This window comes from Achromobacter sp. HNDS-1 (assembly GCF_040084795.1).
Taxonomy (GTDB): domain Bacteria; phylum Pseudomonadota; class Gammaproteobacteria; order Burkholderiales; family Burkholderiaceae_B; genus Achromobacter; species Achromobacter ruhlandii.
Map to the genome: position 1 here is coordinate 115,121 of NZ_CP157584.1, position 906,627 is coordinate 1,021,747.

The 906,627-nt window shown below is 68.4% G+C and carries 810 protein-coding genes, 1 tRNA gene, 6 pseudogenes and 4 riboswitches (2 of these 821 only partly in view); of the genes and pseudogenes, 383 read left to right on the forward strand and 434 right to left on the reverse strand.

Annotated features, from left to right (window positions below; genetic code table 11):
- Positions 1-243, reverse strand: partial view of a glutathione peroxidase gene (locus ABFG95_RS00435; protein ID WP_049073470.1) — the start only. Its footprint begins 486 nt before the window's first position; only the first 243 of its 729 coding nucleotides appear in the window; the start codon lies at positions 241-243; the stop codon falls past the left edge of the window.
- 170 nt (positions 244-413) lie between these two features.
- The gene (locus ABFG95_RS00440; RefSeq protein WP_049073469.1) at positions 414-614 is read right to left on the reverse strand and encodes a heavy-metal-associated domain-containing protein; all 201 of its coding nucleotides are present in this window, start codon (positions 612-614) and stop codon (positions 414-416) included.
- Between the two features lie 164 nt (positions 615-778).
- On the opposite strand from ABFG95_RS00440, the gene ABFG95_RS00445 reads away from it, so the two are divergent.
- Together ABFG95_RS00445 and cueR are read left to right on the forward strand one after the other, a co-directional pair.
- Complete coding sequence (locus tag ABFG95_RS00445; protein WP_278991076.1) at positions 779-3,055, forward strand: heavy metal translocating P-type ATPase; 2,277 nt, start codon at positions 779-781, stop codon at positions 3,053-3,055.
- Between the two features lie 26 nt (positions 3,056-3,081).
- A complete protein-coding gene (gene cueR, locus ABFG95_RS00450; protein WP_020927477.1) occupies positions 3,082-3,474 on the forward strand; it encodes a Cu(I)-responsive transcriptional regulator in 393 nt (130 codons plus the stop codon).
- A gap of 62 nt (positions 3,475-3,536) precedes the next feature.
- On the opposite strand, the gene rlmD is transcribed toward cueR, so the two are convergent.
- The 7 genes from rlmD to surE all read right to left on the reverse strand — a co-directional run bounded on the left by rlmD (position 3,537) and on the right by surE (position 10,322).
- On the reverse strand, positions 3,537-5,042 hold the full coding sequence (gene rlmD, locus ABFG95_RS00455; RefSeq protein ID WP_063583809.1) for a 23S rRNA (uracil(1939)-C(5))-methyltransferase RlmD: 1,506 nt from the start codon (positions 5,040-5,042) through the stop codon (positions 3,537-3,539).
- 164 nt (positions 5,043-5,206) lie between these two features.
- Positions 5,207-5,959, reverse strand: a complete 753-nt coding sequence (locus ABFG95_RS00460; RefSeq protein ID WP_049073466.1) for a TorF family putative porin — start codon at positions 5,957-5,959, stop codon at positions 5,207-5,209.
- A 363-nt stretch (positions 5,960-6,322) separates the two neighbouring features.
- The gene (locus ABFG95_RS00465; RefSeq protein ID WP_049073465.1) at positions 6,323-6,931 is read right to left on the reverse strand and encodes a hypothetical protein; all 609 of its coding nucleotides are present in this window, start codon (positions 6,929-6,931) and stop codon (positions 6,323-6,325) included.
- 169 nt (positions 6,932-7,100) lie between these two features.
- On the reverse strand, positions 7,101-7,880 hold the full coding sequence (locus ABFG95_RS00470) for a 3'-5' exonuclease (protein WP_049073464.1): 780 nt from the start codon (positions 7,878-7,880) through the stop codon (positions 7,101-7,103).
- On the reverse strand, positions 7,877-8,737 hold the full coding sequence (locus tag ABFG95_RS00475; RefSeq protein ID WP_049073463.1) for a peptidoglycan DD-metalloendopeptidase family protein: 861 nt from the start codon (positions 8,735-8,737) through the stop codon (positions 7,877-7,879). Before ABFG95_RS00475 ends, ABFG95_RS00470 begins: the two co-directional genes overlap by 4 nt.
- Before the next feature lie 17 nt (positions 8,738-8,754).
- Complete coding sequence (locus tag ABFG95_RS00480) at positions 8,755-9,579, reverse strand: protein-L-isoaspartate(D-aspartate) O-methyltransferase (RefSeq protein WP_049073462.1); 825 nt, start codon at positions 9,577-9,579, stop codon at positions 8,755-8,757.
- Positions 9,564-10,322: a 5'/3'-nucleotidase SurE gene (gene surE / locus ABFG95_RS00485; RefSeq protein ID WP_049073461.1), complete on the reverse strand. Its 759-nt coding sequence runs from the start codon at positions 10,320-10,322 to the stop codon at positions 9,564-9,566. Before surE ends, ABFG95_RS00480 begins: the two co-directional genes overlap by 16 nt.
- A 178-nt stretch (positions 10,323-10,500) precedes the next feature.
- Here surE and plsY point away from each other — a divergent pair, with 178 nt between their 5' ends.
- Entirely contained in the window at positions 10,501-11,142 is a 642-nt protein-coding gene (gene plsY, locus ABFG95_RS00490; RefSeq protein ID WP_049073460.1) for a glycerol-3-phosphate 1-O-acyltransferase PlsY, read from the forward strand.
- 72 nt (positions 11,143-11,214) lie between these two features.
- Here the strand turns inward: plsY and tsaD are convergent, their stop codons facing one another.
- A complete protein-coding gene (gene tsaD / locus ABFG95_RS00495) occupies positions 11,215-12,246 on the reverse strand; it encodes a tRNA (adenosine(37)-N6)-threonylcarbamoyltransferase complex transferase subunit TsaD (RefSeq protein ID WP_054417515.1) in 1,032 nt (343 codons plus the stop codon).
- A 108-nt stretch (positions 12,247-12,354) separates the two neighbouring features.
- Here tsaD and ABFG95_RS00500 point away from each other — a divergent pair, with 108 nt between their 5' ends.
- On the forward strand, positions 12,355-13,647 hold the full coding sequence (locus tag ABFG95_RS00500; RefSeq protein ID WP_049073458.1) for an NCS2 family permease: 1,293 nt from the start codon (positions 12,355-12,357) through the stop codon (positions 13,645-13,647).
- Between the two features lie 84 nt (positions 13,648-13,731).
- Here the strand turns inward: ABFG95_RS00500 and ABFG95_RS00505 are convergent, their stop codons facing one another.
- On the reverse strand, positions 13,732-14,088 hold the full coding sequence (locus tag ABFG95_RS00505) for a VOC family protein (RefSeq protein ID WP_049073457.1): 357 nt from the start codon (positions 14,086-14,088) through the stop codon (positions 13,732-13,734).
- A gap of 325 nt (positions 14,089-14,413) precedes the next feature.
- Between ABFG95_RS00505 and ABFG95_RS00510 the strand changes: the two genes are divergently transcribed.
- Together ABFG95_RS00510 and ABFG95_RS00515 are read left to right on the forward strand one after the other, a co-directional pair.
- Positions 14,414-15,436, forward strand: a complete 1,023-nt coding sequence (locus ABFG95_RS00510) for an LLM class flavin-dependent oxidoreductase (protein ID WP_049073456.1) — start codon at positions 14,414-14,416, stop codon at positions 15,434-15,436.
- Between the two features lie 191 nt (positions 15,437-15,627).
- Positions 15,628-16,002 carry a thioredoxin family protein gene (locus ABFG95_RS00515; protein ID WP_059270767.1) on the forward strand — a complete coding sequence of 125 codons (375 nt, stop codon included), beginning with the start codon at positions 15,628-15,630 and terminating at the stop codon, positions 16,000-16,002.
- Positions 16,003-16,034: 32 nt separating this feature from the next.
- Here the strand turns inward: ABFG95_RS00515 and ABFG95_RS00520 are convergent, their stop codons facing one another.
- The 17 genes from ABFG95_RS00520 to ABFG95_RS00600 form a co-directional block, all read right to left on the reverse strand.
- Positions 16,035-16,622 carry a YigZ family protein gene (locus tag ABFG95_RS00520; protein WP_049073454.1) on the reverse strand — a complete coding sequence of 196 codons (588 nt, stop codon included), beginning with the start codon at positions 16,620-16,622 and terminating at the stop codon, positions 16,035-16,037.
- Positions 16,623-16,695: 73 nt separating this feature from the next.
- The gene (locus ABFG95_RS00525; RefSeq protein ID WP_278991081.1) at positions 16,696-17,511 is read right to left on the reverse strand and encodes a transporter substrate-binding domain-containing protein; all 816 of its coding nucleotides are present in this window, start codon (positions 17,509-17,511) and stop codon (positions 16,696-16,698) included.
- Between the two features lie 8 nt (positions 17,512-17,519).
- Positions 17,520-18,293, reverse strand: coding sequence for an ABC transporter permease (locus ABFG95_RS00530; RefSeq protein ID WP_049073452.1), 774 nt, complete (start codon positions 18,291-18,293; stop codon positions 17,520-17,522).
- The gene (locus ABFG95_RS00535) at positions 18,290-19,288 is read right to left on the reverse strand and encodes an ABC transporter substrate-binding protein (RefSeq protein WP_049073451.1); all 999 of its coding nucleotides are present in this window, start codon (positions 19,286-19,288) and stop codon (positions 18,290-18,292) included. Before ABFG95_RS00535 ends, ABFG95_RS00530 begins: the two co-directional genes overlap by 4 nt.
- 73 nt (positions 19,289-19,361) lie before the next feature.
- Entirely contained in the window at positions 19,362-20,132 is a 771-nt protein-coding gene (locus ABFG95_RS00540; protein WP_068980968.1) for an ABC transporter ATP-binding protein, read from the reverse strand.
- Between the two features lie 112 nt (positions 20,133-20,244).
- Complete coding sequence (locus tag ABFG95_RS00545; protein WP_238909851.1) at positions 20,245-21,462, reverse strand: MFS transporter; 1,218 nt, start codon at positions 21,460-21,462, stop codon at positions 20,245-20,247.
- A gap of 123 nt (positions 21,463-21,585) precedes the next feature.
- On the reverse strand, positions 21,586-23,190 hold the full coding sequence (locus tag ABFG95_RS00550; protein ID WP_054417508.1) for an ABC-F family ATPase: 1,605 nt from the start codon (positions 23,188-23,190) through the stop codon (positions 21,586-21,588).
- Between the two features lie 144 nt (positions 23,191-23,334).
- Complete coding sequence (locus ABFG95_RS00555; protein ID WP_063568983.1) at positions 23,335-24,384, reverse strand: LD-carboxypeptidase; 1,050 nt, start codon at positions 24,382-24,384, stop codon at positions 23,335-23,337.
- Positions 24,381-24,872 (reverse strand): tRNA adenosine(34) deaminase TadA, encoded by a 492-nt coding sequence (tadA, locus tag ABFG95_RS00560; protein WP_063581078.1) that lies wholly within the window; start codon positions 24,870-24,872, stop codon positions 24,381-24,383. Before tadA ends, ABFG95_RS00555 begins: the two co-directional genes overlap by 4 nt.
- 10 nt (positions 24,873-24,882) lie before the next feature.
- Positions 24,883-25,731, reverse strand: coding sequence for an HAD family hydrolase (locus ABFG95_RS00565; protein ID WP_054417505.1), 849 nt, complete (start codon positions 25,729-25,731; stop codon positions 24,883-24,885).
- A gap of 114 nt (positions 25,732-25,845) precedes the next feature.
- Positions 25,846-26,346, reverse strand: a complete 501-nt coding sequence (locus ABFG95_RS00570) for a hypothetical protein (RefSeq protein ID WP_081330530.1) — start codon at positions 26,344-26,346, stop codon at positions 25,846-25,848.
- A 215-nt stretch (positions 26,347-26,561) separates the two neighbouring features.
- A complete protein-coding gene (gene mnhG / locus ABFG95_RS00575; RefSeq protein ID WP_049073442.1) occupies positions 26,562-26,900 on the reverse strand; it encodes a monovalent cation/H(+) antiporter subunit G in 339 nt (112 codons plus the stop codon).
- Positions 26,897-27,178, reverse strand: a complete 282-nt coding sequence (locus ABFG95_RS00580) for a K+/H+ antiporter subunit F (protein ID WP_049073441.1) — start codon at positions 27,176-27,178, stop codon at positions 26,897-26,899. Before ABFG95_RS00580 ends, mnhG begins: the two co-directional genes overlap by 4 nt.
- Complete coding sequence (locus tag ABFG95_RS00585; RefSeq protein WP_054417504.1) at positions 27,175-27,657, reverse strand: Na+/H+ antiporter subunit E; 483 nt, start codon at positions 27,655-27,657, stop codon at positions 27,175-27,177. The genes ABFG95_RS00580 and ABFG95_RS00585 overlap by 4 nt, the downstream gene beginning before the upstream one ends.
- Complete coding sequence (locus ABFG95_RS00590) at positions 27,657-29,288, reverse strand: monovalent cation/H+ antiporter subunit D (RefSeq protein ID WP_049073439.1); 1,632 nt, start codon at positions 29,286-29,288, stop codon at positions 27,657-27,659. The genes ABFG95_RS00585 and ABFG95_RS00590 overlap by 1 nt, the downstream gene beginning before the upstream one ends.
- The gene (locus ABFG95_RS00595) at positions 29,285-29,629 is read right to left on the reverse strand and encodes a Na+/H+ antiporter subunit C (protein ID WP_006227452.1); all 345 of its coding nucleotides are present in this window, start codon (positions 29,627-29,629) and stop codon (positions 29,285-29,287) included. Before ABFG95_RS00595 ends, ABFG95_RS00590 begins: the two co-directional genes overlap by 4 nt.
- Positions 29,629-32,544 carry a monovalent cation/H+ antiporter subunit A gene (locus ABFG95_RS00600; RefSeq protein WP_054417502.1) on the reverse strand — a complete coding sequence of 972 codons (2,916 nt, stop codon included), beginning with the start codon at positions 32,542-32,544 and terminating at the stop codon, positions 29,629-29,631. Before ABFG95_RS00600 ends, ABFG95_RS00595 begins: the two co-directional genes overlap by 1 nt.
- 552 nt (positions 32,545-33,096) lie before the next feature.
- Between ABFG95_RS00600 and ABFG95_RS00605 the strand changes: the two genes are divergently transcribed.
- Positions 33,097-34,083: a tripartite tricarboxylate transporter substrate binding protein BugE gene (locus ABFG95_RS00605; RefSeq protein ID WP_263898943.1), complete on the forward strand. Its 987-nt coding sequence runs from the start codon at positions 33,097-33,099 to the stop codon at positions 34,081-34,083.
- A gap of 516 nt (positions 34,084-34,599) precedes the next feature.
- Complete coding sequence (locus ABFG95_RS00610) at positions 34,600-35,481, forward strand: hypothetical protein (protein WP_278992861.1); 882 nt, start codon at positions 34,600-34,602, stop codon at positions 35,479-35,481.
- A gap of 121 nt (positions 35,482-35,602) precedes the next feature.
- Here ABFG95_RS00610 and ABFG95_RS00615 read toward each other — a convergent pair whose 3' ends face one another.
- The 5 genes from ABFG95_RS00615 to ABFG95_RS00635 all read right to left on the reverse strand — a co-directional run bounded on the left by ABFG95_RS00615 (position 35,603) and on the right by ABFG95_RS00635 (position 42,259).
- Entirely contained in the window at positions 35,603-36,475 is an 873-nt protein-coding gene (locus ABFG95_RS00615; RefSeq protein ID WP_348995274.1) for a DMT family transporter, read from the reverse strand.
- A gap of 170 nt (positions 36,476-36,645) precedes the next feature.
- Positions 36,646-36,855, reverse strand: a complete 210-nt coding sequence (locus ABFG95_RS00620; protein WP_278992863.1) for a hypothetical protein — start codon at positions 36,853-36,855, stop codon at positions 36,646-36,648.
- Between the two features lie 168 nt (positions 36,856-37,023).
- Entirely contained in the window at positions 37,024-39,651 is a 2,628-nt protein-coding gene (locus ABFG95_RS00625; RefSeq protein ID WP_348995275.1) for an AAA family ATPase, read from the reverse strand.
- Positions 39,648-40,775 (reverse strand): DNA repair exonuclease, encoded by a 1,128-nt coding sequence (locus ABFG95_RS00630; protein ID WP_278992865.1) that lies wholly within the window; start codon positions 40,773-40,775, stop codon positions 39,648-39,650. The genes ABFG95_RS00625 and ABFG95_RS00630 overlap by 4 nt, the downstream gene beginning before the upstream one ends.
- A 182-nt stretch (positions 40,776-40,957) precedes the next feature.
- Positions 40,958-42,259: a D-amino acid dehydrogenase gene (locus ABFG95_RS00635; protein ID WP_278992866.1), complete on the reverse strand. Its 1,302-nt coding sequence runs from the start codon at positions 42,257-42,259 to the stop codon at positions 40,958-40,960.
- Positions 42,260-42,394: 135 nt separating this feature from the next.
- Between ABFG95_RS00635 and ABFG95_RS00640 the strand changes: the two genes are divergently transcribed.
- The 6 genes from ABFG95_RS00640 to ABFG95_RS00665 all read left to right on the forward strand — a co-directional run bounded on the left by ABFG95_RS00640 (position 42,395) and on the right by ABFG95_RS00665 (position 46,911).
- Positions 42,395-42,862 (forward strand): winged helix-turn-helix transcriptional regulator, encoded by a 468-nt coding sequence (locus tag ABFG95_RS00640; protein WP_049073431.1) that lies wholly within the window; start codon positions 42,395-42,397, stop codon positions 42,860-42,862.
- A 108-nt stretch (positions 42,863-42,970) separates the two neighbouring features.
- Positions 42,971-43,654, forward strand: coding sequence for a DUF502 domain-containing protein (locus ABFG95_RS00645; RefSeq protein WP_054417496.1), 684 nt, complete (start codon positions 42,971-42,973; stop codon positions 43,652-43,654).
- 34 nt (positions 43,655-43,688) lie between these two features.
- Positions 43,689-43,913, forward strand: a complete 225-nt coding sequence (locus ABFG95_RS00650; RefSeq protein ID WP_049073430.1) for an RNA-binding S4 domain-containing protein — start codon at positions 43,689-43,691, stop codon at positions 43,911-43,913.
- On the forward strand, positions 43,910-44,485 hold the full coding sequence (locus ABFG95_RS00655) for a restriction endonuclease (RefSeq protein ID WP_278992867.1): 576 nt from the start codon (positions 43,910-43,912) through the stop codon (positions 44,483-44,485). Before ABFG95_RS00650 ends, ABFG95_RS00655 begins: the two co-directional genes overlap by 4 nt.
- 108 nt (positions 44,486-44,593) lie before the next feature.
- Positions 44,594-44,986 (forward strand): DUF2784 domain-containing protein, encoded by a 393-nt coding sequence (locus ABFG95_RS00660; protein ID WP_169536308.1) that lies wholly within the window; start codon positions 44,594-44,596, stop codon positions 44,984-44,986.
- Between the two features lie 11 nt (positions 44,987-44,997).
- Entirely contained in the window at positions 44,998-46,911 is a 1,914-nt protein-coding gene (locus ABFG95_RS00665) for a hypothetical protein (protein ID WP_278992868.1), read from the forward strand.
- Positions 46,912-47,007: 96 nt separating this feature from the next.
- Here the strand turns inward: ABFG95_RS00665 and ABFG95_RS00670 are convergent, their stop codons facing one another.
- A complete protein-coding gene (locus ABFG95_RS00670) occupies positions 47,008-48,135 on the reverse strand; it encodes an acyl-CoA dehydrogenase family protein (protein ID WP_006385295.1) in 1,128 nt (375 codons plus the stop codon).
- A gap of 127 nt (positions 48,136-48,262) precedes the next feature.
- Positions 48,263-48,709, reverse strand: coding sequence for an Rrf2 family transcriptional regulator (locus ABFG95_RS00675; RefSeq protein WP_263898954.1), 447 nt, complete (start codon positions 48,707-48,709; stop codon positions 48,263-48,265).
- Positions 48,710-48,802: 93 nt separating this feature from the next.
- On the opposite strand from ABFG95_RS00675, the gene ABFG95_RS00680 reads away from it, so the two are divergent.
- Entirely contained in the window at positions 48,803-49,762 is a 960-nt protein-coding gene (locus ABFG95_RS00680; protein ID WP_278992869.1) for an NAD(P)/FAD-dependent oxidoreductase, read from the forward strand.
- 75 nt (positions 49,763-49,837) lie between these two features.
- Here ABFG95_RS00680 and ABFG95_RS00685 read toward each other — a convergent pair whose 3' ends face one another.
- Both ABFG95_RS00685 and ABFG95_RS00690 read right to left on the reverse strand, forming a co-directional pair.
- The gene (locus ABFG95_RS00685) at positions 49,838-51,193 is read right to left on the reverse strand and encodes a hypothetical protein (RefSeq protein WP_278992870.1); all 1,356 of its coding nucleotides are present in this window, start codon (positions 51,191-51,193) and stop codon (positions 49,838-49,840) included.
- Entirely contained in the window at positions 51,190-51,825 is a 636-nt protein-coding gene (locus tag ABFG95_RS00690; protein WP_211485586.1) for a DUF2971 domain-containing protein, read from the reverse strand. The genes ABFG95_RS00685 and ABFG95_RS00690 overlap by 4 nt, the downstream gene beginning before the upstream one ends.
- A 177-nt stretch (positions 51,826-52,002) precedes the next feature.
- On the opposite strand from ABFG95_RS00690, the gene ABFG95_RS00695 reads away from it, so the two are divergent.
- On the forward strand, positions 52,003-52,368 hold the full coding sequence (locus ABFG95_RS00695) for a hypothetical protein (RefSeq protein ID WP_278992871.1): 366 nt from the start codon (positions 52,003-52,005) through the stop codon (positions 52,366-52,368).
- Positions 52,369-52,435: 67 nt separating this feature from the next.
- Here ABFG95_RS00695 and ABFG95_RS00700 read toward each other — a convergent pair whose 3' ends face one another.
- Positions 52,436-53,302 carry an alpha/beta hydrolase gene (locus tag ABFG95_RS00700; RefSeq protein WP_232733012.1) on the reverse strand — a complete coding sequence of 289 codons (867 nt, stop codon included), beginning with the start codon at positions 53,300-53,302 and terminating at the stop codon, positions 52,436-52,438.
- Positions 53,303-53,690: 388 nt separating this feature from the next.
- Between ABFG95_RS00700 and ABFG95_RS00705 the strand changes: the two genes are divergently transcribed.
- The gene (locus tag ABFG95_RS00705) at positions 53,691-54,845 is read left to right on the forward strand and encodes a porin (protein WP_348995276.1); all 1,155 of its coding nucleotides are present in this window, start codon (positions 53,691-53,693) and stop codon (positions 54,843-54,845) included.
- 164 nt (positions 54,846-55,009) lie between these two features.
- Here ABFG95_RS00705 and ABFG95_RS00710 read toward each other — a convergent pair whose 3' ends face one another.
- A complete protein-coding gene (locus tag ABFG95_RS00710; protein ID WP_348995277.1) occupies positions 55,010-56,254 on the reverse strand; it encodes a hypothetical protein in 1,245 nt (414 codons plus the stop codon).
- Between the two features lie 284 nt (positions 56,255-56,538).
- On the opposite strand from ABFG95_RS00710, the gene catB reads away from it, so the two are divergent.
- A complete protein-coding gene (gene catB, locus ABFG95_RS00715; RefSeq protein WP_348995279.1) occupies positions 56,539-57,189 on the forward strand; it encodes a type B chloramphenicol O-acetyltransferase in 651 nt (216 codons plus the stop codon).
- Here catB and ABFG95_RS00720 read toward each other — a convergent pair.
- The 8 genes from ABFG95_RS00720 to ABFG95_RS00755 all read right to left on the reverse strand — a co-directional run bounded on the left by ABFG95_RS00720 (position 57,164) and on the right by ABFG95_RS00755 (position 64,038).
- Positions 57,164-57,526 carry a winged helix-turn-helix domain-containing protein gene (locus ABFG95_RS00720; RefSeq protein WP_348995280.1) on the reverse strand — a complete coding sequence of 121 codons (363 nt, stop codon included), beginning with the start codon at positions 57,524-57,526 and terminating at the stop codon, positions 57,164-57,166. The two genes, catB and ABFG95_RS00720, sit on opposite strands and share 26 nt — an antisense overlap.
- Before the next feature lie 21 nt (positions 57,527-57,547).
- Entirely contained in the window at positions 57,548-57,853 is a 306-nt protein-coding gene (locus ABFG95_RS00725) for a DUF4148 domain-containing protein (RefSeq protein WP_054417486.1), read from the reverse strand.
- Between the two features lie 152 nt (positions 57,854-58,005).
- The gene (locus tag ABFG95_RS00730) at positions 58,006-59,736 is read right to left on the reverse strand and encodes an ABC transporter substrate-binding protein (RefSeq protein WP_054502716.1); all 1,731 of its coding nucleotides are present in this window, start codon (positions 59,734-59,736) and stop codon (positions 58,006-58,008) included.
- A gap of 111 nt (positions 59,737-59,847) precedes the next feature.
- Positions 59,848-60,156: a DUF2160 domain-containing protein gene (locus tag ABFG95_RS00735; RefSeq protein ID WP_047992707.1), complete on the reverse strand. Its 309-nt coding sequence runs from the start codon at positions 60,154-60,156 to the stop codon at positions 59,848-59,850.
- A gap of 16 nt (positions 60,157-60,172) precedes the next feature.
- The gene (locus ABFG95_RS00740) at positions 60,173-60,985 is read right to left on the reverse strand and encodes a carbohydrate ABC transporter permease (protein ID WP_006385279.1); all 813 of its coding nucleotides are present in this window, start codon (positions 60,983-60,985) and stop codon (positions 60,173-60,175) included.
- Positions 60,978-61,868 carry a sugar ABC transporter permease gene (locus ABFG95_RS00745; RefSeq protein ID WP_006385278.1) on the reverse strand — a complete coding sequence of 297 codons (891 nt, stop codon included), beginning with the start codon at positions 61,866-61,868 and terminating at the stop codon, positions 60,978-60,980. Before ABFG95_RS00745 ends, ABFG95_RS00740 begins: the two co-directional genes overlap by 8 nt.
- Positions 61,865-62,953: an ABC transporter ATP-binding protein gene (locus tag ABFG95_RS00750; RefSeq protein ID WP_348995281.1), complete on the reverse strand. Its 1,089-nt coding sequence runs from the start codon at positions 62,951-62,953 to the stop codon at positions 61,865-61,867. Before ABFG95_RS00750 ends, ABFG95_RS00745 begins: the two co-directional genes overlap by 4 nt.
- Entirely contained in the window at positions 62,953-64,038 is a 1,086-nt protein-coding gene (locus ABFG95_RS00755; RefSeq protein ID WP_348995282.1) for an ABC transporter ATP-binding protein, read from the reverse strand. Before ABFG95_RS00755 ends, ABFG95_RS00750 begins: the two co-directional genes overlap by 1 nt.
- Positions 64,039-64,268: 230 nt before the next feature.
- Here ABFG95_RS00755 and ABFG95_RS00760 point away from each other — a divergent pair, with 230 nt between their 5' ends.
- Positions 64,269-65,060 (forward strand): DeoR/GlpR family DNA-binding transcription regulator, encoded by a 792-nt coding sequence (locus ABFG95_RS00760; protein ID WP_035360337.1) that lies wholly within the window; start codon positions 64,269-64,271, stop codon positions 65,058-65,060.
- Between the two features lie 103 nt (positions 65,061-65,163).
- A complete protein-coding gene (locus ABFG95_RS00765; protein WP_336727522.1) occupies positions 65,164-66,762 on the forward strand; it encodes an FAD-dependent oxidoreductase in 1,599 nt (532 codons plus the stop codon).
- Between the two features lie 150 nt (positions 66,763-66,912).
- Here ABFG95_RS00765 and ABFG95_RS00770 read toward each other — a convergent pair whose 3' ends face one another.
- From ABFG95_RS00770 to ABFG95_RS00780, 3 genes are all read right to left on the reverse strand, one after another.
- Positions 66,913-67,527 carry an HD domain-containing phosphohydrolase gene (locus tag ABFG95_RS00770; RefSeq protein ID WP_175146611.1) on the reverse strand — a complete coding sequence of 205 codons (615 nt, stop codon included), beginning with the start codon at positions 67,525-67,527 and terminating at the stop codon, positions 66,913-66,915.
- A 129-nt stretch (positions 67,528-67,656) separates the two neighbouring features.
- Positions 67,657-68,337, reverse strand: coding sequence for a type 1 glutamine amidotransferase domain-containing protein (locus tag ABFG95_RS00775; RefSeq protein WP_348995283.1), 681 nt, complete (start codon positions 68,335-68,337; stop codon positions 67,657-67,659).
- Positions 68,338-68,360: 23 nt separating this feature from the next.
- Complete coding sequence (locus tag ABFG95_RS00780) at positions 68,361-69,398, reverse strand: NADP-dependent oxidoreductase (RefSeq protein WP_348995284.1); 1,038 nt, start codon at positions 69,396-69,398, stop codon at positions 68,361-68,363.
- 120 nt (positions 69,399-69,518) lie between these two features.
- Here ABFG95_RS00780 and ABFG95_RS00785 point away from each other — a divergent pair, with 120 nt between their 5' ends.
- The 10 genes from ABFG95_RS00785 (at position 69,519) to ABFG95_RS00830 (ending at position 79,627) form a co-directional block, all read left to right on the forward strand.
- Positions 69,519-70,304 carry a TetR/AcrR family transcriptional regulator gene (locus ABFG95_RS00785; protein ID WP_068980799.1) on the forward strand — a complete coding sequence of 262 codons (786 nt, stop codon included), beginning with the start codon at positions 69,519-69,521 and terminating at the stop codon, positions 70,302-70,304.
- A 2-nt stretch (positions 70,305-70,306) separates the two neighbouring features.
- A complete protein-coding gene (locus ABFG95_RS00790) occupies positions 70,307-71,278 on the forward strand; it encodes an HlyD family efflux transporter periplasmic adaptor subunit (RefSeq protein WP_175204334.1) in 972 nt (323 codons plus the stop codon).
- On the forward strand, positions 71,275-72,237 hold the full coding sequence (locus tag ABFG95_RS00795) for an ABC transporter ATP-binding protein (RefSeq protein ID WP_054417478.1): 963 nt from the start codon (positions 71,275-71,277) through the stop codon (positions 72,235-72,237). The genes ABFG95_RS00790 and ABFG95_RS00795 overlap by 4 nt, the downstream gene beginning before the upstream one ends.
- A complete protein-coding gene (locus ABFG95_RS00800; RefSeq protein ID WP_054417477.1) occupies positions 72,234-73,379 on the forward strand; it encodes an ABC transporter permease in 1,146 nt (381 codons plus the stop codon). Before ABFG95_RS00795 ends, ABFG95_RS00800 begins: the two co-directional genes overlap by 4 nt.
- An 8-nt stretch (positions 73,380-73,387) precedes the next feature.
- The gene (locus tag ABFG95_RS00805; protein ID WP_348995285.1) at positions 73,388-74,869 is read left to right on the forward strand and encodes an efflux transporter outer membrane subunit; all 1,482 of its coding nucleotides are present in this window, start codon (positions 73,388-73,390) and stop codon (positions 74,867-74,869) included.
- 143 nt (positions 74,870-75,012) lie between these two features.
- The gene (locus tag ABFG95_RS00810; protein WP_348995286.1) at positions 75,013-75,732 is read left to right on the forward strand and encodes a DNA-binding response regulator; all 720 of its coding nucleotides are present in this window, start codon (positions 75,013-75,015) and stop codon (positions 75,730-75,732) included.
- Positions 75,733-75,805: 73 nt separating this feature from the next.
- Entirely contained in the window at positions 75,806-76,294 is a 489-nt protein-coding gene (locus ABFG95_RS00815; protein ID WP_049073405.1) for a YbaK/prolyl-tRNA synthetase associated domain-containing protein, read from the forward strand.
- A 79-nt stretch (positions 76,295-76,373) separates the two neighbouring features.
- Positions 76,374-78,302 carry an FUSC family protein gene (locus ABFG95_RS00820; RefSeq protein ID WP_348995287.1) on the forward strand — a complete coding sequence of 643 codons (1,929 nt, stop codon included), beginning with the start codon at positions 76,374-76,376 and terminating at the stop codon, positions 78,300-78,302.
- A gap of 3 nt (positions 78,303-78,305) precedes the next feature.
- Entirely contained in the window at positions 78,306-79,115 is an 810-nt protein-coding gene (locus tag ABFG95_RS00825) for an NRDE family protein (protein WP_348995288.1), read from the forward strand.
- A 77-nt stretch (positions 79,116-79,192) separates the two neighbouring features.
- Positions 79,193-79,627, forward strand: a complete 435-nt coding sequence (locus ABFG95_RS00830; protein ID WP_049073402.1) for a carboxypeptidase-like regulatory domain-containing protein — start codon at positions 79,193-79,195, stop codon at positions 79,625-79,627.
- Positions 79,628-79,698: 71 nt separating this feature from the next.
- Here the strand turns inward: ABFG95_RS00830 and ABFG95_RS00835 are convergent, their stop codons facing one another.
- A complete protein-coding gene (locus ABFG95_RS00835) occupies positions 79,699-80,073 on the reverse strand; it encodes an MAPEG family protein (RefSeq protein WP_049073401.1) in 375 nt (124 codons plus the stop codon).
- A 227-nt stretch (positions 80,074-80,300) separates the two neighbouring features.
- Here ABFG95_RS00835 and ABFG95_RS00840 point away from each other — a divergent pair, with 227 nt between their 5' ends.
- On the forward strand, positions 80,301-81,152 hold the full coding sequence (locus tag ABFG95_RS00840) for a CPBP family intramembrane glutamic endopeptidase (protein ID WP_348995289.1): 852 nt from the start codon (positions 80,301-80,303) through the stop codon (positions 81,150-81,152).
- A 49-nt stretch (positions 81,153-81,201) separates the two neighbouring features.
- Here ABFG95_RS00840 and ABFG95_RS00845 read toward each other — a convergent pair whose 3' ends face one another.
- The 3 genes from ABFG95_RS00845 to arfB all read right to left on the reverse strand — a co-directional run bounded on the left by ABFG95_RS00845 (position 81,202) and on the right by arfB (position 83,163).
- Positions 81,202-82,260 (reverse strand): alkene reductase, encoded by a 1,059-nt coding sequence (locus tag ABFG95_RS00845; RefSeq protein WP_049073399.1) that lies wholly within the window; start codon positions 82,258-82,260, stop codon positions 81,202-81,204.
- A 45-nt stretch (positions 82,261-82,305) separates the two neighbouring features.
- Positions 82,306-82,647 carry a helix-turn-helix transcriptional regulator gene (locus ABFG95_RS00850; protein WP_049073398.1) on the reverse strand — a complete coding sequence of 114 codons (342 nt, stop codon included), beginning with the start codon at positions 82,645-82,647 and terminating at the stop codon, positions 82,306-82,308.
- A 99-nt stretch (positions 82,648-82,746) separates the two neighbouring features.
- A complete protein-coding gene (gene arfB, locus ABFG95_RS00855) occupies positions 82,747-83,163 on the reverse strand; it encodes an alternative ribosome rescue aminoacyl-tRNA hydrolase ArfB (protein ID WP_049073397.1) in 417 nt (138 codons plus the stop codon).
- A 624-nt stretch (positions 83,164-83,787) separates the two neighbouring features.
- Between arfB and queE the strand changes: the two genes are divergently transcribed.
- The 11 genes from queE to ABFG95_RS00910 all read left to right on the forward strand — a co-directional run bounded on the left by queE (position 83,788) and on the right by ABFG95_RS00910 (position 95,085).
- Entirely contained in the window at positions 83,788-84,420 is a 633-nt protein-coding gene (queE, locus tag ABFG95_RS00860) for a 7-carboxy-7-deazaguanine synthase (RefSeq protein ID WP_049073396.1), read from the forward strand.
- A complete protein-coding gene (gene queD / locus ABFG95_RS00865) occupies positions 84,417-84,860 on the forward strand; it encodes a 6-carboxytetrahydropterin synthase QueD (protein ID WP_049073395.1) in 444 nt (147 codons plus the stop codon). The genes queE and queD overlap by 4 nt, the downstream gene beginning before the upstream one ends.
- A 312-nt stretch (positions 84,861-85,172) precedes the next feature.
- The gene (locus tag ABFG95_RS00870; protein ID WP_059270827.1) at positions 85,173-85,646 is read left to right on the forward strand and encodes a MarR family transcriptional regulator; all 474 of its coding nucleotides are present in this window, start codon (positions 85,173-85,175) and stop codon (positions 85,644-85,646) included.
- Entirely contained in the window at positions 85,643-87,694 is a 2,052-nt protein-coding gene (locus ABFG95_RS00875) for an FUSC family protein (protein ID WP_068953647.1), read from the forward strand. Before ABFG95_RS00870 ends, ABFG95_RS00875 begins: the two co-directional genes overlap by 4 nt.
- Positions 87,691-87,903: a DUF1656 domain-containing protein gene (locus tag ABFG95_RS00880; RefSeq protein ID WP_020927916.1), complete on the forward strand. Its 213-nt coding sequence runs from the start codon at positions 87,691-87,693 to the stop codon at positions 87,901-87,903. The genes ABFG95_RS00875 and ABFG95_RS00880 overlap by 4 nt, the downstream gene beginning before the upstream one ends.
- A gap of 2 nt (positions 87,904-87,905) precedes the next feature.
- Positions 87,906-88,826, forward strand: a complete 921-nt coding sequence (locus ABFG95_RS00885; RefSeq protein ID WP_049073393.1) for an HlyD family secretion protein — start codon at positions 87,906-87,908, stop codon at positions 88,824-88,826.
- 55 nt (positions 88,827-88,881) lie between these two features.
- A complete protein-coding gene (locus ABFG95_RS00890) occupies positions 88,882-90,303 on the forward strand; it encodes an efflux transporter outer membrane subunit (protein ID WP_348995290.1) in 1,422 nt (473 codons plus the stop codon).
- A gap of 385 nt (positions 90,304-90,688) precedes the next feature.
- Positions 90,689-91,552 (forward strand): hypothetical protein, encoded by an 864-nt coding sequence (locus ABFG95_RS00895; RefSeq protein ID WP_348995291.1) that lies wholly within the window; start codon positions 90,689-90,691, stop codon positions 91,550-91,552.
- Positions 91,536-93,269 carry a thiamine pyrophosphate-binding protein gene (locus tag ABFG95_RS00900; protein WP_348995292.1) on the forward strand — a complete coding sequence of 578 codons (1,734 nt, stop codon included), beginning with the start codon at positions 91,536-91,538 and terminating at the stop codon, positions 93,267-93,269. Before ABFG95_RS00895 ends, ABFG95_RS00900 begins: the two co-directional genes overlap by 17 nt.
- A gap of 42 nt (positions 93,270-93,311) precedes the next feature.
- The gene (locus ABFG95_RS00905; RefSeq protein ID WP_047990922.1) at positions 93,312-94,289 is read left to right on the forward strand and encodes a tripartite tricarboxylate transporter substrate binding protein; all 978 of its coding nucleotides are present in this window, start codon (positions 93,312-93,314) and stop codon (positions 94,287-94,289) included.
- A gap of 1 nt (position 94,290) precedes the next feature.
- A complete protein-coding gene (locus tag ABFG95_RS00910; RefSeq protein WP_054417466.1) occupies positions 94,291-95,085 on the forward strand; it encodes an SDR family NAD(P)-dependent oxidoreductase in 795 nt (264 codons plus the stop codon).
- A gap of 123 nt (positions 95,086-95,208) precedes the next feature.
- Here ABFG95_RS00910 and ABFG95_RS00915 read toward each other — a convergent pair whose 3' ends face one another.
- Positions 95,209-96,015 carry an IclR family transcriptional regulator gene (locus ABFG95_RS00915; RefSeq protein WP_063587757.1) on the reverse strand — a complete coding sequence of 269 codons (807 nt, stop codon included), beginning with the start codon at positions 96,013-96,015 and terminating at the stop codon, positions 95,209-95,211.
- Positions 96,016-96,097: 82 nt separating this feature from the next.
- Positions 96,098-96,817, reverse strand: a complete 720-nt coding sequence (gene ypfH / locus ABFG95_RS00920) for an esterase (protein ID WP_049073388.1) — start codon at positions 96,815-96,817, stop codon at positions 96,098-96,100.
- Between the two features lie 162 nt (positions 96,818-96,979).
- Here ypfH and ABFG95_RS00925 point away from each other — a divergent pair, with 162 nt between their 5' ends.
- Positions 96,980-98,521, forward strand: a complete 1,542-nt coding sequence (locus tag ABFG95_RS00925; RefSeq protein WP_348995293.1) for an amino acid permease — start codon at positions 96,980-96,982, stop codon at positions 98,519-98,521.
- 147 nt (positions 98,522-98,668) lie between these two features.
- Here the strand turns inward: ABFG95_RS00925 and ABFG95_RS00930 are convergent, their stop codons facing one another.
- Positions 98,669-99,730 carry a methyl-accepting chemotaxis protein gene (locus ABFG95_RS00930; protein WP_332849336.1) on the reverse strand — a complete coding sequence of 354 codons (1,062 nt, stop codon included), beginning with the start codon at positions 99,728-99,730 and terminating at the stop codon, positions 98,669-98,671.
- Between the two features lie 319 nt (positions 99,731-100,049).
- On the opposite strand from ABFG95_RS00930, the gene imuA reads away from it, so the two are divergent.
- From imuA to ABFG95_RS00955, 5 genes are all read left to right on the forward strand, one after another.
- Positions 100,050-100,748: a translesion DNA synthesis-associated protein ImuA gene (gene imuA, locus ABFG95_RS00935; protein WP_278990505.1), complete on the forward strand. Its 699-nt coding sequence runs from the start codon at positions 100,050-100,052 to the stop codon at positions 100,746-100,748.
- Positions 100,678-102,147 (forward strand): DNA polymerase Y family protein, encoded by a 1,470-nt coding sequence (locus ABFG95_RS00940; protein WP_278990504.1) that lies wholly within the window; start codon positions 100,678-100,680, stop codon positions 102,145-102,147. The genes imuA and ABFG95_RS00940 overlap by 71 nt, the downstream gene beginning before the upstream one ends.
- 7 nt (positions 102,148-102,154) lie before the next feature.
- Complete coding sequence (locus ABFG95_RS00945; RefSeq protein ID WP_348995294.1) at positions 102,155-105,382, forward strand: error-prone DNA polymerase; 3,228 nt, start codon at positions 102,155-102,157, stop codon at positions 105,380-105,382.
- A gap of 291 nt (positions 105,383-105,673) precedes the next feature.
- Positions 105,674-106,054, forward strand: coding sequence for an I78 family peptidase inhibitor (locus ABFG95_RS00950; protein ID WP_049073382.1), 381 nt, complete (start codon positions 105,674-105,676; stop codon positions 106,052-106,054).
- Between the two features lie 314 nt (positions 106,055-106,368).
- On the forward strand, positions 106,369-107,397 hold the full coding sequence (locus tag ABFG95_RS00955; RefSeq protein WP_348995295.1) for a MerR family transcriptional regulator: 1,029 nt from the start codon (positions 106,369-106,371) through the stop codon (positions 107,395-107,397).
- Positions 107,398-107,571: 174 nt separating this feature from the next.
- On the opposite strand, the gene ABFG95_RS00960 is transcribed toward ABFG95_RS00955, so the two are convergent.
- Positions 107,572-108,471, reverse strand: a complete 900-nt coding sequence (locus ABFG95_RS00960) for a LysR family transcriptional regulator (RefSeq protein WP_336236115.1) — start codon at positions 108,469-108,471, stop codon at positions 107,572-107,574.
- Positions 108,472-108,578: 107 nt separating this feature from the next.
- On the opposite strand from ABFG95_RS00960, the gene ABFG95_RS00965 reads away from it, so the two are divergent.
- The 5 genes from ABFG95_RS00965 (at position 108,579) to ABFG95_RS00985 (ending at position 114,156) form a co-directional block, all read left to right on the forward strand.
- Positions 108,579-109,451, forward strand: coding sequence for an aldo/keto reductase family oxidoreductase (locus ABFG95_RS00965; protein WP_348995296.1), 873 nt, complete (start codon positions 108,579-108,581; stop codon positions 109,449-109,451).
- A 72-nt stretch (positions 109,452-109,523) separates the two neighbouring features.
- Positions 109,524-110,174, forward strand: a complete 651-nt coding sequence (locus tag ABFG95_RS00970; RefSeq protein WP_063583150.1) for an NUDIX domain-containing protein — start codon at positions 109,524-109,526, stop codon at positions 110,172-110,174.
- Positions 110,175-110,268: 94 nt separating this feature from the next.
- Positions 110,269-111,219, forward strand: coding sequence for a ribose-phosphate diphosphokinase (gene prs, locus ABFG95_RS00975; protein ID WP_348995297.1), 951 nt, complete (start codon positions 110,269-110,271; stop codon positions 111,217-111,219).
- A gap of 22 nt (positions 111,220-111,241) precedes the next feature.
- Positions 111,242-112,930: a nicotinate phosphoribosyltransferase gene (locus ABFG95_RS00980; protein ID WP_348995298.1), complete on the forward strand. Its 1,689-nt coding sequence runs from the start codon at positions 111,242-111,244 to the stop codon at positions 112,928-112,930.
- 116 nt (positions 112,931-113,046) lie between these two features.
- Positions 113,047-114,156, forward strand: a complete 1,110-nt coding sequence (locus ABFG95_RS00985; RefSeq protein ID WP_348995299.1) for a hypothetical protein — start codon at positions 113,047-113,049, stop codon at positions 114,154-114,156.
- 23 nt (positions 114,157-114,179) lie between these two features.
- On the opposite strand, the gene ABFG95_RS00990 is transcribed toward ABFG95_RS00985, so the two are convergent.
- From ABFG95_RS00990 to ABFG95_RS01045, 12 genes are all read right to left on the reverse strand, one after another.
- The gene (locus ABFG95_RS00990) at positions 114,180-115,121 is read right to left on the reverse strand and encodes a LysR family transcriptional regulator (protein WP_278990511.1); all 942 of its coding nucleotides are present in this window, start codon (positions 115,119-115,121) and stop codon (positions 114,180-114,182) included.
- A 224-nt stretch (positions 115,122-115,345) separates the two neighbouring features.
- Positions 115,346-116,080, reverse strand: coding sequence for an amino acid ABC transporter ATP-binding protein (locus ABFG95_RS00995; protein ID WP_006386295.1), 735 nt, complete (start codon positions 116,078-116,080; stop codon positions 115,346-115,348).
- Positions 116,081-116,142: 62 nt separating this feature from the next.
- The gene (locus ABFG95_RS01000; protein ID WP_006386294.1) at positions 116,143-116,832 is read right to left on the reverse strand and encodes an amino acid ABC transporter permease; all 690 of its coding nucleotides are present in this window, start codon (positions 116,830-116,832) and stop codon (positions 116,143-116,145) included.
- Entirely contained in the window at positions 116,825-117,514 is a 690-nt protein-coding gene (locus ABFG95_RS01005) for an amino acid ABC transporter permease (RefSeq protein ID WP_006386293.1), read from the reverse strand. The genes ABFG95_RS01000 and ABFG95_RS01005 overlap by 8 nt, the downstream gene beginning before the upstream one ends.
- Positions 117,515-117,530: 16 nt before the next feature.
- Positions 117,531-118,352 (reverse strand): ABC transporter substrate-binding protein, encoded by an 822-nt coding sequence (locus ABFG95_RS01010; RefSeq protein ID WP_054496940.1) that lies wholly within the window; start codon positions 118,350-118,352, stop codon positions 117,531-117,533.
- A gap of 72 nt (positions 118,353-118,424) precedes the next feature.
- Positions 118,425-119,678: an aminotransferase class I/II-fold pyridoxal phosphate-dependent enzyme gene (locus tag ABFG95_RS01015; RefSeq protein WP_348995300.1), complete on the reverse strand. Its 1,254-nt coding sequence runs from the start codon at positions 119,676-119,678 to the stop codon at positions 118,425-118,427.
- Entirely contained in the window at positions 119,675-120,355 is a 681-nt protein-coding gene (locus tag ABFG95_RS01020; RefSeq protein WP_054498853.1) for an RraA family protein, read from the reverse strand. Before ABFG95_RS01020 ends, ABFG95_RS01015 begins: the two co-directional genes overlap by 4 nt.
- Positions 120,356-120,474: 119 nt before the next feature.
- The gene (locus ABFG95_RS01025; protein WP_348995301.1) at positions 120,475-120,804 is read right to left on the reverse strand and encodes a hypothetical protein; all 330 of its coding nucleotides are present in this window, start codon (positions 120,802-120,804) and stop codon (positions 120,475-120,477) included.
- Positions 120,805-121,204: 400 nt separating this feature from the next.
- Entirely contained in the window at positions 121,205-121,798 is a 594-nt protein-coding gene (locus ABFG95_RS01030) for a hypothetical protein (protein WP_348995302.1), read from the reverse strand.
- Positions 121,773-122,930: an ATP-binding protein gene (locus ABFG95_RS01035; RefSeq protein ID WP_348995303.1), complete on the reverse strand. Its 1,158-nt coding sequence runs from the start codon at positions 122,928-122,930 to the stop codon at positions 121,773-121,775. Before ABFG95_RS01035 ends, ABFG95_RS01030 begins: the two co-directional genes overlap by 26 nt.
- A gap of 539 nt (positions 122,931-123,469) precedes the next feature.
- A complete protein-coding gene (locus ABFG95_RS01040; RefSeq protein WP_348995304.1) occupies positions 123,470-124,207 on the reverse strand; it encodes an abortive infection system antitoxin AbiGi family protein in 738 nt (245 codons plus the stop codon).
- Between the two features lie 337 nt (positions 124,208-124,544).
- Complete coding sequence (locus tag ABFG95_RS01045) at positions 124,545-125,126, reverse strand: TetR/AcrR family transcriptional regulator (RefSeq protein ID WP_348995305.1); 582 nt, start codon at positions 125,124-125,126, stop codon at positions 124,545-124,547.
- Between the two features lie 107 nt (positions 125,127-125,233).
- Between ABFG95_RS01045 and fabF the strand changes: the two genes are divergently transcribed.
- Positions 125,234-126,505, forward strand: coding sequence for a beta-ketoacyl-ACP synthase II (gene fabF / locus ABFG95_RS01050; protein WP_348995306.1), 1,272 nt, complete (start codon positions 125,234-125,236; stop codon positions 126,503-126,505).
- Positions 126,506-126,574: 69 nt separating this feature from the next.
- Here the strand turns inward: fabF and ABFG95_RS01055 are convergent, their stop codons facing one another.
- The 3 genes from ABFG95_RS01055 to ABFG95_RS01065 form a co-directional block, all read right to left on the reverse strand.
- Positions 126,575-127,126 carry a cytochrome b gene (locus ABFG95_RS01055; RefSeq protein ID WP_100505398.1) on the reverse strand — a complete coding sequence of 184 codons (552 nt, stop codon included), beginning with the start codon at positions 127,124-127,126 and terminating at the stop codon, positions 126,575-126,577.
- A gap of 25 nt (positions 127,127-127,151) precedes the next feature.
- Entirely contained in the window at positions 127,152-128,129 is a 978-nt protein-coding gene (locus ABFG95_RS01060) for a cation diffusion facilitator family transporter (RefSeq protein ID WP_348995307.1), read from the reverse strand.
- 140 nt (positions 128,130-128,269) lie between these two features.
- Positions 128,270-129,892 carry a methyl-accepting chemotaxis protein gene (locus tag ABFG95_RS01065; RefSeq protein WP_348995308.1) on the reverse strand — a complete coding sequence of 541 codons (1,623 nt, stop codon included), beginning with the start codon at positions 129,890-129,892 and terminating at the stop codon, positions 128,270-128,272.
- 293 nt (positions 129,893-130,185) lie between these two features.
- On the opposite strand from ABFG95_RS01065, the gene ABFG95_RS01070 reads away from it, so the two are divergent.
- Entirely contained in the window at positions 130,186-130,476 is a 291-nt protein-coding gene (locus ABFG95_RS01070; RefSeq protein ID WP_348995309.1) for a hypothetical protein, read from the forward strand.
- A gap of 300 nt (positions 130,477-130,776) precedes the next feature.
- Here ABFG95_RS01070 and ABFG95_RS01075 read toward each other — a convergent pair whose 3' ends face one another.
- The 12 genes from ABFG95_RS01075 to ABFG95_RS01130 form a co-directional block, all read right to left on the reverse strand.
- On the reverse strand, positions 130,777-131,397 hold the full coding sequence (locus ABFG95_RS01075; protein WP_348995310.1) for a hypothetical protein: 621 nt from the start codon (positions 131,395-131,397) through the stop codon (positions 130,777-130,779).
- A gap of 103 nt (positions 131,398-131,500) precedes the next feature.
- Positions 131,501-132,325 carry a hypothetical protein gene (locus ABFG95_RS01080; protein ID WP_348995311.1) on the reverse strand — a complete coding sequence of 275 codons (825 nt, stop codon included), beginning with the start codon at positions 132,323-132,325 and terminating at the stop codon, positions 131,501-131,503.
- Positions 132,326-132,436: 111 nt separating this feature from the next.
- Positions 132,437-133,045 carry an LON peptidase substrate-binding domain-containing protein gene (locus ABFG95_RS01085; RefSeq protein ID WP_348995312.1) on the reverse strand — a complete coding sequence of 203 codons (609 nt, stop codon included), beginning with the start codon at positions 133,043-133,045 and terminating at the stop codon, positions 132,437-132,439.
- 9 nt (positions 133,046-133,054) lie between these two features.
- The gene (locus ABFG95_RS01090; RefSeq protein ID WP_026384362.1) at positions 133,055-133,462 is read right to left on the reverse strand and encodes a carboxymuconolactone decarboxylase family protein; all 408 of its coding nucleotides are present in this window, start codon (positions 133,460-133,462) and stop codon (positions 133,055-133,057) included.
- 110 nt (positions 133,463-133,572) lie between these two features.
- A complete protein-coding gene (locus ABFG95_RS01095) occupies positions 133,573-135,066 on the reverse strand; it encodes a M81 family metallopeptidase (RefSeq protein WP_348995313.1) in 1,494 nt (497 codons plus the stop codon).
- The gene (locus tag ABFG95_RS01100; protein ID WP_082380490.1) at positions 135,063-135,716 is read right to left on the reverse strand and encodes an ANTAR domain-containing protein; all 654 of its coding nucleotides are present in this window, start codon (positions 135,714-135,716) and stop codon (positions 135,063-135,065) included. Before ABFG95_RS01100 ends, ABFG95_RS01095 begins: the two co-directional genes overlap by 4 nt.
- Before the next feature lie 2 nt (positions 135,717-135,718).
- The gene (locus tag ABFG95_RS01105; RefSeq protein ID WP_238910066.1) at positions 135,719-136,879 is read right to left on the reverse strand and encodes a transporter substrate-binding domain-containing protein; all 1,161 of its coding nucleotides are present in this window, start codon (positions 136,877-136,879) and stop codon (positions 135,719-135,721) included.
- Positions 136,880-136,932: 53 nt separating this feature from the next.
- Entirely contained in the window at positions 136,933-137,643 is a 711-nt protein-coding gene (locus tag ABFG95_RS01110; protein WP_175147191.1) for an ABC transporter ATP-binding protein, read from the reverse strand.
- Positions 137,640-139,607 (reverse strand): ATP-binding cassette domain-containing protein, encoded by a 1,968-nt coding sequence (locus ABFG95_RS01115; RefSeq protein ID WP_348995314.1) that lies wholly within the window; start codon positions 139,605-139,607, stop codon positions 137,640-137,642. Before ABFG95_RS01115 ends, ABFG95_RS01110 begins: the two co-directional genes overlap by 4 nt.
- Entirely contained in the window at positions 139,600-140,433 is an 834-nt protein-coding gene (locus ABFG95_RS01120; protein WP_054416553.1) for a branched-chain amino acid ABC transporter permease, read from the reverse strand. The genes ABFG95_RS01115 and ABFG95_RS01120 overlap by 8 nt, the downstream gene beginning before the upstream one ends.
- A gap of 54 nt (positions 140,434-140,487) precedes the next feature.
- Positions 140,488-141,654 carry a substrate-binding protein gene (locus tag ABFG95_RS01125; protein ID WP_348995315.1) on the reverse strand — a complete coding sequence of 389 codons (1,167 nt, stop codon included), beginning with the start codon at positions 141,652-141,654 and terminating at the stop codon, positions 140,488-140,490.
- 39 nt (positions 141,655-141,693) lie between these two features.
- A complete protein-coding gene (locus ABFG95_RS01130; protein ID WP_348995316.1) occupies positions 141,694-142,584 on the reverse strand; it encodes a nitrilase family protein in 891 nt (296 codons plus the stop codon).
- A 264-nt stretch (positions 142,585-142,848) separates the two neighbouring features.
- Between ABFG95_RS01130 and ABFG95_RS01135 the strand changes: the two genes are divergently transcribed.
- From ABFG95_RS01135 to ABFG95_RS01145, 3 genes are all read left to right on the forward strand, one after another.
- On the forward strand, positions 142,849-143,277 hold the full coding sequence (locus ABFG95_RS01135; RefSeq protein WP_059270903.1) for a VOC family protein: 429 nt from the start codon (positions 142,849-142,851) through the stop codon (positions 143,275-143,277).
- Between the two features lie 62 nt (positions 143,278-143,339).
- Positions 143,340-144,785, forward strand: coding sequence for an MFS transporter (locus tag ABFG95_RS01140; RefSeq protein WP_348995317.1), 1,446 nt, complete (start codon positions 143,340-143,342; stop codon positions 144,783-144,785).
- A gap of 100 nt (positions 144,786-144,885) precedes the next feature.
- On the forward strand, positions 144,886-146,061 hold the full coding sequence (locus ABFG95_RS01145) for a low temperature requirement protein A (protein ID WP_336727309.1): 1,176 nt from the start codon (positions 144,886-144,888) through the stop codon (positions 146,059-146,061).
- A gap of 36 nt (positions 146,062-146,097) precedes the next feature.
- On the opposite strand, the gene ABFG95_RS01150 is transcribed toward ABFG95_RS01145, so the two are convergent.
- Positions 146,098-146,937, reverse strand: coding sequence for an IclR family transcriptional regulator (locus ABFG95_RS01150; protein WP_063568788.1), 840 nt, complete (start codon positions 146,935-146,937; stop codon positions 146,098-146,100).
- A gap of 205 nt (positions 146,938-147,142) precedes the next feature.
- On the opposite strand from ABFG95_RS01150, the gene ABFG95_RS01155 reads away from it, so the two are divergent.
- Together ABFG95_RS01155 and ABFG95_RS01160 are read left to right on the forward strand one after the other, a co-directional pair.
- Positions 147,143-148,795 carry a choline dehydrogenase gene (locus ABFG95_RS01155; RefSeq protein WP_348995318.1) on the forward strand — a complete coding sequence of 551 codons (1,653 nt, stop codon included), beginning with the start codon at positions 147,143-147,145 and terminating at the stop codon, positions 148,793-148,795.
- A 68-nt stretch (positions 148,796-148,863) separates the two neighbouring features.
- On the forward strand, positions 148,864-150,198 hold the full coding sequence (locus ABFG95_RS01160) for an MFS transporter (RefSeq protein WP_348995319.1): 1,335 nt from the start codon (positions 148,864-148,866) through the stop codon (positions 150,196-150,198).
- A gap of 49 nt (positions 150,199-150,247) precedes the next feature.
- Here ABFG95_RS01160 and ABFG95_RS01165 read toward each other — a convergent pair whose 3' ends face one another.
- Entirely contained in the window at positions 150,248-151,258 is a 1,011-nt protein-coding gene (locus tag ABFG95_RS01165) for an aldo/keto reductase (protein ID WP_063583600.1), read from the reverse strand.
- Between the two features lie 175 nt (positions 151,259-151,433).
- Entirely contained in the window at positions 151,434-152,492 is a 1,059-nt protein-coding gene (locus tag ABFG95_RS01170; RefSeq protein WP_348995320.1) for a serine hydrolase, read from the reverse strand.
- A gap of 166 nt (positions 152,493-152,658) precedes the next feature.
- On the opposite strand from ABFG95_RS01170, the gene ABFG95_RS01175 reads away from it, so the two are divergent.
- Positions 152,659-153,645, forward strand: coding sequence for a tripartite tricarboxylate transporter substrate-binding protein (locus ABFG95_RS01175; RefSeq protein WP_238910058.1), 987 nt, complete (start codon positions 152,659-152,661; stop codon positions 153,643-153,645).
- A 60-nt stretch (positions 153,646-153,705) separates the two neighbouring features.
- On the opposite strand, the gene ABFG95_RS01180 is transcribed toward ABFG95_RS01175, so the two are convergent.
- Positions 153,706-154,269, reverse strand: a complete 564-nt coding sequence (locus ABFG95_RS01180) for a TetR/AcrR family transcriptional regulator (RefSeq protein ID WP_231891541.1) — start codon at positions 154,267-154,269, stop codon at positions 153,706-153,708.
- A gap of 104 nt (positions 154,270-154,373) precedes the next feature.
- On the opposite strand from ABFG95_RS01180, the gene ABFG95_RS01185 reads away from it, so the two are divergent.
- Positions 154,374-154,898 (forward strand): carboxypeptidase-like regulatory domain-containing protein, encoded by a 525-nt coding sequence (locus tag ABFG95_RS01185; RefSeq protein WP_254601320.1) that lies wholly within the window; start codon positions 154,374-154,376, stop codon positions 154,896-154,898.
- A 114-nt stretch (positions 154,899-155,012) separates the two neighbouring features.
- Positions 155,013-155,546: a hypothetical protein gene (locus ABFG95_RS01190; protein ID WP_348995321.1), complete on the forward strand. Its 534-nt coding sequence runs from the start codon at positions 155,013-155,015 to the stop codon at positions 155,544-155,546.
- A 128-nt stretch (positions 155,547-155,674) separates the two neighbouring features.
- On the opposite strand, the gene ABFG95_RS01195 is transcribed toward ABFG95_RS01190, so the two are convergent.
- The 3 genes from ABFG95_RS01195 to ABFG95_RS01205 all read right to left on the reverse strand — a co-directional run bounded on the left by ABFG95_RS01195 (position 155,675) and on the right by ABFG95_RS01205 (position 156,904).
- Positions 155,675-156,001 (reverse strand): hypothetical protein, encoded by a 327-nt coding sequence (locus ABFG95_RS01195; RefSeq protein ID WP_348995322.1) that lies wholly within the window; start codon positions 155,999-156,001, stop codon positions 155,675-155,677.
- The gene (locus tag ABFG95_RS01200; RefSeq protein ID WP_059270929.1) at positions 155,991-156,497 is read right to left on the reverse strand and encodes a DUF523 domain-containing protein; all 507 of its coding nucleotides are present in this window, start codon (positions 156,495-156,497) and stop codon (positions 155,991-155,993) included. Before ABFG95_RS01200 ends, ABFG95_RS01195 begins: the two co-directional genes overlap by 11 nt.
- A gap of 152 nt (positions 156,498-156,649) precedes the next feature.
- The gene (locus tag ABFG95_RS01205) at positions 156,650-156,904 is read right to left on the reverse strand and encodes a hypothetical protein (protein WP_238910057.1); all 255 of its coding nucleotides are present in this window, start codon (positions 156,902-156,904) and stop codon (positions 156,650-156,652) included.
- 119 nt (positions 156,905-157,023) lie between these two features.
- On the opposite strand from ABFG95_RS01205, the gene ABFG95_RS01210 reads away from it, so the two are divergent.
- Positions 157,024-157,830: a helix-turn-helix transcriptional regulator gene (locus tag ABFG95_RS01210; protein WP_348995323.1), complete on the forward strand. Its 807-nt coding sequence runs from the start codon at positions 157,024-157,026 to the stop codon at positions 157,828-157,830.
- 28 nt (positions 157,831-157,858) lie between these two features.
- On the opposite strand, the gene ABFG95_RS01215 is transcribed toward ABFG95_RS01210, so the two are convergent.
- Complete coding sequence (locus tag ABFG95_RS01215; protein ID WP_348995324.1) at positions 157,859-159,448, reverse strand: NYN domain-containing protein; 1,590 nt, start codon at positions 159,446-159,448, stop codon at positions 157,859-157,861.
- A 107-nt stretch (positions 159,449-159,555) separates the two neighbouring features.
- Between ABFG95_RS01215 and ABFG95_RS01220 the strand changes: the two genes are divergently transcribed.
- The 10 genes from ABFG95_RS01220 to ABFG95_RS01265 all read left to right on the forward strand — a co-directional run bounded on the left by ABFG95_RS01220 (position 159,556) and on the right by ABFG95_RS01265 (position 167,786).
- The gene (locus tag ABFG95_RS01220; protein ID WP_059270935.1) at positions 159,556-160,152 is read left to right on the forward strand and encodes a GNAT family N-acetyltransferase; all 597 of its coding nucleotides are present in this window, start codon (positions 159,556-159,558) and stop codon (positions 160,150-160,152) included.
- A 275-nt stretch (positions 160,153-160,427) separates the two neighbouring features.
- The gene (locus ABFG95_RS01225; protein WP_054416575.1) at positions 160,428-161,291 is read left to right on the forward strand and encodes a MotA/TolQ/ExbB proton channel family protein; all 864 of its coding nucleotides are present in this window, start codon (positions 160,428-160,430) and stop codon (positions 161,289-161,291) included.
- Positions 161,288-162,301, forward strand: coding sequence for an OmpA family protein (locus ABFG95_RS01230; protein ID WP_063568855.1), 1,014 nt, complete (start codon positions 161,288-161,290; stop codon positions 162,299-162,301). Before ABFG95_RS01225 ends, ABFG95_RS01230 begins: the two co-directional genes overlap by 4 nt.
- A gap of 197 nt (positions 162,302-162,498) precedes the next feature.
- On the forward strand, positions 162,499-162,852 hold the full coding sequence (locus ABFG95_RS01235; protein ID WP_059270940.1) for a YciI family protein: 354 nt from the start codon (positions 162,499-162,501) through the stop codon (positions 162,850-162,852).
- Positions 162,853-162,998: 146 nt separating this feature from the next.
- On the forward strand, positions 162,999-163,412 hold the full coding sequence (locus ABFG95_RS01240) for a YciI family protein (protein ID WP_054416578.1): 414 nt from the start codon (positions 162,999-163,001) through the stop codon (positions 163,410-163,412).
- A gap of 42 nt (positions 163,413-163,454) precedes the next feature.
- Positions 163,455-163,862 carry a VOC family protein gene (locus tag ABFG95_RS01245; protein ID WP_054416579.1) on the forward strand — a complete coding sequence of 136 codons (408 nt, stop codon included), beginning with the start codon at positions 163,455-163,457 and terminating at the stop codon, positions 163,860-163,862.
- On the forward strand, positions 163,859-165,151 hold the full coding sequence (locus ABFG95_RS01250) for an RNA polymerase sigma factor (protein WP_348995325.1): 1,293 nt from the start codon (positions 163,859-163,861) through the stop codon (positions 165,149-165,151). Before ABFG95_RS01245 ends, ABFG95_RS01250 begins: the two co-directional genes overlap by 4 nt.
- Before the next feature lie 180 nt (positions 165,152-165,331).
- On the forward strand, positions 165,332-166,147 hold the full coding sequence (locus ABFG95_RS01255) for an AraC family transcriptional regulator (RefSeq protein ID WP_054504457.1): 816 nt from the start codon (positions 165,332-165,334) through the stop codon (positions 166,145-166,147).
- Positions 166,148-166,275: 128 nt separating this feature from the next.
- Positions 166,276-167,229: a DMT family transporter gene (locus tag ABFG95_RS01260; protein ID WP_059270943.1), complete on the forward strand. Its 954-nt coding sequence runs from the start codon at positions 166,276-166,278 to the stop codon at positions 167,227-167,229.
- A 173-nt stretch (positions 167,230-167,402) separates the two neighbouring features.
- Positions 167,403-167,786 carry a cytochrome c gene (locus ABFG95_RS01265; protein WP_059270944.1) on the forward strand — a complete coding sequence of 128 codons (384 nt, stop codon included), beginning with the start codon at positions 167,403-167,405 and terminating at the stop codon, positions 167,784-167,786.
- 68 nt (positions 167,787-167,854) lie between these two features.
- Here the strand turns inward: ABFG95_RS01265 and ABFG95_RS01270 are convergent, their stop codons facing one another.
- Together ABFG95_RS01270 and ABFG95_RS01275 are read right to left on the reverse strand one after the other, a co-directional pair.
- Entirely contained in the window at positions 167,855-168,523 is a 669-nt protein-coding gene (locus ABFG95_RS01270; RefSeq protein WP_054416583.1) for an HAD family phosphatase, read from the reverse strand.
- 84 nt (positions 168,524-168,607) lie between these two features.
- Entirely contained in the window at positions 168,608-169,816 is a 1,209-nt protein-coding gene (locus ABFG95_RS01275; protein WP_238910050.1) for an MFS transporter, read from the reverse strand.
- 107 nt (positions 169,817-169,923) lie between these two features.
- Here ABFG95_RS01275 and ABFG95_RS01280 point away from each other — a divergent pair, with 107 nt between their 5' ends.
- A complete protein-coding gene (locus ABFG95_RS01280) occupies positions 169,924-170,826 on the forward strand; it encodes a LysR family transcriptional regulator (RefSeq protein ID WP_063568860.1) in 903 nt (300 codons plus the stop codon).
- A gap of 129 nt (positions 170,827-170,955) precedes the next feature.
- Here ABFG95_RS01280 and ABFG95_RS01285 read toward each other — a convergent pair whose 3' ends face one another.
- From ABFG95_RS01285 to ABFG95_RS01295, 3 genes are all read right to left on the reverse strand, one after another.
- A complete protein-coding gene (locus ABFG95_RS01285) occupies positions 170,956-171,762 on the reverse strand; it encodes a DUF169 domain-containing protein (RefSeq protein ID WP_348995326.1) in 807 nt (268 codons plus the stop codon).
- Between the two features lie 94 nt (positions 171,763-171,856).
- Positions 171,857-172,285: a GNAT family N-acetyltransferase gene (locus ABFG95_RS01290; RefSeq protein ID WP_100505578.1), complete on the reverse strand. Its 429-nt coding sequence runs from the start codon at positions 172,283-172,285 to the stop codon at positions 171,857-171,859.
- Positions 172,286-172,365: 80 nt separating this feature from the next.
- Entirely contained in the window at positions 172,366-173,241 is an 876-nt protein-coding gene (locus ABFG95_RS01295) for a LysR family transcriptional regulator (protein ID WP_348995327.1), read from the reverse strand.
- Between the two features lie 98 nt (positions 173,242-173,339).
- On the opposite strand from ABFG95_RS01295, the gene gstA reads away from it, so the two are divergent.
- On the forward strand, positions 173,340-173,945 hold the full coding sequence (gene gstA / locus ABFG95_RS01300; protein ID WP_175146823.1) for a glutathione transferase GstA: 606 nt from the start codon (positions 173,340-173,342) through the stop codon (positions 173,943-173,945).
- A gap of 54 nt (positions 173,946-173,999) precedes the next feature.
- Here the strand turns inward: gstA and ABFG95_RS01305 are convergent, their stop codons facing one another.
- Positions 174,000-174,761 (reverse strand): DNA alkylation repair protein, encoded by a 762-nt coding sequence (locus ABFG95_RS01305; RefSeq protein ID WP_348995328.1) that lies wholly within the window; start codon positions 174,759-174,761, stop codon positions 174,000-174,002.
- Entirely contained in the window at positions 174,758-175,300 is a 543-nt protein-coding gene (locus tag ABFG95_RS01310; protein ID WP_348995329.1) for a MarR family transcriptional regulator, read from the reverse strand. The genes ABFG95_RS01305 and ABFG95_RS01310 overlap by 4 nt, the downstream gene beginning before the upstream one ends.
- 135 nt (positions 175,301-175,435) lie before the next feature.
- On the opposite strand from ABFG95_RS01310, the gene ABFG95_RS01315 reads away from it, so the two are divergent.
- From ABFG95_RS01315 to ABFG95_RS01325, 3 genes are all read left to right on the forward strand, one after another.
- Positions 175,436-176,245, forward strand: coding sequence for a nucleotidyltransferase domain-containing protein (locus ABFG95_RS01315; RefSeq protein WP_006395367.1), 810 nt, complete (start codon positions 175,436-175,438; stop codon positions 176,243-176,245).
- Between the two features lie 11 nt (positions 176,246-176,256).
- Entirely contained in the window at positions 176,257-176,751 is a 495-nt protein-coding gene (locus ABFG95_RS01320; RefSeq protein ID WP_068953533.1) for a GNAT family N-acetyltransferase, read from the forward strand.
- 137 nt (positions 176,752-176,888) lie between these two features.
- Entirely contained in the window at positions 176,889-177,368 is a 480-nt protein-coding gene (locus ABFG95_RS01325; protein WP_348995330.1) for a DUF6882 domain-containing protein, read from the forward strand.
- Between the two features lie 31 nt (positions 177,369-177,399).
- Here the strand turns inward: ABFG95_RS01325 and ABFG95_RS01330 are convergent, their stop codons facing one another.
- Complete coding sequence (locus ABFG95_RS01330; protein ID WP_348995331.1) at positions 177,400-178,611, reverse strand: citrate synthase family protein; 1,212 nt, start codon at positions 178,609-178,611, stop codon at positions 177,400-177,402.
- 110 nt (positions 178,612-178,721) lie between these two features.
- Between ABFG95_RS01330 and ABFG95_RS01335 the strand changes: the two genes are divergently transcribed.
- Positions 178,722-180,152, forward strand: coding sequence for a CoA transferase (locus ABFG95_RS01335; protein ID WP_348995332.1), 1,431 nt, complete (start codon positions 178,722-178,724; stop codon positions 180,150-180,152).
- A 12-nt stretch (positions 180,153-180,164) separates the two neighbouring features.
- Here ABFG95_RS01335 and ABFG95_RS01340 read toward each other — a convergent pair whose 3' ends face one another.
- Positions 180,165-181,394: an SMI1/KNR4 family protein gene (locus ABFG95_RS01340; RefSeq protein WP_238910043.1), complete on the reverse strand. Its 1,230-nt coding sequence runs from the start codon at positions 181,392-181,394 to the stop codon at positions 180,165-180,167.
- A gap of 183 nt (positions 181,395-181,577) precedes the next feature.
- On the opposite strand from ABFG95_RS01340, the gene ABFG95_RS01345 reads away from it, so the two are divergent.
- The 6 genes from ABFG95_RS01345 to ABFG95_RS01370 all read left to right on the forward strand — a co-directional run bounded on the left by ABFG95_RS01345 (position 181,578) and on the right by ABFG95_RS01370 (position 189,303).
- Positions 181,578-182,795 carry a helix-turn-helix domain-containing protein gene (locus ABFG95_RS01345; protein WP_175146817.1) on the forward strand — a complete coding sequence of 406 codons (1,218 nt, stop codon included), beginning with the start codon at positions 181,578-181,580 and terminating at the stop codon, positions 182,793-182,795.
- Between the two features lie 35 nt (positions 182,796-182,830).
- Positions 182,831-183,472, forward strand: a complete 642-nt coding sequence (locus ABFG95_RS01350; protein ID WP_348995333.1) for a glutamine cyclotransferase — start codon at positions 182,831-182,833, stop codon at positions 183,470-183,472.
- A gap of 262 nt (positions 183,473-183,734) precedes the next feature.
- A complete protein-coding gene (locus ABFG95_RS01355; RefSeq protein ID WP_348995334.1) occupies positions 183,735-184,622 on the forward strand; it encodes a DUF3348 domain-containing protein in 888 nt (295 codons plus the stop codon).
- Positions 184,623-184,632: 10 nt separating this feature from the next.
- The gene (locus tag ABFG95_RS01360; RefSeq protein ID WP_336727231.1) at positions 184,633-187,932 is read left to right on the forward strand and encodes a DUF802 domain-containing protein; all 3,300 of its coding nucleotides are present in this window, start codon (positions 184,633-184,635) and stop codon (positions 187,930-187,932) included.
- On the forward strand, positions 187,929-188,585 hold the full coding sequence (locus ABFG95_RS01365) for an OmpA family protein (protein WP_054416608.1): 657 nt from the start codon (positions 187,929-187,931) through the stop codon (positions 188,583-188,585). Before ABFG95_RS01360 ends, ABFG95_RS01365 begins: the two co-directional genes overlap by 4 nt.
- 19 nt (positions 188,586-188,604) lie before the next feature.
- Complete coding sequence (locus ABFG95_RS01370; RefSeq protein WP_348996074.1) at positions 188,605-189,303, forward strand: DUF2894 domain-containing protein; 699 nt, start codon at positions 188,605-188,607, stop codon at positions 189,301-189,303.
- A gap of 117 nt (positions 189,304-189,420) precedes the next feature.
- Here ABFG95_RS01370 and ABFG95_RS01375 read toward each other — a convergent pair whose 3' ends face one another.
- The 13 genes from ABFG95_RS01375 to ABFG95_RS01435 form a co-directional block, all read right to left on the reverse strand.
- Positions 189,421-190,752 carry a carotenoid oxygenase family protein gene (locus tag ABFG95_RS01375; protein ID WP_348995335.1) on the reverse strand — a complete coding sequence of 444 codons (1,332 nt, stop codon included), beginning with the start codon at positions 190,750-190,752 and terminating at the stop codon, positions 189,421-189,423.
- 78 nt (positions 190,753-190,830) lie between these two features.
- Positions 190,831-191,760 carry a DUF6708 domain-containing protein gene (locus ABFG95_RS01380; RefSeq protein WP_175146812.1) on the reverse strand — a complete coding sequence of 310 codons (930 nt, stop codon included), beginning with the start codon at positions 191,758-191,760 and terminating at the stop codon, positions 190,831-190,833.
- A complete protein-coding gene (locus ABFG95_RS01385; RefSeq protein WP_175146811.1) occupies positions 191,760-194,396 on the reverse strand; it encodes a DUF4064 domain-containing protein in 2,637 nt (878 codons plus the stop codon). The genes ABFG95_RS01380 and ABFG95_RS01385 overlap by 1 nt, the downstream gene beginning before the upstream one ends.
- Entirely contained in the window at positions 194,386-195,231 is an 846-nt protein-coding gene (locus ABFG95_RS01390; protein WP_348995336.1) for a DUF4123 domain-containing protein, read from the reverse strand. The genes ABFG95_RS01385 and ABFG95_RS01390 overlap by 11 nt, the downstream gene beginning before the upstream one ends.
- Before the next feature lie 14 nt (positions 195,232-195,245).
- Positions 195,246-197,936, reverse strand: coding sequence for a type VI secretion system Vgr family protein (locus ABFG95_RS01395; RefSeq protein WP_348995337.1), 2,691 nt, complete (start codon positions 197,934-197,936; stop codon positions 195,246-195,248).
- Between the two features lie 16 nt (positions 197,937-197,952).
- Complete coding sequence (gene tssH, locus ABFG95_RS01400; protein ID WP_348995338.1) at positions 197,953-200,637, reverse strand: type VI secretion system ATPase TssH; 2,685 nt, start codon at positions 200,635-200,637, stop codon at positions 197,953-197,955.
- Between the two features lie 19 nt (positions 200,638-200,656).
- Positions 200,657-201,757, reverse strand: coding sequence for a type VI secretion system baseplate subunit TssG (gene tssG, locus ABFG95_RS01405; RefSeq protein WP_175146808.1), 1,101 nt, complete (start codon positions 201,755-201,757; stop codon positions 200,657-200,659).
- Positions 201,721-203,559: a type VI secretion system baseplate subunit TssF gene (gene tssF, locus ABFG95_RS01410; RefSeq protein ID WP_059270982.1), complete on the reverse strand. Its 1,839-nt coding sequence runs from the start codon at positions 203,557-203,559 to the stop codon at positions 201,721-201,723. The genes tssG and tssF overlap by 37 nt, the downstream gene beginning before the upstream one ends.
- Positions 203,560-203,612: 53 nt before the next feature.
- Positions 203,613-204,098, reverse strand: coding sequence for a type VI secretion system baseplate subunit TssE (gene tssE / locus ABFG95_RS01415; RefSeq protein WP_054416617.1), 486 nt, complete (start codon positions 204,096-204,098; stop codon positions 203,613-203,615).
- A 69-nt stretch (positions 204,099-204,167) separates the two neighbouring features.
- Positions 204,168-204,671: a type VI secretion system tube protein Hcp gene (locus tag ABFG95_RS01420; protein ID WP_006384074.1), complete on the reverse strand. Its 504-nt coding sequence runs from the start codon at positions 204,669-204,671 to the stop codon at positions 204,168-204,170.
- Between the two features lie 40 nt (positions 204,672-204,711).
- Positions 204,712-206,205: a type VI secretion system contractile sheath large subunit gene (gene tssC / locus ABFG95_RS01425; protein WP_059270983.1), complete on the reverse strand. Its 1,494-nt coding sequence runs from the start codon at positions 206,203-206,205 to the stop codon at positions 204,712-204,714.
- On the reverse strand, positions 206,198-206,722 hold the full coding sequence (tssB, locus tag ABFG95_RS01430) for a type VI secretion system contractile sheath small subunit (protein ID WP_006384072.1): 525 nt from the start codon (positions 206,720-206,722) through the stop codon (positions 206,198-206,200). Before tssB ends, tssC begins: the two co-directional genes overlap by 8 nt.
- Positions 206,723-206,788: 66 nt before the next feature.
- Positions 206,789-207,526 carry a hypothetical protein gene (locus tag ABFG95_RS01435; RefSeq protein WP_348995339.1) on the reverse strand — a complete coding sequence of 246 codons (738 nt, stop codon included), beginning with the start codon at positions 207,524-207,526 and terminating at the stop codon, positions 206,789-206,791.
- A gap of 156 nt (positions 207,527-207,682) precedes the next feature.
- Between ABFG95_RS01435 and tssJ the strand changes: the two genes are divergently transcribed.
- The 6 genes from tssJ (at position 207,683) to ABFG95_RS01465 (ending at position 216,729) form a co-directional block, all read left to right on the forward strand.
- Positions 207,683-208,300: a type VI secretion system lipoprotein TssJ gene (gene tssJ, locus ABFG95_RS01440; protein WP_081330449.1), complete on the forward strand. Its 618-nt coding sequence runs from the start codon at positions 207,683-207,685 to the stop codon at positions 208,298-208,300.
- Positions 208,301-208,375: 75 nt separating this feature from the next.
- Positions 208,376-209,722 carry a type VI secretion system baseplate subunit TssK gene (gene tssK, locus ABFG95_RS01445; protein WP_054416621.1) on the forward strand — a complete coding sequence of 449 codons (1,347 nt, stop codon included), beginning with the start codon at positions 208,376-208,378 and terminating at the stop codon, positions 209,720-209,722.
- A 76-nt stretch (positions 209,723-209,798) separates the two neighbouring features.
- Positions 209,799-210,554: a type IVB secretion system protein IcmH/DotU gene (gene icmH, locus ABFG95_RS01450; protein ID WP_231891495.1), complete on the forward strand. Its 756-nt coding sequence runs from the start codon at positions 209,799-209,801 to the stop codon at positions 210,552-210,554.
- A gap of 25 nt (positions 210,555-210,579) precedes the next feature.
- The gene (tssI, locus tag ABFG95_RS01455) at positions 210,580-215,688 is read left to right on the forward strand and encodes a type VI secretion system tip protein TssI/VgrG (protein WP_348995340.1); all 5,109 of its coding nucleotides are present in this window, start codon (positions 210,580-210,582) and stop codon (positions 215,686-215,688) included.
- Positions 215,689-215,815: 127 nt separating this feature from the next.
- Positions 215,816-216,310, forward strand: coding sequence for a hypothetical protein (locus ABFG95_RS01460; protein WP_211485659.1), 495 nt, complete (start codon positions 215,816-215,818; stop codon positions 216,308-216,310).
- A gap of 29 nt (positions 216,311-216,339) precedes the next feature.
- Positions 216,340-216,729, forward strand: a complete 390-nt coding sequence (locus ABFG95_RS01465; protein ID WP_063587868.1) for a hypothetical protein — start codon at positions 216,340-216,342, stop codon at positions 216,727-216,729.
- Between the two features lie 36 nt (positions 216,730-216,765).
- Here ABFG95_RS01465 and ABFG95_RS01470 read toward each other — a convergent pair whose 3' ends face one another.
- From ABFG95_RS01470 to ABFG95_RS01495, 6 genes are read right to left on the reverse strand one after another with little or no spacing between them, the layout of a single operon-like run.
- On the reverse strand, positions 216,766-217,554 hold the full coding sequence (locus ABFG95_RS01470) for a hypothetical protein (protein WP_348995341.1): 789 nt from the start codon (positions 217,552-217,554) through the stop codon (positions 216,766-216,768).
- Positions 217,551-219,851, reverse strand: a complete 2,301-nt coding sequence (locus ABFG95_RS01475) for a hypothetical protein (protein ID WP_348995342.1) — start codon at positions 219,849-219,851, stop codon at positions 217,551-217,553. The genes ABFG95_RS01470 and ABFG95_RS01475 overlap by 4 nt, the downstream gene beginning before the upstream one ends.
- The gene (locus ABFG95_RS01480) at positions 219,844-220,623 is read right to left on the reverse strand and encodes a DUF3304 domain-containing protein (RefSeq protein WP_063580023.1); all 780 of its coding nucleotides are present in this window, start codon (positions 220,621-220,623) and stop codon (positions 219,844-219,846) included. Before ABFG95_RS01480 ends, ABFG95_RS01475 begins: the two co-directional genes overlap by 8 nt.
- Positions 220,616-221,584: a DUF4123 domain-containing protein gene (locus ABFG95_RS01485; protein WP_059270993.1), complete on the reverse strand. Its 969-nt coding sequence runs from the start codon at positions 221,582-221,584 to the stop codon at positions 220,616-220,618. The genes ABFG95_RS01480 and ABFG95_RS01485 overlap by 8 nt, the downstream gene beginning before the upstream one ends.
- Positions 221,585-221,592: 8 nt before the next feature.
- The gene (locus tag ABFG95_RS01490) at positions 221,593-224,466 is read right to left on the reverse strand and encodes a type VI secretion system Vgr family protein (protein WP_348995343.1); all 2,874 of its coding nucleotides are present in this window, start codon (positions 224,464-224,466) and stop codon (positions 221,593-221,595) included.
- Positions 224,467-224,492: 26 nt separating this feature from the next.
- Entirely contained in the window at positions 224,493-225,389 is an 897-nt protein-coding gene (locus ABFG95_RS01495) for a hypothetical protein (RefSeq protein ID WP_348995345.1), read from the reverse strand.
- Between the two features lie 191 nt (positions 225,390-225,580).
- On the opposite strand from ABFG95_RS01495, the gene ABFG95_RS01500 reads away from it, so the two are divergent.
- From ABFG95_RS01500 to ABFG95_RS01520, 5 genes are all read left to right on the forward strand, one after another.
- Positions 225,581-226,432, forward strand: a complete 852-nt coding sequence (locus ABFG95_RS01500; RefSeq protein ID WP_054420030.1) for a M15 family metallopeptidase — start codon at positions 225,581-225,583, stop codon at positions 226,430-226,432.
- Between the two features lie 70 nt (positions 226,433-226,502).
- Positions 226,503-227,885, forward strand: coding sequence for a hypothetical protein (locus ABFG95_RS01505; RefSeq protein ID WP_348995346.1), 1,383 nt, complete (start codon positions 226,503-226,505; stop codon positions 227,883-227,885).
- 117 nt (positions 227,886-228,002) lie between these two features.
- Positions 228,003-231,716 (forward strand): type VI secretion system membrane subunit TssM, encoded by a 3,714-nt coding sequence (tssM, locus tag ABFG95_RS01510; RefSeq protein ID WP_054415501.1) that lies wholly within the window; start codon positions 228,003-228,005, stop codon positions 231,714-231,716.
- Positions 231,713-232,696 carry a type VI secretion system-associated protein TagF gene (gene tagF / locus ABFG95_RS01515; RefSeq protein WP_054415506.1) on the forward strand — a complete coding sequence of 328 codons (984 nt, stop codon included), beginning with the start codon at positions 231,713-231,715 and terminating at the stop codon, positions 232,694-232,696. Before tssM ends, tagF begins: the two co-directional genes overlap by 4 nt.
- 2 nt (positions 232,697-232,698) lie before the next feature.
- Positions 232,699-233,493 carry an OmpA family protein gene (locus ABFG95_RS01520; protein WP_054415508.1) on the forward strand — a complete coding sequence of 265 codons (795 nt, stop codon included), beginning with the start codon at positions 232,699-232,701 and terminating at the stop codon, positions 233,491-233,493.
- A gap of 123 nt (positions 233,494-233,616) precedes the next feature.
- Here ABFG95_RS01520 and tssA read toward each other — a convergent pair whose 3' ends face one another.
- The gene (gene tssA / locus ABFG95_RS01525) at positions 233,617-234,726 is read right to left on the reverse strand and encodes a type VI secretion system protein TssA (protein ID WP_054415510.1); all 1,110 of its coding nucleotides are present in this window, start codon (positions 234,724-234,726) and stop codon (positions 233,617-233,619) included.
- A 175-nt stretch (positions 234,727-234,901) separates the two neighbouring features.
- Between tssA and ABFG95_RS01530 the strand changes: the two genes are divergently transcribed.
- The 6 genes from ABFG95_RS01530 to ABFG95_RS01555 all read left to right on the forward strand — a co-directional run bounded on the left by ABFG95_RS01530 (position 234,902) and on the right by ABFG95_RS01555 (position 239,721).
- A complete protein-coding gene (locus tag ABFG95_RS01530; protein WP_054415512.1) occupies positions 234,902-235,153 on the forward strand; it encodes a hypothetical protein in 252 nt (83 codons plus the stop codon).
- A 36-nt stretch (positions 235,154-235,189) separates the two neighbouring features.
- Entirely contained in the window at positions 235,190-236,350 is a 1,161-nt protein-coding gene (locus tag ABFG95_RS01535) for a PAAR domain-containing protein (protein WP_348995347.1), read from the forward strand.
- Between the two features lie 213 nt (positions 236,351-236,563).
- Entirely contained in the window at positions 236,564-236,809 is a 246-nt protein-coding gene (locus ABFG95_RS01540) for a ParD-like family protein (protein ID WP_054415514.1), read from the forward strand.
- Complete coding sequence (gene map / locus ABFG95_RS01545) at positions 236,810-237,601, forward strand: type I methionyl aminopeptidase (RefSeq protein WP_063583805.1); 792 nt, start codon at positions 236,810-236,812, stop codon at positions 237,599-237,601. It abuts the gene before it with no gap.
- Between the two features lie 101 nt (positions 237,602-237,702).
- Positions 237,703-238,923, forward strand: a complete 1,221-nt coding sequence (locus ABFG95_RS01550) for an MFS transporter (protein ID WP_348995348.1) — start codon at positions 237,703-237,705, stop codon at positions 238,921-238,923.
- Between the two features lie 156 nt (positions 238,924-239,079).
- A complete protein-coding gene (locus ABFG95_RS01555; protein WP_348995349.1) occupies positions 239,080-239,721 on the forward strand; it encodes a glutathione S-transferase in 642 nt (213 codons plus the stop codon).
- Between the two features lie 16 nt (positions 239,722-239,737).
- On the opposite strand, the gene sodC is transcribed toward ABFG95_RS01555, so the two are convergent.
- The 3 genes from sodC to ABFG95_RS01570 all read right to left on the reverse strand — a co-directional run bounded on the left by sodC (position 239,738) and on the right by ABFG95_RS01570 (position 242,716).
- Positions 239,738-240,265, reverse strand: a complete 528-nt coding sequence (gene sodC / locus ABFG95_RS01560) for a superoxide dismutase family protein (protein ID WP_059271010.1) — start codon at positions 240,263-240,265, stop codon at positions 239,738-239,740.
- A gap of 186 nt (positions 240,266-240,451) precedes the next feature.
- Positions 240,452-241,696 carry a DUF445 domain-containing protein gene (locus ABFG95_RS01565; RefSeq protein WP_348996075.1) on the reverse strand — a complete coding sequence of 415 codons (1,245 nt, stop codon included), beginning with the start codon at positions 241,694-241,696 and terminating at the stop codon, positions 240,452-240,454.
- A 150-nt stretch (positions 241,697-241,846) separates the two neighbouring features.
- A complete protein-coding gene (locus ABFG95_RS01570) occupies positions 241,847-242,716 on the reverse strand; it encodes a LysR substrate-binding domain-containing protein (RefSeq protein WP_238909990.1) in 870 nt (289 codons plus the stop codon).
- 222 nt (positions 242,717-242,938) lie between these two features.
- Between ABFG95_RS01570 and eno the strand changes: the two genes are divergently transcribed.
- A complete protein-coding gene (eno, locus tag ABFG95_RS01575) occupies positions 242,939-244,219 on the forward strand; it encodes a phosphopyruvate hydratase (RefSeq protein ID WP_068980272.1) in 1,281 nt (426 codons plus the stop codon).
- An 81-nt stretch (positions 244,220-244,300) separates the two neighbouring features.
- Positions 244,301-244,756: a DUF2000 domain-containing protein gene (locus ABFG95_RS01580; RefSeq protein WP_238909989.1), complete on the forward strand. Its 456-nt coding sequence runs from the start codon at positions 244,301-244,303 to the stop codon at positions 244,754-244,756.
- Between the two features lie 24 nt (positions 244,757-244,780).
- Here the strand turns inward: ABFG95_RS01580 and ABFG95_RS01585 are convergent, their stop codons facing one another.
- The 5 genes from ABFG95_RS01585 to ABFG95_RS01605 all read right to left on the reverse strand — a co-directional run bounded on the left by ABFG95_RS01585 (position 244,781) and on the right by ABFG95_RS01605 (position 248,847).
- Positions 244,781-245,512, reverse strand: coding sequence for a hypothetical protein (locus ABFG95_RS01585; RefSeq protein WP_278992679.1), 732 nt, complete (start codon positions 245,510-245,512; stop codon positions 244,781-244,783).
- 94 nt (positions 245,513-245,606) lie between these two features.
- Positions 245,607-246,206 (reverse strand): hypothetical protein, encoded by a 600-nt coding sequence (locus ABFG95_RS01590; RefSeq protein ID WP_278992680.1) that lies wholly within the window; start codon positions 246,204-246,206, stop codon positions 245,607-245,609.
- Positions 246,188-247,486 (reverse strand): hypothetical protein, encoded by a 1,299-nt coding sequence (locus ABFG95_RS01595; RefSeq protein ID WP_278992681.1) that lies wholly within the window; start codon positions 247,484-247,486, stop codon positions 246,188-246,190. Before ABFG95_RS01595 ends, ABFG95_RS01590 begins: the two co-directional genes overlap by 19 nt.
- A gap of 232 nt (positions 247,487-247,718) precedes the next feature.
- The gene (locus ABFG95_RS01600) at positions 247,719-247,862 is read right to left on the reverse strand and encodes a hypothetical protein (RefSeq protein WP_348995350.1); all 144 of its coding nucleotides are present in this window, start codon (positions 247,860-247,862) and stop codon (positions 247,719-247,721) included.
- Positions 247,863-247,920: 58 nt separating this feature from the next.
- Positions 247,921-248,847, reverse strand: a complete 927-nt coding sequence (locus ABFG95_RS01605; RefSeq protein ID WP_175204763.1) for a LysR family transcriptional regulator — start codon at positions 248,845-248,847, stop codon at positions 247,921-247,923.
- 281 nt (positions 248,848-249,128) lie between these two features.
- Here ABFG95_RS01605 and ABFG95_RS01610 point away from each other — a divergent pair, with 281 nt between their 5' ends.
- The 6 genes from ABFG95_RS01610 to ABFG95_RS01635 are packed head-to-tail and all read left to right on the forward strand — an operon-like array spanning position 249,129 to position 257,839.
- Positions 249,129-251,249 carry a 3-hydroxyacyl-CoA dehydrogenase NAD-binding domain-containing protein gene (locus tag ABFG95_RS01610; protein ID WP_278992682.1) on the forward strand — a complete coding sequence of 707 codons (2,121 nt, stop codon included), beginning with the start codon at positions 249,129-249,131 and terminating at the stop codon, positions 251,247-251,249.
- Between the two features lie 25 nt (positions 251,250-251,274).
- Complete coding sequence (locus ABFG95_RS01615) at positions 251,275-252,456, forward strand: acetyl-CoA C-acyltransferase (protein ID WP_278992683.1); 1,182 nt, start codon at positions 251,275-251,277, stop codon at positions 252,454-252,456.
- An 11-nt stretch (positions 252,457-252,467) separates the two neighbouring features.
- Positions 252,468-253,664 carry an acyl-CoA dehydrogenase family protein gene (locus ABFG95_RS01620; RefSeq protein WP_348995351.1) on the forward strand — a complete coding sequence of 399 codons (1,197 nt, stop codon included), beginning with the start codon at positions 252,468-252,470 and terminating at the stop codon, positions 253,662-253,664.
- A gap of 9 nt (positions 253,665-253,673) precedes the next feature.
- A complete protein-coding gene (locus ABFG95_RS01625) occupies positions 253,674-254,807 on the forward strand; it encodes an acyl-CoA dehydrogenase (protein ID WP_278992685.1) in 1,134 nt (377 codons plus the stop codon).
- Between the two features lie 17 nt (positions 254,808-254,824).
- On the forward strand, positions 254,825-256,792 hold the full coding sequence (locus ABFG95_RS01630; protein ID WP_348995352.1) for an acyl-CoA synthetase: 1,968 nt from the start codon (positions 254,825-254,827) through the stop codon (positions 256,790-256,792).
- A 60-nt stretch (positions 256,793-256,852) separates the two neighbouring features.
- The gene (locus ABFG95_RS01635) at positions 256,853-257,839 is read left to right on the forward strand and encodes a tripartite tricarboxylate transporter substrate binding protein (RefSeq protein WP_278992687.1); all 987 of its coding nucleotides are present in this window, start codon (positions 256,853-256,855) and stop codon (positions 257,837-257,839) included.
- 60 nt (positions 257,840-257,899) lie between these two features.
- On the opposite strand, the gene ABFG95_RS01640 is transcribed toward ABFG95_RS01635, so the two are convergent.
- On the reverse strand, positions 257,900-258,943 hold the full coding sequence (locus tag ABFG95_RS01640) for a D-cysteine desulfhydrase family protein (RefSeq protein ID WP_278992688.1): 1,044 nt from the start codon (positions 258,941-258,943) through the stop codon (positions 257,900-257,902).
- A gap of 257 nt (positions 258,944-259,200) precedes the next feature.
- On the opposite strand from ABFG95_RS01640, the gene ABFG95_RS01645 reads away from it, so the two are divergent.
- Both ABFG95_RS01645 and ABFG95_RS01650 read left to right on the forward strand, forming a co-directional pair.
- Positions 259,201-259,887, forward strand: coding sequence for a GntR family transcriptional regulator (locus tag ABFG95_RS01645; protein WP_054415549.1), 687 nt, complete (start codon positions 259,201-259,203; stop codon positions 259,885-259,887).
- 133 nt (positions 259,888-260,020) lie between these two features.
- Entirely contained in the window at positions 260,021-260,467 is a 447-nt protein-coding gene (locus ABFG95_RS01650; RefSeq protein ID WP_054502385.1) for a universal stress protein, read from the forward strand.
- 77 nt (positions 260,468-260,544) lie between these two features.
- Here the strand turns inward: ABFG95_RS01650 and ABFG95_RS01655 are convergent, their stop codons facing one another.
- A complete protein-coding gene (locus ABFG95_RS01655) occupies positions 260,545-261,420 on the reverse strand; it encodes a LysR family transcriptional regulator (protein ID WP_006385087.1) in 876 nt (291 codons plus the stop codon).
- A 155-nt stretch (positions 261,421-261,575) separates the two neighbouring features.
- Here ABFG95_RS01655 and ABFG95_RS01660 point away from each other — a divergent pair, with 155 nt between their 5' ends.
- Positions 261,576-263,108 (forward strand): MFS transporter, encoded by a 1,533-nt coding sequence (locus ABFG95_RS01660; protein WP_348995353.1) that lies wholly within the window; start codon positions 261,576-261,578, stop codon positions 263,106-263,108.
- Between the two features lie 129 nt (positions 263,109-263,237).
- Positions 263,238-263,705, forward strand: a complete 468-nt coding sequence (locus tag ABFG95_RS01665) for a MarR family transcriptional regulator (RefSeq protein ID WP_054415559.1) — start codon at positions 263,238-263,240, stop codon at positions 263,703-263,705.
- Between the two features lie 192 nt (positions 263,706-263,897).
- On the opposite strand, the gene ABFG95_RS01670 is transcribed toward ABFG95_RS01665, so the two are convergent.
- From ABFG95_RS01670 to ABFG95_RS01685, 4 genes are all read right to left on the reverse strand, one after another.
- Positions 263,898-265,214 carry an MFS transporter gene (locus tag ABFG95_RS01670; protein ID WP_054434751.1) on the reverse strand — a complete coding sequence of 439 codons (1,317 nt, stop codon included), beginning with the start codon at positions 265,212-265,214 and terminating at the stop codon, positions 263,898-263,900.
- 211 nt (positions 265,215-265,425) lie between these two features.
- A complete protein-coding gene (locus ABFG95_RS01675) occupies positions 265,426-268,419 on the reverse strand; it encodes a c-type cytochrome (RefSeq protein WP_348995354.1) in 2,994 nt (997 codons plus the stop codon).
- A complete protein-coding gene (locus ABFG95_RS01680) occupies positions 268,416-268,946 on the reverse strand; it encodes a (2Fe-2S)-binding protein (RefSeq protein WP_348995355.1) in 531 nt (176 codons plus the stop codon). The genes ABFG95_RS01675 and ABFG95_RS01680 overlap by 4 nt, the downstream gene beginning before the upstream one ends.
- Before the next feature lie 44 nt (positions 268,947-268,990).
- On the reverse strand, positions 268,991-270,148 hold the full coding sequence (locus ABFG95_RS01685) for an FAD-dependent monooxygenase (protein ID WP_054415567.1): 1,158 nt from the start codon (positions 270,146-270,148) through the stop codon (positions 268,991-268,993).
- A 314-nt stretch (positions 270,149-270,462) separates the two neighbouring features.
- Here ABFG95_RS01685 and ABFG95_RS01690 point away from each other — a divergent pair, with 314 nt between their 5' ends.
- The 6 genes from ABFG95_RS01690 to ABFG95_RS01715 are packed head-to-tail and all read left to right on the forward strand — an operon-like array spanning position 270,463 to position 277,121.
- Positions 270,463-271,296 (forward strand): alpha/beta hydrolase, encoded by an 834-nt coding sequence (locus ABFG95_RS01690; protein WP_038503770.1) that lies wholly within the window; start codon positions 270,463-270,465, stop codon positions 271,294-271,296.
- A 35-nt stretch (positions 271,297-271,331) separates the two neighbouring features.
- Positions 271,332-272,405, forward strand: a complete 1,074-nt coding sequence (locus ABFG95_RS01695; RefSeq protein WP_054434743.1) for a 2,5-dihydroxypyridine 5,6-dioxygenase — start codon at positions 271,332-271,334, stop codon at positions 272,403-272,405.
- A complete protein-coding gene (locus ABFG95_RS01700; RefSeq protein ID WP_063581045.1) occupies positions 272,402-273,055 on the forward strand; it encodes an isochorismatase family protein in 654 nt (217 codons plus the stop codon). Before ABFG95_RS01695 ends, ABFG95_RS01700 begins: the two co-directional genes overlap by 4 nt.
- 38 nt (positions 273,056-273,093) lie before the next feature.
- On the forward strand, positions 273,094-275,397 hold the full coding sequence (locus tag ABFG95_RS01705) for a molybdopterin cofactor-binding domain-containing protein (RefSeq protein WP_238909968.1): 2,304 nt from the start codon (positions 273,094-273,096) through the stop codon (positions 275,395-275,397).
- Positions 275,390-276,469, forward strand: coding sequence for an XdhC family protein (locus ABFG95_RS01710; protein ID WP_238909966.1), 1,080 nt, complete (start codon positions 275,390-275,392; stop codon positions 276,467-276,469). Before ABFG95_RS01705 ends, ABFG95_RS01710 begins: the two co-directional genes overlap by 8 nt.
- A 7-nt stretch (positions 276,470-276,476) precedes the next feature.
- Positions 276,477-277,121, forward strand: a complete 645-nt coding sequence (locus ABFG95_RS01715; RefSeq protein ID WP_054415579.1) for an NTP transferase domain-containing protein — start codon at positions 276,477-276,479, stop codon at positions 277,119-277,121.
- 20 nt (positions 277,122-277,141) lie between these two features.
- Here ABFG95_RS01715 and ABFG95_RS01720 read toward each other — a convergent pair whose 3' ends face one another.
- Positions 277,142-278,428, reverse strand: coding sequence for a cystathionine gamma-synthase family protein (locus ABFG95_RS01720; RefSeq protein WP_063570123.1), 1,287 nt, complete (start codon positions 278,426-278,428; stop codon positions 277,142-277,144).
- Between the two features lie 178 nt (positions 278,429-278,606).
- Between ABFG95_RS01720 and ABFG95_RS01725 the strand changes: the two genes are divergently transcribed.
- From ABFG95_RS01725 to ABFG95_RS01745, 5 genes are all read left to right on the forward strand, one after another.
- Entirely contained in the window at positions 278,607-279,086 is a 480-nt protein-coding gene (locus tag ABFG95_RS01725) for an Lrp/AsnC family transcriptional regulator (protein ID WP_082380495.1), read from the forward strand.
- A 155-nt stretch (positions 279,087-279,241) separates the two neighbouring features.
- On the forward strand, positions 279,242-280,360 hold the full coding sequence (locus tag ABFG95_RS01730; RefSeq protein ID WP_175144547.1) for a porin: 1,119 nt from the start codon (positions 279,242-279,244) through the stop codon (positions 280,358-280,360).
- Complete coding sequence (locus tag ABFG95_RS01735; RefSeq protein ID WP_278991598.1) at positions 280,357-281,070, forward strand: ABC transporter ATP-binding protein; 714 nt, start codon at positions 280,357-280,359, stop codon at positions 281,068-281,070. The genes ABFG95_RS01730 and ABFG95_RS01735 overlap by 4 nt, the downstream gene beginning before the upstream one ends.
- Positions 281,071-281,113: 43 nt before the next feature.
- A complete protein-coding gene (locus ABFG95_RS01740; RefSeq protein ID WP_238909963.1) occupies positions 281,114-282,043 on the forward strand; it encodes an ABC transporter substrate-binding protein in 930 nt (309 codons plus the stop codon).
- A 41-nt stretch (positions 282,044-282,084) separates the two neighbouring features.
- On the forward strand, positions 282,085-283,740 hold the full coding sequence (locus ABFG95_RS01745; protein ID WP_238909962.1) for an ABC transporter permease subunit: 1,656 nt from the start codon (positions 282,085-282,087) through the stop codon (positions 283,738-283,740).
- Between the two features lie 43 nt (positions 283,741-283,783).
- On the opposite strand, the gene ABFG95_RS01750 is transcribed toward ABFG95_RS01745, so the two are convergent.
- The 10 genes from ABFG95_RS01750 to ABFG95_RS01795 form a co-directional block, all read right to left on the reverse strand.
- Positions 283,784-284,827 (reverse strand): PleD family two-component system response regulator, encoded by a 1,044-nt coding sequence (locus ABFG95_RS01750; RefSeq protein ID WP_054415589.1) that lies wholly within the window; start codon positions 284,825-284,827, stop codon positions 283,784-283,786.
- Positions 284,828-284,863: 36 nt separating this feature from the next.
- Complete coding sequence (locus tag ABFG95_RS01755; RefSeq protein WP_238909961.1) at positions 284,864-285,880, reverse strand: chemotaxis response regulator protein-glutamate methylesterase; 1,017 nt, start codon at positions 285,878-285,880, stop codon at positions 284,864-284,866.
- Entirely contained in the window at positions 285,877-288,138 is a 2,262-nt protein-coding gene (locus ABFG95_RS01760) for a hybrid sensor histidine kinase/response regulator (RefSeq protein WP_238909960.1), read from the reverse strand. Before ABFG95_RS01760 ends, ABFG95_RS01755 begins: the two co-directional genes overlap by 4 nt.
- Positions 288,135-288,815, reverse strand: coding sequence for a chemotaxis protein CheW (locus ABFG95_RS01765; RefSeq protein WP_059271074.1), 681 nt, complete (start codon positions 288,813-288,815; stop codon positions 288,135-288,137). The genes ABFG95_RS01760 and ABFG95_RS01765 overlap by 4 nt, the downstream gene beginning before the upstream one ends.
- Entirely contained in the window at positions 288,808-290,091 is a 1,284-nt protein-coding gene (locus ABFG95_RS01770) for a CheR family methyltransferase (protein ID WP_278991604.1), read from the reverse strand. Before ABFG95_RS01770 ends, ABFG95_RS01765 begins: the two co-directional genes overlap by 8 nt.
- Positions 290,088-290,624, reverse strand: coding sequence for a chemotaxis protein CheW (locus tag ABFG95_RS01775; protein WP_063570119.1), 537 nt, complete (start codon positions 290,622-290,624; stop codon positions 290,088-290,090). Before ABFG95_RS01775 ends, ABFG95_RS01770 begins: the two co-directional genes overlap by 4 nt.
- 6 nt (positions 290,625-290,630) lie before the next feature.
- Complete coding sequence (locus ABFG95_RS01780; RefSeq protein WP_054415599.1) at positions 290,631-292,250, reverse strand: methyl-accepting chemotaxis protein; 1,620 nt, start codon at positions 292,248-292,250, stop codon at positions 290,631-290,633.
- A gap of 308 nt (positions 292,251-292,558) precedes the next feature.
- Positions 292,559-294,031: an amidase gene (locus ABFG95_RS01785; protein WP_175144543.1), complete on the reverse strand. Its 1,473-nt coding sequence runs from the start codon at positions 294,029-294,031 to the stop codon at positions 292,559-292,561.
- A 133-nt stretch (positions 294,032-294,164) separates the two neighbouring features.
- Positions 294,165-294,674 carry a PaaI family thioesterase gene (locus ABFG95_RS01790; protein ID WP_175144542.1) on the reverse strand — a complete coding sequence of 170 codons (510 nt, stop codon included), beginning with the start codon at positions 294,672-294,674 and terminating at the stop codon, positions 294,165-294,167.
- A 516-nt stretch (positions 294,675-295,190) separates the two neighbouring features.
- Complete coding sequence (locus ABFG95_RS01795) at positions 295,191-296,075, reverse strand: LysR family transcriptional regulator (protein ID WP_278991608.1); 885 nt, start codon at positions 296,073-296,075, stop codon at positions 295,191-295,193.
- Between the two features lie 351 nt (positions 296,076-296,426).
- Between ABFG95_RS01795 and ABFG95_RS01800 the strand changes: the two genes are divergently transcribed.
- The gene (locus ABFG95_RS01800; RefSeq protein WP_063583772.1) at positions 296,427-297,956 is read left to right on the forward strand and encodes an MFS transporter; all 1,530 of its coding nucleotides are present in this window, start codon (positions 296,427-296,429) and stop codon (positions 297,954-297,956) included.
- A 109-nt stretch (positions 297,957-298,065) separates the two neighbouring features.
- Positions 298,066-298,479 carry a group III truncated hemoglobin gene (locus ABFG95_RS01805; protein ID WP_348995356.1) on the forward strand — a complete coding sequence of 138 codons (414 nt, stop codon included), beginning with the start codon at positions 298,066-298,068 and terminating at the stop codon, positions 298,477-298,479.
- Positions 298,480-298,524: 45 nt separating this feature from the next.
- Here the strand turns inward: ABFG95_RS01805 and ABFG95_RS01810 are convergent, their stop codons facing one another.
- The 3 genes from ABFG95_RS01810 to ABFG95_RS01820 all read right to left on the reverse strand — a co-directional run bounded on the left by ABFG95_RS01810 (position 298,525) and on the right by ABFG95_RS01820 (position 303,132).
- Complete coding sequence (locus ABFG95_RS01810; RefSeq protein WP_348995357.1) at positions 298,525-300,795, reverse strand: ATP-dependent DNA helicase; 2,271 nt, start codon at positions 300,793-300,795, stop codon at positions 298,525-298,527.
- Entirely contained in the window at positions 300,792-302,543 is a 1,752-nt protein-coding gene (locus tag ABFG95_RS01815) for a VRR-NUC domain-containing protein (protein ID WP_348995358.1), read from the reverse strand. The genes ABFG95_RS01810 and ABFG95_RS01815 overlap by 4 nt, the downstream gene beginning before the upstream one ends.
- Positions 302,544-302,619: 76 nt before the next feature.
- A complete protein-coding gene (locus ABFG95_RS01820; protein ID WP_054415614.1) occupies positions 302,620-303,132 on the reverse strand; it encodes an ATP-binding protein in 513 nt (170 codons plus the stop codon).
- 244 nt (positions 303,133-303,376) lie between these two features.
- On the opposite strand from ABFG95_RS01820, the gene ABFG95_RS01825 reads away from it, so the two are divergent.
- Both ABFG95_RS01825 and ABFG95_RS01830 read left to right on the forward strand, forming a co-directional pair.
- Positions 303,377-303,892 (forward strand): GNAT family N-acetyltransferase, encoded by a 516-nt coding sequence (locus tag ABFG95_RS01825; protein WP_348995359.1) that lies wholly within the window; start codon positions 303,377-303,379, stop codon positions 303,890-303,892.
- A gap of 91 nt (positions 303,893-303,983) precedes the next feature.
- Complete coding sequence (locus ABFG95_RS01830) at positions 303,984-304,226, forward strand: hypothetical protein (RefSeq protein ID WP_054415619.1); 243 nt, start codon at positions 303,984-303,986, stop codon at positions 304,224-304,226.
- A 14-nt stretch (positions 304,227-304,240) separates the two neighbouring features.
- Here ABFG95_RS01830 and ABFG95_RS01835 read toward each other — a convergent pair whose 3' ends face one another.
- The 4 genes from ABFG95_RS01835 to ABFG95_RS01850 all read right to left on the reverse strand — a co-directional run bounded on the left by ABFG95_RS01835 (position 304,241) and on the right by ABFG95_RS01850 (position 308,971).
- A complete protein-coding gene (locus ABFG95_RS01835) occupies positions 304,241-304,912 on the reverse strand; it encodes a lysozyme inhibitor LprI family protein (protein ID WP_175144539.1) in 672 nt (223 codons plus the stop codon).
- Between the two features lie 239 nt (positions 304,913-305,151).
- Positions 305,152-306,468: a cytochrome c gene (locus ABFG95_RS01840; protein WP_348995360.1), complete on the reverse strand. Its 1,317-nt coding sequence runs from the start codon at positions 306,466-306,468 to the stop codon at positions 305,152-305,154.
- A 10-nt stretch (positions 306,469-306,478) separates the two neighbouring features.
- A complete protein-coding gene (locus tag ABFG95_RS01845; protein ID WP_175144537.1) occupies positions 306,479-308,254 on the reverse strand; it encodes a GMC family oxidoreductase in 1,776 nt (591 codons plus the stop codon).
- 3 nt (positions 308,255-308,257) lie between these two features.
- Positions 308,258-308,971, reverse strand: coding sequence for a gluconate 2-dehydrogenase subunit 3 family protein (locus ABFG95_RS01850; RefSeq protein WP_049073369.1), 714 nt, complete (start codon positions 308,969-308,971; stop codon positions 308,258-308,260).
- A gap of 359 nt (positions 308,972-309,330) precedes the next feature.
- Between ABFG95_RS01850 and ABFG95_RS01855 the strand changes: the two genes are divergently transcribed.
- Positions 309,331-309,924 carry a hypothetical protein gene (locus ABFG95_RS01855; RefSeq protein ID WP_348995361.1) on the forward strand — a complete coding sequence of 198 codons (594 nt, stop codon included), beginning with the start codon at positions 309,331-309,333 and terminating at the stop codon, positions 309,922-309,924.
- A 17-nt stretch (positions 309,925-309,941) separates the two neighbouring features.
- On the opposite strand, the gene ABFG95_RS01860 is transcribed toward ABFG95_RS01855, so the two are convergent.
- Positions 309,942-311,390 carry an MFS transporter gene (locus ABFG95_RS01860; protein WP_336726997.1) on the reverse strand — a complete coding sequence of 483 codons (1,449 nt, stop codon included), beginning with the start codon at positions 311,388-311,390 and terminating at the stop codon, positions 309,942-309,944.
- Positions 311,391-311,558: 168 nt separating this feature from the next.
- Between ABFG95_RS01860 and ABFG95_RS01865 the strand changes: the two genes are divergently transcribed.
- Positions 311,559-312,449, forward strand: coding sequence for a LysR family transcriptional regulator (locus tag ABFG95_RS01865; RefSeq protein WP_049073366.1), 891 nt, complete (start codon positions 311,559-311,561; stop codon positions 312,447-312,449).
- Positions 312,450-312,468: 19 nt separating this feature from the next.
- Here the strand turns inward: ABFG95_RS01865 and ABFG95_RS01870 are convergent, their stop codons facing one another.
- Positions 312,469-313,503 (reverse strand): helix-turn-helix transcriptional regulator, encoded by a 1,035-nt coding sequence (locus ABFG95_RS01870; RefSeq protein ID WP_348995362.1) that lies wholly within the window; start codon positions 313,501-313,503, stop codon positions 312,469-312,471.
- 367 nt (positions 313,504-313,870) lie between these two features.
- Here ABFG95_RS01870 and ABFG95_RS01875 point away from each other — a divergent pair, with 367 nt between their 5' ends.
- Positions 313,871-314,362 carry a GNAT family N-acetyltransferase gene (locus ABFG95_RS01875; RefSeq protein ID WP_049073364.1) on the forward strand — a complete coding sequence of 164 codons (492 nt, stop codon included), beginning with the start codon at positions 313,871-313,873 and terminating at the stop codon, positions 314,360-314,362.
- Positions 314,363-314,421: 59 nt separating this feature from the next.
- Here ABFG95_RS01875 and ABFG95_RS01880 read toward each other — a convergent pair whose 3' ends face one another.
- A complete protein-coding gene (locus ABFG95_RS01880) occupies positions 314,422-315,576 on the reverse strand; it encodes an MFS transporter (RefSeq protein ID WP_139122138.1) in 1,155 nt (384 codons plus the stop codon).
- A 181-nt stretch (positions 315,577-315,757) separates the two neighbouring features.
- On the opposite strand from ABFG95_RS01880, the gene ABFG95_RS01885 reads away from it, so the two are divergent.
- Complete coding sequence (locus ABFG95_RS01885) at positions 315,758-316,729, forward strand: LysR family transcriptional regulator (RefSeq protein ID WP_348995363.1); 972 nt, start codon at positions 315,758-315,760, stop codon at positions 316,727-316,729.
- On the opposite strand, the gene ABFG95_RS01890 is transcribed toward ABFG95_RS01885, so the two are convergent.
- From ABFG95_RS01890 to ABFG95_RS01905, 4 genes are all read right to left on the reverse strand, one after another.
- Positions 316,726-317,136 carry a MerR family transcriptional regulator gene (locus ABFG95_RS01890; protein ID WP_263899895.1) on the reverse strand — a complete coding sequence of 137 codons (411 nt, stop codon included), beginning with the start codon at positions 317,134-317,136 and terminating at the stop codon, positions 316,726-316,728. The two genes, ABFG95_RS01885 and ABFG95_RS01890, sit on opposite strands and share 4 nt — an antisense overlap.
- A 153-nt stretch (positions 317,137-317,289) precedes the next feature.
- On the reverse strand, positions 317,290-318,081 hold the full coding sequence (locus ABFG95_RS01895; RefSeq protein WP_049073360.1) for a cobalt ABC transporter substrate-binding protein: 792 nt from the start codon (positions 318,079-318,081) through the stop codon (positions 317,290-317,292).
- Positions 318,082-318,640: 559 nt separating this feature from the next.
- Complete coding sequence (locus tag ABFG95_RS01900; protein WP_348995364.1) at positions 318,641-319,387, reverse strand: BPL-N domain-containing protein; 747 nt, start codon at positions 319,385-319,387, stop codon at positions 318,641-318,643.
- A 49-nt stretch (positions 319,388-319,436) separates the two neighbouring features.
- Positions 319,437-319,685: a hypothetical protein gene (locus ABFG95_RS01905; protein ID WP_278991624.1), complete on the reverse strand. Its 249-nt coding sequence runs from the start codon at positions 319,683-319,685 to the stop codon at positions 319,437-319,439.
- Between the two features lie 60 nt (positions 319,686-319,745).
- Between ABFG95_RS01905 and ABFG95_RS01910 the strand changes: the two genes are divergently transcribed.
- The gene (locus tag ABFG95_RS01910; protein ID WP_236747430.1) at positions 319,746-320,060 is read left to right on the forward strand and encodes an AraC family transcriptional regulator; all 315 of its coding nucleotides are present in this window, start codon (positions 319,746-319,748) and stop codon (positions 320,058-320,060) included.
- Between the two features lie 18 nt (positions 320,061-320,078).
- On the opposite strand, the gene ABFG95_RS01915 is transcribed toward ABFG95_RS01910, so the two are convergent.
- Positions 320,079-320,987 (reverse strand): hypothetical protein, encoded by a 909-nt coding sequence (locus tag ABFG95_RS01915; protein ID WP_054415645.1) that lies wholly within the window; start codon positions 320,985-320,987, stop codon positions 320,079-320,081.
- Positions 320,988-321,102: 115 nt separating this feature from the next.
- Entirely contained in the window at positions 321,103-322,089 is a 987-nt protein-coding gene (locus ABFG95_RS01920; protein ID WP_054415646.1) for an alpha/beta hydrolase, read from the reverse strand.
- 82 nt (positions 322,090-322,171) lie between these two features.
- Here ABFG95_RS01920 and ABFG95_RS01925 point away from each other — a divergent pair, with 82 nt between their 5' ends.
- Complete coding sequence (locus ABFG95_RS01925; RefSeq protein WP_054415648.1) at positions 322,172-322,615, forward strand: Rrf2 family transcriptional regulator; 444 nt, start codon at positions 322,172-322,174, stop codon at positions 322,613-322,615.
- A gap of 307 nt (positions 322,616-322,922) precedes the next feature.
- Here the strand turns inward: ABFG95_RS01925 and ABFG95_RS01930 are convergent, their stop codons facing one another.
- Complete coding sequence (locus tag ABFG95_RS01930) at positions 322,923-323,513, reverse strand: hypothetical protein (RefSeq protein WP_253184333.1); 591 nt, start codon at positions 323,511-323,513, stop codon at positions 322,923-322,925.
- A gap of 166 nt (positions 323,514-323,679) precedes the next feature.
- On the opposite strand from ABFG95_RS01930, the gene ABFG95_RS01935 reads away from it, so the two are divergent.
- Positions 323,680-323,844, forward strand: a complete 165-nt coding sequence (locus ABFG95_RS01935; protein WP_156430329.1) for a hypothetical protein — start codon at positions 323,680-323,682, stop codon at positions 323,842-323,844.
- Between the two features lie 122 nt (positions 323,845-323,966).
- Here the strand turns inward: ABFG95_RS01935 and ABFG95_RS01940 are convergent, their stop codons facing one another.
- Entirely contained in the window at positions 323,967-324,818 is an 852-nt protein-coding gene (locus ABFG95_RS01940) for an SDR family oxidoreductase (RefSeq protein ID WP_278991625.1), read from the reverse strand.
- A 169-nt stretch (positions 324,819-324,987) separates the two neighbouring features.
- On the opposite strand from ABFG95_RS01940, the gene ABFG95_RS01945 reads away from it, so the two are divergent.
- Positions 324,988-325,926: an AraC family transcriptional regulator gene (locus ABFG95_RS01945; RefSeq protein WP_175144531.1), complete on the forward strand. Its 939-nt coding sequence runs from the start codon at positions 324,988-324,990 to the stop codon at positions 325,924-325,926.
- 78 nt (positions 325,927-326,004) lie between these two features.
- On the opposite strand, the gene ABFG95_RS01950 is transcribed toward ABFG95_RS01945, so the two are convergent.
- From ABFG95_RS01950 to ABFG95_RS01960, 3 genes are read right to left on the reverse strand one after another with little or no spacing between them, the layout of a single operon-like run.
- Complete coding sequence (locus tag ABFG95_RS01950; protein ID WP_348995365.1) at positions 326,005-327,213, reverse strand: hypothetical protein; 1,209 nt, start codon at positions 327,211-327,213, stop codon at positions 326,005-326,007.
- A gap of 54 nt (positions 327,214-327,267) precedes the next feature.
- Entirely contained in the window at positions 327,268-327,474 is a 207-nt protein-coding gene (locus ABFG95_RS01955; protein WP_254600946.1) for a hypothetical protein, read from the reverse strand.
- 22 nt (positions 327,475-327,496) lie between these two features.
- Positions 327,497-328,054: a hypothetical protein gene (locus ABFG95_RS01960; protein WP_278991630.1), complete on the reverse strand. Its 558-nt coding sequence runs from the start codon at positions 328,052-328,054 to the stop codon at positions 327,497-327,499.
- Between the two features lie 197 nt (positions 328,055-328,251).
- Between ABFG95_RS01960 and ABFG95_RS01965 the strand changes: the two genes are divergently transcribed.
- From ABFG95_RS01965 to ABFG95_RS01990, 6 genes are all read left to right on the forward strand, one after another.
- Complete coding sequence (locus tag ABFG95_RS01965) at positions 328,252-328,698, forward strand: MarR family transcriptional regulator (protein ID WP_054415657.1); 447 nt, start codon at positions 328,252-328,254, stop codon at positions 328,696-328,698.
- Between the two features lie 85 nt (positions 328,699-328,783).
- A complete protein-coding gene (locus ABFG95_RS01970) occupies positions 328,784-329,317 on the forward strand; it encodes a DUF4440 domain-containing protein (protein WP_238922367.1) in 534 nt (177 codons plus the stop codon).
- A 22-nt stretch (positions 329,318-329,339) separates the two neighbouring features.
- Positions 329,340-330,308 carry a zinc-binding alcohol dehydrogenase family protein gene (locus ABFG95_RS01975; RefSeq protein WP_068950786.1) on the forward strand — a complete coding sequence of 323 codons (969 nt, stop codon included), beginning with the start codon at positions 329,340-329,342 and terminating at the stop codon, positions 330,306-330,308.
- Between the two features lie 13 nt (positions 330,309-330,321).
- A complete protein-coding gene (locus ABFG95_RS01980; protein WP_348995366.1) occupies positions 330,322-331,209 on the forward strand; it encodes an SMP-30/gluconolactonase/LRE family protein in 888 nt (295 codons plus the stop codon).
- Positions 331,210-331,240: 31 nt separating this feature from the next.
- The gene (locus ABFG95_RS01985; RefSeq protein WP_054434467.1) at positions 331,241-331,543 is read left to right on the forward strand and encodes a winged helix-turn-helix domain-containing protein; all 303 of its coding nucleotides are present in this window, start codon (positions 331,241-331,243) and stop codon (positions 331,541-331,543) included.
- Positions 331,544-331,771: 228 nt separating this feature from the next.
- Positions 331,772-332,746 carry a zinc-dependent alcohol dehydrogenase family protein gene (locus tag ABFG95_RS01990; RefSeq protein ID WP_348995367.1) on the forward strand — a complete coding sequence of 325 codons (975 nt, stop codon included), beginning with the start codon at positions 331,772-331,774 and terminating at the stop codon, positions 332,744-332,746.
- A gap of 29 nt (positions 332,747-332,775) precedes the next feature.
- Here the strand turns inward: ABFG95_RS01990 and ABFG95_RS01995 are convergent, their stop codons facing one another.
- On the reverse strand, positions 332,776-333,912 hold the full coding sequence (locus ABFG95_RS01995; RefSeq protein ID WP_348995368.1) for a hypothetical protein: 1,137 nt from the start codon (positions 333,910-333,912) through the stop codon (positions 332,776-332,778).
- Between the two features lie 234 nt (positions 333,913-334,146).
- Here ABFG95_RS01995 and ABFG95_RS02000 point away from each other — a divergent pair, with 234 nt between their 5' ends.
- From ABFG95_RS02000 to ABFG95_RS02010, 3 genes are all read left to right on the forward strand, one after another.
- Entirely contained in the window at positions 334,147-334,920 is a 774-nt protein-coding gene (locus ABFG95_RS02000; protein WP_348995369.1) for a hypothetical protein, read from the forward strand.
- A gap of 388 nt (positions 334,921-335,308) precedes the next feature.
- Positions 335,309-335,698 carry a hypothetical protein gene (locus ABFG95_RS02005; protein ID WP_348995370.1) on the forward strand — a complete coding sequence of 130 codons (390 nt, stop codon included), beginning with the start codon at positions 335,309-335,311 and terminating at the stop codon, positions 335,696-335,698.
- A gap of 72 nt (positions 335,699-335,770) precedes the next feature.
- The gene (locus ABFG95_RS02010) at positions 335,771-336,451 is read left to right on the forward strand and encodes a hypothetical protein (RefSeq protein ID WP_141702531.1); all 681 of its coding nucleotides are present in this window, start codon (positions 335,771-335,773) and stop codon (positions 336,449-336,451) included.
- Between the two features lie 64 nt (positions 336,452-336,515).
- Here ABFG95_RS02010 and ABFG95_RS02015 read toward each other — a convergent pair whose 3' ends face one another.
- Positions 336,516-337,322 carry a pentapeptide repeat-containing protein gene (locus tag ABFG95_RS02015; protein WP_348995371.1) on the reverse strand — a complete coding sequence of 269 codons (807 nt, stop codon included), beginning with the start codon at positions 337,320-337,322 and terminating at the stop codon, positions 336,516-336,518.
- Positions 337,323-337,366: 44 nt separating this feature from the next.
- On the opposite strand from ABFG95_RS02015, the gene ABFG95_RS02020 reads away from it, so the two are divergent.
- The 4 genes from ABFG95_RS02020 (at position 337,367) to ABFG95_RS02035 (ending at position 341,520) form a co-directional block, all read left to right on the forward strand.
- Positions 337,367-338,206 carry a helix-turn-helix transcriptional regulator gene (locus ABFG95_RS02020; protein WP_348995372.1) on the forward strand — a complete coding sequence of 280 codons (840 nt, stop codon included), beginning with the start codon at positions 337,367-337,369 and terminating at the stop codon, positions 338,204-338,206.
- Positions 338,207-338,317: 111 nt separating this feature from the next.
- On the forward strand, positions 338,318-340,621 hold the full coding sequence (locus ABFG95_RS02025) for a TonB-dependent siderophore receptor (protein ID WP_348995373.1): 2,304 nt from the start codon (positions 338,318-338,320) through the stop codon (positions 340,619-340,621).
- Between the two features lie 52 nt (positions 340,622-340,673).
- Entirely contained in the window at positions 340,674-341,129 is a 456-nt protein-coding gene (locus ABFG95_RS02030) for a hypothetical protein (protein ID WP_054415672.1), read from the forward strand.
- The gene (locus ABFG95_RS02035) at positions 341,116-341,520 is read left to right on the forward strand and encodes a hypothetical protein (protein ID WP_348995374.1); all 405 of its coding nucleotides are present in this window, start codon (positions 341,116-341,118) and stop codon (positions 341,518-341,520) included. Before ABFG95_RS02030 ends, ABFG95_RS02035 begins: the two co-directional genes overlap by 14 nt.
- 336 nt (positions 341,521-341,856) lie before the next feature.
- Here ABFG95_RS02035 and guaA read toward each other — a convergent pair whose 3' ends face one another.
- Positions 341,857-343,449: a glutamine-hydrolyzing GMP synthase gene (guaA, locus tag ABFG95_RS02040; RefSeq protein ID WP_063570092.1), complete on the reverse strand. Its 1,593-nt coding sequence runs from the start codon at positions 343,447-343,449 to the stop codon at positions 341,857-341,859.
- A 120-nt stretch (positions 343,450-343,569) separates the two neighbouring features.
- On the reverse strand, positions 343,570-345,030 hold the full coding sequence (guaB, locus tag ABFG95_RS02045) for an IMP dehydrogenase (RefSeq protein WP_049073345.1): 1,461 nt from the start codon (positions 345,028-345,030) through the stop codon (positions 343,570-343,572).
- Positions 345,031-345,239: 209 nt separating this feature from the next.
- Here guaB and ABFG95_RS02050 point away from each other — a divergent pair, with 209 nt between their 5' ends.
- The 4 genes from ABFG95_RS02050 (at position 345,240) to ABFG95_RS02065 (ending at position 348,758) form a co-directional block, all read left to right on the forward strand.
- Positions 345,240-345,860: a DUF2239 family protein gene (locus ABFG95_RS02050; RefSeq protein WP_175144517.1), complete on the forward strand. Its 621-nt coding sequence runs from the start codon at positions 345,240-345,242 to the stop codon at positions 345,858-345,860.
- A gap of 249 nt (positions 345,861-346,109) precedes the next feature.
- Complete coding sequence (locus ABFG95_RS02055) at positions 346,110-346,499, forward strand: DCC1-like thiol-disulfide oxidoreductase family protein (RefSeq protein WP_006387081.1); 390 nt, start codon at positions 346,110-346,112, stop codon at positions 346,497-346,499.
- Between the two features lie 373 nt (positions 346,500-346,872).
- Positions 346,873-348,177: a YcxB family protein gene (locus ABFG95_RS02060; RefSeq protein ID WP_348995375.1), complete on the forward strand. Its 1,305-nt coding sequence runs from the start codon at positions 346,873-346,875 to the stop codon at positions 348,175-348,177.
- A complete protein-coding gene (locus ABFG95_RS02065) occupies positions 348,174-348,758 on the forward strand; it encodes a hypothetical protein (protein ID WP_348995376.1) in 585 nt (194 codons plus the stop codon). Before ABFG95_RS02060 ends, ABFG95_RS02065 begins: the two co-directional genes overlap by 4 nt.
- 165 nt (positions 348,759-348,923) lie before the next feature.
- Here ABFG95_RS02065 and ABFG95_RS02070 read toward each other — a convergent pair whose 3' ends face one another.
- Positions 348,924-349,814: a LysR family transcriptional regulator gene (locus ABFG95_RS02070; protein ID WP_049073341.1), complete on the reverse strand. Its 891-nt coding sequence runs from the start codon at positions 349,812-349,814 to the stop codon at positions 348,924-348,926.
- Between the two features lie 174 nt (positions 349,815-349,988).
- Between ABFG95_RS02070 and ABFG95_RS02075 the strand changes: the two genes are divergently transcribed.
- Complete coding sequence (locus ABFG95_RS02075; RefSeq protein WP_068950817.1) at positions 349,989-350,984, forward strand: tripartite tricarboxylate transporter substrate binding protein; 996 nt, start codon at positions 349,989-349,991, stop codon at positions 350,982-350,984.
- A gap of 184 nt (positions 350,985-351,168) precedes the next feature.
- On the forward strand, positions 351,169-352,134 hold the full coding sequence (locus tag ABFG95_RS02080) for a 2-hydroxyacid dehydrogenase (protein WP_312474518.1): 966 nt from the start codon (positions 351,169-351,171) through the stop codon (positions 352,132-352,134).
- A 113-nt stretch (positions 352,135-352,247) separates the two neighbouring features.
- On the opposite strand, the gene ABFG95_RS02085 is transcribed toward ABFG95_RS02080, so the two are convergent.
- Together ABFG95_RS02085 and ABFG95_RS02090 are read right to left on the reverse strand one after the other, a co-directional pair.
- A complete protein-coding gene (locus tag ABFG95_RS02085) occupies positions 352,248-352,454 on the reverse strand; it encodes a hypothetical protein (protein ID WP_348995377.1) in 207 nt (68 codons plus the stop codon).
- Between the two features lie 28 nt (positions 352,455-352,482).
- Complete coding sequence (locus ABFG95_RS02090; RefSeq protein WP_063570087.1) at positions 352,483-352,725, reverse strand: hypothetical protein; 243 nt, start codon at positions 352,723-352,725, stop codon at positions 352,483-352,485.
- Between the two features lie 62 nt (positions 352,726-352,787).
- On the opposite strand from ABFG95_RS02090, the gene ABFG95_RS02095 reads away from it, so the two are divergent.
- The 3 genes from ABFG95_RS02095 (at position 352,788) to ABFG95_RS02105 (ending at position 353,960) form a co-directional block, all read left to right on the forward strand.
- On the forward strand, positions 352,788-353,216 hold the full coding sequence (locus tag ABFG95_RS02095; RefSeq protein WP_348995378.1) for a GNAT family N-acetyltransferase: 429 nt from the start codon (positions 352,788-352,790) through the stop codon (positions 353,214-353,216).
- A 57-nt stretch (positions 353,217-353,273) separates the two neighbouring features.
- Positions 353,274-353,483, forward strand: a complete 210-nt coding sequence (locus ABFG95_RS02100) for a hypothetical protein (protein WP_312474530.1) — start codon at positions 353,274-353,276, stop codon at positions 353,481-353,483.
- Between the two features lie 150 nt (positions 353,484-353,633).
- The gene (locus ABFG95_RS02105) at positions 353,634-353,960 is read left to right on the forward strand and encodes a hypothetical protein (protein ID WP_348995379.1); all 327 of its coding nucleotides are present in this window, start codon (positions 353,634-353,636) and stop codon (positions 353,958-353,960) included.
- 58 nt (positions 353,961-354,018) lie between these two features.
- Here ABFG95_RS02105 and ABFG95_RS02110 read toward each other — a convergent pair whose 3' ends face one another.
- Complete coding sequence (locus ABFG95_RS02110) at positions 354,019-354,978, reverse strand: LysR family transcriptional regulator (protein ID WP_054415698.1); 960 nt, start codon at positions 354,976-354,978, stop codon at positions 354,019-354,021.
- A gap of 123 nt (positions 354,979-355,101) precedes the next feature.
- Here ABFG95_RS02110 and ABFG95_RS02115 point away from each other — a divergent pair, with 123 nt between their 5' ends.
- The 4 genes from ABFG95_RS02115 (at position 355,102) to ABFG95_RS02130 (ending at position 359,433) form a co-directional block, all read left to right on the forward strand.
- The gene (locus ABFG95_RS02115) at positions 355,102-356,490 is read left to right on the forward strand and encodes a D-serine ammonia-lyase (protein ID WP_348995380.1); all 1,389 of its coding nucleotides are present in this window, start codon (positions 355,102-355,104) and stop codon (positions 356,488-356,490) included.
- Positions 356,487-357,473: a tripartite tricarboxylate transporter substrate binding protein gene (locus ABFG95_RS02120; RefSeq protein ID WP_054415700.1), complete on the forward strand. Its 987-nt coding sequence runs from the start codon at positions 356,487-356,489 to the stop codon at positions 357,471-357,473. The genes ABFG95_RS02115 and ABFG95_RS02120 overlap by 4 nt, the downstream gene beginning before the upstream one ends.
- 11 nt (positions 357,474-357,484) lie before the next feature.
- Entirely contained in the window at positions 357,485-359,008 is a 1,524-nt protein-coding gene (locus ABFG95_RS02125; protein WP_348995381.1) for an amidase family protein, read from the forward strand.
- A gap of 98 nt (positions 359,009-359,106) precedes the next feature.
- Entirely contained in the window at positions 359,107-359,433 is a 327-nt protein-coding gene (locus ABFG95_RS02130; protein WP_049073331.1) for a hypothetical protein, read from the forward strand.
- A gap of 15 nt (positions 359,434-359,448) precedes the next feature.
- On the opposite strand, the gene ABFG95_RS02135 is transcribed toward ABFG95_RS02130, so the two are convergent.
- Positions 359,449-360,150: a hypothetical protein gene (locus ABFG95_RS02135; RefSeq protein ID WP_348995382.1), complete on the reverse strand. Its 702-nt coding sequence runs from the start codon at positions 360,148-360,150 to the stop codon at positions 359,449-359,451.
- Positions 360,151-360,328: 178 nt separating this feature from the next.
- On the opposite strand from ABFG95_RS02135, the gene ABFG95_RS02140 reads away from it, so the two are divergent.
- The 12 genes from ABFG95_RS02140 (at position 360,329) to ABFG95_RS02195 (ending at position 373,855) form a co-directional block, all read left to right on the forward strand.
- On the forward strand, positions 360,329-361,354 hold the full coding sequence (locus tag ABFG95_RS02140) for a MerR family transcriptional regulator (protein WP_278992362.1): 1,026 nt from the start codon (positions 360,329-360,331) through the stop codon (positions 361,352-361,354).
- 212 nt (positions 361,355-361,566) lie between these two features.
- Complete coding sequence (locus tag ABFG95_RS02145; RefSeq protein ID WP_053499971.1) at positions 361,567-362,535, forward strand: LysR family transcriptional regulator; 969 nt, start codon at positions 361,567-361,569, stop codon at positions 362,533-362,535.
- Positions 362,532-364,007 (forward strand): NAD(P)/FAD-dependent oxidoreductase, encoded by a 1,476-nt coding sequence (locus tag ABFG95_RS02150; RefSeq protein WP_110059532.1) that lies wholly within the window; start codon positions 362,532-362,534, stop codon positions 364,005-364,007. The genes ABFG95_RS02145 and ABFG95_RS02150 overlap by 4 nt, the downstream gene beginning before the upstream one ends.
- Positions 364,004-364,978, forward strand: a complete 975-nt coding sequence (locus ABFG95_RS02155) for an ABC transporter permease (protein WP_054415963.1) — start codon at positions 364,004-364,006, stop codon at positions 364,976-364,978. The genes ABFG95_RS02150 and ABFG95_RS02155 overlap by 4 nt, the downstream gene beginning before the upstream one ends.
- A complete protein-coding gene (locus tag ABFG95_RS02160) occupies positions 364,975-365,910 on the forward strand; it encodes an ABC transporter permease (RefSeq protein WP_100503487.1) in 936 nt (311 codons plus the stop codon). The genes ABFG95_RS02155 and ABFG95_RS02160 overlap by 4 nt, the downstream gene beginning before the upstream one ends.
- Positions 365,907-366,929, forward strand: coding sequence for an ABC transporter ATP-binding protein (locus ABFG95_RS02165; RefSeq protein WP_348995383.1), 1,023 nt, complete (start codon positions 365,907-365,909; stop codon positions 366,927-366,929). Before ABFG95_RS02160 ends, ABFG95_RS02165 begins: the two co-directional genes overlap by 4 nt.
- Positions 366,926-368,056 carry an oligopeptide/dipeptide ABC transporter ATP-binding protein gene (locus tag ABFG95_RS02170; RefSeq protein ID WP_348995384.1) on the forward strand — a complete coding sequence of 377 codons (1,131 nt, stop codon included), beginning with the start codon at positions 366,926-366,928 and terminating at the stop codon, positions 368,054-368,056. The genes ABFG95_RS02165 and ABFG95_RS02170 overlap by 4 nt, the downstream gene beginning before the upstream one ends.
- 78 nt (positions 368,057-368,134) lie before the next feature.
- Positions 368,135-369,706: an ABC transporter substrate-binding protein gene (locus ABFG95_RS02175; protein WP_006387057.1), complete on the forward strand. Its 1,572-nt coding sequence runs from the start codon at positions 368,135-368,137 to the stop codon at positions 369,704-369,706.
- 10 nt (positions 369,707-369,716) lie between these two features.
- Complete coding sequence (locus ABFG95_RS02180; RefSeq protein ID WP_238873971.1) at positions 369,717-371,075, forward strand: acyl-CoA thioester hydrolase/BAAT C-terminal domain-containing protein; 1,359 nt, start codon at positions 369,717-369,719, stop codon at positions 371,073-371,075.
- 24 nt (positions 371,076-371,099) lie between these two features.
- The gene (locus tag ABFG95_RS02185) at positions 371,100-372,269 is read left to right on the forward strand and encodes a CMD domain protein (protein WP_348995385.1); all 1,170 of its coding nucleotides are present in this window, start codon (positions 371,100-371,102) and stop codon (positions 372,267-372,269) included.
- A 78-nt stretch (positions 372,270-372,347) separates the two neighbouring features.
- Positions 372,348-373,196: an SAM-dependent methyltransferase gene (locus ABFG95_RS02190; protein WP_053499961.1), complete on the forward strand. Its 849-nt coding sequence runs from the start codon at positions 372,348-372,350 to the stop codon at positions 373,194-373,196.
- A 347-nt stretch (positions 373,197-373,543) separates the two neighbouring features.
- A complete protein-coding gene (locus ABFG95_RS02195; RefSeq protein ID WP_336726816.1) occupies positions 373,544-373,855 on the forward strand; it encodes a hypothetical protein in 312 nt (103 codons plus the stop codon).
- A 113-nt stretch (positions 373,856-373,968) separates the two neighbouring features.
- Here the strand turns inward: ABFG95_RS02195 and ABFG95_RS02200 are convergent, their stop codons facing one another.
- Positions 373,969-374,181: a hypothetical protein gene (locus ABFG95_RS02200; RefSeq protein WP_054415713.1), complete on the reverse strand. Its 213-nt coding sequence runs from the start codon at positions 374,179-374,181 to the stop codon at positions 373,969-373,971.
- 372 nt (positions 374,182-374,553) lie between these two features.
- Positions 374,554-376,398, reverse strand: coding sequence for an ATP-binding protein (locus ABFG95_RS02205; RefSeq protein WP_348995386.1), 1,845 nt, complete (start codon positions 376,396-376,398; stop codon positions 374,554-374,556).
- Positions 376,399-376,756: 358 nt separating this feature from the next.
- Here ABFG95_RS02205 and ABFG95_RS02210 point away from each other — a divergent pair, with 358 nt between their 5' ends.
- Together ABFG95_RS02210 and ABFG95_RS02215 are read left to right on the forward strand one after the other, a co-directional pair.
- Positions 376,757-378,730, forward strand: coding sequence for a DUF4034 domain-containing protein (locus ABFG95_RS02210; protein WP_348995387.1), 1,974 nt, complete (start codon positions 376,757-376,759; stop codon positions 378,728-378,730).
- A gap of 167 nt (positions 378,731-378,897) precedes the next feature.
- A complete protein-coding gene (locus ABFG95_RS02215) occupies positions 378,898-379,770 on the forward strand; it encodes a leucine-rich repeat domain-containing protein (RefSeq protein WP_348995388.1) in 873 nt (290 codons plus the stop codon).
- Positions 379,771-379,868: 98 nt separating this feature from the next.
- On the opposite strand, the gene ABFG95_RS02220 is transcribed toward ABFG95_RS02215, so the two are convergent.
- Positions 379,869-381,986, reverse strand: coding sequence for a TonB-dependent siderophore receptor (locus tag ABFG95_RS02220; protein WP_348995389.1), 2,118 nt, complete (start codon positions 381,984-381,986; stop codon positions 379,869-379,871).
- Between the two features lie 125 nt (positions 381,987-382,111).
- Here ABFG95_RS02220 and ABFG95_RS02225 point away from each other — a divergent pair, with 125 nt between their 5' ends.
- Complete coding sequence (locus ABFG95_RS02225) at positions 382,112-383,257, forward strand: AraC family transcriptional regulator (protein WP_348995390.1); 1,146 nt, start codon at positions 382,112-382,114, stop codon at positions 383,255-383,257.
- Here the strand turns inward: ABFG95_RS02225 and ABFG95_RS02230 are convergent.
- The gene (locus ABFG95_RS02230; RefSeq protein ID WP_348995391.1) at positions 383,193-385,106 is read right to left on the reverse strand and encodes a radical SAM protein; all 1,914 of its coding nucleotides are present in this window, start codon (positions 385,104-385,106) and stop codon (positions 383,193-383,195) included. The two genes, ABFG95_RS02225 and ABFG95_RS02230, sit on opposite strands and share 65 nt — an antisense overlap.
- Before the next feature lie 195 nt (positions 385,107-385,301).
- Between ABFG95_RS02230 and ABFG95_RS02235 the strand changes: the two genes are divergently transcribed.
- Positions 385,302-385,892 carry a hypothetical protein gene (locus ABFG95_RS02235; RefSeq protein ID WP_348995392.1) on the forward strand — a complete coding sequence of 197 codons (591 nt, stop codon included), beginning with the start codon at positions 385,302-385,304 and terminating at the stop codon, positions 385,890-385,892.
- 130 nt (positions 385,893-386,022) lie between these two features.
- Positions 386,023-386,503 (forward strand): annotated as a pseudogene (locus ABFG95_RS02240) (integrase core domain-containing protein); the annotation flags it as partial.
- A gap of 1,017 nt (positions 386,504-387,520) precedes the next feature.
- Here the strand turns inward: ABFG95_RS02240 and ABFG95_RS02245 are convergent.
- Both ABFG95_RS02245 and ABFG95_RS02250 read right to left on the reverse strand, forming a co-directional pair.
- Complete coding sequence (locus ABFG95_RS02245) at positions 387,521-387,775, reverse strand: hypothetical protein (protein ID WP_348995393.1); 255 nt, start codon at positions 387,773-387,775, stop codon at positions 387,521-387,523.
- Between the two features lie 255 nt (positions 387,776-388,030).
- Complete coding sequence (locus ABFG95_RS02250) at positions 388,031-388,519, reverse strand: hypothetical protein (protein WP_348995394.1); 489 nt, start codon at positions 388,517-388,519, stop codon at positions 388,031-388,033.
- Between the two features lie 753 nt (positions 388,520-389,272).
- Here ABFG95_RS02250 and ABFG95_RS02255 point away from each other — a divergent pair.
- Positions 389,273-389,878 (forward strand): annotated as a pseudogene (locus ABFG95_RS02255) (IS3 family transposase); the annotation flags it as partial.
- A gap of 165 nt (positions 389,879-390,043) precedes the next feature.
- On the opposite strand, the gene ABFG95_RS02260 reads toward ABFG95_RS02255, so the two are convergent.
- From ABFG95_RS02260 to ABFG95_RS02285, 6 genes are all read right to left on the reverse strand, one after another.
- Complete coding sequence (locus tag ABFG95_RS02260) at positions 390,044-390,319, reverse strand: hypothetical protein (RefSeq protein ID WP_223821429.1); 276 nt, start codon at positions 390,317-390,319, stop codon at positions 390,044-390,046.
- Between the two features lie 378 nt (positions 390,320-390,697).
- A complete protein-coding gene (locus ABFG95_RS02265; RefSeq protein ID WP_049073313.1) occupies positions 390,698-391,153 on the reverse strand; it encodes a carboxymuconolactone decarboxylase family protein in 456 nt (151 codons plus the stop codon).
- Between the two features lie 65 nt (positions 391,154-391,218).
- Positions 391,219-392,205, reverse strand: coding sequence for a tripartite tricarboxylate transporter substrate binding protein (locus tag ABFG95_RS02270; protein WP_348995395.1), 987 nt, complete (start codon positions 392,203-392,205; stop codon positions 391,219-391,221).
- Between the two features lie 69 nt (positions 392,206-392,274).
- Entirely contained in the window at positions 392,275-393,273 is a 999-nt protein-coding gene (locus ABFG95_RS02275; protein ID WP_348995396.1) for a cyclase family protein, read from the reverse strand.
- Between the two features lie 51 nt (positions 393,274-393,324).
- Positions 393,325-394,638, reverse strand: a complete 1,314-nt coding sequence (locus tag ABFG95_RS02280) for a CoA transferase (RefSeq protein ID WP_278991844.1) — start codon at positions 394,636-394,638, stop codon at positions 393,325-393,327.
- A 34-nt stretch (positions 394,639-394,672) separates the two neighbouring features.
- Positions 394,673-395,518 (reverse strand): CoA ester lyase, encoded by an 846-nt coding sequence (locus tag ABFG95_RS02285; RefSeq protein ID WP_348995397.1) that lies wholly within the window; start codon positions 395,516-395,518, stop codon positions 394,673-394,675.
- Between the two features lie 85 nt (positions 395,519-395,603).
- On the opposite strand from ABFG95_RS02285, the gene ABFG95_RS02290 reads away from it, so the two are divergent.
- Both ABFG95_RS02290 and ABFG95_RS02295 read left to right on the forward strand, forming a co-directional pair.
- Positions 395,604-396,485 carry a LysR family transcriptional regulator gene (locus tag ABFG95_RS02290; RefSeq protein WP_020928192.1) on the forward strand — a complete coding sequence of 294 codons (882 nt, stop codon included), beginning with the start codon at positions 395,604-395,606 and terminating at the stop codon, positions 396,483-396,485.
- Positions 396,486-396,547: 62 nt separating this feature from the next.
- Positions 396,548-397,384, forward strand: a complete 837-nt coding sequence (locus ABFG95_RS02295) for a prephenate dehydratase domain-containing protein (protein WP_278991866.1) — start codon at positions 396,548-396,550, stop codon at positions 397,382-397,384.
- Positions 397,385-397,485: 101 nt separating this feature from the next.
- Here the strand turns inward: ABFG95_RS02295 and ABFG95_RS02300 are convergent, their stop codons facing one another.
- Positions 397,486-398,328 carry a TonB-dependent receptor gene (locus ABFG95_RS02300; protein ID WP_278991864.1) on the reverse strand — a complete coding sequence of 281 codons (843 nt, stop codon included), beginning with the start codon at positions 398,326-398,328 and terminating at the stop codon, positions 397,486-397,488.
- A gap of 962 nt (positions 398,329-399,290) precedes the next feature.
- Between ABFG95_RS02300 and ABFG95_RS02305 the strand changes: the two are divergent.
- Positions 399,291-399,588: pseudogene (locus tag ABFG95_RS02305) on the forward strand (integrase core domain-containing protein); the annotation flags it as partial.
- 298 nt (positions 399,589-399,886) lie between these two features.
- Here the strand turns inward: ABFG95_RS02305 and ABFG95_RS02310 are convergent.
- The 3 genes from ABFG95_RS02310 to ABFG95_RS02320 form a co-directional block, all read right to left on the reverse strand.
- Positions 399,887-400,111, reverse strand: a complete 225-nt coding sequence (locus ABFG95_RS02310; protein WP_348995398.1) for a hypothetical protein — start codon at positions 400,109-400,111, stop codon at positions 399,887-399,889.
- 81 nt (positions 400,112-400,192) lie between these two features.
- Positions 400,193-400,441, reverse strand: a complete 249-nt coding sequence (locus tag ABFG95_RS02315; protein ID WP_348995399.1) for a hypothetical protein — start codon at positions 400,439-400,441, stop codon at positions 400,193-400,195.
- A gap of 660 nt (positions 400,442-401,101) precedes the next feature.
- Complete coding sequence (locus ABFG95_RS02320) at positions 401,102-401,581, reverse strand: hypothetical protein (protein WP_278991833.1); 480 nt, start codon at positions 401,579-401,581, stop codon at positions 401,102-401,104.
- A gap of 215 nt (positions 401,582-401,796) precedes the next feature.
- On the opposite strand from ABFG95_RS02320, the pseudogene ABFG95_RS02325 reads away from it, so the two are divergent.
- Positions 401,797-402,423 (forward strand): annotated as a pseudogene (locus tag ABFG95_RS02325) (IS3 family transposase); the annotation flags it as partial.
- Between the two features lie 199 nt (positions 402,424-402,622).
- Here the strand turns inward: ABFG95_RS02325 and ABFG95_RS02330 are convergent.
- From ABFG95_RS02330 to ABFG95_RS02360, 7 genes and pseudogenes are all read right to left on the reverse strand, one after another.
- Positions 402,623-402,898, reverse strand: a complete 276-nt coding sequence (locus ABFG95_RS02330) for a hypothetical protein (protein WP_278991831.1) — start codon at positions 402,896-402,898, stop codon at positions 402,623-402,625.
- 501 nt (positions 402,899-403,399) lie between these two features.
- Positions 403,400-403,994, reverse strand: a pseudogene (locus ABFG95_RS02335) (IS3 family transposase); the annotation flags it as partial.
- A gap of 871 nt (positions 403,995-404,865) precedes the next feature.
- Positions 404,866-405,207, reverse strand: a complete 342-nt coding sequence (locus ABFG95_RS02340) for a hypothetical protein (RefSeq protein WP_278991830.1) — start codon at positions 405,205-405,207, stop codon at positions 404,866-404,868.
- A 206-nt stretch (positions 405,208-405,413) separates the two neighbouring features.
- The gene (locus ABFG95_RS02345) at positions 405,414-406,127 is read right to left on the reverse strand and encodes a hypothetical protein (protein ID WP_278991829.1); all 714 of its coding nucleotides are present in this window, start codon (positions 406,125-406,127) and stop codon (positions 405,414-405,416) included.
- Between the two features lie 293 nt (positions 406,128-406,420).
- On the reverse strand, positions 406,421-406,981 hold the full coding sequence (locus ABFG95_RS02350) for a hypothetical protein (protein ID WP_348995400.1): 561 nt from the start codon (positions 406,979-406,981) through the stop codon (positions 406,421-406,423).
- Positions 406,982-407,081: 100 nt separating this feature from the next.
- A complete protein-coding gene (locus tag ABFG95_RS02355; RefSeq protein ID WP_348995401.1) occupies positions 407,082-407,756 on the reverse strand; it encodes a hypothetical protein in 675 nt (224 codons plus the stop codon).
- Positions 407,757-407,911: 155 nt separating this feature from the next.
- Complete coding sequence (locus ABFG95_RS02360; RefSeq protein WP_348995402.1) at positions 407,912-409,057, reverse strand: alpha-hydroxy acid oxidase; 1,146 nt, start codon at positions 409,055-409,057, stop codon at positions 407,912-407,914.
- A 182-nt stretch (positions 409,058-409,239) separates the two neighbouring features.
- Between ABFG95_RS02360 and ABFG95_RS02365 the strand changes: the two genes are divergently transcribed.
- The 6 genes from ABFG95_RS02365 (at position 409,240) to ABFG95_RS02390 (ending at position 416,981) form a co-directional block, all read left to right on the forward strand.
- Positions 409,240-410,460 (forward strand): CaiB/BaiF CoA-transferase family protein, encoded by a 1,221-nt coding sequence (locus ABFG95_RS02365; RefSeq protein WP_049073302.1) that lies wholly within the window; start codon positions 409,240-409,242, stop codon positions 410,458-410,460.
- Positions 410,461-410,501: 41 nt separating this feature from the next.
- Complete coding sequence (locus ABFG95_RS02370) at positions 410,502-411,293, forward strand: enoyl-CoA hydratase/isomerase family protein (protein ID WP_336728047.1); 792 nt, start codon at positions 410,502-410,504, stop codon at positions 411,291-411,293.
- A gap of 94 nt (positions 411,294-411,387) precedes the next feature.
- Complete coding sequence (locus ABFG95_RS02375) at positions 411,388-412,611, forward strand: CaiB/BaiF CoA-transferase family protein (protein ID WP_348995403.1); 1,224 nt, start codon at positions 411,388-411,390, stop codon at positions 412,609-412,611.
- Entirely contained in the window at positions 412,608-414,938 is a 2,331-nt protein-coding gene (locus ABFG95_RS02380) for an acyl-CoA dehydrogenase (RefSeq protein ID WP_348995404.1), read from the forward strand. The genes ABFG95_RS02375 and ABFG95_RS02380 overlap by 4 nt, the downstream gene beginning before the upstream one ends.
- Before the next feature lie 45 nt (positions 414,939-414,983).
- The gene (locus ABFG95_RS02385; RefSeq protein WP_175144476.1) at positions 414,984-415,955 is read left to right on the forward strand and encodes a tripartite tricarboxylate transporter substrate binding protein; all 972 of its coding nucleotides are present in this window, start codon (positions 414,984-414,986) and stop codon (positions 415,953-415,955) included.
- A 63-nt stretch (positions 415,956-416,018) separates the two neighbouring features.
- Positions 416,019-416,981: a LysR family transcriptional regulator gene (locus tag ABFG95_RS02390; RefSeq protein ID WP_049073298.1), complete on the forward strand. Its 963-nt coding sequence runs from the start codon at positions 416,019-416,021 to the stop codon at positions 416,979-416,981.
- A gap of 13 nt (positions 416,982-416,994) precedes the next feature.
- Here ABFG95_RS02390 and ABFG95_RS02395 read toward each other — a convergent pair whose 3' ends face one another.
- The 6 genes from ABFG95_RS02395 to ABFG95_RS02420 all read right to left on the reverse strand — a co-directional run bounded on the left by ABFG95_RS02395 (position 416,995) and on the right by ABFG95_RS02420 (position 421,906).
- The gene (locus ABFG95_RS02395; protein WP_348995405.1) at positions 416,995-417,903 is read right to left on the reverse strand and encodes an amidohydrolase family protein; all 909 of its coding nucleotides are present in this window, start codon (positions 417,901-417,903) and stop codon (positions 416,995-416,997) included.
- Positions 417,900-418,514, reverse strand: coding sequence for a carboxymuconolactone decarboxylase family protein (locus ABFG95_RS02400; protein WP_059273023.1), 615 nt, complete (start codon positions 418,512-418,514; stop codon positions 417,900-417,902). Before ABFG95_RS02400 ends, ABFG95_RS02395 begins: the two co-directional genes overlap by 4 nt.
- 13 nt (positions 418,515-418,527) lie before the next feature.
- Positions 418,528-419,142, reverse strand: coding sequence for a glutathione S-transferase family protein (locus tag ABFG95_RS02405; RefSeq protein WP_020928206.1), 615 nt, complete (start codon positions 419,140-419,142; stop codon positions 418,528-418,530).
- 37 nt (positions 419,143-419,179) lie between these two features.
- The gene (locus ABFG95_RS02410) at positions 419,180-419,824 is read right to left on the reverse strand and encodes a flavin reductase family protein (RefSeq protein WP_049073295.1); all 645 of its coding nucleotides are present in this window, start codon (positions 419,822-419,824) and stop codon (positions 419,180-419,182) included.
- Positions 419,825-419,909: 85 nt separating this feature from the next.
- Positions 419,910-420,866 carry a tripartite tricarboxylate transporter substrate binding protein gene (locus tag ABFG95_RS02415; RefSeq protein ID WP_254600960.1) on the reverse strand — a complete coding sequence of 319 codons (957 nt, stop codon included), beginning with the start codon at positions 420,864-420,866 and terminating at the stop codon, positions 419,910-419,912.
- Positions 420,867-420,925: 59 nt separating this feature from the next.
- Complete coding sequence (locus ABFG95_RS02420) at positions 420,926-421,906, reverse strand: tripartite tricarboxylate transporter substrate binding protein (protein ID WP_026382972.1); 981 nt, start codon at positions 421,904-421,906, stop codon at positions 420,926-420,928.
- Between the two features lie 203 nt (positions 421,907-422,109).
- On the opposite strand from ABFG95_RS02420, the gene ABFG95_RS02425 reads away from it, so the two are divergent.
- Positions 422,110-422,532 (forward strand): hypothetical protein, encoded by a 423-nt coding sequence (locus ABFG95_RS02425; RefSeq protein WP_068951235.1) that lies wholly within the window; start codon positions 422,110-422,112, stop codon positions 422,530-422,532.
- Between the two features lie 112 nt (positions 422,533-422,644).
- Here ABFG95_RS02425 and ABFG95_RS02430 read toward each other — a convergent pair whose 3' ends face one another.
- The 3 genes from ABFG95_RS02430 to ABFG95_RS02440 form a co-directional block, all read right to left on the reverse strand.
- A complete protein-coding gene (locus tag ABFG95_RS02430; protein WP_348995406.1) occupies positions 422,645-423,442 on the reverse strand; it encodes a hypothetical protein in 798 nt (265 codons plus the stop codon).
- A 107-nt stretch (positions 423,443-423,549) separates the two neighbouring features.
- Complete coding sequence (locus tag ABFG95_RS02435; RefSeq protein ID WP_348995407.1) at positions 423,550-424,725, reverse strand: GGDEF domain-containing protein; 1,176 nt, start codon at positions 424,723-424,725, stop codon at positions 423,550-423,552.
- A 142-nt stretch (positions 424,726-424,867) separates the two neighbouring features.
- On the reverse strand, positions 424,868-427,033 hold the full coding sequence (locus ABFG95_RS02440; protein ID WP_312474731.1) for a TonB-dependent siderophore receptor: 2,166 nt from the start codon (positions 427,031-427,033) through the stop codon (positions 424,868-424,870).
- A 259-nt stretch (positions 427,034-427,292) separates the two neighbouring features.
- Between ABFG95_RS02440 and ABFG95_RS02445 the strand changes: the two genes are divergently transcribed.
- Together ABFG95_RS02445 and ABFG95_RS02450 are read left to right on the forward strand one after the other, a co-directional pair.
- Entirely contained in the window at positions 427,293-428,120 is an 828-nt protein-coding gene (locus ABFG95_RS02445) for a hypothetical protein (RefSeq protein WP_348995408.1), read from the forward strand.
- Between the two features lie 163 nt (positions 428,121-428,283).
- On the forward strand, positions 428,284-429,192 hold the full coding sequence (locus ABFG95_RS02450) for a DNA/RNA non-specific endonuclease (RefSeq protein ID WP_348995409.1): 909 nt from the start codon (positions 428,284-428,286) through the stop codon (positions 429,190-429,192).
- A 33-nt stretch (positions 429,193-429,225) separates the two neighbouring features.
- On the opposite strand, the gene ABFG95_RS02455 is transcribed toward ABFG95_RS02450, so the two are convergent.
- Entirely contained in the window at positions 429,226-429,951 is a 726-nt protein-coding gene (locus ABFG95_RS02455) for an NAD(P)-binding oxidoreductase (RefSeq protein ID WP_336726735.1), read from the reverse strand.
- A 108-nt stretch (positions 429,952-430,059) separates the two neighbouring features.
- Between ABFG95_RS02455 and ABFG95_RS02460 the strand changes: the two genes are divergently transcribed.
- Both ABFG95_RS02460 and ABFG95_RS02465 read left to right on the forward strand, forming a co-directional pair.
- On the forward strand, positions 430,060-430,491 hold the full coding sequence (locus tag ABFG95_RS02460; protein WP_348995410.1) for an EF-hand domain-containing protein: 432 nt from the start codon (positions 430,060-430,062) through the stop codon (positions 430,489-430,491).
- A 158-nt stretch (positions 430,492-430,649) separates the two neighbouring features.
- The gene (locus ABFG95_RS02465) at positions 430,650-431,327 is read left to right on the forward strand and encodes a hypothetical protein (protein ID WP_348995411.1); all 678 of its coding nucleotides are present in this window, start codon (positions 430,650-430,652) and stop codon (positions 431,325-431,327) included.
- A 62-nt stretch (positions 431,328-431,389) separates the two neighbouring features.
- On the opposite strand, the gene ABFG95_RS02470 is transcribed toward ABFG95_RS02465, so the two are convergent.
- The gene (locus ABFG95_RS02470) at positions 431,390-432,187 is read right to left on the reverse strand and encodes a hypothetical protein (protein ID WP_348995412.1); all 798 of its coding nucleotides are present in this window, start codon (positions 432,185-432,187) and stop codon (positions 431,390-431,392) included.
- Between the two features lie 61 nt (positions 432,188-432,248).
- Here ABFG95_RS02470 and ABFG95_RS02475 point away from each other — a divergent pair, with 61 nt between their 5' ends.
- Entirely contained in the window at positions 432,249-432,731 is a 483-nt protein-coding gene (locus ABFG95_RS02475; RefSeq protein WP_100507837.1) for a hypothetical protein, read from the forward strand.
- 16 nt (positions 432,732-432,747) lie between these two features.
- Here the strand turns inward: ABFG95_RS02475 and ABFG95_RS02480 are convergent, their stop codons facing one another.
- Positions 432,748-433,179, reverse strand: a complete 432-nt coding sequence (locus ABFG95_RS02480) for a DUF1801 domain-containing protein (RefSeq protein WP_348995413.1) — start codon at positions 433,177-433,179, stop codon at positions 432,748-432,750.
- A gap of 233 nt (positions 433,180-433,412) precedes the next feature.
- On the opposite strand from ABFG95_RS02480, the gene ABFG95_RS02485 reads away from it, so the two are divergent.
- The 5 genes from ABFG95_RS02485 to ABFG95_RS02505 all read left to right on the forward strand — a co-directional run bounded on the left by ABFG95_RS02485 (position 433,413) and on the right by ABFG95_RS02505 (position 439,795).
- Positions 433,413-434,714: a UDP-N-acetylglucosamine 1-carboxyvinyltransferase gene (locus ABFG95_RS02485; RefSeq protein WP_049073282.1), complete on the forward strand. Its 1,302-nt coding sequence runs from the start codon at positions 433,413-433,415 to the stop codon at positions 434,712-434,714.
- 75 nt (positions 434,715-434,789) lie between these two features.
- Positions 434,790-435,584, forward strand: coding sequence for an alpha/beta hydrolase (locus ABFG95_RS02490; protein ID WP_348995414.1), 795 nt, complete (start codon positions 434,790-434,792; stop codon positions 435,582-435,584).
- Positions 435,585-435,833: 249 nt separating this feature from the next.
- A complete protein-coding gene (locus ABFG95_RS02495) occupies positions 435,834-437,285 on the forward strand; it encodes an NCS1 family nucleobase:cation symporter-1 (protein WP_054502434.1) in 1,452 nt (483 codons plus the stop codon).
- 135 nt (positions 437,286-437,420) lie between these two features.
- Positions 437,421-438,800, forward strand: coding sequence for a DUF308 domain-containing protein (locus ABFG95_RS02500; protein WP_059271275.1), 1,380 nt, complete (start codon positions 437,421-437,423; stop codon positions 438,798-438,800).
- Complete coding sequence (locus ABFG95_RS02505; protein ID WP_348995415.1) at positions 438,797-439,795, forward strand: DUF4105 domain-containing protein; 999 nt, start codon at positions 438,797-438,799, stop codon at positions 439,793-439,795. The genes ABFG95_RS02500 and ABFG95_RS02505 overlap by 4 nt, the downstream gene beginning before the upstream one ends.
- Positions 439,796-439,856: 61 nt before the next feature.
- On the opposite strand, the gene ABFG95_RS02510 is transcribed toward ABFG95_RS02505, so the two are convergent.
- Positions 439,857-440,519, reverse strand: coding sequence for a TetR family transcriptional regulator (locus ABFG95_RS02510; protein WP_348995416.1), 663 nt, complete (start codon positions 440,517-440,519; stop codon positions 439,857-439,859).
- Positions 440,520-440,685: 166 nt separating this feature from the next.
- Between ABFG95_RS02510 and ABFG95_RS02515 the strand changes: the two genes are divergently transcribed.
- Positions 440,686-441,354 (forward strand): O-methyltransferase, encoded by a 669-nt coding sequence (locus tag ABFG95_RS02515; RefSeq protein WP_348995417.1) that lies wholly within the window; start codon positions 440,686-440,688, stop codon positions 441,352-441,354.
- Positions 441,355-441,368: 14 nt separating this feature from the next.
- Here the strand turns inward: ABFG95_RS02515 and ABFG95_RS02520 are convergent, their stop codons facing one another.
- Both ABFG95_RS02520 and ABFG95_RS02525 read right to left on the reverse strand, forming a co-directional pair.
- Positions 441,369-444,053: a hybrid sensor histidine kinase/response regulator gene (locus ABFG95_RS02520; protein ID WP_348995418.1), complete on the reverse strand. Its 2,685-nt coding sequence runs from the start codon at positions 444,051-444,053 to the stop codon at positions 441,369-441,371.
- Complete coding sequence (locus ABFG95_RS02525; RefSeq protein ID WP_049073274.1) at positions 444,046-444,867, reverse strand: response regulator; 822 nt, start codon at positions 444,865-444,867, stop codon at positions 444,046-444,048. Before ABFG95_RS02525 ends, ABFG95_RS02520 begins: the two co-directional genes overlap by 8 nt.
- A 371-nt stretch (positions 444,868-445,238) precedes the next feature.
- Between ABFG95_RS02525 and ABFG95_RS02530 the strand changes: the two genes are divergently transcribed.
- The 3 genes from ABFG95_RS02530 to ABFG95_RS02540 are packed head-to-tail and all read left to right on the forward strand — an operon-like array spanning position 445,239 to position 462,429.
- The gene (locus ABFG95_RS02530; RefSeq protein WP_232732868.1) at positions 445,239-446,972 is read left to right on the forward strand and encodes a ShlB/FhaC/HecB family hemolysin secretion/activation protein; all 1,734 of its coding nucleotides are present in this window, start codon (positions 445,239-445,241) and stop codon (positions 446,970-446,972) included.
- Between the two features lie 24 nt (positions 446,973-446,996).
- Positions 446,997-461,660 (forward strand): filamentous hemagglutinin N-terminal domain-containing protein, encoded by a 14,664-nt coding sequence (locus tag ABFG95_RS02535; protein WP_348995419.1) that lies wholly within the window; start codon positions 446,997-446,999, stop codon positions 461,658-461,660.
- Positions 461,661-461,670: 10 nt separating this feature from the next.
- Entirely contained in the window at positions 461,671-462,429 is a 759-nt protein-coding gene (locus tag ABFG95_RS02540) for a SapC family protein (RefSeq protein WP_054415748.1), read from the forward strand.
- Between the two features lie 83 nt (positions 462,430-462,512).
- Here the strand turns inward: ABFG95_RS02540 and ABFG95_RS02545 are convergent, their stop codons facing one another.
- The 3 genes from ABFG95_RS02545 to ABFG95_RS02555 form a co-directional block, all read right to left on the reverse strand.
- Complete coding sequence (locus ABFG95_RS02545) at positions 462,513-463,811, reverse strand: alpha/beta fold hydrolase (RefSeq protein WP_348995420.1); 1,299 nt, start codon at positions 463,809-463,811, stop codon at positions 462,513-462,515.
- 9 nt (positions 463,812-463,820) lie between these two features.
- Positions 463,821-464,813 (reverse strand): tripartite tricarboxylate transporter substrate binding protein, encoded by a 993-nt coding sequence (locus tag ABFG95_RS02550; protein ID WP_068951340.1) that lies wholly within the window; start codon positions 464,811-464,813, stop codon positions 463,821-463,823.
- 247 nt (positions 464,814-465,060) lie between these two features.
- The gene (locus ABFG95_RS02555) at positions 465,061-465,618 is read right to left on the reverse strand and encodes a DUF1415 domain-containing protein (RefSeq protein WP_059271290.1); all 558 of its coding nucleotides are present in this window, start codon (positions 465,616-465,618) and stop codon (positions 465,061-465,063) included.
- 104 nt (positions 465,619-465,722) lie between these two features.
- Positions 465,723-465,786, forward strand: a riboswitch (Fluoride riboswitch).
- Between the two features lie 163 nt (positions 465,787-465,949).
- Here ABFG95_RS02555 and crcB point away from each other — a divergent pair.
- Positions 465,950-466,321 carry a fluoride efflux transporter CrcB gene (crcB, locus tag ABFG95_RS02560; RefSeq protein ID WP_175144457.1) on the forward strand — a complete coding sequence of 124 codons (372 nt, stop codon included), beginning with the start codon at positions 465,950-465,952 and terminating at the stop codon, positions 466,319-466,321.
- 129 nt (positions 466,322-466,450) lie between these two features.
- Complete coding sequence (locus ABFG95_RS02565; protein ID WP_175144456.1) at positions 466,451-466,831, forward strand: hypothetical protein; 381 nt, start codon at positions 466,451-466,453, stop codon at positions 466,829-466,831.
- A 45-nt stretch (positions 466,832-466,876) separates the two neighbouring features.
- Here ABFG95_RS02565 and ABFG95_RS02570 read toward each other — a convergent pair whose 3' ends face one another.
- A complete protein-coding gene (locus ABFG95_RS02570; protein ID WP_020928243.1) occupies positions 466,877-468,349 on the reverse strand; it encodes a M20 family metallopeptidase in 1,473 nt (490 codons plus the stop codon).
- Positions 468,350-468,480: 131 nt separating this feature from the next.
- A complete protein-coding gene (locus ABFG95_RS02575) occupies positions 468,481-469,398 on the reverse strand; it encodes a LysR substrate-binding domain-containing protein (RefSeq protein WP_175144455.1) in 918 nt (305 codons plus the stop codon).
- A gap of 110 nt (positions 469,399-469,508) precedes the next feature.
- On the opposite strand from ABFG95_RS02575, the gene ABFG95_RS02580 reads away from it, so the two are divergent.
- Positions 469,509-470,462 carry an alpha/beta fold hydrolase gene (locus tag ABFG95_RS02580; RefSeq protein WP_278992649.1) on the forward strand — a complete coding sequence of 318 codons (954 nt, stop codon included), beginning with the start codon at positions 469,509-469,511 and terminating at the stop codon, positions 470,460-470,462.
- A gap of 18 nt (positions 470,463-470,480) precedes the next feature.
- On the forward strand, positions 470,481-471,467 hold the full coding sequence (locus ABFG95_RS02585; RefSeq protein WP_175144453.1) for a tripartite tricarboxylate transporter substrate binding protein: 987 nt from the start codon (positions 470,481-470,483) through the stop codon (positions 471,465-471,467).
- A gap of 73 nt (positions 471,468-471,540) precedes the next feature.
- Here ABFG95_RS02585 and ABFG95_RS02590 read toward each other — a convergent pair whose 3' ends face one another.
- From ABFG95_RS02590 to ABFG95_RS02600, 3 genes are all read right to left on the reverse strand, one after another.
- The gene (locus ABFG95_RS02590; protein WP_100503535.1) at positions 471,541-472,800 is read right to left on the reverse strand and encodes a hypothetical protein; all 1,260 of its coding nucleotides are present in this window, start codon (positions 472,798-472,800) and stop codon (positions 471,541-471,543) included.
- Between the two features lie 106 nt (positions 472,801-472,906).
- Positions 472,907-474,268 (reverse strand): ATP-binding protein, encoded by a 1,362-nt coding sequence (locus ABFG95_RS02595; RefSeq protein ID WP_175144451.1) that lies wholly within the window; start codon positions 474,266-474,268, stop codon positions 472,907-472,909.
- Complete coding sequence (locus ABFG95_RS02600; protein ID WP_059271302.1) at positions 474,265-474,933, reverse strand: response regulator transcription factor; 669 nt, start codon at positions 474,931-474,933, stop codon at positions 474,265-474,267. Before ABFG95_RS02600 ends, ABFG95_RS02595 begins: the two co-directional genes overlap by 4 nt.
- A gap of 140 nt (positions 474,934-475,073) precedes the next feature.
- On the opposite strand from ABFG95_RS02600, the gene ABFG95_RS02605 reads away from it, so the two are divergent.
- Together ABFG95_RS02605 and ABFG95_RS02610 are read left to right on the forward strand one after the other, a co-directional pair.
- A complete protein-coding gene (locus ABFG95_RS02605; RefSeq protein ID WP_278992648.1) occupies positions 475,074-475,847 on the forward strand; it encodes a MipA/OmpV family protein in 774 nt (257 codons plus the stop codon).
- A 36-nt stretch (positions 475,848-475,883) separates the two neighbouring features.
- A complete protein-coding gene (locus tag ABFG95_RS02610) occupies positions 475,884-476,606 on the forward strand; it encodes a substrate binding domain-containing protein (protein ID WP_278992647.1) in 723 nt (240 codons plus the stop codon).
- A gap of 89 nt (positions 476,607-476,695) precedes the next feature.
- Here ABFG95_RS02610 and ABFG95_RS02615 read toward each other — a convergent pair whose 3' ends face one another.
- Both ABFG95_RS02615 and purL read right to left on the reverse strand, forming a co-directional pair.
- The gene (locus tag ABFG95_RS02615) at positions 476,696-478,321 is read right to left on the reverse strand and encodes a methyl-accepting chemotaxis protein (RefSeq protein ID WP_278992646.1); all 1,626 of its coding nucleotides are present in this window, start codon (positions 478,319-478,321) and stop codon (positions 476,696-476,698) included.
- Between the two features lie 211 nt (positions 478,322-478,532).
- Complete coding sequence (gene purL, locus ABFG95_RS02620) at positions 478,533-482,582, reverse strand: phosphoribosylformylglycinamidine synthase (protein WP_238909085.1); 4,050 nt, start codon at positions 482,580-482,582, stop codon at positions 478,533-478,535.
- 367 nt (positions 482,583-482,949) lie between these two features.
- On the opposite strand from purL, the gene ABFG95_RS02625 reads away from it, so the two are divergent.
- From ABFG95_RS02625 to ABFG95_RS02635, 3 genes are all read left to right on the forward strand, one after another.
- Positions 482,950-483,501 (forward strand): TRAP transporter small permease, encoded by a 552-nt coding sequence (locus ABFG95_RS02625; RefSeq protein ID WP_049073256.1) that lies wholly within the window; start codon positions 482,950-482,952, stop codon positions 483,499-483,501.
- Positions 483,498-484,796 (forward strand): TRAP transporter large permease, encoded by a 1,299-nt coding sequence (locus tag ABFG95_RS02630; protein ID WP_054502214.1) that lies wholly within the window; start codon positions 483,498-483,500, stop codon positions 484,794-484,796. The genes ABFG95_RS02625 and ABFG95_RS02630 overlap by 4 nt, the downstream gene beginning before the upstream one ends.
- A gap of 73 nt (positions 484,797-484,869) precedes the next feature.
- Entirely contained in the window at positions 484,870-485,901 is a 1,032-nt protein-coding gene (locus tag ABFG95_RS02635; protein WP_049073254.1) for a DctP family TRAP transporter solute-binding subunit, read from the forward strand.
- 228 nt (positions 485,902-486,129) lie between these two features.
- On the opposite strand, the gene greB is transcribed toward ABFG95_RS02635, so the two are convergent.
- The 4 genes from greB to ABFG95_RS02655 form a co-directional block, all read right to left on the reverse strand.
- Complete coding sequence (gene greB / locus ABFG95_RS02640; protein ID WP_049073253.1) at positions 486,130-486,681, reverse strand: transcription elongation factor GreB; 552 nt, start codon at positions 486,679-486,681, stop codon at positions 486,130-486,132.
- 89 nt (positions 486,682-486,770) lie between these two features.
- Complete coding sequence (locus ABFG95_RS02645) at positions 486,771-487,616, reverse strand: 3',5'-nucleoside bisphosphate phosphatase (RefSeq protein WP_049073252.1); 846 nt, start codon at positions 487,614-487,616, stop codon at positions 486,771-486,773.
- A gap of 110 nt (positions 487,617-487,726) precedes the next feature.
- On the reverse strand, positions 487,727-488,662 hold the full coding sequence (locus ABFG95_RS02650; protein ID WP_348995421.1) for an alpha/beta hydrolase: 936 nt from the start codon (positions 488,660-488,662) through the stop codon (positions 487,727-487,729).
- A 57-nt stretch (positions 488,663-488,719) separates the two neighbouring features.
- Positions 488,720-489,268, reverse strand: a complete 549-nt coding sequence (locus ABFG95_RS02655; RefSeq protein WP_049073250.1) for an AAA family ATPase — start codon at positions 489,266-489,268, stop codon at positions 488,720-488,722.
- 232 nt (positions 489,269-489,500) lie between these two features.
- Between ABFG95_RS02655 and ABFG95_RS02660 the strand changes: the two genes are divergently transcribed.
- Positions 489,501-490,055, forward strand: coding sequence for a hypothetical protein (locus tag ABFG95_RS02660; protein WP_336726646.1), 555 nt, complete (start codon positions 489,501-489,503; stop codon positions 490,053-490,055).
- A 132-nt stretch (positions 490,056-490,187) separates the two neighbouring features.
- Positions 490,188-491,366: a cyclopropane fatty acyl phospholipid synthase gene (gene cfa, locus ABFG95_RS02665; protein ID WP_049073248.1), complete on the forward strand. Its 1,179-nt coding sequence runs from the start codon at positions 490,188-490,190 to the stop codon at positions 491,364-491,366.
- A gap of 141 nt (positions 491,367-491,507) precedes the next feature.
- Here cfa and ABFG95_RS02670 read toward each other — a convergent pair whose 3' ends face one another.
- On the reverse strand, positions 491,508-493,151 hold the full coding sequence (locus ABFG95_RS02670) for a GMC family oxidoreductase N-terminal domain-containing protein (protein WP_348995422.1): 1,644 nt from the start codon (positions 493,149-493,151) through the stop codon (positions 491,508-491,510).
- Between the two features lie 130 nt (positions 493,152-493,281).
- On the opposite strand from ABFG95_RS02670, the gene ABFG95_RS02675 reads away from it, so the two are divergent.
- Both ABFG95_RS02675 and ABFG95_RS02680 read left to right on the forward strand, forming a co-directional pair.
- The gene (locus tag ABFG95_RS02675; protein ID WP_348995423.1) at positions 493,282-494,169 is read left to right on the forward strand and encodes a LysR family transcriptional regulator; all 888 of its coding nucleotides are present in this window, start codon (positions 493,282-493,284) and stop codon (positions 494,167-494,169) included.
- A 109-nt stretch (positions 494,170-494,278) separates the two neighbouring features.
- On the forward strand, positions 494,279-495,202 hold the full coding sequence (locus ABFG95_RS02680) for a TonB family protein (RefSeq protein ID WP_348995424.1): 924 nt from the start codon (positions 494,279-494,281) through the stop codon (positions 495,200-495,202).
- A 24-nt stretch (positions 495,203-495,226) separates the two neighbouring features.
- On the opposite strand, the gene ABFG95_RS02685 is transcribed toward ABFG95_RS02680, so the two are convergent.
- A complete protein-coding gene (locus ABFG95_RS02685) occupies positions 495,227-496,204 on the reverse strand; it encodes a LysR family transcriptional regulator (RefSeq protein ID WP_049073244.1) in 978 nt (325 codons plus the stop codon).
- Positions 496,205-496,337: 133 nt separating this feature from the next.
- On the opposite strand from ABFG95_RS02685, the gene ABFG95_RS02690 reads away from it, so the two are divergent.
- Together ABFG95_RS02690 and ABFG95_RS02695 are read left to right on the forward strand one after the other, a co-directional pair.
- Positions 496,338-497,663, forward strand: a complete 1,326-nt coding sequence (locus ABFG95_RS02690) for an MFS transporter (RefSeq protein ID WP_068951314.1) — start codon at positions 496,338-496,340, stop codon at positions 497,661-497,663.
- Between the two features lie 29 nt (positions 497,664-497,692).
- Positions 497,693-499,003, forward strand: a complete 1,311-nt coding sequence (locus ABFG95_RS02695) for an ArgE/DapE family deacylase (RefSeq protein WP_348995425.1) — start codon at positions 497,693-497,695, stop codon at positions 499,001-499,003.
- A gap of 144 nt (positions 499,004-499,147) precedes the next feature.
- Here the strand turns inward: ABFG95_RS02695 and ABFG95_RS02700 are convergent, their stop codons facing one another.
- The 3 genes from ABFG95_RS02700 to trpB all read right to left on the reverse strand — a co-directional run bounded on the left by ABFG95_RS02700 (position 499,148) and on the right by trpB (position 503,747).
- Positions 499,148-501,628, reverse strand: coding sequence for a DNA internalization-related competence protein ComEC/Rec2 (locus ABFG95_RS02700; protein WP_348995426.1), 2,481 nt, complete (start codon positions 501,626-501,628; stop codon positions 499,148-499,150).
- 122 nt (positions 501,629-501,750) lie between these two features.
- The gene (gene trpA, locus ABFG95_RS02705) at positions 501,751-502,542 is read right to left on the reverse strand and encodes a tryptophan synthase subunit alpha (protein ID WP_263901080.1); all 792 of its coding nucleotides are present in this window, start codon (positions 502,540-502,542) and stop codon (positions 501,751-501,753) included.
- Positions 502,539-503,747 carry a tryptophan synthase subunit beta gene (gene trpB / locus ABFG95_RS02710; protein WP_049073240.1) on the reverse strand — a complete coding sequence of 403 codons (1,209 nt, stop codon included), beginning with the start codon at positions 503,745-503,747 and terminating at the stop codon, positions 502,539-502,541. Before trpB ends, trpA begins: the two co-directional genes overlap by 4 nt.
- 105 nt (positions 503,748-503,852) lie before the next feature.
- Here trpB and ABFG95_RS02715 point away from each other — a divergent pair, with 105 nt between their 5' ends.
- Both ABFG95_RS02715 and ABFG95_RS02720 read left to right on the forward strand, forming a co-directional pair.
- A complete protein-coding gene (locus ABFG95_RS02715; protein ID WP_336726620.1) occupies positions 503,853-504,728 on the forward strand; it encodes a LysR substrate-binding domain-containing protein in 876 nt (291 codons plus the stop codon).
- 105 nt (positions 504,729-504,833) lie between these two features.
- Positions 504,834-506,630, forward strand: a complete 1,797-nt coding sequence (locus ABFG95_RS02720) for a flagellin (RefSeq protein ID WP_348995427.1) — start codon at positions 504,834-504,836, stop codon at positions 506,628-506,630.
- 466 nt (positions 506,631-507,096) lie between these two features.
- Here ABFG95_RS02720 and ABFG95_RS02725 read toward each other — a convergent pair whose 3' ends face one another.
- The 4 genes from ABFG95_RS02725 to ABFG95_RS02740 form a co-directional block, all read right to left on the reverse strand.
- A complete protein-coding gene (locus ABFG95_RS02725; RefSeq protein WP_348995428.1) occupies positions 507,097-508,302 on the reverse strand; it encodes a hypothetical protein in 1,206 nt (401 codons plus the stop codon).
- 189 nt (positions 508,303-508,491) lie between these two features.
- A complete protein-coding gene (locus ABFG95_RS02730) occupies positions 508,492-508,884 on the reverse strand; it encodes a hypothetical protein (protein WP_348995429.1) in 393 nt (130 codons plus the stop codon).
- Positions 508,885-508,962: 78 nt separating this feature from the next.
- Positions 508,963-509,562 (reverse strand): TetR/AcrR family transcriptional regulator, encoded by a 600-nt coding sequence (locus ABFG95_RS02735; protein ID WP_049073234.1) that lies wholly within the window; start codon positions 509,560-509,562, stop codon positions 508,963-508,965.
- Positions 509,563-509,581: 19 nt separating this feature from the next.
- A complete protein-coding gene (locus ABFG95_RS02740) occupies positions 509,582-510,178 on the reverse strand; it encodes an NAD(P)H-dependent oxidoreductase (protein ID WP_049073233.1) in 597 nt (198 codons plus the stop codon).
- Between the two features lie 240 nt (positions 510,179-510,418).
- Here ABFG95_RS02740 and ABFG95_RS02745 point away from each other — a divergent pair, with 240 nt between their 5' ends.
- From ABFG95_RS02745 to ABFG95_RS02765, 5 genes are all read left to right on the forward strand, one after another.
- Positions 510,419-511,039, forward strand: coding sequence for a diguanylate cyclase (locus ABFG95_RS02745; RefSeq protein WP_175144443.1), 621 nt, complete (start codon positions 510,419-510,421; stop codon positions 511,037-511,039).
- Positions 511,040-511,197: 158 nt separating this feature from the next.
- Positions 511,198-511,515 (forward strand): co-chaperone GroES, encoded by a 318-nt coding sequence (locus ABFG95_RS02750; RefSeq protein WP_049073231.1) that lies wholly within the window; start codon positions 511,198-511,200, stop codon positions 511,513-511,515.
- Positions 511,516-511,546: 31 nt separating this feature from the next.
- On the forward strand, positions 511,547-513,169 hold the full coding sequence (gene groL / locus ABFG95_RS02755; RefSeq protein ID WP_348995430.1) for a chaperonin GroEL: 1,623 nt from the start codon (positions 511,547-511,549) through the stop codon (positions 513,167-513,169).
- Positions 513,170-513,444: 275 nt separating this feature from the next.
- Entirely contained in the window at positions 513,445-513,888 is a 444-nt protein-coding gene (locus ABFG95_RS02760; protein ID WP_054415783.1) for an Hsp20/alpha crystallin family protein, read from the forward strand.
- 34 nt (positions 513,889-513,922) lie between these two features.
- Complete coding sequence (locus ABFG95_RS02765) at positions 513,923-514,309, forward strand: Hsp20/alpha crystallin family protein (RefSeq protein ID WP_054415784.1); 387 nt, start codon at positions 513,923-513,925, stop codon at positions 514,307-514,309.
- Between the two features lie 82 nt (positions 514,310-514,391).
- Here the strand turns inward: ABFG95_RS02765 and ABFG95_RS02770 are convergent, their stop codons facing one another.
- Entirely contained in the window at positions 514,392-517,826 is a 3,435-nt protein-coding gene (locus ABFG95_RS02770) for an autotransporter domain-containing protein (RefSeq protein ID WP_348995431.1), read from the reverse strand.
- Between the two features lie 261 nt (positions 517,827-518,087).
- Here ABFG95_RS02770 and ABFG95_RS02775 point away from each other — a divergent pair, with 261 nt between their 5' ends.
- A complete protein-coding gene (locus ABFG95_RS02775; RefSeq protein WP_348995432.1) occupies positions 518,088-519,998 on the forward strand; it encodes a tetratricopeptide repeat protein in 1,911 nt (636 codons plus the stop codon).
- 188 nt (positions 519,999-520,186) lie between these two features.
- Here ABFG95_RS02775 and ABFG95_RS02780 read toward each other — a convergent pair whose 3' ends face one another.
- Positions 520,187-520,918: an SDR family NAD(P)-dependent oxidoreductase gene (locus ABFG95_RS02780; protein WP_054415786.1), complete on the reverse strand. Its 732-nt coding sequence runs from the start codon at positions 520,916-520,918 to the stop codon at positions 520,187-520,189.
- A gap of 260 nt (positions 520,919-521,178) precedes the next feature.
- Between ABFG95_RS02780 and ABFG95_RS02785 the strand changes: the two genes are divergently transcribed.
- Positions 521,179-521,940 (forward strand): SDR family oxidoreductase, encoded by a 762-nt coding sequence (locus tag ABFG95_RS02785; protein ID WP_278992591.1) that lies wholly within the window; start codon positions 521,179-521,181, stop codon positions 521,938-521,940.
- A 14-nt stretch (positions 521,941-521,954) separates the two neighbouring features.
- Here ABFG95_RS02785 and ABFG95_RS02790 read toward each other — a convergent pair whose 3' ends face one another.
- The 3 genes from ABFG95_RS02790 to ABFG95_RS02800 form a co-directional block, all read right to left on the reverse strand.
- Positions 521,955-522,569 (reverse strand): ATP-binding cassette domain-containing protein, encoded by a 615-nt coding sequence (locus tag ABFG95_RS02790; RefSeq protein WP_278992590.1) that lies wholly within the window; start codon positions 522,567-522,569, stop codon positions 521,955-521,957.
- Positions 522,570-522,773: 204 nt separating this feature from the next.
- Positions 522,774-523,097, reverse strand: coding sequence for a hypothetical protein (locus ABFG95_RS02795; RefSeq protein ID WP_100503563.1), 324 nt, complete (start codon positions 523,095-523,097; stop codon positions 522,774-522,776).
- A gap of 2 nt (positions 523,098-523,099) precedes the next feature.
- Positions 523,100-523,507, reverse strand: coding sequence for a VOC family protein (locus tag ABFG95_RS02800; RefSeq protein ID WP_348995433.1), 408 nt, complete (start codon positions 523,505-523,507; stop codon positions 523,100-523,102).
- A 575-nt stretch (positions 523,508-524,082) separates the two neighbouring features.
- A riboswitch (TPP riboswitch) is annotated at positions 524,083-524,216 on the forward strand.
- A 62-nt stretch (positions 524,217-524,278) separates the two neighbouring features.
- Between ABFG95_RS02800 and thiM the strand changes: the two genes are divergently transcribed.
- Entirely contained in the window at positions 524,279-525,100 is an 822-nt protein-coding gene (gene thiM / locus ABFG95_RS02805) for a hydroxyethylthiazole kinase (protein WP_068953434.1), read from the forward strand.
- Between the two features lie 43 nt (positions 525,101-525,143).
- Here thiM and ABFG95_RS02810 read toward each other — a convergent pair whose 3' ends face one another.
- The 6 genes from ABFG95_RS02810 to ABFG95_RS02835 form a co-directional block, all read right to left on the reverse strand.
- On the reverse strand, positions 525,144-527,240 hold the full coding sequence (locus ABFG95_RS02810; protein ID WP_263899020.1) for a TonB-dependent siderophore receptor: 2,097 nt from the start codon (positions 527,238-527,240) through the stop codon (positions 525,144-525,146).
- Between the two features lie 270 nt (positions 527,241-527,510).
- Entirely contained in the window at positions 527,511-528,269 is a 759-nt protein-coding gene (locus tag ABFG95_RS02815) for an ABC transporter ATP-binding protein (RefSeq protein WP_175144436.1), read from the reverse strand.
- The gene (locus ABFG95_RS02820) at positions 528,266-529,243 is read right to left on the reverse strand and encodes an iron chelate uptake ABC transporter family permease subunit (protein WP_258957297.1); all 978 of its coding nucleotides are present in this window, start codon (positions 529,241-529,243) and stop codon (positions 528,266-528,268) included. The genes ABFG95_RS02815 and ABFG95_RS02820 overlap by 4 nt, the downstream gene beginning before the upstream one ends.
- Positions 529,236-530,207 carry an iron chelate uptake ABC transporter family permease subunit gene (locus ABFG95_RS02825; protein ID WP_348996030.1) on the reverse strand — a complete coding sequence of 324 codons (972 nt, stop codon included), beginning with the start codon at positions 530,205-530,207 and terminating at the stop codon, positions 529,236-529,238. Before ABFG95_RS02825 ends, ABFG95_RS02820 begins: the two co-directional genes overlap by 8 nt.
- A gap of 54 nt (positions 530,208-530,261) precedes the next feature.
- Positions 530,262-531,236: a siderophore ABC transporter substrate-binding protein gene (locus ABFG95_RS02830; RefSeq protein ID WP_278992588.1), complete on the reverse strand. Its 975-nt coding sequence runs from the start codon at positions 531,234-531,236 to the stop codon at positions 530,262-530,264.
- A 65-nt stretch (positions 531,237-531,301) separates the two neighbouring features.
- Entirely contained in the window at positions 531,302-533,323 is a 2,022-nt protein-coding gene (locus ABFG95_RS02835) for a ligand-gated channel protein (protein ID WP_063588312.1), read from the reverse strand.
- A 223-nt stretch (positions 533,324-533,546) separates the two neighbouring features.
- Between ABFG95_RS02835 and ABFG95_RS02840 the strand changes: the two genes are divergently transcribed.
- Complete coding sequence (locus ABFG95_RS02840) at positions 533,547-534,242, forward strand: response regulator transcription factor (protein WP_081330514.1); 696 nt, start codon at positions 533,547-533,549, stop codon at positions 534,240-534,242.
- Positions 534,242-535,639: a HAMP domain-containing sensor histidine kinase gene (locus tag ABFG95_RS02845; RefSeq protein ID WP_278993100.1), complete on the forward strand. Its 1,398-nt coding sequence runs from the start codon at positions 534,242-534,244 to the stop codon at positions 535,637-535,639. The genes ABFG95_RS02840 and ABFG95_RS02845 overlap by 1 nt, the downstream gene beginning before the upstream one ends.
- Positions 535,640-535,879: 240 nt before the next feature.
- On the opposite strand, the gene ABFG95_RS02850 is transcribed toward ABFG95_RS02845, so the two are convergent.
- The 3 genes from ABFG95_RS02850 to ABFG95_RS02860 all read right to left on the reverse strand — a co-directional run bounded on the left by ABFG95_RS02850 (position 535,880) and on the right by ABFG95_RS02860 (position 538,681).
- Positions 535,880-536,695, reverse strand: a complete 816-nt coding sequence (locus ABFG95_RS02850) for a TatD family hydrolase (RefSeq protein WP_049073212.1) — start codon at positions 536,693-536,695, stop codon at positions 535,880-535,882.
- A 71-nt stretch (positions 536,696-536,766) separates the two neighbouring features.
- The gene (locus ABFG95_RS02855; RefSeq protein ID WP_049073211.1) at positions 536,767-537,456 is read right to left on the reverse strand and encodes an ATP-binding cassette domain-containing protein; all 690 of its coding nucleotides are present in this window, start codon (positions 537,454-537,456) and stop codon (positions 536,767-536,769) included.
- Positions 537,449-538,681 (reverse strand): lipoprotein-releasing ABC transporter permease subunit, encoded by a 1,233-nt coding sequence (locus tag ABFG95_RS02860; RefSeq protein ID WP_231891605.1) that lies wholly within the window; start codon positions 538,679-538,681, stop codon positions 537,449-537,451. The genes ABFG95_RS02855 and ABFG95_RS02860 overlap by 8 nt, the downstream gene beginning before the upstream one ends.
- 190 nt (positions 538,682-538,871) lie before the next feature.
- Between ABFG95_RS02860 and ABFG95_RS02865 the strand changes: the two genes are divergently transcribed.
- Both ABFG95_RS02865 and recJ read left to right on the forward strand, forming a co-directional pair.
- Entirely contained in the window at positions 538,872-539,810 is a 939-nt protein-coding gene (locus ABFG95_RS02865; protein ID WP_278993102.1) for a hypothetical protein, read from the forward strand.
- Entirely contained in the window at positions 539,792-541,492 is a 1,701-nt protein-coding gene (gene recJ / locus ABFG95_RS02870) for a single-stranded-DNA-specific exonuclease RecJ (protein WP_054502166.1), read from the forward strand. The genes ABFG95_RS02865 and recJ overlap by 19 nt, the downstream gene beginning before the upstream one ends.
- An 89-nt stretch (positions 541,493-541,581) precedes the next feature.
- Here the strand turns inward: recJ and ABFG95_RS02875 are convergent, their stop codons facing one another.
- Positions 541,582-547,257 carry an autotransporter outer membrane beta-barrel domain-containing protein gene (locus ABFG95_RS02875; protein ID WP_348995434.1) on the reverse strand — a complete coding sequence of 1,892 codons (5,676 nt, stop codon included), beginning with the start codon at positions 547,255-547,257 and terminating at the stop codon, positions 541,582-541,584.
- A gap of 262 nt (positions 547,258-547,519) precedes the next feature.
- On the reverse strand, positions 547,520-548,830 hold the full coding sequence (locus tag ABFG95_RS02880; RefSeq protein ID WP_278993106.1) for an MFS transporter: 1,311 nt from the start codon (positions 548,828-548,830) through the stop codon (positions 547,520-547,522).
- 298 nt (positions 548,831-549,128) lie between these two features.
- Here ABFG95_RS02880 and prfB point away from each other — a divergent pair.
- From prfB to ABFG95_RS02900, 4 genes are all read left to right on the forward strand, one after another.
- Positions 549,129-550,233 (forward strand): peptide chain release factor 2 gene (gene prfB, locus ABFG95_RS02885; protein ID WP_100503574.1). Its coding sequence is split into 2 segments (ribosomal slippage): positions 549,129-549,209 and positions 549,211-550,233, totalling 1,104 coding nucleotides; the frame shifts between segments, so codons are not numbered across the junction.
- A gap of 42 nt (positions 550,234-550,275) precedes the next feature.
- On the forward strand, positions 550,276-551,031 hold the full coding sequence (locus tag ABFG95_RS02890) for an SDR family oxidoreductase (protein ID WP_336726546.1): 756 nt from the start codon (positions 550,276-550,278) through the stop codon (positions 551,029-551,031).
- A gap of 10 nt (positions 551,032-551,041) precedes the next feature.
- Positions 551,042-552,565: a lysine--tRNA ligase gene (gene lysS, locus ABFG95_RS02895; protein WP_054445149.1), complete on the forward strand. Its 1,524-nt coding sequence runs from the start codon at positions 551,042-551,044 to the stop codon at positions 552,563-552,565.
- 15 nt (positions 552,566-552,580) lie between these two features.
- Entirely contained in the window at positions 552,581-552,904 is a 324-nt protein-coding gene (locus ABFG95_RS02900; RefSeq protein ID WP_049073202.1) for a hypothetical protein, read from the forward strand.
- 52 nt (positions 552,905-552,956) lie between these two features.
- On the opposite strand, the gene ABFG95_RS02905 is transcribed toward ABFG95_RS02900, so the two are convergent.
- The gene (locus ABFG95_RS02905; RefSeq protein ID WP_348995435.1) at positions 552,957-554,465 is read right to left on the reverse strand and encodes a PLP-dependent aminotransferase family protein; all 1,509 of its coding nucleotides are present in this window, start codon (positions 554,463-554,465) and stop codon (positions 552,957-552,959) included.
- 177 nt (positions 554,466-554,642) lie between these two features.
- Here ABFG95_RS02905 and ABFG95_RS02910 point away from each other — a divergent pair, with 177 nt between their 5' ends.
- Together ABFG95_RS02910 and ABFG95_RS02915 are read left to right on the forward strand one after the other, a co-directional pair.
- A complete protein-coding gene (locus ABFG95_RS02910) occupies positions 554,643-555,896 on the forward strand; it encodes a benzoate/H(+) symporter BenE family transporter (RefSeq protein WP_348995436.1) in 1,254 nt (417 codons plus the stop codon).
- Positions 555,893-556,720, forward strand: a complete 828-nt coding sequence (locus ABFG95_RS02915) for a YggS family pyridoxal phosphate-dependent enzyme (RefSeq protein ID WP_278993509.1) — start codon at positions 555,893-555,895, stop codon at positions 556,718-556,720. The genes ABFG95_RS02910 and ABFG95_RS02915 overlap by 4 nt, the downstream gene beginning before the upstream one ends.
- A gap of 19 nt (positions 556,721-556,739) precedes the next feature.
- Here the strand turns inward: ABFG95_RS02915 and ABFG95_RS02920 are convergent, their stop codons facing one another.
- The 8 genes from ABFG95_RS02920 to ABFG95_RS02955 all read right to left on the reverse strand — a co-directional run bounded on the left by ABFG95_RS02920 (position 556,740) and on the right by ABFG95_RS02955 (position 565,191).
- Complete coding sequence (locus ABFG95_RS02920; RefSeq protein WP_063581408.1) at positions 556,740-557,393, reverse strand: TetR/AcrR family transcriptional regulator; 654 nt, start codon at positions 557,391-557,393, stop codon at positions 556,740-556,742.
- On the reverse strand, positions 557,390-558,544 hold the full coding sequence (locus tag ABFG95_RS02925; protein ID WP_348995437.1) for a thiolase family protein: 1,155 nt from the start codon (positions 558,542-558,544) through the stop codon (positions 557,390-557,392). The genes ABFG95_RS02920 and ABFG95_RS02925 overlap by 4 nt, the downstream gene beginning before the upstream one ends.
- Entirely contained in the window at positions 558,541-560,331 is a 1,791-nt protein-coding gene (locus ABFG95_RS02930; RefSeq protein ID WP_348996031.1) for an AMP-binding protein, read from the reverse strand. The genes ABFG95_RS02925 and ABFG95_RS02930 overlap by 4 nt, the downstream gene beginning before the upstream one ends.
- 62 nt (positions 560,332-560,393) lie before the next feature.
- The gene (locus ABFG95_RS02935) at positions 560,394-561,188 is read right to left on the reverse strand and encodes an ABC transporter ATP-binding protein (RefSeq protein WP_054415813.1); all 795 of its coding nucleotides are present in this window, start codon (positions 561,186-561,188) and stop codon (positions 560,394-560,396) included.
- 40 nt (positions 561,189-561,228) lie between these two features.
- Entirely contained in the window at positions 561,229-562,410 is a 1,182-nt protein-coding gene (locus ABFG95_RS02940) for an ABC transporter substrate-binding protein (protein ID WP_278993503.1), read from the reverse strand.
- 41 nt (positions 562,411-562,451) lie between these two features.
- Positions 562,452-563,489: a branched-chain amino acid ABC transporter permease gene (locus ABFG95_RS02945; protein ID WP_026384306.1), complete on the reverse strand. Its 1,038-nt coding sequence runs from the start codon at positions 563,487-563,489 to the stop codon at positions 562,452-562,454.
- A 2-nt stretch (positions 563,490-563,491) separates the two neighbouring features.
- The gene (locus tag ABFG95_RS02950) at positions 563,492-564,370 is read right to left on the reverse strand and encodes a branched-chain amino acid ABC transporter permease (RefSeq protein ID WP_059271393.1); all 879 of its coding nucleotides are present in this window, start codon (positions 564,368-564,370) and stop codon (positions 563,492-563,494) included.
- A complete protein-coding gene (locus tag ABFG95_RS02955) occupies positions 564,370-565,191 on the reverse strand; it encodes an ABC transporter ATP-binding protein (RefSeq protein WP_336726519.1) in 822 nt (273 codons plus the stop codon). The genes ABFG95_RS02950 and ABFG95_RS02955 overlap by 1 nt, the downstream gene beginning before the upstream one ends.
- A gap of 234 nt (positions 565,192-565,425) precedes the next feature.
- Between ABFG95_RS02955 and ABFG95_RS02960 the strand changes: the two genes are divergently transcribed.
- Positions 565,426-566,229, forward strand: a complete 804-nt coding sequence (locus ABFG95_RS02960; RefSeq protein WP_068953411.1) for an enoyl-CoA hydratase-related protein — start codon at positions 565,426-565,428, stop codon at positions 566,227-566,229.
- 9 nt (positions 566,230-566,238) lie between these two features.
- Here ABFG95_RS02960 and ABFG95_RS02965 read toward each other — a convergent pair whose 3' ends face one another.
- The 12 genes from ABFG95_RS02965 to uvrB form a co-directional block, all read right to left on the reverse strand.
- Positions 566,239-568,341, reverse strand: a complete 2,103-nt coding sequence (locus ABFG95_RS02965; protein WP_348995438.1) for a TonB-dependent siderophore receptor — start codon at positions 568,339-568,341, stop codon at positions 566,239-566,241.
- Between the two features lie 221 nt (positions 568,342-568,562).
- The gene (locus ABFG95_RS02970; protein ID WP_348995439.1) at positions 568,563-569,453 is read right to left on the reverse strand and encodes a methylglyoxal synthase; all 891 of its coding nucleotides are present in this window, start codon (positions 569,451-569,453) and stop codon (positions 568,563-568,565) included.
- 102 nt (positions 569,454-569,555) lie between these two features.
- Positions 569,556-569,750, reverse strand: a complete 195-nt coding sequence (gene iscX / locus ABFG95_RS02975; protein ID WP_020928322.1) for a Fe-S cluster assembly protein IscX — start codon at positions 569,748-569,750, stop codon at positions 569,556-569,558.
- Entirely contained in the window at positions 569,750-570,091 is a 342-nt protein-coding gene (gene fdx / locus ABFG95_RS02980; RefSeq protein ID WP_026384519.1) for an ISC system 2Fe-2S type ferredoxin, read from the reverse strand. Before fdx ends, iscX begins: the two co-directional genes overlap by 1 nt.
- A gap of 9 nt (positions 570,092-570,100) precedes the next feature.
- Positions 570,101-571,963, reverse strand: a complete 1,863-nt coding sequence (gene hscA, locus ABFG95_RS02985; RefSeq protein ID WP_348995440.1) for a Fe-S protein assembly chaperone HscA — start codon at positions 571,961-571,963, stop codon at positions 570,101-570,103.
- Between the two features lie 65 nt (positions 571,964-572,028).
- Entirely contained in the window at positions 572,029-572,541 is a 513-nt protein-coding gene (gene hscB / locus ABFG95_RS02990; RefSeq protein ID WP_059271397.1) for a Fe-S protein assembly co-chaperone HscB, read from the reverse strand.
- Positions 572,542-572,544: 3 nt separating this feature from the next.
- Entirely contained in the window at positions 572,545-572,868 is a 324-nt protein-coding gene (gene iscA / locus ABFG95_RS02995) for an iron-sulfur cluster assembly protein IscA (RefSeq protein ID WP_006386172.1), read from the reverse strand.
- A 2-nt stretch (positions 572,869-572,870) separates the two neighbouring features.
- Positions 572,871-573,275 carry a Fe-S cluster assembly scaffold IscU gene (gene iscU, locus ABFG95_RS03000; protein ID WP_006386173.1) on the reverse strand — a complete coding sequence of 135 codons (405 nt, stop codon included), beginning with the start codon at positions 573,273-573,275 and terminating at the stop codon, positions 572,871-572,873.
- A gap of 33 nt (positions 573,276-573,308) precedes the next feature.
- Positions 573,309-574,520, reverse strand: a complete 1,212-nt coding sequence (locus ABFG95_RS03005; protein ID WP_049073188.1) for an IscS subfamily cysteine desulfurase — start codon at positions 574,518-574,520, stop codon at positions 573,309-573,311.
- 18 nt (positions 574,521-574,538) lie between these two features.
- Entirely contained in the window at positions 574,539-575,084 is a 546-nt protein-coding gene (gene iscR, locus ABFG95_RS03010; RefSeq protein ID WP_049073187.1) for a Fe-S cluster assembly transcriptional regulator IscR, read from the reverse strand.
- A gap of 194 nt (positions 575,085-575,278) precedes the next feature.
- Positions 575,279-575,770, reverse strand: coding sequence for a low molecular weight protein-tyrosine-phosphatase (locus tag ABFG95_RS03015; RefSeq protein WP_006386176.1), 492 nt, complete (start codon positions 575,768-575,770; stop codon positions 575,279-575,281).
- Between the two features lie 249 nt (positions 575,771-576,019).
- Positions 576,020-578,146, reverse strand: a complete 2,127-nt coding sequence (uvrB, locus tag ABFG95_RS03020) for an excinuclease ABC subunit UvrB (protein WP_231891602.1) — start codon at positions 578,144-578,146, stop codon at positions 576,020-576,022.
- A gap of 77 nt (positions 578,147-578,223) precedes the next feature.
- Here uvrB and ABFG95_RS03025 point away from each other — a divergent pair, with 77 nt between their 5' ends.
- Positions 578,224-579,423 carry an amino acid aminotransferase gene (locus ABFG95_RS03025; RefSeq protein ID WP_049073186.1) on the forward strand — a complete coding sequence of 400 codons (1,200 nt, stop codon included), beginning with the start codon at positions 578,224-578,226 and terminating at the stop codon, positions 579,421-579,423.
- 154 nt (positions 579,424-579,577) lie between these two features.
- A complete protein-coding gene (lexA, locus tag ABFG95_RS03030; RefSeq protein ID WP_049073185.1) occupies positions 579,578-580,228 on the forward strand; it encodes a transcriptional repressor LexA in 651 nt (216 codons plus the stop codon).
- A 114-nt stretch (positions 580,229-580,342) separates the two neighbouring features.
- Here lexA and lon read toward each other — a convergent pair whose 3' ends face one another.
- The 5 genes from lon to ABFG95_RS03055 all read right to left on the reverse strand — a co-directional run bounded on the left by lon (position 580,343) and on the right by ABFG95_RS03055 (position 587,330).
- Entirely contained in the window at positions 580,343-582,793 is a 2,451-nt protein-coding gene (lon, locus tag ABFG95_RS03035) for an endopeptidase La (RefSeq protein WP_348995442.1), read from the reverse strand.
- A gap of 251 nt (positions 582,794-583,044) precedes the next feature.
- Entirely contained in the window at positions 583,045-584,343 is a 1,299-nt protein-coding gene (gene clpX / locus ABFG95_RS03040; protein ID WP_049073183.1) for an ATP-dependent Clp protease ATP-binding subunit ClpX, read from the reverse strand.
- A 95-nt stretch (positions 584,344-584,438) separates the two neighbouring features.
- Entirely contained in the window at positions 584,439-585,092 is a 654-nt protein-coding gene (clpP, locus tag ABFG95_RS03045; protein ID WP_049073182.1) for an ATP-dependent Clp endopeptidase proteolytic subunit ClpP, read from the reverse strand.
- A gap of 4 nt (positions 585,093-585,096) precedes the next feature.
- On the reverse strand, positions 585,097-586,407 hold the full coding sequence (gene tig, locus ABFG95_RS03050) for a trigger factor (protein WP_049073181.1): 1,311 nt from the start codon (positions 586,405-586,407) through the stop codon (positions 585,097-585,099).
- 167 nt (positions 586,408-586,574) lie between these two features.
- Positions 586,575-587,330 (reverse strand): M48 family metallopeptidase, encoded by a 756-nt coding sequence (locus ABFG95_RS03055; RefSeq protein WP_006386184.1) that lies wholly within the window; start codon positions 587,328-587,330, stop codon positions 586,575-586,577.
- A 260-nt stretch (positions 587,331-587,590) separates the two neighbouring features.
- Between ABFG95_RS03055 and ABFG95_RS03060 the strand changes: the two genes are divergently transcribed.
- Positions 587,591-588,136 (forward strand): TIGR00645 family protein, encoded by a 546-nt coding sequence (locus ABFG95_RS03060; RefSeq protein ID WP_049073180.1) that lies wholly within the window; start codon positions 587,591-587,593, stop codon positions 588,134-588,136.
- Positions 588,137-588,226: 90 nt separating this feature from the next.
- Here the strand turns inward: ABFG95_RS03060 and ABFG95_RS03065 are convergent, their stop codons facing one another.
- The 5 genes from ABFG95_RS03065 to ABFG95_RS03085 all read right to left on the reverse strand — a co-directional run bounded on the left by ABFG95_RS03065 (position 588,227) and on the right by ABFG95_RS03085 (position 590,876).
- Positions 588,227-588,433 (reverse strand): cold-shock protein, encoded by a 207-nt coding sequence (locus ABFG95_RS03065; protein WP_006225311.1) that lies wholly within the window; start codon positions 588,431-588,433, stop codon positions 588,227-588,229.
- Positions 588,434-588,710: 277 nt separating this feature from the next.
- On the reverse strand, positions 588,711-589,274 hold the full coding sequence (locus tag ABFG95_RS03070; protein WP_063581398.1) for a DUF924 family protein: 564 nt from the start codon (positions 589,272-589,274) through the stop codon (positions 588,711-588,713).
- 212 nt (positions 589,275-589,486) lie between these two features.
- A complete protein-coding gene (locus ABFG95_RS03075) occupies positions 589,487-589,690 on the reverse strand; it encodes a cold-shock protein (protein ID WP_006220190.1) in 204 nt (67 codons plus the stop codon).
- A 376-nt stretch (positions 589,691-590,066) separates the two neighbouring features.
- Positions 590,067-590,387, reverse strand: a complete 321-nt coding sequence (locus ABFG95_RS03080; protein ID WP_049073178.1) for a hypothetical protein — start codon at positions 590,385-590,387, stop codon at positions 590,067-590,069.
- 90 nt (positions 590,388-590,477) lie between these two features.
- Positions 590,478-590,876 carry a hypothetical protein gene (locus ABFG95_RS03085; protein ID WP_049073177.1) on the reverse strand — a complete coding sequence of 133 codons (399 nt, stop codon included), beginning with the start codon at positions 590,874-590,876 and terminating at the stop codon, positions 590,478-590,480.
- A 125-nt stretch (positions 590,877-591,001) separates the two neighbouring features.
- On the opposite strand from ABFG95_RS03085, the gene ABFG95_RS03090 reads away from it, so the two are divergent.
- Positions 591,002-591,292, forward strand: a complete 291-nt coding sequence (locus tag ABFG95_RS03090) for a DUF2513 domain-containing protein (protein WP_049073176.1) — start codon at positions 591,002-591,004, stop codon at positions 591,290-591,292.
- Positions 591,293-591,367: 75 nt separating this feature from the next.
- Here ABFG95_RS03090 and ABFG95_RS03095 read toward each other — a convergent pair whose 3' ends face one another.
- The 3 genes from ABFG95_RS03095 to ABFG95_RS03105 all read right to left on the reverse strand — a co-directional run bounded on the left by ABFG95_RS03095 (position 591,368) and on the right by ABFG95_RS03105 (position 593,338).
- Positions 591,368-591,640, reverse strand: coding sequence for a hypothetical protein (locus ABFG95_RS03095; protein WP_054415822.1), 273 nt, complete (start codon positions 591,638-591,640; stop codon positions 591,368-591,370).
- A 124-nt stretch (positions 591,641-591,764) separates the two neighbouring features.
- Positions 591,765-592,160, reverse strand: coding sequence for a Rid family hydrolase (locus ABFG95_RS03100; RefSeq protein ID WP_049073174.1), 396 nt, complete (start codon positions 592,158-592,160; stop codon positions 591,765-591,767).
- A 26-nt stretch (positions 592,161-592,186) separates the two neighbouring features.
- Entirely contained in the window at positions 592,187-593,338 is a 1,152-nt protein-coding gene (locus tag ABFG95_RS03105) for a DSD1 family PLP-dependent enzyme (RefSeq protein WP_348995444.1), read from the reverse strand.
- A gap of 143 nt (positions 593,339-593,481) precedes the next feature.
- Here ABFG95_RS03105 and ABFG95_RS03110 point away from each other — a divergent pair, with 143 nt between their 5' ends.
- Complete coding sequence (locus ABFG95_RS03110; RefSeq protein ID WP_049073172.1) at positions 593,482-594,399, forward strand: LysR family transcriptional regulator; 918 nt, start codon at positions 593,482-593,484, stop codon at positions 594,397-594,399.
- 24 nt (positions 594,400-594,423) lie between these two features.
- Here the strand turns inward: ABFG95_RS03110 and ABFG95_RS03115 are convergent, their stop codons facing one another.
- Both ABFG95_RS03115 and ABFG95_RS03120 read right to left on the reverse strand, forming a co-directional pair.
- The gene (locus ABFG95_RS03115) at positions 594,424-594,822 is read right to left on the reverse strand and encodes a RidA family protein (protein WP_054415825.1); all 399 of its coding nucleotides are present in this window, start codon (positions 594,820-594,822) and stop codon (positions 594,424-594,426) included.
- A gap of 45 nt (positions 594,823-594,867) precedes the next feature.
- On the reverse strand, positions 594,868-596,058 hold the full coding sequence (locus ABFG95_RS03120; RefSeq protein WP_049073170.1) for an MFS transporter: 1,191 nt from the start codon (positions 596,056-596,058) through the stop codon (positions 594,868-594,870).
- A 136-nt stretch (positions 596,059-596,194) separates the two neighbouring features.
- Here ABFG95_RS03120 and ABFG95_RS03125 point away from each other — a divergent pair, with 136 nt between their 5' ends.
- From ABFG95_RS03125 to ABFG95_RS03135, 3 genes are all read left to right on the forward strand, one after another.
- The gene (locus tag ABFG95_RS03125; RefSeq protein WP_054415827.1) at positions 596,195-596,773 is read left to right on the forward strand and encodes a TetR family transcriptional regulator; all 579 of its coding nucleotides are present in this window, start codon (positions 596,195-596,197) and stop codon (positions 596,771-596,773) included.
- A gap of 132 nt (positions 596,774-596,905) precedes the next feature.
- Positions 596,906-597,391 (forward strand): hypothetical protein, encoded by a 486-nt coding sequence (locus tag ABFG95_RS03130; RefSeq protein ID WP_059271406.1) that lies wholly within the window; start codon positions 596,906-596,908, stop codon positions 597,389-597,391.
- A 101-nt stretch (positions 597,392-597,492) separates the two neighbouring features.
- The gene (locus ABFG95_RS03135; RefSeq protein ID WP_049073167.1) at positions 597,493-597,798 is read left to right on the forward strand and encodes a hypothetical protein; all 306 of its coding nucleotides are present in this window, start codon (positions 597,493-597,495) and stop codon (positions 597,796-597,798) included.
- 21 nt (positions 597,799-597,819) lie between these two features.
- Here the strand turns inward: ABFG95_RS03135 and ABFG95_RS03140 are convergent, their stop codons facing one another.
- The 3 genes from ABFG95_RS03140 to kdsA all read right to left on the reverse strand — a co-directional run bounded on the left by ABFG95_RS03140 (position 597,820) and on the right by kdsA (position 599,450).
- Positions 597,820-598,080: a hypothetical protein gene (locus tag ABFG95_RS03140; protein WP_231891601.1), complete on the reverse strand. Its 261-nt coding sequence runs from the start codon at positions 598,078-598,080 to the stop codon at positions 597,820-597,822.
- Between the two features lie 137 nt (positions 598,081-598,217).
- Positions 598,218-598,526: a carbohydrate isomerase gene (locus tag ABFG95_RS03145; RefSeq protein WP_049073166.1), complete on the reverse strand. Its 309-nt coding sequence runs from the start codon at positions 598,524-598,526 to the stop codon at positions 598,218-598,220.
- Positions 598,527-598,592: 66 nt separating this feature from the next.
- A complete protein-coding gene (gene kdsA, locus ABFG95_RS03150; RefSeq protein ID WP_049073165.1) occupies positions 598,593-599,450 on the reverse strand; it encodes a 3-deoxy-8-phosphooctulonate synthase in 858 nt (285 codons plus the stop codon).
- A 237-nt stretch (positions 599,451-599,687) separates the two neighbouring features.
- Here kdsA and ABFG95_RS03155 point away from each other — a divergent pair.
- The 3 genes and pseudogenes from ABFG95_RS03155 to ABFG95_RS03165 form a co-directional block, all read left to right on the forward strand.
- Positions 599,688-600,239, forward strand: a pseudogene (locus tag ABFG95_RS03155) (HD domain-containing protein); the annotation flags it as partial.
- A 57-nt stretch (positions 600,240-600,296) separates the two neighbouring features.
- Positions 600,297-600,647, forward strand: coding sequence for a nuclear transport factor 2 family protein (locus ABFG95_RS03160; protein ID WP_263899208.1), 351 nt, complete (start codon positions 600,297-600,299; stop codon positions 600,645-600,647).
- Positions 600,648-600,691: 44 nt separating this feature from the next.
- On the forward strand, positions 600,692-601,909 hold the full coding sequence (locus ABFG95_RS03165; protein ID WP_348995445.1) for a hypothetical protein: 1,218 nt from the start codon (positions 600,692-600,694) through the stop codon (positions 601,907-601,909).
- A 33-nt stretch (positions 601,910-601,942) separates the two neighbouring features.
- Here the strand turns inward: ABFG95_RS03165 and aqpZ are convergent, their stop codons facing one another.
- From aqpZ to ABFG95_RS03195, 6 genes are all read right to left on the reverse strand, one after another.
- Complete coding sequence (gene aqpZ, locus ABFG95_RS03170; RefSeq protein WP_348995446.1) at positions 601,943-602,653, reverse strand: aquaporin Z; 711 nt, start codon at positions 602,651-602,653, stop codon at positions 601,943-601,945.
- Positions 602,654-602,795: 142 nt separating this feature from the next.
- On the reverse strand, positions 602,796-603,377 hold the full coding sequence (locus ABFG95_RS03175) for a glycerol-3-phosphate responsive antiterminator (protein ID WP_049073161.1): 582 nt from the start codon (positions 603,375-603,377) through the stop codon (positions 602,796-602,798).
- A 1-nt stretch (position 603,378) separates the two neighbouring features.
- On the reverse strand, positions 603,379-604,935 hold the full coding sequence (locus tag ABFG95_RS03180) for an FAD-binding oxidoreductase (RefSeq protein WP_348995447.1): 1,557 nt from the start codon (positions 604,933-604,935) through the stop codon (positions 603,379-603,381).
- Positions 604,932-606,611: a glycerol-3-phosphate dehydrogenase/oxidase gene (locus ABFG95_RS03185; protein WP_348995448.1), complete on the reverse strand. Its 1,680-nt coding sequence runs from the start codon at positions 606,609-606,611 to the stop codon at positions 604,932-604,934. The genes ABFG95_RS03180 and ABFG95_RS03185 overlap by 4 nt, the downstream gene beginning before the upstream one ends.
- Complete coding sequence (locus tag ABFG95_RS03190; protein WP_348995449.1) at positions 606,608-608,146, reverse strand: FGGY family carbohydrate kinase; 1,539 nt, start codon at positions 608,144-608,146, stop codon at positions 606,608-606,610. Before ABFG95_RS03190 ends, ABFG95_RS03185 begins: the two co-directional genes overlap by 4 nt.
- A 14-nt stretch (positions 608,147-608,160) precedes the next feature.
- The gene (locus ABFG95_RS03195) at positions 608,161-609,621 is read right to left on the reverse strand and encodes an MFS transporter (RefSeq protein WP_348995450.1); all 1,461 of its coding nucleotides are present in this window, start codon (positions 609,619-609,621) and stop codon (positions 608,161-608,163) included.
- 253 nt (positions 609,622-609,874) lie between these two features.
- Here ABFG95_RS03195 and ABFG95_RS03200 point away from each other — a divergent pair, with 253 nt between their 5' ends.
- From ABFG95_RS03200 to ABFG95_RS03215, 4 genes are all read left to right on the forward strand, one after another.
- The gene (locus tag ABFG95_RS03200) at positions 609,875-610,234 is read left to right on the forward strand and encodes a lysozyme inhibitor LprI family protein (RefSeq protein ID WP_049077692.1); all 360 of its coding nucleotides are present in this window, start codon (positions 609,875-609,877) and stop codon (positions 610,232-610,234) included.
- Between the two features lie 96 nt (positions 610,235-610,330).
- Positions 610,331-610,690: a hypothetical protein gene (locus tag ABFG95_RS03205; RefSeq protein WP_238923289.1), complete on the forward strand. Its 360-nt coding sequence runs from the start codon at positions 610,331-610,333 to the stop codon at positions 610,688-610,690.
- A 14-nt stretch (positions 610,691-610,704) separates the two neighbouring features.
- Entirely contained in the window at positions 610,705-611,217 is a 513-nt protein-coding gene (locus ABFG95_RS03210) for a hypothetical protein (RefSeq protein ID WP_100503599.1), read from the forward strand.
- Positions 611,218-611,305: 88 nt separating this feature from the next.
- Entirely contained in the window at positions 611,306-611,848 is a 543-nt protein-coding gene (locus ABFG95_RS03215) for a hypothetical protein (protein ID WP_054415834.1), read from the forward strand.
- Between the two features lie 83 nt (positions 611,849-611,931).
- Here ABFG95_RS03215 and ABFG95_RS03220 read toward each other — a convergent pair whose 3' ends face one another.
- A complete protein-coding gene (locus ABFG95_RS03220; RefSeq protein WP_082381316.1) occupies positions 611,932-612,213 on the reverse strand; it encodes a hypothetical protein in 282 nt (93 codons plus the stop codon).
- Positions 612,214-612,468: 255 nt separating this feature from the next.
- A tRNA-Leu gene (locus tag ABFG95_RS03225) sits at positions 612,469-612,555 on the reverse strand.
- A 47-nt stretch (positions 612,556-612,602) separates the two neighbouring features.
- On the opposite strand from ABFG95_RS03225, the gene dapC reads away from it, so the two are divergent.
- From dapC to ABFG95_RS03285, 12 genes are all read left to right on the forward strand, one after another.
- Entirely contained in the window at positions 612,603-613,799 is a 1,197-nt protein-coding gene (gene dapC / locus ABFG95_RS03230) for a succinyldiaminopimelate transaminase (protein WP_348995452.1), read from the forward strand.
- Between the two features lie 28 nt (positions 613,800-613,827).
- A complete protein-coding gene (gene dapD, locus ABFG95_RS03235; RefSeq protein WP_006386215.1) occupies positions 613,828-614,649 on the forward strand; it encodes a 2,3,4,5-tetrahydropyridine-2,6-dicarboxylate N-succinyltransferase in 822 nt (273 codons plus the stop codon).
- A gap of 87 nt (positions 614,650-614,736) precedes the next feature.
- Positions 614,737-615,864, forward strand: a complete 1,128-nt coding sequence (gene dapE, locus ABFG95_RS03240; protein WP_175144409.1) for a succinyl-diaminopimelate desuccinylase — start codon at positions 614,737-614,739, stop codon at positions 615,862-615,864.
- A 10-nt stretch (positions 615,865-615,874) separates the two neighbouring features.
- The gene (prmB, locus tag ABFG95_RS03245; RefSeq protein ID WP_348995453.1) at positions 615,875-616,771 is read left to right on the forward strand and encodes a 50S ribosomal protein L3 N(5)-glutamine methyltransferase; all 897 of its coding nucleotides are present in this window, start codon (positions 615,875-615,877) and stop codon (positions 616,769-616,771) included.
- Positions 616,768-618,702, forward strand: a complete 1,935-nt coding sequence (locus tag ABFG95_RS03250; RefSeq protein ID WP_100509190.1) for an ATP-binding cassette domain-containing protein — start codon at positions 616,768-616,770, stop codon at positions 618,700-618,702. Before prmB ends, ABFG95_RS03250 begins: the two co-directional genes overlap by 4 nt.
- Before the next feature lie 123 nt (positions 618,703-618,825).
- Positions 618,826-619,314 carry an RNA polymerase sigma factor gene (locus ABFG95_RS03255; protein ID WP_278991501.1) on the forward strand — a complete coding sequence of 163 codons (489 nt, stop codon included), beginning with the start codon at positions 618,826-618,828 and terminating at the stop codon, positions 619,312-619,314.
- Positions 619,311-620,243, forward strand: coding sequence for a FecR domain-containing protein (locus ABFG95_RS03260; protein WP_348995454.1), 933 nt, complete (start codon positions 619,311-619,313; stop codon positions 620,241-620,243). Before ABFG95_RS03255 ends, ABFG95_RS03260 begins: the two co-directional genes overlap by 4 nt.
- A 242-nt stretch (positions 620,244-620,485) precedes the next feature.
- A complete protein-coding gene (locus tag ABFG95_RS03265; RefSeq protein ID WP_348995455.1) occupies positions 620,486-623,116 on the forward strand; it encodes a TonB-dependent receptor in 2,631 nt (876 codons plus the stop codon).
- A gap of 140 nt (positions 623,117-623,256) precedes the next feature.
- Positions 623,257-625,893, forward strand: coding sequence for a TonB-dependent receptor plug domain-containing protein (locus ABFG95_RS03270; protein WP_348995456.1), 2,637 nt, complete (start codon positions 623,257-623,259; stop codon positions 625,891-625,893).
- Positions 625,894-626,066: 173 nt separating this feature from the next.
- Entirely contained in the window at positions 626,067-628,616 is a 2,550-nt protein-coding gene (locus ABFG95_RS03275; RefSeq protein WP_341461513.1) for a TonB-dependent receptor, read from the forward strand.
- A gap of 126 nt (positions 628,617-628,742) precedes the next feature.
- Positions 628,743-629,405 (forward strand): hypothetical protein, encoded by a 663-nt coding sequence (locus ABFG95_RS03280; RefSeq protein WP_278991494.1) that lies wholly within the window; start codon positions 628,743-628,745, stop codon positions 629,403-629,405.
- A gap of 185 nt (positions 629,406-629,590) precedes the next feature.
- Positions 629,591-631,000, forward strand: coding sequence for a cytochrome c peroxidase (locus tag ABFG95_RS03285; RefSeq protein ID WP_348995457.1), 1,410 nt, complete (start codon positions 629,591-629,593; stop codon positions 630,998-631,000).
- 202 nt (positions 631,001-631,202) lie between these two features.
- On the opposite strand, the gene ABFG95_RS03290 is transcribed toward ABFG95_RS03285, so the two are convergent.
- Genes ABFG95_RS03290 through ABFG95_RS03300 form a run of 3 tightly spaced genes read right to left on the reverse strand, consistent with a single transcriptional unit; the run spans position 631,203 to position 635,010 of the window.
- Positions 631,203-631,508: a chorismate mutase gene (locus ABFG95_RS03290; protein ID WP_049073145.1), complete on the reverse strand. Its 306-nt coding sequence runs from the start codon at positions 631,506-631,508 to the stop codon at positions 631,203-631,205.
- A 5-nt stretch (positions 631,509-631,513) separates the two neighbouring features.
- On the reverse strand, positions 631,514-633,805 hold the full coding sequence (locus ABFG95_RS03295; protein WP_054415841.1) for a UvrD-helicase domain-containing protein: 2,292 nt from the start codon (positions 633,803-633,805) through the stop codon (positions 631,514-631,516).
- Positions 633,802-635,010, reverse strand: a complete 1,209-nt coding sequence (locus ABFG95_RS03300; RefSeq protein ID WP_049073143.1) for a fatty acid desaturase — start codon at positions 635,008-635,010, stop codon at positions 633,802-633,804. The genes ABFG95_RS03295 and ABFG95_RS03300 overlap by 4 nt, the downstream gene beginning before the upstream one ends.
- A 335-nt stretch (positions 635,011-635,345) precedes the next feature.
- Between ABFG95_RS03300 and ABFG95_RS03305 the strand changes: the two genes are divergently transcribed.
- The gene (locus ABFG95_RS03305) at positions 635,346-635,741 is read left to right on the forward strand and encodes a hypothetical protein (RefSeq protein ID WP_278991509.1); all 396 of its coding nucleotides are present in this window, start codon (positions 635,346-635,348) and stop codon (positions 635,739-635,741) included.
- A 252-nt stretch (positions 635,742-635,993) separates the two neighbouring features.
- Here the strand turns inward: ABFG95_RS03305 and ABFG95_RS03310 are convergent, their stop codons facing one another.
- Positions 635,994-637,358: an RsmB/NOP family class I SAM-dependent RNA methyltransferase gene (locus ABFG95_RS03310; protein WP_341461514.1), complete on the reverse strand. Its 1,365-nt coding sequence runs from the start codon at positions 637,356-637,358 to the stop codon at positions 635,994-635,996.
- A gap of 1,078 nt (positions 637,359-638,436) precedes the next feature.
- Positions 638,437-639,102, reverse strand: coding sequence for a phosphoribosylglycinamide formyltransferase (gene purN / locus ABFG95_RS03315; RefSeq protein WP_049073141.1), 666 nt, complete (start codon positions 639,100-639,102; stop codon positions 638,437-638,439).
- A gap of 63 nt (positions 639,103-639,165) precedes the next feature.
- Here purN and ABFG95_RS03320 point away from each other — a divergent pair, with 63 nt between their 5' ends.
- From ABFG95_RS03320 to coaBC, 4 genes are all read left to right on the forward strand, one after another.
- Positions 639,166-640,131, forward strand: coding sequence for a bifunctional riboflavin kinase/FAD synthetase (locus ABFG95_RS03320; RefSeq protein ID WP_063568717.1), 966 nt, complete (start codon positions 639,166-639,168; stop codon positions 640,129-640,131).
- Positions 640,121-642,982 (forward strand): isoleucine--tRNA ligase, encoded by a 2,862-nt coding sequence (gene ileS / locus ABFG95_RS03325; protein ID WP_278991486.1) that lies wholly within the window; start codon positions 640,121-640,123, stop codon positions 642,980-642,982. Before ABFG95_RS03320 ends, ileS begins: the two co-directional genes overlap by 11 nt.
- Before the next feature lie 2 nt (positions 642,983-642,984).
- On the forward strand, positions 642,985-643,509 hold the full coding sequence (gene lspA / locus ABFG95_RS03330) for a signal peptidase II (protein ID WP_348995458.1): 525 nt from the start codon (positions 642,985-642,987) through the stop codon (positions 643,507-643,509).
- Positions 643,510-643,663: 154 nt separating this feature from the next.
- Entirely contained in the window at positions 643,664-644,860 is a 1,197-nt protein-coding gene (coaBC, locus tag ABFG95_RS03335; RefSeq protein ID WP_059271442.1) for a bifunctional phosphopantothenoylcysteine decarboxylase/phosphopantothenate--cysteine ligase CoaBC, read from the forward strand.
- A 91-nt stretch (positions 644,861-644,951) separates the two neighbouring features.
- On the opposite strand, the gene ABFG95_RS03340 is transcribed toward coaBC, so the two are convergent.
- From ABFG95_RS03340 to ABFG95_RS03365, 6 genes are all read right to left on the reverse strand, one after another.
- The gene (locus ABFG95_RS03340) at positions 644,952-645,941 is read right to left on the reverse strand and encodes a tripartite tricarboxylate transporter substrate binding protein (RefSeq protein ID WP_049073136.1); all 990 of its coding nucleotides are present in this window, start codon (positions 645,939-645,941) and stop codon (positions 644,952-644,954) included.
- A gap of 13 nt (positions 645,942-645,954) precedes the next feature.
- Complete coding sequence (locus ABFG95_RS03345) at positions 645,955-646,644, reverse strand: AroM family protein (protein WP_278991482.1); 690 nt, start codon at positions 646,642-646,644, stop codon at positions 645,955-645,957.
- Positions 646,641-647,570: a DUF1177 domain-containing protein gene (locus ABFG95_RS03350; RefSeq protein ID WP_169537779.1), complete on the reverse strand. Its 930-nt coding sequence runs from the start codon at positions 647,568-647,570 to the stop codon at positions 646,641-646,643. The genes ABFG95_RS03345 and ABFG95_RS03350 overlap by 4 nt, the downstream gene beginning before the upstream one ends.
- On the reverse strand, positions 647,567-648,271 hold the full coding sequence (gene pepE, locus ABFG95_RS03355) for a dipeptidase PepE (protein WP_278991478.1): 705 nt from the start codon (positions 648,269-648,271) through the stop codon (positions 647,567-647,569). The genes ABFG95_RS03350 and pepE overlap by 4 nt, the downstream gene beginning before the upstream one ends.
- 90 nt (positions 648,272-648,361) lie before the next feature.
- Positions 648,362-649,129, reverse strand: coding sequence for an IclR family transcriptional regulator (locus ABFG95_RS03360; RefSeq protein WP_049073132.1), 768 nt, complete (start codon positions 649,127-649,129; stop codon positions 648,362-648,364).
- A 194-nt stretch (positions 649,130-649,323) separates the two neighbouring features.
- Positions 649,324-650,364, reverse strand: a complete 1,041-nt coding sequence (locus ABFG95_RS03365; RefSeq protein WP_348995459.1) for a metal-dependent hydrolase — start codon at positions 650,362-650,364, stop codon at positions 649,324-649,326.
- A 104-nt stretch (positions 650,365-650,468) separates the two neighbouring features.
- Between ABFG95_RS03365 and ABFG95_RS03370 the strand changes: the two genes are divergently transcribed.
- The 3 genes from ABFG95_RS03370 to ABFG95_RS03380 all read left to right on the forward strand — a co-directional run bounded on the left by ABFG95_RS03370 (position 650,469) and on the right by ABFG95_RS03380 (position 652,412).
- Complete coding sequence (locus tag ABFG95_RS03370) at positions 650,469-651,107, forward strand: DedA family protein (protein WP_049073130.1); 639 nt, start codon at positions 650,469-650,471, stop codon at positions 651,105-651,107.
- An 11-nt stretch (positions 651,108-651,118) separates the two neighbouring features.
- Positions 651,119-651,667, forward strand: a complete 549-nt coding sequence (locus tag ABFG95_RS03375; RefSeq protein ID WP_100509202.1) for a hypothetical protein — start codon at positions 651,119-651,121, stop codon at positions 651,665-651,667.
- Between the two features lie 118 nt (positions 651,668-651,785).
- A complete protein-coding gene (locus ABFG95_RS03380; protein ID WP_174655167.1) occupies positions 651,786-652,412 on the forward strand; it encodes a dUTPase in 627 nt (208 codons plus the stop codon).
- Positions 652,413-652,479: 67 nt separating this feature from the next.
- On the opposite strand, the gene ABFG95_RS03385 is transcribed toward ABFG95_RS03380, so the two are convergent.
- From ABFG95_RS03385 to ABFG95_RS03415, 7 genes are all read right to left on the reverse strand, one after another.
- A complete protein-coding gene (locus ABFG95_RS03385) occupies positions 652,480-653,592 on the reverse strand; it encodes an NADH:flavin oxidoreductase/NADH oxidase (RefSeq protein ID WP_049073127.1) in 1,113 nt (370 codons plus the stop codon).
- A gap of 149 nt (positions 653,593-653,741) precedes the next feature.
- Positions 653,742-654,512, reverse strand: a complete 771-nt coding sequence (gene ehuA, locus ABFG95_RS03390; protein WP_049073126.1) for an ectoine/hydroxyectoine ABC transporter ATP-binding protein EhuA — start codon at positions 654,510-654,512, stop codon at positions 653,742-653,744.
- Entirely contained in the window at positions 654,509-655,180 is a 672-nt protein-coding gene (gene ehuD / locus ABFG95_RS03395) for an ectoine/hydroxyectoine ABC transporter permease subunit EhuD (protein ID WP_348995460.1), read from the reverse strand. Before ehuD ends, ehuA begins: the two co-directional genes overlap by 4 nt.
- On the reverse strand, positions 655,177-655,830 hold the full coding sequence (ehuC, locus tag ABFG95_RS03400) for an ectoine/hydroxyectoine ABC transporter permease subunit EhuC (RefSeq protein ID WP_059271454.1): 654 nt from the start codon (positions 655,828-655,830) through the stop codon (positions 655,177-655,179). Before ehuC ends, ehuD begins: the two co-directional genes overlap by 4 nt.
- 9 nt (positions 655,831-655,839) lie before the next feature.
- Entirely contained in the window at positions 655,840-656,751 is a 912-nt protein-coding gene (ehuB, locus tag ABFG95_RS03405; RefSeq protein ID WP_175144395.1) for an ectoine/hydroxyectoine ABC transporter substrate-binding protein EhuB, read from the reverse strand.
- A gap of 177 nt (positions 656,752-656,928) precedes the next feature.
- A complete protein-coding gene (locus tag ABFG95_RS03410; RefSeq protein WP_063581231.1) occupies positions 656,929-658,098 on the reverse strand; it encodes an ABC transporter substrate-binding protein in 1,170 nt (389 codons plus the stop codon).
- A 37-nt stretch (positions 658,099-658,135) separates the two neighbouring features.
- Positions 658,136-659,080: an ornithine cyclodeaminase family protein gene (locus tag ABFG95_RS03415; RefSeq protein ID WP_278991470.1), complete on the reverse strand. Its 945-nt coding sequence runs from the start codon at positions 659,078-659,080 to the stop codon at positions 658,136-658,138.
- 249 nt (positions 659,081-659,329) lie between these two features.
- Here ABFG95_RS03415 and ABFG95_RS03420 point away from each other — a divergent pair, with 249 nt between their 5' ends.
- Both ABFG95_RS03420 and ABFG95_RS03425 read left to right on the forward strand, forming a co-directional pair.
- On the forward strand, positions 659,330-659,755 hold the full coding sequence (locus ABFG95_RS03420; protein WP_049073122.1) for an OsmC family protein: 426 nt from the start codon (positions 659,330-659,332) through the stop codon (positions 659,753-659,755).
- Between the two features lie 127 nt (positions 659,756-659,882).
- The gene (locus tag ABFG95_RS03425) at positions 659,883-661,172 is read left to right on the forward strand and encodes an Nramp family divalent metal transporter (protein ID WP_278991468.1); all 1,290 of its coding nucleotides are present in this window, start codon (positions 659,883-659,885) and stop codon (positions 661,170-661,172) included.
- Here the strand turns inward: ABFG95_RS03425 and ABFG95_RS03430 are convergent.
- The 7 genes from ABFG95_RS03430 to ABFG95_RS03460 all read right to left on the reverse strand — a co-directional run bounded on the left by ABFG95_RS03430 (position 661,145) and on the right by ABFG95_RS03460 (position 668,086).
- Positions 661,145-662,623, reverse strand: a complete 1,479-nt coding sequence (locus ABFG95_RS03430; protein WP_348995461.1) for an efflux transporter outer membrane subunit — start codon at positions 662,621-662,623, stop codon at positions 661,145-661,147. The two genes, ABFG95_RS03425 and ABFG95_RS03430, sit on opposite strands and share 28 nt — an antisense overlap.
- 9 nt (positions 662,624-662,632) lie before the next feature.
- Positions 662,633-663,577, reverse strand: a complete 945-nt coding sequence (locus ABFG95_RS03435) for an HlyD family secretion protein (RefSeq protein ID WP_278991465.1) — start codon at positions 663,575-663,577, stop codon at positions 662,633-662,635.
- A complete protein-coding gene (locus tag ABFG95_RS03440) occupies positions 663,570-663,764 on the reverse strand; it encodes a DUF1656 domain-containing protein (RefSeq protein WP_049073118.1) in 195 nt (64 codons plus the stop codon). Before ABFG95_RS03440 ends, ABFG95_RS03435 begins: the two co-directional genes overlap by 8 nt.
- Complete coding sequence (locus tag ABFG95_RS03445) at positions 663,754-665,910, reverse strand: FUSC family protein (RefSeq protein WP_336726126.1); 2,157 nt, start codon at positions 665,908-665,910, stop codon at positions 663,754-663,756. Before ABFG95_RS03445 ends, ABFG95_RS03440 begins: the two co-directional genes overlap by 11 nt.
- A gap of 121 nt (positions 665,911-666,031) precedes the next feature.
- Positions 666,032-666,949, reverse strand: coding sequence for a LysR family transcriptional regulator (locus tag ABFG95_RS03450; protein WP_278991463.1), 918 nt, complete (start codon positions 666,947-666,949; stop codon positions 666,032-666,034).
- A gap of 113 nt (positions 666,950-667,062) precedes the next feature.
- A complete protein-coding gene (locus ABFG95_RS03455) occupies positions 667,063-667,284 on the reverse strand; it encodes a hypothetical protein (RefSeq protein ID WP_054415856.1) in 222 nt (73 codons plus the stop codon).
- 178 nt (positions 667,285-667,462) lie between these two features.
- A complete protein-coding gene (locus ABFG95_RS03460; protein WP_100509206.1) occupies positions 667,463-668,086 on the reverse strand; it encodes a TetR/AcrR family transcriptional regulator in 624 nt (207 codons plus the stop codon).
- Positions 668,087-668,218: 132 nt separating this feature from the next.
- Here ABFG95_RS03460 and ABFG95_RS03465 point away from each other — a divergent pair, with 132 nt between their 5' ends.
- Together ABFG95_RS03465 and ABFG95_RS03470 are read left to right on the forward strand one after the other, a co-directional pair.
- Positions 668,219-669,502, forward strand: coding sequence for an MFS transporter (locus ABFG95_RS03465; RefSeq protein WP_059271470.1), 1,284 nt, complete (start codon positions 668,219-668,221; stop codon positions 669,500-669,502).
- A 149-nt stretch (positions 669,503-669,651) separates the two neighbouring features.
- Complete coding sequence (locus ABFG95_RS03470; protein ID WP_336726114.1) at positions 669,652-670,449, forward strand: alpha/beta hydrolase; 798 nt, start codon at positions 669,652-669,654, stop codon at positions 670,447-670,449.
- Between the two features lie 64 nt (positions 670,450-670,513).
- Here ABFG95_RS03470 and ABFG95_RS03475 read toward each other — a convergent pair whose 3' ends face one another.
- The 13 genes from ABFG95_RS03475 to clpS all read right to left on the reverse strand — a co-directional run bounded on the left by ABFG95_RS03475 (position 670,514) and on the right by clpS (position 693,558).
- Positions 670,514-671,251, reverse strand: a complete 738-nt coding sequence (locus tag ABFG95_RS03475) for an ABC transporter ATP-binding protein (RefSeq protein ID WP_054430083.1) — start codon at positions 671,249-671,251, stop codon at positions 670,514-670,516.
- Positions 671,248-672,048 carry an ABC transporter ATP-binding protein gene (locus ABFG95_RS03480; RefSeq protein WP_006383977.1) on the reverse strand — a complete coding sequence of 267 codons (801 nt, stop codon included), beginning with the start codon at positions 672,046-672,048 and terminating at the stop codon, positions 671,248-671,250. Before ABFG95_RS03480 ends, ABFG95_RS03475 begins: the two co-directional genes overlap by 4 nt.
- On the reverse strand, positions 672,045-673,133 hold the full coding sequence (locus tag ABFG95_RS03485; protein WP_054415860.1) for an ABC transporter ATP-binding protein: 1,089 nt from the start codon (positions 673,131-673,133) through the stop codon (positions 672,045-672,047). The genes ABFG95_RS03480 and ABFG95_RS03485 overlap by 4 nt, the downstream gene beginning before the upstream one ends.
- Positions 673,130-674,059, reverse strand: a complete 930-nt coding sequence (locus ABFG95_RS03490) for a branched-chain amino acid ABC transporter permease (protein WP_049073110.1) — start codon at positions 674,057-674,059, stop codon at positions 673,130-673,132. The genes ABFG95_RS03485 and ABFG95_RS03490 overlap by 4 nt, the downstream gene beginning before the upstream one ends.
- Before the next feature lie 161 nt (positions 674,060-674,220).
- Positions 674,221-675,366 carry a branched-chain amino acid ABC transporter substrate-binding protein gene (locus ABFG95_RS03495; protein ID WP_049073109.1) on the reverse strand — a complete coding sequence of 382 codons (1,146 nt, stop codon included), beginning with the start codon at positions 675,364-675,366 and terminating at the stop codon, positions 674,221-674,223.
- Between the two features lie 187 nt (positions 675,367-675,553).
- On the reverse strand, positions 675,554-679,375 hold the full coding sequence (gene putA, locus ABFG95_RS03500; RefSeq protein ID WP_175204049.1) for a trifunctional transcriptional regulator/proline dehydrogenase/L-glutamate gamma-semialdehyde dehydrogenase: 3,822 nt from the start codon (positions 679,373-679,375) through the stop codon (positions 675,554-675,556).
- Positions 679,376-679,542: 167 nt separating this feature from the next.
- A complete protein-coding gene (locus tag ABFG95_RS03505; protein WP_348995462.1) occupies positions 679,543-680,235 on the reverse strand; it encodes a PqiC family protein in 693 nt (230 codons plus the stop codon).
- A gap of 4 nt (positions 680,236-680,239) precedes the next feature.
- Entirely contained in the window at positions 680,240-681,904 is a 1,665-nt protein-coding gene (locus ABFG95_RS03510) for an MlaD family protein (protein WP_054415863.1), read from the reverse strand.
- A 56-nt stretch (positions 681,905-681,960) separates the two neighbouring features.
- Positions 681,961-683,277, reverse strand: coding sequence for a PqiA/YebS family transporter subunit (locus ABFG95_RS03515; RefSeq protein WP_049073106.1), 1,317 nt, complete (start codon positions 683,275-683,277; stop codon positions 681,961-681,963).
- A gap of 4 nt (positions 683,278-683,281) precedes the next feature.
- On the reverse strand, positions 683,282-685,591 hold the full coding sequence (gene clpA, locus ABFG95_RS03520; RefSeq protein WP_054415980.1) for an ATP-dependent Clp protease ATP-binding subunit ClpA: 2,310 nt from the start codon (positions 685,589-685,591) through the stop codon (positions 683,282-683,284).
- Positions 685,592-685,646: 55 nt separating this feature from the next.
- Positions 685,647-687,869 carry a penicillin-binding protein 1C gene (gene pbpC, locus ABFG95_RS03525; protein ID WP_139122069.1) on the reverse strand — a complete coding sequence of 741 codons (2,223 nt, stop codon included), beginning with the start codon at positions 687,867-687,869 and terminating at the stop codon, positions 685,647-685,649.
- Positions 687,866-693,013 (reverse strand): alpha-2-macroglobulin, encoded by a 5,148-nt coding sequence (locus ABFG95_RS03530; RefSeq protein ID WP_278990537.1) that lies wholly within the window; start codon positions 693,011-693,013, stop codon positions 687,866-687,868. The genes pbpC and ABFG95_RS03530 overlap by 4 nt, the downstream gene beginning before the upstream one ends.
- A gap of 230 nt (positions 693,014-693,243) precedes the next feature.
- Positions 693,244-693,558: an ATP-dependent Clp protease adapter ClpS gene (clpS, locus tag ABFG95_RS03535; RefSeq protein WP_049073105.1), complete on the reverse strand. Its 315-nt coding sequence runs from the start codon at positions 693,556-693,558 to the stop codon at positions 693,244-693,246.
- A 226-nt stretch (positions 693,559-693,784) separates the two neighbouring features.
- Between clpS and ABFG95_RS03540 the strand changes: the two genes are divergently transcribed.
- A complete protein-coding gene (locus ABFG95_RS03540) occupies positions 693,785-694,030 on the forward strand; it encodes a cold-shock protein (protein WP_006220277.1) in 246 nt (81 codons plus the stop codon).
- Positions 694,031-694,131: 101 nt separating this feature from the next.
- The gene (locus ABFG95_RS03545) at positions 694,132-694,644 is read left to right on the forward strand and encodes a DUF192 domain-containing protein (RefSeq protein WP_100504365.1); all 513 of its coding nucleotides are present in this window, start codon (positions 694,132-694,134) and stop codon (positions 694,642-694,644) included.
- Positions 694,645-694,747: 103 nt separating this feature from the next.
- Here ABFG95_RS03545 and pcaF read toward each other — a convergent pair whose 3' ends face one another.
- The 6 genes from pcaF to xseA all read right to left on the reverse strand — a co-directional run bounded on the left by pcaF (position 694,748) and on the right by xseA (position 705,023).
- Positions 694,748-695,953, reverse strand: a complete 1,206-nt coding sequence (gene pcaF / locus ABFG95_RS03550; protein ID WP_049073104.1) for a 3-oxoadipyl-CoA thiolase — start codon at positions 695,951-695,953, stop codon at positions 694,748-694,750.
- A 120-nt stretch (positions 695,954-696,073) separates the two neighbouring features.
- A complete protein-coding gene (locus ABFG95_RS03555) occupies positions 696,074-697,495 on the reverse strand; it encodes a chloride channel protein (RefSeq protein ID WP_278990514.1) in 1,422 nt (473 codons plus the stop codon).
- Positions 697,496-697,588: 93 nt separating this feature from the next.
- A complete protein-coding gene (locus tag ABFG95_RS03560; protein ID WP_278990515.1) occupies positions 697,589-699,316 on the reverse strand; it encodes a methyl-accepting chemotaxis protein in 1,728 nt (575 codons plus the stop codon).
- A 284-nt stretch (positions 699,317-699,600) separates the two neighbouring features.
- Entirely contained in the window at positions 699,601-700,179 is a 579-nt protein-coding gene (gene sodB, locus ABFG95_RS03565) for a superoxide dismutase [Fe] (RefSeq protein ID WP_049073101.1), read from the reverse strand.
- 130 nt (positions 700,180-700,309) lie between these two features.
- Positions 700,310-703,591 carry a permease gene (locus ABFG95_RS03570; RefSeq protein ID WP_348995463.1) on the reverse strand — a complete coding sequence of 1,094 codons (3,282 nt, stop codon included), beginning with the start codon at positions 703,589-703,591 and terminating at the stop codon, positions 700,310-700,312.
- A gap of 67 nt (positions 703,592-703,658) precedes the next feature.
- Positions 703,659-705,023: an exodeoxyribonuclease VII large subunit gene (gene xseA, locus ABFG95_RS03575; protein WP_059271491.1), complete on the reverse strand. Its 1,365-nt coding sequence runs from the start codon at positions 705,021-705,023 to the stop codon at positions 703,659-703,661.
- 355 nt (positions 705,024-705,378) lie between these two features.
- Here xseA and ABFG95_RS03580 point away from each other — a divergent pair, with 355 nt between their 5' ends.
- Genes ABFG95_RS03580 through lpxK form a run of 3 tightly spaced genes read left to right on the forward strand, consistent with a single transcriptional unit; the run spans position 705,379 to position 707,455 of the window.
- On the forward strand, positions 705,379-705,996 hold the full coding sequence (locus ABFG95_RS03580) for a MotA/TolQ/ExbB proton channel family protein (RefSeq protein WP_049073098.1): 618 nt from the start codon (positions 705,379-705,381) through the stop codon (positions 705,994-705,996).
- The gene (locus tag ABFG95_RS03585) at positions 705,993-706,406 is read left to right on the forward strand and encodes a biopolymer transporter ExbD (protein WP_049073097.1); all 414 of its coding nucleotides are present in this window, start codon (positions 705,993-705,995) and stop codon (positions 706,404-706,406) included. Before ABFG95_RS03580 ends, ABFG95_RS03585 begins: the two co-directional genes overlap by 4 nt.
- Positions 706,403-707,455, forward strand: a complete 1,053-nt coding sequence (gene lpxK, locus ABFG95_RS03590; RefSeq protein ID WP_175146363.1) for a tetraacyldisaccharide 4'-kinase — start codon at positions 706,403-706,405, stop codon at positions 707,453-707,455. The genes ABFG95_RS03585 and lpxK overlap by 4 nt, the downstream gene beginning before the upstream one ends.
- Here the strand turns inward: lpxK and ABFG95_RS03595 are convergent.
- Positions 707,452-709,689: an IgaA/UmoB family intracellular growth attenuator gene (locus ABFG95_RS03595; protein ID WP_278990517.1), complete on the reverse strand. Its 2,238-nt coding sequence runs from the start codon at positions 709,687-709,689 to the stop codon at positions 707,452-707,454. The genes lpxK and ABFG95_RS03595 overlap by 4 nt on opposite strands.
- A gap of 193 nt (positions 709,690-709,882) precedes the next feature.
- Between ABFG95_RS03595 and ABFG95_RS03600 the strand changes: the two genes are divergently transcribed.
- From ABFG95_RS03600 to ABFG95_RS03635, 8 genes are all read left to right on the forward strand, one after another.
- Positions 709,883-710,068: a Trm112 family protein gene (locus ABFG95_RS03600; protein ID WP_049073094.1), complete on the forward strand. Its 186-nt coding sequence runs from the start codon at positions 709,883-709,885 to the stop codon at positions 710,066-710,068.
- Positions 710,069-710,079: 11 nt separating this feature from the next.
- Entirely contained in the window at positions 710,080-710,844 is a 765-nt protein-coding gene (gene kdsB / locus ABFG95_RS03605; RefSeq protein WP_049073093.1) for a 3-deoxy-manno-octulosonate cytidylyltransferase, read from the forward strand.
- A 92-nt stretch (positions 710,845-710,936) separates the two neighbouring features.
- A complete protein-coding gene (gene adk / locus ABFG95_RS03610) occupies positions 710,937-711,593 on the forward strand; it encodes an adenylate kinase (protein WP_049073092.1) in 657 nt (218 codons plus the stop codon).
- Positions 711,594-711,724: 131 nt separating this feature from the next.
- The gene (locus ABFG95_RS03615) at positions 711,725-712,483 is read left to right on the forward strand and encodes a 3-hydroxyacyl-CoA dehydrogenase (RefSeq protein WP_059271497.1); all 759 of its coding nucleotides are present in this window, start codon (positions 711,725-711,727) and stop codon (positions 712,481-712,483) included.
- A 340-nt stretch (positions 712,484-712,823) separates the two neighbouring features.
- A complete protein-coding gene (gene murJ, locus ABFG95_RS03620) occupies positions 712,824-714,383 on the forward strand; it encodes a murein biosynthesis integral membrane protein MurJ (RefSeq protein WP_238909195.1) in 1,560 nt (519 codons plus the stop codon).
- Positions 714,384-714,581: 198 nt separating this feature from the next.
- A complete protein-coding gene (locus tag ABFG95_RS03625) occupies positions 714,582-715,553 on the forward strand; it encodes a FecR domain-containing protein (protein ID WP_059271500.1) in 972 nt (323 codons plus the stop codon).
- 311 nt (positions 715,554-715,864) lie between these two features.
- Positions 715,865-716,128, forward strand: a complete 264-nt coding sequence (gene rpsT / locus ABFG95_RS03630) for a 30S ribosomal protein S20 (protein ID WP_006396042.1) — start codon at positions 715,865-715,867, stop codon at positions 716,126-716,128.
- Positions 716,129-716,172: 44 nt separating this feature from the next.
- Entirely contained in the window at positions 716,173-716,316 is a 144-nt protein-coding gene (locus ABFG95_RS03635) for a hypothetical protein (protein WP_348995464.1), read from the forward strand.
- 60 nt (positions 716,317-716,376) lie between these two features.
- On the opposite strand, the gene ABFG95_RS03640 is transcribed toward ABFG95_RS03635, so the two are convergent.
- Positions 716,377-717,291, reverse strand: coding sequence for a LysR family transcriptional regulator (locus ABFG95_RS03640; RefSeq protein WP_054415873.1), 915 nt, complete (start codon positions 717,289-717,291; stop codon positions 716,377-716,379).
- 115 nt (positions 717,292-717,406) lie between these two features.
- On the opposite strand from ABFG95_RS03640, the gene lysA reads away from it, so the two are divergent.
- Positions 717,407-718,636, forward strand: coding sequence for a diaminopimelate decarboxylase (lysA, locus tag ABFG95_RS03645; protein WP_238909197.1), 1,230 nt, complete (start codon positions 717,407-717,409; stop codon positions 718,634-718,636).
- Between the two features lie 48 nt (positions 718,637-718,684).
- On the opposite strand, the gene garL is transcribed toward lysA, so the two are convergent.
- The 5 genes from garL to ABFG95_RS03670 all read right to left on the reverse strand — a co-directional run bounded on the left by garL (position 718,685) and on the right by ABFG95_RS03670 (position 723,556).
- A complete protein-coding gene (garL, locus tag ABFG95_RS03650; protein ID WP_054415874.1) occupies positions 718,685-719,452 on the reverse strand; it encodes a 2-dehydro-3-deoxyglucarate aldolase in 768 nt (255 codons plus the stop codon).
- Positions 719,453-719,521: 69 nt separating this feature from the next.
- The gene (locus ABFG95_RS03655; protein WP_054502062.1) at positions 719,522-720,517 is read right to left on the reverse strand and encodes a tripartite tricarboxylate transporter substrate binding protein; all 996 of its coding nucleotides are present in this window, start codon (positions 720,515-720,517) and stop codon (positions 719,522-719,524) included.
- Between the two features lie 114 nt (positions 720,518-720,631).
- Complete coding sequence (locus ABFG95_RS03660; RefSeq protein WP_278990519.1) at positions 720,632-721,693, reverse strand: Ldh family oxidoreductase; 1,062 nt, start codon at positions 721,691-721,693, stop codon at positions 720,632-720,634.
- Between the two features lie 99 nt (positions 721,694-721,792).
- Positions 721,793-722,506 carry a FadR/GntR family transcriptional regulator gene (locus tag ABFG95_RS03665; protein WP_049073084.1) on the reverse strand — a complete coding sequence of 238 codons (714 nt, stop codon included), beginning with the start codon at positions 722,504-722,506 and terminating at the stop codon, positions 721,793-721,795.
- Between the two features lie 120 nt (positions 722,507-722,626).
- Positions 722,627-723,556 (reverse strand): dihydrodipicolinate synthase family protein, encoded by a 930-nt coding sequence (locus ABFG95_RS03670; protein ID WP_049073083.1) that lies wholly within the window; start codon positions 723,554-723,556, stop codon positions 722,627-722,629.
- A gap of 232 nt (positions 723,557-723,788) precedes the next feature.
- Here ABFG95_RS03670 and ABFG95_RS03675 point away from each other — a divergent pair, with 232 nt between their 5' ends.
- The 3 genes from ABFG95_RS03675 to ABFG95_RS03685 all read left to right on the forward strand — a co-directional run bounded on the left by ABFG95_RS03675 (position 723,789) and on the right by ABFG95_RS03685 (position 726,952).
- A complete protein-coding gene (locus ABFG95_RS03675; RefSeq protein ID WP_175146355.1) occupies positions 723,789-724,787 on the forward strand; it encodes a tripartite tricarboxylate transporter substrate binding protein in 999 nt (332 codons plus the stop codon).
- 73 nt (positions 724,788-724,860) lie between these two features.
- On the forward strand, positions 724,861-725,829 hold the full coding sequence (locus ABFG95_RS03680) for a tripartite tricarboxylate transporter substrate binding protein (RefSeq protein WP_054415879.1): 969 nt from the start codon (positions 724,861-724,863) through the stop codon (positions 725,827-725,829).
- Positions 725,830-725,995: 166 nt separating this feature from the next.
- Entirely contained in the window at positions 725,996-726,952 is a 957-nt protein-coding gene (locus ABFG95_RS03685; protein ID WP_049073080.1) for a 2-hydroxyacid dehydrogenase, read from the forward strand.
- Between the two features lie 200 nt (positions 726,953-727,152).
- Here ABFG95_RS03685 and ABFG95_RS03690 read toward each other — a convergent pair whose 3' ends face one another.
- From ABFG95_RS03690 to radA, 3 genes are all read right to left on the reverse strand, one after another.
- Positions 727,153-727,392, reverse strand: a complete 240-nt coding sequence (locus ABFG95_RS03690; RefSeq protein WP_049073079.1) for a hypothetical protein — start codon at positions 727,390-727,392, stop codon at positions 727,153-727,155.
- Positions 727,393-727,594: 202 nt separating this feature from the next.
- Entirely contained in the window at positions 727,595-728,368 is a 774-nt protein-coding gene (locus ABFG95_RS03695; RefSeq protein WP_278990520.1) for a sulfite exporter TauE/SafE family protein, read from the reverse strand.
- 12 nt (positions 728,369-728,380) lie between these two features.
- Complete coding sequence (gene radA / locus ABFG95_RS03700; protein WP_049073077.1) at positions 728,381-729,745, reverse strand: DNA repair protein RadA; 1,365 nt, start codon at positions 729,743-729,745, stop codon at positions 728,381-728,383.
- A gap of 432 nt (positions 729,746-730,177) precedes the next feature.
- Here radA and ABFG95_RS03705 point away from each other — a divergent pair, with 432 nt between their 5' ends.
- Both ABFG95_RS03705 and hpaR read left to right on the forward strand, forming a co-directional pair.
- Positions 730,178-730,828 (forward strand): hypothetical protein, encoded by a 651-nt coding sequence (locus tag ABFG95_RS03705; RefSeq protein ID WP_278990521.1) that lies wholly within the window; start codon positions 730,178-730,180, stop codon positions 730,826-730,828.
- A gap of 111 nt (positions 730,829-730,939) precedes the next feature.
- Positions 730,940-731,386 (forward strand): homoprotocatechuate degradation operon regulator HpaR, encoded by a 447-nt coding sequence (hpaR, locus tag ABFG95_RS03710; protein ID WP_348995465.1) that lies wholly within the window; start codon positions 730,940-730,942, stop codon positions 731,384-731,386.
- Position 731,387: 1 nt separating this feature from the next.
- On the opposite strand, the gene hpaD is transcribed toward hpaR, so the two are convergent.
- Both hpaD and hpaE read right to left on the reverse strand, forming a co-directional pair.
- The gene (gene hpaD / locus ABFG95_RS03715; RefSeq protein ID WP_054415882.1) at positions 731,388-732,239 is read right to left on the reverse strand and encodes a 3,4-dihydroxyphenylacetate 2,3-dioxygenase; all 852 of its coding nucleotides are present in this window, start codon (positions 732,237-732,239) and stop codon (positions 731,388-731,390) included.
- 39 nt (positions 732,240-732,278) lie between these two features.
- Complete coding sequence (gene hpaE / locus ABFG95_RS03720) at positions 732,279-733,745, reverse strand: 5-carboxymethyl-2-hydroxymuconate semialdehyde dehydrogenase (RefSeq protein ID WP_348995466.1); 1,467 nt, start codon at positions 733,743-733,745, stop codon at positions 732,279-732,281.
- A gap of 215 nt (positions 733,746-733,960) precedes the next feature.
- On the opposite strand from hpaE, the gene ABFG95_RS03725 reads away from it, so the two are divergent.
- From ABFG95_RS03725 to hpaI, 4 genes are read left to right on the forward strand one after another with little or no spacing between them, the layout of a single operon-like run.
- On the forward strand, positions 733,961-734,989 hold the full coding sequence (locus ABFG95_RS03725; RefSeq protein WP_063570332.1) for a fumarylacetoacetate hydrolase family protein: 1,029 nt from the start codon (positions 733,961-733,963) through the stop codon (positions 734,987-734,989).
- A gap of 22 nt (positions 734,990-735,011) precedes the next feature.
- A complete protein-coding gene (locus ABFG95_RS03730; protein ID WP_049073071.1) occupies positions 735,012-735,761 on the forward strand; it encodes a fumarylacetoacetate hydrolase family protein in 750 nt (249 codons plus the stop codon).
- A 23-nt stretch (positions 735,762-735,784) separates the two neighbouring features.
- Positions 735,785-736,588 carry a 2-oxo-hept-4-ene-1,7-dioate hydratase gene (hpaH, locus tag ABFG95_RS03735; protein ID WP_049073070.1) on the forward strand — a complete coding sequence of 268 codons (804 nt, stop codon included), beginning with the start codon at positions 735,785-735,787 and terminating at the stop codon, positions 736,586-736,588.
- 14 nt (positions 736,589-736,602) lie between these two features.
- Entirely contained in the window at positions 736,603-737,403 is an 801-nt protein-coding gene (gene hpaI / locus ABFG95_RS03740; RefSeq protein ID WP_049073069.1) for a 4-hydroxy-2-oxoheptanedioate aldolase, read from the forward strand.
- Positions 737,404-737,599: 196 nt separating this feature from the next.
- Here the strand turns inward: hpaI and ABFG95_RS03745 are convergent, their stop codons facing one another.
- Positions 737,600-738,319, reverse strand: a complete 720-nt coding sequence (locus ABFG95_RS03745) for an SDR family oxidoreductase (protein WP_020928472.1) — start codon at positions 738,317-738,319, stop codon at positions 737,600-737,602.
- 226 nt (positions 738,320-738,545) lie between these two features.
- Positions 738,546-739,676, reverse strand: a complete 1,131-nt coding sequence (alr, locus tag ABFG95_RS03750; RefSeq protein ID WP_049073068.1) for an alanine racemase — start codon at positions 739,674-739,676, stop codon at positions 738,546-738,548.
- A 139-nt stretch (positions 739,677-739,815) separates the two neighbouring features.
- Here alr and hpnC point away from each other — a divergent pair, with 139 nt between their 5' ends.
- The 3 genes from hpnC to hpnE are packed head-to-tail and all read left to right on the forward strand — an operon-like array spanning position 739,816 to position 742,851.
- Complete coding sequence (gene hpnC / locus ABFG95_RS03755; protein WP_049073067.1) at positions 739,816-740,646, forward strand: squalene synthase HpnC; 831 nt, start codon at positions 739,816-739,818, stop codon at positions 740,644-740,646.
- Between the two features lie 19 nt (positions 740,647-740,665).
- The gene (gene hpnD, locus ABFG95_RS03760; protein WP_175146353.1) at positions 740,666-741,529 is read left to right on the forward strand and encodes a presqualene diphosphate synthase HpnD; all 864 of its coding nucleotides are present in this window, start codon (positions 740,666-740,668) and stop codon (positions 741,527-741,529) included.
- Positions 741,526-742,851 (forward strand): hydroxysqualene dehydroxylase HpnE, encoded by a 1,326-nt coding sequence (gene hpnE / locus ABFG95_RS03765; protein WP_068952248.1) that lies wholly within the window; start codon positions 741,526-741,528, stop codon positions 742,849-742,851. Before hpnD ends, hpnE begins: the two co-directional genes overlap by 4 nt.
- Before the next feature lie 60 nt (positions 742,852-742,911).
- On the opposite strand, the gene ABFG95_RS03770 is transcribed toward hpnE, so the two are convergent.
- The 4 genes from ABFG95_RS03770 to ABFG95_RS03785 all read right to left on the reverse strand — a co-directional run bounded on the left by ABFG95_RS03770 (position 742,912) and on the right by ABFG95_RS03785 (position 746,451).
- Positions 742,912-743,304 (reverse strand): CrcB family protein, encoded by a 393-nt coding sequence (locus tag ABFG95_RS03770; protein WP_049073065.1) that lies wholly within the window; start codon positions 743,302-743,304, stop codon positions 742,912-742,914.
- Positions 743,305-743,308: 4 nt separating this feature from the next.
- On the reverse strand, positions 743,309-743,863 hold the full coding sequence (locus ABFG95_RS03775) for an HdeD family acid-resistance protein (RefSeq protein ID WP_049073064.1): 555 nt from the start codon (positions 743,861-743,863) through the stop codon (positions 743,309-743,311).
- 127 nt (positions 743,864-743,990) lie between these two features.
- Entirely contained in the window at positions 743,991-744,950 is a 960-nt protein-coding gene (locus ABFG95_RS03780) for a tripartite tricarboxylate transporter substrate binding protein BugE (RefSeq protein ID WP_059271517.1), read from the reverse strand.
- Between the two features lie 34 nt (positions 744,951-744,984).
- Positions 744,985-746,451: an N-acyl-D-glutamate deacylase gene (locus ABFG95_RS03785; RefSeq protein WP_054415891.1), complete on the reverse strand. Its 1,467-nt coding sequence runs from the start codon at positions 746,449-746,451 to the stop codon at positions 744,985-744,987.
- A 148-nt stretch (positions 746,452-746,599) separates the two neighbouring features.
- On the opposite strand from ABFG95_RS03785, the gene ABFG95_RS03790 reads away from it, so the two are divergent.
- Positions 746,600-747,568, forward strand: a complete 969-nt coding sequence (locus tag ABFG95_RS03790) for a LysR substrate-binding domain-containing protein (RefSeq protein WP_063584656.1) — start codon at positions 746,600-746,602, stop codon at positions 747,566-747,568.
- Between the two features lie 68 nt (positions 747,569-747,636).
- Here ABFG95_RS03790 and ABFG95_RS03795 read toward each other — a convergent pair whose 3' ends face one another.
- The 3 genes from ABFG95_RS03795 to ABFG95_RS03805 are packed head-to-tail and all read right to left on the reverse strand — an operon-like array spanning position 747,637 to position 750,188.
- On the reverse strand, positions 747,637-748,080 hold the full coding sequence (locus ABFG95_RS03795) for an SRPBCC family protein (protein WP_054415892.1): 444 nt from the start codon (positions 748,078-748,080) through the stop codon (positions 747,637-747,639).
- Positions 748,081-748,134: 54 nt separating this feature from the next.
- On the reverse strand, positions 748,135-748,965 hold the full coding sequence (locus ABFG95_RS03800) for a phosphoenolpyruvate hydrolase family protein (protein ID WP_054415893.1): 831 nt from the start codon (positions 748,963-748,965) through the stop codon (positions 748,135-748,137).
- An 11-nt stretch (positions 748,966-748,976) separates the two neighbouring features.
- On the reverse strand, positions 748,977-750,188 hold the full coding sequence (locus tag ABFG95_RS03805) for a Tm-1-like ATP-binding domain-containing protein (RefSeq protein ID WP_049073059.1): 1,212 nt from the start codon (positions 750,186-750,188) through the stop codon (positions 748,977-748,979).
- Positions 750,189-750,347: 159 nt separating this feature from the next.
- On the opposite strand from ABFG95_RS03805, the gene ABFG95_RS03810 reads away from it, so the two are divergent.
- The 4 genes from ABFG95_RS03810 (at position 750,348) to ABFG95_RS03825 (ending at position 754,588) form a co-directional block, all read left to right on the forward strand.
- Positions 750,348-751,013, forward strand: coding sequence for a TetR/AcrR family transcriptional regulator (locus tag ABFG95_RS03810; protein ID WP_348996033.1), 666 nt, complete (start codon positions 750,348-750,350; stop codon positions 751,011-751,013).
- 125 nt (positions 751,014-751,138) lie between these two features.
- Complete coding sequence (locus tag ABFG95_RS03815) at positions 751,139-752,788, forward strand: S-layer protein (protein WP_348995467.1); 1,650 nt, start codon at positions 751,139-751,141, stop codon at positions 752,786-752,788.
- Positions 752,789-752,960: 172 nt separating this feature from the next.
- Entirely contained in the window at positions 752,961-754,151 is a 1,191-nt protein-coding gene (locus ABFG95_RS03820; RefSeq protein ID WP_054415895.1) for an FAD/NAD(P)-binding oxidoreductase, read from the forward strand.
- Entirely contained in the window at positions 754,148-754,588 is a 441-nt protein-coding gene (locus ABFG95_RS03825; protein ID WP_081273662.1) for a DUF1641 domain-containing protein, read from the forward strand. Before ABFG95_RS03820 ends, ABFG95_RS03825 begins: the two co-directional genes overlap by 4 nt.
- Positions 754,589-754,699: 111 nt before the next feature.
- On the opposite strand, the gene clpB is transcribed toward ABFG95_RS03825, so the two are convergent.
- Positions 754,700-757,306 (reverse strand): ATP-dependent chaperone ClpB, encoded by a 2,607-nt coding sequence (gene clpB, locus ABFG95_RS03830; protein WP_049073056.1) that lies wholly within the window; start codon positions 757,304-757,306, stop codon positions 754,700-754,702.
- Positions 757,307-757,459: 153 nt separating this feature from the next.
- On the opposite strand from clpB, the gene ABFG95_RS03835 reads away from it, so the two are divergent.
- The 4 genes from ABFG95_RS03835 (at position 757,460) to ABFG95_RS03850 (ending at position 761,518) form a co-directional block, all read left to right on the forward strand.
- The gene (locus ABFG95_RS03835) at positions 757,460-757,891 is read left to right on the forward strand and encodes a gamma-glutamylcyclotransferase family protein (RefSeq protein WP_054415898.1); all 432 of its coding nucleotides are present in this window, start codon (positions 757,460-757,462) and stop codon (positions 757,889-757,891) included.
- A 123-nt stretch (positions 757,892-758,014) separates the two neighbouring features.
- The gene (locus tag ABFG95_RS03840; RefSeq protein WP_049073054.1) at positions 758,015-758,743 is read left to right on the forward strand and encodes a helix-turn-helix domain-containing protein; all 729 of its coding nucleotides are present in this window, start codon (positions 758,015-758,017) and stop codon (positions 758,741-758,743) included.
- A gap of 116 nt (positions 758,744-758,859) precedes the next feature.
- Complete coding sequence (locus ABFG95_RS03845) at positions 758,860-759,960, forward strand: hypothetical protein (protein ID WP_348996034.1); 1,101 nt, start codon at positions 758,860-758,862, stop codon at positions 759,958-759,960.
- 256 nt (positions 759,961-760,216) lie between these two features.
- Positions 760,217-761,518, forward strand: a complete 1,302-nt coding sequence (locus tag ABFG95_RS03850; protein WP_049073052.1) for an MFS transporter — start codon at positions 760,217-760,219, stop codon at positions 761,516-761,518.
- Between the two features lie 100 nt (positions 761,519-761,618).
- On the opposite strand, the gene ABFG95_RS03855 is transcribed toward ABFG95_RS03850, so the two are convergent.
- The 6 genes from ABFG95_RS03855 to ABFG95_RS03880 all read right to left on the reverse strand — a co-directional run bounded on the left by ABFG95_RS03855 (position 761,619) and on the right by ABFG95_RS03880 (position 768,558).
- Positions 761,619-761,960 (reverse strand): carboxymuconolactone decarboxylase family protein, encoded by a 342-nt coding sequence (locus ABFG95_RS03855; RefSeq protein WP_348995468.1) that lies wholly within the window; start codon positions 761,958-761,960, stop codon positions 761,619-761,621.
- A 315-nt stretch (positions 761,961-762,275) separates the two neighbouring features.
- Positions 762,276-762,611 (reverse strand): 2Fe-2S iron-sulfur cluster-binding protein, encoded by a 336-nt coding sequence (locus ABFG95_RS03860; RefSeq protein ID WP_059271531.1) that lies wholly within the window; start codon positions 762,609-762,611, stop codon positions 762,276-762,278.
- A gap of 79 nt (positions 762,612-762,690) precedes the next feature.
- Positions 762,691-763,278, reverse strand: coding sequence for an NUDIX hydrolase (locus ABFG95_RS03865; protein WP_063579925.1), 588 nt, complete (start codon positions 763,276-763,278; stop codon positions 762,691-762,693).
- A gap of 327 nt (positions 763,279-763,605) precedes the next feature.
- Positions 763,606-764,859 carry an Hsp70 family protein gene (locus ABFG95_RS03870; RefSeq protein WP_348995469.1) on the reverse strand — a complete coding sequence of 418 codons (1,254 nt, stop codon included), beginning with the start codon at positions 764,857-764,859 and terminating at the stop codon, positions 763,606-763,608.
- A 361-nt stretch (positions 764,860-765,220) separates the two neighbouring features.
- Complete coding sequence (locus ABFG95_RS03875; RefSeq protein ID WP_175146345.1) at positions 765,221-767,368, reverse strand: TonB-dependent siderophore receptor; 2,148 nt, start codon at positions 767,366-767,368, stop codon at positions 765,221-765,223.
- A 224-nt stretch (positions 767,369-767,592) separates the two neighbouring features.
- Positions 767,593-768,558 carry a GlxA family transcriptional regulator gene (locus ABFG95_RS03880; RefSeq protein WP_348995470.1) on the reverse strand — a complete coding sequence of 322 codons (966 nt, stop codon included), beginning with the start codon at positions 768,556-768,558 and terminating at the stop codon, positions 767,593-767,595.
- A gap of 292 nt (positions 768,559-768,850) precedes the next feature.
- On the opposite strand from ABFG95_RS03880, the gene ABFG95_RS03885 reads away from it, so the two are divergent.
- Positions 768,851-770,077 carry an MFS transporter gene (locus ABFG95_RS03885; protein ID WP_059271543.1) on the forward strand — a complete coding sequence of 409 codons (1,227 nt, stop codon included), beginning with the start codon at positions 768,851-768,853 and terminating at the stop codon, positions 770,075-770,077.
- An 82-nt stretch (positions 770,078-770,159) separates the two neighbouring features.
- On the opposite strand, the gene ABFG95_RS03890 is transcribed toward ABFG95_RS03885, so the two are convergent.
- The 8 genes from ABFG95_RS03890 to ABFG95_RS03925 all read right to left on the reverse strand — a co-directional run bounded on the left by ABFG95_RS03890 (position 770,160) and on the right by ABFG95_RS03925 (position 774,665).
- Positions 770,160-770,495, reverse strand: coding sequence for a hypothetical protein (locus ABFG95_RS03890; RefSeq protein WP_059271545.1), 336 nt, complete (start codon positions 770,493-770,495; stop codon positions 770,160-770,162).
- A gap of 145 nt (positions 770,496-770,640) precedes the next feature.
- The gene (locus ABFG95_RS03895; protein ID WP_006385039.1) at positions 770,641-770,865 is read right to left on the reverse strand and encodes a DUF3820 family protein; all 225 of its coding nucleotides are present in this window, start codon (positions 770,863-770,865) and stop codon (positions 770,641-770,643) included.
- A 6-nt stretch (positions 770,866-770,871) separates the two neighbouring features.
- The gene (locus ABFG95_RS03900) at positions 770,872-771,417 is read right to left on the reverse strand and encodes a cysteine hydrolase family protein (RefSeq protein WP_175146342.1); all 546 of its coding nucleotides are present in this window, start codon (positions 771,415-771,417) and stop codon (positions 770,872-770,874) included.
- 61 nt (positions 771,418-771,478) lie between these two features.
- Positions 771,479-772,054 carry a GNAT family N-acetyltransferase gene (locus ABFG95_RS03905; RefSeq protein ID WP_278990529.1) on the reverse strand — a complete coding sequence of 192 codons (576 nt, stop codon included), beginning with the start codon at positions 772,052-772,054 and terminating at the stop codon, positions 771,479-771,481.
- A gap of 74 nt (positions 772,055-772,128) precedes the next feature.
- The gene (locus ABFG95_RS03910) at positions 772,129-772,782 is read right to left on the reverse strand and encodes a glutathione S-transferase N-terminal domain-containing protein (RefSeq protein WP_348995471.1); all 654 of its coding nucleotides are present in this window, start codon (positions 772,780-772,782) and stop codon (positions 772,129-772,131) included.
- A gap of 16 nt (positions 772,783-772,798) precedes the next feature.
- On the reverse strand, positions 772,799-773,272 hold the full coding sequence (locus ABFG95_RS03915) for an OsmC family protein (RefSeq protein WP_175146340.1): 474 nt from the start codon (positions 773,270-773,272) through the stop codon (positions 772,799-772,801).
- Positions 773,273-773,362: 90 nt separating this feature from the next.
- A complete protein-coding gene (locus ABFG95_RS03920; protein ID WP_348995472.1) occupies positions 773,363-773,758 on the reverse strand; it encodes a GFA family protein in 396 nt (131 codons plus the stop codon).
- Between the two features lie 157 nt (positions 773,759-773,915).
- On the reverse strand, positions 773,916-774,665 hold the full coding sequence (locus tag ABFG95_RS03925) for an IclR family transcriptional regulator (RefSeq protein WP_175146339.1): 750 nt from the start codon (positions 774,663-774,665) through the stop codon (positions 773,916-773,918).
- Positions 774,666-774,749: 84 nt separating this feature from the next.
- Between ABFG95_RS03925 and ABFG95_RS03930 the strand changes: the two genes are divergently transcribed.
- The 11 genes from ABFG95_RS03930 to ABFG95_RS03980 all read left to right on the forward strand — a co-directional run bounded on the left by ABFG95_RS03930 (position 774,750) and on the right by ABFG95_RS03980 (position 784,829).
- Positions 774,750-775,718, forward strand: a complete 969-nt coding sequence (locus ABFG95_RS03930; RefSeq protein WP_020928509.1) for a tripartite tricarboxylate transporter substrate binding protein — start codon at positions 774,750-774,752, stop codon at positions 775,716-775,718.
- A gap of 7 nt (positions 775,719-775,725) precedes the next feature.
- Positions 775,726-776,592, forward strand: a complete 867-nt coding sequence (locus tag ABFG95_RS03935) for an amidohydrolase family protein (protein WP_313656698.1) — start codon at positions 775,726-775,728, stop codon at positions 776,590-776,592.
- A 26-nt stretch (positions 776,593-776,618) separates the two neighbouring features.
- Positions 776,619-777,614 (forward strand): tripartite tricarboxylate transporter substrate binding protein, encoded by a 996-nt coding sequence (locus ABFG95_RS03940; RefSeq protein ID WP_049073039.1) that lies wholly within the window; start codon positions 776,619-776,621, stop codon positions 777,612-777,614.
- 39 nt (positions 777,615-777,653) lie between these two features.
- Positions 777,654-778,337, forward strand: coding sequence for an RraA family protein (locus ABFG95_RS03945; protein WP_175146336.1), 684 nt, complete (start codon positions 777,654-777,656; stop codon positions 778,335-778,337).
- Entirely contained in the window at positions 778,334-779,281 is a 948-nt protein-coding gene (locus tag ABFG95_RS03950; protein ID WP_059271563.1) for an NAD(P)-dependent oxidoreductase, read from the forward strand. Before ABFG95_RS03945 ends, ABFG95_RS03950 begins: the two co-directional genes overlap by 4 nt.
- Positions 779,282-779,292: 11 nt before the next feature.
- Positions 779,293-780,363 carry a cyclase family protein gene (locus tag ABFG95_RS03955; protein ID WP_020928514.1) on the forward strand — a complete coding sequence of 357 codons (1,071 nt, stop codon included), beginning with the start codon at positions 779,293-779,295 and terminating at the stop codon, positions 780,361-780,363.
- Positions 780,364-780,433: 70 nt separating this feature from the next.
- Positions 780,434-781,384, forward strand: coding sequence for a tripartite tricarboxylate transporter substrate binding protein (locus ABFG95_RS03960; protein ID WP_175166709.1), 951 nt, complete (start codon positions 780,434-780,436; stop codon positions 781,382-781,384).
- Between the two features lie 59 nt (positions 781,385-781,443).
- Positions 781,444-782,442, forward strand: coding sequence for a tripartite tricarboxylate transporter substrate binding protein (locus tag ABFG95_RS03965; protein ID WP_348995473.1), 999 nt, complete (start codon positions 781,444-781,446; stop codon positions 782,440-782,442).
- Positions 782,443-782,458: 16 nt separating this feature from the next.
- Positions 782,459-783,376: an SMP-30/gluconolactonase/LRE family protein gene (locus tag ABFG95_RS03970; protein ID WP_068981133.1), complete on the forward strand. Its 918-nt coding sequence runs from the start codon at positions 782,459-782,461 to the stop codon at positions 783,374-783,376.
- Positions 783,377-783,509: 133 nt separating this feature from the next.
- Positions 783,510-783,929: a copper resistance protein NlpE gene (locus ABFG95_RS03975; protein ID WP_054415938.1), complete on the forward strand. Its 420-nt coding sequence runs from the start codon at positions 783,510-783,512 to the stop codon at positions 783,927-783,929.
- Between the two features lie 153 nt (positions 783,930-784,082).
- The gene (locus ABFG95_RS03980) at positions 784,083-784,829 is read left to right on the forward strand and encodes an ABC transporter substrate-binding protein (protein WP_278990535.1); all 747 of its coding nucleotides are present in this window, start codon (positions 784,083-784,085) and stop codon (positions 784,827-784,829) included.
- Between the two features lie 142 nt (positions 784,830-784,971).
- Here ABFG95_RS03980 and ABFG95_RS03985 read toward each other — a convergent pair whose 3' ends face one another.
- Together ABFG95_RS03985 and fmdA are read right to left on the reverse strand one after the other, a co-directional pair.
- A complete protein-coding gene (locus ABFG95_RS03985; RefSeq protein ID WP_100507985.1) occupies positions 784,972-785,304 on the reverse strand; it encodes a zinc ribbon domain-containing protein in 333 nt (110 codons plus the stop codon).
- 24 nt (positions 785,305-785,328) lie between these two features.
- A complete protein-coding gene (gene fmdA / locus ABFG95_RS03990) occupies positions 785,329-786,558 on the reverse strand; it encodes a formamidase (RefSeq protein ID WP_348995474.1) in 1,230 nt (409 codons plus the stop codon).
- Between fmdA and ABFG95_RS03995 the strand changes: the two genes are divergently transcribed.
- From ABFG95_RS03995 to ABFG95_RS04015, 5 genes are all read left to right on the forward strand, one after another.
- Positions 786,548-787,255 carry a type III secretion system chaperone gene (locus ABFG95_RS03995; RefSeq protein WP_278989709.1) on the forward strand — a complete coding sequence of 236 codons (708 nt, stop codon included), beginning with the start codon at positions 786,548-786,550 and terminating at the stop codon, positions 787,253-787,255. The two genes, fmdA and ABFG95_RS03995, sit on opposite strands and share 11 nt — an antisense overlap.
- Positions 787,256-787,287: 32 nt before the next feature.
- A complete protein-coding gene (locus ABFG95_RS04000) occupies positions 787,288-787,830 on the forward strand; it encodes a hypothetical protein (RefSeq protein ID WP_157810431.1) in 543 nt (180 codons plus the stop codon).
- Between the two features lie 228 nt (positions 787,831-788,058).
- Complete coding sequence (locus ABFG95_RS04005) at positions 788,059-788,205, forward strand: hypothetical protein (protein WP_278989706.1); 147 nt, start codon at positions 788,059-788,061, stop codon at positions 788,203-788,205.
- Positions 788,206-788,244: 39 nt separating this feature from the next.
- Positions 788,245-788,490, forward strand: coding sequence for a GGDEF domain-containing protein (locus tag ABFG95_RS04010; protein WP_254601210.1), 246 nt, complete (start codon positions 788,245-788,247; stop codon positions 788,488-788,490).
- An 87-nt stretch (positions 788,491-788,577) separates the two neighbouring features.
- On the forward strand, positions 788,578-788,814 hold the full coding sequence (locus tag ABFG95_RS04015; protein WP_278989720.1) for a hypothetical protein: 237 nt from the start codon (positions 788,578-788,580) through the stop codon (positions 788,812-788,814).
- 85 nt (positions 788,815-788,899) lie between these two features.
- On the opposite strand, the gene ABFG95_RS04020 is transcribed toward ABFG95_RS04015, so the two are convergent.
- A complete protein-coding gene (locus ABFG95_RS04020) occupies positions 788,900-789,514 on the reverse strand; it encodes a class I SAM-dependent methyltransferase (protein ID WP_175146330.1) in 615 nt (204 codons plus the stop codon).
- Between the two features lie 157 nt (positions 789,515-789,671).
- On the opposite strand from ABFG95_RS04020, the gene ABFG95_RS04025 reads away from it, so the two are divergent.
- Positions 789,672-790,037 carry a hypothetical protein gene (locus ABFG95_RS04025; protein WP_063580081.1) on the forward strand — a complete coding sequence of 122 codons (366 nt, stop codon included), beginning with the start codon at positions 789,672-789,674 and terminating at the stop codon, positions 790,035-790,037.
- Between the two features lie 55 nt (positions 790,038-790,092).
- On the opposite strand, the gene ABFG95_RS04030 is transcribed toward ABFG95_RS04025, so the two are convergent.
- The gene (locus ABFG95_RS04030) at positions 790,093-791,568 is read right to left on the reverse strand and encodes an aminotransferase class V-fold PLP-dependent enzyme (protein WP_059271580.1); all 1,476 of its coding nucleotides are present in this window, start codon (positions 791,566-791,568) and stop codon (positions 790,093-790,095) included.
- A gap of 122 nt (positions 791,569-791,690) precedes the next feature.
- On the opposite strand from ABFG95_RS04030, the gene ABFG95_RS04035 reads away from it, so the two are divergent.
- The 10 genes from ABFG95_RS04035 to ABFG95_RS04080 all read left to right on the forward strand — a co-directional run bounded on the left by ABFG95_RS04035 (position 791,691) and on the right by ABFG95_RS04080 (position 801,498).
- Positions 791,691-792,179: an Lrp/AsnC family transcriptional regulator gene (locus ABFG95_RS04035; RefSeq protein ID WP_336725818.1), complete on the forward strand. Its 489-nt coding sequence runs from the start codon at positions 791,691-791,693 to the stop codon at positions 792,177-792,179.
- 274 nt (positions 792,180-792,453) lie between these two features.
- Positions 792,454-792,966: a winged helix DNA-binding protein gene (locus ABFG95_RS04040; protein ID WP_054415947.1), complete on the forward strand. Its 513-nt coding sequence runs from the start codon at positions 792,454-792,456 to the stop codon at positions 792,964-792,966.
- 9 nt (positions 792,967-792,975) lie between these two features.
- The gene (locus ABFG95_RS04045; RefSeq protein ID WP_348995475.1) at positions 792,976-794,829 is read left to right on the forward strand and encodes a dipeptide ABC transporter ATP-binding protein; all 1,854 of its coding nucleotides are present in this window, start codon (positions 792,976-792,978) and stop codon (positions 794,827-794,829) included.
- A 54-nt stretch (positions 794,830-794,883) separates the two neighbouring features.
- Positions 794,884-796,416: an ABC transporter substrate-binding protein gene (locus ABFG95_RS04050; RefSeq protein ID WP_348995476.1), complete on the forward strand. Its 1,533-nt coding sequence runs from the start codon at positions 794,884-794,886 to the stop codon at positions 796,414-796,416.
- Positions 796,417-796,603: 187 nt separating this feature from the next.
- Positions 796,604-797,527 carry an ABC transporter permease gene (locus ABFG95_RS04055; protein WP_348995477.1) on the forward strand — a complete coding sequence of 308 codons (924 nt, stop codon included), beginning with the start codon at positions 796,604-796,606 and terminating at the stop codon, positions 797,525-797,527.
- Positions 797,528-797,532: 5 nt separating this feature from the next.
- Positions 797,533-798,399, forward strand: a complete 867-nt coding sequence (locus ABFG95_RS04060; RefSeq protein ID WP_054415949.1) for an ABC transporter permease — start codon at positions 797,533-797,535, stop codon at positions 798,397-798,399.
- A gap of 57 nt (positions 798,400-798,456) precedes the next feature.
- Complete coding sequence (locus ABFG95_RS04065; RefSeq protein ID WP_348995478.1) at positions 798,457-800,196, forward strand: peptidase M14; 1,740 nt, start codon at positions 798,457-798,459, stop codon at positions 800,194-800,196.
- 12 nt (positions 800,197-800,208) lie between these two features.
- Positions 800,209-800,646, forward strand: coding sequence for an acetyltransferase (locus ABFG95_RS04070; RefSeq protein WP_054415951.1), 438 nt, complete (start codon positions 800,209-800,211; stop codon positions 800,644-800,646).
- Between the two features lie 265 nt (positions 800,647-800,911).
- A complete protein-coding gene (locus ABFG95_RS04075; protein ID WP_068952646.1) occupies positions 800,912-801,199 on the forward strand; it encodes a hypothetical protein in 288 nt (95 codons plus the stop codon).
- A complete protein-coding gene (locus tag ABFG95_RS04080; RefSeq protein WP_063570310.1) occupies positions 801,196-801,498 on the forward strand; it encodes a type II toxin-antitoxin system mRNA interferase toxin, RelE/StbE family in 303 nt (100 codons plus the stop codon). Before ABFG95_RS04075 ends, ABFG95_RS04080 begins: the two co-directional genes overlap by 4 nt.
- Before the next feature lie 46 nt (positions 801,499-801,544).
- On the opposite strand, the gene ABFG95_RS04085 is transcribed toward ABFG95_RS04080, so the two are convergent.
- The 5 genes from ABFG95_RS04085 to ABFG95_RS04105 form a co-directional block, all read right to left on the reverse strand.
- Positions 801,545-801,751, reverse strand: coding sequence for an oxidoreductase-like domain-containing protein (locus ABFG95_RS04085; protein ID WP_053514712.1), 207 nt, complete (start codon positions 801,749-801,751; stop codon positions 801,545-801,547).
- Complete coding sequence (locus ABFG95_RS04090) at positions 801,748-802,323, reverse strand: GNAT family N-acetyltransferase (RefSeq protein ID WP_348995479.1); 576 nt, start codon at positions 802,321-802,323, stop codon at positions 801,748-801,750. Before ABFG95_RS04090 ends, ABFG95_RS04085 begins: the two co-directional genes overlap by 4 nt.
- A 175-nt stretch (positions 802,324-802,498) precedes the next feature.
- A complete protein-coding gene (locus ABFG95_RS04095; RefSeq protein WP_059271593.1) occupies positions 802,499-803,134 on the reverse strand; it encodes a class I SAM-dependent methyltransferase in 636 nt (211 codons plus the stop codon).
- Positions 803,131-804,735, reverse strand: coding sequence for a lytic murein transglycosylase (locus ABFG95_RS04100; RefSeq protein ID WP_059271594.1), 1,605 nt, complete (start codon positions 804,733-804,735; stop codon positions 803,131-803,133). The genes ABFG95_RS04095 and ABFG95_RS04100 overlap by 4 nt, the downstream gene beginning before the upstream one ends.
- A 98-nt stretch (positions 804,736-804,833) precedes the next feature.
- A complete protein-coding gene (locus ABFG95_RS04105) occupies positions 804,834-805,559 on the reverse strand; it encodes a hypothetical protein (RefSeq protein WP_348995480.1) in 726 nt (241 codons plus the stop codon).
- 112 nt (positions 805,560-805,671) lie between these two features.
- On the opposite strand from ABFG95_RS04105, the gene ABFG95_RS04110 reads away from it, so the two are divergent.
- The 4 genes from ABFG95_RS04110 to ABFG95_RS04125 all read left to right on the forward strand — a co-directional run bounded on the left by ABFG95_RS04110 (position 805,672) and on the right by ABFG95_RS04125 (position 809,990).
- Complete coding sequence (locus ABFG95_RS04110; RefSeq protein WP_059271596.1) at positions 805,672-806,592, forward strand: LysR family transcriptional regulator; 921 nt, start codon at positions 805,672-805,674, stop codon at positions 806,590-806,592.
- Positions 806,593-806,600: 8 nt separating this feature from the next.
- Positions 806,601-807,551, forward strand: a complete 951-nt coding sequence (locus ABFG95_RS04115; RefSeq protein ID WP_054419714.1) for an adenosine deaminase — start codon at positions 806,601-806,603, stop codon at positions 807,549-807,551.
- 167 nt (positions 807,552-807,718) lie between these two features.
- Complete coding sequence (locus ABFG95_RS04120; protein WP_348995481.1) at positions 807,719-808,984, forward strand: carboxylesterase family protein; 1,266 nt, start codon at positions 807,719-807,721, stop codon at positions 808,982-808,984.
- A gap of 55 nt (positions 808,985-809,039) precedes the next feature.
- Positions 809,040-809,990 (forward strand): tripartite tricarboxylate transporter substrate binding protein, encoded by a 951-nt coding sequence (locus ABFG95_RS04125; protein WP_054502005.1) that lies wholly within the window; start codon positions 809,040-809,042, stop codon positions 809,988-809,990.
- Here ABFG95_RS04125 and ABFG95_RS04130 read toward each other — a convergent pair.
- The gene (locus ABFG95_RS04130) at positions 809,977-810,690 is read right to left on the reverse strand and encodes a TetR/AcrR family transcriptional regulator (protein ID WP_348995482.1); all 714 of its coding nucleotides are present in this window, start codon (positions 810,688-810,690) and stop codon (positions 809,977-809,979) included. The two genes, ABFG95_RS04125 and ABFG95_RS04130, sit on opposite strands and share 14 nt — an antisense overlap.
- Positions 810,691-810,848: 158 nt before the next feature.
- Here ABFG95_RS04130 and ABFG95_RS04135 point away from each other — a divergent pair, with 158 nt between their 5' ends.
- From ABFG95_RS04135 to ABFG95_RS04150, 4 genes are all read left to right on the forward strand, one after another.
- Positions 810,849-812,342, forward strand: coding sequence for an MFS transporter (locus tag ABFG95_RS04135; protein WP_059271600.1), 1,494 nt, complete (start codon positions 810,849-810,851; stop codon positions 812,340-812,342).
- Positions 812,343-812,601: 259 nt separating this feature from the next.
- Positions 812,602-813,990, forward strand: a complete 1,389-nt coding sequence (locus ABFG95_RS04140) for an amidohydrolase (RefSeq protein ID WP_059271603.1) — start codon at positions 812,602-812,604, stop codon at positions 813,988-813,990.
- 176 nt (positions 813,991-814,166) lie between these two features.
- The gene (locus ABFG95_RS04145) at positions 814,167-815,144 is read left to right on the forward strand and encodes a tripartite tricarboxylate transporter substrate binding protein (protein WP_175147202.1); all 978 of its coding nucleotides are present in this window, start codon (positions 814,167-814,169) and stop codon (positions 815,142-815,144) included.
- Complete coding sequence (locus ABFG95_RS04150) at positions 815,141-816,052, forward strand: BMP family ABC transporter substrate-binding protein (RefSeq protein ID WP_348995483.1); 912 nt, start codon at positions 815,141-815,143, stop codon at positions 816,050-816,052. Before ABFG95_RS04145 ends, ABFG95_RS04150 begins: the two co-directional genes overlap by 4 nt.
- Here the strand turns inward: ABFG95_RS04150 and ABFG95_RS04155 are convergent.
- Entirely contained in the window at positions 816,033-816,539 is a 507-nt protein-coding gene (locus tag ABFG95_RS04155) for an N-acetyltransferase (RefSeq protein WP_238908618.1), read from the reverse strand. The genes ABFG95_RS04150 and ABFG95_RS04155 overlap by 20 nt on opposite strands.
- A gap of 173 nt (positions 816,540-816,712) precedes the next feature.
- Between ABFG95_RS04155 and ABFG95_RS04160 the strand changes: the two genes are divergently transcribed.
- Positions 816,713-817,516, forward strand: coding sequence for an aspartate dehydrogenase (locus tag ABFG95_RS04160; protein ID WP_059271608.1), 804 nt, complete (start codon positions 816,713-816,715; stop codon positions 817,514-817,516).
- Between the two features lie 2 nt (positions 817,517-817,518).
- Here ABFG95_RS04160 and ABFG95_RS04165 read toward each other — a convergent pair whose 3' ends face one another.
- The 3 genes from ABFG95_RS04165 to ABFG95_RS04175 form a co-directional block, all read right to left on the reverse strand.
- Positions 817,519-817,830 (reverse strand): hypothetical protein, encoded by a 312-nt coding sequence (locus ABFG95_RS04165; RefSeq protein WP_175147204.1) that lies wholly within the window; start codon positions 817,828-817,830, stop codon positions 817,519-817,521.
- Between the two features lie 182 nt (positions 817,831-818,012).
- On the reverse strand, positions 818,013-819,890 hold the full coding sequence (locus tag ABFG95_RS04170; RefSeq protein ID WP_348995484.1) for an ABC transporter ATP-binding protein/permease: 1,878 nt from the start codon (positions 819,888-819,890) through the stop codon (positions 818,013-818,015).
- Positions 819,891-819,998: 108 nt separating this feature from the next.
- The gene (locus ABFG95_RS04175; protein WP_054419694.1) at positions 819,999-820,886 is read right to left on the reverse strand and encodes a LysR family transcriptional regulator; all 888 of its coding nucleotides are present in this window, start codon (positions 820,884-820,886) and stop codon (positions 819,999-820,001) included.
- A 130-nt stretch (positions 820,887-821,016) separates the two neighbouring features.
- Between ABFG95_RS04175 and ABFG95_RS04180 the strand changes: the two genes are divergently transcribed.
- From ABFG95_RS04180 to ABFG95_RS04195, 4 genes are all read left to right on the forward strand, one after another.
- Complete coding sequence (locus tag ABFG95_RS04180) at positions 821,017-821,853, forward strand: amidohydrolase family protein (protein WP_348995485.1); 837 nt, start codon at positions 821,017-821,019, stop codon at positions 821,851-821,853.
- Positions 821,850-822,839, forward strand: coding sequence for a tripartite tricarboxylate transporter substrate binding protein (locus ABFG95_RS04185; protein WP_063570298.1), 990 nt, complete (start codon positions 821,850-821,852; stop codon positions 822,837-822,839). The genes ABFG95_RS04180 and ABFG95_RS04185 overlap by 4 nt, the downstream gene beginning before the upstream one ends.
- Positions 822,840-822,979: 140 nt before the next feature.
- Positions 822,980-824,668: an EAL domain-containing protein gene (locus tag ABFG95_RS04190; protein ID WP_348995486.1), complete on the forward strand. Its 1,689-nt coding sequence runs from the start codon at positions 822,980-822,982 to the stop codon at positions 824,666-824,668.
- 50 nt (positions 824,669-824,718) lie between these two features.
- Positions 824,719-825,099: an RNA-binding S4 domain-containing protein gene (locus tag ABFG95_RS04195; RefSeq protein ID WP_054419688.1), complete on the forward strand. Its 381-nt coding sequence runs from the start codon at positions 824,719-824,721 to the stop codon at positions 825,097-825,099.
- Positions 825,100-825,121: 22 nt separating this feature from the next.
- On the opposite strand, the gene ppk2 is transcribed toward ABFG95_RS04195, so the two are convergent.
- Positions 825,122-826,408, reverse strand: coding sequence for a polyphosphate kinase 2 (gene ppk2 / locus ABFG95_RS04200; protein ID WP_348995487.1), 1,287 nt, complete (start codon positions 826,406-826,408; stop codon positions 825,122-825,124).
- 219 nt (positions 826,409-826,627) lie between these two features.
- On the opposite strand from ppk2, the gene ABFG95_RS04205 reads away from it, so the two are divergent.
- Positions 826,628-827,071 (forward strand): hypothetical protein, encoded by a 444-nt coding sequence (locus ABFG95_RS04205; RefSeq protein ID WP_054419686.1) that lies wholly within the window; start codon positions 826,628-826,630, stop codon positions 827,069-827,071.
- Between the two features lie 36 nt (positions 827,072-827,107).
- Positions 827,108-828,193 carry a hypothetical protein gene (locus ABFG95_RS04210; protein WP_156430343.1) on the forward strand — a complete coding sequence of 362 codons (1,086 nt, stop codon included), beginning with the start codon at positions 827,108-827,110 and terminating at the stop codon, positions 828,191-828,193.
- A gap of 130 nt (positions 828,194-828,323) precedes the next feature.
- On the opposite strand, the gene ABFG95_RS04215 is transcribed toward ABFG95_RS04210, so the two are convergent.
- From ABFG95_RS04215 to ampC, 6 genes are all read right to left on the reverse strand, one after another.
- Positions 828,324-829,520: a PLP-dependent transferase gene (locus ABFG95_RS04215; RefSeq protein WP_068952409.1), complete on the reverse strand. Its 1,197-nt coding sequence runs from the start codon at positions 829,518-829,520 to the stop codon at positions 828,324-828,326.
- Between the two features lie 46 nt (positions 829,521-829,566).
- Positions 829,567-830,223 (reverse strand): methionine ABC transporter permease, encoded by a 657-nt coding sequence (locus ABFG95_RS04220; protein ID WP_026383015.1) that lies wholly within the window; start codon positions 830,221-830,223, stop codon positions 829,567-829,569.
- Positions 830,201-831,319, reverse strand: coding sequence for an ATP-binding cassette domain-containing protein (locus tag ABFG95_RS04225; RefSeq protein WP_068980314.1), 1,119 nt, complete (start codon positions 831,317-831,319; stop codon positions 830,201-830,203). The genes ABFG95_RS04220 and ABFG95_RS04225 overlap by 23 nt, the downstream gene beginning before the upstream one ends.
- Positions 831,320-831,410: 91 nt before the next feature.
- Positions 831,411-832,250, reverse strand: a complete 840-nt coding sequence (locus tag ABFG95_RS04230; protein WP_054501990.1) for a MetQ/NlpA family lipoprotein — start codon at positions 832,248-832,250, stop codon at positions 831,411-831,413.
- Positions 832,251-832,451: 201 nt separating this feature from the next.
- Positions 832,452-832,877, reverse strand: a complete 426-nt coding sequence (locus ABFG95_RS04235; RefSeq protein ID WP_068952413.1) for a CopD family protein — start codon at positions 832,875-832,877, stop codon at positions 832,452-832,454.
- An 85-nt stretch (positions 832,878-832,962) separates the two neighbouring features.
- The gene (ampC, locus tag ABFG95_RS04240) at positions 832,963-834,252 is read right to left on the reverse strand and encodes a class C beta-lactamase (RefSeq protein WP_348995488.1); all 1,290 of its coding nucleotides are present in this window, start codon (positions 834,250-834,252) and stop codon (positions 832,963-832,965) included.
- 137 nt (positions 834,253-834,389) lie between these two features.
- Positions 834,390-834,481: riboswitch (glycine riboswitch) on the forward strand.
- Position 834,482: 1 nt separating this feature from the next.
- Positions 834,483-834,569, forward strand: a riboswitch (glycine riboswitch).
- A gap of 44 nt (positions 834,570-834,613) precedes the next feature.
- Between ampC and ABFG95_RS04245 the strand changes: the two genes are divergently transcribed.
- Positions 834,614-835,843: a D-amino acid dehydrogenase gene (locus ABFG95_RS04245; RefSeq protein ID WP_169537097.1), complete on the forward strand. Its 1,230-nt coding sequence runs from the start codon at positions 834,614-834,616 to the stop codon at positions 835,841-835,843.
- Between the two features lie 51 nt (positions 835,844-835,894).
- Here the strand turns inward: ABFG95_RS04245 and ABFG95_RS04250 are convergent, their stop codons facing one another.
- From ABFG95_RS04250 to ABFG95_RS04260, 3 genes are all read right to left on the reverse strand, one after another.
- Positions 835,895-836,638 (reverse strand): sulfite exporter TauE/SafE family protein, encoded by a 744-nt coding sequence (locus ABFG95_RS04250; protein ID WP_059271622.1) that lies wholly within the window; start codon positions 836,636-836,638, stop codon positions 835,895-835,897.
- 144 nt (positions 836,639-836,782) lie between these two features.
- A complete protein-coding gene (locus ABFG95_RS04255) occupies positions 836,783-837,571 on the reverse strand; it encodes a PhzF family phenazine biosynthesis protein (RefSeq protein WP_348995489.1) in 789 nt (262 codons plus the stop codon).
- A 56-nt stretch (positions 837,572-837,627) separates the two neighbouring features.
- Positions 837,628-839,148 carry a PLP-dependent aminotransferase family protein gene (locus ABFG95_RS04260; RefSeq protein ID WP_238908605.1) on the reverse strand — a complete coding sequence of 507 codons (1,521 nt, stop codon included), beginning with the start codon at positions 839,146-839,148 and terminating at the stop codon, positions 837,628-837,630.
- 82 nt (positions 839,149-839,230) lie between these two features.
- Between ABFG95_RS04260 and ABFG95_RS04265 the strand changes: the two genes are divergently transcribed.
- Together ABFG95_RS04265 and ABFG95_RS04270 are read left to right on the forward strand one after the other, a co-directional pair.
- Complete coding sequence (locus ABFG95_RS04265; protein WP_348995490.1) at positions 839,231-840,934, forward strand: NAD(P)H dependent flavin oxidoreductase family protein; 1,704 nt, start codon at positions 839,231-839,233, stop codon at positions 840,932-840,934.
- A 113-nt stretch (positions 840,935-841,047) separates the two neighbouring features.
- Positions 841,048-841,494, forward strand: coding sequence for an SRPBCC family protein (locus tag ABFG95_RS04270; RefSeq protein ID WP_054419660.1), 447 nt, complete (start codon positions 841,048-841,050; stop codon positions 841,492-841,494).
- Positions 841,495-841,510: 16 nt separating this feature from the next.
- Here the strand turns inward: ABFG95_RS04270 and ABFG95_RS04275 are convergent, their stop codons facing one another.
- The 3 genes from ABFG95_RS04275 to ABFG95_RS04285 all read right to left on the reverse strand — a co-directional run bounded on the left by ABFG95_RS04275 (position 841,511) and on the right by ABFG95_RS04285 (position 844,070).
- Positions 841,511-842,458, reverse strand: a complete 948-nt coding sequence (locus ABFG95_RS04275) for a Dyp-type peroxidase (protein ID WP_054419658.1) — start codon at positions 842,456-842,458, stop codon at positions 841,511-841,513.
- A gap of 71 nt (positions 842,459-842,529) precedes the next feature.
- Positions 842,530-843,267, reverse strand: a complete 738-nt coding sequence (locus tag ABFG95_RS04280) for an alpha/beta hydrolase (protein ID WP_348995491.1) — start codon at positions 843,265-843,267, stop codon at positions 842,530-842,532.
- A complete protein-coding gene (locus ABFG95_RS04285) occupies positions 843,264-844,070 on the reverse strand; it encodes a DinB family protein (protein WP_059271635.1) in 807 nt (268 codons plus the stop codon). The genes ABFG95_RS04280 and ABFG95_RS04285 overlap by 4 nt, the downstream gene beginning before the upstream one ends.
- Before the next feature lie 112 nt (positions 844,071-844,182).
- On the opposite strand from ABFG95_RS04285, the gene ABFG95_RS04290 reads away from it, so the two are divergent.
- Positions 844,183-845,241: a transporter gene (locus ABFG95_RS04290; RefSeq protein ID WP_348995492.1), complete on the forward strand. Its 1,059-nt coding sequence runs from the start codon at positions 844,183-844,185 to the stop codon at positions 845,239-845,241.
- Positions 845,242-845,296: 55 nt separating this feature from the next.
- On the opposite strand, the gene ABFG95_RS04295 is transcribed toward ABFG95_RS04290, so the two are convergent.
- On the reverse strand, positions 845,297-846,271 hold the full coding sequence (locus ABFG95_RS04295) for a helix-turn-helix domain-containing protein (RefSeq protein WP_054419652.1): 975 nt from the start codon (positions 846,269-846,271) through the stop codon (positions 845,297-845,299).
- Positions 846,272-846,441: 170 nt separating this feature from the next.
- Here ABFG95_RS04295 and ABFG95_RS04300 point away from each other — a divergent pair, with 170 nt between their 5' ends.
- A complete protein-coding gene (locus ABFG95_RS04300; RefSeq protein WP_054419649.1) occupies positions 846,442-846,813 on the forward strand; it encodes a DUF1428 domain-containing protein in 372 nt (123 codons plus the stop codon).
- A 127-nt stretch (positions 846,814-846,940) separates the two neighbouring features.
- Positions 846,941-847,444, forward strand: coding sequence for a VOC family protein (locus tag ABFG95_RS04305; protein ID WP_348995493.1), 504 nt, complete (start codon positions 846,941-846,943; stop codon positions 847,442-847,444).
- A 74-nt stretch (positions 847,445-847,518) separates the two neighbouring features.
- Here the strand turns inward: ABFG95_RS04305 and ABFG95_RS04310 are convergent, their stop codons facing one another.
- The 3 genes from ABFG95_RS04310 to ABFG95_RS04320 form a co-directional block, all read right to left on the reverse strand.
- A complete protein-coding gene (locus ABFG95_RS04310) occupies positions 847,519-848,031 on the reverse strand; it encodes a DUF1993 domain-containing protein (protein WP_054419645.1) in 513 nt (170 codons plus the stop codon).
- A gap of 190 nt (positions 848,032-848,221) precedes the next feature.
- Positions 848,222-849,289, reverse strand: coding sequence for a PHB depolymerase family esterase (locus ABFG95_RS04315; protein ID WP_063585494.1), 1,068 nt, complete (start codon positions 849,287-849,289; stop codon positions 848,222-848,224).
- A 49-nt stretch (positions 849,290-849,338) separates the two neighbouring features.
- Entirely contained in the window at positions 849,339-849,521 is a 183-nt protein-coding gene (locus ABFG95_RS04320; RefSeq protein ID WP_054417433.1) for a hypothetical protein, read from the reverse strand.
- A 266-nt stretch (positions 849,522-849,787) separates the two neighbouring features.
- Between ABFG95_RS04320 and ABFG95_RS04325 the strand changes: the two genes are divergently transcribed.
- Complete coding sequence (locus tag ABFG95_RS04325) at positions 849,788-850,441, forward strand: hemolysin III family protein (protein WP_054417432.1); 654 nt, start codon at positions 849,788-849,790, stop codon at positions 850,439-850,441.
- A 54-nt stretch (positions 850,442-850,495) separates the two neighbouring features.
- Here the strand turns inward: ABFG95_RS04325 and ABFG95_RS04330 are convergent, their stop codons facing one another.
- Positions 850,496-851,266: a helix-turn-helix transcriptional regulator gene (locus ABFG95_RS04330; protein ID WP_348995495.1), complete on the reverse strand. Its 771-nt coding sequence runs from the start codon at positions 851,264-851,266 to the stop codon at positions 850,496-850,498.
- 104 nt (positions 851,267-851,370) lie between these two features.
- Here ABFG95_RS04330 and ABFG95_RS04335 point away from each other — a divergent pair, with 104 nt between their 5' ends.
- Positions 851,371-852,186 (forward strand): sulfite exporter TauE/SafE family protein, encoded by an 816-nt coding sequence (locus tag ABFG95_RS04335; RefSeq protein ID WP_348995496.1) that lies wholly within the window; start codon positions 851,371-851,373, stop codon positions 852,184-852,186.
- 61 nt (positions 852,187-852,247) lie between these two features.
- Here the strand turns inward: ABFG95_RS04335 and ABFG95_RS04340 are convergent, their stop codons facing one another.
- The 6 genes from ABFG95_RS04340 to ABFG95_RS04365 form a co-directional block, all read right to left on the reverse strand.
- Complete coding sequence (locus ABFG95_RS04340; protein ID WP_348995497.1) at positions 852,248-853,144, reverse strand: alpha/beta hydrolase; 897 nt, start codon at positions 853,142-853,144, stop codon at positions 852,248-852,250.
- Between the two features lie 8 nt (positions 853,145-853,152).
- A complete protein-coding gene (locus tag ABFG95_RS04345) occupies positions 853,153-853,764 on the reverse strand; it encodes a LysE family transporter (RefSeq protein ID WP_054417429.1) in 612 nt (203 codons plus the stop codon).
- Positions 853,765-853,777: 13 nt separating this feature from the next.
- A complete protein-coding gene (locus ABFG95_RS04350) occupies positions 853,778-854,923 on the reverse strand; it encodes an aromatic ring-hydroxylating dioxygenase subunit alpha (protein WP_054417428.1) in 1,146 nt (381 codons plus the stop codon).
- Between the two features lie 75 nt (positions 854,924-854,998).
- A complete protein-coding gene (locus ABFG95_RS04355) occupies positions 854,999-855,808 on the reverse strand; it encodes an alpha/beta fold hydrolase (protein ID WP_348995498.1) in 810 nt (269 codons plus the stop codon).
- The gene (locus tag ABFG95_RS04360) at positions 855,808-857,139 is read right to left on the reverse strand and encodes a hypothetical protein (protein ID WP_348995499.1); all 1,332 of its coding nucleotides are present in this window, start codon (positions 857,137-857,139) and stop codon (positions 855,808-855,810) included. Before ABFG95_RS04360 ends, ABFG95_RS04355 begins: the two co-directional genes overlap by 1 nt.
- Before the next feature lie 93 nt (positions 857,140-857,232).
- The gene (locus ABFG95_RS04365) at positions 857,233-869,271 is read right to left on the reverse strand and encodes an amino acid adenylation domain-containing protein (RefSeq protein ID WP_348995500.1); all 12,039 of its coding nucleotides are present in this window, start codon (positions 869,269-869,271) and stop codon (positions 857,233-857,235) included.
- 572 nt (positions 869,272-869,843) lie between these two features.
- Between ABFG95_RS04365 and ABFG95_RS04370 the strand changes: the two genes are divergently transcribed.
- The 5 genes from ABFG95_RS04370 to ABFG95_RS04390 all read left to right on the forward strand — a co-directional run bounded on the left by ABFG95_RS04370 (position 869,844) and on the right by ABFG95_RS04390 (position 875,654).
- Positions 869,844-871,025: an acetyl-CoA acetyltransferase gene (locus tag ABFG95_RS04370; RefSeq protein WP_054417426.1), complete on the forward strand. Its 1,182-nt coding sequence runs from the start codon at positions 869,844-869,846 to the stop codon at positions 871,023-871,025.
- 4 nt (positions 871,026-871,029) lie between these two features.
- Positions 871,030-872,565 (forward strand): AMP-binding protein, encoded by a 1,536-nt coding sequence (locus ABFG95_RS04375; RefSeq protein ID WP_336725657.1) that lies wholly within the window; start codon positions 871,030-871,032, stop codon positions 872,563-872,565.
- Between the two features lie 65 nt (positions 872,566-872,630).
- A complete protein-coding gene (gene dctP / locus ABFG95_RS04380; RefSeq protein WP_348995501.1) occupies positions 872,631-873,725 on the forward strand; it encodes a TRAP transporter substrate-binding protein DctP in 1,095 nt (364 codons plus the stop codon).
- Between the two features lie 61 nt (positions 873,726-873,786).
- Entirely contained in the window at positions 873,787-874,317 is a 531-nt protein-coding gene (locus ABFG95_RS04385; RefSeq protein ID WP_054417423.1) for a TRAP transporter small permease, read from the forward strand.
- 20 nt (positions 874,318-874,337) lie between these two features.
- Entirely contained in the window at positions 874,338-875,654 is a 1,317-nt protein-coding gene (locus ABFG95_RS04390) for a TRAP transporter large permease (protein WP_054417422.1), read from the forward strand.
- A gap of 20 nt (positions 875,655-875,674) precedes the next feature.
- Here the strand turns inward: ABFG95_RS04390 and ABFG95_RS04395 are convergent, their stop codons facing one another.
- Positions 875,675-876,235 carry a LuxR C-terminal-related transcriptional regulator gene (locus ABFG95_RS04395; protein WP_006386116.1) on the reverse strand — a complete coding sequence of 187 codons (561 nt, stop codon included), beginning with the start codon at positions 876,233-876,235 and terminating at the stop codon, positions 875,675-875,677.
- Positions 876,236-876,494: 259 nt separating this feature from the next.
- Between ABFG95_RS04395 and ABFG95_RS04400 the strand changes: the two genes are divergently transcribed.
- The 4 genes from ABFG95_RS04400 to ABFG95_RS04415 all read left to right on the forward strand — a co-directional run bounded on the left by ABFG95_RS04400 (position 876,495) and on the right by ABFG95_RS04415 (position 879,834).
- A complete protein-coding gene (locus tag ABFG95_RS04400) occupies positions 876,495-877,196 on the forward strand; it encodes a 4'-phosphopantetheinyl transferase superfamily protein (RefSeq protein WP_348995502.1) in 702 nt (233 codons plus the stop codon).
- A gap of 45 nt (positions 877,197-877,241) precedes the next feature.
- Positions 877,242-878,423 (forward strand): acetyl-CoA C-acyltransferase, encoded by a 1,182-nt coding sequence (locus tag ABFG95_RS04405; protein ID WP_054417420.1) that lies wholly within the window; start codon positions 877,242-877,244, stop codon positions 878,421-878,423.
- Positions 878,424-878,619: 196 nt separating this feature from the next.
- Positions 878,620-879,015: a DUF4168 domain-containing protein gene (locus tag ABFG95_RS04410; protein WP_054417419.1), complete on the forward strand. Its 396-nt coding sequence runs from the start codon at positions 878,620-878,622 to the stop codon at positions 879,013-879,015.
- A 120-nt stretch (positions 879,016-879,135) separates the two neighbouring features.
- A complete protein-coding gene (locus tag ABFG95_RS04415) occupies positions 879,136-879,834 on the forward strand; it encodes a glutathione S-transferase family protein (RefSeq protein WP_348995503.1) in 699 nt (232 codons plus the stop codon).
- 84 nt (positions 879,835-879,918) lie between these two features.
- On the opposite strand, the gene ABFG95_RS04420 is transcribed toward ABFG95_RS04415, so the two are convergent.
- Together ABFG95_RS04420 and ABFG95_RS04425 are read right to left on the reverse strand one after the other, a co-directional pair.
- Positions 879,919-880,680: an ABC transporter permease gene (locus ABFG95_RS04420; RefSeq protein WP_006386110.1), complete on the reverse strand. Its 762-nt coding sequence runs from the start codon at positions 880,678-880,680 to the stop codon at positions 879,919-879,921.
- The gene (locus tag ABFG95_RS04425; protein WP_059271658.1) at positions 880,677-881,600 is read right to left on the reverse strand and encodes an ABC transporter ATP-binding protein; all 924 of its coding nucleotides are present in this window, start codon (positions 881,598-881,600) and stop codon (positions 880,677-880,679) included. The genes ABFG95_RS04420 and ABFG95_RS04425 overlap by 4 nt, the downstream gene beginning before the upstream one ends.
- A gap of 193 nt (positions 881,601-881,793) precedes the next feature.
- On the opposite strand from ABFG95_RS04425, the gene ABFG95_RS04430 reads away from it, so the two are divergent.
- The 6 genes from ABFG95_RS04430 (at position 881,794) to cynS (ending at position 887,200) form a co-directional block, all read left to right on the forward strand.
- On the forward strand, positions 881,794-882,936 hold the full coding sequence (locus ABFG95_RS04430) for a PAS domain-containing sensor histidine kinase (protein WP_348995504.1): 1,143 nt from the start codon (positions 881,794-881,796) through the stop codon (positions 882,934-882,936).
- A 12-nt stretch (positions 882,937-882,948) separates the two neighbouring features.
- Positions 882,949-883,587 (forward strand): response regulator transcription factor, encoded by a 639-nt coding sequence (locus ABFG95_RS04435; protein WP_054513818.1) that lies wholly within the window; start codon positions 882,949-882,951, stop codon positions 883,585-883,587.
- A gap of 132 nt (positions 883,588-883,719) precedes the next feature.
- Entirely contained in the window at positions 883,720-885,105 is a 1,386-nt protein-coding gene (locus ABFG95_RS04440) for a CmpA/NrtA family ABC transporter substrate-binding protein (protein WP_348995505.1), read from the forward strand.
- Entirely contained in the window at positions 885,105-885,947 is an 843-nt protein-coding gene (gene ntrB / locus ABFG95_RS04445) for a nitrate ABC transporter permease (protein WP_348995506.1), read from the forward strand. Before ABFG95_RS04440 ends, ntrB begins: the two co-directional genes overlap by 1 nt.
- Before the next feature lie 5 nt (positions 885,948-885,952).
- On the forward strand, positions 885,953-886,747 hold the full coding sequence (locus tag ABFG95_RS04450; RefSeq protein WP_063582677.1) for an ABC transporter ATP-binding protein: 795 nt from the start codon (positions 885,953-885,955) through the stop codon (positions 886,745-886,747).
- A gap of 9 nt (positions 886,748-886,756) precedes the next feature.
- Positions 886,757-887,200, forward strand: coding sequence for a cyanase (cynS, locus tag ABFG95_RS04455; protein ID WP_045953619.1), 444 nt, complete (start codon positions 886,757-886,759; stop codon positions 887,198-887,200).
- Between the two features lie 33 nt (positions 887,201-887,233).
- On the opposite strand, the gene pdxK is transcribed toward cynS, so the two are convergent.
- The 12 genes from pdxK to ABFG95_RS04515 form a co-directional block, all read right to left on the reverse strand.
- The gene (pdxK, locus tag ABFG95_RS04460; RefSeq protein WP_054417410.1) at positions 887,234-888,097 is read right to left on the reverse strand and encodes a pyridoxine/pyridoxal/pyridoxamine kinase; all 864 of its coding nucleotides are present in this window, start codon (positions 888,095-888,097) and stop codon (positions 887,234-887,236) included.
- 101 nt (positions 888,098-888,198) lie between these two features.
- Positions 888,199-888,681, reverse strand: coding sequence for an RES family NAD+ phosphorylase (locus ABFG95_RS04465; protein ID WP_348995507.1), 483 nt, complete (start codon positions 888,679-888,681; stop codon positions 888,199-888,201).
- Positions 888,678-889,160 carry an MbcA/ParS/Xre antitoxin family protein gene (locus tag ABFG95_RS04470; RefSeq protein WP_348995508.1) on the reverse strand — a complete coding sequence of 161 codons (483 nt, stop codon included), beginning with the start codon at positions 889,158-889,160 and terminating at the stop codon, positions 888,678-888,680. Before ABFG95_RS04470 ends, ABFG95_RS04465 begins: the two co-directional genes overlap by 4 nt.
- Positions 889,093-890,163: a peptidylprolyl isomerase gene (locus ABFG95_RS04475; protein WP_312475892.1), complete on the reverse strand. Its 1,071-nt coding sequence runs from the start codon at positions 890,161-890,163 to the stop codon at positions 889,093-889,095. The genes ABFG95_RS04470 and ABFG95_RS04475 overlap by 68 nt, the downstream gene beginning before the upstream one ends.
- A 104-nt stretch (positions 890,164-890,267) precedes the next feature.
- Positions 890,268-890,753, reverse strand: a complete 486-nt coding sequence (locus ABFG95_RS04480; protein ID WP_054417406.1) for a YbjN domain-containing protein — start codon at positions 890,751-890,753, stop codon at positions 890,268-890,270.
- Between the two features lie 107 nt (positions 890,754-890,860).
- A complete protein-coding gene (locus tag ABFG95_RS04485; RefSeq protein ID WP_331712093.1) occupies positions 890,861-891,556 on the reverse strand; it encodes a DNA repair protein in 696 nt (231 codons plus the stop codon).
- Between the two features lie 10 nt (positions 891,557-891,566).
- On the reverse strand, positions 891,567-893,270 hold the full coding sequence (locus ABFG95_RS04490; RefSeq protein WP_068979961.1) for a putative porin: 1,704 nt from the start codon (positions 893,268-893,270) through the stop codon (positions 891,567-891,569).
- A gap of 36 nt (positions 893,271-893,306) precedes the next feature.
- Positions 893,307-894,020, reverse strand: coding sequence for a TonB C-terminal domain-containing protein (locus ABFG95_RS04495; protein ID WP_063585482.1), 714 nt, complete (start codon positions 894,018-894,020; stop codon positions 893,307-893,309).
- Between the two features lie 18 nt (positions 894,021-894,038).
- Positions 894,039-894,458, reverse strand: coding sequence for a biopolymer transporter ExbD (locus ABFG95_RS04500; RefSeq protein ID WP_054417402.1), 420 nt, complete (start codon positions 894,456-894,458; stop codon positions 894,039-894,041).
- 12 nt (positions 894,459-894,470) lie between these two features.
- Positions 894,471-896,378: a MotA/TolQ/ExbB proton channel family protein gene (locus ABFG95_RS04505; RefSeq protein WP_175224202.1), complete on the reverse strand. Its 1,908-nt coding sequence runs from the start codon at positions 896,376-896,378 to the stop codon at positions 894,471-894,473.
- A 37-nt stretch (positions 896,379-896,415) separates the two neighbouring features.
- Positions 896,416-898,032, reverse strand: coding sequence for a ShlB/FhaC/HecB family hemolysin secretion/activation protein (locus tag ABFG95_RS04510; protein WP_063570260.1), 1,617 nt, complete (start codon positions 898,030-898,032; stop codon positions 896,416-896,418).
- Between the two features lie 319 nt (positions 898,033-898,351).
- Positions 898,352-906,627, reverse strand: the 3' portion of a protein-coding gene (locus ABFG95_RS04515; RefSeq protein WP_348995509.1) for a filamentous haemagglutinin family protein. 4,417 nt of this gene lie beyond the right edge of the window; 8,276 of the gene's 12,693 nt are visible here — the last part of the coding sequence; the start codon falls outside the window, past its right edge — the gene reads right to left on this strand; it ends in the stop codon at positions 898,352-898,354.

Consider the following 906,627-nt stretch of genomic DNA (forward strand, 5'->3'; position numbering starts at 1 on the left):
GGTGTCGTTGACCGACACGCAGACGATGCTGTCGACGCCGGCGGCGGCGAAGGCCGGAGCCAGTTCGTTGTAGCGCGGCAGGTGGGTCGACGAGCAGGTCGGCGTGAAAGCGCCGGGAAGCGAAAAGACCACGACCGTCTTATTCTTGAACAGGTCGTCGGTCGTGACCTTTTTCCAGGTGTTGCCCTCGCGGACGGGGAACGTTACGTTGGGAACACGTTGGCCTTCACGGTTTTGCAGCATGCAATCTCTCCTTGGGGTAGCGGGGTCTTGTTCAACCACCATGGAAAGAATGATAAACGGCAGCTATCAATTATTCAAATTTAATTAACTTAATTGATTGATAGCTTAAATCAATAACCTAATAACCACCGCCAGGCTTTTTCTATCATACGCCTGGCGGCGGCGCGCCCTCACACGCGCTGCGGCTCGTAGCCGGCGTCACGGATCGCGGCCTCGACCTTGTCGGCCTGGTCGGTGCCGCTGATGGTGACGCGATGCGTGGGCAGGTCCACCGCCACGCTGGCGCCCGGCGCCGCCGCCGTCACCGCGCCGGTGATGGTCTTGACGCAGTGGCCGCAGGTCATGTCGGGGACTTGGAATTCGATGCTCATGGTGTTCTCCGTGGGGATCAGGGGGATTGCCGCACCGCTTCCGGTGCCAGCTCAACCCCAGCTTAGACCTTCCCATTATAGGAAGGTCAAGCGTAGAATAGTCCTTGACCTTCCCATCATGGGAAGGATGAAACTGAGGCCTTCCCACCTCAACCGAGACTGCCATGAGCGTTGCCAACCCTTCCGTCGAGCTCGAACTTGCCATCGAAGGCATGACCTGCGCGTCCTGCGTGAAGCGCGTGGAAAAGGCCCTGACCCGCGTGCCGGGCGTGGCCCAGGCCCAGGTCAACCTGGCCACCGAACGCGCCCTGGTGGCCTATGACCCGGCCGCGGCCCAGCCCGATGCCCTGGTCGAGGCCGTGGTCAAGATGGGCTACGAGGCCCGTCCGATCGCCGCCCAGGACGACCACGCCGAACGCCAGTCCGAAGCGCGCGACGCCGAAGCGCGGCGCCTGCAGCGCGCCTTCATCGCCGCCCTGGTGCTGACGCTGCCGGTGTTCGCGCTGGAAATGGGCTCGCACCTGATACCCGCCATGCACCACTGGGTCATGGCGACCATCGGCCAGCAGAACAGCTGGCTGTTGCAGTTCGTGCTGACCACGGCGGTGCTGGCCTGGCCTGGCCGCCATTTCTTCAGCAAGGGGCTGGCGGCCTTGTGGCGGCGCGCGCCCGAGATGAACTCGCTCGTCGCGTTGGGCGCCGGCGCGGCCTGGGGCTACTCGGTGGTGGCGACCTTCGCGCCCGAGTGGCTGCCGGAGGCGGCCCGCAACGTCTATTATGAAGCGGCGGCGGTGATCGTCACGCTGATCCTGCTGGGGCGCACGCTGGAAGCGCGCGCCAAGGGCAAGACCGGCGCCGCCATCAAGCGCCTCATCGGCCTGCAGCCGCGCACCGCGCGCGTCATGCGCGACGGCCAGCCACAGGACATCGCCATCGAGCAAGTGCGCAAGGGGGATATCGTGATGGTGCGCCCCGGCGAAAAGATCCCGCTGGACGGCGAGATCATCGAGGGCAGCTCGTACGTCGATGAATCGATGCTGACCGGCGAACCGGTGCCCGTGGAAAAGCAGCCGGGCATGCAGGCGACCGGCGGCACGCTCAATACATCCGGCAGCTTCACGCTGCGCGTCACCCACACCGGCGCCGACACCATGCTGGCCCGCATCATCCGCATGGTCGAGGCCGCCCAGGGCGCGCGCCTGCCGATCCAGGCGCTGGTGGACCAGGTCACCGCCTGGTTCGTGCCGGCCGTCATGGGCATGGCATTGCTGACCTTCCTGGCCTGGTTTTTCCTCGGCCCCACGCCGGCGCTGTCGCACGCGCTGGTCAACGCAGTGGCGGTGCTGATCATCGCCTGCCCCTGCGCCATGGGCCTGGCCACGCCGACCTCGATCATGGTCGGCACCGGCCGCGCCGCCGAGATGGGCGTGCTGTTCCGCCAGGGTGACGCGCTGCAGACGCTGCGCGACGTGCAGGTGGTGGCCTTCGACAAGACCGGCACCCTGACGCTGGGCAAGCCGACCCTGACCGAACTGGAGCCTGCCGCCGGCGTCGATGAACGCGAGGTGCTGCAATGGGTCGCCTCGGTGCAGGCGCGCTCCGAGCACCCGATCGCGCTGGCGATCGTGGCGGCCGCCGCCGAACGCAAGATCGACCTGTTGCCGGCGGAAGGCTTCGCCGCCATCACCGGCGCCGGGGTCGAAGCCAGCGTGGCCGGCAAGCGCGTGCAGGCCGGCGCCGACCGCCTGATGGCCGAACGCGGCATCGACGTCAGCGCCTTCGGCCAGCGCGCCCAACAATGGGGCAACGAGGGCAAGACGCCGATCTACGTCGCCATCGACGGCCAGGCAGCCGCCATGATGGCCGTGACCGACCCGGTCAAGCCGTCGGCCGTGGATGCCATTGCCGCGCTGCACGCACAGGGCCTGAAGACCGCCATGATCACCGGCGACAACCGCCACACGGCGCAGGCCGTGGCGCGCCAATTGGGCATCGACGAAGTGCGCGCCGAGGTGCTGCCCGACGGCAAGGTCGAGGCCATCGCCGCGCTGCGCGCTGGCGGCCGCAAGCTGGCCTTCGTCGGCGACGGCATCAACGACGCGCCGGCGCTGGCCGCGGCCGACACCGGCATTGCCATCGGCACCGGCACCGACGTCGCCATCGAGGCCGCGTCCGTGGTGCTGATGGCCGACGATCTGCACGGCGTGCCCAACGCCATCGCGCTGAGCCGCGCCACGCTGGCCAACATCCGCCAGAACCTGTTCTGGGCCTTCGCCTACAACGCCGCGCTGATCCCGCTGGCGGCGGGCGCCCTGTATCCAGCCTATGGCCTGTCGCTGTCGCCGATCTTCGCGGCCGGCGCCATGGCGCTGTCCAGCGTGTTCGTGCTGGGCAACGCGCTGCGCCTGAAGACCTTCCGCCCCCCGCGCGCCGCGCACTGACGCGCCGTTCTTCCAGGAGACCGCATATGAATATCGGACAAGCCGCCCAGGAATCCGGCATTTCGGCCAAGATGATCCGTTACTACGAGAGCATCGGCCTGATCGGCCCGGCGCTGCGCAAGGACTCGGGCTACCGGGTCTACAGCGAGCACGACCTGCACACGCTGCGCTTCGTGCGGCGCGCGCGCGACCTGGGTTTCTCGGTCGAACAGATGAACGAGCTGCTGGCGCTGTGGCGCGACCGCAGCCGCGCCAGCGCCGACGTCAAGCGCATCGCGCTCGAACATGTGGCCGAACTGGAACGCAAGGCCTGCGCGCTGCGCGACATGGCCGCCACGCTCAAGCACCTGGCGCACAACTGCCACGGGGATGATCGACCCGACTGCCCCATCCTGGAAAACCTGGGGCGCTCCCAGTAAGAAAAAGGGCAAGCCAACCGGCTTGCCCTTCTTGCAGGCGGCCCGGCCGACGCCGGGGCGGGTCACGCCTGGCTTTGCGCCGGCGTCTCGCCCTCGGCCGCGACGCGGGCGTGGTAGGCCTCGGTGGCCGCCTGCTTGGACGCGGCCTTCTCGGCGGCCGCGGCGGCCTTTTCCGCTTCCGCGGCCGCCGCATCGGCCGCCTGCTGCAAGGCGCGCTGGCGGGCGCGCTCCTGCACTTCGCGCACGCCCTCGGCATCCAGCGATTCGAACACCGCGATCGACTCCACGTGCCCGGTGTGCGGGAACATGTTGATGACCCCGGCGCTCTTGAGCAGGTAGCCGCCCTCGTGCACCATGATGGCGGCATCGCGCGCCAGCGTGGCGGGATTACAGGACACGTAGACGATACGGCGCGGGCGCTCCTCGGCCTTCAGTTGCGACAGCGCCTGCGCCACGGCCTGGGCGCCTTCGCGCGGCGGATCGATCAGCATGCGGTCGAAGAAGCCCAGGCCGCGCAGCCATTCGACGTCCACCTCGAACAGATTGAGGGTGGCGAAACTGGTGCGTTCGCCCAGCCCGTGGCGCGCGGCGGCCTCGTGAGCGCGGTCGGTCAGCGCCTTGCTGCCCTCCACGCCCACGGCCTCGCGGCCCTGGGTGGCCAGCGGCAGCGTGAAGTTGCCCAGGCCACAGAACAGGTCGGCGACGCGGTCGGTCGGCTGCACTTCGAGCAGTGTGAGCGCGCGCGACACCATGGAACGGTTGATGGCGTGATTGACCTGGGTGAAGTCGGTCGGCCGGTACGGCATGCGCAGGCCGAATTCGGGCATGGTGTAGGTCAGCGCGTCGCGGTGCTCGGGCACCAGCGGATGCACCGTGTCCGGGCCCTTGGGCTGCAGCCACCATTGCACGTTGTGCTTGTCGGCGAAGGCGCGCAGCACGGCGATGTCGTTGTCGGTCAGCGGCAGCAGGTGGCGCAGCACCAGCGCGGTCACGCCGTCGCCCAGCGACACTTCCACCTGCGGCAGGCGGTCGGGCGCGGACATCGACGCGATCATGGCGCGCAGCGGCATCAGCAGGTCGCTGACGTGGCGCGGCAGCACATGGCATTCGCGCATGTCGGCCACGTAGCTGCTCTTGCGCTCGTGAAAGCCCACCAGCACCCCGCCCTTCTTGGGCACCACGCGCACCGACAGGCGGGCGCGGTAGCGGTAGCCCCAGGTCGGGCCATGCAGCGGCGCCAGGATGCGGGCCGGACGCAGCTTGCCGACATGCCAGAAGGTGTCTTCGAGCGACCGCTGCTTGATCGCCACCTGCGTGGACGGTTCGAGATGTTGCATGGCACAGCCGCCACAGACGCCGAAATGCGGGCAGCGCGGCGTCACGCGCTGCGACGAGGGGCGCATCACCTGATCGACCCGCGCGATTTCGTAGGACGGCTTGCGGCGCACGGTGGTCGCCGTGACCCGCTCGCCGGGCAAGGCGCCTTCCACGAACACGACCTTGCCATCGCGGCGGGCGATGCCCCGGGCTTCCAGGTCCAGGGATTCGATACTCAAAACGTCAGACATCTCACGCAGTCCAGAAAATTCACGCAACCCGGCATTGTAAGAGGATTCGGCAGCGCCCCGCCCGCGCCCGAAAAAAAGGGGGACTTGCCGGAGACGGCCCGCCGGGCAGTCTCCATCAAGCCCCCCAAAGCCGGCGCCGGTGAGGGCGCCGCCACGGATGGGAATCAGAACGAACGCGACACCGAGAACACCGCGCCCAGGCGGCCCGACGGATGGCCGTACTTGGTCGGCAGCCAGTTGTCCTTGGTGGCGCCGACGGCGGCCAGGCCCAGCACCCAGCCCTTCAGGTCCTTGGTGACGCCGAGCTTGTAGTCGACGTAATGGCCGATGGAGTCGCCGTCCATGTTGACCTGGTTCTTGAGCTTCTGGTAACCCAGATGGCCCACCAGTCCCCAGCCGTCGCCCAGGTCGAAGTTGGCGGTGCCGTCCAGGTACCAGGTGCCCTTGCTATCGGGCGTGCTGAAGAAGTCGCTGGGCGTGTACGAATACTTGAGGGTGTAGTTGGCGTAGGTCGCGGCCAGGTACAGGTCGGTGTTGTTGTAGTTGCCGCCCTTGGGCGAGCTGGAGCCGGGATAGTAGTAGTGCAGCACGCCGGCATCGAGCGTGAAGCCGCCGCCGACGTCGCCCTTCCAGCCGCCGTAGAAGTCCATTTCCAGATTGCCGTCGGTGAAGACGAAGCTGGACACGTTGGAGTTCCAGTTGCCCAGGTAGAAGCCGGAGCTGTGGTTCAGATCGAAGCCCAGCTGGGCGGCCGGCCGGAAGTCGGTCTGCGAATAGCCGCGGAAACGGTAGTCGCTGGCGATCGTGGCATTGCCGCTGAGCGAAAAACCGCCGCCCAGGTCGGTGGGTTCGGCCTGTGCCGTTGCAACGAAACAAGCGGCGAGCGCAACGGGCAAGGCTAGCAACGTCTTCTTCATGGTGCGGTGTCCTGATCGGATTTAACGAGGAGGAGGAAGGGCCTTAGGCACATCCGTCGGACCGGTCTTGCAACGGCAGGTAACCGGCTCACCTTCCCTCAAGCAATGTCCGTGCCAGGTTTCATTTGCGTGTCAGCCCACTGGCGATGCGCTGAACAGGCGCGCCGTGGCGCACCAGTACGGTGCGCGTCGCCACGCGGGCAGGCGGCGACGCCTCAAAATGGGGCTTGCGCGCCGTCAGGGCATGCGGCGCGCAACAAAAAACCCCGCCCTCGCGAGGCGGGGCGGGGTTGGACTGACACCGCCGCCCTTGCCGGGGCGGCGTGGTCCGGCCGCGGACAGCGCGGCCGTCCGATCGGGCGGTCAGTTGGCGGCGGGCGCGGGCGGCGGCGGGGGCACGGCGCCCGGCGCGTTGCCCGGGCCCTTGCCGTGGCGCCCTTCCATGCGGGCGTGGCGTTCCTGCATCTTGGCCTGACGCTCCTTGAGCATCTGGGTCACCTGGGCGCGCTGGGCGTCGTTCAGGCTGTCCCACACGGCCAGCCATTGATCGCGGACCTGCTTGGCCTGCGTGCCGAACTGGTCACGCGACTTGTCGGATTGCTCCAGCAGTGCGCGCGGATCGAGCTTGCCGCTATCCAGTTGCGCCTTGAGCAGATCGTGGCGCTGGCCGCCGGAAGCGCGCATGGCTTCGTGCAGGCTGCGCTGGCCGTCCTGCGCGGTCTTGACCAGGGCCTGCTGCTTGTCATCCAGCTTGAGCTGGTCGAGCTGCGCCTTGGACACGGGGCCCAGGCCCGGGATCCACAGGCCGTCGCGCATGCCCTTGTGGAAACCGCCACCACGGTGGCCTTCGTGCATTGCGGCGGGACCACCGTCGGCGGGCGCCGCCGCCATGACGGGACCGGCCAGCAAGCCGCCGGTGGCGGCGACCATGGCCAGGGCAGCCAGGTTGGAGCGGAGTGCGAATCGGGACATGTAGGTCTCCTGAAAGTGAAGAAAGCGAGGCCATTGTGCGATCCGCCCGGTTTCATCCAGGTTTCGTCCCCGCAAGCTATGTTTCAGTCGATTGCGCCTGCGCCAGGCGTGAAAACGGGGCCCGGCGGGCCCCGTCTGTCGAGCATGCCGCGCCATCCGCGCGCGCCGCTCAGTTGGCGTCCCAGGCCGCCATGTACTCCTTCCAGTGCGGCGCGTCGCTGGCCGTCAGCGTGTCGCGCACCAGCGCGATCTCAGCCTCGTAGGCCGTGCGGTCGATTTCGCCGCGCAGGAAGCGGAAGCGGCAATACACCAGCCAGGTGTTGACCACGTCCGTTTCGCAATAAGCGCGGACCTCGTCGGCGCGGCCCTGGCTCCAGGCCTCCCATACCTTGCTGCCGTCCATGCCGAGCTTGCCGGGAAAGCCGCACAGCTTGGCCAGTTCGTCCAGCGGCGCGTTGGCGCGGCCGTTGTACTTGGCCAGCAGGTCCATCAGGTCGGTGTGGCGCGAGTGATAACGCGAAATGTAGTTGTTGAACTTGAAATCGCGGTCTTCCTCGCCCATGTCCCAGTAGCGCGGCGCGGGCACGCCCTGGATCAGGCTGCGGTAGTGCAGCACCGGCAGGTCAAAGCCCGAACCGTTCCAGCTGACCAGCTTGGGCGTGTAGCGCTCGATGGTCTTGAAGAAGCCGGCCAGCAGCGCGGCTTCGGGATCGTCGGGCTGGCCCAGCGTCTTGACGCGAAAGCCCTGGTCGTCGCGGAACACGCAGCCCACCACCGCCACCTTGTGCAGGTGCAGCGGCAGGAAATCGTGGCCCACGGCCTCGCGGCGCGCGGTGAGCGCGCGCTCGACCACTTCGGCATCGGGGACGTCGGCGCTCCAGCCGTTGAGCTTGCGCAGGCCTTCCGCGTCGGGAATGGTCTCGAGGTCGAATACCAGCGTGGGCGTCATTTGGCGGGCAGGTACTGCATCGGATCCACGGGAGTGCCCTGGCGGCGGATCTCGAAGTGCAGGCGCGGCGAGGTGGTGTCGCTCTGGCCGATCTCGGCGATCTTGGCGCCGCGCTTGACGTCCTGGCCGGTCTTGACCAGCAGCGTGCGGTTGTGCGCATACGCCGTGATGAAGCCGTTCTGGTGATTGACGATGATCAGGTTGCCCAGGCCGCGCACGCCGTTGCCGCTGTACATGACCTTGCCATCCGCGGCGGCGGTGACCGGGTCGCCCAGCGCGCCGGCGATATCGATGCCCTTGCTGTTGTTGTTGAAGCCCTGCATGATCTGGCCACCGGCCGGCCAGGCCCAGTTGATCACGCCGGCATCGGCCGCGCGCGTGGCGGGCTTGGTTTCAGCCGGCGTGGGCGCGGGGGCCGGCGGCGGCAGCGAAGCCGTGGCGGTGCCCGAGGTATCGGCCGGCTGGTCCAGCGGGCGCGGCTGCGCCTTGTTGCTGGCGATGGGCGCCGGTTGCGCGACGCCGCCCGACGAACCGGACATCTTCAGCACCTGCCCCACCGAAATCTGGTTGGGATCGCTGAGGTTGTTCCAGCGCTTGATGTTCTCGACATCGACGTTGTTGGCGCGCGCGATCTTGTAGAGCGTGTCGCCCGGCTTGACGACATAACTGCCGCCCGGCTGGGCGGCGGCGGACGGCTGGCCGCCGGCCAGGTCGACGACCGGCGCGCGCGTGCCCTTGGATGCGCAGCCGGCCAGGATGGCCAGGCTGAGGACGCCGGCCACAAAAATCGGGCGGCGCAGGCGCGTCATGGACACGCCGAGGTTCATATCGGTCAGTTGCAACTGCCCGTTGAGCATACGTTTCTCCTGTTTGCTCAAGATTGTATTCCGGCACGCAGCGGCACAAAGCGCACGGCCTCTAATTCAGTTCGTTTCCAGCTGGCCGCGCCGGTGCGTTCGATGAGCACCAGGCGCTGGTTGGCGCCCCCTTCGGGAGCGATCAGGCGGCCGCCCGGCGCAAGCTGCTGCAGCAGCGCCTGCGGGATGGTCAGGCCGGCGGCAGCCACAACGATAGCATCGAACGGCGCCACGCCGGGCAGGCCCAGCATGCCATCGCCATAGATCAAGCGGATGCGGGTGGTGAGCCGCAAGGCGCGCAGATGTTCGCGCGCCAGCTCGTACAGGCCGCGGATGCGTTCGATGGAATGCACCTCGCGCACGAACTGGGCCAGCACGGCGGCCTGGTAGCCGCAGCCGGCCCCCACTTCGAGCACGCGGGTGGGCGTGCGGTCTTCGCAGATGGTGGCGATCATGCGCGCCACCACCCACGGCTGCGAAATGGTCTGCGAATGGCCGATGGGCAGGGCCGCATCTTCGTAGGCGCGGCTGGCCAGCGCCTCGTCGACGAACAGATGGCGCGGCACCGCGGCCATGGCGTTGAGCACGCGCTCGTCGGTCACGCCCTGGACACGCAGGCGCTGCACCATCGCCTGGCGCAGCCGATCGGAGTTGAGCCCGAGGTTGCCGCCCGCCGACGGCGTGGGCGCCTTGGCCTGGCTTTGCAGCGTGGCGGCCGAGACGCGGGTGTTGCTGTTGGCCGGGGTGACGCCGGGGCTGAGCCGGCCGGAGTCGTACCGCACCGGGCTGGGCCGCCCGGGCACCGCCTGGGAGACGTCCGGCTGGCTTATGCGTCGGCGCATAGCGGCTCCGCCCAGGTCCGGATTTCGTCGAGCTGGCTGTGCTGGGTCAGGTCCAGCCGCAGCGGCGTGACCGACACCATGCCTTGCGCCACCGCGTGGAAGTCGGTGCCGGGCGCGGCGTCGGCCGCCTGCCCCACCGGGCCGATCCAGTAGACCGGATCGCCATAGGGGGTGGTGGTGCGCACCACCGGCTGCGACGGATGGCGCTTGCCCAGGCGCGTGACCTGGAAGCCGTGCATGTCGTCGAAGCGGCGGCTGGGGATGTTGACGTTCAGCAGCACCGGCGCGGCCAGCGGCTGCGCCAGGTGGCGCTCGACCACCAGGCGCGCGGCGCGGGCGGCGGACTCGATGTGTTCCCAGCCCTTCTCGGCCAGCGAGAAGGCGATGGCCGGAATGCCGAACAGGTAGCCTTCGCTGGCGGCCGCCACGGTGCCTGAATAGAGCGTGTCGTCGCCCATGTTGGCGCCGTTGTTGATGCCCGACACCACCAGGTCCGGGCGCGTGTCCATCAGCCCGGTCAGGGCGACGTGGACGCAGTCGGACGGCGTGCCGTTGACGGCGATGAAGCCGTTGGAGGCGGTGCGCACCGACAGCGGACGGTTCAGCGTCAGGGAATTGGAGGCGCCGCTGTGGTTGGTCTCGGGCGCGACGACGGTCAGGTCGCCCAGGCCTTGCAGCGCCTTGACCAGCGCTTCGAGCCCGGGGGCCGAGTAACCATCATCGTTCGAAACCAGAATTCGCATTGTGCATCCGAAAGAAAATAAAACACGGGTGGACCGGCTGGATTGTACCGTCCGCGGAAGGCGCCGGCATGTCCGGCCGTCCCGCCGCCGCGCCAGGGGCCGCCCCCGGCCCGGGCGACCGGGGTAGAATCCGCAGCCACCGAGACAATTGCACTCATAACAACGGATATCCTTACCCATGGCGATCACCGAACCCTCCCTGGCGTTCTCCGCGGCGCTCATCCTGCTGGCCTACCTGATCGGCTCCGTGCCTTTCGCCGTGGTGGTCAGCAAGCTCATGGGGCTGCAGGACCCCCGCAGCTACGGCTCCAAGAACCCCGGCGCCACCAATGTGCTGCGCACCGGCAACAAGACCGCCGCCGCGCTGACCCTGCTGGGCGACGCCGCCAAGGGCTGGTTCGCGGTCTGGCTGGCGCAGCGCCTGGCGCCCGGCATCGCCCCTGGCCCGCTGGCCGCGGTGGCCGTGGCGGCCTTCCTGGGCCATCTGTACCCGATTTTCCTGGGGTTCAAGGGCGGCAAGGGCGTGGCCACCGCGCTGGGCGTGCTGGTCGCCATCCAGCCGTGGCTGGCGGTCGCCACCGCGGCTACCTGGCTGATCATCGCGGTGTTCTTCCGCTATTCCTCGCTGGCCTCGCTGGTGGCCGCGTTCTTCGCGCCGGTCTACTACGTATTCGGCTCCGGCCTGGCGTGGTACGCCCAGCCGGCCATGGGCATCGCCCTGGCCATCATTGGCGTGCTGCTGTTCTACCGCCACCGCGCCAACATCACGCGCCTGGTGCAAGGCACCGAAAGCCGCATCGGCGGCGGCAAGAAGAAGTGATCCGCGCGCCGGCGCGGGCGGCGCGCCCGGAATAACAAAAGGGGGCCGAGGCCCCCTTTTTCATTGTCCGTCTCAGGCGATATCGGCCAGGTCCCAGCGCGGCCGCACCGTGAAGCCGTGGGCGTCCGGGTCCAGCGTCACCAGCCCCGCCTTGACCCGCTCGGCCGCCGCGAAGGCGATCATGGCGCCGTTGTCCGTGCACAACGACAGCGGCGGGAAATACGCCTGCGCCTTCAAGGGCTTGAGCGCGGCGGCCAGCCTGGCGCGCAGCAGCTGGTTGGCCCCCACCCCGCCCGCCACCACCAGGCGGCGCAGGCCGGTCTGTTTCAAGGCGCGGATCGACTTGGCGGCCAGCACCTCGACGATCGCGGCCTGGGTCGCCGCGGCCAGGTCGGCACGGGTCTGTTCGTCCAGCCCGCCGTCCTGCTCGGCGGCCTTGACCCGGGTCAGCACGGCGGTCTTCAGGCCGCTGAAGCTGAAATCCAGGTCGCCGCTGTGCAGCATGGGACGCGGCAGGTCGAAACGCGCGGCATCGCCCTGCTCCGCCAGCCGCGCCAGCGCGGGGCCGCCCGGGTAGCCCAGCCCCATCAGCTTGGCGGACTTGTCGAAGGCTTCGCCGGCGGCGTCGTCCAGGGTTTCGCCCAGCAATTCGTAGCGCCCCACCCCGTCCACCCGCATCAATTGCGTATGGCCGCCGGACACCAGCAGCGCCACGAAGGGGAAATCGGGCCGCGGGTCGGCCAGCATCGGCGACAGCAGGTGGCCTTCCAGGTGATGAATGGCGATGGCGGGCAGGCGGCGCGACCAGGCGAACGATTGCGCCACGCTGGCGCCCACCAGCAGCGCGCCCGCCAGCCCGGGCCCGGCCGTATACGCCACCGCGCCAATGTCCGACATTTCCAGGCCCGCCTCCTGCAGCACCTGGCGGGTCAGCGGCACCACGCGCCGGATATGGTCGCGCGAGGCGAGTTCGGGCACCACGCCCCCGTATTCCTGGTGCATGGCGATCTGGGTGTGCAGCGCGTGCGCGAGCAGGCCGCGTTCCGTACAGACGGCTGCGACGCCCGTTTCGTCGCAGGAGCTTTCAAAGCCGAGAATAATCATGGCGGCAGAGTTTACAACTGATGCGAAAATACGCCCGTTTACAAAATGACCGGGGGCGGCCAAGCCCCCTTCTCACCAACCAAGCCTGCAAGCACCCTGGGGACAAGAATGCTGGAGAAGCTATTCAACCTGCGTGAACACGGCACGACCGCGAGAACCGAGATCGTGGCCGGCCTGACGACATTCCTGACGATGTCGTACATCATCTTCGTGAACCCGGACATCCTGTCGTCCACCGGCATGGACCGCAGCGCCGTGTTCGTCGCCACCTGCCTGGCGGCCGCGCTGGGCTCGCTGGTGATGGCGCTGATCGCCAACTGGCCGATCGGCATGGCGCCGGGCATGGGGCTGAACGCCTTCTTCGCCTTCACCGTGGTCAAGACCATGGGCTACACCTGGGAGCAGGCGCTGGGCGCCGTGTTCATCTCGGGCGTGATCTTCCTGATCCTGACCATCTCGGGCATCCGTGTCTGGCTGGTCAAGGGCATCCCGCACTCGCTGCGCAGCGCCATCGCCGCCGGTATCGGCCTGTTCCTGGCCATTATCGCGCTGTCGAGCGCCGGCATCGTGGTGGCGCATCCGGCCACCAAGGTGACGCTGGGCGACCTGACCACGCCGGGGCCGCTGTTCGCCATCCTGGGCTTTTTCATCATCGCCTCGCTGGACGCGCTGCGCGTGCGCGGCGCCATCCTGATCGGCATCCTGGTGGTCACGGTGCTGTCGATGGCGCTGGGCTACAACGAATTCAAGGGCGTGTTCGCGGCGCCGCCGAGCCTGGCGCCGACGCTGTTCAAGATGGACATCCTGGGCGCGCTGCACACCGGCTTCGTGCACGTCATCCTGGTGTTCGTGCTGGTCGAAGTGTTCGACGCCACCGGCACGCTGGTGGGCGTGGCCAAGCGCGCCGGCCTGATGCCGGAGGGCCGTCCCAACCGCCTGGGCCGCGCGCTGTTCGCCGACAGCACCGCCATCGTCGCCGGCTCGATGCTGGGCACCAGCAGCACCACCGCTTATGTCGAAAGCGCCTCGGGCGTGCAGGCCGGCGGCCGCACCGGCCTGACCGCGCTGGTGGTGGCCCTGCTGTTCCTGGCCGCGCTGTTCATCTCGCCGCTGGCCGGCGCCGTGCCCGCCTACGCCACCGCGCCCGCCCTGCTCTACGTGGCCGGCCTGATGATGCGCGAGCTGATCGACATCGACTGGAACGACGTCTGCGAAGCCACCCCGGCCGCGCTGACCGCGCTGGTGATGCCGTTCACCTACTCCATCGCCAACGGCATCGCCTTCGGCTTCATCAGCTACGTGGTGCTCAAGACCGCGACCGGCCGCGTGCGCGACGTGCATCCGGCCACCTGGCTGGTGGCGATCCTGTTCGTGATCCGCTACGCGTTCTTCCCCGAATAACGCCGGCAAGGCATGCATGCAAAACCGCCGCGCTTCCGGTCCGGAAGGCGGCGGTTTTTTCATTGCCGGCGCTCGTGCCTGCCGTCAGGCCGTGGCCGTCCAGACCGCCAGCTCATAACCGTCCAGGTCGGTGAAGTGGAAGCGGCGGCCGCCGGGGAAATCGAAGGCCTCGCGGCTGATGCGGCCGCCCGCCGCCGTCACCCGGCGCTGCGCGTCGCCCAGGTCGTCGGCGTACAGGATCACCAGCGGCCCGCCCGGGCGCACCGGCTCGCCGGTGGTGAGGCCGCCCTTCAGCCGGCCATCGGTGAATTCCGTGTAGGTTGGCCCGTAGTCGGTGAACGACCAGCCGAAGGCCTCCCCGTAGAAGCGCTTGCTGCGCGCGATGTCCGCGACGTTGAATTCGATGTTGTCGATCTGGTGGTTGTTACCGGTGGCGCCCATGCGTGTCTCCCGAGGATATTGAACAAAACCGCATCATCCCCGATTCGCGGGGCCATGTCTTGGGGCGGGCCTGGGGACATGGGAACAATGCTTGCGGAGTCGAAATGACCACCATACCGGCACCACCGCGGCACCACCACCAGGGTGCCGGGCCGCCCGGCGAATCGTCGTCATTGAGCCCGGCTATCAACCCGCCGGCCCGCATGGTTGCTGGCGGGAGCGGTTGAATTCGCCGATACACTCCCCATGTATATAAGACCATGGAGCCGACCTTGTCCCACCACCACCCGCATTCCTGCCCCCGCGGCCACCGCGAGTCCCGCGTATGAGCACCCTCGCCCGCATCCCCTTCTCGGTGCTGGACCTGGCGCCGATCGTGCAAGGCCGCGACGCCGCCGACGCCTTCCGCAACAGCGTGGCGGTGGCGCAGCATGTCGAACGCCTGGGCTACAAGCGCTTCTGGCTGGCCGAGCACCACAACATCAACGGCGTGGCCAGCAGCGCCACGGCGGTGCTGATCGGCCACATCGCCGGGCACACCTCGACCCTGCGCGTCGGCTCGGGCGGCGTGATGCTGCCGAACCATGCGCCGCTGATCATCGCCGAGCAGTTCGGCACTCTCGAAACGCTTTACCCCGGCCGCATCGACCTGGGCCTGGGCCGCGCGCCCGGCAGCGATGGCGCCACCCAGCACGCGCTGCGCCGCGGCCCGCGCAGCGGCCTGGAATTCCCGGCGCTGGTCGAGGAGCTGCGCGGCTTTCTCGCGCCCTCGCGTCCCGGCCAGCCGGTGCGCGCGATTCCCGGCGAAGGCCTGGATATCCCCATCTGGCTGCTGGGTTCGAGCGATTTCAGCGCGCGGCTGGCGGCCGAACTGGGCCTGCCGTTCTCCTTCGCCGGCCACTTCTCGCCGGAAGGCATGGCGGCCATGCGCCTGTACCGTCACCTGTTCAAGCCGTCCGAGACCCTGACCCGTCCCTACGCCATGATCGGCGTGCCGGTCGTGGCCGCCCCCACCGACGAAGAGGCGCAGCGCCTGTCCACCACGCAGCAGCTCAAGTTCCTGTCGCTGGTGCGCGGCAACCGCCTGCAACTGCAGCCGCCGGTCGACAGCATGGACGGGCTGTGGAACGAATGGGAGCGCGAGGCGGTCAATCAAAGACTGGGCGCCGCGATCGTTGGCGGCCCCGAAACCGTCAAGCGCCGCCTGGAGGCCCTGGTGGCCGAGACGGAAGCCGACGAAGTCATGATCGTGTCGGATTTTTACGATATTGCCGACCGCCTGCGTTCCTTCGAGATCGTTGCGGCCCTCAAACAGGGCGAAGGCGTACCCACGACAACCGCGGCCTGAGGCCGGCGGCCGCGCGCCGCCAGCCTTGCCCAGCCGCAGACTGCGCTCACCATGGCGCCAACCATTGCGACCCGGCCGGTCCCCGCTCTACTATGGACTGGCAATACCGCGTCGCCACCTCCGGTGCGAGCCTGACTGCCCCGCGCCGCCGATACCGACACTTTGCGCCGCGCCCGCGGCAAGGATCCAAAATGAGTATTGTTGAACTCACCAAAGACAGCTTCCAGGAAGCCATTACGCCGGACGGCACCCTGATCGTGGACTTCTGGGCGCCCTGGTGTGGCCCCTGCCGCGGCTTCGCGCCGGTTTTCGAGCAGGCCGCCAACGAGCATCCCGACGTCACCTTTGCCAAGGTCAACACCGACGTCGAACAGGAACTGGCCGGCGCGCTGGGCATCCGCTCGATCCCCACGCTGATGGTGTTCCGCGAAAAAGTGCTGCTGTTCTCGCAGCCGGGCGCCCTGTCGGGCGGCCAGCTCAACGAACTGCTCACCAAGATCAAGGAAGTGGACATGGAAAAGGTCCACCAGGAAATCGCGGCCGCCCAGGACAGCCAGGACGCGTGATGGACAAGGGCCCTGCGGGGCCCTTGTGCGTTTTACGCCAGTTGTTCCCAGGCCGAGCGGCCGCGCGTGATGTTGGCCGCCGTCCTCTCCAGATCGGCGACCGCATCGCGCGGCGCCGTGAAGCGCAACGCGACGCCATCGGCGCCGAAATCCTCCTGCACGATCACCGCGCCGGCCTGCGCCAGCCGCGACTTCAAGAGCGGCAGCTCGGCAAAACCACAGGCGCACGCCACCGTGGCCAGGTCCACGATCTCGGCGCGCGGCCCGTTGCGCAGGCAGTTGGCGGCGCAACCGCCATAGGCCCGCACCAGTCCGCCGGCGCCCAGCTTGACGCCGCCGAACCAGCGCACCACCAGCACCGCCACGCGGTCCATGCCCTGCCCTTCGATCGCCTGCAGGATCGGGCGTCCGGCCGTGCCGCCGGGCTCGCCATCGTCATTGAAGCGGTACTCCTGGCCGATGCGGTAGGCCCAGCAGTTATGGGTGGCCTCGGGGTCGCTGTGCGCGGCGAAGAACGCCATGGCCTCGTCGATGCTGGAGACGGGCGCGGCGTGCGCGACAAAGCGGCTTTTCTTGATGTCTTCCTCGTGCGAGCAGACGGCGGTCAAGGTGGTGGTCATAGCGCGCCATTGTAAAGGCCGCGCCTCCCGAACCCGCGCGGCCCGTGCGAACGAAGCCGGCGCCGCGCGCGCCTCAACCGTGGCAGTCGGCGACTTCCTGGTCCAGATAGACGTCGAAAGCCACGTCGCGCGCCCACTTGGCCGGCAGCGCTTTCCAGGCGCCGGCCCGCGCCCATTCGCGCATGCGCTCGGCCAGCCAGGCCTGGCCGGCCGTGTCGGCCGCCGGCAGCAGCCAGACGCGTTCATGGCGCGCGCCATCGGCGGCAAGTGTGGCCGAGAACTTTTTCCATTCGGGAAAGCGCATCAGCGGTTCCCAGGCCGCGTCATCGATCAGGCCGATGTCGCAGCTGCCTTCGCGCACCGCCACCAGCGCATCCGACGGCACCCGGTAGGTGCGCACCACCGCGCCCCAGCTTTGCGCCAGCGCCTGCGCGCCGACCGCGGCCTCGGCCATGCAGACGCTGCGGCCGCGCGCATCCCCGCCCTGTCGCATGCGCGTGTCACTGCGGATTACCGCCTTGGGCCGCGCGGCATAGCCGGTTGCCACCGTCGCCAGTTCGCTCGGCAGCCCCGGCGGCGGCTGCGCGCGGTCTGCCAGCACCACGTCCACGTCGCCCGCGGCCAGCAGGCGGGCCGCATCGGCGGCCGCCACTTGCCGCAGGCGGAATGGCACGCCCAGTTCCTGCGCCAGCTTCTCGGCCATGGCGTGATCCAGCCCTTCGGGCGTGCGGATCTTGGCGCCGGCCTCGGGCGCGGGCGCCAGATACGGCACGCCCACCACCAATTCACCGCGCTGGCGCGCGGCCCCCAGGCCATCGGCCGGCTCTGCGCCGCTCGCCGCGCAGAGCAAGGCCGATGCGCCGATCAGGAGACGAAGCGCGCGCCGCATCCCGAACCTCACACGTATTGGTAGCGCAGCAGCCGGTGCTTGAGGTTCTCAAGCACGAACTGGTCGATCAGCGCGGCCAGCACCGCGATGACCAGGATGTTGGTCATGACGCCGGTCATGTCGGCAATTTCGCCCGAATAGGCCAGCGAGCGGCCCAGGCCCTTGCCGAAGCCGATCAGCATCTCGGCCGAGATCAGCGCGCGCCACGCATTGCCGAACGCCAGCTGGGCGCCGGTGATCAGCTCGGGCATGACGGCCGGCAGGTACACGCGCTTGACCAGGCCCCAGGGCGTGGCGCCCATGACGCGGGCGGCCGAGACGTGCACCCGCTGCACCGACTCGGTGGCGTTCATCACGCTCAGTGCCGCCGGGAAGAACGCCGACAGCGCCACCACCACGATGATGGGCGTGCTGCCGAAACCCATCACGATCAGGAACAGCGGCACCCAGGCGATCGACGGGATCGACTGCAGGATGACGATGGCGCTGCGCAGCACTTCGCGAAAGAAGAACAGCACCGCCGCCACCAGGCCGAAACCGATGCCCGCCGCCAGCGCCAGGCCGTAGCCCGCGCCCAGCCGGCCGAGCGTGCCCATCAGACTCTGGTGGAACGATTGCTTGCCCAGGTCTTCGAACAGGCGTTCGAGCACCGCCGGCACGCCCGGCATCAGGAAATCGGGCAAGGCGAACGCCGCCGCCTGCCACAGCGCCAGGATGAACAGGACGCCCAGCACGCCCGCCAGATGCTTGCGGGCGCCGGTCACACGGGTCGATGCGCTCAAAGCTTGCGAGCCTCTTGCCAGGACAGGTCGACGATGCTGGAGACGTCATACGGCTTGCCGTCGCGCGTCTTGAGCGAGCCCTGGGCCTGCAGGATGTCGGCGATCTCCTGCATGCGCTTGGTGTCCTTCTCGGTCAGCTTGGGCGTGAACACCTGCGTGCTGATGGCCTCGGCGATCACGGTCTCGCGCGGCAGCTCGCCACGGTTCAGGGTCTTGAGCGTGGGCTCGGCGATAAAGTACGAGGCGATCAGCTTGGAGGCCTGGGCCGGCTCCTTCTGCAGCAGCGCGATGGCCTGGTTCTGCGCGTCCAGCGCCTTCCAGACGTCGTCCTTGCGCTTGGCCAGCGTCTCGCCCGAGGTGATCACCACCATGCACGGGAACGGCCAGGCCTGGCCCACTTCGTAGATCTGCTTGACCGGCGCCACCAGTTGGGCGATACGGTCGTAGGGTTCGAACAGGAAGGCCGCGTCGACGCGCTTGCCCACCAGCGACTGCACCGCCACCGCCGGGCTCACGCCCATCACGTTGACGTCGTCCGCGCCCAGGTTGCCCTGCTTGAGCACCACCCCCTTGAGCACCACGTCGGCGGTGCTGCCCTCGGCCTGCGAGGCCAGCGTCTTGCCCTTCAGGCCGGCGATGTCCTTGATGCCCGAGTCGTCGCGCACGATCAGCGAGTGGTAGCCCTGCTGCGCGCCGCCCACCACCTTCAGGTCCGCGCCCTTGGAGGCCCAGGCCACGGCATTGGTGAAGCCCAGCACGCCGATGTCCAGCTGTCCGCCGACGATGGCCTTGATCAGGTCGGTGCCCGACTTGAACTCGATCAGCTCGGCATCCAGGCCGGCCTTCTTGTAGTAGCCGCCCTCCTGCGCCACGATGGCCTGCGCGTCGTCCATCACGCGCAGGTAACCGACGCGGAATTTCTCGGCGGCCATGGCGGGCGCCGCGGCCAGGAGCGCCGCGGCCAGCGGCAGGGACAGCCATTGCTTGAATTTCATGAGAAAGGCTCCAGGGAATCGAGGATGGCCGACGCCCAGCGGCGCCGCCCGTGAACCGGAAAATCGAAGGGGATCAGGCGGCCAGCGCCAGATCGGAATGCGCCGCCGCGCCGTCGACCGCGATGCCGAGCAGGCGCAGGATCTCGCGCTTCTCGGCGGCCAGATCGGACAGGTCGTGGCTCTTGGCGCGGTGCGCCAGGTTGAATTCGCGCAGCACGCGCGCCGGACGCGGGCTGAACACCACGATGCGGTCGGCCAGGAACAGCGCCTCGTCGACGTCGTGGGTCACCAGCAGCACGGTGGGTTTTTCCTGCGCAATCAGCTGGCGCAGCACGTCCTGCAGCGCCAGACGCGTCAGCGCGTCGAGCGCGCCGAAGGGTTCGTCCATCAACATGGTCTGCGGCTGCGCGATGAAGGCGCGGGCCAGCGCCGCGCGCTGGCGCATGCCGCCGGACACCTGGTGCGGGTAATAGTGTTCGAAGCCGGCCAGGCTGACGCGCGCCAGCCACTCGCGCGCCGCCACGCGGGCGCGCTTCTTCGGGGTTTTCTGGAATTCCAGCGCCAGCGCCACGTTGTCTTCCAGCGTCAGCCAGGGATAGAGCGCATGTTCCTGGAACACCAGCGTGCGGCTGGGATGCGGGCCGGTCACGGCCTTGCCGTCGGCCAGCACCTGCCCTTGCGTGGGCTTTTCCAGACCGGCGGCCAGGTGCAGCAGGGTCGACTTGCCGCAGCCGGACGGGCCGACCAGCGCGACCAGCTCGCCGGTCTTGAATTCGCTGGTGAAGCCGTCGACGACCGGCAGGTCGCCGAAGTGCTTGTGGACGTGGTCGAAAGTCAGGTTCATGGAACGAATCGTGGGCGCGCGTGGGGAACGGGCCTAATCTAACAATTCGTTATATGAATCCAAACGATCAATATCGAATGTTCTTAAGACTTGCGGTTATAAACAAAGCACCTCAGGCCGCCGCCTGCGCGCGGCTGGCGTGGCGCTGCAGTCCGAATGCGATCAGGAAGCCGAGCAGCACCGCCACCGCGGCGGACAGGAAGATCGCCGGATAGCCGAAACCGCCGGAGATATAACCCGCCACCGGACCGGTCGCGCCCAGCGCCAGGTCCAGGAAGGCCGAATACGCCCCCAACGCCGCGCCGCGGCTGCCGGCCGGCACGCGCGCCACGGCCTCGACGCCGATGGCCGGGAACACCAGCGCGAAGCCGCAGCCGGTCAGGGCCGCGCCCACCAGCGCGGCGCCGGGATTGGGCGCCAGCCACAGCAGCGCCAGGCCCGCCGCTTCCACCAGGAACGACACCTGCGCCACCTTGAAGCCGCCAAAGCGCGTGATAGTGCCGGCGAACAGCAGGCGCACCCCGATAAAGGCGCAGCCGAACGCGCTGAGCGCGTGCGCCGCCCCCTCCCACGAGAAGCTGGCGTAGTACAGCGCCACGAAGGCCGCCAGCGTGCCGAAGCCGACCGAGCCCAGCCCCAGCGCCATGCCATGCGGGAACACCCGCAGCACCACGCTCTTGAAGGCCATGCGATGCCCGCCGACGATGGCCACCGCGGCCCGCGCCAGCGCCAGCCCCAGGCCGGCCAGGCCCAGCAGCAGCACCGCGCCGCCCAACGCGCCCATGCTCCATTCGGTTTCCAGGTAGACGCCCAGCGGCGCGCCCAGCGCCAGCCCGCCGTAGGTGCAGATGCCGTTCCAGGAGATCACCCGCGCCGTGTGCAGCGGACCGACCCGGGCAATCGCCCAGGTGGCCGAGCCGGTGCCGACCCAGCTTTCGCCAAAGCCCAGCGCCAGCCGGCTGACGATGATGGCGCCCAGGCTGAGCCAGGCGCTGCGTTCAAAGGCATAGGCCAGCAGCAGGAACACGCCGCTGGCGGCGCAGGCCGCCATGCCGATGACCACGGTCTGCTTGGGGCCGACCGTGTCGGCCATGCGGCCGGCGTGCGAACGGCTCAGCAGCGTGGCCACGTACTGCACGCTGATGGCCAGCCCCGCCAGCACCGAGCCGTAGCCGAGCTGGCCGTGCACGTAGCCAGGCAACACCGCCAGCGGCAGGCCGATGGCGAGATAACAGATGAAGGTGAAAAAGGCGATCGCGACGATGCGCGCGGTCAAGGCGAACGTCCCGATGGGCTGGCCATCGGGCGTGGTATGCGGTGTGGGAGACATGTCGGACGGGGTGGAACCTGGCGCAACGGGCCAGGGTTTACCCGGATGATAGCCCAGCAGGATTGCGGCAGGCTGAACGCGCGCCAGCCCGCGGCATGGGCGCGGGGCTCAAGGCCCCGGTTGTCAGGCTTCGATTCCGCGCGAGGACAGGTAGTCTTCGTAGCCGCCGCGGTAGTCGACGATCTCGCCCGTGGGCAGGATCTCGATCACGCGGGTGGCCAGGCCCGACACGAATTCGCGGTCGTGCGAGACGAACACCAGCGTGCCTTCGTACTTTTCCAGCGCGAACTGCAGCGATTCGATCGATTCCATGTCCAGGTGGTTGGTCGGCTCGTCGAGCAGCATGACGTTGTGGCGGCCCAGCATCAGGCGGCCGAAGGTCATGCGGTTCTTTTCGCCGCCGGACAGCACCTTGGGCGCCTTGGGCAGGTCGTCCGCCGAGAACAGCAGGCGGCCCAGCACCGAACGGATCGACTGGTCGTCGTCGCCCGGCTGGCGATGGTCGCCCATCCAGTCGAGCAGGTTAATGTCGGTCTGCAGGAATTGATCCGACACGTCCTGGGCCATGTAGCCCAGGTCCGCGTTTTCCGACCACTTGACGCTGCCGGCGTCCGGCGCGAGGTCCGTGGCCAGCAAGCGCAGCAAGGTGGTCTTGCCGACGCCGTTGGCGCCGATGATGGCGATCTTCTCGCCGGCATCGACCATGGCCGAGAAGTTGCGGATCACGGGCGCGTCGTAGGACTTGGACAGGTTCTCGACCGTGACCGCCAGGCGGTGCATGACCTTGTTCTGCTCGAAGCGGATGTACGGGTTCTGGCGCGACGACGGCTTGACCACGACCTGCTCGGCCTTGATGCGGTCGATCTGCTTCAGACGCGAGGTGGCCTGGCGCGACTTGGACTTGTTGGCGGCGAAGCGGCGCACGAAGTCCTGCAGTTCGGCCACGCGTTCCTTGGCCTTGGCGTTGTTGGCCACCAGTCGCTCGCGCGCCTGGGTCGAGGCCAGCATGTAGTCGTCGTAGTTGCCCGGGTAGATGCGGATCTCGCCATAGTCCAGGTCGGCCATGTGGGTGCAGACCTGGTTCAGGAAGTGGCGGTCGTGGCTGATGATGATCATCGTGCTCTGGTAGCTGTTGAGCACGTTTTCCAGCCAGCGGATGGTGTTGATGTCCAGGTTGTTGGTCGGTTCGTCCAGCAGCAGCACGTCCGGGTTCGAGAACAGCGCCTGCGCCAGCAGCACCCGCAGCTTCCAGCCCGGCGCCACTTCGCGCATCGGCAGGTTGTGCTGGTCCACGGCGATTTCCAGGCCCAGCAGCAGCTCGCCGGCGCGGGCTTCGGCGGTGTAGCCGTCATATTCGGCGAACTTGGCTTCCAGGTCGGCCGCGCGCATGTAGTCGTCTTCCGACGCTTCCGGGTTGGCGTAGATCGCGTCGCGCTCGGACATCGCGGCCCACATCTCGGTGTGACCCATCATCACCACATCCAGCACGCGCAGGTCCTCGAAAGCGAACTGGTCCTGGCGCAGCTTGCCCAGGCGCACGCCCGGCTCCAGCGAGACGTTGCCGGCCGACGACTCCAGGTCGCCGCCGATGATCTTCATGAACGTCGACTTGCCGGACCCGTTGGCCCCGATCAGCCCGTAGCGGTTGCCTTCCCCGAACTTGACGCTGACGTTCTCGAAAAGGGGCTTGGGACCGAACTGGATGGTGAGATTGGCGGTGGATATCACGGTGTTTTAGCAGCGGGAGAATGGATGTGGCGCCAGGATGGCGCGACAACGCCGGCATGCGGCGAAACCCGATAGTGTACCAAGGCCGGATGGCAAACCGCCCGGCGCGAGCCGGGCGGTCGGAAAAACCGGGCGGGCCGGGGCCTAGTGATGGTGTTCGTCCAGCACCAGGTGGGCCAGGCCCTTTTCGGTGGCGATGCCGACCTTCTGGCCGATCGGCAGCGTCGCCTTGGTGGCCACGTGGCCGTACGGCAGGCCGGTCACCACCGGCACCTTGACCGTCTTGCGCAGCCAGGCCACCACTTCGTGCAGGTCGTAGCCCTTGTCGTGCGGCGCCAGCTTGTAGTCCGAGAAGCGGCCCAGCACGATGGCCTTCTGCTTGCCCAGGATGCCCGCCTGCCACAGCTGGATCAGCATGCGCTCGATGCGGTACGGATGCTCGGCCACGTCTTCCAGGAACAGGATGCCGCCGCGCACCTTGGGCATGTAGGGGGTACCCACCAGCGAGGTCAACATCGCCAGGTTGCCGCCCCACAGGATGCCGCGGCAATCGACCGGGTCGGCGTCCTGGGTCTCGAAACTGAGGATTTCCAGTTCGCCGCGCATCACTTCACCGAACAGCGCTTCGGTCAGGTCGTCGACCTTCTTGCCGCCGAAGTCGTAGATGGCGGTGGCGCCGGTGTAGCTGACCGCGCCGGTCTGCGCCAGCAGCGCCAGGTTGAAAGCGGTGAAATCGCTCATGCCGACGAAGCGCTTGCCGCTGTCGGCCATGGCCTTCCAGTCGATCGCGTGCAGCAGCCGGCCCATGCCGTAGCCGCCGCGCGTCACCATGACGATCGGCAGTTTCTGCTTGGCGGCGCGCGTCAGGCTGGCCAGGCGCTGGGCGTCGGTGCCGGCAAAGCGCTGGTGCTCGGCCAGCGCGGTGCGGTCCAGCGCGGTCTTGAAGCCCTGCGCGGCCAGGCGCTCGCGCGCCAGTTCGACGGTCTGCGGGTCGCGCACCGCCGACGACGGCGAGATCAGGTAGATGCCGCGGGCGTCCGGGAAGCCGTGGACGTGGCCCGGCTCGTGGTCGTGGCTGTGATCGTGGCCGCAGGCCTCGTCGCATTCGTGGTCGTGATCGTGGCTGGCGTGGTCATGCGCCGGGGCGGCGGCCGCCTTGGCGGCGCGCGCCTTGGCGCCTCGGGTGTTGCTCATGCGATGGATTCCTTGGCGCGGCGTTCGCGGAAGAACCGGCGCAGCAGCTCGCCGCAGGGTTCCGCCAGCACGCCGCCGGTGACTGAAGTGTGATGATTGAGTTTGGGCACCGAGCCCACGTCCAGCACGCTGCCGCAGGCGCCGGTCTTGGGGTCGTAGGCGCCGAACACCACCCGCGCCAGGCGCGCGTGCAGCATGGCGCCGATGCACATGACGCAGGGCTCCAGCGTGACGTACACGGTGATGCCCGGCAGGCGGTAGTTTTCCAGCGCGCGCGCGGCGCCGCGCAAGGCGACGATCTCGGCGTGCGCGGTGGGGTCGTGGTCGATGATGGTGCGGTTGTAGCCGCGCCCCAGGATGTCGCCCTGGGCCGAGACCACCAGCGCGCCCACCGGCACCTCGCCGATGTCATAGGCCGCCCGCGCCTGTTCCAGCGCCAGCGTCATGAACTCGGCATCCTGCGCGGTCCAGGGCGGCACGGCCGCCATGGCAAGCGGCTCAACCACGGTACACCCGCGATTTGAGCGCGATGCGGCCGGCCAGGCTGGTCACGGCCTCTTCCAGCCACTGGTAGAGTTCGGCGTTCTCGTCGTAGCGCGCCTGGTTCAGGTTCGACACCCGGCCTTCCTCGATGAAGCCCCAGGCGCGGCTGCGCTTGTCGCGGTGCTTCGGATCCCAGACGCCGAAGGCGTAGCCGCCGGCGCGCCGGATCAGCGAGAAGCACGGGATGTCGGTGTAGCCGTCGCCGACGAACACCATCTGGTCGAACGGCACCCGCAGGCGGTCCTCGGGCACCTTGCGGTTGACCTCGAACGGCTTGTTGCGGAAATCGCGGCCGATGATGCCCTTCTGGATGTGGAACAGGTAGCGCGTCTTGTCGGTAAAGCTGACGATGCGGCGCGGAAACTCGATGCCGCCGTCGGCGCCGTAGGTGAATTCGGAGGCCCAGATCTCGGTGAACTCGTGCGCGATGGGCGTGGAGCGCACCACGTCGCCGATGCCGCTGGAAATCAGGTAGAACTCCAGCTGCACCTGCGGCTGCGCCGCCCGCACCGCGGCGCGCAGCCGCTGGAACAGCGTGACCACGCCATCGTGCAGTTCGAGTCGCGCGCCCCAGTCGCGCAGCCGCTGCTGCGTGATGAGGCCATGCGTGCCAGCGCGCGAGAGCTGGATCATCTGGTAGAGATAGGCCGGGACCGGGTCCCAGTCCTGGTTGGACAGCAGCGGGTCGACCTGGTCTTTCCAGAAGGACGCCGTGTCCACCCCGATGCTGTCCAGGAAACCGGACGTGCTGTCCGAGGCCAGCGTGTCGTCGAAGTCGAAAATCAGGGCGATGACGTCGGACATGGATATACGTAAGTAAGGGCGACAGCCGCCATTTTGCCTGATTGTGGCGGCGGCCGGGCCCCGTGGCCGCGGGGAAAGGACGCGCCGCGCCCTCCCTTGGCCCGCCCAGCGCGGTTACTGGCGCATCGGCGCGGGCGGCGGCGCCATGCCCGGGGCCGGCGCCATGCCGGGCGCGGTGGCCGGCGGCGGAGGCGGCGGCACCGTGCCGGCGGTGCCGGCCGGCACCTGGATCACGGTTTCACGCAGCACGCCGCCGCCTTGCACGCTGCCGCGCACCTGGGTCGGCGAGGTCATCTGCGTGATGCAATCCTGGCGCGAATCGGCCGGCAGGCGGTTGCAGCGATCCAGCATGTTCTGCTGGTGCTGGTCGGTGGTGCCATCGCTCAGTTGCTTGCGCATGGCTTCCTGGCGAGCGGCGCCGGCCTCGCGCATGCAGGCGGCGCGGTCCTGACCGGTGCTGCCGTTCTTGCAAGCCGCCACATCCTGTTCGTATTGCGCCTGGATGCCGGCGCGACCGATCGGGTCGGCCGCCTGCGCCGCTCCCGCGGCCAGCATCAGGCCTGCCGCGCAAAGGGATGCCGCAAGGCGTTTGGTGTGCATGGGACGTACATTCATGGCCAGCTCCTTGGAGAAAAGAAGATTGAACCCGGACGGCGCGGCCTCGTGGACCGGCGCCATCTGCTTGATACAACTATCCCACGATGACGCGACGGGGACATGTCCAGCAACGTGCAATCGTAAGCCGAAGTTTCCGATGCTGCGACGCAATATTCATTGCGCCCGCGCAACTTGTCCCCAGATGGCCAGTGTTCTGTCCCTTTCTTGCCCGCCTAGCGCGCGTCCAGGTCGGCGTCGGCCTTGGTCAAACGGTTACGGTATACCGCGGCGCGCATCAGCAGCATCGCCGTCACCGGCGACGAGACGACCAGCAGCAGCGTGATGATCACTTCGTGGAACACCGGCCGCGCGGACAGCACCGAGAACACCAGGATCGAGGCGGCCAGCACGCAGCCGCAGCCCATCGTGTTGCCCAGCGTCGGAGCATGGATGCGGGCATAGAAGGTGCGAAAGCGCAGCAGGCCGGCCGAGCCGGTCAGGGCCAGCAGGCCCCCCAGCACCAGGAGGATGCTGGCCGGGATGCTCGCCCACAGCGGAAGGGTCTCGATCATGGCTCGATCACCTCGCCGCGCAGCAGGAAGCGGGCCATGGCCGTGGAGCCCACGAACCCGAACAGCGCGATCAGCAGCGCAATGTCGAAATACACCGACGTGCCCGAGCGGATGCCGAACACCAGCATGGTCAGCATGCCGTTGATGTAGAGCGTGTCCAGCGCCAGCACGCGGTCCTGCGCGGTCGGGCCGCGCAACAGGCGGATGGTGGCGAACACCATGCCCAGCGCGAAGCACACCAGGGCAAAGGACGCCGCCCAATACAGTATGGCGTTCATTCGAATATCTCCATCAAGGGGCGCTCGTAGCGGTCTTGCACCAGGCGCACCCAGTCTTCCTCGTTCTGCAGGTCGAGCACGTGCAGCTTGAGGCGGTGGTCATCGCCCAGTTCGACCCAGACGGTGCCGGGCGTGTAGGTGACGATGCAGGCCAGCATGGCCAGGCCGTGCGGGTCGCGCATGGTCAGCGGGATCTTGATGAACCCGGGCGAAAAATCATTGGGCCGCGGGTTCAGGATCAGCTTGCCGACCGCGATGTTGGATTTGATGATGTCGGCCGTCACGTGCAGGAACAGCGGTATCACTTTCCACAGGCGCCGCGGCCGCGCCTTCAATGGCCGCAGGCGCGAGGCGGCCCAGGTGAACCACAGGGCCAGCGCCACGCCCAGCGCGATCTGGCCGGCCGACAGGCTTTCGTTCAGCACCAGCCACAGGACGAACAGGAACACCGGCAGGAAGAGGAAATACAGTCGGCGCATCAGCTTCCTCCTTGCGCGGCGCGCACCGTCTGCGCGGACATGACGGCGTCGATATAGCTCTTGGGCTGGTCCAGCGAACGCGCGGCATCGTCCAGGTAGGCCGACACCGGGCCCGCGCCGGCCGCCAGGCCCACGCACAGCAGCAGCAGGACCGCGACCGGCCCCGCCTCGATCAGCCGCAGGCGCGGCGTGCTGCGGTCGTCGCTGGCCCAGAAAACGCGGATGCCGGTGCGGCCCAGGCCGATCAGGCCCGCCAGGCCGGACACCAGCACCGCGGCCACCAGGATCCAGGCATCCATCGGCGGCGCCGATTCGTTGGCCGCCGAGACCGCCGCCGACAACAGCGAGAACTTGGCCACGAAGCCCGACAGCGGCGGCAAGCCGGTCACCAGCAAGGCGCAGCAGATGAACGCCAGCCCAAGAAAGGCCATGGCCGCCGGAATGGCGACGCCAACCACGTCATCGGAACGATTCACCGAGGTCGGGTCGTCCAGGTCGAAGGCGTCCAGCGTCACCGCCAGCACGTTGGCGCCGAAGCTGCGGGTGCGTTCGATCAGTTCGGCCAGCATGAAGAAAGCGCCTGTGGTCAGCACCGAACTGATCAGGTAGAAGAGCGCCGGGCCGGTCAGCGTCACGCCGGGCATGCCCAGCGCCGTCAGCAGCGTGCCGGCCGAGACGATGACGCAATAGCCCACCATCTTCTCGAGCTGCTGCGTGGCCAGCAGGCCCAGGCCGCCGAACAGCAGCGTGGCCAAGCCGGCCGCGAACATCCAGTCCAGGCTGAACGCCGCCGGCGCGCCGCTCGGCAGCAGCAGCGAACCAATGCGCAGCAGCGCGTAGATGCCGACCTTGGTCATGATCGAGAACATGGCCGCGATTGGCGCGCCGGCCGAGCCGTAGCCCTTGACCAGCCAGAAGTTCAGCGGCCAGGCGCCCGCCTTCACCAGGAAGGCCACGCCGAGAATGGCGGCGCCGGCCTCGAACAGCATGCGGTCGGAACCGGTCAGATTGCCGGCGCGCAGGGCCAGGTCGGCCATGTTGAGCGTGCCGCTAACGCCATAGATCAGCGCAATGCTGATCAACAGCAGGAACGAGGCCACCAGGTTGACCGCGATGTACTGCAGGCCGGCGCTGACACGCGCCACGCCCGAGCCGTGCAGCAGCAGGCCGTAGGACGCGGCCAGCAGCACTTCGAAGAACACGAACAGGTTGAACAGGTCGCCGGTCAGGAAGGCGCCATTCAGGCCCATCAGCAGGAACTGGAACAGCGAATGGAAATGCACCCCCGCACGGTCCCAGCGCGCCAGCGCATAGGTCAGCGTGGCCAGGCCCAGCACCGCGGTCAGGGTCAGCATGACCGCGGCCAGGCGGTCCACCACCAGCACGATGCCGAACGGCGCGGGCCAGTCGCCCACCAGGTACACGCCGACGCCGTCCGGCCAGACGCCCGGCACCCCGCCCCCGGCGACCGCCAGCAAGGCGATGGCCGCGGCCAGTTGCGCCAACGTGGACAGCACGGCGATGGTGCCGCGCGCATAGCGGCTGGTGTCGGCCAGCAGCAGCATCACCGCGCCGGCCAGCAGCGGCGTGATGATGGGCAGGATAGGAAGATGTTGCAGCCAGAAACTCAAGATTGGGACTCCCGTCCATCGACGTGGTCGGTGCCCGTCAAGCCGCGCGAAGCCAACAGCACCACCAAAAACAGCGCGGTGGTGGCAAAGCCGATCACGATGGCCGTCAGCACCAGGGCCTGCGGCAGCGGATCGGCATACCAGGAAGGATCATGGGCCATGGCCGGATCCACCACCGGCGGCCGGCCCGAGGTCAGGCGGCCCATGCCGAAGATGAACAGGTTGACCGCGTAGGAAACCAGCGACAGGCCCATGATGAACTGGAAGGTGCGCGGCCGCAGCAGCAGCCAGACCCCCGAGCCCGCCAGGACGCCGATCGCGACGGCGTAAATCAATTCCATCAGGCTTCCCCCGTTTGTGCGGCGGCCGCCTGGCTTTCGGCGACTGCCTTGCGTTGCGCGCGCAGCGATTGGTGAGCCAGCGCCACCAGCACCAGCACGGTGGATCCGACCACCAGCATATAGACGCCCAGGTCGAACAGCAGCACGCTGGACAGGTGCACGTGGCCGACCAGCGGCAAGGCGACGTCCCAGGCCAGCGCGGCCAGGAATGGCTTGTAGGCCAGCCAGGCGGCCACCGCCGCCGTGCCGGCGAACAGCAGGCCGATGCCGATCCAGTTCTGCGGGTTCAGGCGGCTGCGCGACTCGACCCAGTAGACCCCGCCCACCATGTACTGCAGGATCACGGCGGTGGCGAAGACCAGGCCGCCGACGAATCCGCCGCCCGGCTGGTTGTGGCCGCGCAGCAGGAAATAGACCGAGATCAGCGCCGCGGTCGGCAGCAGCAGGCGCACCAGCACCGTGGGCACCATCATCGGACCGGTCGGCACCACCGACTTGATATCGGGCGCGGCCGGCACCGGGCCGTCCTGGTCGATCTGCTGGCGCGGCAGGTCGGCGCTCTCGGGCGCCGGACGGAAGCGGCGCAGCAGCGCGTATACCGTCAGCGCCACGATGCCCAGCACGGTGATTTCGCCGAAGGTATCGAAGCCGCGGAAGTCCACCAGGATCACGTTGACCACGTTGGTGCCGCCGCCGTCGGGCAGCGCGCGGTCGACGAAATACGAGGAGATGGTGTCGGTCTGCGGCCGCACCAGCACCGCATAGGCCAGCGCCGCCATGCCGGTGCCGGCGGCGGTGGCCAGCAGCAGGTCGCGCAGGCGGCGGCCACGGGCCCGCAGCGTGGCGCCCAGGCCCTCATCCTCGTCCTGCGCGATACGGCGCGGCAGCCAGCGCAGGCCCAGCAGCAACAGCACCACGGTCACCACTTCGACCGACAACTGCGTCAGGGCCAGGTCGGGCGCGGAGAACCAGACGAACGTGAGACAGGTCACCAGCCCCGCGCCGCCGGCCAGCGCCAGCGACGCCAGGCGGTGGTACTTGGCCTGGTAGGCGGCCGCCACGGCGCAGACGCAGCCCACCAGCCACAGCAAGGCGAACGCCGGGTCCACCGCGGCGGCGCGGCCGGTGCCGTCCAGCCAGCCGCCGGCGCGCAGCGGCAGCCAGGCCACGAACAGCGTGCCCAGCACGATCAGCACCATCTGCACCTGCAGGCGCGACGACGCCAGCCAGCGCAACAGCCAGGCGGCGGCCACGCTGGAGCCGTCCAGCAGCGCTTCGAAAGAACGACGGCCGTCCAGGCGGTAGATGAACGGCACCCGGCCCGGATTGGCGCGCTGGTGCGCGCGCAACGCCAGGTACAGGATCACGCCAGCGGTCATGGCCACGAAGCTCATCACCAGCGGCAGGTTGACGCCATGCCACACCGCCAGGCTGTATTCGGGCATGTCGGCGCCCAGGATGCTTTGCGCGGCGGTGGCCAGGAACGGGCCGAGCGTCAGGCCCGGCAGGATGCCCACCACCAGGCACATCAGCACCAGCAGGCCGCTGGGCAGCAGCATCCAGCCGGGCGGCTCGTGCGGCGCGCGCGGCAGGTCGGTCGCCGGCGGGCCGAAGAACACCTGCAGGATGAAGCGCAGCGAATAGGCCACGCTGAAGGCGCCCGCCACCGTGGCCGCCAGGGGCAGGCCCACTTTCGTGATCATGTCGCCGCTGACGAAGGTGGTCTCGGCGAAGAACATTTCCTTGGAGATGAAGCCGTTGAGCAGCGGCACCCCGGCCATCGAGGCCGCCGCCACCATGGCCAGCGTGGCCGTGATCGGCATGGCCTTGTACAGACCGGACAGCCGGCTCAGGTCGCGCGTGCCGGTCTCGTGGTCGACAATGCCCGCCGCCATGAACAGCGAGGCCTTGAAGGTGGCGTGGTTGACCATGTGGAACACCGCCGCCACCAGCGCCAGCGAGCTGTTCAGCCCCAGCAGCAAGGTGATCAGGCCGAGGTGGCTGATGGTCGAATACGCCAGCACCCCTTTCATATCCTGCTGGAAGATGGCGGCATAGCCGCCCAGCACCAGCGTGATCAGCCCGGCGCCGCCGATGATCCAGAACCACTCATCGGTGCCCGCCAGCACCGGCCAGAAGCGCGCCAGCAGGAACACCCCGGCCTTCACCATGGTGGCCGAATGCAGGTAGGCCGACACCGGCGTAGGCGCGGCCATGGCGTTGGGGAGCCAGAAATGGAACGGGAACTGCGCGCTCTTGGTCAGCGCGCCCAGCGCCACCAGCACCAGCACGGCGGGATACCAGGGGTCGGCGCGCACCAGGTCGCCGGCGGCCAGCACGCGGTCCATGTCGTAGCTGCCGACGATGTGGCCCAGGATCAGCACCCCGGCCAGCAGGCACAGGCCGCCCGCGCCGGTCACTGTCAGCGCCATGCGGGCGCCGCGGCGGGCATCCAGGCGGTGGTGCCAGTAGGCGATCAGCATGAACGAGGCCAGGCTGGTCATTTCCCAGAACATGACCAACTGGATCAGGTTGCCCGACAGCACCACGCCCAGCATGGCGGCCATGAAGGCCTGGAAGAAGGAGAAGAAGCGCGGCACCGGGTCTTCCGGCGACATGTAGTAGCGCGCGTACAGCACCACCAGCGCCCCCATGCCGGAGACGATCAGCGCGAACAGCCAGGCGTAGCCGTCCATGCGCAAGGTGAACTGCAGCCCCAGGGCGGGCGCCCAGGGCATGTCGACGCGGATCACGCCGCCGCCGGCCACCTGCGGATAGAGACTGGCGACCAGAACCGCGCAAGCCAGGGCGATGATGCCCGCCAACCAGGCCTCGGCATTGCGGGCGTTGGAAGGCAGCAGCGCGGCGCACAGGCTGCCGGCAAACGGCAGAGCGAGGATCAGTATCAGCGACATGGCGTTCCGAGAATGTCCGGGCCCCCTCCCGCCAGCGCGACAGCGAGAGACGAAACGAACCGGGGATTGAATAACGGACGGAACCCTGGCCCGGTGCGTCGCTGCACTACACGTTGCCCCGCGGGGACATCAACCAACGCCCCATTGAACGGCGCAGACAGAAACAAACGCAATAGCTTTCTTGCAAGACCGGCCAAGAATCTCATCCGAAAAATATCAGATTCTTGTAAGTTATGCAGAGATTTATGCGCGTACCGAGGGGATGACGACATGATCGCTGCGCAATCATTACGCAGCGATGACGACCCCATTTTCATTCAAGTTATTGTCAGCATACGTTTTTTTGCCACAACGCCGTTTATCGCCCCCGCATCCTGGCGGCGAAAAATACCCCCACGCGATGCAGGGGGAATCCCGATTGACCGGGCCACCGTAACTGTGTGGAATGGCGCCCACGAAGCGTCGGCCAGGCCAGCATCCGAGCCCGGCGCGCTTCACCGACGCCGGCCATCGTAGCCGGCCGGCTCGGATTCAATAATATGGAGAAGACTCTTGACCGTGCTGTCCCAAGCCAAGGCCGTCCTGGCCACCGCCCTCGCCGGCCTCTGTCTCAGCGGCGCCGCGCAAGCCGCTGACGCCTACCCGAACAAACCCATCCGCCTGATCGTGCCGTTCGCGGCCGGCGGCACCACCGATATCGTCGCCCGCGTGGTGGCCGAAGGCCTGGGCCGCGAACTCGGCCAGGCCGTGGTGGTGGAGAACCGCGGCGGCGGCGGCGGCTCGATCGGCGCCGACGCGCTGGTCCGCTCCGCCCCGGACGGCTATACCCTGGGCGTGGCCACTGTCAGCACCATGGCCACCAATCCGGCCACCAACCCCAAGAACCCGTACAACCCGCTCAAGGACTTCGCACCCATCACCAATATGGTGAACGTGCCCAATGTGCTGACGGTGAACCCGTCGGTGCCGGCCAAGAACATGGCCGAGTTCATCGCCCTGCTCAAGGCCAACCCCGGCAAGTACAGCTACGCCTCGTCCGGCGCTGGCGGCATCGGCCACCTGGATGGCGAACTGTTCAAGTCGCTCACCAAGACCGACATGGTGCACGTGCCCTATCGCGGCTCGGGTCCGGCACTCAATGACGTGATCGCCGGCCAGGTCAACGCCCAGTTCGACAACCTGCCCTCGTCCATGCCGCACATCCAGGCCGGCAAGCTGCGCGCCCTGGCCGTGGCGGCGCCCAAGCGCCTGCCCACCCTGCCGGACGTGCCGACCTTCTCGGAAGGCGGCCTGCCGGAAATGGACAACATGGCCTGGTACGGCCTGGTCGCGCCCGCCGGCACGCCCCAGGCGGTCATCGATCGCATCCACGACGCCACCGTCAAGGCGCTGAAGGATCCGAAGATCATCCAGCGCCTGGCCGACGGCGGCTCGCTGGTCGACGGCAACTCGCCGGCGGAATACGCCGCGCAGATCAAGCGTGAACTGGAGCTGCGCCAGCGCATCGCCAAGGAACGCAACATCCAGTCGACCAACTGAGGCTTGTCACGCGGCTTCGCCGCGTGACCCGGGCGCCAGCCCGTCTGCCCGCCGCCACGCCGTGCCGGCGGGCCTTTCCGAGGCCGCCGGCACAATGCGCGCCTTGCGCCGCGCCAGATTCGGACCGTCCCACGCCCCATCGGCGATCGCCGGGCAGATGACGCGCCCGCGCTCTGCTACCATTTCGCCCGTGCGAATCGATTTCTCCCATCCTTCCGACACCGCTTGCGTGCTTTGCGCCCTGCGCTCGACCCTGTTGAGCTCGCAGGAAGTCGCCGCGCGTTCCGCCTACGCGCGTTCCAAGCCCGGCTAATCGCCGGCATCCTCCCTTCCCGCTTTCCGTCACCGGCCCGCCGCCGGCCGCCCGCACGCCCGTACCCTTGTTGCGCGCGGCGCGGTTCGAGGCCGGCCGGCGCGACCGCCCTGCCGCATGGCCGGGCGGTCTTGCCACGTTTTCCGTCCGCGCGCCGACTATGACCGGCGGGCGGCGCCACGCCTTGATTGCCACCGAACTCCATGCAACTCACCAAGAAATTCGTCAAAGCCAAGAACCCCTGCGCGGGCGGCTACAAATGGTTCCTGCGCGACCACAACGGACAGGGGGACTATCAGGCCGTCCTCGATGCCCTGGTGGCCGACGGGCGGGTCGGTGACGCCTGCTGGCTGCTGGACCAGTTCGGGCCGACCGACGCGGTGTTGAAGCTGGACACGCTGGACGCCCACGCCATCGTCTTCGCCGGCACGCTGGAAGTGCGCATGGGCATCAACGTCGACAGCGTGGTGCGGGCCGGACGCAGCATCGTCACCGGCGGCGGCATCCGCGCCGGGGAATCCATCGTGGCCGGCGAGAACATCACGGCCGGCGCCAACATCGCCAGTGTCGGCGACCTGCGCGCGGGCGGCGACGTGTCCGCCGAATGGGGCATCGAGGTCGCCGCCGCCTTCGACTGCCGCGGCAACCTGCGCGCCAAGTGGGACATCTGCGCCGGTCAGGACCTGGCCGTGACCGGTCACTTGCGGGCCGGCCAGGACGTGCAGGTGCAAGGCGCCCTCAAGTGCGGCCAGGGCATCAAGGCCGGCGGCGGCGTGCAGGCCGCCAAGGACATCGATGCCGCCTGCGGCATCCAGGCCGGCGCCAGCATCGTCTGCGGCGGCCACTTGGCCGCGGGCTGGGGATTGATCGCGGGTGAAGACATCCGCGCCGACGGCTCGATCCGCGCCGGCGAAGGCGTGCAGGCCGACGGCTGCATCGAAGCGGGCGACGGCCATGGCGTCTATGCCGGCCTGAACGTGCGCCTGGACGCCTGGGCGGTCTGCGCCCGGGTCCAGGCGCGCGAACGCCCGGCGCAGCTGGTCAGCGGTCACTGGGCCGGCCAGGAAGAAGCCGCGCACGCGTAGCCGGACGAAAACGGCAGGACGGCCACGTCCCAAAGCGCGCCGCCGCCCCGCCCGCGCGCGCGATGCGCCCCGGGGTATGCGCCGCGCGGCGAACATCCCGCCACGCGGCGGCAAACCGCGATCAGCCGCCCGAGCGCGCCGCCGGCGTGCGCAACACCAGCATCAGCCCGAGCAGGATCCCCGCCATGCCGCCCAGGCTGAGCAGCGACAGGCGGTTGCCCAGCACCAGGTAATCCAGCGTCGCGGTGCCGGCCGGCACCAGGTAGAACAGGCTGGTGACGTTGACCAGGTTGCCGGACTGGATCATGCGGTAGAACAGCAGCGTCGCGCCGACCGAGATCACCAGCCCCATCCACAGCAGCGGCAGCACGAATCCCAGGCTCCAATCCACGTGCAGCGGCTGGAACGGCGCGAACAGCAGGCACAGCGCCAGGCTGGCCACGTACTGCAGCGGCATCACGTCCGTCGGCGCCTGGCGCACGCGCTTTTGCAGGATGGCGCCGGCGGTCATGCTGACCAACGCCGCGAACGCGAAGACCATGCCGGCGAGCGAGAAACGCGCCATGCCGATGCTCTGGAACATCACCATGCCCAATCCGCACAGGGCCAGCAGCAGCCCCGCCAGCCGCAGCGGCGGAAAGCGGCGCTCGAGCAGCGCCAGGGTCAGGATGGGTTGCGCCCCCAGCAGCGTGGCCAGCACACCCGGCGTGATGCCGTGGTCCAGCGCCAGCAGATAGCAGATGGAATAGCTGCCGATCAGCAGCAGCCCGGTCAGCGCGACGATGCCGCGCGTGCCGGGCGCCGGCAGCCAGCGCCGGCGCCCAACGCAGAGCGCCAGCAGGACGACCAGCGCCAGCACGAAGCGCCACAGCAGGAAACCGAAGGCCGAGGCGTGCGCCAGGCCCCATTTGGCGAAGATCGCGCCGCCGCTCCACAGCAGCACGAACAAGGAAGTGGAGCCGTAGGCGGCCCACGCATTGCGATTGAAAGACATGAAGATTTCTACCTGTCGGGTATGGAACAGGCTCCCGCGGCGCGCACGCGTCTTGCGGCGCGCGAACGGATCAGGCGTGGACGCGCGGCGGGCGGGCGCGAACGCAAACGCGTCGGCGCATCAGCGCGGCGGATCCAGGCGATAAGGCGGGAGCGGGAAGTGTGCGGCGGTCAGCCGACAACGGCGAGCACGGGCGGATAAGCGCCCGCGACACCGGCGACGACATCGCACGGCGGCGACGCCACCGGCGGCGATACGACCGTCGAGACGACAGGAGAAACAACGGGAGGCGACACGCCATGCCGCCGGTTTGCGCGCAGGCCGGCGCCGGCTGCGCGGGCAGCGAAGGCGGATTCGGCGGAAGGCGTGAAGTCGGGCATGTGAAGCGCGTCGGGTTCGGTGATGAACCCGTGTAGGCTACCGGCGCCGCGCGCCAGCGTCAAGTTGCGGGGCGCCCGCACGCGGCCGGCGACGCGCGTGACGACACCGGTCCGCCCGTGCGGGGGCGGTTTGCACGTGCGGACGCGGCTCGCACCGCCGCCAAGGCGTCAAGCGCCGATGCGGCGCTGCTCGACGCCCAGGTCGCGCCAGGCCTCGCCGTGGCAGGTGAACATCAGGATCTGGTGGCGCGTGGCGGCATCGAACAGCGCGCGCTTCATCAGGTCGCGACGGTCGTCGTCGGTGTGCACCAGCGCATCGTCCAGCAACAACAGCGTCGGCCGTCCGGCCTCGCGCAGCAGGTCGGCGTAGGCAAAGCGCGCCAGGATGCCCAATTGCTCGCGCGTGCCGAAGCTGAGCGCGTCCAGCGGGTCCTCGCCGCCCGCGCGCTGCAGGGCCGCGGGCAGCAGCGCCTCGTCCAGGCGCAGCGCGGACTCGGGGAACAGCAGCGCCAGATAGTGGCTCAGGCGGCGCGCCAGCGGCGCCTGCAGGCGCTGGGTGGCGGCGTCGCGCTTGCCGGCCAGCAGGGTGGACAGCAGTTCGAGCGCCTGCGCGCGGCGCTGGAATTCGTCGCGGCGGCGCTGCAGGCGCTCGCAGGCGGCCTCGGCCTCGGACAAGCGTTCGCCCAGGCCCTGCGCGCCGGCCTGCTCCAGCTTGCCCAGCAACTGCTGGATCTCGCTGTGGCGTTTGTGCTGGGCGTCGCGTTCGATGGCGGCGGACTTTTCGTAGCGCTGCGCGTCCTGTTCCAGCAGTTCCGGCCGCAGCGCTTCCAGCGCGGCCTGCGCCTGGCGCAGGCGTTGTTCGAGCAGGTCGTGGCCGCTGCGGGCCTCGGCCAGCCGGCCGGCGCGGGCCTGACGCTGCGCCGCGCGTTCGGGCGATTGCAGGTCGGCGCCGCGCGCGGCGGCCTGGGTTTCGAGTAGCTGGGCGCGGGCGCTGTCGGCATCCAGGGCGCGCTGCGCGGCCGCCAGGGCCTGCTCGGCCTGCGCCGCGCTGGCTTCGGCATCGCGCAGCGCCTGGCGCGCGGCGGGCGCATCGGCATCGCCCGCCTCAGCCGCCGGCGGCAGCAACGCCAACCGCTCGGCCAGTTGCGCGCGCCGCGCCTGGGCTTCGTTGCGTTGCCCGCGCAGTGCGTCCACGCCCTTGGGCGCATGGATCGCCAGCGTCTTGCGCATGGCCTCCAGTTCGCGTTGCAAGTCGACGCCGCGCGCATGGCGTTCCTCGGCCTCGGCCACGTGCGCCACACCCAGGCGCGACAACAAAGCCGCGCTGGCCGCCTGTACGTCGGCCAGTTCGCGCTTGAGCGCCGGCAGGTCCTGGCCGCCCGGCTCGATGCGCAGCCGGCCCAGGCCGGGCAATTCAAGTTCAGCCGCCGCGGTCAGCAGCAACTCGCCGCTGCCGGCCAGCGCGGCGCCGTCCAGCCGGGCCTCGCGGCCCGCGTCCAACACGTACGACAGGCGCGTGGCGATGGCCTGCTGGCGCAGTTGCAGGTCGCCCAGCGCGCGTTCGCGCTTGCGCAAGGCCTGGATGTCGGCGTCGGCGATTTCGATGCGTACGGCCTCGGCCTTCAGGATCGAGCCCTGCTCGATCAGGCGGGTGGCTTCTTCGAGCGCGCCGTCCAGGCGCTCGATGTCGCGCGCCAGTTGGCCGAGCTGGTGTTCGAGGTCGCGGCGGTCGGCCACCGCCTGCACCGCGGCGACCCGCTGGCGCGCCTGTTCGGCGGCGGCGGCGTGCGTGTCGCGCAGCGCGCGGGCGCGGGTCAGCGGCTCCTGGGCCTGCTGGACCGCGGCGCGGGCGGCCCGCGCCTGCGCCACCAGGGCCTGCAATTCGGTTTCGTCCTGCTGGTCGCGGCGCACCTGTTCCTGCAGCACGGCCAAGGTTTCGGCCGCCTGGCGCTGTTCGCGTTGCAGCCCTTCGAGCGCCTCGCGTTCCTTGGCCACGGCCGCGAGCCGGGCGCGCGCCTCGGCGGCGCGGGCCTCGAAGTCCTTCCAGGGCTGGCCGGCCTCGGCGCGCGCGTGTTCGGCGCGCAGCGCGGCCAGCCGGTCGACGTCGGCGTCAAGCTGGGCCTTGGCCTGGGCGCATTGGCCGCGCTCGGCCAGGGCGGCGGCGAGCGCGTCCTCGGCGTCCTTGTAGATGCCCTTGGGGCGGCCGTTGCGCGCATCCAGCAAGGCGGCGCGCTCGGCGGCGACGCGCTCGTAGAGCCGGTCGCCGTCGCCGGAGGCCAGCTCGCCCGACAACTGCGTCAGGGCCTCGCGCAGATGCCCGCCGGCGTGGGCGGCGGCGGTTTGCAGATTCTGGCCGTCGCCCTGCTGGATCCACAGCAGGCCCGGCACGCCGGCCAGATCGGGCTTGCTCTGGCCGCGCGCGGCCAGTTCGAAGCCCAGCAACGCGGCCAGCGCGTTCTCGGCTTCCTCGCCATCGAGCCGTTGCGCGCCGTCGTCGATCAGCAGTTCGCAGCGGGCCCGCGACAGGAAGTGTTTTTTCAGCAGGTAATCGTGGCCCGCATGGCTGAATGCCAGTTCGACGCCGGGCCGCGCGCCGCTCTCGCCGCGCGGCGCCAGGTCGGACACGGTGCGGGTGCTGTAGCGTTCCAGGAACGCGGCGCGGATGGCCGCGGCCACGGTGCTCTTGCCGGCCTCATTCGGACCGACGAACAGGTTCAGGCCGTCCTGCAAGCCATCCAGCACCAGGGGCTGGCGGAACTTGCGGAATTCTTCCAGGGCGATGCGCGTGAGCTTCATTGCGCGCCTCCCGCCGCCGCGCCTTCGCGCTGGAACCGCAGCAGCAGCCGCAGGGCCTCGCCGGCCACCGCCGCCTGCTCGGGATCGGCCTGCATGGCCTGCAGTTGCGCGGCCACTTCGCCGACATAGCCGCTCGCGCCCAGTTGCGCCAGGTCGGCCTCGTCGGGTTCGAGCAGCAGGCCGGAGAAATCCGGCAGCACCGCCCTCGCCTGCGCCGCCGCCTGGTCCACGGCGCGTTGCAGCGCCTCCCAGGTCGGCACGTTGACGTGGCCCTGCAGTTCCAGCCGCAGCACGTCTTCGGCGCGCAGCGCCGCCAGGCGTTCGGCCAGCGCCTGGGCGTCGGTCGGCAGGCTCAGGGTTTCGGTCCAGGCGGACCAGCGGTATTTGCCGGTGGGCACGCGTTCGACGCGTGGCGGGGCGCCGTGCGCATCGATGCGCACGTCCAGCGCGTAGCCGGGTTCGTTGCCGCGAAAGCGGTCTTGCTCGGGCGTGCCGGCGTACCAGGTGCGTTCGTCGATGGCCAGGCAGCCGTGCCAATCGCCGAGCGCCAGGTAGTCGAGCCGCGCGCGGGCGGCGCGGTCGGGCGCGATGGGATTGGTGGCGTCGATGGTGTCGGGCAGGCGTCCGGCCACGCTGCCATGGGCCAGGCCCACGCGGACGCGGCCGGGTTCGGATTCCAGCGCGTCGAAGGCCTGGGTGACGTCGTCGTAGGTATGGCGCTGGGTCAGCGGCGCGGCCAGCACCGCGAGGTTCTGCGCTGGCAGGTCGACCACGCCAGTACGCAACGGCACCCGCACATTGGGCGGGATGCAGCCCAGTTGCGCGGCGCGGCTCCAGACGCTGTCGGCCAGCGCCGCGTCATGGTTGCCGGCGATCATGACCCACGGCCCGGCGTAGGCGGCCAGCGCGGCGAACAGGCGGCGGATGGTGCGGTCGGACACGGCCTGGGTGTCGAACACGTCGCCGGCCACCAGCACCGCGTCGACCTGGCGCTCGGCGGCAAGCGCGGCGATGCGCGCGACGACATCGAAGCGGGCCTCGGCCAGCAAGGCGGCGTCGTCGGTTTCGAACTGGCCGTACTGACGGCCGATCTGCCAATCGGCGGTATGCAGGAAATGGGTCATGCCGCCGATTGTAGAGGCCGGCGCCGTTTCCCTGTGGCGTCAACGGGCCTGAAAGTGTCGCGGCAATGTCGCGCCGCGCCCGATGGAACAACGGCCCGGCCGGCATCGTGCGCCGGGCGGGCCGTCGGGACGCCGGCTGGTGGCCGGCGCCGGAGGAAACGGGTTCGGAAAACAGGCCGGAATCAGGCGCCCTTGCCGCCCAGCACCAGCGGCCGCTCGGCCGAGGCCTGGCGGTCGTAGCGCGACAGCGCCAGGCCGTCGGTGCGGATCTGCGGACGCTGGCCCAGCACCTGGTCGGCCACCAGCTTGCCGGAGCCGCAGGCCATGGTCCAACCCAGCGTGCCGTGGCCGGTGTTCAGGAACAGGTTGCCGTAGCGGGTCGGGCCGACCACGGGCGTGCTGTCCGGCGTCATGGGGCGCAGGCCGGTCCAGAACTCGGCGCGGGCCACGTCGCCGCTGCCGGGGAACAGATCGTTGACCACCAGTTCCAGCGTCTTGCGGCGCGCGTCCTTCAGGCGCAGGTCGAAGCCCGACAGCTCGGCCATGCCGCCGACGCGGATGCGGTCCTCAAAGCGGGTGACGGCGATCTTGTAGGTCTCGTCCAGGATGGTGGAGACCGGCGCGGCGGCCTCGTCCTTCATGGGGATGGTCAGCGAGTAGCCCTTGACCGGGTACACCGGCAGGTCCAGGCCGAGCGGCTCCAGGAAGCCGCGGGTGTAGCTGCCGAAGGCGGCGACGTAGCGGTCGGCCGTCAGCACCTCGTTGCCGACACGCACGCCGGTCACCTGCCCGCCGGCGGTGTTCAGGCCCGTGACGGACTGGTTGTAGCGGAACTCCACGCCCAGCGCCGCGGCCATCGCGGCCAGGCGGGTGGTGAACAGGCGGCAGTCGCCGGTCTCGTCGTTGGGCAGGCGCAGGCCGCCGGCCAGCTTGTGCAGCGAGCGCGCCAGCGCCGGCTCGGCGGTCACCAGGCGGTTGCGGTCCAGCAGCTCGTAGGGCACGCCGACCTCTTCCAGCACCGCGATGTCGCGGCGCGCGGCTTCCATCTGGGCCTCGGTGCGGAACAGTTGCAGCGTGCCGCGGGTGCGCTCTTCATAATGGATGCCGGTGTCGGCGCGCAGTTCGCGCAGGCAGTCGCGGCTGTATTCGGCCAGGCGCAGCATGCGTTCCTTGTTGACCGCGTAGCGCTCGGCCGAACAGTTGGCCAGCATCGCCGCCATCCACTTGAGCTGGTACAGGCTGCCGTCCAGGCGGATCGCCAGCGGCGCGTGCTTCTTGAACAGCCACTTGATGGCCTTCAGCGGAATGCCGGGCGCGGCCCAGGGCGTGGAATAGCCCGGCGACACCTGGCCGGCGTTGGCGTAGCTGGTCTCCTGGGCGGCGCCGGGCTGGCGGTCCAGCACCGTCACTTTGGCCCCCTGGCGGGCCAGGTAATAGGCCGTAGTGGTGCCGATGACGCCGCTGCCGAGGACGATGACGTGCATGATTCGTTCCGAAGTTTGGATTTGGTCAGGAATTTCGGTAGTCTATGAGCCTCATCACAGTGAAAATCACTGAAGATTTTCATTCGGCAGTGGTTTTTCCCGGCCAAGCTCCTTTTTTCGACCGCCAGAAGTGAAATGCGCGATCTCGATCGTATCGACCTGAAAATCCTGGATATCCTGCAGCGGGAAGGCCGTATTTCCGTCACGGAACTGGCCGAGCGCGTCAACCTGTCGGCCACGCCCTGCTCCGACCGCATCAAGCGCATGGAGCGCGAAGGCGTGATCTCCGGTTACCATGCGCGCGTCAACCCGGCGGCGCTCGGCAAGAACCTGCTGGTGTTCCTGGAGATCAAGCTTTCGGCCAAGTCCGGCGACGTGTTCGACAAGGTCAAGAAAGAGCTGCTGTATGTGCCCGAGGTCATGGAGTGCCACCTGGTGTCGGGCGACTTCGACTACCTGGTCAAGGCCCGCCTGACCGAGATGAATGAATACCGCCGTCTTCTTGGCGAGATCCTCAAGCGCCTGCCCGCGTCGGCCGAATCGCGCAGTTATGTGGTGATGGAGGAGATCAAGGAGACGCTATACCTGCCCGTCGACCGGTAGCAATTCCCGCGTCTTGTTACCGGACTTTGCGCCGCCTGCTGCTATGCTTTCGGCCCTTCCGGTCCGCCGGCGCGCAGGACCCGACCCCGATTTCCTGGCTTCATGACTATGACCCGTCTCTACAAGTACTTCTTCCGCGGCCTGATCACCGTGCTGCCGCTGGCGCTGACGATCTACCTGCTCTACATCTTCCTGGCCTGGACCGAGGCGGTGGCGCTGACCTTCCTGCGCCCGTTCATCGGCGGCTTCTATTTTCCCGGCCTGGGGCTGCTGCTGGGCATCCTGGGCATCCTGGCGATCGGCTACCTGGTGTCCAAGGAGCGCGTCAAGCGCGTGATGGCGCTGTTGGAAATGCCCTTCACCAACCTGCCGGTGGTCAAGAGCATCTACTCGTCGCTCAAGAGCTTCGCCGACTACTTCTCGCCCAGCTCCAAGGCCACCGCCCAGCAGGTCGTGATCCTGCGCATCCCGGGCCAGCAGCTGGAGCTGGTCGGGCTGGTGACGCGCCGCAACCTGGAAGGTCTGCCGGAGGGCTTCACGCAGGGCGACCGCGTGGCCGTGTACCTGCCGATGGGCTATATGATCGGGGGCTATACCGTGTTCGTGCCGCAGGAATGGGTGCAGCCGATCCAGATGTCGGTCGAGGAAGCCATGCGCTCGTCGCTGATTGCCTGGATGGCGCGCGCCGAAACCCCCAGCGACCGCCCCGTGGCGCCGGCCGACGTGCCGCCCATGCCCCCCGCGCCGCCAGCACCACCCGCTGGCGGCAACGCCCCCGGCGGCCAGGCCTGAACCACCCGATCCCCATTCAACGCCCGTCTGTTCCATGCCCATCATCGAATTCACGCTTGCCGAAGGCAGCCCTTTTATTGAAGTCAATCAGCTGCTCAAGGCCACCGGCGTCTGCGACAGCGGCGGCGCCGGCAAGATGCTGGTGGCCGAAGGCCACGTGAGCGTGGGCGGCGTGGTCGAAACGCGCAAGACGGCCAAGATCCGTCCCGGCCAGATCGTCACCTGTGGCGACGTGCGTATCGTGGTGCGCGCGTCATGAAGTTCAAGATGTCGCAGAACTCCATCTTCGCGGTGCTGCTGCGCTCGCCGTGGTGGATGAGCGCCGGCGTGGCGCTGCTGCTGTCGGTGGGCGGGTTCGCCGCGCTGCCGCTGGAGTATGCGGCCATGGGCGTGTTCGCCGCCGTGCCGTTCGCGGTGATCGCCATCATGGCGGCCTACAAGCAGTTGCGCGCGCCGTCGGGCGCCCGCGTCGAGGCCGTGGCGCAGGCCGCCGTGGCCATGTCGTGGCAGCAGTTCGCCGCCACGGTCGAGGCCGGTTTTCGCCGCGATGGCTGCGAGGTCGAACGGCTGCACGGCCCCGGCGCCGATTTCGCCTTGACCAAGGACGGCCACGTCGCCATGGTCAGCGCCAAGCGCTGGAAGGCCGCGCGGGTCGGCGTCGAGCCGCTGCGCGAACTGCAGGCGGCGCGCGAGAAGCGCGGCGCGCGCGAAGCCATCTACATCGCGTTGGGCGAAGTATCCGACAACGCCCTGCAATACGCCCGCGCCGAGGGCGTGTCGCTGATGACCGCGCCGGAACTGGCCAAGCTGCTGCGCGACCTGAAACCCTGACGACCGGCGCCGGCGCCATCCGCGCCCGGCGCCCCTTCCGCCCGCCGCCACGGACGCGTCGGCCCCGTCGCCCCGGCAAGAGCGGATGCCCACCGGAGGAATGCCCGCATGATCCCTCGCCTGCTGGCCGACGCCGTCCTGATCATTCACGGCCTGTTCGTCGCCTTCGTGGTGTTCGGCGGCCTGCTGGCGCTGTGGCGCTGGCGCCTGGCCTACCTGCACCTGCCGGCGCTGGCCTGGGGCGCGATGGTCATCGGCATGGGCTGGATCTGCCCGCTGACGCCGCTGGAAGTCTCGCTGCGCCAGCAGGCGGGCCAGCAAGGCTATGCCGGCGGCTTCATCGAGCATTACATCCTGGCGCTGATCTACCCGGACGGCCTGACGCGCGGCGTCCAGGTCGCGCTGGCGCTGCTGCTGGTCGCCGGCAATCTCGTCATCTACACCCTCTGGGCGCGTCGCCGCCTTGCCCGCCGCGTCCGCGCGGCGGGCGCCCGAACCTAGGAACCGACCCGATGAGCTTTCTGAAGAAACTGCTCGGCAAGCAAGCCGCTCCCGCCGACGCCGCCACGCACGCCGATCAGCCCGCGCCGCAGCCCGCCGATACGGCGGCCTCGGACACACAGGCGCCGCAGGACGCCGACATGATCCGCGCCTACGACGCCTACGGCCGCGAGATTTTCGTGCCGCGCGACCAGTGGCGCGACAACGTGCTGGCCGGCGCCATCGAGCGCCACTGGGACGACGCCGACGCGCTCGCCAGCCTGATCATCCAGTCGCTCGGCGACGGCTTCATCGATGAAATGGTCAAGCCCGCCGACCGCCTGGTCGAACTGCAACCTGGCGCCGAGCGCGGCGTGGTGCTGCAGGCCATCGTCTATATGAAGACCGGCCGGCTCGACGACGCCGAACGCGTGCTGCGCGATTTCATGGCCGCGCACGGCGAGACCGGCATTGTCCTGACCAACCTGGCCAAGATCCAGGACGAGCGCGGCGACGAGGCCGGCGCCCTGGCCACGCTGTGGCATGCGCTGGAGCTGGATCCCAACCAGGACAACGGCCTGGGCTGGTACGAGGCGATCCACCGCGAACACGGCGGCGACGCCGCCGGCGTGGCCGCCATGCGCAAGGTCGCCGCCCTGCCCGGCAGCTGGCGCGCGCAGCTGTGGCTGGCGCACGGTGAGCTGGGCGCGCACAACCTGTCCGGCGCGCTCGCCATGTATGAAGAATCGCTCGCCCGCGCCGGCACGCCCGCGCCCGCCGACCTGCTGGCGCAGATGAGCGGCGACCTGGGCAACGCCGGCGCGATCGAGCCGATCGTGCAACTGGCCGGGCCGCGCTTCGAGGCCGCCCACCACGGCATCCAGGTCGGCAACAACCTGATCCGCGCCTACGTCGAACTGGGCCGCCACGACGAGGCCCGCGCCATCCTCGACCAGCTCTACGCGCAGCAGCGCCCCGACTGGAAGGACAACCTGGCCTATTGGGACACCGAACTGGCGCGGGCCGCGCTGGGTGACGGCGCCACCGAACCGGCGCAGATGCGGCTGGCGATGCTGCTGGGCCGCGGCCCGGTCTGGCTGACGCCCGATTCGCCCGCGGCGGCGCTGTTCACGCCGGTGACGCCCGACCGTCCGCTGGTGTCGTTCCTGGGCGGCTCGGCCGAGATCGGCGCCGCGCCCGAAGGCGCCGAGCGGCAGCTGGCCGACGCCACCGGCCGCCTGAGCCGCGCGCTGCCGCTGTACTTCAACGAACAACTGGCGCTGCGCTGCGGCCTGCGCACGCAGACGCTGGTGCCGTGGCTGACCGAACCGCATCCCGGCTTCCTGCTGAGCGGCGCGGCCTGGGACGACACCGACGCCATCGGCTACGCGCAGCAATGCGAGGCGCAAAGCGATTACGTGGTGATCTCGCACCTGGTCACCGTGGCCGAGCCGTGGCGCGCCGAGGTGCGCCTGGTGCGCACCGAGGACGCCGAATGCATCGGCGCGCTGTCGGCCGAATTCCCGATGGCCGATCCGACCGCCGCGATCCAGCGCCTGACCGAGGACCTGGTGGCGCTGGTCGGCCGCGCCACCGCGCAGGCACCGCTGGCGGCACCCGCCAACTACACGGTGCCGGACGGCGCCGCCTTCCCGTACTACCTGCTGCGCCTGGAACAGTTGCTGGCCGTGCGCTGCAACGGCGCCGACCCGGACCACCCGGGCCAGCTCAATGGCGAACGCGAGATCATTGACGGCAACCTGCGCCAGTGCCTGGACTTCCCGCGCAGCGTCAACGCGCGCCTGCTGCTGGCGCAGACGGTGCGCGCCATGAAGAAGGTGCGGCCGGATGTGGCGGGCGAGTTCGAGGAAAAGATCGCGCGGTTGCAACGCGAACAGCCGCTGGAAGCGCCGGCGCAGGCCGTGGTGCAGGCCCTGTTGGACTGATACCCCGGCAGGCCCTGCCGGTGCACGGCGTCAACCATGCCACCGGCGCCCGCGGACCGCCCGCCCGGGCCGACACCGCCCGCGCGTCGCGCCGTTCTACAAAGCGCGCGCGATCACCAGCCGCTGGATGTCGCTGGTGCCTTCGTAGATCTGGCACACGCGCACGTCGCGGTAGATGCGCTCCACCGGGAAGTCGGCCAGGTAGCCATAGCCGCCCAGCGTCTGGATCGCGGCCGAGCAGACCTTCTCGGCCATCTCGGAGGCGAACAGCTTGGCCATCGAGGCCTCGGTCAGCGCCGGCCTGCCGGCCTCGCGCAGCGCCGCCGCGTGCAGCACCATCTGCCGCGCCGCGTGGATCTGCGTGGCCATGTCGGCCAGCCGGAACGACACCGCCTGGTGCTCCATGATGGGTTTGCCGAAGGCCTGGCGGTCACGGGCGTAGTCGCGCGCGCATTCGAACGCCGCGCGCGCCATGCCGACCGACTGCGAGGCGATGCCGATGCGGCCGCCCTCCAGGTTCGACAGCGCGATCTTGTAGCCCTCACCCTCCTCGCCCAGCCGCCACGCGGCGGGAATGCGCATGTCCTCGAAGGCGATCTGGCAGGTGTCGGACAGATGCTGGCCGAGCTTGTCCTCCACCCGCACCACCTGGTAGCCCGGGGTGTCGGTCGGCACGATGAAGGCCGAGATGCCGCGCTTGCCGGCCTGCGGATCGGTCACCGCGAACACGATCACCAGCTGCCCGGTGCGGCCCGAGGTGATGAACTGCTTGGCGCCGTTGAGCACGTAGTGGTCGCCGTCGCGCACCGCGCGGGTGCGCAGGCTGCTGGCGTCGGAGCCGGCCTGCGGCTCGGTCAGGGCGAAGCCGCCGATGGCCGCGCCCGTGGCCAGCGGCCGCAGGAACTGGTCCTTCTGCGCGTCGCTGCCGTACTTCAGGATCGGCATGCAGGCGACCGAGTTGTGCACGCTCATGATGGTCGAGCAGGCGCCATTGCCCGCCGCGATCTCTTCGAGCGCCACCGCGTACGACAGGTAGCCGCTGGCGTTGCCGTCCCATTCCTCCGGCACCAGCATGCCGAAGAAACCCAGGTCGGCCATCTCGCGGATGGCGTCGGCCGGATAGTGGTGTTCGCGGTCCCAGCGTTCGGAATTCGGCGCCAGGCGTTCCTGGGCGAAACGGCGCGCCATGTCCTGCACGCTGAGCTGTTCTTCGGTCAATAGCATGTTCGATGTCTCCTGGTCGGGCAGTGCCGGACTGGCGCGGGTGGCCGCCGTCCGTGTTCTCTGGCGCGGGCCGGCGTCCGGGATGCGGACACGGCACGATTGCGAGGATACACCGCCGCTCTACCCGCTAGCGCTCCGTGCGGTGCGGATGCAGCTTGAGCCGTTCCTGGAAGTCCCGCGCCAGCTGGTCCATGCGGATCGTCGCGAAGCGTTCCAGCAGCAGCCGGCGCGACTCGGCCATCGCGCCTTCCAGCCCGGCGTTGACGGCCTGCTCCACCAGGCATTTTGGTTCGCTCTGGTCCAGCCCGAGCGCGAAGATCGGCGGCTCGCCCAGCGCCTGGTAGACGTCCAGCAAGCTCAGCTCGGACAGCGGCCGCGTCAGCACCCAGCCGCCGCCATGGCCCTTTTCCGATTGCACGTAGCCGCGCTCCCGCAGGCCGGACATCATGCGCCGCACCACCACGGGATTGGTGCTCAGCATCTTGCCGATGGTCTCGGAGGTCAGCGGCGCGTCCTGCTCCGCCATGTGCAGCAGCACGTGCAGCATGCGGGACAGGCGGTTATCGCTGCGCATGGAAAGACTCCTGGTTCATGGTTTGAAACATTATAAGTTGCGTGACTGAGCAGGATCGCCGTATCATGCAACTTTTAAAGTATCGAGATAGCGATGAAGCCCGAAAAACTGCCCCCCTGCTACGACGCCATCATCATCGGCGGCAGCTTCGCCGGCCTGTCGGCCGCCATGCAACTGGCCCGCGCCCGCCGCCGCATCGCGCTGGTGGATGCCGGCCTGCCGCGCAACCGCTTTGCCGCGCATTCGCACGGGTTCCTGGGCCAGGACGGCAAGACGCCGGCCGAGATCGCCGCCGTCGGGCGCGCCCAACTGGGCGCCTACCGCACGGTGGACTTCATCGACGGCGCCGCCGCCAGCGCCGCCGGCGAATCGGGCCGCTTCCTCGTCACCATGGAAGATGGCCGCGAACTGCGCGGCGCCCGCCTGATCCTGGCCATCGGGGTGCGCGACGAACTGCCCGCGCTGCCGGGCCTGCGGGAACGCTGGGGCCAGACGGTGCTGCACTGCCCCTACTGCCATGGCTATGAAGTGGCCGACCAGCCGCTGGGCGTGCTGGCCGCCCACCCCATGTCCTCGCACCAGGCCGCGCTGCTGCCCGACTGGGGCCCGACCACCTATTTCACCCAGGGCGAGTTCGAGCCCGATGCCGAGCAGGCCGCGCTGCTGACCGCCCGTGGCGTGCGCATCGAGCGCACCCCGGTGACGCAGTTGCTCGGTTCGGCGCCACGCATCGACGCGGTGCAGTTGGCCGATGGCCGCCGCCTGCTAGTCAATGCGCTGTTCGTCGCCAGCCGCGTGCACATGGCCAGCCCGCTGGCAATGCAGCTGGGCTGCGCCTTCGACGAGGGCTTGCTGGGGCCTTACCTGCGGGTCGACGATTTCAAGCAGACCACGGTGCCGGGCGTGTACGCCGCGGGCGATGCCAGCCTGCAGATGGGCAATGCCACGCTGGCCAGCGCCTCGGGCGTGATGGCTGGGATCGGCGTACACCAGTCGCTGGTGCGCGATGACCCCGTCAAGTGCTGGCGCGCGCAGGCCAGCCGGCCGGTGTAGGCATGCGCGCGGTCCGCGTCGCGTACGCAGTGAAAGGCGCGGCGGGGATCCCGGCTGATGCCGGCGGCGCGACGGTCAGGTGCATTGCCACAGATGCGCGCTGACGCGGCAGTGGCCGCACCAGAAGCTGTAGTTGCAGCCGCCGCTGCCCCACATCCAGTCGCCGCCGTCCGCCTGCGGCAGGTCGGAATCGAGCTGCATCGCGAACGACATGCGCTGGTCGCAATCCGGACAGGCGGGGTATTCGGCGGACTGCACCCAGCTGGGCGGGCCGCCGACACGGCTCAGGTTCTGGCGGCCGTTGGAATCGCCCCAGTCCTGCCAGGCCCAGCGCGCCGGGGCCTGGAACAGGGCCACGTCGGCCTCGCGCAGCGGTTCGGCGGGAAACTCCGGCGTCACCGGCTCGGCCCGGCGCTGCGACGGATGCGCTTGCGGCGCGCCGTCGCCGTCGTGGTGGAAGAAGAGGATCGGGCCGTCCTGTTCCCACCCCTGGCACGACAGGCAGGTGGCCAGCGTCAGCGGTGTGGCGCAATCGATACCGGCCACCTCGGGCCGCGGCAAGGTCAACAGGCGATGCAAGGGTCCATGGCACAGGCCGCAGGCGGCCGCGAGCGTGCCGCCCATGCGGCCCGCCGTCACGGTGGCCATCGGCGACTCGGCGTCCGGCGCCGGCGAGCCCCAGGTGGGATGCAGGCGCTGGATCTCGCGCCGCCACCCGGGTTGCGAGGCCGTCATCTGCTTGCGTTGCGCCGCGTCGAAACGGATGTGCAGGGGCTGCTCGCCATGCAGCGCGCGCGCCTGGCCGTCGTCGTCGGCATAGCCCACTTCCATCAGCCAATAGATGGCGTCGGGATCCACGCCGCCCCCGAAGCCCTGGCGCCAGGCGCGCGACACCGTCCGCGGCTGGCGCGAGTACAACAGGGCGCGGGCGCGCAGTTGGTCCGGGGAATCCGCTTCGATCGTCGGCGGCAGTTGCGCCAGCCACGCCCGCGCCGTCTCGGCGTCCAGCGCGCGCCACGCCCGGTCGGTATTGAAACGCGGGCCGCCCACGCCGGCTTCCGCCATGGCCAGCAGCGCCGGCCAGTGGCCCGCGAACAGCTGCGGCCATTGCAGCGCGGCTGAATCCAGCACTTCCGCCACGCCTTCCGAGGCCGGCCCGCGCAGCGCCCGCTGCCACGCCTGCCGCAACGTGGCGGCATAGGTGGCGTCGTCCATCAGGTCGAGCGCGGCGTCGATGAAGGTGGCGTGCTTGAGGCCGCGATCCAGGAACCGCGTGACCAGTTCCCCCAGCGCCGCCGGGTCATCGCGGCGCAGCCGCAACACCTGGCCCATGGGGTCGTTGTTCGTCCAGCCCAGCCGCTCAAAGGCGTCGACGATCTGCGCTGGCGACAGCGCGGCCTGCGCGGCCATCTTGTCGTTGCCGTCCGTCATGCCGGCTCCTTGCGGCCGGCGCTGGCGAATTTCTTCCAATCCTCGTTCTCGACCAGCGTCGAGCGGAACACGCGCAGTTTCTCGCAGCCCTTGATCGACTTCAGCACCTTCTTGACCTGATCGCACACGGTGGCCGGCAGCCACGGGCTGAGCGTGACGCGCTTGATGGTCGCGGGTGCCACCGGAATGCGCAGCACCGGCGTATCGCGCGTCCTGCGGCAGACGAACAGGCGGAACTCTTTTTCATCGCGGAAGGCGTGGCGCTTGAGGAACGGCAGGTCGGCCTCGACGGGCGGCTGCTCGCGCAGCGACTTGATGGTGCGATACTGCACCGCCTCGGCCCGCAGGTCGGGCACGGCTTTGACCTGCTCGATCAGCTTTTCCTTGTCGAACTCGATGCAGACCCCGCCGCTGCCGTGCGAGAACACGCGCCAGTGGTGATAGGTCTCGGAGGCCTCGGCCAGGCACAGCGCGTAGATGCCCTGCAGGCGCTTGGCGCGGGCGTATTCCTCGATGTAGAACGAGTCGTTGCGGTCGTCCCACGCCTTCGGATTGAGCAGCGCCAGTTCGCCTGTCTGCAGGTAATCGATCAGGTAGGGAAGCTCGGTGTATCTGCGCAACGAGGTGGCCAAGGCGGTGCTCCGGTGTGTACCCAGCCGCCAGTCTACCCGCATCGCCGCCGGCACGACGTTACACTGGCCGCTTGCCAAAAAGGAGACCCCATGCGGCAGAACAATGGTGAAGGAAGGCAAGCTCCGCGGCGCCACGCGCCTACCAGTCAGCGGTTCTGGTACATCGTCCTGGCGGGCATGCTGATCACCCTCAGCTATGACCTCATGCCGCTGCTGCGCGGCCAGCTCTCGCCCCTGCTCAAGCTGATCGTGCCCGGACTGCTGCTGGCCGGGCTGTACCGTGGCAGCGAATGGGCGCGATGGCTGCTGATGGTATTGCTGCTGGGATTCGGCGTGCTGGTCATGTACCTGACGACCTCGCTGATGCCCTACTCGATCGACATCTGGCTGCACCGCTTTGTGTGCAGTGCCGCCATGATCGCGACGGGGCTGTACCTGGCGCTGGCCAGGAAGGACTTCCAGCGCTATTGCAGCTACGTGGCGTTTCGCGACGGCCCCAAGGCCGCGGCCAGGAAGCGGGCCGCCGCCGACGCCCGCCGCTAGCGCCCGGCACGCCGGGACGCACGGCCGTCAACCGCTCACGCCGGCAGGCCGGCGCGTCCCCGGGCGGTCAACGCAACGCGGTCTTGAAGAACGCGACCACCGCCGCGTTGAAATCACGGTGCCACGCCGCGCGGTCGAAACCCGGCGCATCGCGGCAGATCGCCGGCATGGCCTCGGCCTGCGCGGCCGAGCACGGCGCCAGGAAGGCGAAATGCCCGGCGCCAGCCACCGGGTGGAACTCGGATGCCGGCAACCCCTGGCGCACCGCCTCGACACTGGCCGGCGTGACGCCGTCGCCGCCCAGCGCCGATGCCCACAACTGCACCGGCGCCGACACCGCCTTGAGCGCATCCGCGCCGAAAGCGTTGAGCGGGTCGGCGATGACCAGCGCCTTGATGCGCGCATCCTTCACGTAGGGTTGCGCCGGCACCTTGCCGTCGCGGATGTCGCGGCACATTGGCAGTGACGGTTCGTCGCCGCAGAGCGCCAGGCCGCGCGTGAAATCGGGCGTCGCGCCGGCCAGCACCAGCCCCGTGTAGCCGCCGCGCGAAAAACCGAAGAAACCCACCGCGCCGTCCAGTTGCGCCCGCTGCGGCCAGGCGCCGGCCAGATAGTCGATCAGCCGCTTGATCTCGCGCGGCCGGGTCGAGAAGATCGACAGATAGCCCTGGCGCGAGCGGTCCACCGCGTTGTCGCCGACATGGTTGATGGCCGCCACCACGAAGCCGGCGTCCGCCAGCGCCGCGGCGGTGTCGTGATGGCCCAGGTAAGAGCCGGCCGATCCGTGCGACATGACGATGAGCGGCTTGCGCCCGTCGGTCATCGGGCAGTCCGGCGTTGCCGCGAGGGTGACGCGGCCGATGGCGACTTCCCTTGGCGGCGCGGCGCACGGATACCAGATGCCGCCCTGCAGGGCCGGGCCGTTCATGTCCATCGGCAGGTTCAGGCGCTGGAAACCGGCGGCGTGCGCGTTGGCGCCGAGCGCCAGCGACAGGCCGACGCAGGCGCGCGCCAGGCGCGGGCCGGCGGCGGCGGCGGAAAAACAACGGGAAAACGCGGAGCGAATGGAAGCAAGGCGCATGCGGGCAGGCGGAATCGGAGGGAATCGGATGGCGCACCGCAGGGGCGCGGCGGGTGACGCGCCGCGCGGGCGCGGTTAGCAGGAAATGATGACGGCAGCCAGGCCGCGGCGTGATCGGAATTGTCATTTTAATGTCCGCGAACTGTCGAAGCGGCGCGCCCAGACTGTCTTTCGCCGCGCGCCCGCTGGCCGAGCCCGCGCCGCGTGGCGCAATCGAGTCATCCCGTCTACGGAGTCATCCATGAAAAGAATATTCGTCGCCGCGGCCGCTACGGCCCTGTCCGGCGCGGCGGCCGCGCAAACGTCCGTCACGCTCTATGGCGTCATCGACACCGGCATCGGCTATGCCAATGTCGATGGCAGCTACACCGACCCGGCCACCGGCCGCCGCAGCAGCATCGACAGCAGCCGCATCGGCACCACCACCGGCACCACGGCCGGCTCGCGCTGGGGCCTGCGCGGCAAGGAAGACCTGGGCGATGGCCTGTACGCGGTCTTCCAGCTGGAGTCGGGCTTCGACAGCCGCAACGGCAATTCGCTGCAGAGCGGCCGCCTGTTCGGGCGCGAAGCCACCGTCGGCCTGGGCAGCGCCGAGTGGGGCGAAGTGCGGCTGGGCCGGCAGTACAACGTTGCCACGCGCTATTTCGGCGGCATGCTCGGACCCGCCTTCGGCGGCGGCTTCAACCAGCTGAACACCGGCGGCGGCCTCGGCTTCAGCTCGGCCTACTTCCCGCGCTACGACAACCTGGTGGTGTACGAGACGCCGTCGATGGGCGGCTTCAAGGCGGCCGTCGGCTACGCTTTCAACGTCGACGACCAGAAGACCGCGCAGACCGGCTTCGCCACCGCCGACAACACCCGCGCCATCACCGCCGGCCTGCGCTACGACAACGGCCCGCTGATGGGCTTTGCCACCTATGACCAGTTGACCGCCTCCAACAAGCTGAGCCAGGGCCAGGTCGACGCCACGCCGCGCTCGTACATCGTCGGCGGCTCGTACGACTTCGAGGTCTTCAAGGTAGCGCTGGCGTACAACCGTCTCACCGACGGCTGGTTCGCCGGCAAGAGCCTGCCCGGCGGCGCCGGCATCGGCGGCTTCACCGGCACGCCGTCCTATGCGTTCTCCAAGGGCTTCCGGTCGAATTCGTACATGCTCGCGGTGGCGGCCCCGGTCGGCAAGTCGGGCGGCGCCTTCGCCTCGTGGCAGCGCGCCGACGCCAACAGCGCGCAACTCACCGGCGGCGACTCGGCCAGCAACACCTACAGCCTGGGCTACAACTACAACCTGTCCAAGCGCACCGACCTGTATGCGGTCGCCTCGTACACGACCAACTGGGCGTTCCTGGACAACGCCAAGGCGACCGAAGTGAACATGGGGATACGCCACCGCTTCTGATCGCGGACGCATCGATTCCCCTTGCGCAAGTTCCCGTTGATGACGCCCGCCTCCGCGAAGGGATGGGTGGTTTGTCGCCGCGCGTTTCCGGGTCCGTCCGGGGACGCGCGTTTTTTTGCGCGGCGCGGCGCGGCGCGAGACCTCGCAGACGCGCTTGCCGCGCCCTAGACCTCCTCGATCACCGCCGTGGGCGCGAACGGCGTGCCCAGCCCCAGCGCGCGATAGATGCGCTCCAGGATGCGCTGGCGCCGCGTCGGCCGGCCCATGCGCCAGCGCGTATCCAGAATCAGCAGCGGCAAGGCGACGCACAGCCACGCCGCCAGCAGAAACACGAACGTCACCGCGGCCAGTTCGGGCGCCGCCTCGCGGCCCGAGGGCGAGTCAGAGGAAGACAGCACCGCCACCACCACCAGCCAGCACACCAGGAGCAGGATCGCCAGCAAAGACAGCATCGGCACGCGCTGCCTCAGGCCCACGCCCACGGGCGCGATGTCGGTGAAAGCGGCGCGGAAATAGTGGTGACAGACATAGACGCGGCCGTCTTCCCGGTTGCGCAGGCCGTACACCAGTTGCTCGGGCCCGGCGCCGGCGATGTGGCCGGCATAGGCGGCCACCTCCACCTGGTCGCCCTCGGCCAGGAACGGCAGCACGTCGCCGAAATTCTCGGCGACGTACATGATGAAGCGGCGCGCGCCGACCTGGAAGCGATAGACGCCATAGCTGGGCGTCGTGCGCATTGACGGCCTGGCCTCATGCGTCAGCGATGCCAGGGCGCCACATATCAGCAGGATCTCGGGCGCCGCGTCGGTGATCAGCGTCTCGCCCTCGCCTTGCGGGCGCGAGACGGACGCTTGCGCCGGCGGCGCGACATGGCGCACCGGGGTCCGCAGCAAGTCGCGGTACAGCGCTTCGCTGCGCAGGATCGCTGCCCGGTGCCGGCGGTTGTCCCACAGGCCGTACAGCGAGAAGCCCGCCAACAGCACGGCAACCAGCGCCACCGTCAGCGCCAGCACGAGCAACAGGACCTGCGCGAACGATGACAGGTCCAGCAGGCTGGCGCCGGCGCCGGCCAGCGCGGCCACGGCCAGGCTGATGCCGATGCCGCGCCATCCGCGGCGGCGCTGGTCGACGTAGTAGCGCGGCGGGATGCCCCGGCCCTGCCCCGCGTTCAACCAGGAAAAGTGGCGCAATCCCCGAGGTACGCCTTCGAGCACGCCGACGCGCACCGGCGTGGCCTGTTGCCGCAACCCTTGCAGCGTGCGGATATCGGCCGGGTCATCGAAGGTGCCGTTGACCGCCACGCCGTTCACCCGCAACCACACCTGGCCGCGGACAAGAGGCACCGCGACCCGCATCGCGTCGATGCGGCCTTCGACCGTTGCGGCCACCGTGTTCGTGCGTCTGGACATGCGCGCTGACGGGCCGCAACGCGGGCGGCCGATGTTGAAAGCGCCCAGCATACCGCAAGCCTGCGCGGGCACGGGCGAGGACGATGTTTTCAATGGCGGTTTGCACATCCATCGGCTTCGACCGCCATCGACGGCCGCGCCCTCGTGTCCGCCGCCTGCGTCGCAGTCGGCGCGCGGGCAAGGCGATGCGCGCCGGCCCGCGATTGTGCGATCATCGACGATTGCAAGCCGCTGCGCCAGCCGCCACGACACCGCGCGAGCCGGAGCCGGCCACCGAGGCCCTCATGACCAATCACTTCGAAAGCCCCTTCAAAGGCAAGCTGCTCTCCGACGACGTCACCAACAGGAACATCAAGGTCGGCCGCTACAGCTACTATTCCGGCTATTACCACGGCCACTCGTTCGACGACTGCGCGCGCTATCTCATGCCGGACCGCGACGACGTGGATCAGTTGATCATCGGCAGCTTCTGCTCCATCGGCTCGGGAGCCGCCTTCATCATGGCGGGCAACCAGGGCCACCGGTACGACTGGGCGTCGTCGTTCCCGTTCTTCTACATGCGCGAAGTGCCGGCGTTCGCGCAAGCACGCGACGCATTCCAGAAAGCCGGCGACACCGTCATCGGCAACGACGTCTGGATCGGTTCCGAAGCCATGATCATGCCCGGCATCACGATCGGCCACGGCGCCGTGATCGGCAGCCGCGCCCTCGTCACCCGGGACGTTGACCCCTACACGATCGTCGGAGGCAATCCCGCCAAGCCCATCAGGAAGCGCTTTGCCGACGACGACATCGCCCTGCTGCTGGAAATGCAGTGGTGGGACTGGACGGAGGACAGGCTGGGCGGCGCCATGCCCCTGCTGTGCTCGGGCGACATCAAGGGCCTGCACCGGTATTGGCGCGACGGCGTCACAGCGGCCCCGCGGCCAGCATGAAGCTGCCGCCACGGATCACGTGCAGCAAGCGCGGCCGGCTGCCGCCATCGACCTTCCTGCGCAGGCGGCGCATGGCGATCGCGACGGCCTGGCACTTGACGTGTCCCGCGCCCAGGCCGGGCGCCCGGGCCTTCCAGACCGACTCGGCCAATTGCCAACTGGTGAACACCGAGCCCGGCCTGCCCATGAGCATGGCGAGCAGCCCGAACTCCTTCGGCGTCAACAGCAGCGGCTCGCCATCCCGGTACGCGCGACAGCGCAGCAGGTCCAGCTCCAGGTCCGCGAATTGCAGCCTGTCGCCGGACGCGGGCATGCACGTCAACGAAACGTGGCCCATTTCGGCCTGACTCCGGCGCCGTTATCGGCGCAGTTCGTTCTGGCGCTGCACTTCGGCCTGGTAGTCAGGACCCGAGCGCAGCCGCACATACTCCGAGAACGCCGCCTTGTACTCGGGGCTGTAGATGTCCGGCGTGGCCTCGCCGCGCCAGAACCGGTCCACGCCGGCGCGCTTCCACAGCGCCAGGTCGGCCAGCACCTCGGCGCGCGAGAGCGACGCGCCGTAGGGGCTGGTCAGGGCCGTGGACGGCGCCGGCTGGGCCAGCGCCGTGCCGGAAACGCCCGCCGCCAGGGCCAGGATCAGTGCGGTTTTACGAAGAATCTGCATGCTTCACTCCTATGAATCGTGGGGGGTACTGCACGGAATTCATTCTAGGAAGGCGATGCGGACAGAAAGCGGATAAGGGGATTACGTTTTTGCAATGAAAAAGCGCCACGGAAACCGTGGCGCTTCGAGATCGCGAAGATCGCGCGCGGTACCTACCGCACCTTCCCTTCCTTCCAGGCCTCCAGCAGCTTCTCGTACGCCACCGTTTCGCCCTTGGGCTTTTCATTGGCCAGCTTCTTCCACGGCGCGTGCTGATCCGACAGCCACTTGTTCGGATCGCCCTTGGCGTTCAGCTTGGGCGCGCATTGCGCCATGCCGGCCCGCTCCAGCCGTGCCATCACCTGGTCCATTTCGTTGGCCAGGTTGTCCATCGCGGCCTGCGGCGTCTTTTCGCCGGTGACGGCGGTGGCGACGTTCTTCCACCACAGCTGCGCCAGCTTGGGATAGTCGGGCACGTTGTTGCCGGTCGGCGTCCAGGCCACGCGCGCGGGGCTGCGGTAGAACTCGATCAGGCCGCCGTAGTTGGCCGCGTTCTTGCTGAAGTAGTCGCTGTGGATGTCGCTGTCGCGGATGAAGGTCAGGCCGGTGATCGACTTCTTCAGCGACACCGTCTTGGCCGTGACGAACTGGGCGTAGAGCCAGGCGGCGGCCATCTTGTCGGGGTTGGTGGACTTGAAGAAGGTCCACGAGCCCACGTCCTGGTAGCCGTTCTGCATGCCGTCCTTCCAGTACGGGCCGTACGGCGACGGCGCCATGCGCCACTTGGGCGTGCCGTCCTCGTTGACCACCGGCAGGCCCTTCTTGGTCATGTCGGCGGTGAAGGCCGTGTACCAGAAGATCTGCTGCGCGATCTGGCCCTGGGCCGGCACCGGACCGGATTCCGAGAAGGTCATGCCCATGGCCTGCTGCGGCGCGTACTTCTTCATCCAGTCGACGTACTTGGTCAACGCATAGACCGCGGCCGGGCTGTTGGTGGCGCCGCCGCGCGCCACCGACGCGCCCACCGGCGTGCACTTGTCGTCGGCCACGCGGATGCCCCACTCGTCCACCGGCATGCCGTTGGGCAGGCCCTTGTCGGCGGCTCCGGCCATCGACAGCCACGCGTCGGTGAAGCGCCAGCCCAGCGACGGGTCCTTCTTGCCGTAGTCCATGTGGCCATAGACCTTCTTGCCGTCGATCTCCTTGACGTCGTTGGAGAAGAAGTCGGCGATGTCTTCGTAGGCGGACCAGTTGGTCGGCACGCCCAGCTCGTAGCCGTACTTGGCCTTGAACTTGTCCTTCAGGTCCTGGCGCGCGAACCAGTCGGCGCGGAACCAGTAGACGTTGGCGAACTGCTGGTCGGGCAGCTGGTACAGCTTGCCGTCCGGCGCGGTGGTGAACTTGGTGCCGATGAAGTCCTTCAGGTCCAGGCCCGGGTTGGTCCATTCCTTGCCGGCGCCGGCCATGTAGTCGGACAGCGGCAGGATGGCGCCGTAGCGGTAGTGGGTGCCGATCAGGTCGGAGTCGGAGATCCAGCCGTCGTAGATGGACTTGCCCGACTGCATCGAGGTCTGCAGCTTCTCGACCACGTCGCCTTCCTGGATCAGGTCGTGGTTGACCTTGATGCCAGTGATCTCGGTGAAGGCCTTGGCCAGCACCTTGGACTCGTACTCGTGGGTGGTGATGGTTTCCGACACCACGTTGATTTCATTGACGCCCTTGGCCTTGAGCTTGGCGGCGGTCTCGATGAACCACTTCATCTCGGCCATCTGCTGGTCCTTGGACAGGGTCGACGGCTGGAATTCCGAATCGACCCACTTCTTCGCCTCCGGCTCGCCGGCCCAGGCCCCTGACGTACCGATCAGGGCGATGGCGGCCGCCATGGCGTGCATGCGCAATTTCATGACCTGTCTCCTCGATAAGTCCTCCCCTGTGGTGCTGCGGACTTCTGGCCGGGGAAGACACTGGCCGATCGTCCTTCCAAACCGCTGATATCGCGCGGGGTCTGCGCCCCGTCAGCCTTTCCTCATGATGAAGGCCAGCAGCAGCATGGACAGCACGAAGCTGATCCACACCGATGGCGGCTCATCCAGCGAAAACCATTCCACCGCCTTCTGCCCGAATCCCAGGAACGCCAGGTTGAGCCAGGCCGCGGCCATCAGGCCGATGAAGAGGCGGTCGCCCCGGGTCGTGCGCAGCGGCAGGAAGCCCTTGCGCTCGACCGTGGGCGATTTCAGTTCCCAGACCGTCATGCCCACCAGCATCAGCACGATGCAGGAGAAGAACACGGCGACGGGGGTGGTCCATACCATCCAGCTGAACATGTGGCGCCCTCCCCCCTCAGACCCGGCCCATCGCGAAACCCTTCGCGATGTAGTGCCGCACGAACCAGATGACGATGCCGCCGGGCACGATGGTCAGCACCCCGGCCGCCGCCAGCACGCCCCAGTCCATGCCCGAGGCCGAGACCGTGCGCGTCATGGTGGCGACGATGGGCTTGGCGTTGACCGAGGTCAGCGTGCGCGCCAGCAGCAGCTCGACCCAGCTGAACATGAAGCAGAAGAACGCCGCCACGCCTACGCCCGACTTGATCAGCGGCAGGAAGATCGTCAGGAAGAAGCGCGGGAACGAATAGCCGTCCACGTAGGCCGTCTCGTCGATCTCGCGCGGCACGCCCGACATGAAGCCCTCCAGGATCCACACCGCCAGCGGCACGTTGAACACCAGGTGCGCCAGCGCCACCGCCAGGTGCGTGTCCATCAGCCCGAACGAGCTGTACAGCTGGAAGAACGGCAGCAGGAACACCGCCGGCGGCGTCATGCGGTTGGTCAGCAGCCAGAAGAACACGTGCTTGTCGCCGATGAAGCGGTAGCGCGAGAACGCATAGGCCGCCGGCAGCGCCACGGCCAGCGAGATGACCGTGTTGATGACCACGTAGATCAGCGAGTTGATGTAGCCCGAATACCAGGCCGGATCGGTGAAGATGGTGCGGTAGTGCTCCAGCGTGAAATCGCGCGGCCACAGCGTCAGGGTGCTGACGATCTCGGTATTGGTCTTGAACGACATGTTCAGCATCCAGTACAGCGGCAGGATGGCGAACACCAGGTACAGCGCCAGGAAGGCGCCGCGCCACCAGGTCGATTGCTCACGCATTGGCGCGCTCCTCGTCGAAACCGCCGGTGGTGCCGGCGCGCTGCATCCAGTTGTACAGAATGAAGCAGAGCAGCAGGATGATCAGGAAGTAGATGATCGAGAACGCCGCCGCCGGGCCCAGGTCGAACTGGCCCACGGCCTTCTGCGTCAGGTACTGCGACAGGAAGGTGGTGGCGTTTCCCGGCCCGCCGCCGGTCAGCACGAACGGCTCGGTGTAGATCATGAAGCTGTCCATGAAGCGCAGCAGCACCGCGATCATCAGCACGCCGCGCATCTTGGGCAGCTGGATGTAGCGGAACACCGCCAGGCGCGAGGCGCCATCGATGCGCGCGGCCTGGTAGTAGGCGTCGGGAATGGCGCGCAGGCCGGCATAGCACAGCAGCGCCACCAGCGGCGTCCAGTGCCAGACGTCCATCACCAGCACCGTGACCCAGGCGTCGAGGTCGTTGCCGGTGTAGTTGTAGTCCACCCCCAGCCACGACAGCGTCGCCCCCAGCAGGCCGATGTCGGTGCGCCCGAACACCTGCCAGATGGTGCCCACCACGTTCCACGGGATCAGCAGCGACAGCGCGATGATGACCAGCACCGCCGAGGCGCGCCAGCCGCTGGCCGGCATCGACAGCGCCAGCAGGATGCCCAGCGGGATCTCGATGGCCAGCACCGCCAGCGAGAAGCCGATCTGGCGCAGCAGCGCGCCGTGCAGTTCTTCGTCCTGCAGCACGGCGGCGAACCATTCGGTGCCGACGAACACGCGGCGCTCGGGCGAAATGATGTCCTGCACCGAGTAGTTGACGATGGTCATCAGCGGCAGGATGGCCGAGAACGCCACGCACAGCACCACGGGCAGCACCAGGAACCAGGCCCGGTGATCGATCGGTTTCATCGGATCAGCTCCTCGTCGCGGTAGAAGCAGGTATGCGGATTGAGCGCCGACAGCCAGACCGTGGCGCCGGGCGCGATGGATGCCGCCTCGGCGCCCAGGCGGGCGCGCAGCGGCGCGCCCTCGAAGTCGGCCAGCAGCAAGGTGTAGGTGCCCACGTCCTGCACCCGCTGGACCGTGGCCGGGATGGCGCCAGGCGCGTTGGCGTCGGCCAGACGCAGGTATTCCGGACGCACGCCCAGCTTGACCGGGCCGGCGTCGGCCAGTCGGGTCGCCATCGCATCCGGCACGCCGTCGACACGGCGCTGGCCCACCATCAGGCCGCCGTCGCGCCATTGCGCCGGCAGGAAGTTCATGCCGGGCGAGCCGATGAAATGGCCGACGAAGGTGTGCGCCGGCCGCTCGAACAGGTCGTCGGCGCTGCCCACCTGCACCGCGCGGCCGCGCGCCATCACCATCACCTGGTCGGCGAAGGTCAGCGCCTCGGTCTGGTCGTGCGTGACGTAGATCAGCGTCAGCTTGAACTCGTGGTGGATTTCCTTGAGCTTGCGGCGCAGCTCCCACTTCAGTTGCGGGTCGATCACGGTCAGCGGTTCGTCGAACAGCACCGCCGACACGTCGTTGCGCACCAGGCCGCGGCCCAGCGAGATCTTCTGCTTGGCGTCGGCCGTCAGGCCGCTGGCGCGGCGCTCCAGCACGTGCGACATCTCCAGCATCTCGGCGATGCGGCCGACGCGTTCACGGATCTGCTTGGCCGGCACGCCGCGGTTGCGCAGCGGGAACGCCAGGTTCTCGGCCACGGTCATGGTGTCGTACACCACCGGAAACTGGAACACCTGGGCGATGTTGCGCGCCTGCGGCGTCTTGTGGGTGACGTCCTTGCCGTCGAACAGGATGCGGCCGTGCGAGGGCCGCAGCAGGCCCGAGACGCAATTGAGCAAGGTGGTCTTGCCGCAGCCCGAGGGGCCCAGCAAGGCGTAGGCGCCGCCGTCGCGGAAGGTGAACTTGAGCGGCAGCAGCGCGTAGTCCTCGTCGGCCTGGGGGTTGGCGACGTAGGAATGGGAGAGGTCCAGCTCGATCTGCGCCATCAGGCGATCCCTCCGCTGGCGTGGAGTCGGGCGGGGGCCGCCAGCAAGGCGCCGTCGGCGCCGAAGGCGTAGGTCTGGGCCGGGTCGAAGTACAGCGTCAGGCGCTGCTCCAGCGTGTAGCGATGCACGCCCGGCAGCTGCGCGACCACGTCGCCGGCGGCCGTCTCGGCGTGCACGAAGGTGTCTGACCCGGAGATCTCGGCCAGCTTGACCACGCCGTCCAGGCCGATGTGGCCAGGGCGCGGCGCAATGTCCAATGCGCCCGCCCGCAAGCCGGCGGTGAGCGCCCCGCCCGCGCCCGGCGGCAGTGGCCGCGCGACCGCGATGCCGCCCTGCAGCGTGAAGCCGTCGGCGCCGCGCTGGGCGGCAAACAGGTTCATGGGCGGATCGCTGAAGGCGCGCGCCACCCGGATCGAATTGGGCCGGTGGAAGACTTCGGCGGTCGGGCCGTACTGCAGCAGTTCGCCCGCGTCCAGCACGGCGGTGTGGCCGCCCAGCAGCAGCGCCTCGCCCGGCTCGGTGGTGGCATAGACCACGGTCGAGCGGCCTTCGGCGAACAGGGCCGACAGCTCGTCGCGCAGTTCCTCGCGCAGCTTGTAGTCGAGGTTGACCAGCGGTTCGTCCAGCAGGATCAGCGGCGCGTCCTTGACCAGGGCCCGCGCCAGCGCCACCCGCTGCTGCTGCCCGCCGGACAGTTCAGACGGATGACGGGCCAGCAGGTGGTCGATGTGCAGGCGCGCGGCCATGGCCCCGACCTTGTCGGCGATACCCGACGCGCCGCGCAGCTTGAGCGGCGAGGCGATGTTGTCGAACACCGTCATGGACGGATAGTTGATGAATTGCTGGTACACCATGGCGACGTTGCGCTGGCGCACCGGCACGCCGGTCACATCGGCGCCGTCGGCCAGCACCCGGCCCTCGGTGGGCCGGTCGAGCCCGGCCATGATGCGCATCAGCGATGTCTTGCCTGCCAGGGTCACCCCCAGCAACACGGTCATGGCGCCTGGCACCGGGGCCAGGCTCATGGGATACAGGTGCGTCTGCGAGCCGGCTCGCAACGCAATCCTGTCCAGGGTCAGCTGCATCTGGTCTCCTCTGCCTTTAATACGTCCCCGGTTTATCAACCGGACTTCGGTACATCGGGTACAGCGGCCCTGCGAGCGCGCGAGAACGCGCCGGTTCGGGTTTTTCTTTCAGATCGCTTTCGTTTTTTGTGCGTTTTACTCAAGAAGCGAAAAAAATACAATCTTGCAGCGCGTCATTATTTTTCGCTTTTGTTGTTTTATGATGCGACTGTGACACTCCATACGCCAACATGACACTCAATCCCAGACAAAGCGCCTTGATCGAAATGGTGCGGGCCCAGGGCTCGGCCACGATCGAAGAGCTGGCCAAACGCTTCGACGTCACGCTGCAGACCGTGCGGCGCGACGTCAACATCCTGTCCGAAGCCGGCCTGCTGTCGCGCTTCCACGGCGGCGTGCGCATCGAAGCGTCGACCATCGAGAACATTGCCTACCGCAAGCGCCAGGGGCTGCACGCGGCCGGCAAGCAACGCATCGCCGAGGCCGTGGCCCGCGCCGTGCCCGATGGCTGCTCGCTGATCCTGAACATCGGCACCACCACCGAGGCTATCGCCCGCGCCCTGCTGCGCCATCGCGGCCTGCGCGTCATCACCAACAACCTGCACGTGGCCGACATCCTTTCCGACAACCCGGATTGCGAAGTCATCGTCGCCGGCGGCGTGGTGCGTTCGCGCGACCGCGGCATCGTCGGCGAGGCCACCATGGACTTCATCCGCCAGTTCCGGGTCGACATCGGCCTGATCGGCATTTCCGGCATCGAGGCCGACGGCACGCTGCGCGACTACGACTTCCGCGAAGTGCGTGTGTCCCGCACCATCATCGAACAGTCGCGCGAAGTATGGCTGGCGGCCGACAGCAGCAAATTCAAGCGCCAGGCCATGGTGGAACTGGCGCACATCTCGCAGATCGACCGCTTCTTCACCGACGCGCATCCGCAGGAACCGCTGGCGCAAGTGCTGCTGGACGCCGGCGTGCGCTGCGAGGTGGCCGCCGCGCCGAACGCGGCCAAGGTACCCGCCTGACCGGCTTGACCCGGCCCGCGGCACGGCGCTTGCGCCGCGCCCGGCCGGCACGAACAGAAACGAACACCGCACCGAACCCTAGCGGCCCCGCCGCCCCACGCATATGAACCAACCGCTCGCCACCGTCACCCCGCCCGACCGCAATCGCCTGCTGGCGCAACTGGACAACACGCCCGCCTGGGACGTGATCGTCATCGGCGGCGGCGCCACCGGCCTGGGCACCGCCGTCGACGCTGCCAGCCGCGGCTACCGCACCCTGCTGATCGAGGCGGCCGACTTCGCCAAGGGCACCTCCAGCAAGGCCACCAAGCTGGTGCACGGCGGCGTGCGCTACCTGGCGCAGGGCAACATCAGCCTGGTGCGCGAAGCGCTGCACGAACGCGGCCTGCTCAACCGCAACGCGCCGCATCTGGTGTGGCCGCTGGGCTTCGTGGTGCCGGCCTACAACCTGCTGGACCAGCCCTTCTACGGCATCGGCCTGAAGATGTACGACATGCTGGCCGGCAAGCTGAACCTGTCGCCCAGCCGATGGCTGTCGCGCCGCGACACGCTGGCCAACGCGCCGACGCTGGCCGAGAACGTCAACGGCCGCGGCCTGAAGGGCGGCGTGCTGTACTACGACGGCCAGTTCGACGACGCGCGCCTGGCGCTGAGCCTGATGCGCACCCTGTTCGACCTGGGCGGCACCGCGGTCAACTACGTGCGCGCCACCGGCCTGACCACCACCGGCGGCAAGGTCGACGGCGTCACGGCGCAGGACGCGCTCGGCGGCTCCAGCTTCACGCTGCGGGCGCGCTGCGTCATCAACGCCACCGGCGTCTGGGTCGACAGCGTGCGCCGCATGGAAGACAAGAACGCGCCCACCATGGTGGCGCCCAGCCAGGGCGTGCACCTGACGCTGCCGCACGATTTCCTGCCCGGCAAGCGCGCCATCCTGATCCCCAAGACCGACGACGGCCGCGTGCTGTTCGTGGTGCCATGGAACGGCCACACCATCGTCGGCACCACCGACTCGCCGCGCAACGACCTGCCGCTGGATCCGGAAGCCGGCGCCCAGGACGTCGATTTCATCCTGAGCACCGCCGCGCGCTATCTCAGCCGCAAACCGACCCGCGACGACGTCACCAGCGTCTGGGCGGGCCTGCGGCCGCTGGTCAAGGCCACCGGCGACGCCGCCACCAAGTCGCTGTCGCGCGAGCACACCATCCTGGTGTCGCAGGCGGGGTTGGTGACCGTGACCGGCGGCAAGTGGACCACCTACCGCCGCATGGCGCAGGACGTGGTCGACACCGCGATCCAGCACCAGTTGCTGACGCAGGCCAGCTGCCGTACCGAGTCGCTGGCGCTGCATGGCGCCAACGGCCTGGCGCCGTCTCAGGAACACGCCGGCACGCCGGACAGCTACTACGGCAGCGACCTGCCCGTGCTCAAGGCCCTGCCCGGCGCCGAGCGCATGCTGGTCAAGAGCAGCGGCCTGTCCGAAGCCCACGTGCGCTTCGCCGCGCGCTTCGAGCTGGCGCGCAGCGCCGAGGACGTGCTGGCGCGCCGCAACCGCGCGCTGTTCCTGGACGCCGAGGCCGCCATGCTGGCGGCGCCCGAAGTAGCGCGCATCCTGGCCGAGGAACTGGGCCACGACGCCGCCTGGCAGCAACGCACGCTGCAAGAGCTGGCCGGCGTGGCGGCGCACTACCGCCTGAAGTGAGGCGCTGAATTCACACGCTGAAGTGCCGCGCTGAAGCGGCGCGCCCGGTCGCGCCGTGATCGTCCCCACCCGCAACGCCGCGCCGGCATGGCGCGGCGTTGTCGCATGGGGCCGCGGCCGCTTCACACGACAATCAGCCCCGCACGGGCCCTAGGGCACGCGCAGCGGGCTGGACTGGATCATGGTCTCGAACACGCGCAGCAGGTCGGGATCGCACTTGGATCCCGCTTCCACATTGAGGATGCGCATGATCTCGGCGTGCGTGCGCGCCGGATGATAGGGCCGCGCGTCCCCGAGCGCGTCGTAGGAATCGGCCAGTGAAATGATGCGCGCGTGCAGCGGGATGTCGTGGCCCGCCAGCCCCTCGGGATAGCCCGAGCCATCGAAATGCTCGTGGTGGTGGCGCACGGCCAGCGCGATGCGCTCGCGCTGCGGCATGTCGCTCTGCAGGATGATGTCCGCGCCGACGGCGGCATGCGACTTCATGATTTCCCAATCTTCTTTTTCGAGGCGGCTGGGCGAGAACAGCACACGATCGGGCGTGCCGATCTTGCCCACGTCGTGCAGGCGGGCGGCAACGGCGACAGCCTGCTGTTCATCGTCGTCCAGGCCGCAGGCCCGGGCCAGCGCCACGCTCAGGGCGACGACGCGGTGGCAATGGCGGCCGGTGGCGGCGTCGCGGGCCCGCATGGCGGCGAACAGCGCCGCTTCGCAAGATCCGGCGGGAAACGCGGCGTCCGCGCTTGGGGGTACATCTGGAGGCATCGGTGTGAGCGCGCGCGGTTGCAACGGAACCCCGCGCTTGTGTCAGAAAGTATCAATTCTGACACAAGCGCGTGCGATTTCGGCGCGGTCGGCGCCTGCGCGCCGCCAGATCGGCGCGCGGCCACGCGGTCAACCCTTCAAGCGGTCCAGCAGCGCCTGCGCCACGCCGACCGATGAGGCCGGGTTCTGCCCCGTGATCAGCAGGCCATCGGAAACCACGTGCGGCTGCCAGTCGGCGCCCTTGCTGTAGAGGCCGCCCAACAGCGCCAGTTCATCTTCCACCAGGAAGGGCACGACGGCGGTCAACTGCACCGCCGCTTCTTCCGTGTTGGAAAAGCCGGTCACCTGGCGGCCCTGCACCAGCGGCTTGCCGTCGGCGGTCTTGGCGTGGCGCAGCACGCCCGGCGCGTGGCAGACCGCCGCCACGGGCTTGCCCGCCGCCAGCATGGTCTCGATCAGCGCCACCGACTTGGGGTCTTCGGCCAGGTCCCATAGCGGGCCGTGGCCGCCGGGATAGAACACCGCATCGTAATCGGCGGCCTGCACCTCGGCCAGCCGGCGCGTGTTGGCCAGCCGCCGCTGCGCCTCGGCGTCCTGGCGGAAGCGGCGCGTGTCATCGGTCTGGGCGTCGGGATCGTCACTCTTGGGATCGAGCGGCGGCTGCCCGCCCTGCGGCGAGGCCAGCGTCAGCGTGGCGCCCGCGTCCAGGAAGGCGTAGTACGGGGCGGCAAATTCCTCCAGCCAGAAGCCGGTCTTGCGGCCGGTGTTGCCCAGCGTGTCGTGGGAAGTCAGCACGATCAGGATATTCATGTTGCGCTCCTCATGTTGCGTTCCTATTCATCCGGCCCGACGCGCACGATGCGCTTGCCGGCGTTCTCGCCCTTGAGCAGGCCCATCAGCCCGCGCGGCGCGTTCTCCAGGCCATCGACCACGTCTTCGCGGTACTTGATGCGGCCGTCGCGCAGCAGCTCCTGCATGGCCGCGCGGAACTCGCCGAAACGCGGCGCGTATTCGTTGAAGATGATGAAGCCCTGCATCTTGATGCGCTTGGTCAGGATGGTGCGCATCAGCAGCGGCAGACGGTCGGGGCCGTCGGGCAGGCTGGTGGCGTTGTAGGCCGAGATCAGGCCGCACACCGGCACCCGCGCGCGCGGATTGAGCAGCGGCAGCACGGCATCGAACACCGCGCCGCCGACGTTCTCGAAATACACGTCGATGCCCTGCGGCACGGCCTTGGCCAGCAGGTTGGCCATGGCCGGATCGCGGTGGTCGATGCAGGCGTCAAAGCCCAGTTCCTCGACCACGTAGCGGCATTTGTCGGGACCGCCGGCGATGCCGACCGCCTTGCAGCCATGGATCTTGGCCAGTTGGCCCACCACCGCGCCGACCGCGCCGCTGGCGGCGGCCACCACCACGGTTTCGCCGGCCTTCGGCTGGCCGATGTCCAGCAGGCCCATGTAGCCGGTGAAGCCGGGCATGCCCAGCACGCCCAGCGAATACGACGGATGCTCGGGCGCCGAGCCCAGCTTGAGCAGGCCGCTGCCGTCGGAGACGGCGTAGTCCTGCCAGCCCGACTGGGACAGCACCCACTCGCCCACCGGATAGTCGGCGTGGCGCGAGGCCACCACCCGGGCCACGGTGCCGCCCACCATGGGCTGGCCGACCTGCACCGGCTCGGCGTACGAGGGCGCGTCGCTCATGCGGCCGCGCATATAGGGATCGAGGGAAAGATAGACCGTGCGCAGCAGCAGCTGGCCCGGCCCGGGTTCGGGGACCGCGCCGGTTTCCAGGCGGAAATCGCTGTCGGCGGGTTCGCCGCGTGGCCGCGAGGCCAGGACGATGCGGCGGTTGAGGGAGGACGATTGCGGCATGGCGTGCTGACTCCTTCTGTTCCGGTTCGGCCATTACACCACCCCAGCCGCGCCGGCCGCCGGCCGACCCTGCCGGCTGCTCCCCTTTTAATTAATTAAATACTTAATTAGAATCTGCCCATGCCTGCCAAGCCTTCCCCCGCGCGCCGTCCCGGCCGCCCCGCCCGTCCCGACAGCGCCGCCGTGCGCGACCAGCTGCTGGACATCGCCACCGACCTGTTCGCCACCCAGGGCGTGGCCGCCACCCGCCTGGCCCACATCGCCGAACGCGCCGGGTTCACCTCGGCCATGCTGCACTACTACTTCAAGAGCCGCGACCAGTTGCTGGACGCCGTGGTGCTGGAACGGGTGGTGCCGGTCATCGGCTACGTCTGGAGCCCGGTGCCGCAGACGGCGCGGCGCCTGGACGGTTCCGCCGACACGGCGCGCATCGTCATCACCGAGATCGTCTCGCGCATCGTGCGTTGCGGCACCGACCGGCCCTGGCTCCCGGCCCTGTGGATGCACGAGGTCGTCAACGAAGGCGGCCAGTTGCGCGAGCGCGTGCTGCGCCACCTGCCGGCCCAGCGCCTGCAGGTGTTCGCCGGCCTGATCGCCGACAGCCAGCGCGCCGGCGCCATCACCCCGGGCGTCGAGCCGCGGCTGGTGTTCCTGTCGATCCTGGGCCTGACGCTGCTGCCGCTGGCCACGTCCAGCCTGTGGCGCCGCATCTGGCAGAACGATCCGCGGGTCCAGGCCATCGACCACGACGCCATTGCCGCGCACGCCATCGCCATGCTCACGGGCGGGCTGTTTTCCCCGCCAGCCCCGGCGCCCGACGCCCCCGGCACGCCCGCCGCGCCGGCACAGCGGACCCGGCGCGCCAAGCCGGCCGCCACCACCGAACCGCCCGCCACAGGACGCTGACCATGCGCACCCCTTCCCTCCCGCGTTACGCGCTGCCCGTCGCCGCCGTGCTCGGCCTGTCGCTGCTGGCCGCCTGCGGCAAGCGCGACGATGCCGTCTACCAGGGCTACGTCGAGGGCGAATATCTGTACATCGCCTCGTCCGAGGCCGGCCGGCTCGATACGCTGTCCGTGCAGCGCGGCCAGCAGGTCGCCGCCGCCGCGCCGCTGTTCGCGCTGGAGGCGACGCGCGAAACCGCGGCGCGCGACCAGGCCGGCGCGCAGTTGGCGGCGGCCAGCGCCCAGCTGGAAGACATCGCCACCGGCAAGCGGCCGCCCGAGGTCGATGTCGCCCGCGCCCAGCTGGCCCAGGCCGAGGCCGCCAGCCGGCGCTCGGCGGCGCAACTGGCGCGTGACACCGCGCAGTTCCGCGCCGGCGGCGTGGCGCGTGCGCAGCTGGACGACAGCCGCGAGCAGGCCCAATCGGATGCCGCACGCGTGCGCGAGCTGCGCGCCCAGCTGGAAGTGGCCAACCTGCCCGGCCGCCAGGACCAGCGCCGCGCCCAGGCCGCCCAGGTCGAGGCGGCGCGCGCGACGCTGGCGCAGGCCGACTGGACCCTGGCGCAGAAACGCCTGGCGGCGCCCGCCGCCGCCCTGGTGTTCGACACGCTGTACCGCGTGGGCGAATGGGTGCCGGCCGGCAGTCCGGTGGTCAGCCTGCTGCCGCCGGGCAACATCAAGGTGCGCTTCTTCGTGCCGGAGAGCGTGATCGGCACGCTCAAGCCCGGGCAGCAGGCCATGGTGCGTTGCGACGGTTGCGGCGACCCGGTGCCGGTGCGCATCGACTACATCTCGCCGCAGGCCGAGTACACGCCGCCGGTGATCTACAGCCGCGAAACGCGCGGCAAGCTGGTCTACATGGTCGAGGCCCGCCCCGCGCCGGACGCGGCCACGCGGCTGCATCCGGGCCAGCCGGTCGAGGCGGCGCTGCAATGAACGGCGCCCCCGCCCGCCCCGCGGCCGAGCGCGGCTACGTCATCGACGTGCACGGCCTGAACAAGCACTTCGGCAACAAGCACGTGGTCAACGACGTTTCGCTGCAAGTGCGCGAAGGCGAGATCTTCGGCTTTCTCGGCCCCAACGGCAGCGGCAAGACCACCAGCATCCGTCTGATGTGCGGCCTGCTCACGCCCGACTCCGGCAGCGGCACCTGCCTGGGCTACGACATCCTCAAGGACAGCGCCGAGATCAAGCGCCACGTCGGTTACATGACGCAGAAGTTCTCGTACTGGGACGACCTGACCATCCGCGAGAACCTGGACTTCGTGGCCCGCATGTACGGCATGCCGAACCGCCGCGAGACCGTTGACCGCGCGCTCGAGGACCTGGGCCTGCAGACCCGCGCCAACCAGCTCACCGGCGCGCTGTCCGGCGGCTGGAAGCAGCGCCTGGCGCTGGCCGCCTGCCTGCTGCACGAGCCGCGCCTGCTGCTGCTGGACGAACCCACCGCCGGCGTCGACCCGACCGCGCGGCGCGACTTCTGGGAACAGCTGCACGAGCTGGCCGCGCGCGGCATTTCGGTGCTGGTCAGCACCCACTACATGGACGAGGCCGAGCGCTGCCACAAGCTGGCCTACATCTCGTACGGCAAGCTGCTGATCCAGGGCACCGCCGATGAAGTCATCGCCCAGCAGCGCCTGACCACCTGGGCGATCCACGGCCATGACCTGGTGCCGCTGGCGCAGCGGCTGCGCGGCGCGCCGGGGGTGGACCAGACCGTGGCCTTCGGCACCGCGCTGCACATCAGCGGCCGCGACGCCGCCGTGCTCGAACGCACCTTGCGAGACGTCGTGGCCGGCCAGGACCTGCGCCTGGAACGCATCGACACCAGCCTGGAGGATGTCTTCATCTACCTGATGAACCGTTCCGACGACAACTACGCGAGCGCTGCATGAGACGCCACCTGGAGGGCTTCTCGTGGTCGCGCTGGTGGAGCATGGTGCTCAAGGAATTCCTGCAGCTGCGGCGCGACCGCATCACCTTCGGCATGATCGTCGGCATTCCGATCATGCAGCTGGCGCTGTTCGGCTACGCCATCAACACCAACCCCAAGCAGCTGCCGACCGCCGTCATCGTGGCCGACCACAGCCCGTTCACGCGCAGCTTCGTGGCGGCGATGACCGCGTCCGACTACTTCGACATCGTCGAGACCCTGCCCGACGAAGAGGCCGGCCGCGCCGCGCTGGCGCAGGGCCGGGTGTTGTTCGTGCTGACCATTCCACCGGACTTCTCGCGCCAGCTGCTGCGCGGCGAACGGCCGGCGCTGCTGATCGAGGCCGACGCCACCGACCCGATGGCGACCGGGCTGGCGATCGGCTCGGCCACCCAACTGGCGCAGGCGGTGGCGCGCAAGGACCTGACCGGCCCGCTGGCGCACCTGGCCGGCGGCCAACCGCCGTTCGACGTGCGCGTGCACCAGCTCTACAACGAAGAACAGATCTCGCAATACAACACCGTGCCAGGCCTGATGGGCGTGATCCTGACCATGACGCTGGTGATGATGACCGGCCTGGCCATGACGCGCGAACGCGAGCGCGGCACCATGGAAAACCTGCTGGCCATGCCGGTGCGGCCGCTGGAGGTGATGACGGGCAAGATCGTGCCCTACATCGCCATCGGCCTGATCCAGGCCACCATCATCCTGCTGGCGGCGTATTTCGTGTTCCACGTGCCGTTCCTGGGCAACCTGGTGACGGTGTACGTGGGAGCGCTGATCTTCGTGGCGGCCAACCTGACCGTCGGCATCACGCTGTCGTCGCTGGCGCAGAACCAGCTGCAGGCAATGCAGCTGACGATGTTCTATTTCCTGCCCAACATGCTGCTGTCCGGTTTCATGTTCCCGTTCCTGGGCATGCCCAAGTGGGCGCAGTACCTGGGCAACCTGCTGCCGCTGACGCACTTCAACCGGCTGATCCGCGGCATCCTGCTCAAGGGCAACGGCTGGTGGGACCTGTGGCCCACCATCTGGCCCATGCTGCTGTTCACCGTGGTCGTCATGACCGCCGCCGTGAAGTTCTACCGCCGCACCCTGGATTGAAGGCCGCCATGCCCCGCCCCCACCTGCCCTTCGCCCGCCGCGCCGCGCTCGTGGCCGCCTGCGCTCTGTTGCCCGGCTGCGCCGTCGGACCGGACTTCGAGCGCCCCGCCACGCCGCCGGTCGCCGCCTACACCTCGCCGACCGACAGCGCCGCCCCCGCCAGCGGCGCCCAACCGCGCCTCACCGGCGCCGACATCCCGGCCCAATGGTGGCGCCTGTTCCGCTCCGATGCGCTGGACACGCTGGTGCGGCAGGCGCTGGAGGCCAGCCCGACCCTGGAACAGGCCCGCGCCCGGCTGCGCCAGGCCGGCGAGGATCTGAACGCTGAGACCGGCGGCCGCCTGCTGCCGGCCGTTGACGCCAACCTGTCGGCCACCCGGCAGAAGGTCGATCCTTCCGCCTACGGCGTGCCGGTGACCGAGCAGCCCGCGCCGTTCACGCTCTACAACGCCTCGATCGACGTGTCCTACACGCTCGATGTGTTCGGCGGCAACCGCCGCGCGCTGGAGGGGCTGGCGGCGCAGGTCGACTACCAGTCCCACGAACTGCAGGCCGCGCGCATGACGCTGGCCGCCAACGTCGTGACCACCGCCATCCGCCAGGCCGACCTGGCCGCGCGCCTGGCCGACACCCGCGAGCTGCTGGCGGCCCAGCAGCGCCAGCGCGACATCATGGCGCAGCGCCTGCGGGCCGGCGGCATCGCCGAGGCCGACCTGCGCAACCAGGAACTGCTGCTGGCGCAGACCGCCGCGACCGTGCCCCCGCTGGAATACCAACTGGCCCAGGCCACGCACCAGTTGGCCACCTACCTGGGCCAGCCGCCCGCCGCCTGGCAGGCGCCGCCGCTGCGCCTGGCCGACCTGGCGCTGCCGGCCGAGATTCCCACCGGGGTGCCGTCGGCGCTGACCCGCCAGCGGCCCGACATCCTGGCCGCCGAGGCCCTGCTGCACCAGGCCTCGGCCAACGTCGGCGTGGCCACCGCCAACCAATACCCGCGCTTCACCCTGACCGCCAGCTTCGGTTCGCAACGCACCCGGGCCGGCGATATCACCGATGGCGTCAATGTCTGGAACCTGGGCCTGGGGCTGGCGCAACCGCTGTTCCATGGCGGCGAACTGCGCGCCCGCAAGCGTTCGGCCGAGGCCGCCTACGAGGCGGCGGCGGCCGGTTACCGGCAGACCGTGCTGGACGGTTTCCGCCAGGTGGCCGACGCGCTGCGCGCGGTGCAGGCCGACGCCCGCGCCTATGAGGCCTACGACACCGCCTGGCGGCGCGCCGACGACGCCGCGCGCATCGCCGGCGAACGCTACCAGGCCGGCGGCATCAGCCACCTGGCCCTGCTGGACAGCCAGCGCCAGTTGCTGCAGACGCGCATCGCCCGCGGCGCGGCCGACGCGGCGCGCTACGCCGACGCCGCCGCCTTGCTGCAGGCGCTGGGCGGCGGCTGGTGGAACGAGCCGCCGGACAGTCCGGCCACTCCCGCCCGATAGCCGGCAAACCCGCGCCAATACATACATTCCACGGCCATGTCCGAGAATTCGGGTCAGAAAGTGGCGTTGTGCGGCGTTTAGGAATCCGTTGTATCCGATGCATCATGCATGCGCTGAAGCTGCACTGATCCCGACAACGATTCATGAATGACTTACTAGACCTGATCGTCTTCTCACCCGATGCCCACCAACGCGCACGCCGCTGCGACGCACTGGCGGGCATGGGCTTCTCGCCGCGCGGATGCGAGGACTCCAACGGCCTGTTCCGCCTGTTCCAGGCGCGCCGCACGCCGCTGCTCGTGATGGAAGCCGAGCTGACCGATCTGTGCATGGCCGTCGCCGGCCTGCGCGCCATGGACACCACCGCCGGCATCGTCGCCGTCTCGACCTTCGATTCGCCTGAAAACCGCATCCTCGGCCTGCACTGCGGCGCCGATGCCTGCTTCCCGACCGACGTGGCCACCGCCGAGATCGCCGCCGCGCTGCAGGCGCTGGTGCGCCGCGTGCCGATCAGCGGGCGGCGGCCGGCCGATGCCGATGCGCGCGCCGGCGCCACCACGCCAGCCGAGGCCACCGGTAAGTGGCAGTTCCAGGATGCCGCCTGGACCCTGGTCAGTCCGCGCGGCACCCGCCTGGCGCTGACCCAGGCCGAACGCGACTTCCTGCTGAAGCTGACCACCAGCCCCGACAAGCGGATGCCGCGTGGCGACCTGCCGGCCAGCGATCCGCAGGCCGGCCGCGATTCGGTGCGACGCACCGACGTGGTCGTCAGCCGGCTGCGCCGCAAGGCCCACGAAACCAATATGGAACTGCCGATCCGCACCGTCTGGGGCTGGGGCTACGCCTTCACCGGCGACATTTGAGGCGGGCGGCGTATCATGCGGCATGGCCCGCCGGATTCCCGGCGCTGGCCTTGCCAACCCACCGCATCCCGCCATGGAAGTCTACGACCGCCTGCAGGCCCTGCTAACCGAGCATCAGGCCCGCTACCGCCTCATCTCCCACCCCGCCGCCGGGCGCTCGGTGGAAGTCGCCGCCGTGCGCGGCACCGCCGTCAGCCAGGGCGCCAAGGCGCTGGTCTGCCGCGTCAAGATCTCATCCAACCAGCGCCGGAACGTGCTGGCCGTGTTCCCCGCCGACCAGCAGGCCGACCTGGAAGCCATCGCCCGCGCGGCGGGCGGCAAGAAGGCCTCGCTGGCCTCCCAGGACCTGGCGCGCGAGCTGACCGGCTGCGAGATCGGCGCGATCCCGCCCTTCAGCTTCAACCCCGACCTGCACCTGCTGGTGGATCCCACCCTGCGCCAGCGGCACGATGAAATCGTGTTCAACGCCGGCCGGCTCGACGCTTCCATCCTGATGGCCACCGCCGATTATTTCCGCCTGGCCGCGCCGCAGGAAGCGCCGCTGATCAAGGGCCAGGGTTAACCGGCCCGGGACCGCCGTGCCGCACTCAGCCGCCTCCCGCGAAAACCGCCGCGCGCGCGCCTCCAACATGCGCTGGCTCATGAGCCTCGCGCACATGGAACCGTCGCCGGTCAGTCGCTGGGTCGCGCTGCGCGCCGCGCTGGCCATCGGCCTGCCGACCGCCGCCGGGCTGGCGCTGGACCAGAGCGCGGCCGCCGCGCTGGTGGCGCTCGGCGCCCTGCCCGCGATCACCGGCGATAACGGCGGCCCCTACCGCAACCGCGCGCTATCCATCGGCAGCACGGTGTTCGGCGGCGCGCTGGGTTACTTCCTGGGCACGCTGCTGTCCGGCCACGGCCTGCTCACCGCCGCCGGCATGACGCTGCTGGTGCTGGCAGCCAGCCTGGTCGGCACCTTCAACAACATCGCCGCCGTCGCCACGCTGCAATTCGCCACCTACGTGATCGTCGGCGCCAGCCTGACGTCGCCGCTGCCCCCCTGGCTGCCGCCGGCGCTGGTGGGCGCGGGCGGCCTGTTCGGCCTGGCGCTGACCCTGCTGGGCTGGGTAGTGAACCCGATCGCGCCCGAACGGGCGGCGGTGGCGCTGGCCTATCGCAAGCTGGCGGCCATGTTCGCCGCCATCGGCACCTCGCGCATCATGACGGCGCGGCGCGACATGGAAGCCGCCATGGCCGGCGCCTACGACACGGTGCTGGCGGCCCGGCGCCGCGCCGCCGGTCCCTCGCCGCGGCTGGCCCGGCTGGCCGCGCAATTGCAGGCCTGCACGCCGCTGTCGGACGCGGCGCTGGCGCTGGCGCGGGCCGGCCGGGTGCTGCCGCCCGAGTGCGCGCGGGCCATGAACCGGCTGGCCGACCACGTCGAGAACGCCACGCCGCTGACGCCCGGCGACGACATCGCGGCCGTGCGCCAGGCCGGCGCCACGGCGCTGGCCGACGCGCTGGAGCAGGCGCGGCCGTTGCTGGAAGGCAGCGGCCCGGCGCGGCCCGACGCTTTCCCGGCCCTGCCGCCGGCGCGTCCGCGCACGCCCTGGCGGGTGCTGGCGCGCACTTACCGGCCCGGCCCGACCACGCTGCGCTACCTGACGCGGCTGGGCCTGTGCCTGATCGTTGCCGAGGCGGTGGCGCGCACCCTGGCCCTGCCGCGCTCCTACTGGGTGCCGCTGATCGTGGTGGTGGTGTTCAAGCCCAATTTCGGCTCGGTCTTCGCCCGCGCGCTGCAAAGCTGCGCCGGCAGCGTGGTGGGCGTGGCGATCAGCGCCACGGTGCTGGCGCTGGACCGCAGCGGCGTGGTCAGCCTGCTCACCGTGACCGCCCTGGCGGCCTTGCTGCCGTGGTCGATCCGCCGCAACTACGGCCTGTTCTCGGCGATCCTGCTGCCCATCCTGATGCTGCTGATCGGCGCGCTGCAGCCGGGCAGCTGGCCGATCGCGCTGGCGCGGCTGGAGGACGTCGCGGTGGCCGCCGCCATCGTGTTGGCGGTGGGCTACCTGCCCTGGATGCGGATCGAGCGCCACAACCTGGACCAGGCCGTGGCCACCGCCATGGACACCCTGGCCGCCTACCTGAACACCGTGTTCCAGGCCGATTCGGCGGCCCGCCACGACCTGCGCACCCAGGCCTATGCGCGCCTGTCCGACCTGCGCATCGCCTTGCAGCGCGGCCTGTCGGAACCCCGGCTGGTCAGCCGCCGCGCGCTGGCCTGGTGGCCGGTCGAAGTGGCTCTGGAACGCGTGGCCAACGCGGTCTCCGACAGCGCCTGGTCGCTGCCCGCGGGCCAGCCGCCGCCCGACCCGGCGGCGGTGGCGCGGCTGGCCGAGACACTGCAGGCCATGGCGCGGGCCGTGATTCAAGGCATGGCGGTCCCCGCCGCGCCCGTGACGACCGACACGCCCGCGCTGCGCGAAGCCGCCAGCGCCATCGAAGCCCTGCGCGCGACCCTGGCCGGCCCCGGCTTCGCGGCCGAACCGGGCCGTGTTCGCCCGCCTTCCCCGACCACCCAACCGGACTGAACCATGTGCCTTGCCGTCCTCGCCCTGCATACCGTGCCGGGCATTCCCGTCCTGATCGCCGCCAATCGCGATGAATTCCACGCGCGGCCGACGCTGCCGGCGGCGCAGTGGGCCGACGCCGCCCACGTGTACGGCGGCCGCGACGCGCTGGCCGGCGGCACCTGGATGGGCGCCACCACTGGCGGGCGCTATGCGCTGGTCACCAATTTCCGCGAGCCCGGCCGCGTGGTCGCCGACGCCCCCTCGCGCGGCGCCCTGGTCGAGAACTTCCTGCGCGGCCGCGCGCCGGCCGCCGACTACATCGCCGCCGCCCATGCCGCCGGCCAGGCCTACAACGGCTTCAACCTGATCGTCGGGGACGCGCAGGGCGCCTGGTATGCCAGCAACCGCGACGGCGCGCCGCGGCCGCTGGCGGCCGGCGTCTATGCCCTGTCGAACCACCTGCTGGATACCCCCTGGCCCAAGCTGGCGCGCACCAAGGCCGCCTTCGAGCGGGTGCTGGCGCAGGCTCCCCAGCCCGACCTGCCGGCGTTGTTCGAGGCGCTGGCCGACCGCAGTCCGGCCGACGACGCTGACCTGCCCGCCACGGGCCTGCCGCCGGATCGCGAAAAACTATTGAGCAGCCCCTTCATCGTCAGTCCGAACTATGGCACCCGCAGTTCCACCGTGCTGACACTGCGCGACGACGGCACCGGCCTGCTAGTCGAAAAACGCTTTGCGCCCGACGGCGCCGCCAACGGCGAGAGCGTGCTGGCGTTCGCCTGGCGCGATCCCGGCGCGAGCGATACGCTTGGATCGTCCACGCCCCGGTAAAACGGACAGCGCCGGCGAACTCGGCGCGCATATGCCGGTCGAATTTCCTGCGTGATCATCCCTTCAAGGAGAATTGCATGAACAAGCGCATCGAACGTTGCACCCTGGCCGCCGCGATGGCCGTGGGCACCATGGCCCTGGCCGGCTTCCTGACCGCCGCGCAGGCGGCGCTGCCCGCGGTGCAGCACCAGGGCAGCGTGGAATACGTCAGCGGCGGCATCGGCCTGGACGAATCCGAAGCCATGAAGGCCGCCGCCAAGGACTACCCGCTCTCGCTGACCTTCGCCGCGCAGCGCGACGGCAAGGCCGACTACGTGGCCAACGTCGCCGTCGTCATCAAGGACGGCCATGGCAAGCAGGTGCTGCAGGCCGAGTCCCAGGGCCCCTACATGCTGGTCAAGCTGCCCGCCGGCAGCTACAAGGTCTCGGCCACCTTCAACGGCAAGGCGCAGGAACGCGAAGTCAACGTGCAGAACAGCGGCACGGCGCGCGCCGTGTTCGAATGGAAGTGAATCCCTGATGGCCATGCCGCCTGGCCAGGCGCGCGGGGCGCCCGGTGCCAGGCCGGGACCGCGTGGGCGCGCTAGACGCCCGAAAACAGGATGGCGATGACAAAGCCCACGCTGATCGTCCAGACCAGCGAGCGCAGCGCGCCCCAGCCCGCCAGGTACATCGCCAGGTAGCCCAGGCGCACGCCCAGCCAGCAGGCCATCAACGTGGCCACGTGCGCGGGCGCCGCCTGGTTGTACAGCGCGAACAACACCGCCGCGTAGAAGAACGGCAGCGCTTCGAACGTGTTGGCCTGCGCCGCGTTGGCGCGCGCGCGCCAGCCTTCCTGCCGCGCCAGCCAGGCGCGCGGATCATTGTTGTCGAACTTCCTGCCGCCCGCCTTGGCGACGATCGTGCAAACGAACGGCAGGATCGCCGCCGCCAACATCAACCATGCGATCAATTTCATTGCTGCTCCTTGCGCGGAACGAGCCTCTTCCCGCCACCGGACGGGACGCGCCGCTGCGGCATGGTCGCCCGAAAGCGCGGAAATGAAAAGCGGTCGGCGCAAACGGCAAATGCCTATCGGCCAACCGCAAACGCGGCCTCACCCTCCGGCGCTTACACTTGCGGCTTTGGCGCCTCCCGCGAACGCGATGCCGGTGACGCGCCGCGCGTTGTCTCGCAGGAAGAACCATGCCTCTCGCCTCTCCCGGCTCCCTGATGTTCCTGGCCGCCGTCCTGCTGTGGCTACCCGCCACCCGCCGCTGGGCCCTGCTGCCACTGGCGCTCGCCTATGCCTGGGCCTGGACGCAGGGCGGCATCGAGCCCGTGGCGCTGGCCTGGCCCGCGTTGCTGGCGCTGGCCGCCGTGCTGGCGCGGCCGACCATGGCGGCGCCCGCTCGCGCCGCTGGCCATGCGCTGTTCCTGATCCTGGCGGTGCTGCTGTTCCTGCACTGGCTGCCCGGCTACCACAACCCGCTGGTCATCCCGCGCGCCGCGCTGACGCCCGATGCCGTGCCCTTCGCCATGTACCTGAACCTGGACAAGCCGCTGGTGGCGTTCTGGGTGGTGCTGGTCGCCGCGCCCGCCATGGCCGGCGCCAGCGCGCGCGCCACGCTCACGGCGGCGCTGGCCGCGTGCGCCGGCGCGATCGCGGCCTGCCTGGGGCTGGCCCTGGCGCTGGAGGTGGTGGGATGGGCGCCGAAGTGGCCCGACTCGGGCTGGCTATGGCTGATCAACAATGCGCTGCTGGTGACGCTGGCCGAGGAAGCCCTGTTCCGCGGCTACGTGCAGGAACGGCTGACGCGCGCCTGCCGCGGCCGCCCCTGGGGCGCCGCGGCCGCGCTGCTGGTGGCCGCGCTGCTGTTCGGGCTGGCGCATTATGCCGGCGGCTGGCAATGGATGCTGCTGGCCGGCATCGCCGGCGTTGGGTACGGCCTGGCCTACCGCCACGGCGGCCTGGCGGCCGCGGTGCTGGCCCACCTGGGCCTGAACGCGGCGCACTACGGTCTGTTCACCTACCCGATGCGCGCCGCGCTGCATTGAAACGCCCAAGCCGCTGCCGACCCGTCGTGGCCGGCAACGGCGCGGCGCTTCAGGCCGTCGCCAGGGCCGGATAGTCGGTGTAGCCCGCCGCGCCCGAGGCGTAGAAGGTCGACGAATCCGGCGCGTTCAACGGCGCGTTCAGCGCAAAGCGGCGCACCAAGTCGGGATTGGCGATGAATTGCACGCCGAACGCCACCGCGTCGGCGCGGCCCGCGGCAATCGCCGCCTCGGCCGATTCGCGCGTGAAGCCTTCGTTGGCGATGTACACGCCGCCGAACGATTCCTTGAGCTGCGGCCCCAGGCTGTCGGCGCCCTCATGTTCGCGCGCGCACAGGAACGCCAGGCCACGGCGGCGCGCCGCCCGCGCCACGTAGTTGAAGGTCGTGGCCGGATCCGAATCCCCCATCGAGTGGGCATCGCCACGCGGCGACAGGTGCAGGCCGACGCGGCCGCCCCCCCACACGCTGACGCAAGCATCCACTACTTCCAGCATCAGGCGCGCGCGCGCTTCGAGCGAACCGCCATAGCCGTCGGTGCGATGGTTGGTGCTGTCCTGCAGGAACTGGTCCAGCAGATAGCCATTGGCGCCGTGGACTTCGACGCCGTCGAAACCGGCCTCCTGCGCCAGCTGCGCGCCGCGGCGATAGGCCTCGACGATGCCTGGGATCTCATCGGTCTCGAGGGCGCGCGGCACCACATAACCGCGCTTGGGACGCACATGGCTGACATGGCCGCCGGCCGCGATCGCGCTCGGCGCCACCGGCAGTTCGCCATTGAGGAACACCGGGTCCGAAATGCGGCCCACGTGCCACAGCTGCGCGAAGATGCGGCCGCCGGCCTCGTGCACCGCCGACGTCACCTTGCGCCAGCCCTTGACCTGTTCCTGCGACCACAGCCCCGGCGTATCGGCATATCCCACGCCCTGCGGCGTCACCGAGGTGGCCTCGGTCAGGATCAGGCCAGCGGACGCGCGCTGGACGTAGTACTCGACCATCAGGTCGTTCGGCACCCGGCCCTCGCTGGCGCGCTGGCGCGTCAACGGGGCCATGATGATGCGGTTGGGCAGGGTGAGTTCCCCCACTTGCAAGGGTTCGAACAGCAGGCTCATAACAATCCTCGTGCCCGGCGGGCGGGCGTGGGTAGCGGCGGCAGGCTACATGTCTTGATTCAATTGCCGCAGGAACGCGGCAATCACGGGTTCATTGCGACGGAAGAACACCCACTGCCCCACCTTGGTGGCCGAAATCAGCCCCGCGCGCTGCAGCACCGCAAGGTGCGAAGACACGGTGGACTGCGACAGCCCGCAGCGCCCATCGATATGGCCCGCGCACACCCCGTGTTCGAAGGTATGCCCCGGACGCTCCTCGAAGTGCGCCTGCGGCGTCTTCAACCACCCCAAAATCTCGCGGCGCACGGGATTGGCCAACGCCTTGAGAATGGCGTCGACATCGATCTCCGTGGTGGCCTCGGTGGCGGGGGCAGCAGTGGTCGTCATATTGAAATATCGCAATTTATCGAATCATATATCGAGACATCCCGATATATCGTTATACCCCTGCCGGCCGAGGGGCCTTCTTCGGAATCCGAGGGCCCCTCACTCCCCCTGCACCCGCCCGCGCAACCGCTTCACCTCGCCATGCAGCACCTTGCGCTGCACCCGCCGCCGCTGCGACGCCCGCGTCGGTTTCGTCGCCCGCCGCGGCTTCTCCACCTTCGCCGCCGCCCGCACCATGTTCACCAGCCGCTCGATCGCCTCCGCCCGGTTCTTGTCCTGGCTGCGGAACGACTGCGACTTGATGACGATCACCCCCTCCTTGGAAATGCGATGGTCGCTCATCGCGCACAACGCATCCTTGATATCCGCCGGCAACGACGACGCCCGCACATCGAACCGCAGATGCACCGCGCTCGACACCTTGTTGACGTTCTGCCCGCCCGCGCCCTGCGCCCGGATCATCGAGAACTCAATCTCGCGCTCGTCGATATAGAGAGAATCTTGAACATGAAACATAGCGCGAGAGTATATAAGCCTTCGCCAGGCGATAAACCCTCCGCTCCCCCCACCCCATGGCGTGAAAATCCCTCACACCCCCCCCTCGTGGCGCAAGCACATCCGGCAACAGCCCCCCAACCACCGTCCCACCCAGATCCGCTCCCCCCCGTCGCGCATCCGCCACGCCTGCGCGCCAGCGAACCCCGCCCAACACCCCACACCGCGTATGCCTGGAGCGGCCGCCCGCGCGGCCACTCCAGGCGGGCCCGGCAAGACTCTCCAGAACCCTGAAGCCCCGCAGCGCCACGCCCCCAGACATTCGCAGCCCTGGGCGCGGGCGGGTCGGGAGGCGGGCAACCTCGATGCGCCCGAGGGAATCCGCAGGCAGCCGCCGTCAGGCGGCAACGAGGATGACGCAGGGGCAGTCCGGAGCGAACGCTCCGGACCGCAATCGTGGGCGCCCGCCTCCCGACCCGCCCGCGCCCAGGGCGACCTACGAAGCCCCCGGCAACGTCACGCAACCGCCCCAACAAACGAGAAAAAGCCCACGACATCAAGGACATCCCAGCCCCCCGCAACCAAGACCGACTAAAATAACGCCCTTTTGCCCCTCCCTGGCGCGCCGCCCAGCGCCACTCCCCCATGACCTACACCGCCAAAGAAATCTTCAAAACCCTGCAAGGCGAAGGCGCCCACGCAGGCCGCGCGGCGGTCTTCTGCCGGTTCGCGGGCTGTAATCTCTGGAGCGGCCGCGAAAGCGACCGCGCCAGCGCCGCCTGCACCTTCTGCGACACCGACTTCATCGGCACCGACGGCGACGGCGGCGGCAAATTCGCCACCCCCGAGCTGCTCGCCGACGCCATCGAAGCCGCCTGGGGCCCCGACACCGCCAACCGCTACATCGTCTTCACCGGCGGCGAACCCCTGCTGCAACTGGACGAAGCCCTGCTGGCCGTCGTCCACGCCCGCGGCTTCACCGTCGCCATCGAAACCAACGGCACCGTCCAGCCGCCCCCCGGCATCGACTGGATCTGCGTCAGCCCCAAAGGCACCGCCCCCGTCGTCATCGAACGCGGCAACGAACTCAAGCTGGTCTACCCCCAGGCCAACGCCCTGCCCCCGCGCTTCGAACACCTGGACTTCGACCACTTCTTCCTGCAACCCATGGACGGCCCCGCCCGCCTGGCCAACACCGAACAGGCCGTCCAATACTGCATGCAGCACCCGCAATGGCGCCTGAGCCTGCAGACCCATAAATACATAGGCATTCCATGATTTCCGTGACCCGCAGGCTTGAATTCGACGCCGGCCACCGCATTCCCGACCACCGCAGCCAGTGCCGCAACCTGCACGGCCATCGCTACGTGCTCGAAATCACCCTGACCGGCGACGTCGTCCAGGCCCCGGGCGAATCCGACAACGGCATGCTGATGGACTTCGCCGACATCAAGCGCATCGCCAAGACGCATATCGTCGACGTCTGGGACCACGCCTTCCTGGTGTATGAAGGCGACACCGCCGTGCGCGGCTTCCTCGACTCGATGCCCGACCACAAGACCGTGGTGCTGGACCGCATCCCCACCGCTGAAAACCTGGCCGCCATCATCTTCGAGATCCTCGCGCCGCACTACCACGGCCACTACGGCGCCGACCTGCGCCTGACCCGCGTGCGCCTGTACGAAACGCCCAATTGCTGGGCCGACTGCAACGGTTGATCGCCCAGGGCGGCCAGCCTGGCCGCCCCGCGAGCCGGCGCGACAGCAGGCGCTTGCCGCCTGGCGCGACCACGCATGCCGCTCGCCGGTTTTCCCGGCAGACATGGGCGATGCCGACGCCAGATGACGCCCGGCTCCCGGCGGGCCCGGCACCCGGCACGACGCGCCCCGCCGCATCAACGCCGCCCCTCGCCGCCCCGCCTTTCCATCCACGGAAAACCCGCCCCTGATTTTCCCGATTGAAAAAATCAATGGAGATCTTCGCCATTTTCAATTAATAGTAAGCTAATAGATAGGATACAATCGATTTCCATGGACACCCCCACCGACTCCCAACTCATGGCCACCACTGCCAACCTGATGGTGCTGTCGCGCGCCTACCGCGGCGCCGCCGACAAGGCCCTGGCCGACTACGGCCTGTCGCAAGCCACCGCCTGGCCCGTGATCCTGGCCGGCCGGCTGGGCGACGGGGTGCGCCAGGGCGCGCTGGCCGAGGCGCTGGGGGTCGAGGGCCCGTCGCTGGTGCGCGTGCTTGACCAACTGGTCGCCGCCGGCCTGATGGAACGCCGCGAAGACCCGCATGACCGCCGCGCCAAGACCCTGCACCTGACCGACGCCGGCCACGCCCTGCGCAAGCAGGTCGAGGACGTGCTGGTGGAACTGCGCCGGCGCCTGTTCGGCGGCGTCAGCGAAGCCGACCTGCAAGCCTGCCTGCGGGTGTTCGACGCACTCAAGGCCGCGCTGGGCCGCAGCGCCGCCGGGGCCCAGGAGGACCCGCGGCCATGAAACTGCCCAACGTCCGCGAGACGATCTTCTCCCTCAAGAGCTACCTGAGCGCCATCATGGCGCTCTATCTTTCGTACAGCATCGGCCTGCCGCGCCCGTTCTGGGCCATGACCACCGCCTACATCGTGGCCCAGCCCTGGTCGGGCGCGGTGCGCTCGAAGGCGCTGTACCGTCTGGTCGGCACCTTCTGCGGCTCGGCCATGACCGTCTACATGGTGCCGCGCCTGTCCAATTCGCCCGTCGTCATGACCGCCGCCATGGTGGCCTGGGTCGGCTTCTGCCTGTACCTGTCGGTGCTGGACCGCACGCCGCGCTCGTATCTCTTCATGCTGGCCGGCTACACCGCCGCCATGATCGGCTTTCCCAGCGTCACCGATCCGTCGCAGGTGTTCGACACCGCGCTGGCGCGGGTCGAGGAAATCAGCCTGGGCATCGTCTGCGCCACGCTGGTCCACAGCATCGTGCTGCCGCGCGGCCTGGCGCCCGCCCTGACCTTGCAGCTGGACAAGGCGGTGCGCGACGCCAAGCTCTGGATCCACGACACCCTGAGCGGCAAGACCACTGAACAAAAGGACCGCGACCGCCGCGAACTGGCCAACGACATCACCCAGTTGCGCCTGCTCTCGACCCACGTGCCGTTCGACACCGGCAACCTGCGCTGGACCGCCGGCGCGGTGCGCGCCATGCAGGACCAGATCGCCGCGCTCACGCCCGCCGTGTCCGCCGTCGAAGACCGCATGCGCGCCCTGCAGGCCAATGGCCAGACGCTGCCGGAGCCGGTCTCGCAAGTGCTGGCCGACATCTCCGAATGGATCAACGCCGGCGCCAAGGCCACCCACGAAACCGCCGTGCAGTTGCGCGCCGCCGTCTCGCGCCTGACGCCCGCCATCGACAGCCATTCCGGCTGGCGCGACGCGCTGCTGGCCAGCCTGATGACGCGGCTGCGCGAGCTGATCGACACCTACGACGAATGCCTGGCGCTGCGCCGCGAGATCCGCGCCGGCCTGGCCGGGGCGCCGCTGCGCGGCACGCGCGCCCCCGTCCGCACCGCGCCCAGCCGCGCCCTGCACCGCGACCGCGGCATGGCGCTGCTGTCGGCGGCCGCCGCCGGCGTCGCCATCTCGGTCGTCTGCCTGTTCTGGATCGGCACGGCCTGGAGCAACGGCGCCACCGCCGCCCTGATGGCCGCCATCTTCAGCTGCTTCTTCGCCTCGCAGGACAACCCGGTGCCGGGCATCATGCAGTTCCTGACCTACACGGTGTATTCGATCCCGCTGTCGGCGCTGTACCTGCTGGGCATCATGCCGGCCATCCATTCGTTCGAGATGCTGGCGCTGGCGATGCTGCCCACCGCCTTCGTGCTCGGCATCTTCATCGCGCGGCCGGCCTCCACCGGCAAGGCCATGGCGGTGCTGTTCGGCTTCCTGGGCACCATGGCGCTGCAGGACACCCACACCGCCGACCTGGTGTCGTTCATCGACACGCAGGTGGCGCAGTGCATGGGCGTGGCCACCGCCGCCATCATCGCCGCCATCTTCCGCACCGTCAGCGCCGACTGGAGCGCGCGCCGCATCCAGGCCGCCAACTGGAACGAACTGGCCACGCTGGCCAGCTCGCCGCGCGCCCCGGCCCGCCACACCTATGCCGCCCGCATGCTCGACCGCATCGGCCTGCTGCAGCCGCGCCTGGCCATGGCCAAGCGGCCCGACGACCTGGTCGCGGCCGACGCGCTCAAGGACCTGCGCGTGGGCCGCGACATCACCGAACTGCAACGCGCCCGCCGCCACCTGCCCATGGCCGACGCCACCATCGCGCCGGTGCTCGACAGCCTGGCGCGCTTCTTCCGCCAACGCTCGGCCTGGCGCGGCGGCGACAAGGCGCCGGAAATGCTGGCGCAGATCGACCGAGCCCTGGCCAGCGTCAGCGCCACGCCCGGCACCGTCGCCGCGCGCGACCGCGCCGTGGTGGCCCTGGTGGGCCTGCGCCGCGCCTTCTTCCCCGACGCGGCCGATTACCAACCCGCCCATCCCACGCTGGAAACACCATGATCGGCGAATTCAATCTCTACGGTATCTACTTCCCCTGGCTGCTGGTGCTGGGCGTGGTCACCCTGGGCGTGGCCTGGGCCGTGCGCCGCGTGCTGGCGCGCGCCGGGCTGTATCGCCTGGTGTGGCACCCGGCGCTGTTCGACCTGGCGCTGTTCATCGTGCTGCTGTATGGCGTCTCCCTGATTTCCCCTTATTTTCTGCAGAGATAGGTATGAAACTCCCCAATGCCCTGCGCCCCGCCGCCATCGGCAAATTCGCGGTGACCGCCGCCGTGGTCGCGGCCGCCGTCTACGCCGGCTGGCAGCTGTGGGTGCACTATGAAGTCGAGCCCTGGACCCGCGATGGCCGCGTCAAGGCCTACGTGGTGCAGGTGGCGCCGGACGTGTCCGGCCTGGTGACCGCCGTGCCGGTGCACGACAACCAGGACGTCAAGGCCGGCGACGTGCTGTTCGAGATCGACCGCGCGCGCTTCCAGCTGGCCTACGACCAGGCCGAAGCGTCCGTGCGTTCGCAACAGGTGGCGCGCGAACAGGCGCTGCGCGACGCCAAGCGCAACCGCTCGCTGGGCCAGTTGGTGGCCGCCGAGGCGCTGGAACAGAGCCAGACCAAGCTGCAGCAGACCGAGGCCGCGCTGGCCCAGGCCGAGGTGCAGTTGAACACCGCGCGCCTGAACCTGGAGCGCAGCCGCGTGCTGGCCGTGACCGACGGCCGCGTCACCAACCTCGACCTGCGCGCCGGCTCGTACGCCAGCGCCGGGCGCGGCGTGATGGCGCTGGTCGACGCCAGCTCGTTCTACGTCGAAGGCTATTTCGAGGAAACCAAGCTGCCCGGCATCCACGAGGGCGACCCCGTCACCGTCACGCTGATGGGCGACAACCGCCAGATCCGCGGCCACGTCGAGAGCATCGCGCTGGGCATTGCCGACCGCGACCGCAGCACCGGCGCCAACCTGCTGCCCAACGTCAACCCGACCTTCAACTGGGTGCGCCTGGCGCAACGCATCCCGGTGCGCGTGAAGATCGACGAAGTCCCCGCCGGCGTGCGCCTGGTGGCCGGCCAGACCGCCACCGTCGCGGTCGGCGCCGCCGCCGCGCCCGCGCAGACCCGGACCGACGCGCGCCAACCCTCTTGAGCGTGCGTTTTCACCCACCCGTCAACCACTTAGACAACGCCAAGCCGTAACCGCCATGAACACCAGATTCCTCCTGCCGCTGATGCTGTCCGCCGCGCTGGCCGGCTGCGCCGCCGTGGGCCCTGACTACCAGGTGCCCGCCGACGCGGCCGCCGCCCGGCCAGGCGCGCAGGCGCCATTCGCCGAGGCGCGGGAAGGCGTGTTCCAGCGCGACCAGGTGCCCGGCCACTGGTGGCGGCTGTACAACGATCCGGTGCTGGACGGCCTGGTGGAAAAGGCCCTGGCCGCCAACACCGACCTGCGCGTGGCCAGCGCCAACCTCGAACGCGCCCAGGCCGCCGTGCGCGAGACCGAGGCGCAGCAGCAGCCCAGCCTGGGCGTGAACGCCTCGCCCACCTTCGGCCACGTCTCCGGCATCCAGGAACTGGCGCCCGGCATCGATCCGCCCAACCGCTGGTCGTACTCGGCCGGCGCCAGCATGTCGTACCAGGTGGACCTGTTCGGCCAGATCCGGCGCGCCGTGGAAGCGGCCGGCGCCGATGCGCAGGCGGCCCAGGCCGCCTATGACGCCACCCGCGTCACCGTGGCGGCCGAAACCGCCCGCGCCTACGCCAACCTGTGTTCGGCCGGCATGCAACTGGCCTCGGCCGAGCATTCGGTGAAAGTGCAGCAGGAATCGCTGGACGCCGTCAGCCGCCTGCAACGCGCCGGCCGCGGCACGGCGCTGGACGTGACCCGCGCGCGCAGCCAGTTGGAACAATTGCGCGCCGGCCTGCCGCCATTCCAGGCGCAGCAACGCACCGCGCTGTACCGGCTGGCGGCGCTGACCGGCCAGACCCCGGCCGAGATTCCGACCACGCTGCTGCAATGCGCCGCCGCGCCGCAACTGAGCCAGACGATTCCGGTGGGCGATGGCGCCGCGCTGCTGCGCCGCCGTCCCGACATCCGCCAGGCCGAACGCGCGCTGGCCGCCGCCACCGCGCGCATCGGCGTGGCCACGGCCGACCTGTATCCCAAGATCACGCTGGGCCTGTCCGGCGCCTCGGGCGGGCCGGCCGCCATGTTCGGCGATCGCGGCACCTTCAGCTGGAGCGTCGGCCCGCTGATCTCGTGGACGCTGCCCAACACCGGCGCGGTGCAGGCGCGCATCGTAGAGGCCGAGGCCAACACCAAGGCCGCCGTGGCGCGCTTTGACGCCTCGGTGCTGAATGCGCTGCGCGAAACCGAGAGCGCGCTGGTGGTGTACGCGCGCCAGCTCGATCGCCAGGCGGCGCTGCAAGCGGCGCGCGACCAGGCGGCGCAGGCCGCGTCGCAGGCGCGCCAGTTGTTCCAGTACGGCAAGACCGACTACCTGACGGTGCTCGACGCCGAACGCACGCTGGCCAGCAATGAAAGCGCGCTGGCCGCCGGCCAGGCCGAACTCAGCAACGACCAGATCGCCGTGTTCCTGGCGCTGGGCGGCGGCTGGGAAAAGTAGACGCGGCAGGCGATACCCGGGCGGCCAGGCTGCCGCCCGGCTGTTGTTTCCCTCCGGCGCTTGGCGCCGTCCTCCCCGAACGGGCCAACGCGCCCGCCTCCCTGGACTGCGCGCCCTTCCCCCTCCCTCCTTCGCATGGATCGCGCCGCGCCCGCGAGCCGCGGCCATGCCACGCACCGTTGCCCCGCGTCGGCCCGCCTGCCTCCCCGATGGATGCCACCCCCTCATTTTCAAATAGCTTCCACAATATGGAGACAGGATTGTTGGCGCCGCCCATGGCCTCTTAGAATCAGCCTCACACCATTATTCCAATTCAAGCAGAGACAGATCGATTTCCCGGCGGCCTCCCGTCTCGCCCCCAGGAATCAAGACAAACATCCATAATATGGAAGAACAGAACAACACCGAACCCGCCCGCGTCATGGACAGCATCACCAAGCTGCGCGCCGAAGACGCCGGCCGCGTGGTGATCGCCGGCTCCCATGGCGGCAGCTACGCCGCCTATTGCGCCGCCCGCGGCCGGGTGCGCGCGGTGGTGCTGAACGATGCCGGCGTCGGCTGGCAACAGGCCGGCATCGCCGGGCTGGACGAACTGCAGCAATGGGGCGTGGCCGCCGCCACCGCCGACTACCGCAGCTGCCGCATCGGCGACGGCGCCGACATGGCGCGCCACGGCATCATCAGCCACGTCAACGGCCTGGCCCATGCGCTCGGCTGCCGGCCCGGCATGGCCGTGGCGCAGGCCGCGCGGCGGCTGGCCGATGCCGACATGGCGCCGACCTGGCCGGCGCCGCGCCACGAGGCCCGCACCGTCCTGGCCACGGCCGAGGACGGCACGCCGCGCGTGATCGGCGCCGACTCGGTCTCGCTGCTGGAGCCGGCCGACGACGGCCTGATCGCCGTCACCGCCTCGCACGGCGAACGGCTGGCGGGCCTGGCCACCGACGGCGTGCGTCCCCGCCCCTGGCTGGTGACCTTCAACGACGCCGGCATCGGCAAGGACAGCGCCGGCATCGGCCGCCTGCCCCTGTTGCAGCAGCGCGGCATCGCGGCGCTGACCGTGTCGGCCCACAGCGCCCGCATCGGCGACGCGCGCTCCTGCTACGAGGACGGCGTGGTGTCGTGCGCCAACGCCCGCGCCCGCGAACTCGGCTGCCGCATCGGCGCCCCCCTGAAATCCTTTATCGACGCCCTGCTGGCCGGGCGCGCAACCCACCTGGAGCATTCCCCGCATGTCGGAAACCCTTGAAATCACCGGCGGCGAAGCCATCGCCCGCATGTTCGCGGCGCATGACGTCGGCCTGATGTTCGGCATGGGCGGCTTCCAGCTGCTGCCGTTCTACGACGCGGTGCGGCGCCTGAAGCTGAACCACAACCTGATCAACGACGAACGCTGCGCGGTGTTCGCCGCCGACGCCTACACCAAGGTCAGCGGCCGCCCCGCCGTGTGCGACGCCACCCTCGGCCCCGGCGCCACCAACCTGGTCACCGGCCTGGCCGAGGCCTACAACGCCGGCACCGCCATGGTGGCGCTGGTGGGCGACTCGCACCGCATGCATTCGTGGAAGAACATGACGCAGGAAGCGCGCCAGCTGGAAGTGCTGCGCCCCGTGGTCAAGGACGTGCTGCGGGTCGAGAAGATCGAGCGCATTCCCGAACTGGTGCGGCGCGCCTTCGCGGTCGCCACCAGCGGCCGGCCCGGCCCGGTGGTGCTGGACGTGCCCGAGGACATCGCGCATGAACTCCACGCGTTCGACGCCGCCGCCTTCCACGCCAGCGAGACCTACCGCCGCGCGCCCGCGCTGCGCTGCCGCCCGGATGCCGACGCCCTGGCGCAGGCCGCCGCCATGCTGGCCGGCGCCGACCGCCCGCTGATGCTGTGCGGCGGCGGCGTGCACATCAGCGACGCCGCCGAGGCGGTGCAGGATTTCGCGCGGCGCTACAACATTCCGGTCGCCCACACCATGAGCGGCAAGGGCGCCATCGCCTGCGACGATCCGCTGAACGCGGGCCTGTTCGGCCGCTACAGCCGCATCGCCAACGACCTGATCGCCAAGTCCGACTGTCTGTTCGTGGTGGGCTGCAAGCTGGGCGAAGTGGCCACGCGCCGCTATGACCTGCTGGCCACCGGCGCGCCCATCATCCACCTGGACATCGTGGCCGAGGAATTCGACCGCACCACCACGCCGGCGCTGCGGCTGTGGGGCGACGCCCGCGCCACGCTGGCCGAGCTGGACCAGGCCCTGGCCGCCCAGCCCGATAACGGCAGCGCCCGCCGGGAAGGCTACGCCGCCGAAGTCGGCCAGGCGATGCACACCTGGCGCGAATCGGTGCGCGCCAAGCTGACCTCGGCCGACCGGCCCATCGGCATGGCGCGCCTGATGCACGAGATCAACGCCAGCCTGCCCGCCGACGGCGTGCTGGTGGCCGACGGCGGTTTCGCCGCGCACTGGGGCGGCCTGCTGTTCGACACCAAGCGCGCCGGGCGCGGCTTCGTGCCGGACCGGGGCTTCGCGTCGATCGGCTACGGCATCCCCGGCGCCATCGGCGCGGCCGCCGCCGCGCCCGGACGGCAGGTGGTGAGCCTGACCGGCGACGGCGGCTGCAACATGTCGCTGGGCGAACTGGAAACCGCCGTGCGCATGGGCCTGGCCTTCACCCTGGTGGTGGTCAACAATGCCGCCTCGGGCTATATCAAGGCCTTGCAGCACCTGATGTACGGCAGCGGCAGCTACCAGTCGTCCGACCTGGCCGAGACCAACTACGCCAACGTGGCGCGGGCGCTGGGCTGCAACGGCATCCGGGTGGAGGACCCGGCCGAGATTCCCGCCGCGCTGGCCGCCGCCTACGCCTGCAAGGACCGCCCCACCGTGCTGGACGTGGTGGTGACGCGCGACCCCGCGCACATGCTGCCCGGCGTGGACAGCCGCGCCGCCAAGATCAAGCCGGGCGATCGCATCGCCTGAGCCTGGATAACAACACAGACATCCCAAGCGAGGAGACAACCCATGAAGATCCGTACCTGGCTGACCGTGGCGGCCGCCGCCCTGGCCACCGTGCTGGCGCCGTCCGCCGGCGCCCAGAGCAACTATCCCGACCGCCCGATCCGCCTGATCGTGCCCTTCCCGCCCGGCGGCACCTCGGACGTGGTCGGCCGCATCTTCGCCGAGGCGCTGGGCAAGCAGATCGGCCAGCCCGTGGTGGTCGAGAACCGGGGCGGCGCCGGCGGCACGGTCGGCTCGCGCGCCGTGGCCAGCGCGCCGGCCGACGGCTACACGCTGCTGCTGGGCACCTCCAGCACCAACGGCACCAACTCGGCGGTCTACAAGAACCTGCCGTACGACGCGGTCAAGGACTTCACCCCGGTCACGCAGATCATCCGCGTGCCGGGCGTGATCGTGGTCAACAAGGACTTCCCGGCCAAGGACTACGCGTCCTTCGTGGCGCTGATCAAGGGCGCGCCGGGCAAGTATTCGTATGCCTCGTCGGGCAACGGCGGCGCCACCCACATGGCGATGGAGTACTACAAGTCGCTGTCGGGGCTGGACATGATGCACGTGCCGTATCGCGGCACCGGCCCGGCGCTCAATGACGTCATCGCCGGTCAGGTGCCGATCCTGTGGGACACGGCGGCCTCGTCCATGGCGCACATCCAGTCCGGCAGCCTGCGCGCCATCGTGGTGGCCGCGCGCAAGCGCCTGCCGCAACTGCCCGACGTGCCCACCTTCGCCGAGGTCGGCCTGCCAACGTATGACGCCGAGATGTGGAACGGCCTGCTGGCCCCGGCCGGGCTGCCCGCGCCGATCCTGGCCAAGCTGGGCGAGGCCTCGCGCCGCGCGCTGGCCGACCCCGAGGTGCAGGCCAAGTACGCTGGCGTGGGCGCCTACGTGGTGGCCGACAAGCCGGAAGCCTTCGCCGCGATGATCAAGGAAGACGTGGCCAAGTGGAAGAAGGTGGCCGAGTTCGCGCACATCTCGGTGGACTGACATGGGCCAGCGCATGCAAGGCAAGACCGCGCTGGTGTTCGGCGCGGGTTCGTCCGGCCCGGGCTGGAGCAACGGCCGCGCCGCCGCCGCGCTCTATGCCCGCGAAGGCGCCCACGTGTTCGCGGTCGACCTGCGCGCCGATTCGGCCGAGGAAACCCGCCGCATCATCGCCGAGGAAGGCGGCCGCTGCACCGCGCTGGCGGCCGACGTGACCGACAGCGCGCAGATCCTGGCGGCGGTGCGGGCCATGCAGGCCGAGGCCGGCCGCATTGACGTGCTGCACAACAACGTCGGCATCACCGAGATGGGCGACCCGATCGAGGCCAGCGAGGACAGCTGGCACCGCGTCATGGACACCAACCTGACCGGCGTGTTCCTGACCTGCAAGCACGTGCTGCCGGTGATGCTGGCCCAGGGTGGCGGCAGCATCGTCAACATCTCGTCGCTGGCCTCGATCCAGGTCAACACCTACCCGTACACCTCGTACTACGCCGCCAAGGCCGGCTTGAACCACCTGACCCGGGCGCTGGCGGTGCGCTACGCGCCCGACAACATCCGCGTCAACGCGGTGCTGCCGGGCGTGATGGACACGCCGCTGATCTACACCCAGATCGCGGGCCAGTTCGAGGACGTGGAGGAAATGCGCCGGCGCCGCCACGCCGCCAGCCCGATGGGCCGCATGGGCGACGCCTGGGACGTGGCGCACGCGGCGCTGTTCCTGGCCAGCGATGAAGCGAAGTACATCACCGGCGTGTGCCTGCCGGTGGACGGCGGCAAGTCCTGCGCGGGGCGATAGCCGGCGTAGCAGGCCGGCCGGCGCCGGCGCGGACCCAGGACGCGCCGCCCGCCGGCCAGCTCCCGATCGGTCCGATGCCTGTCGGATAGCCCGGATCCAGGACGCGCGCGATCGCGCCGCGCGTCAGGCCGGACGCGGCGCCAGCTCCGCGCCCAGTTCCGTGGCGGCGCGTTGCAGCGCCGCGACCACTTCCTGCAACCGCGCCCCAGACAGCCGCGAGCGGATCGCGGCCACGCTGAGCGCGGCCACCACGTGCTGCTCGCGGTCATACACCGGCACGCCCACTCCCAGCATGTCCGGGATGATGCGCCCCGGGTTAAGCGCATAGCCATTCTTGCGGGCCGCGGCGATGTCCTCGCGCAGCATGGCGGTGGACGGCAGGTCGGGCGCGGCCGAGGCGTCGTAGCGCGCCAGCACCCGCTCGATGTCGTCGTTCGGCAGGAACGCCAGCAGCGCCAGGCTGCCCGCCCCCACGCCCAGCGGCCGGCGGTGGCCGACCTCCAGCGTCAGGATCTTGATGGGGAAATCGCCCGTCTTGCGGTCGACGCAGACCGCCTCGTGGCCCGAACGCACCGACAGGAAGCTGGTGTCGCCGGTCGATTGCGCCAGCCGCAGCACCGCCGATTCGGCGATCGCCTTGATGCCGTGGCGGCTTTCGGCCGCCAGCCCCAGGATGTACGACTCGCGGCCCAGGCTGTAGGTCTTGAGCTTGGGATTGAGCGCCAGAAAGCCCTCTTGCAGCAGGGCCGACAGCATGCGGTGCGCGGTGGGCGGCGTCAGGCCCAGGTCGCGCGCCACGTCGGTCAGGCCGACCCCGCGCGCGGGCGCGGCGCCCACGTACTTGAGGATGCGCAGCACGCGGAAGATGCTCTGCGCGCCGCCGACCGGATCGGCGTCGCGCGCGGCGGCGGGGGATTTGGCGGGGCTCATCCGGGCAGGCTCAGCCGATGGGATTCAGCGGCGGAATTGATCAGGCCGACATGGTATCCGCAAATACCGGCGTCGCGCGCCTTCAATGCAGCGTGGTGCCGTCGGGCGGCGACTGGTTCAGGCCCAGCGCCGCTTCCCAGCTGCGCAGCGGCACGCAGGTCTGCAGCCGCACGATGGCGCGCTGGATCAGCGCCGGATGCAGTTCGTGGCCGACGTGCGTGGCCACGTCGATGGTGGAATCGCCATGCAGCTCGTCCAGCCGCGCCTGCGCGGCCTGGATCAAGGCCACCGGCATGACCGGGTCGTCGGCGCCATGCAGCAGGTGCAGCGTGGTGTACTGCGGCGCGGCCTTGGGCAGTTGCGCGTAGCGGCCCGAAAAGGCGATCACGCGGCCGGCCATGCCGTCGTGCGCCTGCACCAGTTCCAGCGCCATGATGGCGCCCTGCGAGAAGCCGGCCAGCGCGGTGTCGGACTGCAACAGGCCGAAGCGGGCCTGGGCCGCCTTCACGTAGGCCTCCAGCGGCGGCAGGGCGTGGGCCACGCGCTCGGGCCGGTTGTCCTCGGACACGCCGCGCACCGAGAACCATTGACGGCCCGCGCCGCCGCCGTCGAAGGGCTCGAAGCCCTCGGGAATCAGCACCGCCGACGCGGGAAAGGCGGCGCGCACCGCCTCGGCCAGCGGCACCAGGTTGGCGGGCGTGCCGCCGACGCCATGCAGCAGGATGAACAGCTGCCGCACCTCGGTGCCGGGCTCGGGCAGGAATTCGATTTCGTGGGGGGACGCGGGGGAAGAAGTGGCCATGCTACGGCTCCGGACAGGCACTGGATGGCCCCATTGTAAAATGCCCGTCATACGCAATCCTAGGCAAAGCGCCCCCCCGGGCCGGCTCCTGCCCCCGGTGTCCACAAGGCGCTCAGGGGCGTTCGCGGTCGGCGCGGGGCTTTGCATCAACCTGTGCATTCCATGAAAACACCGACGACAGACTCGGGAACCCCGCCGGCCGGCAAGAACCAGTTGCATCGCGTGCTCAAGGCGCGCCACCTGACCATGATCGCCCTGGGCGGCGCCATCGGCACCGGCCTGTTCATCGCCTCGGGCGCGGCCATCGCCCAGGCCGGCCCGGGCGGCGCGCTCACGGTCTACCTGCTGATCGGCCTGATGGTCTATTTCATCATGACCAGCCTGGGCGAACTGGCCACCTTCATGCCCGTGTCGGGCTCCTTCTGCACCTACGCCTCGCGCTACGTGGACGGCGGCTTCGGCTTCGCGCTGGGCTGGAACTTCTGGCTGAGCTGGGCCACGGTAGTGGCGGTGGACGTGGTGGCCGCCCAACTGGTGATGGCGTACTGGTTCCCCGATACCCCCGGCTGGATCTGGAGCGTCGCCTTCCTGGCGCTGACCTTCGGCCTGAACGCCTTCTCGGCGCGCAGCTTTGGCGAGGCCGAGTACTGGTTCGCCATCATCAAGGTGGTGGCGGTGCTGTGCTTCATCGTGCTGGGCCTGGCGATGCTGGTGGGCATCATCCACAGCGACGCGCCGGTCGGCGTGCGCAACTGGACCGTGGGCGACGCGCCCTTCGTCGGCAACGCCGCCACCTGGGTCGGGGTGGCCATGGTGGTGGCCTATTCGTTCCAGGGCACCGAACTGGTCGGCGTGGCCGCCGGCGAATCCGAGAACCCGCGCCGCAACGTGCCGCGCGCCATCAACCACGTGTTCTGGCGCATCCTGCTGTTCTACGTGCTGGCGATCCTGATCATCGGCCTGCTGATCCCCTATACCGACCCGCAGCTGCTGCGCAACGAGGTCGAGGACATCGCCGTCAGCCCGTTCACGCTGGTGTTCCAGCACGCCGGGCTGCTGTCGGCGGCCACCGTGATGAACGCGGTGATCCTGACCTCGGTGCTGTCGGCCGGCAATTCGGGCATGTACGCCGCCACGCGGATGCTGTTCAACATGGCGGTCGAGGGCCAGGCCCCGGCCGTGTTCAAGCGCCTGACCGGCAACGGCGTGCCGCTGTACGCGCTGCTGGCCACCACCGCGCTGGCCTGCCTGTGCATGTTCAGCGTGGTCTACAGCCCCAAGGCGGTCTACATCTGGCTGCTGAATTTCGCCGGCATGACCGAGTTCATCGTCTGGCTCAGCATCGCCGTCAGCCACTACCGCTTCCGCCAGGGCTATATCAAGCACGGCTACGACACCGCCAACCTGCCCTACAAGGCCGGGCTGTTCCCGTTCGGACCGCTGTTTGCCTTCGTGCTGTGCCTGCTCGTCACGCTGGGCCAGAACTACCAGGCCTTCCTGGACGAGCGCATCGACTGGATCGGGGTGGTCTCGACCTACCTGGCGATCCCGCTGTTCCTGGCGTTCTGGATCGGCCACCGGCTGGTGAAAAAGTCGCGCTGGATCCGCTACCAGGACATGCAGTTCTACGGCTTCGAGGCCGACCGCGCGGCGGGCGTGCCGCAGGACGAACCGGTAGCCGCCGGCCAGGCCGCGCGGACCTGAGCGGCGGGCCTGAGCACGCGGCCCCGAGCGCGCGGCCCCGAGCGCGCGGGCCGGAGCGTGCGGGCCTGACAGCAGGGGCCTCGCGGACCGGGGCGCATCCTGAGCCGCGCCCCCGCCCCCCCTCCTGCCGTCCCGTCGGCGCCGCCCCTATTCGAAGCTGTCGCGCGGACGCTGCGCGATGACGCCGTACCAGCCCAGGCCGGCGTAGGTTTCATAACCCGGCGTCAGCGAGAACCCCACCAGGCCGCGATCGGCGTTTTCGTAGTAGCCGCGCGGCCGCTCGTCGTGGCGCAGCACGTAGCGCTCCTTCAGCGACACGGGGCCGTCCGAGGCGGCGATGACGCGCTGGCGGCTGTCGACCAGCAGGCAGCGGGTGCGCGCCCACTCCTCTTCCGACAATCCCACCGACCTGACGATGCTGTCGGCCTGCTGGCTCCAGTCGAAGAACACCCCCAGCACGCCCAGCGGTTCGCCCTGCTTGTCGGCATCGCGCCGGATCGCGGTGGCGTAGGTGGCGACGTGGGCGCCGTCCAGCAGGCGCTCGCTGTCGATGTCCATGGCCACGTACTCGCCGCCGTCGGCCGTGGCCATCCCGCGCCGGAACCATTCGGCCTGGCTGACGTTGGCGCCGCGTGCCTGCGGATAGCGGTCGGGACGGCCGTTGGCCACCACCCGCCCCTGCGCATCGGCCACCCACAGGTCCAGGTAGACCGTATAGCTGTCCAGGATCACGCCCAGCCGGCCGCTGGCGTGGCGGGCGCTGTCGGCGCCGGGTTCCTGCAAGGCCCGCACCACCGACGAATCCGTCGCCCACCAGCGCACGTCGCAGGAACGCTCGTACAGGTTGCGGTCCATGGTCTCGATCATGTTCAGCGCCAGGTCGCCCAGGCGGCGGCCCTCGTAGCCGCGGATCTCGTGCAAGGTGTTTTCCCCGATGCGGATCAGGTCGGCGATGGACCCGGCCAACTCTTCCTTGAGCGCGTCGGCGATGCCGGTGATCTGCTCGGACACGTACTGCACCTGGTTGGCCACCACCGCGAAACCGCGCCCCGCCTCGCCCGAGCGCGCGGCCTCGATGCGCGCGTTCAGCGACAGGTATTTGGCCTGCTGGTTGATATCGACGATGCTCTCGATCTTCTCGTTCGAAATGCGCTCGACGCGGCGCGACAGTTCGACGATTCTTTCCGGTTGATGGGCCATGTTCAGCACTCCTTTTGTTGGACGTTGTTGCGTGAGGAGACGGTGACATGGGGACAGAAGCAGGAAGCGTGCCAAGCCCTGCACGGGTTAATGACCGGCCCCTTCCAGGGGCGTGGCGGGGGTGGCGACGGCGCATCGTGCCTCGAGGCGGGCCTTGCGGCGCGCACCAATACGGTGCAATTGGCGGATACATCCGGTGCCTTCCGGGTCGGGTAAAATACTGTATATTCATACAGCAATAAGCGATTCCGGCCAGGCGCCCTCTCCGCCCGGCCGTGCCGCCGCCCACCGAATCTTCACCCAGGAAAAACCGGGTCGTCCGCCCGCCATGCCGTCGCCAGAACAGATCCATCCCGCGTTGTGGCGCGCCACCCAGTTGGCGCGCGGCGCCGCCCGCAGCCTGCCCACCGGCCACGCCGCCCTGTCGGCCGAGCTGCCGGACGGCGGCTGGCCGCTGGGCTCGCTGATCGAGCTGCTGGCGCCGCAACCCGGCATCGGTGAAATCCGCCTGCTGCGCCCGGCCCTGGCGCAACTGGAAACGCGCCGCCCCATCGCCCTGGTGCAGCCGCCGCACGCGCCGCACATCACCAGCTGGATGAGCTGGCGGCTCGACCCGCGCCAACTGCTCTGGGTCGCCCCCGAAAAACCGCTGGACGCCCTCTGGGCCGCCGAGCAGATCCTGAAAAACGGCAGCTGCGGCGCCCTGCTCTGCTGGCTGCCGCACGTGCGCCCCGAATCGCTGCGCCGGCTGCACCTGGCGGCCCAGGCCAGCGACCTGCTGTTCGTCGCCCTGCGCCCGGCCAGCGCGGCGCAGCACGCCACCCCCGCCCCCTTGCGCCTGGCGCTCGCGCCCGCGCCGGGCGGGCTGTCCGTCCATATCCTCAAGCGCCGCGGACCGGTCTGCGAGGCCCCGCTGTACGTGGGCCTGGAGCCCGGCATCCTGGCGCCCACCCGCCATGCGCCTCTGGATCGCCGCCTGCCTGCGCTGCCTGCCGCTGGACGCACTGCGCCCGCACTGGCCGCTTGAGGCGCAGGCCTACGCGGTCCTCGACCAGGAACGCGTCGCCGCCCTCACGCCCGCCGCGCGCCAGGCCGGCGTGCGCGCGGGCATGCGCCGCGGCGGCGCGGCCGCCATCGCGCCCGAGGTCGAACTGCTGGCGCGCGACCCGGTGGCCGAGGCCGACACCCTGCAGGGCGCGGCGCTGGCGCTGCTGCAATACACCCCCGAGGTCGCGCTGGCGGACGCAAACACCGTGCTGCTCAACGTCGGCGCCAGCCTGCTGTTCTTCCGCGGACCGCGCGCGCTACACCGGCGCGTGGCCGCCACGCTGGCCGCGCTGGACCTGCGCGTGTCGCTGGGCATGGCGCCCACCGCCGCCGGCGCCTGGCTGCTGGCGCACCGCGGCGGACGCCGGCCGCCGCGCCGGGTGCTCACCCCGCGCACGCTGGCGCGCCGGCTCGACGCCCTGCCCGTGGCCCTGCTGCCCCAGGCCCGGCCGCGCCTGGACTGGCTCAACGACATCGGCTGCCACACCCTGGCCGACCTGCGCGCCCTGCCGCGCGCCGGCCTGCAACGGCGCAGCGCGCCCGACCTGCTGCAGGCGCTGGACGCGGCCTATGGCCAGTCGCCCGAACTGCATCGCTGGATCGAGCCGCCGCCGCGCTTCGAGCGCCGCATCGAGCTGATGGAATACCTCGAACACACCGACGCGGTGCTGGCCGTGGCGCGGCGCCTGGCCGAGCAGCTGGGCGGCTGGCTGACGGCGCGGCAACTGGCGGTGCGGCGCGTGCTGCTGCGCCTGGACCACGAGCGCGGCCGCCACGCGCGCCCGCCCACCGAGCTGGAACTGGCGCTGGCCCAGCCCGTCTGGCAGGCGCCGCAGATCCTCAACCTGCTGCGCGAAAAACTTGGCCGCCTGACGCTCGAAGCCCCGGTGATCGCGGTGACGCTGCTGGCGCCCGACACCACCGACCAGCCCGCCGCCAGCACCACCCTGTTCCCCGAACCCGGCGGCACCGCCGCCGACCACGCCCGCCTGCTGGACCTGCTGACCGCGCGGCTGGGCCGCGAGCAGGTGCGCCACGCCTGTCCCCTCCCCGACCACCGGCCCGAGGCCGCCAACGCCTGGGGCGACGCGCTGGAACCGCCGCAACGCCCCGAACCGCTGCCCGAGCCCCTGGACCGCCCCTTCTGGCTGCTCGATCCGCCGCTGCCGCTCAAGCTTGCCGGCCACCGCCCGCAATACGCCGGCCAGGCGCTGCGGCTGATGCGCGGCCCCGAGCGCATCGAAAGCGGCTGGTGGGATCCGGTCCTGACCGTGCGCGACTACTTCGTGGCCGAGGACGCCGCCAGCGCGCGCTACTGGATCTACCGCGAGCGCGACGACGCGCACGCGCGCTGGTACCTGCACGGGCTGTACGCCTGACCCCGCCATGCACGCGCCCGACGATCCCCATGACGACGCCCCCGGTCCGCCTGCCGGACTGCCCGGCTACGCCGAACTGCAATGCCAGTCGAACTTCTCGTTCCTGCAGGGCGCCTCGCACCCCGAGGAACTGGCCGCCCGCGCCGCCGAACTGGGCTACGCCGCCCTGGCCATCACCGATGAATGCAGCCTGGCCGGCGTGGTGCGCGCCCACGTCGAGGCCAAGACCCAGAAGCTGCCGCTCATCATCGGCGCCACCTTCCGGCTGCGCGCCGGGCCCGAGGCCGCGCCGCTGGACCTGACCCTGCTGGCCCAGACCCGCGAGGGCTACGGCAACCTGTCCGAACTCATCACCCTGGCCCGCACCCGCGCCCCCAAGGGCGAATACCGGCTGGCGCCCGAGGATTTCACCGCCCCGCCGCCGGGCTACGAACACCTGCGCCACCTGCCCGAATGCCTGGCGATCCTGTCGCCCGTCTACGGCGACGACCCCGATCGCATGGCGCAGCAGGCGCGCTGGCTGGCCACCACCTTCCCGCGCCGCGCCTGGGTCGGCCTGACCCTGTTGTACCGCTCGCGCGACGACCTGCACCGCGCCGCCGTCGACCACGCCGCGCGCGCCGCCGAACTGCCGGTGGTGGCGCTGGGCCAGGTGCAGATGCACGTGCGGTCGCGCAAGCCGCTGCACGACACCCTCACCGGCATCCGCACCCACCAGTGCGTGTCGCAATGCGGCTACGCGCTGTCCGGCAACGCCGAGCAGCACCTGCGCACCCGCATGCGGCTGGCCAACCTGTATCCGCCCGAAGCGCTGGCGCAGACGCTGGTGGTGGCGCGGCGCTGCGCCTTCTCGCTGGACGAACTGCGCTACGAATACCCCGACGAAATCATCCCGCGCGGCCACACCCCCGCCACCTACCTGCGCCAGGAAACCCTGGCCGGCGCCGCGCGGCGCTTTCCCGGCGGAACGCCGGCCCACGTCAGCGAACAGATCGAAAAGGAACTGGCGCTGATCGCCGACCTGCAATACGAGGCCTACTTCCTCACGGTCTACGACATCGTGCTGTACGCCCGCAACAACGGCATCCTTTGCCAGGGGCGCGGTTCGGCCGCCAACTCGGCGGTGTGCTACTGCCTGGGCATCACCGAGGTCGACCCGCGCCGCGGCAACAACCTGTTCGAACGCTTCATCAGCAAGGAACGCAACGAGCCGCCCGACATCGACGTCGACTTCGAACACCAGCGGCGCGAGGAAGTGATCCAGTACATCTACCGCAAGTACGGCCGCCAGCGCGCCGCCCTGACCGCCGTGGTGATCTCGTACCGCCCGCGCAGCGTGCTGCGCGACACCGGCCGCGCGCTGGGCGTGGACCCGGGCGTGATCGACGCGGTGGCGCGCGCCCACCAGTGGTGGGACGGCAAAAAGGAAATGCTGCGCACCCTGGGCGCCTGCGGCCTCGATCCGGAATCGCAGGTGGCGCGGCAGTGGGCCGCGCTGGCCCAGACGCTGATGGGCTTTCCGCGCCACCTGTCGCAGCACCCCGGCGGCTTCGTCATCTCGCGCGGCAAGCTGTCGCGGCTGGTCCCGATCGAAAACGCCGCCATGGCCGACCGCAGCGTGGTGCAGTGGGACAAGGACGACCTGGACGCGCTCAAGCTGCTCAAGGTCGACGTGCTGGCGCTGGGCATGCTCTCGGCGCTGCGCCGCACCCTGGAACTGGCCGGCCAGCGCCGCGGCCAGCCGCTGCGGCTGCAGGACATTCCCGAAGGCGACGAACCCACCTACGACATGATCTGCGAGGCCGACACCATCGGCGTGTTCCAGATCGAATCGCGCGCCCAGATGACCATGCTGCCGCGCCTGCGGCCGCGCGAATACTACGACCTGGTGGTGCAGGTGGCCATCGTGCGGCCCGGCCCGATCCAGGGCGGCATGGTGCATCCCTACCTGCGCCGCCGCCAGGGCAAGGAAAAGGAAAGCTACCCCAGCGACAAGGTGAAAGGCGTGCTCAGCCGCACCATGGGCGTGCCCATCTTCCAGGAACAGGTGATGCAGATCGCGGTGGTCGCGGCCGGCTTCTCGCCCGGCGATGCCGACCAGTTGCGGCGCTCCATGGCCGCCTGGAAGCGCAAGGGCGGCGTCGACAAATACCGCGTCAAACTGGTGGGCGGCCTGCTGGCCCACGGCTACACCCTGGAATTCGCCGAGGCGCTGTTCCGCCAGGTCGAGGGCTTTGGCGAATACGGCTTCCCCGAAAGCCACGCCGCCAGCTTCGCGCTGCTGGCCTACGCCAGTTCCTGGCTCAAGCGCCACGAACCCGAGGCCTTCCTGGCCGCGCTGCTCAACTCCCAGCCCATGGGCTTTTACGCGCCGGCGCAACTGGTGCAGGACGCGCGCCGCCACGGCGTGCGGGTGCTGCCGGTGGACGTGACCGTCAGCGGCTGGGACGCGGCGCTGGAGCCCGCGCCCGCCGACGCGCCGCCGCGCCGGCCCCATCCTCACGCGCCCTCGCCCGACGAAATCCGCCCCGCCGTGCGTCTCGGCCTGAGCCTGATCCAGGGCCTGCACGAAGACAGCGCCCGCCGCATCGAGGCCGCCCGCGCCGAGGCCCCCTTCACCAGCACCGGCGACCTGGCCCGCCGCGCCGCCCTGACGCGCCACGACCTGAACGCCCTGGCCGCCGGCGACGCCCTGCGCACCCTGGCCGGCCACCGCCGCCAGGCCAGTTGGGAAGCCGCCGCCAGCGTCCACAGCCGCGACCTGCTGCGCGACGCCGCCATCCACGAAACCGAGATGCCGCAACTGACCGCGCCGACTGAGAACCAGACCGTGGCGGCCGACTATCGCAGCGTCGGCCTGACCCTGCGGCGCCACCCCGTCGAGCTGCTGCGGCCGCAACTGGCGGCGCGCAACTTCCAGCCGGCCAGCGTGCTCAACGGCTACCCCGACAAGCGCGTGGCCCGCGCCTGCGGCATCGTCACCGTGCGCCAGCGGCCGCAGACCTCCAAGGGCGTGATCTTCGTCACGCTGGAAGACGAAACCGGCCCGGTCAACGTGGTGGTGCGCCCCGAACTGATCGAACGCCAGCGCCGCGAGCTGCTCGGCGCCACCCTGCTGGGCGTGTATGGCTCGTGGCAGAACGTGGACGGCGTGCGCCACCTGATCGCGCAGCGGCTGGTGGACCTGTCCGAACTGCTGGGCGGTTTGAGCACGCCCAGCCGCAATTTCCACTGACGGCGATGCGCGGTCCGGCGCTGGCCCCGATGCCAGGGGCGCGCCGCCAGGCGAGACGACGGGGCGAAACAAAGGGGGAGAAAAAAAGGGAGTGAAACAATCGGGCAAGACGAGGGGATGAGACAGCCCGGCGCGGCGGCAAGGCTCGGCGGTCACGGCAACGCCCCGGGGTTCGACCGGACGCCACCACGGCCAAGCGCCGCGCGGGCGGCTGGTCTATGATGGATTTTCCGCGACGCCCGCCCCCGCGCCGGCCGCGCCGTGGAAACGTTTTCTTTTTCAGGAGTGATCATGATCCGCAAGCTGATTCCCGTTCTGCTGGTTGCCACGCTGAGCGCCTGCGCCAACACCGGAGCCCCGCGTTCCTCATCCTCATCCGCCGCCTCCAGTTCCGCCAGCTCGCCCGCCGCGTCCGACAGCTCCTCCGGCGCGTCGTACGGATCACCCTCCGCCCAGGCCGGCGCCCGCAAGACCTGCGACGCCGCCGCGCTGCAATCGCAGATCGGCCAGAAAGCCACCCAGTCCGTCCTGGAAGACCTGCGCACCCGCAGCGGCGCCGCCACCGCCCGCATCCTGCGCCCGGGCCAATTGGTCACCATGGAATACAACGACACCCGCCTGAACCTGATCGTCGACGACAAGGACGTGATGACGGCGATCCGCTGCGGCTGACGTCCCGGCATTCACGGCAAGACGGGCGCAGCGGGCACACTCGCCCGCGCCCGCTTCTTCCAGACGGCGCGGCGGCCCGCGTTGTCCATGGACATCTCCCCCGGGGCCGCCCCGCCCGCGGACAACCATCCCCCAGCGAACGACCGGCCAGCCCCACAGGCAGGGCCGGGCCGGCGCGCCAGCAAGCTTGCCGGCGCGACCGCCTCCCTGCACGCCAGGCCCGCGAATCGATCCAAAAATCGATCCGCCAACGCTTGACCCTTACGTAACGTCATGCCCAAAAGTTCGGCCTGCGCCATTCACGAAGGAACCCCATGCGACTGAAAGTAGGAGAACTGGCCAAGCGCAGCGGACTGACCGTCCGCACGCTGCACCACTATCACGCGATCGGCCTGCTGACGCCTTCGGCGCGCGCCGACAACGGCTACCGGCTCTACGGCCGCGACGACATCGCCCGATTGCACCAGATCCAGGCATTGCGTCGCTTCGGATTGCCGCTGGCCGAGATCGGCGCCTACCTGGACCAGCCCGGCACGCCGCTGGACGAGATCATCGCCAGACAGATCGCGATGCTCGACAGCCAGATCCAACACGCCACCCGGCTGCGCGAACGCCTCGCGCAGTTGCAAGGCCAGTTGGCGATGGGAACGGAGCCGGAACTGGCCGATTGGCTGACCACTCTGGAACTGATGAACATGTACGACAAATATTTCTCCCAGGAAGAACTGGCGCGTCTGCCCATGTACCGCCGAGGCCCGAACGACGATGCCGGCTGGCTTGCGCTGATCGCCGACGTGCGCCGGCAGATGGACGACGGCGCCCCGCCCGAGGACCCGCGTTCGCAGGCGCTGGCCCTGCGCTGGATGACGCTGCTGCTGCGCGACACCAACGGCGATCCGCGCCTGCTCGTCAAGCTCAATCAGATGCACGAACGGGAACCGGCCATGCAGGAACACATCGGTATCTCGCCGGCCATGCGCGACTACGTGGTGCGCGCCTTCTCCGAAAGCAAACTGCGGCTCTACGAAAAACACCTGACGCCGGACGAGGCCCGGTTCATGCGGGCGCATTATCACGACCGCGCCGGCGAATGGCCGGCCCTGATGGCGCGGGTACGCGACGCGATCGATGCCGGGCAGGCGCCCGACTCGGCCACCGGCCGCGACCTTGCGCGGCAATGGCTGGAACTGTTTTGCAGCTACGCCGGCAACGATCCCGCGACCCACGCGAAATTCCGCCTCGCCCTGATGACCGAGCCCGAACTGACCGCCGGCACCTGGGCCGATGACGCCACGCTGGCTTTCATGCGCCAGGCCATGGGCGCATTGACGGCGGCGCGCTAAGCGGCGTCGGCGTCCGCGAACACGGACGCCGACGCGGTTACGGTCGAGGTCGTCGTCACGGTCGAGGTCAAGGTCGCGGTCGCGGTCGCGGTCACGGTCGCGGTCACGGTCGCGGTCACGGTCGCGGTCAAGGTCAAGGTCGCCGTCGCGGCGACAGTCGCAGCCGCGACCGCGCTACCAGCGCGCCGCCTGGACGAAATCCACGAAGGCACGCAACGGCGCCGGCAGATAATGCCGGCCCGGAAAATACAGCAAGGGGCCGGTGAAGCTGGGCCACCAATCCGCCAGCACCGGCTCCAGTTCGCCCCGATCCAGGTACGGCTGCAGCCAGTCCTCGAACAGATAGACCACTCCGGCGCCCGCCACCGCCGCATCGACCGCCAGGTCCACCGCCGCCCCCAGGCTGACGATCAGCGGACCATCCACCTCCACCGTGACGGACTGGCCGTCGCGTTCAAACGCCCACGCCGGCATCGCGCCGCTGGTGAAACGGCCGCGCAGGCACAGGTGCTGGCGCAGGTCTTGCGGATGTTGCGGCCGTCCATGCCGGGCCAGATACCCCGGCGCGGCGGCCACCGCCATCCGCTGGCGCCGCGGCCCGATCGGGACGGCCACCATGTCCTGGTCCATGCTTTCCTCGTAGCGGATGCCCGCGTCGCAGCCCGACTGCAGCAGCTCGACAAAGCGATCGTCGACGATGACCTCCAGCCGGATCTCCGGATACTGCGCCAGGAACGGCGGCACGATGCGCGGCAGCACCAGCCTGGATGCCGCCAGCGGCACATTCAGCCGCAGCCGGCCGGCCGGCCGGTCACGGAAATTGTTGGCCACGTCCAGCGCCGACTCGACCGCGTCCAGCGCGGGCGTCAGTTGCTCCAGCAGGCGCTGCCCGGCCGCCGTGGTCGCCACGCTGCGCGTGGTGCGGTTCAGCAGCCGCAGGCCCAGCCGGGCTTCCAGCCGGCGCACCGCTTCGCTCAACTGCGACGCGCTGGTCCCCGTCTGGCGCGCCGCGCCGCGAAAGCCCCCATGCGTGGCCACCGCCACAAAGGCGCTGATGTCTTGAAGGTTGGACATGGCCGGCCCCAATTGTTCGATATTCCGCACAAGCTGTGCGATTACCAGGGATTGTCGCACGCACCGCGCCGCCCTAGACTCGCTTCATTCCCTCCCTGGAGCACGTCATGACCTCGATTCAACAAGCCGGCGCCTATGCGCTGGGCGACCTGACCGTCAACCGCCTGGGCTACGGCGCCATGCAACTGGCCGGCCCGCACGTATTCGGACCGCCCAAGGACAAGGCGCAAGCCCTGGCGGTCCTGCGGGAAGCGCTCGAACTCGGCATCAACCACATCGACACCAGCGACTTCTACGGCCCGCACATCACCAACCAGCTGATCCGAGAAGCGCTGCACCCCTACCGCGACGACCTGGTCATCGTCACCAAGGTCGGCGCGCGTCGCGGCGACGATGCCTCGTGGCTGCTGGCCAACTCCCCGGCCGAATTGGAATCGGCCGTGCACGACAACCTGCGCAACCTGGGCCTGGACGTGCTGGACGTGGTCAACCTGCGCCTCATGTTCGACGTGGCCGGCCCCGCCGAAGGCGACATCGAACCGTCCTTCACCACCCTGGCCGAATTGCAGCGCAAGGGCCTGATACGCCACCTGGGCCTGAGCAACGCCACCGCGCGCCAGGTGGCGCAGGCGCGCGGCATCGCCGACATCGTCTGCGTGCAGAACCAGTACAACATCGCGCACCGCGCCGACGACGCGCTGATCGGGCAGCTGGCGCAAGATGGCATCGCCTACGTGCCGTTCTTCCCGCTGGGCGGCTTCTCGCCGCTGCAATCGGCCACGCTGGAGCGCGTGGCCGCCGACTGCCAGGCCACGCCGATGCAGACCGCGCTGGCCTGGCTGCTGCAACGCTCGCCCAACATCCTGCTGATCCCGGGCACCTCGTCGCTGGAACACCTGCGGCAGAACGCCGCCGCGGCCAGCCTGGCGCTGCCGCCGCAGGCCGTGGCCGAGCTGGACGGGATCGGCGCCGCGGGCTAGTTCGACGGGCGCGGTTGACCAATCCGCCGCATAGTGGCACCTTACCCCGAAGTGCCACGCCCGGAACCCCACTTGGACCACCCACAGCCCCTCGTCACCGTCGACGCCGTCCTGCTCACCCTGCGCGAGACCGGCCTGGAAATCGCCCTGCACCCGCGCGACCGCGCGCCGTTCAAGGGCGCCATGGCCTTGCCCGGCGGCGTGGTGCACGTGGACGAAGACGCCAGCACCGAGGCCAGCATCCGCCGCGTGCTGCGCGAGAAGACCGGCTTCGAGCCGCGCTACCTGGAGCAGTTGCAGGTGTTCTCCGGCCCCGGCCGCGACCCGCGCAAGTGGTCGCTGTCGGTGTCCTACGTGGCGCTGGTGCCGGCCGCCGAACTGGAGGCCGCCCCGGCGGGCTTCCGCTTCGTCAGCGTGGACGCGCTGCCGCCGCTGGCCTTCGACCACGCCGACATCGTCGCCGCCGCCGTGGCCCGCCTGCGCGGCAAATCCAGCTACTCCACCCTGCCGTTCTTCCTGCTGCCCGAACGCTTCACCCTGACCGAGCTGCAGCGCACCTACGAAGCCATCCTCCAGACCACCCTCGAGAAATCGAACTTCCGCCGCAAGATGGAAGCCTGGGACGTGCTCGAAGCCACCGACGACTACGCGCTCGGCGCGCAGCGTCCCGCCCGCCTGTACCGCCTGAAAGACTTCGCCCTGTTCGACCGCAGCGTCGGATAAACGCGCCAAATCAAATCCCGGCTTAGTTGCAAACAAACAATAAGTAGGCTTATACTTGCCTCACTTAGTTTTAATTTGCCACTAAGGCCAAATCATGTTCACCCTCACCGCGGTAGTAGAAGGACAACGCCACACCGATACGCCCAGCGCGTTCGTGTTCCCCGGCGGCGAAAGCCAGGTCACCGTGCCCGCTGCCTTGCAGGCCCGCGCCGAAGCGGCCAACGAATTCCGCATCCACGCCCTGCTGAAGTCGGCCGACGACGTCATGCAGTTGCTGCTGCTGACCGACGCGCTGCGCCGCCTGAACCCGGCCGCGCCCGTGCACCTGGACATGCCCTACGTGCCCTACGCCCGCCAGGACCGCGTCTGCAATCCGGGCGAGGCGCTTGGCGCGGCGGTGTTCTGCAAGCTCATCAACGACCAGCAATACGCCACCGTCACCGTGGTCGAACCGCACAGCGACGTCACCCCCGCCCTGCTGCAACGCGTCCGCGTGATCGACGCCGCCGCCTTCCTGAAGGCCGCGCTGGCCAACCCCGCCTTTGCCAACGGCGTGACCCTGATGGCGCCCGACGCCGGCGCCCGCAAGCGCGTGCAGACCCTGGCCAAAAAGCTGGGCGTGGCCGACGTGCGCTACGCCGAAAAAGTCCGCGACCCGCAAACCGGCCGCATCACCGAAACCCGCGTGCCCGACGACATCCCCGCGCAACCGGTGCTGGTGGTCGATGACATCTGCGACGGCGGCCGCACCTTCCTGGAACTGGCCGCCGCCTTGCGCGACAAGACCGACCAGCCGCTCTATCTGTACGTGACCCACGGCCTTTTCAGCAAAGGCCTGGCCGAGCTGAACGCCCGCTACGCCGGGATCTACACCGCCTATGACTGGACCGCCAGCGAAGGCGCCGGCGCGCCAGTCGTGGTCAACACGATCCAGGGCGCCAACGCCACCGCGCCGGTCAACACAATCGGCGCCGCCAGCGCCCCCGCCCCAACCCACACGATCGAAACCGCCAGCGCCCGCGCGCTCGCCACCCCGGCCAACTGAACCTCAAGCAGGAGTCCACACCATGAACGCCTCCATCCCTGCCAAGAACGGCATCAACCCCTTGCTGCAAGCCGACTTCTACAAGACCGGCCACCCCTTCCAGTACCCCAGGGGCACCAACAAGATCCTGGCCAACTTCACCCCGCGCTCGGCCCGGCTGGCGCCGGTGCTGCCCGAACTGTTCGACAACAAGATCGTCTGGTTCGGCCTGCAAGGCTTCATCAAGGAAATCCTGATCGACCTGTTCAACCGCGAATTCTTCGGCAAGCCCGCCGGCGCCGCCGTGCGCCAGTACCAGCGCCGCGTCGACAACGCGCTGGGCAAGGGCGCGGTCACCGTCGATCACCTGCAGGCGCTGTATGACCTGGGCTATCTGCCGCTGGAAATCCGCTCCCTGCCCGAAGGCGCCCGCGTCGACATCCGCGTGCCGCCCGTCACCTTCGTCAACACCAGGCCCGAATTCGCCTGGCTGGTCACCTACATCGAAACGCTGTTCAGCTGCGAATCGTGGAAGCCGTCCACCGTAGCCACCATCGCCTTCGAATACCGCAAGCTCCTGACCTACTTCGCCCGCCTGACCGGCAGCCCGATGGACTTCGTCAACTGGCAGGGCCACGACTTCTCGATGCGCGGCATGGCCGGCCTGTACGACGCCCGCAAGAGCGGCGCCGGCCACCTGCTGTCGTTCACCGGCACCGACACCATTCCCGCCATCGACTACCTGGAAGACCTGTACGGCGCCGACTCGGACCGCGAACTGGTCGGCGGCTCGGTGCCCGCGACCGAACACTCGGTCATGTGCCTGGGCAGCAAGGAAGGCGAAATCGAGACCATCCGCCGCCTGGTCACGCAGGTCTATCCGGCCGGCATCGTGTCGGTGGTGTCGGACACCTGGGACTTCTGGCAAGTGGTCACCGACTTCGCCGCCGCATTGAAGTCGGAAATCCTGGCGCGCCAGCCTGATCCCTTCGGCAACGCCAAGGTCGTGTTCCGCCCGGACTCGGGCGATCCCGTGAAGATCCTGACCGGCTACTTCTGCACCGACGTGTCCAGTGTGGAAGACGCCGCAGCCCTGGCCGCCGCCCGCCGCGACGGATTCGAAGCCGTGCGGGATATCGAGACCGGCCGCTACTGGCGCCTGGACGACGACGCCCGCGCCAGCCAGGCGCTGCGCGAGGCCGAAGTCAACGGCGCGGTGCAATGCCTGTGGAATATCTTCGGCGGCGTGGTGACCGAGCGCGGCTACAAGCTGCTCGACCCGCACGTCGGCCTGATCTACGGAGATTCGATCACGCTGGCGCGTGGGCGCGACATCCTGGCGCGGCTGGAAAGAAAGGGATTCGCGTCGGGCAACGTGGTCCTGGGCATCGGCTCGTACACCTATCAATACCTGACGCGCGACAGCTTCGGCTGGGCGCTGAAGGCGACGTATGCCGAGGTCAATGGCGAACCGCAGGAACTGGTCAAGGACCCGGTCACCGACTCCGGCGTGAAGCGGTCGGCCAAGGGCTTGCTGCGGGTCGATGAAACGGCGACCGGGTATGTGTTGCGCGACCAGCAGACGCCGGAGCAGGCGGCTGGCGGCGCGCTGGTGCCGGTGTTCCGGGATGGGGTTCTGCTGGTGGAGCAGGATCTGGCGCAGATCCGGGAACGGTTGCAGGGGTCCTGGGTTTGTCCGGAGCCGGGGAGCATTGATTGGGGACGGCGTTGAGGCGGCCTGCGGTTAACGTCCGGATAATCCCCGCCATGCAAACTCCCATGACAAATGCGCCCTGCCTGCCCTCGCGCGGCAACCGGCCGGGTCACCTCGTCTCCAGGAGAAATTGCATGATCAAGCGAAAGACCGGGGCCTTCCGGCGCTGGCGCGCGGCGCTGACGGCGGCATGGGCCGTCGCGGGCCTGCTGGGCGCGGCCAGCCATGCCCTGGGAGCCGCACTCACGTCGGGATGCCAGCCCGGCCCTGTCTTCGACACCAGCCGGCCGAGCGGGTCTGTCCCGCTTTTAGCCGCGTTCGCGCCCCTCGAAATCCATCTGGACAAGAACACCCCGGTGGGCCAGGTCGTGTACGAAAACAAACTGCCGATCATCCCCTGGACCTGCATTACAAGCATCCCGCGAAATCAGCCCTACTTGGGTGGCGGGGGAAAAATGGCGTCGATGGTAGCCTTGCTCCGCCAGGCCGGGCTGAAGCTCGTCCTGCAGATAAACAGCTACCCCGAATGGACGCCGACCGGCTCCACCGATGACCACCTGACGTTCTCTGACGTCACCTATGCCCCGCAGTCGCCGACCAATCCCACCTTGACGGCATCGGGCAAAATGAGTGGCACGCTGAAACTCGTCATGGTCACGCCCCCCACGAAACCGACCAGAGTCTTCATTCCCGCCTCGCCAGACCTGGTGGTTGTAGGTTCGGGGGTTTCCATCCTTAACGTCATCTCGATCGGATCGGATAACAGCACCAGCGTTGCTCTCGTACCCAAGTGCATCGCGAAGATCTTGACGCCGGGCTCGATCGATCTGGGAAGAGCCTACTCCGTGGACAGAATGCCGCTGCCGCCCACGGTGCCTTTCACCATCCATGCGGAGTTCGATGAAACCTGCGATGGAGGCTTTCGGCTCGTCGATCTGGGCAGCTTAACCGTACCGTTACAGTTAAGGTTCCAGCCGGAAGGCAACGCCGCGTTGACAACCGACGCCCAGCATATTCTCCTGAATAACACCGACGGAACCCCCAACGGACTCGCGCTGACGATCAAGGAATCCGGCGTCTTTCCCATCAAGTTCAACGCCTGGCAGGACTCCCGGCACCCCTCATTGACCACCAGCAACCATCCCTTGCCGCTGAACTACTCGGCGCAATTGACCCGATCGGGAGCGCCGATGGTGCCGGGCGAATTCAGCCAGAAAATCACCATCCAGGTGACCTTCCGGTAAGAAGGCGGATCGCCCGCGGCGCCCTACTCCGGGCGCCGCCGCGCCGCTGGCGGCACATGCGGCAGGAACGCCCCCGCCACCTCGAACGCGCATTCCTCCCGCGCAATATCGATCACCCGCGACACCACCGGATTGACGATGCTCTTCTTGTGCACCGCGTAGTAATTGATCGTCGGCAGATCCGGCTGCACATCCAGCTGGCACAGCGCCCCGCGTTCGACCAGCGGCGCGAAATACGCTCCCGGCAGATAGCTGATGCCCAACCCCAGCATGGTCAGCTGCGCCATCATGCCCAGGCTGTTGCAGGTCAGCACCCGCTTGACCGACAGCCCCTGCTCGGCGAACCAGGCATCGTACAGATGCGACAGCGCCGAATTGGTCGGCTGTGAAATCACCGGATATGGCGCCAGATCCTGCGGCGCCAGCCGCGCCGAAAAGTCGATGTCCAGCGCCGGGCTGGCCATCCAGACGTTGGTCACCGCGCCCAGATGGACACAGTCGTACTGATAGCTCCAGAACGGCCCCGGCATGATGGCCAGATCCAGTTGATCCTGTTCCAGCCGCTCGTACAGCGTGATGCCGCCATCGATCTCGGGCATCAGCTGCACCTTGGGATAGCGCAGGCTGATCTGGCTGACCAGCCGCGCCAGCCAGGTCATGCCGACCAGTTCGGTCACGCCCAGCCGCACCACGCCCTCGAAACTGGCCGGATCGGCCATGTTCTGCACGATGCGGCTGTTCAGGTCCAGCATCTCGCGCGCCAGTTCGAACAGCTTGCGGCCCTGGGCCGTCAGCACCAGCTTCTTGGCGCGGCGCTCGAACAGCGGCGCGCCGGCGAAGGCTTCCAGTTCCCCCACCCGCTTGGCGACCGCCGACTGGGTGGTGTGCAGCTTGCGCGAGGACGCGCTGAAGCTGCCCAGTTGCGAGCTCCAGTAGAACGCCTCCAGCTGTTTGAGGGTGTACATCGCGGCGGTGGATGTGAAATGCATGAAGAACCCTCACATTATCGTCGACAGGCGCGCGGCTGCGCGCCGCCCGGTCCGCGGCCGAAACGTCGGACGGCCAAACCGGGCCGGTCGGCCCCGATCCGCCCCCGCCGGCACCGACGCATCCAAGTCAATGCCACCGCGTGCCGACTCAGTTGTTCCCTGCCGAGCGCAGCGGGTATCCCGCCACGCCCGGCACGGGCCTACCCCCGCGGATGCAAGATATCCGCCAGAAACCGCTGCGCCCGCGGATGCTGGGGCGCGCTGAAGAAGCGTTCCGGCGTATCCATTTCCAGGATCTCACCCGCATCCATGAACACCACCCGGTCGCACACGTCGCGCGCGAAGCCCATTTCATGCGTCACGCAGACCATGGTCATGCCGTCCTTGGCCAGGCCCTTCATCACCTGCAGCACCTCGCCCACCATCTCGGGGTCGAGCGCGCTGGTGGGCTCGTCGAACAGCATCACCGGCGGTTGCAGCGCCAGCGCGCGGGCGATCGCCACGCGCTGCTGCTGGCCGCCCGACAGCGAGCCGGGATAGGCGTCGATCTTGTGCTCCAGCCCCACCCGCGCCAGCAGCTGGCGCGCCAGTTCGGTGGCCTGCTTGCGCGGCTGCTTGCGGATGTTGACCGGCGCGAACACCACGTTGTCCAGCACGCTCATGTGCGGAAACAGGTTGAACTGCTGGAACACGAAACCGATCTTCTGGCGCAGCGCGTTCAGGTTGACGCCCTTGCCGTAGATGTCGGCGTCGTCGATCAGGATGCGGCCCTTCTCGATGGGTTCCAGGCGGTTGATGGTGCGGATCATGGTGGACTTGCCCGAGCCCGACGGCCCGCACACCACCAGCACCTCGCCGCGCGCGACCGACAGGTCCACGTCCTTCAGGACGTGATGCGCGCCATACCATTTGTTGACTTTCTCAAGCTTGATCATGATGAATTCCGATAAGCGCCGGCTCAGGGCCTGTTCTCGCTAAAAGGGGCCTCGCACGGGCCCTAGGCCATGGCGCGCTGGCGGCGGATGCGCAGGTCCAGCCAGGACAGGCCGCGGCTCAGGCTGAAGCACACCAGGAAATAGATGATGGCCAGGATGCCGAACACCTGCAGCGGCTTGGTCAGCACCAGGTTGTTGACCTGGTTGGCGGCAAACGTCAGTTCGTTCACGCTGATCACATACCCCAGCGAGGTCTCCTTGATGGTGGAGACGAACTGGCTGGTCATGCTGGGCAGCACGTTGAACAGCGCCTGCGGCAGCACCACCCGGCGCATCGTGGTCCAGTAGCCCACGCCCAGCGAGCGCGAGGCCTCGATCTGGCCGCGCGGCACCGCCTCGATGCCCGAGCGGATCACCTCCGACAGATAGGCGCTCTCGTACACCACCAGCGCCGCGATCAGCGTCCAGAAACCGCTGATCACCTGCCCCGTCAGCTTCGGAATGACGAAGTACGCCCAGAAGATCAGCATCAGCAGCGGCATGCCGCGCACTACGTTCACCAACGTCTTGCTGGCCACGCGCAGCCAGCCAAACGGACTGACCCGCGCCAGCGCGATGGCCAACGCCAGCGGCAGCGACAGCGCCAGGCCGCACAACGCCAGGATCAGCGTCAGCGCCAGGCCGCCCAGCGGCCCATTGGGGTATTGGCCGACCAGCAGCGTCGGCCAGTATTGCGACAGGAGATCAAGCACCGTGGCCTCCCCGGTTCAGGCGGTAGCGCGCATAGATGCGCGAGCCGATCAGCATGATGAGGAAGGATCCCAACAGATACATGAGGGTCGCCGCGCCAAACGTGGCGAAGGTGCGGTAGGTCTCGTTCTCGATCTCGCGCGCCTGGTAGGTCAGCTCCATCACGCCGATGGCCATGGCCACGCTGGTGTTCTTGAACAGCAGCAAGGCGCGGCCCACCAGCGGCGGAATGGAAATCCGCACCGCCTGCGGCACGATCACGAAGCGCATGCATTGCAGATAGCTGGCGCCCAGCGCCCGGGCGGCCTCGAACTGCGTGCCGGGAATGGCGCGCAGCCCGCTGCGGATGTCCTCGGCGATATAGGCGGCCGACCCCAGCGCCAGCGCGATCGCCGCCAGCGACATCTCGGCGTTGTGCTGGTACAGCCACATCCGGAACCCCTCCGGCAGTAGCTCGGGCATGCCGAAGTACCAGAACAGCACCTGCACCAGCAGCGGCACGTTGCGGTGGTATTCCACATAGGCGTCGACCAGCCAGCGGCACGGCGCCAGGTTGGTGGCGCGCACCACGACCAGCGTCACCGCGATCGTGAACGCCATCACCCAGGACACCAGGAACAACTGCAGCGTTACCACCATGCCGCTGGCCAGCAACTGGTATTGCGAAGCGTCAAGTAGGCTCATTGCGCGGTACCGGCGTTCAGCCCGCGATGGGGCCGATCTTGAAACCGCGCTCGAGCTTGTACGGCGTCTGCGCGCCGAACCACTTGTCGAACAACTGCGCGGCCACGCCCGAGCTTTCCGCCTCGTCCAGCGCCTGGTTCACCACATTCAGCATGCCCGGCTCCGACTTGCGCACGCCCAGGCCCCACGGCTCGTCGAACACCGACTTGGCGATCACGCTGACCGGCGCCGTCGGCGGGCTTTGCAGCACCAGGCGCACCAGCACCAGTTCGGATGCGAACTGCGCGTCCACCTTCTTCTGCTGCAGGGCCAGGTACGTGGCCGAGCTGTCGCCGTAGCCGATCACCTGCGACTTATCGAGAATGCGCTTGATCTCGCGCTCCGAACTGGAACCCTTGGTCGCGCCGACGCGGCGGCCGTTCAGCGACTCGATCGTGTCCAGCCCCGAATCCTTGCGCACCAGCAGCTTCTGCGGGCTGACGTAGTACGCGTGGCTGAAAGCGATCTGCTGGGCGCGGTCCGGCGAATAGCCCAGGTTCGCCGCCAGGATATCGACGCGCCCCTCGTTCAGCTCCGGCACGCGCGCCGCCACCGACAGCAGCTTGTAGCTGATCTTCACGCCCAGCTTGTCGGCCACCAGCTTGCACACGTCCACGTCATAGCCCACCAGCTGGCGCGTCGCCGCGTCCTGGAAGCTGAACGGCTGCGACGTGCCCAGCGTGCCGCAGATCAATTCGCCGCGGGCCTTGATGTCCGCGACCTGGTCGGCGCGGGCGCCAGCGCCCAGCGACAACGCGGCCAGGCCCAGGCAGGCGGCGATAAGTGAATGGCGTTTCATGGTGATTCCCCTTGTGTTGTGGTTTGAACAGAAAAACGGAACCGGCCCGCTCGTCGGCGGGCCCGGGAACAACTAGGCGAGCTTGGCGCAGGCCTCGCGGATGCCCGCGCAGCCCTGCCGGATATCGTCCAGCGACGCCGCGAACGACAGCCGGAACGTGCCCGGCGCGCCATAGGCATGGCCGTCGATCACCGCCACGCCAGCCTCGCGCAGCAGATAATGCGTCAGGTCGGTATCGGTGCGGATCACATCACCTGCCGGCGTGCGCTTGCCCAGCAGCCCCGAGCAATCCGGAAACACGTAGAACGCGCCCTGCGGCACCACGATCGCCAGCCCCGGGGTGCCAGACAGCTCCGCCACCGCCAGGTCGCGGCGCTCGCGGAAAACGCGGGCGAACTCCGTCACGCAGTCTTGCGGCCCCGACAGCGCCTCCAGCGCCGCCGCCTGGCTCACCGACGACGCGCCCGACGTGCTCTGCGACTGCAGAATCGCCATGGCCTTGATCAGCTCGTCCGGCCCGGCGCCGTAACCAATGCGCCAGCCCGTCATCGCATAGGCCTTGGACACGCCATTGACCACCAGCGTGCGCGCCGCCAGCGCCGGCGCCACCTGCAACGGATGCACCGTCGGCGCGTCAGTGAAGTTCAGCCGCGCATAAATATCGTCCGTCATCAGCCAGACATGCGGATGGCGCTCGAGCACCGCGGTCAGCCCGCGCAGCTCGTCGGCAGTGTAGACCGAGCCCGTCGGATTGCTGGGCGCGTTCATCATCAGCCACTTGGTGCGCGGCGTGATGGCGCGCTCCAGCGCCTCGGGCGTCAGCTTGTAATCCGTGGCCGGCGTCGTCGGCACCGTCACCGGCACCCCGCCGTTGACCAGCACCATGTCCGGATACGACACCCAGAACGGCGCCGGGATCAGCACCTCGTCGCCGTCGTTCAGCGTCGCCGCCAGCCCGTTGAAGATCACCTGCTTGGCGCCCGTGCTGACAATGATGCGCGCCGCCGGGTAATCGACGCCGGTCGCTTCCAGCAGATGCGTCCGCGCCGCCTTGCGCAGCGCCACCGTGCCCTGGGCCGGCGGATACTTGGTCTCGCCCCGGTTCATCGCGGCCGTGGCCGCCTGGCGGATATGCTCCGGCGTCGAGAAATCCGGCTCGCCGATCGTCAGGTCGATAATGCGCCGGCCCTGCTCGCGCAGCTCGGCAATGATCGCGCGCGCCGCCACGCTGGGCGACAGCTTGATGCGCTTGATGCGGTCGGCGACGATGCTGGCGGGTTGCGGGGGCTGAGTCTGAGCCTGGGTTTGCGTCGGGGCTTGGTTCACTTCGCGGCTCCCGTCTTCTCGGCCAGCGTCTTCTCCAGCCAGGGCTTGGTGTAGGTGCCGGCGCGCAGCTTCTCCTTGGCCACCGCCTCGTCGGCTTCCTTCTTGACCGCCAGCGCCAGCACCGCCGCCGCATGCTCGGCGGGAATCACCACCACGCCGTCGGCATCGCCGACCACCACGTCACCCGGGTTGACCACCTGGCCGCCCACCGACACCGGCACATTGATCTCGCCCGGGCCGTCCTTGTACGGCCCCTTGTGCGACACCGCGCGCGCAAAGCAGCCGAACTGCCCCTGCGCGAACACATCCAGGTCACGCACCGCGCCGTCGATCACGAACCCGGCGATGCCGCGCCCCTGCGCGTCCATCATCATCAACTCGCCGACCAGCGCATTGCTGGTATCGCCAGCGCCATCGACCACGATCACATCGCCCGCGCCACCCAGCGAAATCGCCTTGTGGATCATCAGGTTATCGCCCGGCCGCGTCTTCACGGTCAGCGCCAGACCAACCGTGCGCTGGTTGCCGGCGTGCAGCGGACGCAGCCCGCTGACGCCGTACAGGCGGTTCATGCAATCGCTGATCTGGGCCGAGCCGATAGCGGCAAAACCGGCCAGCACGTCAGCGGCGACGGCCGGCGCGGGCCGGGGAAGAATGCGGTATCCGATGGGATTCATAGCGAGGAATTTTCTTGAAGGCGTGAACGGCAATAAGCGAATACGCATTACAAGGCCTCGCGGGGCGATCCTCAAAACGATATAAATTCCCGGTTATGTAGGAATTATTTTCGTGGATGTTATTGGATCGAGGGGGGAGCTTTGTGAGTGGGGTTGGGGGCTTCCCTTTCGTCGTGGGGTTGCAGGGCCTGGTCGAGCATGGCTTCGGTCAGGGTGCCGAGGTGTTCGCAGAGGCTTTCTACGCCGCCCATCAGGGCGGTGACTGCCCAGGGGTCCAGCGGTGGGGAGCCGGTGGCGTCGGGTTCGGACGCGCTGTTGCCGACCATGCGGGCGATGGTCTGGATGGCGTAGCGGGTGCGGTCTAGTTGGTGGAGGTGGGAAAGGGAGACGGGGCCGGATTCGCGGTCGGTGTCGATTTGCCAGGGGTTTTGGGTTAGGGGGTGCAGCATGGGGGACTGCCTCCTATAGGGTGAGTCAGGCCGCGATGCGTTGCGGCTGTCTACGCCTATAGCTTTCCGGTTTCCAAACCGGCACCGGAGGGGTGATAGTCATGAGTGTATGGCGACATGGCGGCATGTTGGATGCAGGAGAGACAAATTCGCCATAGGTACTAGCGTCAATGGCTACTTTCGACCCGTTGCGGTCGTTCGCCCTCGCGTGGCTTCCACGTCAGCTTCCTAGGTGTAACGGTCGTCCAGTTCTCAAGCCGCTCGGCAAGTCGCTACGCATAACCCTTTATATTGGCTGCCCCTCTCTCGAGCGTGCGAAGACTTTTCTGTATTCGGCATGCGCCGTCTATAGCAGCGTGGCGGAAGGTGCGCACTGCGCTGACTCACACTTAGGGCGCAACTAAAAAAGTCGCGCGTAAGTGATTAGGCCGTCACACACGTAGGCAAAATAGCTGTCGTCGATAGATAAAACCTGTCCAAGCGTTGCCGAACGGATGTGGCTAGGTAGCGATGTAACACTGGCAACAGACACGTAGCGCTGCTGTGCTACTCCCTGATGGTGCACCAGCATATTCCGACGCTCCCGAACTTCGTCAGCCATTTCTGTTTCCGGCGAAGTTGGGAGGGAATATCCCTGCTTCGCCCGCGCCATGAGCTGGCCGAGTGTCCCATCGGTGGATAGAGTTTTTGCGGCCAACGCTGCGGAAAGGAAAGACTCGAAGTACGAGATCATCGCGAAAAAGAAGTCCGTGACTGCCCTCCCGTTCTTGATATAGCTCTCAATCTCACGTAATGCTGCGCTAACTGGCACTTTTTGCGGTGGTTGAACTTGCGCCGTGTGAGGCAAGTTACCGAACTCCAGTGGGAGGGTCGTCCACGGTCCAGATTGAGTGAAATGCATCATTGCGGCGTTCGCGGCTCGAATCTGCCAATATGAATGCAAGCAGAGCTGCGTATTTTTTTGAAAGTCATTCAGTGCGGTTGTTAGCGGCATGAATTCGCAACCTTACATACCCGCGCATCAACGGGTGTGAAAAAGAGTAGAAGGTTTTCCTCGGCCCCATTGTGCGAGCCGAAATGATGCTTTGTCGACTGTCGGAGATCAGCTCTTTCAAAGCGGTACCCGCCACCTGTGCGCTTATGCTTTTGCCATTCGCAAAATTTGATGCTACTTCCGCGATCTGTCCGACGGCGCCCTCCATGCGCCCATCCAACGACGCCAATCCCCACAGGATGTACTTGTAGACGTCACTCCGCGAGGAGAGGATTGCCGATTCGTACGCGTCACGCAGCGTTTCATCCGCGTCTTGAGCCGCATCCTCAGCACCTCTTGTAACGTGCTCCTTTGTGACTATCTTCGAGCCTTCGATCATCGCCACACGAGCGGACGTGATCCCGAGTAACTGGACATAAAACGGCAGGCGGTCGGACGCGAGGATGATATCGGAGACGGCTGACGTGGAAAATTTGAGCCCTAGAATGCCACCTCCTTTTTCCAAAATCGCTTTTATGTCTGAGTCTCGCTCAAACCTGCCTAGCCCCACGGATTTGATGTTTCGGAAGACGGACTCGTGACCGCGTAGCAGATCGTTTACTGTAGTGCCAACGCCGACGAACACAAGAGTCGAGTTACCGAGGTCGGTGGCTGCATTCTTTGCAAATTCGCCAAGGCTCGCGAGCGTATTTGCCGGAAGTCGATCAACCTCATCGAAGATGATCACAAGCGGCTCGTTTGGCAGCAGCGATTTCAGGCTGTTTCCATCCAAATTGTCGATTGAACGCATGACCCCTTCGATGGATACTCGATCGGTCGCGGCGTCATAAACCAACTTGGAGGGAAATGCCTTCTGATACTTAAGGATGACGTCACGTGCAAGCTTTGAGAACGACGAATCGCTTTCGCAGAAAACGTCAATTCGAGGGCTGCCGATCGTGCTCACCCGCGCTAACGAGGTTTTTCCAGCGCCTCTCTCACCATAAATGACGACGTGCTGCCCAGGGCTGTGCAGTGCCTGAATCACGCGTTGCTGTTCCTGCTCGCGACCGAAGAAGCTTTCGCGATCTTCGATCGGATAATGCGGGCGAAATGCAAGGTTTAATAGTTTTTCGCGTTCGTTATTGTCCATACGAGGCTTTCTTCCCTTTTGCCATTTCAGTGTGAGTTTTAACCGCGGGGCTTTTTGTCTCACACGCACGCCCAAGGCTTCTCTGTGAGCGATGCGACAAGCACAACCCGATCTTCCTTTCGACAGTCATCGGTCCTGCGACGCAAATTTTACACAGCCTGGGCTGTTCGCAGCATCCTTTCCGACCAGCCACTATCGAACACTCGGCTTAATCGAAGCGCGACGGGTGCCTACGGGGCCGTCTGGGCAGCCACTTGTTGCGCACAAAACACGACGGGCTGCGAACGACCATAAAGGCTCACGCCTTGGCAGATTGCGCATGTGTTTGAACGTCCGGTGTCTGGTGCGCATCGGATGTTCAAATGTCCGCGCGAAAACGCTGGCCAACGGCCGTTGGTGGCCGAGAGCCGCCTCAAGGAGCCCCAGGCCACGCCCGACTTAATCGGGCGTTAGAGTTCGGGAAAGTGGACGTTCAGGATTGTCAAAATCATGGCAGTGGACCACGGTCCGTGCAGCTCTGCAGGCTGCAATGCTAGATCTCATACATCACCCTGAAGGCTCTCCAAGGATGTGACGCGTGACATCAGTACTTTCGTATCAACGTGCGGATAGCGATCCAACTTCGTTTGGATGAAGTTGATGATTTCCGGGATGTCAGCATCGGCGCGGACAAATATGTACTTAACGTCTCTCGGGGTGAACCTGAGTCGGCAATGTCGGCTGGTTTTTTCGTTCTCTTGGTTGAGGCGGTCGGTATTGGAGAAAATGGTATGCCGAAGATATGCTTCGATGTCGTTGTGTTTGGGGACGTGGCGCCACTCCGACTCTAAATAGAAGTCTTTTTCCACTGGTGCCCCATCGACAATCATTACCCCGCTGACGGGTTTGGTATTCGCGTAAAGATAGCGAAAAGTCTCTTTTGCAGCTGCTTGCTTGTCCTTGGCTAACAGGTTGGCGTGCTGGTTTAGCTTTCGAAGCTCAGCCATTAGGTTGTTTTCACCTGCCAAATAGAGGATCGGATTGAGGCCATTAGCAGTGGCCCACTCTCTTGTCATTCCCAAGCCATACTGGCCGTAAAAATTGACATGATCGGAAATTCTGGAAAGTGGGATATCGCAAAAGCAGACCATCGGAAACGCTACGGTCTGTGCATCGATTTGGCCATGCCATCTTGTGTCTTCCGCGCAGTACCGCGGCCAGAAGCCATCAGCCAAGATAAGTTTCAGCGTGTCTAAGCTTTTGGTGAAATGAAAGAGTGTGCGAGAGCGTGGAGTCATAGCGATTCGCGGTGGATATGCATGCAGGCATGATAACGTCGGAATAGCACACGTGGTAACGGAGTGCTCCGTATGCGGTCGCAAAAAAATCTAATAATACGGGCGATGAAATGGCTGCTGCACTGTCCGTAACTTGATAGATCCTCAGTGGCCGCTCTTGGCCGACTGCGGACTTCCGTGGCCGGCTTTTGCAGCCAACAGCTTTGAATTAGAGGGTGCGGCACTCTCCCCTCCCGCCCTGGTAATAACTCAGCCCCAGCAGTTGGAAATTTTGAACCAGTCCGAATAGCGCTAGGCTAGCTCAGGCGAGTTGGGCCAGGCAGCCGCCAGAGCAAAACTATCCAGCCAACCGCTCCCGCACGGTTGCCAGGATTTCTTCGGAAAGCGCCGGGTTGCCCGCCGCCGTGGCGCGGGCGAGGGTCAATGCACCAACCATGCTGCTCAGTGCCACGATGGCCTGCGCGCGCCTGGCCGGGTCATCCCCCTGGAGCTCACTCATGAAGCGTTGGAAGTTGCGTTCCACACCCTGCGCAAAGACCTCTGACATTTCCGGCCCTGCCCTGGCAACGTCTGCCGCCAATGCGGCAACAGGGCAACCCTCTCCGGGGTGATCGCGGTGGAACGTGGAAAGATAGCCATACACCAGTGCGCGAAGTCCACCGGCAGATGCGCCATCCGCCTCCGGGGACTCCGATCCCTCTTGCGGCGTAATCGTCCACTCAAACGCGCGCGTGCATGCCTCGCGAGCGAGGGCATCCCGCGACTCGAAATGCCGGTACAGCCCGCCATGGGTCAACCCCGCCTCGCGGGTGATCTCGGCCAAGCCCACGCCATCCAGGCCCTTTTCTCGATAGAGGCGCGCGGCGGCGTCCACGATTCCTTCGCGGTTCTTGGCGGCCTGTGCTTTGCTGACTTTCATAGGTTAGATGATAGCCCTCATCAAAATTGATTTATGATTACGATCATCATCAATAACATTACACTCAGCCCGTCGCAAGGGCTGGGTTCAATTGCGGAAGGTGCGGTATGGAACGTCGGGTAGTCATCACCGGTTTGGGCTTGGTGTCCCCTCTCGGATGCAATGTGGAGCTGGCCTGGCAACGCTTGCTGGCGGGCCAGTCCGGAATACGCTCCTTGGATGCGGCGGTTGGCGAAGGCACCGGAGTTTCCATCGCTGGCCGGGTGCCAAGCCAGGAGGAGGATCCGCAAGCCGGGTGGTGCGCCGAAGCCGTCATCCCGGCGAAAGAGCTACGCCGCATGGACCGCTTCATCGCATTTGCATTGGGCGCGGCGGATCAGGCCCTGGCACACGCACAGTGGCGCCATCCAACCGTCGAGCAGCAGGAGCGCGCGGCAACCATCATCGGCTCTGGCGTGGGCGGTTTCAGCACCATTGTCGAAGCTGTGCGAACCACGGATGGCAAGGGGCCGCAGCGCTTGTCGCCTTTCACCGTGCCGGCTTTCCTGGCCAATCTGGCGGCGGGACAAGTGTCGATCAGGCACCAGCTAAAGGGTCCGTTGGGAGCGCCGGTGACAGCCTGTGCCGCCAGCATCCAGGCCATTGGCGATGCGGCGCGCCTGATTCGGAATGACGAAGCCGACATGGCGCTCTGCGGCGGTAGCGAAGCCACCATCGACAAAGTGGCGCTAGGCAGCTTCGCGGCGGCTAAGGCAGTGAAGACCCATTGCGACAACGAGCCCGCGAAGGCTTCCCGCCCGTTTGACCTGGCCCGGGACGGCTTTGTCATGGCCGAAGGCGCGGGGCTATTGGTGCTGGAGGCGCTGGATCATGCGTTGGCTCGCGGTGCCAAGCCGCTGGCGGAAGTCGTAGGCTACGGCACTTCCGCCGATGCCTATCATGTCACTTCCGGGCCGGAAGATGGTTCCGGCGCCGCCCGATCGATGCGCGCGGCGTTGCGGCAGGCGCGGTTGCAACCCCATGACATTCAACATCTGAATGCTCATGCGACATCCACGCTGGTCGGTGACCGAGGAGAGCTGGCGGCCATTCGCCAAGTGTTTGGAGCAGGCTCCGGCCCCTCCATTACGGCCACGAAATCCGCCATGGGCCACATGCTGGGAGCCGCTGGAGCGGCCGCCGCGATTTTCACTATATTGGCCTTGCGTGACCAGATTGCGCCACACGTGCTCAACCTGGAACATCCAGATCCGTTGGCAGACGGCCTGGACCTGATCGCTGGAAGTGCGCGCGCTCATGCCATGGAGCATGCCATGCTCAACGGATTTGGCTTCGGTGGCGTCAATGCGTCATTGGTTCTCAAGCGATTTTCAGCCTGAGCCCTGCCTCGCGGGTGAGGCGCTTCTGCCGTGGATCACGGCCGCCCCGCGCTCCCGCCCCAAGAGAGCTCAGCGCCTCCCCGGCAGCATCCGCACCAACGTGTTGTCCCGAAACACATAGTGATGCAACAGCGCCGCGGCGGCATGCAGCCCCACCAGGAAGTAGCCCACCGTGGCCAAGGTTTCATGCAATTCCTTGACCTGATCGGCCAGGGCTTTGTCCGGGCTGACCAGCGCCGGAACCTCCAGGCCGAACAACGGAATCGGCTTGCCCCCGGCGCTGAGCGTCAGCCACCCCAGAATCGGCGTAGCAATCATGAACGCATACAACGCGTAATGCATCACCCGTGAAAGCACATCCTGCCACCTCGGCATCGGCGGCCGCACGCCAGGCGCCGCACCCGAAGCCACCCGGATAACCACCCGCAAAACCACCAACCCGATCACACACAACCCCAGCGAGAAATGCAGCGCCTTGATGTTGTTGTACAGATCGGTGCCTTTGGTGGCCAGCCCGCGCAATTCCATACAGGCGTAAACCAAAGCCAGGACCACGAGCATGAGCCAGTGCATGGTGATCACCAGACCTGCATACTGAGTATCGGAGTTCTTGATTTTCATGTTTCTTCCTTGTCGTCAAAACGCGCTACGGACAGCCTGGTTCGATAATCGCCCTGCCCTCGGCGCCCTGCGTGGGCGCGTCGGGAGGTCTCCAGGGATCAACATGGGTCATCACGTTCAATACACGATGCCGCTGCATGACGCGTTGGCGCGCTTGCACGGCGATCTTGTGGCCTTCGTCGACAGTCAGCCCGGCGTCGATTTCCAGGTGAGCGTCAACGACGATCATATCCCCCATTTTTCGGGTGCGTAGATCGTGCACGCCTTGAATACCCGGGGTGTCCATCAGGGTGCGCTGGATCGCGGCGGCCTCGCCTTCGTCGATGGCGCGGTCCAGCAGGTCGTGCAGGGCGTCCCAGCCGAAGCTCCAACCCATTCGGGCCACCATGAAGCCCACGATGGCCGCGGCGATGGGGTCCAGTATCGGGTAGCCCAGCAGGTTGCCGATGATGCCCAGGCCCACCACCAGCGACGAAGCCGCGTCGGAGCGCGCATGCCAGGCGTTGGCCACCAGCATGCTGGACTTCACGCGCTTGGCCACGGCAAGCATGTAGCGGAACAGGGCCTCTTTGATGACCAGGGCGCCACAGGCCACCCAGAGCGCGACGAGGTGGACCTGCGGGATCGCGTCGGGCTGCTCCAGCTTGGTCACGGCGGACCACAGCATGCCGCCGCCGACCAGCAGCAGCAAGACGCCCAGCGCCAGGGACGCCGCGGTCTCGTAGCGATAATGGCCGTAGTGGTGGTCCGCGTCGGCTGCTTTCTGGCCATGGCGGTTGGCCAGCAGCACGATGAAGTCGGCGATCAGATCGGAAGAAGAATGAATCCCGTCCGCGATCAGGCCTTGGGACTTGGAGAAAATGCCGATGACAATCTGGGCGGTGGCGAGCACCACGTTGACGCCCACGCTTACCCAGGTGCTGCGAGCGGCGGCGGCGGCGCGTTCGGCCGGGCTGTGTTCATCGTCCTCCGGATCTTCCAGCGGAGGCGGAAAGGCTGTCATGGTGCGTGCTCCCGTTCTTGCAATCTAGCCTTGCGGCATTCGGGCAGGAGCATAAGCACCGAAACCTGAACGGATGATGAACGTGGATGAGCGGGGCATTGCGCCCCGCTCATCGCCCAGCCCGTAATGAGACGTACTGATCAGGTCAGCATCAGCACGCCGCGTTCGCCTGGCTGGGCGACCATGGCCTCGCGCCGCGCGGCATCCTCGCGCAGGCGGAACACACCGACCGCCTTCACCAAGGCATGCGCCTGGTCCTGCATCGAGCCCGCCGCAGCCGCGGCTTCTTCGACCAGCGCGGCGTTCTGCTGGGTCACTTCGTCCATCTGCGACACGGCGCGGTTGACCTGCTCGATGCCGGTGGCCTGTTCCTGCGATGCCGCGGCGATCTCGCCCATGATGTCCGTGACACGCTTGACCGAGGCGACCACCTCCTGCATGGTGGCGCCCGCGTTTTCCGCCTGGCCCGCGCCCTCGGCCACCTTGCCGACGGACGCTTCGATCAGCGTCTTGACCTCGCGCGCGGCCTGCGCGCTGCGTTGCGCCAGCGACCGCACCTCGCCCGCCACCACCGCGAAACCCTTGCCCTGCTCGCCCGCCCGGGCCGCTTCCACGGCGGCGTTCAGCGCCAGGATGTTGGTCTGGAACGCGATCCCGTCGATGACCGAGACAATCTCGGAAATCTTGCGCGAGCTGGCGGAAATTTCCCCCATCGTGCTGACCACCGCCGACACCACGGCGCCGCCGCGCTGGGCGACTTCGGAGGCGCTTGCCGCCAGTTGATTGGCCTGGCGCGCGTTGTCGGCGTTCTGCTTGACGGTGGACGCCAGTTCTTCCATCGATGCGGCGGTTTCTTCCAGCGAGGCGGCCTGCTCTTCGGTCCGGCTGGACAAGTCGGTGTTGCCGGCCGCGATCTGCCCCGCTGCGCTGGAGATGGTTTCGGACCCGGCGCGAATGGTGCGAACGGCGCCGGCCAGCTTGTCCTGCATATCGTGCAGCGCGCGCAGCAGTCGGCCGGTTTCATCGCGGGTGACGGCGTGGATGGGTTGCCCCAGGTCGCCACGCGCCACGGTCTCCGCCACCGACACAGCCTGGGCAAGCGGCGCCGTGATCGACTTGGACACCCGCCACGCGAACAGGCCGCCCAGCACGACGGCCAGGCCCGACAGGATCAGGTTCAACATGCCCGCGTTGTCGATGACCTCCCGGCTGTCGGCGCTGGCGTCCGCCATCTCGGCCGCCTGAATCCGCGAAATCTCGATGACGTGGTCCTGCAGGCTGTCCAGGAGCGGAAGGGTCTCTTCCAGCAAACGTTGGCGGGCGGCGTCGCGCTCGCCACGCTTGAGAAGCGCGCCCACGCCCTGGAATGACTTCACGTAGCGGCCGCGCACGTCTTCCAATAACCGCAGTCGCTGACGTTCGTCTTCGGTGCTGAACAATGGCCGCAGGGTTTCCAGCGCCTGGTCGATCACCTTCCGATTGGTGTCGATGCGGGCAAACAGCGTTTCAGCGGCGCGGGGATCGGTATTGACGATCAACTCGAGGTTCGCGCGCGCATTGGCGCGCGTCGTCACGTCAATCCTGTTGATGGCGCTTGCCTCGGTCCAAGTCTGTTCCGTGATCGTCCGGTTGATGCCGCCGATTTGGGACAGTTCGTATTGCGACAGGCCTGTGAGCGCCAGTAGCAGGACAAGTACGGTGCCGAAGCCCAGCGTCAGCCGGGTGCCAATGGAGAGGTTGCCAAGAGTGAGACGCGAGCGCATGAATTTGTATTACGACAAAGGGAAAACCCTAGTATAAAAATCATGACACATATAGCAACCATTTTGTAATTAGAGTTTGCGATTTCGCAGAGCGGGACGGAATTGTTTGTGGCTGCCAGCCGCTTCGACATTCAGGGAAGCCAAACGTCTTTCCGTTCTCCCACGCCCCGCCCGTCACCGCCCGCACCCGCCCCTGGCGCGGCGGCCTTCTGAAGCTGATCGTGGCGACTGGCACGGAGCAACGTAAAATGCCAGGCCTTCTGCCTCAACTTGCTTCCCCACTTGCTTTCCTTATGAACCTCGAACGACTGCGCCGCGAATTTCCCGACTACGACATCACCACCCTGCCGACGCTGCCCGAAGGGTTTGTCGATTCGTCGAGCTACATCGATGCCGCTCCTTCATTCGAGAACCAGGAGCGCGGCCTGAAGGTGTATGTCGACTACGCCAACTATGCCGACCGCGAATCCGGCAGAAGCCAGCGCTTCTGCGTTTCGCGCTGCGACGAGGAAAGTGACGACGACGAGGACGTCGTCCTGTCGACCAACGATTGGGCCGAAGTCATCCGCTTCCTGACAGCCTGAACGCCCTCGCCGGGGGGATAGGTTTCCGCTTCGATCATCGGATGATCGCCCCCGCGACCTCCTGCGTTTCCGTGGCGCCGCTTGATTTCGACGGTTGCTGTCGACCCTGAACCTGCGCGATGGAGTTTGCATGTGATCGGCAGCTTGGACAAGTAGCGGTACACCCTGCCCTTCAATTCGTGAGGAAGAACGCCGGTGGGGGTGCGCCACACCTTGCCTTGTGCCTGGTCGGCGATGCCTGCGACGCCGGCCTGCGCATGGGAGCAAGCCATGTTGTCCCTGCTGGACGCAGGTCTGCTCTCAAAGATGGTCGAGTTGATTGCGCGGCTGGAACTCCGGATCGTCTTTGCCTTCCAGCATCGCGTCCACCATGACCTCGAATGCGCCAGCGGCTTGGCCGAGCGCTTCGGACGCCAGGAATACGGAGCCGCCGTTTCCGGCGAGTTCCAGCGCCGCCACCGTTTCTCGTTCGTCTTCCTCGCCCCAGAGATAGTCGTGTACCACTGCAAAGCCACGATCGTCCGCCTCGAAAAAATCGGCCGCTCCACGCGCTATCGAAAAAAAGACGATGAGGTCATAGAGGTTTTCGGAATAGGTCAGCGAGCCGGCAACGAAGCGCGTTCCTGTACGATCGTAGGCCGCAACCTTGATGTTCTCGGCCTCCGCGGATGCCAGGATGGCCGCCAGCGCCGCGCGGTTGTCCGGATGGCGGGCCAGCATGGCGTCGCATTCCGCAATGAGCCTGCCCAGCTCCTGATTGCTGGAGGCAACCAGATCCTTGCCTTCGGAGAGATACCACTGGCCGCCGATGGCACGCCAGTCCGACCATCTTGATGCCGCCGGCGCCGGGGCAGCGAGCCATCTGGCAAGATTCTCGCGGGACATCTGGAGGTTGAGAAAGGCAGAATAGGGTTCGGACATGGCAGCCATCGACTCTCAGGTTCTGATCAACCTTGCTTTTACCAAATAAGGGCTGTCAGGCCAATTCTCGACAAGATTCGTTCAGTTGAGAGGAGGACCGCCATCAATCATCCCCTCCCCCCGCCGACGCATTCCGCGCCTCAGCCAACGCCACCGTCAGATGCATCACTTTCTTCTTCAACTGATCCCGCTCATCCGTCAGCCGCGCCAGCAACTCCCGTAACCGCGCCACCTCGGCCGGCAAATCCGCGATATTCTCGATCGGAATATCCGGCACCGCCTCTTTCGGCGGCGGCGCCTTGGCCTGGCGCACTTCGCGCGCCGCCTGCTGCAATTCCTTCCTGCCGCCCGCCACCGCCGCGGCCTGCCGCTCGGGCGGCAAGGTCGCGACCGCCGCCGCGGCGTTGATGGAGATCGCGCCATCCTTCACCGCCCGCACCAGTTCCGGCGCGGCGGCCTTCTGGATCTTCTCGATCTGCCCCAGCGTGTTGCTGCTGATGCGCGCCTCGCGCGCCAGCGCCTGCCGGCTCAACGCAGCCGCGGGCGGGATGGGCGGCGGTTCGGGCGGCGGCGTGCTGCCGTCGTCTTCCCATGGCGGTACGCTGCGCGATTGCAGGATCTCTTTCTTGCGCAGCGCCAGCACCCCGCGCTGGAAATCCGACACGCTGCGCCGGCCCAGGTGGTTTTCGATCATCCACAGGTGCACGTCGTCCATCGATTTGAACGAGGTGTTCTGGCGCGTCTCGAACGCAATGCCGTGCTTCATGCACAGCGCGTAGCGATTGTGGCCGTCGATCAGCAGGTCACCCCACAGCACCAGCGCGTCGCGGCAGCCTTCGGCCAGCAGGCTGCGTTCAAGCGCCTCGCGTTCATCGTCGGTCAAGGGGTCAATATAGGCGCGCAGGCCTTCGTCAATCCTGATATCCATGGTGTCCAAAAAACAATTCTTGCCCTGCCCGCGTGCCTCGCCCGGTTGGCCTGGCGCGGGTCCACGCCAGACGGCCGCCAAGCGCCACCCAAAAGCGCCGCCTGCCGCTGGCTAGGCCTGCGGCCCTTCCAGCGCGATGCGCACGGCTTCCAGACGAGCGCGCGGGTCCGTCAGCGCCAGCAGCCGGACTTTGTCCGCCGCCGGCAGCGGCAACAGTTCGCACCAGCGGTCAGCCACCCAGGCGCATTCATCCAGCCGGTATGGCGGCGCCACCGGCATGCGGTCGGCGGGCACGCCTTCCTGCTGCCATTGGGCCACCAGGCGGCCGAGGGCGTCGGCGCAGGGTTGCAGCGGCGCCGGCACGGGCAGCGGCGGGTCGTCGGGGATGGGTTCGATTTCGCCCATCCAAAGACCGTATTTTGCCAGTTGGCTGGAAACCAGGCGGAAGCGGCTCGTCCCCACGCAGCGCAGCTGCAGCAAGGCGGGCATGGGCGCGTCCCAGGCGTCGATGCGGGTCAGGGTGCCGGTGTCGGCCAGGACCTCCTGGCCTTCGGGCGAGCGGACCTCGTTGCCGGACAGCAGCGCGACCACGCCGAACTCGGTGCCATCGGCGATGCAGCGGCGGATCATGTCCAGGTAGCGCACTTCGAAGATGCGCAGGTGCAGCACGCCGGCGGGGAACAGCGCGTTGGACAGCGGGAACAGCGGAATGGTCGCCATGGCGGCGCCCTACTTCACCGTGAAGGCGTCGTCGACCGGCACCTGCATGGCGGTGACCAGCGCGTTGGTCTGGGCGGCCATGCCGATGACGGCGAGCAGTTCGGCGTGCTGGCCGTCGGTCATGCCCTTGGCGCGGGCGGCGGCGGTGTGGGAATGGATGCAGTAGCTGCAACCGTTGGCCGTCGATACCGCGATGTAGATCATCTCGCGCACCAGGGGCGGGATTTCGCCGTCGGCCATCATGACCTGCTTGAGCTGTTCCCAGACCCGCTTGAGCTGGGGCGGGTCGTTGGCCAGGGCGCGCCAGAAGTTGTTGACGAAATCGGATTTGCGGGTGGCGCGGATGTCTTCGAACACCGCCCACGCCTCGGGGATCCTGCGCGCTTCTTCATCCGACAGCAGATGCACCGTAGCCATATGCCACTCCAACGGGTAAGGGGCCGGGCGGCGGCGTGCCGCCCGCGCAATGTCCCATTGAACTGGAAAGCCCGGCGCGGTTCAAGGCGCGGGGCGACATCCGCCCCACCCTACGCCGACATCTGCGCCGGCTTGAACGGATCGAGCGGATAGCGCGGCCGGTTGCGCCGCTGGTACGGGAACAGCGAGAAGTCCGAGCTGGTGACGCCCGGGCTGTCGCATTCGATCAGGGCGCAAGAGATGGGCACGAACACCGGGCGGCAGTACATGCGCGACTTGACCAGGATGAAGCGGGCGGCGCGCGGGTCGATGCCCAGGCTTTCGAAGACGCCCAGGTCCCAGGGTTCGTGGGTGCGTTCGGTGATGACCAGTTGCGCGGCGCCGATGTCGAGCACGGCGCTGCGGCCCATGCAGGCGGTCTGGCCGGTGTAGGTGGGGCCGGTGATGACGTAGCTACCGTCGGTGATGGCGCGCACCACGCCGGTCAGCGTCACCGGCGCGGCGGGCCGGCCGATGGCGGGGATGGGCAGCTTGTTGCCGACCGCCAGTTCGACCCGGGCGCCCTGCCCGGCCGCGATCATGGCGGCGACCGCTTCGGGGTCGCAGTACAGGCCGGCGACGATGCCCGTCAGGCCGGCGTCGACGGCGGCGACCAGCACGTCCATCGTGTCGCAGGTGCCGCCGGACATGCAGTTGTCGCCGTGGTCCAGCAGCAGCACGGGACGGTCGGCGCCGCGCGCCAGGGCGGCGGCGCGTTCGAGCGAGGCGGCCAGGGGTTCGGCTTCGTAGACGAAGCCGTCGCGGTCGTCCCAGATGGCGGCGGCCAGGCCCGCGGCGACGCGCTCGGCGGCGTCGGCGTCGCCGGCGGCGACCACCACCACGCTCAGGCACGGGTCGGGGATGTCGGCCAGGGCGAAGCCGGCCAGCACCGACACGGCCAGCATGCCGCCGGCCTCGGCGCCGCGCGCGGCCTGAACGGCGCGGCGCATGGCGCCTTCGGCGGTGTTGCTGCGCAGGGTGTGGCTCATGAGCGGCAGGCGGCGCCAGGCCAGGCGCGGGCGCGGGCCGCCCGCGAGCCAGTCGAACAGGAGGCGGCCGGCATGCTCGCCGGTTTCGTACATGTCGATGTGCGGGTAGGTCTTGAAGCTGACGATGACATCGGCGTTGTCGATCATCTTCTGGGTGACGTTGCCGTGCAGGTCCAGGGCGACGGCGATCGGCACGCCGGGGGCTTGCTGGCGCAGGCGTTCGAGCAGGTCGCCTTCGCCGTCGTCGGTGGTCTCGACGGCCATGGCGCCGTGCAGGTCCAGCAGCAGCGCGTCGCAGCCGGCGGCGGCAGCGACGATGCGGTCGCACAATTCACGATAGGCCTGGCCGTCGACGCGGCCGCTGGGATAGGCGGTGGCGGACACCGGCGTGACCAGCGCGGCGCCCCGCGCCTCGGCCAGGTCGATGAAGGCGGACATGGCGGTGCGCTTGCCGTGGTTCTCTTCGTAGGCGGCGCGGTCGTAGGTGGGGCCGTCGTTGCCGAAGGCGGACAGCGGCGTGGGCACCGGCGAAAAGGTATTGGTCTCGTGGTTCATGCGGGCGATCATGACTTTCATGCCTTGCCTCCGTTGTTGCTGTTGTTGTGCGGGTCGGGGCGCGCGCCGCCCAGGCCCAGCTTTTCCATGGCTTCGCTGGCCTCGACGATCATGGCGGCGACCTCGGCCACGCTGACCCGCAGGCCGGTGGCGCGGGTGCGCATGTGTTCGTAGGCGGCGCGTTCGTCCAGGCGCTGGTGGTCCATCAGCACGCGGATCGCCTTTTCGATCACGCGGCGCGCCTTGATGGTGCTTTCCAGCTTGTCGATCTTGTTCTGCTGGCGGTTCTGGAACTGCTTGGCCGAGCGCGCCAGCACCAGGGTGCTGAGGATGCCGGCCGAGCGGAACGGCCGCGTCAGCACGCCGTGGGCGTTGGTCTTGAGCAGCTGCTTCAAGGTGGTTGGGGTTTCGTATTCGGACAGCGCGATCAGGGTGGCGTCGACCTCGCTGGCGGACCAGGCGAACGAGTTCTGGCCGCATTGCGAGACCTGGAAGAACACCACGTCGGCGCCGGCCGGCGGTTTGTCGGGGAACGGCCAGACCAGGTGGATGCGGCAGCCGATGCGCTTGAGCTGTTCGACCAGCAGGTCGCGGTCTTCGCCGGGCGGATAGGCCACGGCGACGGCCACGCTGCGCAGGTCTTCGTAAAGGCGGCGGAGGCTATGGTCCATGATCACGCCAACCAGAACTCATCGAGACCGAAAGCCGTCAGGTAGGGGTCCGGCTTGACCGGTTCGCCGCTGGCCCAGACGATGTCGAAGCGGCCGTCGGCGCGGCACAGGCCGATGCGCGGGGTCAGCACGCTATGGTTGTTCTCGGCCAGGATGGTCAGCCGGCCGCCGGGCGCGTCGAAGCCCACCTGGTGCACCGCCTGCGCCAGCTTGCGCGTGTCCAGGCTGCCGGCGCGCTGCAAGGCGCGCGCGAACAGGTGCATCTGGCTGTAGCAGGCCTCGGCGTAGACGCTGGCCGGGCGGTCGCCGAAGCGGGCGCGCCAGCGCTCCAGGAAATGGGCGTTGGCGGGCGAGTCGACGGTATTGAAGTAGGTGGCGGCGGTGATGTGGCCGGCGCACAGGGCCGGGCCGATCTCGGCCACCTCGGATTCGGCCATGGTGAGGCTGGCGATGGGGATGTGCGGCGCGCCCGGGTCGGCCTCGCAGGCGGCGTGGTAACGGCGGTAGAAGCGCTGGGCGTCGTCGCCGATCAGGGTGGAGAACACCACATCCGGCCTGATGCGGCGGATGTCGCGCACCACGTCGATGATCTCGCCTTCGTCGCAGCCGAGCGGCAGGTAGGTTTCGTCGAGGATCTCGCCGCCGTGTTCCTCGACGGTGTCGCGCATGATGCGGTTGGTTTCGCGCGGGTAGATGTAGTCGGCGCCCACCAGGAAGATGCGCTTGCCGCAGTGCTGGATCAGGTAGGCGGCCAGTTGCATGCTGCCCTGGTTGGGCGCGGCGCCGGTGTAGATGATGTTGGGCGAGTATTCGAAGCCTTCGTAGACCGAGGCATACCAGAGCAGCGCGTTGTTGCGCTCGACCACCGGCAGCATGGCCTTGCGGCAGTGCGAGGTGCAGCCGCCGAAGATCACGTTGACCTCGTCGTCCAGCAGCAGCCGCGCGGCCAGGCGGCGGTATTCCTCGGCGTCGCTGCGCGGGTCGTAGACCACCGGTTCCAGCGGCCGGCCCAGCACGCCGCCGAGCGCGTTGATTTCCTCGACCGCCAGCACGGTGCCGAAGAAGTGCTGCGATTCGGTGGTGCCGGTCACGCCGCTGCGCGAATACAGCACGCCGATGCGCCATCCCGGCGTGGCGGCGTCCCTGTCAGTGCGGGAGGTCATAGGGGCTTCCTTCTGCAAGATCGTGGCCGGCGCGCCGCGGGCGCCGGGACGGTTCATACCTTCAAGTGGTCCATGATATGGCCGGCGGCCCCGGGCGCGCCAGCCTCGCCCTGGTCGACGATGGCGCCCTGCTTGAGCACCAGGTAGCGGTCGGCCACGTCCAGCGCGAAAGCCACGTTCTGTTCGACGATGAACATGGAGGTGCCGCGCCGTTCGCGTTCCCAGTTGAGCGCCCGGCCCAGCCGCTCGATCACCGAAGGCTGCAGGCCTTCGGTGATCTCGTCCAGCAGCAACAGGGCCGGCCGCTGCATCAGGCCGCGCGCCACCAGCAGCATCTTCTGCTCGCCGCCCGACAGGGTGCCGGCATGCTGGCGCAGGCGGCTGGCGAAGACCGGGAACAGGTCGGCGATTTCACCGAAGCGTTCATCGAACAGGCGGTCGTTGGGCAGGCCCAGGCGCAGGTTGTCGCGGATGTTCAGGTCGGGAAACAGCGGCTGGTCCTGGGCCGCGTAGGCGACGCCGCGGCGCGCGACTTCGTGCGGCCGCAAGCGGGTGGCGTCGACGCCGCCCAGGCTGACGGTGCCGCGCAGCTTGGGCAGGTAGCCCATGACCGTCTTGAGCAGCGTGCTCTTGCCCATGCCGTTCTTGCCCAGCAGCGCCACGCAGGCGCCGCCGGCCACCGACAGCGAGATGTCGTTGAGCACCACGGCGCCTTTGTAGCCGCTGGCGACGTGTTCCAGGCGCAAGGCCGGGGCGGCGTTCATGGTTGGGCTCCTTCGGGCGAGACGGGCGGGGTTGCGGGTTGGGCGCCTTGCCGCGTGGCTTGCTCAGTGGCTTGCTGACTCGCTTGCCGGGTGGCTTGCGCGGTCTTGTTCGCGGCCGGCGCGTTGCCGGCGTAGATGGTGCGCACCAGTTCGGATTCGGCCACTTCGCGGAAGCTGCCGTCCATGACGATGCGGCCCTGGTGCAGCACGATGATGCGGGTGGCCACCTCGGCCACGAAGTCCAGGTCGTGCTCGACCAGCAGGCAGCACAGGCCGTGGGTATGGGCCAGGGCCGACAGTACCTGGCCGATGCGGGCGCGTTCGTCCTTGCTGAGACCCGCGGTGGGCTCGTCCAGCAGCACCACGCGCGGCTCCAGCGCCAGCACCATGGCCAGTTCCAGCGCCTGCTGCTGGCCATGCGACAGGTCGCGCGCCACGCGATCCAGCTGCTGGTCCAGGCCGGTCATGCGCAGCACCTCCAGAGCGTAGGCCGGCAGCGCCAGTCGGGGCGACCGGCGCCGCCATGACGGACGCTCGCGCAGCGTGGTGGCGATGCGCAGGCTTTCGGCCACGGTCAGCGTGTCGAAGATGTTGGCGTTCTGGAACTTGCGCCCCAGGCCGTAACGCACGCACTGCTCCGGCCCGTCGCGCCTGACCGCGTGACCGCAAAGTTCGACCGTGCCGTCGCTGCGCTCGGCGCCGTCGGCGATGCAGCGCATCAGCGTGGTCTTGCCGGCGCCGTTGGGGCCGATCAGGCCCAGCAGTTCGCCGCCGCGCGCGCGCAGGTCGATGCCTTCCAGCACCTTGAGGCTGCCGAAGCGCTTGGCCACGCCGGCCAGCACCAGGCCGCCTTCGGCGGCGCCCTGCCCTGGCGTGCCACCTTGTCCCGCTGCGCCGCCCCGCCCCGACGCGCCGCCCGACGCCGCACCGCCGGCCGGCGCGCGCGCCACCAATTCCGGCACCGGGGCCGGCCGCCGGCGGCGCCAGGGCGCCAGCAGCAGCGGCAGCAGCCCGCGCGGCAGCAGCAGGATCACCAGGATGAAGGTCACGCCCAGCACCAGTTGGTAGAGGAACGGCATGTTGCCGCTGAGGTACGAGCCGGCCACGTTGATCAGCACGGCGCCCAGTACCGGGCCCCACACCGTGCCGCGTCCGCCCAGCGCCACCCAGATGATAAGTTCGGTGCCGAACACGAAGCCGGTCAGTTCTGGCGCCACCACGCCGCTGAAGGCCCCGTAGCCGAAGCCCGCCAGGCTGGCGACCGCGCCGCACACCACCAGCAGCGCGATGCGCCAGTGCGCGGTGTTCAGGCCCAGGTAGCTGCAGCGGCCCTCGTTGTCGCGCAGCGCGGCCAGGATGCGGCCGCCGTCGCTGCGCACCGCGACCCAGGCCAGCAGCGCCACGATCGACAGGCCGCCGGCGGCGATGACGTACCAGGCTTCCAGCGACAGGTCGAAGGTGTCGTAGCCGGTCAGGCCCGACGAGGAGCCGGTGTAGGTGCCGCCCGACAGCACGACCTGGGTCAGCACGATGGGCAGCACCAGCGAGATCACGGTGGCGAAAAACGGCGAGGCGCCGCGGTAGAACGACAGCCAGCCGGTGGCTAGCGCCAGCAGCATCGCCGCCCCCACCGCCACCAGCCCGGCCGCGAGCGCGATGCCCGGCGAGAAGCCGTAGTGCGTAAAGGCCAGCCCGGCGGCATAGGCGCCAACGCCGAAGAAGGCCGACTGGCCGAAGGTCAGGTAGCCGGTGTAGCCCCACAGGATGTCCACCGTGACCGCCGCCACGGCGAAGAACAGCGCCTTGATCAGCACGTTCAGCAGGTAGGTGTCGAACAGCCAGGGGCCGGCCACGGTCAGCGCCAGGCAGGCGATGGCCAGCCACAGCAGGTCGCGCCCGCGGGCGGCGCGGCGCGGGTCGGCGCGGGTCGCCAGCGCCGGTTGCGCAAGGGAGGAATCAGTCATGGGCGAATCCTTTGGGACGCAGGCGCAGGGTCAGGGCCGCCAGCACCGCGATGGTGACGCCGCCCAGGATCGGGCTGATGAACACGCCCACCAGCACCTGGCAGGCGCCATAGACCAGGCAGGTCAGGAGCAGCGCGGTGATGGAGTTGCCCGACACCATCACCAGCATGAAGGCGCTGACCAGCCACGGCAGCCCCATGTTCGGATCGACGCTGGACAGCGGCGTGATGAGCGCGCCGGCCAGCGCGCCCAGCCCCGCGCCGAGCGCGAAAGTGGTGAAGCGGATGCGTTCGGCGTTGATGCCCAGGCCGCGCGCCAGGTCCTCGTTCATGATGACGGCGCGGGTCCGCACGCCAAAGCGCGTGCCGTTCAGCAGCAGCGTCAGCGCCACGTACAGCAGCAGCGCGCCCGGCACCAGGAACAGCCGGTAGGCCGAGTATTCGGTGCCCAGGAACGGCACCGCGCCCTGGATCGGCGCGTCGGCGAACTGCACCTCGCGGCCGAAGGCCATGGTGATGAGCTGGCCGATCACGATGCCCAGGCCCCAGGTCGCCAGGATGGCGTCCAGCGGCCGCTTGTACAGCGGCTGCACGATCAGGCGCTCGACCAGCATGCCCACCAGCACGCCCGCCGCCAGCGCGCATGGCAGCGCCAGCCACGGGTCCAGCCCCAGCCGCGTCACCACCAGGGCGGCGTAGCTGCCCAGCGTGATGATGGCGCCGTGGGCGAAATTGACGATCTTCATCACGCCGAAAATGATCATCAGCCCGGCCGTCACGATGAACAGCATGGCGGCCGTGCTCAGGATGTCCAGCATCAAACCCATTGTGTTCTCCTGCGCCGCCGGCGAACCGGCGGCGCGCAGGGGTGGCTTACCGCGTTACTTCAGGTCGGGGCACTGCGCGCCCGGATCGACCTGGTCGAAGGTCTGCAGGATCTTGATGGAGCCGTCCGGCTGCACCTGGCCCAGCCGCATGGTCAGCGCGGCGTGGCGCTGGCGGTCCATCTTGACCGGGCCGCGCGGGCCGTCGAACGACACTTCGCTCAGCGCCTGCACCACCTTCTGCGGATCGAAGCTGCCGGCCTTCTCGACCGCCGCCTTGTACAGGAAGAAGGCTTCGTACTGCGGGCCCGAGAACTCGTTGGCGGTCTTGGCGTCGGCGCCGAACTTGGCCTTCAGGCCGTCGAGGAACTTGCGGTTCTGCGGCGTATCGATGCTGGTCAGGTACGAGGCCGACAGGTACATGCCGACCGCCGTGTCGCCCATGGTCTTGGCGGTGGCCTCGTCGATCGCCAGGTTGCCGTAGGGCATGGTCAGGCCGGCCGCCTTGACCTGCTTGGCCAGGCTGACGTTGGGGCCGCCGCCGGCGGTCGAGCTGATCAGCGCGTCCGGGTTGGCCGAGCGGATCTTCGAGACCACCGGGGTCCAGTCGGAACCGTCGATGGGCAGGTATTCCTCGCCCACCACGCGCCCGCCCTGCTTCTCGATGTATTCGCGGGTGAACTTGAGCATGCCGCGGCCGAAGGCGTAGTCGCTGCCGACCAGGAAGAAGGTCTTGGCGCCGCGTTCTTTCATGAAGTGGTCCACCACCGGCGCCACCTGCTGCTCGGGCACCCAGCCGTTGACGTGCATCCAGCGGTTGCACGAGCGGCCTTCGTAGAACGAGGTGTAGATGTACGGCACCTTACCGCGCGAGACGATGGGCAGCGCGGCGTTGCGCGCCGCGCTGGTTTCCATGGCGACGATGGCGTCCACCTTCTTCTGGAACACCAGCGTGTCGTAGGCCTTCTGCGCGCCGACCGCGCCCGAGGCGTCGTCGGCGATCTCCAGCACCACCTGGCGGCCGAGGATGCCGCCGGCGGCGTTGATTTCATCGGCGGCCAGTTGCGAGGCCTGCACCACGCCGGGCGCGACCACGCTGTTGGCGCCGGACAGGCCGACCGGCACGCCGATGCGCAAAGGGTCGGCCGCGTGCGCGCCCGCCGCGCCGGTCAGCGCGGCGATGAAGGAAAGTCGGATGAGGAAGCTGCAAGTGGGTTTTTTCATGGGGATTTCTCCTTGGGGGCCGGCTGTCCGCCGTTGTAGTCAACGCTGCCGCGGCGCCTCGGCGGCGCCCAGCAGTTCGTCGTAAAGGTCGCGGCGCCGATCGCGCAGCACGTGGTTGAAGTCGTTCAGTTGCCGGGCGCGGCGCGAGGCGGCCAGGTCCACCGGCGCCACCAGCACCTCTTCGCGGTCGTGGCTGGCGGGGCCGGCCACGGTCCAGCCCTGCGAGCCGACGATCAGGCTGCGGCCGACGAAGGGCTGGCCGCGCTCGACGCCGACGCGGTCGGCGCACACCAGCGTCAGGCCGTTGCTGTGGGCCCCGGCCGCCGCCAGCGCGTGCGCCATGGCCGGGCCGTCGGGCGTCTGCCCGGGCATCGGCACCCAGTTGGTCGGCACCGCGACGATGTCGGCGCCGCGCAGCGCCAGCAGGCGGTAGACCTCGGGGAACCAGCCGTCGTAGCAGATCGCCACGCCCAGCCGGCCGAATTCGGTGTCGAACAGCGGCAGGCCCAGGTCGCCCGGCTCGAAGAACAGGTTCTCGTCGCCCCACAGGTGCAGCTTGCGGTAGGTGCCCAGGTAGCCGTCGGGGCCGGCGATGATGGCGGCGTTGTACAGCCGGCCGCCGCTGCGCTCGGCGATGCCGGCCACCAGGTAGATGCCCAGGCGTTGCGCCAGCGCGATCCAGGCCTGCGAGCTGGGGCCGTCGGGCACGGCCTCGGCCAAAGCATAGGCCTCCTGGCGGCCGGCGAACACGTAGCCGGTGTTGGCCAGCTCGGGCAGCACCACCAGCCGCGCGCCCTGCGCGGCGGCCTGCTCGACCAATTCGATGGAACGGGCCACGTTGGCGGCGACCTCGCCCATGACGGGGGCCGTCTGCACACTGGCCACGTGGATCGCGGACGCGGCGGCGTCCGGCGGCGGTGATACTTGCATGCGATCTCCCTGCAACGTTTTGGAAAACAAAAAAGCCCCCGACCACGCGTTGCGTGTGAGTCGGGGGCTTCTATAGCCAGACGAAGGTTCGGGCAGCAATCATTGCTGCGGGGCACTGCCGCACCAAGCCGTGCCGGTGCGTGCGGATCAGTCCTGATCCTGTGCCGAATCATAGGGATGGGCGCGGACCGGCGGCAATAAGAGGTTTCCCGGACGGCGCCATGGGTGCGAGAATCAGGGTCGGCCATCAAGGAGTAACCCGCCATGCCCCAACTTTCCGCCTACCTCAGTTTCGACGGCAATTGCGCCGAGGCCATGCGTTTCTACGAACGCGTGCTGGGCGGCCGCGTCGAGGCCCTGGTGCGCTACGCGGACGCGCCCGCCGATGCCGCCATGCCGGCGCTGTCGGGCGAAGAGGCCGAGCGCATCATGTACGCCCGCCTGGCGCTGGACGAACAGGTGCTGATGGCCAGCGACGCCACCGCCGGCCATCCCTACCCCGGCAAGCAGGGCATGGCGTTGTCGCTGGCCTACCCCACGGTCTCGGACGCGCAACGCGTGTTCGATATGCTGGCCGAGGGCGGCAGCGTTACCATGCCGCTCCAGAAAACCTTCTGGGCCGACGCCTACGGCGCGCTGATCGACCGCTACGACACGCGGTGGATGATCAGCGGCGGGCGGCTCAACCACTGACACCCCCACTGACAACCCCACTGACAACCGAATCCGCCACCAGCGGATGGAGCGAGACACCCATGACGCATGGCATACAGGGCAGGCAACGCTGGTGGGCACTGATGGTGCTGTGCCTGGGCGTATTGATGATCGTGCTGGACACTACCATCGTCAATGTTGCCCTGCCCTCGATCCGCGAAGACCTGCATTTCTCCGAGACCTCGCTGGTCTGGGTGGTGAACGCCTACATGCTGACCTTCGGCGGCTTCCTGCTGCTGGGCGGACGGCTGGGGGACCTGCTCGGCCACCGGCGCATGTTCCTGGCCGGCCTGGTGCTGTTCACCGTGGCCTCGCTGGCCTGTGGGCTGGCGCGGGGCCAGGGGCTGCTGATCGCCGCGCGCGCGGCCCAGGGGCTGGGCGGCGCGGTGGTGTCGGCGGTGTCGCTGTCGCTCATCATGAATCTCTTCACCGAGGCCGGCGAACGCGCCCGCGCCATGGGCGTGTACGGCTTCATCTGTGCGGGCGGCGGCAGCCTGGGCGTGCTGCTGGGCGGGCTGCTGACCAGCACGCTGTCGTGGCACTGGATCTTCCTGGTCAACATTCCGATCGGCGCGGTGGTGTATGCGCTGTGCCTGCGGCTGTTGCCGGCGGCGCGCGGCGCGGCCGGCGGCGGCCGGCTCGACGTGGCCGGCGCGCTGACCGTCACCGCGTCGCTGATGCTGGCGGTGTATGCGGTGGTCAACGGCAACGAGGCCGGCTGGACCTCGGCGCAGTCGCTCGGCCTGCTGGGCGCGGCCGCGCTGCTGATGGCGCTGTTCCTGGCGATCGAGGCGCGCGTGGCCGAGCCGCTGATGCCGCTGGCGCTGTTCCGCCTGCGCAACGTGGCCACCGCCAACGTGGTCGGGGTGCTGTGGGCCGCGGCCATGTTCGCGTGGTTCTTCGTCTCGGCCCTGTACATGCAGTTGGTGCTGGGCTATGACGCCATGCAGGTGGGGCTGGCGTTCCTGCCGGCCAACCTGATCATGGCGGCGTTCTCGCTGGGGCTGTCGGCCAAGCTGGTGATGCGCTTTGGCATCCGCGGGCCGCTTGCCACCGGGCTGCTGTTGGCGGCGCTGGGGCTGGCGCTGTTCGCGCGCGCCCCGGTCGACGGCCACTTCGCGGCGGACGTGCTGCCCGGCATGCTGCTGCTGGGCCTGGGCGCGGGCATCGCCTTCAACCCGATGCTGCTGGCCGCCATGAGCGACGTCGAGCCGAGCCAGTCGGGCCTGGCGTCCGGCGTGGTCAACACCGCCTTCATGATGGGCGGCGCGCTGGGGCTGGCGGTGCTGGCCAGCCTGGCCGCGGCGCGCACGGCGGCGCTGTCCGGCGCCGGCGCGGCCCCGGTGGCGGCGCTGGCGGGCGGCTACCGCGTGACCTTCCTGGCGGGCGCGGTGATCGCGGCCGTGGCGGCGGCGCTGGCCGCCGCGCTGGTGCGCTCGCGCAACCGCGAGCTCGGCGGACACGGCGACGCGCCGGCCGGCCACTGAGGCGTCGCGGGCGCGCCACGTCTTTTGAATTCTTTACGATTGGACGGCAAGGCCGGGAGTAATCTGGCGACGCCCCCTCCACCGGACAGGAAGCGCCGCCATGACATTTCTCGCCAGCGCCCATCTGCTGCGTCACCGCGACGGCCACGAGGCCCGCGTCACCTTTGTCGAGCTGTTCTTCGACCTGGTCTATGTCTTCGCCGTGACGCAGCTGTCGCACAGCCTGCTGCACGACCTGACCCTGATGGGCGCGGTGCACACGCTGGTGCTGTGGTTCGCGGTGTGGCTGGGCTGGCAATACACCTGCTGGGTCACCAACTGGTTCGATCCCGACGCGGTGCCGATGCGGCTGATGCTGTTCGCGGTGATGCTGGCCGGGCTGGTGGCGGCGGCGGTGCTGCCGGGCGCCTTCGGCGAAAACGGGCTGATCTTCGCGGTCTGCTACGTGCTGATCCAGGTGGGCCGCACGCTGTTCGTGGTGCTGCACCTGGGGCCGTCGCATCCGCTGGCGCCGAATTTCCGCCGCATGCTGGGCTGGCTGTGCATCTCGGCGGTGTTCTGGATCGCCGGCGGATTGGCCTCGGGCGATACGCGGCTGGCGTTGTGGATCGTGGCGGTGGCCTGCGAGTATTTTTCGCCCATGGCCGGCTTCTGGCTGCCCGGCCTGGGCCGCTCCAGCACCCGCGAATGGACCATCGAGGGCGGCCACCTGGCCGAGCGCTGCCAGCTGTTCGTGATCGTGGCGCTGGGCGAGACCCTGCTGATCACCGGCGCCACGCTGGGCGAGCACCCGCACTGGGACATCCCCACCCTGATCGCGCTGCTGGCCGCGTTCCTGGGCACGGCGGCGATGTGGTGGGTGTATTTCGACACCAGCAGCAAGGACGGCAGCGAAGCCATCGCCCACCACGCCGATCCGGGCCGGGTCGGGGCCTACTTCCACTACGTGCACGTGATCCTGATCGCGGGCGTGATCGTCTCGGCGGTGGCCAACGAACTGGTCATCCTGCATCCGGACGGACGCATCGTCACGGCGGCGGCGGCCGCGCTGCTCGGCGGCCCGGCGTTGTACCTGCTGGGCAACGGCATCTACAAGACAGTGGTGTATGGCCGCTTCCCGCTGTCGCACGTGGCGGGGCTGGTGCTGCTGGCCATCCTGGCGCCGATCGCGTTCGTCACCGACAACCTGATGGTCGGCGGGCTGACGACGCTGATCATGATGCTGGTGGCCGGGTGGGAAAGCGTGTCGCGGCGGCGGATGCGGGCGGCGCACTGACGCGTCCGGCCGGCGAATGCCGGTGCCCCTTGCGTTTCAACCACCCGGCCGGTGCTCGGCCAGCACCGCGCGCATCGACTGCGCCGCGCCCTGCAGCACCGGCACCGCGCGCAGCAGGTCGTCGAGCATCAACCGCGCGGTGGGCGCATGGCACGCCACCGCCGCCACCACGCGGTCCTGCGCGTCGCGCACCGGCACCGCCACCGCGCTCATGCCGCGCACGAACTCCTCGTTGTCGATGCCGATGCCGCGCGTGGCCAGCCGTTCCAGTTCGTCTTCCAGCCGCGCCGGGTCGGTCAGCGTGCGCGGCGTGTTGCGCGTCAGCGGCAGGCGGGCCAGCACCCGGCCGCGCTCCAGCCGGCTCATCGACGCCAGGAACAGCTTGCCGCTGGCGGTGCAGTGCATCGGCACGTGGCTGCCCACCGCGAAAAACAGGCGCAGCGGCTCGGTGGTCTCGACCCGCTCCATGTAGATCACCTGGTCGCCGTCGGGCGCGGTGAGATTGCAGGTCTCGCCCAGCTTGCCGACCAGTTGCGCCAGCACCGCGCGGCAGGCGCGCGTGAAGGCCGAGGCGTGCAGCGTCGACAGCGCCAGCGCGGTGGCCTGCGGCCCCGGCACGAAGCCGTTTTCGGTGGGCGTGGCGGCGACGAAACCGGCGCGCTGCATCGACGCCAGCAAGCGCATCAGGGTGGACTTGGGCATGTCCAGGCGCTGCGCCAGTTGCGCCAGCGTGGGCGGATGCTGGGCGCGCGCCAGATAGTCCAGCACCAGCAGCGCGCGCAGCGAACGCGAGGCATCCTGCGGCTCGTCGGCGTCGGGCGTCCGCGCCGATGCTGCACTGCGATTTTGAAACCGAAGATCCATGTTCTGTGCCATTTCGCCGTTCCCGCGCTTGCCGCGCTTTCTTTCCGGTGGCGGCTTCCTAGAATCGCCACAGATACGGAACCTTTGCGCGTCGCCGCGCCCCCCTCGCATCAGGCCAGTATATAAGTGCGCGGCGGCGCGGCAAGCAGGGTAAACGCGCCGTCCGGACGAGGGACTCCCCGCGTCACGGCACGGCCAGGCCAAGGAGGAAACAGACATGTCCGATGCCGTGGACTACATCGTGGTGGGGGCCGGTTCCGCCGGCTGCGTGCTGGCGAACCGCTTGAGCGCCAGCGGCCAGCACAGCGTGTGCCTGCTGGAGGCGGGGCCGCCGGACCGCTCGCCCTGGATCCACATCCCCATCGGCTACGGCAAGACCATGTTTCACAAGGTGCTGAACTGGGGCTACTACACCGAACCCGACCCCAACATGCTGGACCGCCGCATCTACTGGCCGCGCGGCCGCACGCTGGGCGGTTCCAGCGCCATCAACGGCCTGATCTACATCCGCGGCCAGCGCCAGGACTACGATGCCTGGGCCGCCGCCGGCAACCCGGGCTGGCGCTGGGACGACTGCCTGCCCTACTTCCGCAAGCTGGAAAACAACGACCTTGGCGCCGGCGCCACGCGCGGCACCGAGGGGCCGCTGAACGCTACCTCCATCAAGACGCCGCATCCGCTGGTCGAAGGCCTGATCGGCGCCGCCGGCGCGCTCGGCCTGCCGCACGTGCGCGACTTCAATACCGGCGACCAGGAAGGCGTGGGCTACTACCAGCTGACCACCCGCAACGGCCGCCGCTGCTCCACCGCCGTGGCCTACCTGCGCCCGGCGCGCGGCCGCGCCAACCTGCGGGTGGAGACCGGCGCGCACGCCATGGCGATCCTGTTCGAGGGCAGCCGCGCCTGCGGCGTGCGCTACCGCCAGGACGGCCAGGTGCGCACCCTGCGCGCCCGCCGCGAGGTGATCCTGTGCGCCGGCGCGCTGCAATCGCCGCAACTGCTGCAACTGTCGGGTGTGGGGCCGGCCGCGCTGCTGCGGCGCTTCGGCATCGGCGTGGTGCGCGACCTGCCCGGCGTGGGCGAGAACCTGCAGGACCACCTGCAGATCCGCCTCATCTACGAGACGCGCCGCCCCATCACCACCAACGACCAACTGCGCACGCTGCACGGCCGCGCCGCGATGGGGCTGCAATGGCTGCTGTTCCGCGGCGGGCCGCTGGCGGTGGGCATCAACCAGGGCGGCCTGTTCTGCCGCGTCGATCCGGCCAGCGCCACGCCCGACACCCAGTTCCATTTCGCCACGCTGTCGGCCGACATGGCCGGCGGCAAGGTGCATCCGTTCTCAGGCTGCACCTATTCGGTGTGCCAACTGCGGCCGTCCTCGCGCGGCACGGTGCGGCTGCGCAGCGCCGATCCGTTCGAGGCGCCCGCCATGCAGCCCAATTACCTGTCCACCGAGCTGGACCGGCGCATGACGGTGGCGGCGGTCAAGTACGCGCGCCGGCTGGCCGCCACCGAACCGCTGGCCGGCCTGATGAAGCGCGAATTCCGGCCCGGTCCCGAGGTGCGGAGCGACGACGAGATCCTGCACTTCTGCCGCGAGTACGGCGCGACCATCTTCCACCCCTCAGGCACCGCGAAAATGGGGCCGCGCGAAGACCCCATGGCCGTGGTCGACGAGCGCCTGCGGGTGCACGGCGTGAGCGGACTGCGGGTGGTGGACTGCTCCATCATGCCGACGCTGGTCTCGGGCAACACCAACGTGCCGGTGGTGATGCTGGCCGAGCGCGCGGCCGACTTCATCCTGCAGGACCTGCACGCGGCGCGGCCGCGCGTCCAGGCGCAGCCGGCATTGCAACAGGCGGCATGACATGAACTGACCGCAACCCGCGGAGCGGCGCCGCAGAGCGCCGCCCGCTTCCCCCAAAGGAGACAGGCATGGCCAAGCAGAACGAAACCGCGGTGAGAAAAGTCGTCGCCGCGTCGCTGATCGGCGCCACCATCGAGTGGTACGACTTCTTCCTGTACGGCGTGGTCGCCGGCATCGTATTCAACAAGCTGTACTTCCCCACTGGCGACCCGCTGGTCTCGACCATGCTGGCCTACACCACCTTCGCGGTGGGCTTCATCACCCGGCCGCTGGGCGGGCTGGTGTTCGGCCATTTCGGCGACCGCATCGGCCGAAAGAGCATGCTGGTGATGACGCTGATGATCATGGGCGTGTCGACCTTCCTGATCGGCCTGGTGCCCACCTATGACAGTATCGGCCTGTGGGCGCCGATCCTGCTGCTGCTGTTGCGCGTGTTCCAGGGCATCGGCCTGGGCGGCGAATGGGGCGGCGCGGTGCTGATGGCCTACGAATACGCCCCGCCGGGGAAAAAGGGCTACTACGCCTCGCTGCCGCAGATCGGCCTGGCGATCGGCCTGTGCCTGGCGTCCGGCACGGTGGCGCTGCTGTCGACGCTGCTGACCGACGCGCAGTTCATGGCCTGGGGCTGGCGCCTGGCGTTCCTGGCGTCGGCCGCGATGGTCGGGGTCGGCATGTACATCCGCCTGAACATCAAGGAAACGCCCGAGTTCGCGGCGGTCAAGCGCGACAACGCCGAAAGCCGCATCCCGTTCATGGACATGATCCGCCGCTATCCCGGCAACGTCGCCAAGGGCATGGGCGCGCGTTACATCGATGGCGTGTTCTTCAACGTCTTCGGCGTTTTCTCGATCTCGTACCTGACCCAGACATTGCAGATCACGCGCACGGAAGCGCTGACCGGGGTGATGGCGGCGGCGCTGGTGATGTGCTTCACCATCCCCTACTTCGGCCGGCTGTCCGACCGCATCGGGCGCACGCGAGTGTATTTCTGGGGGTCGCTGATCACGGCAGCGGCCGCCTTCCCCGGCTTCTGGCTGATGCTCAACAGCCAGGGCAGCGTGATGCTGGTGTGGCTGGCCATCATCATTCCGTTCGGCATCTTCTACGCCGCCGTCTACGGCCCCGAGGCCGCGCTGTTCTGCGAGCTGTTCGACGCCAAGGTGCGCTACACCGGCATCTCGTTCGTCTACCAGTTCTCGGGCATCTTCGCCTCGGGCATCACGCCCATCATCGCCACCGCGCTGCTCAAGACCGGCAATGGCCAGCCGTGGCTGATCTGCCTGTACGTGCTGTTCTCGGGCGTGGTCTCGGCGCTGTGCGCATGGCTGATCGGACGCGGCGGGCGCAGCGCGGCGCGCGATGGCGCGGCGCCGCCCGCCGGCGCGAAGCTGCGCAAGGCCTAGGCCCGGCGCGTCGGGCGGCGGCCGGCAGCGGCGCCGCCCGTGCCCGCCGTCAGGCCACCGTGACCGGACGGCCGTGGAACGGATAGTTGGGATCGTTGTAGCCGTGGGTCGAGGCGTGGCCCGGCGTGACCCAGCTGTCCACCAGCGCCTCGTCCTCGGGCGTGATGGTGACGTCCAGCGCGGCGTAGTAATCGTCCATCTGCGCCAGCGTGCGCGGGCCGGCGATGACGCCGGTGACGATCGGATTGGCCAGCACCCAGGCGGTGGCGAAATGCCCCGGCTGCACGCCGCGGGCGGCGCTGTGCTCGACCAGCCGCTGCGCGATCCGCAGCGACTCTTCCCGGAACTCGGTGGCCAGGATGCGGCGGTCGCCGCGCCCTGCGCGGGTGTCGGCGGCCGGCGCCTGGCCCGGCAGGTACTTGCCGGTGAGCACGCCGCGCGCGATCGGGCTGTACGGCACCACGCCCAGGCCGTAGTGCTGGCAGGCCGGCAGGATCTCGACCTCGGGGCCGCGATTGAGCATGTTGTAGTACGGCTGGCACACCACCGGCTGCGGCACGCCCAGTTTTTCGCACAGGCGCAGGGTTTCGGCGATGCGCCAGCCGCGGAAGTTCGACAGCCCGAAGCTGCGCAGCTTGCCGGCGCGGATCAGGTCGCCCAGCGCCCACAGCGCTTCTTCCAGGTTTTCCTCGTGGTAGTCGCGGTGCAGGTACAGGATGTCCAGGAAATCCGTGCCCAGCCGCGCCAGGCTCTGCTCCACGCCGCGGATCAGCCACTGGCGCGAATAGTGCGACTGGTTCGGGCCCTTGCCCACCACGTTGCCGATCTTGCTGGCCAGCACCCAGTCGTGGCGCTGCCCTTGCAGCAGCTTGCCCACCACTTGCTCGGACCGGCCGTCGTTGTAGACGTCGGCGGTGTCGATGAAATTCAGGCCGTGGTCGCGCGCGGATGCGACGATGCGCGCGGCCTCGTCATCGGGCGTCTGCTCGCCGAACATCATGGTGCCCAGGCACAGGGGCGATACGCGAAGATTGCTTGATCCGAGACGGCGGTAGTTCATGGCGAAATCCTTGGTCGGCGCGCGGGGTGCGCGGGGGAAGCGAAACAGAAAGCGAAGCGATGCGGCGCGCCCGGGGCGCGGCGGGCAAAGGGGCATGTTGCCAGAAGCCGGCCGGCGCGCCGCTGAAAATCCCTGCGCCGGGCAGGGACTCCACGCGCGGCACGCCCGCGGCGTGTCAGGCCGGCTGGGCGTCCACCGCCGCCAGGATCTTGCCGAACAGCGCATCGGCATGCGCCGAATCGAGCCAGCGCACGATCACCACCAGCTTGCGCTCGGGCTCGACCCAGGTGAACGAACTGCCCGCGCCCACGCCGAAGAAGCTGGACGCCGGCACGCTCGGAAACACGCGGCCCTCGTGGTTCAGCCAGATCAGGTAGCCATAGTACGGCGCGATCGCGCACGGTTGGCGCATCTGCGCAATCCATTCGGGCGACAGCACCTGGCGGCCGTCGGCCGCGCGGCCCTGGTTCAGCAGCATCTGGCCGATCAGCGCCTGGTCGCGGGCGCTGATCGACATGCCGCCGCCCCAGTGCGAGCCGCCCGGCACCGACGGCATGCGCTGGCCGTCGATCTCGACCCAGGCGTTGTCGTAGCCGACCCATTGCCAGTTCTCGCTGGCGCCCAGCGGCCGCGTGACGGCCTCGCGGAACACCTCGGGCAAGGGCCTGCGGAACAGGTGCAGCAGCGCGTACGACAACTGGTTGATGCGCACGTCGTTGTATTCCCAGTACGTGCCGGGCGATTGCAGCGGACGGGCCTCGCCCTTCTTGCCGTCCGGCGGCACGCCGAAGGTGACGGCACGGTAGCGGTCGGCCTGGTCGGAGACGCCGAAGCGCTCGCCTTCCCATTCGCTGGTCTGCTGCAGCAGGTGGCGCCAGGTGATGTCGGCGTTGCGTCCATGATCGAAGCCGATGCCGGGCACGCGCTTGCCGACCGGTTCATCGACATCGGGCAACAGGCCGCGGTCGTGCGCCAGTCCGGCCAGGATCGCCAGGTACAGCTTGGCCACGCTGAAGGTCAGGTCGGCGCGGTCGGGTTCGCCCCACGCGGCGATCTCGCGGCCCTCGCGCTGCACCACGCCCGACACCGGACCGCGGTCGTGCAGCGGGCCCAGCAGGCGGTTCCAGGGCGGCGGATCGTTCTGGTGCACGCCGAAAACGCCGCCGACGCTGCGGTCCCAGGCGGTTTCGTGGTCGTTGGCGAACTGGATCGCCTGCTGCATGAGCGCGTTCATTGTTTCCCTTGTGTTGTCGTTGGCCAGTGGCGCCTGCGAGTATATCCAGGCGCGCGCGACGCGATATCGCCCGGGGCAATAAGCAAGGCGGGAATCAATCGTTGGCGCGGCGGCGCGACGCCGGTAGAGTCCAACGCCCCGCATCATTGAATCCACCGCTGAATCCATGTCGATCCCCCATCGGGCCGCACGCGCCCCCTTCCGCCGCTTCTCCGCCCTGCTCCTGGCCATTGCCGCCGCCTGTGGCGGCGCCGCCCATGCCGAGCAACGCGTCATCCGCGTCGTCGTGCCCTACGGCACCGGGGCGGTGCAGGACACCATCGCCCGCGCCATCAGCGATGAGCTGGGCCGGGCGCTGAACGCCTCGATCGTGGTGGAGAATCGCGCGGGCGCCGGCGGCACGGTCGGCACCGCCCAGGTGGCGCGCGCCACGCCCGATGGCAACACGCTGGTGCTGGCGGCCGCCAGCCACCACATTGCCGGCTACCTGTACAAGAACCTGGGCTACGACCCTTACAAGGACTTCACCGGCGTGGCCTATGTGGGCAACACCGGCTACATCATCCTGGCCTCTTCCAGCCTGAAGGTGGCCAACACGGCCGAATTCATCCAGGCGATCAAGGCCAAACCCGGCGCCTACGATTACGCCTCGGCCGGCAACGGCAGCGCCTCGCACCTGGGCATGGCCGCGTTCCTGACCGCCGCCGGCGCGCAGATGCAGCACATCCCCATGAAGTCCACCGGCGACGCCGTGACCGAGCTGCTGGCCGGCCGGGTGCAGGCCGTCACCGCCGCCACCATCGGCGTCACAGGCTACCGCAACGATCCGCGCGTGACGTTCCTGGCCTACACCGGCAAGCAGCGCTCACGCTTCGCGCCCGACCTGCCCACGGTGGCCGAAAGCGGACTGCCCGGCTATGCCTTCGATTCCTGGCTGGGCCTGCTGGCGCCCGCCGGGATCGCGCCGGCCGAGCGCGACAGGCTCAACGCCGCGGTCAACAGCGTGCTGGCCGATCCCAAGGTGCAGGCGCGCCTGGCGGCGCTGGGCGTGGAGGCCGAGGCCAAGTCACCGGCGCAGTTCCAGGCGTTGCTGAAGGCGGATTGGGAGGCGGCTGGCAAGCTCGTGGCGGCTTCGGGCGCGCGGGTGGAATAGCCGCCGTGATCCCGAGGCCCTGCCCGGCGGCCGGCGCCGCCGCCGGCCAACGCAGCGCCGTCAGCGCTGCAGCACCCCTTGCAGGAACATCGTGGTGATGAAGTCGGCCAGCGCCTCGCGCTCTTCGGCGTTGGGCTCGCGCCGCGTGAAACGCTCGATCACGCCCATGAAGGCATGCGACAGCCAGTCCGGCGGAATGTCCTTGCGGAACACGCCGGCGCGCTGATCGATGCGGATGTTCTCGGAAATCATCTCGACCAGTTCGTCCTTGAGCGCCTCGGCCGCGTCGACCTGGAAAAAGCCGATGCGGGTCAGGTTGCGATCCTCCTGCAGGATGCCCAGCCAGTTGGTCACGCCGCGGCGCACGCGCTCCTCGACCGGCAGGTTCTGCTGGTCTTCATAGAGGCGCGCCTGGCAGACTTCCTGGCGCAAGCGCTGGGCGAACATGCCTACGAGTTCGTCGTAGGCCGCCTGCTTGCCGGCGAAATACTGATAGAACACAGGTTGCGTCACGCCCGCGCGGGCGACAATGTCGCTGATCCGGGTGTGCTGGAATCCGCGCTCGGCGAATTCCGCCGCCGCGACTTCCAGAAGTTGCAGCCGGGTGCGCTCACCTTTCGTCAAACGCTTATCCTGCGGTACAGATGGGGGTGGTGCCGTCGTCATCGCGTGAAAATACTATCCTTCCGGCCTTTTTGCCATACATTCGTGCATACATAGAAACCCTGATGATCCGATTGTCGCGTCCGTTCCACTTTGGCTGCGCCGCCGCGTTCACCCTGGCCCTGTCCGGTTGCGTACCTTACCCCACTTACAAGACGCTGCAGCCACAGTCGGCCATCACCGTGCAGGACGAGGCCGGGCAGCCGGTGGCCGACGCCCGGGTGGTGTTGATCGCCGGAGCCTATCCGTACGGCTATGACCGCTTCCGCAACGAGGCGCGCACCGATGCCGGCGGCCGGGCCCGCTTCGAGGCGCGCCGCGAGTGGCGCGTCGAGGTCCTGGCCATCCATGGCGCGGAAGTGTTCTTCTGGAACTGGTGCGTCGAAAAGGCCGGCTATGCCACCTATGCCACGCAGGACCGCAACGCCGACGCGTTCGAGCCGCAGCCGGTCATCCGCCTGCGGGCCGGACCGTCGACCCCTTGCGACAATCCGCGCGGCTCGCCTTTCATGCGCGAGCCGCCGGCCGCGCGCGGGGCCCAGGCGCCGGACGCCGCCGGCGCGCCGGCGAATCTGCCGCCAAGCCCCTGAAATCACTTGAAATCTTCATAACTCTTGACACAACTATTGCGTCGCGGCGGCGTTACATTACGGTATCGCCAGTGTCCGCGGCACGCGGGCGCCCGGCGGCTCAGGAGCAAGATCATGAAGCGGTTCACAGGTCGTATGGTCGGCGTCGCGCTGGCACTGGCCTTGGCAAGTTCCCCCGCGCTGGCGGGCGGGTATCGGGGTGGATACCACGGAGGCGGCTATCACCATCATCACGGCGGTGGCGGCGGCAGTGGCTGGTGGGTGGGCGGCGCGCTGGCATTGGCGGCCACGGGGCTGATCCTGGCGGCCAATTCCGGCCCCTCGTATGTGCAGACGGGCGTCTACGCGCCCGGCGTGTCGTACTACAGCCCGCCGGTATACGCGGCGCCCGTGTATGAAGCGCCCCCGGTTTACAGCGCTCCCCCGGTCTATGAGGCGCCGACGCAATACGCGCCGGTGCAGTACGAACCGGCGCCGCCGGTCAATCAGGCGCAGGCCAGCGCCTCGACCGATTGCCAGCGCTGGGCCATGAACCAGAGCGGCTACGATCCGGCCACCATCTCGCAATGGACCACGCAGGTCATGGTGGACAGCTACAACCGCGCCATGGATTCCTGCATGAACAGCCGCGGCTACCGGGCCAACTGAGGCGCCCGCTCAAATGCCAACCGGGGCCTGCCGCCCGCCACCACGAGCGCCCCCAGGGGCGCTCGTTGCATGGGCGCGGCCGCTGCCGGGCCGCCCCCGCCGCCGGGCCGCCCCCGCCGCACGGCGCGTCAGGCGCGCCGGCGTCTCCAGCCGTGCCAGGCGAAGAACAACCCGGCGGCCAACGCCAGCGCGGCCGGCAGGACCCAGACGAAACCGCTATCGGTGTAGACGACCTGCTCGACCGGATCGTAATAACGACCCAGTTCGTTGAAATCCCATTTCAGGTATTGCGCGTACCAGAGCCAGCCGAAGAAGGCCGCGCACAGCAGCGACACCACCGCGCCGATCCGCGCCAGCAGGCGTCCGCGTCCGACCCCGGCCACCAGCCGCCAGGCCGTCATCACCCCGGCCGCCACGGCCACCAGCACCAGCCAGTCGCCCACGTTAAACCCCATCGCCGGCCTCCAGGCGAGCCAGGCAGGCGGCCGCTTCGGCCCATTGGTGTTCGCTGAAGACGCGCACGCCCGCCTCGGCCAACAGACGCGCGGTGACGCCGACACCGGGCAGCCGCCGGCCGGAAAAGCTGCCGTCGTAGACATAGCCGCTGCCACAGGAGGGGCTGCCCTCCTTGAGCACCGCGATGCGGATGCCGCGCCGCCGCGCCACCTCCAGCGCCTGCCGCGCGCCTTCGACGAACGGCCGGGTGGCGTCCTCGCCCGACACGGTCATCACGCGGGCGCGGCCGGCCAGTACCGCGACGGCATCGGCGCCCGGCTCGATCTCGGCCGGCGGGCGCGGGATCGGCAGGCCGCCGGCCACCTCGGGACAGACCGACACCACCCTGCCAGCGTCGAGCCAGCCGGCCAGCACGGCGTGATCGCCCGGCACCGAGCGGCCGTCGTAGCGGACGGGATGGCCGAGCAGACAGGCGCTGACGAGAACGTATTGCATCGACATTCCGGGAGATGGACGCATGCGGCCATGCGCCCGGCAAAGGTCTCATCATAGAACAGGCCGCCGCCCTGCCACGCCCGCCGCGCTGGGCGGATCAGGCGTGCGCCGCCTCGCGGGGCCGCCCCCATCGCCGCGCGAGGTGTTGAGTTTCAATAGGCCGCCTCCAGCCATTGCCGCAGCGCCGCATCGCGCACCTCCAGCACCTCGAACAATCCCAGCGCGCGCAAGGCCGGCAGCGCCTCGCGCAGATCGGCGCCGGCCAGTTCGCGGGCGCGCGGCGTGGCGCCCGTGTCGCACCAGAGGCGCGCGTTGGCCAGGAATGCGCCGACCGTGCCTTTGCGCACGGTCACGCCCTGGAAATCCGCGCTGTCGCGGTCGTCCGGCAATACATCCTGGGCTTTCATGGTTTTCTCCAATGGGTGAGCACGGGAACCAGCGTAGTCGCCCATGGCCGGCAAATCTGCGGTATTTTGGTCAATCCATACCGTATTTTTGCCAATCCGCTCGCCCGTCGATCCCTCGCATGACGCGTCCCGCCGATCCCGCCTCGCCCCTGATCGCTCCCGCCCTGGCCGCCGCGCGCGGCGGGCCGCGCCTGCTGGCGGTGCGCCGGCGGGACAAGGCCGTGCGCCACACGGCGCCGCACCGGCACGCGCGCGGGCAGTTGTTTGGCGCTTACGAGGGCCTGCTGACGGTGCTGGCCGGCGACCGCCAATGGGTCGCGCCGGCCGCCCACGCCGTGTGGATTCCGCCCGATTGCCCGCACGGGTTGCGCTCGCATGGCCCCTATGCCGGCTACAGCGTCTACCTGAGCGCGGCGGCGTGCGCCGGCCTGCCGGATGCGCCCTGCGCCTTGCAGGCGTCGGCGCTGCTGCTGGCGGCGGTGGAACGGGCCGCCAGTTGGCGCGGCGACGCCTGGGACGCGGCCCGCCTGCGCATCGTCGAACTGGTGCGCGACGAGATCCGCACCCTGCCGCGCGCCGGCGACGGCCTGACGTTGCCGCGCGATGCCCGGCTGCGGCGGCTGGCGCTGGCCTGGTCCGATGCGCCCGGCGACACCCGGCCGCTGGCGGCATGGGCCGTTGCAATCGGCATGGCGCCGCGCACGCTGGCGCGGCGCTTCCTGGCCGAAACCGGCCTGACGCTGGGCGCCTGGCGCCAGCGCGCCCGGCTGATGCGGGCCCAACAGATGCTGGCGGCCGGCCACGGCGTCACCACCGCCGCGCTGGAGACGGGCTACGACAACATCAGCGCCTTCATCGCCGCGTTCAAGCGGGAATACGGCGTGACGCCCGGCCGCTATGACGGCCGGGGTCCGTTGATCGCCTGAGGCTTGCGCCGCGCGGTCGCGGCCGCGCTCATTCGGCGTCGGCGGCCTTGCGCGGACGGCGCGCGCGCGGCGCGGTCTTGGCCGCCGTCTTGCGCGCGGTCTTGCGGGCCGGCTTGGCCGGTTCGCTGTCCGCCGAGGTGGCGGCGGGTTCTGGCGCAACCACCGCAACCTGCGTTGGGGCTGGCGGCGCCTCGCTGGCGATGTCCTGCGCCGGCGCCGGCGAGGCGTTGCCCGCGCGCGCCGTCTTGGCCGCGCCACGGCCGCCGCGCGTGGCGCGCCGACGCTTGGCGTCGGCCGGTTCCACGGCATCGGGCGCCTCCCGGGCGGGCGGCGCGTCGAAGGAGGCCGCCCCCGCGTCCGGCGCGCCGGCGGGGGCCGGGGCGTCGAACGTTTGCGGCGGCGATCCGGCGCCGGCCTGATCCTGATGCGCCGGACTGTCCTGATGCGCCGGACCGTCCTGATGCGCCGGACGTTCCTGGCGCGCCGGACGTCCCTGATGCGCCTGGCGGTCCTGGCGAGCCTCGTGTTCCTGGCGCTCCGATCGCGGCTGCGGCGCGGGTTGCGCGGCAAGCGCATCCTCGCCCGCCTCGCGCTCCATGTCCGTCGGCGCCCGGCCATCGGCCTGGCCCGCGCCCTGGCGGCCGCCGCGCCCGGCGCCCTGATTCTTGCGAGCGCCGCGCGTACCGCGCCCGGGGCGAACCTCGCTTTCAGCGCTGGCGCCGTCCGCCGCGCCCTCGGCGGCCTCGGCCGCGCGAGGCGCCGACCGGCCCGCCGCCCCGGCCGGCGCGCCGCCGGCGTTGTCGCGATAGACGTAGGTGCCGGATTTCTCCTCGCGCCCGACTTCCAGGAAGCCGCGCGACTGCGCCTCGTCCAGCAGGTTGCCGAAGGCGCGGAAGCCGTAGTACGACTCGTTGAAATCCGGCCGGCGGCGCTTGAGGGCGTCCTTCAGGGCCGAGGCCCAGATCTTGCCGCTGTCGCCGCGCTCGGCCATCAGCGCCTCGAAGGTCTCGACCACCATGTCGACCGCCTGGGTCTTGCGGGCTTCCAGTTCTTCCTTGCGGCGGCGCTCCTCGTCGGGCGAGCGGCGCTGGCCGGCGTTGCCGCCGCCGCGGTTGTCGCGGCGGGCGTCGGCGGCGCGCTGGCCTTCGCGGGCCAGGTCGTCATAGAAGATGAATTCGTCGCAATTGGCGATCAGGAGGTCCGAGGTGGATTGCTTGACCCCCACCCCGATCACCTTCTTATTGTTCTCGCGCAGCTTGGACACGAGCGGCGAGAAGTCGGAATCGCCGCTGATGATGACGAAGGTGTTGACGTGCGACTTGGTATAGCAGAAGTCCAGCGCGTCCACCACCAGCCGGATGTCGGCCGAGTTCTTGCCCGACTGGCGCACGTGCGGAATCTCGATCAGCTCGAAATTGGCCTCGTGCATCGGCGCCTTGAATTCCTTGTAGCGCTCCCAGTCGCAATAGGCCTTCTTGACCACGATGCTGCCCTTGAGCAGCAGGCGCTCCAGCACCGGGCGGATGTCGAACTTCTGGTACTTGGTGTCGCGCACGCCAAGCGCCACGTTCTCGAAGTCGCAAAAAAGCGCCATGCTGACGTTTTCGTTGGCATTCATAAGTGTTTCTCCGTTGCCGCGGCCGCCCCGGCCGCCTGGCGGGGGCGATTGGCCGCGTTTCGCCGCCCATGATATACATTTCCGCTCGCCCCACCCCGCCGACCGCCATGCCCGACGTACCCGCCCCGCCCCCGCTCGACACCGAACGCCTGCTGCTGCGACCGCTGTGCGCGGACGACGCGCCCGCCATCCAGCGCATCTTTCCGCAGTGGGAAGTGGTGCGCTACCTGGCCGAGCAGGTGCCCTGGCCGTATCCGGCGGATGGCGCCCGCACCTACGTGGAACAGGTGGCGCTGCCGGCCATGCGGCGTGGCGCGCAGTGGCATTGGTCGCTGCGCCCGCGCACCGAGCCCGGTCGCCTGATCGGGCTGATCAGCCTGATGCGCGACGACCCGGGCAACCACCGTGGTTTCTGGCTCGACCCGGACTATCGCGGCCAGGGCTACATGACCGAGGCCAGCGAGGCGGTCACGGCCTTCTGGTTCGAGGTGCTGGACCAGCCGGTGCTGCGCGCGCCCAAGGCGGCGGCCAACGACGGCTCGCGCCGCCTGTCCGAGCGCACCGGCATGCGGCTGGTGGCCACCGAGGAACGCGGTTTCGTCTCGGGACGGCAGATGGCCGAGATCTGGGAGATCACGCGCGAGGAATGGCGGGCGCGGCGCCTGTCGGCCCCGCCGGCCCGCACGGACGGCCGCCCGGCCTGAGCGGCGCCGGCGGCCGCCGGCTCGCGCCGCGTGCTTGCCCAGGTGCCGGGAGGAAGGACGCTCCCCCATCCCGGCCAGCCAGGAACCCGTCACCGCGAAATAATTCTGACCCCATTTATTCCGCCGGCGGCTGCGCCCGGGCGCCGGTTCAAGCCGGCGCTTACCGCCCCTTTCGCCCCGTTTTCCGACGGATTGGCCGGCCGCTTGCGTGGCTAGAATTTGCCACCATCCCGCATTCCGTGCACGGGATGCCCCCTCGCAATCGGGCAAGATCCATGAATCCGTCTACCGTCATCGGCGCCGTTGTCGGCCTGCTCACCCTGGTCATCGTCATCGCGCTGGCCGCCACCAACCCCGGCATGTACTTCAACCTGCCGGGCCTGGCCATCGTGCTGGGCGGCACCTGCGCCGCGCTGTTCATCGCCTACCCGCTGTCCGAAGTGATGCGGGTGTTCAAGCTGGTGGTCACGGTGTTCCGCAGCGACCAGCACGACCAGCAGCGCGACATCGAGGAACTGGTCAACATGGCGCAGCTGTGGATGAACACCGACGTCCACAAGGTCGAACAGGAACTCAAGAAGGTCACCAACCCGTTCCTGCGCACGGGCGTGCAACTGATCATCGACAATACCCCCGAAGACCAGATCATCGAGCTGCTGCAATGGCGCGTGGCGCGGCTCAAGGCGCGGGAAATGGCCGAGGCGCAGATGTTCCGCGTCATGGCCACGTTCGCGCCGGCCTTCGGCATGCTGGGCACGCTGGTCGGCCTGATCAACCTGATGTCGGTGCTGGGCGACGGCAGCATGACCACCATCGGCCAGCAGCTGGCCATCGGCCTGATGACCACCTTCTACGGCATCCTGCTGGCCAACCTGGTGTGCAAGCCGATCGCCGTCAAGCTGGAACGCCGCACCGCGCGCCGCGTCGAGTCCATGAACATGGTGCTGCAGGGCATCTCGATGATGTGCGAGAAGCGCGGCCCGGCCGTGGTGCGCGAGACCCTGAACTCGTTCGTCATGCACGTCGAGGACGAAATCTACGACGGCGGCGCCTCCGCCGCGCGCGGCAAGACCGAGGGCCAGGTGTCCTCCGCCGCCAAGCCCGTATCCATTACCCGCCCCGCCGCCGCGCGCCAATGAGCCTGATTTCCCCCTCCCTGGCGCAGCGGATCGAGCAGGCCCGCCAGGCCCAGTTGCGCGCGCAGAAAGCGGCGGCCAACAGCGGCTGGCGCCCCAGCAAGAGCGACCGCAAGGACCGCTACGCCCGCTGGCACGTCGACGACACGGTCGAAAGCGACGCCGAGAACTGGCTGCTCAGCTACCTGGACCTGATCACCCTGCTGCTGGCCATGCTGGTGGTGATGCTGGCCGTGGCGCGCCTGCACGGCGGTTTCTCCGAGCCCGGCGAGAAACAGGTCGACATCGTCGGCAGCCTGGCGGCCAAGGGCCTGCCGGCCTACGACGGCGAATACGCCGAATTCGACACGCCCGCCATCCCGGCCAGTTGGGCCGAACCAGCGGCGCCGGCCGCCACGGCCACCGCCGCCGCCCCCGCGTCCGACGACGGCGAGGTGGTGGCGCAGGCCGCCCCGCCGCTGAAAGCGCCGTCCAAGGAATCACTGGGCCTGGGCGACCTGGGCAAGTCGGTCGACGTCATCATCAACGAGCAATCGGTCAGCTTCCGCATCAGCAACGAGCTGCTGTTCCCCTCGGGCCAGGCCACGCTCAGCCCGTCGGGCCTGGACGTGATCAAGCGCCTGGCCACGATCCTGAACAAGAACGACTACCAGGTCTCGGTCGAAGGCCACAGCGACCCGGTGCCGATCCAGACGCGGCAGTTCGCCTCCAACTGGGAGCTGTCCAGCAGCCGCGCCACCAGCGTGCTGCGCGAACTGGTGCGCGACGGCGTGGCCGGCAGCCGCCTGCGCGCGGTGGGCTACGCCGAGACGCGCCCGATCGAATCCAACGACACCCCGGCGGGCCGCGCGGCCAACCGGCGCGTGGAGCTGATCATGGACATCACCGCGCCGGCCAAGCCTGCCCCGGGGCAGGCCCAGCACGCCGACGGCAAGACCGCCAAGCCGGCGGCCAGCACGGCCCAGGCGCCGCAGCCGGCCGCCGCGAAGGCCGCGCCGGCGGGCGATTCCTGACGCGCTCCCGCGCCCCGGCCCCGGCCGGGAATGGCAAGCGCGGCCGGCCGCATCACGGCCCTGGCGGGAAGGCCCACGCCGCCCTGTCCGAGACATCCCAAACAGCGTAATCTGGCGGCTGCCGGCCGGGCGCCCGATGCATGTCGGGGTCCGCGCCCTCGCGCCCCTCCAGGCGCCCCTGCCACTAGGAACCGTCCATGCCGTACATGCTTCTCATCGTCGAGCCTCCCGGCCAGCGCGCCGAGCGCACGCCCGAGGAAGGCCGCGAGGTCTACGCCCAGATGGTGCGCTACGCCGAAGGGCTGCAGGCGCGCGGCCTGCTGGCGCGCGCCGAATCCCTCAAGTCCGATGCGGACGGCGTGCGGCTGCGCGTGCGCGACGGCCAGCGCACGCTGGTTGACGGCCCCTTCGCCGAGGCCAAGGAGATGATCGGCGGCTTCTTCCTGCTCAACTGCGAGGATCGCGCGCAAGCGCTCGCGCTGGCGGCCGAATGCCCCGCGGCGCGCTGGGCCACGGTCGAGGTGCGCGAGCTGGGGCCCTGTTTCATGTAGCGCCGGGGCGTGGCCACCGGCGGGCGGGCTAGGTATTTACCCTGAACCGCGCGTTCCGATGTCGATCCACGCGCCGCTCATGCGTCGTGCCAGTACCGACCCCGCCGCGCCCCGCGGCCGGGGCCATCGATACCAGGAGATTCCCGATGCGATTCATGATCATCGTCCGCGCCAACGCCGACAGCGAATCCGGCAGGCTGCCCGAAGCCAGCCTGCTCGACGCCATGGCGACCTACCATGAAGGCCTGGCCAAGGCCGGCGTGCTGCTCGACGCCAGCGGCCTGCAGCCGTCGTCCAAGGGCTGGCGGGTGCACTACGACGCGCAGGGACAGCGCAAGGTCATCGACGGCCCGTTCGCCGACACCAAGGAACTGATCGCCGGCTACACGGTGATCCAGGCCCGCTCGCGCGAAGAAGCCCTGCAATGGACGCTGCGCTTTCCCGACCCCTTCCCCGGCCAGCCCTGCGAAATCGAGGTGCGGCAGATGTATGAACTGGAAGACTTCGGCCCCGGCCAGGAGATCGACCGTTTCCGCGAACTGCCCGGCAACGGCCAGTGAACCGCCCCATTCCCCTGAACGACGCCCGCCGCGAGACCCATCATGCACAAGCAGATCTTCGTCAACCTTCCCATCGCCGACATGGCGAAATCGCAGGCCTTCTTCAAGCGCCTGGGGTTCAGCTTCAATCCGCAATTCACCAATGACCAGGGCGCCTGCATGGTGGTCGGCGACAACATCTACGTCATGCTGCTGGTGAAGGACTTTTTCCAGGGCTTCACCAACAAGCCCGTCGTCGACGCCAAAGGCGGTACCGAAGCCCTGATCGCGCTGTCCTGCGAAAGCCGCGCCGAAGTCGACGACCTGGTCGCGCGCGCCAAGGCGGCCGGCGGCACGGCGCCGCGCCCGCCGCAGGACCACGGGTTCATGTACGGACACGGCTTCGATGACCTGGATGGCCACATCTGGGAAGTGTTCTACATGGAACCCGGCGCCACACCGCAGGCATGACCGCCCCGGCCGGATCGGCGGCAACCCACCGCGCCATCGAGGCCGTCTGGCGCATCGAGGCCGCCAGCGTCATTGCCGGCGTCGCGCGCCTGGTGCGCGATGTCGGCCTGGCCGAGGAACTGGCCCAGGACGCGCTGGTGGCCGCGCTGGAGCGCTGGCCGGCCACCGGCGTTCCGGACAACCCGGGAGCCTGGCTCATGACCACCGCCAAGAACCGCGCCCGCGACCGCTTGCGGCTGGACGCCATCCACCGCCGCAAGCACGAGCAGATCGGCCACGAACTGGAGGCGCTGCAGGCCGACGTCGAGCCCGATTTCGTCGAGGCGCTGGATGCCGCGCGCCAGGACGACATCGGCGACGACCTGCTGCGGCTGGTGTTCACCGCCTGCCATCCGCTGCTCTCGACCGAGGCGCGCGTGGCGCTGACGCTCAGGCTGCTGGGCGGGCTGTCCACCGCCGAGATCGCGCGCGCCTTCCTGGCCTCGGAGTCCACCATCGCCCAGCGCATCGTGCGGGCCAAGCGCAGCCTGTCGGCGGCGCGCGTACCCTTCGAAGTGCCCGGGCCGCGGGAACGGACGCAGCGCCTGGCCTCGGTGCTGGAAGTGATCTACCTGATCTTCAACGAAGGCTACGCCGCCACCTCGGGCGAGGACTGGATGCGGCCGGCGCTGTGCGACGAAGCACTGCGGCTGGGCCGCATCCTGGCTGAATTGACGCCCGGCGACAGCGAGGTGCATGGGCTGGTGGCGCTGATGGAACTGCAGGCCTCGCGGCTGCACGCCCGCAGCGACGCCCAGGGCCGGCCGGTGCTGCTGCTGGAGCAGGACCGCGGCCGCTGGGACACCCTGCTGATCCGCCGCGGCCTGGCCGCGCTGGAACGCGCCGAAAGCCTGGGCGGGGCCAGCGGGCCGTATGCGCTGCAGGCAGGGCTGGCGGCCTGCCACGCGCGTGCGCGCCGGCCGGAAGAGACCGACTGGGCGCGCATCGTGGCGCTGTACGACGCGCTGGCGCAGGCCATGCCGTCGCCGGTGGTGGAACTGAACCGCGCCGTCGCCGTGGGCATGGCCTTCGGCCCGCAGGCCGGGCTGGACCTGGCCGACGAACTGGCGCGCGATCCAGCGCTGGCCAACTACCACTGGCTGCCCAGCGTGCGCGGCGACCTGCTGGCCAAGCTCGGGCGCCCCGCCGAGGCGCGCACGGAATTCGAACGCGCCGCCGCCATGACGCGCAACGCGCGTGAACGCGAGATGCTGCTGGCCCGGGCGCGGGGGCTGCCGGCGGCGGACTGAGCGCCGCCGCGCCCCCTCCCCCATCCCGGCGGCCGCGCGCCGCGCGCGCCCTGCAGGCCCCCACGCCGCCGGACACGCCGGCGCCGGACGTGCTTAAATCCCGTCATGGCCTCCCTCCTGCCCTCCGCCGGCGGCCTGCCCGCCGCGTCCGACGCGCGCCCCGAGCCGCCGCTCGCGGGGGTGCCGCAGGCCTTCGACCATCCCAACGACCGCGCCGAATTCCGCCGCCCGGCGCACCGCCCCGGCATCGAGCTGTACCGCGCCCACATCATTCGCCACGCCTTCGAGCCGCACACCCACGAGGCCTATGGCCTGGGCGCCATCGAAACCGGCGTGGAGCGCTTCCGCTACCGCGGCGCCGAACATCTGGCGCCGCCCGGCTCGGTGGTGCTGATGAACCCGGACGAACTGCACACCGGCCGCGCCGAGACCGCGGGCGGCTGGCGCTATCGCATGGCCTATATCGACCCGGACGTGGTCGCCGAAGTGGCCGGCGAGGCCGGCTGGTGGTTCGATTGCGCGGTGGGCCATGACGCCGCCAGCGCGCAGCGCGTCACCGCCCTGCTCGACGCCCTGTGGGGCGCGCGCGAACCGCTGGCGTTCGATAGCGCGCTGCACGCGTTGCTGGCCGAGTTCCGGCGCCATGCGCGCGTGCCGGCGCCGCCGCGGCCCGAAGGCGCGCCGCGCTTCGCACCGGTCATCGACTATCTGCGCGCCAATCTGGCGCGCCGCCTGACGCTGGAGGAGCTGGCCGCCGTGGCCGGCCTCAGTCCGTTCCACTTCCTGCGCAGCTTCCAGGCCCAGTACCACGCCACGCCGCAGCAGACGCTGATGGCGCTGCGCCTGTTCGAGGCCAAGCGCCTGCTGGCCGCCGGCGAGCCGCCCGCCCAGGCCGCGCTGGCCGCCGGCCTGACCGACCAGGCCCACCTGACCCGCGCCTTCACCCGCCGCTACGGCGTCACGCCCGCCCGCTACCAGAGGCAGGTGCGCGCCTGAGCCGCCCGGCGCCGGGCCGCCCACCGGCTGCCGCGCCGGGCTGGCGGCCCGCAGCAATCTGGTACAAGACCGGCCGCCCCGGCCGCCGCTAGACTGCCCTGTCTATCAAATACCCGTTGGGAATCTTCATGTGGGCAGGAACCTTGTACGCGCTGGCGGCCGGACTGATGTGGGGGCTGGTGTTCGTCGGCCCGCTGCTGCTGCCGGAATACCCCGCCGCCCTGCAATCGGTGGCGCGCTATCTGGCTTTCGGCCTGATCGCCATCCCGCTGGCCTGGCTCGACCGCAAGGCGCTGCGCCAGCTCAGCCGCGCCGACTGGATCGAGGCCCTGAAGCTGGCCGCCATCGGCAACCTGCTGTACTACCTGTGCCTGGCCAGCGCCATCCAGCGCGCCGGCGGCCCGGTGCCCACCATGATCATCGGCACGCTGCCGGTGGTGATCGCCATCTGCGCCAACCTGCGCAACGCGCGCCGCGACGGCCGCCTGCCCTGGAAGCGGCTGGCGCCCTCGCTGGCGCTGATCGCGCTGGGCATCGCCTGCGTCAACCAGGTCGAATTGCAGGCGCTGCGCCAGGAGGCCGACGCCGACCTGTCGCGCTACGCCATCGGCGCCGTGCTGGCGCTGGGCGCGGTGGCGTGCTGGACCTGGTATCCGCTGCGCAACGCCGATTGGCTGCGCGACCATCCGGGCCGCAGTCCGCGCACCTGGGCCACCGCCCAGGGCGTGGCCACCCTGCCGCTGGCGCTGGCCGGCTACGGCCTGCTGTGGGGCGGCATGGCCGCCACCGGCAGCGGTTTCGATATGCCGCTGGGGCCGCGCCCGCAGGTGTTCCTGGGCCTGATGATCCTCATCGGCCTGTTCGCCTCGTGGCTGGGCACACTGTGCTGGAACGAAGCCAGCCAGCGCCTGCCGACCGCGCTGGCCGGGCAGTTGATCGTGTTCGAGACGCTGGCGGCGCTGGCCTACGCCTTCATTCTGCGCGGCAGCATGCCGCAGCCGTTGACGCTGGCCGGCATCGCCCTGCTGATGATCGGCGTGCTCAGCGCGGTGCGGGTCAAGCCCGAGCCGCTGCCCGCTTAGACGGCGTCGGCGCTCAAGCGCGCGCCGGCAAGCGGACAAGGCCGCCAGGCCCTAGAATGCGAGGCGCTTTTTTTTGCGCGATCCAGGACCTGGATGCCATCACCCGGATCGGGACCATGGCCTGGCGCCGCCGGGCCGGCCGACCGGGACGCCGATCGATACCACACGCCTTCATGAAAACAACAACGGTTGCCCTGGCCGCGCTGGCATTTTCCGCGCTGGTTCAAACTTCGCCTTCCCATGCCGAGAACATCAACGGCAGGAATCTGTTCCAGCAACGCTGCGCCATGTGCCATGGCGCGGACATCAAGGGAAGCGGGCCGCTGGCCAGGAAAAGCAACCCGCCCACCCCGGATCTGACCACCGCCGCCTTCAGGAAGCGGCTGATCGACTATCCGGGCGTCATCGTGTCCTCGGTGATCCTGCGTCCCAACGGCGACCTGATTCCCAGGACCTTGCGCGAAAACGGCGTGAAGGTGCCGCCGCACGCCTGGACGGTCAAGGATTTCCGCGACCTGAATGAATACATGACCGGCGTGATAGCCAAGAGCCGCTGACGCATGATCCGCCGCCCTGGCCGACGCGCGCCGGTGGCAATGCCATGGCGGCGCGCGCACGACCGCGGCTAGATGATCTCCGACAGCCGCCGCAGGTCGTCGATGACCTCGAACGCGCCTTCGTCCAGCAGGCGCTTGCGCTGGTCCGGCCCGTTGTGCGAGGCGCCGATGTAGCCCACCGCGCGCATGCGCGCGGCGCGGGCGGCGCGCACGCCGGGCACGCTGTCCTCGACCACCACGCACTCCAGGATCGCGGTGCGCATCTGCCGCGCGGCGAACAGGAACACGTCCGGCGCCGGCTTGCCATGCGCCACCTGCGCGGTGCTGAATACGTTGGGCGCGAATTCCTCCCACAGCCCGACCAGTTTGAGCGCCGCCTCCAGCTTGGGCGGCGTGCTGCTGGAGGCCACGCAATACGCCATGCCGCGCTGGCGCAGGGCGGCCAGGGTCTCGCGCACCCCGGGCAAGGCGCGCAGCTCCTGGCGGAAGGTGTCCTGCAGCCGGTCGGCGTACTGGCGCGGAAAATCCGCCGGCAAGGCGCGCGCGTTCTCGTCCTGCAGGGTCTGCCACATATCGGCGTCGGGAATGCCGGCGAATCGCCGCGCCGCTTCCTGCGGCGTGATGGCGATGCCGTGTTCGGCCAGCGCGCGCGACTGGGCGCGGGCCGCGATGATTTCGCTATCGATCAGGACGCCATCGCAATCGAAGATGACCAGGCGCGGGGCGGGCGTAGGCATGGAGACTCCAGCGGGAACAATGCCCCATGATAGGCCGTTCGCATGACAGCCGCCGCATCGGCGCGCCGCGACCGGATCCCGCCCTTACAAGCGGGCGCCGTGCAGCCGCCGCAGGCGCCAGGCGATGGCCACGCCGCCCAGCGCCGCCGCCGCCACCACCAGCGAGGCCTGCGCCCAGCCATAGCGGTCGATCACCCCGCCCACCGTCACCGGCCCGATCACCTGCCCCAGGTTGCTGCCCATCATCACCAGGCCGACCGTGGCCGCCGTCAGCGCGGGCCGCGGCGCCACCCGCGGCGCGGTGCCCAGCAGCGTCGCCGGGATCAGGCCGCCCACGGCCGAGAACAGCACGCACAGCAGGAAGGTCGGCATCGCCGGGAACACCGAGCGGAAAATCAGCAGCGCCACCCCGCCCATCGCCACGCTGGCGCAGGCGATCAGGGTCGAGCGCCGCCAGCCGCGCGACAACAGCACGCCGGCGCCCAGGTTGCCGATGATGTTGGCGGCGCTGGCGGCCGCGCTGTACAGCCCGGCGGTGGCCAGCGGCAGGCCGAGCTTGTCCATCAGCAGCACCGGCAGGAAGGTGAACAGCGCGAAGAACATCAGGCTGTAGAGCGTGAATGACGCCGCCAGCAGCATCGGGCCGGCCGCGCCCAGCGTATCGGTGGTGTCCTGCCGCAGCCCGCGCCAGGACAGGCCGGCGCCGGCGGGCGTGGGCGGCGCCAGCGCGGCGACGCAGGCCAGCGCGATCACGGCGGCCGCGCCGGCGCACCACCAGTAGGCGTGCCAGTCGCCGAAGGCCTGCGAGGCCAGCATCGCGATCGCCATGCCCGCCGGCATGTAGCAGCTCCACAGCGCGAAAGCCAGGTCGCGGCTGGCGGGCAGCACCAGGCGCTGCAAGGCCGCCGGACCGGCCACCGTGATCAGCAGGAACCCCAGGCCCTCGACCACGCGCGAGGCCAGCAGCGCGCCATAACCTGGCGCCAGCGCGCCCGCCGCCGTGCCCGCCGCGACCGTCGCCAGGCCCGACAGCAGCATGCGGCGCGCGCCGAAACGCGCGATCACGCCGCCCGCCGCGATGCCGCCCAGCACGCCCAGGATCGAGAACACCGCCGTCAGCGTGCCGATCGACGCCAGGTCCAGCCCCAGGTCGCGCCGCAGCAAGGGCGCCGCGATGATCACCTTGCCGACCTGCAACGACGCCACTACCCCGGCGCCCACGATCGCCAGCACCGCCCCCCAACGGGTCGCCGCCGGCTGGCCGGCCCGCGCCGCGCCTTCCACCTTGTCCATCCGTGCCTCTCCTCGCTTGCAATGCCGCCAGCATGCCGGCCGGAACTGATTCTGATAAGTGATAATCTTTTGATGGAACCGATCTTGAAAATAGATCAGGACGCACGATGATAGACGCCCTCACCCTGGACCAGCTACGCGTGTTCGCGGCCGTGGCCGACACCGGCAGTTTCCGCGCCGCCGCCCGCCAGCTGGCGCGGGTGCAGTCGGCCGTCAGCCATGCCATCGCCAACATGGAAACGCAGCTGGGCGTGAAGCTGTTCGACCGGGGCGGCCACCGCCCTGTCATGACGCCGGAAGGCCAGGCGCTGCTGGCCAATGCGCGCGACATCCTGCTGCGGGTCGACGCCATGCGGGCCCGCGCCCAGGGATTGGGCGAAGGGGTCGAGCTGGAACTGTCGCTGGCGGTGGACACCCTGTATCCGATTGCCCAGGTCGGCGCCGCGCTCAACCGCCTGCGGGCGGCCTATCCGTCGGTCGCCACGCGCGTCGCGGTGCTGCCGCTGGGCGGACCGATCGCCGCGCTGCTCGATGGCAGCCACCAGTTGGGCATCATCGCCGGCGAACATTTCCGTCATCCGCGCATCGCCATGCAGGCGCTGTCGTCGGTGCAGATGGTGGCGGTGGTCGGCGCCAGCCATCCCCTGGCCGCGCGCGTGGCCGACGGCGCGGCGCTGAGCGCGCCCGATCTGGCCGATCACCTCCAGGTGGTGCAGATCGATCCGTCCACGCTCAGCGCCGGCCGCGACTTCGCGGTGCTGTCGCCGCAGACCTGCCGCGTCAGCGGCCAGGACACCAAGCATGCGCTGATCCTGGCAGGCCTTGGCTGGGGCCGCCTGCCGCTGTGGCTGGTGGCGCGCGACCTGGCCGAAGGCCGGCTGCTGCGCCTGCCCACCGGCAGCCTGGGGCGCGGCAGCCAGGTGGCCACGGAGGTCTACCTGGCGCATCGCATCGACCAGCCGCTGGGCCCGGCGGCGCGCACGCTGGCGGCGGCGCTGGCGGGGGACTGAGCCGGCGCGCCTTATCGGCGACAAACGCCCGCCTACAGCGCCCGGCGGCGCACCGACGCGCGGGCCGGCGACTGTCCCGCCCACCTCGGCGCCGACCATCGAAAGCGCGCGAATCCGGGCCCGCCCGCCTCAGGCGCGCGGCGGCTGCGCGTAGCTCACGCCCATGCCGGCGCGCACGTCGTTCTGGAGGCCGTATGGCGGGATGGGATAACGCAGGCCATTGGCCGACAGCGCCTTCATCCCTTCGATCGCCATGGGCAGGTAGCGCGGCGGCAACGCCATCAGCATTTCCTCGTCCGGCACGCCGCCGTAGCGGCGCTCGGCATAACAGGGCAAGGACAGGCTGGGCTCGCCGGTGGCCAGCGCCCGCCCCCAGGAGTCGGCACAGGCGGTCTCGCCCACCACGCTCCAGTCGAAGCGCCGGTAGTTTTTCCACTGCAGGCCATTGATCAGGATGATCATCTGCCCGGGCGTCGCATAGATCAGGCAGATGTCGGGCGGATCGAGCCGGCCCGAGGCCAGCGGCGACACCACCATCGCCCGGTACCTGCCCGCCGGCACGCAGGACAGGGCCTCCTGGCGGGCGCGGGCGTCGGCCTCGGTGGCGTGCCACACGCCGACGTACTCCTTGCCGCTGCGCCAGGTCTCGTCCTGCGGCCCCAGGCCGATCACCGCGCGGCACTGCGCGCCGACCAGGTCGTCGCCGGTGATGCCAACGGTCCAGCCCAGCCGCGCCGCCATGCCGACGATCTGGTCGGTGGTATGGGTGGCCTTGGGCCGGCGCAGCCCCTTCACGCCGGCCAGCGCCGCCTCGTCCTCGTACAGCTTCATGCCGATGACCGTGGTCTTGAGCCGCAGCAGGCGGTTCAGGTCATCGACCAGCGCCGCCCAGTCGCGCGGCGCATCCTGCGGGGTCACTTGGGTTGTCTCTTCCATGCCCGTCCTTTGGACTTGTCGTTGGAACGGGCAAGACTACACGAGCGCGGCGCGCGCGCGCCAACCTGTGCGGCCGCAACCGCGCCGCCCGCGCTCAGGGGCGGCAGGACTTCATCAGGTACTTCGGCGATTCCTCGTAGCCCTGGCGGTAATAGAAGCGGTGCGCGTCAGTGCGGCGCTGGTGGCAGTGCACCTCGATGCGGTCACAGCCGCGCGCCCGCGCCAGCGCCTCGGCCGCCTCTTCCAGCGCCCGGCCCACCCCGCTGCCGCGCGCCGCGTCGCTGACACAGAAATAGGTGATGCGGCAGAAATCCCCGGGCAGCGCCAGTTGCGCCATGAAGTGCAGGCCGATGAAGCCCAGCAGCCGGTCGCCCTCCTCGGCCACCAGCAGCTCGGCATCGCGGTGCCCCAGCAGGCGTTCGATCTTCCCGGGCACGAAGCCCTCGGTGCCGGGATAACCCAGTTGGGCCAGCAGGTCAGCGATATCGGCGGCGTCGCCGGCCTGTGCATTGCGGATGATCATGGCGCCTCGCGCAAAAGCGTGGATGCTAGGCTGGCACGATGTCGCCGCGATGACCGCGCCCGGCCCCGCGCGCCGGGGCGTCAGACGCGGTTGTCATCCTGCCGCAACATCCCGAACAACGCCTGCACCGCCGGCGAGCCGGCCGCGCCCGGCGCCGCGGCCAGGGCAAAGCGCCGCCGCACCGGCGCGGCCAGCGGCAAGACGCGCAGGCCCCGGCGGTTCTCCGGCAGCGTCAGTTCCGGCACCAGCGCCACGCCAACGTTCTCGCGCACCAGCGCAAATGCGCTGGCCCATTCCATCACCGTGGCGCGCACATCGGCCAGCGCCAGCCCGGCGTCCGCCGCCACGCTGCCGGCATGCACGCTGCAACCGCCGGTGGCCAGCACGAAGGGCTGCGCCACCAGTTGCGCCAACGTCACCGACGCGCCGCGCGCCAGCGGATGCGCCGCCGGCAGCACCGCCACCCAATCGTCCTCGCCGAGCGGACAGGTGGCCCGGCCGGGGGGAGGATTCAACACCACGCCCACGTCCACGGTATCCGCCGCCAGCAGGTTCTCGATCTCGCTGTCGCTGGCTTCCAGCGGCACCACCTCGATGGCCGGATGCAATTGGCGAAAGCGCCGCAACACCGGCGGCAGGATGGTCGAGAACACCATCGGGAAACTGGCCAGCCGCAACACCCCGCCGGGCGCGCCGGACGCCTCCTGCGCCAGGGCGCGGATGCGGTCCAGCGCGGCCAGCATGACGCGCGCCTCCTGCGCCACCCGCAAGCCCAGCGCGGTGGGCACGCTCTGGCGTCGCTCGCGGGTGAACAGCGGCGCGCCCAGGTGCTCTTCCAACTGGGCAATGGCCTGGCTGGCGCCCGACTGCGTCATGCCCACCTGTTTCGCGGCGTGCGTGATGTTGCCGGCGTCCACCACTGCCAGCAACAGCCGCCAATGGATCAGGTTCATCATGGCATCAGTTCAACTTATTTCATGTTTATGAAGCAGTAATTTTACGGATACTTCGGTAATAGGCATCCTGACGCTTCCCCCTTCCTGGAATGCCTTGCATGAAGCTCTACTACGCCCCCGGCACCTGCTCGCTGTCCCCCCACATCGTGCTGCGCGAACTCGGCCTGTCTTTCGACCTTGCGCGAGTCGACAACCGCAGCAAGCGCACCGCCGACGGCGGCGACTTCCTGGCCATCAACCCCAAGGGCTACGTCGCCGCGCTGCAACTGGATGACGGCCGGGTCCTGACCGAAGGCCCCGCCATCGTCCAATACCTGGCCGACCTGCGGCCCGAGGCTGGCCTGGTCCCGCCCGCCGGCAGCTGGGCCCGCAGCCAGTTGCACGAATGGCTGAACTTCATCTCGGCGGAAATCCATGGCGGCTTCGGTCCGCTGTTCAATCGCGATCTGCCCGAGGCGGCACGCGCGTGGTGGCAGGCGCGGCTGGAAAAGCGACTGGATTACGTCGCCGCCGCCCTGCGCGAGCGGCAGGCCCTGGTACAGGATCGCTACGGCGTGGCCGACATCTATCTGTACTCGGTGCTGCGCTGGGCGCCGCAACTCGACGTGGACCTGACGCGCTGGCCTGTCTTGATGGAATTCCAGCGCCGCGTCGAAACCCGCCCTGCCGTGCGAGCCGCGCTGGCCGCGGAAGCGCAGGGTTGAGCGGCAAGGGAACCGCGCGCCATCGCCCCCACTAGCCGCCTGGCCTGCGGCGCGCTATGCCCCGATGGTGCGCAGCGCCCGCTGGCAGATGCGCTGCGTCGCCGCGACCGGGCTGTGCGTCAGCCAGCGCGCGCACACCCGCCGGACCCAGTCGGGCTGGTCCTTGCTGGCGTCGTTCAACCAGTTCGCCACCGAATCCTGCACATAGACCGCCGGATCGGCGCGCAGCGGCTCCAGCAGCGGCAGCGCCCGCCCCGGATCCGACTTGAGCGCGGCGATGTGCGCGCACCAGACGCCGCGTGGCCGCAGCGCCTCGCTGGCAAAGCGGCGCAGGCGCTCGGACGGCAGCGCCGTCCAGGGTTGCAGTTGCGTGATGGCCGCGTCCAGCTCGGCCGTCAACGCCGGCCGCAGCGCCAGCCAGGCCCATTCGCGCACGCCGAAGTGCGCGTCGTCGGCCAACGGCCGGATGCGCGCCAGGCGCTGCGCCAGCGGCACATCCGGCGCCGCCCCGATCATGAAGCAGGCCCAGCCGCGCGCGGTGTCGGACGCCTGCGCCGCCATCTGCGCGCAGCCGGCCGGGCCCAGGCGTTCATGCAGGATGCGCGCCGCCACCGCCATGCGCCTGGAGATGCCCAGCCCCGCCGCGGCCCGCATGGCGGCGATGCCATCGGCGCCCACCTCGGGCGCCAGCGCCTGCATCAACCGGGCAAAGTCCACCGCCAGGCACTCGGTCAGGTGCGTGGCCGGCGCGCCCGCGTTCAGCCGCGCCAGGCGGTCGGCGCCGATGTCCTTGACGCCTCGACGGGCGGCGCTCATGGCGCATCCTTCGCCAACGCCGCGCGCCCGCTGTCGGTGCCGCGCCATACCTTCGCCAGCAGTTCGCCGAGCTGGCGCCGCTCGGTGGGCGAAAGCGGGTCGAACAACGAGCCGATCCACTGCGTGTGCTCCTTGAACAACCTGGCCGCCGCCGTCCTGCCCTTGGGCGTCAGGACCACCGCGATCCGGCGCCGGTCGTCCTGCCCCGGCTGGCGCGAAACGAAGCCGTCGCGCTCCAGTCCATCGAGCAGGCCGGTGACGGTGGCGCGCGTCACGCCCGCGCGCGTCGCGAGTTCGTGCGGCGACAGGCCGCCCGCCTGACCGTGCAGCAGGAACAGCAGCACGAACTTGCCTTCCGATAACTGCCGCGGCGCCAGGCGCGCGGCGCAATCGCGGTCGATGGCGCCGGCCAGGGCCAGCACCTGCAAACACAACCGCATGCCGTCCTCGGATTGCAGCCCGCGGCGGGCGGCCTCGTCCAGCAGCGCGTGGTGCTTGGGTTCCAGCATGGCGGAAATAAGGGAAATGGCGGGTGGCATGGGGTTTCGGCATTTGATACGGCAGCATATGATAAGGCGACTAATCATATGAGGCAACCCGGCGGGACATGGCGACATCCCGCCGAGCGATCGCCCCGCGCGGCGCCCGACTGGCGAAGTGCTAGCATCCGAAGCATGACTTCGATTCTGCACGCCCACCCCATCGACCCGGCCATCCGCGAGCGCGTCATGGCGACCCTGGAACACATCGAACAGCGTCACGATGTCCGCGTCCTGCTCGCCTGCGAATCCGGCAGCCGGGGCTGGGGCTTCGCCTCGCCAGACAGCGACTATGACGTGCGCTTCCTGTACGTGCACAAACTGGACTGGTACCTGCGCGTGGCGCCCCAGCGCGACGTGATCGAGCTGCCCATCGACGACGAGCTGGACGTGTCCGGCTGGGAACTGCGCAAGGCGCTGCAACTGCTGCGCGGCTCCAACCCCACCCTGTTCGAATGGCTGGATTCGCCCGTGCTGTATCGCCAGGACGACGCCACCAGCGCCTGGCTGCGGCACTTCCGCAGCGAGTATTTCTCGCACATCAAGGGCCGCTGGCATTACGTGGCCATGGCCGGCCGCAACTTCCGCGAATCGCTGCAGGGCGACACGGTGCGGCTCAAGAAATACCTGTACGTGCTGCGTCCGGTGCTGGCCGCGCAATGGATCGACAGCGGCCGCGGCATCCCGCCGATGCGTTTCGCGGACCTGGCCGATGCCATGGTCACCGACCCCGCGCTGCGCGACGAGATCAACGCGCTGCTGGCCATCAAAATGCAGGCCGGCGAGGCCGAGCACGGCCCGCGCTTCCCGCTGATCCACGCCTATCTGGAAACCACGTTGCCGACCCTGGAAAAGGCGCCCTTCTTCGACCGGCCGGACGGCCAGACCGAGCGGTTGGACCGGTTCCTGTACGAAGTCGTGACCGGCGCGCCGCTGACGTATTGAACGCCGCCGCAATGCCGCCCACCCCGACCATCACCCTGCGCCGCCTGCGCACGGACGACGTACCCATGATCCTGGCGCTGGAATCCGACCCCGAGGTCATGCGCCACAGCACCGGCGTCAAACCCGCCACGCAGGCGCGCCGCCAGGAACTGCTGGAATGGTTGCGGACGCCGCCGGATGACATCGGCCATTGGGCCGTGATCGATCCCCACGATGTCGCGGTGGGCTGGATCAGCCTGACGCGGCTGGAGGACACGGGCGCGTTGCAGCTGGCCTACCGGCTGCAGCGGGCGGCGTGGGGTCGCGGCTATGCCACGCAAGCCGCGCGCCAACTGTGCGATTACGCCTGGCGCGCGCTGGACGCCACGGAACTGGTGGCCGTCACCTGGCCCGACAACCTGGGCTCACAGCGCGTGCTGGACAAGCTGGGCTTCACCTTCCGCGCCATTGAAACGCATTATGGCCGCGACACTCGCGTCTACGTGCTGGCGCGTCCGGGGCACTGATCGCCGACCTGAACGCCGCCGTTCACTCGCTTTGGCATGGCGCCACACGATCGCGGCGGTCCGGTCGCGCGTGCGCGATGCGCCGGCCAGCGCTTTGCGGGTACCCTATCGCCTTTCCATCACCCGCACAGTCCCTCATGTCCGACACCACGCAGCCCTTCGTCGTTTCGAACTACATCGCCCAGAGCCTGGAAGGCATGCGGGCCGCCACCTCGGCGCACTGCGCCACCTGGCACCTGGACGAAGCCGAGCAATGGTCCGTGGACATGGACAGCGGCCTGATCGTGTTCCAGCTGCCCGGCGGCATCACCGCGCAAGCGCCGGTGCAGATCGTCGGCACCTCCAATAGCGAGGACAGCAGCTTCCTGTGGGGCTGGGATCACCCGTCGGTGCCCGCCGAACTGGCCGAACACGCCCAACTGGCGCTGGCCTTCGGCAAGGCCCACGGCCTGGAGGCATACACTCACCGCAAGGTGCCATGCGATGACGCCCTGGCCTGGGAATTCACCGCCGTGGCCATGCGGCTGGGCGAGGCCAGCGGCTCGTACCGCGCGCGGGCCTCGGAGACCGCCCACGTCTGGATGACGTTCGGCCAGGTGACCTTGTCCAAGGCCTGACGCGCCGGCGGCGCGCGCCACCGCGCCGCCGTCAGGCCGCGTCCGGATGAATCCCGGTATAAGCCGCGCGCGGCCGGATCACATCGGGGCTGCCGCGCTGCTCCAGGCCATGCGCCAGCCAGCCGATCGAGCGTCCCAGCGCGAACAGGCCGAAGGCCGCGCCCGGCGGCAGGCCCAGATGGCGCCGCACCGCCACCAGCGAGAAGTCCACCGAGGGCCGCTGCCCCGATAGCTCGAACGCCTGCTCGATCAATGTCTCCCACTCGGGGCGCCGCGGCAGTATCCGCGCCAGCAAGGCGCTGGCGCGCGGATCGCCCGCGGGGTAAAGGTGGTGGCCAAAACCCGGCATGTCTTCGCCCCGCGCCAGCCGCTCGCGCAAGCCCCGCGCCAGCCGCTGGCCGGCGTCCGCGCCGCCGTCGCCACGTTCCAGTTCCTCCCACATCGCCTCGACGCGCGCCGTGGTGGCGCCGTGGCGGCCGCCCGTCAACGCCGCCAGCCCGCCCACAATACCGGCGCGCAGGCTGGCGCCCGTGGACGCGATGCAGCGCGCGGTGAAACTGGAGGCGTTCAGTTCATGGTCGGCGCACAGCACCAGCGTCATGCGGATAAGATCCGCGCCCGCCGCGTCCACGCCCCAGGCGCGGGCGCACTGCGCGTGGATCGGCGCGTCGTCCGGCGCGGTCTGCAGCAGGCAGGCCGCCAGCGTGCGCACCAGCGCGCCGCAGCCCTGCGCCTGGCGCTCGGGCGAGCGCTGCCACAACGCGGTCGCATCGTCATCGCTGGCCGCCGTGAACAGCGGCAACAGCGCGGCCTCGGCGCGCTGGCCGCGATGGCGCGCGAACAGCGCCGCCAGATCCTCGGGCAACCGCGGCGCGGCCGCGCCGAACGCCATCGCCTGGTCGCATTGCCACAGATGCGCGGCCACCGCTTCCACCGAGGACGATTGCGCCAGCGCCACGGCGTTTTCACCGCGATAGAACAACTGGCCATCCTCGATCAGGGTGATGGCCGACTCCAGCACCGGCAGGCCCCAGTTCAGCGTCGCCTTGGCCACCTCTTTCGGCTTGCGGCCACGGGTGCGCTGCGCCGCCAGCCGTTCGACGTCCTCGGCCAGGTAGCGGCTTTCGCGCGGCGTGGCGCCAGCCTCGGCGTGCAGCAATCCCCGGCTGACGTAGGCGTACAGGGTCTGGCGCGACACCCCCAGGCGGGTGGCCGCGGCGGCGGAGGTCAGGTAATTGGGCATGGGTTGCGAGACGAGGAACGAAGGGCAATGGGTTGATTATATTAATCAATATTGACAATTAATGCGGCAAGATGAATCCTGGCGTCATCGCTCAACGACCCGCAAGCAACATGTCCGCCATCCCTCGCCCCTTCCCCCCCTCGCCCGCCACCGCCGACTACCTGCGCCAGTTCTGGCTCGCGGCGGGCGGCGATCCCGCCCTGCTGAGCCAGGTCGCCATCACCGGCCAGGGCGCCTTGCCCTCGGCCTTCGCCGTCACGGAATTCGCCACCGCCGCGATCGGCGCCGCCGGCCTGGCCATGGCGGAGTTCGTTGCGGCCGGCGCAGGCGCGGCCGGTGCGCCCGCCGTGCCGGCGGTCGAGGTCGACCAACGCCTGGCCTCTTTCTGGTTCGGCACCAGCCTGCGCCCCATCGGCTGGAGCATGCCGCCGCTGTGGGACGCCGTCGCCGGCGACTACCGCGCCGCGGACGGCTGGATCCGGCTGCACACCAACGCGCCCCATCATCGCGACGCCGCCCTGGCGGTCCTGGGCGCGGCCGCCGACCGCGACGCCGTCGCCCGCGCCGTGGCGCGCTGGCGCGCCGACGAACTGGAAGCGGCGGTGGTCGAACACAACGGTTGCGCCGCCGCCATGCGCGGCCTGGACGCCTGGCGCCAGCATCCGCAAGGCCAAAGCGTTGCCGCCGAACCCCTGCTGCACCGCGCCGCCAGCGGCGGCGGCGCCCGCCCTGCCTGGCGCATTTCGCGCCAGCGCCCGTTGCAGGGCCTGCGGGTGCTGGACCTGACCCGCATCCTGGCCGGCCCCGTGGCCACGCGCTTCCTTGCCGGCTTTGGCGCGGACGTATTGCGCATCGACCCGCCCGGCTGGGAAGAACCCGGCACGGTGCCCGAGGTCGTGCTGGGCAAGCGTTGCGCGCGCCTGGACCTCAAGTCCGCCGAGGGGCTGGCCACGCTGCAACGCCTGCTGTCCCAGGCCGACGTGCTGATCCACGGCTATCGCGCCGACGCCCTCGCCCGCCTGGGCCTGGACGCCGAGCGCCGCCGCCAGCTCAACCCGACGCTGGTCGACGTATCGCTGGACGCCTATGGCTGGAGCGGTGCGTGGCGGGGCCGCCGCGGCTTCGACAGCCTGGTGCAGATGAGCACCGGCATCGCCGAGGCCGGCATGCGCGCCAAGGGTGGCGACCGCCCGGTGCCGTTGCCGTGCCAGGCGCTGGACCATGGCACCGGCTATCTGATGGCGGCGGCGGCGATCCGGGGCTTGACCGAACGGCTGGCCACCGGCGCGGGCAGCACCACGCGCGCGTCGCTGGCCCGCAGCGCGCAGCTGCTGGTCGCGCATGGCGGCTTGCTGGAAGGCGGGCCGGCATTGGCGCCGGAAAGCGCAGCCGACTGGTCCGAACAAATCGAGGCAACCGCGTGGGGCCCGGTCCGGCGCGTCAAGCCGCCGCTGCGGATCGCGGACACGCCGCAATCGTGGGATTACCCGGCAAGCGCCTTGGGATCCTCCGAGGCAGCCTGGCGCGATGGCTCGCGTTAGCCCTCGGCCGCCTCAAAGCACAAACGCGCGCAAGTTGGCGACCCGTTCGGCCAGGCCGTCCGCGCCCAGGTAATGGCCCAGCTTGCCCGCTCGCACGCGGCGCAGGTCTTCCTCGTAGCGGGCCGCCATCGCGTCGCACGCCTCGGCATACGCCGCCGCGATCCCCTCGCCGGCGGCGGCGGCGATCACGCGCGCGGCCTCGGGCGACCCGCAGGCCACACAGCGCGCCACGCCCAGGCCGTCGGCCCGCGCCCCGCGCGCCAGCAACTGCGCCACCAGGTCGGCGGGCGGCTCGCGATCGAATCGATGGATCGCCTCCGCGCTGACCGGCGTGCCGGCCCGCAACAGCGCCCGCGCCGCCGCATAGGCGTGCTGCGTCAGCGCCACGTCCAGCGCCAGCGCGCTGCCGCGCAACGGCTGGTCAAAGCCCACGCCCTGCGCCGCCAATTGCGCCACCAGCGCGCCGTCGTCATGCGCCAACGCATGCCGCAAGGCCAGCCTGGCCAGCGTGGGCGACTGGCCCAGCGTGCCGGCCGCCAACGGCGCGCGCCAGTCCACCAGCGCGCGCCGATAGAACGCCGCCAGCTTGTCCGCCAGGGCCTGCGGCATGCCGTGATCGGCCACGCGCTCGTCCAGGTATTCCAGCACCCGTATGCCGGTGCTGTCGGGGTCCTCGATATCCTGCTCCAGGTAGAGCGCGGCAAAGGCCGCGCGCAGGTCCGCCGCGACGGTCGCGATGGCGTCCTGCTGCAACGCATGCGTCCAGCCCGGCAGCCCCTGCTTCCAGGCCACGATGCTGCCAGCCCGCGGGCCGGGCTCCACGCACACATAGATGCGGTCGCAGTATTCGAAGCCGCCGATCGGCAGATAGCGCAGCTTGCCGTCCCAGGCCTCGCCGTGTTCCGCGGCGGCCTCTTCGGCGCATTCCTGCTCGTGCTCGATCCAGCCCGCCAGGTCGCGGTAATGGTCACTGCCGTCATAGAACAGCTCGGACCAGCTGAGGGCCTCTTCGTTGCCGTCCATGCGCGCATGCAGGTCGTAGGCCAGTTCGCCGCCAGCGGTCAGGCGCCACAAGTCGCGCAGCGCATCGGGCAAGGGGCCGGCACAGGCCGCTTCGATCTCGTCGATGCGCGCCTCGTCCAGGGGCGGCTGGACCGCCATCAGGACGCGACCGTCGAACAGGGCAATGCCGTGTTGGCGCAGCGACTGGATGTCGTCGGCGGAAAAATGATGCTCGCTCATGTTCAGGTTTCCTGGGAGATGGCGGTTCGGATTCTACCCGTGGGGGATGGGGACGACGCCACGGCAGACGCAGGCGCCTTGCCGCATCGCCGACGAACTCCCCGCGCCCGCGGCGCGGTGGTAGATTGGCGGCATCCACGAATGGACGTGGCAACGGGGAACGGCAGCGATGGCGGGAGCGTCATGGACGGGCTGATCATGGCCGCGGCGCGGGCGCTGGCCAGCGGCGATCCGCTGGGCGCGTTGAGCCGGGTGGCACTGCGCGACGATGCGCCGGCGCTGGCATTGCGCGGCATCGCGCTGGCGCAGCTGGGAGACTTTGAACGCGCCCGCGCCCTGGTGCGGCGCGCCGCCCGCGCGTTCGGCGCCCGGGACCCGGTGGCGCGGGCCCGCTGCGTGGTGGCCGAGGCCGAGATCGCGCTGGCCGCGCGCGACCTGGGCTGGCCACAGACAGCGCTCGATACGGCCCGCGCCACGCTCGAGCAGCATGGCGATCGGCGCAACGCGGCCTATGCCGGGTATCTGGCCGGCCGCCGCCTGATCCTGATGGGACGGCTGGAGCAGGCCGAACAGGTGCTGTCGGAACTGAATCCCGCCCCTTTTCCGCCGGCCTTGCGAGCGGTGCACGAGCTGGCCCTGGCCGGCATTGCGCTGCGGCGCCTGCAGGCCACGGCGGCACGCGCCGCGCTGGACCTGGCCGCGCGCGCCGCGCAAGCGGCCGGCATCCCGGCGCTGCAGGCCGAGGTGCGCCAGGCGTCGCTCGCGCTGGAAGCGCCGGCCGCGCACCTGCTCCGCGCCGGCGACACGCAGGTGCTGCGCCTGGAGCAGGTGCAAGCGCTGCTCGCGTCCGACACGCTGGTGATCGACGCATGCCGTTATGCCGTGCATGGCGCGGGCCGCACCCTGGCCCTGGCCAGCCGGCCCGTGCTCTTCACCCTGGCGCAGGCGCTGGGCCAGGCGTGGCCGGATGACGCGCCGCGCGACGCCTTGATCGCGCAGGCGTTCCGCACCCGCCATCCGGATGACTCGCACCGCGCGCGGCTGCGGGTGGAAATCGGCCGGTTGCGGGCGGCCTTGGCGCCCTGGGCAGAAATCCGGGCAACGCGGCAAGGCTTTGCATTGATGCCGGCCGCGCGCGCCGTTGCCGTGTTGACGCCGCCGGTGCGGGACCGCCACGCCGCCGTGCTGGCGCTGCTGGCCGACGGCCAAGCCTGGTCCAGTTCGGCGCTGGCGCTGGCCACCGGCGCCAGTCAGCGCCAGGTGCAGCGCGCCCTGGAGGCGCTGGCGGCCTCCGGCCAGGCGCATTCGCTCGGCCAGGGCCGGGCGCGGCGCTGGCTCACGCCGCCCCTGCCCGGTTTCGCGACGACATTGTTACTCCCGGTCCCGCTGCCGAATGCCTAGCATGGACGTGTCATCCCCCTAACAAGGACAGCGTCATGAAAACCAAACCCGCGGAAATCCTCCGTGAATACGGCCCCTTCCCCGGCGTCACGGACGTGCACGGCGTTTCGTACGACGGCAGCCGCATCTGGATCGCGGTCGGCGACAAGCTGCACGCGCTGGATCCGGCCAGCGGCGACGTGGTTCGTACCATCGACGTCATCGCCCGCGCCGGCACCGCCTTCGACGGCAAGCACCTCTACCAGTTGGCCGACAGCATCATCCAGAAAATCGACCCGGCATCGGGCCGCGTGCTGGCCACCGTGCCGGCGCCCGAAGGCGGCGGCAATTCCGGCATGACCTGGGCCGAAGGCATGCTCTGGATCGCGCGCTACAAGGACCGCAAGATCCACCAGGTCGATCCCGCCACCGGCGCCGTCCTGCGCACCATCGCGTCCGACCGCTACGTGACCGGCGTCACCTGGGTCGATGGCAACCTGTGGCACGGCACCTGGGAGGACGACGCCAGCGAGCTGCGGCGGGTGGACCCCGCCAACGGCGAGGTGTTGGAACGACTGGCAATGCCGCCCGGCGCGTACGTGTCCGGCCTGGAATCGGACGGCGGCGACGTGCTCTATTGCGGCGGCGCCAGCAGCGGCCGGGTGCGCGCGGTGCGCCGGCCACGCGCGAGCGCCTGATCCGCCCCGATCCGCCCCGCTTCCCCCGACCCGCCCTGATCCTCCCCGATCCGCGCTGCCCCGCCGGCCAGCGCGGCGGGCGTTCCTGTTTGCGGCGCGGGTCGTCCGCCGCCGGAGCCGCGGCGCCCGCGCCGCGAGTTTCCCGCGCCCCCTGCCGCCGCGCCGTCCCGACAAATTGTTGCAGGCATTGGCGCGGCGGCCCTTTTCCGACCCAGCGAGCCCCCGCCAGCGTGTAAACTCCCCCCTTTTTGACTCTGGTGGTATGTTGCAAGCCCCACAGCGCACAGGTTTAAGCGGCCCGACGCTCATTCGCTTGCTGACTCGCCTGACGGAAGTCGACGCGCCGGAATCCCGGCAGCCGTTGTCGGATCATCTGAGCCAGTGGCTCGGCTGGACCGACGCGATTGCCCTGTCCGCCGCCCTGAACAACCGCCCGCCGGCGATCGCGCCGGGCGCGCGCCAGTTCAGCAGCGCCGAGGAGCGCGAGTGCGAGCGCGTCCGCACCACGCTGGCCGATGCCATCGCCAGCGACACCGCGGCCACGGCCGCCAAGCGGCAGATGCCGGGACAGGTGTCCGCCAAGGTGGCGGCGCTGCAGGCCGACGACGCCGATTACTCGAATTTTCGTCAGCGTTATCTGTCGTTGCAGCACACGATGGAAACCAGCATCGGCAACCTGCGCAGCCGCCTGCGCGGCATGCTCGCGGCCAAAACGCCGGAGATGACGCGTCTGGCGGTGGTGGACGCCATCATGGACCGCGCCCTGCTGCCGCGCGAGCGGACGCTGCTGGGCGCGATTCCGAAGTTGCTGCAGGGGCATTTCGACCGGCTGCGGCTGGCCGAACAGGCCGCGCTGGAAGCGGCGGCGCAAGCGCAAGCCGAGACCGGCGTGCCGGCCGGAACCGCGGACGAGCCGGCGGCCGATGCCCAGGCGCCGGCCGCGCCGGGGGGCAGCGCAACGGACGACGCTCCCGCCGCCGCGCCTGCGCAGGCGGCGGCCTGCGCGGCGCCGCAACCCGCTTTATCCGCGCCCACGCCGGGCGCGTGGCTGGAGACGTTCCGCAAGGATATGCGCAGCGTGCTGCTGGCCGAATTGGATGTTCGTTTACAACCGGTGGAAGGGCTGCTTGCCACCCTTCGCGCCAGCTAACCGGGACACTATGTCCAAGTATCTGATCAATATCGTTGTTTTCCTCAGCGGCCTGGCCGTGGCCGGCTGGATCGGCGCGGGCTACGCGGGCACCAATCCCCTGGCGCTGGCCGTCACGCTGCTGATCTGCGCCTGCTACGTGGCGGGCGCGCTTGAATTGCTGCGCTACCAACAGGCCACCGCGTCGCTCAGACGCGCGGTCGGCAACCTGTCGGAAGCGCCCGCCAGCCTGGGCGGTTGGCTCGACCAATTGCCGGCCGGCCTGCGCAACGCCGTGCGGCTGCGCATCGAAGGCGAACGCGTGGGCCTGCCCGGCCCGGCATTGGCGCCCTACCTGGTCGGCCTGCTGGTGCTGCTGGGCATGCTGGGCACCTTCCTGGGCATGGTGGTGACGCTGCGCGGCACCGGCACCGCCCTGGAAAGCGCCACCGACCTGGCCGCCATCCGCGCCTCGCTGGCCGCGCCGGTCAAGGGCCTGGGCTTCGCCTTCGGCACCTCGATCGCGGGCGTGGCCACCTCCGCCATGCTGGGCCTGCTGGCCGCGCTGTGCCGGCGCGACCGCATCCAGGCGGCGCAACTGCTGGACACCAAGGCGGCCACCACGCTGCGCCTGTACAGCCAGGCTCACCAGCGCGAAGAAAGCTTCAAGCTGCTGCAGCGCCAGGCCGAAGTGCTGCAACGGCAGGCCGAGGCCATGCCCGCGCTGGTCGACCGCCTGGACGCCATGATGCGCAACCTGGAGCAGCAGAACCACACGCTGAACGAGCGCCAGCTCGCCAGTCAGGATGCGTTCCAGGGCAAGGCCGAGGCCGCCTACGCGCGTCTGGCCGCCGTGATGGAACAATCGATGAAGGAAAGCGTGGCCGAAAGCGCCCGCTCGGCCGGCGCGGCGCTGCAGCCCGCCGTCGAGGCCACCATGGCCGGCCTGTCGCGCGAGACCGCCTCGCTGCACGAAAGCGTTACCCAGGCGGTGCAGCGGCAGCTGGACGGCATGACCGCCGGCCTGCAGGCCGCCACCAGCAACGTGGCCGGCATCTGGAACCAGGCGCTGGCCGGCCAGCAGCGCGCCAGCGAAGCGTTGGCGCAGGACCTGCGCGATTCGCTGGACCGCTTCGCGCAGACCTTCGAGCAGCGCTCGGCCGCGCTGCTGGACAGCGTGTCCGAACGGCTGGAGGCGTCCTCGGGCAGCATGTCCGAAGCCTGGAACGTGGCGCTGAACCGCCAGGAGCGGGCCAGCGAGAAACTGGCCGGCGACAATCTGCAGGCGCTGACAGCCGCCGCCGCCAGCTTCGAGCAGCACTCGGCGTCGCTGCTGCGCACGCTGAACCAGTCGCACACCGCCCTGCAATCCGAACTGGCCTCGCGCGACCAGCAACGCCTGGCGGCGTGGACCGAAACCCTGGGCGCGCTGTCCGCCACCCTGCGCCAGGAATGGCAGCAGGCCGGCGCCCAGGCCGCCGAGCGCCAGCTCGAAATCAACCAGGCCCTGGCGCGCAGCGCCCAGGAACTGACCGAGCACGCGCAGACCCAGGCCGGCCTGCTGGAGAACGTGTCGGCGCGCCTGGAAAGCGCCGCCGGCAACGTCTCGGCGCAATGGCACGAGGCGCTGGAGCGCCAGTCGCAGGTCAGCGACAAACTGGCGGGCGACAACCGCGAAGCCCTGGCCGCCGCCGCCGCCACCTTCGAACAACACGCCGCGACGCTGCTGCGCACGCTGGACCAGTCGCACGCCGACCTGCAGGCCGCCCTGGCCTCGCGCGACGAGCAGCGCCTGGCCACGTGGGCCGGCACGCTCGGCGCCCTGACCGACAAGCTCGGCCGCGAATGGGAACAGGCCGGCGCGCAAGCCGCCGCCCGCCAGCAGGAAGTCAGCCAGACGCTGGCGCGCACCGCGCAGGACCTGGCCTCCCGCGCCGACGCGCAGGCCGCGCTGCTGGACACCGTGGCCGCCCGCATCGAAACGGCCGCCACCGGCGTGACCCAGGCCTGGACCGAGGCGCAGGTGCGCCAGGAACTGACCAGCGAGAAGCTGGCCGGCGACACGCAGCAGGCCCTGGCCACGGCCGCCGCCGCGTTCGAACAACATTCCGCGTCGCTGCTGCGCACGCTGGACCAGTCGCATGCCGAGCTGCAGGCCGCCCTGGCCTCGCGCGACGAAGCGCGCCTGGCCGCCTGGCACGCCTCGCTCGGCGCCATGGCCGCCGACCTGGGCCGCGAATGGCGCCAGGCCGGCGAGCAGACCGCCGCCCGCCACCAGGCACTGGAACAACTGCTGGCGCGCACCGCGCAGGACCTGACCACCCAGACCCAGGCGCAGGCCGCGCTGCTGGAAAACCTGTCGGCCCGCCTGGAAACGGCGGCCGGCGGCGTGACGCAGGCCTGGACCGAGGCGCAGGTACGCCAGGAGCTGGCCAACGAGAAACTGGCCAGCGACAACCAGCAGGCCCTGACCACGGCGGCGTCCGCCTTCGAACAGCATTCGGCATCGCTGCTGCAGTCCCTGGGCCAATCGCAGGCCGGCCTGCAGGCCGAGCTGGCCGCGCGCGACCAGGAACGCCTGGCCGCCTGGACCGGCGAGCTGGGCCGCATGGCCGAGGCGCTGCGCCACGAATGGGAACAGGCCGGCGCCCGCAGCGCCGCCCTGCAGCAGGAAATCTGCGCCACCCTGGCCCAGACGGCGCAGGACATCGCCACCCAGACCGAGGCCCACGCCAGCGGCACCATCGCCGAGATCGGCCAACTGGTGCAGGCCGCCTCCGAAGCGCCGCGCGCGGCCGCCGAAGTCATCGGCGAATTGCGCCAGAAACTGTCGGACAGCCTGGCCTACGACAACGCCATGCTGGAAGAACGCAACCGCCTGCTGGACACGCTGGCGACGCTGCTGGATGCCGTCAACCACGCCTCCAGCGAACAGCGCAGCGCGGTCGATGCGCTGGTGTCGTCGTCGTCGGACCTGCTGGACCGGGTCGGCGCGCAGTTCACCGAGCAGGTCGAATCCGAAACCGCCCGCCTGGACGACGTGGCGGCGCAGGTGACCAGCGGCGCGGCCGAAGTCGCCAGCCTGGGCGAAGCCTTCGGCGCCGCGGTGCGCCTGTTCGGCGAGTCCAACGACAAGCTGGTGGCGCACCTGGAACGCATCGAGGCGGCGCTGGACAAGTCCATCGCCCGTGGCGACGAACAACTGGCCTACTACGTGGCACAGGCGCGTGAAGTGGTCGACCTGAGCACCATGTCGCAAAAGCAGATCGTCGAGAACCTGCGCGAACTGGCCAGCCAGCGCGCCGCCACGGCCGGAGCGCAGGCGGCATGAGCGCGGGCGAGGACATCGACGGCGGCGTGGAACCCGCGGTGCCGACCTGGGCCGTCTTCGGCGACCTGATGTCGGTGCTGCTGGGCGCCTTCGTGCTGATCCTGGTGAGCGTGGTGGCCGTGCAGCTGGAGCTGTCGACCCAGCTGGAACGCGAAGTCAAGCAGCGCCAGGAAGAGACCCAGCGCCGCCAGACGCTGGAGCAGGCCCTGGCCGCGCCGCTGGCGGCCGGCCGCGTGACGCTGATCAACGGCCGCATCGGCATCAGCGGCAGCGTGCTGTTCGCGCTCAATTCCGACCAGTTGCAGCCGGAGGGCCGCGAGGTGCTGAAAAGCCTGATCGAGCCGCTGTCGGCCTACCTGAAGGCCAATGACGAGATCCTGATGGTCAGCGGCTTCACCGATGACCAGCAGGTGCGCGAGGGCAACCGGCGCTTTGCCGACAACTGGGACCTGTCGGCGCAGCGCGCGCTGACGGTGACCCGCGCCCTGATCGACGAAGGCGTGCCGTCGTCGCTGGTGTTCGCCGCCGCCTTCGGCGCCGAGCAGCCGGTGGCCTCGAACGCCGATGAAGACGGCCGCGCGAAGAACCGCCGGGTCGAGATCACCCCCATTCCCAAGCCGTCCAACAGTGCGGAGCCAGCGCGTGGCCAGTGATGGCGGCCTGGGCCCGGCGCTGACGGCCGGCGCGGATACCGCGCCCGCCGACGCCACGCTCGCCACCTTGCAGACCTGGCGCGAGCGCGGCGACGACCGGCTCGATCCGGTCGCCTTCCATTTCATCGAGGCGCTGGCCCGGCGCGCGGCCGCCCACGCCGGCGCGGCCCGCGCCCGGCTGGACGAGCGGCTGGCGCAGTTGCTGCGGGCGTATGCGGCGCGCGTCGCCGCGGCCCGCGCGGCCAACGCCGCCGAAGCGCTGGACGATGCCGCCACGCCCGATGCCAGCCCCGCGCCGGCCACGGCGGCTCCCAAGCCCGCGCGCGGGCCGCTGGCGGAACTGGCGGCGTATCTCGCTTACCCCGGCGCGCCCGGCGAAGACCCCGACGCCATCGCCGCGCAGGCGCGCCGCGATGCCTACCCGGATCTGCCGGTGCTGGATGGCCTGCGCGAGATCTGGTCCGGCCTGAGCGCCGACCGTCAGGTGCGTCAGTCGCAGGAGCAGGTGCACAAGAACGCCGGCCCGCTCAATTCCAACCAGCTGGTGCACCGCGCCCTGTCGCTGATGCGCGAGCTGTCGCCGGGCTATCTGCAGCAGTTCGTGACCTACACCGAGACGCTGGCCTGGATGGAACAGATCACCGCGGCCGCGGCGCCCCCGTCCAAGGAAGCGCCGCGCGCCGCCGCCAAGAAAAGCGCGCGCGCCAAGAGCCGCTAGGGGACGGCGGCCCGCGCGGCGGGCGGAGCGGCATTGCCCATGCCGCATCCCTACCCTGCCCGCAGGCGGCCATCACCCGTCGCCTGCTGGCGCGTGAGCCGCCCCAACGCCCCGGCTTCACGCCTCCCGCGGCAACCACGCGCCATGAAAACCCGCCGGAATCCTGCGCGGCAGGCGCACCGTGGCCACCGGTCCGGCGCCGATGTCGCGCCCATCCAGCACCACCACGTCGCTGCGGTCGCCCTCCTGCCGGTAGACACACACCAGCACCCAACCGTCATCCTCGTCCCGCGCGCCGGGGCGAGGCACGAACACCGGTTCGCTGTTCTGGTCGCCCGGCGGCACCGAATACCTCTGCCGCGCGCCCGTCTCCAGGTCATAGCGCAGCACCCCGCGCATCTCGCGATTATTGGGCTGATGCACCGCATAGGCGTAGCGGTAGGCGTGGCCGGCGCGGCTTTCGTTGATGCGCGGCAATTCGATGCCGGCGTCATCGAGCGCGCGTTCGCTGACGCGGCCGCCGGCCAGGTCGATCACGTAGCGCCACAGCACGCCCAGCGGGTTTTCCTCGAACGCGGCGCCGTCGCGCGCCAGCCGCAGGTAATGCGGATAGCGCACCACGTCCAGCACCAGCGTGGCGTCATCGGCCTCATGGGCGTTGACCACGTGCTGGATGAAACACGGCGCCACCTCGAACCAGCGCACCGGCCCGCCGTGGCGCGGGATCACGCCCAGGCGCGATTGGCGCTCGTCGTGCCAGCGCAGCGGCATGCGGTGGCCGCGCGACAGCATCGAGAAGTCGTAGGCCACGTTCAGGTCGAGCAGGATGCTGTGGCGGGCGGTGATGGCCATGTCGTGCATCATCGACGGGCCGGGCACCTCGATCAGCTGGTCCAGCAGCGGTTGGCCGTCGGCGCCCGTCACGCCGTAGCGCAGCCAGGGGCGCTCCCAATGGGCGCGAAAGCTCATCAGCTCGCCTGTGGCGGGATCGATCTTGGGATGCGCGGTCATGCCGCCGGCCAGGCCGGGATGGCGACGACTGGCGCCCAGGAAGTCCAGCCCCGCCGTCATCGCCAGCGGCGCGCCGCCTTCGGCCAGCGCCAGGGTCTCGCCGGCATGGCGCAGCACATTGACGTTGGGATTGGTGTCGGGCAGGTCGGCGGCCAGCGCGGGCGCGTATTCGCGCGCCCAGAGGCGGGTGCGGGCCCAGCGGTTGCGGTAGCCGGTGGCGCGGCCGTCGCGGAAAACGATGGCGTGCAGCATCGCCGGTTGCGGCCACCAGGACAGCACGTCGTTGCCCTCGAAGCGGCCGCGCAGGGGGTTGGGGCCGTTGCGCACCAGCGCGCCGTCCAGTTCGGGCGGCAGCGCGCCTTCCACGGGCAGGTCGGTCAGGTCGGTTTCATCGGCAAGCGGCGCGGTGGCGCCGGTGTTCAGGTCGAATAGGGTCATGCCTTGCATCCTTCGGGTGAGAGAAGGATGCAATTTTTACCCGGATCAAATTACGCTGTCAATATTACCCGGATTTAATTAGCGCAAGTCTTCGGGATTCATCGACGCGTCGCGGACATACGGATCGCCCGGTTCGGGCCGCAGCGTCGCCTCGATCTCGGGCGGAAACGCCGGGATGTTGCTGGTGCGCATGACGGCCCAGCGCATGATCGCGTGCAGGTAGTTGAAGGGCGCCAAGATCAGGTAGGCCAGGCCCGGCTGCTGCGCGTCGTTGGCGAAGATGCGCTCCTTGCCGAAGGCAAAGCTCTCGCGCTTGCCGTCGACCGGCATGCAGAACAGCACCGCGTCCAGAACGGCCTGCGGCCCCTCTTCCATGTAGCGCCGCAGGAACTCCCAGTGCGAGTAGGCATTCTCGACGCGGCTGGTGGCGATGCAGAACGCAAAGGTCTCCTTGACCGTGACCCCGTCGCCATCGAGGATCAACCCGCGGATATCCCAGTTGAGCCAGCCGAAGGTGCCCTTGCCTCGTCCCAGGGTGAAATAGATCTTGTCCCACGGCGCGGTCAGCACAGTGCCGTCCAGCCGGAAGACGTGCACCAGGCGGCGCTTGCGATCCAGGGCGATGGGGTAGTAGGTCCAGCGGAACATCTCCTTGCAAGCGACCCAGGCGCCGGCGGCGCCCAGCGCCGCGCACATACCCATGCCGATGAAGATGGCTTCCCACAGGCCGTTCTCGTTGGGCAGTTCGCCCACCACCAGGATCCAGGCCAGCATCAGGATGCCGCCGACGCCGAACGCCACGCCTATCGCCCCCAGCAGCGCCACGAAGCCACGCCAGGCATACCAGCGGTCCACCGACAGCAGGCTGCCGGCATTCATCCTCACCACGCACAGCTGCGCCAGCAGCGGCACATCCAGCCGCTTTTTCTGCAGTAGCCGGTGTTCGCGCTCAAACGCCGTCAGCGGACGGTCATTGGGGAACCTGGGCATCAGCCCGGTGAAATCCATCAAGACCCTCCCAGGGCCACGCGCAGGCTGTTCACTTCCTGTTGCACGCCATAGTAATAATCGGCCCCCGACACCCCCTGCAGCTTGCCCCACAGGCAGCGCTTGAGCCATTCGTCGATCTTGTTGCCCTTGAACTTCTCGATCAGCACCGCCACGATGATCAGGAACACCGCGGCGATCAGGCCCACGACCGTATACGACAGCGCAAACGCGCCGATGACGACCAGGCTGAGAATACCCGAGGCCAGATAAAGACCGCCCATCAGGCCGTTCTTTTCGATCATGAACTGGTCCTTGCTGGACTTGAAGTCGAACACCGCCATGATGATGCCGGTCACCACCCCGATCCGCCCGCCCCAGCGCACCAGCAGCGTGCTGGTGGTTTCAATGCCCAGGCCCATGCCCAGCCGCATGCCGGCGGCCTGACGCCCCTTGAGCGCCGTGCCCAGCACGTCGGCCACCGAACCGCCGGCCGCCGCGATGCCGACCACGAATTTCCAGCTGGCATCGCCTCGCTCGTGCGGCATGGCCGATTCCAGGTCGCTCCAGAGCTTGTACACCGCCACCGTCTGGAACAGGCAGCCGACCACGCCGACCCGCACATCCGTGTTGATCGCCGTGCGCCAGCGCGACAGTTCCTTGGCCTCGTATTCCTCGATCGTCATGGTGGCCTGCGCCAATGCGCGCGCCCGGTCGCCCGCCCGCAGATCGGTCGGCACCCTGCCGGCGGCATCCCTGTCCACCATCATGAACCAGCGCTTCTTGTCGCTTCCTTCCAGTTGCTCGCCGCGCACTTCCAGGCGCCGCAATTCGTCCGCCACCGCGCGCTCCATCTGGCGCATGTCCACCTTGCCGCCATGCTGGCGCAACAGTTCGCGGATCAGCGCCGCGCGGAAGGTCTTCTTGCCGCCTTCGACCTCGACGATCACGACATTCTGCCGCGCCAACAGCCCCAGGTACATGGCCAGCTTGCGCGCAATCGAACTGTCCACGCCCAGCCTGAGCACATGCACCACCGGGCCCATGATCTGCTCGAGCAGGCGCGCGGTCTTGTCCATCTGCCCTTCGCTCAGCACCTTGAGGCCGGTCTTGTAGGCCTCGTGCAGATTGCCCCAGGGAATGGCCTTCCAGTCCAGGGCCGCCTCATGCGCCTCGACCACCTTGCTGACCACGAAATCCTGGTTATGGAACATGGCGCGCAGCAACAGGTTGCGCGTGTCGGTCGGGTCGCCTTGCAGCCAGTCGGCGTACTGCTTGAAGCAGACCCGCTTGTCCTGGGTGCCGTCGATGCACAACGCCAGCACGGTCTGGTAGACCTCGCCGCTGTCGGCGTTCTTTACGTCGTAATTGCACTGGAACGATTCGCCCGTCTTCTCGCAGGTGAGCCAGGCCACGTGCGCCTTGGCCATCGGCACGATGGTGGCCGCGTCGAATTTGGTCAGGCGCTCGTCGAAATCCTTCTGCCACGCCCGGCGCGCGTTTTCATCGTAGTTGTCGAAGTACTTCTTCCAGGCATCCCAGCGCACCGTCTGGCGCTCCTGCTCGGTCGGGTGGCGGTAGTTGTCCGCCTGGGCCATGCGCTCTTTCCGATTGTCCGGGTTGATCCAATCCATCAGCAGCTGGGCCACCGCCAGGCCGCCCGCGCCCGAGCCTCCGGGGCCGGCACCCATGTTCGGGGTGCTCGTGCCATAGACGGCGTGGTTGTTCGCCTCGTCGCCGCGCTGGCGCAGGAAATCGCTCTCGGCCGACTGCATGATGATTTCGCTGAGCGATTCGATCGACTTGGACACGGTCAACGGCCGCACGTCCTGCGGATTCGAGACAAAGTCGTCAAAGCGCATGCGCATCAGCCGCGCGAGGTCCTGCAGGATGCCGGTGCTATCCGGCAGGGCCAGCAACAGGCCCTTGCCGGGCTGGAAAGCCTCCGCCGCGTCCTGGATCATGCCGCCCATCCAGCGGCTCGAGTCGTAGTAGCCGACTGTGCTCCAGCCCAGGAACCTCTTCTTCTCGAACTCTTCGACGCCCGTGCGGCGATACATCACGTAGTCGGCGGCCGTGTCGTTCAGCGTCTTGATGCTCTTGGCGCTGGCGTGCCTGCCACTGTTGAGCCAGGCCTGCACGTCGAACTTGAACATATGCCGCTGGCGCATCTCGGCGCCCTTTCTGCCCTTATGGGCCTTGCAGATGTCCTTGGTCCATTGCACATCCGAGAACGCGAGCCAGACGTACGTCGCTTTCCTCGCATCGGGAATCGTCAACAGCGAGGCTTTGGCCTGGTGGTCCATGGTGCAGGTGAACGTCCGGTCGCAGGCCTCGACCGGTTTGTCCAGGTCGAAGTTGTACAGCGTGCTGTTCTCGTTGACGTAGTAGCCCTTCAACTCGGAGCGCGCTTCGTCATAGACATACAGATAGCCGGGACGCAACAGGCGCACGCCGTAGCGCGCGCCGTCGCCCAGCGGTCGTTCGGCCATTTCGGGCAGGAGCATGTCGCCCGCCAGCGCCGGCGACGTGTCGTCGCTTCTCAGCACCGCATAGCGCAGCGGCATGATGGGCAGGCCGATCCGGTGAAACGGGCAGTCTTCTTCGCAATCGATCGACGAGCGCTTCTTTCCGCAGCTCTTCACATCATCGGCCATCGGGCTCTCCAGTTCGTTCCAAGTCCCTGCGCACGTCGGCCCAATCGTCATCCGTCAGGTCCTGCGTCGCGGCAAGGTAGGGGTAATCATCATCCGGCCGCCTCGCGGCCAGGCAAGCGCGCACCCGTTCGTGGCGATGGAAGGCGGGGTGCACCTCCAGGCCGTGGCGGGCGAACGCCTTGCGTTCCTGCGCCGTCTCCAGGCCCAGGTCGCGGGCCGTGCGGAAATGGTCCATCACGGTCTTGCCGAGCGCGACGCGGCGGCCAGGCGCCAGGCTGTCCAGGCCGGCAAGCACTTCATTCAATGCCTGCAGTTGGGTCAGCGCGAACGATTGCTCGGCCGACAGCCGCGGGCGCGGCGCCGCTGCCACGTCCGGCCGCTCCAGCGCATGCCATTGGCCATCCAGGTGGAACAGCAAGCCCCGCACCGGCCCGCACAACCAGGCCAGTTGGTCGGGATCCAGTATCCACGACAATTGCACCAGCACGCGCGGATCGAAAAAGCGGAAAAAGCACGGTCCCTGCCCTTCGATATCGACGATCATGCGCGAACGGCAATGCGCCGCCACCGCGTCCACGGGCCGGTCCGACCGCAGCAACAGCGCCAGCCACGGGTCCTCGCCGTCCTGCGCCGCCTGGTTCAGGCTGGCCAGCGCCTGTACCCGATCGGCCGCGTCCAGGGCGGACAAGTCCACCAGCCGCGGCATCAGGCCGGGCATTTTCCGCAGCGCGGGCGGCACCAGCGCCTGGGGCTGCGCGAACGCCGGCACGCCGCGCGTGCGCTCGTCCTGCACAAGACCGAATCCGTAGGAACTGAAAGCCTGGTAATCGAGCATGCCAACGTCCATGTCTAGCCCAACGGCACGACCGCGCCGCCGCGTTGGGCCGCGCCGCGCACCCGCGCTTCGCACAAGGGACTGGCTTCATTGAAGGCCAGGTTGGCCTGGGCGGTCTGCGGGCCGACCCAGCTATGCGCACTTGCCTTGAGCTCGACCTTGCCCGGCGCATGCAGCTGGATGCCGCCGCCCTCCAGGCGCAGGTAGGCGCCGCCGGCGGTGGCCAGCACGCGCTGCCTGGCCTGCACCATCACGGCCGCGCTGGCCGAGGCGAAGGTCACCGCCTTCTCTGCCGTCAGGGTCATCTTGGCGGCCTGGCTGTGCAGGCGCAGCTTGCCGCCCGCCGCGTGCAACCGCAGGCCACGGTCCTTCACCGGGCGGCCGCCGCCAGCCTCGTGGCCCGCCGTGAACAGCACCACGCCGGCCGCCACGCCCACCGCCAGGTTGGCGCTGCTGACCCAGTTCACGTCCGGCGCCACCTGTGCCAGCGTGCCGCCAGCCACCAGGAAGGCGTTGCCCGGGGTGTATTGGCCGATGCCGCTGGGCGCGCTGACCTGGATGTGCGGTTCGCTATAGGCCGCGACCTTGGTCCCCTGGGCGCCGGGGTCGTCCTGGGTCGCCTCGACCACGTCCCGCACATGCGCCAGCGCCTCGTGCGCCGGCAGCGCCTGCGGCTCCCCCTCCAGGAAAGCCTTCTGCTTGACCGCGATGTCGCCCAGTTCCCTGGCCGATTCAAGGGCGGCGTCGATCTGCTTGGCCGCCTCGGCACTATCGAGCAATGCGCCCTCGGCGTTCTCGCGCAGGTCGGCGCTGATCAACAGCCCCTGGCCGCCCCGCAGCGCCACGGCCTCCCTGGTCGACAGCTCGGCGCCGTGGCCCAGGTCCTGCAGGCGTTCGTTGTCGCGCTGTTGTTTGACGTGGCCCAGGTTCAGGCGGGAATCGGCCTGCGTGGTGGAGGCGGTCAGGCGCGACTGGCCCGGCGTGTCGTCGTGCACCAGCTGGTTGTAGCCGCCCGTGCCCGCGCCGCTGGTCGCCAGCGCCTGGGTCTTGAAGCCGGACATCACCGCGTTGTGGGCGTGGCCTTCGCTGCCGCCCGCGAACCAGGCCGGCGCATTGCCGGTGGCGTTGGCGCCACCGGCCTGCACCTGGTTGTGCGAGGCATCCTCGGCGCCCTCGCCGTTATACAGGGCGCCCACCACCACCGGACGGTCGATATCGCCGTGCAGGAACTCCACCAGCACTTCCTGCCCGACGCGCGGCACGAAATGGCCGCCCCAGTCGCCGCCCGCAACCGGCTCGGCCACGCGCACCCAGGTGCCCAGCTCGTCCTTGGCGGGCGCGTTCTCGTCGCCCGACGGGTGCGCCAGGCGGCTGCTGGAGGCCTTGCCGCGCTGCCAGTGGAACTGCACCTTGATGCGGTGGTCGCGGTCGGTGTGCACTGGCCCCTCGGCGCCCACCACCAGCGCCGTCTGCGCGCCAAATACCGTGGGACGGGGATGCAGGCGCTCGCCATGGCCGTCCCGGGTCGCGGGACGGAATTCGGTATCGCTGCCGATGCAGGTGAAGGTATTGCGATAGAACTCCGTGTCGTCGCCGTCGCCCCCCTGCGCCTCGCTTACGGCGCGGCCGAGGTCGGCGTCGAAGTTGTTGCGGGCCTGGTGGGTGATGGCGATCACCACGAAGGCAGACGGGCCGCCTTGCTGGTAGTGGCCGGTCAGTTCGAAGCGCTGGCCCGGCGCCAGCGTGCGCACGGTGCCCCCACCCTCGACGCTCTGCTGGCGCACGCGCAGCGCGGCCAGCGCGTTGTGCGCCAGGCGTTCGCCCTGCGCGCTGTCTTCGTAGGCGTACTGGCCGGGGTAGTCGTCGCTGACCAGTTCCAGCGCGTTGGCCAGCTTGCCGGTGTCCGCCTGCGCCGACACCGGCCGCGCCTGGGCGCTGCGGTAGTCCCAGCTGGCCATGCGCACGGCATTGGTCTGCCAGCGGTGGCGCGGGCTCCAGTGCTGGATGCTGTCTTCGGTCTCGGTCACGTCGGCGCGCGCAAAGCGCACGCTGGCCTGCGGGCCAGCCTTGAAGGCGTCGTTGTGGTCGGCAATGACCAGGGTGTGGCCGTCGTCGGCATGCTCGACCCAGTAGAACAGGCCCTCTTCGGCCAGCAGGCGTTCGATGAAGGCGTAGTCGGTTTCGCGGTACTGGATGGTCAGGCTGCGCTTGGCGTAGACGGCGCGGTCCTTGACCTCCCAGCGCCATTGCGGCGCCAGCGTGCCCTGGCCCTTGTAGTCGCCGAAGATGCTGTCGACGATGTCGATCACCGTCTTGTCCTGATAGGCGAAGCTGTCGCGCCGCGCCCGCAGGAACGCCAGCCACGGCTCCACGGTCAGCCCATAGCGCGCCAGCCCGCCGTTGGCGCCCAGGTAACGCACCGCCGTGGCGTGGCCGTGCCACAGGCGCGGCTGCTCGCGGTCCAGCGCGGTCTGCAGGCGCAGGGTGACGGGCTGGCCCATCAGGGCCTTCAACGGGATATGCGCGTCGTCGGACAGCGCGGTGATCTCCAGGCGATAGGCGCCGCCGCTCAATTGTTCGGTGGCCGACAGGGTCTCGGCCACCAGGCGGTTATCGCCCAGCGGCGTGCGCAGGTCCAGCAGGCGGTTGGCCTGCGCGATGCCGGCGGTCGACAGGCGGGACAATCCGGAAGCATCCTGGGGCATGGTCTTGGCTCCGGGCTCAGGTCAGGCGGTAACGGAAGTCGCCGTTCTTGCCGGCCGTGACGCGGATGCGCGCGATCGCTTCGCCCTGCGCCATGCGGCCCAGCACCTGCTCGGCGATCTGCGGCAACAGCGTGCCGTTCAGGATGTGGTCGACGTTGCGCGCGCCGGTGTCCACCTCGGTGCAGCGCGCCAGCACGGCCTCGACCAGCGCGTCGTCCCAATCGAACACGGCGCGGTGGTTGGCCTGCACCCGCTCGGCGATGCGAGCCAGCTTCAGGCCGATGATGCGCGCCAGGGCGTCGTCATCCACCGGGTAGTAGGCGATGGTCTTCATGCGGCCCAGGAAGGCCGGCTTGAAGGCCTTGTACAGCTGCGGCGCCAGCAATTCCTGCAAAGCGTCCGGATCCGGCCGCTCCTCGGCGCTCTTGTTCAGGCAGGCCTGCATGATGGTCGACGAGCCGACGTTGGAGGTCAGGATGATGAGCGTATTGCGGAAGTCGATCTCGCGCCCCTCGGCGTCGTCCATCACGCCCTTGTCGAACACCTGGAAGAACAGCTCCAGCACGTCCGGGTGGGCCTTCTCGATTTCATCGAGCAGCACCACGCTGTAGGGCTGGCGCCGCACGGCTTCGGTCAACACCCCGCCTTCGCCGTAGCCGACGTAGCCGGGCGGCGAGCCCTTCAGGCCCGAGACGCTGTGGGCCTCCTGGTATTCGCTCATGTTGATCGTGACCAGCTTGCGCTCGCCGCCGTACAGGATGTCGGCCACCGCCAGCGCGGTCTCGGTCTTGCCCACGCCCGACGGGCCGACGAACAGGAACACGCCCTTGGGCTTGTTCGGATCTTCCAGGCCGGCGCGCGCGGTGCGCACGCGCTGGGCGATGGCGTGCAGCGCGTGGTCCTGGCCGATCACGCGTTCGGCCAGCAGCGGCTGCAGTTCCAGCACGGTGCGGATCTCGTCATTGACCATGCGGCCCAGCGGGATGCCGGTCCAGGCCGAGACGATCTCGGCGATGACCTGCGCATCCACGTAGGCCGGCACCAGCGGCGCTTCGCCCTGCAGGGCGCGCAGTTGCTGCTGAAGCTCGGCCAGTTGCGCCTGGGCGGGCGTCGGCTCGGCGGCCTTGCCGGCGCGGCGCTTGGCGGTGGTTTCGGGCTCGGGCTCCTGGCCCGCGGCTTCCAGCTCTTCGCGCAGCGCGTGGATCTGCCGCACCAGCTCGCTTTCCTGGGCCAGGCGCGCCTCGGCGTCGGCCAGCTGCTGGCGGGTGGCGGCCATTTCCTCGTCCAGTTCGCGCAGGCGGGCCGACTGCGCGGCGCCGGTGGCGGCCTCGCGGCGCAGCGCCACTCGCTCGGTCTCCTGGCGCGCGAGGCGGTGGCGGGCGTCGTCGATCAGGGCCGGCGTGGCGCTGCGGCCCAATGCCACCCGGGCGCATGCGGTGTCCAGCACACCGACCGCCTTGTCCGGCAACTGGCGGCCGCTGATATAGCGGTGCGACAGGCGGGCGGCGGCCACAATCGCTTCGTCCAGGATGCGCACGCCGAAATGCTGTTCCATCAGCGGCGCCATGCCGCGCAGCATGCTGGCGGCAAGCGTCTCGCTGGGCTCTTCCACCTTGACCACCTGGAAGCGCCGCGCCAGCGCGGCGTCCTTCTCGAAGTACTTCTTGTATTCACTCCAGGTGGTGGCGGCGATGGTGCGCAGTTCGCCGCGCGCCAGCGCCGGCTTGAGCAGGTTGGCCGCATCGTTCTGGCCGGCCTGCCCGCCCGCGCCGATCATGGTGTGGGCCTCGTCGATGAACAGGATGATGGGCGTGGGGCTTTGCTTGACCTCGTCGATCACGCTTTTCAGGCGGTTCTCGAACTCGCCCTTGACGCTGGCGCCGGCCTGCAAGAGGCCCATGTCCAGCGTGCGCAGCGCCACGCCGGCCAGCGCCGGCGGCACGTCGCCGGCCACGATGCGCAGCGCCAGGCCTTCGACCACCGCGGTCTTGCCAACGCCGGCCTCGCCGGTCAGGATGGGATTGTTCTGGCGGCGCCGCGTCAGGATGTCGATCATCTGCCGGATCTCGGCATCGCGGCCGATCACCGGGTCGATCTTGCCTTCGCGGGCGCGCTCGGTCAGGTTGGTGGTGTATTGGTCCAGCGCCGGCGTCTTGGACAGGCCGGCGGCGGGCGTGGCGGCCTCGCCCTGCGCGGCGTCATCGCCCAATGCGACGGACTGGCCGGCCTCTTCCGAGCCGGCCGTCAGGGCCGCGAAATCGTGCTTCAGCTCTTCCAGCCGGAACGACTCGAACAGGCGCGAGCCGCGCCGCGCCAGCGCCGCCAGATCGGGCTCGGTCAGCAGCGCCAGCAACAGGTGGCCAGAACGGATGCGGGTGGTCTGCGTGTCCAGCGAGGCGATCAGCCAGGCATGCTCGAACAGGCGCGGCAGGTGCGGCGAAAACACCGGCGTGCGGGTATTGCCGTTCTTGAAGCCGCGGATCTCGGCGTTCAGGTCGGCCTCCAGCACCGAGGCCTCGATGCCGCTGCGGCGCGCCACGATGCTGAAATCGCTGGCGGGCTTTTCCAGCAGCGCCAGGAACAGGTGTTCCAGGTCCACCTCGTAGTGGCCTTGCGCCATGCACAGGCTGGCGGCGCGCTCGGCGGCCTGGCGGCAGGTCTGGTTCAGTTTCCCGATCAGGGTTTTCAGGGGAGTGGCCATGTTCTGGGTTGTCTTGTTCTTAGTGGATGGTGTGCAGTTCGTAGCTGGCGTCGTCGCGGTCCGACGCCGACGGTTCGGTGCAGAGAAAGGAATTCCAGCCCAGGCGCGCGCCGCCGCCCTCGGCGTCGCCGCCCAGCGCGCTGCCGGCGACGTCCTCCTTGGCCATGACCAGGCGCACCTCGTATTCGAAGCTGAGCCCGCCGAACATCGTCAGCAGCTTTTCCAGCGCCTGGGCGCGGGCGCCGCCGGGCAGGAAGTCGGCGAACGCCGACTTGGACAGCGGGCCGATCCACAGCCGGATGCGCAGGTCGCGCTGCCAGATGCGGTCTCCGGCCATGGCGGACACGCCCAGCACCGCGCCGGGCCGGCCCAGCTGGGTGCGGTTCTCGGGCGGCACGTGGTACCAGCGGCCGACAAACTGTTCGACCCGCAAGGCCACCCGGAAGTAATCAGCCAGCACCCGCTGCAGGTACGCGGCCGACACCGGCCGCTGCCGCGCCGCCGCCGCGTAGTGCGCCAGCGACTCGTCGAACACGCGGCCTTCGCCCGCATGCAGGCGGTCGCGCAGCGCCGGATGGCCGACGCCGCCCAGCGCCAGCAGCAGCGGCAGGTAGTGATGGTCCTGCTCGGTCTCGTGCCGCAGCGGCATGCGGTACTTCTTCCAGGCCGCGTAGAACAGCGCGGCGGCCCGGTTCGAGAAGATGTCGAAGAAGGCGCGCGCGCCGCGGTCGCGCGTGGCGCTTTCGCGGTGGCTCAGGATCTCGGAGTAATGCAGCGGCAAGGCGCCCTGTCCGCCCAGCAGGCCGAAGAAGGCCGGCTCGATCTCCACCCGCCCCAGCGTGCCGGCCGCCAGCGCCGCCAGGCGCGCCTCGGCGTCGTGCAGGGCCTGGCCGTTCTTGTCGAAGGCCGTCAGCCCGGCGATCTCGCTGGCCGGAAAGCCCAGCGACGAGGAGTTGACGAAGCGCAGGTGCGCCGGCACGGCATTCCTGGCGCGCGTGCCTTCCTGGCGCGCGAACCACAGTTCCAGCACCCGCACGGCCTGGAAGAACTTGAAGCGCTGCGGCTCGGCCAGCAGCGATTCGATTACGCTAGGATCGCGTCGCCGTTGCATGGAGCACACCGTAGGATTTCTTCCGCGCCGCGGCGCGACAGCACCACCAACTGCACGAAGCTGTTGGCGTGCACGTAAAGGCCGAAGAAGCGGTTGAGCACCGCCACGAAGGCATGCAGGCTGGTGCCCACGAAGTTGTCTTCATTGATCGTCAGCCGGATCTCGATGCCGCGCACGAAGGTCGCGAACGGCTCGCCCGGCATCCAGTGGGTGGCGGGCTTGTAGTCCAGCCCGACCAGCCCTTCGATCTGGCGCGCCGCCACCGCCGCGTGCGACAGGTCGTACAGGCGCAGCGTTTCCTTCAAGGCCGGCAGGCCGCTGTGCACCAGCGACAGGTGGTTCAGCGCCAGGTGCGAGATCAGGCGCCAGTGCGCCGCGCGGCCCTGCTGGAAGCGGTGCGTGTGGGTCGGGCGGCGCAGCATGCGGATCTCGCGCGCCACCGAACCGCCTTCCAGGAACAGGTCGCCGCCCGGCTGGCCCACCGCCAGGTGCGACGGCAGGTCGCGGTTGGTGCAGGTCAGTTCCAGGCTCAGCGTTTCGGTCTGTGGCAGGGCCGGGTTGAAGTCGATGTCGACGATGGACATCTCCATTTCGTAGCCCGGGCTGCGCTCGGCCACCATCGCGTCGCGCCGCGCGGTCCAGTAATGGCTGGCGCTTTCGGGCGTTTCGCCGTGATGCAGCGAATAGAACGGCCGAAACTCCACCACCGAATCGCCCTGCGCGTTCTGCCGCACCAGCCGCACGCGGTCGATGGAATAGACCTCGTAGCCGTAGGCGCGGCGCGCATCGGCCACCACCGGATACGACGCGGCCGCATGCGTGACGCGGATGGGATCGGCGCGCTGCTCGAACAGGTTGATCACCGGCGTGCAGCCCAGCCGGAAGTTATCCGCCGACGCCGACTCCAGCAGGCGCGCGGTATTCGAATCGGCGCGCAGCCCCTTGACCGGCAGGTGCAGCGTGAACTCGCGCACCGGCCCCACCGCGCGCCGCAGCGCCGCCAGGTCGATGTCGACGAAGTTGAATTTCTCGGAAAAGACGAAGTACTCGGCCAGCAGCCGGTAGGCCGGATGCGAGCTGGCAGGAAAATCGATCAGCGCATCGTCCTCGGCCAGCCCCACCTGCGCCAACGGCACCTCGGGCAGCCGGTTCCAGCGGCCGGGCTGGGTTTCGACATAGGCCGCCGCGGTGCGCAGGAACAGGCAGTCGCGCAGCGCCGCCACGAATGACGGCTCGCCATGCAGATAGACCCGCAGGCGGTCCACCGCCAGCGTGGCGAAGCTTTGCGTTTCGGCCAGGCAGGCCAGCGTCAACGACAGCCGCCCGGTCACGCCGGCAGGCAGCTGCGTGGACGACGGCGCGTTGGCGGTCGACGCGAACACGGCCTGGCGGATGGCCACCGGCGCCAGCGTCACGTCGTAGGCCGTGCGGAAGCGGCAGGCCACCCCGCGCACGGCATGCGATTTCAATTCGGTGCCCCGCGCCACGCGCACGGGCGCGGTCAGTTGCGCCGCCACCCCGCCCATGTCGAACTGCGCGATCGAACACGACGGAAACGGCCGCAGGTAATGCGGGTACATCACTTCAAACAACGCTTCCGTGAATTCCGGATAGTCGTCGTCCAGCTTCTTGTTGATGCGCGCCCCCAGCAGGGCGAACGATTCGATCATCCGCTCGACGTGCGGATCCTCGCAGGTCTCTCCCGACAGCCCCAGGCGCGCGGCGATCTTCGGATAGCGCTGGGCGAAGTCCCGCGACGAGCCGCGCAGGAAGCCCAGTTCGCGTTCGTAGTACGGCAGCAATTCTTCCATCTTTCCCTTCCTCGCCGGCGGCTGGCCGCCGGCGCCCGCGTGCGTTTATGTTGTCAGGCGGCCGCCGCGGCCTTGGCCCAGCCCTTGCTGACCGAATACTGCAGCGTCGACGGCTGCAGGGTCGCGTCGAACGTCACCGGCTCGTGGGCCGGGCCGACGTCCAGCATCGCGGTGATCGCGAAATACAGTACCGACGTGGCGCGGCTGTCGACCTGCAGCACCACCCGCACGTGCGTCAAGCGGGGCTCGTGGCGCGCGATGGCCTGCTCCAGCGACCGGCAGATGAACTCCCGGTCATAGTGGCTGGCCAGGCTGAGCCCGGAAAAATCCGACAGCCCATAGGTCAGGATCGACCGCTGGCAGTTCGGATAGCGCTTGAGCGACGCCTCGGTGAAGACCATGCGGGTATTGAGCAGGGCCTCGATGTCGCGCGCGACGGTTTCCTTGATTTCCTCGACGGACAGCCGGCGCAGCGCGTGCGGCGCCGGGCCTTCCGCCTCGAACAATTTGTCGAACAGGCTGGGTTCGAATCCCTTCATCACGGACCTCTTTCAGAAAACCGCGGCCCGCAGACGGGCCGCGGCCTTCGCCTTGTCGCGCGGTCGGGATCAGACCGAGTAGGTCTTGTCGTTCTTGGTCAGGCTCCAGGCGCCCTGGGAATTGCCGCCCTGGTTGCCGCCGACCTTCTGCTGCGTGTACTTCCACTGCACCGCGGCGTACTTCAGCGAGAACGATTCGTGCGGCAGGCCTTCGCTGACCACTTCCGGCGCCACGCGCGAGATGATCACGTACTTGAGCTTGATTTCCAGGTACTTGACGCGGTTGCCCTCGCCGTCGGCGCGCAGGAAGTCGATGGTCACTTCGTCAAAGGTGGTGCCGCCCGAGGCGTGCTGATACAGCAGCGGGCTGACCACGTCCAGGTCCTTGGTGAAGACCATTTCGCCGTGCTCGGTGCGCTCGGCGGTGTGGCCGCCCGAGGTGGAGGCGGTGGCCGAACGCGGCTGGATGATCTCGTGGCGCCACGAGCCCACTTCGATCCAGTCCGGGTGGTCCTTGTCCTGGGACTCGCCCTTGAGCGCGGGATTGCCGAATTTGACGTAGATGTCCTTCATTAAAGTACTCTCCGGTTAAAAGCTTTGGATCAGACGGTCATCACGATTTCTGGGCCTGGGCGGGCAGTTCCGCAACCAGACGCAGGGAAATCGACAGCTCGTCGAGTTGGAAATGCGGCCGCAGGAACGCCACGGCCCGGAACACGCCAGGACGACCCGGCACTTCGGCTACTTGCACCGATGCTTCCCGCAGGGGGAATTGCGCTTTCTGCTCCTGGTTCGCGTTGTCGTCCAGCAGCACGTACTGCGAGACCCAGCGGTTCAGGAAGCTCTCGACGGATTGCGCGGACGCAAAACTGCCGATCTTGTCGCGCATCATGGCTTTCAGGTAGTGGGCCACGCGCGACACCGAAAAGATGTACTGCAACTGCGCCGACAGCACCGCGTTGGCATTGGCGCTGTCGGTGTTGTACTTCTTGGCCTTCTGCACCGACTGGGCGCCGAAGAACGCGGCGTAGTCGGAGTTCTTGCAGTGCACCAGCGGGATCAGGCCGAGGTCGCTCAGTTCCTTCTCGCGCCGGTCGGTGATGGCGATTTCGGTCGGGCACTTCAGCGCGATCTCGCCGTCGTCGGTCTTGAAGGTGTGGGTCGGCAGGTTTTCGACCAGGCCGCCGCCTTCGACGCCGCGGATCGCCGCGCACCAGCCGAAGTCGGCAAAGGCCGCGGTCAGGCGCGCGCCGAAGGCCCAGGCGGCGTTGCACCACAGGTACTTGGAATGGTCGGTGCCGTCGACGTCCTCGACGAAATTGAAGCCTTCCACCGAGGTGCCCTCTTTCGGGTCGTACGGCAGGCGGCCCAGGAAACGCGGCATGGTCAGGCCGACATAGCGCGAGTCCTCGGAATCGCGGAAGCTGCGCCACTTGGTGTATTCGACGGTGTCGAACACCTTGGCCAGGTCGCGCGGCCGGCCCAGGTCGGCAAAGCTGTCCAGGCCCAGCAGCTCGGGCGAGGCCGAGGCGATGAACGGGGCGTGCGAGGCCGCGGCCACGTGCGACATCTGCTCGATGAAGTACATGTCCTCGGGCTGGCGGGTGATCTCGAAGTTGCCCAGCAGCGCGCCGAAGGGCGAACCGCCGAAGGTGCCGAATTCCTCTTCGTAGACCTTCTTGAACATCAGGCTCTGGTCGAAGTCGATGGCGGTCTGGAAGTCGCGCACCAGGTCGCGCTTGGTGACGTTGAGCACCTTGATCTTGAGCATCGGCCCGGTATTGCTCTCCTGGCACAGGTAATGCAGGCCGCGCCAGGTGCTTTCGAGCTTCTGGAACTCGGCGCCGTGCATGACTTCGCTGAGCTGGGCGGAGATCAGGCGGTCCAGCTCGGCCACGCGGGCGTCGAGCATGGCGGACAGGTTGTCCGACACCACCACGGTGCCCTTCATGACTTCGCGCGCCAGCTCGCCGATCAGGTCCTTGGCGCGATCGTGCTCGGCGGTGGATTTGGCCACCCGGCTCTGCTCGACGATCTGGTCGAGCAGGCCCGAGTCGGCGGCGGCGGCCGGGGCGGCCGCGTTCTGCGCGGCGGCGGAATTACTCATTGCTGCCTCCCTTGCCGTCCTTGCCGGCTTCGCTGGTCAGTTGCTGCAGTTTTTCCGTGCTGCTGAGCACTTCGCCCAGCAGGTCTTCCAGCTTGTCGTTGCCGGCCAGCTTGTTGCGCAGGTCGGCCAGCTTGGTGCGGATCTCCAGCAATTCCTTGAGCGGTTCGATCTGCTGCACCACCGCCTCGGGCCGGAAGTCCTCGATCGAGCGGAACTTCAGGTCGACGCCGAAGGTGCCGCCCTCATCCGTCAGGCGGTTCTTCACGCGATAGGCGGCGCGCGGTTCGAGGCCGCGCATCACGTCGTCGAAGTTGTCGACGTCGATGTTGACGAACTTGCGGTCCTTCAGGCGCGGCAGCTCGGCTTCCGACTGCGCGCTGAAGTCGCCCACCACGCCCACGACAAAGGGCAGTTCCTTTTGCTCGATCGCGTCGCCCTTCTCGACGTCATAGGTCAACTGGACGCGCGGCGGGCGTACTTTCTGGAGTCTTTTCTGAACGCTTTCTTTCTTAGCCATGGGGGCTCCAAGCGGATGCGTATTGACGATGGGAAGCGGACCCGGCCAGCCGGGTCCGGCGGCCGATCAGGGTTTGTTGAGGAGGTTGCCGAACGGATCCGGCGCGCGGCCCGATGCGGGCGGAGGCGTCTGGGTGGACGACGTGGCGCCGCCCGCCTGCGCCGGCTTGGCCGCGGGCGTCGCGGGGGTGTTGGCGGCCGAGGCCGGCGCGCCGCCCGTGGCGGGCGTACCGGCTGCGGGCGTACCGGCTGCGGGCGTGCCAGCGGCGGGCGTGCCCGTGCCGGCGGCGGCGTCGTTGCGCGGCTTGGGCGGACGCGCGCCGCCGCCGCGCGGCGGCTTGCGGCCCTCGGGGAACAACACGTCCTGGCCCAGCGTCTCGCGCATGGCGGCGGCCAGGGCCACCGCGTCGCTGCGGGCATTGCCGGCCAGCAGCGCGTCGGCGCGCAGGTCCGCCAGCGACTGCATCGCGACCCGCAGGCCGCCCACGGCGCGCACCGTCTTGGCGGTGAAATCGTTCGAGTCGCGGTTCAGCGCCTCGTCGGCGGCAACGATGGCTTCCCCGTACTTCTGCTCGTCAAAGCGGATCTTGGCGATATACGACCAGGGCTCGCCGCGCGAGGGGTTGCGTTGCGCGATTTCCTGGAACTGGGCCACGGCCTCGTCGCCGCCCTTGTTGGCCAGCGTCTCGGTGGCCTGGGTGATCGACTGCTTGTATTCAGCGTCCGTCTGGGGCTTGCTGGTGGTGGCGCAACCGGCCATTAACGCCACCATGCCACCTATGAGGAAATACCGGGAAAGTTGCATTTTTTGGGCACGTGTCTGATGTAACCAAGGGCCGCGTATTTCAACAACTTTTTGTTAGTACACCACTACAGGGAATTACGCCATGTAACTTGCCACGAAATGTGGCTCATCGTGCCGTCATCTGTATGTTGCAGCAATGATCCGGTATAAAGAGCCATGTCAAAACATCTCAATTTATCGCGATGCTTGGCGGCCGCGACGCTGATCGCGGCAGTGCCCGTCATTAATGGTTGTGCGGCGGTTTCCGCCCTTGGCGCGGTCGCTGGAATCACCGGCACGGCGCTCGATGCGGCCGGCCTGAAAAAGGACCCGAATGCGCCCACGGACGTGAAATTGGCGATCCACGCCGGAGAAAATTTGAATGCGAGCAGCGGCCAGCCAACCGCCGTCGTTACGAAAGCATACTATTTGAAGAATGCCGAGGCATTTCAGCGCGCACCGCTCACGCAATTGGTTGATACTGCGCAGGAAAAGGCGGCATTGGGCGACAGTCTGATCGCGTCGCGCGAAATCACGCTGACTCCAGGCCAGCGTTTCGAAAACGTCGAGAAGGTGCCGAAAGGCGCCGCGTATATCGCCGTTGCCGCCTTGTTTTACGCGCCCGCGCCGCAGCGCTGGAAATATGTGTTCGAGGTCAAAGAGGTCGAGGACACCGGCATCGTCCTGGGCGCGCATGCCTGCGCCATGACGGTCGCCACCGGCAAGATCGTGGTGCCGCCAGGCATGCCCGCGTTCGATCCGTCCCGGCTCGGTTCGTTGCAATGCCCGAACTGAATCCGGCGCGAGCCGGATGCGTTCACCGAAACGTCCTCTTTATATATAGATAGTCAATAACGAGAGCCCGCCAACGTGAGTTATTCAGCGAAGATTTTGTGGGGAGAGGGGCTGTTCCTGCGGCCCCAGCATTTTCAGCGCCAGGACGCCTACCATGAGGCCCGCCTGGCGGAAATGAGCCGGGCGCTGCACCCCTATTCCTGGGGCCTGCGCGCGGCGCGCTTCGATGCCGCCGCGCTCGCCAACGGCATGCTGCGCGCCACCGAGCTGTCGGCGATCTTTCCCGACGGCGAGATCTACAACGCGCCGCACAACGACGACCTGCCCCCGGCCGTGGCGCTGGACGGGCTGGACGGCGCCAGCGAAGCCGTGTTCTACCTGGCCCTGCATCCGATGAAGGACATCGGCGGCAACTACCGCGACGCGCAGCAATCGCAGGGCTTCGATGCCCGCTACGCGCACCAGGACAGCCCGGCGCCGGACCTCTACACCAACGCCAGCACCGCCGACCTGGCGTTCCTGCGCAAGAACGTGCGGCTGCTGTCCGAGCACGAACCGCGCGACGCGCTGCTGACCCTGCCGGTGGCGCGCGTGCGCCGCACCGCCAGCGCCGGCTACGAACTGGACACCAGCTTCATCGCCCCCAGCCTCACGGTACAGGCCTGCGGCGCGCTGTTCGAGCAGTTGCGCCGCCTGCTGGACGCGCTGCAGGCCAAGGTCAATGCGCTGTACGGCTTTCACCGCGAACCCAACAAGAACATCATCGAGTTCCGCTCGGGCGACGTGGCCTCGTTCTGGCTGCTGCATACCGCCAACGAAGCCTATTCGGCGCTGTCGCACCTGTTCCACAACCCGCAGTTGCATCCGGAACGCCTGTTCCAGGAAATGCTGCGGCTGGCCGGCGCGCTGATGACCTTCTCGAAGGTGCACACGCTGGCCGACCTGCCGGTGTACCGCCACGAACAGCCCGGCGCGGCCTTCGCGCAGCTCGACACGATCCTGCGCGACCTGCTCGACACCGTCATCTCGACCCGCTACTTCTCGATCGTGCTGGAAGAACTGCGGCCGTCGTTCCACGTCGGCCGGCTCGATTCCGACAAGCTCGACGAAACCACCGCGCTGTACCTGTCGGTGTCGGCCGCGACGCCCGCCAGCGAACTGGCCGAGACCGTGCCGCTGCGCTTCAAGGTCGGCGCGCCCGACGACGTCGAGAAGCTGGTGCTGTCGGCCATGCCGGGCGTGCAGCTGGCCTACACGCCGCAGGTGCCCCCGGCGGTGCCGGTCAAGCCCGGCGCCTGCTATTTCGCCTTGCAGACGCGCGGCTCGCTGTACGACCGCATGCTGCAGGCGCGCAGCATCGCCATCTACGCGCCATCCGGCATACCCGAACTGAAACTGGACCTGATCGCCGTCACCCGCTGACCGGCGCCCATCCGCCCCGACGCCACCCCGACGCTTACTGAAAGAGCCCGCCATGACCGCCGCCGCGCCCTCTCTGATGCCCGGAGCCTCGCTCCCTCCCCGTGCCGCCGATTTCTACGGCTCGCGTCCCGCCAAATCGCTGCTGGACCTGCTGTACGACGGTTTCCTGATGCTGTTCCTGCTCAAGAGCGGGCAGGAGCCGGCCAGCGCCGCGTCGTTCTCGGCCCGGGTGCAGCAGTTCCTGGCGGACTTCGAACGCAGCGCCAAGAAGCTCGACATCCCGGCCGAGGACGTCTACGCCACCAAGTACGCGTTCTGCGCCGCCGTGGACGAGACCGTGCTGAATTCCGGTTTCTCGATCCGCGACGCGTGGATGCTGCAGCCGCTGCAACTGACGCTGTTCGGCGAACAGCTGGCCGGCGAGAACTTCTTCACGCGCCTGGAGGACCTGCGCGCCCAGGGCGCGCCGCGGCTGCAATCGCTGGAAGTGTTCTACATGTGCCTGCTGCTGGGCTTTCAGGGCAAGTACATGATCGAGGGCCAGGAAAAACTCGGCTACCTGACCGCGCGCCTGGGCGACGAGATCGCCCTGCTGCGCGGCAAGCGCGCCGGCTTCGCGCCGCACTGGCCGCTGCCCGACAAGATCGCCCACACGCTCAAGCGCGATGTGCCGCTGTGGAGCATCGGCGCGCTGTTCGCCCTGCTGGGCCTGCTGGCCTACCTGGGCATGGCCCACTTCCTGAACGGCGACATGCAGACCGCCATGGCGCCCTATCACGACATCGTCAAGCTCGGGCCGCGCGCCGCCCACCTGACCATCTCGCTGCCCTGAAGGTTCACGCACACCGCCACGCACCATGATCGATCGCTCCTCCCCGCCCGCGGGCTATAGCAGCCTGAATGTTGCCTCGCTGTCCCAGAACGCCCGCCTGCTGCGCGTCGCCACCCCGCTGGGCGAGGCGCTCGCCGTCGAACGCATGCATCTGCGCGAAGGCGTGTCCGAGCTGTTCGCGCTGACGCTGGACTGCCTGTCCTCGTCCGCCGAACTGGATATCGAATCCCTGCTGGGCAAGGAGATCAGCGTCGGCCTGCTGCTGGCCGATGGCGGACAGCGCCGCTGGCACGCGGTGGTGGAAGGCGTGGACGCGCTGGGCGCCGACGGCGGGCTGGCGCGCTACCGCCTGCACGCCGCGCCCTGGCTGGCCACGCTGCGGCTGCGGCGCGACAGCTTCGTGTTCCAGGACAAGTCGGTCACCGACATCCTGACCGACGTGTTCGCGGACTACCCGCTGGCCGCGTTCGCCTTCGAGATCACCGAACCGCTGGCGCCGCGCCCGGTGCGCACCCAGTACCGGGAGACCGACCTGGACTTCGTGCTGCGGTTGATGGCCGAGGCCGGCCTGAGCTTTCGCTTCGACCACCAGCAGGGCGACGGCCAGGCCGACGGCGGCGGCGCGCGCCACCGCCTGGTGGTGTTCGACGCCCGCGCCGCGCGGCCGGCCAACCCCGCCGCCTCGCTGCGCTTTCATCGCAGCGACGCCACCGAATCCGAAGACAGCGTCACGCGCTTTGGCGCGGCGCGCGCGCTGCGCGCCAACACCGTCACCCGCGTCGCCTGGAACGACCGCGCGTTGCTGGCGCACGGCGCCCATGCCGAATCGGCCCTGGACGCCGGCGCGCTGCCGCCGCTGGAAGACTACGACTACGACGGCCACGGCCGCCATCCCGACGATGCCACGGCCGAGCAGCTGGCCAGCCGCGGCCTGCAGGCGCACGAAGCGCGCGCGCTGCAATTCGAGGGCGGCGGCACGGCCCGCCAGATGCTGCCGGGCCACGTCTTCGCGCTGACCCAGCACGACCGCTACGCGCAGGGCGATGCCGCCCCGGGCGACGAGCTGGGCGGCAACCAATACACCCTGCTGTGGGTGGAACACGAGGCCGCCAACAACCTGGGCAGCCAGGCCGCCCAGGCGCTGGACACGCCCGATCTGGAGCACGGCGCCTATCGCAACAACTTCGGCGCGCAGCCGGCCGCCGCCGCGCTGCTGCCGGCCTGGCGCGCCCGGCCCACGGCCCCCGAGGGCGTGACCGCGCTGGTGGTGACGGCGCAGGACGCCAGCGTGACCACCGGCCGCGACCTGCGCGTCAAGGTGCAATTTCCCTGGCAACGCGGCGAACGGCCGCTGCCGGGCGGGCTGCGCCACCGCAGCCACGGCGACGACGCCGGCAACGCGCCCGGCGACGACCGCTCCGGCACCTGGCTGCGCGTGGCCGGCGCACAAGCGGGCCCGAACTGGGGCGCGCACCACCTGCCGCGCCAGGGCACCGAAGTCGTGGTGGAATTCCTCGACGGCGACATCGACCAGCCCGTGGTGGTGGCGCAGTTGTACAACGACAGCGACCTGCCGCCCTGGAGCGCGGGCGTGGACGCCGATGCCAACCATCCCGGCACGCTCAGCGGCTGGCACAGCCAGGGCCTGGACGGCAGCGGCCACACCCAGTGGCTGTTCGACGACACCGCAGGCCAGGTGCGCACGCGCCTGTCCAGCTCCATCGCCGCCTCGCAATTGGGGCTGGGCTATCTGGTGCAGCAAGGCGCCGACGACGCCTCGCGCGGCCCATGGCGCGGCACGGGCTTCGAACTGCGTTCCGACGCCTGGACCGTGGTGCGTTCGGGCCAGGGCATGCTGCTGTCGGCCAACGCCCGCGAAAGCGCCCGCTCCACCCAGGCCGATGCGCAGGAAGCGCTGCTGTTGCTGCGTGGCGCGCAACATGCCGCGCAGCGTATCGACAACCTGGCCACGCAGAGCCAGGCGCGCGCGCTGGCGGCCAACGAACAATTCAACCCGCTGATCCAGGCGCTGGACCCGAAGGCCGACGGCCGCTATGCCGGCAGCGTCGGCGGCCAGCAGGCGGTGAAGGCCAGCGCCAACGAGCGCAGCGGCACCGACCCGGTCGAACGCATCGATGGCGCCCGCATGCTGGTCGATGCGCCCTCGTCCCTGAACCTGGCGACCCCCGCCAGCGCGATCCTGCATGCCAGCGAAAACCTGCACGCCACGGCCCAGGCCGACGGCCACGTCGCGGCGCGCCAGACCTTCGCCAGCGCCTCGGGCCGTTCCACCAGCCTGTTCGTGCAGGACGGCGGCCTGCGCGCCATCGCCGCCAACGCACCGGTGTCGATCCACGCGCACACCGACATGCTGGAAATGCTGGCGGGCCAGGACATCACCATCACCTCCACCACCGACAGCATCGAGATCCTGGCGAACACACGCATCACCTTGCAGGCCGCGGGCGGCGCCATCGTCATGGACGGCGGCGACATCCTCTTCAAAGGACCGGGCATGTTCTCGGTCAAGGGCGCTTCGCACAACCTGATCGGCCCGGCCAGCGACGCGGCCGCCCTGCCCGCGCTGCCCTCCAGCCAGGTCGGCGACCCGATGCTGGTGACGGCCGAACTGGTGCACCGGCCCGCCGCGCTGCTCCAGGCCCTGAGCGGTTCAGGCAAGGCGCTCAATGCCGCTGGCGCTTCGGACGCCCTAGCCGCCGCGCCGGCCGCCGCCGATGCGACCGCCGCGGGCGGCCCCGGCTCGGCCCTGGCCGGTGGCGCCAGCGCGCTTTCGAGCGGCCTGACGGCCGCTTCCGGCATGCTGGACAAAGCCAAGTCAATGGCCGGCGCCGTGCTCAAGCCGGTGCAGGACCTGGGCGCGATGGCCGGCAAAGCCATGGGCGCCGTCACCGAAGCCGGTTCCGGCCTGGTCTCGGGCGTCGCGGCCAAGGCCGGCGGCATGGCGCAGTCCGCGGTGAGCGCGGTCACGCCGTCGCTGATGAGCGGCGGCACCCCGTCGCTGATGGGGCGCGCCGCTTCGGCCGCCGGCAATGCCACGCAATCGCTGGTAAGTGAAAGCGCCGCGTCCCTGACGCAAGGCGCCGGCGGCGCGCTCGCCAGCGCCGTGCCCATGCCTGCCGGCCTGGCCAACGCCGCCGACGCGGTCTCCCAGGCCGGCGCCATGGCCGGCCAGGCCACGGCGATGGCATCGCAGGCCGCCGCGCTGGGTTCGAAAGCCGGCGGCATGTTGTCCGGCGCCTCGGACGGTGCCGCTGGCGCGGCGGGTGCCTCGGCATCCGCGGGTGGCGCGGCGGGCGCGTCGACATCCGCTGGCGGCGTGGGCGCAGCCATCGGCCCGATGATGACCCAGGCCATGAGCGTCATGGGCGACCGCGGCGCGGCGCTCGGCTCCACCGTGAACACGCTGCTGTCGATGCCGGACGTCACCCAGGGCAACCTGCCCGCCGTGGCCGGCGCCATTCTCAGCACGCCGGGGCTGACCCACTCCGCGGTCCCGGCGGTGGTGGGCGCCATCCTGCAATCGCCCAGCATTTCCAGCGTGACGCTGCCCAAGGTGGCGCAAGCCATCATGAACATCCCCGCGGTGGCCAACTCGCCCTATCCGGGCCTGGCCCGGCGCGTGATGGAAGCGGCCGGCATCAACCTGCCCGGCGCCGCGCGGGTGCCCGGCGGCGCCACCGGCGAACCGGCGGGCGACACGCCAAGGCCAGCCACCACGGTGGCCTCGGCCTACCAGGCGCGTAGCGGCGCCAAGCTGCAATACGTCAACCTGCCGCAGGCCGAGGAACGCTGGAACGACGGCCAGGCGCTCACCAGCCTGGACCGCCAGACCAACAAGCCCAAGATCCGCGTGCGCTTCGACAAGGCCGGCCAACACCGCTTCACGGTCAAGGTCAGCCCGCGGCCGGGCAATGCGGTGTACTCGGCGCGCGAACTGAGCCGTCAGCCGCTCTACCGCGAACCGAACCAGCGCTCCTACAGTTACGTCACCGATCCGGACGGCACCAAGATCGTCGACGATATCGCGCTGCCAGCCGCCGGACTGAACACTTATCTGTTCGAGGTGGTCAACGACAAGAACCAGATCATCTCCACCGAGGTCGTGGAAACGGTCAGGCGCCTGTACATCCAGGAAATCATGCTGCCCGGCCCCGAGCCGATGCAACGCCCCCACGGCTTCCAGCCGACCGCGACCGAGTACGCGCGGCACGGCGTGGACGTGGTGCAGTTGCCGCCGCTGACCACGCGCGGCCAGGCCAATTACGATGTGATCTACGACAACAGCGCTGACGATGCCCGCCTGCGCAGCGCGGCACGGTCGGTCTACGCCCAATCGCAGGGCGCCGAGCGCGAGCCGTACACCATCGTGGCCTGCCACGTGGACCGGCTCGCCACGCCGAAGCCGGTGCAACCCTTTTACATCCGCGCCAACGCGGGCCCGGGCGCCGGCAGCACACAGGTCCAGTTCGCCGACGCCGCCGGCGACGTCAGCTTCCTCTGGTACAACATCGATCCGGCCCAGGACTGGTTCCTGGAATGCCTGTTCGAGTACACCGACCCGGCCGCCGGCGTGCGACGCGCGGAGGTGTCACGCGATCGGGTCACGCCGGTCCCCTACGATCCGGCCCAGCCCAAGGCCTGCCATGCGGTGAACGTACGCCTTGAGGGGCTGCTGCCCGTGCCCACGGCCGGCAAGATCGTGTTGCGCGTGCGACTCATGGAAAGCGCGGCGGCCGGTCTCGCGTTCTACAACACCAACCTGCTGTGCGTGGCCGCGATGTCCCCCTGGGACCCGGTGACGATGAACTACCAGCAGGAGACCTTCGTCCATGAAATCGGCCACCTGATCGGCATGACGCCCAGCGGCCCGGAATGGGTCCAGGCGCATCCGGACGAAGCCGACATGGACTCGTCCAAACTCGACAAGGGGCCGTTTTTCTATTCCAAGTGGGGCAACCACTGCCATCAGGGCCTGCCTGCGAACCGGTTCAGCGATGCCGACACTGGCGCCTGCGTCATGTTCGGCGCCGACTGCATGAGCATCCGCTTCTGCGTCCATTGCGCCAAGGCCGTCCGCAAAGTGGATATGTCCGGTGGCTGGCCCACGTTCTGACGGCTGGCGCCGCGCGGCGCCGGCCCTGGTTTTGCTGCTCGCGGCCGCGCTCTCCGCCCTGCCCGCGTCGGCGCGGACCGTCGGCGGTCCGCGCGCCCCCTCTCAACCCGCTACCCAGACCGCTTCCATGACCACCGACTGGATTGACCCGCCCGCCTTCGCCACCGCCCCCATCGGCACCGTGTTGGACCACGCCTGCATCCCGCCCAACCACGGCAGCGATGACCAACTGAACATCGCCGCGCCCACCCGCGTGCGGCCGCAGGCCACCGGCGCCTTAGTGATCCCGGTATGCGCGCAGGGCATCATCCCCGTCTCGCAAAATCAGAAGTTGCCGCGCTTCGTGGCGGTCAACACCCAGACCGGCAAGACCTACGAAGGCGTGGCCTACGAATACAAGCGCCGTCCGCCCCGCGCCGGCGTCGAGGTCGACGAGATCCCGGGCTCGCGCCCGCCCAAGGGCATCCCGATCAGCCCGGGCATCAGCGTCGGCACGCAGTTCAGCACCGACCTGGCGGCGCAGGTGGGACTGCCCACGGAGCCGGCGAAATACGAGGTGTACATCGAGTCCAACGGCGTGCGGTCCAATACCGTCACGATCGAAGTGCAGGCGGCGCCCTAGCCCTGGCGCGGCGCTGCCCCCGGCTGAGCATGTTCCCGCTCGAAATCCTTCTGCTCATCGGCGGCATAGCGCTGGCCGTCGGCATCGCCGCGCTGGTGGTGGCGATCCAGGTCCTGCGCTTCATCCACTGGGGGTACTGGGCCGACGATGCGACCCACGGCGAGCGGCCCCATTTCACCGGCCCGCTGCTGGCCCTGGTGTTCAGCCTGCTGGCCGCCAGCGAAATCCTGCCGTTTCACCCGATCCTCGACCGGATCCATGAATTGAATCCGGTGCCGCCCTGGGCGACGGATTATTACGTGGTGGCGATGCTGGGGTTGATGGTGCTGTCCTGGGCCTATGGAGGCAGGGTCAAGCACTGGCTGTGGAACGGGTTGCGGCGATGGCTGCGGCGCTCAGGGGCGCAGTCCGAATCGTGAATACGCGGTAGCCCGAGCGTTGCGACCGCGTCGGCGTCAACCATTCTTGTCGCCCGGCGGCGTGCCCTGGGCTTTCAAGCGTGCGATGGTCGCTGCCGGCAATGCGGCGACGGCCTTGGCGAAATCGCCCGGCTGGCGGCCGGGTTGCGACAGCAGCGCGGCGATTTCCGGGTCGGTGTCGAAGTCGGAGGCGACGGTGAAATACAGGCGCATGTATTGGCGCATGTCTTGCTCCTCCACGATGCGATACTTGATCCAGGCCGTCCTGGCGACTTTGCCAAGCACACGCAGGACCTCATCGCCATCCCGATAATCTTCGAATGCGCCTCGGTATTCCCGGTAAAGCCAGTTCGTCGTGTCGACCAACGGGAAGCGTGTCTGGCCGAGCAGTTTGCGGCTCAGGGCCAGCTCCATATGCTCATCGGGGTAGATGTGCAGTTCCAGGTACAACGGCCCATTGCCAGCGGGTATGGGCGTCGGGTCGAGATGGACCTTGGTTTCCTTGCGAAACAGCAAGCTGTCCATCGTACCGTCATAGAGATGCTTGATCGCCTCTTCACCATCCAGACCTGACCATCGAACCGTGAACTCCGTGCCCTTCAAGGTGTAGCAACAGGTCACTGATCCCTCGCCGCCGCCAACACCCATGGCGCCGCTGCTGGCGGTCCGCCCCGCTTTGTCGGAAATGAGGATGGTGTCAATGTCCCACGGCGTGTAGTTGTAGGCGATCAGGTTCAGACCACGATACTCGGGCTCGCCGCCACAAGCGGCCGATGCCGCCAGCAATGCGATTGCGAAAACCCGGCTTGCGTGCCGCCGCTTCATGGCCGGGCCGGCGCCAAACTATCCAGGTTCGCCCGCATCTGGTCCACGCGCGCCGCAGCGGCGGTGTCGCTCTTCATCTTCGCCTCCTCGGCCTTGAAATCGGTCTTGCCGAAAATGTCCTTGTCGCGCGTGCGGAAGTACAGCGTGGTGCTGGCCAGCAGGTGATCCGGCCAACTGCTCAGCATGGCGTCGTGCACCAGGAAGTCGAACAGCGCCATGACCTTGGGCGGCAGCGGATTCTTGCCGGCGCTGGCTTCGCGCCATACGTTCAGCAGGCGCTGTTCGGTGGCCCGCCTTGCCTTCATGTCGGCGAATGGGTCTTTGGGCTGGTCTTCGTCGGTCAACTTGCCGCCATTGCGCACGATGATGTCGTTGCGCATCTTTTGCATATCGCGCGGGCCCTGGTTCACCTGCTCGATGCGGCGCACCAGCTCAGGATTGGTGCGGCGGAGTTCGTCTTTGCGCCGCTCGTTCTCGGCATCCTTACGCTCGGCGTCTTCCAGCGCCTGGTATTCCTCCTCAAGCCGCTGCCACAACGGCTTGAACCGCTTGGGCGGCAACTCGCCACGGCTGGCCGCCGCGCGCTCCCAGCGTTCGTCCTTCAGCGCCTCCAGTTCTTTCAGGCGAGCCGTGTTTTCGGGCTTTGCCCGCTCTTCGCGCGACAGCCCCGACACGCGGCGGAGTTCTTCGTTGTATTCCTGTTCGGGCGTGAAGAAATCGCGATCCTTGATCCACTTTTCCGCGGGATCTGACAGCTCGCTCTTGAAGACGGGGTCCTGGTAGCGGACGGCGAGCCAGCGCAGGAAGACTTCCATGTGGGGCATGAAGTCGATGCCGGGCTCGTATTTCACTACGCTGCGATAGGCATCAACCAACTCGTTGATATGGTATGTTTGGCCGCCATCCTGGATAGACGCAGCCATGCTGAACTTGGCATAAGTCAGCGCCCGCTTGTCGAATAGTTGCTCCATGCTGTAGAAGCCCACGCCGTGGCAGAGGCCAAGATTCAGCATGTCGCGCAACGGCACCCGCGACAGCTCGCCGCGTGATCCAAGCGACCCCTCGGGACTGACACCCGTGACATCCCCGCTCGACCCGGGGTAGAGATACTGCTCACCCCGGGTTTTCTCAAGGCTATCCACACGCTGGTTGGCACGCAGCTCCTGCGCGGCGGCAAAGTGGACGCATTTTTCGACTGCGCCCGGCACCGTCAGCGTACGATCCTTGTGAGTCTGTTTGATCAGATCCGTAAATGGCAGAAAACCCAGGAAGGTATTCTCATCCATGATCGACGAGACGGAATCGAGCAACCCCAGGAAGCGGATGCGGATTTCAGCCTCGCGCGCGCCATTCACGCCCGGAAAGACGAGATCCTTGTCATGGCGACGGCGGTACTTCTTGACCACGTCGTTGATGAACTGGCGTGCCATGACGCCTCCCCGATCGCCGCCAAACACCGAAATCTCGATCCGCCGCACGTTATTCATTTCGGCGCTTACCGCCTCATGGACCGCACGCAACTGGCGCAGCGCCGCATCGACCCGCACGTCAACACCGGTTCCCATCAGGTAGGCCACGGTTTCGTTGTCACGAATGACGGGTACGCCTTCCAGCGCCGTGGTCTTGGCGACTTCCTTGGCCGCGGTCCAACCAACCTTCAAGGGATTTTTCTTGAAGCCTGCCCAGAAGCCACGCACCGTACCTTTGGCTCGATTGACCAGGCGTTCCGGGTCCCAGGCATTCCAGATCCGCACCACCTTGTCGGGAAGCGTCTTGACGTCCTTCACCACATCCTTGTACGCCTTGACCACCGGCTGAAACGAGCCCTCTTTGATCATCTTCTGGGTAGCACTGCGCAAGCGCTTGAGCGCATCCGTCTCCGGAATCTCGTCGGTGCGGGTGATGTTCTTGGCAGCGTTCTTGGCGTTCTTCGCGGCTTCGCTCAGGATTTTTTTTCCGGCGGTGGTCGCTCCGTATATCAAATCGTCATTCTTGGCGTCCGCATTCAACTCCGTGCCCAGTCCTGAATAGTAGAACCGGAACCAATACTGATTCACGGGACGATCTTCGTCGTCATGAGCATAGTGCGCTTCCCAGAGCCGACAGATATTCGAGTAGAACGTGGGATGCTTGTTATCGACATCGCGGCTGCGGCCGAACCCGTCGAAGAAGAACCCGATGCGGATCACGGCGCCACATTCCTGGCAGTCCTGTTTGGGATAGGCAGCCTCGTTCTCGGCCATTTTCTTGAGCACGGTGGCGGGGGTGCGATCCACCGGCGGCAGGCGGTCAGCCATTCTTGTCTCCCGGGGCGGTTCCCGTAGCTTTCAGATGCGCGATCTTGTCCGCAGGCAAGGCCTGCACGGCCTTGGCAAAGTCGCCCGGCTGGCGACCAGATTTGGCCAGCAGCGCCGCGATGTCCGGGTCGGTGTTGAAGTTCGATGCCACGGTGAAATACAGCAGCATGTATTCCTGCAGGTCCTGCTTATCCTCGAGACGGTATTTCGTCCAGGCCGTTTTGGTCACCTTGGCGACAACCCTGCGAACCTCGGCACTACTGCGATAGTCGCCCAGAGCGTCACGATGCTGGGCATAGAGCCAACGCGTAACCTCGACGATCGGAATGCGTACCTGCCCCAGCAACTTGCGGCTCAGTGCCAGCTCCATATGCTCGTCGGGGTAGATGTGCAGCTCCAGATATAGCGGCCCATCACCCGGCGGAATCTCGGCCGCGGGAAAACGGACGGGCGTCTCCTTGTTGAAGATCACCTCCTCCAACTTGCCGTCAAACATGTGTTGGCGGGCCTCCTCCGCGTCCGCCCCCCGCCATTGCACCTTGAAATCGGTGCCCTTGAGGTGATAGCAGCAGGTCACCGAACCTTCCCCGCCACCCGCGATGATGGCACCTGTAGTGGCCGAGTTTCCCTCTTTATCCGTGACCTCGACACGATCCAAATCCCAAGGCGTGTAGTTGTAAGTTACGAACGAGAGTCCCTTGTAGCTAGGCTCGCCATTGCATCCCGCCAGCATCCCCAGCCACATCAACAGAATGACCAAGCCCTTACGCATTCAAAACCCCCTGTTCCCGTTCCTGCTCCGCCCGCAGCAGCCCATCCCACACCGCGTCGGGCACATGTGCCAGCGCCTGCGACAGCCCCTCGCCCTGGAAGGCGCGCAGCGCCGGCGCGATTGCCTCGTGTTCGTCAAAGCGCGGGGAAATCGTGATGCCCCACGCCACGTAGTCCAGCATGTCGCGCTCGCTGGCGATGCCGTATGAGCGCGCCCGCGCCATCTGTTCGGTCACGCGCTCGACCAGTTCATCCTGCCGCAGTTCGCCCAGCACGCCCAGGTAGATGCGGCGGATCTGCACCGCCAGCTTGTCCGGATAGTCCAGCTCCAGCAGCGCCTGGTGCTGCGCCAGCGTGAACGGTTGCTGCCGAGGCGCATCGTCGGCCGGCCGCTGGCCGGGGCCGGTCCACTGCGCCAGGGTGCCGTCGCGGCGCGGGTAGCGCAGCAGATTGAACGGCGCCAGGAAACGCGCGCGCTCGGCCGGCGTCCACACCTGGAAGGCGCGGTCCAGGATGCGGCTGTCGTACAGGTGCAGGTAGTACTCGCGGCCATCGGGCAGGCCGTACTCCCCGTAATAGGCGAAGTGCGCCATCAGTTCGGCCAGCGGCAAGGGCGACACCAGATGGGTCAGCGCATACGCGCCGCTATCGCTTTGGTGCAGCCGCTTCAGCAAGCGCAGCAATTCCGAGGTACGCGGCTCGCCCGGGTCGCGCGACAGTTCGAAACGGGTCAGGTCATCGACCTCGATCAGCAACGGCGCGATGTCTTCGTAGATCGCCAGTTCGGTGCCAACCCAGATCGAGCCATGGCTGAGATCCGCGCTGGCCCGGATCGGCCCGGCCAGTTCGGCGTGGCCGCGAAAATCCACCAGCAGAAAGGTATTCAACGCGGCGCCGACATCGGCGGCCAGCTCAACGGCCTGGGCCAGCGTGTCGCTCAGGCGCGACTCCCAATTCATCATGCCGCCCCTCATGCTTTGTCGGTGATCGACTGCACGCCATCCTGCGCGTCCAGCACGCACTGCTTGCAGACGGTGAACTGGGGGAAGGCATACGGCAGGCGGTCCGGCCCGGCGAACTGCTTGTTGCCGGTCTTGACGTCGATGCGGCCCGGCGCGGTGACGGTGATGTTGCCGCCTTCGAGCACGATGCTGGCGCCGGCCGCCGTGGCGATGCGGATGCGCTTGGGCGCGGCGTATTCCACCGCCGTCTGGGCGCTGCCGATGGTGATGTCCTGCTGCGCCTGCACCCGCAGGATGTCGTGCTGCGCCTGCACGTCGACATTGCCCTTGGCCGAGATCAGATCCAGCCCCGACTGCGCTCCGCCCTGCTGCAGGCCCGCCACGATGCCCAGCCCCTGCCCCGCATGCAGGCGCAGCGCGCCCATCACCGCCAGGTTCTGGTCCTTGCCCGCCGACCAGTGCAGCGCCTCGCCGGCGGTGTACTGCAGGTGCTGGCCGGCCACCTGCGCCAGCCCGGCGCGCGCGGCCATCAGCACCACCGGATCGGTGGCGTGCGGCACCTTGCCTGGCGCCGCGTCGGTATGCTTGGCCGAGGCATCGCCGCGCGCGCCTTCCACGCTGTCGCCGGCCACCGTGCCCGAGACCGCGCGGTGCATGGCCGCCAGCGGCGCCTTCTCGCCATCGAGCACGCTGGACTGCGGGCCCCGGGTGCCCTGCACCGTCGCCAGCCGCAGGCCCTGGTGCGCGCCCGCCACCCCGTCCAGCGAACGCGCCATCTGGTCGGTCTGGCCCGCCAGCGCCTGCACCGCGGCCGCATCGCCGATGGCGCCGGCGTGGGCGCCGGCGGCCGTGTAGGTGCTCAGCAGCACGCCCGCGCCGCCCCGCACCGCGCCATAACCGTCGGTGCGCAGCTCGGCGCCCACGCCGCGCAGGCCGCCCCGGTAGTTGCCCGCCTGGTGGATCAGGTGGCCCAGGTTCAGCTCGCTGGCCTGCGCGCTGCTCTTGATCTGCAGGCGCAACTGGCTGTCGGTGTCGTCGAACACGATCTGGTTGTAGCCCGCGCCGCCAAACTCCTTGCTCTTGAAGCCGCTCAGGGCGGCCGCGTTGCGGTGGTTCTCCTCGCCCGCCGCCGCGCCGTGCCAGGCCGGCGCGTTGCCCGCGGCCAGGTTGGCCTGGGCGCTGGGCGCGTGGTCGCGCGCCGCCGCGTAGACCTGCGTGTCGGCCTTGGCGCCCGCGCGCCCGCCCGGCGTGGCCGGCGTGCCGCCCTCGCCACGGCCGTTGTACAGCGCGCCCACCACGATGGGCTGGTCGATGTCGTCGTCCACAAAGCGCACCAGCACCTCCTGGCCGATGCGCGGCACGAAGCTGATGCCCATGCCCGCGCCCGACTGGCGCTGCGCCACCCGCGCCCAGCGGCTGGCCGCCAGGCCCTCGCCGCCCGCCTGCCAGTGAAACCGGATGCGCACGTCGCCGCGCTTGTTGCGCAGGATCTCGTCCTGCTCCTTGGGCTGGGTGCTGCCCTCGGCGTCGGTCACCACCGCCGTGTGCACGCCGTGCACCGACGGCGCTCCGCTCAGGCGCGCGCCGCGCGCCTCGGGCAAGCGCGGCCGCCAGGGACGGTCGCAGCGCACCGCCTCGAAGCGGTTGGCGTAGCCGACCTCGCGCGCCTTGGCCAGCACGGCGGCGTCGGCGGTCAGGCTGGCCGCCTCGTGCGGCCGGGCCCCCGGCGCGGGCAAGGCATCGATATCCAAGACCAGGTGCGCGTCCAGGCCGCCCAGCCGCTGGGCCAGCGCGGCCCGCGTCTGCGGCGGCAGGTTGTTGATGCCGACGTGTTCGACCCGGTCCAGCGCGAACTCCGGTTCGAAGCCGCTCTCGTCCGCCGGCCCCAGCGGCGACAGGTCCTGCAAGGTGAAGCGCGTGCCCGAGCGGAAGGTGCGCACCACCCCCAGGCCGGCGAAGGTCTCGGCGCGCGCCCGCAGCGCTTCGGTCGCCAGCTCGGCCTGGCGACGCGCCTGGGCCGGGTTGGCAAAGCCGCCATGGCCGGCCACCTCGTACCAGTCCAGCGCCGCCGCTTCGTCCTGGCCGCTGGCCGGGTTCACCAGCGCCTGCGCCGCCACCGCCCGCTTGCCGCTGTCGTGCCAGCCCAGCAGCGTGATGCTGTCGGGCACCCGGCGGCGCTGGCGCGCCAGCCGCTGCACGGTGTCGCGCGATTCGGTGGCCGCGGCGCGCTGGAAGCGGATGCCGCCGCCGGCCGACTCGGCGTCCTCGGCCAGGTTGCGGCTGTCGGCGAACAGCTGCACCACGTGGCGCGCCGGCACGCTGTCGTCTTCCAGCACCGTCCAGCCCAGCCCGGCCTCGGCCAGCAGGCGCGCCACGAAGTCGTAGTCGGTCTCGCGGTACTGGGTCGTGTAGGGGCGCGGCGCCAAACCGGCCAGCGCCGGCTCGACGTCGGCGGCAACGCGGTAGACAAAGCCTTCGTAGCCGTCCAGCACCTGGCGCACGATGTCCAGCACCGGCTTGCCCTCGAACACGCGGCTGGCGCGCCGCTGCGTGGCCAGCCACAGCCACGGCACCACCGTCAGGCGGTAGCGTGCCAGGCCCGCGTCGCCCGACAGCAGCTCGGCCTCGCGGATCACGCCGCTGCGCCCGGCCTGGCTGCCGTCGGCGCGCGTGGTCCACAGCGTCACCGGGCGCGAGATCATGTCCTGCAACGCCAGGCCGGCATCGTCGGACAGCGCCACCACGCGCAACTGGCCCACGCCGGACAGCGCCTCGCGCGCGATCCAGCCTTCCACGTGCAGCGACGCCAATGCGCCCTCGCCTTGCAGCCGGTAGAGCCGGGTGTCGGAATTGAACAGGCCGGCGGAAACGCTCGAATCCATCACTTGAAAACCTTGATCAAACAGGCTCACGGTTCGACGTGAGATTGCGCGTTGGGACATTCGGGCGCGGTGCCCCAGTGGCCGGCGCAGACGCGCAGGCGACATTGTTCGCTTTCCAGGAAGCCGAGCTTGCGGCATTCCGCCAGGCGCGCGGACAGCGGTGAACCGGGCAGTTCGCGCACGAACACGCCGTCGGTCTTGTAGACCTTGGTGCCGGGCGGCGAGGCGGGCGGCAGGCCGTAGGCCATCAGCGTGGCCAGCAGCGCGGCGTCGCTGTCGTTGCGCGGCGGCGTCTTGCCGCGCGCGGGCGCGGACTTGGTCGTGCCCGCCTTGGGCGCGGCGGCCGATGCGACCGCGGCGGGCGCCGTGGCGGCCGTGGCCTCGTGGCCCCGTTCGGCGTTGCGCGGGGCCGGCGCCTTGGCCTGATTGGCGCGCGGCACGGCGGCGGGCGCCGGCGCGGGCGTCGTGACGGCCAGCGCCGCCAGTGGATTGGCCGGCTCGACGTCGGCATCGGGTCGCGTCAATTGCGCCAGCGGATGTTCTTCGATGATGGTGGCGGCGGACGAAGGCGGCGGCTCGCGGTTCTCCGGCGCCGGAGCGGGCGTCTCGGCCTTGGCGACCGGCGCGGCCGCGGGCGGCGCGTTGTTCTCGACGCGCGCCACCACCACCGGCAGTTCGGCGGTGTCATACACCGCCCACAGGCCCGCGCCGACGAAACCCAGGAACAACAGCAGCAACAGCGCCAGCACGGGCGTCCTGCTGCGTTGCTTCGGCGGCAAGTGCTTGGTCTCGGCCTCGGGCACGCGGCCCTCGAGCGAGGCGAGAATGCGCGACGACTGCCGCTCGTCCGACGCGGACGGGCGGCCAGCCAGCAGACTGGGAATGGAGGGAGGTGGTCGCGATCTTTTTTCGTCTTCTGCCATGCGAGGTCCCGTATTGGCAGGGGTATTGCCACCCCCTGATAACCAAGGTGATCGAGAATACCCGATGACATCTTTTAGATCACGGCTTCTTGTTACGATTCCTAAAGCATCGACGCTGTCTGCAACGCCGTTACGCTTGCCTCAATCACGAATAGAACAAAAGATTACGCCTTCGTGATTGAGGGATACCGTTGCTAGTCCTGCTGCCCCTATATTTTCTGCTCGCAATCGGCGTTTCCGCGCTGCTGGTTTTCCCCGCCCTGCGGGCGGGAACCGCGCGGAGCGTACGCGCGTTCGCGCAGGGTTTGCGCCGCCGCGTGGCGCGCGGCGCGGGGCATGCGGGCGGCGTGGTGGGCGGGTCGGCGCAGGTGGTGCGCAGCGGATTCGGCCGGGCCGGCAGCACGTTTTCGCTGTACCGCTGGCAGATCGCGGCGGGGCTGGCGGTGGTGTTGCTTCCGTCCCTTTTCGCTTTCGTCATGCGACACAATCACACATTTATTTACGAGGATCGGATGGCCGGTCCGGACCCTCGTATCCAGGCCTTGTTGACGGGTGAACGGCTGGTGCCGCCACCGCCCCTGCCGCCTGAAGTGTTCACCACGCGCGAAGTGGAATTGGTGCGTCCGAACCTGGGCGGCGCGAGCCGCGACTGGAACCTGCTGGACGCCGATTACCGCCAACGCCTGCTGGCCGCCTATCGCGTCATGCGCGAAGAACATGGCTATGAAATGGTGCTGATCGAAGGCTACCGCAGCCCCGAACGCCAGGAAGAGCTGGCCGCCAAGGGCTCGCACGTGACCAACGCGGGCGCCTACCAGAGCTATCACCAGTACGGCCTGGCCGCCGACAGCGCGTTCCTGCGCGACGGCAAGGTGGTGGTATCGGAAAAGGATCCCTGGGCCATGCGCGGCTATGAATTGTTCGGCGAGACCGCCGAACGGGTCGGCCTGACCTGGGGCGGGCGCTGGAAGCTGATGGACTTCGGCCACACCGAATTGCGGCGCCCCGGCGTCATGCGACGCGACGCGGGGGCCGCGCAATGATCCGATCATCTCGCGCGACTACCCTGCTCCCTTTGCCTGCCCCGACAACCGATTACCGCTACGAATACACATGACCCGCTTTCTCAAAACCGGCCTGCTGCTGGCCCTGGTCTTCGGGGTGGTCTGGCTGGCCGTCATCATCTGGTGGCAGGAATCACGCACGCTGCCCACCGGGCTGGACATCGGCCTGTATCTGTTCGCGCTGCCGCTGGCGCTGATCGCGGCTGGCTGGGCCGGCCTGCGCATCGCGCGCGCCCGCCGCGAAGCCCGCGCCGCGGCCGCGGCGGCGCCCGCCGCCGATACGCAGGCCGCGACGGCCACCCCGGCCCCCGCCCTCACGCGGCTGGTGGCGCTGGCCGCCACCGCGCGCGCCGCGCCCGGCAGCGACCCCGCCGCCATCCACGCCGCGCTGGCCGAACAGAAGCGCCCCGACCTGGACGACACCCTCAAGAACGCGCGCGGCTTTCCCGTGTTCAGCGCCCGCGCCGCGCACCTGGACAGCGATGCGCTGCGCGAGGCCGCCGACGACATGCCCCCGGCGGCGCGGACCGATGACTGCCTGCGCGCCACCGCCCTGCTCTGCGAGGTGATCGAGACCCTGTCGCGCGAAGCCCGCGCCCACGTGCTGGAGCGCGGCACGCCGGAACGCGACGACGACTGGCCCCAGCTGCAGGTGGAACTGCTGCTGCCGGCGCAGTGGCCCGCGGCCGCGCGCGACCATGCGCAGGCGCAGGCCCGCGCCACGGCCGCCTGGCCCGCCGCGCGGCTGGGCCTGCGGCCGCACGAGGCGCGCGACGCCCTGGCCAGCGACGGCCTGCTGCGCCAGCTGGCGCTGGAGCCGGCGGCCAAGGACCGCGCGCCGCTGCGCATCGTGGCCGCGGCCGATTCCTATATCGATGCCAATGTGGTGCAGGATTGGGACGCCGACGGCACCCTGGTCAGCACCGCCACGCCGCAAGGCCGTGTGCCGGGCGAAGCCGCCGCCGGCCTGCTGCTGGATCTCGACCTGGGCGCCGCCGATGCCGCGGATGCCGCCGCGCCGGCCGGCGCCATCGCGCTGGCCCTGTCGCCCATGGCGCACCGCGCCACCGCCGCCGACGCCCGTGGCGCGGCCAGCGAACCGATGCTGGCCGAGCTGACGACACGCTTCCTGGAACAAAACGCCCGCGCCGCGCAGGATATCCGCGCCCTGGTCAGCGATGCCGACCATCGCGGCAGCCGGCCGCTGGAAGCTGCCGGGCTGGCCAGCACGCTGTTCACCACACTCGACCCGAACCAGGATTGCCTGGCGGTCGGCGCCACCTGCGGCTATACCGGCGCCGCCGCGCACCTGCTTACCCTGGCCATCGCCAGCGAAGCCTGCGCCCAGGCCGAGGCGCCGGTGCTTGCCGTCATGACCCAGGATCCCGCTTTGCGTACGCTCGCGCTGCTGTCCCCTTCCCCCTCCGCCTGACCCACAAAAAAAGCCAGAATCATGCGTAGCCCTTCAGGTTTCTTCTCCGGTATTTCCAGCGCCTTGAGCGAAGGCCGACATTGGACATCACGCGCGCTGGGCAACCCGCGCCTGTTCATGGCGATCGGCCTGATCGCCCTGGTCGTGTTCCTGTTCCTGCTCGCCGACACGGTCGAGATCGGCCTGGTCTGGGCCGGCATCGCGCTGGGCATCTTCCTGTTCCTGTGGCTGTGCGCCTACCTGTGGCGCCGGCGCCGCGCGCGGCGCGCCAACAAGAACCTGGGCGACATGCTGGAGCAGCAGGTGCAGACCGGCGCGGCCGCCGCCAATCGGGGGGACGTAGACGCGCTGCGCACCCGGCTGGTGCAGGCGGTGCGCACCATCAAAACCTCCAAGATCGGCCAGGTGTCGGGCAACGAAGCCCTGTACGAACTGCCCTGGTACATCGTGATCGGCAACCCGGCCGCGGGCAAGAGCAGCGCGGTGATCAACTCGGGCCTGCAATTCCCCTTCGCCGACAAGAACGGCGCGGCGGTGCGCGGCGTGGGCGGCACCCGCAACTGCGACTGGTTCTTCACCACCGAGGGCATCCTGCTGGACACGGCCGGCCGCTACTCGGTGCACGAGGAAGACCGCAACGAATGGATGGGCTTTCTCGACCTGCTCAAGCGCCATCGCCCCAAGGCGCCGATCAACGGCATCATCGTGGCCGCGAGCATCGACGAGCTGACCGGCGCCGGCCCCGAGTTCGCCATCAACCTGGCCAAGAACCTGCGCCAGCGCGTGCAGGAACTGACCGACCGGCTCGAAGTGTTCGCGCCGGTCTACATCATCTTCACCAAGGCCGACCTGATCTCGGGCTTTAGCGAATTCTTCTCGGACAGCGACCAGCGCGAGCGCGACCGCGTTTGGGGCGCCACCCTGCCCTACGGCGCCGAAGAGAACCGCGACGTGCTGGCCCTGTTCGACGAACGCTTCGACGAACTGTACGAAGGCCTGAAGGAAATGGGCACGGCGCAGATCTCGCTGCGCAACAACCGCGAGCTGCCGCCCGGGCTGCTGACCTTTCCGCTGGAATTCGCCGGCATCAAGCCGGCGCTGCGCACCTTCCTGTCGACGCTGTTCGAGACCAACCCGTTCCAGTACAAGCCCGTGTTCCGCGGCTTCTACTTCACCAGCGCGCTGCAGGAAGGCGTGTCGCAAAGCACCTCGACCGAACGGCTGGCCGAGCGCTTCGACCTGCGCCCGGCGGCGCGCGGCCAGGCCCGCAATGTGTCCTCGCACAACGGCTTTTTCCTGCGCGACCTGTTCTCCAGCGTGATCTTCGCCGACAAGAAACTGGTGCGCCAGCACGCCAGCCCGGCCAAGACCCGCATGCGCTACCTGACCTTCTTCGGCCTGGTGCTGGCGCTGGGCCTGGTGCTGGGCGGCTGGAGCTGGTCGTACCTGGGCAACCGCCAGCTGGCGCAGAACGTGCAGGCCGACCTGGACAAGGTGGTGCGCCTGCAAAGCGAGCGCACCGACCTGCAGAGCCGCCTGGAGGCCATGGAGATCCTGCAGGACCGCATCGAACAGCTGGACCGCTATTCGTCCAGCCGCCCGTGGTCGCTGGGCCTGGGGCTGTACCAGGGCGACGTGCTCAAGGAACGCCTGCTGGCCGAGTACTACAACGGCGCGCGCCAGTTCATGCTGAGCCCGGTCAAGGCCAGCCTGGAGGACTTCCTGGCCAAAGTCGACATGTCCGGCGCCGCGGCGGCGGCCGGCGGCGCGCAGCAGCCGGCGCCGCAGGCGGTGCGCGCCGCGCACACCCAGGGCGGCGACACGCTGTTCCAGGACGCCTCGCCGACCAATGCCGACGACGCCTACAACGCGCTCAAGACGTACCTGATGATGGCCAATCGCCAGCACGTCGACCCCACCCACCTGTCCGACCAGATCACGCGCTTCTGGCGCGGCTGGCTGGAGACCAATCGCGGCGCCATGCCGCGCGACCAGCTGATCCGCAGCGCCGAGCGCCTGATCTCGTTCTACGTCAGCCGCGCCCCCGACGCCGGCTGGCCGCAGATCGACACCAACCTGGCGCTGGTGGAAAAGACCCGCGCCAGCCTGCGCGCCGTGATGCAGGGCATGCCGGCGCGCGAACGCGCCTACGCCACGCTCAAGGCGCGCGCCGCCACGCGCTTCCAGACCATGACGGTGGCGCGCATCGTCGGCGAAAACGACGCCGGCGTGGTGGCCGGCAGCTACGCCATCCCCGGCACCTTCACCCGCGAGGCCTGGGAGCAGTACATCCAGCCGGCCATCAACGAGGCCGCCAAGAAGGAAGTGCAGACCAGTGACTGGGTGCTGGGCGTGAACGCGCGCGACGACCTGACGCTGGACGGCAGCCCCGAGCAGATCCAGAAGAGCCTGGCGACGATGTACAAGACGGAGTACGCCCAGGAATGGCAGAAGTTCCTGCGCGGCGTGACCATCAAGCCGTTCACCAGCTTCGAGCAGTCGGTGGGCGCGATGAACCGCCTCGGCGATCCGCAGACCTCGCCCATCGCCAAGCTGATCAACACCGCCTATGAGCAGACCTCGTGGGACAACCCGTCGCTGGTCAACGCCGGCCTGCAGCAGGCGCAGAGCGGCGTGGTGGGCTGGTTCAAGCGCGTGATCCTGCGGCAGACGCCGCCGGCGCCCGCCGCCGCCACCGCCGCCAACGGCGAGGCCATCCCGATGGGTCCGGTGGGCCGCGAGTTCTCGGACGTGGCGCGCCTGGTGGTGACGCGCGAGAACCAGTCGCTGCTGGGCAACTACATGGGCGCGCTGTCCAAGATCCGCACGCGCTTCAACCTGCTCAACAACCAGGGCGACCCCGGCCCCGGTTCGCTGGTGCTGCTGCGCCAGACGCTGGAAGGCAAGGATTCGGAGCTGGCCGACGCGCTCAAGCTGGTCGACGAGCAGATGCTGGCCGGCCTGTCGGCGACGCAGCGCGAGACGCTGCGCCCGCTGCTGGTGCGGCCGCTGATCCAGGCCTACGCGGTGGCCATGCAGCCGGCCGAACGCGAGTTGAACAAGGTCTGGAACGCGCAGGTCTATCAGCCGTTCAACCAGACCCTGGCCGAGAAGTATCCGTTCGCCTCGCGCGCCAGCGTCGAAGCCAGCAGCGACGAAATCGGCCAGGTGTTCGGCCCGCAGGGCAGCATCGCCAAGTACGTCAACGACACCCTCGGCCCGCTGACCGTGCGCCGCGGCGACATCCTGACGGCGCGCACCTGGGGCGACATGGGCATCAGCCTGCAGCCGACCTTCACCGCCAACTTCGCGCAGTGGGTGGCGCCGCTGTCCGGCGGCGCGGCCGGCGCCGGCGCGGCCAGCCAGCCGCAGACGCTGTTCCAGATCCAGCCCAAGCCGGCTCCCGGCGTGACCGAGTACACCATTGAGATCGATGGCCAGCAGCTGCGCTACCGCAACACGCCGCCGCAATGGGTCAACTTCGTCTGGCCCAACGCCCAGGGCGCGCCCGGCGCGCGCATCACCGCCACCACCTTCGACGGCAGCGTGGTCGAGATCGTCAACGAACCTGGCCGCTTCGGCCTGGAACGCCTGATCGCGACCGCCCAGCGCACCTCCAACGCCGACGGCAGCTTCAACATGAGCTGGGGCAAGTCGAACGTGACGGTGCCGGTCAAACTGCGCATCATCAGCAACGCCCAGGCGCCCGGCGCCGGCGGCAGCGAGCCCGGCGGCAGCCAGGGCCTGCGCAACCTGCGCCTGCCCTCCTCCGTGGTGGGCGCCACTTCCGAATCCTCCTCCGCCCAGACGCGACCCGGAGCGCCGCAATGAGCAACCTGCAGTCCCCCCTGTTCCGCACGGCCTACTTTGGCAAGATCCCGGCCCGCGGCGACTTCGTCAAGAACACCTCGCATCCGCAGCTGATGAGCACGCTGGACGGCTGGGTCGCCAACACCATGGAGCTGCTGGCCCAGGACCCGCACTGGAAGACGCTGTACGACGAGGCCGAGCCGATGCCGTTCGCCATCCTCGGCTCGCGCGGCAAGCTGGCCATCGCCGGCCACCTGCAGCCCAGCCGCGACCAGTCGGGCCGGCGCTTTCCGTTCCTGTCGGCGACTTCGGTCGAAGTGCAGCGGCCCCTGGCCTTCATCGCCCGCAGCCCGATGGCCTTCAGCCGGCTGTGGAACCGCATGAGCGGCGCCGCCGCGCTGCTGATGACCGACGCCGACCCCGGCCCGGCGCTGCAGAGCCTGAACGAACTCGAAGGCGAGATCCGCACCGAGGCCGACGACGGCTTCGATGCCTTCGTCGACCTGCAGACCGTCGAGCGCCTGCAGGCCATGCTGCGCGGCAACGGCCACGCGGCCAACGTGCACGACATCGTCCTGGCGCTGGGCATCCTGCTCGAACCGGTCATGTCCAGCGGCTCGTCGCAGCTCGACCGCGGGCTGGCGCTGCCGCTGCCGGACGATCCGCTCTACATCAATCTGGTGGCCTCGTACTGGATGACGCTGATCGCGCCGTTCCTGGCGCGCGCGGACTTCGAAATCGCGGTGTTCATCGGCCGCATCGGCGGCAAGCACCGGCTGGTGGCGGGCTTTCGCGGCGCTTCGCCGCAGACGCTGGCCAGCCTGCTGTCCACGCCGCAGGCCTTCGCCGAGCAATACATCGTGCTGGAAGACGCGCCCTGGGTGCGCAACCACGTGTCGGCCAGCCACGGCCTGGCCAAGCTCTCCAGCTACCTGGACCAACCCAGGCTGTCGCTGCGCATGGCGCTCGACACCTATCTTGAAGTCTTCACCGGAGCCTGACCATGCGCGTCTCTCTCCTGATCATGGCGGCGCTGTTCTCGTGCGCCGCGGCGGCGCAGGACGCCGCCACCGTCGTCCCCGCCAACGTCATTCCGCAGCCCGGCCAGGTGGTGGCCAGCGGCGCCGTGCCCGATGAGGCCACCAAGGCCGATGTGCTGGCGCGGCTGCAACAGGTCTACGGGGTGGGCAACGTCATCGACCAGATCGAGGTCGGCGGCGTGGTGGCGCCCCCCAACTGGTCCGAGCACGTGGGCAAGCTGATCGGCCAGCCGCTCAAGCAGATCAACCGCGGCCAGCTGGAAGTGGACGGCACCCAGATCCGCCTGCTCGGCGAAGTGCAGAACGAGGCCTCGCGCCAGCAGATCGCCAGCGCCTTCGCCACCTCGCTCAACCCGACCTACAAGATCGTCAACGGCCTGCGCGTGGCCGCCGGCAAGGACGAACAGGGATTGCTGGACAAGGTGCTGACCAACCGCGTGGTGGAATTCGAGACCGGCAGCGCCACGCTGACGGCGCGCGGGCGCGAACTGCTGGACCAGGTGGCCGACGTGATCCCGAAGCTGCACAGCGACAAGGTGCAGATCATCGGCCATACCGACAGCTCCGGCAGCCGCAGCACCAACCTGGCCTTGAGCCAGGCCCGCGCCGACGCGGTCAGGGCCTATCTGGTGGACAAGGGCCTGCCGCCCGGCCGCTTCGAAACGCTGGGCGCGGGGCCGGACCAGCCGGTGGCCACCAACGCCACCGCCGAGGGCCGCGCCAAGAACCGCCGCATCGAATTCCGCGCCAGCCGCTGAGCGGCGCGCGCGGCCGGCGCCGGCGCGCGTCGCCTGGCAAGCATCCCGCCGCGCGCGGGCACATCGCGGCGCCCTCTTTTTCACGCCGGCGCCGGCCACGCGGCCGGCGCCCCGGGTGGGTTTTCAGCCGTTGTTCTCGGGCGCCTTGGGCACGCCCAGCAACTCTTCCAGGCCCGACAGCGCCTCGCCGTTCTTGACCACGGTGCGCAGCCACAGGTGCAGCGACATCTCGCCCCAGCTGGCCGCCTTGTCGGCCAGATAGGCCACGGGGCTGTGCGGTTCGGTGCGGCGGAAGAATTCGGCCACTTCGCGCAGTTGCGCCAGGGCCTGGTCGCGCGTTTGCAGCGGGCCGCGCGCGGCCACGGACGCCGTGGGCGGAAGGTCGGCAGCAGTCAAGGTGGGCTCCATGCGGGTGGCGGGCGCGCCGGCGGACGGCGCGGCCGGCGTGGCCGGCGGCGCCAGGTCGGCGCGCACCAGCAGGCCGGCCTCGCGGGCAAAGCGATGCACCAGTTCGGTCACGTCCGTCAGGGCGGTGCGCAGCGGCGAGAAGGCCGGCCCGTCATCGCCCAGGCGTTCGGTCAGGGTCAGCTCCAGCACGTCGACCGCGCCGAAGCAGCTCTGCAACTGGCTTTCGAGTTCGGAGTAGAACGCCGGCGGCGTATCGCGGCGCGCGGCATCGAACTGCTCCAGGGTGACCTTGCCGCGCGACATGTCGGCGGCGTTCTGCGGCGCGCGCTTGATGGCGTTGGCCAGTTGCGAGGCGCTGTCCCACAGCACCGCGCCGAAGCGCCCGCCCTCGGATTGCGTCAATGGCAGTTCGCGCACCAGCTGCTGCGAACGCGACAGCAACCACGCCAGGTTGCCCACGCGCTGCTGCACGTCGCCCTCGTCCGGCACCGGATGCAGACCGTCCCAGTAGCGCCGGCACAGGCCATCCACCAGCAGGAAGCCGTCGCGCAGGCCGGCGAAGCCGCGCGTCTTGGCCCAGGCCTCGGCCAGCCAGGCGGCCACGCGCACGTCCTTGCTGCGCTGGGTCAGCACCTCGGTGCAGATGCGGATCACCTGCGGCCAGTCGGCCTCTTTGATATCGATGACCCAGTCGCCCTGGTCCAGGTGCGGGTCATCGTGGCGGCGGGCCTCGCGGATGGCGTCGAATTCGGCCGAAAAGACCATGTCGGCGCCACAAGGCGCCTCGCCCGGAATGGGCTGCAACAGTGCGTCGATATCGCTCATAGTGTCTTGGGTCGTTGCGGAAGGCGGGCCGCGCGCAAGCGGCGCGGGCCCGGCGGCGAAAGCAGCGATGATCCCATATCTGTAACCGCGTTACGTTGGAACATGACACGCCCTATTACAAAACGCATCAGGGACCATCGCTATCATGCAAGCTCTCCAAACAGAGGGAGTCACGATGAACAAATCATTCCACATGATGCCCGACGGCCGCTTCATCAATGGCACGCCGCGGCGCTGCCCGGATGGCACTTACGTCGGCGACGGCGGCCCCATCACCCGCGCGCCGGACGGCACCTACGTGGCCGGCACGCCGCAGCGCGCGCCCAATGGCCGCTACCTCGGCGGCGGCGGCCCGGTGCGCATGGCGCCCGACGGCACCTTCGTCGTGGGCACCCCGCGCATGGCGCCGGACGGCACCTATCTGTAAGCAGACTTAACCAGCATCTGGGAGCAACGGCCGGCCATGGCGCAGCGATCCGTAATACGCAAGGGTGACCGCACGTCGCATGGCGGCGTGGTGGTCACCGGGGATGAATCCGTGCAGATCTTCGGCCAGCCCATGGCGCGCGTCGGCGACCGCGTCACCTGCCCCAAGTGCGCGGGCCAGCACACCATCGTCGAAGGCGTGCAGAGCGTCAGTTCCGACCGCCGCACCGCGCTGGAGGGCATGAAGACGTCCTGCGGCGCCACGCTGATCGCCAGCCAGCAGTTCTACCAGCTCGAACATGGCGGCGGTGATGGCGGCGGCGCGGGCGTGAACGAGGCCCCCCAGGCGCTGCAGGCCGGCGCGCCGGCGGCGCTGGCCGCGATCGAACCCATCGCGGCGCAGGACGCCCCGGTCAAATGCGCCCAGGTGCAGGACACGCTCAAGCTCACCGAAGCCATGTTCGACGCCAAGCGCGCGCCGGTGAAGCTGACCGGCCCGTCGGCCTATCAGCCGCCCGCCAACCTGGCGCGCCAGGGCGACGACAAGCTTGTTATGTACGAAGCCTGGCCGGCCGGCCAGCGCGTGCCGGTGGTGCTGGAGCCGCGCAAGCCCCTCTGGACCGGCGACCTGCTGAAAAGCACGCCGCACGAAATCACCGAGCGCCTGACCGAAGAACCGCAGCCGCAGCCCGAGCAGGTTGCCAAGAGCCTGGGCGTGGCGCCCAAGGCGCTGTTGCAGGGCCGCGACCTGCAGATCACCCTGGCCAAAGGCATGTCGTTGGAAGACAGCGTCAAGCGGCTCGATGCGCAAGTGGTCAAAGGCCCGCCGTGGGCCGATCCGACCCGAGAGGTGCACACCGTGGGCGAAACGATGTTCTCGCGCATCACGCTCTACAGCATGCCGGGCGACCAGGCCGTGATCGACCACGCCGTGCTGCATGAACTGGCGCACAGCTACGCCAACAACGCCCGCGTCGACATGAAGGCCTGGGGCGCCGCCGCCAAATCCGACGGCAATTTCCCGTCGGACTACGCCAAGGCCGGCCCGCCCGAGGATTTCGCCGAGTTCGTGGTGATGGCCGTCGCCACCCAGGGCACGCCGTGCGAGCACTACGCGCGCTCGATCTACCCGGCGCGCTACCGGCAGCTGGACGCCATGAACCTGCTGGACAAAAGTCCGGCCCCCAAATCCGCCTGACCCTGCCGCCCGGCCGGGAACCTGACTCCGCCCCCCGACAGGGAACCTGACCCCGCCCCCGCAAGCGAACCTGACCCCGCCCCCCGCCAGGGAACCGGACCGCGCCGCCATCACGGCGCCGGTCTCGTCCGCGCGCGGGGTGGCGGGTTGCGCCCGGCGCGCCGCCTGCGATAACATACGTTCCATATACAAACCATATATGGAACACCCACTATGGGCATCGTCAAGATTTCCGAGCAGATGCACGAGAACCTGCGCGTGGCCAGCAGCGCGCTGAGCCGTTCGATCAACTCGCAGGCCGAGCACTGGATGCGCATCGGCATGCTGTCCGAGCTCTACCCCGAACTGCGCCACGCCGACATCTGCCAGTTGCTGATCCGCATCGAGCAGGCGGAAGGCTTCAGCATCGCCGCCCTGTCCCACGGACAGGCAACCGCCGGCCAGCAGGAGGCCGCGTAAATGGCGCGCAAGGTTTCCATCAAATCCGCCGCCGACATCGCCATGGCCCGCCAGGCCGGCGCCCTGGCGGCGGAAGTGCTGCACATGATCGCCGAGCACGTGCGCCCCGGCGTCACCACCGACGAACTCGACCGCATCTGCCACGACTACATCGTCAACGTGCAAAAGGCGATCCCGGCCAACGTCGGCTACCACGGCTTTCCCAAGACCATCTGCGCCTCGGCCAACCACGTGATCTGCCACGGCATCCCGTCGGCCAAGGTGCTCAAGAACGGCGACATCCTCAACATCGACGTGGCCGTCATCAAGGACGGCTGGTTTGGCGACACCAGCCGCATGTACTTCGTCGGCCAGCCCAGTCCGCTGGCGCGGCGGCTGGTCAACACCACCTACGAAGCCATGCGCGCGGGCATCATGGCGGTCAGGCCCGGCGCCACGCTGGGCGACATCGGCCACGCCATCCAGACGGTCGCGCACCGCGAGCACTTCAGCATCGTGCGCGAGTACTGTGGCCACGGCATCGGCCAGATCTACCACGACGAACCGCAGGTGCTGCACTATGGCCGCCCCGGCGAAGGCCTGGTGCTGCAGCCGGGCATGATGTTCACGATCGAACCCATGATCAACGCCGGCAAGCCGCAGACCAAGCAGCTGCCCGACGGCTGGACCGTGGTCACCAAGGACCGCTCGCTGTCGGCCCAATGGGAACACATGGTGGTCGTCACCGACACCGGCTACGAGGTCCTGACCCCTTGGCCGGACGGCTTCGGCGACTACCCGCCGATTCCCTGAGGCGGCCGGCCGGCGACGGCAATTAACGGAGTGCAATGCCCGCGGGGCCCGGTCATGATCGGGCCCTCGTCGTTTCCGCGGCCGCGCCGGCCGTTGCCCCCATGACCGCCCTGCCCGCGGCGTTCCGCCGCCTGGCCGCCTCCAATCTGGCCGCCCAATGTTCCGAACAGATCGCCCTGGCGGCGGCGCCGCTGGTGGCGGTGCTGGCGCTGGGCGCCAACGCCGCCCAGACCGGCTATCTGCAGACCGCCCAGACCCTGCCCTTCCTGCTGCTGTCATTGCCCGCCGGGGTGCTGGCCGACCGGATCGCGCGCCGCACCCTGATGACCGCCGCCGAATGCGCGCGCGCCGCCAGCCTGCTGGGCCTGCTGGCGCTGCTGGCGGCGGACGGCCTGAGCCTGGCCGCGCTGGCGGTGCTGGGCTTCCTGGGCGCGGTCGGCACGGTGGCCTACAACGTCGCCGCGCCCGCGCTGGTGCCCACGCTATTGCCGGCAACCCGGCTGGCGCAGGCCAACCGCTGGCTGGAACTGGCGCGCAGCGCGGCGTTCTCGGCCGGGCCGGCGCTGGGCGGCGCGCTGGTCGGCGGCCTGGGCGCCGCCGTCGCCTATGGCCTGGCCACCCTGCTGTCGCTGCTGGCGGCGGGGCTGCTGGCGGGCCTGCCTTCCGAGCCGCCGCGCGCGGCCGTGCGCCGCCACCTGTGGCGCGAACTACGCGAAGGCGCCGCCTTCGTGGCGGCGCATCCCCTGCTGCGGCCGGTGCTGGTCACGGCGGTGTGCTTCAACACCGCCTGGTTCGTGCTGCAGGCCGTCTACGTGGTCTACGCGGTGGAGCGGCTGGGCCTGACCGCCGCCGGCGTGGGCATGACGTTGGGCATCTACGGCGCCGGCATGCTGGCCGGAGCCCTGGCCGCGCCGTGGCTGGCGGCGCGCCTGCCGTTCGGCGCGCTGATCGCGGCCGGCCCCACCTGCGCGCTGGCCGCCAGCCTGATCCTGCTGTCGACGCTGGCATGGCCGGCGGGCCCCTGGGCCGGGGTCGGCCTGTTCCTGTTCGGCGCCGGACCGATCCTGTGGACCATCGCCACCACCACGCTGCGCCAGGCGGTCACGCCCAACGTCCTGCTGGGCCGGGTGTCGGCCGTGATCGTCACGGCGACGTTCGGCGCGCGGCCCGTGGGCGCCTTGATCGGCGCGACCCTGGCGGCGCGGCTGGGCATGGATGCCTGCCTGTGGTTGTCCAGCGTGGGCTTTGCCGCCCAGTTCGTGGTGCTTTTGACCTCGCCCGTGGCGCGGCTGCGCCGCCAGCCGGAAACCGTGGCGGCTTGAACCCCGCCGTGCCGCGCTGGCGGGGGCCGTCTGTTGCGGTCCCGCCGGGCGGGATCTGTATCTGGCGGCGGCCAGCGGCGGCCGCTAGACTGGCCTGCCATCGAGGCCGCCGCACGCGGCGCCTCGGCCGACGCCACCCCTCGCCGCGCCACCAACATGCTGAACATCCTCGGAAAAGCCTCTTCCATCAACGTCCGCAAGGTGCTCTGGGCTTGCGTCGAACTGGGCCTGCCCTTCGAACGGGAGGATTGGGGTTCCGGCTTTCGCCCGACCAACGAGCCCGCGTTCCTGGCGCTCAATCCCAACGCCATGGTGCCGGTGCTGCGCGACGGCGACTTCGTGCTGTGGGAATCGAACAGCATCATCCGCTATCTCGCCAACCAGTACGGCGCCGGCCGCGAACAGCCGCTGTATCCGTCCGAACCCCGGCGCCGCGCCCGCGTCGACCAATGGATGGATTGGCAGGCGACCGACCTGAACCGCTCCTGGAGCTATGCTTTCCTGGCGTTGGCGCGGCAGTCGCCGGCGCACCGCGATGCCGCCGCCATCGAGGCATCGAGCCGCGATTGGGGGCATTTCATGGGAATCCTGGAACGGCGCCTGGGCGAGACGGGCGCCTACGTGGCCGGCGAGGCCTTCACGTTGGCCGACATCGCCATCGGCCTGTCGGTCAACCGCTGGTTCGCCACGCCGCTGGACGACGCCCTGCGGCCCGCGCTGCCGGCGGTGGCGGCCTACTACGACCGGCTGGCCGAGCGGCCGGGCTATCGCGCCCATGGCCGCAACGGCACCGCCTAGCGGACGACCCGGCGCGTTACTTCACGACGCCGCAGATCATGCGGCCGCCGCCACCGCCCAGCGGCTTGGGCGTGTCGCTGTAGTTATCGGCGCCCACGTGGATCATCAACGCGTGCTGCTTCACGTCGGCCAGCTTCAACCGCGGCGCCACCACGGCGGTCTTGGCGCTGCCATCGGCCGCCACCGTGATGAACGGCAGGTCGCCCAGGTGGCCATCCTCGGCCAGCGGCCCCTTGTGCGCCTTGGTGTTGTGCGGATCCAGGTGACCGCCCGCGGCGCCCCCCGGCATCACCTTGCCATCTACCGTGGTGGACTCACATGAACCCTTTTCATGCACATGGAAGCCGTGCTCGCCGGGCGGCAGGCCCGCCAGCTTGGGGGTGAACTTCAGGCCGCCCTTGGTCTGTTCCAGCGTGACGGTGCCCGCGCTCTTGCCCACGGAGCCGTCGTCGTTCAGGAATGACATCGTGACGCTCTCGGCCTGGGCGACAGCCGAGCCGCCGGCCAGCGCCAGCGTTGCAACGAGAATCGAGAATTTCTTCATGGACTTGCCTCCTGGAATGATGCGCGTGATACGGCCGCCCGGTCGAGCGGCGGGCGTCCCGGCGCCCGCGGTCAGGCCCCTGGACTGCCGAAGACAATAGCACTGCGCCGCGCCGCTTCGCCAGCAATCTTCATTCCTGATACATCGGATACGTCCGCAAATCGCCGATGATTGACGCACGCCGCGCTAGCCTGTCGCCAGCAGCACCGCCGCGTGCAACAGCACGCCGATCAGCCCGCCCACCAGCGTGCCATTGAAGCGGATGTATTGCAGGTCGCGCCCCACGCTCAGTTCCAGCTCTTCGACCAGATGGCGTTCGTCCCACAGCTTGACAGTGCGCGAAATATGCTCGGTGACGCCGATGCGCAACCGCCCGGTCAAGCGCCGTGCCGCGCCCAGCACATGGCCGTTGATGGCCTCGCGCAGGTCCGGGTCTTCGCCCAGCTTGCGCGCCAGCGCCAGCAGGGCGTTTTCCAGGTGCGCGGCCAGCGCGGATTGTTCATCGCTCAGGTCGCGCCGCAACGCGGCATGGATGTCGTCCCACAGGCCCTGCACATATTCCTGCACCTTGGGATGATCGATGGCGCGCTGCTTCATGGCCTCGACCTGCGCGGCCAGCGCCGGGTCGGTGCGCAGGCGCGCGATGTAGTCCAGCACCCAGGCCTCGTAGTCGCGCCGCACCGGATGATCCGGTTCGGACAGCACATCGCGCAATTCCTGCACCAGCGCGCGCGCCAGCCTGTCGGCGAGGTTGTCGGCGATGCCCTCGACCGAGGCAATCACGTCCACCGCCTTGATGATGCGCGGCCATTCCTTGCGCGCGAACTTGACCAGCAGCGCCGAAGCGCGCTCCTTGACGTCCTCGTCGCCCAGGTAGCCGCCCAGCCGCTCCATCGCCGCGTCCAGCAGCTCCTGGTGGCGGCCGTCGCGGGTCAGCAGGCCCAGCACCTCGCCGGCGGTGCCGGCCGCGTCCCAGCGCCGCAGGGTCTTCACCACGAATTCCTGGATCACGCCGCGCACCGCGCTATCGTCCAGCAGGTCCAGCGTCTGCAACGCCACCCGTCGCGCGCCGTCGCTGAGCGCATGCGCCTGTTTCGGCCGCGCCAGCCAGCGCGACAGGCGCGCGGCCGGGTCGAAGCCGCGCAGCTTTTCCATCAGCGTGTCCGGGTCGAGGAAGTGGTCGCGCACGAACACCGCCAGGTTGTCGCCGATGCGGTCCTTGTTGCTGGGGATGATGGCGGTGTGCGGAATGGGCAGTCCCATCGGCCGGCGAAACAGCGCCACCACCGCGAACCAGTCGGCCAGCGCGCCCACGGTGGCCGCTTCGCAGAAGGCCCGCACCCAGGCCCAGGCGCCCTTCCCGCCCATGACATGGCTGGTGATGAAGCCGCTGATCATGGCCACCAGCAACGCCAGCGCGGCGATCTTCATGCGCCGCAACTGCGCGCGGCGGGCCTGCGACGCCAACGCCGAGCGCGTGATGAACGCCTTGGTGGACGGGCTGGCGGATTGCGGCGTATCGGTCATGGAGTCTCCGGCGGGAATGCCCGTCCAGCATACCAAGCCCGCCGCGGGACGGGCTCAATCACCGGCGTCGGCCAGCGCGCCGCGCAGCCAGGCGATGAACGCGTCGGCGTGGGCGGTGCGCGCCCGCCCCGCCGCCGGCACCGCGCGCAGGCCGCCCTTGAACGGCACGAAGCCGTACGGCGCCACCAGCAGGCCGTCCTGCAGCTCGCGCGCGATCAACCGCCGCTCGACCAGCGCCACGCCCAGGCCCGACAGGGCCGCCTCGATACACAGGTGGGTGTGCGGAAACGCCAGCGTGTCGCCCCGCGCCGCCGGCTGGCCGGTGATGGCCTCCCATTGGTTCCAGGCGCTGGCGGTGTATTCATGCGCGATGCGGGTGCGCGTGGCCGGCTTCCTGCGCGCATAGGCCGGCGTGCAGACCGCGCCGAAGCGCACCGGCGCCAACGCCAGCGCCCGCGCCCGGTCGGCCTCGGCATAAGCGGACAGGTCCCAGGCCAGGATCAGGTCGGCGCCCTCGTTGCGCATCTCGCGCGCGGAAGTCATCGACAGGCGGATGCGGATCTCGGGATGCTTGCGGTAGAAGACGGCCAGTTGCGGCACCAGCCAACGCATGGCGAAGGTGGCGCTGCAGGCCACATGCAGGCCCGGCGCCTGCGATTCGCGCGCCAGCCGCTCGTAGGCGTGTTCCAGCTGATCGAAGGCGGCGCGCACGGAGGCATAGAAGGCCGTGCCGGCCGGCGTCAGGCGCAGACCGGTGCCGTCCTTTTCGAGCAACGCCGCGCCCGCGTGCTCCTGCAGCAGGCGCAGGTGGCGGCTGACGGCGCCGTGGCTGCGGCACAGCTCCTGGGCGGCGCGCGTGACCGAACCGCTGCGGGCAACGGCCTCGAAGGCGCGGACGGCGGACAAAGGCGGTAATTGGCGCATGAGCTTCATTCGTCAGGAAAACTGACATATCCGCAGAAAAACTGCATTGTCGGACGCTGGCCTTGTTTTTAGCATGGCGGCATTGTCATTGGGCCTGCCGCGCGTGTCTTACCACCGAATCACTGCGTGGATCGGCGCGGCGGGTCGGCCCTCTGGCGCGTCCCTTGCCCTGCCTCATTGTTTGAATTAACTGACGATATTCCCGTCACTGCGGAGCCCTTCATGCACATCACCCATCTTGCCGCCCACGAAGCCCTGGACAGCCGCGGCAATCCCACCGTCGAAGTCGAGGTCCGCCTGGACGACGGCGCCCAGGGCCTGGCCCTGGTGCCGTCGGGCGCCTCGACCGGCAAGCGCGAGGCCCTGGAGCGGCGCGACGGCGACGCCGCCCGCTACCTGGGCAAGGGCGTGCTGGGCGCGGTCGGCGCGGTCAATACCGAGCTGCGCGCCGCCCTGCTGGGCCTGCCGGCCGATCAGCAGGCCCGGATCGACCAGATCATGATCGAACTGGACGGCACGCCCGACAAAAGCCGGCTGGGCGCCAACGCCCTGCTCGGCGTGTCGCTGGCGGTGGCGCACGCGGCCGCCCACAGCCAGCGGCTGCCGCTGTGGCGCCACATCGGCGGCGTGCAGGCGCAGACGCTGCCGGTGCCCATGATCAACATCATCAACGGCGGCGCGCACGCCGACAATCCGCTCGACTTCCAGGAGTTCATGATCCTGCCGGTGGGCGCGGACAGCTTCCGCGAAGCCCTGCGCATGGGCGCGGAGGTGTTCCACACCTTGCGGCTGGCGCTCAAGGCCGCCGGCCACAGCGTCAACGTGGGCGATGAAGGCGGCTTCGCGCCGATGCTGCGCAATGCCCCGCAAGCGCTGGATTTCATCATGGCCGCGATCGAGCGCGCCGGCCTGCGCCCCGGCGCCGACATCGCGCTGGCGCTGGACCCGGCCGCCAGTGAATTCCATGGCCCGGACGGCTACCGCTACCACGGCGAGAACCTGCTGCGCGATGCCGAACAGCAGGTGCGGTACCTGGCCGGGCTGGTGCGCGACTACCCCATCGTCTCGATCGAGGACGGCATGGCCGAGGACGACATCATCGGCTGGAAGACACTGGGCGCGACGCTCGGCGGCGCCTGCCAGTTGGTGGGCGATGATGTGTTCTGCACCAACCCGCGGCTGTTCCAGGCCGGCATCGACCAGGGCATCGGCAACGCCATCCTGGTCAAGATCAACCAGATCGGCACGCTCAGTGAGACCGCCCAGGTGCTGGCGCTGGCGCGCCGCGCCGGCTATGGCGTGGTGATGTCGCACCGCTCCGGCGAAACCGAGGACACCAGCATCGCCGACCTGGCGGTGGCGGCCAACTGCGGCATGATCAAGACCGGCTCGCTGTCGCGCGCCGACCGCACCGCCAAGTACAACCGCCTGCTGCGCATCGAGCGCGAACTGGGCGCGGCCGCCGTCTATGCCGGCGCCGGCGCGCTGGCGCGGCGCGGTTGACGGCCCGCGACGCGTTCACTGGCGTTCAAGACAGGACGGCCGCCAACGCCGACGATGGCGGCTTTTGCCGAGGAACCGCGCATGTCCGTCCCCACCGCCCCTGTCGTCCCGTCCGCGCCCGCCGTGCCGGAGAAAATCGTGATCGTGCTGGCGGCAACGCTCGGCGTGGGCCAGGCCGCCAACGTCTCGGCCTGCCTGGCCGCGGGCCTCGCGGCCGCCCTGCCCGGCTGGGCCGGCGCGCCGCTGCGCGACCCCGATGGCATGGCCTCGTCGGCCATCTCGCACCTGCCCATCATCGTGCTGGCGGCCGATGCGGAGCGGATGGCGCAATTGCGTCAGCGGCTGACGCAGCCGCCGCCCGAGGACGCGCGGCTGGCCGTGTTTCCGGCCTATGCCCGCGAGATCCATGAGGCTGCCCACTATTGGGCGCGGCACCGCGAGACCTCGCACCGCGACCAGCCCCTGCTCGGCGTCGGCCTGGCCGGCGCCAAGCGCTGGATCAACGCGCTGACCGGCAGCCTGCCGATGCTGCGTTGAACGCCCGCGCGCCGGCGCCACCGCTCAGGCGCGCTCGCGGTACGCGGTGGCGCACAGGATCGACAGGAACAGCAGCAGCGCCAGCGTCAGCAACAGGCCGCCCGCCGCCGTGATGATGGCGTCGGCGCGCCACAACACCAGCGTCCGGCGCAACGCGGCGCCGGTCACCTCGGTCAGGCCCGTCAGCAACAGCAGCACGGCGGCGAACGGCCAGACCGCGCCGCGCAGCGCCTGGCGCGACCGCCGCCAGCCATAGCCATCCGTCAGAGCGGCCTGCGGCAGGGCCAGGGACCAGGATCCCAGCAAGTGCGTCATGGGCAGCCACAGGATCATCAGCAACAGCAACGCGATGGCCAGGAACACCGTGCTGGGCGTGTTCGGCATCTGGAAATACAGGGAGAGCGTCAGGCTGCCGCTGATCGACTTCAGCGTGGCGATCGCAACGATCGCCGCGAACACCAGGGCCAGCACCCGGGCCTGGGCGCCATCCAGGCTGGGCGCCTGGCGCGGCACGCCCGCCAGTTGGCGCTGCCACGCCAGCGCCACGCGCGCCAGGGCCAGCAGATTGACCACCGCCGCCAGCAGGAACCAGGCTTCGCGCGGACCGCCCGCCTGGTTCAGCAGCAACGCGCCCGGCAGCGACAGCGCGAACAGCACGCAGGCCCACGGCGCGGCGGCGACCATGGCGGGCACCTGAGCGGTGAACTGGCGGGCCGTCAATGCCAGCAGGCGGCTCGCGGTGGGCGGATGTGTCAAGGGGTACCTCTCTCGGTCAGGTCCGGACCATCGGCCTCGCGGCCGATGGCGACTCCAGGCCTTATACCAGAGACGCGCGCCCGCCGGGCCGCGTTCAATCGGCCAGCAGGCCCGGCGCCAGCGCCGCCAGCGTGGCGATGTGCGCGTCCATTTCCTGCGGGCGCGGATTGTCGATATTGCCCGCGCCCGCGGTGCGTAGCCGCACCGTCAGCAGCCCGCCGCCGTCGGCGCTGAACTGCAGGCCGAACACCCAGTCCACGCCTTGCGCGCGGGCGATCAGCGTCAGCCAGCCGGAGTCCGGCTCGATCAGGGTCCGGGCCCGCAACAGGCCGCGCGCCTCCAGCGCCGACGGCGCGGCGGCGGCGAACCGCTGCATGGCCGCCAGCACGGTCGGGGTCTCGGCGGAGAAAGCGATCTGCACCAGTTGCAGCGGCGGCGCCAGCAGTCGATGCGAGAACAGCCGCGGCATCGGCGTCGCGGCGGGCCCCGCGCCGGCCGTCCACGAAGCCGGCACCGTGACCGGTCCGGGATCCGCGATGCCCGCCGGCGCCGGCGCCGTGAGCCGGGCCTGTCCGGCGGTCGACGCACAGCCGCCGAACAGCACCGCGGCCAGGGCCGGCAACAACAACCGGGGCAGCCAACGCAAGAAGCCGCCGCCCTCGCCGGCGCGCGGCGCTAGGATGTGGTCTTGCATGCCTGGCCCTCTGGCGTGTCGTGATAGGTGCGGAATTCCTCCAGATCCGCCAGCGGCTTTTTCAACCGATAGCAGGCGTTCAGGCCGCGCAGCAGCAGAAAGGCTTCCTCGCTGCCGAGGGACTTGGAGAAATCATCGTCGGCCAGCTTGGTCGAAATCTCGTCCAGCGTCTTCTGGTCGCGATAGCGCGCCAGCCGCTCGCCCAGCGTGTAGGCGGTCAGCGCGGCCTGCAGCCGGCCCTGCGCGTCGCTGACCTGCTCGACCGAGGCGCTGGCGCCGACCTTGCTCAGCAGCGCCGTCAGCGCCACCGACTTTTCCAGCACCGACTTGGGCACGATGCTCTCGAAGGTGCCCACCGACACCAGCGCGGTCGGCACGTTCAGCGGCACGGCGCCGTCCATCACCTGGTTGGTGCGGGTGTTGTAGGTCAGCGCCTTTTCCCAGAACGCGCGCGTGCCGGCCACCGGACGCCCCACCACCACATAGGTGCCCTGCTTGAGCAAGCCGAGGTTGGAGCCGGCCGACTGGCTCACCGCCGACTGCGAATACAGCTGCACGCTGTAGTCCAGCACCATGCGGTTGCGCTGGTTCGCCAGCACCAGCTCGGCGGCGGTGAAGGCCACGCCCACCAGCGGCGAGACCAGCGGATTGTTGGCCAGGCTGGCCGCGCCGTTGGCCACGCCCTGCGCCCGTTGCAGCGCGCGCAGGGTCTCGGCGTTGCGTTCGGTGGTGACGTCCATCACGCGCAGCCGGAACGATGGCGCCACGCGCTCGTCCCAGCGCTGCACGTAATACACCAGCAGATTGGAGAAGTTCAGGGATTGATCGGGCTGCACGCCGCGCTGGTACCAGACCACGATGGACTGGTTGCTGCCGTCCTCCCTGGCGGCGATGTCGAGGATGACCGCGTAGTCCGCCGGGCCGTCGATGCCGGCGGTCTTGACGCCGGCCGCGTCCTTCAGCGCCGGGATCTCGACCGACCGCATCATGATCGAGAGCGGCGCGTTGGCGGGCACCGCCAGCAGCTGTTCCGCGTCGGAAGAGGCCGGCGCGCCGGCCTGCTCCAGCACGCGCGCGCGCTCATCGTCGCCGGGCTTGAGATAGAAAATGCGGTTGTCGGCGTAGATCGGGGTATGCACCGTGTAGGCGTCGCCGATGCGCGGCTCGCTGCCCGCGCACCCCGCCAACATCGCCGCCAGTCCCAACATGCCCCACCGCAACGCGGCGCCGTCCGGACGCCGCAGGCCGGACCATATCCGGCGCATGAACACGAAAGCCATACTTGCTCCGCAAGAAAAGGCGCGCAATGGATCGGAACAACGCCTACGCCAGGCGCGATGGGCAAGAGGCGGTCAAGGCCGCCCTGGCCGCGGCCGGGGACTCCCGGCGCCAGCCGGCGCGGGAATGGTCGGCATTTTTATCATTATGTTTCTTTTTGTCAAACTTCCGGGCGGAGGCCAGGTCCGTGGCGCCGGGTTCGGCTTGCGGCACGCGTCTCGCGCCTGGCGGGCGTCACCGCGGTTCGAAAGCGGCCGGGATCGGCGCGTAGCCCGGGCCGAGCGCGCGCGGGATGGCGTCGGCCCGCATCATGGCCTGGAAAAAGCCCTTCAGGTCGTCCGCGACGCGCGGTATCCGCGCATAGCGCATGCCGATCACAGGGATGGGGAACTCGCCCGACGACAGCGGCCCCGGCGGACGCCGCCGAAAGCCGGTCCTAGGCCGCGCCCAGCAGTCCGGGCCGTCCTTCGTGCGCGGCCTGGGCGCGCTGCTGGATGAACTCGATCATCATCGCGATGGCGCGCGGGTGGTGGCGGTTGGGCATGTACAGCATGTACATCGCGCGGCCGAAGATGCTCAGCCGCCACTGCGCCAAGGCGGCGACCAAATCGCCGCGCGCGATGTCGTCGTGCACCACGTAGTCCGGCACCACGCCGATGCCCAGCCCGGCCAGCATGGCGTCGCGCAGGAAGGCGTAGTTGCGCGAGATGATGGTGGGTTCCAGCACCACGTGCTGGCGCGGCTGGCCGCCGTAATACGCCGACAGCCGCAGCGGCCGGCCGATGACGGCGGCGCTGATGACGGGCAGGCGCGCCAGGTCGGCCGGCTTGTCCGGCAGGCCGCGCTCGCGCACGAAGGCGGGCGAAGCGCAGGCCACGTAGCGCACCTGGCCCAGTTCGCGCGCCACCAGATTGTGCGGCGGTTCGGACATGATGCGCACGGCGATGTCGACCTCGTCGCGCAACAGGTCGTCGACGCTGTTCTCGAACAGCACGTCCAGCACGATGTCGGGGTAGGCGCGCTTGAATTCCAGCAGCCACGGCGTCATCACGAACTGGCCGTAGCCGCTGGGCACGCTCAGCCGCACCTTGCCCTGCGGCGTCTTGCCCAGGGATTCGACCGCTTCGCGCGCGGCCGCCAGTTCGTCCTGGATGCTGCGGCCGTGCTGGTACAGCTTCAGGCCGATCTCGGTGGGCTCGACGTGGCGCGTCGTGCGCCGCAGCAGCTGCATGCCGACGGCGCGTTCCAGCTGGGTCAGGTGGTAGCTGACATTGGCCCGCGTCATCTTCAGGCGGCGCGCCGCCTCGCTCAGGTTGCCCGCGTCCACGATCTCCACCAGCAGGGTCAACGCCTTCGTATCCATGTCGAATCTCCCGAGGGGCCGGCATTCCTTCATTGCAACGCGGCGCCCGCAGCCGATTGTCAATTTTTTTTATCGTCAATGTCAATTATGGATGCCATTGTCAAGACTTCTTTGCTGGGAAAGAATAGACGGATACAAGACGGGCCGTTCCTGGCCCGCCAGGCGCCGCGACTGCGCCGCGTCCGCCCCGGGCGCGCCGGCCTCGCCAGAGCCCCGCTCTGCGATGCCGCCGTGCCGGCCAGGGCCGGCGCGGGCGGCGACCCTACCGGAGACACTGTCCCATGACAGCCAGCGCACCCGCCGGCGCCGTTCATACGCGCCGCGACGGCGACGTTCTCGTCGTCACCATCGATCATCCCCCCGTCAATGCCCTGAGCGCCGAGGTGCGCGCGGGCCTGGCGCGCGCCATCGACCAGGCCGCCAGTGATCCGCTTGTGCGGGCCGTGCTGCTGACCGGCGCCGGCAACAACTTCATCGCCGGCGCCGACATCCGCGAATTCGGCAAGCCGCCGCGTCCGCCCGCCCTGCCCGACGTGTGCAACCAGATCGAGGCCTGCGCCAAGCCGGTGGTGGCCGCGCTGCACGGCGCCGCGCTGGGCGGCGGCCTGGAAGTGGCGCTGGCGGCGCATTACCGCGTGGCCTTGCCGAACGCCAAGCTGGGCCTGCCCGAAGTGACGCTGGGGCTGCTGCCCGGCGCCGGCGGCACGCAGCGCACGCCGCGCCTGATCGGCGCGGCCGCGGCCTTGGACCTGATGCTGTCGGGCAAGCCGATGACGGCGCAGGCCGCCGTCGCGGCCGGGCTGGCCGATGAACTGGCCAGCGGCGCCGACCCGCTGGCCGCCGGCCTGGACTACACCCGGCGCCTGCTGGCGCAGGGCGCCAAGCCGCGCCGCAGCCGCGACGGCCAGGCGCTGGCCGACAAAGCCGCCTCGCTGGCCGCGATCGACGCCGCCGGCCAGCGCATCGCCGCCAGCACACGCGGCCTGTTCTCGCCCGCGAAGATCCTGGACGCCGTGCGCGCCGCCGTCGAACAACCTTTCGACGAGGGCCTGCGCGCCGAGCGCGCGCTGTTCCTGCAATGCCTGGACAGCCCGCAGCGCGCCGGCCTGATCCACGCTTTTTTCGCCGAACGCGAGACCGCCAAGATCCCTGAATTGAAGCAGGCCAAGCCGCGCCGGCTCGACAGCGTCGGCGTGATCGGGGGCGGCACCATGGGCGCGGGCATCGCCGTGGCGGTGCTGGACGCGGGCCTGCCGGTGGTCATGGTGGAACAGGACGAGGCCGCGCTGGCGCGCGGCCGCCAGCGGGTCGAACACGTCTACGACCTGCTGGTCGGCAAGGGCCGCATGAGCGCCGACGAGCGCGCGGCCCGGCTGGCGCGCTTCACCGGCGCCACCGACTATGCCGCGCTGGGCGAAGCCGACCTGATCATCGAGGCCGTGTTCGAGGACATGGATGTCAAGCGGGCCGTGTTCGCGCAGCTTGACCGCGTCGCCAAGCCGGGCGCGGTGCTGGCCACCAATACCTCTTACCTGGACGTGGACCGCATCGCCCAGGCCACGCGCGGCCCCGCCGATGTGCTGGGCCTGCACTTCTTCTCGCCCGCCAACATCATGAAGCTGCTGGAGGTGGTGGTGGGCCGCCAGACCGCCGCCGACACCGTCGCCACCGGCTTCGAGCTGGCGCGCCGCCTGCGCAAGATCCCGGTGCGCGCCGGCGTCTGCGACGGCTTCATCGGCAACCGCATCCTGGCGGTGCATCGCCAGGCGGCCGACATGATGATGGAGGACGGCGCCTCGCCCTACGAGATCGACGCGGCGGTGCGCGACTTTGGCTATCCCATGGGTCCGTACCAGATGGTGGACCTGGCCGGCGGCGACATCGGCTGGGCCACGCGCAAGCGCCGCGCCGCCACCCGCGACCCGGCGCTGCGCTACGTGCAGATCCCCGACCGCCTGTGCGAGCGCGGCTGGTTCGGCCAGAAGACCGGCCGCGGCTTCTACCTGTATCCGGATGGCGCCCGCCAGGGCACGCCCGATCCGGAAGTGCTGGCGATCATCGACGCCGAGCGCCAGCGCGCGGGCGTGACGCCCCGTCCGTTCAGCGCCGAGGACATCCAGCGCCGCTACCTGGCGGCCATGATCAACGAGGCCGCCAACGTGCTGCACCAGGGCATCGCGCTGCGGCCCTCGGACATCGACATGGTGTTCCTGTCGGGCTATGGCTTTCCGCGTTATCGCGGCGGGCCGATGCACTACGCCGACCGCGTCGGGCTGGCCAACGTGCTGGCCGACATCCGCGCCTTTGCCAAGGAAGACCCCGCGTTCTGGAAGCCGTCGCCGCTGCTGGAGGAACTGGCCGAATCCGGCCGCGATTTCGCCAGCCTGAACCAGGCCGCCTGACCCCACTCACCCAACGGAAACCGATATGCGCGAAGCCGTCATCGTCTCCACCGCCCGCACGCCCATCACCAAGGCGCAGCGCGGCGAATTCAACCTGATCGCCGGGCCGACCCTGGCAGCCCACGCGGTGCGCGCCGCGGTCGAACGCAGCGGCATCGACCCCGCCCTGATCGAGGACGCCTTCATCGGCTGCGGCTACCCCGAGGGCGCCACCGGCCGCAACATCGGCCGCCAGGCGGTGATCCGCGCCGGCCTGCCGGTCAGCGTCGGCGGCGCCACCGTCAACCGCTATTGCGCCTCGGGCCTGCAGGCCATCGCCTCGGCCGCGGCGCGCATCGTCATGGACGGCGCGCCCGCCGTCATCGCCGGCGGCGTCGAGCTGGTGTCGCAGATCCGCACCCGCGACGACGGCGTCAGCGGCATGGACCCGTGGATCGTGGCCAACAAGCCCGAGCTGTACCTGCCCATGATCGAGACCGCCGACATCGTCGCCGCGCGCTACGGCATCAGCCGCGAGGCGCAGGACCGCTTCGCCGCGCAGAGCCAGGCGCGCACCGAGGCCGCCCAGGCCGCCGGCCGCTACCGCGAGGAGATCATCCCCGTCACCACCACCATGGCCGTCACCGACCGCGCCACCGGCGCCGTGTCCGAACGCGAGGTCACGGTGGACCACGACACCTGCAACCGCCCGGGCACCACCTACGAGGCGCTGGCCAAGCTGGCGCCGGTGCGCGGCCCGGACCAGTTCGTGACCGCCGGCAACGCCTCGCAGCTGTCGGACGGCGGCGCCGCCTGCGTGCTGATGGAAGCGGCCGAGGCGCAACGCGCCGGCATCCGCCCGCTGGGCGCGTTCCGCGGCCTGGCGATCGCCGGCTGCGAACCCGATGAAATGGGCATCGGCCCGGTCTACGCCGTGCCCAAGCTGCTGGCGCGCCACGGCCTGAAGGTCGACGACATCGATCTGTGGGAACTGAACGAAGCCTTCGCCTCGCAGGCCCTGTACTGCCAGGAACGCCTGGGCATCCCGATGGAGCGGCTGAACGTGAACGGCGGCTCGATCGCGCTGGGCCACCCGTTCGGCGTCACCGGCGCCCGCCTGGCCGGCCACGTGCTGCTGGAAGGCCGCCGCCGCGGCGCGCGCTACGCCGTCGTCACCATGTGCGTGGGCGGCGGCATGGGCGCGGCCGGCCTGTTCGAAATCTACTGAGGAATCGCCCGATGGATCTGGAATTCACCCCCGAAGAAAACGCCTTCCGCGACGAGGTCCGCGCCTTCCTGGCCGCCAACCTGCCGGCGCGGCTGTCGGCCAAGGTCACGCAGGGCAAGCTGCTGGCGCGCGCCGACATGGTCGAATGGCACGCCATCCTCAACCGCCAGGGCTGGCTGGCCAGCCACTGGCCGGTGGAATACGGCGGCACCGGCTGGAGCGCCACGCAGAAGTTCATCTTCGACAACGAGTGCGCGCTGGCCGGCGCGCCGCGCATCGTGCCGTTCGGCCTGAGCATGCTGGGGCCGGTGCTGATCAAGTACGGCAACGAGGCGCAGAAGCGCCACTGGCTGCCGCGCATCCTGGACGGCTCGGACTGGTGGTGCCAGGGCTATTCCGAACCCGGCGCCGGCTCGGACCTGGCCTCGGTCAAGACCACCGCCGTGCGCGACGGCGACCACTACGTCGTCAACGGCCAGAAGACCTGGACCACGCTGGGCCAGTACGCCAACATGATCTTCTGCCTGGTGCGCACCTCGAACGAGGGCCGGCGCCAGGAAGGCATCAGCTTCCTGCTGATCGACATGGCCAGCCCGGGCGTGCAGGTGCGCCCCATCATCACGCTGGACGGCGAGCATGAAGTCAACGAGGTGTTCTTCTCGGACGTGCGGGTGCCGGTCGAGAACCTGGTGGGCGAGGAAAACCGCGGCTGGACCTGCGCCAAGTACCTGCTGACCTATGAGCGCACCAACATCGCCGGCGTCGGCCAGTCGACCGCCGCGCTGGAACGCCTGAAGGCGGTGGCCGCCAGCCAGAAGAAGAACGGCCGCCCGCTGGCCGAGGATCCCGACTTCGCCGCGCGCCTGGCGCGCGTGGAGATCGAACTGGCCAACATGCGCACCACCAACCTGCGCGTGGTGGCGGCGGTGGCCGGCGGCGGCGCGCCCGGCGCCGAAAGCTCGATGCTGAAGATCCGCGGCACCCAGATCCGCCAGGAGATCACCGCGCTGAACCGCCGCGCCATGGGCCCCTACGCCCGCCCGTTCGTGGCCGAGGCCCTGCACGACGGCTACAACGCCGCGCCCATCGGCCCGGAAGGCGCCGACAGCGCCGCGGCGCAGTACTTCAACAACCGCAAGCTGTCGATCTTCGGCGGCTCCAACGAAATCCAGAAGAACATCATCTCCAAGATGATCCTGGGACTATAAAGGCCGGCCATGAACTTTGAACACACCGAAGACCGGCGCATGCTTTCCGACATGCTGCGCCGCTTTGTCGCCGAACAATACGACTTCGCCACGCGCGAACGCCACGCCAAGATGGCGCAGGGCTACAACCCCGAGTTCTGGCGCCGGTATGCCGAACTGGGCGCCATCGGCGCGCTGTTCGCCGAGGAACACGGCGGGCTGGGCGGCGCGGGCTTTGACATCAGCGTGGTGTTCGAGGCACTGGGCCGCGGCCTGGTGCTGGAACCCTTCCTTGACGCGCTGATGGTCGGCAGCGCCATCGCCCGCGCCGGCAGCCCGGCGCAGCGCGAGGCGCTGGACGGCCTGATCGCGGGCGGCATCACCGCCGCGCTGGCCGCGGCCGAGCCCACCTCCGGCTACGCCCTGAACGACGTGCGCACCCGCGCCGAGCGCAGCGGCGACGGCTGGGCGCTGAATGGCGCCAAGGCCGTGGTGACGGGGGGCGAGCATGCCGACCTGTTCCTGGTGTCGGCGCGCACCGGCGGCGCCGAGGACGACGAATCCGGCATCAGCCTGTTCCTGGTCAGCGCCGGCACCCCGGGCGTGACGGCGCGCGGCTACGACCTGATCGACGGCGGCCGCGCCGCGGAACTCACGTTCGAGAACGTGGCGCTGGGCGCCGACAGCCTGCTGGGCGAGGCCGGCGCCGGCCATGCGCTGCTGGAACACGCCACCGGCCGCGGCATCCTGGCGCTGTGCGCCGAGGCCGTGGGCGCGATGGACTGCGCCCGCGACGCGACCCTGGAATACCTGCGCACGCGGCGCCAGTTCGGCGTGCCGATCGGCAGCTTCCAGGCGCTGCAGCACCGCATGGCCGACGTGCTGCTGGAGATCGAGCAGGCGCGCTCGGCGGTCATCAACGCCGCCGCCGCGCTCGACCACCCCGACCGCGCCACGCGCGAACGCGCGCTGTCGGCCGCCAAGTACACCATCGGCCGCATCGGCACGCTGGTGGCCGAGGAAAGCATCCAACTGCACGGCGGCATCGGCATGACCTGGGAGCTGCCGCTGGCGCACTACGCCAAGCGGCTGGTCATGATCGACCACCAGCTGGGCGACGAGGACCACCACCTGCGGCGCTACATCGCGCTGGGGCGGGCGTAAGCGGCGAGGACGGCATCATGACGCAGGCCCCTACAGACCGACCCATCGATTCACCCATCGATGCACCCAACGCCGCGCCCCTGGGCCAGCCCTTCGCCGCGCCGTTCCCGGTACGCACCATCGACGACGTGCGCCGCCTGGCGGCGCGGCCGCTGGCCGAGACGCTGACGGTGCAAAGCACCTACGAGATCTTCCGCAACTCGGCCGCCGCCTTCGGCGACCGCCTGGCCCTGACCTTCCTGCGCAGCGCCGATCCGGACGAGCCGGCCATCAGTTGGCGCTACAACGACCTGCTGGCCGGCATCCACCAGACCGCCAACCTGCTGCACAGCCTGGGGCTGGGCCCGACGGACGCCGTCGGCGTGCTGTTGCCCGGCTGCCTCGAATACCACCTGGCGCTGTGGGGCGGCGAGGCCGCCGGCATCGTGCAACCGCTCAACCCGCTGCTGACCGACGACAAGCTGGCCTCGCTGCTGACCACGGCCGGCGCCAAGGTGCTGATCGCCTACGGCTCGGACACCGAATGCGAGTCCTGGTCCAAGGCCCTGCGCCTGCGCGAGCGGGTGCCGACGCTGCGCACGCTGCTGCGCGTCGCGCCGCACGACGAGCCGCCGTCGCAACGCCCGGCGCTGCCCGACTTCGCGCTCGACTTCAACAGCGCGCGCGCTGACCAGCCGTCGGATCGGCTGGTCAGCGGCCGCGTGATCCGCGCCGACGACGTGGCCGCCTACTTCCACACCGGCGGCACCACGGGCGCGCCCAAGCTGGCCATCCACACCCACGCCAACCAGGTCTTCACGGCCTGGGCGGCGGTGCAGTTGCAGGGCGCGGGACCCGGCGACGTGGTCATCAACGGCTATCCGCTATTCCACGTGGCGGGCGTGCTGCCGGCCTCGCTGGCGGCGCTGTCGGCCGGCGTGCAGACCGTGATCCCGACCACGCTGCTGCTGCGCAACCGCGAGGTGCTGCGCAATTACTGGCGGCTGGTCGAGCGCCACCGCGCCACCTCGCTGCAGGGCGTGCCCACCATCCTGGCGGCGCTGGCCGAGATCCCGCTGGACGGCGCCGACATCTCGTCGCTGCGCTACTGCCGCACCGGCGCCGCGCCGTTGCCGGCGGAGCTGGCGGCGCGCTTCGAGCGCCTGTTCGGCCTGCACGTGAACGAAAGCCTGGGCATGACGGAAATGGCCGGCATCACCTCGATCACGCCGCCCGGATCTCAATTTCCGGTCAACTGCGTGGGCTTTCCGCTGCCCTATGTGCAGGTGCGCGTGGTCGGCCTGGACGCGCCCGCCGGCCAGCCGGCGCGCGACCTGCCGCCCGGGCAGGCCGGCATGCTGCTGTTCAAGTCGCCCAACGTGATCCCCGGCTTTCTCGACCCCGAGGACACGGCGCGCGCCTTCACCGAGGACGGCTGGCTCATCAGCGGGGATGTCGGCTACCTGGACAGCGAGGGCCGCCTGCACCTGCAGGGCCGCGCCAAGGACCTGATCATCCGCGGCGGCCACAACATCGATCCCAAGACCATCGAGGATGCGCTGGCCTCGCACCCGGCGGTGCGTATCTGCGCCGCGGTGGGCGCGCCCGATCCGTACGCGGGCGAACTGCCGATCGCCTTCGTGACCCTGGCCGACGATGCCGAGGTCTCCGAGGCCGAGCTGATCGCCTACGCCGCCGCCCACGTCGACGAGGCGCCGGCGCGGCCCAAGCGCGTGATCGTGCTCGAGCAGATGCCCATGACCAACGTCGGCAAGATCTACAAGCCCGACCTGCGCCGCCTGGCGACGGCGGTCTCGGCGCGCGCCGTGGTCGAGCGCGTCCTCGAACAGGCCGGCCTGCCGCCGGATAGTCCCCTGCTGCGCGTGCTGTCCGACGCGCAGCCCGACGTCGCCGTAGAAGCCGACGCCGCCACCCCCGCGCCGCTGAAGGAGCAGTTGCGCGAGGCGCTGCAACGACTGCCGGTCAAGGTCGCCCTGCGCGGCTGACCGGCGCCTCACAACACAGCCACGACACACAAAACCATAATCACATCGGAGACAAGCCCCATGGCCCACCAACCCCTGCGCCGCGCCTGCCTCGGCGCCCTGCTGCTGGCGCTGGCCGGCGGCGCGCTGGCGCCCGCGGCGTCGGCGCAAAACGCCTTTCCCACCAAGCCCATCACGCTGATCGTGCCGTTCCCGGCCGGCGGCTCCACCGACCGCCACCTGCGCATCGTGGCGCAGGACGCGTCCAAGTACCTGGGCCAGCCCGTCATCGTCGAGAACCGCCCGGGCGCGGGCGGCACGCTGGGCACCGCGACCATGTCGCGCACCGCCAAGCCCGACGGCTACACCGTCGCGCTGTACACGCTAGCCATGCTGCGCATGCCGTACATGCAGAAGACCTCATGGGACCCGATCAACGACTTCACCTTCATCATCGGCCTGTCCGGCTACACCTTCGGCTTCACGGTGCGCGCCGACTCGCCCTACAAGACCTTCAACGAGTACATCGAGGCCGCGCGCCAGCATCCGGGCACCATCGACTACGGCTCGACCGGCGTGGGCTCGTCGCCGCACCTGCTGATCGAGGAAGTGGCCATCAACGCCAAGGTCAAGCTGAACCACGTGCCCTACAAGGGCAACGCCGACATGCAGCAGGCGCTGTTGGGCGGTCACGTGATGGCGCAAAGCGACGCCACCGGCTGGGACCAGTTCGTCGATTCGGGCAAGATGCGGCTGCTGGTGACGTTCGGCGAAAAGCGCACCGCCCGCTGGCCCGACGTGCCGACCGCGCAGGAGCTGGGCTACAAGGTCGTATCGACCTCGCCCTACGGCCTGGCCGGCCCCAAGGGCATGGACCCGGCGGTGGTCAAGACGCTGCATGACGCCTTCAAGAAGGCGCTGTTCGACCCGGCCAGCATCGATGTCATGAAACAGCTGAACCAGGAACCCGCCTACCGCGACAGCGCCGACTACAAGGCCTGGGCCCAGGCGACCTACGTCAAGGAAAAGGGGCTGATCGAGTACCTGGGGCTGATGGCCAAGGACTGACGCCGCCCCCAGGCTCCGTCCTGGACGGGCCGGTCGCCTCGCGGCGGCCGGCCCGTTTTTTCATTGGAACGCGGACTTGTAGGCGTACAGGCCGGGCGCGCCGCCGGTCATCACGAACAGCACGTCGCTGCCCGGCGCGTGGCGGCCGGCGCGCACGTCGGCCAGGAGGCCGGCGAAGGCCTTGCCGGAATACACCGGATCGAGCAGCAGCCCTTCGCTTCGCGCCAGCAGGCCGACCGCCTCCAGCATGGCAGGCGTGGGCACGCCATAGGCCAGGCCGCGCTGGCTGCCATCGACCAGGATGTCGTTGGGCGCCGGCGCCGCAACGTCGTCCGCCTGGCCCTGCGCCAGCAGCGCCAGCGTGGCGGCGGTCAGGTCGACCGTCTTGGCATGCGCGACCTCCGCGTCGGCCAGCGTGGTGAAGGACTGCACGCGGCTGGCGGGCAGGCCCGCCGCGACCACCCCGGCCGCCAGGCCGGCATGGGTGCCGGCGCTGCCGTTGGCGACCACGATGCGAGCGAAGTCCACCCCCAGTTCACGCGACTGCGCCAGGATCTCCAACGCGCAGGCGGCGTAACCGAGCGCGCCGACGGGCGTCGACCCGCCCAGCGGCGCCAGGTAGACGCGGCGCCCGGCCAGCTCCAGCGCGCGCACCCGCTCCAGCGCCGCCGCCATGGCATCGGCGCCCACCGGCAGCGCATGCACCGTCGCCCCGAACAGGCGGTTCAGCAGCATGTTGCCGTTTTCCTCGTAATCGACGTCGTCGCGCGGCACCACCCGGCCCAGCACCAGCTCGCAAGCCATGCCCGCGCGGGCCGCGGCCGCCGCCGTCAGGCGCGCATGGTTCGATTGCAGGCCGCCGACCGTCACCACGGTATCGGCGCCCTGCGCGCGCGCCTCGCCCAGCAGGAACTCCAGCTTGCGCAGCTTGTTGCCGCCGCCGCCCAGCGACATGTGGTCGTCGCGCTTGACGTACAGGCGCACGCCGTTGGCCGCGGCGCCCAGGGCCGCCTCCAGCCCGGCCAGGCGCTGGATCGGGGTGGGGCCGTCGAGCAAGGCATGACGGGGAAAGCGCTGCGACGCGGACGAAAGGCCAGTGGGCATGGGGAATTCCAGATGAACGCGGATGATCGCCGGCCGGCGACCGCATGTGCAGGTACCGACCCTGAATCGGGATGGCAAGCAGGATACGCCAAGATCTTCATGCGATTGATCATGCTTTTCGAGGCGATTATGCGGAATCCGGCACAAATGCCCGTGCAGGCTCAAGGGCCCGCCAACAATTTTCGTATGCAATAAATGTTGCCAGCCCGGGATTTTGATAGACTGGCTGCCCATACAGTCTTTCCGCCCCGCGCTTCATGACCCAGGAAGTTTCCGCCGATCCCAGCGCCGACGATATCGCCAAGGCCATCGCCGCCGCCATCGTGGCGCACCGGTTGCCGCCCGGCACCCGCCTGCGCGAAGAGGCGCTGGCGCGCGTCTACAAGGTCAGCCGCACCAAGATTCGCGCGGCCCTGCTGATGCTGTCCAAGGACAAGCTGATCAACATCGTGCCCGACAAGGGCGCCTTCGTCAGCAAGCCCGACGCCAACGAGGCGCGCGAGGTCTACGCGGTGCGCCGCATCCTCGAGGCCGCGCTGGCGCGCGAGTTCGTCACCCGCGCCACGGCGGCCGACTACCGCCGCATCGACGCCCACCTGGCCCAGGAGCGCGCCGCGGTCGAAAGCGGCGACGTGCAGGCCCGCAACCGCCTGCTGGGCGACTTCCACATCCTGCTGGCCGAGGCCGTCGGCAATTCGGTGCTGACCGGCATGCTGCGCGAGCTGTCGGCGCGCAGCGCCGTGATCACCGTGCTGTACCAGAGCTCGCACGACGCCAGTTGCTCATCGCGCGAGCACCACGCCTTCATCGAAGCGGCCCGCGCCGGCGACGTCGACCGCGCCTGCGCGCTGATGGACGAGCACCTGGAACACGTGCAGACGGCGCTCGATTTCAGCGAAAGCGACCGCGCGGGCGGCGACCTGGTCGCGGCGCTGTTGAGCTGACGCGGGACCGCGCGGGGCGGTTTGACGCTGCGCAAGGTTTGATCCCGCTCAAGTCGCCGCCCTCTCCCGACCGATACAGTGTTACGTAACCGTCGCAAGTCGCGACGGCCGCTGCACAAACACGGGAGACACCATGTACAAGCACATTCTCATTCCCACGGACGGCTCGCAATTGTCCTCGGAAGCGCTGGTCGAAAGCCTTGATCTGGCCAAGTCGCTGGGCGCCAAGGCCACCATCCTCACCGTCGAGGAACCCTTCCACGTCTTCGCCATGGGCGCGGCGCAAGTGGCCCACAGCCTGAGCGACTACCAGGACCAGATCCGCGCCCAGGCCGAACGCCTCTTGAGCGCCGCCGCCACCCAGGCGCGCGAGGCCGGCGTGCCCTGCGAAACGCTGCGCGCCACCCACGAGGATCCCTATCAGGCCATCATCGACACCGCCCGCGAACGCCATTGCGACCTGATCGCCATGGCCTCGCACGGCCGGCGCGGCATGGCCGCCGTGGTGCTGGGCAGCCAGACGCAGAAGGTGCTGGCGCACTCCACCACGCCGGTGCTGGTGTATCGCAAGAAGGCCTGACACGTCCGGTCTCGGGCCGCCGCTGCGGTCGCCTTCCGCAGGCGGCCAGCGCCGGCCGCCCGGCCGCCCCGGCCCGCTCAGGCCGCCGGATGCAGCAGTTGCTCCATGCGATCCTGGATCCAGCGCTCGGTGGCGGTCGGCGTCCGGCCCTGCAGCCAGAGCGTGCGCACCGACAGCGGCGGCAGCGACAGGCCGACGCACGGCACATTGGCCAGGTCCTCGCGGTAGCCCTCGTACTCGGCGATGTTCAGCGGCAGAATGGCCCAGCCCAAGCCATCCACGGCCATGGCGGCGATGCTGTAGAAACTGTCTGAACGCCACGCCGACGGACTCATCACCACATCCTCCACCCCCTCCATCCGCATCACCAGTTGACGATGGCGCGCCAGATCGTTGCGCGTGACTTCGGGCAACGCGGCCAGCGGATGGTCGCGCGCCACGAAGATGCCCTGTCCCACGTCGCCCAGGTAGCGATGGGCGAAGGCCGCGCCCGGATCGCCGCGATCGTAATGGAACGCCACGCTGGCGCGCCCCTGCGAGACATAGTCCGCCACTTCGGTGGCCGTGCCGTTCAGCTGGGTCAGTTCCAGCGCGGGAAAGCGCGCCGAGACCTCCTTCACCAGCGCGCCCAGCACCCGATCGGGCAAGGCCTCGTCCAGCGCCAGGCTGAGGTGCGCGTCCTGCCCGGCCGCAAATGACAGCGCGCGCTGCTCCAGTCCCGCCGCCTGGCGCAACAGCTCGCGCGCCTCCTGCAACAGCACTTCACCGGCCCGGGTCAGCGTGGCATTGCGGCGCGAGCGGTCGAATAATTCCACCCCCAGGTCCGCTTCCAGCAATCCCAGCGAGGTGCTGACGGCCGATTGCGCCCGGCCCACCTGGCGCGCCGCCGCCGAAAACGAGCCGGCGTCCGCCGCCGCCACGAAGTGCCGCAGTTGTTCCAGGGTCCAGTGCATGGTTGTCTCCAGTCGTGGCCAGGCAAGCCTTCAAAACGGTTGTCGGCCGCACGGGGCGACGGAGCCGCCACCGATACATCTATTTTATAGATGGATTCCAACTTCTTATCCATGCTTCATAGATCGAAAATGTCCGGCGTTAGAGGAGTAAATGCATGACGCAGCGCAATCTTTCCCCCGCTGTCGCCGCGCCGGGCCGCTGGCTGGTGCTGGCCATCGTTTCCAGCGCCCTATTGCTGATCGTGGTCGACATGACCGTGCTGTACACCGCCCTGCCTCGGCTCACGCACGAACTGGGCGTGACGGCCTCGTCCAAGCTCTGGATCGTCAACATCTATGCGCTGGTGGTGTCCGGCCTGCTGCTGGGCATGGGCACACTGGGCGACCGGCTGGGCCACAAGCGCCTGTTCATGATGGGCCTGGCCGTGTTCGGCGCGGCCTCGCTGGCGGCGGCCTATTCACCCAACCCGGCGGCGCTGATCGCGGCGCGCGCGCTGCTGGCGGTGGGCGCGGCCATGATGATGCCGGCCACGCTGTCGATCCTGCGCCTGACCTTCGCCGACGAGCGCGAGCGCGCCATCGCCATCGGCGTCTGGGCCTCGGTGGCCTCGGGCGGCGCGGCGCTCGGTCCGGTCATCGGCGGCATCCTGCTGGAACATTTCTGGTGGGGCTCGGTGTTCCTGATCAACCTGCCGATCGTGCTGCTGGCGCTGCCGCTGGCGCGCCGCTACATCCCGGCCGGCCAGCCGGACCGCCAGCGCCCCTGGGACCTGGTCGGCTCGCTGCAGGTGATGGTCGGCCTGATCCTGACCGCCTATGCGCTCAAGGAGCTGGGCCGCGCCCAGCCGTCCTGGCTGGACGCCGCGCTGGCCTGCGCCGGCGGCGCCGCGATGCTGTTCATCTTCGCCCGGCGCCAGCGCGCGCGGCCCCATCCGCTGATCGACTTCGCCATCTTCCGCAACCGCAGTTTCAGTTCGGCGGTGGCCTCGGCGCTGTTCGCGGCGGCGGCGCTGCTCGGCATGGAGCTGGTGTTCAGCCAGCGCCTGCAACTGGTGCTGGGCATGTCGCCGATCCAGGCCGCGCTCTACATCCTGCCGCTGCCGCTGGCCGCGTTCATCGCCGGCCCGCTGGCCGGCTGGCTGCTGCCGAAGGTGGGCAGCGCGCGCCTGCTGTTCGTCTCGCTGCTGGTGTCCGGCCTGGGCATGGGCGGCTACCTGTTCAGCTACGACGGCGCGCTGGCGGCGCAGATCGCCAGCCTGTGCGTGCTGGGCGTGGGCATCGGCGCCACCATGACCGCCGCGTCCAGCACCATCATGCAGAGCGCCACGCCCGAGCGCGCCGGCATGGCCGCGTCGATCGAGGAAGTGTCGTATGAACTGGGCGGCGCGCTGGGCGTGACGCTGATGGGCTCGATCCTGTCGGGCGTCTACGCGCACACGCTCGACGTGCCCGCCGGCCTGCCGGCAGCCGGGGCGGGTGCGGCGCGCGACAGCCTGGACGAAGCGCTGGTGGTGGCCGAGGGCCTGTCCAGCGACACAGGCGCCGCGCTGGCGCGGCTGGCCCGCGACGCGTTCGACGCGGGCTACGCGGCGGTCATCGCCACCGCCACCGTGCTGCTGCTCGCCACCGCGTTGCTGGTGCTGGTGAACCGCTGGCGTGGCGGCGCCCGCGAGGCCGCGGCCCGTTGATCGGGCGACAGCCCCGCGGCGCTGCGAAAAACCCGATCCCTGTCGGCACAAAGGCGGCAAGCCCCGTAAACTTCCGGACATCCCATTGAGATAGATCATCGTACCCAGGGTATGGCTTCGGATAGGCTTATGCGAAATGTGAAAAACAAGTCCGCCCCCGACAAGGACAGCTATTTGTTCTCCGACCAGATTGGGCACCTGCTGCGGCGCGTGTACCAACGGCATACCGCCCTGTTCCAGCAGTACATCCCCGACTCGCAGCTGACCGCGGCGCAGTTCGTCGTGCTGTGCTCGGTGCGCGACAACCAGGGCAGTTCGCTGGCGGATATCGTCAAGGCCACGGTCATCGACCAGGCCACGGTGCGCGGCGTGGTGGACCGGCTCAAGCAGCGCGAGCTGGTGCGGGTCGACCACGACCCGCACGACCGCCGCAAGGTGGTGATCAACCTGACCCCGGTGGGCCAGGAGCTGGTGCGCAAGATGGAACCCTTCGCCCTGCAGATCACCGAAAGCACCTATGGCACGCTCAATCCCGCCGAGCGCGTGGCGCTGGAATTCCTGCTGCGCAAGATGATCGACGGCGACGCCGGCGAATGAGGCCTGCCGGCGGTCGGCGCATGGACGAGGGGCAAGCCGGCTTCCGGCATCCGTGCGGCTGGCATAGAGGCAACCGGTATAGATAGGGACCGCCGGCATAGGGACAGCCGGCATAGGGAAAGCCGGCGTATGGAAAACCGGCATCCGGGCGGCGCGCGTCCGCCCGGATAAGCCTTGCCCTCCCCGGGTGAATCAGTCCAGCGCGCGGTTGCGCGACTCGACATCGACCGCCCGGATCGACAGGGCCGCGGCCAGCAGCATCGCCGCCAGCACCGCCAGCGCCAGCGTGAAGTGGGTGGCCATGATGGGCGCGATGATGGCCGGCGCGAACAGGCCGCCAAAGCGCGCCACCGCGCCCGCCAGGCCCATGCCGCTGGCGCGCAGGTCGGTCGGATAGACCTCGGGCGTGAAGGCGTACAGCGCGCCCCAGGTGCCCAGCAGCGCGAAGCTCATGAGCAGCGTCGAGCCGATCACCAGGAAGCTGGAGGTACCCAGGCTGTACAACATGCAGCCCACCGCGCTCAGGATCAGGAAGCCCACCAGCGTCGGCTTGCGGCCCCAGCGTTCCACCCCATAGGCCGACAGCGCGAAGCCCGGCAACTGCACCAGCGCCAGCAGCACCAGGAATTCCTGGCCGCGCATGAAGGCGAAGCCCTGGCTGCTGAGCTTGATCGGCAGGTAGACGAACACGCCGTAGTAGGCGATGGAAATCAGCGCCCAGGCCAGGCACAGCGCGATGCTGCGGCGGCGCAGCGTGTTCGAGAACAGCGCCGACAGCGGCTTGCGCTCATGCAATTCCGGCTTGAGCTCGGGGATGTCGGTCGGACGTCCGTTGACACGGGCCACGCGCTCGAGCACCTTGCGCGCCTGTCCCGACTTGCCGTTGCGGTTCAGGTACATCGGCGACTCGGGAATGTAGAAGCGCAGCACCACGCCGATCAGCGCCGGCAGGCCGGTGACGAAGAAGATCACGCGCCAGGCATCGTCGCCCCACGACAGCGCGGCCAGGGCCAGCAGCGCCAGGCAGATGGTGCCCAGGGCCCAGAACGACTCCAGCAGCACCAGCCAGCGGCCGCGGCGTTCGCTCGGCAGGAACTCGGCCATCATGGTGTAGTCCACCGGCAGCGTGCCGCCGACACCGATGCCGGTGACGAAGCGCAGCAACAGCAGCCAGGCGAAGTCCGGCGCGAAGGCCGAGGCCACGCCGGCGCAGGCGTCGATGACCACGGCCATCATCAGCACCGGGCGGCGGCCGATGCGGTCGGCCAGTCGGCCGAAGGCGAAGGCGCCGATCAGCATGCCGACGAAGAACGCGGTGCCGGTCTGCAGGGCTTCGGGCACCGGGATGCCGAAGGTGCGGGCGATCGAAGGCGCGCTGAAGCCGATCGACAGCACCTGCATGGCGTCGGCCAGCCAGACCAGGCCGAAGATCATGAACAGCCGGTACTGGAACTTGCCGACACCGGCGGTCTTGATGCCTTGTTCCACCGTGATGAATGAAGCTGACATATGCGTGATTCCCTTTGTGTGTCGCGCGCGGGGTCCGGGCCCGATACGGGCGTCGGCCCCGGTCCGGTACGTGGCCGCCCCCACGGATGGGGGATGCAGCAACGCCCCTCGGCGCCGGGCAGGCGTCGATGGAAAACCGATGCGCGCGATGTTGTGTCGCGAGGCGCGGCCGGATCCGCCATGGATCGCGAACCGCCGCCCCGTCTTCCCCTTACTGCGGCTGCGCGTGCTGGCGCAGCTTGCCTATGGTCGTCGTGTCAACTGGCCAAGCCTCTTCCTCCGGCGCGAACCGCGCGCGCAAATAGTCGATCAAATCGCCGATCTGCCTGTCGTCCAGGCTGTTGCCGAACGCCGGCATGTAGCCCAGGGCATCGTCGGCCGGGGCCTGGATGCCGTGGAGGATCACCTGGATCAGGTTGTCCGGCGATGCGGCGTGCAGATTGGTGTTCTGGCCCAGCAGGGGCTTAACCCCGAACAGGGTCGGCCCGCTGCCGGCTTCATGGCAGACGGCGCAGGCGTTCTGGTAGATGCGTTCGCCGCTGGCGCGGCGCAGCGTGATGGCCTCGCTGACGGCGGCGGGGGCGGGGACCGCGGTGATGGCGGCGGCAGTTGCGGTCGTGGCCGCCGGGGCGGCGACGACGCTGGCCGACGTGGCGGCGCTTGCCTTGGCTGTGGCTGTGGCCGTAACCGTGGTCGTAGCCGTGCCCGTAGCCGTGCCCGTAACCGTGGCAGTAGCCGTGGCCGTCGCGCGCGCCGCCGACGGCGTCCGCCCCGGCACCGCCAGCAGATAGGTGACGATGGCCTTCAGGTCGCTGGCTGGCAGTTCGGCCAGCCCATGGATCACGGGCGCCATGGGGCCCGCGGCCACGCCATGGCGCGGCGAATAGCCGGTGCGCAGGTACTGGAACAGCTCCTCGCCCGACCAGGCCCGCTCGCCCGTGGCGAGCTGGTTCAGCGCCGGCGCGTTCCAGCCCTCGGCCTGGCCGCCGGCCAGGTAGGCCAGTCCCCCCTTCTCCGCGCCCAGCGCGTTGCGCGGCGAATGGCAGGCGGCGCAATGGCCCACGCCTTCCACCAGATAAGCGCCGCGATTCCATTCGGCGTCCTGCGAGGGATCCGGCGTGAATGGCTTGGGATCGTGGAACAGCAGGTTCCAGCCGGCCAGCAGCGGCCGCAGGTTGAACGGAAAGCCCAGCTCGGTGCGCGGCGGCGTCGTGGCCACAGCCGGCTGCGACATCAGGTAGCCGTACAGCGCCTGCAGGTCGGCGTCGCTGAGCTTGGCATAGGCCGTGTAGGGAAACGCCGGATACAGCTGGCGGCCGTCCTGGTGGATGCCCTGGCGCATCGCGCGTTCGAAGGCCGCGTATGACCAGCGGCCGATGCCGGTCTGCGCATCCGGGGTGATATTGGTGGAATAGATGACGCCGAACGGCGTCTCCAGCGCCAGGCCGCCGGCGTTGCGCGCGCCGCCCGGCGCGGTGTGGCAGGCCACGCAGTCGCCGGCCGCCGCCACCAGCCGGCCGCGCTCGATTGCCTGCGCCGAATACAAAGAAGCGTCGGGCCCGGCCGTCAGCGGCAGCGCCGGCTTCAGCGGCCACAACGCGGTGGCCATGGCCGCCAGTCCGGCCGCGCCGGCCGCCAGCCAGCCCCAGCCCCGGCGCAATGCGCCCTTCCCGCCGGCCGCGCGCCGGTCCGCCAGCGCCAGGCGCAACTGGCCGGCGTCGAACGGCGCCTGCCGCAGGCGCACGCCGGTGGCGTCTTGGATGGCGTTGGCGATGGCGGCGGCGGCGGGCAGCGTCAGCACGCCATCCACGTCCAGACGCCCTTCACGCAACGGGCCGGGCACGTCCGGCGCCGCGATGGCGACCGCGTCCGAGCCCGCGGTCAGCGGCATCGGTTCGGCGCCGCGCCAATCGTCGAACGCCGCCGGGCCGGCAATGAGGCGGCGGGCATCGGCCAGCCGCTCGGGTTGCTGGCGCGTGATGGTCAGGCGCGTGGTCGCGCCTTGCGCCGCGCGCAGGTCCTGGCTGTCGTGGCCGGCGACGACGCGCGTCACCTCGATGCGCCCGGTGGCGGGCTGGATCGCCACGTCGGCCACCCAGGCGCTCCAGACCATCTGCGCCGAACCATCCTCGGCCTCGCAGCGGACCTGCGCCGTGGCCAGGCCGGTGCCGCGCAGCAGGCCGTCGGCGGCCGACGTAGCGTCCCGCGCCGTGGCCGCCTGCGCCTGTTCCACTACCTGGCGCGCCAGTTCGCGGCCGCGATCATCGGCCATGTGCCGCAGCCGCCAGTCCACCGGATCCTCGCCCGCCGCCAGCGCCCGCTCGTGCCACAGGCTTTCGCCGGCGAACACCTGGGCCGCGTTCAATTCATCGACACTGGCATGCGGCAGATCCCGCGATGCCGCCGGCGCCAGCACCGGGCTGTCGCCCCGCACCGTGGCCTGGCCGCAGGCCTGGGCGTGACCAGGCCGCGCCAGCAGGCGCGCCAGGCTGGGACGCACGGCCCAGGGGTGGCGCGAACGCAGCGCCGGGCCCGCCGCCAGATCCGCTTCGCGCAACGCCAGGGTGGCCGCGGCCGCTGGCCGGCAGGCCACGCACACGGGCCGCCCCACCGCCTCGGACAGCAGCGCGGCGTCGGCGGCGGCGTCCAGCAGATCGAGCGCGTGCGGCGGCAGGCCGGCTTCGGCCGCGCCCTGCGGCCAGTCGGCCAGCCGCACCGCGTGCCCGGAACAGTCCATCAGCGCCGCCAGCTCGCGCCGCAGCCAGGCCTGCGAGGCGGCCGCCGGCGGCGGCAGCCACAGCGTCAGGCGGCCGTCCAGGCACCACGCCGCGACGCGCGCGCCGGAAGCGGTTTCAGCGGATCGCCATAGATATTCGCGATGGCCGTCCGAATTCTCTTCCAAAGGGGCGGCGGTCTCCTCGCGCGCGGGCGGACCATCGCCGCGCCACACGGGCGCCATGCAGGCCAGCGCCTGCCGCGCATGCGCCGGCGTCACCGCCACCACGCCGACAAAGTGCTCCCGCCGCACCACGGCCACCACGCCCGCCTGGGCTCGCGCTTCCCCCAGGTTCACGCTGTCGAGCGCGCTGCCGCGATAGCGCGCGCCGTCCCAGCGGGCCACGGGCGGGCGCAGGGCCAGTCCATGCAGCAGATCGGACGGCGGCGCGATGGCGCCCGCCGAGGCCTCGGGCAGCAACGCGCTCATGCGCCAGCCCCTTCGGCCCCGCGCGGCGCCGCCTCGGCCCGCAATTGCACCGCGCGCAGCGCCGCCTGCATGATCTCGACATGCGTGCCGCAGCGGCACAGGTTGTGATGCAGCTCGCTGCGCAGCGCCTGCTCGGACGGCGCCGGGTCGCGGCGCAGCAGCGCCTCGACCGTCATGATCATGCCGTTCAGGCAATAGCCGCACTGGGCCGCCTGGCATTCGATAAAGGCGCGCTGCGTCGGCCCGGGCCGCTCGCGCGTGCCCAGCCCTTCGAGCGTGGTGACCTCGCGCCCTTGCGCCGCCTTCACCGGAATCACACAGGAGCGCGCCGCCACGCCGTCGATCAGCACCGTGCAGGCGCCGCACTCGCCCAGGCCGCAGCCGTACTTCGGTCCATTCAGCGCCAGATCGTTGCGCAACACCAGCAGCAGCGAGGTCGTCGGCGGCGCCGCCACGCGCACGACGCTGCCGTTGACCTTCAGGCCGATCGGCTCGGCGGCGGGCGGGGTGTTGGCGGGATGTCCCATGGTGTGCGTGGCGAAGGTCTGGTGTAGGAAGGACAGCGGGTGCGTCAGGCCGCCGCCTTGGCCTTCGGTTCGACCAGCGGCTCGCTGAACACGTCGTAGCCGAAACACCAGCTCGGGTCCTCATTGGTCCGCAGCCAGGTGTTGTCGTGCGAAATGCGCTGCACCTTGCTGGCGCGCTCGGCGCGGTTGGCTTCGTACAGCGCGAAAGCCAGTTCGTGATTATGCGCCCCCACTTCCTTGAAGCAACGCACCAGCATCGCGCCGTCCTCGATGGCCATGGCCGCGCCCTGCGCCATGTGCGGTTTCATGGGGTGGCAGGCGTCGCCCAGCAGCACCAGGCGGCCGCGGCTCCACAGCGGCAGCGGGTCGCGCTCCAGCAGCGACCACTTGGTCACCTCGACGGTGGCGTCGATCAGCGCCTGCACCGTGGGATGCCAGCCCTGGAAGGCCTCGCGCATTTCGTCCTTGCTGCTGGGCAGCCAGCGGTCGTTCAGGTCCCATTGCTCGACCGGCACGCCGGTCACGTAGTAGAGCTCGTCGGCCTTGCTGGTGACGAAGTACGTCATCATGTGGCGGTCATCGGTCCACCACTTCACGCAGGCGTCGAACGGCAGCATCCCGGCCTTGACCTCGGGCGTGGGGAACACCGCGCGATGGGCCAGGTAGCCGGCGTACTTGGGGGGCTCGGGCCCCAGCAGCGCCTCGCGGATGTGGGAATTGACGCCATCGGCGCCGATCACGATGTCGGCGTGCTCGACGCTGCCGTCGGCAAAGCGCATCTCGACGTCGTTGCCGCGGTCGGTGACGCCGACCAGGTGCTTGGAATACGCCATCACGCGTTCGGGCAGCGCCTCGATCAGCAGGGCGTGGAAGTCGCCGCGGTGCACCGTCAGGTACGACGCGCCGTAGGTCTTGACGGCGTAGTCGCCCAGCGGAATCCGCGCCAGCACGTCGCCGGTCAGGCCGTGGCGGCTGTACCAATAGTCGGGGTGCGACCCTTGGGCGTTGAGCGCGTCCTCGATGCCGATGCGGCGCAGGATCTTCATGACGTTGGGACCGACGTGGATACCGGCGCCCAGCCGCGAAAAACTCGGCGCCTGTTCGTACACGCGCACGTCGAAGCCTTCCTGCAGCAGGAGCGAGGCGGTGGCGGCGCCACCGAGGCCGGCGCCGATCACGGCGATGCGGGGGGATTTAGACAAGAGGCTCTCCTACTTTTCTATGCATACACTCTATTTTTTCCAGATGGAAAACCGCACCATCGTGGATCCGAAACTGTTTGCCTGCGTCCAAAACAGTGCATTTTTATGCACATATAGGTAAAAACCACTATGAACATCGGCTTTGCGATTCACCTCGCTGTTTGCAAGAATAGAGCGTCTACACTGTTTTTTTAATTTATCGAAAACCCTAAGATGGATCCGCGCTTCACGTCATCACGCTCGATCCGCGCCCTGCGCGGCGCAAGCGATGACCGCCGGATCCCGTCCTGGCATCGACCCACCCGGAGCACGGCATGAGCCAACCATCCAGCACCTTCCTGTACGGCGCCAACGTCCACGCCAACGGCATCCGCCAGCACTACCTGCGCTACGGCGGCGCGGACGGCGCGCGCGCCGAACGCGACGCGCTCATCCTGATCCCCGGCATCACCAGCCCGGCGGTCACCTGGGGTTTCGTGGCCGAGCGCCTGGGCCAGCGCTACGACACCTATGTGCTGGACGTGCGCGGCCGCGGCCTGTCCAGCGCCGACCCCGGGCTGGACTACGGCCTGGACGCGCAGGCCGCCGACGTGCTGGCGCTGGCGCAGGCGCTGGGCCTGCAGCGCTATGCGCTGATGGGCCATTCCATGGGCGGCCGCATCGCGGTGCGCGCGGCCCGCGGCCAGCCGGCCGGCCTGACGCGGCTGGTCATCGTCGACCCGCCCGTCTCCGGCCCGGGCCGCCGCCCCTACCCCGCCAAGCTGGCCTGGTACGTCGACTCGATCCGCCAGGCCACGCACGGCATGGACGCCGAGGCCATGCGCGCCTTCTGCCCCACCTGGACCGAGGAACAGCGGCGCCTGCGCGCGCAATGGCTGCACACCTGCCACGAGCCCGCCATCGTGCGCAGCTTCGAGGACTTCGGCCGCGACGACATCCATGCCGACCTGCCGCATGTGCGCGTGCCGCAGTTGCTGATGACCGCCGAGAACGGCGGCGTGGTCGGCGACGAGGACGTGGCCGAATGGCAGGGCCTGGCGCCCGACACCCTGCACCGGCGCGTGCCCGCCGCCGGCCACATGATCCCGTGGGACAACGAGGCCGGCTTCCACGAAGCGCTGGGCGACTTCCTCGAACCGCGCGGCTGAATCCCCTTTTCCCCCTTACCGGACAGGAGTCCGCCATGCCCGTCAGCGACATCGACCTGATCCGCGCCTGGAAACAGGTGCTCACGCTTTCCCGTCTCGAAGCCGGCCAGACCGTGACCGTGCTCACCGGCGCCGACACCCATCCGCAGACGCTGCGCTGCGCCATCGCCGCCGCCGGCGACATGGGCGCGCGCGTCAACCGCCTGGATCTGCCGCCGGTCAACGGCGAGAAATCCCTCAGCCGCGACTCGCTGGCCTACCTGGGCACCACGCCGCTGACCGGCAACCCCGCCGCCATCGCCGCGCTCAAGGCCAGCGACCTGGTGCTGGACCTGATGACGCTGCTGTTCTCGCCCGAGCAGCACGAGATCCTGCAGGGCGGCACCAAGATCCTGCTGGCGGTCGAGCCGCCCGAGATCCTGTGCCGCCTGGTGCCGACCGAGGCCGACCGCGCCCGCGTGCGCGCGGCCGCCGCGCGGATCGCCGAGGCGCGCCAGATGCGCATCACCTCGCAGGCAGGCACCGACCTGCAATGCCGGCTGGGCAGCTTTCCGGCAATTTCCGAATACGGCTTCGTCGACGAGCCGGGGCGCTGGGACCACTGGCCCAGCGGCTTCGTGCTGACCTGGCCCGACGAAGGCCACAGCAACGGCCAGGTGGTGCTGGACCGCGGCGACATCCTGCTGCCGATGAAGGACTACGTGACCGACCCGATCACGCTGACCGTCGAGCGCGGCTACGTCACCCGCATCCAGGGCGGCCTGCAGGCCGAGGTGCTGCGCGACTACATGGCCTCGTACGAAGACCCCGAGGCCTACGCCGTCTCGCACATCGGCTGGGGCCTGCAGCCGCGCGCCCACTGGTCGATGCTGGGCCACTACGGCAAGGAAACCCATATCGGCATGGACGCCCGCGCCTTCGAGGGCAACTTCCTCTGGTCCATGGGGCCGAACAACGAGGCCGGCGGCCAACGCACCACCGCCTGCCATATCGACATCCCGATGCGCCATTGCACGGTGATGCTGGATGATCGCGCCGTCGTCATCGACGGCGTGGTGCAGGACGAACCCGGGCTGGCGCGCGCCGCCCGCCGCAAGGAGCTGGCATGACCACCACCGTTCCCGCCGGGGATATCTCGGCCTACGCCCGCCAGGGCTTCGGCACGCCGCTGCCGCTGAAGGCGCCGTTCGGCCTGCTGATCATCGATTTCGTCAACGGCTTCGCCGACCCCGCCGTGTTCGGTGGCGGCAACATCCCACAGGCCATCGAGCGCACCCGCGCCTTGCTGGCGCATGCGCGCGAACAGGGCTGGCCGGTGGCGCACAGCCGCATCGTGTTCTCGGACGACGACGCCGACAGCAACATCTTCTGCCTCAAGGTGCCGGGCATGCTGACCCTGAAGGAAGACAGCCACAACAGCGCCATCGTGCCGCAGCTGGCCCCCGCGCCCGGCGAATACGTAGTGCGCAAGAGCACGCCGTCGGCGTTCTACGGCACCATGCTGGCGCCGTGGCTGGCGCAACGCGGCGTGCAGACGCTGGTGGTGGCCGGCTGCGTCACCAGCGGCTGCGTGCGCGCCAGCGTGGTCGACGCCATGCAGGCCGGCTTCCGGCCGCTGGTGGTGTCCGACTGCTGCGGCGACCGCGCGCTCGGGCCGCACGAGGCCAACCTGTTCGACATGGCGCAGAAGTACGCCGCCGTCATGCCGCTGGAGCAGGCGCTGGCCGACATCGGCGCGCTGCCCGGCGCGGCGCGATAGCGGCATAATCAGCCAATCCGCCCGGATCGCCTTCGCCCATGAACCTGCCCCATCCCCGCGCGCTGCACGACGCGCTGCTGACCCACCCCGGCGCGCTGCTGGTCGTGCGCGCCCCGACCGCGCCGCCCCGTCCGGCGCCCGGGCAGCCGGGTGTCGTTTCGGATTACGTGCAGGACACGCCCGAGGTCTTCGTGGCGGTGCTGGCCGATGAGGCCGCGCCGGGCGGCTGGCGCGCGCTGGCCTTCAACGGTCACGTCGACCTGGGCACCGGCATCCGCACCGCGCTGGCGCAGATCGTGGCCGAGGAACTGCACGTGCCGGTGGCGCGACTGGAAATGGTGCTGGGCCACACCAACGCCACCCCCAACCAGGGGCCCACCATCGCCAGCGCCAGCATCCAGATCTCGGCCGCCCCGTTGCGCCGCGCCGCCGCCCAGGCGCGCGAGCGCCTGCTGGCGCGGGCCGCGCGGCAATGGGGCGTGGCGGCGGACACGCTGCGCCTGCGCGACGGCATCGTGCGTCCCGCCGATGCGGGCGACGCGCGCGCCCTGCACTACGGCCAACTGGTGCAGGGCCGGCACACCCGGCTGGAACTGGCCACCGATGATGCCCAGGTGCGGCTCAAGCCGGCCCGCGACTACACCGTGGTCGGCAGCGCCGTCGCGCGCGTCGACATTCCGGCCAAGGCCACCGGCGAACTGAGCTTCGTGCACGACGTGCGCGTGCCCGGCATGCGCCATGGCCGCGTGGTGCGCCCGCCGCACCCCGGCCGCGACGCCGGCGACTTCATCGGCCGCTGCCTCATCAGCGTCGACAGCGATTCCGTCGCACACCTGCCGGGCCGCGTCCAGGTGGTGGTGCAAGGCGATTTCATCGGTGTGGTGGCCGACCGCGAGGAACAAGCCGAAGCCGCCATGCGCGCGCTCAAGGTGCGCTGGGAACCGGTGCCGCCCGCGCCCGTGCTGGACGACGTGGCCAGCGCCATCCGCGCCAACCCCGCGCGCCGCCGCCTGCTGCTGGAGGAAGGCGACGTCGAGGCCGCCTGTGCCGCCGCCCCCGTGCGCCTGCGCCGCACCTACGTCTGGCCCTACCAGATGCACGCGTCCATCGGGCCGTCCTGCGCGGTGGCCGACCATCGCGACGGCCGCCTCACGGTCTGGGCCGGCACCCAGAATCCGCACATGCTGCGCGCCGACCTGAACCGCCTGCTCAAGCTGGGCGAGGACCGCATCGAGATCATCCGCATGGAGGCCGCCGGCTGCTACGGCCGCAACTGCGCCGACGACGTCTGCGCCGACGCCGCGCTGCTGTCGGCCGCCGTCGGCGCGCCGGTGCGGGTGCAACTGATGCGCGACCAGGAACACCAGTGGGAACCCAAGGGCACGGGCCAGCTGATGGACGTGGCCGCCGCGCTGGACGCCGACGGCCGGCTGCTGGCCTATGACTTCGAGGTGCGCTATCCGTCCAACGACGCGCCGCTGCTGGCGCTGCTGCTGACCGGCGCCGTGCCGGGCGAGCCGCGCGTGCTGGAAATGGGCGACCGCACCGCGGTCCCGCCCTACCGCTATGCCAGCCGGCGCATCGTCTGCCACGACACCGCGCCGCTGGTGCGCGCCTCGTGGCTGCGCGGCGTCTCGGCGCTGCCCAGCTCGTTCGCGCACGACTGCATGATCGACGAGCTGGCCGAGGCGGCCGGGGCCGACCCGGTCGCGTTCCGGCTCAGCCACCTGGACGATGCGCGCGCCATCGCGCTGCTGGAGGCGACGGCGGCGCGCGCCGGCTGGCGGGCCGGCGTCGCGGGCAGCCGTGGCCGGCCCGGCGCCGACGGCCGCCTGCATGGGCGCGGCGTGGCCTACGCGCGCTACGTGCACAGCAAGTTCCCCGGCTTCGGCGCCGCCTGGGCAGCCTGGGTCATCGACCTGAGCGTGGACCCGGCCAGCGGCCGCATCGCCATCACGCGCGTGGTGGTGGGCCAGGACACCGGCATGATCGTCAACCCCGACGGCGTGCGCCACCAGATCCACGGCAACGTCAACCAGACCCTGAGCCGCTGCCTGCTCGAACGCGTGCAGTTCGACGCGGCCGGCGTCGCCAGCCGCGAATGGGGCGGCTACCCCATCATCGGCTTCAAGGACCTGCCGCCCATCGACGTGCTGCTGATGCCGCGCCAGGACGAAGCGCCCATGGGCGCCGGCGAATCGGCCTCGATCCCCGGCCCCGCGGCCATCGCCAACGCGCTGTTCGACGCCACCGGACAACGCTTCCACCAGGCGCCCTTCACGCCCGAGGCAGTGCGCGCCGCGCTGGCCCGACCCGCCCCCGGCCAAGGCCCGCATGCTTGATATCGACACCCAGGTGCTGCAACAGGCCGCGCAATGGCAGCGCGACGGCATCCCCGCATGGCTGGTCACCGTGGCGCGCACCTGGGGCTCGTCGCCCCGGCCGCCGGGCGCGTTGATGGCCCTGAACGGCCACGGCGAAGTCGCCGGCTCCGTATCGGGCGGTTGCATCGAGGACGACCTGGTCGCGCGCGCGCGGGCCGGCGTTGCCGCGACGGCGCGGCCCGAGGTATTGCGCTACGGCGTGCACGCCGACCAGGCGCGCCAGTTCGGCCTGCCCTGCGGCGGCACCCTGGAACTGGTGATGGAAACCATCGGCCCCGCCAGCCAATTGCCCGCCCTGCTGGAACACTGCCGGCGCCGCGATTGCATCGAGCGCGAGCTGGACCTGGCCAGCGGCGCCGTCAGCCTGCGCCCCGGCCCCGCCGATGGCCTGCCGCGCCTGACGGCCGACACCTTCACCTCGCACTTCGGTCCGTCAGTGCGGCTGATCGTGATCGGCGCGGGCGATATCAGCGGCTACCTATGCCAGATCGCGCTGACGCTGGGCTTCGAGGTCATCGTCTGCGATCCGCGCGACACCCCGTCGCCGGCCTGGACGATGCCGGGCGCGGTGCGCAGCCGCGAAATGCCCGACGACCTGATCCTGCGCCTGCGGCCCGACCGCCGCACCGCCATCATCGCGCTCAGCCACGATCCCAAGCTGGACGACCTGGCGCTGATCGACGCCTTGCCGTCGCAAGCGTTCTACGTGGGCGCGATCGGCTCGCGCCGCAACAGCGAAACGCGCCGGGCGCGGCTGCGCGAGCATTTCGACCTGGCGGATGCCGACCTGCGCCGGCTGCGCGGCCCCGCCGGGGTCTACATCGGCAGCAAGACGCCGGCCGAAATCGCGCTGTCGATCATGGCCGAGATCGTCGCCGCCAAGAACGGGGTGGCGCGGGACGCGCTGGAAACCGTGGCCGCCGGCAAGGCGCGCGACCCAGCCAAAGAAGATCGCGCCAGGGAAGGCCCGGCCGGGCTAGACTCGACCCTCATCGACCCGCCCCATCCGGCCCGCGCCTGCCCCGTCTGAGCCCGCCATGAACGCTCCCATCGCCGCCATCATCCTCGCCGCCGGCCAGGGCGCCCGCCTGGGCGGACGCGCGAAGTCGGCGCTATGCATCGACGGCATCAGCCTGCTGGAGCGATTGACGCAGGCCTTGCGCGACGCCGGCGTCGCGCCGGTGCGCGCCGTCATCGGCCCGTATGCGGACACCCTGGCGCCGCTGGCGCGGCGCGCGGCGATCGATACGCTGCCGCATGCGCGGCCGGACGCCACCCTCGCCGACTCGCAGCGCCTGGCGCTGCGCGAACACGCCCGTGCCCATCCCGGACACGACCTGCTGCTGGTGCTGGCCGACCTGCCCCTGCTCGACAGCGCCGCCATCGCCGCCCTGCTGGCGCAATGGCGCGCCTGCGCGCCGGGCACCGACAGCCTGCGCCCGCGCGTCGACGGCGCGCCGGGTCATCCGCTGCTGCTGTCGGCCGCCGCGGTGCGGTCGGCCAACCTGCTGCCGCCCGGCGCCGGCCTGCGCCAATGGCTGGATCCGGCGCAAGGCCGCCACGCCACCTTCGACAGCGACAACCGCGCCTACGTGACCGACCTGGACACGCCCGATGACCTGCGGGCGCTGCGCCTCGCGCTGGCGCCCGCCGCCATCGACTGGCCGCCCGCAACGGCCTGACGCCGCCCGCCCCCCGCGCCTCAGGCCACGCTGCGCATGGCCTGGTCCATATCGGCGATCAGGTCTTCCTCGTGCTCCAGGCCGATGGAAATGCGGATCAGCCCTTCGGACACGCCGGCCGCGTCCCGCTCGGCCGCCGGCACGCCCGAATGCGTGGTCGAGGCCGGATGGCACACCAGCGATTCGGTGCCGCCCAGGCTCACCGCCGACTTGAACAGCCGCAGCGCATTGATGAAGCGGAACGCCTTGGCGCGGCCGCCGTCCAGCACGAAAGCGAAGGTCGAGCCCGGGCCGCTGCACTGGCGCTGGTAGACCGCCTGGTAGGTCTCGTCGGCGATGGTCTCGGGGTGATAGATGCGCACCTTCTCGTGCGGATTGCCGGCCAGCCACTGCGCCACGCGGGTCGCGCTGCGCGCGGCCTGCTTCATGCGCAGCACCACGGTCTCCATCGAGCGCGTGATCATCCAGCACGAATGCGGATCGAGCTGCGAGCCGAAAGCGCTGCGGATGGCCCGCACCTTCTTGATCAGGTCCTTGGTGCCAGTGACCGCGCCGGCCACCAGATCGCTGTGGCCGCCCACGTACTTGGTCAGCGAATACACGCACAGGTCCACGCCATGCTCGGCCGGCTTCTGGAAGATCGGGCCCAGCAGCGTGTTGTCGCACACCGATATCGGGCGATAACCATGGCGCGCGGCGAACGCGTCCAGCTCGGCCTTCATGGCCTGGAAGTCGATCAGCGCGTTGGTCGGATTGGCCGGCGTTTCCACGTAGAACAGCTTGACCGGCCCCTTGGCCGCGGCCGCTTCCAGCGCCTCGCGCATGCTCTGCGCCGACAGGCCGTCGTGAATTGGGTGCGAGCCGATGCCCCATTCCGGGAAGATCTTCGCGATCAACGTCTCGGTGCCGCCGTACAGCGGCACCGACTGCACCAGCTGGTCGCCCGGGCGCAGGAACGCCAGGAACACCGCGCTGATCGCCGACATGCCGCTGGAAGTCACCGCGGCGTCTTCCGAGCCGTCCAGCAGCGACAGGCGGTCTTCGACGATTTCCAGGTTGGGATGGTTGAAGCGGCTGTACACCAGCCCGGCCGACTCGCCCTGCGGCAGCGGCTTGCGGCCCGACACCAGGTCGAAGAACTCGGCGCCGTCCTCGGCCGAACGGAAGGCGAAGGTCGAGGTGAGGAACACCGGCGGCTTGACCGCGCCTTCGGACAGGAAAGGATCGAAGCCGTACGACATCATCTGCGTTTCGGCGTGCAGCGGACGGCCGGAGATGTCTTTCTTGTGATAGCTGGAATAACTCATGGCGTGCCTCTCAATGGGGAAGTGCGGCCTACCTGACGGCGATATCACGGATTCGGACACGATAGCGCCGCCGGCCAGGGGATGCAGGGAGTATGGGCGCGTCCGGCCACAATATTCTTTCCATTTCTGCTTCAGGAATTGGATAATGGGAAATATCGTTTCCCACAGCCATGAAACCATGAAAGAGACTGCCTTGTTACATCAACTTGACGCGATCGATTGGAAAATCATGAAAATCCTTCAAGAAGATGGCCGGCTCTCCAACGCCGAGCTGGCCGAGCGCGTGTCGCTGTCGGCCTCGCCCTGCTGGAAGCGCCTCAAGCGGCTGGAAAGCTCGGGCGTCATCCGCGGTTACCAGGCCATCCTCGACCGCCGCGCGCTCGGCATGGGCGTGGTGGCGTTCGTCAGCATCTCGCTGGAAAACCACACCGAGAAAACCTGCCACGCATTCGAAGCGGCGGTAGCCGCAATGCCCGAAGTGCTGGCCTGCCACAACACCACTGGCCAGCACGACTACCTGCTGCACATCGTGGCGCGCGACTTCGACGCCTATTCCGAATTCGTGCGCAACCGGCTGCGCACGCTGCCCGGCGTGAAGGAACTGCTGAGCACGCTGTCGATGCACGAAGTGAAGTCGTCGACCAAGCTGCATCTTTGAACGCGCCAGCGCCCGCCGGCGCATCCTCCGTGCCCGGGGCGGCTCCCGTCGCGCGCGGACCGCCCCCCGACGAAACCTCAAGGCGTGTCACGAAGCTGTAGCGACCCGTGCCTAGAGTGTCGATTCCGATTGAATCCCAAAGAGGACTTCCTGTTATGAAATCGACTCTCCGCATCGCGGCGGCTGGCGCCTGCCTGTCCGTCTTCAGCTTCTCCCCCGCCCTCGCGGCGACGGCCGCTTCCAGTTCGGTCCAGCTCTACGGCCTGATCGACACCGGTCTGCAATACCTCAGCAACGGCCCCAGCGGCAACAGCAAGACGGGCATGAGCACGGGCAATCTCAGCGGTTCGCGCTGGGGCCTGCGCGGCACCGAAGACCTGGGCGACGGCCTGTCGACTGTGTTCGTGCTGGAAAACGGCTTCGACTCCGACAACGGCCAGACCATGCAGGGCGGCCGCCTGTTCGGCCGCCAGGCCTATGTCGGCCTGTCGAGCAAGAGCCTGGGCCGCCTGACGCTGGGCCGCCACAACACGCTCATGATCGACTGGATGAGCAAGTACAACCCGTTCGACAACGCCAACTTCTCGATCAAGCGCCCCGACGCGGCCTTCTCCGACCGCACCGACAACGCGGTGATGTACGTCGGCAAGTTCGGCCCCGTGTCCGTCGGCGGCTACTACAGCTTCGGCTGGAACAACGAGCAATCGTTCGACGACAAGACGCTGGGCCGCATGATCGGCGGCGGCGTGCGCTACCAGTCCGGCGGCCTGGACGCCGGCGTGCTGTATCACTCGAAGAACGCCGACAAGCCGGCCAAGGGCGCCAACAGCGACAACCGCGAAGACCGCATCGTCGCGGGGCTGTCGTACGACTTCGAGGGCGTCAAGGTCTATGCCGGCTACCGCTGGCTGGAACAGAAACTGACGCAGCGCAACTACAAGAACAACCTGACCTGGCTGGGCGTGACCTACCTGCCGGTGTCGAACAACCGCCTGTCGTTCGCTGTGTACCACCTGAACGACTCGGTCTGCGACGACATGAACAACGCCGTCTGCCCGGCCGCGCAGGCCGCCGGCACCGGCCAGAAGTCCACCATGTTCGTCCTGGGCAACGAATATGACCTGTCCAAGCGCACCACCGTCTATGCCGTCGCGGCCTACGCGGTGAACGACGACAAGTCGGCGCAGAGCCTGATCGGCGGCAAGTACGGCGCCAACGTCGAACCGGGCAAGAACCAGTTCGGCCTGAACCTCGGCCTGCGGCACCGGTTTTGAACGCGCCTGAACCTTCCGCGGGCGGCACGGCGATCGCCGTGCGCGGCCTGCGCCACGCCTTCAACGGCCACACCGTGCTGGACGGCGTCGACCTGGACGTGCCCGCGGGCACTGTCCTGGCGCTGCTGGGCCCGTCGGGCTGCGGCAAGAGCACCCTGCTCAAGTCGCTCGCCGGACTGCTGCGGCCGCAGGGCGGCAGCATCGCTTTCGGCGATGCCGTCGTCTGCGACGCGCAGCGCCACGAACCGCCCGAACGCCGCGGCCTCGGCATGGTGTTCCAGGACTACGCGCTGTGGCCGCACATGAGCGTGGCCGGCAACGTCGCCTTTCCGCTGGAAATGCGCGGCGTCGCCTGGCGCGAGCGGCCGGCGCGGGTGCGCGAAGCCCTGGCCCTGGTCGGCCTGGGCGAGCACGCCGCGCGCCGGCCCTCGGAACTGTCGGGCGGCCAGCAGCAGCGCGTCGCGCTGGCCCGCGCCATCGTGGCGCGGCCGCGCGTGCTGCTGTTCGACGAACCGCTGTCCAACCTGGACCGGGCCCTGCGCGAATCGCTCTGCGTCGAGATCGGCGCCCTGCTGCGCCGGCTCGGCACCACCGCCGTCTACGTCACCCACGACCACGAGGAAGCCCATGCCCTGGCGCACACGATCGCCCGCATGGAGCACGGCCGGATCGCCGACCTCGTGATGTCCAAACCCCAGGACTCTGCCTAAAATGCCTCACGTACCGCTTTCCAAACTACTTGCCACGTTCTTTATGACGCTTTCGTTCGGATTGGCCTCGGGCCAGGCCAAGGCGCTGACCGTTTACACCGCGGGCCCCGGCGGCCTGATCAAGCAGCTGGCCGCCGGCTTCCAGGAGAAGACCGGCATCAAGGTCGACGTGTTCCAGGCCACCACCGGCAAGGTCATGGCCCGGCTCGAAGCCGAGGCCGCCAACCCGCGCGCCGACGTGCTGATCTCCGCGTCCTGGGACACCGCCCAGGACCTGGACCAGCGCGGCTGGCTGCTGGCCTATGACAGCCCCAACGCGGCCCAGGTGCCGGCCCGCTTCAAGACCCCGACCTACGTGGCGCAGGGCATCTCGGCGCTGGGCATCGTCTGGAATTCGCGCAGCGGCACGCCCGAACCGCGCGACTGGTCCGACCTGACCGGCCCGCAGTTCAAGCAGAAGGTGACCACCCCCGACCCGGCCCTGTCGGGCGCCTCGCTCGACCTGCTGCTGGGCCTGCAAAGCGCCCAGGGCGAATCGGCCTGGAAACTGTTCGAGACGCTGCGCGACAACGGCATGACCATCTCCGGCCCCAACGCCCAGGCGCTGACGCCGGTGCTGCAGGGCGCCAAGGCGGCGGTGTTCGGCGCGGTCGACTACGTGTCGTACGCCAGCGTCGAGAAAGGCGAATCGATCAAGATGATCTTCCCGTCCAGCGGCACCGCCATCGCGCCGCGCCCGATGATGATCCTGAAGACCACCAAGGCGCCCGATCAGGCGCGCCAGTTCATCGACTACGTGCTGTCCGAGGACGGACAGCGCGCCGTCGCCGACGCCTGGCTGATGCCGGCGCGCCAGGACGTGGCCGGCAAGCGGCCGCTGTTCAAGGACCTGGCGCTGCTGCCCGAGACCGCGCCCGGCGCCTCGCGCGCCGAGGTGCTGGCGCGTTTCGCGCGCCTGTTCGGCCAACACTGACAGGCCGGGATGCCGGCGCTTCCGGCATCCCCACCCCGACCATGAAAAGCGTCTTTCTCCTGGCGGCCATCACCGTGGCCGCCCTGGGCGTGCTCGTCGCCCTGCCGATGGCCTTCGTCGCGCTGCAGGCCGTCTTTCCCCATCTGGCCGAAGGCTCGCTGCGCAATCCCTTCGGCGCCTGGGCCGCCACCCTGGCCACGCCGGCGGCGCTGACGCTGGTGGGCGGCACGCTCAAGCTGGGCCTGGGCGTGGCCGCCGTCAGCGCCCTCATCGGCATTCCGCTGGGCGCGCTGCGCGGCCTGTTCCAGGTGCCGCTGGCGCGGCTCTGGGACCTGCTGTTCCTGGTGCCGTTCCTGCTGCCGCCCTACATCGCCGCGCTGTCGTGGACCATGGCGCTGCAACCGCGCGGCTACCTGGAGCAACTGACGGGCTTGCATCTCGGACCGCTGCTGTTCTCGCCCGCCGGCGTGACGCTGGCGATGGGCCTGGCGATCTTTCCGGTGGTGTACTTCGCCGTCTCGCGCAGCATGGCCGCCACCGGCGCGCGGCTGGCCGAGGTGGCGCGGGTGTCTGGCGCCGGCCCGTGGCGCGCGTTCCTGCGCGTGACGCTGCCGCTGGCCTTGCCGGCCATCGGCGCCAGCCTGCTGCTGGCCTTCACCCTGGCGATCGAGGAATACGGCGTGCCGGCCGCGCTGGGCGCGCAGGCCGGCGTCGCCGTCATGACCACCGCCATAGAGCGGCGCCTGGCGGACTGGCCCATCGACCTGCCGGGCGCGGCGCTACTGTCGCTGGTGCTGGTGGCGCTGGCGCTGACGGCCTACGCGGTGCAGCGCGCGCTGGTCGCCGGACGCGGCTTCGAGACCACCACCGGCAAGCCCGCGCCGCTGGCGCGCGGCCGGCTCGGCGCCTGGCGCTGGCCGGTGCTGGGCCTGTTCGCGGCGGTCGCGCTGGTGGCGGTGGCGGCGCCGCTGGCGTCGATGCTGGCCGCGGCCCTGACGCGCCATGTCTCGGCCGGGCTGTCGCTGGACAACCTGACCCTGGCCAATTTCGCGGCCCTGTTCCAGGCCGGCGGCGAGGCCTGGCAGGCGCTCTCGACCAGCCTGCTGCTGGCCACCGGCACGGCGCTGGCGGCGGGCGCCGTGGGCCTGCTGGCGGCCTGGTGCGTGGCTGGCCGGCACGTGCCGGGCGCGGCCGTCATCGACGCGCTGGCGCTGCTGCCCGCGGCGCTGCCCGGCGTGGTGGTGGGAGTCGGCTTGATCCTGGCCTGGAACCAGCCGTTCTGGCCCGCTTCGCCGTACGGCACCTGGGGCATCCTGCTGCTGTCGTACACCTGCCTGCTGCTCCCCTACCCGGTACGCTACGTCAGCGCGGCGCTGGCACAGATCGGCCCCAATCTGGAAGCGGCGGCGCGCGTGCATGGCGCCAGCGCGGCCGCGGCCCTGCGGCGCATCGTGCTGCCGCTGGTGCTGCCGGGCTTGTCCGCCGCGATGCTGATGGTGTTCGCCGTGGCCTCGCGCGAACTGGTGACCTCGCTGCTGCTGGCGCCGGCCGGCGTGCAGACGGTATCGGTTTTTGTGTGGCGCCAGTTCGAGCAAGGATCGGTGGGCGAAGGCATGGCCATGGCGGCGGTGGCGGTCGGCGTCAGCCTGGCGCTGATGCTGGCGGCGACCTCGATCCGGCGCGGCGCGCGCGCCTGATCCATCGCGCGGGGTCCGGCGGCGGAAAGCCGTCGGCCTCGCCTCAGACCGGGTCCGGCGTATCCGCGGCCGACGGCATCGGCCCCTGCACCACGCGGTTGCGGCCCTGGCGCTTGGCCTGGTAAAGGCCCCGGTCCGCGATCTGGATCAGGTCGGTGCACGGCTGGTCCGGGATCGGCACGGCGGTGGCGGTGCCGATGCTGACCGTCAGCCACGGCCCGCCGCCATTGTCCTTCTGCGGGATCTGCATGGCTTCGACCGCGCGCCGCAGTTTCTCGGCGGCCAGCCGCGCGCTGCCCGCCGGCGTGCCCGGCAGCACCAGCGCGAACTCCTCGCCGCCAAACCGCGCGGCCAGGTCGGTGGAGCGGTCGCAACTGGCGAAGATGGTGTTGGCCACGCGCTTGAGCGCCTCGTCGCCGGCGATGTGGCCGTAGGTGTCGTTGTAGGACTTGAAATGGTCCACGTCGATCATCAGCATGCTGATTTCACGGCCATCGCGGCGCGCGCGCAGCCATTCGGCGTTGAGGTATTCGTCGAAGTAACGGCGATTGCCCAAGCCCGTCAGGCCGTCGGAATTGGTCAGGCGGCGCAGCTCCATATTGCTTTCCAGCAACTGCTGCTGGCTCTGGCGCAGCGCCTGGTAGGCCTCGTCGCGCTGCACCAGCGCCAGGTACGAGCGCGAGTGGTAGCGGATGCGCGCGACCAGTTCGATGGAGTCGGGCAGCTTCACCAGGTAGTCGTTGGCGCCGGCGGCGAACGCCGCGCTCTTGATGGCCGGATCTTCCTTGGTCGACAGCACGATGATGGGAATATCGCGCGTGACCGGGTGGTTGCGGTACTCCTGCACCAGGCTCAGGCCGTCCACGCCCGGCAGCACCAGGTCCTGCAGGATCACGGTGGGCCGCGTCTGCACCGCGACGGTCAGCGCCTTGTACGGATCCGAGCAATAGTGGAAGTCGATATTGCCCTCCGTGGCCAGGGCCCGGCGAATGGCCTCGCCGACCATGACCTGATCGTCGACCAGCAGCACCATGGCCGCGTGCGAGTTCAGGTCGGCCGAGGCCGGGCTGTCAATGGGAGGGTGCATAGTGGCTTTCCTTGATTTCTAGCTATGACCGCCGGCTCAGGCGAAGGCCTGCACCAGGCGGGGAGCAATCTGGTCCAACGGTCGGATTTCGACGGCGGCCTGCATCGCAGCGGCCGCCTTGGGCATGCCATAGACCGCGCTGGTGGCCTGGTCCTGGGCAATGGTCAGGCAGCCGCGATCGCGCAGCGCCTTCAGGCCGCGGGCGCCGTCCTGCCCCATGCCGGTCAGCAGCACGCCGACGGCCAGGCCGCGCCAGTGCTGCGCGACGCTATGGAAAAATACATCGATGGAGGGACGGTACAGGCTTTCCTTCGGATTCTCGGTGTAACGCAGCGTACCATCGGCCACCAGGTGCAGATGGTCGTCCGTGCCGGCCAGCAGCACCTGCCCCGGCACGGGCCGCTCGCCCTCGCGCACCAGCCGCACGGGCAATGCCACCTGATCGTTGAGCCAATCGGCCATGCCGGCGGCGAACGAAGCGTCCACATGCTGCACCAGCACAATGCCCGCGGGAAAACTGACCGGAATATCGCGTAACAACTGTGCCAGCGTGGCCGGGCCGCCGGCGGAGGCGCCGATCACCAGCAGGCCTTGCGAGGCCCCCGCCGGGATGACGTCGCGAGCCACCGGCGTGAGGTTGGTGCGGTTGCTGCCGTAGCGGCCGATCAGCCAGCCGATATTGCGGATCTTGCGCAGCAGCGGCGCGGCGGCGCTGCGCAGGTCGGCATTGCCCACCACCGGGGTATCGGCCGCGTCCAGCGCGCCATGGCCCATGGCGTCGAACACGCGCGCGGTATGGCGCGCCACGTCCACCGTGACCACCACGATGGCGCAGGGGCTTTCGGCCATGATGCGGCGGGTGGCCTCGACGCCGTCCATGACGGGCATGATGAGGTCCATCAGCACCACGTCGGGCCGGTCCAGGGCGCATTGCTGGACGGCCTCCAGGCCGTTGGAGGCGACCCAGGCAACCTCCAGCCCGGGTTCCAGCGCGATCACGCGCCGGAGGGTTTCCACCGCCATCTGCAGATCGTTGACGATTCCGATTCTCACGTCCGCGCCTTTCCGATGAGGTCTTCCACGGCGTCCAGCAAGGCATCGTCGTGGAAGCTGCCCTTGGCCAGATAATAGTCGGCGCCGGCATCCAGCCCGCGCCGCCGATCCTCTTCACGGTCCTTGTAGGACACTACCATTACCGGCAGCGTTTGCAACTTGGGATCGGCCTTGATGCGCGACACCAGTTCGATGCCGTCCATGCGCGGCATGTCGACGTCGGTCACCACCAGGTCGAAGGCCTCGTTGCGCAGCATGTTCCAGCCGTCCATCCCGTCCACCGCCACCGCCACATCGAAACCGCGGTTCAGCAGCAGCTTGCGCTCCAGTTCGCGCACCGTCAGCGAATCATCCACCACCAGCACGCGCTTGCTGCGGCGCGCCTGCGCCACCGGACCGCCGCCATCCACCCGCGCCAGGCGGCCGCCCTCGACCAGCTTCTGCACCGACAGCAGCATGTCCTCGACGTCCAGGATCAGCAGCGGCGTGCCATCGTCCATCAGCGAGCCGGCCATCACGTCCTGCACCTTGCCCAGGCGCGGATCCAGCGGCTGCACCACCAGCGTGCGCTCGCCCACGTAGCGGTCCACGGCGATGCCGTAGAGCCGGTCGTGATCGCCGACCACCACCACCGGCAGGGTCTCGGCGGCCGGCGCCGGCTCGCCCGAACGCAGGATCTGGCGCGCCGACACCAGCCCGATCTGGCGATCCATGAAGCGGAAATGCTGATGCCCTTCGAGCTGCTCGATGTCCTGCGCCCGCACCTGCAGCGCGTGGCTGACGTAGGCCAGCGGAAACGCGTAGATCTCGCCCTGCACCTCGACCAGCAGGCTGCGCACCACCGACAGCGACAGCGGCATCTCCAGCACGAAGCGCGTGCCCTGCCCGGTCTGCTGGTGGATCCGCACCGCGCCGCGCAGCTGCCGCACCATGGTCTGCACCACGTCCAGCCCGACCCCGCGGCCGGAGATCTCGGTAACCTCGCCGCGCGTGCTGAAGCCGGACAGGAACAGGAATTCCAGCAGTTCGGCCTCGCTCAGGCGGGCCGCGGTCTCGGCGTTGGTCAGCTTGCGCTGCACCACCTCGACCCGCAGGCGATCGAGCGAAATGCCGGCGCCGTCGTCGCTCAGTTCGATCAGCAGCATGCCGGCCGCGTGGCGGGCCGACAGCCGGATCAGGCCTTCGGCTGGCTTGCCGGCCTGCAGCCGGTCCATCGGCATCTCGATGCCGTGATCGACCGCATTGCGCAGCAGATGCATCAGCGGCGCGTCCAGCTTGTCGAGGATGTCGCGGTCGACCTGGGTGGAATCGCCCTCGATCTCCAGGCGCACCTGCTTGCCGAGCGAACGGCCCAGGTCGCGCACCATGCGCGCCATGCCGCCCAGGCCGTCGCCAAAGGGCCGCATGCGGCAGGCCAGCGCGGTGTCGTACAGGCGCTGCGCCAGGTGGCCCATGCGCCAGCCGAATTCATCGACCTCGCTGGCGCGTTGCGCCAGTTCCTGCTGGCAGGCCTCGACGATGCGCTGGGCGTCGTCCAGCGCCGCCTGGCTGCGGGCATCGATATGCACGCCGGCCAGCGAGGCGCGCAGGCTGTCCAGCGCCTGGCCGGCGCCCGACTGCAGCCGCCGCAGCCGCAGCATGGAGGCGCTGAACGGCGCGATCCAATGCGACTCCACCAGGGTTTCGCTGGACAGGCCAAGCAATTTGTTGAGCGTGTCGGCGGTGACCCGCAGCACCCGTTCGCCCTCGCCCAGCGCCTGGTCGGAGCTGCGGCGCCCGGGCGGCGGCGGCGGCGGTGGATCATCGGGCTGGTGAATGGGCGGCAGGAAATCCGAGGGCTTGGCCGGCCGCTCGACCAGCGGCGCGGCCGGCGGCGCGTTGGGCGCGTTCGACAGCCGCGTCACCAGCGTGTCGATCTCCTCGCCCAGTTCCACGCCGGGCGTGGCCACCCGCTGCAACAGGTCCGCGCCCAGCAGCAACGCGTCGATATCGGCGGCCTGCAGGCGCAACCGCCCTTCCTGCGCCGCCACCAGGCAGTCTTCCATCGCGTGCGCGATGCGCACCGCCGGATGCAGGTCGACGATACGCGCCGCGCCCTTGAGCGAATGCGCCGCGCGCATGCAGGCTTCCAGCTGCGCGGCCGAGGTCGGGTCGTGCTCCAGGGCCAGCAGGCCATTGTTCAGCACCTGCACCTGATTGCGGGTTTCCAGCTGGAACAGTTCCAGCAGCGAGGCGTCGCGCATCTGGTCCGGGTTCACGCCAGGCTCCGTTCCAAGGCTTGCATCAACAGGGTCTCGTCCAGCACGCCGACGCTGCGCTGGCCGCAGCGCGCCACGCCGCGCGAGTACTTCAGGCTGGCGCCCTCGAGCGTGGCCGGCAAGGCTTCCAGCGCCTCCAGGTCAACGCTGTGAATGCCTTCCACCTCGTCCACCGGCAGGACCACCGCGCGCCCCGCCCCACCGAAGATCAGCATGCGGGCCGCGGCCGGCCGTTCGCGGCCCGCGCCGGCCACCGGCGCGTCCAGGCCCAGCAGGCGGCCCAGCGACACGCAGACCGTCAGCGTGCCGCGCACGTTGGTCACGCCCAGCACCGCCGGGTCGCGCCGGTGCGGCAGCGTCAGGATGGCGCGGGTGCCGGCCACCTCGTCCAGCGCCTTGGTCGGCAACCCGAGCCATTCCCCCTGCAGCCGGAACACCAGCAGCGACGACAGCCTGGCCTGCGCGGCCACGGCGCCCTCGGCGGGCTCGGCCCGCGCGTCGGTCTGCGGCGGCAGGCGGTCCAGGATGCGCTTGGCCGCGCCGGCATACACCGGACAATTGCGGCAATGCACGTATTCGGGCAGGCGCGCGCAGGTCTTGTCGCCGCGGCTGCCGATGCGGTTCCAGCAATCGTCCACTTCGGACAGGCGGGCCAGGGCGTCCAGGGCGTCACTCACGGCCGGCCTCCTGACGCGCGGCGCGCGCCTGCAGGCGGCGGGCGCCTTCCTGGTCGCCGTCGGCCGCGATCAGCGCGGCCAGGTGCAGCAGCGCCTCGCGGTGCGACGGATCCAGGTACAAGGCCTTGCGATAGGCGGCCTGGGCCTGGCGCGTATCGCCGTCGGCATCCTGCAGCAGACCCAGCAGGTACAGCGACTCGGCGCTGGCGCCATGCTGGCCGAGGTGGGCGCGGCAGCGCGCCATCGCGTCCCGCACCCGGCCCTGGTCCGCCAGCGCGGCGATCTCGCGCAGTTCTGCCGCGCCCGCGTTGGCGGCCTCGGCCGGCGCCGGCTTGACGGCGGCCGGCCGCGATTCCCAGGCCCGAGGCGCCGCCACGGGCGTTCGCGCCGACGCGCCGTGCGCGGCCGGCATGCGGCCTGGCGGCAGCGTCGGCGACGCGGTCCAGGCCGGCACCGCGACCCGCTCGGCCGATGCCTTCGGTTCCGCCAGGAAGGCGAAGGCGCGCGCCAGCGGCACCGCCGGCAGGCGCCGGCCGGTCATCAGACTGGTTTCGGCCGGCCCCACGAACAACACGCCGTCGCGGCGCGCGAAGCGCCTCAGAATCGCCACCGCGCGTTCCTGCGTGGCCGCGTCGAAATAGATCAGCAGGTTGCGGCAGAACACGAAATCATAGGGCGGGACGTCCGGCAGCAACTGAGCGTCGAACAGGTTGCCGGCCAGGAAACGCACCCGCGCCTTGACCGCGTCCGCCAGTTGGTGACCGTCGGCGGTCTCGGTGAAATGGCGGTCGCGATACGACAGGCTCTCGCCCCGGAACGAATTGCGGCCATAGCACGCGCGCCGCGCGAAATCGACCATGCGTTCACTGATGTCGACCGCGTCGATCTGGAAGCGCGCGGCAGGCACGCCAGCGTCCAGCAAGGCCATGGCGATCGAATACGGCTCCTCGCCGCTCGAACAGGGCACGCTCAGCACGCGCAGCACGCGCGCCTCGGCCCCCGGCGCGAACAGGCGCTCGCGCGCCAGCGCCGCCATCGCGGCCTGCGATTCGGGATAGCGGAAGAACCAGGTCTCCGGCACGATCACCGCTTCGATCAGCTGCTGCATTTCGGTCGGCGAGGTCTGCACCCGCATCAGGTAGTCCTGCTCGTCGTCCGCCCCCACCGCCTGCATGCGGTGGCGTACCGCGCGCTCGACCGCGGCCGCGCCGATGGAACCGCTGTCCAGCCCCATCTTGCGCTTGAGCACCGCGCTGAAGTCCTCGACCAGCATCATGGCCGGACTCCTTCGGCCAGCGCCGGCTCGGAAGGAAACAGCAGCGCGCGCACCGGCTCGGGCAGCAGCTCGGCCACCTTGACCGCCTGCACCATGCCGCCCGCGTCGCTCAGCACCGGCCCCAGATAGCGCGCCCGCGGCGTGTCCAGCCCGACCGGGCGGAACGCCGCCGGGTCATAGTGCACGGTTTCGGTGGCCTGCTCCAGCACCAGTCCCAGCAGGCGCTCCTGACTTGCGCCATCGGGCCGGTAGCGCACCAGCGCCAGCCGCGTGCTGGTCACCCGGGCCGCCGTGCCGACGCCGGCCAGCGCGCTCAGATCGATGGCCGGCACCGCCGCGCCGCGGCAGTCGAACATGCCCATCACCCATGCCGGCGTGCCGGGCACCTGCTTGAACGTGCGCATGCCCAGCACCTCGATCACATCGGCGGCGTCCAGCGCATAGCGGTCCGCGCCGATGCGGAACAGCAGGTACAGCCGGCGCCGGGCGGCGGCGCCGGACGCGGCGGACGGAAGCGGGGCAAGCTCGGCCATGGCGTATCAGACCTTGAAGCGCGACACGCCGTTGCGCAGGTCGTTGGCCACCAGCGTCAATTCCTCGATCGCCAGGCTCGACTGGCGCAGCGATTCGACCGTCTGCTGGGCGGCGTCGCTGAGCTGCTGCAACGCCTGGTTGATCTGCTCGGCGCCGGTGGCCTGCGCCTGCATGCCTTCGTTGACCATCTGCACGCGCGGCGCCAGCGTCTGCACCTGCTGGATGATCTGCGACAGCTGGTCGCCCACCTGCTGCATGTCGGCCATGCCGCGCCGCACCTCTTCCGAGAACTTGTCCATGCCCATCACGCCGGCCGACACCGACGACTGGATCTCGCGCACCATCTGCTCGATGTCGTAGGTGGCGACGGCGGTCTGGTCGGCCAGGCGGCGGATCTCGGTCGCCACCACCACGAAGCCGCGCCCGTACTCGCCGGCCTTCTCGGCCTCGATCGCGGCGTTCAGCGACAGCAGGTTGGTCTGGTCGGCCACCTTGGTGATGGTGGTGACAACCTGCGTGATATTGCCGGCCTTCTCGTTCAGGATGGCCAGCTTGGCATTGACCGAACCAGCCGCGCCGACCACGTTGCGCATGGTGTCCTCCATGCGCGCCAGACCCACCTGGCCGCTGCCCGCCAACGCCGCCGTCTGTTCGGCCGCGCCCGACACTTCCGTCATGGTGCGCACCAGCTCGCGCGACGTGGCCGAAATCTCGCGCGAGGTGGCGCCGATCTCGGTGGTGGTGGCCGCCACTTCCGAAGCGGTGGCCTGCTGTTGCTTGGAGGTGGCCGCGATCTCGGTCACCGAGGTGGCCACCTGGACCGCCGAACGCTGCGTCTTGCCGACCAGGCCGGTCAGCTCGTCGACCATGCCGTTAAAGCCGCTCTCGATGGCGTTGAACTCATCCTTGCGCGCCAGCGTCAGGCGGCGCGTCAGGTCGCCGCTGCCGGTGGCCGCCAGCGTCTTGACGATGCTGTTCATGGGCGTGACGATGGCGCGCATCAGCAGCACGCCACAGATGATCGCGGCGACGATCGCCAGCCCCAGCGACACCAGCATGCCGGCCTCGGCCTTGTCCACCGCCTTCTGGATGCTGACGGCCGATTCGTCGGCCTGTTGCTTGTTGGCCGCGACCATGGTGGCCAGCACGTCGCGGCCCGCGTAAAACGCCGGCCGCAGGTCGGATTTGATCTTGGCTTGCGCGCGCGCCGGATCCGACATCATGGCCGGATCCAGGATTTCCGCGCGGATGCGCATGTAGGCCTGCAACGCCTTTTCGAAGTCGGCGAACATGCGCTGGTCGTCGCCGCGCACCACGGTGCGGCGATACTGCTCGATATCGTCCTGCAGGTGCTGATCGTTCTTGGGCAGTGCGGCCAGGCCGGCCTGGCGCTCCTGCTCGGTATCGCTGTTGAAGGCGTCCTGCACCACCACGAAGCCGGCGAACCACGAGGCCCGGATCGAGGTGCTGTAGTAGATGCCCGGCACCGCATCGGTGTTGATCGACTCGGCCTCGGCCTCGACCTGCAGCAACCGCTGATAGTCGACCACCACCATCAGGGCCATGATGGCCAGGATGACCAGGAAGCTGGCGATGATGCGCTCGCGTAGTGTCAGATTCTTCATACCGGGACCCTTGTGCAATTTCGGCTCGCCAGCACCCACGCCAGCGCCGTCGACGTTTTTCCGGCGGCCGTCTCGACGCGCCTGTCGCCCGCGTTTGACGGGATGTGGGAATAGTCAGCAATTATTGCAAAGGCGCGGCCCGACAGCTACGGAAAAACAAGGGAAACCCCGCATTCCCGGCGGGTTCCGTCGGGAAAAAGCAAAGTCCGCTTACAAGAGGCTTGTCTTTTGCTGTGACAGGGCGTACCGAAGTCCGCAAGCTTGCGGCCATTTTTCCGCCCCGCGGCGGCGCGCAAACGCCCCCCCGCCTAGCGCCACAACCCCTGTGGCGGGCGCGATTCGACCCAATCGTGCACCTGCTCGTGGGCATGCGCCAGCCGCAGCACGGCCAGATCGCCACGCGGCGGGCCGATCAACTGCATGCCCATCGGCAGGCCGGCGTCGCCGAAACCCACCGGCACGCTGATCACCGGGCAGCCGGCCAGGGTCCAGGGCGTGACGACTTCCATCCAGCGGTGGTAGGTGTCCATGCGCCGTCCGGCGATTTCCTTGGGCCAGTCCAGCGTGGCATCGAACGGGAACACCTGCGCCGATGGCACCGCCAGGTAATCGACCTCCTCGAACATCCGCAGCACCGTCTGGTACCAGGCGCTGCGCTCCTCGGTGGCCTGGTAGACCTGGCGCGCGGTCATGCCGTCCAGTCCCTCGACCTCCCAGATCAGCGCCGGCTTGACCAGCTTGCGGGTCTCCGGATCGCGCACCAGGTCATGGTACTGGCCGCCCACCATCAGGTGCCGGTGGGCCAGCCACATGCGCCACAGCCGCTCGCCCGCGAACGGCACGCGGTAATCATCGACCTGGCAACCGGTCGCCTGCAGCCGCGCCAGCGCCTGCGCGCACAGCGCCAGGATGCCCGGCTCCATCGGCAGATAGCCGTCCCAATCGCCCAGCCAGCCGATGCGCTTGCCGCGCAGGTCGGCATCCAGCGCTTGCGCGAACACGGCCGGATCGTCGTCCAGCGACAGCGGCGCGCGCGGATCGTGCCCGGCGATGACCGACAGCATGCGCGCCACGTCGCGCGGCGAGCGGCCCATCGGGCCTTCGTATGACAGTTGCTTGAGGAACACGTCGCTGGACGGCCCGCTGGGCACCCGCCCGGCCGACGGCCGCATGCCGTAGACGTTGCAGAAGCCCGCCGGATTGCGCAGCGATCCGCCGAAGTCGCTGCCATCGGCCACCGGCAGCATGCGCGCCGCCAGCGCCGCCGCCGCGCCGCCACTACTGCCGCCGGCGCTCTTGGAGAGATCGTACGGGTTGACCGTGGTGCCGTAGACCGGGTTATAGGTGTGCGAGCCCAGGCCGAACTCGGGCACGTTGCTGCGGCCGATGAAAATCGCGCCGGACGCCCGCATGCGCTCGACCAGGATCGAATCCTGCTGGCTCACCTGATCCTTGTACACCAGCGAACCCATCGAGGTGACCATGCCGCGCACCGAGGTCAAGTCCTTGGGCGCCTGCGGCATGCCGTGCAGCCAGCCCAGCCATTGCCCGGCCGCCAGCTGCGCGTCGCGCGCATCGGCCTCGCCCAGCAGCTCCGCCCGTTCGCGCCGCGCCACCAGCGCATTGAGCGCCGGATTGACCGCGTCGATGTGGTCCAGGTAGGCCGTCATCACCTCGCGGCAGGACACGCGGCGCTGGCGGATCGCGTCCGACAGCGCATGCGCGGGCATGGCGACGATATCGTTCAGGCGGCCGGCGGCCGCCGGCGTGGCTGCAGTCATGGTGTTGTCTCCGCTTTTTTTCTTGGCAGGCCGACGATACTACGCCAATGCCGCGCGGGCCGCGCGCCGGCGCCGCCCGGCGCGATCCGGGCGGCGCCACCGATCCGCCGGGCCCGCCGCGCCCTGCCCGCCGTCAAGCCGGCGGACGCGCGAACACCAGCAAGGTGGACGTGGCCGAGGCCAGCAGGCGGCCCTGGGCATCGGTCAGCTTGGCTTCGGCGTACGCCACCCGCTGGCCGAACGACAGCACCCGGCCCTCGGCCCGCAACCGGCCGCTGTGGCGCGTGATGGCCTTGTGATAGGCCACCTTCAGTTCCAGGGTGGTGTAGGCCTGCTCGGCCGATAGCCGCGAATGCACCGCGCAACCGCAGGCCGAGTCCAGCAGCGTCGCGGCATAGCCGCCATGGACCGTGCCGATGGGGTTGTAGGCGTGCGGGCCGGGCGTGCCGGCGAACACCGCCAACCCTTCCTCGGCCTCCACGAAATCGAAATCCAGCGACACCAGGATGCCCGGCTTGCGGCCCGAGGCCAGCAGCGCGCGCAATTGCGCCAGGCCATCGAGACCGGCGCCGGTCTGGTCAACCAGGCTGGGTTCGCGTTGCGGGGCGGTGGCGCCACCCGCCAGGGTCGGGTCGGAAGTCATGGGCAAGGCTCCGGCAAAGGGAAAAGGAAGGCAATCTTTTATATGATGTCCATCATATATCAAACCTTTCCCGCTCTGCCCTCGACCCGGGGGCCACCCGTGCCGAACAGGTCGACCAGGTCGGTCAGGTCGGTCAGGTCGACGGACAGCGTGCCGCGCCCGCTCAGGCAATCATCGCCGCCCGCGCCCTCGCGGTGCGTGAGGAGGCCGCGCCTGGCTTGCGGCTCATCGCGCCGATGACGATCGGTCTCGTAGATGCCCGGCTACGCGGTGCGCCCTCTTCAATTGCCCCGCCCCAAGGCGCAAGCGCGTCGGCAGCCTGCAGCACGGCGGCGTACTGGCGCGCCAGCCATCGGCCTTCACCGCCGGGCCGGCCCCGCCCGACCGAGCCCGACTGGCTCGGCACGCTGCCGATCCCCTGCGGATGGCGCAATGCCGCACAGGACCAAGCCAGGCCGCCCGCCGATGACCGGGCGGACGGCCGGCGCGGCAATGCCATGGCGCGCGTCCCGGGCGTCACGCGAACATGTGCCGGGCCAGGTGGTCCACGAACACGCGCAGCTTGGGCGATGGGTGGCGGCTGGCCGGCCACAACGCCCACATGGTGGCGTTGCCGCGCGTGCGTTCGTCCATCACCGTCACCAGCCGGCCCGAGGCCAGTTCTTCCTTGATGGTGAAGTCCGGCAGGCAGACGATGCCCAGCCCGCCCAGCGCCAGGAAGATGCGGGTTTCGACGCTGTTGCAGATCAGCGTCAGCGGCAGTTCGGGCGCGGGCGCGCCGGCCGCCGTCTTCAAAGGCCATTGCTCCAGCTTGCCCGTACTGGGATAGCGGTAATGCAGGCAGCAATGGCGCAACAGGTCGCTGGCGCGGCGCGGCGTGCCATGCCGCGCCAGGTAGTCGGGCGAGGCCGCCAGGATGCGGCGGAACTGCCCCAGGCGGCGGCGTTTCAGGCCGGAATCCTGCATCTCGCCGGAACGCACCACCGCGTCGTATCCCTCGCCGATCACGTCGACCATCCGGTCGGTGAAATCCAGGTCCAGCCGGACTTGCGGATACTGCTTCATGAACGTGGCGATGGCCGGCTCGAACAGACGGCTGTAGCGCGGCAGGCTGACGCGCAGCCGGCCGCTGGGAGTGCCGGCGGCCTCGGACAGTTCCAGTTCGGCCGCTTCCACTTCGCACAGGATGCGCCGGCACCGCTCCAGGAACTTCTCGCCTTCCGGCGTCAAGGTGATGTGGCGCGTGCTGCGGTGGAACAGCCGCACCTTCAGGTGCGTCTCCATCCGCGCCACGCTCTTGCCGACCGCCGACGGCGACACGCCCAGCATGCGCCCCGCTTCCGCGAAGCTGCGGGTGTCCGCCACCAGCACGAAAACACCGATACCGCTGAGGCTGTCCATCACCTGATTCCTTCAATGCGGACTTTCATGTCCGGAATATTCGGAATCCTAGCCTATTTTTCTTTTATCGACGGCTGCCTATCCTGCCGGCATCGCGTTCCCGGACGCCGCGCTCGCCGGGCGTGGCGCCATTCCCTTGTTTTGCTGGCCTTGTTTGCCGGCCTTGTTTTTCAGCTTTGTTTGCTGGCTTGGCTTGCTGGCTTGGCTTGCTGGCTTGGCTTGCTGGCTTGGTTTGCTGGCTTGGTTTGACGGCCTTGTTTGTCAGCCTCGTTGCCGACCCAGTTGGCAGGCCTTGTCCGCCGAACCGGGCCGGCCACCGCCTCGCTTTCCATTATCGACACCGTTATCGACATGACCTCATTGCCTCCTTCCCCCGCCCCCAATCGCTGGCTGCAATTGCTCGCAGCCTGCCTCACCGCCGTGCTCATTCCGCTGTGCTTCACCGGCCCCGCGGTGGTGCTGCCCTCGATCAGCCAGGCGCTCGGCGGCACGCCGGTGCAACTGAACTGGATCCTCAATGGCTACATCCTGGCCTACGGCAGCGTCATCATGGTGTCCGGCAGCCTCACCGACCTGTACGGCCCGCGCCGCGTCTGGCTGGGCGGGCTGGCCTGGTTCTGCGCCTTTACCTTTCCCATCGCCTGGGCGCCGTCCGCCGGGTGGATCGACTTCCTGCGGCTGATGCAGGGCGTGGGCGGCGCGGCGGCCTTTGCCGCGGCCATGTCATCGCTGGCGCCACTGTTCCATGGCGCCGCCCGGGCCCGCGCCTTCAGCCTGCTGGGCACCACCTTCGGCATCGGCCTGTCGTTCGGGCCGCTGGTCTCCGGCTGGCTGGTGCAGACGGCCGGCTGGCGCTGGGTCTTCCACGGCACCGGCCTGGTGGGCCTGCTCGGCCTGGCGCTGGTGGCCGCCAGCGTCCGCGCCACGGCGGGCGCGGCCGGCGGCCGGTTCGACTGGCGCGGCGCGCTCAGCTTCACCGGCGCGCTGGGGCTGTTCACCTACGGCATGCTGCTGGCGCCTGAAAACGGCTGGCGCGACGCCGCCGTGGCCGGCTCGCTGCTGGCCTCGGCGCTGCTGGGCATCGCCTTCATCGTCACGGAGATGCGCGCCTCGCATCCGATGCTGGACCTGTCGCTGTTCCGCAGCGCGCGCTTTGTCGGCGTGCAGGCCCTGGCGGCCTCGCCGGCGTTTCTGTTCATCGCGCTGATCGCCATCCTGCCCGGCCGCTTCATCGGCATCGACGGCCACAGCGCGTTGCGCGCCGGCCAGTTGATGATGGGCCTGGCCACGCCGCTGCTGGTGGTGCCGTTCCTGGCCGCGCTGCTGACGCGCCGCTTCAGTCCCGCCGCCCTGTCCAGCACGGGCCTGGTGCTGGCCGCCGCCGGCCTGGCCTGGCTGGCCCGCGACCTGGGCGGCGACGCCGGCCGCCTGTGGCTGCCCATGAGCCTGATCGGCATCGGCATCGGCCTGCCCTGGGGCCTGATGGACGCGATGGCGGTCAGCGTGGTGCCGCCGGAGCGCGTCGGCATGGCCACCGGCATCTTCAACACGGTGCGCGTGTCGGCGGACGGCGTCGCCATCGCGGTCATCAGCGCCCTGCTGGCCACGCTGATCCACGCCCAGGCCGCCACCGCCCTGGCGGACGCGGGCCCGCAAGCGCTGCTGCAGGCCGCCAATCGGGCGGCCCTGGGCCAGCTGGACGAGGCCGCCAGGCTGCTGCCCGGCGCCGGCGACCTGCTGCACCAGGCCTACGAGATGGCCTTCGGGCAGGTGCTGTATGCCCTGGCGGGATTCGCGCTGGCGCTGGCCGTGCTGGTCTACGCCCTGCTGGCGCGGCCGCAGGCGACGCCCATGGCGCAGGTGCGGCCGCAGGCGCATTGAACCGGGCGGCGCGGCCATTGCCGGCGCGGCCGGCTTGCGCCAGATCAACCCGCCCCCGCCCCGCGCCGCCCTACACTTCGCGCTGACTTCCCGCCGCCTGGAGACCGCCTTGTCCGAACCCGACATCTGCACCGAAGCCGAGATCCGCGACCTGGTGCATACGTTCTATGCCAAGGCGCGCGCCGACGCCGCGCTGGGCCCCGTGTTCGAAGCCCAGGTGCACGACTGGGACGAACACCTGGCGACGCTGTCGGACTTCTGGTCGGCGGTGCTGCTGGGCACCCGGCGCTTCACCGGCATGCCCATGCCCAAGCACGTCGCGATGCCGCACCTGAGCGCCGAACTGTTCGAACGCTGGCTGGCGCTATGGGGCGAGACGCGGGCGGCGCTGCCGAACCGCGCGCTGGCCGAGGCGGCCGGCGAAATGGCCAGCCGCATGGCGCGCAGCCTTTGGTACGGCTACCAGCTCAGCCGCGATCCGGACAAGCCGTTGACCGAGCTGCGCTCGGCCTCGGCCGCCTAGGGCCACTCCCGGGGCGAGTTCGCGCAAAGGCGCCGGGGCGCGGCCCTAGTCCACCCGCCACCAGCTGGGCAACAGGTTGCGCACCTTGGCGCGACGGTAGCGGTCGTCGATCAGATGCACCGTGCCCACGTCCTGTTCGGTGCGGATCACGCGGCCGGCGGCCTGCACCACCTTCTGCATGCCCGGGTAGAGATAGGTGTAGTCGTAGCCCTGCGCCTCGCCGTAGCGCCGCTCCATGGCGCGCTTGATGTTCTCGTTGACGGCGTTGACCTGCGGCAGTCCCAGCGTGGCGATGAAGGCGCCGATCAGGCGCTTGCCCGGCAGGTCCACGCCCTCGGAAAAAGCTCCGCCCAGCACCGCGAAGCCCACCCCCTGCCCGCTTTCGGTGAAGCGCCCCAGGAAGGCCGCCCGGCTGGCCTCATCCATGCCCGGCGTCTGCAGCCAGATCGGCACCTGCGGATGGCGCGATCGCATCAGGTCGGCCACCTGCCGCAGGTAGTCGAAGCTGCTCAGAAAGCCCAGGTAGTTGCCGGGCCGGCGGGCGTACTGCTCGGCGATCAGGTCGGCGATCGGCGCCAGCGAACGCGCCCGGTCGCGATAGCGGGTGGAGACATTGCCCACCACCTTGACCGCCAGTTGTTCGGCCTGGAACGGCGCGGCCACGTCGATCCAGGCCGCGTCCGGCGGCAGGCCCAGCGTGTCGCGGTAGAACTGCTGCGGGCTCAGCGTGCCCGAAAACATCACCGTGGCATGCGCCGCCGCATGCCGCGCCGCCAGATACGGCGCCGGCACCACATTGCGCACGCACAAGGTGGATGGCGCCGTCTTGGCGCCATGCGCGCGGGCATCGGCCCGCGTCACGTCGAACAGCGCGTGCGGGCCGAACTGCTCGGCCAGCCGCATGAAATGCAGCGCCTCGAAATAGAAGGCCAGCACCGGATCGTCCTGCGCCAGCGGCGACTCGCCCAGGTAGTCGGTGATGGCGCCCACCGCCTTCTGCAGCGCCGCCAGCACGCCGGCGGGCGCCTCGTCATAGGCCTGGTACGCCTCGGCCTGTTTCTTGTTGAACGCGGTCCAGGACCGCTGCAGGCCGTCCAGCGGTTTCTTCAGCGCCTTGGGCGCGGCCTGGCGCGCCGCCGCCAGCCCGAGCTGGTTCAGTTCGCCGGTGTACATGCGGCGGGCGCGATCGACCAGGTTGTGGGCCTCGTCCACCAGCACCGCCACCTTCCATTGGTGCGCCTGCGTCAGCGCATGCAACATGGCGGTGGCGTCGTAGTAGTAGTTGTAGTCGCCCACCACCACGTCGCTCCAGCGGATCAGTTCCTGCGACAGGTAGTACGGGCAGACCTGGTGGGCCCGGGCCACGGCGCGCACCGCCGGCGCGTCCAGCCGGCCCTGGACCAGGGCGGCCTCGCGCGCGGCCGGCAGGCGGTCGTAGAAGCCCTGCGCCAAGGGGCAGGAGTCGCCGTGGCAGGCCTTGTCCGGATGCTCGCAGGTCTTGTCGCGCGCCTGCAGGTCCAGCACCCGCAGCGCCGGTTGCGCCGGCTGGGCGTTCAGCGTGTCGAGCGCCGCCAGCGCCAACCCGCGCCCGGAGCCCTTGGCCGCCAGGAAGAAGACCTTGTCCAGCCCGCTGCCCGGCGCGGCCTTGAGCAGCGGAAACAGCGTGCCCAGCGTCTTGCCGATGCCGGTGGGCGCCTGCGCCATCAGGCAGCGGCCATCGCGCGCCGCGCGGTAAACCGACACGGCCAGTTCGCGCTGGCCGCTGCGGAATTCGCCATGCGGAAACGCCAGCTGTTGCAGCGCCGCATCGCGCGCCTGCCGGTGCGCCAGTTCGGTGCGCGACCAGGCCAGGAAGCGATCGCATTGCTCGGCGAAAAACGCCGCCAGCCAGGCCGCGTCGCGGGTCTCGGTCAGCACGGTTTCTTCTTCGGTGGCGACGTTGAAGTACACCAGCGCCACGCGGACCTGCGCCAGCCCGCGCGCCAGGCACAACATGTGCGCATAGACCCGCGCCTGGGCCCAATGCGCGGCGCGGTGGTTGTCGCGCACGCTGTCGAGCCGGCCGCGGTAGGTCTTGATCTCTTCGAGCTGATTGGCCGCCGGGTCGTAGCCGTCGGCGCGGCCGCGCACCAGCAGGTTCTGGTACTGGCCGCTCAGCGCCACCTCGGTTTCGTAGGCGGGCCCGCGCCGGCCCGTGACCGCCGTGTGCCCCGCCATGCCTTCCAGGCCGCTGGGCGCGGGCGTGAAGCGCAGGTCCAGGTCGCCCGCGCGGGCCGTGAATTCGCACAGCGCCCGTACCGCCACCGCGTACGTCATGGCGCGGACTCCCGCCAACTGACATGGCAGACGCGCACCGGCATGCCGTGCTCGGCGCAATACGCCAGCCAGCGGATCTGGTTGTCCTGCAGCTTGTCGCCGGGGCCCTTGATTTCGATCAGCTCGTAGCCGGGCGCCACGGCCTGGAAACGGATCAGGTCGGGCAGGCCGGAGCGGTTGGCCTTGACGTCGCGCAGCAGCCGCGTGAAGAACCGCTTCAGGTGCGCCGGCGGCAGGTGTTCGAGCGCGCGTTCCAGCAAGGATTCGTCAAGCGCCCCCCAGAACACGAAGGGCGACTGCAGCCCCTGCTTGTCGACGTAGCGGCGGCGGATGGTGTCGCGATATTCGCCGGAGTCCAGTTGCGCCAGGCAGGCGGCGAACAGCGCCTCGCGCCGGGCGTGGAAATCCGGCGCGTCGAGGTCGGCCGGACCGCGCTGGAACGGATGGAAGAAGGCCCCCGGCAAGGGCGCGAACACCGCCGGCCAGCACAGCAGGCCGAACAGCGAATTGATCAGGGTGTTCTCGACGTAGTGCACCGGCGCGTCGTCGCGGTGCAGGTGGTCGCGGGCGGCGAATTCCACCGGCGTCGGCGCCGCGGGCCGTTCGAGTTCGAGATCGAAGCGGGCCACCGGTGTCGTGACGCGCCGCGCCGCTGCCTGCCCCAGCTTGCGGCGCAGGCGCGGCAGCATGCGCGCCAGGCGTTGCGTTTCTTCCTCGCTTTCGGGTGCGGCCTGGGCCCGCAGGGCCAGCGCCAGCGCCTCGTCGAAGCGCGCCATGCGCTCGAACACGCGGATGCGGCGATGACGCGCCCCTGGGTAGGCGCACAGGGCGTAGACGCGTTCGGCCGCTTGCCAGTCCTGGGTGCGTTCGCAGGCCTGTCCCAGGCGCAGCAGCACCTTGGCGCGGCGCTTTTCCAGCCAGGGGTTGTCGCTGGCGCAATCGGCCACCGCGCGCAACAGCGCATCGACGTCCAGCGGCTCTTGCAGCGCTTGCCGGCAGGCGTGCAGCATCAGATAGCGGTCGACATCCGCCCGCGCCTGGAAAGCCCGCGACGAGGGATCGAACGGCACCGCCTCGTACTGGAGCACGCCCAGGTCGGCCAGCACGAACTCTGACCAGTCCTGGTGCAAATTGCCGAAGAACATGAGGCGCAGCCGCTCGCACAAGTCCGCGACCGCGACCCGCCAGGCCGGATCGGCGGAGACCGCGGGATCCGCCGTGGCCGACGAACATGGCGCCGCCGGCGGATGGCCGACTGACGCGCGCCCCGGCGTCGCAACACGGACGGCCGGGATGGCGGCGGCGCCCGGCGCCAGCGCCATCCAGGCGGCATGCGGTCGCGCGTCCGGATAGCGCGCGCGCAGCGCGGCCAGCAGGTCCGCCTTACGCGCGGCTGCCTTGGCCGGCATGGGGGCGAACAGGCGGTCCAGCTCGGGGCGCGTATGCAGCGCGAACAGTTCGTCCAGCGTCATGGGCGTGTCGGCATCCAGCCAGCCCAGCGCCAGCAAGGGCGCGGCAGCCTCGGCCGAGTCGGGGATTTCGTCGTACGCCAGGCGGCTGGCGCGGAACCACGGCCCGCGCCGCATCAGCATGCGCACCAGCAGCGCCTGCGAGGCCTGCGGCAAGCCGGCGAAATCCGCCATGAAGCGGCGTTCGCGTTCGTCCAGCAGGTCGGCGTAGCGTTCGCCGACCCACGCCAGGGCGCGCTGGAAGTTATGCAGGTAGTAGTAGCGGTGCGGGGGCAACATCGGCCGGAACGAATAACTGGGTATTTATCCAGTAATCATAGCAGGCCGCCCCGCCCGTGGAAGCCTCGGCTAGTACCTATCCGTGGCGCACGATCTCGAAGCCCTCATCGTCCTGCGGCGCCACGAAATACGCCGTGATGGCGTCATACTGCGCGTCGCTGGTGGTGAACGGATGGGTGCCGGATTCGTTGCGGGCGCGCAGCCGCGCCTTGCATACCGCGTCGGGCAGGTCCAGGAAATGCAGCTGGTGGCGGCAACCGGCGGCCTCGGCCACCTGGCGCAGCCAGGCGCGGCTGGCGCGGGTGTTGGCCGGAAAGTCCAGCACCACCGACAGCCCCGCCCCGACCAGCGCGGCGACGTGCGCGCCCATGGCATCGCGCAAGCGCCCGGCGCAGCGCGCGTAGTCCGCCACCTCGCGGATCTCGCCCGGATACAGCGCCGCCAGCCAGGCATCCTCGCTGATCAGCAGCGTGCCGGGTTGCGCGGCCAGCCGGGCCGCCAGGGTGGATTTGCCGGCGCCGATCTTGCCGCACAGGAAGTGCAGCAGCGGCGGGGGAAAGTGGGGTGGGTTGGACGGGTGCGATTGCATTGGACTGCCTCGGGAAAGAGCCAGCCGGCGGGCCAACAAAAAACCCGCCGGTGGCGGGTTGATGTCGCGATGATCCGACGCGCGCTAACCCACCGTGGTCCCAACGGGGGTAATAATCAGGGCGAACGAGAGTTGCGGCCGGTTCATGGCACGATGATGCTGGACGGCGCCAAACCTGTCAAACTGCGGCGAACGAATCATCGCGGCGCCGGGCCGCCTCCCACCCTGCCGCGACAAAGGAACCATGTCCCGCCCTCCCGTCACCCTGCGCCAGGCCACCGCCCGCGATGCCGACGCCATCGCCGCCATGCACGCGGCCAGTTGGGCCGTCACCTATCGCGGCCTGCTGCCCGACGGCTTTCTCGACGCCGGCCTGGCCGATGACCGCATGGTCCACTGGCAGGACCGGATGCGCGACGCCGACACCGATGCGCAGGCCGTGTTCATCGCCGAGCAGGATGGCCAGCCGATCGGCTTTGTCTGTGTCAAGCAGGAACGCGACCATCCCGGCGAGGTGCTGCTGGACAACCTGCACGTGCTGCCGCCCTACCAGGGCACCGGCGCCGGCAAGCTCATGGTGGCGCGCGCCGAGGCCTGGGCCCGCGCCCGCGGCGCATCGCGGCTGTATCTGTATGCGCTGGAAGGCAACACCCGCGCCATCGACTTCTACGAGCGGCAAGGCTGGCGCAACACCGGCACCGAAAGCGACCGGATCGGCGGTATCGAGGTGCAGGCGCGCCGCTACGAGCGGCCGATGTAACCACATGCCGCGCGGATTGCGAGTAAGGTATGCCCAAGAGGCCTTCATCGTCCGGCACGCCGGCCCGTGCCACCCGCAGGAACCCCGCATCATGACTACCCTTCGCCTGGCACTGCGCCCGATCCTGGCCGCGATCACGTGCGCGTCGCTCGCCGCCTGCGCCAACCCGCCGGCGCGCGGCACTGACCTGGAATATCGCAGCCGCCCGCCCGCGGCCACGCAGGGCGCGACCAGCGCCCCGGGCCAACGCCTGAACATCCAGACCGGCGAGGGAGAACGCCTGAACCTGCCTTGGTTCATCCAGGACACGCAGAACCTGATCAATCGCCAGTGAGCCTGCGGGGCGCGTCAGCGCGCCGCGAACCAGTCGCCGGCCACGCCGCCATTGCGGCCGCAGAAAGGCGGACCCGAGCCGTCGTCGGGGGAGCCAGCAGGCGCCGTTTGGCGCGCCACCAGCACGGCGCCGCGCCGCGTCAGCGTCACGACCCAGGGCGGACCGTCCTGGTAGGTCACTTTCAGGCTGTCGCCATCGACCACCGCATTGCCGCTCAGGTCGCAGACCCAATTGCCGTAGTAAGGCATCCACGAATTGACCGCCACGGCCAGCTCGCCGTTGGTGCCCTGCGTGATCTCGATCTCGCCCTCGATGTTGCGCCACTTGCCGATGAAGCCGGCGGCCGGATGCGGATTGATGGCCTTCAACAAAGCCAGGCGCGCCCGCATGAAGGCGGCCATTTCCTTGGCGGGCGTGCTGTGCGTGAAAGGCTGCTCATAGACCCTGTCCCGCATGCCCAGGAAATAGCGTTGATCGGCGGTCAGCGACTTGGCCGCTTCGGCATCCAGCTTGTCCCGCACATCCTTGTATTGCCGCGCGATCGCCGCATCCTGGTCCGCCAGCGCCGGGTTGGCGCAAATCGCTTTCTCGACTGGCGTGGCGGCCTTGGCGCAGTTGAAGGAAGGCGCCGCCGTGGCGCTGCCGGCCACGGCCAGCGATGCCGCCAAGAGCAGAGGACGCATCATGGTGGGAAATTCTCCAGGAGGTATAAAGGTTCGCCACACCCGGCGACGTCGGACAAATTCGCGGCGCCGGCATGACCAACGACGCGGCTTGGAGTCTACGCGATAACGCCAGCGCGCGACGCGCGGGGCACGGACCGTCGCGCCCACGCGCCCGCCCTTCCCCAGGCCAAAAAAATCGCCCGCCGAAGCGGGCGAATCCCATCGGGGCGCCGCGGGCCGGCCGGCCCACGGCAGCGCGATTAGCGCGCCGGTGCCTTGGCCGCGCCCACGTCCTTGCGCACCTTGGCCACGTCCGACGCGCTCACCGCCGCGCCCTGGTTGCCCCAGCTTGAACGCACGAAGGTCACCACGTCGGCGACTTCCTTGTCGGTCAGGCGCCAGTCGAAGCCCGGCATCGCATACGCCGTCGGCGCGGCCGAGGTGCCCGGCATCTGCGCGCCCTTGAGCACGATGTGGATCAGCGACGCGGGATCGGCCGAGTTCACCGTCGAGCTCAGCGCCAGCTGCGGGAAGGTTTCCGCGTAGCCCTTGCCGGTGCTGCGGTGGCAGGCCGCGCAGTTGTTCAGGAACGTCATCGCGCCGTCGCTCGTATCCTTGCCGCTGCGCAGGGCCTGCGCCACGGTGTCGTTGTAGGCGAGCGGCTGGGTGGCGTTCTTGTTCACCGGCGGCAGGCTCTTCAGATACACCGCGATGGCGTTGACGTCGGCGTCGGTCAGGTGCTGGGTGCTGTCCTGCACCACCTGCGCCATGCCGCCGAACGCGGCCGAATGGCCGTTGCGACCGGACTTGAGGAAAGCGGCGATGTCTTCCTTGCTCCAGCTGCCCAGGCCGTCGGCCATGTCGCCGCGCAGGTTCTTCGCGAGCCAGCCTTCGACCACGCCGCCGGACAGGAAGGCCGAGCCGTCGGCGTCGGTCAGCGCCTTTTCCTGCAGCGCGAAGCCGCGCGGAGTGTGGCAGGTGCTGCAGTGGCCCAGCCCTTCGACCAGGTATTGGCCGCGCAGCAGCGCCTGCTTGTCCGCGTCGTTGGCGGGGGTGGCGGTGACCGGCGCGGTGGCCACGTCGGGCGCGAACATCCAGCGCCACACGCCCAGCGGCCAGCGCATCGACAGCGGCCAGGTGATGTCGGTGTCCTTGTTGGCCTGCTTGACCGGCTCGACGCCGTGCATGAAGTAGGCGTACAGGGCCTTGACGTCATCCGGCGTGACCTTGGCGTAGGCGGTATACGGCATGGCCGGATACAGCGAATGGCCGTCCTTGGCCACGCCATGGCGCACGGCACGGTCGAAGTCCTCCAACGTATAGTTGCCGATGCCCGTGTCCTTGTCGGGCGTGATGTTGGTGGAATAGATCGTGCCCAGCGGCGACTCGATGCCCAGGCCGCCAGCGAACGGCTTGCCGTCCCTGGCGGTGTGGCAGGCGATACAGTCGCCGGCGCGCGACAGGTATTCGCCCTGCTTGATCAACTGCGCATCCGCGGTGGCGGGCGTGCCCTCGGCGGCCCAGCCGGAGCCGCAAGCCAGGATCGAGAGCGCGGCAACAATGGTTTTCTTCATCATTGTCGGCTCCTTACGCCTGGACCAGCGGGCCGGGGTTCTTCAGGTACTGGTCGCGGATCGCCTGCGCGGCCCAGTACGCCAGCGCGCCCACCAGACCGGTCGGGTTGTAGCCCATGTTCTGCGGGAACACGCAGGCGCCCATCACGAACACGTTGGGCACGTCCCAGCTTTGCAGGTACTTGTTGACCACGCTTTCCTTGGGATTGGCCCCCATGATGGCGCCGCCGGTGTTGTGCGTGCTCTGGTAGACCCGGGTGTCGTAGCGCGCGCCCTTCTTGCGCACGGCGACGAAGTGCTTCTCCGGCTTCATGGCCTTGGCCACTTCCTCCATCTTGTTGCCCATGTGGCCGAGCATGTCGAATTCATTGTCGTGCCAATCGAACGTCATGCGCAGCAGGGGCTGGCCGAAGCTGTCCTTGTAGGTCGGATCCAGCGACAGGTAGGCATCGCGGTACGACATCACCGAGCCGGAGATGCCGATGGTCATGTAGCGCTGGTACGCATCCTGCACGCCGGCCTTCCACGCGGTGCCCCAGGACGGCGTGCCGGGCGTGGTGGGCGTCATCTTGATGGGACGGCCGCCGTAGCGGATGTGACGGATGCTGGCGCCGCCGATGAAGCCAAGCGGGCCGTGGTCGAACTGGTCGCCGTTCAGGTCATCCATGCCGACGCCGCCGGCGCCGGTGCCGACGAACGGATTGAGCTGGGTGCCCTTGGGCAGCAGCACGTTGACCGCGCCGTTCATCTGGTAGGCGTAATTCTTGCCGACCACGCCTTCGTTGGTCTTGGGATCGTAGGGCTTGCCGATGCCCGACAGCAGCAGCAGGCGCACGTTGTGCATCTGGTAGGCCGACAGGATCACCAGGTCGGCGGGCTGCTCGATCTCGCGGCCCTGCGCGTCGATGTAGGTCACGCCGACGGCCTTCTTGCCGGTCGAATCGAGGTTGACCTTGATGACGTGCGAATGGGTGCGCAGTTCGAAGTTGGGCTTTTTCAGCAGCACCGGCAGGATGGTGGTCTGCGGCGAGGCCTTCGAATACATGTAGCAGCCGTAGTTCTCGCAGAAGCCGCAGAAATTACAGGGACCCAGGCGCACGCCGTACGGGTTGGTGTACGGGCCGGAGGCGTTGGCCGCGGGCGCCGGATACGGATGGAAGCCCACTTCGCGCGCGGCCTTGTCGAACAGCTGGGCGCCGTAGGTGGTGGCCAGCGGCGGCAGCGGGAATTCCTTGCTGCGCTTGCCTTCCAGCGGGTTGCCGCCCTCGACGATCTGGCCGTTCAGGTTGCCGGCCTTGCCCGAGGTGCCGCAGACGTACTCGAACTTGGTGAAGTACGGTTCCAGCTCGTCGTAGGTGACGCCGAAGTCCTGGATCGTCATGCCTTCGGGAATGAAGTTCTTGCCGTAGCGCGTTTCGTAGCGGGTGCGCAGTTCCAGTTCCTCGGGCAGCACGCGGTAGTGCATGCCGTTCCAGTGAAAGCCCGCGCCGCCCACGCCCGTGCCCAGCAGGAAGGAGCCATTCTGGCGATACGGCACGGCCACATCGTCCACGCCATGCCGTATCGTCACCGTCTCCTTGGACAGGTCCTGGAACAGCTTGCCGCGCACGGAGTACGCCAGCTCGTCGAGCACCTTGGGATATTCCGCGTCCTTGGGGGTGTCCTGCATGGCGCCGCGTTCCAGCGCCAGCACGTGCAGGCCGGCTTCGGTCAGCTCCTGGCCCAGGATCGCGCCAGTCCAGCCGAAGCCCACCAGCACCGCGTCCACTTTGTCTTTCTTGATCGCCATCGCTTACCCCTTTTCCCCGGAAATCGACACGGGCCCGTAGGGATACTTGACGTTGGGCTGGTCGACCCAGTCCATGTAGTCGCCGCGCGCGCCCGGGAAACCCACCATCTTCCAGCCCACCATGTTCTTGTTGCCGCCGTACATCGGGTCGGCGAAGAAGCCTTCCTTGGTGTTGCCCAGCAGGAAGCTGAAGAAGGTCTTGGCGGGGACGGCGTCGAACTCGATCTTGCCCGCCTGCAGGTCCTTCAGGATCTGTTCCTGCAGGGGCTTATCGAGTTCGGCGAAGACCTTGCCGTGGGTCTTCTTGCACCACGCGTCACAGGCCTCGATGCCGTGGCGGTAGACCTCGCGCGGATTCTGGTTCAACTGGTAGCCGAGTTCCGGCGCCACGTCGGGATGGAACGGCCCCTGCATGTACCAGAGCTTGCCGTGGCCATACGGCGTTTCCATCTGGCGGTCGATGAACTCCGGCACCCCGGCCTCGATGGCGCCGGGGCCGTACTGGTCCGCGGGGATCAGGTGATCGACCGCGGCCACGATGAAGTTCCATTCGGGCTTGGTGAAGTAGGTGGGCTCGTAGGCCTTGGCCGAGCGGGCCGCGCCGCCGTCGGCGGCGTTGGTACAGCCCGTGGCGGCCACCCCCACCGCCAGCGTCGACGCGGGCACGATGGCCAGCGCCTGCAGAAACCGCCTGCGCGGCTTTGCATCTTGTGTCATAGACATCTCCGTGAAAATTCCAAGTCGTCCTGGCGCACAGCCGCACATGCACTCCTGGAAACACGAACTGCCGGGCCGCGCCCTGGTGACAACACGCTCTTCTTCGTTACTGAAAAGCAGACCTATCCTTGAAAAGGGACGCAAGGAAAGGTGGCCCTCATTATGCGCTTTTCAGACCAACTGATCTGCTGTTCCGACCGGATCAGATCGATTTTCTTGACTCGGGATTTACTTTTGCATTAAGGACACTGTCAGACGAATTCAGGACTGCACCACGTCCGTATAGTGCGCAGTCCGCCTGCGGCCGCCACGGAGCCGTGCCCAGCCCGATAACAAACGTTACTCACGGAAACGATTCGATGACGGAAAAAAGCAAAACCTGGCGCAGTTCGACCACCACCCGCAGTTGGTCGATGTCAGGCAACCCGCCGACCGACGCGGGTGATGCCGTGGAGGCAATGCGCCGCGCAGGCGACGGCGCGCGGATGCACGTCAGCGAACAGTGGCGCTACGCAGGCGACGACGCCGACGGCCCCTTCCAGGTCGAGATCAAGGACGGCGTGGTCACGGTGAATGGCCAGCGTTACGACAGCCTGGAGGCGGTGCCACGGGCCGACCGCGAACGCATCGAAGCGGTGCGCCATGGGCTGAACGACAGCGGCCTGTGGGACGCGCTGCGCGATGCCGGCATAGACATCGGTGGCCTGGCGGGACCGGGCGCGCCGCGCACAGCCGGCAAACCGGAATTCATCATGGAAACGGACATCCCTGATGTGCGCAGCGTGACGCCCGCTGCAACACCCGCCCCGCATGCCGAGTCCGCCCCGCGCGTCACGGAAGCGCCCGCGCCCGGCGCGGTGCCGCGCGGCGCCGGCGGTCTGCGCCGCATCGTGTTGATCACCGTGGCGCTGGGACTGGCGTGGTGGATACTGCGCCTGACGGGCGCGGCCTAGCGGGCCGGGCAGATCCGTCAGACGCGCGCTGACGGCCGATGCTCGCTCCCCCGCGCTTCAATCTTCCTGCCCCGCCAGGCGATCAGCCACGCGCCCGCCCCCAGCAGCGCCGCCACGCCGAACGCCACCGCCATGCCCCGCCCCACCGCCGCCGCGGGCGCGGCCGCCAGGTCCGCCGCGCCCGCGCCCAGCGCGAACACCGCTCCCATCACCGAGGCGCCCGTCACCAACCCCAGGTTGCGCGACAGGTTCAGCATGCCCGCCACCAGGCCGCGCTGCTCCGCGCCGATGCTGGCCATGACCGCGGTGTTGTTGGCCGCCTGGAACGAGGCGTAGCCCGCCGTCAGCAGCGCGATCGGCGCGATATAGCCCGCCGCGCCGAACGCGGCGGGCGCGGCCGCCAACAAGGCCGCGCCCACGGCGACGGCCGCCAGCCCGGCACGGCTGACGCGGCCGGCGCCGAGGCGATCCACCAGCCGCCCGGCCGGCACGCCGCACAGCGCGCTGACCACCGGCCCCGCCGACATCACCAGCCCGGCCGCCGCCGCGCCCAGCCCCAGCGCCTGCGTCAGATAGAACGGCCCCACCACCAGCGTCGCCATCATCACCGTCGACACCAGCGCGTTGGCCGCCAGCCCCGCGCGCAGGCCCGGCCGCCGCAACAGCGCCGGACGCAGCAGCGGCGCCGGCGTCCGCGCCTCGACCCACAGGAACAGCCCGCCCCCGGCCAGGGCCCCCAGCAGCAGGGCGGCGTTGAGCACGCCGAACCGGCCGCGCCCCAGCGTCATGGCCAGCGCGTACGCCGCCAGCACCGCCGCCAGCAGCAACGTGCCGCGCAGATCGAAGCGCGTCGGCGGCCCGCCGCGCGGCCGGTCGGCCGGCAGGTGACGGTAGGCCAGCCCCATCGCCGCCAGGCCCAACGGCAGGTTCACCAGGAAAATGGCGCGCCAGCCCGGGCCGGCGATCAGGGCGCCGCCCAGCGTCGGCCCCAGCGCCGTACCCACCGCCGACATGGTGCCCAGCAGCCCCATGGCGCTGCCCGCCCTGTCCTTGGGCAGCAGGTCGCCGACAAACGCCATGGTCAGCGCCATCATCACTGCCGCCCCCATGCCCTGCGCCACGCGCGCCGCCACCAATTGCCCCAGCGTGGCGGCCAGGCCGCAGGCCGCCGACGCCAGCGTGAACACGGCGATGCCGGCCAGCAGCAAGCGCCGTCGCCCCGCCATATCGCCCAGCCGCCCCGCGCCCACCACGCACGAAGTGATCGCCAGCAGGTAGGCCAGCACTACCCATTGCACCTGCGAAAACGGCGCATCCAGCGCCCGCGCCAGCGTCGGCAGGCCGACATTGGCGCTGCTGGTGCCCAGGGAAGACAGCAGCATGGACAGCGCCAGGCCGGCCAGCCCCCAGGCGGCTCTGCGGCCGGCGCCAGCCGCCGGCAGGGATTCGGGTAAAGCGTGAGACATGGGGATCCGTCGTCAAATGCGGTCAGGGGCGGGGCGCTGGCCGAACGGCGCGCGACCCGTTGAAGCCGCCAGCGTAGGCCCGCGCCGCACATAGCGGAAGACGCAGCATTTGCACTTTATTCATGCATCTGACGCCACTCCACGGCAAGGCCGTGATATGGTCGCGCCATGTCCCGCCCCGACCTCAACCTGCTGCTCACGCTGGACGTGCTGCTTACCGAAGGCAACGTCGCCCGCGCCGCGCGCCGGCTGCACCTGAGCCCGTCGGCCATGAGCCGGGCGCTGGCGCGCCTGCGCGAAACCACCGGCGATCCGCTGCTGGTGCGGGCCGGCCGCGGCCTGGTGCCGACGCCCCGGGCGCAGGAACTGCGCGAACAGGTGAATCGGCTGGTGCAAGAGGCGCAGGGCGTGCTGCGTCCGGCCGAATTGCTGGACCTGTCGCGGCTGTCGCGCCATTTCACGCTGCGCACCAGCGATGGCTTCGTGGAGTGCTTCGGGCCGGCGCTGATCGCCCTCACCCGGCGCGAGGCGCCCGGCGTGCGGCTGCGCTTCGTGCAAAAGCCCGACAAGGACAGCGCGGCGCTGCGCGACGGCAGCGTCGACCTGGAGACCGGCGTGATCGGCGCCGCCAGCAGCCCCGAGATCCGCACCCGCGCGCTGTTTCGCGACCGCTTCATCGGCGTGGTGCGCGCGGATCATCCGCTGGCCCGGGGCAAGGTCACGGCGGCGCGCTACGCCGCCGGCCAGCATGTGCTGGTCTCGCGCCGCGGCCTGGACAAAGGCCCGATCGACACGGCGCTGCAGGCGCAGGGCCTGACGCGTGACATCGCCGTCATCGTCGCCGGCTTTGCCGACGCGCTGGCCCTGGCGCGCGGCTCCGACCTGATCGCCAGCGTGCCCGAGCGCCACACCGCCAACCTGCGCGCCGGCATGCACGGCTTCGCGCTGCCCGTCCAGGCGCCGGCCATCACCATCTCGATGCTGTGGCATCCGCGCATGGACGCCGATCCGGCGCATCGCTGGCTGCGCGAGTGCGTGCGCCAGGTGTGCGCGGACTGACGCCGCGCCGCCCTGGCCGCTAGACGCGCAGCGCGGCCCGTTCGGGCCAGCGCCACGACTGCTCGCGGAACGCCTGCGGCGGCATGTCGTAGGCGCGCCGGAACGCCCGCGCGAAATCCGACGCGCTGCCGAATCCCAGGCCATAGGCGATCTCCATCACCGTCAGGTGCGGATAGCGCGCCAGTTCCTCGGCCGCCAGCCGCAGGCGCGACTGGCGGATGTAGGCGCCCAGCCCGCCCTCGTGCTGGAACAGCCGGTACACCGTGGGCCGCGGCAGGCGCAGCGCCTGGATCACGGATTCCGGCGTCAGCCCGGCCTGGTGCAGATTGGCCTGGACGTGGCGCCGCACCTCGGCCACCATTGCCGCCCGCCCTGCCGCGCGGGCATTGCCGGCCAGGCGCGCGTCCTTGCCGAACGCGGCCAGCAGCAACCGTACGCAGGCGGTGATATCGGCCTGCGCCTGGGCCGCGCCCAGCCCGCGTATCGAGCGGCCCAGCGCCGCCGCCTGGCCGACCGCCAGCCGCAACAGCGGCATGCCGTCGTGCAGCGTGCGGCCATGGATCGCCTGCGGATCGGGAAACACCTCCTGCACCAGTTCCGCCGGCACGAAAAAGGTCAGCATGCGACAGGCATGGCGCCACATCCGCACCGGCTGGCCCAGATCCACCGCCAGCACCCGCGCCGCGCCGCGCGCGTCCGGCGGCCGTGGCGCATTGCGCAGCGTCACATCGTCCACCCCGCCCTCCAGGAACACATGCAAGGCGAAGTCGCGGATGTTGTCGCGGGAAATGCGCACCAGCGAACGCTCCAGCCGCAGGGCGTCCGAACGGCAATCGGTGAACATCAGGCGGCCCACGCGGTAGCGGTCGATGGAGGCCTGGAACGGCTCGCGCAGCGCGTCGCGGTCGGGCAGCACGTCGACCACATGCCCGACGTGGTCGCGCCAGGCCAGCAGGCGGCGTTCGGGCGCGTGCGCCGCCACATCGAAATGATGGTGGGCGACGGCGGCTGGCAGGCTCGGCGGTTGGCCGGCGGAATAAGCATTGGGGTTCATGCTTGCGGGTTGCCGCGAGGGTGCGCGGACTTGGACTCGTCAAATATGACTAAAAGTAAATAACGGCCGCCTCGCCAAAAACTGAGACGCGCGGTATAGCCACGAGACTAACAGTATCTAAGCTTGGCGAGAGATTCCGCAAGACGTACGCGGACTCGGGCCGAAGTACCGCCAGCCAGCGGGGCGCCGCGCCGGGAAAACCGGCGCCACGCCGCACAGCATCTGCGCGCATTCCCCTTCCCGGGGAATGCGCTTTTTTTCCGCCTCCGGCCCCGCCCGCATGGCGCGGCGTCCGGGAATACCCGCATGGCGCGCTGGGAACCGCTACCATACGGCTTCGCTGTCATCACCCCGCTGCCGTTTCACCATGTCCGCCTTGAATTTCCGTTCTCCCACCCTCGCCGACACCGACCGCTGCTTCGAGATCGAAACCACCGCCTACGAAGGCGACGAAGCCGCCACCCGCGCCAAGATCGCCACCCGCATCGCCAACTATCCGCAAGGCTTCCTGCTGCTGGAAGAGGACGGCGCCATCGTCGGCTTCATCAACAGCGGCTGCGCCCATGAAGTGGTCATGTCGGACGAGGCCTTCAAGGAACTGGTGGGCCACGACCCGGCCGCGCCCAACGTGGTGATCATGTCGGTGGTGGTCGATCCCGCCCACCAGGGCAAGGGCCATGCGGCGCGCCTGATGCACCGCTTCATCGACGACAGCCGCCGCCAGGGCAAGCGCAGCATTCACCTGATGTGCAAGGACCGCCACGTCGAGCTGTACCGCAAGCTCGGCTACCGCTACGTGCGTCCCTCGGCGTCCGACCACGGCGGCATGGCCTGGCACGAGATGGTGCTGGATCTGTAGGCAGGGACGACGCCGCGCGGCCCATCTCGATCCAGCGGACTCCGCGCGCCGGACTTCGGTCAATGCGCCGCCCCGCGCCGCCCCGGCCTGAAGCCATGGGTCCTGGCGCGCCAGGCCAGGCCCCAGGCCAGCAACAACAACGCCAGGATGGCTTGCGGCAAGGCGCCCGCTCCCGCCGTTTCCAGCAGTACGCCCCCCATCGCGCCTCCGGCCGCGAAGGCCAGGTTGAACACCGTCACCAGCATCGATTGCGCCACCTCGGCCCCATCGCCGGCCGCGTCCGCCAACGCCGTCTGCAGCAGCGTTGGCGCGCCGCCGAAACTCAGGCCCCACAACGCCAGCATCACGTAGACGCCGCCCGCCGGCAGCGCGCCCTGCCCCAAGGCCAGCGCCACCAGCGCGAACGCCGCCAGGCTGCCCAGCACCAGCCGGCGCAGGCCGCGGTCCACCAACGCGCCGGTGAAGCCGATGCCGCACAGCGACGCCACGCCGAACACCAGCAGGGCCGCATCCACCCGTTCGCCCAGTCCGAATGCCGCCAGCAACGGCGCGACGTAGGTGTACAGGGTGTAGTGCGCCAGGATCCAGGCCAGCACCACGCCCAGCACCGGTCGCACGCCAGGGGTCGTCCATACCCGGCGCATCGGCACACGCCGCGCGGCCGTCTGCCCGGGATAGTCGGGCACCGCTCGCACCACCCAAGCCACCAGCGCCAGGCTCATGCCCGCCAGGATGCCAAACACCGTGCGCCAGCCGGCCAGGCCGCCGAGCCAGGCCCCCAGCGGCACGCCCAGCGCCAGGGCCAGCGGAATGCCGACCATTGCCACCGCCATCGCGCGGCCCTGTTGCGACGGCGCCACCATGCGCCGCGCGTAGCCCGCCAACAGGCTCCAGGCCAGGCCGGTGGCGATGCCCGCCATGAAGCGCGCCGCCAACGCCAACGGAAAATGCGACGCCAAGGCGGTGATGGCATTGCAGACAAAAAAGCCCCCCACCGACAGCAACAGCACCCAGCGCCGCCGCCAGCCGCGCAGCGCGACCGTCAGCGGGATCGCCGCCAGCCCCGATCCCAGCGCGCACAACGTCACCAGCTGGCCCGCCCAGCCCTGCGATACGCCGAAGTCGCGCGCCATCCTCGGCAGCAGCCCGGCCGGGACGGCTTCGTTGGCGGTGGCGATAAAGCTGCACATGGTCAACGCCAGCAAGGCCGCCATCGGCATGGGCGTCGTGGCCGGCGCGGGGGCAGGCGTCCCCCTGGCCAGCGAACCCGTGATCTCGTTCATTGTTTGCATTCCTTCATGGGCCAGGCCCGGATTGGAGATGCGACAGTCTGGCGCTGACGATGCCGTTTGATAATTGGCCTAGAATTTGAATTATTTTCAATTTGGATTTGAAATGGCCACCGACCGACTCGGCGACATGCGCCTGTTCGTGGAAACCGCGGCCCTGGGCAGCCTGTCGGCCGCCGGACGCAAGCTCGGCCTGTCGGCCGCCGCCGCCAGCGCGCGCCTCATCAAGCTGGAAACGGCGCTGCGCACCCGGCTGTTCCATCGCAGCACGCGCCAACTGCGCCTGACCGAGGAAGGCCGGCTGTACCTGGCCCATTGCGGCATTGCGCTGCGTGCCATCGACGACGCCGAAGCGGCATTGCAGGCAGGCCAGCACGCCGTGCGCGGCAAGCTGCGGATCTCGGCGTCCGCCGACTTCGGCCGCAATCTGCTGAACCATTGGCTGGAGGAGTTCAGCGCGGCGCATCCCGAACTGAAACTGGCCTTGACGCTGTCAGACTCGCTGTCGAACCTGCAGCAGGATGACGTGGACCTGGCGATCCGCTTTGGCAAGCCGCAGGACGGCACCCTGGTGGCCCGCCATCTCGCCCCCAACTGGCGGGTGCTGTGCGCATCCCCCGATTACATTGCCCGGCACGGCGAACCGCGCCATCCCGAAGACCTGGCACGCCACGACTTCATCGTCCTGGTCACCGCGGCCGGCCCGCTCAATGAATTCCATTTCTCCCGCCACGGCAAGCCCGCCTCGTTCACCGTGCCCCTGGAACGCGCCTGGGAGACGAACGACGGCGCGCTGGCGCGCCAGTGGGCGATTGCCGGCCATGGCATCGCGCGCAAGACGCTCTGGGATGCCGCCGACGACCTGCGCGCCGGCCGCCTGAAAATGCTGCTGCCCGACTACGTCGTCGCCGAAGACGGCGTGCATGCCGTGTTCCATGGCAACCGATACATGGCGCCGCGCGTGCGCCGGTTGCTGGATTTCCTGGTCGAGCGCTTCAGCCACGCCAGCGAGATCCTGCTGCGCGAGGCCGCCGCGCGGCCCGATCCGGCCACGCGCCGCAAGCGGGGCCTCGGCTAGCCCAGCCGGCCCAGCACGCGCGCCAGAACCTGCTCCGCAGCGGCAACGCAATCCAGGTCATCGGGCCGGGCCCGCACGTCCTGCATCAACGCCATCAGCTGCGTCTTGCTGTGGGCCAGACGGGTCTCCAACGCCTCGATCTCGGCCACCTTGCGTCGCAGCGCCTCCAGCAGCGCATCATGGTCCCACCGGTCTGGTCCGGAGGGCAGCAACGACCGGATTTCATCCAGGCTGAAGCCGACCTGTTGCGCCGTCGTGATCAACTCCAGCGCCATCATGGCCTCGGGCGGATAGCGGCGGTAGCCGTTGGGCTGGCGCGCCACCGTCCGCAGCAGCCCGGCGCTCTCGTAGAAGCGGATGCGCGACGCGGTCAATCCGGTGCGCCTGGCCAGTTCGCCGATATTCACATTCTTGTCCTTTCCTGCTCGCCGCCGCCCCCGCCTCCGCGCCCCGCCGGCCTGCGGCGGGGCCTGCCCGGCGCGCCGCCATCCGCCACGCCCGAGACAGACGTGGCCGCCAGGCGAAGCCGGGGCGCGGGATTGCTTGTCGGTTGGCCAGGCTTACTTGGCGGCCGTCGTGCCCTGCGCCGCCGCGGCCACCGGGGCGGCCACGGGCGGCTTGTTGGGCGGCATCACCGGGCCGGCGGGCAGCGGCGCCGCACCGTCGGGCTTGACGAAGGTCAGCGTCGACACATAGCCGATACCGTCGTAATGCTCGGGACCGTTGGCGCCCGCGCGCTCGCCCGGCGTGCGGTCGATGTGCATGGCGCGCAACACGTATTGACCCTTCCAGGGCAGATCGAGATGGGCCTTGCCCTGGGCGTCCGTGTAGGCCACCTTTTCCCAGCCCGACTGCACCATGGCGACAAGCTTGGTCTTGGCCAACGGCTGGCCTTTCAGGACGATTTGAAACTCGCCCGCCTTGCCGGTGGGCACGATGTCCATGGTGAGCGAGGGCTTGGCCGCGACGCTGGCATCGGCCATGTAGCGCGCGCTCATCCAGAACCATGCATCCATGGGCTCGCCCACGCCGCCGTGCTTGAACTTGCGCAGCGGCAGCGCCGGCTCTTCGGCCACCAGGCTTTCATCGCGCACCGCCTTGGCCGACAGCGTGAAACCGTCGGCCACCTTGGCCACGGTCAGGGGCGACTCTCCCTTGGCGGAAATCAGTTTGGCCGACAGCTTGTTGAAGCCGTCGAGATAGCCCGGCGACGCCTCGCGCAGGTTCTCGGCGAACTCGCCGAACCGGATGACGGCGGACTTGCCCGCCGGTTGCTCGATCCAGACCTGGTGGGCTTGCGCGGTCGCGCTCAGGCACAAGGCCGCGATCGCGAGGGATAGGGTCTTCTTCATGGAATGCTCCAGGGATTGGAAGGTCAATGAACAGGCCCCTGCGAGGTCATGTTCCGCCCGCCGCCAGCGGCGCCGGCCGGCGGACGAATCGACGCGGCGCGTCCGGTTGGGCAAAGACGCTTGCGCGTATGCGGCCATGAATCCTGCCATTCGAAGACAACCTGCAAATAACAACGGGAATGGCCCTGGATTATGTGGATCGACCCAGCGATGTCAAGAACACGGGCAGCCGTTCGACGGGCCGCTTCCAGGCCTGCGCGACCCCATGGAATGCGCGCTTTTCACTGTGCCGGCGGCGCCATGGGCAATGCGCCGGACCGGCGCGGCACGGCCGGGAACGCGGATGCAAAATCGGACTGCGCGTCAGTGGTCCACGCCGCCACGCCGTCCGCACTTACCATGCCTGGCGCCCTTTGCGCGACGGGCAGTTGTTCGCCAATCACGAGACGCCGCGACACGCCCAAGGCGCGCGCAGTGAAATCGCCCGCGTCATCGCGCATGGCGGCCGGATCGCGCACTCGCCGCCAGCGCATCGCCGGCGCCGGCATCCGGGCCGGGGCTACAGCGCCAGTTGATCCAGTAGGTCCTTGAAAAGATCCTGGCGCGGCATCTGCTCCAGAGGGATCCCGGCTGCCTCGAACCACGAGGGCTCCGCCTCCGGATGCGGGCCGCTCAGCACCACGATGCCGTCCTCGAACGCGTAACGGGCGGCGGCCAGGTCGCCGTTTTCATAGGCCGCGATGGCGCGAAAGCCCGCCTCGTCGGATTCGGCCCGCAAATACGGACCGTCCTGGTAAAAGACGCGGTCCGCATGGCCCGCCCAGCGAACGGCGACGACAGCATCATCGATCGTCTTGACCGGGAAACCCGGGCGACCCACCTCCGAATCCAGTTCCTGGCCGACCAGCCCGAAGCCCCCGGCATCGGCCAGATACGCGCCCATGCACAGGCCGAGGTAGCGCCCGCCCCGGGCCACGAAACGCCGCACCGCGTCGACCCGCGCGTTGCCCAGGCTGTGGAACGCGGCGGGAATGTCCTGGCCGCCGCCCGGCTGCACATAAAGGTCGTAGCGGGCCAGGCTGGCCTCGGAAATGTCGATGCGCTCGGCGGGGCCGACGTAGTCGACCTGATAACGCGCGCCGGCCTCTTCGATCGCGCGCCGGGCGGCGGCCGAGCAGGCGTCGCAGGCCGCGGGGCCGCGGTAGACGGCGACGCGCACCGGCTTGCCGCCGGTCGCGCCGGCCATCGCGGCGGGCATCGCCCCGACCAGCATCAAGGCCAGCCACAGCATACGAAGAAGCGTCATGGTCGCCTCCGGGAAAACCAAAATTGTAGGCGACCCCGCCCGGCAGCCTTCAATCCCGCCCCGTCTTGCCCGCCGCCCAATAGGCCTTGGCCAGGATGCGCGCGCCCGGCACCCCGCAATCCTTCAGGACGCGCCGCTGGCGCTGGATGGTCGACGCCTTGCCCGTCAGGACGAAGCACGCGTGCTCCCGCGCCAGCGCCGCCCGGCGCCGCATCATCGGATCCAGGTGCGCATCGCCGGCCAGACGCGCGAACAGCTCGGCCTGCGCCACCGAGCCGGGCCAGGACCACGCGGGCATCGGCCACCACGTTGACTTCGAACAGGCAGCGCGCCCTTTTGGCGCCATGCCGACGCCCGCTTGCGCAAGATCGTCACGGCGATCATGGACGACCCGGCCGAACGCGGCACGATGCAGACCTGGGCGCGCCGCGTCGGCATGAGCGAACGCACCCTGGCGCGCCTGCTCACGCAGCAGACCGGCATGAGCTTCGGCCGCTGGCGGCAGCAGCTGCACCTGATGCGGGCGGTGAAATGGCTCGGCACCGGCGCCTCGGTGCAGCAGGTGGCGGACGGGCTCGGCTATGAAAGCGCCGGCGGATTCGTCACGATGTTCCGCAAGGCGCTGGGGACGCCGCCGGGGCGGTACATCGCGGAGCGGCGGACGGCGGGCTGAGCGCGCCTATTCGCTTGCCTATCGCGCGCTGTTGGGTTTCGATACGGCCTTTTGCACTCGCAACCAATGTTCGATGCCGGTATCGTCGATGGGAAAATCACTCGGCGCCAAGCCAATCCTAGCCAGGTCCGCCTGGCGACTTTCGAGCATGCGCGGTGTCGTCAACTCCTCGCAGAATCGGCCCGCCTCCTTGTCCCATTCCCGACGGCGAAAAGCAATGTATTCAGCGCCAGCCCGCCCACTTTCCACAACGTCCGGCAGCATCCTGGCCACGCGCGCACGAAATGCGGCGACACTCTCGTCGTACGCGTTTTGCAGCGCGCTATCCTCCGCCACATGAGCTTTGACCGGATGCCATGCTTCAAGCAACTGCTGAGCAAGAGTCTCCCTGCGTATCATCGGCACGAATCGATAGACCACATTCAGTGTCAACCAAGGCTGCCCGCGTTCGTCGATACTGGCAATCAAGTATTCGCGTTCATGCATGTTGCGCAACTGCGCCCCGGTCAGCCAGAACGTCAGCGGGCGCACCGAAACAGTCCGTTGATCGGGCGGCATGAACAGGACACAAACCAAGAAGGACCGTTCGTCCGCAACCAACAAATCGTACTCGTGCTGTTTCAGGGAGAACTTCATCTCGAGTTCGCGTCGCTCCACCCCCTCCACCAGACGGATGTCCGAGAGTTGGGCGCGCCTCGACTTGACCTGCAGCACATACGGAAAAGGCATGCGGGTGTCACACAGCGGCTCGGCCACCGTGCGGCTTCGAGTCGACCTCCATTGATCGGAGACCAATAAATCGAATCCGTAGTCTCCCGGCAACTTGAACGCTTCCAACCCCGCCCCGAACAATGCGGATGTGACCAGGTATTCCGCTTCGAAGCCTTGATAGAGTCGATCAAAAAACCGGAAATCCTGAGCCATCATGACCACATCTGGTGAAAGGAAACGAGCCGCACGGAAACACAGCCTGACGACTTGTTAACGGCTTGGTCCACCCGCAATATAGATTTCGGACCTCCAAATCCGGCGCCGACAGGCATCACTGCGCGATCTCCGCGCGCAAGAATGCCACGAGAGCGGCGTTCACCGCATCCGGTGCCTCTTGCGGCAACCAATGCCCCGCCCCAGGAACAATCTGAACACCGCGCAGGCCGGGAACCAGCGCGGGCATGGCATCGATAATCTGCCGCATGCCCGGAATGGCCAGGCCGGTATCGTACTCGCCCACCAGGTAGAGCGCCGGCACCTCGACAGGCAGGCCCGCGAACGCGGCTTGGTCCTGCCAGTTCCGATCCAGGTTGCGGTAGTAGTTCAAACCGCCACCGAAGCCCGAGACGCGGTATGCCTGCGCGAACGCATGCAGATCGGCGGGGGCAAGCCATGCCGGCAAGGCGGCCGCCGGATCCGGCAGCGCGTCCAGCAGCCCACCAGCGCGCGGCACCATGCCGAAAGGATTCGGCGTGGCGGCCTCGCGCGGTCCCAGTGCGCCGGAGGCGCAAAAGTAGATCTTGCGCAACGTCGCTTCGACATCCCGCTCGAACTCCGCTTCGGCCAGCCCCGGCGCGGCGAAATAATGCGTGTAGAACCAAGCCTGTTCGTTGCGCGGGAACAATCGGCTGGGCGGTATGGGCGCGCGCCCCATCATCGGCACCCCGAGCGCTGCCACCGCGCGAAAGCGGTCCGGCCGGATCTGCGCCGCCTGCCATGCGATCGACGCGCCCCAGTCATTGCCGACCAGCACCGCCTGCCGTTGCCCGAAAGCGTCGACCAGCCCGACCAGATCGCCGATCACATCCAGCGCCGAGTACTGCCCCACGTCCGTGGGGCAGTCGCTGGCGCCGTAACCGCGCAGATCGGGCGCGACCGCAAGATAACCGGCTTGCGCAAGCGCCCGGAGCTGATGCCGCCACGCATGCGAAGTTTCGGGAAAGCCATGGCAGAGAATGACCAGGGGGCCGGCGCCCTGCGCCACGAGGTTGAGGCGAATGCCATTGGTCTGGACAAAACGCTGGCGGGTTTCAAGCATGCGGGTTCTCGATGACGGGATTACACAATCGCTCGCCAAAAGAGTAACATCAAAAGTTGCGTATTTTCAAACCCAGCCATCCATGCAACGAGACACCCGCCTGGCGCGCCTGCTGCACGTCCTGATTCACATGCATCTGCGGGGCGGCACCACCACGTCACAGACCATCGGCCAGATGTTGCACACCAATCCCGTGTTCGCGCGCCGCACCATGAGTGTGTTGCGGGATGCCGGCTTCGTCACCTCCACCGGCGGGCCGGGCGGCGGCTGGGCGCTGAGCTGCGAACTGGATTGCCTGACCGTCGCGGATGTCTGTGACGCCATCGCGCATACGACGCTTTTCGCGGTGGGTCCGGCGCAGGACAATGCCGCGTGCCCGGTGGAAGCGGCGGTGAATAGACGTTTGCGCGAAGCGTTGAACCGCGCGGAACTGGCCCTGTTGGAAACATTCCGGGAGATGCCGCTGTCGGAGATTGCGAACGAAGCACTGTCGGCGAGCGTGGGCTCAACCTCCAACAAACCATGACACCGCGACACCCACGGGGCCACAAATGGCATGATCGGCGCGCCGACCAATGCAGCGCTGGCCGGGGCCCGCAAAGGGGCCGGCGAGATCCGCGCCCAGAATGAAACAGGCCGCCCGAGGGCGGCCTGTCGAATGGAAGAACCAAGCGGGAGGAAGCAATTGGGAAGAACCAAGCGGATGAATCGTCCAACTTACCGCGACTGCGCAGCACTCCCGACGCGGACCCGCGCATAGGCCATCCTGGCACCACGAGTCCAGCGCAACCGGGCTCATGCGCGCCGGGCCCGCCGATGCGCATGAGCGCCGTTCATCGCTCAAGAATCTCGAAGAAGGACTCGGCATCGCCCGCATCGCCGAGCACCGCCGCCAATTGCGCCAGCGCACGGATGCGGTGTTCGGGCCGAAGAACCCAGTCATCATCGCGCAGGTTCTCACCCGCGGTCTCGAATACGTCGGCCACGGTGCACAGCGCGGCGGTCAGCGTTTCGAGATTGGGCGCGATCTCGACGGGCTTCCAACTTCCCATGCCATGCTCGGCGAACAGGATTTTCCCGGTCTGCATGTCATAGATGAAGGGGTCGGCGGCGCGATCGGCGATCACCAGCCAGCCGGGCTGCCAATCGGGCACCTGTTCGCCCGTGACTCCGTCCCACCGATAGCCGGCCTGCAAATCCCACAACCGGTGCAGAGCGGGGAAGCTGACCTGGGTTTCCGAGAGAGTGATTCCGACCGGGCCCACGTTTTCGTAGTAGGTCTCGCCCCATGGCCCCACTTGCTCGTAGAACGCGGCAAGCGCCTCGGGAAGCGGGATATCGCCCTTCCAGGCGCCAGGCGGCTGCGCGCGCAACGCGCCGAATCGCGCGAACTGCGCGCGGATGGGGGACCAGTCGATCATCATGCGATCCAACGAAAGCCGCGGCATTGCCGCACAAACGGCCGATTGTCGTGCAGACCGCGAGCGCGGGCAAGTACGCGGCGCCCGCCGGATCGGGCAAAATGCGGGCTGTCGGCCCGAACGCGCGGGAGCGCCGGCCTGTCTTTCAAGCATCAGCACGGAGTCCTTCTTGAAACCGATTTTCTACCTGGCCGGCATCGTTCCCGCCGTCATCGCCATCGGCGCCCTGTCAGTGATGAACCCCGACGCGCTGACTCTGCCGATGTATATCGGCATTGGCGTGGGCGCCGGCGCCATAGCCGCCATCACGTCCCAGATCTTCCGCAAGAAGTAGCCAGCGCAGGGCCGGCTCCGGGGCGCGCGTCCCGTCATCGCCCCCCGAGCGCCACGGGATCGGCGCAATCCCCTTGAGGCAGGCGCGGGCCGGCAGCCAGCCCGGCCCGTTGCCCCCCTCGCTCAAGCGAAGTCCGTCGCCTCGCCCGCTTCGCGCCAGGCGTTGAAATCCCGCCGCGCCGCGTCCAGTTTGCGTGCCGCCAGCTCGTTGGCGATCTTGCCCGCGAACAGGTGCAGCGGCGGCTCGGCCAGCGCGGCGACCTGCTGGATCAGCAAGGCCAGCCTCTCGGGGTCCCCGGCCTGCTTGCCGTTCATGCCAACCCGATGCAGGTCCAGCGACACCTGGGCGGCGGTGTAGTCGGCGATGGTGCGCTTGGCGATCACCAGGCTGCTGTCGTTCAGGAAGTCCGTGCGCACCGGCCCCGGATAGACCACCGTGGCCTTGATACCCAGCTCCGCCCCTTCGGCGGCCAGCGTCTCGGTCAGGCCCGCCAGCGCGAACTTGGTGGCCACGTAGCTGCCCCAGCCCGCATAACCGCCGTCGAAACCGGCGATCGACGCGATGTTGAAGACATGGCCGCCGCGCTGCGCGCGCAACTGCGGCAGCGCGTGGCGCAGCACATGCAGCGGCGCGAACACATTGACATCGAAATTGCGCCGCACCTCGCCGTCGTCCAGCGCCTCGAACGTGCCCTGCTGGCCATAGCCGGCATTGTTGACCACATAGTCGATGCGGCCGAACGCCGCGATGGTCTTGCCGATCGCGGCCTGCACGCTGGCTTCGGACACCAGGTCCACTTCCAGCGCCAGCAGGCGCGGATTGTCCTGGCCCAGCGCCTGATGCAGGCTGGCCAGCGTGCGCGAGGTGGCGGCCACGTTGTCGCCGCGCGCCAGCAACTGGCGCGCCAGGGAAAGCCCGATGCCGCGCGCGGCGCCGGTGATGAACCAGGTTTGATGGGTTTGCGTGTCTTGCATTTGCTCTGCTCCAGGTGGGTGGGATGACAGGACAAATGCTAGGCGCGGGCGTCACGGCCGGATAGGCACAGCGCTATTGGATGATTGCCTATTCCTGTTTCGGCGCCACCTTCCCGCGCAGATACAGGGCAAAATGATGCCTAAGCCTATCACCACGACGAGCCCACCCATGACGACGCCGCCCTCTCCCGGCGAACAGATGACCGCCCTGCTCGACCGCCTCGCGCCGCACGAGGGCTACACCCTGTCGCGCCTGGACGGCGTGCGCTTCATGCGCGCCAACCACCCGCTCGGCCGCACGCCGGTGCTGTACGAGCCCAGCATCGTCATCGTCTGCCAGGGCAGCAAGCGCGGCTACCTGGCCGACAAGGTCTACCGCTACGACGCGCAGCACTACCTGGTGCTGTCCGTGCCGCTGCCCTTCTCGACCGAGACCGACGCCACGCCCGAAGAACCGCTGCTGGCGATCCAGCTGCGGCTCGATCCGACCACCCTGGCGGACCTGGTGCTATCGCTCGATGGACACGATGGCGCGGCCGCGCCCGCGCCGACGGGCATCACCTCCACGCCGCTCGATGCCACGCTGGCCGACGTCACCTTGCGGCTGTTGCGGGCGCTGACCACGCCGGTCGAGGCCCGCGTGCTCGGGCCGGGCATCGTGCGGGAATTGTGCTTTCGCGTGCTGGTCGGCGAGCAAGGCGGCGCGATCCGCGCCGCGCTGGCCAGCCAGGGCAACTTCGGACGCATCTCGCGCGTGCTGCGCCGCATCCACGACGACTACGCCCAACCGATGGAAGTGGCCACGCTGGCGCGCGAGGCCGGCCTGAGCGCGCCCGCCTTCCACGCGCACTTCAAGACCATCGCCGGCACCTCGCCCATCCAGTACATCAAGTCCATCCGGCTGCACCAGGCCCGCTTGATGATGATCCGCGACAACCTCACCGCCGCCGCGGCCTCGGCCCGCGTCGGCTACGAAAGCGCGTCGCAGTTCAACCGCGAATTCAAGCGCCTGTTCGGCCGCAGCCCGGGCGAGGAAGCGCGCGAAATGCGGGCGATATTCGCGCTGCTGCCCGCGGCGCAGCTGGAAGGCGTGGCGGCAACGCATTGAGCGCAGCGGACGGGAACGCGGCGATAACGCCTCGGCGGTCCCCGGCGACCACGGCAGGCTGACCGGCGGCGCGCCGCGTCAGTACGCCCGCGCCTCGTCAAACCAGCGCTGGGCTTGCGCCTGCGTCACGCCCAGCGCCGCCACCCGCGCCAGCTGGCTGAATTGCCATACCGCTTCGCCGATGTCCTCGCGCTCGCTGGTCTCGATGCCCTTCATGTCGTTGAAATGACTGGCGAAAGCCTTGATCGCCGCCTGCACCGCGGCGGCATTGGCGGCGCCTTCGAGGGACTGGCGGGCGGTGTCATAGGCGGCATTGGCCGACTTTGCCATGCGGCCGCTCCAACCCGAGAAAGGCCGGCCGTATTCGCTTTGCCACCAGTCCGGCTTGCGCAGCTTGCTAACCGACGAGTAGCCCTCCCATGGCCGCGCCTTCTCGCGCGCCTTCATCTGCGCCTTCAACCGCTTGCCGGCACCGTCGTCCACATTGAAGCCGATGAACCGTTCCAGCAGCGGCCAGGTGTCCAGCGGCGGCAGCCCGTCCAGATCGGGGCTGTAGCGGATCTCCAGGCTTTTCAAGCCGGGCAGCCGGACCAGCGCCTGCCAGTCCGTAAACGCGCCCCAGAGCGAAAGATGCTCCAGCGCCGGAAAGCGCTCGATCCCTTGCAGCGAAATGGCCTGCGCCAACGGCTGGCCGTAAAGCGCCAACGCCGACACGCCCTGCAGCACGCCCAGGTCGGGCAGGACATACGGCGCCTGGCCGGGCCGCCGCCCCAGCGTCGGATGCAGCGACAACAGGCCCGGCAGCGCGCCCGCCACGCCAATCCGCGTCAGATCGCCAGACAGGCCCAGGCGGGTTTCCTCGGGCAAGTTAATCTCCAGGCGCCCCGTCACCGCCTCCAGGCCGATATGCAGCGTCTGGATCTTCGCCATCCGCGCATCCAATCGTCGCGTATCGGCGAACACCGGCGCCCACGTGAACTGTTCGATGGCGCGTTGCGCCGACCAGCCCGCAAAGCCGCTGTCATTGCCGTGGTAGTCGATATGGCGCGGCCACGGCGATCCGGCCGGCGTGGCGAACGGCGCGAACGCCGGCCAATGGATGGCGTCATCGGGCGCCACGTGCAGGTCCGCCTTCCGGCCCATGCCGGCCGGTCCGATGACGAGGTTGCCGCGCCCTGGCTCCGTGACCAACACATGACTGCCCGGTCCCGTCAGGTCCAGCCGGAAACGGCCATCGCCGGTCACCGATCCCGCGGGTTGGCCGGACACATCGATCGGCTCGGACATGCCGCGCTCCTTTTCATGATCAAGATTCATTGCATCGACTGGCAAGACGCGCCGTCACAAAGTCATGGCGGGCTGGTCTTCGATACGGAAGAACAGCCCCCGCTGCCCCAGCGGGCCGGCGTCCACATACTCGAATTCGACGCGCTGCCCCGGCGTCGCGACCGGCCCGAGATGATCGATGCGATACATCACCCCACCCACCCGGTAATTGTGGGCCAGCGACACCGTCGGCGAATTCGGCATATGCAGGCGATACGTCACCACCTCCTCCACCACGCCGCGTTCAATACGTCGCGAAAGGCACTTCCACCGTCAACGCCGCGCCGCCCGCGGCCGGGCGCAGGCTATAGGTGGTCACGCCGCCATCGTCGTCGGCCAGCGAGGCGCTCTCGCGCGCCACGGTGTAGCGCTGGCCGCCGATTTCCAGCGCATCCTTCGCCACCGCGCGGGCATCGCCCGGCACCAGCAAGCCACCCAGCGCGTCCGCCATCTCCGCGAATTCGTAGGCGTCCAGCGCGCCCTCGGCGCGCAGCAACTGCACGCGCGGCCGGTACGGCGCGGCGTCCAGGTTCCAGCCGTTGGTCAGGTCGGTGATCCACGGTCCGGGAATGTCGTAGGTGCCCTCCAGCTCGGCCTCGGTGACTGTTTCTCCCTGCACGACCAGGCAGCAGACCACCTTGCCGGCCTGGGCATCATAGGCAGCCCACTTGCTGGCCACCGGCGCGGCGGCAGGCAGCATGGAGAAACGGAATTGCTTGTCGAGCTGGGTGTCGGAAACCTTGCGCCAGGCGCCGATTTGCGGGGATTGGGCGTGGACGATTGTGGACGCCAGAAGGGTCATGGCGAAAACGCTTGCTCGGAACAATGCAGGTTTCATCTGGCAGGGTATGGAGAGGGGAGCGGGCGCATCGGCCCGCAATGCAAAGTTGCGATAGTCTAAGGCACGCCTGCGCTGGCGGCAGTCTCGTTGCCGCATGGCCTTTACAAATATACTTATATGCCCGTAATATTGCGCCATCATCTGACTCGATCCGACCCATGAGCCAACAAGACCTGCCTCCCGGGGTTTGCAATAGCACCGCCATCCGCAAGGCCGCCCGTCACCTGGGCCGGTTTTACGACCAGTGCCTGGCCCAGGCCGACCTGCGCAACACGCAATACGCGATCCTGAATCTGCTCGCCACGCGGGGGCCACTCACGATCGCCGAATTGGCCGAGCACCTGGTCACCGATCGCGCAACGATGGGACATAACCTGCGCCCTCTCGAGCGCGACGGGCTCATCCGCATATCCATAGGCAGGCAGGACCGACGGGAAAGGGAAATCACCCTGACCGACGCTGGCGTGAAGATGGAAACCGCGGGCAGAAAGGCCTGGCAACGCGCCCAGCAACAGTTCGAAGCCGTATTCGGCAAAGAAGACGCGCTGGCGATGCGGCGCATCATGCACCGCATCACCACCCTGGACCTTTCGGTTCCAAGCTAATCCCCGTCCCGCCCCCCTCAGCCGCATTGCGTGACGCGCCCAGGTCCTGTCAATGCCTCCAAATATGGGCATATAAGGCTAAATCATGTTGAACCCCTCTCTCGCAATGCGCCAGGCCGCCTTGCGGCTGCACAAGATGAAGACGGCATTCACAATGGCGCTGCTCGGCGGCATGGCCAGCGCCATGCCGCTCGCCGCCCACGCCGACGCCGCATTCACGCTCGCCGATCGGCAACAGGTGCAAGCGGTATTTGAACAACAGGCCCGGGCGGCGACAGCCCACGACCTCGACGCCTTCAGCGCTGTTTTCGCCCCGTCCGGCGCCGAGGGCGACCCGGTGACGTTCGTCGCCCGGCCATACCAGTTCTGGGGCAAGGCCGAATTGATCGAACACTTCCGCGAGACGTTCAAGGGCATCTGGAAATTCGAGCCCGACCTGGCAAAGCTGCGCATCGTTCCCTTGACGCCGGATGTTGCCCAGCTCTACGCCCCGACCCGGATCACCTTGGGACGCACCGCCGCCGACGCGCGCACGGCCGCCTACCTGGTCTACGAAGTGGCGGTACGCACACCGGCGGGATGGCGCATCGGCTCGATCGTTCCCATTTCCGCGCAATAGCGATCCAGAAAGGAGATTCACCATGAAAGCAGCGGTCTATTATGAAAACGGCTCGCCTGACGTGTTCCGCTACGAAACAGTCGACGAACCGGTCTGCGGTCCCGATGACGTGCTGATCGGCATCGAGGCGATCTCCGTGGAAGGCGGCGACCTCATCAATCGCGAGATCCGCCCGTTGGCGCGGATTCCCCACATCGTGGGATACCAATGCGCCGGCACCATCCTGGACGTGGGCGCGCAGGTGCGCGACCGAAAACCCGGCGACCGCGTCGTCGCGGTATTGGGCTGGGGATCCCATGCGCAACGCGTCGCCGCGCCGGCCGCGGACACCTGGCTGATCCCCGCGACGCTGGACACGGTAACCGCCGCCGCGGTACCCGTCGCCTGGGGAACCGCGCATGAATGCCTCTTTGCGGCAGGCGGCCTGGTCGCCGGCGAAACCGTATTGATACATGCCGGCGCCGGCGCGCTCGGATTGGCCGCCATTCAACTGGCGCATCGCGCCGGCGCGACGGTGTACGCCACGGCATCGGACGACGCGCGGCTGGCGCGGCTGAGCGCCTATGGCATGACGGCAGGCATCAACTACGCCAGCAGCGACTTTGTGGAGCAGATCTCCCGCCTCACGGCCGGGCGTGGTGTGGATGTCATCGTCGACAGCATCGCGGGCAGCACCCTGGCGCGCGGGGTCCGTGCGTTGGCCTACAAAGGCAGGCTGGTGACAGTGGGCGTGTCCGGGCGCGACCAGGAAAAACTCGATCCGGTAAGCCTCTGGCGCGGCAACCAGAGCCTGCACGGCGTTTTCTTCCCGACGCTCCTGGATCAAGAGCACGCGCGCGTGCACGCCAGCGTCCAGGCACTGCTGCAGCGCGTGGCCGCGGGGGAACTGCGCGTGGCGATCGACAAGACGTTCCCCTTGAGCGATGCCCGCGCGGCGCATCGCCATGTGATGTCCCGGCAGGCCTTCGGCCGGGTCATCATGATCCCCTGACCGGAGCCCTTCCATGTCCAGACTTCTCACCAGCCTCATGCTCGCCGCGACCCTGGCGAGCAGCGCCTGCGCCGAATCCACGGCAATCAATGTCGTCGCCGACGGCCTGGGCTTTCCAGAAGGCACCATTCTCGTGAACCAGACGCTGTATTTCGTGGACTACCAGGCCTCGACGGTAAACAAGCTCGACGCCGCGGGCCACAAGGTGGTTGCCGCCCTGCCCGGCTGCGGCGCCAATGGGCTGGCAGCCGCCAACGGCACGCTGTGGGTGGCCTGCTACGACGGCGGCGTGATCGAGAACATTTCCCTCGATGGCAAGCGACTGGGCACTATCCGCCAGGCGCGATCGGGCGAACGATTCAACCGCCCCAACGACCTGATCCCCAACCGGCGGGGCGACCTCTATTTCACCGCGTCCGGAGAGCGGCCGGGCGAAGGCAAGGTCTTTTTCCTGCCCAAAGTAAGCGACGTCGCCGAGGAAGTGGCCAGCGGCCTCGACAACGCGAACGGCATCGCGCTGGCCCCCGATGACCACACCCTGTACGTCGGCGAGAGCGGCACGGACAGCATCCTGCAATACCAGACGGCCGGCGACGGCACATTGACTCATCCCCGTGTGTTCGCACGGCTCGACGCCCTGGCCCCGCCCTCGTCCAAGGGGCGGCATACGCCGGATGGCGTTCGCATCGGACCGGATGGATTGATGTACGTCGCCCTGTACAACGGCGGCGGCTATTGGGTGCTGGACCGTACAGGAGCGTTGCTGCGGGTGCGGGACATCCCCGGCGAGCACCACTCGAATCTGGCCGTTGCGACGGAACCGCCAGACATCTACGTGACAGCCCTTTCAGGTTCGACCGGCCGCATCTACCGGCTGGCGCGCGATGGCTCGCGATATTGACATATCGCGAAGTTCCGATATCATCGTTCCCATGGACCTGCTCGACGTCTTCAAAGCCCTCTCGAACCGCACGCGCCTGGAAATCCTGAAAGGGTTGAAGGACCCCGCGAACAGCTTCCCGCCGCAGGACGAAGGGGACGTGCATACGGTCGGCGTCTGCGTCAGCAGCATCCAGGAAGGCGTCGGGCTGTCGCAGTCCACGGTGTCCGACTACCTCGCCACGCTGCAGCGCGCCGGCCTGGTCGAAGCCACGCGCATCGGTTCCTGGACGTACTACAAGCGCAACGAAGCCACCATCAGCGCCCTGGCCGAGATCATCGGGAAGGAGCTGTAGGTGTTGTGGCCCAAGGGGCCGGCGTTCCGGCCCCTGCAGGGTTGCGCGAGCGGCCCTGCTGTCCGCTGTGCGCTTGTGCTTGGGCGTCCTTGGCTGCCCGCCTTGCGTCTGCATGCGGCGTCTCTTCACTGCCTTCGCTTTTTCTCGTTGCCTCGTCGTTGATCTTTTTTTGCCCTTTTATATCGGTATTTCCCGATATCCCGTTTTGTCGAAATAAGGAATTCCTCCATGAAAGCCATCGTACTCACCGCCTTCGGCGGCCCAGACTCCTTTGAACTGCGCGACTTTCCCAAGCCCGTGCCTCAAACGGGCCAGGTCCTGGTCCGAGTCCACGCCACCGCCATCAACCCGCTCGACTACCAGGTCCGCCGTGGCGACTACCCCGATCTGGTGCCCCTGCCCGCCATCACCGGCCACGACGTCTCCGGTGTGGTCGAAGCCGTCGGCCCTGGCGTGACCGCCTTCGCCCCGGGCGATGAAGTCTGGTACACGCCGCAGATCTTCGACGGCCCCGGCAGCTACGCCGAATACCACGTGGCCGCCGCGAACATCGTCGGCAGGAAACCCGCCTCGCTGAGTCACCTGGAAGCGGCCAGCCTGACGCTGGTCGGCGGCACCGCCTGGGAAGCCCTGGTGGTGCGCGCCGGGCTGCGCGTCGGCGAAAGCATCCTGATCCACGGCGGCGCCGGCGGCGTCGGCCACGTCGCGATCCAGCTCGCGAAAGCCATCGGCGCCAGGGTCTACACAACCGTGCGCGAAGGCAATGTCGAATTCGTGCGTGGCCTGGGCGCCGACGTCGCCATCGACTACGAGAAGGAAGATTATGTGGACGCGGTCCTGCGCCAGACCGGCGGGCGCGGCGTTGACGTGGTATTCGACACCATCGGCGGCGACACCCTGACGCGCAGCCCGGATGCGCTGGCGCAGTTGGGCCGCGTGGTATCGATTGTCGATATCGCCCAGCCGCATAATCTGATCCAGGCGTGGGGCAAGAATGCCAGTTACCACTTCGTGTTCACGCGCCAGAATCGCGGCAAGCTGGATGAGCTGAGCGCGTTGGTGGAACGCGGGCAACTGCGCCCGCACGTGGGCGCGGTGTATTCGCTTCCCGATATTCCGGCGGCGCATGCGCGGCTGGAGAGCGCCAATAATGGGTTGCGGGGGAAGATTGCGATTGCGGTGGCCGACCAGGCGGCTGCGTAAACCGCACCATCCGGCCCCCGCGGCCGCGCTCAGGGCGCCGTGCCGATCTGCAGCAAAGTGAATTCGCGGCGCATGTAGCGATTCATCATCTCGGCCAGCACCGGATTGCCGGCATCATCCGCCTTCGGCGCGGTCGCCCTCACGACCGCGGCGCACAGCTTGCCGGCCTGCACCGTCGTGCCGGCCACCTTGGCATCCTTGGCGCCAGCCATGCTCTGCTTCCAGGCGGCGCGGATCCCGTCGACGGCCTGCCTGGCCGTGGCGCAATCGGCGTAAGCCAGGGAAATCACGACCGCGGGCAGCTTATTGACCTGGGCATCGGCCAGGATCCCCGAGAAGTACGGCGGAATACCCTGGCGGTTCGCTTCGACGGCGGCCTTGAGATTCTGCTTGGCGATATCCTCATCGACACTCGTCGACAACAGCACCTTCGCGGGATCCACCGCGGCCAGGCCCATGATGGGAGAGATGACCGCGGCCTGCACGATCTGCCCCCGGTCCGCGGGCACGCCTTCCTTCAGACCGGCAAGCGAGGCGGCCACGATTTCGCTATCGGCCACCGACGGCGTGGGTTGGGCCAGTGTCTGCATCCCCTTTGCCGAAGACGCCTGGATCAGCGCCCGGTCCAACGGCAGGACAAAACTCGGCATGCCCATCATGCCGCGCCAGGGATCCTGCTGGTTGGCCTTTTGCAGATTCATCTTGCCTTCGTTGTCATTGGCGATGAGGCCCGGCGCATCGCCCTCCACCGCGGCAAAATCGATGCGCTTGAGGCTGGCGACCAGCTTCCCGACGGCCTCCTTGTTCTTCAAGCCCCAATAGCTGATGTTGGCGGGCGCGCGGCCAAATCCGGCGAAGAAGGCCACCTCATCGAACGGCACCTTCGCGTTCTCTGACCAGGACTGCAAGCCAGACCCGATGGATTCGAGCGGCCGGATCTGTCGCGCAATGCTCAGCCGCCGCATGCCGTCCGCCGAGGGCGCAGCCGGCTCCAGGCCGCGCCAGGCCTGCACATCCAGGAAAACGATCTGCATCGCGTCGGTACTGGACAGCACCACCTGCGGCATCTGCTTCAAGGCCTGCCGCAGTGTCAGGGTGCTGTCCTGGGCCGCGGCCGTGGCGGCGAACCCTGTCATCAAACACAGTGCAAGGGCCTTCATGCGCATTCGGGTTTCTCCGTTTTCTTGATCTGCTGTGGGGACGCTGCGGGAGCGAGGATCGTACCGCAGGGATGGGCCGTTCTTACCCGCGACTCTTGCGATCTGTGCCGAGCCATTAGCCGATGTAAATGCCGCAGCGCATCCCCAATCTTGGAGATGCGCGCGTCGGCGGGTTTCGAATATTGTCCCACCCGTCCACGTTCCCCATCCCGATACCGCAAAACGCGGAGGACCGCCGCCATGAAACTTGCAAGTCGAGTCTTTGCCCTTGTCATCTGCAGCCTGGCATCTCCCTATGCCCTGGCGGCATGTGAAGCTGAACAGACTCAAATGTATGGCCCGGCCAATGCAAATCAGCTCAACGAAGATCTGCAACGGTATCAGCGGAGCTTTCAGGACAGTAAAAGCACTTCTTCGATAGACCGCGATATCGACATTACGAGGGATGAATTGGGTCGGATTCCCCCAGGCATTTATAAAACCTGGCGGACGTGCCAACTCGGCGCCCTGCAGAAAGCCAGGGATGAGATGCTGAAACAGGCGGCCGCCAGTTCGAGTCCGAATGCCAAGAAGACCGCATCGGCCGGCGCCGCCGCCAATGCCTCCGCCAAGCCGAAGCCGGCAAGCCAGACGCTGGTTTACGGCCCCAACCAGAGCGAATGTCTCAAGCAAGGGCGGACGACCGACGGCTATATCACCTACACCAACACCTGCAAGGCATCAGTGGCTGTCGGGTACTGCAACGTATACGCCGCCAAGGGGCAGAAGGACGGCACGGTCTGCGCCTCGCACAACAGCGAGTTCTCCCGCACGAAACGGACCTACGTCACCCAGGACCTGGGGCTCGCGCCCGGCGCCACGCACCGCCTGGCATATCGCTACGACACGCAAGCCACGTTCATCGTCGCCTGCGTCGGCGGACAACCCCTGATCGAGTCGTTCGACACGAATCAGATCAGCGTCGGCAGCAAGGCGCGCACGGCCTGCTGGCGCTTTGCGTCCAGCAAGCCGTAGGCTGCCGCACCGACATCCGTATGTGACGCCGCGCGCCCTGGCGCGGCAAACGCGAGCAATGAAAAAGGCGCCAAGGCGCCTTTTTCAATTACCGTTCGCAAAGCCAAGCCACATCCCCACTTATGACCAACGTCCCTGACATCTCCGCTTCTTATCCGAGCCAATGCGGGGCCAGGGCCTGGGCTGCCGCCGGAGTACAGGGCCACGCGCCAAGTCTCCAGAAACCCGATATCCTGCTGTGTGGCCGCGGGGAAAAAATTCCAGCGCTTTCCCCTACCACGCTACACGGCCAAGAGCTTTAATCGTACCGCGGAGCGAATGAGGAATCGGTTTTTTAAACCGGAAGGCTTGCCTCCCGCGGAGAACAAGTGCAGGAGTTGATGCCGCAATGAAACTTGGCTTGTCTACAGACACAAGCGGCACGACCAGCGTCTACCAAATCGCGAATGAACTTGATTCGATATTTCCCGCCCTGGAGGCACGCTTTCAGTCGGTCAAGATCGAGATGTTCTTTGTGTTTCGCTGCCTTCCCGATGAGATCGGCAGGAAGTCATCGCGGCGTTTTTCGAAGGCTGAGTGCGTTCTCTACCTGGACATGTGCTTTTCAGAGGACCAGCTCAAGGATATGGATGTAGCGCTGCAGAGAGCCATCGTGGCCCGTTATTTTTTCGTCTTCGTTGAAGGGGCCTTGAACAAGCACGAATTCCAGGGCCTTGATGTTTCATCATTCATGGCTGCACTCAAGGGAGAAGCGGCGTCGATAGGTTGGCCGGATTGAACAGCGACATGGCTAAGGCGGTCTGGCGCCCCTCCCCGGCGAATAATACGTTCAACGCATACAGGGGCTGAAGTGATAAAAGTCAATCAAATAAGGTCGCTTGCTCACGCTGAAAAACTTGGGTCGATCGACGTCGCTGGCTTTGTCGTGGCGCGCTCATCCTCCACGAGTGCGCTGGACCTGGATCAGTGCAGGCATCTCGGCAGCGCGCTCGATTGCTCGCATGCCGTCCATCCGGTTGATGGCGTGGGTGACATTGGGTTTTGCAGGGAGATCATTGAAGAATTGAAGCCCCGCTATCTGGAGTTCACGGTTGTGGATCCCGAAAAAACCGAATCGAGCCTGGCGCAGTTGCAGGCCCTGGCGAGATTGAAAGTGGGCAAAATCGCCAACGGACTCTTCTTGCTCAAGGATGATCTTTCGCTGCTGGACAGAGCTTCGCACATGGATGCGCTCGTGCACGCGGGCGTTGAATTATTTCAAATCGAAGTTGAATCGTTGATTGACCCTGAATTCGGGATAGGCCCCAAGGCCCGCGCGCGAATCGGGGAGTTTTTTTCTCGTTACCCCACGATCATCGGCGATTCATTTTCCAAGAGCGTGAAGGTTCCCGACATGCATCAGCGTGGCCATTATTTGAATCTTTCCGTTGATAGCGGTCGTTCGTACGACTTCTCACAACGACACTATGCATTATCGTCGGCACTGAGGATCATCAAAGGCCTGCGGACCGATCCGGCAGAAAACACCTGAAAGGATGGGAACGACGGACCTTCCACGCCTTTCGGAAGGGCTTTATGACGCCCCTCGGGCCGACTCAGGCAGGACAAATCACGACCCCATCCGTGATACAGCCTTGAAGCTGCTCCGGGGCAGCACCGCCCACAAACCTGCTCTTGGCGACTGATCCGGACATGACCTTGACTCCCGTAAAGTCACACCCGTCAAATACACAACTGATGAAATGAATACCTGAGAGGTTTGCCCCCGCAAATTTGCAATTGACAAACCTGCAGTCTGTCGCAAAGGACTTGGACAGATTCGAACGCGAGAAGTCGCAGCCAATGAACTCCCCGCCCAATCGCGCGCCATTGAGCTTCGCACCGACAAAGCTACACGAATCGAATTTCCTTCGCACAAAGACGTTGCGCATATCGATGCGCTCAAACTTGCACCCCTTTGCCTCGGACTCGTTGATGCTGGCCCCGTCCTTGAACAGAGCGTCGGAGAGATCGACCCTTTCGATGCTCAGGTAGCGCACCGCTTCCGCGAGCGTAGTCCCCCGGTAGTCCTCAAAGCCCTCGTCCGTGAGTCCGAACGGCGACTCCGGCATCGCGCCCATCCTCATGGACTTGGCCGCATCGGAAAGGCGCCTTCCGACTGATCGCAAGTGCTCTGCCTGCCACCTGCCGCGCGCATCTTTTGCCTGCATTCCCCCTCCTCGAGCGGCGATCGAATTTTTGCCGCGACCACTATCACTATAGTCGTGGCTGGCGAGTCCCCTGCCCGAGCAACCGACGGCTCCCGCCGCAGCCCGTACTACACGCCGGGCAGCACGGTGAATCGCACCTTGGTTTTGGCGCCACTGGACGCAATTGAGCAAGATGACCATAATATTTTTCATTCAGGCCAAAGCCTCATTTTCCATCCGAGCCGCTACGAGACACCATGTCGCGCGTCGCAATCACCGATCTAACCGTGCCAAGGGATGTCGATAGCGTCTCGCGCCCCGTTGTCGCCTTGAGTGCCACATCGGTGAGAAAGGACTGGGAGAACGCGAGGCACCGGCATCGCAAGGCGCAACTGATCTACTCCGTGCGAGGCATCCTCAACTGCGAAATTGAAGACGGCGTCTGGATCGTGCCGCCACAGTGCGCCATCTGGATACCGGGAGATTTGCCCCACGCGGCGCGCGGGGCCGGTGAAACGGAATGCTATTGCCTGTTTGTCGAGCCGGACGCCACACCGGATCTTCCCAAAGACTGTTACACGATTTCGGTATCGCCACTGCTGCGCGAATTGCTGCTGCGGGCGGCCGGTTTTCCTGAGTTATACCCGCTGGGGGGACGGGAAGACCGGTTGATTGCCGCGTTGCTCGACGAGCTGGTGGAAGCGCCCGTCGAAGACCTGCATCTGCCCATGCCGCGCGACGCGCGCTTGCGCCGCCTGGCGCAAATGATGCTGGCCGATCCCACGGACAAGACCTCGAAAGCCGACTGGGCTATTCGCATCGGCATGAGCGAGCGAAGCATGAGCCGTCTTCTGCTGCACGAAATTGGCATGAGCTTCGGACGCTGGCGTCGGCAACTGCATGTGATCCTTGCCCTGCAACGCCTGACCAAGGGCGAAAGCGTGCAAACGGTGGCCTTGGAGCTCGGGTACGAAAACGCGAGCGGGTTCGTAACGATGTTCCGCAAGGCAATGGGCAAGCCGCCGGCACGATACCTCTCGGATCGCCTGAACGGCGAAGCGTTGGCCGGCGTTCCCGGCATCACGCTTCCCGATTGAATGCGCTGACGGGATCTGGCCTAACTGAATAACAATCTGGCCCAATTTCGCCATGCGGCCGACCCATGCGCAGTGTTTAATTTGGCATCCAAATGCAAATGAGTCTTGTTGATGCCTACCCTCACCCCCGCTGGGAAGCCCCGTTGGCCGATGAATATGCCGAACGAACGCTTCGTCCGTTCTCGTCCGGATGGTCACTCCATGAGGGCTGCGCCCCGTAGCGCGCTCGGCTCGGCCGCCGCGGCCGTTTTTTTCATTAGCGCACAGGGCGTATTTGCCGCGGAACCGGCGCCGACCCAACCCGAGGCGCGGGAAGCATCTCAAGGGGAGATCGCTTTGCCGGCCATAACCGTGACCGGCCGCACGGATACGGCGGCCACCGAAGGTACGGGCTCTTATACGACGGGCGAAACAACGGCCGCCACCCGCCTGCCGCTGTCGCTGCGGGAAACGCCGCAGGCGGTCACGGTGATCACGCGTCAGCGCATGGACGACCAGCAGTTGAATTCGGTGCAGAGCGTGCTGGATAACACCACGGGCATCGCCTCCTACCAGTCCGACAGCGAACGAACGAGTTTCTATTCGCGTGGTTTCCTGATCAACAACGTTCAGTACGACGGCATCCCCACCGTCGTCGGCAACACCGTCAACGGGAGCGGAATCGGTTCCATCGATACCGCGTTCTATGATCGCGTCGAGGTCGTGCGCGGCGGGTCCGGCTTGTTGACCGGCACCGGCAACCCGTCGGCCGCCATCAATCTGGTGCGCAAGCGACCGACCCGTGATTTCTCGGCCGCCGCTTCGCTTGGCGCTGGGAGCTGGGACACCTACCGGGGCATGGGCGACATCTCGACGCCGCTGACCGAGGACGGCCGCATCCGCGCCCGCCTCGTCGGCACTTACCAAGATGGGCACTCGTACCTTGACGGCTACAGACCGGAAAGAAAGTCGTTCTACGGCATCATCGAGGCAGACCTGACCCCGGACACGACAGTGAGCCTGGGCTATGACTATCAGGACATCACGCCGAAGGGCGCCACCTGGGGTGGATTGCCACTATGGTTCAGCGACGGCACGCAGGCGGAATATTCACGCTCCAGGACTTACGCGCAGGACTGGAGCCATTGGGACAACACCCTCAAGACGGCGTTTGCCGAGGTCGAGCACCGCTTTGACAACGGCTGGAAACTGCGTGCCATCGCCAACCAGTACCGCACCGACTCCGATGCCAAACTGGCCGGCCTGGTCGGCCGCCCCGATCGCGCCACGGGACTGGGCTTCTTTCCCTCCGGGGCCTATCCGGTAGCACTGGCGTCGGAAGCCCGCAGCCGTCAAAACACCTTCGACGTGATGGCGAGCGGCCCCTTCGAACTGCTCGGCCGCCAGCATGACCTGGTGGTCGGGGCGACGAGTTCGCGCCGCACGGCCAGCCAGGAGGACATCGCGCCGTTCTATCCGGGCTTTACGCCGGTCAACATCTATGACTTGACTCCGGCCTTGCCCCGCCCCGCCTTCGAAGCCATGCCCTGGATACCGACCCGCACCCGAATCAAGCAGAGCGGTATCTACAGCGCGGCCCGCTTCTCGCTGGCCGAGCCCCTGAAACTCATTGTGGGTGGCCGCTTCAGCAACTACGAAATCGACGATACCGCCAACGGCAGCTCGCTGCACTACAAGAAGCGCAACGAATTCACGCCGTATGCCGGCCTGATCTACGACATCAACAACACCTATTCGGCCTACGTCAGCTATACGGGCATCTTCAACCCGCAGACCGACTATCGCGACAGCAATGGCAGCGTGCTCACCCCGTCAAAGGGAAAGACCAAGGAAATCGGCCTCAAGGGCGCTTACCTGGACGGGCGCCTGAATGCGTCGGTGGCCTTGTTCGAGACCCGGCTCGACAACGCGGCGCAGATCGTCGCCGGCTCCTATACGCCAGCCGGCGGCCAGGCCTACAAAGGCGCGGACGGGACGAAATCCCGCGGGATCGAACTGGACTTGCAGGGCGAGCTGGCGCGTGGCTGGAACATCTATGCGGGTATCGCTCATTTCACGGCGCAAGACGGCGATGGCGTTCGCTTGAATTCGCAACTGCCGCGCACCACCGCGCAGCTTTTCACCACGTACCAGTTGCCGGGGGATTGGAGCAAGTTGACGCTGGGCGGAGGCATCAAATGGCAAAGCCGCTTCTACCAGGCGCCCAATACCGGCACCAGTTCGCTGGGCGGGGAACAGGGCTCCTATGCGCTGGTATCGCTGATGGGCCGTTACGACGTCACGAAGCAGACCAACGTCACCGTCAACGTCAACAACGTTCTGGACAAGAAATACGCGCTGCAAAAAGGCGATTTCGACACCGTGGGTTATGGCGCGCCACGCAATGTGATGGTCACGCTGAACTATCGGTATTGATTTGAACCCAGGCGAACGCTTCCGCCATCGCAAACCCATCGAGAAAGCCCTTATGCCCCTCAAGCCTCCCCTGCCCCCCGCGCAAACCCTGGCCGTGAACAATCCCGACAAGGTCGCCTTGTTCTGGTTGACGACAGCCGCTGGCGCCGTGCTGTTCGTCACCTTCCAGTTGTTCTTTTACGTCAATGACTTCGTGAGAGCGCAAGGAGCAACACCGGCGATCACGTTTGAGCCCGACGTACTGTGGATGTTTCCCACGTTCTATGGTTGCTGGATCGTCGCGGTGCTCTTCGCGCTGATCGGAACCCGTAAGACCCAGTGGGTTGCGCTGGTCCTGGGCAGCCTGCTTGTCGTTCTGAATACCCTCGGGGGAATCGCCGACGGGTTGCGCGACGGTTGGCACGTGGCCTTTTCGGCTGTGTTCTTCATTACGCTGCCCGGCGTGTTCGCTATCGCGGCCACCTGGCGTCGCATCAAAAACAAGGAAAACGGCCATGCCGATGAATAGCTCTGACTTCCCCTTGGTCTGGATGAATCTTGCGCAGGAACCCGGACACGATCACCAGCAGGACTTCGATGCGTTCGAAGCCAATTTGCGGCGCGACGAGCCCTTCGTCATCTTGAGCGATACCGCGCCGCCCGCGGAGGAACACCAGCACTCGCCGGAAGAGAAGAAACGCCTCGCGCTCTGGATGAAAAAGCACAAAGCCCAATTGCGAAAGCAGGTTCTGGCCATGATTCAGATCGAACCCAACCAGGCCAAACGCCTGGGTTACAAGGCATTCGCCGTCCTTTTCGCCAAGTTCTGGGGCTACCCGCTGCTTCTGGCGGCTTCGCGTGAGGAGGCTGTGGAGATGGCTAGAGCACTGCTCTCGAAGGATGGGAAATCACCCGGTTGATGGCTTATGCAGTGTCCGAGCGCTGATGCAACGGTATCGCGGCGCATTGTCGTGGCGCGATGCGGGCCTGACTTTTTATGGGCTGTGATCAATAAGCCCTTTATCGCCAGAAAGGCGCGCCTTTTGCCGGTGCGAAAGACGGAGAAGCGACGCTTTCGAGCGCATTGCCATCCGGCTCCAATCTCACATTGCCTAGCCAGGAGCCGCCCCCACTACGCCACACCCGCTTCGATCAAGCGCTCGACAGTGACTCCGCCTGCTTCAGCAGCAGTCCCCAACCAATGAAAAAGGCGCCGAAGCGCCTTTTTCATTTACCGTTCGCAAAGCGAAGCGGGATCACTCCCACTCAATCGTCGCAGGCGGCTTGCTCGACACGTCATACACCACCCGGTTAATCCCCCGCACTTCATTAATAATCCGCGAGGAAATCCGAGCCAGCAACGGATGCGGCAACGGCGCCCAATCGGCCGTCATGAAGTCAAACGTCTGCACCGCGCGCAGCGCGACAACGTACTCATACGTCCGCCCATCCCCCATCACCCCCACCGACTTCACCGGCAGGAACACGGCGAACGCCTGCGAGGTCAGCTCGTACCAGGTCAGGCCGCTGGCCTCGTCCTTGGTGTTGCGCAGTTCCTCGATGAAGATCGCATCCGCGCGGCGGAGCAGCTCGGCGTATTCATGCTTGACTTCGCCCAGGATGCGCACGCCCAGGCCCGGGCCTGGGAACGGATGGCGGTAGACCATCTGCGGCGGCAGGCCCAGGGCCACGCCCAGTTCGCGGACTTCGTCCTTGAAGAGTTCGCGCAGGGGTTCCAACAGCTTCAGGTTCAGCGTGTCCGGCAGGCCGCCGACGTTGTGGTGCGACTTGATCGAGGTGGCCTTGCCGGTCTTGGCGCCGGCCGATTCGATGACGTCGGGGTAGATGGTGCCCTGGGCCAGCCACTTGGCGCTTTTCTGCTTGCCGGCTTGCTCCTGGAACACTTCCACGAACTCGCGGCCGATGATCTTGCGCTTGGCTTCGGGGTCGGCCACGCCGGACAGCTTGCCCATGAACTGGGCGGTGGCGTCGACGTGGATGATCTTGACGCCCATGTTCTCGGCGAAGGTCTGCATGACCTGCTTGCCTTCGTCCAGGCGCAACAGGCCGTGATCGACGAACACGCAGGTCAGTTGGTCGCCGATGGCCTTGTGGATCAAGGCCGCGGCCACCGACGAGTCGACGCCGCCGGACAGGCCGAGGATGACTTCGTCTTCGCCAACCTGCTCGCGGATACGGGCGACGGCTTCGGCGACGTAGTCGGGCATGTTCCAGTCGCCCTGGCATTCGCAGATCTCGTTGACGAAGCGGGCCAGCATGGCCTTGCCTTGCACGGTGTGCGTGACTTCGGGGTGGAACTGCACGGCGTAGAAGCGGCGTTCTTCGTCGGCCATGCCGGCGATGGGGCAGGACGGCGTGGAGGCCATCAGCTTGAAGCCCGGCGGCAGCTCGGTGACCTTGTCACCGTGGCTCATCCAGACCTTGAGCATGCCGTGGCCTTCGTCCGTGGTGAAGTCTTCCAGGCCTTCCAGCAGCTTGGTGTGGCCGTGGGCGCGGACTTCGGCGTAGCCGAATTCGCGGTGGTCGGAGAAGCTGACCACGCCGCCCAGTTGTTGCGCCATGGACTGCATGCCATAACAGATGCCCAGCACGGGCACGCCCAGCTCGAACACGGCGTGCGGCACGCGCATGGAGCCTTCTTCGTAGGCCGATGCGTGGCTGCCCGACAGGATGATGCCCTTCAGGCCCTGCGCCATCTGGTCGCGGATGAAAGCATCGTCGACGTCGCCCGGGTGCACTTCGGAGTAGACGCCGGCTTCGCGGACGCGGCGGGCGATCAGTTGGGTGACTTGCGAACCGTAGTCGAGAATGAGGATGCGCTGGTGCATGGAGACTCTACCGGTAAGGAATGAAATCGCTGTAAATAAAACCGCACCGGCAGAACCGCTGACTGATTTTGCGGTTCTGCCGGTGCGTGATGCATGACATTGTAGTTGACTGTACGGGGATCAGTCGGCGCGGTAGTTGGGCGCTTCCTTGGTGATCTGTACGTCGTGCACGTGGGATTCGCGGACACCGGCGGAGGTGATTTCCACGAATTCGGCCTTGGTGCGCATGTCGTCGATGGTGGCGGCGCCGCAGTAGCCCATGGAGGCGCGGATGCCGCCGACCAGTTGGTAGATGATGGCCAGCACGCTGCCCTTGTAGGGGACGCGGCCTTCGATGCCTTCGGGGACCAGCTTGTCGGCGTTGTTGGCCGGGTCCTGGAAATAGCGGTCGGCCGAGCCTTCCGTCATGGCGCCCAGGCTGCCCATGCCGCGGTACGACTTGTACGAACGGCCCTGGAACAGCACCACTTCGCCCGGCGCTTCTTCGGTGCCGGCGAACATGCCGCCCATCATGCAGGAGAACGCGCCGGCGGCCAGGGCCTTGGCGACGTCGCCCGAGTAGCGGATGCCGCCGTCGGCGATCAGCGGCACGCCCGTGCCTTCCAGCGCCTTGGCGACTTCGGAGATCGCGTGGATCTGCGGCACGCCGACGCCGGCGACGATACGGGTGGTGCAGATCGAGCCGGGGCCGATGCCGACCTTGACGCCGTCGGCGCCATATTCCACCAGCGCGCGCGCGGCGGCGGCGGTGGCGATGTTGCCGCCGATGACTTCGACCTTGGGGTAGTTTTGCTTGACCCAGCGCACGCCTTCCAGCACGCCCTTGGAGTGGCCGTGGGCGGTGTCGACGATCAGCACGTCGACGCCGGCAGCGACCAGCTTTTCAACGCGCTCTTCGGTGTTGCCACCAACGCCGACCGCGGCGCCGACGCGCAACTGGCCCTGGGCGTCCTTGCTGGCCAGCGGGTGCTCGGTGTTCTTGACGATGTCCTTGACGGTGGCCAGGCCGCGCAGCTCGAAACCGTCGTTGACGATGAGCACGCGTTCCAGGCGATGCTTGTGCATCAGGGCCTGCGCTTCATCGAGCGTGGCGCCTTCCTTCATGGTGACCAGGCGTTCCTGCGGCGTCATGATGTTGCGCAGGGGCTGGTCCAGGTTCTCTTCGAAGCGCAGGTCGCGGTTGGTGACGATGCCGACCAGCTTGCGCCCTTCCACCACCGGCAGGCCCGAGATGCCATGCTGGCGCTGCAACGCAATGGCGTCGCGCACTTTCATCTGGGGGGTGACGGTGACCGGATCGATCACGATGCCGAATTCGTGGCGCTTGACGCGGGCGACTTCACGGGCCTGGGCGTCGGCGGACAGATTCTTGTGGATGATCCCGATGCCACCTTCCTGGGCCATGGCGATCGCCAAGCGGGATTCGGTGACCGTGTCCATGGCGGCGGACACAAGGGGGATGTTCAGGGAGATGTTGCGGGTGAGGCGCGTGGCCAGGGAGGTGTCGCGCGGCAACACCTCGGAATACGCAGGCACCAACAACACATCGTCGAAGGTGAGCGCTTTTTGAACGAGACGCATGGGTAACTCCGGGCGCAAAGCAAGATTATACGCCGCTGACGTGTTTTGACTAGGTGTTGACCCTAGGTCGGCGCATGATTTTTGCGACTTTTTTCAATAGGCGTTGTGACCTTGCACTATTTTTACCCGGATCATATTGACAAGCGCTTTGGCAAGCCGCACAATGCCAGGCATTAAATTTATCCGGGTAAATAAAACCCCTGTACGCCATGACCCAGCCTCTCCTTCCCCATACCGCTTTCGAAGGCCACCGCCTGCTGGCGCGTGGCGCGCTTGCCGAGGTCGCCCTTGCCGTCAAGCAGGCCCAGGACGGTCACGCCAACCGTCATGGCGACGGCGCGATCCTGGTGTTCGACGACCATACCGGCAAGCAGGTCGACCTGGACCTGCGCGGCGCTGACGCCGACATCCGCGCGCGCTATCAGGCGCCGGCCGATGCCGCCCCCGCGCCCGCCGAGGAAGCGGACGGCGCCGACGCCGCCCCGCGCGGCCGCGGCCGGCCCAAGCTGGGCGTGGTGCCGCGCGAGGTGACGCTGCTGCCGCGCCACTGGGACTGGCTGGCGGCGCAGCCGGGCGGCGCGTCGGTGGCGCTGCGCAAACTGGTGGAACAGGCGCGCCGCGACAACGAGGCGCGCGACCAGCGGCGCCAGCGGCAGGAAGCGGCGTACCACTTCATGTCGAGCATGGGCGGCAACCTGCCGGGCTTCGAGGAGGCCACGCGGGCGCTGTATGCCGATGATCGCGCGGGTTTCACGCGGCAGGTGGCCGCATGGCCGGCGGACGTGCGCGATTACGCCATGGCGCTGGCGTGGGCGGATGAGGAGGCCTGAGCGGCAGGCCGCGAATCGCGGCGCGCGATCCCAGTGGCCTGTTCCTGCGCCCTATCCCTACGCACATACCTGCGCCACACACCTGCGCCCCATACCTCCCCACCGCGACCGCGGGCCGTCGCTGCGCCGCATGGCTGCGCGCGCCGCTGGCGCATGGCGGCGCGCGCGTCATGCGCCGCTTCCAATCGTGCGTCGGCGGCATCCCGGCACGCCAAGCAAGCGACGCCCGCCGCTGGTAAGCTGTACGTCATGGATACGGATACCGCGCCCCGCAACTTCCTGCTGTACGACGGCGACTGCCCGTTCTGCACCAACTACGTGCGGATGGTGCAGTTGCGCAAGGCTGTCGGCCCGGTCGAATTGCTCGACATGCGCCAGCATCCCGAACTGGTGGCGTATTTCCGCGACCGTGGCTATGACCTGAACGACGGCATGCTGCTGCGGCTGGAGGGGCACATCTACTGGGGCGCCGATTGCATCAACCGGCTGGCGCTGCTCAGTTCCGACAGCGACCTGTTCAACCAGATCAATGCGGCCATCTTCCGCCGCCCGTGCCTGTCGGCGGCGCTGTATCCCTTCATGAGCCGTGGCCGCGCGCTGACGCTGGCGCTGCTGGGCAAGAAGAAGATGCCGGCCTGACAGCGGCGGCGCGCGGTTGGTCGCGCGCCTTGCCTCGCGTTGCCTTGCCTTGCGTTGCCTCGCCTCGCGTTGCCTTGCCTCGCGTTGCCTCGCCTCGCGTTGCCTTGCCTCGCGTTGCCTTGCCTCGCGTTGCCTTGCCTCGCGTTGCCTTGCCTCGCGTTGCCTTGCCTCGCGTTGCCTTGCCTCGCCGCGTCCCGCCTCACCGCGTCCCGCCTCATCGCGCCCTGCCTCATCGCGCCCTGCCTCTCCCCGCCGCGCCTCTCCCCGTCCCGCCTAGCCTAGTGCCGTCTCGGCTCGTCCCGCCCCGCCCCGCCCCGCCCCGCCCCGCCCCGCAGCAATGCTAAATTGCGGGTCAACCCCTTACGGAGACCCCATGCCCGAGCCGAGCACCGCTGCCGACGGCACGCTGACGCCGCCCGTTGCGCCCCCGAACGACGCGCCCGGCGCGATGCCGGCCGACGGCTTCTCGCTGACCGCGCCGATCACGCTGCAGGACCGCATCGCGGCCGCGCTGTTCAGCTACGCGGACATGTTCGGGGCCGCCCGGCGGCGCGCGCTGTACCTCCTGGCGTGGGTGGTGCTGGCGCTGTTGGGGATGCTGGGGTTCTCTTCCTGGCGGGATAGCGGCGAGCAGGGCTTCGGCCCGTTCCTCTCGCGCTTCTTTCACGACCTGTTCGGCCTGGACGGCGTGCCCATCCTGGTCGTGGCCATCCCGGTGCTGATCTACTACTTCCGCCATCCGGCGATCGTGCGCGGGCGCCTGGCGCGCTGGTGCCGCGACGAAGGGCTCGACCAGACCATCCACCCGCTCTATTGCTTTCAGCCGGGCGGGCTGACCGTCACCCTGCCGGGACGCGAGACGGCCATGGCGTGCTCGCGCATCCAGGGGCTTGCCGAGGCGCCCGGCCACCTGTTCATCCAGTTGCGCAACATCGAGGACGTGTACGCCCTGCCGCGACAGGCGCTATCCGACGAGCAGGTGGCGCGCATCAAGGCGTGGGCCGCATCCTGCCACGCCGGCGCCCCCGACGCGACGCGGTGCCCGCCGCAAGCGCGGCAGGCGCCCGAGGCCGCGCCGCCGCTGCTGACGACGCGCTTCCTGCTGAACCAGGAAGACCGGGCTACCGCGATTTCGTGGCAGATCGAACGTCCCGGCATGCGGCGGCGCCGCCGGCGCGGTTTCCTGCTGGCCTTCGCGCTGACCGCCCTGCTGGTGCCGCTGATATTCGTGCTGCTGTGGCTGCTGGATCCCGAGCGGGTGCCGCTGCGCTATGCCTGGCCGCTGTTCGGCGAGATGTTCACGGACAGTTTCTGGAAGATCACGCTGGGGTTCTGGACCATCCTGGCCGTCATCATCCTGCTGCATCCCTGGTCCCGGCGCCGCCACGCGTACAAGCTGGCCGGGCAGATGCACCGACGCATGCCGGCCGAGGAACACGAGGCGCGGCTGTATGACGATCGGCTCGAAGTCTGGCAGGACGGTTGGGTCAACAGCTTCGCGACGGCCGGCTTCGACCGGGTCGAGCGGCAAGGCGAACACCTGATCCTGATGCGGCGGGAGGGCGAACCGCTGATCCTGCCCCGACGCGCGCTGGACGCGGAGCAGTTGGCGCTGTTCGAACGCATTCTCACGGGCGGGGCGGGCGGTGACCATCGCCCGCGCGGGGGTACGCCATGAGCGGGCCGGCCTTGATCCGCCTGGCGGCCCTGTGCGCGGCGCTTGGCGCGCTGGCGCCCGCCGCGTCCGCCGGCACCCTCGATCTGCCGCATGGCCTGTCGGTGCAGCTGCCAGAGGGCTGGGTGGTGGACGGCTCGCCACAAGGCGAGGTCTCGCGCAGCGGCATGCGGCGCGTGCAACTGGTATGCGAAAGCGAGGCGTGCGAACAGACGCAGGAAACCTGCACCCTGCTGATGCAAGCCAAGCCGCTCGAAGGCGACGACGATGACGCCCGCTTGCAAGCGCTTTATGCCTCGCCGCTCAAGCGCTATTTCCGGTTGCGCGCGGTGCTGCGCGCGACCAGTCCCGATGCCGATATCCGCCAGCCGCTGGAGCGGGTGCGGATCGGCGATCGGGATTGGTACCGGGTCGAGACCGATGCGCGGCACCAGTACCGGTCGGGCGTGTTCGCCGAGACGGTGGTCGACGGCCTGTACGTCGGCGCGATCTGCAAGTCGTGCGAAACCGGCGAACAGCGCCACCGGGACGGAATGCGGATCATCGAGAGCCTGAAGTCGGATACGAACGGCGCGTCACGTTGAGCAGCGCGAACGCCATGCGAGACCCAGTCCCCCCGCGTTGAACGCCGCGAACGCCATGCAATCCCCTGGCCGGTTGCGTTAAACGCCACGGACGCCTGCGCAATGCCCTGCCCATCGCGTTGAACGGCGACGACACGCCGGGCGCGCCCCCGGCTGTCGCCCCCTTCAGGGCGCGGGGGGCAGCACCTCGGCCACCTGCCGCAGGAAGGCCTCCAGCGCCGGGTTGTCGTGCTGCGCATGCCAGGCCAGGTACATATCGGCATACAGGTCGCGCTGGCCCAGCGACCGGAACTCCACCCCCTCCAGGCGCAGCTCGCGCGCCGAATCGGGCACGATGCCCACGCCCAGTCCGGCCCGCACCAGCGCCAGCAAGGTATGCGTCTGGCTGGCGCGCTGCACGTAGTCGGGCTGCACGTCGGCCAGGCCGAATGCGCCGACGATGCGGTCATAGAAGTATTTGCCTTCGCGCGGCGAATACAGCACGAAGGGCTGGCCCTGCAGCAGCCGCAGCGGCACCACCTCCTGTTCGCACAGCGGTGAATCCGCCGGCAGCGCCAGCACCAGCGGCTCGCGCTCGATCAGGCGGGCCTCGATGCCGGCCTGCTGCGGCACGCTGCGCGCCAGGATCGCGTCCAGTTCCCGCGCCAGCAGCAGGCGCGACAGGTCGGTGCTGACGGTTTCGCGCAACTGGATCTCCACGCCCGGCAGCCGCTTGCGGGCCCGCATGATGAGCGATGGCATCAGGCGGTACGAGGCCACCGCCGTGAAGCCCAGCGTGATGTGGCCGGCGTCGCCGCCGGCGGTGCGGCGGGCGCTGGCGGTGGCGCGGGCCGAATACTCCAGCAGGTGGCGCGCGTCGCGCAGGAAGCGGCGGCCGGCGGCGCTCAGTTCGACCTGACGGCTGCTGCGCTCGAACAGCGTCACGCCCAGGTCCTGCTCCAGCAATTGGATCTGGCGCGACAGCGGCGGCTGCGTCATGCACAGGCGCTGGGCGGCGCGGCCGAAGTGCAGTTCCTCGGCCACGGCGATGAAGCATTCGAGCTGGCGGAATTCCATCGATTCAATCCTTGAATTGATCAATGCTATTTATAGCTCGAATAGTCATCCATCGGCCGGCGTTCCTATACTCGGCCGCAGCACCGGGGCGCGTTTTTCCGCCCCGCGAAAGGAGTGCCATCGCAGCATCGACTTTCCGCGGCCCGCGCCGCTCACTACTACAAAGAGAAGACCATGGAGACACGCAATTCCGCACGCCCGCGCCGCCGCTTCCTTGCCGCGGCCCTGGCCCTGGCCGCCTGTGGCGCCCTGCCCGCCGCGGCGCAGGCCGCGCCGTTCCCGGACCGCCCGATCAACCTGATCGTGCCGTTCTCGCCGGGCGGCGGCACCGACATTTCGGCGCGCCTGCTGGCGGCGGCGCTGGGCGACAAGCTGGCGGCCTCGGTGGTGGTGGACAACCGCCCGGGCGCCGGCGGGCAGATCGCCGCCGATCTGGTGGCGCGCGCCAACCCCGACGGCTACACGCTGCTGTTCGCCAATTCGGGCATGCTGGCGATCAATCCGTGGATCTACAAGCTGCATTCCGATCCGGCCACCGCGTTCGCGCCGGTATCGCTGTTCTCGGACCTGCCGTTCGTGCTGGTGGTGCCCACCACCCTGCCCGCCAAGAACGTGAAGGACCTGGTGACGCTGGCGCGCGCGCAACCCGGCAAGCACACCTTCGCCAGTTCCGGCACCGGCGGCGCGCCGCACCTGTCGGGCGAGATTTTCCAGCAGGCCACCGGCACCGACCTGATGCACGTGCCCTACAAGGGCGGCGGCCCGGCCATGACCGACCTGATGGCGGGCCGCGTCGACATGCTGTTCGCATCGGTGCTGGAGACCATTCCCTACGTCAACTCCGGCAAGCTGCGCGCGCTGGCGGTGACCGGCGCGACGCGTTCGCCCGCGCTGCCCGACGTGCCGACCATCGACGAGGCCGGCGTCAAGAACGCGCAGACCGGCTCATGGACGGCGGTGCTGGCGCCGGCGGGCACGCCGCAGGCGGTGATCGACAAGCTGTCGGCCGCGATCCGCGAAGTGGCCAGCGACCCGACGATGCAGGCCAAGCTCGAATCGCAGGGCGCGCTGGCGCACGGTTCGACGCCGCAGGAACTGCAGGCGCTGGCGGCAAGCGAACGCGCGCGCTACGGGGAGATCATCAAGACACGGCATATCCAGACCCAATGATCGGGCGGGCGAAGCGACCGCCCACGATGCGATGACGCGCCCCGAGGGCGCGGCATTGCGCACCGCCCATTTTTTTGTCCCCAGTCCGTCCCGGCGCAGACGGCTTTCCTCTTCGGTCGTCCCACCGCCCCTTTTCTTGCGAATCCCGCGCCCGCGGGTCGCTGCAACAACCATGACACCCGACATGACCACGACTGCTTCCCAGCCCCTCGCCGACCTGCTGATGGTAGGCCCCTTGCTGCCCGAACTGACCGCCGAACTGGAGTCGCGCTACCGCGTGCACCGCTGGTGGCAAAGCCCCGACCAGGCGGCGCTGCTGCGCGACCACGGCGCGGCGATCCGCGGCATCGCCACCAGCGGCCGCTTCGGCGCATCGCGCGAACTGATCGACGCGCTGCCGGCGCTGGAAGGCGTATTCAGTTTCGGGGTGGGCTACGACACCATCGACCTGGCGGCGGCGCAGGCACGCGACGTGCGGGTCACCAACACGCCGGGCGTGCTCGATGCCTGCGTGGCGGACACCGCGCTGGCATTGATGCTGGCGGCCTCGCGCCGCATCGCCGAGGCTGACCGCTTCGTGCGCGCCGGCCGCTGGCCGCAAGAAGGCTTCGGCCTGGGCACGCGCATGAGCGGCAAGCGCTGCGGCATCGTCGGGCTGGGCAATATCGGCCTGCAGATCGCGCGACGCGCCGAAGCATTTGATATGCCCATCCTGTACACCAACCGCAAGCCGCGCGCGGACGCGCCGGCGCACTACCGTTATTGCCCGGACATCACGACGCTGGCGGCCGAGTGCGATTTCCTGGTGCTGGCAGTGCCGGGCGGCGGCGCCACGCGCCACCTGGTCAATGGCGAGGTGTTGCGGGCGCTGGGCCCGCGCGGCTGGCTGATCAACATCGCGCGCGGCACGGTGGTCGACGAAGCCGCGCTGGTCCAGGCGCTGCAAAGCGGCGTCATCGCCGGCGCGGGCCTGGACGTGTTCGAGCATGAACCGGCCACGCCGGCCGCCTTGAACGCGCTGGACAACGTGGTGATGCTGCCGCACATCGCCAGCGGCACGCATGAGACTCGGCGGGCCATGGCGGACCTGATGCTGGCCAACCTGGATGGCTGGTTCCGCGAAGGCAAGACGGTGACGCGGGTGGTTTGAGACGATGGGCCGCGGCGAGCGAACGAGATAGCGATGCCGCCCGCTCCGCGGGAACGCCCTCGAATGGGGCATTATTTGAGGAAATCGGCCATCAAGCGTCCATCTTATGGACACTACATCTTGTTATTTATCTCATACATGATAAATTTCTCACCGCACTGGCTCGTGCCGGCGAGCTGTTGTGCTTGTTGTTGTAATTTTTTCCGGCCTTCGGGCCGGATTTTTTTTCTCTGCGCGCCTGGCCAACGGGCGGCGCGCCCGCCACGGGCACCCTTGGCGCGACGGCATTTCGCTGCCATTACGGCGCCATCTTCCGCCATCGACCCGCATCCGCCGCGATTGCCCGCGTCACGCATCGATCGTGATGGATAGCCCATCGGCGCGCGCCATGATCGACCGCACCCGGATCGTCCAACCGGCGTTGATGGCCTCTTCCTGATCCTCGAACACGCCGTATTCGGTCACCGCCACCGCGCCATGCAGGATGCGGCCGTCGGGCGCCGGCCCCCGCGCCTCGATGACCGGCACGTAGCCGTCCTGCACCTGCAACGCGCCACGCGTGATCTGAAATCCGTTCAATGTTTCTTCCATGGCCGCTCCTCTTTTTTGGGGCCGGGCCATGGTAGCCTGCCGCCAAACTATCCGGAGACATCATGGTGATCTGCAACAGCATCGAGCCGTCCGCCTGGGCCCAGGCCTTTCCCCTGATCCGCCAATTGCGCACCGCCCTCGATGAAGCCGAATTCCTGCAGCGCGTGCGGCGGCAATCGCATGGCGGCTACGAACTGGTCGGCGCCTACCGCGACGGCAGGCTGATCGGCGTGATGGGCATGCGGCCCGTGCACACGCTGGCGCGCGGTCCGCATCTGCATGTGGACGATCTGGTGGTCGACGAGGCCGTGCGCGGCAGCGGCGCCGGCCGCGCGCTGATGGCCTACGCCGAGGCGGATGCCCGCGCTCGCGGCATGGGGGCGGTGTTCCTGGATGCCCGGCCCGACGCGATTCCATTCTATGAACGCGAGCAATACACGCTGCATGCGGCGCCGTCGATGAGGAAGCTCATCGGCCCGGCGTCTGCCTGAGCGCGGCACAAGCCGGGCCGCCACGCGCGCCACCATCGAGATCCCGCCACGCCGATCATGCGATTCGACATCTACCGCCGCCTGCAACTGGACATCGAGCGCGAAGCTGGCCAATGGGCCGTGTACCAGTCCGTGGCGGGCAAGCGCGTGCGCGCTGGCGAGATCGTCATTCCGGCGGATGTCGCGGAAGACGAATTGGCGACGTACCTGGACGACCTGTATCACGAGATGGCGCGGCCGGGCGACAGCGTGACACGGGTCGCCTGAGCGCGTGGCGCTGGTGGCCGCCAATGGCCGTTGCTAGCCGTGGGCGCGGGATGCGCGCGGGACTGGCCAGGGAACAGGCCTTTTCGGAACTGGTCGCGGCGCTGGCGCGGGAGTATCGTGAAAACCAGCCCTTCGCGCCTGGAGCCCGCCATGTCCGACGCCCCCCCCGCCATCGAGGCCAGCGCCTCGCAATTGGGCAACCTGACGCAGTTCCTGATCTGGGTTGCCGAGCGCCCTCGCACCTATGCCGACATCATGGAGGCGTGGCGCACCTCGTGTCCGCGCCTGTCGGCCTGGGAAGACGCCACCAGCAACGGCCTGGTGGACCTGGCGCGCCGATCTGCCGGCGACGCCGGCGACGCCGGGGCCGCCGTGGCCACGCTGACGCCCAAGGGCCGCGCCTGGCTGGCCGCGCGCCAGGCCGGCATGATCGCGACGCCGCGCCAAGGCGCTGGTGTCGCGCCGCTTTCGCACTAAATGCGCGGGCGTCGCACCGCTCTCCCAATAAAAGCGCGGGCGCCGCGCCCCGCTTCCGCTAAGGCGCGGGCGCCGCGCCGCTCTCCCGCCAACGCGCCAGCGCCGCGCCGCCGTCCGCTTGCAGTTGCGCGCGCAGGCTGGCGATGAAGGCCTTGGCCGCCTCGGGCAGCACGCGTCCGGCCAGCGTCTGCACCTCGAAGTGGCGTTCGTTCATTTCGCGGTCGCGCAGCGGCAGGGCCACCACCTGCCCGGCGCGCAGGCGATAACGGATCGCCAGTTCGCCGCAGAACGCCACGCCGCCGCCCGCCCCCGCGAACGCCACCAGCGCGTCGACGCTGCGGCTGGAGAACATCGGTTCGCATGACAACTGCTGGCGGCTGCAGCTGATGTCGATCAGTTGCCGCAGCGTCGAATCGGCATCGGGCAAGGCCAGCGGATAGGCCATCAACTGGGCCAGCGATACCTCGGACCGGCCCGCCAGCGGATGGTCGGGCGCCACCACCGCGCGCACCGGCGCCGGCATGCGCAGCTCGACCCGTACGTCATGGTGCGAAGTCAGGCTGAGCGTGACGCCGATATCGGCCGTGCCGTCCCGCACCCGGACGGGCACCTCGCGCTGCGAGCACACGTCCAGCGAAAAACGGATGCCGGCGTATTGCCGGCGGAAAACGGCGATGGCGGCCGGCAGGAAGTCATGCGCGAAGCCTTCGGTGCAGACCACCCGCACCAGGCCCTGCCGCAAGCCACGCAGGCCCATGATCTCGCCGGCAACGCGCTCCACGTCCTGGTGCGCGCGCTTGGCGTGGGCGGCCAGCAGTTCGCCGGCGGCGTTGAGCGCCATGCCGCGCGAGCGGCGCTCGAACAGCAGGGTGCCCAATTCGCGTTCGAGCCGGGCGATCTGGCGGCTGACCGCCGACGGCGCCACGTCCAGCCGCTCCGCCGCGACGCTGACGGAGCCGCAGCGCGCCACTTCCAGGAAGTAGCGCACGGCCATTTCCTGCAGGATTTGCGGGTTCATCGGGTTTGCCCTTGGTTTGCGTAAAACGCAATGAATGATTCTAGCAATTCATATTGCCGCAATACGGAGCCCCCGCCTAGGATGTGACCGTTGCATGACGCTCCCTCTATGGAACACGCAGGCATGACCCCGTCCCAGGCTTCCGTTCCCGCTTTTTCATTGCAGGCGTTGCGCGCCGCGCAACCGCTGCTGTGGACCCGCCCCGATGGCGGCGCGGCCGACACCGGCGTCCCCTTCGGCCTGGCCGACGTGCAGGCGGCCCACGACCGCTTCACGCGCTTCGCGCCGTTGCTGGCGCAGTTGTTCCCCGAACTGGAAGCCTCGGCCGGCGTGATCGAGTCGCCGCTGCGCCAGGCCGCCGCCATGCAGCAGGCGCTGGGCCTGGCGCCGGATGGCGGACGCCTGTGGATCAAGGCCGACCACGCGTTGCCGGTGGCCGGTTCGATCAAGGCGCGTGGCGGCATTCATGAGGTGCTGGAATTCGCCGAGAAGCTGGCGTGGGCGCAAGGCCTGGTCGCGCCCGGCGAGGATTACCGCAAGCTCGCCGCGCCCGCGGCCCGCGCCTGTTTCGCGCAATACCAGGTGGCCGTCGGATCGACCGGCAACCTGGGCCTGTCGATCGGCGTGATCGCTTCGGCGCTGGGTTTTCGCGCCGCCGTGCACATGTCGGCCGACGCCAAGGAATGGAAGAAGGCGCGCCTGCGGGCCCGGGGCGTCGAGGTGGTGGAACACCCCGGCGATTACGAAAAGGCCGTGGCCGCCGGCCGCCGCCAGGTCCAGGCCGACCCGCGCGGCTACTTCGTCGACGACGAGCGCTCGGCCTCGCTGTTCCTGGGCTACGCGGCGGCGGCGCTGCGGCTGCGCGACCAGATCGCGCAGGCCGGCATCGTGGTCGATGCCGAGCATCCGCTGTTCGTCTACCTGCCCTGCGGCGTGGGCGGCGCGCCGGGCGGCATCGCCTTCGGCCTGTCGCTGCTGTACGGCGCGCACGCGCACTGCTTCTTCGCCGAACCGGTGCAGTCGCCCTGCTTTCTGCTGCGCATGATGGCCGGCCATGGCCAGTTGCCCGGCGTGCCGGTGCCGCCGTCGGTCTACGACATCGGCCTGACCAACCAGACCGAGGCCGACGGCCTGGCGGTGCCGCGCGCCTCCGACCTGGCGTATGCCGCCGTCGGCCAGTCGCTGGCCGGCGTCTACACCGTGGCCGACGACACCCTGTACGGCGATCTGGCGCGGCTGCACGACAGCGAAGGCCTGCGCATCGAGCCGTCGGCGGCGGCCGGGTTTTCCGGGCCGCGCCACTTGCTGGACAGCCCGGCCGGGCAGCAGTGGCTGCGCCAGCGCGGCCTGCTGCCGCATCTGACGCGCGCCACGCATCTGGCCTGGACCACCGGCGGGCTGTATGTGCCGGCCGAAGAGTACGACCGATTCCTGAGCCGCGGGCAACGACTCGCGGCCGCCCCCCAGGCGCCGACCGACGCGCCGTCCTTCCACCTCTCTCGTCGAGCATGACCATGAAGACTGCCTTGATTGCCCTTGGTGTCACCCTGGCGGGCGCCCTTGCCGCCCCCGCCCCGGCCAGCGCCCAGACCGGCTATCCGACCCGCCCCATCACGCTGGTGGTGCCTTTTCCGCCTGGCGGCGCGACCGACGTGCTCGGCCGCGTCATCGCGCAGAAGCTCGGCCAGGAACTGGGCCAGACAGTGGTGGTGGAGAACCGCGCGGGCGCCGGCACCGCGATCGGCGCCGGCTACGTCGCCAAGGCCGCGCCCGATGGCTACACGCTGCTGGTCAGCTCGGGCACCACGTTCACGGTCAACCCCGCGATCCAGGCCAAGCTGCCGTATGACCCGGTCAAGAGCTTCGAGCCGCTCGGCATCGTGGGCCGCACCGGGCTGGCCCTGCTGGCCAATCCGCAGGTTCCGGTCAAGGACTTGAAGGAACTGGTGGCTTACGCCAAGGCGCGCGAGAAGGAACCGCCCGCCTACGGCTCGTTCGGTGCCGGCACCACCGCGCACTTCGTCGGCGAGGCCTTCCTGGCCGCCGCCGGCATCAAGATGATCCACGTCCCCTACAAGGGCAGCGCGCCGGCCATGACCGACCTGATCGGCGGCCAGATTCCGTTCTCGGTCGACACCGTGGCGGCCGCGCTGCCGCAGAGCAAGCTGGGCAAGGTGCGCGTGCTGGCGGTGTCGGCCCCGACCCGCTCGGCCTTCCTGCCCGACGTGCCGACCTTCGCCGAACAGGGCTACCCGTCGGTGGCCATGGACACCTGGCTGATGTTCACCGCGCCGCGCGGCCTGCCGGCGGACGTCAAGGCCAAACTGGAAACCGCCCTGCGCGCCACGGTCGAATCGCCCGACGTGCGCAAGAGCCTGGAAGCCCAAGGCTTCGAGGCGGCCTTCTCCAGCGCCGCCGAGGGCGAAGCGCTGATCCAGAAGGAACTGCCGCAGATGCGCGACGTCGCGCAGCGCGCCAACATCAAGATCGATTGAAGGAAGCTCTCATGACCCTGGACGATTCGCTCGTCTCGTTATCCGCGGTGGAATTGCGGCGCCTGATCGGCGCGCGCCAGTTGTCGCCGGTGGAACTGCTGGAGGCGTGCATTGCACGCATCGAGGCGGTCAACCCGTACATCAACGCCGTCACCGCCACCGCCTTCGACCGCGCCCGCGTCGAGGCGCGCGCCGCCGAACAGGCGGTGATGGCCGGCGACACGCTGGGCCTGCTGCACGGCCTGCCGCTGGGCGTGAAAGACCTGGAACCCACCGCCGGCCTGCTCACCACCTTCGGTTCGCCCATCTACCGCGACCACGTGCCCGCCGAGGACGTCACGCTGGTGGCGCGCCTGCGCCACGCCGGCGCCATCGTGGCCGCCAAGACCAACGTGCCCGAGATGGGCGCGGGCGCCAATTCGCGCAACACGGTGTGGGGCGCGACCGGCAATCCCTTCAACCCGAACCTGAACGCCGGCGGCTCCTCGGGCGGCTCGGCCGCCGCGCTGGCCAGCGACCTGTTTCCGCTGTGCACCGGGTCGGACACCGGCGGCTCGCTGCGCATCCCCGCCGCCAAGTGCGGCGTGGTCGGCTTCCGGCCGTCGCCGGGCGTGGTGCCGAGCGTGCGCAAGCCGCTGGGCTGGACGCCGATCTCGGTGGTCGGCCCGATGGGCCGCACCGTGGCCGACGCCTGCCTGCAGATGGCCGCCAGCGCCGGCCCGGACGCCGGCGACCCGCTGAGCTATCCGCTCGATCCGCTGCAGTTCCTGGCGCCAGGCAACGCCGACCTGGGCCGCCTGCGCGTGGCCTATACGGAAGACTTCGGGCTGTGCGACGTGGACGACGGCATCCGCGCCACCTTCCGCGCCAAGATCGCCGCCATGCGCCACCTGTTCGCGGCCTGCGATCCCATCGAGATCGACTTCGGCGAGGCCCACCGCTGCTTCGACGTGCTGCGCGCCGAAGCCTTCGTGGCCGGCATGCGCGAGGCCTACGAGAAAGACCCGGCCAGCCTCGGCCCCAACCCCCGCGCCAATTTCGAGATGGGCGCGGCCATGAGCCTGAAGGACTGCGCCTGGGCGCAGGCCGAGCAGACCCGCCTGATCAAGCGCTTCCAGCGCGCCTTCGACGACTACGACCTGATCCTGTCGCCCACCACGCCGGTATCGCCGTTTCCGTGGACACAGCTGTATGCCGAGACCATCAACGGCAAGCGCCAGGAGAACTATTACCGCTGGCTGGCACTGACGTATGTGATCACGCTGACCACGCATCCGGCGCTGACGCTGCCTTGCGGGCGGGATCACAAGGGAATGCCGTTCGGGTTGCAGATCGTGGGACGGTTCCGGGGCGATCGCGAGGTGCTGGCGGCGGCGCAGGGGATGGAGTCCGCGTTCGCGGGCAATGAGGAACTGCGGCGGCCGCGGCCGGACCTGGCGGGGCTGAAGGCGGCGGAGCCGGCATTGACGTCGATCGTGACGGCGCCGCCGGGGGTGGCACGGGGACCGTCGGCGGCCGAAGTTTCGGCGGTATAGGCAAGACCGTACCCCAGCAGACGCGCATGGCACGGCGGCGGACTCGGGCATAATCCCCCCGCCCGCCGGCCTGGCCCGGCTTTGAAAAGACACCGCTCATGCGCGCTCTGCCCCACGCCCTTCTCGCCTGCGCCCTGCTGGGCGCCGCTTTCACCGCCCAGGCCGGTGATGTCGACAAAAGCAGCTGCACCTACAAAGGCATTCCGCTGCGTGGCAAGGTCAAGATCGTCAGCGCGTTTCCCGACATCCGCGTCAAGGTGGTCGACGCCTTCGCCGATATCCGGGTGAAGAAAGTCAGCGCCTTCGCCGACCGCTGCGGCGAATGGAAGATCGTCGATGCCTTCCCGGACTTCAAGATCCAGTTCGTGGACGCGTTCCCCGACGTGACGGTCAAGTGGGTGGATGCGTTTCCGGGCACCGACTGACGCAGGGCCGCCGCGTCAGCGCTGGCCGGCAGCCCGGGGCGGCGCGCAGCAATGGGCGGCGTCGATCACGCGGTCGCGGCAGGCCGCCAGCTTGGGGGGATTCCTGCACAACAGCGCGCCGGCCGGCAACGTGAACTGGAAGCCCCCGTCGAGCATGCACAGCTGCGCGGCGGCGATATCGTTGAGCAGCATGTCGTCGCCCGGCTCGATGACCGAGGCGTAGCCGCACGCCCGCATGGCTTGCTGCACGCGCTGGGCGTCGGCGTCCGGCCGGGTCCATTGTTCATAGGCGGGCGGACGTTGCCGTGACCCCGCCGCCGCGGCGCCGTCGCTTGCCGGACAGGCCGCCAGATGGGGATGGGTGTCGCAGTAGGTGTGGCGCTCCTGGTAGGCGAAGCCTTTGCCGAGCATGCACTGCTCACCCCGTGCATAGTCGTTGTTGGTGATGGTCGTGCCGTCGACATGGCTGGCGCTGGGAAAGCCGCAGTCGAGCAGCGCGTCACGCACGCCTTGCCGGTCGACGCCGGCCTTGGCCCACAGGGCGTACAGCGGCGGCGGGGGCAGCATCGGCCGGCCATTGATGCAAGCGCTCAAGCCCAGGCAGAGCAGCGCCGCCACCGGCCTATAGAGGCGCAGGCGTCCAACCGTGCCGCCTTGCCAGCCCCCGGCCCCAGGCGTGGCGCGCCGCGCGTCCGATACCGGTCGTCCCCTTGCCATGCTTTCCCCATCAAAGTTGCCAGGATTGAACCGCCCGGCGAGGCGTAATGCTATTGCAATTTCCTTTCCCATGAGCAGACGGGCGTTGTGCCGGCAAACAATCCGATAATGTGTTGACTCGACCCTTGGGGCCGCCCCCAAGCTGGCTGCACCTAGTCAACACAAGGACGGTGAACCCATGAGTTCTTCCAATTCGTGGCTGAATGCTTCCGAAGCAGCCAGACGGCTTGGCGTATCGATCAAGGCCTTGCGGCTATACGAGCAGCATGGCTTGATGACCCCCGGGCGTACACCAGCGGGGTATAGAACCTATAGACCTGACGATATCGTCCGCGCGACCGAAATCGTGACGCTGCGCACGCTCGGACTCAGCTTGGCTCAAATCGCGCGCGTACTGGAGGGTGACGTCCAGAGCCTGAGCGCGGCGTTGTCGACACACGAAGCGGTGCTCGACAAAGATATCCAAGCGCTTCTTCACCAATTGGACAAGCTTCGAAGTATCCAGGCAAACCTGGCTCGTGGTCGGATGCCATCGGATGGAGAATTGACCGGCTTGCTCGATCGATCGACCGAAACCCGCGCGGCATTTGCGCTCCCCTGGCCTTGGGGAGGGGAATGGTTCGAAGTTCGGGATGTGCGTCCCCTGAATTACATCATCGGCCCGTTAGGCAGCGGAAAGACCAGGCTGGCCCTTCGTCTCGCGCAGGCCCTGCCAAATGCGGCCTTCGTTGGCCTGGATCGGCTCGACAATGGATGCGCCGCGGCGAAGGCCATGTTGGCAACGGATCCCGCTCTCGGATCGCGCATTGCCAAAGTCGTGGCGTGGCTCGTCGACGAGGGCGCAAGAGAATCCGATGCGCTGACGGCTTTACTCGTTGCATTGGAAACGGAAGGCCCCGCGGTGTTGGTGATCGACATGGTCGAACAGGGCCTGGACCAGCCATCTCAGGAAGCCTTGATGGCGCACCTTCGTCAGCGCGCGAAGGCCGCAGGAAAGCCCCTCTTCCTGATGACGCGCTCGTCGGCGATCCTGGATCTTGCCGCCGTTGGACCCGACGAAGCCATTCTGCTTTGCCCGGCGAATCACAGTCCGCCAAGCCGCGTCGTGCCTTACCCCGGCGCGCCGGGCTACGAGGCCGTCGCGACGTGCCTGGCCTCGCCCGAAGTGCGCGAGCGGATATCGAGGCGCCCCCAACCGGCGTGATCGCGCGTGCGTCTCGTCGTGCTCGAAATCCCCCCAAAGTCCCCCAGCCGGAGACGGGCGGCCCTAGGGTAATCCCGTAAGTCGTTGAAATAACGCGAAGTAATGACAGGGCATAAGGAAATCCCGATTAGGGAATTTGCTTATGCCCTTTAATTATTTGCCGGGCGCATACTCGATACGCAAGAATTCGTCCTTGGCATAAAGCAAGACAGATGGAACTTCGTCAACTCGAGGCCTTCGCGGCCGTCATGTCCACGGGCAGCGTCACCGCTGCCGGGCGTCTGCTTGGCCGCTCGCAACCCGCGATCAGCCGCCTGCTGCAAGAGCTGGAAGCCGAGATCGGCTATGCCCTGTTCGCCCGCAGCGGGCCGCGCGTGACGCCGACCGAGCAGGGCTTCCTGCTCTATGACGACGTGGAACGCGCCCTGTCCAGCCTGCGCCAGATCCGCGACCGGGCCGAGGAAATCGCCCGTGGCCAGGCGCAACCGCTGCTGCTGGCGGCCACTTCGGCGCTGGCCGCCGGGCTGGTGCCGGACGCGCTCAAGCGCATCGAGCCGCACGCCAACCTCGCCCCCCGCATCGAACTGCGCAGCGCCTCGCCCGAGCGCGTGGTGCACGCCGTCCTGAGCGGCGCGGCGCAACTGGGCGCGACCAGCCTGCCGCTGGAGCATCGCGGGTTGACCGTGCACTGGATCGGCCAGGCGCCCTGTGTGGTGGCGCTGCCCGAAAACGATCCGGCCGCGCGCCATGACGTGGTGCCGGTGGCCGAGCTGGCCGGGCGCCGCGTCATCACCATGGCCAATCCCTACCGCCTGCGCCGCCGGCTGGATGCGGCGCTGGGCCATGCCGCCGGCGCCATCGAAACCAATTCGTCCGTCAACGCCCTGGCCGCCGTGCGCGCCGGCCTGGGCGTGTCGGTGCTGGAACCCATTACCGCCTACGGCGCGCCGATGGCGGGCGTGGCGATCCGCCCGATCGACCTGGACATCCCCTTTTTCTTCGGGGTCATCACCTCGCAGTCGCAGCCCCTGACGCCGGCCTGCCAGGCCATGGCCGATGCGCTGGCGCAGGCCGCCGCGCAACTGCTGCCCGGCTTCGTACTGCACGACGCCTGCCAGCACGGCGCGCTGCTGCAGTCGATCTACGGCGATGACACCCCTCTTACGGATACCCCCGCATGAACCAACCCCTCGCTCCCGCCCCGCAAGGCCTGGCCGCGCTGGAAGCGCGCCTGCGCCAGGATCTGTCCTGGCTGGAAATCCCCGCCAAGCCCTGGGTCACGCCGCGCCTGGTCGACGGCCAGCCGGTGCTGGACGTGGCCATCATCGGCGGCGGCATGGCCGGCCTGGCCGCGGCGGCCTCGCTGACGCACCTGGGCATCGTCGCGCCGATCTTCGACCAGTCGCCCGAAGGCTATGAAGGGCCGTGGGCCACCACCGCGCGCATGGAAACGCTGCGCTCGCCCAAGCAGTTGACGGGTCCGGCGCTGGGCCTGCCCGCCCTGACCTTCCGCGCCTGGTTCGAAGCGCAGTTCGGCGCCGAGGCCTGGGAGGCGCTGGACAAGATCCCGCGCCTGCAGTGGATGGACTACCTGCGCTGGTACCGCCGCGTGCTGAACCTGGACGTGCGCAACCAGCACCGCGTGCTGGCCGTGCTGCCGCGCGCCGACCGGCTGGTGCAACTGGACATCGAATCGCCCACTGGCCGCCAGACTGTGCTGGCGCGCCGCGTGGTGCTGGCCACCGGCCGCGACGGCCTGGGCGGCGCCTACGTGCCGGACTTCGCGCGCAAGCTGCCGCGCGACCGCTGGGCGCATTCGTCGGACGTGCTGGACTACGCCACCCTGGCCGGCAAGCGCGTCGGCGTGGTGGGCGCGGGCGCGTCGGCCATGGACAGCGCCGCCACCGCCCTGGAAGCGGGCGCGGCCAGCGTCGACCTGCTGATCCGCCGCGACGACATTCCGCGCATCAACAAGGGCAAGGGCGCCGGCAACCCCGGCCTGACCCACGGCCACCTGAACCTGCCCGATGAGTGGAAGTGGAAGATCCGCCACTACATCAACGCCGCCCAGGTGCCGCCGCCGCGCGGCAGCACGCTGCGCGTGTCGCGCCACCCGAACGCCCGCTTCAACCTGGGCTGCGGCGTGCAGGACCTGGCGCTGGTCAATGACGAAATCCGCGTCACCACGCCCAAGGGCGTCTTCACGCTGGACTTCCTGGTGTTCTCCACGGGTTTCCGCATCGACTGGACCGTGCGGCCGGAATTCGCCGCGCTGGCGCCGCACGTGCGCGCCTGGGGTGACCGCTACACTCCGCCCGCCGGCGAGGAAGACCAGGAGCTGCATGACTCGCCCGACCTGGGCGCGGCCTTCGAATTGCAGGAGAAGACCCCGGGCGCCTGTCCCGGCCTGGACCGGGTGCACTGCTTCTCGTACCCCGCCGCGCTGACGCACGGCACCGTGTCGGGCGACATCCCGGCCATCAGCGAAGGCGCCAAGCGCCTGGCGCAAGGCATCGCGGGCCTCTTCTACCGCGAGGACGTGGCCACGCACTACGCCAACATGGAAGCGTTCGCGGAACCCGAGGTGTTCGGCGACGAATGGACGCCGGCCCCGGCGCCCGGCGCGGCCCGGCAGGCGGAGACCGCGCAATGACCGGCTGGCTGCTCCGCCGCGTGGCGCAAGCCGCGGTGGTCGTGTTCCTGATGACGCTGATCGTCTTCGTCGGGCTGCACGCCATCGGCAACCCCGTCGACATCCTGATCGGCCAGGACGTCGACCAGGTCGACCGCGCCCGCATCATCGCCGAACTGGGGCTGGACAAGCCCCTGTGGCAACAGTACCTGGGCTTTCTGAACGGGGCGCTGCACGGCAACCTGGGCAACAGCTTTGTCTACAACATCCCCGCCGTGGAACTGGTGATCCAGCGCCTGCCGGCGACCCTGGAACTGGCCATCGCCGCGCTGCTGCTGGCGGTGATCATCGGGCTGCCGCTGGGCCTGTTGGCCGGGCTGTATCCCGACAGCCGTTTCTCCAAGCTGGTGATGGCGGGCAGCATCGTCGGCTTTTCGCTGCCGACCTTCTGGGTCGCGCTGATGCTGATCATGACCTTCAGCGTGTCGCTGGGCTGGCTGCCCGCCAGCGGCCGCGGCCAGACGGTGGAATTCCTGGGCTTCCAGTGGTCGTGGCTGACGGCCGACGGCTGGCGCCACCTGATCCTGCCGGCGCTGAACCTGTCGCTGTTCAAGATCTCGCTGGTGATCCGCCTGACCCGCGCCGGCGTGCGCGACGTGATGCCGCTGGACTTCGTCAAGTTCGCCCGCGCCAAGGGCCTGTCGCCGTTCCGGGTGGTCTGTGTGCACGTGCTGCGCAACACCATGATCCCGCTGGTGACGGTGCTGGGCCTGGAGCTGGGCTCGACCATCGCCTTCGCCGTCATCACCGAAAGCATCTTCGCCTGGCCCGGCGCCGGCAAGCTGATCCTGGACAGCCTGAACGCGCTGGACCGCCCGGTGATCGTGGCCTACCTGATCGTGGTGGTGTGCCTGTTCGTGACGCTCAACCTGATCGTCGACATCCTGTACAAAGTGCTGGACCCGCGGGTGCGGCTGGAGGCCTCGGCATGAGCGCTCCGAACACTCCCCAGGCAAATGCCATGCAAACCGCCGCCCCCGCGCTGAAGCGCGAATCGCCCTGGCGCCGCAACTTGCTGGAATTCCTGTCGTCCAAGACGGCGGTGTTCGGGCTGGTGATCGCCACCCTGCTGATCCTGGCCGCCATCCTGGCGCCGTGGATCTCGCCGCAGAACCCCTACGACCTGCTGCAGATCGACGTGCTGGACGCGCGCCTGGCGCCGGGCACGATGAACGGCCTGAACACCTTCCACTATTGGCTCGGCACCGACGGCCAGGGCCGCGACCTGCTGTCGGGCATCCTGTACGGCCTGCGCATCAGCCTGATGGTGGGCGTGGGCTCGGCGCTGATCGCCGGCATCATCGGCACGCTGCTGGGCCTGCTGGCGGCCTACGCCGGCGGCAAGGTCGACGCGCTGATCATGCGGCTGGTCGACCTGATCCTGTCGTTCCCCTCGATCCTGGTGGCCATGATGATCCTGGCCTACCTGGGCAAAGGCGTGGGCAACGTGGTGCTGACGCTGGTGATCCTGGAATGGGCCTACTACGCCCGCACCGCGCGCGGCCAGGCCCTGGTCGAGCGCCGCCGCGAGTACGTCGAGGCGGCGCGCTGCCTGGACATCCCCAACTGGCGGATCATGCTCAAGCACATTCTGCCCAACTGCCTGCCGCCGCTGATCGTCATCGGCACCCTGCAGATCGCGCGCGCCATCACGCTCGAAGCCACCCTGAGCTTCCTGGGCCTGGGCGTGCCCGTGACCGAGCCGTCGCTGGGGCTGCTGATCTCCAACGGCTTCCAATACATGCTGTCCGGCGAATACTGGATCAGCTTCTACCCCGGCATCGCGCTGCTGATCACCATCGTCGCCATCAACCTGGTGGGAGACCGACTGCGCGACGTGCTGAACCCGAGGACCCACAAATGAGCGCCGCCCGTCCCGTCACGGCGCCGGCCGCCGCCAACGTGCCGACCCTGGAAGTGCGCAACCTGCGCACCCACTTCTTCACCCGCGCCGGCACCCTGCCCGCCGTGGACGACGTGTCCTTCACGCTGGAGCGCGGCAAGATCCTGGGCCTGGTCGGCGAGTCCGGCTCGGGCAAATCCGTCACCGGCTTTTCGATCATGGGCCTGGTGGACGCCCCCGGCCGCGTGGTCGGCGGCCAGGTGCTGTTCCAGGGCCGCGACCTGACCCAGCTGGCCCCGCGCGAGCTGCGCAAGCTGCAGGGCAACCGCATCGCCATGATCTTCCAGGATCCGATGATGACGTTGAACCCGGTGCTGCGGGTCGACGTGCAGATGATCGAAACGGTGCGCGCCCACAACAGCATGAGCAAGGCGCAGGCGCGCGAGCTGGCCCGCGACACGCTCGGCATGATGGGCATTCCCAGCCCGGAAGAACGGCTGCTGGCGTATCCGCACCAGTTGTCCGGCGGCATGCGTCAGCGCGTGGCGATCGCCATCGCCATGCTGCACCGGCCCGACCTCATCATCGCCGACGAGCCGACCACGGCGCTGGATGTCACCATCCAGGCGCAGATCCTGTCCGAAGTGCAGAAGCTGGCGCAGCAACACGGCACCAGCCTCATCTGGATCACCCACGACCTGTCGGTGGTGGCGGGCCTGGCCGACGACGTGGCGGTGATGTACGCCGGCCGCATCGTCGAACACGGCAAGGTCGACGACGTGCTCGACCGTCCGCAACATCCCTACACGGTGGGTCTGATCGACAGCCTGCCCAGCAACAACCAGCGCGGCCAACGCCTGCGCCAGATTCCCGGCATGACACCCAACCTGCTCACCCTGCCCGCCGGCTGTGCCTTCGCGGCGCGCTGCGCGCGCGCCACGGCGCAATGCGGCCAGCAGCCCGCCATCACCGACGTGCTGCCCGGCCATCAGGTGCGCTGCTTTCATCCGTCGCGCCAACCGGGCGAGGTGACGGCATGAGCCAGACGACGATTCCGGACACCCGCGACGGCGCCCACGCGGCGCCGCCCTCGGGCATCACAACGGGCGACGGCGCGCACGCCGCTGCCCATCCCACACTCGGCGCCCACGCCGATGACCGCGCCAACGCCACCCCGCTCATCGACCTGCGCCAGGTAAGCAAGCGCTTTGGCGAACGCCCCGTCGGCGCCGCCGGCCGCGCCTTGCAGCGCCTGGGCCTGTCCAAGCCGCCCGCCATCACCCGCGCCGTCGATCATGTGGACCTGCTGGTGCGCCCCGGCGAAGTGGTCGGCCTGGTCGGCGAGTCCGGCTGCGGCAAGTCCACGCTGGGCCGCATCGCGGCCGGCCTGCTGACGCCGTCCGGCGGCGAGGTGCTGATCAACGGCCAGCGCCCCGCCGACATGACGCCGGCCCAGGCCCACGCCGCGCGCCTGAAGGTGCAGATGATCTTCCAGGACCCGTACGCGAGCCTGAACCCGCGCCTGCGCGTGGACGAGATCGTCGGCGAGGCCGCGCGCATCCACGGCCTGGTCGGCAACGGCGACTTCGACGACTACGTCAGCGCGCAACTGCAACGCGCCGGTCTCGACCCGGCCCTGCGCCAGCGCTATCCGCACCAGTTCAGCGGCGGCCAGCGCCAGCGCATCGGCATCGCCCGCGCCCTGGCGGTGCAGCCGTCGATGTTGGTGTGCGACGAGGCCGTGGCCGCGCTGGACGTGTCGATCCAGGCGCAGATCCTGAATCTGTTCATGGACCTGCGCGAACAGCTCAACCTGACGTACCTGTTCATCAGCCATGACCTGGGCGTGGTCGAGCACCTGTCGGACCGCGTGGTCATCATGTACCTGGGCCGCGTGGTCGAGACGGCGCCGGTGGACGAAGTCTTCCGCCGCCCCAACCATCCGTACACCCAGGCGCTGCTGGCCGAGATCCCCAACCTGAAATCGCGCCACAAGACCTTCACCGCCATCAAGGGAGAAATTCCCAGCCCGCTCAATCCGCCCGGCGGCTGCCACTTCCACCCGCGCTGTCCGCATGCGATGGCGCGCTGCAAAACCGAGGTTCCCACCCTGAAGGGAATCGCCATCAACCACCTGAGCGCCTGTCACCTGAACGACATGGCCTGACGCTCGCGGGCCGCGGCGTCCACGCCGCGACCCATGGACCCTTTTACTGCTCGTTCCCCCTCACCAAGGACCCCGAACATGAAACGCCTGATTCTCTCGACCCTGACCGCCGCCATCCTGGGCGCGTCCGCCGCGGCCTCGGCCGACAACCTGTCGATCGGCTTTGCCGATCCGCTGTCCTCGCTCGACCCGCAACTGAACAACCACGCCGGCGACCGCTCGGTGGCCCTGCACTTCTGGGACCTGCTGATCGAGAACAAGTGGAACAAGCTGCAGCCCGGCCTGGCCGTGAGCTGGAAGCCGCTGGACAGCACCACCTGGGAATTCAAGCTGCGCGAAGGCGTCAAGTGGCAGGACGGCACGCCGTTCACCGCCGACGACCTGATCTACTCGTACACCCGCGCCCGCGCCGTGCCCGGCAGCGTGGCCACCTACGCCGGCTACCTGCGCACCATCGACACGATGACCGCCAAGGACCCGCTGACCCTGATCGTCAAGACCAAGGCCCCGAACCCCGACCTGCCGCTGAACCTGGCGTCGGTGCACGTGGTCAGCAAGCACGTCGGCGAGAAGTCCACCACCGAAGACTACAACTCGGGCAAGGCCATGGTCGGCACCGGCCCCTACAAGTTCGTGTCCTACACCCCCGGCGACCGCGTCATCATGGAACGCAACGACGGCTACTGGGGCGAAAAGGCCACCTGGGACAAGGTCAACTACCGCTACATCAACAACGCCGCCGCCCGCACCGCCGCGCTGCTGGCCGGCGACGTCGACGTGATCGACAAGGTGTCGGTGTCCGACCTGGCCAAGCTGCAGAAGGCCGCCAACATCTCGGTCTATCCGTACGACGGCCTGCGCGTCATGATCCTGCAGCCCAGCTTCAACCCCGCACCGAATCAGTACATCACCGACAACAACGGCAAGCCGCTGGACAAGAACCCGCTGCTGGACGTGCGCGTGCGCCAGGCGCTGAACCTGGCGATCAACCGCAAGGCCATCGCCGACCGCATCCTGCAAGGCGCCGCCACCGAAGCCAACCAGTGGATGCCCAAGGGCACCTTCGGCTACAACCCCGACGTCAAGGACATCCCCAACGACGTCGAGAAGGCCAAGAAGCTGCTGGCCGAAGCGGGCTTTCCCGACGGATTCAAGCTGACCATGCACGTGCCCAACGACCGCTACCCGCAAGGCCCGGAAACGGCCCAGGCGGTGGCGCAGTTCTGGACCCGCATCGGCGTCAAGACGCAAGTGGAAGTGGTGCCATGGGCCGTGTACTCGGGCCGCGCCAACAAGAACGAATTCGCGGTCAGCATGCTGGCCTGGGGCAACGGCACGGGCGAAGCCAGCTACGCGCTGGTCAACATCCTGGCCACCGTCGACGCCAAGAAGGGCCTGGGCGCCTCCAACTGGGGCCACTACAGCAACCCCAAGGTCGACGCCGCGCTGGACCAGTCCACCTCGGAATTCGACGTGGCCAAGCGTGAAGCCATCCTGCGCGACTCGGTCAAGCTGGTGTCCGACGACGTCGGCATCATCCCGCTGTACCACTACAAGAACATCTGGGCCGCCAAGAAGGGCCTGAAGGTCACCCCCATGACCAGCGACCGCACCGCCGCCATGATGGTCACCAAGGACTCGGCCAAGTAAGGCGCGCATCATGGTTCCTACCCTGAGCATCCAACCCGCCGACGCGCTCATCGACGTGCCCCGCCAGATCCGGGTGGAGCACGTCGCGCCCGGCCAGACGGTGGAGATCACCGCCCTCACCCGCCGCAACGGCGTGCTGTGGCAAAGCCACGCCGCCTTCGTCGCGGGCGAGGACGGCGTGGTCGACCTGACGCGCGACGCGCCCGTCTCGGGCGACTACAGCGGCCTCTCGCCCATGGGCCTGGTGTGGTCACAGTCGCCCGTGGACTCGCCCAGCCGCGAGCACTTCAACCACCCGGTCAGCGAGCCGCTGGTCACCGAAGTAGTGGCGCGCGTGGCCGGCGCCCAGAGCGTGGCGCGCTTCACCCAGCGCCTGGCGGCCGACGGCGTCACCCGCCAGGACGTGCGCGAGGAAGGACTGGTCGGCACGCTCTACCTGCCGCCCGGCGCCACGCCCGGCTCGCATCCCGCCGTGCTGATCCTGAACGGCTCGGGCGGCGGCATCAACGAACCGCGCGCCGCGCTGTATGCGTCGCGCGGCTACGCCGCCTTCGCCCTGGCCTATTTCAAGGCGCCGGGCCTGTCGGACTACATCTCCAACACGCCGCTGGAGTACTTCCAGACCGGCCTGCGCTGGCTGCGCAAGAAGGTCCAGCCCAGGCACGACTTCGTCGCCATCAGCGGCCAGTCGCGCGGCGGCGAACTGGTGCTGCTGCTGGGCGCCACCTTCCCCACGGAAGTGTCGGCGGTCGTGGCCTACGTGCCCGGCGCCGTGGTCCACAGCGGCCAGAACGCCTGCGACCCCAAGATCGGCCGCGAAGGCCCGACCTGGCTGCTGGGCGGCAAGCCCCTGCCGCACGTCTGGGAAAACAACCGCACCGCCACCTGGGCGCCGTTCGACGAAGGCCCCGCGCCGCATCGCCACGAAAAGGCCATCCTCACCGCGCTGCAGGACCCCGACGCCGTGGCCCGCGCCCGCATCAAGGTCGAGGACATCCAGGGCCCGGTGATGCTGCTGTCGGCCACCGACGACGGCTCGTGGCCGTCCAGCCTGTACTCGAAGATGGTGCGCGACAAGCTGGCCGAGGTGAAGCATCCGTATCCGGTCCAATGGCTGGACTACGAGAACGGCGGCCACTCGATCCTGTTCCCCTACGTGCCCACCACGCAACTGGTCTACGCCCACCCCGTGTCCGGCAAGATCAGCACCAGCGGCGGCAACCCCAAGGACAACGCGCGCGCCGACGAGCAATCGTGGGAAGGCGTGCTGAAGTTCCTGGACGCCGCGGTCAAGGCGCGCGGCCAGGCCGCGCCGTCCGCGAACCGCGCCGAAGCCGGCGCGGCCGCCACGCCCGGCAACGCCGGCTGAACGACATCCAAGGAGACTTTCTCAATGGCACAACCCCCCATCGTCTATGACGCCGCCCGCGACCTGGTGGACCAGCTCGTCGGCCTGAAGGCCGACAGCGCCACCTACGCCGTGCGCCACCAGCGCGACAAGGTCGCCGCCGCCACTCAGGGCAGCTACGACGCCCTGTTCGACCCGGCCTTGCCCGGCCTGACGCTGGCCGAGCGCCTGCTGGTCGCGCTGTACGCCGCGCGCCTGACGCCGTCGCCGGCGCTGGCCGCGCACTACCGCCAGCGCCTGGTGGACGCGGGCGCCAGCGCCGCCGACATCCGGGTGGCCGAGTCCGGCAAGCCGGCGGACGCCGCCGACCCGCGCCTGGCCGCGATCCTGGAGTTCACCCGCAAGCTGATCGAAAAGCCCGTCGAAGGCGACGAAGCCGCGCTCAAGACCCTGCCGGCCGCCGGCGTCTCCACGCCCTCCGTGGTCACGCTGTCGCAACTGGTGGCGTTCCTGTCGTATCAGGTGCGCCTGGTCGCCGGCCTGCAGGCCATGCTGGCGCTGGAAACCAAGCCGATCGCGGCCGGCACCCCGCCCGCGCCCTTCCCGGCCAACACCGCCGCCACCGAACCCGGCGACGTCATCAAGGCCCACGGCTTCACCAACGAAGTGCTGGAGTGGAAGGCGTGGCTGGACGTGGTCCAGGTCGACAGCGCCACGCCCGAGCAGATCGCGGTCCTGGAAGAAAGCCACCCCAAGGCCAAGGTCTCGGATTACTACCTGTTCCTGGTGCACCAGCCCGAGATCCTGCGCCAGCGCTCCACCGCGTTCAACGCCATCATGTACGCGCCCGGCGGCCTGTCGCGCGCCGAGCGGGAACTGGGCGCGACCGTGGTGTCGCGCGTCAACGGCTGCGTCTACTGCGCCTCTGTGCATGCGCAGCGCTTCGAGCAACTGGCCAAGCGCAACGACGTGATCGCGCAGGTGTTCGAAGACCCGGCCACCGCCGGCACCACCGCGCGCGAACTGGCGATCGGCAAGTTCTCGATCCAGATCACCGACGCGCCGGCCTCGGTGGATGCGGCCAGCATCCAGGCGTTGAAGGACGTGGGCCTGAGCGACGGCGAAGTGCTGGACCTGCTGCATTCGGACGCGATCTTCGCGTGGGCCAACCGGTTGATGTTGAACCTGGGCGAGCCGGTGGTCGTGCAGGTCTGACGGCGGCATTTTCGTTAAACTGACGCTTTCCGCCTATTCATGCGCCCCGCCCCAAGCGGGGCGCATTGCCTTACCCCCATGTCCGACAAAACCCACGACATCCGCCCCGGCCAGTCGATTGAACTGCTCAAGGCCCTGCACATCCTGACCCGCGACGGCAAGATGAACCAGGACAGCCGCCGCAAGCTCAAGCAGGTCTACCACCTGTTCCAGTTCATCGAACCGCTGCTCAAGGACGTCCAGCAACAGCGCGGCGCCGTCACCCTGGCCGACCACGGCGCGGGCAAGTCGTACCTGGGCTTCATCCTGTACGACCTGTTCTTCAAGGAACAGCCCGACGCGCTGAAGAACGGCTCGCACATCTACGGCATCGAAACCCGCGAGGAACTGGTCAAGTCATCGGAAGAACTGGCCAAGCGCCTGGGCTTTGGCGGCATGTCGTTCCTGAATTTGTCGGTAGCCGAATCCATCACCTCCGACAAACTGCCCGCGACCATCGACGTGGTCACGGCCCTGCACGCCTGCAACACCGCCACCGACGACGCGATCCATTTCGCGCTGGAGAAAAAGGCCAAGTACATCGTGGTCGTGCCCTGCTGCCAGGCGGAAGTGGCGTCGGTGCTACGCAAGAACAAAGCCAAGGCGCTGGCCGATCCGCTGGCGGAGATCTGGCGGCATCCGCTGCATACGCGGGAGTTCGGCAGCCAGATCACGAACGTGCTGCGGTGCTTGCAGCTGGAAGCGCACGGGTATCAGGTCAGCGTGACGGAGCTGGTGGGGTGGGAGCATTCGATGAAGAATGAGCTGATCATCGCGCAGTACAAGGATCTGCCGCGTCGGAAGCCTGCGGAAAGGTTGACGGAGATGCTGGATCGGATTGGGTTGCAGGAGTTGAAGGATCGGTTTTTCCTGCCGCAAGCGGCTTGAGAATTGAAAAAGGACCTTGCGAGGTCCTTTTCTTTTTGAACGCTCGTCTCGGATAGGGATGAGAATGTCACCCTTGGCATTGCTGCCAATGTGCGTCACGCCCATACTCATCTTGCGATCGCAACAACGATCGTCCGGATTGACAGCCGGAATAGCAAAGGCGGATACCCGCCGCAATAGCGGCGTTTTCATATCCGAAGGCTGACGCACGTCCCTCCATGGGCGAGCCTTGGCTGGGGCACGTTCGCGTGCGCTGGTTGCCTTTGCTACCGGTCTGTCAACCCGGCCTTGCGCTCGCCCGCCCCGACTGACGACGGGGCGCGGGCTTAACGACAGAGGCAGCCGCGATGAACGACCACTCCTACACCCTTGACCGCTGGGCCACGCCGGATGATCCGGAGAGCGTCCCTATTCGATTTGCGGATCTTCGAAAAATAGAACGGGCTTGCCTAGGCATCTGGGCTATCGCCCGGATCGTAGGCAATAGCGCGACGGAACCCGAGAACACCGGCGCGGAGCCGCTGGAACCATGGATCAGCGCCAACTTGCTAGGTGGCATTGAAAGCCTCTGCGATCACATTGCGGATCTTGCAGAGTCGGCTATGGACGGGGCGCGGTTGGACCTTGGGGTGGCGATGACGGAAGGGTCATTGCATTGATTGGCGCGGTTGCGGTGTGCTTGGCGCCATCGGGATGCCAGCACGTCGCCAGAGTGGGCCATCGACAGGATGCCGGGCCACTAGCCACCCCACCGCCTGCGATGAGCTAGCGCTCAATCCCCCGAGCTTCTACGCAACCGATCGGTCGAGGCCTTGTTCAGGCGCTTCGCCTCGGATTCCGCGTAGTCTTCCTCGCCAGGCTCATACTTGCCGTCATACATGCAACTGCTGCGATTCCAGCGGCATTCGTTGGTCAGGGAACAGCCGGAAGTCAGCGCGGCGAGAAACAGAACGACGCCGCAACGGCCTAGGGTTTGAATCGACATGGAGCTCCTTGGTTGTCCGGGTAGTGTACGGGATGGAGGATGAGGGACGAATGAAGGAAGCTAACCCCGAGGAGGCCAACCCAGCTTTCGGATGTGCACTCCCGATGTGCTTAAGGGAAGAGGATAAGAGCTTGCAGCTATTTTTAATTTGAAACCATCTATTATCAGTCGTCACTTACGTTCATCTCACGACCAAATCAACAATCACTACGCGTGACGGAAAACCAGACGCAGGGATTCTGGTTTTCCGTCACGGCACTTTCGACCAACCGACTGCCAACCAAAAAGAAACAAAAGTCTCTCTGTGACGAGGAATTTTTCCCCTAAAATCTCAGAAAAATTGACCCATAAAAAAACATTTTAAATAAAAAATTAAACTCTTCTTTTATTTTTCTTTAAACGAACCGTAACCGATCTGCCATCAATTTTTATCTTATCCAGACGACCAACAACTTCGTCAACCTTAAGGCCAGAAGAAACCGTTATAAAACAATAGCCTTTATTTTTACTACCGAGTTCTCTGGGTTCCGGCATATCGAAAGACTCAATAAATATATCATCCGACCCCACAATACTTACAACCTGTTCCCTACCCGTCTCATAAGAGAGCCCCCCCACGAACAACTCAATATGATTGCTTTCTCCCAACGACGTTTCCTCATCTTTCACCGTGTCTGTTGTAAGTTCATAGCGAGCCCTCAAGTCAGGCGTTATTACCTTCCAGCGCGGCACAGATCGCTTCGGAACGCGATTTTTCTTGGAAAAACTGTAAGCCTGATTATCTGACAGAGTATTCTCTACCAAATGCAACATTCTAAGAGGCGTAATTACCTCGCGCACCTTATCCGTGTCGACCAGCCCGAGTCGCTCGATAATATCTTGAGTTGAAAATTCTTTCCCTTCACAACCCAACGCCAGCACCGCCGTCTGAGCCTCAGTTAATTTGAATTCTTCAAACTGACTCAACCATAACTTCACTTTCGGATCGTACATCGACCGATGAAATAAAGTCACATTAAAATTATTATCATCGGACTGAAACTCAGGTTCAGCCAACGAACTTGACCTCATAACATCAAATATACGCCTAATACCTTCGCCCATTTCACGGACGTAACCAACCTCTCGCAAGACTCGCGCCAAAAGAGGATTGCGCGACTCGTGAACCCCCTTTAGCGACTTAATATCTGCCAAAGACACTGTCGAAAGGAGACACCCCGGACTAATTATTTCCAACCTATCTCGATAAAGGTTAACCTCAATACCACGGCCTTGTATGGCATAGTTTCTATGAACTATCGCATTAATTAGCGCTTCTCTGCATGCAATTTGCGGATAAAGGTAGCTTTGTTGAAATTTAGCATTTTCCGAAAGCGCAGTATGCATAGTTAAGGCATAACTCAACCTATCCCAAGAGTACTCAATTAACTCCAAAACATTACATGCAACTATATCGTCTTTAACCACATTATAAGCCTCACCACTTCGCTTCTCCTGTCCATTTATTGTCATTATTCTTACGGAGCAACCGGGATGATAGTTTCTGACATCCTTAGCGAAAAGCAAAGCAGCCGCTCTTTTTAGCTTGAGTCCAGCAGGTGTAAAGTCAGCCAAACCCAAATGCTGCAGACATTTTTCCGGAGTAACGCCATAAGCTATTTGTGTCGATATTTCTCGGATAAGATCGACATTCAAATCAGCCAAGGTAAGGCCGGGTTCAACCTGACGATCCCAAGTCCGAGATTCAATCTCCAGCCTTTCCGCCTTTATTTTTTCAGAACTAACTGGCACCGACTCAAGATCTATTCTTTTTAAACAACGCCCATCAGAAGTGAGGTAAGCATACTGCTCCCCTTTCACAATATTAAAATAAAGTACTTTATTACCTTTAACTTCTATAATTCCTACCATTGGAGTAGGTAAAGGGGTGTCAGGATGCGCGCCAGTTTTATACGCGTTTTTTAGCACATCAATCTGATCTTCGGTATATGGAAGACCCGTTACCTCTCCGTCGTCCTCAACGCCTATGAGCAACTCACCACCATCTGCATTTGCGAACGCGACTAGAGTTTTTGCAATATTGTCGCGGACATCCTTTAATGGCCTTGCTTTTTTGTTAGATGGAATTCCTTCCAGCGCGCTCTTGAATTCTCTGTAGTGACTTTCACCGATTTGAATGGACAACTGAACTCGCTCGCTGATACCGAGAACTTCCATGCCTCACCTCTTCCTATATTGATAGCTGTATTTGCAATACCTATTCGCTTAAGATCCGGGCACAACCAAAATCCATCAATTTTTAATTTTGTCGACAAAAAACAAAATAACAAAATTCGATAGACAAACATCGCCCTTCTTTCTTATAAGCTAGTTGAATCACTTTCTCGCAACGCTTAAGGAAATATACTTTACAGTAGTTTCATATATTACATAAGAGGTAAATTCTCCATTTTTTGCGATGAGCGCTCCTTGAGACTTTCTCTAGCCACCGCCTTCGTATTCGCTTCCATTAAAATTATTCAACCTTTTGATGACCTCACCACTCCTCTCCACACCGCTGAAACACGGGCTCTCTTTGGTTCAATCCCCCGCGTTTTCTCAAATCGACGCCTACTACAGCGATCTGGAACAGCAGGATTGGGCCGCCACCGACACACAGGACTCGTCCTATTCCGAAGCCGTCTTTTCCGGCACCCTCTTCGACTACAGCACCGTCCCCTACCCGCAGGCCGCTGACTTCCTCCAGGCCTGGATCGCCGCCTGCCCCGACTCCTACCACGCACACCTAGTCCTGGGTAACTTCTGCTTCGGCCGCGCCGCGGATATCCGCGGCTTTGGCTGGGCGGACAGCGTGACGCAGGATCGCTGGATCGGCGCCGCCCTGGCCTGCGAAACCGCCGGCGCCGCGCTGTTGAAAGCCATGACGCTGTCGCCGCGTCCCGTCGCGGCCTGCGTGACCATGATGCAAATGGCGGCGCATTTCAAAGAGCCGTATTGGCTGCGCCAGTTGTTCGAAGGCAATCCTCCGGAAACCATTACCCACGACGATGTCGAGGAACCCGGGCTGATGGACGCCGCGCTGGCGCATCTGGCGGAATACGGCGTGCCGCGCCTGCAACCGGATCAGGCGCCGCAGTCCCTGCCTGCATGGCTCGCGCCGCGCGCCGAGCATGAAATGGAACAGGGCAAGGATTACTGGCTGCTGCGCGCATTGGAATTGCGCCCCGGCCACCTGGAAACGCTGATCGCATATGCGCAGTATCTGCAACCGCGTTGGGGCGGCAGTTACGAGGATATCGACGGCCTGGCCAGCGGCCCGCTGTGCGAGACGCTGACGGAGCCGCAGCGCAACGCGATCCGCTGGATCGGCCTGTGGGACGAGCTGAGCGATTTTCCGGAATCGGAAGAAACGCAGGCGGTGCAAGCCCATCGCCAGGCCTTCGAATCGTTCCTGCAACGCGATCTGCGGCCCCAGGAACGCGGCGAGGCGCTCGGTCGGTTCGCGAATTTCGTCAGTTATTCACTGGGCGACCATGCGCGTGCCCGCGCGCTGCACGCGCAGAGCGTGGCGGCATTCCCGGGGAATATGTATTTTGGCGAAGTGGACGGGCCATTCCGCAGTTTCGCGCACGTGACGCTGATTCACCACATCCCGGACGACGACGGCGCGTTCAAGCGCGTGCTGGAACGCATGAGCGGCTGGGACCAGTTGGCGACGCCGCAGGGGTTGGTGGCGGTGGCGCATCAGTTCGGGCTGTGGGGGTTTGAAAAGGATCCGGCCAAGGCGCAACAACTGCTGGACCGCGCCGCCGAACTCGGCCGCGACCAGACGGACGACAGTTTCAACGTGCTGGCGGCCGCCGCGATGCTGTGGGATGGCGGCGCGCACGAGGAAGGTTATTTCCTGACACGCCAGTTGGCGGATCGGCGTTTTCCCGACGCGGCCAGCAGCATGTACGACATTCACCGCGGCTTCCGCGACAACACGCCCGACCATTATCTGGACGAGGCGGTGCGCGACGAATGGCTGCAACGCGCGGTGGACGATGGTTCGCCGCTGGCCAAGTACAACATGGCGCATCGGCACCTGTTCGACGGCAAGATGGATTTCTCGCGCCGCGAGAATGTCGAGACGGTATTGCGGCTGCTACAGGAGTCGCGCGAGGAACCGCGCGCCGACGGCCTGGCGCGCTTGCGCATCGGGGTGCTGCTGCGCGACCACGGCACCGACGCGGAAAAACAGAGCGGCGTGCGCGAGTATCTGCGGCCGCTGGTGGACGAAGACGACGACTGGCGCGCCGCCCGCGCCAGCGCCGAAATCGGATTGGCCTATGCGCGCGGTCACGGCGCCAAGAAGAACCGCTTTGCCGCCATCGAATGGGTGGGGCACGCCAGCAAGCTGCAACCGGACGACGAGGGTATCGACGAGATCCATGGCGAGGTGATGAACTCGCACAGTCTGGTCAAGACCATCGGCACGGTGTTCGGGGCGTATCTGGGACGGGGCGGCGTGACGGCGGAGGATCTGCCGCCGAAGCCGGCTGAATAAACTGTCTGGCGGCAAAACGGAAGCGCCTTTCACGGCGCCGCCAAAACAGAACGGCAATCCGGCTCGCCCGGCATTGCCGTTCTGCTTTATTGTTCTACCCTCGACCATGCCTGTCCCGCTGTCGCCAGGCTCGCGCTGCCGACAGACGTAATGACTCCGGAGCCCGTATGTCGCCAGTTTCGTTTTCAACGCCCCAACCCGGCCGCGACAAGCGATGGCTGTTGATGCACAGCCGCCAGGCCACGCAGGCGCATGGCTCGGATCAAGTGCTTTTCTACGATGCGCCGCCGGACCCGGCCACGCTGGCGACGATCGAATACGTCCATCTATGGGCGCCACCTTTGGACCCGGTGCTGGAACTGCCGGACTTAATCTCCCGACTACCCGCCCTGACGCATCTGTCCATCGGACCCGGCAATATCCAGGCCTCGGTCGTCAAGAACCTGCGCGCCGAGATGCTGCCGGCCAGCCTGCGGCATCTGTCGATTTTTGATTGCCCGGGGTCATATACCTGGTCGGCCGGGCCGATGCCGCAGTTGGAGTCGCTGGAGGTCAACGTTCCGATGCGGTTCAAGGCGGAGGATTTTCCGGCGCTGAAGTCGCTGTCGATGTTGCCGGACAAACCCGGCAAACTGCTAGATCAGGCCTTGCGGCTGCCGCTGCAGGAATTGAATCTGTTCAATGTCCCGTTCGATGAATCGCTGTTTCACCGCATCGCGGCGTTGCCCCTGTTATCGCTGGGCCTGATGGCGGGGCGCTCCTTGAAAACGCTGGCGGGAATCGAACAGCTTTCCGGACTGCGTTCATTGCGGCTCAAGAATCAAGGCCTGTTGGAAACCATTGGCCCGATTGCCGCCCTGCCGGCGCTGGAGCAACTGAATATCCAGTATTGCAAGCGGATCACCGATATCAATACCCTGGAGGCGTTACCCGCCCTGCAAGACCTGACGCTGGTGGGCTGCGGCAATATCGGCCTGGGTGAATTGGAAGCCAAGCTGCGAGCCAAACTACGGCATTCCAACATCGCGGCAACGACATAGCTGCATGAGCGCACGCCCCCAGCCCTGCGTCATGGCTTCAATAGCCGGGGATGCGGGCTGCCCACCGACGCGCCCGCCCCGCCATCAATCCGCCCGCCTCACCACTGATACCCCACCTTCAAACTGACCACCCTTCCCGCCCCCGCGAAGCAGCCGTTATCCAGGTCATAGCATCCCCCGCTATACCGCTTGTCCGTCAAGTTCGACACACTCAACTGCACCTTCGTCCCTTTCAAGCTGGGCACCTGCCGCCCCAGGTCGTAATGCAGTTGCGCATCCACCAAGGTGTATCCCGGCACGCGGAAATCCTGCAACGTCTGGTACCCGCCCCAGCTTCCCCCGTTATGCCGAACCCCCAGCGCCGCGCCCAGGCCGGAGGGCGCATCCCACGCCAGCCAGACGCCGCCAAAGCGCGTCGGCACGCGCGAGGGCGTCCTGCCCACTTCGTTGGCATTGCCTTTGGTGTATTCGACGTTCTGCCAGGTATACGCCGCGATCACGCTCCACTGCGGCGACAGCCGCGCATGCGCTTCCAGCTCCAGCCCGCGCGAGCGGACCTCGCCCGACTGCACGGATAGGCGCGGGTTGGCGGGGTCGGCGCTCAACACGTTGGTCTGGGTCAGGTGGTAGATCGCCGCGGAGAACAGGGCGTCCCAGTTCTCCGGCTGGTACTTGAGGCCGGTCTCGAACAACTCACCCCGGGTCGGCTTGAACGGCTCGCCGCTGGCGGACAGGCTGTTCACGGGCTCGAAGGACTGCGCGTAGGTGGCGTACGGCGCCAGGCCATTGCCGAAGCGATACAGCGTGCCGACGCGCACGGTGGTGGCCTGGTCCTTCTGGGTGAAGCCTCTGTGCCAGAGCCTGTCAGTGGAATCGATGGTCGACCAGTCCTGGCGCACACCGACGGTGGTGTGCCAGTTGCCCAGCGCAATCTGGTCCTGCACGTAAAGGCCGGTCAGCGTCGAACGCATGCCCTTGTCCATGACCGTGGGCGGGACGGGCTGCGGCGCACCGTAGACGGGGCTGTAGATATCCAGCTTGGTGCCGTTGTAGGTCGTGCGGTAGTCGCCGTCGCCGCGCATCTGCTCCCACACCAGGCCGGACAGCAGTTCGTGGCGCGCGGCGCCAGTGGCGAAGCGGCCTTTCAGCTGGTTGTCCAGGGTGAAGCTGTCGTAGCGCTCGGTGGAACCGAGCACCTGGCGGTCGATGGTGCGCAGGTCCGGTTGCAAGGCGGCCAGGACCACGGCGTCATAGTCGCTGTCGACGCGGGTGTAGCGGCCGTTCAGGCTCATCGACCAGTCGCCCGCCAGCTTCTGGTCGAACTGGTAGCCCACGGCGCGGATGGTGCGCGCGAACGTGTCGTAGCCCGGCTCGCCCACGTTGAAGCGGGGCGGCAGTTGGCCATGGTGGTTGGGCAGTACGCTGCCGATGCCCGGCACCGAGGAGATCATGCCCAGGCCGGGATCGTCCTGGTAGCGCGCGTACAGCGTCAAGCGGGTGGCAGCGCTGGGTTGCCAGGTCAGCGAGGGCGCGACCGCGCGGCGGCGCAGCCAGGTGCCGTCCAGTTGGCCATCGCTGTTCATGGCGGTGCCGACGACCCGAAACAGCAGCGCGCCGCGTTCGTCGGCCTTGCCGCCCAGGTCGAACGAGCCGCGACGGTAGCGGCTGGTGCCGCCCTCAAGCTCAATGAGGCGCACGGCGTCTTCGCGCGGCAGCTTGCTGGTCAGCGCAATGACGCCGCCGGGCGTGGAGGTGCCGTACAGCACCGAGGCGGGGCCGCGCAGCACTTCCATGCGTTCGAGCAGGAAAGGATCGACCTGCTGGCCGCCGAAGACGACGCCGCGGTTCAGGCGCATGCCGTCCAGGAAGGTGTCGACGGGGCCGTTGCCCGTGCTGAAGCCGCGGATGCTCATGTCGTCATAGGCGGTGACGGCGCCCCAGGATTCTGTGGCGACGCCAGGCGCGTAGCGGAAGGCCTCGTTGACCGAGCGCACGTTGCGCGCGTCCATCTGCTCGCGGGTGATCACCGAGAGGGACTGCGGCGTCTCGATCAGGGGCGTGTCGGTGCGCGTGGCGGAACTGGAGCGACGCGGCACCACGCCGTCGTCCTGCGGGATGCCGACGACCTCGACGGACGGCAAGGTGCGCGCGTCCCCCGCCGTGGCCGCTGCGGCCGCCTGCGCCGCGCCGGGCGGGGTCCAGGCCAGCAGCAGCAAATGAAATCCGACGGTAAGAACCCGGGGCGATGCGCATCTGGCGCGGGATTGGAAGATCATGAGCGTGGTCCGTTTGTTTGATGGCATGCATCCCGAGACCCGGCGCGTGTCGCCGGGCGCGATGTATGGGCATTGCTTGGAATGCCGCTCCATTTAATATTGCGTCTCATTCCTTTAACTACCCGGATCGGGTCGTCACCCCCGAAACGGTTCCCCGGCACCGCTTTATGAAGACCCACCCCGACATGCCGCGCCACGCCGCCCCTTCCACCCCGCCCGACTTGCCCACGTCCTCGATGTTCGACACGGACTTCCTGGCGCACTTCCTGCCGGGACAACGGCACCGGTTGGTCTACGTGCAAGTGGCGGAAGGCATCGAGCTATGCCATTGGCAAAGCGCATTCGAGCAGCCCTTCACCGTGCACACGCGTGACGACGGCGACCGCGTATTGCTGTCGTACCAATTGCGCGGCGAGACCGATTGCTGGCTGGAAGGCGGCGTCGCCGGACAGGGCGATGCCATCAGGGAAACGTCGGGCTGCTTGTACTACACGCCGGATCGGCGCGGACGCTTTGCCCAACATGGGGTATGCGAGAGCCTGACCGTTGCGCTGCGGCCGGACGTGCTGCGCACGTGGATCGAGGACGAAGAGGACGCGCCGCTGCGGCGCTCACTGAACTCCGGCAGTTGCTTTCGCGCCGGCTACCGCGGCGAAAAGCTGCATCAAGCCGCGCTCGCCATCAGCCGCGAGTTGAAGCACCTGCGCACGCCCGCCTGCGACACCCCCGGCGCGCGGCTGATCCGCGAAGCGCAGGCCATGATGCTCACCGGCCTGTTTCTAGAAGCCGGCCACGCGGACCTGCGCCGCGCCAATGCCGCCACGCCGCAACGGCAACGCCTGATGGCGGCGCGCGACTATCTGCTGGCGGACCTCGCCCATCCGCCCACGCTGGCGCAGATGGCCGCGGAAACGGGCTTGAGCGCCATGCGCATCAAGCGCGGATTCCGCGAGTTGTTCGGGCACAGCGTCTATGGCTTGTTCCAGCAGGCGCGGATGCGCGAGGCGCAGCAGCGGCTGCGGGCGGGCAAGGTGACGGTGATGGAGGTGGCGTTCGATATGGGGTACTCGAATCCCAGCCACTTCGCGGCGGCGTTCCGGAAGGAGTTTGGCGTGGGGCCGGGGGAATACAAGCGCGGCCTGCCGCTTACGCCCGCTGGCTCAACGCCTTGGCAATCCGATGCCGCCCCACCGTCGTCTTCGGCACCTTGAACGGAAACCAGCTACGCACGTCTTCGTCCAGCCCGATCCCGTGCATGTAGTTGTAGATCGCCTTCTTCAACGCCCGTCCCAGCGCGTCGTGATCCACCCCGGTCGGGTCGTCGAAGCCGATATCGTTCTTGGCGAACGTCACGTCCGGCAGCGGCCGCAGCGTCACGCCGTATTCCTCGGGATTCAACCCCACCGGGGAATGCACCGTACAGGCGAAGCGGTGGAAGAACCCGCTCTGGATACAGCCGTTTTCGAACAGTTGGCGCACATATTCCAGCGCGTCGACCGTGTCCTGCACGGTCTGCGTGGGAAAGCCGTACATCAGATAGGCGTGCACCAGGACGCCGGCGTCGCTGAAGGCGCGCGTGACGCGCGCCACCTGGTCGACCGACACGCCCTTCTTCATCAGGTTCAGCAGGCGGTCCGAGGCGACTTCCAGGCCGCCCGAGACGGCGATGCAGCCGCTGTCGGCCAGCAGTTCGCACAGCTCGGGGGTGAAGGTTTTCTCGAAGCGGATGTTGCCCCACCACGAGATGCCGGCGTTGCGCGCGATCAGCTCGGTGGCCAGGGCCTTGAGGGACTTGGGCGGCGCGGCCTCGTCGACGAAATGGAAACCCGTCTGCCCGGTTTCCTGCACGATGGCCTCGATGCGGTCGGCCAGCACGGTGGCCGAGGCGCCTTCGTAACGGCCGATGTAGTCCAGGCTGACATCACAGAAGCTGCACTTCTTCCAGTAACAGCCGTGGGCCACGGTCAGCTTGTTCCAGCGGCCGTCGCTCCACAGGCGGTGCATGGGGTTGAGCATGTCCAGCAGCGACAGGTAGCGGTCCAGCGGCAGGCCGTCCCAGGTGGGCGTGCCGACTTCGGCGAAGGCGACGTCGGGCTCGACCAGGTTGACGTAGCGCACCGCGCCGCTGTCGGCGTCGCGCAGGAAGGTGCGCACCAGGCGCTGGCGCGAGCGCTTGCCTTCGACGTGCTCCATCAGCGCCAGCAAGGGGCGCTCGCCGGCGTCGAGGCTGACGAAGTCGAAATAGTCGAAAACGCGCGGGTCTTTCAGTTCGCGCAGTTCGGTGTTGACGAAGCCGCCGCCCAGCACGGTGATGATCCTGGGATCTTGCGCCTTGATGGCCTGGGCGATACGGAAGGCGGCGTAGACGGCGCCCGGGAACGGCACCGACAGCAGCACCATGGTGGGCTGGTGGCGCGCCAGGGCTTCCAGGGTCAGGTCGCGCAGGGTGTCGTCGACCAGGTTCAGCGGCGCGGCCAGCGCTTCGGCCAACGGGTCGAAGGTCGGCTGGCTGCCGGCCAGCGATTCGGCATAGCGCACGAATTCAAAACGCGGATCGATGGCGTCGCGCAGCACGTCGGCCAGGTCGTTCAGGTACAGCGTGGCCAGGTGCTTGGCGCGATCCTGCAGGCCCAGAGCGCCGAAGGCCCAGCCCAGCGGATCGCCGCCCTCGTCGTCGATGTACACGTCCAGCGAGGCAAAGCGCGGGCCCTCGGGCAGGAAGTTACGGCCGACGATGCGGTGCGCCAGTGTCGAGTCGCGGCCCTGCAGAAAGGCGATCACCGGGGCGATGGTGGCCAGGTAGCGCGGCTGCATGGCGACGAAGGCCTGGATCGCGGGGGTGTGCTTGTCCAGCGGCAACGCATCCACCTTGGCCGCCACGGCGCGCAGGCCGTCGGACGACAGCAGGCGCAAGACCAGCGCCAACGCCAGGTCTTCCTGCGTGGCCGTGACGCCGCGGGAGCGCAGGAAGCCGGTCAGGTAGGCGGTGGACGGGTATGGCGTATTGAGCTGCGTCATCGGCGGGATGACGGACAGCACGCGAAGGGGCGTGGCGGACATGAGACACGGCGGGAAATGCCGTCAAAGCGGGGATCGAGGGGGGATTATAGTGAGCGAACGGCGGGCAGGATAATGGCGCGCCGGGGACAGGCGTACCACAAGGATTTATTACGCGGCCTTGACGGCGCCTCGACGTCCCGTACACTCCATCAGCCACCATCGGCCTGTGATTCAGAAGACCCTAAAAATAGTTCAATGCCACACAGAAAGATCGTCTCGGATGCAATCAGAAGCTATCAGGAAACACTGAACCAGGCAATCAACATCGCCCATACCCTGACGCTTGAACCATTTTTTGAGCTGCCTTTCAACACATCGACCATTTCCGCGGCGTGGGTAAAGTCAGCGCTTGCCGATCTACGAACGGGCTACACGCTAGCCGACAAGGGAAAGTGCGTCCTGTACGTATTTAAACTCGACAATAACCAACAAAGCGAGACAGTTCTCCGCGAAATAAAGCGAGCCAAGGGAGAACAAGGAACGAACAAGAAGAAGAAAAACCTCTGCACGCTTAATCGTCAGTTCGAAGGCTCCGAAACACTGTATGTTGGCCGCAGCTTCACTCCCAGATCGAGAATAAGCCAGCACTTGGTCGCTTCGAGCAGCGGCACCTACGCAATGCATTTGGAGGAATGGGCGAAACCGCTGGCATTGAATGTCCGCTTAACGGTTTACGACGTACCTCAATACAACGACCAAGTCGAAGTCGAACGAGCGATGAACGTTCTGGAAACAGGTGTGTGGGATCACCTTAGGCCGCTGCTCGGGCGCAGGGGCGACAGATGATCGCAGCAGATCAACGGCATCGGCATGGCGGGTCAGGATTCCAGCTTGTATTGAGATGGTATTCACCTAACAGTGGACCACGTTGGGGCGTGGTCATATGACCAGAAACCGGGTTCTGCTGTGTCAATACATGCATCCTACAGGCGAGCCGGAGCTTATCGACACCTTCTTTGCCGACACCCACAAGGGCGTAGACAGGGTATCCGCAAACCGTCCTGGACTGCTATAACCTATTTGCCTTTGGCCGGTCGTATAACCATGAGCTGCCTCTGACGGCGGTCCACGTGCTTCGAGCAGCAGGGCCTGCGCATCGAAACCCTGCTCTCGGACAATGGCAGGGAATATTGCGGCAGGCCCGCTCAGCATCCGTTCGAATTGTTCCTGCAATTGGAAGGCATCGAGCATCGCACACCCCGTGTCAGCCGACCGCCAAATAACGGCTTTGTCGAACGGCTGCACCGCACCTTGCTGGACGTGCACTTCCGCATTGCGGGTCGCACGACCCTGAATCGATCAAGCGGAGGCAGAGAGACTTCGATACCTATCTGTACTACTACAACCACGAACGGCCGCATCAAGGCCGGAAGATGGAAGGCAGAACTCCGGCGTAGATGCTCGATGCCGGCAAAACACAGCTGCCCGCCCCACAGGACGTGTTCGCCGAGGCAGCCTGAGAAAACGCCGGCCTGGGCCGGTGTCAGTTCAATACTGTTTCAGTACAACTTGGATAATCCCACCGAGCCCCCCTTCTACATGAGGATCTTTCATTTTTCCAACACTGACACCGATAATAAAAATTTAGGTAGAAATTCTCTATTAAAATTTCCCAAAAAACAAAACCAATCAAAGAAATTCTCAAACCGAAATCTGCGTGAAGTCAGGAATACGGGCGGCCACGTCTTGAATGGGAGCATCGAAAGAAAGAAAAGGGGCTCCGGGCGGTATCGCCACCCGAGATAAGCTTGCGCCTTTATTGCAATTCGCACACCACATCGCCACATACCCTATACGACTTTCCTCATCACCCACATACTGAAAATCCACAGAAGAGGAACCACACTCTGGGCACACTAACGGCCCGACATCACCCGCATTTTCATATATCCTCTTATATAAATCCAACCAATCTTTAAGCATTACCCCCCCTCTCAAACGCCAGTATTTAACGAAATAATCTTTAATCCCAGAAAATCCAGAGGCACCGAGAACAATCCTCCACTTGCGCTTCTAAAATCGACACACTGCACCTACTCCAAAGACGCGTCGTTAAAGTCGCTCACCTATGTCGTTGACATAGTCCCTGAACACTTTTCCTGGGTCCTGCAGCAGCGCCATTAAGACTCGAGATAGCGTGTCAGCAACCGCCGCAGGCGTTACCGGCTCCCTGGCTAGCAAGTAGCCGAGGACCAGAAAGGAATGAAGCCAGCATAGAAACCCAACAGCCGAAAACACCGGCCGGCCATCAACTTGCTTACACCAGCTATGATTTATACCAAGTAGGCACTGGTCAAACTAATCCAATTTTTCCGCACGAGAAAAACAATAGCCCCGGCACCACTCCGTGACCGGGGCTTCCCAATTCCTGTCTAATCAAACGTAGTTTGACACGTTAATTTTGAAATGGAACTTCAACATGTCAATCTTGCGGTTTCCTGCTCGCACTTCAAAAGAGCCTCAAAATCATCAAAGACCCGAACACCCGAAAGCCTTAAGAAGTCCACCACTCGCGCAATAAATACATCATCGTCCTCCATGAGGTTCCAAGATCGACCCGAGGCATCAAAATACTTCACCAGCGCGTCTCCTCCAGGAGCAATGAATAAATAGAAACGGTCCACTGAGGCGTGGCTTTGAAGATATTGCAATATTTCTGCATCGCTCATTTATTTACCTCAGCGGTCAAGACCGGTAGCGCGGAAGATCGTCGTTGGGTTAGGTCCAGTGATAACCTGAGACTTGGTCTTGGAGTCGTCGGATTTGTTGCTCAGAAGTCACTCTACACCACCCCCCAAAAAAGAAACCCGACACCAACATCGGCGCGGGGCTCTTTCCCCGAGGCAAAGAAAATGCAAACTTCCCAAATCATCGATTTAAATGCCAAAACAACCCAAACAAACACACCATAAACCTTGGGAAAATTATATCAGCAACCCTAGCAACCTCTTAAGACTCAACGTTCGCAAATAATTAATCGATCCCAATCGCTTGTTTTCCAAATAAATACTTCCATTTCTCGCACGCAAAACATCAAATCCCAACGAAAGCGACCCCTCAGGCTCAACTTGCTTTACATTACCCACTGCCCTCTTTGGAATTAAAATCTCGCAAAAATTTTCAAAATCCAAAACCTCATATTTTTGCTCATATTTTCGATATCTTGAGACGATATTTCCATCCCGAGCGACAAAAGGGGCATCCGAAGAAACGCGCGCAATCTGTTCAATAATTCCGGCCATTTGAACACCAACATTTCTCACCGCATCTTGGGAAACCAAACACTCCACGTGCAGCACACCCTGGATATCCGCCAAATTGTGGCCAAGGGGTAACGTCGGAAAGAAAAATATGGGTTGGTCTCTTTCAATATTACGGCCACAAAGTCCACAAACAGAGTTTTTGTTTTGCATCTTTACCACCCAGGCAACCAATTAGACAAAACTTCGAATTGAGTGGAATACTATTGACGCCCATCCGCAGCGCTTTTTATGACGGACTTTTCTTGCCGAATGAATCGCCCGGATTTCTTAGACAGTCCCGCTCATGAAAAAGTAGCCTCATTCGAACTCTACCGGAGAAACCTGACTGATATAGCTGTGGCGCCGTCGTGCGTTACAAAAAAAACGATATAGTCAAACACATCGGCAATTCTCCCATTCCTAGCGATTTCCAGAAGTAGGAACGCTACGCGGCCATGGCTAACCGCTGTTCGCTCCAATGGATCATATTTCCCCACTATAACGTCTGAAAAGCGGACCTTCGACCATATCGAACCGCGTCCTACCATGTAGCAAAATCGATGGTTGATATTCTTTATGGACGCGCACAAAGTCCTGCCAGTCACGATCAGGCAGGCTAAATTTTAGAGATGACATCGACTCGATCTCGCGGCAGGGACACTATATCTAACTCCATCGACTGAATCCCCGTACAGTCTTTTTCGCTGACATCAGAGCCTCCTCCCTAGAAGTCGTCATATAGAATTCTCGACCAAAATCACTAGAAGCCCTACCAGCAGAAAGATCTATACCAGTTTCACGAATTAAGACCGCATTTTTTATCCCTGTTCCAGGGTAAAACGTCGTAACTTCCAGCGCCTTATCGGTGACTGTAGCACTCCATGAACTTCGAATCATCGGGCACTAAACTCGGGGAGCTGGTCAATGCGAATCCACGAGATCGCGCGTACGCGCGTTCACTACGGATACCTGCGTGTACACGTGATGCTGCGCCGCGAAGGCTATCGAGACAATCACCACCGGGTCTACTGTTTGTATCGAGAACAAGGCTTGTCGTTGCGGCACAAGCGCCCCAAGCGCAATAAGTCGGCGCAACGTCGCCACCCCGAAGCGGTTGCGCAAGCCATCAATGACCTCTGGAGCATGGACTTCGTCATGGACCAATTGTTCGATGGTCGCCGCCTGCGAGCGTTGACTCTGGTTGACAATTACACCAGAGAGTGTCTGGCCATCAACATTGGGCAAAACCTGCGGGGTGACGATGTGGTGGCGACGCTCGGTCGCGTATGCGCACTGCGCCGCTTGCCGCGCGTCATAAAAACCGATAACGGCAGTAAGTTCACCTCCAAAGCCATGGACAAATGGGCATGCGAAAAGGGGGTGGAAATCGACTTCAGCCGGCCCGGCAAGCCGACGGACAATGGGCAGTGCGAATCCTTCAATGGCTGCTTACGTCAGGAATGCCTGAACAGCCATCGGTTCTTGTCATTTGCCGATGCCAAGGAGAAAATCGACGCCTGGCGGACATACTAGTTCGCCCCCCCCGCGCTGAAGTGGCAGGCACCTGCAGAATACGCGCGCCAGCACTTGGCAAGCGGCCAAAGTACTAAACTCAATGAGCCGGAAATCTCTACTTCTGATCCGGACTAATTCGGAGTTAGGGTCAGCCCAGCAAAATTCCAGCATAAAATTATTTCAACCATACGAACCAAACGGCCCATAAACAACCAAACCGTCCCTCATTGCCTTATCAAAATCAATTTGATCCGGCAGTAACTGCACATAGCTTGGCCATTTTTCCTTGATATACTCACTCCACCCCCCTGAAGCAAGTTCAAAAATAGGTTGCGATATTTCTTCCGGAACCATTCCATCCTGCAGCAATTGCGCCAAGGCCTTTTCTGTGGCCGCGACATAACTTTCACCACTCGTGAAACAACTAACGTAAGCTCCCAAAAAATCCACGGGCATTATTGAATCCGCCCCGCGCCTAACGTGGAACGGTATTATAAAAATTTTCTCCACTTCACTCTCCATCCCACTTCAAATTCGCTGAAAGCCGCTTGGCGGGATCGGATTTTCCCACCACGACAACTTGGCTTACGACGCGGACCAAATATCGGTATCGGACATCGTTTCCAATGGTCCGCTGGCGGCAGTCGGATATCGTGCCCAAAGCGTTCGCATATCCATCGGAACTTGCCGACTTGTTCTTCCGTAAGCGTAGAGAGCAGCATAACCTTGCATTATTAGGAAAGTGAGCAATCTTACACTGCCAACATCTAAGCGCTATGGAATCCCCATTATCAGGCAGACAACGGTATCTGTCCGCCACGCGCGCCTAAAACCTCAATTTCCCCCACCAAACAAATCCGCCCCCCGCACCTCCGCCGGCTCCAACACATACCCGATCTCCCCCGCCACCTCGCGCAGAATCCCCTGCGCCAGATTGAACGCGGTATTGGCCGCCGGCACGCCCGCGTAGATCGCGTTTTGCAGCAGCACTTCCTTCAGTTCATCCGGACTCAGCCGCGACTCGTCCTTCGCCGTCAGCGCGGCGCGCACGTGCAGCTCGAACTCCTCCCAGCGGCCCAGCGACAGCGTCACCGCCAGCACCATCATCCGCCGCGCCTTGTGCGGCAGGCCGGGACGGCTCCAGATGTCGTGCCAGGCGTAGCGGGTGATCAGGTTCTGGTAATCGGCGGTGAAGGTGGTGGCGCGGTCCAGCGAGCGCTGCACCCATTCTTCTCCCAGCACGGCGCGGCGGTTGGCCAGGCCGCGCTCGAAATCGTCTTCCCGGCTCATTGCGGCATCTCCCCTTGGGTGCTTGCGTCGGCGGGGCGGGCAACGGCGCTGCCCGCCCCGGCCGATCAGTTCACGGTGATGTTATTGGTTTTCACGACCTCGGCCCAGCGGACCTGTTCGGCGTCGACGAACTTGGCGAAGTCCGCGGCGCTGCTGCCGACCGGGGTCAGGCCGAGCTTGGCGAGCTTGTCGCGGGTTTCGGGGCGGGCCAGCGCCTTCTGCACCAGGTCCTGCAGCTTGGCGACGACCTGCGGATCGGCGCCGGCCGGCAGGAAGAAGCCGTTCCATTCGACGACGTCGAAGGCCTTGACGCCGCCTTCGCTGACGGTGGGCACGTTGGGCAGGTCGGGCATGCGCGCGGCCGACGACACGGCCAGCGCCTTGAGCTTGCCGGTGCTGACGTAGTTCAGGCTGGACGCGGCGTTGGCGAAGTACACGTCGACCTGCCCGCCCATGACGTCGACGATGGCGGGCGCGCCGCCCTTGTACGGCACGTGCACGACGTCGATCTTGGCATCCTTCTTGAGCAGTTCGGCGGCCATCTGCGCCAGGCTGCCCGGGCCGTACGAGGCGTAGGTGTAGCGGCCGGGGTTGGCGCGCGCGGCCTTGATGAAGTCGGGCAGGCTGTTGAAGGCCGAGCCGGTGGCGGCGACGAGGATGTTGGGCACGCTGACGGCCTGCGAAACGGGAATGAAGTCCTTCTTGGCGTCGTAGGGCAGCTTGCGCAGCACGGGGTTGATGGAGAACGCGGAGGCGTCGTACAGCACGGTGTAGCCGTCCGGTTTGGCGCGGGCCACGTAGGCGGCGCCGATGGAGCCGCTGGCGCCGCCCTTGTTTTCGATGACGACGCTCTGGCCGGCGACTTCACCCATGCCCTGGGCGATGATGCGCGCGGCGTTGTCGGCGCCGCCGCCGGCCGAGTACGGCACCACTACGGTGATGGGCTGGTCGGGGTAACCGGCGGCGTGGGCCGCGCCCAGGGTGCCGGCCAGGGCCAATGCGGCGGCCACGGGGCGCAGTGCGGCCAGGGCCGCGTGACGGGTTTTCTTCATGTGTGCTCCTCACGTCTCCCCTGCGGGGATGTTGAATGGATCAAGGATCGTGGCGCGGTCCGTCCGAGGTCAGACGGTCGCGATGGGGTTGACCGGCGCGCCCACCAGGCCGGGCACGTACATCGGTGCGGCGGTCAGGAAGAAGGCGTGGCGGTCGTGCTGGCGCAACCAGTGCGCCAGCGGGGTCAGGTGCCAGAGTTCGCCCAGCGGCAAACCCAGCTTGAACAGGCATTGTTCGTGCAGCGGCAGGAGCGGCCCGCTGCCGCTCTCCAGATGATGATTGCGCAATTCCACCGCGTGGTTGTCGGCGGCGATGGCGGCGATGCGGCTGTCCTTGATCCAGGCCAGCAATTGCGCGTCGGCGCCGTCCAGCACGCAGCAACTGGTCTTGAGCCGGTCCTGCTCATCGTCGCCCAGGGTGAGCGCGAGGTCGGCCAGGCCGGTATGCAGGCACAGGATGTCGCCGGGGCGCACCTGCACGCCGTCGGCGTGCATCACGTCCATCAGGTCCTGGTACGAGACCTTGCGATGCGCGTCGCCGAAGCGGGCGCGCAGGTCCACCATGACGCCGCGCCCCTGGATGCCGTGCCGCGCCATGGGCGCGATGGACAGGTCCTGGGTGCCGGTGAAGCCGTCGGCGCGCGGTTCGCTGACGGTAAAACCGTTGTAGCCGGTGGGCTGCGGCTGGCCGGTACCGTGGGCGTCATACATCGCGCCGACGTGGCCCAGGGCGTCCCATTGGGTGGAGTACTGCGGCGACAGCGTGACGCGGTCGTCGCTGACGACGTCGGTGGCGCCCGGCACGTCGCGCGCCAGCGGATAGCGGTACACCGGCACGCCGTTCTTTTCGGCGGGCTGGATCACGGGGCCCTTGCGCCGTGGGTTGAGCACGGGCGCGCGCGGCACCGTCAGCGGCAGGCTCAGGGAAAACGACAGGCCTTCGCGGATTTCCGCGACGGCGGCCAGGCGCGCCTGGCGGTCCAGGTGGTTCAGAGTGCCGAGCTGGTCATCAGCGCCGAAGTCGCCCCAGTTGGAGCCGTCGGGACGCTGCTGGTAGCGTGGACGCATTTTCTTGTCTCCTCGTTCTGTCTCGGACGAGTCTTATGATCGTTGTGGCGGCTATTGCACCACCGAGGATTGCCGCAGCAGGTGAATTTCGGACGCGGTGTATCCCAGGGCGGACAGAATTTTTTCGCTGTGTTCGCCCAGACCGGGCGCGCCGCGCCCTGCTCGGGACTCGCCGCGCCCTGCTCGGGACTCGCCGAGCCCTGCCCGGGACTCGTCGCGCGCTGCCTCGGACTCACCGCGCCCTGCTCCAGATTCGCCGCGCCCCTCCCCCGACTCATCGGCAGGCGCTTGCGCGGCGCCGCCGAAGTGGGCCCATTGCGCCAGGCCCAGGTAGTCGCCGGCCTGCGGGTTGTGGTACGGCCGCATGAGCCCCATGGCCTCGACCTGGGGATGATCGAACATGTCCTCGACCGGGCGCACTTCGGCGCAAGGCACGCTCTGGCCAAAGCGCTCGGCCCATTCGCGCGCCGAAGCGCGCGCCAGCGCCTGGCGCACCAGGGGCACCAGCACGGCGGCCTGGGCGGCGCGCTTTTTGACGGAGTCGTAGTCAGGGTGTTCGGCCAGCTCCGGCAGGTCCAGGTGGCCGCACAGCGCGCGCCAGAAGTGCGGCGTGTTGGCCGACAGGTACAGGTAGCCGTCGCGGGTGGGATGGATGCCGGTGATGCCGCCCGAGCGCATGTCGCGCTCGATGTGGCGCGGTTCGCCATCGGCCCAGACCAGGCGGGCCGACTGCATCGCCAGCGCGCTGCCCAGCAGCGAGACCTCGATCGCCTGGCCACGGCCGGTCTTCTCGCGGCGGTAGAGGGCCGCCGCCACGCTGTTGGAAATCAGCGCGGCGCCGTAGTAGTCGACCACCGAGCCGTACAGCACTTCGGGCGGACCGTCGGCCTTGGCCTGGGCGGCGCACATGCCGGTCATCGATTGCAGCACCTGGTCGTAGCCGGCGTGGCGCGCCATCGGGCCGACCGCGCCATAACCGGTCATGGCGCAATAGACCAGGCGCGGGTTGACCGCCGACAGCGTGGCGAAGTCGATACGCAGGCGCTCGGGCACGCCCGGCCGGAAGTTGTGGACCAGCACGTCGGCCTCGCGCACCAGGCGCAGCAGGATCTCGTGGCCGGCGGCTTCCTTCAGGTTCAGGCACAGGCCGCGCTTGTTGCGGTTGATGCCCAGGAAGGCGCGGCTTTCGCTGGCCAGCGTCGACGGGTACTTGCGCAGGTTGTCGCCTTCGGGCGGCTCGACCTTGATGACGTCGGCGCCCATGTCGCCCAAGAGGGCGCAGCCATAGGGGCCGGCGATGTAGGCGCTCAGGTCCAGGACCTTGATGCCGGCCAGCGGCAGGTCGGCGGGGGATGCTTGTTGCATTGCGGATTCACTCAAAATCGGTAGCGCGGCCGCGTCAGGCGGCTCGGCCGGCGGCCAGCAGCACGTCCTGGGCGCGCCGCACGAAGGGGGCGTCGATCATCTTGCCGTCGAGCACGAAGGCGCCGACGCCGTCATGCTCGCGGCTGGCGGACACGATGCGCTCGGCCTGGGCGATCTCGTCCGCGCTGAAGCCGAACACCTCGTTGGCGATGGCGATCTGGCTGGGATGCACGCACGACTTGCCCAGGAACCCGAGCGAGCGCGCCAGTTGCGCCTCGGCCCGAAAGCCCTCGGCATCGCGCACGCGGGCGTAGGCCGCGTCCATGGCGTACTTGCCGGCGCAGCCGGCGGCCAGGCGCAGGGACAGCATCACCGCGCGCAGCGTGTCGGGCTGGTAACGCTCGATGCCGAGCGGCTCGAACAGGTCGGCCAGGCCCAGTTGCAGGCCGGCGACGCGCGGATGGGCCGCCGCCAGTTGCGCGGCGTCGGCCAGAGCGCGCGGGGTTTCGATGGTGACCAGGAATTCACCGGCGAAGCCGGCGTCCATGGCCTCGTCGATCGCGGCGCGCAGCGCGGCGACGCTTTCGACCTTGGGCAGGTTCAGCACGTCGATGGGCAGGCCACGCAGCGCGGCCAGGTCGGCGGCAAAGTCGGGCGTGTCGGCGGCGTTGACGCGGACGATAATTTTCTTGGGATGTTGCTTATGGACGGCGGCGAACGCGGGCGCGGCCAGCCAGGCCGCCAAGGCGGCGCGGGCTTCCTGCTTGCGGCTCGGCGCGACCGCGTCCTCCAGGTCGAAGGACAGCGCGTCGGCCGCGCTGGCCAGGGCCTTGTCGAACAGTTCCGGACGCGAGGCGGGAACGAAAAGCTTGCTTCTCATTGATGTCTCCTGGCCGCATTGTGGCGCTGGAGACGTGCGATCGGGGACAGCCAAATTACGATAAGACGATAGAATATCTATCATCATGAACACCGACTTCCTGCACACGCTGGCCGCCGTGGCGCGCCATGGCTCCATGGCCGAGGCCGCCCGCCGCCTGGGGCTGACCCACGGCGCGGTGGCGCAGCAGATCCGCAAGCTGGAACAGGAGCTGGGCGTGGCGCTGGTGGCGCGCGCCGGCCGCACCGTGCACCTGACCGCCAAGGCCACCGAACTGATCGGGCCGATGCGCGAGGTGCTGGAACGGATCGAGAAGATCCGCTACCTGGCCCGTTCCGACGAAATGATGGGCGAGCTGCGGCTCGGGGCCGGCAATACGGCGCTCAATTCGATGGTGCCGGCCATCCTGGAACACCTGGTGCGGCGCCATCCGCTCATCAACGTCGAGATCCAGCCGGGCCATTCGGCGCGCTTCTACCCCGCCATCGAAAGCGGCGAACTGGACGCCGCCATCGCGCTGCAAGCGCCCTACCCGCTGTCCAAGAGCCTGGGCTGGCAGTTGCTGCGCGAAGAACCCTACGTGCTGGCGGCGGCGCCGCGCCATGCCGGTCGGCACCCGCACAGCCTGCTGACGGCCGAACCCTTCATCCGCTATCAGCGCAGCGACTGGGGCGGCCAGCACATCGACGATTACCTGCGGCGCGTCGGCATCACGCCGCGCGAACGGTTCGAGCTGAACGCCATCGAATCGATCGCGGTGATGGTCAGCCGCGACCTGGGCGTGGCGATCCTGCCGCGTTCCACCAACGGCGCGATCGAACGGCTCGGCCTGCTCGCCCTGCCGCTGCCCGAGCCCTGCGAGCCGCGCCGCTTCGGCCTGATCTGGTCGCGCGGGTCGCCACGGCTGGCGCTGATCCGCGCCTTTCGCGACATTGCCGTTGTAGAGTATGCCAACGCGGGCGCCTGACCCGCGCTCTACAAGGGGAAAGCATGAAGAAGACCATTCTGTCGACGCTCGTCGGCTGCTCGATGTTCGCACTGCCGCTGGCCGCCAGCGCGGCCGGCCAGATCGGCTACCTGGGGCCCGCGGGTTCCTGGACGCACCAGGCCTGCCTGGATCTGTTCGGCCCCGCTGACCTGGTGCCGCTGACGCGCGACGACCTGTTCAAGGGCTACCAGTCCGGCAAGATCGAGCGCGCCTGCGTGCCCGTGACCACGTCGGTGGTGGGCGTGACGCCGTACCTGGATGCCGTGCTGGACCTGCCGGACGTGATGATCGTGGCCGAGTATCCGAAGATGCTCGGCTACAGCCTGCTGGCCAAGCCGGGCACCAAACTGGCGGACGTCACGGAGGTGCTGGCGCACCCGGTGGCGTTCGAGGAGGTCAAGCCGTGGGTCGACCGCGAGATGCCCAAGGTAAAGCGCACCGAGGCCGCCAGCGGCGGCGCCGCCGCCAAGACGGTGGCCGACAGCCCGGGCCATGACAAGGCGTCGTTCGGCCCCAAGGTGGGCGCGTCGGTCTATTCGCTGGTATCGCTGGTGGATGGCATCGAGCAAGGGCCGCACAACGTGACCCGCTGGTGGGTGCTGGGCCGCGCGATGCCGGCGCCGACCGGGCGCGACAAGACCTCGCTGCTGGTCGATGCGTCCGACGACACGCTCAATGGCGCGCTGGCGGCACTGATCACCGCCAAGGTGCCGGTGCTGACGATCTACGAACGGCCCAGCAAGAAGACGCTGGACACGCATCGCTACGTGATCGAGGTGGCCGGCCACGCCCGGCAGGAGCCGCTGGCGTCGGTGCTGGCGGCGCAGCCGGGCATGCGGGTGCTGGGCTCCTACCCGCGCCAAGCCTCGCCGCGATAACAGGCGCGCCCGGCTATGGCCCGGGCCGTGCGCGCTCGCCCGGGCCCGGGTCGTCGCGAAAGGGGCGCACGGCCTCGACCCGCATGTCGGGCGCATCGGCCTCAATACTGATACCGCATCGTCAACGTCGCGCTGCGCCCCGCCGCCCACGCGCCCTGGCTGTAGAAGCCGATCTGCGAGTAGTACTTGCGGTCCATCAGGTTGTTGATATTCAACTGCGCCGACAGGCTCTTATCGAACCGGTAGCGCGCCATCAGGTTGACCAGCGCGTAGCTGCCCTGCCCCACGCGCTCTTCGCCATTGGGGCCGTTGGCGATCGTGTAGACGTGGCTCTGCCAGTTGACGCCGCCGCCCACCGTCAACCGGTTCCAGTCGCCCGGCAATCGGTAGGTGGTGAACAAGCGCACCAGGCTGCGCGGCTGGTCTGTCTGGATGGGGCTGCCGTCGCCGTCGCGCGCGGTCCAGTGCGACCACCCCGCCGCCACGTTCCAGCCGGGCGAGACTTCCCCCGACACTTCCAGGTCGAAGCCCCGGCTGCGCGTGCCATTGGCGGCGCGCGAAGCCTGGTTGAGCGTGCCGGGCACCAGATAGCCGACGTCGTCCTGCGCCAGATTGTCCTGGTTGATCTGGAATACCGCCGCCGAGGCATTCAGGCGGCCTTCCAGGAATTCACCCTTGATGCCGGCCTCGTAGGCCTTGCCCTCCAGCGGATCGAGCCAGTTGCCGTTGCGGTCCTGCTTGTCCTGCGGATTGAAGATGCCGGTATAGCTGACGTACGCCGTGTAGTTCTCGTTGAGGTCGTACAGCAGGCCGGCGTACGGCACGAAGGCGTCCTTGTCGAACGCCTGCCGGCTGCTGCCGCCCCACCCTACCGCATCGGTCTTCCACGTGCTGTAGCGGCCGCCGACGATCAGCTTGAGCGGGTCGGCCAGGCTGAAGCGCAGCGCGCCGTACCAACCGGCCTATGTGTTCGCCGAGGCGACTTGAGAAACACCGGCTTGGGGTCGGTGTCAGGTGAATACCAGCTCAGTACGATTTAGTCTCGTGATACTCCCCCCTCACACACAATCGCAGACGGGTCCCAAAACCGATACCGTAGCAAGTTAAACCATCCACTCTTCAACAGGCAAAAATATGCCTGCCAATTGCCCCCCAGAATAAATCGATATATTAAATAAATTTAATCCATAAAAACGCCAGCTTTTCCATATCATTATGGATCAATGTTCTTGATAAATTCAATATTCATGGACCTTAACCTGGGTTCCAGAGCCCTCAACTCCAACTCACTGAACCGGCCAACCTCGATGGGCTGGCCTAGCCTTATCATTCTAACGATATCGGAAGAGGAACTCTTATTCAATCTCGGAAAGATCGATAAAAAACTCTAAACTTCAGCGCGCCCAGGAGTTGATTTCCAAACAGCGTGTATCAAAAACACTTCTCCTTCTTCGGCAGGAACTTGAGGATTCATCGTTGCCTCATAGACATGGACGTCCGTTTCCCACGCGCAAAACCCACACCTCCAACGCTCCATAGCTCCCTGATGAGCAACAATCACCCATTCGTCTTTACCACATTCCTTGCACTTTGGCATAAAAATAATCCTTATCTTGTCCAATTTGGATCACGCGCAACTCCAAGATAAATCGGATGTTTCTCCAATATATCGTACAGTTTATTATCTCTCAACCCATTCAATCAATGACTTTTATCTACCGCTCCTTGGGCTCGAAATACTTGGCATTCATGGCCGAGATGATAATTTCTAGAGGTCAATCTTTGCACAAAATGAGTAGTCTCATGAGTCGCGAAACCCGCTGATTGAACAGAATTGGAAAGGCATCACGATAAATACTATTTTCTCTCGTACCAAAAAACGTACAGCCCACCCAAACCCCGACCTGACTATTGCGGCAGGCCCGATCAACATCCGTTCGAATTGTTCCTGCAACTGGAAGGCATCGAGCATCGCACGACCCGTGTCAGGCGACCGCAAAGCAATGGCTTCGTCGAACGGCTGCACCGCAACTTGCTGGACGAGCACTTCCGCATTGTGGCTCGAACGATCTCATATGAATCGATTGAGCAGAGGCAGGGAGACTTCGATACCTATCTGCACCACTACAACCATGAGCGGCCGCCAAGGCCGGATGATGGAGGGCAGAACTCCGGTGCAGATGTTCGATGCCGGCAAGACGTAGCAGCCCGAACCGCAGAATGTGTTCGCCGAGGCGACTTGAGAAAACACCGGATTGGGGCCGGTGTCAGGTGAAGACCAGCTCAGTACAGTCCTTTTGCAAAGACAGGTGAAACCCGCTGAACCCACGGGAGGATTGCGATAAATTCGTGGCGAAACCTCAGTGTCAGACTACGTTTAATTAAATACCACCCACCTTTTAAAAAAAGAAAGCCCCGGTAGCAGTCTGCAGCCGGGGCCTCTCCCTTTCTTTCACATTTAAGGTAGTCTGACACGTTAAATCCGCGCAAAAAATATAGTCTCTAAGATTTTTTGGCGCGCGCAGCCATCCGCCTGCGCATTTCTCTCATAGCATTTTCATCTTCGATAACAAGCATATAGTGCTCGAAATTAGCCGGACACTGAAGGCCATGCAAGGGCATCCCTGGTTTCCACTCTTCGGGAACGGTTTTTAAAATATCCCCGCATACAGGACACTGCAATTGCCGCCCCTGCCTTATGACCTGTATCGCTTCATAACCAGACATGTTCTTTGCACTTATGAGATTCATGGTTTACCTACGAATGGATATTTTCCTTGCGGCAAATGTGGATAGAGAGATTGAACGTCATCCCATATCTCCAATCGTTCCGCAAGCGAAGGCCCCATTTTGAAATAACATTTCATTTCCGAAAGCTTGATATTCCGAGAATTGCGTATTCTGTGGCCTACCTTTGTAGAAACCATTCTTATGAGCAGCCTCACGCACGATTGTAGACGCAGCTTCTCTAGCGGAGACATGGCGCCCCATATTTACAGTCACTGAATTTGTATATGCATCAAAATAACCCAGCGCCTCCATAGCAGGATCATTCACAAACCGAATTTCCGTGCCTTACCGCTGAAGTCGCGCGCAAGAAGCAGTCCCTATCGGATTTTCAACAAGCAGCTCAACTTTTTAACCGAAAAAGTTTTATCGGCAACATTTAGCGAAGGATCGAACGACAACTTGAATGCTGCATTAGACCCAATGGTAGCCGGCAATTCTGCCGATGGGTGTCGATTGCCAGCTCCTCGAATTATGCCAACATTGGTGACGGATGGAGTTTCCGCACCAATCCAAAACTTCGAATCACTAGGCAACAAATTCGTTGCCAACCCCTGCCGGCTCAGAGTGCCCTCGACGCGATTCGCCAACGCGTCGCCCGCCCAGCGCCCGCCTCCCCCAATCGCATAACGGAAAAAGGACGCCGGGAAAAGTTGGAACTGGCCACGGCCGCCGCACTTTTTAGTAAAGATATTTCTTTTGAAGAAATCACCAGGATCATGGACATGACGTCGAAGGCCGTTCAGAAAATCCTCAGCAGGGAATAGGCTTCAATAGCAGGGGAAATTTCGCTTCCCGCCATGATACGTTACATCCTCCTGAAATCCTGGCAACCCCTGATTTATGTTCAAATTTTCGCCAAAACTCGTATAGAAACTCAGTATTTCACACATTAATTCACGAAGCCCCGCCCCCCTTGGCGAGCTCCCTCTACTTAACTTGGGGAATCGGAGCACGAGAAAACTCCGCAACACCATGCTGGCTATCAATATCAACCCCGACCCCTGGAATCTCAATGACTTCCAATCTAAGCGGGACAATCAATTTACGCAAATTGGGCAACTCATAAAACATCAAATCCACAAGCAATGAAATATCGCGATCCGGCCTATCCTTCGCGCTGTCGAGAGTGAGATATTCCATTAGGTTTGCGACCTTCCCATCAGAGCTTAGCAACACACCAAAATGCGGGGGAGTGGCTGTTAGTTGACTTACCCCTACCCTTACATAGCCAAGCCTTCGCATCCGATTAATTAAAAAATCCGCTTCAGCACTCGTTGCCTTTCTTGACAAGCCCGCAGATTGATCTTTTCCATTCTCCAGAACATATGAAACATTTGACGTAAGCAGGCCATCTCTAAGAGCCTCCCATAAAGCAGGAGTCTTATTTGGGTCTGATGGGAAATACATGACTAATTACCTCTGAATGGATTCGAATTGTATACGCCACCATATGGACGTTGGTAGTAATTTTCAATAGTACGATTGCGCTCGGAAAGATAGTTTTCAATAAGCGTACGTCGCGCGCCTTGGTCACCGATTCGCCCCGCAAAACCAATTTCGCCCATATATTGGCGACGCTCTGTAGCAACAATTAGCTCAGGGCTCTTAAAATACTCAACATATCTTGGAAAGCCAAGGGCTTGTGGAACGTGGCGGGGCTGCAAGTGCCGCATAAACGGCCTCGGCGCCGCGTGGCAGCTTCTCGCCTGCGACCGCTGACACCCGCGCGAGCCAACCAGGTCTGGTCCTATGATTTTGTCTTTGACGCGTGCGCCAACGGTCAGCAGATCAAATGCCTGACGCTGGTCGATGAGTACACGCGGGAATGCCTGGCTATTGATGTGGCCGGGTCAATCCGCTCACGCAGAGTGATCGAGATATTGACCCGCGTCATCAGTGACCGCGGAGCCCCCCGATATCTGCGTTCGGACAATGGCCCGGAGTTCGTGTCGCGCGCCTTGCTGCAATGGCTTGCGGATTAAGGCATTGAGACGGCGCTGATCGACCCGGGCAAGCCCTGGCAGAACGGCACGACCGAGAGTTTTAACGGTAAGCTGCGCGACGAGTGCTTGAATATGGAATGGTTCCGGAGCCGGACCGAGGCACGCATCGTGATCGAAGACTGGCGCGAGCATTACAACACTGTCAGGCCACATTCCAGTCTGGGCTATTTGACACCGCAGCAGGCCGCCCAGGTCGCTGCATCAGGATTACTAACCGAAGCTAAATTCCAAATCCCGGTGGTGTGAAGAATTCGAGCAGGTCACCAGTGACCGCCAGCGTCGTGCCGTTGCTAATCACGTAACTGGTGACGACCGTATTGAACGCCAGGACCAGATACTAGCGGCGCCACTCACTCCAAAAAACAAAGCCCCAACATCAATAGATGGTCGGGGCTTCCTTATCATATCCACGTTAAACGTAGTCTGACACGTTAATTTCCACCGATTACTTTTTAAAATCTAATCCCGCCAATAGAGCTTCGAGCTTTTCATCCGAAACGCCCTTGCCGTTGCACTCCACATCCCAGTTCCAAACAACCTGGATATGCTCCAACATCACGTTATCACACAAGTCAGGAAGAACCATTCCCAAATCGCTTCTGCCTATCGAGTAGCGTCGAGCAATCTCTCTCAGCACAAGCGCTGTAGACTCACTTCGAAGTCGCCGCTTCCATTCAGAAATATCATTCGTAGGAATACTAAACAATCGAAGTTCCTTCATCTAGATTTACGGAAAGTAGCGTGGACATCACCTTTATCCAGAATACTCTCAACATGAGGAAAACCAGCTTGTTGCACCTGTCTTCCTGTCCAAGTATCCAAGGAAGCTTGTTCTGGAGTCAACCCTCTCGATACGCCTGATCGGTATTGCGAATAATTAACACTATCTACCCCTGGAGCCGAGCCCCTCTTATCCCATAGATATCGACTCCATCCTGACGCAAACGCTTGAGCATACCCACCAACATATCACTACCCGAACCATGTGTAGCCCGCAACTCCGGATTGGCATATACATTGAAACCTAGAACGCCGTCTTTGTTCACAAATCTCACAATACCGTGACTGGGATCTATTACATCCCAATAATCAGTGCTGCCATATTGAATTCTCGTACCCTATCCACTCTTGGAAGTAACAAATTTATCAGGAAGATCAAGGCCTTTCCTAGGCCCTCATGGGTAATCCCCGCCATTTTTAGCGATTGGCAGAAGTAGGAACACTACGCGGCCATGGCTAGCCGCTGTTTTGGGGTAAATTCGCCCAGTGCCATATTTGGGCGTTCGTGATTGTAGGACCACATCCACTGCGTGGCGACGCGCTGTACATGGTCCAGATCGTCCCAGTGATATTGGGACAGCCATTCGTAGCGCACGGTCCTGTTGAACCGTTCGACGTAGGCATTCTGTTGCGGCTTGCCCGGCTGAATATATTCGAGCATTTATGCCCCATGCCTCGGCCCAATCGACAATTGCCGCGCTCAGGTATTCGGGTCCGTTATCGCACCGAATGGCCAAGGGCTTTCCCCGCCAGCCGATGATCTGCTTGAGTGTGCGGCTCACGCGCTCTGACGGCAACGAGAAGTCAGCCTCAATGCCCAGCGCCTCGCGGTTGAAGTCGTCAATCACGTTGAACACGCGGATGCTGCGCCCATGGGCAAGCTGGTCATGCAGGAAGTCCATTGACCATACCTGGTTCACATTGGAGGGCACGGTCAGGGGATCAGGCGTCTGCCGCATCCGCCCTTTGCGCGGCTTGATACGCAGGTTCAGTTCGAGCTCGCGATAGATCCGGTACACGCGCTTATGGTTCCAGCCCCGGCATAGCTCAGGAACGGCAAGACCAGCCTCCACGCGCTTGATGGCTTCAATGATCTGGCTATCCGTAAATCTCGACTCCTTCATGCGGTAGAACTCCTCAACGAGAAAATTCTACTTCTGACCTCATCGCTTTTGCGCGGGATTACCAATCCGGTAACAGGAGCAACCGGCGCACGCGAGCGTGCTCAGCCATGGCCCGCGCATAGTGGAGACGTGCATCGGCATACGGACGTAAAAATGCCGCTATTGCCGCGGCTGTCCGCTCCTGTTAACTCCGGCTGTCAGTCCGGTCGATCGTTGGTGCGATCGAAGGGCAAGTATACGGTGATCAGGCCCCAAAGGGTTGTCCCATGCCGGGAGATTCTTGTCTCACTGCGAATCAGGCTTTGATGCAATTCAAAAGCGCAAGTTCTGCAGTCATAGCCAGGCCTGAGTCAAGCGAGAAAATGGACCCTGGAGACTTATTCGCATCGCCGCCACTGGCCGATGCGAACGCGCGATATTTCCAACGTCTATTGCAAGCGCATAGGCTTCAAACCCAGTGTCTGGCAAGCAAATAGCCCAGGACCAGAAACGAATAAATCTAGCCTAGAAACCAAACAGCCGAAAAGACCGGCCGGTCATCACCTTGCTTACACCGGACTATGATTTATATCAAGCTGACACTGGCCAGCTTAATCCGCCCATTCCCCACAAGAAAAACAAAACCCCGATACCACACTCCGTGGCCGGGCCTCCCAATTTCTATCGAATCAAACGTAGTCTGGCACGTTAAATTCCGCGCGGGAAAACCTCAGAGTCTGACATGTTAAATTCTCGACAGCCGATTTACCAATCACACCTGCAAGCACGCCTCAAATACTGGATATTAAGACTGGGGCACTGTCAAAACAGGCTCTCCGTACAAAGATATGCTTGCACATCTCGCAATAAAACCAGCTCGCATATCATTAATTTCTATACCAACACTGCCATCATCTAGCATAGACAACAATGCATTCAACTCGCTGCCACTCCATTGAATAGGCCCGGCGATGTAGGTGCAGTAGAACAGACTTAATCCGACGGGTTCCATTTCACGGCTCGGAGATTCCAAACGCAAAATCAACCTATCATGGTCGCCATTAAAAGAGTTAAACGATACTCTCCCCCCTTGCCAGAGTTTTAATTGTTTATTCAACAAATCCAGGTCTTTTTGTGTGATCTTCATTTTAGCGCCCCACATTCACCTACCGACCGTTGAGAAAGAATTGCGTCTTATTAAAGAGTTGATCATTACCCATTATCCAATTCAACTCGCATTTCGTATACCCCCCTATTTCCTGACCCCTAAAATTAACACGAGAACCAATCCCCTGCCCCCCCATTCTCGCAACAGCAGGCATTTCCTCAAGTGAATTCACAACACCATTCAAATTAAATAGAAAGCTCCTGAATCCATCCATCAAGAAATCGATATTGGATACCAAAATCCTTTCTCGCAGGCAAAGCGCTATTAAGCATATTTAGACCCCCGCCCACATAAAAACGATAAATTTTCGCATTTTTATCGGCGGCAAATTCTCGCAACGACCATCGCCCATCTGTGCGCGTTAGACCCAAACCTAAATCGCAACCTTCTACAATTGCCCGCCTGCCGCTTTGACTTAACCCCATCGCCTCGCCCAAAAAATACGGATAGCCTCCCATCAGCACCAACTGGCCGCTGCCATCCTTGGGCATGGTCAGGTAATAGACAAACGCCAGATCCGAACCTTCGTGATAATGCGCATGCACTGCATCCTTGGCCTGCCCAGACCGCTGCATCACGAACCACATGGTATGGTCGCGCCGGGCCTGCCGCACCTGGTCGCCGTAGACCTGCGCCGCATAGTCGTCGCATTCCTCCAGAATCAGCTGGCGGATGGCCTTGAGTTGAGGATTGCGCGTGCGCTTGAATATGCCCGTGTCGTAACGGGTATAAAGTGTTTCCAGCGTGGCCGACCGCTTCTCGTCGTTCAATAGACGGCCCTGGTTGCGCTCCGAAAACGCCTGTAGAGCGTCATGCAGCCCAGCATCCACCCGACCGCTTTCGCGCAGGTTGTAATGCATGATCGGAGTGGGCCACAACCATTGGATTTCGCGGGACATGGATAAACCAGGCAAGCACACGCGGCGCGCCTTTCGCGCCGCTACATTCCTAAGTTATCCCCCCGGCCTATAGTCAGTTTAGGGGTGGAAATCAAATATTTCCTTCGACAACGAAAAAAAAGGCGCCACGGTAGCGCCGGCGCTCTCGCCTGACCTGCGAAAACCTACTGATCGACCAACTTCATGCCGCAGTTCGTCTGCCCCACCTTGCAAAGCCCGCCGAACCACTCGCGCCCGCCGCTTGCATGCCCTTGGCGTGTTCGATAATCGTGCAACAGCATCGCAAACGAGCACTACGCGGCACTGGCACCCTTCGGAACAAATAATGCGTGCGCGCCATTGGCCAGGTATGCCCCGTTCACGCCATCGAATCTGCGTGCCGCGTCCGGCCATGCAATGAATTTCCGGTCAACCCTGGTTCCGCGCTGACCGGTGGCCGCGTCGATGGTTACCAACTTCTCCGCGCGCGCCTTTGCCTCGCGCAGCACGATCGCCACGAATGCCTCGGTATCCTCGTCATCCGCCGGAATTGACGCCCGCAGCTCGCCGTTGAGAACGGAATCCGGAAGAAAGTCCGCCGCTCTTGACCTCAAAAGGCTGACCAGCCCTGATCCCACCAGCGCGTAGATCCACCCCTTTCCCGAGGGATGACGTTTCACGTAGCGATTGTGAAAATCCGCTTCGGAAATGATGGAGGAATCCACGATCGTCACGTGAACCCCTTCACACGCATCGATTCGAGTCCTGTATCCCGGCCGCTCGACGTCCGGCTGCTCCTGCATGTTGATGAACCGGATCGAGGGGCGGGCTTTCATGAGCGCGCCGGCGAATTCAGCCTCATCCACTGAAGTCATGAATAAGCACTGTTGAATCATCCTGGAGCCGGCCACGGGTCGCCCTATTCCGGTTCCGTAATGGATGCCCACGCCAGGGTCAGCGGCATGAACCCAGCCCTCACCGATCCACCGACTTCATGTCGCAGGTCGTCTCCTGCACGTCGCACAGTCCCCGGAACCACGCCCGCCCCGCCAGTTGTTCGCCCTTGGCGCGCTCGACGATCTCGTCCTGCGGCGAGCGCTTGCGGTCCACCAGGTAATCCAGCAGTACCCAGTCCTCGTGGCAGGCGCGGATGCCCTGGATCTTGCCCATTTCGGTCAGCCAGTCGCTGCCCAGGTCCACCAGGCGCTGGCTGGCGGCGTCGGGCCAGGCATAGCCGCGCGCGGATTGGATGCCGACCCGGGCATCGTCGGCGCGGATCCAGCCTTCGCCCTTGTAGAGCTTGCGCGGCGCGCGCTCCGGATATTCTTCCTCGTTGTAGGCATCGCTGGCGTTGGCGATCCTGAGCCAGCCGTCCCTGGCTTCCTTCACGTCGAAGGTGACGCTGTACGAATACTCCGGCTCGCCGGCGGCGGGCCTGGCGGGGATCTGGCCCAGGGCCTTGGCGCTGGCGGACGGCGCATCGCGCACGGTGATCGAGGGCTTGTCGTAGTTGGCCCAGGCGCTGAAGGCGCAGGTGGTCGCGCCCGCGGGGGCTTCGGCTTGGGCAGAGGCGGCGATGACCGGCGGCGCGGCCAGCAGCGCCAGCGTCAGCGCGGCGATCGAAGCGGTCAGACGGGGACGAATGTGCATGAAGACTCCAAAGCGTCGACGATCCGGGCCCGGCCGGTCCCCGACATCCCGCAAGCCGGATTGCTATCCAACTGACGAGCGGCGGTCCACCGGCGGGGGGTTTCTGTTTATCGGGCAGTTCCGCGACTGTATCAAACCCGCCGCAGGCGGCCGCTTCAGCGGAACCGCAGGTGCCGGCGCTGCAGCTCCGCCACCGTCCGGCAGCCCATCAGCTTCATCGCGCGCTCGATCTCCACGCGCATCTGTTCCAGCGCCCGCTCCACGCCGGGCCGTCCGGCGGCGGCCAGCGGGAACAGGTAGTAGCGGCCCAGTCCCACCGCCTTGGCGCCCAGCGCCAGCGCCTTGAGCACGTGCGTGCCACGCTGCACGCCGCCGTCCATCATCACGTCAATGCGGTCGCCGACGGCGTCGACGATCTCGGCGAGCTGGTCGAAGGCGCTGCGCGAGCCGTCGAGCTGGCGGCCGCCGTGGTTGGACAGCACGATGCCGGTGCAGCCGATGTCGACGGCGCGTTGGGCGTCCTCGACCGACATGATGCCCTTCAGGCAGAACTGGCCGCCCCACTCGCGCACCATGGCGGCGACATCGTCCCAGGTCATGGCGGGATCGAGCATCTCGGTGAAATAGCGGCTGATGGACATGGCGCCGCCGCCCATGTCGACGTGGCCGTCGAGCTGCGGCAGGCGGAAGCGCTCGTGGGTGGCGTAGTTGATGGCCCAGGCCGGCTTGATGGCGAACTGGGCGATGCCGGCCAGGTTCAGGCGGAACGGGATGGCAAAGCCCGTGCGCTTGTCGCGCTCGCGGTTGCCGCCGGTGATGCTGTCGACCGTCAGCATCATGACCTGCACGCCGGCGGCCTTGGCGCGCGCCATCATGTCACGGTTCAGGCCGCGGTCCTTGTGGAAGTAGAACTGGTAGACCTGCGGGCCGCCGCTGATCTGGCGCGCCTCTTCCAGGCTGACGGTGCCCAGCGACGACACCCCGAACAGGGTGCCGAACTTGCCGGCGGCGGCGGCCACGGCGCGTTCGCCGTCGTGGTGGAACAGGCGCTGCAGCGCGGTGGGCGAGCAATAGACCGGCATGGCCAGCTTCTGGCCCATGACGGTGACGGACATGTCCACATCCGCCACGCCGCGCAGCACGTCGGGCACCAGGTCGCAGGCCTCGAAGGCCTCGGTGTTGCGGCGGTAGGTGGTCTCATCGTCGGCGGCGCCGTCGATGTAGTTGAAGATCGGGCCGGGCAGCCGCTGGCGCGCCATGCGGCGAAAGTCGTGGAAATTCTGGCACTGGTTCAGGCGCATCGGGGGACCTTTGTCTACGCTGCACGGACTACCGGAATGCCCCTTGCGACCCGGGCATGATGGGCCGAATTGTACCGGGGACGGCGTCCCATCACGCATAACAGCTTTGCCATCCGGGTGGAGCCTGCCGCGGCGCGGAAATCCTAGACTGGCCGCACTTCACAGCAGTCAAGGAGAAGGCGTTGCAGCCGCTGTTATCAAACCTGAAAGTGCTCGACCTGAGCCGCGTGCTGGCCGGCCCCTGGGCCAGCCAGATCCTGGCCGACCTGGGCGCCGATGTCATCAAGGTCGAGCGGCCCGGCCAGGGCGACGACACCCGGTCCTGGGGGCCGCCCTTCCTGAAGGACGAGCAGGGCCAGGACACGGCGGACGGCGCCTATTTCGTGGCCACCAACCGGGGCAAGCGCTCGATCACGCTGGACCTGCAGACGGCCGAGGGCCAGGCGCTGGTCAAGCAGCTGTGCCGCGACGCGGACGTGGTGCTGGAGAACTACAAGGTCGGCACGCTGGCGCGGCTGGGGCTGGACTATGCGTCGCTGTCGGCGATCAATCCTCGCCTGGTGTATTGCTCGGTGACGGGGTTCGGCCAGACCGGGCCGCGCGCGGCCGAGCCGGCCTACGACTTCCTGATCCAGGCCATGGGCGGGCTGATGAGCGTGACCGGCGAGCGCGACGACCGGCCGGGCGGCGGGCCGCAGAAGGTGGGCGTGCCGATCGTCGACCTGACCACCGGCGTGTACGCGGCGCTGGGCATCGTGGCCGCCCTGCTGCGGCGCGCGCAGACCGGCCAGGGCGAGTACATCGACGTGGCCATGCTGGACGTGCAGGTGGGCCTCCTGGCCAACCAGGCCATGAACTTCCTGCTGGGCGGGCGGGTGCCGCGCCGCACCGGCACGGCGCACCCGAATATCCAGCCGCAGCGCACCTTTGCCTGCGCCGATGGCGACATCGTCATCGTGGTGGGCAACGACGCGCAGTTCGCCACCCTGTGCGAGGCGCTGGGCCAGCCCGGCCTGGCGCGCGATCCGCGCTATGTCAGCAACAGCCAGCGCGTGAAGAACCTGGACACGCTCGATCCGCTGCTGGACGCCATTTTCATCGGCGAGCCGCGCGCCCACTGGCTGGACCTGCTCAAGCGGGCCGGGGTGCCGGCCGGCTCGATCAACACGGTGCCCGAGGTGTTCGAGGACCCGCAGGTGCTGCACCGCGGCATGCTGCGGCGCCTGCCCCACCCCGCCGCCGGCGAGGTGCCGCAGGTGATGAACCCGCTGCGCTTTGGCCAATCGGCGCTGCGGGTGGACCGCGCGCCGGCGCTGCTGGGCCAGCACACCGACGAGGTGCTGGCCGAACTGGGACTGAGCGCGGCGCAGATCCAGGACTACCGCGACCGCAAGATCATCTGACCGGCCCCACAGACCGGACCACAAGGAGACACACCATGACCATGCCGGAAAACCTGGCCGGGCCCTACACCGCGCTGGACGTGCGCATCGACGCCGGCGTCGCCACCATCCTGCTGGCCAATCCCCCCGTCAACGCGCTCAGCACCGAAATGATGAACGAGCTGTCGTGGGTGCTGGACCGCATTTCCGAGACGCCCGAGGTGCGGGCGGTGGTGCTGTCGGGCCAGGGCAAGACCTTCTGCGCCGGCGCCGACCTGAAGAACCGCGCCGCCACCATCAAGGGGCCGGGCGACCTGCCGCAGCATTCGCGCCGCACGCGCGAGTGCTTTCATGCGATCCGCGAATGCGCCAAGCCGGTGGTGGGCGCCATCAACGGCGCGGCGCTGGGCGCGGGGCTGGCGATCGTGGCCTCGTGCGACATCCTGCTGGCGGCGTCCGACGCGGTGGTGGGCCTGCCGGAGATCAACGTCGGCCTGCTGGGCGGCGGCCGCCATGGCATGCGGCTGTTCGGCCATTCGCGGCTGCGGCGCATGATGCTGACCGGCCTGCGGGTGGACGGCACCGAGCTGTACCGGCTCGGCGTGGTCGAGGAAGCGCTGCCGGCGGACGCGCTGATGCCGCGCGCGCTGGAACTGGCGCGCGAGCTGGCGTCCAAGAGCCCGCTGGCGACGATCCTGGCCAAGCAGACGCTCAACGCCATCGAGGACATGAGCCTGCGCGACGGCTACCGCTACGAGCAGGACATGACGGCCGCCATCGCCAAGACCGAGGACGCCATGGAAGCGCGCCGCGCCTTCCTGGAAAAGCGCGCGCCGGTGTTCCAGGGCCGTTAGCGGCACGGCCCCACGCATAACAGCTATTGCGGCGGCGCCGTAGGTGCAAGGCCCGGCGCTGCCTACACTTCGCAAAAAAAACCAAGGAGACGACATGACGAGCGCGTTGGACGGCGTGAAGGTGCTGGACCTGAGCCGGGTGTTTTCGGGGCCGTGGGCGGCGCAGATGCTGGCCGACTTCGGCGCCGACGTGATCAAGGTCGAGCGCCCCGGGCGCGGCGACGACGTGCGCCACCAGGGCTATCCCCTGCCCGGCCGCGACGGCGCGCCGAGCCCGCAGACCTCGTCGTTCGTGGCCATGAACCGGGGCAAGAAGTCGCTGACCATCGACATCTCCCGGCCCGAGGGCCAGGCGCTGGTGCGGCGGCTGGCGCGGCAGGCCGACATCGTCATCGAGAACTTCAAGGCCGGCGACCTGCGCCGCTACGGGCTGGACTACGCCGCGCTGGCGGCGCTCAATCCGCGCCTGGTGTATTGCTCGATCACCGGCTTCGGCCAGAGCGGGCCCTACAGCCACCTGCCCGGCTATGACCCGATCTTCCAGTCCATGAGCGGACTGATGAGCGTGACCGGCGTGCCCGACGGCGAGCCGGGCGCGGGGCCGGTCAAGGCGGGCTACTCGGTGTCGGACCTGACGGCGGGCTTCTATGCGGTGTGCGCCATCCTGGCGGCGCTGCGGCACCGCGACCAGGTGTCGGGCGCGGGCCAGCACATCGACCTGGCGCTGCTGGACGCGCAGATCGCCGCGCTGTCGCACATCGGCATGAACTATCTGGCCAGCGGCCAGTTGCCGGCGCGCATGGGTTCGGCCTCGCAGATCACCGCGCCGTTCCGCGCCTTCGAATGCCGGGACGGCCACCTGATGGTGGCGGTGGGCAACGACTCGCAGTTCCGCGCCTTCTGCGAGGTGATCGGGCTGCCCGAGCTGGGGCGCGATGCGCGCTTCGATACCAACCCCAAGCGCGCCGCCGCGCAGCCCGAACTGTCGCGGCTGATCGAGCCGGCGCTGCGCGCCCGCGGCGTGCAGGACTGGAACCAGGCGCTGGCGGCGGCCAACGTGCCTTGCGGGCCGATCTACACCATGGACCAGGTGTTCGAGGATCCGCAGGTGCGCCACCGCGGCGTGCTGGGCAGCGTCGAGCATCCTCGATTGGGCGCCGTGCCGGTCATCCGCAACCCGATCCATTTTTCCGGCACGCCGATCACGGGCGGCCTGCCGCCGCCGCTGCTGGGCGAGCACACGGCCGAGATCCTGCGCGCCGAACTGGGGATGTCCGACGACGAGATCGCCCGGCTGCGGGCGGAGGGCATCGTATGAGCGGCGTCGACCATGACCTGATCGAAGAGATCCGCGACAGCGCGCGCGACTTCCTGCAACGGCGCGACCAGCGCCAGCGCAAGCGCGCCGCGGCGCCGCCGGACCGCGACTATTGGCGCGAGATCGCCGAGGTCGGCTGGCTCGGCATGAGCGTGCCCGAGGCGCTGGGCGGCCTGGGCCTGGACTGGCGGGCGATGGCGGCGGTGCTGGAGGAAGCCGGCCGCGCACAGTTGCCCGAGCCGCTGGTCGGCGCCGGCGTGCTGCCGGCGGCGCTGCTGGCGCGGATCGCGCCGGTCGATGCGGCGCGGCGCGACGCGCTGCTGCAGGCCGTGTGCGCGGGCGAAACGCTGCTCGGGCTGGCCTGGCAGGAAACGGAGGGCCAGCTGGAGGCCGGCGAGGCCGCCACGGCCTTCGGCGTCAGCGTGATCGAACGCGAGGGCGCGTACGTGCTCAATGGCGAGAAGCGCCACGTGGTGCCGGGGGCCGGCGTCGATGGCTGGCTGGTCACGGCCGATGGCGAGCGCGGCACCGCCCTCTTCTTCGTCGCGGCCGGCACCCCGGGCGTGACCGCGCAGGTCCACGCGCGCGCCGACGGCGCCGCCGCCTGCCACCTGGCGATCGAGTCGGCCGTGGTGCCGGCGGACGCGCTGCTGGCGCGCGACGGCGTGCTGGACGCGGTCGACGAGGCACTGGACCTGGGCCGCCTGATGCAGTCGGCGGAACTGGTGGGCGTGGCGCGGCAGGTATTGGCCGATTCGGTGGCCTACCTGAACACGCGCCAGCAGTTCGGCCGGCCGCTGGCGTCGTTCCAGGCCTTGCAGCACCGGCTGGTGGACGCCGCCATGCAGGTCGAACTGGCATCCAACAGCCTGCTGGATGCGCTCGACACACTGGCCGCGCAACCGGACGACGCCACCCTGCGCAAGACGCTGGCCAGCCGCGCCAAGGCCCGCGCCGCGCGCGCCGGCCTGGAGGCGGCGCGGCTGGCGATCCAGCTGCACGGCGCCATCGGCTACACCGAGGAATGCGACGTCAGCCTGTATTTCCGCAGCGCGCTGCACCTGGCGGCCTGGTTGGGCAATGCCGCCGCCCATCGCCAGCGCTACGGCGCGCTGGCGGCGCTGCCCGCGCCCGGCGCCGATGACGACGACGCCGCGCCCATCACGGACTTCCCGCGCGAGGCCGACTGGAACGGCATGCCGGAAGCCGACTTCCGCCGGCTGGTGCGCGGCTTCTTCCGCGCCCACTACCCCGAGCACCTGCGCCACGCGCCGTGGCGGCTGCATTGGGACGAAATCAAGGACTGGTATTTCACGCTGTCGCGCCAGGGCTGGATCGCGCCGTCGTGGCCGCGCGAGCACGGCGGCATGGCGCTGTCGCCGGCGCGCCAGATCGCCTTCATCGAGGAAGCCGAACGCCACGGCGTGGCGCGCGCGCCGGACCAGGGGCTGGTGATGCTGGGGCCGATCCTGATCCGCCACGGCACCGAGGAACAGCGCGCGCGCTTCCTGCCGGGCATCCTGTCGGGCGAGGCGGTGTGGGCGCAGGGCTATTCGGAGCCGAACGCCGGCTCGGACCTGGCTTCGCTGCGCTGCGAGGCGCTGGTGGACGGCGACGACCTGATCGTGAGCGGCCAGAAGACCTGGTCGACGCTGGCGCAGGACGCGACCCACATGTTCATGCTGGTGCGCACCGACAAGACGGTCAAGAAGCAGGCCGGCATCAGCTTCCTGCTGGTGGACCTGGCCAGCCCGGGCGTGAGCCGCCGTCCCATCCGCACGCTGTCGGGGCACGAGGAGTTCTGCGAGGTGTTCTTCGACCAGGTGCGCGTGCCGCGCGCCAACGTCGTTGGAGAGCTGAACGCCGGCTGGGGCATCGCCAAGGCGTTGCTGGGCTTCGAGCGCCTGTTCAGCGGCAGCCCCAAGCACGCCAACCATGCCCTGCAGCAGATCTTCAGCATCGCGCGCCAGCGCGGCCTGCTGGCCGACCCGGCGTTCGCCGACCGGCTGGCCGAGCTGCGGCTGGACGCGGCCGACCTGACCGCCATGTACAGCGTCTTCGCGGAACTGGCCAAGGCCGGCCGGCCGTTGCCGCCCGAGCTGTCGCTGCTGAAGGTCTGGGCCACCGAGACGCACGAGCGGCTGGGCGCGCTGCTGATCCAGATCGCCGAGGAATACGGCGGCGCGGCGATGCGGCTGGGCTATGGCAACGGCCAGGTGCACGCGCTGGCGCCGTATGTCAACGCGCTGGCGGCGACCATTTTCAGCGGCACCAACGAGATCCAGCGCAATATCTACGCCAAGCAGTTGGGGCTGGAAGGCGCATGACAACGACGCGCCGGCCACGAGCCGGCGCCACAGGAGAGAGACAGAATGAACAAAGCTACCGCACTGACGGCGGCCGCCCTGCTGCTGGGCGCCGCCTTTGCCGCCCCGGGCCAGGCCGCCGCGCCCTGGCCGAGCCAGCCGATCCGGCTGATCGTGCCCTACCCGCCCGGCGGCTCGGTTGACAACCTGGCGCGGCTGCTGGCGCCGGCGCTGGGCCAGCGGCTGGGCCAGACCATCGTGATCGAGAACAAGGCCGGCGCCAGCGGCACCATCGGCGTGGACGCGACGGTGCGCGCCACGCCCGACGGCAACACCTTCGGCTTCGGCGTGCCGGGCGCCATCACCGGCCTGCCGCACGTCATGAAGGTGCCGTATGACGTGTCCAGGATCCAGTACGTGTCGCTGGTGGCGCGCATCCCGCTGGTCATCGTGGTCAACCCGTCCCTGCCCGACGCCACGCTGGCCGATTTCGTCGCCAGCGCCAAGCGCCAGCCCGGCAAGTACAACTATGGTTCGGCCGGCAATGTCACCACGCCGCACCTGGGCGGCGAGCTGCTCAAGCAGCAGACCGGCATCGACATCATGCACGTGCCGTACAAGGGCGCCTCGCCCGCGGTGACGGCGCTGCTGTCCAACGAGGTGCAGATGTTCCCCGGCGACGCCTCGGCGGTGCTGGGCTTCATCAAGGCCGGCAAGCTGCGCACGCTGGCGGTGGCCAGCCCGACGCGCTTCGAGGGCCTGCCGGACGTGCCGACCACCAGGGAGGCGGGTTTTCCCGGTGTGATCGTGGAATCGAACTACGGCATCATCGCTCCCACCGGCACGCCGCCGGAGATCGTGCAGAAGATGTCGCGGGCCATCGCCGAGACGCTGGCCGAGCCGGCCCTGCGGCAGAAGATGATCGACCAGGGCGCCATACCCACGGCCACCACGCCCGAGGCCTACCAGGCGCTGATGCAGGCCGAGTCGAAGAAATGGGGCGAGGTGATCCGGCGCGGCAAGCTGGGGCTGGAATAGTCCCATGCCGGCCCGCTTTTGCCGTACCCTTATGCCGTCTCTTTCGTTGCCGCCTTATCCATCATGCCGCCTGCCAAAGCCACGGGCCTGAGCCTGGACGTCACCGCCGACCTGCACAAGTGGCGGGCCTTCCTGGCGATCGCGGAACTGGGCAGCATCTCGCGCGCCGCCCTCTATCTGGACCAGGACCAGTCGGTGCTGAGCCGCCGCATCAACGCGCTGGAACGCGAGTGCAACGCGCGGCTGTTCAACCGCACCGGCCGCGGCGTGCACCTGTCGGAAGTGGGCGAACGCCTGTTTCCGCTGGTGCGCACGCTGCTGGGCGATGCCGAGCGGCTGGAACTGGAGCTGAACGGCGAGGCGCGCGAGCCGGCCGGCGAAGTCACGCTGGGGCTGCTGCCGTCCACCGCGCATCCGCTGATCCGGCGGCTGTTCTCGCGGCTGCGCAAGCAGTTTCCCAAGGTGCACCTGAAAATCCTGGAAGGCTCCAGCGGCCAGATCGAGGAATGGCTGACCGACAGCCGCGTCGACATCGCCATCCTGTACCGCTATGGCGACAAATGCCCGCCGGGCGAACAGGCGCTGGCCTCGGTCGATTCGTACCTGGTGGGCGCGGCCGGCGACCCGCTGACGCGCGGCGGCGAGGTCGCCTTTGAGCAGTTGGACGGCCTGCCCTTCATCCTGCCCGGCGCGCCCAACGGCCTGCGCAATGCGCTGGACGGGCTGGCGCGGGCGCGCAAGATCAGCATCGCGCCGCTGATCGAGGCCGATTCGCTGCCGCTGATGAAGTCCATCGTCGAGCACGAACACATGTACACGGTGCTGCCGCTGCATGCGGTCTGGCAGGAAGTGCAGGAAGGCCGCCTGGGCATCGCCGCGCTGCGCGATCCGGCCATGGGACGCATCATCTCGATGGCGTTCGCCCGCGCCAAGGGGCCGGGCCGCACCGTCACCGAAGTGGCCGCGCAGATCCAGAGCCTGGTGCGCGAGATCGGCGGCGAAGGCGTGTGGCACGCCAGCCCCTGACGGGGCCGGCGCTTCAATCGAAGCCGTAGAGCCGCGCGGGATTGTCGACCCAGACCTTGCGGCGCAGGGCGTCATCGCCCAGCCAGCGCTGCGCCACGGCCACCAGGGCGTCGGCGGACGGCGCCGACGCGCCCATGCGCACGAACGGCCAGTCCGAGCCCCACAGCACCTGGTCGGGGTTGGCGGCGACGAAGGCGTCGTGGAGGTAGCGCGCATTCTCGTAGTCCGGCGCGCTGCCGACGCGGCACAGCGTCAGCTTCATCCACAGGCGGCCGTCGGCCAGCAGGCCGCGCAGCAGCTGGAACGCCGGGTCCTGGTCGCCACGCGCCGGGACCAGGCTGCCCAGGTGGTCGATCACCAGCGGCAGGTCCAGCTTCGCCAGCGCCGGCAGGTGGCGCAGATAGGTATCGCAAGGCGCCCACAGCTGCGCGTGCAGGCCGTGGTGTTTCATGCGCGGGGCCAGCGCGGCGACCTGGTCGAACCCCACGCTGCCCGGAAACAGATTGCCGGCGGGATCGCGGGCCTCGACGAAGCGCAGCCCGCGCACGCCGCCGTCATACAGGGCCCGCAGTTGCGCGTCGCTGACCGAGGGGTCGGCCACCGCGATGCCGCGCAGGCGGTCGCCGCCCTGCGTCAGCGCGTCCAGCAAGGCATCGGGATGCGTGCCGTAGGGCGCGGGCTGCACCAGGACGCCGCGCGCGGCGCCCAGGGTGTCCAGCATGCGCAGGTAGCGCTGCGCCGGCGCGTCGGGCGCGGCGTAAGAGGACGGATGCCACAGCGGGAAGCGCTCGTAGGGGCCGAACACGTGGCAGTGCGTGTCGCAGGCAAGAGGCGGCAACGGTTCGGTGGGCGCTTGTGGCATGCGCGGCGTCTCGACGCTGTCGGGCGCGTAGGGTTGCGTGGAGTCGGCGGACGCGGTCATGCCTTGCCCTCCCCGACCAGCGGCGCCAGCCGGCTCAGCGCCGGCCAGCCGTCCTGTTGCGGCAGGTCCAGCGGCGCGGGCGCGTCGTCCGGCATCGGAATCTCGTGCGCGTTCAGCGTCATCGACACCATGGTGTAGTAGCCGATGACGGCGGTCAGCTCGACCACGCCGACGGCGGCCCAGCGCTGCACCGCCTCGGCGTACAGGGCGGGCTCGACCTGGCCGGTCTCCTGCAGTTGGCGGGCGTAGGCGTAGACGATCTCGTCGTCGCGGTTGTCGAATACGGGTTCGCGCCGCGCCTGGATGGCGTCCAGCACCGCATCGGCAATGCCGGCGGCGCGGGCGGCCTGGGCGTGGATGTGCCATTCAATCTGGCTGTTCCAGCGGCGCGCGGTGACCACGATGGCCAGTTCGCTGACGCGCGGCGGCAGGCTGGTGCCAAAGCGCAGCAAGGCGCCCAGCGCCTGCCAGCGCTCGGCCAGTTCGGGGTTGTGCAGCGCGGCGCGCAAGGGGCCGACCAGCCGGCCGCGCGGGCCGGAGACGATGCGTTCGTAGACGCGCCTCTGGTCGTCGCTCATGCTGTCGGGCGTGGGCAGGGGAATGCGGCTCATCATGGTCCTTCGCTCAAGGTGTTTCGTCGGGTTGGCTGCGCGCAACCGAGGGCCGCGCACTGAAGTCCTGGTGCCAGGCGGCCAGCGCCGGATGGCCGTCGCGCCAGGCCAGGTCCGGGAAACGATAGTCCAGATAGGACAGCGCGCAACCGATGGCGATCAGGCCCAGGTCGAAGCGGCTGGCGCGCAGGGCTGGCGCCTCGGCCTCCAGCACGGCCAGCACCGCGCGGGTCTTCAGCGCGAAGGCGTCGAGCCAGGCCTGGGTCTGCTTCCCGGCCGGCTTGTTGCGCTCCTGCCGGTACAACAGCAGCGCGTCCAGGAAACCGTCGCCCAGCGCCTGGCGGCGCTCGGCCAGCAGGCGCGCGGCCGGGTCCGCCGGCAGCAGGCCGGCGCCAGCCAGGCCGTCCAGGTAGGCGCAGATGACGCGCGAGTCGTAGACCGGCGTGCCGTCGTCCAGCACCAGCGTCGGCAGCTTGATCAGCGGGTTGTCGGCCACCAGGTCGAGGTTGGGCTTGTCCATGGCGACCGGCGTGCGCACCAGCGTCACGCGGTCGGCAATGCCGGCTTCGTACAGGACGATCATCACCTTGCGCACGAAGGGCGAGCGCGGCGACCAATGCAGTTTCATCAAGAGGCTCCCAGGAGATTCAATATCGTGATGCGGTTCAATGGCCCTGCGCGGGCCGCACCGCCGGATCGTTGGCGGCGTCCGGCGCGCGCATCTGGAACAGGTCGCTGGTGTGCGCGTACCAGCCGGCGCCGTGCATGCGGCCCAGCAGGCGCAGCGCGGGGGTGTCCACATGGAAGCGCTGCGCGTCCAGCAGCGCGTCGTCGCGCAGGTACAGCGCCACCACCCGCGCCAGCACGATGACGCGTTGCGGCGCGGCGTCCAGCACCTGCCACACGCGGCATTCCAGCGCCGCCGGGCTGAGCGCGATGCGCGGCGGCGCGACCACCCGCGAGGGTTCGGTCGCCAGCCCGGCGCGGGTCAGCTCATCGACGTCGGCCACGTAGTCCAGGCTGGTGTGGTTCATCTGCGCGGCCAGTTCGGCCGACACCAGGTTGATGACGAACTCGCCGGTCTCCAGGATGTTGCGCGAGGTGTCCTTCAACTGCCCGCCGCGCGGACCGATGCCCAGCGCCACGATGGGCGGGTCGCTGCTGACCACGTTGAAGAACGAGAACGGCGCGGCGTTGCGCTGCCCCTGCGCCGACTGGCTCACCACCCAGGCGATGGGACGCGGCACCACCACGCTGGAGAGCAGCTTGAAGGCGTTGGTGGCGCTGAGTTCGCTGAAATCGAAGTTCATGGATGCGTTCCTGGTGACCGGCGCCGCGTCCGCGACTGGCCGGCGGCCGTGGGCACGCGGGGTCGTGTGTCCGGTGACCCTGTGTTCATTTGGCCAGCAAGCCCAGCGAGCCCAGCAGCCGGCGCATGTCGGCCTGGTCCTTGGCGACGTAGGCGTCCGCTTCCCGCGGCGACAGCGCCATCAGCGCTATCGCCTGCTCCTGCATGACGCGGCGGTAGTCGGGATCGTCGTTCACGGCCCGGACGGCGTCGCTCAGGGTGCGCACGATGTCAGCGGGCGTGCCGGCCGGCGCGGCCAGGCTGTACCAGGTGGCCGCGTCCGCGCCCGCCACGCCGGCCTCGGCCAGCGTCGGCACGTCCGGCAGCAAGGGCGAGCGCTTGTCCGACGCATAGGCCAGCGCCAGCAGGCGCCCCTGGCGGATGAACGGCAGGCTGGCCGACAGGTTCAACATGGCCAGGTCGGTCTGCCCGCCGACCACGTCATTGATGGCGGGCGAGGCGCCGGCATAGGGAATGTGGTTCAGTTGCACGCCGGCGACTTGCTGGAACAGTTCGGCGCCCAGGTGCGTGGCGCCCCCCACCCCGGCCGAGCCATAGCTCCACTTGCCGGGTTCGGCCTTGGCGCGGGCGATCAGCTCGGGCACCGAGCGGATGCCGCGCGACGGATTGACCACCAGCATGATGGGCTGCACCGCCACCACCGAGCAGAAGGCGAAGCCCTTGACGCCGTCGTACACGGTCTTTTGCATCAGCGGCGTGACCACGTGGCCGGCCGAGGTGCCCAGCAGCAGCGTGTAGCCGTCCGGCTTGGCGCGCGCCACGAAGCCGGTGCCGATGGAGGCGCCGCCGCCGGGCTTGTTCTCCACCACCACCGGCTGGCCCAGGCGCTTTTCCAGCGCCCGCGCGAGGCTGCGCGCCACCACGTCGGCGGGGCCGCCCGCGGCGTAGGGATTGACCAGAACGACGGGCCGATCGGGATAGGCCGCCGCCGCGGACGCGGCGCCGATGGACAGGGCCACCGCCGCCAGCAGGGATCGAAGCATCAATCGCATGGGATTTCCTTCCAGGGGCCCGGCCGCGGGGCGGGCCGGGAGCCGGGGCCTCAATCGGCGCGCGCGCCGGACTGTTCGATGATGCGCGCCCACTTCGCCGTATCGACGCGGATGCGTTCGGCGAAGGCTTCGGGCGTGCTGTGGGTGGTCTGGATGCCGTAGCCGGCCATGCGCTCGACCATCCGCGGCGACGTCATCACCGCCTTGATGTCGGCGTTCAGGCGGTCGATGACGGGACGCGGCGTGCCCGCCGGCGCCAGCACACCGGACCACAGGCTGACCTCGTAGTCCTCGAACCCCGGCGTCTCCGACATCGACGGCACGTCGGGCAGCGCCGCCAGCCGCTGGCGGCTGGTCACGGCCAGCGCCCGCACCTTGCCCTGCCGGACCTGCTCGATGAAGTTGGACGAGGTGTCGATCATCATCGAGATGCGGCCGGCCAGGAAGTCGTTGATGGCGCCCGAGGTGCCCTTGTAGGGAATGTGGCGGATGTCGGCATGCGCCGCCGTCTTGAACATCTCGCCGGCCAGGTGGCTGGTGGTGCCGTTACCCGAGGAGCTGAAGGTCAGCTCACCCGGCCGCTGCCGCGCCAGTTCGGCCAGTTCGGCGACCGAGCTGACCTTCAGGTCGGGGTTGACCACCAGCAGGTTGGAGGTCAGGTTGGTCATCGACACCGGCGCGAAGCTGCGCTGCGGGTCGTAGCGCAGCTTGGGGTACAGCGACGGGTTGATGGTCAGCACGCCCATGGTGGAGTACAGCAGCGTGTAGCCGTCGGGCGCGGCGCTGGCCACGGCCTCGGCGCCGATGGTGCCCCCCGCCCCGCCGCGATTCTCCACCACCACGGTCTGGCCCAGCTTTTCGCCCAGGCCCTGAGCCAGCGAGCGCGCCATCAGGTCGGTGGCGCCGCCGGCCGGGAACGGCACGATCAATTTGACCGGCCGGTCAGGATAGGCCCCGGCCGCCACGGCCGCCGATATCAGGCCCGCGCCGAGCCACAGGCTGACCGCGGTCAGCGCACTTGCCATTCTCATGCTGTCTCCACCCTGGGGGTTCTTGTGTTTGCAGCATGGTAGGCGCGGGGCGGCCATGGCGCTATGCGCGGGATCGCATATCTGCTTTGTGCGGACACCGCGCGGGCCGGCGCCCGCCGGCGTGGGTAACGGCTACCCCTGAACGGCGTGCGGCCGGGATCGGGTATCGTCTGAACCTGGCCCATCCGCCCGCGCCGTTCGCAATGCCCCAACGCCCCGACCTGTTCTCGCCCCCCTCCCGCCAACGCGCCGCCCGCGCCAATTCACTGCTGTGGATCCTCGACCCGCTCGAGCGTGATCCCGGCTATCTGCGCCGCAAGATGTTCGGCTGCGACGCCGCCTACCTGGACGGCGCGCTGTACCTGGTGGTGGCCGACCGCGACATCCCCTGGAATGGCGTGATGGTGTGCACCTCGCATGACCGCCACGCGGCGCTGCTGGCCGATATGCCCAGCCTGCTGCCGCACCCGGAACTGGGCAAGTGGCTGTACCTGCCGCAGACCGACGAGGCGTTCGAGACGCTGGCGGCCCGGTTGGTGGAACTGGCGTTGGCGCGCGATCCGCGCCTGGGCGTGGCGCCCAAGCCGCGGACGCGGCGGCGCAAGTCCTGGCGGGGCGAGGAATAACGCGGGCCGGCGCGCCCTTGCGCCGCGCGGCATGCCCTGACGGCTGCCATCATGGCGACGGGCGCGAAATCATCCGAACGCTGCGGTGAAACGATAAAGCGGCCGAATTGGCTCACATCGATCCGGCCCGGTCGCCAAACACCTCGCGCCAGGGCCGCGACAGCACCTCGGCGTCCGCCGTCGACAGGTATTGCGGAGCCCCGCGCGCCATGGCGGCGAACAGCAAGGCGTCGCTGGCCCCGTCCCACGGCGCCGCGAGCGACTCGTCGACCTCGCCGTCCTCGTCCACTTCGCGAATGAACGCGGCGTCGCCATCGACGGCCTGGGCGCGTTGCCGCAGCAGGCCATGGATCTGCAGCAAGCCGCCATGTACGGGCGAACGCGCCCCGCCCCGGCGGCGCGCGGCGGCCAGCACGCCATACCATTCCGATTGCGGCGGCGTATCGTCAGGCGTGGAGACGCCCTCTTCGTCTTTCGACCAGCGCTCCCAGGCGCGGCCGTAGCGCTCCCAGCCATCGGCGGGCAGATCGGCGCCCAACGCCCGCGCCTGTTCGCGCGTCAGTTCGGGAATGCGGGCCAGGATGTCGACCACCGCCTCGCCGTGCGGGCCAAACAGCGTGCCCAGCGGCAGCGGTTGCAGCAGTTCGATCGCGGCGGCGCGCCAGTAGCCGGGTTGCGCCACCAGGCCGGACATGTCGCCCAGCTGCGCCACGCGCACGCGCCACAACTGCCCGGGCCAGCGGCGGCCCAGCGTCATGGTGGCAATGGATTGATCGACGACCAGCCAGGGCGGCTCGGCGCGCGCCAGCCGGACGAGGTTGCCGGCACGTTCAAGCGCCATGTCGGGATCGGCGGCGTCGAACCAGAAACCGTCGCGGTCGGAGGAAGCGGAATGGGTGGGAAGCGTCATGGCCGTCATTATCGATGCAAAGCGGCAGGGCAAACCGTCGGCCCGTCCCTGAACGGACCCGGGCATTTCGCCGCGCGGACTGAGGCGCCGGCCGCGACGCCGGCGCCTCAGTCCGCGGCGGCGCGCTCGGGCGCCAGGGCCGCTTCCAGCCGGTTGCCGCCCAGGGACTTGGCGCGATACAGCGCCAGGTCGGCGCGCGCCAGCGCATCGGCCAGTGGCGGCACATCCTCGTCGAAATAGGCCAGGCCGATGCTGACCGTGGCGGCGATGCCCAGGCCGTCGGCCGGGTTGGCGATGGTGGTGGCAAAGCGCCGGGCCGCCGCCGCCCCCAATTGATGAGCGCGGCGCGCGTCATCGCCCGCCAGCAGCGCGGCGAATTCCTCGCCGCCAAGGCGCGCCAGGATGACCTGCGGCCCGAGCGCGTCGCGGGCCACGGTGGCGAACGCCGCCAGCACCAGGTCGCCGGTGTGGTGGCCGTAGCGGTCGTTGATGGCCTTGAACTGGTCCAGGTCGAACGCCAGCACGGCGACAGGCTCGCGCCCCGCGCTGGCCGCGATGAGGCGCGCGCCCTGCTCGAAGAACCAGCGGCGGTTGCCCAGCCGCGTCAGGTAGTCGGTCTGCGACTCGTGCACCAGTTGCACGTGGGTTTCCTCGCGGATCAGCTTGATCAGCGTCATCGGCAGCAGCACCGAATACAGCACCCCTTCGTACATGGTGATGTTGCTGGCCAACAGTTGCACCGAGGGCCCCTCGGCGGCCACCCACCACGGCAGCAGGAAGGCGCGGCCGAAATAGATCAGCGCGTGCACGCCGGCCACCGCCACGGCGAAGTTGCGGGTTTTCGGCATCCCCATGGAATCGCAGCGCAGCAGTTCCCACGCGGTCAGGGCGCTGACGAGGGCGATGGGCAAGGCGCTGACGTATTTCCACACCACGTCCTGCCCCGGCACGCCGGCCGCCAGCCAGATCAGCGCCATGACCGCCAGCAAGCCCATCGAACGCTTGCGGTAATGGCGCCCGCTCAGCGAGGCGACGCTGTCCAGCACCAGCAGGTAACCGCCAAGGATCACCAGGTTGCTCAGCGGCGCGCCGAGCGCGGCCGGCAGGTCGGCGCGGAACAAGGCGCAGATACAGCCCAGCGCCAGCGTGCCGAAACCGGCCGCCAGGATGCCCAGCGAGCGACTGCGGTGGGGGTGGGTTCGATACTCCCAGAACGTCAGGCCGGCACTGGCCAGCAGCGTCCCGATGGTAATGAAGTACAGGGTGAGGAGATCGACGTGCATCTCGGCCGGAAAGAGGTGGCACGCCAGGAGGAAATTGCGGCGGCGTTCGCAATTTTAGGGGGAAATCCGCCGCGGATAGGTGACGGGAAAGCGGTCGCCCGGGGTCATAAGTCCCCAATTTGACCGCGCTCCCGGCGGGACGTCAGAATCGGTAGGTCACGCTCCCGATCACCGTGCGGCGGGTGCCGAAGAAGCAATCGCCGCGGGCGAGGCAGGTTCCCACGTACTGTTTGTCGAACAGGTTGGTGACGTTCAGCGCCAGGCGCATGGGGCCCGCGTCGTAGGCCAGCACCGCGTCGTACAGGGTGACGGCGGGCACGCCGTTCTGGCCGGTGCCGTCATCGCTGCTGCCGTTGTAGCGCACGCCCGCCCCCGCCAGGAAGCCCGGGGTTCCCATCACGCTGAAACGGTAGTTGGCCCAGAACGACGCCATGTGTCGGGGAATGCTGGCCAGTTGACGCCCCTGTTCGGCTGGCGTGCCCTTGGCCACCTTGGCGTCCAGGAAAGTGTAGGTGGCCACCAGATCGACGTTGCCCAGCGACGCCAGCGCTTCCAGTTCGGCGCCCTTGGTGCGGGCCTCGCCCACTTGCACCGTGTCGGCAATGCCGTTGACCACGCCGGCGACCTTGCGGTTTTTCTCGGTCATGTCGAACACGCTGGCGGTGACCGTCAGGTTTTCGCCCGGCGGCTGGTACTTCAGGCCCGCCTCCCATTGCTTGCCGCGCAGCGGCTTGAACGCCTGGTTGGCGCGGTTGAAGCCGGCCAGGCCCTGGAACGATTCCGAGTAGCTCAGATAGGGATTGAGGCCGGCCTCGGAGCGGTACATCAGGCCAAAGCGCTTGCTCATTTCGCTGTCATCGCGCGACCCGGACGGCGTATCGTCCACCGACGCGCGCGAGCGGTCATGGCGCAGCCCCAGCATCAGCAGCCAACGCTCCCATTCGAGCTGGTCCTGCATGTAGAGGCCCAGCTGGTTGCCGCGCGAGGTCGGCGCGCTGACCGTCGAGGTGGGCGGCGTGAAGTTGCCGTACACGGGGTTGTGCACGTCGATGGGCGCGACCGTGCCGCCCACCCCCTGGCGCGCATCCAGCACCGAGCGCTGGTAGTCGATGCCGGTCAGCAGGGTGTGGCGGATCGGGCCGGTCTGGAACTTGAACTGGCCCTGGGTGTCGACCACGAACTGCTTGAGGGTCGGCTGGTTCTGGTAGATCACGCGGCGCAGCAGCGTGTCGCTGCCCGGCACCCAGCCGTGGCCGGCGCCGTTGAAGCCGGCGGTGTAGATGCTGCGATAGTCGACCTCGCTGTGCGTGTAGCGCAGGTTCTGCCGCACCGTGACGTTGTCGTTGAAGGCGTGCTCGAACTGGTAGCCCACCGCGCTCTGCCGGGCGGTGTACTTGTCGAAGTCGGGTTCGCTGACAAAGAAGTCCTGCGGGATGCGGCCGGCCGGCGTGCTGGTGAGCGTGCCGCGCCAGGGGAAGAAGCCGACCATCGATCCGCTATTGTCTTTCTGGAAATTGGCCAGCAGCGTCAACGAGGTGGCGGCGCTGGGCCGCCAGGTCAACGACGGCGCGATGAAATAGCGATCGTCGTCGACGTATTTGACCGAGCTGTCGCTGTCGCGCCCCAGCGCGACCACGCGATACAGCCACTTGCCGTCTTCGTCGATCGGGCCGGTGAGGTCGGCCTGGATCTGCTTGCGGTTGTGGTTGCCGTAGCTGACGCCGATCTCGCGCATCGCCTCGGGCTGCGGCCGTTTGCTGATCTGGTTGACGATGCCGCCGATGGCGCCCTGCCCGTACAGCATGCCCGACGGCCCGCGCAGGATCTCGATGCGCTCCAGCGCGTAGGGATCGGGCCGGGTGTTGTTGTAGGACCCCACGGCGTTGAGCAGGCCGTCGAGGTATTGGGTGGAATCGGTGCCGCGGATCTTGATGGAGTCGCCGCGATTGTCCGGCCCGAACGCGCCGGCCGTAACGCCGGCGGTATAGCCCGCCGCCTGCTGCACCGACTGGGCGCCCTGCAGCGTCATGCGATCCTGGGTGATGACGCTGATCGACTGCGGCGTTTCCATCACCGGCGTGTCGGTCTTGGTGGCGGTGGCGGCGCGCTTGGCGACAAAGCCCTGCACGGGGCCGACCGCGGTCTGTTCGACATCGCTGCCCGTGACGGTGACGGCGGGCAAGTGGACCTCGGCAGGGGCGGACTGCGCCAGGACGGCGCCCGGCAGGCCCAGGCCGAATACGATCAAAGGCAATTGCCGGGCCCGGAAATGCACCGGGCGCCGGCGGGACGAAAGGCGTACAGCCATGGAAACTCCGCTAGCATATGAATGGCAATAAGAACCAGTCTTATTACATGTTGAGGCGGAATTATAGTCACACTGTTTCAGCTAAATGCCAGGGACGGGCCGCCGCGCCAGAAATACCTGGTGGCAAATCGTGGCAGTCTGCAACCGTGCGCCAAGGCCGCCGCGGTTCAATAGCGCCACGCGGCGGCCTGCGCCGCATCCGTGCCGCGCCCTTCCCTGGGGCCGGCGTCCCGTTTCCCTTCCCACGCGCCGCGCCCCCATGGCCAACCGATCCTATCTCTACAGCCTGAGCAATCGACCCGCCACCTACGCCGACCGGCCCGAGACCATCACCGGGCTGTCCGAATGGCCCTACGCGGTGCCGTTCTCGTACCGCCTGCTGATGTCGGGCGAGCCACAGTTGTGCGCCTCCCTGATCTCCGACGGCCTGGATAACGACGAACCGGAACAGCGCACCCCGCTGCACGCCATCAGCAGCCGCTTCGAGCCGGGGCTGGCGCGGATCAAGCGCTTTGCCGACATCGTGCGGACGACCGTGGCGCCGGACGGCGCATCGGCCCCCGCGCCCGCCGCGCAAGACGTGGCGCAGGACCCGGAGCCGTCACTTCTGGAGGGCCTGAAGCGCTTGTTCGCGCCGGCCCGCGCGAAGACCGAAACGGGCGCGCGGGCGCCGTCCGGACTGCTGGCGGCGCTGGACGAGACCATCGCCTTCCTGGAAGCGCATCGCAACGACTATCTGCTGCTGGAAACGGTCGAACTGGATCTGATGGCGGCGGCGGACAAAGCCGCGCTCAAGACCCAGGTGGAACGGGAGCTGGCGCGTTGCCGGCGCGCGGGCGAAGCGCTCGACGCCTTGCCGGCGGACCCGGCCGAGGCGGGCCGCCAATTGCTGGCGGCCACCCGCGAACGCGGCGCGGCGCCGCTGGATGCCTTCCATGGCCTGCGCCTGGATGACGGCTTCGACGGCGGCGGCAACCAGCGCGTGGATTACATCCTCGGGCTGGAATGGAGCGAGGTGCTGTACTTCGATCTGCACAACCGCGCGGAATTCGAAGCGCAGCGGCGGGAACCCGAAGCAGAGGCCTGATGGTCCGTGGACTGCCCGGCCCCGCCGAGGGGTCCGGGCCGGGTGCGACATCATGTCCCTTCCGGCGCAGGCGCGGCGCGGCGTGACAAATCCGTCACTCATCTACAATCCGGGGTCACCTTGGCCGGCCCGCATGGCGGCCGGTCCGTAGCCCCCAGGTAGCATGACCCGCGCGAAGAAACCCGCTCCCAGAAAGAGAAGCTCCCCCTCCCGATCCCAAAGTCGCGCCGCCGGCCGCGTGCCGCGCTTCCTGCGCGCGCTGATCGTCACCTCGCTCGCCAGTTTCGGCGCCGCCACCTATGTGCTGCATCCGCAATGGAAGATGCCGGCGGCGGTTGGCGACCTGCTGTCGCGCCTGGAATGGCCATCGCTGCAGCGCAGCGCGCCGGTGGCCCTGCCCGCGCCCAACGCGGCGCTGGTGCAGACTGCCTTCAGCGACTGTCCGCAGTTCTTCCCGAATGCCCAGCCGCCCGCGGTGCCCGCCGCGCAACGCTTGCGCGAAGTCTGTTTCTCCTCGTTCGCCATCCTGCACAACGGCTCGACCAAGACGCCGGTGTTCGTGGCCGAGCGGCTGAACCGCGAGAACCTGGCGCAGGCCAAGGGACTGCACCGCACCGACAAGTTCTACGCCGAGGCGCGGGTGCCGCGCGCCGAGCGTTCGGATCTGGATGACTACCGCGGCTCGGGCTACTCGCGCGGCCACATGGCGCCGGCCGGCGACATGGCCACGCCCGAGGCCATGGCGCAGAGTTTTTCGCTGGCCAACATGGTGCCGCAGGACCAGAGCCACAATGCCGGCCCCTGGAGCCGCATCGAGCAGGACACGCGCCAGTATGTGATGCGGGCGGCCGGCGATGTGTATGTCTTCACCGGCCCGGTGTATGGCGACCGTCCCAAGACCATCGGCGCCGGCGTGGCCGTGCCCACGTATCTATACAAGGTCGTGTACGACGCCACCACGCACCGCTCGTGGGTGCATTGGCAGGCCAACAGCGCCGGCACCAAGGCCGGGCCGCCGATCGGCTACGACGAGTTCGTCAAGCGCACCGGGCTGCGGCTGCTGCCGCAGTAAGCGCGGGCGGGCCGGCCGACCGCGTCCGGCGGTTCAGTCCGGCGCCGTGTCGTAGATCACCGGCATGTGCCCGCGCCACCGCTCCCACGCCGCGCCGCCCACGGCCAGTTCGGCCATGAAATGCGCAACGTTGATGCGGCTGACGCGGCCGGCGTCGAAGATGGCGCTGCGGATGGGCGAAGGGTGCGTCTCGTAGGCGCTGACGGCGTCCCGGTCGATCAGGCTGTCGGGACGCACGACGACCCACTGAATCAGGGGATGCGCCTGGCCGATGATGATGCGCAGATAGTCGGAAGCCGCCTCATTGTCCGCGTGCGGCGGCACCAGCGCGCGCACCAGGGCGACCACGCCGCGCTGCGCCAGCGAGACCGGCTCGCGCAGGTCGCGGTTACTGTTGCCGGCGGTATTCATCAGGACGACCCTGACCGGCCGGGCGGGCGCGCTCGCCACGATGGCCCGGCACAGCCGGCGCAGCGCGTCGAGCACCAGCCGCCTGGGCGGGCCATAGATGCCCCGCAGGCTCATGGGATGGCCCAGGCACGAAGCCACCGCCGAGCAACCCGCCACGTGGCGCGCCAACGTGGCCTCGTCCAGATCCAATACGCTGGCCTGGATCAGCGACAGGCGCGAATCTCCCCCTAGCGCGCGCAGCGCGTCCGGAGATCGCAACAGAGCCCTTACCGGCTCGCCCCGCGCCAGCAATTGCCCGACCAACAGCCGCCCGGTCGCCCCGCTGGCGCCAAGCACAAGGGTTGTCATCGCCGATCCTCTTATTATGTGAATGTGCGATTGAGAACGGCGTCATTGTAGTGAAGCGCGGCGCGCGCGGGATACATCGTGACATGCTATTTGCGCCGAGGCGGCGGTATGATGCGCGCCGCATTCATGCACTCAGGGAGAACTATGAAGAACGTCATCCGGATGGGCCACCTCACCGCGGCGTTGCTGCTTGCCTGCCTTGCCGGCGGCGCCACGGCGGCGTCAACGCCTGCCGCGCCCGCGTCGCCCGCCCCCCAGGCCGGACCGGCCCAGCCCGACCTGACGGGCGCCGGCAACCTCGGTCCCATGAAAGAGCCGGAATACATGGCCCGCATGGAAGCCGCATTCAACAAGCAGGACATCAACGCCGACGGCTACCTGACGCGCGGCCCGCTCCTGCAGGAAGCCACGGCCGAGCAGATCACGGCCATGGATACCGATGGCGATGGCCGCATCAGCAAGGCCGAATTCCTCGCCTACGCGCTCAAGAATTTCAATAACCGCCCTAAGTTCGAGCAGAATCACAACCTGAAGCGATGACCGGACGCGCGCCGCGCATTGCCTGTTAATTATTGATACACAAGATGGAATCGGCAATCAAGCGGTCGCGCGTGCGTGCTAAGTTACGTCCCCGTTAGCGGCCGCGCCGCGTGGACCTCCATCCCCGCGCGCTTTCCCTTCCCTTTCACACGACCATCATGCACACGAACCCAGATCGCGCCCCGGCCCCGGCCGGAAAGAAACGGATAGCCGGCCTGCTCGCGGTCGCCCTGGGCCTGGCCCTGGGCGCGACCACCGCCTCTTCGCTGGCGGGCGACCTGCCGCCGCGCGGCGGCGGCGCCCCCCAGGCGCAGACGCAGCAACCCACGCAACAGCAAGCGCAGCCGCAGGACGAAGGCCGCCTGCCGCCGCGCGGCACGCCCGCCCAGCAGGCCCCGGCCCGCACCTCCGCCCCGGCCCCCGCGCAAGCCCAGCCGCAAGTCCAGGCCCCCGCCGGCGCGCAGCAGAAGACCGAGATCAAGAGCCAGGCCGCCTACGAACGCCTGCTGCACAACAGCGGCATCAGCGTGCAATGGCTGTGGACCGACGAGCGCGGCAAGCTGAACGCGGTTGACGACAACGACGTGGTGCGCCTGGAAGGCGGCCACGCCAACGAAAACGGCTCGGTGACGATCAAGGGCCAGGTGCTGTCGATCTCGGCCGACCGCTTCACTTTCCGCGGCACCATCCTGATCGTGGACGCGCCGGACAAGGGCCGCCGCTGCGAACGCACCGGCGACTACGAGTTCCGCGCCACCGGCAAGCGCAAGTACTGGCGCCTGCAGCAGATGGAAGCGTGCGGCGGCCTGACCGACTACGTCGACATCTACTATTGATCGACACGGCGGCCGCGATGCGGCGCACCTCCGGGCGCCACATCGGGCTCAACGTCCACGTTTCACAGATGCCGGTGGCTGCACGCCATCGGCTGGTCGACCATCTGCCCGATCGCCCGCGCCAGCGCCTCGGTGCTGCCTTCTTCGAGGCAGTTGGCGCGGATCATGCGGAACCCCAACGCCAGGCTGTAATGCCAGTCCAGGTCGAACAGATGATATTCGCGCCCGTCCGCCGGGTTGCGCCAACGCACCGCCGGATCCTCGTACGCCACGCCGATGAAATCGACGCGCGAGCCGAACGGCGGCAATGCCTCCAGCGGTTCATCCGAGCCCGGCAGGCTCGGCACTTCCAGGTTCTCGCCCACGCCGACATACGGCTCGGGGCCCTCGTAGGCCAGCATCACCACGCTGAACCCGGCCGGGTCGGCGTCGTAATGCGCGCGCTGCGCGGGGTTGAGCAGCGCGCGGGCCGCCGGCCCCAGGCAGAAGTACGGGCCGCGCCAGCTGCTGCGCTCATCGTCGAACGCGGCATCGGGCGCCACGCCGTGCGCCGCCAGCAATGCCAGCGTTTCTTCCACGGTGTCGCCGTGGCGCACCGGGATGTCGGACGGCAGATGGCCGGCGGACTGGTAGAGCGCGATCACGTCGCCGGGGGTGCGCAGGCCCTCGCGGTACTGGAACGAGCCTTCCTTCAGCCGGGCCAGCCCGTGGCTGAGGGTGTCCAGCGCCTCGCGCGGCACACGGTCGCCGCGCGGCTCCAGCAGATAGCCCTCGGCCAGCAGGCGCGCCTGCAGCGCCGGCCAGTCGGGCGGCGGCAGATGGGGGTAACGGGGAAAGATGAACTGATGATGTTCGGACATCCGGGGCGAACCTCGTAATAGCGTATTCTCTGACGTTCAGGCAACAGCAAGGATATCTGGAATGAACCCGACCGTAATCAAGTGGCTGTCCAGCGTCGGCTTCGGCCTGGTCATCGGCCGCGCCGCCTACGGCGTCATCAACTCACTGCTGCAGATGGCCTTCGGGCTGGACCAGCCCGGCGCGCCGCTCGATCCGGTGGCGCTGGACCGCATGCTGATCACGGCCAGCGTGCTCTGCCTCGTGGTGGCGGTGGTGGCGGCGGCGGCGCTGCTGCGCGTGGCCGACAACCGGCGCCGCATTGCGTGGGGCTGCCTGGTGCTGGGCGTGACGCTGATGCTGACCCTGCTGGCCGCCCTGCCGGGAATGGACCTGGGCGGGCATGCCGCCGGCTCGGCCGAGGCGCGCGACGCCAAGACGGCGCTCTTCTTCTGGTTGTTGATCTTCGGCCTGCCCTATCTGGGCGGCGGCCTGGCGCTGACGATAGGCGGCGCGGTCATGCTGCGCAGGTTCCGCGCCCCGGCGAACCGCGGCCCCTCGGCCTGAAGACGGGAGGCGCCGCTCAGGCCGGCTTGGCGTGTTTGCGGGCGGCGGCGGGCGCCTTGCCGCCCGCGGCATTGAGCGCCGCGGCGGCGCGAATCAACGCCGTCAGCGCCTGCGCGTCGATGACCTCGCCCTCGCGGATGTCGATGGCGCGGCGGGCGTTGCCCTGCAGACTGGCGTTGAACAGGCCGGCGGGGTCGGGCAGCGCCGCGCCCTTGGGAAAAGTCAGCTTGACCGCGCGCTGGTAGGTCTCGCCGGTACACAGGATGCCGCCCAGCGACCACACCGGCACCTGCCACTTACACTCCTCCACCACGCCGGGATCGGCCGCCAGGATCACCTCGCGCACCCGCGCCAGCAACGGGCCGCGCCAGTCGCGCAGCTCGCGGATGCGGGCATCGATCAACCGTGACGGGGCTTGCGCGTTCGTGGCGGACTTGGCGCTGGGCATGGCGATTCCCTGTGGGCGGCGCCGGGCGCGGCGCCTGGCGATCTTTATACCCAAGCCGCTGGCATGCGTCCATGCGGCGGCGCGCCACGCCCTCCCCCCGCGACGTCCGGTCACCGGGTTTGCAGTCTGACACCATTTCCCCTGGGCACGGCCAACGCCCGCCGGGCCATGCCGGTACAATTTCCCCCGCGTTTTCCCCTAGCCGTCCCACCTGTCGTCCAAGCTCCTCGCCCATGTCCAATCTCATCGTCCACGGCGGCACGCCCCTGCGCGGCCGCGTCATCCCGTCGGCCAACAAGAACGCGGTGCTGCCGATCCTGTGCGCCACGCTGCTGACCGACCAGCCGCTGCGGCTGCATGGCGTGCCCGACATCACCGACGTGCGCAAGATCCTCGACATCTTCCGCACCCTGGGCAGCGAGGTGCGGCTGGACGAAGCCACCCGCACGCTGGACCTGCACCACCGCGACACCACCTTCGACGCCGCCCGCCACCGCCTGCCCGAAGAGATGCGTTCGTCCATCATGCTGGTGTCGCCGCTGCTGGCGCGCTTCGGCGTGGCGCGGCTGGAAGACAACGTCAAGGGCTGCACGCTGGGCGTGCGCGAGATCGATCCGCACGTGGACATCTTCCGCTCGTTCGGCGGCGAGGTCGAACGCGCCAGCGGCTCGCTGCTGGTGCGCAGCGCCGGCCCGCTCAAGCCGACCCATCACTGGCTCGACTACGCCTCGGTCACCACCACCGAGAACTTCGTGCTGTGCGCGGCCGCCGCGGCCGGCGAATCGACGCTGACCAATGCCGCGTCGGAGCCGCACGTGCAGGAGTTCTGCCGCTTCATGACGATGATGGGCGCCGACATTGACGGCATCGGCACCTCGCGCCTGACGGTGCGCGGCGGCGCCACCCTGCGCGGCGGCGAGTTCACCTTCGAGGAAGACTTCCACGAGATCACCACCTTCCTGGCGCTGGGCGCGATCACCGGCGGCGACGTGGTGGTGCGCAACAGCACGCCGTCGAACTTCCCGCTGATCGACCGCACCTTCGCCAAGTTCGGCGTGAAGATCGTGCATGAAAACGGCTGGTCGCGCGCGCTGCGCGACGGCCCGCTGAAGGTGCAGACGCCCTTCACCAGCAACGTGCTGACCAAGGTCGAGGCCGCGCCCTGGCCGTATTTCCCGGTGGACCTGCTGCCCATCTTCATCGCGCTGGGCGTATGCGCCGAGGGCAACGCGATGTTCTGGAACAAGGTCTACGACGGCGCGCTGGGCTGGACCGGCGAGCTGTCCAAGTTCGGCGCGCACGTGTTCTCGTCGGACCCGCACCGCGTCATCACCTTCGGCGGCAATCCGCTGACGCCGGCGGTGGTCGAAAGCCCCTACATCATCCGCGTGGCGATCGCGCTGTTCATGATCGCCAGCAGCATCAAGGGGCGCTCCGAGATCCGCAACGCCACCCCGATCCGCCGCGCCCATCCGCGCTTCGTCGAGAACCTGCGCAGCCTGGGCGTGCAGGTCGAATGGGCGGCCGAGGAATAGCGCGGGCGGTTTTCTATAATCCCGCGATTCCTTCAAACGGCGCCACGGCGCCTTTTTGCTTCCCAGGATCCCTCCATGCCGTCGATTGCCAGCCAGGATGTCCATGTGCCCACCCCGCAAGGCCGCCTGTTCGCGCGGCGCTGGGATCCCGCCGGACGGGATGCGGACGCGGCGCCGATCGTGCTGCTGCATGATTCGCTGGGCTGCGTCGAACTGTGGCGCGACTTTCCCGAACGCCTGGCCCTGGCCACCGGCCGCGCCGTCATCGCCTATGACCGGCTGGGCTTCGGCCGCTCCGATCCCAACCCCGCCACGCTGGCCACGGGCTTCGTCGAGGCCGAGGCCGACGGCGGCTTCCAGGACCTGCGGCGGGCGCTCGACATCGGCCCCTTCATCGCCTTCGGCCACAGCGTCGGCGGCGGCATGGGCATCTGCTGCGCGGCGGCCCATCCGGCGGATTGCCGGGCGCTGATCACCGAGTCGGCCCAGACCTTCGCCGAGGACCGCACGCTCGACGGCATCCGCGCGGCGCAACGCAACTTCGCCGAACCGGGCCAGCTGGACCGACTGAAGAAGTATCACGGCGACAAAGCCGCCTGGGTGCTGAGCGCCTGGGTCGACACCTGGCTGTCGCCGGCCTTCGCGCAGTGGAACCTCGATGGCGCGCTGCGCCGGGTGCAATGCCCGGTGCTGGCGCTGCATGGCGAAGAGGACGAGTACGGCTCGACCGCCCATCCCGGCATCATCGCGCGCCTGGCCGGCGGCCGGCAGGCGCTGCTGGAAAACTGCGGCCACGTGCCGCACCGCGAGCAACCGCACATCGTGCTGGACCTGACCAGCCAATGGCTGCGGGGCGCGCTGCCGGGCTGATCCCTGCGGCCCTCGCCGCTCCCGACGCTCCGCCCTGGCGCCGCCCCCGGCCGGCGTCGGCGCCTTTCGCCCGCGTCGCGCGCGCCGCGCCCCTCCGGAAGGGAAAACCCCAGGGGCGATTTGGCGCAAAGGTTGTATACACTCTTTGCACACCATAGTACGCGCCAGGCTCCGTCCAAGTGTTGCTGCTGTATTGGTCGGCCCGGCTTCCTTTACGGCCATGCCCACACGTGGGTCAGGGAGCTCGCCATCGATATCCGAAATCCGTCGCCCGGTCTCTACAACGAGGACCTGGCCCCCACCAAGGAGCGCCGCTGGGGCGCCTTCAGCATCTTCAACGTCTGGACCTCGGACGTGCACAGCCTGTGGGGCTACTACCTGGCCGCCAGCCTGTTCCTGCTGTGCGGCAGCTTCGTCAACTTCCTGATCGCCATCGGCCTGAGCTCGCTGGTGATCTTCTTCCTCATGAACCTGATGGGCTATGCCGGCGAAAAGACCGGCGTGCCTTATCCGGTGCTGGCGCGCGCCTCGTTCGGCATCTGGGGCGCCAACCTGGCGGCGCTGGTGCGCGCGGTGGTGGCCTGTTTCTGGTACGGCGCGCAGACGGCGGCGGCCTCGGGCGCCATCGTGGCGCTGCTGGTGCGCAACGACAGCCTGCTGGCCTTCCACCAGAACACGCAATGGCTGGGGCATTCGGGGCTGGAGCTGATCTGTTATGTCGGCATCTGGGCGCTGCAACTGCTCATCATCCAGAAAGGCATGGAGACCGTGCGCCGCTTCCAGGATTGGGCCGGCCCGGCGGTGTGGATCGCCATGCTGGTGCTGGCCGTGGGGCTGTGCGTGAAGGCCGGCGGCTTCAGCCTGGACCACGGCATCCCGATGGACGTGCTGCTCGACAAGACGCGCGACGCGGGTGTGAACGGCGCGCCGGGCAGCTTCTGGGCGCTGATGGCGGTGGGCGCGACCTGGATCACCTACTTCGCGGCGCTGTACCTGAACTTCTGCGATTTCTCGCGCTATGCCCGCGACAGGCAGGCCGTCAAGCGCGGCAACCTGTGGGGCCTGCCGGTGAACCTGGTGGCGTTCTCGCTGGTGGCGGGCGTCACCACCATCGCCGCCTACAAGGTCTATGGCGAAGTGCTGCTGCACCCCGAGCAGATCTCCACCAAGTTCGACAGCTGGGTGCTGGCGCTGCTGGCCGCGCTGACCTTCGCGGTGGCCACGCTGGGCATCAACGTGGTGGCGAACTTCGTGTCGGCCGCGTTCGATATCTCGAACGTGTTCCCCAAGCGCATCGACTTCAAGCGCGGCGGCTACATCGCGGCGCTGATCGCGCTGGTGCTGTATCCGTTCGCCCCCTGGGAAGGCGGCGCGGCGCACTTCGTCAATGCCATCGGCGCCACCATGGGGCCGCTGCTCGGCATCATCCTGGTGGACTATTACCTGGTGGCCAAGGGCCGCATCAATGTCGCGGCGCTGTATGACGAGCATGGCGAATACCGCTACCAGGGCGGCTGGAACATCAACGCGCTGATCGCCACCGGCATCGGCAGCGTGTTCTCGACCATCCTGCCCAACTTCACCGACCTGCTGCCGGCCTGGTGGGCCACCTACGGCTGGTTCTTCGGCGTGGGAATCGGCGGCGGCGTCTATTGGGTGCTGGCCACGCTGCGCCCGCGCGCGGTCCCGGCCCTGGCCTGACGCGTCCTTGCCCGGGCCGGCCGCCAGGCGCCGGCGCGGGCAGCCGCGACTCGACGTCCGGGGCGCGCTCGCGGTACCCTGCATGCGATATCCGCCCTACGTGGCATCGCACCCTTGCATGGAGACTCCGCCCCCATGAGCCACCTGGTTTTGCTGCTGCTCGGTGTCGACTATCTGCACAAGCGCGCCCGCGCCCTGATGATCGGCGGGTGGCTGATGCTGGGCGCCGGCGCGTTCGTGTTCATCGACGCGCTCGATAACGCGCTCTACTTTCCGCTGAATTTCTTCGCCGCGCTGCTGGTGGTCGAAGGCATCGCCACGCTGGCGATCGCCAAGTCGGGGGTCGGTGGCCAGCGCGTGCTGCGCTACACCAAGGGCGTGTTCGTGCTGGCGGCCGGCACCCTGGTGCTGGCGGGCCAGCACCACGGGCATTTCGTGCTGTCGATGATCTTCGGGCTGCTGTTCCTGGTGGACGGGCTGATCCAGTGCATCGCCGCCTACGTGGTGCGCTACCAGCGCTGGCGCGTGGTGTTCGCCTCGGGCGTGGCCGAAGTGCTGCTGGCGATTTTTTTCTTTCAGCCCTACCCCACCCACTACGTCGGCACGGTGCCGTACTGCATCGGCCTGTTCCTGGCGATCTCGGGCGGCAAGCTGCTGTGGCTGGCGCGCCGCGTGCGCAACCTCGATGCCAACCCGGCGCTGGCCGCCAATCCCGATCCCGCCTTCATGCCGACGCGCGCCGACGGCCCGGCGCAGAAAGTGTTCGATGGCCCGCCCCAGGCCAGCGAGCGCGCCCTGACCGTGCATGTATGGACGCCGTCGGGCTCGGCCAGGACCGCAACCCGCCACTACCCGGTGGTCGACCGCTACATCGCGGCCGTGGACATCAATGGCGTCGTGTCCACCGGCCATGCCGCGCTCGAATCGCCCGAGGGCATCTACATCAGCCTGTACCCGGCGGTGGAAATCGACCACTCGCCCGAACAGTTCGGCACGCTGCTGCGCGCCACCGCCGACAACAACGTGCCCGGCGTGTACCAGCCCGACTACGCCACCGAGTCCCAGGCCTGGTGCCCGTCGACCATGCAGGTGCGCATCCGCAATTACGACGCGGCCAAGCTGGCGGCCTTCTGGGACGAATACCGCAAGACCGAGATCTACAACCTGACCCACCGCAACTGTTCCAGCTCGGTCTCGGCCGCGCTGGAGGCGGCGCTGGATGGCGTGGTCGGCCGCCTGCATGGCCCGGATGCCGGCTGGGGGGTGATGTGGCGCCTGCTCTTCACGCCCGAGCTATGGGTGGCGGCGCAGATCCGCAAGCGCGCCCTGACCATGGCCTGGACCCCGGGCCTGACGCTGGACTATGCGCGCGCGCTCAGCATGCTGGCCGACCCGCGCCCGTTCGGCTGGTGGAAGATGTCGCAGGCGGCGCTGCGCCAGATCGCCGCGCTACGCGCCGGCTGGCGCCGCCAGGATCGCGAGGCCGTCGCCCGCAACGCCCAGACCCAGTCATGACGGGGCTGCTGGCAGCCGTGGTGGTCGCGGGCGCGCTGTGGGGCGCACTGGCGCTGTGGTTCCAGTCGCCCGGCGGGGGCCGCGCGCGCGTGCTGGCGCCGCTGGCCTGGCTGGCACTGGCCGCCGCCGCGCTGGCCGGATTGGCCTGGGGATATCGGTTGCCCGCGGCGGTGTTCGCGGCAATGCTGCTGATTCTGCTGGCCTGGTGGATCTGGGGCATGCGGCCATCCAACGATCGCGATTGGATGCCGGAAGTGGCCCGCACCACCTACGGCGAGGTGGACGGCGACCGCCTGACGCTGCATAACGTGCGCAACTTCGACTGGCGTTCGCGCACCGACTTCGACGCGCGCTGGGAGACCCGCCGCTACGATCTGTCGAAGCTGGCCTCGGTGGACCTGGCGCTGTCGTATTGGGGCCGGCCGGCGATCGCGCATGCGCTGGTGTCGTTCGGGTTCACCGATGGCCAATACGTGGTGTTCTCGGTGGAAATCCGGCGCAAGCGCAATGACACATTCTCGGAGATCGGCGGATTCTTTCGCCAGTACGAATTGTCGGTGCTGGCCTCGGCCGAGGAAGACAGCCTGCGCGTGCGCACCAACGTGCGCGGCGAGGACGGCTACCTTTACCGCGTACACATGCCGGCGGGCGCGCCGCGCAAACTGCTGCTGTCGTACGTGGACACGGCCACGCGCCTGCGGCGCCAGCCGCGCTTCTACAACACGCTGACGGCCAACTGCATCACCATCGTGTACCGGCTGGCCGACAAGATCGTGCCGGGACTGCCGCTGGATTACCGCCTGCTGCTGTCCGGGTATCTGCCGGAATACCTGTACCGGCTCGGCGCCCTGGCGGGCGCGGACAGCTTGCAGGCCTACCGCGACGCCGGCCGCTACACCGAACGGGCCCGCGCCACGCAGGACGCGGCGCGGTATTCGCGCAACATCCGGCGCGGCGTGCCGGGCGTCGCGCAATCGTCGGCGGTGGAACAGTAATGGCGTCCGCCCCCCTGGCAGTTGTACGCAATGGCGCGATAGACAGCCTCCCCCTTGCGGATTATTTGACGGCACGCCGGCGCGGCTGTCGACTGTCTCCTGCCAGGCTGTCGAGATACGCGCACAGCATATCGGCCAACGCATCCGCGTAGGTCTCGATCTCGGCCTCGGTGCGCGGGCTTTCGGAGAACTGCTTGCCGACGGCGCTGAGCGTGTGGGTGATGAGATCGCCGGCCAGCGCGCGGGTGGCGTCGCTGACCTGAGGCAAGGCCTCGCCGAGAAAGGCGAGCACGATGCGGCCGCCCTCTTCCTTGGTGGCGCGCGCCTCGGGCGCGTCGCGGTAGAGCGGCGCGGCGTCGTTCAGGGCCACGCGCATCACGGCTTCTTCGCATTCCGAGCGCACGAAGGCATGCACCAGGTTGCGCAGCCGCCGGGGCGGCGCGTGGCGGGTGTCTTCGAGCAGGCGTCGCAACAGGTCGGAAGTCTGCTGCCATTCCTGCGTCTGCAGCCGGTACAGGATGGCGGCCTTGTTGGGGAAGTATTGATAGAGCGAACCGATGCTGACGCCGGCCTTCTCGGCCACGCGGGCAGTGGTAAAGCGCGTGGCCCCCTCCTTGGCCAAAACCTGAGCCCCCGCCTGCAGGATGGCCGCGACCAGCTCGGCCGAACGGGCCTGCTGCGGCTGTTTTCTCTCGGAAAGCCGGGTGCTGCGGCGTGTGGTCATGGCGGCGCGCGAAATGCGAATAGGGAAATGCGACGAATTCGTCGTATTCTAAACCGGTGCCCTCGCCCCTTCAACGCCGACGCTTTCGCGCCGTTGGACGGCGTTCATCCCACAGGCCGCGGCATCGCCCCGGCCGCCTTGCCCCCCCGACTGGAAACGCATCGCCATGACCAACACCCTGACTTCCGCTCCCCTGGCCCCGCTGCTTGACCGGCTGTTCACGCAGGCCGAGGCCTCCTGGGCCAGTGCCGACCCCGCCCTGGCCAACATGTCCGACGCCGAACAGGCGCGGCTGATGCGCAGCAAGACCGAATACCGCGAGTTCTACGGCCGCATGAAGGACCTGCCGCTGGCCGTATCGCCCGAGACCGGCACGCTGCTTTACATGCTGGCGCGCAGCACGCAGGCGCGGTCCATCATCGAGTTCGGCACCTCGTTCGGCATCTCGACCCTGCACCTGGCGGCGGCGCTGCGCGACAACGGCGGCGGCCGGCTGATCACCACCGAATTCGAGCCTTCCAAGGTCTCGCTGGCCAGCGGCCACCTGGCCGAGGCCAGCCTGGCAGACCTGGTGGAACTGCGCCAGGGCGACGCGCTGCAAACGCTCGCCACCGGGCTGCCCGACCGCATCGACCTGGTCCTGCTCGATGGCGCCAAGGCGCTTTATCCGGACGTCCTGGCCCTGCTGGAAGACCGTCTGCGGCCCGGCGCGCTGATCGTGGCGGACAACGCCGATCATTGCCCGGAATACCTGGCGCGGGTGCGTTCGCCAGCGTCGGGCTACCTGTCGACGCCCTTCGGCGGCGACGTGGAACTGTCGATGCGGCTGGGGTAGGACGCGGCGCCGGCTCACGCCACCGGCATGCGCTCGCACAGTTTGCCGATGGCCGCGAGATCGCCCAGCCGCGCCAGGCGCTGCACCTGCTGGCTGAAATCCGCAAAGGCCGGATCGCGCGCCTGCACGGCGCGGGCCCAATCCATCAGGTCCGAGATGCCGCCGATGTCCAGCAGGCGCTGCACCTGTTCCAGTTCGGCGCGCGACAGGCGCGGCATCGGCGACGGCGCCGGGGCCGGCTCGCCGGCCGTCGAGGGCGTCGGCAGATGCAGCAGGCGGCCCAGCAAGTGGCGCAGCTCAACCAGATTGATGGGCTTGAGCAGACTGGCGTCATAGCCGACGCCGTCCAGGGCCGCGGTCTCTTGCGGCGTGGCCGATACCGCCACCACCGGCAGGTCCGGCCAGCGCGCGCGAGCCGCCCGCAGCACGGCCGAGCCGTCGGCGCCTTCCATGCGGTGATCGGTCAGGATCAGGTCGGGCCGGCGCGCGTCGTCGGCCAGGATGCGCGCCACCATGCCGCGGCCGTTGGCCTCGCTTTCCACCTGGAAGCCCAGGCTGGCCAGTTCCTCGACCAGGAACTCGCGGATTTCCGGCGTGTCCTCGGCCAGCCAGATGCGCCGCCCGGATCCGTCCAGCTGGGGCAGCACATGCGCCGCGGCAGCGATGTAGTGGTGCGAGACGCGCGATTCGTCCACCTGCCTGAGCGGCAGCGACACGCTGATGGTGGTGCCCTGGCCCACTTCGCTGTCGACGTGGATGCGGCCGTTCATGCGCTGCACCCATTGCTGGACGATGGCCAGGCCTAGCCCGACGCCGGGCTGGCTCTCGGCCGCGCCCAGCCGCTGGAACGGCTCGAAGATGTGCTGCCGGTCGGCGGGCGCGATGCCGCACCCCGTATCGCGCACCGACAGCGTCAACCAGCCCGTGGCTTCGCCCGCGCCCGGGGCGGTGTAGTCCGCCGTCAGCGTGAGCACGCCGCCGCGCGTGAACTTGGCCGCGTTGTCGACCAGATTGGACAGCACCTGCCGCACGCGCTTGCCATCCATCTCCAGCACGGCGGGCAGCGTGTCCGACAGCCGCAGGTCGAAGCGGTTGTCCTGCCGCGCCGCGATCGGCGCCGCTTCCTTGGCCACGGCGTCGAGCAGGGCGTGCACATATTCGGGCGCCAGGCGCAGGGCCTGGCCGCCCGCGCCGGCGGCATAGTCGATCAGGTCGTTCACCATGCCCAGCATGTGGTCGGCGCTGCGGCGGATGACGGCGCCGCGCGGCGCGTCGTCGCGGCCGCCGGCCTGGATCAGGTCGGCGAAGCCGATGATCGAGGTCAGCGGCGTGCGCAGGTCGTGGCTGATGCGCGCCAGGAAGTCCTGGCGCACGCGGCCGGCCTCGTCGGCCAGGATCAATGCCGCCTGCAGCGCCTGGGTGCGCTCGGTGACGGCCTGATCCAGCCGCTGGTGTTCGCGTTCGCGCGCCTGCGCCAGTTCGCGCTGGGCCGCCAGCCGTTCCTGGCGATGCTGGCGCGAACGGCCATGCAGCAGCACGGCCAGCATCAGCGACACCGACAGCAGATCCCAGGCGACTTCCGGCCCGCCGATCCAGCGGCCCGGCAGCAGGCCCTGGATATAGGCCACCCGCAGGAACAGGCAGGAACAATAGATCGCAAACGACAGCAGGAAGATGCGCGCATTGGCATGGCCGCGGCGCCAGCCGTCCGCCATGGACACCAGCCATACCAGCGCCCACAGGAAGATCAGCCCGATCAGCGCCTGCGCCGCTTCGCGGTAGTCGCCCAGCGCGGCCCAGACCGCGCCGGCCACGCCCGCGGCGATCAGCGCCAGATAGACCCGGCGCCAGATGCGCACCCGATGCAGGTCGGCGAACAGCATCGCCATCAGCCCGAACAGCGACGCCGCCAACGTCGCCAGGACGCTGGGCGCGCGCAGCACCAGTTCGCCGCCGCCGGTCAATACATACCGATACAGCAGCCCCTGGAACGACAGGCTGTAGAGGATTTCGACGAAGATGGCGCAGGACAGCAGCAGGTAGACCGGATCGCGCTGGGCCGCGCCCAGCACCCCGGCATACAGGCCCACCATCATGAGCGCGCCGATCAGCAGCGCCACCACCATGGTGTTGCGCTGGGTCACGCCGACGAAGGCCGCTGGCGTGCGCAGGGTGGGCTCCATGCTGATGGCCGAACGGCTCTGCACCCGCACCAGCACCGTCATGCGCTGGCCCGGTTCGAGCCGCAGCGGCACCACGGACACCGTGGCCGGCACCTCGCGCCGCGCCAGGGGCTCGCGGTTGCCCGCCAGCAGGATGCCCGACGGCTGCCGCTGCCCCGGCGCGAACAGATAGAAGCGCACGTCCTCCAGCCGGGGCACGCCGAACGAGAGCCAGCGCTCCTGGGCGCGGTCGGAGGTATTGCTGACCTCCAGCCTGAGCCAGAACGCCGAGGCGGAATACCCCCGGTTGAGCCAGCGGGCGGTCACCGGCTGCCAGGCGCCGTCCAGGACCTGGCTGGCTTGCTGGTCGGCGGCCTTGTCCTCGATGCCCCGCAGCTCGCCGACCAGCGGCAGCGTGCCGCCCATCGTGCTCAGGTCGATGACGGGTTGCGCATCCTGCCCGCGCGCGGGCAGGCTCAGGCAGGACAGGGCCAGCCACAGCAACCAGGCCAGCCAGCCCAGGCGACGATCAGGCATGGGGATCCTGCTCCTGGCGCAAGGCGGTGGGCGCCATGCCGAAACGCTCGCGGAAAGCGGTGGAAAAATTGCCGCGGTTGCCATAGCCCACCGCCTGCGAAATGGCCTGGATGTCCAGGCCGGTCTCGCACAGCAGGCGGCGCGCCTCGCGCATGCGCTCTTCGCGCAGGAACTCGAACACGGTGGTGCCGGCGCAGCGGCGGAACGCCTGGTTCAACCGACGGGCGTTGGTGCCCAGCGCCTGGGCCAGGGCCACCAGCTCGGGCGTGTGGTCCAGCCGTTCGCGCAGCAGCTTGCGCGCGGCGCGAAACAGCACGCCGTCGAGCGACGTGCCGGTGGCGGCGGACGACGTCCCTTCCTCGGGCGCCTTGGCGGGTGGCGCCGCGGCTGGCGCGGGCGCCACCCGCAGATGTATCAGCAGGCGCAGGCGCACTTCCTCGAAATCGAACGGCTTGGCGACGTAGTCGACGGCGCCCGCCGACAGGCCCGCCACCCGTTCCATGGGCAGCGACGCGGCGGTCAGGAAGATGACGGGGATGGCGCGCGTGGCCTGGTCGGCCTTCAGCAGCCGACAGGCCGCGAGGCCGTCGCAGCCCGGCATATTCACGTCCATCAGGATGATGTCCGGCTGCACCAGCTGCGCCTTGCGATAGCCGTCGTTGCCGTCCTCGGCCACGTACACCCGGCAGTCCTGGCTGGTCAGGAAATCCACCAGCAGCATGCGGTCCTCGGGGCGATCCTCGACGACCAGCACGCGCAGGCCGGCAAGCTGGCCCGGGATAAGCGGATAGGAGGCGTCATTCATGCCGCGCATTCTTTCATGCCGGCCGGCGGACGCGTTGGTGCCAAGCGACAAAACCATGCCGGTTTTGTGAATATTTTTCCTTGTGGCAAACGTGCCGTGCATTCCGGCAAACCTCGCAGGCGCAATCATTATTCACACATGATAGTGTTTGTTACACGAAGCTACTCGTCCGTAATGGCGATTGCTTTCGTCCCCGGGCCGCTGTAGAGCACCCCTTCTCCGGGGGAAAACCCCAACCGGGCCGGCCGAATGGCGCCGGCAAGAATCCCGCACTGCACCGCACTTGTAAAGAACTTTAGAAAGATTGTTTATAGAAGTCTAAGAAATATATCAAAAAATATCATTTAAATCCGAATGTAACGATTGCTGTCCGAGCACCCATGCGCCGCCTATCCGAACCCCGCCGTCCCGCCGTCCATTGCCAGCCCCCCTCTTCCCTGCGCGCCGGCCTTGCCGCCGTGCTGCTGGCGCTAGCCGCCGGACCGGTGGCCGCGCAGAACGTGCCCATCCAACTGCCCTCGGGCGCCGAGCCGGGCCGCCAGTTGCCCCAGCCGGTGATGCCGGAAAGCACCCCCACCGCGCCGCCGGTGACGGTGCAGCAAGGCGGCGCCACCGAGGCGCCCGCCGGCGCGGACAAGCTGACCTTCACGCTGACCGACATGCGCATCGAAGGCATCACCCGCTACCCCGCCGATACCGTGCGTCCGCTCTACCAGGACCTGATCGGCAAGACCATCACGGTGGCGGACGCGTTCAAGGTCGCCAATGACATCGAGCTGCGCTACCGCAACGACGGCTACGTCACCACGCGCGTGATCGTGCCGGCGCAGACCATCGATGACGGCCATTTCCGCATCGTGGTGGTCGAGGGCTACATCGCCGACGTCAAGTACGACGGCGACATCGGCCCGGCGCAGGCGGCGATCGAAAAGCTGGTGCAGCGCCTGCGCGGCGTGCGTCCGATCAACGTGGCGGAAGTCGAGCGCCAGCTGCTGCTGGCCAACGACCTGAACGGCATGACCGTGCGCGCCTCGCTGGAAGCCTCGCCCAAGGACGTGGGCGGCTCGGTGCTGGTGGTGCACAGCGAACGCAAGGCGGTGGACGCGCGCCTGGGCATCGACAACCGCGCCTCGCCCTACCTGGGCTGGAGCGAAATGACCGGCCAGGTCACGCTGAACTCGTTCGGCGCGCGCGCCGACAGCCTGACCCTGACCGGCCGCGTGGGCTTTCCGGCCTACCGCAGCAAGGCCGTGGGCGCCAACTACGACATGCTGGTCACCGACAGCGGCATGACGCTCGACATCGCCGCCAGCTACGCCAAGAGCGAACCGGGCCGCGACCTGGCGCCGCTGAACGTGGCCAGCGACGTGCAGGCCTATTCGGCCACCGCCACCTATCCGCTGATCCGCTCGCGCCTGCAGAACCTGCGCGCCTTCGGCATGCTGGACGTGCGCAACGTCACCACCGACATCACCGGCATCCCCTTCACGCGCGACCGCCTGCGCGTGCTGCGCGCCGGCCTGAGCTACGACCGCACCGACAGCTGGAACGGCATCACGGCCGTGCGCGGCACCGTGCACCAGGGCCTGGACGCCATGGGCGCCTCCAAGGAAGGCAACGAACTGGCCTCGCGCGCCAAGGGCCGTCCGGATTTCCTGAAGTTCACCGCCGAACTGACCCGCCTGCAGCAGTTGTCCGACCGCTTCAGCCTGGTGGCCACCTTCGCCGGCCAGTACAGCGCCAACCCGTTGCTGGCCAGCGAGGAATTCGCGCTGGGCGGCCCCAACTTCGGCCGCGGCTATGACGACGGCGAAATGTCGGCCGACTCCGGCATGGCGGCCTCGCTGGAACTGCGCTACGCCGTGTCCTCCGACCGCTTCCTGCCCAGCGGCGCGCACGTCTACACGTTCGTGGACGGCGGCCGCATCTGGTCGCGCAGCGAAAGCGCGCCGCTCACGCGCGCCAAGCTGTCCTCGTACGGCGCCGGCATGCGCGCCAACCTGACCAAGAACCTGTACGCCACGATCGAAGTGGCCAAGCCCATGAGCTCCGATGTGCTGACCCAGGGCAACAAAGATCCCCGCGTGTTCTTCAGCCTCTCGGCCCAGTACTAATCCGCGACAGAAAAGCGACCGACCATGACTCGTCAATCCCGCATCCTCGCCCAATCCGCCCGCCGCCAGGCCCTGAAGGCCCCGCCCCTGCCCGCGCTCACCACCCTGGCGATGGTGATCGGCTCGCTGGTCTCCGGCGGCGCCCACGCCAACCCCACCGGCGGCAACGTCGTGGCCGGCGGCGCGACAATCAATGACCGCGGCAACGGCACGCTGGACATCAACCAGTCGACCGGCAAGGCGATCATCAACTGGAAGGGTTTCAGCATCGGCGCCAACGAGACGGTCAATTTCCGTCAGCCGGGCAGCAACAGCGTCACGCTGAACCGGGTGGTCGGCAATGATCCGTCGGCCATCTTCGGCCGCCTCAACGCCAACGGCAACGTGGTCCTGGTCAACCCGAACGGCGTGTTGTTCGGCAAGGGCGCGCGCGTGGACGTGGGCGGGCTGGTCGCCACCACCGCCAACATCAGCGACAAGGACTTCCTGGCGGGCAAGTACAAGTTCGACCAGCCCTCGTCCAAGGCCAATGCCATGATCGTGAACGAAGGCACGATCAGCATCAAGGACAGCGGCCTGGCGGTGCTGGTGGCGCCGGCGGTGCGCAACTCGGGCGTGATCGAGGCCAAGCTGGGCCGCGTGGCCCTGGCCGGCGCCAAGACCGTCACGGTCGACTTCCACGGCGACGGCCTGCTGAGCTTTGACGCCACCTCGGCCGTCAGCGAGCTGCCCAAGGACGCTGACGGCAAGCCGGTCTCGGCGCTGGTCGCCAACAACGGCGTGATCCGCGCCGACGGCGGCACGGTGCTGATGACGGCGCGCGCGGTCAAGGGCGTGATCGACAACGTGGTCAACACCGACGGCATCGTCAGCGCCAAGGCGGTGGGCACGCAGAACGGCAAGATCGTGTTGTCCGGCGGCGACGCCGGCACGGTCAATGTGGCCGGCACGGTCGAGGCCACCGGCGTCAACGCCGGCGAGCGCGGCGGCAAGGTGGTGGTGACCGGCGAGCACGTCAACGTGGCGCGCGGCGCCGCCATCGACGTGTCCGGCGCGGCCGGCGGCGGCGAGATCGCGCTGGGCAGCCTGGGCGTCGCGCCCGACAACGGCTCGGCCGCGTTCAGCGGCAAGTCGTCGACCGTCAAGGTGGCGGCGGGCGCCACCCTCAAGGCCGATGCGCTCATCAATGGCAACGGCGGCAGCGTCACGATGTGGTCCAACGACGCCACCGCGTTCGCCGGCAGCCTGTCGGCGCGCGGCGGCGCCCAGGGCGGCGACGGCGGCTTCGCCGAAGTTTCCAGCAACAAGAACATCGGCCTGACCGGATCGGCCGACCTGCGCGCGCCCAAGGGCAAGACCGGCCTGCTGCTGATCGACCCGACCGACCTGCGCATCGTCGACTCCGCCAGCGGCGGCGGCTCGCAGGACGGCGCGGCCGGCGACGGCACCATCAACGGCGGCGACGCCAACACCGCCAACAACACCGTGTCGCGCGGCCTGCTCGAAAGCCTGGCCGGCACCACCAACATCAAGCTGGAAGCCACCGGCCAGATCACGGTCGCGGACATGGCCGCGATCAACCTGAAAACCACCGCCGGCCACAGCTTCACGATGCGCTCGACGCAGACGGGCGGCATCCGCTTCGAGAATTCGAACACCGAGATCAGCACCCAGGGCGGTTCCATCACGCTGGAAGCGCTGGGCGTGGGCAGCACGCTGGACAACATCGGCAAGCTGACCAGCCGCGGCGGCGCGATCACGCTGAACGCCACCGGCGACATCAACCTGGCCAACGTCATAGACGCCGGCACCGGCGCGGCGCTGGTCCGCACCAGCGCCGGCTCGATCCGCAACACCGGCGGCGCCAACCAGGTGGTGGCCGGCAACAGCGTCAAGCTGGACGCCAGCGGCGGCAGCATCGGCGACCTGGCCGCCCCGGTCAACACCCAGACGGCGCTGCTGTCGCTGGCCACCGGCGGCAACCTGGCGGTGGCCAACCGCCAGACCCTGACCTCGCTCGACATCACCAGCCGTCACGCGCAACCGAACGTCAACAACAGCTTCCTGCTGACCTCGCCGGGCCTGGCCTTCGCCCTGCAGGACAACGGCGGCTACCAGCTGAACACGGTCAACCAGTCGGGCCTGAACTTCTCGTTCGCCGGCGACCGCACCATCACCGTCGGCGATGTGGCGCTGGGCGCCGGCACGCTGGCGCTGACGTCGACGGCCGGCCATATCCTCGGCACCCCGACGGGACAGTTGAGCGCCAGCCAGATCACCCTGAGCGCCGCCGGCAGCGATGGCCGCGCCGGCGCCATCGGTTCGTCGGCGCAGGCGCTGCGCACGCAGACGGCCGCCCTGATCGCGACCAGCGGCAGCGGCGGTGTGTACGTGGAAAACAGCGGCCCGCTGAACCTGAAGGCGATCGACACCACCGGCAACCTGGTCGCGCAGACCAGCGGCCACCTGACCCTGGGCGACATCAAGGCGGGCTCGGCCACGCTGACCTCGTTCCTCGGCAACATCGTCGACGATGGCAACGACGCCACCAGCATCGCCGCCGCGTCGCTGACGCTGTCGGCCGAGCGCGGCATCATCGGCGGCGCCGCGCGCGCGCTCAAGACCAACGCCAGCACCCTGTCCGCCACGGCGGGCGCCGGCGGCGTCTACCTGGACAGCTCCAGCGCCAACCTGAACATCACGCAGGCGCAGGCCGACACGGGTCCGATCGTGATCACCGGCGCGGGCAGCGTCTCGGCCAACAACGTCGGCTCCGGCGGTGGCGCCATCAACCTGACCGGCAACAGCATCGTCGCCGGCCAGATCAACGCGGGCGCCGGCAATGTCACGCTGACCGCGCGCGCCGGCAACATCACCGGCACCTCGGCCTCCCTGATCACCGGCAACGTCGTCACCCTGCTGGCCCCGGCCGCCAACACCAGCTATACCGTCGGCACCGCGGGCACCTACCTGCGCACGGCCGCCGGCGTGCTGAACGCCACCGGCGGCAGCATCTACCTGAACCAGGCCCAGGGCTCGGTGCTGCTGGACGACCTGAAGGCCAATAACGGCATCTTCGTCACCGGCGTGGCGAACCTGAGCGCCAACATGCTGGATGCCGGCACCGGCACGCTCTCGCTCAATGCGCAGGGCGGCAATATCGTGCGCGCCAATGCCAACAGCGCGCTGGCGGGCAACAGCATCGTCCTGCAAGCCCAACAACACATCGGCACGGCCAGCGACCACCTCACGACGGCCACCACCAGCCTGACGCTGGGCAGCGGCGGCGACATCTACGTCGACAATCCCGCCAAGACGCTGAACTACCTGGCCATCACCAATGCGCACGCCGACCCGGCCCGCCGCAACACCATCCAGGTGGCCGCGCCGTTCCTGAATTTCGACGTCAATGACGACCTGGGCAACGCCTACGAGCTGCGCCAGGTCTACAGTTCGCTGCTGAGCCAGTTCTCGTTCACCGGCGACCAGAGCCTGAAGCTGGGCAACCTGCGCGCCGGCAGCAACATCACGCTGGTCTCCAACCAGGGCAGCATCCTGGACGACGGCATCGCCGACACGCGCGTCACCGCCAACAACGTCAGCCTCCGGGCCGCCCAGGATATCGGCACCAGCGCCAATTTCGTCGCCGTCAACGCGCCGGGCCTGACGCTGGACACGCGCGGCAACCTCTACGCCACCGACATCGCCGACCTCACCTCGTTGACGGTGTACGCGCGCCACAAGGACGTGGACGACCGCTACACGCTGGACGTGCGCGCGCCGTCGCTGCTGTTCAACATCACCGACGACGTCGGCGGCCACACGATCCACGAGGTTCGCGACAGCAACTGGGTCAACTTCAGCTTCAACAGCGACCGCGACATCACGGTCGGCAGCATCGACGCCGGCTATAGCGGCAGCATCACGCTGAACGCCGCGGGCGACCTGCGCGACGACGGCAACAAGCAGACCCGCCTGCTGGCCAACTCGGTCAACCTGATCGCCGGCAAGGCGGTCGGCGCGACCGGCACGGGCTATCTGGACGTGCTGACCGGTTACCTGAGCGGCACGGCGAGCAATGGCGGCTTCTATGTCCAGTTGCCCAATCCCACCGGCTACGCCAATTACACCGGCATCGTCACCCTGAACAACATCACCGCCAGCGACGCCGTGCAGATCGACCTGCGCCAGGGCGACGCGCTGCTGTCCGGCACGGTGCGCAGCAACGCCGGCAACGTCACGCTGAACATGGCCAACGGCTCGCTGTACGGCAACGGCGGCGGGGTCTATGCGGGCGCCAACGACATCACGCTGTCGGCCGCCGGCACGATCGGCGGCGTGTACGGCGGCACCCTGCGCTATGTCGGCGTGGGCGCGGCGGGCCAGGCCAACGTGCAGGCCACCGCCGGCACCGACATCTACCTGAACGGCACCACCGGCAACATCAAGCTGACGCGCCTGCAGGCCGGCACCGGCCAGATCGGCTACACCCAGTCCTCCGGCACCACCACCATCGGCAGCCTGAGCGCCGGCGGCGCGGCCACGCTCACCAATTCCGGCGGCTCGCTGCTGGACGACGGCGATGCCGCCACCGTGATCCGCGCCAGCAACATCGCCCTGACGGCGGGCGGCGCGATCGGCGCGGCCGGCGCGGCGCTGACGCTGCAGGCGCCCGACGTCAGCCTGACCAGCGGCGGCAACATCGCCGTGGACAGCCTCACCGGCCTGACGCGATTGAATGTCACGCGCAATGGCACGGCCAATGGCGTGTACGGCATCACCGCGCCCAACCTGACGGCCTTCACGCTCACGGACGACGGCCTCGGCATCCACCTGACGGACATCGCCAGCACAACCAACCTGGACTTCGGCTTCACCGCCAACAACAAGAACCTGCTGGTCGGCAACATCGACGCGGGCGCCAACGGCAAGGTCAGCCTGGCATCGGCCCAGAACATCAGCAACGACAATCCGGCCAGCCCCGGCGTCATCCGCGCCGCGACCGTCGCGCTGACGGCCGGCGCGAACGGCTCCATCGGCTCGTCCATCACGGGCGGCACGCTGGCCCTGAGCGGCACCTCGGCGCTCAGCCTGACCGCCGGCAACAACATGTATGTCGGCAGCGACACCGTGCTGCGCAGCCTGGCCATCAACAGCCTGAAGAACGCCGGCAGCGCCAGCACCTTCGCCATCGGCGGCGGCGCCGGCCAGGTCATCACCCTCAGCGACGACGGCACCACCCAGTACCTGGAGCAGGTCACGGGCGGCCTGACCGACTTCAGCTTCAGCGGCCGCAAGAACATCCAGGTCGGCGCCATCACCGCCACCAATTCCGTCAGCCTGACCACCGCCGGCGGCGGCGTCTATTCCAGCATCACCAGCGATGGCGGCACCGGCCGCATCACGGCCGGCAGCGTCACGCTGTCCGCCACCGGCTCGGACAGCTACACCGCGCGCGACGCCAACACCGGCGCCATCGGCGCCGGCAGCCGCGCGCTGCGCCTGAGCACCAGCAACCTGGCCATCACCAACAACGGCGACATCAACCTGAACAACGGCGGGCTGGCGCTGAACAGCCTGAACCTGTACCTGTCGCGCCGCGACGCCGGCAGCAGCGTCAACTTCGACACCAACAGCTACGCCTTCGGCGGCCTGGGCAGCCAGACGCTGGCCATCTCCGGCGGCACCAACCTGTCGATCGGCGCCAGCATGGCCGGCGCGGCGCTGACCATCAACACCGATACCGCCATCACCGCCAACGCCATCAACACTGGCACCGGCTCGGTGTCGCTGACCTCGCGCTACGCCAACACCGACCTGGCCCCGACCATCGGCGGCTCGGGCCTGATCACCGGTAACAACGTCAGCCTGAGCGCGCTCGGCACCAATGGCAGCGTCTCGGCGCAGACCAGCGCGTCCAACCTGTCGATCGCCTCGGCCGGCAACGTGTCCGTCGCCAACAACAAGGCGCTGACCGCGCTGTCGCTGACGGCCAACCACAACAGCAGCAGCGGTTCGATCAATAACACGTACAACATCAGCGCCAGCGGCATGACGGCGTTCTCGCTGAGCGACTCCACCGGCGTCGCCGGCCTGACGCTCAACAACATCACCAATACCGGCAACCTGGCGCTGTCGATCTCGTCGGACCGCGCGCTGACGGTCAACAACGTCAGCACCGCCGCCGGCGGCTCGGTGACGCTGGCGAGCAACGGCACCATCTATGGCAACAGCTCCAGCGCCAGCTCGCCCAACATCACCACCGGCGCACTGACCCTGAACGCCGGTTCGGTCACGGGCACCTACGCCACCAACCAGCCGCTGTTCGTCAGCGTCGACTCGCTCTCGTCCAACGTCCGCGGCAGCCTGTGGGTGTCGAACAACAAGAACCTGACGCTGCTGGACAACAGCGCCACCAGTTCGGCCCAGGTCAACGTGACCAACGGCTCGATCACGCAGGGCGCCGGCCGCTTCGTCACGCCGGTCCTGACGCTGACCGCCACGCAGTCGATCGGCGCCGCCGGCAACGCGATGCAGACCGACACCCGCCAGCTGACCACGCAGTCGGGCGGCAACCTGTACATAAACAACGCCAGCGACCTGTTCTCGCTGAACATCACCGCCAACCACGCCAACAGCGCCGTGGACAACGTGGTGCAGGTGGCGGCCAAGGGCCTGACGTTCAACGTCACCGACGCCGGCGTCTACACCATGACCGAGGTCAGCGACCTGACCGGCCTGAACTTCTCGTTCAATGGCGACCGCACGCTGTACGTCGGCAACGTCGACGTCGGCCCGGCCAACACCGTGAGCCTGGGCGCCTTTGGCTCGAACACCCACATCCTGAACCTGACGCCGACCTCGCACATCACCGGCGACGTGGTCACGCTGGGCGCCAGCGGCCAGATCGGCGTGGCGTCGGGCGACAACTCGGGCTCGATCCACACCACCACCGGCGAGCTGTACCTGACCGCCGGCAGCCACGTCTACCTGGACAACGACCGCGACCTGGCCAGCCTGTCGCTGTACGCCACCGGCTCGTCGGCGGCCACCTACCAGATCGTGTCGAACGAACTGCTGTTCGACGTGGCCCACAACGGCAGCCGCCTGCAGGTCAACGAAGTGCGCGACAACACCGGGCTGAACCTGATGCTGTCGAGCAACGTTGGCCAGGACATCGGCATCATCGACACCACCGAGAACGGCACGGTGCGCCTGTCGAGCAACAACAGCATCCTGGGCAGCGCCGACGACAACCAGCGCATCACCGCCGCGTCGGTGCAGATCACCACCCAGGGCTCGGGCGCCATCGGCGCCGTGGGCCGCGAGATCAACCTGTCGGCGCCGCTGGTGAACATCCAGAACGCCGGCGATGTGTACATCGACTCCGACCGCCACATCGACGCGCTGACGCTGTATTCCACCGGCAACAGCGCGCGCAGCTACAGCATCAACTCGCCCACGCGCGACGGCGGCAACATCGTGTTCCAGGCAGCGGACGGCGGCAGCGGCAGCAGCGCCGGCCTGGTCCTGACCAAGGTCGAGGACAAGGGCGGCCTGAACCTGAGCGTGACCAGCGACCGCACCATTACGGTCGGCGCGATCAACATCGGCTACGACAGCGTGGTGCTGAACTCGCGCGGCGGCTCGCTGCTGGGCGACGGCGACGCCAACACCAAGATCGACGCGGCCGGCCTGACCCTGACGGCGGCCAACGCCATCGGCGCCGCCGGCGCCGGCAACGCCATCGACACCCGCGTCAGCACGCTGAGCGGCCGCGCCGACAACGGCGGCGCCTTCATCACGGTGGAGGGCAACACCAGCCTGCCGAGCCTGACCTCGACCGGCGCCAGTTCGGTCAGCAACACCGTCGGCGACATCGAGCTGGGCACGGTCAACACCAATGGCAACGCCTTCTCGGTCAACAACACGGGCGGCTCGATCCTGAGCGGCACGATCAACAACGCCACCACCGTCAACCTGACGGCCAACGGCTCGATCGGCAACAAGAGCGCCATCCGCACCAATGCCCTGAACGGCGGCACCACCACGGTCACGCTCAGCGCCACCAAGACCGACCGCGCCGATGGCAGCATCGCGCTGAACGAGACCTATGGCCTGCAGGCAACCTCGGTTACCGCGGCCGGCGACATCACGCTGGCCGCCGACACCGGCAGCAACGGCCGCAACCTGACCGTTGGCACCGTCACGTCCACCGACGGCGCCGTCACCCTGTCGACCGCGCGCGGCAGCATCACCGGCATCAACAACAGCAACCTGGTCACCGGCAAGAGCGTCAACCTGACGGCCAACTACGGCACGGCCGCGACGATCGGCGCGTCCAACTCGGCACGCCTGCACCTGAACACCGGCAAGCTGACGATGGCCACGCCGGGCAGCATCTACGTCGATAACCTGGCCGACCTGTCCGACCTGACCATCATCCGCACCAACGCGCAGGGCTCGAACCTGGGCAGCGCCGGCTTCCTGACCATCGATGCCCAGAACCTGACGTTCAGCGGCGCCGACACCGGCAACGTCACCACCCTGACCACGGTGCGCGACACCACCGGCCTGAACTTCACCTACCAGGCCGTGGGCGCGATCAGGCTGCACGACATCGACGTCACGCAGAACGGCTCGGTGACCCTGTCGACCAATCCGTACTACTACACGGGCGGCTCGATCCAGGGCCTGAACGCCTCCTCGAAGATCGTCGCCGGCGACCTGACGCTGTCCACCGGGTCGGGCGACACGCCCAACACCATCGGCTCGTCCGGCCTGGCGCTGAACACCCAGGTCAAGAACATCGCCGCCACCGCCTCGGGCGGCATCTGGCTCAAGCAGACCGGCTCGATCAACCTGGGCAACCTGCGCGCCGGCGGCGACCTGTCGGTCACCACCACCACGGGCGACATCCTGGTCGGCACGGTCAGCTATGGCACCGGCAACGCCCTGACCCTGAACGCCCAGACCGGCAGCATCCTGTACGGCGGCGGCACGCTCTCGGGCGCGGGCGCCGGCGCCATCACGCTGACGGCGCAGAACGGTATCGGCACGCGCGACGCCGCCATCAAGATCGCCGCGCCCAACAGCCCGGTGTCGGCCACCGTCACCGGCGACGGCTCGCTCTACCTGGAGAGCAGCGGCAACCTGCTGGGCGGCCTGACGACCTCGGTCGCCAATGGCGAAACGCGCATCACCGGCAACGGCAGCCTGGCGCTGACCAGCGTCACCTCGGGCACCGACGCCACCGGCAACGACATCTCGGTCAAGACCACCTCGGGCAACATCACGGTCAAGAACGTGCAGGCCGGCGCCAACCACGGCCAGGTCACGCTCAACGCCGAGAACGGTTCGATCCTGGCCGACGCGGCCGGCGCCACCGTCAAGGCCTACGGCGTGGCGCTGAACGCCGCCAACGCCATCGGCGCCAGCAACGGCCGCATCAACGCGACCGGCCAGCGCGTCGAAGCCACCACCAGCGGCGGCATGTACCTGGCGGCGGACAACAACTCCGTCTACTCCTACCTGTCGGGCAACATCATCGACATCGCCGCCGCCGGCAATCTGCAGATCGCCAACGCGATCTCGTCCAATGGCGCGATCAAGATCACCGGCAACGGCGCCAACAGCCAGCTGGTGGCCGGCAACATCGACGCCGGCGCCGGCAGCGTCAATATCGACTTCAGCAAGGCGGGCAGCACCATCGTCGACGACCGCGAGGAATCCACGCGCATCATCGGCAACAACGTGGTGCTCAAGGCCGGCGCGGGCATCGGCGGCGCCGCCGGCTCGCCCGACAACCTGCAGACGACCGCCGCCAACATCACCGCGGAAGTCACCGGCGCCGGCTCGATCTACCTGAACGACAACCGCGCGGCCGGCACCACGCTGGCATCGGTCATCACCCAGAACGGCGCGATCGGCATCACCACCGCCGGCCCCACCCTGGTCACCAGCGCCATCAGCCGCAACGGCTCGGCCAGCAACAACATCTCGATCGCCACCACCAGCGGCGACCTGTCGGTCAACACGATCGACGCCTCGGCGGGCGGCGACATCAGCCTGAATGCGGCCGGCTCCATCCTGGGCGCGGTGGCCAACAACCTGGTCCTGGGCAACACGCTGACGGCCGTCGCCGGCGGCAGCATCGGCTCGGCCGCCTACCCGGGCAATGGCTCGGGCGGCATCGCGCTGCGCACCAACCTCGGCGCCCTGGGCAACCTGTCGACCGCCGCCGACGGCGCGGTCATCGTGGTCAACAACATCGGCACGCGGGCCCTCAGCGCCAACAGCGGCAACATCCAGCAGAGCGGCGCCAACAGCTCGATCTACCTGACCACGGCCGGCGATCTGGACGCCAGCGGCGGCATGTCGAACACCGCCGCCAACCTGCTGCTGTCCTCGGGCGGCAAGCTGACGCTGGCCAGCGCCGGCGTGCAGGCCAACGGCACCATCACGCTCAAGGGCACGCAGGACGTGGTGGCGGCCGGCGCCACGCCGCGCACGATCAACGTCAAGGGCACCACGCTGAATTTCAGCAGCGGCGCCGCGGGCGGCAACACCACGTTGGTGACCGAAGCCCGCACCATCGGGGCCAGCCTGACCGGCACCAGCACGCCGGCCAACCTGATGCTGACCAACACCGGCGCGCTCGACGCATCGCTGAGCGCCGCCAACGGCGACATCAGCGCCACGGCCACCGGCTCGCTGAACGCCTCGGCCACCGCCGCCGGCAGCAACCGCACCATCGCGCTGACCTCGCAGCACGGCGATGTCGAGATCGGCATCGTCAACGCCGGCGCCGCCAGCGGCACCGTGATCCTGAGCGCCGCCGAGGGCTCGCTGCTGGGACTGGACAACAGCCTCACGGCCAACAGCCTGGACCTGACCAGCAAGACCGGCATCGGCACCCAGGCCGACCACTTCACCACGTCGGCCCGCAACCTCAAGGCCAATGTACTGGGCAGCGGCGACATCTATGTGGACGCCTCCGGTCCGTTGACGCTGGGCCGCGTCGCGACGGCCGACGGCAACATCGGCATCGCCTCCGCCGGCAACCTGGCGAGCACGGTCGGCCTGTCGGCTGGCAACGGCGGCGACGTCGCGCTGGCCTCCAGTGCCGGCAACGTCACTGTCAGCCACGACATCGCCAGCGCCGACGCGCATGACCTGTCCGTGAGCGGCGCGGCCATCGCCATGGCCGCCGCCAACACCAGCGGCAGCCAGACCTACACCGGCAACGTCACCCTCAACGGCGACCTGACCGGCAGCGCCATCGGCATCACCGGCAACGCCACGCTGGCCGGCGGCACGCGCACCCTGACGGCCAACGGCGCCAACGGCGGCGTCGCCCTCTCTGGCACGCTGAACGGCGGCGCGCAGCAGGCGGTGATCGTGGCCGGCGACGGCGACGTCACGCTGGGCGGCAATGCCTCCAACCTGGCCAGCCTGACCATCACCGGCAACAACATCGACCTGCGCCAGGTCGCCACCACCGGCGCCCAGCAGTACAACGGCGCCACCACGCTGCGCGGCGCGTACACCACCGCCAACGGCGCCTTCGGCGTCGACGGCGCCACCACGCTGGCCAGCACCGTGAGCGTGACCACCGGCAGCGGCGCGGTCGCCTTCACGGGCGCCATGTCGGGCGCCAACGCGCTGACCGTCACCAGCAGCGGCACCACCACCTACGGCGGCGCGGTCGACATCGCCTCGCTCAACCAGGCGGGCACCGGCGGCACGGCCATCAACGGCGGCAGCGTCACCACCAGCGGCACGCAGACCTACGTCGGCCACGTGACGCTGGGCGACGATGCGGTGCTGACCGGCGCCACCGTCACCCTGGCCAACGGCGTCGACGGCGCCCATGCGCTGGAAATCGACGGCACGGCCCTGCTGACCGGCGCCATCGGCGCCACCACCAAGCTGGCCAGCCTGACACTGGACGGCGCCGCCACGCTCAACGCGGGCAGCATCGCCACCACCGGCAACCAGCATTACAAGGGCCCCGTCACGCTGGTCCGCGACCACACGCTGAGCGCCACCACCGGCGGCGTGGCCTTCGACGGCGCGCTGGACGGCACGCATGACCTGCACGTCGTGTCCACGGCCGGCGGCGACGTCAGCTTCGACGCGGTCGGCAGCGCCACGCAACGCCTGGGCAGCCTGACGGTCGACACGGCCGGCACGACCGCCTTCAATGGCGCGGTCTACGCGGCATCGGTGCAGACCGATGACCCGGGCGCCGTGACCATCAGCGGCGAGCGCATCGACACCACCGGCGTCATGCGGTTCGGCGAACTGGTCACGCTGGGCGCCAACGTCACGCTCAAGGGCGCCAGCGTCACCCTGGCCGGCGGCGCGAACTCGACCGATGAGCGCCAGGGCCTGACCATCGAAGGCCCGGCCACGATCAACGGCCCGGTGGGCGCCGGCGCCAATGGCCGCCTGGCCTACCTGACCGTCGACGGCGACGCGACGCTCGGCGGCGGCCCGCTCAAGACGGTGGGCGAACAGTCCTACCTGGGCAAGGTCGAACTGTCCGGCAATGCGCAGCTGAGCACCGCCAACGCCAAGGTGACCTTCAACGATACGGTCACCAGCGGCAACGGCAGCGGCCTGACGGTCAGCAGCGGCGCCGGCGCCGTGCGCTTTGCCGAACAGGTCGGCGACGCCACCACGGGCCGCCTGGGCGCGCTGGTCGTCAACAGCGACGGCGCCACCACCTTCGACAAGGCCGTATACGCCGCCTCGGTCGGCACCAGCGCCGGCGGCACCGTGGCGATCAACGGCGGCCTGGTGGACACCACCGGCACGCAATCCTACGGCGAACGCGCGGTGTTCGGCACCGACACCGTGCTCAAGGGCAGCACCGTCAGCCTGCTGGGCGGCGGCGACGGCAAGCACGACCTGACCATCGATGGCAACGCCGTGCTCAAGGGGCCGCTGGGCGCCAACGACCCGCTGGCCAGCCTGACGGTCAAGGGCAACGCCACGCTGGGCGCGGGCAGCATCGTCACCGACGGCGAGCAGTCGTACCAGGGCAACGTGACCGTGGGCGGCGACGTGTCGGTGACCAGCCGCCAGGGCGACATCGGCTTCGACCGCGCGGTCGATGGCGGCCACGGCCTGACGGTCGTGGCCAATCAAGGCGAGGTGACCTTCTCCGGCCCGGTCGGCCAGGGCTCGCGCCTGGGCGACCTGAAGGTCAGCGCCGCGGGCGACATCGTGCTGGACGGCCCGGTGCGCGCCGCCTCGGTGCAGACCGGCGGCAACGGCGACGTGCTGATCAACGGCGCCTCGGTGGACACCACCGGCACGCAGCAATACGGCCAGCACGTCATCCTGAGCGGCGTGGACACCACCCTGAGCGGCACCAACGTGCAGCTCAAGGCCGGCGTCGACGGCACCGAATCGGGCAAGCAAGGGCTGATCATCGCCGGCAATGCCGACATCCAGGGCGACGTCGGCGCCACCACGCCGCTGCGCACCGTGGCCGTCAGCGGCGCCACCACCCTGGGCGGCGGCAAGACGCACACCACGGGCGACCAGGTCTACAACGGCGCCGTGACCCTGAAGGGCGACCGCGATCTGACCAGCGACACCGGCTCGGTGATCCTGGGCAGCAAGCTGGACGGCGGCAACGGCAACAACCTGAACGTCAACGCCGGCAAGAACATCCAGGTCGCGGGCGACGCCACCGGCCTGGGTTCGCTGACCCTGCGCGCCGTCGACACCATCGTGTTCAACGGCGATGTCAGCGCCTATCGCGTGCAGCAGCTGGAAGCCAAGACCGCCAGCTACAACGGCGCGGTGCGCGCCTCCGGCCCGGACGGCATCGACATCTCGGGCGGCACGCTGTCGTTCGGCAAGAACGTCACCGCCGACACGGGTTCGATCCGCATCGCCAACACCAGCCCGACCGGCACCACGTCCTTTGGCGCGGGCAGCACCGTAAAGGCCGCCACCGGCTTCACTCAGACCGGCGGCGCCGGGCTGACGCTGCCGGCGCAATTGCTGGTGACGCAGGGTCCCATCAACCTGGGCGTGCCGGCGAAGCTGCAAGGCGGCAACGCGGTCATCCAGACCAACGGCGACATCACCGCCGTCGGCCTGAGCGGCCCGCAGACCTCGCTGACGCTGGCCTCCGGCGTGGGCGCCCTGCGCATCGGCCTGAACGACGCCGACCCGAGCCACAAGCTGGACGTGGCCAGCCTGACCGTGCCGAACGCCGGCTCGGCCGACATGTGGGGCGCCATCGGCGGCAAGACCGGTTCGATGGCCGCCACCATGGTCCGCAGCTCGCTGGTCGGCGCGCCGTACTATATGAACGGCGCCACCTGGGGTCCGACCGACGTGATCGACCGGCTGGCCGCGGTGACCGCGCCGCGCACGGTGATCCCGACCACCCCCAACGCCAACCCGCTGTTCCAGGGTACCGTCCCTTCCAAGGGCTTTGGCCCCGACGCGCTGGGCGCGTATGCCGATCCGCAGGTGCTGAAGGTGGCTTCGGCCTTTTCCTGGCAGCTGCCTTCCGGCGACAATGCGGTCCTGACCGTGCCGAACGGCAACAACCCGGTGCTGCAAACGACCGGGGGCAATCCGCAGCGCCCGGCCGTCGAGGGCAACCCGTCATCCGACGACGCGCGCCGCGACACCGAGACCCAATCCCAAACTCTCTGACCCGAACACCATGACTACGCAGACCTCGCTTCCCCTGTTCTACGAACAACCCCGTCCGCTCGCCGCCGGCGTGCACGCCAACCTGTCGCTGGCCGGCAATACCGGCTTCGCCTACGCCGCCAAGACCAACGCCGTGCCGCTGGTGGCCACCGAGCTGCCGACCGCGTGCCGCCACTTCCCCATCGTCTTCACCGATGGCGAGCAGCCCACGCCAGTCGCCGTGCTGGGCGTGCGCGGCCAGGAAAACCTGTTCGTCGACGCGCAGGGCCAATGGCGCCCCGGCACCTACATCCCGGCCTACGTGCGCCGCTATCCCTTCATCTTCATGGAGAACGAAGACCGCAGCCAGTACACGCTGTGCGTCGACGAGAAGGCCGCCGCGGTGGTCGAGGGCCGTGACAACCCGTTCTTCGACGAGGCCGGCGAGCCGACCGCGCTGGCCCGCAGCGCCCTGGAATTCTGCCGCGACTACCAGAACCAGCACGCCTACACGCTGGAATTCGCGCGCGCCCTGGCCGACGCCGACCTGCTGATCGAGAACCGCGCCGACATCACCCTGGCCGACGGCCAGCGCCTGGCCATGTCCGGCTTCAAGGTGATCGACGAAGCCAAGTTCAACAAGCTGCCGGAAGCGGAATTCCTGCGCTGGCGCGCCAATGGCTGGCTGCCGCTGGTCTATTGCCACCTGCTGTCGATCAACACCTGGCCCAGCCTGATCGATCAGGTGCAGCCTGTCGCCGCGACCGAGGAAGCCGCCGCCGAGGCGTGATCTTCTGGAACGCTCAAGGGCCGGCGCACGCGCCAGCCCGCGCCCCACGGCCCCGCCGGCCTCGCCGGTCGGGGCCGTGCGCGTTATGACGCTTGCCCGGTCGCGCGCGCCAGGAAGGCCAGCACCGCGCGATAGGACCCCTCATTGCCGGCCGCGTTGGCCGGCGGCGTGCCGCCCGCGTCCAGCAACAGGCCGGACATGGCGTGCGGCTTGCTGATCAGCGTGGCCGGCAGACACGGATAGTGCACATGATGCCCGGCCCCCTTGCAGACGTAATGCGACGTGGGCAGCCCGTGCGCCTCGCGCTGGCGCATGACGATCTCGGAATACGCGGTGCTGGGCCAGAAGCCGTCGTCCGACGCGCTCACCAGCAGCACCGGGCCCGGATAGCGTTCCACCGGGATGCGGGCGCGTTCGAACGCGGCGGCATCGCGGCTGGCGCTCAGGAACGCATGGGTCTGCCGGTACGGCGGATCCGAGGCGTAGGCCGCCTCCCAATCGGCGCTGGGGTTGTCCTGCCACAGGTGCGGCAAGGGCTCGCCGCCCTTGCGCCATACCTGCGCATTGCGTCCCGTGCCGGGCTCGCCCGCGCTGACCACGCCGTGCGTCACCGGCGACGGCACGTAGGCCACCACCGCGCTCACCAGGTCGGGATAGTGCGACGCCACCAGCAAGGAGGTCTCGCCGCCGCGGCTGATGCCGGACAGCGCCACGAAGCCGTCGCGCGGCTTGAGTTCGGCGCGGGCCCAGCGCAGCGCGTGCTCGAAGTACTCCAGCGGCATGTCGTTCAGGTACTTGGGCCGGCCGTCGTAGTTGAAGATGGCCAGCGCCAGGCACTGGTAGCCGCGGGCCGCGAACAGCGCCGCGCGCGGCGCGTTGACGCCGCCGGACGAGCCGTTCATGTAGATCACCAGCGGGTGCGGGCCGGGGCCGGCGGGCGTGTAGAGCTCGCCCGACAGCGTCATGCCGCCGACCTGCTCGCGCACCGCGCGGTGCGTGACGCCTTCGGCCACGAAGGTCTGCACCAGCCGCGCGGTGGCCTCACGCTGGCCGTCGGTGGCGTGCAGGTCGATCACCAGCGGCTCGGTGCGATCGGGCGGGAACACCACCCGGTCCATCTCCTCGCAGGTCATCGACCACACCAGTCCCATGGCGGACGGCTCGGCATAGCTGCCGGACACCGGGCAATCGCGCGCCAGATCCAGGCTGCCGTCGTGGCCGGCCATGAACACCGCCTGCGAACGCCACGGCACGCCGCTCATCGACATGCGGGCCGTGACGGTGACGAAGGCGTAGGCGGGAAAGCCGTCGATGCGGATCTCGCGCGGCACGTCGATCAGCGCGGATTCGGGGCTTACGGTGATGCGGGCTTGTTCGGTCATGGCGCGTCCTCAGCCTTTCAGGTCGGTCTTGGGCACGTTGTTGGCGCGGATCACGCCCGCCCACAGGGCGGACTCTTCGGCAATGACCCGGTCCAGGTCGGCCGACGAGGTGAACTCCACGGTCACCCCCTGCTCGGCGAACTGCTTGACCAGGCTGGGGTCGCGCGTGCCTTCGCGCACCGCGTTCTCCAGCGTCGCGGCGACCGCCGCCGGCATTGCCGCCGGCCCCGAGATCATCATGCGGGTGTAGAGCTCGAAGCCATCGACGCCAGCCTCTTTCATGGTCGGCACGTCGGGCAGGCTCGACAGGCGCTGGTCGGCCGTCACCGCCAGCACCTGCAGCTTGCCGGACTGGATGTTGGGCAGCGCCGAGGTCGGGAAATCGAAGGTGCTCTGCACCGTGCCGGCCATCAGGTCCAGCAGCGCCGGGCCGCTGCCCTTGTAGGGCACGTCCTGGAACTGCGTGCCGGTCTTGGACTGGAAGTGCAGCAGCGCCAGGTGGTTGATGACGCCGCGCCCGGCATGGGCGCAGGTGATGTCGCCCGGCTTCTTCTTGGCCAGCGCGATGAATTCCTGCACGTTCTTGACGCCCAGCGCCGGATGCACGATCAGCAGCATCGGCGACTTGCCCATCGACCCCAGCTGCTTGAAGTCCGACTGCTGGTACGGCAGGTTGTTGTAGAGCAAGGGGTTCAGGATCATGCCGTTGGTGCCGGCAAAGCCCAGCGTGTAGCCGTCCGGCTCGGCCCGCGCCACCGCCACGGTGGCGATGATGGCCTGGCCGCCCGGCCGGTTCTCGACCACCACGCTGCCCTTGAGGATCTTGCCCATGCGCTCGGCCAGCGCGCGGGCGGCGATGTCGGTCAGGCCGCCGGGCGCGAAGCCGACCAGCAGGCGCACGGGGCGGGTGGGGAAATTGGCCTGGGCCTGGGCAAGCGCCAGGCGAGGCAGCAACGGCAGCGCGGCAAGCGCGCCCAGGGCGTGGCGGCGGGTGAACGGCATAAGGCTCTCTCCAGACAGGCGCGCACGACGTCCGCGCGACAGGCGGCCGCGCGAGCCATGCGATGAACAAGGGGGAAGGAAGCACAGGCCGCCCGCCGAACGGCGGGGGGTCTCAATGACGGTATCTTGTATGCAATATGGCGCGGGGGCTATCTAGGGATATCCCGGTGCCGGGTTCGACCCAGCGCCGCGCGCCTGCGCGGCCCCGCGCAGGAGAGGCCCGCCTGGAACGGGAGCAAAGCCCGCCTCAGGGCTTGCTCATCAGCCGCTTCCAGCCTTCCAGCCCCAGCCGCTGCATCGTGTCGATGTTCTTCTCGTAAATCTCGGCGGCGTCGGGGAAGGACTCGACCGCGCGGTCGATGCTGTCTTCACGCAGCAGGTGCAGGATGGGATACGGCGAGCGGTTGGTGTAGTTCTCGATATCGTCCGGCTGGGTGTCGGCGAACTGGAACCCGGGGTGGAACGTGGCCACTTGCAGCTCGCCCACCAGACGCATGCGCTTGAGCAGGCGGTCCGACAGGTCCTCAAAGTCGTTGAACTCCAGGAAATCATCGAGCGCGTCGGGGATGATCAGCAGCGTGGTGTCGATCTTTTCCGGATCGGCCTCGGCCAGCAGCGCCAGCTCGTCCTGCAGGTCGGTCAACACGCCTTCGGCATCGGTCGCATCGCTGACGGCAAAGCGGATCTGGTCCTTGACCTGGACCGCCTTGGCGAACGGACAGAGATTCAGGCCGATCACGGCCTGGGTGAGCCAATGGCGGGTTTCGGCAACCACGTTGGCGTAGGCGTCGGAAGTGGAAATCATGGCGGGTCATCCTGGCAAAACGCGAGTATAGGCGACCCGGTGGAAGGCCCCGCGACCGGGTTCACCCTGGGCCAACGCCCTGCCGCCGCGCCTGGGATACAATCGATCGCAATGGGAATGGAGCTTCCCAAAACCGCCGATCCCTCGGCTGATGGCTCCTGCTGACCGGGCAACATGCCCGCAGCGGGTGCCGTCCGGACAAAACCCGCCGCGGCGGGTTTCTTGTTTTTCGGGCCGCGACCTCGTCGCAGGCCGCCCGCGCCTTCAACCGGCGCGGCCCGTGGACAAGCCCCAGGCTGTTGCTCTCCATCGTTTCACCTGGAGAGAAATCTTGAATCTATTGCTGGTTTTCATCGGTGGCGGCCTCGGCTCGGCCGCCCGCTACGGCATGAGCCTGGCCGCGTTGCGCCTGGGCTGGATCGCCTTCCCCTACGCCACCCTGGCCACCAACGTGATCGGCTGCTTCGTCATGGGGCTGATCACCGAACTGCTGGCGCTGAAGTTCTCGGTGTCGCAGCCGACCCGGCTGTTCCTGACCACCGGCATTGTCGGCGGCTTCACCACCTTTTCGACCTTCGCGCTGGAGACCGCGCTGCATGTGGAACAGGGTCGCATCGGCACCGCGCTGCTGTACGCCGGCCTGTCGCTCGGGATGGGGCTGGCGGCGCTGTTCGCGGCGATGGCGCTGGTGCGGACGCTGTGACGGCGGCGGCCGGGGCGCCCTTGACGGTCGCGCTCACCGTCCACCTTTCGTCCGACATCGCCGGCGCCTGTGGCGCCGCGAGACGGGGCTGTGCTAGCGTGGCGCCACGCCCCCCCACGAGAGAACCGGATGGCCATCGCGCTCACCTATTTCGCCGACCACCTGTCCGACGAAGCGCTGGCGGCGCTGCTACGGCGACGCGAAGACTTCTACATCGAGAACATCGATGCCATGAATAGCCTGACGGCGCGCATGCAGGCGTTGCTGGCCGACGACGGCTTGCACAGCGTCGTGCGGCTCGCCCCCCAAAATGAATCTCCCGGCACGCTGCTCACCCTCGTGTTCGTGGAAGCCGCGTTCGTGCTTGTCTCGCTGCGGCTGTTGCTGCGGCGGCTTGCCCACCGTCTTTCAGGCCGCCCGCGCGCGAACGTGATCCTGCGCGTGACCTCCAACGCTTCGCTCCACGTGGTCTTCCGCCCCTCGGCGCGCGGCGCCGCCGCGACGCCATGAAAAAAGCCCGGCCAGGCCGGGCTTTCTTTCCTGCGCCAACGCCGATCAGGCCGCCGGCATCGCCGCCATGGTCTGCGCGACCGCGGCGGTCAGCTTCTTCCCGTAGGGCACGTGCAGGAATTCATTCGGGCCGTGGGCGTTGGACTTGGGGCCCAGCACGCCGCACACCATGAACTGGGCCTTGGGGAAGCCCTTCTGCAGCATGCTCATCAGCGGAATGGTGCCGCCCTGGCCGATGTAGCCGCAGGGCGCGCCATAGTACTGCTGCGAGGCGGCATCCAGCGCCTGGGTCAGCCACGGCGCCGAGGCCGGCGCGTTCCAGCCGGTGGCGGCGCCTTCGTTGGCCTTGAAGAGGACCTTGGCGTTGTAGGGCGCGTCGGCTTCCAGCAGGGCCTTGATTTCCTCCGAGGCGGCGACGGCGTCGACCAGCGGCGGCAGGCGCAGCGACAGCTTGAAGGCGGTGCGCGGGCGCAGCACGTTGCCGGCGCTGGACAGCGGCGGCAGGCCTTCGGCGCCGGTCACCGACAGTGTCGGGCGCCAGGTGCGGTTCAACAGGGCCTGTTCCGGCTCGGTGGTCATGGGCAGCACGAAGCCGCCGTCGGCGCCGCAGCTCCAGGGGAAGCGGCGCCACACTTCGTCGCCCAGGATGCGGGCGGTGGCGTGCACCTGTTCGATGCGGTCGGCGGGAATTTCGCAGTGCAGGCTCTGCGGCAGCAGGCGGCCGGTGGCGCTGTCTTCCAGGCGGTCCAGCAGGTGGCGCAGGATGCGGAACGACGACGGCACCACGCCGCTGGAGTCGCCCGAGTGCACGCCTTCGTCCAGCACCTGCACTTCCAGCGTGCCTGACACCATGCCGCGCAGCGAGGTGGTCATCCACAGCTGGTCGTAGTTGCCGGCGCCCGAATCCAGGCACACCACCAGGGCCACGTTGCCCAGGCGGTCGCGCAGCGCGTCGACGTATGGCAGCAGGTCGTAGCTGCCGGATTCCTCACAGGTCTCGACGATGCCGACGCAGCGCGGGCGCGGGATGCCCTGCTTGTCCAGCGCCATGATGGCGGTGAGCGAGGCGTAAACCGCGTAGCCATCGTCGGCGCCGCCACGGCCGTAGAGCTTGCCGTCTTCGTACTTGGGGGTCCAGGGGCCGAGGCCGGCGCGCCAGCCCGAGAATTCCGGCTGCTTGTCCAGGTGGCCGTACAGCAGCACGGTGTCGCCGTTGTCGCTGCGGGTGGCGGGCGCGTCAAAGAAGATCACCGGCGTGCGGCCGGGCAGGCGCACCACTTCCAGCTTCAGGCCCGAGACCTTCTGGGCTTCGACCCACTGCGCCGCGTCGCGCACCACGCGCTCGATGAACGCGTTCTTTTCCCAGTCGGCGTCGAACGCCGGGCTCTTGGCCGGGATGGCGATGTAGTCGGTCAGCGCGGGGATGATCTCGTTGTCCCACTTGTCGTCCACAAAAGCCTGCAGAGCCTTCGGATCGAGGGTAGGAGGAAGTGCGTCGTCGGGGATGCGTGCGTTCATGGCGCGGGATCCTGTGGTCGGGAAGCGGAATAATCCGCCATTTTATGCCTGCCGGGCGCCGCCGGCATCTTTTGTCCCTGTTTGCCGCGCGGCGCCGGAAAAACAGTGCCGGCTGGCGCCGCCCTTCGCCCCTAGCGCGCCGCGTAGGCCTCGATCCGGCTCCACACCTGGCGCGCCAGCGGCTTGGCGTTATCCACCGACTGGTACAGCCGGATCTCCATGTGGATGTCGTTGCGCGCGCTGTCGGCGCGCACCAGGGCGCCGGCGCGCAGGTCGGATTCGACCAGCGTGTGGGGCAGCCACGCCAGGCCGAAGCCCTGCCGCGCCATGGCATGCAGCGCGTCCGCCAGGTCGGATTCATACATGGCCTGCAACCGCGCCGGCACGCACAGGCCGCGCAGGCGATCGCGCAGGATGCGGCCCAGCGACATGCTGTCGGCGTAGGCCAGGAACGGCACGGCCGGATCCGAGGCCAGCTTGGGCACGGCATGGCGCGGATGGCGGCTGCCCGGCGCCAGCGGCGCGCTGACCGCCACCAGCTTGTCGGCGCCGACCCGGCGAAAGCGGTAGTTGGGGTTGTCGATCTGCGCGTACAGCGGCTCGTGCGCGTGGCACAGCAGGAAATCGACCTCGCCGTCGGCCAGCATGTCGATGCCAAAGTTGAGCGTGGTGGTGACCACCTTCAGCTGGAACGGCTGCATGCCCTGCTGCACCCTGGCCATCAGCCCCGGCAGCACCGAATGCGCCAGCGTCTTGCCGGAGGCGATGGCGATGCGGCGGACACGCTCCTGTTCCGGCTTCTGCAGGCCCTGGCGCGTCTCGCGCAGGATGTCCAGCACGTCGATGGCGGCCGCCAGCATGCTGCGCCCGGCCGCGTTCAGCGCCGACACCTGGTGGCCGCGCTCGACCAGCGGCACGCCGGCCCAGTCCTCCAGCGCCTTGATGCGGCGCCCGAAGGCCGGATGCGTGACATTGCGCGCCTCGGCCGCCTGGAACAGGTTGCGCGCCTTTGACAGCGCCACGAAGTCCTCCAGCCACTTGATATCCATCCGTCTCCCCTCTTTTTGTGTGGCTGTGCCGGATCGGCACAGGCCCTGCGCATTTTGCACAAACCCCGCGCTTGTTACAACTAGTATTACGGCGTCTTCTGGAGATGCCGATGTCCCACGCCCCCGTCCTGCTGAAATCCCTGCGCAGCCACTTCCTGGGCGGCCGCGAGGTCGCGGCCAGCGGACTGCCGGTGCTGCGCAAGCAAGTGGTGGGCAACGGCGCCGCGCGCGCCATCGACATGAACGGCAGCTACTGCGCCGGCCAGTTGTACGTGCAGGAATACCGCCTGGCCGAGCCGCGCCACCCGCATCCGGTGCTGCTGTGGCACGGCGGCGGCATGACCGGCGCGCAATGGGAGAGCACCCCCGACGGCCGCCAGGGCTGGCTCTGGCGGCTGCTGCAATCCGGCTATGACGTGTTCGTGGCCGATGCGCCCGAGCGCGGCCGCGCCTCGTGGGCGATGTACCCGCAGATCTACGACGCGGCGCCCATATTCCGTTCCAAGGAAGAGGCCTGGCACCTGTTCCGCGTCGGCCCGGCCGGCGGCTACGCGCCCGCCGGTCAGCCGCGCCGCGTCCATGCGGCGCAGCAATTCCCCACCGAGGCCTTCGACACCTTCGCCAAGCAGTTCGTGCCGCGCTGGCTGGCGCATGACGCCATGGCGCTGGATGCCTATCGCGAACTGCTGGACCTGGCCGGCCCCTGCATCGTCATCGGCCACAGCCAGGGCGGGGGCTACGCCACGCAACTGGCGCGCGAATGCCCCGGCCCGATCCGCGCGGTGGTGGCGGTGGAACCGACCGGCACGCCCGAACACGTCGACGGCCCCCTGCCCCCGCACCTGCTGGTATGGGGCGACCACTTCGACCCGCACGACACCTGGCAACGCTACCGCGCCCAGACCGACGCCTACTGGGACGCCCTGCGGCGGGCCGGCAGGCGCGCCGACGTGCTGGACCTGCCCGCCGCCGGCATCGGCGGCAATTCCCACTTCTGCATGCTGGACCGCAACAGCGACCGCATCGCCGAACTCATCGTCGACTGGCTCAACGGCCTCGACTAACCTTCGCCTGGAGACACCATGAAACTGACCAAAACCGCAATCGCCGTGGCGTTGCTGAGCGGCGCCTCGCTGATCGCGGGCGCGGCCTCGGCGCAGCAGGCCGACTACCCCAACAAACCCGTGCGCCTGATCGTGCCGTTCGCCCCCGGCGGCACCGCCGACATCATCGGCCGCGTGTTCGCCGCGCAGTTGGGCACCGAACTGGGCGCCACCGTGGTGGTCGAGAACAAGGCCGGCGCGGGCGGCTCGATCGGCACGCGCTTCGTGGCCGATTCGGCGCCGGACGGCTACATCCTGCTGCTGGCCTCGTCCAGCACCCACGGCACCAACCCGGCGGTGTACAAGAACCTGACCTACGACGCGGCGCAGGACTTCACCGCCATCACGCAGCTGGTGACCGTTCCCGGCGTGCTGAGCGTGACCAAGGACTTCCCCGCCGCCGACCTGAACGGCCTGATCGCCGCCGCCAAGGCCAACCCGGACAAGTACACCTACGCCTCGTCGGGCGCCGGCGGCCTGGGCAACCTGGCGATGGAACTGATGAAGTCGATGACGGGCGCCAAGCTCATGCACATCGCCTATCGCGGCGCCGGCCCGGCCTTCACCGACGTCATCAGCGGCCAGGTGTCGATGATCTGGGAGCCGGTGCCTGCCTCGCTGCCGTACATCAAGGGCGGCCAGATCCGCCCCATCGCCATCGCCGCCGACACCCGTTCGCCCGAACTGCCCGACACGCCGACCTTCAAGGAAGCCGGCCTGCCGCGCTACGAGGCCAACGCCTGGAACGGCCTGCTGGCGCCCAAGGGCCTGCCGGCGGACGTGACGCAGAAGCTGCACGACGCCTCGGTCAAGGCGCTCAACAACCCCGAGGTCAAGGCCAAGCTGGCCAGCCTGGGCGGCACGGTAGTGGCCGGCACGTCGGAAGCATTCAAGAACGTGATCGCCAGCGACGTGAAGAAGTGGAAAAACGTGGCGGCCGACGCCAAGATCCAGCTGGATCAGTAAGGCTGTCAGGCCCCAGCGGTCTCGCGCCCGCCCCGCCGCGCTACAGGCGGCCGAGCGGGCGCGGTCCCTGCGCTTACTTGAACCGCGTCAGGTGGATCAGCATCGTCCGATCTGAATTGGCGCGCAGCAAGTCGGTCAGGCCCTGGGCGTAGTCAGGCATGGTCAGGTTGTGGAATGCCGTGCTGCCGCCGCCAACGCGCATTTCGAAATTGGCGGTCGTGTCGCCCACCTGCAGGGTGGGAACGCCTACGTCGCCGCCCGTTCGCCGCGGCACGATCGCGGCAATGATCGCATCCTGGCCGACCCTGGCCACCGAGCATTCCGTACTGACCGTCGGATTGAGCAGCAGGCCGCCCAGGCCCTCCTGATCCTGTTGGTCGAGCTTCTTTGGATCGATGATGAGGATCGCGGTGTTGAACATGCGAGCCGACAATATCTGCTCCGAGGGCGCGGTCAGCTCTCCCTGCCGTTCCGCGGCGACCGCAAAGCAGCCCCGGGCGGGATTGTGGGTGAGTGATTGGACCACCCGCTCGAGGCGAGCGGGATCCTCGAGATCCTGCGCCGAAATACGCACCAGGTTGTTGCAGACCACCTGGCTGCTCGACTCGTCGGCACTGACGATGGCGCGCGAGCCCAACTCGCTGCCAGGCTGCAACCCCTCCTCGATACGACGGCTCACCGCGTAAAAGGTCGGCACGGGGAACGCCGAGGTGGATGGCGCCACCGTGCCGCCCACGGGAATCTGGATATCCCCTTCCGTCCGCATATTGTCCAAGGCCTGCCGGGGATCCCGCACCGGCGGTGGCACATTCGGCGCCTCGGCCTTCAACTGGCCAATCATTTCCATCAACGCGGCATTGGCCTGGAGCGTCATCTGATGACGGTCGGCCATGGCGGAAACGTCGTCGCGCACTTCCTGCAGATGGCTGCGCAGCCGGGTCGCATCCTCGACCGAAGGCGTATGACCATGCCGGACCAGCGCCAAGGCGTCGTGCAGGCGCTCGTTGACGCGATTGAGCTGTTCGCCGTGGACCTGCTCTTCTTCGCTCAACGCTCCCACCAGGGACAGGCACTCGTGGACCAATCGCTGCTGCCGCAGGATTTCGTCGGCGCCCTTGGCGACCGCCTCGCCATTCCTGGCATCGGGCTGGAACGCCGTGGGGTATTGCGCCTCAAGATTGGTCCGGTGTTCCTGCTTCGAAGCGGCGATGCCGTCAAGCAGTTGGGCCAGCCGGGAGTAATTGTTGGCCGTCTTGATATGGTCTTCCTGCAAATCGCTAACTTCATGCTGCAGATAATTCGCGCCTGACCGCAAGGCCGCAATGTCGTTCATGGGACTCCTCCGCGCATCGTTGTCCACGGGCAGGGAGCTGCCCGCATCCCGGTGAGTAACGAAGCAGCCGGCGAGGTTCCCTCGCCCGGTGCATGGCGGCCAAGCGTCAGGCCGGCGCGAAGTTGCCGGGGAACGTGACAGTCAAGCCCACGCCGCGCCCGTTCAGGCCTGGCGCGAACGCCACGACCGCGCCATGGCGCGCGGCGATCTGCGCCACCAGCGACAGCCCGATGCCGCTGCCGCCGCCATTGGCGCCCGGGGCGCGGTAGAAGCGGTCGAACACCCGCGCGCGTTCGGCCGGCGCGATGCCGGGGCCATCGTCGGCCACCCGCAGCCAGGCTCCGCCGCCCTCGCCCGGCCCACACGCCACGGCGATCTGCCCGCCCTCGGGGGTGTAGCGCAGGGCGTTGTCGAGCAGGTTGCGCACCAGCACCCCCAGCGTGTCCATGTCGCCGCGCGCGCCGCAGGCCTGCACGTCCAGCTGGATGCGCTGGCGCTTGCGCGCCGCGGCCGCTTCGCAATCGCGCACCAGCAGCACCACCAGCGTATCCAGCGCCACCGGTCCGAAATCCGCGCCGGATTCGCTGGCCGCGTCCATGCGCGCCTGGTCCAGCAATTGCTCGGCCAGGCGGGCGGTGCGCTGCGCCACCGCGCGCAGTGGCAGGGCGGCGTCGGCGGCCGGCGTGCCGGCGATGCGTTGCAACAGCACTTCGGTCTGGGCGCTGAGCGCCGCCAGCGGCGTGCGCAGTTCGTGCGCGGCGTCGGCCAGGAAGCGGCGCTCGTGGTCCATGGCAGCCTGCAGGCGCAGCAACAGGGCGTTGATGGATTGCACGTAGGGATGCAGTTCTCCCGGCAGGCGGTCCAGCGGCAGGGGCGCCAGATCGAACGGCGCGCGCCGCAGGATCGCCTCGCCGGCCTGGTTGACCGGCCGGAAGGCCTGGCGCACCACGATCCAGGTGGCCGCCGCCAGCAGCAGGAACAAGGCGGTAACGATGACCAGGCCGCGCTTGAACGCGGCCACCGTCTCGGCCCGCAGCACGCTGTCGGCGCGGGCCAGTTGCACCTGCACCTGGCCCGAGGCGTCGCTGAGCGAATACACGCGCCAGCTCTCGCCATGGATCACGCTGTCGCGGAAACCATCGTCGAAATGCGGATTGAGCGGCTGGGCCGGCGATTCCGGCGAGCGCAGCGCCAGGCGCCGGTCCGCCAGCGACCAGATCTGCACCGTGGTCCGCTCGCCACGGAAATGGCTGGACGGCGGCAACTTGAAACGTTCGTCCGGCCGCTCATCGAGCAGGCCGCGCCGCAGCGACAGGATGGTCTGGTTGGCCGAGTCGACCAAGGTCTGGTCGCGGATGCCGGTGCGCGCCTCGTTCATGGCGTACTGCTGGCACAGGAACACCGCGGCCCAGGTCAACAACAAGGTCAGCAGCAGCGTGACGGTCAGGCGCTTGCGCAGCGTCTTCATGGCGCGTCCCCCGCGGCAATGCGATAGCCCAGCCCGTGCACGGTGGCGACCAGGTCCTCGCCGAGCTTGCGCCGCAATTGGTGCACGTAGACCGCCACGGTATTGCTTTCGATGGTGCCGCTGCCGCCGTAGACGGCGGATTCCAGCTGCTCGCGGCTGACGGTCTGGCCGGCGCGCTCCATCAGCGCCAGCAGGGTGCGGTATTCGCTGGCGCTGAGCGTCACCTCGGCGCCCGCGCGGGTCACCACCCGCCGCGCCGGGTCCAGCGACACGTCGCGGCAGCGCAGGACCGAGACCACCGAATTGCTGCTGCGGCGCACGACGGCGCGCAGCCGGGCCAGCAGTTCGTCCAGCTGGAACGGCTTGACGATATAGTCATCGGCGCCCGCATCCAGCCCCTGCACCCGCTCGCTCAGGCGGTCGCGCGCGGTGATGATGAGGACCGGCGTGGCGTCATAGCGTCCACGCAGATGCTTGAGCACGGCCAGGCCGCTGCCGCCAGGCAGCCCCAGGTCGAGCAGCACGGCGCCATAGCCGTGGTCGACCAGCGCCAGCCGGGCCTCGGGCACGTCGCGCACCCAGTCCACGCGCATGCCCGCCTGCGCCATGCTGGCGCGCAAGGCGTCGCCCAGCATCGCATCGTCTTCCACCAGCAGAACTTGCAAGAACGCTCCCTGACTCTCCATGGCGCCGCATTGTGCCGTCCTGGATTTAAAGAATTTTTAAAAGCCGGCTCCGACAATGGCGCCTTGTCGCGCTCCGGCCGCCGCCGGGCGCCTGTCCACGAGAAAGGAAAGTTCCCGCAATGAAGCTGGCTATGTTAGCAACTGGCGCCGCCACGGCCGCCGCCCTGGCCTGTGCCGCCGCCCCGGCCCAGGCCGATCAACCTGGCACCAATTTCATCGGGTTGAGCGTCGGCTATGTGCCGGTCTACGAAGGCTCGCGCGAATACCGCGCCCTGCCGGTGCCGTTGGTCAACTACCACTCGGGCAATTTCTTCATCTCGCCACGCGCCGGCCTGCCTGCGATGGGCCTGCAGACCGCACTGGCGCCCGACTGGAAGGCGGGCGTGTTCGTCGGCATGGGCCTGGGCCGCGATTCCAGCGACGCCGACCGCACCAAGGGCCTGGACGACATCGATTTCCACGGCACCTACGGCGCCTTCGTCGAATGGGCGCCCGGCCCCCTCTCCCTGGGAGCCGCCTACCGCCAGGCCGCGCGCAGCGGCTACGGCGGCACGCTCGAACTGCGCGCCACCTACGCCGCCTGGCAGGAAGGCGCCCATCGCGTCAATATCGGCGCCAGCACGCAGTGGGCCAGCCACGACGCCATGCAGACCTGGTACGGCGTCACCTCCTCGCAGGCCGCCAGCAGCCGCGCCGGGCTGTCGACCTACTCGCCAGGGTCCGGCTTCAAGTCGGCGGCGCTGTTCGCCACCTGGTCGTACCGCATCAACCCCGGCTGGAGCACGATCACCACGCTGGGCGTGAACACGCTGCTGGGCGACGCACGCGACAGCCCGCTGACCGAGCGCCGCACCAATATGTTCGGCAGCGTCGGCGTGGTCTACGCCTTCTGAGCGGCCCCGGCCGCGCCTTCCCAGGAAACCCGCGCCATGAAACCGCTGCCCAGGATGGAAGTGTTCGCCAAGGTCACCAGCGTCGGGGCTTTCGGCCGCGCCGCCGCGGCGCTGGGCATTCCACTGACACCGCTGCCGCGCCAGGTGGCCACGGCGGGCCGCGACGCCGGGCCGCTGCGCGTGGACCTGCCCGACGCCCGCACCCGGCAGGCGCTGGCGCCCCTGCTGGCGGCCTTCGCGGCGTGCCATCCCGGCCTGCGGTTCCAATTGCGCGTGACGCGGGCCGCGCCCGCGGCGCCGGATCGCCCCGATCTGACGATCCGGCTGGAACCGCCCACCGACCCGTCCTGGCTGGCGCATCGCCTGGGCACCCTGCGCGCCGGGCTCTATGCCGCCCCCGACTACCTGGCGCGGCGGCCCGCCCCCGAACACCCGGCGGACCTGGCGGCGCACGACTGCATCGGCGTGCATGCCGACGACCACGGCGCGCCCGCGCGCTGGCAACTGCGGCGCGGCCAGGACCGCGCCATCGTCATGACGCGCGAACGTTATTGCGTGGAGGATCCCGAGATGGCGCGGCAGCTGGCCGCGCGCGGCGCCGGCATCGCGCCGCTGCGCGACGGCGCGCCGGGGCTGGTGGCGGTGCTGCCGGATTGGGAGCTGGAACCGGTGGCGTTGTATGCGTTGACCAGCGCGCCCCGGCTGCCGGCGCGCACCCGCGCCTTGATCGCGCACCTGACGCGGGCGCTGGCGGACTGACCGCAACGGCGGCGCGGCGCCACCTCATCAACAAGGCGCGGCACGCACCGGCGTCCCGCGCCCCGAAGCACGGCGATTCAGGCGGCCATTCAGGCGCCAAGCAGCGCCGGCTCGGCGCCGTGGCCCAGGGCCGGCGCCTCGGCATCGATCACGCGGCCGGTCTGCAGCTTGAACACCGCCACCGCGTCACGCAGGCGTTGCGCCTGGGTTTCCAGCGACGCCGCCGATGCCGCCGCCTGCTCGACCAGCGCGGCGTTCTGCTGCGTCACGCTGTCCATCTGCGACACCGCCTGGTTGACCTGCTGGATGCCCTGCGACTGCTCTTCCGAGGCGCTGGAGATCTCGTTGATGATGTCGGTCACGCGGCGCACCGACGCCACGATCTCCTGCATGGTGGCGCCGGCCGCTTCGACCTGGTCGGAACCGATCGAAACCTTCTGCACCGAATCGTCGATCAGGCCCTTGATCTCCTTGGCGGCCTGGCCGCTGCGCTGCGCCAGCGCGCGCACTTCGCTGGCCACCACCGCGAAACCCTTGCCCTGCTCGCCGGCGCGGGCCGCTTCCACCGCGGCATTGAGCGCCAGGATGTTGGTCTGGAAGGCGATGCCGTCGATCACGCCGACAATGTCGGCGATGCGGTTGGAACTGTCGGCGATGGCGCGCATGGTGCCCACCACATCGCCCACCGCCTGGCCGCCGCGCGTCGCCACGTCGGATGCCGCCGAGGCCAGTTGCGAGGCGCTGCGCGAGCTGTCGGCGTTGTTCTTCACGGTGGAGGACAACTCGTCCATGCTGGCGGCGGTTTCCTCCAGCGAGGCGGCCTGCTGCTCGGTGCGCGAAGACAGGTCAATGTTGCCGGCCGCGATCTCGCGCGAACCGGTGTGGATCTCTTCCACGCCCTGGCGCACGGCGGCCACGGTGCGCGCCAGGCTGTCCTGCATGCGCTTGACGGCTGCGTACAGCACGCCGATTTCGTTGTTGCCGCGCTGCTCGATGCGGTTGGTCAGGTCGCCGCCGGCGATGCGGTCAAACAGGCGGCCGGCCTCGTGCAGCGGCCGGAACACCGAACGCGCGAACACCGCGTACAGGCCCACCACCAGCACCACCACCACCACCAGCAGGCCGATCAGGAAGGCGATGGCGCCGTTGATGCGGGCGTTGGCTTCGCGCGCCACGCGCTTGCCGATTTCGTCGGCAAAGTCCACGTACTTCTGGATTGCCTGGGTGAAGGCGATGCCCAGCGGCGTGACCTTTTCAAGGTTCAGGCGGCTGGCGTCATGCGCCTTGCCGGCGCGGATCGCGGCGATCATCGGCGTGATCGCATCGCGCTGATAGACCTCATAGGCAGCCAGCGCCTCGTCGAACAAGGGCTTGCCGACGGGCGAGGTCTCGGGATTCTGGCGCGCGCTCTGGATCAGGTCGGCGGCCTTCTTGGTGTAGCCGTCCAGGCGCTGCATGCTCGCCAGGCTGTCGATGCTCTTGCCTTCCAGCAAGGTGGTCTGGGCCGCCAGCAACACCAGGCGCGCCCGCAGCAGTTCGGAACCGGCATCGTCCACGGCGTTGGCCCGCACCAGGTTGGTGTCCAGCATCACCTCGATCGAGCTGCGGTTGGAGGTCAGCTGTTGGTAGACGGCGATGCCGGTGACCAGGAAAAGGGCGAAAAAAATACAGAGCGCGGTCGTCAGGACGGCGCGGATACTCAGATTCTTGAACATGGGGAGGGCCACTCGGGGGTTGCGGAGGGCAGCCTTGGGCGGCTGTCGGACTGTTTACGGCTTATTGCAATGAAAAGTTAAATATCTCATTGGGTTACATGGATGGCGCCCCGTAAGCCTGCCAACCGCCCATGAAAAAGCCCCACCGATACCGGTGGGGCTGTTGGCTGCCTCACTGCCTGCAACAGGCCGCCGCGGCGGCCGTCTTGCCTTATTTCAGCCAGGCGCGCGCGTTGCGGAAGATGCGCATCCAGGGACTGAACTGGCCGCCGCTGTCGGCGTTGCCCCACTTCTCGGGCGCCCACGACATCATGACGTTGCGGGTCACGCGTTCCGGGTGCGGCATCATCACGGTGAAGCGGCCGTCGGCGGTGGTGACGGAGGTCAGGCCGCCCGGGCTGCCGTTCGGGTTGAACGGATAGGCCTCGGTGGCATTGCCGCGGTTGTCGATGTAGCGCGCCGCCGCCAGCACACGGCCGGCGTCGCCCTGCTGCGAGAAGTCGGCGTAGCCTTCGCCGTGCGCCACCGCGACCGGGATGCGCGCGCCTTCCATGCCGGCAAAGAAGATCGACGGCGACTTGGCCAGCTCGACCATCGACAGGCGCGCCTCGTACTTCTCGGACAGGTTGCGGGTGAAGCGCGGCCAGTGCTCGGCGCCCGGGATCATCGGCGCCAGCGCGGCCATCATCTGGCAGCCGTTGCACACGCCCAGCGCGAAGGTGTCGGGGCGAGCGAAATACGCCGCGAACTGATCCGACAGCTTGCTGTTGAAGCGGATGGTGCGGGCCCAGCCCTCGCCGGCGCCCAGCACGTCGCCGTAGCTGAAGCCGCCCACGGCCACCAGGCCCTGCACCTGCGCCAGGTCGACACGGCCCGCCAGCAGGTCGGTCATGTGCACGTCGACCGCGTCAAAGCCGGCGGTGTCGAAGGCCCAGCCCATTTCCACCTGGCTGTTGCAGCCCTGCTCGCGCAGGATCGCCACGCGCGGGCGCTTGCCGCTGTTGATGAACGGCGCGGCCACGTCTTCCTGCGGGTCGAAGGCCACGTTCGGGCTCATGCCCGGGTCCTGCGTGTCGTTCCAGACGTCCAGCTCGGCCTGGGCGCAGGCCGGGTTGTCGCGGCGCGCCATGATGCGGTAGGAGACTTCGCTCCAGGCGCGGCCGAGGTCGGCGCGCGGCTGGCCCCAGACCTTCTTGCCGTCGCGGTAGAACTCGACCTCGTCGCCGCCGTTCAGGCCGCCGATGACGTGCGAGTGGGCCGACAGGCCGGCGCCGCGCAGCACCTGCATGACGGCGTCGCGCTGGGCGGCCGGCACCTGGATGACGGCGCCGGCTTCCTCGGCGAACAGCGCCTTGAGCGTCAGTTCGTCGCGCTGCACCGCCACCTGTTCCGGACGGATCTTGTAGTCGCCCCAATCGGCCGATTGCGGGTCGAAGGTCAGCATGTCCAGGTTGACCGAGATGCCGGTGCGGCCGGCGAAGGCCATTTCCACCAGCGTGGCGAACAGGCCGCCGTCGGAGCGGTCGTGGTAGGCCAGGATGGTGCCGGCTTCGGCCAGGGTGCGGATGGTGACGAAGAAGGCGCGCAGGGCTTCCGGCGAATCGATGTCCGGCACGGTTTCGCCGACCTGGTTGTAGGTCTGCGCCAGGATCGAGCCGCCCATGCGGTGCAGGCCGCGGCCCAGGTCGATCAGGATCAGCACGCTGTCGCCGGCGTCGGTGCGCAGTTGCGGCGTGAGGCTGGCGCGCACGTCGCCGACCGGCGCGAAGGCCGTGACGATCAGCGACACCGGCGCCACCACCTGGCGCTGCTCGCCGTCCTGTTCCCAGGAGGTCTTCATGGACAGCGAGTCCTTGCCCACCGGGATCGACAGGCCGGCGGCCTGGCACAGCTCGCTGACGGCCGACACGGTGTCGTACAGCGCGGCGTCCTGGCCGTCGACGCCGCAGGCGGCCATCCAGTTGGCGGACAGCTTGATGTCTTCCAGACGCGCCACGTCGGCGGCGGCCAGGTTGGTCAGGGCCTCGGCCACGGCCATGCGGCCGGAGGCCGGCGCGTTCAGCATGGCGATGGGCGTGCGTTCGCCCATGGCCATGGCTTCGCCGCGGAAGCCCTGGTAGTCAGCCAGGGTGACGGCGCAGTCGGCCACCGGCACCTGCCACGGGCCGACCATCTGGTCGCGGCTGGAGAGGCCGCCGACGGTGCGGTCGCCAATGGTGATGAGGAACGACTTGTTGGCCACCGTGGGGTGGCGCAGCACGCGGTAGGCCGCTTCGGTCAGGTCGATGCCGGCCAGGTCGAGCGGCTCGGACACGCCCGGCAGGCGGCGCACGTCGCGCGTCATGCGCGGCGGCTTGCCCAGGATGACGTCGATCGGCACGTCGACCGGACGCACCTCGGCCTCGCCCTGCGGACGGATGGTGTCCAGGCCGGGCAGGCCCTCGCCGTCGACCACGCGCAGCTGGCGTTCCTCGGTGGCCACGCCGACCACCGCGTAGGGGCAGCGTTCACGGCGCGCGATGGCGTCAAAGCGCTCCAGGTCCTTGGGCAGGATCGACAGGACGTAGCGTTCCTGCGATTCATTGCTCCAGATCTCGGCGGGCGACAGGCCGGATTCTTCCAGCGGCACGCGCTTCAGATCGAAGATGGCGCCGCGGCCGGCGTCGTTGACCAGTTCCGGGAAAGCGTTGGACAGGCCGCCCGCGCCAACGTCATGGATGGCGATGATGGGGTTGTTCTCGGCCTGCTGCCAGCAGCGGTCGATGACCTCCTGGGCGCGGCGTTCCAATTCGGGGTTGCCGCGCTGGACCGAGTCGAAATCCAGCTCGGCCGAGTTGCTGCCCATGCTGATGCTGGAGGCGGCGCCGCCGCCCATGCCGATGCGGAAACCCGGGCCGCCCAGCTGGATCAGCAGCGCGCCGGGGGGAATCACGTCCTTGTGCGTCAGGCCGGCGTCGATGCTGCCCAGGCCGCCCGCGATCATGATGGGCTTGTGGTAGCCCCAGCGGGTGCCGCCGGCGGTCTGCTCGAACGAACGGAAATAGCCCAGCAGGTTGGGACGGCCGAATTCGTTGTTGAAGGCGGCGCCGCCGATGGGGCCGTCGATCATGATGGACAGCGGCGAGGCGATGCGGTCCGGCAGGCCGTGGTGGTCGGCTTCCCAGGGCTGCGTGGCGTCGTCGAAGCGCAGGTGCGAGACGGTGAAACCAGTCAGGCCGGCCTTGGGCTTGGAGCCGCGGCCCGTGGCGCCTTCGTCGCGGATTTCGCCGCCCGCGCCGGTCGAGGCGCCGGGGAACGGCGCGATCGCGGTCGGGTGGTTGTGCGTCTCCACCTTCATCAGGGTGTGCACGGTGGTGTCGCGGCGGATGTACTTGGCGCCATCCACGCCCTCGCCCGTCACCCCGGGCACGCCGGCCTGGAAGCGCTGCGCCGGACCGCCGGCCATGATGGCGGCGTTGTCCGAGTAGGCCACCACGGTGCCTTCCGGCTGGGCCTTGTGGGTGGCGCGGATCATGCCGAACAGCGTGTTGGGCTGCTCCTGGCCGTCGATCACCCACTGGGCGTTGAAGATCTTGTGGCGGCAGTGTTCGCTGTTGGCCTGCGCGAACATCATCAGTTCGACGTCGGTGGGATCGCGGCCCAGGTCGCTGAACGACTTGGCCAGGTATTCGATCTCGTCATCGGACAGGGCCAGGCCCAGGGTGCTGTTGGCCTCGACCAGGGCGGCGGCGCCGCGCGCCTGCACGTCGACCGTGCGCATCGGCTTGCCGGCCAGCGGCTGGAACAGCGCCTGGCCGTCGAAGCTGGCGTCGACCACGGTTTCGGTCATGCGGTCGTGCAGGCAGTCGGCCGCGCGCGCCAGCATGTCGGCGTCGAACGTCTTGCTGCCCAGCAGGCCGCGTTCGGGCGTGATGACGTAGCGCACGCCGCGTTCGATGCGGTGCACGGCCGACAGGCCACAGTTGTGGGCGATGTCGGTAGCCTTGCTGGCCCACGGCGAGATCGTGCCCAGGCGCGGGATCACCAGCAGCGCAAGGCTCTTGGCCGGCGCCTCGCCGGTGGCGGGGGTGCCGTAGTCCAGCAATTGGGCCAGGTGCTGCTGCTGCTCGGCCGTCAGGGCGGCGTCGGTGCTGACGAAGTGCTCGTAGCGGGCGGAAATGTCGGCCACCGGCAGGCCGGCTTCCTTCAGTTGCGCCAGCAGGCGGTCACGACGAAAGGAGGACAGGACGGAGGAACCAGGCAGATGCTGAACAAGGGACACGATGCGGGCGCCGTATATAAGGAGGGAAGCAAAAGCAGGATTTTACCCCGCTTGGCGGGTTTTCCCGGACGGAAGCACGGCCCTGTCCCGATCCGGCCCGAATTCGTCCGGCTTTGGCCATTGTTACAAAAGAATTCCGCGACGTAACGTCCGACCTGCTGCACAGCAATATGACGGGCAAACCCCTGTCGCCATCGCGGGTTATGGCGCATCGCCGCCCTGCCGGCGCGGCCCGCCTATTGCGACGCACCATGTTGCACCCATACCGCAGCGCGGGAAAACACGAACACCCCTGCCCTTGCCCCGACGGTAGGATGCAGCGACCCCATACCAAGAAAGCGCCCCGCCGCGCTGGCCGTCGCCTCACATGTCACGCCCCGAAGCCCCCGCCGAGCCTGTCGAACCGATCATCCCCGCCGAAACAGACCCCGCCGTGAAAGTGCCGCTGGCGATCGAGGACTGGCTGGCCGTGATCCTGCTGGCGGCGCTGGCCCTCATCACCTTCCTGAACGTGCTGGTGCGCTACTTCACCGACCAGTCGTTCGCCTGGACCGAAGAGATCTCGGTGTTCCTGCTGATCGTGCTGACCATGGCCGGCGGCAGCGTGGCCTTCGTGCGCAACCACCACATCCGCATCGAGATCCTGGCCGACAACGGCTCGCCGCGGCGCCAGCGCATCATGGCGCTGATCGCCAACTTCTGCGTGCTGGCGTTCTTCGTGCTGCTGACGGTGCTGTCGGTCAAGCTGGTGTCCGATGAATTCATCTACGAGGAAACCTCGCCCGCCATCGGCGTGCCGACCTGGTGGTATTCGATCTGGCTGCCGGTGATGGCCGCCGCCATCTCGCTGCGCACGCTGGGCACGCTGCGGCGCCTGTGGAAGGCGCCGCTGCCCAAGGCCGACGGAGGCCAGGCATGATCGCCGGCATCCTGTTCGCGGTCTTCATCGCGCTGATGCTGATCGGCGTGCCGGTCGGCGTGGCGCTGGGCATCGGCGGCACCGTGGCCATCGTGCTGTCCAACCTGGACACGCCCTGGTATGGCCTGCTGACCGTGCCGCAGAATTTCTACGCCGGGCTGGCCAAGTACCCGCTGCTGGCGATTCCCATGTTCGTGCTGGTCGGCTCCATCTTCGACCGCTCCGGCGTGGCCAAGCGGCTGGTGGATTTCGCCATCGCCATCGTCGGGCGCGGCCCGGGCATGCTGCCGCTGGTATCGATCGCCGTGGCCATGTTCCTGGGCGGCATCTCCGGCTCCGGCCCGGCCTGCGCCGCCGCGGTGGGCGCGGTGATGATCGCGGCCATGTCGCGCGCCGGCTACCCGGGCTCGTTCTCTGCCTCGGTGGTGGCGGCGGGCGCGGCCACCGACATCCTGATTCCGCCGTCGGTGGCCTTCATCATCTATTCGGTGCTGGTGCCCGAAGCCTCGGTGCCGGCGCTGTTCGCCGCCGGCATGGTGCCGGGCATCCTGGCCGGCCTGGCGCTGATCGTGCCGGCCGTGTGGCTGTCGCGCAAGCACAAGATGGGCATGCTGGAAGCGCACCTGCCGCGTCCGCCGTTCTGGAAGAGCCTGCGCGAGGCCTCATGGGGCCTGGCCGCGCCGGTGCTGATTTTGGGCGGCATGCGCATGGGCTGGTTCACGCCCACCGAGGCGGCCGTGGTGGCGGTGTTCTACGGCCTGTTCGTGGGCATGTGCATCCACCGCACCATCAAGCTGCGCGACCTGTACGTGATCCTGCGCGAGGCCGCCGAGCTGTCGGCCGTGATCATGCTGGTGGTGACGCTGGCCGGCATCTTCGCCTGGGCCCTGTCCACGCTCAGCGTGATCGACCCGATCACCCACGCCATCGTCAATTCCGGGCTGGGCGAATGGGGCGTGCTGGCGCTGCTGATCCTGCTGCTGATGACCGTCGGCATGTTCCTGGACGGCATCTCCATCTTCCTGATCTTCGTGCCGCTCCTGATGCCGATCGCCAAGGCCTACAACTGGGATCCGGTGTGGTTCGGCGTGATCCTGACGCTGAAGGTCGCGCTGGGCCAGTTCACCCCGCCGCTGGCGGTCAACCTGATGGTGTCGTGCCGCATCGCGCGCGTGCCGATGGAATCGACCGTGCGCTGGGTGGTGTGGCTGCTGGGCGCGATGTTCCTGGTGCTGGTGGCGGTGCTGGTGTTCCCGCAGCTGGCGCTGTGGCTGCCGCACAAGCTGGGCTATTGAGGGACCCGGACCGGCTCGTCCGGCATGCATTCATGACAACAACAGACAGACCCGCAAAGAGAGGAGACGCAACATGAATTTCCGCAAGCTGATCGGCGCCACCCTGTGCGCCGCCGCCGTGGTTGGCCTGCCCGCCGCCGCGCAGGCGCAGAACTACAAGCCCGAATACAAGCTCTCCATCGTCGTCGGCACCACTTTCCCGTGGGGCCAGGGCGCCGAGATCTGGTCCAACCTGGTGCGCGAGCGCACGCAGGGCCGCATCAACATCAAGGTCTACCCCGGCACCTCGCTGGTGCAGGGCGACCAGACCCGCGAATTCACCGCCATCCGCCAGGGCGTGATCGACATGGCCGTCGGCTCGACCATCAACTGGTCGCCGCAGATCAAGCAACTGAACCTGTTCTCGCTGCCCTTCCTGATGCCGGACTACGCCGCCATCGACGCGCTGGTGCAGGGCGACGTGGGCAAGGAGATGTTCAAGCTGATCGAGAAGGCCGGCGTGGTGCCGCTGGCCTGGGGCGAGAACGGCTACCGCCAGCTCAGCAACTCCAAGCGCGAGATCAAGCGGCCCGAGGACATGAAGGGCATGAAACTGCGCGTGGTCGGCTCGCCGCTGTACATCGACACGTTCACCGCGCTGGGCGCCAACCCGACCCAGATGAGCTGGGCCGACGCCCAGCCGGCGCTGGCCAGCGGCGCGGTCGACGGCCAGGAGAACCCGCTGTCGATCTACACCGGCTCCAAGCTCTACACCGTCGGCCAGAAGTACCTGACGCTGTGGAACTACGTGGCCGATCCGCTGATCTTCGTGGTCAACCGCGAGGTGTGGAATTCGTGGTCGGAGAAGGACCGCGACATCGTGCGCCAGGCCGCGCTGGACGCCGGCAAGCAACAGATCGTGATCGCGCGCAAGGGCGTCACGCCGGAAGATCCGTCCTTGCTCAAGGAGATCGAGGGCCATGGCGTCACCGTGACCTCGCTCAGCCAGGCCGAGCATGACGCCTTCGCCAAGGTCACCCAGCCCGTCTACGACAAGTGGAAGAAGCAGATCGGCGAGGACCTGGTCAACCTGGCCGAGAAGTCCATCGCGGCGCGCAAGAAGTAATCCGGCCAGGACACGATACCGAACAAGCAGCAAGCCCCAGGGGAACGGCGGCGCAAGCCGCCAACCGAGGCAGGGACGTCAGATCCCGCCCACCAAAGACGGGCGCCGGCCACAAGCCGGCGCCCGTCGCCTTTTGGAGAGTTCGTTCCGGCCCGTGGGATCGCGCTTCGGCGCCTTCCCGCTCATCGCCTGGCGGCGGGCGCCGCAACGCCGCCGCGCGGCATCGCGCTACCCCGGGTAACGCACTTCCAGGATGTCCAGTTCCTCGATCCCGCCCGGCGTGCGCAGCACCACCGTGTCGCCCTCCCGCGCCTTGATCAGCGCCCGCGCCACCGGCGAAATCCAGCTGATCTTGCCGGCCAGCGGCTCGGCCTCGTCCACGCCGACGATGGTGACGGTATGTTCCTCGCCGGCCTTGTCCGAATACAGCACCGTGGCGCCGAAGAAGACCTGGTCGCGGTTCGGCTGGGCGGCCGGGTCGACCACCTCGGCGATGTCCAGGCGCTTGGTCAGGAAGCGCATGCGGCGATCGATTTCGCGCAGGCGCTTCTTGCCGTAGAGATAGTCGCCGTTCTCGGAACGGTCGCCGTTGGATGCGGCCCACGACACCACCTGCACCACCGCCGGCCGCTCCACGTTCATCAGGTGCGTCAGCTCGCCGCGCAGGCGCTCGTAGCCTTCCGGCGTCATGTAGTTCTTGGTGCCGGCCGGCAATGCCTGGGCTTGCGGCAGGTCATCGTCGTCCTCGTTGTCGGATTCTTTGACAAATGCTTTGTTCATGGCGGCGGCGCGGTCGACGCGCGATCAGTCAATTCAAGGGCGGCATGGACACGCCATGCCAGGAGCCGGGCGGCGACGCGCCGCCCGCGCTAGAACCAGTCGTGCCAGACCGGCTTCAGGTCCGGCGGCAGCGGGGGCAGCCGGCCCAGGTCCATGCGGCTTTCCTTGGGGCTGTGGAAGTCCGACCCGCGCGAGGCCAGGAAACCATAGCGGCGCGCCACCTCGGCATACTGGCGCGCCTCTTCAACGGTGTGGCTGCCGGTCGTGACTTCGATGCCCACGCCCCCCAGTTGCAGGAATTCGTCGAACAGCGCGGCGAACTGCAGCGGCGTGTACTTGTAGCGCCCCGGATGCGCGATGACGGCCATGCCGCCGGCGCCGCGGATCCAGCCGACGGCCTCGGCCAGCGTGGCCCATTGCATGGGCACATGGCCGGGACGGTCATCGCCCAGGTGCTTGGTGAAGACGGTCTGCACGTCGGGACAGTAGCCGGCTTCGACCAGATAGCGCGCGAAGTGCGTGCGGCTGATCAGTTCCGGATTGCCGGCGAACGGCAGCGCGCCTTCGTAGGCGCCGGGCATGCCCATGTCGGCCAGGCGCTCGCCGATGCGGCGGGCCCGCTCCGCGCGGCCCGAGCGCGTCTTGCGCAACCCCTCGACCAGCGCCGCGTTGGACGGATCGAAACGCAGGCCGACGATGTGCACCGTCAGGCCGGCCCAGGTCACCGAGATCTCCACGCCGGTGGCAAAGCGCATGCCGAGTTCGCCGGCCATGGCGGCCGCTTCGGCCAGGCCGCCGACTTCATCGTGGTCCGTCAGGGCCCAGACATCGACGCCATTGGCGTGCGCGCGCTGCGCCACGTCGCGCGGCGCCAGGGCGCCATCGGACACGGTGGAATGGCAATGCAAATCGATGTTGAGGACGGGCGTGTTCATGAAGCCTATTGTAGAGAAGCCCCGCCCCCCTGGGTAGCGGCGCCGGCCAGCGGCGTCCCCAATATGATGGCCGCGGCCGTTGCGGAACAACTGAAGCGCCGCGGCGGCCGTCACGCCAACAGGAAATCCGCCACCGCCGTCACCTGGTCGTCGGCCATCAGCGTCGGCGCGTGGCCGACGCCCCGCACCTCGTGGACCTGGGCGCGCGGATTGCGCTGGCGCATTTCCTCGACGGTAGCGCGGGTCAGCAGATCGGAATGCTCGCCGCGCACAATCAGGATCGGGCAGTCGACCGCCTCATACGAGCGCCACAGGATCTGCTCGCCGGCGGCCAGTTCCTCGCCGGTCTGCAGCGCCATCGGCTGCGCCAGCGCCAGGTCGTAGTGCTTGACCCATTGGCCGCCCTGCTCGGGATAGACAAAACGCGCCAGGTGGTCCCACTGCGCGTCCGTGTGCGGGCCGAAGGTCTCGGAATTGGCACGCATGGCCGCCACCGCCTCGGCAAACGAGGCGAAGGCGCCGGGCTCGCCCACGTACTGGCCGATGCGGGCCAGCGCGCCGGTCTCCAGGCGAGGGCCGACGTCGTTGAGCACCAGCTTCGACAGCCGGATGCCCTCCTGCGGCGGCAGCATGCCGGCATGCGGGCGCAGCGGCAGCATCGCCCGCGCGAACGCGGCGGCGCCGGCCAGCCCCAGGCCGATCAGCCCGCCCATGGAGGTGCCGACCCACGCCAGCGTGGCGGGACGCAGCCGGGCCACCAGGGTCGTCATGTCGGACACGTACTGCGGCACGGTGTAGAAGGCCGGATTGACCAGCCAATCGGAACGGCCGCGGCCGACCACGTCCGGGCACACCACCCGGTATCGATCGGCCAGGCGCCGCGCCAGCGTGTCGAAATCGCGGCCGCTGCGCGTCAGGCCGTGGACGCAGACCAGCACCTGGTCATTGGCCGGATCGCCCCACTCCCAATACGCCATGCGGTGCAGGCCCGCCGGGCTGGCACAGGTGACGAATTCCAAACGGGGTTCCAGGCTCGCATCCAGCATCGTTGTGCTCCATCAGACCGGCGCGCCGCCACGGCGGCGCCGCGCATGGTCGGTATCTTATCGGAAGCGCAGCGCGGCCAGCACCTGGTCCGCCAGGTCGTCCACGCTGGCGCGCGTGTCCAGCGTCAGCACCGGGCAATGCAGCTGGCGGATCCATTCCCGGTGCTGCGCCAACGTGCGCGTGCCCTCGGCGCCCGTGTCGTAACCGGCGGCCCACTCCAGGAAAAGGCGGCTCTTCTCACGCACCGCGGGATCGTTTTCCAGCGCCGCGCCGTAGCGTTCAACCTCGCGCCGCCGCAGCCGCGCCATGCGCTCGGCCGCCGGCAGCCGCAGGAACACCACCAGCGTGAACGCGGGAATCAGGCCCTCGCCCCAGTGATACACCGAGCCGCCGCTGAGCACCCAATCGTCGTGCCCTTGCAGCCGTTCGCGGATGCGGCGCCAACGCTCCTCTTTGGGATACTTGTGGGTGAACGGCGGATCGGTCGGCAGCCAGTAGTAGTCATCGGCCTCCAGATGCGGCACGCCGAGGCGTTCGCCCAACGCGGCGCCCAGCGTGGTGGCGCCACAGCCGGACGCGCCGAAAAGATGTATGCGCGCAGCCATGCGACTCCCCTTGAAACGGATGCGACAGGGCGGATCGCGGATCCGCCGGCGGCAGGCACGGGCCTGGCAACCAGTGTAGCGGCGATCGCGTGGCGCCGGCGCGCAGCGACGCATTCGCCATGCGGGCGCGCGGGCCCGCCGCCGCACTAGAATGGCGCCTGGCCTGGCGGCGCATTGCCGCCGCGAGCCAGGCGCCTTTGAATGCCGCGACGTTCCAGGAACTCCAAACATCATGCCCGGTGGCTACATGCTCAACGGCGGCTACGTTGCCGCCGCCCTGCTCTTCATCGCCGCCCTGTTCGGCGTGCTGGTGGTCGGCCTGGTGGCCGGCTGGCGCGCCGGCCGCGGTAGCCGACTGCAACTGGTGCTGGCCTGGCTGCTGGCGCTGGCGCTGCTGCCGCCGTGGCTGCTGGCGCTGGCCGCCGACGGCGACATCTTCGGAGTGGTCCTGATTTCCCGCTACGCGCTGGCCCTGCCGGCGCTCGCCGCGCTATGGTGGCTGCGGCGCAGCATCCGCCTCTTCACCGGCCTGCGGCCCGGGCTGGAACGGCTGCCGCGCACACCCTGGCTGCTACTGCTGGCCGCGGTGCTGCTGTACAGCCTGTTGGGTTATTGGTCAGGTCATCGTTACGATTATTCGTTCGACATCAACGACACCATTGCTTCCATGGTCTTTATCGTCGCCACCGGCCTGTTGGTGGCAGGATGCGCATGGGCCTTGCGCAGCAGCATACGTTGGTTAAGATTGGCGGGTCCCGGTTCAGTGGCCGAGGTAGCCCGGCGCTGACGGCCCGCTGAAATTAGATTGCCTATCGGCCCGATTCAATCATTAAATTGGATTCCACGCGCCGGTCCGGGCGAGAGTTATGCGCTTCGAGCATTGCCAGATCAGTCAGTCCAGAATTGATATGGAGCCACTATGCACCAAAGCAGTCCGACTACTCCGCTAACCCACTCCCGCCCGGAGGCCGCCCCGCCGCCCGAACCGCCCAAGGTCCTGCAGGACGTGCTGGCGCGGGCGGATGTCCGGATCAACGGCTCGCGCCCCTGGGACATCCAGGTCCATGACAAGCACATGTACGAGCGCGTCTTCGCCAGCTGGTCGCTGGGGCTGGGCGAGTCCTACATGGACGGCGAGTGGGACTGCGAGCAGCTCGACGAACTCTTCACCCGCCTGCTGCGCGCCGACATGGGTTCGGCCGCGCTGGGCCTGGCGCGCGTCAAGCTGATCGCCGAACACCTGCGCCACAAGCTGTTCAACCTGCAATCCCGAAGCCGCGCCTTCGAAGTCGGCGAGCAGCACTACGACGCCGGCAACGACGTCTTCGAGGCCATGCTCGACAGCCGCATGATCTATTCCTGCGCCTTCTGGGAACAGGCCGACACGCTGGAAGCCGCGCAGGAAGCCAAGCTCGACATGATCTGCCGCAAGCTGCAGCTCAAGCCCGGCGAGACGCTGCTGGACATTGGCTGCGGCTGGGGCGGGCTGGCCAAGTTCGCGGCCGAACGCTATGGCGTCAAGGTCACCGGCATCACCGTCTCCAAGGAGCAATTGGCGCTGGCCCAGGAGCGCGTGCGCGGCCTGCCGGTGGAACTGCTGCTGCAGGACTACCGCGACCTGCAGGGCAGCTTCGACAAGGTGGTGTCGGTCGGCATGTTCGAGCACGTCGGCCCCAAGAACTACGACACCTACTTCAGCAATGTGCAACGCCTGATGGCGCCCGGCGGCATCTTTTTGCTGCACACCATCGGCATCGCCTCGACCAGCCAGAGCACCGATCCCTGGATCGACCGCTACGTCTTCCCCAACGGCAAGCTGCCCTCGGCGCGCGAGATCAGCACCGCGGTCGAAGGCCGCTTCATCATCGAGGACTGGCACAACTTCGGCGCCGACTACGACCGCACGCTGATGGCCTGGTGGGACAACTTCCAGCGCGCCTGGCCGCGGCTGCAGGAACGCTACGGCACGCGCTTCTACCGCATGTGGCAGTACTACCTGATGTGTTGCGCCGGCTTCTTCCGCTCGCGCGAGGGGCAACTGTGGCAGGTGATCCTGACGCATCCGCAGCGCCAGGAGATGTACCGGTCGCTGCGCTGAGGCGGACTCGGGGAGCGCCTTCCGGGGACCCGCTCCCTCTGGCAGGCGCCGCCCGGGCCCCAGACGGGAAATGTCGGGCCTGGCCGCCCCCCGCCTCCAACACGCCACGCCCGGATCGCCCCGGGCGCGTCCCGCTCCGCGTCACGCCACCAGTTCGGCCGCCCGCGCCTCGGCGCCGACGCGCACCGCGTCCTCCAGAATCATCTGCGCCGCCCGCTCCGCGATCATGATGGTGGGCGAATTGGTGTTGCCCGAGGTGATCGTCGGCATGATCGACGCGTCGGCTACGCGCAAGCCTTGCAGGCCATGCACGCGCAGGCGCGCGTCCACCACCGCGCCGTCGTCGGGGCGGCGGCCCATGGCGCAGGTGCCGACGGGATGGAAGATGGTGGTGCCGATCTTGCCGGCCGCCTCGCGCAGCTCGGCCTCGCTCTGGCAGGCCGGGCCCGGCAGCCATTCCTCCGGCTGGTAGCGCTGCAAGGCCGGCGCCGCGCTGATGCGCCGCACCAGCCGGATGGCGTCGGCCGCCACCTTCAGGTCCTGTTCTTCCTTCAGGTAGTTCGGCGTGATCACCGGCGGCAGCGAACCGTCCGCGCCCTGCGCATGCACGCTGCCGCGCGACACCGGCCGCAGATTGCAGACGCTGGCCGTGAAGGCATCGAAGCCATGCAGCGGCTCGCCAAAGGCGCCCAGCGACAAAGGCTGCACGTGGAATTCCAGGTTGGCGCGCGCCTGGCCCGGGTCCGACTTGGCGAACGCCCCCAACTGCGACGGCGCCATGCTCATCGGCCCGCTGCGGTTCAGCAGGTATTCCAGGCCGATGCCGGCCTTGCCCCACCAGGTCGAGGCGATGCGGTTCAGCGTCTTCACGCCGCGCACCTTCAGGATGACGCGCAGTTGCAGGTGGTCCTGCAGGTTCTCGCCCACGCCGGGCAAGGCGTGATGCAGTGCAATGCCGCTTTCGCGCAGCCGCGCCGGCTCGCCGATTCCCGACAGTTCCAGCAGTTGCGGCGTATTGACGGCGCCCGCCGCCAGCACCACCTCGCGCGCCGCGCGGACGCCGACGGACTGCCCCTCGCGGCGCAACTGCACGCCGACGCAGCGCGTGCCCTCGAACAGCAGCCGTTCGGCGTGCGCGCCCGTCATCACCCGCAGATTGGGCCGCTCGCGCACCGGCCGCAGGAACGCCTTGGCGGTATTCCAGCGCCAGCCGCGGCGCTGGTTCACATCGAAATAGCCGACCCCGAAGTTGTCGCCCCGGTTGAAGTCCGCCACGCGGGGAATGCCCTCCTGCTCCGCCGCGTCGGCGAAGGCGTCGAGGATATCCCAGCGCAGCCGCTGCGCCTCGACCCGCCACTCGCCGCCGACGCCGTGGAATTCGTCGCCGCCACGATAATGGTCTTCGCTGCGCTTGAACACCGGCAGCACCTCGTCCCAGCGCCATGACGGATCGCCGGCGATCTCGGCCCAGTCGTCGTAATCCTGGCGCTGCCCGCGCATGTAGATCATGCCGTTGATCGACGAGCAGCCGCCCAGCACCCGGCCGCGCGGATAGATCAGCGACCGCCCGCCCAGCCCCGGCTCGGCGCCGGTGCGGTACATCCAGTCGGTGCGGGGATTGCCGATGCAATACAGGTAGCCGACCGGGATGTGGATCCAGTGATAGTTGTCGCGTCCGCCCGCCTCCAGCAGCAGCACGCGCGCCGCCGGATCGCGGCTCAGGCGGTTGGCCAGCACGCAGCCGGCCGACCCCGCGCCCACGATGATGTAGTCGTATGTCTCCATTGCGCTTCTTCTTTTGAGTCTCAAGGGCTGTGCCACTGTCGCGCAGCCGGCCGCCCCTGTCCAATGAATTGTTGAAAAGCGCTTTATAAGACTCTTTAATAATGGGTATCGCCCTGACGGGACCGGAGCCATGGACCTCAAGCACATCCGCACCTTCGCCGCCGTGGCGCGCGTCGGCAACCTGACGCGCGCGGCCGAACACCTGCACCTGACGCAGCCCGCGCTCAGCCTGCAGCTCAAGAGCTTCCAGGAGGCCCTGGACCTGCCGCTGTTCACCCGCACCGCCCAGGGCCTGGCGCCCAACGCCGATGGCCGCGCGCTGCTGCCGTCGGCCCAGCGCGTGCTGGACGCGCTGGGGGATTTCGAGCGCGCCATCGGCGCGCTGCGCACCACGGTGCAGGGCGAACTGCGCCTGGGCACCATCCTGGATCCGGAATTCCTGCGGCTGGGGGCCACGCTGCAATACCTGGTGCAGCACTATCCCAAGATCCGTCCCACCCTGCGCCACGGCATGTCCGGCTCGGTCGGCCGCCAGGTGCGCGCGGGCGAACTGGACGTCGGCTTCTTCCTCGGTCCGCGCGATGCCGCCCGTGGCCAGCCGGCGCTGCACGCCCTGCCGCTGGCCGACTTCTCCTACTACGTGGTGGCGCCCAAGGGCTGGGGGCCGCAGCTGGCCGGCCGAGGCTGGCACGACATCGCCGCCCTGCCCTGGATCTGGACGCCGCCCGACTCGGTCCACCACCGCCTGCTCGCCGCGAAATTCGCCGAGCTGGATGTCACGCCCAACACGGTTGCCGAAGTGGACCAGGAAGCCTCGATGCTGGACCTGGTGCGTTCCGGCGTCGGCCTGACCTTGGCCCGCGACTCGATCGCGCTGCGCGAATCGCAGGCCCATGGCCTGGCGCTGGCGCCGGGCCTCGCGATCCAGGCCGAACTGGCCTTCATTACGCTGGCGGCGCGACGCGAGGAACCGCTGGTGATGGCGGCATTCGATGCGGTGCGGGCCGCGTTTGCCTAGGCCGGCCGGATGCGCGCCGGCCTCGTCCGCGCCAGGCGCGCCACTCGGGTATGCTCGCTGTCACATCCTGCCGGCCCCGCCGGCGCCGCCCCTGACCGGAGACCCGCGTATGCGTTGGCGCGTGCTTGCCTGTAGCCTGGCCCTCACCTTGGCGTGCGCCGCGTCGCCCGTGTTCGCGGCCGCGCCCGCCAACCAGGCCGAGTGGAGCCAGGCCGTGCAGCGGCGCATGATCAGCACCTTCATCTTTCCGCCCGAAGCCCGGCGGCTGGATGGCCCGATCAGCTTGTCGCTGAAGATCATCGTGCTGCGCGACGGCAGCATCGCCGATATCCGCGTCGATCGCTCCTCTGGCGACGACGCGGTCGACCTTGCCGCCACCCGGATGGTCAGGCGCGCCGGACCGCTGCCCGCCTTTCCCGCCGACATGACCGGCGAAAAGACCACGCTGAGCCTGCCGCTGCGATTCCAGCAGGAGCAAGACGAACCGGCCGGCGGCCGCAGCGATGACCGGGGCCCGCCCGCCGACATCGTGCCGCGCCGCTACGCCGACGCCGCCACCGGCCTGGCCGTCACCGTGCCGTCGCCCTTGCGTGCCGGCCCCGCGCCGGCACGCGGGCGCTTCGACGCCTTGATCGAAATCGCCGGCCCCGACGGCTTCCCGCCCCGGGCGCAAGACGCCAAATACCTGTGCCGCGTCGGCTTCCTGGCCGCGCCCCCCATGGAACGGGGCGCCAAGGCGCCCGCCGCGCCAACCTGGCAGGCGCAGGTCAAGGCCGCCGAACGCCGGCAACGCCAGCGCCGCGCGAGCATCGAGCTGTACGACCACTACCTGCTGGCCGGCCGCCAGGGCATCGACTACGTGGTCGCGCCCGGCGCCGGCCCCGGCCACGCCGACACGCTGGAGTACTACGCCGAGCTGCCGTTGCCGCAGGGCCGGATCCGCATGGCCTGCGCCACGCAGCGCGACGCCATGCCGGCCGCCCTGACGCTGTTCAGGCAGGTGCGCGACGGCATGGCGCTGGCGCCGCGCTGACACGCCGCCCGTCGGCCGCGCGCATCAACGTGGCGGCACGTTATCGGACGCCAGCCGCTCTGCCATGGTGAACCCATCGATGTAGTCGCGAAAGTGCGTCAGGAAGGCGGTTTCGGCGGGGCTGCGTGGCGCATCGCGATGCCACAGCAGGTGCAGGTCCACCGAGCACACGCCTTCGCCGGGCGGCAGGCGCCACAGCCGGCCCTCGGCCAGATCGCGCCGCACGCTGTGCTCCGGCAGGCAACCGATGCCGAAACCCGCGATGAGCAGGCGCTTGACCTCGTCATGCTGCGTCGACGTTGCCACCACCCGCCCTGAAAAGCCGCGCTGGTCGCGAAAAATCGTCAACGGCGACAGGCTGTCGCCCAGCGCATCGCTGGCGAAGGACACGAAGTTCTCGCCCATCAGATCTTCGATGCGCAGGTCCTGCCGTCCGAACAGCGCATGGTTGCGGCCGCAGAACAGCGCATAGCGCTGCTGCAGGAATACCTTGTTGTCCAGGCGCTTGGGCATCTGCCGGCACAACGCAATGCCCGCCGTGGCCGCCCGCTGCTGCATCAGCGTGACGATCTCGCTGCTGGGCAGCACGTCCATCTGCACCTCGATGCGCGGATAGGCCTGGTGGAACCGCGCCCAGAAGTTGTCATAGACCTGCGAATGAATGCGGCTGGCCACCAGCAAGTGGATACGGCCGGTCGCCTCGACCTCCGTCTGCGACACATCGGTCAGCAACTGCGCCACGTTGCCGTAGATAGCCTCGGCCGCGCGGCACACTTCCTCGCCGGCGTTGGTAACGGTGAAGGCCTGGTTGTGCCGTTCCACCAGGCGCCGGTCCAGTTGTTCCTCCAACCGCTTGAGCGCCTGGCTGACGGCCGACTGCGTCAGGTGCAGCTTGGCGGCCGCGCCGCTGATGCTGCGCTCCCGCACGATCACCAGGAAGGTACGCAACAGATTCCAGTCCAGGCGGTCGCCGCCGCGGAGGTCGGGGTGGGTGTTCTTCATCGGCGCCCTGCGCTGAGATTGCCAGAACATCAATTTTACTTAAGTGAAAAATTAAAAATCATAAATTGACGTTATATCGAGGCGGGAGCGATAAACACGCCTTCGAACAACGACAACACCCAAGAGGAAAACCATGACCGCTTCCGCCCCTTCTTCGGCGGCGCGCCAGCCCGTGCGCGCCGCGACCGCCGCCTTCGTCGGCACCACCATCGAGTGGTATGACTTCTACATCTACGCCACCGCCGCCGCGCTGGTGTTCGGCAAGGTGTTCTTCCCCACCGCCGACCCGTTCGTCAGCACCATGGCGTCTTTCGGCACCTTCGCGGCCGGCTTCCTGGCGCGTCCGCTTGGCGGCGTCGTCTTCGGCCACCTGGGCGACCGGGTCGGCCGCAAGAAGGCGCTGATGGCAACTCTGGTCATCATGGGCCTGGCCACGGTCGGCATCGGCCTGCTGCCCAGCTACGCCAGCGCCGGCTTGTGGGCCCCCGCCCTGTTGCTGTTGCTGCGCCTGGCGCAAGGCCTGGCGGTCGGCGGTGAATGGGGCGGCGCCGTGCTGATGGCGGGTGAACATGCCTCGCAACGGCGCCGCACCTTCGCGGCCTCGTTCGCGCAACTGGGCAGCCCGGCCGGCCTGATCCTGTCGCTACTGGCCTTCCGCCTGCTGACCGCGCTGGACGAGGCCGACTTCGTCAGCTGGGGCTGGCGCGTGCCATTCCTGATCAGCGCGGTATTGCTGCTGGTCGGCTACTTCATCCGCATCGGCGTCAACGAATCGCCTGACTTCGCCCAAGTGCTGGAACGCCAGGAACGCGCCGAGATCCCGGCCAAGGAAGTGCTGCGCACGGCCTGGCGCACCGTGCTGCTGTGCATGGGCGTGTGCACCGTGGCGATCGGCGGCATCTACTTCACCAACACCTTCATGCTGTCGTACACCACCCAGACGATGGGCCTGGACCGCAAGCTGATCCTGGACTGCCTGTTCGTGGTCGCCATCATCCAGTTCTTCGTGCAACCGCTGGCGGCCTGGCTGGCCGACATCCTGGGCCCGACCCGCGTGCTCATCACCGCGGCGGTCTGCTCGGTGCTGGCGCCCTACCCCATGTTCATGCTGGTCACGCAAGGCACGGCCTACAGCATCGTTGCCGGCATCGCCATCGTGCTGGTCTTCATGGCCGCGATCTACTCGGCCATGGCCGGCTACATCAGCGCGGCGTTCCCGGTGCACGTGCGCTATTCCGGCATTTCGCTGTCGTACCAGCTGTGCGGCGCGGTCGCCGGCGGCATGACGCCGCTGATTGGCACTTGGCTCACCTATCACTATCCCGGCCAATGGCTGCCGCTGGCGATCTTCTATTCGACGCTGTCGGCCATCACGCTGGTCTCCATCTGGGCACTGGCGGGGCACAAGCGCCGCCTGGCACTGGACACGCCGCGCGCCGCGCACGCGCCGGCCGCTTGATTCCGCATTCGACCACTCAAGGAAACACGATGACGCAAGACACCTCCACCCCGCCGGCGCTTTCCGAGGAGCAGACCCGCCGCATCCTGCAGGCGGTCGACGCGCAATTCGATGCGCAGCTCGCCTTCACCCAGGAACTGGTGCGGTTTCCCTCGCTGCGCGAACAGGAACACACCGCGCAGGACTTTCTGTTCGAGGCGATGCGCGGGCGCGGCTTTGCCATGGACCGCTGGAAAATCGACGTCCGCGACATCGAATCGCATCCCGGCTTCGGTCCGGTGACCGTGTCGTACGAAAACGCCTTCAACGTCGTAGGCACCTATCGTCCCGAGCGGCAGACAGGTCGTTCGCTCATCCTGAACGGACACATCGACGTGGTGCCGACCGGACCGGTCGGCATGTGGAGCCGCTCGCCCTGGGACCCGGCCATCATCGACGGCTGGATGTACGGCCGCGGCGCGGCCGACATGAAGGCCGGACTGGCCGCCAACCTGTATGCCTACGATGCCGTGCGCGCGGCCGGCTACGCGCCCGGCGCCCCCATTTATTTCCAGTCGGTGGTCGAAGAGGAATGCACCGGCAATGGTGCCCTGGCGGCGCTGCTGCGCGGCTACCGCGCCGATGCCGTGATCATTCCGGAACCCGAGGAGAACATGCTGGTGCGCGCCAATGTGGGCGTGCTGTGGTTCAAGGTCCGCGTACAGGGCCATCCCACCCACACCCGCGAAATGGCCAACGGCTTCAATGCCATCGATGCCGCCTACGCCGCCATCGAAGCGTTGCGCCGCATCGAGGCCAAGTGGAACGCCGAACATCACTGCCACCGCCATTTCGAGCACCTGGATCATCCGATCAACTTCAACATCGGCAAGATCGAAGGCGGCGACTGGCCATCGACGGTGCCGCCCTGGTGCGAGTTCGATGTGCGCGCAGCGATCTATCCCGGCACCACCGCAGACGAGGCCCGCGCCCAGATAGACGCCTGCCTGCGCGACGCGGTCGCGGATCCGCGCCTGGGCGGCACGCCGCCGCAAGTCACCTACACCGGCTTCTACGCCGAAGGCTACGTGCTGGAAGAAGGCAGCGCCGCCGAGAACACCTTGCGCGCCTGCCATCAACAGGCTTTCAGAAGCGACCTGCAGAGCTTCACCACGCCCGGCTACCTGGATGCCCGCGTGTTCGTGATCTACGGCGACATGCCGACGCTGGTGTACGGCCCGAAGTCACTCGATATCCATGGATTCGACGAACGCGTGCACCTGGAGTCGCTGCGCCTGATCACGAAGACCATCGCGCTGTTCATCGCGCAGTGGTGCGGCGTGAACGAAGCGGCTGTCTGAGGCGCTTGCGGAACCCGAGCGACCGGCGCAACCGCGGGGTCGCGTGGCCGGAGGCGCCGGCAGGCCTTGGACGCATCGGGCGCGCGGGACGCCCGACGACGCGCCGCGGCCTGCCTGTCCTAGCGACGGCCTCGCCGGCGCCATTCAGCGGCCGTGCCAATAGCGCTGCTGGCGCTCGCGCTGGGCCCACACCCGCAGCCCGTCCGCGCGCGACTCGGCCAACACCGCGCCGTCGCGATCGCTGCGCCAGAAGCGGGCGCCGGCGCGCAGCCAGCGTCGCTGCACCGCCGGCGCGGGATGGCCGAAGCGGTTCAGGTAGCCGCATTGCGCAATCGCATGGCCTGCCCGCGAGGCCATCACCAGCTCGCGGCCCGAGGACCCGCCCGATCCGTGATGCGGCGCCAGCACGATGTCGGTCGGAGGCAGGCCCAGCGCGGCCAGCTCGCGCTCCTGCGCCACGCCGATGTCGCCGGTCAGCAACAGCGAATGGGCTGCCCCTTCCACCCGCAGCACACAGCTGCTGGCATTGCGGTCGCCGCCCGGATCGGCGGCGCCCGCCGCCGGATGCAGGAACGTGAAGGTGACGCCGTCGATGCGCCAGCCATCGCCGCGTTCGCAACGCAGCATAAGGGCCGGCGGCACATCGCGCACGCCGGCCGGCCACAAGCGGGCGTCGCGTCGCAGCCACGCCGCCAGATCGAACGACGCATAGCTGCGCGCCACCGGCGCCGCCGCCAGCACCGAGCGGGTGCCGCCCACATGATCCAGGTCCGCGTGCGACAGCACCAGCACGTCGAGCCGCCCGATGCCGCGCGCCAGCAACTGCGGCCCGATCACGCGCTCGCCCGCGTCGCCCCCGCCGAAATGACGCGGGCCCGCGTCGAACAACAGCGACTGGCTGGCGGTTTCCACCAGGATCGCGCTGCCCTGGCCGATATCCATCGCGCTCATGCGCCAGTATCCCGGCTCGGGCCGCTCCGGCCGCCAGCACAGCAGTGGCAGCATGCACAGCCACCCCAGCCGGCGCAGCGGCCAACCCGGCGCCTGCAAGGCCCAAGCCATGCCCGCGACCGCCCACGCCAGCCACGGCCACGGCGCCGCCGCCACCGTGAAACTGGCCCAATCGGCGTGGGCCACGCGCGCCACCACCACCATGGCCGCGCCGAACACGCCCGCCCCCGCCTGGCCGGCCAGCGCCGCCACCGCCGCCATGCCCGGCGTCACTGACAACAGCGCGCACAGCAGCGCCAGGGGCGTGACCAGGAAGGTCACCGCGGGAATCGCCACGGCGTTGGCCAATGGCGACCCCAGAGACACCTGGTGCACCAGGAACGCCAGCAGCGGCGTCAGCCCCAGCGTCACGGTCAGTTGCAGGCGCGCGGCCTGCGCCAAGGCCGCGGCCCAGCGCTGGCGCCAGCCGGCCTGCGCGTCGCGCGGCGCCTGCGCCACGCGCAACAGGATCGCCACGGCGCCGAACGACAGCCAGAAACCCGCCGCCAGCGGTGCCCAGGGATCGAGCAGCACCACTGCCGCCGCCGCGAACGCCAGCACCCTTCCCGCCGAGACCCGCAAGCGCGACCCCAGGGCCGCCAGCGCCAGCAGCAACATGAAGAAGGTGCGCCGCGACGGCACGCCCCAACCCGCCAGCAGGCAATACGCCAACCCCGCCACGGCCGCCGCGGCGCCGCCCGCGACGCGGGCCGGCACGAACTCGGCCAGGCCCATGCCGCGCCAGCGGGCGCGCCGCCACCAGGCCGCCAGCAGCCAGGCCGCCAGTCCGGCGATCGAGGTCACGTGCATGCCGCTGATCGACACCAGATGGGTGATGCCGGCGCGATTGAAAACGACCCAGTCTTCGCGCGCCACGCCCGCCTGGTCGCCGATCGCCAGGGCGACCAGCACCGGCGCGTAACGGTGGCCATCCAGCGCGCGCCGCATGCCCTCGCGCACCCGGTGGCGTGCCCGTTCGATGGCAATGCCGGCCGACGCCCATGGCCGGTCGTCCAGCAGACGGGGTTGCCCGCGCACCGTGCCGGTGGCCCGCAGGCCGCGCGCGAACAGGCGCGCCTCGCCATCCGGGGCGTCCGGGTTGAGCGGCGCGTGCGGCCGGCGCAGCACCAGCGCCATGCGCCATATCTGCCCGGGAATCACGCGCGGCGCGCCCGGCGTTCCCCGCGCGGGCAGGCTTTGCGGCCCGCCCGCCGCCGCGCCTTGCGGGGCCAGCCACGAGACCAGAATGCGTCGGGGAATTCCCGGCTGCGCCGGCTCCACCTGCTCGGCGGTGAAGCGCACCCCGCGCGCGTCGTCATCGGGCAGTTCCACGACGCGCAGCGCCAGCCGCGCCACGGCATTCTGGTGCAGGTCGGCCAGCGCGTCATCCAGGCGCCGCTGCGCCTGCCACGCGGCATCGAGCGCGCCGACCAACAGGCCCAGCAGCAAGGGCGCCATCACCCCGGCCAGGCGCCCCGGCCAGCGGCGCGCGGCCAGCGGCACCAGCGCGCAGGCCGCGCCCGCCCCTATGTAGAACCCCACGCCCGGCAAGACCGCCAAGCCCTGCACCGCCCCCGCGCCTGCCACCACGGCCAGGCAGAATATGCGCCCTTTGATGTCCGTCTCCTGCAACACGGACCAGCATAGGGTCGGGCCACGCGCGGCGGATGCGTCAGTGAACGCGCTTGTCCACCTCGGCAAACCGCAAGCGCGAACGGCGCCTCGCCGTCACCCGCGACAGCCGGCGCCCGGATGATTCAACGCGCTTGCCGCGCCGCGCTGGCCAGCAACCGCACTTCCGCCAGCGCCGCGCCGATCCCGCCCGCCGCCAGGGTCTCGACCAGACGCGTGCCCACGGCCACCAGATCCGCATGGCGGCCCACCGCCCGCGCCTGCTCCGCGGTGCGCACGCCGAAACCGGCCGCGATGGGCAATGGCGTGCAGGCCCTGACGCGCGCCAGCGCTTGCGCGATCGCGCCATCGGCGGGCAGCGCGGCGCCCGTCGTCCCCGCCAGCATGACGTGGTACACGAAGCCGCTGGCGCCGGCCAGTACCCGCTCCAGGCGTTCGTCCGGCGTGGTCGGCGCGGTCATCCTGATGATGGCGATGCCGTGGCGCCGCGCCAGCCGTTCGATGCCGGCCGCGTGCTCGGGCGACAGGTCCACCACGATCAGGCCATCGACGCCGGCCCAGGCCGCGTCGGCCATGAAGCTGGCCGCTTCGTAGCGCATCAATGGGTTCAGATAGCCCATCAGCACGACCGGTGTCCGCTCGTCTTCCTCGCGGAAGGCGGCGACCAGCTCGAGCGTGCGCCGCAGCGTCTGCCCCGCCTTCAGCGCGCGCGCGTTGGCCCGTTGCAGCACCGGGCCATCGGCGATCGGATCGCTGAACGGCATGCCCAGTTCGATCACGTCCGCGCCCGCCGCCGGCAAGCCCCGCAGCAGGGCCAGGCAATCGTCGTAGCTGGGATCGCCCGCCGTGAAATAGGCCGCCAGGCCCGCCCTGCCGGCGGCGCGCAGGTCGGCCAGGGTTCGTTCAAGCCGGTTCATCGCGCTTCCCCCGTGAATTGCAGCACCGAATCCATGTCCTTGTCGCCGCGTCCGCTCAGGCACACCACCAGCGCCTGATCGCGCGCCATGCGCGGCGCGAGCTTGCGCGCATAGGCCAGGGCATGCGCGCTTTCCAGCGCGGGAATGATGCCCTGCCGCCGCGTCAGCCAGACGAATGCGTCGACCGCCTCGGCGTCGGTGATCGACTCGTAGACCACGCGCCCGGTATCGTGCAACAGCGCGTGCTCCGGTCCGACGCCCGGGTAGTCCAGGCCCGCCGAGATCGAGTGCGCGTTGCGGATCTGGCCATCCGCATCCTGCAGGAAATAGCTGCGGCAGCCATGCAGGACGCCAGGCGCCCCCTCGCCGATGCTGGCCGCATGCTCGGCGGTACCGGTGCCGCGGCCGCCGGCCTCGACCCCGAACAGCCGCACCCCGGCGTCGTTCAGGAAGGGATGGAAAAAACCGATGGCGTTGGAACCCCCGCCCACGCAGGCCACCATCGCGTCCGGCAACCGCCCCGTTTTCTCGATGATCTGCGCCCGGGTTTCCTCGCCGATCACCTTCTGCAATTCACGCACCAGCCAGGGATAGGGATGCGGACCGGCGCCGGTGCCCAGCAGGTAATAGGTGTCGTCGGGATGCGCGATCCAGTCGCGGATGGCGGCGTTCATCGCGTCCTTCAAGGTGGCGCTGCCGTCGCGCACCGGACGCACCTCGGCGCCCAGCATCTTCATGCGCGCCACGTTGGAGGATTGCCGCGCCACATCGACGGCGCCCATGTAGACCACGCATTCCAGGCCGTACAACGCGCACACCGTGGCCGTGGCCACCCCATGCTGCCCCGCGCCGGTCTCGGCGATGATGCGGCGCCTGCCCATGCGCCGGGCCAGCAGCGCCTGTCCCAGGCAATTGTTGATCTTGTGGGCGCCGGTGTGGTTCAGGTCCTCGCGCTTGAGGAACAGGCGGGCGCCGCCCAGCTCGTCGCTGATCGCCCCCGCGTACAGCAGCGGGCTGGGACGACCCACATAGTCGGCCAGCATGGCGCGGTACTCGGCCCAGAAGCCGGGGTCTTCCCGCGCGGCGCGAAAGGTCTGCTCCAGCGCGTCCAGCGCCGGGGCCAGCGTCTCGGGCATGTAGCGGCCGCCGTAGCCGCCGAACTGGCCCGCCGCGTCGGGAAATTCTGGATGTGAGGTAAAAGACATGGCTTCAGCCCTTGGGAAACATGGGCACCATGGTATCCAGGGAAATTCGCGGAATAAATCATAGATTTCTTGCGCACGGCTATCAGATTTTCTAATATCCATAGCATGCGTAACCTGCCCCCGATGAACTCGCTGCGCTTTTTCGACAGCGCCGCCCGGCACCTGAACCTGTCGCTGGCCGCGCAGGAATTGGGCGTGTCGCATAGCGCGGTCAGCCAGCAGATCCGGCAGCTTGAGACCTGGCTGGGCTGCAAGCTGTTCGAGCGCCATTCGGAAGGCGTGCGCCTCACCGCCGCCGGACAGGATCTGCAACGCGCGTGCCACCCGGCATTCGACATGCTCGAACAGCGGCTGGCCGAACTGCAGGGCCGCGCGGCATCGCCCCATGTGGTGGTGGGCGCGCCCGCCAGCCTGCTGTCGAACTGGATCATCCCCAGGCTGGAACATTTCGAGCGCGATCACCCCGCCATCCAGGTTCGGTTGCAGACTGCCACGGACATTGCCCTGCTGGAGCGGCGCGTCGTCGATGTTCTGATCGTGGCCGACGCGCACCAGTCGCCCACCATTGAGGCGCTGCCACTGTTCCAGGAAGCCATCGGGCCGGTCTGCACGCCCGAACTGGCCCGACGCATCCGCGAACCCGCCGATGTGCTGGGCGCGCCGCTGCTGCACACGGCCTCGCGCCCCGCCGCCTGGGATCACTGGGCGCACGCTTGCGGCGCGATGCTGGACCCGCGGCAAGCCGGGCGGCGGTTCGATCAACTGGGCCACATGCTCGAAGCCGCGGCAGCGGGCCTGGGCATCGGCATTGCGCCGCGAGAACTCGTGCAGGCCGACATCCGCGCGGGCCGGCTGGCCGCGCCGCTCGGCTTCCGGGAAACCGGCGGCCGGTTCAGTCTGTACGCCCGGACCGATGCCGGACCGATCGTGGACGACCTCAAGCGCTGGCTGGCGGGGGAAGCGCAGTCCGGCGCGTCCTGAGCCGATATCGGATCGATCCTGCATTTGCCTGCGCGGCAAGACGCGGAACGGATCCTCGGCTTAACATTTTTTGAATGATCCATTCCGGATCGGACAGACGAACCCGTGCACGCCCGGCCCGACCCGGGGCATTGCGCAGGGGCTGCTTGCCCGTATCGACCCTACACCGGTCGCCGCATCGAGCCGCCGCGCGCAACGCCGTCCACGGCGGTTCGAATCGACGCCTACCATCCCGTCCGCGGCAAGCAGCACATCAGGCCGATTGCGATCGCGGCAGGGCCCTGCCGCAATATTGCATTGGAGAACAACATGCCCTCGATCAGAAGCCAGTCCCTGTCGCTGCGGGCTCGCACCAACCTGGGCAAATCGGAGGCCGCGCAAGGCGTGGCCATCGAGCGGCTGTCATCCGGCCAGCGCATCAATCACGCGGCGGACGACGCCGCCGGCGAAGCCATCGCAAGCCACTTCACCGCGCAGATCCGCGGCCAGCACCAGGCGGCGCGCAACGCCAACGACGGCATCTCGCTGGCGCAGACCATCGAAGGCGCGCTGGGCGAGATGGGCCACAGCCTGCAACGCATCCGCGAACTCGCCGTGCAGGCGCAGAATTCCACCAACTCGATCGGCGACCTGGAATCCATCCAGGCCGAGATCGACCAGCATCTCGGCGAAATCGAGCGGATTTCGCACCAGACCCGCTTCAACAGCCTCGACGTGCTGGCCCAGGACGCCAATCTGTCCATCCAGATTGGCGCCCACGATGGCGACACACTCACACTCAGCACCCGGCTCGTCAACACGAAAACCCTGAACCTGGATCATATCGACGTGGTGCATGATCCGCGTCTGGGCAGCGCCGTCGACAGGACGGTGATTGACACCCAGTCCAAGCCCGCGCCGATCATCCCGCCACCGGCGGTTGCGCCGCCTCCCCCTGTGGCACCGCCTCCCGCAGTAGCGCCGCCTCCCACCCCCCCTTCCGTCCTGAGCATCAGGAATGGCGCCACCGTCCTCACGATATTCGACGCCTTCCTCTTTAGCTACCCGTTCAACGGCACGACGCAATACGTCATTCAGACTTCATTTACTATTCCCCCCACGGAGTACCGCCTTGCCGCCTTGCCCGCGCCCGCGACGGGCGTCACAGAAATCGACATCGCTGGCCTGCCGCTCCTGGACAGAACAACCCTGAGCGCCGCGGAATCGACGGCGCTAGGCAGCAGCACGATCACGCTAATCGGCGACCCGGTTCCGGTTCCGACCGCTCCGCCGGTCGTGCCGCCCCCCGCGCCCGCACCTGCCCCTGCCCCTGCCCCTGCCCCTGCGCCCGGGCCGACACCCGCGCCCGGCGTCCCCGCGCCCAGCGCCGACGCCGTCAAGAAAGACACGCCCATCCGACTGTTCGATTTTCTCCGGAGCCTCGCGCCGGTGCCCGCCGCCGACGATGGCCGGCCCCTGTTCGACCAGGACAGCAAGGTGCACTACCTGAAGGACGCCACCGGCAACGCCAACGGCGAATACGTCATCAGCGGCAGCGATGGCAATTTCTACGACATCAGCATTTCGTCCACCGGCGAGGTGTCCTTCAAGCCGAAAGACGCGCCGCCGACCGTGAACCTCAAGGTCGTGCCCATGAAGCGGGTGACCCAAGCCCTGGGCCAGGTCGACAGCCTGCGCGGCGAGCTGGGCGCGATGCAGCACCGCCTGGGCTCGGTCATCACCAACCTCAATCACACCGCCGATATCCTCAGCCAGGCCCGCAGCCGCATCGAGGACGCGGACTACGCCGTCGAAACCTCCAACCTGACGCGCCAGCAGATCCTGCAGCAAGCCAGCAAGGTCGCCTTGACGCAGGCCAACCAGTTGGCGCAGAACGTGTTGGCGTTGCTGAAGGAGGATTGAGGCGTCATTGGGGCAGATCCGAGGCTATATTGTGAGCGCCCGTGGATACGTCGATCATATTCTCCATGACCGTGGCCAAAGCTATCTACTTGGTGCCCTGGCCAGTGGCATCGCGCTGCGTCAACAACGTCTCCACCGGCGCGTAGTCCGTTGCCGCACCGGCACATCGGTGCCGCTTTGCAAATAGCTGATGCAGGCAGGGCTGGCCGAGGGCTCCCCTTTCACAGAGTGCAGCTTATAGCCGGGCATGCTCATATCCTGAGGCCTGGCAGCCACATCCAGAACGGCAAGGACTCATCCTGTGCGCCGAACATTAGACCGTCAACAATGACACGCCTTTTATCAGTTTGAGTCCCAGCCCGCGCAAAAAGACAGGCAGGACCATCACCGGACAACACGGCACGGCAGCGAGAAGCAGAATGGCATATGCCTGCAAGCCGCGCCACCGCAGCGGCGCCGCGCCCGCTCAGTCAGTTACCAGATACGCCTGCCCCCCCGGCTTGAGGTAGGGCCGCAGTGCCTTGAACGGCACGCTGCCGTGGGTGCCCAGGCAGGCGCCCGAGGCGTGTCCCACGCCGGACACCGACAGGCTCAATGCCCCCGGCGCGGTGGCGCCCAGGGCCAGGTATTGCGGCCAGAGGTCGGCGCAATCTTCCAGGTTGGGATGCTGCTCGGCGCGGTCCTCGGGCGGGCCGGCCTTGACCACCTGCTCCACCAGCCCCCGCAGCGCGGCGCTGGGCTCGCGGCCGAAACTGCGCTGGCCCGGCGCGTAGGCGTCGAACACGCGGTTCCAATCGAGGTATTCGCCGCGCAGCAAGTCGAAGGTGTATGGCTCGAAATGATTGGCGGGATGTGCCCCGCCGCAATCCAGGCTGCCTGCTTCGGTCACGGTCAGCAGCGCGCGCGACAGCCAGGTGACGTTGATGTTTTCATCATCGAAGCCGCCCAGGGTGCCCGCGCCGGGATTCGTGCTGGTATAGGCGGACGCCATGCATTCCAGCGCGCCCAGGCTCTTGCGCCAGTGGCGCTGCTCCAGCAGGTCATTGACGCGCCGCATGACCTGCGGATCGGGGTGACGGCTGAGCCGTGGAAAGGCGAACCTGGTGCGCGGATCCACCCACATGCGGTAGGCCACCGCGGCCGAGCCGGCTTCCTTGCCCACCGGCTTGGCGTGGCCAGCCAGCTTCAGCGTTTCGTAGGGCGCGCGGGTGGCATCCATGCCCGCCTTGAGGTCGATGTCGCCCAGGTCGACCTGCGTGGCCCGCGCCTTGGCGCGGTCGCGTTCGAGTTGGGCAGTGTCGTAGCCGGCCACCCGCTGCAGGTCGAAGCGGCGTTGCTTGCCGGTGCGCGCGTCGGTCCACTGGCCGCGATAGCCCTTCTCATCGCGCGTGCCTTGCCAGCTGGCGGCGCGATCGGCGGCATCGATCGTGGCCGTGTCCGAGGCGGGCGGCCGTGCCGGATTCGGTTTGGGCTCGTACAGGACTTCGCCCGTGCCGCGCAGGGGAATGTCGACGCCGCTCCTGGGATAGAAATAGCGTCCGCTTACGACCCCGTCGGCGCCAGCCGCGTCATCCAGTTCCAGCACCACCTCGCCGGCGCCTTGCAGCGTGCCCTTGTAGACGGTGCGCTGGGCGGCATCCGCCTGCGCACCCGGCAGCGACAGGAGGGCCATCGCCAGGGCCCCGAGGGAAGGAATATGAGGACGAAAGGTGGACGATGGCATGGAGTGGGCGCAGCCGGAAATTGGGGTAGGCCAAATATACCCGAGCCATCTCTGTGCCTTCCGATTGCGACCGACGGACGCAACACGCGAGCGCGCGCCACCAAGCCGGCGATTGAAGCGCGGCCGCCGGGCCGGCGCTTACGCGCTCTTCAGCGCCGCCAGCACCCCGGCCAGATCCAGCGCGCCGGCGCTGGCGGACCGTTTCATCGATTCCAGCCCGCGGGCCACCCAGCCCGCCACCGCTGCATTCGCGTCCGCCTCGTTCACCGCCATCGCCTCGTGACGCGGAACCTGGATGACAACCGCAAGGGCCGCTTTCTTGCCCGAGTACTTCGCCACGGCGCTGAACCCCGACTCGGCGTAGTCGCTGATGCTGCCTCCCACGAAGAGTTCGATATCCAGCGTGGCGGCGCCCGGCACCACGACCGGCGCCAATGCCGCCTTCAGTCTGGGCCGGTACGCGACGACGGCGGGCAGGAACCGCAGGCCGGCCTCCGGCCCGCCCATTCTTGCGCCGAGTGCGACATCCATGAAAACTCCTTTCCCGGGCAGGCCGGTCGTGTGCGGACGGGGCATCGGCCGGGCACGGTGCGCCGGCCGCGCCGGGCGTCACTTGTTTCGCTTGACCATATCCAGGATGGTCCGGAAGAGTTCGTCGCGCGCCTGCGCCTCGGGGATTTCACCGGCGACGGCCGCATTCGAGAGCGCGTCAGCCGCGCCCAGCATGGCCCACAGGCTGGCCGTGGCGATGCCTTGCGGCCCGGCGAAGGGCGCGAAGAGGCGCCGGCATTTTTCGATGAAGGCATATTGGTACTGCCTTTTCACGGCGGCCAGCTCCGGCGAGCCGTCCAGCGCCGCGAGCACCCCGGCAATCTCGCGCCCTTGCGCCGATACGCACGCGACGTATCTCGCGGCGATGACGCCGGCCTTGTCCTTCAGGGTCGGCTTGCTGGCGGCGATGGCGTCGTCGATGATCGCCGTCTGGCGCGCATCGAAGTCCTGGTACAAGGCGGCCAGCAGGCCATTGCGCGTGCCGAAGTGGTCGTAGACCACCGGCTTGGAAATCCCGGCCTCTTCGGCCAGGCGCCCGAGGGTCAAGGCGTCGGAGCCTTCCTCGCTGACCAGTTTCCAGGAGACTTCCAACAACTGGCGCGAGCGCTCGTCTTTCGACAGGCGGCGGCGTGGCGGCGGGGCGGGAGCGGCGGACATCTGTATTCTCGGGTATCGATCAGGACGGCACGGCAAAGATCCGCTGGCCGATAGCGTGCGCCGCGTCGAGATGGGACGCCGGAGAGCCGGTATCCGAGGGAAGCAGCAATTCCGAGGTCGCGACGCGCGCGCCGCAGTAGCCAAAGATGCCGTGGTCGATCTGCGTTTTCATGGCGCCGAAATAGCCATGCTTGTCGTAGGTTCGCATATCGGCGCCGCCGATGGCAACCAGGTGCACGGGCAGGCGCTGCAATTTCTTGACCAGCTTGCCGTCCGCGCTGGCGTCATAGGCCCAGCCGTTGGTGAACACGCGGTCGATCCAGCCCTTCAACAAGCCGGGAAATGACCACCAGTAAACCGGGTAGACCAGCGCCAACGCATCCGCGCGGTCAAGCCGCGCATGCTCGGCGAGGACGTCCGGCGGCGGCGCCGCCTGCTTCAGGTGCAGGGCCACGTCGGCCTGTGTGAATCTCGGATCGAACCCCTGCGCGGCCAGATCCGCGATCTCGAAAGTGTGTTCCGTACCGGAGGCGGCAATGCCCTGCGCGAGCCGGGCGGCGACGGCGTGGGTCAGGGATGCCGGATCGGGATGTGCGACAACAATAAGGGCGTGCATGCGGGGCATTCCGTATCAGAGTTTCTATATACCAATCGTAGCCTACTTTTAGTAGGTTATGAAAATTTCTTTGGCCGCGGTCGCGATGGCGGTCGCGATGGCGGTCGCGATGGCGGCCGCGGACATGTCCGCCGACCATGCCCGCCGCGATCTTGAGCATGGGCGCCCGAAGCGATAAATTTGCTGCAGCGAAATCGTTACCGCGGCCTGCCCCGCAGGCCCGACGTGGGAGTCACACGCATGGATATCATCGAGACGATCGCTGCGCACACCCGCGCGCTGCAACGCCCGCTGTACGCCGTGACGGCCAGCGCCATCCGCAAAGCCGACACTCCTCTCATCCTCACCCTGCACTGGCACGGCTTTCACCGTGATGGCGAGCCCGGCCGCCGGCTGCGCTCAGTCGCCGGTTCGGCGGTGCAGCTCAACCTGCGCTGGCACGATTTTGCCGTGCTCGACCGCGCGATCATCGACGCCGGATGGGCGCTCGGCGCCTGGGACGTCGAGCGCGTGGCGCGCCCACCCTGGTGGCGCCTGAACGCGCCGGTCGCGGAAGCCGTGGCCGGCCACCGCGCCTTTGCCGATTATTCCGACCTGCCGTCCGCGGACGACCCGGTCGTGGTGGAAGCCCCGGACCAGCGGGACCTGATCGCGCTGGCGGCGCGCAAGGGCTACGTGCGCTGGCTGTTCAGGCCGCGCAAGGGGGGACTGTGGCGCCAGCTGGACGGCGACGACAGCACGCTGGATGCCGATGGCGGACGCCCCCTGCCCTGCCCGGTTCCGCTGCAACCGGACGGCCGCGAACTGCGCCGCAAGGTGCTCTACCGGCTCGGCCAGGGGAATGGATTTTTGATTCTTTAAGTTTCATTTTGATGCATTTTTGACTCTTGAAGCGCCTTTGGCGCGCCCATAGATTTTTTGCGCATCCCGATCGCGGATGCCCGGCGCATGACGGCGCAATGCCGTGACGACGCGCCGACGTTCACTTTTTGATGATCAAGACTTCAGGAGATAGAGTCATGAAGATCCGTCCCCTCTACGACCGGATTGTCGTCAAGCGAATCGAACAACAGCGCCAGACGGCGTCCGGGATCGTCATCCCCGATGCGGCCGCCGAAAAGCCCGAGCAAGGCGAAGTCCTGGCCGTCGGGCAAGGCAAGCGCAACGCCGACGGCTCCCTGCGCGAGCCCGAACTCAAGGTGGGCGACCACGTCCTTTTCGGCAAGTACGCCGGCCAGACCGTGAAGGTCGACGGCGAAGAACTGCTGGTCATGCGCGAGGACGACGTCTTCGCCGTGCTCGCGCCGCGGGACAAGCAACTGAAGAAGGCCGCCTGAGGCCCGGCCATCGCGAACTGAGGAGCAAGACATGAGTGCCAAAGACGTCAAATTCCACGATAACGCCCGCACCCGCGTGGTCAAGGGCGTCAACATCCTGGCCGACGCCGTCAAGGTGACGCTCGGCCCCAAGGGCCGCAACGTGCTGCTCGAACGCAGCTTCGGCGCGCCCGTCATCACCAAGGACGGCGTCTCGGTCGCCAAGGAAATCGAACTGAAGGACAAGTTCGAGAACATGGGCGCGCAGATCGTCAAGCAGGTGGCCTCGAAGACGGCCGACGTGGCCGGCGACGGCACCACCACCGCCACCGTGCTGGCGCAGGCCATCGTGCAGGAAGGCATGAAGTACGTGGCCTCCGGCATGAATCCGATGGACCTGAAGCGCGGCATCGACCAGGCCGTATCGGGCGTGGTCGAGGCGCTGCGCAAGCTGTCCAAGCCGATCTCCACCAGCAAGGAAACGGCGCAGGTGGCGGCGCTGTCGGCCAACGCGGATGAAGCCATCGGCAAGATCATCGCCGACGCGATGGACAAGGTCGGGCGCGAAGGCGTGATCACCGTCGAGGACGGCAAGTCGCTGGACAACGAGCTCGATATCGTCGAGGGCATGCAGTTTGATCGCGGCTACCTGAGCCCCTACTTCATCACCGATCCCGAGAAGCAGGTGGCGCAGCTCGACGACCCGCTGGTGCTGCTGTACGACAAGAAGATCTCCAACGTGCGTGAGCTGCTGCCCGTGCTGGAAAGCGCCGCCAAGGCCGGCAAGCCGCTGCTGATCGTGGCCGAGGATGTCGAAGGCGAGGCGCTTGCCACGCTGGTGGTCAACGCCATGCGCGGCGTGCTCAAGGTCACCGCGGTCAAGGCGCCGGGCTTCGGCGACCGCCGCAAGGCCATGCTGGAGGACATCGCCATCCTCACGGGCGCCACCGTCATCTCCGAAGAGACCGGCAAGCAGCTCGACAAGGCCACGCTGGAAGATCTGGGCAGCGCCAAGCGCATCGAGGTGCGCAAGGAAGACACCATCATCATCGACGGCGCCGGCAAGCAGGAGGCCATCGATGCGCGCGTCAAGACGCTGCGCAAGCAGATCGAGGACGCCACCAGCGACTACGACCGCGAGAAGCTACAGGAACGCGTGGCCAAGCTGGCCGGCGGCGTGGCGGTGATCAAGGTTGGCGCGGCGACCGAAGTCGAGATGAAGGAGAAGAAAGACCGCGTCGACGATGCGCTGCACGCGACCCGCGCCGCGGTCGAGGAAGGCATCGTGCCCGGCGGCGGCGTGGCGCTGCTGCGCGCCCGCGCCTCCATCCAGGATCTGAAGGGCGCCAACGCCGACCAGGACGCCGGCATCCGCATCGTGCGGCGCGCGCTGGAAGCGCCGCTGCGCGCCATCGTGGCCAACGCTGGCGAAGAACCGTCGGTGGTGGTGGCCAAGGTGGCGGACGCCAAGGGCAATTTTGGCTATAACGCGGCCACCGGCGAGTACGGCGATCTGGTGGAGATCGGCGTGGTCGACCCGACCAAGGTCACCCGCACCGCGCTGCAGAACGCGGCGTCGATCGCCGGCCTGATCCTGACGACGGACGCCACCGTCGCGCAGGCCGCCGAAGAGGCCAAGCCGCAGGCGGCGCCGGCCGAAGCCATGGACTTCTGATCCGGCTCGGACCGGGGCAGCGTGAAGGCATCGCGCCACGGGCGCGGTGCCTTTTTTTTGCGTCGCGGCGCGCGACCGGACCACCGCCGCCGCGTCCTCGCGGACCGCTCTTCAATGGCGTCTATGCATTCGCGCCAACCGATTTCACGAATCAAAAACGCGGGATCTTGAATCCGCGCGGACCGCACTTATATCTCTCTTGAAGCGGTCGAGCGGCTGGCGATTGCGACGCATGAAGCGGCCCCGATCCTGTCCAACCATCTTGGGAGGTAATCATGGCGAACTACCCATTCACCGATACCGGTGTCGAATCCTTCTTCGACGCGGTCCAGGAACAGATGGACCGCATCCTGCGCGGCGCGGGCCTGCCCGCCAACTTGCGCGCCCTGCCGCGCGGACATTTTCCGCCGGTCAATATCGGCGTGTCGGATGATGCCGCAGTCGTGGTGGCATTCATTCCCGGCATCGACCCGGACACCCTGAAAGTGTCCATCGAGAAGGGCCTGCTGACGATCAGCGGCACGCGCGAGACGCAGGCGCTGCCCGAGAACGCGCGCTATTACGCGCGTGAACGCGCCGACGGTTCATTCACGCGCGCCATCGAACTGCCGGCCGACGTCGACGCCGACAACGTGCAGGCGCGCTATGTCGATGGCTGCCTGCTGGTCTCCATCAAGAAGAAGGAGTCCTCCAAGCCGCGCCTCATCCCGGTGCAGTAACGCCCGCCCGTCGCATTGTTCAGGAGATACCATCATGAATACGCGTAACGAACTCGTTGTCGAACAAGAAGGCCGCGCCGCGCAGCGGCGTCCCGCCACCCTGCCCGCCGTGGACATTTTCGAGGACACCGCCGGCGTCACGGTGCTGGCCGACCTGCCGGGCGTCACCAAGGAGCGCCTGAACATCAAGGTCGAGGCCGACGTGCTGGTCATCGAAGGCGAAGCCGCCGTGCCGGTGCCGCGGGAACTGCGCCTGATCCACAGCGAACTGCGCGAGCCGCTGTTCCGCCGCTCGTTCCGCCTGGGACCGGAATTCGACAAGGAGGCGATCAGCGCCAACCTCAAGCAAGGGGTCCTGACGCTGCGCGTGCCGCGTGTGCGCGAAGCGCAGCCGCGCCAGATTCCGGTGACGGTGGCGTAAACGATGCGCCGCGCCGCGGGGCCGCCGTGGCACGGCGTCCTGATGCGTTTCCGCGGCCGGCCCCCACCCTGCCGCCGTGGATTCAGAAGCGATATCTCACTTCCAGCGACCCGGTGTTCTGCCGGTTGCCATCGCCGAACTGCCCGCCGTACAGCGCGCTCACCGTGGTGCGCTTGCTGACGTCGATGCCCACGCCAAGCTCGACCACCGCGGCGTCGCGCGCCACAGGGGCGCCCGTCACCGAAAACGCGTCCCCGCCCTGCACGAAGGACATCGTGCTGAGCGGATTGCGGTCGCCGAAGGCGTGGCGCCATCCCAGCGTGCCCCGCACCGCGCCGCGCGCGCCGGCGCTCTCGAAATCGCTGCGCGCGTGCAGGCCCAGCGTGGTGGTCGTGATGCGGCTGCGGCCGCTCTCGCCGCGCAACGCCGCGTCGCCGCCGGATTCGGAAAAGCCGCGCGTGCGCAGGTCGCTGAAGTTGGCGCCGACGAAAGGCTCCAGCGTGATGCGGTCGTTCAGCGGCATGGCATAGCCGAGTTCGCCGAACACCTGGCCGGTGCTGGCGCCGTAGCCGGCCTTGAGCGTCTGATCGAGACCGGCGGCGGCGGTGCTGCGCCGGGTGTCGACGTCGTGCCACGTATAGGCGGCCCCCAGGCTGAGATTGATCCGGCCCGCGCCGGCCTCGAAGGCCCGGCCGCCATACAGCGTGACGCTGTAGCTGTCGACGTCGGCGCTGGAGGCCCGGTCGCTGGTGCGGCTGCGGCTGTTGGTGTAGCCCAGGGCGCCGCCCAGGCGCCATTGCGCGCCGACCGCCACGTCGCCGCCGAGGATCACGCCCGAGTCAGTCTGCGTGGTACGGGCGGCGTTGCCGTCGCCGCCCAGGGTGCTCCAATTGCCGAACACCTGGGTCCAGAGCGGTTGCGCATTCGATTGCGGCAGCGACGCGGCATCGCCCCTGCCCAGCTGCGCCGTCGGCGCGCCCGGCGCCCAGCCCGCGCCCAGGTTGCCGCGCAGCCGCGACAGCGGCATCTGCGCCATGGCGCCGGTGGCGCCCTGCAGGATCGACATTGCGCTCGCATGGGCTTCGCCGGAGAGCGCGTTGAACGCCCGCGCGGGCATGCCATCCGGCAGGTTCAACACGTGCCGGTATAGCGCGCTATCGGGCGCCAGGCTCTGCAGGGCCCGCGCCACCGCGCGCTGGTTAGCGCTGGCCGCGGCATCGACAAACTGGATCGGGCGCGAGCCGCCGCCATCGGACGGAACCTGCTTGAGGCTCACCACCAGATCGACGCGCTGGCTGTCGTAGGCCAGAGAAGGCGTCAGGAACGCCAGGTTGCTCGACACGCTATCGAAACGGCCCTGCACCCCGTTGTCCGCCGTCAGGATGGAATAGACCGTGGCAGGCGCATAGTTGCCGTTCTGGCCGATATGCAGCACGGATCCCGCCAGGTTGGCGCTGCCGGCCACCCGCACGCTGCTGGCCAAGCCATCCGGCGTGGTGGCGACGCGGTAGACGGATCCCGGTTGGAAGGTCAGGTCTCCCTGCACGTTCATGCGGCCCGTGGGAAGGTTGGCGCTGCCCGGGGCCAGGGTGGCGCCGGATGCGATGGTCACCCCGCCCAGCGTTCCGGAGCCGGACAGCGTCGACCCGCTCGCGGCAAGCACCTGGCCGCCGAGCTTGCCGTCCACCTGCAACGTGCCGGCCGCCACCTGTGTCGCGCCCGTGTAGGCGCTGCTGTCGCCGGTCAGCGCCAGCGTCCCGGCGCCCAGCTTCGTCGTTGCGCCCGCGCCGGAAATCGCGCCCGCGTAGACGGCATCGTCGGCGCGATCGAACCGCAGGTTGGCGTTGTTGACGATATTGCCGCTCAACGAGCCGCGATTGCCGCCATCGCCCACTTGCAGCGTGCCCGCGTCGACCACCGTGGTGCCCGCGAAGGCGTTCTCGCCAGCCAGCACCAGGGTGCCGGCGCCGGCCTGGCGCACCTGTCCGGCGCCGCGCAGTATCCCGTCGAAGCGGATCGTGTCGCCGCGATTGAAGACCAGCGCCGCGCCCGCCGCGATGTCCGCATCGCCGGCCAGGCTGCCCGAGTTGGCGCCGTTGCCTATCTGCAGGGTGCCGGCTTGCACGAAAGTGCCGCCGGCATGGTTGCCGGCGCCGGTGAGGATGACCGTGCCGCTGCCGGTCAGGCTCAGCCCCCCCGCGCCGGACAGCGTGCCGGACAGCGTCATGCCGTTGGCGCCTGTTACCGTGAGCCCGCCAGGACCGAGCACGAAGTCGTTGGCCATTCTCAACGTCCCCGGCGCGCCGGCGGCGGCAATCGCGCCCCCATTCGCGTTGATCGGGCCGAGTCCTAGCATGGCGCCGTGCTGCAGCGTCGCCAGGCCGCCGTTGAGCGTCACGCTGCCGCCGGAGACCAGGGGCGAATCCTGCAATATCCAGGAACCGCTGTTGATACGCAGGTTCTGGAAGTTGACGTAGGTCAGCCCGGAGATGGCGGTGACCGCCCCTCCCGTGCCGCTGCCGGTGCCGGCGGATGGCAGCGCGTTCTGCAGCACCAGCGTGTTGCCCCCGCCCACGCCGCCATCGATCGTGCCGGCGGGCGCGAAGGCAAGCCCGGGCTGACCGGCCACAGGCAGGTCGGCTGACGAGGATCCCGAACCGCGAAACACGACGGAACCCGAGACGGCGGTGAAGGTGTTGTTACCGCCCTGGCCCAGCGACACGCCGCCGACGATGGTCCCGGCATTGGTGAAACTGTGCCCCTCGCCGGGAATGCCGGCGGCTTCGAACGCGACGCGGCCGACGATGGTGCCGGTACGGTCGTTGACGAATTCCACCCTCGCGCCGCCGTAAGCGGCAATGACGGCCTTGTCCGCCGCCGCGGTGACGGTGCCGTCCACATCTCTGCTGCTTATCATGCCAGCGTTGGTGAGGTAGCTCGTCCCGCCGCTGCCGTTCTGCACGGCCAGGGCCATGCCCAGGAGCGACGGCAGGCTGGAGCCGCCGCCGACGCCGGGGGTGACGCCGACAATCGTCCCCGTCACCCCATTGGTCACCCGTGTGACGCCGGCCGAACTGTTGCCGACGAACACGCCGGTCGACCCGGCCGAATTCACGCCAAGCGGGTTGGGGTCGATCCTGCCATCGTTCGACACGGTCACGTTGCTGCCGGTCAGGCTGAGCGCAGTGCCGCCGCCGGGCGGTATGACGCCCAACGACCCCGTGCCAGTCACGGTGACCTGCAGGTTATTGGTCGCATCCGCGTAGGACGGCGTGACAGGATTGGCTGGCGAGGCGCATTGGACGAGAAGGCCGGCGCGGATACAGTCCGCCTGGGCCGCCCCGCCGGTCCCGGCCAGTGCCAGCGCCAGCGCGGCGCCGAGCGCATGACGGCGCGGCAGACAAGGCAGGACGGGGCCGGGCGAGATCCCGCCCGCGCGCGCTTGCGATGCCAGTTCCGACGCCGCTTGCCAGACGCGCAGACGGCGGTTCCATACCAGACGGTAGATGTGGTTCAAAGCGGGATCCCTTGTTTTTGCGACGGCCTGCGTCATCCTGGCCCACCGTGAAGTTGGCACGAACGCATGCGATCAGCGCGGCGCACCCACGACAGGACGAGCCGACTTTTTTTGGCCGATGGGCGAAATATTTGCGCACAATATAGCCCGCGCCGGGGCGGCTGAAGCGAAAAGAAAAGGCGCAATCACTGGTCAATTCCTGCCCACCGCGAAGATAATCGCACTTTTGCCGCCAATGCCGATTTACAAGGAGCGACCTTCTTGGGCCCGACCGCCGACCGCGCCGCCCCGCCGTTGACCGTCCGCGAGGCCATCGCCCTGGCCCACACGCACTGGAACGCCGGTCAGGCCGCGCAAGCCGAAGACCTTTGCCTGCGGGTGCTGGACGCGGTGCCGGACCAGCCTGACGCGCGGCATTTGCTCGGCCTGATCGCGCATGCGTACGGCCATCCAGCGCTGGCGCTGGCGCATCTGCGCGCAGCCTGCCAGCCGCCCGCGGCGCCGGCCGTCTATTGCAGCAATCTGGCGGAAGTGTGCCGCCAGCAGGGACGGCTCGACGAAGCCGAGGCGGCCGCCCGGCGCGCGGTGGCCGCCGACCCGGGGCTGGCCGAGGGCTGGAACAACCTGGGCATCATCCTGCAGGAGGCAGGCCAGCTGGCCGCCAGCCTCGATTGCCTGCAGCGCGTGGCCGCGTTGCTGCCCGACAGCCCGCAGGCCCACAACAACCTGGGCAACACCTGCAAGCGCCTGGGCGACAACCCGCAGGCGCTGGCGCATTACCGCCGCGCCCTGGAATTGGACCCGGACTACGCGCAGGCCTTGAGCAACATGGCGGTGGCGTTGGGCGACGAGGGCCGGCACGAGGCCGCCCTGGCCGCCATCCGGCGCGCCATCGAGATTGATCCGCTGCTGCCGCAGGCGCACCTGAATCTGGCCGCGCTGGAGCGCGCGCGGCCACGGCCAGGCCAGGGCCAGGCAATTCCCGGCGGCGCCCCTGCGCCGGCCGCGCCGCCCGATGAACATGCGCTGGGCGAGGCCGAGGCGCTGCTCCGCGAGGGCCGCTACGCCGAAGCCGAAACGTTGCTGCGCGACGCGCTGGCGCAGGCGGGGCGTCATGTCGCGCTATTGCGCCTGCTGGTCCAGGCCCTGCGCCCGCAAGGAAAGCTGCGGGAAGCGCGCGCCGCCCTGGAGCACGTGCTGCGCGCGGAGCCGGGCGACACGGGGTCGCGCTTCGAGCTGGCCGAGGTGCTGCTGACGGAGGGCGATTTCGATGCCGGCTGGCGCGAGTACCGCTACCGCTATCACCTGGCGCACACGGCGGCGCTGGCCCGCCACGTGCAAAAGCCGCGCTGGGATGGCCGGCCCATCCCCGGCCAGACGCTGCTGCTGCATGACGAGCAAGGCTACGGCGATACCTTCCAGTTCCTGCAATTGGTGGCGCTGGCCCGCGCGCGCAGCGGCGCGCGCATCGTCCTGGAGGTCAAGTCGCCATGCCACGCACTGGCGCGGCGCGGCGACGGGATTGATGAAGTCATCGTCGCCGGTTCGCCGCCGCCGCCGTTCGATCTGCACTGCGAGCTGATGAGCCTGCCGCTGGCGCTGGGCCTGCGGCTTGACGACCTGCCCGTGCGCACCGCCTACCTGCGCGCCGACCCGGCCCGCGTGGCCCGCTGGCGCGCGCGGCTGGCGGGCCTGCCGCGCCCCCTGGTCGGGCTGGCCTGGGCGGGCCGGCCGACCCATCCGCGCGACGCGCAGCGTTCCCTGGCGCTGGCCGATCTGGCGCCGCTGGCACAGCCCGGCATCACTTTCATCGGCCTGCAGGTCGGCGAGGCGTCCGCCCAGGCGGCCTCGCCCCCGCCGGGCCTGAACCTGGTGCCGTTGGGCCAGGATATCCAGGACTTTGACGACACCGCGGCCATCCTGACCCTGCTGGATGTGCTGGTGTCGGTGGACTCATCGCCGGTTCATCTGGCGGGCGCGCTGGGCTGCCCGGCCTGGGCGCTATTGCCCTTCGCGTCCGACTGGCGCTGGCTGCGCGAACGCCGCGACAGTCCCTGGTATCCGTCGCTGCGCCTGTTCCGCCAACCGGCCCCGGATGCATGGCGGCCGGTGTTGGAAGAGGTGGCTGTCGCGCTGCGCGCCTTGCAGGCGGCCCGTTCCGCCGACGCATGACGTTCCGCCCCTTCCTCGCGGGCCGCTCCAAAACCTGACGACCCGCTCCACGGCAAAGCCGCGCACTTTGGCGCCGAACGTGGAGCGGCCGGAAATGCCACGCGCGTCGCCCGCGAACCGCGACTGCGTCGGCTCCAGCGCGCGGCGCCGCGGCCGCCGCAATGCCGTCACGCAGGCGCCGGACCGCGTCAGGGCAGCCCGATTCCCGTGGCGCCTTGCAGGGTTTGCAGCAGACGCGCCTGGAAGGCCTCGTCATGCGTGGCCGGATGCGGTTCGCGCCGCGCCTGGTGATGCCAGTAGCCGCCGCTGCGCAGCGCGTCGGCATCATCGGTCGTCGCCAGCCAGGCTTGCGTGACGTGCCCCAGGCTGAGATCGTCCGGCGCGTTGGGCCCGCCCATCTTGGTGGGCACCCAGCCGGGATCGACCGCATGGCTGATCACATCCGGCCAGCGGCGCGCCACGGCCGCCATCAACGCCGTCACGAACAGCTTGCTGTCCGAATACGAGCCGCTTTCGCGGCCGCCATCCCAGGCCATGCCGTCCAGGTCCGGCCTGCCGTCGTAGTGCATTTCGCTGCTCAGGTACACCAGCCGTCGCGGCCGCGCCATCAAGGCGGTCAGCACATACGGCGCGATGACATTGACTGGCAGGATGGCCGGGCCGGTGAAGACGCCGGCATTGTGGATGACCGCGTCCATCCGACCCAGCGCATTGAGCTGGTCCGCCAGCTCCCGCGTCTGCGCCAGGTCGGCCAGGTCGCCCACCACGGCCAGCGCCCCTTGCGACAACAATTCCCGCGCGGCGCCCAGGCGCTCGCGGTTGCGGCCGTGCACGACCACCATGTGGCCGTCCGCCAGCAGCGCGCGCGCGGCAGCCAGCCCCAGGCCATCGACCGAACCGGTGATGAAGATGCGTGCCATGAATCCACTCCTTGAAAACCGGACGCGGGCCGGGCGAACCCTGCGCAGCCGCCATCGACACCGCGCCATGCGCAGGCGACTGCAGTGTATCGGCATCGCGCGCCCGATGACGCCTTGACCCGCCGGCGCATCCGGGAATTCCAGCGCCGGTCGCGTGTGGCAGCCTTGGATGCGCGGATTCGCGCGAAGTATAGTGACCGGCGCGGCGCAGGCGCGCCCGAGGTCCCCCATCCCGAACTTCGCAGCAGGAGCCCCTTTTCATGGCCACCGAATCCCAAGCCCCCGTCATCCTGATCACCGGCGGCAGCCGCGGCGTCGGCGCCGCCACCGCGCGGCTGGCCGCCGCGCAGGGCTACGACGTGGCGATCAGCTATGCCTCGAACGAGGCGGCGGCGCGGGCGGTGGTCGCCGACGTCCAGGCCCTGGGGCGCCGCGCCCTGGCCGTGCGCGCCGACAGCGCGGACCCGCAACAGGTCACCCATCTGTTCGCCGCCATCGACCAGGCATTCGGCCGTCTGGACGTGCTGGTGAACAACGCCGCGATCATCGCGCGGCAATCGCGCGTGGAGGACCTGACGTTCGAACGGATGCAACGGGTCTTCGCCGTCAACGCCATCGGCCCCATGCTGTGCGCGCAGCAGGCGGCCCGGCGCATGTCCCAGCGTCACAACGGCCGGGGCGGCGCCATTATCAACGTGTCATCGGGCGCGGCGCGGCTCGGCAGCCCCAATGAATACGTGGACTACGCCGCCTCGAAGGGCGCGCTGGAGAGTTTCACGATCGGCTTTTCCAAGGAAGTGGCGCGCGAAGGCATCCGCGTGAACTGCGTGCGTCCCGGCCACATCTATACCGAGATGCACGCCAGCGGCGGCGAACCGGGGCGGGTGGACCGCGTCAAGGACACCGTGCCCATGGGCCGCGGCGGCCAGCCCGAAGAAGTGGCGCGCGCCATCCTGTGGCTGGCCGGCGCCGAGGCCTCGTACGTCACCGGGACATTCGTCGACGTCACCGGAGGCAAGTAGCCGGCGGCGCCGCGCTAGCGTAGCGCGGCCACCTCCATGACGGTCGCCCCGCAGGCCTGCACCAGTTCGGGATCGTGGCTGGCGAACAGCACCACGCGGTCCCGGCCCCAGGCCATGAACAGCTCGGCCAGTTCACGCCGCGCCGGCGTATCGAGCCCGTTGCTGGGGCCGTCGGCGATGACCACGGCCGGATCGCCCAGGGCGGCCGCGGTCAGGTAGACCTTGCGGCGAGTGCCCGTGGACATCTGCTCGAAGCGCTTGTCCAGGTGCGGTTCCAGCCCCAGCCGCGCGACCAGGTCGAGCACCGCGTCATCCACCGCCACGCCCTTCTCCGCCGCGACCTGCTGGAGCAAGCCGCGCCCGGTCTGCTGCGGCGACGCCAGGCAGTTGTCGGGCACGTAGGCGAGGCGGGACTTGGCCAGTTGGGGCGACCCGCCCAGCGAATGGCCCTCGACCCAGACCTCGCCGCCATCCGGCGCGATCACGCCCGCGATGATGGCGAGCAGGCTGGATTTACCGGTGCTGTCCTCTTCGCACAGCGCCACGCAGCCGGGGCCGAAGGTGTGCGTCAGCCCCTGGAAGACGAGATGGTCGCCGTAGCGTTTGGTGAGATGGTCAATGCGCAGCATGGCGCCAGTGTACGCAGGAACGTGCCGCCCCGCCAGGACCGCGCGGTGCCTGCCGCCCAAGCCGCCGGGCCGCCCCCGACCACGCGACGACACGCCAGGCCCCGGCCATGCGCGACGGCGCGGCCACCGCTGCCCGCCCCCGCCTGGCCTCGATGGCGAAGGTCTGGAAGCGCCTGAAGCGCGAGGCCGCGTGACGGCAGCGCGTCACTTCCTCAGGTACGACTTTTTCCCGCTGTCCGAATAGCAGAAGGTTCCGCCGCGCGGGCCCGTACAGTATTGGCCGTCGCGGCAGTGGCACGTGCCGCTCGAACCGGCCGCGGGTGGCGGCGACACCAGGGATTGGGCGCCGCCGTCCGGCCCCGTGCAGACACGCTTCGATGCGCTGATCGAACCATCACGGCAAAGAAACTTCTCCCCGGCACAGCGTTCCACGCCGCCCTTCTTGCCGGAACAGGGAGTGTTCGCCGAATGAGCCGTGGTCGCGAACGATACGGCCAGCGCGGCCAGCGCCAGGATCAGCGCGCGCATCGTCAATGCGCCGCCGGTCGATCGCCGACCCAGGCCGAGAAGCGCAGCAGATAGCCATCGGGGTCCTGCACCAGGAACTGGTGCACGCCCACTTCGATCGCATCGCTGCGATACCAACGCGCTTCGGGTTCCCGGTACAACGGCCAGCGGGCGGCCGCCAAGCGCTCCAGCAAGGGCTCGATGGCGGCCACCTTGATCTCGAAATTGACGCCCCGCCCACGCGGCGCCTCCAGCGCGCCCGTGATCCAGTTGTCATCGCCGCGCACCTCCTCCAGCATGAACTGCGCGCCGTCCAGGTCCAGGTATGCAAAGCCCTCCGCCTCGCGTCGGTAGGCAATCTGGAAGCCGCACAGGTCCATCCAGAAAGCCAGGCTGCGCGGCAGGTCGGCCACCAGCAACTCCGGAACCATTCGGGCTCGGCGTAATTCGGTCATGCGTGTCTCCGCTTTTTTTGAGTATTCGACATGATGACAGAACCGATGGCGCCCCGCCTTCGCGGTGAAAGAACAACGGCTCCAGGCCGCCCTTGCCCCGGTCCAGGTACTCGAACGCCACCCGCTCCCCGGGAAGCGCCGGACCGCCGCCATGGCTGAGGTTGTACAGTTCACCGTCCAGCCGATAGACATACAGCGGGGTCCAGGACGTCGACTCCGGCATTAGTACCTTGTAGGTCAGGACCTCGTCCACCCGGCCACGCACGCCGTACTTGACCGTCGCGCGCCGTGGTCGAGGGCCCCCACAGCCAGATCCCGGCGAAGAGAACCGTGATGGCCAGGAACAGCATGAAAAACACCGCCCCCAGGACCGTTTCCGCGCCGTGAAAGTTCGTATGCCGGCGCAACCATGCCAGGTCCTGCTCGGTCAACGCCTCATCGTGGGTCTGCATGCCGCGCGCCTCCTCGTCTCGATCCGATTGCCCGCCATGATGACAGAAGCGCCGGGCTCGCCCGGCTTGACAAGCCCCCCTCCCCCCTCCGAACATAGCCCCATCCACCCGGGGAGCTTCGGCAAGAAGCTGAGATTCCGATGGCGGCCGCGCGCAGCGCGGCACGCGGCGCGCGAGACCCGTTGAACCTGATCCAGACAATCCTGGCGTAGGGAAGGTGCGCATCCCGCCGGCCCGCCATGCCGCGCCACGCCGCCCCGCCCCGCCCGTTGTCCCCTTGCAAGGACCCACCGGCATGGCCTCCCTCACTCCTACCCTGTCCGACCTGGCGCTGGCTTCGCGCGACCTGTATGTGGCCGTGCGCCGCGACGCGCCGCTGGTGCAGTGCCTGACCAACTTCGTGTCGATGAACACCGCGGCCAACACGCTGCTGGCGATCGGCGCCTCGCCTGCGATGGTGCACGCGGTGGAAGAAGCGCCCGAATTCGCCGCCATCAGCGGCGCGGTGGTGATCAATATCGGCACGCTCTCGGCCCCCTGGCTGGACAGCATGCTGCGAACCGCCGCCGCCGCCAACCAGGCGGGCACGCCCTGGGTGCTGGATCCGGTGGCGCACCACGCCACTGCGTTCCGCCGCGACGCGGTGCGGCGCCTGCTGGACCTGCGGCCCGCCGTGATCCGTGGCAACGCGTCGGAGATCATCGCGCTGGGCGGCGGCCAGAGCGCCAGCAAAGGCGTGGATGCCCGCGATCCGGTGCGACAGGCCGAGCAGGCCGCGCGCGAACTGGCGCGGGCCCGCGCCACGGTGGTGGCGGTGACGGGAGAAGTGGATTTCGTGACCGACGGCCAGCGCGAGGTGCGCGTGGCCGGCGGATCGCCGCTGATGCCGCAGGTCACCGCCACCGGCTGCGCGCTGACGGCGGTGGTCGGCGCCTTCGCGGCGGTGGCGCGCGCTGACGCCTACACGGCGGCGGTGGCGGCGCTGTCCTGCTTCGGCATCGCCGGCCGGCGCGCCGGGGCGCTGGCGGAAGGCCCCGGCTCGTTCGCGTGGCGCTTCCTCGACGCGCTGGCGGCGCTGGAGACGGACAGCCTGACGGCCGAATCGCCACTGCGCTGAATCCACATCCGCGCGCCCTGTCGGCGCGCGGATGCCTTTCCTTTTACATGCGGTACTGCAGGCTCAGCATGGCGTTGCGCGGCGCGCCGGGCATGTTCAGGTTGGCGTTGCTACCGTGCGCCGACACGATATACCCGGCATCGAACAGGTTGTAGACGTTCAGCTGTACCGAGTAAGGCCCCTGGCGCCACCAGGCGGCGGCGTCCGCCGTGACGTAGCCGGGCAGCTTGACGGTGTTGCCCGGGTTGGCAAAGCGCGCGCCCACCAGGTTCAAACCGGCGCCAACGCCGAAGCCCTCGCCCAGGTCCTTGGTGATCCAGACGTTGCCGGCATGGCGCGGCGTCAGCGTGGCGCGCTTGCCTTCCACATCCTTGCCCGCGTCGCGCGCCACCGACTGCGTCACGCGCGCGTCCAGGTAGGCATAGCCCAGCATCGCGCGCCAGCCGTTGGACAGGTCGCCCGACAGGGTCCACTCGGCGCCGTCGGTGCGTTGCGTGCCCACCGGCACCAGCGTGTTGGTCACCGGGTTGGTCACCTTGATATCGGTGCGCTCCAGGCGGAACACGGACACCGTGGTCGACAGCTTGCCATCCAGGAAATCGTACTTGGCGCCGACTTCATAGTTGGTGGTTTTCTCAGGCGCGAGGTCGACGTTGTTGGCCGCCAGCGCGAAGGCCTCGCCCGAAGGCTGGTAGGAACGGCTCCACGACACGTAATACGACTGCACGCTGTCCGGCTGGAACACCAGGCCCAGGCGCGGGCTCAGGTTGGAGTCGGTGCGCTGCAGGTTCTGGCCGCTGCGGCGGTCCTCGGTCTTCTGCTCGAAGCGGTCATGGCGCACGCCGCCCAGCACCTTCCAGTGCTCGCCCAGCGACACCATGTCCTGCACATACAGGCCGAGCGTGCTGAAGCGGCCCAGGTTGTCGGAACCCGGCGCGCCCACGGCCTGCCGCCGCAGCGTCGGCAGTTGCGGATCGAACAGGTTGACCACCGCCACGTTGGGATTGGAATAGCTCACCAGGTCCTTGTTCTGCTGGCCCACCTCGACGCCGTAGAGGATGTCGTGGCGCACCGATCCCCACTGCACGCGCTGCATCAGCTCGGTCTGGTTGGTCCAGCCGTGTTCGTCGCGCAGCACGTTGCCGTGGGTCAGTGACACGGTTTGCGCGGCTTCGTTGACCGAACCCGGCAGCGTGTTGTTGCGGTTCAGCGTGTAGTGGTAGTAGCGCGTGGCGTTGCGCAGCGACCAGTTGTCGTTGAAGCGGTGCGTCAGCGTGCCGGCGTACGACTGCACGCGAGTCTGGGTGTAGTCGGTGTCGCGCGCGTTCTCGGCGCCGTAGTAGGTGGACGGGTCCACGTCCACCGGCCGGCCATGGTAGGCCGGGATGCCGAAGTCGGTCAGGCGGCGGTCTTCCAGGAATTCGGTCTGCAGCAGGAAGGTGGTGTTCTCGCCCAGCTTGAACTGGGCCGACGGCGCGATCGCCTTGCGGTCGATGAACTGCTTGTCGCGGTAGCTGTCGCCCTTCTCCACCGCGCCGGTCAGGCGCCAGGCCATGCTGCCGCTCTCGTTGGCGCGTCCCAGGTCCAGGTCGAGCCGACGGTCATTCCACGACCCGTAGCTCAGGCCGACCTGCGAGATGTCCTCGCCGGGCTTCTTGGTGACGCGGTTGATCAGGCCGCCCGACGAGCCGCGGCCGTACAGCACCGCCGCCGGGCCCTTGATGACGTCGATGCGTTCGACGTTGGACAGGTCGCGGAAGTACAGCGCGTCATCGCGGAAGCCGTCGACGAACTGGTCGGCGATGGCGGTGAAGCCGCGTATCGACACCTGGTCGCGCTGGCCGTCGCCGGTCGAGAAGCTGACGCCCGGCACGTTCTTGAGCGCGTCCTGCACCGACATGGCGTGCTGGTCGCGCAGCACCTGCGCGGGCACCACGTTCACCGTCTGGGGAATGTCGCGCAGCGGCGCGTCGATCTTGGTGGCGCTGGTGGACGCGGGCGGGTTGTAGCTTTGCGCGGGGTCATCGGCGCCGACGACGCTGATCGCGGGCAAGGTGGCGGCGGGCGCGGCGGCCTGGGCCTGGACGGCCAAGGGGGCCGCGGCGAACAGGGCGGCGGTGAGGGGGCGGAGGACGTGCATGGCCTGCGGGTCTTTTCGAAGTCGTTTGAAATGGAAGAAACCGCCATTCTCTTGACAACGAGAATCACTCGCAATGCTTTTATCATTACGTTGCCTTGGGGCCACGATAAATGAGACACGCGTCCAATTCAGATGTTATTCAGCATGTGTGTGCAAAGCATGCGCGGCGGGCCGGATGCCCCAGCCCGGTCGCATTCCGTCCCCGGAAATTTTCCGCCGCGCGCCGGCGCTGGCGTCGTCCCGCGAGCCAGCGCGCGCTCCCCGCGACCGTCAGCGGTAATACACGCAGATGCGCTTGCCGCCGATTTCGTGCACGTCGATCGGCAATTCATACAGTTCGCCCAGCACCTCGGGACGGATCAGTTCGGCGGGCGTGCCGCAATGCGCCACCCTGCCCGCCTTCATCGCCACGATGCGGTCGGCATAGCTGGACGCGAAGTTGATGTCGTGCAGCACCAGCACCACGGTCTTGCCCAGTTCGTCGGCGGCGCGCCGCAGCGTGCCCATCATGGCCACGGCGTGCTTCATGTCGAGGCTGTTCAGCGGCTCGTCCAGCAACACATAGCGCGTGTCCTGGCACAGCACCATCGCCACGAACGCGCGCTGGCGCTGGCCGCCGGACATCTCGTCCAGGTAGCGGCCGGCCAGCGGCTCCAGGTCCAGATAGGCGATGGCCCGGTCGATATGGACCTTGTCGTCCAGTGTCAGGCGGCCGCCCGAATGCGGATAGCGCCCGAACGCCACCAGGTCGCGCACCGTCAGGCGCAGCGGCAGGTGGTTGTCCTGCCGCAGGATGGCCAGGCGCCGCGCCAGTTCGCGGCTGTCGCCGCGCGTCACGTCCAGGCCGTCCACCTGGATGCGGCCGGCGGACATCGGCAGCAGGCGGCTGATCATCGACAGCAGCGTCGACTTGCCGGCGCCGTTGGGGCCGATGATGGCGGTCACGCCGCCGGCCGGCAAGGCCAGCGACACCTGGTCCACGACCACGCTGTCGCCGTACTGCTTGCTGACTTGTTGGATATCGATCATTGGCGTCCCCTGCGCAAGATCAGGGCCAGGAACATCACTCCGCCCACGAATTCGATGACCACGCTGACCGTGGTGCTCAATTGCAGCACCCGTTCCAGCAGGGTCTGCCCACCCACCAGGAAAATCACGCTGAGCAGCGCGGCGGCCGGCACGGTATGGCGGTGCCGATCCGACCCCATCGCCTGGTAAGCCAGGTTGCTGACCAGCAGGCCGAAGAAGGTCACCGGTCCCACCAGCGCGGTGGACACCGACACCAGCACGGCGATGGCGGCCAGCGTCAGCAGCAAGGTGCGGCGGTAGTCCACCCCCAGGTTCAGCGCGATCTCGCGGCCCAGCGCCAGTACGTCATAGCGACGCCGCATGCGCCAGACCAGCAGCGTCGCCGCGGCCACCGCCGCCAGCGCGATCGGCAGCAGTTCGGTGCGCACCGAATTGAAGTTGGCGAACATCCGGTCCTGCAGCACCAGAAACTCGTTCGGGTCGATCAGGCGCACCACAAAGCTGGACAGGCTGCGAAACAGCAGCCCGAAGATGATGCCCACCAGCATCATCAAATGCAGGCTGCGCACGGCGTCCGTGAACAGCCAGCGGAACAGCAGGCAGGCGAAGGCCGTCATCGCGCCCACTTCCAGCACGAAGGCCGCCACCGGATGGTTGACCGCGCCGGCCGCCTGACCGAAGCCGAACACCACCAGCGACTGGATCAGCAGGTAGAGCGCGTCAAAGCCCATGATGGCCGGCGTCAGGATGCGGTTGTGCGTCACAGTCTGGAACAGCACCGACGACACCGCCACCGCGTAGGCTACCAGCAGCATCGCCGCCAGCTTGCCGCCCCGGAACGGCAGCACGAAAGCCCATTGGCCATTGGCGCCCAGCGTCATGAAACCGACAACGCACAGCAACGCGGCGGTGGCCAGCAGCGCCAGGCGCCAGGCCTGCGGCGAAGGCAACAGGCGCGACACGGATTCAGCCACGGGGCGCTCCCCGGCTGCGCAGCAGGCACAGGAACAGGACGCTGCCGACCACGCCCACCACCGTGCCCAGGGGCACCTCGTAGGGATGGATCACCAGCCGGCCGATGATGTCACAGGCCAGCACGAACACGCCCCCCAGCATCGCCACCCACGGAATCGCGCGGCGCATGTTGTCGCCCAGCATCAGGCTGACCGCGTTCGGCACGATCAGGCCCAGAAACGGAATGCCGCCGGCCGTGACCACCACCACGGCGGAAATCGCCGACACGATCAGCAGGCCCACCAGCGTCAGGCGCGCGTGGTTCAGGCCAAGATTGGCGGCGAACTCGCGGCCCATGCCGGCCACGGTGTAGCGGTCCGCCGCCAGATAGGCCGCGGCCGCCAGGCCGAAGCCGATCCACAGCAGTTCGTAGCGGCCGCGCAGCACCCCGGAAAAATCGCCGGTGGTCCAGGCGTGCAGTGACTGCAGCAGGTCATAGCGGTAGGCAACGAAGGTGGTGACGGCGTGGATCACGCCGCCCAGGATCAGGCCGATCAGCGGCACGATGAACGGCGTGCGCAGCGGCACGCGCCGCAGCAGCGCCAGGAACAGCAGCGTGCCCGCCAGCGCGAAGCCGGTGGCCGTCAGCATCTTGCCGATCACCGGCGTGTCCGGCGCCAGCAGCGTCACCACCAGGATGCCGAGCGTGGCCGACTCGACGGTCCCGGCCGTGGTCGGTTCGACGTAGCGGTTGCGCACCAGCATCTGCATGATCAGCCCGGCCACCGCCAGCGCCATGCCGGCCAGCAACAGGGCCAGCGTGCGCGGCACGCGGCTGACCAGCAGCAGGCGCCAGGCGCGCTCGGCATCCGGCCCCCCGGCCAGCGCGGCGAACGAAAACGACCCCGCGCCCAGGCTGACGCTGGCCACGCACAACGACAGCAACAGCAGCAACAGGGCCGCCAGCCCGGCCCAGCCGGTCATCATCCCGCCCTGCTTCACCCGGCCGACTCCGACGCCATCCGATGGACCATGCGCTTACTTGGCGTCCGGCTTGGCGCCCGACAGCGCGCGGGCGATATCGTCCACGTTCTGCTGCATGGCGGTCAGGCCGGCACTGCCCAGCAGGTACCAGTTGTAGCCGTTCAGATAGACCACGCGCTGCTGCTTCCAGGCCTTGGTGGGGCGGATCAGGTCGTTGTCCAGCATCCGCTGGGCCGAGGTGCCTTCGCGGCCGATGGCGGCGTCGCGGTCGATCACGAACAGCCAGTCGGGATCGGTCTGGGCAATGAACTCGAACGAAATCGCCTGGCCGTGGTTCGACACGTTCAGGTCCTTGGCGGCGGGCGCGAAGCCGAACGCGTCATGAATGACGCCGAAGCGCGAGCCGGGACCATAGGCGCTCATCTTGCCGCCGGTGGTCAGCACGATCAGCGCGGTGCCCGCCTTGCCCGCCTGGCCATGCAGCGCCGTGATCGAGGCGCGCAGCGCGTCCAGCTTTTCCCTGGCCTGCGTCTGTTTGCCATAGATGGCGGCCAGCGTTTCGGTGTTGCGCGTGACGCTGCCGACCAGGTCCTTGGCGTCAACCGTCAGGTCGACCGTGGGCGCCAGTTTGGCCAATTCGTCGTACTTGGGCGCCGAACGGCCGGCCACGAAGATAACCTGCGGCTGGGCCGCGTGAATCACCTCGTAGTTGGGCTCGAACATGCTGCCGACCTTGAGATAGCGCTTGTCGCCGTACTGGGCGAGCTGCGGCGGCAGCTTGGCGGCGCTGGGCACGCCGGCCACGTCCACGCCCAGCGCGTGCAGGGTGTCGAGCACCGCCAGGTCCAGCACCACGGTCTTGGTCGGGTTGGACGGCACGGCGGTCTCGCCGCGCGCGTGCTTGACCGGCACGCTCCGGGCCGCGTCCTGGGCCAGGCTCGGGGCGCTGGCGGCGCCCAGGGCCACGGCCGTGGTGGCACACGCCAGCCAGCGGCCGGCGCGCCCTGCCAAGGTTTGCTTCATCGTCATGCTTGTCTCTCCAGGTTGCGGGAATGCCGCCAGGCGGCGGCGCGTCCCGGTTGTTGCGCGCGGGCTCAGAACTTCACGCCCACGCCCAGCCAATAACGGCGGCCGTCTTCGACGTAGCCGTAGTCGTCATAGCCGACCTGCTTGTCGAACAGGTTGTAGATGCCGGCGTACACCGACACCTTCTTGTTCACGGCATACGAGCCGCCCAGGTCGACGAAGGTGTACGACGGCGCCACTAGCGAGGTCGAGGACGGGCCGGTGATCGGCTGGCTTTCCTTGCCGCGGTAGTTGACGCGGGCCCACGCTTCCAGCGCGTCGGAGGCCTGCCAGTTGACCGTAGTGGTGAACAGGTGCTTGGGCAGCTGGTTCAGCGGCTGGCCCTGGTACTGGCCAGACTTCTGTTCCGACTTGGTGAAGGTGTAACTGCTGGTCAGCGACCAGTCGCGGCCCAGCGGCAGCTTCAGGTTGGCCTCGACACCGCGCGACACCGCCTTGTCCACGTTCATGTAGGTGGTGGGGTTGGAGCCGAACTGGTTGGGGCCGTCGGTGCATTGCGACAGCGGGCAGGCGACGCGGGTGATCTTGTCCTTGAAGTTGTTGTTGAACAGGGTCAGGCCGGCATTGAAGCCCTCGCCGTCGTCATACAGCAGGCCGAGTTCCTGGGTCACCGACTTCTCGGGCGTCAGGTCGGGGTTGCCGTACATGTTGCCGCCGCGGCTGACCTGCCCCCAGCCGGCCACGGTCTGGCGCAGGTCGGGCGCGCGGAAACCGGTGGACACGCCGCCCTTCAGGGTCCAGCGCTCGGCCATGTGCCACACGCCGTACAGGCGCGGGCTGAAATGGCTGCCGAAGTTCTCATCCTGATCCATGCGCAGGCCGCCGGTCAGCGCGAAGCTTTCGACCAGGCGCCATTCGTCCTCGGCGAACAGCGCCCACTGGTAGCGCTCCACCTTGCTGGGACCGCCGGCGAGCTGGTTGCCGGTCTGGTCGGTCAGGCGCTGCGTCAGGTAGGTGCCGCCCAGGGTCAGCATGTGCGAACCCAGCGGCAGCGTCCAACTGGTCTGCAGGTCCAGGTTCTTGATCTTCATCTGGCGCGAGCGGTTGTCGAACTCTTCCTGCTGCACGTAGCTGTCGGACACGCCCCAGCCCCAGCGGCCGGTGTGCGACAGCGCCCATTTGTTGCTGCGGTAGTCGGTTTCCGACGAGGCCGGGCAACCCGTGCGCGCGCAGGCCACGCCCGGGGCCAGCGGGGCCACGGTCTTGCCCAGGGTGTTCTCGTATTTCTGGCGGCTGGACGTGGCTTCCAGCACGATGTCGTGGTCGCGGTTGGGCGTGAGCGCCAGCTTGGCCGTGATGTTGGTGGCGTTGCGCTTGCGGTAGCCGTCGACGATCCTGTCTTCGTCGCGCTGGGTCGCCTGGCCGTAGATCTGCAGGCCCAGCAGGTCATTCTTGATCGGGCCCGCCAGGTAGAAGTTGCCCTGGTAGATGTCGCCGGACTTGCTGCTTTCCTGGATGGTGGTGTCCATGCGGATTTCGCCGCCCCACTCGTTGGGCACCTTGCGGGTGATGATGTTGATCACCCCGCCCATGGCGTCGGAACCATACAGCGACGACATCGGCCCGCGCACCACCTCGATGCGCTCGATGGCCGAGATCGGCGGCGTCCAGCCGCCTTCGACGCCGCCGGAATCGGAGTTGGTGCGGGTTTCCCGCGAGTTCTGGCGCTTGCCATCGATCAGGATCAGCGTGTACTTGGGGCCCATGCCGCGCAGGCTGATGTCCTGGCGGTCGCCGCCGCCGGTGACCACCACGCCCGGCACTTCGACCAGCGCGTCGGTGACGTCACGGTAGAACTTCTTTTCGAGATCCTGGCGCGTGATCACGCTGATCGAGGCCGGCGCGTCCTGGATCTGCTGCTCGTAGCCGCTGGCCGTCACCACCACGGTATCCAGCGTCCTGGCGTCGGCCGGCGTGGCCGATTGCGCCAAGACCGGATGACCGGCGACAAGGCCGCTGGCGCACAAGGCGACAGCCAGGCCGGTACGCGGGCCGAATGCGCGGCGCGCAGCCAGATCGTTGCAGCTCATGATTTCAGACTCTCCCGTCCCGGAAGGGCCGCGCCCCGCGCGCCGCCCTGTCCGCTTCAATTTTTAATGAAAACTATTCTCATATTAGAATTGAGGCAAACCGTGAGCTGCAACACGCTTTCCGCAACTTTTACTTTCTTCGCACTTCTTGACACTTCTGCCGCCGGCGACCCGCTATGCTGCCGTGGCAACAGCACCCAAGCGCATGCCCATACCTACTCCCATGGCCACGCGCCGCATCCTGTTGATCGACGACGACGTCGACCTGGCATTGATGCTGCGCGAGTACCTAGAGCCCGGCCACATCGAACTGACCCTGGCGCACAACAGCGCCCAAGGTCTGCCACTTGCAATGCAAGATTGCTTCGATCTGGTGCTGCTCGACCTGATGCTGCCGGACGGCAGCGGCCTCGATCTGCTGCGCCATCTGCGCCGCCACTCGCGCCGCCCCGTCATCATGTTCACCGCCCACGGCGGTGAAACCGACAGGGTGCTGGGACTCGAACTGGGCGCGGACGACTACCTGGCCAAGCCCTTCGGTCCGCGCGAACTCAAGGCCCGCATCGGCGCCGTGCTGCGCCGCTTCGAGGAAAAGCCCGCCCCCTCCCCGCCCGAGCTGAACGTCGGCGCGCTATCGCTGGACGCCGCCAGCGGCCGCGCCCGCCTGGGCGAGCAGGAAGTGCTGCTGACCGGCGCCGAACAGCGCATCCTCGAAATCCTGATGCGCGCCCCCGGCCAGGTGGTGCCACGCGAACAGATCAGCCTGTACGCGCTGGGCCGCGCCGCCGAACGCTACGACCGCAGCATCGACACCCACATCAGCAGCCTGCGCAAGAAACTGCAGCTGGACCAGGCCGCCGACGCGCCCGCCATCCGCAACCTGCGCGGACTGGGCTACGTCCTGGCCGGCGCGGCCTGATGCGCTGGCTGCCCGTCCGCTCCCTGTTCTGGCGCGCCTTCCTGACCTTCTGGGGCGCGATGGCCGTCATCACGGTCTGCGGCATGATGCTGACCGCCGCGGTGGCCTGGTACCGCGTCGATTCGCTCGACGGCCTGAACCCCGGCAACCTCACTCGCGACGCGGCCCAGATCGCCCGCGGCGAAGGCGCCGACGGCCTGCGGCGCTGGGTCGAGGCCATGGACGCGCGCTATTCGGCGCTCAAGATTTATATCGTCGACACGCACGACCGCGACATCCTCGGCCGCCGGTTGCCGACCCGCCTGGACGACTGGCTCGCGGCCTTCCGCGCCGCGCCCGATCCGGGCCTGATCGCCGCCTCCATCGACGTCCCCGCCGATCCGGCCGCGGTGCGCGTGTCATGGTGGGATCCGCAATTGCTGACATTGCCGGATAACCGTGAATTGCTGATGCTGTTCCTGCCGTTCGACTCCTCGCACTGGGAAGTGCTGGGACTGACGCCGGTGGCGCTGGGCCTGCTGCTGTTCGCGCTGGCCATCACCGCCCCCTTCTGCTGGGCGCTGACGCGCCACGTGGCCGCGCCGCTGGAGCAAATGCGCGGCGCCGCGCGCGCCCTGGCCGCCGGCCGGCTCGACACCCGCACCCCCGGCGCGCTGTCGCGACGCCAGGACGAACTGGGCCTGCTGGCGCGCGACTTCGACGCCATGGCCGGCCGCCTGCAAGCGCTGGTCGATACGCGCGAGCAACTGCTGCGCAACATCGCCCACGAACTGCGCTCGCCGCTGGCGCGGCTGCGCCTGGGCGTGGAACTGGCGCGCCGCAAGGACGAGCGCCAGGACCTGCAGCTGGACCGCATGGAACGCGAATGCGAGCGCCTGGACACCCTGGTGGGCAGCACCCTGCGGCTGGCGCGCATGGGCGCCCTGCCCCTGCCCACCGAAACGCTGGACCTGGCGGACGTGGTCGACGACGTGGTGCAGGATGCGCGCTTCGAGGCCGGCGAACGCCAGATCGCCATCGGCTGGCACCGTCCGCCGCCGCTGCGCATCGCGGCCGACCGCGACAGCCTGGCCAGCTCCATTGAAAACATCCTGCGCAACGCCCTGCGTTTCGCGCCGGCGGGCGGCGCGATCCAGGTGCGCCTGCTGGCCGACGCCGGCGAAGCCTGCCTGGAAATCGAGGACAACGGGCCCGGCGTGCCGGAAAAGGAACTGGCCTACCTGTTCGAGCCGTTCTACCAGGGCGCCCCGGCCGCCGGCACGCCCCACGGCGGCGCCGGCCTGGGCCTGAGCATCGCGCGGGCCGCCGTGGCCGCCCACAAGGGTCGCATTTCCGCGCGCAACGTCGCGCCGCGCGGGCTGAGCGTGCGCATCGAACTGCCGCGCATGGCCGCCTGACCCGCGCGGCGCTTCGCCAGTCGTCGGGAATCCGTCGTCAGGAATCGGTCCTCGGGGACCAGTCGTCGGTGATCGGTCGTCGGTGATCGGTCGCAGGTGATCTGCCGCCCCGGATCAGACGTCGGCGAGCAGTCGCCGTTGAGCAGTCGCCAGGGATCAGGCGTCGCGGATCAGGCGCCAATGATCAGTGGTCGATGAGCAGTCGCCCGGCATAGGGCGTCGGTGAGCGGTCGCCCGGCATCAGTCGTCGGCCAGGATCGCGGCCGACAGCCGCGGCAACACCCGCAGCGCATTGGCCGTGGTCGCCTGCGCCACCTGCGCCGGCGTGATACCGCGCAGTCCGGCCAGCACCTGGGCGATGCGGGCCAGCTCGCCAGGCCGGTTGCGCCGCTGCGGCGGATGCAGCCAGGCCGGGGGGATATCCGGCGCGTCGGTCTCCAGCACCAGGTGGCGCAGGTCGACGTCGGTGGCGTGGCGGCGGATCTGCAATGCCCGCTCGTAGGTCATGGCCCCGCCCAGCCCCAGCGCGAAGCCTTGTTCGACAAAGGCCTGGGCCTGCTGGGCGCTGCCATTGAAGGCATGCGCGATGCCGCCGATACGCTCGTGGCGCCGCAGGTACTTCAGCAGGATGTCCTGCGACTTGCGCACGTGCAGCAGCACCGGCAGCTTGAATTCCGCCGCCATGGCCAGTTGGGCGGCGTAGAAACGTTCCTGCCGGGCGCGCGGCTCGCCCGAGGCGATTTCCGGCACGAAGAAATCCAGCCCGATCTCGCCGATGGCGACGAAACGGGGATCGCCCAGCGACTGCCGGATGGCGTCGCGCAGGGCGTCCAGATCGGCATCGTCGGCGCGCTGCACATAAAGAGGATGGATGCCCAGCGCGTAGGCGCCGCCGGCCACCTGCCCGGCAAGCTCCCGCACGACGGCAAAATTGGCCCGTTCAACGGCGGGGATGACGATGGCCTGGACGCCGGCTTCAAGCGCGTGTCCAATGACCTCGCTACGATCAGTATCGAACTCGGCGGCGTCCAGGTGGCAATGGGTGTCGATCAGCATGGGCGCGGCCTCCTTGCCCGGGTTTCCTGCACAATCATCGCGCCGCCCGGCCCACGGACCGGCCTCGGGCGTCAGCCCGAGACCAGCCGGCCGTTTTCCATCAGCAGCTGGCGGTCGGCGCGCGCCGCCAGCTCGGGATCGTGGGTCACGATCGCAAATGCCGTGCCCGACTCGCGGTTGACGCGGGTCAACAGTTCGAACATGTTATGCGCGGTGTGGCGGTCCAGGTTGCCGGTGGGTTCGTCGGCCAGCACGCACACCGGCCGCGTCACCAGCGCGCGCGCCAGCGCCACGCGCTGGCGTTCGCCGCCCGACAGCTGGCCCGGATAATGGCCTTCGCGCGCCGCCAGGCCGACCAGGCCCAGCACCTCGCGCGCCGCTTCGCGGGCCTTGTCGCGGTTCTCGCGGCGCACGATCAGCGGCATGGCGACGTTGTCCAGCGCCGAGAATTCCGGCAGCAGGTGGTGAAACTGATAAACGAAGCCCAGGCTGCGATTGCGCACCTGGCTCTTCCTGGCCTCGGACAGCCCCACGGCCAACTGGCCGTCGACCGACACCGAACCGCTGGTGGGCACGTCCAGCAGACCCAGGATGTGCAGCAGCGTGCTCTTGCCGGAACCGGACGCGCCGACGATGGCGACCATCTCGCCGCGCGCCACGCTCAGGCTGACATTGCTCAGCACCTCGATGCGGGCCGGCCCTTCGTCGTAGACCTTGACGAGGTTGTCGGCCTGCAGCGCCGGAGACAGGGAATCAATCATGGCGCAGCACCTGTGCGGGTTGCAGGCGCGAAGCGCGCCAGCTGGGATACAAGGTCGCCAGCAGCGACAGCACCAGGGACGTCACGCCGATGGTCACGATGTCGCCCACCTGCGGGTCGGACGGCAAGGCGCTGATGAAATAGATCTCGCGCGGCAGGAAATGCACGCCCAGCAGGCGTTCGATGAACGGCACGATCACGTCGACGTTGTAGGCGATCAGGATGCCGCCGGCCACGCCCAGCAGGGTGCCGATGACGCCGATCAGCGCGCCCTGCACCAGGAAGATGCGCGCCACTTCGCCCGGCCCCGCGCCCAGCGTGCGCAGGATGGCGATGTCCGATTGCTTGTCCTTGACCGCCATCACCAGCGACGACAGCAGGTTGAACGCGGCCACCGCGACGATCAGCGCCAGGATCAGGAACATCATGCGCTTTTCGGTCTGCACGGCGGCGAACCAGGTGCGGTTGTTGCGCGACCAGTCGCTGGCCATGACATACGGCGGCAGCACGTTGCGCAGCTCGGCCGCCACCTCGGGCGCCTTCTGCATGTCGGCGATGCGCAGGCGCACGCCGGCGGTGCCGCTCTCGCGGAAGACCTTGGCGGCATCGTCATTGTCGACGAAGGCCAGCGAGGAATCGTATTCGTAGTGGCCCGACGAGAACACGCCGACCACGGTGAACTGGCGCATGCGCGGCGCGAAGCCGGCCGGACTGATGGAGCCCTGCGGCGCCAGCATCAGCAAGGTGTCGCCCACCTTCACGCCCATGCCGTCGGCCAGCTCGTTGCCCAGCACCACGCCGAAACCGCCCGGTTTCAGGTCGGTCAGCTTGCCCGCCACCATCTGCCGCGGCAGGTCCGAGACGTTGCCTTCGGTGGCCGGGTCGATGCCCCGCACCTGCACCCCGCGCAGGGCCTGGCCGCGCACCAGCATGCCCTGCGCCGCCACGAACGGCGCGCCGGCCTTGACCTCGGGGTTGCGCTTGGCGGCGTCGGCAAACTGCTGCCACTGCTCCAGCACCCGCTCGGGCGCGGCGCCCGGGATGTAGAGCTCAATGTGCGGCAGCACCGACAGCATGCGGTCACGGACCTCTTTCTGGAAGCCGTTCATGACCGACAGCACCACGATCAGGGCGGCGACGCCCAGCGCGATGCCTGCCATGGAACTGGCGGCGATGAAAGAGATGAAGCGATCGCGGCGGCCGCGTCGCTGGCGGATGCGGGCCAGCCCGGCATAGCGGGCGCCGATCCAGAGTTCGTAGGGTATTTTCAGCACGAGCGCATTATGGCATTAACCGGCCGCAAAACCGTCCCCGGAATGCGGGAATGGAAGACAAGCCGTGACAAGCTATGGCAGCCGGGGCCGGGCTTAGTTCCCGGCCTGCGTCCGAGCCCGGCCAGCGACTACAATCCCGGCCATGCTGATCGTCATCCCGGGCGCCTTGCCCGCCCTTCCCGTCGCCGCAGAACTGGCCAAGCTGCTGCCCGAGCGCGCGCCCACGCTGCACCGCTGGCTGCAGGCCGGCAGCGCCCGGGTCCAGGCCCACGACATCCGTACCCAGGGCTGTACCGCGTTCGAAGCCTGGCAACTGCGCCGGGCCGGCTACGCCACGGAACCCGGCCTGCTGCCGGGCGCCGGACTGGGCCCGCTGCTGGCCGGCGGCCGGGCCGGCGACGGCCCCGTCTGGCTGGCCGAACTGGTCCACCTGGCCCTGGGCACCGACCAGGCCACCCTGCTCGACCCGGCCCAGATGGACCTGCGCGACACCGAGACCGCCGCCCTGCTGGAAACCGCCCGTCCGCTGTTCGAAGACACCGGCTTCGCCGTCGAACCGTTGACGGCCGCCCGCTGGCGCCTGCGCCTGCCGGACGGCCTGCGGCCCCAGACCGCCAGCCCGCTGGCGGTGGCGGGCCAGCGCCTGAACGACTGGTGGCGCCAGGATGCCGAAACGCGGCCCTGGCGTCGGCTGCTCAACGAGATCCAGATGTCCTGGCACGAGCATCCCGCCAACGAATCGCGCGCCGCGCGCGGCCTGCCGCCCGTCAACGCCCTGTGGCTGTATGGCGGCGGCACGCCGTGGGCCCTGCGCCCGGCCGGCCCGGAACAGGTCATGACTGAACTGCATTCCCCGCAACGCGCCGGCGACTGGGCCGCCTGGCTCCACGCCCTGGCCGCGCTAGAGCAGCGCCTGCAAGCGCTGGCCGGCCCCAAGGGCCTGCCGGACCAGCCCGTCGAGCTGCTGCTGCTGGGCGACGATCGCAGCGCCACCCTCACCCTGAAACCGCGCGGGGGCCTGCTCGGCTTGCTGCCCGCGCCCAAGAAAAACTGGAGCGCCTGGTGGTCTCACCCCGCTTAACCGTCCGCCGCGCCGACCTCGCCGCCTGCCACGCCCTGGAAGCCTCGGGCATCCACCCGCTGCTGGCGCGCCTGTGGGCCGCGCGCGGCGTCACCCATCCCGACCAGACCAAGCTGGCCTGGCCCGCCCTGCTGCCGCCGGCCGGCCTGACGCACTCGGCGCACGCCGCCGGCGTGCTGGCCGACGCCATCCAGGCCGGCAAGAAGCTGCTGATCGTGGCCGACTACGATTGCGACGGCGCCACCGCCTGCGCCGTCGGCCTGCGCGCGCTGTCGGCCATGGGCGCCGATGTCGACTTCCTGGTGCCGAACCGCTTCGAGACCGGCTACGGCCTGTCGCCCGCCGTGGTCGAGCTGGCCTGCCGCCATCGCGCCGGCAAGCCCGACATCATCATCACCGTGGACAACGGCATCGCCAGCGTCGACGGCGTGGCCGCGGCCAACGCCGCCGGCATCGGCGTGGTCATCACCGACCACCACCTGCCCGGCGACACGCTGCCGGACGCCCTGGCCATCGTCAACCCGAACCAGCCGGGCTGCGGCTTCCCGTCCAAGAACCTGGCCGGCGTCGGCGTCATCTTCTACATGATGCTGGCGCTGCGCGCCGAGCTGCGCCGCCGCGGCGTCTACGCCCCCGATGGCGGGCCGCGCCTGGACGCGCTGTCCGACCTGGTGGCGCTGGGCACGGTGGCCGACGTGGTCAAGCTCGATGCCAACAACCGCCTGCTGGTGACCCAGGGACTGCAGCGCATGCGCAGCGGCCGCCTGCAGCCCGGCCTGCGCGCCCTGTTCGCCGTGGCCGGGCGCGAGCCGCGCGCCGCCAATGGCTTCGACCTGGGCTTCGCGCTGGGCCCGCGCATCAACGCCGCCGGCCGTCTGGCCGACATGAGCCTGGGCATCGCCTGCCTGACCACCGACGACGAGGCGCAGGCGCTGGAGATGGCGCGCGAGCTGGACAACATCAACCGCGAGCGCCGCACCATCGAGGCCGAGATGCGCGAACAGGCCATGGCGGCCATGGAAGCGCCCGACGCCGCGCCCGGCGCCACGGTCTGCGTGTTCGACCCGGGCTGGCACCAGGGCGTGGTCGGCCTGGTGGCCTCGCGCCTGAAAGAGAAATTCTGGCGCCCCACCCTGGCCTTCGCGCCGGCCGGCGACGACGAGATCCGCGGCTCGGGCCGTTCGATCCCCGACGTGCACCTGCGCGACGTGCTCGACCTGGTGTCCAAGCGCCACCCCAACCTGATCCGCAAGTTCGGCGGCCACGCCATGGCGGCCGGCCTGACGCTGGGCCGCCAGGATTTCCCGGCCTTCGCCCCCGCCTTCGATGCCGCCGTGCGCGAACTGACCGGACGCGACAGCTTCGAGCCGGTCATCGAGACCGACGGTTCGCTCGAATCCGGGTACGCCAACGCCGAAGTCGCCGGCCTGCTGCAGCAGCAGGTCTGGGGCGCGGGTTTTGCCGCGCCTTTGTTCCTGGACGAATTCGTGGTGCGCAACCAGCGACTGGTCGGCGAGAAGCACCTGAAACTGTCGCTCGAACGCGGCCACCAGCGCTTCGATGCCATCTGGTTCGGCCACGACCAGTCCTTGCCCGAGCACATCCAGGCGGCCTACCGGCTGGAGCAGAACGTGTGGAACGGGATGGTGTCGGTGCAGTTGGTGATCGAACACGCCGGGTGAGGTTGCCCCGCCCGGCACCCGCCGCGCGGAATGGCTGTGTCCCCTCGCAGCCATGAGGATGCGCCCAGGCTGGGCGCATCCTTCCCGGCTCAGAACCGGTACTTCAGGCTCAGGCCGCCCTGGGTGTCGCGGTAGCCGTGGTCGCCCTGTTGATGGGTGACGTTGGCTGACAGCGCGAGGTTGTCGCTCAGGTTGCCCGAAACGCCGATCCTGGCTTCGCCGACGTTTTCCGCGCCCACAATCCAGTTGCGATTGGCGCCCATCGCGACCCCATACTTGTTGGTGTTGTGCAACCAGTTCAATTCGAGCGCGGTTTCGACCTGGCCGGCAAGGCTGGCGCCAGCGGCGGCCGATTTGCTGACCATGGCCAGGCGAGCCCCGAGGCGCGTCTGGATGTTGCCATCGCCTTCGCCCTTGACCACGGTCGGGCCCGCGTCCTGCTGCACGAAAGTCCTGGCCTTGACGCCGCCATACATGATCTGCGCCTGGGGCCGCACGCTCAAGCGGTGTTCGCGGTCGCCGCCATTGCCGAACGACGCCATGTCGATGGCATAGCCGGCCTCGATCGAGGCGGTCACACCCTCGGCCTTGTACTTCTCCTTGAGACCGCTGCCTTGAGCGCTGTTGTTGAAGTCGTTGTAAAGCAGCCAACCATCGACGTAGGCGCCGCGATGGCTTTGGCCGTCCTGGTACCAGGTGCCATACACGCCGGCGCTATAGCCGTCCACCTGGCCACGGGCGTTGCCGGTGGCGGCGTTGCGGGTCTTGCTGCGTTGCTGGCCATGGCCCGCCATGATGCCGAAACGCCATGCATCCCGGCCGTTGATACTGCCGGCGATGATCGAGCCACCCAATTGCAGCAGGTTGCGGTCGGCACTGAAGCGGTTTTCACCGTCGAACATCATGCCGTGCGTGGTTCCCCCAGCAACCCGGGCCCACACCCGGCCGCGCGCGCCGGTGACCGGGTCCACGGATTCGCCGCTTTCGCGATCGCTCAAGCTGGTGTTGAACAGCGTGTTCGCCGCCAGCAGGTTGCTGGCATAGGCGCCGAACAAGGGGCTGACGTTGTGATCGCGGATGTCGTCGGAGCCCGGTGACGCTTGCTTGGCGCTGGTCAGATACCAGATGCCGTTGGCTTTATTCTTGCTGTTTTCCTTGCTGTTGAGCGAATAGACATACCCCCCGGCGGTGACGTCGTTGGCAAGCACGAAGGTATCGGTGCCGCTCGCGCCCCCGGCGACGGTGATAAGGGTGATGCCGTCCACGGTTTGACCACCCGCGCCGCCTTCATTTTCGACAGTCACCAGGGTCTTGCCGCTGGCCACGCCTTGAATGATGAGCTGGTCGGCGGGACTGCTGTCGTCGCCCAGCACCGCGCCCAGCGTCACCGCGCTGCCATCCCTGCCTTCCCAATCGCCATCGATGGTAAAGGTCTGGAGGGCGCACGTGTCGCAGTTCTTGAGGTTGAGCGTGCCGCTGTTGAGGAACTTGCCCCGCACGCCGTCGGTGCCGAGTTTGAGGATGACCGGCGTGGATACCGGCGTCCCGTTGGCTTGAACGTCGTTGAATACCAGGGTCCCCTGGTTCTCGATCCCGGCGAAGTTCTGGTTCGTCGCCCCCAGATTGAGCCTAGCGCCCGGCCGGATGGTCACATTGCTGGTCTTGGCAATTGCGTTGGCGACCGCGGTCTTGAGCGTGCCCGCCTCGACGGTGGTGGCGCCGGTGTAGGTGCTGGCGGCCGCCAGCTCCAGCGTGCCCGCGCCCTTCTTGATCAGGGTCTTGCCGTCCCACTTGAAATCGTTGGTGGTCGCGTCAACCCCCGCCACATCGGCCAGCGCCGTCGCCAGTTTGAACTCGCCGTTTTCGGCGATGGTGAAATTGCCGCTCGATTTGTTCTTGTCGTCCTCATTCCAACGGAGCTTGTAGCTGAGTTCCAGCTTCTTGGCGTCGCCCGTCGAGACCTGGAGACGAGGCGTCAGGTAATCGATCTCGGTCGCGCTCGTATCGAAGACAGTGACGCTGGGCGTGCCGTTGAGATAAATGCCGTTGGTGTCGTTGCCGGCCGGCCCCGTGGCTGGCAGGGTCAGGATCACCTGGGGCGTGTCCAGCGCTTCGCTGCTGGCAGGCGGATGGGCGTCGGTCAGCTTGATGGGGTCGCCAGCGGCGATATTCAGGTTTCCATCTTCATTGATGTAGTCCTTCAGGTTGTCGGCGCCAAGCGCCTCCCCTGTCGTGAGGGTGAGCGGCTTTGTTGACGGAATCGTCGAAATGAACGTGTCCGCCAAGCTGCTCAGCACCCAAATGCCCTCGTTGATCTTGCCCGTTGCGTCCTTCCTGCCTTGCCGGAGCTTGTAGACGAAGCCGCCCGCGGTGACCGGGCTGTCCAGCACGAAGGCATTGGCCAGGCTGCTGCCGGTGGTGATGAGGGTGATACCGTCGGTGGTTTCGCCCCCCGCGCCGCCGACATTGCGGACCTTGACTCGGGTGGTGCCGGTGGCCGCGCCAGTGATGTCGACTTTGTCGGTGATGCTGTCGTCGCCGGCCAGCATGGCGGTCAGGGAAATCAAGCTGCCGGCGCCGCCGACCCAATCGCCCTGGACCTGGAAGGTCTTGCCAACGGTGCCGTCGCCGGTGTCGAGTTCGAGCGTGCCTGCATTGCTGACGTTGCCGGTCAGGCTCATCGGGCTGGCGCCCTGCGTGCCCTCGCCCCTGTCGTTGAACGCGATGATGCCGCGATTGGTGATGGCGCCGTGAGTGTTGCCGCCCACGGATTGGGCAAAGCCGCCCATGTTGAGCTTGGCATCCGCGGCAATCGTCAGATTGGCGCTGGTGGCGAAAGCATTTTCGGCTCCCGCTTTGAGTTCGCCCTGGTTGATGATGGTGTCGCCGGTGTAGCGGTTGCTGGCTGCCAGCACCAGCGTGCCCGGGCCGTTCTTGGTCAGCGTCTTGCCGTCCCACGGCGTGGCGCCGTTGGTGTTCGCCCCCGTGTCGGCCAGCGCCGCGCCAAGCTCGAAGCTGCCGCCACCAACAGTGAAGGTGCCGTGCGCCTTATCGGCCGTTTCGTTCCAACTGAGTTTGTAGCCGGCTTGCAGGGTCTTGCCGTCCGGAGATCTGGACACGTTGGCCGTCAAATAATCGGGTTGCGCCGCGCCGTTGAGGATGACGTTGGGCAAATCGCCCTTGATGGCCCCGGTGACGCTTGCGATCCCGACGCCGCTTTTCTCTGCCTCGGTGATGCGGGGCATCGTCATGTCGAGGGTCACGCCCTCGGCGAAGATCATGTCTCCCTCCGCATTGACGGCGTACTTCGCCTTCTCTTCGGCGGTCAGCTCCCTGGAGAAATCGAACGGCAGCGTGGTGCCTGCCGCGATCGTGGGAAGGGTGACATTGTCAATGTCCGGCTGCGGGGCTGCTGGCGGGACTTCCTGCGACCCGGGAACAGGCGGGGCGGCCGGCGGCACATCGCCATCCTCATCCTTGGCGCTGCTCAGGTACCAGACTTTTTGGTTGGCCGAATCGGCCTTGTTCAGGAGCGAATAGACCAGCCCGTTGGCGGTGAGGGTTCCGGTGCTCAAGGTGAAGGCGCCGCTTGCGCTATCTTCGCCGGCGGTGATCAGGGTGATGCCGTTTGTGGTGCCGGTCGTCCCTGCGCCGTTGATATTGCGCACCTGGACTTTGGTGGAGCCGGTGGCGGCGCCCGTGATTTCGACTTTGTCGGTGACACTGGCGTCGCCGTTGCCGAGGGCGGCGGCCAATTTGATCAGGCTGTCGGCACTGCCAGTCCAATTGCCAATGATCCGCAACGTCTTGCCAACGGTATCGTCGCCGTTGTCGAGATCGAGCGTGCCGGCATTGAGCAGGTTACCGGTCAGGCTCGCCGAATTTGTGCCCGCCTTGCCGGCATTCAGGCTGTTGAACAGGATGCTGCCGTTGTTGGTGATGACCCTGTCTTCGCTCCCGGCCTGGGAGAATCCGCCAAGGTCCAACGTGGCACTTGGGCCAATCGTCAGCTCGCTGCTTTTTGCAAACGCGTCCGCGATCCCGGCCTTCAACACGCCCCCGTGGATCGTGGTGGCGCCGGTGTAAAGGTTCGCCGCCGTCAACTGCAACACGCCCGGGCCGGCTTTGGTCAGGCTCTTGCCATCCCATTTGTTGGACGCCGGAAGGTCCTTGATGTCGCTCAGCGCCGCGCCCAGGGTAAAGTCGCCGCCTTCGGCAATCGTGAAGGTACCGTGTGCCTTGGCGGGGTCTTCGAGCCAGCTGAGCTTGTAGGTGGCCTGGTAGCCGATGGGGTGGGCCGGTATCACAGGCAGGAGCGGGAGCATCCCGCCGAATGTATCCTGCTTATCGACCTCCTCTTGGGTCCGCTCCCCGCCCATTGCAATGCCGGATGCGAACGTCAGATAATCGACCGGCGAGGTGTCGGTGACGACAATGCCGCCGACGGCGGTCTTGGCGAAATCGCCCTCGACGAAGACTTCCGATTCGACTTGATTCTGGGTGACAAACAGCAACTGATCGGTCGCGCTGCCATCGGTGATACCGGCCAGGTTGAACGTCGTGCCGGTTCTACTGATGGTGGCCTTGCTGTTATTGAGGATGAGCCGCAAATTTTCCGGATTGCTGGATTTCGTGCCGTCGCCTTTGAGCGTGCTGCGGGCAATGACGGAGAAGGTGCTGCCATCCTTGAAGACCAGGTCGCCGATCCGGGTCAAGCCCTTTCCCGACACCATCAGCGTAGCGCCCTCGCCAATGGCGAGTTGCGGCATGCGCATGCGATTTATCACGGCAGCCGAATCGTCGGCGGGAAACAAGGTGGCCGCCAGCTTACTGCGCTGTGGCCCTTGCTTGATGTCGGCGAAACCTGTTTGGTACGTTCCATTCAAATCAATCCACTCTGCCGCATTGTTCAAGATATGCAGCGAACTGCTGGATGAGCCGACAGGCGCATCCAGCACCACGCTGCCGTTGATGGTGGATCCCCGCTCAAGCGTGAGCAGGTTGTTGCCGCCGGTGAAGTGGAGAGCCTCTCCATAGCGGCCATGGACCCCGCTTTCCTGGGCCTCGCCCCCTGCCGTGCCAATGCCCTGCCGCCCAAAACCGGGCGTTCCAGCGCTGATTGATCCTGCGGGCGTGGCATCGGTAAACACAACGTCCAGGTCGCTGCCCACGATGGCGGCACCGCCATCGCCACCATTGCCACCCTTCACCGGCGGATCTCCGCCTTCGACAGCGCCGCGGCCATTCATGCCATGGGCGCCTGCGCCCCCCTTGACTGAACCACCGCCGATGACAATCCGAAGATTGCTGCCATGAATGGCATCCGCGCCGCGGGCGCCATTTTCGCCAACCTTGACGGCCGCGGTCCCCGCCGCGCCACCGACCAGGGCGCTGTTTACCCGCACCACGTTGTTGTCGCGCAGCGAACCGTCTTGCGTGGTGAATGCATACGCCGTTTCGCCATCGGTCGCGGACGCATAGGGCTGCCCCTTTGCACTGCCGTTGCTGCCATTCAGCCCGGGGGGCTGCGCCGCCAAGAACGGCGTGTTGTGCTTGGTCAGCAGGATGTTCTGCGTGGCGGCAGGGTTCGCGGGCGTTTCCCCTGGCACTTCCGCCGCATGCACGCCCGCCGCCTGTCCCGAGAGCGCCAGCGCGACGTAGAGGGCAGTGGTGGTTTTGCGGGGAATGAAACGCCTGGAGCCGGTGTGACTGCGGGTGGGCCGGGTCGGTGGGCGGAAAGCGGCGCGCGAGGAAGCAAGGGTCATGATCGTTCTGAACTCCGCGGCCGCTGCGGTCAGAATGACCGCGGCCGGGCCGCAAAATTGCCTGAGGAAAATGTGTTAATGAGAATGATTCATTAACGCAATACGCCTCAGCATTTTCGGCACAAAACGGGCGGAAAGTTTCGCTGTCGCCTCGAAGCCAGACCAAATGACGCTCGGCGCCGTAAAAGAAAACGGGCGCATCCTTGCGGATGCGCCCGTTTCGCTCGCGGCCCCATCAAGCGGGGCCCCGCGCGCGGCTACGCTACTTGTTGACCAGCCTGGCCGGCTGCGCCAGCGCCACCAGCGCGCCGACCACCAGGCACGCCGACAGCATGTACAGGCCGGTGTTGGTGGTGCCGGTCATGTCCTTGAGCCAGCCCACCAGGTAGGGACTGACGAAGCCCGCCAGGTTGCCCACCGAGTTGATCAGCGCGATCCCGGCCGCGGCGGCGGTGCCGCCCAGCAGCGCGGTGGGCAGGCTCCAGAACAGCGGCAGCACCGTGCAGATGCCGATGTTGGCCACCGTCAGCGCCAGGATGGCCAGCACCGTGTTGCCGCTCCAGACCGCCGAGAACAGCAGTCCCAGCGCCCCGAACAGCGCCGGGATCGCCACGTGCCAGCGGCGCTCGCGGTTGCGGTCGGAGTTGCGCGCGATCAGGATCATGCCGATCACCGCGAACAGGTTCGGCACGGCCGTCAACAGCCCGATCGCCAGCGGGCTTTGCACGCCGGTGCTCTTGATCAGCGTCGGCATCCAGAACCCCACCCCGTACAGGCCCATCACGAAGGAGAAGTAGATCACCGCCATGGCCCAAACGCGCGGACGCGCCAGCGCGGCGCGGATCGGCGGGTCTTCCTTGTGCTGCTCCTCGGCCGCGATGTTGCGGATCAGCACCGCCTTCTCGCTCGCGGTCAGCCACTTGGCCTTGTTGATGCGGTCATCCAGGTAGATCAGCACCAGCACGCCGATGATCACTGAAGGAATGCCTTCCAGCAGGAACAGCCATTGCCAGCCCGACAGGCCATGGTCGCCGTGGAACGTATTCATGATCCAGCCGGAGATCGGGCCGCCGATCAGCCCGGACATGGGCACCGCGGTCATGAAGAAAGTGGTGATGCGCCCGCGCCGGGCGGCCGGATACCAATAGGTCAGATAGAGGATGATGCCCGGGAAGAAACCCGCCTCGGCCGCGCCCAGCAGGAAGCGCAGGAAATAGAACATGTGCACGCTGGTCACGAACATCATGCAGGCCGAGATGATGCCCCAGGTGATCATGATGCGCGCGATCCACACCCGCGCGCCGACTTTGTGGAGAATGATGTTGCTGGGGATCTCGAACAGGAAATAGCCGATGAAGAATATCCCCGCGCCCAACCCGTACACCGTCTCGCTGAACTGGAGTTCCTGCAGCATCTGCAGCTTGGCGAAGCCCACGTTGACGCGGTCCAGGTAGGCCACGACATAGCAGACGACCAACAGCGGCACCAGCCGCCACCCCACTTTGCGGTAGATCCGGTCCTCCTCAGCCGCCGGGATCGCCGGCGAGACCCCGGGGGCCATAGTGTGTTCCATCAACGTCTCCTCCTCTCACGGGAAAGGCCGGCTGTTTGCCGGCGCCTTGCCGGTCCCGCGTTCCCGCGACGGGGACATATGGGCCGGCAGACCAAGCCTAGAACCCCATAGTTGACAAAAAACTGAACAAATATGCGCTCTGCGCGCAAACCCCTAGAACGAACCGGCGGAATCGGGCGGCCCCTTGCCGGCACGGTTTTTGTCGTCATCCGTCCCCCCGGTGGCCCGGCCGGCCCCACGGGCCGGCGTCTTACACGGTAAAATGCCCGGTTTCGCACAAAAGTCATCAGGAATCATCATGGAAGCCGAACGTCAGAACCAGCTCGCAGCCCGCCTCGCCGACTACGCGGAGCGCGAACAGGCTCTACGGAGGTATCTTTGACTACGATGCCAAAACCGAACGCCTGCAGGTCGTAAACGCCGAGCTCGAAGACCCGGCGGTCTGGAACGACCCCAAGCACGCCCAGGACCTGGGGCGTGAAAAGAAATCCCTCGAGGACGTGGTCGAGACCCTCGCCGCGCTCGGCACGGGCCTGGCCGACGCCAACGAACTGTTCGAACTGGCCGCCGCCGACAACGACGACGCCACCCTCGAATCCATCGAGCAGGACGCCAATGGCTTCCAGGAAAAGCTGGAAAGCCTGGAGTTCCGCCGCATGTTCTCGAACCCGGCCGATCCCCTGAACTGCTTCCTGGACATCCAGGCGGGCGCGGGCGGCACGGAAGCGCAGGACTGGGCCTCGATGCTGCTGCGCCAGTACCTCAAGTATGCCGAGCGCAAGGGCTTCAAGGCCGAAGTGCTGGAAGAATCCGAGGGCGAAGTGGCCGGCATCAAGTCCGCCACCATCAAGCTCGAGGGCGAGTACGCCTTCGGCTACCTGCGCACGGAAACCGGCGTGCACCGCCTGGTGCGCAAGAGCCCCTTCGACTCGTCGGGCGGCCGCCACACCTCGTTCGCCAGCGTGTTCGTCTACCCCGAGGTCGACGATTCCTTCGAAGTCGAAGTGAACCCGGCCGACCTGCGCGTCGACACCTACCGCGCCTCGGGCGCGGGCGGCCAGCACATCAACAAGACCGACTCGGCCGTGCGCCTGACGCACATCCCGACCGGGATCGTGGTGCAGTGCCAGAACGACCGCTCGCAGCACCGCAACCGCGCCGAAGCGATGCAGATGCTCAAGTCCAAGCTGTACGAACTGGAAATGCGCAACCGCATGGCCGAGCAGCAGAAGCTGGAAGACTCCAAGACCGACGTGGGTTGGGGCCACCAGATCCGCTCGTACGTGCTGGACCAGAGCCGCATCAAGGACCTGCGCACCAACGTCGAAATCTCCAACACGCAGAAAGTGCTGGACGGCGACCTGGATCCCTTCATCCAGGCCAGCCTCAAGCAAGGCGTGTAAGTTCCGCGATACTTCCGTCCACCGTCCCCCGAGGGTTCACGCATGTCCGACACCATCGCAATTCTCACCGGCGCCTCGCGCGGCATCGGCGCCGCCATGGCGCGCGGCCTGGCCAAACCGGGCACCCGCCTGATCACCCTGGCGCGCCGCGAAGACCCCGAGCTGGCCGCCTACGCCCGCTCGCAGGACGTGCAGCTGGAGCAGTTGTCCGTGGACCTCTCGGACCTGGCCGCGGCGGAAGCGGCCGCGCGCCGCATCTGCGACACGCTGCCGCGCGACGCCCGCCGTTACCTGCTGATCAACAACGCCGGCACCGTGCACCCCGTGTCCGGCACCGACGCGCTGATCGACGGTCCGGCGATTGCCGCCGCCTTCAACCTGAACGTGACGGCCGTGATGCTGCTGACCGCGCGCTTCCTGGCCGCGGTCGAAGACCTCAAGGCCGACCGCCGCGTGCTCAACATCTCCTCTGGCGCCGGCCGCAACCCCAACGCCGGCTGGGGCGTGTACTGCGCCACCAAGGCCGCGCTCGACATGTACTCGCGCGTGGTCAAGCAGGAACAGGGCGAGAACGGCGCGCGCGTCGTCTCGCTGGCCCCCGGCATCGTCGATACCGACATGCAGGCCGCCATCCGTTCCAGCGATCCCAAGAGCTTCCCGGCGCTGGCCAAGTTCCAGGACTTCCACGCCACCGGCAAGCTGTCCTCGCCCGCCAACGTGGCCTCCCGCATCCTCGCCTACCTGGATCGCGACGATTTCGGCGCCACCGAAATCGACGACATCCGTAATTACGACTGATCCCCCGACCATGACCGACCACACGACCGCTCCGGCAACCGCCCAGGATGAAAACCGCTTGATCGCCGAACGGCGCGCCAAGCTGGCCAAACTGCGCGAAACCGGGGTCGCGTATCCCAACGATTTCGTCCCCGACGCCCGCGCCGCGGCCCTGCACGACAAGTACGACGACCAGACGCAGGAAGCCCTGGCCGCCGCGCCCGTCACCGTCAAGGTCGCCGGCCGCATGATGCTCAAGCGCGTCATGGGCAAGGCCAGCTTCGCCACGCTGCAGGACAGCACCGGCCGCATCCAGATCTACCTGGACCGCGGCACGCTGGGCGAAGACAGCTACGCCGCGTTCAAGCAATGGGACATCGGCGACATCATCGCGGTCGAAGGGTCGGTCTTCAAGACCAACAAGGGCGAACTGTCGGTGCACGCCGCCACGGCGCGCCTGCTGTCCAAGTCGCTGCGCCCGCTGCCGGACAAGTTCCACGGCGTGGCCGACCAGGAGCTGCGCTACCGCCAGCGCTACGTCGACCTCATCATGACCGACGCCACGCGCCGCACCTTCGAGGCGCGCAGCAAGGCCGTGGGCAGCATCCGCCAGTTCATGCTGAACGCCGGCTTCCTCGAAGTCGAAACGCCCATGCTGCACCCGATCCCGGGCGGCGCGGCGGCCAAGCCCTTCGTCACGCACCACAACGCGCTGGACATGGAAATGTTCCTGCGCATCGCGCCGGAGCTCTACCTCAAGCGCCTCATCGTCGGCGGCTTCGAGCGCGTGTTCGAGGTCAACCGCAACTTCCGCAATGAAGGCGTGAGCCCGCGCCACAATCCGGAATTCACGATGATGGAGTTCTACGCGGCCTTCGCGGACTACCGCTGGCTGATGGACTTCACCGAGGAACTGATCCGCCAGGCCGCCATCTCGGCCACCGGCAGCGCCGTGCTGACCTACCAGGAACGCGAGCTGGATCTGTCCAAGCCGTTCGACCGCCTGACCATCTGCGAAGCCATCCTCAAGTACGCCCCGGGCTACACCCAGGCGCAACTGGACGACCCGGCCTTCGTGCGCGCCGAGCTCAAGAAGCTGGGCGCCGACGCCGACGGCCCGGTGCTGGCGCGCGCCGGCCTGGGCGCGCTGCAGCTGGCGCTGTTCGAGGAAACGGCTGAAGCCAAGCTGTGGAACCCCACGTACATCATCGACTACCCGGTTGAAGTGTCGCCGCTGGCGCGCGCCTCCGACACCCGCGAGGGCATCACCGAGCGCTTCGAGCTGTTCATGACCGGCCGCGAGATCGCCAACGGCTTCTCCGAGCTGAACGATCCCGAGGACCAGGCCGAGCGTTTCCGCTCGCAGGTCGAGGCCAAGGACGCCGGCGACGAGGAAGCGATGTACTACGACGCCGACTACATCCGCGCGCTGGAATACGGCATGCCCCCGACGGGCGGCTGCGGCATCGGCATCGACCGCCTGGTCATGCTGCTGACCGACAGCCCCAGCATCCGCGACGTCATCCTCTTCCCGCACCTGCGCCGTGAAGACTAAGACGCGGGCGGCATCATGATCGTCAAGATCCTGATGCTGGCCGCGGTGGTTGCGGCGCTGTTCTTCATGGTGATGCAACCCCGCCGCGGCCGCGGCGGCTACGCCACGGGCCCGGCGCCCGCGCGGCGCACGCCGCTGTTCATCGCGCTGTGCCTGGCCACCGCGCTGGCCCTGACCGGCACGCTGGTCACCGCGGTGATCTGGATGGGCAGCGTTGCCGGCGGCGTGACCGGCGGCGGCTACCATGGCGAAGCCGATTTCCTCCTGACCATCGCCGGCGCCCTGCTGGCGATCGCCGTGGCCTGCGGGGTCGGCGCCTTCCTCAAGCGCAAGGGCTGATTCCGCGCCTCGGGCCGTCCGCGAGCGACCGCCTTCCGCGGCGCCAGGCCCCCTACCCCTTCTTCCTTATCGCGACCGCCAGGCGCCGCATGGCCAGGTCGATCTCGTGCGCGCTGAGCGAGGCATAGCCCAGCAGCCAACCTTGCAGCGCGGGCGTATCCGCATACAACCGCGCCAGACCTGGCAGCACCAGCCCCGCCTGCGCGGCGCGGCGGATGGTGTCGGCCTCGGACCATCCCGGTTCCAGCAGGCACGGCACCTGCAGTCCGCCTTCGGGACGCAGCGCGCGCGCCACGCCCGCCAGGTGTTTGCCGACCGCCTCCAGCATGGCCTCGCGCCGCCCGGCGTACAGCTTGCGCATGGCGCGCACGTGGGCGTTGTAATGGCCATCGGCCATGAAGCGCGCCAGCGTCAGCTGCAGGACCTGCGGCGTATGGCCGTCGACGATGCTGCGCGCGCGGCTGAAGGCGCCGACCAGCTCGTCCGGCAGCGCCATGTAGCCCATCCGCAGCCCAGGATAGAGCGTCTTGCTGAAGGTACCCAGGTAGATCGTGCGGCCGTACCGATCCAGGCCTTGTACGCATGCGGTCGGCAGGCCGTCGTAGTGGAATTCGCTGTCGTAATCGTCCTCGATGATCCACTTGCCGTTTTCGGCGGCCCAGCGGGTCAGGTCGAGTCGCCGCGCCAGCGACAGCGTCGCCCCGGTCGGATACTGGTGCGACGGCGTCACGTAGACGCAACTGGCGCCGCTGCGGTCGGCCCGCAGCAGGTCGGTGCGGATCCCGTGCGCATCGACGTCGATCGGCACCACCCTGGCCTCGGCGAACTCGAACGCCTTGCGGGCGCCGAAGTAGCCCGGGTTCTCCAGCAGGATCGGCTTGCCGGCATCCGCCAGCAACTGCGCGCACAGGAACAGCGCCTGCCGCGTGCTGCTGAGCACCACGATCTGCTCGGCGCGGATCCGGGCGCCGCGCTCCAGATTCAGATAAGTCGCGATCGCGCGGCGCAAGGGCTCGGCGCCCTGGGGATCGCCGTGCAGCAGCACATGGCCGCGATGGTCCTTCATCACCTGCCGCTGCAAGCGCTCCCACACGTCCGTCGGAAAGGTGCGGGTCTCGGGCAGGCCGGTGGCGAACGCCTGGATCGTCTGCTGGTCGGCCACGCCGCCGCTGTCGAAGATCGCGCGCCCGCGCCGGCTCAGGCCCGCCGCGGGCGCGGACGGCTGCGCCGCCGCCCGGCGTTCGCGCTGCGGGGCGCGGCGCCGCGCCGAACCGCGCAGTTCGGCGCCGATGGTCTCGGACACATAGCTGCCCGAGCCCTTGCGCCGCGCGATGAAACCGTCGCGCTGCAACTGCACGTAGGCGTTCTCGACCGTGTCGCGGGCCACCCCCAGCAACTGCGCCAGCGCGCGGCTGGCGGGCAGCTTCACGCCGGGATCCAGGTCGCCGTCCAGCACCAGCGCGCGTAAGGCGCGCTGGATGCGCAAGTGCAGGTCGAGCGGCGCCAGGTCGGCGTCGCCCATACGGATTTTCAGCGTCTCAAGCGCGAAGGTCTTGCTCATGTAGCCTGCCCGCAGGCGGAGAAAGTATCACTGGCAGCCTGCCATGCCAGGCGAGGCAGAAGTCGTCGCAACGAAAAAGTGGTCTGGCACGTATTGCCAAAGTGTACTGCCTTGACAGTCCAATGCCGCGCTACAAAGTGGTCTGCCGTTCAACCTTTCCCGCTTCCCACCGCCCCCATGTCATCGCCTAGCGCCTCTTCCCTGTTCCCGCGCGATCTCGTCCATCCCATCGTCGCCGGCCTGATCTCGGTCATCGTCAACTACGGCGGCACCTTCATCCTGGTGTTCCAGGCCGCCAAGGTCGCCGGCCTCAGTCCGGCGCTGACCGCCTCCTGGGTCTGGTCGGTGTCGATCGGCGTGGGCGTCACCGGCATCGTGCTGAGCTGGCTCAGCCGCGAACCGGTCATCACCGCGTGGTCCACGCCCGCCGCCGCGTTCCTGGTCACGGCCCTGGCGACCACGCCGTATGCCGAGGCCATCGGCGCCTACCTGGTCTCGGCCGCCGCCTTTATCCTGCTCGGGCTGTCCGGCTGTTTCGACAAGGCCATCCGCTTGATTCCTCCGGGCGTCGCCGCGGGCCTGCTGGCGGGCATCCTGCTGCCCTTCGGCATCGGCGCCTTCGGCGGCATGAGCCTGGACCCGCTGCTGGTGGGCTGGCTGATCCTCGCCTACGTCGCGCTCAAGCGCTACACCGCGCGCTACGCCGTGGTCGGTATCCTGGTGTCCGGCCTGGCGCTGCTGCTGGCGCAGGACCGGGTCGACCTGTCGGGGCTGCGGCTGGAGTTCGCCACCCCCGTCTTCACGGCGCCCGAGTTCTCCCTCAACGGCCTGCTGAGCGTGGCCCTGCCGCTGTTCCTCATCACGCTGACCGGCCAATACATGCCCGGCATGCTGGTGCTGCGCAATGACGGATTCAAGACCAGCGCCAACCCCATCGTCACCCTCACCGGACTGGGGTCGCTGCTGATGGCGCCCTTCGGCTCGCATGCCTTCAATCTGGCCGCCATCACCGCCGCGATCTGCACCGGCCGCGAAGCGCATGACGATCCGTCCAGGCGCTGGATCGCTGGCATCGCCGCGGGCGTCTTCTATATCCTGGTCGGCGTGTTCGGCGTGACGCTGGCCGCCGTGTTCATGGCGCTGCCCGCCACGTTCATTACCACGCTGGCGGGCCTGGCCCTGCTGGGCACCATCGGCGGCAGCCTGGCCAGCGCCCTGGCCGACCCCAAGACGCGCGAGGCCTCGCTCATCACTTTCCTGGCGGCCGCCGCCAACATCAAGCTGTTCGGCATCGGCGGCGCCTTCTGGGGCCTGGTGATCGGCTTGCTCGCCCACGCCGCGCTCAATGGCCGCCTGCCGCGGCGCATCCGCCCGCCCCGCCACATTGATCTGCCGCGTCCTGAATCCGCCGGCAAGGACATGGTGAAATGATGACGCTCCCGCCCGATTCCCCCCAGGCCGCGCCCGGCGCCCCCGATACGCAGACCCGTCACGACCAGCACGGCCGCTATCCCCAGGCCCTCAGCGTCGAGGACTTCCGCCGCAACCTGGCCGCGATCCGCGCGCGCATGGACGCCGCCTGCCGGCGCGTCGGCCGCGACCCGGCCAGCGTGCGCCTGTTGCCGGTCAGCAAGACCATGGACGAATCGCGCATCCGGCTGGTCCATGCCGCCGGCTGCCGCCTGCTGGGCGAGAACAAGATCCAGGAAGCCCATCGCAAATGGGAGAACACCACGGACCTGGCCGGCCTGCGCTGGTCGGTCATCGGCCACTTGCAGACCAACAAGGCCAAGCTGATGGCGCAGTTCGCCAGCGAGTTCCAGGCCCTGGACAGCCTGCGCCTGGCCGAAGCGCTGGACCGGCGCCTGCAGGCGGAAGGCCGCGCGCTGGATGTGTATGTGCAGGTCAACACCTCCGGCGAGCCAAGCAAGTATGGCCTGGCGCCCGACGAGGCGGCCGCCTTCCTCCAGGCACTACCCGCGTTTTCTTCCCTGCGGGTACGCGGCTTCATGACGCTGGCGCTGTTCTCCCGCGAGGCCGAGCGCGTGCGCCAGTGCTTCGTGCTGCTGCGCGGCCTGCGCGACCGCCTGCGCCAGCAGGCGCCGGCCGGCATCAGCCTGGACGAACTGTCGATGGGCATGTCCGGCGATTTCGAGATCGCCATCGAGGAAGGCGCCACCGTCGTGCGCGTCGGCCAGGCGATATTCGGCGCGCGCGCGTTGCCGGACAGCCACTACTGGCCCGGCGCGGCCTAGCCTGCGCAGCGGGACGGCGCTAGGCCACCGGCCAGCGCCCCGCGCCCTCCGGCAACGCCGGCAGGCTGGCCCGCAGCATCTCGTCGATGAACGCCGCCGGCCGCAGCCGGCCGTCGGGCTTGTACCACTGCACCGTCAGGTTCATCGCCCCCAGCACACAGCGCTTGATCACGCGCGCATCGCCGCGCAGCACGCCCGCGGCCACCGCCGCCGCCACCGCCTCCTGCCACATGGCTTCGTAGCGGTCGCTCAGCGCCTTGACGCTGGCCTGGCTTGGCGCCGACAGGCTGCGCCATTCATAGACCAGCGCGTTCATCGCATCGCCGCCGGCCCCGTGCAGCATGCTCCACATATGCACCCGGAACAGCGCCGCCAGCCGGTCGGCCGGCGCCTGGTAGCGAGCCAGCGCCCGGCGGCCTTCGTCCAGCACCTCCTGGATGCCGTTGTTCATCACCGCCACCAGGATTTCCTCCTTGCTGCGGAAATGATGGAACAGGCTGCCGGACTGCAGGCCCACGGCGCGCGCCAGTTCGCGCACCGTGGTGCGTTCGTAGCCGTGCTTGCGGAACAGCCGCGCCGCCGTCAGGATCACTTCCGCGCGGCGCAGCGATTCCGCGCCGTCTTCGTGACCGGCGTGTGCCGGCTGCGCCGCAACCTTGCCCGACCGGCTCATAACCGCTCGACGATGGTGGCGGTCGCCATGCCATGCCCGATGCACATGACTTGCAGGCCGAACTGGCCGCCCGTGACGCGCAGCCCGGCCAGCATCTTGGCCATCAACGCCGCGCCCGTGGCGCCCAGCGGATGGCCGTGGGCGATGGCGCCGCCCCACGGGTTGACCTTCGCCGGATCCGCCTCCAGCGTCTTCAACCAGGCCAGCACCACGCTGGCGAAGGCCTCATTGATCTCGATCCAGTCCACGTCTCGCAGCCGCAGGCCGGCCCGCTCCAGGGCGCGCTCGGTCGCGGCGATCACGCCGGTCAGCTGCAACACCGGATCCGAGCCGATCGCCACCCGGGCGCGAAAGCGCGCCTGCGGCCGCAATCCGTCCGCCAACGCAGCCGTCCGATCCGCCAACAGCACCGCCGCCGCGCCATCGGCCAGCTGGCTCGACTGCGCCGCCGTCACGTTGCCCTGTCCCGGCGGCCGCAGGGCCGGCGGCAGCGCCGCCATCTTGGCCGGATCGGCGTGTTCGCGTATGCCCTCGTCGCGCGCCGGCGCGCCCGGCGGACCAGGCAGCAGTTCAGTGTGGCGTCCAGCGCAGGCGGCGGCCCAGGCGCGCGCATGGCTCTGCATCGACCAGGCATCCAGCTCGGCGCGCCCCAGCTGCCACGTCTCGGCGATACGTTCGGCGCTCTCGATCTGGTGGATCAGCGGATAGCGCCGCAACAAGCCGGGATTGAGCGATTCGAAACCGCGGAATTCGCGCTGGCCCAGCGTCACGTCCAGGAACATCGGCACGCGGCTCATGCTCTCGACGCCGCCAGCGACCACATAGCGCATGTCGCCGGCCGCGATTGCCTGCGCCCCGGCATGCACCGCCTGCTGGCTCGATCCGCACATGCGGTTCAGGGCCACGCCCGGCACCGTCTCCGGCAGACCGGCCAGCAGCGCCGCCAGGCGGCCGATGTTGGCGCCCTGCTCGCCCGCCTGGCTGACACAGCCGGCGATCACATCATCGACCTGGCCGCCGGGCAATCCGGCGCGCGCCAGCAATCCCTGTATCACCTCCGCCAGCAAGTCATCAGGCCGGGTATCGGCCCACCAGCCGCCGCGCCGCCCGAACGGCGTGCGCACCGCCTCCACGATCACCGCTTCATTCATGCTGGCGTCTCCTCGGCGTAGAGCCGTTCGATTTCATCCGCATAGGCGCGGTAGATGCTGGCGCGGCGCACCTTCATGGTCGCGGTCACCTCGCCATCGTCGTGGTCCAGTTCCTTGGTCAAGAGATGAAAGCGCTTGATCTGCGCCACCGGCGCCAGCCCCGCGTTGGCGCGCGCCACTTCATCGGCCACCAGGTCGCGCACCTCGGCGCATTCGGCCAGCGAACGGAAATGGGTGAAGGCGATGCGACGCGATTCCGCCCACTTGCCGACCGTCTCGAACTCAAGCTGGATCAGCGCCGCCACGTAGCGCCGGCCGTCCGCGACGATCACGCACTCTTTCACATAGGGGCTGCCCTTGACCGCATTCTCGATCTCGGATGGCGTCAGGTTCTTGCCGCCCGCCGTGATCATGATGTCTTTCAGACGGTCGACGATACGCAACTGGCCGTCGCGCGCCTCGGCCACGTCGCCGGTATGCAGCCAGCCGTCGCGCACCGTCTCGGCGGTCGCGGCATCGTTCTTGTAATAGCCGGCGAACACCATCTCGCCGCGCACCTGCAATTCGCCCTGCTCGCCCAGGCGCCAATCCACGCCCAGGATCGGCTCGCCCACCGTGCCCGCCCGCACGCGGTCCGGATGCTGGCCGAAGATCATGCCGGTCGACTCGGTCAAGCCATACACCTCCACCAGCGGCACGCCGAGATTGCGGAAGTAGCGCACCACCTCGGGCGCGATCGGCGCCGCCCCGGTCATCGCCACCCGTACCCGCCGCAGGCCGATGAAATTCTGCAAGGCGCGCAGCACCAGCCAATACCACAGCGCATAGGTCAGCCGCTCGCCGGGACCGCGCTGGCGCGCCGACTTGTGCGCGAATGGCGCGCAAGCCGCCAGCGCGTGCCGGTACAACCACCGTTGCAATCGGCCCGCTTCCTGCATCTTGATCGAGATCGACGCGTGCAGCTTTTCCCAGATACGCGGCACGCCCAGGAACACGCTTGGCGCCACTTCGCGCAGATCCTCCTGCACGGTGCGGATCGATTCACCGAAATTGACCTGCGCGCCCAGATAGATCGGCACGAAGGTCGACAGCATCTGCTCGGCCACGTGGCACAGCGGCAGGTACGACAGATGCACACTGCGCGCATCCATGCCCAGCCGCTCGGCAATGCCGGGGGCCACGCCGCGCATGTTGCGGTAACTGAGCATCGCGCCCTTGGGCTTGCCAGTCGAACCCGAGGTGTAGATCATCAAGCCCAGATCATCCAGCCTCTGCGTGTCCAGCAACTCATTCAGCGCCGGCAACCCTTCCGCCTCCAGCCGTTGGCCGTCGGCCTCCAGCTCGGCGAAGGCGATGATGCGCGCGCGTTCGACCGGCGCGTAGGAACGCAGCCCCTTGGTCTCCATCACCACGATGCGCCGCAACAGCGGCAGCCGGTGCGCCACCTGCAGCACCTTGTCGGTCTGCTCCTGGTCCTCGCACACCACCAGTTCGACGTCGGCATGCTCCAGCACATAGCCCATTTCCTCGGCTGGGCTCGTGGCATACACCCCCACCGCCACGCCGCCGACCGCGCCCGCGCCCAACTGCGTCAACAGCCACTCCAGTCGATTGTCGGCCACGATCGCGACCCGGCCACCGCGCGACAGGCCGGCGGCCCGCAGCCCCAGCCCCACGCGGCAGGCGCGGCGCCAATACTGCGCCCATGACACCGGTTGCCAGATGCCAAAGTCCTTCTGCCGCACCGCGATGCCGTCGGGCTGGCGCCGCGCCTGTTCGCGCAGCATCTGCGGCAGGGTCAGCGCCGGCCAGGCATCCGGATTCACGCGGGAACCTCCGCCAGGCGCGCTCATGACAGCCAGCGCTTGCGGCGCTTGTAGTGCTTGATGTCGCGAAAGCCGCGCGCCTCGCCCGCGCCGCCCACGCCCAGGTAGAACTCGCGCACGTCGGGGTCAGCCGCGAGCTTCTCGGCCGTGCCGTCGATCACCACCTTGCCCGTCTCCATGATGTAGCCGTAGTGCGCCACCGCCAGCGCCACGGACGCGTTCTGTTCCACCAGCAACATCGACACCCCCTGCTCGCGATTGATGCGGGCGATGATGGAAAAGATGGTTTCCACCAGCATCGGCGACAAGCCCAGCGACGGCTCGTCCAGCAGCATCAGCTTGGGCTGCGCGATCAGCGCCCGCCCGATCGCCAGCATCTGCTGCTCGCCACCCGACAGATAGCCCGCCAGTCCCCGGCGTCGCTCGTACAGGCGCGGGAAATAGCCATACACCAGATCGAAGTCGGCCTTGGCGCCAGGCCTGCCGCTCAGCGCGTAGGTCGCCGCCACCAGGTTTTCCTCGACCGACAGATCCTCGAACACGCGGCGCCCTTCCATCACATGCGCCAGCCCGGCGCGCACCAGGTTCTGCGGCCGCGCGCCAGCGGTATCGCCGCCATCGAACAGGATGCGTCCGCGCGCCAGCTCGCCGTCCTCCAGGTCGAGCAGGCGCGACACCGCCTTCAGCGTGGTCGACTTGCCGGCGCCGTTGCTGCCCAGCAGGGCCACGATGGCGCCGGCCGGCACCGACAGCGACAGGCCGCGCAGCACCTGCACCGCCTTGTTGTAGACCACCTCGATGTTGTTGATGTCCAGCACCGTGGATGGCGACGCAGCGTGTCCGGGATTCACGGGCGCCTCACTGCAGCACGATCCAGTCGGAAGCCGGCACCATCTGCTTCTGCTTGGTATCGGCGCGGTAGATCCGGCCCACCGGAATCGAATTGCCCTTGATGCTGATCGGCACGCCGATCAGTCCGCCGGTGTCGAAGTCCTTGATGCCCTCCAGCGCCGCCTTCATGTTGGCGCTGGTCAGCTCCTTGCCCGCTTCCAGCGTGCGCTTGGCCACCTCGGTGAACAGCATCGCCGCCAGGAAGCCCTGCATGTAGCCGGTGCTCTGGTATTGCGGCCGCAGCTCGCGGATCTTCTTGAGCATCGGCGCGTCGGCCGTCTCGTCGTAGTAATAGCGGTACGGCATCACGCCCATGAAGCCCTCGGCATCCTCGCCCATCTGCATCACGGTGGAGTTATCCATGGTCCAGAACGTGCCCATGTAGCGCGTCTTCAGGCCCATGCGCTTGCCCTGCCCGACGAACTCGGGAATCGGCGCCAGCACGTAGCCGTGGAAAATGGTGAAGTCCGGATCGGCGCGGCGCAGCTTGATGACCTCGGTCGACACGTCGACGCTGCCCGGCGGCGTCATGATCTCGGTGGCCACCGTCAGCCCCAGCTTCTGCGCCACCGCGCGCGAGCTGGCGATCGGGTCGCGCCCGAACTCCGTGTCCGAATACACGAACGCCACCTTGGCGCTCGGCTTCTCCTTGGCGATGTAGCGCAGCAGGATGCCGAACATCTCCGTGTAGTCCGGCCCCAGCATGAACTGCGCCGGATACTTGGCCGGGTCATTCAGCTCGGTCGCGAACGACGCGCCCGTCATCAGGATGTTGCCCGAACGGTTCAGCTCGGCATTGATGGTCTTGGAGAACCCGGTCGAATCGCCATAGTAGAAATTGACCTTGTTCTGGCTGGTGATCTTCTTGAAGGCCGCCACCGAAGCATCCACCTTGTAGGCGGTGTCCTCCGGCACGTAGCGCAGCTTGCGGCCTTTGATGCCGCCCTGGTCGTTGACGATCTTGACGTAGTCGGTAATGCCGGCATGGATGCCCTGCCCGGCGAACGCGAACACCCCGCTCAGCGGGATCGAGCCGCCCAGCACCAGGTCCTCCTCGGCCTGGGCCGCCGGCGCCGCGGCCAGCGCCAATGCCACGCCCAAGGGCGCCAGCAACTTCGATAAACCGCTGCCTATCCGGATGCGCTTCATGGTTTCGTCTCCTGGTTCTCTTGGGAATACGCGGCCGCCGTCTAGGTGCGGAATGGCCACAGATGGAAGTAGCGGCGCACGCGGCGCCAGATTTCCGCGAGCCCGTGCGGCTCGAAGATCAGAAAGCCCACGATCAGCAGGCCGAACACAATGGTGCGCACCGGCGAGATCAGCCGCAGGGCATCGCCCCCAACAGGCAGCCAGCCCACCACCAGCTTGAGCAGTTCGGGCACCATGGTCATGAACACGGCGCCCAGGATCGATCCCAGGATCGACCCCATGCCGCCCACGATGATGGCCGCCAGGAAGAAGATCGACATGATCAGCGGAAAGCTCTCCGGCGTGACCACGCGGAAGAAATACGCCCACAGCCCGCCCGCCACGCCCGCGTAGAACGACGACAGCCCGAACGACAGCAGCTTGTAGCGCAGCAGGTGGATGCCCAGCACCTCGGCGGAAATGTCGCGGTCACGGATCGCGATGAACGCGCGGCCGATGCGGGTACGGAACAGGTTGGCCGCGCCCAGCACCATCAGCGCCGTCAAGGGCACGATCAGCCAATAGATCTTGAACGACGTGTCCAGATCGATCCCCAGCAGCCGCGCCGGCGGCACCTGCAACCCGCCCGTGCCGCCAGTGAAGGCCCAATTCGCGAACACGAAGTGCGCGATGAAAGACGCCGCGATGGTCGAGATCGCCAGGTACAGCCCCTTGACCCGCAGCGACGGAATCCCCACCAGCAGCCCGCCCAGCATCGCCACCACGCCGGCGCCCAGCAGATTCAGCAGCACCGGCGTGCCCAGCCGCAGTTCCATCACCGCCACCGTGTACGCGCCCAGCCCCATGAAGGCGGCCTGCCCCAGGCTCACCAGCCCGGTGTAGCCGGTCAGGATGTTCAACCCCGTGGCGCTGGCCACGTTGATCGCCACCAGGCACGCCAGGTACAGCCAATAGGCGTCGGCCACGAACGGGAACAGCGCCAGCGACGCCGCCAGCAACGCCAGCCACAGCCGCTGGGTGCTGGTGTCGAACAGCGCCTCGTCGGCCCGGTAGGTCTCTTTCGCGGTCGCGATGCGCATGGCTACAGCCTCTCGATTTCGCGCGTGCCGAACAGCCCGTAGGGCCGCATCATCAGCACCGCCACCAGCACCACGAAGGTCGCCAGCAGTTTGTATTCGCCGCCCAGGTAGGCGCCGGCCCAGGCCTCCAGCAGCCCGATGAAAATGCCTCCCACCAACGCCCCCGCCACGCTGTCCAGCCCGCCCACGATCACCACCACCAGCACCGACAGACCGAACACGCCCATCGACGACGAGATGCCGCCGATCGCCCCCACGATCACCCCCGACACCGCCGCGATCGCGCCCGCCGCCGCCCACGACAGCGAAAACACCCGCGGCACGTTGATGCCCATCGCATACGCCGCCCCCTGGTCCGACGCGGTGGCGCGCAAGGCCACCCCGCCGCGCCAGTAGCGGAACACCGCCAGCACCAGCAGCACCAGCGCCAGCGCCACCCAGAAGCCGTAGAACACCTTGGGCGCGACAAACGCCTCGCCCACCATCACCGGCGCGCGCGGCATGAACTCCGGCAGGCGGCGCTGGTCCGCGGTCCAGATCAGTTCCACCACGCCCACCAGGATCGACGCCAGTCCCACGGTGATCATGAACACCGAGATCGGCGACTCGCCCAGCATCGGCCGGATCGTCAAGCGTTCCACCAGCGCGCCCAGCGCGGCCGACAACGCCACCGCCCCGGCGATCGCCGCCCACACCGGCCAGGCCATGCCGGCGGCGAAGGCATAGAACACGTAGGCGCCCATCATCAGGAATTCGCCGATGGCGATGTTCACCACCCGCGTCGCCTTGTAGACGATCACGAACGCCAGCGCCGCCAGCGCGTACAGGCCGCCGCTGCCCAGCCCCGCCAGCGTCACCTCCAGGAAGAACAGGCCGTCCATCAGGCCGCCTCGCGCAGCCGCCGGCGCAGGTCGCCGACGTCGCTCGCGCCCAGATAGGCCTTGATGACCTCGGGATCGGCCTGCACCGCCGCCGGCGTGCCATCGGCGATCACCTGGCCGAAGTTCAGCACCACCACGTGGTCCGACAGGTCCATCACCATGCCCATGTCGTGCTCCACCATCAGCACCGTCACGCCCCACTCGGCGCGCGCATCGAGGATGAAGCGCGCCATGTCGTCGGTCTCCTCGCGGTTCATGCCCGCCACCGGCTCGTCCAGCATCAGCACCTTGGGCTGCATCGCCAGCGCCCGCGCCAGCTCCACCCGCTTGCGCAGCCCGTACGACAGCGCCGCCACCGGCGCATGGCGGATGTGGTCGATCTCCAGGAAGTCGATGATGCGTTCTTCGATATCGGCGCGCAGCGCCATCTCTTCGCGCCGCGCCCGGCCCAGGTACAGCAGCGCATCGAGCACATTGGTGCGCAGGTGGGCGTGGCGCCCCAGCTTGATGTTGTCCAGCACCGTCATGCCGCGGAACAGCGCGATGTTCTGAAAGCTGCGCGCCAGCCCCAGGCGGGCGCGCTCGGGCGCCGCCACGCGCGTGATGTCGCGGCCCAGGAAGCGGATGGTGCCCGCGGCCGGCCGGTAGAAACCCGAGATGGTGTTGAACAGCGAGGTCTTGCCCGCGCCATTGGGGCCGATGACCGTGGTGATGGATCCCGGCGCGACGCGAAAGCCCACGCCGGTGAGCGCCTTGACCCCGCCGAACGCCAACGTGACCCCATCCACCTCCAGCAAGGGAGGGCTATCGGATTGATCCACCTTTGTCTCCTCGCTGTTTATCGCGAAGCTGTTTTTCTATTGGCGGTGAATCAGCGTAGCCCCGAGGCAGGCGATGCGGCGAACCTGTCTTTACCTACGCTGTACAGCGCCGGAAAATCGTTCTATGCGTTACGCTTGCGTGGCGGACGGCAACCGAGCAAGCGCTTGGTTCCGACCATAGCATCGTGGTTTTTGGATCGAAAGTTGGTATTTACCCGATAACGGAGACAAGCCATGAACCCACCCCTGCCCGTCTTTCCCACCCTGCTGCTGGAAGCCGGCGACGGCATCGCCACGCTGACGCTGAACCAGCCCGCCACGCTCAACGCCATCGACGTCGCCATGGCGCTGGATCTGCAACGCGCCGCCCAATGGCTCGAAACGCGCGCCGACATCCGTGTCGTGCTGCTGCGCGGCGCCGGCAAGGCCTTCTGCGCCGGCGGCGATATCACGCTGTTCGAAGGCGACGTCAACGCGGTGCGCGGCAAGCTGCTCGACCTGTTCACGCCCCTCAACGATTTCGTCGCGCACGTCGCGCGCATGGACAAGCTGTGGCTGGCGCAGATACACGGCGTCGCGGCCGGCGCCGGCCTGTCGCTGGTGCTGGCCTGCGACCTGGCCATCGCCGAGGCCGACACGCGCTTCATGACGGCCTACCTGAAGCTCGGCGCCACGCCCGATGCCGGCATGACGCATGGCCTGAATCGCCTGCTCGGCCCGCGCCGCGCGCTCGACCTGCTGCTGCGCCACGACGCCTTCAGCGCCGCCGATGCATTGGGCTGGGGCCTGCTCAACCGCGTCGCCGACGCCGGCCTGCTCGCGCAACAGGCGCAGGCCTATGCCAGTCAGCTCGCCAGCCACGCGCCGCACGGCATCGCCGGCGCCAAACACCTGCTGCGCAACGCCGCGCACGCCCCGCTGGAAACGCAGCTGGCCGAAGAAACCGCCTGCTTCCTGGAAACCGCGCGGCGCGAGGATTTCGCCGAAGGCGTGCGCGCCTTCCGTGAAAAACGCGCGCCGCGCTTCCAGGGCCGCTGACGCCCCGCGTCAGAACTTGTAGGTGACGCTGGCGATCGCGCTGCGGCGCGCGCCGTACCAGCAATCGCCGCGCGACAGGCACGTCGCCAGATAGGTCTTGTCGGTCAGGTTGTTGACGTTCACGGCGTAGCGCCAGTGACTGGTCTCGTACGCCATCATGGCGTCCACCAGCCACACCGGCGCCAGCTTGGGCCCGTCGCCATCGCGGAACGACGCCATCCAGCGCGTGCCCGCGCCCACCGTGAAGCGTCCGTCCAGGTTGTCGAGCGCGAAACGGTAACGCCCCCACGCCGCGGCCTGGTGGCGCGGAATGCCCTCCAGCTTCGGATCCAGGTCGATGTAGTTGTAGTGTGCGATCACGTCGAACGACGACGTCACCTGGCCGCGCCATTCCAGCTCCAGGCCGCGCGTGCGCGTCTTGCCGGTCTGCACGTTGTTCAACGCCGCCGTCGGATCCGGCACCAGGCGGTTTTTCTCGCGCAGGTCGTAAACCGACGCCGTGGCCAGGTGGCCGCCGTCGGCGGACTGGTACTTGACGCCCGCCTCCCACTGCTTGCCGCGCAGCGGCTTGTACAGCTCGGGCACCGCGCCGTCGGGCGTGTTGCGCGTAGTGCCGGCCACCGGCGTGAATGACTCGCTGTAGCTGATGTACGGCGACCAGCCATTGCTGGCGGCGTACATCAGGCCAAAGCGCTTGGTGGTGGCCTGAGCCTTGTCCGCCTCCCCACCCTCAAGCTGGCTGCGCGCGCGGTCATGCCGCAGGCCCGCCGTCACGATCCAGTGCTGACCGATCTTCATCTGGTCCTGCAGGTAGAGGCCCGTCTGACGCTGGTTGAACCTTGGCTCGCCGGTCAGCTCGGGGATATAGCCATTGCCGTACACCGGATCATAGGCATCGATCGTGTCCTTGCCGCTGCCGCTCTCGCGGTCTCGGCGATAGCGCGACCAGTCCAGCCCCAGCAACAGCTTGTGCGTCACCGCGCCGGTGCTCACCTCGCCCGTCAGGTGCTGGTCCAGCGTGTCCATGCGCACCTTGGTGATGGTGTCATCGGCATAGCGGCCGATGATGCGCTGGTTGATCGGATCATCCGCCCAGCCGCCGGGCACCGAGAATGCATCCGCGTAGTGCGTGAAGTACGTCACCTTGTTGTTGGCGTGGCGGAACCCCTGGGTGAACGACCACTTGTCGTTGAACTGGTGCTCGAACAGCCAGCCGAAGCTGCGGCGCTCGGAATCGTAGCGGTCGTGGTCCGGTTCGCCGATGAAGCGATAGGTCGGAATCATGCCGTTCGGATTCGGCGTGCGCATGCCCGACCACGGCATGAACTGCGCGGTCGAACCCGACTTGTCCTTCTGGTACAGCGCCTGCAGCGTCAACGACGTCGCCGCGCTCGGTCGCCAGGTCAGCGACGGCGCCACCAGCGTGCGGTCGTCCGGCACATGGTGCACCTGGGTATCGGCATCGCGCTGCAACGCCACCAGGCGGTACAACCATTGGCCATCCTCGGTGACGGGCCCCGTCAGGTCGATCTGCGCCTGCTTGCGCCCATGGTTGCCCACCTGCACGCCGACCTCGCGCTGCGCCTCGGCCAACGGGCGCTTGCTGACCATGTTGATCAGCCCGCCGGTGCTGCCCTGGCCATACGTCATGGCCGCCGGCCCGCGCAGCACCTCGATGCGTTCCAGCATGTACGGATCGGGGCGGGTCGTGCTGGTGTAATAATCGAACGCCTGGCGCATGCCGTCCAGATAGACGTCGACGTCGGTCCCTCGCACCCGCACGCTGTCACTGCGCGAATCCAGCCCATACGCATCGGAACGTACCCCCGCCGCATAGCCGAGCGCCTCCTGCAGGCTGGTGGCGCCCTGGTCCACGATCTGGTCGCGCGGCACCACGGTGATCGACTGCGCCGTCTCGTTCAGCGGCGTATCCGTCTTGGTGGCCGTGGCCGAACGCGTGGCCGCGTAGCCCAGCACCGGGCTGGTCGCCGTCTCGGCGCTGCCTTCCACCTTGACCGACGGCAACGTGGTCGGTTCGACGGGCGCGGACTGCGCCGCCAGCGCGGCCGGCAGCAGGCTCAACGCCGCCGCCAGGCTGGCGCGGCGGGACATGGCAGGATCAAACATCGACGTGGCTCCCCTTGATGAATTTCGAAGAGCCAGATGTTAATGTTTCTCGTTATTGAAATGGTTCCTTTTCCCTACGAAAAGAAAGACTTCCCCTGTTTACAACAGACCGCCCACGGGCAGCGCCCCCAAGCGCTCCGTCCCATCAGGGAAAACGACAATAAAAAAAGGCGCCCCAAAGGGCGCCCCGACGGCACGCTGGCGGCTCAAGCGTGCCCGGCCCGCAACTCCACCGCCTTGGCCCAGCGCCGCGCCACCGACGGCGAAGTCGCGCACGTGGCCGACTCCGTCACCACGCGCACCGCGCGTTCCAGCAACTGGATGTCCGCCTCGTGCTGGCGCGCCACGTGGGGATCCTCGAAGAAGATGACCCGCTGGCACTGGTGCTCCAGCACCAGTTCGGCGATCTGCGCATCGCCGCCCAGCGGACCGCTCAGGTAGCGGTGCACCCACGGCGTGTCCTTGGGCCAGCCGCGCGACCACGCCAGTTCGTTCAGGCGGCCACCGGTGGTGCCGGTCGCCACGCGCCGCGCAAACTGCGACAGCACGTCGAAGTGCTCGGCCGCGAACGCCACCATCTCGTCCTTGAGCGCATCGTGCGCGATCAGCGCCAGCGTCTGGCCGGTGTAGTTGAACAGCCGCGACGCCGCCATGTCCGGCGCCAGGCCTGCATGCACGCGCTCGACCTCCATCCACTCGATGGCGCCGGCCAGCGTTGAAATGAAGGGACGGCCATGCGTGATGCACTGGCGCTTGAGCGCCAGCGCCTCGGGAAAGATCGACGACGGGTCCACCGGATCGATCAGGTAGATCGCGCCATCGAACGGCTCCTGCCCATCGCGCCCTTCGGTGACGCGCGCCACCAGCTTCATCAACCCGCCTTCGCGGCCATACGGATAGCGGATCAGGCCGGAATAGCCTTGCAGCATGCCCTCGCGCACGATGGCATCGTGGGTGCGGCCCACGGTATGCAACTGCACGCCCAGTTCGCGGATGGTGGACGAACAGGCCCGCAGCCAGGTGAACAAGGCGGCGTCGGGCGATTCATGGTGCAGTCGGTTGGCGGCCAGGCCAAAGCGCAATTGGGCAGCGGGCATCGGTAGACTCGGATGGCAAGGACAACGAAAGAGTCTTGATGATACCCCGCCGCCCGCGCCCCCAATGCAAAAACGCTCCCGAAGGAGCGTTTCGCTGGAGGATCAGTCGGCCTCGTCGATCCAGGCCATCTGGATGGCCTCCAGGATCTTCTCGCCGCTGCGTTCCGGGTCGTCATTGAAACCGGGCAAGGCCAGCACCCATTCGCGCAACTGCGTGAAACGCAGCGTCTTGGGGTCGACGTCCGGATGGGCGTCCGCCAGCGCCTCGGCAATCTGGTAGGTATCGGTCCACTTCATCAATGGCCCTCTTTCGCGTGGTTGATGGTGTACTTGGGAATCTCGATCGTCAGATCGGCATCCTCGACCCGCGCCTGGCACGACAGGCGCGAGGTCGGCGTCAGGCCCCAGGCCTTGTCCAGCAGATCCTCTTCGTCGTCGGTCGCGTCTTCCAGCGACGAATAACCCTGCTTGACCACCACGTGACAGGTCGTACACGCGCACGACAGTTCGCAGGCATGCTCGATGTCGATGTGATTGTCCAGCAGGATGCGGCAGATCGACACGCCCTTGGGCGCGTCCTCGATCACGGCGCCCTCGGGGCAGTAGTCGGGATGAGGCAGTACGGTCAGTTTCGGCATAGCGTCTTATCAGGCGATTTCGTCAAGTTTGCGGCCGGCCAGCGCGGCGCGGATGCTGCGGTCCATGCGACGCGCGGCGAATTCATCGGTCGCGGCCGACAAGGCCTCGACCGTGGCCTTCACCGCGTCCACGTCCTGCGCCTCCTGGGCGCGGGCGGCCGCCTGCAGGCATTCATCGACCCGTTGGCGTTCCTCGGCGTTCAGCAGGTCGCCGTCCACCGCCAGCGCGGCCTGCACCGATTCGACCAGCTGGCGCGCTTCCACCTGCTGCTCGCGCAGCATGCGGGCGCGGGCATCGTTGTCGGCCTGCGCCACGCTATCGGCCAGCATGCGCGCGACTTCGTCGTCGCTCAGGCCGTACGAAGGCTTGACCGACACCGCCGCTTCCACGCCCGTGCTTTGTTCACGCGCGGTCACGCTCAGCAGGCCGTCGGCGTCCACCTGGAACGTCACGCGGATGCGCGCGGCGCCCGCCACCATGGGCGGAATCCCCCGCAGCTCGAAGCGCGCCAGCGAACGGCAATCCGTCACCAGGTCGCGCTCGCCCTGCAGCACGTGGATGCTCATGGCCGTCTGGCCATCCTTGAACGTCGTGAATTCCTGCGCGCGCGCCACCGGAATGGTGCTGTTGCGCGGGATCACGCGCTCAACCAGCCCGCCCATGGTTTCCAGGCCGAGCGACAGCGGCGTCACGTCCAGCAGCAGCCAGTCCTCGCCCGGGGCGCGGTTGCCGGCCAGCAGATTGGCCTGTAGCGCGGCGCCCAGCGCCACCACCTGATCCGGATCCAGATCGGTCAGCGGCTCGGTGCCGAACATCTCGCCCACCGCGGCGCGCACCACCGGCATGCGCGTGGCGCCGCCCACCATCACCACGCCGCGCACGTCGGCGGGTTTCAGCGCGGCGTCGCGCAGCGCCTGGCGCGCGCTATCCAGCGTGCGCTGCACCAGCGGCTGGGCCAGCGCCTCGAACTGCGCGCGGGTCAGCGTGTGATCGATCACCTGGCCATTGGCCAGCGTCAGATTCAGATTGGCTTCCTGCGCGTCCGACAGCGCCTCGCGCGCCGCGCGCGCCGCCATCAGCAGGCCGCGCCGGTCGGAGTGCGTCAGGTCGGTGGCGCCCGCGGCCGCCACCACGTGGTCGACGATGAGCGAATCGAAGTCGTCGCCGCCCAGCGCGGTATCGCCGCCAGTCGAGATCACTTCGAACACGCCCTGCGTCAACCGCAGGATGGAAATATCGAACGTGCCGCCGCCCAGGTCATAAACAGCGTAAACGCCTTCGGCGGCATTATCCAGACCGTAGGCGATCGCCGCGGCGGTCGGCTCGTTCAAGAGACGCAGCACGTTCAGGCCGGCCAGGCGCGCGGCGTCGCGGGTCGCCTGGCGCTGGGCGTCATCGAAATAGGCCGGCACCGTGATGACGGCGCCCACCAGGTCATCGCCCAGCACGTCCTCGGCGCGCTGGCGCAGCACCGCCAGGATCTGCGCCGACACTTCCACCGGGCTCAGGTCGCCCTGCGCGGTGCGGATGCGCACCATGCCGGGCGCGTCCACGAATTCGTACGGCGCGCGCGTGGCGCGCGCCTCTTCCAGCGAACGGCCCATGAAACGCTTGACCGACACCACCGTGTTCAACGGGTCTTCCGCTTGCTGCGCCAGCGGTTCGCGCCCCGTGGTGACCTTGCCGCCGGGGAAATAGCGCACCGCCGACGGCAGCAGCACGTGGCCCTGCGCATCAGGCAGGACCTCGGCGACGCTGCTGCGCACGGCGGCAACCAGGGAATTGGTGGTGCCCAGGTCGATCCCCACCGCCAGCTTGCGCTGGTGCGGCGCGGGCGATTCGCCGGGCTCGGAAATCTGCAATAAGGCCATGATTGTTTTTTCTACTCAGTAGGCGGCGAAGTCCGGGCGCCCCGCGGCCGGGCCATCCTGGGGGACTAGGAATCGGGATGGGCCTGGGCCAGCTCCTGCGCCAGCTTCTCCACGAACATCCATTCCCGCACCTTGAGACCCGCCGCGGCGTAGTCGCGCTGTTCGTCCAGCAGGCGCGTCAACGCGACGCGCATCTGCTGCCGGGCATCCTCCAGCTCGGTCCGCAGCTCGGCCAGCACGCCGGCGTCATTGCGCGCGTCGTCCATCATTTCGCGCCAGGTCATCTGCTGCATCAGGAAAGCCGTGTCCATCGACGTGTTGCTCTCGGTCTGCAGATCCACGCCGGCCTGCTCGCACAGATAGCGCGCCCGCAACAGCGGATCGCGCAACTGGCGGTAGGCCTCATTGGCGCGCGCCGCCCACTGCATGGCCACGCGGCGTTCCGCGGGACTGGCGGTGGCAAAGCGGTCGGGATGCACCTGCGCGGCGACGGTGCGCCACGCCGATTCCAGCGCCTGGGCGTCCAGGTCGAAGCGTGCCGGCAAGCCGAACAGGCTGAAGTGATCGTCTCCAGCCAAGACTTACACCGTGAACGACTCGCCGCAGCCGCAGGTCGCCTTCTCGTTGGGGTTGCGGAACTTGAAACCTTCGTTCAGGCCTTCGCGGGCGTAGTCCAGCTCGGTGCCATCCAGGTAGGCCAGGCTCTTGGGATCGACGAACACCTTCACGCCGAAGCTCTCGAACACCTGGTCTTCGGGCGCCGCGTCGTCCACATACTCCAGCTTGTAGGCCATGCCGGAACAACCCGTCGTCCTAACGCCGAGGCGCAAGCCGATCCCCTTGCCGCGCTTTTGCAAGTAGCGGCCGATGTGGGTGGCAGCCTGTTGGGTCAGGGTAACGGACATGTTCAGCTCGCAACAGCTTCGGCCGGAACCGAATGCTTTTCCTTGTAGTTCTGCACGGCGGCCTTGATCGCGTCTTCGGCCAGGATCGAGCAGTGCACCTTCACGGGCGGCAGGGCCAGTTCTTCGGCGATCTGCGTGTTACGGATGTTCATGGCTTCGTCCAGCGTCTTGCCCTTGACCCACTCGGTCACGAGCGAGCTGGAGGCAATGGCCGAGCCACAGCCGTAGGTCTTGAAGCGCGCGTCCTCGATGACGCCGGCTTCGTTCACCTTGATCTGCAGCTTCATGACGTCGCCACAGGCCGGCGCGCCGACCATGCCGGTGCCCACCGAGTCGTCCGACTTGTCGAACGAGCCGACGTTGCGGGGGTTTTCGTAGTGATCCAGGACTTTGGTGCTGTAAGACATGTTAGTTCTCCACGTATTCTTTGGCGCGGGCGCTTAGTGCGCGGCCCACTGCACGGTATTCAGATCGATGCCTTCCTTGGCCATTTCCCACAGCGGCGACATATCGCGCAGCTTGCCGACACGGCTCTTGAGCAGTTCGATGGTGTAGTCGACTTCCTGCTCGGTGGTGAAGCGGCCCAGCGTGAAGCGGATCGAGCTGTGCGCCAGCTCGTCGTTGCGGCCCAGGGCGCGCAGCACGTAGGAAGGTTCCAGACTGGCCGAGGTGCAGGCCGAACCGCTGGACACGGCCAGTTCCTTGATCGCCATGATCAGGGACTCGCCTTCGACGTAGTTGAAGCTGACGTTCAGGTTGTGCGGCACGCGCTGGTCCATGTCGCCGTTGAGATAGACCTCTTCGATCTGCGACAGGCCGGCCCAGAGGCGATCACGCAGCATGCGGATGCGCTCGTTCTCGGTGCCCATTTCTTCACGGGCCAGGCGGAAGGCTTCGCCCATGCCGACGATCTGGTGCGTGGCCAGGGTGCCCGAGCGGAAACCGCGCTCGTGGCCACCGCCATGCATCTGCGCCTCGATGCGCACACGCGGCTTGCGGCGCACGTACAGCGCGCCGATGCCCTTGGGGCCGTAAGTCTTGTGGGCCGAGAACGACATCAGGTCGACCTTCAGCTTCTGCAGGTCGATCTCGACCTTGCCGGTGGCCTGCGCGGCGTCGACATGGAAGATGATGCCCTTCTCGCGGCAGATCTCGCCCAGGGTTTCGATGTCCTGGATGACGCCGATTTCGTTGTTCACCATCATCACCGATACCAGCACGGTGTCGGGACGCAGCGCCGCCTTGAACACGTCCAGGTCGATCAGGCCGTTATCCTTGACGTCCAGGTAGGTCACCTCGAAGCCCTGGCGCTCCAGTTCACGACAGGTGTCGAGCACGGCCTTGTGTTCGGTCTTGATGGTGATGATGTGCTTGCCACGCTCGGCATAGAAGTTGGCCGCGCCCTTGATCGCCAGGTTGTCCGACTCGGTGGCGCCGGAGGTCCAGACGATTTCACGCGGATCCGCGTTCACCAGCTTGGCGACTTCCTCGCGGGCGCGTTCGACGGCCTCCTCGGCTTCCCAGCCGAACGAGTGACTGCGCGACGCGGGATTGCCGAAGCTCTCGTACAGCCACGGGATCATTTTTTCGACGACGCGCGGGTCGACGGGGGTCGTGGCCGAGTAATCCAGATAGATCGGACGGGTGGTCATTTCTACAACTCCTACTGCTTATACGGTGGCATTGGCCGCGACGGTGGTGGTCGGGGCGTTGGCGGCGGTATTGTTGGCGCCTCCCACCCGGTTCACTCGCACCGCGCAGGCCTGCGCTTGATTGTTGGCTTCCTGCAATTGGCGCACACGCTGCTGATCGACCAGATCCTGCAGCGACACCGAATCCAGGTAATCGACCATCTTGCGATTCAATGTGGCCCAGAGCTCATGCGTCATGCACTTGCCAGGCTTGCCGTCGTTGCCGCTCGTACAGTCCCGCTTGCCGCCGCAGCTGGTGGCATCCAGGGGTTCGTCGACGGCGAAGATGATGTCGGCCACGGTCACGTTTCGCGCCAGACGGGCGAGCGAGTAACCGCCGCCGGGGCCGCGCACGCTGTCCACGAGTTCGTGGCGGCGCAGTTTCCCGAACAGCTGTTCCAGGTAGGAAAGCGAAATATTCTGACGCTGGCTGATGGCCGCAAGAGTGACCGGGCCGCTATGCTGCCGCATAGCCAGATCGATCATGGCAGTCACGGCGAAACGCCCTTTGGTAGTTAGCCGCATGGTGAATTCCCTGTGATTCGGCAATGGCCGTCGGCGAATCCGGCGGTCAATACCCGAGTAATTGGCTCAAGTATAGCAAATTCCCGAGTAATTTGGTATGGCTCCCGGCTAGAAAAAACCGCGCTGTCGCGCGGTTCTTTTCACTGCCAATTCGCCAGGCGTCCCGCAGGACGCCCTGGCACACCGGAGACCTCTCAGGCCGCCTGGTATTGGGTAGCGCGCTTGCGGACCAGCTCGAGCACGCCCTGACAGGCATCTTCGAGATAATCCAGCACCTTGCCGAAGCCATCGGCGCCGCCGTAGTACGGGTCGGGCACGGTGGCCTCCTCGAACTCATTGGCGAAGCGCATCAGCAGCATCAACTTGTGCTGATAGGCCTTGGGGCACTGTTGCTGCATGGCGGACAGGTTGTCCCAGTCCATGGCGAGGATGAGGTCGAAGTCGCGGAAGTCTTCCGCGGTGACCTGACGGGCCTCACAGTGCGTGATCTCGTAGCCGCGCTTGCGCGCTGCGGCCTGCGCCCGGGCATCAGGCGCCTCGCCGATGTGAAACGCGTGCGTGCCCGCGGAGTCGATGCGAACCACATCGCCCAAACCCGCGTCGTTCACCAAATGGCGAAACACGCCCTCTGCGCTCGGCGAGCGACAGATATTGCCCATGCAAACGAAAAGTACCTTGGTCATCATGGGAGTAAGTGTGCGGGAAAACCCGAGATAAGGCAAGCTTTTTTTGCTCCCGGGCACACCGTTTCGCATCAATACGTCCCCTAAAATATTCCCTATAAATCAAATAGTTAAAAGCTATATTTAAGGTGATGCAAGAGACCGCCGACCGAATGCTTGTGCAAATTTCACGCCCACTTCGGCGACACTTCGCGCCAACCAGCAATTCAGCAGCCCGTCAGCGAAAAGATACATTTAGATAAGCATCGACCTTCATACCGCGCCATCCAACAGCACCCGTTGCTTGAGGGCCGTCAAGGCATCGCGGGCGGCCGCGGCCTGTTCGAATTCGAGGTTGCGGGCGTGGTCCATCATCAACTTTTCCAGGCGCTTGATCTCGCGCGCCAGGGCCTTTTCGTCCTTCAGCAATTCGGCCGGCACCGCGGCTTCCAGCGCGTCGTGCTGCACCGGCGCGACGATGCCGTCGATCAGCTCGCGCACCGCCTTCTGCACTCCCCGCGCGGTAATGCCATGGTCGGCATTGAACTGCAGTTGCTTGGCGCGGCGCCGGCTGGTTTCTTCCATGGCGCGCTGCATCGAGTCGGTGATGCGGTCGGCATACAGGATGGCGTGGCCGTTCAGGTTGCGCGCCGCCCGGCCAATGGTCTGGATCAGGCTGCGCTCGGAGCGCAGGAAGCCTTCCTTGTCGGCATCCAGGATGGCCACCAGCGACACTTCCGGGATATCCAGTCCTTCGCGCAGCAGGTTGATGCCCACCAGCACGTCGAACGTACCCAGGCGCAGGTCGCGGATGATTTCCACCCGTTCCACCGTGTCAATGTCCGAGTGCAGGTAGCGCACCCGCACCCCGTGCTCGGTCAGGAAGTCGGTCAGGTCCTCGGCCATGCGCTTGGTCAGCGTGGTGACCAGCACCCGCTCCCCCTGGCTGGTGCGCGCCTTGATCTGCCCCAGCAGGTCATCGACCTGGGTGCGTGCCGGCAGCACCTCCACGATCGGATCGACCAGGCCGGTGGGGCGCACCACCTGCTCGACCACGTTGTCGGCATGCTCCTTTTCGTACGCCGCCGGCGTGGCCGAGACGAACACGCACTGGCGCATGCGGGCCTCGAATTCCTCGAGCTTGAGCGGCCGGTTGTCCAGCGCCGATGGCAGCCGGAAGCCATACTGCACCAGGGTTTCCTTGCGCGAGCGGTCACCCCGGTACATGGCGCTGAGCTGGCCAATGGTGACGTGGCTCTCGTCGATGAACATCAGCGCATCGGCCGGCAGATAGTCGATCAGCGTGGGCGGCGGCTCCCCCGGCGCGGCGCCGGACAGGTGGCGCGAGTAGTTCTCGATGCCCTTGCAGAATCCCAGTTCCTGCAGCATTTCCAGGTCGAAGCGGGTGCGCTGCTCAAGGCGCTGGGCCTCGACCAGGTGGCCGTCGTCGACGAAGCGCTTGGTGCGCTCGCGCAGCTCTTCCTTGATGGTCTCGATGGCGCGCAGCACGGTGTCGCGCGGCGTCACGTAGTGCGAACCGGGGTAAACGGTGAAGCGCGGCAACTTCTGGCGGATGCGGCCGGTCAGCGGATCGAACAGCTCAAGGCTTTCGATTTCGTCATCGAACAGCGTCAGGCGCAGCGCCAGCTCGGCGCTTTCCGCCGGGAAGATGTCGATGGTCTCGCCGCGCACGCGGAACACGCCGCGCGTGAATTCGGCGTCGTTGCGGGTGTACTGCATGGCCACCAGCCGCGCCAGGATCTCGCGCCGCGAAATCTGGTCGCCGGCGCGCAGGATCAGCACCATCGCGTGGTAGTCGCCGGGGTTGCCGATACCGTAGATGCACGACACGGTGCCGACGATGATGGTGTCGCGCCGTTCCAGCAGGCTCTTGGTGGCCGACAGGCGCATCTGCTCGATGTGCTCGTTGATCGACGAGTCCTTTTCAATGAACAGGTCGCGCGTCGGCACGTAGGCTTCGGGCTGGTAGTAGTCGTAGTACGAGACGAAGTACTCCACCGCGTTCTTGGGAAAGAACTCGCGCATTTCCGCGTACAGCTGCGCGGCCAGCGTCTTGTTGGGCGCCAGCACCAGCGCCGGCCGCCCCAGCTGGGCGATGACGTTGGCCATGGTGTAGGTCTTGCCCGAGCCGGTCACGCCCAGCAGCGTCTGGTACATCAGGCCGTCCTGCACGCCCTGGACCAATCCATCAATGGCGCCCGGCTGGTCGCCGGCGGGCGGATAGGGTTGGTACAGGTGGAACGGGCTGCCGGGGTAATCGACGTACCCCGGGCCGGGGGCCGCCGCGGCAGCGCCAGGGGCCGCATCGGCCGCCCCGTCGGTGACGGAGCCAACGGCTGCGGCACCCGCCGCGCTCGGGTCTATTGCGCTCTTAGGCATGCTAGACTGTTCCCAGGGTAAACCCCCCATTATCCACAGCACTTCCGACTGCGTCCACTCACCCTCAGCAGAGTCCCATGAGCACCCTTTTCGATTCCGTCGAACTCGCGCCGCGCGACCCCATTCTTGGTCTGAACGAACAATACAACGCGGACACCCGCCCCGGTAAAGTCAATCTGGGCGTGGGCGTGTACTACGACGACCAGGGTCGCATTCCCCTGCTGGGTGCCGTGCGCAAGGCGGAAATCGCCCGCATCGAGGCCGCCGCCGCTCGCGGCTACCTGCCGATCGAAGGCATCGCCGGCTACAACCAGGGCGCGCAAGCCCTGCTGATCGGCAAGGATTCCCCGCTGGCCGCCGCTGGCCGCGTCCTGACCACCCAGGCCCTGGGCGGCACCGGCGCGCTCAAGATCGGCGCCGACTTCCTGCGCCAGCTGCTGCCGACCTCCAAGGTCCTGATCAGCGATCCCAGCTGGGAAAACCACCGCGCGCTGTTCGAACGCGCCGGGTTCGAAGTCGGCACCTACGCCTACTACGATGCCGCCACCCGCGGCCTGAACTTCGACGGCATGCTGGCCGCCCTGAAGGCCGCGCCGGCCAACACCGTGGTCGTGCTGCACGCCTGCTGCCACAACCCCACCGGCGTCGATCCCACCTTCGACCAATGGAAGCAGATCGCCGCGGTCGTCAAGGAAAACAAGCTGGTGCCCTTCCTGGACATCGCCTACCAGGGCTTCGGCGAAGGCCTGCGCGAAGACGCCGCGGTCGTGCGCCTGTTCGCCGACCTCGACCTGACCATGTTCATCAGCTCGTCGTTCTCGAAGTCGTTCTCGCTGTACGGCGAGCGCGTCGGCGCCCTGACGGTCGTGGCTGGCAGCAAAGACGAAGCCACCCGCGTGCTGAGCCAGCTCAAGCGCGTCATCCGCACCAACTACTCCAACCCGCCCACCCACGGCGGCACGATCGTCTCCACGGTGCTGAACTCGCCCGAGCTGTTCGCCATGTGGGAAGAAGAACTCGGCGCCATGCGCGACCGCATCCGCCTGATGCGCAAGCAATTGGTCGAGAAAATCAAGGAACACGGCGGCAAGCAGGACTTCAGCTTCGTGCTGCAGCAGCGCGGCATGTTCTCGTACTCGGGCCTGACCTCGGCCCAGGTCGACCGCCTGCGCGAAGAGCACGGCGTCTACGCCGTCTCCAGCGGCCGCATCTGCGTCGCCGCGCTCAACAGCGGCAACATCGACCAGGTGGCCAAGGGCATCGCCGCGGTGCTGTAAGCCTCCCCCCGGCAACAGCCTCCAACGGGACCTTCGGGTCCCGTTTTCATTGCCTGTCACAAAACCATGTCCGCTCAACGCTTGCATTTTTGCGTTATGTCCCCCAGAATGCCGCTGTATATATGTACAGTCCGATTCCAAACGGATCACCGCCATGGCCAGCAAACTCACTGATCGTCAACAGCAAATCCTGGACCTCATCCGGCAAACCGTCGCGCGCACCGGCTTTCCGCCCACCCGCGCCGAGATCGCCCAGGCATTGGGATTCCGCTCGCCCAACGCGGCTGAAGACCATCTGAAGGCCCTGGCGCGCAAGGGGGCCATCGAGCTCACCGCCGGCGCTTCGCGCGGCATCCGCCTGAAGGATGCCTCGCCCGCGCAGACCCAGGCGCCGCTGCCCCTGCCCGGCCTGGCGCAGTTGCTGCTGCCGCTGGTCGGCCGCGTGGCCGCCGGCAGCCCGATCCTGGCGGCCGAACATGTCGAACGCGAAATCGGTGTCGACCCCGGCCTCTTCGCCCAGGCGCCCGACTACCTGCTCAAGGTGCGCGGCATGAGCATGCGTGACGCCGGCATCCTCGAAGGCGACCTGCTGGCCGTCAAAAAGGCGTCCGAGGCCCGCAACGGCCAGATCGTGGTTGCCCGCCTGGGCGACGACGTCACCGTCAAGCGCCTGCAGCGCCAGAACGGCCGCGTTGAACTGCTGCCCGAGAATCCTGACTTCAACGTCATCGTGGTCGAGGCAGACCAGGAATTCGCGCTGGAAGGCATCGCGGTCGGCCTGATCCGTCCGCACGCGCTGCACTGATCCGCCGCTTCCCTTCAGGCGCGCGCCCCTCGACGGCCGCGCCAAAAAAGAAACCCCGCGCAAGCGGGGTTTCTTTCATTGGGCATCCCTTGCGGGACGCCCCGGGGCCAGACATCAGTGCTTGAGCACGGGATCCGTCGAACCCGGCTCGGCCGGCTTGGCGACCAGCGGCTCCTTGACCGTTTCGTCTTCAGCCAGCGGCTCCGGCAGGCGTTCCAGGGCCAGTTCCAGCACCTTGTCGATCCAGCGGACCGGCACGATCTCGAGATGGTTCTTGACGTTGTCCGGGATCTCCGCCAAATCCTTGACGTTTTCTTCCGGGATCAAGACCGTCTTGATACCACCGCGATGGGCGGCCAGCAGCTTCTCCTTCAGGCCGCCGATCGGCAGGACTTCGCCACGCAGCGTGATCTCGCCGGTCATGGCGACGTCGGCGCGCACCGGGATGCGCGACAGGGCCGACACCATGGCCGTGGTGATCGCGATACCGGCGGACGGACCGTCCTTGGGCGTCGCGCCTTCCGGCACGTGCACGTGCATGTCGTGCTTCTCGAACACGCTGTCGGCAAAGCCCAGGCGACGCGCCCGCGAGCGCACCACCGTGCGGGCCGCCTCGACCGATTCCTTCATCACGTCGCCCAGCGAACCGGTGCGTTGGATCACGCCCTTGCCGGGCATGTCCGCCACTTCGATCGTGAGCAGGTCGCCACCGACTTCCGTCCAGGCCAGGCCGGTCACCTGACCGATCTGGTTTTCCTTTTCGGCCATGCCGAAGGTGTAGCGGCGCACGCCGAGGTAATCGCTGAGGTTGTCGCCCGTGACGTTGACCGGCTTGAGTTCGAAGGTCTTGCCTTCGGCCTTGGCGCGGTCGCTCTGGGTCAGCAGCTGCTTGATCACCTTGCGGCAGATCTTGCCCACTTCGCGTTCGAGCGCACGCACGCCGGCTTCGCGGGTGTAGTAGCGCACGATGTCGCGCAGCGCGCTGTCATCGACGGTCAGCTCGGTATCCTTGACGCCGTTGTTCTTCATCAGCTTGGGCAGCAGATGGTCGCGGGCGATGTGGATCTTTTCTTCCTCGGTGTAGCCCGACAGGCGGATCACTTCCATCCGGTCCAGCAGGGCCGGCGGAATGTTCAGCGTGTTGCTGGTGGCCACGAACATGACGTCCGACAGGTCGAAGTCGACTTCGATGTAGTGGTCCTGGAACGTGTGGTTCTGTTCCGGGTCCAGCACCTCGAGCAGCGCCGACGAGGGATCGCCGCGGAAATCCATGCCCAGCTTGTCGATCTCATCGAGCAGGAACAGGGGATTGCGCACGCCGACCTTCGACATGTTCTGGACGATCTTGCCGGGCATCGAACCGATGTAGGTACGACGGTGGCCGCGGATCTCGGCTTCGTCGCGCACGCCGCCCAGGGCCATGCGCACGAACTTGCGGTTCGTGGCCTTGGCGATGGACTGGCCCAGCGAGGTCTTGCCGACCCCGGGAGGACCGACCAGGCACAGGATCGGCGCCTTGACCTTGTCCACGCGCTGCTGCACCGCGAGATATTCGAGGATGCGCTCCTTCACCTTCTCCAGGCCGTAGTGGTCGTTGTCGAGCACGGTCTCGGCGTTGGCGATGGAGTTGTTGATCTTGCTCTTCTTCCTCCAGGGGAGGTTGATGAGCGTATCGATGTAGTTGCGCACCACGGTGGCTTCGGCCGACATGGGCGACATGAGCTTGAGCTTCTTGAGCTCGGCATCGGCCTTCTTGCGCGCCTCCTTGGGCATGTGCGCGGCGATGATCTTCTTTTCGAGCTCCTCGATGTCGGCGCCCTCTTCGCCTTCGCCCAACTCCTTCTGAATGGCCTTGACCTGCTCATTCAGGTAGTAGTCGCGCTGGCTCTTTTCCATCTGCTTCTTCACGCGGCCGCGGATCCGCTTCTCGACCTGGAGGATGTCGATTTCGGTTTCCAGCTGCGTGAGCAGGCCTTCGAGGCGCTCGGAGGTGCCGACGATCTCGAGCATCTTCTGCTTCTGCTCGAGTTTCAGCGGAAGATGCGCGGCGATCGTGTCGGCCAGGCGGCCGGCGTCATCGATGCCGGCGAGCGAGGTCAGGATCTCCGGGGGGATCTTCTTGTTGAGTTTTACGTATTGCTCGAACTGGGCGACGATCGCGCGGCGCAGGGCCTCGGTCTCGGAGCCCTGGACGGCGTCCGGCTCGATCGGGGTGACCTGGCAGGTGAAGTGCGAATCGGCGTCTTCGATGCTGTTGATGCGGGCGCGCTGGGTACCCTCGACCAGCACCTTGACGGTGCCATCGGGCAGCTTGAGCATCTGCAGGATGCCGGCGACGCAGCCGATCTCGTAGACGTCTTCAGGGGTGGGATCATCCTTGCCGGCGGATTTTTGGGCCACTAGCATGATGCTCTTGCCCGCTTCCATCGCAACCTCGAGCGCGCGGATAGAGCGCGGACGGCCGACGAACAGCGGGATGACCATGTGCGGGAACACCACGACGTCGCGCAGTGGCAGCAGGGGGAGGTCGATCGGGTCGGAAGGCAGGGTCTGGCTGGCAGACATAGGAGGTTCCTCGGTATGACTCGGCGTATCGGGGACAGGATGACCGGGTATACCCGGACAGCCCCGTCAGTTACGTCTGTTATGGGAACAATAGCCGAAAATTCAAGATCCCGGCGGCCGGATAAACAAAACCTTAAAAAAAACGGCGGCCGGCATCCTGTTTCATTGGACACACTGCGGCAGTGTGCGTTCCATCAGGGGGCCGGAGACAAAAAAACCCGTTACGGAAACGGGTTTTCTTGAAATATCCGTCAGGCCGCCGCGTCGCGGACTTCTCCGCGCTCGGGCTTTTCGGCCGCCCCTTCCTCGTCGGCGTAGATCAGCAAGGGCTTGCCCTCGCCTTCGATCGCGCCTTCGTCGAGCACCACGCGCTTGACGTTGCCTTGCGACGGCAGGTCATACATGGTGTCGAGCAGGGCCTGCTCGATGATGGAACGCAGGCCACGCGCGCCGGTCTTGCGCTTGAGCGCCTTGCGGGCGATGGCCTTGAGCGCGGCCGGACGCACGTCCAGTTCGGCGCCTTCCATGGCGAACAGCTTCTGGAATTGCTTGAGCAGGGCGTTCTTGGGCTCGGTGAGGATCTGCACCAGGGCGGCCTCGTCCAGCTCGTCCAGCGTGGCGACCACCGGCAGGCGACCGACCAGTTCGGGGATCAAGCCGAACTTGATCAGGTCTTCGGGTTCGACTTCGGAGAACAGCTCGCCCACGCCGCGCTCGGACTTGGCGCGCACGGAGGCGGAGAAGCCGATGCCGGACTTTTCGGTGCGGTCGCGGATGACCTTTTCCAGCCCGTCGAAGGCGCCGCCGACGATGAACAGGATGTTGGTCGTGTCGACCTGGACGAAGTCCTGGTTGGGGTGCTTGCGCCCGCCCTGCGGCGGCACCGAGGCGACGGTGCCTTCGATCAGCTTGAGCAGGGCCTGCTGCACGCCCTCGCCCGACACGTCGCGGGTGATGGACGGGTTGTCGGACTTGCGGGAAATCTTGTCGATTTCATCGATGTAGATGATGGCGCGCTGCGCCTTCTCGACTTCGTAGTTGCAGTTCTGCAGCAACTTCTGAATGATGTTCTCGACGTCTTCACCGACGTAACCGGCCTCGGTCAGCGTGGTGGCGTCTGCCATGACGAACGGCACGTTCAGCATGCGCGCGAGGGTCTGCGCCAGCAGCGTCTTGCCCGACCCGGTGGGGCCGATCAGCATGATGTTGCTCTTGGACAACTCGACTTCGTCGCCCTTGATCTCGCCGTGGCGGATGCGCTTGTAGTGGTTGTAGACGGCCACCGCCAGCATGCGCTTGGGCGAGGTCTGCCCGATCACGTACTGGTCCAGGAACGTCTTGATTTCAGCCGGAGTGGGCAGTTCGGAACGAATCGCCGCGCGCGCGGTCGCCTGCGCTTCCTCGCGGATGATGTCGTTGCACAAGTCTATGCATTCATCGCAGATGAATACCGACGGACCCGCGATCAGCTTGCGGACTTCGTGCTGGCTTTTATTGCAAAACGAGCAATGCAGCACTTTTGCGTCTGCCGATCCCTTTTTTTCAGGCATATGTATTCGTATCTCAGGTAAAGAAGCGCCGGACCGGGTGAAGGGCCCGGCGCTTACTCAAACATGGCAACAGCGGGTGGGACTCAACCGGGAAGTCAGCCTTCCGAACGGGAGGTCATCACCTTGTCGACCAGTCCATACGATACCGCATCTTCGGCGGACATGAAGTTGTCACGTTCCGTGTCCAGGGCGATGCGCTCGATCGACTGGCCGGTGTTGTCGGCCAGGATGCGATTGAGACGCTCGCGCAGGTCCAGGATCTCGCGAGCCTGGATCTGGATGTCGGAGGCCTGCCCCTGGGCGCCGCCCGAGGGCTGGTGGATCATGATGCGCGAGTTGGGCAAGGAAAAGCGCTTGCCCTTCTTGCCTGCCGCCAGCAGGAAGGCGCCCATGCTGGCCGCCAGGCCGGTGCACAGGGTCGACACGTCCGGCTTGACGAACTGCATGGTGTCGTAGATGGCCATGCCCGCGTACACCGACCCGCCGGGCGAGTTGATGTACAGGGAAATGTCCTTGTCAGGATTCTCCGATTCCAGGAACAGCAACTGCGCCACGACCAGGTTGGCCGTGGCGTCGTTGACCGGGCCCACCAGGAAGATGAGCCGCTCGCGGAGCAGGCGCGAATAGATGTCGTAGGCGCGTTCGCCGCGCCCCGACTGCTCGATCACCATGGGAATGTAGCCCAGGCCGGTGGGGGTCACCGACGACCCGCCATTCATTGCCGCATAGAAATCGGTGAATCTCTGCATAGTGTTACGCCATCCCCATCAACTGATCGAAAGGCACCTTTTCGTCGGTGACCTTGGCCTTTTCCAGAACATGCGCGACGACGTTGTCTTCGAGCACGATAGCCTCGATTTCAGCACGACGCTGGCGGTCGGCCAGGTAATAGCTGACAACCTGGGCGGGTTGTTCGTAGTTTTCCGCGAACTCTTCGATGCGGGCGCGGACCTGTTCCGGCTTGGCCTGCAGCTGGGCTTGCTTGACCAGTTCGGACACCAGCAGGCCCAGGCGCACGCGGCGCTCGGATTCGGTCGAGAAGGCTTCGGCCGGGATCGGCACCGACTCGGCGTTCGGCACGCCACGCTGCTTGAGCTCTTCGCGGGCGGCGGCGATGCGGCTTTGCACGTCGTTGTCGACCAGCGCCTTCGGCACGTCGAACTTGCCGGCTTCCACCAGGGCGTCCATCACGCTGGCCTTGGTGCGGCCTTGCGAGCGCACCTTGACTTCGCGTTCGATGTTGCTGCGGATGTCGGCCTTGAGCTTTTCGACATCGCCTTCGGCCTGGCCGAGCGACTTGGCGAATTCGGCATTCAGTTCGGGCAGCACGCCTTCAGCCACTTCCTTGACGGTGATGGTGAATTCGGCGGTCTTGCCGGCGACTTCCTTGCCTTGGTAGTCATCGGGGAACTTGAGCGGGAAGACCTTGCTTTCGCCAGCCTTCAGGCCGCGGGCGGCTTCTTCGAATTCCGGCAGCATGCGGCCTTGGCCGAGCACGAACGGGAAGTCTTCGGCCTTGCCGCCATCGAACGGCACGCCGTCGATGGTGCCAGCGAAGTCCAGCGTGACGCGGTCGCCGTCTTGCGAGGCGCGGCCTTCGCGGGCTTCGAACGTGGCGCGCTGCTTGCGCAGGACGTCCAGGGTCTGCTGCACTTCGGCGTCGGTGACCGCGGTTTCATAGCGGGTCACGGCCAGGGCCGACAGGTCCGGCACGGCGACTTCGGGGTAGACCTCGAACGTGGCGGTGAAGGCCAGCGTGTCATCGCTGACGCCTTCAGTCTTGGGTTCCAGGTTCGGGGCGCCGGCGACGCGCAGCTTGGCGCCATCGACGGCTTGTTCGAATGCACGGCCGACCTGGCTGTTGATCACGTCGTAGCGGATGCCGGGGCCATGGCTGCGCTCGAGCATGGCGAGCGGCGCCTTGCCGGGACGAAAACCGGGAACCTTGGCGGTGCGGGCCACGCGCTTCAATTGCGCCTGGACTTCCTTTTCGACGTCGGCCACCGAGACGGCCAGATCAACACGGCGCTCGAGGCCGGAGAGGGTTTCAACCACAGGCTGCATTAAAAGACCTATTTTCCGAGAGATATGAGATGACGGGCGGATAAACGCGGCATTTTACCGGAAACTTCCGGACCCCTGACGCAAAGGGGCGCGAGCACCCGGATAAGCCCGGATGCTCGCGCCCCGTTTTCCACCCCGAAAGGGCGGCAAATGCCCGCCAGGGCGCTTTATTTGGCCTTGGCGATGCGATCTTCGATGTGCTGCGCGCGCTTGGCCGAGGACGGGTGCGAGCTCATCATATCGCTCTTGCCGCCGTCCAGTTCGGCCAGCTTCTGGAACGCCGTCACCAGACCGCGGGTGTTCAGCTTCTTGGCCTGCAGCTGGTCGAACGAGTAGTCGTCGGCGGCGCTTTCCTGCGATTGCGAGAACTGCGCGTTGATGAACTTCTCGGTCAGGTCGCCCAACTGCGACGAGTTCAGGGCGGCGACCGTGGCGCCACCGGCGGCGCCGGCGGCGTCGCGCGCGGCCGAAACGGTGTAGGCGGTCTGCATCGCCTTCTTGCTGTGGCCCAGCGCCACGTGGCCGATTTCATGGCCCACGACGCCCAGCACTTCGTCGTCGGTCATCATGTCCATCAGGCCGCTGTAGACGCGGATGCAGCCATTGGCCATGGCCCAGGCATTGACGTCCTTGGTGATGTAGACCTTGTAGTTGGCCTTCTGGCCATTGACCGTGCCGCCCAATTGCTTGGCGATCTTCTGCAGGCGCACGTCGTACTTGCTGCCGGGGGCCGCGATCTTTTCCTGGGAATCGCTCTGCGCGCAAGCCTTGTCCGACAAGGTCTTGATTTCGGCATCGCTCAGCGTGGCGGCCTGCACCACCTTGCTGCCAGCGCCCACCAATCCCCCGATATCGAGGGCATGCGACGCGGAATAAGGGGCGAGTGCGACGGCCAGCGCGGCAACGGTGTAGCGGATCTTCATGGCAAAAACTCCTCTTGACTGACTCTGTGCGAGTGAGGCGGCAATTCTATATACGCCAAAAGCATTCAAACCGTTTCGCCACAGAGTTTCGCAAATGCGAATTTCTCTTACATAAAAGGCATGCGCGGGGCTCCTTACCGTGGTAAGTACCTGCGCCGCGACTCGGCGTTGTCATCAAAAACAGATTTCGGAGCAGTCCGAGATTGATAGAATTGCCGCCGCGGTTTTTCCCGCGCTTCCCATAACGGCTCGCACCCATCATGACCCCCCACACCCCTCCCCGCCTTGGCCTGCTGCCAAGCCTGATTTTCAGTTCGCGCTGGCTGCAACTGCCCCTGTACCTGGGCCTGATCGTCGCCCAGGGCGTCTATGTGATGCTGTTCCTGAAAGAACTTTGGCACCTGCTGACCCATGCCACCAGCTTCGGCGAGATGGAAATCATGCTGTTGGTGCTGGGCCTGATCGACGTGGTCATGATCTCGAACCTGCTGGTGATGGTGATCGTCGGCGGCTACGAGACCTTCGTGTCACGCCTGCGCCTGCAAGGCCACCCGGACCAGCCGGAATGGCTCAGCCACGTCAACGCCAGCGTGCTCAAGGTCAAGCTGGCCATGGCCATCATCGGCATTTCGTCGATTCACCTGCTGCGCACCTTCATCGAGGCGGGTACGCTGGGCACGCCCAACGCGCGCTTCTCCGAGGCCGGCGTGATGTGGCAGACCATCATCCACGCTCTGTTCATCCTGTCGGCGCTGGGCATCGCGCTGGTCGACAAGCTGGCCACGCCTTCGCACGCCAAGCACTGAGCGCCTTGCGCCAAATGAAAAGCCCCGCACAGCCGTGCGGGGCTTTTGTCTTTGTGGCGGGCCGCGCGGCGGCGCGCCACAACCCTGGGATCAGGCCGCTACCTTGATGTTCTTGGCGCTGGGGCCCTTGGGCCCCGTGCCAACCTCGAACGTGACGCGCTGATTCTCCTGCAGCGATTTGTAGCCTTCGCTGCGGATTTCCGAGTAGTGGGCGAACAGATCCTTGCTGCCGTCGTCGGGCATGATGAAACCATACCCTTTTTCGGCGTTGAACCACTTGACGATGCCGGTTGCCATGGAATTTCCTCGAACCTAAAGAAGCGATTGCTCGCGGGGCGCCAGATCATCAAGGATGGGAGAGGAAGCCACTGCAGCACCACTGACCGCGACAAGTTAAACGCAGACCGCGTCGCTTGAGAATCTCGCTGAACCCAGTGTATTGGCGAACCGCGAAAAACGTCAAATATGCGGCCATCGCACAAGCCGCGCCGGGCCTGGCCGCGCGGCTTTTTCAACTGGCCATGCGCCGATACAAGCAGATACGCAGAGGTCCTGGCGCCGTCCGGCACGGGTGTCAGCCGGCGAAGCCGCCCGAGTCGAGGAATTCCTGTTCCGGCTGCGTGGTCTGGCGGCCCAGCGCGGCGTTGCGGTGCGGAAAGCGGCCGAAGCGCTTGATGATGTCGCGGTGCAGGACGGCCCAGCGCACCGCGTCCGCGCCAAGCGGCTCCATCAAGGCCACCGCGCGATTCTGCGCGGCCACGGTCTCGGCATGCTCGAACGGCATGTAGAAGAACTGGCGCAGCGCCGGATCGACCGCCAGGTCGTGGCCGGCGGCGATGGCGCGTTCGGCGAACACCAGCGCCAGCGGATCGGTGGCGAACATGTGGGCGGTGCCGCGAAAAGCGTTGCGCGGATACTGGTCCAGCAGGATCATGAGCGCCAACGCGCCCTCCGGCGCATCAAGCCAGCCATCCAGCTGGCGCGCGGCGGCGGCCATGTGGGCCTGGCCGCAGAATTGGCGGAAACGCTCGTCGAACGCCGCGTCCTTGGTGAACCATTGCCGCGGCCCGGCTTCGCGCCAGAACGCCACGATGTCCTGCGGTTGCAGGGAAACTGGGGCGGATCCGGGGTGGGTCATGGGTATCGTCCTGTGTCGGTTGCGAGCGCCGCGCCGGGCGGACGCGGCGACGGAAAACTGCGGCAAGGATACCGCGAGCCCGCCGCAGGCGACGCGTTGGCCGCGCGCGACACCCGTGCGCCACCCGCCGGGCGGCGGAAACGACAAGGCTCCCCGAGGGGAGCCCAGACGCAAAAAAGCCCCCGAAGGGGCTTTTCCGAAAACGCAGGACCTTACAGGACCTGAATCTTCGTGGCTTGCGGGCCCTTGGGGCCATTGGCCGTCACAAAGCTGACGCGCTGGTTCTCTTCCAGAGACTTGAAGCCCGAGCCCTGAATTTCGGAGAAGTGAGCGAACAGGTCCTTACCACCCGCTTCCGGGGTGATGAAGCCATAGCCTTTTTCCGAATTGAACCACTTAACGACGCCGGTTTCCATACTGTATTTCCTAGAGATAATGGGCAAATGCCCGGAGGTCACGAATCAATCAAGGAGGGGACAGTAGAACAATAACGCTGAGCCGGAAAAGGCACGGCACTGAACGAAAATCGCAACGCTTGTGATCGTGTGCCGACACTATCGTTATGTTCCCCTCACAAGTCAACATAATCCTAAAAAATACGTGCCAATAATGCAACAAAGAGAAACTGCGGACAGAATTTACACGTTTTCATAGGCAAAAAGAACGCCTGCATAGGTGTAAACACCCACGCATCATAAAAAAACAATCAAGGCTTATATATAAATGCCCGGCCCCCAAAACTCGCATGAACTCATACGCCGTTTGGGCGGGCACTTTGGTTTGCCGCCAGGCTTACTCGTCGATAGGTAAACCCAGCAAGTCGAGTGCCGCGCCAAAAGCATCGGGACCCGAGCAAAGGAAAACCGCCACGTCGCCGGGATTGATATTCTCCAGGACCTGGTCGATTTGGTCTTGCGCATTATCAACATTGTCGACACTGGCAGCGTGTATGTCCGCTCCACCTTCGACCTTTTCGGGGGGCACGATATCGGCGATCGCGTTCAGATCAGTCACGCCCGTCACGACATAGGCGCTGATGCTCTCGCCATCCAGCGTTGTGTGCAGCTCAACGCCGCCCGCCACGTCGGCAACATGCCGACTCAGTATTTCCATGATCACTCTTCCTTGACTTGCGGGCCGAGCCCGCCTGGGCGCGCCCGCACGGATGCGCACACGCCCAGGCGCGACTATAACAGCCTTATGCTAAGACTTCCTGACAGCGGGGCCGAGCGACCGGCGCGCCGCGCCGGAGGTGGCCGCGACGCTGCGGGTGCGCACGCCGGCGGCGGTCAGCGCGGCCAGCAGCGGCTTCTGGGCGTCCAGGAACACGGCCTTCTCGTCGTCAGCCAGCTTGCACACGAACATCTGCGCCAGCAGCTGGGTGCGGCGGGCCTTGCGGTTGTCGGCCTCCTGGGCCAGCCAGGCGGCCACCCAGTCGGCGGCGGCCTGCGCGTCGCCCTGCTGCTTGATGTGTCCCAGCAGGTCGAACACGGTGACGCCGGTGATGGCGCCGTCCTCCGCACGGGTCAGGAAAAGCTTGGCGGCCTGGCCGGTATAGCCGGGGACCAGGGCGAGGCAATCGCGCTCGGCGGGTTTCTTCATCGGTACTGCCTGTAACGGTTGTCGGTAATCCCGCACTGTAACCCGGGCCCGCGGGCTGTCGCTTGGCCGCCACCTAACTCTGCTATCGTCGGCCTGTTTCTTCCCAACCTGCAACGGCGGACATCATGCAACGCGATTTCGATCTGGTCGTCACCATCCTGGGAGCCCTGCGCGACGCGCCCGGCCCCAACCTGAGCACCCACGACATCAAGGAAGCGGCCCTGGCCCACGAACAAGGCCTGCAACTGGTCGCGCACCACCTGGACCTGCTGGCGGACGCCGGCCTTGTCAAGCAAGTCAGCGAAACGGCGGCCACCGCCGGCGACACGCGCTGGCGCATCACCTGGAAGGGCTACGACGCCCTGGAACAGGATGAAGAGGACGAGGACGACGAGGATTTCGACGCCGAGGAATGAACCCTCCGATCAGCGCGGGCGGCGCGGGCCGCCGCGCATCGGGACAAGCCCCCCCGGCCGCCCGGCCGGGCGCGCTCAACGGCGCCGCAGGATGCGGCGCGTCAACAACGCCGCCGCCGCGCCGATCACCAGGCTGAACATGAACGCGGCGATCGCCAGCATCGCCGACTGGTCGCCGAAGCCGGCCGACCGCGACAGCACCGCCACCGCGGCGCAGACCGCCGCCGCCAGCGCGGCCACGCCCGCCAGCACCCGGCCGGGTGAACGCAGCCGGCCGCAAAGCGAGCCGCCCACCAGCGCCACCGCCACCATGGCGGCCATGGACCAGAACAGGTATTCGTACTGCATGCGGACGGACTCCCCGGGGGTGTTGAGGCGCTCGCATTATAGGCGGAGGCGCATGCTATCCGTCCCCGAGACCAATCGCCGCGGGAGCCGCCTGGCGCGCCCTGCCCGGCCGCGGGCCTGATCGTCAGGCCTGCGACGCGACGGCGATGGCACTGATCTCCACCAGCGCGCCATAGTGCAGTTCACGCGTCGGCACGATGGCGCGGGCCGGGCGATGATCGCCGAAGCTGCGTTCGTAGACGCTGTTGACCTCGTTCCACAGACCGATGTCAGGGATGTAGACGGTGACGTTGACCACCGATGCCATCGACGCGCCCGCGGCCTGCAGGATGGCCGCCACGCTGCGCAAGGCGGCCTCGGTCTGCGCGGCCGCGCCTTGCGCCAGTTGCGGCCGCTCGCCGGGCTGGGCCGGCGGCAGGAACCCGAGCTGGCCGGAAACAAAGACGAAGCCGTTGGCGCGCACGGCCTGGGAGTAATGGCCGGCGGGCGGCGTGGCGTGGGGGGTGTGTATGGTGTCCATCTTGACTCCTGTCCGGGGCGGCGGGACTACCAGCCGCGAAAGCGTTGCCACTGGGCCACGACGGCGCGGTCGCCGCTGCGCACGACCTGGTAGACGTCGTGTTGGGCGCAGGTGGCGCAGGCATGGTTTGGCACGATCCGCAGTCTGGTGCCCAGCGGGAGATCCGGCAAGGCGGCGGCGCTGCCCGCCCGCAGTTTGATGATGCCCTGCTCCTGGTTGGTTTCGGCCAACAGCAAGTCGGGGTAGACCTTGCCGTCGGCGTCGCATACCAGGCCGTACAACTGGTCCACCGGCTGTTTGGCGGTGCCACGATCGCGCGACATGGCCATCCAGCCCGCGTCCACCAGGATCCAACCCTTGTCGGGCTGGTGGCCGATCACCGTGGTCAGCACGGTGGCGGCGATGTCGTCCACGGCGCATACGCCGAGGCCAGCCATGACCAGGTCGAAGAATACGTAGACGCCGGCGCGCACCTCGGTCACGCCGGCCAGGTTGCGGGCGAAGTGGGCGGTGGGAGTGGAACCGACGCTGACCACCGGGCATGGCAGGCCGGCGGCGCGGATCGCCTCGGCGCAACCGACCGCGGCGGCGCGTTCCTGCTCGGCCATGTCGGCGATGGCCTCGGTGCTGCGGCAGCCGTAGGATTCACCGGCGTGTGTCATCACGCCGCGCAGACAGTGAGCCGCGTGCAAGGTGCCAGCAATCGCCAGCAACTGGTCGGTCTGGCCGGGTTGGACTCCCGCGCGATGGCCATCGCAGTCGATTTCGATCAGGGCGGGAATGGCCGCGCCCTCCTCGCTGGCGCGCGCGGCCACGGCGCGGGCGGCCTCGACACTGTCAACCACCACGGTGAGGTCGATTCCGCGGCGGCGCAGCGCCAGCACGCGATCGAGCTTGGCCGGGGCCACGCCCACCGCGTACAGCAGATCGGTCACGCCGGCGGCGGCGAACTGTTCGGCCTCCTGCAGCGTCGAGACCGCCGCCGGGCCTTGCGGACGGGCCATCAGGCGGCGCGCGACGTCGATCGACTTGGGCGTCTTCAGGTGCGGACGCAGTTGCACGCCGTGGCCAGCCATGAGGCCGTTCAGGCGCTCGATGTTGCGCATCATGCGGGTTTCGTCCAGCAACAGGCAGGGCGTTTCCAGCGTATCCAGGGTGGCGGCGGGAGCAGAGATCATGGCGATATCGACGGGACAGGAACGGGCGGGACGGACGGGAGCGACGCGGACGCCGCCCCGGCGGATCCGCATGCATGGAGTATGGCGCGCGCCGGGCCTTGCGTGTTTAATAAGGACTTAATCAATCATTAAGGCTTTCCTGAATGATCACGACAGACGACCTGCGCTTCTTCCTGAGCCTGGCGGCCACCAGCTCGCTGGCCCAGGCGGCGCGCGCCCTGGACGTGACGCCGCCGGCCGTGACACAGCGGCTGCACGCGCTGGAAAAGCGCCTGGGCGTGCGGCTGGTCAACCGCTCGGGCCGCGGCACCGCGTTGACCGACGAAGGCCGGCTGCTGGCGCTGCGCGCCGGCCAGATCTGTGGCGAACTGAATGAATTGGCCGATGAGCTGGCCGGACGCCGCGGCGTGGTCGCCGGCCATCTGCGCGTGGTGGCGCCGCTGGGATTTGGCCAGCGCTATGTCGCCGGGCTGGTGGCCGGATTCCGCGACGGACAGGCCGACGTGACCGCCAGCCTGACATTGTCGGACGGCCCGCCCCGCCTGGCCAGCGACGACTGGGACGTGATGATCCATATCGGCGAACTGCGCGATTCCACCCTGGTGGCGTATCCGCTGGCGCCGAACCGCCGCATCCTGTGCGCCTCGCCCGCCTACCTGGCGCGCCATGGCGCCCCCGCCAAACCCGAGGACCTGCGCGACCATGACTGCATCGCGCTGCGCGAGAACGAAGAGGACGTCACGTTGTGGCGCTTCAAGCGCGGCCGCGGCCCGGCGGTGGGGGTGCGCATTGCGCCGGTGCTGTCGAGCAACGCGGGCGCGGTGGCGGTGGCCTGGGCGCTGGCCGGCCATGGCATCGTGGCGCGATCGGAATGGGACGTGGCCGAGCATGTGAAAGCGCGCACGCTGGTGCCGCTGCTGGCCGGCTGGAACCTGCCGGAAGCCAATGTGGTGGCGCTGGTGAAATCTCGCCAGGAACTGCCGGCGCGCACGGCGGGATTCCTGGCACATCTGCGCGCGGCCTTCGCCGTCACGCCATGGCGCGACAAGCCCCAGGGATGAGCTCCCCGGGCCGGGGCCGGCAGGTCAGTCCAGCATCGCCTCGGCTTCGATCTCGATCAGCCATTCGGGCAGCGACAGGCCGCTGACGATGATCCATGACGACGGCGGTGGGTCTTTCGGGAACCGATCACGCAGCGCCTGGGCGATCACCTCCTGGTCTTCGCGCGCGGTTTCGCAGATGTAGATACGCAGCATGATGACCTGCGCCAGGGTCGCGCCCGCGGCGGCCAGCACGCGTTCGACGTTGTCCAGCGCGGCCTCGGTCTGTTCCTGCAGGCCGGGCCCGACAGTGCGCTCCTCGGCGTCGACGCCGACCTGGCCGGACAGCAGCATGCGGCGCTGGCCAGTGACGATGACGGCCTGGCTGAAGCCGTATTGCACGCTATTGAAAACCGTATCGGGATTGAGGACGGTCCGGGTCATGTCTGTTCTCCTGGCGGCCGGTGTGTTGAGGAAGTCATTCTAGGCTCAGGCCGTGGCCGGCGCGGGCCGGGCGGCACGGGCCGCGTACAGCGCCACCAGCAGCACCACCGCGCCGGCGCCGACGGCGGTCCAGAAGCCCGCGCCCACGCCGTGGTGGTCGACAATCCAGCCGGCCAACGCCGCCCCCGCCGCCACGCCCGCGCCCAGGCCGGTTACCAGCCAGGTCAGCCCTTCGGTCAGGCGCCGCCCTGGCACGGTGCTTTCCACCAGCGCCATGGCGATGATCATGGTCGGCGCGAACGACAGTCCCGCCAGCAGCACCCCCAGCGACAGGGTCAGCAGGTCGCCAACCAGCAGCAACGGCAAGGTGGTCAAGGCCGTGACACTGGCGGCGATCGCCAGCATGCGCGCCAGCGGCATCTGGAACTTCAGTACGCCGAATGCCAGCCCCGCGACGCAGGAGCCGAACGCGTAGGCCGACAGCACCACGCTGGCGCCCGCCGGCACACCCTGCTGGCGGGCGAAGGCCACGCTCAATACATCGATGGTGCCGACGATGACGCCCATCGCGGCCATCATGGTGGTCAGTTGGCGCATCAGCGGCACTGCCAGCACGGAGGTTTCACGGCCCTCGACGCGCGGCTGCACCGCCGGCGCGGTGGACCGCTGCATGACGAATGCGGTGACCCCCAGGCCCAACAGTAACGCCGCGCCAAGCGGGCCGGCCTCCGGGAACAGGATCACGCACAGGCCCACCGCCAGCGGCGGCCCGATAATGAAGCTCAACTCATCCAACACCGATTCGAGCGCGTAGGCGGTGCGCAGCTGCGGGCGGTCGCGATAGATTTCCGTCCAGCGCGCCCGCGCCATGGCGGGCATGCTTGGCAGGCTGCCGGCCAGCGCCGCGAACACGAACAAGGTCCAGTCGGGCGCCTGCAGGCGCACGCACAGGGCCAGGCCAGCCAGGCCGGCCACGCTGGCGCCGGCAGCCAGCGGCAGAATGCGTCCCTGTCCGTGGCGATCCACCAGCCGCGAAATGCGCGGGGCCAGCAACGCCGTCGCCAGCGCGAACGTGGCCGCCACCGCCCCCGCCAGGGTGTAGGCGCCACGCACCTGGGACAACATGGTGATGATGCCGATGCCGATCATGGGCAGGGCCAGCCGCGCCACAGCGCAGGCGGCAACGAAACCGGCGGCGCCGGGCGCCTGGAACAATTCGCGATAGGGATTCGACACCCGATACCTCTGGGGTTGTTGCAGGCCGGGGGCAACGGCCACCGGACAGATTGACATACGTAACGTATGTGAGATCGTATTCACCTACGGGGCGAATGTCAATTAACATACGCCCCGTAGGTGAATGGAGCCTGACATGTCGCGATCACGCGCCGAGATGATTGAGGAAACCCGCGGAAAACTGCTGGCGACGGCGCGCGCGTCGTTCCGCCGCGCCGGCTACGCGGGCACGTCGATGGATGATCTGACCGCGGCCGCGGGACTGACCCGAGGAGCGTTGTATCACCATTTTGGTGACAAACAGGGTCTTCTGGCCGCGGTCGCCGCGCAGATCGACGGCGAAATGGAGCTGCGGCTGCAGGCCATTTCCCGCGACGCGCCCGACGCCTGGACCGCCCTGCGCGAGCGCTGCCGCGCTTATCTGGCGATGGCGGCCGAACCTGAAATCCGCCGGATCGTGCTGCAGGACGCGCGCGCGATTCTGGGCCAGGCGGCCTCCGTGCAGGAACAATGCACCGCCTCCCTGGCCGACCTGTTGCGGGCGCTGATGGAACAGGGCGTGATCGCGCCGGCCGAGCCGCGCGCGCTGGCCCGCATGCTGCACGGCGGCCTGGCCGAGAGCGCCCTATGGATTGCCGAGGATGAGGGCCAGACACGCCTGGCGCCGGCCCTGCAAGCGCTTGATCTGCTGCTGCAAGGCCTGCGCCAGCCCTGATCCCCGTCCGGGCGCGAGACAGCCCTCGCCGCAAACGCCGCCGTCGCGCATAATGCAGCACAACGCGCCCGGCCCCCGCCTCTGGCGGCCCGCCACGCCCTCTCCCGCAAACTGGATTACTTGCCCCGCAACATGAAGCTCCTGCGCCATTCCCTCCTGGCCGCCCTGCTTGGCTCGGCCGCGCTGTCGGCCGTCGCGTCCGCCCAACCGCCGGCGCCGGAGATCGCGCAGGCCTTGGTGGGCAAGTGGCGGCACCAGACCATGCTGCGCACGGTCGACGGCCAGGCGCTGCCGCCGCAGCCCTCGGGCGGCGCGGGCGTGGCCGAATTCCGCAGCGACGGCACCTGGTCGATGCAAGGGCCGGACGCGGTATCCAGCGGCACCTATCGCTGGCTCGACGCCAAGCGCATCGAACAGACGCTGGAGCAGTCCACCACCCGATACGAGATTGGCGTGGCGTCCATCCGCTACGTGAAGATCCAGGGCGACCACCTGACCCTCACTCGCGTCCAGGATCGCAAGGAAATCGACAAATTGATGCCTTCGCCGGCGCCGGATGCCAGGCGTCCGGACCAACTGATCGTGACCAACATTTTCACCCGGCTCCAGGCGGACTGACCCGCGACCGCGCCCGCCAGGCGCGGCATCCGCCAGACGCGGTATGGAAGATTGCAACCTTCTTTGCTACGCTGGGTCACACCCGTGGAGGCCATACGACCATGAAACCCAAGATCCGCGTGCTCTGCGTGCAGCCCTCGTCGGTATCGGCGCGCTTCGCCTTCCTGGCGATCGCGCTGCGTTGGTCGTTGGGCGCCACCCCCCGGCCGGCGCGGTTGCGGATCGGGCCCCACGACCTGGCTCCGGTGGGCTCCGAGGCCGCTTTCTGGCTGTTCGCCCTGCGCCATGCGCTGTCGTCGCAATCGATGCTGGTCACGCGCGGCGACCACTGGGACGTCGCCGCCTCGGTCGACGGCGACGAAATCCGCGCCTTTGGGCGCAAGTTCGCCCTGCGCCAGTGCCTTTGAGGCGGCCACCGCCTGCGCCTTTTACAGGCGGATGGGCGGCTTGCGGTGATACGCCGCCAATTGCTCGGCGGTCCAGCGTTGCCGCGCTTCTTCCTGGCAACATGTCCTGAATACCTGGGCGCCGATATCCAGGAAGCGCCGCATGTCCTCCTCGGTCAGCTTACCCTGCACCCTCATCAGGCAGTCCGCGTAGGCGGACAGGATGCCATCCCAACCTTCAGGTTTGCCAGGCGCGACGGGTTTACTGATCATGCGGGCCATCATCTCACTATGGTCCATCATGCTGTTTCCCCAGAAGCCTCGCCGCGGCCGCAAGGAACCCGGCGATATCACCCGGCAGGCGGCAGCAAGCGCCATGCCCGGCCGACCGCACCGGGCAGATGACGCCAGCACCGTGGAAAAATTACCAGGGGGGCCGGTCAGAATTCCGGCAGATCGAACACGGTGTGCAGGGTGGAGCTGGGGACCGGCACGGAAGCCAGGTGTTCACGCCCGTCGTCGTCGGTCAGCACGCGCACCGCGCGCGACGCCACCGACACGCCATCCACGCTGATCAGGGTCTCGACATCGGCGCCCGCCCTGATCGCCTCGATCACTTCGGACGCGGCCGCGGTCACGGGCTCGCTGACCCAGCCGGGGACGCCGCGCTCGGCCAGGCCCCACCGCACGTAGGCGATATGGCCGCTGACGGCATCTTTACGAACGGCGACGATCGCGTAAAACGACATCCGGGCTCCCCTCAGACTTGGTGGCCCGGATCGTATAACAACTTCGCGGATCCGCGATGACAGCCGTCAGGGTTCGATATCGATGGGCGCAAAGGATTTCACCAGGTCATCCAGCTGCTTGAGCTGGGTCAGGAAGGGCTCCAGCTTGTCCAGCGGCAAGGCGCTGGGGCCATCGCACTTGGCGTTCCTGGGGTCCGGATGGGCCTCCAGGAACAGGCCGGCCAGCCCCACGCCCATGCCTGCCCGCGCCAGTTCCGCGACCTGCTCGCGGCGTCCGCCGGAGGCCGCGTCCAGCGCCGAGCGCTGTTGCAGGGCATGGGTGACGTCGAAGATGACCGGCCGATTGCCGGTGACTTTCTTCATGACGCCGAAACCCAGCATGTCGACGACCAGGTTGTCGTAGCCAAAACTGGTGCCGCGATCGCACAGGATGATCTGCTGGTTGCCGGCTTCGGTGAATTTCTCGACGATGTTGAGCACCTGGGTGGGACTGAGGAACTGCGGCTTCTTGATGTTGACGACGCGGCCGGTCCTGGCCAGCGCCACCACCAGGTCGGTCTGACGGGCCAGGAAGGCCGGCAGTTGCAGGATATCGGCCACTTCCGCGACAGGCGCGGCCTGCCAGGGTTCGTGCACGTCGGTGATCACCGGCACGCCGAAGTTCTGCTTGACCGCCTCGAAGATCTTCATGCCCTCTTCCAGGCCCGGGCCGCGGTAGGAGTGGATCGACGAGCGGTTGGCCTTGTCGAACGACGCCTTGAACACGTAAGGGATGCCCAACCGGGTGGTCACGCGCTGGTATTCCTCGCAGGCGCGCAACGCCAGGTCCTTGGATTCCAGCACGTTGATTCCGCCGAACAGCACGAAAGGCTGGTCGTTGGCGCAGGTGATCGAGGGCGAAATGACAACTTCCGGGGCGGTCATGATGAGGCGGTCCTGTAAAGATGAAGCAGGTGACAAGTGCGTAATGTACAACCAGCCCGGGCCGGATCCCGTCCGCCCCCGCCTTTTTCGCCATGTTCCAGCCGGCTGGACGTCATGCGCCCCGGGACGCCGCCGCGCAGCCGGCAGGAACGTCGCCGCAAAGGTCACGAGATACACTGGCCCTGGCGCAGACCGCTTCACCAGCGTATTGACAACAGACTTACGATTACCTGATCCATGGACACTGCCACCCTGCAAGGCCGGCTCGAATTCCTGCGGCAAGCCGAAAAGCTCAAGGACGTGCTGCGCAGCGCCCGCAGTTCGGGCGGGCGCCAGGAAAGCACGGCGGAACACACCTGGCGACTGTGCCTCATGGCCATGATGCTGGAAGAAGGCCTGGCGGACCTGGACTTCGCCCGCGTCCTGCGACTGTGCGTGGTCCACGACCTGGGCGAGGCCATCCACGGCGACATCCCTGCCACCCGGCAATCCGCCGCCGGCCCCGGCAAGGGCGTCCAGGAACGGCAGGATCTGCTGCAACTGGCCGGCCCGCTGGACGAGGCGGCGCGCGCCCGGCTGCTGGCGTTGTGGGACGACTACGAAAACGCCGCATCGGCCGAAGCCCGCGCCGTCAAAGCCATGGACAAGCTGGAAACCCTGCTACAACATAACCAGGGCGCCAATGCCCCGGACTTCGACTATGCGTTCAACCTGGACTACGGCCGCAAGCACACCGACGCCCTGCCCCTGTTCCGGGAAATCCGGCGGCTGCTGGACGCCGACACCGAAGCGCATATCCGCCGGCAGGCCGCCGCCCGCGCCGCGCCGTCCAACGCGCCCGCCGACGTGGTCCAGCGGCAGCTGGACGCGTACAACGCCCGCGACATCGACGCCTTCATGGCAGCCTGGGCGGACGACTGCCTGTACTACGCCTTTCCCGACACCCTGCTGGCCAGCGGCAGCGCCCAGATCCGCCAGCGGCATGTGGAACGCTTCCAGGAGCCCGACCTGCACGGCCGCCTGGTCAGCCGCATCGTCAATGGCGACATGGTGGTGGACCAGGAAGTCGTCACCCGCAACTTCGCCGACGGGCCCGGCGAGATCGACGTCGTTGCGATCTACGAAGTGCGCGATGGCAGGATCGCCAAGGCCTGGTTCAAGCTCGGCCAGCCCCGACCGCGCGCCAGGCCGGCGTAGCGACGGCGGGTTGTCCGGCGCCGGCCCCTCCTCGTGAGACAAGCATGGGATTCCTCGACTCGCTGTTCCGGCGCAAGCCCACGCAAGACCAGTTCGCCGCGCTGTTCATCGCCGCCGTGCGGCAACGGGGCTTTACCGGCGACCTGGATTACAAGGCCGATGAGTTCCGCCTGGTGCACGGCGAAGGCTCGTATTTCAATCTGCACAACGCGTACCAAGCCTATTGCGACGCCCCCGGCGGGCAACGCCAGGGCGCCTTGCAGGGCTATGTCTCCACCCTGCTGACCAGCAGCCAGACCCGCCCGGCCTCGCTGGCCGAGGCCCGCCCGTTGCTGCGTCCGGTGATCCGCGGCCGCGCCATCCTCGAAGCGGTGCGCATGCACCACCTGCGCAGCGATGGCAACGACGACGATTTCCACCCGGCGCTGCGCCCCTTCGGCGACGATTGCGTGGTGCTGCTGGCGCTGGATCACCCGGAGTCCATCGCCACGCTCACCAACGGGCCCGATGAGGAATGGGGCGTGTCGTTCGACGAGGCCCTGGCCATCGCCATCGACAATCTGCGCGAGTCGGTCGACCACTTCGTGGAAGTGGCGCCGGGCGTGTATGGCGGTGGGTGGGAAGATGGCTACGACATCAGCCGCGCGCTGCTGCCCGACATGCTGGAGCGCATCCCGGCGCGCGGCCGCCCGATATTCATGATGCCCACCCGCGACTTGCTGCTGGTCAGCGGCGACAGCGACGAGGATGGCTTGCTGAAGATGATGGAACTCTGCCTGCAAGTGGTGGAGCACGGCCGCCCCGTCTCCGCCTGCATGTACCGCTACGGCGAGGCTGGCGTCGAACGCTACCAGCCTCGACGGGAACCCCTCATGCGCCTGCAGGCGCACTTGGCGCGGGTGCTGGCCCAGGGCGATTACGACGCACAGAAAGAGGCCCTGGACCGACTGTACGAAGAGCGGGGCGTCGACGTGTTCGTGGCCACCTACAACCTGTTTACCCAGAACGACGACGTGGCCGCGTCATTCTCGCTGGCCACCTGGACGCGGGGGGTGGACACTTCGCTGCCCAAGGTCGATCGCCTGGCGCTGGTGCGGCCCGAGGCCGCCGATGATCTTGGCGAAGTCCGGGTGGTGAGCTGGGAGCAGGCGGCGGCCGAACTGGCGCCGCTGCTCGAACCCGAAGACCGGTATCCGGTGCGCTACCGCACGCGGGGCTTTCCCGATGATGCGCAGTTGGCGCGGCTGCGCGCCGTGGATTGATCGCGCAGGCCCCGCGAACGCGGCATACCGACCTTATGCCTGCGGGCCTCGCTCGCTCACCAGCCGGTAGGCCAGCGCGCCGATGATCGCGCCCACGATCGGCGCCACCCAGAACAGCCACAGTTGCTCCAGCGCCCAGCCTCCCACGAACAGCGCGGGGCCGGTGGAGCGAGCCGGATTCACCGAGGTATTGGTGACCGGAATGCTGACCAGGTGGATCAGCGTGAGCGCCAGGCCGATCGGGATGGCCGCGAAACCGGCCGGCGCGCGCTTGGAGGTCGCGCCCAGGATCACGAACAGGAAGCCCGCCGTCATCACGACTTCGGTGACCAGGGCGGCCGCCAGCGAATACTTGCCCGGCGAATAGGCATCAAAGCCGTTGGCGGCGAAGCGGCTGGCCTGCAGATCGAATCCCTGCTGGCCATTGGCGATCACCGCCAGCACCCCGGCCGCGGCGATGGCGCCCAGCACCTGCGCCACCACGTAGGGCAGGATTTCGCGGGCCGGGAAGCGGCCGCCGGCCACCAGCCCGACCGTGACCGCGGGATTGAAGTGTCCGCCCGAAATGTGACCGACGGCGAACGCCATGGTCAGCACGGTCAGGCCGAACGCCAGGGCGACACCGGCAAAGCCGATGCCCAGCTGCGGAAATCCCGCCGCCAGCACCGCCGCGCCGCAGCCGCCCAGCACCAGCCAGAAGGTGCCGAAGAATTCCGCGCCGCAGCGCTTGGATAGTGGGTACATGTTTCGCCCTCCGCGATTGAAAACGCGAAGGTAGCGCGGGGCCGGCGTTACGACTTCAAAGCAATGCAAATTCCGCGCGATTCTTGACGTTGCTTAACGATGCCGGCCGGCCAGCGGGCCGCCCGGCATCGCGCAAGCCCGCTCATCGCAGCGTTTTGGCGTCCACGCTCCACAATCCCGCATCGCTGGTCGACACCGCCACCGCGCCGTGGCGCAAGGCAGCCGCCACGTCCGCCTGGTTGCAAACGAAACCGGACGCCACGATCGGCGGCAAGGCCTTCAGGTCCGACGGCGCCATGTGGGCCAGCATCGGCGCCGGCATGATCTGCACCAGGTTGGGATCGCTCTGCTCCAGCGCCTTGACGCTGCGCGGCCAGGTGGAACGGTCGGTCACGAACACCTTCTGCATCGTCACCATGCCGGCGCGATTGGCGCGCTGGATGGTGGCGACGCGGGTCGACACCAGGCTCGCCACGCCGATGTCCGCCAGATATTCGACGCCGCCCTTGTCCTGCGACAGGCCTTCGCAGCTGTCGATATTGACGATGACGTACTTGCCCGCCCGGTTCAGGGCGGCGATCACCGGCGCGAGCCGGCGCAGCTCGACGTTGGCGACAATGCCGATCTCGGCCACGCTGCCAACGAAGGCATTGACCTGCTCCGGCCCGTAGAGCGTGGCAATGACCGGATGCCGCGCCAGGCATGCCCCGAGTGACCTGTCCATGTTATCGCCTGCCTTGATCGTAGAGGCCTTCGTCCGTCAGGCCGAGCTTGCCGGGGTTCAGGAGGTTGCCCGGATCCAGCGCCTGCTTGACGGCGAGCAGCACCGCGAAAGCCGGCCCGAGCGATTCGCGCATGTACGGCGAGCGCAACAGGCCCACGCCATGGTGGTGGCTGAGCGCGGCATTGTATTTGATCAACACCGCGTTGGCCGCATCCCACGCGCGCCGATACCATTGCGCCCGGTCTTCGACCGCGACCTCGCCGCGCAACGAGAAATACAGGCAGGCGCCGTCGACGTAGGCATGCGACTGGTGCGCCGAACCGGCCAGGGTACCGGGCACGGCATTGACGGCGGCCACCACTTCGTCATAGATGGCCGGCAGGTCGCTCCAGCGCCCCGCCATCTCCAGCGTGTCGGCCACGAAGCCTGGACTGCGCTTGAAGCCCTCGGCGCTCTTGCCAGTCAGGTAGCGGGTATCCAGCCAGCGCTCGAACACCGTCTCGCCATCCAGCGCCACGCCCGACTCACGGCAGACCTCGTCGCTGATATCCATGACCGCGTCGACCATCGGCCGCGGGCCTTCATCGGCCACCAGCAGCACGTTCAGGTCGGGCTGGCCGAACTGCACACCGCTTTCGAGCGCGTCGTACAACCGCAACGCGGCGGGATTGGCGCCGCGCTGCATGATCTGGCGGCAGGCCTGCAGGCCGGCGGCGAAGGTCTCGAAGCCGTAGGCGATGGCGCGGCCGTAATCAGGCAGCCGGTGCAGCTTCAGCCGCACCCGCACCACCACGCCCAGCGTGCCCTCGGAGCCGATGAACAATTGCAGCAGATCCGGCCCGACCGCCGCGCGGGAATACCCGCCCACCGTGATCAGGCTGCCGTCGGCCAGCACCACATCCATGCCGAACACCATGTCCTCGATCTTGCCGTAGCGGGTGGACAGTTGCCCCGCGCCCCGGCATGCCACCCATCCGCCGACTGTGCTGATGCCGAAAGAGGACGGCCAGTGCCCCATGGTCAGGCCGTGGTCGCGCTGGAGGATCTGCTCGAACACATCCCCGAACATGCCGGCCTCGACCTCGACGATCTGGCTCTCGCGGTCGAGGCCGACGAACCGGTTCAACTGGCAGACATCCAGCACGATGCCGCCGCGCAGCGGCAGCGCGGCGCCGGTGACGTTGCTGCGGCCGGCCGACACGGTGACGGGAAGCGAGGCCGCATGCGCGATCCGCATCACGGCCTGCACCTGGTCGACCGTCGATACCTTGACGATCACCGCGTGCGGCGTGGCGGGACGGCCGGCGGTCTCGGTCATCATCGACCCTGCCCACCAATCGCGCGTCCAGGCCACGGCGTCGGCGCTGGCGGTCAGGACCTCGTCGGCGGCCGCCCGCAACGCCTCGACCTGCGCGGCCGGCACGGACACCGGGTCGCGCTGCAGGCCCGGCTCGCTGCCCGTGCGCGCCAGCCCGGCCGCATAGGCGGGCGGGGTATGCGCGCCGACCACATAGTTGCCGCGGTTGTAGCCGCGCTTGATGGCTTCTTTACTGATCACGTGTCGTCTCCCATGAGTACGGATTTTTCATGCTCGATGGCGGCGCGGTAGCCTCGCACCTGTTCCGCCACCGCTGCGTCGGACAGGCCGAGTTCGGCCTGCAGGATCTGGCCCACGCGCGCGGCGGCCGCGACCGAGGCGTCGCGCGCCATCAGCCGGGCCCGCATGCGACGCGAGAGCACGTCTTCCACCGTGGCCGCCAGTTCGTGGCGCACGGCATAGAGCGCCTCGGCCTCGGTGTACGGCAACCCCGGCACCAGCGGCGCCGCCAAGGCCGGCGCCTGCTGCATCAGGTCGCTGACGAAGCGCGCCTCGGTGCCATAGCGCTCGCCCAGGTGGGCGGACAGGCCGCCCGAGGCCACGATGGCCTGCGGGTCGTAGCCCGCCGCGCCCAGCAGGAAGGCGCGGGCCGTCACGCAGCGCGCCTTGCGCCCCAGCACTTTCTGGGCGGCGTCGATGGTCTGTTCGGCCATGTGGCGCGAGGTTGTCAGCTTGCCGCCGACGATGGTGACCAGGCCATCCGCGGCGACCCGGATTTCATGGTTGCGCTTGATCTCCAGCGTCTTGCCGCCCGGCGGCCCGACCAGCGGCCGGCAGCCCGCGATGCTGCCCACCACGTCCGCGGCGCAAAGGTCGGTCTTGAGCGCCGAACGCGCCCCTTCCAGCAGGAAATCGAGCTCGCGGCGGGTGCAATGGACATCGTCCAGGTCCCCCTCGTAGTCCTCGTCGGTGGTGCCCAGGTAGGACACGTTGCCCCAGCGGGTGATGGTGGCGCGGCGGCTGCGTCCCGGCACCGGGATGGTCACCGTGCAGTCGTTGCGCACCTTCAGCCACGGCACGGCCACGTGCACGCCCTTGGCCGGGCGGATGTGCAAGGCCTGCGGATCGCCCTTGCGGCTGCCGTTCCAGTCGCGCAGCCACACGCCAGTGGCCATGATCACCACGCTGGCGCGCACCCGGATCTCGTCCTGCCCGGCCTGCACGATGGCGCCGTCGATCCTGCCATGGGTGTCGCGCGTGACCTCGATGGCCCTGGTATGGTTCAGCACCGCCGCGCCGTGGAACGCGGCGGTGCGCGCCACCGCCAGCGTCAGGCGCGCATCGTCGACCCGCGCGTCGAAATACAGGAAACCACCCAGCAGGCCATCCTGCTTGAAGGTGGGGCAATGCGACAGCACTTCCTCCGGGGTCAGCTTCTGGTGCAGGATGCCTTCGCGCCAGCCGCCGGCAACGTCGTAGGTCCAGAGCAGGCTCTCGAACGCCTTGGCCAGCCGCTTGTCGAAGACCCCGTCGCGCTCCAGCAGCGGGAACAGGAACGGCAGGCGCTGCACCAGGTGGCGGGCGTTGCGCCGCAGCCGCTGGCGTTCGTGCAGCGAATGGCGCACCAGCCCCAGGTTGCCCTGTTCGATGTAACGCAAGCCGCCATGCACCATCTTGGATGACTTGGACGACGTGCCCGACGCGAAGTCATCCTTTTCGACCAGCGCCACGCGGTAGCCGCGCAGGCTGGCGTCCAGCGCGGCATAAGCGCCCGTGATGCCGCCGCCGACGATGAGCATGTCGAAATGCTCGTCGCCAAGCCGGTCCGCCTGCTCCTGCCGAGCCAGCCGCAACGGTTCGCCGCGGGTCATGCCGGCCCTCTCCTTCCTGGGCTTTCTCGATGGCCAGCCGATCATGTCCGCAATGCCTCCTGCTTGTCCTGGGAATACAGGCCCGCGTGGGCCAGTTCGGATTCGACGCGCGAATGCCACAATGCGCGGCGGCGGGCGCGGGCCTCGGCCGCCAGGGTGGGTTGGAATACCGCATCGGTGGCGGCGGTCTGGCGCGCGGCCTGCAGCGATGGCCACAACAGGCCCGACGCCCCCGCCAGGAAAGCGGCGCCGCGCAGGCTGGCGCGATCGGCCTCCCGCATGCGGCGGATCGGAATGCCGAGCAGGTCGGCCTGGATGCGCAGCAACGGATCGCTGCTGGACAGCCCGCCGCCCACCACCAGTTCCGACACCCGCACGCCCGAAACCTCCTCGTCCGCCTCGATGCAGCTGGCGACCGAATGGGCGATGCCTTCAAGGATCGCGTAGGCCACCTCGGCCTGTGTGGTGGCCATGGAAATGCCGGTCAGCGAAGCGCGCGCGCCGGCCGCCATGCGCGGCACGCGCAACCCGGTCAAGGCGGGGATGAACGTCACGCCGCCCGCCGATTGCGCGGTGGCCGCCAGTTCGCTGATCTCCTGCGCGTTCCTGAACCACTTCAGCTTGTCGCAGACCCAGTTCAGGGCCGAGCCCGTGGTGGCGACGAAGGTCTCGACCGCGAAGTGCGACACCTGGTCCTGACGCCGCGCCGTCATCGTCAGCGAGCCTTCGAAGCGGCCGCTGTTGACGGGCGTTTCGGGGCCGATGATCAGGTCGACGAAACTGCCCGTGCCATGCACGCACATCGCCTGCCCGCGATCCAGGCAGCCCAACCCCACCGCGCCCGCATGCTGATCGCCGGCCGACGCCCGGATGGGCACGGCCAGGCCCAGGAGGTCCGCGCGGGTCTGGCCGAAGTCGTCGGATTCCTGGCGCAAGGCCGGCAGCAACTCGCGCGGAAATTCCAGCGCGTCGATCCAGTCCAGGTAATAGCGGTGCCCGGACAGCACATAGGCGCCGGCCGAGGTCGCGTTAGTGGGCGTCGTCACGCACTCGCGGCGGTCCGACAGATGCCACAGCAGCCAGGTGTCGACGGTGCCGAACGCCAGCCGGCGCTCGCGCCAGGCCTGCCCCACCGCGGGCGAATCGCGCAGGTGGCGCGCCGCCCAGAGATAGGGCGAACGCACCCCGGCCGGGCGGCCCACCTGCTCCAGCAAACGCGGGTTCCAGGCCGGCGCCAGGCGATCGAGTTCGTCGACGTAGCGCGTGTCCTGCCACACCATGGCCGGCACCAGCGCGCGACCCGTGGCGGTGTCCCACAGCACGGCGGTGGCGCGCTGCGTGGCCAACGCCAGCGCCACGATGGCCTGGCCATCCCGGCGCGCCTGCGCGATCACCTTGCGGCACACCTGCAGGGTTCTTTCGAAAATCGCGTCGGCATCCTGTTCGACCACGCCAGGCCGCGGCGTATCGACCCGCAGGGCCAGGTATTCCTGGCCCGACACGTGGCCGTCGCCCGACACCAGGGCCGCGCGCGTCCCCGAGGTGCCGGCGTCGATGGCCAGGATCACGTTATTCGGCATATTGTCTGCGTCCCTCATCGTGCGGTTTTCCCCAGCGCCGGATCGAGCGCGGGCAGGTTCTCGTCACCCTTGAACTGCGGCGCGCCGACTTCGTTGTCCGGATTGATGCCGCTGCGGGTGGGATCCCATTTGATGGCAAAGCAGATGATGCTGGCGGCCAGCGGCACGACCGACAGGATCAGGAAGGTCTTCTCCAGGCCATAGCTCTCGCGGAACAGCGGAAACACCAGCAGGCCGACCGCCGCCCCGATCGAGCCGAGCGCGCCGATGACCCCGTTGGCGCCGGCCCGCAGTTCGCCCCGGAACGACAGCGACGACAGGCTCTTGCCGTTGGCGCCCGGACCGCCGGAATGGAACAGGATGAACAGCGATGGCACCGCCACCGCCAGCCACAGCGGCATCCTGCCGTGGAAGGTGCCCAGGATCAGCAGCATCATGAAGACCGCCGCGAATCCGAACGCCGAGGCGCGCCGCAGGCCAAGCTTGCGGCCGACGTAGGGCGACATGAAGCCGCCGAAGATGCCGAAGATGTTGAACACCAGCGCACCCACCGTGGCATAGACGAAGTCCTTGCCGAACAGTGCCGCGCTGATCAGCGGCAGATACCACCCCACCGCGAAGTACTGGATCGACTGGCCGATCTGCACGGTGGCGGCCAGGATCGTGCGCGGCAGGTACACGCCGCGGAAGATCAGCAGCACGTTGGCCAGCCCGCGCCGCGCCTGGTTGGCCACCGGTACGCATTCGCGCGGCGGCGCGGCCGTGAAGGACTGGCCGTAGATGCGGGTCATGGCCGCGGCCGCCTCGTCGACGCGCTCCTTGCGCGCCAGCCAGATCGGGCTCTCGACCATGTAGCGCAGCTGCAGCGCCAGAATGGTCAGCGCGAACACCGCCGTGGCCGCGACCGAATAGCGCCAGATCGCGTCGCCCACCTCCCAGGAGTGGAACAGCAGCGCCAGCAGCAGATTGGAGCAGACCGCCGTGTACCACATGCCCTGCCAAGTGTTCAGGCGGCTCTTGAGCCTGACGGGCGTGAATTCCGCCAGCACCGCCATCGCGATGGCGAAGTCGATGCCATAGGCCGCGCCAACGAAAAAACGGCCGGCCAGGATGACGTCGAACGACGGCGCGAACACCACCAGCAGCGCGCCGATCAGCGCCAGCAGCTTGGCGACGATCAGCGGTCGCATGCGCCCCCAGCGATCGGCCATCCAGCCACCGATGGGATTGAAGGCGATGGCCACCCAGGACGCGAAGGACGTCATCAGCGCCACCTGGGCCGCGCTCAGGCTCAGGTCGCGCGTCATGGGCCCCAGGCCCGCGCTGAGCGCGGAATTGGCGAATGCGTCCAGGAACAATCCGCCCAGGGCCAGCCACCAGATCAGCCCAGCCCGGCCGACGATGCCCGGGCGTGAATCGATATACGCGATGACATCATCGATGCCACGCAGCTTGACGGGTATTGATTGATGCACGGCAGTCTCCTCTTGGAATTATTTCTGTAAGAGGTCGACGCAGCGTGCGCGCGATAAAAGACCATCTTACAGATGGTCTTTTATCTAGATCTGTGCGAGTGACTTTATGGACTATCCAGGACAGTGTCAACCGGGAAAACACCAAGCCGCGACAGGCGGTATGCTTGCGCTGCGCGCCGCTTCCGGCGCGTCCGATCCTTCCACTTTTCGCCTTCGCGCCACCATGATCCGACATGCCCTCGCGCTCTCCTTGATGCTGTCTCCCGCCCTGGTCCTGGGCGCCTCCACGCCGGACTACATGGGCCAGTACGACCGCTGCCTGCGCGACGCGGGTGTCACCAACAATGGCACCGTCGGGGCCTGCGCGGAAGGCGTCTCGGCGGCCGCCAAGCGTGAAATCAACACGCTCTACGCCAGGATCCAGGCGCGCCTGGCCAACGAATACCCGGACGACGCCGTCAAGCTGGAACAGACCCAGAAGGCCTGGCTGGCCTACCGCAACGGCCATTGCGCGCTGGCCGGGTCGCACGTCGGTTCGCCCATGTACGAGTACTGCCCGATGCTGCTCAACATCAACCGCGCCGATGAACTGCGGGAACTGGCAGGCGACTGATTCTGGCGCGCTGGCGCTTGCCGTGTCTCGGAGACGTTGGTAACTTTGCCGTGCCCGGCCTCGCGTTCCTCGTTTTTCGCATAGGACAGCGCCATCATGACCATCGTCGTATACGCCGCCAACGCCCGCAGCCTTTGGGAAACCATCCAGGCTGACATCGTCCCCATCGGCGCCCGCGCCACGACCAGCGGCAACAGCTGGCGCAAGGACGACAGCGGCCGCGCCACCAAGATCTATCGCGCCGCGCCCACCGGCCAGCATGACGAACGCGCCTACTTCGTCGGCACCGTGCGCACCGGCCAACTGATGCTGCTGGACCTGTTGCCCGGCAGCGAGGCGCTGACCTGGCCGCTGTTCGGCGCCTTGCACGGCCACCTGTCGGGGATGCTGCTGGCGACCTATCCCGACGCGATCCTGTCGCTGAACCTGTTTCCCAACAAGCCCACCGACGCATAAGAAAGAACCACGCTGTGCTGCTGTTATCCGTATATGTGCTGGCCGCCGTGTCGCTGGGCGTGCTGAGTTGGCGTATGTCGCGCCGACCCGACGGCAAGACGCACGGCGACATTGCCCGCTCGGCCGCCGCCGGGGCCGCCCTGTTCGCCGCGCTGGGCCCCCCGGTGGGCACCCTGATCTTCGCGCTGTTCCTGGCCATCGCCGCGAAGAGCCTGGAAACGCTGTTTACGTCCATGTTCCTGGTGATCTGGTCATACCTGTACGGCGGCGTGCCTGCGTTGCTGTGCGGCCTGGTGGCGGGCGCCTGCCGGCCCGCCGTCGTGACATGGCGCTCGTACTGCTGGCCGGGGCTGCTGGGCGGCCTCTATGCTTTCGTGTTCCTGGCGGGCTTCGCGGTGCGCGACAGCTCGCTCATCGAACTGGGCTTCCCGCTGTTCCTGGGTGGCTTGCCCGGACTGGTCAGCGGCGCGGTCTGCGCCCGGGTGTTCTACGGCAGACCGCAAGCCACGGCTGCCGCCCTCGCCTGATCAACGCCTGCTATTGCCCGTCCAGATCTCGCGCTGTACCGCCCCTATTTTTGTGCTACAAAACGAAACCAATAATAGGGAGAGGTACATGCTAAAGCTGTCTGCCGTTGTCGTCCTTGCACTGACGATCTCGGGTTGTTCGACGTTCGCCGTGCCCCGGTATTCGGCCGATGCCGAAACCGTATCGGCATTGCGTTCGATGGGCGAAGTCAAGGTGAATGTCGGCCCCTTCAACAATGGCCCCGGCGATCAGAGCAAGTCTGGCGTGCTGACCTGCCGCGCTTTCGGTCCCGTCAAGACGCCGAATGCCGAGGCGTATTCGGAATACGTCCGCAAAGCGCTCGTCAGTGAGCTTGTGATGGCAAATCTCTATGCCGAAAAAGCGCCAGTGGAACTCACCGGCACGCTCGACAAGCTCAACTTCAGTTCAAACAGCGGCAAATGGGTCAGCGCCCTGACATTGAGATCCAGCAACGGCAATTCGCTGTCGGTGGAAGACACCTACAAGTTCACCACCAGTTTCGTCGGCGAAACGGCCTGCACCCAGACGGCACTGGCGGGGCTCGGCGCGGTTCAGGAACTGATCAAGAAGGCGGTGCGCGACCCGGCGTTCCCCAAGCTCTTGAAGTAAGCGCGAACAAAGCGGTGCACGCCCATCAAGCGCGCACCGCATGTGAAAAGCCCGTCATCTGACGGGCTTTTTCATATCCTGGCTCAACCGCCGAAAGCGCGACGCAACCGTTCCATCTCGGCCCGGTTCAGGCGCTTGGCCTCTTCTTCCGCGTAATCCCGCTCGCCCACCTCGTACTTACCGTTGTAGAGGCAACTGTTGCGGCTTACCCGGCATTCAAGGCTGACACGCGACGAATCGGGACCGGAGCCCGGTGCCGCGGGCGAAGACCAGGGGTTGACGGGCGAGGAGGAGGAACAGCCAGACATGAGCGCGGCGAGCAACAACAGCGGGCCGCCGCGGCTAAGCAGTTGAATCGGAGACATTTACCCTCGCTCGACAAGAAAAGCTTCAGGCGTCTTTATAACAAGCATGGGAAATGCGGTACAGGCGCGAAAATACGGGGCCGGGCTCGGAGCCGACATCCCGCCGACATCCCTATCAACCCTCTGATTCATAAGGAAATCACCAAGATCCGCCATATGAAAAGACTCCCAAAATGAAAAGACCCCGAGACACACGGATGTCTCGGGGTCTTGGGATACTGCCGGCATGGCGCCGATTCAGTACCCGAATAGGGTTGGTGCGAAGGAGGGGACTCGAACCCCTACACCTGTTACGGCGTCAGGACCTAAACCTGGTGCGTCTACCAATTTCGCCACCTTCGCAATAGGCCAAGCCCGCTATTGTAGCTTGCTTGTTAAAATCTTGCGTCATGAATCCGCGCCTCGATGCCCTGCACCCCTACCCGTTCGAAAAACTGCGCGCCCTGCTGGCCTCGGCCACTGCGCAGCCGGACGGCCTGACGCCCATCAACCTGTCGATCGGCGAGCCCAAACACGCCGCGCCGGAACGCGTCGCGCAGGCCATCCGCGACAACCTTGGCGGACTGTCGGTGTACCCGTCGACCAAGGGCGATCCCGCGCTGCGCCAGGCCATCGCCAACTGGCTGGCGCGGCGCTACAGCATCCCCGCGCCCGATGCCGAGACCCAGGTGCTGCCGGCGCTGGGCTCGCGCGAAGCGCTGTTCGCTTTCACCCAGACCGTGATCGATCCGTCGGCGGGATCGGTGGTGATCTGCCCCAACCCGTTCTACCAGATCTACGAGGGCGCCACGCTGCTGGCCGGCGCCACGCCCAATTACGTCAACGCCGATGCGCTGCGCAATTTCGCCTGCGACTGGAACCAGGTGCCGGACGAGGTCTGGAAAAAGACCCGCATGGTATTCGTCTGCTCGCCCGGCAACCCGGCCGGCAACGTCATGACGCTGGACGAATGGGAAGACCTGTTCGCCCTGTCCGACCGCCACGGCTTCGTGATCGCGTCCGACGAGTGCTACTCCGAGATCTACCTGGACGAAGGCAATCCGCCGCTGGGCGGCCTGCAGGCGGCGCGCCGGCTGGGCCGCAACGACTACCGCAACCTGGTGGCGTTCTCCAGCCTGTCCAAGCGCTCCAACGTGCCGGGCCTGCGTTCGGGTTTCGTGGCGGGCGACGCCGCGCTGATCGGCCGCTTCCTGCGCTACCGCACGTATCATGGCAGCGCCATGAGCCCGCTGGTGTCGGCGGCCAGCATCGCCGCCTGGACCGACGAGGCCCACGTCAAGGACAACCGCCGCCTGTACCGCGAGAAATTCGAGGCCGTGCTGCCGATCCTGCGGAACGTGCTGGACGTGCAGCGTCCGCAGGCCTCGTTCTACCTGTGGGCAGCCACCCCGGGTTCGGATACCGCGTTCGCGCGCGACCTTTATGGCCGTACCGGTGTTACCGTGCTGCCGGGCAGTTTCCTGGCGCGCGAAGCGCACGGCGTGAATCCCGGCCAGGGGCGCATCCGCCTGGCCCTGGTGGCGCCGTTGGCCGATTGCGTGCAGGCGGCCGAACGCATCGCCCATTTCGTACATACTTCCGTTTGATCAACCTTTTTTGAAAAGCTGAGCCGCTATGACTCTCGACCTCCAGACCACCATCGAAAAAGCCTGGGACGACCGGGCCAACCTGTCGCCTGTCGACGCCAGCGCCGAAGTGCGCGAAGCCGTCGAACACACGATCGACGGGCTGGACCTGGGCCGCCTGCGCGTGGCCGAGAAAATCAACGACGACTGGGTCGTGCACCAGTGGATCAAAAAGGCCGTGCTGCTGTCGTTCCGCCTTTACGACAACGCCATCATGGGCCAGGCCCCGCTGCAGTTCTACGACAAGGTGCCGCTCAAGTTCTCGGAATACGGCGACAACGCCTTCAAGCAAGGCGGCTACCGCGTGGTGCCGCCCGCCGTCGCCCGCCGTGGCGCCTTCATCGGCCGCAACGTGGTGCTGATGCCCTCGTACGTCAACATCGGCGCCTACGTCGATGAAGGCACCATGGTCGACACCTGGGCCACCGTCGGCTCGTGCGCCCAGATCGGCAAGAACGTCCACCTGTCCGGCGGCGTCGGCATCGGCGGCGTGCTCGAGCCGCTGCAGGCCAACCCCACCATCATCGAAGACAACTGCTTCATCGGCGCCCGCTCGGAAGTCGTGGAAGGCGTGATCGTCGAAGAGAACTCGGTGCTGGCCATGGGCGTGTACCTGTCGCAAAGCACCAAGATCTATGACCGCGCCACGGGCAAGGTCACCTACGGCCGCGTGCCGTCGGGTTCGGTGGTGGTGCCGGGTTCGCTGCCCTCGGCCGACGGCTCGCACAGCCTGGCCTGCGCCGTCATCGTCAAGCGTGTCGACGCGCAGACCCGCGCCAAGACCAGCATCAACGATCTGCTGAGGGCGTAAATGCGCACGACCGCACGGCCGCCCGAAGGGCGTGCACCCTCCCTTGGGGAGGCAGCCGCGCAGCGGCAGGAGGGCCAACCTCCCTCTGTGGTTCTGGATCTGGTCAAGGACCTGATCGCCCGTCCGTCGGTCACCCCGGCGGACGCCGATTGCCAGGCGACGCTGGCCGCGCGCCTGGCGCCGCTCGGCTTCACCTGCGAAACCATCGCCCAGGGCGGCGTCACCAACCTGTGGGCGCGCCGTGGCAACAGCGCGCCGCTGGTGGTCTTCGCCGGCCACACCGACGTGGTGCCCCCGGGCCCGCGCGAGAAGTGGGAAAGCGATCCGTTCGTGCCCACCGAGCGCGACGGCTACCTGTACGGCCGCGGCGCCGCCGACATGAAAAGCTCGATCGCGGCCTTCGTGGTGGCGGCCGAGGAATTCGTGGCCGCCAACCCGCGGCACGGCGGCTCGATCGCCCTGTTGATCACGTCGGACGAGGAAGGCCCGTCGATCGACGGCACCGCCATCGTCTGTGACGCGCTCAAGGCGCGCGGCGAGCAGATGGACTACTGCATCGTCGGCGAACCCACCTCGGGCGACGTGCTCGGCGACACCTGCAAGAACGGCCGCCGCGGCTCGCTGTCGGGCACGTTGACGGTCAAGGGCATCCAGGGCCACGTGGCCTATCCGCACCTGGCGCGCAATCCGGTGCACCAGCTGGCGCCGGCGCTGGCCGAGATCGTCGCGATCGAATGGGACCAGGGCAACGAGTACTTCCCGCCGACCACGTTCCAGGTCTCGAACCTGAACTCGGGCACGGGCGCCACCAACGTGGTGCCGGGCGAGGCGGTGGCGCTGTTCAACTTCCGCTTCTCCACCGCCAGCACGCCGGAAGGCCTGAAGGCGCGGGTGCACGAAGTGCTGGACCGCCATGGCCTGGAATACACGCTGGACTGGGAACTGGGCGGCGAGCCCTTCCTGACCCCGCGCGGTTCGCTGACCGATGCGCTGGTGCAGGCCATCCAGGCCGAGACCGGCGTGACGGCCGAGCTGTCGACCACCGGCGGCACGTCCGATGGCCGCTTCATCGCCAAGATCTGCCCCCAAGTCATCGAGTTCGGTCCCTGCAACGCCACGATCCACAAGGTCAACGAGCGTATCGAGCTGGCCTCGCTGGATCCGCTGAAAAACATCTATCGGCGCACGCTGGAAAACCTCCTGCCCGCCGAATAAAAAGCCTCTCATGTATCAATCCGCCCGCCAAGAACTGCTGACCCTGCGCGACCTGATCCGCTACGGCGTATCGCGCCTGAACGCCGCCCAGGTGGCGCTGGGGCACGGCAGCGACAACGCCTGGGACGAGACGGTCTATCTGGTCCTGCACGCGCTGCACCTGCCGCTGGACACGCTGGAGCCCTTTCTGGACGCCCGCGTGCTCACCGAGGAACGCAACCGCGTGCTGGAGCTGATCGACCGCCGCGTCACCGAGCGCGTGCCGGCCGCGTATCTCACCAACGAGGCCTGGCTGCGCGGGCATCGCTTCTACGTGGACGCGCGCGTCATCGTGCCGCGCTCGCCCATCGCGGAGCTGCTGGACGAAGGCCTGTCGCCCTGGGTGCAGGACGCGCAGGCCGTCGACAGCGTGCTGGACATGTGCACGGGGTCGGGCTGCCTGGCGATCCTGTCGGCGCTGGCCTTCCCTTATGCCAAGGTGGACGCCGTCGACGTGTCGCCCGACGCGCTGGAAGTCGCCCGCCGCAACGTCAACGACTACGGCCTGGGTGATCGCCTCGCGCTGCACCAGAGCGATCTGTTCGACAGCCTGCCAGAACGCCAGTACGACGTCATCGTCTGCAACCCGCCCTACGTCAACAGCGGCTCGATGGACGTGCTGCCGCAGGAATACCGCCACGAGCCGCACCTGGCCCTGGCCGGCGGCGCCGACGGCATGGATCTGGTGCGCCGCATCCTGCAGGCGGCGCCGCGCTACCTGTCGGAAAACGGCGTGCTGGTGCTGGAGATCGGCCACGAGCGCGATTTCTTCGAAGCCGCCTTCCCTGAGCTGTCGCCGGTGTGGCTGGATACGGAAGCAGCGTCCGACCAGTTGCTGCTGCTGACCCGCGAGCAGTTGACGACGTGATCCGCGCCTCTGGATTGACCCTGCGTCGCGGCACCAAGGTGCTGCTGGACGACGCCGAATTCGTGGTGCACCCGGGCGAACGCGTCGGCATCGTCGGCAAGAACGGCGCCGGCAAGTCGTCGCTGTTCGCGCTGCTGACCGGCGCGCTGGACCTGGACGCCGGCAACCTGGCGCTGCCGGCCGGCTGGCGCATCGCCAGCGTCGAACAGGAACTGCATGCCGACGACCGCCCCGCGCGCGAATTCGTCATCGACGGCGACACGCCGCTGCGCGCGCTGCAGGCACGCCGCGCCGAGCTGACCGACGACCAGGGCACGCAGATCGCCGAGGTCGAAGCGGCGCTGGTGGAGGCCGGCGCCTGGAGCGCGGCCTCGCGCGCCGAACAGCTGCTGGCCGGCCTGGGCTTCAAGCCGGCCGAATGGAGCCAGCCGGTGGCGAGCTTCTCCGGCGGCTGGCGCATGCGCCTGGCGCTGGCGCGAGCGCTGATGGCGCCGTCCGAACTGCTGCTGCTGGACGAGCCCACCAACCACCTGGACCTGGACGCCATGCTGTGGCTGGAGAAATGGCTGGCCGCCTATCCCGGCACCGTCATGCTGATCTCCCACGACACCGAGTTCCTGGACGCGGTGGCCAAGTCCATCCTGCATTTCGATCACGCCAAGCTGGTGCGCTACCGCGGCGGCTACGGCGACTTCCTGACGCAGCGCGCCGAGCGCCTGCGCCAGACCAACATCGCCTACGAACGCCAGACGCGCGAAGCCGCGCGCCTGCAGGGCTTCATCGACCGCTTCAAGGCCAAGGCCTCCAAGGCCAAGCAGGCCCAGAGCCGGGTCAAGGCGCTGGCCCGCATGCAGGTGTTGGCGCCGCTGCACGCCGAGGCCGGCATCGACATCCGCATTCCCTCGCCCGAGCAGGTGCCCGATCCGCTGCTGACGCTGGAACACCTGTCGGCCGGCTACACGGACGCGGCCGGCAATGAGGTGCCGATCCTGCGCGACGTGACGCTGATGGTGCGCGCCGGCAGCCGCGTCGGCGTGCTGGGCGCCAACGGCGCCGGCAAGAGCACGCTGATCAAGACCCTGGCCGAGGAACTGCCGGTGCAGGCCGGCGAACGCCGCGCCTCGCGCGGGCTGGCGATCGGCTACTTCCACCAGCACCAGCTCGACATGCTGGACGTGGACAGCACGCCGCTGGCCCACCTGGCGCGGTTGTCGCCGGAAACGCGCGAGCAGGAGCTGCGCAACTATCTGGGCGGCTTCGGCTTCTCGGGCGACACGGTCAACAGCAAGGTCGGGCCAATGTCGGGCGGCGAAAAGGCTCGCCTGGCGCTGTCGCTGATTGTCTGGCAGAAGCCCAACCTGCTGCTGCTGGACGAGCCCAGCAACCACCTGGACGTCGAGACGCGCGAGGCCCTGGCCGCCGCGCTGGCCGAGTTTGGCGGCAGCATGCTGCTGGTCTCGCACGATCGCCATCTGCTGCGCACCACCGTGGACAGCTTCTGGATCGTGGCCGACGGCGCCGTGCGCGAATTCGATGGCGACCTGGAGGACTATCGAGATTGGCTGGCGGCCCGTAATGCCGGCGAACGCGCCGAGGCCGCCCGCGAAAACGCCGAGAACGGCGAGGCCGTGGTCGACCGCAAGGCGCAACGCCGGGCCGAGGCCGAGCAGCGTCAGCGCCTGTCGGCGCTGCGCAAGCCGCTGGAAGCCAAGCTCGCCAAGGTCGAGACCGAGATGGAGAAACTACGCGTCAAGCTGCAGGCGCTGGACGGCGTCATCGCCGACCCGGACCTGTATTCCGACGCGCGCCGCGCCGAACGCCAGAAGGTCATGGCCGAGCACGGCGAACATGGCAAGCGCCTGGAAACGCTGGAAGAACAGTGGCTCGAACTGCAGGGCTCGCTGGAAGAAATCGAGCAGGGCGAAGCCTGAGCCGCGGGCGGACGGCTGGCGCCGTCCGCCTTTTCCCTTGGGTCGCAACACTCAATAACAATAATAATTATCATTTATAATTTGTCGCGAATCTGACTCTATCTGGCGCGAGGCGTCAGCGACATGTCTTCGCTTACCGACGTATTTCTCCGGCACTATCGCGAAGTGCTGGGCTTTCTGGCCATGCGCACCGGCTCGCGCGACGTGGCCCAGGACTGCGCCCAGGACACCTGGATCAAGCTGGCCGAGTTCCAGGACAAGACCCTGCCGGACAACCACCGGGCCTATGTCTTCCGCGTGGCGGCCAACATCGCCACCGACTGGCACCGCCGCCGGGGACGCGAACTGACCCTGGCCGCCGACTATGCCGCCACGCAGCCGCCCGCCTTCGAGGCCGACACGCTGGAAGTGGCTTCGGCCAACCAACTGCTGCGGCGGCTCGAAACCGCCCTGCTGCGCCAGCCGCGCCGCAGCCTCGACGTCTTTGTCCTGCATCGCCACGAAGGACTGACCTACCGCGCCATCGCCGAGCGCTTCGCCATCTCGGTCAGCGCGGTCGAAAAGCACATGATGCGTATCCTGCTGGCCTGCGACCAGGCGCTGTCGGCGTGAGCAAGACCGCCGCCCGCGGCAATGCCACGTCCGCCGACGAGCAGGCCTCGCGCTGGGTCATCCGGCACAGCGGCCAGCCCCTGGACGCGCAGGCGCAGGCGGAATTCGACGCCTGGTACCAGGCCGACCCCCGCCATGCGGCCGCCTTTGACCGCCTGGCGCGCGTGTGGCGCCGCATGGGCGAGATCGACCGTGGCAAGCTGGCGGCACGCCCGCCTCGCAAGCGCCGCACCCTGCTGACACTGGCCGTCGTCACCGCCACTGGCATGGCCCTCTATTCCCTGCGCGACTTCCAGCCCGGCGCCGACTACGCCAGCGGCACGCAACCGCTGCGCGTCGCCCTGCCCGACGGCTCCCGCGCGATCCTTGACGCGCATTCGGCCATCGCCGTGGACTTCGGGCCGGGCAAGCGCGAGGTGCGCCTGCTGTCTGGCCAGGCCCTGTTCGAAGCCTCGCCACGCGGCGCCGATGGCCCCGCCTTCACGGTCGTCACGGCCAACGCCAGCGCCACGGCCCTGGGCACGCGCTACACGGTCGCACGCGACGACGACGCGACCCGCATCACCGTCTACACGCACCAGGTGGCGGTGCAATGCCTGGCCTGCGCCGACGCGCAAGCGCGGATCCTGGAACCCGGCCAACGCATCGCCGTCACCCCCGCCGGCATGGTCCTCGCGCCGGCGCCGCGCGAATCCGCGCCCGCCTGGAGCGAAGGGCTGCTGGCCTTCAACGACACCGCGCTGCCCGAGGCGGCCGCGCAGCTGGCGCGCTACACCGGCAAGCGCATCGTGGTGATGGGCGAGCTGGCGCGCGGCACCCGCGTCTCCGGCACGGCCGGCATCGCCGATCCCAAGCGCGCGCTCGATCTGCTGCTGGCACAGACCAAGGTCCGCATCACCGACCTGCCCGGCCTGCTGATCCTGCGCTGAGGGCTTGCCCTCGCAGGCCTGGCGAGACCGGCGCAGTCTCCATCGCAGACATCGCCAGTTCGGCAAGATCCTCTTTTCCAGCTTGTCCCGCGCTCGGTGCCGCTGCCTTCACGCGTCTTCAATCGTCGGTATTTTCAATTGGTAAATAAGAATCAATATAAATTATTCATCTATTTTGCAATGAGGAGTTGCGTCCTACGCGGCGTCCTACGGCTGACATCAACACAGCGTAGGACGTTTTCATGCCTTTCCCTCTTGACCGCAAACGCCGGCCCAGTGCCTCGGCCGTTCTTCTTTGCGTCATGCTGGTCGTTACCGCCCCCGTCGCCGCCCAGCCGCCCGCGCGCGCCATCGCGTATGACATTCCGTCCCAGGCGCTGGGCGACGCCCTGCTCGCGCTCGGCCGCCAATCGGGCCTGGAGATCTCGTTCCCGCCGGCCGCCGTGGCGGGCAAGATGTCGCCCGCGCTGCGGGGCGAATATTCCGCCCTGCTGGCGCTGGACCGCCTGCTGGCCGGTTCCGGCCTGGCGCTGCGCGCCGACGGCCCGGGCCGCTACATCGTCTTCATCGACAAGACCCATCCCTTCTCCACCTCGCGGCTGGAGCCGGTGCGGGTCTACGGCGAGCAGGCCGGCGAACGCATCTACAGCCAGGAAGAGATCGCAGAAACGCCGTCGTCCAACCGCGACCTGAGCACGCTGGTCGCCAGCCACCCCGCGGTGCGCACCAATCCGGGCGCCGCCGGCTCGCAGAACCGCGGCTCGCTCAACGTCGAGGACATCTCCTTCCACGGTTCCAGCCCCTACCAGAACCTGTTCCAGATCGATGGCATTGACGCCACCAACCGCGTCGACCCGGCCAGCAAGAACCTGAACCTGCAGGTCGGCAACGTGCCCAGCAATCCGCAGTCGTACTTCATCGACACCAGCCTGCTGGAAGCCGTGCGCGTGTACGACAGCTTCGTGCCGGTCGAATATGGCCGCTTCACCGGCGGCGTGGTGGATGCGCGGCTGCGCCGCTTTTCCGGCGAGAACCACTTTACGTTCGACTACCGCTGGAACACCTCGAAGATGACGCGGCAGCAGGTGTCCGAGGGCGAGGAGAACAGCTGGGCGCGGGGCCAGCCGGGCTATTCCCCCGAATGGAAGAAGCGTTTCTACTCGGCCGTGGGCGATTTCGCCTTCAACGACAAAGCCGGCGTGGTGCTGGCCATGTCGCGCCGCGAATCCGACATCACGCGCTGGAACATGGGCGTGGACGACAAAGGCCAGCCGCAGCAAGGCCAGGACACCTACCGCGACCGCGTCGACAACTTCCTGGGCAAGTTCAGCGTGCGCGCCAGCGCCGACACCACCGCCGACCTGACGCTCAAGTACAGCGACCGCAGTGAAACCCTGTCCAGCTACCTGTTCCGCGACACGCACTGGGACAACAACCACGGCGCCTACGGCCTGAGCGGCAACCTGGACCACCTGTTCCAGGGCGGCCGCGTCTCGCTGCAGGCCGGCTGGGACCACGCCACCAGCGATCGCCAGTCGGTCGGCGATGAACTGGTGACCTATCAACCCTACAGGCTGCCGCAATACACCGCGGGCGGCTTCGGCAAGGAGCAGACGCGGCAGGACACCTGGACCCTCAAGGGCCGCGTCGACCTCGATCCGGTGCGCACCGGCATCTTCACCCACAGCGTGTACGCGGGCGCCGACCTGCAGCAGATCGACGCCGGCTTCAAGCGCTTCCAGGATTCGTATTCGTTCCGCCGCGCCTACAACAACAAGGGCACCTACCAGGACTTCAGCAAGGTCCACTACCTGCCCGGCACGGTCAACGTGAAATACAACATGGCCAGCGTGTACCTGTCCGACCGCATCGAGTGGCAACGGCTGGCGCTGGATGCGGGCGTGCGCTACGACCGCGAGACCTTCCTGGGCAACACCAATCTGTCGCCGCGCACCCGACTGGAATGGGATGTGCTGGGCTCGGGCGACACGCTGCTGAGCGCGGGCTGGTCGCGCTACTACGGCAGCGAGGTGCTGGAAACCGCGCTGGAAGCCGAGCGCAGCCGGCTGCGCCGGCAGGTGCTCGACAGCAAGGGCAAGCCCGTGGCCGACGGCGGCAAGGAATACTTCGTGGACTACCGCGGCCTGCGCATGCCCTACGACGACGAATGGGCGGTGTCGCTGCGCCAGCGCATGGCGGGCATCGAGGGCCTGCTCAGCTACGTGCACCGCAATGGCCGCGACCAATGGACCAAGAGCGGCACGCAGGCCACGGGCTACACGTACAACAACGACGGCTTTTCCACCACCGACGGCGTCAGCCTGACGCTGCGCACGCTGGAGCCCTGGCGCCTGGGTCCGACGCGCTGGAACATGCAGGCATCGTGGAGCTGGCAGAAGCGCAAGACCAACGGCGACCTGGTCACGGGCTATACCGCCGAGGCGCGCGACCCTGACGACCGCGTGATCTACAACGGCTCGGAGATCCGCGCCATCGACCTGCCGCCCAGCACCTTCTACCAGCCCCAGGTCGCTACGCTCACGCTGATCGGCGCCTACCCGCGCGCCGGCCTGACCTGGAGCAACAAACTGAACTGGCGCAGCAAGCGCGACGCCACCATCTACGTCGGTGTCGGTCCGCGGCCGGAATACCTGGACCGTTACGAGTCCGGCGAACTGCCGTCGTACTGGACCTGGGACACCAAGCTGGCATGGCAGCCGACCTTCGCGCGCAACCTGGAATTCACGGTGGAGGTGCTGAACCTGCTGAACCGCATGCCGGCGGTCACGGCCAGCAATCCCAACCTGAAGGCCAATCGCAGCACGTTCCAGTCGGGACGCGAGCTGTGGTTGCAGGTGGGGTATCGGTTCTGAAGCGGGCCTGACATGGGGCGCAGGCGTTCATCCGGTCTGACTTCGACGCGTCGCATGGCTTACCGGCCGGTTTGACGCTGAGGTTCCCCGTCGATCGCCGCGTCCTATGGCTGGTTTCCAATCAGCCATAGGACGCTCGCATGCCTCTCTCATTCAACGGCCGTTTCCGCGCCAACGCGTCGGCCGCGATCTTCTGCGCCACGCTGGCCATGGCCGCCCCCGCTCTGGCCCAGTCGCCCGACCGCACCTTCGCCTACGACATTCCAGCGCAACCGCTGGGCAACGCCTTGCTGGAACTGGGTCGCCTGTCTGGCCTGCAGATCTCGTTTCCGCCGGCCGCCGTGGCCAATAAGCTCTCGTCCGCCCTGCGGGGCGAAACCTCGGCGCTGGCGGCGCTGAACCAGTTGCTGGCCGGCTCCGGTCTGGCGCTGCGCGCCGACGGGCCGGGACGCTACATCGTCTTCGAGGACAAGGCCAATCCGTTCTCGGCATCGCGGCTTGAGCCGGTACGCGTCTACGGCGAGCAGATTGGCGGGCGCCTCTATAGCCGCGAGGAGATCGCGGAAACGCCGTCGTCCAACCGGGACCTGAGCACGTTGGTGGCGACGCATCCGGCGGTCCGCACCGACCCCGGCGCGGCGGGTTCGAAGAATCGGGGATCGCTGGACGTCGAGGAAATTTCATTCCATGGCGCCAGCCCCTACCAGAATCTGTTCCAGATCGATGGCATGGACGCCACCAACCGCGTAGACCCGGCTAGCAAGAATCCGAACCTGGTCGTCAACAACGTGCCCAGCAATTCGCAGTCCTACTTCGTCGACACCAGTCTGCTGGAATCGGTGCAAGTGCATGACAGCTTCGTGCCTGTGGAATACGGTCACTTCACTGGCGGCGTGGTGGATGCAAAATTGCGCCGATTCTCCGGGCAGAACCATATGAAGCTGGACTACCGTTGGAACAGCTCCAACATGACCCAACAGCGCACGGCGCATGGCGATGAACAAAAGTGGTCACAGGGCCACTTCGACTATTCACCCAAGTGGAAGAAGAACTTCTATTCGGCGATGGGCGATGTCGCATTCAGCGAAAAGGCCGGCATGGTATTGGCATTGTCTCGTCGCCAATCCGACATCACGCGGGCAGCCATGGGCGTTGACGACAAGGGTCAACCGGAGTTGCGCGAGGGAACCTACCGTAGCCAGATCGATAACCTTCTGGGCAAATTCAGTGTGCGTCCCGCCCCGGACACCGTCGCCGACCTGACGCTGAAATACAGCGAGTATCGCCAGGCCCTGGCCGATGCCTATTTCCGCGACACCACCTGGGACAATTATCACAGTGGACGGGGCGTCGACGGCAAACTGGAACATCGATTCCAGGGCGGGCGCTTTTCTCTGCAAGCGGGATGGGATCGCGCCACCAGCCACCGGCAGTCGGTTCGTGAAGAGTTTGTTTCCTATTTCACTCCGCCGATCAAAAAGGTCCAGTACGCGGTGGTGGGCTTTGGCAAGGAGCAGACGCTGCAGGACACCGGCGTTCTCAAGGGCCGCATTGACCTGGATCCGCTACGCACTGGCATGTTTGCCCACACCGTCTACGCGGGTTCAGAGCTGCGGCAGACCCACGCTCGATTCAAGCGATTTCAGGATGCCTATGCGTACCGCCGCAGCCAGTTCGCCGATGGCACTGTCCAAGACAGCAATAGAACCCACTACCTGCCCGGGACGGCCGAGGTAAAGCATCACACTGCCAGCCTGTATCTGTCGGACCGCATCGAATGGCAACGACTGGCCCTGGATGCCGGGCTGCGCTACGACCGCGACAGCTTTCTTGGCAACGACAATCTGGCGCCCCGCACGCGCCTGGATTGGGACATGTTAGGAACGGACGACACCGTGCTGAGCATGGGATGGTCGCGCTACTACGGCGCACAGATACTGGGCATCGCCATGGAGGCGGAGCGCGCGCGCCTGAAACTACACGAGACGGACAAGAATGGAAACCCGATCGCGGATGGCCGCAAGCCGTATACGGTGGAATACAAGGGGCTACGCACGCCGTATGACGACGAATGGGCGATATCGCTGCGCCAACGAGTAGCCGGTCTGGAGGGCGCGCTGAACTATGTGCATCGCAACGGGCGGGACCAGTGGACAAACGTCAACGTCAACGCCAACACCTCCCGATACAACAGTGATGGTCATTCCACGACCGACGGCATCAACATGACCGTGCGTACGCTTCATCCGATTGCCCTGGGAAGGACCCGCTGGACCATGCGCGCCACCTGGGGCTGGCAGCGGCGCCGCGCCAACACCGAGTTGGCCAAGGGCTATAACGACCACGCGGGGGATCCTGATGAACAGGTGCTCTATAACAACGCACAGATTCGCGCCTTCGACCTGCCAACCAATTCGTTCTTCCAACCGCAAGTCGCCACCTTGACCCTGACCGGAGCCTACCCGGGCGCGGGCCTCACGTGGAGCAATCAATTCAACTGGCGCAGTGCGCGCGACGCGATTTTCTATACAGGCAAAGGTCCGGCTCCGGAATTTCTCAACAGCTACACATCGGAGAAGTTGCCATCCTACTGGACCTGGGACACCAGGTTGAAATGGCAGCCCACGTTCGCACGCAACCTGGAACTGACGATCGAAGTTCTGAACCTGCTCAATCGCATGCCTGCGGTCACGGGCAACAGACCCAAACTCACGGCGGACCACCGTATCTATCAATCCGGACGCGAGCTCTGGTTGCAGGTCGGCTATCGCTTTTGACGAAATCGGACAATATGACCGACCGATCGTTGCTTCGCCGCTGAGGTCCTGGCAGGCTTGCGGCGTCCCACTGCCGACATCCACGGAACCCGGGACGCCTCATGCCACGCCATTTGCCCCCCACACGCACATCCGCGCTTCTTTTCTGCGCCTTGCTGGCCCTCGCCGCTCCCGTGACGGCCCAACCGCTTACCGACACCATCCGCCTCTGCATCCCCTCCCTGCCGCTGGGTGACGCGCTGGTCGAACTGGGACGCCAATCCGGGCTGGAAATCTCGTTCCCGCCCAAAGCGGTGGCGAACAAGACGTCGCCGGTCGTGCGGGGCCGGTTTCCAGCCCGGCTGGCGCTCGACCAGATGCTGGAAGGCTCGGGCCTGGCGCTGCGCGCGGACGGCGAAAACCGCTACATCATCTACGTCGACAAGCCGGACCCGGCCAGCACCTCGCGGCTGGAACCCGTGCGCGTCTATGGCGATCAGGTCGGCGAGCGCCTCTACGACCAGGAAGAGATCGCCGCCACGCCATCGTCCAACCGCGACCTGAGCACGCTGGTGGCCAACGACCCGGCGGTGCGCACCAACCCGGGCGCGGCCGGCTCGCGGAATCGCGGCTCGCTTGATGTCGAGGACATTTCGTTCTACGGCGCCAGCCCCTACCAGAACCTGTTCCAGATCGATGGCATCGACGCCACCAATCGCGTCGACCCGGCCAACAAGCGGCTGGCCCAGGCGGGGGGCAACGTGCCCAGCAATCCGCAGTCGTACTTCATCGACACCAGTCTGCTGCAAGCCGTGCAAGTGCGCGACAGTTTCATCCCGGTCGAGTACGGGCGTTTCAACGGCGGCGTCGTCGATGCGCGGCTGCGACGCTTTTCCGGCGAGAGCCACCTGAAGTTCGATTACCGCTGGAATACGTCGAACATGACCCAACAGCGCGTCTCGCCCGGCCAGGAGAACAAATGGACCCAAGGAGAACCCGGCTTCACGCCGCGATGGAAAAAACGCTTCTATTCGGCCGTGGCCGACATCGCCGTCAACGACAAGGCCGGCCTGGTGTTGGCCATGTCGCACCGGCAGTCCAGGATCGAACGCTGGATCATGAGCGTGGACGACAAGGGCAAGCCCCTGCGCACGCCCAACATCTATAGCGATCGCATCGACAATTTCCTGGGAAAATTCAGCGTGCATGCCAGCGCCGACACGGTGGCCGACATGACGCTCAAATACAGTGACCGCAGAGAAACGCTGGCCAGCAACCTGTTCCGCGACACGCACTGGGACAACAACCATGGCGCCTATGGCGTCAGCGGCAACCTGGAACACCGCCTCGGCGCGGGGCGCCTGACGCTGCAAGCCGGCTGGGACCACGCCATGAGCAACCGCCGCTCGATGAGCCGCGAATGGGTTACGACGCGCCCCTACGGGTTGCCGTCGTATTTCAAGGGCGGCTTCGGCCGCGAGCAGAAGCAGCAGGACACCGTGGCGCTCAAGAGCCGTATCGATCTCGATCCGCTGCACACCGAAGCATTCACGCACAACCTGTACGCGGGGATCGACGTGCAACAGATCGACGCGGCCTTCAAGCGCCCGCAACTATCCACGGCCTACACGCGCACTTACCGCAGCGCGGACACCTATGTCGATACCAATTTGTCGCTGTGGCGGCCGGGGAATGTGCGCGCACGTTCGCGCACAGCCGCCCTGTACCTTTCCGACCGCATCGAATGGCGGCGCCTTGCGCTGGATGCCGGGCTGCGTTATGACCGCGAGAGCCTGTTCCGCAGCAACAACGTGGCGCCGCGCACGCGCCTGGATTGGGACTTGTTCGGTTCGGGCGACACCTTGCTGAGCGGCGGCTGGTCGCGCTACTACGGCGGTCCGGTCCTGGAAACCGCGCTCGAGGCCAGGCGCCTGAGGTTGTTGAAACGCGTAACGAACTTCGAGGGCAAGCCGGTACCCGCGGACGAGCAGGATTTCTCGGTCGACTACAGCGGCCTGCGCATGCCGTATGACGACGAATGGGCGCTGGCGCTGCGACAGCGCGTGGCGGGATTGGAGGGCTCGCTGAGCTATGTGCGCCGCAACGGCCGGCAGCAGTGGATCAAGACCGGCAAGATCAATACGGGCTTCAAGTACCGCAACGGCGGCGGCTCCACCACCGACGCCGTCAGCCTGACATTGCACACGCTGGAACCCTGGCATGCCGGCCCCACCCGCTGGACCATGCAAGCTTCGTGGAGCTGGCAGAAGCGCAAGACCAACACCGATCTGGTCACGGGCTATGGCGGCGACGCCCGCGCCCCCGACGAACGGGTGATCTACAACGGCTCGGAGATCCGTGTCATCGACCTGCCGCCCAGGAGTTTCTGCCAGCCCCAGGTGGCCACCCTCGCGCTCACCGGCACCTACCCCAAGGCCGGGCTGGCCTGGAGCAACATGCTGAACTGGCGCGGCAAGCGCGACGGCGTCATGTATGTCGGCAAAGGTCCCGCGCCGTACCTGCTGGACAGCTACAAGTCGGGCGGCCTGCCGTCCTATTGGACCTGGGACACGCAGCTCACCTGGCAGCCGACCTTCCTGCCGCACCTGGAACTGACGGTGGAAATCCTGAACCTGCTCAACCGCATGCCCGCGATTGTCGCAAGCAATCCCAACCTGGCGGCCGACAACAGCACCTATCAGTCGGGGCGCGAACTCTGGATGCAGGTCGGCTACCGCTTCTGACGACAAATCAGACCATGCGCCATGGAGCGCCGCGGCCTTCGTCCCTAACATGCGCCGTGGCCATCACGACCACGGCGCGGGTTCTCCATCGGGACGCCAGTCGCGCCGTCACGCAGGAGCATTTGCATGGCATTGAGCCGATCCCAGACCGAAATCAAAGCCGCCATCGCGGACCACGGCCGGCAGCGCGGCTTCAGCCCCCCGACCATCCAGATCGCGGCGGACATTGCCTACATCGAATCGGCGTTCGGCGCCTCGCCGCGGTGCGCCGACGCCAGCTCAAGCGCATCGGGCCTGTTCCAGTACACGGACGAGGCCTGGTACGCGCATCATCAAGCCGTGGGCGAAAAGGACGCCCCGGGCAGCCAGATCGCCGCCTTCTACACCGACCTGGCGACCTACGCGGCCTGGTACCACAGTCCCGCCTCCAATCGCCATATCCCCGACGACATGCCGCTGGGGGAATTCGTCTTCGTCATGCACCACGGCGGGCGGGGCGGACCGGTCTTGTTCAAGGACACCGCGCGCGATCTCTATCGCAAGCATGTCACCGACGATACCCGGTTGCTGACCGCCACCCATCCCACCCCCCGCCCCGGCGCGCTCGTGCTCGACGCCGAGGCTTACACCGGCTATCCGGTGGCGGGTGACAGCGCGGGATGCATCAAGATCGGCCCGAACGGCGTGGCGTATATCGACTACATCCTGGAACCCCTGCTGTCGCGAGCGGAACGGCGCGGCATCGTCGAGCGGGATCCCGCCGGGGCATTCCGCCTTCTTGGCGAATGAGGGACCGGCAAGGCAAAGCCAGCCACGACGCGGCACCAATCAAAAGGCGCCTGGCACGGGTCATCGGCCCTCATGCGCCAATCAAAAAATCGATATCCATATAAATTATTCATCGATTGCGTGCTGAGGTATTGCAATCGTCGCAGCGTCCTACGCCTGACACCAACGCGACACGGAACGTATCGATGCCCCTGCGTGGCAAATCCCGGCTCCGGCAGAACGCCCTGGCCGCCTTCCTGCATGCCATTCCGCTGGCCCTCGTGCTCGCCACCCCGTCCACCACTTCTGGCCAGCAACGCGCCGCCACGCCATCGGGCATCGCGCCCAGCGCCGCCGCTTGCCGCGACCCGGCGGGCTGGAACATCGCCTGCCTGCGCGCGCGCTATTCCGGACCCGCGGCCGGTTGGCCCGCGCCCACCATCGACGCCGGCGTGCAGTGGCATGAATGGGCGCCGGTCCCGCCCGCCGCCGACCCGCCGATGCAATGGACCGCCGCCAACCCCGGCCAGGCCGAACTGGCCGCCGACGTGGCGCGGCCGCCAGTCGTGGCGCTGGGTCAGATGCTGTTCTTCGATACCCGCCTGTCACGCAAGGGCCAAGTCTCCTGTGCCTCCTGCCACCAACCGCAGCGCGCCTTCACGGACGGCCTGCCGCTCGCGGTGGGCGAGGACAAGCTGATGGGCCGGCGCCGCTCCACGCCGCTGTATGCCGCGCCGTTCGCGCCACGGCTGTTCTGGGATGGCCGCGCGGCCAGCCTGAAGGAGCAGGTGATGGGACCGCTACATGACCCACGGGAAATGAACCACGACGCCGCCGGAGCGGTGGCGCGGCTGCGGGAGACCGACATGTATCCCGCGCGCTTCCTGGACGCGTTCGGCGGCACGACGGCGGCGTCTTCTCCAGCGACTGGATCGGCTTCATCAACAGTTGCGCCGGCTTCATCAGCGGCAGGCTCAACGGCATCGGCATCGACATCGGCATCGACATCGGCATCGGCATCGGCATCGGCATCGGCATCGGCATCGGCGGCAATGATACCGACAGCTCAAGCGCCTGCGGCATCGACCACGGCATCCGCCATCGACGCCGACCGCCTGGCGCGCGCACTGGCCGCCTACGTGGCGTCGCTGCGCCCCGAGAAGACGCGCTTCGATGAATTCCTGGCTGGCCGCGCCGATGCGCTGGACGATAACGAACTACTGGGCCTGCACCTGTTCCGCACGCAGGCGCGCTGCATGAACTGCCACAACGGCCCGTTGCTCACCGACCACCAGTTCCACAACATCGGCCTGTCGTTCTACGGCCGCCGCAACCAGGACCTGGGACGCTACGAGGCCACCCGCGATCCCGCCGACCTGGGCAGGTTCCGCACGCCGAGCCTGCGCAACGTGGCGCAGGCCGGCCCGTGGATGCACAACGGCCTGTTTCCGGACCTGCGGGGGCTGCTGCGGATGTACAACGCCGGCATGGGCCGCGAAGCGCCGCCGGCCGATCCCCCGGACCCGTATGCGCCACGCAAGTCGGAGCACATCAAGCCGCTCGACCTGAGCCCGGCCGAGATCGACGCGCTGTTGGCGTTCCTGAAAACCCTATAGCGGACGCCACCCGCTCCGCGTCGCAGGAATCACTTTCTGCCCGACAACTGAATCAGATTGGGCGCAGGGCGCTTTTTCGTCGAGGCGCGGCGCGGCCTCCCACGCCGCGGAAAAAAGAATGGCCGCGGCTGGAGCCGCGGCCATGGGACTGCCGTTGCGCATGGCGACGGCGGCCAGGCAGGCCACCGGCCACCCCCACGCATCACGAGTAGGGACGCTCGCGCAACCGGGTGTGGTGATCGACCACCGTGTCGATCACTTCGCGCAGGATGGTTTCGGCCAGGGCCGGCGGCACGCCGGCCTCTTCGGCCAGGCGCCGGATGCGCTGGACCTGCTGGTCTTCGCGCACCGGGTCCACCAGGTCCATGTCGTTGGCTTGCTTGAGCTCGCCGATCATGTCCGTGCAGCGAAAACGCACGCCCAGCAGCAGGATGATCTGCTGGTCGATCTCGTCGACTTCGGCGCGCAGCGCTGCCAGTTCGGCTTTCGGGGAGTCTTGATTGGCCATGTCTATCAACCTTGAACGATATCCAGCTTGGCGATGCCGAGAGCCAGCGTCTTGGAACCGACATCGCGGAAATGGATTTCCGCCTGCGCGTCCTGCCCCGCGCCGCTCAGGCTGACGATGGTGCCGTCGCCGAAGCGCGCGTGGTGCACGCCCTGTCCCACACGATACTGCTTGTCGCCCACCGTGACGCCGGAGGCCGTGCCGCGCGGTTGACGCGGCGCAATGGTGTTGGTGGGCTTGCGGCCGAAGGCGTCGCCGCGATTGCCGTTCCAGCCGCCGCCGGCGCTCAGCGACGGCGTCAGGCCGGCCTTGGGCGACAGCCACTTGAGGTGCTGCTCGGGAATTTCGTCGAGAAAGCGCGAACGCATGGCGTAGCGCGTCTGGCCATGCAGCATGCGGCTTTGCGCCAGGCTGATGTACAGGCGCTGGCGCGCGCGGGTGATCGCCACGTACATGAGGCGGCGCTCTTCTTCCAGGCCGGATTGCTCCAGGATGCTGTTCTCGTGCGGGAACAGGCCTTCCTCCAGGCCGGTGATGAAGACGGCGTCGAACTCCAGGCCCTTGGCCGCGTGCACGGTCATGAGCTGCACGGCGTCCTGGCCCTGCTGCGCCTGGTTGTCGCCGGCTTCGAGCGCGGCATGCGACAGGAAGGCCGCCAGCGGCGTCAGGCCGTCGGACACCACTGGCGCGGCGTCGACCACGCCAGGCATCAAGGTGCTGGAGGTGTCCTGGTCGGGCACCACGCCAGCGGGCATGCCGTCGTAGTTTTCCTCGGACGCGAACACCGCCGCGGCGGTGATCAGTTCGTTCAGGTTTTCGAGGCGCTCGGCGCCTTCGCGCTCGGCCTTGTAGTGCGCGTTCAGGCCGCTGGCCTCGAGCATGTGCTCGACCATTTCGGGCAGCGGCAGATCGCGCGTCTCCTCGATCAGGCGATGGATCAACTGCGCGAACTGGGCCAGGTTGGAGCCGCCCTTGCCCGCCACCAGCGCCACCGCCGCGTACAGGCTGGAATCATGCGCGCGGGCCGCGTCGGCCAGTTGTTCCAGCGTGCGCGCGCCGATTCCGCGCGTGGGGAAATTCACCACCCGCATCCACGATGTGTCGTCGTGCGGGTTGGCCATCAGGCGCAGGTAGGCGAGCGCGTGCTTGATTTCCTGGCGCTCGAAGAAGCGCAGGCCGCCGTAGACCTTGTAGGGAATGCCGGCCGAGAAGATGGCGTGTTCGATCACGCGCGACTGCGCGTTGCTGCGATAGAGCACGGCGATCTCGCGGCGCAGGCTGCCTTCGTGGATCAGCGAACGGATCTCGTCGACGATCCATTGCGCTTCCATGCCGTCCGAGGGCTGTTCGATGACGCGCACCGGTTCGCCTTCGCCCTGGTCGGTCCAGAGGTTCTTGCCCAGGCGGCCGCTGTTGTGTCCGATGAGCGCGTTGGCCGAATCCAGGATGTGGCCGTACGAACGGTAGTTCTGCTCCAGGCGGATGACGGTGCCGTGCGCGTAGTCGCGCTCGAAGTCGGACATGTTGCCGACGTTGGCGCCGCGGAACGCGTAGATCGACTGGTCGTCGTCGCCCACGGCGAAGATCGCCGCGCCGCCGCCAGCCAGCAGCCGCAGCCACTTGTACTGCAGCGTGTTGGTGTCCTGGAACTCGTCGACCAGGATGTGGCGGAAACGGCGCTGGTAGTGCTCGCGCACCGGCGCGTTGCGCGACAGCAGTTCGTAGGCGCGCAGCAGCAGCTCGGCGAAGTCGACCACGCCTTCGCGCTGGCACTGGGCTTCGTAGAGCTGGTAGATCTCGATCAGGCGGCGGCGGTGCGCGTCATAGGCTTCGACGTCGGCGGGGCGCAGGCCCTCTTCCTTGGCGCCGTTGATGAAGCGCTGCACGTCGCGCGGCGGGTATTTTTCGTCGTCGACGCCGTTGGCCTTCATCAGCCGCTTGATGGCGGCGAGCTGGTCGGTGACGTCGAGGATCTGGAAGGTCTGCGGCAGGCCGGCGTCGCGATGATGCGCGCGCAGCATGCGGTTGCACAGGCCGTGGAAGGTGCCGATCCAGAGGCCGCGCGTATCGATCGGCAGGATGGCCGACATACGCGCCAGCATCTCGCGGGCGGCCTTGTTGGTGAACGTGACGGCCAGCAGCCCAAAAGGCGAGGCCTGGCCGGTTTGAATCAGCCAGGCCATGCGGGTGGTGAGCACCCGGGTCTTGCCGCTGCCCGCCCCGGCCAGGACCAGGGCGTGCTGCGGTTCTAACGTTACTGCGGCGCGTTGTTCAGGATTGAGCTTCTCTAGCATCATGCCGCGTAGCGGCGCAGACGTTGAGCGAATTGCTCGAGCCCGGCGATGCCGCTTTGCTGGGCGCGCTGGCACCAGGCCTGCAGGTCATGGAGGAGCTGTTCGCTGCTGGCGCTGGAGCTCTCCCAGATGCGGCCGAGTTCGCGGCGCATCTGCACCAGCGTCGACAGCGACTTGTTCTGGGCAATGGCCTTGTCCACGGCTTCGAGCTGTTCCGGCTGGAGGATGTCCTCGTTGCGGTGGATGGCGCGGCGCACCTTGTGCAGCTTGGTCCAGCCGCAATCGGCGTTGCCGTCCTGGCGCGAGGCCTTCAGCTTGGCGAGTTCCTCGCGGGCGGCGCTCTTGATCACGTCCGCGTAGCGGGCCATGACTTCGTAGCGGTGCGTGATCACGCCCTGCAGCGTGCGCAGGTCGATGCCGGTCTTGGAATCATCCAGCTTGAGCTTGGGCGCGACCTTCTTGATCTTGGCCAGGCCCAGGAACTTCAGGATGTTGATGTAGCACCAGCCGATGTCGAACTCGTACCACTTGGCCGAGAACTTGGCCGACGTGCCGTGGGCGTGGTGGTTGTTGTGCAGCTCTTCGCCGCCGATCACGATGCCCCACGGGAACACGTTGGTGCTGGTGTCCGGGCTGTTGTAGTTGCGGTAGCCCCAGTAGTGGCCGATGCCGTTGACGACGCCGGCCGCCCAGAAGGGGATCCAGGCCATCTGCACCGCCCAGACCGTGACGCCGATCGCGCCGAACAGGGCGATGTCGATGGCGAGCATGGTCAGCACGCCCCACAGGCTGTGCTTGCTGTAGACGTTGCGTTCGAGCCAGTCGTCAGGCGTGCCGTGGCCGAACTTGGCCATGGTTTCCTTGTTGTTGGATTCTTCGCGGTAGAGCTCGGCGCCGCGGAACAGCACCTTCCAGATGCCGAACAGGATGGGCGAATGGGGATCGCCTTCCTTTTCGCACTTGGCGTGGTGCTTGCGGTGGATGGCAACCCATTCCTTGGTGACCATGCCGGTCGTCATCCAGAGCCAGAAGCGGAAGAAGTGCATGACGGCCGGATGCAGATCCAGGCCCCGGTGCGCCTGGCTGCGGTGCAGGAAGACGGTGACGGACACAATGGTGATGTGCGTCATGACCAGGGTGAAAACGACGATCTGCCACCAAGTGGCTTGGGTCAGACCGCCGGCAATGAAGGAGAGGATGTAATCCATAAAGCTGTAATGAGCCTCGCTTGAAGAGTGCCTAAAGTTTAGCTTACCTTTGCCGCGTTATGACAACGGAGTTTCAAAATAGTTTTTGAGGGAAATCAAGGACTAAGCCCTGCTTTTGACCTGTTTTTGACCTTTTGACGGCAAGCTCGCGGCCGGTGCGGCGGCCCGCCGGCAACGCCACTGGCGTCATCCTGGCGGGGAATCGTCGGCACATGGCCACTGGGTTTTGGCCGCCCGTCGCCGTTAAAGTTCCTGTCAGGCTGAGCCGCTGTCTTGCGGCCGCCACGCGCCTGGCGCACACTTCGGTCCGCCATCACCGCTCCCACCGCTACACGATGTTCGTCGAAAATATCCGTCCCTATTTTGTTTCCACCCTGGCTGCCGCGATGGTTGCCCTGGCCATGCCCGCTAGCGCCCAGTCCCTGAAAACCGGGGACATAGCCGTGCTGGCGTCTTATTACGAGATCCGCGGATCGGATTGCCTGGCCCTGCGCGCGCCCCGCGTCACCATTACCCTGCAGCCGCGCCTGGGCGTCGCCAGCATCGTGCAGACGCGCGGCCAGTCCGGCGATTCCGGACGTTGCGCGTATAAGACAGTGCCGATCGCGCAATTGGTCTATCAAGCCAACCAGCCCGGGTCCGATTCCCTGGCCTGGGAAGTGAAGTACCAGAACAAGACCATCGGAATCCGCCGCTATAGCGCCACGCTCGGCATCGCCCCGGCCCCTTGAGCGAGCCGGCGGCCTTCGCCCCGCAGGCCGGGCGTCGGAACAGGTCCGTGGACAGCCGGTCGGATCGGTCCATCGACTGACCCGCCCTCAGCGCAATCGGCGCCAAGACGGCCGGCTCGGGGTTCGGCCTCATGAACGGGCCTCATGAACCGGCTTCACGGACCGCCCTCACACACCGCCTTCACACACCGCCTTCACACACCGCCTTCACGGACTGGCCACGTGGACCGGCCCCACGGGCCGGTCTCACACTCAGGCCGCGGGCTTGTCGTCGGAGGCGGCCGTGATCGGCGCCGCCTCGTCGTCTTCCACGCCTTCGACGGCCAGCGCGCCCTCTTCCAGCGGCGCCTCGGCGCCGAGGTCGGCCCCGGCATCGGCTTCGGCAGCCGCAACCGTTTTCTTGCGGCGCTCGAACACGGCGGCAAAGAAGCCGTCGGTGCCGTGGACATCCGGTCGCAGCTGGACGTAGGGCCCCTCCAGCTTCAGGTTCTCGCAGCGGGCCGCCAGGATCTCGGCCGCGTCGATGCGCTCGAAGTCGGGGTGACTGGCCAGGAAGCGTTCGGCCTGCACCTCGTTTTCCTCGGCCAGCAGGCTGCAGGTGGCGTACACCAGCCGGCCGCCGGGCGCGACACAACGCGCGGCGCTGTTGAGGATGCGTTCCTGCAATTGGCCCAGTTCAGCCAGCGCCTCGGGATGCTGACGCCATTTCAGGTCGGGATTGCGGCGCAACGTGCCGATGCCGCTGCACGGGGCGTCGACCAGCACGCGCTGGGCCTTGCCGGCCAGCCGCTTGACGCGGGCGTCGTTCTCGCTTTCGATCGCCACCGGCACCACGTTCGACAGGCCGCTGCGGGCAAAGCGCGGCTTGGCGCGCGCCAGGCGGGCCGCCGAGACGTCGAAGGCATAGAGGCGGCCGGTCGAGCGCATCAGCGCCCCCAGCAGCAGGGTCTTGCCGCCAGCGCCGGCGCAGAAGTCGATGACCATTTCGCCGCGGCGCGGCGCCACCAGCAAGGCCAGCAACTGGCTGCCTTCGTCCTGCACCTCGATGCTGCCATTCTCGAACTGCGGCCAGCGGTTAATGGCCGGACGGCCTTCCATGCGGATGCCCCAGGGCGAATACGGCATGGCAACGGGTTCGTAGCGGCCGGCGCTTTGTTGCAGTTCGGCCAGCATGGCGTCGCGTTCGACCTTGAGCGGATTGACGCGCAGGTCCAGGCTGGCCTGGCGGTTGAGCGCTTCGATCAAGGTTTCGGGGCTTTCCATGGCGCCCAGGCGCTCGTCAAGCCAATCGGGGATGCTGCCGCGCACGGCGCGCGGCAGCGTCGCCAGGTCGATCTGCAGGACGCGCTGGAGCCATTCGGCTTCGGCCGGGTCCAGGCCCTCCTGCAGCGTTTCCCTGCCCAGCGTGGCGGCCAGGCCCAGGATGGCCAGGCGGCGCGAAGCCGGCCCCACGCCGCTTTCGCCGAACTGGCGGTAGCGGCGCAGGTGGCGCAGCACGTCGTAGACGGCTTCGGCCACTTCCGAGCGGTCGCGCGCGCCCAGGCCGGGATGGCCACGCAGCCAGTGCGACAGGGCCGCATCGGCCGGGTAGGTCCATTGCAGGATCTCGCCCAGCACACGCTGCACCTGGTCGATGCGGCTGGCGGCATACGACAGGCGCGGCCGGTTGAATTGCGGTTTCTGCGGGGCCGCATCACGCTGGCCCTGGCCTTCGCGACGGTCGGAACCTTGGAAGCCACGCTCGCCATCGCGGCCTTCGCCGCGCGGGGCGCCGTAGGACGGGCGCGAATCCGGACGGCCAAAGCCTTCGCGGCGGTCCGAACCGAAGGAACCGCGCTCGCCGCCACGGCCTTCGCCACGCGGGGCGCCGTAGGACGGGCGCGAATCCGGACGGCCAAAGCCCTCGCGGCGGTCTGAACCGAAGGAACCGCGCTCGCCGCCCCGGCCTTCGCCGCGCGGGGTGCCGTAGGACGGACGCGAATCCGGACGGCCGTAGCCTTCGCGGCGGTCCGAACCGTGGGAACCGCGCTCACCGCCCCGGCCTTCGCCGCGCTGAGAGTCATAAGCGGGGCGTGAATCCGGACGGCCCTGGCCTTCGCGGCGGTCCGAACCGAAGGAACCGCGCTCGCCGCCACGGCCTTCGCCGCGCGAAGCGCCGTAGGACGGGCGCGAATCCGGGCGGCCATAGCCTTCACGGCGGTCCGAACCGAAGGAACCCCGCTCACCGCCACGGCCTTGGCCCTGGCCTTCACGACGGTCCGACCCGTAAGCGCCACGCTCGCCACGGCCTTCACCACGGCCGCCTTCGTAGGAAGGGCGCGGCGTCGGGCGGCCCGAGCCTTCGCGACGATCGCCGCCGAAGGAACCGCGTTCGCCACGGCCTTCGCCGCGCGGCGCCTCATAGGAGGGGCGCGGAGCCGGACGGCTGTCGCGGCGCTCGTCGGGACGGCCTTCGCGGCCGCTGGCGGCGCGCTCGGGGCGTGGCGCGCGCTCCTGGGCGGCGCGGGCCTCGCCCTTGGGACGCGAGAAGAAGGAGCGGCCGTCGCGCCCTTCGGCGGAGCGTCCGCCGGCGGCTGCCGGGCGGGAACGCGGGGATTGGGGTTTGCTCATGGTGTATTCCAGTGGGGCGGACACATGCCGCCCGATAAATGCGATTCAGGGCCATCGGCGGCCCGGCTGCGCGGCTGGCGTCGGCTCAGGCCGCCGCGGACCAGGTGAACAGGCGATCAGGATCGCCCTGCACGTCCACCCGGTGGTCATTCGTCAGGGTAACCCGGCCCTCGGCCAGCCAGCGCACGGCGGTTGGAAAAGCCTGGTGTTCGACTTCCAGCACACGTTCGGCCAGCCTTTCCGGCGTATCGCCGGCCAGGACCGGTACGCAGCCCTGGGCAATGATGGGGCCATGGTCCAGCACCGGCGTCACGAAATGCACGGTGCAGCCATGCACCCGCACCCCGGTGGCCAGCGCCTGGGCGTGCGTGTGCAGCCCCGGGAACGCCGGCAGCAGCGACGGATGGATGTTGACCAGGCGGCCGCTGTAGCGATTGACGAAGCCGGGGGTCAGCACCCGCATGAAGCCGGCCAGGATGACGTAGTCCGGCGCGTGCAGGTCGATTTCCGTGGCCAGCGCGGCGTCGAACGCTTCGCGGCTGGCATAGTCCTTGTGGTACAGCGCCGCCGTGGCGATGCCCTGGGCCGCGGCCCATTCCAGGCCGGCGGCGTCCGGCCGGCTGGCGATCACGGCGGCAATCGTGGCGGGCCAGCCCTGTTGGCGACAGGCCTGGACCAACGCCTGCATGTTGCTGCCTCGTCCCGAGATCAGGATGACGATGCGGCGCGGTGGTGTAGAAGTTTCCGGCAAGATGAGCGATCCAAATTGGGGATGACGAACAATCCCGTAACCCAAAATTGTAAACTCTCGCTCGTGAAACCACCGCTGCGCATCCACCGATCCCTTCCGCCGCCCGCCCAGCGCGCTCCCAGCGCGCTGACCATCGGCAATTTCGACGGCGTCCACCGAGGACACCAGGCCATGCTGGCGCGCGTCTGCCAGGTCGCGCGCGACCGCGGCCTGACGCCCGCCGTGATGACCTTCGAGCCGCACCCGCGCGAGTACTTCGCCACGCTGAACCAGCGTCCCGAGCTGGCGCCCACCCGCATTTCCGGGCTGCGCGACAAGCTGGCGGCGCTGGCCCGCTATGGCGTTTCCCAGGTCGTGGTCGAGCGCTTCAACGCCCGCCTGGCCGAAATGTCGGCCAACGCCTTCATCGAGAACCTGCTGGTGCGGGGGATGGATACCAAGTGGCTGCTGGTGGGCGAGGACTTCCGCTTCGGCCACAAGCGCAGCGGCGACATCGACCTGCTGCGCGAAGCCGGCCTGCGCCATGGCTTCGAGGTGCAGACCCTGGCCGACGTCACCGACCGCCACGGCCACCGCATTTCCAGCTCGGAAGTGCGCACCGCCCTGGCGGTGGGCGACCTGGACCGGGCCCGCCACCTGCTGGGCCACCCCTTCCATATCAGCGGTCACGTGATCCACGGCCAGAAGCTGGGCCGCACCCTGGGCTATCCGACCATGAACCTGCGGGTGGCCGAGCGCTGCGCGGCCCGCTCCGGCATCTATGTGGTGCAGGTCTATGGCCTGGCCGAGCGCGCCCTGCCGGCGGTGGCCAGCCTGGGCGTGCGCCCGACCGTCGAGGACCGCGGACGCGTGCTGTTGGAAGCGCACCTGCTCGACGAGACCATCAACGCATACGGTAAACTCGTGCGTGTCGAATTCCTGCAAAAGCTGCGGGACGAAGAAAAATTTCCTGATCTCCCTTCCCTGACTGCCGCCATCGCCGAAGACGCGCGAAACGCGCGCGCCTATTTTGCCGTTCATGGACTATAAAAAGACCCTCAACCTGCCCGATACCCCCTTCCCCATGCGGGGCGACCTCGCCAAGCGCGAGCCCGCCTGGATTGCGCAGTGGGAGGAAAACCACGTCTACCAGGCGATCCGCGCCGCCAGCCGCGGCCGTCCGCGCTTCGTGCTGCACGACGGTCCGCCCTACGCCAACGGCGACATCCACATCGGCCACGCGGTCAACAAGATCCTGAAGGACATCATCGTCAAAAGCCGCAACATGGCCGGCTACGACGCGCACTACGTGCCGGGCTGGGATTGCCACGGCATGCCGATCGAGATCCAGATCGAGAAGAAGTACGGCAAGCACCTGCCGGTGGCCGAGGTGCAGTCCAAGGCCCGCGCTTACGCGCTCGAGCAGATCGACCGCCAGCGCAAGGACTTCAAGCGCCTGGGCGTGCTGGGCGAGTGGGATCGTCCCTACATGACGATGAACTTCAGCAATGAAGCCGACGAGATCCGCGCCCTGGGCCGCATCCTGGACAAGGGCTACGTGTTCCGCGGCCTCAAGCCCGTGAACTGGTGTTTCGACTGTGGCTCGGCGCTGGCCGAGGCCGAGGTCGAATACGCCGACCGCGTCGACCCGGCGGTGGACGTGGCCTTCCCGTTCGCCGAGCACGACAAGCTGGCCAAGGCCTTCGGCCTGGACAAGGTCGACGACGGCGCCATCGTCATCTGGACCACCACGCCCTGGACCATCCCGTCCAACCAGGCGCTGAACCTGCACCCCGAAATCGAATACGCGCTGGTGCGCGTGTCGCCCGCCCCCAAGTTCGGCCCGCTGCTGCTGATCGCGCGCGACCGAGTCGAGGCCTGCCTGAAGGGTTGGAACCTGGAAGGCGAAGTCATCGCCACGGCCCCGGGCGCGGCGCTGTCGGGCATCGAGTTCCGCCATCCGCTGGCGCAGTTCGAAGCCGCCTACGACCGCAAGGCCCCGGTCTACCTGGGCGAGTACGTCACGGCTGACTCGGGCACTGGCGTGGTGCACTCGGCCCCCGCCTACGGTATCGAGGACTTCATCTCGTGCAAGGAGCACGGCATGAAGGACACCGACTTCATCAGCCCGGTCATGGGCGACGGCAAGTACGTCGACAGCCTGGCGCTGTTCGGCGGCCTGTCGATCTGGGACGCCAACCCCAAGATCGTCGAGGCCCTGAAGGAAGCCGGCGCGCTGATGCACGTCGAAAAGCACAAGCACAGCTACATGCACTGCTGGCGCCACAAGACGCCCATCATCTACCGCGCCACCAGCCAGTGGTTCGCCGGCATGGACGTGCAGCCCAAGGACGGCGGCCCGACCCTGCGCGAATCGGCGCTGGCCGGCATCGACGCCACGGCCTTCTACCCGGCCTGGGGCCGCGCCCGCCTGCACGCCATGATCGCCAACCGTCCGGACTGGACCCTGTCGCGCCAGCGCCAGTGGGGCACGCCGATGGCCTTCTTCGTGCACAAGGAAACCGGCGCGCTGCATCCGCGCACCTCCGAATTGCTGGAACAGGTCGCGCAACGCGTCGAGCAAGGCGGCATCGAGGCCTGGCAGACGCTGGACCCGCGCGAGCTGCTGGGCGACGAAGCCGATCAATACGAAAAGAACCGCGACACGCTGGACGTGTGGTTCGACTCGGGCAGCACCCACGCCACCGTGCTGGGCGGCAAGGACGGCGATTTCGCCGGCTCGCACGGCGCCGAACTGGGCTGGCCCGCCGATCTCTACCTGGAAGGCTCCGACCAGCACCGCGGCTGGTTCCATTCCTCGCTGCTGACCGGCTGCATGCTGTATGGCCAGCCGCCCTACAAGGCCCTGCTGACGCACGGCTTCGTGGTGGACGGCCAGGGCCGCAAGATGAGCAAGTCGGTCGGCAACGTGATCGCGCCGCAAAAGGTGTCCGATTCGCTGGGCGCCGAAATCCTGCGCCTGTGGGTCGCCTCCACCGACTACTCGGGCGAGCTGTCGATCTCCGACGAAATCCTCAAGCGCGTGGTCGAAGGCTACCGCCGTATCCGCAACACGCTGCGCTTCCTGCTGGCCAACCTGGCCGACTTCGACGCCGTGTCGCAATCCGTGCCCTACGGCGAGCTGTTCGAGATCGACCGCTATGCGCTGGCCATGACGGCGCAGATGCAGGCCGAGGTGCAGGGCCACTACGAACGCTACGACTTCCACCCGGCGGTTTCGCGCCTGCAGACGTTCTGCTCGGAAGACCTGGGCGCGTTCTACCTGGATATCCTGAAAGACCGCCTGTACACCTCGAAGGTGGACAGCGTGGCCCGCCGCTCGGCCCAGACCGCGCTGCTGGACATCACCCAGACGCTGCTCAAGCTGATGGCGCCGATCCTGTCGTTCACGGCCGAAGAGGCCTGGAAGGAACTGGTCGGCTCGGCCCTGAAGCACCAGGCCGACGCCGCCCGCGTCACCATCTTCACCGAGGTCTACCACGCGCTGCCGCCGTTCGCCGACGCCGAGGCCCTGTCGGCCAAGTGGACGCGCCTGCGCGCCATCCGCGCCGAAGTCCAGCGCAAACTGGAAGAAGTGCGCACGGCCGGCGACATCGGTTCGTCGCTGCAGGCCGAGGTCGACCTGTACGCCAGCGGCGAAGACCAGCAATTGCTGGCCAGCCTGGGCGACGACCTGCGCTTCGTGCTGATCGTCTCGCGCGCCACCGTGCACGCCGGCGAAGGCGAGACCCGCATCGAGGTCACGCCGTCCAGGCACAAGAAGTGCGAGCGCTGCTGGCACTGGCGCCTGGACGTGGGCCAGGATCCGGATCACCCCGAGATCTGCGGCCGCTGCGTGTCCAACCTGTTCGGCTCGGGCGAAGCCCGCGACAAGGCCTGAGCATGGCCGGCCCCCAAGGCACCGCCAGCGCGGCGTCCGCCAGCGCGCCCCCCGCAAGGGTGGGCCGCTGGCTGGCCATCGCGCTGGCCATCATCGTCCTGGACCAGCTGACCAAGGTGTACTTCAACACCTCGTACCAGTACGGCGAGCGGCTGAACCTGCTGCCGTTCTTCGACTTCACGCTGCTGTATAACCGCGGCGCGGCGTTCAGCTTCCTGGCATCCGAGGAAGGCTGGCAACGCTGGCTGTTCACCGGCCTGGGCATCGTCGCCGCGGTGGTCATCACCGTCATCCTGCGCCGCACCCGTGGCCAGCCGCGCTTCTGCCTGGCGCTGACCCTGATCCTGGGCGGCGCCATCGGCAACGTGATCGACCGGGTGGTGTATGGCCACGTGGTGGACTTCCTGCTGTTCTACTGGCGCGACTGGTATTTCCCGGCCTTCAATCTGGCGGACGTGGGCATCAGCTGCGGCGCCGTGCTGCTGGTGCTGGACGAGCTGCTGCGGGCGCGCAAGCCGCGCGCCTGACGCCCTCCCCGCCCCCTTCGAAACCCGGCCCTCGGCCGGGTTTTTGTCCATTTGAGCCCCCCTGCACGCATGGCGAACGGCGCGATGTGGCAATGCGGAATAAAATCACTGTCCGTTCCCTGATTCGACGGCATCCAAACGCCGTCCGACGCCCATGCTCGACCTCGCCCGCAAACGCATCGTCCTCGGCCTGACCGGTGGCATCGCCTGCTACAAAATCGCCGAGCTGGTGCGGCGCATGACCGAACAAGGCGCCGTCGTCGATGTGGTGATGACCGAGGCGGCCACGCACTTCATCACGCCGGTGACCATGCAGGCCCTGTCCGGCCGTCCGGTGTTCGTCGATGCCTGGGACCCGCGGGTGCCCAACAACATGGCGCACATCGACCTGACGCGCGGCGCCGACGCCGTGCTGATCGCGCCGGCCAGCACCGACTTCATGGCCAAGCTGGCGCACGGCATGGCCGACGACCTGCTGTCGACGCTGTGCGTGGCGCGCGCCTGCCCGCTGCTTGTCGCGCCCGCCATGAACCGCGAAATGTGGGCCAACCCGGCGACCCAGCGCAACGTGGCGCAACTGCGCGCCGACGGCATCAGCATCCTGGGCCCGTCGGCCGGCGAACAGGCCTGTGGCGAGACCGGCGACGGGCGCATGCTTGAAGCCCATGAAATCCTCGCGGACCTGATCGCCTTCTTCCAGCCCAAGCTGCTGGCCGGCCGCCACGTGCTGCTGACCGCCGGCCCCACCTCCGAGCCGGTCGATCCGGTGCGCGTGCTGAGCAACCGCTCGTCGGGCAAGACCGGCTACGCCCTGGCCCGCGCCGCGCGCGAAGCCGGCGCCCGCGTCACGCTGATCACCGGCGCCACCGCCCTGCCCGTGCCGCGCGGCGTCACCGCCCTGTCGGTGATGACGGCGCGGCAGATGCACGACGCGGTGATGGCCAGCGCCGCCGACGCCGACATCTTCATCGCCGTGGCGGCCGTGGCCGACTGGCGCGTCAAGAACGTCAGCAACCAGAAGCTGAAGAAGACCAGCGAAGGCGGCGGCGCGCCGCAGATGGAATTCGAGCCCAATCCCGACATCCTGGCCGAAGTGGCCAAACTGAAGGACGGGCCGTGGTGCGTGGGTTTTGCGGCAGAGACCGAAAAGCTGGCCGAGCACGCCGAGGCCAAGCGCCAGCGCAAGGGCATTCCGCTGCTGGTGGGCAACCTGGCGCACAAGGTGATGGACGCCGACACCACCGAACTGGTGCTGTTCGACGCGCAGGGCGCGCACCCGCTGCCGGCCGCCGACAAGCTGGACGCCGCGCGCCGCCTGATCGCCGAGATCGCGGCCCGGCTGCCGGCCTGACACGCCCGCGTTCGTCCGGGCCAAAAAAAACGCCAGACGCGAGTCTGGCGTTTTTGTTTGCGGCGCCCGCCGAGGCCGGCGCGCGGCGGCCTTATTGTTCCAGGCTGATGTTGGCGGCGCGCACGATATCGGCCCACTGCTTGCGGTCGTTCTCCAGGAACTGGCCGAACTGCTCGGGCGTCATGCCGGTGACCGGCTCCGAACCCAGGCCGGCCATCTTCTCCTTCACGCCGGGCTGCTTGAGCACGTCCTGCAGCGCCGCGTAGTAGGCGGCCAGCACGTCGGCCGGCAGGCCGGCCGGCGCGAACACGCCCTGCCAGGTCGGCATGTCGAAGCCCTTCAGGCCCTGCTCGTCCAGCGTGGGCACGTCGGGCAATTGCGGCGAACGCTTGAGCGAGGCCACGCCGATGGCCTTGACCTTGCCCTGCAGCGCCAGCGGCGCGGCGGTGGAGATGTTGTCCATCGTCATCGCGATATGGCCGCCCAGCAGGTCGGTGATGACGGGCGCCGCGCCACGGTAGGCCGCGTGCGGCACCTTCACGCCCAGCTTGTACAGCATGGTCTCGGCGATCAGGTGGTTGGAGATGCCCACGCCGGCGGTGCCGTAGGTGGCGGTCGGCGTCTTCTGGAAGTAGTCCTTCAGTTCGGCCAGGTTGTTGGCCGGCACGTCCTTGTTGACGATGACCACGTTGGGCTGCACCGCCGCCAGCGTGATGGGCGTGAAGTCGGTCGGCTTGTAGCTGGTGCCCTTGGCGTTGAGCACATGGGTGATGGCCATGGAGCCGGCCGCGGCGATACCGATGGTGTAGCCATCGGGCTGCGATTGCGACAGGCGGAAAGCCATGATGTTGCCGCCGGCGCCGGCCAGGTTTTCCACCACCACGGTCTGGCCCAGGCGCTGCGACAGCGGCTCGGCCAGCAGGCGCGCCAGCGTGTCGGCGGAGCCGCCGGGCGCGAAGCCCACCAGCAGGCGCACCGGCTTGGTCGGTTTCCAGGCGTCGGCGGCCAGGGCCGGCGCGGCCGCCAGGGCGCTGGCGGCGAACAGTGCGCCCACGGCGCGTTGCAAAGTACGGCTGAACATGAAGTCGATTCCCTTATTCCAATATTTGCGCGAGCGCCTGCGCGACCAGGCGGTTGGACAGCAGGACCGGGCGACCCGATGCCTGTGCCACCGCCTGCCGCATGCGTTCGGCGTAACCCATGCAGTGCATGACGACGAAATCACAGTCGGCCAGATCCTGGCCGGCCTGCGTGAAACGTTCGGCCGCGCGCCCGGCGTCGGCCTCGTAGGGGGAGGCGTGCACCACCGAGGTCGCGCATTCCAGCGGCACGGCCATGTGGAAGGCGTCGACCTGGGCTTCCAGCGGCACCACCAGGCCGACCTTGCGGCAGTGCTGCGCCAGGCCCGCGACCAGGTGGTCGACGACCTGCTGCGGCTCGACCACCAGCGTGCGCATCGGCGCGATCGCGGTGCCCGTGCACAGCGGCACCAGCACGTCGTAGCCGGCCGCATCGGCCTCGCGCATCACCTGCGCCAGCCGGGCCTCGACGGCAGCGGCGTCCAGTTCGATCTGGCTGCCGTCGCGCATGCGCGTGGCGAAGCGATATTCGCCCGGGCGCGGCGCCAGCGCGGCCAGCCCGGCGGCATCCAGGCCGTCGAGCGCGCCGAACTCGTCGATGCGCACGTGTTCACCCAGCAGCGGCGCCATTTCCGGCACCACATCGCTGCGCGGCGACTGGCCGATAGTGAAGAACGCCACGCGGCGCGCGCGAAGCGCGCTCATTGCGCCGCCCCCGGCTCGCGGCCGGTGGTCTGCAGGTGCGCCATGGAGCCATAGCGGCCTTGCAGCGCCGCCCATTCGGCGGCGTCGAAGAATGTCATGGCGCCCTGCCCGAAGAGCTTGGCGATCTCGATGCAGAAACGCATCGCCACGTCGGCGTCGACGGCATTGGTCACGCCCGTGGCGCAACCGGGCACGGTGGTCTGCGCGGTCAGCGCCACGCCCACCACCGGCGCATCGGTGACGATGGCCGGCTGCATCAGCGAATTGACGTGCCACAAGCCATTTTCATAGGGCGTGATGTCCTGCGTGGTCAGCGGCAGCGTCGATGGCAGCTCGCCGCTGACCCAGCCCATCACGTCCAGCATGGTCTCGGGAATGCGCAACAGATAACCCTGTTTGGCAACGGGCGTCAGCGCCACGCCGCGCCGGTTCACCAGTCGGTTGCCCCGGGTCGTATCCACCGACAGGATCGCATCCATGCGCGGGTCGACTTCGTGCGACATCATTTCGCGCATCGGGAACGGCGACCGCATCATCGGCACCGGATGGTGCGGACGGGTGCCGGCGCGCGGGCAGATGTGGGTGCGGATGCGCACGGTGCCGGGCAGCACATCGCCCTGGCGCGCCATGGCCATGATCTTGAGCGCCGAGGCGATGGCGACCACTGCGCCATCGCTGTCGGACACCAGGCCAGTGACGGCCGGGCGCGCGCCGATGCCACCCAGGCGGCCGACGATGCCCAGTTGGGGCGCGGCCGGATCGGCGCCGGGAATGACGATGGACAGGAACTCCGTCGCCGCGCCGTCTCGCGCCAGCGGCGTGACTTCGACCTCGCAATCGCCGGCCGCGCGCAGTACCTGCGCCACCGCTTCGCCCGTGATATGCGCGGAGGACAGCAGTTCGATGGTGTCGATGACCTGCTTCATGCCGGGATCTCCAGCGGGCCGGGCGCGAACACGCGCGGCTCGGCGCTGCCGACGAACAGCGGCGCATCATGCGGGCCGACCAGCGTGATGGCGGCATCGCGCACGCGCAGCGCGCTGCCTTCGGGCAGGCCGAGCACCGGGATGGTCGGATTCAACGTGCAGAACTCGGCCAGGCGTTGTGCGCGGGTTTCGCCGCGATGGCCGGGCGGGTGGGCATTGGTGTAGTGCGGATTGATCTGGAAGGACAGCAGGCCGAGCGCGTCGAAGCCGCCGGGATCGGTGATCGGCATGTCGTTGGTGGTGCAGATGCTGGGACACGCCAGGTTCGAGCCCGCGCTCCAGCCCAGGTAGGCCGCGCCCTCGCGCACGCGGCGCGCCACCACGCTCAGCAGCCCCTGACGGCGCAGTTGACCGAGCAGGTTGAAGGTATTGCCGCCGCCGACAATGATGACGGCGGCCTTCTCCAGCGCGGCCGCCGGGTCGGCAGCGCGGTGCAGCGGCTGGATGTCCAGGCCGGTGTCGGCCAGCGCCGTGGTGACCAGCGTGGTGTAGTCATCCCAGTTGCGGGTGACACCCGCGTACGGCACGAACACCGCCGGCGCGCCGGCGGGCAGCGCGGCGATCAGTTCGCGGATATCGGGCAGGGCATGGACCAGGTAGCCGGCGTCGCTGCTGGAATTGCTGAGAAGCAGGAGATTCATGAGTGGGGTTCCGTGGAATCGGGAAAGTCGGAGCGCCGCGCGCAGGCGGCCGGATGGGGCAATAGGGTCAATCGGTGGGAAGCCGGGCCATCAGGCCAGCCAATAGGGATCGTTCAATTCGCGCCCCAGCGCCGCGACCTGTCGCATGAGCGAATCACGCAGCGCGGCCACACGGGCGGCGTCGACCTGGAAGGAAACGAAAGACAGGCACAGGCCGCGCAATTCGCCGCTGTCCGGATCGCGCACCGCCGCCGCCACGGCGCCGATGCCGGGCATGGCCTGGTCGATGGCGACGCCGTAGTGGTCGGCGCGGGTCTGGGCCACGCGCTGCGCCAGTTCGCCCACGGTGGCCGGGCAGTCCTTGCCCTCCACCGGCAGCGGCTGGGCCGGATCGGCACCGTACAGCGCGTCGAACTCATCCTGGGTCAGGCGCGACAGCAGGGCGCGGCCCATTGCCGTGCCCGAGGCGGCACGGCGCGAACCCGGCGGCGACAGCACCTGCACCGGATGCGAACCGTTCAAGCGCTGCAGCACCACCGTTTCACGCTGATTCAGGGTGGACAGGTACGCAGTCAGCCCGCTGTCGTCGGACAGGCGCGCAAGCACCTTGCGGCAGGCTTCGTCCAGCGGCGTGGCGGCCTGGCTCGCGCGCACCGCTTGTGACAGCAAGGCGCCGGCGCGATAGCGGCGCGTGGCCGCGTCCTGGTCAAGCAGTCCGTAATGCTGCATCTGGTTCAGCAGGCGCGACGCGGTGCTCTTGGGCATCGCCAGGCGCTGCGCCACGTCGGTGAAGCTCAGTTCCACGGCGCCTTCCGCGTAAAGCGCCAGCACGCGCTGCACGCCATCGAGAATACTCATCTTGTTCCAATAAACGGAACTACTGTTCCTTAATATCGAACAAGAATAATGCAACGGCGGATTTATGGTCAATACGGGACGGCCCCAGGTCACGCCCCCCCGGCGACGACCGCGCCGCCCCTCGCCCACCTGGCTGGACGAAAAAAAAGCCCGCCGAAGCGGGCGGGCCTGCCAGACAGCGCCACGCGCCGCGGTCAGCGCGTCGCGGTCTGCGCCCATTGCGCCAGCGGCAGCGGCGGTTGCGCATGCAGGATGCGCGCCAGCACCAGCTTGAATTCGGCCCAGCCGCCCCGGGCGCCCGGCCAGCCCGACGGGGTCACGGGCCGCCAGCCGCCGTCGGCGTCGCGCTCGGCCATCTTGAAGCGAAAGTTGTAATGTCCCGCCACGCCCATTCGCAGGTCGGTCACCACCAGCGCGTCGCCCACGGCGTCATAGCGCAGCCAATCATCGGTGAACCAGCGCAGGCGCTGCAGCAGCGGCATGTCCGCCAACGCATGGCCCAGTTGCGGATTGAGCGGCAGGCGCAGCCATTCCGGCGGTTCACGGTCGAACCAGCTGCTGACGGCCTCGTAGTAATGGCCATCGGGCGTCTTGGCGATGACACGCCACAACAGCGTGTTCAGCGGCATGGGCACGGCGCGCAATTCGGTAACGGCGATGCCCTGCGCCTGCATGGCCTCGCGCACCCGATCTTCCGCGGCGATGCGGCCGGCCAGTCCGAAGCCAAGGTAGGTCGTGCTGAAGACCAGCGCGGCGGCCAGCAGGCGGCGAGCGCCCGGCGTCAAACCCGCGATCAGCGCGTAGACCGCCGCCAGCAGCAGCGGCACGGTATACACGGGATCGATGATGAAGATCGCCGACCAGCTTTCCGGAATCGACGGCAATGGCCAGAACAACTGCGTCCCGTAGACCGTGAACGCGTCCAGCACGGGATGCGTCACCAGTACGAGCCACAACGTCAGGAAGAGGCGTCCCGCGCTGTACTGCGCCTGCGGCCAGTACTTGCGGATCAGCCAGGTCAGCAGCGCCGCCAGACCGGTCAGCACGAAGATCGAATGCGAGAAACCGCGATGGTACGTCATCAGTGAGACGGGGTCGGGGTAGCGCATCAACACATCCAGGTCCGGCACCGTCGCCAGCGCCGCGCCGTAGATCAGCGCACGCCGGCCCTGCACGCGCCCCAGCAGCGCCCCCTGTATGCCCGCGCCCAGCACGGCTTGTGTAACCGAATCCATAGAACTCCGACGATAGCCTTCGATAGAGCGCATGTTTCACGCGGCTCCACCATGCAGGCGTTAAGATACCCGATTACGTTCAGCTAATTTTCAACTTCCGCCTCATGGACCAATACATCGACAAGATCGGCGTGCTGATCGAAACCAACCAGGCGTGGGCCGGCCCCATCACTTTCCTGCTCACCCTGGGGGAATCGATGGTGTTGCTGGGCCTGTTCATCCCCGCGACCGCGCTGATGCTGCTGACTGGCGGCCTGATCGGCGCGGGCACGCTCGATCCGTGGAGCATCCTGGCCTGGGGCATCGCCGGCGCCATCGTCGGTGACGCCCTGTCGTACGCGCTGGGCCGCTGGGCCGGCCCCAGCGTGCTGCGCCGCTGGCCGCTCAAGCAGCAGCGCACCGCCGTCGCCCGCGCCCGGCTGTTCTTCTACCGCTATGGCTTCGCCTCGGTGCTGATCGGCCGCTTCCTGGGCCCGATCCGCTCGACCATTCCGACCGTGGCGGGCGTCATGGGCATGGCCCATGGCCGCTTCCAGATGGCCAACGTGCTGTCGGCCGTGTTGTGGATGCCACTGATGCTGGCGCCGGGCTACATCACCGCGCGCAGCCTGGGCGCCGCCGAGAACGCGCAGCAGATCGCCATGATGATCGGCGCGGGCTTCTCAGTGCTGCTAGGATGCGGACTTCTGGTCGCGATGATGCGCAAGCGCCGGCAGCCGGCGCGCATCCGTCGCGGCAACTAGCGGAGAACGGCATGGCCATCGACCTGGAGCCCAAAGACGGCGACTTCGCGCGCTACATCGAGAATCTGTCACGCGCGGGCGGGGCCACGCCCGGCCGGGTGCCGGGCAAGGCCGAGGCCAAGCGCCAGGGCGCCGCGCCGGCCGCCACGCCCGCGTCGACGCCCGCGCCCGTGCCGAGCCAGGGCTCCCTGAACGACCTGACCTGGGGCAAGACGGCCCCGCCGCCGCTGCAATCGCGCCGCGCCGATAGCGTGCCGCCCACCGTCGCCCCCGGCCAGACCGACGCCGAGGCGGTCTCGCTGGCCAAGCGCGCGCGCCAGCGCAAGCAAGGCATCTTCCTGACCATCGCCGGCGCGGTAGCCGGCTGGGCCGCGGTCAACATCGCTTTCAAGGCGCTGCACGCGCCGCGCTTCGACCTGGACGACTTCATGCCGGCGGTATTCCTGGGCTTCTTCGCGCTGATGCTGTTCAAGGCGGCCAGCGGCGCCCGCGACCCGCGCAAGCGGCCGCTGGAAAAGCTGCCGCCGCTCAAGACCTCGTCGTACCGCAAGGATGCGTGAGCGGACGCGGCAGCGGCGGCAATGGTGCTAACATTTCCGCCGCTGTCGAACAGACCCCACGAATACCGGAGTGAAAGTGAATAACGTTGTCGGATTGAACCAGGCCCAGGCGGCCACGATGCTGAAGCTGCAAGGCGACCTGAACAGCATGATCAATCCGGACTGGATCAACGGCGGCGCCCGCTTCCTGCGCGCCGCCTTCGTCGAATCGGCCGAGGCCCTGGAGCACTACGGCTGGAAGTGGTGGAAGAAGCAGACCATCGACCTGCCGCAGGTGCAGATGGAACTGGTCGACATCCTGCATTTCTACCTGTCGCACACCATCGTGCAGGCCAAGGGCGACGTCAACGCCGCCGCCGCCGCGCTGGTGGCCGACCTGGCCGGCCCCGCCTCGATCACGCTGGACGGCAAGAGCTACGCGCTGGCCAGCCTGAACGTGCCCGAACTGCTGGAACTGATCGGCGGCCTGGCGGTGTGTGGCCGCGCCAGCTTCAAGCTGCTCGAGCAGAGCATGACCGCCTGCGAGATGAGCTGGAACGATGCCTACACCCAGTACGTTTCCAAGAACGTGCTGAACATCTTCCGCCAGCAACATGGCTACAAGGAAGGCACCTACATCAAGATCTGGAACGGCGAAGAGGACAACGTGGTGCTGGCGCGCCTGCTGTCGCAGCACGACGCCGCCCGCGCCGACTTCGCGGAGATCCTGCATCGCGAACTGGAAGCGGCGTATTCGCGCCTGTAAGCGCGCACCGTCCGCCCATGAAAAACGCCGCGTCACGCGGCGTTTTTCTTTGGACGACGGTCGCGCGCTAGCGCTGGCCGAAGCGCGTCTCGCCGAACAGTTCCTTCAGCTCGCGCGGCTGCGACCGCCAGTACTGGCGCGGCGCGGCGACCTGCCCGCCCAGTTGCGCGGCGGCATGCCAGGGCCAGCGCGGGTCGTACAGCATGCCACGCGCCAGCGCCACCATGTCGGCCTGGCCTTGCGCCAGGATGTCCTCGGCCTGTTGCGCCTCGGTGATCAGGCCCACCGTGATGGTGGGCAGGCCGACCGCGCGCTTGAGGGCGTCGGCGAACGGCACCTGGTAGTTCGGCCCCACCGGGATCTTCTGCAGCGGCGACACGCCGCCGCTGGAGACGTCGATGAACTCACAGCCCAATTCCTTGAGCCGCAGCGCGAACGCCTCCGTCTGCGCCGGGTCCCAGCCGCCCTCGACCCAGTCGGTGGCCGACACCCGCACGCCCAGCGCCACCGACGACGGCGTCACTTCGCGCACCGCGCGGAACACTTCCAGCGGAAAGCGCATGCGGTTCTCCAGCGAACCGCCGTATTCGTCGTCGCGCTGGTTGGCCAGCGGCGACAGGAACTGATGCAGCAGATAGCCGTGGGCCGCGTGCAGTTCGATGGCATCGAAGCCCAGGCGGATGGCGCGGCGGGCGCTGTCGACGAAGGCGTCGCGCACCCGCGCCAGGCCAGCGGCGTCAAGCGCGCGTGGCGCCGGCTCGGAGGCATTGTGCGGCAGCGCCGAAGGCGCCCAGCCCTGCCAGCCGCCCTGCTCCGGCGGCACCAGTTGGCCGCCCTCCCAGGGCGCATGGCTGGACGCCTTGCGGCCGGCGTGGCCCAGCTGGATGCCGAGCTTGATGGGCGAATAACGGCGCACCGCCTGCACCACGCGGCCCAGCGCGGCCTCGGTCTCGTCGGACCAGAGGCCCAGGTCACCCGGGGAGATGCGGCCGTCGGCCTCGACCGCGGTGGCTTCGGTAAACAGCAGCGCCGCGCCCGACAGCGCAAGGTGGCCCAGGTGGATCATGTGCCAGTCGGTGGCGCGGCCCTCGTCGGCCGAGTACTCGCACATGGGCGCGATGACGATGCGGTTGGCCAGTTCGACATTGCCGACTGACGTGGGACTGAAAAGATGACTCATGCGTAAGGCTCCGGGCGATGGACGCGGATGCACAGCATAGCGCCGGCATCCGCCCGCGCGGCCAATCCCGACGCCCGCGTGGGGATTTAGGGCGGGACGAGGCCCGCCCTTTAGGCCCGTCCTTTAGGCCCGCCCCTTATTACCGCGGCTTATTGCCCCTCGATCACGCTGTCCAGGAATTGCCGGGTGCGCGCCTCCTTCGGATCGCTGAACAGCGTCTGCGATTCGGCGTCCTCGACGATGTTGCCCTGGTCGAAGAACAGCGTGCGGTCCGAGCTGCGCTCGGCGAACTTCATCTGGTGGGTGACGATGATCATGGTCATGCTCTTGCGCGCCGACAGGTCGCGCAGGATCTGCAGGATGCCGCCCACCAGTTCCGGGTCGAGCGCCGAGGTGACCTCGTCGAACAGCATGATCTCCGGGCACATCGCCAGCGCGCGGGCGATGCCGACGCGCTGCTTCTGGCCGCCCGACAGCTGCGCCGGATAGACGTCGAGCTTGTCGCCCAGGCCGACCATTTCCAGATATTCCACCGCGCGCTCGCGGGCCTGGTCGCGCGACAGCCCCAGCACGTGCACCGGCGCCTCCATGGCGTTGCCCAGCGCGGTCATGTGCGGGAACAGGTTGAAGTGCTGGAACACCATGCCGATCTTGCCGCGCACCTTGCGCAGGTGCTCGGAATTGGGGCCGGCCGGGCGGCCCTGGGCGTCGGTCCACATCGGCTCGCCGTCGATCTCGATCTCGCCGCTGCTGGGCTGGTCCAGCGTCATCAGTACGCGCAGCAGGGTCGATTTGCCGGAGCCGGACGGCCCGATCACGGCCACCGTCTGGCCCGCCGGGATCTCCAGGTTGATGCCTTTGAGCACCTCCAGCTCGCCATAGCGCTTGTGCAGGTTCTTGATGGTGATGCTGGAACTCATCGCTTTCCTCCATATCGTTGCAGGCGGGCCTCCAGGCCGCGCACGCCCCAGGCCGCGATCAGGCTCAACGCCAGGAACAGCACGCCGACCAGCGTCAGGGGCTCGGTGTAGCGGAAGGTGGTGGAGCCGATCATCTTGCTCTGCTGCAGCAACTCGACCACCGTGATCGCCGACAGCAGCGGCGTGTCCTTGAACATGGCCACCAGGTAGTTGCCCAGCGCCGGCACCACCGGCGGGATCGCCTGCGGCAGCACCACGCCCACGGCCGTGCGCCACGGCGACATGTTCAGCGCCCGCGCCGCTTCCAGTTGGCCGCGCGGCACCGCCTCGATGCCGGCGCGGTAGACCTCGGCGCAATAGGTGGCGTAGTGCAGCCCGAGCGCCACGATGCCGGTCGCCAGGGGCGACATCTGCACCCCGGTCAGGGGCAGCACGTAGAACAGGAAATACATCTGCACCAGCAGCGGCGTGCTGCGCACGAACTCGATCACGAAGGCCGTGGGCAAGGACAGCAGCGCCAGGCGCGAGCGCCGCAGCAGCGCCAGCGCCAGGCCAAGCGTCACGGCCACCAGCATGCCCAGCACCGTGGCCTGGATGGTGATGACCAGCGCCGAGCCCAGCGTGGGCAGGATATCCAGCGCGAAGGACCAGTCGAATATCGGTTTCATCGGACGCGGACCCTCCGTTCAAGCAGGCGCACGCCGGCGGTGATGAGCAGCGCCACCGCGAAGTAGAGCAGCAGCATGAGCGTGAAGATCTCGGTGGTGCGCAGGGTTTCGCTGCGCAGCAGCTGGCCGCGGAAGGTCAGGTCGGTGATGGTGATGAGCGACACCAGCGCGGTGTTCTTGAGCAGTTCGATCAGCAGGTTGCCGGCCGGCGGCAGCATGGCAGGAATGGCCTGCGGCACCACGATGCGGCGCATGATCTGGCCGCGCGTCAGGTTCAGGGCCACGCCAGCCTCGCGCTGGCCCGGCGGCACCGCGCGGATCGCGCCGCGCACCACCTCGGCGCCATAGGCGCCGGCATTGAGCGCCAGCACCACGATGCCCACCAGCATGGCCGGCAGCTGCACGCCGAACAGCGGCAGCACGAAATAGAACCAGAACAATTGCACCAGCGCCGACGTGCCGCGGAACACCTCGACATAGATCGACGCCAGCCAGCGCACCGGCCGCAGCGTCGACAGGCGCCCCACCCCTGCCGCCAGCGCCAGCGGCACCGCCAGCACCACGGCGCCCGCCATGATTTCCAGCGTCACCGCCAGGCCTTCCAGCAGCGGCGGCACCAGCTCGGCGATATGTTCGGATATGAGCTGCATCGGCGCCCCCTATTGCCCGGCGCAGAGCTTGGCGGCCGTGACGTCCTTGGGCAGTTCCTCGGGCGTGAAGCCGAACGGCGCCACCAGTTTCTTGTGCTCGTCAGTGCCAATGAACTTGGCCAGTTCGGCATTGAAGGCGTCGGCAAAGGCCTTGTCGTCCGTGCGGAAGGCATAGGCGCCGTAGCCGCGCACGCCCTTGCCGTCGATCACCGGATCGGTGAACGGTTCGGCCTTCTCCAGTCCGCTGCCGTCGTTGGTCTTGCCCATCAGGTCGTTGACCGTCAACGCGGTGGCCGCGTAGGCGTCGGCGCGGCCGGCCTGCACGCCGGACAGCGCGCTCACGGCATCCGGGAACACCACGATCTGGCCGGCCGGCACTTTCACCTTGGACGCGTATTCGGCTTCGATGGCGCCCACCACCACGCCCAGCCTGGCGTCCGGGTTCTTGACCACGTCCTCGTAGCTGTGCAGGTTCTTCGGGTTGCCCTGCTTGACCAGGAACGCCTGGCCCACGCCATAGGTCGGGTTCGAGAACGCCACCTGGCCGCAGCGCTCGGGCGTCACGTACATGCCCGCCGCGATGATGTCGAATCGCTTGGCCTGCAAACCCGGGATCAGCGAGCCGAACTCGGTCAGCACGCCTTCGACCTCGTTGATGCCCATGCGCTTGAGCACCACCCGCGCGATTTCGACCGATTCACCGGTGACCTTGGCTTCCTTGCTGTCCATGAAGGCGAACGGCGCCTCGTTGGCGTAGCCGATGCGGATCTTGCCGGCGGCCTTGGCGGCGGCCAGCGTGTCGCCGCCAGCGGCGGGCGCGCTGGCCCCCTGTGCGGGCTTGTCCGAGCCGGAGTCGGAGCAGGCGGCCAGCAGGCCCAGGCTCAGGGCCAGCAGGACGCGGCGGGTGCGTTGGACGATCATGGTCTTATTTCTCCCGGATTTATTTCTAGGTACATGGCTTCGCTAAAAATGATACGACATTAAATCATTTCACCTCTAATGATATGGACGAAAAAAAGCAGGCCGAAGCCTGCTTTTCCCCGTCCCGCCCTATGGCGGGTGAGCACTCGTTACGAACCGTACGGGACTATGTCGTCCCTATTTTTTCTCCGCCGCGTCCGCGTAGGAGAACTTGCCATTGCGCACCACGCCCATCACGCGGGCGCGCTCGTCGAAGCCCTGGTGGTTGTCCTTGGAGATGTTGAGCACACCGTTGGGCACGATCAGGTCGCGGGTGTTCTCCAGCGCGTCGCGCAGGGCGATGCGGAATTCGGGGGTGCCTGGCTTGGCGCCGGTCTTGAGGGCGCGCGCCACCGCCGAATCCAGCAGCATCCAGGCGCCATAGGCGTCGCCGGCGAACTGCGTCAGGGTGTTGGCGCCATACTGGCGCTCGTACTTGTCGGCGAATTCCACCGCGACCTTCTTGACCGGATTCGAATCCGGCAGTTCGCGCGCCACCACGCCGGGGCCGGTGGGGAACAACGTGCCTTCGACGTCGCGCCCGCCGACCTGCAGGAATTCCAGCGTGCCGATGCCGTGGGTCTGGTAGATGGCGCCGGTGTAGCCGCGCTCGAGCAGTGTCTTCTGGGGCAGCGCCGACGGCGTGCCGGCGCCGGCCACCAGCACCGCGTCCGGCTTGGCGGCGATCACCTTGAGCACCTGGCCCACCACCGACGCGTCGGTGCGCTGGAAGCGTTCCTGCGCCACGATCTTGATGTCATTGCCGGCGGCCGCGGAGAACTCCTTCCACCAGCTGTCGCCGTAGGAATCGGCGAAACCGATGAAGGCGACATTCTTGAAGCCCTTCTTCTTCATGTCCTCGACCAGCACGGTCGCCATCAGCGAATCGTTCTGGGGCATCTTGAAGGCCCAGGCGCGCTTGGGATCGGACAGCGGTTCGACGATCACGCTGGAAGCCGCCAGCGCGATCATCGGCGTGCCGGTCTCGGCCAGCACATCCAACCCGGCCAGGGCGGCGGCGGTGGTGTTGGGGCCGACGATGGCGTCGACCTTGTCTTCCGAGGTCAGCTTGCGCAGGTTCTTGACCGCGCGGCTGACGTCCGTGCCGTCGTCCAGCACCACGTAGCGCGCCGGCTCGCCGCCCAGCGTATTGGGCCACAGGCGAATGGCGTTGTTGGTCTGGATGCCGATCGCCGCGGCCGGGCCGGTGGTGGAGACATCCACCCCGATCACGATCTCGGCATGGACGGACAGCGCGGGAACGGCCAGCGCGAGCGCGCAGGCGTAGCGGACGAAGAAGCGGGACATGACGACAGCTCGCAAGAAAGAAAAACGGCGGATGGCGTTATTTTGCCTGACCGCCGCAGGCCTCGTAGACCAGCGCGGCCAGCGTCAGGTCCTCCAGCGCGCTGCCGACCGCCTTGAACACGGTCACTTCATCCGCCCGGGTGCGGCCCGGCGCCTGGCCGCGCACCAGGTCGGTGAGGTTGCCGCGGATGTCCTCGCGCGCCAGCACGCCGGCCTCGAACGCGGCCAGCAGGTCGCCGGCCTTGGTCGGCGCCTCGTCGGTATCCACGTAGACCGTGGTGCCGTCGAAGCACGCCGTGTCGGTCTCGATCATGTCGGGCTTGAAGCTGCCGATCAGGTCCAGGTGGGCGCCCGGGCGCAGCCAGTCGCCCCGCACCAGCGGCACGGTCGACAGCGTCGCGCAACTGACGATGTCGGCCTGGCGCACGGCCCGCTCCAGATCGAGGGTGCTGCTGGCGTCCAAGCCCTGCTCGCGCAGCGCCGTCGCCAGCGCCTCGGCGCCGGCCGGCCGCACGTTCCAGACCCATACCTTGTCGATCGGCCGCACCGTGCGCATGGCCTGCGCCACCAGCCCGGCGATGCGCCCCGAGCCGACGATGGTCAGCACCCGCGCATCCTCGCGCGCCAGGTAGGACGCGCCCAGCGCCGCCGCGCCGGCGGTGCGGAACACCGTCACCAGGTCGCCGTCCACCTGCGCCAGCGGCACGCCGGTGCGGGCGCTGTACAGGTTGTAGGTGGCGTGCAGGCCCGGCAGCGACTGGCGCGTGTTCTCGGGAAAGATATTGATGACCTTGACGCCGAAGTAACCCTGCTCGTTCCAGGCCGGCATGATCAGCGTGGTCCCGTGCGCGCCGCCCGATTCGATCGCGTGGACATGGCGCGCGGGCACCTGGGCGCCCTGGCGGAACGCCTCGCGCAAGGCCGGGATCGCCGCGTCGAACGACAATGCGCGGCGGGTTTGTTCGGTGTCGATCACTACCATCTGTATCCAATGCCTGTTCGGATTGAGCCAGGGGCGAAGTGTGACGGCGCCGCGCGGCGCTGGCAAGGCGCCGCAAGCGGCGGTTACATCGGCTTGCCGGATGCAGACGGCCGACAGGCGACGCCCCGCCGCGCCCGCCGTATCATGGTCCATGCCCCTTCCGGCAACGCGCGCCGCCATCGGGCCGGCCGCGCGCTCCCCCAACCGGACGCGTCCGTTTCGGGCGCGTTCCCTCAACAGGAGTCACGCATGAAGAAAACCGCAACCGCCGCCTGGTCGGGCGATCTGAAGACGGGCAAGGGTACGATTTCCACGCAGAGCGGCGCCCTCAAGAACCAGCCCTACGGCTTCAACACGCGCTTCGGCGACACCCCCGGCACCAATCCCGAGGAGCTGCTCGGCGCCGCGCATGCCGGCTGCTTCACCATGGCGCTGTCCAACATCCTGGGCGAAGCCGGACTGACGGCGCAGAGCCTGGACACCAAGGCCGAGGTCACGCTCGACAAGGTCGAGGGCGGCTTTGCCATCACCGCCGTCCACCTGACCGTGGAAGCGGTGATTCCCGGCGCCAGCGCCCAGGCCTTCGAAGACGCCGCGCGCAAGGCCGAAAAGGGCTGCCCGGTCTCCAAGGTGCTGAACGCCAAGATCACCATGGACGCCAAGCTCAAGTCCTGATCCGGCGCGGCAAGCCCGGGCGAGATGGGGCGGCGCCATTGGCCCGCCCTATCCGGGCCTTGCCGAAAATCAATTTGACGGTCGCGCCGGAGCCATGGAAAATGAGAACCATTCTCATGGAGTTGACATGACCCGGTTCATCTACGCGATTTCAGGCGGCAAGGCGGCGTACCCTCAGGACGCCCAGGTCTCGGCCAACCTGCGCCGGGTGGTCGGCTCCGGCATCCTGGTGGCGGTGGGCTATATCGACCCGGGCAACTGGGCCACGGACATCGCCGGGGGCAGCGGCTTCGGCTACGGCCTGTTGCTGGTGGTGATCGCCTCGGCCATCCTGGCGCTGGGCTTCCAGGTGCTGGTGTCGCGCCTGGCACTGGCCACCGGCGAAGACCTGGCCACCCTCACCGCCCGTCACCTGTCGCCGCGCACCGCCAAGGCCGCCTGGCTCGCCGGCGAGGCCGCCATCCTGGCCACCGCGCTGGCCGAACTCATCGGCGGCGCCATCGCGCTGCGCCTGCTGTTCAACCTGCCGCTGCTGGGCGGCGTGGCCGTCACCGGCGTCGGCACCTTCGCCGTGCTGGCCCTGACGCGCGGCAACGCCGACCGCCACGAGCGCGTCATCGCCGTGCTGCTGTCGATCGTGGCAGCCTCGTTCGTGTTCCTGCTGTTCAAGGCCAACCCGGCCTGGACCGACGTGGCCCATGGCATGACGCAGACCGGCCACGCGCTGCGCGACCCGCAAGGCTTCCTGATCGCGCTGGGCATCCTGGGCGCGACGTTGATGCCGCACAACCTCTACCTGCATTCCGGCTCGCTGGCGCAGCGCGCCCGCGTGCTGCCGGCCGACGCCCGCGACCTGGCCATGCGCGTGGCGCGCAACGACACCGTGGTGTCGCTGGGCGTGGCCATGTTGATCAATTCGGCCATCATGATCGTCGCCGCGGCCTCGTTGTCCGGCTCCGGCATCATCGTCTCCAGTCTGGACGACGCCCATGCCGTGATCGGCCAGACCTTCGGCATCGGCGCGGCCATCGTGTTCGCGATCGCGCTGTACGCGGCGGGCCAAAGCTCCACCATCACCGGCGTGCTGGCCGGCCGCATGCTGTCGCAAGGCTTCCAGATCAACAGCGGCTGGTCCGATCGCCGCCGCGCGCTGGCCACGCGGCTGATCGCCGGCACCGTGGCCGCCGCGCTGCTGGCCTTCACCGGCGGCCAGGACCCCGACCAGCTGCTGGTGCTGAGCCAGGTCATCCTGAGCCTGGCCCTGCCGTTCGCGCTGGGGCCGCTGGTGGTGCTGGCCTGCCGCAAACCCCTGATGGGCCCCCATGCGCTGCGCGGCGCCTGGGCCTGGGCCGCGGTCATCGCCACCGTCGGCATCATCCTGCTGGACGGCTATCTGCTGGTCGACATGGTGGTGTGATCCGCGGCTTGCGCGGATGGCTCGTCCGGCCAGCCCGCGCCCAGGGACTTGTAGAGCGCGATCACCCCGCGCATTTCCTCCCATTGGCTCAGGGCCAGCGCGTCTCGCGCCTGGTTGACCGTGCGTTGCGCCACGAGGACCGGCAGATAGGCGCTCAGCCCGCGCGCATAGAGCCGGGTCGACTGGTCCAGCGCCTCGCCGCTGTCGGCAACGGCCTCCCGCAGCGAGGCCTGCCGCTGGCGCTCGCTGGTCAACGCCGTCAGGGCGTCTTCCACCTCGCGCAGCGCCACCCGCACGTCGCGCTCATAGACCAGACGCGCCGCGTCGGCATTCGCCTGCGCCGCCGTCACGCCGGCGCGGGCCCGGCCGCCATCGTACAGGCGCTGGCTGGCCTGCGCCCCCACCGCCCAGGCCAGGCTGGCGCTCGAGAACAGGCTGTGAATGAGGCTGGCCGTGGTGTCGATGCCCAAGGGGATGCGGAACGTGGGCAGGCGTTCGGCCTCTGCCACGCCGATGCGCGCAGTCGCGGCCGCCAAGCGCCGTTCGTCCGCCCGCAGATCGGGCCGCTGGCGCAGCACCTCGGATGGCAGTGACAACGGCAGGCGGACCGGTTCGGGCAGGACGGCCGCGGACTCTGCCAGGGCGGCATGCCAATCGCCGGGAAAGCCCCCCGCCAGGACGCCGATGGCGTGGCTGAATCGGGCAATGTCGGCCTCCAGCAAGGGCGGCTGCGCCTCGGCTGTCTCGCGTTCGGCGCGCGCCTGCATCACCTCCGCCTGGCTGCCCAGGCCCCTGCGCCAAGACTGCTCCGCCAGTCGTTCCGCCTCGCGCAAGGTGCGCAGGTTGTCATGGGCGATGGCCAGGCGCATCTGCGTGGCGCGCAACCCCGCGTAGCGGGACACCAACTCGGCGACCAGGCTCACCCGCAACGCCCGATGGTCATCGGCCAGCGCCTGGATATCCGCATCGGCCGCTTCGACCGCCCTGCGCGTGCCGCCAAACAGATCCAGCTCCCAGCTCGCATCGAAGCCGACCTGCCACGTGCGCGACTCACCGCCGGGCAGCGGACCGAGCGCCTTGCTGCCGCGCCGGGCCTCGCCCGCCGCGCCCACCCCGAGCGCCGGCAAGGACGCGGAGGCGATCTGGATGCGTTCGGCGCGCGCCTGCCGCAGGCGCGCCAGCGCGATATCGAGATCCTGGTTCCGTTCCAGCGCCTGATCGACCAGGCGGTCGAGCATCGGATCGTCGAACGCACGCCACCAGGCGCGCAGCCCCTCCGGGTCGCGCGGGCTCAGGGCGTTACCGGCCTCGACCCACTTGGCAGGCACCTCGACGGCGGGCGGGTGATAGTCGGGACCCACGGTCGTGCAGCCGGACGCCGCCATCACCAGCGAGGCCATCAGGGCCGCGCGGCGCATGCCGGATCGCGGACGATTCGATTCTTGCTGCATCGTCGCCCCTCACATCCAGTGGTATAGCAGCGACAGGAGGCGGCCCTGGGCAGGCGCGTCGCCTCCCGCCGTCGCCACCTCGACACTGGCTGTCATGCCGGCGGCCAGCACCAGGTCCGGCGGCAGCTGCTCGAACGCGACGCGCACCGGAATGCGTTGCGCCAGGCGGACCCAGCTGAAGGTCGGGGCCACGCTGGGCAGGCCCTGGGCATCGGCCTGCTGGTTGGCATCGGCGATGCCGCGCCCGATGCTCACCACCCGGCCGGCAATGATGTCATCGGACCCCATCAGGCGGATGCGCGCCGCCGCGCCGGGCCGGATGCCACGCAGCTTGGTCTCCTCGAAATAGCCGATGATCCAGAAGCTGTGGGCGTCCACCAGCGCGATATTGGGCTGGCCCGCCACCGCGTAGTCGCCCTGGTTCAGCTTCAGCCGTGTCACATAGCCGTCCACCGGGGCGCGCAGGACGGTGCGCGCCACATCCAGTCTTGCCATGTCCACGGCGACCCGCGCGCCGCGCTGCTCGGCCTCGGCGATGGCCACCGCCTGGATCGCACGTTGGATTTCTTCGGCGGGCACCAGGTTCTCCATGCCCCGCCGGCGTCGCGCGTCCTCGGTTTTCTGCCGCAACGACGCATCAGCCGCCGCCAGCCGCGCCTCGGCCTGCGCCAGCGCCAGCTCGAAGCGGGCCGGATCGATGCGATAGAGCACCTCGCCCCGCTTCACGTACTGGTCATCCGTCACCGGCACCTCCAGGACCGTGCCGGAGACCTCCGGGGCGATGCGGACGCTCTGCGCGCTGACGCGGCCATCGCGCGTCCAGGGCGCCACGACGTAGGCGCGCCAAAGCGCGCCGACCAGCATGACGGCGGCGGCCACGGCGCACAGCGTAAGGCCGACGCGCGCCAGCAGCCTCAAGGGCCATAAACGATCGGGCAAGGAACGATCAGACATAGAGAATCAACACCGAAACGAGGCAAAGGGAAATGGCGAACTCGAACAGGCCGGGGTGCCAGACCCGGCGCAGCACGCCGCTGCGCGCGAGCGCCAGGCGAACGCCGAGATAGAGCGGCAGCGCCGCGCACGCGTAGACGAAAAATGGCGGCAGGTAGATGCCTGCCACCGCGAACTCACTGAGCATGAAAGGGCCTCCCGGGGCGTCGAGAAAAATAATCCGCGTGCGCTTCGAGCAGCGCCGCGATATCGAGCAGCATGGCCCGCGATCGCCCGATGTCGGCGGACGGGAGGCAATCCGCCATCGGCAAGCGCGACAGGGACTGCGCCGCCCGGCGGGCATGCCTGGCGGCCAACCGGGGATCGCCGGCCCGTCGCCGCATGTGGCGCAACGCCACCGCGAGCAGGCGGCGCGGCCTGGCGTCCGCGGGCATCCGCCGCCACCCCTCGCGCAGGCGCAGCAGCTCCCGGCCGAGATGGATACTGGCCAGGGCATCGGCGATGGCCCGGTCCATCGCGTCGGGCCGCGTCCTGAGCAGCGCGCCGAGTTGCGCGGTGCGATGCTGCTGCCGCCATTGCCACGCACGCGCGTCGGCGCGGCCGCCCTGCAAGAGGGCCAGCGCGTCGTCGCGAATGGCCAGGCGCAGGCGCGCCATGTCGCGTGACGGATTGCGCGGCAGCACGATCCGGAACCCGAGCAGCGTGAAAAAGGCCACCAGTATCCAGGCCACCGCGCCATTCAGGAACGAGACGACGTCATAGCGCATGGGGTTGTCCGTCGCCACCAGCGTCGTGAAGGCGACGAGATAGGCGACGCCGGCCAATCCGTAGCGGGGCATGGCGCTGGCATAGACCCCGGGCAACCAGAACAGCGCCAGGACCGCCAGCAGCAGCGGCAGCCCCGAGACCTCGGGCAAGACCAGAAAGGCGCACAGGAACGCCATCACCACGGCGGCGACGGTGCCCTGGATCAAGGCCACGGCGCCGAGCGCCGGATTCGGCGCGGTGGACAGCAGCCCGCAGGCCGCCGCCAGTCCCGCCAGCATCAGGTTGCCCTGCGACCAGCCGGTCGCGATCCAGAAGGCGCCGCCCAGCGTCACGGTCAACAAGGCGCGCAGGCCGTTCTGCAACGCGGCCCCCGTGTCGCGGTGGAACGGCACCGGGACCGGCGCCGCCGCCGGCAGCCCAGGCTGATGCAGAATCGCGATGCCATCGAGGACCTCGAGGTAATCGTCGAGCTGCTCGATCAGCCGGTCGCCCGCGATCATCAGGATGGCATGCGCCCGGGGATCGCCGGGCGTTGTCGCCGACAGGGTTTGCGCCAGTTGCGCACGCATCGCGGACAAGGACCGCGCCGCCAGCATCAATCCGCCGGGCCCCGGATCCCGCGCCAGCGCCTGGCTGGCTTGCCGCCACGCCTGCTCCCAGGCCGGCTGCAATGCCGACAGGGCCTGCAGGCTGGCATCGCCCAGCCGCATCGACGCCACGCCGCCGACCAGCGCGGAAAACAAGGACACCATGGCGCGCCGCACCGCGGCGGCGCGTCGCGCCAGGTCGGCGGACTCGGCCTTGCCCAGCGCCAGCAGGTCATCCACGGCGTAGATGTCGACGATGAGGCCGCGCCTGTCCGCATCCAGCGCCTTGCCGCCCTGCCGGCCCGCGCCTTGATGCGCCTGGATATCCTGCGCCAGGACACTGGCGGCGGACGCCGCCAACCGGTGCAATTGGGCCGTCAGGCGGCCGCGTGCGCCGCGGCGGCTGAACAGCGCCGACACCACGCCCAGGCTCGCCACACCGATCAACACGGACGCGCCCCGCCCCATCACCTGATCGAAGGTCAGCTGCGGATTCTGCATGGCGCCATAGGCCGCCAGCCCCACGGTGTATCCCGCCAGCGTCGCGCCATAGGCCCGGAAATGGCGCAGTAACGTCATGGCGGCCACGCAGGCCCCAAGCCACAGGCCGAACCCCAGCAGGAACAACCAGGGCATCTGGCCAAAGGCGCTCATCAGGACGAAGGCGGCCAGCATGCCGACCAGCGTGCCGATCACCCGCCATATGCCTTTGCCGATCACCGCCCCCTGCACCGGATTGATGACGAGAAGCACGCTGGAGGCCGCCGCGTAGGGCGCGTGCAGATCCAGCAGAAAGGCCAGGACGAGCGCCAGCCAGGCCGCCAGGATCGAGCGCATTACGTAGGTGGCGCGGGGCGTCGTCAGGTCGAGGTATCGCAGCCCGCGCACCGCCCCTGCCCGGAGCGACAGGAGGCTGGGGTACGGCCGGGCTGACGCCGCGGCGGATACGTTCGCTGAACGCACGATGACACTCTTCAATGGTGATTCGGACGCACCACTTTAGAGACCGCCATGCATGCGGAAAAGTGAATTTATCGCACGGCCACGATTGCGTTCGGCACACTTATCGACGCGCGCCGCCCGCCCCCGCAGTGAGAGGTCAGCGCCCCTGCCGCGCCTCGCCGCGGCACAGGGCGTGGATCGTCTGCCGCAACCACTGATGCGCGGGGTCGCCTTCCTGGCGCGGGTGCCAGGCCTGCGTCAACAGCGCGGTTTCCAAGGGCATCGGCAGGTCGAACAGGCGGATGCGCAGGCCCGCGGCAAGCGCGCCGCTGGCAAGGTGGCGGGGCAAGGGCAGCAGCAGATCCGAATCCTGCAGCGCGAACAGCGCCGTGTAGGGGCTCGACACGACCAGGGCCACATGACGGCGCAGGCCGTTCGCCTCCAGGGCGGTGTCGATCGGCGCCGCGGACTTGCCGCGCCGCGACACGTTGATGTGCTCCCAACGGGTCAGGCGCTCGGGCGTGATCTCATCGTCGAAAATCGGGTGATGCTCGCGGGCGACGCCAACAAAAGTGGTGGTGAACAGCGCCTGCACGCGGATCTCCGGGCCAAGCTTGCGCGACCCGCTGATGAACAGATCGATGCGGCCGCTGCGCAGCGCTTCGTCATCGACGTCGTCCTCTTCCGGCGAAAAGCGCAACGTGGCGCGCGGCATCTCGGTCGCCATGGCGTCCAGCAGCTGCCCCAGATGAACGCTGACGAACTCGTCGGTGGCGCGGACGTTGAAACGCCGGTCGAGGGATTTGAGGTCGATCGCGGCGCCGGCCGCGAACACCTGGGTGGCCTGATCGAGCGCCGCGCGCACCTGCTCGCGCAGCGCGAGCGCCTTGGGCGTTGGCATGAGCTTTCGGCCCACCTGCACGAACACCGGATCGCCCAGGGCTTCGCGGATGCGGCCCAGCGTGCGGCTCATGGCCGGCGGGCTCAGGTTCATGCGGCGCGCCGCGCCAATGACACTGCCCTCATCCAGCAACGCATCCAACGCCAACAGCAGGTTGAGATCCGGACGCGCCATGACGGCTCCCGATGAATGATCAAGACGCAATCATAGGGCAGGATCCCATGATGCCCGCATCAATGAAAAACGCCAGCAATCGCTGGCGTTTTTTTCTGGCGCATGGCCCGGGTTCAGCGGTGGGCGGAAATCACAGGATGCTGGCGGCGGCCGGCGTCCATGTCGTGCAGCACCTCGCCAACAGCGCCGCCGAACCGGCGCAGGCGCAGCTTCAGCCGACGCCAGCCCATGCGCGAGAACGGGCCGGACAGGGTTTCCGCCTTGATGGCCTCGCGGATCAGGGACCGCTCCAGCGCATCCGACATGCGGGCATTTTTCAACGCGGTATCGCTCATGATTCTCTCCTTGAGAAAGCGCGATGGGGGAACAGCACGAGTCCATCTTAGATCCGCGCATGCTGCGTTGCAATAAAAACGCCTAGCATTATTTTTGCCGTTGCGGAATGGGTACAAACACCACCACAACGGTGCATCCGGCACCACATCAGGCACCAGTATTGTGCAGTGCAAAAACCTATCGCCGCCCCAGATGTGCGTCAATCAGCAGGTCGGCCATGTCGGCCACCCGGGCGGCCGGACCGCCCTCGCCGAACAACTGGCTGGAGACGAAGGCGCCCTCGATCAGCAGCAACAACCCATCCCCCAGCTTGGCGGGATCGGGCGCGCCCATCTCGGCGGCCATGGCGGCCAGGCGCCGGCGCAGCTCCACCTTGTGCTCGACCGCGACCACGCGGGCCGGATGGCCGGCCTCGGGATATTCCACCGCGGCATTGGTCAAGCCGCAGCCGCGATAGCCGTTCTGCACCGCCCGCACGCTCAGGCCCGACAGATAGGCCCGCAACCCCGCCTGGGGATCGCCCGGATGCGCGTCGCAGGCGGCGTTGAAGCGCCCCCAGAACTCGGCGTCGTAGTCGCGCAGGTAGACCGCGGCCAGTTCGTCCTTGGACGAAAAGCTGCGGTACAGGCTGGGCTTGGTGACCCCGGCCTGGTTGACGATGGCGTCCACGCCCACCGCCCGGATGCCGTCGCGGTAGAACATCTCGCGCGCCGTCTTGCGGATGCGATCGGCCGCCAGGAGCGGCTTCGCGGGCGTATCGGCGGCGGCGGTCTTGCCACCCTCCGGGGATTTGCTGGCCATGACTGGAACTCCTCACTGAGACCGGCCGGCAAGGCCGGCCGCCCTGAAAACAGGGACGTCAAAAATACCTCTTGACGATGTTACTAACCGGTACGTACTATTCGCAAACCAAATTACGTACCGGTCAGTAACATGAGTATAGCCCAACCCCCCATCCCTTTCCGCCGCGCCGGCCAGAAGTACGCATTCGTCGTGGTCGCGGTCGTGTTCCTGGCCCTGCTGGTATCGGCCGGCCTGCGCTCCTCGCCCAGCGTGCTGCTGGTGCCGCTGGAGGAAAGCTTCGGCTGGAACCGCGGCACCACCTCGTTCGCCGCCGCCGTCGGCATCTTCCTATATGGCCTGGTGGGGCCGTTCGCCGCGGCCGCCATGGAACGCTTCGGCCTGCGCCGCGTGCTGATCGCCGCCCTGTCGTTGATGGCCGCCTCCAGCGCCATCAGCGCCTATATGACCCAGCCGTGGCACCTGCTGATGACGTGGGGCGTGTTCTCGGGCATCGGCTCGGGCGCGGTCGCCGTGGTCATGGGCGCGACCGTGGTCAACCGCTGGTTCAGCAAGCATCGCGGCCTGATGATGGGCCTGCTGACGGCCAGCACCGCCACCGGCACGCTGATCTTCCTGCCGCTGCTGGCGGCGCTGGCGTCGTCGGGCGACTGGACCCGGGTGGTGTGGACCGTGGCCGGCGCCGCCGCCGCGCTGGTGCCGCTGGCCTGGTGGCTGGTGCCCGACCGCCCCGCCAGCGTCGGCCTGGTGCCGTTCGGCAGCGATCCGCATGCGCCGCCCGCGCCCGTCGCGCCGCGCACCGGCATGATCGCCGCCACCTTCGGCGCCCTGGGCCGCGCCGCCAAGACCCGCACCTTCTGGTTCCTGTTCGCCACCTTCTTCATCTGCGGTTTCACCACCAACGGCCTGGTCGGCACGCACCTGATCGCGCTCTGCGGCGACCATGGCATGCCCGAAGTGCAGGCGGCCGGCCTGCTGGCGATCATGGGCATCTTCGACCTGTTCGGCACCACCGCCTCCGGCTGGCTGACCGACCGCTACGATCCGCGCAAGCTGCTGTTCGTCTATTACGGACTGCGCGGCTTGGCGCTGATCTACCTGCCCTATTCCGACTTCTCGTTCTACAGCCTGGCGATCTTCGCGGTGTTCTTCGGCCTGGACTGGATCGCCACCGTGCCGCCCACGCTGCGCCTGGCCACCGAAGCCTTCGGCGACCGCGAGGCGCCCATCGTGTTCGGCTGGATCGTCGCCGGCCACCAGCTGGGCGCGGCCAGCGCGGCCTGGATGGCGGGCGTGGTGCGCCAGTCGCAAGGCAGCTACCTGATGGCCTTCGTCGCGGCCGGCGCCACCGGCCTGATCGCCGCCATCATCGCGCTGCTGATCGGCCGCGAGCGGGCCGTGCCGCTGCCGGCCTGAGCCGGCCTTCCCGCCAGCGCGCCGGCGGCGACGCCGCCCCGTTGACGCCCGCGCCGCCGATTTGATAGGATGGCGGCGCTTTGAAAACGCCCTCCCGGTCCGCCGGGAGGGCGTTTCGTTTTCGTTCCCCTCACACAAGGAAACCTGGAATGAAGACGTCCCTTGAAATCCATCCCGGCTCGCCGGCCGGTCTCGGCTATGCGCGCCTGGGCCACGGCCCGATCCCCGTGCTGGTCCTGCACGACTGGCTCGGCGACCACGGCAGCTACGATGCCGTCATGCCCTGGCTCGACGGCCAGGCCTTCACCTACGTGTTCGCCGACCTGCGCGGCTACGGCCAATCCATCGCGCTGACCGGCGCCTGCACGGTCGAGGAAATCGCCGCTGACTGCCTCGCGCTCGCCGACCGGCTCGGCTGGCGGCGGTTCCACATCGTCGGCCATTCGATGACCGGCATGATCACGCAACGCCTGGCGGCGGACGCGCCGTCACGCATCGCCAGCGCCATCGCGGTGTGCCCCGTCTCCGCCGCCGGCAACCGCCTGGGGCCGGAGGCCCTGGCGTTCTTCGCCAGCACGACCGAGGACGACGAGGCCTTGCGGCGGCTGTTCCGGCATGTCTCCAGCGGCCTGTCCGACGGCTGGGCCGACGCCAAGGTCCGCCACAACCGCGCGACCGTGGCGCCCGCCTGCCGGCGCAAGTACCTCGACATGCTGGTGACGGCGGACTTCGTCGACGCCGTGCGTGGAATCGAGACACCGTTCCTGGTCGTAGTCGGCGATCGAGACCCGGGAATCGACGCGCAAGCGATGCAAGGCAGCTTCCTGGCCTGGCATCCCAACGCGACGCTGCACGTCATTGCGCATTGCGGCCATTACCCGATGCAGGAGCGCCCGCCCGCCTTCGCCGCCCTGATCGAGGGCTTCCTCAAGCGCCAGACCGGCTGAGCCCGACGCGCATGAAAAAAGCCCGGCATGGCCGGGCTTTTTTCATTGCGGCAAATGGACGGGCCTACGCCTCTTCCACTTCCCCCAGGTACGCGGCGCGCACCTTGGGGTCGTGCAGCATGTCGCGCGCCGGCCCCGACAGGGTGATCTCGCCGGACTCCATCACGTAGCCGCGATGGCTGTTCTCCAGCGCCAGGCGGGCGTTCTGCTCGATCAAGAGGATCGTCACGCCTTCGCTGGCGATGGTGCGCACCACTTCAAAGACCTTCTCGACCATCAGCGGCGCCAGTCCCATCGAGGGTTCGTCCAGCAACAGCAGCTTCGGACGCGCGATCATCGCGCGGCCCATGGCCACCATCTGCTGCTCGCCGCCCGACAGCGTGCCGGCCGCCTGCTTGCGGCGCTCGGCCAGGCGCGGGAACAGCGTGAACACGCGGTCGGTGTCCTGCCGCACCTGCGCGGCGTCGCGCCGGATGTAGGCGCCCATCGCCAGGTTTTCCTCGATGGTGAGCTGGCCGAAGATGCCACGGCCCTCGGGCACCATCACCAGGCCCTGGCGCACCAGCTCGTGCGACTTCTGGCCGCCGATGGACTGGCCGCCGTAGACCACTTCGCCGCCGGCCAGCGGCACCAGGCCGCAGATGGCGCGCAGGGTCGTGCTCTTGCCGGCGCCGTTGGCGCCGATCAGGCACACCAGTTCGCCTTCGTCCACGCGCAGGTCGATGCCGCGCACCGCGCGAATGCCGCCGTAGGCGACCTGCAGGCCGCGCAGTTCCAGTAGGGGTTTGCTTGCCGTCGTCATGCCGGGCGCTCCTGATGAATCAGCGGATCCTGGGCGGCGCCCGCGCCCAGATACGCCTCAATGACCTTGGGGTCGCGCTGCACCTGGGCGGGTTTGCCCATGGCCAGCACCTTGCCGTATTCCAGCACCAGCACGCGATCGCACAGGCCCATGACCAGCTTCATGTCGTGCTCGATCAGCAGCACCGTGACGCCGTCGTCGCGGATCTTCTCGATCAGCTTGCGCAGCACCACGGTTTCCGAGGCGTTCATGCCGGCGGCCGGCTCGTCCAGCGCCAGCAGCTTGGGATCGGTGGCCAAGGCGCGCGCGATTTCCAGGCGGCGCTGGTCGCCGTAGGGCAGCGAACGCGCCACGTCGTTGGCGCGGTGGCCGATGCCGACGTAGTCCAGCAGCTCCTGGGCGCGGGCCTCGATGGCGGCCTCCTCGGCGCGGGTGCCGCGGGTGCGGAACACCGCGCCCAGCACGCCGGCGCGGGTGCGCATGTGGCGGCCGATCATGACGTTCTCGATCGCGCTCAGGTTGGCGAACAGGCGGATGTTCTGGAAAGTGCGCGCCAGGCCCGCGTGCGCCACCTCGTGCGGCTTCTTGCCCGACATCGAGGCGCCGTTGAAGGTGCAGCTGCCGTCTTCCGGGATGTAGAGGCCCGTGAGCACGTTGAACAGCGTGGTCTTGCCGGCGCCGTTGGGGCCGATCAGGCCGTAGATCTCGCCCTGCTCGATGTCGAAACTGACGTCCGACAAGGCCTGCAGGCCGCCGAAGCGTTTGCCCAGTCCCTGGGCTTGCAGCAGTTTGCTCATGCCGCGCCTCCCTGGGTCTTGGTGGCCAGTTCGCGCTTGCGCACGGCCGACGGCCACAGGCCGGCGGGACGGAACAGCATCACGCACACCATCGCCAGGCCGAACAACAGCATGCGGATGCCCTCGGGATCCAGCACCACCGCGCCGAACACCATCTGCTGCACCGGCTCGACCACCGCGCGCAGGAATTCCGGCAGCGCGGCCAGGATCAGCGCGCCCAGGATCACGCCCGGGATGTGGCCCATGCCGCCCAGCACCACCATGCACAGGATCGAGATCGATTCCATCAGCGAGAAGCTCTCGGGGCTGACGAAGCCCTGCATCGACGCGAACAGCGCGCCCGCCACGCCGCCGAACGAGGCGCCCATGGCGAAGGCCAGCAGCTTGATGTTGCGGGTGTTGATGCCCATGGCCTTGGCGGCGATCTCGTCTTCGCGGATGGCTTCCCAGGCGCGGCCGATGCGCGAGTTCTGCAGCCGCACGCACACCAGGATGATGATCAGCGTCAGCGCCAGCAGCAGGTAGTAGTACTTCTCCGGCCCGGTCACGCGAAGGCCCAGCAGGCTCTCGGTGCGGCCAAAGGCGAACTCGCCCACCTTGAAGGTATCGATGCGGTTGATGCCCTGCGGGCCGTTGGTGATGTTGACCGGCGCGTTCAGGTTGTTCAGGAAGATGCGGATGATCTCGCCGAAGCCCAGCGTCACGATGGCCAGGTAGTCGCCGCGCAACTTGAGCGTCGGCGCCCCCAGCAGCACGCCGAACAGGCACGCCACCGCCAGCGCGATCGGCAGGATCGCCCAGAACGGCAGATGCAGCCCGAAGTGTGGCGAGGCCAGCAGCGCCCAGGTGTAGGCGCCCACCGCGTAGAACGCGATGTAGCCCAGGTCCAGCAGGCCAGCGAAGCCCACCACGATGTTCAGGCCCAGCGACAGCATCACGTACAGCAGCGCGAAGTTCAGGATGCGGACCCAGCTCTGGCCGGCCATGCCGATCACGAACGGCAGCACCGCCAGCACGATGCCGATCAGCGCGATGCCGATCAGGTTGCGGGTCGACAGCCCGCTGTGTTTCAGGGTGGTGCTCATGCGCGGTCCCCCACACGCTCGCCCAGCAGGCCGGACGGACGGAAAATCAGCACCAGCACCAGCACGAAGAACGCGAACACGTCCTGGTAGTGGCTGCCCAGGAAGCCGCCGGTCAGGTCGCCGATGTAGCCGGCGCCCAGCGATTCGATGATACCCAGCAGCAGGCCGCCCGCCATGGCGCCGACCAGGTTGCCGATACCACCCAGCACCGCGGCCGTGAAGGCCTTCAGGCCCAGCATGAAGCCCATGGTGTATTGCGACACGCCGTAGTAGGTGGCAACCATCATGCCGGCCACGGCGGCCAGCGCCGAGCCGATCAGGAACGCCGCCGAGATCACGGTGTTGATGTTCACGCCCATCAGGCCGGCCACCTCGCGGTTCTGCGCGGTGGCGCGCATGGCGGTGCCCAGGCGCGTCTTGTGCACCACGGCCAGCAGCCCGCCCATGATGAGCGCGGCGATCGCGACGATGGCAATCTGCAGCGTGCTCATGCGCGCGCCGAAGATCTCGAACACCCGCGGCGACAGCACCTGCGGGAAGTTCAGGTAGTTGCGGCCCCAGCCCATCATCGCCACGTTCTGCAGGATGATCGACACGCCGATGGCGGTGATCAGGGCGGCCAGGCGCGGCGCGCGGCGCAGCGGCCGGTAGGCCACGCGCTCGGCGGTCCAGCCCACGGCCATGCACAGCGGCACGGACACCAGCAGGCCCAGGCCCAGCACCATGAAGGCGGACGCGGACGGGTCGCCGCCGACCAGCGAGATGGCGATCGTGGTGGCCGCCATCGCGCCGATCATGACGACGTCGCCATGCGCGAAGTTGATCAGCCCGATGATGCCGTACACCATGGTGTAGCCAAGGGCGACCAGGGCGTACACGCTGCCTAGCGTGACGCCGTTAATCAGTTGTTGAATGAAGATATCCATAGGGGCCGTGGAAATAAGCCTGGAAAAATCGCGCGAGGATCGGATGCGGCGCGGCCCGGGGGCCGCCTTCGCGCAAATCGCCGCCGCGCCGGGCGGCGCGCGCGGGGTCAATCAAGTTGGCCAGGCGCGGCGGCGCCGCGTCCTGGCCGGGTCAGGCGGCCTTAGTTGGCCTGGCTGACCATCGTTTCAACCATCTCCCACTTGCCATTCTTGACTTCGTAGATGGTGACGGAGATTTCCTTCAGGTCGCCGTTCTTGTCGTAGGCGATGTGCTCGCTGGTCGCGCCCTTGCGGTTCAGCTTGGCCAGTTCCGGCAGGTACTTCTCGGGCTTGGCCGAGCCGGCCGCTTCGATCGCCGCGATCATGTTCCAGGCGCCATCATAGGCGTAGGGCGCGTAGACGCCGGGGGCCTTCTTGAAGCGCTCTTGGTAGCGCTTTTCGAAGTCCTTGCCCGCGGCCATCTTGTCCAGCGGCACACCGGCCAGCGAGGCAAAGGTGCCGTCGGCGGCGTCGCCGGCCAGCTTGATGAAGGTGTCGCTGCGGGTCATTTCGCCCGAAACCAGCGGCGACTTCAGGCCCAACGTGGCCAACTGGCGCTTCATCGGGCCGGACTGCGCGTCCAGGCCGCCGTAGAAGATGGCGTCGGGCGCCGAGCCCTTGATGTTGGTCAGGATGGCCGTGAAGTCGTTGGCCTTGTCGGTCGTGTACTCGCGGCGCACCACCTGGCCGCCAGCGGCCTTGACGGCCTTCTCGACCTCGTCGGCCAGGCCCTGGCCGTAGGCGGTGCGGTCATCGATGATGGCGACCTTCTTGGCCTTCAGGCTCTGCACCATGAACTTGCCGACCGCGGCGCCCTGCTGGGTGTCGCTGGTCATCATGCGGAAGGTGGTTTCGTAGCCCTGCTTGGTGTACTCGGGCGACGTGGCCATGGCGATCTGCGGCAGGCCGGCTTCGTGGTAGACGCGCGAGGCGGGGATCGTGGTGCCGGAGTTGAAGTGGCCCAGGATGCCGACGACGTTCTCGTCGACCAGTTGCTGCGCCACCTGCACGCCGACGCGCGGATCGGCCTGGTCATCGCGCGACACCAGCACGAACTTGGCGGGCTGGCCGTCGACCTTGATGCCCTTCTTGTTGGCTTCTTCCAGGGCCAGGTTCAGGCCGTTCTGCATGTCCTCGCCGTAGTGCGACTGGGGACCGGTCAGGGGCGCGGCAAAGCCGAACTTGACGTCGGCGGCCTGCGCGGCGGCGGCCATGCCGACGGCGGCGATGCTGGCGGCGACAAGCTTCAAAGTGGTGCGAAACTTCATGGGAATCCTCCGGTATGTCGGATGTGGCTTTGTTATACCTGGGCTTTTGGGCCAGGTGATCTATTTGAGTGCGATTGCCGGGTTGCCACAATCGAACTTCAGGTGCGACCGGATTTTGCTTCCAGTGCAACCTCGCGAGATATTGGAGATAACCCTTGGTTTCCCAAGGGTTACCCCTCGGTCACGTTCAACCGATGGTCATGAGGCTGGCATTGCCGCCGGCCGCGGCCGTATTGACGCTGATGGAACGTTCGGTGAGCAGGCGTTCCGGCACATACGCGGCGCCGGCCGCCAAGGCGTCGGACGTCAATCCATGCACCGCCAGGATCGCGCCAGGACGCTGCGCGATGCGTTGGTTCAGGGCGCGCAACGCGTCGCCGTCGCCCTCGAACAGCACCGCATGATAGTCGGCCTGGTCGACCTCGGCATCCGCCAGGATGCCCGCCTGGCCCTGCTGCTCGGCATCCAGCGTGGCCAGCAGCGCATGCGCCGCCGGCGTGTCCGCGAACCAGGCGTGGTTGCCGGTCAGCCGCGCCGCCGACCACTGCGCGCGCGCGCCGGCCTCGGTGGCGGCCACGCAGTAGACCGCGCCGCGCGGCTCGACCATATAAGTGTTGGTCTCGCCCGTGGGGCCCGGCAATGCAATGCGCTGCGGCAACGGCGCGGCCGCGTCCAGCGCCGGCGGCAACCCCTCCGGGCGCGTGCCCAGCAGGCGGTACATATATAGCGGGCCGCCAGCCTTGGGACCGGTGCCCGACAGGCACTCGCCGCCGAACGGCTGCACGCCGACCACCGCGCCGACGATGTTGCGGTTGACGTAGACATTGCCGGCATGGACCTGTCCCGTCACGTGGGCGATGGTCTCGTCGATGCGGGTATGCACGCCGAAGGTCAGGCCATAGCCGGTGCCGTTGATGGCGTCCAGCAGCCCGTCCAGTTCGTCGCGGGCGTAGCGCACCACGTGCAGCACCGGACCGAACACCTCGCGGGTCAGTTCGCTGATGTGGTCGATCTCGATGATGGTGGGCGCCACGAACGTGCCGTGGCGGCATTCGCCATTCAGTTCCACCTGGTCCACGCGGTGGCCCGCCGTGCGCATCGCATCGATGTGGCGCTGGATATTGTTGCGCGCCTCCGTATCGATGACCGGGCCGACGTCGACCGACAGGCGGTCGGGATTGCCCACGCTGAGCTCGCGCATGGCGCCGCGCAGCATGGTCAGGACGTGATCGGCATTGTCTTCCTGCACGCACAGCACGCGCAGCGCGGAACAGCGCTGGCCGGCCGAATCGAAGGCCGAGCTGAGGACGTCGAACACCACTTGCTCGGCCAACGCGGACGAGTCGACCACCATGGCGTTCTGGCCGCCGGTCTCGGCGATCAGCGGAATGGTGTGGCCGTCGTCGTCCAGGCGGTCGGCCAGCGTGCGCGCGATGATGCGCGCCACGTCGGTCGAGCCAGTGAACATCACGCCGCGCACGCCAGGGCTGGCCACCAGTTGCGCGCCCACGGTTTCGCCGCGGCCGGGCAGCAGTTGGACGGCGCCAGCCGGCACGCCGGCGGCGCGCAGGATCGCCACCGCCTGCGCCGCGATCAGCGGCGTCTGCTCGGCGGGCTTGGCCAGCACGGTATTGCCGGCCGCCAGCGCGGCCGCGACCTGGCCGGTGAAAATGGCCAGCGGGAAATTCCAGGGGCTGATGCACAGCACCGTCCCGAGCGGACGATGGGTGTCGTTGCTGAATTCGCGGTCGGCCTGGTCGGCGTAGTAACGCAGGAAGTCCACCGCCTCGCGCACTTCGGCGATGGCGTTGGGCAGCGACTTGCCGGCCTCGCGCACGATCAGGCCCAGCAGGGTCTGCATCTGCTCCTCCAGCAATTGCGCGGCGCGGCGCAGGCATTGCGCGCGCTCGGCCACCGGGGTCGATTGCCAGATGGGCGCGGCATTGGCGGCGGCGCGCAGGGCGGCCTCGGCTTCCTCGCCATTGGCTTCGATGACATGGCCGACCACGTCGCGCAGGTTGGCGGGATTGCGCACCTCGATGGCGCGCGCCGCGTCCCAGGCGCCGTCGCCTTCGCCCAGCATCGGACCGGCGCGCCAGGGCGTGGCGGCACTGGTCAGCAGCGCGGCCGACAACGAGCCCAGGCGATGTTCGTTGCTCAGGTCCAGGCCGGCGGAGTTGGCGCGCGCGCCCTGCTGCGCGCTGCCGTACAACTCGCGCGGCAGCGGGATCTTCTCGTGCGGCGCGCCCAGCGGCACGATGCGCGAGGCGGCCTCGACCGGATCGGCCACCAGCGTCTCGACCGGGATGCTCTCGTCGCCGATCAGGTTGACGAACGAGGTGTTGGCGCCGTTTTCCAGCAGGCGGCGCACCAGGTAGGCCAGCAGCGTTTCGTGCGTGCCGACCGGCGCGTAGATGCGGCAGGGGCGGTTCAGCTTGCCCTGCGCCAGCGGTCCGACCACTTCGTCGTACAGCGGCTCGCCCATGCCATGCAGGCACTGGAATTCATACTGGCCCGGGTAGTAGTTCTGGCCGGCCAGTTGGTAGATCGCCGACAGCGTGTAGGCGTTGTGGGTGGCGAACTGCGGGTACACGGCTTCCGGCGCGCCCAGCAGCTTGCGGGCGCAGGCCAGGTAGGCCACGTCGGTGTAGACCTTGCGGGTGTAGACCGGATAGCCCTCCAGGCCGTCGACCTGGGCGCGCTTGATCTCGCTGTCCCAGTAGGCGCCCTTGACCAGGCGCACCATCACACGGTGGCGGCTGCGGCGGGCCAGGTCGATCACGTAGTCGATCACGAACGGCGCGCGCTTCTGGTAGGCCTGGATGACGAAGCCGATGCCGTTCCAGCCCTCCAGCTCGGGCGTGAAGCACAGCGCCTCCAGCAGATCCAGCGAAATCTCCAGGCGGTCGGCTTCCTCGGCATCGATGTTCAGGCCGATGTCGTAGCTGCGCGCCAGGATGGTCAGCGCCTTCACGCGCGGCAGCAGCTCGGCCATGACGCGTTCGCGCTGGGCGCGCGAATAGCGCGGATGCAGCGCCGACAGCTTGATGGAGATGCCGGGGCCTTCATAGATGCCGCGGCCGGCGGCGGCCTTGCCAATGGCGTGGATGGCCTGTTCGTACGAGGCGTAATAGCGGTCGGCGTCCTCGGCCGTGGTAGCCGCTTCGCCCAGCATGTCGTACGAATAGCGGAAGCCGCGGCTTTCCATCTTGCGGTTGTTGGCCAGCGCCTCGGAAATGGTCTGGCCCGACACGAACTGCTCGCCCATCATGCGCATGGCGATGTTCACGCCCTTGCGCACCAGCGGTTCGCCGCCCTTGCCAATCAGGCGCGTCAGCGCCTTGGACAGCGACTGCTCGCTGCTCACGGCCACCAGCTTGCCGGTGATCATCAGGCCCCAGGTGGCGGCGTTGACGAACAACGATTGCGAGCCGCCCATGTGCGACTTCCAGTCGCCGCGCGCGACCTTGTCGCGGATCAGCGCGTCGCGCGTGGCGCGGTCGGGAATGCGCAGCAGCGCCTCGGCCAGGCACATCAGCGCCACGCCTTCCTGGCTCGACAGCGAGAATTCCTGGATCAGCCCTTCCACCCCGCCGCCGGTGCGCTTGCCGCGCAGCTTCTTGACCAGGTCAGTGGCCATCGCATGCACTTTTTCCAGGTTGGGCATGCGCGCCTGGCCCAGCAGCAGCGGCACGCATTCCGGCTCGGGGCGGCGGTAGGCGGCGGTAATGGCGGCGCGCAGCACCGATTGCGGTTGCACGTCCTGGCCGAATTCGTAGAACGGCGGCGTGGCGGCGGCTTGCTGCTCGCCGCTCTCTTCGTCTCCCCCCTCTTCCCCGCCCAGGTGGGACATTTCGGCGGGCAGGTGGCCGCGCTCGATCTTGTCCAGGTAGGCAAGGATCGCCTGCTTGTGCAGCCAGTGCGGCGTGCAATTGAGTTTTTGCGCGGCGGCCTTCAGGCGGTCGCGTAGCGCGTCATCGACCTTGACGCCGAGGGTGGTGCTGGCCATAAGAGATTGCTTCCTGTCGCATGGCAAAGGTCACACCGGGCCCGCAGGGGGGCCCGGCATCGGTAGGACCGTATGCTAGTCAGGTTGCAACCGGGTTTGTATTAAGGTTAACCCTAGAGTTAACCGATTGAGATCGCGGCAGGTTTTGGCGCCCTGCCCGTCCCTTTTTATGACTTGTCGGCGTCGGGCAGCGGCGAGCAGCCCAGCATCCGCACCGCGCCGCTGCTATCGGGCGTCTGCCCGCGGATGGCGGACGCCATGGCGCCCGCCAGCGCCGCCACCGCGCGCTGCTGCGCGGCGACCAGCGCGGGGATGCCGGCCCCGGACACGGTTTCGGTGACGACGCTGCGGCACAGCAGGCCGTTGCCCTTGAGATTGACCGGCCGCACCCGCCAGGTGGCGTCCAGTTGCGCCATGCTGCCGGACACCAGGTCAAACCGCTGCACGTCGGTCTGCACCCGCCAGACCGGCGCGGTGGGCGCGGGCTTGACCACCTGCACGTCCAGCGCGCCCAGGTCGTGCTTGAGCGCGTCGGACAGCGCACCGCGGATCTCGTCCCCCAAGGGCGAACTCCAGCGCTCGGAATACATCGCCGCCACGCTGCCGTCGCCGGTGCGGACCATCAATTGCGGCTGGTCGGCCTGGGCCGCCACATTGACGCCCTGCACTTCCAGCAGGAACGGCGCGGCGGCGCGCGGCACGGCCGGGGGCTGGGGCGCCGGCCCTTGCAGCGTGTAGTAATGCACGGGCGGCGACGAGGCGCAGGCGGCCAGCAGCAGCGGCAGCGCCAACAGCGCCAGGCCGCGCCCGAACGGGCCGGGTCGGGAGATCGGGAAGGGGCGGAAACGGAGTCGGGTCATGGGTTCAGTTCCTGACGGGGCCGGCGCCCGGAATCGGGTCCTGGCCGCGGCCGCGCAACAGCGCTTCGGGGTTGGACTGCAGGAAATCCGCCAACGCGCGCAGCGAGCGGGCAGCGCGGCTCAGTTCCTGCATGGCCTTCTCGGCATTGACCGGCAACGACGCATCCGACGCCACCAGGGCGTTGAGGCTGGCCATGGACTCGCGCGCCTGCTTGAGCACGCCTTGCGCCTCGGGCGCCACCTGCTTGTCCAGGCGGTTCATCAGCTTGGACGTGCTGGCCAGCGTGGTGCGCAGGTCCTCGCCGATCTTGTCGAACGGAATCTTGTCGATCTTGGCGACGATATTGCTGACCTGCTGCTGCAGCTGATCGAGCTGGCCCGGCACGGTCGGGATCATCGCCGGCGTGGTCATCTTGAATTCCACCGGCTTGACGTTGGGGAACTCGTCCAGCACCACGTACAACTGGCCGGTCAACAGGTTGGCGGTGCGCAACTGGGCGCGCAGGCCATGCTTGATCATGATGCCCAGCAGGCGCCCGCCGGCCTCGTCGCCGTCCTTGATGGCGTGTTCGCGCACTTCGTCGTAGACACGGCCCAGGCGTTCCGGATACAGCGTCGCGTCCACCAGCGCGAAGAAGCGCTTGCTGACGGGATCGAAGTCCATGTTGATCTGCGTGACGTTGCCCAGCGTGATGCCCGAGAAATCGATCGCCGCGCCCACCGCCAAGCCGCGGATCGACTGGTCGAAGCGCATGCGGATCGGGAAGGCTTCGCCGTCGGGGTTGGCCTTGGCGGCCGCTTCGGTGGCATACAGCTCGAAATGCGTGTCGGCCGCCGCCGGGGTGTTGGCGTCACGCGCGCTGTAGACCGGCTCGAACGCCACGCCGCCCACGGCCATCGACACCAGCGATTGGGTCCGCACCTTCAGGCCCTCGGCGTTGACGCTGAAATCGACGCCGCTGGCATTCCAGAAACGGGTGCCGTTGGTCACGAACTTGTCGTTGGGCGCGTCGACGAATACCTCGACGTTGACGGCATTGCCGGTCTTGTCCAGTGCGTAACCGATCACGCGGCCGACGTTGATGCGGCGGAAATACACCGGCGACCCGATATCCAGCGACCCCAGGTCCGTGGCCCTCAGCTTGAAGCGTTTTCCGGCGCGGTCGTGCGTCACGGCGGGCGGGGTTTCCAGGCCGACGAAGTGCAGCTTGGTCGCCTTCTTGGACGAGTCCTTGCCCTCGACCGCGTCCACGCCGATGTAGGCGCCGGACAACAGGGTGCCCAGGCCGGACACGCCGCTGACGTCCAGGCGCGGGCGCACCACCCAGAAATTGGTGCCCTCGCGCGCCAGGTCCGCCACGTCCTTGGACAGCTCGGCCTGCACCACCACCTTGCTGCGGTCGGCGTTGAAGCCGATCGACCTGACCGTGCCGACATTCACGTCCTTGTAGCGCAGCTGGGTCTTGCCGACCTCCAGCCCCTCGGCCGTGTTGAACTCGATCGACAAGTCAGGGCCGGCCTGCATCCAGGTGCGCACCACCAGCGACAGGCCCATCAGCGCCGCGACGACGGGCACCAGCCAGATCCATGAAATCCGGCTCTTGCGCTTGCGCGAGATCGTCGGTGACGCGTACTTCTCTTCACCAGATCCAGGTGCTTGGTCGGACATCGATTTTTCCTTTTCTTCTTGAACAACGCCTGGCGGCTGCCGCAGCGGCGCCGGGCTCAGCCCGCTTCCACGCCGGCGGACGCCGGGCGCCGGCGCCGCGGCGGTTCCGGTTCGTCCAATTCACTTTCCGTTTCCAGGTCCCAGCTGCGACGCAGGTCGAAGCTCATGGCCGACAGCATGGTCAGGATGACGACCACGCCGAACGCCGCCGCGCCCGCGCCGGCGCTGATTTCCATCAGGCCCTTGAAATCGGCCAGGGCGGCCAGCAGGATCACCACGAACACATCCAGCATCGACCACTGGCCGATGAACTCGACCATCTGGTACAGCCGGGTACGCGGGCGCAGGTTGGTGGTGCTGCGCCACTGTTCGGTCAACAATAACAGGATCAGCGCCAGCAATTTGGTCAGCGGCACCGCCACGCTGGCAATGAAGACGATCAGCGCGATGTCCCAGGACCCCATGTCCCACAGCTCCACCACGCCGCCCAGGATGGTGTGGGCGCTGTCGCCCAGCACCGAATTGACTTTCATCACCGGCAGCACGTTGGCGGGAATATAGAACACCACGGCGGCCAGCAACAGCGCCCAGGTGCGGTTCAGGTGATCGGGCTTGCGGTAATGGACCACCGCGTGGCAGCGCACGCAATGGTGATCTTCCTCGGGATCGGCGGCGCGCGACACCGCCTGCACCTGGCCGCAGACATGGCAGCCCGTCAACACCTCGTCGGGACCGGCCTCGGGCACGTGCACCGGCACCACGCCGTCGCTTTCGGCATAGCGCCACAGCACGTGCGGCGTCAGGCGGCCGAGCATGGTCAGGAAAATCGTAAGGACGCCAAAGGCGAACAGGCCGATGCCGGGCGATACCGCCGCCATGCCGGCCAGCTTGACCACCGCCACCAGCACGCCCAGCAGGAACACCGGCACCATGCACCACGGGCGCAACAGGCCCAGCAGTCGCATCGCGCCGCGAAAGCCCGCGGGCTCGGCGCCGCGCGACAGGGGCCCCAGCACCCACAACAGCACCGCCAGCTGGAACAGCGGCAGCACGAAACCCGCCAGCCCGGTCATGACGGCGACGGTGTAATGCCCCTGGCGCCAGGTGATGCCGATGGCATCCAGCAGCGAAGCCTGCTGCACCATGCCCTGCACCGACATCGAGGCGACCGGGTAGGCGTTGGCCACGCCGAAGATGATCAGGGCGGAAATGGCGAGCGCCAGCCAATTGGACAAAGTAAGCCCGCTGTAGCGCCAGAGTATGGTGCCGCAGCGGGCGCAATTGGCGGTCTCGCCAGGTTCGAGCGGATGTCGGCGATAGATGCTTGCGCAGTGTTCGCACTCGATCAGCGGCTGGCTCTCCGCGCTACTCATGGGCCTATTCGACGAGCTCGACTTCCTGCTTGTCGGGCGCGGCCGACGGCGGCTTGCCGTGGTCGTCGAAGTCCAGCGTGACCTTGCCGGCCTCGTCCAGGTCCACCGTGACGGTGCCGCCATCGACCAGCTTGCCGAACAGCAGCTCGTCGGCCAGCGCGCGCCGGATGGTGTCCTGGATCAGGCGCTGCATCGGCCGCGCGCCCATCAGCGGATCGAAGCCTTCCTTGGCCAGGTGCTCGCGCAGGGCCGTGGTGAACACGGCTTCGACGCGGCGCTCGTGCAACTGGTCTTCGAGCTGCATCAGGAACTTGTCGACCACGCGCAGGATGATCTCGCGGTCCAGCGGCGCGAACGGGATGATCGCGTCCAGCCGGTTGCGGAACTCGGGCGTGAACATGCGGCGGATTTCCGCCATTTCGTCGCCCACCACGCGCGAATTGGCAAAACCGATGGACGGACGGTTCAAGGTTTCGGCGCCCGCGTTGGTCGTCATGATGAGGATGACGTTGCGGAAGTCCGCCTTGCGGCCGTTGTTGTCCGTCAGCGTGCCGTGGTCCATGACCTGCAGCAGGATGTTGAAGACGTCCGGGTGGGCCTTTTCGATTTCATCGAGCAGCAGCACGCAGTGCGGCTGCTTGGTGATGGCCTCGGTCAGCAGGCCGCCCTGGTCGAAGCCGACGTATCCCGGCGGCGCGCCGATCAGGCGCGAAACGGCGTGGCGTTCCATGTATTCGGACATGTCGAAGCGCAGCAGCTCCACGCCCAGCGTGAAGGCCAGCTGGCGCGCGACTTCGGTCTTGCCGACGCCGGTGGGGCCGGAGAACAGGAAGGCGCCGATCGGCTTTTCCGGCTTGCCCAGGCCCGAGCGCGCCATCTTGATGGCGGCGGACAAGGCCTCGATGGCGTTGTCCTGGCCGAACACCACGGTCTTGAGGTCGCGGTCCAGCGTGGCGAGCTTGCTGCGGTCGTCATTGGAGACGGACTGCGGCGGAATGCGCGCGATCTTGGAAACGATGTTCTCGATGTCGACCTTGCCGATCACCTTCTTCTGGCGCGAACGCGGCAGCAGACGCTGCGCGGCGCCGGCCTCGTCGATCACGTCGATGGCCTTGTCCGGCAGGTGGCGGTCGTTGATGAAGCGCGCCGACAGTTCCGCGGCGGCCGACAGCGCGGCGGCGGAGTAACGGACGTTGTGGTGTTCCTCGAAGCGGCTCTTCAGGCCGCGCAGGATCTGCACGGTCTGCTCGACGCTGGGTTCGGGCACGTCGATCTTCTGGAAGCGGCGCGACAGCGCGTGGTCTTTCTCGAAGACGCCACGGTATTCCGTATACGTGGTCGCGCCGATGCACTTGAGCTGGCCCGAGGACAGGGCCGGCTTGAGCAGGTTGGACGCGTCCAGCGTGCCGCCCGAAGCCGAACCGGCGCCGATCAGCGTATGGATTTCGTCGATGAACAGGATCGCGTCGGGATTGCCGCGGATCTGCTTGAGCACGCCCTTCAGGCGCTGCTCGAAATCGCCACGGTACTTGGTGCCCGCCAGCAGCGCGCCCATGTCCAGCGCGAACACTTGCGCGGCCTGCAGGATCTCGGGCACTTCGCCGCGCGTGATGCGCCAGGCCAGGCCCTCGGCGATGGCGGTCTTGCCCACGCCGGCCTCGCCGACCAGCAGCGGGTTGTTCTTGCGGCGGCGGCACAACACCTGGATCACGCGTTCGACTTCGTGCTCGCGACCGATCAGCGGATCGATGCGGCCGGCCAACGCCGCGGCGTTCAGGTCGGTCGCATACTGGTCCAGCGGCGACTGGCGCGATTCGCCCTGTTCTTCACCATTGGTTTGCTGCTCTTTCTGCACGGCGGCGGACTCCACCTGTGGCTGTTTGGTAATGCCATGCGACAGGAAATTCACCACGTCCAGCCGCGTCACGCCCTGCTGTTGCAGGTAGTACACGGCGTGCGAATCCTTTTCGCCGAAAATGGCCACGAGCACGTTCGCGCCGGTGACCGGCTTCTTGCCGGTGCCGCCCGCGGACACGTGCATGATCGCGCGCTGGATGACGCGCTGGAAACCCAGCGTGGGCTGGGTGTCCACTTCCGCGCCGCTGGGGATCACCGGCGTGTTTTCCGAAACGAACTGACGCAGGTTGCGGCGCAGGTCATCCAGATTGGCGGCGCAGGCGCGCAACACTTCAACCGCGGAAGCGTTATCGAGCAGCGCGAGCAGCAGGTGCTCGACGGTAATAAATTCGTGCCGGGCCGAACGGGCCTCGACAAAAGCCATATGCAGGCTGACTTCAAGCTCTTGGGAAATCACGCTTCCTCCGTAACGCATCGAAGCGGGCAAATACACGATTCATATTCTATGCCGATCAGGGCGTAACGCCAGCGATTTCAAAAACCACGCTGTCGTGACGGCCTTGCGCGTCCATGACGGTAAGCGTATACCGTCCGTCCCGCGTCAGCACCAGATTAAACGGACGACCCGACGCGGCATGACCCACCACGCGACCATCGAGCATCCACCAAACTTCGCCTTCGGCGCCCTGCACATCCACATCCACCGCCACCTGCGCACTGCCAGGCACGGGCCGCAATACCGATCCGGTGGCCACGCCCCCCAGGCGCAACGGCCCCTGTCTGGCATCGGCATAACCGGCAAACGACGGCGGCACCGTGTCATTCAGGGCCCAGGCCGCGCGCTGCTCGGGACACTCTCCCGACGGCACGCTGCCCAGGCGGTAGCCCAGCGGCCAGCAGGTCACGACCGGCTGCACCGTGGCGGGCCGCACGCGCACGTGCTGGGCGCCTTCCGGCAGGGCCGCGACGATATCCTGCAGTAGCGGCGCCGCCACATTCGCCCCGAAAAACCCGGGGTTGGGCGTGCCGTCCGGCCGGCCCACCCACACGCCGATCGTCCAGCTGTCGGTCACCCCCACCGCCCAGGCGTCCCGGAACCCGAAACTCGTCCCGGTTTTCCAGGCCAGTTGCCTGGCCGGGCTGCCCGACTGGTAAAAGGGCCGATCCGGGTGGCCGCCGCCCTCCAGGATGTCGCGGACAATCCAGGCCGCGCCAGCACTCATCATACGGGACTCGACCCGGGGCTGCTCCGGCCGCAGGCGCGGACGCCCGGAAATCCCCCCACGGGCCAGGGCTCGATATGCCCCCACCAGTTCTTCCAATGTGGTGCCGCCCCCGCCCAAAATCAAGCTCAGATTCGGCTCGGCGCCGGCGGGCATGCGCAACCAGACCCCGCCCGTCAGCATAACCGAGGCGAAACGGCTGGGTCCGACCCGGTCCAGCAGGTCCACCGCCGGCACATTGAGCGAGCGCTGCAGCGCCTGCGCCACACTGACCGGCCCCGAGAACGACGCCTGGAAATTGCCCGGGGCGTAGCCGCCGAACGACAGCGGCGCGTCGATCAGCAGGCTTTCCGAGTGGATCAGGCCATCGTCCAGCGCCTGGGCGTACAGGAACGGCTTCAGCGTCGAGCCGGGCGAACGCACGCCCCGCACCATATCCACGTGGGCGTAGCGGGAATCATCGGAGAAATCGGCGGAACCGGCGTAGGCCTTGACCTCCAGCGTATCGTTGTCCATCACCAGCACCGCCATCGAGACCTTGGGCGGCAGGTTGTCGACCCGGTCCAGCAGCATGCGCTCGACCGCTGCCTGCATGTCGGCGTCCAGGGTCGAGGTCAACAGGGGGGGACGGCTGCCGGGGCGGCGCGTCCCCGCCTGCGGCCGGCCCGCCTCCTGCAGCAGCCGCTGCGCGGCCAGCGGCGCCAGCCAGCGGGCTCGCAACGGCGGCGCCACCACCTGCTCGATCTTGGCGTCGGCCACCTCGGCGGGGGTCCAGCGGCCCAGTTCCACCATGCGGTCCAGCACCTTGTCGCGCGCGGCCTGCGCGGCCTCGGGATGGCGGTCCGGCCGCAGGCGCGACGGGGCCTGCGGCAAGGCGGTCAGCATGGCGGACTCGGCCGGACTGAGATCGCGCGCCGGCTTGCCCAGCCACAGGCGCGAGCCCATTTCAACACCTTCGACGATGCCGCCCATCGGCGCGTGGGTCAGGTACAGCGACAGGATCTCGTCCTTGCTGTAATGCATTTCCAGCTGCACCGCGCGCCAGGCCTGGCGCAGCTTGGCGCTCATCGAGCGCGACGGCTTGCCGGCCAGCTGCGGGTCGATCAGGCGGGCCACCTGCATCGTCAGGGTCGAACCGCCCGAGACGATGCGGCGGTTGGTGGCCCATTGCCAGCCGGCGCGCGCCAGCGACACCGGATTGACGCCAGGGTGCCAGTAGAACCAGCGGTCCTCGTAGGTCAGCAGCGTATCGAGATAGTGCGGCGACACCTGGTCGGGCTTGACCGGGTAGCGCCAGATGCCGTCGCGGCTGGGATAGTTACGCAGCGGCGTGCCGTCGGCGGCGACCACCACGGCCGCGCCGCCGGAATCGATGGGAGGCAGGGGATAGAGGCGGTCGAACACGAATAACAACGCGGCCAGCGCGAGAAGCACGCTGGCCGCGAAGAGTCCGCGCCGCCGCCAGCGGCGGGCGCGCGAGGCGCCCGCCGGCGGGGTGGCGGCGGTGTTCAAGGACGCTGCTTGGCGCTGCGATCGCGGATTTCGACCGTGCTCCATTGCTCGCCTACGCCACGGATCTCGGGCCGGTACATGTCTTCGGCCACCGTCGACGGCACCGAATAACGGCCCGGCGTCACGACCCGCACCAGGTAGAACACGTCCACCTTGCCGCGGCCCAGCGAAACCGCCGCAACATAGCGGTCATCGCGGAATTCGCGGTGCTTGATGTTGGGGTCGGCCATCGCGTCGGCCACGCGGCGCCCGCCAATGCTCCATTCCTGCATTTCGGGGCTCTGCGACAGGTTCAGGTTCTCCACCTCGAAACCAGCCGGGACACGGTCCACCAGCAGGCCATCCGGAATGTTCTGGTTGGCGCTGGCCTGGACCCACACCACCAGCATGTCGCCGGTCTGCAACGAACCGCCGTCCCAGGGCCGGCCGTCCGGACGGTACCAGCCGCGCTTGAGCTGGATCACGTCGTTGCGCGGCGCGGGCACCGTGGTCGGGCTGCCCTGGATGTCGTACTCGAGGAACAGCGACTGGCTGCCGGTGTTGGTCAGCTGGGTGCCGGCCAGTTCGGCCGCGGTCAGCGACACGGTACGGTCGGACCTGCCGCCTTCCAGCTCCTTGCGCACGCCATTGACGGTCAGCGCGGCCTGCCACGGGGTCGACTTGTCGCCGCCGGCGGCGCGCGCGGCCATCAGCAGGGCCATCTGTTCCTGGGTCGACAGGTACGAACGGTTGCCCATGCGCGCGGCCAGCTGCGTCATCAGATTCTCGACGCGGTCGTGGCGCAGCTCGTACTGGTTGGCCAGCGCATAGGACAGCGCATAGTCGCGCACCGCGCTGCCGTAGTCGCCGAGCCAGTCGTCGTAGTAGCTGTTGGCGCGGCGGGTGATGCCGTATTCGCGCGTCATGGCCAGGTCGAGCGCGCTCTTCATGCGCCCTTCATCGCCCATCAGCTTGAACGCGGCGGCCAGCTGGATCAGGGGCAGCGGCGAACGCGCGCGGTCCTGATAGTTGTCGAACAGCTGGCGCACCGTGGACAGCGGCGCCTTCTTGTCGCGCGCCAGCGCCAGGGCGGCCGTGGCCAGGCCGGCAAAGCGGCGGTGGTCCTCGCGCAGCACGTTCAGCCCGCTGCTGTCCAGGCGGCCCGACTCGAAGTCGCGCTTCAGGTTGGCCGACCACGTGCCGAACGAGCCGCTGCTCTGCTGCACCTGCTCCAGCAGCCACTGGCGCGAACGGTCCAGCGAGGCCTCGGGGATCGTGAAGCCCTTGTCGCGCGCATCCTGCAGGAAGCCCACGGCATAGGCCGTCAGCCACACGTCGCGCGCCGACGAGCTGCTCCACAGGTTGTAGGAGCCGACCGCGTTGCGCATGCCCGACAGGCGGCCGATGGCGCCCGCGACCTTGGCTTCACGCTCGGCCTGGGTGCGCGGCTTGAGGCCGAACTGCTTGGCCGCTTCTTCGTCGATCAGCACCCACGGCAGGGTCGCGCTGATGGTCTGCTCGGTGCAACCATAGGGGTAGTTGAGCAGGCCTTCGACCACGCGGTTGACGTTGATCGGCGGACGGTTCGAGATCGTCATGCTGACCGTGGTCGAATCCGGGTAATACGAGGCCACCCACGATGCCTGCGGCGTGTTGGACTCGCCCGGATTCAGGCGCAGGCGGCGCACCTGGCGCTCGGCCGCATAGGCGGGCTGCACCTGCAGCACCGATTCGCGCACGATATGGATCGGCTTGGGACCGCCCTGCCCGTCCACGGTCAGGCGCATCAGGCCCAGGCCATACGAACCGGTGGTGCCGGCGGTGAAGCGCAGCGTGGTGCGTTGCTTGTCCTTGAGCGTCACCGTGCGGGTGCCGTCGACGATGCCGACCGGATCCAGCGCTTCCAGCTTGACCGTCACCTTCTGGTCGGAACCGCTCAGGTTGGTCACGTCCAGCGCGATGGCGGCCTGGTCGCCCGGGGTGATGAAGCGCGGCGTGTTCAGCTCGGCCACGATCGGCGCCGCCACCACCATTTCGGCGTCGGTGCTGCCGAAGTTGTCGGCGGTGAACGCGACGGCCATCAGGCGCAGCGTGCCATTGAAGTCGGGCAGGTCCAGGGAAATGTCGGCCTCGCCCTTGTCGTTGAGCTTGACCGGACCCGAAAACAGGTCGACCAGCTTGACCTTCTTGGGCAGGCTCTTGCTGTCGCCGCGCATGGCGGCATCGCCGCCCCACTTCAGCTTGCCCTTGGTGCCGTCCATCTTCTCGATCAGCTTGCCGTACATGTCCAGCAGTTCGGGCGCGTAGCGGTGCTTGCCGAAGAAGAAGTCGAGCGGATCGGGCGTGCGGTACTGGTTGATGTTGAGGATGCCGACGTCGACCGCCGACAGCGTCACCATGGCCTGCTTGCCCTGGGCGCCGTCGACCTTGACGCGGACCGTGGTCTTGGTCTCGGGTTCGGTCTTGGCGGCGGCCGTCAGCTTGACGTCGAGCTTGCGGTCGGCGCTGGCGATTGGCAGGAACGTCAGGCCCAGCGCGCGCGCCGGCGTCACGCGGTCGCCTTCGCTGCCGGGGCGGAACACCGCCGCGGCCACGTACAGGTCATGGCGCTTCCAGCTCTTGTCGATCGGGATTTCCACCTGCGTGCCGGTCGCCTTCACGGCCACCCAGGTCGACCACAGCATGCGGTCGCCTTCGACGGTGATCAGCGCCTGGCCGTCGTGCGGCGGCGTCAGGGTCAGCTTGACGCTGTCGCCCGGCTTGGCCGGCACGCCTTCCAGCTTCATCTGCACGCGGTCGGGGCGGTTGCCCATGGCGTCGGCGTCCTGCGCGTCCCAGCCCGCATAGAAGCGGTAGCGCAGGGTTTCGCCGGTCTCCGGATCGGCGATTTCCAGGCGGTAGCGGCCCCACTTGACCGGCACCGTGAACTGGCTGCGGTCCGTCAGCGCGATCGCGCGCGAGTCGAGCAGTTCCTCGGTTTCGGTGTAGCCACTGTTCCAGCCGCGCTGGTCGTCAAAGCGCCAGTAGTACTGGCGTTCCTCGCGGTACAGGCGCATCTGCGCCTGCGCCAGCGGCGCGATCTTGCCCTGCGCGTCCACGCGCAGCACTTCGAACGAGGCCGGCGCGCCTTCGCGGGCGACATCATTGTCGAACTGCGGACGCACGGCGATCAGCTTGTCGGCGGGCCAGACACTGCGCTCGATCGAGCGCACCACCGGGCGGCCGCCCGATTCCAGCAGGCTGGCCGAGACCCGCACCTTCATCGGCGAATGGGTGCCTTCGGTGCGCGGTTCGACTTCCAGTTGCGCGGCGCCGGTCGAATCCAGCGCGGCCTCCGGCAATTCCTCGAAATGGCGGCGCGAATCGTCGTCCACGTCGCCGAAGATGAAGCCGGGCCATTGCTGCGGCAGCGCATAGCGGTCGCGCTTGACCTGGAAGCTGGACAGCAGGCGGTTGCCGGCGGCGGGCGCGCCATACAGATAGTCGCCCTGCACGTCCACGGTCAGGGTGTCGTCCGGCGACAACACATCCTGGTCGGAGGTCAGCGCCATCTTCATGCGTTCGGGCAGGAATTCCTCGACCTGGAACTTCCAGGATGCGTCCGGCGCGCGCGAAGCGGGATCGACGCGCAGCTCCAGCATCCAGGCGCCGGTCTGGGCATCGGGCGGCAGATCGATGGCGCGCTCGACGTAGCCCTGCAGGTCCTTGGCGGGCTGCCACAGGTTGGTCGAGACCACGCGGCCGTCGGGGCGCTTGAGCGTGGCGGTCAGCGGCGCGGGCGGCATGACACGGCCGTCGAGGTCGCGCGGCAGCACCGACACGTGGAAGGTTTCGCCGGGGCGGTAGAGGTTGCGGCCGGCGTACACGAACAGGTTGTTGGGGCGGGAGATATGGCCGCCGGTATCGAATTCGGACAGGTCCAGCGCCGGCTCGGCCAGCGCCAGCACGGTCATTTCCTTGTCGCGCGAGGCCCGGATCACGCGGGCGTTGGTGAAGCTGCCATCAAAACGCACGTGGCCCTGGCCGTCGGCCTGGGCCTTGGCCAGCACCTTGCCGGCGCCGTCCACCAGTTCGAACAGCGCGCCGGAGATCGCCTGGCCGCTCTTGAGCGACACCGAATAGGCCTCGATGCGGTCGCTGTAGCGGCGCGCATGCAGGCCGATGTCGCTGACGTAGAAATAGGTGACCTGGTATTCATAGCGGAAACGGCCGGGCTGGCTCATCACCGCGACATAGATGCCGGGCTCCTGCAGTTCCTTGATGCCTTCGACCGGCAGGAAGGTGACGTGGCGACGATTCGGCTTGTCATCCGTCAGGAAACGGCCCTGGTAGACGCTGGTGGTCAGCGTGTTCAGGCGGTCCAGGTCCCAGTTGCTGACCGAACCCTTCAGGCTGCGGTTGCCCGAGTAGCGCCAGCCGTCTTCGTCGTCGTAGCCGCCGGATTCGTCATCGTCCGACGCGGTGGTGTTGCGGCCGATGCCCAGCACCGATTCGAACAGTTCCGGCACGCGCTCGGGCGCGACGCGCAGGAATTGCACGTCGACCTCGGGCATGTTGACGGTCGCCACCGGCAGGCCGCCATTCTGGCCGGCGGGCAGCACCACGCCGCGGCTGGCGAAATAGAACGAAGGCGGCATGGCGTCGGTCACCACGTCGCAGTGCGAGGCGCTGGCCAGGGCGACCTTGTCGCCCGCGCCCGGCAAGCCCGCGCGCACGCTCACGGAATACGAGCGTTGCGGCTGCACGTAGGGGAAATACACCATGCGCGGATTGGAGCCGACCACCCAGTTGCCCTGGACGATCTTGCCCTTGGGCGCGGCGTCGCCCGGCTGGACCGAAGCCGGCTGCTGGCCATTGGCGCTGCGCTCGGTGTCCTGGTCGGCCTTGCCCGAAGCGGCGCCGGTGTCGGTGACCTGCAGGAATTTGGTCAGGTCGGCCTTGGCTTCGACCGGCTGCGTGAAGGTGACCGCCAGCGCCAGCGTATCGTTGTACTGGCGCGGCTGGCAATTGAGGACCGCGAACGGATCGGCGGTACCGATGGTGGCCGCGGCTGGCAAGGCCTCTGGCTTGGCGCCGCCGCCCGCCGCAACGGGCGGCGGCGAGGACGTCGCCGGCGTGGCCGTCTGCGGCGTCGCGGGCGCTGACGGTTGTCCGCCCTTGCCCATCCACCAGCCCACGCCGATGGCGCCGGCCACCACGATCGCTCCGGCTACCGCCAGCCAGGTCTTGCTATTCTTTCCACTCACGGCAAACCTCCCCGCCTACTCGAATGCGATGCTCCTTTGCGGCGGAGCTACCGACCTGATAGTGCCGCGCGCTTCTCGGTGCGCGGTTCCTGCTTTGCAACGCTGACAGTAGAACGCCGCCTGTCGCGGCGGCGCTTTTTCTTATGAGTTCAAACCGGTTCCATCACGCACTGCAACGGATGTTGTCGCGCCCGCGCGTACTGCGCCACCTGGGCAATCCGGGTGGCGGCGAGATCGCGCGGATAGACGCCGCAGACCCCGCGGCCCTCGTGATGCACCTGCAACATGATGCGCGTGGCCTCTTCGTGGTTCTTGTTGAAGAACTTCTGCAGCACCTTCACGACGAACTCCATCGGGGTGTAGTCGTCATTGAGCAACAGGACCTGGTACATCGGCGGCGGCGCAACGCGGGCCGGCGCCTTTTCGACGACCAAATCATGCTGGGTATCCAAGGTAGAACTCATAGGGCGGCTATTCTATTTAATCAGGGGACGGCTTGCATGTAACTTACGCAAAATTACACGTAGAAATGCGTAGTTTCCATACTTGACTCCGCAAAGAAAAGCGGCGCATTATCCACGCATTCTGGGGTTTTCAACTCATCGAAAACCTGCCAGGAGGCCGGAGGGGGGACAGGGGTCTAGGCCGCGATGCCCTTCTGTCAACATACGATTCAATGAGGCAGTCCGCATGTCTGATACGACCGCAACCGCCGTCCAAGGGGACAATCCCAAATCGACGGGTACCGTCAAATGGTTCAACGATGCAAAGGGTTTCGGCTTCATTACGCCCGATGACGGCGGTGAAGATCTGTTCGCCCACTTCTCGTCCATCCAGATGAATGGTTTTAAAACCCTGAAGGAAGGCCAGAAAGTGGCTTTCGAGATTATCCAGGGGCCCAAAGGCAAACAGGCGCTCAATATCACGGCTGCCTGAGTTACCCTTTACAGCGCAACGGTAAGGTTGCGCCATTATCAGGCGGGGCTTTCGGGCCCCGCCTTGTTATTTTCTTATTACTGCGATTATTGCGTCTGGTTATGCTGAAGAATGCTGCGTTGTTTCAGGTAGGTCGTACGTTGTTCAAGACAGCGTTCATTCAGGCGACAGCGCGCGCAACGGCAACCGCGCTGCTGGGCGCCGCCGCGCTGGCCCTGCCGCTGGCGGCCGGCGCGCAAAGCGGCCCGCAGGCGCCCCTGCCCACCACGCAACTGGCGGCCGGTATCCATATTATCCGCGCAGAAGTCGCCAATACGGAAGCCACCCGCCGCGACGGGCTCATGTTCCGCAAGGAACTGGCCGGCAACGACGGCATGCTGTTCGTCTTCGAACAACCCGACGTGCAGTGTTTCTGGATGCGCAATACGCTGCTGCCGCTGTCGATCGCCTTTATCGCCGACGACGGCACGATCGTCAACATCGAGGACATGGCGCCGCAGACCGACGACGCGCACTGCTCCAAGAAGCCCGTGCGCTACGCGCTGGAAATGGCGCAGGGGTGGTACGAAAGCCACGGCATGAAGGCCGGCCGCAAGATCGACGGCCTGCCCTGAACCGACACCCGCCTGGCCGTGACGGCATGAGAAAGGGAGCCCACGGGCTCCCTTTTGCGTGGCCGTCCGGCCTGGCGATGCGCGGCCCGGGCCGCGCATGAGATCAGACGCGCTCGATGATCAGGGCGATGCCCTGGCCCACGCCGATGCACATGGTGCACAGCGCGTAGCGGCCGCCGGTGCGGTGCAACTGGTTGATCGCGGTGGTGGCCAGGCGGGCGCCGCTGGCGCCCAGCGGGTGGCCCAGGGCGATGGCGCCGCCGTTGGGATTGACGCGCGGATCGTTGTCGGCGATGCCCAACTGGCGCAGCACGGCCAGGCCCTGGGCGGCGAACGCCTCGTTCAGTTCGATCACGTCCATCTGGTCCAGCGTCAGGCCGGTCTGGGCCAGCACCTTGCGGGTGGCCGGCGCCGGGCCGATACCCATGATGCGCGGCGCGACACCGGCGGTGGCCATGCCGACCACGCGGGCGCGCGGGGTCAGGCCGTGGCGGGCGGCGCCCTTTTCGTCAGCCAGCAACAGCGCGGCGGCGCCGTCGTTCACGCCCGATGCGTTGCCGGCCGTGACCGTGCCGCCTTCGCGCACCACGCCCTTGAGCTTGGCCAGGGCCTCGATGCTGGTTTCACGCGGATGCTCGTCCTTGGCCACGATGATCGGGTCGCCCTTCTTCTGCGCGATCGAGACCGGCACGATCTCGGCGTCGAAGAAGCCTTCCTGTTGGGCGCGGGCCGTCTTCTGCTGGCTCGCCAGCGCGAACAGGTCCTGGTCTTCGCGGTTGATCTTGAAGTCGTCGGCGACGTTCTCGGCGGTTTCGGGCATCGAGTCGACGCCGTACTGGGCCTTCATCAGCTTGTTAATGAAGCGCCAGCCGATGGTGGTGTCGTAGATGGCGGCGCTGCGCGAGAAGGCGCTGTCGGCCTTGCCCATGACGAACGGCGCGCGGCTCATGCTTTCGACGCCGCCAGCCAGCATCAGGCCGGCTTCGCCGGCGCGGATGGCGCGCGCGGCGCTGCCGATGGCGTCCAGGCCCGAGCCGCACAGGCGGTTGACGGTGGCGCCGGGCACTTCGACCGGCAGGCCCGCCAGCAGCGTGGCCATGCGCGCGACGTTGCGGTTGTCTTCGCCGGCCTGGTTGGCGCAACCCATGATGGCGTCGTCCAGTTCCTCCCAGCGCACGCCGGGGTTGCGCGCCACCAGCGCCTTGATGGCGACGGCCGCGAGGTCGTCGGGGCGCACGGAAGCCAGCGCGCCGCCATAGCGGCCGAAGGGGGTGCGGATCGCGTCACAGATAAAGGCATGCACGGTCATGGGATGCTCGGATTGAAGTGGTGAAATGGAATGCGGTCGATCTTAACGCAGCGGTTTTCGCGCCAAGTTGGTGCATTCCCGGGATGTCCGCTGCACGGACGGTGTCCAACAGCTGTTCACTCACCGTACGGCGGACGCGCCCGTCGGCGCCCCGGACCGTGCCGCGCGCCCGGCCTCGACAATGGCCTGGCGCCGGAAGCGGCCGGCGGCCAGATGGTAGAACGGCTGCGGGCAGAACTGGCGCGACACACCCGAAGCCAGCAGCGATCCGACCAGCAACCAGAACAGCATGGGCTGGCTGCCGGTCATTTCCATCACCACCACGCTGGCCGTGAGCGGCGCCTGGGTGGCCGCCGCCAGGAACGCGGCCATCGACACCAGCACCAGCACCCGCTGATCCACGCCCTCGCCCGCCAATGCCCAGATGTGATGGCCGATGCCGGCGCCGGTGGTGAGCGCGGGCGTGAAGATGCCGCCGGGGATGCCGGCCCAGTACGAGGCCACGGTGGCGGCCAGCTTGGCCAGGCCGAAGCCGGCCGGCAGCGCATGCTGGGTTTCGCCCGACAGCAGGTCGGCCGCCGCGCCGTAGCCGGTGCCGTAGACGCTGCCGGCGGTGGCCAGGCCGATCAGCGCCAGCGCCACGCCCATGGCGAAGGCGGTCCAGATGGGATGCGCCCGGATCCAGGCGCGCCACGAGGCCGGCGCCATCGCCGCCGGCCCCTTGCCCAGCAGGCGCGCGAAGATGCCGCCCAGCGCGCCGTTGAGCGCCGCGCAGATCAGCACCCACCACAACATGCCGTGGGCCAGCGGCGCGCCGGCGAAGGTGCCGAAGTATGGGTTGTTGCCCTGCACCGCGACCACCAGGAAGCCCGCCGCCAGCACGCCGATCAGCACCAGCCGCTGCCAGCGCAGCACGGTGCCGCGGCCGAGTTCCTCGATGGCAAAGATGACGCCGGCCAGCGGCGCGTTGAAGGCCGCGGCCAGGCCGCCCGCCGCGCCCGCGGCAAGCAGCTCGTTGGCATGGAAGCCGCGCAGTTGGAGGCCGCGGCGCTTCCAGAAATCGCCCCATGCCAGCATGACGGCGGCGCCGACCTGCACCGACGGCCCTTCGCGTCCGATCGAGGCGCCGGCCAGCATGCCGAAGAAGGCCAGCGGGATCTTCCACAGCACTTGCGCCAGCGACACCAGGCTGCGCTGGCTGGGGCCCGGCGGCAGCGACAGGGCGCCGATGACCTGTGGAATGCCGCTACCCGCGGCGTTGGGCGCGAACCGCAGGGTGGCCCAGCGCAAGGCGGCCAGCGCGCAGGGCAGCACCAGCAGCGCCAGCCAGCCGGCGCGGCCGACCCATTCGCGGTTCCATTCCAGCGCCAGGTCCGCCAGATAGGCGAATCCCAGCGACACCAATGCCACCAGCGCCGCGCCGCCCAGCAGCAAGGCCATCGGCAGGCTCTTGCGCGACAGGCGATTGGTTTGGCGCAGCTTGCGGCGCAGCAGGTGGCGCGAGCGGGTGGCGACACCGCGCAATGGAGTAAGCAAGGGCATGAGCGAGGCCGCGCGACGAGGCGCGGGGGGAACCAGACGTGGCTACACCTTACCATCGCCGCCTGACGGCCAGCCCACAACGGGCCGCTTGCTTCAGAATGACGACCAGTCGTCCTCGTCGGCCGCGTGATTGAGAACCGGGCGGGCCACGGCGGGTTCCTGGCGCGGCGCCGCGATCGGCGGATGCGGCGTGGCGCGTCCGGCCTGGATCAGGCGCGCCTGCGGCCCGGCGCCCAGCGACACCGCGCCGGCATCGAGCTTGAAGCGGCGCACCTGCTGCGACAGGCGGCTGGCCTGGTCCTGCATGCTGCCCGCCGCGGCGGCGGCCTGTTCCACCAGCGCGGCGTTCTGCTGGGTCACCGTGTCCATCTGCGCCACGGCCTGGTTGACCTGGCCGATGCCGGTGGACTGCTCAGCCGAGGCGCTGGCGATTTCATGCACCAGGACCGCGGCCTGGCGCACGCTGTCGACCACCTCGCGCATGGTGCTGCCGGCGTCGTCCGCCTGGCGCGTGCCGCCTTCGACGCGATGGACGGATTCGTCGATCAGCGCCTTGATTTCCTTGGCCGCGACCGCCGAGCGTTGCGCCAGGGTGCGGACCTCGCCCGCCACCACGGCGAAGCCACGGCCCTGTTCGCCGGCGCGCGCGGCCTCGACCGCCGCGTTCAGCGCCAGGATGTTGGTCTGGAACGCGATGCCGTCGATCACGCTGGTGATATCGGCGATGCGACGCGAGCTTTCGGAGATCGCGCTCATGGTCTGCACCACGACATTGACGACCTCGCCGCCGCGGGCCGCCACGGCCGAGGCCTGGGTGACGAGCTTTTCGGCTTCGCCGGCATTGCTGGCGTTCTGCTGCACCGTGCTGGTGAGCTGCTCCATCGACGCCGCGGTCTGCTCCAGCGACGCGGCCTGCTCTTCGGTGCGCTGCGACAGGTCTGCGTTGCCCTGCGCGATCTGCGACGAGGCCGAGGCGATGCTTTCGCAGCCATCGCGCACGTCGCGCACGATGCGCGACAGGTTCTCGTTCATGGCCTTGAGCGCGGCCATCAGGTCGCCGGTTTCGTCGCGCGAGGTGACCTGGATGTTGCCGCTGAGGTCGCCGTTGGCGACGCGGCGCGCGGCCTCCACCGCTTGCCCGAGGGGCCGCACGATGCCGCGCGTCACCCACCAGCCCAGCAGCAGGCCGATGGCCACGCCGGCCACCGACAGCAGGATCACCAGCAGGCGAGTGCTGCGGTAAAGCTCGGTGACTTCCCGCACCGCCTCGTCGGCGGCCTGCTCCTTGACCTGCGCCAGTTCGGACATCAGGTGCTCGGCCTTGTCCGAGGTATCGGCGGCGCGCTTGTTGATGCCGGCGATGGCGGGATCGAGCTGCGCCAGCGGCTGGCGCGCCGCTTCGTCGAAGAAGGCGGCGGCTTCCCGTTTCCAGGCCGTTTCGGCCTCGCCGAAGGCCGCCAGCAGGCGCTGGCCATTTTCACGCGTGAAGTTCTGCGCGGCCTGGGCCCGCAGGCGTTCGAGGTTCTGGACATCCCGGTCGAATTCGCGCCGCAGCGCCGCGCGCTCTTCGTCGGTGGCGGCCAGCAGGAAGCTCTTGCGCGCCCTGCCCGCGGCGATCAGGCTGATGTTGGCTTCCTTGATGTCGGACAGCCCGCGAAACTCGATCTGGGCGATCTGGTCGTTCATGTCGTTGATGCGGGCCAGTCCCCACACCCCGAACGCGCCGATGGTGCCACCCAGCAGCGCCACCAACAGGAACGCGCCCGACAGGCGCACGCCAATGCGCGCACCGATATGCAACCTCGAAAAAAACCGCAACATGCTTCCCTTCCCGTCAGACACCACGGTACCGGGCGGCCATGCCGCGGTCGTTGGCCCCGTGGCTCAGCCGCAGACTGCGTCAACAATAGCGGCAGCCCTGCCCCGGGTTAGCCCGGAGGAAGGGGAGATTCATTCTCATTTTCAACAAAATGGATTCGACAATATACAAAATTTGACCATGTAATACAGCATTGCATGACGCTCGACCGCACCGCGCAAAACAAAAGGCCCCTCGCGACGCGAGGGGCCTCTGGCTTGCGTTGCGCGCCGGGCGCGCCGCGGAATCAGGCGAAATTCTTGGCCGCGAAGTCCCAGTTCACCAGGGCCCAGAAGTTTTCCAGGTACTTGGGACGGGCATTGCGGTAGTCGATGTAGTACGCGTGTTCCCAGACATCACAGGTCAGCAGCGGCTTGTCGGCCGTGGTCAGCGGGGTCGCGGCGTTGCTCGTGTTGACGATGTCGACGGAACCGTCGGCCTTCTTGACCAGCCAGGTCCAGCCCGAACCGAAGTTGCCGGCGGCCGACTTGTTGAAGGCTTCCTTGAAGGCGTCGAAGCTGCCCCACTTGGCGTTGATGGCGTCGGCCAGCTTGCCGCTCGGCGCGCCGCCAGCCTTGGGAGCCAGGCTGTTCCAGTAGAAGGTGTGGTTCCAGATCTGCGCGGCGTTGTTGAAGATGCCACCCGAGGACTTCTTGACGATGTCTTCCAGCGACAGGTTCTCGAACTCGGTGCCCGGGATCAGGTTGTTCAGGTTCGTGACGTAGGTCTGGTGGTGCTTGCCGTAGTGGTACTCCAGCGTCTCTTTCGAGATGTGCGGAGCCAGCGCGTCCAGTTCGTAAGGCAGGGGGGGAAGAGTATGTGCCATGTGTCGGTTCCTTCTGTTGAGTGCACGATCAAGCCGTTCAATTGTATCGGCAACTCTGCGAGGATACCGCGTTAACCCCGCGGCGGCGCGGGGTTAACGGTCATGTGTTTATGCCCTGCGCGCGTAAACGCTACTCTTTCTCATAGCGCAGCTCGCGCCTGCCCTGCGTGGCCACCAGCGCGCCGTCCGCTTGCAATGCCAATGTCATATGCAACGGTGTGCGACCGGCGGATTCCGGCAGCTCCAGATCAATGCGCAGGGCGCGCGCCGTAATATCGGACTTGCTCACATCCACGCTGTGCCAGCGCGCGCCGGAAGGCAGCGGCACGAACACGGCCAGCGCCTTGAGCTCACCCGGCGCGATCGGCGCGCTGACGCCGTCCGCCCCTTCCGATTGCTTCGGCGTGCCGGCGTAATCGGCGCTGGCCGACGACATGGCCACGTCGACCTTCACCGGCCGGCCCTGGTAATACACACGCACCGTCAGCAGGTCGCCCTCGGCCGCGCGCGTATCCGCGCCGACCTTGCCGATGGCCGAGAACGGCTGGATCGGCGGCGTGTCCAGGATCACCTGCTTGCCATCGCTGCGCCATGCGCCGCTGGCCTGAATGTCCGTGGCGCCGTAGCTCATCAGATAATCGAAGCGGCCATCGGCCGACAGCAGCAGCTCGCTGCCCACTTCGCGCACGCCGCGCAGGTAGTAATGGCCGGCGAGGCGCGTGGCCGCCTTGGCCGCCGTCTTGCCGGCGGCCGGCGCGCGCGGGCAGGCCTGCTTGAGCGTGACACCGGCCGCCTGCAATGCGGCCGCGAAATCCGGCGACGCCTGGCAGGCCAGCGTCTGGCCGAAGGACTGGCCCGACGGCGCGGCCGCGCCGTCAAAGCGCGCCTGGTGCCGCGCCAGCAGCGCCAGCATGTCGGGCTGGCCGCTGGCCAGCGCCACCCAGGCGGGGCTGCGGCCCTGGGCATCGGCCGCGTCCGGCTTGGCGCCGGCGGCCAGCATGGCATCGGCCAGGTCGGCGCGGCCAAGCTCGATGGCCGTGCCCAGCGGCGTGGCGCCGCTTTCGCCCTGCGGCGCGTCCAGGTCGGCGCCCATTTCCTTCACGCGCCGCAGCACGTCGACCACGGTGTCGCGACGCGCGACCGCCAGTTGCCGGTCGCGCAGCAATGCCGACAGCAGGCGCTGCGGCAAGGCCTCTTCCTGGCGCGCGCAATCGGCGTGCGCGCCGCGATAGCCGGCCGCCTGCAATTGCGCGAAATAACCCGGCTTGTCGAGCAGGACGTACTCGCCGCCCGGCGGCAGGCAGGCGGCCTCGGGCGTTTGCCCGCTGCCCTGCGCCACGCGGGCGACCCGCGCCATGTCGCCCGAGGCCAGCGCCGCGTTCAACAATGCATAGGGGGCCGGCGCGCGCGGCAGGCGCGGGTCGTCCAGCCTGGCGCCGGCGCGCAACAGGCGCTCCAGCATGGCATCATCGCCGGCGCCGATGGCCCAATACAAGGTACTGCGGCCGTCCGGCGCCAGGCCGAGCGGGTCGGCGCCCCTGGCCAGCAAAGCGTCGACCATCGCGGCCTGCTCCGAGGTCACCGCCACCAGCAGCGGCGGCACGCCCTTGCGGTCGAACGCGTCGTCCGACGCGGCGGCGGGCGCCGGATTGACCGGCACGCCCGCGTCGATCAGATACGTGGCCATCGCCGTGTCGCGGTTGTCCAGCGCCTGGCGGATGGCATCGGCATCGAGGGTCTTCAAGTCCAGGCCGGCATCGGCCAATTGCCGCAGCATGGCCGCGCCCTGCTTGCCGGGCTGGCGCAGGGCCAGCGCCAGCGGCGAATGCGCGGGATCGGCCAGCAGCGCCTGCAGGGCCGGGGGCGCAGTGGCGGCGAGCAACTCGCGCAGCAGCGCCGCGTCATCCGCCTCCACCGCGCGCTCGATCGCCGACTTGCGGTCGTACCCCTGGCGCACCGCGGCCGGGTTGGCGCCCCCGGCGATCAACGCGCGCGCGGCGTCGGCCTGGCGCGCCCGTATCGCGTCCGCCAGCGGCGTGTCGCCATATTGGTCGTTGGCATCGCCGTCCACGGGCGCGCCCAACGCCAGCAGGCGCCGCAGCGTTGCCGTGTCGCCCTTGGCGGCGGCCAGGTTCAGGATGGGCCGTTCCTCGGCCTCCATCCGGACGAACACCGCGGGATCGGTGCCGGTGCGCGGGCCGCGCTGGTTGAACGGCATGCCGGCCCGCAGCAGCGGCGCGGCGATGTCACCGTGTCCGGCCACCACCGCGGCCTGGGCCGCGTCCAGCCACAGGTCGAGGTCGTCGGCGGCGCCGTAGGCCTTGTCCGGCGTGGTGCGCGGTCCCAGTTCGGCCAGCGCCGACGCCGCGCCGGCGTTGCCGGTGTAGGCGGCCAGCGCCAGCGGACTGGCGCCGTCGTCGTAGGCGGGCCGGGTGCCGGTGGCGGCCAGGGCGCGCACGACCTCGGCGCCTTCGGTCAGCTCGACCAGCGGCCCCCAGGCAAGATAGTCCGCGGCCTTGCGCGGCTGGCCCTGGGCGTCCTTGAAGGCCTGGCGCGTGGCATCGTCGGCATGCTCGTCGATATAGGCGAAGGGCCGCGCGGCGCCGGCCTTGAGCAGCGCCAGCACCATGCGGGTGGTTTCCTGGCGGTCGGGCAGCCGGGGCAGATAGGTCATGCGCACCGCGAATTCGAAATCGCGGTTGAGCAGGAATTCCAACGGGGTCTTGTTCTCGTCGCCGCGCTGGTCGGGCCGTGCGCCCGCGGCCAGCAGCATGTCCATCATCTCGGGCGAGCCATACAGCAGCGCCAGCTGCAATGAGGGGCGGCGCGACTCGTAGGTGATGTCATCGAGCGCCGGCTTGGTGGCCAGCAGGGACGCCAGCATGCGGGTGCGCGCCGGCAACGCGGCGCGATACGCCTGGCGCAGGCGCGCGGCCTCGTCCGCCGGCATGTCCCAATACACGTGCTTGCCGCGTTGCCCGGCCGGCATCAGCAGCGCATGCAGCAGCGGCACGCCTTCAAGCGCGTAGTCACCCGGCCGCGACACTTTTGCCAAGGCCGCGCTGAACGCGGCTTCGTCGCCGGCCTCCACCGCGCTGAACAGCGCGCGGGTGTCGGGCGTGTCGGCCGCCAGGTAATCGCGATAGGGCGAGGCGCAATCGCAATCGGCATTGGCGCCGGGCTTGGCGGCGGGCGGCGCCGGCGGCTCGACCGGCGTATCGGCCGGCGCCGCCTGCGCGGCGGCGGGCGCCTCGGCCCGGCTCTTGCTTTGCGCCTTGGTCGGAACCAGAGGTCCGGCGTGCGCCGAGGGCGCGGCCAGGACCGAAGCGGCCGCCAGCAGCGCCGCCCCCACGGCGGCCCGCCCGGCCGTGGGGCGCGCCGCGCGCGCATGCTTGCGTGTGTTCAACCGCATCCTTGCACCCTTGCCGGCCGGCATCCGCACGGCCCGTGTTGACCTTCCACCGACCTGCCCGCGCGTGTCAGAGATCGCGCGTCTCGCGCACTTGCCTGACTTCGACGCGGGCGCCGCCCTGCGCGAAGCTCAGGTCCAGGCCCTGCCCCGCCGCCAGGCTGGCGGCATCGCGCACGATGCGGCCGTCGGCGTCCCGGGCGATAGCATAGCCGCGCGCCAGCGTGTTGCCTGGATCGAGCGCGCGCAGTTGCGCCCCGGCCGCGGCCAGTTGGTCGCGGCGCCGCGCCAGCAGGCGCGCATGCGCCTGGCCCAGTTGACGCGTCACGGCGGCCAGGCGTTCAGCGCCGCGGCGGGTATCGGGCACGCGATGCGCCAGGCGCTGCGCCAGCAAGTTGACGCGGGCGCCGCGGCGCGCCTGCGGACCGGCCCAGGCCGAGGCCAGGCGGTAACTCAGGCCGTTCAGGCGTTCCCGCTGGTGTTCCAGGCGCTGGGCCGGCGAGACCAGTTGCGCGGTGGCGCGGTCCAGCCGCTGCGCCGCGCGTTCCAGGCGGCGCTGCTGCCCGCGCACCAGCGTCTCGGCCGCGTACATGACGCGGCCCAGCAGTTCCGAACGCGGCACGCAGGCCAGTTCGGCCGCCGCGGTCGGCGTGGGCGCGCGCACGTCGGCAACGAAATCGGCGATGGTGAAATCGGTCTCGTGACCGACGCCGCTGATGGTGGTGATGGCGCTGGCATCGATCGCGCGCGCCAGGGCCTCGTCGTTGAAGCTCCAGAGGTCCTCGATACTGCCGCCGCCGCGCACCAGCAGCAGCGTATCGACTTCGCCGCGGGCGTTCGCCAGGCGGATCTGCGCGGCCAGCCGGCCGGCCGCGTCGGCGCCCTGCACCGGCGCCGGGTAGATGATGACAGGCACCTGGGGGGCGCGCCGGGCCAGCGCCGACAGGACGTCGCGCAATGCGGCGGCGTGCAGCGAGGTGATCACGCCGATGGCGCGCGGCAGCGGCGCCGGCTCGCGCTTGCGCGCCGGGTCGAACAGGCCCTCGGCGTCGAGCTGTTCCTTCAGGCGCAGAAAGGCCTCGTACAGATTGCCCAGGCCGGCGCGGCGCATGGCATCGACCTGCAACTGGTAGTCGCCGCGCGGCTCGTACAGCGACACCCTGGCCCTGATTTCGACCTGGTCGCCAGCGCGCGGCACGAAACCCACCGCGCTGGCGCGGCCTCGGAACATGACGGCGCGCACCGCGGCGCGGCTGTCCTTGAGCGTGAAGTACCAATGCCCGGAAGCCGCCTGTGTGAAGTTGGAAATCTCGCCGCGCACCCACAGCGCCGGGATGCTGCGCTCCAACAACTGCCCCACTGCTTGGTTCAGTTGGGCAACCGTCAGGATATCCCGCGCAAATACGTTGTTTGTGACCGCAAGTTCAATTGTCATAAGGCTTTCCGATGCGTACCTGTCCACAGGGCATACGTAGCGGGCCGCAATGATACCGCGTCCGGGCATTTTTGCCGCGACTGGCCCGAAAGCCAGCAAATTCGACCTAAAGATATGATTTTTATGGAAATTCCAGCCACGCAGCGCTGCTCGAAATGGGAGCAAACAAGCGCAAGCCCTGTGCCGACAAGCGTTCCGGGGAAGTTTTGCACAGAATTATCCACAAATTCTGTGGATAGTTTCGGCGGTCGGCCGCCCTTGCCACTTCCCCGCCGCACCGTTACAGTTCCGGCTTGATCAGATGCCGGCGCGTGGCCCCGACCGCCCCCGGCCCTCTCCCCTGGAGTCGACCGTTTTGCTTTCCATCTTGCGCGAGGCCGGCTGGCCCATCTGGCCCCTGCTGGCGACTTCCGTGCTGGGCCTGGCGCTGATCTTCGAGCGCTTCCTGTCGCTGCGCCGCAGCCAGGTCATGCCGCGCGGCCTGAACGAGCAGGTCGCCGAGATGCTGCGCAACCGCCAGGACAGCCCCGAGGCCCTGAACCGCCTGGAACGCAATTCCCCGCTGGGCCGGGTGCTGGCCGAGGTCATGCGCCATCGTCACCTGCCGCGCGAGGAACTGCGCAACGTGGTCGAGGACACCGGCCGCGCCGTGGCCCATGACCTCAGCCGCTATATTCCGGCCATCGGCACCATTGCCGTGGTGGCGCCGCTGATGGGCCTGTTCGGCACGGTCGTCGGCATGATCGAAATCTTCGGCTCATATACGCCGGGCGGCGGCGATCCGGCCCAGCTGGCGCGCGGCATTTCCATCGCGCTGTACAACACCGGCTTCGGCATCCTCATCGCCATTCCCGCCATGATCGCCCACCGCTACCTGCGCGGTCGGGTCGACGGCTACCTGAACGCCATGGAAATCTCGGCCGCGCGCCTGGCGCGCGCCGTCTCGCCCGCGCCGCGCGAGGATCGCCCATGAATTTCCGGGGCTCCCGGGGCGACCGCGACGAGCTGGACATCAACCTGATCCCGCTCATCGACGTCCTGCTGGTCATCCTCATCTTCCTGGCCGCCACCACGTCCTTTGCCCGCTTCACGCAACTGAAGGTCACGCTGCCGCAGGCCTCGTCCGAGCAGGAAACCCCGCCGGCGCTGGAAGTGGCCATCAGCCAGGACGGGCGCTACGCGCTCAACGGCACCCTCATCGACGTGTCCACGCCGCCCGAGATCGCCGAGGTGCTGCGCCAGGCGGCGGCCGGCAAGACGGAACCGCTGGTGGTCATCAACGCCGACGCCCAGGCCACCCACCAGTCCGTGATCAACGTGATGGAGGCGGCCCGTCTGGCGGGCATCGGCCGCGTCAACTTCGCCGCCCAGACCGCCCGGTGAGCGCGCCGTCCTCCAAGGCCTCGCTGCTTGCGCGCCAATGGCAGCACGGCGGCTGGCTTTCCACCCTGCTGCGGCCGCTGGCCGCCCTCACCGCCCGCGTGGTGGCGCGCAAGCGCGCCGATTACCGCGACGGCCGCAAGACGGCCTATCGGGCGCCTGTGCCCGTGGTGGTGATCGGCAACATCTACGTGGGCGGCACCGGCAAGACGCCCATGGTCATTGCCACCGTCGACGCGCTGCGCGCCCGCGGCTATACGCCCGGCGTGGTCAGCCGCGGCTACGGCGTGAAACTCGGACCGCAGGCACGCGTCGGCCAGGGCGAACTGGCCGCGGCGCAATTCGGCGACGAGCCGGCTCTGATCGCGCGCGCCACCGGCGCGCCCGTGGCGGTGCATCCGCGCCGCGCGCTGGCGGCCCAGGCGCTGCTGCGCGCCCATCCCCAGGTGGACGTGATCGTTTCCGACGACGGCCTGCAACACCTGGCACTGGCCCGGGACGTGGAAATCGTGGTGCAGGACCAGCGCGGCGTCGGCAATGGCCGCCTGCTGCCCGCGGGCCCCTTGCGCGAACCCGCCAGCCGGCTGCGCGAGGTGGATGCGGTGATCACCAATATCGGCGTGCCCGACGGCCACGCAACGGCGCCCTCCGGCCCGGGGCCGCGCCAGGTCTCCATGTGGCTGGACCCCGATGACGCCCGCCAGATCGAGGGCGGCACGCGCCGCCCGCTGGCCGCCTTCGCCGGCCAGCCGGACGTGGCCGCGGCCGCCGGCATCGGCAACCCGGAACGTTTCTTCACCACGCTGCGGACCCAGGGCATCACGCTGGCGGCCACGCTGCCCCTGCCTGACCACCACGACTACGCCACTTCGCCCTTCCAGGCGCTGGCCGCGCGGACCATCCTGGTCACGTCCAAGGACGCCATCAAGTGCGCCGCGTTGCATGACGCGCGCCTGTGGGAAGTGCCGGTGCGGGCCGGCTTTTCCGACCCGCGATTGTTCGACTGGCTGGCGCAGGCGCTGCGCCAGCGCGCCCCGCGACAGCCTTCCTAGAAGAAGGCCGAACGCGCCGCGGCCGGACGCCGCGCGTACTCCGCCAGACCGCGCTTGCGGGCAGCCGCCGCGCGCAGCCGCAGCACCGCCAGGGGCGCATGCACCGCCAACAGCAGCAACGCCAGCGCCAGCCAGATGACGCGCGCCAGCGATGGCCACGGATCGTCCAGCGAACGGCGCGCATCGACGTCGACGACCGTCGCGCCGGACGCCTCGCGCCCGACCGCGGTGACCACGCCGCCGGCCTGGAACGGCCGGGCCCCATCGGCCGCCAGCATCGCGGTCTGGTGGCCCCACGACTGCAGCAGATCAGGCATGTTGTCGCGCGGCGGCAGTTGGGGCAGATCGGCGTAGCGGCCCGGCCACACCTGCAGGACCACGCCGCCGCGCTGGCGCGCCATCAGATCATTGCCCGCGCGCGCCAAGGCCTCGCGCACCTGGGGCTCCATGCTGCTCCTGGCCAGGCCGCGCAGCAGATCGGCGGCGCGCGTGATGATGACGCCATCATCGGCATTGCGCTGCTGCTTCAAGGCCCCGCCCTGTGCCAGCCGCAACAGTGCCAGCCAACTGTCCGGCTCGTCGCGCGCCAGCATCAGGCTGTCGACTGTCTCGGCCTTGAGGCGGTCGCACTCGGCGATGGCCTGGCCGGTGGCGGCCTCGCAGGCCAGCTCGATCGTCAGCACCAGATCGGTCACGCGGTTCACGGTCACCGCCGACACATTGCGGGCGTTGTAGGCGGCCAGCGGATTGCCGGCCATGCTGCCGTAGATCTGGTTGCGGACCAGCATGTCCATCATCGGATTGGGCCGGGTCTTCAGGAAAGCGCCCGAATACAACGCCAGCGCGGCCGGCGCCAGCCGCAGCTCGTCGGCCTGGATCGCATCGCCCTGCCAACGGATCCGCTCGCAGTCGAAGCGCACCTCGTCCTGACGATACGCATCGGGCTGGAACTGGCAGCGGCCCATCCCCTTCAAGGCCACCACGTCGCCAGGCGCGGGCGGGTCCTGCGCCAACGCCGTGGCCGAGTCGTAGACGCGCGGCTGGAAGCCGCGCGCCCAGGCCGACGTCAGCGCGACATCGCCGCGCAGATCGTCGCCGCCGACCAGGCCGAACGCCGCGCCGGCGATCAGCCCCGCGAGCGCCAGTGTCACATGGCGGCCCCAGGCCACCGGCGGGAACAGGCGCTGCTCCTCATCCACGGAAAAGCGATTGCCCAGGCGCAACACGGCATAGTCCTCCACCCGCAGGTCCACGTCGACGCGACCATCGTCCGGCAGTTCCAGGTTGGCGCGCCAATGATCGGGCAGCGTCACCGGCAGCTTGTCGCCCAGGAACAACTGGGTCGACACGGCCTGCGCATTGGCCGGGTTGGTCAGCACGATTGCGTTCAGTTCGCCACGCACCCGGTTTACTTTCTGCGCCGCGCCCAAGGGCCGGCGGCGCCAGGTCAGCCAGACGGCCAGCAGCGCGGGCGCGGCGGCCGATACAAGCCACGCCAGGCCGCCGCCCGCCGCGGCCACGCCCAGGCAGACAAACGCCGCCAGCCACAGCATGGCGGGCCAGAAGGCGATGCCGGCCGGACGGCGCCAGGCGATCTCGGCGGGCGTTTCCTCGCGCTGGCTGAGGATCTCGACCCGCATGGCCGCGGCGAACTCGTGCTCGGCCTGGACGTCCGGCGTCTGGCCCGCGCCATCCGCGGTGACCGCGTCGGCATCGACCACGTTCTGCATCTCGCCCAGCTTGCCGCTGGACCATTGCTGGTTCTGCTTCTGCCGGCGCGCCTCGCGCTCGCGGCCGCCGACCAGGTCGAATTCGCCGTTCAGCGCCACCACGATGGCGAATTTCTCCGTCAGCACCACTTCGGCCTGATTGTCCTCGCGCAGATAATCGCGCGCGTCGTAAGGCAGCACCACGTCGACGCCGCCCAGCGTGTCGTGCAGCGTGGCGGCGCCGTGGCTCGATTCCAGCCCGTGACGCACGAAGGCGCCGCGCAACGGGAACACGCCGTCATTGAGCAGCGCGACGCTTTGCGTGGGCTTGGCGGGCCGCACCAGGAATGGCTGCACCAGCGCCTGCTCCTCGGCGCCAAGGCGGCGCAACGGCTGGCCTTCCCGCTTGAGCTGGCGCAGTGCGTCCTTGTTGCCGCTGCGGCGCGCCATGTAGGTGATGGCGCTGATGACCGTCCAGGCCAGGATGATGAGCATCAGCCCGATGCGGATGGTGTTGGAATCCATTGTCGTGTTTCCTCTTTCCTCACGTCGCGGCGGATCATAGCCATCATCCGTCCCGAAATTTCGGGCACGGGGCATCAAAACATGACAACAATTAACAAAACACGTAATTCGATCCTCCCGCAGCCGTCATTTCCGACGCACCAGGCGGCCCGGCGCGGGCTGCGCCCGCCCAAACTGTTTTAGAATCCCGGTCATGGAATCCCGCCTTCTCGACATCCTCGTCTGCCCCCTGTGCAAGGGCCGCCTCGAACACGACCGGACCCGGGCCGAACTGGTCTGCCGCGCCGACCGCCTGGCGTTCCCGTTGCGCGACGGCATTCCCGTCATGCTTGAATCCGAGGCGCGTTCGCTGGACGACGCCGCCGCCGCGTCCTCCTGACCCGCCCCGCCGTGAGCTTCATCGCCCTGATCCCGGCGCGCACCGCCTCGACCCGCCTGCCCGACAAACCGCTTGCCGACATCGCCGGCAAGCCGATGGTGGTGCGCACGGCCGAGCGCGCGGCGCAATCCGGCGCCTCGCAGGTCTACATCGCCACGGATGACGCGCGCGTCCAGCATGCCGCCCAGGCCCACGGCCTGCGCGCCCTGATGACGCGCGGCGACCATCCCACCGGCACCGATCGCCTGGCCGAGGCCGTGGAACAGCTGGGCCTGCCGGACGACGCGATCGTCGTCAACGTGCAGGGCGACGAGCCGCTGATCGAACCCGAACTCATCGACGCCGTGGCCGCCCGCCTGGCCGACAGCCCGGAGGCGGACATCGCCACCTGCGCCTGTCCGCTGGCCGACGCCCAGGCGCTGTTCAACCCCAATGTGGTCAAGCTGGTCTGCGCCGTCGACGGCCGCGCGCTGTATTTCTCGCGCGCGCCGATCCCGTGGGCGCGCGACGCGCTGGCCGGCGGCGAACGCGTGCTGGCCGAGGGCCTGCCCGCCTGGCACCACATCGGCCTGTACGCCTACCGCGTGTCGTTCCTGCGCCGCTACCCGACCCTGCCGCAAGGCGCGCTGGAACGGTTCGAGTCGCTGGAGCAGCTGCGCGCGATGGAGCACGGCCACGTCATCGTCGTCCATCGGGCGTCGCATCCTCCGGCCGCCGGCGTAGACACCCCGGCCGACCTGGAACGCGTTCGCTTGATCTACAGCAATCGTCTATAAGGGTTATTTCGCATGGCGCGGCCCCGCAGAGGCTGTTGCGTTGCGGCATAATCGCTCGGATCACAAAAATTAAACCCCATTCAGGAGCACTCATGCGTCTCATCTTGCTCGGACCTCCCGGCGCCGGCAAAGGCACTCAGGCCGCGTTTCTCACCCAGCATTTCGGCATTCCCCAGATCTCCACCGGCGACATGCTGCGCGCGGCGGTCAAGGCCGGCACGCCCCTGGGCATCGAAGCCAAGAAGGTCATGGATGCCGGCGGCCTGGTCTCGGATGAGATCATCATCGGCCTGGTCCAGGATCGCCTGAAGCAGCCCGACTGCGCCAACGGCTACCTGTTCGACGGGTTCCCGCGCACCATTCCGCAAGCCGATGCGCTCAAGAGCGCCGGCGTCAAGCTGGACTACGTGGTCGAGATCGAAGTCCCCGAAGAAGACATCATCGAACGCATGAGCGGACGCCGCGTGCACCAGCCCAGCGGCCGCAGCTACCACGTGCGCTTCAACCCGCCCAAGGTCGAAGGCAAGGACGACGTCACCGGCGAAGACCTGATCCAGCGCGACGACGATCGCGAGGAAACGGTGCGCAACCGCCTGAACGTGTACCGCCAGCAGACCCGTCCGCTGGTCGACTACTACTCGTCCTGGGCCCAGCAGAACCCGGCCGACGCGCCGAAGTACCGCAAGATCTCCGGCGTCGGCGCGGTCGAGGAAATCAAGTCGCGCCTGTTCGACGCCGTCAAGAGCTGATCGGCGCTTCGCAGGCCCAGGCCTTCGGCGCCGGCCGGACGCGACGCGTTCCGCCCCCGGCCCGAAGGCCTTTTCGCATCCGGCGCCCGGCGCGCCGCTTTCATCCCTTGAATTGATCTGGTGGTAGAAACATGGAAATCGCGAACAAGGTATTCATCGTGACCGGCGGCGCATCCGGCCTGGGCGCCGGCACCGTGCGCATGCTGGTGGCCAACGGCGCCAAGGTCGTCATCGCCGACCTGCAGGACGGCCCTGGCGAGGAACTGGCCAAGGAACTGGGCCAGCGCTACGTCCACTGCGACGTGACGCAAGAGGCCGACGGCCAGCGCGCCGTTGCCGCCGCCAAGGAACTCGGCGCCCTGTTCGGCCTGGTCAACTGCGCCGGCGTGGCGCCGGCCGCCAAGATCGTCGGCAAGAACGGCGCGCATCCGCTGGACCTGTTCCAGAAGGTCGTGTCGATCAACCTGATCGGCAGCTTCAACATGATGCGACTGGCCGCCGAGGCCATGAGCGGCAACACGCCCGAGCCCACCGGCGAGCGCGGCGTGATGATCAACACGGCCTCGGTCGCCGCGTTCGACGGCCAGATCGGCCAGGCGGCCTACGCCGCCTCCAAGGCCGGCGTGGCCGGCATGACCCTGCCGATCGCCCGCGACCTGGCCAAGACCGGCATCCGCTGCATGACGATCGCTCCCGGCATCTTCGGCACGCCGATGATCTTCGGCATGCCGCAGGAAGTGCAGGACTCGCTGGCCGCCAGCATCCCCTTCCCCGCCCGCCTGGGCCGTCCGGAGGACTACGCCAAGCTGGTGCACGCCATCATCACCAACGACATGCTGAACGGCGAGACGATCCGCCTGGATGGCGCCATCCGGATGCCGCCGAAGTAAAAATGCCCCCACGCTTCGCCCCCTGCGGGGGCTCTCTGCCCCCCGAGGGGGCTTTTTCCCCTTGGGGCGGCCCGGCGGGGAATATGCCCCCACGCTTCGCCCCCTGCGGGGGCTCTCTGCCCCCCGAGGGGGCTTTTTCCCCTTGGGGCGGCCCGGCGGGGAATATGCCCCCACGCTTCGCCCCCTGCGGGGGCTCTCTGCCCCCCGAGGGGGCTTTTTCCCCTTGGGGCGGCCCGGCGGGGAAAAGCCATCCTTTGAAGCGCCCGGGCATGCAGCGGTCCTTCCCTTCGAGGAAGGCTATTTTCCATTGACGGCCGTCCGCCTCCATCCAGTCACCCCCATGAGCCTGTTCCGTTCCGCGGCCACCGTCAGCAGCTTCACCCTGCTGTCCCGTATTTCCGGGCTGGTGCGCGACATCCTGGTGGCGCGCGCCTTCGGCGCCGGCCCCATCACCGACGCCTTCTGGGTCGCCTTCCGCATTCCCAACCTGTTACGCAGGCTGTTCGCCGAGGGCGCCTTCGCCCAGGCCTTCGTGCCGATCCTGGGCCATGCCCGCAACAACCGCTCCGAAGCCGAGGTCCGCACCCTGCTGGACCGGGTGGCGCTGCTGCTCACCGCAGCCCTGATGGCGATCACGCTGATCGGCATCATCGCCGCGCCCTGGGTGGTGTCGGCCATGGCCAGCGGCCTGCGCGGCGCCGCGCGCGACACCGAATTTGGCGCCGCGGTGTGGATGACGCGGGTGATGTTTCCCTACATCTTCTGCATGTCGCTGATTGCGTTCGCCTCCGGCGTGCTCAACACCTGGCGGCGCTTTGCCGTGCCGGCCTTCACGCCAGTGCTGCTGAACCTGTCCATGATCGCCGCCTGCCTCTGGCTGGCCCCGCGCATGGACGTGCCGGTCTATGCCCTGGCCATCGGCGTGATGATCGGCGGCGTGGCGCAACTGGCCGTGCAATGGGTGGCGCTGGCGCGGCTGGGCCTGACGCCGCGCTTCTCGCTGCGCTTTCGCGAAGCCTGGGCCGACCCGACGGTGCAGCGCATCCTCAAGCAGATGGCGCCCGCCACGCTGGGCGTGTCGGTGGCGCAGATTTCGCTGCTGATCAACACCAACATCGCCACCTGGCTCACGCCCGGCAGCGTTACCTGGCTGTCGTTCGCCGACCGCCTGATGGAATTCCCGACCGCCCTGCTGGGGGTGGCGCTGGGCACGGTGCTGCTGCCGAGCCTGTCGGCCGCCCACGCCCGCGACGACCATGGCGGCTACAGCGCGCTGCTCGACTGGGGCCTGCGGCTGGTGCTGCTGCTGGGACTGCCAGCGGCGGTGGGCATGGCGCTGCTGTCGGACGGCCTGGTGGCAACGCTCTTCCACTATGGCGCGTTTTCGGCGCAGGATGTGCTGCAGACCCGGCTGGCCGTGATTTCCTATTCGGCCGGCCTGATCGGCCTGCTGGCGGTGAAGATCCTGGCGCCCGGCTTCTATGCCAAGCAGGACATCCGCACGCCGGTGAAGATCGCCATCGGCGTACTGATCCTGACCCAGCTGATGAACCTGGCGCTGGTGCCGCTGCTGGCCCACGCCGGCCTGGCGCTCGCCATCGGTCTGGGCGCCTGCCTGAACGCGCTGGCGCTGCTGATCGGCCTGCGCCGCCGGGGCGTCTACCAACCCGGCAGCGGCTGGGGCCGCTTCACGCTGCGGCTGATCCCGGCGCTGGCGGCGCTGGCCGCCCTGCTCGTCTACGCTGATGGCCGTATTGACTGGATCGGCCTGCAGACCCATTCCGGCCACCGCGCGCTGTGGCTGGGCGGCGTGCTGGCGGCGAGCGGGGCGGTCTACTTCGGCATGTTGTTACTGTTTGGGTTCCGTCCCCGGGACTTCGGACGCCGGGCCGCTCGATGATTTTCGGCGTTTTCCCCGCCATCTCCGCAAAAAGCCGGCCAGCCGCCGGCTTTTTTTGCATTTGATTCGTCAAGAATTGACAAGCACCCGGTAATCTTTGGTAAAAAACCTTTATTATTTACAAATTGCCATCGAAAGGATTCCCGTCCGGCCTCCGCCGGGCGGCGTGATGAAGTGAAGTACGCCCAAGGACACCCCATGGCGGACCAAGTAATCAATTGGTTGCTGCTGCTGCGCTCCGGTAAAGCGACGGCGCAGGACTACAACGATTTCCTGGCGTGGCGCGCAGCAGATCCTCTCCATGAGAATGCCTGGCAACAATTGACGGGCACATTGACAGGATCGAACTTCGGCCGGTTGGGCGACGCCTACCCGGCCGGCTATGCCACGGCAGCCCCGCCACCGCTGATTTCCGCTCCGCCGGCCCCCACGGCCGTCGGCGTGCCGCCGCGTCGCCGCTTCCTGGCCGGCTCGCTCGCGCTCGCCAGCGCCGGGGCCTGCGCCGCCTACGTGGGCAATGCCTTCTATCCGCTGAGCAATGTCGCGGCCGATGCCGCCACGGCCACCGGCGAGCGCCGCCGCTACATCCTGTCCGACGGCAGTCAGCTGCTGCTGGACGCCCGCAGCCGCGTCAACCTGGATTTCTCCCCCGCCTACCGCCAGGTGCGCCTGCTGGACGGCGCCGTCACGGTCTCGGTGGCGCCCGACGCCCGCCGGCCGTTCCTGGTCCAGACCGCCGAGGGCACCGTGCGCGCGCTGGGCACCCGCTACATGGTGCGCCAGCAGGCCCAGCGCACCGTGGTGGTGGTGCATGAACACGAAGTCGTGGTGGAAACCATGGCCGGCGCCCACGGCATCGTCCGCGCCGGCACCGGCGCCCGTTTCGACGCCTCGCGCATCGACACCCCGCGCGCCGAACTGATGGCCGAGGCCGCCTGGGAAGCCGGCTGGGTCGATGCCCGTGGCCGCCCCCTGGCCGAAGTCATCGCCGCCCTGCGCCCCTACCGCAGCGGCACCCTGCGGGTCTCCATGGCCGCCGGCGGCCTGCCGGTGTCCGGACATTTCCCGCTGGACGATACCGACGCCGCGCTCGATGCGCTGCAGGACCAGATGCCGATCCAAGTGCGGCGCTATACCCCCTGGTTCGTGTCGATCAACGTCGCGACCTGACCACGGTCGCCGACGCGCGGCTGTAACGAAAAGCCGCTTCGTTGTATACTCGGTACCGTATTTTTATCCAGTAGGCGCGGCAGGGCCACCATCAGGCGTTGATCACGGGTCGATCCCACGGCTCCCATCGATGCCCATCAGGTCTCCAGCCCGGGTGCCCAACCCGGGACCTGCGGCCCGAGGGGTTTTCCTCGCAGCGCCCCCCGCCCGGTTGACGGGCGCCTCATCGGCAGACACGGCATTTAAAGCTTGCAATCCCCCGGGGACTTGCTAAAATGTTCGACTTTGCCGAATTCAACTTACATAGCAACATGGCCAATACCGCCCAAGCCCGCAAGCGCGCTCGCCAATCCGTTGAGCGCAACAAGCACAATTCCAGCCTGCGCTCGATGCTGCGCACCGCCATCAAGCGCGTTCGCCAATCCATCGCCGCCGGCGACAAGGCTGCGGCTGGCGAAGTGTTCCAAAAGGCCTCCAGCGTGATCGATCGCGTGGCCGACAAGAACATCATCCACAAGAACAAGGCCGCTCGCCACAAGAGCCGCCTGGCTGCCGCCATCAAGGCGCTGGCCTAAGCCATTCTGCCGCTCCGCCAAGCGGAGCGTCATGAATACGGCAAATGAAGAAGGATGCCCACGGGCATCCTTTTTTGTTGCCCGCTTTTGTTGCCCGCTTTTGTTGCCCGCTTTTGTTGCCCGCTTTTGTTGCCCGTTTTTTTTGCCGGGCGCTTTTGCGTGGTACGTTAGTCCGCGCTTTTGCCTGATACCTTAGCCCGGCGCTTTTGCCTGTCGTTGTTGCCCACCCGTATTTTTTGAGCGGCCCGTCACTGCGGCCGAGCCGCCAGCCGGGCGCGCATCTGCGCGGCTTCGTCCCGCAGCATGGCGGTGAAGGGATCAACCAGCGGATTCTTGGGACGATGCTCCGGAAACACCAGGTTGACCCGGAACGGAAACGACCGCCGCAGCGGCCGCAGGTGCAGGCCACGGCCGGCGAAATCGAGCGCGGTCAGCGGATTGACGATGGCCAGGCCCAGCCCCTGGCGCACGAACGCGCACACCGACACCGCCGTCGGCGTCTCGATGATGGCGCGCCGCAGGACGCCCTGGGCCGCGAAGGCCTCGTCGATCTGGATGCGATAGGGATCGCTGGGCGACAGGCTGACGAACGGTTCGCCGGCGAAATCGGCCAGGTCCAGCGCGGCCCGCGCCAATAGCGGATGGCCATCGGGCAACACCGCGACCTCATCGACCTCCACCAGCAGCTCCAGGCGCGTGCCGGCCGGCTCCAGCTCATGTTCGGTCAAGCCCAGGTCGTAACGCTGGGCCGTGAGCCATTCTTCCAGGAACGGCGACTCCTGCGCCTCCAGCGCCAGGCTGACGCCCGGATGGGCCTGGCTGAAGCGGCGGAACGCCCCGGGCAGCAGCGAATGCGAAAACGCCGGCAGCGCGATCACGGCCAACTGCCCATCCTGGAACGCGCGCAGGCGCGCGGCGGTCGAGGCGACACGCTCCAGCCCCGCATACGACTGCCGCACCTCGTCATACAGCGCCAGCGCCGGCATGGTGGGCCGCAAGCGGCCACGCACACGCTCGAACAGCGCGAAGCCGATGGCCTGTTCCATGCGTGCCAGCTCGCGGCTCACGGTGGGTTGCGACGTGAACAACAGGTCGGCGGCCTTGGTGACACTGCCGGCGATCATCAGGGCGCGGAACACTTCGACGTGGCGATGGGTCAGCATGCTGAGTCCATATCAAGAATGAATCGATGTGGAAAATATAAGCATTTTACTGGATGACCCACGTCGGGCATCATGCCGGCCTCCCCCTTCTTTCCCGCTACAAGGTTCATCCGCGATGGCTTTCGATCCGCGCCAGCTCACCCAACTCGCCGCCGAGCACGGCACCCCGCTGTGGGTCTACGATGCCGCCGTCATCCGCGAGCGCATCGCCCAGCTGCGCCGCTTCGACGTCATCCGCTACGCGCAGAAGGCCTGCTCCAACCTGCACATCCTGCGCCTGATGCGCGCCGAGGGCGTGATGGTGGACGCGGTGTCGCTGGGCGAGATCGAACGCAGCCTGGCCGCCGGCTTCGAGCCCGCGGGCGAGCCGGCCGGCGTGGTGTTCACGGCCGACCTGATCGACCACGCCACCCTGGCCACCGTCATCAAGCACGGCATCACCGTGAACGCCGGCTCGCTCGACATGCTCGAACGCGTCGGCCAGCACGCGCCGGGCCACCGCGTGTGGCTGCGCATCAACCCCGGCTTCGGCCACGGCCACAGCAACAAGACCAACACCGGCGGCCCGCAAAGCAAGCACGGCATCTGGATCGACGACGTCGCGGCCGCCATCGGCATCGTGCGCCGCTACGGCCTGAAGCTGGTCGGCATCCACATGCACATCGGCTCGGGCGTGGACTATGGCCACCTGTCCAGCGTGTGCGACGCGATGGTCGACGTGGTCGCATCGATGGACCACGACATCGAGGCCATCTCGGCCGGCGGCGGTCTGTCGATTCCGTATCGCGAGGGCGAGCCGCGCATCGACTGCGACCACTACTTCGCGCAATGGGACGCGGCCCGCAAGCGCATCGAACAGCGCCTGGGCCACCAGGTGCGCCTGGAGATCGAACCGGGCCGCTTCCTGGTGGCCGAGGCCGGCGCGCTGGTGGCCGAAGTGCACGCGATCAACCGCCGCCCCGAGCGCGATTTCGCGCTGGTGGACGCGGGCTTCAACGACCTGATGCGCCCGGCCATGTACGGCAGCTACCACCGCATCTCGGTGCACGCGCCGGACGGCGCCACGCCGCCGACGGCCGAGACCCGCGTCGCCGTGGCCGGTCCGCTGTGCGAATCGGGCGACGTGTTCACGCAGGACGCCGGCGGTGTGGTCTCGGATCAGTCGCTGCCGCGGCCGCGCATCGGCGACTTCCTGGTGTTCCACAATGCCGGCGCCTATGGCGCGTCGATGTCCTCGAACTACAACACCCGGCCGCTGGCGGCCGAAGTGCTGCTGGACCGCAATGAGGCGCGCCTGATCCGCCGCCGCCAGACGGTCGCCGACCTGCTGGCGCTGGAGCAGTAAGGCAAGGCGCGGCCGTGGCGAACGCGACGGCCGCGCGATCAGGCAGGATCAGGTGGGAAAGGCTTCGCGCAAGGCGAAGGTGGCTTGCTTGAACACGCCCAGGTCGGTGCCGACCGCGACGAAGTGCATGCCCATGTCCAGGTAGCGGCGCGCATCGGCCTGCACCGGCGCCAGGATGCCCACCGCCTTGCCCTGCGCGGTGACGCGCTGGTACAGGTGGCGAATCGCTTCCTGCACTTCCGGGTGGCCCGGGTTGCCCAGATGGCCCAGGGCCGCGGCCAGGTCCGACGGGCCGATGAAGACGCCATCCACGCCCTCGACCGCGGCGATCGCGTCGACCGCCTCGATGCCCGGCCGGCTCTCGATCTGCAGCAGCACGCAGATGTTGTCGTTGATGGTCTTCAAGTAATCCGGCACGGTGCCGTAGCGGTTGCTGCGTTGCATGCCGGCCACGCCGCGGATGCCCTGCGGCGGATAGCGCGTGGCGGCCACGGCGCGGCGCGCGTCGTCCTCGGATTCGATGAAGGGGATCAGCAGGTTGTAGAAGCCGATGTCGAGCAGGCGCTTGATCTCGACCGGATCATTCCAGGTCGGCCGGCCGATGGCGGCGCTGGCGCTGCCCTGCAGGGCCTGCAGCTGCTGCAGGAACATCGGCACGGTGTTGGGCGAATGCTCGCCGTCCAGCAGCAGCCAGTCGAAGTCGGCCAGGCCCGCGACTTCCGCGGTGATGTGGCTGGACATGCACATCCAGAAGCCGATCAGGCGCTCGCGCGCCAGGATGCGTTGGCGAAAGCGGTTGGGCAAGGGTGAAGTCATCGCTGCGTGTTTCCCATCGTATTGAACCCCCGGCGCCACCCGGCGCGCGGGGGGAGTTGATACAGAACGCTAGTCCATGCGGGCGCCGGAGGCCTTGGCCGCCGCGCCCCATTTGGTGATTTCGGATTGGACGAAGGCCGAGAACGCCTTGGGGTCGTCACCCACCACCACGAAGCCTACGCTTTCCAGCTTCTGCCGGATATCCGGTGAAGCCAGGGCTTTGACGGTCGCCTGGTTCAGCCGCTGAATGACGGCCGGCGGCGTCTTGGCCGGCGCCGACAGGCCGAACCATGATTCGGCGGCGAAGCCCGGATAGCCGGACTCCGCGACCGTGGGCGTATCCGGATAGGCGGGATTGCGCTTGGCGCTGGCCACCGCCAGCGCGCGCAGCTTGCCGGACTTGACCTGCGGCAGCAGCGTGTCCTGGTTCAGGAACATCACCGAGACACGGCCGCCGATCATGTCGGTGATGGCGGCGGCGCCGCCCTTGTAGGGCACGTGCACCAGGTCGATCTTGGCGGCCTGTTTGAGCATCTCCATGGCCAGGTGGCCCGACGACCCATTGCCCGAGCTGGCGTGGGTGTACTTGCCCGGATTGGCGCGCACCAGCTTGATGAAGTCGGCGAAGTTGGTGGCCGGGAAATCCATGTTGGCCACCAGCACGTTGGGCCCGGTGGCCAGCAGCGAGATATGGGCGAAGTCGCTGTCGCGGTACGGCATGCTCTGGTAGAGCGAATAGCTGATGGCGTTCGAGCCCACGCCCGACAGCAGCAGCGTGTAGCCGTCGGGCTCGGCCTTGGCGACCACATCGGAACCGATGTTGCCGTTGGCGCCGCCCTTGTTCTCGACCACCACGCTCTGTCCCAGTTCCTTGGACAGCTCGGCGGCCAGCAGGCGTCCGACCGCGTCGGTGCTGCCGCCCGCGGGGAACGGCACGATCAGCTTGACCGGCCGTGTCGGCCAGTCCTGCGCCAGCAGCAGCCCCGGCGCGATCGCCGCGGCCGCGCCCAATGCCAGCGCGGCCAGTCCCAGCCGGCGGCGCGCCGGCGATGTCTTGTGTTGCATGGTTGTCTCCTTGTCGTGTTTTTCTAATGCTTGCCGCCCGGTGGCCGGGTCGGTGAATCAACGCGCGGGCAGGCCCGCGCGGCGGGGAAAACGTCATGCGACCGGGCGGAGGGCTCAGTCCAGCAGATACGGCACCGCGGCCCGCTGGCAGATCTCGCGCAGGCGCGTGGCGAGGGCGGGCGGGATCGGGATGCCCTGCTCGCGGCGGCGCGCGCGCTCGGCGGCCTCGGGTTCGCCGGCCACCAGCACCGGTTCGTCGGGCCGCGCCGGCGGGGTGTCGTGCAGCGTGTCGATCAGGTCGTCCATGTCCGACTCGAACGAGCCGCTGGCGCGGAAGGCGTCGGGATTGAGCGCCAGGAAGAAGTGGCCGACGTCGTCGGGTTCGCCGGGACGGCGCGTGACGTTGCGGCGCGCCGCCAGCGCGCTGCCGCTGAGCGTGCCGCCCAGGATCTGCGCCATCATCGCCAGGCCATAGCCCTTGTGGCTGCTCATGGCCGGCGTGCCGCCCAGCGGCGTCAGCCCGCCCTCGGGATGCTTGAAGATGAACTGCATGGCGGTGTCGGCGGCGGTGACGGGCTCGCCCCGCCCGTCCACCGCCCAGCCCGGCGGCAGCGGCTTGCCGAGGAAGTCGTAGACCTTGACCTTGTTGGCCGCCACGGTGGTGGTGGCCATGTCGAGCACGAACGGCTCGTTGTGCGCGGCCGGCGCGCCGAAGGCGATGGGGTTGGTGCCCAGCATCGGCATGGCGCCGCGCGTGGGCACCATGATGACGCCATTGGCGCTGCTGGTGACCAGCCCGACCACGCCGCGCTCGACCGCGATGCGCGCATAGACGCCAGCCGCGCCGAAGTGATGCGAATTGCACACTGACACCGCGCCCACGCCATGCTCCAGCGCCTTGTCGACGGCCAGGTTCATGGCCTGCGCCGATACCGGATAGCCCAGCCCGCCCATGCCGTCGAGCAGCGCGCTGGCGCCGCCGTCGCGCAGCACGCGCGGGCGCGCGTCGAGCTTGAGCGTGCCGGCGCGCAGCTTTTCCTCGTATGACGGCAGCATCGAGATGCCGTGCGAATCGATGCCCAGCAGATCCGTCTCGGCCATCAGGCCGGCGGTGATGGCGGCCAGGTCGGGCGCCATGCCCCAGGCCTGCAACACGATCAGAATCTGTTCACGCACCTGCCCCGCCGATGCCGCTGTTCCTGCCGAACCATTGCCTTGCACGCGATGTCTCCTGCTGTTGTCAGTGTGAAGCTCCCGGACGGCGCGAGCGGCCGGTCAATCGCGTTCGCGGTCGACCAGCCGGTGGCGGGCCTGGCCCAGGTGGAATTGCATGGCGACCCGGGCGCGCTCGCCGTCCTGGGCGCGGATCGCGTCGAGGATGGTGGCGTGCTCGTCGAGGACGCGCTGGGCGCGCTGGCGCGACCCGGTGCGGGTCAGGTTGAGCGTCAGGCGCATGAAGCCGTTGATGGACTCGTGGATGCTTTCCAGCACCCCGAGATAGAAGTCGTTGCCGGTGGCCTCGGTGATGCTGGCGTGGAACGCCAGGTCGGCCTCGGCCGACATCTGGCCGCGCGCCAGGCTGTCGGCGAAGGCGGCGTGCGCGGCCTCGATCTTGTGCAGTTGCTCGTCGGTGCGGCGCAGCGCCGCCAGCCGCGCGGCGTCGCCCTCGAGCGCCACGCGCAATTCCTGCGCGCGCAGGTAGGCGCCGACATTGCCGACATCGCTGAAGGCCGTCAGGCGCGGCGCCGGCTGGTGGCTGACGAAGGTGCCCAGGCCCTGGTGCGCGGTGATGAGGCCGTCGGCGCGCAGGCGCAGCAGCGCTTCGCGCACCACCGGCCGCGACACGCCGAAGCGCTCGGAAATCTCGTTCTCGGAAGGCAGCTTGTCGCCGACGTTGAGATTGCCGGCGACGATCTGCTCGAAGATCTGGCCGTACAGTTGGTCGGCCAGCCGCACGCGATGGCCGCGTTCCAGCACCAGCGCGCCCATGGCGTCCGGCTCGGCGGACGCGGACGGCGCGGAGGGAGGCGATGCTTTGGGTCGGGCCACGAAATCTCCTGGGGCGTATCGACAGCGCTCATCGTACCGCCGATGCGGCGGGCGCGGTCGTCAGGCCGCGACGGCTTCGCGGTCCCACTCGGCCAGCGCGCGCGCCACCGGCGCGACCCGCTCGCGCTCGGCGCTGGAAATACCGGTCAGCAGCGGCAGCATCGGACCCATGTCGGCCACGCCCGACAGGGTCACGGCGTCATGCAGCACACGGATCGGGCTGATCGCGTCGCGGCAGTCCTCCAGGCCCAGGTAGTGGGCGCGCACCGACTCGGCCTCGTCGTGGCGGCCTTCCTTGAGCAGGCGCAGCAGGCGCATCGAGCCGCGCGGCGCCACGCAAACCGAGCCGGAGGTGAAGCTCTTCAGGCCGAAGTCGCGGTAGTGGACGATGGCCGGGCGCTCGCCGATGCCGCTGACCACGCGATTGGCGTCCACGCTTTGCAGCAGCGCCGACAGGTAGGCGTCGCGCGCCGGGTCCTCGCGCACCACGGCGTACTTGAACGCGACGATGCGGTCTTCCTCGACCAGGCGCGCCGCCGTGGCCGGCGCCAGGTAATCGGCGGACTTGATGTAGACCACCGCAGGCTTGCCCAGCGCGTCGGTGAAGCGGCGCACGCCGTCGGCCAGGCCGGCGTCGGTGTAGGGAAACGACATCGGCAGCAGCATGGCCGTGGGAAACGCGCGGCCGCGCAGGATCGCCGCCTGGTCCATCATCTTGCCGAAATCGGGGCCGACCGACGGCAGGATCCAGGTGTCCGGCCCGGCCAGCGCGGCCAGCATATCGACGATGCGCGCGTATTCGCCCACGCCGACGTTGTAGAAATTGGCATTGCCGCCGTACATCACGTTGCGCACCCCGCCCGCCTCCAGGTGCCGCAGCAGGGCCTGGTTGGCGGCTTCGTTCAGCGACAGGTCGGCATGGCGCGCCAGCGGCGGGACCGCGATGACGGAACGCTGCAGGTCCTGCACGGTGACCGGGGAGGTTTTCATGGCGGGTCTCCTGGCGGATTCCGAGGGGGAATCCAGTTGTTAGATGAGTGGCTTGGAAAAAGTATACTTGGTTGACAAGTAGACCCTCAATACCTATATTCGTTTTACAAGTCATCGGTATTCACGACGGCAAGGCGCGACAGACGCCGGCAGCATTCAGACCCGGGCCCCGGCCTGGCAGGAACACCCCACAAACGATGCGCGGCCACGCGCACACGAGGAGACGACTTCCATGCTTGCAGCCCCCTTGCGCGGCCGCCTGGCCCTTGCCGCCTGTCTGGCGGCGGCAGCCCTGTTGCCCGCCGCCGCGCGCGCCGCCGACTATCCGGCGCGCGACGTCAGGATCATCGTGCCCTTCCCCGCCGGCGGCACCGCCGACATCGCCGCGCGCGTGGTCGCGGCCGAACTGGGCAAGGCCTGGGGCAAGGCGGTGGTGGTGGACAACAAGGCGGGCGCGGGCGGCAACGTCGGCACCGCCGAAGCCGCCCGCGCCACGCCCGATGGCTACACGCTGCTGATGGGCACCGTCAGCACCCATGCCATCAACCAGTCCGTTTACGCCAAGCTGCCCTACGACCCGGTCAAGGACTTCACGCCGGTCACGCTGGTGATCCCGGTGCCCAACGTGCTGGAACTGAATCCGGCTTTTGCCGACAAGCACGGCATCCGCAGCGTGGCGGACCTGATCAAATACCTGAAGGCCAATCCCGGCAGCGTCAACATGGCCTCGACCGGCAACGGCACCTCGACCCACCTGTCGGGGGAACTATTCCAGACCATGACAGGCACCCGCATGACGCACGTGCCCTACAAAGGCAGCAGTCCGGCCCTGACGGATGTGATGGCGGGGTCGGCCGACCTGATCTTCGACAACCTGCCGTCGTCGATGGGCTTCATCAAGGGCGGCAAGCTGCGGCCGCTGGCGGTCACCACCGCCACGCGCTCGCCGGCGCTGCCGGACGTGCCGACGCTGGCCGAGGCCGGCGTGCAAGGCTACGAGGCGTCCAGCTGGTTCGGCCTGCTGGCCCCGGCGGGCACGCCACAACAGATCGTCGACAAGGTCCAGCGCGATGTCGCCGCGGCGCTGCAGCAGGCGCCGGTGCGCGAACAATTGCAGGCCCAGGGCGCGACGCCGTCGGGCAACACGCCGGCGCAGTTCACCCAGTTCATGGCGCGGGAAACCGTCAAATGGGCCGCGGTCGTGAAGCAATCGGGCGCCAAGGTCGACTGACCCGCGCCGATCCGGGTCCGGCCGCCACGCGTGGGCGCCGGGTTCTTCATCATCACGCGAACCAGGAGACACCATGAACAGATCGATCAGCGCGGTCGCGCTGTCCGCCGCCCTGCTTGCCGGGCCGGCGGTCCACGCCGCCGGCTATCCCACCAAGCCCGTCACGATGATCGTGCCGTTCGTGCCGGGCGGCTCGTCCGACATTACGGCGCGCAGCGTCACGCCGGGGCTGACGAAAGCGTTGGGCCAGACCTTCGTGGTCGAGAACAAGCCGGGCGCCAACAGCGCCATCGGCGCGCAGGCGCTGGCCCGCGCCACGCCCGACGGCTACACCATGATGGTCGGCTCCATCGGCACCTTCGCCATCAACGAGGCGCTGTACAAGAACCTCTCGTACAACCCGAGCAAGGACTTCGAGTACCTCACGCAAGCGGTGCGCAATCCCAACGTGCTGGTGGCCTCGCCGTCGTTCCCGGCCAGCACGGTGGCCGAACTGGTCGACTACGCCAACAAGAATCCGGGCAAGGTGTCGTACGCCTCGTCCGGCACGGGCTCGTCCGACCACCTGTCGGCGGTGATGTTCCGCCAGCGCACCCAGACCTCGGGCGTGGACGTCCCGTACCGTGGCGGCGGCGCCGCCATCGCCGACCTGATCGGCGGCCAGGTCAACGTGTCGTTCCAGAACCTGGGCGCGGTACAGACGCATATCAAGGCCGGCAAGCTCAAGGCGCTGGCCATCACCGGCGACGCGCGCGCGGCGGACCTGCCGGACGTGCCGACGCTGGCCGAGGCCGGCATCAAGGACATGGTGGTGTATTCGTGGCAGGGCTTCGCGGTGCCCAAGGGCACGCCGCCGGCCGTGGTGCAGCAGCTGACCAAGGCCCTGCAGACCGCCCTGCGCGATCCGCAGACCGAGAAGACGCTGCAGGGCCTGGGCTTCGAGGTCGTGGCGAACACGCCGCAGCAGTTCAGCGCGTTCCAGCAGGCCGAGGTCAAGCGCTGGAAGGACGTGATCCAGAAGGCCAATATCCAGCTGGAGTAAGGCTGCTTGAAACGGGCTGCTTGGGGCAGGCTGCCTTGGGCAGCCCGATTCGTGCCCGCCGCTCAAGGGCGCGGCCCGGGAGGGTTCCCGCGGCCCGCGCCCTCTCAGCCGGATTCAAGGCCGGATCAAGTAGCATGAAGGTTTCGCCACCCACCTGTACGACAACATGACCACCAAGCATCGCATCATCCAGGTCGGCTCGCTGGCCGGCTCGCCCTCCGCCAACCAGCGCCTCGCCGAGCGCTACGACGTCATCGAGCTCTGGAAGCAGCCGGATCGCAAGACGGCCCTGGCCGAACTCGGCAAGGGCGTCACCGCCGTCGTCACCTCGGCCAACTTCGGCGCCAACGCCGAACTCATCAACGCCCTGCCCGACCTGAAGGCCATCTGCAGCTGGGGCGTGGGCTACGAGACCATCGACGTGCAGGCGGCGCATGCGCGCGGCGTGCAGGTCAGCAACACGCCCGACGTGCTGACCGACTGCGTGGCGGACCTGGCCTGGGGCCTGATGATCGCAGGCGCCCGCCGCATGGGCCAGGGCGAACGCTTCGTGCGCGCCGGCCAGTGGGGCCAGGTGCACGGCAGCATTCCGCTGGGCCAGCGCGTCAGCGGCAAGAAGCTCGGCATCGTGGGCCTGGGCCGCATCGGCGAGGCTATCGCCCGCCGCGGCATCGGCTTCGATATGCAGGTGCGTTATCACAACCGCAGGAAGCGCGACGACGTCGACTACGGCTACGAGGCCTCGCTGACCGACCTGGCGGCCTGGGCCGACTTCCTGGTCGTGGCCACCGTGGGCGGCCCGGCCACGCGCCACCTGGTCAATCGCGAGGTGCTTGAAGCGCTCGGCCCGCGCGGCATCATCGTCAACATCGCGCGCGGCCCGGTCATCGACGAGGCCGCGCTGGTGGCCGCGCTGGAGGCCGGCAAGCTCGGCTGCGCCGCGCTCGACGTGTTCGAGCACGAGCCCAAGGTGCCCGAGGCCCTGATCAAGAGCGACCAGGCGGTGCTGCTGCCGCACATCGGCAGCGCCACGCTGGAAACGCGCCAGGCCATGGAAGATCTGATGCTGGAGAACCTGGCGGCGTATTTCGATACCGGCCGCGTGATCACGCCGGTGGATTGACGCGGGCGGGAACGGCGGCGCGCTCAGCGCCGTCGGCATTCACGCAAGTGGCACCAATACGGGCAACACGACAGGTCCGCCACACAAACGAAAAAGCCTCTCGGCGCCCATACCGAGAGGCTTTCGACTTCCAGGCCCGAAGACCCGTCCGTCGTGCAAAGGAACTGCCGGACCTCGCGATCCGATGCTGCGTGACTGCCTTACTTCGCGGGCGCCGTGGCGGTGCCCGATTTGTCCATCTTGGCGGCGCCCGATTTCTCGGTGCCCTGCTTGGCGGACGTTTTGTCGGTCTTGTGATGCTTGTGCTGCGCCTGGGTCTTGGTTTCGCCCGACTTGGTCGTGGCATCGGCGCCCGCCGCGAACGCCGAAGGCGCGGCGGCAAGACCGAGGCACAAGGCCGAAGTGGACAGGAACGCAGCGATACGGGAGTGAGTCGTCATTACATGTACTCCTAATGGTGAAGACCCGAGGGCTGCCCCTCCGGCCTTTCCGACACGGGGCGGCAACATCGCCGCATGACCCGTACTCCGTTGGAACCCGCGCCCCGCCGAAGGTTCAGCCGCGGGCCGGAAATTTTCGCGCCCTTTCCGACGTTAACGCTTCGTCATGGGATCGTGACAATCGACCTTCAGCCGGCCGCGTTCAGCTTTCAAACACCAGCAGCGCCACGGTGGCGAACAGCATCGCCGCGAAGCAGGCTCTCAGCTTGCGTTCAGGCAGGCGATAGGCCAGCCGCACGCCCACCGGCACGAACAGCAGGCTGCCCGCGGCCAGCGGCAGGCCCACCAGCCAGTCGGCCCTGCCGGCCCATGAGTACGTCACAAGCGCCACCGCCGAACCGGGAATCACCATGCACAGCGCCAGCGCCTGCGCGGTGGTCTGCGACAGCCGGAACACCGTGGTGATGATGGGCACCGCCAGCACCGCGCCGCCCACGCCGAAGAAGCCGCCCAGCGTGCCGCACAGCACGCCCAGCAAGGTGGCGCGTCGCGGCGTGAAGACCGGAGCGTGGCCGCTGCCCTTGGGCGCGCCCCGGGCCGCGCCGGCGCGCCAGGTCTGCCATGCGTAGAACAGCGCGATGAAGAACAGGAACACGGCGAAGCTCAGCCGCAGCACGCCCGACTCGATGCCCAGCGCCAGCCGCGCGCCGACCCAGGTGAACACCACCGCGCCGCCCGCGCCCGCCAGCGCCACGCGGCGGTCGATGCGGGTCTGCTGGTTGTACTTGCGCACCGCCATCATGATGGTCGGCAGCACCATGATCAGCGCGGTACCCTGCGCCAGCTGCTGGGACATGCCCATCAGCAGCACCAGCGCCGGAATCGCGATCAGGCCGCCGCCGATGCCCAGCACGCCGCCCATGAAGCCAATAAGGCCTCCCGCGCCCAGGCACAGGGCGATCAGCAAAAGACTCACTTGGGGCTCCCGTCAGCGCAGCTTGTCGAGCGCGGCGTCGAGCCGGTCCACCGCCCAGATCTCCAGCCCCTCGATGGGCTGGCGCGGCGCGTTGGCCTTGGGAATCAACGCGATCGAGAAGCCCAGCTTGGCGGCTTCGCGCAGGCGCTCCTGGCCGCGCGGCGCGGGCCGGATCTCGCCCGCCAGCCCGACTTCGCCGAAGGCGATCAGGCCGCGCGGCAGGGGCCGGTCGCGCAGCGACGACATGATGGCCAGCAACACTGGCAGGTCGGCCGCCGGTTCAGTGATGCGCACCCCGCCCACGGCGTTGACGAACACGTCCTGGTCGAAGGTCGACACGCCGGCGTGGCGATGCAGCACGGCCAGCAGCATCGCCAGGCGGTTGCCCTCCAGGCCGACCGTCAGGCGGCGCGGATTGGGCGCGTGGGAGCTGTCCACCAGCGCCTGGATCTCGACCAGCAGAGGGCGCGTGCCTTCCTGCGTGGCCATCACGCAGGAACCGGCCACCTGCTGCTCGTGCTGCGACAGGAACAGCGCCGACGGGTTGGCCACGCCGCGCAGGCCGCGGTCGGTCATGGCGAACACGCCGAGTTCGTTGACCGCGCCGAAGCGGTTCTTGAAGGCACGCACCAGGCGGAACGACGAATGCGTGTCGCCCTCGAAGTACAGCACCGTGTCGACGATGTGCTCGAGCACGCGCGGTCCGGCCAGCGCGCCGTCCTTGGTAACGTGGCCGATCATGACGATGGCGATGCCGGTCTGCTTGGCCAGGCGCGTCAGCTGGGCGGCGCATTCGCGCACCTGCGACACCGAGCCGGGCGCCGCGGTCAGCTCGCCGCTGTAGAGCGTCTGGATGGAGTCGATCACGGCGACGCTGGGCTTCTGCTCGGACACGGCGGCCTGGATTGCCTCCAGGCGGATTTCCGCCAGCAGGTTGACGTTGCCGGTCTGCAGTCCCAGCCGGCGCGCGCGCAGCGCCACCTGCTCGGCCGATTCCTCGCCGGTGACGTACAGGACGTTGGTGCTTTCGGACAGCGAGGCCAGCGCCTGCAGCAGCAGGGTCGACTTGCCGATGCCGGGGTCGCCGCCGATCAGCACCACGGCGCCGGCCACCAGGCCGCCGCCCAGCACGCGGTCGAATTCCTCCAGCCCGGTGGGGGTGCGCGGGGTTTCGCGGGCCTCGATCTCGGACAGGCTGCGCACCGGGCTGCTGGAGGCCAGCGGCGCGTAGCGGTGCGCGGCCGCGGCGGCCGGCGTGGCCGATTCGACGGTTTCTTCGAGGGTGTTCCAGGCATTGCAGTGCGGACACTTGCCTTGCCACTTCGGGGTGGTGCCGCCGCACTCGGCGCACACGTATACGGTTCGGGTCTTGGCCATGGGCGCAAGTTTACCGGCACAGGCCGGGGCGCGGGGTCGTCGGCGGGCAGTCGCAATGCGCCTTTTCCCGCGCGTTTGGCGCCGTCTTGGTGCAGCACCCTTTCAATCTGCTTGCATAAACAGGGACGGTCTACAGTTACACCATGCAAACACAAGAAATTCGCTGGCAGATTTCTGCAAATCGCGCATAATCATCGGGTGATGCGCAATGTTGAACCGTCGGTTATGTGGCGGCATACCCGGCGCCGCCGCCCACCAGGGCGGCACGACGGGAATCGCGGCGCATCGCGAGACGCTTGGGCCGCGCACGCGGTCACCTAAACCGGAACAAGACCCGATCCTGCACGAGACCGCCGGACCACCGGCGCGGCACAGGCCCAGGTCAAACGCGGATGCGCCCTGCCACCAGGCGCATGCGCGAGGAGTACGCGCATGAGCATTGCCTATCGCCCCCCCTTCGACGAAGACGACGAACTGGATTTGCGCGCCCTGTATCGCAAGCCCAGGGCCGGCGGCAGCCCCGAACTGGAAGCGGCCGTGCGTCGCACCTGGCACCCCGGCCGCGGTTGGCATCCGGGCTGGGCCGCCGCCGCCTGCGCGGCGCTGGTGGCCGGCCTGTTCGCCTGGACCGACATGCGCGAAAACGCCGAGATGGCCGACCAGGCGCCGCAATTGGCGGTGTCACAGGAAGCGCCCATCAACATCGAGCGTGGCCCGGCGCCGCGTCCGATCCTGACCGAAGCGCCCGCGCCGCAGGCGGCCCCCGCCCCGGCGCAACGGACCGCATCGGCGCCGGCCGAGGCGCCCAGCGCCATCCCGGCCGCGCTTCCCGCCCAGCAGGCGGCCAGCGACGCCGCGCCGCAAGCCGCCAGCGCCGAGGCGCCCGCCGAGCAAGCCAGCGCGGAACCCGTCGCCTTCAGCGAGCAGGACATCGAGGCCCGCATCGCGCACATCCGCGCCCTGGTGCAGGACGATCAGCAAGAGGACGCCGTTGCCGCGCTGCGCGAGTTGCAGCAGGGCGCGCCCGACCTGACGCTGCCCGACGACCTGCAGGAACTGGCGCAGCAGAATCCCGCTTCCTGACCCCCTTTTTCCGTTCCGTTCCCGCCCAGGCCCGCGTTCGTCGCGGGCCTGGGCGTTCACAGGCCTGAACATTCAACGGAAATAGAACGGCTTCTTGCTAACATAGCCGCCATGAGTCCGAGCTTCCACCACCGCAATCTTCCCCATCTGCTGCTTTACGCGCGCGAAACCCTGATGGCGCACTTCCGGCCGCTCCTGCACGCCGCCGGCGTCACCGAACAGCAATGGCGGGTGCTGCGCACCTTGAGCGAGGTGGGCGCGATGGAACCCAACCAGATCGCCCGCAGCTGCCAGATCCTCAGTCCCAGCCTGACGCGCATGCTGGCCGGCATGGAAGAACAGGGCCTGATCAAGCGGGTGCGGTCGAACGCCGACCAGCGGCGCCAGGAAATCTCCCTGACGCCCAAGAGCAACAAGCTGATCGACCGCATGCGGCCGCAGGTCGACGCCAAGTACCAGGAAATCGAAGCGCGCATCGGCAAGGAACTGCTCGACCGTCTGTACACCGACGTCGACACCATGGTCGAACTGATCAAGCGCGAACCCGCGACGCAATGAGTCAACCGGGCACGGGCAGGATCGCGTTGATCTGCCCCGTGCCGGAACTGGTGAAGTAGTCCGTCACCACCTCGGCCGGCCGGTCGTAGGCATCCCAGCCCAGCAGCCCCAGCAGCATGGCGGTATCGTGCATGCCGCCCTCGCCCACGCACAGCTCGGCGTATTCCGGCAGCATGGCGCAGAACGTCTTCCAGTCGCCCTGGCGCCACAGGTCCACCACCCGCAGGTCGACCTGGCGGTAAAACTCGCGGCTGATCTGGTGCATGGCGGCCTCTGGGCTGCCGTTGTCGTTGAAGCGGTGCGACAGCGAGCCGCTGGCCAGCACCGCGACGCGGCTGTCGCTCTGCTCGATGGCCTGGCGCAAGGCCGCGCCGAAACGGCGACTGTCGTCCAGCGAATGCCAGGCGCACCAGGCCGCCACCGACACCACCTTGAAGCGGTCATCGCCATTCATGTAGCGCATCGGCACCAGCGTGCCATACTCCAGTTCGAGGCTGGCGATTTCGTGCGCGCGGGTGGGGACCCCAGCTGCGCCGGCGCATTCGGCGATGCGTCGGCCGAGCGCCGGGTCGCCGCGGTAGGCGTAGTCCATGTCCTTGATGAAATGCGGCAGCTCATTGCTGGTGTAGCGGCCGGCGAAGCGTTCGTTGCAATTGATGTGGTAGCCGGCGTTCACCAGCCAGTGCACGTCCAGCACCACCAGCGTATCCACGTCCAGGTCGCGGCAGCGCTGGCCGATGATCCGATGGCCCTGGATCGCGGCTTCGCGGCAGCCATGATGGCGGCCGGGCATTTCAGATAGGTACATCGACGGCACGTGCGTTACCTTGGCCGCCAGCGCGAGCTTGCCCATGATGCGTGTCTCCTGTTGTTTTCGGTATCCGGGCGCCGGTCAGACGCCCCACTTCGGAATGGGGTGGCTGCCCATCGAGACGCAGACGTTCTTGATCTCGGCGAACACTTCGTAGCTGTATTCCCCGCCCTCGCGGCCGGTGCCGGATTCCTTGGTGCCGCCGAACGGCTGGCGCAGGTCGCGCACGTTCTGGCTGTTGATGAACACCATGCCGGCCTCGATGCCGCGCGCCAGCCGGTGGGCCCGGCCGATATCGCGGGTCCAGATGTAGGAGGCCAGACCGTACTTGACGTCGTTGGCCAGCGCCAGGCCGTGGGCCTCGTCCTTGAACGGAATCAGGCAGGCGACGGGCCCGAAGATCTCTTCCTGGGCGCAGCGCATGCGGTTGTCGACGCCGGCCAGCACCGTGGGCCGCACGAAATTGCCGCCGGCCAGGTGCGCCGGCAGGCCTCGCGGCGCGTCGGCGCCGCCAGCCAGGATGCGCGCGCCCTCTTCCTTGGCCAGGCGGATGTAGCCCGTGACCTTTTCCCAGTGCTGGCGGGTGATCATCGCGCCCACATTGGTCTTGTCATCCGTCGGGTCGCCCACCACCAGGCGATTGGCGCGCTCGGCGAAGCGGCGCACGAAGTCATCGTAAATCGATTCCTGCACAAAGATGCGCGAGCCCGCGGTGCAGCGCTCGCCATTGAGCGAGAAGATGGTGAACAACGCCGCGTCCAGCGCCCGCTCGACGTCGGCGTCGTCGAACACCAGCACTGGCGACTTGCCGCCCAGCTCCATCGAGAACTTCTTGATGCCGCCCGCGTTCGCCATGATCTTCTTGCCGGTGACGGTGCCGCCGGTGAACGAGATCGCGCGCACCCCGGGATGGCGCACCAGCGCGTCGCCGGCACTGGCGCCATACCCCTGCACCACGTTGAGCACGCCGGGCGGGATGCCGGCTTCCAGCGCCAGCAGGCCGAGCTGATCGGCGGTCAGCGGCGACAGCTCCGACATCTTCAGCACGGCGGTATTGCCCAGCGCCAGGCAGGGCGCGGTCTTCCAGGTCGCGGTCATGAAGGGCACGTTCCACGGCGACACCAGCGCGCACACGCCGACCGGCTGGTACAGCGTGTAGTTCAGCATCTGGTCGTCCACCGGATAGGTGTGGCCGTTCATGCGGGTGCAGACTTCGGCGAAGAAGGTGAAGTTCTCGGAGGCGCGCGGGATCAGCTGCTTGCGCGTCTGCGAGATGGGCAGGCCGGTGTCGCGGGTTTCCAGCTCGGCCAGCTGCGGCACGTTGCGGTCGATCAGTTCGCCCAGGCGGCGCATCAGCCGGGCCCGTTCCTTGGCGGGCATGCCGGCCCATTTGGGAAAGGCCTCGGCCGCGGCGGCCACGGCGGCGTCGATCTCGGCCTGGCCGCCGGCGGCCACTTCGTCGATGGCCTCGCCCGTGGCCGGGTTGAAGGTAGTGAAGCGGTCGGCGCTGTCGACCTGCCTGCCGTTGATCCAGTGCTTGATGCTCACGTGCGTCTCCTCGCCTGTCGCGGACGGCCGGCCGCCAGAATGGCAGCGGGCCGGAATTTAATTAACAAGTTAACTTTATGCGCGGCGGGTGGTGCTGTCAACGGCGGAAAACCCCTGTCTCGCGGCCGCGCCGGCGATTGCCGCCGCCCGGCCTTTTTCGCTATTATGATTAACATGCTAACAATATGCCGGAGGGGGCTGGTCCCGCGCCTGTCATGCCACATATCTGGATTGAGTACTCCGCCAACCTGGACCTGGACACCCGCGCCCTGATGCGCGCGGTGCAGGGCGCCGCCGTCGGCGACGGCAGCCTGTACCCGCTGGCCGGCGCGCGCACCCGCGCCGTGCGGATCGATGACTACCTGATCGCCGACGGCCATCCCGACAACGCTTTCGTGCACGTGCTGCTGCGCATCGGCCACGGCCGCGGCGCCGCGCAGCAGGCGGCATTGGGCGAACGCACGTTCCAGGCCCTGCGCGACGCGCTGGCGCCGGAAATGGCGCGCCGGCCGCTGGGCCTGTCGCTGCAGGTGGAAGAAGCCGACGCGGTGCTCAACTACAAGCACAGCAACTATCGCGAATACCTGGCGGCCCGCGCCGCCGCGCTGCCGCGCACGGTGGCGGGCGCCGCGCTCAATACGCGCCAGGCGCTGGCCGCGCTGGGCGAGGCGGTGAACGCGCCGCCCTACCAGGCCGCGCCGCGCGCGCCGGTGCTGTATATCAAGCCGGCCAATACCTATGCCGCCGACGGCGACGCGATCACGCTGCCCGCCGACGTGCCCCAGGTGCGCATCGGCGCCACCCTGGGCATCGTGTTCGGCCGGCGCGCCAGCCGCGTCAGCGAAGCCGAGGCGCTCGCCCACGTGGCCGGCTATCGCGTGGTGGCCGATCTGTCGGCGCCGCACGACAGCTATTTCCGTCCAGCGCTCAAGCAGCAATGCCGCGACGGCTTCTGCCCGATCGGCCGCGCGCTGGCGCCGGTGTCGTCCGTGGCGGACCCGGACGCGCTCGCCATCGAGGTCTGGGTCGACGGCGAACTGGCGCAGCGCGCCAGCACCGCCGACCTGGTGCGACCGGTGGCCCGCCTGATCGCCGACGTCACCGCGTTCATGAGCTTCGAGCCGGGCGACATCCTGCTGGCGGGGGCCCGCGCCGACGCGCCGCTGGCGCATGCGGGCCAACGCTACGAGATCCGCATCGACCAGGTCGGCACGCTCGGCAACACGCTCATCGCCGGCGCCTGAGGCGCCCCCAACGGAACCCGCCATGAAACACGCACGCATCGCCCATGAAGGCGCCATCCACGCCGCCACCGACGCCGGCCACGGCCAGATCCGCCTGGCCGACGGCCGCCTGCTGGCCGAGGATGCGGTGACCTGGCTGCCGCCGATCGAACCGCGCACCACTTTCACGCTGGCTATCAACTATGCCGACCATGCCAAGGAACTGGCGTTCAAGGCGCCGCCCGAACCGCTCGGCTTCCTGAAGGCAGCCAACACCTTTGTCGGCCATCGCGCGCAGACGTTGCGGCCGGCGGACGTGGGCTTCATGCACTACGAATGCGAGCTGGCCGTGGTGATCGGCAAGACCGCGCGCAACGTCACGCGCGAGCAGGCCTATGACTACGTGGCCGGCTACACCGTGGCCAACGACTACGCGCTGCGCGACTACCTGGAGAACTGGTATCGCCCCAACCTGCGCGTCAAGAGCCGCGACACCTGCACGCCGCTGGGGCCATGGCTGGTGGACCGCGACGACGTGGCCGACCCGATGAACCTGGACCTGCGCACCACCGTCAACGGCGTCGAGACCCAGCGCGGCAACACCCGCGACATGGTGTTCGACATCCCCGCCCTGATCGCGTACTTCAGCGGCTTCATGACGCTGTCGCCCGGCGACCTGATCCTGACCGGCACCCCGGACGGCATCGTCAACGTGCAGCCGGGCGACGAGGTCGTGACCGAGATCGACGGCATCGGCCGTCTGGTCAATACGCTGGTGCCCTGCCCCGCCTGATCCCCCCTACCTGGATACCCCGCATGCTCGATTCCACCACCGTGCGCGCGCTGGCCGCGCGCCTGCACGACGCCGAACGCACCCGCCAGCAGATCCGCCAGATCTCGCTGGAACACCCCGACATCACCATCGCCGACGCCTACGCCATCCAGCGCGCCTGGATGGACATCAAGCTGGCCGAGGGCCGCGTCAAGCGCGGCCACAAGATCGGCCTGACCTCGCGCGCCATGCAGTTGTCGTCGCAGATCGACGAACCCGATTTCGGCATGTTGCTCGATGACATGTTCTTCGAGGATGGCGGCGACATTCCCGCCGGCCGCTTTATCCTGCCCCGTCTGGAAGTGGAGCTGGCCTTCGTGCTGGGCAAGCGCCTGCAAGGTCCGAACGTGACCCTGTTCCAGGTATACGACGCGGTCGACTACGTGATCCCGGCGCTGGAGATCATCGATGCTCGCTCGCACGGCATCGACCCCGACAGCAAGCGCCCGCGCAAGGTGTTCGACACCATCGCCGACAACGCGGCCAACGCCGGCGTGGTGATGGGCGGGCGGCCGGTGAAGATCGGCGAGCTGGACCTGCGCTGGATCGGCGCGATCCTGTCGCGCAACGCGGTGATCGAGGAAACCGGCGTGGCCGCCGGCGTCTTGAACCATCCGGCCAATGGCGTAGTATGGCTGGCGAACAAGCTGGCCGCGCACGAGGTGGCGCTGGAAGCGGGCGAGATCATCCTGTCGGGTTCCTTCACCCGGCCGGTGGCCGCGCGCCCCGGCGACACCTTCAACGTCGACTACGGCGTGCTCGGCTCCGTCAACTGCCACTTCATCTGACCTCAACGCGGCCCATGGATATCCTGACCAATCAGTTCAAACGCGCGCTGCGCGCCGGCACGCCCCAGATCGGCCTGTGGGCCGGGCTGGCCAGCGCCTACACCTCCGAGATCATCGCCGGCGCCGGCTTCGACTGGCTGCTGATCGACGGCGAGCACGCCCCCAACACGCTGCAGACCACGCTGGCGCAACTGCAATCGGTGGCCGCCTATCCGGTGGCGCCGGTGGTGCGGCCGGCCTGGAACGACCCGGTGCAGATCAAGCAGATCCTCGACACCGGCGCGCAGACGCTGCTGGTGCCGATGGTGCAGTCGGCCGAAGAGGCCGCGGCGGCGGTGGCCGCGGTGCGCTATCCGCCCGCCGGCATCCGTGGCGTGGGCAGCGCGCTGGCGCGCTCGTCGCGCTGGAACCGCATCCCCAACTACCTGGAGCGCGCCAACGACGAGATGTGCGTGCTGGTGCAGATCGAGACGCCGCGCGGCGTCGATGCGCTGGAGGACATCCTGGCGGTGGACGGCGTGGACGGCGCCTTCATCGGGCCGGCCGACCTGTCGGCCAGCATGGGCTACCTGGGCCAGCCCGAGCATCCCGAGGTCGCCCGCACCATCGACGCGGCCATCGGCCGCATCGTCAAGTCGGGCAAGGCGGCCGGCATCCTGCACAGCGGCGTGGCGCAGGCCAGGCACTATCTGTCGCTGGGCGCGACCTTCGTGGCGGTGGGCGTGGACGCGGTGCTGCTGGCGCGCGCGGCCGAAAAGCTCGCGGGCGAATTCAAGGATCTCAAGCCGGTCGGCAAGGCCGGCGGGCCGTACTGAGTGCCCCGGGGAAGCCGCGGCAAGAAAAACGGCGCCCCGCTGAACTGCCCCCCGGGAAGTTGGAAGGTCAGCGCCCCCCCGAAGGTTGGATTGCGTCCAGCTTTCGGGGGTCAGTTCACGCGGGCGCCATCTTTTTATCGGAGGCCAGGCGCGGCGTAGCCACGCCGGGCCCCGCCGCCTGGCCCGAAGCGGGCGATCAGGAACGACCGCCCAGGCTGCCGCCGCCGTCCACGCCCAGCACCTGGCCGGTGATGAAGCCGGCGTCGTCCGACAGCAGGAAGGCGATGGCGGCGGCCACTTCGGCCGGCGTGCCCAGGCGCTTCATCGGCACCGAGGCCAGCGCGCGCTTTTCGCCTTCGCTGCCCGCCGGGCGGGTGGCGCGGAACATTTCGGTTTCGATGGGGCCCGGCGCCACCGCATTGGCGGTCACGCCGTATTCGGCCAGTTCCAGCGCCCAGGTGCGGGTGCAGCCCACCAGCGCGCTCTTGGCGGCCGAATAGGCGGTGCGTTCCAGGCCGCCGTGGATGGCGCGGCTGCAGACGTTGACGATGCGGCCGGCGCGGCGCGCCTTCATGGATTCGATGAAGGCTTGCGTCACCTGCACGGCGACGCGCACGTTCAGGTCCAGCACGTTGTACAGGGTGGCCAGGTCGATCTCGCCCAGCGGTTGCGGCGAGGCGATACCGACGTTGTTGACCACGGCGTCGACCGGGAATTTCTCGCGGATCTCGCGCAGCACTTCCTCGGTGCGGCCGGCGTCGGCCAGGTCACAGGCGTACAGGTAGCCCGGAAAATCGACGTCGCCGGTGTTGCGGGCGATACCGACCACATGACAACCCATGTCGGACAGCCGCTGAGTAAGCGCCCAGCCGATGCCTTTGGTGGCGCCCGTAATGAGCACGCATTTGTCCTTCATGGATCGAAACCTCGTTGTTCGTTACTGGGTCGAAAACGGGCGCTTGGGCGCCCGGTTTTTCAAGTAGACACCATCCGGCGTTACCTGTCTTGTAAATTGCGTAGCAATTCTTGCATGCTGGACACCCGGCGTCCGGGCGGGGAACAATCCGGACGGAAAATCGGACGCCGACCGGCATCCGGCAAGCCGGGACCGGAACGCCGCCCGGGGAATGTTCAAGAAATGATCACGTATCGCGGGTAACCGGCACGCGCGGCGCCAGGGCGCAGAGCAGCTCGTAGCCGATGGTGCCGGCCGCCAGGGCGACCTCGTCCACCGAGGGGCCCTCTTCGCCCCACAGCGAGACCGGCGCGCCGACGCCCGCCGCGGGAACCGGGTCCAGATCGACGATCAGCATGTCCATGGAAACCCGTCCCACCAGGCGGGTACGGATGCCGGCCACCACCACCGGGGTGCCAGTGGCGGCATGGCGCGGATAGCCGTCGGCATAGCCGCAGGCCACGATGCCGACGCGCATCGGGCGGTCGGCGCGGAACAGCGCGCCGTAGCCAACCGAATCGCCAGCCTTCAATTCCTGCACCGCGATGATCTCGGAGCGCAGCGACATGGCCGGCTTGAGCCCGAACGCGCTGGCGTCGGCGTCGGCGAACGGCGAGGCGCCGTACAGGCAGATGCCGGGGCGGACCCAGTGCGCCTGGGCCTCGGAACCGACGGCGACCTCGGCAAAGCGCAGCGTGGCCGCCGAGTTGCAGACGCTGATGGGACCGGCCGCCATCTTATGCGTCACCGAATTGAACACGGCCAGTTGCTCGGTGATGCCCTGGGGGCCGTCGGCGCAGGCGAAATGGGTCATCTTGCCGATCGAGCCGAGCACGCCCTGCTGTTGCAGCAGCAGCGCGCGCTCGTGGGCGGCCGGATAGGCGGCGGGTGAAAAACCCAGGCGGTTCATGCCGCTGTTGAGCTTGAGCATGATGTCGACCCGCCGCGACAGGCGAGCCCGCGCCAGCATGTCGAGCTGTTCACGCTGGTGCACCGTGGTGCTCAGGTGATAGCGGTCGACGATTTCCAGGTCGGACGGGTTGAAGAAGCCTTCAAGCAGCAGGATCGGCCCGCCCCAGCCGGCCTCGCGGCAGCGCACCGCTTCGTCCAGGTCGAGCATGGCCAGGCCTTGCGCCTTGGAGAAGCCGGCGACGGCCTGCTCGATGCCGTGGCCATAGGCGTTGGCCTTGATCACCGCCCAGATCGAGGGCGCCAGGCCGGACGCGGCGGCGGCGGTCTGGTCGAGGTGACGCCGCACGGCGGCCAGGTTGTGGGCCAGGGCGGAAACGGAAACGGTGGCGGAAATTGGGCGGGGCATGGTATGAGGTCCTGTGGCGCTTAAGTCTAACTGATCGGCGTGCCGGCGGCGCGGGGCCGCGGCTTCGCGCGTACTCTAAAATGACCGTGATCCGGCCCGCGCGGCCGGACCGCAGTCAGAACGAATGCAGGACCCGACCATGCCCATCGATCACTACGAGAATTTTCCCGTCGCCTCGCTGCTGTTGCCGCGCCGGCTGCGTGGCGCCGTGACCGATCTATACCGGTTCGCCCGTGCCGCCGACGACATCGCCGATGAAGGCGCCGCCAGCGATGACGAGCGGCTGGCGCAGCTGGCGGCGTTCCGCGCCGAACTGCACCGCATCGGCGCCGAACCGGGCGCCGTGCCCACCCCCGGCGCGCCCGCGCTGGCCGGCATTTTCGTGCCGCTGGCGGCCACCATCGCCCGCCACCAGTTGCCCATCACGCCGTTCTACGACCTGCTGTCGGCCTTCGAGCAGGACATCGCCGTCAAGCGCTACGAAGACTACGCCACGCTGGCCGATTACTGCACCCGCTCGGCCAATCCGGTCGGGCGGCTGATGCTGTGCCTGTTCGAGGCCGCCGATCCGCGCAACATGGAACAGTCGGACGCCATCTGCACCGGGCTGCAACTGGTGAACTTCTGGCAGGATGTGCGGGTCGACTGGCATAAGCACCGCGTCTACCTGCCGCAGGAAGACCTGCGCCGCTTCGGCGTCTCGGAAGAAGACCTGGCCGCCGCGCGGCTGACCCCGGGATGGCGCGCGCTGATGGCGTTCCAGGTGGAACGCACCCGCGCGCTGCTACACTTCGGCGCTCCGCTGGCGCGCCGCCTGCCGGGCCGCATCGGCCTGGAACTGCGCCTGGTGGTGCAAGGCGGGCTGCGCGTGCTGGAGCGGATCGAGGCGAGCGGCTACGATGTATTCATGAACCGACCCGAATTGGGCGCCAAGGACTGGGCCATCATGCTCTGGCGCTCCATCAAGTAAGCAAACGGCCCTGCCAACTATGACCCCTGACGAGTACTGCCAGGAGAAAGCCGCCAAAAGCGGTTCCAGCTTCTACTATTCCTTCCTGTTCCTGCCGCCCGAGCGGCGGCGCGCCATCACGGCGCTGTACGCCTATTGCCGCGAAGTCGACGACGTGGTGGACGAATGCACCGACCCGTCGCTGGCGCGCATCAAGCTGGCCTGGTGGCGCACGCAGGTCGACCAGATGTTCGACGGCAAGCCCGACCATCCCGTGACCCGCGCGCTGCAGCCGCACCTGCAGAGCTGTTCGATCACCCGCGAGCGCCTGCTGGCCGTGGTCGACGGCATGGAAATGGACCTGGACCAGACCCGCTACCTGGACTGGCCCGGCCTGCGCAAGTATTGCTGGCACGCCGCCGGCGTGGTCGGCGAACTGTCGGCCGGCGTCTTCGGCTACTCCGATCCGGCCACGCTGGTGTACGCCGAGAAGCTCGGCCTGGCGTTCCAGATGACCAACATCATCCGCGACGTCGGCGACGATGCCCGCCGCGGCCGCATCTACATCCCGGTCAACGACATGCAGCAGTTCGAGGTCAAGGCCTCGGACATCCTGAATGGCGAGTATTCCGAGCGCTTCTCGGCCCTGATGAAGTTCCAGGCCGAGCGCGCGCGCGAGTTGTACCGCGAGGCGATGCGCAGCCTGCCCGAAGCCGACCGGCGCGCGCAGCGTCCCGGCCTGATGATGGCGGCGATCTATCACGCGCTGCTCGACGAGATCGAGCGCGACAACTGGCAGGTGCTGCATCAGCGCATCTCGCTGACGCCGCTGCGCAAGCTGTGGCTGGCGTGGAAGACCTGGGTAGGCGGCGGGCGCGGACTGGTCCGCCGGTTGGCACGGTGAAGGCGGCGGTCATCGGCGCCGGCTGGGCGGGCCTGGCGGCCAGCGTCGCCCTGCGCGAAGCCGGCGCCAAGGTCACCGTGTTCGAAGCCGGCCACACGCCCGGCGGCCGCGCCCGGCGCGTGTTCCACGATGGCTTCGAATCGCCGCTGGACAACGGCCAGCACCTGCTGTCGGGCGCCTACACGCACACGCTGGCGCTGATGCGCCGGGTGGGCCGAAACCCCGATGCCCTGCTGATGCGCCGGTCGCTGCGGCTGGCCAGCCTGGACGGCCGTTTCCGGCTGTCGGCGCCGCGCCTGCCCGCGCCGCTGCACATGGCGGTGGCGATCCTGGGCGCGCGCGGCCTGTCGTGGGCCGACCGCCTTGCCACGCTGCGCCTGATGCGCGGCCTGCGCGCCATGTCCTGGACGCCGCCGCGCGACTGGACCGTGCAACAGCTGCTGCATTATCACGCGCAGTCCGACGCCCTGATCCGCCAGGTCTGGGAGCCGCTGTGCCTGGCCGCGCTGAACACCCCGGTGGCCAGCGCCAGCGCCGGGCTGTTCGCCCGCGTGCTGCGCGACAGCCTGGCCGGCCGCCGCGAAGACAGCGACCTGCTGCTGCCCTGCACCGACCTGTCGGCGCTGTGGCCGGACGCCGCCGCGCGCCAGGTCACCATGCGCTACGGCAGCACGGTGCGTCAGTTGCGGCCGGCGGAGGATGGCATCGACATCAACCAGGAACGCTTCGACGCCGCCGTGCTGGCGGTGCCGCCGGCGTTCGCCGCGCGCCTGCTGGACGCGCCGCTGCGGGCGGCCGGCGCCACCGGGCTGCTGGACGCGCTGCGCGCCTTCGACTATCTGCCGATCGCCACGCTCAACCTGCGGCTGGCCGGCCCCTGGCGCCTGCCCGAGCCCATGATGATGCTGCGCGAAGAGCCGGCCCGTGGCCACGTCGGCCAATGGCTGTTCGACCGCGCGCAACTGGCCGGCGATGCCCTGGCCGGCGAACTGGCGGTGGTGGCGAGCGCCGCCACCAGCCTGGCCGACCGCAACCGCCAGCAGGCCATCGAGGCCCTGATCGACCAGGTGGCCGAACAGGCAGCCGCCCATCCGCAGCGGCTGCCGCCGATGCCGGAAGTCGCGGCGGCGGAATTGTTCATCGAAAAGCGCGCCACCTTCGCGGCGGTGCCGGGCCTGACCCGCCCCTTGAACAGCACGCCGTGGCCGACGCTGGCGCTGGCCGGCGACTGGACCGATACCGGCTATCCCGGCGTGCTGGAAGGCGCGGTGCGCAGCGGCCTGGAAGCGGCGCGGGTGCTGAATCCGCGGGCCGGCGACTGAAGCGTCGCCAAGGCGCCACGCAACCGCATGGCGACCCCGCGCCGCCACAACGCGGGCGCTTCAGCGCAACAGGCTGGCCGTTGCCAGGCCCAACCCCGTCAGCAACAGGGATCCGAGCAAACTGAAGCCGGCGTAGCCGAGCGCGCCGCCGTACGCGCCGCGCTCGAGCATCGCCACGGTTTCGGCCGAGAAAGTCGAGAAGGTGGTCAGACCGCCCATGAAGCCGGTGATGGCCCCCAGCCGCACCCAGGCCGGCCATTCGGGATGGCCCGCCACCAGCGCCAGCACCAGTCCCACCAGGTAGCCCCCGGCCAGGTTGACCGCCAGCGTGCCCCAGGGCCACGACTCGGTGTTGAGCCACAGGCTGACGAGCCAGCGGGCCCAGGCGCCGAACATGGCGCCCAGGCCCACGGCCAGGAAGTTCAGGGGAATCAGGGTCTGGTAAGCGGTCATGGACTCAGGGCGCGCGGTGCTGCTTGAGGCGCAAGGAAAAGACCAGCAGCAGTATGCCAAAGAACACGGCATAGATACCGATGACCCACACCAGCGCCAGCGCGCCGGCCCCCGGCTGCATCACCAGCATCGCGCCGAACAGGACCGACACCAATCCGGACAGCCCCAGGAACCATTCGTTGCGGATTTCCTTGCGGAAACGGATCGCGGCAATGATCTGGAACACGCCGGCCACCAGCGCCCAGATGGCGATGATGTAGAGCAGGATCAGCGCCGTCAGCCCCGGCCACAGGAAAGTGACGATGCCGGCCGCCACGCCCAGCAGGCCGACGATGATCAACGCCCACAGCGGCTTGCCGTGGTCGCGGATGCGGATGCCGGCGATCAGCGCCAGCACGCCATCGGCCAGCGCGAACGCGCCCCACACCAGCACCAGCGCCGACAAGGTGATCGCCGGCATGAACACGGCCATCAGGCCGAACAGGATGGCGACGACGCCGCGCAACGCCACCCAACCCCAATGACGACCGATCTGATCCACGACTTGCGATTCAAGCATGACGACCTCCGGTAACACGTAACGGGTAACTTATCTTATTTGAATTTCCCCGCCCGTGGACCGCCTGGGCGCCGTGACCCGGTTGGCCGGAAAGGCCGTACTCCCCGGAGACGGCCGGCTCCCCGCCTTACTGCAGCTTGATCTGCGCGCGCTCGATCACCGATTTCCAACGGTCGCGCTCGGCGCGGATCTGTTCCCCGAACTCGGCCGGCGTGTTGCCCAGCGGGAAAGCGCCCGTCTCTTCCATCTTGGCGGCGGTGGCGGGGTCGCGCACCGCCTTGGCGAAGGCCTGCGCCAGCTTGTCGCGCACGTCGGCCGGCATGCCGGCCGGTCCCACCACGCCGTACCAGGCCGTCACGTCGTAGTCCTTGTAGCCCTGCTCCGCGAAGGTCGGCACGTCCGGCAGGCGCGGATTGCGCGCGGTCCCGGTGATGGCCAGCGCGCGCAGGTGGTTGCTCTTGATGTACGGCAGCGACGACGGGAAGTTGTCGAAGATCACCGGCACCACGCCGCCCACCGTGTCGGTCAGGGCCGGCGCCGAACCGCGGTACGAGATGCTGTTCATCTTGCCGCCGGTGATCTGCAGGAACCAGATCATGCCCAGGTCGTTGACCCCGCCGGCGCCGGCGTTGGCGTAGCCGTCCTTGCCGGGATTGGCGCGCACGTGCGACACGAACTCGGCCAGCGTCTTCGCCGGATATTGCGGGTTGACGCTGAGGATGTTGGGGCTGGTCACCAGGTTGCTGATGGGCGTGAAGTCCTGGACCGGGTCATAGGCCAGCTTGGGGAACAGGTGCGGGGCGGTGCCGTGAGTGCTGACGGTCGCCAGCCCCACGGTGTAGCCATCGGGCTTGGCGCGCGCGGTGGCGGCCATGCCGATGGTGCCGGAGGCGCCGGTGCGGTTCTCCACCACGACCTGCTGCCCCAGGATCTCGCCCGCCTTGGCCGCGGCCAGCCGGCCGACGATGTCGGTGGGGCCGCCGGCCGGGAACGGCACGATCAGGGTGATGGGGCGATCGGGGAATTCGGCGTGGGCGGCCGGCAACACGGCGGCCAGCGCCAGGGCGATGCAAGTCTTGCGGATCATCGGGATTGTCTCCTGTGGGGATCGGTTCTGCTTGTTATCGGGAAAGAACGGGCGCGGCGGCGATGCTGGCGTCGCGGCGCAATATCCTGCCGGGACGATGCGTGCCGGGCGCCGCCGGGAACACCGGGCAGCCGTTGACCAGCACGTGCTCGATGCCGGCCGAGGCCAGCGTCGGCGCGTCCCAGGTAGCGCGGTCGCACACCGTGTCGGCGTCGAACACCACCACGTCGGCCCAGGCGCCCACGGCCAGCCGGCCGCGGTCGGCCAGGCCGAAGACGCGCGCCGGCAACGAGGTCATCTTGGCCACCGCGGCCTCCAGCGTCAGCAGCTCGGCCTCGCGCACGTAGCGTCCCAGCACGCGCGTGAAACTGCCCCACAGGCGCGGGTGCGGATGGGCGTCGTTGGGCAGGCCGTCGGAGCCCACCATGCAGCATTCGTGCTGGAAGATGCGGCGCACTTCGTTTTCGTCCATGGCGAAGTAGATCGCGCCCGCCGGGCACAGGCGGCGCGCCGCCGTGACCGGATCGCAGCCCCAGCGCGCGGCGATCTCGGCCAGCGACTGGCCGCCGCATTCGGGATGCGGCGTCGACCAGGTGATGCGGATGTCGTCGATCTGGTCGGCGCGCTCGGGAATCAGGATGGTGGAGCTGCCGGGGTACGGGTAGATGTCCAGCGCCACGTCGACGCCGGCGGCGCGGGCGCGGTCGATGTTGGCCAGCGTGGCGGCGCTCTTGCCCCAGTTGGCCGGCATCATGCATTTGTGGTGCGACAGCACGGTGGCGCAGCCGGTGCGGCGGCCGATGCCCAGCACCTCGTCGACGGCGGCCTCGACCGCGTCGCCCTCGTTGCGGATGTGGCTGGTGTGCAGCGCGCCGTGCGCGGCCGCCACCCGCGCCAGGCCGTCCAGTTCGGCCTCGCCGGCGACGCCGCCGGGCTGATAGGCCAGGCCCGTGCTGAACCCCACCGCGCCAGCCTCCAACGCCTCGGCCAGCATGCGCTCCATGGCCTGCTGTTGATCAACGCTGGGCTGCGCCGCCGGATCGGGCATCGCGGCCAGGCGCAGGTTGGCGTGGCCCACCAGGGCGGCCACGTTGATCATCGGCCGCTGCGCCTGCAGCGCGCCGAAATACGCGGCCATGTCCGCGAACAGCGGCGAATCGCCCAGCAGCGCCAGCGCCGCGGCGGTGTTGCCCGGCAGTGGCGCGGGGGCGCCGCTGATGCCACAGTTGCCGACCACCACCGAGGTGATGCCCTGGCTGGTCTTCCATTCCAGGCCCGGCTTTTCCACGAACATCAGGTCGTCGTGACCGTGGGTGTCGATGAATCCGGGCGCGACGATCCTGCCGCCGACATCGAGGCGCCGCGCGGCCGGAGCGGCCGACAGATCGCCAATGGCGGCGATGCGCTCGCCGCGGATGCCGACGTCGGCGCGGCGGCGCGCGGCGCCCGTCCCGTCGATCACCCAGCCGCCTTCGATAACCAGATCCAGTTCTTCCTGCATGCCACTTCCGTCTCGATAGGGCCGGCATCGAGGCCGGCCGCTTGCGGGCCGTCCACCGACGGCTCCGATGCTTGATGAAGCCCCTAGTATCGTCGGCCCGATCAATCTGGAAAAATTGTTTTTATTGATCCATCCATCGTGATTTGAAATGAATCGTCTGCCCAAGCACGTCACCCTCAAGCATCTGACCGCGTTCGTCGCGGTGGCCCAGGAATCCAGCTTCACGCATGCGGGCAAGCGACTGTTCCAGACCCAGTCGTCGGTGACCAGCCTGGTGCGCCAGTTGGAAGAGGCGCTGGCCACGCGCCTGTTCGCGCGCACCAGCCGGCGCGTGCTGCTGACGGCGGCGGGCGAGGAGTTCCTGCCGCGCGTGATGCGCCTGCTGGCCGATTTCGATGGCGCGATCGAGGACGTGGTGCGCTTTGGCGCGCTGGAACGCGGCCGGGTCGGCGTGGCGGCCGCGCCCTCGGCCATCACCGAGCTGATCGCGCCGGCGGCGGCGCGGTTCGCGGCGCAGTATCCCGCCATCCGCCTCTACCTGAGCGACGACAACTCCGGCCGCATCCAGCGCAAGGTGGCCGCGCGCGAAGTCGATTTCGGCCTGACCAGCCGCTGGGCCGATGCGCCCGGCCTGCAATTCGACGCGCTATTGGAAGACCGCTTCGGCGTGCTGTACCGGCGCGACGACGCCAGCCTGCGCCCGGGCCGCGACGGCGCCATGCGCTGGTCCGACCTGGCGGGCCGCAAGCTGGTGGGGGTGGTGGACGAGACCGGCATCATGGCGCTGCTGCGGGCCCGCGCGGACCTGCCGATCGAAGCCGCCGCGCCCTTCTACGAAGCCTCCAGCACCACTTCCCAGGCGGCGTTGGTGAAGGCCGGCATGGGCGTGGCGCTGCTGCCCGCGCTGGCGGCGCAGCGGGTGCTGGAACCGGGGTTGGCATACGCGCTGCTGGCGCGGCCGACGGTGGTGCGCACGCTGTGCATCATCCGCCACAAGGAACATGCGCTGAGCCCGGCGGCCGAAGCGCTGATCCGCGCCATCCGCGACTACCTGCGCGGCGCGGCGCTGCCGGCCGGCTGCAAGCTGTCGGCGGGCGCGACGCGCCGGCGCGCCTGACGCGGATCGCGTCGCCACGGCAACGCCAGCGGGGCATGCGCCCGCCCCGCCGCGACGCTACGCGCCGCTCAGGCCCGCAGTTTCTCGTCCAGGGCCGCCAGGCCGGCGGCGAACACGCCCTGTCCCACGGCGGTCGCCACCGCCTGCAGGTCGGCATCCGCCTCGACGCGGAAATCGGCCCACCATTCCACCAGCGTCGTGCCGCTCTCGGTGATGGCGCGCAGGTTGATGCCCGCGACGTAGTCACGCATCGGCAGATCGGTCTCGATGATGGAATAGCGCAGCGCGGTGCCCGGGTCGTCCAGCATCAGCAACTGCTCGCGCACGAAGCCCGAGGGCTTGAGCGACAGGTAGCGCACCGAGCCGATGGCGTCGTGGCGGCCGCCGTCTTCCAGGCGGCTGTGCGCAATGCCGGGGTGCCACCCCGCCAGGCCGTTGAAATCACGAAACAGCGGCCAGACCTTGGCCAGCGGCGCCTGGACGATGGCGCTGGTGTAGACGGTATGCGGCATGCGGACTCCTGACGGGCGCGCGGCGCCCCGGCGGAAACGAAGGAAGGGGAAATTTCAGAACGTCAGTTGCTTGAACTCGCGGGTGGCGGCGGTCAGCGCCTGCTCGGTGGGCAGGCGCTCCATCGAGCTGGCGCCGTAGAAACCGTGGCAATGCTGGCAATGGCGCAGGATGTGGGCGGCGTCCTCGGGCGTGGCGATGGGGCCGCCGTGGCACAGCACGATCACGTCGGGGCGCACGGCCAGGGCGGCCGCCGCGATGCGGTCGATGGCGGCGACGCAGTCATCCAGCGTCAGCGCGGTCTCGGCGCCGATCGAACCGCCGGTGGTCAGGCCCATGTGCGCCACGATGATATCGGCGCCGGCCCGCGTCATGGCCACGGCGTCGTCCTCGTTGAAAACGTAGGGCGTGGTCAGCATGCCCTTTTCGTGCGCCAGGCGGATCATGTCCACTTCCAGCGCGTAGCCCATGCCGGTCTCTTCCAGGTTGGCGCGGAAGGTGCCGTCGATCAGGCCCACGGTGGGGAAATTCTGCACGCCGGCAAAACCCTGGCGCTTGAGATCGTCCAGGAACACGTCGAAGTCGCAGAACGGATCGGTGCCGTTGACGCCGGCCAGCACCGGCGTGCGCTTGACCACCGGCAGCACTTCGCGGCCCATGTCGACCACGATCTCGTTGGCGTTGCCGTAGGCCAGCAGGCCGGCCAGCGAGCCCCGCCCGGCCATGCGATAGCGGCCCGAGTTGTAGATCACGATCAGGTCGATGCCGCCCGCTTCCTCGCACTTGGCGGACAGTCCGGTACCCGCGCCGCCGCCCACGATGGGGGTGCGGTCGCGCACCATGGCGCGGAACTTGTCCAGCAGTTGGTTACGGTCAAAGCGCGGCATGGCGAAAATCCTCAATGTTTGGCGATGGCTAGGAACTGCTCGACCGCCGTGCGGGCGAACAGCGGATCGTTGATGTGGCACGGCACGCGCACCAGGCGCCGGTCGGCGGTCTGCACCAGGCGCGACTCCAGCGCCTCGAACAGCGCGGCGTCGGCCTGCGGATCCCAGAACGCCTGGCCTGGCGCGTCCAGCGCCGAGACGCCGCCTTCCGGGATCAGGAAGCGCACGGGGCCGTCGCAGCGGTTCAGCCGGTCGGCGATCCATTCGCCCTGGCGGCGGTTCTCTTCCGCCGTGGTGCGCATCAGCGTTACCTGCGGGTTGTGGGGGTAGAAGGTGCGGCCCTGGTAGCGCTCGGGCACCGAATCCATGGCGCCGAAATTCACCATGTCGAGCGCGCCGCAGGAGCCCACGTAGGGCGCGCGCGTGCGGGCCACGGCGCCAAAGCGGTCTTCGGTGCAGGCCAGCACGCCGCCGAACAGGAAGTCGCAGACCTCGGTGGTGGTCAGGTCCAGCACGCCGGACAGCAGATGGCTGTCGAGCAGCTTTTCCATCGACTGGCCGCCGGTGCCGGTCGCGTGAAATACCAGGCAGTCATAGCGCGATTCGAGCAGCGGCGTGACCTGCTGCACGCAGGCGGTGGTGACACCGAACATGGTGATGCCGACGGCGGGCCGGCTGTCATCGCCCGCGGCGCTGGCGGCCTGGCGGAAGGCGCCGCCGATGGCGCCGGCGGCATTGGCCAGCACCCGGCGCGAGATGCGGTTCAGGCCGGCCACGTCGGTCACCGAGTACATCATCGCGATGTCCGACGGCCCGACGTAGGGCGCGACGTTGCCCGACGCCATGGTCGAGACCATCAGCTTGGGCACGCCGATGGGCAGCGCGCGCATCGCCGGGGTGATCAATGCGGTGCCGCCGGAGCCGCCCAGGCCCAGCAAGGCGCCGATGTCGGGGTTGGCGGCGGCATAGTGTTCGAATGCCAGCGCCATGGCAGCGATGGCGCTGCCCCGGTCGCCCGTGAACACGGCCTGCTCGCCCTGCGGGTGGCTGCGCGCCACTTCCCGTGCCTGCACTTGCGCCGCGCTGGCCGCGCCGGTGGTGGACACGTCCACCGAAACCACGTCCAGGCCTTCGCGCCTGAGCAGCTCGACCACGTACTCGGCCTCGTGGCCCTTGGTGTCGTAGGTGGCGGCCACGAAAACCCGCCGATTCGAATGCGTCATGACTCCTCCGCGGGCGGCTACACTCGGTGCGCGCCTCGATATATGTGCCGGGCGCGAGCCCTGTAGAATCAAGAAATGAGACGAAAGAATCATACTGAGACGCCTGTCTCACGTCAAACCACGAACGCCGCGCGCAAGGCGGCCGCCGCCCCGGCGCGCCTGATCGCGCCCGCCAGCCGCCAGGCCGCCGCCAGCGGCGAACCGCCGCACGGGCCGCGCGCGCGCATGCGCAAGATCCTGCTGGACGCCGCGCAGCGCCTGATGGCGCAAGGCATCACGCCGTCGGTGGCCGAGCTGGCCGAGCATGCCCAGGTGTCGCGCGCCACCGCCTACCGCTACTTTCCCAGCCAGAGCGCGTTGATCGCGGCCGTGGTCGACGAGAGCCTGGGGCCGATCCTGGCCTGGGACTCGACCGCGCCGGACGCCGCCACCCGCGTCGACGAACTGCTGCGCTTCGCCTACCCGCGCCTGCAGGCGCACGAAGCGTCGCTACGCGCCGCCATCCAGGTCTCGCTGCAGCAGCACGCCGAAGCCAGCGCCGGCCGCGCCGGCAACCAGCCGCGGCTGGTGCGCGGCCACCGCATCGACATCCTCAAGCGCGCCATCGCGCCGCTGGCCGGCACGCTCACGCCGGCGCAGCAGGATCGCGTGGCGCAGGCGCTGTCGCTGGTCTATGGCACCGAAGTGTTCCTGGTGCTCAAGGACATCTGGGGCCTGGACCAGACAGCGGTCACCGAGATCGCGCGCTGGACCGCCAGCGCCATCATCCGGCAGGCGCTGGCCGAGGCGGCCGCCACGCCGGCGGCCGATCCGCGCAAGCGCTGACCGCCGCCGCGCCGTCGGGGCGCATCCGCCCCGTCTCTCTGTCATTCCCACGTCACCCGCGCGCTTCATAGTGCGGGCCTTCGCGGCGCCGCCTCCTCGCAGCCCGCATGACGCTGGAGCATTGAATGCAGTTCGAAGTAACCCGCCTGCGGCGGGCCCTGATGCCGTTGTCGCTGGCTTGCGTAACCCTGCTGAGCGCCTGCGGCGGCAGCGATGATGACGAAGACACGCCCGCCGTCACGCCACCGCCTCCGGTCGTGACCGACCCCGCGCCGCCGGCACGCACGGGGGCCTGGAGCGCCGGCGACCTGCATGTGCACACGATCCAGTCCGACGACGCCCAGACCACGCTGGAAAGCGTGCTGGACCAGGCCTTCGACCGCTACCAGCTGGACTGGGCCGCGCTTTCGAACCACCTGCGCATGTCCGCGCGCGACAACACCGGCGCCAACATTCCCGGCGGCTCGATCCCGTTCTCGGCCGGCATGGCGCGCTATGAAGTGCCGTTCATCAAGCAGGCGCAGGCGGCGGGCCGCTACGCCGGCAAGATCATCTTCTCGTCGTTCGAGTGGGACATGCCCACGCACGACCACGTCAACATCGGCATCGGCACCAACGACCCGCTATCCGACAAGTCGCTGCGCGCCGTAGCCGAATTCGAATACCTGTACACCAACAAGGCCGCCAACCTGTTCGATCCGCAGTTGGTATCGGACCTGGCCGGCCAGACGCGCGCCTACACCACGCACGCCGACTCGCTGACGGCCCTGAAGTGGCTGCGCGACAAGCACCCCGACAGCTACATGCTGCTGAACCACCCGTCGCGCTACGCCGGCAAGTACACCATCGGCCAGTTGCGCGAGATGCACGACCTGGCGCCGTCGATCTTCTTCGCCATCGAGGGCATGGTCGGCAACCAGATGGAACCCGACCGCGGCGGCTATGCCGAGGCCTACACGGCCGACAAGCTGCCCAACCGCACCTACGGCGGCGTCGACTACCTGGTGGCCAAGCTGGGCGGCACCTGGGACGCGCTGCTGGGCGAAGGCCGCCACATCTGGACCGTGGCCGATTCGGACTTCCATTTCCGCGTCAACGCCACCGGCCAGTACAGCAGCGGCTACGCGCCGGGCGAGTACGCCAAGACCTACGTCTGGAAGGATGGCAAGGACATGGCGGCGGTGGTCGCGGGCCTGAAGAGCGGCCGCATGTTCGGCGTCTTCGGCGACCTGATCGACGCGCTCGAATTCCAGGCGCAGGGCGCCTCGGGCACGGCCCGGATGGGCGGCGAACTGACGGCGGCCAAGGGCGAGCAGGTGGAGGTCACCATCCGCTTTCGCAGCCCCGCCAGCAACCACTACGAGTATCCGATCGAAAGCGGCAACCCCACCTACGTCAAGCCGACCGTGCACCATGTCGACCTGATCGTGGGCGATGTCGGCGCCCGCGCCGCCGCCGGCACGCCGGCATACGACAACGCCACCAATCCGAGCACCCGCGTGCTGGGCCGCTACACCAGCAAGGACTGGACCGTGGACAAGGACGGCTACAACGTCATCAAGGTCAAGCTGACCGCCGACAAGAGCCAGTATCTGCGCCTGCGCGGCACCAACCTGGCGCCGGACGTGGCGGGCGAGACCGCCAACGGCGAACCGTTGCCGGACGCCAAGGTCGATCTGGCCGATAACGCGGCCCGCTTCAACGCCATCAACGCGCGCAATTACAACGACCTGTGGTTCTATTCGAACCCGGTGTTCGTCACCGTCAAACAGTAAGACGGCCTGCGCCGGCGCGGCATTTCGAGCCGCGCCGGCCCGATCCGAGACGCGACCGGCATGGATGCTCTTTTATAAGTCACAGTTATTTTGTTGACCGGCCACCCCTCAATTGCTACATATGAGGACGCAACTGCACTTGGTTCCTGATTATTCTCATCGGAGGATTTTTATGAGCAAGCGAATTGTTGTCGTGGGGGGCGGGGTCGGCGGCACCATGCTGGCCAACCAACTGGTCCACAAGCTGTACCCCGAAGTGTCGGCAGGCAAGGTCAGCATCATGTTGCTGTCCGATTCGCCGGATCATTACTACAAGCCGGCCTTCATGTATGTGGCGTTCAACCTGTTTTTCCAGGAAGAACTCAAGCGTCCCGAACGGTCCCTGCTGCGGCCCGAGATCGATTTCCGCGTCGACAAGGTGACGCGCTTCGATTTCGATGCCCAGCAACTGCACACCCGCGGCGGCAAGCGCCACGGCTACGACTATCTCGTGATCGCGACCGGCTGCGTGCCCGCGCCGGAGCGCATCGAAGGGCTGCGGGAAGCGGGCGACCATTTCTACCAGTACGAGCCGGCGCGGCAGCTCGCCAGCCGCCTGTCCACCATCGAACGCGGCCGCGTGTTCGTCAGCGTCACCTTCCCCAAGACACCGAACGTGCCGCACCAGTGCGGCATCGCGCCGATCGAGACCACGCTGATGCTGGACGACTACCTGCGCCGACGCGGCGTGCGCGACCGGGTGGAGATCGTCTACACCTACCCCACCACCTCGCAACTGCTGCGCAACTGCCTGTTCCTGCAAAAGCCCACCTGCGAGGTGCTGCCGGCCATCTTCGAGCAACGCGGCATCCGGTTCCAGCGCGGTTTCACGCTGGCGAAGGTGGACCCCGATCGCCGCATTGCCTACTCGGAGGAAGGCGTCGAGCAGCCGTTCGACATCCTCATGGCCACGCCGCCGATACGCGCGGTCGACGCGGTGCTGGAATCGGGCGCTTCGCAGGCGCCCGACAACGAGGGCTGGCTGCCCACCGATCACGAAACCATGCAGGTGTACGGCCTGCGCAATGTGTACGTGATCGGCGACACCGTGGACCTGCCGGTGAGCAAGGCCGGCGGCTCGTGCCACAACCAGGCGCCCGTCATCGCCAACAACATCGCCGGCGAGATCCGGCTGGGCCATCCCTGCAGCGCCTACGACGGCCGCGTCCAGGCCGTGGCGCAGATGGGCCTGAACGCGGGCATGCCGCTCTGGTATGACTACACCCACGACGTGCGGCCGACGCCGCCGACCAAGCTGGGCGGACTGCTGCGGCATGGGTTCAACCGGGGCCTGTACTGGTCCGTCGCCAGGGGAATGCTATGAACGCACCGCACGACAACAGCCTGTCCAACGCCGGCCAATGCGACGCCCTGCTCGATGCGCCACCCGCGGCGGCTGGCAACGATGCGCTGGCGCAGCTCGCCGGCAAGCTGCAACCGCTGGCCGACAGCGGCCGGCTGGACAATCTGGTCGACCTGCTGGCGCTGGCGTCCGACCTGGTCGACCTGCTCGATGCCCCCATGGTGGAAAAGCTGGGCGCGCTGTCGGAGCAGGCCACGGGCGCGGCCTGGACCCTGTCCAACGCCTGGCGCGCGGCCCACGCGCAAGGGTTGCAAGAGGCGCGCCCGCCGGGCCTGGGCGGACTGTTCCAGCTCTCGCGCGACGAGGACACGCGGCGCGGGCTGGCGCTGGTGCTGCGGACGCTGCAAGGCCTGGGCCGTCAGGTGGGCGATCAACGGCGGGACTACGCCCCTTCCTGATGCCGTTGGCGGGGCCGCCCGCGCGGCCCCCGCTGTCCAAAACAAAGCCCCGCAAGCGCTTGCCTGCGGGGCTTTTGGGGTGCGCGCCCGGGATGGACGACGCGACCGGGTTTACTGCAACGTGCGCGTGAACACGAACTTGCCATCGCGCCAATCCACCGGCACCACGTCGCGCGGACCGAACTGGCCTTCCAGGATCAGCCGGGCGACCGGGTTCTCGATCTGCTGCTGGATGGTGCGCTTGAGCGGACGCGCCCCGAACACCGGATCGAAACCGTCGCGGGCCAGTTCGGCCAGCGCGGGCTCGGTCACTTCCAGCCGCATCTCCTGCTTTTCCAGGCGCTCGGCCAGGCGGCGCAGCTGGATGCGGGCGATGGACTCGATGTGCTGCGCTTCCAGTGCGTGGAACACCACCACTTCGTCGATGCGGTTCAGGAACTCGGGCCGCAGCGTCTGCTTGAGTTCGCCCCAGACCACTTCCTTGACCACGTCGTACGGCTGGCCGGCCAGCGTCTGGATGTGCTGCGAACCCAGGTTCGACGTCATCACGATGACGGTGTTGCGGAAGTCCACCGTGCGGCCCTGGCCGTCGGTCAGGCGGCCGTCGTCCAGCACCTGCAGCAGCACGTTGAAGACGTCCGGGTGCGCCTTCTCGACTTCATCGAGCAGCACCACGCTGTACGGCTTGCGGCGCACGGCCTCGGTCAGGTAGCCGCCCTCTTCGTAGCCCACGTATCCGGGCGGCGCGCCGATCAGCCGCGCCACCGAATGCTTCTCCATGAATTCGCTCATGTCGATGCGGATCATGTGCTCTTCGGAGTCGAACAGGAACTCGGCCAGCGCGCGCGTCAGCTCTGTCTTGCCCACGCCGGTGGGGCCCAGGAACAGGAACGAACCGTACGGGCGCGAGGGATCCGCCAGGCCCGCGCGCGAACGGCGGATGGCATCGGACACCAGGCGCACGGCCTCGTCCTGCCCAACCACGCGCTTGTGCAGGTATTCCTCCATGTGCAGCAGCTTCTCGCGTTCGCCCTGCATCATCTTGGACACCGGGATGCCGGTGGCGCGCGACACGACCTCGGCGATTTCCTCGGCGCCGACACGGGTGCGCAAGAGGCGCGGACGGCCTTCGCCGCCTTCGGCCTCCTCGGCCGCCTCGGCGGCGCCCACCTCGGCGGCCTTCAGGCGCGCTTCCAGGTCCGGCAGCTTGCCGTACTGCAGCTCGGCCAGCTTGTCGAACTGGCCCTTGCGTTGCAGCTCCGCCATTTCGGCGCGCACGCTGTCGATCTCTTCCTTGATGGCCTGGGTGCCCTGCACCGCGGCCTTCTCGGCCTTCCAGATTTCCTCGAAGTCGTTGTATTCGCGTTGCAGTTTCTCGAGCTCGTCCTCGATCACGCCCAGGCGGCGCTTGGAGGCGTCGTCGGTTTCCTTCTTGACGGCCTCGCGCTCGATCTTGAGCTGGATGATGCGGCGGTCGAGCTTGTCCATCACTTCCGGCTTGGAATCGATTTCCATGCGGATGCGGGCGCCGGCCTCGTCGATCAGGTCGATCGCCTTGTCGGGCAGGAAGCGGTCGGTGATGTAGCGGTGCGAGAGCTCGGCCGCGGCCACGATGGCCGGGTCGGTGATCTCGACGCCGTGGTGGATCTCATAGCGCTCCTGCAACCCGCGCAGGATGGCGATGGTGGACTCGACATCGGGTTCGTCGACCAGCACCTTCTGGAAGCGGCGTTCGAGCGCGGCGTCCTTTTCAATGTACTTGCGGTATTCGTCCAGCGTGGTGGCGCCGATGCAGTGCAGCTCGCCGCGCGCCAGCGCCGGCTTGAGCATGTTGCCGGCGTCCATCGCGCCCTCGGCCTTGCCGGCGCCGACCATGGTGTGCAGCTCGTCGATGAAGACGATGTTGCTGCCGTCGTCCTGCGACAGTTCCTTGAGCACGGCCTTCAGGCGCTCTTCGAATTCGCCGCGGAACTTGGCGCCGGCCAGCAGCGCGGCCAGGTCGAGCGACAGCACGCGCTTGCCGCGCAGGGTCTCGGGCACTTCGTCGTTGACGATGCGCTGCGCCAGGCCTTCGACGATGGCGGTCTTGCCCACGCCGGGTTCGCCGATCAGGACGGGGTTGTTCTTGGTGCGGCGCTGCAGAATCTGGATGGTGCGGCGGATTTCGTCGTCGCGGCCGATGACCGGGTCGAGCTTGCCCTGGCGGGCGCGTTCGGTCAGGTCGAGGGTGTACTTGGACAGCGCCTCGCGGTTGGATTCGCCTTCGGCGCCGGAGACGTTCTCGCCGCCGCGCACGGCGTCGATGGCGGCCTCCAGGGCCTTTTTCTGCAGGCCCGCGTCGCGCAGGATGCGGCCGGCCTCGCCCTTGTCGTCGGCCAGGGCCAGCAGGAACAGTTCGCTGGCGATGTAGGTGTCGCCGCGGCGCGCGGCTTCCTTGTCGGTGCGGGTCAGCACGCCCTGCAGGTCGCGGCCGACCTGGACGTTGTCATCGCCCTGCACCTGGGGCAGCGCCTTGAGCGCGGCGTCCAGGGCCGGCTGCAGCCGGTTGACGGCCACGCCGGCGCGCGCCAGCAGGCTGCCGGCGCCGCTGTCCGGGTCGGACAGCAGCGCCGCCAGCACGTGGACGGGCTCGATGTAGGGATGATCGTTGCGGGCGGCCAGACTCTGAGCGTCGGCCAGGGCTTGCTGGAACTTGGTGGTCAGTTTGTCGAATCGCATAATGGTCGTTGGTGGCTTGTTGGTGAGCCTGACCGATACGCGCCGGCGGGCTCGATGACCTGAATATGCGGCCGGATGCGAGAATTTCAATACCTCGTCGGCCGCATGGATTTGGGTCGGTTAACGCATCCGCGTACAGCAACAATCTGTCCCATGAGCATATACGTTTTTGTCTACGGCACGCTACGCGCGGGCGAAATCAATGACCTGGCGCAAGCCGCCGCGCGCCGCGGCCTGCCGCCGGCGCGCCACGTCGGCCCGGCCACGGTGCCCGGCATGCTGGTGGATTTCGGCGACTGGCCCGGATTGCTCCCGGTGACCGATGGCCGGCGGGTGCTGGGCGATATCTACGAGGTCGACCCGGCCCTGGTCGCCCTGATGGATGAGATCGAGGAATACGTCCCCGGCCGCCCCGGCTGCTTCGTGCGCCGGCCGGTGCTGGCCCGGCCGCTGGCGCCTGGCGCCGCCCCGGTGGCCTGCGACTACTACCCCATCGACCCGGCCTGGCGGGGGGCGGCGGCGGACATCGACGGGGACGACTGGATCGCCTATCGGCGCGCCCGCCCGGCCCGATCGCAACCGTAGGAATGCGCTACAAAATGCCGCGTAAGACACCCGTAGTAACAACGGACTACAATGGGTACCTGTCTTCACGCTTTAAGCCCGTCCAGGCTACCCGCCAGGTCTAGGCACTATAAAGGTCATCGTATGCAAAAACGGGTTCCCGTTGCCCCTGATGCCGCCCACTGTTCCACGTGTATGCTGGGCCACGTGTGTGTCCCGGTCGGGATGGCAGCCGCCGAAGTGGAAAAGCTGGACGAACTGGTGAAAGAACGCGTGCGCCTCGAAAAGGGCAAGACGCTGTATTCGCTGGATCATCCCCTGGACGCCGTCTACGGCGTGCGCTTCGGCAGCCTGAAAACGCAGCTCGAAGACGCCACCGGCCAGATTCAGATCACCGGTTTCCACCTGCCCGGCGAGATCGTCGGCATGGACGGCATGCTCGATGGCAAGCACGTCTCGGCCGCCGTGGCCCTGGAAGACTCCGAAGTCTGCGTGATCCGCCTGAACGAAGTCGACCGCGTGGCCACCCACCTGCCCTCGCTGCAGCAGCAGTTCCGCCGCCTGATGAGCCGCGAAATCACGCGCTCGCACCAGATGCTGGCGTCGCTAGGGTCGATGCGTTCCGAACAGCGCCTGGCCGCGTTCCTGCTGAACCTGTCGCAGCGCTATGCGTCGCTGGGCTACTCGTCGACCGAGTTCGTGCTGCGCATGAGCCGCGAGGAAATCGGCAACTTCCTGGGCCTGACCCTGGAGACGGTCAGCCGGCTGTTCTCGCGCTTCGCGCGCGACGGCCTGATCCGCATCAACCAGCGCGAAGTCCGCATCCTGGACCAACCCGCGCTCAAGCAACTGCTGGGCCACGAGGGCTGCTGACGCCCGCCCGCGCCATGCGCCGCACAGCCGCACCCGGCGCCGCGCAGCCCCATCCGGCTCCGCGCGTGCCGCGCTCGCGCCGAGCCTGGGGCGTGGCGGCGCTGACCCTGGCGGCCCTGCTGCCCCTGGCGGCGCGCGCGCAGACGCCGCTGCCCGACCCCTACGATTACGACGAACCCGCGCCCGCCCCCAAGCGGGTGGTGGTGCCGCGCTGGCAGACGCTGGAACTGGGCAAGCCCGGCCATCGCTACAAGGTGCCGGTCTATGCTAACCGGAACCTGGCGCGCGGCGACCTGCGCGATATCAAGCAGATCGTGATCGTGTTCCATGGGCTCAAGCGCAATGCCGACGCCTATTACGAAACCGTTGCCACGCTGCTGGCGACCAACCCCGCCCGCGCCAACGACACGCTGATCCTGGCGCCGCGCTTTGTCGGTTCGATCGACTCGGGCTTCGCCGGCATGGCCGCGTGGCGCAAGGCCAGTTGGGAAGACGGCGAGGACAGCGTGCAGGCCAACGGCCGGCCCGCGCCGGTCAGCTCGTTCCAGGTGATTGACGACCTGCTGCGCAGCCTGGACGATCGCAAGCGCCTGCCGATCCTGGCCGGCATCGTGCTGGCCGGGCATTCCGGCGGCGGCCAGCTGGTGCAGCGCTACGCCGTGCTGAACCAGATCGACGGCCCGTTGCGCCGCGACGGCATCGCGGTGCGCTACGTGATCGCCAACCCCTCGTCATACCTGTATCTGACCCGCGAACGCCCGCGCCCCGACGGCAAGGGCTACGCGCCCTACGAGCGCGGCATCTGCCCGACCTACAACCAGTACAAGTACGGCACCGACAAGCTGCCCGCGTACGCGCAGGAAACCGATGACACGCGCCTGTTCATCCGCTACGCGGCGCGCGACGTGACCTACCTGCTGGGCGGCGCCGACAACAACCCCGAGCACCGCCTGCTGGACAAGACCTGCGGCGCCGAGGCCCAGGGGGCGACGCGGCTGGCGCGCGGCACCGCCTACCTGCAGTACGAGCGCATCGTCGCCGCGCGCGGCAGCCGGCCGGTGACCCTGCATCGCGCCGGCTTCGAAGTGACGGGCATCGGCCACGACAACAAAGGCATGTTCCAATCGGTCTGCGGCGCGCGCGCCTTGTTTGGCGACGACGCCCAGGCGCCCGCCGGCGCGGCGGCCTGCACGGTGATCGAACCGCCGCGCAAGTAAGCGGCGATCCCCGCCGGCGGCGCGGCCGCCGACCCAGCCACGGCACCCGCGCGGCATTGCGCGGACAGTCCGCGGGCAAGGCGCCGCGGGCAATACGCACGGCGAGCCGAACGCAGGCACGGGGCCGCAAGCCGCGTGCCTGCCGCCACGGCAATTCTTGACACCAAGCTGAACAAACATCCCGGACAAATGCAGGGGTGCATTTTTGTGCCGGCAGGCGCAAGATAGGCGGGTACCGTCTCCGTGGAAGACAGATATGAGCCAAGCGTATCTCGACATGCCCGACGCCAAACGCCGCATCAAGGCGATCTTCGTCGGCTCCATGGGCAACCTGGTCGAATGGTATGACTTCTACGCCTATACCGCCTTCGCCCTGTACTTCGCCCCCGCCTTCTTCCCCTCGCACGATCCCGTCGTGCAGCAGCTGAACGCCGCCACGCTGTTCGCCGCCGGCTTCATCGTGCGGCCGCTGGGGGGCTGGCTGTTCGGCCACCTGGCCGACCGGCACGGGCGCCGATTGTCGCTGATGGTTTCGGTGGGCATGATGTGCGTGGGGTCGCTGATCATCGCGGTCACGCCCACCTATGCCTCCATCGGCCTGGCGGCGCCGGCGCTGCTGGCGCTGGCGCGGGTCATCGAAGGCCTGAGCCTGGGCGGCGAATACGGCGCCAGCGCCACCTACCTCACCGAGATCGCCGATCCCGATCATCGCGGCTTCTATTCCAGCTTCCAGTACGTCACGCTGATCGGCGGCCAGCTCTGCGCGATCCTGGTGCTGCTGTTGCTGCAGAACGTATTCCTGACGCACGAGCAACTGGTGGAATGGGGCTGGCGCATTCCCTTCGTGATCGGCGCCATGCTGGCCATCATCACCGCCGTCATGCGGCGCGACATGCCGGAAACCGACTCCTACCGGCAGGCCAGCCAGACCAAGCCCAAGACCAGTTCCCTGCGCGGCCTGCTGCGCTATCCGCGCGAGGTCGCCATCGTGGTGGGCCTGACGGCCGGCGGTACGGCGGCGTTCTACACCTTCACCACCTACATGCAGACCTTCGTGCGGCAGACCGCCGGGTTCTCCGACATCGTCACCACCTACGTGATCGCGGCGTCGCTGATCTTCGCGCTGATCCTGCAGCCGCTGTATGGCGCGCTGTCCGACAGGATCGGGCGCAAGCCGCTGCTGGTGTTCTTCGGCATCGCCGGCGCGCTGCTTACCGTGCCGCTGCTGATGACGCTGTCGCAGACCCGCTCGCCGTTCATCGCCTTCCTGCTGATCTGCGCGGCCTGGATCTTCACGGCCGGCTACACCTCGATCAACGCCGTGGTGAAGGCCGAGCTGTTCCCCACCAATATCCGCGCCACCGGCGTGGCGGTGCCCTACGCCATCACCGTGTCGATCTTCGGCGGCACGGCGCCCGCCATCGCGCTCTGGTTCAAGCAGCAGGGTCACGAGCAGTGGTTCTACTACTACCTGGCGGGCGTGATCTTCATCTCGCTGCTGGTCTACGCGACCATGCGCGACACCAAGCATCAGTCGGCCATGCACCGGCACGACTGACGCCGCGCGCGGGGAACGGCCCGCGTGCCCGGCCGCCAGTCCAAAGACGGGCCACCGGCGCGCGCCGGCGGCGTGCGACCGGGCGATGCTGCGCGGGCCGTCAGCCCGGCCGGTGCGCGCTGACGGCGTCCAGCACGCGGGCCGAATACACCATCGCGGCGCCGGCGTTCAAAGCCACCGCCACGCCCAGCGCCTCGCCGATTTCCTCGCGGGTGGCGCCGTGCTTGAGCGCCTGCGCCGAATGCACCGTGATGCAGCCGTCGCAGCGGGTCGTGACCGCCACCGCCAGCGCGATCAATTCGCGCGTCTTGGCATCCAGGTGCGCGGTCCTGGCGCCGGCGGCCGACAGCGCCTGGTAGCCCTTGAGCGTGTCGGGCGTCAGCGCGCCCAGTTCACCGATGCGGCCCATCAGTTCCTTTTGGTAATTCACCCAATCCAGCATGTCCTGCTCCTTGAAAAAAGCGGCGTGGCTGAATGCCTGACGCCATGGAGGCAGTATGCGCGGCCGGGCAGCGATGATTTAGCCGAAAAATCGCGCTTATATGCTGATTCGTATCAACCGCGACTCCGACGGTTGCCGTGCTGTGCCGGGCGGCTGGCGGCTGGCGGCTGGCGGCGGGCGGCGGGCGGCGGGCGGCGGGAAGCGGGAAGCGGGAATCGGGAAGCGGAAAGCGGAAAGCGGAAAGCGGAAAGCGGGAAACGGGAAGCGGGAAGCGGGAAGCGGAAAGCGGGCAGCGAGCGGAGGACGGACCACGGCCTAGCGCCGCGCGCCCGTCAGCGGCCGCGGTGGCGCCGGCGGCGCCGGTTCTAGCGGCGCGGCTTGCAACGACTGGATTTCCAGCGGTGAGCGGGCCTGGGCCACGCAGGGCAGAATCCAGCCTTCTTCCTTCTCGTCGCGCGACAGGCCCGGCCATTCGATGCGGTAGGCGATCTCGCCTTCCAGCATCAGGCACATGCAGGCGCGACAGGTGCCGTTGCGGCAGGAACTGGGCAGCTTGATGCCGGCGGCCTGCGCGGCCGCCAGCAGGGTCGAATCGGCGTCGGCCTCGAAACGCAGTCCGGACGGTTGCACCAGGACAGGAAAGACGGGCATGGTCGGCGGGATCGTTCGTCTAGTGAGGGCGCCGGCGCGGGCCGGCCTTCAGGGCGGGCCCGGGAAGGCCGCTGTCCGCTCAGGCGGGCTGGTCCTGCCAGTCCAGCTGCCAGGCGCCGGACAGCACGTTCTGCAGCCACAGCGTGCAGGTCAGGGTCTTGGCGTCGGTGACTTCGCCCTGGGCGCAGGCCGCGTACAGGTCTTCGGGCCGGGCGCTGAAGACGTCGAGGAATTCGTCCTGGTCCAGCTGCCGGGGGCCGGCGCGCAGGCCGCGCGCAAAGTAGATGTGGATGATCTCGGTGGAATAGGCGATGGCCAGGTGCAGCGCGCCGGCGCGGGCCCACTGGCTGGCGGTGTAGCCGGTTTCTTCGAGCAGTTCTCGCTTGCCGCAGGCCAGCGGGTCTTCACCCGGATCGAGCTTGCCGGCGGGGAATTCGGTCATGACGCGGCCGATCGGATAGCGGAACTGGCGCTCGAGCAGCACGCGGCCGTCGTCGAGCAACGGGATCACCACCACCGCGCCCGGGTGCACGACGTACTCGCGCGTGGAGGTGTTGCCGTTGGGCAGCCGCACGGTGTCGTTGCGGATCTTGAGGAAGCGGCCATCGTAGGCGGCCTCGGTGGAGACGCGTTCTTCGAACAGATGGGAATCGGACTTGTCGGTCATGGCGCGGCGTGGGAAGGTGCGAGCGCCGGCACGCAAGGCGGCCGGCGCGAAGAGCTTGCAGCTTACCACCGCGCCCGTCATGGCCGCGTCATGGACCTGATGGGCGTGATGGGAATGACGGGCATCATGCCCCCCCCGCGCCTGCGCATCGACGACCTGCGGGCCATCGCCGATGCGGCCATCGCGGGCGCGCGACCAGCCTTCAAAGACGCGCATCGCGATCGACGCGCTGGCCGAGGGGGCCGGCGATGCCGGCAATATGACAGGGCGCGGCGCGCAGGCCCAAGCGCCGAGGACCTCGGGGCGGCAGGCTCGCCGCCCCGTGTATCAATCGAACTTGCGACGGGCGTCCAGCGCCAGGCCGGCGCCGATGCTGCCGAACAGGTCGCCTTCGACGCTGCGCGCCTGCGGCACCAGCGCCGAGACGCAATCGCGCAGGCGCGGCACGCGGCTGGAACCGCCGGTGAAGAACACCGTGTCCACGTCGGCGGGGGCGACGCCCGCGTCGCGCAGCAGGACGCCGACGGTCTGCTCGATCTTCTCAATCAGCCGCGCCACGCTAACGTCGAACGACGGCCGCGTCACGTCCACGCCCAGCTCGGGCGCGATGCGCGACAGGTCGATGCGCGCGGCCGGGCCTTCCGACAGCGCGATCTTGGCCTCTTCCACCTGCACCGCCACCCAGTGGCCGGCGCGCTGCTTGACCAGGTTCAGCAACAGGTCGATCTTGTCGCGGTCGCCGGCTTCGGCGCGGATGTAGGCGAAGTGTTCGGCCGCCTTGCGGGTGTAGGCCTGGTTGATGGTGTGCCAGCAGGCCAGGTTGCCGTATTGCGTGGACGGCACGTCCTTGCCGCTGCGCAACTGGCTGCCCAGCCCCAGCAGCGGCATGACGTGCGCCAGGCTGAGCTGCTTGTCGAAGTCCACCCCGCCAATGTGCACGCCGCCGTAGGCCAGGATGTCGTCGCGGCGATCCAGCTTGGCGGCGCGGCCCGGGCCCAGGCGGATCAGCGAGAAGTCGGAGGTGCCGCCGCCGATGTCGATGACCAGCACCAGTTCCTCGCGGTCGATCTGCGACTCGTAGTCGAAGGCCGCCGCCAGCGGCTCGAACTGGAATTCGATGTCGGTGAAGCCGACGCTGCGCGCGATCTCGCCCAGCGTGTCCTGGGCGGTCTGGTCGGCGGCGGGGTTGTCGTCGACGAAGAACACCGGCCGGCCCAGCACGGCGCGGGTGAAGTCGCGGCCGGCGGCGGTCTCGGCGCGGCGCTTGAGTTCGGCGATGAAGCGCGTCAGCAGCACGCGGAACGGGATCGAGCGGCCCTGCACCTCGGTGGAGCCGTCGATCAGCGAGCTGCCCAGCAGGCTTTTCATCGAGCGCATCAGGCGCCCGTCGTAGCCCGCCAGGTAGTCGGAGATGGCCGCGCGGCCGTAACTGACCTCGGCGTCTTCATCGTGGAAGAAGATGGCCGAGGGCAAGGTGGTCTTGCCGTCTTCGAGGGCCAGGAGCGCGCGCTGGTCGGGGCGGCTCCAGCCGACGGTGGAGTTGGAGGTGCCGAAGTCGACGCCGCATGCGGTGGAAATCATGGAAATTCGGGGGCTTGAAAGCAAAACGGCGCACAAGTGTAGCCGCAACCGCCCGAAACGCCATGTCACCCTCGGCGGCGCAGCGCCAACGCCACGAATGCCAGGGTGGCAACGACCGCCAGCAGCCCGCCGCCGAAACCGGCGGCATAGCCCGCCCGGGCGGCCACCCCGGTGAGGAGAGTGACGGAGCCAGGATCCCGAGCCCCGGGCCGGCTCCAGACTGGCCGAGGGCACGGCTCGCCCCTGCCAACCGCCGAGGTCTCGATGGCGATCGCGGGAGTTTTTGCTGGCTGGACGGCCGGGGATCGCTCAAGCCCCGCGTGACGGGCCTCGCCCTGGCCGCCTCATCCGATGACGACGGTCAATACTCGGCACGCACCGTCAGCATGAAATTGCGCGGCTCGCCGTAGTAGTTGGTCCAGCTGGCATCGTTCAGGCGCTGGTAGTAGACGCGGTCGAACAGGTTGTTGGCGTTGAGCGCCACCGTGACGTGCTTGTCGACGCGGTAGGCCACGCGCATGTCGGCCAGCGCGTAGCCGCCCTGGCGCAGCGTGATGGTCTTGGCCACGTTGTAGAAGCCCGATTGCACCTGCACGCCCCCGCCCACGCTCAGGCGCCGCTCCAGCGCCGGCAGGGCGTACTCGGTCCACAGGCGGAAGAGGTGCCTGGGCGTGAAGCTGGCATAGGGTTGGCCGCTGGCGCGCGTGTCCACCAGGTACTTGGTGGTGTTGAAGGTGTAGCCCGCCGCCACCGTCCAGTAGGGCGTGATGGCGCCGGCGGCCTCGGCCTCGAAGCCGCGGCTGCGGACCTCGCCCCCGGCGACCGAGGGGCAGCGTCGGCCCGCGCACACCACCGACGGGTCGGCCTGGGCGCGGTTCTTTTGCTGGATCTGGAACAGCGCCAGGGACACGTTGAGCGCGCCGTCCATCAGTTCGCCCTTGACGCCGGCCTCGGTGTTGGTGCCCGTGACCGGATCGAGCGGCTGGCCGTCGCGATCGAGCTGGTCGATTTGCGGCATGAATACCTGCGCGTAACTGCCATACAGCGACCACTGCCGGTCCAGGTCGACGATCAGGCCGCCATAGGGCGTGAATCTGGCGTTGGTGCGCTGGCTCGCTTTGGGCGCTTGCAGCCGGCTCCAGTCCATGCGCGCGCCCAGCACCAGCGTCAGCGGATCGGCCAGCGAGAAGCGGCCCATGCCGTACACGCCCTGCTCCCGGTCGCGATTGATGCTCGCGAACTTGTAGGGGCCGATGTCGTAGTCGGGCACATCGCGCGGATGCCAGTGGAACACGTCCATCGGCATGTTCAACTGAGGGCTGGTGACATCGGCATTCAGGTTCTCGTACGAAGTCCGCAGTGAATTGGCGCCGAACAGCAGCTCGTGGCGCCGCCCGAACAGTTCGACCGGACCGCTGACGTAGGCGTCGACGCTGGTCTGGCTGTTGTCGTACTTGATGCCTCCTCCCGACAGCTTGGCGCCCAGGCCCGTCGCGCGGTCGATCCCGCCGTTGACGGTGAGGTACTTCATCTCGGAATTGGAGCGGAGATGGTCGACACTGAGCCGCGCGCGCCAGCCCTGGCCGAAGCGGTGGTCCAGGTCCGCGAACACGCGCGTCGTGTTCCAGTCGGAACGGCTGCCGGCGGACTCCAGGTTGACCGAGCGCCGCAGCCCGATCGGCGCGCCGTCCTTGTAGCGCGGCAGTCCGCCCATGCTGGGCGGCGGATGCGAGCGCACGCGGCTGTGCAGCAGGCCCGCCGACAGCACGGTGTCCGGGCCCAGATCGACCTCGGCAGTGCCGTAGAACAGGCCGGTCTTCTCGTTCGCGCTTTCATAGAAGAAGCCGCGGTCGGCCATGACCCCGACGACGCGGCCGCGCACGCGGCCGCTGTCGTTCAGCGGCCCGCCCAGGTCGACTTCGGCGCGATAGTTGTCCCAACTGCCGGCGCTGAGTTCTCCGCCGAAGGCGAATTGCCGCTGCCCGCGCTTGCGCACCAGGTTGACGGTGGCCGAGGGATTGCCGGCGCCGTGCAACAGGCCGTTGGCGCCGCGCAGGATTTCGACGCGCTCGTAGATGGCCATGTCTTCCGGCGCGGCGGCGCGGTTGCCCATCATGGCCGGCACGCCGTCCTGCTCGAAGGATTCGATCTGGAAGCCGCGCGCGAAGTAGGCCGTGGTGAGGTGATGGTGCGGCTGCACCGTGATGCCGGTGGCGTGCCGCATGACGTCGTCCAGGGTGTGCAGGTTCTGCTGGCGGATCTGTTCCTGGCCGATCACGGAGATCGATTGGGGCGTCTCGCGCACGCTCAAGGGCAGCTTGCCCAGCGTGGGCTGTTGCGTGGCGCCGGCTTCGCGCTCGCCGCTGACGGTGACCGCGGGCAAGGTGGCGGCGCCCTTGGCCTCCTGGGTGCCTTCGGCCAGCGCCGGCCCCGTCGCCACCGCCAGCCAGAGCGGCCATTGACGCGCCAACCGCGCGCGCCGCGCCTTGTTCCCGAACCTAGAACGCATGGGTACTTCTCCTTCGTTAATACTGAGAATTATTCTCATACAATTTCGAGGAGAAACCGCAACGCGCAGGCGTTTGTAAGACTCTTGCCATGGAAAACACAGAAGCGCGGCCGGCGCGCCATAGCGCGGCTCGCCTTCAAGCGCCCGCCCCCGCTTCAGCCCGGGGGCACGGTCCGACGCTTTTTACTGAGCGGGGGCGGCGGTTATTACCGTTTTCGCCCCGCTCATGCCAACGCGGCGCGGCGCGCGGCGCGGCGCAGCGCCTGGGGCGGCTGGCCGTAGACCCGCAGGAAGGCGCGCCGCATCCGTTCGCTGTCCATAAAACCGACGCGCCGCGCCACGCTGTCGATGCTGTCGTCGCCGGCCTCGATGCAGGCCCGCGCCGCCTCGGCGCGGATGCGCTCGACCGCCTTGGCGGGGGTTTCGCCGGTATCGGCCTTGAAGCTGCGCAGGAACTGGCGCGGACTGACGCAGGCCACCTCGGCCAGATGCTCCACCGTCAGGGCCGCGCCCAGATTGGCGCGGATATGTTCGAGCACCGCGCGCATGCGCTCGCTGTCGGGCGCCAGGTCCTGCAAGGCCGAGAACTGCGACTGGCCGCCCGAGCGGCGGTGATACACCACCATTTCGCGCGCGGTGGCGGCCGCCAGTTCGGCGCCCAGGTCGGCCTCCACCATCGCCAGCGCCAGGTCGATGCCGGCGGTGATGCCGGCCGAGGTCCAGGTATCGCCATCGCGGACATGGATGCGGTCAGGCTCGACCCGCACGCCCGGATGCTCGCGCGCCAGCATTGCGGCATGGCGCCAATGGGTGGTGGCGCGGCGGCCGTCGAGCAGGCCCGCGCCCGCCAGCACCAGGGCGCCGGTGCAGACACTGGCCAGGCGCCGGCCCGCCTGGCGCTGCGCCAGCAGGCGGGCGCGCAGGGCGGGCGTGACGGCGGCGGCGCGCGCGCCCTCCCCGCCAGGCACCACCAGGGTATCGGCGGGCGTGCCGTGCCAGGACATCGTCTGTACGCCGATGCCACAGGAGCTGCGCACCTGGCCGCCGTGTTCGGAGACGACGTGCACCGCATACGCGGGGCCGGCGGCGGTCTGCGCGAAACGGCCGGCGGTCTGGAACACCGCGGCCGGGCCGGACATGTCCAGCAACTGAAAATCGGGCACCAGCAGGAAGGCGACGTGGTGGGTCATGGCGGATGGGAGTTCAGGGTTGGGGCTGGGGTGGGGTTGGGCTGGGCTGGGGTGGGGTGGGGCCGGCGTTGGGGCCGGCGTTGGGGCTAGCGTTCGGGGCTAGCGTTCGGGGTTGGCGTTCGAGATTGGCGTTCGGGGCTGGCGTTCAGGATTGGCGTTCGGGATTGGCGTTCGGGATTGGCGTTCGGGATTGGCGTTCGGGATTGGCGTTTTTTGAGGGAATTATGTCATTCACGCCAAAGTCTGCGTCGATACAGTGGGGTCTGTCAAACCCCGCTCTCTTTTTCTTCCCATGCCCTCCTCGCCCTCGCCCGCCACGGGCCGCCGCAACGCCCGCATCCTGGCCGTGTGCCAGGGCCTGTTCATCGCGGCCATCTCCATCGACCTGACCCTGACCGCGCTGACCGGCCACATGCTGGCGCCGGACAAGGCGCTGTCCACGCTGCCGTTCGCGCTGATCACCGTCGCCGGCGCCGTGGTCACCTGGTTCGCTTCGCTGCTGATGCAGCGCATCGGCCGCCGCAACGGTTTCGCGCTGGGCGCCCTGGCTGGCGCGGCGGGCGGCGGCATCTCGGTGTGGGCGGTGTTCCATGCCGATTTCTGGGCGTTCTGCGCGGGCACCGCGCTGGTCGGCGTGTTCCAGGCGTTCGCGCAGTACTACCGGCTGGCGGCGGCGGACGCGGTGGAGCCGGCCGCCAAGAGCCGCGCGATCTCGGTGGTGATGACCGGCGGCGTCATCGCCGCGATCGCCGGACCGGCGCTGGCGGCCTGGAGCCGCGACCTGTTCGCGCCGGTGACGTTTGCCGGCGCCTACCTGATGGTGGCGCTGCTGGCGCTGTTGTCCGCCGCCCTGTTGTTCGGCTTCTACCGGGATACCGAGGCGCCCGTGGCCGCGGGCGAAGTCCAGGGCGGACTGCCGGCGCGCCCGCTGCGCGCGGTGGCGCGCCAGCCGGTGTTCATCGCCGCGCTGGCCAACAACGTGGTGGGATCGGTGTCGATGATGTTCATCATGACGGCCGCGCCGCTGGCGGCGGTGGCGTGCAGCCACAGCATCGGCGACGGTGCCAACATCATGCAGTGGCATCTGGTCGGCATGTATGCGCCCGCCTTCTTCGCCGGCGCGCTGATCCAGCGCTTCGGCCTGCCCAGGGTGCTGGGCGCGGGCATGCTGCTGAACGTGGCCTGCGCGCTGATCGCGATGGCCTCGCCATCGCTGCCGGCGTTCTACGCGGCGCTGTTCTGCCTGGGCGTGGGATGGAATTTCATGTTCGTCGGCGGCACCACGCTGCTGGCGCAGTCGTACCGTCCCTCCGAGCGGGCCCGCGCCCAGGGCGCGGCCGAAATGCTGCGCTACGCGGCCACCGCGGTGGCGACGCTGGCGGCCGGTCCGGCGCTGGACGCGTTTGGCTGGGAGGCGCTGAATGCCGCCATGCTGCCGGTGGTGCTGGCCGCCGGCCTGATGACCTGGCACTGGGCGCGCGGATCGGCCAGGGCCGCCACGGCAGCCGGCCCGGCCTGACCAGGCCCTGCCTGCAGCGGGTTGGCCTGACCGAACCCGGCCTGACGCAGCCCTGCCGGGTCAAGCCCGGCGGGCGCGGCGCCTACTGCTGCTGCTGGCGACGCTGTTCCAGTTCACGCAGGCACTGGGCGACGCCGGCCTGCATCTGGGCGTTGGAGACGGCGGCGCGGTCCGAGACCTCGCGGCAGCGCACGTATTGCGCCTGGCTCTCGGGCGTGTCGCGGATCACGGCCGGCGCCGAGTTCGGGTCGGGCGTGACGGTCATGCGCAAGGTGGACGGCGGCGACAGGCTGCCGTCCTTGGAGCGCTGGCTGGGGTATTGGTATTCCTGCGTGACCGGCGCCGCGTTCTGCGCCTGGGCCGCGCCGCCCAGGCAGGCCAGGGCCAGCAGGACGGCGGTGAACGGGAGTTTCTTCATGACGACCTCTCTTTGTTGAACGCGCCCGGGCCAGGTGCTCCGCCCGGTAACGCGCCGGTCTATCGTAGCCCCGCGCACGGCCGCGGGGCGTGCCAAGACGCTACGCCGCCGGCAAGATTTGTTTCTTGCGGTTTCCCCGCGCGGCTCAACGCGCCGCCGGCGGCTGGCGCAAGGGCGCCAGCAGGGACGACAGGCCGTTGTGGTCGAGTTCGTGCATCAGCGCCAGCAGGCGCCCCAGTTCGCCCGGCGGAAAGCCCTTGCGCGCGAACCAGGCCAGGTATGGGCCGGGCAGGTCGGCGATCAGGCGCCCCTGGTACTTGCCGAAAGGCATGGTGCGCGTCACCAGCAACTGCAGCAGTTCCGGATCCATCGGCCGCTACCTCGCTTCGCCAAAGCCAATGTCGGCCGCCGGCACGGCGGCGATCTTCACGCCGAAGCTGGAGATCGACGACAGCGTGGCGTTGTGGTGCGCGCGGATCCGCGCGCCCGCCGCGTGCGGCTTGTCGTGGGTGGTGTGGGCGTCGGCCGCCAGCGTCACCGGATAGCCCAGCGCCGCGGCGCGGCGCACGGTGGTATCGACGCAGAACTCGCTGGCATAGCCGCACACCACCAGATGCGTGGCGCCCGCCCGCGACAAGGCATCGTCCAGGCCGGTGCGCAGGAAGGAATCGGGCGTGGTCTTGCGCACCCGCACATCGCCATCGGCGGGACGCAAACGCGTGTCGAGCTGCCAGCCGGGCTCGCCATGCGCCAGCTTGCCGCCGGGTGCTTCATGCTGCACGTAGATCACCGGCGCGCCGGCGGCGCGGGCGCGCCCGGCCAGGTCATTGATGCGCGCCAGCACGGCGCCGGCATCGGCCGGCTCGGGCGCGGTTTCGAACAGCGCGCGTTGCACATCGATCACAATCAAAGCGGAAGTCATGGTTCTCGCGAAAGGAAATGGCGGCCCGGCCCCACCGGGCGCGCGGCGTGGGAAAGCAAGCCTAGCCGCATTCGGCGCCTACCAGCGGAGGCGGCCAGATGCGCGCGTACATCCAGAAATGGCGCGGCTCGCCGCGCACCTGCCGGTAATGATGCAGCAGCCCTTCGCGGTGGAAGCGACAACGCTCCAGCACGCCGGCCGACGCCGTATTGGTATCCAGCACGGTGGCCTGCACCCGCGCCAGGCCCAGCGTCTGCAAGGCCCACGTGGACACGGCTTCGCAGGCCTGCGTGGCGATGCCGCGGCGCCAGTGCGAAGGCGCCAGGTCATAGGCGATTTCGGCGCGGCGCGCGCCCGGCGCGATCTCGTTCAAACCGATGGTGCCGATCAGGCGGTCGTCGGTCTCGACGATGGCCAGGCGCAGGCAATGGCTGGCGGCGGGGTCGGCATAGCCCTGGATCAGCGCCGCCAGCGCGTCCGGGCCGTCCAGTTGCCAGCTGGTGTGGCGGGTTACGTTGTCGTCGCGCAGGTAGGCATGCCAATCGGCCGCGTCGGTGTCGCGCAGCGGGCGCAGGCGCAGACCGGCGATACCCAGTTCGGGCGCGCGCCGCGGCCAGTCGGAAAGAGGCAGGAACATGAAGAGGGCTACGTGGCAAAGGATGGGCCGGTGCGCTCGCGCCGGCCAGGAACAGCTTAACAGGCCCGCGCCTGTCAGAAATCCAGCCGCCCCTTCAATTCGCTGAACGGCACCATGATGTGCTCGCGGTAGGCGGGACGCTCGCGCAGGCGGTCGTACCAGGCCCGCACGTGCGCCAGGGGCTCGCGGGCGATGTCCAGCTCGTAGTAGCGGTAGAGCGCGGTGGCGGCGGGGATGTCGGCCAGCGTCAGGGCCTGCCCGCCCAGATAGGGTTGCGTGGCCAGCACCACGTCGAGCTGGCGCAGGCAGGCATGAGTGGCGGCCAGGCTGCGCGCGATGGCGGGCAGGTCGCGCTGCGCCTCGGGGGTGCGGTAGTAGCCCCAGAACACGCCCGACAGGAAGGCGGGCTGCAACGCCGTCTGCGCCCAGTCCATCCAGCCGTCGGCGCGCGCGCGGCGCGCCGGATCGGCCGGCCAGAAGGCCTCGGCGCCATGGCGCGCGGCCAGGTAACGCAGGATCGCGTGCGACTCCCACACCACCGTGTCGCCCTCGCGCAGCAGCGGCACCCGGCCATGCGGGTTCATGCGCAGGAATTCCGGCGTATCGAGCAGGCCGAATTGGCCGCCGGCCGGAATGTGTTCGTAGGCCAGGCCCAGTTCGCCGGCCAGCCAAAGCACTTTCTGCACGTTGAACGAACTGCGCCGGCCCCAGATCGTCGGCTTGGTCATGGCCAGCCCTCCCGTCTCAGCCGGCCACGACGATGCGCGGCTCGCACAGCACCGGGAAGTTCACCGAATTGGCGATGTAGCAGAAATGGTGGGCGCGGGCGTGCAGCGCTTCGGCCAATCCGGCATCGCCGCCCGCGGCGAGGGTGACCTCGGGCCGCAGCGTGACCGAGGCGAAAGCGCCGCCGCGCTCGGGGTCTTCGCGCATGACGCCGTGGGCGTCGTCGCGGTAGGCCGTGACGATGATGTTCTCGACGGCGCACAGGTGCAGGTACCAGAGCTTGTGGCAGGCCGATAGCGAGGCCACCAGCAGGTCCTCGGGATTCCAGCGCGCCGGGTCGCCGCGGAACGCGGGGTCGGCCGAGCCGGTGATATCGGGCTTGCCCGGCGACTGGATCACGTGGTCGCGGGCATATGCGGTGTAGCTGGCGGTGCCCTTGCCGGTATTGCCGGTCCAGGTCACGCCGACGTCGTAATGGTGTTCGCCTTTCATTGCGGCTTCCTCGCGGCGCGCCACGCCGGCGCGCAAAGATCGCTAGCGTAGCGCATGCGCCACGCGCCGGAAACGGGACGGCGGCGCGCGCTATCCCGGAATGGTGTCCGGATACGCTGGAACGCCCGGCCCATGATCGAGCCACGGCACGTCGTGCGCGGTGTGGATGTGCGCGAGCGGCCGCGCGCCGGGATCCTCATCCAGCGTCGCCACGCGCAGGATGACCTGCGGTTGCGCCACCCAGTGCGCCATCAGGTGCGCGCCGCAGCGGGTGCAGAAGTGGCGGATCTTGCCGGGCGACGATTCGTAGGCGCCCAGCGCGTCCACGCCACGGGTCCAGCGGAAATCCGCGCGCGCCACCCGGGCGGTCGAGGCGAACGCGGCCGCGTGCGCCTTGCGGCAGGTGGCGCAGTGGCAATGGACGATGGGCCCGGCCAGGCGGTCCGCCTGGTAGGCCACGGCGCCGCACAGGCAGCTTCCTTGCATGATGAGGCTCCTTCGCGCCCGCGGCACGATGCCGCGGGCCTGGCCGATGAGCGTAGCGCGGGCCTGATTGGCGCGCCGCGCCGATACGGCCAGGATGGCGGGCGGCGGCGGACATGCGCGGCCACGGCGCAAGGCCTGGCCGATCGCCGCAGCCGCGTCAGGCGCCCTGCCCTTGCCGCGCGCCCATCAGCGAGCGCGACAGGCGGCTGGCCGCGGCGAGGATCGGCTCCTTCAACTCATGCAGCACGCTTTCGCCCAGGCGCGAAATCGGCCCCGAGATGCACACCGCCCCCTGCAGCGTCCAATTGATGCCATAGACCGGCGCGGAGATGCTGGAGACCTCGGGATCGCGTTCCCCCAGCGACACCATGTAACCGGCGCGGCGCACCGACTCATAGGGTTCGCCCGGCTCGCCGGAAAAGGCGAGCAGCACGCGGCCGGGGCTGCCCAGCTCCAGCGGCAGGGCCGCGCCCACGCGCACGTGGTGCCGGATCGACCTGGGGCCTTCGACGCGCGCCATGCAGATGCGCTGCTTGCCTTCGCGCACGTAGAACGTCGCGCTTTCGCCGGTCGCCGCCGACAACTCGCGCAGGATCGGCTGGACCACCTCGACGATGTTGAAGGTGGCCTGGTAACACGCGCCCAGCCAGCCGGCGGCGCGTGCCAGGCGCCAGGTGCCGTCGGGCCGCTGCGCCAGGTAGTCGTCCATGGCCAGGGTGCGCGCCAGCCGCAGCACGGTGGAGCGATGGCAGCCGGTGCGCCGGCTCAATTCCGCCAGCGACAGATGCGGATCCTCCACGCCAAAGGCTTCGAGGATGCGCATCGCGCGGCGCACGGCCACCACGCCCTCTTCGCCCGGCGTGTCGGGGGATTCCGGGGTCAGGTCATCGTTCGTCATATGAAACATGTTCCGCTGTATGAACTTGTATTGTATTAGGCGGAACATCCTCCGACAATTCCTTCCATCAAAAACAAACATCGGAGACAAAACATGAAGCCGTTCGCACGCTTGCTGTCGGGCCTGGCCCTGATGTGCATGACCAGCCTGGGCGCCGCCCAGGGCTACCCCGACAAACCCATCCGGCTGATCGTGCCATTCCCGCCCGGGGGCGGCACCGACGTGCTGGCCCGCGAAGCGGCGATCAAGGTGGCCGGCAACACTGGCTGGAACATCGTCACGGAAAACCGCCCCGGCTCGGGCGGCAACATCGGCGTGGACGCCGTCGCCAAGTCGGCGCCGGACGGGTATTCCCTGGTGCTGGGCCAGACCAGCAACCTGGCGATCAACCCGACGCTGTACGCCAAGCTGCCCTACGACCCCGAGAAGGACCTCACCGCCATCGGCCTGGTGGCCGACGCGCCGCTGGTGATCGTGGTGCCGGCCAACTCGCCGCTCAAGACCTTCGAGGACATGATCGCGGCGGCCAAGGCCAAGCCGGGGGCCTTGAACTTCGCCAGTTCCGGCAACGGCACGGTGGCCCACCTGGCGGCGGTGCAGCTGCAGAACGCGGCGGGCATCCAGCTCACGCACATCCCCTACAAGGGCGCGGCGCAGGCGTCCAACGACCTGATCGGCGGACAGATCGACATGTACCTGTCTTCCGTGCCGACGCTCATCGGCCACGTGCGCAACGGCAAGATGCGCGCGCTGGCCGTGACCTCGGCGCAGCGCGTGCCCGACATGCCCGACGTGCCCACCATCGCCGAGCGCGGTTTCCCCGGCTTCGAGGCCGTGACCTGGTTCGGCCTGGCCGCGCCGGCCGGCACGCCCAAGGACATCGTGCAGCGCCTGAATGCCGAGTTCAACAAGGCGCTCCAGACGCCGGAGCTGCGCGTCAAGTACCAGGAACAGGGCGCGCGCGTGCTTACCGACACCCCGGAAGCGTTCGCCAAGCTGATCCACGACGACCGCATCCGCTGGGGCAAGATCGTCAAGGACTCGGGCGCGAAGGTGGAGTGATCCGGCCGTGGCTGCCCTTTACGCCTACTCCAGCGGCGACGCCAGGCCGGCCACCGCCGCCCCGCCCGGGGCGTGCGACTGCCACATCCACGCGTATGACGCCCGCTACCCGGCGGTGAAGGGCGCAAGGCTGCTGCCGCCGGACGCGTCCATGGCGCAGTACCGCGCGATCCAGGCCCGTCTTGGCACCCAGCGCGCGGTGCTGGTCACGCCATCGACCTATGGCGCCGACAACCGCGCCATGCTCGATGCGTTGGCCCAACTGGGCGGGCAGGCGCGCGGCGTGGCCGTGATCGACGGCAGCGAAAGCGATGCGCAACTGCAAGCCTTGCACGACGCCGGCGTGCGCGGCATCCGGCTCAATCTCTCGCTGGGGGTGACGAGCCGTGCCGACCAGATCCTGCCGCTGGCGGCGCGGGTCGCCCCGCTGGGCTGGCATGTGCAGTTGCTGATGCCGCCCGAGCGGCTGGCGCAACTGGACAGCCTGCTGTCGGCCCTGCCGGCGCCGATCGTGTTCGATCACATGGCCCGCATCAGCCCGGCGCAGGCCGGCGCGCATCCGGCCCATGCCCTGGTGCTGCGCCTGCTCGGCCAGGGCCGCGCCTGGCTCAAGCTGTCGGGCGGCTACCTCGTCAGCCCGCGCCACAGCGTCGAGGATCCCGCGCTGGACGCGCTGGCCCGCGGCTATCTCGACGCCAATCCCGAACGCATCGTCTGGGGCAGCGACTGGCCCCACGCCTCGGCGTCGGCTGGCATGCAGCCCATGCCCGACGACGCGCGCCAGCTCGACCGGCTGGCCGACTGGGCCGGCAGCGCCCGGCTGCGCCAGGTCCTGGTGCACAACCCGGCGGCCCTGTACGGCTTTGCGGCATGAATACCAGAACAACACGGAGACAACCCATGCAGACCTCTTATTCGCTCTCGCGCCGGCGCTTCCTCGCGCTTGGCGCGGCCGTGGCGGCGGGCGCGGCCTTCAGCGCGCGCGCCGCGCAGGATTGGCCCGCCGGCAAGACCATCACCTGGGTGGTGCCCTATCCGGCCGGCGGCAGCACCGACGTGCTGGGCCGCGCCATCGCGCAGCAACTGGATGCGCTGCTGGCCGCGCACGTGATCGTCGACAACCGTCCCGGCGCCACCGGCACCATTGGCGCGGCCCGCGTGGCCCGCGCCGAGCCGGACGGCCTGACATTGCTGGGCACCTCGATCGGGCCCCAGGCGATCGCGCCGCACGTCCTCGGCAAGCTGACCTATGACCCGGTGGAGGACTTCGCCCCCGTCATCATGATCGGCACCATTCCCCATCTCCTGGTGGTGGGCAAGGACCAGCCCTTCCACACGGTCGCCGACCTGATCACGGCCGCGAAAAAGGCGCCGCAAAGCCTGGCGTATGCCTCGGGCGGCACGGGCACGATCCTGCACATGCAGGGCGAACTGCTGCAGCAAAAGAGCGGCGCGCGGTTCCTGCATGTGCCCTACAAGGGCGACACGCCCGCGCTGCAGGACACGCTGGCCGGGCAAGTGCAATTCGCCTTCATTCCCGCCGCCGCCGCGCTGCCGCATGTGCGGACGGGCGCGCTGCGCGCGCTCGCCGCTACGTCGGCGCAGCGCCTGCCGGCCTTGCCGCAGGTGCCAACCATGGCCGAGGCCGGCTTCAGCGATTTCGTGGTGGAGCAATGGCAGGCCGTGTTCGCCCCCGCCGCCACGCCCGCGCCCCTCATCGCCCGGCTCAACGCCGGGATCGGACGCGCCTTGCAGAGCCCGGCGCTGACGGCGCTGGCCGAGCAGCTCGGCATCACGCTGGCCGGCGGCACGCCGCAGGCCCTGGACACCACCCGCAGGGCGGACTTCGACAAATGGGGCAAGGTCATCCGCGATGCCGGCATCAAGCCGGCCTGACCCGCCCTCCCGACTTTCTCTTTCTTCACAGGAACACTCATGGCAAACCAGGACATCATCAAGGACTTCCCGCGCGTCGGCGCCGACATCGTGCGCCGCGCGGCGGCACTGCAACCGGCCATCCTGGCCGACGTGGCCGGCCGCCGCGGCGCGCTCAGCGGCCGCATCCGCCCGCTGCACCCCGGCATGAAGCTGGCCGGCACGGCGCTGACGGTGGAAGTGCGCCCCGGTGACAACCTCATGATCCATGCCGCGATTTCGCTGGCCAAGCCGGGCGACGTGCTGGTGATCGACGGCAAGGGCGACCTCAGCTCGGCGCTGATGGGCACCATCATGATGCACGCCTGCCGCAAGCTGGGCATCGCCGGCGTGGTGATGGATGGCGCGGCGCGCGACAGCGTCGAGATCATCGAAATGGACTATCCGGTGTTCGCCGCCGGCACCAACCCGAACGGCCCCACCAAGAACGTGCCCGGCCGCATCGGCCATCCCGTGTCGGTCGGCGGCGTGACCGTGTACCCCGGCGACTTCGTCATCGGCGACGCCGACGGCGTGGTGGTGGTCGAACGCGAGAAAATCGAAGGCCTGCTGCCGGCTGCCGAAAAGAAGGTGCGCGACGAGGCCGCGCGCATCGCCGCGATCCAGGCCGGCGACACCGAGGCCAAGTGGCTGGCGGCCGCGCTACGCGCCGCCGGCGTGCTCAAGGAAGGGGAATCGCTGTGAACAAGACCGCCACAGGCAAGGCCGCCATCGTCGTGACCGCGGCCGACCTGGCCCCGGAAGCTATCGCGCTGCTGCAGGATTTCAATCTGGTGTTTGCCGGCAAGACGCCCGCCGAAGAGGAAATCGTGTCCTTGTGCCGCGAGCACAACCCGGTCGCCATCATCGTGCGCTACAGCAAGGTGGGCGCCGCCGCCATGGACGCCGCGCCCGCGTTGCGCGTGATTTCCAAGCACGGCAGCGGCACCGACACCATCGACAAGGCCGCCGCCGCCCAGCGCGGCATCCAGGTCGTGGCCGCCGTGGGCGTGAACGCCGCCGCCGTGGCGGAACATGCCCTGGCGCTGCTGCTGGCCTGCGCCAAATCGGTCGTGGGCCTGGATGCGCGCATGCGCGCCGGACACTGGGACAAGTCGACGCACAAGAGCCTGGAACTGGACGGCAAGACCATCGGCCTGGTGGGCCTGGGCGCCATCGGCCGGCGCATGGCCGCCATGGCGCACGGCATGAACATGCGCGTGATCGGCTTCGATCCCTACGCGCGCGATCTGCCCGAGTACATCGCCAGCGTGCCGCTGGACGCGATCTGGCGCGAGGCCGACGTGGTGTCGCTGCATTGCCCCCTGACCGACGAGAACCGCGGCATGGTCAACGCGGCGACGCTGGCGCAATGCAAGCCCGGCGTGGTCCTGGTCAACACCGCGCGCGGCGGCCTGGTCGATGAAGACGCGTTGCTGCAGGCGGTGCGCTCGGGCCAGGTGCGCGCCGCCGGCCTGGACAGCTTCGCCGTCGAGCCCATGACGGCCGGCCACCCCTTCCAGCAGGAGCCGCGCATTCTCCTCAGCCCGCACGTCGGCGGGGTGACCAGCGCCGCCTACGTCAACATGGGCGTGGCCGCCGCGCGCAATGCCCTGGACGTGCTGGCCCGCGCGGCCGCGCCCGCCTGAGGAGCCGCGCCATGCCGCAACGATGGAAGCACGCGCCGCCGGACAGCAACTGGGGCGAATTCGGCCCCGACGACCAGCGCGGCCGCATGAACCTGGTGGACCGCGCCAAGGTGCTGCAGGGCATCGCGGAAGTCCGCGAGGGCCTGACGTTCTGCCTGTCGCTGCCGCTGGACGTGCCGGGCGGCATGGCGCTGAACCCGCGGCGCCTGCCGCCGCAACGCTACGCCACGCTGCGCGATGGCAAGAGCGCGGGCGCCCAGGGCTTTTGCTGGTCCTATGCGTCGGAAGATCCGCTGCTCACCGATGTGGTGTGCGACGACGTGCTGCTGATGAATACGCAGTATTCCACGCAGTGGGACAGCCTGGCGCACATGGGCAGCCGGTTCGATGCCGATGGCGACGGGCAGGCCGAGGCGGTGTTCTACAACGGCTTTCGGGCCGGCGCCGAAATCCTGGCGGCCGCGGAGGATCCGCAGGCCGTGGCCGACTGGGCCCGCTTTCCCGGCCCCCGCGCCGGGGCGCTCGGCATCGAGCAACTGGCCGAACATGGGGTGCAGGGCCGCGCCGTGCTGATCGACCTGGAGGCCCATGTCGGCCGCACGCGCACCGCCGTGGGCTACGACGCGCTGATGCGCATCCTGGAGGCCGACGGCGTGGCCATCGAGCCGGGCGACATGGTGTGCCTGCACACCGGCTTCGGCGACACGCTGATGTCGATGAACCGCCAGCCCGATGTCGCGCACCTGCACGCCACCGGCAGCGGCCTGGACGGCGACGATGCGCGCCTGCTGCGCTGGATCGTCGACGCGCGCCTGGCCTGCCTGATCGCCGACAACCCCGCCGTCGAGCTGGTGCGGCCGGTGGCCCTGGGGGGCGCGGCCACGCCGCTGCGCCGCCCGCGCCTGCCGCTGCATGAGCACTGCCTGTTCAAGAACGGCATCCACCTGGGTGAACTGTGGTGGCTGACGCCGCTGGCGCGCTGGCTGCGCGCCAACGGACGCCACCGCTTCCTGCTGACCGCGCCCCCGCTGCGCCTGCCGGGCGCGGCCGGCTCACCGGCCACGCCCATCGCCACGGTCTGAAACGCTGAAAAAAACCAACCAGGCGCAGCCGCCGGCACAGGCGGCGCGCCTTCCTCAAGGAGACAATCTCGTGAAACTGTTCCGCCTTTTGCCCCTGGCGCTTGCGTTCTGCGCCAGCGTGGCCGCCGCCGACTACCCCGACCGCGCGCTCAAGCTGGTGGTGCCCTATTCCGCCGGCGGCGCCGCCGATGCCCAGGCCCGCCTGGTGGCCCAGAAGCTGGGCGCGCGCCTGGGCCAGACCGTGGTGGTCGAGAACAAGCCCGGCGCCAGCGGCACCATCGGCGCGGCCAGCGTGGCGCACGCCGCCGCCGACGGCTACACGCTGCTCTACGACGCCACGGCGTTCGCCATCAATCCTTCGCTCTACAAGAAACTCAGCTACGACAGCCGGCGGGATTTCCTGCCGATCTCGCTGATCAGCCTGACGCCCAACCTCCTGGTGGTGCCGGCGCAGTCGCCCTACCAGCGCATCGAGGACCTCACGGCCGCCGCGCGCAAGGGCCACCTGACGTTCGGCACGCCCGGCCAGGGCACGGCGCAACACATCGCCGCCGCCTGGTACGCGCAGGGCAACAAGCTGGAACTCACCCACGTCCCCTACAAGGGCGGCGCGCCGGCGCTGACCGACCTGATGGGCGGCCAGATCGATATGATGTTCAGCAACATGGCGGCGTCCTACCCGCTGGTCAAGAGCGGCAAGCTGCGCGCGCTGGCGGTCACATCGCCCGAGCGCATCGCGGCGCTGCCCGACCTGCCCACCGTCGCGGAGAGCGGCGTGCCGCAGTATTCGGTGTACGAGTGGAACGGCGTGCTGGCGCCGGCCGGCGTGCCGCCCGAGGTGGCCGCGCGCATCGAGCAGGCGCTGCGCGCCACGCTGCAGGACCCGGCGCTGCGCCACAGCCTGCAGGAACTCGGCGCGCAGCCGGTGGGCTCGACCGCCACCGAATTCCGCGCCTTCATCGACGACCAGATGGAACGTTCGGCCCGCATCCTGGCCGATGCCGGCATCCACAAGGAGTGACGCGGCCTGCGAGGACTCAAGGCCGAATGACATTCCCGCATAAAAACAGAGGACGACAAATGAATCACCGTAATCGCACCCGCTACTCCCCCCGGCGCACCGCGCTGCTCGTCGCGGCCGCCGCGACACTCCTGGCGGGCGGCGTTGCCCATGCCGCCGACGCCTGGCCCAGCCGCCCCGTGCGGATCGTGGTGCCCTACGGCCCGGGCGGCGCGGTCGACGTGGCCACGCGCAAGGTCGCGCAGATGCTGTCGACGCAGACCGGCCAGAGTTTCGTGGTGGAGAACAAGCCCGGCGCGACCGGCACCATCGGCGTCAGCCAGGTGGCCCGCGCGCCGGCCGATGGCTACACGCTGGTGGCCAACGACACCACCTATTCGCTGCTACCGCACATCTTCAAGCAACTGCCCTTCGATCCGGCGGCGGACCTGCAGCCGGTCACGGCCTTCATCTTCGCGCCCATGGCGCTGGCGGTGGCGGCCGACAGCCCGTATCGCACGCTCGACGACCTGCTGGCGCGGGCGCGCGCCAAGCCCGACTCGGTGACGTACGGCTCGGGCGGCGCCGGCACCACGCCGCACTTTGCCGCCGAAGGGCTGGCGCGGGCGACGGGCGTGAAATTCATGCACGTGCCGTTCAAGGGCGCCGCCGAAGCCACGCAGGCGGTGCTGGGCAAGGTGATCGACTTCCAGTTCGCCTCGACCACCGGCCTGATGGGGCCGGCGCAGGGCGGACAGTTGCGCCTGCTGGCCGTGAGCGGCGCCAAGCGGCTGGCGGTGCTTCCCGACGTGCCGACATTCGCGCAGGCTGGCGTGAAGGATTTCGGCGTGGTCAACTGGACCGGCCTGTGGGCGCCCAAGGGCACGCCGCCGGAAGTCACCGAGCGCCTGCAACGCGAGGTCGCCAAGGCCATGGCGTCGGATGAGATGCAGACCTTCGCCACCAAGATGGGCGCCGAGCCGCGCGCCGCCGACGCGGCGGAGTTCGGCCGGATCCTGGCCGACAGCAACGTGATGTGGGGCAACGTGGCCCGCAGCATCGGCTACGACGCCAAATAGACACCGAGGAGACGCCATGTTTTTCCTGCAACCGCCCGAGGTGGCGCCCTTCGAAGCATGGAGCGCCATGCCCGACCCTTTCCGCCGCCTCCAGCGCAGCGACTGGGCCGACGCCAACCGCGCCGGGGCGCCGGTCGATTCGTTCCTGGAAGGCCCGGTGTTCGACCGACACGGCAATCTGTACGTCACCGACATCCCCTGGGGCCGGGTGTTCCGCATCGGGCCCGACCGTCAGTGGACCCTGGTGACCGAATACGACGGCGAACCGAACGGCATGAAGTTCCTGGACGACGACCGACTGCTGATCACGGACTACAAGAATGGCCTGATGGTCCTGGACGTGGGCAGCGGCCAGGTCACGCCCTACCTGGCCCGGCGCAACAGCGAACGCTTCAAGGGCGTGAACGACCTGACCTTCGATGCGCAGGGCAATATCTACTTCACCGACCAGGGCCAGAGCGGCCTGCACGATCCCAGCGGCCGACTGTACCGCTTGCGTCCCGGCGGCCAGCTCGACTGCCTGCTCGACAACATCCCCAGCCCCAATGGCGTGGCGCTGTCGCCGGACGGCAAGGTGCTGTACCTGGCGGTGACGCGCGGCAACTGCGTCTGGCGCGTGCCGCTGATGGCGGACGGCAGCGTCAGCAAGGTGAGCCAGTTCTTCACCTCGTACGGCCCCAGCGGCCCGGACGGCCTGGCGGTGGATCGCGAAGGCAACCTGCTGGTCTGCAATCCGGGGCTGGGCTACGTGTGGCTGCTCAACCCTCGCGCCGAACCGCTGATCGTCTGGCGCAGCCCCAAGGGCATGTCGACCACCAACCTGGCCTTTGGCGGCGAGGATGGCCGCACGCTGTTCTGCACCGAGTCGGTGACGGGCACCATCCTGACCGCGCGCGCGCCCCATCCGGGCCTGCTGGCCGTGGCCCCGCGCTGACGCGCTCCGGGTCCCGGGCCCGGCGGGATTGCGCGCCTGCGCGGCGGGCCCGCCGCGCTTGCCTTTACATCCCGTTTCAGCAAGGATGGGCGTGCGTCCGTATCGTGGGCGCACCGCAACACAGGAGCTCGCCATGATGAAAACCACCTTGACCTGCACCCTGACAGTCGCCCTGCTTGCCGGCTGCGCCCCTTCCCGACACACGGCCGCCGTGCCCGTGGACAACCACACGGCGCGCGACTCGCTGGACTGGCCCGGCAGCTACGAGGGCACCCTGCCCTGCGCCGACTGCCCCGGCATCCGCACCCGCCTGACGCTGATGAAGGACGGCCGCTACGAGCGCACCACGCAATACCTGGATCGCCAGCCGCAGCCTGAAGCGGTGGCCGGCACCTTCAGTTGGGAATCCGACGGCAGCACCATCCGGCTGGACGCCTCCGGCGACAGCCAGCGCTACTTCGTCGCCGAGAACCAGGTGATCATGCTGTACCGCGACGGCACCCGCCCCACCGGTCCGCTGGCGCCGCACTACGTGCTGCGCCGCGCGCAATAGCGCGGCGTCATCGGCCGCGCGCCGGCGGCGGGCCCCGCGCCCTGCCGTCGGCGCCGCCAGCGGCACGCAAGCGCCCCGCTTGCGGCTATTCTTTGGGCTGCACATGCCGCGCCGCCGCGACACCGGCGGCGTCCCCCCGAGGAAGGAAGATCCATGAAGACCGATCACGAACTGCTCGACGCGTTTGCCCCGACGGGCACGCTGCGCGCCTCCATCAACCTGGGCAACCCGATCCTGGCCAACAGCCATCCCGACACCGGCGCGCCCGGCGGCGTGTCGGTCGACCTGGCCACGGAACTGGCACGCCGGCTCGACGTGAAGCTGGAACTGGTGGTGTTCAAGTCCGCCGGCGAATCGGTCAACGCGGTCGCCGCCGAGCAGGCCGACGTGGGCTTTTTCGCCATCGACCCGCTGCGCGGCGAGCAGATCGCCTTCACCGCGCCCTATGTGGTGATCGAGGGCGCTTACCTGGTGCGCGACGATTCGCCCATCACCCGCATGGAAGAGGTGGACCGCGCCGGCCAGCGCGTGGTGGTCGGCAAGGGCAGCGCCTATGACCTGTACCTGACGCGCGAAATCAAGCACGCCGAGCTGTTCCGCGCGCCCACCTCGCCCGCGGTGGTGGACACCTTCGTGCGTGAAAACATGGAAGTGGCCGCCGGCGTCAAACAGCAGTTGCAGGCCGACGCCCAGCGCCTGGGCGGCCTGCGCCTGCTGGACGGCCACTTCATGCTGATCCGCCAGGCCATGGGCGTGCCCAAGCGCCGTGGCGCCAAGGCCAGCGCCTACCTGGCCGCCTTCGTCGAAGCCATGAAGAAAAGCGGTTTCGTGGCCGAGGCGCTGGCGCGCCACAAGATCCAGGGCGCCGCCGTGGCGCCGCTGGAAGCCGCCCCGCGGTAAGAAAAAGCGAGGCGGCAGCCTCGCTTGATTGCACGCCGCGCGCGCCTTGCACGCGGCGGGATCACGCGCCACGCCACCGCTTGGCAAGCCGTCGATGACACCCCGGCATGCGGGCCGTCATCGACGGGAATCGCCACCGGCGTCAGTGGCTGATCATCCAGGGCCGCGCACCGGCGAAGGACTTGGCGCCATCGGCCGTGGCGCGGGTCCTGCCGGACTTGCGTCCGCCCGCGCAGCAACCGCAATTCATGCCGTGTCCGGCACGCGAGCTGCGCGGCTCGTTGGCGCTGCGCTCGTTGGCGGCATGGGCACGGTTGACGGCCGACGACAGCGCCGAGATCGCGGGCGCGCCGCCAACGATGCGGTTCGACGCCGCGCCGCAGCGCGGACAGTCGGCTGGATCGCGCCATTGCGCCAGCGGCCGCAGCGCCGCGAACTCGCCGCAGTCGGCACAAGCGTAGTCATACATGGGCATGTCGGTCTCCTTGGCGCGGGCGCCTCAGCGGTCGCGCGACAAGGGCATGTCGACGCCGCCCTTGATGTGCTTGACCGGCCCCGATGCCGAGGGCTGGATGTCGAAATCGAAGATCTCGGTCGGCAGCCACAGCGTGGCGCAGGAGTTGGGAATGTCCACCACCCCGCTGATGTGCCCCTGCACCGGCGCCGTGCCCAGAATCGAGTACGCCTGCGCGCCCGAATAGCCGAACTTCTTCAGGTATTCGATGGCGTTCAGGCAGGCCTGGCGGTAGGCCACGTTCACGTCCAGGTAGTGCTGCTTGCCGCCCTCGTCCACCGAGATGCCCTCGAAGATCAGGAAGTCCTTGTAGGCCGGCGTGATCGGGCTGGGCTTGAAGATCGGGTTGCGGATGGCGTACTTATCCATGCCGCCCTTGATCAACGTGACGCGCATGTGCACCCAGCCGGCCATCTCGATGGCGCCGCAGAAGGTGATCTCGCCGTCGCCCTGCGAGAAATGCAGATCGCCCACCGACAGGCCGCCGCCCTTGACGTAGACCGGGAAGAACACCCGCGCCCCGCGCGACAGGTCCTTGATGTCGCAGTTGCCGCCATGCTCGCGCGGCGGCACGGTGCGCGCGCCCTCGGCCGCCGCGCGCTCGCGCTCGGCCCCTTGCAGCGCGCCCATGTGCGCCGTCTTGGGCGCGGGCGGATTGGCCAGCGGCGGCACGCGGTTCGGGTTGGTGTCGATCAGCGCCTGCTCGCGTTGGTTCCAGGTGTCCAGCAGCTTCTTGTCGGGCAGGCAGCCGATCAGGCCGGGATGGATCAGGCCGGCGAAGCTGACGCCCGGGATGTGGCGCGACGAGGTGAACATGCCGTGGAAATCCCAGATGGATTTCTGCGCATGGGGGAAATGGTCGGTGAGAAAACCGCCGCCGTTGTTCTTGCTGAAAAAGCCATTGAAGCCCCACAGGCTATCGGGCTTGGCGCCGATGTCCAGCAGGTCCACCACCAGCAGGTCGCCGGGCTCGGCGCCTTCGACGCCGACGGGGCCGGACAGGAAGTGCACGGTGGACAGGTCGACGTCGCGCACGTCGTCGGCGCTGTCGTCGTTCTTGATGGCGCCGCCGGTCCAGTCGTAGGTTTCCAGGATGAAATCATCGCCGGGCTTGACCCAGACGGCCATCGGGATATCCGGATGCCAGCGGTTGTGGATCTGCTTGTTCTCGTACGGGGACTGGGTCAGGTCGACCTGGATGAGGGTGTTCGTCATTCTCTTTCATCTCCAACGCAACGTGTTGATAAAACAGAACTTCAGCCGTGACCTGTACCGCTCAGGGTGGAAACCGGCGGTGCAGGCCATCAAGCTGTCTTGCACGGTAGGCCAGTTTCGGCCGGCCGTAAAGACAACGCTCAAGAAAATGGAACTCCCGCGGGAATCGTGGTTACTCAGATGGATTCAACCCAAGGAGCGAGACATGACGCAAACGAGAATGGACCTTCATCGTTGGCTGGAGGAAATTGGAGGGGAGTTCGGCTGGTCGCCGGTGCTGACGGAAGCAGGTGACTGCGCGTTTCAGGTCGACGAAGGCGTCGACCTCCTGGTGGAATCCCACCCCTTGATAGACAAACACCTGGCCCTGACCGCCACGCTGGGCGCCGCCGACCAGGACATGCCCAGCCGGATGCTGCTCGCCTGCCTGGGGTTGAACGCCACCTTCCAGGTGGATGGCAAGTTCTCCATCGGGTACCGGCCCACCGCCAAGTGCCTGACGCTGCACTCCCGGTTCGCGCCCGAAGCCGCCGACTGGAATGCCGAAGCCTTCGTGCTCGCCTTGACGCACTTCAGCCTGGTTGCAGCGCAAATCGCCCACGGCCTGAAAACCGGAGAGATGTACGCCTTCGGCGGCGCCGCATCCGACGCGCAAGTCGACGCGCCGGTAGCGTCCGCTGCCCCTAATTACGCCTGAAATTCAGTCCCATACAGTCGAAGGAGGTTTCCATGACCATTACCCCGGCGATGAACCTGGTCAAAGACGTGGCCAGCACGACAGTCGGTACCGCAAAGACGGCATCGGCCCCCGAAGGCAGCCTGCAGAAGTATTCCGGTGCGATTTCGACGCTTCTGGCTGGTGTCGGCTCGCTGCTGAACGGCCTGGAGGTCCATCAACAAAAGGTGGGCCCCTTCAAACCCGTCATTCGCGACAGCCTGGCGGGCGTTTCGAGCTTGAAGAATACCCTCGGCGCATTTCCGGCCATCGCCACGATCTTCATCGGCGCCAAGAAGGACGACAAACCCATGGTGACGTTGGGTGCGCTCAATCTCATCTGCGCGAGTGGCTTCTACAATGTGGCGGCGAACTTCGCGACGGACTACTCCAAGGGAATGCTCAACAAGAACATGGCCCATATGGTCAAGAATCTGCCTCCGGTCATGAAGTTCGGGGTGGGCCTGGTCTCGCTGGCCTATTCCACCTACGCGATGATCCCGAACATGCAGCCTCTGACGGCGAAGGCAACAGACAAGTCGAGCAATCACGTGTAACGCACAACGCAATCGCGCATCGGGCGGCGCCAAAGGATCGCCGCCCCCTATCCACCACTCTTGAGGTTGCGCGCAACCTCCGCTTACATTTTGTCCAACCAGAGGACCATCTGGCGCCAATGCGGCTCAATGCGGCGTCTAGACTACCGCGCAGGTGTGGGTCGAAATCGTGTAGACGGCGGCGCGGCATGCGCTCTGGCGACCTTATGCGCGCTGCTGTTCCTGGCGATGACGCTGTGGCTGCTGCACGGCTCGCGCGCCTTCGCCCGCGACCTGCGCTCGGAGATGATCGTGTTCTCCTTCCTGGTGGGCGGCATCTGCACGCTCAACGCGGCGAAGTTCGCGCTGATCCTGGATGGCAGCATGCCGGCCTAGGACATACAGAGCCAATTCCAGACGGAGTTCCACATCTGAGTGTCATTCCTGGGCACGGCGCTGCCGCCGACCTTGGTCTGCCTGATCCTGCGCCGCCTCACGGATGAACTGCGCACGATGGCCACGCGCGATCCGCTCACCAGCCTGATGAACCGACGCAGCCTGATGGACGATCTGGAGGCGCACTTCCGCCAGCGCGACATCGGCTATCCGCATCTACGATCGTGGACATCGATCGCTTCAAGCAGATCAACGATACCTAGGGCCACCAGACCGGCTACCTGATCCTCAGTCTGGTGGCGCGGGTGCTGCAGGACACGGTGCGCCAGGGGTGATCTGGTGTGCCGTCTTGGCGGGGAAGAGTTCGTGGTTGTGGCGCTAGACAGCGATCGCAAGGGCACCATGCAATTGGCGCAACGGCTGCGCGAGGCGATCACCCATGCCGGTGCCCGGCGACCGCGCGCGGGGGCCGATCCGCTGCACCGCGACCATCGGGGTGTCGCACGGCTTTGCCGGAACGTAGGCGCTGAACGACATCATGCAGCAGGCGGATGCCGCGCTGTATCGCGGCAAGATGTCCGGACGCAATGGCGTGGAATGAGCGGATGAGGCGGCCATGCCGGTCGCGCAAGCACAACCAGCCTGAGGCACCGCCCGCCCGGCCCGCCCGGGGCGGCGACGGCGCGCGCTCCTTTCATGGAGTACCGACCTTTCGGAAGAAGCAATAGACGTGCCGGTACGCATCATCGACCAGATGGCGCGCGCTTGCCACGCCTTCGATACCGGGAACGAACTCCCGAAACCCGCCCTGCACCTCCACCGGGAAGGGGGTGCGCTCGGGCAGATCGTTGTAACCCAGCACCAGCAGGCCCTCGGCCTTGAGCACGGCGTGGCACTGCGTCAACAGGCGACGGAGGTCCGACGGCGTGTCGATACCGAAGCCGAGCAACCCATTTGCAATCACCACGTCGAAGCAGTTCGCGCCATAGTGCGCGGCCATCTCGAGCGCGTCGCCTCGCCAATGCCGCCCCGACCGGCCATAAACCTCGCTGCGTGGCGAGATATCCAACGAATGGAAGTTGGCGCGCAGCAGCCTGGGGTAGTGCCAATTATGCTTGTCCAGGCCGATGAACAGCAGCTCCGATGCCTTGGATTGCACCGCCGCCTGGTGATTCAGGTAGCCAAACACCTGTTTTTCGAGAAAGGCCCGGCTTGGGATGTCAATCCTGAAATCGATCCCGCAGCGCTCGGCCAAGGACGGCGACAGCCTGAAAAGCATCCGTTTGCCAACGTATTTCAACTTGCGCATGACTTTCCCTTTGGTTCGAGGGAAAGCAATATGCTGCGTAGACACGCGCTTGCCTATTGGACCAGTCTGATATGTTGCGCATCGGATTCCGTCGGATGCGGCAGTTATGATGCGCCATTGCATTTCGCGGCCACGCCGCGCCGGAAAACCGTTGCCCATGTTCCTGCCCCGCCCCCTGTCCGCCCTGCTCCTGCTTGCCTGTGCCCTGCCGCTGGGCGCCGCCCACGCGGCCAAGGAATGCGTGGCGCGGTTCGACGCCAGCGCCGCCCGCTACCAGGAGGCGGTGAACGTGCAAAAGGGGCGCGAGACCGCCAACTGGCAGGAGCTGAACGCGCCGCTGTGCCAGGGTCGGCTGGACCTGCTGGACATGGAGTTCGAGCTGGTCGATGACTATGAGCAATGCGTGCGCGACGGCGGGGAATTTCCCGAGAAGACCGTGCGCGCGATGAAGGACCGGCCCGACAACCTGGCCGCGCTCAAGACCGCCTGGATCAATACCTGCGGCCCCTACATGAAGGAATGAAGGGACGGTCTCGCAGCGGGGGCCTGGCCCCCGCGATGCGCGGCCGCCGACCGCCTCAGGCCACCGCCGAGGCGGGCCGCGGGAAGAAGATGGCCCGCGCGGGGTCGAAGTCGTAGCGGTCTTCGAACTCGGTCGCATCGGCGGCCAATGCCAGCACCGAATCCAGGATGAAGTCGGCCTTGGCCTCGGACAGCAGCACGCTGAAATTCAGGCGGACAAAGCCCGGCTTTTCGATTTCGCGGCCATCGAGGATGGCCTGGCGCATGCGCGCCGATTCGGCCTCGTCGATCTCCAGCAGGTTGTGCACGTACGGGCCGGCGCAGGCGCAGCCGCCGCGGGCCTGGATGCCGAAGCGATCGCTCAGCATGCGCGTGACCAGTTGCTGGTGCACGTAGCCGCCCTGGCCGTCGCGCACGCGGAAGGAGAAGATCGGCAGACGCGGGGCGGTCAACGAGCCCAGCAGTTCCAGGCGGGGATCGCCCTGCCAGCGGGCCAGCGCGCGCCGCACGAAGGCGGCGTTGCGCCGCGCCATCAGGTCGGCGCCCAGCGCTTCCTTGACCAGCAGCACCAGCGCGGCGCGGATGTCGCCGACCACGTTGGGCGTGCCCGCCTCTTCGCGCGCTTCCAGGCTGGCGCTGTAGTCGTGGTGGCTGGGCGAGACGAACTTGACGGTGCCCCCGCCCGGGAAGGTGGGCGTGGTCGGCACGACCGCGTCGCGACGCACGATCAGGATGCCGGACGCGCCGGGCCCGCCGATGAACTTGTGCGGCGAGAACACGATGGCGTCGATCGGCGCATCGGCCGCGGGCGTCATGCGGATGTCCAGGTACGGCGCGCCGCCGGCGTAGTCCCAGATCATCCGGGCGCCGGCGCGCTTCACGCGGCGGGTGATGGCCTCGACGTCGGCGACGATGCCGGTGACGTTGGAGGCGGCCGACAGCGCGCAGATGACCAGCGTGCCGTCCGGCGCCCGCAGCGCGGCGTCGAGTTCGCCCAGGTCCGGGCCGCCCTGCGGGCTTTCCGCCAGCACGACGATGTCGGCGCCGCATTCGCGCCACGGCAGGATGTTGGAATGATGCTCGTAGGGGCCGATGACGACCCGCACCTTGCGCCCCGCCGCCAGGGCGGCCGGCACGCCGAACAGGTGCACCAGGCGGTTGATGCCCAGGGTGGCGCCCGAGCCGGAGAAGATCACGGCGTGCTCGTCGCCCGCGCCGCAACAGCGGCCGACCACGGCGCGCGCCTCGCGCCGCAGGCGCGTGATGAAGCCGCCGCAGAAGGAGGCCTCGGTATGCGAGTTGGCGTAGTACGGCAGCACGTGTTCCAGGACGAAGCGCTCGACCTGCATGAGCGCGCGGCCCGAGGCGACGTAGTCGGCGTAGACCAGCGGCTTGAGGCCAAAGGGGCCTTCGATGACGGCGTCCTTGCCGATCAGGCCGTCGGCCAGGCTGGCGATGATGTCGGGGGATTGCAGGGATTGCTGGAACTGGCGCAACGGCCCTGTGGCGGCCGGGGTCGCTTGGGTAGACATGGTGCGGATTCGATGAAACGGCTGGCAGGAGAATTATCGGAATATCATACGATGGAAGGAATTTTGAAACCTCACCTAAATTTTCCTTAAAATCGCTGAAAACAGATCATTTGATCGAATTCATGGAAAAAATTGACAAGTTTGATCTGAATATTATTTCCTGCCTGCAACGCGAGGGCTCGCTGTCGCAGCGCGAGCTGGCCGACCGGGTCGGCCTCTCGCAGAACGCCTGCTGGCGCCGACTGCAGCGGCTGAACGCCTGCGGCATCATCCGCGGCACCCGCGCCGAGGTGAACCTGGCCGAACTCGGGCTGGACCTGACGGTGTTCGTCATGATCCGCACCAGCCATCACGCCAAGGAATGGGCCGACGGCTTTCGCAAGCACGTGGAACGCCTGCCCGAAGTGACCGGTTTCTACCGCATCGGCGGCGACTGGGACTACCTGATCCAGGTGGTCTGCCGCGGCATCGCCGGGTACGACCGCTTCTACCAAAAGCTCATCACCGACTTCGAACTGTCCACCGTGACGGGCTTTTTCAGCATGGAAGCCATCATCGAGAACCGCCCGCCCGACCTGGGGCTGTTGCAGGAACCGGCGGGCACGGCATAGCGAGGGTCCGCGCGCCATCGCACGGCGGCGCGCATCCGCTCGCGCTGGGCAACCCGCACGGCGCGTGACGCGGCATGGCGCGCGAGGGGGAAGCCGGATTGCACGGCGGCCTCGGCGTCCCGACGATCCCGGCGCGACGCCGGCGCGGGAATAACTTGCGGTCATGAACCCCGGGGGCGACTTATATCCACGGGTTATCCCGGATGCCTGCATATCCACAAATCGTCAATAATTCGCCAACGTTTTATTGTCGATCCGTCCCCATCTGCCTCCCATGCCTGTTTCCGTCCGGGACGCCATTGTTTCCTCCTCCCATCTCGCCTCGTCCGCCCCGGAGCTGTCCGAGGTGGAGTTCGGCCTGATCATCGCCTCGCACGCCTTCAATCGCTGGATGGTCCGCTGCATGGCCTGTGCCGGGCTGCCCGAGCTGACCTCGCTGGACATCCTGGTGCTGAACCACGTGTTCCATCGCGGCCGTGGCAAGAAACTGGCGGACATCTGCTTCACGCTCAATGTCGAAGACACCCACCTGGTGAACTATTCGCTCAAGAAGCTGGAGCGGCTGGGCGTGGTGCAAAGCGCCAAGACCGGCAAGGAAGTGATCTACACCACCACCGATGCCGGCGCCGCCGCGATCCAGCGCTACGCCGAAGTGCGCGAGCAATGCCTGGTGAAACCCTTCATCGACTCCCCCGCCGCGGACGATGCCAGCCACCAGCTGGCCAACACCCTGCGCGCCCTGTCGGGCCTGTACGACCAGGCCGCCCGCGCCGCCACCTCGCTGTGAGAATCCACGTTGTCTAGCCTTCCCGCCTCCTCCGCCCAGCCGCTGCTCTCCGTGCGCGGCGTCTCGGTGGACTTCAATACCGAAAACGGCGTGTTCCGCGCCGTCGAGAACCTGGACTTCGACGTGCGGCCGGGCAAGACGCTGGCCATCGTCGGCGAGTCCGGCTCGGGCAAGTCGGTGACGTCCATGGCCATCATGCGGCTGACGGACTACAACAACGGCCGCATCGCCACGGGCGAGATCCTGTTCCGCGACAGCGACGACCGCGAGGTCGACCTGACCGCCGCGTCCGACGAACAGATGCGCGCGATCCGCGGCAACGACATCGCCATGATCTTCCAGGAGCCGATGACCTCGCTGAACCCGGTGTTCACCATCGGCGACCAGATCATCGAGGCCATCATGCTGCACCAGCAGTTGTCGCGCTCGGCCGCCCGCAAGGCGGCGCGCGCGCTGCTGGAGAAGGTGCGCCTGCCGGACGCCGAACAGCTGCTGGACCGCTACCCGCACCAGTTGTCGGGCGGCATGCGCCAGCGCGTGATGATCGCGATGGCGCTGTCGTGCCAGCCCCGCCTGCTGATCGCCGACGAACCGACCACCGCGCTGGACGTGACCATCCAGGCGCAGATCCTGAACACCATCCGCGAACTGCAGCGCGACCTGGGCACGGCCGTGATCTTCATCACCCACGACATGGGCGTGGTGGCCGAGATGGCCGATGACGTGGTGGTGATGCTGCGCGGCAGGAAGGTCGAGCAGGGCCCGGTGGAAGAGATCTTCCGCGCGCCCAGGCATCCCTATACCCGCGCCCTGCTGGCCGCCGTGCCGCGCCTGGGCAGCCTGACCGGCCGCGACCTGCCGCTGCGCACGCCGCAGACGGTGCTGGAAGGCGACACGCTGCGCGAAGTCGGCGAGACCCGCGAGCAGGACACGGCGCGCTACGACGAGCCGGTGCTGCGCGTCGAGAAGCTGACCACGCGCTTTGACGTCGGCCACAATCTGTTCGGCCGCGTCACCCACCGCGTGCACGCTGTCGAGGAAGTGAGCTTCGACGTCTACCCCGGCGAGACGCTGGCGCTGGTGGGCGAATCGGGCAGCGGCAAGTCGACCATCGGCAAGACCCTGCAGCAGCTGGTGGCGCCGACCTCGGGCGCGGTGCGCTACAACGGCCAGGACATCTTCTCGATGGACGCCGCCGGCCGCCAGCGCCTGCGCCAGGAAATCCAGTACATCTTCCAGGATCCGTATGCCTCGCTGGACCCGCGCAAGACCGTGGCCTTCAGCATCGCCGAGCCGATCCGCACCCACCGCCTGCTGACCGACGAGGCCGCCATCGCGCGCCGCGTCGGCGAGCTGCTGGAACAGGTGGGCCTGAAACCCGAGCACGCGCGCCGCTATCCGCACGAGTTCTCGGGCGGCCAGCGCCAGCGCGTCTGCATCGCGCGCGCCCTGGCCAGCGACCCCAAGCTGATCATCGCCGACGAATCGGTGTCGGCGCTGGACGTGTCGATCCAGGCGCAGATCCTGAACCTGCTGATGGATCTGCAGAAAGACCGCGGCCTGTCGTACCTGTTCATCACCCACGACATGGCGGTGGTGGAGAAGGTCAGCCACCGCGTGGCGGTGCTGTACCTCGGCCAGATCGTCGAGCTGGGCACGCGCCGCCAGATCTTCGAATCGCCGCAACACGCCTACACCCGCAAGCTGCTGGCCGCCGTGCCGGTGGCCGAGCCCGGCCGCCACATCGACACCTCGCTGATCGAGGGCGAAATTCCCAGCCCGGTGCGGCGCGTGGGCGACGAGCCGGCGATCATTCCCCTGGTTGAATTCGCGCCCGGCCACCGCGTGGCCCGCGCCGCCTGAACCTTTCGTTTTCTACACGTCGGCCCGGCCGATTTCCCGTCCCTGGAGTTGAACATGCTCTCCCTACGCAAAACCTTCACCGCCACCGCCCTGGCCCTGGCGCTGGGCGGCGCGCTGCCCGCGGTCCTGTCGACCGCGCACGCGGCCGGCACGCTCAACGTCGCCATCAACCAGGATCCGGGCAGCTGGGATCCGATCGACACCTTCGTGACCTTCTGGGGTTCGGTCGGCAGCAACCTGTACGACGGGCTGACCATGCGCGGCGCCGACCTGAAGCTGCAAGCGGGCCTGGCCACCAAGTGGGAATACCTGGACGACAACAAGCGCCTGCGCTTCACGCTGCGCCAGGGCGTCAAGTTCCACAACGGCGAGCCGTTCAACGCCGAGGCCGTCAAGTTCACGTTCGAGCGCCTGCTGGGCGCGGAAGGCGCCAAGGGCCCGCAGAAGTCGAACTACGACTCGATCGGCGAGGTCAAGGTGGTGGACGAGTACACCGTCGACTTCATCCTCAAGCAACCCGATCCGGTGCTGCTGACCAAGCTGGCCGGCTACGGCGCCATGATCGTGCCGCCCAAGTACATCCAGGAAAAGGGCGAGGAGAACTTCAACACCCACCCGGTCGGCACCGGTCCGTTCAAGTTCGAGAGCTACCAGCCCAAGGTCAACGTGACCCTGGCGCGCAATGACGACTACTGGGGCGGCAAGCCCAAGCTGGACAAGGTGGTGTACCGCTTCATCAGCGAGCCCGGCACCCAGGTCGCCGAACTGCAGGCCGGGCGCGTGGACATCGCCACGCTGATCCCGCTGGGCCTGATCGAGACGGTCAAGAAGTCCGGCAACGCCGACGTCATCTCGACCGGCGGCCCGGTCGCCTTCGCGCTGCGCTACAACACCAAGAACGGCATCACCCAGAACCGCGACGTGCGCCGCGCGCTGATCATGGCGGTGGACCGCGACACCATCGTCAAGCAGTTGCTGCTGGGCCAGGCCAAGACCATCGCCAGCTTCCAGGGTCCGCAGTCGTTCGGCTACAACCCCGAGCAAAAGCCGCTGCCCTTCAACCCCGCCGAAGCCAAGAAGCTGCTGGCCGGCGCCGGCATCAAGCCGGGCGCGACGGTGCAGATCGACGTGCGCGGCAGCGATTCGAACTTCCGCGAAGTGGCCCAGGCGGTGTCGGGCTATCTGCAGGCGGTGGGCGTGCGCGCCACCATCAAGCCGTATGAGACCGGCGTGCTGCTCAACGACATCATCCCCGGCGGCAAGACCGGCGAGATGTGGCAGAACCAGTGGGGCGGCTGGACCTACGACTACGACAACACGGCCTACCTGATGTACCACTCGGGCCAGAAGTGGAATCCGTACGACAACGATCCCAAGCTGAACGCCATGCTGGAAGCGCAGCGCACCGTCTATGACGTGAAGAAGCGCGAAGCCATGCTGCAGGAGATCGCCGGCTACGTGGCCGACCAGGCGCTGGAACTGCCGCTGTACAGCCTGAACACCATCGTCGGCGTGAACAAGCGCGTGAAGAACCTGGAAGTGCCGGGCGACATCCGCTTCCGGTTCGTCGATACGACCGTCGAATAGAGCCCACCCCCGAAGCGCTGCGCGCTTCCCCCTCGAGGGGGCATGCCAGGGGACCGGCAAAGCCGGCTCCCCGGCATCCCGCCAGGGGGCGGTGCTCGATTGGGCATCGTGATGTCTGTGTGGCACTTGAAGTATTTGACGCATTAACCCTACTGATTCGCCGGGGCGAAAGCCCTGGCGGAGCCTCATGACCGGATTTCTGATTAAACGCGTGTTGCAGGCGGTCTTCGTGATCGTGGCCGTGACGCTGCTCGTCTCCTACGCCGTGCGCCTGACCGGCGACCCCGCGCTGATGCTCAGCCAGGGCTCGGGCAGCGTCACCGAGCAGGACCTGGCCAACATCCGCCAGGCGCTGGGCCTGAACCGGCCGTTCCACGAGCAATACCTGAGCTACATGCAGGGCCTGCTGCACGGCGACTTCGGCCGCAGCTTCATGGGCGGCACCTCGGTCGCCAAGCTGGTCGGCGACGCGCTGCCGGCCACGCTGATGCTGGCGTTCACCTCGCTGATCGCCTCGATCCTGATTTCGCTGCCGCTGGGCATCCAGGCCGCCATCAAGCGCGGCAAGCCCACCGACCAGGCGATCCGCATCCTGTCGCTGGTGGGGCTGTCGTTCCCCAACTTCTGGCTGGCGCTGATGCTGGTGCTGCTGCTGTCGATCACCTTCCCGCTGCTGCCGCCGTCGGGCTGGAGCGGTCCGGCCAGCCTGGTGCTGCCGTCGCTGACCATGGCCATCATCCTGTCGGCCACCAACATCCGCCTGGTGCGCACCACCATGCTGGAGACGCTGTCGGCCCAGTACATCATGGTGGCGCGCAGCAAGGGCCTGAAGGAGCGCATCGTGCTGTACAAGCACGCGCTGCGCAATTGCGCCATTCCCCTCATCACCTACCTGGGCCTGCAGTTCGGCGGCCTGATCGGCGGCATCGTCGTCATCGAGATGGTGTTCAACTGGCCCGGGCTGGGCACGCTGGCGTTCGACGCCATCTCCGGCCGCGACTACCCGGTGCTGCAAGGCACGGTCACCGTGCTGGCCGCCGTCATCGTCCTGGTCAACCTGATCGTCGACATCGCCTACGGCATCGTCGATCCCCGTATCCGCACGCGGTGAGCCCCATGCAGACCACTACTTCCCCCGCCGCCCCCAAGGCAATCAAGCCGCGCAGCCGCTACCGCTCGCTGGAATTCGTGCTGGGCGCCGCGCTGACCGGCGTCATGATCGTGCTGGTGCTGGCCTCGGGCTGGCTGTTTCCCGATGGCGGCGAGTCCATGGACCTGACCGCCCGCCTGATGGCGCCCTTCAACAGCGCGGCCCACCTGTTCGGCACCGACCCGCTGGGCCGCGACGTGCTGGCGCGCGTCATCGTCGGCGGCAAGATCTCGCTGCTGGTGGGCTTCGCGTCCGTGCTGGGCGGCGCCCTGCTCGGCATCATCATGGGCCTGATCGCCGGCTACTACCGCGGCTTCTGGGACATGATCGTGATGCGCTTCGCCGACGTGCAGCTGGCGCTGCCGTTCATCCTGGTGGCCATCACCTTCATCGCCATCCTCGGCGGCGGCCTGTTCAACGTGATCTTCTTCATGATCATCTCGCAGTGGGTGCAGTACGCGCGCCTGGTGCGGGCCCAGGTGCTGGCGCTGCGCGAACGCGAGTTCGTGCTGGCGGCGCGCGCCTTCGGCGTGCGCGACCTGGCCATGATCCGCCATCACATCGTGCCCAACCTGCTGGGCCCGCTGGTGATCCTGATGACGCTGAACGTCGCCAACAACATCCTGCTGGAAAGCAGCCTGACCTTCCTGGGCCTGGGCGTGGATCCCATGATCCCGAGCTGGGGCGGTATGCTGGCCGATGGCCGCACCTACATGCAGACGGCGTGGTGGGTGAGCGTGTTCCCCGGCCTGGCGATCATGCTGACCGTGCTGGGCCTGAACCTGCTGGGCGACTGGCTGCGCGATCGCCTGGACCCCACCGGCAAGGTGTAAATGTATGCCCCCGCCCTGGGGCGGCCTGCTCCGGCAGGCAATTGAGGACTACTGACGATGGCATTGCTGGAAAAGACATTCGACCGCACGCTGGACGCCTGGATCCATGCCTACAAGGCCCCGGCGTGGCGTGGCGCGGCGGTGGAAGGCTGGCTGTTCGAAGGCGTCGACGCGCGCCGCGAGGCCGAGGCGCGGCTGGCGCAGGCCGGCGTGACGGCGCGCTTTCGCAGCGCCTACAAGCCGCTGCTGCACTACTTCCTGGAAGAAGTCGAACGCGACGGCCTGGTGGCGGTCGACCTGCGCTACCCGCGGCATGAGCATGCGCTGCCCAAGCGCTTCACGCTCGAAGCCTATCCGCTGGTGGCGCTGCTGCAAGGCGTGCGCGTGACGATGAAGCCCGGCGCGTCCGACCTGCACTACGACGTCACCCTCGTCTATGCCGACGGCCGACGCCGTGAAGATCGCGTGTTCGCGCCCAACCAGCTTGGCCAGGCGCAGGACGGCACGCCCGAACTGTCGCCCACCGGCTGGCTGCGCGTGCGCGACGCCGAGGGCGCCGTGCAGACCGACGCGGCCCAGGCCACCGAATACCAGCAGGCCTTCCGCAGCATCGTCGACACGGTGCGCAACCATCCCTGGGGCGCGCACGAGCCGTACTTCGACCGGCTGGAGATCCGCGTCGACCTGCCCGGCATGGACTTCGCGCTGCCGGTCGACGAGGAAATCGTCAGCACCTTCGAGGCGCTGCACGAAGACCTGTACTTCACGCTGCTGGAACACTTCCAGCACCACTCCGGCCGTCCCTCCGGCGACCGCGGCCTGCAGCCCGGCCAGATCATTCCCGACATCCGCCGCCACGACGGCGCGGCGCGCGTGCTGGTGACGCTGGAACCCTTCGCGCCGCCGGCGCCGGTGGCGCCCGTGGCGCTGGACGCGCCGCTGGCCGAGCTGCGCCAGCCGCTGGCGGCCGGGCAGATCGCCAGCTGCATGGCCGCGCTCGGCGGCGACAGCTTCCAGGCGATATCGCGCCAGGGCCGCCCGGTGCTGGGCACCTATCTGCGCGGCCCCGGCCCGGCGGTCTTCATTTCGGGCGCGCAGCATGCCAACGAGACCTCCGGCGTGGTCGGCGCGCTGCGCGCCGCGCAGGCGCTCAAGGCGCGCGGCGACGCCCACTTCGCGCTGATCGCCGCCGAAAATCCGGACGGCTACGCGCTCTTTAACCGCCTGCGCGAACAGCATCCGCGCCACATGCTGCACGCCTCGCGCTACAGCGCGCTGGGCGACGACATCGCCTACCGCGAACACGCGCCGTTCTTCGAACGCGAGGGCCGCCACCAGGCGCACGCCATCAGCGGCGCGCAACTGCACATCAACCTGCACGGCTACCCGGCCCACGAGTGGACCCGTCCCCTGTCGGGCTACCTGCCGCGCAATTTCGAGCTGTGGACCATCCCCAAGGGCTTCTTCCTGGTGCTGCGCCACCACCCCGGCTGGCGCGAGCGCGCCCGCCGCCTGATCGAGGGCGTGACGGCGCGGCTGGCCCGCAACGTGCCCGGCCTGGTCGAATTCAATGCGCGCCAGCTTGAACTATTCCACGCGCACGCGCTCGAAACCGGATTCGATGTGCTGAACGGCATCCCCGTGCAGGTCACGGAGACCGACCGGGAAGCGCTGCCGATGGCGCTGATCTCCGAGTTTCCGGATGAAACCGTGTACGGGGACCGCTTCGTTTTCGCGCATACTGTGCAAATGGAAACCGTCCTGGCGGCGACCGACATCCACCGCTCCGGACATTAGCAAGCGCCCGACATGAACATCCGAGAACGCAACCACGGCGACGACCTCGCCCTGGTGGACATCTGGCTCCGTTCGGTGCGCGCCACCCATACGTTCCTGTCCGAAAAGGAAATCCAGGCCATGTACCCGCAGGTGCTCAACACCTACCTGCCGTCGGTGCGGGTCTGGGTCTGCGAGGACGATGCCGGCGAGGTCGCCGGCTTCATGGGCCTGAACGGCAACAAGGTCGAAATGCTGTTCGTCGACGCCAACAAGCGCGGCAAGGGCGCCGGGCGGCGCCTGCTGAATTTCGCGCTGTCGCTGCACGGCAGCCTGCGGGTCGACGTCAACGAACAGAATCCGCAGGCGCATGGGTTCTACAAGCACTATGGCTTTGAAGACGTGGGCCGTTCGGAAACCGATGCCGCGGGGCGGCCGCGGCCGATCATTCATATGAAGCTGGCGGGCTGAGGCGGACGTCAGGGTCAACGCCCCTGGGGCGGCACCAGGAACGTCCTGCGCCGGCCCTGGGCCACGACCATCCTTACCAGCCGGCGAGAGGGCTCCGACGCGGGTAAGGCCGCACGGACACCGGTCCGATGAGCGTGCTGGATATATCACTCGACTGACGGCTTACCTGATTGCCTTTCCCGCAGGAGTGGAGAATGCTCTACACATGCGCCATGGGTGCGGTGTGCTACGCTGCACTTATCGTGTAACACATGAGAACCGCACCATGAGCGACGCTACCTTTACCTTTCGAGTGGATGAGGCCTTGAAAAACGAGTTCGCCATGGCCGCCAAGGCCCGAGACCGCACCGGCGCGCAGCTTCTGCGTGACTTCATGCGGGAGTACGTGCAGCAACAACAGGAAGCGGCCCAGCATGACGCCTGGTTCCGCCGCGAGGTGCAAGCGGGCCTGGATTCCGCCAACGCCGGCCGCCTGGCGCCGGCCGCCGAGGTCGAAACCAAATTCGCGGCCCGTCGCGCCGCGACCCGTCGCCGGCTTGAAACATCCAAGTGAGGGCATTGCGCTGGACGCCCGAAGCGATCCGGGACCGGGAAGCGATTTACGATTTCATCGAGGCCGATAACCCCGTTGCGGCGCTGATGCTTGATGAGCTGCTTGAACAGCAGGCGGGACGCCTGATCGATCATCCCGGCCTGGGTCGTCCGGGCCGTGTCGCTGGCACCCGGGAGCTGGTGGCGCACCCGAACTATCTATTGATCTACGACGTGAAGAACGATCTGGTGCGCATGCTGCGCGTGCTGCATGCGGCCCGGCAGTGGCCAACGCCGGATCCATCGCCGGGCAACCGTTGAATCCCGCGGTACGGCAAGGCCGGACCAACTGGCGGTTCCGCGCCCCCTACCCCGCCTCGCCATGCCGAGCCCGCCACGCCTTGAGCGCGGCGCGGTATTCGTCCATGGCTTCGTTGTAGGTGTCGTAGACGCAGGGGATACAGCCGCTGTTGCAGCATTCCTCGGGCGCGGGGGCCTCGGGCGGCACGGGCGGCGGATCGTCGTCGGCGGGCGGAGTGGTGTTCGGGGTATCGGGGGTATTCGCGGGACTCATGACCGCATGTTAGCGCCGATCGGCGCCGCTTCGTCCGCCAGGGCCCGCCATTGCTGGCGTCGGATCTCGTAGCGCAGCTTGCGCGCCTCGCCTTCGCCGGTGGTCTCGATCCAGCGCATCCCGCATTTCTCCATGACGCGCAGCGACGCGGCGTTGGCCTGTATCGCCACGGCGCTCAGCGCGTCCACCGGCAGGCGTTCGAATCCCAGCGCCAGCAAGGCGCGGGTGATTTCCGAGGCGTGGCCCCGGCCCCAACAGGTGGGCATGAACGCATAGGCGATCTCGACCCGCTCGATCTTGCCCGACAGCGCCAGCTTGAGGCCGGCTCGGCCGGCCAGCGCGCCGCTGTCGCGCTCGCTCAGCACGTACATGCCGTAGCCATGTTCGGCCCAATGCAGCATGTTGTGCTCGACGTAGCGCCGGCTGGCCGTGGCGTCGCGGGTGCCGCCCATGGTTGCCATCAGGGCGGCGTCGGCGTGCATCGCGGTGATGAAGGGCAGATGGGTCGACGACATGCGCTCGGCGCGCAGGCGCCGGGTGACGAAGGATTCGGGCAGCAAGGCGGACGGCATGATCTCGAAGCATGGACACACACGGTGCCTTGCATCATATCCATGCCCGTCCCTGCATGCCATCGCACTTTCGCTCCGTGGACACACCGCTGGCGTCGCGGTACGCGGCGCAAAGCGCGGCAATCGCGGCGGGTGCCGGTCGCGTCGGCGCGGCGGCCTGGGCAGGCCTTTCCCGCTAACCGCGCTTCAGGCCCAGGAAGCTCCAGTGCACGTCGGCGCGGTCCAGCATGTCTTCGCGCCTGACGAGGTGATGCGCCGACAGGCCATGCCCGGCCGCCAGCGCGATGGTCTCCTCGGCCGACACGTCGAACATGCGGCGGCCGGGCGGCACCGGACCGTGGCGCAGCGACATCAGGATCTGGCCGCCGGGCGCCAGCAAGGCCGCCAGCGCCGCCATGCCACGGGCACGCTCGTCCGCGTCCAGGTGCATCCAGACGGCGGTCAGCATGATCACGTCGAACTCGCGCCCTTGCAGGCCTGCAAGTTCGGGCAAGGCGTCATCGACCCATTCCAGGTTGGGCAGCGCGTGGCGCCGCTGGCCCTCGCGCCGCAGCTCGGGCGTGGGCTCGGCCGCCACCACCTGGTGGCCCATGCGGGCCAGCGCGGCGGCGTCGCGGCCCGAACCGGCGCCGATGTCGGCGATGCGCGACGGCGTCGCCGGGATCAGGTGCGCCACGTCGCGATGCACATCCGCGAAAGCGATGCTCTCGTACTGCTCGGCCAGGGCCGCGGCGTTTTCGCCGTAGCCCTGGGTGCCCGAGACCACGGCCCCGCTGCCGTCGACGGTTTGCGCGGAATCGGCGGCGCTCATTTGGCCTTGAGCGCGTCGTAGATGCGCTTGCCGACGCGGCCATCCTGCGGCAGGTTGCGCTTTTCCTGTTCGGCGCGCACCGCGTCGCGGGTCTTGGCGCCGGGAATGCCATCGGCGGTGCCGACGTCATAGCCGCGGGCGTTGAGCATCTCCTGCACTTCCTTGATCTGCGCGCGCGACAGGCCGGGGTCATCCGTCGGCCAGGCCGTGGCCAGCGCCGGGCCGCCCTGCAGGCGGTTCAGCAGCAACGCCACCGCCAGCCCGTAGCGGCGCGACTGGTTGTAGTGCAGGATCGCATCGAAATTGACGGTGGCCAGGAACACCGGTCCCTTGGCGCCAGTGGGCGCGAACAGGTAGGCCTGCTGGTCGTTGCCGCCGGCCAGCTTGAGCGCGGAGCCGTCGCCCTGCTTGAGGCCCGCCTGGGCCCACTGCGCGATGCTGCGGCGGTCCTGCGAGCCGACGTATTCGGCGTCGGGCGCGGGCGGAATGGCGGCGGCCACGTCGGCCGGCACGCGCACCTCCACCACCGCCGGCAGGCCGTGGGTCCACTTGGCGCGGCGCTTGCGCAGGTGATTGGCGGTCGAGGCCAGGGCGTCGGGCAGCGAGTTGTACAGATCGATCTTGCCATCGCCATCGCCGTCGGCCGCCAGCTCGTAGAACGAGGTGGGAATGAACTGCGTCATGCCGAAGGCGCCGCTCCAGGAGCCGACAAAGTTGTCGGCCGGCACCACGCCGTCGCGCAGCAGGCGCACGGAGGCGTAGGCGTTCTTTTCCCAGAGCGTCTTGTTCTCGGTGCAGGCGCGCGTCAGCCAGGCATTGAGCACGTCGGTCTTGCCGACCTGGCGGCCGTAGTTGGTCTCGATGCCGAAGATGGCGACCAGCGTGGCGGGGTCCACCTGGTACTGCTGGCTGATGTCGCCCAGCTGCTTGCCGTACTTGGCGAGCACCGCGCGGCCATCGGCCACGCGCTCGTCGTCAACCGTCTTGGCGATGTAGTCCCACCAGGTTTCGCGGCCCTCGGGCTGGCCCTGGGCGGACGCCACGGTGGTGGGCAGCAGCTTGGCCTTGGCGGTGTACTTGTCCCAGTCGGCCAGGGTCAGGCCGTTGGCGGTGGCGCCCTTGCGCAGCTTGGCGATACACGCCTTGGTGTCGAGTTCGGTCGGGATGATGACCGTGGGCGCGGCGGGGGTGGCGGTGGCGGCCGGTGCGGCGGTTGCGGCGGGCGCGGGGGTCGCGGCCGGCGAGGCAGGCGCATGGGCCGGCGCCGCCGCGGGCGTGGCGGCCGGGGCGGGGGCAGGCGCCGCGGTGGCGGGCGCGGCGTCGGGCACGCGCACGTTCGTCGGCGGGGCGGCCGCCGAATCGTCCGGCGCCGCCGCGGGCGCGGCGGCAGGGGCCGCGGCCGGCGTGGCCGGATCGTCGAAGCTGCGCTTGGGCGTCAGCACCGGTCCGGACGGGGAAGGCTGGGCCCCCGGACTGCGCGTACCGGTGGCCGAAGAAGGCGACTGGGCCTGGGCGGCGCCCAAGGCGGCGACGCTCAGCGTGGCGGCCAGGACGGCGCGCGCCAGGGGATCGATTCGGGTGCGAAGCGCATTCTGTCGCATGGTAATCCTGAAAAATCGAAGTCAGCCCGGATCGTACCGCGAGCGGGCGCCGAAATCGAACCGGAAAGCACGCGTGGATACGGGCGGTTACCCGACGGCTACCGGCCCGTGGCCGACGGCCCGAACCAATACTGCGAGCGCACCTCATCCGACGAATACCACGGCAGCAGGCCGATGCTGTGCGACTCGCGCTGCACGCTCACCAGCAATCCGCCCGCCTGTGGCCGCAGCAGCGCCACGGTGCGGAACACGCCCATGGATTCATACTGGCGCCAGTCGCGCCGGGCGCTGATCCAGTAGCGGCCCTGGGTGCAGCCGCCGAAGTGCTGGATGTCGGTCCGGGCCAGCGGCGGGCCATCCGCCGGACCGGGGGAGCCCGCCGTGCCGTCGCGCAACGGCAGCAGGCCGGTGAAGCGGCCGCCCTGGCCGTCATCGGCCAGGATCCGCCAGCCTTCCGGCGCCGCCGCGAAGGTGACGCTGGCGGCCGCCGTGGGGCGCCAGGCATGTTCCGAGGTATCCGGCAGGCCCGCCAGATCCAGGGTGTAGGCCAGGAATTGGCGCAGGTCGGCCATGCCGGCGGCGCCCTCGCCCGCAGGCGGCTCACCCCGCGGTTCACCCGCCACCCGGTAGGTGCCGGACAGGTCGGGGCACTGCGCCGGATCGGACGGCAGCGTCAGCGCGGTGCCTTCCTTGAACGGCGGCCAGGTCACGCGCACGGTGTCCACGGTCGACACGCCGCAGCCGGCCAGCGCCGCCAGCGCCAGCCCCGTCATCAGCCATCGTCGCGCGGCCCCGGGCCGCCCGGATTCCCGTCTTGTCGTCATACGCATCGCACCTGCGCCTCCCTGGCGACGAACTATACCGAAACGCCAGGGCCGCGTTGCCAAGGGCCCGGCGCGGGTCAATAATCGGCGCATCGCCACTGCCCTGCCCGCCATGACGCCCTTCAAAGGAAAACTCCGCACCCGGCACCTGGAAATCGTGCTGACGGTGGCCGAGCTGGGCAATCTGTCCAAGGCGGCGGCGCAGCTGCACAGCACGCAGTCCGGCCTGTCGCGCGCCATTGCCGAGATCGAGGAACTGGTGGGCGCGCGGCTGTTCGAGCGCACCGCCCGCGGCACCAGCTGTACGCCGCTGGGCGAGGCCATGTGCCGCCACGCGCGCCAGCTGCTGACGGGATTCCGCAAGGCCGAGATCGACCTGGCGGCGCTGTCGCGCGGCGACGAGGGCAGCCTGACGGTGGGCTGCTTTTCGATGTTTGCCGGCTGGCCGGTGGCGCAGGCGGCGACGCGCTTTCGCGAGACCTATCCGCGCATCACCCTGACGCTGGAGATCGGCACCCATGAACGCCTGATCGAAGACCTGGACGCGGGCGCGCTGGATGTGCTGATCAGCCGCTTCTCGTCCACGGTGGACCCGCGCATCTACCGCTCGGCCAACCTGCTGGACGATCCGGTGGTGCTGGTGTGCGCCCCCGGCCATCCGCTGGCGGAGCGCGCCGATGCCACGCTGGCCGAGTGCGTGGCCTATCCCTGGATCACCGCCCTGCCCGGCAGCCGTATCCGCGGTGAACTGGAAATGGTGCTGCATCGCGAGGGGCTGCCGATTCCGGATATGATCGGCGCCCTGTCGCTGGAATTCGGCCGCGAGATGCTGACGGTCGGTCCCTACCTGTGGATGCTGCCGGGCAGCGTCGCGGCGGTGCGCGCGGCACGCGGCGAAGTGGTGGTGCTGGCGGCCCGGCCGGCGCTGCGCAAATCGCCGCTGGCCGCCATCTGGCGCCGCGACCGCCCCAGCACGCGCCAGGCGCGCGCATTCGCCGACACCGTGGCGCAGGCCATCAATACCTCGACTTAGGAGCACCCATGTACGACTGGCTCAACTCTCTGCCCAAGGCGGAACTGCACCTGCACCTGGAAGGCACGCTCGAACCCGAGCTGCTGTTCCGGCTGGCCCGCCGCAACGGCGTGGCGCTGCCGTGGCCCGATATGGATGCCCTGCGCGCGGCCTACAACTACGGCAACCTGCAGGAATTCCTCGACCTGTATTACCGCGGCGCCGACGTGCTGCGCACCGAGCAGGATTTCTACGACCTGACCTGGGACTACCTGGTCAAGTGCCACGAGCAGAACGTGGTGCACACCGAGCCCTTTTTCGATCCGCAGACCCACACCGACCGCGGCGTGCCGTTCAAGGTGGTGCTGGACGGCATCAGCCAGGCGCTGGAAGACGGCCGCAGGAAGCTCGGCATCAGCAGCGGCCTGATCTTGAGCTTCCTGCGCCACCTGCCCGAGGAAGCGGCCATGCGCACGCTGGAAGAAGCGCTGCCCTATCGCGACGCGTTCATCGCCGTCGGCCTGGACAGCAGCGAAAAAGGCTTTCCGCCGCGCCTGTTCCAGCGCGTCTTCGACCGCGCCCGCGCCGAAGGCCTGCCGGCCGTGGCGCACGCCGGCGAGGAAGGCCCGCCCGAATACATCTGGGAGGCGCTGGACCTGCTGAAAGTGCTGCGCATCGACCACGGCGTGCGCGCCGCCGAGGACCCGCGCCTGATGGCGCGCCTGATCGACGAGCAGATCCCGCTGACCGTGTGCCCGCTGTCGAACACCCGCCTGCGCGTGTTCGACCACATGTCTGAGCACAACATCCTGTCGCTGCTGGACGCCGGCGTGAAGGTGACGGTCAACTCCGACGACCCGGCCTATTTCGGCGGCTACGTCACCGAGAACTTCCACGCGCTGTACGAACACCTGGGCATGAGCCAGGCGCAGGCCCAGGCGCTGGCCGACAACAGCATGGATGCGCGCATCCTGAAGTAAGCCCGTCCCGCACGGCCGCCGCCCGCCGGCGCGGCCATGCGGGTTGCGCATGGCCTGGTTCGAAACCGGCATGCCCGCACGGCCCCGTTCGTCCCTACCATAGTCCCGAGTGGACGACGTCCTGCACGCCGTCCGCCGCAGACCATGACGACAAGGGGCAAGACCACATGACAGACACCGTCCAGGCCAGGCTGCGCGCCGGCATGCTGACCGGTTCGCGCGATGGCGGCGTGTGCCGCTTCAGCGCCATTCCCTACGCCGCGCCGCCGGTGGGCCCATTGCGCTTCGCGCCGCCCGAGCCGGCGCGCTGGAGCGGCCCGCGCGATGCCACCCGTCCCGGCTGCGTGGCGCCGCAGTTGCCGTCGCGCCTGCGCGGCGCCATGGGCGACTTCCAGGCGCCGCAGGACGAAGACTGCCTGCACCTGACGGTGTGGACGCCCGCCGCGGACGCACGCCGCCGGCCGGTGGTGGTGTGGCTGCACGGCGGCGCCTGGCAAAGCGGCGGCGGCGCGCTGGACTGGTATGACGGCGCGCGCCTGGCGGCGCGCGGCGACCTGGTGGTGGTGGCGGTGAACTACCGGCTGGCCGCGCTGGGCTGGCTGCATGTGCCTGGCCAGACCGCCAACGTCGGCCTGCTGGACCAGGAATGCGCCATCGACTGGGTGCTCGACAACATCCAGGACCTGGGCGGCGACCCCGCGCGCGTCACGCTGATGGGCCAGTCGGCCGGCGCCTCGTCGATCTGCGCCATGCTGGCGCGGCGGCCGCGCTTTGGGCGCGCCATCCTGCAAAGCGCGGCGCTCGGCCGCGGCTTTCGCGACAGCGCGCAGGCCGCGGCCTTGGGGCAGGTGTTGCTGGATGCCGCCGGCGCCAACGATCTTGAGCAGGCCCGCGCCCTGCCGGTCGAGCGCCTGTTGGCCGCGCAGCAGGCGCCACAGGTCGTGGCCGCCCTGCAATCGGAAGGCAGCCGCCGCAGCCTGTTTGGCCCGGTGCTCGACGGCCAGGTGCTGCCCGTCGACATCGTCCCGGCCTTGACCGCGGCGGCCGGCCGCGCCGACGTGCTGGTCAGCTATACCCGCGACGAAATGGCGGCTTTTCCCGACGGCGACGGCCCCGACTGCGCGCTGGCCAGCGAGGCCGTGTTCGGCGCGCCGTCGCGGCAATGGGCCGTGGATGCCGCCGCGCAGGGCCGCCAGGCCTGGCTGGCGCGCTTCGACGTGGCGCCCACGGCGCGCTTCCAGGCCTGCCATTGCATCGAACTGCCGTTCGTCTTCGACACGCTCGACGCCTTTGCCGCCGCGCCCATGCTGCGGGGCCTGCCGCCCACGCAGGCCGCCGCCCTGGCCCGCGCGACACAACATGCCTGGATCGCCTTCATCCGCGGCGAGGCGCCCGCCTGGCCTCCCGCGCCGCACCTGCAAGTCCTGGCATGAAGCCGAACGCCGGGCGCAAGACCCGGCGCATCCAACACCGACAAGGGGAATACCAATGTTCAAACGACTCGCCTTCGCGCTTGCCCTGCTGCTGCCCGCCGCCGCCGGCGCGGCCTTTCCGGACAAGCCGGTCAAGATCATCGTCTCCAACCCGCCGGGCGGCCCGGTCGACGTGATGCTGCGCGTGCTCGCCAGCAAGCTGTCCGCGGCCTGGGGGCAGCCGGTGGTGGTGGAAAACAAGCCGGGCGCGTCCGGCATCATCAGCACCGGCGCGCTGGTGAAATCGGCGCCCGACGGCTACACGCTGGGCATGGTGGTGGCGTCTTCCGTGACCATCGTGCCGTTCGCGGTCGACAGCCTGCCGTTCGATCCGCAGAAGGACCTGCAGCCGGTGGCGCTGGTGGCGCGCACGCCGTTCATCTTCATCGTACCCAGCGACAGCCCGATCAAGACCTGGCAGGATTTCGTGCGCGAGAGCAAGACACGCAGCCTGGCGGTGGGTTCGTTCTCCATCGGCACCGCCTTCCACCTGGTGTGGGAACAGACCGCGCGGCGCGCCGGCATCAAGGCGCTGTACATTCCGTCGTCCTCGTCCGGCAAGACGCAGAACGACCTGATCGGCGGCCAGCTCGACGTGGGGTTGGACGCGCCCTCCAGTTCCAAGGGCCTGATCGACAGCGGCCGGCTGCGCGCGCTGGCCATCACCAGTCCGACCCGCTTCGCCGGCCTGCCCGACACGCCGACCCTGCGCGAATCGGGCATGGGCGACTACGCGCCGCAACCCTGGATCGGCCTGATGGCGCCGGCCGGCGTGCCGGCCGAGCGCGTGGCCCGGATCCAGCAATCGGTGGCGGACATCCTCAAGCAACCGGCAATGAAGGCGCAGATGGAAACGCTGGGCATGATTCCGATCGGCGGCAGCGCGCAGGAACTGGCCGACACCATCGCCGCCGACCGCGCCGAGATGGGCCCGCTGATCAAGGAACTGGGAATCAAGCTGCAGTAGGCGCGCCCACCAGCCGCAGGAACGGCGGGATCAGGCTGGCGGCGAGCGCGTCGGCGTCGGTCGCGCCACGCGCGATGGCGTCATCGACCGCGCCATGCATGCCGTGGTACAGCAGGATCGCGGTCAATGCCGGCTGCGCCAGCCGCCAGCAGCCGGCCTGCTGGCCGGCGCGCAGCATGGCCTCGGCCTGCGCCAGCACCGCCGCGCGTTCGGCGGCGCCGCGATGCGGATGGTTGACGTCATGGAACACGACATCGTGCAGCGCGTAGCCGTCGAAATAGGCCTGCACGCCGGCGCGCGTCCAGGCCTGCAGGCGCGCCACGCCATCGTCCGGCGCGCAGGCCGCCATGGCCGCGTCGATGCGGTCCAGGAAGCCTTGCGAGAACTTCACGCGCAGCGCCGCCAGCACGTCCGCCTTGGACGAAAAGTAGTGATAGAAGGTGCCCTTGGCCACGCCAGCCTGCGCCACGATCTGGTCGATGGTGGTGGCCTCGACGCCCTGGCGCACGAACAGATCTTCGGCGGCCGCCATCAGTTCGTCCAGGCGCACCGGCGCGGGCTTGGTGCGCGGCGTGGCGGCGCGGGCATGGGCGCCGCGCCGGGTGTCCGGCTTGCCGGCGGGGCGGGTGTCCGGCCTGGCGCCGGGCTCGGCGCCGGGCTTGGCATCGGGCCGGCCGGGGGACTTGGCGGAACGGGCCATCGCGAGCGGGAATCCTTTCATTTTCAACGATCCGCAGTGTAGAGGACGCGTCCCGCTTGCCGCCCGGAAAACATCCGGGAATGCGTCTTTTTATTTATTGACCGACGGTCAGTCGATTACTAGAATACCGCTTTCCCTCCCCTTCACGGCCCTTCCGCATGCTTGCCTCCCGCCGCCGCGCCCTGGTGTTTGCCGTCAACCTGGGCAGTTTCATCACCATCCTGGACATCAGCATCGTCAATGTCGCCCTGCCCACCATGCAGGCGGCGCTGCGCATCGACATGGCCGGCCTGCAATGGGTGGTGGACGCCTACGCGCTGTTCCTGTCGGCCTTCATGCTGTCGGCCGGGCCGCTGGGCGACCGCTACGGCCGCAAGCGCTCGTGGCTGGCGGGCGTGGCGCTGTTCACGCTGGGTTCGGCCTTGTGCGGGCTGGCCGACAACCTGCCGCTGCTGCTGGCGGGCCGCGCGGTGCAAGGCGTGGCGGGCGCGCTGCTGATCCCGGGCGCGATGTCGCTACTGACCCAGGCCTTTCCCGACCCCGCCGAGCGCGCCCGCGCCATCGGCCTGTGGGCCTCGTGCAATGCCATCTCGCTGATCGTCGGCCCGATGCTGGGCGGCCTGCTGGTGGCGCACTTCAGCTGGCAGAGCATCTTCCTGATCAACCTGCCGGTGGGCGCGCTGGCGATCGCGCTGGGCGCCTGGGGCATCCAGGAAAGCGCGCATCCCGAGCATGCCGCCTTCGACCCGGTCGGGCAGGCCCTGAGCGTGGTCTGGCTGGGCGCGCTGACCTATGGCCTGATCACCGCCGGCGAACACGGCTGGCAGGCGCCGGCCACCCTCGCCGCGCTGGCCGTGGCCGCGCTCGGGCTGGTCGCCTTCCTGTGGGTCGAGCACACCGTGGCGCGTCCCATTCTGCCGCTGGGCCTGTTCCGCGACGCGGGCTTCGCCAGCACCAACTTCGCCTCGTTCGTGATGGGATTCGGCGCCTACAGCAGCCTGTTCTTCTTCTCGCTCTATCTGCAGCACGTGCGCGGCCTGACGCCGCTGGAGACGGGCTGGCAGCTGGCGCCGCAGTTCGTGGCCACCGGCATCGTGTCGACGGTGTTCGGCCGGTTGAACCAGCGCTTCGGCCTGCCGCGGCTGATGATCGCGGGCTATGCCATGGTCGGCGCGGCCATGCTGGGCATGATGCGCTTCGACGCCCACACGCCTTATGCGCTGTCGGGTTCGCTGATGGTGCTGCTGGGCCTGGGCATGGGATTGTCGGTGCCGGCCACCAGCATGGCGGTGATGGCGACCGTGCCGCGCGAGCGCTCGGGCATGGCCTCGGCCACCATGAATGCGCTGCGCCAGACCGGCATGACCATCGGCATCGCGCTGCTCGGCGCGCTGATGAGCAGCCGCGCGGTCGAGCACCTGGCCGCGGCGCTGGCGCGGCTGGGCCAGCCGGATGCGCAGGCGGTGGCGCGCGTGGCGGTCACCCGGCACGCGCTGCCGGCGCAACCCGATGGCGTGGCGGCGTTGTTCGCCGACGCATTGGCCAGCGGTTTCCATGCCGCCATGGCTGGCGCCGGCGTGGCCTCGCTGCTGGCGGCGCTGGTGCTGCTGTGGGTCACGCGCGGCGCGCGGCCGGTGCTGCGGGCCGCGTAAGCGACAGGCGCGGGCCTTGTCGCGGTAACGCTGGACGCCGCGCCGCGCGACCCGTTGCCGCGCGACTCCGACGAAACCGCGCGGGGCGCGCGGCGAGTCGTCCAAACCCAGGCGGGGCGCGCAATTCCAAGGCGCGGAATTCCAGCGCCCGGAATCAAACAGCGGCGTTTTTAAGCAGGCGTAACAAGCGCGCCGCCGCGCATGCGCTCCGGTAATATCTCCGCCCAATAACAGGTTAACAACCAAGAGGAGACATGCCATGCAACACCGCAAGATCCTGTTCCGCCTGGCCCCGCTGGCGCTGGCCGCGCACCTGGCGTTGAGCGGCGCCGCCGCCGCGCAAAGCGCGCCCGGCACGCAAGGGCCGCTGGCGCCGGCGCCCATGCCGGAACTGGCCGCGCAGATCGACCAGCGCGCCAAGGCCATCGAAGACAAGCTCATCGCCTGGCGCCGCGACATCCACCAGCATCCCGAACTGGGCAACCAGGAAACGCGCACGTCCAAGCTGGTGGCCGACCATCTGCGCGCGCTCGGCATGGAAGTGAAGACCGGCGTGGCCGGGACCGGCGTGGTGGCGCTGCTAAAGGGTGGCAAGCCCGGCCCGGTGGTGGCGCTGCGCGCCGACATGGACGCGCTGCCGGTCAAGGAGCAGGTGGACGTGCCGTTCGCCTCGCAGGCCAAGGGCACCTACCTGGGCAAGGAAGTGGACGTGATGCACGCCTGCGGCCACGATGCCCACACCGCCATCCTGATGGCCACCGCCGAAGTGCTGGCCGGCATGAAGGACCAGTTGCCCGGCAGCGTCAAGTTCATCTTCCAGCCGGCCGAGGAGAGTCCCGCCGACTTCGAGCCGGACGGCAAGAAGATCTGGGGCGCCAAGATGATGGTGCAGGAAGGCGTGCTGGACAATCCCAAGGTCGACGCGATCTTCGGCCTGCATGTCTCCAGCAGCTATCCGGTGGGCAAGCTGTCGTGGCGCAGCGGCCCGGCGATGGCCGCGGCCGACCAGTTCTGGATTGATGTCACCGGCAAGCAGACGCACGGCGCGCGGCCGTGGTCGGGCATCGACCCGATCGTGGTCAGCTCGCAGATCATCCTGGGCCTGCAGACCATTCCCAGCCGCCAGATCAACAGCATGCTGGAGCCGGCCGTCATCACCGTGGGCGCGATCCACGGCGGCAACCGCATGAACATCGTGCCGGACAGCGTCGCCATGACGGGCACCATCCGCACGTATGACGAGGGCATGAAGAAGGACATCCACCAGCGCATCGAGCGCACGGCCACGCAGATCGCGCAAAGCGCCGGCGCCAAGGCCGACGTGCGGGTGGTGGAGCTGTACAACGCCACCGTCAACAATCCCGGCCTGACCGAGGAGATGGGCGGCACGCTGCGGCGCGTGGCGGGCGAAGGCAACTACGGCCTGCAGCCCAAGTCGACGGCGTCCGAGGACTTCTCGTTCTACCAGGAGAAGGTGCCGGGCATGTTCTTCTACCTTGGCGTCACGCCCAAGGACGTCAATCCCGACACCGCCGCGCCCAACCATTCGCCGCGCTTCTATGTGGACGAGTCGGGCCTGGTCAACGGCGTGCGCGCATTGTCCAACCTGACGGTCGACTACATGGCCAAGGCCAGGCAAGGCGGCTGACCACGGGCCCCCGCCGCCCGCGCTCTGCCGGCGGCGCGACGGGCGGCGCAAGCGCAAGACGCGCGCCCCGTCCGCCGCGATACGCGTCGGGCATAAGCAAACCGCCATAAAGTCTTTGTGGCGGACGGCATGGTTTCCTACAGTACGGCCCTTTGCCGCCAAAGCGCCGACCCGCCATGCCGATCTCCCGCCGCCGATTCCTGCTCGCCAGCACGCTGGCCCTGCCGCTTGCGCGTCCGCGCCGGGCGCGCGCCGCCGCCTGGCCCGAGCGGCCCATCCGCCTGGTGGTGACGTTTCCGCCGGGCGGCGCCAGCGACATCGCCGCGCGCGTCATCGCGCCGGCGCTGGGCGACCTGCTGGGGCAATCGATCGTCATCGACAACCGCCCCGGCGCCGGTTCCACCATCGGCGCGACACAGGTGGCGCAGGCGCCGGCCGACGGCTACACCCTGCTGATGTCGAACTCGGCGCCGCTGTCGATCTCGCCCGCGCTGATGCCGCAGCACCACTACGATCCGCTGGCCAGCTTCCGCCACGTGGCCTACCTGGGCGCGGTGCCGACCGCGTTCGTGGTGCATCCGTCGGTGCCGGTCGAGACCTTCGCGCAACTGACCGAGTGGATCAAGGCGCAGCCGGCGCCGGTGCAGTACGGCAGCGGCGGCCTGGCGTCGGTCGGCCAGATCGTCGGCGAACTGTACGCGCGCCAGACCGGCGCGCGGCTCGAACACATTCCGTACAAGGGTTCGGGCGCGATGCGCAACGACCTGCTGGGCGGACAGATCCGCTTCGCGGTCGACGCGCTGCCGCAGAACCTGCCGTTCCTGCGCACCGGCCAATTGCGCCTGCTGGCCGTGACCACCGCGCAGCGCGTGCCGCAGGCGCCGGAGATTCCGGCGGTGGGCGAACTGGGCTATCCCGGCCTGGTGGCCGAGAATTTCGTCGGCCTGTCTGGCCCGGCGGGCCTGCCCGACGCCGTCAGCGAACGCCTGTACGACGCCTTGACGCAGGTGCTGCGCACCCCCGATATCCGCACCAAGCTGGAAGGCCAGGGCTTCGTGCTGGCGCAGAAGTCGCCCGCCGAATTCGCCGAATTCGTGCGCCGCCAGGCCGATACCTGGGGCCCGGTGGTGCGGGCGACCGGAGCCAGCCTGTGAGCGTGCGCCGGTTGCTGGTGCTGTTCGGCCAGGCCGGCCGGGGCGGGTTCAACGAAGCCGCCGTGCAGGGTGCGGCGCGCGCCGCGCGCGCGGGCCACGCCCTGCAGGTGGAATGGATCGCGGACAACGACCCCGATGCGCGCGCCAAGCGCCTGGCGGCGCTGTGCGCGGACGCCCCCGACCTCGTCATCGTGCATGGCGGCCAGGGCGATGTGCCGGTGGCGCGGGTGGCGCCGCGCTTTCCGGACACGCAGTTCGCCATCACCCAGGGCAGCCACCATGCGGCCAATGTCGCGTCCTATGAAATCCTGCAGGAGCACACGGCCTTCCTGGCCGGCGTGCTGGCGGGCCTGCGCGGCGGCGCCGCGCATCTGTCGGGAGAACGCGTGCGGCCCGGGCTGAAGGGCCGCGCCGCCTATGCCGACGGCGTGCGCCGTGTGCGCGGGCAGGATCCGCTGACCGGCTTCTGCGGCAACCAGCACGACCCGGCACTGGCCGAGGCCTGGACCGACGCGCTGGCGGCCAACGGCGCCCGCGTGGTGTTCGCAATGATGGATGGCGGCCGCGACGGCATCACCCGCGCCTGCCGCCGCCGCGGTCTGTGGCAGATCGGCAATGTGCTGGACTGGGTGGCGCGCGACCCGGCCGTGTACCTGGCGTCGGCGCTGGCCGACTCGGGGCTGTGCGTCGAACGGGCCGCGGCCGATCATGCCGCCGGCGCGCTGCGGGTCGGCGCGGTCACGCATTTCGGCCTGGAAGCGGACGCATCGCTGCGGCTGCGGCTGGGCGCGGACGTCTCGGCCGAAGAGCGCCGCGCGCTCGACGACTGGTCGGCGCGCCTGGCGCGCGGCGAGATCACGGTCGCACCCGACTACACGGGGCGGGAATTCACGCCACCGGCCCGGTAGCCGCGAAGCCCGCGTGGTACGTCACCTCGCCCCGCGCCGGCTGGGTAAACGCCTGCGCCATGAAGTACGCCGGCGGCACGCCGGGGTAGGTCAGCGCCGGCGTCGCCGTGAAGCCGAAGCGCGTGTAGTACGCCGGATCGCCCATCACCACGCAGCCGGCCGCGCCGCGCGCCTTGAGCGCGGCCAGGCCAGCCTCGATCAAGGCCGCGCCGATGCCGCGCCCCTGCATCGCGGGCAGCACCGCCAGCGGCCCGAGCCCATGCCAATCCGCCGCGCCGTCGCTGATCGCGACAGGCGAAAAGGCGATGTGGCCCACGGCCCTGCCGTCCTCGCGCGCCACCAGGGACAGCGTCAGCGCGCCGGCCGCGCGCAGCGCGTCGATGATGTAACCCTCGGTCTGCTGACTGTGCGGATGATCCGCGAACGCCTGCTGCGTCAGCGTGAAAATGGCGTCGATGTCGTCGGGGGTTTCGGCGGAAATCCGCATGGCCCTTCTCCTTGGCGATGAATGCATGGCACAGACCGCGAGTGTAAGCCCGGCGATGATTGACGCCCGCCCGGCCCCTCGCTACAGTGACCGCCGACCCTGGCCGGCCACGCTGACGCCGGCCGGCCCGCGAACCTGATGGCGCCTTCGCGCCCCTTCCTCCGGAATCTTCCATGAACAGCTACCGCGTCGGCATCGCCGGCTTCGGCGCCATCGGCCAGGCCGTGGCGCAATCCCTGGACGCCGGGCTGCCCGGCCTGACGCTGGCCGCCGTGGCCGTGCGCGATCCCCAGGCCGCGCCCGCGGTGGCCTGGCGCAACGCCAAGCCGGTATTCACCACCATCGGCGCGCTGGCCGACCATTGCGACGTGGTGGTCGAATGCGCCCCCGCCGCCGTGTTCCGCGAACTGGCCGAGCCGGTGCTGACGGCCGGCAAGAAGCTGGTGGTGCTGAGTTCCGGCGCGCTGCTGCGCCACGACGACCTGATCGAGGTCGCGCGCCGCCACCACGGCCAGATCCTGGTGCCGTCCGGCGCCATCCTGGGCCTGGACGCGATCACCGCCGCCGCCGAGGGCGAGATCCACTCGGTCACGATGATCACGCGCAAGCCGGTGCGAGGCCTGCTGGGCGCGCCCTACCTGACCGAGAACAATATCGACATCGACGGCATCACCGAACCGCGCCTGATCTTCCGCGGCTCGCCGCGCGAGGCGGCGGTGGGCTTCCCGGCCAACCTGAACGTGGCCGTGAGCGTGTCGCTGGCCGGCATCGGCCCGGACCGCACCACGCTGGAAATCTGGGCCGATCCGTCACTGGAGCGCAACGTGCACCGCGTCGAAGTGGTGTCCGACGCCGCCTCGTTCTCGATGGAGATCCAGAACATCCCGTCGGCCAACCCCAAGACCGGCCGCATCACCGCGCAAAGCGTGATCGCGGCGCTGCGCAAGCTGACCGGGCCGCTGCGGGTCGGGACCTAGCGTCAATGCGCCAGGGAACGCCCCCGCGCCACTGCCGGCATCCCGTCCTGCCGCGCCATGCGCAGCCGTACGAACCGGGGATATTGCAGGACGCGCCAGGTCTCCTCGACGGTCTGGCCTTCCCAGGCTTCTCCCCGCCAGGCATCGGCATCGAAATCGCCGAGATAGCATAGGCCCTCGCCCCGGTCGAACCAGACGGGTTGGCCACCCACCAGCGCCGCCACCAGGTTGGCGCCAAAGGCCAACCCGACGCCGGGCTCGGCGTCCAGAAGATGGCGAAGCTGCGCCACATAATTGTCGTAAGTCTTTTCCATGCGGGGTTCCCATGCGATTCAGGCGTATCGACCTTCGCGTCACCGCGATAGTCCGTGCATGAGCCAGATTGCAGCATGATGGCCGGCCCGCGGAACATGCTTTCCTAACTTCTTAACAGTTCGGCGCCGGCCCGGCCGCATCCGCACCAAGACGGTGCGCCCAGGCTATCGGACTGTCCGGATCAGCGGGAACCGGCAACGCAGGCGCCCGCGCTCACGGCGTCCTGCGCCCCTTCACGGCACGGACAGGAAACGCTTGCCCTCGCCCGCACCGGCGCCATGGCCCAACCGCCCGCTCCATCCAGGCTCAGCCTATGGGTATGGAACGCGTCCAGCGTGCCGCGATGGCCGACGCTGACCAGCATGGCGAGCGGCAGCTGCTCGCGCAGCAAACCGTACAGCATGTGTTCCAATCCTTCGTCGGTGGCCGAGGTGGCCTCGTCCAGGAACACGATGGCCGGCCGGTTGAACAGCACCCGCGCGAACGCCACGCGCTGCTGTTCGCCGATCGACAGGATGCGCGACCAGTCGGCCTCGTGATCCAGCCGGTCGACCAGGTGCCCCAGGTTCACCGAGCGCAAAGCCGATGCCAGGCGCGCATCGTCGCCAGCCCGCGCCTGCCCGGGATAGGCCACGGCATCGCGCAGGCTGCCCAGCGGCAGATAGGGCCGTTGCGACAGGAACAGCGCCGCCGCTCCCCGCGGCCGCCGCACGATTCCGCGCGCATAGGGCCACAGGCCCGCCACCGCGCGCAGCAAGGTGGTCTTGCCGCTCCCGGACGGCCCCTTGATCAACAGCGCCTGCCCCGGACGCAGCGATAGATCGAGGTTCCGCAACAACACCCGGCCATCGGGATGCGACACCTCAAGCCCGGAGATCTCCAGCGCGTCGGGCAAGGGCTGCGCCTCGATGACGGGCAGCGCGCGCGCGGCCGCGTTGGCGTCCAGAAAGCCGGCCAGGCGGTTGAGCGTGGCGCGATACTGCGCGAAGGCATCGTACGAGGTGCGAAAGAACGACAGCGAATCCTGCACCTGGCCGAACGCCTGCGAGGTCTGCATCACGTCGCCCAGCTTGATCGCGCCGCTGAAGAAGCGCTGCGCCTGCAGCAGAAACGGAAACACTACCGCCACCTGGCTCACCACCAGGTTGAAGCCATCGAATTTCAGGCCCCGGTACACGCGCGCCCACAGGTTGGCGATGTAGGCCGAGAAGCGCGTCCACAGCGTGGCGCGCTCGACCGCCTCGCCCTGGTAGAAGGCCACGTTCTCGGCGTTCTCGCGCAAGCGCAGCAACGCGTAGCGGAAATTGGCGGTCAGCCGTTCGGACAGGAAATTCAACAGGATCAGCGGCCGGCCGATGCGGAACGCGAACAGCGTGGCCACGATGACGTACAGGTACACCATGAACACCATGGCGCGCGGGATCTCCACCCCCGCCACGTCCAGCGCGCCGGACAGGTTCCACAGGATCGCGGTGAACGCCACCAGCGAGACCACGGCGCTGAGCGCGCCGATCGCCAGCGTGCGCGAGCCGGTCACGAACGCGGCGATGTCCTGCTCGATGCGCTGGTCGGGGTTGTCCACCGGTTCGGCCACGAAATGGCCGCGGTAGTAGGCGCGCGCGGCCAGCCAGTCGCCGGTCAGCCGGTCGTTGAGCCAGACGCGCCAGTGGATGTCGAACGCCTGGCCGGCGTAGCTGTCGATCAGGGTGCGCACCACGTGCACCGTGGCCAGCACCGCGAAGATGCCCAGGAAGCGCCAGAACGCGTGCGCGTCGAGCGCCTGCAGAGCGCTGTAGAAACCGTTGTACCAGAAGGAAAACAGCACCGTCATGCGAACCGAGAACATGGCCAGGAACAGCAGCGCGGCCAGCGTCAGCAGCGGGCGCCAGCTGCGTCGCGGCGTCAGGTAGGGCCAGGCCAGGCGCCAGAACTTGCGCCCCCAATCGGTCCAGCGCGACAGCGCGAACGCCACCAGCGCCAGCGCGATGGCGCTGATGCCGAAGGCGCGCGCCATCCACAGCGCGCTTTCCCACAACTGTTGCTGCCAATCCAGGTCCATGCATCCACCCGTCGATGTCGTTTCTGTTTAGAACGACACGGGCGGCGCGGTTCCGGCGCAAGCGCCGTCTTAAGCGTGGCTTAAGTCTTCGCCGTCGGCGGGGACGGCTCAGTGGCCGCCCAGGTCCAGATTGGCGAACAGGTCCGCCAGGGTCGGCACCGAGCGGGCGGGCCAGATGGCGCTGAGGTCGAAGCTGGGCAGGCGATCGCCGTCGCGCACCTCGCAGAAGCGCACGCCGCTGAAATCCATTGACCGGATCCAGCTGGGCAGCAGCGCCACGCCGCAGCCGCCGGCCACGCAGGCCAGCACGGTCAGCGTGCGGTTGGCCTCCTGCGCCACGTGGGCGTCGTGGCCGCCCTTGCGCATGGCATCGAGGATGTCGGCGTAGAACGCCGGCAACTGCGATTGCGGGTACATCACCAGGCCCGCCCGCGCGATCTGCGCCATCGAGACCTGGCCGTCGGCGGCCACGTCGAACTCGTCCGGGACCGCCGCCACCAGCCGCTCGCGCAACAATTGGCGCTCGCGCATGCGGCCGCCCACCGCCACCGGCGTATGCATCAGGCCGATGTCGATCTCGCCGGTCTGCAGGGCCTCGGCCTGCTCGGCGTTGCTCATCTCGCGCAGGATCACGCGCACGCCGGGCGCCTGGCGCCGCAGTTCGCGCAGCGCCCGCGGCAGGGTGTTGAACAGCGCCGACGACACCAATCCCACCGTCAGCTGGCCGGCGCTGCCACGGCCGATCTCCTGGGCGCGGCGCGCGGCGGCATCGATGCGGGCGATGCTGGCGCGCACATCTTCCAGGATGGCCAGGGCCGCCGGCGTTGGCGTGGACCCCTGGCGCGAACGCTCGAACAGGCGCACGCCCAGATCCTTCTCCATGCGTCCCAAGGCCTGGCTCAAGGCCGGCTGCGCGATGCCCAGCCATTCCGACGCGCGGCTGACGCTGCCGTGGTCGACCACCGCCAGGAAATACCGCAGATGCCGGGTTTCCATATCAATCCAATATAAATAAAGCGGTTTTACAGAATAGAAAACTATACCTTGTCTGCCTAGAATCCGGCTTACAGAACCTTACAGATGCGCACCTTCTTGGTGCCCATACAGAACATCGCAGGAGACAGCCTTGCCCCCACCGGTCACCGGCGCCGCCGTCGACACCCACGCCCACGTCTTTCACCAGGGCCTGGCGCTGGCGGACACTCGCCGCCACACGCCCGACTACGACGCCACCCTGGCCCAGTACCTGGGCCTGCTGGACGCGCACGGGCTGTCGCACGGCGTACTGGTGCAGCCCAGCTTCCTGGGCACCGACAACAGCCATCTGCTCGAGGCGCTGCGCGCCGCGCCGGCGCGGTTGCGCGGCGTGGCGGTGGTGGATCCCTCCATCGACGACGCCGGGCTGCGCGCCCTGGCCGAGGCCGGCGTGGTCGGCATCCGCCTGAACCTGATCGGGCTGGACCTGCCCGACCTGGCGGCGCGCGCCTGGCGCCACCTGCTCGACCGCGTCAACGCGCTCGGCTGGCATGTCGAGGTCCATGTGCAGGCGGCGCGCCTGGCCGATATCATGCCGGCCTTGCTGCAAGCCGGCTGCCGCGTGGTGGTCGACCACTTCGGCCGTCCCGAGCCGGCACTTGGCATCGCCGACCCCGGTTTCCAGTATCTGCTGCGGCAAGCTGGCAGCGGCCGCGTCTGGGTCAAGCTGTCGGCCCCCTACCGCAACTGGACCGGCGCCGCCTGTGCCACGTCGGGCCGCGAGGCCGCGCGGCAATTGCTGGACGCCTACACGCCCGCCCACCTGATGTGGGGCAGCGACTGGCCCCACACCGAGCATCGCCACCTGGCGTCCTATCCCGCTGCCACGCAGTGGCTGGACGACTGGATCGATGACCCCGCGCAGCGGCGCGTCGTACTCGCCGACACGCCGCTGCGGCTGTTCCAATTCCAAGGAGAATTCCAATGACCCCTCTGTTCAAACGCCTCGCGCGCCGCGCCAGCCTGCTGGCCGCCGCCGGTGTGCTGGCCGGCGCCGCCGGCACGGCATCCGCCGCCTATCCCGAGCGCGCCGTCACCCTGGTCGTGACCTACCCGCCCGGCGGCACGGTCGACGTGGTGGCCCGCCTGATCGGCCCCAAGCTGGCGGCCGAACTGGGCCAGCCGGTGGTCATTGAAAACCGCGGCGGCGCCGGCGGCATGATCGGCGGCGCGGTGGTCGCCAAGGCCCAGCCCGATGGCTACACGCTGATGCTGGACGCCTCCAACCACGCGCAGAATCCGGCACTGCACCCCAAGATGCAGTTCGACACCCTGACCGCGTTCGCGCCGGTGTCGCTGCTGCTGCGCGTGCCCAACGTGCTGGTGGTGACGCCGTCGTACGAAGTGAAGACCGTGGCCGACCTGATCCGACTGGGCCAGCCCGACGCCAAGGACCATGTCTACTTTGCCTCGGCCGGCCCCGGCTCGGCCCAGCACCTGGCCGGCGAACTGTTCAACCTGCTGGCCAAGACCCAGCTGCAGCACGTCGCTTACAAGGGCGGCGGCCCGGCCATGATCGACGTGATGTCGGGCCAGGTGCCGGTGATGTTCGCCAGCATGGGCTCGGCCTGGCAGCACGTGAAGAACGGCAAGCTGCGCGCGGTGGCCGTTGGCGGCGCGCAACGTTCCAAGGCCGCGCCGGACCTGCCCACCATCGCCGAATCCGGCGTGCCCGGCTATGAAACCTACGAATGGAACGCGGTGTTCGCGCCCGCCGGCACGCCGCCGGAAATCGTCAACCAGGTGTCGCAGGCCCTGGCCAAAGTGCTGAAGGATCCGCAGATCGCGGAACAGCTCGAAGGCATCGGCGCCGAGCCGATCGGCTCGACGCCGGCCGAGCTGGACACCTTCCGCCGCGCCGAGATCGAGAAGTGGCAGCGCGTGGTCAAGGAAGCCGGCCTGAAACTGGATTGAGTCCTGGCGGGCGCCATGCGCCCGCATACCGGTTTGCCGGTCTTGGGCGCCCTTCGGGGCGCCTTTTTTTGGTTTTACGGCGGCCTGCCGATGCGATAAAACAGCACATCGCGATCGTGCTCAGGGATATCCGCAACGAGATGAACCAAGCCAGCAACGACTCCTCCCCCGCCGCCAACACGGTCGCCGGCGCCGACGGCGCCACGCTCGACGCCCTGACGGATGGCTTTCTGTCCCTGGATCGCGATTGGCGCGTCCGCTACCTCAACCCGAGCGCCGAACGGCTGCTGCGTCGCGGCAGGCAGGACCTGATCGGGCAAGGCCTGTGGGACAGTTGCCCGGACCTGGTCGGCACCGGCTATTACGATGCCTGCCGCGGCGCCATGCAGACCGGCCACCCCGCCAGCCACACCGGCTACTACGCGCCCCTGGCCACCTGGTTCGAGGCGCGCGCCTTCGCCCACGATGGCGGCCTGGCCGTGCTGTTCCGCGATGTCTCGCGCGAGCGCGAGGAAACCGCGCAGCTCAAGTACCAGGCCACCCACGATTACCTCACCGGCTTGCCCAACCGGCGCCAATGCATGGACACGCTGTCCGCCGCCATCGCCGAGGCCGAGCCCGCGCTGGCCGCGCAGGGCGCCACGCTGGCGGTGCTGTTCCTGGACCTGGACCGCTTCAAGGAAGTCAACGACGCCTTCGGCCACGCCGAGGGCGACCTGTTGCTGTGCGACGTGGCCGAACGCCTGCGCAAGTTCCTGACGCCTTCCATCTTCTGCGCGCGCGTCGGCGGCGACGAATTCCTGCTGGTGCTGCGCGGCACCAACGAACGCGCGGCCGAGGCCCTGGCCAATTCAATCCTGAATTCCCTGTCGCGCCCCAGCGACGTGCACGGCCGCTCGGTGTCGCTGGGCGCCAGCATCGGCATCGCGCTGATGAACTCGCCTGGCGAATCGGCCGAAATGCTGCTGAACTACGCCGACGCGGCGATGTACGCGGCCAAGTCGGCCGGCCGTTTCCAGGTGCGGGTCTATCACCGCGAACTGATGCAGGGCCTGGGCGCGCGCCTGTCGCTGCGCGGCGACATCCAGGGCGCGCTGACCCTCAACCAGTTCGAACTGCACTTCCAGCCGCAGGTCAGCATGCACGACGGCTCGCTGTGCGGCGCCGAGGCGCTGTTGCGCTGGCGCCATCCGACCCGCGGCCTGCTGGGGCCGGCCGCCTTCCTGGACGTGATCCTGGATTCGCCGCTGGAATCGGCGCTGACCGAATGGGTGGCCAACGCCACCTGCCTGCACATCAGCGAATGGCTGGCCGAGGGCCTGCCGGTGCCGCGCATCTCATTCAACCTGTCGGCGCGGCAACTGGTCGCGCCCGACCTGGCCAACACCATCGTGCACCTGGCCAAGGCGCATGGCGTGCCGCCGACGCTGCTGGACGTGGAGGTCACCGAGAACTCGCTGATGAGCGATGTCGAGAAAGCCTCGGGCATTCTGTCCGCCTTGCGCGAGGCCGGCATCTCGGCATCGCTGGATGATTTCGGTTCGGGCTATTCGAGCCTGGCCTACCTGGTGCGGCTGCCGATCGACACGCTCAAGATCGACCAGTCGTTCGTCTGGGCCTTGGGCAAGGTGCCCACCGCCACCGCCGTGATCCGCGGCGTGGTGCGGCTGGCGCACTCGCTGGGCATGCGCACGCTGGCCGAAGGGGTGGAGACGGAGGCGCAGCGCCAGATGCTGATCGAGGAAGGCTGCGACGCCATGCAGGGGTTCCTGTTCAGCCGCGCCCTGCCCGCCAGCAGCTTCGCCGCGCTGCTGCGCGAGGCGTCGTGACGCCAGCCGCTATCATGTGCGATTGAGAGCAAGACTTCGCGATGACGACGATGGAAAAGATCCGGATCGACAAATGGCTGTGGGCGGCGCGCTTCTACAAGACGCGCAGCCTGGCGGTGGACGAAATCGGCAAGGGCCGCGTGCAGGTCAATGGCCAGCCGGCCAAGCCGGCGCGCGAGGTCGGCGCGGGCGATGTGGTCAGCATCCGCAAGGAAGACCCGGCGGTGCACGTGCGCGTGGTGGCCGTCAGCGGCGCGCGCGGTCCGGCGCCGGTGGCGCGCCAGCTGTACGAGGAAACTCCGGAAAGCGTGGCCGCGCGCGAACGCGCGGCCGAGATGCGGCGCCTGGCGCCCGAGCCCGCGCTGGACATCGCGGCGGGCCGGCCGACCAAGCGCGACCGGCGGCTCATCGACCAGATGCGCGGCAAGTAGGCCGCGCCCGCGCGCAGCGCGCCTACAGCGCCCGCCCCACGATCAAGGGATCCAGCGCCAGTTCCGGCGCGCCGCTCTTGCCTTCGTACGGCAAGCGGCTGAGCACGTAGCGCATGGCGTTCAGGCGCGCGCGCTTCTTGCAGTCGGACTTGACCACGATCCACGGCGCGTCGGCCGTGTCGGTGTGCGCGAACATCGCCTCCTTGGCGCGGGTGTAGTCGTCCCACTTGTCCAGCGAGGCCAGGTCCACGGGGCTCAGTTTCCATTGCTTGAGCGGATGCACCTTGCGCTGCATGAAGCGGCGGCGTTGCTCCTCCTGGCTGACCGAGAACCAGAACTTGACCAGGTGGATGCCGCTGGTGACCAGATGGCGTTCGAAGTCGGGCACCTGGCGCAGGAACTGCAGGTATTCGTCCTGCGAGCAGAATCCCATCACGCGCTCGACGCCGGCGCGGTTGTACCAGGAGCGGTCGAACATCACGATCTCGCCGGCGGTCGGCAGGTGCTGCACGTAGCGCTGGAAGTACCACTGGCCGCGTTCGGTGTCCGACGGTTTTTCCAATGCCACCACGCGCGCGCCGCGCGGGTTCAGGTGTTCCATCATGCGCTTGATGGTGCCGCCCTTGCCGGCCGCGTCGCGGCCTTCGAACAGGATCACCACGCGCTGCCCGGTGGCCTTGACCCAGGCCTGCAGCTTCAGCAGCTCGACCTGCAGCGCGTATTTCTGCTTTTCATAATTGCGCCGCAGCATGCGACGGCGGTAGGGATAGATGCCTTCGCGCCAATCGGTCGCCAGCTCCTCGTCGGGATTGCGGCGCGCGCCGGCGGCCTGCGCGTTGGCTTCGAGCAGCGCGCGATGCACGGCCAGCGCATCGTCGGGCGACAGTTCCTCGATCACCGAACGCAGCGCCTCGTGGGCTTCGCCGGCTTCGCCCACCTGATAGCGGCGGGCGATGTCGGCCAGCACCGCGGTGGTTTCCTGGCGCGCGGCGACCTCGCGCGCATTGACGCGCTTGTGGGCCTGGATCGCGGGCTCGATGGCGGGCAGGCCGGCGGGCGTGGTGACGCCGGAGACGGCCTGGCGCGACGCGGTGCGCCTGGCGGCGCCCGCCCTGGCGGTGTCCTGGCCGCGATTGGCGGCGGCCGCCGCCGTGGGTTTGCCCGCGGCGCGCGTCGCGGACGGGCCGCGTTTGCCGGCGGGCGCGCGCGCGCCGGCGGTGCGCTTGGCGGCGCGCCGCGGCCGCGCCTCGGCCTTGCCGTCGGCCGCGGCCAGGTTCTGCTCGGAAGCTTGCGGGGTCTTGTCTGTCATCAGTACTGTCCTTGCTGCGCGTGAGGTCCGATTCCGGTTGGCCGGGCAGTCGCCGGCGACCCGTCAGGAAAAACTTCAACCCTAACGCGCGCTACGGCGCATGGGATTGACGTGCATCAATGCTTGTAACATTCTTGCAGCAATATCAGGCCCGGGCCGCGCCCCGTGGCGGCATGGCCGCCGCTACACTGCAGCCTTCCCCCCGCTCCTTTCCCTTGCATGTGGTCCCTGCTCAGACGCCTGCTCGACGGCCCGCCCGCCCCGCCCGATCCGTACGCCGAAACCATCCAGTTCGACGACGCCGGCTTCACTCGCGCCCTTGGCCCCGCCGACGGCCCGGGCCGCCGCCAGTTCTGGCCATGGGACGATGTCTGCGAATTCGGTTTCCGCTTCACCCCGGCGCTGTTTCCGGACCCGTGGATCGGTGATTGCATGGAAGGACTCTGGTATCTCCGGGTACGCGACGAAGGCGCATTGATGGCGGTGGAATTCGGCCAGGAACATCTCGATCCCGACGCCCTGCCGGCCGCCCTGCTGCGGCACATGCCAGGCCTGGACCGGCGCGCGCTGCGCGATGGCCTGGCGGTCGCGGCGCGGGGACCTCGCCACTTCGCCGGCGAGGGCGAATGGGTGGGCTGGCGGCGCGATCCGCATTGCGCCTGAAAAGGTCGCACGGTAACATCTGATGCTAAATATTTCGTGATCGCCGCTTCCGTGGACACGCGTACAGAACCCACCTTGAGTCCGGAAGGCGCCGACACGCCGCCATCGCCCGCGCTGGCCACCGCCCCCGCGCGACCGCGGCCGAGCCGCGCGCTGCGCGCCTGGACCTGGATCCTGTACCTCGGCTTGTGGCTGGCCGTGCTTGCGTTCAAGCGCGATAGCGCGCCCGTCGGGGCTGACGCCGCCGAAGCGCTGGGCTATCGGGTCGGCAGCGCGTTCGGCAGCGCCCTCGCGCTGCTGCTGCCCGCCGCCATCGCCATCGCGGCGCTGTCGCTGTTCAAGCGCTTCCGCACCCCGCTGCACCGCATGCGCATCGCCTTCGCCACGGGCCTGGTACTGGCGGCGGTCGCCGCCACCCTGGCCGGCCTCTCGGCCTACCGCGAAGCGCAGAAGGCCACCGCGCTGGCCGAGATCCGCCGCACCGGCGAATGGATGCGCGCCGCGCTCAACGCCCCCGACCACCCGCCCGGCGACGTGCCCGACATCGACACCACGCCCAAGGCGCGCGGCGTGTATGGCGAGATCGAACGCGGCGTCAAGATCCTTCTGGCGCAGCGCGTGGCGCAGTACCGCGCCTACATGCGCGAACTGGACGAGGTGCGCTTGTCCGAACTGTTCATCCCCAACCGGCTGGCGCGCGATCGCGGCATGGTGGAAAGCCGGCTGATCCTGGAGCAATCGCAGCGCGTGGTGCGGAAATACAGCCAGCAGAACCAGCGGCTGCTGGCGGACGTGCCTGTCACCATCCGCACGCTCGACCTGAGCGAGGAGCAGAAGAACCGCATGGTCGAGGGCGCGATCAAGGCGCGCCCGCAGCAGAAGGCGACGCTGGCGCGCAACTGGGACCTGGAGCGCCAGACGCTGGACGAATTCGAAAAGATGATCAACCTGCTCGACGACAACCGCCGCGCGTGGCGCGTGGAGCACAACGAGATCGTGTTCGACCGCGACAGCCTGTTGAACCGGTTCCGCGCGCATCAACTGGCGGTGCGCCAGTTGACGGAGGAACGGGCGCGGCTGGAATCGCAGCAATTCGACAGCCTGACCTCGGTGCTGCGTTGACGCCCCCGATGGCGTCCCGGGTGAACCGCGGCCCGACCGCCCTGGCCCATGAACGTCCGGCCCATGGCGGGCACGGCGCTCCCGAGGCCAGCGCGCCCGGGCGCGAAGGCGGGCCGGACGCGATCACGCGTCAGCTTGCCGCCTGATCCAGCCCCTGCTTGAGATCGGCCAGAATGTCGGCGGCGGTTTCCAGCCCGACCGACAAGCGCAGCAGGCCTTCCGACAGACCATACTTTTCACGATCCTCGGCCGTGTAGCTGGCGTGCGTCATGGTGGCCGGATGCTGGATCAGCGTTTCCGGATCGCCCAGGCTGACGGCGATGCGCGCCAGCTTCAGGCTGTTCAGCAGGCGCCGGCCCGCGGCCAGCCCGCCCTTCAACTCGAACGCCACCAGCCCGCCGCCGGCCGCCTGCTGGCGCTGCGCGATCTCGGCGCCGGCCGTGCCCGCGAGGCCCGGATAGAACACGTCGGCCACCGCCGCGTGTTCGCGCAGGAACTTCGCCACCTTCAATGCCGATTCGCTGTGACGCTCGACCCGCAATTCCAGCGTCTTCAGGCCGCGCAGCACCAGGAAGGCGGTGAACGGCGACAGCGTCGCGCCGGTGAAATAGCGCAGCCCCTGCAGGCGGATCGCGTCGATGTGCTGCTTGCGGCCGACCACCGCCCCGGCCAGCAGGTCGCCGTGGCCGCCCAGGTACTTGGTGGCCGAATGCAGCACGATGTCGGCGCCGTGTTGCAGCGGCCGTTGCAGCACCGGCGTGGCGAAGGTGTTGTCGACGATGGTCAGCAGCCCCTTACCGCGCGCGATGGCCGAGATGGCGGCGATGTCGACCAGCCGCAGGTTGGGGTTGGCCGGCGTCTCGAAATAGACCGCGCGGGTCTTGGGGCCGATGGCGGCGGCCACGGTTTCCGGGCGCGTGAAGTCGGCGAACACGGCGTTGATGCCCAGCCGCGGCAGCCCCTGCGCGAACAGCGTGAAGGCGGTGCCGTAGACGATCTGGTCGACCACGATCTCGTCGCCGCTTTGCAGCAGCGACAGCAGCGTGGCCGAGATCGCCGCCATGCCCGACGCGGTGACCACGCCGGCCTCGGCCCCTTCGAGCGAGGCTAGCCGCTCTTCCAGCAGGGCCTGGGTCGGGTTGCGGGTGCGGCCGTAGACGTAGCCCGATTGTTCGCCCAGGCGGATGCGGTCGAAGGCCTCGATGCTGTCCTGGGTGTAGGTGGAGGTCAGGTAGAGCGGCGGCGACAGCGCGCCCTGCTCGTCCAGCGGGTCGTAGCCCAGGTGGATGGCGCGGGTGGCGAAGCCGTGGTGTTGCGAGTCGGACATGGATACCTCCGGGAATCAGCTCGGGGATGCGGACGGCGCGGCGCCGTCAGCGCTTGTGGTCGGCGCGGCGCGACAGCCATTCGCCGGTGAATTGCACGATCGAGACCAGCGCGATCAGGATCACGATCACTTCGAACATCACGCGGGTCTCGTAGCGCTCGTAGCCATAGCGGATGGCCAGGTCGCCCAGGCCGCCGGCGCCCACCGCGCCAGCCATGGCCGAGGCGTTGATCATGGCGATGACGCTGACGGTCATGCCGCCGATGATGCCGGGCAGCGCCTCGGGCAGCAGCACATGGCGCACGATGTGCCAGCGGCGGCAGCCCATGGCGCGCGCGGCCTCCACCAGGCCGTGGTCGACATCGTTCAGGCTGACCTGGGCGATGCGCGCGAAGAACGGCACCAGATTGGCCGACAGCGGCACGATCGCGGCCCAGGTGCCGAGCGTGGTGCCGACCAGCATGCGCGTGAACGGCAGCATCGCCACCAGCAGGATGATGAAGGGGATGGCGCGGAACGTGTTCACGGTGATCGACAGCGCTTTGTTCAGGCGCGGCCTCGGATACAGGTTGCCCGGCGCGGTGACGGTCAGCACCACCGCCAGCGTCAGGCCGGCGGCGATCGCGATGAGCGCGGACACGCCCACCATGGTCAGCGTCTGCAGGAAGGCCTGCAGGTATTTATCCAGCATCGGCAGCGACATAGCCCAGTACCTCGATCTGATCGGCCACCAGCGCGGCGCGCGCGGCCTCTTCCTGTAAAACGGCGGCCGGCACCGACACCAGCAGGCTGCCCTGGGCGTGGCCGCGCAGGCGGTCCAGCCCGCCGTGCAGCAGCGTCGCGCCCGGCCCCAGCGCCGCCAGCGCCTGCAGCGACACGCCCTCGGGGCGGCCCTGGCCGGTGAAGCGCAGGCGCAGCACCGCCAGGCCGGCCCTGCCCGCCAGGCCCGCCAGGTCCGGCACCAGCCGCGCGGCCAGGTCGGCCGGCAGGTCATGCTGCAAGGGCCGCAACAGCGCGCGGGTGGCGTCGGCCTGCGGATTGCCGAACACGCGCCAGACTTCGCCGTGCTCGACCTTGCGGCCGCCATCCAGCACCAGCACCTTGTGGCAGACCTCGCGGATCACCGCCATGTCGTGCGTGATCAGCACCACCGTCAGGCCCAGCTTGCGGTTGATGTCGCGCAGCAGCGCCAGGATCGACTGCGTGGTTTCGGGGTCGAGCGCCGAGGTGGCCTCGTCGCACAGCAGGATCTCCGGGTCATGCACCAGGGCGCGGGCGATGCCCACGCGCTGCTTCTGCCCGCCGGACAGCTTGGACGGATAGGTGTCCGCCTTGTCGCGCAGCCCCACCAGGTCCAGCAGCGCGTCGACCTTGGCGCGCGCCTCGGCCGGCTTGACGCCCGCCACGCGCAAGGGCAGCGCCACGTTCTGCGCCACCGTCTTGGCCGACAGCAGGTTGAAGTGCTGGAAGATCATGCCGATGCGGCGCCGCAGGCCGACCAGCGCGTCCTCGTCCAGGCCGCCGACGTCCACGCCGTCGACCCGCACCTGGCCGGCGCTGGGGCGTTCCAGCATGTTGATGGAGCGCAGCAGCGTCGACTTGCCGGCGCCGCTGCGGCCGATGATGCCGAACACCTCGCCGCGCCCGATGGAAAAGGAGATATCGGCCAGCGCCGTTACCGTGCCCCGCGGGCCCTGGTAGCGCTTCTGCAGTCCGTCGAAAACGATGTGGGCGTCTTGCGCCGCGTCGGCGGCGGGCCGCAGGGCCGGATCCGCCAGGGGGATGTCGTGTTGCATCATGCTGTGTTCCCGAGCCGCCCGCGCGGCGGCGCGTGCCGCTCCGCGAGCGAGGATGGCGGCGGCGCCGGCTGGCGCCGCCGCGCCTTCCGGCTCAGAAGACCGGAATCACCGAGCCTTCGTACTTGCTCAGGATGAACTGGCGCACTTCCTCGGAGTGATAGGCCTTGACCAGCTCGGGCACCCAGGGCGCGTTCCTGTCTTTCTCGCGCACGGCGATGATGTTGACGTAGGGGTTGTTCTCTTTCTTCTCGACCGCGATGCCGTCGCGGGTGGCGATCAGCCCGGCCTGGTAGGCGAAGCTGTTGACGATGGCGGCGGTGTCGACGTCGGGCAGCGAACGCGCCAGGACCACCGAGGCGCTTTCGACGAAGTCGAGCTTGCGCGGGTTGGAGGTCACGTCGGCCAGCGTGGCGGTGCCCGTGGCCGGATCGAAGCCGTCCTTGAGCGTGATCAGGCCCTGGTCGCGCAGGATCACCAGCGCGCGGGTCTGGTTGCTGGGGTCGTTGGGGATGCCGACCTTGGCGCCCTCGGGCAAGGCCTGCAGCGACTTGTACTTCTTCGAATAGAAGGCGATGGGCGAGATCAGCGTATTGGCCACCGACACCAGCTTGTACCCGCGCTGCTTGATCTGATCGTTCAGGAACGGGATGTGCTGGAACGCGTTGGCGTCCAGGTCGCCGTTGTTGAGCGCCTCGTTGGGGCTGGCGGTGCCGGTGATGACCACCGGTTCGACGGCCAGGCCGTTCTTCTTGGCGACCTGCGCCACCACTTCCCAGATCTGTTCGTCGACGCCGCCGCGCACCCCGACCTTGAGCGGCTTGGGATCGGCCGAGAAAGCCGGCCCGTGGAACATGGCGGCCGCGGCCAGCACGGCGCCCAGCAGGGCCTTGGCCAGCGTGCCCGCGCGGGCGGTGTAAGTGCGGGGAGTCATATGGAAATCGCCTCTCAGTCGATACGGTTATGAGCAGACGATTCTAGGGATGGCCCCTGCGCGCGCGAACGAATAGTTGGTTGAGTCGTTATTACAGGGGCGTTTGGATATGGCGCCGGCGCATAAGTGGCGCCCTGCCGCGACCATGACGCGCGCGGGCAAGGCTTGGCCGCGGGACGCGGCCAGGCGCCACGCCCCGCCTCAGAACGGCTTGACCACCACCAGCGTCACGATGACCGCCGCGGCGACCACCGTGAGCGGCGCGTACAGGTCGACCAGCGGCGCGCGCTTGGCGCTGCCCCGCGACTGGCGGCGCAAGGCGGCGCTCTGCACGCCCAGCAGGCCCGACAGGACCAGCGCCAGCGCGATCTTGATCCAGATCCAGGTCATCGCGAACCAGCCGAAGGTCACGGCCAGGTGCAGGCCGACCAGCCAGGCCAGCACCATCGCCGGCGTGGTCACGAACAGCGTCCAGCGGCGCAGCGCGCCCAGCATCCTGCGTTCCTTGGGCGCCTCGTCGCTGTCGGGCGGCTGCGACGACAGCAGGAACAGCGACACGAACAGGGAGCCGCCCAGCCATGCGACCACGGCGGCGACATGCAGCATTTTGAGTAATTGGTAGGTCATGCGCGCGATTATCGCCGCAGCGGCGCGCGCCGGGGTGGAATCGGGTCCGACGGGTTTGCGCTACGGCAAAGACCGACGCCGGCGTTCACGGCGCCAGCGCCTTGAGCACCCGCAACGCCAGCCGCACCCGCGCCTCATTCGGATAGTTGCGGTTGGCCAGGATCACGATGCCGAGCTTGCGCGACGGCACGAACGCCACGTAGGCGCCGAAGCCATTGGTGGCGCCGGTCTTGTTGATCCACACTGCCTGCTGCGGCGCCAGCGGCGGTTGCAGGGCCTTGACCGGCAGGGTCTCGAACGCGACCTGGGCGGAATTGCCGTGCACCACATCGTCCACCGACACCGGGTAAGAGTACTGCTCCCAGATCAGGTCCTGCGTCATCGCGCCCAGCTGGTAATAGCCGGTGTGGGTCTCGGCGATGGCGCGCTGCAGCGTGGCATCGACCGGCGCGGTGCCCAGGTTGATCTCGACGAAGCGCAGCATGTCGCGGGCGCTGGACTTCACGCCATAGGCCTCGTCGGCCAGCACGCCCGGGTTCACGCGCACCGGAGCGTCCTGCTTGTCGTAGCCCTGGGCATAGTCGGGCATCTTGCGCGGCGGCACTTCCAGGTAGGTGTCGCGCAGGCCCAGCATGGGAAACAGCTGCTGCTCCATCGCCGCCACGTAGGGCTGCCCCAGGGCGCGGGCCGCCACCACGCCCAGCATGCCGATGCTGGGGTTGGCGTAGGTGCGGCGCGTGCCGGGCGCGTACCGCGGGGTCCAGGCCTTCAGGTAGTCCATCAGTTGCGCCATGCTCTGCACCGCGTCCGGCACCTGCAAGGGGAAGCCGCCGGCGGTGTGCGTGGCCAGGTTAACCAGCGTCAGCCTGGCGAATTCGCTGCCTTGCAGCTCGGGCACCCACTTGGCCGGGCTGTCGGTGAGCGACAGGCGGCCCGTGGCCTGGGCGTAGGCGGCCAGCGTGACGGTGAAGGTCTTGCTGATCGACCCCAGTTCGAACAGGGTGTCGCTGGAGACCGCGCGGCGCGGCGCGCGCGAGGCGTCGCCGTAGTTGAAGAAGCGCTGCTCGCCGTCGCGGCTGACGCCGATGGCCATGCCGGCGATGCCGTATTCGCGCATGACCTCGGCCACGGCGGCGTCGACGGCGGCGGTGGCGCGATCGGCCTTGGCGGACGCGGATGGCTTGGCGGTGGATGCCGGCGTGGATGCCGGCGTGGATGCGGGCGTGGATGCGGGCGTGGATGCGGAGGTCGATGCCGTGGAGGCCTTGCCGGCGGGCGCTTGCGCAACGGCCGGGCTGGCCGAGGCGGCGCCGGCCAGGGCCAGCGTCAACGTCATGGACAGCAGGGAAATACGGAACATTGCCGGAACGCGCATGCGGAGTCGTCCTTTCGTTTTCCGGCCGGCGCGTGCCGGCGGTTCGGCGCCCAGTGTAGAGCCAATCCGGCGCCTCCCCTGGTATTAACCCTGAGTCCCGCGCGCGACGAATTTTGGCTATTCTCGGTGCGTCGATTCAAAACCCCGCAGAAGAGTCCCGCCCCCCGTGGCGGGCGCCGACGGAGCAACCGCCCCGGAAACTCTCAGGCAACAGGACTGCGCGGTCTAGACAATCTGGAGAGAGGCGCCTGGCGCCCACCGAAGGGGAACCCGCGCCGCCGCGCCCGGGTGAAGCTCTCAGGTACAGAGACAGATGGGGTGCCACGATCATTGGGTCGTGGCCACGCCATCTGGAGCCATCATGCCCCGCATCGCCATCATCGGCGCCGGTATCACCGGCGTCACGTCCGCCTACGCCTTGAGCAAACTGGGCTACGACGTCACCGTCTACGACCGCCAGCGCTATCCCGCCATGGAGACGTCCTTTGCCAACGGCGGCCAGCTGTCCGCCAGCAATGCCGAAGTGTGGAACAGCGCCGCCACCATCATGAAGGGCCTGCGCTGGCTGGGCCGCCACGACGCGCCGCTGCTGCTCAATCCGCGCCCGAGCTGGCACAAGTATTCGTGGCTGGCCCAGTTCATGGGGCAGATCCGCAACTACCGCCAGAACACCATCGCCACCACCCGCATGGCAATCGAAGCGCGCCAGCACCTGTACGCCATGGCCGAGGAGGAAGGCATCGACTTCGACCTGGAGCGCCGCGGCATCCTGCACATCTACCACGACGCCGCCAGCTTCGAGACCGCGCGCCGCGCCAATGCGCTGCTGCGCGAAGGCGGACTGGAGCGGCACGCCGTCACGCCGGAGGAAATCCGCGGCATCGAGCCGACGCTGCAGACGCCCTGCCACGGCGGCTTCTACACGCCGTCCGACGCCACCGGCGACATCCACAAGTTCACCAGCGGCCTGGCGCAGGCCTGCGCGCGGCGCGGCGTGCGTTTCGAACAGGACGCGGACATCCGCGCCATCAGCCGCGACGGCCTGCCCTACGTGCTGGATATCGCGCGTGAAGAAGGCGCGCGGCGCGAACAGCACGAAGCCGACGCCATCGTGGTCTGCGCCGGCGCCGCCAGCCGCCAGTTCGCGCGGCAACTGGGCGACCGTCTGAACATCTATCCGGTCAAGGGCTATTCGATCAGCGTGCACCTGGACGACGCCGCGAGCCAGGCCGCCGCGCCCACCGTGAGCCTGCTGGACGAGGCCGCCAAGATCGTCACCAGCCGCCTGGGCGACCGCTTCCGCGTGGCCGGCACCGCCGAGTTCAACGGCTTCAACCTGGACATCCGCGCCGAACGCATCCAGCCGCTGGTGGACTGGACCCGCCGCCATTTCCCCGGCGTGCGCACCGCGCGCGTGGTGCCATGGTGCGGCCTGCGGCCGATGATGCCCGACATGATGCCGCGCGTCGGCCCCGGCAAGCGGCCGGGCGTGTTCTACAACACCGGGCATGGGCATCTGGGATGGACGCTGTCGGCGGCGACGGCGCAAATGCTGGCGGCGAGCGTGCGGGAGGGGGTGGGACTGTCGTAAAGCCGTTGCGGCAGACCACAGGCCGGGACCGGGCGGGACGCGGACCGGTCCTCAATACCCCAGCAGCCGCGGCAGCGACGAGGCCAGCAGCGTCAGCCCCGAGCAGGTCAGCAGCCCCAGCACCACGCGCCGGAACGTGACTTCCGAGATGCCGATGTACAGGCGCGTGCCCAGCAGCGTGGGAATCAGCATGGCCGGCGCCACCACCGCGAACATGGGCGCCATATCGCGCGTGACGATGCCGGTGGCCAGATAGATGGCCATGGTCACGGCCAGCATCGACAGGTTGAAGTTCTGGATCACGGCGCGCTGCGTGTCCTTGTTGAAGCCGCGCAGGGTGCACCACAGCGTCGGCACGCTGCCGGCAAAGCCGCCGATGCCGCCCAGCACGCCGCCCGCCAGCCCCACCGCGCCATCGCCCCAGCGGTTGCCGCCGATGCGCGGCAGCCGCTGCGCCATCAGCATCACCGGGCACCACAGCGCCAGCAGCGCGCCCAACACCGCCTTGAACCAGTCCATGTCCAGGTGCGGCAGGACCAGGACGCCCAGCGGAATGCCGGCCAGGCCGCCCAGCAGGAAAGGCCACAGCAGCGCCCAGTTGAAGCCGCGCCGCACCGAGAACACCGCCAGCAATTGCCCGGTGAGCGCGCCGAACACTGCCAGCGCCGCCGCCAGCCGGGGGTCCAGCACCCAGGCCCAGAACGACATGGCCACCATGCCGAAGGCAAAGCCCGACAGGCCCTGCACGAACCCCGCCACGGCCGCGCCGATGGCGACTATCCATACCGCATCCATTGCCCTGCGTCTCCTTGTCGTCGCGTCCGCTGGCAGGCCGTTCGGCTCGCCCGGATCTCGTGACGGCAGATTCTAGGCGCGCATCGCGGCGCCCCTATTTGAAGTGCTGATGACGCGATAGGTTTTCGGTGATGGCGGCCGCGATCACAGGAAGATCGTGCCGCGCAGGTACAGCGCGGCCTGGCCGCTGATGATGACGCGGCCGTTGTCGCGCAGTTCGCAGCGCAGTTGGCCCTTGCGCGCCCCGCCCTGCTCGGCAGTCAGTTCTGTCTTGCCCAGCCGCTCGCCCCAGTACGGCGCCAGCGAGGTATGCGCCGACCCCGTCACTGGGTCTTCGTTGACGCCGACGCGCGGGCCGAACCAGCGCGACACGAAGTCGTAGCGCGCGGATGGCGCCGTCACCGCCACGCCGCGCACGTCGAACGCCGCCAGCGCGGCGAAGTCGGGCGCGAGGCCGTCGATCAGGCTTTCGTCGTCGATCACCACCAGGTAATCGTCGGCGCGGTACAGCGCGCGCGCCGCCGGCAGGCCGAGCGCGCGCAGAAGGCCCTCTGGGATGGCTTCGGCCACGGGCTGCCTGGCGGGGAAGTCCATCGCCAGCGCGTCGCCGGCGCGCCGTACCCGCAGCTCGCCGCTGCGGGTGGCAAAGCGCAGCACGTCTTCGCTGGCGCCCAATTGCTCGAACAGCACCCAGGCGGTCGCCAGGGTCGCGTGACCGCACAGGTCGACCTCGACCTTCGGCGTGAACCAGCGCAGCTCGTGGACGTCGCCGCGGCGCACGACGTAGGCGGTCTCGGACAGGTTGTTCTCTTCGGCGATGCGTTGCAGCGTGGCGTCCGGCAGCCACGCCTGCAGCGGCACCACGGCGGCGGGGTTGCCGCCGAAGGGCACGGCGGAAAAGGCGTCTACCTGGTAGAGATCGAGTTGCGGCATGAGAAATCCTGGAAAAACGGTGAAGGCGGGACACGTCGCCGCCATGCCGCATTTTGCTACGAAACGCCCGCGACTTCCCGCAGCAGCGCCTCCAGGCCGTCCAGGTCCGCTTCCTGGCGCGCGCTGTAGCCGATCACCACGCCCGCCGGCCAGGACACGCGCCGGCAGAATTGCGCGACCGGCTGCAGACCCAGGCCCCGCGTGCGCGCCCTTGCCAGCAGCGCCGCCACGTCGAAGCCGGGCGGCGGCCACCACACCAGGTGAAAGCCCGCATGCTCGCCGCTGACGCGCAGCGGCGCCGCGCCCGCCGCCTGGCGCAGCATGCGCAGCACCCGGTCGCGCCGCTGCGCGTAGATCGCCCGCGCCCGCCGCACATGGCGCGCGAAGCCGCCGCTTTCCAGGAACGCCGCCAGCGTCATCTGTTCGACGATGCTGCTGGAGCGTCCCGTCAGGTAGCGGGCGCGGGCAAAGTCCGCCACCAGCGGCCGCGGCAGCACCGCATAGCCGATGCGCAGGGCGTTGAACAGGGTCTTGTTGAAACTGCCGCAGTGGATCACGCGGTCGGCGCGGTCCAGGCTTTTCAGGGCGGCCAGCGGCGCGCCGTCGTAGTTGAATTCGCTGTCGTAGTCGTCGTCCAGGATCCAGCAGCCGGCCTGTGCCGCCCAGTCCAGCAGCTCCAGGCGGCGCGACACCGGCATGGTGACGCCGGTGGGCGACTGGTGCGCCGGCGTCACGTGCACCAGCCTGACGCCGCGATGGCGGCGGGCGCGCGCCACCGAAAAGCCGTGCTGGTCGATGGCCACCGGCGCCACGCGCCGCGTGTACTGACTGAACAGCGGCAGGGCGTTGAGGTAGCCGGGGTCCTCGACCAGCACCTTGTCGCGCGGCGTGAGCAAGAGGCGCGCGCTGAGGTCGAGGCCGTCGCGGATGCCGGTCAGCACCACCACCTGGTCGGCGTCGCAGGCAATGCCGCGCGCCGCGCCGAGGTAACGCGCGATCTGTTCGCGCAAGGGCTGCCAGCCCTGGGGATCCTCGCGTGCCAATTGCGCCGCCGTGACGCGCCGGGCGCTGGCCAGCAGGCCCTGGCGCCAGGCCGCCATGGGAAACAGCGAGGCGTCGGCGCCGCGCGCGGTGAAGGGGGGCTCGTGCCGCAAGGGGGGAACCGAATGGTCGGCATCCCGGTCCGGGGGTGGCGCGCGGCCCGCCGCGGGCGGCGCGTCGGACGTGGCGGCGGCGGGCGCCGTGGCCGCGTCGCCCGGCAGTCCGTGGCGAAAGAAATTATCCGGGATGACCGCCGCCACATAGGTGCCGGACCCGACCGCGCCGGCGGTATAGCCTTCGCCGCGCAACTGGTCGTAGGCGGCCTCGACGGTGGAACGGGCGACGTGCCAGCGCGCCGCCAGGCTGCGGGTGGATGGCAGCCGCCCGCCCGAGGGCAGGACGCCGCGCAGGATGCGTTCGCGGATCTGCCGGTACACCCAGGACTGCTTGGATTCGTCCGGGCGCGGCGGATCGACCGGCAGGTCCAGGCTGGCCTCCTGGCGGGTGTCGCGCGAAAGTGGCTTGGTCTGGTTCATGAAAATGGCCCTATTTCATCGGGCCATTCTATCGCTACATTGCCCCCATCGCCCCCCTGGGGCATGCCACCGGAATCGCGCCATGTCCACGCCCGCCCACACCATCACCCTCGCGCACGGCTGCTTCACCAGCGATGGCAGCACCTCGATCCTGGAGGCCGCGCTGGCCCAGGCCGTGGCCGTGCCGTTTTCCTGCCAGCGCGGCGAGTGCGGGTCGTGCCGGGCCCAGGCAGCCGGCGGCGCCTACGCCCGCATCGCGCCGCCCACCGAGCGCACCTATGTCACCGCCGCCGACGAATTGCTGATGTGCCAGTGCCGGGCGACCGGTGACCTGGCGCTGCGCTTTGCGCACTGGCAGGCGCCGGCGCAGCCCGCGCGCCACTACCCGGTGACGGTGCTGTCGCGGGTGCCGCTGACCGCCGATGTGACCCAGCTGATCGTGGCGCCGCGCGATGCCGCCGGGGCCTTCGCCTGGCAGGCCGGGCAGCATGCGCGCTTGCTGATGGACGATGGCGGCGAGCGCCCGTTCTCCATCGCCAGCGTGCCGGTCGCGACCGGCCCCGCCCGGCTCGAATTCCATATCCGGCGCGTGCCCGGCGGCGGTTTCACCGAACGGGTGCTGCCACGCCTGATGCCCGGCGACACGCTGCCCCTGACGGGTCCGCATGGCGCCTGTGTCTGGCCGGCGCGGGGCTGGCCCGAGGCGGTCGAACACCTGGTGCTGCTGGCCACGGGCACCGGCTATGCCGGCGTCCACGCGATCATGATGACGGCATTGCAGGACCCGCGCATCAAGCGCGTCACGCTCTACTGGGGCGGCCGCGACGAAGACGACTGCTACGCGGCGCCGCGGCTCAACGCGCTGCAGGGCAAGCACAGCGGGTTCCAATGGCAGGCGGTGCTGTCGCGAACGTCCGCCGGGCCCGCCTGGCACGTGCAGGACGCCGCCCTGGCGGCGAACCACGACTGGCCGCGCACGGTCGCCTACGCCTGCGGCAACCCGGCCATGGTGCGCGCGGCGCGCGAACGCCTGTGCGCGGCCGGCCTGCCGCCGGACCGCTTCGTGTCCGAGGCTTTCCTGCCGGCGCGGGACCGGCCCGCCACGCACGTCGCGCCGGCCCCCGCCCACCCGTGGGAGCAGGTGGGCCAGCGCTTCAGCCTGGACGGTATCCTCGACGCCCGCCGCCGCTCGCGCGAAGCGGTGCGCGAGATTGCCGCGCTGCTGCGGCCCGGCATGACCACGCGCGAGGCGGTCACGGCGGCCGATGCCCACCTGCGCCGCATGGGCGCCTCGCACAACTGGCACCCGACCTACGTGCGCTTCGGCCCCGACTCGCAGTCGCCGGCGGTGCAGCCCACCGATTTCCAGCGCCGGCTGCGCGACGATGACGTGTTCGTGGTGGACATCGGCCCGGTCTGGGACGGTTACGAGGGCGACTATGGCGATACCTTCGTGCTGGGCGCGGATGCCGACCGCCGGCGCTGCGCCGAAGCCGCGCGCCAGGTGTTCCGGCGCACCCGCGAGGACTGGCTGCGGGGGCTGACCGGCGCGGCCCTGTACGACCGCGCCGAGGCCCACGCGCGCGACTATGGTTGCGAACTGGTGCGCGAGGTGCCGGGCCACCGGGTGGCGGATTTTCCGCACGCGCTGTACGGCAGGCATCAGCTGGCGCAGGCCGGGTTCGTGCCGGCCGACGGCATCTGGGTGCTGGAGATCCAGGTGCGCGACCGAACGCTGCCGATCGGGGCGTTCCATGAGGACGTGCTGTTGCGGGAGATGGCCTGACTCGCGGCGGGCGAACACCCTAGGGTTTGTCCCAATGCCCCCCATGTCGATCCGGGGGAAGCTCGAACGTCGTCCCGGTACGCCCACCACTTCCCATCAAAGGGGGATTCATCATGACGACTGGCACCGTAACCCTGCACCGCGTCCTGCGCGCCGCGCCCGCGACCGTGTATCGCGCCTTCCTCGAACCCGACGCCGTGGTGAGGTGGTTGCCGCCCTATGGCTTTACCTGTGAAGTCTTCGAACTGGACGCCAAGGTCGGGGGCCGGCACCGCATGGCGTTCCGCAATTTCGGCAGCGGTCACGCCCACGGCTTCGGCGGCGAATACCTGGAACTGGTGCCGGGCGAGAAGATCCGCTACACCGACGAATTCGACGACCCCAACCTGCCTGGCAGGATGCAGACCACGATCACGCTGCGCGCGGTGTCCTGCGGCACGGAAATGACGGTGGTGCAGGAGCACATCCCGGCGGTGATCCCGCCGGAGATGTGCTACCTGGGCTGGCAGGAATCGCTGGCCCAGCTGATGCGGCTGGTCGAGCCGCAGATTCCCGAGTGAAGCGGCCGCGCGAGGGTCAGCCCGCGCGCTCGGCCAGCGCTTCCAGCAGTTCGGCCGACGGCACGAAGAACAGGCTGCCGGTGACCGCGCGGCTGTAGTCGAGCAGGCGGTCGTAGTTGCCGGCGGGACGGCCGACGAACATGTTCTCCAGCATCTGCTCGATCGGCGCGGGCGAACGCGCGTAGCCGATGAAATAGGTGCCGAACTCGCCCGCGCCGGCGCGCCCGAACGGCATGTTGTCGCGCAGGATCTTGACCTCCTGGCCGCCTTCGTCCAGGGTGGTCAGGGCGCTGTGCGAATTGCTCGGCTTGACGCCGTCGGGCAGCTCGACGTTGCTGAGCTTGCGGCGGCCGATGATGCGTTCCTGCTCCTCGGTGGGCAGCGCTTCCCAGCCGGTCATGTCGTGCAGGTACTTCTGCACCAGCACATAGCTGCCGCCGGCGAACGCCGCGTCTTCGTCGCCGATCAGGGTGAAGCCGGGCAGCTCGAAGGCTTGCGGGTTCTCGGTGCCGTCGACGAAACCGATGATGGCGCGGCGGTCGAAGTAGCGGAAACCATGCACCTCGTCGACCACCGTGGCGGCCGGGCCCAGCCCCGCCACCAGCAGCGTGGCCAGCTCGAAGCAGGCGTCCATGGCTTCGGCGCGGATGTGCAGCAGGATATCGCCGGGCGTGGACACCGCGACGCGTTCACCGCTGCCGATTTCGCGGAACGGGTGCAGCGAGGCCGGCCGCGGCGCGCCGAACAGCGTGTCCCAGGCGGCCGAGCCGAAGCCACAGACACAGGACAGATCGGCGGCCACGGCGCGCGTGCCGACGGTGCGCACCAGCGTGGCCACGTCTTCGCACCAGGCGCGCACGGCGGCGGCGTTGTCGGCGCCGGGGTTCAGCGTGGCGACGATGAAGATCGCATAGCGGGCGTTGGGGCGGAGGACGGCCTGCGGTTCTACGGGTTTTTCGGACATGGGATCGGGCTGCGGCCCGCGAGGGCCGGAAGGATGAATGAGGCGCCTGCAATATAGCCGACTCGCCCGTCTCACAGCTGATCGTGGCCGAGGCATTGCCGCAGCGCCGCGGCGAACGCCGTGGGCCGCTCCAGCATCATCAGGTGGCCGCAGTCGTCGAGCACCTGATGGCCGGCGCAGGCGCGCCAGGCCCACTCGGGCACGTCCCAGCCATCGTGCGAACGCCGGCCCGACAGCAAGTACACGGGGTGGCGGGCGAACACCTGCCGCAATGCCGGCAGATAATCCGGCGCGCCCGTGACCGCGATCACCGAGGCCGCCATGGCGCGCAGCGTGGCCGCCGGCTGTAGAGCGAGCCAGCGGCTGGCCACCGCCCGCCAATGCGGAGCCGGCGCATCGACCGCGCGCGCCAGCCAGGCCAGCGGGTCGGCGCGGAATCCCTCCAGCATGGCCTCGGCCGCGGCGGCGTCCATGCGGGCGACCGAGGCCGACCAGAAAGCGTCGGCCAGGGTGAAATTGCCTTCGACGTTGACGATGCGGCGCACGTGTCGCGGATAGGCGTGGGCCAGCAGCATGGCGACCGCGCCGCCCACTGAATGTCCCACCAGATCCACGGCCTCGCCGGGAAAGTGCCGGTCGAGGTAAGCGCGCAAGTGCTCGACCTGGGCCGGCAGCGAAATGCCGGCGGCGGGCACGGACTGATGCGGCCCGTAGCCCAGCAACGGCGGGGCCACGTGGCCAGCCAGCCCCCCGGGCGAGTCGAACGCGCCGATCAGGCCATGAATGCGGACGACGGGCGGCGGCGTCATGCGACGCGGCTCCCGGCGGCGCCGTCCTGCGCCAGCTCGGCGGCCAGTTCCTCCAGCTCCAGGCAGTGGGTGCGGTCGTGGTCCAGCAGTTCGCGCACGATCTGCTCCAGCGTCATGCGGTGCAGGCCGTCGCGCAGGCCGCAACGCGCCAGCGTGGCGGCATCCAGCGGACGCAGCGCGGCACACAAGTGTTCGCGGCCGCGGCGGAAGGCGGCCAGGGCAAGCTCCGGGTCCTGGTCCTGATAGGCGCGCTCGGCCGCCAGGGCGGTGCCGTCGACGCAAGCGATGACGGGCAGCGGCATCGTGCGGATGGCTTCGATGCGCTGCGCGAACACACTGTCCAGGTCGCGCAGGTGACAGACGTGCTCGGTCATCGAAAAGCCGGTGCCGGCGGGCCGCCGACGGCGCCAGGCCGGGGCGATGGCCGCCATCCGTGCGGCCAGCGCCTCGGGCATGCGGGCCAGGCCGGCGACGACCTCGGCGAACGGCAGCACCACGGGCCGCGGGCTGAACACCGCGCCATAGCTGAAGACCGCGCCGCCGATGCGGCCGCGCGCCTGCACCACCTCGTGGCCCTGGCGCCGCATGCGGTCGGCCACCAGCGCGCCGCAGAACTGGCGGGCGGTGGTGTCCTGCGCCACTTCGGGGAATCTTTCCTGGATGTCGTCGGCAATGGCGGCGACGGCGGCCACGCCGACCCGCGACAGGGCCGCGTATTCCGCGTAGCGCGCGGGGTCGTCGATAAGCGCCTCCAGCTGCTGGCCCAGGGGGGTGGCGCGGAACCGGTCGAAACGGGAATGCATGAAGGGGGGCGGTCTTTATAATAGCTCAAAACGATACGTTACCTTGCACCCGCGCGTCAAGGCCCGGCCGCTGTCGCCGAACGGTCACATTGCCGCGTCACCATCGCGCATCATGACGACCCCAGCGGCAGCGGCCGACTACCAATCCGACATCTCCGGCCTGATCTGCGCGTTCCGGTTCGCCGGCGGCGGCCCTGCCGCCGAGATCGCCTCGCCCGCGGTCGCCGACCTGCTGGCGCGCGCCGCCGAGGCCGGCGCCGGTGATGGCGGCGCCGGTGATGGCGGCGACGATGGCGCCTTCCTGTGGCTGCACCTGAACCTGTCGCAGGCAGGCTGCGTGCGCTGGCTGCAAGCGCACCTGAACCTGCCCGAGACCTTCATCGGCATGCTGGGCGCGGACGCCCATTCGACCCGCATCGAACAGCACGAAGGCACGCTGGTGGCGGTGTTCAACGATGTGATTTTCGATTTCGACCGCACGCCGGCGCAGGTCTCGACGCTGTGGGCCTGCGCCCATCGCAAGCTGCTGGTCACGTTGCGGCGCAAGCCGTTGCGGTCGCTGGACCGCCTGCGCGAACATGTGCGGCGGGGGGAGCCGTTCGGGTCGCCCGCCGAGCTGCTGACCCACCTGATGCGCGACCAGGCCGACCTGATGATCGAGATCGTGCGCAAGGCCAGTGTCGACGTCGACGCCATCGAGGACCATTTCCTGGCCGCGCGCGGCGGCCCGGGACGGCTCGACCTGGCGGCCACCCGCCGGGTGCTGGTGCGGCTGCAGCGCACGCTGGCGCCCGAGCCCGGTTCGGTATTCCGCCTGCTGGCGCGTCCGCCGGCCTGGCTGCGCCCGCGCGACGTGCAGGAACTGCGCGAGTCGACCGAGGAATTCTCGGTGGTGCTGGGCGACATGGCCGGACTGGTCGAACGCATCAAGCTGCTGCAGGAGGAAATGACGGCGCGGCTGGACGAACAGAACAACCGCACGCTCTTCACCCTGACGCTGGTGACGGTGCTGGCGCTGCCCATCAACATCATGGCCGGCCTGTTCGGCATGAATGTGGGCGGCATTCCGCTATCGGACGACCACCATGGCTTCTGGATCATCTGCCTGCTGGTGGCGGCCTTCACGGGCTTCGTGGCCTGGCTGGCGTTCCGCCGGCGCCGCATGGGCTAAAGTTCGCCGCCGCCGGGCGTCGCGGCGACAATGCGCGCGCTGCTTCCCCAGGGCGCTACTGGTAGCGTTCGCGATAGCCCACCGGCGACATGCCACAATACTTGTTGAAGATGTCGCGGAAGGCCTTGGTGTCGTTGTAGCCGACCTCGTACATCACTTCGGCCACGCTCTTGCGCGAGCTTTCGAGGCGCTTCTTGGCGGCCTCGACGCGCACCCGCTGCAGGTATTCGACAATGCTGTTGCCGGTGGCCTGGCGAAAGCGCCGTTCCAGCGTGCGGCGGCCCATGGCGTGGCGGTCGGCCAGGTCCTCGACGGTGATCTTCTCGGTGTAGCGGCTTTCGATGTAGTCCTGCACCGCGCGCACCACCTGGTCGGCGTGCGACTTGTGGCCCATGAACACCGAGAACGGCAGTTGGCTCTGGCGGCTCCAGTCCAGCTGGAAATACTTGGCGCACCAGATGGCGGTGTCGCGGTCGGTGTATTTCTCGATCAGGTGCAGCACCAGGTGCGCGGCCGAAAAGGCGCCGCCGCTGGTGTAGATGCCGTTGCCGGACTGGACCACGCGGTCGCAGCTCCAGTCCACCGCCGGGAACAGGCTGGCGTACAGGTTGCGCGCCGCCCAGTGCACCACCGCCTGTTGGCCATCCAGCAATCCCCCGGCGGCCAGCAGCGCCGCGCCCAGGCACAGGCTGGCCACTTCGCCGCCGCCGCGGTAGTGGCGGGCCAGCCATTCGATCAGTTCGCGGTTGGACAGCACCGCGTCGGACACCGCGCCCAGCAACGGCGGCGCGATGCAGATGTCGATATCGCGGGCCTCGTCCAGCACCAGGTCGGCCTGCACCGTGATGCGGCCGTCGTCCAGGCTGACCTGGCGCGTGGCGGCCAGCGTGCGCACCGTGAAGCGCGGCGGCCGGCCCTGCGCGGCCAGGTATTCGTTGGCCACCAGGAAGCCGTGCCGGGCGGTTTCCAGCGAGGCGATATTGGCGCCGCCGGGCAGCAGGAAAGCGATGTTTTTCATGCCGCCAAGCATACGCCTGCGGCCTGTCGCAATCCACCCTCAAGAATGTCGCAAACGCCTATCTGAAAGCGCCGCCGATCCCGATACAGTGACATCTGCCGGCACCGCTGCCGACACGACCGGCGCGCAAATGCGGGTTGCGCGCCAGTCCCACACAACAACACGGAGTCAAGGAGCATCAGATGGAACAGTACATAGACGGTTACCTGTTGAGCGTGCCCAAGGCCAACATCGAGACCTATCGCAAGATGGCAGAGCTGGCCGGCTCGATCTGGCTGGAGAACGGCGCGCTGGAATTCCGCGAATGCGTCGCGGACGATATCGACGGCGAGGGTTTCGGCTCGTTCAGCGCGGCGGCCAGCGCGCGCGAAGGCGAGACGGTGGTGTTCTCGTGGATCGCGTTCGCCAGCAAGGCCGACCGCGACCGCATCAACGCCAAGGTCATGGCCGACCCGCGTCTGACCGGCATGTCGTGCGAGGGCGTGTTCGACTTCAAGCGCATGTGCTGGGGCGGCTTCACCACGCTGGTCGGCAAAACGGCGCGCGCCCAATAAAAAAAACGGCGGTCCTGTCGATCCCGGCGGCCGCCATTCGTCGTGGGACAAGGACGGGCGCAGGCGCGCCGGCGCCCCGCCCTGCCCGCAGGCATTCACCTTCAACCAGGAATTTCGGAGACACATCATGGCGACCCCCGCAAAGCAGGCCATTCCCGACGGCATGCACACCCTGACCCCGCACATCGTGTGCGAAGGGGCCTCGGATGCCCTCGCGTTCTATCGCAAGGCGTTCGACGCCCAGGAACTGGCGCGCCTGCCCCGCCCCGACGGCAAGATCATGCACGCGGCCATCCGCATCGGCGATTCGGTGATGATGCTGATGGACGACTTTCCCGAATGGGGCAGCCTCGGGCCCAAGGCGCTCAAGGGCACGCCGGTGACGCTGCACCTGTACGTCAAGGACGTTGATGCGGCCATGAAGCAGGCGGTGGCGGCCGGCGCCCAGGTCACCATGCCGCCGGCCGACATGTTCTGGGGCGACCGCTATGGGCAGGTGGTGGATCCGTTCGGCCATCGCTGGTCCATCGCCACCCACAAGGAAGACCTGACGCCCGAGGAAGTCCAGGCGAATCTGGCCAAGCTGGGCCCGATGGAAGGCTGCGGCGATCCCGCCCACAAGCCCGGCTGACGGCGCGTCGCCGGGCGATGCCCGGCGCCCGCCCGCCGCGCGCCGGATGGGGCAGCGCCCCCCGCCGCTCGCGCTCAGGCCGGATACGGCCCGAGGAAGTCCAGCTTGCCGATCGCCACGCCGGCGTGGCGCAGGATGTCGTAGGCGGTGGTGACATGGAAGTAGAAGTTCGGCAGCGCGAACGTCAGCAGATAGGCATCGCCCTGGAACTCCGGCTTGAACTCGCCGAAGCTGAGCGTGACCTTGCGGCTTTCGGCGCCGTCGAGCTTGTCGGCCGGCACCGAGCGCAGGTAGGCAATGGTGTCGGCGACGCGCTGTTGCAGCTGTTCGAACGTGGCTTCCTCGTCGGGAAAGCGCGGCGACTCGACCTGCGACAGGCGCTGCACGGCGAACTTGGAGGCGTCGCTGGCGCGCTGCACCTGGCCCGACAGCGGGTACATGTCGGGCGCCAGCCGGGCGTTGACCAGCTCGGCGGGGTCGATGCCGTTGGCGGCCGCGTGGGCCGCGCCTTTTTCCAGCAGCGCGGCCAGCACGGTCAGGCCGCGGATGAAGACAGGCACCGAGGCCTGGTACATGGTCAGGGACATGATGAGGTTCCGAAAAAAAGCGTTGCCGGCCGGCGCGCGACAGGGCGCCGGGTCGCCGGACGTGCCGCGATATTAGCGCCGACCTGGCGTGCGCGGCGGGCGCCGGCGGCGACATATGCATATGCGTTTTTCGAACAATAGCGCGGTTGCCGGCCTGGCGCGAGCCCGACCGGCGATCCGCTCGCCCGTCCTATGCGGCCACGCGCCGCTGCCCCTGGAAGAAGCGCCAGATCAGCGCCGAGGCGTCCGGCCCGCTGCGCGCGTGATAGCGCACCGAAGCGTCGCCGCCGCTCCAGCCGTGCTCGACGCGGGTGATCTCGCACAGGCGCAGCACCGTCTTGCGGTTGCGCAGCAGGTCGACGCGGCGGTAGGCCTTCTCGGTGCCCAGGCCCAGCACCCGCTCGACCGTGGGCACCTCGGCGCCCAGGCCATTGACCGCGCGGAACTGTTCGAACAATTGCCGGGCGTTGCGCGGCGCGACCGCCGGGTCCATCTGCCCATGCAGGATCATGGCCGGCATGCCCAGGTGGAACACCGCCGGGTCGGCCACCTCCTGCAGCAGCTGCGGCAGCGCCTTGATCGAGCCGCGGCGCATGGTGTGCAGGCCGGCCGCGGCGTTGTTCGCGTCGCCCACCACCGGCCCCGAATGCATGGCCAGCGCCGCGATCAGGGCGGGATGGCGCAACGCCACCAGGGCCGCCATGCCGGCGCCGGCCGACAGGCCGGCGATGTAGACCCGCTCCGGATCCAGCCCATGGCGCGCCACTTCGGCCCGGATCAGCGCGGCGATCAGGTCGGCCTCGGCGCCGCCGTGCAGCGCGTCGGGCTGGAACCAGCGCCAGCAGCGCTGCACTTGGCGCGTCATGGACTGCTGCGGATAGAGCACCATGAACCCGCCGGCGTCGGCCCACTGGTTCATGCGCGAGCCGCGCGCGAAGGCCAGCGCGGTCTGGCGGCAGCCGTGCAGCATCACCACCACCGGCATGCCCTGGCGCGCCGCCGTCGGCGGGGTATAGCGGGCGAAGGTCAGGCGCCGGCCGTGGGCGTCGGAGAACTGCCGCGCGGCCTCCCAGCGGCCGCCGCCCAGGCCGGACGCGGCGGCGCCACTCGGGACGGCGCCGCCGCGAGCGGCGGCCTGGCGCGCCGGCGCGGCGCGCTGGCGGACGCGCTTGGGCGCGGCCATGCGCAAGGCCGCGCGCTGGAGCTTGCCCAGTTTTTTCGCGGCGTTGAAAAACAGACGGGTGAAACTGCGCGCCATGGGTCGGGCCTGTGAACGCTCCGCGCCCGGATACCGGGCGCGCTCCGGATCAGAACCGGCCGGTGGGAATCGCGGCGCTGCTGGTCAGCAAGTCCAGGCAGGATACCAGGGCGATCGCGATCGTGATGATGGAAAGCACTTTGACAACCTTGCTGGTCCCTGGCCGCGTCAGTGTCGCCGTCATGCGCGTGACGATGTATGCCCCAACCATCAGGCCGATTGCCGGAATCATAGAAGCGCTCCCCTTGAGAGTCTGTGCGGGCCCGCCGGATGCGTTGCCCTTCGATAACGCGTCGCGCCGCCTCTGCGGGCAGCTGATTGAGCGAGTGAAATGTATCACACAGTAACTTATCGCCCCCGCTTTTCGGGCCCTCACACGGCCCTCCGGTTTGCCCCAGATCAAGCGGCCCCGCCCCGCGCCCCCTCCCGGCTTGAGGCGGTGGCGCAAAACCCTTATGGTAGGAAACCTTGATTTCAATTTCCCTTCCGCAGCAATCCATGTTCCCCAACGACCGCCGCCAGACCCTGGGCGAGGAAATCGCCAACACCATCAGCCACGGTCTCGGCGCCGCCGGCGCGCTGGCCGCCGCCCCCATCCTGATCGTCGCCGCCGCGCGCCAGGGCGACGCCGCCTTCATTGCCGGCGCGGCGGTGTTCGCGGCCAGCATGTGCCTGTTGTATCTGGCCTCGACCATCTACCACGCGCTGCCCGAGAACCGCGCCAAGCGCCTGTTCAACGTGCTCGACCATTCGGCCATCTACCTGCTGATCGCCGGCACCTATACGCCGTTCGCGCTGGGCGCGCTGCGCGGCCCCTGGGGCTGGACGCTGTTCGGGCTGGTGTGGGGGCTGGCGTTGCTGGGCGTGGGGCTGAAGGCCAGCAAGCGGCTGAACCGGCCGGCGATCTCCACCGGGCTGTACCTGGCGATGGGCTGGCTGGTCATCATCGCCGTCAAGCCCCTGCTGGAGCGGGTGCCCGAGGGCGGGTTGTGGTGGCTGGTGGCGGGCGGACTCGCCTACACCGGCGGCGTGGTGTTCTTCGTGTTCGACAACCGCTGGCGCTATAGCCATTTCATCTGGCATTTGTTCGTGCTCGGCGGCACCGTCTGCCATTTCTTTGCCGTGCTGTGGTACGGCGCGGGCCCCGCCTGACCTGCGCTCACGCCGCATTCGCCGCGCCACGGGCGCGCCGCCGCGCGCCCGCCTTCACGCCGACGGTTGCAGATAGCCCGTGGGCGGACGGCCCAGCACGCGCCTGAACATGGTCGAGAATGCCGCCGGGCTCTGGTAGCCGAAGTCCAGCGCGATGGCCGTCACTGGCGCGCCGGCCGCCAGCCGCGCCAGCGCCAGCACCACGCAGGCGCGCTGGCGCCAGGCGGAGAACGCCATGCCGGTCTGCTGGCGGAAGTAGCGGCTGAAGGTGCGCGGGCTCATGTGCAGGCGCGCGGCCCAGGCCTCGGGCGACTGGCGCGCGTCGGGCGCGGCGATGAAGGCGCGGCATAGCGGCGCCAGGCGCTTGTCGCGCGGCAGCGGTATGTGCAGCGGCAGCACCGGCGCGCGCGTCACCTCGTGCAGCAACAGGGCCGCCAGGGCGCCATCGCGGCCAGCGCGGTCGTAGCGCGCCGGCATGTCGACCGCGGCCAGCAGCAGCTGGCGCAGCAACGGCGAGACCTCGACCACTTCGCAGGCAATGCTGGCGGGGCGCGCGGCGCCCGGCTCGATGTAGGCGCTGCGCGTGCTGACGTCCTGCATCCGCACCTGGTGCGACAGACCCGCTGGAATCCAGACAGCGCGTTGCGGCGGCACCACCCAGTTGCCGTCGCGCGTGGCCACGTGCATGACGCCGGTGGCGCCGTACAGCAGCTGGGCGCGGCGGTGCGTGTGCGCGGGCAGCAGGTGGCCGGGCGGATAGTCGTTGCCGATGGCGACCACCGCGCGGTCCAGGCGGTCGTGCAGGTCGATGTGGGTGTTGCGCATGGCGGGATTTTGGCCGGAACGCGAACATTATTGACCAATCCTCGAAAGCAAGCCACCGCCGGCCGCCCTATCGTGGCGTTTTGCCTCGATAGGATGGTTTCAAGATGCTGTATGTGACCCTGGCGCTGTTTGGCGCCCTGAGCGGCGTGACCACGGTGCTGTTCGGCTTTGGCGGCGGCTTCGTGGTGGTGCCGGTGCTGTATGGCGTGTTGACCGCCACCCACGGCGGGCAGGACGCCATCGGCCAGGCGGCGATGCACATCGCGGTGGCGACCTCGACCTGCGTGATGATCGTCAATTCGTTGGCCGCGACCCGCCGGCATCAGCGCGCCGGCAACATCGTGCGGGCCTATGTGTGGCCGCTGGCCGCCTTCATCGGCGCGGGCGCCCTGCTGGGCGCCTGGGCCGCCACCCGCGCCAGCGGCGGCCTGGTGCGCTATGCCTTCATCGCCTACCTGGCCGTGACCATCGTCGATTGCCTGCTGCGACAGGGCTTCCTGGCGCGCCACGAGGCGCAGGCGGCGCGGCCGCTGGGCCAGGGCGTGACGGTCGGCGGCGGCGTGGTGATCGGCGTGATCGCCACTTTCCTGGGCGTGGGCGGCAGCGTGATGACGGTGCCGCTGCTGCGCCGCCGCGGCCTGCCCATGGCCAAGGCCGCGGCCATGGCCAATCCGCTGACGCTGCCGGTGGCCATCGTCGGCACGCTGGCCTACATGGCGGCGGCGCGCGCGTTGCCGGCGCCGCTGGCGCCGTGGATCATCGGTTATGTCGACCTGCTGGCGTTCGCGGCGCTGGCGCTGGGTTCGCTGGCGGGGATCCGCCTGGCGGCGCCGCTGATCCCGCGCATCCCCGACCGGCTGCACGCGCGCGTCTATGTCGCGCTGCTGGCGCTGGTGCTGTTGAGCATGGTGCTGGCCTGACGGGCGCCGACATCCCGCGCCCGCCCCGCTCTGCCGGGCGGACGGCGGCCGCAAGACCGCGCTATGGCGCGACGAACGCCGTCACCTGCGCCACCAGGGCCGGGTCGCGCAGCGCGCGGGTGTGCCCCATTTTCTCGGTGGCCACCAATTCGGCGCCCGGCCAGGCCTGCGCCAGCACCGCCGCGTCCTCGAAGGGGCTTTCGCGGTCGCCGCGATCGTGGATGATCAGCAGCGGCGTCGTCATGGCCGGCGCCAGCCGCGCCGGCTCCATCTCGGGAAAGGTGATGCCGAGCCAGTCCTGGGCGCGCTTGAGCACCAGCGGCATGACCTTGGGCGGCAGGTTCATCATGCGCCGCGAATATTCCCAGACGCTGTCGTAGCGGCTGACCGGCCCCAGGAACACCGCGCGCTCGACCGGGAAGCCGCGCGACAGGGCGAAGGTGACGGCGGCCGCGCCCAGCGAATGCGCGATCACGCCGTGGAACGGCCCGTAAACTTGCGCGGCGTGGGCCACGCAGGGCTCGAAATGGCGCACCGACGCCTGCTTGCCGGTGGAACGGCCGTGGGCCGGCATGTCGATGGCGACGACCTGATAGCCGCGCTGGCGCAGCGGTTCGACATAGGCCGTCATCTGCGCGGCGTCGCCGCCCCAGCCATGCACCAGCAGCACGCGCGGACCGCTGTCGCCCCAGACGTAGTAGTAGACCGTCTGGCCGTCGATCTCGTGCGGCTCGGCGCGCGCCCGGGCCAGCACGCTGCGCCCGGGTTCCGAGGGCTTGAGGCGCGTCGGCGTGAACAGCAGCTTCCGCACCACCTTGGCGGTGACGCCCGGCGCCACGGTGCCGGCAAAGCCGAACACGGCGCCGATGGCGCTGGCGAGGAAGGGTTTCTTGCGAGGCTTGCGCGCGGCGCCCGTATCGGCGGCGGCAACGGCGGAGAGCTTGTTTTCAGTCGTCATACGTCGTTTTATCCTGGTAGCAGAGACAAGCGAACGGCGGACCCAACAATCGATACAGAGAATACCCCGATTACCAGCGCGGCGGTGCGCTGCAATCTTTCGGGATTGATGAAGCCGATGCGCTGCCCGGCGAGCACGGCGCCGAACTTGATCCAGACGAACGCGATCGGCACCAGCAGGCCGATGAACTGCGCCATCGCCGCCAGATAGCCCGGCAGATGCTCGAACGCGTGCGCCGGGAACAGCGTCGAGGCGAACACCAGCCCTTTGGGGTTGAGCAGGGTCGCGACGAACAGCGCGTAGGGACCGATCGGCTCCTTGCGATTGGCCACGTCCTCGCCCGCCGCGCACCAGATCCTGACCGCGACATAGGCCAGGTAGACACTGCTGGCGATCCTCACCACGATGCCGATCCAGGGGTAGACGGCCTGGGCCGACACCAGGAACAGTCCCCACGCCGTGATGCCGGTCAGATAGCCCGCCAGTTCGAAGCCCACCAGGGGCGCGGCCCGCCGGAAGCCGCGCGCCAGCCCCGCCGCGGCCAGCAAGGTGTTGGTGGGGCCCGGTGTCAGCAGGATGGCGGCGGTGCCGAGGAGGAAGACCCAATCGATGCCGGTCATATCGGGTTCCCCTTCAGGCGGTCACGCGATCGATGTTGTGCTGGAACATGCCCAGCAGCCCCTCTTCGAGCCCCAGCGTGTGCTGCGGGTTGGCGCCACAGCGCAGGCCGGCCTGCACGCCTTCGACGATGCCGAAGTCCTCGCGATGGAACACCGCGTCGATGTTGCCGAAACGCTGGGCCAGCGTCGCCTGCCCTTCCTCGCCCGCATAATCGGCCTCGCGGTACAGCATGTCGTGGGTCCAGATGGTCTTGTCGGGCGCGATCGGATAGAAGGAATTGAGCGACACGATGTTGGCGTGGTTGATCAGGAACGTATTGGGGAAGAGAGTGTAGAACACCGATGCGTAGTCCAGGATGCGCCAGGATTGCGGATCGGCGGCGGCCGCGTCCATCAGATTGGTCTTGGCCGCGGCGATGCGAATGTGCAGACCATGTTCGAAGTGCGCGATCACCCCTTTCTCGAACACCGGGCCGATGGTGTGCTTGTGCAGGATGGGCACGTGGTAGCGCTCCAGGTAGGTCTTGAGCAGCAGCTTCCAGTTGGCGTTCAGGGTGCTGACCTTGCGGCTGTGCAGGGAGAGATCGTCGAGCTTGAAGCCGGCGATCTCGTCGCTCATGTCGGCGCCCAGGCTGGCGTCCAGGTCGATGCTGGCGCCCGGCACGGGATGCAGCCAGACCAGCCCCGAGCGCTCGGTCACCGTCAGTTCCACCAGCTTGTGCTTGGCGCAATCCAGGTCGGGGAAGTTATGGGGCTTGGTCACGCCCTTCAATTCGCCGTCCAGGCCGTAGACCCAGCCATGGAAGGGACAGGTGAAGAACTTCAGTTCCTGTTCGTTGCCCGACACCAGGCGCGCCCCGCGATGGCGGCACACGTTCAGGAAGGCGCGCAGTTCGCCGCCCTTGTCGCGCACCACCACGAACGGCAGCCGGTCCCACGGGCTGAGCAGGTACGAGCCCGGCGCGCGCACCTGGGTCGAGGCGCCCACCACCAAGGGATAGTCCCGAAAAGCCGTGTCCAGTTCGCGCTCCAGCACGGCGTTGTCCATATAGACGCTGGCCGGCACTTGCACCACCCGGCCCAGCATGTCCTCGTCGCGGTCCACTTCGCGCAGCTTGAACATTTTCCGCAGGGTTTCTACTTGCGTCGCGTGTTTCATCTGAGATCCCGAGTCCTGTCTAAAGCGTGTTATGGAAAAAAGCGCCCCGGCCCCGCCGGCGCCGGGGCGGACCGGTCATGCCGCGGCGGCCACCGGCGCCTCCCGCAGATAGGCGCCGACCCGCTTGCCCACGCCGGCCAGGCCCAGGATCTCGAAGTGGCCCGCGCCATCGACGATCTCCAGCGTGGCGCCGGGCCAAGCGTCATACAGTTCCTGCGCATGCGCCGGCGGCACGAAGTCGTCGTTGGCGCCGTGGATCACCAGTCCCGGCACATCCAGCGCGCCGACGATGTGACGGGGCGCGTAGTCGGTCCACAGCGTGGCGCCGTAACGGCGCTCCAGCTCGGCGCAGAGCCGGGTCTCGACCTCGCCGTCCAGCTGGTTGAGCTGGACGAACTTCTCCACCAGAAAGCGCGTGGTGGACGGCGTCGAGATCGAGACGAAGGCATCGGCGCGAAACCCCTGGTGCATGGCCGACAGCGCCCACAGCCCGCCCAGCGAATGGCTCACCACCGCGTGGACCTCGCCCAGCCGGGCGCAGACCTTGCGGATGAAGTCGCGCACCTGCACCGGGTCGGTGCCGCTGCCGGCCGCCTCGCCATGCGCCGGCATGTCGAACAGCACCACCTCGTAACCCAGCTCCAGCAACTGCTCGGCAATCGGCACCATGCTGCCCAGGTGGCTGTGGATACCGTGCGCCAGCACCACGGTGGGGCCGGCGCCGCGCCGGTAGTACTTGTAGACGGCGCCGTTGGCCTTCACCGAGAACGACTGGCAGCGACCCAGGAACGCGCGGGTGAAGGCGTCATACGGCACCCGCGTGATGGCGAAGTACTTGTCGAGGATGGCGGCGAAGGCCGGATCTTGCGCGGTGTCCGCCATCATCAACCCCCCGCCATCGCCGCCAGGCATTGGCGCGCGCGCTCCGGCAGCACGTATTCGCCATCGCGCTCGATCCGCTCGTACAGGCGTTCGACCCGCTCGTAGTGCGCGTCCAGGTTCTGGTCGAGCAGATGATGGCGGGTCTTGTTGTAGACGCCGAACTGCAGGTCGGTCAGCAGCTCGAACGGGTTGATGTGGCCATAGGGCGTGCCGAAGATCATCTTCAGGAATTCGTCGATGTCGTGATAGCCCAGGGCGGTCAGCAGGAATTCGATGCCGGCGCGCTTGCGCTTGGTCTGGTAGGCGCGCTCCTTGGGGTCGACGATGAAGTCCAGGCCGCTGGTCATGCCGGCCGGATACTCCACCTTCGAGAAGCAGCGGAAATCGATGGTGACGCGGTCCTCGGTGGCCTGCGGCAAGGTGCTGTCGGCGTGGGCGCGGTAGTTGTCGAAGAACAGCGCCTGGCCCACCTTGGAATCGCAGAACCAGCCGGACGAGGGCTTGTCGGCGTATTTCTTTTCCCAGTACTTGGCCATCAGGAAGTCGCGCACCGTGGGCAGGTCGATCTCGGACAGCAGCCCTTCGGTGTACAGGTACAGGGCCTTGTCGATGGCGGCCCTTTCCTCGGGCTCCAGGTCCATGTCCAGCATCTTCATGTAGACGAAGTTCAGATTGGGCGCCTCGACCTCGGCGTCCTCGAAGATGACGAACGGCTGGCGCGTGATCGGGGTGGGCGTCAGGGCGGTGTGGAAGCTCTTGTAGTGCTTGGGAAAGCCCAGCCCCTTCTTGACCAGCGACGGGATCTGCAGGGCGATGCCGCTGGCCGAGTGCGTGCCATAGGGCTTCTTGCCCGCCGGCACCACGAAGGCGTTGACCACGGTGGTGGCGGCCTGCGGGAAGTGCTCCATGACCTTGTCCTGGTTGTCGTCATAGAAGCGCTTGGCCGAGGGGATGAACAGGGCGCTGTTCTCGAACATGGTGGACAGCGGGAAATAGGTGCCCACCGAGGTGTCCGAGAACGTGCCCGCCACCTTGGCCTGCAGGCGCAGCTCGCGCCGCAGCTTGCCGGCCAGGTCGGCGTCCACGTTCATCTGGATGACCTGTGTGGGCTGGTGCTCGGGATAGAAGCAGCAGGTGTTGAGCGCGCGGTTCGGCGGCAGGCGCGAGGCCACGGCGGCCGGGTCGACGGTGTAGCGGTCCAGCACGCGCACAAGGTGGCGGGCATGCACGCCGGCCGCTTCGTTCAGGAACGTGCCGGTCTTCTGCCAGATGCCGGTGCCCTGCGACTCGGCAGCGGCGGCCTGCGGCTTTTCTTGCAATTCGAGGGTAGTCATTCACATCCTCCACGGGTCGTGGGAATCGGTCTGAGGACGTCGCCCGGCGGGCGGCGCCTGAATGGCGCCGCCCCGACGACGGGTCGAACTTGCTCAAGCCGGCTGCGATACCGGCGACAACTCCTGCGCTTGCCTGGCCGCGGGCATGGCGGCCACGATCCGCGCCACGTAGGGCTGGACATGCCTGGCGTCGACCGGCGGGCAGGGATAGACCTCGCCGCCGAACACCTGCCGGCCCACCGGGAAGCAGTCGAACATCTGCTCCAGGTCGCTCTGCACCGCCAGGCCGTCCAGCACCGCCGCGATGCGGGCGATGGCGCTCTTGGGGTTGGCCTGCGCATACGCCAGGGCGTCTTCCCGCCACTGCTCGAACGGCACGCTGCCGACCTGCGCGCCCGCGCCGCGGATGTGCTGCACCAGGCTGTTGAAGCCGGGCGCCTGCGGGTTGGCGAAGTCGTAGTCCTGGCCGATGCGGTCCTGGTCGCGGATCATGACCTGAGCGATGACCCCCGCCAGGTAGTCCACCGGCAGCACGCCGCCGATATCCGAGCCCAGCAGCGGGAAACTGCCCATGGCGATGCAGCCCGAGATCAGGTTGTGCAGGAAGTCGCCGCGATCCAGCCGGAAATGGCCGCTGGTGGAACTGGCGCCGACGAATGGCAGGCGGTAGATCGAGGCCTTGGCCCCGCGCCAGCGCGCCGCCGCCACCATCTGCTCGGCCATGTACTTGGAGCTGAGGTAGCCGTACTCGCGTTCGTCCTTGGACACCTCGTAGCCCAGGTAGCGCGGCAGCGTGGCGGCGGTCGAGACGAAGTGCACCGCCTTGCCGCGGCCGCGCGAGGCCAGCCGCAGCACCTCGTGCGTGCCGACCACGTTGGGCGCCAGGTAGTTGTCCAGCGGCAGCATCCAGTCGACCAGCGCGCCCGAATGGCAGATGGCATCCACCTGGTCCGCCAACTGGTCGAACTCGTGCTCGGACAGGCCGAACAGCGGCTGGGTCAGGTCGCCCACCACCGGGTTCAACAGGGCCGCGTACTCCGGCTTCCAGAGGTCGTATTTGCGCAGGATCTCCACCTGCCGCGCCATGGCCTTCTCGGCGTCGTCGGCGCGCACCAGGCAGTAGGCGATGAGGTTGGCGCGCAGCGCCTCGTGCAGCAGGAAGGCGCCGACAAAGCCGGTGGAGCCGGTGATGAACACCGCTTCGGGCTCCGCCTCCATCGTCAGCACGTTGTCGAACTGCAGTTCCGGCTCCAGGTAGCCGCGACGCGCCACGCGGTCGTCCAGGCGGCGGCCGCCGGCCGCCTCCTTCGCCGCCGCGCCGGCCTCGGCCGGGGCTTCCTGGCTGTCCAGCCCCGCCTCGGTCAGCTTCTCCAGCAGGAACTGGCTCAGCGCCCGCAGGTTGGGATGATCGAAGGCGATCTTGGCGGGCAGCGCCAGGCCGGTCATGTCCGAAAGCTGGTTGCGCAGCAGCACGGCGGTGAGCGAGTCGATGCCGATGTCCTGCAGCGGCAGGCTGACGTCCACGTCCTCGGGCGAGGCGAACTCCAGCGCCTTGGCCACCTCGGCGCGCACCGCGTCCAGCACCGCGGCCTCGCGCTGCTCGACCGCGGTTTCCACCAGCAGCTTGCGCAGGCCGGCGCCGCCGCCCGCGCCACCGCCCGCGCCGCGCGCGCCCGCCGCCCGGCTGAACAGCTCACGGTACAGCGCCGGGGCGCTGCCGCCGTTGTTGTCCTCCAGCGTGCGCTGCAGGCGGCCGAGGTCGAGCGCGGCGGCCACGGCCATCGGCGCGTCGCTCATCACGGCGGCCTCGAACAGGTCCAGCGCCTCGGTCGGGCCCAGCGCTTCCATGCCCTGGCGGCTGAAGCGCGTCTTGTCGGCATCGCTCAGGCGCGCGGCCATGCCCTGCCCGTCCCACGCGCCCCAGGCCACCGAGGTCGCCGCCAGGCCCTTGGCGCGGCGGTGGTGCGCCAGCGCGTCCAGGAAAGTGTTGGCGGCGGCGTAGTTGCCCTGGCCCGGCGCGCCGGTCACGCCGGAGATCGACGAGAACAGCACGAAGAAGTCCAGCGGCAGGTCCTGCGTCAGGCGATGCAGGTGCCAGGCGCCGTCGACCTTGGGCGCGAACACGTTGTCGAAGCGTTCCGGCGTCTGGCCGGCCAGCATGCCGTCATCCAGCACCCCGGCCGCGTGCACCACGCCACGCAGCGGCCGGCCTTCGCCGAATTCGCCCATGACCCGTTGCAGGCCATCGGCGTCGGCCGCGTCGCACGCCACCACGGTGGCGCGGGCGCCCAGTTCGGCCAGTTCGGCGACAAAGGCCTCGGCGTCCGGCGAACGCATGCCGCTGCGCGAGGTCAGCACCAGATCACGCACCTGGTGGTTCTGCACCAGCCACTTCGACACATAGCGGCCCAGCCCGCCCAGGCCGCCGGTGACCAGCACCGCGCCGTCCGGATCGACCATGCCGCGGCGCTGCGTCGGCACCAGCACCACCTTGCCCACGTGGCGGGCCTGCGCGATGAAGCGCAGCGCGTCGGAGGCGCTGTCCAGCGGGAAGGTGCGCAGCGGCAGCGGCTTGAGCTTGCCCTCGGCGAACAGCGCGGCGATGGCAGTCAGCATCTCCTGGATGCGCTCGACGCCGGCCTCGGGCAGGTTGTAGACGCGGTAGGTCACGCCCGGATGGTTGGCCTCGACCCAGGCCTGGTCGCGCAGGTCGATCTTGCCCATCTCCAGGAAGCGTCCGCCCGGCTTGAGCATGGCGAAGCTGGCGTCGATGAACTCGCGCGCCAGCGAGTTGAGCACGATGTCAAAGCTGCGGCCCGGCGCCGTTTCGGCGAAGGTCTGCGCGAAGTCCAGGCTGCGCGAGGTGCCGATGTGGTCATCGGCCAGCCCCAGCTTGCGCAGCGCCGGCCACTTCGGTTCGCTGGCGGTGCCGTAGACCTCGGCGCCATGCAGCAGCGCCAGTTGCACCGCCGCCATGCCGACGCCGCCGGCCGCGGCGTGCACCAGCACGCGCTCGCCGGGCTGCATGTTGCCCAGCACGTGCAGGCCGTACCACGCCGTCAGGAAGGTCATGGGGATGGTGGCGGCCTCTTCGAAGCTGAGGTTGTCCGGCTTGGCCACGACCTGGCGCGCGTCCACCACGATGGAGGAACCGAAGGCGCCGCGCGCCAGCCCCAGCACCGGGTCGCCCGGCTTGAGGTGCTTGACGGCGCTGCCGACCTCGGTCACCACGCCGGCGAACTCCAGGCCGAGGGCCGGGATTTCGACCATCCCCAGCGCATTCAGCACGTCCAGGAAGTTCACGCCGGTGGCCTTGACCGCGGCGCGGATCTCGCCCGCCGCCAGCGGCTCATCCACCAGCGTCTTGACCGACAGCGGCTGGTCCAGGCGGCCCTTGGTGGCGATCTCCAGGCGCCAGTTGCCCTCGGCCGGCAACACCAGGCCGGCGTTGGCGGGCGCCTTCTTCAGGCGCGGCGCCAGCAGCTTGCCGCCGCGCAGCGCGCACTCGGGCTCGTCGGCCAATGCCAGCGCGGACGCCAGCGTGTCCAGGTCGGCCGCGGTCTCGCCCAGGTCGACGATGCGCAGGGCCAGTTCGGGATGCTCGTTGCGCGCGGTGCGCAGCAGGCCCCACAAGGGGCTGGCGCCCAGGTCGGACACGGGATCGTCACTGCTGGTGCCGACAGCGCCGCGCGTCACCCAGATGACGGGCTTGGTAAAGCCGGCCAGCGCCAGTTCCTGCACCTGCACCAGCGCGCTGGCGGCCTGGCGGTGCGACGCCTTCTCGACCGCGCCGTCGCCGGCCCACAGCTGGATCACGCCATCGCAGGCCTCGGCCTCGTTCAACTGGGCGATGTCGACCACCTGCGCGCCAGCCTCTGTGAGGCGCGACCGCAGCGCGTCGGCCCACGGCGTGCCGCTGCCTCCCATCAGGCCCCAGGTGCCGCCGAACACGGCTTCGGGCGCCTCGACCGGCTGCCATTCCGTGCGGAACAGGAAGCGGTCGACCCCGGCCGCCGCCAGCCGCCGCAGCGCCGCGCGGTCGATGCGGCGCGCATGCAGGCGCTGCAGCCGGCCCACGTGTTCGCCATTGGTGTCGTACAGGTCCAGCGAGGCCCAGAACTCGCCCTCGCCCAGTTCGAAGTCCGCCACCTTGACCCAGACCTCGGCCAGTCCGTCCTTCCAGACCGACAGGCGTTCGGCCTCGAACGGCACGAACACGTCGTCGCCCACCTGCGCCTTCAGGCGCTGGGTCAGCAGCAGCGAGTGCATCGAGGCGTCCAGCAGCGCGGGATGCAGGCCGTAGCGGATCGCCGACGACGCGGCCGCTTCCGGCAAGGCCACGCGCGCCCAGACGTCGCCGTCCACGTGCCAGGCGGCATTGATGCCCTGGAACGTCGGGCCGTAGCCATAGCCCAGCTCATGCAGGTCCTGGTAGAGCGCGGTCACGTCGATCGGATCGCCGTCCGGCGGCGGCAGCTCGACCGACTCCTGGCGCGCGGCCTGGGCCGGCGCCAGCTTGCCTTCGGCGTGCAGCTGCCATTCGCCGTCCTCGTCCGATTCCGGCGCGCTGTAGACGTGCACCGTGCGGGCGCCGCCCGATTCCGCGCCCACGGTGATCTGCATGCGCAGCGACACCCCGGGCGCCAGCACCATCGGCGCCAGGATGATCACGTCGGCCAGATCCCACTGGCCCTTGACCTGCCGCCCCGCCGCGCGCATGGCCTCGAAGAACGCCGTGCCCGGCATCAGCACCGCGTCCATCACCTGGTGCTCCCGCACCCAGGCCGGCTCGTCGGCCGCCACCACGGTCGTGAACATCGTCATGTCGGTGCCGGCGATCTGCACGCCGCCGCCCAGCAACTGGTGGTTGGCGTCGTTCAGGCCGGCGCCGACCGTGCGCGTGGGCATGGGTTCGAGCCAGTAGCGCTCGCGCTGGAAGGCGTAGGTGGGCAGCTTGACCCGCTCGCCGCCATACGGGGCGAAGAAGCCGCGCCAGTTCACCGCCGCGCCCAGCACGTGCAGCTCGGCCAGGCCCTTCTGCAAGGTCTGGGTCTCGTCCTTGGCCGGATTGAGCGAGGCCACCCAGGTCACCGGGCCGTCATCGGCCAGGCAGGCCGCGCCCATGCCGGACAGCACCGGCTGCGGTCCCAGTTCCAGGAAGGTATTGATGCCCTGCTGGTAGAGCGTGCGCATGCCGGCGTTGAAGCGCACCGCCTGGCGCGCCTGCTGCACCCAGTATTCCGGCTGGGTCATCTCGCCGCGCTTGGCCAGCTCGCCGGTCAGGCTGCTGACCAGGGCCAGCTTCGGCGCGGCGTAGTCGAGCGACTGCGCCACCTGGCGGAAGGCGCCCAGCATCGGCTCCAGCAGATGCGAGTGGAACGCGTGCGAGACCTCCAGCCGCTTGGCCTTGCGCTGTTGCTGCTTGAAATGCGCCACCACCTGCTCGATGCTGGCCAGGTCGCCGGACACCACCGTCTGCTGCGGCGCGTTCAGGCCCGCCAGCGACACCTGCGCGGCCAGGCCGAGCGCGGCCAGGGCGGCCTCGACCTCGGCCGCGCTGGCTTCCAGCGAGGCCATGCCGCCACCGGCCGGCAAGGCCTGCATCAGGCGGCCGCGCGCGGCCACCAGGCGGCAGGCGTCGTCCAGGTCGAACACGCCGGCGGCATGGGCCGCGGCGATCTCGCCGATGCTGTGGCCCAGCAGCAGCTCGGGCTGCACGCCCCAGCTTTCCCACACCCGCCACAACGCCACTTCCAGCGCGAACAGGGCCGGCTGGGTGAAATCGGTGCGGTTGAGCAACGCGGCCTCGGCGCTGCCGGCCTCGGCGAACATCACCTCCAGCAGCGGTTTTTCCAGCGTGGTGAAGCGCTGCGCGATGTCGTCCAGCGCCTGGCGGAACACCGGATTGGACTGGTACAGGCCGTGGCCCATGCGCGGCAGCTGGCTGCCCTGGCCGGTGAACAGCAGGGCCAGGCGGCATTCGCGGTCGCGGTCATCGACCATGCTGACCGCGCCCGCCGGCACCTCGCCGGTGCGGGCGTACGAGGCCAGCGCGTCGAGCAGGTCGGACTTGCCCTTGGCGAACACCACCAGGCGCTTGCGGAAGTGGGTCCGGGTGGTGGCCAGCGAATAGGCCACGTCCAGGAAGCGGTCCTGGATGTTCATGCCCATGTGCAGGTGCAGCTTGCCGGCCTGCGCCCGCAACGCCGGCACGGTGAAGGCAGACAGCACGAACGGCAACGACTCGGGCGCGGCCGCCGGCTTGGCGGCGCGGGCCGGCGCGGCCGGCTTGGGCGGTTCCTCCACGATGACATGGGCATTGGTGCCGCCGATGCCGAATGAGCTGACGCCGGCGCGGCGCGGGCGCTCGCCCGCCGGCCACGGCTGCTCCTGCTGCACCAGCGCCATCTGCGCCGCGGCCCAGTCCACCGCCGGGGTCGGCTCGACCACGTGCAGCGTGATGGGCAGCTTGTCGTGGTGCATGGCCAGCACCGTCTTCATGACGCCCGCCAGGCCGGCCGCGGCCTGCGTGTGGCCCAGGTTGGACTTGACCGAGCCGACCCACAACGGCCGCTCGGGCGTATGGCTGCCGCCGAACACCGCGGCCAGGCCGTTGCCCTCGATCGGGTCGCCCAGCTTGGTGCCGGTGCCATGGGCCTCCAGGTAATCGATGTCGGAAGGCTGCAATCCCGACATGGCCAGCGCCTGGCGGATCACGCGCTGCTGCGCCGGGCCGCTGGGCGTGGTCAGGCTGGCGCTGTGGCCGGCGTGGTTGACCGCGGTGCCGCGCAGGACGGCCAGAATCGGATCGCCGTCCCGCTGCGCGTCCGACAGGCGCTTGAGCACCACCACGGCGGCGCCTTCGCTCCAGCCGGTGCCGTCGGTGCTGGACGAGAACGACTTGCAGCGGCCGTCCGGCGACATGCCGCGCAGGCGGCTGAATTCCACATGCAGGTCGGGCGACAGCATCAGCGTCACGCCAGCCGCCACCGCCAGGTCGCATTCGCCCTGGCGCAAGGCATTGCAGGCCAGGTGCGTGGTCACCAGCGACGACGAGCAGGCGGTGTCCACCGTCATGCTCGGTCCCTCCAGGCCCAGCACGTACGAGACCCGGCCGGACATGGTGCTGCCGGCCGAACCGGTGCCAACGTAGCCGTCCAGGTCGGCCAGGCCGCCGGCCAGCGCCAGGCCGTACTCGTGGTAGCCCTTGCCGATGCCGACGAACACGCCGGTCTGGCTGCCGCGCAGCTGGTCCATCGAATAGCCGGCCTGCTCGATCGCCTCGGAGGTGACTTCCAGCATCATGCGCTGCGCCGGATCGAGCGCGCGCGCCTCGCGCGGCGAAATGCCGAAGAATGGCGCGTCGAACAGGTCGATCGGCGTCACGAAGCCGCCGCGCATGCAGTACGACTTGCCGCGCGCGTCCGGGTCGGCGTCATAGATGGCCGCCGCGTCCCAACGTTCCCTGGGCACTTCGACGATGCCGTCGCCGCCGCGCTCCAGCAGGTTCCACAGGTCTTCGGGGCTGTTGACGTTGCCCGGCAGGCGGCAGGCCATCGAAACGATGGCGATGGGCTCGTCGGCCAGCGCATTGCGGCGCTTGGGCGTGTTCAGCACCGCCTTCTTGTTGCCGGCCAGGTGGGCGGCCAGGTCCTTGATGGTGAAGTGCTCGTACAGCGTGGAAGTGGACACGTTGCGGCCCAGCAGCTTCTGCAGCTCGGCCTGCACCCGCACCACCCGCAGCGAGTTGCCGCCGATCTTGAAGAAGCTGTCGTGAATGCCGATGCGGTCGTGGCCCAGCACCTCGGCCCACACCGCCTGCAATTGCTGTTCCAGCTCGTTGGTGGGCTGCACCGCCGGCTCCAGCATCACCTCGGTGGGTTCGGGCAGCGCCTTGCGGTCGATCTTGCCGTTCGGCGTCAACGGGAATTCATCCAGTTCGACGAAGAAGTCCGGAATCATGTAGCCCGGCAGGCGCGCCTCCAGCCAGGGCCGCAGCACGCGTTGCAGCGCGGGACGCGGCGGCGCGCCGGCGGCGGGCTGGTTGGCCAAGCGCGACAGCGCCGCGCGATCGACGGCCTGCGGCGCCTGCCAGGTCAGGTCGGGCTGCTCGCCGGCCGGCCAGAACACCGCGTCGAAGGCCCAGATGTCGCGCGAGCGGCTCGGCAGCATGGCCATGCGGTAGCCCGCCGCCTCGGCGGCCTGCGCCAGGTCGCGCGGATCGACCCACTGGCCCGGCTCGGCCGTGGCCTTGGCCTCCAGCACGTGGCCGACGCGCTGGTGCACGTCGGCCAGCCGGCCATTGGGAATATTGGCGATGGCCAGCGGCTTGCCGCCCGCCTTCAGGCTGCTGGCCAGCGCCGCCAGGTCGAGCCCGTCGCCGCGCCAGTCGAGCGCGGCCAGGCGTTGCGGCCTGGCGCGGCCGGCGGCCGGCGCCCCGACATGCAGGATGACGTCGAAGCGAAAGCGCGACATCTCGTTGACGTAGGCCCCGTCGCGCAGCAGGATCTCGACGCGCGAGATCCGCGGATACAGCGCCGGCAGGTTGGCGAAGAATTCAGGCGCCAGCACCAGCTCGCGTTCCGCGCGCAGGCCGCGTTGCGTGCGCCGGCGCAGTTCGTCGGCCGATAGGCTGCACAGGCCCTGGAAGTTCGCCACGTCGGCGTGGAACGCCTCCAGCAGCGCCAGGTCGCGCACGTCGCCCACAAAGATGCGGCCTTCGGTCACGGCCTCGGTGGCCCAATCCAGCACCGACAGCAGATAGCCGGCGCTGGGGAAGTACTGCGCCACCGAGTTGATGACCACGGTGTCGAAGCTGCCCGGTTCCACCTCCGGCAGATCGTTGGCCAGGCGGTGTTCGCACGAGGCCTGCGGCAGGCCGCCCAGGTGCCGGTTGATCTGTTCGACCGCCTGGCTGGAGGCGTCGATGGCGCGGTACTGCGCGACCTTGGGCGCGACGCCGAACAGCACCAGGCCGGTGCCCGAGCCGATTTCGAAGACGCGCTCGGGGCCGGTGGCCAGGATGCGGTCGACGGTGCGTTGCTGCCAGTCGCGCATTTCGTCGGCGGCGAACGGCAGGCCGTCGTAGCTGTTGTGCCAGCCGGCGGTGTTGAAGGTGGGATCGGCCGCGCCGGGCTCGTAGGCCCGGTCCCAGACGTCGCGCCATTCGGTCACGGCGGTGGTCTCGGCGCGGCGGTCCTGCGCGGCGCTGGCCGGCGCGCTGTTGCGCAGGCAGTAGGCGACCAATTGGTCGTTGCGGCCCACCACCACGGCGCGGCCGATGTCTTCGTGGCTGGCCACGGCGGCCTCGACTTCGCCCAGTTCGATGCGGAAGCCGCGCAGCTTGATCTGGCCGTCGTTGCGGCCCAGCACCACCAGCTTGCCCGGCTCCTTGAAGCAGGCCAAGTCGCCGGTGCGGTACAGGGCGCCGGGCGCGAACGGATTGGCGCCGAACTGCGCCGCCGTCTGCGCCGGATCCTTGTGGTAGCCGCGCGCCACGCCGGCGCCGCCGATGCACAGCTCGCCGGCAAAGCCGGCCGGCACCGGCGCCAGGTTGGCGTCCAGCACGTATAGCTGGGTGTTGGCGATGGGCTGGCCGATGACGATATCCTCGCCCGGCCGCACCTGCCAGACGCTGGACCAGACGGTGGTCTCGGTCGGGCCATACATGTTCCACACCGACTCGGCGCGCGCCAGCAGCTCATCGGCCAACGCGCGCGGCAGCGCTTCGCCGCCGCACAGCAGGCGCTTGAGCGACACGGCGCGCGGCCAGCCCGATTGCAGCAACAGCTGCCAGGTGGTGGGCGTGGCCTGCATCATGGTGACAGCATGGCGGCGCATCAGATCCAGCAGCGTCTGGCCATCCAGGCTTTCCTGCTGGCGCGCGATCACCACGCTGGCGCCGCTGATCAGCGGCAGGAACAGTTCCAGCGCCGCGATGTCGAAGGAGATCGTGGTGACGGCCAGCAGGCTGTCGCCGGCCTCGCAGCCCGGCGTGGCGCGCATCGACAGCAGGAAGTTGCCGAGCGCGCCATGGGTCACTTCGACGCCCTTTGGCTTGCCGGTGGAACCAGACGTGAAGATGACGTAGGCCAGGTCGTCGGCCTGCGCCGCGCCCGGCACGTTGTCGCCGTCGTCGCCGGCCTGGGCCAGCGCCGCGCCCAGGTCCAGGCAGCGTTCGGCCCAGGCGCTCAGGCTGCCGTCGCGCGCCGCCGGCGGCGCGATCAGCAGCGCCGGCTGGGCGGCTTCCAGCATCTGGCGGATGCGTTCGGCCGGGAACGCCATGTCGACCGGCACATAGGCGGCGCCCGTCTTCAGCACGGCCAGCAGCGCCACCACCATGTCGATGGAGCGGTCCAGGCATACGCCCACCCGTTGGCCCCGGCCGATGCCCTTGCCGCGCAGCACGCCGGCCACGCGATTGGCGGCGGCGTTCAGTTCGCCGTACGACATGGCCTGGTCGGCGCAGCGCAGCGCCACCCTGCCCGCGTGCTGGGCGGCGGCATGCTCGAACAGTTCATGCACCACGGCGCCCAGCGTGGCGGCGTCGCCGGTGGCGTTGAACTGCTCCACCAGCGATTGCCGTTCGCCCGCCGACAGCGCCTCGACCTCGCCCAGCTTGCGGTCGGCCGACGCCGGCAGGCGGCGGCACCAGTCCGCCACCTGCGCGGCCAGCTGGGCCGCGGCGCGGCGCGTGATCTTGCGCGGGTTGAAGTGCAGTTCGAAGGCTTCACTGCCAGCCAGCAGCACGAATTCCAGCGCCGGACGATCCTCGTCCACCGCATGGGCGGCCGGCACCTGGCTGGACACCAGCACGTCCGGCGTCAATTCGCCGCGCGCATGGCGCGCGGCAAGCGTGGCGTCGCGGCCGATCAGGTCGCGCCGGATCAGGCCATGCTCGCGCGCCCGGCCCAGGGCCTCGGCCACGGCCTCCAGATTGCGCGACAGCGGCGCCGCCGCGTCCAGCCGCGCCAGCACCGGCGCCCAGGCGCAGAACACATCGCGGCACTCCGGCTCCACCTCGGCGCGCGGCAACGCCACCGCCAGGTGGACCTCGGCCACGCCCGACGCGCGCGCCAGGAAGGTGCACAGGCCGCCCACGGCCTGCTCCACGTATGCCTGCTCGCGCCCGGCGCCCCGCGGCGCGGCGGGCAGCTTGCCCACGATCGGCGCCGTGTTGGCGTCGGCGGTCGCCGGCCGCGCGTAGGGCAGGCGATACGGCTGCCAGGCGGCCCATTGGCCGCGCCAGTAGGCGGTCGACGCGGACGCGGCGGTGCCGGCGGCGGTGACCTGGGCGCGGGCCTGCTCGCCCACCGAGGCCAGGCGCGCGCCGGCCTGCAGACTGCCGCCGCTGACCAGATCGGCAATCGCGACGTCCTCGCCTTCCAGGGTGCACAGCGCCTCCAGGCGCAGCGCGCGGTTACCCGTGGCGATGCTGGCGCCGAACGCGTCGGCCGCCACCACGTCGCCCGGCGCCGCGCCCGCGGCGCGCGCCTCGATGCTGACCTTGCGCACGGCCAGCACGCGGCCGTCGATCAGCGCCTTGGGCCACACCAGCGGGCTGCTGAAGGGTCCGTGGTCGGTGGCGCGCACCATGGCGGCGATCTGCTCGGCGTCCTGGTTCCAGTCGATCAGGCCTTCGGCCGAGAACTGCGAATGGCGCGAAAAATAGCGGCGCCGGGACAGGTCCTGCGGCGTCTCGCTTTCACGGCCGGCGGCCAGCTCGTCGACCAGCGCGCCGAAGCTCTGGATGGCGGTCTCATCGCACTTCAGGCCCAGCGACAGGGCCGTGTCGGTCGACTCGATCGGCACGGCGACGCGCTTGAGGATGCCGCCGCCGTCGATGATCTCGCCGATGCGATGCCAGGTGATGGCGTAATCGGTGGCGCGGTCGTATACCGCCCAGGCCGGCACGTGCAGGCCCGAGTATTCCGGCAGCGGGCCATAGTGGTAGTTGATGCTCATGCGCCGCACGCGCTCGAGCAGCGCGTCCGGGATCACCGAGTAATTGCCGATACTGAAGAGAATGTCGGCCGACAACCGGGATTCCGGCTTGACCGCATCGTCCAGGGCGTACTGCGGGATGCCGGCCTTGGCGGCCCACGCGCGCACGGTCAAATCCGTGGAAATCACTGCCTGTATGCGGTGTCCCTTTGCCATCAGCAGTTCGCCGCAACGAACCAGGACACTGCCGTCTCCAACCAAAAGCGATACGAAACCCGTCATGATCTGTTCTTCCTATGAAAGACATTCTGACCCTGGCGGCAGCACGTTTTTTTCTAATGCGTTGCCTGCCGCCCGCATGCTCGCGTCGACGAATTCTTATACAGATGATTTGAAAATTCCAGACGCGTCACTGCCGCCGAACACGTACGTACACCCCCATTTTTTCGAGCAAAAGCGCGCATCTCGGCGCCTTGCGGCTGCCCGCGTCAAACGCCGTATCGAACACAGGTGAACATGTCCGCAAGCGCCTGAATACGGGCGTCTTCGTCGTATTTCGCGCGTCATGCGGCGGCCTCGGCGCGGCGCGTTCGCGGCGCGCCGGGCGCCGCGAACGCGGTACGTACGGGTCCCCGCGAGCCACGCCGCACTACGTATTCGCGTACGTGGATGCACGTATAGAGATACGTATTGGGGCAGTCCTACACTTGATTCGCACAAGCACACCACCGCCGCACATCACCGTGCATGGGGAGAGGGACATGTTCGATCATTCGGGCGTTTCGATCGTGGGCAGCGGCCATACGCCGTTCGGCAAGTTGGACGCTCTGAATCTTGAGCAACTCATCGTGATGGCGGCCAACGAGGCGATCGAAGACGCCGGCGTGGATCCGGCCGAGATCGACGCGATCTTCCTGGGGCATTTCAACGCGGGGCTGGTGCCCGATGCCTTTCCCGCCTCGCTGGTGCACCAGGCGCACCCGGCGCTGCGCTTCAAGCCCGCGACCCGTTGCGAGAACGCCTGCGCCTCGGGCTCGGCCGCGATCCATGCCGGCCTGCGCGCCATCCAGTCGGGCGCGGCCGGCACCGTGCTGGTGATCGGCGTCGAGAAGATGACCTCGCGCACCACGCCGGAAGTGACCGAGGCGCTGGCCTGCGCCGGCTACAAGAACGATCCGCGCGAAAGCGCCATGAGCTTTCCGCAGCAGTTCGCGCGCCTGGCCGAGCAATACGCCGACCGCTACGACGACCCGCTGCCGGTCATGGCCGCCATTGCCGCCAAGAACCACGCCAACGCCCTGCGCAATCCGCTGGCGCAGCTGCGGCGCGAACTGGACGCCGACTTCTGCAACACCATCTCGGAACGCAATCCGATGATCGCGTCGCCGCTGCGCATGACCGACTGCTCGCCCATCAGCGACGGCGCCGCCGCCGTCATCCTGACCTGCGAGCGGCGCGCGCCGCGCTATGCGCGCCAGGTGCGCTTTCGCGCCGCCACCCAGGTCAATGACATGCTGCCGCTGGAGGGCCGCGACCTGCTGGCGTTCGAGGGTCCCCACCGCGCCATGCAACGCGCCTATTCGGATGCCGGCGTGCAGTTGCAGGACCTGGATTTCGCCGAGGTGCACGATTGCTTCACCATCGCCGAACTGCTGATCTACGAGGCCATGGGCCTGGCCGCGCCGGGCGAAGGCCATCGCGTGCTGGCCGAGGGCACGGTGCGGCGCGACGGCGACCTGCCCGTCAACCTGTCCGGCGGGCTCAAGGCCAAGGGCCATCCGGTGGGCGCCACCGGCGTCTCGATGCACGCGTTGGCCTATCGCCAGCTGACCGGGCGCGCCGGCCAGATGCAACGGCCCGGCGCCGAACTCGGGCTGGTGTTCAACATGGGTGGCATGGCCGTCGCGAACTACGCGTCGGTGCTCGAAGCCGTGCGGGCCTGACGGCATGAATATCGCCAACTGGTTGCAGGCGGCCGCGCTGGAGCACGGCGCGCGGCCGGCCCTGTTCAACGGCTTGCGGCTGCACGCCACCTATCACGACTTCGCCCGCCGCGCGGCCGCCCTGGCCGCCTGGCTGCGACAGGAACACGGCCTGGCCCCGGGCGACCGCGTGGCGCTGTTCGCGCGCAACCGCGTCGAGTACCTGGAACTGCTGTACGCAGCCTGGTGGCTGGGCGCGGTGGCCGTCCCCATCAACCCCAAGCTGCATCACAAGGAAGTCGGCTGGATCGCCGCCAACGCCGACGCCAGCGTGATCTTCACCGACCGGCGCGACGACCTGCCGGCCGACTGCCTGCCGGCGGCCTGCCGCCACCTGGAGATCGATGGCGCCGACTACGCCAGGGTCTGCGAGGCGCCCGGCCCCTGGGCCCCGCCCGCGGCGCTGGCCGCCGACGCGCTGGCCTGGCTGTTCTATACCTCCGGCACCACCGGCCGGCCCAAGGGCGTGATGCTGAGCCATCGCAACCTGGTGGCCATGGGCCTGTGCTACGCGGTGGACGTGGAAACCGTGGAGCCCGGCGACGGCATGCTGTACGCCGCGCCCATGTCGCACGGCGCCGGGCTGTACCACGTGCTGTACGTGCGCAAGGCGGCGCGCCACATCGTGCCCGAGTCGCGCGGCTTCGAGCCGGCCGAGATCCTGGCGCTGGCCGAACAGACCGGCCCGCTGTCGTTCTTCGCGGCGCCCACCATGATCAAGCGCCTGGTCGAACAGGCGCGCGCCGGCGGCCGCGACGGCCGCGGCATCAAGACCATCATCTACGGCGGCGCGCCGATGTATCTGGCGGACCTGGAGGAAGCCCTGGCGGTGCTGGGCCAGCGCTTCGTGCAGATCTATGGCCAGGGCGAAAGCCCCATGACCATCACCGCCCTGTCGCGCGACGTCATCGCCGACGCCGCCCATCCCGAACGCGCGGCGCGGCTGGCCTCGGTCGGCACCGCGCAAAGCTGCATGGAACTGCGCGTGGTCGACGCCGCGCTGCGCGCGGTGCCCCACTGTACCGAGGGCGAAGTGCTGGTGCGCGGCAACGCCGTGATGCAGGGCTACTGGCGCAACGATCCCGCCACCGCCGAAACGCTGGTGGATGGCTGGCTGCGCACCGGCGACATCGGCCGGCTGGACCCTTGCGGCTTCCTGACGCTGACCGACCGCAGCAAGGACGTGATCATCTCGGGCGGCTCCAACATCTACCCGCGCGAGGTCGAGGAAGCGCTGGCGCGCCACCCCGGCGTGCGCGAGGTGGCGGTGGTCGGCGCCCCCAGCGCGCAATGGGGCGAGGAAGTGGTGGCGTTCGTGGTGAAGCGCCCGGGCGCCACCCTGATTCCCGAGGAACTGGACGCCTGGTGCCGCGGCGAGATCGCCTCGTTCAAGAAGCCCAAGCGCTATGTGTTCCATGAAGAGTTGCCCAAGAACAGCTACGGCAAGATTCTCAAGACCGCATTGCGCGAAGCACTGCGCGGTGCCGAATCCACCGGCTAGGGTTGTTGCCAGGCCGTGCCAATGAACCGGCGCATCAGAAGCCGGAATCCCCCAAGGAGGAGAGCATGAGAAGACGCGATTTCATCAAGGCCGCCAGCCTGCTGGCCGGCGCCTCGACCCCGGCCATCTGGACCGGCCGCGCGGCCGCCGCGGCCAGGCCGGTCACCCTGAAGTTCGACAGCTACATCAGCGAAACCTCGGGCCCGTCGCGGCTGGACGAGTGGTACCTGAAGCAGCTCGAAACCCGCACCAACGGCGCGGTCAAGGTGCGGCGCTACTGGGCCCAATCCCTGAACAAGGTCGGCGAGCACCTGTCCGCCGTGCGCGACGGCACCTCGGAAATGTCGTTGATCTCGCCGGGCTACTACCAGTCGCAATTGCCCGTGACACGCGGGCTGGACTGGTACTACCGCATGCACCGCTCGGACGCGCTGCAATGGCTGTGCCGGGATGTCTACGCCGAATACCAGCCGCTGCGCGACGAATGGGAACGCCGCTACAACAGCAAGGTGCTGTACTGGACCAACTGGTACTACGCGCCGCTGGTGACGCGCCAGCCGATCAATTCGATCGCGGACATCCGCGGCAAGCGCATCCGCGGCTACGGCGCCGCCAACGAGGTCATCGAGCGGCTGGGCGGCACCGCCGTGCCGATGGCCGCGCCCGAGGTCTACACCGCGCTGGAACGCGGCGTGCTGGACGGCGTCTACGGTTTCGACTTCATTACCGCCGTGGCCTACAAGCTGCACGAGATCGCGCCGTACTTCACCGATATCGGCGACGGCCCGCACGGCCCGGCCGCGACCATTATCAACGCCCGCGTGTGGAACAACTTCCCCGATCCGGTCAAGCAGGTCAGCGACCAGATCGTCAGCGAAATCTACGGCGGCGAATACGCCCGCATCTACGAGGCGGCCGCGCGCCAGTACGTCAAGACCGCCAAGGCCGAGGGCACGAAGTTCTCGTCGCTGCCGCAGGCCGAGAAGGACCAGGCGCGCGGCCTGGTGCAGCCGGCCCAGACCGACGGCTGGGTGGATCGGGTGGCCAGGCCCGCCGGGCTGGACGGACTGGCGATGCAGACGCTGGTGAACAACGCCATCGCCAAGTACGACAAGCAGGGCAGCTTGAAACGCTTCGACGAACTGGCCGCCGAGGCCTGAGGGCGGTTTCCTTCCCCCGCGGCCCGGCCAGCGCGCCGGGCCGCCCACCGGCAGAACATCCATGGACTACTCCTCCCGCCTGGGCGCGGCGTTGCGCGCCCTCTCCAACCTGTTCGGCGCCATCGCCACGCTGTTCCTGCTGTTCCTGATGTTCGGCATCACGCTCGATGCCATCGTGCGGGCCCTCTACGGCCATTCCATCCCCGGACTGTTCGAGATGTCCGAACTGAGCCTGGTGGTGATCGTGTTCTTCGGCCTGGGCTGGACGCAGATGGACGATGCCCACATCCGCGTCACGCTGCTGCACAAGAAGGTGCCGCCGCGCGTGGCGCAGTGGATGGACGCGCTGGCCTGGCTGGCCGCCGCCGCGGTACTGGCCATGCTGGCCTACCCCGCCAGCGGCGAGGCGCTGGAATCGATCGAGATCCGCGAGTTCCGCTGGGGCTATGTCGAAGTGCCGGTCTGGTGGACCAAGGCCATCGTCGCCATCGGCCTGTGGTTCGGCGCGCTGCAGATGCTGGCGCAGGCCGGCTGCAGCCTGTGCCGCGCCGAACCCGCCGCCCGCGCCACGCCGGCGCTGGCCTCGCACTGACCCTTTCCGGGATCCCCTCCATGGACGACGTCACCATAACGCTGATCGCCACCGGCCTGATCTTCGTGTTCCTGCTGCTGGGCGCGCCGGTGTTCGCCGCGCTGGCGCTGGCGGGCATCACGGGCCTGATCCTGGTCGAAGACAGCGCCTTCGTGCTGAACCGGCTCAAATCCTATTCCTACGCGCAGTCGGCCTCGTACCTGCTGACCGTCATTCCGCTGTTCATCCTGATGGGCGCCTTCGCCCATCACGCGGGGGTGGGACGCAAGCTGTTCGACGTGGCGCGCAAATGGGTCGGCCACATGCCGGGCGGGCTGGCCATCGCCAGCGTGCTGACCTGCGCCGGCTTCGCCGCCACCTCGGGCTCCAGCGTGGCCACCGCCGCGACCGTGGGCGCCGTCGCCATTCCCGAGATGAAGCGGGCCGGCTACGACCCGCGCCTGTCGGCCGGCGCGGTGGCGGCCGGCGGCGTGCTGGGGGTGCTGATCCCGCCCAGCGTGCTGCTGATCTTCTACGCGGCGTTGACCGAGGTCTCGGCCGGCAAGATGCTGGTGGCCGGCGTGCTGCCGGGCCTGCTGTCGACGCTGGTGTTCATCCTGGGCATCCGCGTCATCAGCGCCTCGCCGCAGATGGCGGCCACGGTGCTGCCCAAGAGTCCCTGGCGCGAGCGCGTGGCCTCGGTCCGCAACGGCTGGCAGGTGCTGGTGCTGTTCGTGATCGTGCTGGGCGGCATCTACCTGGGTTTCGTCACGGCGACCGAGGCCGCCGCGGTCGGCGCATGCGCCGCGTTCATTATGCTGCTGTGCGCGCGGCAGGCGCGCGGCGAGCTGGGCGCCAAGCTGGTCGAGAGCCTGCGCAACGCCGTCACCACCACCGTGATGATCCTGTTCACCATGCTGGGCGCGGGCATCTTCAGCCTGTTCCTGAGCCTGGTGCAGATCCCGCAGCAGATCGCCGAGGTGATCGTCTCCTCGGACATCCCGCCGCTGCTGGTGGTGGGGCTGATGCTGCTGGCCTACTTCCCGCTCGGCATGTTCCTGGATGCCTTCTCGATGCTGGTGATCACGCTGCCGATCATGTTCCCCACGGTGGTGTCGCTCGGCTTCGACCCGATCTGGTTCGGCATCCTGGCCGTGAAGATGTGCGAAATCGGCCTGATCACGCCGCCGGTCGGGCTGAATGTGTTCGTCATCGCGGGCATCGACCGCCAGACGCCGTTGACGCGCATCTTCCACGGCGCCTGGTGGTTCGTCATCATGGAGGTGGTCACCACGCTGATCCTGTTCTTCTTCCCGGTCATCGTCACGATCCTGCCTGAGATGATGCTCGGAAAATGAAGCGGGACGCGCGGCGCCGGTCAGGCCATGTTGTCGACCAGGATGATCTTGGATACCAGCTCGGCGGTGTTCTTGGCGTCCAGCTTGCGCATGATGCGGGCGCGATGCACCTCTACCGTGCGGTAGGAGATGTCCAGCCGCATGGCGATCTCCTTACAGCTCAGGCCGTTGGCCACGTACGCGGAGATTTCGCGCTCGCGTCGCGTCAGGTTCGCTGTGCGCAGGCAGTTTTCGGCGATGCGCTCGAAGCTCCAGATCATCAGGTCGAAAGGGTCCTCCGGGGTCAGGGTGATGCCGCGCGCGCGCGCCCAGAACACCTCGCGGCTGCGATGCTGCATGAAGCGCTCGTCTTCGTAGTAGCAATTGCTTTCCAGGTGCTTGAGGCAGCGTTGGCCGATCTGGTGAAAATCGGACAGCGAGGGATAAAGCTGCAGAATCGATTTGCCCACCAGTTCCCTGCGCGTATAGCCGAACAGATTCGCGAAGGAGTGATTGCATTCCGAGATCTTGCGCGCGCTGCAGATGACTTGCGGCGCGGGAGATTCCTTGAAGGCGAGCAATGTCAGGTGAAAGTCACTCATATTGTCTCCCCGGATAGCGTGCCGGTTTTGCCGTTGCGCGGCGGAATCCGCCGCGCTTTTATGGCGGCCCGCATCTTGTGCGTGCGGGCTTCGAGGCGCCAGTGTATAAGAAGCATTCGGCACCTGGAATGGGCTTTTTCCTGCGGTTTCAGACGGGTTTTCCCGGCAGTCCGGCCGCCCGGAAAGCCCCGTTCCCACGCGCGTTCTTCCGGTGTTTCCGGGCCGGATTTGCCTCGGCGCTCCAACGACGTTTCAATCCTTGCATGCAACCCTTCGCGACTTCCGTTTTCACGCCCCGCGCGCCTGGCGGGCCGCCATGACCCGGGACGGCATCGACGCGCTGCCGGCGCTGCCGCTGACGCCACGGCTGGCGCAGCGGCTGGCATGGATCACGCCGGACGGCCTGCCGCCGGGACAACGCCGGCAGGCGGAGTTCCAGGCGGGCCGCCAACTGGCGGCGCAATTGCTGGCCGCGCTGGGCGCGCCCGCCACGCAGGTCGGCGTGGCCGCGGACCGCTCGCCTCTCTGGCCCGACGGCTACGTCGGTTCGATCAGCCACAGCCGGCGCCTGGTGGGCGTGGCAGTGGCGCGGCGGCGCGACGTGCGCGCGGTCGGGATCGATATCGAGGCGATCGCCGAGGAACCCGCGGTCGAGGCCATCGAATCGGTCTGCATGCGGCCGGAGGAACGCGAGTTCGACGCCGGCGCGCTGACGCGCGCCGAGTTCGCCACGCTGCTGTTCTCGGCCAAGGAAGCGTTCTACAAATGCATGCAGCCGCTCACCCGCGTGGCGTTCGATTTTCCCGACGTCACCCTGACCCGTATCGACCCGGCCGCGCAGCGCCTGGAACTGCGCCTGCTGCGCGCGGCCACGGCGGAATTCGGGCCGGGTCACCTGTTCCAATGCGGCTATCGCAGCGCACAAGGCCACGTCTATACTGCCTTGGAAATTGGTCATTGAAGCCTCTCCCCCTTACGTTGTCCCCCATCGACAAGGAGCGTTCACATGTCTGATCCCATCGTTATCGTGAGTGCCGTGCGCACCCCGCTGGCCGCCTTCCAGGGCGAATTTTCCACACTGTCCGCCAATGAACTGGGCGCCGTCGCCATCGGCGCCGCGCTCGAGCGCGCCGGGCTCAAGCCCGATCAGGTCGACGCGGTGCTGATGGGCAACGTGTTGCAGGCCGGCCAGGGCCAGGCGCCGGCGCGGCAGGCCTCGATCAAGGCGGGCATCCCGTCGTCGGTGGGCGCCATCACGGTGTCCAAGGTATGCGGTTCGGGCATGCAGGCCGCGATGCTGGCGCACGACGGCATCGTCGCCGACACCTACGGCGTGGTGGTGGCCGGCGGCATGGAATCCATGACCAACGCGCCCTACCTGCTGACCAAGGCGCGCGGCGGCTATCGCGCCGGCCACGCCACCATGTACGACCACATGATGCTCGACGGCCTGGAGGACGCCTACCAGGTGGGCCGCGCCATGGGCACGTTCGGCGAGGACTGCGCCGCCAAGTACGGCTTCACCCGCGAGGAGCAGGACACCTTCGCGGTGGAATCGGTGTCGCGCGCGCAGCAGGCCGCGCGTGACGGCGTGCTGAAATGGGAGACCGTGCCAGTCACCATCAAGTCCAAGAAGGGCGACACGGTGATCGAGCTGGACGAACGCCCGCAAAAGCTCAACGTCGAGAAGATCCCGACCCTCAAGCCCGCCTTCGCCGCCAACGGCACCATCACCGCCGCGTCCTCGTCCGGTAACGCCGACGGCGCCGCCGCGCTGGTGCTGATGCGCGAATCCACCGCCAGGAAGCTCGGCTGCAAGCCGATCGCCCGTATCGTCGGCCACGCCAGCTTCGCGCAGGAACCCGAGTGGTTCACCACCGCGCCCGTGGGCGCGATCAGGAAGCTCTATGACAAGACCGGCTGGAAGACCGCCGACGTCGACCTGTTCGAGATCAACGAGGCCTTCGCCGCGGTCACCATGGCGGCCATGAAGGAACACGACATCCCGCGCGACAAGGTCAACATCCACGGCGGCGCCTGCGCGGTCGGCCACCCCATCGGCGCCTCGGGCGCGCGCATCATGGTGTCGCTGCTGGGGGCCCTGAAGGCCACCCAGGGCAAGCGCGGCGTGGCCACGCTGTGCATCGGCGGCGGCGAAGCCACGGCGATCGCGCTGGAAATGGTCTAAAAAAGGGTCACGCCCCCGTTTTAAGACGTCACTGAATTGCGCGTAAACGTTTCCGCGGCGCCTCCGGGCGCCGCGCTGCTGTGCGCGGCCCGCCCCGTCGTGGCCTGCCGACACAGGAAAACACATTGCGAAACTTGAAGCCTCCCCGGGTGCATTGCCATCATGGTCGGACATTCATCCGGAACAAGGAGGTTTCATGCCGCATTCCAAAACCGCAATCCTGTCGGCCATCATGTTGACGGCCGCGCTGTCCGGTGCCCCCGTCCTGGCGCAGAACGCCCCGCCCGCCAGCCAGACGCCCATGGCGCCGGCGGCGGTGCAGCCCACCGACCAGCAACTGCAGCGCTTCGCGTCCGCGTCGCAGAAGGTGTCGGGCGTGGTGGACGAATACCGTCCCAAGGTCGATGCCGCCAAGACCGACGCGGAAAAGCAGAAAGTGATCCAGGAAGCCGATGCCAAGATGGTCAAGCTGGTGCAGGCCGACGGCCTGTCCGTGCAGGAGTTCAACGGCATTGGCCAGGCCGTGCAGCAGAACCCGCAGCTCAAGGAACGGCTGATGAAGATGGGCAAGGCCGGCGCGACGGTACAGTAGGCCCCGCGCGCGGCGGCCCGCCCGGCCGGGAGGTCGCCGCGCCAGCCGCGCCGCCGTTGGAGGTATCCTAGGCACCTGTCCACAGGCCCAGGGCCTACCCCTCCAAAGGAGCGCGGCATCTTGACCCCCGATCTCACCCTGTACGACCTGGCCGGCTCCGATCCGACGCTGCGCTTCAGCCCGCATTGCTGGAAAACGCACATGGCGCTGGCCCACAAGGGCCTGGCCGCCCGCACCGTGCCGTGGCGCTTCACCGACAAGGAAGCGATCGAATTCTCGGGCCAGAAGCTGGTGCCGGTGCTGGTGCACGGCGACCACGTGATCAGCGATTCGTGGCAGATCGCCTGCTACCTGGAAGACACGTTCCCCGAACGCCCCTCGCTGTTCGGCGGCGACACCGGCCGGGCGCTCAGCCTGTTCGCCAACAGCTGGGCCGACACCACCCTGGTGCCGACGCTGGCGCGGTTGCTGCTGCCGGAGATCCACGCCCTGATCGACGCCAAGGACAAGGACTACTTCCGCCACACCCGGGAAAAACGCTTCGGCCCGCTCGAAGACCTGCCCGCGCTGCGGGAGGAACAACTGGCGGCCCTGCGCGCCTCCCTGCTGCCATTGCGCCAGATGCTCGCACGGCAGCCGTACCTGGCCGGCCAGCAGCCGGCCTATGCGGATTACGCGGTGTTCGGATTCTTCATGTGGGCGCGCTGCACCAGCGCGCTGGAACTGCTGGCGGCCGACGATCCGGTGGCCGCGTGGCGCGAGCGGCTGCTCGATGCCCATGGCGGGCTGGCGCGCCAGGCGCCCGTGGCGGCGGCGTAGCCGGGGCGGCGCTGGCGCCCGGCGCACACGCGGGCGTCACGCGCGGGCCGCCTCCCTGCTCCGGCGGGCGGCCGACGGACAGGCTCAGGTCTTCAGGCGATAGCCGGTCTTGAAGATCCAGCGCACCACCACCAGGCAGACGGCCAGGAACACCAGCGTCATGGCGACGCTGACCGTGACGTTGACGTCCGCCACGCCATAGAACGCCCAGCGAAAGCCGCTGACCAGGTACACCACCGGGTTGAACAGCGTCACGCCCTGCCAGAACGGCGGCAGCATCTTGATGGAATAGAAGGTGCCGCCCAGGAAGGTCAGCGGCGTGATGATCATCAGCGGGATGATCTGCAGCTTCTCGAAGCCGTCGGCCCACACGCCGATGATGAAGCCGAACAGGCTGAAGGTGACGGCGGTGAGCAGCAGGAACCCCAGCATCCAGAACGGATGCGCGATCTCGAACGGCACGAACAGGCGCGCCGTGGCCAGCATGATCAGCCCCAGGATGATGGACTTGCTGGCCGCCGCCCCGACGTAGCCGGCGACGATCTCCAGGTACGAGATGGGCGCCGAATGGATCTCGTAGATGGTGCCCGAGAAGCGCGGCATGTAGATGCCGAACGAAGCATTGGCCACGCTCTGGGTCAAGAGCGACAGCATGATCAGGCCCGGCACGATGAAGGCGCCGTAGCTGACGCCGTCGATCTGCACCATGTGCGAACCAATGGCCGAGCCGAACACCACGAAGTACAGCGAGGTGGAGATGACCGGCGACAGCACGCTCTGCATCAGCGTGCGCCAGGCGCGGGCCATTTCGAAGCGATAGATGGCGCGGATTGCGTAGAAATTCATGATTGTCCGTGCACCAGGCTGACGAAAATCTCTTCGAGCGAGCTTTCCGAGGAGTTGAGGTCGGTGAATTCGATGTCCAGTTCGGTCAGGCGCCGCAGCAGGCCGGAGATCTGGCCGCCGCCCTGGTTGTCGTAGGTGTAGACCAGTTGGCGGCCATCGGCCGACAGTTCCAGGTGGAATGGTTCGAGCGCGGTCGGGATGCCCGGCAGCGGCGCCTTCAGCGTCAGCGTCAGGCGCCGCTTGCCCAGCTTGGTCATGAGCGCGTTCTTTTCCTCGACCAGGATGATCTCGCCCTTGCGGATCACGCCGACGCGGTCGGCCATTTCCTGGGCTTCCTCGATGTAGTGGGTGGTCAGGATGATGGTGACGCCGTTCTCGCGCAGGCGCCGCACCATGTCCCACATGCCGCGCCGCAGCTCGACGTCGACGCCGGCGGTGGGTTCGTCCAGGAACAGGATCTTGGGTTCGTGCGACAGCGCCTTGGCGATCATCACGCGCCGCTTCATGCCGCCGGACAGGGCCATGATGCGGCTGTCCTTCTTGTCCCACAGCGACAGATCGCGCAGCACCTTCTCGATGTATTCCGGGTTGGCCGGCTTGCCGAACAGGCCGCGGCTGAAGGTGACGGTGTTCCAGACGCTTTCGAAGGCGTCGGTGGAGATTTCCTGCGGCACCAGGCCGATGGCGCTGCGGGCGGCGCGGTAGTCCGTCAAAATATCGTGGCCGTCGGCCAGCACCCGGCCCTCGGTCGGGTTGACGATGCCGCAGATGATGCTGATGAGCGTGGTCTTGCCGGCGCCGTTGGGGCCGAGCAAGGCGAAGATCTCGCCGCGTTGGATTTCCAGGTCGACGCTTTTGAGCGCCTGGAATCCGGAGGCGTATCGCTTGGATAGGCCCTGAACTGAAATGACCGGCTGCACGCTTGCTCCCAGCTTGGTGTGGACAACCGGCAATTTTACCCTCCGCGCGCAGGCCGCTTGTTCGGGCAGGTGGAACGCTGTGTTTGGAAAACGCAATAAATGTTCCGGGCTGCCGTACACTGCCCGGGCAGGCAAAAAACAGGGCGGCGCACGCCCAACACAGGGGGACCGGCCGTCCAGGCCGGTCAATGGCATGTTCGCGGATCTGAAACACCTGTCACACCACGCGGCCTGGCGCCGCCAGCTGGAAATGCTGCTGGAATCGGCTGGCGAGGGCATCTACGGCATCGACCTGCGCGGCCGCTGCATCTTCATCAACGGCGCCGGCGCGGCCATGCTGGGCTACACCCCCGACGAGGTGGTGGGCCGCAACATGCATTATCTGATCCACCACTCGCACGCCGACCGCAGCCTGATGCCGGTGCACGATTGCCGCATCTTCAAGGCCTTTCGCGACGGCCGCGGCGAACGGGTTGACGACGAGGTGCTGTGGCGCCGCGACGGCTCCTGCTTCGACGCGCAGTATGCCTCGTACCCGATCCGCAACGACCAGGAGGTGGTGGGCGCGGTGGTGACGTTTTCGGACATCAGCGCGCGCAAGCGCATCGAGCGCGAGCTGCAAGGCACCCGGGCGCAGCTGGAAGCGCGGGTGCAGGTGCGCACCGCCGAACTCAGCGCCGTCCATGAATCGCTGCGGCGGCTGGCCTCGCACCTGAGCACGCTGCGCGAGCAGGAACGCGCCCACATCGCCCGCAATATCCACGACGACCTGGGCGCCTCGTTCACCGCGCTGCAACTGGACCTGAACTGGCTGCGCCGGCAACTGGCGGGCGAGCCGCCCCTGCAGGCCCACCTGGACCGCATGCTGGAGGTGACGCAGACGGCCATGGACGCCACCCGCCGCATCCTCAACGACCTGCGGCCGGTGGTGCTGGACCACCTGGGCCTGTGGGCGGCGCTGGAAACGCTGCTGCAGGACCTGCAGGCGCGCAGCGGGCTGCGCTGCCGCTACCTGTGCCCGCCCGACACCGAAAGCCGCCGCCTGGAGCCCGAGGCGGAAATCGCCGTCTACCGCATCGTGCAGGAACTGTTGACCAACGTGCAGCGCCACGCGCGGGCCCGCAGCGTCAGCGTCAGCGCGGTCTGGGGCGAGGATGGCCTGCTGCTGGAAGTGGAAGACGACGGCGTGGGCATGCGGCTGCCCGAGACGCACCAGACCTTCGGCATCCTGGGCATGCGCGAACGGGCCCGCGCCATCGGCGGCGACCTGGAGCTGGACAGCGCGCCCGGCGCCGGCCTGTGCGCCCGCCTGCGCCTGAACCCGCAAGCGGCCTGAGGAGACGACGCCATGCCCCTGAACCTGCTGATCGTCGACGACCACCTCATCATCCGCCGCGGCCTGGCCCGCATCCTGCAGGAAGACCCGCGCGTGGGCCTGGTGCGGGAGGCCGCCGACGCCCCCGCCGCCCTGCGCGCGCTGCGCCAGGAGCCCTTCGACGCGATGGTGCTGGACGTGGCGCTGGGCGAGCGCGACGGCCTGGACGTGCTCAAGACCGTGCGCGCCGACCATCCGGCGCTGGGCGTGGTGATGCTGTCGGTCTATCCGGAATCGCAGTTCGCGGTGCGGGCCCTGCGCGCCGGCGCCCATGCCTACCTGAACAAGGGCTGCGATCCGGACGAGCTGCTGGCGGCGCTGGTCAACGCCGCCGCCGGCCGGATGTACGTCACCCCGACCGTTGCCGAACTGCTGGCGCACACCGTGCGCCAGGACAGCACCCGGCCGCCGCACGAGCTGCTGTCCAACCGCGAATTCCAGGTGCTGCAGTTGCTGGCGGCCGGCAAATCGGTGTCGGCCATCGGCGAGCAACTGGCGCTGTCGGTGAACACCATTTCCACCTACCGCGCCCGCATCTTCGAGAAGCTGGGCGTGCGCACGCTGGTCGAGCTGGTGGACTATGCCCGCGCGCACCACCTGGGTGCGCGCTGAGCGCGGCGCGCACCGGCCCGGCGCGGCCGCGCACCGTGTAGTGCGCCCCCTACATGGATATCGTCGAACCGGCGATACCGGGCGCCGGCGGCGCGCCCCAAGATGGAGGCATTCCGAACCCTGGAGACCTCCATGTCCCTGTTCAGCAATCCGTTCGATCCCGCCAGCCGCCTGGCCTGCGCCTGCGGCCGCCATGCCTCCCAGGCCGAGCACGCGCGCGCGGCGGCGGACGGCCAGGACGCCCGCGCTGGCGCGGCGTCCGGCGACGCCGCCTTTGACCGCGCGGTGGAAGGCGCCGTCATGCGCGCCCTGTTCCCGCAGGACGCCCTGCGCCGCCGCTTCCTGCGCGCGGTCGGCGGCGGCACGGCCATGGCCGCCGTCGCCGCGCTGTTCCCGCTGGCGGCCGCCAAGGAGGCCTTTGCCCAATCCGCCGGCCCGCTGGAGAAGCAGAAGCTGAAGGTCGGCTTCATTCCCATCACCTGCGCCACGCCCATCATCATGGCGCACCCGATGGGGTTCTATGGCAAGCAGGGACTGGACGTGGAAGTGGTCAAGACCGCCGGCTGGGCGCTGATCCGCGACAAGGCCATGTCCGGCGAGTACGACGCCGCCCACATGCTGTCGCCCATGCCGCTGGCCATCTCGCTGGGCGTGGGCGCCAGCCGAGCGGTGCCGTGGACCATGCCCGCCGTGGAGAACATCAACGGCCAGGCCATCACCCTGTCGATGAAGCACAAGGACCGGCGCGATCCGAAGGACTGGAAGGGCTTCAAGTTCGCGGTGCCGTTCGACTATTCCATGCACAACTACCTGTTGCGCTACTACCTGGCCGAACATGGCCTGGATCCGGATACCGACGTGCAGATCCGTTCGGTGCCGCCGCCCGAAATGGTGGCCAACCTGCGCGCCGACAACATCGACGGCTTCCTGGCGCCGGACCCGGTCAACCAGCGCGCGGTCTATGACGGCGTGGGCTTCATCCACACCTTGTCCAAGGCCATCTGGGACGGCCATCCGTGCTGCGCGTTCTCGGCCAGCCGCGAATTCGTCACCTCCCAGCCCAATACCTACCAGGCCCTGCTCAAGGCCATCATCGAGGCCACCGCCTACGCCCGCGATCCGGCCCACCGCAAGGAGATCGCCACCGCCATCGCCACACCCAACTACCTGAACCAGCCGGTCACGGTGGTGGAACAGGTGCTGACCGGCACCTACGCCGACGGCCTGGGCAACGTCCTGAAAGATCCGAACCGCATCGACTTCGACCCGATGCCGTGGGGCTCGTTCGCGGTGTGGATCCTGACGCAGATGAAGCGCTGGGGCCAGGTCAAGGGCGATGTGGACTACCAGAAGATCGCCAACGAGGTGTTCCTGGCGACCGACGCGGTGCGCCTGATGCGCGAGGCCGGCCTGCCCCCGCCCGCCGACACCGCCAAGACCTTCAGCGTGATGGGCAAACCCTTCGACCCCGCCCAGCCCGAGGCCTACCTGGCCAGCTTCAAGATCCGGAGGAGCTGATGCGGGCCGTGCAACCCTGGCGGGCGACCTTCCTGTCCGTCATCCTGCTTCTGCTGTTCCTGCTGCTGTGGCACGTCGCCACCCGCCCCGCCGCCAGCGCGGCGACGGTCGATCCGGCCTATGCGGCGCTGGTCGGCAACGCGGCGGCCGGCGGCTCGCAGACGCCCTTTCCCGGCCCGGCCGAGGTCGGCGCCCGGCTGTGGCAGCACCTGCGCGATCCGTTCTATGACCGCGGCCCGAACGACAAGGGCATCGGCGTGCAGCTGGCGTATTCGGTGGCGCGGGTGCTGACCGGCTTCCTGCTGGCGGCGCTGGTGGCGATCCCGCTGGGCTTCCTGATCGGCATGTCCAGGACCGTCTACCGCGCCTTCGACCCGTTCATCCAGGTGCTCAAGCCGATCTCGCCGCTGGCCTGGATGCCGCTGGCGCTCTACACCATCAAGGACGCCGACACCTCCGCCATCTTCGTGATCTTCATCTGCTCGCTCTGGCCGATGCTGGTGAACACGGCGTTCGGCGTGGGCGCCGTGCGGCAGGACTGGCTGAACGTGGCGCGCACGCTGGAAGTGTCGCGGCTGCGCACCGCCCTGCTGGTGATCCTGCCGGCGGCCGCGCCCACCATCATGACCGGCATGCGCATCTCGGTCGGCATCGCCTGGCTGGTGATCGTGGCGGCCGAGATGCTGATCGGCGGCACCGGCATCGGCTACTTCGTGTGGAACGAGTGGAACAACCTGTCCATCGCCAACATCATCTGCGCCATCCTCTTCATCGGGTTGGTCGGCATGCTGCTGGACACCGTGCTGGCGCGCGCCGCGCAGCTGGTCAGCTACCGGGAGTGAACGCCATGAGCCAACCCTTTCTGCAAGTGCAGGCGCTGGCCAAGCGCTATCCGGGGCGCAACGGCCAGCCAGCGGCCCCGGTGTTCGAGAACATCGACTTCGGCATCGAACAAGGCCAGTTCGTCTGCGTGATCGGCCATTCGGGCTGCGGCAAGACCACCATCCTGAACATCCTGGCCGGCATCGACGAAGCCAGCGAAGGCGTCGTCATCATGGACGGCCGCGAGATCGCCGGCCCGTCGCTGGCGCGCGGCGTGGTGTTCCAGGCGCACGCCCTGCTGCCCTGGCTGAGCGCGCTGCAGAACGTCGAATTCGGCGTGCGCTCGCGCTGGCCGGCCTATTCCCGCGCCCAGGTGCGCGAGCACAGCCTGCGCTACCTGGACATGGTCGGCCTGGCCCGCGCCGCCGACAAGAAGCCGTGCGAGCTGTCGGGCGGCATGAAGCAGCGCGTGGGCATCGCCCGCGCCTTCGCCATCCAGCCGCGCATGCTGCTGCTGGACGAGCCCTTCGGCGCGCTCGACGCGCTGACGCGCGGCACGATCCAGGACGAACTGCGCGCCATCGTGCAGGAAACCCGCCAGACCGTCTTCATGATCACGCACGACGTGGACGAGGCCATCCTGCTGTCGGACCGCATCCTGCTGATGAGCGCGGGCCCCCATGCCCGCATCGCCGAGTCGGTCGAGGTGGATCTGCCGCGCGGCCGCACCCGCGCCAGCCTGCACCACGAGCCGCGCTACTACGAAATCCGCAACCATCTCGTCGACTTCCTGGTCGACAAGGCTTCCCACAAGGAGTGAACCCCCATGATGTCCCGCGCCGAAGTCACCGAACTGATCGTCACCCGCCGCCTGGAAAAGAAGCTGTCCTGGGCCGCCATCGCCGAGGCCGTCGGCCAGAGCAAGGAATGGACCACCGCGGCGCTGCTGGGCCAGATGACCCTGACCGAGCAACAGGCCCAGGCCGCCGCCCGCCTGCTGGACCTGCCCGCCGACGCGGTGGTGCAGCTGCAGGTGGTGCCCTACAAGGGCTCGCTGCCCACCACGGTGCCCACCGACCCGCTGATCTACCGCTTCTATGAACTGATCAACGTCTACGGCACCACCTTCAAGGCGCTCATCAACGAAGAGTTCGGCGACGGCATCATGAGCGCCATCGACTTCAAGATGGACCTGACGCGCGAGGCCGATCCCAAGGGCGATCGCGTGCAGATCGTGATGAGCGGCAAGTTCCTGCCCTACAAGACGTATTGAGCAGGACACGGCGGGCGCGGCCGCCCGCCCGCGTCAGCCTTCCACCGCCAGTTCTTCCCAGCCGAGATCGCGGGTGCGCGCCAGCGCTCCGGTCACGGCGGCGGCCGCGTCGCGCGCCGCGTTTTCCAGGGAATCACCGGCCAGCAGCCGCGCGGTGATGGCCGCCATGAACACGTCGCCGGTGCCATGCACCGAGGGCGGGATGGCGATCTCGGGGTGGCCCAGCACCACGCAGTCGGCGGCCGTCACCACCGCCAGCCGCAGGGTGCCGGGCGCCGCGGTCTGCGGCGCGGCGCTGGTGACCACGATCCATTCCGGCCCCTCGGCGATCAGTTCGCGCGCGGCCGCCGCCACTTCGTCGATCGAGGCCAGCGGCCGGCCCACCATCTGCTCCAGCTCGAAATGGTTGGGCGTCATGCCGTGGGCATGCGGCACCAGCCTGCGGCGGTATTGCGCCACCAGCCCGGCATCCACGTACAGGCCGTCGTTGCGGTCGCCCATGACCGGGTCGATATGCACCCGCACCTCGGGCCGCGCCGCCCGCAGCCCGCGCAGCCAGTCCGCCAGCAGGTCGGCCTGCCCGGGCTGACCCAGGTAGCCGCAGACCACGGCGCGCGCCACCGCGGTCACGCCGCGCTCGTCCAACCCGCGCAGCAGGCCCTCGAACCAGTCCAGCGGCACCGCGCCGCCGTGCAGCGTCGGATAGTGCGGGGTATTGCTCAGGATGACGGTGGGCAGCGCGATGGCGCGCAGCCCGGCCTGGCGGAACACCGGCATGGCGGCATTGTTGCCGACGCAGCCATAGACGACCTGCGATTGGATGGAAACGACGTCGACCCGCGCGGTCACGGCGGGCAGCGCTGCGCCGGGCGTCGGGGCAGCGGAAATGGCGGTCATACGGAGGGCTCCTGCGGACAGAGACGAAATCCGCCTTATTCTATGCCCACCCGGCGGCCCCCCGTTCGCCGCCCCCGCCGGCGGCGTGGCCAACACGGCCCTCAGTCGCGCGCGGCGGCCAGCCAGCCGGCCCCGTCCAGCACCGCGTCGTCGATCCCCGCCAGGTGCGGCGCGAACGGATAGGCCAGCGACGACACGATCTGGCACTGCGCCAATTGGGGGTGATCGGCGTTCAGCAGATACTGGCAGCCGCCGGCGGCCGAGGGCACCCGCAACAGCAGGCTATCGCCGCGCGCCAGCCAGGCGTTGCCGAAGGCGCGCGAGGCCTGCAGGTCGCTCTGCCAGCCGGCCGGCGGGCGCGGATCGGCCACCGCCGCGAGCGGCACCACCACTTCCAGCAGGAAGTAATTGCGCGGCAAGGCGCGCGGGTGCGCCACCTCGGCCTGCGCCAAGCGCGCGAACACCGCGGCGGCGGGGGTCGCGTCCAGCACCACCACCGACGCGCCCGCGGCATGCCAGCGGCCGGCCGGGCGGGCGCGCGGCATCAGGTCCTGGCTGTTGCTCAAGCGCCAGAGCGTGGTCATGGGCCGTTTCCTTCGTCGATGTTGATCAGCCACTGCTCGATCAGCGCGGCGTAGCGTCCGTGCTGGCACAACAGCAAGGGCACCCGGCCGTGCAGGCGGCGCTTGGGGCTACAGAGCCAGCGCCGCGCGCCCTCGGCGCCACCGAACACCAGCTCGGCCAGCCACGCCACCCGCAGCGCCCGGTACAGCACCCGCAGGTCGGCCAGGTCGAGGCTGTGCTCACGCAACGAATCGCGCGGGCGGCCGGGTTCCAGTTGCGGCACCAGCGCCAGCCACTGCGACAGATCGCCGGCGAAGGTGCCGCGCAGCGACTGCAACAGGGCCGCCGCGCACTGCAGGCTGACGGGCGGTCCGGCCTGGCCCAGCGCCAGGTCCAGCCGCGCCTGCAGCGCCGCGGCAATACCGCCGCCCTCAGGGCGCGCGGGCGGCGACGGCGGGCTGGGCCGCCGCGGCGGCCGCGCTCTGGTCGAAAGCGGCATTGAGGGCCGCGCCATCGATGCTGACGGTTCCTGCATTCAGCAACCCCTCCAGGTAAGCCCTCGCCGCCAGTTCCTGGCGTTGGGTCCGCAACGCGGCACGCAACTCATCCTTGACCTGCTCGTAGGGCGCCACGCTGGCCGCGCGCAGGTCCACCAGCTTGAGGATGTGGAAACCGGCGGCCGACTGCACCGGCGCCGACACCTCGCCCGCCTTGAGCTGTTCGATGGCCGGGCGCATCTCCGGCGTCAGCTGCGCCAGCGGCACGTAGCCGATGTCGCCGCCCTGGGCGCGGGTGGTGGCGTCCTGCGAATAGCTCTTGGCCAGCGCCGCGAAATCCGCCTTGGGCGCCTGGGCGCGCTTGGCCAGGTCCTGCGCCTGCTTGCGCGCGGCGGCCACGGCCTCGCCGTCGCCCAGCGCCGCCGGCAGGAAGATCTGGCTGACGCGGTACAGCGCCGGCTGCGCCAGTTGCGGCCTGGCGCGTTCGTAGGCGGCGCGCAGGTCGGCCTCGGCCGGATAGTCGTCAGGCGCGCGGCTGACCGAATCCAGGTAGGTCTGCAGCACGATGCGCTCCTGCGCCGCCTGGAAGGCGCGCTTGAGCTCGGGTCGCTCCTGCCAGCCCTGGGCGCGGGCCTGCTCGACCAGCGCCTTTTCGGCCAGGCGCGCGCGCAGCCACTGGTCCAGTCCGGCGCGATTGCCCTTGAGCTGGGCCCGGGCCTCGGGCGGCAGCGATTCGAGCTGGCGCGCCAGTTCGTCGCGGTCCACCTGCACCGCGCCCAGGGTGGCCACGGCTGGCGCCTTTGCCGGGGCCGGCTGGGCGGCGGCGGCAGCGGCCGGCGCCGCGCCCTTTTCCGGCGCGGCCGCCGCCTTGGCGGGCACGGGACTGGATTCGCTGCTCTGCGCCGGGCTGCCGCGCATCAGCGCCACCGCGCCGGCCAGCACCGCGATCAGCAGCACCGCGGCGGTCACGCGCAGCCGCGCGGGCTGATTGGAAAACATGTTCATGGTCGGAACCTCGCTTGCTTGGATGCGCCATTCGCCGCCACGGCGGCCTGGGGGGTTGGGGACGTTGCCGTCCCGAACGCCAGGCGCCGGGCCTGGCGGATGGATCAGTTCAGCGCCTCGGTGGCGGCGTCCTGCCGCGGTTCAACGGCGTCGGTATCGGCGCCAGCTTCGGCGGAGGCGTTGGCGCGCAGGAACAGCAGGAACTCCTGCAACAGACGGTCCCACAGCTCGACGGTGGCGCGCAGGTAGTTCTCGGACACGCCGCCGGCCAGGATCACGTCCAGTTCCAGCACCAGGAACACCCCCTGCAGCGTCAGGCGGGCGAAGCGTTTTTCAACGTTCCAGCGCTCGGCCAGTCCGGGCGGCAGTTCGCCCTGCACGCGCAGCGCGCAGCTCAGCGTGTAGTCCAGGTAGCTGCCGGGTTCAACGGCGGGGTTGCCCATGCGCGCGGCGAAGCCCACGCCCTGGCTGGCGCTCAACAATTGCACCATGCCGTTCTGCTCGGACACGGTGACGCGATAGCCGGCGGATTGCAGCAGTTCCTGCAGGCGTTCGACATTCACGTCGAGAATCAGGCTGGAGTCGGTCATTGCAGTCATTCCTAGGTAAAAGAGATCAATTCAGAGAGATCGGTCCGCAGGCAAAGCCGTTCATTACAGTCTCCCTGCATGAAAGAGATAAGACAGCGCCCTGGCGCTCAGGGTTGGGCCGCCGGCGCCGCCGGCGCGGCGGCGCCGACCTGCGCGTCGTACAGCCTGTCGCCATATGCCTGCGCCTGCTCCTCGAACTTGACGCGCGCGCTGCCGGCGAAGGGCTGCTTCATGGCCAGGATGCCGCCGGCGCCGATGCGCTCGTAGGCATTGAGGATCTCCTTGCCCGCTTCGTACATCTCGCGGTTCTTGGCGATGCAGGCCTTGGCCTCGGTGTCGCGCTGCGCCAGGGTGCGCGCCAGGGTCTGGCGTTCGGCCTCCTTGGCGCGCGACAGCGTCAGCAATTCGTCATAGGCGCCCTTGAACTTGCCCAGCTGGGCGTGGCTGGCGGCCACCTGCGCCTGGGCGCTTTCCATGACCGCGCCCTGCTGCTCGGCCAGCTTCTCGGCCTGGCCCTTGGCCTTGGCCAATTGGCCGCGCAGCGCCTCCAGCTCTTTCTGGGCGGCGTCGCGCTGGGCCTCGGCGGCGGCCTTGGCCGCGTTGACCTGGGCCTGCTCGCTCTGCAGTTGCTGCAGTTGCTGGGTGGTGCTGCGCAATTGGGCGCGCAGGCGCTCTTCCATGGTTTCGGCATGCGCCGGCAGCGCCACGCTCAGGCCGGCGGCGCACAGGGCCGCGGCGGCAGCCAGCCGCCGGCCGCGTCCCAATGCCCGGGGCGGGCTCGATTCATCCCATAAGCTATGCATGTCCATGGCCTCAGAACCTGGCGTTGATCTCGAACTGCATGGTGTCGATGGACAGCGGCGCGCCGTAGATCTCGCGCGTGCTCATCCAGCGCAGGACGCCGTACACGTTCTTGTCGAAGGCATAGCCGCCGCCGATGTAGTAGCCGCGCGCGTTGGTGCCGCCCTGGTGGAACGACGAATCGTTGAAGGCATCGGGCAGCGCGTCCGGCTGGATGTACTTGTAGCCGACGAAGGCCAGCCAGTCGCCCTTCTCCTTCAGGTCGTACGAACGGCCCAGCGTGGCCTGCAGCATCCAGGCGTTGGGGCCGCTTTCGATGTCGCCGTTCTCGCCGACGTTGTTGACGAGCTGGCCTTGCGAACGGCTCGCCATCTTGCTCTTGCTGTAGGCCAGGTTGCGCAGATAGTTGGCGTTCAGGCGCAGGCCCAGGCCGTCGAACACGCGCGTATCCCAGCGCAGGTTCAGGTCCAGCAGGTCGAACTTGGACGCCAGGCCGACGTATTGCGGCTGCGGCGTGTTGGCCGGGTCGAGCGGGTTGGACGTGATGTTGCGCAGCAGGAACAGGGTGTTGCCCTTCTGCATGAAGGCCGGACGCGACCAGTCGGTGTCGCAGTTCTCCTGGCCGGCCCAGGGCGAGCAGGCGCTGGAGCGCTTGCCGGCGATGTTGTCGAAATGGTAGTAGGCCAGCGCGCCGCGCAGGCTGTTGCGGTTGTCGATCTTCCAATCGGCGCCGGCCTGGGCGGCCAGCAGCCACTTGTCCTCGCTCTTGCCCTCGGAGAACGACGAGGAGTTCCAGCCGTTCGAGCCGTACTCGGTCGAGAAGGCGCCCAGGGTGCCGAACAGCGTCACGTCGCGGCCTTCCAGCGGCTGCTTGAAGATCGCGGCAATGCCGTCGAAGTTCAGGTCGTTCGAGAACAGCATGTCGGTCGACTCGAACGGGTTGGCGATGCGGCCGCCGGTGACCGTGGCCCACTTGGCGGGGCGATAGGTCAGGTAGGCCTGGTCCAGCCAGATATCCTTCTTGCCCATGCCGCCGCCCAACGTCTGCGAGGTCGACACCGGGCTGTCGTCGCTGCCGGTGGCCAGGCGGATGCCCGCGGTCCACGATTCCGAGATGTCGGCGCGCACGCCCAGGCGGGCGCGGATGCGCAGCTGGTTGCGGCGGTCCTCGCGCGTGTTCAGCATCGGCGGGTAGTTGCCGTTGGTGTTGCGGTTCAGGTCGTACGGCCCCTTGGCATTGAGCTTGGCGAAGTCGACGATTTCGTTGCTGTTGCTGCCCGAGTACAGGCGCGACTCGTCGCGCACGCGCACGTCGCCGTCGATGGTGATGCGCGACACCCAGTCGGGGAAGGTGTTCGGCTGGGCCCAGTTTTCCGCCTTGGCCTGCCCCATCACTTCCGCCTTGACCTCGTCGCGGATCTGGTCGCGCACGGTCTGCGGGATATAGGGCACGCGCACGTCACCCGCCTGGGCCACGGCGGCGCCGCGGTCCTGCGGCGCGGCGCGGGCGGCCTTGGCCTCGGCTTCGGCCTGGGCCACCAGGGCCTCGGCCTGCTCCGGCTTGAGCACGCCCTGCTGCACCAGCAGGCGGATCAGGTTGATGGTGGCGTTCTCGGACGGGGCGGGCGCGGCGTTGCCCGTGGCCGGCAACGCTACGGCGGCGCCCGCCGCGGCCAGGGCCAGCGATGCCGCCAACCGGTTCAATTGGAACTTCATTCTCTTGGCACTCCAGGATCGGTTCAATTCAGCACTTCAGGAGGGGCGGCGGCCGGTCAGCGATGCCCGGATCGGCATGCTGGCCGAGGCCGGCGGACGTTCATCCAGGCCCGGCACCGCGCGCAGCGCCGCCACCACGCGGGCGTCGACGTCGGCATCGCCGCTGGAACGGGTCAGTTCGACACGCGTGATCTGGCCGCTGGCCGTGAGCCAGATGTTGGCTTGCAGGCGGAAGGTCAGATTGCGCGTGCGCTCGTCTTCGCGCAGGATCTTCTGCAGCGCGTAGGCGAGGTACTGGCTGTAGGTGGCGTTGCCGGCGCGGCCGCCGCCGCCGCCGGCCATGCCCTTGCCCTGGCCGGCGCCGATGTTGAAGGCGTCGCTGCCCGCCTGGGCATCGCCGTCGATCTGCATCGGATTGGCCAGGTCGTCGGCCGGACGCGGTGGCGCCTCGTCCTGCGGCTTGGGCGGTTCGGGCGTGGGCTGCGGCTCGGGTTCGGGCGTGGCCACCGGCTCTTCCTTGGGCGGCTCGGGCTCCGGCGGCTTTTCCGGCTCGGGCGGCGGCGGCGGAGGCGGCGGCAGCGGGATGATCGCGGTGACCTTGGGCGCGTCGCGGCGCACCCCGGCCATGTCGTTGGCCCAGCGCCAGAGCGCGTAGGCGGCCGCGATCAACGCCACCGCCACCGCCGCCAGCTTGAGCCAGCGGCGCGCGGGATGGGGGGTGCGCGGGGAATCGGATGCGTGGTGCGGCATGACGGTTGCCTCGGCCCCTTATTTCGGCTTGCCGGTGACCAGCCCGACCTGGGCCAGTTCCAGCCGGCGCAGCAGGTCCAGCACTTCCACCACCTTCTGGTACTGCACGGCGGCGTCGCCGCGCACGATCACCGGAAAGTCGGGATTCAGCGCCTTTTCCGTGCGCAGCCGGTCTTCCAGCTCGGGCAGGGTCACCGGGTAGGCGTCCAGAAACACCTGGCCCGCGTCGTTGACGGAAATCGCCTTCGTCTTGGGCTGCGACAGGGCGATGGACGAGCTGGCCTTGGGCAGGTTGACCTTGATGCCGGCGATCTGCGCCGTGGCGGTCAGGATGAACATGACCAGCACGACCATCAGCACGTCGACCAGCGGCGTGATGTTGATACCGTCCACGGGCGCGTCGTCGTCATCGTCCTGGGAAGCGGATACGGAAGCCATGGGGTCGTCTCCTTATGCTTCGGCGGCGGCCGGCTGCGCATCGCGCACGGCCGGACGGCTGGCGACGGGCGCGCGCGCGCCGCCGTGGTGGGCGGCTTCCTGGGCCTGGCTTTCGCCATGCACTTCGGCCAGGCGCGTCACGAACTCGTCGACGAACACGCGCATGTCGGCGCCGACTTCCTTGTTGCGCGAGACCAGGCGGTTGTAGCCAAACAGCGCCGGGATGGCGACGAACAGGCCCATGGCGGTGGCCAGCAGCGCGGCGGCCATGCCCGGGGCGATGGCGTTGATGTTCACGTCGCCGGCCATGGCGGTGCCCAGGAACACCACCATGATCCCCAGCACCGTGCCCAGCAGGCCGATGTACGGGCCGCCGGCAATGGCGTTCGAGAGCGAGCCGAGCCTGGCGCCCAGCAGCTGGTTTTCCTTGGTGCGGACGGCGTCCATCGAGGCGCGGATGGCCTCGATGGTGGCGGCCGAGATCGAGCTGGTGTCGGCGCCCTGCTCGCGGCGGGTGCGGATTTCATTGACCGCCACGCGATACAGGCGCCACAGCGAGGCGTGCTCCAGGCGCTGGGCCAGGGCCTTGTCGTCGGCCAGCAGTTCCAGGCGCTGGCCGACCTTGGCGAAGGACTCGCGGAAGACCTCGTTGGCGCGCGCCACGCGGGCCACGTTGCGGCTCTTCTTGATCATGATGATCCACGACTGCACCATCATCAGCACCAGGATGGCGATGATGACCCAGGCGTCGATCGGCACCGCCTTGAGCAAAAAGCCCAGGCCGCCGAAGCCGAAGCCCGACTGTTCCTCGTCGTTGCCGTAGGCCACCAGGCGCGATTCGGCGCCCTGCGAGATCGCGTCGGCCAGGATCAGCGCGGCGGGACGGGCAACGCGCGACAGGCGCACTTCGTCGATGGCGCCGACGAACGGCGCGTACACATGCGGCGCCGGCGCGGCGGCGGCCTCGGCCGGCGCGGCGTCGCCATTGGCGGGCGCGGTGGCCGCCGCCGGCGCGGGCACGTCACCGCCCAGGGCGGCGGGCGTGTTCAGCGGCGGCAGGCTGACGGCCAGCGAGGACGTGGCGCGACCGTTCACATACAGCGTGACCTGGCTGCCATCGGCGGTCACCGCCAGGTGCTGCCAGGCCGCGGGCGTGAGCGACTGGCCGGGCTGGCTGCGCTGGCCGTTCACTTCGACGAAGGGCACGCCCTGGTTGATGCCGATCAGCAGCGCATTGCCGCCGTCGCGGCGCGCGTACACCAGTTGCTCGCCGGCCGGCTGGTCGGCGCGCACCCAGGCGCTGAAGGTGAAGGCGCCCGCGGCGGGCACGGCCAGCGAGGGACTGGCGGGCAGCATCAGCGGCGCGCCGCCAGCGAATTGGGCGGCGCGGCCGATCACGCCGTCGACCGCGGCGGCCATGGGCGTCTGGGCGTTGTTGCTGTTGCCGGTGGTGTCGCGCGGCGGCGCGCCGGCCGCGCCGTCGAAGTGGTAGACCAGCGTGTAGTTCGGGTCGAAGGTCAACTGGCCGTTGGCCGAAGCCGGCGCCTTCTGGTTGCCGTAATACATCCAGATGTCCTGGCGCTGGCCGTCGGCCAGCGCCGGCAGGTCGACCCAGATCAGCGCCATGCCCAGCAGCGGATCGAACGCTTCCAGCTGGTGGTTCAGCACGGTCTGGTCATCGCCGGCCACGAAGCGGATGTCCGCGCCCTTCTCGTTGATGCCGTCGAAGGTGAAGTTGCCGGTGTGCAGGCGCACCAGCAGCGGCGCGCGGCCGGCGGCGGCGCCCAGCGGCGCGCCCTGCGGCGTGCTGTCGACGGTGATCTGCTTGCGGTACTGCCAGTCGGGTTGCCACCAGGCGTTGGCGGCGGACGGCAGCACGCCGGCCAGCACGGTCAGTAGGAGCATCAATAAGCGTTGCATGGTCAGGACTCCGGGATAAATACGGTTTCGCGCGCGCTCAGAAACTGGCGCGGACGCTGAAGTTCAGTCGGGGATCGTGTTTCTTGGTGTTGGGGCCGTCCTTGAGCGGATAGCCCCAGTCCAGCGAGCCGGACAGCCAGTCCAGCACCTGCAGGCGCGTGCCCAGGCCGACGCTGGCCAGCGAGTAGCTGGCATCCTGTTCGGGCAGCGGATCGCGCAGGCGCAGCGTGGCCGCATCGGCGAAGGCATAGAAGCGCCACTCGTTGACGTTGCTGCCGAGCCAGCGCGCCAGCGACGGCGTGCGCCACTCGACCGACCCCAGGAAGCCATCGTCGCCAGTGCGCTCGGCGGCCAGGTAGCCGCGCACGCTGGTGCTGCCGCCGGCGGAGAATTGCTCGTTCGAGACCAGCGCGCCCGAGGCCAGCTGGAAGCCGGCGCGCAGGCCCAGTTGCCAGTCGCCGAACAGGTTCTGCGTATGGGTGCCGTCGCCGCGCAGCAGCGCGAAGCTGGGGCTGGCGCGATAGCGCTTGTCGTCGAATTCCTTCCAGTCGCTGCCCAGGCCGAAGAACGAACGGCTGGCGCCGACGATCGACAGGCCGACGCTGCTCTGCGACGACTCGGAATAGCGGTAGCCGTTGTACGAGAAGGTGAACGGCACGTACTTGAGCGGGATCAGGTCTTCATTGCCGCCAAAGCGCGTGGTCTCGTCGAACTTCTTGTAGTCCAGGCCGACCGACAGCGAGTTGTACCAATCGCCCTGCGGCGCCAGGGTGTAGATGGCGCTCATGCCGAATGAATAGCCCTTGCCCAGCACATTGGTGCCGCCGATGGTGGCCACGTTGCTGTCGCTCTTGTAGCCGGTGAACTGCAGGCTCCATTGCTTGTCCAGCGGCATCGAGTAGGAGCCGGACCAGACCTTGGCGTTGTCGGTTTCCTGCGGCGCGGTGAAGAACGTCAGGCTGACCGAATGGCCCAGCTGCCACAGGTTGTCGTAGCCCAGCGACGCCGTGCTGCGCAGGCGCGTGGTGTCGGCGCTGTAGTCGTTGTTCAGGCCCAGGCTGGCGTGCCACGGGTTCTTGTCCTCGACCTTGAGGTCGACGTCCATGGTGCCGGGGATGCGGCCTTCCTTGACCAGCGGCACCACCTGGCGGCTGGCGCCCTTGTTCAGGCCGGTCAGCTCGGCCTGCGCCTGGTTGAAGTTGGGCACCTCGCCCTCCTTCAGCGCCGGCACCTCGTCGCGGATGGCCAGCGGCGAATAGTGTTTCGCGCCCACCACGCGCACGCGGCCGACCTTGGTCTCGGCGACCTGCAGGAACACGATACCGTCGGCCACCTGCTGCTCGGGCAGGTCGACGTACACGGACTGGTAGCCGCGTTCCTGGTAGACGGCCTGCAAGGCTTCGCGCGCGGCCTCGATGTCGGCCAGCGTGCGGTCCGGCCCCAGGTAGGGATAGACGGCCTTCTCGATGTCGCGCGCCTCCAGCACGGTGTTGCCGCGCACGATGTATTCGTTGATGTTGACGCGGCGCGCCTCCTGCGCGGCCGGCGCCGGCTGCGCCCCGGCCACGCTCGCGGCCAGCGCCAGCGCCGCCGCCACCGGCGCGCCGCGCATCATGGCGCGCAGCGCGCCGCCCCTGCTCTCGAAATCATGCATAGCGATGCACTCAGTTCCTTGTGTGATAGCCGGTCTGGCACCGGCCGCTACCGTGCAGCGCGCTTGCGACAATCCCGTTACGGTTTTCTGCCCGCATACCCGCGTCTACAGCTTCTGCTTGTTACTAGACGTTCCCGGACGGCGCGGACTGCGCGTTGTAAGAAAAATTTCATGAAACAGCGCGGGCCCGGGGAGAAGCCGCGCGGAAAAGCATCAGGGCCCGGTTTTCGCCGGGCCCTGAGCCGCTTTTCACGCGCCATGTTCATGACGATGGCATGACAGGCGACCGGCTTTTTGCCGACCGCCTGCAACTCCGGCGTCAACCGCCGCTATCCACGCCCTGCACCTGCACCACGCCGTCGGGACGGTAGGACGGCGTGGCCGCGCGCGGTTGCGGCGCGGCGCCGGCGCCGGCCAGCGGTTCCTCGCCATAGCCCAGGATCTGCACGCTGATGACGGACGGCTGGTTCTGCCGCGCCTGCTGGCGCGCGCGCTGCGCCGAATCCTCGGCCGCGCCGGACGCGGCCGAGGACGCCGCGCTGGCGGAGGCCAGCGCGCCGGTGTTGACCACCGCCGTCACCGGGATGCCCTTGCTGTCGCCCTGCACCTGGATGTTGGCCGCGTTGACCACATGCAGCGCCGCGACGTTGACGTTGCCCGACACCCGGATGCCGGCCTCGCCCGCGTCGATGGTGCCCAGCGGCGCGATCAGGTCGACGTCGCCCGCCGGCACTTCGGCGATCGGCGCCAGCGTGGCGATGCCGGCGCCGGTGGACGGCGCCGTCGGCGCCAGCGTGACGTTGCCCAGGGCATCGTAGACGCGCTTGGGCGCCGTGTAGACCACCGTGGTCTTGGCGCCGCGGCCGGCGTTGATGTCGCCCTCGGCCGACCAGGCCTGGATGTGGCCGCCGAAGGTGGTCATGATGCGGCTCTGGCCCAGCAGCACGCTGCCCAGCGCGTACAGCTGGATGTCGCCCTGGCCCTGCGTCACCACGCCCGCCGTCGCCGGCGGCGCCGCGCCTTCGATGCCCAGCACCTGCTGGCCGCCCGGCGTCAGCACCTGGATGTTGCCGCCGAACTGCGTGCGCAGGCCGGCGCCGCCATACATGGTGAAGTCGCCCTGGTACAGGCGCTGCGCGCCTTCGGCGTCGGTCTGCGGGAACAGCGCCGCGATGGCGCGGCGGCCGCGCAGATAGCTGCCGGTGCGCGGGCCGCCCTGCTCGTTGTACTCGCGGCCGCCCTTGCGCAATTCGGCGAAGTACAGCTGGCGCGCGTAGAGGCCCTGCTGCGCGGGCGCCAGCGCGTCCAGCGCGGCGCGCGCGCCGTCCTCGCCGCCGTCGTAGCCATGATGCAGGCGCAGCCAGTTGACCAGGTGCAGCTCGCTTTCCTGGCGATAGTCCTGCATCAGGTCGCGGCGCTTGCGCGCCGGATCGGCCGCCGCCTCGGCATCCAGCATGCCCTGGCGGCGCGCCAGTTCGGCCGCCGCGCCCGACTCGTCGCCCTGGTAGCCGTACGCCTGACGCAGCCAGCCGGCCAGCGACAGCTCGCCGGCATAGGACTGCGCCACGCGATCGGGATTGGCGCCCAGGGTCTGGCCCGCGGCCAGCGCGCGCGCCGGGTCCAGGTAGCGCGCCAGCAGGCCGGCGTAGTCCGGGCCCTGCGGCCCGACGCCCGCCAGCACCGCGATGCTGGCGCCGGGGCGCGCGTCGCCGCGCACGATGGCGCCCAGGCTGACCACGCTGGCCACATCGTCCTGGCGGATGTTGCGGCCGGCCTGCACCAACAGCGTGCCGGGGCCGGCCACCTTCAGGTCGGCCTGCACGATGTCGCGCCCGGCGATCACCTGCGACAGGTCGTTGGCATTGCTGTGCAGGCCCAGCGCGCTCATCCCGAGGATGTCGCGCCCCGCCCGCACCGAGACCGGCAGCGCGGCCTCGTACCAGGTCAGCACGGTACGCGGCCGCCCCTGCAAGGTATCCGTCATGATGCGCGTCTCGGCGCCGGCGCGCAGGCCGACGATATCGCCATTCACGGCATGGAAACGCGCCACTCCCGTTCCGCCTTCGCGCGGCGACGCATCCAATGGCGTATTGGGACCGAACGTGAAAAGCGGCTTGGGCGAGTTCGGCCAGACCTTGTTGCCCTCGACCGAGACATTGAAGATGGTCTGGTCGTTGTTCTCGCCCGCATTGCTGGCCATGAAGCCGGGACGCCACGGCGTCGGCAGCGGCGTGTCCGCCCCCGACATCGACACCGCATGCGCGCCCGCGGCGAAGATCGAGCCGCCGGCCAGCATCGACAAGGCACCGCTGGACGACGGCGCCAGCAACAGCACGTGATTGACGTTTTCCGCCTCGCGCGTGGTGGCGGCCAGGATGATATTGCCACCGGCCGCCGTCACGCCAAGCTTGGACGGGTAGAGGTAGCTCATCTGCCGCTGCGCGCCGGCCCGGGTCGTGTCATCGGTCTGCAGGTCCGTGCCCGGCTTGAAGGTATTGTTGGTGGTCAGCGGCGTCAGGTTGCCGCCCGCCGAGAACAGGTCGATGGCCGTGGCCGGCGTCCACAACGTGAACCAGCTTTCGGCGCCGCCGCCCTTGGACAGGCTGCCCTGGGTGTAAGGGCTGGTATTGATCTGGCGCACGCGGCCGGGATCCGGCGCGTCGGCCAGCACCAGGTCGCCGCGCGTATCCAGCGAGGCCACCGCATCGCCCAGCAGCAGGCGCGGCCCGCCCATGGGCTTGCCGCCGCCCACCGCGGACATATCGGGCGCGCGTAGCTGAGCGCCGTCGCCATAGAACAGCGAGATGCCGCCGACGCGGCCCGCCGTCAGGGTCAGTTGCCCGCGCAGATTGACCAGCAGCCCGTTCAGATCGACATCCTCGAAGTTGCCGGCATAGCCAGTGCCCGTGCCAGCGCTGCCGTCGGTCTGCTGCATCGCGCGCAGATTGGGGTTGTAGGCGCCGCCGATGCGCAGATCCATGTCGCCGCCGCCCGTCAACACCAGGTCGCCATCGACTACCCGGCCGGTGCCGGCCACCACCGCCACCAGGGCCTGCGAACGGCCGGATGCCAGATTGTTGTTGAGCAGCGCGTCGCCGCGCGCATCGCGCACGCCCGCATCGCGTCCGGCGCTGATGCTGAGATTGCCGCCGCCCAGGGTGCCGAAGCCGGTGAAACCCACGACCCGCGGCTGCTGGCTGTTGGTCGAGGCATTGGCCGCGTAAGTGCCGAAATTGATCCACCAGCTCGACTCGATGTCGTTCACGCCCGGCATGCCCACGCTGCCCTGGCGCCACAGCCAGTTGCTGAGCGCGGCGCTGGGGTATTTGGTGTATTCGACATCCTGAGTGCCATAGCGCTGGGCGTTCATGGAATTCGCGCTCCATGCATCGCCGTAGATGTCACGCCCCGCCGCCACGGTCAGGTTGCCGCCCTGGTCCGGGTACCAGGCGCGATAGGCGGCCAGCGCCGCGTCGTACTTGCCGTCGTGCTGGATGGTGCCCAGCACGGCGTCATCGTCGGTCGTGCCGCGCGGCAGGTTGAAGCGGCCGTCCACCGGCGCCCCCAGCGACGAGGGCGCGCCGGCCGTGTACACGCCGTACACCGACGCCATGCCGACGTCGCGCCCGGCCAGCAGCGACAGGTCGCCGGTGCCGGTGCGCAGCACGCTGAACAGCGGCGCGCGGTCGCCGTAGCGGTAATCGCGCTTCACGGTGGTCTCGGTGTGGCCGCCGCCCGCGCAATAGCTGACGTCGAAGCACACCTCGTTCTCATCCATGAACCATTCCTGCGCCAGCTTCCTGACCGAATAGCCGACGTAGGCCGGGTCGCCGAAGTACAGCAGCGCCCCCTCCAGCGTCAGCGTGCGCGAAGCCGCCTCGCAGTATCCCGTGCCGTTGCAGAAGTCGTCCTCGCTCATGTAGAAGCTTTCGGCAATGGGCTTGGGCGAGGTTCCCAGCAGGGACTGGTCCAGTCCCAACTCGTCGATGGCGGTCTGCGTCAGCCCGCGGTCGCCGATGAATACGCTGGTGATGGTCTTGGTGCCAAAGGCCAGCCGGCCGTAATGCGTGTCGGCCAGGATGATGTCGCCCTGCCCGTCCGGCCGGCGCGCCGCCATGTCGGCCGCCGTCAGGTCCGCGCCCGCCACCGCCATCAGGCTCCAGGCGCTGGCGCCTTCGCCCAGCATCGGCGCCAGCGCCCAGTTGCGGCCCTGCCGGCCATCCGGCCCGACCGGCCGCAGGTTGATGGGTTGATGGCCCGGCAGTTCGATGAAAGTCTGCGACGGGATCAAAGAACCGCGCGCCAGGTCCAGGCGCGCGCTGGCCTTGAGCGCCGCCGGCAGCGGCACGCCCTTGGGCCAGGTGAAGGCCTGCAGCGCCGCCTCGTTGCGCAGCGTGAAGCCCACGCCCAGGCGGGCGCCCGCGCCCAGCGCCAGCGCCTCCTGCAGCACCGTGCCGGCGCGCAGCACGCGGCCGTCGGCCAGCGTCAGGTCGCCGGTCAGCACCAGGCCGGCGGGCAGCGCCAGCGGGCCGTTCAGCGTCGCCGCCATCGGCAGCACGGTGCCGGCCGGCAGCGTGGCGGCCTGCGCCGGCAGATCGTAATTGAGCGCCCGGCCGGCCGGGAAGATGGTGCCCGTTTCCAGTTGGACGCCATCGATGGGCACCACCAGGTCTTCGCCGAACGGCGTCTGGCCATTGTCCAGGAAACGCCCTTCGACCAGCTTCCAGCCGCTGTCGTCGATGGTCTCGGGCGGCGGCGCGAAACCGTCGTTGATGCTGCCGTGAATGGCCAGGTCGCCGCCGGCGCGCAGCACCAGCTTGCCGGGCTCGCCGTAGCCGCGCAGCGCGGCCACCGCGCGGTTGGCGTTGGGGCCGTAGCGGTAATTCGACAGGTCGATGTCGCCCGATACCGTCAGATTGCCATCGGGCGTGGCGCTGACGATCTCGACGCCGGGCCGCAGGTGGTACGGGCCCAGCGCCGCCAGCCGGGCGGTCAGCGCGCCATTGCCGAGCGCGGCGTTCATGAAGGCCACGCTCTCGCCGTCGATGCCGTCCAGGTAGGCCTGCGTGATCAGCTGCGGCGTCTTGCCGCTGACGTCGGGTTTGGGCGCCAGCGGCGCGTCATCGTAGCGGCGGAAGGCGTTCACGGCGATCGTCTTGGCGCCCAGGATCTGCGGCGTGCCCGCGATGCGGATGGCCACGTCGTTGGCGCCGTCGCCGGAGCCGGCAATGGCGCCGCGCTCGCCGCCGCCGCCCAGGCGGCGGGCATTCAGGTCGAGCGTGCCGAGCTGGCGGCCGGCCAGGCGGCTCGGGTCGTCGGTGCCGGCGCGCAGGTCGAAGCGCGCGCCGGCGTCCAGCGCCAGCGTGCCGTCGCGCGAGGTCAGTTCGATGATGGCGCGGTTGGCGGCGTCGATCACCTTGCCATAGCTGTCCAGGCGCAGGCGCGCGCCATGCGTGTCCAGCAGGCCGTTGATGCGCAGGTCGTCGCGCGCCGCCAGACGGATCGCGCCCACTTGCCGGCCGCTGGCGTCGATACGGCCATTGACCGTCAGGCTGCCGCCATCGACGCTGATCTCGACCACGCGCGCGCGCACCTCGTCGCCCACCACCAGGTCGCCCTGCTTGAGCTGGAAGCGGCGGGCGCCGGTGACGCCGCCCTGATTCAGCCGTTGATTCAGGCCCGCGAAATCCGCCAGCGTCTGCGCGCGCAGCGTGATCTCGGCGCCGTCATAGGGCACGCGTGTGCCGCCGGCATCGTGCTCGCCGCTGGCCCCGCCCAGGATGACGCCGTCCAGCGCCACGCGCCCGCCGGCCGCGCCCAGCGCCACGGCCTGCATGCGGCCGCCGCGCTGGTTGCGCGCCGACAGGTCGATGACCGACCCGGCGGCCTGGACGATGTTGCCGGCCACGCTGCTCAGTTCGAGATCCCCGCCCCAGCTGTAGCGGACCGCGTCGTAAGCCGTGAAGGCGCGGCCCGACAGGTCGATGCGCGCGCCGCCCGCCAGGGTGATGTCCTCGTCGGCCTTGACGCTCAGCTTGCCCGACGGCAGCGCCACCGTCGAATCCAGCGTGACGCGCCGCGCCTTCAGATCGAGCGTGGCGCCCAGCGCGTCACGCGCCGGCGCCGCGGCGCCGGTGCCCGCCAGCGCCAGCGCGCCGCCGGCCCGCAGCGCCAGCGTCGCGCCCGCCTCGCCGGTCAGCAGCGGCGTGCGCAGCGTCAGATCGCCGCCCTGGTAGCGCCAGCCTTCGCCCGCCACGTAGCCGTTCTGCTTGTGATAGACCTGCAGGTTGCCCGTCGACGCGCCCGTGATCATCTGGGCGGCTTCCAGGTTGACCGTGGCGAAGCCCAGCGCCAGCCGGTTGGCCGGCACCAGCGTGGCCGGCACCGTATAGGGCGCATGTTCGAAGCGGATGACATCGGCCGCGATGGTCAGGCTGCCGTCGCCCAGGCGGTCCAGCACCGCGCCGCCCGGCGCGGCGGGGGTGTCGTAGCCCAGCGGCACATTGCCGCTCGGATTGGCCATGACGGCGCCCGCCCAGACGACTTCCGACGCGCTGATGCGCGCCGTGTCGCCGGCCGCGCCGTAGCCATACACGGCCGGCGCGCCCAGCACCAGCCGTCGCAAGGCCGAGGGACCGGCCGCGGCGCGGGTGTCCAGCGTCACCGCGCCATAGACGTTGATGGACTCTCCCGCATTGAGAATCAGGCTCTCCAGCGCGGGCGCGCCCAGCGCCGTATTGCCGCGCAGCAGCCGCGCCAGGGCATCCTGGTCCAGCGCCAGGCCGGGCGGCAGTTGTCCTTCTGCTGCGGCCTGGGCCAGCGCCTGCGGCGCGCCCAGGTTCAGGCCGGACACGCTCAGCATCAGATTGCGCGTGCCGTACTCGACGTTGTCGCGCAAGGTAAAGGCGCCGTTGGTGGCCGCGCCAATCGTGCCTTCCGACACCAGCCGCGTGGTTCCCGTGCAAACGCCCGCGCAGGCGCCAATGTCGATGGCCACGCGGCCATCCTGCGCCGGCGGCCGCAGGTTGACCAGCCCGTTGGACAGGACCAGCGCGCCATTGGACTGGAGCGAGTAGTAATAGCCGCCACGCGCGTCCTGCGGCGCCGCCCCCATTCCGACGGTGGACAGAACGGCCCCCTGCTCAACGGTGATATTGCCGTTGGTGGGCGCCAGCAGCACGAACTCCGGCGCGTACAGGCTGGCGCCGCCGCGCACCAGCACGCGCTGGGAGTCGCCGCCCAGGCTGATCGCGCCGAGCGCATCGGCTTGGGTGGAGGCGCCTATCACGCCGCCCAGCACCATGCGGGCCGGACGCAAGGCATTGAGCGCGTCCGCCGAGACCGCCACGCCAGGACCGGCCAGGGCCGGCGCCTGCCCCGGACCCAGGATTTCCAGGCCGCCGCCCCGCACGTCCACGGCCAGCGTGCCGCCCGCGCCGCTGCTGCCCGGCGCCGCGGCGAAGCGCGCCTCGCCGCCGAACGCCAGGGCCGGCGTGCCCTCGCGGCCCGCCCCCGGCGTCAGCTTCAGGCGCAGCATGCCCGCGTCGGCCGGCAGCATCGGCAACGGCGTGCCGGTGCGCGCCGCGTTCGCCGCCAGGAAGGCGCTGTACGAGGTTTCGTTGTATTGCGCGTGGCGGCGCACCACGGCGCCCGGCGTCACCAGCAGTTGGCTGGCGGGCACCGCGCCCGGATTGACGCCCGGCGCCGTCATGCGGCCCGTGGTCACCCAGGAACCGCCACGGGTCGGCGCGGCCTGCGCGGCGTCGAATGCGCCCGGCGCACCGGCCTCGACGCGGAACGCGCCCGGCAGCAGGGCGAAATTGGCGGGCAACAGCGTGTAGGTGCCGGGCGGCAACCCCGGCACGCCGGCGCCGATGGTGACGCGCTGGCCGTATGCAGGCATGGCGGCATCTTTCGTGGCCGGCGCATAGTCGCCGCCGAAGCCCGGCACGATGGCATAGACGGCGCTGCCGGACTTGCTGAAACCGAAGCCGGGGTTGGCGTCGGCCATGGCGTACTTGAGCACGTCCACCGAACCGCCGCGTCCGCGCACGAACGCGGCGCCGGTCAGTTCGCCGCCGCCGGACAGGTCCAGCAGCGAGCCGGCGTCGGCCGCGATGGACTTCATGTTGATCTGGATCATGCGGGACGGCGCGCCGTTCAGGTCATTGCCGCCCACGCCCGCGACCCGGATCTCCTGTCCGCCGTACAGGTACTTGATGCCGTCGGTGGTGCCGCCATAGGGCATGACCAGCCCCTGGCCGCTGATCGACGTTACGCTGCCGGCCAGGAAACGCACGCTGGACGGCGCGCCCTCGGGCCCCATGAAGACAATCGAGCCGAGCGGCGCGCGCACCACGCCGCCCTGGACGATATTGGGCCCCGACAACGTCACCGCGCCGAAGGCGGAATACGGCATGTCGGGCATGCCCTCCGTGGCGCGCCGGATCGTCAGCACCGCATCCGGATTCTTCAGCGCATTGCCGCCCCCTTGCCCGTAGTATTCGCCCGCCGCAATCCCGCCGCCGCTGCCGGTGGCGGGATAGATCTGGGCCGCGGTGATGGTCAGGCGGTTGGGCGCGGCCAGCAGCGTGT

Excerpts from the sequence above, each read along its gene's own strand:
- ABFG95_RS00440 (WP_049073469.1), bottom strand. The coding sequence starts at position 614 with ATGAGCATCGAATTCCAAGTCCCCGACATGACCTGCGGCCACTGCGTC.
- ABFG95_RS00445 (WP_278991076.1), top strand. The coding sequence starts at position 779 with ATGAGCGTTGCCAACCCTTCCGTCGAGCTCGAACTTGCCATCGAAGGC.
- cueR (WP_020927477.1), top strand. The coding sequence starts at position 3,082 with ATGAATATCGGACAAGCCGCCCAGGAATCCGGCATTTCGGCCAAGATG.
- rlmD (WP_063583809.1), bottom strand. The coding sequence starts at position 5,042 with ATGTCTGACGTTTTGAGTATCGAATCCCTGGACCTGGAAGCCCGGGGC.
- ABFG95_RS00460 (WP_049073466.1), bottom strand. The coding sequence starts at position 5,959 with ATGAAGAAGACGTTGCTAGCCTTGCCCGTTGCGCTCGCCGCTTGTTTC.
- ABFG95_RS00465 (WP_049073465.1), bottom strand. The coding sequence starts at position 6,931 with ATGTCCCGATTCGCACTCCGCTCCAACCTGGCTGCCCTGGCCATGGTC.
- ABFG95_RS00470 (WP_049073464.1), bottom strand. The coding sequence starts at position 7,880 with ATGACGCCCACGCTGGTATTCGACCTCGAGACCATTCCCGACGCGGAA.
- ABFG95_RS00475 (WP_049073463.1), bottom strand. The coding sequence starts at position 8,737 with ATGCTCAACGGGCAGTTGCAACTGACCGATATGAACCTCGGCGTGTCC.
- ABFG95_RS00480 (WP_049073462.1), bottom strand. The coding sequence starts at position 9,579 with ATGCGCCGACGCATAAGCCAGCCGGACGTCTCCCAGGCGGTGCCCGGG.
- surE (WP_049073461.1), bottom strand. The coding sequence starts at position 10,322 with ATGCGAATTCTGGTTTCGAACGATGATGGTTACTCGGCCCCCGGGCTC.
- plsY (WP_049073460.1), top strand. The coding sequence starts at position 10,501 with ATGGCGATCACCGAACCCTCCCTGGCGTTCTCCGCGGCGCTCATCCTG.
- tsaD (WP_054417515.1), bottom strand. The coding sequence starts at position 12,246 with ATGATTATTCTCGGCTTTGAAAGCTCCTGCGACGAAACGGGCGTCGCA.
- ABFG95_RS00500 (WP_049073458.1), top strand. The coding sequence starts at position 12,355 with ATGCTGGAGAAGCTATTCAACCTGCGTGAACACGGCACGACCGCGAGA.
- ABFG95_RS00505 (WP_049073457.1), bottom strand. The coding sequence starts at position 14,088 with ATGGGCGCCACCGGTAACAACCACCAGATCGACAACATCGAATTCAAC.
- ABFG95_RS00510 (WP_049073456.1), top strand. The coding sequence starts at position 14,414 with ATGAGCACCCTCGCCCGCATCCCCTTCTCGGTGCTGGACCTGGCGCCG.
- ABFG95_RS00515 (WP_059270767.1), top strand. The coding sequence starts at position 15,628 with ATGAGTATTGTTGAACTCACCAAAGACAGCTTCCAGGAAGCCATTACG.
- ABFG95_RS00520 (WP_049073454.1), bottom strand. The coding sequence starts at position 16,622 with ATGACCACCACCTTGACCGCCGTCTGCTCGCACGAGGAAGACATCAAG.
- ABFG95_RS00525 (WP_278991081.1), bottom strand. The coding sequence starts at position 17,511 with ATGCGGCGCGCGCTTCGTCTCCTGATCGGCGCATCGGCCTTGCTCTGC.
- ABFG95_RS00535 (WP_049073451.1), bottom strand. The coding sequence starts at position 19,288 with ATGAAATTCAAGCAATGGCTGTCCCTGCCGCTGGCCGCGGCGCTCCTG.
- ABFG95_RS00540 (WP_068980968.1), bottom strand. The coding sequence starts at position 20,132 with ATGAACCTGACTTTCGACCACGTCCACAAGCACTTCGGCGACCTGCCG.
- ABFG95_RS00545 (WP_238909851.1), bottom strand. The coding sequence starts at position 21,462 with ATGTCTCCCACACCGCATACCACGCCCGATGGCCAGCCCATCGGGACG.
- ABFG95_RS00555 (WP_063568983.1), bottom strand. The coding sequence starts at position 24,384 with ATGAGCAACACCCGAGGCGCCAAGGCGCGCGCCGCCAAGGCGGCCGCC.
- tadA (WP_063581078.1), bottom strand. The coding sequence starts at position 24,872 with ATGGCGGCCGTGCCGCCCTGGACCGCGCAGGATGCCGAGTTCATGACG.
- ABFG95_RS00565 (WP_054417505.1), bottom strand. The coding sequence starts at position 25,731 with ATGTCCGACGTCATCGCCCTGATTTTCGACTTCGACGACACGCTGGCC.
- ABFG95_RS00570 (WP_081330530.1), bottom strand. The coding sequence starts at position 26,346 with ATGAATGTACGTCCCATGCACACCAAACGCCTTGCGGCATCCCTTTGC.
- mnhG (WP_049073442.1), bottom strand. The coding sequence starts at position 26,900 with ATGATCGAGACCCTTCCGCTGTGGGCGAGCATCCCGGCCAGCATCCTC.
- ABFG95_RS00580 (WP_049073441.1), bottom strand. The coding sequence starts at position 27,178 with ATGAACGCCATACTGTATTGGGCGGCGTCCTTTGCCCTGGTGTGCTTC.
- ABFG95_RS00585 (WP_054417504.1), bottom strand. The coding sequence starts at position 27,657 with ATGCGCCGACTGTATTTCCTCTTCCTGCCGGTGTTCCTGTTCGTCCTG.
- ABFG95_RS00595 (WP_006227452.1), bottom strand. The coding sequence starts at position 29,629 with ATGGAATTGATTTACGCCGTCGCGATCGGCGTCCTGGCGGGCTCGGGG.
- ABFG95_RS00600 (WP_054417502.1), bottom strand. The coding sequence starts at position 32,544 with ATGTCGCTGATACTGATCCTCGCTCTGCCGTTTGCCGGCAGCCTGTGC.
- ABFG95_RS00610 (WP_278992861.1), top strand. The coding sequence starts at position 34,600 with ATGCAACTCACCAAGAAATTCGTCAAAGCCAAGAACCCCTGCGCGGGC.
- ABFG95_RS00615 (WP_348995274.1), bottom strand. The coding sequence starts at position 36,475 with ATGTCTTTCAATCGCAATGCGTGGGCCGCCTACGGCTCCACTTCCTTG.
- ABFG95_RS00620 (WP_278992863.1), bottom strand. The coding sequence starts at position 36,855 with ATGCCCGACTTCACGCCTTCCGCCGAATCCGCCTTCGCTGCCCGCGCA.
- ABFG95_RS00625 (WP_348995275.1), bottom strand. The coding sequence starts at position 39,651 with ATGAAGCTCACGCGCATCGCCCTGGAAGAATTCCGCAAGTTCCGCCAG.
- ABFG95_RS00630 (WP_278992865.1), bottom strand. The coding sequence starts at position 40,775 with ATGACCCATTTCCTGCATACCGCCGATTGGCAGATCGGCCGTCAGTAC.
- ABFG95_RS00635 (WP_278992866.1), bottom strand. The coding sequence starts at position 42,259 with ATGCACGTCATCGTCCTCGGCAGCGGCGTCATCGGCACCACTACGGCC.
- ABFG95_RS00640 (WP_049073431.1), top strand. The coding sequence starts at position 42,395 with ATGCGCGATCTCGATCGTATCGACCTGAAAATCCTGGATATCCTGCAG.
- ABFG95_RS00645 (WP_054417496.1), top strand. The coding sequence starts at position 42,971 with ATGACCCGTCTCTACAAGTACTTCTTCCGCGGCCTGATCACCGTGCTG.
- ABFG95_RS00650 (WP_049073430.1), top strand. The coding sequence starts at position 43,689 with ATGCCCATCATCGAATTCACGCTTGCCGAAGGCAGCCCTTTTATTGAA.
- ABFG95_RS00655 (WP_278992867.1), top strand. The coding sequence starts at position 43,910 with ATGAAGTTCAAGATGTCGCAGAACTCCATCTTCGCGGTGCTGCTGCGC.
- ABFG95_RS00660 (WP_169536308.1), top strand. The coding sequence starts at position 44,594 with ATGATCCCTCGCCTGCTGGCCGACGCCGTCCTGATCATTCACGGCCTG.
- ABFG95_RS00665 (WP_278992868.1), top strand. The coding sequence starts at position 44,998 with ATGAGCTTTCTGAAGAAACTGCTCGGCAAGCAAGCCGCTCCCGCCGAC.
- ABFG95_RS00670 (WP_006385295.1), bottom strand. The coding sequence starts at position 48,135 with ATGCTATTGACCGAAGAACAGCTCAGCGTGCAGGACATGGCGCGCCGT.
- ABFG95_RS00675 (WP_263898954.1), bottom strand. The coding sequence starts at position 48,709 with ATGCGCAGCGATAACCGCCTGTCCCGCATGCTGCACGTGCTGCTGCAC.
- ABFG95_RS00680 (WP_278992869.1), top strand. The coding sequence starts at position 48,803 with ATGAAGCCCGAAAAACTGCCCCCCTGCTACGACGCCATCATCATCGGC.
- ABFG95_RS00685 (WP_278992870.1), bottom strand. The coding sequence starts at position 51,193 with ATGACGGACGGCAACGACAAGATGGCCGCGCAGGCCGCGCTGTCGCCA.
- ABFG95_RS00695 (WP_278992871.1), top strand. The coding sequence starts at position 52,003 with ATGCTGATCACCCTCAGCTATGACCTCATGCCGCTGCTGCGCGGCCAG.
- ABFG95_RS00700 (WP_232733012.1), bottom strand. The coding sequence starts at position 53,302 with ATGGACATGAACGGCCCGGCCCTGCAGGGCGGCATCTGGTATCCGTGC.
- ABFG95_RS00705 (WP_348995276.1), top strand. The coding sequence starts at position 53,691 with ATGAAAAGAATATTCGTCGCCGCGGCCGCTACGGCCCTGTCCGGCGCG.
- ABFG95_RS00710 (WP_348995277.1), bottom strand. The coding sequence starts at position 56,254 with ATGTCCAGACGCACGAACACGGTGGCCGCAACGGTCGAAGGCCGCATC.
- catB (WP_348995279.1), top strand. The coding sequence starts at position 56,539 with ATGACCAATCACTTCGAAAGCCCCTTCAAAGGCAAGCTGCTCTCCGAC.
- ABFG95_RS00720 (WP_348995280.1), bottom strand. The coding sequence starts at position 57,526 with ATGGGCCACGTTTCGTTGACGTGCATGCCCGCGTCCGGCGACAGGCTG.
- ABFG95_RS00725 (WP_054417486.1), bottom strand. The coding sequence starts at position 57,853 with ATGCAGATTCTTCGTAAAACCGCACTGATCCTGGCCCTGGCGGCGGGC.
- ABFG95_RS00730 (WP_054502716.1), bottom strand. The coding sequence starts at position 59,736 with ATGAAATTGCGCATGCACGCCATGGCGGCCGCCATCGCCCTGATCGGT.
- ABFG95_RS00735 (WP_047992707.1), bottom strand. The coding sequence starts at position 60,156 with ATGTTCAGCTGGATGGTATGGACCACCCCCGTCGCCGTGTTCTTCTCC.
- ABFG95_RS00740 (WP_006385279.1), bottom strand. The coding sequence starts at position 60,985 with ATGCGTGAGCAATCGACCTGGTGGCGCGGCGCCTTCCTGGCGCTGTAC.
- ABFG95_RS00745 (WP_006385278.1), bottom strand. The coding sequence starts at position 61,868 with ATGAAACCGATCGATCACCGGGCCTGGTTCCTGGTGCTGCCCGTGGTG.
- ABFG95_RS00750 (WP_348995281.1), bottom strand. The coding sequence starts at position 62,953 with ATGGCGCAGATCGAGCTGGACCTCTCCCATTCCTACGTCGCCAACCCC.
- ABFG95_RS00755 (WP_348995282.1), bottom strand. The coding sequence starts at position 64,038 with ATGCAGCTGACCCTGGACAGGATTGCGTTGCGAGCCGGCTCGCAGACG.
- ABFG95_RS00760 (WP_035360337.1), top strand. The coding sequence starts at position 64,269 with ATGACACTCAATCCCAGACAAAGCGCCTTGATCGAAATGGTGCGGGCC.
- ABFG95_RS00765 (WP_336727522.1), top strand. The coding sequence starts at position 65,164 with ATGAACCAACCGCTCGCCACCGTCACCCCGCCCGACCGCAATCGCCTG.
- ABFG95_RS00770 (WP_175146611.1), bottom strand. The coding sequence starts at position 67,527 with ATGCCTCCAGATGTACCCCCAAGCGCGGACGCCGCGTTTCCCGCCGGA.
- ABFG95_RS00775 (WP_348995283.1), bottom strand. The coding sequence starts at position 68,337 with ATGAATATCCTGATCGTGCTGACTTCCCACGACACGCTGGGCAACACC.
- ABFG95_RS00780 (WP_348995284.1), bottom strand. The coding sequence starts at position 69,398 with ATGCCGCAATCGTCCTCCCTCAACCGCCGCATCGTCCTGGCCTCGCGG.
- ABFG95_RS00785 (WP_068980799.1), top strand. The coding sequence starts at position 69,519 with ATGCCTGCCAAGCCTTCCCCCGCGCGCCGTCCCGGCCGCCCCGCCCGT.
- ABFG95_RS00790 (WP_175204334.1), top strand. The coding sequence starts at position 70,307 with ATGCGCACCCCTTCCCTCCCGCGTTACGCGCTGCCCGTCGCCGCCGTG.
- ABFG95_RS00795 (WP_054417478.1), top strand. The coding sequence starts at position 71,275 with ATGAACGGCGCCCCCGCCCGCCCCGCGGCCGAGCGCGGCTACGTCATC.
- ABFG95_RS00800 (WP_054417477.1), top strand. The coding sequence starts at position 72,234 with ATGAGACGCCACCTGGAGGGCTTCTCGTGGTCGCGCTGGTGGAGCATG.
- ABFG95_RS00805 (WP_348995285.1), top strand. The coding sequence starts at position 73,388 with ATGCCCCGCCCCCACCTGCCCTTCGCCCGCCGCGCCGCGCTCGTGGCC.
- ABFG95_RS00810 (WP_348995286.1), top strand. The coding sequence starts at position 75,013 with ATGAATGACTTACTAGACCTGATCGTCTTCTCACCCGATGCCCACCAA.
- ABFG95_RS00815 (WP_049073405.1), top strand. The coding sequence starts at position 75,806 with ATGGAAGTCTACGACCGCCTGCAGGCCCTGCTAACCGAGCATCAGGCC.
- ABFG95_RS00820 (WP_348995287.1), top strand. The coding sequence starts at position 76,374 with ATGAGCCTCGCGCACATGGAACCGTCGCCGGTCAGTCGCTGGGTCGCG.
- ABFG95_RS00825 (WP_348995288.1), top strand. The coding sequence starts at position 78,306 with ATGTGCCTTGCCGTCCTCGCCCTGCATACCGTGCCGGGCATTCCCGTC.
- ABFG95_RS00830 (WP_049073402.1), top strand. The coding sequence starts at position 79,193 with ATGAACAAGCGCATCGAACGTTGCACCCTGGCCGCCGCGATGGCCGTG.
- ABFG95_RS00835 (WP_049073401.1), bottom strand. The coding sequence starts at position 80,073 with ATGAAATTGATCGCATGGTTGATGTTGGCGGCGGCGATCCTGCCGTTC.
- ABFG95_RS00840 (WP_348995289.1), top strand. The coding sequence starts at position 80,301 with ATGCCTCTCGCCTCTCCCGGCTCCCTGATGTTCCTGGCCGCCGTCCTG.
- ABFG95_RS00845 (WP_049073399.1), bottom strand. The coding sequence starts at position 82,260 with ATGAGCCTGCTGTTCGAACCCTTGCAAGTGGGGGAACTCACCCTGCCC.
- ABFG95_RS00850 (WP_049073398.1), bottom strand. The coding sequence starts at position 82,647 with ATGACGACCACTGCTGCCCCCGCCACCGAGGCCACCACGGAGATCGAT.
- arfB (WP_049073397.1), bottom strand. The coding sequence starts at position 83,163 with ATGTTTCATGTTCAAGATTCTCTCTATATCGACGAGCGCGAGATTGAG.
- queE (WP_049073396.1), top strand. The coding sequence starts at position 83,788 with ATGACCTACACCGCCAAAGAAATCTTCAAAACCCTGCAAGGCGAAGGC.
- queD (WP_049073395.1), top strand. The coding sequence starts at position 84,417 with ATGATTTCCGTGACCCGCAGGCTTGAATTCGACGCCGGCCACCGCATT.
- ABFG95_RS00870 (WP_059270827.1), top strand. The coding sequence starts at position 85,173 with ATGGACACCCCCACCGACTCCCAACTCATGGCCACCACTGCCAACCTG.
- ABFG95_RS00875 (WP_068953647.1), top strand. The coding sequence starts at position 85,643 with ATGAAACTGCCCAACGTCCGCGAGACGATCTTCTCCCTCAAGAGCTAC.
- ABFG95_RS00880 (WP_020927916.1), top strand. The coding sequence starts at position 87,691 with ATGATCGGCGAATTCAATCTCTACGGTATCTACTTCCCCTGGCTGCTG.
- ABFG95_RS00885 (WP_049073393.1), top strand. The coding sequence starts at position 87,906 with ATGAAACTCCCCAATGCCCTGCGCCCCGCCGCCATCGGCAAATTCGCG.
- ABFG95_RS00890 (WP_348995290.1), top strand. The coding sequence starts at position 88,882 with ATGAACACCAGATTCCTCCTGCCGCTGATGCTGTCCGCCGCGCTGGCC.
- ABFG95_RS00895 (WP_348995291.1), top strand. The coding sequence starts at position 90,689 with ATGGAAGAACAGAACAACACCGAACCCGCCCGCGTCATGGACAGCATC.
- ABFG95_RS00900 (WP_348995292.1), top strand. The coding sequence starts at position 91,536 with ATGTCGGAAACCCTTGAAATCACCGGCGGCGAAGCCATCGCCCGCATG.
- ABFG95_RS00905 (WP_047990922.1), top strand. The coding sequence starts at position 93,312 with ATGAAGATCCGTACCTGGCTGACCGTGGCGGCCGCCGCCCTGGCCACC.
- ABFG95_RS00910 (WP_054417466.1), top strand. The coding sequence starts at position 94,291 with ATGGGCCAGCGCATGCAAGGCAAGACCGCGCTGGTGTTCGGCGCGGGT.
- ABFG95_RS00915 (WP_063587757.1), bottom strand. The coding sequence starts at position 96,015 with ATGAGCCCCGCCAAATCCCCCGCCGCCGCGCGCGACGCCGATCCGGTC.
- ypfH (WP_049073388.1), bottom strand. The coding sequence starts at position 96,817 with ATGGCCACTTCTTCCCCCGCGTCCCCCCACGAAATCGAATTCCTGCCC.
- ABFG95_RS00925 (WP_348995293.1), top strand. The coding sequence starts at position 96,980 with ATGAAAACACCGACGACAGACTCGGGAACCCCGCCGGCCGGCAAGAAC.
- imuA (WP_278990505.1), top strand. The coding sequence starts at position 100,050 with ATGCCGTCGCCAGAACAGATCCATCCCGCGTTGTGGCGCGCCACCCAG.
- ABFG95_RS00940 (WP_278990504.1), top strand. The coding sequence starts at position 100,678 with ATGCGCCTCTGGATCGCCGCCTGCCTGCGCTGCCTGCCGCTGGACGCA.
- ABFG95_RS00945 (WP_348995294.1), top strand. The coding sequence starts at position 102,155 with ATGCACGCGCCCGACGATCCCCATGACGACGCCCCCGGTCCGCCTGCC.
- ABFG95_RS00950 (WP_049073382.1), top strand. The coding sequence starts at position 105,674 with ATGATCCGCAAGCTGATTCCCGTTCTGCTGGTTGCCACGCTGAGCGCC.
- ABFG95_RS00955 (WP_348995295.1), top strand. The coding sequence starts at position 106,369 with ATGCGACTGAAAGTAGGAGAACTGGCCAAGCGCAGCGGACTGACCGTC.
- ABFG95_RS00960 (WP_336236115.1), bottom strand. The coding sequence starts at position 108,471 with ATGTCCAACCTTCAAGACATCAGCGCCTTTGTGGCGGTGGCCACGCAT.
- ABFG95_RS00965 (WP_348995296.1), top strand. The coding sequence starts at position 108,579 with ATGACCTCGATTCAACAAGCCGGCGCCTATGCGCTGGGCGACCTGACC.
- prs (WP_348995297.1), top strand. The coding sequence starts at position 110,269 with ATGTTCACCCTCACCGCGGTAGTAGAAGGACAACGCCACACCGATACG.
- ABFG95_RS00980 (WP_348995298.1), top strand. The coding sequence starts at position 111,242 with ATGAACGCCTCCATCCCTGCCAAGAACGGCATCAACCCCTTGCTGCAA.
- ABFG95_RS00985 (WP_348995299.1), top strand. The coding sequence starts at position 113,047 with ATGATCAAGCGAAAGACCGGGGCCTTCCGGCGCTGGCGCGCGGCGCTG.
- ABFG95_RS00990 (WP_278990511.1), bottom strand. The coding sequence starts at position 115,121 with ATGTACACCCTCAAACAGCTGGAGGCGTTCTACTGGAGCTCGCAACTG.
- ABFG95_RS00995 (WP_006386295.1), bottom strand. The coding sequence starts at position 116,080 with ATGATCAAGCTTGAGAAAGTCAACAAATGGTATGGCGCGCATCACGTC.
- ABFG95_RS01005 (WP_006386293.1), bottom strand. The coding sequence starts at position 117,514 with ATGAGCCTACTTGACGCTTCGCAATACCAGTTGCTGGCCAGCGGCATG.
- ABFG95_RS01010 (WP_054496940.1), bottom strand. The coding sequence starts at position 118,352 with ATGAAACGCCATTCACTTATCGCCGCCTGCCTGGGCCTGGCCGCGTTG.
- ABFG95_RS01020 (WP_054498853.1), bottom strand. The coding sequence starts at position 120,355 with ATGAATCCCATCGGATACCGCATTCTTCCCCGGCCCGCGCCGGCCGTC.
- ABFG95_RS01025 (WP_348995301.1), bottom strand. The coding sequence starts at position 120,804 with ATGCTGCACCCCCTAACCCAAAACCCCTGGCAAATCGACACCGACCGC.
- ABFG95_RS01030 (WP_348995302.1), bottom strand. The coding sequence starts at position 121,798 with ATGCCGCTAACAACCGCACTGAATGACTTTCAAAAAAATACGCAGCTC.
- ABFG95_RS01035 (WP_348995303.1), bottom strand. The coding sequence starts at position 122,930 with ATGGACAATAACGAACGCGAAAAACTATTAAACCTTGCATTTCGCCCG.
- ABFG95_RS01040 (WP_348995304.1), bottom strand. The coding sequence starts at position 124,207 with ATGACTCCACGCTCTCGCACACTCTTTCATTTCACCAAAAGCTTAGAC.
- ABFG95_RS01045 (WP_348995305.1), bottom strand. The coding sequence starts at position 125,126 with ATGAAAGTCAGCAAAGCACAGGCCGCCAAGAACCGCGAAGGAATCGTG.
- fabF (WP_348995306.1), top strand. The coding sequence starts at position 125,234 with ATGGAACGTCGGGTAGTCATCACCGGTTTGGGCTTGGTGTCCCCTCTC.
- ABFG95_RS01055 (WP_100505398.1), bottom strand. The coding sequence starts at position 127,126 with ATGAAAATCAAGAACTCCGATACTCAGTATGCAGGTCTGGTGATCACC.
- ABFG95_RS01060 (WP_348995307.1), bottom strand. The coding sequence starts at position 128,129 with ATGACAGCCTTTCCGCCTCCGCTGGAAGATCCGGAGGACGATGAACAC.
- ABFG95_RS01065 (WP_348995308.1), bottom strand. The coding sequence starts at position 129,892 with ATGCGCTCGCGTCTCACTCTTGGCAACCTCTCCATTGGCACCCGGCTG.
- ABFG95_RS01070 (WP_348995309.1), top strand. The coding sequence starts at position 130,186 with ATGAACCTCGAACGACTGCGCCGCGAATTTCCCGACTACGACATCACC.
- ABFG95_RS01075 (WP_348995310.1), bottom strand. The coding sequence starts at position 131,397 with ATGTCCGAACCCTATTCTGCCTTTCTCAACCTCCAGATGTCCCGCGAG.
- ABFG95_RS01080 (WP_348995311.1), bottom strand. The coding sequence starts at position 132,325 with ATGGATATCAGGATTGACGAAGGCCTGCGCGCCTATATTGACCCCTTG.
- ABFG95_RS01085 (WP_348995312.1), bottom strand. The coding sequence starts at position 133,045 with ATGGCGACCATTCCGCTGTTCCCGCTGTCCAACGCGCTGTTCCCCGCC.
- ABFG95_RS01090 (WP_026384362.1), bottom strand. The coding sequence starts at position 133,462 with ATGGCTACGGTGCATCTGCTGTCGGATGAAGAAGCGCGCAGGATCCCC.
- ABFG95_RS01095 (WP_348995313.1), bottom strand. The coding sequence starts at position 135,066 with ATGAAAGTCATGATCGCCCGCATGAACCACGAGACCAATACCTTTTCG.
- ABFG95_RS01100 (WP_082380490.1), bottom strand. The coding sequence starts at position 135,716 with ATGGACCATAGCCTCCGCCGCCTTTACGAAGACCTGCGCAGCGTGGCC.
- ABFG95_RS01105 (WP_238910066.1), bottom strand. The coding sequence starts at position 136,879 with ATGACCTCCCGCACTGACAGGGACGCCGCCACGCCGGGATGGCGCATC.
- ABFG95_RS01110 (WP_175147191.1), bottom strand. The coding sequence starts at position 137,643 with ATGAACGCCGCCCCGGCCTTGCGCCTGGAACACGTCGCCAGCGGCTAC.
- ABFG95_RS01115 (WP_348995314.1), bottom strand. The coding sequence starts at position 139,607 with ATGACTGATTCCTCCCTTGCGCAACCGGCGCTGGCGACCCGCGCCGAC.
- ABFG95_RS01120 (WP_054416553.1), bottom strand. The coding sequence starts at position 140,433 with ATGGGTTTGATGCTGGACATCCTGAGCACGGCCGCCATGCTGTTCATC.
- ABFG95_RS01125 (WP_348995315.1), bottom strand. The coding sequence starts at position 141,654 with ATGAAAAAACCCACTTGCAGCTTCCTCATCCGACTTTCCTTCATCGCC.
- ABFG95_RS01130 (WP_348995316.1), bottom strand. The coding sequence starts at position 142,584 with ATGCAAGTATCACCGCCGCCGGACGCCGCCGCGTCCGCGATCCACGTG.
- ABFG95_RS01135 (WP_059270903.1), top strand. The coding sequence starts at position 142,849 with ATGCCCCAACTTTCCGCCTACCTCAGTTTCGACGGCAATTGCGCCGAG.
- ABFG95_RS01140 (WP_348995317.1), top strand. The coding sequence starts at position 143,340 with ATGACGCATGGCATACAGGGCAGGCAACGCTGGTGGGCACTGATGGTG.
- ABFG95_RS01145 (WP_336727309.1), top strand. The coding sequence starts at position 144,886 with ATGACATTTCTCGCCAGCGCCCATCTGCTGCGTCACCGCGACGGCCAC.
- ABFG95_RS01150 (WP_063568788.1), bottom strand. The coding sequence starts at position 146,937 with ATGGCACAGAACATGGATCTTCGGTTTCAAAATCGCAGTGCAGCATCG.
- ABFG95_RS01155 (WP_348995318.1), top strand. The coding sequence starts at position 147,143 with ATGTCCGATGCCGTGGACTACATCGTGGTGGGGGCCGGTTCCGCCGGC.
- ABFG95_RS01160 (WP_348995319.1), top strand. The coding sequence starts at position 148,864 with ATGGCCAAGCAGAACGAAACCGCGGTGAGAAAAGTCGTCGCCGCGTCG.
- ABFG95_RS01165 (WP_063583600.1), bottom strand. The coding sequence starts at position 151,258 with ATGAACTACCGCCGTCTCGGATCAAGCAATCTTCGCGTATCGCCCCTG.
- ABFG95_RS01170 (WP_348995320.1), bottom strand. The coding sequence starts at position 152,492 with ATGAACGCGCTCATGCAGCAGGCGATCCAGTTCGCCAACGACCACGAA.
- ABFG95_RS01175 (WP_238910058.1), top strand. The coding sequence starts at position 152,659 with ATGTCGATCCCCCATCGGGCCGCACGCGCCCCCTTCCGCCGCTTCTCC.
- ABFG95_RS01185 (WP_254601320.1), top strand. The coding sequence starts at position 154,374 with ATGATCCGATTGTCGCGTCCGTTCCACTTTGGCTGCGCCGCCGCGTTC.
- ABFG95_RS01190 (WP_348995321.1), top strand. The coding sequence starts at position 155,013 with ATGAAGCGGTTCACAGGTCGTATGGTCGGCGTCGCGCTGGCACTGGCC.
- ABFG95_RS01195 (WP_348995322.1), bottom strand. The coding sequence starts at position 156,001 with ATGGGGTTTAACGTGGGCGACTGGCTGGTGCTGGTGGCCGTGGCGGCC.
- ABFG95_RS01200 (WP_059270929.1), bottom strand. The coding sequence starts at position 156,497 with ATGCAATACGTTCTCGTCAGCGCCTGTCTGCTCGGCCATCCCGTCCGC.
- ABFG95_RS01205 (WP_238910057.1), bottom strand. The coding sequence starts at position 156,904 with ATGAAAGCCCAGGATGTATTGCCGGACGACCGCGACAGCGCGGATTTC.
- ABFG95_RS01210 (WP_348995323.1), top strand. The coding sequence starts at position 157,024 with ATGACGCGTCCCGCCGATCCCGCCTCGCCCCTGATCGCTCCCGCCCTG.
- ABFG95_RS01215 (WP_348995324.1), bottom strand. The coding sequence starts at position 159,448 with ATGAATGCCAACGAAAACGTCAGCATGGCGCTTTTTTGCGACTTCGAG.
- ABFG95_RS01220 (WP_059270935.1), top strand. The coding sequence starts at position 159,556 with ATGCCCGACGTACCCGCCCCGCCCCCGCTCGACACCGAACGCCTGCTG.
- ABFG95_RS01225 (WP_054416575.1), top strand. The coding sequence starts at position 160,428 with ATGAATCCGTCTACCGTCATCGGCGCCGTTGTCGGCCTGCTCACCCTG.
- ABFG95_RS01230 (WP_063568855.1), top strand. The coding sequence starts at position 161,288 with ATGAGCCTGATTTCCCCCTCCCTGGCGCAGCGGATCGAGCAGGCCCGC.
- ABFG95_RS01235 (WP_059270940.1), top strand. The coding sequence starts at position 162,499 with ATGCCGTACATGCTTCTCATCGTCGAGCCTCCCGGCCAGCGCGCCGAG.
- ABFG95_RS01240 (WP_054416578.1), top strand. The coding sequence starts at position 162,999 with ATGCGATTCATGATCATCGTCCGCGCCAACGCCGACAGCGAATCCGGC.
- ABFG95_RS01245 (WP_054416579.1), top strand. The coding sequence starts at position 163,455 with ATGCACAAGCAGATCTTCGTCAACCTTCCCATCGCCGACATGGCGAAA.
- ABFG95_RS01250 (WP_348995325.1), top strand. The coding sequence starts at position 163,859 with ATGACCGCCCCGGCCGGATCGGCGGCAACCCACCGCGCCATCGAGGCC.
- ABFG95_RS01260 (WP_059270943.1), top strand. The coding sequence starts at position 166,276 with ATGTGGGCAGGAACCTTGTACGCGCTGGCGGCCGGACTGATGTGGGGG.
- ABFG95_RS01265 (WP_059270944.1), top strand. The coding sequence starts at position 167,403 with ATGAAAACAACAACGGTTGCCCTGGCCGCGCTGGCATTTTCCGCGCTG.
- ABFG95_RS01270 (WP_054416583.1), bottom strand. The coding sequence starts at position 168,523 with ATGCCTACGCCCGCCCCGCGCCTGGTCATCTTCGATTGCGATGGCGTC.
- ABFG95_RS01275 (WP_238910050.1), bottom strand. The coding sequence starts at position 169,816 with ATGGACAAGGTGGAAGGCGCGGCGCGGGCCGGCCAGCCGGCGGCGACC.
- ABFG95_RS01280 (WP_063568860.1), top strand. The coding sequence starts at position 169,924 with ATGATAGACGCCCTCACCCTGGACCAGCTACGCGTGTTCGCGGCCGTG.
- ABFG95_RS01285 (WP_348995326.1), bottom strand. The coding sequence starts at position 171,762 with ATGGAAGAGACAACCCAAGTGACCCCGCAGGATGCGCCGCGCGACTGG.
- ABFG95_RS01290 (WP_100505578.1), bottom strand. The coding sequence starts at position 172,285 with ATGATCATCCGCAATGCACAGGCCGGCGACGCCGCCGATATCGCTGAC.
- ABFG95_RS01295 (WP_348995327.1), bottom strand. The coding sequence starts at position 173,241 with ATGATGAACCTGATCCATTGGCGGCTGTTGCTGGCAGTGGTGGACGCC.
- gstA (WP_175146823.1), top strand. The coding sequence starts at position 173,340 with ATGAAGCTCTACTACGCCCCCGGCACCTGCTCGCTGTCCCCCCACATC.
- ABFG95_RS01305 (WP_348995328.1), bottom strand. The coding sequence starts at position 174,761 with ATGAGCGCCGCCCGTCGAGGCGTCAAGGACATCGGCGCCGACCGCCTG.
- ABFG95_RS01310 (WP_348995329.1), bottom strand. The coding sequence starts at position 175,300 with ATGCCACCCGCCATTTCCCTTATTTCCGCCATGCTGGAACCCAAGCAC.
- ABFG95_RS01315 (WP_006395367.1), top strand. The coding sequence starts at position 175,436 with ATGACTTCGATTCTGCACGCCCACCCCATCGACCCGGCCATCCGCGAG.
- ABFG95_RS01320 (WP_068953533.1), top strand. The coding sequence starts at position 176,257 with ATGCCGCCCACCCCGACCATCACCCTGCGCCGCCTGCGCACGGACGAC.
- ABFG95_RS01325 (WP_348995330.1), top strand. The coding sequence starts at position 176,889 with ATGTCCGACACCACGCAGCCCTTCGTCGTTTCGAACTACATCGCCCAG.
- ABFG95_RS01330 (WP_348995331.1), bottom strand. The coding sequence starts at position 178,611 with ATGCCCAATTACCTGACCTCCGCCGCCGCGGCCACCCGCCTGGGGGTG.
- ABFG95_RS01335 (WP_348995332.1), top strand. The coding sequence starts at position 178,722 with ATGTCCGCCATCCCTCGCCCCTTCCCCCCCTCGCCCGCCACCGCCGAC.
- ABFG95_RS01340 (WP_238910043.1), bottom strand. The coding sequence starts at position 181,394 with ATGAGCGAGCATCATTTTTCCGCCGACGACATCCAGTCGCTGCGCCAA.
- ABFG95_RS01345 (WP_175146817.1), top strand. The coding sequence starts at position 181,578 with ATGGACGGGCTGATCATGGCCGCGGCGCGGGCGCTGGCCAGCGGCGAT.
- ABFG95_RS01350 (WP_348995333.1), top strand. The coding sequence starts at position 182,831 with ATGAAAACCAAACCCGCGGAAATCCTCCGTGAATACGGCCCCTTCCCC.
- ABFG95_RS01355 (WP_348995334.1), top strand. The coding sequence starts at position 183,735 with ATGTTGCAAGCCCCACAGCGCACAGGTTTAAGCGGCCCGACGCTCATT.
- ABFG95_RS01360 (WP_336727231.1), top strand. The coding sequence starts at position 184,633 with ATGTCCAAGTATCTGATCAATATCGTTGTTTTCCTCAGCGGCCTGGCC.
- ABFG95_RS01365 (WP_054416608.1), top strand. The coding sequence starts at position 187,929 with ATGAGCGCGGGCGAGGACATCGACGGCGGCGTGGAACCCGCGGTGCCG.
- ABFG95_RS01375 (WP_348995335.1), bottom strand. The coding sequence starts at position 190,752 with ATGACCCTATTCGACCTGAACACCGGCGCCACCGCGCCGCTTGCCGAT.
- ABFG95_RS01380 (WP_175146812.1), bottom strand. The coding sequence starts at position 191,760 with ATGGATTTCACCGGGCTGATGCCCAGGTTCCCCAATGACCGTCCGCTG.
- ABFG95_RS01385 (WP_175146811.1), bottom strand. The coding sequence starts at position 194,396 with ATGGCCGATGATGTGAAGAGCTGCGGAAAGAAGCGCTCGTCGATCGAT.
- ABFG95_RS01390 (WP_348995336.1), bottom strand. The coding sequence starts at position 195,231 with ATGCTCGATTACCAGGCTTTCAGTTCCTACGGATTCGGTCTTGTGCAG.
- ABFG95_RS01395 (WP_348995337.1), bottom strand. The coding sequence starts at position 197,936 with ATGCCCCAGGATGCTTCCGGATTGTCCCGCCTGTCGACCGCCGGCATC.
- tssH (WP_348995338.1), bottom strand. The coding sequence starts at position 200,637 with ATGGCCACTCCCCTGAAAACCCTGATCGGGAAACTGAACCAGACCTGC.
- tssF (WP_059270982.1), bottom strand. The coding sequence starts at position 203,559 with ATGGAAGAATTGCTGCCGTACTACGAACGCGAACTGGGCTTCCTGCGC.
- tssE (WP_054416617.1), bottom strand. The coding sequence starts at position 204,098 with ATGAAGGGATTCGAACCCAGCCTGTTCGACAAATTGTTCGAGGCGGAA.
- ABFG95_RS01420 (WP_006384074.1), bottom strand. The coding sequence starts at position 204,671 with ATGAAGGACATCTACGTCAAATTCGGCAATCCCGCGCTCAAGGGCGAG.
- tssC (WP_059270983.1), bottom strand. The coding sequence starts at position 206,205 with ATGAGTAATTCCGCCGCCGCGCAGAACGCGGCCGCCCCGGCCGCCGCC.
- tssB (WP_006384072.1), bottom strand. The coding sequence starts at position 206,722 with ATGGCTAAGAAAGAAAGCGTTCAGAAAAGACTCCAGAAAGTACGCCCG.
- ABFG95_RS01435 (WP_348995339.1), bottom strand. The coding sequence starts at position 207,526 with ATGCAACTTTCCCGGTATTTCCTCATAGGTGGCATGGTGGCGTTAATG.
- tssJ (WP_081330449.1), top strand. The coding sequence starts at position 207,683 with ATGTCAAAACATCTCAATTTATCGCGATGCTTGGCGGCCGCGACGCTG.
- icmH (WP_231891495.1), top strand. The coding sequence starts at position 209,799 with ATGCCCGGAGCCTCGCTCCCTCCCCGTGCCGCCGATTTCTACGGCTCG.
- tssI (WP_348995340.1), top strand. The coding sequence starts at position 210,580 with ATGATCGATCGCTCCTCCCCGCCCGCGGGCTATAGCAGCCTGAATGTT.
- ABFG95_RS01460 (WP_211485659.1), top strand. The coding sequence starts at position 215,816 with ATGACCACCGACTGGATTGACCCGCCCGCCTTCGCCACCGCCCCCATC.
- ABFG95_RS01465 (WP_063587868.1), top strand. The coding sequence starts at position 216,340 with ATGTTCCCGCTCGAAATCCTTCTGCTCATCGGCGGCATAGCGCTGGCC.
- ABFG95_RS01470 (WP_348995341.1), bottom strand. The coding sequence starts at position 217,554 with ATGAAGCGGCGGCACGCAAGCCGGGTTTTCGCAATCGCATTGCTGGCG.
- ABFG95_RS01475 (WP_348995342.1), bottom strand. The coding sequence starts at position 219,851 with ATGGCTGACCGCCTGCCGCCGGTGGATCGCACCCCCGCCACCGTGCTC.
- ABFG95_RS01480 (WP_063580023.1), bottom strand. The coding sequence starts at position 220,623 with ATGCGTAAGGGCTTGGTCATTCTGTTGATGTGGCTGGGGATGCTGGCG.
- ABFG95_RS01485 (WP_059270993.1), bottom strand. The coding sequence starts at position 221,584 with ATGATGAATTGGGAGTCGCGCCTGAGCGACACGCTGGCCCAGGCCGTT.
- ABFG95_RS01490 (WP_348995343.1), bottom strand. The coding sequence starts at position 224,466 with ATGGATTCGAGCGTTTCCGCCGGCCTGTTCAATTCCGACACCCGGCTC.
- ABFG95_RS01495 (WP_348995345.1), bottom strand. The coding sequence starts at position 225,389 with ATGGCAGAAGACGAAAAAAGATCGCGACCACCTCCCTCCATTCCCAGT.
- ABFG95_RS01505 (WP_348995346.1), top strand. The coding sequence starts at position 226,503 with ATGACCCGCTTTCTCAAAACCGGCCTGCTGCTGGCCCTGGTCTTCGGG.
- tssM (WP_054415501.1), top strand. The coding sequence starts at position 228,003 with ATGGCGATCGGCCTGATCGCCCTGGTCGTGTTCCTGTTCCTGCTCGCC.
- tagF (WP_054415506.1), top strand. The coding sequence starts at position 231,713 with ATGAGCAACCTGCAGTCCCCCCTGTTCCGCACGGCCTACTTTGGCAAG.
- ABFG95_RS01520 (WP_054415508.1), top strand. The coding sequence starts at position 232,699 with ATGCGCGTCTCTCTCCTGATCATGGCGGCGCTGTTCTCGTGCGCCGCG.
- tssA (WP_054415510.1), bottom strand. The coding sequence starts at position 234,726 with ATGAGCGATATCGACGCACTGTTGCAGCCCATTCCGGGCGAGGCGCCT.
- ABFG95_RS01530 (WP_054415512.1), top strand. The coding sequence starts at position 234,902 with ATGAACAAATCATTCCACATGATGCCCGACGGCCGCTTCATCAATGGC.
- ABFG95_RS01535 (WP_348995347.1), top strand. The coding sequence starts at position 235,190 with ATGGCGCAGCGATCCGTAATACGCAAGGGTGACCGCACGTCGCATGGC.
- ABFG95_RS01540 (WP_054415514.1), top strand. The coding sequence starts at position 236,564 with ATGGGCATCGTCAAGATTTCCGAGCAGATGCACGAGAACCTGCGCGTG.
- map (WP_063583805.1), top strand. The coding sequence starts at position 236,810 with ATGGCGCGCAAGGTTTCCATCAAATCCGCCGCCGACATCGCCATGGCC.
- ABFG95_RS01550 (WP_348995348.1), top strand. The coding sequence starts at position 237,703 with ATGACCGCCCTGCCCGCGGCGTTCCGCCGCCTGGCCGCCTCCAATCTG.
- ABFG95_RS01555 (WP_348995349.1), top strand. The coding sequence starts at position 239,080 with ATGCTGAACATCCTCGGAAAAGCCTCTTCCATCAACGTCCGCAAGGTG.
- sodC (WP_059271010.1), bottom strand. The coding sequence starts at position 240,265 with ATGAAGAAATTCTCGATTCTCGTTGCAACGCTGGCGCTGGCCGGCGGC.
- ABFG95_RS01565 (WP_348996075.1), bottom strand. The coding sequence starts at position 241,696 with ATGAAGATCGCCGCGCTGGCGTTGCTGGTGGCCATGATCAGCGGCTTC.
- ABFG95_RS01570 (WP_238909990.1), bottom strand. The coding sequence starts at position 242,716 with ATGCGCCAATTACCGCCTTTGTCCGCCGTCCGCGCCTTCGAGGCCGTT.
- eno (WP_068980272.1), top strand. The coding sequence starts at position 242,939 with ATGCACATCACCCATCTTGCCGCCCACGAAGCCCTGGACAGCCGCGGC.
- ABFG95_RS01580 (WP_238909989.1), top strand. The coding sequence starts at position 244,301 with ATGTCCGTCCCCACCGCCCCTGTCGTCCCGTCCGCGCCCGCCGTGCCG.
- ABFG95_RS01590 (WP_278992680.1), bottom strand. The coding sequence starts at position 246,206 with ATGCAAGACCACATCCTAGCGCCGCGCGCCGGCGAGGGCGGCGGCTTC.
- ABFG95_RS01595 (WP_278992681.1), bottom strand. The coding sequence starts at position 247,486 with ATGGCTTTCGTGTTCATGCGCCGGATATGGTCCGGCCTGCGGCGTCCG.
- ABFG95_RS01605 (WP_175204763.1), bottom strand. The coding sequence starts at position 248,847 with ATGGATACGAAGGCGTTGACCCTGCTGGTGGAGATCGTGGACGCGGGC.
- ABFG95_RS01610 (WP_278992682.1), top strand. The coding sequence starts at position 249,129 with ATGACAGCCAGCGCACCCGCCGGCGCCGTTCATACGCGCCGCGACGGC.
- ABFG95_RS01615 (WP_278992683.1), top strand. The coding sequence starts at position 251,275 with ATGCGCGAAGCCGTCATCGTCTCCACCGCCCGCACGCCCATCACCAAG.
- ABFG95_RS01620 (WP_348995351.1), top strand. The coding sequence starts at position 252,468 with ATGGATCTGGAATTCACCCCCGAAGAAAACGCCTTCCGCGACGAGGTC.
- ABFG95_RS01625 (WP_278992685.1), top strand. The coding sequence starts at position 253,674 with ATGAACTTTGAACACACCGAAGACCGGCGCATGCTTTCCGACATGCTG.
- ABFG95_RS01630 (WP_348995352.1), top strand. The coding sequence starts at position 254,825 with ATGACGCAGGCCCCTACAGACCGACCCATCGATTCACCCATCGATGCA.
- ABFG95_RS01635 (WP_278992687.1), top strand. The coding sequence starts at position 256,853 with ATGGCCCACCAACCCCTGCGCCGCGCCTGCCTCGGCGCCCTGCTGCTG.
- ABFG95_RS01640 (WP_278992688.1), bottom strand. The coding sequence starts at position 258,943 with ATGCCCACTGGCCTTTCGTCCGCGTCGCAGCGCTTTCCCCGTCATGCC.
- ABFG95_RS01645 (WP_054415549.1), top strand. The coding sequence starts at position 259,201 with ATGACCCAGGAAGTTTCCGCCGATCCCAGCGCCGACGATATCGCCAAG.
- ABFG95_RS01650 (WP_054502385.1), top strand. The coding sequence starts at position 260,021 with ATGTACAAGCACATTCTCATTCCCACGGACGGCTCGCAATTGTCCTCG.
- ABFG95_RS01655 (WP_006385087.1), bottom strand. The coding sequence starts at position 261,420 with ATGCACTGGACCCTGGAACAACTGCGGCACTTCGTGGCGGCGGCGGAC.
- ABFG95_RS01660 (WP_348995353.1), top strand. The coding sequence starts at position 261,576 with ATGACGCAGCGCAATCTTTCCCCCGCTGTCGCCGCGCCGGGCCGCTGG.
- ABFG95_RS01665 (WP_054415559.1), top strand. The coding sequence starts at position 263,238 with ATGCGAAATGTGAAAAACAAGTCCGCCCCCGACAAGGACAGCTATTTG.
- ABFG95_RS01670 (WP_054434751.1), bottom strand. The coding sequence starts at position 265,214 with ATGTCAGCTTCATTCATCACGGTGGAACAAGGCATCAAGACCGCCGGT.
- ABFG95_RS01675 (WP_348995354.1), bottom strand. The coding sequence starts at position 268,419 with ATGAGCGCGTTGCTGCCCGAGGCCTCGGCGGGCGCCATCGCGCCGCCG.
- ABFG95_RS01680 (WP_348995355.1), bottom strand. The coding sequence starts at position 268,946 with ATGGGACATCCCGCCAACACCCCGCCCGCCGCCGAGCCGATCGGCCTG.
- ABFG95_RS01690 (WP_038503770.1), top strand. The coding sequence starts at position 270,463 with ATGAGCCAACCATCCAGCACCTTCCTGTACGGCGCCAACGTCCACGCC.
- ABFG95_RS01695 (WP_054434743.1), top strand. The coding sequence starts at position 271,332 with ATGCCCGTCAGCGACATCGACCTGATCCGCGCCTGGAAACAGGTGCTC.
- ABFG95_RS01700 (WP_063581045.1), top strand. The coding sequence starts at position 272,402 with ATGACCACCACCGTTCCCGCCGGGGATATCTCGGCCTACGCCCGCCAG.
- ABFG95_RS01705 (WP_238909968.1), top strand. The coding sequence starts at position 273,094 with ATGAACCTGCCCCATCCCCGCGCGCTGCACGACGCGCTGCTGACCCAC.
- ABFG95_RS01710 (WP_238909966.1), top strand. The coding sequence starts at position 275,390 with ATGCTTGATATCGACACCCAGGTGCTGCAACAGGCCGCGCAATGGCAG.
- ABFG95_RS01715 (WP_054415579.1), top strand. The coding sequence starts at position 276,477 with ATGAACGCTCCCATCGCCGCCATCATCCTCGCCGCCGGCCAGGGCGCC.
- ABFG95_RS01720 (WP_063570123.1), bottom strand. The coding sequence starts at position 278,428 with ATGAGTTATTCCAGCTATCACAAGAAAGACATCTCCGGCCGTCCGCTG.
- ABFG95_RS01725 (WP_082380495.1), top strand. The coding sequence starts at position 278,607 with ATGAAAGAGACTGCCTTGTTACATCAACTTGACGCGATCGATTGGAAA.
- ABFG95_RS01730 (WP_175144547.1), top strand. The coding sequence starts at position 279,242 with ATGAAATCGACTCTCCGCATCGCGGCGGCTGGCGCCTGCCTGTCCGTC.
- ABFG95_RS01740 (WP_238909963.1), top strand. The coding sequence starts at position 281,114 with ATGACGCTTTCGTTCGGATTGGCCTCGGGCCAGGCCAAGGCGCTGACC.
- ABFG95_RS01745 (WP_238909962.1), top strand. The coding sequence starts at position 282,085 with ATGAAAAGCGTCTTTCTCCTGGCGGCCATCACCGTGGCCGCCCTGGGC.
- ABFG95_RS01750 (WP_054415589.1), bottom strand. The coding sequence starts at position 284,827 with ATGCACCCTCCCATTGACAGCCCGGCCTCGGCCGACCTGAACTCGCAC.
- ABFG95_RS01770 (WP_278991604.1), bottom strand. The coding sequence starts at position 290,091 with ATGATGCTGGTCGAGGACTTCAGCGCGGTGCTCAAGCGCAAGATGGGG.
- ABFG95_RS01775 (WP_063570119.1), bottom strand. The coding sequence starts at position 290,624 with ATGGCCGAGCTTGCCCCGCTTCCGTCCGCCGCGTCCGGCGCCGCCGCC.
- ABFG95_RS01780 (WP_054415599.1), bottom strand. The coding sequence starts at position 292,250 with ATGAAGAATCTGACACTACGCGAGCGCATCATCGCCAGCTTCCTGGTC.
- ABFG95_RS01785 (WP_175144543.1), bottom strand. The coding sequence starts at position 294,031 with ATGACTGCAGCCACGCCGGCGGCCGCCGGCCGCCTGAACGATATCGTC.
- ABFG95_RS01790 (WP_175144542.1), bottom strand. The coding sequence starts at position 294,674 with ATGACTTCCGACCCGACCCTGGCGGGTGGCGCCACCGCCCCGCAACGC.
- ABFG95_RS01795 (WP_278991608.1), bottom strand. The coding sequence starts at position 296,075 with ATGGACAGCCTCAGCGGTATCGGTGTTTTCGTGCTGGTGGCGGACACC.
- ABFG95_RS01800 (WP_063583772.1), top strand. The coding sequence starts at position 296,427 with ATGACCTCATTGCCTCCTTCCCCCGCCCCCAATCGCTGGCTGCAATTG.
- ABFG95_RS01810 (WP_348995357.1), bottom strand. The coding sequence starts at position 300,795 with ATGACGTACGCGGTGGCGGTACGGGCGCTGTGCGAATTCACGGCCCGC.
- ABFG95_RS01815 (WP_348995358.1), bottom strand. The coding sequence starts at position 302,543 with ATGTTGCCCCCGCACCGCTACTACTACCTGCATAACTTCCAGCGCGCC.
- ABFG95_RS01820 (WP_054415614.1), bottom strand. The coding sequence starts at position 303,132 with ATGCAATCGCACCCGTCCAACCCACCCCACTTTCCCCCGCCGCTGCTG.
- ABFG95_RS01825 (WP_348995359.1), top strand. The coding sequence starts at position 303,377 with ATGTCCCGCCCTCCCGTCACCCTGCGCCAGGCCACCGCCCGCGATGCC.
- ABFG95_RS01830 (WP_054415619.1), top strand. The coding sequence starts at position 303,984 with ATGACTACCCTTCGCCTGGCACTGCGCCCGATCCTGGCCGCGATCACG.
- ABFG95_RS01835 (WP_175144539.1), bottom strand. The coding sequence starts at position 304,912 with ATGATGCGTCCTCTGCTCTTGGCGGCATCGCTGGCCGTGGCCGGCAGC.
- ABFG95_RS01840 (WP_348995360.1), bottom strand. The coding sequence starts at position 306,468 with ATGATGAAGAAAACCATTGTTGCCGCGCTCTCGATCCTGGCTTGCGGC.
- ABFG95_RS01845 (WP_175144537.1), bottom strand. The coding sequence starts at position 308,254 with ATGGCGATCAAGAAAGACAAAGTGGACGCGGTGCTGGTGGGCTTCGGC.
- ABFG95_RS01850 (WP_049073369.1), bottom strand. The coding sequence starts at position 308,971 with ATGACACAAGATGCAAAGCCGCGCAGGCGGTTTCTGCAGGCGCTGGCC.
- ABFG95_RS01855 (WP_348995361.1), top strand. The coding sequence starts at position 309,331 with ATGACGGAAAAAAGCAAAACCTGGCGCAGTTCGACCACCACCCGCAGT.
- ABFG95_RS01860 (WP_336726997.1), bottom strand. The coding sequence starts at position 311,390 with ATGTCTCACGCTTTACCCGAATCCCTGCCGGCGGCTGGCGCCGGCCGC.
- ABFG95_RS01865 (WP_049073366.1), top strand. The coding sequence starts at position 311,559 with ATGTCCCGCCCCGACCTCAACCTGCTGCTCACGCTGGACGTGCTGCTT.
- ABFG95_RS01870 (WP_348995362.1), bottom strand. The coding sequence starts at position 313,503 with ATGAACCCCAATGCTTATTCCGCCGGCCAACCGCCGAGCCTGCCAGCC.
- ABFG95_RS01875 (WP_049073364.1), top strand. The coding sequence starts at position 313,871 with ATGTCCGCCTTGAATTTCCGTTCTCCCACCCTCGCCGACACCGACCGC.
- ABFG95_RS01880 (WP_139122138.1), bottom strand. The coding sequence starts at position 315,576 with ATGGCGGCCTTGCTGGCGTTGACCATGTGCAGCTTTATCGCCACCGCC.
- ABFG95_RS01885 (WP_348995363.1), top strand. The coding sequence starts at position 315,758 with ATGGCCACCGACCGACTCGGCGACATGCGCCTGTTCGTGGAAACCGCG.
- ABFG95_RS01895 (WP_049073360.1), bottom strand. The coding sequence starts at position 318,081 with ATGAAGAAGACCCTATCCCTCGCGATCGCGGCCTTGTGCCTGAGCGCG.
- ABFG95_RS01900 (WP_348995364.1), bottom strand. The coding sequence starts at position 319,387 with ATGACGCTTCTTCGTATGCTGTGGCTGGCCTTGATGCTGGTCGGGGCG.
- ABFG95_RS01905 (WP_278991624.1), bottom strand. The coding sequence starts at position 319,685 with ATGCCCGCGTGGTCCTGGCCCGGCTCGGTGGCGCAGGCCGAGCTGTTC.
- ABFG95_RS01915 (WP_054415645.1), bottom strand. The coding sequence starts at position 320,987 with ATGATGGCTCAGGATTTCCGGTTTTTTGATCGACTCTATCAAGGCTTC.
- ABFG95_RS01920 (WP_054415646.1), bottom strand. The coding sequence starts at position 322,089 with ATGCTTGAAACCCGCCAGCGTTTTGTCCAGACCAATGGCATTCGCCTC.
- ABFG95_RS01925 (WP_054415648.1), top strand. The coding sequence starts at position 322,172 with ATGCAACGAGACACCCGCCTGGCGCGCCTGCTGCACGTCCTGATTCAC.
- ABFG95_RS01930 (WP_253184333.1), bottom strand. The coding sequence starts at position 323,513 with ATGATGATCGACTGGTCCCCCATCCGCGCGCAGTTCGCGCGATTCGGC.
- ABFG95_RS01940 (WP_278991625.1), bottom strand. The coding sequence starts at position 324,818 with ATGCAAGACACGCAAACCCATCAAACCTGGTTCATCACCGGCGCCGCG.
- ABFG95_RS01945 (WP_175144531.1), top strand. The coding sequence starts at position 324,988 with ATGACGACGCCGCCCTCTCCCGGCGAACAGATGACCGCCCTGCTCGAC.
- ABFG95_RS01950 (WP_348995365.1), bottom strand. The coding sequence starts at position 327,213 with ATGTCCGAGCCGATCGATGTGTCCGGCCAACCCGCGGGATCGGTGACC.
- ABFG95_RS01960 (WP_278991630.1), bottom strand. The coding sequence starts at position 328,054 with ATGACCCTTCTGGCGTCCACAATCGTCCACGCCCAATCCCCGCAAATC.
- ABFG95_RS01965 (WP_054415657.1), top strand. The coding sequence starts at position 328,252 with ATGAGCCAACAAGACCTGCCTCCCGGGGTTTGCAATAGCACCGCCATC.
- ABFG95_RS01970 (WP_238922367.1), top strand. The coding sequence starts at position 328,784 with ATGTTGAACCCCTCTCTCGCAATGCGCCAGGCCGCCTTGCGGCTGCAC.
- ABFG95_RS01975 (WP_068950786.1), top strand. The coding sequence starts at position 329,340 with ATGAAAGCAGCGGTCTATTATGAAAACGGCTCGCCTGACGTGTTCCGC.
- ABFG95_RS01980 (WP_348995366.1), top strand. The coding sequence starts at position 330,322 with ATGTCCAGACTTCTCACCAGCCTCATGCTCGCCGCGACCCTGGCGAGC.
- ABFG95_RS01985 (WP_054434467.1), top strand. The coding sequence starts at position 331,241 with ATGGACCTGCTCGACGTCTTCAAAGCCCTCTCGAACCGCACGCGCCTG.
- ABFG95_RS01990 (WP_348995367.1), top strand. The coding sequence starts at position 331,772 with ATGAAAGCCATCGTACTCACCGCCTTCGGCGGCCCAGACTCCTTTGAA.
- ABFG95_RS01995 (WP_348995368.1), bottom strand. The coding sequence starts at position 333,912 with ATGCGCATGAAGGCCCTTGCACTGTGTTTGATGACAGGGTTCGCCGCC.
- ABFG95_RS02000 (WP_348995369.1), top strand. The coding sequence starts at position 334,147 with ATGAAACTTGCAAGTCGAGTCTTTGCCCTTGTCATCTGCAGCCTGGCA.
- ABFG95_RS02005 (WP_348995370.1), top strand. The coding sequence starts at position 335,309 with ATGAAACTTGGCTTGTCTACAGACACAAGCGGCACGACCAGCGTCTAC.
- ABFG95_RS02015 (WP_348995371.1), bottom strand. The coding sequence starts at position 337,322 with ATGAAAAATATTATGGTCATCTTGCTCAATTGCGTCCAGTGGCGCCAA.
- ABFG95_RS02020 (WP_348995372.1), top strand. The coding sequence starts at position 337,367 with ATGTCGCGCGTCGCAATCACCGATCTAACCGTGCCAAGGGATGTCGAT.
- ABFG95_RS02025 (WP_348995373.1), top strand. The coding sequence starts at position 338,318 with ATGCCTACCCTCACCCCCGCTGGGAAGCCCCGTTGGCCGATGAATATG.
- ABFG95_RS02030 (WP_054415672.1), top strand. The coding sequence starts at position 340,674 with ATGCCCCTCAAGCCTCCCCTGCCCCCCGCGCAAACCCTGGCCGTGAAC.
- ABFG95_RS02035 (WP_348995374.1), top strand. The coding sequence starts at position 341,116 with ATGCCGATGAATAGCTCTGACTTCCCCTTGGTCTGGATGAATCTTGCG.
- guaA (WP_063570092.1), bottom strand. The coding sequence starts at position 343,449 with ATGCACCAGCGCATCCTCATTCTCGACTACGGTTCGCAAGTCACCCAA.
- guaB (WP_049073345.1), bottom strand. The coding sequence starts at position 345,030 with ATGCGTCTCGTTCAAAAAGCGCTCACCTTCGACGATGTGTTGTTGGTG.
- ABFG95_RS02050 (WP_175144517.1), top strand. The coding sequence starts at position 345,240 with ATGACCCAGCCTCTCCTTCCCCATACCGCTTTCGAAGGCCACCGCCTG.
- ABFG95_RS02055 (WP_006387081.1), top strand. The coding sequence starts at position 346,110 with ATGGATACGGATACCGCGCCCCGCAACTTCCTGCTGTACGACGGCGAC.
- ABFG95_RS02060 (WP_348995375.1), top strand. The coding sequence starts at position 346,873 with ATGCCCGAGCCGAGCACCGCTGCCGACGGCACGCTGACGCCGCCCGTT.
- ABFG95_RS02065 (WP_348995376.1), top strand. The coding sequence starts at position 348,174 with ATGAGCGGGCCGGCCTTGATCCGCCTGGCGGCCCTGTGCGCGGCGCTT.
- ABFG95_RS02070 (WP_049073341.1), bottom strand. The coding sequence starts at position 349,814 with ATGGAATTCCGCCAGCTCGAATGCTTCATCGCCGTGGCCGAGGAACTG.
- ABFG95_RS02075 (WP_068950817.1), top strand. The coding sequence starts at position 349,989 with ATGGAGACACGCAATTCCGCACGCCCGCGCCGCCGCTTCCTTGCCGCG.
- ABFG95_RS02080 (WP_312474518.1), top strand. The coding sequence starts at position 351,169 with ATGACCACGACTGCTTCCCAGCCCCTCGCCGACCTGCTGATGGTAGGC.
- ABFG95_RS02085 (WP_348995377.1), bottom strand. The coding sequence starts at position 352,454 with ATGGCGGAAGATGGCGCCGTAATGGCAGCGAAATGCCGTCGCGCCAAG.
- ABFG95_RS02090 (WP_063570087.1), bottom strand. The coding sequence starts at position 352,725 with ATGGAAGAAACATTGAACGGATTTCAGATCACGCGTGGCGCGTTGCAG.
- ABFG95_RS02095 (WP_348995378.1), top strand. The coding sequence starts at position 352,788 with ATGGTGATCTGCAACAGCATCGAGCCGTCCGCCTGGGCCCAGGCCTTT.
- ABFG95_RS02100 (WP_312474530.1), top strand. The coding sequence starts at position 353,274 with ATGCGATTCGACATCTACCGCCGCCTGCAACTGGACATCGAGCGCGAA.
- ABFG95_RS02105 (WP_348995379.1), top strand. The coding sequence starts at position 353,634 with ATGTCCGACGCCCCCCCCGCCATCGAGGCCAGCGCCTCGCAATTGGGC.
- ABFG95_RS02110 (WP_054415698.1), bottom strand. The coding sequence starts at position 354,978 with ATGAACCCGCAAATCCTGCAGGAAATGGCCGTGCGCTACTTCCTGGAA.
- ABFG95_RS02115 (WP_348995380.1), top strand. The coding sequence starts at position 355,102 with ATGACCCCGTCCCAGGCTTCCGTTCCCGCTTTTTCATTGCAGGCGTTG.
- ABFG95_RS02120 (WP_054415700.1), top strand. The coding sequence starts at position 356,487 with ATGACCATGAAGACTGCCTTGATTGCCCTTGGTGTCACCCTGGCGGGC.
- ABFG95_RS02125 (WP_348995381.1), top strand. The coding sequence starts at position 357,485 with ATGACCCTGGACGATTCGCTCGTCTCGTTATCCGCGGTGGAATTGCGG.
- ABFG95_RS02130 (WP_049073331.1), top strand. The coding sequence starts at position 359,107 with ATGCGCGCTCTGCCCCACGCCCTTCTCGCCTGCGCCCTGCTGGGCGCC.
- ABFG95_RS02135 (WP_348995382.1), bottom strand. The coding sequence starts at position 360,150 with ATGGCAAGGGGACGACCGGTATCGGACGCGCGGCGCGCCACGCCTGGG.
- ABFG95_RS02140 (WP_278992362.1), top strand. The coding sequence starts at position 360,329 with ATGAGTTCTTCCAATTCGTGGCTGAATGCTTCCGAAGCAGCCAGACGG.
- ABFG95_RS02145 (WP_053499971.1), top strand. The coding sequence starts at position 361,567 with ATGGAACTTCGTCAACTCGAGGCCTTCGCGGCCGTCATGTCCACGGGC.
- ABFG95_RS02150 (WP_110059532.1), top strand. The coding sequence starts at position 362,532 with ATGAACCAACCCCTCGCTCCCGCCCCGCAAGGCCTGGCCGCGCTGGAA.
- ABFG95_RS02155 (WP_054415963.1), top strand. The coding sequence starts at position 364,004 with ATGACCGGCTGGCTGCTCCGCCGCGTGGCGCAAGCCGCGGTGGTCGTG.
- ABFG95_RS02160 (WP_100503487.1), top strand. The coding sequence starts at position 364,975 with ATGAGCGCTCCGAACACTCCCCAGGCAAATGCCATGCAAACCGCCGCC.
- ABFG95_RS02165 (WP_348995383.1), top strand. The coding sequence starts at position 365,907 with ATGAGCGCCGCCCGTCCCGTCACGGCGCCGGCCGCCGCCAACGTGCCG.
- ABFG95_RS02170 (WP_348995384.1), top strand. The coding sequence starts at position 366,926 with ATGAGCCAGACGACGATTCCGGACACCCGCGACGGCGCCCACGCGGCG.
- ABFG95_RS02175 (WP_006387057.1), top strand. The coding sequence starts at position 368,135 with ATGAAACGCCTGATTCTCTCGACCCTGACCGCCGCCATCCTGGGCGCG.
- ABFG95_RS02180 (WP_238873971.1), top strand. The coding sequence starts at position 369,717 with ATGGTTCCTACCCTGAGCATCCAACCCGCCGACGCGCTCATCGACGTG.
- ABFG95_RS02185 (WP_348995385.1), top strand. The coding sequence starts at position 371,100 with ATGGCACAACCCCCCATCGTCTATGACGCCGCCCGCGACCTGGTGGAC.
- ABFG95_RS02190 (WP_053499961.1), top strand. The coding sequence starts at position 372,348 with ATGTCCGACAAAACCCACGACATCCGCCCCGGCCAGTCGATTGAACTG.
- ABFG95_RS02195 (WP_336726816.1), top strand. The coding sequence starts at position 373,544 with ATGAACGACCACTCCTACACCCTTGACCGCTGGGCCACGCCGGATGAT.
- ABFG95_RS02200 (WP_054415713.1), bottom strand. The coding sequence starts at position 374,181 with ATGTCGATTCAAACCCTAGGCCGTTGCGGCGTCGTTCTGTTTCTCGCC.
- ABFG95_RS02205 (WP_348995386.1), bottom strand. The coding sequence starts at position 376,398 with ATGGAAGTTCTCGGTATCAGCGAGCGAGTTCAGTTGTCCATTCAAATC.
- ABFG95_RS02215 (WP_348995388.1), top strand. The coding sequence starts at position 378,898 with ATGTCGCCAGTTTCGTTTTCAACGCCCCAACCCGGCCGCGACAAGCGA.
- ABFG95_RS02225 (WP_348995390.1), top strand. The coding sequence starts at position 382,112 with ATGGGCATTGCTTGGAATGCCGCTCCATTTAATATTGCGTCTCATTCC.
- ABFG95_RS02230 (WP_348995391.1), bottom strand. The coding sequence starts at position 385,106 with ATGTCCGCCACGCCCCTTCGCGTGCTGTCCGTCATCCCGCCGATGACG.
- ABFG95_RS02235 (WP_348995392.1), top strand. The coding sequence starts at position 385,302 with ATGCCACACAGAAAGATCGTCTCGGATGCAATCAGAAGCTATCAGGAA.
- ABFG95_RS02245 (WP_348995393.1), bottom strand. The coding sequence starts at position 387,775 with ATGAGCGATGCAGAAATATTGCAATATCTTCAAAGCCACGCCTCAGTG.
- ABFG95_RS02250 (WP_348995394.1), bottom strand. The coding sequence starts at position 388,519 with ATGCAAAACAAAAACTCTGTTTGTGGACTTTGTGGCCGTAATATTGAA.
- ABFG95_RS02260 (WP_223821429.1), bottom strand. The coding sequence starts at position 390,319 with ATGCCCGTGGATTTTTTGGGAGCTTACGTTAGTTGTTTCACGAGTGGT.
- ABFG95_RS02265 (WP_049073313.1), bottom strand. The coding sequence starts at position 391,153 with ATGAGCCGGGAAGACGATTTCGAGCGCGGCCTGGCCAACCGCCGCGCC.
- ABFG95_RS02270 (WP_348995395.1), bottom strand. The coding sequence starts at position 392,205 with ATGAAGAAAACCCGTCACGCGGCCCTGGCCGCACTGCGCCCCGTGGCC.
- ABFG95_RS02275 (WP_348995396.1), bottom strand. The coding sequence starts at position 393,273 with ATGCGTCCACGCTACCAGCAGCGTCCCGACGGCTCCAACTGGGGCGAC.
- ABFG95_RS02280 (WP_278991844.1), bottom strand. The coding sequence starts at position 394,638 with ATGCAACAAGCATCCCCCGCCGACCTGCCGCTGGCCGGCATCAAGGTC.
- ABFG95_RS02285 (WP_348995397.1), bottom strand. The coding sequence starts at position 395,518 with ATGAGAAGCAAGCTTTTCGTTCCCGCCTCGCGTCCGGAACTGTTCGAC.
- ABFG95_RS02290 (WP_020928192.1), top strand. The coding sequence starts at position 395,604 with ATGAACACCGACTTCCTGCACACGCTGGCCGCCGTGGCGCGCCATGGC.
- ABFG95_RS02295 (WP_278991866.1), top strand. The coding sequence starts at position 396,548 with ATGTTCGCACTGCCGCTGGCCGCCAGCGCGGCCGGCCAGATCGGCTAC.
- ABFG95_RS02310 (WP_348995398.1), bottom strand. The coding sequence starts at position 400,111 with ATGTCTGGTTATGAAGCGATACAGGTCATAAGGCAGGGGCGGCAATTG.
- ABFG95_RS02320 (WP_278991833.1), bottom strand. The coding sequence starts at position 401,581 with ATGTATTTCCCATCAGACCCAAATAAGACTCCTGCTTTATGGGAGGCT.
- ABFG95_RS02330 (WP_278991831.1), bottom strand. The coding sequence starts at position 402,898 with ATGAAGGAACTTCGATTGTTTAGTATTCCTACGAATGATATTTCTGAA.
- ABFG95_RS02340 (WP_278991830.1), bottom strand. The coding sequence starts at position 405,207 with ATGAAGATCACACAAAAAGACCTGGATTTGTTGAATAAACAATTAAAA.
- ABFG95_RS02345 (WP_278991829.1), bottom strand. The coding sequence starts at position 406,127 with ATGTCCCGCGAAATCCAATGGTTGTGGCCCACTCCGATCATGCATTAC.
- ABFG95_RS02350 (WP_348995400.1), bottom strand. The coding sequence starts at position 406,981 with ATGACTTCAGTGGATGAGGCTGAATTCGCCGGCGCGCTCATGAAAGCC.
- ABFG95_RS02355 (WP_348995401.1), bottom strand. The coding sequence starts at position 407,756 with ATGCACATTCGTCCCCGTCTGACCGCTTCGATCGCCGCGCTGACGCTG.
- ABFG95_RS02360 (WP_348995402.1), bottom strand. The coding sequence starts at position 409,057 with ATGCGCCTGAACCAGTGCCAGAATTTCCACGACTTTCGCCGCATGGCG.
- ABFG95_RS02370 (WP_336728047.1), top strand. The coding sequence starts at position 410,502 with ATGCCGGAAAACCTGGCCGGGCCCTACACCGCGCTGGACGTGCGCATC.
- ABFG95_RS02375 (WP_348995403.1), top strand. The coding sequence starts at position 411,388 with ATGACGAGCGCGTTGGACGGCGTGAAGGTGCTGGACCTGAGCCGGGTG.
- ABFG95_RS02380 (WP_348995404.1), top strand. The coding sequence starts at position 412,608 with ATGAGCGGCGTCGACCATGACCTGATCGAAGAGATCCGCGACAGCGCG.
- ABFG95_RS02385 (WP_175144476.1), top strand. The coding sequence starts at position 414,984 with ATGAACAAAGCTACCGCACTGACGGCGGCCGCCCTGCTGCTGGGCGCC.
- ABFG95_RS02390 (WP_049073298.1), top strand. The coding sequence starts at position 416,019 with ATGCCGCCTGCCAAAGCCACGGGCCTGAGCCTGGACGTCACCGCCGAC.
- ABFG95_RS02395 (WP_348995405.1), bottom strand. The coding sequence starts at position 417,903 with ATGACCGCGTCCGCCGACTCCACGCAACCCTACGCGCCCGACAGCGTC.
- ABFG95_RS02400 (WP_059273023.1), bottom strand. The coding sequence starts at position 418,514 with ATGAGCCGCATTCCCCTGCCCACGCCCGACAGCATGAGCGACGACCAG.
- ABFG95_RS02405 (WP_020928206.1), bottom strand. The coding sequence starts at position 419,142 with ATGAAACTGCATTGGTCGCCGCGCTCGCCCTTCGTGCGCAAGGTGATG.
- ABFG95_RS02410 (WP_049073295.1), bottom strand. The coding sequence starts at position 419,824 with ATGAACTTCGATTTCAGCGAACTCAGCGCCACCAACGCCTTCAAGCTG.
- ABFG95_RS02415 (WP_254600960.1), bottom strand. The coding sequence starts at position 420,866 with ATGCTTCGATCCCTGCTGGCGGCGGTGGCCCTGTCCATCGGCGCCGCG.
- ABFG95_RS02420 (WP_026382972.1), bottom strand. The coding sequence starts at position 421,906 with ATGAGAATGGCAAGTGCGCTGACCGCGGTCAGCCTGTGGCTCGGCGCG.
- ABFG95_RS02425 (WP_068951235.1), top strand. The coding sequence starts at position 422,110 with ATGCCCCAACGCCCCGACCTGTTCTCGCCCCCCTCCCGCCAACGCGCC.
- ABFG95_RS02430 (WP_348995406.1), bottom strand. The coding sequence starts at position 423,442 with ATGACGCTTCCCACCCATTCCGCTTCCTCCGACCGCGACGGTTTCTGG.
- ABFG95_RS02435 (WP_348995407.1), bottom strand. The coding sequence starts at position 424,725 with ATGCACGTCGATCTCCTCACCCTGTACTTCATTACCATCGGGACGCTG.
- ABFG95_RS02440 (WP_312474731.1), bottom strand. The coding sequence starts at position 427,033 with ATGGCTGTACGCCTTTCGTCCCGCCGGCGCCCGGTGCATTTCCGGGCC.
- ABFG95_RS02445 (WP_348995408.1), top strand. The coding sequence starts at position 427,293 with ATGGCCAACCGATCCTATCTCTACAGCCTGAGCAATCGACCCGCCACC.
- ABFG95_RS02450 (WP_348995409.1), top strand. The coding sequence starts at position 428,284 with ATGACCCGCGCGAAGAAACCCGCTCCCAGAAAGAGAAGCTCCCCCTCC.
- ABFG95_RS02455 (WP_336726735.1), bottom strand. The coding sequence starts at position 429,951 with ATGACAACCCTTGTGCTTGGCGCCAGCGGGGCGACCGGGCGGCTGTTG.
- ABFG95_RS02460 (WP_348995410.1), top strand. The coding sequence starts at position 430,060 with ATGATGCGCGCCGCATTCATGCACTCAGGGAGAACTATGAAGAACGTC.
- ABFG95_RS02465 (WP_348995411.1), top strand. The coding sequence starts at position 430,650 with ATGCACACGAACCCAGATCGCGCCCCGGCCCCGGCCGGAAAGAAACGG.
- ABFG95_RS02470 (WP_348995412.1), bottom strand. The coding sequence starts at position 432,187 with ATGTCCGAACATCATCAGTTCATCTTTCCCCGTTACCCCCATCTGCCG.
- ABFG95_RS02475 (WP_100507837.1), top strand. The coding sequence starts at position 432,249 with ATGAACCCGACCGTAATCAAGTGGCTGTCCAGCGTCGGCTTCGGCCTG.
- ABFG95_RS02480 (WP_348995413.1), bottom strand. The coding sequence starts at position 433,179 with ATGCCCAGCGCCAAGTCCGCCACGAACGCGCAAGCCCCGTCACGGTTG.
- ABFG95_RS02485 (WP_049073282.1), top strand. The coding sequence starts at position 433,413 with ATGTCCAATCTCATCGTCCACGGCGGCACGCCCCTGCGCGGCCGCGTC.
- ABFG95_RS02490 (WP_348995414.1), top strand. The coding sequence starts at position 434,790 with ATGCCGTCGATTGCCAGCCAGGATGTCCATGTGCCCACCCCGCAAGGC.
- ABFG95_RS02500 (WP_059271275.1), top strand. The coding sequence starts at position 437,421 with ATGAGCCACCTGGTTTTGCTGCTGCTCGGTGTCGACTATCTGCACAAG.
- ABFG95_RS02505 (WP_348995415.1), top strand. The coding sequence starts at position 438,797 with ATGACGGGGCTGCTGGCAGCCGTGGTGGTCGCGGGCGCGCTGTGGGGC.
- ABFG95_RS02510 (WP_348995416.1), bottom strand. The coding sequence starts at position 440,519 with ATGACCACACGCCGCAGCACCCGGCTTTCCGAGAGAAAACAGCCGCAG.
- ABFG95_RS02515 (WP_348995417.1), top strand. The coding sequence starts at position 440,686 with ATGACCAACACCCTGACTTCCGCTCCCCTGGCCCCGCTGCTTGACCGG.
- ABFG95_RS02520 (WP_348995418.1), bottom strand. The coding sequence starts at position 444,053 with ATGCCTGATCGTCGCCTGGGCTGGCTGGCCTGGTTGCTGTGGCTGGCC.
- ABFG95_RS02525 (WP_049073274.1), bottom strand. The coding sequence starts at position 444,867 with ATGCGCGGCATGAATGACGCCTCCTATCCGCTTATCCCGGGCCAGCTT.
- ABFG95_RS02530 (WP_232732868.1), top strand. The coding sequence starts at position 445,239 with ATGCGCCGCCTATCCGAACCCCGCCGTCCCGCCGTCCATTGCCAGCCC.
- ABFG95_RS02535 (WP_348995419.1), top strand. The coding sequence starts at position 446,997 with ATGACTCGTCAATCCCGCATCCTCGCCCAATCCGCCCGCCGCCAGGCC.
- ABFG95_RS02540 (WP_054415748.1), top strand. The coding sequence starts at position 461,671 with ATGACTACGCAGACCTCGCTTCCCCTGTTCTACGAACAACCCCGTCCG.
- ABFG95_RS02545 (WP_348995420.1), bottom strand. The coding sequence starts at position 463,811 with ATGACCGAACAAGCCCGCATCACCGTAAGCCCCGAATCCGCGCTGATC.
- ABFG95_RS02550 (WP_068951340.1), bottom strand. The coding sequence starts at position 464,813 with ATGCCGTTCACCCGCCGCCACGCCCTGGGCGCGCTTGCCGCGCTGCCG.
- ABFG95_RS02555 (WP_059271290.1), bottom strand. The coding sequence starts at position 465,618 with ATGATTTCCACTTCCGACGCCTACGCCAACGTGGTTGCCGAAACCCGC.
- ABFG95_RS02565 (WP_175144456.1), top strand. The coding sequence starts at position 466,451 with ATGGCCATCGCGCTCACCTATTTCGCCGACCACCTGTCCGACGAAGCG.
- ABFG95_RS02570 (WP_020928243.1), bottom strand. The coding sequence starts at position 468,349 with ATGAACGCACGCATCCCCGACGACGCACTTCCTCCTACCCTCGATCCG.
- ABFG95_RS02575 (WP_175144455.1), bottom strand. The coding sequence starts at position 469,398 with ATGGATATCAAGTGGCTGGAGGACTTCGTGGCGCTGTCAAAGGCGCGC.
- ABFG95_RS02580 (WP_278992649.1), top strand. The coding sequence starts at position 469,509 with ATGTCCCACGCCCCCGTCCTGCTGAAATCCCTGCGCAGCCACTTCCTG.
- ABFG95_RS02585 (WP_175144453.1), top strand. The coding sequence starts at position 470,481 with ATGAAACTGACCAAAACCGCAATCGCCGTGGCGTTGCTGAGCGGCGCC.
- ABFG95_RS02590 (WP_100503535.1), bottom strand. The coding sequence starts at position 472,800 with ATGAACGACATTGCGGCCTTGCGGTCAGGCGCGAATTATCTGCAGCAT.
- ABFG95_RS02595 (WP_175144451.1), bottom strand. The coding sequence starts at position 474,268 with ATGAAGACGCTGCGCAAGCGCCTGACCGTCACGCTGCTGCTGACCTTG.
- ABFG95_RS02605 (WP_278992648.1), top strand. The coding sequence starts at position 475,074 with ATGAAGCTGGCTATGTTAGCAACTGGCGCCGCCACGGCCGCCGCCCTG.
- ABFG95_RS02610 (WP_278992647.1), top strand. The coding sequence starts at position 475,884 with ATGAAACCGCTGCCCAGGATGGAAGTGTTCGCCAAGGTCACCAGCGTC.
- ABFG95_RS02615 (WP_278992646.1), bottom strand. The coding sequence starts at position 478,321 with ATGTTCAAGAATCTGAGTATCCGCGCCGTCCTGACGACCGCGCTCTGT.
- ABFG95_RS02625 (WP_049073256.1), top strand. The coding sequence starts at position 482,950 with ATGTCACGCCCCGAAGCCCCCGCCGAGCCTGTCGAACCGATCATCCCC.
- ABFG95_RS02630 (WP_054502214.1), top strand. The coding sequence starts at position 483,498 with ATGATCGCCGGCATCCTGTTCGCGGTCTTCATCGCGCTGATGCTGATC.
- ABFG95_RS02635 (WP_049073254.1), top strand. The coding sequence starts at position 484,870 with ATGAATTTCCGCAAGCTGATCGGCGCCACCCTGTGCGCCGCCGCCGTG.
- greB (WP_049073253.1), bottom strand. The coding sequence starts at position 486,681 with ATGAACAAAGCATTTGTCAAAGAATCCGACAACGAGGACGACGATGAC.
- ABFG95_RS02645 (WP_049073252.1), bottom strand. The coding sequence starts at position 487,616 with ATGAACACGCCCGTCCTCAACATCGATTTGCATTGCCATTCCACCGTG.
- ABFG95_RS02650 (WP_348995421.1), bottom strand. The coding sequence starts at position 488,662 with ATGCTGGATGCGAGCCTGGAACCCCGTTTGGAATTCGTCACCTGTGCC.
- ABFG95_RS02655 (WP_049073250.1), bottom strand. The coding sequence starts at position 489,268 with ATGGCTGCGCGCATACATCTTTTCGGCGCGTCCGGCTGTGGCGCCACC.
- ABFG95_RS02660 (WP_336726646.1), top strand. The coding sequence starts at position 489,501 with ATGCCCGGTGGCTACATGCTCAACGGCGGCTACGTTGCCGCCGCCCTG.
- cfa (WP_049073248.1), top strand. The coding sequence starts at position 490,188 with ATGCACCAAAGCAGTCCGACTACTCCGCTAACCCACTCCCGCCCGGAG.
- ABFG95_RS02670 (WP_348995422.1), bottom strand. The coding sequence starts at position 493,151 with ATGGAGACATACGACTACATCATCGTGGGCGCGGGGTCGGCCGGCTGC.
- ABFG95_RS02675 (WP_348995423.1), top strand. The coding sequence starts at position 493,282 with ATGGACCTCAAGCACATCCGCACCTTCGCCGCCGTGGCGCGCGTCGGC.
- ABFG95_RS02680 (WP_348995424.1), top strand. The coding sequence starts at position 494,279 with ATGCGTTGGCGCGTGCTTGCCTGTAGCCTGGCCCTCACCTTGGCGTGC.
- ABFG95_RS02685 (WP_049073244.1), bottom strand. The coding sequence starts at position 496,204 with ATGAAGAACACCCACCCCGACCTCCGCGGCGGCGACCGCCTGGACTGG.
- ABFG95_RS02690 (WP_068951314.1), top strand. The coding sequence starts at position 496,338 with ATGACCGCTTCCGCCCCTTCTTCGGCGGCGCGCCAGCCCGTGCGCGCC.
- ABFG95_RS02695 (WP_348995425.1), top strand. The coding sequence starts at position 497,693 with ATGACGCAAGACACCTCCACCCCGCCGGCGCTTTCCGAGGAGCAGACC.
- trpA (WP_263901080.1), bottom strand. The coding sequence starts at position 502,542 with ATGAACCGGCTTGAACGAACCCTGGCCGACCTGCGCGCCGCCGGCAGG.
- trpB (WP_049073240.1), bottom strand. The coding sequence starts at position 503,747 with ATGTCTTTTACCTCACATCCAGAATTTCCCGACGCGGCGGGCCAGTTC.
- ABFG95_RS02715 (WP_336726620.1), top strand. The coding sequence starts at position 503,853 with ATGCGTAACCTGCCCCCGATGAACTCGCTGCGCTTTTTCGACAGCGCC.
- ABFG95_RS02725 (WP_348995428.1), bottom strand. The coding sequence starts at position 508,302 with ATGGCCCTCCTGTCGCTGCCGGGTGCGCAGGCGGATGCCGCCCAGCGC.
- ABFG95_RS02730 (WP_348995429.1), bottom strand. The coding sequence starts at position 508,884 with ATGGATGTCGCACTCGGCGCAAGAATGGGCGGGCCGGAGGCCGGCCTG.
- ABFG95_RS02735 (WP_049073234.1), bottom strand. The coding sequence starts at position 509,562 with ATGTCCGCCGCTCCCGCCCCGCCGCCACGCCGCCGCCTGTCGAAAGAC.
- ABFG95_RS02740 (WP_049073233.1), bottom strand. The coding sequence starts at position 510,178 with ATGCACGCCCTTATTGTTGTCGCACATCCCGATCCGGCATCCCTGACC.
- ABFG95_RS02745 (WP_175144443.1), top strand. The coding sequence starts at position 510,419 with ATGGATATCATCGAGACGATCGCTGCGCACACCCGCGCGCTGCAACGC.
- ABFG95_RS02750 (WP_049073231.1), top strand. The coding sequence starts at position 511,198 with ATGAAGATCCGTCCCCTCTACGACCGGATTGTCGTCAAGCGAATCGAA.
- groL (WP_348995430.1), top strand. The coding sequence starts at position 511,547 with ATGAGTGCCAAAGACGTCAAATTCCACGATAACGCCCGCACCCGCGTG.
- ABFG95_RS02760 (WP_054415783.1), top strand. The coding sequence starts at position 513,445 with ATGGCGAACTACCCATTCACCGATACCGGTGTCGAATCCTTCTTCGAC.
- ABFG95_RS02765 (WP_054415784.1), top strand. The coding sequence starts at position 513,923 with ATGAATACGCGTAACGAACTCGTTGTCGAACAAGAAGGCCGCGCCGCG.
- ABFG95_RS02780 (WP_054415786.1), bottom strand. The coding sequence starts at position 520,918 with ATGGCACGCATCTTCATCACCGGTTCGGTCGATGGCCTGGGGCTGGCT.
- ABFG95_RS02785 (WP_278992591.1), top strand. The coding sequence starts at position 521,179 with ATGGCCACCGAATCCCAAGCCCCCGTCATCCTGATCACCGGCGGCAGC.
- ABFG95_RS02790 (WP_278992590.1), bottom strand. The coding sequence starts at position 522,569 with ATGCTGCGCATTGACCATCTCACCAAACGCTACGGCGACCATCTCGTC.
- ABFG95_RS02795 (WP_100503563.1), bottom strand. The coding sequence starts at position 523,097 with ATGCGCGCGCTGATCCTGGCGCTGGCCGCGCTGGCCGTATCGTTCGCG.
- ABFG95_RS02800 (WP_348995433.1), bottom strand. The coding sequence starts at position 523,507 with ATGGTTCCGGAGTTGCTGGTGGCCGACCTGCCGCGCAGCCTGGCTTTC.
- thiM (WP_068953434.1), top strand. The coding sequence starts at position 524,279 with ATGGCCTCCCTCACTCCTACCCTGTCCGACCTGGCGCTGGCTTCGCGC.
- ABFG95_RS02810 (WP_263899020.1), bottom strand. The coding sequence starts at position 527,240 with ATGCACGTCCTCCGCCCCCTCACCGCCGCCCTGTTCGCCGCGGCCCCC.
- ABFG95_RS02815 (WP_175144436.1), bottom strand. The coding sequence starts at position 528,269 with ATGATCGATATCCAACAAGTCAGCAAGCAGTACGGCGACAGCGTGGTC.
- ABFG95_RS02825 (WP_348996030.1), bottom strand. The coding sequence starts at position 530,207 with ATGACCGGCTGGGCCGGGCTGGCGGCCCTGTTGCTGCTGTTGCTGTCG.
- ABFG95_RS02830 (WP_278992588.1), bottom strand. The coding sequence starts at position 531,236 with ATGACGATGAAGCAAACCTTGGCAGGGCGCGCCGGCCGCTGGCTGGCG.
- ABFG95_RS02835 (WP_063588312.1), bottom strand. The coding sequence starts at position 533,323 with ATGAGCTGCAACGATCTGGCTGCGCGCCGCGCATTCGGCCCGCGTACC.
- ABFG95_RS02840 (WP_081330514.1), top strand. The coding sequence starts at position 533,547 with ATGGCCACGCGCCGCATCCTGTTGATCGACGACGACGTCGACCTGGCA.
- ABFG95_RS02845 (WP_278993100.1), top strand. The coding sequence starts at position 534,242 with ATGCGCTGGCTGCCCGTCCGCTCCCTGTTCTGGCGCGCCTTCCTGACC.
- ABFG95_RS02850 (WP_049073212.1), bottom strand. The coding sequence starts at position 536,695 with ATGCTGATCGACACCCATTGCCACCTGGACGCCGCCGAGTTCGATACT.
- ABFG95_RS02855 (WP_049073211.1), bottom strand. The coding sequence starts at position 537,456 with ATGATTGATTCCCTGTCTCCGGCGCTGCAGGCCGACAACCTCGTCAAG.
- ABFG95_RS02865 (WP_278993102.1), top strand. The coding sequence starts at position 538,872 with ATGCTGATCGTCATCCCGGGCGCCTTGCCCGCCCTTCCCGTCGCCGCA.
- ABFG95_RS02875 (WP_348995434.1), bottom strand. The coding sequence starts at position 547,257 with ATGACCCTTGCTTCCTCGCGCGCCGCTTTCCGCCCACCGACCCGGCCC.
- ABFG95_RS02880 (WP_278993106.1), bottom strand. The coding sequence starts at position 548,830 with ATGGAACACACTATGGCCCCCGGGGTCTCGCCGGCGATCCCGGCGGCT.
- ABFG95_RS02890 (WP_336726546.1), top strand. The coding sequence starts at position 550,276 with ATGTCCGACACCATCGCAATTCTCACCGGCGCCTCGCGCGGCATCGGC.
- lysS (WP_054445149.1), top strand. The coding sequence starts at position 551,042 with ATGACCGACCACACGACCGCTCCGGCAACCGCCCAGGATGAAAACCGC.
- ABFG95_RS02900 (WP_049073202.1), top strand. The coding sequence starts at position 552,581 with ATGATCGTCAAGATCCTGATGCTGGCCGCGGTGGTTGCGGCGCTGTTC.
- ABFG95_RS02905 (WP_348995435.1), bottom strand. The coding sequence starts at position 554,465 with ATGAGCAAGACCTTCGCGCTTGAGACGCTGAAAATCCGTATGGGCGAC.
- ABFG95_RS02910 (WP_348995436.1), top strand. The coding sequence starts at position 554,643 with ATGTCATCGCCTAGCGCCTCTTCCCTGTTCCCGCGCGATCTCGTCCAT.
- ABFG95_RS02915 (WP_278993509.1), top strand. The coding sequence starts at position 555,893 with ATGATGACGCTCCCGCCCGATTCCCCCCAGGCCGCGCCCGGCGCCCCC.
- ABFG95_RS02920 (WP_063581408.1), bottom strand. The coding sequence starts at position 557,393 with ATGAGCCGGTCGGGCAAGGTTGCGGCGCAGCCGGCACACGCCGGTCAC.
- ABFG95_RS02925 (WP_348995437.1), bottom strand. The coding sequence starts at position 558,544 with ATGAATGAAGCGGTGATCGTGGAGGCGGTGCGCACGCCGTTCGGGCGG.
- ABFG95_RS02930 (WP_348996031.1), bottom strand. The coding sequence starts at position 560,331 with ATGCTGCGCGAACAGGCGCGGCGCCAGCCCGACGGCATCGCGGTGCGG.
- ABFG95_RS02940 (WP_278993503.1), bottom strand. The coding sequence starts at position 562,410 with ATGAAGCGCATCCGGATAGGCAGCGGTTTATCGAAGTTGCTGGCGCCC.
- ABFG95_RS02945 (WP_026384306.1), bottom strand. The coding sequence starts at position 563,489 with ATGCGCATCGCGACCGCGAAAGAGACCTACCGGGCCGACGAGGCGCTG.
- ABFG95_RS02950 (WP_059271393.1), bottom strand. The coding sequence starts at position 564,370 with ATGGACGGCCTGTTCTTCCTGGAGGTGACGCTGGCGGGGCTGGGCAGC.
- ABFG95_RS02960 (WP_068953411.1), top strand. The coding sequence starts at position 565,426 with ATGAACCCACCCCTGCCCGTCTTTCCCACCCTGCTGCTGGAAGCCGGC.
- ABFG95_RS02965 (WP_348995438.1), bottom strand. The coding sequence starts at position 568,341 with ATGTCCCGCCGCGCCAGCCTGGCGGCGGCGTTGAGCCTGCTGCCGGCC.
- ABFG95_RS02970 (WP_348995439.1), bottom strand. The coding sequence starts at position 569,453 with ATGCCCGCTGCCCAATTGCGCTTTGGCCTGGCCGCCAACCGACTGCAC.
- iscX (WP_020928322.1), bottom strand. The coding sequence starts at position 569,750 with ATGAAGTGGACCGATACCTACCAGATTGCCGAGGCGCTGGCGGACGCC.
- fdx (WP_026384519.1), bottom strand. The coding sequence starts at position 570,091 with ATGCCGAAACTGACCGTACTGCCTCATCCCGACTACTGCCCCGAGGGC.
- hscA (WP_348995440.1), bottom strand. The coding sequence starts at position 571,963 with ATGGCCTTATTGCAGATTTCCGAGCCCGGCGAATCGCCCGCGCCGCAC.
- iscA (WP_006386172.1), bottom strand. The coding sequence starts at position 572,868 with ATGTCCGTTACCCTGACCCAACAGGCTGCCACCCACATCGGCCGCTAC.
- iscU (WP_006386173.1), bottom strand. The coding sequence starts at position 573,275 with ATGTCTTACAGCACCAAAGTCCTGGATCACTACGAAAACCCCCGCAAC.
- ABFG95_RS03005 (WP_049073188.1), bottom strand. The coding sequence starts at position 574,520 with ATGACCACCCGTCCGATCTATCTGGATTACTCGGCCACGACCCCCGTC.
- iscR (WP_049073187.1), bottom strand. The coding sequence starts at position 575,084 with ATGCGGCTAACTACCAAAGGGCGTTTCGCCGTGACTGCCATGATCGAT.
- ABFG95_RS03015 (WP_006386176.1), bottom strand. The coding sequence starts at position 575,770 with ATGATGACCAAGGTACTTTTCGTTTGCATGGGCAATATCTGTCGCTCG.
- uvrB (WP_231891602.1), bottom strand. The coding sequence starts at position 578,146 with ATGCCTAAGAGCGCAATAGACCCGAGCGCGGCGGGTGCCGCAGCCGTT.
- ABFG95_RS03025 (WP_049073186.1), top strand. The coding sequence starts at position 578,224 with ATGAGCACCCTTTTCGATTCCGTCGAACTCGCGCCGCGCGACCCCATT.
- lexA (WP_049073185.1), top strand. The coding sequence starts at position 579,578 with ATGGCCAGCAAACTCACTGATCGTCAACAGCAAATCCTGGACCTCATC.
- lon (WP_348995442.1), bottom strand. The coding sequence starts at position 582,793 with ATGTCTGCCAGCCAGACCCTGCCTTCCGACCCGATCGACCTCCCCCTG.
- clpX (WP_049073183.1), bottom strand. The coding sequence starts at position 584,343 with ATGCCTGAAAAAAAGGGATCGGCAGACGCAAAAGTGCTGCATTGCTCG.
- clpP (WP_049073182.1), bottom strand. The coding sequence starts at position 585,092 with ATGCAGAGATTCACCGATTTCTATGCGGCAATGAATGGCGGGTCGTCG.
- tig (WP_049073181.1), bottom strand. The coding sequence starts at position 586,407 with ATGCAGCCTGTGGTTGAAACCCTCTCCGGCCTCGAGCGCCGTGTTGAT.
- ABFG95_RS03055 (WP_006386184.1), bottom strand. The coding sequence starts at position 587,330 with ATGAAGATCCGCTACACCGTTGCCGCGCTGGCCGTCGCACTCGCCCCT.
- ABFG95_RS03060 (WP_049073180.1), top strand. The coding sequence starts at position 587,591 with ATGACCCCCCACACCCCTCCCCGCCTTGGCCTGCTGCCAAGCCTGATT.
- ABFG95_RS03065 (WP_006225311.1), bottom strand. The coding sequence starts at position 588,433 with ATGGCAACCGGCATCGTCAAGTGGTTCAACGCCGAAAAAGGGTATGGT.
- ABFG95_RS03070 (WP_063581398.1), bottom strand. The coding sequence starts at position 589,274 with ATGACCCACCCCGGATCCGCCCCAGTTTCCCTGCAACCGCAGGACATC.
- ABFG95_RS03075 (WP_006220190.1), bottom strand. The coding sequence starts at position 589,690 with ATGGAAACCGGCGTCGTTAAGTGGTTCAATTCGGAAAAAGGCTATGGC.
- ABFG95_RS03080 (WP_049073178.1), bottom strand. The coding sequence starts at position 590,387 with ATGGAAATACTGAGTCGGCATGTTGCCGACGTGGCGGGCGGCGTTGAG.
- ABFG95_RS03085 (WP_049073177.1), bottom strand. The coding sequence starts at position 590,876 with ATGAAGAAACCCGCCGAGCGCGATTGCCTCGCCCTGGTCCCCGGCTAT.
- ABFG95_RS03090 (WP_049073176.1), top strand. The coding sequence starts at position 591,002 with ATGCAACGCGATTTCGATCTGGTCGTCACCATCCTGGGAGCCCTGCGC.
- ABFG95_RS03095 (WP_054415822.1), bottom strand. The coding sequence starts at position 591,640 with ATGCAGTACGAATACCTGTTCTGGTCCATGGCCGCCATGGTGGCGGTG.
- ABFG95_RS03100 (WP_049073174.1), bottom strand. The coding sequence starts at position 592,160 with ATGGACACCATACACACCCCCCACGCCACGCCGCCCGCCGGCCATTAC.
- ABFG95_RS03105 (WP_348995444.1), bottom strand. The coding sequence starts at position 593,338 with ATGATCTCTGCTCCCGCCGCCACCCTGGATACGCTGGAAACGCCCTGC.
- ABFG95_RS03110 (WP_049073172.1), top strand. The coding sequence starts at position 593,482 with ATGATCACGACAGACGACCTGCGCTTCTTCCTGAGCCTGGCGGCCACC.
- ABFG95_RS03115 (WP_054415825.1), bottom strand. The coding sequence starts at position 594,822 with ATGACCCGGACCGTCCTCAATCCCGATACGGTTTTCAATAGCGTGCAA.
- ABFG95_RS03125 (WP_054415827.1), top strand. The coding sequence starts at position 596,195 with ATGTCGCGATCACGCGCCGAGATGATTGAGGAAACCCGCGGAAAACTG.
- ABFG95_RS03130 (WP_059271406.1), top strand. The coding sequence starts at position 596,906 with ATGAAGCTCCTGCGCCATTCCCTCCTGGCCGCCCTGCTTGGCTCGGCC.
- ABFG95_RS03135 (WP_049073167.1), top strand. The coding sequence starts at position 597,493 with ATGAAACCCAAGATCCGCGTGCTCTGCGTGCAGCCCTCGTCGGTATCG.
- ABFG95_RS03140 (WP_231891601.1), bottom strand. The coding sequence starts at position 598,080 with ATGATGGACCATAGTGAGATGATGGCCCGCATGATCAGTAAACCCGTC.
- ABFG95_RS03145 (WP_049073166.1), bottom strand. The coding sequence starts at position 598,526 with ATGTCGTTTTACGCGATCGTCGCCGTTCGTAAAGATGCCGTCAGCGGC.
- kdsA (WP_049073165.1), bottom strand. The coding sequence starts at position 599,450 with ATGACCGCCCCGGAAGTTGTCATTTCGCCCTCGATCACCTGCGCCAAC.
- ABFG95_RS03165 (WP_348995445.1), top strand. The coding sequence starts at position 600,692 with ATGGGATTCCTCGACTCGCTGTTCCGGCGCAAGCCCACGCAAGACCAG.
- aqpZ (WP_348995446.1), bottom strand. The coding sequence starts at position 602,653 with ATGTACCCACTATCCAAGCGCTGCGGCGCGGAATTCTTCGGCACCTTC.
- ABFG95_RS03175 (WP_049073161.1), bottom strand. The coding sequence starts at position 603,377 with ATGGACAGGTCACTCGGGGCATGCCTGGCGCGGCATCCGGTCATTGCC.
- ABFG95_RS03185 (WP_348995448.1), bottom strand. The coding sequence starts at position 606,611 with ATGATCGGCTGGCCATCGAGAAAGCCCAGGAAGGAGAGGGCCGGCATG.
- ABFG95_RS03190 (WP_348995449.1), bottom strand. The coding sequence starts at position 608,146 with ATGCCGAATAACGTGATCCTGGCCATCGACGCCGGCACCTCGGGGACG.
- ABFG95_RS03200 (WP_049077692.1), top strand. The coding sequence starts at position 609,875 with ATGCTGTCTCCCGCCCTGGTCCTGGGCGCCTCCACGCCGGACTACATG.
- ABFG95_RS03205 (WP_238923289.1), top strand. The coding sequence starts at position 610,331 with ATGACCATCGTCGTATACGCCGCCAACGCCCGCAGCCTTTGGGAAACC.
- ABFG95_RS03215 (WP_054415834.1), top strand. The coding sequence starts at position 611,306 with ATGCTAAAGCTGTCTGCCGTTGTCGTCCTTGCACTGACGATCTCGGGT.
- ABFG95_RS03220 (WP_082381316.1), bottom strand. The coding sequence starts at position 612,213 with ATGTCTCCGATTCAACTGCTTAGCCGCGGCGGCCCGCTGTTGTTGCTC.
- dapC (WP_348995452.1), top strand. The coding sequence starts at position 612,603 with ATGAATCCGCGCCTCGATGCCCTGCACCCCTACCCGTTCGAAAAACTG.
- dapD (WP_006386215.1), top strand. The coding sequence starts at position 613,828 with ATGACTCTCGACCTCCAGACCACCATCGAAAAAGCCTGGGACGACCGG.
- prmB (WP_348995453.1), top strand. The coding sequence starts at position 615,875 with ATGTATCAATCCGCCCGCCAAGAACTGCTGACCCTGCGCGACCTGATC.
- ABFG95_RS03255 (WP_278991501.1), top strand. The coding sequence starts at position 618,826 with ATGTCTTCGCTTACCGACGTATTTCTCCGGCACTATCGCGAAGTGCTG.
- ABFG95_RS03265 (WP_348995455.1), top strand. The coding sequence starts at position 620,486 with ATGCCTTTCCCTCTTGACCGCAAACGCCGGCCCAGTGCCTCGGCCGTT.
- ABFG95_RS03270 (WP_348995456.1), top strand. The coding sequence starts at position 623,257 with ATGCCTCTCTCATTCAACGGCCGTTTCCGCGCCAACGCGTCGGCCGCG.
- ABFG95_RS03280 (WP_278991494.1), top strand. The coding sequence starts at position 628,743 with ATGGCATTGAGCCGATCCCAGACCGAAATCAAAGCCGCCATCGCGGAC.
- ABFG95_RS03285 (WP_348995457.1), top strand. The coding sequence starts at position 629,591 with ATGCCCCTGCGTGGCAAATCCCGGCTCCGGCAGAACGCCCTGGCCGCC.
- ABFG95_RS03290 (WP_049073145.1), bottom strand. The coding sequence starts at position 631,508 with ATGGCCAATCAAGACTCCCCGAAAGCCGAACTGGCAGCGCTGCGCGCC.
- ABFG95_RS03295 (WP_054415841.1), bottom strand. The coding sequence starts at position 633,805 with ATGATGCTAGAGAAGCTCAATCCTGAACAACGCGCCGCAGTAACGTTA.
- ABFG95_RS03300 (WP_049073143.1), bottom strand. The coding sequence starts at position 635,010 with ATGGATTACATCCTCTCCTTCATTGCCGGCGGTCTGACCCAAGCCACT.
- ABFG95_RS03305 (WP_278991509.1), top strand. The coding sequence starts at position 635,346 with ATGTTCGTCGAAAATATCCGTCCCTATTTTGTTTCCACCCTGGCTGCC.
- ileS (WP_278991486.1), top strand. The coding sequence starts at position 640,121 with ATGGACTATAAAAAGACCCTCAACCTGCCCGATACCCCCTTCCCCATG.
- lspA (WP_348995458.1), top strand. The coding sequence starts at position 642,985 with ATGGCCGGCCCCCAAGGCACCGCCAGCGCGGCGTCCGCCAGCGCGCCC.
- coaBC (WP_059271442.1), top strand. The coding sequence starts at position 643,664 with ATGCTCGACCTCGCCCGCAAACGCATCGTCCTCGGCCTGACCGGTGGC.
- ABFG95_RS03340 (WP_049073136.1), bottom strand. The coding sequence starts at position 645,941 with ATGTTCAGCCGTACTTTGCAACGCGCCGTGGGCGCACTGTTCGCCGCC.
- ABFG95_RS03345 (WP_278991482.1), bottom strand. The coding sequence starts at position 646,644 with ATGAGCGCGCTTCGCGCGCGCCGCGTGGCGTTCTTCACTATCGGCCAG.
- ABFG95_RS03350 (WP_169537779.1), bottom strand. The coding sequence starts at position 647,570 with ATGAAGCAGGTCATCGACACCATCGAACTGCTGTCCTCCGCGCATATC.
- pepE (WP_278991478.1), bottom strand. The coding sequence starts at position 648,271 with ATGAATCTCCTGCTTCTCAGCAATTCCAGCAGCGACGCCGGCTACCTG.
- ABFG95_RS03360 (WP_049073132.1), bottom strand. The coding sequence starts at position 649,129 with ATGAGTATTCTCGATGGCGTGCAGCGCGTGCTGGCGCTTTACGCGGAA.
- ABFG95_RS03365 (WP_348995459.1), bottom strand. The coding sequence starts at position 650,364 with ATGGATTCGGTTACACAAGCCGTGCTGGGCGCGGGCATACAGGGGGCG.
- ABFG95_RS03370 (WP_049073130.1), top strand. The coding sequence starts at position 650,469 with ATGGACCAATACATCGACAAGATCGGCGTGCTGATCGAAACCAACCAG.
- ABFG95_RS03375 (WP_100509202.1), top strand. The coding sequence starts at position 651,119 with ATGGCCATCGACCTGGAGCCCAAAGACGGCGACTTCGCGCGCTACATC.
- ABFG95_RS03380 (WP_174655167.1), top strand. The coding sequence starts at position 651,786 with ATGCTGAAGCTGCAAGGCGACCTGAACAGCATGATCAATCCGGACTGG.
- ABFG95_RS03385 (WP_049073127.1), bottom strand. The coding sequence starts at position 653,592 with ATGAGTCATCTTTTCAGTCCCACGTCAGTCGGCAATGTCGAACTGGCC.
- ehuA (WP_049073126.1), bottom strand. The coding sequence starts at position 654,512 with ATGAGTTCCAGCATCACCATCAAGAACCTGCACAAGCGCTATGGCGAG.
- ehuD (WP_348995460.1), bottom strand. The coding sequence starts at position 655,180 with ATGAAACCGATATTCGACTGGTCCTTCGCGCTGGATATCCTGCCCACG.
- ehuC (WP_059271454.1), bottom strand. The coding sequence starts at position 655,830 with ATGCAGCTCATATCCGAACATATCGCCGAGCTGGTGCCGCCGCTGCTG.
- ehuB (WP_175144395.1), bottom strand. The coding sequence starts at position 656,751 with ATGATCGTCCAACGCACCCGCCGCGTCCTGCTGGCCCTGAGCCTGGGC.
- ABFG95_RS03410 (WP_063581231.1), bottom strand. The coding sequence starts at position 658,098 with ATGTCCCGCTTCTTCGTCCGCTACGCCTGCGCGCTCGCGCTGGCCGTT.
- ABFG95_RS03415 (WP_278991470.1), bottom strand. The coding sequence starts at position 659,080 with ATGGTAGTGATCGACACCGAACAAACCCGCCGCGCATTGTCGTTCGAC.
- ABFG95_RS03420 (WP_049073122.1), top strand. The coding sequence starts at position 659,330 with ATGAAGAAAACCGCAACCGCCGCCTGGTCGGGCGATCTGAAGACGGGC.
- ABFG95_RS03425 (WP_278991468.1), top strand. The coding sequence starts at position 659,883 with ATGACCCGGTTCATCTACGCGATTTCAGGCGGCAAGGCGGCGTACCCT.
- ABFG95_RS03430 (WP_348995461.1), bottom strand. The coding sequence starts at position 662,623 with ATGCAGCAAGAATCGAATCGTCCGCGATCCGGCATGCGCCGCGCGGCC.
- ABFG95_RS03435 (WP_278991465.1), bottom strand. The coding sequence starts at position 663,577 with ATGTCTGATCGTTCCTTGCCCGATCGTTTATGGCCCTTGAGGCTGCTG.
- ABFG95_RS03440 (WP_049073118.1), bottom strand. The coding sequence starts at position 663,764 with ATGCTCAGTGAGTTCGCGGTGGCAGGCATCTACCTGCCGCCATTTTTC.
- ABFG95_RS03450 (WP_278991463.1), bottom strand. The coding sequence starts at position 666,949 with ATGGCGCGTCCGGATCTCAACCTGCTGTTGGCGTTGGATGCGTTGCTG.
- ABFG95_RS03455 (WP_054415856.1), bottom strand. The coding sequence starts at position 667,284 with ATGAGCGATACCGCGTTGAAAAATGCCCGCATGTCGGATGCGCTGGAG.
- ABFG95_RS03460 (WP_100509206.1), bottom strand. The coding sequence starts at position 668,086 with ATGGCCAGCAAATCCCCGGAGGGTGGCAAGACCGCCGCCGCCGATACG.
- ABFG95_RS03465 (WP_059271470.1), top strand. The coding sequence starts at position 668,219 with ATGAGTATAGCCCAACCCCCCATCCCTTTCCGCCGCGCCGGCCAGAAG.
- ABFG95_RS03470 (WP_336726114.1), top strand. The coding sequence starts at position 669,652 with ATGAAGACGTCCCTTGAAATCCATCCCGGCTCGCCGGCCGGTCTCGGC.
- ABFG95_RS03475 (WP_054430083.1), bottom strand. The coding sequence starts at position 671,251 with ATGACGACGGCAAGCAAACCCCTACTGGAACTGCGCGGCCTGCAGGTC.
- ABFG95_RS03480 (WP_006383977.1), bottom strand. The coding sequence starts at position 672,048 with ATGAGCAAACTGCTGCAAGCCCAGGGACTGGGCAAACGCTTCGGCGGC.
- ABFG95_RS03485 (WP_054415860.1), bottom strand. The coding sequence starts at position 673,133 with ATGAGCACCACCCTGAAACACAGCGGGCTGTCGACCCGCAACCTGATC.
- ABFG95_RS03490 (WP_049073110.1), bottom strand. The coding sequence starts at position 674,059 with ATGGATATCTTCATTCAACAACTGATTAACGGCGTCACGCTAGGCAGC.
- ABFG95_RS03495 (WP_049073109.1), bottom strand. The coding sequence starts at position 675,366 with ATGAAGTTTCGCACCACTTTGAAGCTTGTCGCCGCCAGCATCGCCGCC.
- putA (WP_175204049.1), bottom strand. The coding sequence starts at position 679,375 with ATGGCCAGCACCACCCTCGGCGTCAAGGTCGATGACGCGCTACGCGAC.
- ABFG95_RS03505 (WP_348995462.1), bottom strand. The coding sequence starts at position 680,235 with ATGACCCGACTCCGTTTCCGCCCCTTCCCGATCTCCCGACCCGGCCCG.
- ABFG95_RS03510 (WP_054415863.1), bottom strand. The coding sequence starts at position 681,904 with ATGTCCGACCAAGCACCTGGATCTGGTGAAGAGAAGTACGCGTCACCG.
- ABFG95_RS03515 (WP_049073106.1), bottom strand. The coding sequence starts at position 683,277 with ATGAGTAGCGCGGAGAGCCAGCCGCTGATCGAGTGCGAACACTGCGCA.
- ABFG95_RS03530 (WP_278990537.1), bottom strand. The coding sequence starts at position 693,013 with ATGGGCAAGGGCGGACAACCGTCAGCGCCCGCGACGCCGCAGACGGCC.
- clpS (WP_049073105.1), bottom strand. The coding sequence starts at position 693,558 with ATGAGTTCTACCTTGGATACCCAGCATGATTTGGTCGTCGAAAAGGCG.
- ABFG95_RS03540 (WP_006220277.1), top strand. The coding sequence starts at position 693,785 with ATGTCTGATACGACCGCAACCGCCGTCCAAGGGGACAATCCCAAATCG.
- ABFG95_RS03545 (WP_100504365.1), top strand. The coding sequence starts at position 694,132 with ATGCTGAAGAATGCTGCGTTGTTTCAGGTAGGTCGTACGTTGTTCAAG.
- pcaF (WP_049073104.1), bottom strand. The coding sequence starts at position 695,953 with ATGACCGTGCATGCCTTTATCTGTGACGCGATCCGCACCCCCTTCGGC.
- ABFG95_RS03555 (WP_278990514.1), bottom strand. The coding sequence starts at position 697,495 with ATGCCCTTGCTTACTCCATTGCGCGGTGTCGCCACCCGCTCGCGCCAC.
- ABFG95_RS03560 (WP_278990515.1), bottom strand. The coding sequence starts at position 699,316 with ATGTTGCGGTTTTTTTCGAGGTTGCATATCGGTGCGCGCATTGGCGTG.
- sodB (WP_049073101.1), bottom strand. The coding sequence starts at position 700,179 with ATGGCACATACTCTTCCCCCCCTGCCTTACGAACTGGACGCGCTGGCT.
- ABFG95_RS03570 (WP_348995463.1), bottom strand. The coding sequence starts at position 703,591 with ATGCGGTTGAACACACGCAAGCATGCGCGCGCGGCGCGCCCCACGGCC.
- xseA (WP_059271491.1), bottom strand. The coding sequence starts at position 705,023 with ATGACAATTGAACTTGCGGTCACAAACAACGTATTTGCGCGGGATATC.
- ABFG95_RS03585 (WP_049073097.1), top strand. The coding sequence starts at position 705,993 with ATGAATTTCCGGGGCTCCCGGGGCGACCGCGACGAGCTGGACATCAAC.
- ABFG95_RS03595 (WP_278990517.1), bottom strand. The coding sequence starts at position 709,689 with ATGGATTCCAACACCATCCGCATCGGGCTGATGCTCATCATCCTGGCC.
- ABFG95_RS03600 (WP_049073094.1), top strand. The coding sequence starts at position 709,883 with ATGGAATCCCGCCTTCTCGACATCCTCGTCTGCCCCCTGTGCAAGGGC.
- adk (WP_049073092.1), top strand. The coding sequence starts at position 710,937 with ATGCGTCTCATCTTGCTCGGACCTCCCGGCGCCGGCAAAGGCACTCAG.
- ABFG95_RS03615 (WP_059271497.1), top strand. The coding sequence starts at position 711,725 with ATGGAAATCGCGAACAAGGTATTCATCGTGACCGGCGGCGCATCCGGC.
- murJ (WP_238909195.1), top strand. The coding sequence starts at position 712,824 with ATGAGCCTGTTCCGTTCCGCGGCCACCGTCAGCAGCTTCACCCTGCTG.
- ABFG95_RS03625 (WP_059271500.1), top strand. The coding sequence starts at position 714,582 with ATGGCGGACCAAGTAATCAATTGGTTGCTGCTGCTGCGCTCCGGTAAA.
- rpsT (WP_006396042.1), top strand. The coding sequence starts at position 715,865 with ATGGCCAATACCGCCCAAGCCCGCAAGCGCGCTCGCCAATCCGTTGAG.
- ABFG95_RS03635 (WP_348995464.1), top strand. The coding sequence starts at position 716,173 with ATGAAGAAGGATGCCCACGGGCATCCTTTTTTGTTGCCCGCTTTTGTT.
- ABFG95_RS03640 (WP_054415873.1), bottom strand. The coding sequence starts at position 717,291 with ATGCTGACCCATCGCCACGTCGAAGTGTTCCGCGCCCTGATGATCGCC.
- lysA (WP_238909197.1), top strand. The coding sequence starts at position 717,407 with ATGGCTTTCGATCCGCGCCAGCTCACCCAACTCGCCGCCGAGCACGGC.
- garL (WP_054415874.1), bottom strand. The coding sequence starts at position 719,452 with ATGACTTCACCCTTGCCCAACCGCTTTCGCCAACGCATCCTGGCGCGC.
- ABFG95_RS03655 (WP_054502062.1), bottom strand. The coding sequence starts at position 720,517 with ATGCAACACAAGACATCGCCGGCGCGCCGCCGGCTGGGACTGGCCGCG.
- ABFG95_RS03665 (WP_049073084.1), bottom strand. The coding sequence starts at position 722,506 with ATGGGCGCGCTGGTGCTGGAACGCGGCCATCGCGTGCGGCTGGCCGAC.
- ABFG95_RS03670 (WP_049073083.1), bottom strand. The coding sequence starts at position 723,556 with ATGAAAACCTCCCCGGTCACCGTGCAGGACCTGCAGCGTTCCGTCATC.
- ABFG95_RS03675 (WP_175146355.1), top strand. The coding sequence starts at position 723,789 with ATGCTTGCAGCCCCCTTGCGCGGCCGCCTGGCCCTTGCCGCCTGTCTG.
- ABFG95_RS03680 (WP_054415879.1), top strand. The coding sequence starts at position 724,861 with ATGAACAGATCGATCAGCGCGGTCGCGCTGTCCGCCGCCCTGCTTGCC.
- ABFG95_RS03685 (WP_049073080.1), top strand. The coding sequence starts at position 725,996 with ATGACCACCAAGCATCGCATCATCCAGGTCGGCTCGCTGGCCGGCTCG.
- ABFG95_RS03690 (WP_049073079.1), bottom strand. The coding sequence starts at position 727,392 with ATGACGACTCACTCCCGTATCGCTGCGTTCCTGTCCACTTCGGCCTTG.
- radA (WP_049073077.1), bottom strand. The coding sequence starts at position 729,745 with ATGGCCAAGACCCGAACCGTATACGTGTGCGCCGAGTGCGGCGGCACC.
- ABFG95_RS03705 (WP_278990521.1), top strand. The coding sequence starts at position 730,178 with ATGAGCATTGCCTATCGCCCCCCCTTCGACGAAGACGACGAACTGGAT.
- hpaR (WP_348995465.1), top strand. The coding sequence starts at position 730,940 with ATGAGTCCGAGCTTCCACCACCGCAATCTTCCCCATCTGCTGCTTTAC.
- hpaD (WP_054415882.1), bottom strand. The coding sequence starts at position 732,239 with ATGGGCAAGCTCGCGCTGGCGGCCAAGGTAACGCACGTGCCGTCGATG.
- ABFG95_RS03725 (WP_063570332.1), top strand. The coding sequence starts at position 733,961 with ATGCCACATATCTGGATTGAGTACTCCGCCAACCTGGACCTGGACACC.
- ABFG95_RS03730 (WP_049073071.1), top strand. The coding sequence starts at position 735,012 with ATGAAACACGCACGCATCGCCCATGAAGGCGCCATCCACGCCGCCACC.
- hpaH (WP_049073070.1), top strand. The coding sequence starts at position 735,785 with ATGCTCGATTCCACCACCGTGCGCGCGCTGGCCGCGCGCCTGCACGAC.
- hpaI (WP_049073069.1), top strand. The coding sequence starts at position 736,603 with ATGGATATCCTGACCAATCAGTTCAAACGCGCGCTGCGCGCCGGCACG.
- ABFG95_RS03745 (WP_020928472.1), bottom strand. The coding sequence starts at position 738,319 with ATGAAGGACAAATGCGTGCTCATTACGGGCGCCACCAAAGGCATCGGC.
- alr (WP_049073068.1), bottom strand. The coding sequence starts at position 739,676 with ATGCCCCGCCCAATTTCCGCCACCGTTTCCGTTTCCGCCCTGGCCCAC.
- hpnC (WP_049073067.1), top strand. The coding sequence starts at position 739,816 with ATGCCCATCGATCACTACGAGAATTTTCCCGTCGCCTCGCTGCTGTTG.
- hpnD (WP_175146353.1), top strand. The coding sequence starts at position 740,666 with ATGACCCCTGACGAGTACTGCCAGGAGAAAGCCGCCAAAAGCGGTTCC.
- ABFG95_RS03770 (WP_049073065.1), bottom strand. The coding sequence starts at position 743,304 with ATGACCGCTTACCAGACCCTGATTCCCCTGAACTTCCTGGCCGTGGGC.
- ABFG95_RS03775 (WP_049073064.1), bottom strand. The coding sequence starts at position 743,863 with ATGCTTGAATCGCAAGTCGTGGATCAGATCGGTCGTCATTGGGGTTGG.
- ABFG95_RS03780 (WP_059271517.1), bottom strand. The coding sequence starts at position 744,950 with ATGATCCGCAAGACTTGCATCGCCCTGGCGCTGGCCGCCGTGTTGCCG.
- ABFG95_RS03785 (WP_054415891.1), bottom strand. The coding sequence starts at position 746,451 with ATGCAGGAAGAACTGGATCTGGTTATCGAAGGCGGCTGGGTGATCGAC.
- ABFG95_RS03790 (WP_063584656.1), top strand. The coding sequence starts at position 746,600 with ATGAATCGTCTGCCCAAGCACGTCACCCTCAAGCATCTGACCGCGTTC.
- ABFG95_RS03795 (WP_054415892.1), bottom strand. The coding sequence starts at position 748,080 with ATGCCGCATACCGTCTACACCAGCGCCATCGTCCAGGCGCCGCTGGCC.
- ABFG95_RS03800 (WP_054415893.1), bottom strand. The coding sequence starts at position 748,965 with ATGCCGCGCTTTGACCGTAACCAACTGCTGGACAAGTTCCGCGCCATG.
- ABFG95_RS03805 (WP_049073059.1), bottom strand. The coding sequence starts at position 750,188 with ATGACGCATTCGAATCGGCGGGTTTTCGTGGCCGCCACCTACGACACC.
- ABFG95_RS03815 (WP_348995467.1), top strand. The coding sequence starts at position 751,139 with ATGCAGTTCGAAGTAACCCGCCTGCGGCGGGCCCTGATGCCGTTGTCG.
- ABFG95_RS03820 (WP_054415895.1), top strand. The coding sequence starts at position 752,961 with ATGAGCAAGCGAATTGTTGTCGTGGGGGGCGGGGTCGGCGGCACCATG.
- ABFG95_RS03825 (WP_081273662.1), top strand. The coding sequence starts at position 754,148 with ATGAACGCACCGCACGACAACAGCCTGTCCAACGCCGGCCAATGCGAC.
- clpB (WP_049073056.1), bottom strand. The coding sequence starts at position 757,306 with ATGCGATTCGACAAACTGACCACCAAGTTCCAGCAAGCCCTGGCCGAC.
- ABFG95_RS03835 (WP_054415898.1), top strand. The coding sequence starts at position 757,460 with ATGAGCATATACGTTTTTGTCTACGGCACGCTACGCGCGGGCGAAATC.
- ABFG95_RS03840 (WP_049073054.1), top strand. The coding sequence starts at position 758,015 with ATGCAAAAACGGGTTCCCGTTGCCCCTGATGCCGCCCACTGTTCCACG.
- ABFG95_RS03850 (WP_049073052.1), top strand. The coding sequence starts at position 760,217 with ATGAGCCAAGCGTATCTCGACATGCCCGACGCCAAACGCCGCATCAAG.
- ABFG95_RS03855 (WP_348995468.1), bottom strand. The coding sequence starts at position 761,960 with ATGCTGGATTGGGTGAATTACCAAAAGGAACTGATGGGCCGCATCGGT.
- ABFG95_RS03860 (WP_059271531.1), bottom strand. The coding sequence starts at position 762,611 with ATGCCCGTCTTTCCTGTCCTGGTGCAACCGTCCGGACTGCGTTTCGAG.
- ABFG95_RS03865 (WP_063579925.1), bottom strand. The coding sequence starts at position 763,278 with ATGACCGACAAGTCCGATTCCCATCTGTTCGAAGAACGCGTCTCCACC.
- ABFG95_RS03870 (WP_348995469.1), bottom strand. The coding sequence starts at position 764,859 with ATGATTTCCACCGCATGCGGCGTCGACTTCGGCACCTCCAACTCCACC.
- ABFG95_RS03875 (WP_175146345.1), bottom strand. The coding sequence starts at position 767,368 with ATGCGTTCTAGGTTCGGGAACAAGGCGCGGCGCGCGCGGTTGGCGCGT.
- ABFG95_RS03880 (WP_348995470.1), bottom strand. The coding sequence starts at position 768,558 with ATGACCCACCACGTCGCCTTCCTGCTGGTGCCCGATTTTCAGTTGCTG.
- ABFG95_RS03885 (WP_059271543.1), top strand. The coding sequence starts at position 768,851 with ATGCCCTCCTCGCCCTCGCCCGCCACGGGCCGCCGCAACGCCCGCATC.
- ABFG95_RS03890 (WP_059271545.1), bottom strand. The coding sequence starts at position 770,495 with ATGAAGAAACTCCCGTTCACCGCCGTCCTGCTGGCCCTGGCCTGCCTG.
- ABFG95_RS03895 (WP_006385039.1), bottom strand. The coding sequence starts at position 770,865 with ATGGATCCGGAACTGCTGCAGTTGCTGGTGACGCGCACCATGCCTTTC.
- ABFG95_RS03900 (WP_175146342.1), bottom strand. The coding sequence starts at position 771,417 with ATGACTTCCGCTTTGATTGTGATCGATGTGCAACGCGCGCTGTTCGAA.
- ABFG95_RS03905 (WP_278990529.1), bottom strand. The coding sequence starts at position 772,054 with ATGTTCCTGCCTCTTTCCGACTGGCCGCGGCGCGCGCCCGAACTGGGT.
- ABFG95_RS03910 (WP_348995471.1), bottom strand. The coding sequence starts at position 772,782 with ATGACCAAGCCGACGATCTGGGGCCGGCGCAGTTCGTTCAACGTGCAG.
- ABFG95_RS03915 (WP_175146340.1), bottom strand. The coding sequence starts at position 773,272 with ATGAAAGGCGAACACCATTACGACGTCGGCGTGACCTGGACCGGCAAT.
- ABFG95_RS03920 (WP_348995472.1), bottom strand. The coding sequence starts at position 773,758 with ATGCAAGGAAGCTGCCTGTGCGGCGCCGTGGCCTACCAGGCGGACCGC.
- ABFG95_RS03925 (WP_175146339.1), bottom strand. The coding sequence starts at position 774,665 with ATGTTTCATATGACGAACGATGACCTGACCCCGGAATCCCCCGACACG.
- ABFG95_RS03930 (WP_020928509.1), top strand. The coding sequence starts at position 774,750 with ATGAAGCCGTTCGCACGCTTGCTGTCGGGCCTGGCCCTGATGTGCATG.
- ABFG95_RS03940 (WP_049073039.1), top strand. The coding sequence starts at position 776,619 with ATGCAGACCTCTTATTCGCTCTCGCGCCGGCGCTTCCTCGCGCTTGGC.
- ABFG95_RS03945 (WP_175146336.1), top strand. The coding sequence starts at position 777,654 with ATGGCAAACCAGGACATCATCAAGGACTTCCCGCGCGTCGGCGCCGAC.
- ABFG95_RS03955 (WP_020928514.1), top strand. The coding sequence starts at position 779,293 with ATGCCGCAACGATGGAAGCACGCGCCGCCGGACAGCAACTGGGGCGAA.
- ABFG95_RS03965 (WP_348995473.1), top strand. The coding sequence starts at position 781,444 with ATGAATCACCGTAATCGCACCCGCTACTCCCCCCGGCGCACCGCGCTG.
- ABFG95_RS03970 (WP_068981133.1), top strand. The coding sequence starts at position 782,459 with ATGTTTTTCCTGCAACCGCCCGAGGTGGCGCCCTTCGAAGCATGGAGC.
- ABFG95_RS03975 (WP_054415938.1), top strand. The coding sequence starts at position 783,510 with ATGATGAAAACCACCTTGACCTGCACCCTGACAGTCGCCCTGCTTGCC.
- ABFG95_RS03980 (WP_278990535.1), top strand. The coding sequence starts at position 784,083 with ATGAAGACCGATCACGAACTGCTCGACGCGTTTGCCCCGACGGGCACG.
- ABFG95_RS03985 (WP_100507985.1), bottom strand. The coding sequence starts at position 785,304 with ATGCCCATGTATGACTACGCTTGTGCCGACTGCGGCGAGTTCGCGGCG.
- fmdA (WP_348995474.1), bottom strand. The coding sequence starts at position 786,558 with ATGACGAACACCCTCATCCAGGTCGACCTGACCCAGTCCCCGTACGAG.
- ABFG95_RS04000 (WP_157810431.1), top strand. The coding sequence starts at position 787,288 with ATGACCATTACCCCGGCGATGAACCTGGTCAAAGACGTGGCCAGCACG.
- ABFG95_RS04005 (WP_278989706.1), top strand. The coding sequence starts at position 788,059 with ATGACGCTGTGGCTGCTGCACGGCTCGCGCGCCTTCGCCCGCGACCTG.
- ABFG95_RS04020 (WP_175146330.1), bottom strand. The coding sequence starts at position 789,514 with ATGCGCAAGTTGAAATACGTTGGCAAACGGATGCTTTTCAGGCTGTCG.
- ABFG95_RS04025 (WP_063580081.1), top strand. The coding sequence starts at position 789,672 with ATGTTCCTGCCCCGCCCCCTGTCCGCCCTGCTCCTGCTTGCCTGTGCC.
- ABFG95_RS04030 (WP_059271580.1), bottom strand. The coding sequence starts at position 791,568 with ATGTCTACCCAAGCGACCCCGGCCGCCACAGGGCCGTTGCGCCAGTTC.
- ABFG95_RS04035 (WP_336725818.1), top strand. The coding sequence starts at position 791,691 with ATGGAAAAAATTGACAAGTTTGATCTGAATATTATTTCCTGCCTGCAA.
- ABFG95_RS04040 (WP_054415947.1), top strand. The coding sequence starts at position 792,454 with ATGCCTGTTTCCGTCCGGGACGCCATTGTTTCCTCCTCCCATCTCGCC.
- ABFG95_RS04050 (WP_348995476.1), top strand. The coding sequence starts at position 794,884 with ATGCTCTCCCTACGCAAAACCTTCACCGCCACCGCCCTGGCCCTGGCG.
- ABFG95_RS04055 (WP_348995477.1), top strand. The coding sequence starts at position 796,604 with ATGACCGGATTTCTGATTAAACGCGTGTTGCAGGCGGTCTTCGTGATC.
- ABFG95_RS04060 (WP_054415949.1), top strand. The coding sequence starts at position 797,533 with ATGCAGACCACTACTTCCCCCGCCGCCCCCAAGGCAATCAAGCCGCGC.
- ABFG95_RS04065 (WP_348995478.1), top strand. The coding sequence starts at position 798,457 with ATGGCATTGCTGGAAAAGACATTCGACCGCACGCTGGACGCCTGGATC.
- ABFG95_RS04070 (WP_054415951.1), top strand. The coding sequence starts at position 800,209 with ATGAACATCCGAGAACGCAACCACGGCGACGACCTCGCCCTGGTGGAC.
- ABFG95_RS04075 (WP_068952646.1), top strand. The coding sequence starts at position 800,912 with ATGAGCGACGCTACCTTTACCTTTCGAGTGGATGAGGCCTTGAAAAAC.
- ABFG95_RS04085 (WP_053514712.1), bottom strand. The coding sequence starts at position 801,751 with ATGAGTCCCGCGAATACCCCCGATACCCCGAACACCACTCCGCCCGCC.
- ABFG95_RS04090 (WP_348995479.1), bottom strand. The coding sequence starts at position 802,323 with ATGCCGTCCGCCTTGCTGCCCGAATCCTTCGTCACCCGGCGCCTGCGC.
- ABFG95_RS04095 (WP_059271593.1), bottom strand. The coding sequence starts at position 803,134 with ATGAGCGCCGCCGATTCCGCGCAAACCGTCGACGGCAGCGGGGCCGTG.
- ABFG95_RS04100 (WP_059271594.1), bottom strand. The coding sequence starts at position 804,735 with ATGCGACAGAATGCGCTTCGCACCCGAATCGATCCCCTGGCGCGCGCC.
- ABFG95_RS04105 (WP_348995480.1), bottom strand. The coding sequence starts at position 805,559 with ATGACGACAAGACGGGAATCCGGGCGGCCCGGGGCCGCGCGACGATGG.
- ABFG95_RS04110 (WP_059271596.1), top strand. The coding sequence starts at position 805,672 with ATGACGCCCTTCAAAGGAAAACTCCGCACCCGGCACCTGGAAATCGTG.
- ABFG95_RS04115 (WP_054419714.1), top strand. The coding sequence starts at position 806,601 with ATGTACGACTGGCTCAACTCTCTGCCCAAGGCGGAACTGCACCTGCAC.
- ABFG95_RS04120 (WP_348995481.1), top strand. The coding sequence starts at position 807,719 with ATGACAGACACCGTCCAGGCCAGGCTGCGCGCCGGCATGCTGACCGGT.
- ABFG95_RS04125 (WP_054502005.1), top strand. The coding sequence starts at position 809,040 with ATGTTCAAACGACTCGCCTTCGCGCTTGCCCTGCTGCTGCCCGCCGCC.
- ABFG95_RS04130 (WP_348995482.1), bottom strand. The coding sequence starts at position 810,690 with ATGGCCCGTTCCGCCAAGTCCCCCGGCCGGCCCGATGCCAAGCCCGGC.
- ABFG95_RS04135 (WP_059271600.1), top strand. The coding sequence starts at position 810,849 with ATGCTTGCCTCCCGCCGCCGCGCCCTGGTGTTTGCCGTCAACCTGGGC.
- ABFG95_RS04140 (WP_059271603.1), top strand. The coding sequence starts at position 812,602 with ATGCAACACCGCAAGATCCTGTTCCGCCTGGCCCCGCTGGCGCTGGCC.
- ABFG95_RS04145 (WP_175147202.1), top strand. The coding sequence starts at position 814,167 with ATGCCGATCTCCCGCCGCCGATTCCTGCTCGCCAGCACGCTGGCCCTG.
- ABFG95_RS04155 (WP_238908618.1), bottom strand. The coding sequence starts at position 816,539 with ATGCGGATTTCCGCCGAAACCCCCGACGACATCGACGCCATTTTCACG.
- ABFG95_RS04160 (WP_059271608.1), top strand. The coding sequence starts at position 816,713 with ATGAACAGCTACCGCGTCGGCATCGCCGGCTTCGGCGCCATCGGCCAG.
- ABFG95_RS04165 (WP_175147204.1), bottom strand. The coding sequence starts at position 817,830 with ATGGAAAAGACTTACGACAATTATGTGGCGCAGCTTCGCCATCTTCTG.
- ABFG95_RS04170 (WP_348995484.1), bottom strand. The coding sequence starts at position 819,890 with ATGGACCTGGATTGGCAGCAACAGTTGTGGGAAAGCGCGCTGTGGATG.
- ABFG95_RS04175 (WP_054419694.1), bottom strand. The coding sequence starts at position 820,886 with ATGGAAACCCGGCATCTGCGGTATTTCCTGGCGGTGGTCGACCACGGC.
- ABFG95_RS04185 (WP_063570298.1), top strand. The coding sequence starts at position 821,850 with ATGACCCCTCTGTTCAAACGCCTCGCGCGCCGCGCCAGCCTGCTGGCC.
- ABFG95_RS04190 (WP_348995486.1), top strand. The coding sequence starts at position 822,980 with ATGAACCAAGCCAGCAACGACTCCTCCCCCGCCGCCAACACGGTCGCC.
- ABFG95_RS04195 (WP_054419688.1), top strand. The coding sequence starts at position 824,719 with ATGGAAAAGATCCGGATCGACAAATGGCTGTGGGCGGCGCGCTTCTAC.
- ppk2 (WP_348995487.1), bottom strand. The coding sequence starts at position 826,408 with ATGACAGACAAGACCCCGCAAGCTTCCGAGCAGAACCTGGCCGCGGCC.
- ABFG95_RS04205 (WP_054419686.1), top strand. The coding sequence starts at position 826,628 with ATGTGGTCCCTGCTCAGACGCCTGCTCGACGGCCCGCCCGCCCCGCCC.
- ABFG95_RS04215 (WP_068952409.1), bottom strand. The coding sequence starts at position 829,520 with ATGTCCGACTCGCAACACCACGGCTTCGCCACCCGCGCCATCCACCTG.
- ABFG95_RS04220 (WP_026383015.1), bottom strand. The coding sequence starts at position 830,223 with ATGTCGCTGCCGATGCTGGATAAATACCTGCAGGCCTTCCTGCAGACG.
- ABFG95_RS04225 (WP_068980314.1), bottom strand. The coding sequence starts at position 831,319 with ATGATGCAACACGACATCCCCCTGGCGGATCCGGCCCTGCGGCCCGCC.
- ABFG95_RS04230 (WP_054501990.1), bottom strand. The coding sequence starts at position 832,250 with ATGACTCCCCGCACTTACACCGCCCGCGCGGGCACGCTGGCCAAGGCC.
- ABFG95_RS04235 (WP_068952413.1), bottom strand. The coding sequence starts at position 832,877 with ATGACCTACCAATTACTCAAAATGCTGCATGTCGCCGCCGTGGTCGCA.
- ampC (WP_348995488.1), bottom strand. The coding sequence starts at position 834,252 with ATGCGCGTTCCGGCAATGTTCCGTATTTCCCTGCTGTCCATGACGTTG.
- ABFG95_RS04245 (WP_169537097.1), top strand. The coding sequence starts at position 834,614 with ATGCCCCGCATCGCCATCATCGGCGCCGGTATCACCGGCGTCACGTCC.
- ABFG95_RS04250 (WP_059271622.1), bottom strand. The coding sequence starts at position 836,638 with ATGGATGCGGTATGGATAGTCGCCATCGGCGCGGCCGTGGCGGGGTTC.
- ABFG95_RS04255 (WP_348995489.1), bottom strand. The coding sequence starts at position 837,571 with ATGCCGCAACTCGATCTCTACCAGGTAGACGCCTTTTCCGCCGTGCCC.
- ABFG95_RS04260 (WP_238908605.1), bottom strand. The coding sequence starts at position 839,148 with ATGAACCAGACCAAGCCACTTTCGCGCGACACCCGCCAGGAGGCCAGC.
- ABFG95_RS04265 (WP_348995490.1), top strand. The coding sequence starts at position 839,231 with ATGTCCACGCCCGCCCACACCATCACCCTCGCGCACGGCTGCTTCACC.
- ABFG95_RS04270 (WP_054419660.1), top strand. The coding sequence starts at position 841,048 with ATGACGACTGGCACCGTAACCCTGCACCGCGTCCTGCGCGCCGCGCCC.
- ABFG95_RS04275 (WP_054419658.1), bottom strand. The coding sequence starts at position 842,458 with ATGTCCGAAAAACCCGTAGAACCGCAGGCCGTCCTCCGCCCCAACGCC.
- ABFG95_RS04280 (WP_348995491.1), bottom strand. The coding sequence starts at position 843,267 with ATGACGCCGCCGCCCGTCGTCCGCATTCATGGCCTGATCGGCGCGTTC.
- ABFG95_RS04285 (WP_059271635.1), bottom strand. The coding sequence starts at position 844,070 with ATGCATTCCCGTTTCGACCGGTTCCGCGCCACCCCCCTGGGCCAGCAG.
- ABFG95_RS04290 (WP_348995492.1), top strand. The coding sequence starts at position 844,183 with ATGACGACCCCAGCGGCAGCGGCCGACTACCAATCCGACATCTCCGGC.
- ABFG95_RS04295 (WP_054419652.1), bottom strand. The coding sequence starts at position 846,271 with ATGCTTGGCGGCATGAAAAACATCGCTTTCCTGCTGCCCGGCGGCGCC.
- ABFG95_RS04300 (WP_054419649.1), top strand. The coding sequence starts at position 846,442 with ATGGAACAGTACATAGACGGTTACCTGTTGAGCGTGCCCAAGGCCAAC.
- ABFG95_RS04305 (WP_348995493.1), top strand. The coding sequence starts at position 846,941 with ATGGCGACCCCCGCAAAGCAGGCCATTCCCGACGGCATGCACACCCTG.
- ABFG95_RS04310 (WP_054419645.1), bottom strand. The coding sequence starts at position 848,031 with ATGTCCCTGACCATGTACCAGGCCTCGGTGCCTGTCTTCATCCGCGGC.
- ABFG95_RS04315 (WP_063585494.1), bottom strand. The coding sequence starts at position 849,289 with ATGGCGCGCAGTTTCACCCGTCTGTTTTTCAACGCCGCGAAAAAACTG.
- ABFG95_RS04320 (WP_054417433.1), bottom strand. The coding sequence starts at position 849,521 with ATGATTCCGGCAATCGGCCTGATGGTTGGGGCATACATCGTCACGCGC.
- ABFG95_RS04325 (WP_054417432.1), top strand. The coding sequence starts at position 849,788 with ATGTTCCCCAACGACCGCCGCCAGACCCTGGGCGAGGAAATCGCCAAC.
- ABFG95_RS04330 (WP_348995495.1), bottom strand. The coding sequence starts at position 851,266 with ATGCGCAACACCCACATCGACCTGCACGACCGCCTGGACCGCGCGGTG.
- ABFG95_RS04335 (WP_348995496.1), top strand. The coding sequence starts at position 851,371 with ATGCTGTATGTGACCCTGGCGCTGTTTGGCGCCCTGAGCGGCGTGACC.
- ABFG95_RS04340 (WP_348995497.1), bottom strand. The coding sequence starts at position 853,144 with ATGACGACTGAAAACAAGCTCTCCGCCGTTGCCGCCGCCGATACGGGC.
- ABFG95_RS04345 (WP_054417429.1), bottom strand. The coding sequence starts at position 853,764 with ATGACCGGCATCGATTGGGTCTTCCTCCTCGGCACCGCCGCCATCCTG.
- ABFG95_RS04350 (WP_054417428.1), bottom strand. The coding sequence starts at position 854,923 with ATGAAACACGCGACGCAAGTAGAAACCCTGCGGAAAATGTTCAAGCTG.
- ABFG95_RS04355 (WP_348995498.1), bottom strand. The coding sequence starts at position 855,808 with ATGATGGCGGACACCGCGCAAGATCCGGCCTTCGCCGCCATCCTCGAC.
- ABFG95_RS04360 (WP_348995499.1), bottom strand. The coding sequence starts at position 857,139 with ATGACTACCCTCGAATTGCAAGAAAAGCCGCAGGCCGCCGCTGCCGAG.
- ABFG95_RS04370 (WP_054417426.1), top strand. The coding sequence starts at position 869,844 with ATGTTCGATCATTCGGGCGTTTCGATCGTGGGCAGCGGCCATACGCCG.
- ABFG95_RS04375 (WP_336725657.1), top strand. The coding sequence starts at position 871,030 with ATGAATATCGCCAACTGGTTGCAGGCGGCCGCGCTGGAGCACGGCGCG.
- dctP (WP_348995501.1), top strand. The coding sequence starts at position 872,631 with ATGAGAAGACGCGATTTCATCAAGGCCGCCAGCCTGCTGGCCGGCGCC.
- ABFG95_RS04385 (WP_054417423.1), top strand. The coding sequence starts at position 873,787 with ATGGACTACTCCTCCCGCCTGGGCGCGGCGTTGCGCGCCCTCTCCAAC.
- ABFG95_RS04390 (WP_054417422.1), top strand. The coding sequence starts at position 874,338 with ATGGACGACGTCACCATAACGCTGATCGCCACCGGCCTGATCTTCGTG.
- ABFG95_RS04395 (WP_006386116.1), bottom strand. The coding sequence starts at position 876,235 with ATGAGTGACTTTCACCTGACATTGCTCGCCTTCAAGGAATCTCCCGCG.
- ABFG95_RS04405 (WP_054417420.1), top strand. The coding sequence starts at position 877,242 with ATGTCTGATCCCATCGTTATCGTGAGTGCCGTGCGCACCCCGCTGGCC.
- ABFG95_RS04410 (WP_054417419.1), top strand. The coding sequence starts at position 878,620 with ATGCCGCATTCCAAAACCGCAATCCTGTCGGCCATCATGTTGACGGCC.
- ABFG95_RS04420 (WP_006386110.1), bottom strand. The coding sequence starts at position 880,680 with ATGAATTTCTACGCAATCCGCGCCATCTATCGCTTCGAAATGGCCCGC.
- ABFG95_RS04430 (WP_348995504.1), top strand. The coding sequence starts at position 881,794 with ATGTTCGCGGATCTGAAACACCTGTCACACCACGCGGCCTGGCGCCGC.
- ABFG95_RS04435 (WP_054513818.1), top strand. The coding sequence starts at position 882,949 with ATGCCCCTGAACCTGCTGATCGTCGACGACCACCTCATCATCCGCCGC.
- ABFG95_RS04440 (WP_348995505.1), top strand. The coding sequence starts at position 883,720 with ATGTCCCTGTTCAGCAATCCGTTCGATCCCGCCAGCCGCCTGGCCTGC.
- ntrB (WP_348995506.1), top strand. The coding sequence starts at position 885,105 with ATGCGGGCCGTGCAACCCTGGCGGGCGACCTTCCTGTCCGTCATCCTG.
- ABFG95_RS04450 (WP_063582677.1), top strand. The coding sequence starts at position 885,953 with ATGAGCCAACCCTTTCTGCAAGTGCAGGCGCTGGCCAAGCGCTATCCG.
- cynS (WP_045953619.1), top strand. The coding sequence starts at position 886,757 with ATGTCCCGCGCCGAAGTCACCGAACTGATCGTCACCCGCCGCCTGGAA.
- pdxK (WP_054417410.1), bottom strand. The coding sequence starts at position 888,097 with ATGACCGCCATTTCCGCTGCCCCGACGCCCGGCGCAGCGCTGCCCGCC.
- ABFG95_RS04465 (WP_348995507.1), bottom strand. The coding sequence starts at position 888,681 with ATGACCACGCTCTGGCGCTTGAGCAACAGCCAGGACCTGATGCCGCGC.
- ABFG95_RS04470 (WP_348995508.1), bottom strand. The coding sequence starts at position 889,160 with ATGCCGCTTTCGACCAGAGCGCGGCCGCCGCGGCGGCCCAGCCCGCCG.
- ABFG95_RS04475 (WP_312475892.1), bottom strand. The coding sequence starts at position 890,163 with ATGAACATGTTTTCCAATCAGCCCGCGCGGCTGCGCGTGACCGCCGCG.
- ABFG95_RS04480 (WP_054417406.1), bottom strand. The coding sequence starts at position 890,753 with ATGACCGACTCCAGCCTGATTCTCGACGTGAATGTCGAACGCCTGCAG.
- ABFG95_RS04485 (WP_331712093.1), bottom strand. The coding sequence starts at position 891,556 with ATGCATAGCTTATGGGATGAATCGAGCCCGCCCCGGGCATTGGGACGC.
- ABFG95_RS04490 (WP_068979961.1), bottom strand. The coding sequence starts at position 893,270 with ATGAAGTTCCAATTGAACCGGTTGGCGGCATCGCTGGCCCTGGCCGCG.
- ABFG95_RS04495 (WP_063585482.1), bottom strand. The coding sequence starts at position 894,020 with ATGCCGCACCACGCATCCGATTCCCCGCGCACCCCCCATCCCGCGCGC.
- ABFG95_RS04500 (WP_054417402.1), bottom strand. The coding sequence starts at position 894,458 with ATGGCTTCCGTATCCGCTTCCCAGGACGATGACGACGACGCGCCCGTG.
- ABFG95_RS04505 (WP_175224202.1), bottom strand. The coding sequence starts at position 896,378 with ATGCAACGCTTATTGATGCTCCTACTGACCGTGCTGGCCGGCGTGCTG.
- ABFG95_RS04510 (WP_063570260.1), bottom strand. The coding sequence starts at position 898,032 with ATGCATGATTTCGAGAGCAGGGGCGGCGCGCTGCGCGCCATGATGCGC.